This window comes from Clostridium hydrogenum (genome assembly GCF_021432385.1).
In the GTDB taxonomy this organism is placed as follows: Bacteria; Bacillota; Clostridia; order Clostridiales; family Clostridiaceae; genus Clostridium_S; species Clostridium_S hydrogenum.
Genome location: NZ_JAEACT010000003.1, coordinates 57,672 through 980,417, shown reverse-complemented (window position 1 = coordinate 980,417; position 922,746 = coordinate 57,672). Strand labels below are relative to the sequence as shown.

Sequence of the window (922,746 nt, the reverse complement as noted above, 5' to 3'; positions counted from 1 at the left end):
TAGCCTTGCTAATCATGTATAAGAGGTTTGGGCGCTAGCCCATTAAGTTTTTAAATTTTTCTGTGAATAGAGATAAACCATTTGAAACTTCAAAATTAATTTGTATCAAAATGCCGTCTTCTAGGCATTTTGATGCAAATTAATTTTGGTAGTTGAAACGGTTTATCTATAGCAGAAAAATTAACCTTCACTGTACTTTGTACTCTGTACTCTGTACTCTGCCCTAAAGGAGTTGTAATTATGAATAATAAAGTTAACCACTTAGTTCTTATTTCCATAGATGCTCTTAACGCACAGGATTTTAAAAGATTAATTGAATTACCCACTTTTAGTGAAATAATAAAAAACGGTTCATATGCAAGGGAAGTTGTAGGTATATATCCATCGCTTACTTATCCATCGCATACATCAATAATAACAGGAACATACCCTGATAAGCATGGTTTATTTACTAATGAGATGATGCAGCCTGGAGTTAGAAGGCAGCAGTGGTATTGGCATAAAAAGCATATAAAAGTTCCAACACTTTGCGATATTGCAAAAGAAGCCAATATGAAAATCGGAAATATATTTTTTCCAGTTATGGCTGGAGCTGAAATAGATTATAACTGCCCAGAAATATGGACTACAAAGCCCAAGGAAAGCCAGGTATTAAAATCCTTAAGAACTGGAAGTCCGCTTTTCCTTTTAAACATAATGAGAAAATTTGGGAAGATACTTAATGGTATTGAGGAACCGGAGCTTGATAATTTTGTAACCGAATCAGCTGCATATATGATTAAATCAAAAAAACCTAATTTATCCTTGATGCATCTTAATGAAGTTGATCATATAAGGCATAAATATGGATTTAATGCTCCAGAACTTGATGATGCATTTAAAAGAATGGATGAAAGGGTAAATAAAATAATCAATGCAGTTAAAGAAGCTGGAATATATGAAAATACTGCATTTGTTATACTTGGTGATCATGGTTTTGCAGATGTAGATTATAAAATATGTATGAATGCAGCTTTTGTAAAAAAAGGACTTATATCACTTGATGAAAATGGAGATATTAAAGATTGGAAGGTATATTCAAATTATTGTGATGGTTCAGTTCAAATAAAAATAAAAGCTGATAAAGACGAGGATACTTTTAATAAGGTTAAAGAAATGCTTTATGATATGAAAAAATCAAAAGAATTTGGAATAAAAAAAGTATATACAAAATCAGAAGTAGAACAGAAAAAGGTTACTGGAGATTTTGATTTCATGCTAGAGGCTGAGGATGGATACTATTTTGATAATGATTGGAAGACAGAGGAAGTAGTAAGTAAAGTAGAAAAATCAAATTCAAGGGCAAATGACCCAGATTATTTTGCTGCTACTCATGGCTATGACCCTCTTAAGGAAAATTACAGAACTTTTTTCATGGTTTCTGGACCTGGCATAAAAAAAGGATTTTCAGTGCCTGAAATAAACTTAGTAGATGAAGGACCTACAATGGCAAAAATATTGGGATTAAAGATGAATAATGTAGATGGAAGAATAATTGAAGAAATATTTGAATAAAAAAAAATTTTTTTTCAATAAACTCTCCTATAAATAAACAAATTGTATTATAATTATACTAAGTTTGTTTTTTCAACATCAACAAATGTATGCGTAGTAAAGATACAGTATTTGAAACTATATTTTGAAAGGGGCTATTTAAATGAAAGCTATTATAACAGTTATAGGAAAAGACAAGGTTGGAATAATTGCAAATGTAAGTACAATTTTATCAGAACTCAATGTAAACATTCTTGATATAAGCCAGACCATAATGCAAGAATATTTTACAATGATAATGCTTGCAGATGTGTCAGGAGCAACTGTTTCATTTGATGAAGTAAAACAAAAGCTTGATGAAAAAGGCAAGGAACTTGGAGTTTCTATAAGAATACAAAATGAAGGTATATTTAATTCAATGAATAGAGTTTAAAGGAGAAAGTTAAATGAATACTAATGAAATAACTAGTACCATAAAAATGATAGAAGAACAAAAATTAGATATACGTACAATAACTATGGGAATATCCTTAAGAGATTGCTGCAGTTTTGATGGTGAAGCTTCAAGAAAAAAAATCTATGAGAAGATAACAAGATATGCAGAAAATCTTGTAAAGGTTGGAGAAGAAATAGAGAGAGATTACGGAATTCCTATAATAAATAAAAGAATTTCAGTAACGCCAATTTCTATGATTGCAGAATCTTCGGAAGATACTAATTATGTTGAATATGCAAAAACTCTAGATAGAGCAGCTAAGGCTGTAGGAGTAAATCTTATTGGTGGATTTTCTGCACTTGTACAAAAGGGATATACAAAGGGCGATAAAATTTTAATACAATCAATTCCAGAAGCTTTACACTCAACAGATATAGTTTGTAGTTCTGTCAATGTTGGAAGCAGCAAAACAGGAATAAACATGGATGCTGTTAAGCAAATGGGCCAAGTAATAAGAGACACAGCTATGCTTTCTCGTGATAAAAATGGAATGGATTGTATGAAGCTTGTTGTATTTGCAAATGCTGTAGATGATAACCCTTTCATGGCAGGAGCGTTCCATGGGGTAGGTGAAGCTGAATGCATAATAAATGTAGGTGTCAGCGGACCTGGAACTGTGAAAGCAGCTCTTGAAAGTGTAAGGGGAGAATCCTTTGATGTTGTTGCGGAAACTATTAAAAAGACTGCTTTTAGAATTACAAGAGCAGGTCAGCTTGTAGCAAGAGAAGCATCAAAAAGATTGAATGTTCCTTTTGGAATCGTAGATTTATCACTTGCACCTACTCCAGCAGTTGGTGATAGTGTTGGAAGAATATTTGAAGAAATGGGGCTTGAAGCTTGTGGTGCACCAGGAACAACTGCTGCATTAGCACTTTTAAATGATGCCGTTAAAAAGGGTGGAATAATGGCAGCAGGACATGTTGGTGGACTTAGTGGTGCATTTATACCTGTAAGCGAAGATGAAGGTATGATTGAAGCTGTTAACAAGGGTGCTTTAACACTTGAAAAGCTTGAGGCAATGACTTGTGTTTGTTCTGTAGGACTTGATATGATAGCTATACCTGGAGATACTCCAGTAGAAACTATATCTGGTATTATAGCAGATGAAGCTGCAATAGGCGTTATAAACAATAAAACTACAGCAGTTCGTATAATTCCAGCTATAGGTATGGGCGTTGGCGATAGCCTTGAATTTGGAGGCTTATTTGGCACAGCACCAGTTATGCCAGTAAGCAAATTCTCATCAGCCGATTTTATAAATAGAGGTGGAAGAATACCATCACCTATTCATAGTTTTAAGAACTAAGAAACTTAAACTAAGCCAGAGTACAAAGTACAAAGTACATAGTACAATGAAGGAGGATTTACTTTTCCTTACGTCAAGTAAATCTTGGAACTTATATATTATCAGCTGCGCTGAGCACCTATGGTGCGATTGCGTAAGCAATAAAAAAATAAGTTTTAAGATTTTCTGTAGTGAAACGGAAGAAAATCATCCTTCACTGTACTTTGTACTCTGTACTCTGTACTCTGTTTTTTTGGTTTACATTTAGTTATGGAAGATAAATCAATATATTTATGTAGAATTTATAAAATCAACTAAAGAGTTGCCACAATAAATCGAAATAATTGAAGAGAATGCGAAATAAAAAAGTATATTATATAAAATACATATATTTAAAAATTGATATAAATTTTTTTCTAATGTATAATGATAAAAGTGTGTTGATACACAAGATATTGTATTGCGGGGGGACATAAATGCTAAATGTAGTTAAAAGAGATGGAAGAGAAGTTCAATTCAATTCCAGTAAAATTCGTGCTGCCATAAAAGGTGCATCAGATGAAATAGGGTTTAACATAAAGGAAAGTGACTTATTAAACTTAACTCAAATAGTTATAGAAAAATTAGAAACACAAAAGGTAGCTAGAATTTCTGTTGAGGAAGTTCAAAACTTAGTACAAAGTACACTTTTGGAAAATGATTTTAAAGAAATAGGAAAGGCCTATTTTAATTATAGAAATGAAAGAACAAAAGTAAGAGATCTAAAATCAGATTTGATGAAGGTTATAGAACAAATCGGTGTTGAAACGGATAGAGATAATGCAAATGTAGGAAATAATTATAGTTCAAAACTTTTAAGAATAGCAAGTGAATCTAATAAATGGCATAATCTTGCTGTAATGCCTAAAAAGATTTCAAAGGCTCACGAAAATGGTGATATTTATCTTCATGATTTGGATAGTTACAATTTAACGACAAATTGCTTACATATACCAACAAAAGAGGTGCTTTTAAGAGGGTTTAATACAGGTTATGGTTATATAAGAAAACCAATGAAAATAGAATCTGCTGCTGAACTTTCTTGTATACTTCTTCAATCTACACAAAATGATATGTTTGGAGGTCAATCACATCCTGATTTTGATAATGATATGGCTCCATTTATAGAAGCATCTAGACAATCTATAAGACAAGAATTTTTAGAATTTGGAATAAGTGAAGCTAATGTAGATGAATTTACAGAAAAGAAACTTAGAAAATCAGTAGAACAGGCAATGCAGGGAATAGTATATAACTTAAATACAATGCATTCAAGAGCTGGTTCACAGGTACCGTTTTCATCAATTAACATAGGTATACCTAACACACCTGATGCGGCTTTAGTATGTGAAGTATTTCTAAAAGAATATGAAAAAGGTCTTGGAAAGGGAGAACAGCCAATATTCCCTAACATAATTTTCAGAGTAAAAAGTGGAGTTAATAGAGAAAAGGAAGATCCATACTACTATTTATTTGAATTAGCATGTAGAGTTGCAGCTAAGAGAATGAATCCAACCTTTATGAATATTGATGCTGAGTTTAACAAAAAATATTATGAACAAGGGTATATGCCAGCTACAATGGGATGTAGGACATATTTAATGTCAAATGTTAATGGCGAGCCTGGTGTTAAGGGAAGAGGAAATATCGCTCCAACAACTGTAAATCTTCCAAGAATAGGAATACTTGCAAAGGGTGATGTAGATAAGTTCTTTGAGCTTTTAGATACAAGACTTGATATTGCAAAGGATAGTCTTTTAGATAGATATGAAGTATTAAAGAAATTAAGAGTTAAGGATTTACCATTTGTTGCAGGACAGGGACTTATGAGTGGTGCAGAAAACTTAAGCCCAGAGGATTCAATAGAGCCAGTACTTAAGCAGGGAACTTGGGCAATTGGATTTATAGGTCTTGCTGAAACACTTGTTGCACTGCTTGGACATCATCACGGTGAAACTGCAGAAGCAAGAGAACTTGGAATCAAGATAGTATCTTATATGAGAAGTTATACTGATAAATTAATAAAAGAAACTCACCTTAACTGGAGTTGTTATGCTACACCTGCTGAAGGTTTATCAGGAAAATTTATTGTAAAAGATAAAGCTGTTTTTGGTGAAATTAAGGGCGTTACAGATAAAGATTATTATACAAATAGCTATCACATACCTGTAGGCTTTAATATATCCATAAAAGAGAAAATAAATATTGAAGCTCCTTACCACGAACTTTGTAATGGAGGTCACATTTCATATATAGAACTTGATGATTATCCAGATGCTGAAACAATAATGAATATTATAGATTATGCATATAGAAATACTCAGATAAGTTATATGGGAATAAATTTTCATATTAGATATTGCAGAAGTTGTGGAACATATTTAAGTCCTTCAGATGGAAAATGTCCTTCATGCGGCTCTGATGATATACAGGGAATATCAAGAGTTACAGGTTACTTAAGTCTTGATGAAAGATTTGGAGTGGGAAAATCAGCTGAAAGGTCAGATAGAATATCTCAACAAAATGGAAATCACGTTTACGCTTAAAGGAGGAAGTTTATGAAATTACAAGTTGCAGGCTTTTTGGATAACTCTCTTGTAAATGGTAAAGGTCTTAGAAGTGTGGTCTTCTTATCAGGCTGCAAAAGAAATTGCAAAGGCTGCCAAAATCCTTGTATGCAGGATTTTTCATATGGTGATGAAGTAGATTCAAGCGAAGTACTTGAAAGAATAAAGAGCAATATCCCTTTAATAAAAGGAGTTACCTTTTCAGGTGGAGATCCATTTGAACAGCCTCAAGGAGTAATGGAACTCGCTAAAGCTGTAAAAGAACTCAACTTAAATGTATGGTGTTATACCGGATATAAATATGAAGAATTACTAGAAGATAAAGAAAGAGCAGAGCTTCTTAAATATATAGACGTTTTAGTTGATGGTCCTTTTGAAGAAAGCCTTATGGAAAATGCACCAAAGTACGCAGGATCATCGAATCAGAGGATTTTGGAACTTGTTGAAGGAAAAGTAGAGACAAAGTACAAAGTATAAAGTACAAAGTACAAAGAAGGAGAAGTTTGCTGCTAGACGCAGCAAACTTTTTTTAACTTATAAAAGACTTAGCGTTCAGCTGTGCTGAACGCTAAGTCCTAATGGGTTTGGGCGGTAGCCCATTAAGTTTAAAATTTCTTCGACGCAAGGAGAAGAAATTCACATTCACTGTACTTTGTACTCTGTACTCTGTACTTTGTCTCCTATTCTATATTAAGAATTTTTACCTCATTAACCCCACTTGGTTTATCTAAAATACTAATCTTGTTTTCAGCCATCTTTTCTCCATTTTTCATTTCTAAAATAAACTTATCAACTCCATCTAGTGGAAGGGATATTAAAGAGGTTTTGTAGTGCATAGGTATTACAATTTTACTTTGCAGTTTTTGGCATAACTCTGCTGCTTCTTTTGCATTAATAGTAAAATTGCCTCCGACAGGAATTAAAAGAATATCGATATCTCCGAGGAGATTAATTTCGTCATCATTTAAAATGTAACCTAAATCTCCTAAATGGCATATTCTTAAATTATCAACTTCAAATACAAAAATTGTGTTATTACCTCTTGCAGCACCTTTGACTTTGTCATGGTAAGAGGGGATACCTTCTATTTTAACATTTTGAAAATTAAATACTCCGGTAGTATCTATTATTTTAGTATCTTCCGATAAGTCTTTTGTGTAATCATGATCAAAGTGATGATGACTAATAGTAACTAAATCTGCAAAACCATTATAGGGTTTATATCCTATTTTGCTGTCAAAGGGATCGGTTAAAATGACCACTCCATCATCAGATTTAATAAGAAAACAAGCTTGACCAAACCATGTTATTTGCATAAAATCACCCCTTAGTTCAATTCACGATTTACAGTTCACAATGCACAATGAAGGAGGATTTACCCTCCTTGCGTCAGGTGAATCTTAAAATTTATATATTGTCACCTTCGGTGAGTAACATACTTGGCAATCATAGAATTATAAGTTTTAAGCTTTTTCTACGTTCACGGAGAAAAAGCATCCTTCATTGTGAATTGTGCATTGTGAATCGTGCATTGATATTAATATTAGCATCATTATAAGTGTAATTGTTTAAAAAATCAAATTATGATATAATGAATAACAGTTTGTTATATTTATATAGAAAAAGGTAGGTTTAAGAATATGAGTAGAATGTTTGGAACAGATGGAGTAAGGGGAATAGCTAATAAAGAACTTACTGCAGAATTGGCATATAAATTGGGAAGAGCAGGCGCATATGTTTTAACAGAAGGAGCACACAAACCTAAGATATTGGTTGGAATGGACACTAGAATATCTGGAGATATGCTTGAAGGTGCACTTATTTCAGGTATACTTTCAGTTGGAGCAGAAGCTATTTCTGTTGGCATAATTCCAACACCGGCTGTAGCATATTTAACTAGAAAATACGGTGCTGATGCTGGAGTTGTAATATCTGCTTCACACAATCCTGTTGAATATAATGGTATTAAATTTTTTAATAGCAATGGATATAAGCTTTCTGATGATTTAGAAGATAGAATACAAAGTGTCATAGAAGATGATTTTAAAGGAGTTCCACTACCAACAGGTAAGGATGTTGGCAGAAAAATAATAGAAGAGTCAGCAGTTGATGATTATATAGAATTTGCTAAAAGCACTATAGATGGAGATTTAAAAGGATTAAAAATAGCTCTTGATTGTGCTAATGGTGCATCATATATAACTGCTTTAAAGACCTTTAGAGAACTTGGAGCAGAGGTTAAGGTAATAAATAATGATCCAGATGGAATAAATATAAATGCTAATTGTGGTTCAACTCATCCAGAAGAACTTATGGATTATGTTGTAAGAAAAAATTGTGATCTTGGTCTTGCCTTTGATGGAGATGCAGATAGATGTCTTGCTGTAGATGAAAAAGGAAATCTTATAGATGGCGATTTTATAATGGCTATTTGTGGAAATTATCTTAAGCAGCGTGGAAGACTTAGAAATGATGTAGTTGTTGTTACAGTAATGAGCAATATGGGATTATTTAAAGCTCTTGATAACGTCAATATTAAAACAGTTAAAACTAAAGTTGGAGATAGATATGTTCTTGAGGAAATGATTAAGGAAGGCTATAAGCTTGGCGGAGAACAATCAGGACATATTATATTCTTAGATTACAATACTACTGGAGATGGACTTGTAACAGGACTTCAATTATCAACTATAGTTAAGAAGAGTGGTAAAACTCTTTCTGAACTTGCAAGTATGATGAAAAAACTTCCACAGGTTCTTGCAAATGCAGTAGTTCCAAATGATAAGAAGGATATATATATTACAGATAAGGAAATAGCTGACGAAATAGAAAAAATAGAAAAAGAGTTAGCTGGAAACGGAAGAGTATTAATAAGACCTTCAGGAACAGAGCCACTTGTAAGGGTTATGCTTGAGGGAGAAGACCAAGAGTTGCTAGACAAATTAGCTCATGGATTAGCTAAGAGAATAGAAGAAAAAGCAAATAATTAATATAAAAAAAGCCACAATCAAGTACAATTTATTTGATTGTGGCCTTTTTACTTTTTTGGAGTGAACTGCAAAAAAACTTTGTATTTGTAATTTCCATTTTTTAAGTATCACATCTATATTTCAATACTATAGAATATAAATAAAATGGGTATAATAAATATGTCTTATACGAGAATAAATTTGAAAGGATATTGCCATGGAAACACATAAAATTAAGATAACAAAATTGGTTAAACAAATTATTAAGGTTTCATTAGAAGATGATATTTTTGCTTTGGCATCTCAATTAGCATATAGTTTACTTTTTGCTTTTTTTCCTTTTTTAATTTTTGTTATGACACTAATTGGCTTCAGTAGCATTAAAAGTGAGGAGGTACTTGGGTTATTTTCTAAAATAATGCCTTATCAAGTGTATAGTTTAATTAAAAATACTGTTGTAGAGGTAGTTGATACTAGAAATGGGAATTTGTTATCCTTCAGCTTAATAGTTACTATATGGGCATCAATTTCAGGATTTAATGCTGTAATTAAAGGGCTTAATAAAGCATATAAAGAGAATGAGAGAAGAGGATTTTTAAAGGTTCAAATGGTATCCTTAATATTTACATTTGGACTAGTTTTAGTAATATTTTCTATAGCATTTTTGATGGTATTTGCAAGTGTAAACGAGGCATTTATTGAAAGAACTATAGGATATCCGCAAATAACATCGTACATATGGGATGTTATTAAATACTTAATACTGGTTTTTGGTATGATATTCATATTTGCTGCACTTTATAGATATACTCCAACAAAGAAATATGAATGGAAGGATGTAGCTTGGGGAGCTGTTTTTAGTACGGTAGGATGGATAATAGCCTCCTTTGGATTTTCATTTTATGTAAACAACTTTGGAAATTATTCAAAACTTTATGGAAGTATAGGAACAGTTATAGTTCTTATGCTTTGGCTATTTATAGGTTCATTTATAGTTATTTTAGGAGGAGAGTTAAATTCTGTAATGTTAGATAAAAGTATTTATAAATAATTCATAAATAATAATTATATTGTGTTTACACTTATGTAAATTTAGTGTAAAATTTTAAATTGCATGATGTTATAATAATTTCAAGATAGAAGGTATTGCTGTGAAAAATATTTGGGGTAAGTGTATTTTAATTTCATTAATAATCATAACTATATTTATTTTAGGTGGATGTGATAATAAAAAGGTTATAAGCGAAAAAGCACCTAAAACTACAGCTCAAAAATATGATGATGCTTTTGAGGGTTTCATAAAAAATTATTATAACAGCGAGATTTCAAGTGATGAGAATTATTTAAAACAATTTTTTATTAACCCTAATGTTGCAGATATACAATTAGTTAAAAAGAAATTTTTGATTTTTAACATAGAAAAAATTAATTTTCAAGGAGTATATAATATTAAGAAAAGTGGTAGGATTGCAGTTATGGTAAGCACCTTTGACGCTTTGTTTAAAAATATTAATAATCCTAGACCGGATGTTGAGATACTAGTGCTTATAAACAAAAATAAGTCATGGTACTTTCTAAATGACGATGAGGTTTTAAAGCCTGATGAAGCCGAATGGGTTAATGAACAAAGGAAAATTGAAAGCAAATTTATTGTCACGGATAAAAAAATGCAGAATATATTACAGACCAATCAAAAGTTTGATGAAGATAATAGAACGTACATGGAAGCATGTCAGCAAAAATTTTTACAGCAGCAATCGTCAACAAACTAATAAATCAAAGTACAAAGTACAATGAAGGATGATTTACCTTTCCTTACGTCAGGTAAATCTTAAACTTAACTATTGTTAGCTTCGCTTACAACAGTACTGAAGCGATTGCGTAAGCAATCAAAAATAAGTTATAAGATTTTCTGTAGCAAAGCGGAAGAAAATCATCCTTCTTTGTACTCTGTACTTTATACTTTGTACTTTGGTTTAATGGTTCGCAATAATTTTAAATGGCATTTAATCAATTATTAATTAAACACTTCATTAAATTCCTTTCCCATACTAAGTATTAACTTTCCTCCTTCGCTAGTATCTCCTATAAGATAACCACCAACGAGAATATCATCTTTAAAGAATAAGGTTTTACAATTATTTGATTTTGAATCGAATATTTCTACTTTTTTGCTTTCAGCTGGGGAGATGTTTCCAAAGGATAAAATAGATGTTCCTAAAGCATCGAATATTACTGAGGAAACAAAGTTTGTAAAGTTTACATTATCTCCGACAGAGTTTGCGCCAGCGGTTTTACCCATTTCAATTGCAGAAGTCCAATTTCCATAAACAATACCATTTAATTCAGCAGTATCGCCAGCAGCGTAAATGTCTTTTATACTGGTTTCCATTTTTTCATTAACTATTATTCCCTTATTTACATTAATTCCAGCAGTTTTAGCTAATTCAATATTTGGTCTTATGCCAATAGAAAATAAGACGATATCAGCAGCTATAAATTTGCCACTTTTTAATTCAATTCCAGTAACCTTAGTGTCTCCAACAATTTTTTCACAGGAATCACCTAAAATTAAATTAACACCAGATTGTGAAATTAAGTTTTTAAATACTTCACCACCAAATTTATCAAGTTGTCTTGGTAATAGGCTAGGGAAGAATTCAACCACCGTTACATCTAAGCCTAATTTTTTCATTCCATCGGCAGCTTCAAGACCAAGTAAACCTCCACCAATAACAACTGCACTTTTTGAAGCTTTAAATTTTTCTTTTAAAGCATTTGCATCATCTAAATTTTTTAAAGTATAAACGCCAGCTTTATCTATTCCGGGCAATTCAGGCCTGAAATTATGGCTTCCAGTTGCAAGTATTAATTTATCGTAGGATATTTTTTTGCCATCAACTAATATTAGTTCTTTTTTTGTTGAATCTATCTTTTCTACTGCTAATCCTAAGGAAAGAGTTATATTGTTATCTTCATACCATTTCTTAGGTGATATATAAAATTCATTTTCAGGTATATTTTCACTTAAATAATCGGAAAGCTGAGGTCTAAAATAAGTTAGGTAATTTTCGGCGGATATAATTTCTATACTGCAACTCCTATTCCTCTTTCTTATAGCTTCTGCTGAGTAATATCCAGCGGCACCATTTCCTATTATAACTATTTTTTCGGAAGTATCACTTGTAAAGGTATTTTCAGCTTCAGTAACTTCAATAAATTGATCTTTTCCAGCACCGCATACAGGACATACCTCAGGTGGCTCATTGCCTTCAAATACAACTCCGCAAATCAAACATTTCCACTTTTTTGTGGTTGAGGAGCTTTTTATATTACTTGAAGTTTTATTCAAATTGTTTTTTATAATTTCGGCAAAACTTTTACCAAAGTTATAAGCATTTTGAAGTTCTTCACAAGATGGCTTAAAATTGATTTCAAGTCCTGGAAGCGGAATATTCATTTTTAATTGTTTAAGTCTAGCTTCTATGTTAGGGACAGCTTCACCACTCCAACCATATGACCCAAAGGCACCTGCAAATTTATTACCATGGACTATTGGGTTTAAGGAAGTTAATATATCTAAAACTGGCTTTAAAGCATCACTATTAATAGTTGGTGAACCAAATAAAACTCCACAAGAATTATCTATGCTTTCAAATATTTCTTCCTGTTTGCTATAGGTAATATCGTAAGAATTAGTTTTAAAACCACTGATAGAATTAATTCCAGCTGCTATATTTTCAGCAAGCTCTTTTGTGTAACCATAAGCAGATACATAGCAGATGGTTATATTTTTTGTGGAAGCTTCGGAAGCTGGTAAACTCCATTTTTTATAAAGTTCAACAATTTCCATTGGGTTGTGTCTTAGAACAGGACCGTGACCAGGACAAATAACATCAATTGGTAAGTCCTTTATTTTGTCGTAGGCTTTAAGTACATAGTTTTTGAATGGTCCCATGATGCAGTCAAAATAATATTTAAGAGCTTCAAAATAATTTTCTCTATTTTCAACTAAATCATTAAATACATTTTCACTTGAATAATGAGAGCCAAAAGAATCACAGGTTAGTAAAACCTTGTCTTCTGGAACGTAAGTATATATGGAATCAGGCCAGTGAAGGAAAGGAGCTGATATAAATTTCAGAGTTTTTCCACCTAAATCTATAGTAGTTCCGTCTTTAACTTCAATTGCCTCAAAATCATGATTTACTATAGCTTTCAAAAATTTTATTGCGACAGCAGAACCAACTACTTTGGCATTTTTGCATATATTTAAAAGCTTTGCTACGGAGCCTGCATGATCAGGTTCAGTATGATCTACAATTATATAATCTATACTTTCTATGTCTATCTCTAAAGCTTTAAGACGTTCTATATACTCATCAAAGAATTTTTCCTTAACAGTTTCAAATATAGCTGTTTTATTTGTACCTTTTACAACATACGAGTTATAAGAAGTTCCGTAAGGCGTATACATAACTATATCAAAAATCCTAAGTTCAGGGTCAAGTGCTCCAACCCAGTAAATATCTTTTTTTATTTCAAAAGTTTTCATTTTAACCACTCCCAATAGTTATTATTAATTAATATATATTATTATTTTAATGCTAATGGCTTAAAAAATCAATACTATACTTAAATTGTATATTTTAAGTATTTGCCTTAAATCGCGATGGAGAACAATTATAATATTTTTTAAATAGTTTGCTAAAGTAGTAGGCATCGTTATAACCTACACTTTTGGCAATGGTTTTAACTGATAAATTTGTACCAATTAATAAGTGGACAGCTTTTTCAAGGCGTATTTTTATAAGATAATTTATAGGAGACACGCCAGTTTGCTCTTTAAATATTTTGGAGATATAAACAGGGCTCAAATACATATTTTTAGATAACTTATATAAAGATATATTTTGCATATAATTATTATTCATGTATGAAATTATTTCTTTTACTATGTTAGATTTCTCAGATAATTCAAAGTTGCATTGCTTAATTTCTTTTCTGCTTTCTTCTGAGTAAGTTTCCCTTAAGAATAATATTAAAAGTTTCATAGATAAACATTTTAAAACTAGCTCATAGCCAGGTTCATGCTTAGCATGCTCTTTAACAAGTTCAGTACAGCAATTGTAGAATTCTTTTTCATATTTTTTAAAGTTGAACACGCCTAAAAAGTTTTCCTTAGTAATGTAGTTTTGGGGAAAATTTCGTATATTTATATTCTTAATTCCAATGTGAAGTTCGTTGAAATTTTCGTACTTATTTACAATTTCGGAATGATATACTCCTGGATTAAATGCCATTAGTTGCCCTTTAGTAACTGTGTAAAGGATATCATTAACTATATATGAAGTTTCTCCGGATAAAACAAAGCTAAACTCTAAAAAATCATGGCAGTGATGATCTATAATATAATTTTCTTTTGGCCTTGAGTTAAAAACGTATAATATTTGTGGATTAAAATTATTTACATTTATACCTAGGTCACACATATAATCACCTCGATTAATTTGCATGTATAAAAAAGTACATTAAATAAATAAAAATGTACATTCTTATTTATACTATTTTAACACATAATTGTATTGTTACAAGATAGGAGGAGGAAACTTTTATGGACAGTTTAAAATGGATTTTTAGCTATATCAAACAGTATAAGTTTAGAATGTCGTTAGTCATTATTATGGTTTTAATTTCTTCAGCTTTGGGAATGGTAAATCCATATTTATCAGGTAAGCTGGTGGATGTCGTTATTTTAAAGAAACAAACTAATCTACTTATTCCAATTTTAATTTTTATGATAGGAGTTACTTTAGTTAGAGTAACTGTGAGATATGGTTTTCAAATGATTTCAGAATATGTGTCACAAAATATAATTTTTGAAATACGTGAAAAAATGTATGTAAAGCTTCAAAAACTTGATTTTAATTTCTTTGATGAAACAAGGACAGGTGACCTTATGGCAAGAATGACAGGTGATCTTGATGCAATAAGGCATTTTATAGCATGGGTAATTTATAATACTTGCGAAAATTTAGCTATTTTTCTTATGGCAGTAGTTATGATGTTTTATATCAATGCAAAATTTGCACTTATTATGTTGGTTGTTACACCATTTATAGGCTACTTTGCATATAACATGACACAAGAGGTTGGACCTACTTTCTACGCAATAAGGGAGCAGTTTTCAAGGCTTAACACTGTAGTTCAAGAGAATATAAGTGGAAACAGGGTTGTAAAGGCTTTTGCAAAGGAAGATTATGAGCTTTTAAAATTTGAAAAGGAAAATCAAGGCTTTATGGATAGAAATATGGATTCTGCGAAGGTTTGGGAAAAATATCTTCCCATATTGACCTCTTTTTCGAATATGTTTTCAGTAATTATGATTTTAGTAGGTGGAATTCTTGTAATAAATAATACAATGAGTTTAGGTGATTTAGTAGTATTTAATGGACTTGTATGGGCACTTAATAATCCTATGAATATGGTTGGATGGCTTATAAATGATATTGAACGTTCTATAGCATCTTCGAGGAAAATAAGAATGTTAATTAATGCTGATCCTAAAATAAAAAATATAGGCAAAAATTTATTTAAAGATAGAATATATGGTGACATTGAATTTAAAAAGGTATCTTTTAAATACGGAAATGAAACTGTACTTGAGGATATAAATTTTAAAGTTAAAGCAGGAGAAACTGTTGCAATTTTAGGACCTACAGGTTGTGGAAAATCTACGCTTATAAACCTTATTCAAAGATTTTATGATATTGAAAAGGGAGAAATACTCATAGATGGTAAGGATATTAAAAGCTATGATCTTCAAAAACTTCGTGATAGTATATCTGCCGCAATGCAGGACATATTTTTATTCTCAGATACAATTGAAGGAAATATAGCTTATGGTACACCAAATGCATCAAGTGAGCAAGTTAAGTGGGCAGCTGAGGTTTCTGATGCGGATAGTTTTATATCAAGCCTTGAAGATGGCTATGAAACTATAGTTGGAGAAAGAGGAGTTGGACTTTCAGGAGGACAAAAGCAAAGAATAGCACTTGCGAGAGCAATAATCAAGGAGCCATCTATTTTAATTTTAGATGATACAACCTCCAGCCTAGATGTTGAAACGGAAATAATGATTCAAGGTAATTTAAAGGAGTATTTAAGTGATAAAACTACTTTCATAATTGCACATAGAATTTCATCAGTTAAAAATGCAGACTTAATACTTGTAATGGATGATGGAAGAATAATAGAAAGTGGAACTCACGATGAACTTTTAAAGAAAAAGGGATATTACGCAAATGTGTATGAAAACCAATATGGTGATTTTGAAAAGCAGCTTAAGAAAGAGGTGAGTTAATTTTGGCAAGAAATAAATTTGATGAAGATGAGGATTTTAACGAAAAGATAAATTCACATGAATTAAAGAGAATTTTAAAGTATGTCCTGCCATATAAAAAGGAAATGGTCATAACTATAATATTAATGCTTTTATCAAGTGCAGCGACGCTTTTAGGACCATATTTAATTGAAATTGCCATTGATGATATGATACCTAAAAAGAACATTAATGGGCTTATAATGATATCTGTAGTTTTTGTTATTACAATAATAGTAACCGGTCTATGCATGAAGTTTAAAATAAGGACTATGGCAGATATAGGTCAAAAAGTAATTAAAAATATAAGATCAGATATATTTAACAAGCTTCAAGAATTACCTTTTTCCTATTATGATAATAGGCCTCATGGCAAAATATTAGTTAGGGTAGTCAATTACGTAAATTCGCTTAGTGATTTGCTTTCTAATGGACTTATAAATTTGATTACAGATATGTTTAGTGTAATTGTAATAATAGTGTTTATGTTTGCAATAAATATTAAACTTACGCTTCTTTGCTTTGCAGGTTTTCCGGTGCTTATAGGAGTTACCTTTTTAATTAAAAATGCACAAAGAAAAGCATTTAGAGCTTACAGCAATAAGCAGTCAAACTTAAATAGTTATATCCATGAAAGTATAACAGGAATCAAAGTAACACAAGCTTTTGTAAGGGAAGAGGAAAACTTAGGTATACTTAGAAGAGTTAGTGATGAATATAGAAATTCATGGTTAAAGGCAGTAGCTGTCCAATTATTGTTAGGACCATGTATTGAGAATATATCTACACTTACAATAGCTTTAATATATTTAGTTGGAATTTATTCCATAGGTGCTGCGGGAATAACTATAGGAGTGCTTGTGGCCTTTGTTGGATATATATCTAGGTTTTGGGGACCAATTTCAAATATAGGTAATTTTTATAACAGCTTAATAATGACTATGGCTTATGTGGAAAGAATTTTTGAGACCATAGATGAAGAGGTTACAGTTAAAGATTTACCTAATGCATATGAAATGCCTCTTATAAAGGGTGAGGTGGAATTTAAAAATGTAAGTTTTAAATATGATGAAAGTGCCACAATATTAAAATCTATATCCTTTAAAGTGAATAGCGGCGAGACTATAGCCATTGTTGGACCTACAGGGGCTGGGAAAACCACTATTATAAATCTTTTAAGCAGGTTTTATGATGTAAGTAGTGGTAAGCTTTTGATTGATGGCATTGACATACAAGCAGTAACAATTGAATCCTTAAGAAAACAAATGGGGGTAATGCTTCAAGATACCTTCATATTTTCAGGAACAATAATGGATAATATTCGATATGGAAAGCTTGATGCAACGGATGAAGAGGTTATTGAAGCAGCTGAAACTGTAAGAGCACATGAGTTTATTAAAAATATGAAGAAGGGGTACTATACGGAGGTAAACGAAAGGGGAAGCAGATTATCTGTTGGCCAAAGACAATTAATATCATTTGCTAGAGCGCTTCTTGCAGATCCAAGAATATTAATTCTTGATGAAGCAACTTCAAGTATAGATACAAAAACTGAGATGGCACTCCAAGAAGGTTTAGATAAACTTTTAAAAGGAAGAACTTCATTTGTAATTGCGCACAGGTTATCCACAATTAAGAATGCAGATAGGATAATGTTTGTGGATAACGGAACAATTATTGAACAAGGAAGTCATAAGGAACTTATGGAGAAAAGAGGAGCTTATTATGAATTGTACACTTCACAATATAAAATATTAAAAGCAGTATAAGGCAGAGTACAAAGGACAGTGAAGGTGGATTTTCCTACGCTAACGCTGCGGAAAATCTTAAAACTTAAATAATATCAGCTTGCTGGAAATCATATTTGGTAAAATTTCATTACTATTAATTTTAATATTTTGTACTTTGGTAGAGAAAAATAATACTTCATTGTATTCTGAGTTAAATCCTAATTTGTAAGGATAAATTTGGTGCTTGCGATTTACATTTTTCAGATAGCATATTTATACAAAGAATGGTAGAAATGTAGTTGAGAATATAAAAAAGCAACTTGGATTTGTACACCAAATTGCTTTTTTATTTTAAAGTTAGAATGGAATGTGTAATTTTACAAAATCAGTCATAGGCGGATAATCTATTAAACTTAAATTTTTAGCGCCAATATGACTTAAAGTCAATCCTGAAAGTAATAATGCTATGCACATGAACAATAATACTAATTTCTTATAAATTTTTTTTGACATATTATTTATCTCCTTTACTTATGATTAATCTGTAACGCAAATTCAGATAATTCCTTAATAATTGCAGTATTATCTGAGTAAAAATTAATTAACCTATACATAATTTCATTGTCTATTTTCCCTTGTCTGTGTGATATTGAAAAGAATTTATTTTTTATATTATTCATTTTTTCAATACTGTTTAGGGTTTTATATAGTTCAACTAAATTATATAATATCTCATTAGCTAAAATGTAATTTTTTTGATTTTCAGAAAACTCTAAAGCTTTTAAGTAAAAATCTTCTGATAATTGTAGCTTCTCGAGTTCTTTATATATTTTTCCTAGTTCAAAATAAATATTTGATATACACGAACCATTTTTATTCAAATTTACTAATTGGTTAACTACAACATTAAGTTTTTCAATGGCCTCATCCATCAAGTTAACTTCTAGACATACATGGACAATGTTTGTTAAATTTATTAAATAATCTTCTAAACTATTTTTATCTATTAACCTTGAAATTTCATAAAATACTTTAAGAGCTTCGTGTTTTTTATTTATTTCATATAAACAACTTGCTTTGTTATTTAGGATTTTAATATACTTTGAAGTATCAGAATTACTAACTAATTCTTCTGCCATTTTAATATTTTGCAGTGATTTTTCGTAATTATTAATACGCTTATAGTTTAAAGCATTGTTATATCTAAAAATAACTTTATCATTTTGAGGCATGTCATCAAAGTAATTTAAAGCAAATTCACAGCATTCAATACTTTTCTTATAATCTCCTACACAATTATAGACTATTGATAATTTTCTTGAAAGTGGTAGTAATTTTTTATCTAAAAATACCTTACTAATTAAAGCTAGTGCTTTTTCATAATATACAACACTTTTATACATTTCGTTATTATTGCAATAATAATCTCCTGCAATCTCATATACGCTTAGTTTTTTATCTTTAATATCCCAATCGATTAAAAAATTTTCTGCTTTTTTTAGTATTTCTATGAAACTGCCATCTTTAGATATTACTAAAGTTTTTAATTCTTCTATGTAATTATCAAGTATCTTTGTAGCCTGAACAATTTGATTTTCCATTAAATATTCAACAGTTTCAGTAATTTTAAGTTTTTTCTTTTTAGCAATTTCTTTTAGGTTTTTTATAATAATTTCTGCTGTTTTTTTAGTGATATTAGCTTTGTTAGTTTCAATTTCACTTATTAGATTTCTTGTTATATCTTCACCCGAAATTTCATCTTGCCTTAAACCATATTTCTGTCTAATAGCTTTTAGTTTTTCGCCGTCCGATAGTATTGTACCCTCCATTTTTGCTAATCTCCTCGCTTACATAAAGTTTATATTTACTATAATAATTACCATTATAGCAAATATGAATAATTATGTAAATGACATTAATTACGATTTTTTATTATTTGGCTATGTCTTAAATAAGTGTTGATTTTCACACTTATTTAAAACATAGCTTATTATCTGCATTATAGATAGACAACTTAGAAATTAAAAATTTTAAATTCCAGGTTTATCCTGGCAGCAATGTTTTTCAATTCACAGTTCACAATGCACAATTCACAATGAAGGAGGATTTTCCTCCGCTTTGCTGCAGAAAATCTTAAATTTAAATATTATCAGCTTCGCTGAGAACCATATATGGCGCGATTGCGTAAGTAATAAAAAAAATAAGTTTTAAGATTTTTCTACGCTGGCGTAGAAAAATCATCCTTCATTGTGCATTGTGAACTGTGAATTGTGAATTAAAAAAATGCTTTGGAATTTATAGCAAATTGGCGTATAATTATATAAAATATTGCAAAAATTATATAAATGTGCTAGGGGGCTATCTTAATGGCAATTGTTAATGAAAATAGTGTTCTTGAATTTTATCTTACAGAGATGGATAGAGATTCCATAAGTTTTTTAAGGAATAAAACTGCCTTTAAAAAGGATATAAGAAAATACATAGAGAACTTACGTGATGCAGAAAATATGAATGAAAAAATTGAAGTTTCAAAGAAGTTGTGGAAGATTTTATTTGAAGCAGCAATGAGTTATATTGATCCTGATAAAAGAGGCTATGATGAATTATTTAAGTATTTTGATGAATATGTAGAGTTTGAGGAACTTATATTTGCTTCAGATTCTTTTTATAGGGATCACACGGTGCATTGCTTGTGGGTATATTTCCTTGGGGAGTATATAACTAAGGCTGAGGAATACAAATTTTTATTTAAAAATGCATTAAATGAAGTCCAGTTGTTAAAGGGAATGAAATGTTTTGTAGATAAACTTGGTAAGAGTAATGAAGATCTTAAGTATGTGTTAGATGAATTAAGTAAGACTACAGAATTTGAAGACTCAATAAAATGTGTGGCTGCGATTACTCATGATCTTGGATATCCACTTAAAAAAATTAATAAAATCAATAAATCAATAGGAAAAATTTTGCCGTATTTTTCAGTACAAGATTATAATGAGTTTAGTTTTCAGTTTAATAATATACAAAAAAGCAATATTGATAGTTTTATTGATTTCTTAAGTAATGATCTTCAATATAATATTTCGGCTAAAGATGATAATAATAGAGATGAATTAAATATGCTATTTGATAAAATATTTGTTATAGAGAATGGTTATATATTTGGATTACAAGAGAGATGGGAAGAAATTTTACAGGAAACTGAAATAAACAAATTAGAAGATGTATTAAAAAGTAATATTATGCTTAAATTCAATAGAGCAAATTATATTAGGTATTGCAGTGATTTTGAGGAATATGAGCATGGTATAATGAGTGCTTTTTTACTTATGAGAGTTGTAAAAACTTTTACTAATTCAAAGTTTTCATACGGAAATAATTCTGATATAAAAGCACATGATTTAGATTATTGCGGAATTTGTTCTAAGCAAGATATTTTAAAGGCAATATCAGACCACACAAGTTCTTCATATAATATAACAGGTATAGAAGATGTATCATCAATATTAACCTTCATAGATGAACTTGAAGAATTTTCAAGAATATCACGAGCAAACCAAAGCAGGCAATATGTAAGTGAATTTTGCAAAACCGATATATATGTTGAAAATGAAGTATTTAATATAGATTTCATCTTTGATAATGAAAAATTGGACAACCTAGATCCAGAGAGAGCTTTTAAGGGCAGATGCAAGAGATTTCTTACTTTGTTTAATATTCCTAAACTCAATGATAACCTTAAATTGAGATTGAGATGTATTGGCAAGCTTTCTTATGACAATAATATTTATTCTCTTGAAATAAGAAATAAGTATGCAAAAATAAGTATAAATGATGAGGAAAAGAATATTCCACAGTACTTGAAGGGAAGACAGTTTTATAGTAGAGAGGAATATGAGAAACTTTAAAGCAGAGTACAAAGTACAGAGTACAGAGTACAGTGAAGGATAATTTTTCCGCCGTTTGCGGAAAAATTTTAAAACTTAATGGGCTATGCCCAAACCCCTTTAGCGAATCTGTACTCTAAATCCAGAAAAGTGGCTGCCTTTCGGCAGCCACTTTCCTGGATTTTTTATATTAAGTTTAAAAATAAAGATCTCTTTCACCATTTTCAATTCTAGATAGTCTAGCAATGGTTTCTTTTCTTGTATCTTCAGAAGTTATATCTTGAAGATTCTTTTCAATTGTTTTCTTACCTATTTCTTTTAATTCGTCATCAGCATAGTCGAGTAAGAATTCTTTGAAGGTAAGTATTGCATTTGGAAGACAGCAGTTGTGAATTTCACCAGATTTGGCAAGTGCCATAAATCTTTCGCCTGTTCTTCCTTGTCTATAGCAAGCTGTGCAGTAACTTGGAATATATCCTTGTGAGCACAGAGATTTTAATATTTCAATAGGAGTTCTATCATCATTTACTACAAATTGTGGAGGATCTATTTGAGATTTGTCTCCAAACTCCTTTTCATAGCCGCCAACATCTGTTGCGGAACCAGCACTTACTTGTGATATTCCAACGGCGATTACTTCTTCTCTAAATTTAGGTTCTTCTCTTGTTGATAAAATCATTCCTGTGTAAGGAACTGCAAGTCTTAATATTGCAACAAGCTTCTTAAAGTCATGATCGTTAACAATGTAAGGTAAATCCTTAAAGTCAACTCCACGAGCAGGTCTTATTCTTGGCATTGAAATTGTGTGAGGGCCAACACCGTTGAATTTTTCTTCAAGATGTTTAACATGCATGAACATTGCAACAGTTTCATACTTGTACTCATATAGACCATATAAAACACCAATTCCAACATCATCTATTCCAGCTTCCATAGCTCTTTCAAGGGCAGTCATATGATAATCATAATTATGCTTTGGACCTGTTGGATGCATGTGGCTGTAAGTTTCTCTGTGATAAGTTTCGGAGAATAAAGTATAAGTACCTATTTTAGCAGCTTTTAACTTTTTATAGTTTTCAATTGTTGTAGCTGCAATGTTTACATTTATTCTTCTCATAGAACCTTTATCTTTATGAACTTCGTAAATTGTATTCATGCACTCAGTAACATAATCTATAGGACAATTTACTGGATCTTCACCTGCTTCAAGAACAATTCTTTTATGACCAAGAGATTCAATTAATTCAACTTCTCTTATTAATTCATCCTTAGTTAATTTTTTCCTGTTGCCCTTATTTTCGCAGTTGTAACCGCAGTACCTGCAGCCGTTAACGCAATAACTGCTTATATAAAGTGGTGCAAACATTACTATTCTGTTACCGTATATAGCTTGTTTTATTTTTATTGCTGTCTTATATATTTTATCAAGTGTTTCATCATCTTCTACATGAAGAAGAGTTGATACTTCTTTTGGAGTAAGTCCTTTACATTCAGCTGCTTTGTTTATAATTTCATCGATGTAACTTGAATCTTTTGCTTTTTCTTTTCCATATTCAAGATATTCTTTGATTTGTGTGTCATTAATAAAATCTGCTTTTTCAGAACTAATCATACTGTATTAGCCTCCTAACATTTTTTAGACATAGCTGATTTTACGCTTACACCGGATATTTTACCTAGCTTTCCAGTCATGGCGCTTAATTCATCTGAAGTACCGTCCACTATAATTGATATAACGGAAATGCCTTTTTCCCTATAGGGGATTCCCATCCTGCCAACTATTATGGAACTGTATGTATGGAGTATTTGATTGACTTCACTTGCCATTTCTATATTTTCTATTATTATGCCTACAACAGCAATTCGTTTATCCAAAGTAAATCACCTCAATAATAAAAATACCCTCCATACAGGAAGGTTTAAATACATAGATATAATCCTTCCTTTTACACGGTAAGCACTGTGCAATTAGAATTTCAGCTAACAATTTTATGTCCATATTGAAAGAAAAAACTCGCACTACAGACAAATATATTCTCTCACAAAATATGTTATAAAGCAATAGGGGTGTGTTCATAAAAATATTACATTGCGTATGCTTTATGACAGGGGTATAATAAAAAAATACTAAATTAATTATATTCGGGGGGCAAAAATATGGATTTAATAAAGTTTCAGGAATTTAGAAAAAAAGTGGCAGGTAATATTAGTAAAGTAATTGTTGGAAAACAAGATAAAATAGATAAAATAATAGTAGCATTTATTTGTTCTGGGCATGTTTTGCTTGAGGATGTTCCTGGACTTGGGAAAACTAAACTTGCAAGGGCAATGGCAAAATCATTAAATTGTAGTTTTAATAGAATACAGTTTACGCCAGATATATTACCATCAGATTTAACAGGAATATATTATTATAATCAAAAAAAATCTGAGTTTGAATTTAGAAAAGGTCCTTTATTAAACCAATTTATACTTGCCGATGAAATAAATAGAGCAACTCCAAGGACTCAATCTGCACTTCTTGAATGTATGGAAGAAGCTCAGATAACCGTTGAAGGAAATACAATAAAACTTGAGACTCCATTTTTTGTTATAGCAACTCAAAATCCGGTTGAACAATTTGGAACTTTCTCACTTCCAGAAGCACAACTTGATAGATTTTTTATAAAAATATCTATGGGATATCCTGAGTTTGATGAGGAAATAAGTATGATGGATAGATTTATGACAAAAGATCCATTAGAAACTTTAGAGGCTGTTGTAACTATGGAGGAAATAAAATATGTACAAAGTGAATTTGTAAATGTTCATATAAGTGATGAAGTTAAAAAATACATAGTTGATATGATAACTGCTACACGTAGAGATGAAGATGTTGAAGTTGGATGTAGTCCTAGAGCTACAATTGCATTAATGAAAGGTAGTCAAGCCTATGCTGCAATAAATGGAAGAGATTATGTCATTCCAGAAGATGTTAAAGAGATGGCAATTCCAATTTTAAGTCATAGATTAATACTTAAAAATGATTCGGGAGTTTTAGAAAATATGGGACAGAATGTTGTTACGAAAATAGCTAATAGCATAAATCCGCCACTTGAACAAGTTTAAGAGGTGAGCTTATGTCAGAATTTTTTATATTTATAGTCATAGGCATAGTTATGTTGTACTTGGGAGATATGACTAGAGCAAAAGGATTTAATAATCTAACAATAAGAAGAGAACTTGAAACAAAAAGAATTAATTGTGGTGATGAATTTAAAATAACCACAATTGTTGAAAATAATAAGTGGCTTCCAATCTCTTTTTTAATATTGAACGAATATATGCCTAAAAATATAAGTTATAGTAGTTACTATTCCAGTATAGATAATGGTAAGAATACTGTATATGTCAATCATTATACCATAGGTGGTCATGAAAGAGTAAAGAGAACTTATAATGCAAGGGCAAATAAAAGAGGGGTATATATTATAAGTAACATAGAAGTTAGTATAGGTGATACCTTTGGATTTGCGTATAATAATAAACAGTTTGAGGATTATAATGAACTCATAGTTTATCCTAATGTAGTAAACTTGAATAAATTTAAATTTGAGAGTATAGGACTTCAAGGCAATGTTATAGTAAAAAGATGGATTTATGAAGATCCTTTATTTATAAAGGGTGTAAGAGAATACGGACCAGAAAGCAGAATGAAGGATATACATTGGAAGGCAAGTTCTAAGCTTGGAAAACTTATGGTTAAGGAATTTGACCATACTTCAGATATGGAGTTTACTGTAATATTAAATGTGCAGTGTGCCGAATATTATTGGCAGAGTATAGATAAAGATATAATAGAAAAAGAAATAGAGTTATCAGTTTCTATTATAGCAGAGATACAGGGACAGAAGGTTCCAGCAGGTTTGTGTACTAATGCTATGTTGGCTGGAATCAGTAAATCTCATAAGTCAGAGGTTAAACCTTCTATAAATTCACTGCAAAGAGTGTTGGAGCTTAGTGCTAGAATTGGATATGATGTAAGAACTAAATTTTCAGATTATTTGAGTCAAATATCAAAAAGTTTTTCAAAAAATAACACATATATAGTGATTACTCCTTATATGGATAAAGAAATTCAATATGTACTTTCGAAACTTGTAAAGTGCGGTTATTCGATAAAACTTATTGATATGTCTAGAAACGGCAATTGTCCTTCAATACGTGGAGTAGAGAAAATCGTTTATAAGGAGGCATTATAGTGAGTTGGTATAGAGAGGTAAAAACTATATATACAATAAATTTACTTATGATTTTATATATTGTATGGAGTATTGTAAGTATTGCCTTGTTTGGAAATCCTATTGATTATAAATTCTATCTTATAACACTTATTGGAATCTTTATAATTGAGTATTTTTTGACTAAAAAGAAGATGAAAAATGTAGGGATTGCAATTTCAATATTAGTTGCTTTAGTGCTTTTGTATTTTTCCATTAATGATATGACTTATGTAGTTATGAATGCCGCATATTATATTTTTGAGGTATTTGTATTTGTAAAATTTGCGGAAGATTCTATTAAATATAGTGCTTTAAGGGGATATATTAAAAATTCAATAATAGTAATGATGTTTGTTGTTATATTTATGCATAGATTGGATGCACATCAGCTTCAAAGTACTTTTAGATTTTATGTTATTTTCCTTATTTCATCAGTGTTATTGCTTCGAGAGTCTAGGTCTTATTCCAGTAAAGTAAAAAAAAGAACACCTCTCAAAAATAATGTTTTAATTTCTGCTGGCATGATATTTTTTTCATTTGATTTTGTTTTGGAAGCAATATTTAAAATAATAGGTTTAGTGTTAAAGTTTTTAGGTTTTGTATTTTCTCCATTAAAACCATTGGGATATAAACTTGCAGTGATCTTGGATAGCGTATTAAATCCACTTATGTATAAGTTAGCAAAAGGGTGGCAGAATTTTTATAAGTCAAATCCAAATGGAAAGCTTAAGATAAAAGCTAGTCAATATCAGAAAGAATTACATAATACTAAGAGTTCTAATGGTGTTGCTACAACTATGGCTATTGTTATTGGAATAATTATACTATGTACAATTATATATGTTATTTATAGATTCACAAGAGGTAAGAAAAAGAATATAAAAGAGCTTAAAAATGATGTTGTTGAAGAACGAGAAAAAATAAAAAATGATAATAAAAATACGAAGAGCTTTTTTAGTAAATTAACTGAGGCTTTTAGAAAAAAGGGAAATGTTAATGAAGAAATAAAATTTTTATTTGGAAAGTTTCAATTTTTAACGTATAAAAAAGAAATTTTTAAAAGCTATATGACAGCTACACAGCTTACGAATGTAACAAAGGCTCATATTGATGAAAGCGATGAACTTGATAAGCTGTCGAATATTTATAATGAAGCTAAATTTTCAAATAGACTGATGGAAAAAGATAAATTTGAGGCTATGAGCGAAAGTTTTGATAAGGTTAGAAAAAAACTTTTAGACCTCAAGGAAAATAAATAATAGAACTATTAAATCAGAGTACAAAGTACAGATGACAGAGTACAGTTAAGGATGATTTTCTTCCGCTTTTCTCAGGTAAATCTTAAACTTAATGGTGTCAGCTGCACTGAGCACCATTAATGGTGCATTGAGCAGCAATAAAAAAATAAGTTTTCAGATTTTTCGTAGTGCTAACGGAGAAAAATCGTCCTTCATTGTACTTTGTACTCTGTACTTTGGATTCTCCTCCTATAGTGTTTCATATCATATTTTTTAGATACATAACAATTTTATATTTCGCTATGTTTTAAATAAGTGTATATAAATTAAAATGAGTGGAAAAAATATATAATATGAAATTCAAGTTAGAGTACGATAAAGGATGGAACCAGTACACTAAAAATTATTTAAGGTGTATTTTTTAATATTATGAACCAACTAAACTAGAGTACGGAGTACAGATTACAGAGTACAGTTAAGGATACACCTGCTAGGGGTTTTGGGCGTAAGCACATGTAGGTTCTTTAACTTAGTAAAAGTATTCTCAATAGTAGTGCAATAAAACTTTGCATATTAATAAACTTACGTCAAGTAAATCTTAAACTTAAATGTTGTCAGCTTCGCTTATAGATATACCAGCTCAATTATTAAAATTCATGTGCACCATAATGCCTAGAAGATGGCATTTTAGTACAAATAAATTTTAAGCATTACAATGGTATATCGTTAACAACATTAATGCAGCTATTGCGTAAGCAATCAAAAAATAAGTTTTTAGATTTTTCTACGCTCGCGTAGAAAAATCATCCTTCACTGTACACTGTACTCTGTCATCTGTACTCTGAATAAGTCCTCCATTATTTGTACTCTTAAATATTAGGGGAGGAGATTTACAAAATGGAAAAAATAGATTATAATGGAAAAGATAGTGCGAGTTTTTTACATTTTATTGAAACTGTAGTGTCAAGAGAACTTGAATATTATATTATAGATTCCATATTTACAAAAGATTTTAATTATAGACTACATCAAATTGTACGAGATATAAAGAAAGGAAAACCAGATATAGAATGCAGTATTATTTTTGGTAGTGATGGAGAGGCAAGTGTAGTAGATTCAAATATAATTGGAAAATATATATGTGATTTATATAATGTAAATATATGTGAGCATTATAAAGTAGATAAAATTGAAAAAATTATAAATGAAATAGATATTGAGAAGGATGAAGTTAAAACTGATTTTGTATTAACATCTATAAATATATTTTATGATGTATTAGAGCAAGTTTATAAGAAAATTATATATAACAAAGATATATATGATAAGTACAGAGAGTACTATTATTTAGTTGATGATAATATAAGAAAAAATTCAGTTATAGTGCCAGTACTTTTAATAATGGAAGATATATGCAAGAACTTAAAAATTAAAAATAGCATATTAATAAATTGTTGTAAAAAAAGTTGCGACACAACAATGTGATAATCGACATTTTAATCAAGAATAAATTTACAATTAAATATTAATTTAACATATACACAATAAAATTTATTCACAAAATGTTAATAAAAGAATATTATTTAAAATCAATGTCAAAAATTAAATAAAAAAAATTTTAAGCATATATCATCAATTGACAGAATTTTTCTGAAACTTATGTTAATATCACTGTATAAGGTTGGGGAGGTTGTTTATATGGAGATAGTTGAATCAATGGTAAAAAAAATTGAAATTGATGACAAAACATGTGAATACGAGTATATGTTAACTAGAGGGAAAATTATATTGAATCATACTAGCGGGGTTATAAGTATTCAATCTTATGGTATAGAGGTTGAAAGAAAAGATTTTATGGGGGGAAAACTTATAAACGTTGAGCGTGATGGTATAAAAAATATTAGCTCTGATAGATACAAAGTACATAATCTTATGAGGATTTTATATGATAACGTAGTTTCGCCAATAAATTTTATTGAAATAATTGGTGAATATGTTGACGAATACACAGCTGATTATGATAATGCATATAGTGATATTTCAAATTGTTAAAAAGAGGAGGGTAACTCCTTTTTTTATTGCATTAAAACATAGCCAATTAAATTTATTTTATTTATAATATTAATTTTGGAGAGTATAATAGAAGAAAAACTAGAGTACAGAGTACAGAGTACGGAGTACAGTGAAGGATGATTTACCTTTCCTTGCGTCAGGTAAATCTTTGAACTTAGTAACTTTTTAGCTTCGCTAAAAATAATTTAGAGGTTTGGGCGTAAGCCCATTAAGTTTTAAAGTTTTCTGCGTTAGCAGAAAACTAACCATCACTGTACTTTGTACTCTGTACTCTGTACTCTGCACTATGGGGTGGATTATGATTATAGGTGTTGGAGTAGATATAATTGAAATATCGAGAATAGAAAAGGCGGTTAATTTTAATAGTTTATTTATTCAAAAGTTATTTAATAAAAATGAAATAGATTATTTTGAAAGTAGAAAGTTAAGAGCGGAATGTATAGCAGGAAGGTTTGCTGCTAAAGAAGCAGTTGCAAAAGCTTTAGGTACTGGCTTTAGAGAGTTTAGTATGAAAGATATTGAAATAGATAGGACATCTCTTGGAAAACCAATAGTTATTTTAAAAGGAAAAGCTAAAATGATTGCGGAAAAGAATGGCAATTATAAAATGCATGTAAGTATTTCACATGATAGGCAAAGTGCTATTGCATATGCAGTTTTGGAGGTGTTTTAAATGAGAATTGCTTTAGCTAGTTGCATGAGAGCCATAGATAAATTTTGTATTGAGGAATTAAAAATTCCGGGAATAGTACTTATGGAGAATGCAGCAATTAAAGTAGCTAAAAATGTAGAAGATAAGTATAAAAGAATAACTATTGTTTGTGGCACAGGAAACAATGGTGGTGATGGTTTTGGTGTTGCAAGGCATCTTTGTAAGATGGGAGCAAAATTGGAAATATTTTTAGTTGGCAATGAGCAAAAAATGAGCCAGGACTGCGCTGTAAACTATAATATATTAAAAAATATGAATATAGATATAGCAAACATATATGATTCAGCGGGATTAAGCTGTCTTGAAAGCTCTATTGAAAAATCAGAAATGGTTATAGATTCGATTTTTGGAACGGGTTTAAATAGAAATGTTGAGGGGATTTTTAATTCTGTAATTTCTAGTATTAATGAAAAAGCTAAATATATTCTGTCAATTGATGTGCCCTCAGGAATGAATAGTGACAGTGGTTCCATAATGGGAAATTGCATAAAGGCTGATAAAACAGTTTCATTTGAGGCATATAAAAATGGATTTTTACAATATGGGAATGATAAGTATACTGGGGAAATAGTAATTGAAAATATAGGAATTCCAGAATATGTTATAGATAGATTTTGCAATAATAGCTTTTTATTAGATGAAAATATGGTTAAAGAAAGTATTATTAAAAGAAATAAATACAGCCATAAAGGTGATTTTGGTAGAACGCTAATTTTTGCAGGATCAAAAGGGTATTCCGGGGCTAGTTATATTGCAACTGAAGCTGCAGTTAAAACAGGTGCAGGACTTGTTACATTATGTACTTATAAGGAAATTCAAAATATTCTATGTGAAAAATTAATTGAAGCGATGACTGTAGCTTTTGATGAAGAAGAGAAAGTAAATCAAATGATTAAAAATAGTGATGCAATTGCAATAGGTTCAGGAATGGGAAATAGTAAATATACACTAGATATATTGAAAAAAGTCATAAGTAATGCAAAGTGCCCAATCGTAATTGATGCAGATGGTATAAATGTACTTAGTGGTAATCTTAGTATATTAGAAAATAAAAATAGTGAAATAATTTTAACACCTCATCTTGGAGAAATGTCTAGAATAACAGGAATAAATATTGAAAGTATAAAAAAAGACAGAAGGGTTATCGCAGAAGAATTTGCTTTAAAATATAATGTAACTGTTCTTTTGAAGGGATTTAACACGATTATAACAGATGGTAAAACTACAGTTATAAATTCTACTGGAAGTAGTGCTATGGCTTCAGGTGGAATGGGAGATTGCTTAACAGGAATAATAACTTCTCTTATAGGGCAGGGGTACCAACCTTTTAAGGCAGCATATATAGGAGCATATTTGCATGGATACTGCGGTGATATTTTGGCAAAAGATAAATTTAGTGTAACTGCATCAGATGTGATTGAGGAAATTCCGTATACTATGAAAAGGCTGGAAGGCTGATTCAGAGGGGAAGCTTAAGTAAAGAGTTTGGTAAGTAAAAAAATATATAGAGTACAAAGTACAGAGTACAGAGTACAGTGAAGGATACACATACTAGGGGTTTGGGCGTAAAGCCCATGTAGGTTCTTTAACTTAGTATAAGTACTTTCAATAGTAGTACAATAAAACTTTGTATATTAATAAACTTGCGTCAGGTAAATCTTAAACTTAAATGTTGTCAGCTTCGCTGAGCAACATACATGGTGCGATTGCGTAAGCAATCAAAAAATAAGTTTTAGATTTTCTGTAGCAAAGCGGAGGAAAATCATCATTAACTGTACTCTGTACTCTGTCATCTGTACTCTGAAATTATTTATAATGAATTCTCCAAATTCAACTTTTCACAAACTTTTCCCAAAAGTAATAATAATTTCTCTAGTTTCCTCATAGTATTTAGTAATAGAAATTTTAATTTATGAGAGGGACTAGGTGAATAAAAAGATAAGCTTTGTAAAGATAAGTTTAGGAATATGCGCTGTACTTGTAATAGTTTCAATATTATTTGTATACCATATTTTTAATATAATCAAATATAAAGATAAAAATGTAGTTACGTATTTAAAAAATTTAAAAAGCTATAGCTGTAATACTGATATTACAATTAAAAATGATAAACAAGATGTTAATTATAAATGCAGCCAAGTTTATGCATTGGGCTCGGGATATAGAATGGAATTAAATAAAGGTAGAACCATGATTTTTAAGGAAAATAAAATATACGTTAAGGACAAAGAAAATAAAGCAACTTATGTCACGCCAGATAGCTTTGATGAGGTATTTAAATTGAGCTTTATAGGAGAATATATTGGCATGCTGTATACTAATGAAAATACAAAATATTCACTTATAAAGACTAATGGAGTGGAGTATGCAATAATAAAAATTACAATACCTAATCAAAATAGAAACATAAAATATGCAGAAATGTATGTAGACACTAAGAATAATGTTCCTTATAAGGTTAGCATATATGATGATAAGGACAAAGAAAGAATACAAATCATGTATAAAGAGTTCAAGCCTAATATAAGCGTGGATAAGGGGGCTTTTGCTATAGCTAAATAGTTTGATTCAGAGTACAAAGTACAAAGTACAGAGTACAAAGCTCATAGGCCCCCTCATAAAGCTGGAATAATTCACTCAGATAATTTAGAATTAATTTAGAGCTTTAAGAGGAGGTCTTTATGAATTTTACAAGAAAATATACAGAAGAAGAAAGAGTGAACATGGTAGAAGAGGCTCTCCAATATGGTAGCAATTCGTTGGTGGCAGCTAAATATAATATTAATCCTGGACTACTTTCTAGGTGGAAGTCTTGCTATCGCAAGTATGGGCAAACATTAATGCAAAAAAAGCCTAAAAAACTTGATGGTCCAATACCTGATTACAAAAAGCAATGTGCATTGCTTACGAAAGAAAAAAGGGAACTAGAACTAGAAATTGCTGTATTAAAAGATATGTTAAAAAAAAAGATTTGAATCTTTTTGATCCATTTATCTTTGCAAATGACTGGATTTCTACAGGAGCTCCAACTTTAATGTTGCTTAATATTATTGGATTAAAATCATCAACATATTATCGTTGGCGAAGCCTGATAGACCAACCATTCAAACCAATTAAAAGGAATGACGGAGTCATACCTGGATTTAGTTATATCAATAACGAACTTTGTAAAAAAGTCTATGACATTCATATTCAAAAATACATTAAGGACATTCTGAATGATCAATATGGAAAGTTTTATGGATATAAGAAAGTCACAGCAGTATTAAGGGAAACATATAATCTAAAAATAAACAAAAAGAAAGTGTATAGACTGATGGCTCTAATGGGTGTTTTAAGGGCACAAAGAAAGCATATACAACATTATAAGCGTATATGTAAAAACCATGAAATTAAAACTTCAAATACTTTGTGGGAAATGGATACGAAGTACATTTATATAGCCGAGACACGACAAGTAGCCTACTTGGCATCTATAATAGACATCTTTGACAGAAGTATTATTTCATGTGTATTATCTTTATCACCTAACTCAGAAAGTGCTAAAGAAGCAGTGTTAAAAGCCTTATATTCGCGCAAAATCAAAGGAAAATCAGAAAGCTTAATAATCCGCACTGACAACGGATCTCAATTTATTGCACATGATTTTGAAAAACTGTGCATTAGTGAAAAAATAACACATGAGCGAATACCAGCTAAAAGTCCTAATTACAACGCTCACATAGAATCATATCATAGATATCTTCAAGATGAGTGTCTTGCAGGAAAACTATTTAAAAACTTTAAAGAGGCTGAGGAAACCATTATGAACTATGTTAATGGGTATAATACTAAACGCATACATTCAGCAATAGGTTATAAAACACCTGATGGTTTTTACAATCTAAAAAATTCTAATTTTAAAGAGAATTTAGTTGTAAGATTATAATATTGATATGGTACTGAAAATCAGTACCATATCAAAAAAATGAAATTCTAAGAATTAGCGAGTATTTGAATAAATTATTCCCATTCTGGGGGGCCAATCCGAGTGAAGGATACACATACTAGGGGTTTGGGCGTAAAGCCCATGTAGGTTCTTTAACTTAGTATAAGTACTTTCAATAGTAGTACAATAAAACTTTGTATATTAATAAACTTGCGTCAGGTAAATCTTAAACTTAAATGTTGTCAGCTTCGCTGAGCAACATACATGGTGCGATTGCGTAAGCAATCAAAAAATAAGTTTTAGATTTTCTGTAGCAAAGCGGAGGAAAATCATCATTAACTGTACTCTGTACTCTGTCATCTGTACTCTGAAATTATTTATAATGAATTCTCCAAATTCAACTTTTCACAAACTTTTCCCAAAAGTAATAATAATTTCTCTAGTTTCCTCATAGTATTTAGTAATAGAAATTTTAATTTATGAGAGGGACTAGGTGAATAAAAAGATAAGCTTTGTAAAGATAAGTTTAGGAATATGCGCTGTACTTGTAATAGTTTCAATATTATTTGTATACCATATTTTTAATATAATCAAATATAAAGATAAAAATGTAGTTACGTATTTAAAAAATTTAAAAAGCTATAGCTGTAATACTGATATTACAATTAAAAATGATAAACAAGATGTTAATTATAAATGCAGCCAAGTTTATGCATTGGGCTCGGGATATAGAATGGAATTAAATAAAGGTAGAACCATGATTTTTAAGGAAAATAAAATATACGTTAAGGACAAAGAAAATAAAGCAACTTATGTCACGCCAGATAGCTTTGATGAGGTATTTAAATTGAGCTTTATAGGAGAATATATTGGCATGCTGTATACTAATGAAAATACAAAATATTCACTTATAAAGACTAATGGAGTGGAGTATGCAATAATAAAAATTACAATACCTAATCAAAATAGAAACATAAAATATGCAGAAATGTATGTAGACACTAAGAATAATGTTCCTTATAAGGTTAGCATATATGATGATAAGGACAAAGAAAGAATACAAATCATGTATAAAGAGTTCAAGCCTAATATAAGCGTGGATAAGGGGGCTTTTGCTATAGCTAAATAGTTTGATTCAGAGTACAAAGTACAAAGTACAGAGTACAAAGAAGGAGGATTTTTCTCCGCTATCGCTTTGAAAAATCTTAAACTTAATGCTGGCGCATGGCGTAAAACATAGTGGTCAGCGCAGCTGACACTGTTAAGTTATAAGGCTTACCTAAGCGAAGCAAAAGGTAAACCATCCTTAATGAAGCAATTAGGTTTGGGCGTAGCCCATTAAGTTTTAAAATTTTCTGCTTCAGCAGAAAATTAACCATCACTGTACTCTGTACTTTGTACTTTGTACTCTTGGTTAATAATAGAGCCAATATAACGAAGTATCCATATAACTGTGGTTCTTGTCTTATGTGCCTATTTAATGTATCATTGTTTTGAAATGGTTTATCTATAGGATGGTGAATTAAATGTTTAGACATATAAGACCAGTATGGGCAGAAATAGATTTGGATAATGTTGCATATAATATGCAGCAAATTAGAAAATGCTCAAAGAGCAAGGATATAATAGGTATAGTAAAAGCTGATGCATATGGACATGGAGCAGTTGATGTGGCACCTGTTCTACTTCAAAATGGTGCAAATAGGCTTGCAGTTGCAGTTTTAAGTGAAGCTGTAGAACTTATAAAATCAGGAATAAAGTGTCCTATAATGATATTAGGTTACACACCACTGAGTATTGCTGATGATATAATAAAATATGGAATTGAACAAACTGTGTTTTCGTTTGAGTACGCAAGGGAATTATCTCAAATGGCTAAAAATAAACATACAAATTTAAAAATTCATATAGCACTCGATACGGGCATGGGGAGAATTGGGTTCATGCCAGACAAAAAAAGTGTCGAGGATGTATATAAAATAAGTACATTGCCAAATATAGAATTAGAAGGACTATTTTCTCACTTTTCTACAGCTGATGAGGAAAATAAAGAGTATACAAAACTTCAGTTGGAAAAATTTAATTGGTTTTATAACGAACTTGTTAAAAAAGGTGTAAAAATAAATACAAGACATATTGCTAATAGTGCAGCAATAATGGAATTGCCGGAAACTCATTTTGAAGCAGTTAGACCGGGAGTTATACTATATGGATATTATCCATCTAAAGAAGTTGACAAGAGTAAGCTTGCTTTAAAACCAGTTATGACTCTTAAAACTAATGTTGTGCATATAAAAGAAATGACAAATGGTCAATATATAAGTTATGGTAGGAAATTTCAGTGCAGCCGTAAAAGTATAATAGCCACTCTTCCTGTGGGTTATGCAGATGGATATACTAGAATGCTTTCAAATGTAGGAAAAGTTATAGTAAATGGGAAATTTGCACCTATAGTTGGAAGGATATGCATGGATCAATGCATGATTGATATTACAAATATTCCAGATGTAAAAGTTGGCGATGAGGTTACACTTATGGGAGAAAGCGAAGGAATAAAAATTACAGCAGATGATATTGCTGATATGCTTAATACCATAAATTATGAAGTTGTTTGCATGATTAGTAAAAGGGTACCTAGAGTATATATGAAAAATGGGAAAGTTGAAAAAATAAGGAATTATATATAGCGTCTTAATTGCTGATTAAAGTTGTTTATTGTATAAATTGACTGTAAAAACAAAAGATTTAACAAATCCTTTGACATATTGACACTTATTGAATTATAATCAACATATACATATATTCGTGATAGTTTGTAGGAGGTATTAATTACTGTATGTCAAATTCAAAGAGATTAGTGATAAACATCTCAGAAAAACTTTGTAGTGAGTTTGATAAGGCACTTAAGTGTGACTGCAAAAAAAGAAGTGAATTTATTAGGGAAGCAATAGTATTATATATAGAGGAGAAAAAAAAGCTTGATCAATATGAAGTCATGAAACGAGGATATATGGAAATGAGTAAGATTAATATTGAAATGTCTGAAATGGGTATATCCTCATGTCTAGACGAGTTAGGTCAATATGAAGTTCTGCTATCGGAGAGTGATTTTCCTGATGACGATGATAATAGTAAAAAGAGGAGATATATTCTATGCTGATTTGAGCCCAGTAGTTGGATCAGAGCAAGGTGGAATACGTCCCGTAATAGTTGTTCAAAATGATGTAGGTAACAAATATAGTCCTACGGTAATAGTTGCAGCTATAACTTCACAAATAAATAAAGCAAAGCTTCCAACACATGTTGAAATATCATCTGAAGAATATGGACTTAATAAGGATTCTGTTGTTTTACTAGAGCAGATAAGAACTTTGGATAAAAAACGCCTAAAAGAAAAAATTGGGCATATGACAGATAGCGATATGGATAAAGTAGATGAAGCACTATTGATTAGTATAGGAATGAAAAATATGTAGTATAAAAATATGTACTTTGAGCACTATTCTTTATAAAGGGTAGTGCTTTTATTTGGGTAATTAATTATATCAGTGGAGAGTGATTAGTTAAATGAAAAAAATTAAGCAGTTTGCATTAATAACAATGGGTGACTTAATAGTGGCTTCAGCTATAAAGTTTTTTTGGGAGCCAAACAAAATAGCGTCAGGTGGAACTTCAGGTATTTCTATAATAATACATAGTTTTTTTAATTTTATTCCAGTAGGATTATTAATGATAATAATGGATTCAATACTATTTACTATAGCAGTAATAGTTATAGGTGGAAAGTTTGGAGTTAAAACCCTTTATGCAAGCTTTTGTTTGAGTGGTTCTTTATTAATTATGGATAAGTTTGTGCATGTTGGGGCTGTTACAAATAACTTACTACTTGCTGCAATTTTTGGTACTCTGCTATCTGGAGTAGGAATGGGAATAATATTTAATCAAAATGCTTCTACTGGGGGAACGGATATAATAGCAAAAATTTTAAATAAGTTTTTCCATATAGATATAGGTAAATCGCTTCTTCTTGTAGATTTTTTAGTAACTCTTTTAGCAGGAGCAACTTTGGGAGCAGATATAGGAATGTATTCTCTTTTATCAGTAATAATAAATGGATTTATGATTGATGCTGTAATTGACGGTTTTAATATGTGCAAACAAATTATGATTGTAAGTCATAAAAATGATGAAATAAGTAAATTTATTATGAACAAATTAGAAAGAGGATGTACGATTTTTACTGGAAAAGGTGGATATACGTGGAATGATACCTATATTTTATACACTGTTTTAAGCAGAAAAGAGTTTATAAAGGTAAAAGAATTTATTAAAGAAGTAGATCCAACCGCATTTATAACAGTATCTGATGCCAGAGAGGTACTCGGTCATGGATTTAAAGATATAATTGCCGATGATTAGGTTTATTTTGCTATAGGGAAATTGGCATATTTATTAATGTTTTGTTATAATAAAATTAATATTGTCTTAAAAAAAGTTTTTTTACATAAATTTATAATGTGATATAATATTTAAAGATAATTATTTGAAACTTGAAAATTAATTTGTAGAAAAAGATAAGCGGGGAGAATATCAATGATTGAATTAAAAAATGTAAGTAAGGTTTATGGAAATGATGTAGTTGCTTTATCCAATATAAATCTTTCAATTGAAAGAGGAGAATTTGTATTTCTTGTTGGAGCTAGTGGAGCAGGTAAATCAACATTTATAAAGTTATTAATGAAAGAAATAGAACCTACTTCAGGAAGTATTGTAGTAAACGATACGGACATAACTTCATTAAAAAGGAAACAAATACCATACTACAGAAGAAAAATAGGAATGGTTTTTCAGGATTATAGGCTTATACCAACATTAAATGTGTACGAGAATGTAGCCTTTGCAATGAGAATTGTTGAGGCAAGTCATAGAGAAATAAGAAAAAGAGTTCCACTGGTTCTCTCTTTAGTTGGACTTTCTGATAGATATAAAGATTTTCCAAATCAATTGTCAGGTGGAGAGCAGCAGAGAGTTGCTTTGGCGAGAGCTATAGTTAATAATCCCTCATTTATTATAGCAGATGAGCCAACAGGAAACCTTGACCCAGATACCGCTATGGAAATTATGAATTTACTTGACGACATTAACAAAGCAGGTACAACTGTTCTTATGGCAACACACGCACAGCAAATAGTAAATGACATGAAGAAACGTGTTGTGGCAGTTGAAAAAGGTCAAATTGTAAGAGATGAACGAAAGGGACGATATTATGATGAAAACTAGTACTCTAAGATTGTTTGGTGTCGATGCGTTAAAAAGCTTAAAAAGAAATAGAACGTTAAGTACGGTATCAGTAGCTACAGTAGCAGCCACGCTCTTTATACTTGGAATGTTCTTACTTGTAATTTTCAATGTTAAAAGTGGAGTTAATGAAGTTGAGTCACAAATACAAGTTCAAGTTTATCTTAAAGATAATATATCTATAGACCAACAAAATGCTGTGCTAAATAAAATAATTAATATTTCAGGTGTAAATAATGTTCAATTTGAAAGTAAAGATGAAGCTTTCGCTAAATTTAAAAAACAAATAGGTAGCAAGAATAAATCGCTTATTGAAGGTATGGATTCAAATAGCACTATGCCAAATTCATATATAATTAGTATTGCTAAGCCAGATTATTCAGCAAAAGTCGTTAAAGCACTAGAAAATAGTAGTGGTAATCCAATTGATGGTATTGATAAAATAAGTGATGGTAGAGAAACTGTAAATAAAATTATAGCAGTAACTAAAACAATACAATGGATTGGTGTAGTTATATTAGTAATTTTGGTTGGTGTTTCATTATTCTTAATAGGAAATACAATTAAATTAGCAGTTTATTCAAGAAGAAGAGAAATTGGAATAATGAAATATATTGGCGCAACTGATTGGTTTATAAGATTACCATTTGTAATAGAAGGAATGCTTATAGGCATAATAGGAGCTATAATAGCAGTTGTAGTTGTTTTCTATATTTATAAATTATTTTATTCAAAGATTTCTAGTAGTTTTATGATGACATCACTAATACCAACATCATATGTTTTGTCAACTATGCTTTGGGCATTCTTAGTTGTTGGAATATTGATAGGTGCAATTGGAAGTATACTATCAATAAGAAAATTCTTGGAAGTCTAATAGTTTAAAAATTTTACTTCAGGTGGTTATCTGCCTGGAGTTTGTTTTATAAAAAAGTAGATATACAACTTGAAATATTGAAATTGCAAATACCAAGTTTATCCTGACAAATTACAATTTTTAGAGCAGAGTACAAAGTACAAAGTACAGAGTACAAAGAAGGATGATTTACCTTTTGTTTTACTCAGGTAAATCTTAAACTTAAATGGTGTCAGCTTCGCTGAGCGCCATATATGGCGCAATTGCGCAGCAATAAAGAAAATAAGTTTTCAGATTTTTCATAGTGTTAACGGAGAAAAATCGTCCTTCGTTGTACTCTGTACTTTGTACTTTGTACTCTGAGTTAAATTGTAATTTACCAGGATGAATTATAGATAAGTAATCTTAATTCAAAATAGTTTTAACTATGTATCAAGTTGTATGATATAATTATATTTTGTATAAATAATATTCATTAATAAGATAAACAATAAGTATATATATAAATATAACTTTAGGATGGTGAATAGATTGGATAAAAATGAATTAGATAAGAAGGAATTAGATAAGACTGAGTTAGACAGAAATGATATTGATAGAGTCGAATTGCATAAAAAAAATTCAAAGAGAAGATGGATTATAATTACAGTTATAGTATTAGTATTAACTAATGCAGCAAGTTTATTTATAGGAAGTAATTACTTGCTTTCGCCAAATGGTAGTGTATCAGTTGATAATAATACATATAATGAAATTATGAAATTTAAAAAACTGTTTGCTATTAGAGATGAACTATATAAATATTATGATGGTAAAATTGATGATAATGCACTTGTAACAGGTGCGATAAAAGGCATGACATCGGCTTTAAATGATCCATATACAGTTTACATGGATCAACAAGAAACAAAAGATTTTAATTCACAAATTCAAGGAGAGGAATATGTAGGACTTGGAATGCAGGTTGAAGCAAAGGATAATAAAGTAGTAGTTGTTACAGCCTTTGATGATTCTCCAGCACAAAAAGCAGGAATAAAAAGCGGAGATGCTATTGTTAAAGTAAATGGTACAGATGTTACAGGAAAAGATTTAGATAAAGCTGTAGCTATGATGAAGGGAAAAGCAGGTACTTCAGTTAAAGTTACAATTTATAGAGCTGGTAAAGGAACATTTGATATTACAGCTACAAGACAAAGTATAGTAATGAATACAGTTACAGGTGAAATGTTAAGTAACAATATAGGATATATACAAATGTCAATGTTTGATGAAAATACAGGTGCTAATTTTAATAAGAAAATGGCAGAATTAAAAGCTCAAGGAATGAAAGCATTAATACTTGATTTAAGGGATAATCCAGGTGGACTTTTAACAGCTTGTGTTGATGTAACTTCTAATTTTGTACCTAAAGATAAGACTATAGTTTCAATGATTGATAAAAATAATTCTAAGGAAGTATATAAGTCAAAAGGTGGAGATTATATTGGAATGCCACTAGTTGTTCTTGTAAATGAAAATACAGCAAGTGCTTCTGAAATTTTCTCTGGTGCAATTAGAGATTATAAATTGGGAACTTTAGTTGGTGTAAAAACTTTTGGAAAAGGAATTGTTCAAAATGTATTTGACACAGGTAACGGAACTCAACTTAAAGTAACAATTTCAAAATATTACACTCCAAATGGTGAAAATATACATCATAAAGGAATAAAACCGGACATAGAAATAAAGTATCCAGACAATCTTAAAAATTTGCCTTATGATAGAGATACTGACCCTCAATTTAAAAAGGCACTTGAAATAATAAAAAGTAAAGTTAAGTAGAAAATAGAATTGAGTTATTGCAGTAAAAATAAATATTGTGAAGTAATAGTTAACTTTTTTCGCCTAAAAAGAAGGCGAAAAAGCTAATAGCTAAGGGTTTTAACTTGCTTTGCTCGTTAAAAGATGAACTTTTTCACTATGTGAAAAGCAAAGGATGATTTTTCTCCGTTTTACTACGGAAAATCTTTAATTTAAATTTATAATTTTTCCGTAGCAAAGAGGAGGAAAAATAACATTAACTTTCGGATTTATCCGAAAAGTTAACCTTTAACGTGCACAGCATCGTTAAAACCTTCACTTTTCACGTGATTGAAAAAGTTAGTCTTTTAATGAGCAGGGCGAAGTTAAAAACCTTCACTCGATTTAGTTCGCATTAATTTTTAATTACGACTGAATTAATTATAACTGCAATAGCGCATTGTTTAAGCTTTTATCTTTGGAGAGGAGAAAAATTTACATGAATATTGTCATGACAACATTGAGTGCATTATCTCAAGCTATAATAACACCATCATATATACTTCTAGTGGTTATTATGGCAGCTGTGTTTTATAGGAAGAATAGAAAGACTGCCTTAATGCAGAAAATGATTATAGGAGAAAGCATGGAATCCCCATTTGTCCTAACAATATCTGAAATTGTTTTAGGAGTAATTGGAGGTGCTATAGGTAGTATTATACTCTCATATTTTGGAATTGTTTTTAAAGATGATAGTGCAATATTTATATTATTTTTAATTTCTATATTCTTAATGATTTTAGGAAGTAGATTTGTATGTTTTTCCTACTCTGGAGCTGTATTGGGATTTATTAGTTTGATTTTAAGATTGGCAGCTTTAAATGGAATTGATATTAGCGAGGTAAAGTATTTAGAAGTTGATGTAACTATGCTTATGGCACTTGTGGCAGTACTTCATATTATAGAGGGACTTCTCGTAATGATTGATGGAAATTCAGGAGCTATTCCTGTGTTTACAAGTAGAGGCAATAAAATAGTTGGAGGTTTTGCATTTAAAAGATATTGGCTGCTTCCAATAGCAATGCTTTTTATGGCAAATGGATCTCAGCTTACAAGCGGACCTCAGTATTTAGCAGGGGATTTTTGGAATACTCCTATTACAATCTTAAAAAATTCAGCATTAGTATTTGGATCGTTTTTTGGTGTTTTAGGATACAGTAGTTTTACGTTTACTAAATCTAAAAGGGAAAAAACCATTTATTCTGGAATTAACATATTAGGATATGGAGTTATTTTGTTTCTCTTAACAATATTATTAAGAGGAAATTTAATTAGTGAATTTATATTATGTGCATTGGCACCAATTTTGCATGAGATTATGCTTAAATATCAAGCTTACTTTGAAATAAAAAAGTACCCTAAATATATAAATTCAGATGAGGGAATAATGATACTTGAGGTAGCTCCAAATTCGCCAGCTTCTGAAATGGGAATTAAAAGTGGAGATACCATAGTAGAGTTAAACGATACAAAGATAGTAACAGAAGAAGATGTGTTTAATACGTTAGCTGATGTTACAAATTTTATATGGTTAAAGGTGAAAAATGTACAAGGCAAGTTAATTGAAGTCAGTTATAAGGAAATGAATAGAACTAAAAAATTAGGTGTAGTTTTTGTTCCCAAGATAATCCCAAAGGGGAGTAAAATTGTAAAGGTTGAGAGTGATTCGTTTGACAGTGTCCTTGAAAAAGTTAAGAAAAAGCAGGACGAAGACGACGACGAAAAATAACAGAGTACAAAGTAGAGAGTACTCTGCTTTTTTATTTTTTGTTTAAAAATAATTATTATTGACAATATATAAAAGTGATATTAAAATTAAATACGAACAAATGTTTGATGGAGATGGTGAAATGGGTGAGTTTAAAATACATTCAAAATTTAAGCCAACAGGGGATCAACCACAGGCAATAGAAAGTATTGTTAATGGCATAGAGAGTAATGATAAATTTCAAACCCTTCTTGGTGTTACAGGTTCAGGTAAGACTTTTACAATGGCGAATATAATTGAAAGGGTTCAAAAGCCTACACTTGTATTGGCACATAATAAGACATTGGCAGCACAGCTCTGTGGAGAATTTAGAGAATTCTTTCCAGATAGTAATGTTGAATATTTTGTATCATATTATGATTACTATCAACCAGAAGCATATGTTCCCCAAACTGATACTTACATAGAAAAGGATGCGTCTATAAATGATGAAATAGATAAATTGAGGCATTCGGCAACTTCATCTCTTTTTGAAAGAAGAGACGTTATAATAGTTGCCTCAGTTTCGTGTATTTACGGACTTGGTAATCCAGATGAATATAAAAAATTATCAATATCCTTAAGAGAAGGCATGACTAAAGATAGAGATGAAGTTTTAAAAAAACTTGTTGAAATACAATATGAAAGAAATGAAATTAATTTTGTGAGAGGTACTTTTAGGGTTAGAGGAGATACCCTAGACATTTTTCCTGCAAGTTCTACTAATAAAGCAATAAGAGTAGAGTTTTTTGGTGATGAAATAGACAGAATAAAAGAATTTGATGTTCTTACTGGGAATGTGACAGGAACACTTAAACATTCTGTTATTTTCCCAGCTTCTCACTTTGCTGCATCAAAGGAAACAATAGAAATAGCAATAAATAAAATAGAACAGGAACTTGAAGTTAGGTTGAAAGAATTAACTTCTGAAGATAAGCTTTTAGAAGCTCAAAGATTGAAGCAAAGAACAAATTTTGATATAGAAATGATGAGAGAAGTTGGTTACTGTACCGGTATAGAAAACTATTCTAGAATATTAGATGGAAGATCAAAGGGAGAACCACCTAAAACATTAATAGACTATTTCCCGGGAGATTTTTTATTGTTTATTGATGAAAGTCACGTTACACTTCCACAAGTTAAAGCAATGTATGGTGGAGATAGGTCAAGAAAAAATACTCTTGTGGATTATGGCTTTAGATTGCCAAGTGCATACGATAATAGGCCGCTTAAATTTGATGAATTTGAAAAGAAATTGAATCAAGTTGTATTTGTAAGTGCAACACCAGCAGAATATGAACTTTCACATTCCGAGAATATAGCAGAGCAAGTTATTAGACCTACAGGGCTTCTTGATCCAGAAGTGGAGGTAAGACCTGTTTCTGGTCAAATTGACGATTTATATGCTGAAATTAATAAGACAGTTGATAGAGGATTTCGTGTGCTTGTTACTACGCTTACAAAGAAAATGGCAGAAGATTTAACGGAATATTTGAAAGAATTGGGTGTTAAAACTAGATATATGCATTCTGGTATAGATACTATAGAGAGAATGAAAATAATTAAAGAACTTAGGTCTGGTGAAGCAGATGTACTTGTTGGAATAAATCTTTTGAGAGAGGGACTTGATATTCCAGAAGTTGCACTTGTTGGCATATTGGATGCAGATAAAGAAGGATTTTTAAGATCAGAAACCTCTTTAATACAGACAATAGGAAGAGCAGCTAGAAACTCCGAAAGTAAGGTAATAATGTATGCTGATTCAATAACTTCAGCCATGGATAAAGCTTTAAAGGAAACAAAAAGAAGAAGAAAAATTCAAATGGAATACAATGATAAACATGGCATAATACCAATGACTATAAAGAAAGAAATAAGAGAAGTTATAGGAATAACACAGGTTGCAGAAGAAAAAGCAGAATATAATAGTTTAGATGAAGCATTAGAGGCTAATAATGATAATATAGAAAAACTTATTGAAACTTATGAAAATGAAATGAAGGAAGCAGCTAAAAATCTTCAATTTGAAAGAGCAGCGGAATTGAGAGATAAGATTAAAAAGTTAAAGAAAGAACTTAAGTAATGGGGCTGCCGTACAAAAATTATTTTATACACAAATCTTAAATATTGCGAAGCAACTCAAGTGAAAGTTTTTAACGATGCTTTGCACGTTAAAAGGTTAACTTTTTCACTATGTGAAAAGTGAAGGGTTTGACATAGCTACGCTTGTCAAAGGTGAAGGGTTTTACCTTTGGTAAAAAGTAAATGTTGATTTTCCTCCGCTTTGCTATGGAAAATCTTTAATTTAAATTTATAATTTTTCCGTAGCAAGGCGTAGGAAAAATAACCTTAACTTTCGGATTTATCCGAAAAATTAACCTTTAACGTGCACAGCATCGTTAAACCCTTCACTTTTCACGTAAGTGAAAAAGTTAGTTTTTTAATGAGCAGGGCGAAATTAAAACCCTTCACTTGATTTTGTTAGCAATAATTTTAAGTTATGTGTTAAATAATTTTAGTGCGACACCACATTGATTAAATGGGGTGAAAAAATGAAAGATGAAATTATAATAAAAGGTGCAAAGGTACATAACTTAAAAAATGTTGATTTAACTATACCACGTAATAAGTTTGTGGTGTTTACAGGGCTTTCAGGATCAGGAAAATCTTCATTGGCATTTGATACTTTATATGCAGAGGGACAAAGAAGATATGTTGAATCACTATCTTCTTATGCAAGAATGTTTTTGGGTCAAATGAATAAACCAGATGTTGAATACATAGAGGGATTATCTCCAGCAATTTCAATAGATCAAAAAACTACAAGTAGGAATCCACGTTCAACCGTTGGAACTGTAACAGAAATATTCGATTATTTAAGACTTCTTTATGCCAAAATAGGTGTGCCACATTGTCCTAAGTGTGGTAAGGAGATATCGCAGCAAACTGTTGATCAAATGGTTGATAAAATTATGGGATTGCCAGAGAGAACAAAAATCCAAATCCTTGCACCAGTAATACGAGGAAGAAAAGGTGAGCATGTAAAGGTAATTGAAAATATTAAGAAAAATGGATATGTAAGAGCGAGAATAGATGGTGAAATATACGAACTTGAAGATTTGGATCTTAAGCTCGAAAAAAATAAAAAGCATAACATAGAAGCTGTAATAGATAGAATAGTTATTAAAGAAGGAATAGATGGAAGAATTTCAGATTCCATAGAAACAGCGTTGAAATTAGCTGAAGGATTGGTTGTAATTAACGTTATAGATGGAGAGGATATGCTTTTTAGTGAAAATTTCTCATGCCCGGATTGCGGCATAAGTATTGGAGAAATTACTCCTAGATTGTTTTCCTTTAACTCACCCTTCGGAAAATGTGATACTTGTGATGGTCTTGGAACCTTGATGGAAATAGATCAAGACTTAGTAATACCGGACAGAACTAAAAGCATAATGGAAGGTGCTGTGGCTCCGTGGGGCGATGGAAGATTAAAGGAAGAATCGTGGACTTTTTGTATACTTAAGGCACTTTCTAAGGAATATAAATTTGATTTAAATACGCCTATAGAGAAGCTTGATGACGAAATTGTAAATATGCTTTTGTATGGAACTAAAGGTGAAAAGTTAAAGGTTTATTATGTTAAGGATTCACGAAAAATGGAGTTTTACCATGCATATGAAGGTATAATTGGCGAAATGAGAAGAAGATATATGGAGACATCTTCTGAGGCTATAAAACAAGAAGTAGAAAATTATATGAGTGATAAACCATGTCCAAAGTGTAAGGGGGCAAGATTAAAAAAAGAAGCTCTTTCTATACTTGTTGGCGGTAAAAGTATAATTGAATTAAGTGCAATGCCTATAAGGGATGAAATAAAGTTTGTCGATAGTCTTAAACTTAGTAAAAAAGATGAGATTATAAGTAATCAAATACTAAAAGAAATAAAAAATCGACTTCAATTTCTAGTGGATGTTGGACTTGATTATTTAAGTTTAACTAGAAGTGCTAGAACACTTTCTGGTGGAGAATCTCAAAGAATAAGGCTTGCTACGCAAATAGGTTCAAGTTTAGTTGGAGTTTTATATATACTTGATGAACCTAGTATAGGACTTCATCAAAGAGACAATGATAAATTAATTCAAACCATGCTTCATTTAAGAGATGTAGGAAATACGGTTATAGTAGTGGAACATGATGAGGATACAATGAAAGCAGCAGATTTTATTGTAGATGTAGGACCGGGAGCAGGGGAACGTGGCGGAAATATAGTTGCAACAGGTACTATTGAAGATATAAAAAAGTGCAAAGAATCTATAACTGGTCAGTACTTAAGTGGCAAAAAGGAAATTTTGGTGCCTAAAAATAGAAGAAAATCTCAAGATAAATGCATAGAGGTAGTTGGTGCTTCAGAGAATAATTTAAAGAATGTAAGTGCTAAGTTTCCACTTGGAGTGTTTACATGTATAACTGGAGTCTCTGGCTCTGGAAAAAGCACACTTGTTAATGAAATATTATATAAGGGAATAAATAAAAAATTAAATAGGGCAAAAGCTAACCCGGGATTGCATAAAGAAATAAAGGGTATAGAAAATATAGATAAGATAATAGATATAGATCAAAGCCCTATTGGAAGAACACCAAGGTCAAACCCTGCAACTTATACAGGAGTCTTTGATATAATAAGAGAATTATATGCATCAACTCAGGAAGCAAAAATGAGAGGATATAAATCTGGAAGGTTTAGCTTTAATATAAAAGGCGGAAGATGTGAAGCTTGTAAGGGCGATGGAATAGTAAAAATAGAAATGCAGTTTTTATCTGATGTTTATGTACCTTGTGATGTATGTGGTGGAAAGAGATATAATAGAGAAACTCTTGAAATAAAGTATAAGGGTAAGAATATAGATGATGTACTAAATATGACAGTAGAAGAGGCTGTTGAGTTTTTTGGTAATATACCAAGGATAAAAAATAAGCTCGATACGCTTATGGACGTTGGACTTGGATATGTTAGATTAGGTCAGCCTTCAACTCAGCTTTCAGGTGGTGAAGCGCAAAGAATAAAGCTTGCATATGAACTTTCAAAAAGAAGTACAGGAAAAACGCTTTATATTCTTGATGAGCCTACTACGGGACTTCATATAGATGATGTAAATAAGTTAATCGAGGTACTTCAAAGACTTGTTGATGCAGGTAATACTGTAGTTGTCATAGAGCATAACCTTGATGTTATAAAATCAGCAGATTACATTATTGACCTTGGTCCTGAGGGTGGTGAAAGAGGAGGGACAATTCTATGTACAGGAACTCCAGAGAAGATTGCCCAAAATACTTCCTCCTACACAGGACAATATTTAAAAAAGATGTTATAATTGTACTTAAGCTAGCATAGTAAATAAAATGCTAGCTTTGGTTTTATAATTTAAAATTATAGCATAGGAAGGTGTTTTGTTTGTTTTTACATCAAGTGTATAACCTAGCCTCAATTGGGGATAGTTTAAGTAAAATGAGTTTGATTTTTAAAGTTGTAATTATTGGCATAGTTTACATAATAATTCTTTTTGCGTTAAGAATAATGTATAAAGATATAAAAAATGGTGGATCAAAAAAGGCGCCAAGGAAAAAGACTTTTGGACTTGAAGTTATGCAGTCTGGAACCAACGAAAATTTAAGAGAAGGATCTGTAATACCAATTGGCAGAGAGGTTACTTTAGGGAGAAGAGATGATAATTCTGTAGTTCTTAAAGAAAGCTATGTATCTGGACACCATGCAAGGATTTATCTTAGAAATACTGATTATGTTTTGGAAGACTTAAATAGTACAAATGGTACTTTGTTAAATGATGAAAAAGTTGAGAAAAAGACTTATGTAAGAGTTGGTGATGAAATAAAAATAGGAAGTGCTGTATTTAAGGTAATAGGGTAGGTGATAAACTATGTATAATAGCGTAAAAGATGAAAAGAAGCTTTTAAGATATGCTTATTTGTTTTGCTTCGTTTGTTTCTTTAACTTGTTTATAATAAAAACTCCTTTTGATACGGGAGCACTTGTATTATGTGCTGTAATATGCTTTTTAATGGGATATTCGCATTTTATATTAAGAAAATTTTATCCGGATGGTGACAAATATGTGCTTATTTTTGCATGCATATTATCATCTATAGGCTTAGTTATACTTTATAGACTTAACCCAGTGTATTCTATAAAACAAATTATATGGTTTATAGCAGGTATTGCAATATTTATATTAATGGTAGTGCTTTTACCAGAACTTAAGAGATATGAAAAATATAAATACGTTTATATGGGATTTTGTTTGTTTTTTGTTGCAATGGCAACTTTTATTGGTACCATGAAATATGGTTCTAAAAACTGGGTTTATATTGGTGGAATGGGATTTCAGCCATCGGAATTTGCAAAAATATTTTTTGTGGCATATTTGGCATCTGCATTAAAAGATTATAAGAATTTTAAACAGCTCATAGAGCCAGCAGTTATTGTAATGGTAACACTTGGATTTATGGTGCTTCAAAATGACTTGGGCTCTGCTCTTTTATTTTTCGGAATATCTATAACAATGCTGTACATAGCAACCTCAAAAACAAAATATGTATTAATATGTTTTGCTTTATTTGCTGTAGGGGCTGTAATAAGTTATAAATTATTTGGTCATGTAAGATTAAGAGTTATGATTTGGCATAACCCTTGGCCATATAAAGGAAATCAAAGTTATCAATTAGTTCAATCTATGTACTCAATTGCTTGGGGAGGCTTAACTGGTACAGGACTTGGCTTAGGCTATCCTGGATTTGTTCCAGTAAGTGAATCTGATTTTATATTTTCAGCTATTTGCGAGGAAATGGGAGTACTTATGGGTTTTGCAATAATGATTTTGTATTTCCTATTGTTTTATAGATGTATGCGTGCAGCTGTTTTTGCAGAAGATAATTTCTCAAGGCTTTTAGCAGTGGGTTATAGTGCGATGATTGCATCAGAGGTTATAGTTATAGTTGGTGGAGTTACAGGAATGATTCCACTTACAGGAATAACGCTGCCGCTTATAAGTGCTGGTGGAAGTTCTATGATTATAATATTTTTTGCCCTTGGTATAATACAAAAGATATCAGAGGGAGGAAGATAAATGAACGATATTTCAAATAATATAAAAAAAGTAATGTTTGTCTTTATACTATTTTTTATAGTGACAATTTCATATGTAACGTATTTTGAAATAATTACAGGACCTAAAATAGTTAATAATGCAGATAATAAAAGATTATGGGCAAAAAGAAATGAAGTTTTAAGAGGAACAATATACGATAGAAATAAGGTAGCTTTAACAAAAAGTGAAAGAGTTGATACTTTAAATCAAAAGAGAGAATATGCATATGGAGATTTATTTTCACATGTACTAGGTTATGTAAATCCTCAGTATGGAATAACAGGACTTGAAGCTAAATATGATCAATATTTAATGGGGTCAAAAGATGAAAGCTTAAAACAATTTATTACAGATCTTATAAAAACAAAAGGTAATCTTGAACCACAGGAGAAAAAGGGAGATAACCTAATTACTACCTTGAATTATAACGTACAAAAACAAGCTTCAGATATGCTTGGGGATAAGAAAGGTGCAGTTGTTGCATTAGATCCTAGAACTGGTGAAATACTTGCTATGGTTTCAAAACCTTCCTTTGACCCTAACGATAGTGCATTAAAGGCAAATTGGTCTTCTTTAAACAGTAATCCAGATAGGCCACTTCTAAATAGAGCTGTTTCTGGGCTTTATCCGCCAGGATCTACCTTTAAGACAATAACAGCTGTAAGTGCTCTTGAGAATATACCGGGAATTCAAAATAAGACTTTTAATGATACTGGAGTGCTTGTATTTAATTCAAAGGAATCCTTAAGCAATTTTGATGGTGAAGTAAATGGTGAAATTAATTTTAAAAATGCCTACGTGAAATCAAGTAACTTTGTATTTGGTACCTTAGGACTGGAACTAGGAAATGAAAATCTTAAGAAGACAGCTGAAGATTTTTATTTTAATAGAAATACACCTGCTGATGGTATCATAATAGATAATAGTAAATTCCCTACGCTAAAAAGCTATGAAAAGGGCAATATGGCTCAAAGTGCAATAGGTCAAAGTAGTGTCCTTGCAACTCCAATGCAAATGGCACTTGTAGCAAGTACTATTGCAGATAATGGAATAATGATGAAGCCTCATCTGGTTAAACAAATATTAACTAGTGATGGAGACATAGTTTCGACTATAGATCCTGAAAGTAATGGGCAAATAATTTCTAGTGATATAGCTTCAACCATGAAAAGCTTTATGAGAACTGTTGTAGCAGAAGGAACAGGAGCAAATGCAGCCATAGAAGGTGTTGAAGTTTCAGGTAAAACAGGAACTGCCGATCATATGGAAAATGGTAAACCCGCACCCCCTCATTCTTGGTTTATTGGATTTGCACCTTACGATAACCCTAAAATTGCCGTTGCAGTAATTGTAGAAGACGGAGGACAGGGCGGAATAGCAGCAGCAAAGATTGCTTCAGGAGTTATGCAAAGCGCTTTAAAATAGAGTACAGAGTACAGAGTACGGAGTACAGTGAAGGAGGATTTACCTTCCTCGCGTCAGGTAAATCTTTGAACTTGCAGAAAAAATGTATAAACGGATAGGTTTGGGCGATAGCCCATTAAGTTGTAAAATTTTCTGCTCAGTAGAAAATTAACCATCACTGTACTCTGTACTCTGTCAACTGTACTCTTCTTCTAAGGAGGGTTATTATGTTTGACTTTCAATATCAATTAAAGATTCTTCCTGATAAGCCAGGAGTGTATCTTATGAAGAATTCTCTTGGTGAAATCATATATGTTGGAAAGGCTAAAATATTAAAGAATAGAGTTAGACAATATTTCCAAAGCTCTAAAAATCATTCTGAAAAAGTTAAGGCTATGGTGAAAAATATTGCTGAATTTGAATATATAGTTACAGATTCAGAAATGGAAGCACTTATTTTAGAATGTAATCTTATAAAAAAATATAAGCCTAGATATAATATATTACTTAAAGATGATAAACATTATCCTTTTATTAAGGTTACAGTAAATGAAGATTTTCCGAGAGTTATTATTACAAGGATGAAGGTAAAAGATGGGTCTAAGTATTATGGTCCTTATCCAAATGTATCTGCTATTTATGAAACAATGGATTTGATAAAAAAGATATTCCCACTTAGAACCTGCAAAATGACTATAAAGGAAGGTCAAGAAAAAATAAGACCTTGTCTTAACTATCAAATAAAACGCTGTAACGCACCATGTGCAGGACTTATAAGTAAAGCTGAATATGGAGAATTAATAAAAAACGTTGTTTCACTGCTGTCTGGAAGAGATAGTGCTGTTATAAATGAGCTTAAAAGCAAAATGGCTAAAGCATCAGAAGAGTTGGAATTTGAAAAAGCAGCAAGCTATAGAGATAAAATAAGAGCGGCAGAGACAGTAATGGAAAAGCAAAAGATAATAAGTAATAATTTTGATGATGAAGATTTTATTAATATATATAGTGATGATAACGATAGTTGTGTTCAGATATTCTTTATACGTGCTGGAAAAATTGTTGGAAGAGAACATTTTACCTTTGAAAACACTAAAGGGCAGCAAGGTGAAGAGATTATAGCTGAATTTATAAAGGAGTTTTATGGTGGAACTGCATATATACCTAAGGATATTTATATTCCAGGCATTGTAGATAATGAACTTCTAGAGCAGTGGCTTTCTATGAAAAGAGGCTCAAGGGTAAATCTCAAGGTACCGCAAAAAGGCGAAAAAAAAGAATTGCTTGATATGGTAGGGAGAAATTCAAAAATTATGCTTGAGCAATTCAAGCTAAAATTACTTAGTGACAAGAAAAATAATATAAATGTAATTGAAAAATTAGCTGAGCTTCTTGAACTTGACGAAATGCCTACTAGAATAGAGGCCTATGATATTTCAAACATACAAGGTGTAGATTCTGTTGGTTCTATGATTGTATTTGAAAATGGGAAAGCAAAAAACAGTGATTATAGAAGATTTAAAATAAATTCTGTAAAAGGTGCTAATGATTATGAAAGTATGCGCGAAATTTTAACTAGAAGATTTAAACACGGACTTGATGAAGTAAAAGCTATTGCTAATAGTGAAATTTCTTTAAGTGCGGGAAAGTTTTCTGTATTCCCCAACTTGATATTAATGGACGGAGGAAAAGGTCAAGTAAATATAGCCTTGGAAGTACTAAAAGAATTTAATATAGATATTCCAGTTTGTGGTATGGTTAAGGATGACAAACACAATACAAGAGGAATAATATATAATAATAATGAAATCTACATAAAGGGAAACTCTGAAATTATGCACTTTATTACAAGAATTCAAGATGAGGTACATAGATTTGCAATTACATACCATAGAACCTTAAGAGATAGAAGAGTACTTCACTCAGTGTTGGATGATATACCTAATGTAGGAGATAGAAGAAGAAAAGAACTATTGAAAAAGTTTCAAAGTATAGATAATATAAGAAGGGCTTCTTTTAATGAACTTTTAGAAACACCATCAATTAATAAGAAGGCAGCAGAAAGTATAATAAGTTACTTTAAAAAGAATAGCAACAAGGAGTGATATTTTGAAATATGTTATAGATTTACATACACATAGCATAGTAAGCGGTCATGCGTATACTACATTGCTAGAGAATGTAAAGCAAGCTTCAATAAATGGAATAAAGGTACTTGGAACTACAGAACATGGTCCTTGTATGCCTGGTGGCCCGCATATATTTTATTTTAGTAATATGAGAAACATACCTAGAGAATTATATGGGGTTAAAATACTTAGAGGCTGCGAGGCAAACATAATGGATGTAGATGGTAACATTGATATACCAGAGCGTATTCAAGAAAGATTGGATTTAATAATTGCAAGTTTACATGATGTATGCTTTAAGCCGTTTCCAAGTACGAAGGAAGTAAATACTATGGCAGTTCTAAATGCGATGAATAATAGAAGCATCGATATATTAGGCCATTTAGGAAATCCTATTTTCCCAGTAGATATTGAAGCAATTGTAAAAAAGGCTAAGGTTACAAATACACTTATAGAAATAAATAACGGTTCTTTAAATGGTTCAAGAGAAGGTAGTTTAGAAAATTGTATAAAGATAGCTAAAGCTTGCAATGAGAATGGAGTTAAGGTAATATTAGGAACTGATTCTCACATATCATTTAATATAGGAAAATTTGATAAAGCAGAACAAATAATTAAAGCAGCTAATGTAAAAGAAGAATTAATTATGAATACAGATGAAAATAAAATAATGGAATACTTAAAAAGTAAGGGGAAATTAGGTTAATAGTGTCCTTAGACTTGTTATTTTTTTTAAGATGTCATATACTAACTTTATATTAATATTTTGAGGAGATGTACTATGAATTATATTCAAGATTTTGTGGCGGAAATTAGTAACTATATAAAAAATGAGAACGTGGAACTAAATGCTCCTATGAAAAAATACACATCCTTTAAAGTGGGTGGAGCAGTGGATTTACTAGTAAAGCCTGAAACTTATGAAGAAGTTAGTAAGGTTATAGGATTGTGTGAAGAAAGAAAAATTCCATATTATATAATAGGAAATGGTTCCAATCTTCTTGTTAGGGATGGGGGAATAAGGGGAGTTGCCATAAAATTGTCTAAGCTTAATGGTATAAATATTAATGGTGAAGAAATTATAGTTCAAAGTGGAGCTGCAATTGGTGAGGTAAGCCTAAAATCTAGAGATGCTAGTTTAACTGGATTTGAATTTGCATGCGGAATACCAGGTACTATTGGTGGAGCAATTGCAATGAATGCAGGTGCATATAATGGTGAAATAGCAGATATTATAGACACAGTAACAGTTGTAGATCATAAAGGTAAAGTTATGAAACTCACTAAGGATCAACTTGAACTTGGATATAGAACGAGTGTTGTACTTAAAAAAAACTATATTGTTTTAGAAGCAACTTTTAAACTTAAAAAAGGTGAGTACGAAAAAATTGCTGGAAGGATTAGCGATTTAATGAGGCGAAGAAGAGAAAAACAGCCACTTGAGTATCCATCAGCAGGCAGCACTTTTAAGAGACCAGAAGGATTTTTTGCAGCTAAGCTTATAGAGGACAGTGGACTTAAAGGCGTAAGTATCGGCGGAGCACAGGTTTCCGAAAAACATTCTGGGTTTATTATTAACAAAGAAAATGCAACAGCTAAGGATATATTAGACTTAATTCATTTTGTTCAAAAAACAGTTAAAAGTAAATATGATGTAAATCTCGATACAGAAGTTAGAATTATTGGAGAAGAAAAGTAGAGTGAAACCAGTTTGACTACAAATAAACTTTAAGTTTCACGATGGCTTATCTTTAATAGGTTAAATATACATAAAGAAGAATGCGAAGGGGGATGTGTTAAAATGAGATTTGTCATTGTAACAGGATTATCAGGAGCTGGAAAAACGCAAGCAGTAAGGAGCCTTGAAGATTTAGGATACTTTTGTGTAGATAATCTGCCTCCAACACTTATACCTAAATTTGCAGAAGCATGTTTTGAAACTAAAGGAAAAATAGATAAAATAGCGCTTGTAATAGATATAAGAGGCGGAAAGTTCTTCGATGATCTTTTTGTTAGTTTGGATTATCTAAAAAACAATGGTTATGAATATGAAATTTTATTTTTAGATGCGTCTGATGAGGTTTTAATTAAAAGATATAAAGAGTCAAGAAGAAAGCATCCTTTAGCACCAGAAGGAAGAATTTTAAACGGAATATCGCTTGAAAGAAAGAAATTAGAAGAAATTCGTGACAGAGCAAATGATATTATTGATACATCAAAGCTTGCAACTAGAGAACTTAAAGAAAAAATAACTTCGATTTACAGGGAAGAAGGGCAAGTTGAAACAGAGCTCATTATAACAGTATTATCTTTTGGATTTAAGTATGGAATTCCTGTTGATTCTGATCTTGTTTTTGACGTTAGATTTTTACCTAATCCTTTTTATATACCAGAACTAAAACATTATTCTGGTAATGAAGCACCGGTAAGTGATTATGTAAAATCCTTTCCACAGACAAATGCTTTTATTGATAAACTAGAAGATATGCTTAAATTTTTAATACCACATTACTTAAAAGAAGGTAAAAGGCAGCTTATTGTTGCCATTGGATGTACAGGGGGAAGACATAGATCTGTAACCATAGCTAATGAAATTTACAAAAGGTTAAAAGATGATGGAAACATAGTAAATATTGACCATAGAGATATTAATGAGGATGTTAATAAAGGTGGTAAAAAACTATGAAATTTGTAGATTGGATAAAGCCTGGAATTAAGATCAAACGGTGGGTTATGCTTGGAATAATGGGTATAATGCTCATTTCCTTTGCCCTTATTGAATTTATGAATAAAGGAATATATTACAGCATTTATTATAAAGCTTTTTATGGTTTCTTAATTGTGGCAGGTGTTTTTATTCTATATGTTTCAGTTACGCTTGGAATGAAATCAATAATAGTGCTTATAAATAAAGGATATCTAAATGTATCTATAGATTCTAGAAGATTGAGTAATTTGATATATGAAAAAAGGCTTCTTGTAAAAGGACCTAAAATAGTTGCAATCGGAGGTGGAACAGGATTATCTACCATGCTTCGTGGACTAAAAAACTATACTTCTAATATAACAGCTATTGTAACTGTTGCAGATGATGGTGGTGGTTCTGGAGATTTGAGAGAGGACTTAGGAATCTTACCACCTGGTGATATAAGAAATTGCCTGCTTGCATTATCTGATACAGAGCCACTTATGGAAGAGCTACTTCAATACAGATTTAAAGATGGAAGACTTAAGAACCAAAGCTTTGGTAATTTATTTCTTGCAGCTATGGATGGAATTTCTTGTAATTTTGAAGAGGCGGTTCAAAAGATGAGTTCTGTACTCGCAGTAACAGGAAAAGTAATTCCAGTTACCCTAGATGATGTAGTATTAAAGGCAAAATTAAAAAATGGTGTTGTAGTTGAGGGAGAATCAAATATACCAGAAGCTGCAATTATGTATGAAAGTCCAGTAGATAGAGTGTTTATAGAACCAGAAAATGCAAAGGCAATAGGTGAAACAATACAAGCGATAAGGGAAGCAGATGCCGTAATACTTGGACCTGGAAGCTTATATACAAGTGTTATTCCAAACTTATTAGTTAAGGAGGTTGGAGCGGCACTTCAAAAAACAAAAGCACTTAAATTATACGTTTCCAATATAATGACACAGCCAGGAGAAACAGATGAATTTAGCGTATCTGACCATATTAAAGCCATATTTAAGCATACGGGTGGGAAGGTTGTAGATTATACACTTGTAAATGTAGGTGGAATTGATGAAAAGCTTAAGGGAAAGTATTTTGAAAAAACTTCTGAGCTTGTAAAAATAGACGAAAAAGAACTCAATAAAATAGGCGTAGAAATGATACAAGGAAACTTTATAAAAATAAAAGACGGATTGGTAAGACATGATTCTGATAAACTTGCAGCAATTTTAGTAGAAACTATTATGGATAAGAAATTATTCTATGATAAAAAGAAGATAGTAGAATATTTCTATTTATCACAAAGATTAAAAGATAATAAGGTTAGTAATAACGAGGAGTAATAATATGTCATTTTCATCAAAAGTTAAAAGTGAGGTATGCAGATATAGTGAATATAATCATAAGGAAGCTACAGCTATTTTATCAGCGATAATGAAATCAAGTGGAACTTTGTCTCTGGAGGGTAATGATAAAATAAGCTTTAAAGTTGTAACTGAAAATCCGGCTATAGGTAGACTTATCTTTAAATTGCTTAAAGAGCATTTTTCGATACACACAGAACTTATGGTAAGAAAAAGTAATTCACTAAAGAAAAATAATGTATATATAGCTTGCATAACAGAAGAAATGGGAGTAAGAAATTTTCTAAAAGAAGTAGGAATTCTTAAAGACACAAAAGGTTTAATACAATTAAATTATAATATTCCAGAAGAAATAATTTCGGATGATTTAAGTATACGAATGTACATAAGAGGAGCATTTTTAGGCGGCGGAAGCGTGAGCAATCCAGAAAAGACATATCACCTTGAATTTGTTACTCATGATGAAGATTATGCAGCAGATTTAAGTAAGCTTATAAATACATATAATTTAAGTTCTAAAATGATTAAAAGAAAAAGCAGTTATGTTGTTTATATAAAAGAAGGGGAGCAGATAGTAGATTTGTTAAATATTATAGGGGCTCATTCTAGTTTACTTGATTTTGAAAATGTAAGAATAATGAAGGAAATGAGAAATAATGTAAATAGGCTTGTTAATTGCGAAACTGCAAACTTAAGTAAAACGGTTAACGCTTCAGTAAGGCAAGTTGAAAGCATAAAGCTTATAGAGAGTGAATTAGGACTTGCGAGACTTCCTGAAAATTTAAGAGAAATTGCAGAGCTTAGATTAAATTACCCTGATGAGTCTTTAAAGGAATTAGGTAAGATGCTTGAGCCGCCAGTTGGAAAGTCTGGGGTTAATCATAGACTTAGAAGGATAGAAAAAATTGCAGAAGAAATTAGAAAGGAAGGTAAATAATTTGTATGTCAAAGCATGAAGATATAATAAATTATATTATGTCCCTTAAAGCTGGCTCGAAAATATCTGTAAGAAGTATAGCAAGTGAACTAGAAGTAAGCGAGGGAACGGCATACAGAGCTATTAAGCAGTGCGATACTTTAGGCTTGGTTACTACGATACCTAGAGTTGGAACTATTAGAATAGAAAAGGTTAATAAAAAGAATATAGAAGCACTTACGTATAGGGAAATTGTAGGCATAATAGATGGAATTATACTCGGTGGAGAAAAAGGAATAGATAAGGTTTTAGATAAGTTTGTTATAGGTGCAATGACTACGGAAGCTATGATAAAATATGTAACGCCAGAAAGTCTTATTATTGTTGGAAATAGAGAAGATGCTCAAAAATTATGCTTACTTAATAATGCGGCAGTACTTATAACGGGCGGATTTGGCTGCAGTGATGAAATAAAAGAATTGGCAGATAAAAAAGGTCTTCCTGTAATATCATCAAATTATGATACCTTTACTATCGCAAGTATAATTAATAAGGCTATATCTGAGAGTTTAGTGAAAAAGGATATAATTTTAGTCGAAGATATAATGGATGAAAATCCAAAGTGTTTTAAAAACACCGATGATGTTGGAAAAATAAGAAAATATTGCAAAAATAACCATGTACGCAAGTATCCCGTGGTAGATAATACAAGAAAGTTAGTTGGAATTATTGATGTCAGAGTGCTAGATACTGGCATAGAAGACAATGATATAATTGAAAACTATATGGATGAACCTAAACTTACAGTAGATTGTAAAACTACGGTAGCATATATTGCACACGTTATGGGATGGGAAAACATGGCTATGTGTCCCGTTCTGGATAGTAGCAAAAAATTAATTGGTGTTCTTGGAAAGAATGAGATTACAAAAGCACTTCAATTTGCCGTAAGACAGCCTCAAGTGGGGGAAACTTTAGAGGACATTATATTAAGAAATTTTAAATACACATATACAGAAAGAGGAATGCATTTCTATGGAAAGATAGTTTCAGAGATGGTAGGTCAAATCGGTGCTGCATCATGGAATTCTTTAGGTATGCTTCTTTCAACTGCAGGTGTGATGACTTTAAAAAGAAAAAATAATGTAAATATTTCAATAGATAATATTTCAAGTTACTTTATTAAACCTGTTGAAATGGACAATAATATAAATATATATACAAATATTATTCATGTTGGAAGTTTTTTTGGAAAAGTTGAAGTTAGTATGGAAAATGAAAATAATGAAGTTATTGCAAAATCTATACTATCGTTGAAAATACTTAAGATTTAGAGTACTAAATCAGAGTACAAAGTACAGAGTACAGAGTACAGTGAAGGAGGATTTTCCTTCATTGCGTCAGGAAAATCTTAGAACTTAAAAAACATATTAGTGAGAAGGTTTGGGCGATAGCCCATTAAGTTTTTAAATTTTCTGCTTCAGCAGAAAATTAACCATCACTGTACTCTGTACTCTGTCATCTGTACTCTGATAGAAGGGAGGGCGTTTTATGGAAGATATTTTTAAAAATTTTGTGCACCTTCATGTCCATACCGAATATAGCCTCTTAGATGGCTCAGGAAAGGTTGGAAAGTTAGTTCAAAAGGCTAAAGACCTAGGAATGAATAGCTTAGCTATAACGGACCATGGAGCTATGTATGGATGTGTTGAATTTTATAAAGCAGCAAAAGAAGTTGGAATAAAACCTATAATAGGTTGTGAAATTTATGTTGCATCTAAATCTATGTATATAAAACAAAATGATCCTGAAAATGAAACTCACCATTTAGTTTTGCTTGTAAAAAATGAAACTGGTTACGAAAATTTAATGAAGATAGTTTCAAAAGCATCTATTGATGGATTTTATTATAAACCTAGAGTTGATCATGAATATCTTAAAGCTCATAGCGAAGGAATTATAGCATCAAGTGCATGTCTTGCGGGAGAAGTGTCATCTGATATTTTAAAAGGTAGAATGGAAAGAGCTAAGAAGGATGCACTTTTTTATAAGGAAATTTTTAAAGATGGTTTTTACCTAGAATTGCAGTATCATGGAATTCAGGAACAGCTTAAGGTTAATGAAGAACTTATAAAATTATCAAAAGAGCTAGATATTCCACTAATAGCAACTAACGATGTTCATTATATAGAAAAAGAAGATTCTAGAGCGCATGATATTCTTTTATGTATACAAACAGGAAAGAATATAGATGATGAAAATAGAATGAGATATGAGCCAGAGCAGTTTTATTTAAAGTCTCAGGAAGATATGTATGAGCAATTTTCCTATGTAAAAGAGGCTCTTTTGAACACTGCAAAAATAGCAGATGAGTGCAATTTTGAGTATAAATTTCATGAATCAAAGCTTCCTAATTTTCCATTGCCAGAGGGAACAGATCATTATGAGTATTTGAAAAATTTATGTTATACAGGACTTAAAGAAAGATATGAGGATATAACAGACGAACTAAATAAAAGGCTTCAATATGAGCTTGGCATAATAAATCAAATGGGTTATGTTGATTATTTTTTGATAGTTTGGGATTTTATAAGATTTGCAAGGGAAAATGAAATTCCAACAGGTCCAGGTAGAGGTTCTGGAGCTGGATCACTTGTAGCATATACCTTGGGTATAACTAAAATAGATCCTATTAAATACAATTTGATATTTGAAAGATTTTTAAATCCTGACAGAATTTCAATGCCAGATATAGATAGTGATTTTTGTTATGAAAGAAGACAAAAAGTAATAGATTATGTTGTTGAAAAGTATGGAAAGGATTCTGTTTCTCAAATAGTTACTTTTGGCACCATGGCACCAAGAATGTGTATAAGAGATGTAGGAAGAGCTATGAATTACTCATATGCAGAGGTTGATAAAATAGCTAAAATGATTCCTTCAGTTCTTGGTATAACTATTGATAAAGCTTTAGAATTGAATCCTGAGCTTCAAGATGCCTATGATTCTGATGAAAGAATAAAGGATTTAATAGATGTTGCAAGAAAACTTGAGGGAATTCCAAGGCATACTTCAACCCATGCAGCGGGTGTTGTTATAGCATCTAAACCGCTTGTAAATTATGTTCCACTCTTAAAAAATGAAGAGTCCATTGTTGCACAGTTTACTATGGGTGTACTTGAAGAACTTGGACTTTTAAAAATGGACTTTTTGGGACTTAGAACCCTTACGGTTATTAAAGATACTATAGATATGATTAAGCAAAACAAGGGAATTGACATAGATATCGATAAAATAAATTTTGAAGATGAAAAAGTTTATAAAATGATAGGCGAGGGAAAAACTGTTGGTGTATTTCAGTTAGAATCTGCTGGTATGACAAGTTTTATGAAGGAACTTAAGCCAGATGACCTAGAAGATATCATAGCCGGAATAAGTTTATATAGACCTGGTCCAATGAGTGAAATTCCAAGATACATTAAAAATAAAAATAATCCTCTTGAAATTGAATACATAACACCAGAACTAGAACCTATATTAAAGGTAACTTATGGATGTATGGTTTATCAGGAACAAGTTATGCAGATAGTTAGAGATTTGGCTGGATACTCTATGGGAAGAAGTGACCTCGTAAGACGTGCCATGTCAAAGAAAAAGCACCATGTAATGGAAGAGGAAAGACATAATTTTATTTATGGAATTGAAAATGAAAATGGAGAAATTGAAGTTCCTGGTTGCGTAAGAAATGGTATTTCCAAGGAAAAAGCAGATAAAATATATGATTTAATGATGGATTTTGCAAGTTATGCCTTTAATAAATCACATGCGGCAGCTTATGCTGTTGTGGCATATGAAACAGCATATTTAATGTGCTATTATCCGACAGAATGTATTGCAGCTTACTTAAATAGTGTTATGGGAGATAATGAAAAGGTAGCATTTTATATAAGATTTGCCGACAAATTAGGAATACAAGTTCTTCCTCCGGATATAAATCAAAGTTACTCTAAATTTACAGTTCATGGTGATACTATAAGATTCGGACTTGCAGCAATAAAAAATGTTGGAGTAAACGCAATAGAAGGTATAGTTAAAGTTAGAAAAAGTAAAGGTGAATTTTCATCTTTTAGTGATTTTTGCAATAAAATTGATATGTCTATTGTAAATAAAAGAGCTGTTGAAAGTATAATTAAAGCTGGTGGATATGATGGTCTTAAAGTATTTAGATCACAGCTCCTTGCGGTATTTGAAAAGGTTATGGACGGAATATCAAATCAGCAGAAAAAAAATATCCAGGGACAGATGAATTTATTCACAGATTTTAAACAAGAGAATTATAATAATATAGAGATACAATATCCAAATATAAAGGAATTTGATAAAAAATACATGCTTGCAATGGAAAAAGAAATGACAGGAATATATTTGTCAGGACATCCACTTGAAGATTATAAAGAAACTTTGGATGCTGTTACAAATACAAAAATATCAGATATAGTTGGGTATGAATCCATTGAGGAAAACGAAAGTGAAAATTTGCAGCAGCAAGATAATGGCATAGTTGATGGAACAAGGGTTGTAATAGGTGGAATAATTACTAATGTTACAAAAAAAGTAACTAGAAGCAATACGATGATGGCTTTCATAAAAGTAGAAGATATGTATGCTAGTATCGAAATTGTTATTTTTCCCAAAGTCCTTGAAAAAAATACATCCTGCATAAAAGAAGATGAGCTGGTTATAATAAAGGGTAGAGTAAACAAGAAAGAAGATGAACAGCCTAAAATATTATGTGAAGAAATTACTCCATTAATAAAAGTAAGCTCAGATAAAATATATATTTTAGTTGAAAATAGTGATGCTGTAAAAGATGCCTTAAAAAAAATAAGAAGTATTTCAGCTGTATATGGTGGTAATGTTCCTATATATGTTTGCACCCAAAAAGAGAGAAAAAAGTTTTTGCTGGATAAATCAATCTGGATTGAAAAAAATGTAGAAGTTATGAAATTTTTAAAAGATAAATTTGGCGAAAGTAATATAAAAGTGATATAATGTAATTGACTTTGGTTGTAGTTAGTATATTTTATAAATTAATTGGGGAAGATTTATAACAAAATCCCAATATTTTAAATTTTATGGTTTATTTTATATAAGGCATTGAATATTTTCAAGTTTTCTATTAAAATAAAGATGAATTAAATAACTTGTTGGTAAATATGCTTATTATATCTAGATAATTTATAAAATATGTGGGACAAGTTAAGTCCCTGCGGTCGTAGGAGGTATAAATTATGAAGACTATAGCTGTGCTTACAAGTGGTGGTGACGCACCAGGCATGAATGCTGCTATTAGGGCAGTAGTTAGAACTGCACTTAGTAAAGGTCTTAAGGTAATGGGAATCCAAAGAGGATACAGCGGTCTTATAAATGGAGAACTTTTTGAAATGAATAGACATAGTGTATCCGATATAATTCAAAGAGGAGGAACAATACTTAGAACCGCTAGATGCGCTGAATTTTTACAGGAAGAAGGAAGAAAAAAGGCGGCAAATGTCCTTAAGGTGTTTGGCGTTGATGGTCTTGTTGTAATAGGAGGAAATGGCTCATTTATGGGAGCTCAAAAACTTTCAAAATTGGGCGTAGCAACTGTTGGTTTACCTGGAACAATAGATAATGATTTATCCTACACTGATTACACAATAGGTTTTGATACAACACTTAATACAGTACTTGATGCTATTAATAAATTAAGAGATACTTCAACTTCACATGAAAGAGTAAGTATAGTAGAAGTAATGGGAAGAGATTGTGGTGATATAGCTTTATATTCAGGAATAGCTGGTGGAGCTGAAAGTGTAATTATGCCAGAAAAAGGCTACAATTTTGATGAATTATGTAGAACAATATTGGAAGGAAAGCTTAATGGAAAAATGCACAATTTGATACTTCTTGCTGAAGGAGTAGGAGGTGCGGCTGAACTTGCCAAAAAAGTAGAAAAAGTTACTGGTATAGAGACAAGAGCAACCATTTTAGGACATATTCAAAGAGGCGGAAGTCCTTCTGCTTTTGATAGAATGTTAGCTTCTAGAATGGGAGTAAGAGCCGTTGAAGTATTGATTGAAGGAAAAACATCAAGAGTTGTTGGAATAAGAGATAATAAAATTGTAGATGATGACATTGATGAAGCTTTGGCAATGCCAAGAGAATTCAATGAAGAACTCTACAATATTGCTAACATGCTTTCAAAATAATTTATATATTTTTTTATATATTTTTTTGATTTTCAAGTCATAATTAAACGATGAGGAGAGTAATATAATGCAAAGAACAAAAATGATTTTTACACTAGGACCTGCAAGTGAAAGTGAAGAAATTTTAACAAAGTTTATTGAGGCTGGAATGAATGCTTCAAGACACAACTTTTCACATGGAGATCATGAAGAGCACAGAGGAAGAATAAATCTTGTAAAAAAATTAAGAGAAAAATATCACAAAGACATAGCAATAGTTCTAGATACAAAGGGACCAGAAATAAGAACAGGAAACTTCGAACCTTCAAAATTAGAATTAGCTAAAGGATCAACATTCACTGTTCAATGTGGTGAAGAAGTAGTTGGAGATACAACAAAATGTTCTATCAGCTATAAAGAATTATACAAAGATGTAAAACCAGGCAACACTATATTAATAGATGATGGTCTTGTAGGACTTACAGTTAAAGCAATAGAAGGAACAAACATTGTTTGTGAAGTTGCTAATACAGGATTAGTTGGAAGCCATAAGGGAGTTAACGTACCAAATGTATCAATAAATCTTCCTGCAATGACTGAAAAAGATAAGAGCGATTTAATCTTCGGATGTGAAGTTGGAGTTGATGCTATAGCTGCTTCCTTCGTAAGAAAAGCTGAAGATGTAAAAGCTATAAGAGAAGTTCTTGTAGCAAATGGTGGAAAAGATATAAAGATAATCTCTAAGGTTGAAAACCAAGAGGGTGTTGACAATATAGATGATATCATAGAATATTCTGATGCTATCATGGTTGCTAGAGGAGATATGGGAGTTGAAATTCCTATAGAAAAAGTTCCTTTAACTCAAAAAATGATGATAGAAAAATGTAATAAAGCAGGAAAGTTTGTTATAACAGCAACTCAAATGCTTGATTCTATGATAAGAAACCCAAGACCAACAAGAGCAGAAGCATCAGATATAGCTAACGCAATATTCGATGGTACAGATGCTATAATGTTAAGTGGAGAAAGTGCTAATGGATCATATCCAGTAGAAGCTGTTCAAACAATGGCAAGAATAGCAAAAGAAGCAGAATCTCAATTAGACTATGAAAAAATCTTAGCTAAGAGAAAAGAAACTTCAACTCCAAGTGTTGCAAATTCAATAGCTATGTCAGCTTGCGAAATGGCAAGACAATTAGGAGCAACTGCTATAATAACAGCTACTCAAACAGGAAACACTGCAAGAATGGTTTCAAAATACAGACCAAATGTTCCAGTTATAGCTGTAACACCAAATGAAAGTGTTGCAAGAAAGCTTGCTTTAAACTGGGGAGTTGTAACAATAGTATCAGAATCAGTTAAATCAACAGATGAATTAATTAACTCTTCTGTAGAAAAAGCTTTAGAAGCTGGATACATTAAAAAAGGTGATTTAGTTGTTGTTGCAGCAGGAATACCTGTAGATATGACAGGAACTACTAACATGTTAAAAGTTCACGTTGTAAAGTAAAATTTGCATAACAGAAAATAATTTTGATATAGATTAACTAAACCCCAAAAAGAAGGAACTGTTTGACATAAGGGCTTGCAGTTCCTTTTTTTATTCAAAAAATAAAAAAAATTATTACATGTATATTATTTACCTATTGTGGTTAAAATGATAAGATGTTAAAATATATTGATAAAAAGAATTCAATGGCAACTGATTCTTTTGATTAGGACAAAATAAATTCTATTTAATTTTAATTTGCACCCTTTGGGGTGTGTTTTTTTTTGCCATAAATTCAATCAATTAGTACGAGTATACCAATATAAAACACTTGTATTTTGTTGACAGACGCATGTATTTAATATAGAATAATACTATTGAATAAATATTAAATTATTATGAATAATATTAATTTATCTACAACAAAATGGGAGGCTAATTAGGCATGAGAAGAAAACTTTCATTGATTTTGGCATTAATTATGTCAGCATCTTTGGCTTTAGCAGGATGTGATGCTAAATCAAATAATAAACAAAAGTTTAGCAGTAATGTTGTGAAAATTGGTGTGTTTGAGCCAATGACAGGTGCAAATGCGGCAGGTGGACAACTTGAGGTTGAAGGCGTGAAATTAGCAAATAAACTTTATCCAACGGTGGATGGAAAAAAAGTTGAGCTAGTTTTTGCTGATAATAAATCAGATAAGGTTGAAGCTGCAAGTGCAGCATCTAATCTTGTAGAACAACAAAATGTAAATGCTATTATAGGAAGTTGGGGCAGTGGAAATTCTATGGCAGCAGGCGATGTTGTTAAGGATGCAAAAATTCCTGCGGTTGGAGCATCTTGTACAAATCCATTAGTAACTGCTGGAAATGATTATTATTTTAGAGTTTGTTTTATTGATCCTTTCCAGGGTACAGTTATGGCAAAATATGCAGCAAATACATTAAAGGCTAAAAAAATTGCTATACTTCAAGAGGTATCAAGTGATTATTCTGTAGGTATATGCAAATTCTTTTCAGACGCATTTAAAAAGCTTACAAAAAATGAAAATGCCATAATTTGCAAAGAGAATTATAATACTGGAGATCAAGATTTTACAGCACAACTTGCAACCATAAAAAGTAAAAATCCAGATGCAATATTTGCTCCTGGTAACTTTACAGAATGTGCACTAATAATAAAGCAGGCAAGACAGCTTGGAATAAAAACTCCTTTTATAGGTGGAGATACCTGGGAGACACCGCAATTTATAGATATAGGCAAGGAAGCAGTGGAAGGTTCGGTATTTTCAACTTTCTTTGCAACAGAAAAACCTATAACAGAGGAATCCAAAAAGTTTCTTGATGCTTATAGAAAGCAATATAAAGAGGAACCTGCAGCAGTTACAGCTTTAGCATATGATGCTTATTTAGTAATACTTGATGCTATAAAGAGGGCTCATTCAACAGATCCAGTAAAGATAAGAGACCAAATAGCCAAAACTAAAAACTTTCCTGGAGCGGCAGGAGTGATAACTATAGACGAAGATAATAATGCCGTAAAGGATGCAGTTTTGAAGGTTGTTAAGAATGGTAAATTTACGTATCTTCAAACTATAAAAGCAAACGAAAAATAAAATGGGGGATAGAATATGACTTTTAGTATTTTTATGCAGGATTTAGCAAATGCAATTTCACTTGGAAGTCTATATGCATTAATAGCTATAGGCTATACCATGGTTTATGGAATACTTAGACTTATTAATTTTGCTCACGGAGATATTTTTATGATGGGTGCGTATTTTGCTTTTTATGCAGTAGTTACCTTTAATCTACCTTGGTATTTCGCTTTCATATTAGCAATAATTATGACAGGAATACTTGGAGTAGTAATTGAATTTACTGCCTATAGACCACTTAGAGGAGCACCAAAGATATCAATTTTAATTTCAGCAATTGGAGTTTCCTTTTTGCTTGAAAATTTAGCTGTAGTTTTATTTGGGGGAATGCCAAAAGCTTTTCCAACGCCTAAGTTATTTACAAATGTAGTTACTATAGATGGAATAGCTGTTCAAAATCTTAGTTTTATAATACCCGTCGTAACCTTAGTTTTACTGTTTGCATTATTATATTTAATAAATAAGACAAAGGTTGGAATGGCTATGAGAGCTGTGGCTAAAGATGTAGATACAGCAAGGCTTATGGGTATTAGTGTAAATAAGATAATTTCAATCACTTTTGCAATAGGTTCAATGCTCGCGGCTATAGGTTCTGTAATGTGGTCGCTTAAGTATCCTCAGATAGATGCACTTATGGGAATGATACCTGGCCTAAAATGCTTTATTGCAGCAGTTATAGGTGGTATAGGAGATATTAAGGGTGCAGTTATTGGAGGCTTTATTCTAGGTGTAGGTGAAATCATGTTAGTTGGATTTTTACCAGGTTTAACAGGATACAGAGATGCTTTTGCTTTTATACTTTTAATAATAATATTGACCTTTAAACCAACAGGAATAATGGGCAAAAACTTAACAGAGAAGGTGTAAAATATGCTGAAGAAAAATAAAATTTTAAATATAGCACTTATTGTAATTATATTTTTACTTTTAATAGCTGCAAACAATGGCTTGGATCATTATAAAATAAGAATTTTAAATTTATGTGCAATATATGTTATTCTTGCACTTAGTATGAATCTAATAAACGGTTTTACTGGTTTATTTTCGTTAGGTCATGCTGGCTTTATAGCAGTAGGCGCATATACAACTGCATTGCTCACAATGTCTCCAAAGGTTAAAAACCAAAATTTCTTTATGGAGTCTTTGATATCACCCTTAAATCATATATCAATGCCATTCCTTCCAGCACTTATTATTGCAGGAATTATATCAGCTATATTGGCATTTATAATAGCAGCACCTGCTTTAAGGCTTAAGGGAGATTATTTAGCCATTGCTACATTGGGTTTTGCAGAAATAATAAGAATAGTTTTAAACAATATGCAATCAGTAACTAATGGAGCATTAGGGCTTAGAGGTATACCTAATATGACAAATTTATATTGGAGCTTTGGAATAGCTATTTTTACAGTTATAGTAATTGCTTCACTTGTAAACAGTTCTTTTGGAAGAGCGTTAAAAGCAATAAGAGAAGATTCTATTGCAGCTGAGAGTATGGGAATTAATTTATTTAAGCATAAGACAATAGCCTTTACTGTAGGTGCTTTCTTTGCAGGTGTAGGGGGAGGACTATTAGGAAATTTGCTTGGAACAATAGACCCTACAATGTTTAAGTTTGTACTTACCTTCAATATACTTCTTATAGTAGTAATTGGTGGAATGGGAAGTATTACAGGTTCAATAATTTCAGCTTTTGTAGTAACTATTTTAGGAGAAGTTTTAAGATTTCTAGATATGGATCAAACCTTTAAAATTGGCTTTATAAGCTTTAAAGGAATACCTGGACTTAGAATGGTTGTATTTTCAGCCTTGCTTATGATTATAGTATTATTTTTCAGAAATGGTATCATGGGAACAAAAGAATTTAGCTGGAGAGCAATTTTTGGAATTCGTCGTGAAAAACCTCTAAGAGAAGGAGGCAGACAATAATGGCATTATTAAAAGTTGAAGCTGCAACAATGCAATTTGGCGGTCTTACTGCGGTAAATGACTTTAATCTTGAAATTAATGAAGGTGAAATAGTATCTCTAATAGGTCCAAATGGAGCTGGTAAAACTACTGCCTTTAATATGATAACAAATGTTTATACACCTACAAAGGGCAAGATAATTTTCAATGATAAGGATATTACAGGACAAAGACAAGACCTTATAACAAAAGAAGGTATTGCAAGAACATTTCAAAACATAAGACTTTTTAGTGATTTATCTGTGTTTGACAATGTTTTGATAGCAAATCATGTTCATATTAAATCCAATGTCTTTGAAGCCATATTAAAGCTTCCAAAATATAAAAGAGAAGAAAAAGAAATGGTAGAGAAGACTAATGAACTTTTAAAGGAATTTAAGCTTGAGGATGTTAAAAATGAAAAATCAACTTCTCTTCCTTATGGCAAACAGAGAAAACTTGAAATAGCAAGAGCACTTGCAACTAACCCCAAGCTTCTTTTACTCGACGAACCAGCAGCGGGTATGAATCCAACTGAAACAGAGGAGCTTACTGAATTTGTTAGAGAGATAAAGGATAAATTTAAGCTATCTATATTTATGATAGAACACCATATGAGTATGGTTATGGGGTTATCAGATAAAATACAGGTTTTTGAATATGGCATAACTATAGCCAAAGGTACACCTTCTGAAATACAAAATGATAAGAAGGTTATAGATGCATACTTAGGAGTGAGCGAAGATGATTAAAATAGAGGATTTAGTAGTAGCTTATGGTGGTATAGAAGCCTTAAAGGGTATAAGTTTAGATGTCCCAAGTGGTAAAATAGTAACCTTGGTAGGGGCTAATGGAGCGGGTAAAAGTACAACTTTAAAATCTATAGTAGGACTTGTTAAGCCTAAAAGTGGCAGCATAACTTATGAGGGTAAGGATTTAACAAAGATAAAAACAGAGAGTATGGTCAAGAATGGCATAGCCTTGGTTCCAGAAGGAAGAAGGGTTTTTGGGGATTTAACAGTGCTTGAAAATTTAAAAATAGGGGCTTATTCAAGAAAAGATTATAGAAATCTGCAAGAAGAGCTTGAAAAAGTATATTCTTTATTCCCTAGATTGAAAGAAAGAACTTGGCAGCTAGCCGGAACCTTGTCTGGAGGGGAACAGCAAATGCTTGCAATAGGCAGAGCACTTATGTCTAAGCCTAAGCTTATAATGATGGATGAGCCTTCACTAGGACTTGCGCCTATAATCGTAAAAGAGCTATTTGGAATTATAAAGAAAATAAACAAAGAGGGCATGACCGTGCTTTTAATAGAGCAAAATGCAAATGCTGCTTTAAAGATAGCTGATATTGGATACATAATGGAAACTGGAAGAATAACAATGTCAGGTTCAGGAGCAGAATTAATTAATAATGAGGACATTAAAAAAGCATACTTAGGAGAGTCAGCAGCAAAATAAGGTGCAGTGCAAAACAAAATAATAAGTGGCAGCTCTGCATAAAAATGATGTGATTAATAGCATCTTGAAACCTTAAATAAAATTAATAAATCTAAGAGCCTAAATCTCAAAAGTCTAAGAAATTTCAATAACTCGCAAGAGGCAGCTCAAACAATTGACCTTTCTAAGACTTTTGAGATTTAGGCACTAAGATTTATAAAATTTTATTTAAATGTTTCTTCAACGCTATTCCTCACATCATTTTTTTATGCAGAGCTCCCACTTATTATTTAAGTTTTTGTACTACACCATTGTTTGGGTAAGTTTTTAATATCTATTTAAACTAGTTCAACTGCCAAAAGTTCATGCATCTAAACTTTGTAATACGAACTTATTTAAACATTGGAAATAAAGCTGTGGTACAAGTATCAAAATAACAAGGGACAGGTGCATTAAAAAAATGATGTGGTATACGAGTGTCGAAGAAATATTTTAAATAAAGTTGTATAAACCTTAGTGGGTAAGTTTTCAGAAAATTTGCCACTTAGGTTTATACAACTTTATTTAAGATTTCGAGATACTCGTATACCACATTATTTTTAATGCACCTGTCCCATGTTATTTGGTTTTGCACTACACCTTTGCTATGGGTTTAAATAAATAATTGAATGTCTGAGGAAGTTGCATCCTTTAGATAGTCTTTTGCTTCAATGATTTTAAGTTGAGGCAAAAGTTCTTCTTTTTTAAAGCCCATAACATCTACTGAAAGTTTGCAGCCATAAAATTTAATTCCTTTTTTAACAGCACCATTTAAGAATTTCTCCAGTGTTGGGGTTTCTTCTTCAGCCATCATGGCCTCTTTTTTATTATTTCCTTTAGTACATTTATAAATGTATCGATTTCCGAGATAGTATTATAAATTCCAAAACTTATTCTTACCATACCTGGTCTTTTTACATTTGGATTATTTATATAGTTTTTTACTTGTTCAGTAGATAATTTTAATAAACACTGCACATAGGGCTGAGCACAAAAGCAGCCGCATCTTGTAGAAATGCCACCAATATCGGATAAAAGTTCTGCCGCTCTGCTATAAGGAATTCCTTCTATATTAAAGGGGATTATTCCTAGTCTATTTTCTATAGGTATATTATCATATAAAAGTATTTGAGGAATTTTTTTAAGTTTGCTTAAAGCATAAAAAGTGAGCTGTCTTTCGTGATTTTCTACATTTCTCATTCCTATTTTATTTAAAGTACGAATTGAAGCCATTAATGCAACAGCTCCAATTACATTTGGAGAGCCTGCTTCTTCTTTTTCCGGAGGGTCCGTCCAGCCAACATAATCATGAGTAACGTAGTCTACAGTTCCTCCGCCAGTATAATCAGGAGAGCCATTCATAAATATCTCTTTTGGTCCAATAAGTACACCTATGCCAAAGGGCGCATACATTTTATGAGCTGAAAAAACAAGAAAATCAATATTGTCAATTCGATTTTGAGTTCCCATAGTTACATGGCAATGTGGCACTAATTGCGCTCCATCAACAAGTATTTTTACACCATTTTCATGACAAAGCTTTGCAATATCATAAATAGGATTTTTAGCTCCAGTAACATTTGAAGCTCCTGTAATAGCTACAAGCTTTACTATATTCTTATATTTATTTAACTTTAATTTCAAATCATCTAAAGATAATGTACCATCACTGTTGACATTAATATAGTCCATATTATATTTATCTCGCCAGGGTAAATCATTTGAATGATGTTCCATAGATGTAGAAAGTATCATGCACTTTTTTGTGCTTTTGCATAATCTATAGGAAAGCTTATTTATAGCTTCAGTAGTATTTTTAACAAATATAGTTGTATAGTAATTTGGATCTGCTTCAACAAATTTAAGAACCTCATATCTTGATTCTTCATAAAGTTTAGCAGAAAATTTTGATTTAAACCCCGTGCCTCTATGAATAGAGGAATACCATGGCAAAAATTCTACTACTGCTTTGAGTACCGATTTAAATGCAGGCGTTGTAGCAGCATTATCAAAATTTATGCCTGTTACAAGTTGATCATTCCATAGTGGAACTGGAGTGTCAACACCTACTATCATTTTTCTATAGTACATATTAACCTAAACACATCCTTTTTTATGACTCCATACCATTATATTTTTTTATAATGAAAAAGGTACTGGACTATGTTTAAGCATATTTGCATAAAAAGCATAGAAAAGGGTAAAATAATAAAAATTATAAATCTGGGGAGTGGAAAATATGGCAAAATTAATGTGTAGTGCAAATACATGTGTGAATAATATGAATGGTTTATGTTCTGCAAGTACTATTGATGTTCATGGAATAAAGGCGCACTCATCTAATGGTACAGAGTGTGAAACTTTTGCTGAGAGAGGAATAAGAAATGCTCTTTCAAATTTAACCAATATGAATATTCCAGGCGAAATAAGACAGATTTTTAGCGGCAATTCCGTAGAAATGAGTCCGCGTATAAGATGTCAGGCAATAAATTGTTCACATAACAAAGGGAAAGAATGCATAGCAAGAACCGTTCAAATGTATGGTCCTGGTGCGGTAACAAGTGAGGGAACTGAATGCGAAACATTTGAGGAAAACTAGAAAGCAGAGTACAAAGTACAGAGTACAGAGTACAGTGAAGGAGAATTTTCTGCTTGGGCAGAAAATTTTGGAATTTAATGGGCGAAGCCCAAAGTAAAAAACTATTCAGCGGTGCTGAATAGTTTTTTTATAGGTTGAAAGATTTATTCGACGTAAGGAGGATAAATCATCCTTCACTGTACTCTGTACTCCGTCATCTGTACTCTCTCTTTTAAGGTAATTCCTTGATTACTTGAATCACTCCGCAAGCATCATTACTTTTGGCAATAAATCTTCCATGCTTTTTTACGCCATCAGGTGCATTTTCCATAACGTAGCTGTGGTATACACTTTCAAGCATTGGAACATCATTATAATAATCTCCAAATGCCATACATTCAGCTTCAGTTATTCCAAATTTGCTTTGAAGAGATTTTATGGCAGTTCCTTTATTTATATCAGTTCTTCCCACATCAAGCCATACTTGTCCAGAAATAGTTAGTTGAAGTTTTTTTGACCACTTTTGAGACAAGAGTAAGTTGGAGTTATTTGCTGGACCTTTAGGGTCATATATGGCTATTTTGAAAAACTCATCATCAATTTCATCAAAGCTATTAGCAGTAGTACATTTATGGTAATACTTTCTTACCTCATCAATAAATTCAATAGACTTGTCCAAAACATAGGCACTTTTTTCACCACATAAAACTGCCTTGCAATCAGGAAGTTTGTTTAAATCCTCAAGAACTTCTTTTGCCATAGCTCTATCCAAAGTTTTTGAAAATAATTCTTCATCATTTTTGTATATGCAGGCTCCATTTTCAGCGATAAATGTAATTTTATCTTTAAATTCTGCCATATTGTCTCTTAGGGTAAAGTATTGCCTTCCACTTGCAACACAAAACATTATTCCTTTATCAATTAAGTTATTTAATACTGTGCTAAATTCATCAGGAAGTTCTCCATTACTTTTAAGAAGAGTTCCATCCATGTCTGTGGCAATTAATTTTATCATGTGTTTTTCCTCCGAAAATTAGTATGAAATATGATTATATTATAACATGATTTAACTCGATATATTTTTTCAATTTGTAATATTTGAAATAACATTGACTAATAACAAAGTTAAATATATAGTATTAATATAATTATATTTCAAGGAGATTTAATATTGTGGAAAATGATAAAATTTTTGAATTAATGACTAAAATGCATACAGAAATGCATGAAGGCTTTAAAGATGTAAAAAGCGAACTCAAGTCTCACAGCGAAAGACTTGATAAAATTGAAGCACGAATGACTAAACTAGATATTAAATTAGAGGAACTTGATAAAAAAGTAGATTTATCTATTGAAGGTCATAAAACAAATACTGATCAGTTAACTAGAATTGAAAAAGAAGTTTCAAAACATGATGAATTTATTTTAAAAAGAGTAAAGTAATAAATCAAAGCATTGATTATATCCTGTAGCATCTTGACGATAATATTTCTGTGGCTGATGCTCGTAATCATTTTTATTTTTCAAAATTTTATTTTTGTAAGGCATTTCAAGGCGGTGACTGGTGAAAGCGTGTATGAATTTACAAAGCTACTGAAATAGACAAGAATACAACTTGGATGAAAACGGAAAGTGGTAAATGTACTACCAATATTGGCATGCATTACGGGGAAAGTTCATCAAATTACAGAAGTTTCATGTATCCACATTAAATAGAGCAAGAATTCAGAAGTAAAAAACAGACTTTTTACTATAAAGAGAATCAATCTGACATGGTAATTCTTTTAGAAAAAGTCTGTTTTTATTTTACGAAAAAATAAAGAGGCATTACAAAAAATGTTTGATATAAGAAGCTGCAGTATATAAATATATATCAGTTATGGCTAATAGATAATTGGTAACAAAAGGGTGTAAAATGATTATTAATTTGTGTGGATATAATCCAATTCGTGAATTAAATATTAAATAGAGGAGTATTTTATGGAAAAAAAAGAATTAAAAAAGTTAATTGATGTAGCAGCAGGGAGAGAACAAGCCGACTTCGTAATAAAAAATGTAAAAATAGTGGACGTTTATAATCATTCTATCATAGGGGGAAAAGACATAGCAGTTACAAATGGACTTATTGCAGGGATTGGGGAATATGATTGTAATACAATTGTAGATGCTGAAGGTGCTTATGTGGCACCAGGCTTTATTGACAGTCATATTCATATTGAGTCATCTTATGTGACGCCAGAGGAAATTGGAAGACTTTTAATACCACATGGTGGAACAACAATTATTGCAGATCCACATGAAATTGTAAATGTTGCTGGTATAGAAGGCTTAAGTTATATGCTAAAAGCTTCGGAAAAAGGAAAGCTTGATATTAAGTATATGCTTCCTTCCTGTGTACCTGCTACACCTTGGGAAAATGCTGGTGCAAAGATTAATGCAGCAGAAATGAAAGAGCCTATTAAAAATGAAAGTATTTTAGGCTTGGGTGAGTTTATGGATTTCCCAGGTGTAATAAATGCCAATGATGATGTTCTTGAAAAACTTTTGGTTGCAAAAAAAGAAAATAAACTTATAGATGGGCATAGTCCAGGGCTTACAGGAAATTCTTTAAATGCATATGTTGCAGCTGGAATTCATGATGAACATGAGTGTGAAACAGTACAAGATGCTGAAGAGCGAATTTCAAAAGGAATGTATGTAATGCTTAGGGAAGGATCAGCTTGTCGTAATCTAAAAGCCATTATAAAAGCTGTAACACCAATGAATAGCAGAAGATTTATTCTTTGTTCTGATGATAGGCAACCAAAAACAATTTTGTCGGTAGGTCATTTAGACAATCATTTGAGAATGTGTGTAGAGGAAGGGCTAGATCCAGTTACAGCAATTCAAATGGCAAGTTTAAATGCAGCAGAATGCTTTAAATTATACGATAGAGGAGCTATTGCACCAGGCTTAAGGGCTGACCTTGTGTTCTTGGAGGATCTGAAAGCTTTTAAAGTAAAGAAAGTATTCATTAAAGGAGAAAAGGTAGCTGAAAACGGTAATTATTTATTTCATGTAAAACGTGAGGATGCAAGTGCTGTTAAAGGACGTTTTAATGTAAAAGACTTTTCAATAGAAAAACTAAAAATGCATTTAAAATCAAAACGTGTTAAGACAATTGATATTTTACCAGATGGTGTAGTTACAGGTAGTGGTATTGCAGAAGTAAAGCTGGATGAAGAGGGAAATTTCATTTTTGATGCGTCTCAAGATGTTGTGAAGATAGCAGTAGTGGAGAGACATATTGGCACAGGAAATGTTTCCTTAGGCTTTATAAGAAATTACGGTATCAAAAATGGAGCAATAGCTATTTCAATAGCCCATGATTCTCACAACATCATTGTAGTTGGAACTAATGATTTTGATATGTGTAAAGCTGTAGAAAGTTTAATTGAACAAGGCGGAGGTATAGTTCTTGTTAACAAAGGAGAAGTAGTTAACTCAATGCCATTTGTTATTGGCGGAATTATGACAGATAAATCTGGTGAATGGGTTAGCGAGCATTTAACAAAGATTCATGAAGATGCTCATAATATCCTAGAAGTTAGCAGAACCGTAGAGCCCGTAATGACATTATGCTTTATGTCATTAGCAGTTATACCTGAATTGAAGATTACAGATGTGGGACTATTTGATGTTAAAAAGTTTGATTTTACATCAATAGAAGCAGAAGATTAAATATTTAACTCAGAGTACGGAGTACAGAGTACAGAGTACAGTGAAGGATGATTTTTCTACGCCAGCGTAGAAAAGTCTAAGAACTTATTTTTTATTGCTTACGCAATGCCAGCATATATGGTGTTCAGCGAAGCTGACAACATTTAAGTTTAAGATTTACATAAGCAAAGCGAAAGGTAAATTATCATTCACTGTACTCTGTTTCAAATAGTATATTTATGTTTTTCACAAGTTCAAATAGATATGTTATAATAAGAAATCAGAGTACAAAGTACAGAGTACAGCGAAGGTTAATTTTCTGTTGAAACAGGAAATTTAAAAATTTAATTGGTGAAGTCCAAACCTTTTATATGGTATTTTATATAAGTTTTAAGATTTATCAGACGTAAGGAAGATAAATCAACCTTCACTGTACTTTGTACTCTGTCATCTGTACTCTGTGAAAAAATATACGTATAGATATACCAGCTCAACTATTAAAATTCATGTGCAACAAAATGCATAGAAGACGGCATTTTGTTACAAATAAATTTTAAGTTTCACAATGGTATATCTTTAGAAGGGTGAAATTTATGAATAAAGTGATTCCAGTAGAGAAGAATAAAGATTATGAAATTTACATAGATGGTTTTGGAAATATGGGTGAAGGAGTTGGAAAAATAGATAACTTCACTATATTTGTAAAAGGTGCAATTAAAGGTGAGAAGGTTAGAATTAAAATAACTAAGGTAAATAAAAATTTTGCTTTTGGTAGATTAATAGAAGTAATTGAGGCGGCAAAGGATAGAACAGAACCAACATGTCATAATTATAAAAGATGCGGAGGCTGTCAAATGCAGCATCTTTCTTATGAAGCACAGCTTGAATTTAAAAAGCAGAAGGTTGTAGACTGCATTGAGAGAATAGGTAAAATTAATATGGATTCTGTAATTGTACATGATACTATTGGAATGAATCCACCGCATTACTATAGAAACAAAGTTCAGCTGCCTGTAGGAGAAAAAAATAGTGAACCTCAAATTGGATTTTATGCGGAGAGAAGCCATGAAATAATAGACATTGATAAATGTTACATACAATTTGAAGCAGCAAACGAAATAATGAAGCTTGTTAAGGCTTGGATGAAGGAATATAAAATAAGAGGTTACAACGAGCAAACTGGAACAGGAACTTTAAGACATATTATGGTGAGAAGAGGTTTTAAAACAGAACAGATAATGCTTGTTCTAGTTACAACTAACGAAAACTTACCTCATAAAAAAGAATTAATAGAAACTATAACAGAAAATATTAATGAAGTAACAGGAATAATTCAAAACATTAACAGTAAAAAAACAAATGTAATTCTTGGAGATAAGGAAATAACACTGTGGGGAAAAGACCAAATACAAGATTACATAGGTGAGTTTAAATTTAATATTTCTTCAAAATCATTTTTTCAAATTAACCCAGTTCAAACAGAAAAACTTTATAGTGCAGCACTTAAGTATGCAGGGCTTACAGGCAAAGAAGTTGTTTTTGATGCTTATTGCGGAACAGGTACTATATCTTTGTTTTTATCACAAAATGCAAAGATGGTGTACGGAGTAGAAATAATACCAGAGGCAATTGAAAATGCAAAAATTAATGCAGATCAAAATAAAGTAACTAATGCTGAATTCATTGTTGGAAAATCAGAAGAGGAAATTCCAAAACTAATTGAAAGAGGAATAAAACCTGAGGTTGTAGTTGTTGATCCACCAAGGAAGGGTTGTGAGAAGGTTTTGCTTGAGGCTATAGCAAATGCTGGGCCTAGGACTATAGTTTATGTGTCTTGTGATCCGGCAACTTTGGGAAGAGATTTGGGGATATTGTGTGAAGGTGGATATGAGGTGAAGGAAGTGCAAGGGGTGGATATGTTTCCGGAAACGGGGCACGTGGAGACTGTTGTGTTGATACACAAGAAATAGCCTGGTATCAAAGGAATTGAAGGATTTTAAGAAAATTTGATAGTGTGTTTTATGTTCCCTCATACTGCGGTGTGAGGGATTTTTTGACCCAAGGGGGTTCATAATTATGCAAAATGAATTAGTATCTTTGGAAAAAACACTGGACTTTGAAAAATTCTCTCTTGCTTTGTCAAGTAATGTTTGCAAGACTTGTGGACGGCCTCTATAATAAGGGGGATAAGATGTGAAAGTTTTTTTAGTTTCATTAAAATAATGAAAATGAAAAATTTGATATTATGTGCTCACTTCATGCAAAGTATGCAAAAGAAGAAATTTCAAAAGAACAACAAGAATTTTATATTGAAGTTGAAAATAATAATATAATAAAGTCATTAATAAATACGAAGGATGATGTTAAAAAAAGTATTTTGAAAAACTATTATCTTTAGCTCAAGCTGGATTAGTTGTAGAAACAGATCAGCCTCAAGTATCCTTAAAATCTCTTGAAAAATTAAAAGAAGAAATTATATTAATTGAAGGACATAGAATTAAGAATTATTATATGAAAAAATTAGGTATAGTAGCTGTAATTATTGGTATTATACCAACCATTATATATTTATTACTAATAAGCCGTTTAGTTGGGCAAATACTTTTGGCATGTATATTAATTGAATAAAGCATTTTAAAAGCAGCCAGTTAGAGTGATAGGTAATCACTTTAACTGGATGTTTTTTTGATAAGGGGCTGGTAAAGGGGCACAACTCAATAAACCGTATTCCCAAAATACGGTCATCTCACAAAATTGTTGCGTTAGTACACCCATATCTGAATTTAGTTCATAATAGATTTTTGTGAGCCATACATTTAATTTATGAACATCTTTTAATATTTCTTTTGTTTCTTTTCAAATTTAATGGTTTCTAATTTTTGTATACCACCCAAAGTAATGACTCCTTTGGTGCAGTGTAGTAAATCCAACATAAAAAAGAAGAGAAGCTTTATCTAACGAGAAAAGAAAACTTTCTTTATCTGCATAGACTTTTATGTTTGGGATAGTATTAGCTTAATTTTCTTCAAGGTTTATATAACTGTATTTATAGTAAAACAGTTTGTAGTAAATTGGCATTTTATTTAAAATAATTATTTTACTCTAAATTGTTGACTGAATAGTATATATATGGTATTATGTAAAAAAAAACATTGACCTTTATACCAAGATTATGAAATAAATTTATTAGTTTAATAGTTAATTATCAAATATTGTCTTTGTTTAGTAAGCCTGTATGTTTTTGATTAAAGAGAAAAATGAGTAAGAAGGTAGAAAGTGGGTGCAAAATGAATTGCTTCGCGAAATTTGGAATTATGATTTACGCATCATTTTTTACATATCTATTTGTAGTTAGAAAATCACACTCAAATTATAGAGAAAATCCAATTCTTACTATTATAGTTTTGAGTGTGGCTTCTATATTGATATTATATGGGGTATTCCAATGATTTTAGTTTTGAGATGAATTTCAATAATTGTAAATTCATTTACAAATAAAGGAGTGATTTATTATGGAAGAAACAACATTAGAAAAAAAATATGATTTTGAGATTGAAGAAGTAGAAGATGTTGAAGCTATGAGCACTGCCTCAAATTGGTTCTTTGGCGGTTTGGCGGCTGGCGTAGTTATTGGAATTGCTGCTGATTAATTGGACTAGCACTTAATAGCTTTTACTAATTATAGAAAGGAGGTGTAAAGATGGACAAGCAAGAAATAGAAAATTTTGAGATGGAAGGTTTTGAAATTGAATGTCTAGAAGAAGTTGAAGCTGCTGACTGGGGTGATAACGCTATGTATTTTGCTGAGGGTTTTGCTACAGGAATAAGTGTCGTAGTGGCTTTTACATGATAAATTTTTTAAATTAAGTTTCATTTATATGTAAAATAACTAAAAAATGCATTTATATTATTGATTCATCTCAATTATTCAATAATATTTAAATTAGATTTTGCATTTTGGTCATTAATGGTAGGTAAAAAAACATAAATGATAGACAAAAAATACAAAGATTGATTTTGTCGGAAGGGGAAATTATAAAAGAATGAATAAGAGCATTAAGGCTGGATTATTGATTTTTGCGATATTCACAATTATAAATTTTACTGTTTATAAATTTAGTGCTATGCCTGCTATTGCGATTATGTGCGTAGCTAGTGCACTAATTTTGGTAGGAGTCTTTAATAGGAAAAAGTAAAATTAAATATATCCTATAAAATAAGTTTGACACTCATGTTAATTGTCTCACGGATTTAATGAAGTTGGCTTTGTTTTATGATATATAATTGTTATGAAAGGATAATATCAAAAAATTCAAAAAATCAATTATATCTAGAAGAAATTGTGATAAGTTTTCGAATTTTTTTGATATAGTGGTATAAAAATGAAGTATCCGACTATAAGTAGAAATTTAGAAATAAATAATCTATCAGATGGACGTTTTATGGTGTTTAATAAATATACAAAAAAAACGTATGTGTTAGGAAATAATGAATATAGTGTGTTAATCAATTTGGATGGGATGACAGGGATAGAGGAATTAACAAAAAAAGCAAAATATTCGGCAGAACGAATTGATAAGTTATTGCAGACTTTTGAAGGCATCGGCATGCTTGATTCTTCCACTGTTAATAGAAAAATTAGCATATTTAAGCTAACATTTTGCGTATTAAATCCAAATAAATTATTTAAGTCTCGATTGTTAGTTAATATTATATCGTCAATCTTATTATATGGGACATTACCTCTATTGCTCTTCGGAATTTTTTTGAATATTTATTTTAATAATAGTTTAGTGAATATATTTTCTGATATTATTTCGTCAGCTCAAACCCCTTCATTTTTAGTGACAATTCCGATTTTGCTGATAGTTACTTTTTTACACGAAACAGGACATACAGTTGCCGCAAAACGTTATGGCGTTAATGTCCCAGAATTGGGAATTATGCTGTATTGGTTTATGCCAGCTGCTTATGTAAATTTAACAGGAGTAACACTTCTGAAAAAAAAGTGGCAAAAACTTGTGATATATCTTTCTGGAATAGTAATGAATTTTATGATTCTATCATTTATCTTAATACTAAGACCGTTTGTATATATTAAATTTCAATTCTTAGTTTCTTGGTTTATAGCAGATACATTATTGGGTGTTATTTTTAATCTGTTTATATTCTTGAAACTTGATGGCTATTTAGTTTTGAAAGAAATGCTTGAAATACCTGATTTAAGAGAAAAGGCATTTCGATATATTAAAGTTAGAATCGTAGAAATTGTGAGAACAAGGTTATTTAATATACAATCAGATTTCAAAATGCAAACATACGATGATGAATACACATTATCAGAAAAAAGGATGCTTTTATGTTATGGATTTATATCGATGATGTACATTCCCATTATGTTGGGATCTATTACTTTAACGATAATTTTTACATTGCTTGTATAAAAGAAAGTGAGTATATAAATGGAACAATTGCTATATCTTAATCGTTTTACAGCAATAATAGCTCAAAACGATGAATATATTTTTGAAGTAAATGGAAACTTTGATCTTTCAAATAACAGATATCATTTAAATGACTTGCAAAAGGAACAACTTAAACAAATGGTGGACGGTAAAGGATTTAAGAAAGATGATCTCCTTACAGTATGGGGGGAGGATATTATTAATAATTTTATAAGTAATAATATACTTATCTCTGAAGAGATTGACATAAACTGTTTTGAATCTCGAACTGACGCATATTTTCAGTTTCAAAATATTAGTAACAGCTCAAAAAAGTTAGCCCAAAAGAAAGTAATGATTATTGGCTGCGGAAGTATTGGAACGCATGTGGCCTGGAATTTGACAGCAATGGGTGTAGGAAAATTGATTCTAGTTGATTTTGATAAAGTAGAAGAAAGTAATTTAAATCGTCAGCTGTTGTTTGATATAGACGATATTGGTGATTATAAGGTATCAGTACTGCAGAAAAAATTGTCTAAAATTAATCGCAACGTAAGCATAATAGCAGAGAATGTTAATGTAGTAACAGAGGATCAATTAGAAGAATTATGTATAAATTATAATTGCGATTTGATAATTAAATCAGCAGATACACCAGAACAATTTCCAGTTTGGCTTGATTCTGTATGTAAACGAAATAAGTTTAAATATATTAGTGGAACAATGACAGGAACATTTTTCGCAGTAGGGCCTACATATATGGGTGATGAGGATAGTTTTGGATATTCAAACTTTTTTCCTCAATCAACTGATTTCAGAATAGTAGCCGGTCGACGACCTTCGTTATCTTGTCAGTGCAGTTATGTAAGCGCATTATTAGCAGCTGAAGCTAGCAGAATCCTTTTAGGAATAAAAAAATATACATATGTTAATAAAATTTGTTTTGAAGATCCAATTCAAACTACGAAGATGGATGCTATTGCTGCTGATGCATTGATAGAGTCTGAAGAGGAGTATAAATTTAACTTAAATAAGAACGTTTTGATTTTATCTTTAGTTATTCTTATTTTTAATGCATTACTACATTACAATTTTCTATTTTTGGTAGGTACAGTTATTATTATGATTGGTGCGGTTGCTATTTATTCGGTACCTTCAAAAGCTGTTTCCGCAGTAACAAGTAATGCAATACTATATTTTCTAGTGGGATTTATTATAATTGTTATTAGTAATGGTTTAGTTGGTCTTAAGCATGGGGTAGCTCAATCATTACTGACTATTTTGTATATATTTATTATGTACAGTTTATTTATTTTAACTGAGGCCATTTTAGTATTCTTGCTTTCATCTTTAAAAAGAAAGGTGGGATTTTTTATGAAGAATAGATTAAATAATAGGAGGAATAGGATTCATGCAGAATATGATAGAGGTTGAACATATTGTGAAAATGTATGGTGATGTAAAAGCATTAGATGATATATCATTTTCAGTTAAAAAAGGCGAACTTATTGGTGTACTTGGCCGAAATGGTGCTGGCAAAAGCACAATGTTTAAGATATTATGTTCAGTTTTAAAAGCTGATTCAGGTAGAATTTATATTGATAATCAAACAAATCGATTTGACCATATTAGTTATCTACCAGAGGTTAGAGGTTTGAATCCGAGAGAATTAGTTTTTGATCAACTTGTTGATTTGTTATGCTATAAGGGGATTAGACGTTCAGTTGCAAAAAATATGGTTAGGGAACAGTTAGCTCTATGCAAAATGGATAATTATAAGGATAAGCAGATTGCTGATTTATCAAAAGGAAATCAGCAAAAGATACAGTTTATTAGCGCTATCGCAAATAATCCTGAAGTTTTAATTTTGGATGAGCCATTTAGTGGACTAGATGTTATTTCGGCAGATTTTTTTTGGAATACGATTTTACGTTTGGTGTCAAATGGTACAACTATTTTGTTTTCAACACATTCATTGGAAGAAAAATTAGAACATTGTGATAAATTTATGTTTGTAGCAAAAGGAAAAATATTAGAATATGATAGTCTTTCAGAGATACAGAAAAGAAATTCTTTAGTATTGGAGTTAGTGTGTCCATCACTTAAAAGAGAATTTATTGAACAAAAACTTGAGGGTAAGGAGTATAGTGAAAAAAGTGGCCATTTTTATATAACAATTGCTAGTGATAGTGAGGCACAAGAAATTTTTAATGTTTTAGGATCTCCCTATTGTACTAAGTTTATAGTTAGAAAACGTAATATTGATGAACTTTTCAGAATATATAATGATAATGGTGAAAATTATGCGTAATATTAAATTACTTAATTCGATTTATATAAAGTTAAAAAATATGCTGAATTCCATAGCAATTCAGTTATGCCTTTTTTTAATTTTGCTTGCAAGTTGTGCATTAGCTTTTTTCCCTTGGATACATACCAGTTTTTTTTCAAGCAATTCTATCAAAATTGAAGCAAAGGACATTTCCATAGATACAAAGCAGTTTGGTAATATAAAATTGGTTAATAAAAATGCTGATGTTGCAATTTCTTTTAAAGCTAATGAGTCTATGTATAATGTGACTTTTTATACTAGTAATGGAAGGAATGCAAAGCAGACAATTGATAGTATAATATACACATTAAATGTCAATAATCTTAAGTCAAATACAAATATTTCATTTAAGGAAAGACAAATGCTTCAAAACAGGAATATTACTTATACTGACAAAACTGATACGAAAATGTTAACAGAAAATCAAACTACATTTATTATGATGATAGTTTTAATGTTCTTTATAATGACAACAATATTGATTAGCCGTATAGGGGCACAGGTCGCCTATGAAAAAGGAACACAGCTTACTGAGGTGATTTTGACGTCGCTAACTAAAACTCAACTATTTGAAGCAGATGTTATTTCAAGTTTTATTGTTGTGATTATAAATGTCATAGTAATTTTATTACCAATGATTATCGCATCTATAATTAATGATAATAAAATTGTTAGCGATTTTTCATTTTTAAGTGGTGGAAATATATTTTGGATTTTGCTTCATCTTACATTGTGCATATACAGTTTAATTGTTTTATGTATTGGATTATGTAGTATTTCGAAGCGAGCTGAGGATTCGAATGCATATTCTACTATAATGTTAGCGCCAGTAATGGTGTCGTATCTGTATACATTAATAAATAGTAGAATGTATCATGGAATATGGAATTTTTTGAATTATATTCCCTTGTTTTCTGCTTTTCCTATTCTTTCGGAAATTATTACAAACAGTATATCAACACAAACAATGATTGTTTGTGTCATATCAGATATAGTATTTATTTGTATAGAACTATTAATTTCAAAACGTATCTATACAAAAAATATATCAAAATTATAATTTAAAATTTTTGGAGGTAGATTATTATGGTGTTTTTTGTTATTGGGTTGGTAATTGCTTTAGGATTTATATTTATTTTTAGGAAGCAGCTTACTGCAAGAAGAAATGCTTTTCTAAAAAAGTTATTTGGTAAAGATAAAAAATAAAAGCTAAGAATACAATTAAAATTTACACATTTATTATGAGACTAATAATTAATTTAATGTGAAAGAAGGTAAAATTTAATGGATGATATTTTTGATGTGATTGATATTAGTAAAAAAAATATTATTGATAATTACACACCTTGTCGTATATCAGAGTGCTTTGGGGATTTTGATGAAGTTATTGAAATAACAAATTTTAAAGGTATATTTAGATTAAAAAATGTTGGTAGACAGATTTGGCTTATGCTAAATGGTAGAAATACTATTTCAGAAATAGTAGATTCAGTATTTGAACAAATGAATATAAAGGATAGAAATGAAGTAAGAAAGCATGTCATTAAATTAATTAAAAATTTGAGTGAGAAAAAAATGATTATTGTAAACTGGAATCCATTATATAAATTAGAGATAAGTCAGGTGATAGAAGAATGAATGAATTAGATATTTTACTTGCTTTAGCACCATCACCAAATCCTGGATTAATGATTAGTTTTGAATACCAAGGGATGCCACCATTAGGAATAGGATACTTGGGTACATATCTTTCAAAATTTAACTATTCAGTTAAGCTGATAGATATGTCTTTTAGAGACGTGACTATTAATACGTTTATGAAAACAGTAGAATCTAAAAGACCAAAAATGATAGGGCTTTCATGTACAACAGAAACATATTTATCTGCTGTACAGATTGCATCAATAGTAAAATCTAAGTATCCAGATATAATAATTGTATTTGGTGGACCACATGTATCTTTCGAATACGAAGCAGCTTTGTCCACAGGGGTTGTTGACTTTGTTATTTGTAATGAAGGCGAAATAAGCCTAAAAGAATTATGCGATTATTGCATACGCAAGGAGCGTAGGCTTGAGGATTTAAAAGGAATTGTATACAAGAAGGATGGAAAGACAATTTGTGCACCAAGTCAGCCTTTAATTTGTGATCTTGATGAAATACCATTCCCTGATAGAAAATTGTTTGATAAGTTGGAATCATATGCACATCCTGCAACCTGTTCTACAAGCAGGGGATGTCCAGGAAAATGTATTTTTTGTGCTGCCAGCGCACTATCTGGTGGAAAATATCGTTTAAGATCAGCAAAGAATGTTGTACAGGAGTTTGCATATTTGAAATCTTTGGGATTTAATCATGTTGAAATAATTGATGATACCATGACAGCAAGTGTAAAACGCTTAAATGAATTTCTAGATGAACTAATTAGTCAGGATTTAGGTATGACATGGTATTGTGAATCAAGAGTTGATGTTATGACAAAAGAGCTTCTTACAAAAATGAAGAAAGCGGGATTGAACAATATTCAATTTGGAGTTGAAGCTGGAAGTCAGAAGATGCTTGATAGTTTGAAAAAGAATATTACCATGGAACAAATACGTAATGTATTTAATTGGTGTAATGAACTTAGAATTATGTCATCAACCAATATGATTATTGGACAACCATATGACACACCTGAGACTATTAATGATACATTAAATATTGCTGAAGAAGTAGCAAGCTTAGGTGCATCTGTTAATTTTACAGTATGTACTCCTTTTCCAGGTACAGCTCTTTGGGAACATAAAGAGGACTATAATATTAAGATATTAGATAATGACTTAAATCATTACAGCACATTTTGTGCGGTTTATGATTCAAAATATATGAAAGCAAAAGAAATACAAAATGCATATTACAAAAGTACTGTAGATTTACACAGGCGTCATCCTAAAAATATTAATCCAAGTCTTCAAAGATATATAAGAAGAATTGATGCTTTCAATTTCATATAATTATTAAGGAGATATTGAAATGGATAATAGACTTGAAAAACATTATAAAAACGAGAAACCAGAAGTAACAGTAAATTTTATTAAAGATATCCTTAAAAATTTAGGCGCTGAAGTTACTGAAGAATGGATGCCGGTAAGTTCAGCTCAAACATATTCATTACGTGTTAGTTTTAAAGGAACAAGTATAGGAAGTAATGGAAAAGGAATTACTAAGGAATATGCTAGGGCAAGTGCATATGCGGAACTAATGGAACGTTTGCAAAATCGATGGATTAGAAAGTTTTATTTTAAAAAAGGATATCTAGAGGGACATAAGAATTATTATATTACGCCGGATGAAAAATTGATGACAACAGATGAAGTAGCGTCTTTAGATTCAGTTTTTTTTGATATGCTTTTTCAAAAATGTAATTTAAGTGATTTGTCTTATGAGAATAAATTAGAAGTGTTGCAGAACTTACATAAGTTTGAATTAGAAGTAACAGGTGAAGGTGACTTATGGGTTATGGTACCTTTTTATTCAGTCAGAAAAAAGGATGTTGTTTATATACCATATTTTCTATATACATGCATTTATGGAAGTAATGGTATGTGCGCGGGTAATACAGCACGTGAGGCATTAATTCAAGGATTTAGTGAAGTTATAGAAAGGTATGTGCAGAATGAAATAGTAAAGAATTCATATGCATTACCTGATTACAAGTATGAGGAAATTGCTAAATTTCCTGAGATAGAAAGTAGACTTAAATCTTTAGAAAAATTATCTGATTATAGATTTGTATTGAAGGATTGTTCATTGGGAGGAAAGTTTCCCGTGGTTGCATTAGCTTCAATAGAATTAGATAAGGGAAATTATGGACTTAAATTTGGATGCCATCCTGATATTGGAATTGCAATGGAAAGAGTGCTCACTGAAACAAGCCAAGGAATGGATTTCAATCAGTATTGTAAAAAAAGTAAGTTTAATTTTGGTAATGACATTGTAAAAACTGATGATAACTTTAGTAACATTTGTCATACTGGACGGGGACAATACCCATACGAAGTTTTTTCTGATAAACCTTCATTTGACTTCAGTAAATGTAAGGATATTCAAAATAGAAATGATAAAGATATAATTGACTATATAATTAATGATGTTATTGATGAGAAATATGACATTTATATTCGAGATTCTTCTATTTTGGGATTTCCTAGTTATCACATTATTATACCATTTATGTCAGAAATGAATCATATGGATGAGAAAAAATTTAAAAATATCGCATTAAAGTATGCTATTAGTGATCTAATAAATAGACCATCTGAGATAAATTTGTATAATGTACGTTATCTTGGTTATATATTAAAGAATTTTGGAACAAATGACATGCATAGTTCATTAGTTTCATTGTCAGGAACTTTACTTCATACTGAGAACTATCCAGCTGAGAATGTTGGTTTAGGATGGCTTTATATGCTGATACTTTGCGAGGTTATGCAAGAAAAGTATGAGATTGCTTATACTTACATGGAAAAATTTATGTCAATTTTGCCTAAACAGGATAGGAAAGAGATGCGTTTTTATAATGCAATGAAAGATTATCTTCATGGAAGAAGTATTGATTTAAGTCATGATAAGGTTATTTCGTACTTAACTTATTTTTATTCTAGTAAAGTATGTAAATGGTTGAATGAATCATTTTGTGATCCCAAATTAGTATTTGTTAAGTTATTTTCAAATCATATAATGGATAAAAAAACGTGCACTGAATCAAAATGTTGTGATTACTATTTTTATAAGGATATTTGTGAAAAACTACGCACCAAAGAAAAGGTTATGATTGATCAGAATAGACTAAAGGAGTTATTTTCTTGTTGAAGTGAGATATCCGTGCTAATTCTATTTACTTAAAAGCATTGGATTGAGAAAATAGAATGATTCTATCTATATTATTTATAGAGTTATAAATATTAATCACTTTAATATGTTTTTGTGCTTTGAGCACAGTGAAAGGAATGAAAGTTATTATGAAAGATGCTTTACTAATCCTTGGAACTTTAAGCGATATTGGAAAACAAATTGTGTTTAAGACAATAGATAGAGGTACAGATTTAGCTATAATATTAGCAGATAAACCATCGCGCTATAGTGAATTACAGAGTTTTATACGTGAAATAAATATAAAATCTCCACATGTAGAAATAGCATCTGTGAATGTAGATGTTGTTGATTTTGAAAAAATAGAAGATAAATTATCATCTGTTATTAATACAACATATAAAATAAAACAATTTGTATATATCGTTGGTACTAATGAAATAAATTCAGCTGTTGCTATTGATATTAATACGTGGGATAGAGTAATGAATTTAAATTTAAAAGGATTCTTTTTTTCAGCACAATATATAGGAACCCATATGATGAAAAATGGCGGAGGAAATATTGTTAGTATTGCTTCACAACATGGAAGTGCTCCAAATTATGATCGCTCAGTTTATTGTGCAAGTAAAGCTGCACTTATAAGATTATCTGAAGTGCTGGCTTTAGAATGGGCTAAATATAATATTCGTGTCAATACAGTATCACCTACATATTTGAATACAGAAACCAATAGAAATGAAGTTTTGACACAAGCATTTAGAAATAAATGGCTAAATAGCATACCATTACATAGGTGTGCTGAGGCGGAAGATGTAGCTGAAGCAGTTTTATTTTTGTTGTCAGATAATGCAAGTATGATAACTGGTCATGACCTTGTTGTAGACGGTGGCTGGTTATTGAAGCACATGTAATAGAGGGAGTGAATAGTATGAGCAACAAAGGATTTATTTATATAGAATATTTAAATGGCATCTATATTTTTAATAATAATACAGATAATGTTTTAAATGCAAATGATATAAGCAAGGAATATAGAGTGTTAGATTTATCTTCATGTAATTGCTTAGATGATATTGTTTTTTGCATATCAGATGCAGATTTAGATGTTTTATTATTTTACTGCAATAAAGACAACATAGTTTTGATTAATGAATTATGCAAGAAAATTTTTGAATCAGAGGTTAACATTCAACTGATATGGATGATACCTGAAGTAGAAAGTAAATATTTATACCCAATTAATAATAAAGTTGCAATAGTTGTAAGAAACTTATACGATATATCCAACAATAATAATGAAACTATACAGAATATTACTTTTGAAAAATTGATATCGGCATTTGTTGATGTCGAAGCTGGAGTAAATGAAACTGAAATTAAAAAATATATGTCAGATAGTTTATGTCTTATGCTTACTGGTAAGTATCCTAACTCCTATGTTTTTTCAAAATCAAAGCACATATTTGTTCACAACGCTGAAATAATGGATAAATTGGAACTTACACAATATATGGATATTAATAGTATTATTTTTATACCTAATTCAGAAGTGGATAGCAGTAAATATAGAGAGTGGAAAAAAAGATACTATAATCATATAAATACAATTAGTAAAAATTATATGGATATTGATGGCAAAAAACAAAAAATACAATTCGGTTTTTCAAAGTATAGTGATTTTTTCAAGGAAAGAAGCAAAAAAATAACACAATATTTAAAGTTAGAGGATAAAGATGATTTTGATTCATTATTACAAGATACTGCTCATTTTGCGCAAACAGGAATAATAAGGGATCATCAATTTTATTTATTAAATGAGTGTAGATGGGCTAATCGATGTTCCTTACTCTACCAGATGCGTCTGTTTCTTTATGAAGATGGTACAATATCACCATGTGGAGGTAAAAGTGAATGCGGATATTGTATTGATGATGACGAGTATACACAGTTTACAGGAAGGCAAAAAATAATTGAACAAACACAAGTTGCTCGTGAATGCAAAAATTGTGCAGCGAGCAGATGGTGTACAAAGTGTTCATTCCCACCTGAAAGTATTAAATCTAAAGAATACTGTAAAATGATAATTGAACATCCTGAAATTCCAGACTTTATTAACATTAAAAATATTTTATTAATGCTTGAGAAATATACTAAACTTGATAGTAAAATGAAATTTAATGAAATGATATTTTCAAATTATAAATATTCTTTGCTATTGCCTGGTAATATTTCTGCAAAGAAACCTATTTCACAAAATATTTTCTTATTTCAGTATGATAATAAGTATTATTACTTAAATCCATTAAAGGGACGAGTTTTAAAGATTGGATTTTATTTAGCATTTGTACTGGAAGCAATTCAAAAAGGGTATGGGTATGATGAAACTAGAAACTTTTTTGTGGACAAATGGAGCGAAGAGTGTTGTGAGACTAATTTTCAGAATGCATGGGATAAGGTTAACAATAATATTCTAAATGTATAGGGTGTCAATTATGAGAAGTTAACGTTTCAAGGTCATATAGTAATATTGATAGTTTTACTTAGAATAGTGTCTTTGTTAATATAAATGATAAAATCTTGTAATTGCTTTATATGAGAAAGTTAACAACGTTGTTACCGTAGTGTAAGGTTTATTCAAGAACTATGATGAGGCTCTTCAACTCAAATGAATTGAGTTGAAGATCAGCTTTTGGAAGCTACCATAGTTATTTTTAAGTTTAAGTGGTTCAATTATATTTCGCCATCAAAAGCTATGTATAGAGGAAATGCTTGAGTTTATCGATATCAATACAAATCTAAAAGAAAGGAAAGGTGTATATTGCTTCCAAATGCATCATACAAGAATGATATGAGTAATTATTGGTTACCTATGAGTGGACCTAATGAGGAACGTGAATGTATTGTTCACGCAGATGGTGTGTATATTTATAATTTAGATGGAAATAGATATTTAGATGGAAACAGTGGATTATGGAATGTTCCTTTAGGATATTCTAATAGGGCAATAAAGCAAGCAATTATGCTGCAGATGGAGAAAATGCCATTTGCCAATCCAGAAATGTTTTCAAATGAAATTGAAGAGGAATTAGCTAAAAAGATAATATCTATTATGCCGTCTTGTATGAAAAAAGTGTTTTTTACATGTACAGGATCTGAATCTACCGAATTAGCCATTAAAATTGTACGAAAATATCAAAGATTATTTAGGAATACAAAGCGAAGTGAAATTGCTGTTTTTAACCAATCTTATCATGGAAACTATTTTGGTTCAATGTCAGCAAGTACATATGAAGGTGAGTATCGCAATGCCTATAAACCTTTGTTGGAGGGATTTATTGAACTTCCTCTTCCTTTTATACGTGAAAAAGATAAACAAATAGAGGATATTTGCAAAAGTGTAAAATTGATACTAGAGACCAAAAAAAGTAGTCTCGCTGCTATATTTATAGAGCCAATTTTGGGTTCAGCAGGTGTTATTCCTATGCCAATAGATTTATTGAAATGGATTTGTAAATTTGCAGCTAAAAATAATATCATAACTGTTTTTGATGAAATTTCGACTGGTATGGGAAGAACTGGAAGGATGTTTGCTTTTGAACATGCTGAGGTTGTACCGGATATTGTTTTATTATCAAAAGGGTTAAATAATGGTTATCTGCCAATGGGAGCTGTTGTAATTTCATCGAATATTTGTTCTGCGTTTAGTATGCGATCAGATATTTTATTTCATCTTTCCACTCAAAATGGAAATCCTATATGTTGTGCAGCGGCGCTGGCAACAGTTAATCAGATATCCGAAAATGGTAATAAAATTGTTGGTGAAGTTTCAGAAAAAGGAGCGTTTTTCAAGCAATGTCTAATGAGTGATTTACTTGGAAATAAATATGTTTATAGTATACGAGGTATAGGATTAATGAACGCCATTGAATTAGTTGAAGAAGATGGTATTACACCTCTAAATAGTACTGATTTATATTATATAGTTCGGTTACTTAAACAGAATGGAATTATATGTTCTTGGAATCATGGTAAAGGATTAGGTTCATGTATATATTTTTTATTGCCATATATAGTCGAAATCGATGAAATTAGTTTTATTTCAAATACAATTAAGAGAGTCTTAGAGAATTTTCGATTATTTTAATAATATATAATTAAGTGTTTGATTAAAGTAGGTTTTTACTAATAAATAAACGTAAAAAAATTATAAAAGAAATTTTATATATGATAAGTTTCCTCTGTCAATAAAATTTTTAAGGATGAAGGCATTTATTTTTGACAAGTTTAGAATAATCACAGCGAAATGTAAGAAGGCTGTAATATTCAGGTACAAGCATAGAGTTTCTAGACTAATTCAATATTTAAACGTTGATTAGTAGGTATTTAAAGAGCAGAATACATCAAAAGTATACAAAGGGTAAAGATGCTTCTTCTAAGCAGTAGAGAAGAGCATGAGTATTTTAATTTGAAAAGGTACATTATGTGAGGTGAGAAAGTAAATGGAGTATTATGGAATATTTAAACAAATTAATGAGTTGAGTATAAGTGATATATCAAAGATTGACTTCTATGAAGGTTTTTTTGCAGAATTTTACGAAAGTCAATCAAACGTAACTAATAATGAGGAGGTAGGAATTTATTTAAAAAACGCTTATACGACAGGTGGTAATGTATTAGAATTAGCCTGTGGTAATGGTAGAATTACACTGCAATTAGCTAGAAGAGGAATTAAAGTAATAGGTGTTGACAATTCTAAGGATATGCTAAAAATATTGGATAAAAAAGTAAGAAAGTCCGATTTAAGTGTGAAAAAAAATATTGTTTGGTATAATCAAGATGTACTTAATTTAGATATAAAGGAAGAATTTAGCTTAGCGATTATACCAGCCACTACTATTTGTCTATTATTTGATGATATTGAAAAAACTGCGGCGATGTTTAATTATATTTATGATAAATTGCCAATTGGTGGTCGTTTGGTTTTTGATTACATATCCGAGTATAAGAATCAGGAGAATAAAACTCCCATTGAAATGGTAACAAATGAAAGCGAAGGAATTAAAGAATTTATAATGTGGCAAGAATTTAAAAATTTTGATCAAGGAAGAGCCATAATGAATTTTTATGCAGAAAGAATTGAAAATAACACTACCTTCAGATATTTGGGATGTACAAATAAGAAAATTATCTCTGGTATGGAACTTAATAATTTAATCAGTAAAACAAAATTTAAGCAAGTTGAGACTATTGTTATAGAAAATAATTTAATCGGAAAGGTAAAGTATGTAGTACTAGAAAAATAGGTTATTCCATGAGAAATGATATAGGTTAATACACAGGTTGATTTGAACCATTTAACGTTAATAGAGCATCTATGGTTTGATGGATACCCAGTATTGAATAAATCAGCTCTAAAAATGGAGGATGGATAGCAAGCTCGGGGCAGTCCTCACAAAACATCCTTTAGAAGGCATGAACAAATTGTGTGAACGAAGATATATATGCAGAATAGAAAACAGAGAGGATTATCATTTTTGTGGCGGTTCTTTCTGTTTTTGCGTTCCGATGTAGTATATCCAGAAGAAGCTGTTATTATTGCAGCAGAATTTTGCTACCTTCTGGGTGAGGTAAAACACCTTGATGAAATTGAGCAGATATTAGAGGAGAATGCTCGATATAAGATTATTACTCCATGTGGGCTGCAGTGGGTTAAATATTTGAATCAACACCTTAATATACAAGGATAGACAACTTGTTTGCATTGCATCCTCATATATTACATACAAAAGTACCATTGGAATAACGATAGGAACCTTGGAAGAGCATAGAAGAATGGGACTTGCTGCAGCCTGTGCTGCTAGATTAATTTTGACTTGTCTTGAGAGATGTATTTACCATGGATGGGAGGCAGCAAACAGGGATTCAGTAAATTTGTCGGAAAAATTGGGTTACCATTTTGATAAGGAATTTGAAGTCTATTCGCTTTTATAAAAAGAATTGAAGTATATGCCAGCTTCAAGGAGGGTGTCACATTAGCATATTTTTTTATGCTAATGTGACACCCCCTTTTTTTATGCTACATACACATGTTGGTAAGTATGCCACCCAAATTAAGTGTATCTAGTTTTATGTGATATTTAAAAGACAATAGCTTTGATGATATTTAACTAAGTTTTCGTTTTCAAAGCCTGATTTATAAGCTATGAGGAGTCACTTTCTAATTGAGGTTATAAAAGAGTTGAACATATTTATTTATAAGTTGAAAAATGTTAAATATAAAGCTCTGTTTTTGATAAATTAATGGAAAAAATATAATAATATTAAGAGTTTTTGATTATCAAGAAAAAAAGCACTACCAAAGCTACATGAATAATGTTCAAATTGACATGAAATTTAACCTGATAGTCAATAGAGATTGTAGTGGTTTTAATTATTTGATACTATTAAAAAAATAGAAAGAGGGGGTTTAGTTTATGAAATTTAATTATAAAGGTAATATAGATGTAAAAAAGTATATTGATTCATTAGATCTTTCTTTAATACCAGATGAAGGACAAATTGATGAAATAATGAAGAAGAGTCTTACAAAAAGTTTTTTAACATTAAAAGCATTATCAAAAGAAGAAAAGATTTCTAAAGGTGATACTGTTATTTTTGAAATAGTAAGTACAATAACCAAGTTTAATAAACCAAAGCTTATGTTGGTTGTTGGAAATGGATTATATGACAAAACTGTAGAAGAAAATATGATTGGTATGTGTACAGGTGATAAAAGAGAAATTTCAATTAATGATATCCCGGTTACATTTACAATTTTGGAAGTAAAACGTAAGGATGTCCCAGAGATATCTATAGATATGGTTAAGGCTCAAAATATTGAAAATGTTGAAACAATTGAACAATATAGAGAGCATCTAAAAAAACAATTGATGGATAATACGATATTTCCTATGGTTATGCAAATGGTTGAGAACATAATGAAAGACATTCCTTTTGATGAGCCAGAAGAAGAGGAAATTAAAATATTAGGTGAATTAGAAGCGGATTTCTTTCATGAATCATTTAAAAAGGAAAAAAATATAGATCTTTATACTGCAAAACCAGAAGAGATAAAAGGATTACTTGGAACAGAATCTTTAGCAGATTTTATAAATGCCCGTAGTGAATGGTATGCTATTAAGGCAAAGCAGTGCATAATTTATTCAAAGCTTCTTGGAATTGAATGTGTAGATGAATATGATCCAATGCTTCATTATGATGTGCTTTCAAAATTAACTATGAAATTTGTCGAATTTGTTAAAAATGAATTGTTAAGGAGGAAAAAAGAAAATGGCAGTAATTAAAGTTGGAGAAGAAAAATTTGATGAGGTAACAAAAGAGGGAATTTGGATAGCAGATTTCTATACAGATCATTGTGGACCATGTAAAGTATTAGATGTAGTAATTAATCAAATCATTTTTGATAATCCTATGATTAACCTTGTAAAGTGTAATATTGAAGAAAGTCCTGCCTATGCGGATCGCTTTAAAGTGGAAGGAACACCAACATTATTATTCTTAAATGATGGAGAAATAAAAGACCGTCTTGTTGGAGCATGGGGACGTGATAAAGTAGAAGAATGTATTTCAAAATGCATGTATGAATAATAAATATGGATAAACCATTTCAACTATGTAAAATTCATATGCACCATAATGCCTAGAAGATGGCATTTTGGTACAAATAAATTTTAAGTTTCACAGTGGTTTATCTTTAGAGCTGGGGCATTAAGAATAAAAATTATAAGATTCTTAATGCAACAGCCAGTTTTATATATATTTTGCGATTTATCAAGTTAAAGTGTTAAATTGGGGGCTTTGAAATGGCTTATTTATATAGATAAACCGCTTCAACTATTGAAATTCATGTGCACCAAAATGCCCAGAAGATGGCATTTTGGTACAAATAAATTTCAAGTTTCAGGGAGGTTATCTTTAATGGAAGGAGAAAACTATATGAAAAATATGAATAAGAAGGAAAAAACAGCTGGGGACTGGATGCAATTTTTTCGCTTTTTAAAAAAGGCAAAAATGTCATGGATATTAATAATTTTTGCTACAGCAGTATCAATGGTGAATTCTGAGATGGTTACTCGTATTCCAAGTGCTACAGCATCAATTTATAGTGGAGATTTTAGTTCAAAGGTAATAATAAAAGTTATTACTTTATATGTAATTACATTAATAGTATCTGCATTAGTAAGTGTTATAAGTATGTATGCACAAGGAAGATCAGTTAGAAAATTAAGAGGTATAGTCTGGAAAAAAATGATAAATTCTAAGACATATTTTTATAAAGAAAATGATCCGGAAAATTTACTTAGTGCAATAACTAATGATTCACTTATGACAGTTAGCAGTGTTGTAGGATTTATTGTAGGAGTAATACCTTGTATTTATTATTTGGTTCGTGCTTTTATGACGGTAAATCAATATAGTATAAAGCTTATGCTATCACTTTTTATAATGGTTCCAATTTATATTATTTATGCTTTCTTTGTAGGAAGATGGCAGTATCGTACAAATTTAAGAATCCAAACAAGGATTGGTGGGCTTACAGGCTATTTGGTTGAACGACTTCGTAATTTAAATCTTATAAAGGCATATTCAAATGAAAAAGAAGAAGAAAAGAACGGGGATAAAACAGCACTAGAATTATACCATGCAAAATTGCAATCAGCTTATATAAATGCATCGTCTGTAGGTTATATTCTTTTAACTGATGTGATTGCGACTGTATGTGCAGTTATTTGGGGAGCGTTGCTTTTACGAAAAGGAGAGATTGATGTTAAAGCTTGGATGGCATTCTTTTTATTTGTGCCTACTATAAATGGACAAATGAGAGCTTTAGTTCAACAATGGCTAAGCGCAAAGGGGATGCAAGGTTATGCAGCTCGTTTAGAAAATATTTTAAATGCTCCAGATGAAGAAGTTGAATTTGAGAATACTAATGTGCCATTTGAAAATGAAGATATATCTTTCAAAGATGTAAGTTTTTCATATGGCGAGGGAGCGGCACTTTCAAATATCAATTTAACTATTCCCAAAGGAAAAGTTACGGCTATTGTTGGACTTTGTGGAAGTGGAAAGACTACACTTTTAAATATGCTTGAACGCTTGTATGACCCTGAAGCTGGAACAATTGAAATTGGAAAGACAGATATTAAGAATTTTAACATTAGTGAATATCGTGAACATTTTGCTTATATTCAGCAAGATTCAGGTGTTTTCAGCGGTTCAATAAGAGAAATTCTTACTTATGGAATAACTAGAAGTGTTATAGATGCTGAATTAGTGGAGGTAACAAAAAAAGCTGGTATTTTTGAATATATCTCAAGCCAAACAAATGGATTTGATACAAATATTTCTCTTTGGGGAGAGTCATTGTCTGGAGGTCAGCGACAGAAATTGGTGATTGCAAGAGAGCTGTTAAAAAATAAAGATATTATATTACTTGACGAGCCAACAAGTGCTTTGGATGTAGCTGCAGCTAGAGAAATACAAAATATATTATTTAATCAGTTCAATAAAAAAACCATCATTACAGTGACCCATGATCTTTCTTTAATGGCTTCTGTAGATCAGATTGTAGTTATGAATAATGGTAAAGTAGAGGCATGTGGTACTCATGATGAACTTATGGATAAATGTTCATTATATCATGAATTGGTAGATGAACAGTCCTATTTGGAGGTGTATGAAGCTTGAAGAAGAATGATATAGAAATGAATAGTATTTTAGATAAAGTATCATTTAGGCAGTTTTTGAAGATATTTAAACAAATAAAACTGCCTTGGCTATTAATGATTTTAACAATTTTGTCAGACTTGGTTATGTATGTATTTTCATCATTCTCTAAGCAAATTACAGGAAATGTAGTGGATAGTAAAGGGTCTATTAGCAATGGTTTATTGGTTTCATATGCAATAACAATGACTCTAGTAGCAGTTATGACTATTATTTCTTATATATTGCAAGGTGTTTATAGTGAAAAGATTAATCTTAGGTTAAGACAAAAACTATGGAAAAAGATGATGTATATTCCTCAAAAGAACTTTGATATTGATAAGGGAGAAACTCTTGTTAGTCGTGTGACTAAGGATTGTGATTTTGCAAGTACTCTATTTACAACAATTTTTTCAGCTTTCACATTAATTTTTGGATTTGTTATGTATTTGGTTCAAATGTATTTAACTAATGGTACTATGGCAAGTTTTATTTTGTTACTTCTTCCAGTGAGTGCTTTGGTAGGATGGGGATATGGAAAGCTTCAATATTGGATTGGTCAGAGAACTCAAGCTACTCTATCTGACTCAACTACATATTTGATTGAGCGTACCAAGAATTTTAATTTAGTTAAGGCTTCTAATACACAGAAATTAGAAGAAGCTGTTGGAAGCAAGCAATTTGAGGAACAATATAAAATTGATATAAAAACTGGATGGGTACAAGGTTTATCTTCTGTAATTACAAATGGTCTGAATATTTTTAGTATGGCAATAACCTTTATATTTGGTGGAATGTTAGTTAGTAAGCATGTTCTTACAACAGGAAATATAGTGACTTTCTATATTTTTTCTACTGCTTTAGCATCTATGTTCTCAAACTTTATTAGTTACTTTGGATCTATTAAGCTTACAATAGGTTCCTTAGCAAGGATTACTAAAATTTTTGAAATAGAAAGTGAAGAACTTGATAAAGGATTAGAGCTGGATGTTCCAGATGCAGATATTATATTTAAAGATGTAGACTTTGCGTATAGTGATAAAGAAAGTACATTGAAAGACTTTACTTGTATAATACCTAAAAATAAGACTACTGCAGTAATTGGTGCTAATGGATCTGGTAAGACTACAATGTTTAAATTGCTAGAAAGATTTTATAATACAGACCAAGGTGAGATCTTATTTGGAAATACTAATATAAATGATTTTAAGGTTAGTTCTTGGAGAAAGGCATTTGCTTTAGTAGCACAAGATCACCCACTTATGGAAGGTACAATACGTGAAAATATTGTATATGGCTGTGAGCGTGAAGTAACAGAGGAAGAATTAAAAGAAGTTGCTAAGATGGCCAATTTAACTGAATTAGTTGAAAGTCTTCCAGATGGATTTGACAGTTATGTGGCACCGGAGGGAAGAAATTTTTCTGGTGGACAAAGACAATGTGTGGCAATTGCACGTGCTATTATGCATAATCCTGATTATCTGCTTCTTGATGAAGCTACAAGCAGCCTAGATGCAAAGTGTGAACGAACTGTAGTAGATGGATTTGGAAAGTTTATGAAGAATCGTACTGTTGTAATTATTGCACATAACTTATCTGCAATACGTAATGCAGATAATGTAATTGTATTAAAGAAGGGCAAAATAGCAGCAAGCGGATCTCCACAAGATATACTTAAAACAAGTATTGATTACAGAGATTTTGTAATGAAACATAAAAATGCAGGAGAAGGCATGGCGTATAGATAAACCGCTTCAACTATTAAAATTTATGTGCACCAAAATGCCCAGAAGACAGCATTTTAGTACAAATAAATTTTAAGTTTCAGGGTGGTTTATCTTTAAAAGGAGGAAAAAATAATGTTTGATGCAGCAATTATTGGAACAGGACCTGCAGGATTGTCTGCAGCACTGAATTTAAAAATACATCAAAAGTCATTTATTTGGCTTGGAAGTAAATCCTTAAGCAAAAAGATACAAAAAGCTGAAAAGGTAATGAATTATCCAGGACTTTCAAATGTAACTGGTGAAGAAATGTTAGAATCATTTTTAAAACAAGTTGAAGATATGAAATTAGATATATCAGAAGAAATGGTAAATTCTATTATGTTTTTAGGTGATCATTATTATTTAATGGCTGGAAGTAATGTATATGAGGCTAAAACTATAATTCTTGCTACAGGAATTACCAATGTGGGTAGGATAATTGGTGAAGAAAATTTAGTTGGAAAAGGTGTTAGCTATTGTGCTACTTGTGATGGCATGTTATATAGAGGAAAAACTATTTCTGTAATAAGTAATTCAAATCGATTTGAACATGAAGTAGAATATCTTTCAAATCTTGCGGAAAAGGTTTATTTCTTTCCAACTTATAAGGATTATAAAATAAGTAAAAATAATATTGAAGTTTATAATACAAAACCAACTGCTATTATGGGCGAAAAAAAGGTTGAAGGAATTGAGCTTAATGATGGAAGCAAAGTTGAGATTGATGGTATTTTCTGCTTGAGAGATTCTATTGCATTATCTACATTGTTACCAGATCTTAAATTAGATGATGGTCACATGGCTGTTAATCGTAAAATGGAAACCAATCTTCAAGGATGTTTTGCGGCAGGAGATTGTACAGGAAGACCATATCAATATACAAAAGCTGTTGGCGAAGGAAATATTGCTGCACATAGTTTAATAGAGTATTTGGCCAAGGAGGAAAAAAGATGAATTTAGATTTAAATTCAATAATACACGGATTTAGAGTAACCAATGCTAGAGAATTTAAAGAATTAGATGCAACTATGTATGAAATGATACATGAGAAAACAGCCGCAGAATTGGTATGGCTTAAGACATCAGATTCGAATAAGTTATTTTCAATTGCATTCAAAACCATACCAACAAATGATACAGGTGTATTTCACATTTTAGAGCATTCAGTATTATGTGGTTCTAAAAAATATCCAGTAAAAGAACCATTTGTAGAGTTATTAAAAAGTTCTATGAATACATTTTTAAATGCAATGACTTATCCAGATAAAACACTTTACCCGGTTTCTAGTCGTAATGATAAAGATTTTATAAATTTAGCAAAAGTATATTTGGATGCAGTTTTTGAGCCTGCAATTTATGAAAATCCGAATATTTTCTACCAAGAGGGCTGGCATTATGAAATTAATGATAAAGCTGAAAACCCAATATATAAAGGTGTAGTATTTAATGAAATGAAAGGTGCTTATTCATCGGTTTATACTTCAATTATGAGTGACATTAATAGAATGTTATTTCCAGATAATTGCTATCAATACGTATCAGGAGGAGAGCCTGAAAAGATACCTGATTTAACTTATAAGGAATTTATTGAAGCTCATAGTGCATATTATCATCCATCCAATTCACGTATATATTTAGATGGTGATGTAAATATAGAGCAAATTTTATCTTTGCTTGATCAAGAGTATTTATGTAAATATGAAAAGAAAGATGAAAAGTTTGAAATAAAAGTTCAAGAACCTATAAAATTCAATGAAAAAGTTCATTATTATGAAATCTCACAAGAAGAAGCTTTGGAGGGAAAATCCCATATGACACTTGGAAAAATAGTGGGTACATGGGAAGAAAGAGAAAAACTTCTTGCAATCAGTGTTTTGGCGGAATATTTAATAGGCTCTAATGATTCACCAATGAAAAAAGCAATTTTACAAAAACAATTAGGACAGGATGTTAGTATTCAATTGATAGAGTGGGTACTTCAGCCATATATGCTGCTTCAGGTTTGGAATACTGATTATGAAAAGAAGGATGAGATAAAAGAAACCATTAAGAATACAATTTTAACAATTGTTAAGAATGGCATTTCAGTAAAAGATCTTGAAGCTGTTATTAATCAAAAGGAATTTAAATGTAAGGAAAGCAGTGAACCAAGAGCAATAACAAATAATATTAATGTATTGAAATCTTGGCTTTATGGTGGAGATCCTGCCTTATATTTAACTTATAAAGATATATTTAAATCACTGAGAGAAAAATTGACTACTGATTATTTTGTTAAATTAGCAGAACAATTATTTTTGGAAGACGACACAACGGCAGTATTATATTCACTCCCTTCAAAAACCTTAGGGGAAGAAAAAAGGAAAAAAGAAGAAGAAAAGCTTATTAATATTAAGAATTGCTGGGACAAAGATAAACTGGAAGAAATTATAAACCTTAACAATAAATTGCAGGAGTGGCAGCGTCTTTCAGATACAAAGGATAAATTAAATACAATACCTAAACTTAATCTATCAGAAGTAAATCTACTGCCAGAAAAAAGGGAAACAGAGGTATATGCTGAAGAAAATGTAAAAGTATTATTTCATTCGTCTTTAGCAAAGGGAGTTATATATTTAAATTTATATTTTTCCTTGGCAGATTTTGAATTTGATAAGTTAACTTCATTAGCATTTATGTCAAAGCTTTTTGGTGAACTTCCAACCAAGAATAATAATTTAGAAGAACTAAAGAGAGATATTAAGACTAATCTTGGTAATTTGGATTTTGGTATTGAAGTATTTAGTAAACCAGGTAACATTGAAAATTGTAATCCATATTTTGTTGTTAAATGTAGTGTATTAGAAGAAAAGTTTCAAGATGCAATAAGAATAATAAAAGAAGTGCTAACTGAAACAAAATTTGATCAAGATAATAAGATAAAAGAAATCTTACAGCAAATGGATGAAGGACTGCGACAAGAAATTATTACGAGTGGACATATGTATTCTATCAAACGTGCTGCAGCTCATTTTTCAGCTGAAGGAGCAGTAGCAGAAGCAATAGAAGGGTATAGCTTCTATGAATGGATACATGGATTTGTGCAAAAGTATGAGACGGATAAGGATAAATTTATACAATTTGTATCAGCTTCACAAAAACAAATATTTATTAATTCTCATTTAGTGGTTAGTGTAACAGCTTCAGAAAAGGTTAGAGAAATATCACAATTGGTTAGTGTATTTCCAAAAGGATCTATTGAAAAGGAATGTATGAAAGTGGTATTACAAACAACTAAGAAAGAAGGAATTCAAATACCAGCTGAAATTTCTTATTCCGCACTTTGCTCTAACTTATATAAATGTGGATATGATTATTCTGCAGGATTAAAAGTACTTTCAAATATACTTTCACTTAGTTATCTTTGGAATGAAATAAGAGTACAAGGAGGGGCTTATGGTACTGGATTTAGTGTATCTAAAACTGGTGACTTAATGTTTTATTCCTATCGTGATCCAAATGCAGCAAGATCTTTATCAATTTATAGAAGTGCTTCAAAATATATTCGTGAATTTTGTGAAAGTGTTGATAAGCTAGATGAGTTTATTATTGGCAGCATAGCTAAAACAGAACCGCTATTATCACCAAAAGCTTTAGGTGCTTTAGCAGATTCTGAATATTTCAGAGCTATAAGTTATGAGGACAGATGCAAGGATCGTTCAGAAATGCTAGGAGTAAATAAGGATAAATTGATAGGATACCTTAATATTTTGGAAACCATAGCTAATGAGAATGCTGTATGTGTTGTTGGACATGTACAAGCACTTAAAAATTGTGAAAAAGAAGAACTTAAAATAATGAATATTTAGGATGGAGGAAAAGTCTATGTTTGATGAAAAATTAGAAAAAGATTTTCTTGCTATTTTAAATGAAGAATTAATTCCTGCAATGGGATGTACAGAACCAATTGCTCTTGCTTATGCAGCTGCGAAGGGTAAAAAAGTGCTTGGTAAAGATCCTGAAAGAATAATTGCTAAATGCAGTGGTAATATTATAAAAAATGTAAGATGTGTTACTATACCAAATTCTAACGGAATGATTGGAATCGAAGCAGCAGTGGCATTAGGAGCTATTGGTGGTGATGCTGAAAGAAATATGAATGTTTTAGAAGCAGTGTGCGAAGAGCACAGAAAAAGTGTGAAGAATTTTGTGGAAGCTGGAAAATGCTCTGTGGAATTTTTAGATTCGGAGATACCACTTCATTTTATCATTGAGGAGTTTTATGATGAAGATTGTGTATGTGTAGAGGTTAAGTATTCACATACAAATATAGTGAAAATATCCAAAAACAAAGATGTCATATTTGAAATAGGAGAAAATGAGGTATCTCAAGAAAAAAATGCAGATCGCTCTGGTTTGAATATTCAAAATATAAAAGACTTTGCTGATTTTATAGAAATAAGCAAAATAAAAGAAATTTATGATCTTCAGATTAAGTGTAATATGGATATAGCATATGAAGGATTATCTGGACAATATGGGCTAGGAATAGGAAGAATAATTAAATATTCTTATCCTGAGGCTGTTATAACAAGAATGAAAGCTCATGCGGCTGCTGCTTCAGAAGCACGTATGGACGGATGCGAAATGCCGGTTATTATAAATTCCGGAAGTGGAAATCAAGGAATAGCTTCCTCTGTACCTATTATTGTATATGCCAGAGAAAAAAATATTTCTCAAGAGATATTGTATAGATCATTGGCATTTTCCAGTTTACTAACAATATATCAAAAGGAGTTCATTGGTAAGTTATCTGCGTTTTGTGGTGCAGTATCTGCATCTTGTGCTTCAGGTGCTGCTATTACTTATATGGCAGGTGGAACAATAAAACAAATTAAAGATACTATAGATAATACTTTAGCTAATATTCCAGGTATAATTTGTGATGGTGCTAAAATTTCCTGTGCAGCTAAAATAGCCTCGAGTTTAGACGCAGCGATGATGGCACATTTTTTAGCAATGCAAGGAAAAGCGTATGAAGCATATACGGGTATATTGAAGGAAGAGACAGAGGAAACAATTTCTTGTGTTGGTTATATAGGAAAAGTTGGTATGAAGCAGACAGATAAAGAGATTATAAAATTAATGTTAAGCTAGAAATAAAGATAAAACGCTTGAAACTTCAAAATTTATTTGTACTAAAATGCTATTTTCTAAGCATTATAGTGCAAATTGATTTTGGTAGTTGAAACGGTTTATCTAAAGATAAAACGCTTGAAACTTGAAAATACCATTTATGTTTGATAATGTGAATTTATTAAATGTAGATGGTATTTTAATGTTAATTTAACTTTGAAAAATATCGGATGATGCATGATAAACTATTCAGCTTTTATTAAAATAGTGATAGAATAGTGTATATCAAAGGGAGGAGCATGAGAATAATGAATATAGTATATCTTTTTATTAATCCTGCTGTTTCGTGGATGATTTCATTGATATTTATGCATAAGTTAAATAAAATCATTATATATGATATAGTTTTTATAGAATTTATAAACATAATTGTACAGTTGCTTCTTATATTTTTTAAGATAAATATCCAAATGTATAATTATGTTTTTATTAATATCTTTGTATTTTTACTAATAGCCTTGATTATACATTTTCATGCAAAAGTAAAATTTAGTGATTGTATATTACTGTTCCTAATTGCAGAAGGGGCACAATCGATTTTTGAATTTATAGAATATAGCTGTCCTGCTATTTTTGATAGAACAATTAGTTATGGAATAGAGGGCTCAATTTTTTTTATATGTATTTGCGCAGTGTTTTTTTTTAGTAAGTACTCATTGGATTCAGAGTGGCAGGATTATTTTATTGAGAATAAACCTGAAAATGAAAAAATCAACATACATATTTGGCAAATTTATATGTTAATAATTATGCAATGTATTGTGGAGAGAGCAAGCTTTATTTTAGTACAAGAAAGGAATAGAATAACCCTTATATTTATCATTGTTTTTCTCACAATAATTTATTTTGGAACTATTAGTGTAGTGCTGCTAATGATTGCATATAAACGTGAGAAGGTTGATATGTTTTTTGAAAGGCAATATAGAAATGAAATGCAAAGTTTTATGGATGTTATTCGTTCACAAAGGCACGATTATAACTTCCATGTACAAACTCTTGCTGGAATGATATATGAGGGAAATATAGATTCTTGTAAAAATTATGTAGATGAGTTAGTAAAGGATTCTATTGCTATGAATACACTGCTTCCAATAAAAGATCCAGCAATATCGGCACTTATAAATAATTTTAGAATGATTTCGGCACGTGATGGAATAGAATTGCATATTGACATTAAAAATGACATGAGCAATATTGCCACTAATGTGTATGAAACTAATAAGATAATTAGCAATTTACTTCAAAATGCTATTGACGAAACGAAAACTCATACAGATAAGTCTTATGGAATATGGTTATATATATTGAAAAGAGGAGAATTTTGTGTAATCCACGTTGCTAACAAGTTGAAAAATGATATAGTAGAAGGTGAATTGATGAAAGATGTATATAAACAAGGATATACAACAAAAGAAGGACATAGTGGAATTGGTCTAAGTAGTATATATACATTGTCATTGAGATACAGAGGGATAGTGTATACAAGACTTGAAGGGGATATAGTACATTTTATTGCAAAGATACCTTTTAATATATAGATGGGTGGTGTGTAGATGAATTTTGATAACAAATATGTATTGATATTAGATGATGAACCGTATTCAATGAAACAATCATACAAATCCATAACAAATTTTGTTACACCTGAGCATGTTTTTTGTGCCAAAAGTGCTCTTGAAGCTATTAAAATTATGGAAGGTAAAAAGATAGATCTAGCTTTTATAGATATTGAAATGCCAGATACAAATGGGTTCACTGTAGTGGAATATATAGCATCTAATTTTATTAATACTAAATATGTGTTTCTTACAGGCCATACTGAGTTTGGGGCAAAAAGTTACGATTATGAACCATTAGATTTTTTAATTAAGCCAATAGATATTATAAGGTTGAAAAAGACCTTTGAACGGTTTGATAAAAGCTTGATTAACGAAGAAGTACAGGATAATCTAGTAGCGGTTGACACTGGAACTGGTTTTATACTTTTATCGCCAACTGATATATGTTATATAGCAAAGGAGAATAGAAAGATTCTTATACAATGCGATAATCAATCGTATAAAGTAAACTCCTCACTAGATGAGTTAGAAATAATTTTTTCTGATTATGGATTTATTCGCACCCATCAATCTTTTTTAGTACCGCTTTCTAGAATAGAGAGTGTGGAACATTCTAGATTTGGAAACACTTATTCAGCAAAACTAAATAGTGGCCAGCTGATTCCTGTAAGTCGAAACAGATATGGTAAATTAAGATATTATTTATTTTCACGTGGTATTAAATTTATATAGCATTAAATGTAAATAACTGAGATATAACGCTGATAAGGTTATATGAAAATAAGCAATCTAGTTACTGTAAATGAAAACTTACCATATAAGAAAGAGCTTATAGAAAGCATTACTCAAAATAAAATAACTAATGCTGAATTTATTGTTGGAAAATCAGAATAGGAAATTCCAAAGCTAATTGAAAGAGGAATAAAGTCAGAGGTTGTAGTTGTTGACCCACCAAGGAAGGGCTGCGAAAAAGTTCTTCTTGAGTCTATAGCAAATGCTGGACCTAGGACTATAGTTTATGTTTCCTGTGATCCTGCAACTTTTGGTAGGGATTTAGGAATATTAAGTGAACTTGGGTATGAAGTGAAGGAAGTTCAGCCGGTGGATATGTTCCCTGCCACGGGGCACGTGGAGAACGTAGTAGGACTATGTCGAGTAGATTCGTAAAAGTAGTGGAATTTAGCCATTTAGGAGAGTTTTATTCGTTTGATAGGGAAGATAAGGGTTATGGTAAGAGGAACACACAGAATGAGGTTACGGTTTGTGTGGAATAAAATGGTTTTCTGTGTTATACTTTAAGAAGTATTAGATTATGCAATATTTATATTTTCGGAGGAGGTGGTTGTATGAGTGAGAGTGATATTAGTGACATTAGTAATATTATATCCATTAATTATTTTAAATTAAAAAGGAGATGCTTTTATGAGTTACAACCCCAAACCGCAATTCAAGTTGTATACGGATGTACACGAGTTTTACAATGATACTTATGATGTGCTAATGCGTCACGAGGCACAGAATATGATTCTTCTTGGCAATATAATTATTGGACATGAAGGAAAAGATAAAACAGACTGGCGTGACCCTATAAAATGGCTTATGGCAACTATTTCAGATGCAAACGGTATTCGGCTTATCGCTTTAATGACACCACCGCATAATATAGCACTTTATGCAACAGATAATATAATTAGTTCTGAAGTTATACGATGTCTGGTGGATGGGTTGAAAGACCATGATATTCCTGGTGTAACAACCGAAAAAAGCTTGGCAGAGTGTTTTGCTAAAGAATATACCACTGTAAAGGGACTTAACTTTAAAACAACTATGAGCCAACGCATATATGAACTTAAAGCAGTAAACCCAGATATAAAACAATTTGGTGCTGTTCGTTTGCTAAACGGAAAAGATATGCATTTTTTCCCATACTGGGCAGAAGCATTTAATGCAGCAAATATTTATGGGAATACACAAATGTCTATACCACAAGATGCAAACTCATATCATTACCGATTATCTACAAAAAAGCAATACGTTTTAGAATACAATGGGATACCTGTTTCTATGGCAGGATATACAAAAGAAACGCAAACAGCTATCTGCGTATCATTTGTTTATACCCCTACTTATTATCGTGGAAAGGGTTACGCTTCCTCATGCGTAGCTCAAGTCAGTCAAATCGCATTAGATAAAGGGTTTACAAAGTGTGTATTATACACAGATTTATTAAACCCAACATCAAATAGTATTTATCAAAAAATAGGATATACACCTATTTGCAATTCACTCATGTTAAAATTTAATAAAAGTTCTGACTTGTAATTCCTTACATTTTATTATGTATAAAGTCTAAATAATCACTTAGTATATTGGTTTGATGGTTAATTTAGTTAACTTATATTTGTAGCTATGGAGGTACAAATGGACGAACAGTTAGACATTTACGATGAAAATAAAAGTCTTGTTGGACGAACTCATCCTCGAGGCAAGACTAGAGCGGATGGCGACTTTTGCCTTGTTGTACACGTTCTAGTTCAGAATAGCGATGGTTTGTTTCTTATAACAAAGCGGGCTCATAATGATTATTTACCTGATTTTAATGAAAGAAATAATATAAATATAGAAATAAATATTGACACTTTAGAATCTAATTGTTAAACTATAAACAGTTAGAATTATAAGTTAATTTTAGGAGTGATTTAAATGACTGATTCTAAATACTCTATACAAACACCATATTCACAATTAATAAGAAGTATTGCCATAAAAATGAAACTCAGTGCTGATGAAAAAGTAAAAAAGCTAGGGGTAAATTCTCAACAAGGACGCATGATAGGTTATATTTATGAACATCAAGACAATGGTATTATTCAAAAAGATTTGGCACTAGCATTTCAACGTACAGAAGCAAGTATTACAAGTATGCTTCAAGGATTAGAGAAAAAAGGATATATAGAAAGAAGAATACCTAAAGAGAATGAGAGACTAAAATATATATATGTATTGCCTAAAGGTGCTGAATTGATAGAAGATTTTAATAAATCAGTGGTAGAGACAGAGGAAAATATTATTGCAGGCTTGACTAAGCAAGAAAAGGAGACTTTGTTAGCTTTGCTTTTGAAAGTAGACAGAAATTTATAAGTTATTAATATAATAACTTATACCTAAAAACTTAGAATTCTAAGAATATGAATTCTAAGAATACTTATTTTGGAGGATGAGATTATGAAACAAAAATCGTCAAACGAATATTATTTAGAAAATGCACCAATCACTAAGGCAATTGCACATTTATCTATTCCTATGATGATTGGTATGTCAGTAGGTACAATATATAACGTTATTAATGCTTTTTTTATTGGACTATTGAACAATACTAATATGTTAACTGCTGTTACTTTAGGACTACCAATCTTCACTATATTGATGGCTTTTGGAAATATGTTAGGAGCTGGAGGAGGAACCTTTATAACTCGTCTTGTTGCAAAACAAAATGTAGAGAAAGCGAGGAGGATAGCAGGCTATACTTTTTATAGTAGTATTATCATAGGAATTTTGCTTGGAATAATCTTAACAATAGCACTTACTCCTATTGTTAAGATTATGGGGGCAGATACTTCTACTATTATTAATTATACAAAAAGTTATTCTTTAACTATGTTCATTGGTGGTTTTGCAATTGTAATGAACTTTGCATTGGAGCAAGTTGTGAGAGCCGAAGGAGCATCAAAAGAATCAATGTTTGGAATGGTTGTAAGTACAATTTTTAGTCTTATCTTTGACCCATTATTTATACTAGTATTTAAATTTAATGTTGTAGGTGTAGCGTTATCAATGATTTTAGCTAATATAGCTTCATCTTTTTACTATGTTTACTACCTGGAAACAAAAAGTGAGAATTTAAAAGGATTTATTAAGAACTTTAATATTTCTCTTAAAGATAAGATAGAGATATATAAAATTGGGGTTTCTGAATTGTTTTTAGCTGGATTTTTAATTATTACAACTCTTCTTTTAAATAATTATTCAATTAGATATGGAGAAAGTGTAGTAGCTAGTTTTGGAATTGCTTTGAGAATTGTACAAGTACCTGAATTTCTTGCAATGGGGCTAGCACTTGGAATTATACCTTTAATTGCATATAATTTTTCTAATGAAAACTTTAAGAGATTAAAAGACAGTATAAAACAATCAGCTTTATGGATTTTGGGACTATCAGGCGGGGTTGTTACTTTAGTTTATATTTTTAGAAATGTAATTATTCATTTGTTTTCTAACGATCCAGCAGTATTAAGTGTTGGAGTTTATATCATGGCTGCCATGCTTATTTCTGCATTTTTTAATGGATTTACAACATTGTTTATAGGGATTTTTCAGGCATCAGGTCAAGGAGCGCCATCAACAATTATGTCAATTACACAAGGAATTCTTTTTATTCCTGTCATAATAGTATTGAATAATTTCTTTGGATTGCATGGTGTTATATGGTCTATGACTATTACAGAAATAATTACCTTTTTAATTGGAGTAATACTATATATTATTTTTAATAATAAGCTAAAAAAGAATCAAGTGTTAATGTTAAAATAAAATTATCCGGTAATCGGCAGATAAATTCAGGTATTGAATAAAAATTAACTCAAAGGTTATGTTGAACATAAAAAAAGAAGTCCTTCTATTACATCTTATAAGGTTGGGAAAATATCTGCCGAAAAACGTGACTTTTTCCTTGAAAATAACAAAAGCTACTTCTAAATTAAAAGATTGCTTTTCTAAAAATTTAGTTATATAATATTCATTGAACAGGCGGTGAATGAAATGAAGTCAAAAAAGGAAACATCAAATCTTACAAGTCGTGATCTGCAGGCTTTAGAAAGGAGAGAACAACTTTTAAATTCTGCTAAAGAATTATTTGCTATGAAAGGCTATCATGCAACAACGACAAGAGAAATAACAAGGCATATCGGAATGGCAGATGGATTAATTTATCATTATTTTCCGCAAGGAAAGCAACAAATGCTGGAGATTATATTAAAGGATTTTTTAGATGAACGCTATGTATTGGTAGAAGCTGAAATTGATTCACTAAGTGAAGTAATGCCAATTAGGGAGCTTTTAATTGCACTTGGACACATCTTCTTTTCATATATTGCGAAAGATAAAAATGTGTTATTGATTTTGTTGAAAGAAAAAAGTGCCCTTTCAGAAGAGTATACGAATCGTTTTAATCAACATGTAAATCTTCTTATAAAACAGACCATGGAACGAATACAGGTATATGTTGATAGAAAAGAAATTCGATCTTTTGATATCTTTATGATGGTAAATCAGTTTTGGAGTGCAATTTATTCTTATATTGTGCAAGATGTATTCTTTGAAAATCATAAAATGTATCACAGTGACAGAGAGACGTATCTAAAGCAGATTGTCGATTATACACTTTTAACCTGGAGAATATAAGCATGTATTTTCTAGGTAATTTTTTAAAATATTAGTTCACTGAATGTTCAATGAAATAAAACTAGACAGGAAATACTACAACGATGAAACTATTTATATATAGGAGGGAAAAATATGAAATTTTATTTTAAGGATCAGGCATTTTCATTTGAATTATTAAGAGCAGCAACCTATGCTGGTTATCAAGGAGCAGAAATTGGCGAGTGCCTTGCAACAGCAGCAAATATCGAAGAAGGAAATTTTGACAGTTGGTTTTTGGAATGGAAAAAGACAGCGGACAGAACTTATAAGACTGCTCAGGATTGCTTAAAAAAGAAACATAAGGTAAGTGCGAGGGAAGCATTTTTACGTGCTCACAATTATTATCGAACAGGAGAATTCTTTTTAGACGGAACCGATGAAAGGAGAATGGAGAATTTTAATAAAAGCGTCATGTCTTTTGAAGCTGGGATGCAATTATTAGATTCACATTTTGAAATTGTAAAAATCCCATATGAAGAAACTTATCTAAAAGGATATTTTTATGGTGCTATAGAAGATCATAAAACAAATTTGAAAAAGCGTCCAGTCCTTGTTTTCATTGGAGGGTACGATTCTACGCTGCAGGAACTGTATTTTTGTGGCGTAGCTCCAGCAATTAAAAGAGGATATCACTGCCTTGTATTTGAAATGCCTGGACAGGGAGAGGCACTTCGTAAACAGAATCTTTTCATGCGCCATGATTCAGAAGTTCCAGTAAAGGCTGCTCTTGATTATTTGGAAACAAGAGCAGAAGTTGATATGGAAAGACTCGCATTGCTTGGCATGAGTCTTGGAGGTTATTTTGCACCACGCGCAGCAGCATTTGAAGAGCGAATCAAAGCTTGCATCGCATTTAATGTATTTTATGACACGTTTGATTCTACCATCAATCAAAATCCACAATTGTCACAGATTTTAAGCCTTCCAATAGAAAAAAGAGAACAAATGCTTGCCATGGCAGAGGAGCATAATTCTAACCTAAGATGGATGCTTAATAATGGAAAATGGGTATTTGGTTTGAAGCATAGATATGAATTGTTTGAAGAGATGAAAAAGGCATCCTTAAAAGGCATTGCTGGAAAAATTAAATGTCCTGTTTTGCTTACTATGGGCGAAACAGATCATTTTGTATCAAAGGACCAGCTAGATACTTTACTGGAAGAAATCAAAGCCCCTAAGACAGTTCGTGTGTTTACCATAGAAGAAGGTGCAGAAGAGCATTGTCAGGAGGGAAATCATGCACTGTTTCATCAGGTTATGTTTGATTGGTTAGATGAGGTATTTCACTACAATATGGAAAAATAGCCATAGGGCTTACCTTTTGGGTAGCCCTTGGTCTATTTTTTTTAAATCAGTATTGACAAGTACATTATTTGATGATATTATTTATTTAAACGTTTAACTAAAGCAATTTAATTATAATGCTTTATGTAATCGTTTGATTTGATTAAAATAAATATTAGGATTGTTACTCTCTTAGAGGCATTACCCAAAAGCAACTGTTAGCTTGCTTTTTGTGGAATATCTAAGAGAGTTTTTTATTTGCTAAAGGAGGAAAAAATATGTTTGATATGTTTAAAAAGAAAAAAGATAATGATTTATATGCACCAGTAACTGGAGAAACAATTAAATTGGAAGATGTGCCAGATAAAATGTTTGCAGACAAGCTTATGGGAGATGGAATAGCATTTAAATTTGATGGTAATATAGTGTGTGCACCTTGTGATGGGGAAATTTCAATGATAGCAAATACTTTACATGCATTTGGAATTACAGCTGCAAATGGTGCAGAAATTTTAGTACATATTGGTCTTGATACAGTAGAATTAAATGGTCATGGATTCAAAGAAATAACAAAAGCAGGTAAAAAAGTTAAAAAGGGAACACCGATTATAGAAATAGATAGAGATATTATGAAACAAAATAATGTAAATCTAATTACGCCTATGATAATAACAAATGGCGATGGTTTTAATATTGATATTGAAAAAGGTAATACGCAGGTTATAGCTGGAGAGAGCAGAGTGATTAACTTTAAATAATAGGAGGCTTTATTCATGAAAGCTATCAAAAAAATCAACAATAATGTAGCTATTTGTTTGGATAATAATGACAATGAATTGATTGCTTTTGGAAAAGGAATTGGGTTTCAGGCGATGCCGTACCAAATAACAGACCTTAGTACTATTTCTATGACATTCTATAAGATGGATCAAAGTTTTTATAAACTTTTAAAAGAAATTCCAGAAGATATATTTGAGATATCAGCTATAATTGTTAAAAAGGCACAGATGACTCTAAACTGTAATTTGAATCCAAATCTTTTACCAGGACTTGCAGATCATATTAATTTTGCAATAAAGCGTATGAAAAAGTTTAAAGAGATGAAGATGTTGTTTTCTTATGATATAGAGAAATTGTATCCAGAAGAAACTTCTCTTGGAAGATATGCAGTTAAGCTAGTTGAAAAAAAATTATTTGTGAAATTACCGGATAGTGAAATAACAAACATAGCAATGCACTTTGTTAATGCAGAAGAAGAAAATATTAGTGAAAAGACAGCCTTAGATGTAGAGCAGCTGATTGAAGAAATCACAGGTATCATTGAAAGGGAGTTTAAAACTAAAATTGACCGAAAAGGGTTTAATTATAACAGATTCGTAATACATTTAAGATATTACATAAAACGAATTGAAGAGAATAAGCAATTTTTAGATGATAATGGTGAGCTTTTTAAGGCTATGAAAGAAAAGAACGCTAAAATTTATGAATGTGCAGAGCGTATCAGCGTTATTATAGATGAAAAATTAAATTCAAAAATTACAGAAGATGAAATATTATATTTGATGATACACATTGGAAGAATTTTAAAAAATAACACAATAAATTAAGGATTGTAACTCATAATGGAGGCATTACCGAAACTGGCACGAAGATAACCGTGTCATTTCGGTTTTTTTAATTTTAGGATAGCTAGTTGATTTTTCACAATATATATGAGGTTGTGAAAAAAGGTATTCTATAGGTTTTACTATACCGCACATGAAGCCTCACGAGCGGCTCGTAAAAAGAATACCTATATTTTTCACAAGCTCATATAAATAAAATACTTAAAAAGAGGGGATAAAAAATGGCAAAGAAAGAAAAATACGAAGAACTTGCAACAAAAGTATTAGAACTTGTAGGGGGGAAGGATAATATAAGTAATTTTGTACATTGTATGACACGATTAAGATTTAACTTAAAGGATAACAGCATTCCTAAGTTAAGTGAAATTGAGAAAATCGATGGAGTAATTGGAGTACAATGGTCAAATGATCAATTGCAAATAATTATAGGCCAATCAGTTGGAGAGGTATATAATTTAATCTGTAAAAAGGCTGAATTTGCGGTTGAAAAGGCTATAGACGAAAATTTAGATAATAAAAAGAAATTTAGTTTTGCAGCAATTATAGATGGAATTTCTGGAAGCTTAATACCAATACTACCACTACTAATTGGTGCTGGTATGCTAAAAGTTATTATAATTTTGGGTGGAATGTGTGGTTTACTTACTCCTAAAATGCCAACATATACAGTATTAACATTTGCAGCTGATGCTGGTTTCTATTTCTTACCTATATTTTTGGGGGCAACAGCAGCAAATAAATTTAAAACTAATATGGGATTAGGAATGCTTCTAGGAGCAATTTTAATACATCCAACTATGGTAGCAAATGTTAGTAAAAAAGTAGCAATGTCTATTTTTGGTATTCCTATTTATGCAACATCTTATTCAAGTACTATTTTCCCAATAATTATGGCGGTATTTGTAATGGCATATGTTGAAAGGTTCTTTCAAAAAATTTCTCCTGATTCAGTGAAAGTTATAGTAGTACCACTAGGAACTATTTTAGTAATGTTACCTTTGACTTTGTGCTTAATTGGACCAGCCGGTGCATTTTTAGGTGTATATTTAGCAAAAGCTATTATGTGGTTATATCATACAACAGGTTTCTTTGGAGTCGCACTTTTAGCAGCAGTATATCCACTTTTAGTAATAACAGGTATGCATGGAGCTTTAGTTCCTTATATGTTCCAATCTTTTGCTTCCTTTGGATATGAGCCAATAGTATGTACTGCTGGTGTGCTATCTAACATTAATCAAGGAGCAGCTTCTGCAGCAGTAGCCTTAAAGTGTAAAAATAAAAAGATGAAATCAACTGCTGCCTCTAGTGCTATTACAGCAGTTATAGGTGGAGTAACAGAGCCTGCAATGTTTGGTGTTAATCTAAGATTGAAGAAACCACTGTATGCATCAATGATTGGAAATTTCTGTGGAGCGGCTTTTGCTGGTTTAATGAAGGTATATTCTTATGCATTTGCAGGAAGTGCAGGTATTTTTGGTATAGCAGGCTTCGTAGGACCATCAAAAATGAATGTTATCTATATGGCAATAAGTATCATAGTTGGCTTTATTGCAACATTTATTATAACTATGTTTATATATAAAGGTGACGAAGCATATTAAAAAGGAGGAAAGAAAAATGGATTTTCCAAAAGATTTTTTTTGGGGAGGAGCTACTGCTGCAAACCAGGTTGAAGGCGGATGGAAGGAAGATGGAAAGGGCGATAGTGTTTGTGATCATATGACAGGTGGTGCTGTAGATAAACATCGCTATTTTACAAATACAATACAAAGTGACGTTTATTATCCATCACATGAAGGAATAGATTTTTATCATAGATATAAAGAAGATATTGCATTGTTTGCAGAAATGGGATTTCGTATGTTTCGCATATCCATTAATTGGACGAGAATTTTCCCAAATGGAGATGATGAAAAGCCTAATCAAAAGGGATTAGATTTTTATAAATCTGTTTTTGAGGAATGTAAGAAATATAATATTGAGCCATTAGTAACAATTTCGCATTATGAACTTCCGTATAATTTGATGAACAAATATGATGGATGGACGAATAGAAAATGTATAGAGTTTTATATTCGATACTGCAATACATTGTTTACTGAATATAAGGATTTGGTTAAATATTGGCTTACTTTTAATGAAATAAATTGTCTTACAATGAGCATTGGCGACATTTTATCTGGTGGATTTAAGTGTGAAGATGGTCCTGCACAAGTAATGGGGCTTCCTGATACAAAGGAACAATTAAGAAAAAGATATCAAGCCTTGCATCACCAATTTATTGCCAGTGCAAAAGCAGTAAAATTAGGTCATGAAATTAATCCGGAATTTAAAATTGGATGTATGATTGCAGGAGGCTGTATCTATCCATATAATTGCAATCCTGATGATGTATTATTAGCTCAGAAAGATATGAGGATGAACTATTTTTGTGGGGATGTACAGGTAAGAGGAGAATATCCGTATTTTACAAAGCGCATGTTTGATGAATTTGGAATTTCAATTTCTATAAAAGAAGGCGATTTAGAGATACTTAAAAATGGTAAAGTTGATTTTTATAGCCTTAGCTATTATATGAGCACTTGCAGGACGGTTGATGAAAAAGCACTAAGAACTGCTGGAAATGTTATTATGGGAGTTAAAAATCCATATTTGAAATCAAGCGATTGGGGATGGCAGATAGATCCTAAGGGTTTACGCTATCTATTGAATGAATTATATGGAAGGTACAAGCTGCCAATTATGGTAGTAGAAAATGGATTAGGAGCAATTGATAAAGTAGAAGCAGATGGTTCTATTCATGATAGTTACAGAATTGATTATTTGCGTGATCATATTATTCAGATGAAAGAAGCAATCAAGGATGGTGTAGATTTAATTGGATTTACTCCGTGGGGATGTATTGATTTGGTTAGTATATCAACTGGTGAAATGAAAAAAAGGTACGGATTTATTTATGTAGATAAAGATAATGCTGGAAATGGAACCTTGAATAGATCACGAAAAGATTCATTTTACTGGTATAAAAAAGTAATTGAATCTAATGGAGAAAATCTTTAAGATGTAGATGCTTTAACTAAATCTTGAAAAATAGTTAAGCAGTGCTATAGTAAATAAAGAAATATTATTTACTATAGCACTGCTTAACCTTTTTCATCCAATTGGAACTATAGTTGGAGGAGTTATTCACTCAGTTCTACTAAAAATTTATTTTTCAAGCACTTGCTTACACAAAACCAAATAAGTTATAATTAAGTTTAAGGACAATGACAGCCTTTTGTGTTATTTTTGTTTTTAGTAGATTCAAGCATAACAGAAAAAAGGGAGGGGCATTGTTTTTTTCTTGAAAGAGCAAAAAACTTTTATTAAAAAAAGAATAGTGTAGAAGCTTTACACTACCAACTATAGAGGAGGATATTATGAAAATATCAAAAAAAGATGCACTTGCCTGGTTTGAATTTTTTGCAATGTTGCCAGAGGAAGAAGAACTTATGACAAGGCAACAGGAAATTGTTTACGCTACCTTTGCACAAATTGAGGCGGCAATCGATTATAGAAATGATACATTAATGTCTGAAATTAAAAATTTGAAGACTTTAAAGGATAGAACTTTTTATGTGGGAAGCGAAGATAAGTTTCCAAAAGGCTGTATTTCTTGTTTGATGGGTACAGGTTTGAGTGCAATTAGAAAAACCAACAAATGCAATGTAGAATGCAAATTTTGTTATAATTATGGAGAACTAGATAACATTCCACCAATTGGTGAAGGTATGTGGCAAATTGGAGAAACAAAATTTTATGAAAAGGATATTGATTTACTTCTTTCTATACATAAGAAACCTACTGGTGTTGCTTACGTTTATTTAGAACCTTTCATGGAAATTGAAAAATATTATTCGGTAATAAAGAAATTTAGTACAGCAGGGGTTCATCAACATTTATATACAAATGGAACTTTAGCTACAGAAGAAACCCTAAAGGCGCTAGGAGAAGCAGGTCTTAATGAAATACGATTTAATTTAGGGGCTTCTAATTGTTCTGATAAAGTTATTGAAAATATAAAAATAGCAAAAAAATATATTAAAAACGTAGGTATTGAAACTCCAATGACACCTGAGCTTTTTGAAGGTTTCTTTAAGAAAAAGCAGGCAATTTTGGATACAAAACTGGATTTTATCAATTGTGCCGAATTGCATTTAAATGAAAATAACATAGGCAATTATGACGGAGAAAATATGTATATTTCTAGGCATGGCTATATATCACCAACTTGGAGCAGGGAATTAACTTTAAAATTCATGAAAATAGCCGATGAAGAAAATTGGAACCTTGTAGTTCATGATTGCTCAAACTATACAAAATTTACAAGAGATTTAAATTTGAGCAGCAAAGAGGGAAAATGGTTTGGAGCAAGCGAGTACGGCTGTGAATTCTCTAGAATTCCATATGAAGCCTTTTTACCAATACTTCGAGATGACAATTTCAAATTTTTAAGTGAAGAAGAATTACCTGAAGGATATAAGCCTGGAGAGTTGTTTTTTTAAATGGTTTTGTAATTTTATCTTTAAGAAATAAAAAATGCCACTAAAGACTATTAAGTCTAGGTGGCATTTTTTATGATATAATAAAATCCATATAGAGAAAATATTATATAAAGAATGTAGGGGGAAAATCATGAATTTTTTAGCAAGCTCTAGTGTAATAGTATTTATAAATTTTATATATATCAATTTGCTGCTTACTAGAAAAAAGAGTATTAAATATTCCATAACTGCGTTCTTAATTAATTATTTAATGGTAGTACTGGGATGTATTCTTTCTTATGTGCTTTTTAGATACTATATATACTATAAATACATAATATATCTTATAACTTTTAGTTTTATTATTTATCTCCAGTTAGTTTTTGAAGAAAGTTTTTCAACAAAATTATTTACTATGTTAACTACATGGTTATTTTCAAATGTAATTTTAATAATATGTTCTTATATAATAGGCTTATTTAATTTTAAAAATATTAATTTGTATGAATTCCCATTTTCAGCACTTAGAATTTTTATTCAATTAGCTTTTATACCCATAACATATTTTTATTTTAGACGATTCTATAAAGAAATGTTAACATTAGTGAATAATAAAGTGATAAATACAATATCATTTTATTGCATCATAATTTCTATATTTTTAATTATACAATATAAATTGTATGATTTTAATACTATGAGTTTCCAGGAGCTAGTTAAAAGCCTCTTATTTGTAATTTTAATTATATTATCATACATAATAATTTTTATTGCAATTTGGTCTGCAAACAAAAATATAGAATTGGAATATAAAATTAAAATTATAGATACTCAGCTAGAGCTGCAGAAACAAAATTACATAAACTTAAATAAGTCGCTTAATGATTATTATGCATTTAAGCATGATATAAGGCATCATCTTTTAGCAATAAAGGTAATGCTAGATGCTAAAAATTACATAGCGGCCTCGGAATATTTTGAAAAACTTAATGAAAATGAAATATGCCAAAGTGTTGGGGTGTTATGCAAGAATTTTACTATAGATTCAATACTAAAACATTATGTAAGTATCGCTGCTCAGTATAACATTGATTTTAATGTTAATGTAAATATACCGCAAGATATTAAGGTGGACAATCTTGATTTGTCTATTGTTATAGGTAATTGTGTTGAAAATGCCATTGAAGCTTGCAATAATATTGCTAATGAAAGCAGAAAGTTTATTAATTTAAAAGCACAAATTATAGGCTCTCAGTTAGTAATTAAAATTAAGAATAATTTTAATGGACAAATAAAAAAAGAAGGCAATGTTATAAAAACAATTAAAAATGGTGAGGGACATGGTATAGGGTTATCTAATGTTAGAAAAATAGTTGAAAAATATAATGGTTATTTTAATATAAATTATAATTATAATGAATTTCAAGTAAGTGTTGTCATGAACTTTAAATAGGGTATAAAATAAAGTTGGTGATGTAGATGATAAATATAGCAATTTGCGATGATATAGAAGAAGAACTTGAAATAATTTCTCACTATGTATCAAAGAAGCTTAAGGAATTAAACATATCTTTTAAAATAAGTTCCTTCAGTGAAGGACAAGATCTTATTGACCATATCAGTTCAGCTAAAGAGTTAGAAGACATAATATTTTTAGATATTTATATGAAATTTTCTAATGGTATTGATATTGCAAGAAAAATAAGAGAATTTGATAAGGAATGCAAAATTATATTTGTCAGTTCTTCAAAAGACTATGCTATAGATAGCTATGATGTTAGCGCTTTTTATTATATTTTAAAGCCAGTAAATGAAGAGAAACTTAGTAATGTTATTAAAATAGCTATAGAGGCATTAAACAAAGAGAATAAACAAATTATCATAAAAAATAGAAAAGGAACTTATAGAATTTATTATAAAGATATTTTATATGCAGAAAGCAAAGCAAGGGTTGTTAATATATACCTAAAATCTGGTGAAGTCATTAGTTTTTATTCAAAACTTGATGATTTTATTCAAAGTCTTGAAGATGAAAGATTTTTTAAATGTCATAAAAGTTTTCTTGTAAATATGAATCATATTTTGAAGATAGAAAATGCAAATATATTTATAGGTAATGATACGACTATACCTATAAGTAGTTCTAATATAGTAGCCATAAAAGAAAGGTACTATAACTATTTATTAGAAGAAATGTAGATAAAGATATACTGGTTTATCTTTAGGAAAAACGTACATGTGTAATAAGCAGCATGTATGTTTTTTTATGATTTTTTACATTCCAAGGCTATTTTTTTACAACATCAGTATATATACCACAATTTATGATATTTTATTTGTAATAAGTAAAGTTTATGACAGTATATGCGGAAGAAAATGAAAGATTATTTTACAGGAGTTGATTTTTATGGGAGAAGTTATTGTAATAACCTCTGGTAAAGGCGGAGTGGGTAAAACAACTACTACAGCTAATATAGGCACTGCACTGGCAGCTATGAAAAAGAAAGTTGTACTTGTTGATGGGGATACAGGTCTTAGAAATTTGGATGTACTTTTGGGATTGGAAAATAGGATAGTATATACGCTTGTTGATGTTTTAGAAGGAAAATGCAGCCTGAAGCAGGCGTTAGTTAAAGACAAAAGAAATGAAAACTTATTTTTACTTCCAACAGCACAGACAAAAAATAAAAGTGATGTGAAATCAGAAGAAATGATTGCACTTATAGATAAGCTTAAAAGTGAATTTGACTATGTAATTATAGATTGCCCGGCGGGAATTGAGCAAGGTTTTGAAAATGCCGTGGTTGGAGCAGATAGAGCTTTAATAGTTGTTAATCCAGAAGTGACTTCTATAAGAGACGCATATAGGGTTATCGGTAAATTGGACGAAAAAGGTTTCACTGACCATAAAGTTATTGTAAATAGAATAGACTATGAAATGGTGAGAAATGGAGAAATGCTTGACGTTGATGATGTAATTGATAGTTTAGAAATTGAACTTATTGGAATAATTCCAAATGATAAATTAATAACCATATCTACAAATAAAGGCGAACCTATAGTACTAAATGAAAACACTAATATTGGAAAGAAATTTAAGAATATTGCTACAAGAATAACTGGAGTGGAGGTTCCTTTTGAAATTTTTGAGGATAATAATGGTAAGTTTACACATGCACTAAAGAAATTATTTAATTTAAAATAGGAGGGGATATTTTTGATTATTTTTTCTGATAAACCTTCATCAAAGGAAATAGCTAATGAAAGATTAAAGCTTATATTGATAAATGATAGAAATAATGTATCTCGTGAAATTCTGGAAATGATAAAACTTGAAATACTAGATGTTATTGCAAAATATTTTGAGATAGATAAATCGGCAGTAGATATTAAAGTGATTAGTAATGAGATAGAAAATATTAGGTCATCCAGGCTAGTTGCAAAGATGCCAATAAAAAAGTGTCTAAATAAGCAGTTACTATAGATATACAATTTTAACTTTTCAAGTTGTATATCTATAAGGTAATTAAATACATACAGTAGGAGATGAAATTATGGGAGAAGTGATTGTAATAACATCTGGTAAAGGTGGTGTTGGAAAAACAATTTTAACAGCTAATATAGGAATTTCACTTGCAAGTATGGGAAAAAGAGTTGTTCTGGTTGACGGAGATGCAGGACTTAGAAATTTAGATATAATTATGGGGCTTGAAAATAGAATTGTTTATACATTAGTAGATGCAATTGAAAATAAATGTTTGTTAAAACAAGCTTTAATTAGAGATAAGAAGTATGATAATTTGTATTTACTTCCAAATACTGAAATAAAAAGAAATAGTGATATAAAAAAAGAACAAATGATGGGTTTGATTAATGAACTTAAGAAGAACTTTGACTATGTGCTTATAGATTCTCCATCAGGAATCGAACAAGGTTTTGAAAATGCAGTAATTGGTGCGAGTCGTGCTATAGTTGTAGTTAATCCAGAAATAACTTCCATTAGGGATGCAGATAGAGTCATAGGTAAGTTAGAGGAAAAAGGATTTTATGATATTAAGATTATTATTAATAGATTTAACAGCAGAATGGCAAACTGTGGACAAATGCTTAGTATAGGTGAAATAATTGACAATTTAAATGTAGAAATTATAGGAATAGTTGAGTATGATAAAGCAATGAGATCAGCTATAAATAAATCAGGATATTTTACGTCAAATCTTAACTTTAATTCCGTAAAAGCTCTTAAAGAAATAGGACTTAGAATAATGGGAAGAAAAATCTCATTTGAAAATTATACGGAGAAGACTTACAAGTGTGATAGTTTATTCAAAAAGCTATCTTTGATTTTAGAACTCATGATTTAGCAAATGAAATGGTTTATCTATAGTATTGAAAAATAAAATATAAAGTAGAGTATTTGCGTATTAGACTCCCTTTAGGATGTTTGGCTATTTTTAAAAGAATGTTGATGTGACATAATGACATAAGCTCACATCAGCATTTTTTTAAATTATAGCCTTTTCTTTTTATGACAGTAAATAATGTATCATAGTCTTTATTGACAATGTATATTATATAAACTAATATTAACTCATAGTTAATTAACTGTGAGTTAATATTAGTTTATTACGTTCACCATATCCAATAAGGACAAGTTGTTCATTGCCTGAATTGTAAAAATTATGTTTAGCTCCTGAATTAAAGTATATGCTATCTCCCTCTTGAAGGATCAACGTATTTTCCTTTAAACTCACGGTGGCGGTACCTTTAAGGATAAAAACACTAAAATCGAAATTAAGTGAAATTAATTTTTCACACGCCCATTTTCCAGGAGCAAGAGTAGTGTACATTCCAACGATACGACAGTTATCACTTCCATCTACATTATATGGTGTGATAAATTCATATTCAGTTAATATATCTGGCATGACAATTTTTTTCCTGTTGTCATGTCTAACTATACTATATTCGCTAGTACGTTGATTATTAACTTGCAAATCCGAAGTTTCAGCTTCTGAAAAGAAAATAAATATAGGAACCTCAAGGCAATCACTTATACGTCTTAGCATTTCTAGGGACGGTTGCTTGAGACCACGTTCTAATTGAGACAAGTAGCTAGAAGTGCAGCCAATTATGCTACTAAGGGTTGATAAAGTATAACCTTTAGATTTTCGGATTTGCTTAAGCTTTGTAATATTCATATAATTTCCTCCAAAAAATGAGATTCAAAAAGTTATTTATAATACTATCCCTGAAAACACATAAAGTCAATAAAGATAGGCTATGTTTTAAATAAGTGTGAAAATCAACACTTATTTAAAACATAGCCTAAAGATAAAATTATATATATTAGGAGATGATATCATGTCAAATTATGCACTAACAAATTGTCATATTATAGATGGTATAAATTCTGGTTTGAGAAAAGATATGACTATGATAGTAAGTGACGGGAAGATAGAAAAAATAGGAAAAGTTTCTGAAGTTAAAGTGCCGAAAGGGTATACTAGTTTAGATATATGTGGCAAGTATGTTATGCCTGGGTTAATAAATGCTCATGCACATTTATTTGGAAGTGGAAAACCTATGAAAGCCATTGGTGGAGGCAAGTCACAGGAGAAGATTGTAGGTATGCTGAGAACAAAAATTGGCGGGAAGATACTTGATAGCATGGTAAAGGAGCATGCCCTTACAGCGCTCAAATCTGGAGTGACAACCATAAGAGCTGTTGGTGATCTGTTTTATTCAGATGTGAAACTTAGAAATATGATTGATTCGGGAAAACTTAAGGGACCAAGATTGCTTGCAGCAGGACTAGCTATTTCTGTTACTGGTGGACATGGAGCTGGCAGCTTTTCTCATGTAGCAGATTCTCCTTGGGAAGCAAGAAAAGTTGTCCGTAAGAATGTTTATGAGCAGACTGACCTTATAAAAATATGCGTTACTGGTGGAGTAACAGATAGTAGGGTTATTGGACAGGCCGGTCGTCTAGCAATGACCTTGGAAGAAATCTCTGCTGTCTGTGAAGAAGCACATAAGGTTGGCTTATTGGTAGCTGCCCATGTTGAAAGCACTGAGGGGGTGAGAATAGCTCTTTTGGGAGGAGTAGATACAATTGAACATGGTGCAGCTCTTGATGAAGAAATAATTGAACTTTTTCTAAATAACCCTAAATCTCTTCGTGGATATTCAAGTCTTATACCAACACTTTATGCAGCAGTTACAATATGTGAGCTTAAACCTGAGGCTACACTTATGAGTTCTATAAATGTTGAAAATGCCAAAATTGTTCTTGATGGAATGGTAAAGGGATTACTCCAGGCTACTGAAGCAGGCATTTTGACTGGACTTGGTACAGATTCCTCCTGTCCATTTGTAACACAATATAATACATGGCGTGAGCTTGAATATGTTGTTAAATATGCTGGACTTTCGGCAGAAGCTGCTATTCATAATGCTACACGAAAAAATGCTAAAATCCTTGAAATTGATAATTTGACGGGCACTCTTGAAGTTGGTAAAGCTTCAGATCTTATTGTAGTAAAAGAGAATCCGTTAACTAATTTGAGAGCATTATCAAAGGTCGATATGGTGATTAGAGGAAATCTTTTGATTGATAATCCACAGATAAAAAAGATAAAGGAAGTAGATGAATTACTTAATATTATTTAAGAGGAGGAGAGTTGTATCATGGCAATGGAATTCCTAAAATTAGTGTGCAGAATCAATGGATTACTGCATAAGAAAAACTTTCAATATTCTCAAGAGCTTGAGGGAAATTCAGAGTATATGAACTTTGGCGAAAAAATGTGGTGGGGCTATAAATACTTTTTTAATCCAGTAGAAAAGGCTGAGCGGGGTAAAAACATTGAAAAATATTTTAGAGAACAGAACCTTAAATTTACTTTGCCAGAAGGTTTTTACGAAACTTCAAAGTTGTGCTTTACGGCTGGAGGAGATATACTTGCTTCTCATCATATACGAACAGATAATACGTCTAAATTATGGAATGAGGCAGAGGATTTTTTATTCGAATCAGATATATGCTGTGCTAATCTTGAAACGCCAGTAGTTCCATCTGTAGCTGCAAGCTTTGTCCCAAAGAATATACTAAAGGCACCTGCTCTCAATAATACGCCAGAAGTTTTTGATCTTATGTATAAAGAAGGCAAGGGAATAAATTTTTTTTCTACTGCAAATAATCATTGTTTGGATATGGGAGAGGAGGGATTAATTGAAACCCTTGAATTTCTTGATAAGAAGGGGTGTCAACATGTAGGAACAGCTAGCAGTGAGCAGCAAAGAGATGATATCCCTATCATTGAGAAAAATGGCATTCGAATTGCATTTCTTTCATATACTTTTTCTATTAACGGAAAATCAGTACCGCAAGGGAAAAGTTATCTTACCAATTATATAAGGCTTAATAAACCTGATTGTGATATCTCATTAATAGAAAAACAGATTCATATAGCAAAGGCTCAGAAAAATGCAGATATGATTATTGCATGTGTTCATTGGAGTTTAGAATTTGAAGCATATCCAATTCAAAATGTCATTGATATGGGGCATAGGCTAGTGGCATTAGGTATAGATGTTATTGTAGGAAATCATCCTCATGGAGTTCAGCCTATGGAAAAGTATGCCTTTCATGATCCTTTTTCAGGCTTACAAAAGCAGGGGCTTATTATTTATGCTCTTGGTGACCTCATTTCCTGCCATGAGCATATTCCAAATTCGCGATTGAACAATATGCTGCGATTGATTATATCTAAAGGGAAAATCGATGGAAAAGAATTGACCATAATATCTGATGTGAAAATTAGACCCATGTATATCTATTCCAAAATGCAAGGTGACAAGTGCATTGGTTTTAGACTTTTGAATTTTAATAAATTGGTAGAAGGAATAGACAAAAATAATAATTATATGGATTTTGATGATGAAGAAGTTAAAGAACTAAAGAGGCTTGATGAATTAATGCATAAACTTCTGCATATTGAAATTATGTAGAATAATGATATTGAAGGAAGTCAAGGCTGCTATTTAACATTAAAAAGATTGAATGAATGAACAAATTCATGCTATAATCTTGGAATGAATAAAAGTTGATGCGTTATTAACTGTTTTTTAAATTATTAATAAGGAGCAGCTTTATGAAAAATAATGTTTGTAAAGTTTCAGAGATGGATATTAAAAAAGAATACAAAGATGAGTTTTATAAAGAAATTGTGCATACAAACAATTTAAGATGCCAAATTGTTTTAATATCATTGTGTGTTATAGATATTATTTGGATGATCCTAAATTTTTCAAATATAGATACTGATTATTATTTAAGTATACTTATGTTCATATTTGAAGTAGCAGGGATTTTTACTTTATTTTTTGCTAAAAATAAAAGATATATTGGTGCAATAAATCTTTCAATTATTGCAATGTGTTTGATTTGGGCACAATATGTTAATTTTTCTAACTATGAATATACTGGAAATTTTATACCTTATCTTATATCATTGTTGGGTCTTGCTTCAATAGCATGTCTAAAGCCGAAACATAGTATTATTTTATTTGCAACAAATCAATTAGTGTTTTTAATAATCAATTCAATTTTAATCAAGGATATTTCAACGTTGGTAAATGTCTGTTTAAATTCAACAATTGGTGTTATATTTGCCTGCATTTTTTCAATATTTAATTTTAAATCTAAATTGCATTTGTTTTTGAATAAAAAACTTGTAGTGGAATTAAACTTAGTAAATGAAAAATTGAAAGAATATACACCTACTTGGGGTTTGGGCTTTGCCAATCAATATTATTGAACCCGTTCTTATTAATTTCTAATGTGGCATGAAGAATATAATTTACAACTAAGCGTCAATTCTTCTAAAGCTCTTAAGCTTTAAAAAATTTGACGCTTAGTTTTATTAATTTTATTTAAGATTTTAAGATGCTATTCACTAACATCGTTTTGCTCCACCTACCAAAGGCTATTTCATTTTGCACTATACCTTGTTTCACAATACTTAAAATTTGTTTATAAAATAATTTTATGCGGCAGTTCCATCTTTGTTTCACAATATACAATTATTTTCTAACGGTAAAATTCATTTAACTAATCTTCAAGTGTTGACTTTTCATTAGTAATACATTTATTGATTATATTTCCAGTTAGGATGAATAGTGATAAAATAATATAAACGAATAACAGATTTGCCTTAAAATAAAATATATGGAGATGGAATTAGATGAAAAAAATATTTTTTTATGCCATTAGTATTGCTATGTTAGTAAATCTTTCAGCCTGCAATGATAAAGCTATAAAAACACCTACTTATCCTAAGAACACTTCTTTTAATGATGAAAATGGTAAGATAAAAAATAGAGAGAAAAATCAATTGGACGAGAAGTTTAAGCAATCCTTAAATCAATTTTCTTTTATGTCTACTTCTAAAATTTTAGGTGGAAGTAATAAAAATATAAGCTATTCGCCAACAAGTCTTTATATTGCTTTATCTATGGCTGGAATAGGCTCAAAGAATACTACACAAAATGAAATTTTTTCTGCCCTTGGCATGGAGGGGAAGGATGTAGATTATGTTTCTAATCAAAACAGTAAACTTTTCAAGCTTCTATATTGTGATAATGAAATAGGTAAGCTTAAAATAGCAAATTCTATATGGCTGCAAAAAAATATGCTCTTTAATAAATCTTTTGAAGACAATGTTATTAATAAATTTTATGCTTACTTATTTAATGTTAACTTTGATAGCAAAAACACTTCAAAGCTTATGAGCAACTGGATTTCTAAAAATACAAATGGAAATTTATCACCTGATATAAATATTGATAAAAAACAGATTATGGCTATATTAAATACAATTTACTATAAAGATGAATGGATTCACAGATTTGATAAAAATAAAACAAAGGCTGATACTTTTCATTTATCAAATGGTAGTAAAATACAATGTGATTTTATGAATACGACTTATTCTTCACATGGATTTACAAAAGGTCCTGGGTATATGGCCTCGTCACTTGACTTAAAAAACGGCGGCAGCATGGTATTTATTCTTCCAGATGAAGGAGTAAGTGCAGAAAGCCTAATTTCTACACCAGAAAAGGTTGCGGCTATTTTTAAGAATCAAGACAGCACCTTTGGAAAGGTAATCTTTCAGGTGCCTAAATTTTCATATGGTAATAGTTTAAATCTAAATGATGCATTGGAAAGCATAGGAATAAAAGCTGCATTTAAAAGCAATGCTGATTTTTCAGGCATTACTAATAAAAAAACTTTTATATCAAAAATTAGTCAGCAAACGCATATTGCCATTGATGAAGAAGGAGTAGAAGCGGCAGCATTTACACAGATTAACTATATGGGGTCTGCACGACCTAAAAGTGAAGTGGCAAAAATGATTTTAAACAGACCTTTTATTTTTGCAATAAAATCTAATGACACGATTCTTTTTATTGGAATTGTCCATAATCCAACGGAAAAGCAATAAATTAATAATTAGTTAACAAAAAGTCAAATAATTGCAATAAACATACAAAGCTAGAAATATAAAAGTATAATGTAATAGTGTGTATTCTATAAAATTAAATTAAATTAGAGGAGAATAAAAGGTGAATAAAAATAAGATAAAAAAAATTATTGTACAAGCCTCTTTTTTCTTGATTTTTCAGGTAATATTTTTAGCCATTACTTGTCCGTTTCTAGCTTTTTATGGTCCATATAAAAATGTAAAACAAGCATTAGTGGGGAGTTTAATGGAGACTGGAAGACATCAATATGTTGCGAAAATCTTTTTATCGGATAAAGAAATAAATAATATAATAGGTACAAAAAATTCCAAAGTACATTCGCAAAAAGTGGACACTTCAAAGTTTAAAATTGATAATAAAATCGAACTTTTAAAACTTGATGCTAATAAAAGCTTTAGTGGTTATGTTCTTCTTATACATAATCCCAAAAGAGTAAAAGTTGGTTACAGTATGGATTTTAATATTCCAAGGATGAATTTAGATACTCTTGCGTCAAGATACAATGCTGCTTGTGCAATTAATGCAGGTGGATTTTCACTTGAAAAATACAATATGCCAGGAGGTTTTATATTTAGCAATGGTACTTTAAAGTACAGCGAATCTAAAAATAACAATGAGAAAGAGGATGCAATGGCAATAACAAAAGATGGCCAAATGCTTGTTGGTTCTTACAGTATTAATGATTTAAAACAACTTAATGTAAGTGAAGCAGTATGCTTTGGACCTGCATTAGTAGTAGATGGAAAGGGTGTCGTTACTAAAACTAGTCTTTATGATACAGCACCAAGGACCGCTATAGGCCAAAAAGCTGATGGTACAATAATAATGCTAGTAACAGATGGAAGGCTTTCATCTTCTTTTCATTTTGGTGCCAGCTTAAAGGATATTCAAGATTTGATGCTTCAGTATGGGGCGGTAACTGCCTATAATTTGGATGGGGGAGGTTCTACTTCTATGTATTATGATGGTGATACTTTAAAGTTTGGCGTTAATACTAAACTTTATATACCAATGGGAAGAGTAGTACCTTCGATAATTTATGTAAAATAAAATTGTAAAGGAATATAAAAATGAAAAGATTACGTAAATTTATTTTATGGATGACAATGGGAATTTTAATTGAAAATGTATGCTTTTTATACTTTAACAATTATTTTTTAGTAAAAAAACTTTATGTTACTTCTAAAAATGTATCTTCTTCCACGCTAAACGAATCTTTAATTAAGCTTTCTTCAAAAGCAAATAATATAAAGATATCGGATGATGGTAAGTATGTGGCGTATTCGCTTGGAAATACAATTTGTGTAAGTAATTTAACCACTAAAAAGGTCAATAAAATACCTGTTAACTCTGATGAAGAACTTATTCTTTTTAAATGGATACCCTATAAAGATGAAATTTATTATCTTTTAAAGACACCAACTGCAAAAACAAATTATTCTATTAAACAGTATAATGTTTTAGAAGCAAAGTATAGTAGTTCAACTAATATAGAACTAGAAGACAATTTTTATTCAAAAAGTAAAAACAATTTTACTATTAAAGATGTACAAAGTTCAATAAGCCTTGCTAACGGATTTATTGTTGAAATACAAAATTCTTCAGGAGTAAGCTTTTTAAGAATGGTTAGCGATTCTTTAGATACCCAGAACATTTATCCATATAACTCAAGTGAGTTTTCAAATATAATAAATTTTTGTCCTGTTAATATTGCTTATTATTATTTGTATCAAGATTTAAATAATAATAACATATATACCAATGCTCATGTATATAGTGGTTTTTATTTAGGTGGAGGTGATATTTCAAAGGCATTAAAAAGCCTTATAGTTACTACATCCTTTACTGCTAATCAGGTACCTCAATATCTAAAACTTGATAATATAAAAAATCCTCTGTTGCTTGGTTCAGATACTTTAGGAAATTTGTATATAGGTTCTCTTAATGATAAAAGCAAAATTTCTTCTATTTATACAGTAAATTTAATGCTTGATACTCTTAAGTTTAAAAAGTTATCTTTAAAAAACGCAGAGGATGAAAAAAACATTTTAATAACTACAAACTGCGGTGTTTTTACCGTGCATAAAAATTATGTAGTTAACCTTAAAAATAAAAGAAAAACTCAATATAGCGGAAAGTTCGTTGAAATATCAAACAATAAGCTTTTTTATATTTATAAAGGGAGTTTAATTAGCTGTGATATTAGTTGAAAAACTACAACGATAAAATGCATATTAGGACTTCTTACTGGAGCCTTAGGAGGAGTTATTTGGTGAAGTGGAGCTTAAATAATTGGCTATGATTAAGGCTTATTTTGTAGTTAAAAGGATTTTTTGGAATTTTTGTGGTATAAATATTTTGTCAAAAGTGATATTATAATAGTATAACTTGTATAGATAAACCGTTTCAACTACCAAAATTAATTTGCATCATAATGCCTAGAAGATGGCATTTTGACACAAATTAATTTTGAAGTTTCAAGAGGTTTATCTCTAGTAAGAGTATGTGAGAAGTGTAGGTATTGTTTTTTATGAGATAGTCATAAGTATTTATGTACGGTATATAGAGAATGCTTTTTTCACATCCTCCTACATAAAAAGAGAACAATAGCTATTTGCATTGGGGGAAATAAATGAAAAAAAGAATTATTTCAATTGCAGCAGCAATTATAGTAAGTTCTATTCTATTATATATTTTTTTTGTCATACAAAAAGAGCAGTTTATAGCAAGCAATAATTCAAACAGGCTTTTAGCTTTGGAGAAGTTAACATCTGTTAACGAGGAAATTCAAACTGAAGTTAATGAAAGTCTTCAATATGCAAATTTTTTTGATGTTATCATTTCAAAAAATCCAGACATAACAAAACAAATAATAAATGATTATGCAAAACTTATATTAAAGCAAAACCCAAATATAGATAATGTTCAGTTGGCACCAAATGGTGTTGTTTCAATGATTTATCCTTTGAAAGGGAATGAAACAGCAATAGGACATAATTTACTGACTGATCCAAATAGAAGGAAGTATTCTGAGGAGGCCATAAAAAAAAGAATAGCAGTTACGCAAGGACCTGTTAAGGCAATACAAGGTGGATATTTGGTTTTTAATCGAAAAGCAATTTTTATAACGGAAAATGGTAAGGAGAGATTTTGGGGTTTTTCCACTGTGGCAATCAATTTTACTAAGCTTATGAAAAAATATAATGATAAACTTAAAAAACAAAATTATTTATTTGCATTAAAATCAAATTCAGAGGATAAAAAGCAGGCAAGTTTCTGGGGAGATTATAGCATATTTAAGAAAGATTCAATTGTAAAAACAATTGAGTTGCCGGATAATGAGTGGCAAATGGCGATATATCCAAAGGACGGATGGAATGAAAAAAATAAAAGTTCTACAAGTCTGAGGTATTTTTTTTACATAGTTACCTTACTTACATTTTTCCTTATTTATTGGTCTTCAAATTTTTATCAAGAAAAAATTGAAGAAGCAAAGATAGAAGTTTTAACTGGAACCTTAAATAAGAGAGCTTTCAAAGCATTTGTGCATAAAAAATTATTGAAAAAAAATCAAATGCATGGGATTATATTGATTGATTTAAATAATTTTAAAGAGATAAATGATAAACTAGGGCATCCTATAGGAGATGCTGTTCTAATTAAGGTGTCAAAACGTATTAATGAAGTGCTGCAGAAGAAAGATAAGTTGTCACGTTTTGGTGGAGACGAATATCTTATTTTTCTTGGAAATATTAAAAATGTTGATGATGTTAAGAAAATACTTGATAATATAGTTAAGCATGTAGCCTTACCAATGGTTATAGGAGACATACAGTTAAAAATTGGTATTTCAGCTGGGTATTCCATTTATTCAAAAGATGGAGAAACTTTTAATGAACTTTATGAGGTATCAGATAAAAGAATGTATGAAAATAAAAAAAATAATAAATCATTTAATAAGAGTGAATATATTTACTTTACATAGCTTGATTTTGCAATCTCTAATTCAGATCCATTATTATAAAGACTGAACCAATTGAAACGCATTTTAGATGCATTAGTTCCAATTTGAAAATTTATATTATAAGGTGAGTTACTTATGTCATCGGCTTTTACAAAGTTTGTTGAAAGTCCAACCATTAGAGTCGGTATGAGCATAAATAAGGTTAATTTGTTCTTTTTCATTAAACTTTCCCCCTCAATTTGTATATTGCTACTTTGCTACAAATAACAATATATAAAAAGGATATTAATGGAATATTATGGATGGGTTAAGCTTAAGTTAAGAGCATTAATAATCATTATAAGAAAAAAATAATAAATAAATTTAGCTTAAAATCTTAATGATACAGCGCAATTTTACTGGTATAATATATTTTTCCATTATGTAAGTAATTTTAAAAGGTAATTGTGGGGTTAAGAACTTGGAGGACTAATTTATGGAGAAGTATAATAAGTATATTGAAATTGTAAAAATTATATTGATTGCAACTATATTTAAGGAAATAATTTTTCAAAATGTTAACTATAAAAACTTACTTATTTTTGTTCTTATAATTAGTTTATTAAATGATTTTATAAGGAGAAGAGTGATAAAGCAAAAAAATTTGATATATATTGCTTCAATTTTATTCTCTACTGCAATTGCTGGAATATTAAAGTATTATGTAGGAAGTGCTGCAGATGGATATTTTTATATTTGCTTAGTTGAAACTTTATTTAAAGATAAAACTAAAAAATTTGTGGGCTTGGCAGCTTTTAACTACATTTCATTTATAGCCTCAGATTTACTTACAGTATGGCTGAAGCATGATAGTGAATTTTCTGTAGCTGTTTCTGATATTTTTTATTATTTGATTGGAATGTTTATTGTAATATCAGTAAAAGAGATGCGTAAACAAAAAGAGCAGCTACAAGAATTAAATTTGGAGTTACATGAAAAAAATAAATTGTTAGAGCATCAAAAAAGCCAGCTAAAGGAACTTTCTATTGCTGAGGAGAGGAATCGTTTAGCACAAGAACTTCATGATTCACTGGGGCATTCTTTAGTGGCAATAAATATGCATTTGAAGGTTTTAGAAAAAGTAAAGCATACAGATAATGAAAAGGTTGATGAAATTTTAGAAAACCTTGATAATATTACGCAAAGTAGTATTGTTCAGCTTAGAAAAACAGTATATAAGTTAAAAGGTGATAACAGTACGAAGCAGTTAAAGAAGGCTTTAGAAGAAACTATTGATACAGTAATGGTAGATAGAAGTGTTAAAATTTCTATGGAATTTGATGATGAGGTGGAAAAAAATTCACCAGAGATAAAAGCTGTAATTTATAAATCTATAAGGGAATGTTTAACTAATACAATTAAGTATGCAAAAGCTAGTAATGTAAAAATTATTATTTATAAAGGCGATACTAATATTCATATAGAAGTGAATGATGATGGCTTAGGCTGCAGCAAAATTGAAAAATCATATGGTTTATTAGGAATTGAAGAGAGAATTTCTAGAATTGGGGGTCATACTACATTTGAGAGTAAGGAAAAATTGGGCTTCATTTTTAGAGCTGTAATTCCAGTAGTTAGGGCTTGAATTAAACAAAACTTATGAAAAGTGTGGTGATTTTACATGATACGGGTGATTATTGCAGATGACCAGCCAATCATTAGAAAGGGTTTAAAACTGATTTTGGAACTTGATAATGATATGGAATTAGTGGCTGAAGGTGAAAATGGAAAAGATTTAATTGAAATCCTTACGAAAATTACATGTGATATTATATTAATGGATATCCGTATGCCTGATATGGACGGAGTGGAAGCAACTTTAAAGATAAAGGAGAAGCTTAATAATATAAAAGTTCTTATTTTAACTACCTTTGAAGATGATGAATATATTTTTAATGGACTTAGGAATGGAGCCGATGGTTATTTACTTAAAGATGCTGATCCGGATGAAATTATAAGGGCAATAAAAACGGTTTGCAAAGGAGACACCTATCTTCATCCAAGGATAGCTACAAAAGTAGTATCAGCATTGAATACACCACCACCTATAGAAGAGAAAAATCAGAATGATTTATCAATGCTTACAACTAGGGAGAAAGAGGTTGCGAATTTAGTTGCTATGGGAAAAGGCAACAGGGAAATAGGTGAGGAACTTTTTATTACGGAAGGAACGGTTAAGAATCACGTGTCAAAAATTCTTGATAAGCTTGAGTTAAAAAGCAGAGATGAAATAATTGTATATATGACGAAAGTAATGGGTAAGTAATATAAAACTTGCCCTTTTTTATGTCTAAAAGCATTACCTTTGATGGATATATGAAGTTTGAATGTGGTGATATACTAACGATATGTGAGGAGGAGATTTTATGAATTTAATAATAATTATAATTATATCAATTGTGGTAATTGCTTTTTTAGTTACAAATCATTTTAAAGAGCAGGAAATAAATATGCGTACCTTTACTCCATTTTTTATTTTTGCAATAATTGTAGTTTTAAACTATTTAAAAGCTACAAGTTTAAAAACAGCTTTATTAGGTCTTATTTTACGATTTATTCTTGGAATGGGAATTGGTATTCTTCAAGGATATCTAGCAAAGGTGTATAAGGATAATGGTAATGTTGTAGCTTCAGGTACTAAAATGGGCCTGGCATTTTGGCTTATTTTTATTCCAGTAAGATTAGTTGTCTTACCATGGTTTAATGTTATAGTAGCAGAAAAGATTAAGCTTGAATCAGCATCGTACATAGGAATATCTTTTGCATTTGTATTGACTGGATTCTTTTTAGCAAAAGGAATTATTCTCCATATTAGAAAAAATAGACTGATGAAACAAACTTCTATTGAGTAATAACCTATTTTATTAATAAACTTGTATTTACACAATAAAGTCCACATTTACTATGTATAAATTTGGACTTTGTTGTGTATTTTATTATAATTGCATATATTAAATATAAACAAAAATTGTAACATATAATAAATTATTGTTGAATTTTACCGAAATTAATGTAAAATGGTCATAAGAAGATATTAAATAAATTCTATATATAGTAAAAATAGGGGTGTTAATATGACTTTTTTTACAGGAGATAAAATTAAAGCCACTTTAAATAAAATAAGGAGTAAGCTTAAATATGGGAGCATTAAAATTTCTTTGACATATTCTTTAATAGGCTTTGTTTCTATATATTTGTCTAATAAATTAATTAGAAGGGTTACGGATAATAATAGAATTATAGTATACAGACAATCGATTTATATGATAATTACAGCAATAATTATTTATATTTTAATTAGAAATTTAGAAGAGAAACTTAAGGAACAGCTTGAAAAAATTATTGATGGAAAAGAAAAATTAAGAGAAAGTGAAGAAAGAAATAGTGCAATACTTAGGGCTGTTCCTGATTTATTGTTTGTACTTGATAAAAATGGTGATTTTACAGATACAATGGTAAGCAATGAAAGTAAATTATATGTACCAAGGAATAGTTTTTTAGGTAAGAATCTTCATGAAATTATGCCAAGTGACATAGCAGACTTGGCTTATGATAAAATTCAATTAGTATTAAAGCACGGAAGCTTAGAAAGCTTTGAATATGAGCTTGAAGGTCAAAATTTTGATCTTAGGTTAGCTAAAATTAATGACAAAGAAGTATTAGCAATATCAAGAGATATTAGCGACAGAAAAAAAATGGAGCAGAAATTACAATATTTAAGTTATCACGATCAGTTAACTGGAATCTATAATCGAAGATTCTTTGAAGAAGAACTAGCGAGTATAGATGTTGATGCCAATTTACCACTTACAATGGTTATGGCAGATGTTAATGGGTTAAAGCTTATAAATGATTCATTTGGTCATGTTATGGGTGACGAACTTATTAAAAGGGTAGTAAAAATAATTAATAATGGATGTAGAAAAAATGATATAGTTGCTAGATTAGGTGGAGATGAATTTATAGTATTAATGCCAAATACTAATTCACAGGAAGCAGAACAGATTATAAGAGAAACAAAGTTATTAGCTGCTAATGAAAAGATTGAATCAGTTGAAGTCTCTATTTCCTTTGGTTATGAAACAAAAATAAATAAAAATGAGAAATTAGAAGAAGTATTTAAAAAGGCAGAAGACCACATGTACAATGAAAAAATGGTTGAAAGTCCACGAATGAAAGGTAAGACTATTAATGCCATAATTTCAGCGCTTAATGAGAAAAATAAAATGGAAGAGCAGCATTCTATTAGAGTTTCAAAATTATGTGAAGATGTTGGAAGGGTGCTAAATTTACCTAAAGAGGAAATAAATGAGTTAAGGACTATTGGCTTATTGCATGATATTGGGAAAATTGCTGTAGATCAAAACGTATTAAATAAAATAGAAAAACCTACAAGAGAAGAATTTGAAGAAATAAAGAAGCATACAGAAATAGGATATAGGATATTAAATACTGTAAATGAGTTATCGAGAATGTCAGAATATGTACTAGCTCATCATGAAAAATGGGATGGCACGGGGTATCCTAAAGGATTAAAGGGAGAAGAAATACCTTTTAAATCAAGGATTGTAACTATTGTAGATTCGTATGATACAATGATAAGTGAAAGAAGTTACAGATTACCCATGTCACAAGAAGCTGCAATCCAAGAGTTAAAAGCAAATGCCGGTAAGCAATTTGATCCAGAACTGGTAAAAGTCTTTGTTGAACAAGTCTTGGAAAAATCATTTTAGAAAAAGGAGCATTAATTTATGAATAAACCAGAGCTTTTAGCACCAGCAGGAAATTTAGAAAAATTAAAAACAGCTATTAATTTTGGTGCTGATGCAGTATATCTTGGAGGAAACAAATTTAATTTAAGAGCGGCATCAGACAACTTTACTTTGGAAGAGTTAAAAGAAGGAGTAGAGTTTGCTCATTCAAGAGGTAAAAAAGTACACATAACATTAAATATAATTCCGCATAATGAAGATTTAATAGGCATGGATGAGTACCTCAGTCAAATATATGATATAGGAGTTGACGCGGTGCTTATAGCGGATCCAGGAGTTATTAGTATAGCTAGGGAAGTAGTTCCAAAGCTTGAAATACATTTAAGTACGCAGGCTAATCTTTTAAATTATAAGTCGGCATTGTTTTGGCATAAAATTGGAGTTAAAAGAGTAGTTGCAGCAAGAGAAATGAGTCTTAAAGATTTAAAAAGACTCAGAAAGGAACTCCCAGAAACCTGTGATATCGAGTCATTTGTACATGGTTCTATGTGCATGGCACATTCGGGAAAATGCTTGTTATCAAATTACTTAACTGGCAGAGATTCAAATAGAGGGCTTTGTGCACAGCCTTGCAGATATAAATGTGATTTGTATGAAGAAAAAAATCCTGGTGAATATACTAAAGTTTCAGAGAATGGAATGTATTTTATGAATTCAAAGGATTTATGTATGATAGAACATATTCCAGAGCTTATTGAAGCTGGTATAAATTCTTTTAAAATTGAGGGGAGAATGAAGAGCTCGTATTATGTTGCATCTGTAGTTAAAGCGTATAGAGAAGCTATTGATACATATATGGAAGATCCTGATAATTATAAGTTTGATCCTAAATTGATGGATAACCTTGTTAAGCCAAGTCACAGACCATTTACTACTGGATTTTATTTTGATGAGGACATGAGACAAATCTATGAAAGTTCATCATATATACGTAATTATGATATCGTTGGTGTCGTAAAAAATTATGATAAAGAGAATCATATTGCAACTATAGAACAAAGAAATAAAGTTTGGAACGGAGATATAGTTGAGGTTTTAGCTGTAAAAGGTGAAAATAAAGTTATAAAACTTGAAGATATGAGAAAAGGAAATGGTGAAGCTATTGAAAGTGCAGCTTCTGCACAAATGCTTTTTACAGTAAAATGTATGGAAGAATTAAAAGTCAATGATATAATTATAAAAAATAAAAATGTATCTCCAGATTATAGATAAGCAATTTGAAAAGTTAAAACGAGGTGATGGTATAGTGACTGATAAAGTCATAAATAGTATTGGAGATTTAATTTCAGAGATAAAATTAATAAACCCTAATCAAAATTGCATTTTATGGTTCAGGGGGCATTCTGATAAGGATTGGCACTTAATCCCATCTGTTCAAAGAAAAAATTATCAAAAAAGTGAACAGTCTTTAATGAATGATTTTTATATGAGAGCAACTGTAGCACTAAAAGAAAAGCCAAGCTATGATAATTATTCAGGATGGATATCAATAATGCAGCATTTTGGATTACCAACGCGTTTATTGGATTGGTCACAATCGCCACTTATTGCAGCTTTTTTTGCTACAAATGAATATTTAAAATATCCACAAAAGGATGCTTGTATTTGGGTTTTAAAGCCTGGATTGTTAAATGAATTTGAAGGCTTTGGTGGATATATATATCCAATGGATGCAAAGACAGTTTTAGAAATGATTTATCCAGCGTTTAAGCCATATAATTCTAAATATAGAGATGTTGGCGAGAAGATAATAGCATGTTATCCAGTTGAAAATAATATGCGAATATATACACAACAGTCAGCTTTTACTGTTCATAATTCATTGAAAGAGCTGAGTAGTTTAAATGTACCTGGACTAATTGAAAGGTTAATTATACCGGCAGATAAGAAAGAAAAAATTTTTAATGAGTTAAAGATTTGTGGAATAAAACTAAGAAACATTTATCCAGATGCGGAACATATAGCAGAAGAATTAAAGGAATCTTATAGATAGGCAACCTGAAACATTGAAATTACACATATCAAATATACCATGTTAAGCTAGCTAGAGCTTATATATCAGAGTAGAGAGTAGAGAGTAGAGTGAATGTGGATTTACCTTTCGCTTTCCTTAGGTAAATCTTAGAACTTAATAGTTTCAGCTGTGCTGAACACTATATTTTAAGCGCTTTGAGCGTATTAAGTTTTAGATTTTTCGAAGTATAGCGGAGAAAAATCATCCTTCACTCTACTCTTTACTCTCTACTCTCTACTCTGTTTTTTAAGTTTCCTATCTATATCCAGAATGTACTTGAGATTTTTTTTTTGCAAAAAATAAGCATAGACAAACAAACCAGGAAATGATATTCTATAATGCTAAAGATTTTTAATCTAGGTAGTCATATCATATAAGCTAATCAAAAATTCTATAAAAGATTATAATAAAATTCACTTTTAATGTTAAAAAAATACAAATATTTGATATTAATTCAATAAAAATGAATAAAATAAAAAAATTAACATAGATTTAAAAAAATCCTAACTTAGAAATTACTTTGAAGAAATATAATGTATAATAAAGAATTAAATTGTAGATAAATGTAAGATACAAAATATTGAAATCAGAGTTTAAATTTTAGTATTGGAGGATTTAATTTGGATATTCATTTAGAACAAATTTCTATGAAGTTTTCTAACACATTAGTAATTAACAACATTGATTTTACTGTAAAATCTGGAGAATTAGTCTCTCTGCTTGGTCCAAGTGGATGTGGAAAATCTACAACTCTTTCTATAATAGCTGGAATTAATAAACCAACTCAAGGTGAAGTTTATTTTGGTGATGAATGTATAACAGACAAAGAGCCTGAAGAAAGAGGCATAGGGATGGTGTTTCAAAATTATGCACTTTATCCTCATATGACAGTATTTAAAAATATAATGTTTCCTTTAAAAATGAATAAGGTGAATAAGGAAGAAGCAAAAAAGAGGGTTTACGCTATAGCTGAAATTGTTCAGGTAGATAAACTTCTAGATAGAAAACCTAAACAGCTTTCAGGTGGACAGCAACAGAGAGTAGCAATAGCTAGAGCTTTGGTAAAAAATCCTAAAGTTCTTCTTCTAGATGAGCCCCTGTCAAACCTTGATGCTAGACTTAGAATTGAGATGAGAGAAGAGATAAGGCGCATTCAGCAAAAAACAGGTGTTACTACTATATTTGTAACTCATGATCAAGAGGAAGCAATGAGCATATCAGATAATATCATAGTTATGAATCAAGGTAAAATACAGCAGTATTCAGCTCCTCAGAAACTTTATAACCAGCCGGAAAATGTATTTACAGCACGTTTTATTGGAAATCCTAAAATAAATATAATCGAAGGTTGTAAAACAGATGGTGAAGAAATTGTCATTGGAATTAGAGCAGAAGATTTACATATTAATCCTCAAAACCCTGTAACGAGAGGAAAAGTTACGTATATTGAGAGAATGGGAAGAGATATGCTTGTAAAGATTCAAAAAGACGACAATGCAATTACGGCTTATGCCCCAAAGGATTTAGATATAAAACTTAATGATGAAGTAGGGGTTGGAGTAGATGGAGGTAATATACATTGGTTTGAGAAAGCATCAGAGAAAAGGATAGCTCCACCAGAAAACTATCTAAAGGTGTTAGCTAAAGCTTTTGAAGGTGGGAAAAATGAATAATAAACCTACATTAAAATCGTCCTTAAAGGCATATTTGTATCTTTTACCTGCTCTAACCATAATGTCAGTATTTATAATTTATCCTCTTATTAAATCCTTTATAATGAGTTTTTATGGTAAATATAATTATTTTAAAGATATAGTATATTCTTATAGTTTGAATAATTACAAAACTGTACTTACAGATCCAACCTTTTGGCGTGCTATGAAAAATACAATGATATTTGTTCTAGGAGTGGTACCTGCTTCTATTGTTTTGTCAATACTAATAGCGCTTATGCTTAACAGCAAAATTAAATTTAAAGGATTGTTTAGAACATGCTTTTTTATGCCATATGTAACCTCATTAGTTGCGGTTTCAATAGTTTGGAGATGGATTTATCATAAGGATTATGGAATTCTCAATTACTTTTTAAAACTTTTTGGTATTCATGCTATTGCATGGCTTGATAATCCAAATGTTGCAATGATTTCTCTAATAATACTTGCAATTTGGAAAAACATTGGCTACAACGTTATTATTTTTCTTGCAGGACTTCAAACTATAGATAAACAATATGATTTAGCAGCTCAAATTGATGGGGCTCACTATTTCAAAAGGGTGTGGCACATTATAATTCCACTTTTGGCACCAACTACGCTATTTGTAACTATAGTTTCTGTAATAGGTTCTTTTAAAGTTTTTGATGAAGTCTATGCGCTATTTAGTTACAGTGGAAGTGTTGCAGGTCCTTCAGATAGTGCACTTACAGTTGTATTTTATATATTTAGAAAATTTTATGGAGAATGGAATTTTGGAGTTGCATCGGCTGCATCCTTTATATTATTTTTAATAATTATGATTTTTACAGGGCTTCAATTTTGGTATTCCAAAAGGAGAGGATGATATATATGCTTAAGAAGTTTAAAAAAATTGCTCTGAAAAGTGTGCTATATATACTTTTAATAATAGGAAGTATTATCATGATTATACCATTTTATTGGATGATTACTACCTCTTTAAAAACTTCCTCACAAGTAATAAAAATGCCACCTATGTGGATACCAACAAGTTGGAAATGGAGTAATTTTGAAGAAGCCTTTAAAGCAGCCCCTTTTTTAAGATATTTCATAAATAGTTGTATAGTAACGATATTAAGCACCGGTGGTGAACTTGTGACAAGTATACTTGCTGCTTATGCTTTTTATAGATTGCAGTTTTTTGGTAAGAAAGTAATTTTTGCTATAGTACTTGGAACTATGATGATTCCGGGTGAGATATTACTTATGTCAAACTTTGTAACACTTACTCAGCTTAATTGGATAAATACATATAAGGCGTTAATCATCCCATGGACAGCAAGTGCTTTTTCAATATTTATGTTCAAGCAGTATTTTTCAACTATAGGCGACGAATTATACTATGCGGCTAGAATAGATGGAAGTAAGGATTTAAGTTATTTAATAAATGTCATTATTCCTATGTCCAAGCCAATGATAATAACTATAGCAATAGTAAAAGCTATAGGAAATTGGAATGCCTTTATGTGGCCACTTATAGTAACTAATTCGCAAGAAATGAGAACCCTTCCAGTTGGACTTACTGCCTTTGTATCAGATACTGGAACGAATTATCAGCTGCTCATGGCGGCTTCAACCTTTATTATTCTTCCGATGATAATTGTATTTCTATTTATGCAAAAATATATAATTGAGGGAGTTTCTCATGCAGGGATAAAGGGATAATAAATATGAAAATTAAGGAGATGTAAAAAAATGAAATCAAAAAAAATATTAGCTTTTTTAATGTCAGCAGCTTTAATAATGACACTTGGTGGTTGTGGAAATGGTAGTAAAGCAGGTAGCAACAGTAATTCAAGCAGTAGTTTAGCAGATGTAAAAATTGATAAACCGGTGACAATACAGTTCTGGCATGCTATGACAGGCCCTACAGAGAAAGAACTTCAAAAGTTAGCAGATGATTTTCACAAGAAAAATCCCAATATAACAGTTAAACTTGTTGCACAAGGAAATTATGATACCTTGTCACAAAAGCTTATGGCAGCTGCAAAGGCAAAGACTTCACCTGTAATGGCACAAGCTTATTCAAATTGGATGACGGATTATGTAGATAATGATCTTATAGAAAATTTAACACCATATTACAACGACAGTAAAGTAGGTATGAATGATAAAGCTGATATAGTAAAAGCTTTTTTGGATGATAACACTTTTGATAATAAATTATATGGAGTGCCTTTTAATAAGAGTACAGAGGTTTTAATCTACAATAAGGACTATCTTGACAAAGTTGGTGCTAAAGTACCTGAAACTTGGGATGAACTAAAGGATGCAGCTAAAAAAACTACAACTACTATAAATGGTAAAAAAGTAATAGGTATGGGCTTTGAAAATTCGGTTTCTGGAGATTTGGCAACATATATAAAACAGGCAGGTGGCGATTATGTAACTAATGATGGAAAAGTAAAATTTAACTCAGCTGCTGGAAAAAAGGCACTTCAATTCTTAACTGATATGTTAGTTAATGATAAAACTGCAAGACTTGCTGGAGAGGACCAATATATTTCAACACCATTTGGACGTGGAGATGTTGCAATGTGCATAGGTTCATCTGCAGGAGTATCTTATATTACAGCAGCAGTAAAAGGTAAATTTAATTGGTCTACTGCGGTTTTACCTAAGGATGTAGAGGCAGCTTCGCCTTTCCAAGGAACAAACCTAGTTATATTTAAAAATGCAACTGCAGAACAAAAGTTAGCAGCTTGGGATTTTGAAAAATTCTTAGCTTCAGATGCTGAAACTATGGAATGGGCAGAAAAAACTGGATATGTACCTGTTAGAAAATCTGTATTGGATTCAACTGGATGGAAATCTTATATAGAAAAGAATCCTATTCAAAAGGCTGCAGAGGAACAATTCGATTATGGCTTTACTGATTCTCATGCAAAGGGCTATACAAAGCTTCGTACAGATGTATCAGCTATTTTTAATGATGTACTAATTGGAAAGAAGTCCGTAGCTGATGGTTTAAATAATGCAGAAACAACTGCAAAACAAGATTTACAAAAATAGGGTTAGTAAGTTGGGGAGTAATTTATTGATATAGCAGTTTGACTGCACAAATTACAATTTAACACAGAGTACGGAGTACAGAGTACAGAGTACAACGAAGGATGATTTTTCTCCGTTAACACTGCGAAAAATCTGAAAACTTATTTTTTTATTGCTGCGCAATCGCGCCATACATGGTGCTCAGCGAAGCTGACAACATTAAGTTTAAGATTTACCTGAGAGAAGCGAAAGGTAAATCATCATTCACTGTACTCTGTACTCTGTCATCTGTACTCTGCTCGACAAATTGTAATTTAACAGGATGAATTTGGTACAAGTAATTTTAACTTTTAAAATTGCTTATCTATATAAAAGATATTATTTTGGAGGATGCTTATGGAAAATAAGACTGAAATTAAATTCTATTCTGGTACGAGGAAAATAGGTGGTACGGTAATCAGTATAGAATATGGAGATAATAGAATAATACTTGATTTTGGAAGGGGAATAACACCTTTAGGCTTTGCAGCCGACAATATTTCGCGGGATATTATAAAGAAATACCTTAGACTAGGTATACTTCCTAAAATAGATGGATTTTATTCTGAAAATGACATATTGGATGAAATGAAAATATTACCCTTAGAAAAGTATGGCAAAATTACAAAAGTGTTTATATCACATCTTCACCTAGATCACATGCAGCATATGGGACTGATTGATAACAATATAGAGGTATATATGACGGAGGAGAGCTTAAAGTTATACAGCATTTTAGAAAAAATAGGAGAAGGGGTAATTGGAGAAAGGGCATACAATATAATACACTACGGAGAAACTTTGAAATTTGGAGATATATGCGTTACTTCGTTAAGGGTTGATCATGATGTAATGGGAGCAACAGCGTATTTTGTGAAAACACCTGATTTAACTGTACTTTACTCTGGAGATTTAAGGTTAAGCGGTAGCCATCCGGAATGGACACTTAATATGGCGCATGAAGCAGAAAAGCTAGGTGTAAATCTTTTAATTCTTGAATCAACTACAGTTGGAAATGAGGCGATGCAGGTTGAAGCAAGCAAGGAAGCACCAAGTGGTGAGAAGAATTTAACTTTAAGAATTGTAGAAGAGCTTAAAGAGAAAAACGAAATTGCCTTTTTTAATATTTATCACAGAAATATAGATAGGATAATGGAGTTTTATGAGGCTTCTAAAAAACTTAAAAGAAAATTAGTGTTAGAGCTAGCAACAGCATATATTGCTAAAAATACTATAGATATTAATGATTTTTATGTTATTGAAGAAGAAAAATTAGAGCTAAATAAGTTTAACAAAGAGGTTATAGATTTTTATAATAATGCAAAGAAACTATGTTTAGAAAATATAAATTTGGAAGGTTATGAGTACCTTGTTCAAAATAGTTTTGATAATATTATAAAATTGCTTGATATTGATTTTGGAAAAGCCGTTTATATTCATTCTAATGGTACACCACTTGGTGATTATGATCCTAGTTATAACGGCATGAAAGAATTCTTAAGAAAATTAAATATAGAATATAAATACATAGGAAGTACTGGACACGCTACACCTAAGGATTTAAAGTACCTTGCTGAAATAATAAAGCCTAATTGGTTTATTCCTATACATGGTTTTTATCCTGAAAATATACATATAAATTGTGGAATAAGGTTTCTTCCAGAAGAGGGGAAAACATATGTTTTTAATTCACAATTCACAGTTCACAATGCACAATGAAGGAGGAGTTGCATTCCTTTTCAATGTTCCAAGTTGTACATCTATAATATAAACTAAAGGAGGCGAGGATGAAGTGAAGCAAAAAATAGTAATTCTTCAAACAAGTGATGTTCATGGAAACATACTTCCCATAAATTATGCCTCCAATGAAGTGGCAAATAGGGGACTTGCTAAGCTTTCGGAGATAATAAAAGAGGAAAGAGAAAATAATGAAAATATATTATTAATAGATACGGGAGATATTCTTCAAGGAACTCCGCTTGCTTATTATAATGCGAGAATAGGCAAAGCTTCATCTAATGGAATAATTTCAGTTATGAATTATCTAAAATATGATGCTGCAGTTATTGGCAATCATGAATTTAATTATGGGCAAGATTATTTAAGAACTGCTATTTCTGAAGCAACATTTCCGTGGATTTCCAATAATATTTTAATAAAAGAAACAGGAAAACCGTTATCTGGCACAGGCTATATTATAAAAAAGTTTGAAAATGGTATAAAGCTTGCGGTTGTAGGGGTTACAACAAAATACATACCTCACTTTGAAAAGCCAGAAGAGATTAGCAATCTTAATTTTGAAGATGCAGTAATAAGTATCAAGGCGGCTCTGAAGGAAATAGAAGAGGAAACTCCAGATGTGGTAATTGTTGCGTATCATGGTGGTTTTGAAAGAGATATAAATACAGGAGAAGCAGTTGAAAATATAACTGGAGAAAATCAAGGTTATGAGCTTGCTACGAATATAAATGGAATAGATGTACTTTTAACAGGGCATCAACATAGAAAGATTGCAAATGCAAGTATAAAAGATGTTCATATAGTCCAACCAGGAGCATACGGAGAGAGTCTAGCTAAAATTACTTTAGAATTAGAAAAAAGAGATAATAGATGGATAATTTGTGATAAAAAATCTGAAATTATCATACCTAAAAATAAAGTAGACAATAATATAATAAATTTAATAAACAATTTGGAGGTAAAAACTCAAAAGTGGCTAGATACTCCAATAGGCGAAAGCAATAGAGACATATTGATTGGAGATCCTTTTAAGGCGAGACTTAGGGATAATGAATTTATAGAATTTATAAACAAAATACAAATGGAAGCTTCAGAAACAGATATATCCTGTTCAGCTATTTTTGATAATAATTGTATAGGCTTTAAAGCTAAAATTACCATGAGGGATATAGTATCTAATTACCCATATGCAAATACCTTAAAGGTTCTTAGAATAAAAGGAGAAGATATAAAGGCGGCACTTGAAAAAAGCGCTCAATATTTTTGCTTGAAAAATAATAAAATTGAAATCAATCCTAAGTTTTTAGAACCTAAAATTCAGCATTATAATTATGATATGTGGGAAGGAATTGAATATATAATAGATGTTTCAAAGAAAGAAGGAAATAGGGTAAGTAAACTTTTATATAAGAGTAAAATGCTTAAAATGGAAGAATACTACAATGTCGTTATGAATAGCTATAGAGCTGGCGGTGGTGGTGATTACTTTATGTTCGATATAAGTAAAGTTGTAAAAGATATTCCTATTGATATGACAGAAATTATTGCAAATTATATAATGAAGCATAAATTTATAGAGGTAAAGGTTAATAATAATTGGAAGGTAATACAAAATAGTGTATCATAACGTTTTAATCGGTTGTGAACGCTAAGTAGTTATAAATATTTTTGTTGACTGATCCCCAAGGGACCGCGTTAGAATTCTAAATAGAGTGAAGCTAATTAAGCTAAAAACTATATAAATTTTGCAATAGTTTCACAATAGAAAACGTAGGGAGCGGTTAAAATGGAACAAGAAGTATTAAAGGTTACAAATTTAAAAAAGTGTTATAAAAAAACTAATGCCGTTAATGGTATTAGTTTTTCACTAAATAAAGGAGAAATTGTGGCGCTAACTGGTCCTAATGGCGCAGGAAAAACTACTACCATTAAGTGTATTTTGGGATTGCTTAGAAAAAATGATGGAAAAGTAATTATAAATGGAAAAGGCAGTAATTCTAAGGATGTTAAATATAAACTAGCATATATACCTGAAACACCTGATATATATCCGATGCTTACAGTACTAGAACATCTAAAATTTATGGCTATGGTATATAAAATTAATGATTGGAAAGGAAGAGCAGAAAAAATATTATCTGACTTTGATATTTTGGATAGGAAGGATGAATTGGGCAAAGATTTATCAAAAGGAATGAAGCAGAAACTTTCTATTTGCTGTGCTTTAATTCATGATCCAGAAATTTTTTTTATAGATGAGCCTCTTGTAGGCCTTGATCCTAAGGCTATAAGAGAATTGAAAGATGCCTTTAAAACATTGAAAGAAGAAGGTAAAACTCTTCTTATAAGTACACATATGCTTGATACTGCCGAAAATCTTTGTGACAGAATTATTGTTATGAAAAAAGGAAAAGTACTTACTGAAGGAAGCATAGAGGAGTTAAGACATGAAATAAAAGCATCACAAGGTGCTTCACTTGAAGATATATTCTTAGAGGTGACTGAAGATGAAAGATAGTGTATTTGTGGATTTTATTTCTTTAGCATATGTAGAGATAGTTAAATTAAAAAATAATTTTATAGAAGCTTTAAAACATCCAGTAACTGCAATAAAAGCTATTGGTTCTTTCATTTTTCCTTTTTTACTTATTCTTTTTGTTTACACAAGAAAGGATGGAGGAGCCTCTAACATGCTTAGGGCTGCAATTAAGCCTCATATATTATCAGCTGTAATAATGGCGGTTTTACTTTTGGTATTTATACTCACCATTTATAATTCAATATCAAAATACAATCCTTCTCAGTTTTGCTCTGCCGATGTTAATTATTTGTTTCCATTGCCTATAAGTCCAAGAACAATTTTTGCTTGGACAATAGTAAGAAAATGTATAAAAAATTTATTGGAGTCAATTTTATTAGTTATAGTAATGGCTATTGTTATATCAAAAGTATATGACATTCGTATATTTAAACTTATATATCTTATTATTGCGATGTGGTTATTTCCTATACTGCAAAATTCATTGATATTCTTTATATATACCTTGTCTAATAAATTTAATTTGGGTAAGATTATAAAATACTGTGTTTTAGGTTTTACAGGTGTAATAATTACCTATTTACTTTACAATATTATTAATAGTAAAAATATTGGAGATGCTTTGATAAGCAACTTAAACGGAGAAGTTTTTTCAAATATTCCTATTGCAGGCTGGTTAAGGGATATGCTAATAGCTTCAATTGTATCTAATAAGCCGCCTTTAATTCAGACTATTTCATTAATTATTATTACAGCAGCAATACTATTTAGTGCAATTTACTTTGCCGATGATTATTATGAGGAAGCTGGAGCATGTGTTCATTACTATGAAAAAATTGATGATACTTCTTCAAGAGATACAGTATATGACATGGCAGATAATTTAGAGGTTTCAAAGAAAAGTAAATCAGTTGGAAATATTAGTGCAAAAGAATTTACAGGACCTTGGGCTTTTATTTGGAAAAGCTATATAATAAACAAAAGGACTGCTAAAAATGGTAGATTAATTGGGTATGCAATTGCTGTAATAGCATCAATTGCTATGTGCTATTTTTTAAGGGGAAAGGAATTTAACAGTGTTTATCCATTATTTGTACTAATATTTTTGCAAGGAGCAGTTGTTGCGTCAAAGATATCATCTCCACTTAAATATGAAATAAAAAAGCAGTATATATTTTTATTGCCAGGAAGTGCAGCTAAGAAACTTTTAGCTATAAATGTTAGGCCTATGATAAATAATCTAATTACAGATACTTTAATGATTATACCTTTGTTGTTTTTTACAAAAACTTCAGTTTTGCAATTAATATTTTTATGGTTTACGGCAGTTACGTCAATTGGCATATGTTATTTTAGTGTTGTAGTTGTTGTTTTAATTACACCGCCTAATGATAGAAGTAAAAATTCAATTATTTCAACTGCACTTTCATACTTAATGTTTGCACCATCTATAATTGTAGCTATATTGGCTGCTATTTATTTGAAAAACACAATATTTGCATTATCAATGTTTATTATAAGTTCAACTGTAATTATTATGATATTATTATATTTAAGCGACTTCTTATTTAGTAAACTTGAACTTAGGTGAAGCGAAATTACTTTGAGAGAAGGTGTAATATGAAAATAAGCGAAGTTAAGGCTTTAACTGGACTTACTAAAAAAGCTCTCAATTACTATGAAGAAAATGAATTGATTAAACCAGCGGTATCAGAAGAAAATGGTTATAGAAATTACTCTGATAAAGATGTAGAAGTGTTAACTCAAATATCAACTTTAAGGCGTTTTGGACTTTCCATTAAGGAAATTAAAGCTGCCTTAGAAAGTTCGGAAGCATTTTTGAAAATAGTTACAGAATATACTGACAAGCTGACTAAACAAATTAATGAAATGGAAAAGTACAAAAGCGTTTTGTCTTCTTGTGTTAATGATTTAAAAGTCGGTAATACTGATGTAAAAAAAGTTACAGAGGAAATGAATAAGTTAAGCAAAGCGCTTGAAATGGATCAAAAAGAACGCGAAGGGTTTATGATTAATGAATTTGAAAGAATTTTCCCGGGTATTTATGGAAAAGTATTATCCTTCTGTTTTAATAGTTTTTTAACGGAAGCTATAGACAGCAAGGAAAAGGAAAATGCATGGATAGATTTAGTTAAAGCTTTAGACAATACACCAAATTTAAATATTCCTGAGAAACTTGAGAGTAGTGTAGATATGGATGAAGAGGAATGGAAAACAATAAAAAATAGAATGACAGAAAACTTAAAAAATGATAATTATGAGTATAAATCAGAGAGTGTTAGTATGATGAGCTTCGATATGTCAGAAGAAGAGCAGAGGCAATTTGAGGTGTTTTGCACTTATATTAAGCCAGAAGGAAATATTGAGATTATTGGAAAGACTTTAGAAGCTGTTGACAAGAGCTTATCAGTATTAAGTTCAAAATATAGAAAAAGGAAGGAAGCTCATTTAAAATTTCATGAAAAATTTAAAGAAGGGTATTTTTGTGAAGAGCCATCAATGCCTTTAACTATAGTTCATAAAGAAACTATGAGTTTTGTTGGAATTCACTATACAAAGTTCATTAATAAAAAAGACTTTCCTAAATTTATTAGAGAATTTAATTATAGAATAGTAGAAATATCCAATATAGTTAATGGAGAAAAGGTATACGGATTTTCAGGCATAGACTCCCTAGGAAAAGACATTGTGCCAGATTCTGTTTTTTCTTTTGTTTTTGCAATGCAGGTATCAAATATTGAAAAGGTTCCTTGTGATATGATAAGCTTTGTACTTCCTCAGCATGATTATTTATTTTATAAGCATATTGGTGATATGAAGAATTATCAAAAGAGCTTGGACGAAGCCTTTATGTATAATATAGAAGAAAAAAATTATGAAATGGATATACTGCCATCTTTTCAAATATTCTCTTCAGATATAAGTGATAATGATGAAAATTTAGAAGTGGAGATGTACTTTCCAGTTAGCAAGATTAAAAAAATGGGTTAATTTTGATGTACAAGCATTTTTTTATGCAATGAAATTAAATTTTAAAAAGAAAACTTAATATAGATCAGCAGGTAGGACGAAAGAAGAAATAAAGCTTTTGTGTGATAAATATATAGAGTCTTTTGAATGCTTGTTAGGAGAATTTAGATTGGATTGCTTGAGAAAACATAAATAATAAAGTATTATTTTAGTAGAAAGGTGGAGGAGTTTATGAATATTTTAGTTGTAACAGGCAGTCCAAGAAAAAATGGAAATACAGAAATAATGGCGGAGACGTTTGCAGAGGCTGCAAAGGAAAAAGGACATGAAGTAACAGTTAAAAAATTGAGCAGTCTTAAAGTTAATCCGTGTCTTGATTGCAAATATTGTTTTACTCATGATGGGGTATGTGTGCAAAAGGATGATATGAATAGCATTTTAAAAGATTTGGACAAAGCAGATTTACTTGTAATTGCATCTCCAATTTATTGGTTTGATATTTCTGCACAAACAAAGTGTTTTATAGACAGAATGTATGCTTTTGGGAAAAAGGGTTTTCATATTAATTCTATTGCAATGTTGCTTAATTCTGGAGCAGATGGAGTTTATGGTGCAGCTGAAGCACAACTTAAAGCTATAAGTTCATACTTAAAATGGGAGCTGAAGGGTATAATTAAAGTTCCTAATATGGAAGAAAAGGGTAGCATGAGCACCTCAGCAGGACTTCAGAAGGTACGAGAGTTTGCTCAATCACTCTAGAATATAGTTAAGCGAGATGATGAAATGGTATTCCATTGTTATTTTAGGAATTCCACTGTTGTCTATGATTTTAGCTACATTATGATGTATTATATGTTTCCGTAAACTGAGGTTTGCGGAAATTTTTTTATAATATGACACCACCAAGTCATATTATAAGTGTATACTAAACTAGGGTGATAATATGCAGATTAATAGATTGTTTGAAATTATATATATTATTCTTGATAAAAAAATAGTAACGGCAAAGGAACTTGCGCAAAGATTTGAGGTTTCAACAAGAACTATTTATCGTGATATTGAAACATTATCTTCTGCAGGCATTCCTGTTTATATGAGCAAAGGAAAGGGTGGCGGTATTTCACTGCTGCCTGATTTTGTACTAAATAAAGTTGTTTTAACAGATGAAGAAAAGGAAGATATTTTATCCTCTTTAAAAGCTGTAAAGACTATAAACCTTATAGAAACAGATACAGCACTAAAAAAACTAAGCAGTTTATTTGGTGAATCTAATACAAATTGGATTGAAGTAGATTTTTCTTTATGGGGAAGTAACACTAAAAATGAAACTGAAGTATTTAACACAATTAAAGCTGCAATACTTAGTAAGAAAGTCATTTCTTTTTCTTATGCCAGTGCAAAGGGTGAACAGATTACCCGTAAAGTGGAACCACTGAAATTATGTTTTAAAGCAGGTGCCTGGTATTTATATGCATATTGTAAAAAAAGGTGTGACTATCGTTTTTTTAAATTAAGGCGAATCAAAGGATTAAGGGCGTTAGAACAAAACTTTAACCGCAAGGCACCAAAGCAGATATTTTTTTCTAAAGACATAAGCAAGGAAGAAGGAATAAAATTAAAATTGAAGTTTACACCACGGTTAGCCTTTAGAGTATATGATGAGTTTGACAACTATATAGAAAATGATGATGGCAGTTTTATTGTAGAAGTTACTTATTATAATGAAAGTGAATGGATATTTGATTACATAGAATCCTTTGGTGAAGGATGTGAGGTTTTAGAACCAGCTCATATTAGGGAGGGTATTAAAACTAGGCTTATGAACACTTTAAAACATTATATATAATATGACATTCAGTTGTCATGTTATATAAGTTACAATAGCCGTATGGGTAGACAAATTGAAAGGATGAAATTGCTAATACTAAATTCATACTGTTAAATTACAATTTGTCTAGGAGAAGCCAAAGTACAGAGTACAAAGTACAATGAAGGAGGATTTTTCTCCGTTAGCACTACGAAAAATCTGAAAACTTATTTTTTTATTGCTGCGCAACCGCGACATACATGATGGTGCTCAGCGAAGCTGATACATTTAAGTTTAAGATTTACCTAAGCAAAGCGAAAGGTAAATCATCATTCACTGTACTCTGTCATCTGTACTCTATGTTAAATTGTAATTTAGCAGAATACATTTTGGCATTTGTAATTTCTACATTTGAAGTCGTATATCTATAAATAAATAGTGGAGGCTATTATAATGAATTATGAAATCGTAAATTTAGAACAAAAAACACTTGTAGGTGTTAGTGCAATTACTAGCAATTCTGATCCTAAGATGGGAAAAATCATTGAGGGACTTTGGCAAAAGTTATATCAAGGTGGATTATACACTACAATTAGAAATAAAACTAATGAGCATGCTATTGGGCTTTATTCTGATTATTTAGCGGATAAGTACTGTGTTACTGTTGGCAGCGAAGTTTCAAAACCAGAGAATGATGAACTTACTATTAAAATTATTCCTACAGGGAAATATGCTAAATTCTCTGTGCATGGACCTATGGAAAAGGTAGTTGGTGAGGCTTGGTCAGAAATTTGGCAAATGGACTTAGATAGGAGTTATACTGGCGATTTTGAAGAATACTTAAATAGTGATTTAGAAAATGCGGATATTAATATATTTATTGCATTAAAATAATAATTAAATATTGCGAATTAAATCAATTCACAATTAACGATGCACAATTCACGATGCACAATTCACAATGAAGGATGATTTTCTGTAGCAAAGCTACAGAAAATCTTAAATTTAAGTTTTTTTATTGCTTTCGCAATAGCACCATTTATGGTGCTAAGCGAAGCTTATAATATTTAAGTTTAAGATTTACCTGACGCAAGGAAGGCAAATCATCCTTCATTGTGCATTGTGAACTGTGAATTGTGAATTGATTAAATTAGTTCGCAATAATTTTAAATTGTATATTAAATAACTATTATTTTAATAAAAGATTCTTAAGTTCGCTATTCTTAAGGAGCATACCAAGTGATATTTCCCCTAAAGGAAGTTTATCAATTCCAAGACAAGTTTTTGCTGCATTTGTCAATACACGAATGTCATATTGGCTTGGATATACTGAATCTACTTCTTTTTCTAAATTCATAAGACCATACACAGCCATCATTGCACTTCTTACTGAATATTCTACAGTAAATACACAGTCATGAGGAACTTCTGCGTATTGTCCAAGGAAACCAAAGTTCTTGCTTCCTTCTGGGATTACATTAGGTCTGTCTCCAGCAACACGAGGCATAAATTGTGAAGTAATATAAGGCATCATGCTAGGGATTACATTTACTGTATGTGAAAGAATTTCAGGTATTCTATCTTTTAAGCCCATATGATAAAGAAGTTCTTCAAACATTTCACTACCGGTGCAATCTGAGAAAGTCTTTTTAATGTAGTCACCTGGTGTATCTAAATTTAAGGCATATGCCCAAAGTACCTTTACGTTGTCAGGCTGATTAGCAAAGTGAGGATGTTTTGGAACAACCCAGCTCATAAACCAACTTGAATCTTTTATTGTAACTAGTCCACCCATTCCAGGCTTGTCTCCTGTAAGGTTATAAAGGTAAGGGAAGACAATATCATCATCTTTTAAAGTTACAGTAAAGGACATCCATTTTGATTTATCAACATCACTGCAGAATTTTTCAGGATGACCGAAATCAGGCGATTTCTTAGCTAGTTTTTCCCATACACTGAAGCAACCCTTATCTTCTGATCTATTTATAATAGCAGGGTGATTTAAGTCGCCTCTTGTTGTGTTTTCTGTCATTGAACCGTTAGTAAATAATACTAAATCGTCTTTATTTACATTAATAATCTCATTTTTTCCGTCTTTAGTATAGTAAACTTTAGTAGCAACTTTTTCATTGTTTGAGAAATCAAAATCAATATCTGTAACCTTGCAGCCACTGTCAAAGCATACAGCATTGTCTTTAAGCCATGTGATAAGTGGAAGTATTAAAGAATCATATTGGTTATACTCGGTGTGAAGAATTCCCTTTAATCTATTCATACCTCCAATTAAATGCATGAATCTCTCCATATAGCGTTTAACTTCAACTACGCTGTGCCATTTTTCAAAAGCAAACATTGTTGCCCAGAAGTACCAGAAGTTTGTCTCAAAGAAGCTAGGAGAAAAGAATTGACCTATTGTAGTTGCTCCAAGTGCTTCTTCTGTTGCCATATGAAGTTTTGCAAGTTCCATAGCATTAGCTGTACTTAATCCAAGACTGGAAAAATCAGCTTTCTTTCCTTGTTTTTCTACCAATCTGCAATGGGATTCAATTGGTTCTTCTATATTAAGTTCGCGAAATTCATCTAATACACTTCTATTTTTATCCTTTAAAGATGGAATGAAGCTATAAAGTTCCATAAAGCATTCAAAATGCTCCTCGATTTCTCTACCGCCTCTTGCTGTATAGCCTTTCTCCGATGTACCTGCACCATCCATTGAACCTCCAACAACATCAAGTTGTTCAAGTATATGAATGTTTTTACCAGGCATATGAGCATCTCTTATTAAAAATGCAGCAGCAGCTAGTGAACCTATTCCGCCTCCAAGTAAGTATGCATTCCTATTTTCAATATTCTTAGGTGCAATTGGATTGATTCTTTGATAGTTATCCATAAATATCTCTTCCTTTCTCAACTAAGCATATGTGTTTGTTTGATACCTTTATATTAGTTTTTATTGAAAATATATTCAATGAACAAAAAAAGAATCTGTGAAAAAATTGCACAGATTTAATGAAGTGTGTAAATAAATTTTAAGTTTTATTTGGTTTATCTTTATTAGCATTCATGATTCGGAGTATGGTTCCATCTAACATTATTTCAACTCTGTCAGCAATATCCTCTTTTTTTTCTTTTAAGCCGCCATTAATCCAATGCAGAAATTCTCCAGATATAGCGTATGAAAAAAATTCGCTGACCTCTTGCTTTAAATTTTCATCTACCTTCATATTTTTAGTAATATCTGATATAACACCCGACAATACTTTGTTAAAGGTCTTTGTTAAAAACAGTTCAAGATGTTCACGACCTAATGAATTGCAAGTATTAGTACAGATAATTTTGTTATCTAAGGTATATTGTAAAACAATAGAAATTCCTTCCTTCCAATTAGATAAGCTGCAATGTTCATCAAGTTCATCAATGACTTCATTTTCAAATATCCATTCGAGTAACTCATAAACATCATGAAAATGATTGTAAAAAGTATGTCTAGTGACACCACATTTATCAGTAACCATTTTTACTGATATTTTATTTATGGCATATTCCTTCATGAGAGATTTTAAGGAACTGGCTAATGCATTTTTAGTAACAAGTGATGAAGACATAAAATCAATCACGCCTTTCTTAGTGCTTAAAGCACATAAAATAATCAGTATACGTAAATTTATTATAACATAATGAAAGGATATTTTTACATTACGGAATTATAATGCTATGCAGTACATTATATATTAAAGTATAATCTGATTAAATACGATATAATTAGATAGTATACGACATTTTATTTGAGAATTGTAGATAAAAATATATGGTTTGAAGGAGAGAGGGAGTATGAGAAGTATAAAGGCAAGAATGATGGTAGTTTTAGGATTATTGGTTTTTATTATATGTATAGGATTGGGGGCAATTTCGTTTATTAATTCTACAAGGGCATTAGAAGGAAATTTAAGTAAAACACTGCCTAAAATTGCGGAGCAAACATCAAGTAGTATTCAAAGTAAAATTGAAGGACAATTGAATTCTTTGGAAGCTATAGCTGCAATACCTGAGATTAGCGATCCCAATAATTCTTGGGAAAATAAAAAGGCAGTTCTTTTAAATGAGGTCAAAAGAACTGGTGGGGCTAAGTTTAGTATCATTGATAAAAATGGAATGAGTAAAGGGACAGACGGAACCACAAGTAATATTAGTGATAGGGAATATTTTAAAAAAGCTTTGTCTGGCGAGAGCAATGTGTCTGATCCTATTATAAGTAAAACTAATGGACAACTGATAGTTGTATACGTAGTACCTATTAAAAGCAATAATGAAATTGTAGGAGTATTGCGTCAAACAATGGATGGTAATAATCTAAGTGAATTAATTAGTAAAGTTAAAGTTGGAAAAACAGGAACTGCATTCATTATAAAAAAAGATGGAACTAATATAGCATCTCCTAATAAGTCACTTGTTACAAAAATGTATAATCCAATTGTTGCAGCGAAAAAAGATAAAAAATTACAGGCATTAGCTGAAATTGAAACGAAAATGGGAAAAGGACAAACAGGTATAGGTCAATACTACTATGGAGGTATAGAAAAATATGTAGGTTATGCTCCAGTTAAGGGAACTGGATGGTCCGTAGGAGTTATAGTTCCCAAAAATGAAATACTATCAGAATTAAACAGCCTAAAGGTTTCTGTTATAGAATTTTCTGTATTATTTATATTACTTGGCTTAGTAATAGTTTATATTATTAGTAGTAGAATATCTAGAGGAATAAAATCAACTTCAAAACACTTAGATTTACTTGCTGGAGGTAATTTGTCTAAAGAAGTTTCAGATAAATATTTACAATCAAAAGATGAAGTTGGAGAAATGACACGTTCTATGAAAAAAATGCAGCAAGCCTTAAAAGAAATGATTAGCAAAATAAAAACTAATTCTTCAAATATAAATATTCAATCGGAAAATTTATCTTCTGTTTCTGAAGAAATAGCTAGTGCATCACAAAACGTCACAGAAGCCATAAATGAGATAGCTAAGGGGACAAGTTCTCAAGCTGAGGATTTAGTAAATGTAACTGATATACTTAATGAGTTTAGTGATAAACTTTCAGGAATAGTACATGAAATACAAGTAGTTGATTCAAATTCTAGAGAAATAAGTTTAATGGCAAAAGACAGCAGCAGTGAAATGAATGTATTAAGTAATTCAGTTGTAAAGATTGGTGATTCATTTAAGAGTTTTGGTGGAAAAATTACTGGACTTGGAGAAGATATAAACAAAATAAATGAAATTACTGAAATGATAAATAGTGTTTCAGAGCAAACAAATTTGCTAGCATTAAATGCAGCTATTGAAGCAGCTAGAGCAGGGGAAGCGGGAAAAGGATTTGCTGTAGTTGCAGATGAAATAAGAAAGCTTGCTGAACAATCTCAAAATTCAGCAGAAGAAATCAGTAAGTTAATTAGTGGAATATCCCAAAATACAAATGTTATAGTACAAGATTCTAATCAAATGGATAATGAATTAAAAAATCAAGTCAATATTATAAATGGTTCAATAGCATCGTTTGAAAAAATTATAGAAGCAGTAAACGCCGTTATTCCTAAAATTGAAACTGTTAAAAAGTCCGCTGAAACTATAGAAGATGATAAAAATACAATATTAAACAGGGTAAATGATGTATCATCAGTTTCAATTGAGGTTTCAGCATCCTCAGAAGAAATTTCAGCATCTTCAGAAGAAATGAATGCTTCCACAGAAGAGGTTGCGGCATCAGCTTTAACACTGAATAACTCAACTAAGGAAATGCTTGAAGAAGTAAATAAATTTAAAATTATTGAGAAGTAAGAGCATTCTGGAACATTAAATGGCATCAATAAATCTAAGAGGAATATTTTCAAAATCCTAAGAACTTTCAATAACTTACTAGCGTTCAAACAAATTGAAAGTTCTAAGCCTTTTGAAAATATTCCTCTAAAATTTATAAGATGTCATTTAAATTGTTCCAAAACGCTCTTACTTCTCAATGTACATGGTTTTAAAGGAAAAAATTCCTCCGTGCCTACGGAATTTTGGTGTAGTGCAAAGAAATAGTTTTTAAATTATTATAATTGCTGTTTTGAGTTAGAAAATAATTATATATCGTGAAATAAAGATGTAGTAGATTAACCAAAGGTTCTTTGATTGGCACTACACTTTGCTTCGCAATATTTATTTTTATTATGTAATATATATGATTAGTGTAAATAAATTGTATAATTTCAATAATAGATTGTTGCTTTAAAATAATGTATAATGGTATTTAAACATGATTTTAGAAGTGAGGGATAAGAAATGAAAAAGACAAGAAAGCTGATTTTGGGATGTATAATAATTGCTGTGGCTGTAGGAGTTTTAATATATAAATATCATTGGTCCAATATTGATTCAAATGCATATTTATCAAGCAGTGCTAGAGGCGAAAAAAGCTTTGAAGTGTGTGATAGCAATGGCCAAGATAAGGCTAATAGTCAAAAATTTAACTTTAAAAAGTTTGATGGCAGGTGGTCTTTAATGAAGTTTACATCTAATAAAGGTAATAAAGTAAACATTATTGATAATACAAAAATTGAAGCTGGAAAGTTTTATATTGTGGTTTTAGATTCTAAGTATAAAATTGTAGCAAAAAAGAATGAAGCAAGGGATAAAGGTAATATAAAAATTACCATACCTAAAGATGGAGAATACACAATTAGAATTGCTGGTGAAAAAGCAAGTGGTAAATTTGATATAAGCGTAAATGCAAAGAAAAATGTAGATATATCACACGTAGATTTTTGGAGCTAAATATATTTAGTCGGAACTTAAAATTAATGCGAACCAACTTAATCAATTCGCAATGTTTAAGATTTGTGTATAAAATAATTTTGCGCTAAAGGAAAGATATGAAGTAGTGTCTTTCCTTTTTTAGTGCGAAAAACTATAGTGAGGAGAAATTAAATAAATATTGACAATGCTGTGATACAAATTTATAATGTGTATTGTGTGCATACTGTGTATTAAATACATTAACAGTTTGAAGACGAAAGGGAACTAAATGAATATTATTATTTCAAACGTATCTGATAAACCTTTATATGAACAAATAAAAGAACAAATAAAAGATGCAATAATTAGTGGTGAGTTAAAAGCTGGAGAAGGACTTCCATCAATTAGGACACTAGCAAATGATTTGCATGTCAGTGTTCTTACCACTAGAAGGGTGTATGATGAACTTGAATCGGAAGGATTTGTTATAACAAAAGCAGGAAAGGGATCATTTGTGGCACCAGAAAATCTTGAGCTTTTGAGGGAATCAAAAAGACGTATGGTAGAAACGAAACTTCTAGAGGCATGGGAAACTGCTAAGTCACTTGGGATTTCTAAAAAGGAATTGTATTCCATGATGGATTTATTATTTGAGGAGGAGGATGAGTGATGAAGGATATTTTAGAGGTGAATGGATTAAAAAAGAATTTCGAAAATTTTAGTTTGAAAGATGTTAGCTTTTCACTTAAAGATGGTTGTATAACAGGATTCATTGGTATAAATGGCGCAGGAAAAACTACGACTATAAAATCAATTCTTGGGCTTACAATAAAGGATGCTGGAAGTATTAAATTAGGCGGCAAGGAAATTGACCAAAATGAGAGGGAACTTAAAAATCATATAGGTGTTGTTTTAGATGATGGATATTTTTATGATGATCTTACATTAACGGAAATGAAAAATATCGTTGCTCCTGCTTACTCAAATTGGGATGAAGCAGTATTTAAAAATTACATAACTCGATTTAAGTTGACGCCTAAACAAAAAATTTCTACATTGTCCAAAGGTATGAGAATGAAATATAGCATTGCTTTGGCACTATCGCATCATGCAGATTTACTTATTATGGATGAACCTACAAGTGGTCTTGATCCATTAGTGAGAAGTGAACTAATGGATATACTTTTAGAATTTATGAAGGAAGACGGTAAAAGCGTATTTTTTTCTACCCATATTACATCTGATTTGGATAAAATAGCTGATGTGCTGATTTTAATTGATAACGGGAGAATTGTATTAAACGAAGAAAAGGACGTAATATTGGACACTCATGGAGTAGTTAAAGGTAGTAAAGAAATGCTTAATAATGATACAAGAAAATTATTTTTAAAACTTCATGAAACTAATTATAATTTTGAAGGTATTACAAATAAAAGAGAAGCTGTTCGTGATCAAATGAAAAATGTAATAATAGAAAGACCAACTATTGAAGATATTATGCTTGCGTATGTAGGAGGAGATAATGATGCTGCTTAGTATTATAAAAAAGGATTTTTTATTAATAAAAAGATATATGCTTATGTTCGTAGCCTTTATAATTGTTGAACCAATCCTCGTTAATATTTATTCAAGAGGTAACACTGCAATTTTAGGATTTTTTATGACTGTAATTATACTCGAATATGTATTAAATAGTATGGTATGGCAGCTTGAGGATAAATATAAAGGCTCAGTATTGCTTTGTACGAGTCCATATACGCGAAAAACATTAGTAAAAGCAAAGTATTTATTTGTTTTTGTAATTTTTATTTGTAGCTGTATTATTTATTCAATTGTATCATTTATGGCGCCTGTTAATATGATTAAAATAAATATTTTTGAAATTGGAATATCGCTTTTAATTGTAGCTATTTTTTTTGATATTGTTATACCTGCTTTGTATAGATTTGGCTTTATAAAATTAAGAAATATATTAGTTATAATTATTTGCATTATACCAATTACTGGAGGATATATATCCAAGTGGCTTCAAGCTAGTAATATTAATTTTCAGTATATCACTTCATTGCCAAGTATAGTACAAAATTTAGGACCTTATATTATTACTTTAATAATTACGCTTATCTCTATGACCTTGTCAATCAATATTTATTCGAAAAAAGATCTTTAATTTAGGGGGAAATTCAAATGAAAACTTTTATTTTTCTTATAGGTTTTTTAGTTATGGTAGCTGTAATTAGCAGAATATTTAATATACTAAGAAAGCATAAATAATTCTATAGATAGACAACTTGAAAATTGCAAGTTTGAAGTTTATCCTAACAAATTACGATTTAACTCAGAGTACAAAGTACAGAGTACAGAGTACAATGAAGGACGATTTTTCTCCGTTAGCACTACGAAAAATCTGAAAACTTATTTTTTTATTGCTGCGCAATCGCGCCACTGATGGTGCTCAGCGAAGCTGACACCATTTAAGTTTAAGATTTGCCTGAGTAAAACGAAAGGTAAATCATCCTTCTTTGTACTTTGTACTCTGCTTCAAAAATTGTAATTTAACAGGATATACTTCATATTTGCAATTTCGCTGTTTCAAGTTGAATATATATAATAAATGTTTTAAGGCGGAGGGAAATCTTCGTCTTGTTTTTATTTATGGGGGAAAAAGTTTTAAAGAAACGTATTCACCAATATATTACACTAATATGCCGCATATGACACAATTAAATACTATATGATATAATACAGAGGAAAAATATAGATAATTGTAGACAATTAGGGGGAGAAAATATGAAAAGCATAAAGACAAAGTTAATGGTATTTTTAGGTTTATTAGTATTAGGTGTGTGTATAGGTTTAAGTGTGATTTCATTTATAAATTCCAAAAGTGCACTTGAAGGTAATTTGAGTAAAACGCTTCCGGAAATTGCAATAGAAACAGCAAGCAGTGTTCAAGGAAGAGTTGAAGAAAAATTAAATGCAGTGGAAGCTGTTGCAGCACGACCTGAAATATATGATATTAATAACTCATGGGAAAGCAAAAGAGCAGTACTTTTAAATGAAATTAAGAGAACTAAAAGCAATGATATGGCTATTGTCAGTAAAAATGGAATTTGCAAATATTCAGATGGAACGACTAAGGATATCAGCGGCAGAGCATATTTTAAAAAAGCGTTGGAAGGGATAAGTAATGTATCAGATCCAATAATAAGTAAAGCTGATGGAAAATTAGTAGTTGTTTATGCTGTTCCTATTAAAAATAACAATGAAATTGTAGGGGTATTGATTCAAATAAAAGATGGAGAAAATTTGACAGGATTGGTTAGTCAGGTAAAAGTTGGCCAAACGGGTAATGCTTTTATGATATCAAAGGATGGGACAACTATTGCTCACACAGACAAAACTATGGTTACAAACATGTATAATGTGTTTAATGAGTTAAAAAAGAATTCTAAATTGCAAAAATTGGCAGATATTGAGAAGCAAATGACATTAGGAAAAAAAGGATTAGATGAATATGTTTATAATGGAACTGATAAATTTGTAGCCTATGCCCCAGTTAAGGGATTGGGATGGTCTGTAGCAATTGCTGTACCTAGAGATGAAATATTGTCGCAACTTAATAGTTTAAAGATTTCTGTTGTAGGATTTTCTATACTATTTATATTAATAGGAGCAATAATAGTTTATATCATTGCTAGTAGTATATCTAAAGGTATAAAGTCAACTTCAAAACATTTAGAATTATTAGCGGAAGGTGATTTATCAAAAGAGGTTTCGCCTAAATATTTTCAATTTAAAGATGAAATAGGAAATATGACACATTCAATGAAAATGATGCAAGAGTCATTAAAAGTAACGATTAGCAAGATAAAAGTAAATTCTCAAAATATTGATGAGCAATCAGAAAACTTAGCATCAGTATCAGAAGAAATGGCAAGCTCTTCACAAAATGTTACTGAAGCAATAAGTGAAGTTGCAAAAGGTACAAGTTCTCAGGCTGAAAATTTGATGAATGTAACTGAAATACTTGATAAATTTAGTGATAAGTTATCAGAGATGGCTGATGGAATACAAGCTGTAGATACTAGTGCTAGAAAAATAGATTTAAAGGCAAAGGATAGCAGCAGTGAAATGTTAAGATTAAATAAATCGGTGACAAAAGTTGGCGGTTCCTTTAAAGCTTTTAGTAAAAAAATTATTGGTCTTGGAAAAAATGTGAATAAAATAAATGAAATTACCAATATGATAAATGATATTGCAGAGCAAACAAATTTATTAGCATTAAATGCAGCCATTGAAGCAGCGAGGGCAGGTGAAGCTGGAAAAGGTTTTGCAGTGGTAGCGGATGAAATTAGAAAACTCGCTGAACAATCACAAGAATCTGCAGGAGAGATTAATAAATTAGTTAATGAAATATCGCAGAATACAGATGTTATAGTTGAGGATTCTGTTAAGATGGATGATGAATTAATAGGTCAGGTTAAAATTATAAATAGTTCTATAGCAGCTTTTGAAAAAATTATAGAAGCAGTAAATGATGTAATTCCAAAGATTGAAATAGTGAAAAATTCAGCTGAAGATATAGATAAAGATAAAAACAATATTTTAAATAATGTAAATGATGTTTCGTCAGTTTCAACTGAGGTTTCAGCTTCCGCTGAGGAAATTTCTGCATCTTCAGAAGAAATGAATGCTTCAACAGAAGAAGTTGCAGCATCAGCATTAACACTTAATAACTCAACTAAGGAAATGCTTGAAGCAGTAAATAAATTTAAAATCTAAAATTATTGCGAACATTTATGTCGCGATTGCGTAAGTAATCAAAAAATAAGTTTTAAGATTTTCTGAAGCAAAGTGGAAGAAAATCATCCTTCACTGTACACTGTACTCTGTCAGCTGTACTCTGGTTATAGCTCCCTTACACATATATTTTTCTAATATACTATTTCATATTACACATTTTTCATAGCTGATATACATAATTATAATAGTAATTGAAAGTAAATTACAAAAGAGTTACAATTGTGTATATAATGGTAAATAATTGATAAGAGGGTTGGTGCACTAAGATTGCTTAATATGTAATTTAAAATTATTGCGAAGCTTTAATCAAAGTACAGAGTACAGAGTACAAAGTACAGTGAATGATGATTTTCTTCCGCTTTGCTACAGAAAATCTTATAACTTATTTTTGATTGCTTACGCAATCGCATCACACTGCTGTCAGCGAAGCTAACAACAGTTAAGTTTAAGATTTACCTGACGCAAGGAAAGGTAAATCATCCTTCTTTGTACTCTGTACTTTATACTTTGTACTTTGAATAAGTGTTCGCTATATTTAAGCTTTATGCATAAAATAATTTAGTGCAACATTCCCTGATATGATTACATTATATGAAGGGGGAAGAATTATTTATGGAATTGAAGGAAAATTTGGAGAGAGCAGCTAAGCAAACAATTATCAATAAAATTGTTGAATATCTAGATAAGAATCCGGAAGAAAATGTTGACAAGATATTTAATGCAATTCGATTTTTAACAAAGGATAAGTCAGCTTTAGCACAGATTGACCATGTTTATAGTTACTATAAAAATGACAGTACTAAACATGATTTTATTCAGGATATTTTAAAAAATACTGATACTAAATGTTTAAAGAAATTCTTTACTAATTTTTTCGCTAATGCTAATTGGTATGCCGGACCCAAAAGGCAAAAATATCTAGACAAAGAGGATACAAAAATTCCATTTGTTATGCTAATAAGCCCATCCATGAGATGTCCACTTCATTGTAAGGGATGCTATGCTTCAAGTTTTAGCAAAAAAGATGATATACCACCTGAAGAAGTCGATAGAATAATAGGGGAAGCAAGAGATCTCGGGATTTATTATATTATAATACTTGGCGGAGAGCCATTTTTTAATGATTACTTGCTAGATATATATGAAAAATATGATGATGTAACCTTTACGCCTTTTACAAGTGGACTTCTTTTGAATGATAAAATAGCAGACAGGCTTAAAAAATGTGGAAATGTCATACCTATGCTTTCAATTGAAGGTTTTGAAGAAGATACCGATGCAAGAAGAGGTAAGGGAACATATAAAAAAGTTTTGAAAGCTATGGAGCTGCTTCATGAAAGAGGAATCTTGTTTGGAGTATCTTCAGCGGTTACAAGAACTAACATAAATACAGTATTAAGCGATGAATTTACAGATATGCTCATTGAAAAAGGTTCAAAAATGAGTTGGTATTTCTTATTTATGCCAGTAAATGGAGAAGATAATGATTTTGATATGATGCTTACAGCAGAGCAAAGAGATTTACTAGGCAAAAGATCAAGAGAAATAAGAGCATCAAAGCCATATTTTACAATAGATTTCTTTAACGATGCACCATATGTCGGAGGGTGTATTGCAGGTAAATACTATTTCCACGTCAATTCCAAAGAAGATGTTGAACCATGTATATTTTCTCATTTTTCAACAGTCAATCTAAAAGGTAGGCATCTAATAGATGCATTCAGAGATCCTTTCTTTAAGAAATTAAGATCAATTCAACCATATAACAAGAATATGTTAAGACCTTGTATGATGATAGATAATACAGATGTTATACTTCATGTTTGTAAAGAAACAGGAGCTAAACCTGATGATAATGGTGCAGAAAAGATGCTGCATGATAAAGAATTTCATGAAAAGATAACAAAAAGTGCAGAAGAGTTTAAACCATATGCAGAAAAAGCTTGGAAAGAAGTTTTTAATGAAAAGGGAAATGATAATTTTTCAAGAGGATAATACAAAATAAAATGCTGTGTTTTAAATAAGTGTGAAAATCAACACTTACTTAAAACATAGCCCAATAAAAAGATTTTCTGTGGTGAAATGAAAACGAATTATTATTTTGAATTAGTTAAAAAAACGAATTAGTGAAAGATTATGTCTAAAAACGTAAAATATTTAGATATTCTACAATTTTCTTGGTATAAACAATTGGTATAGTGGTAAGACCATTTGAAAGCAAAATATTAACGAGTTACAATTACCTATGTAATTATCTATTAAATACTGTATTTATTTACTTAAAGAGGAGGAATTACTTATGGAGTTAAAAGATAATTTGGAGAAAGTAGCTAAGCAAACAATTATTAACAAGATTGTTGAATATCTAGATAAGAATCCGGAAGAAAATGTTGACAAGATATTTAATGCAATTCACTTTTTAACAAAGGATAAGTCATCATTGGCGCAGATTGATCATGTTTATAATTACTACAAAAATGATAATACTAAACATGATTTTATTCAGGATATTTTAAAAACTACTGATACTAAATGTTTAAAGAAATTCTTTACCAATTTTTTCGCTAATGCTAATTGGTATGCTGGACCCAAAAGACAAAAATATTTGGATGAAGAAGATACAAAAATCCCCTTTGTTATGCTTATAAGTCCATCCATGAGATGCCCACTTCATTGTAAGGGATGCTATGCTTCAAGTTTTAGCAAAAAAGATGATATACCACCGGAAGAGGTCGAGAGAATAATAGGAGAAGCAAGAGATCTTGGCATTTATTATATTATAATACTTGGCGGAGAGCCATTTTTTAATGATTACTTGCTGGATATATATGAAAAATATGATGATATAATGTTTACACCTTTTACTAGTGGACTTCTTTTGAATGATAAAATAGCAGACAGGCTTAAGAAGTGTGGAAATGTCATACCTATGCTTTCTATTGAAGGCTTTGAAGAAGATACAGATGCAAGAAGAGGTAAGGGAACTTATAAAAAGGTTTTGAAAGCTATGGATTTGCTTCATGAAAGAGGAATTTTGTTTGGTGTATCTTCAGCGGTAACAAGGACTAATATAAATACTGTATTAAGCGATGAATTTACAGACATGCTTATTGAAAAAGGTTCAAAAATGAGCTGGTATTTCTTATTCATGCCGGTAAATGGAGATGATAATGATTTTGATATGATGCTTACAGGAGAGCAAAGAGATTTACTCGGCAAAAGATCAAGAGAGATAAGGGCATCAAAACCATATTTTACAATAGATTTCTTTAACGATGCACCATATATTGGAGGGTGTATTGCAGGTAAATACTATTTCCATGTCAATTCTAAAGAAGATGTTGAACCATGTGTATTTTCTCATTTTTCAACAGTTAACCTAAAAGGCAGGCATCTAATAGATGCATTTAGAGATCCTTTCTTTAAAAAATTAAGATCAATTCAACCATATAACAAAAACATGCTAAGACCTTGTATGATGATAGATAATACGGAGGTTATTCGTCATGTTTGTAAAGAAACCGGAGCTAAGCCTGATGATTCTGGTGCAGAAAAGATGCTTCATGATGAAGTATTCCATGAGAAGATAACAAAAAGTGCACATGAATTTAAGCCATATGCAGAAAAAACTTGGAAAGAAGTTTTTGATGAAAAGGGTAATGATAAATTTTCAAGAGGATAATACTTTAAGGCAGAGTACAGATGACAGAGTACAGAGTACAGTTAAGGGTGATTTTCTGTAGCAAAGCTACAGAAAACCTTATAACTTATTTTTGACTGCTTACGCAATCGTGTCATAACTGTTATCAGCGAAGCTGATAACAGTTAAGTTTAAGATTTACCTGACGTAAGAAAGGCAAATCATCATTAACTGTACTCTGTCATCTGTACTCCGTACTCTGCATAAAGTTTCCCCAGTTTTCCATTCTATTAAATATAGGATTAGATGACATAAAGTATACTATTATTGGAGCATAATTTAAGCTAGGATGTGCTCTAAAAAGTTTTCTATCCCCATATCTTATAGCCTCTAAGGCAAGTGGCAATTCTCGTACAAATATATAGTTTCTTATAGCTGTTCCAAGGTAGCCGAGCTCATCATCTAACTGTAAGTGAATATAATAAAGATAATTTTTTCTTATTTTAATCCATTCACCCAAAACCTCATCCTTCTTAGAAGTAGTCTTATCATATGCATATTTTAATCCAATTGTTAAAAAAAGCTCAGCAGTTATATCAGAATGGGTAAGTGTATACCTCCTGGGAATAATAGGATTTACAGGAGTAACACCGTCTCTAAATTCTACTGAAAGTTTTTGAGGGTTTAATCTTGCCATTTATCTTCTCCATACATAATATTTTATAGATATACCAGTTGAAAAGTTGAAGTTGCAAATACAAATTCTTTCCTTTTAAATTACAATTTAACTCAGAGTACGGAGTACAGAGTTCAGAGTACAACGAAGGATGATTTTTCTCCGCAAGCGTAGAAAAATCTAAAAACTTATTTTGTTATTGCTTACGCAATCGCGCCGTATATGGCGTTCAGCGAAGCTGAAACCATTTAAGTTTAAGATTTACCTAAGCAAAGCGAAAGGTAAATCATCATTCATTGTACTCTGTACTCTGTCATCTGTACTCTGCTTGATAAATTGTAATTTATAAGGATGAATTTGATATTGGCAATTTCAATTTTTCAAGCAATGTATCAATATTAGTATATGATTTCCCACATATTATGTAACAATAAGGTTTGAAAAAAAATATACTAATGTAGAAACAGTGAAAATTCTTATACAAGGTGGAGTTTATATGGCAGTAGTAAAAAAAATAATATGTAGGGAAGAATTAATAAAAAAAAAGGTAATAACTAAAAATGCTATTTTACCAAATGATAAATATGTATTTTTAAAAGGAGTTGTTTACACCTTTCATGGAACGCCCTTGCCTGATGCAGCAATAGATATAGTACAAATTAATACTAATGTAAATCCAATACAAATAGTAGAAATTGGAGTGACTTTTGCACGAGAGGATGGTTCTTATGGAGTTCCGATTTTATGGGGAAAAGGCTATTATTACAGGATAACAGCATATTCTCCAGCATAGTTGTTGGTTAAAAAGAGTAACAAAATTATTGCACAATAATATAATAATATTGCAACAAGAAATGCTAAAAATATATTGAAAAGGGGAAATACAAGTATGGCTGTTAATAATAATAACTATAGACCAAAGGCTAAGTCTGTTACTGCAAGTGCTGCAGTTTCAGGTAAGAGTCTTACTGTAAATCTTACTGCAACTTCATGGGGCTTATTTCTTTTAAATGGTGTTGCACAAACTCCTGGTGGAACTGCATTACCATCTGGTGGTGTTAATGTCTGGATAAGTAATGCTTTAACAACTGGACCAGCAACCTACACTACTTTCGCAGATGAATTAGGTTATTACGGTGTTACTATTAAAGCAAATGTTCCTTATGTTGTTAAATACTTTACTAAGTAGTTAGTGTAAAGTTATTTAATATAATGTAGTAACAGTGGAGCTGACACACAAATTATTTAATATGTAATATTTAGAGTTGTGTATAAAATAATTTTGTGTGACAGCTCTTTTAGATATATAGAGAAAGTTTATAAGGGGATAATATGGAAAAGGTTAAAACCTTAGATGGTTATTATGTATATAAAATAAAAAAAGAAGAAAAATCATTTTATTTGGCAGATAAAAATAATTATAAAAAAGATATAGATAATTTATTAGCAAAAATAAATGATATTAAATTTGATTCGGTAATTATTATTTTCGGTATTGATACAGGCGAATATTTAAATAAGCTAAGAAGTTTACTGTGTGATAGAAACAAAGTATTGATTTTTGAACCTAATGAAGAAGTATTTAATGCAAATAAGGCTTGCATTAATAGTGATAATATTAATTTAATTTTATATGATAAGACTAGCATTAAAGAAATTTTAGCTAGTGTAATAAATAATATTAATTTCAATAAATTATATGTAAATGTTTTTGGAAATTATGAGAAAGCGTATAAAGAAGAATATAATACCTTTATAGAAAATTTAGATTGTGTTTATTACACAGCAAGTGCAGCAATAACACTTGCATATAGGTTTAAAAAAGTATTTCTTAAAAATTTAATAGCTAATTTAAAGGTTTTAAAGGAAGTAACGTCTCTTAATTTATATGAAAATATAAACAAGGATATTCCAGCAATAATAGTGTCAGCAGGTCCATCTTTAGATAAAAATTTGAATGAGATGGTTAAACATAAGAAGAAGTTGGAAAAATATTTTGTAATAGCAGGCAGCAGAACATTAGATGCAATGATGAAAAAAGGAATAAAGCCGGATATGGTTGTATCTATAGATCCTGTAGATGATAATTATGAGATGATGAAAGATTATTTAGAAGAGGATATACCTTTAGTGTTTTATGAGTATAGTAATAGATATTTAATAAGAGATTACAAAGGTAAAAAAATATTTCTTTCATCAGTACTGGTAAATACAATACCAGAATTACATGAGCTTAAATCACCGTACTTGGGAGGCTCAGTAGCTCATACTTGTATAGATATTGCAAATGTTATGGGGTGCTCTCCCATAATACTGGTTGGCCAAGATTTAGCTTTTACTTATAATAAATACCATTCTGATTTAGCTAATTTTGAGGTCGATAAAAAAAATAATTATGATGCTAGTTTTGTTGTAGATGATATATATGGTAATAAGGTAAAAACCAATTCAACCCTTAATTTATTTAGGGAGAGAATGGAGGAATATATAGAAGCTTGTAGGAAATTTAGTGAGGTTGAATTTATTAATGCATCTTATGGCGCGGAAATTAAAGGAGCACCTCACGAGGAATTGAGCGAAATATTTAAAATATATAAGGGCAATGATGGAAAGAAGAATTATATTGAAGATAAATGTATAGAAATAGATGAAGAAGCAGTAATTTATGAGATATTGGGATATATTGAAGGCTGCAATTTAAAAGCAGAAGTTGGAGAAAAGCTATGTAAGGAATTATTGTTAAATAAATTCGATAAATCTTTAATGAATATGGCTGAGGATGATGAAGATCTTGAAAAATTTATTAGGGTTATGGCGATTATAAAAGAATTTGAAACATCTAAGAGAAGACTTTATCTAGGTGGATATATTAATAAATTCCTATTTGACATTAAAGAGGGGAAATTTAATATGTATGCTAAAGATTATGCTTCGTTAACTTCTAGTTTAAAATATCAAAGTGAATGCTTTTTATCATATTTTAAGGGTATGAAGGAATTCATTATAGAGGCTAAGAAGTTGATAATAGAAATATTAGAAGAATTTTATTTTTAATATTGATGGAGGAGAATATGATGGAAAAGAAAATAAACGGTAAAATTTATAAGGAAATAAAAATAAATAAAATGATAATAAATGGCAAAGAAGTAAAAGGTTCCACAATACAAGCACAAGACACTATAGAAAATGTCAATACGACAGTAAACATTATTACGGAAGACGATGATGAAAGATAGTAAAGCTGCTTTTGTAAAATGCGGAGATAAAACTATATATATAAATACTGATAAATTGAATTGTGGAACTCAATATAACTTAAATATAATTTTAAACTTAAATAAAAGAATTATTAAGGGAACTGTTTGCAATAAAAATAGAATGCCAAGTGTTGGAGCTGTTATAGAAGTAATGGCAATCAATAGAAAAACCAATAGCAAAAACATAGTTGGGTACGCATATACAGATAAGAAAGGTAAGTATGTATTTTGCTTGGAAAATCTTCCAAATATAATTTATGAGTTAGCTATATACTCTCCTTTAAATTAAAATACTAAAAAATATCTTTGAGAATAGGGGGTGAAAGTTTGGAGTTATATGCTGAAACTATTATAACACCTGAAGAATTAGAGTCCTGTGAAGTATTAAATAAAGAAATAATACTAACAAGATGTAATATCATAATAAAAGGGAAAGTTTTAAATTTGAAAAAAGAACCAATAAAAGATGCTGTAATTTTTGTTAAAAGCGTAAACTATAGCTATAAGCCTCCTAAAGTAATGAATGAAGCATATGTAATAACTAATGAATGTGGAGAATATGCTATAAATATTAAAAAGAGACACAAAGTTATATACAAGCTAGATATATATGAACCAATAATTAAATCCAAATTGTGAATTTAAGTGAGAGGAATAATGGTTATGGAGAATTCTAACAATGAGTTAAAAAATGTAGTGTTAAAAGGAAGAGTGTGTTATGAGGATGGACTCCCAGCAGAAAATGCAGAAGTCACGGTAGAAGCTCTATTTTTTCATAATAATGATGGCAATAAAAAGAAATATAGTAAAAAATCTTATGGGAGTACTTTTACAAATAATAATGGTGAGTTTAGCTATTTAATCGATGATACCAAATGTTATTATAAGATAAAAGTTGTTAAGAAAATTCCTTGTGATGAAGAAAAACCATGTATTAATAAGGAAAAATATAATATATATTTAGGGTAATAAAGATAACCAATCTGGAAAATTAAAATTGATAATACCAAATTCATCCTGTTAAATTACAATTTAACATAGAGTACGGAGTACAGAGTACAGAGTACAACGAAGGATGATTTTTCTACGCGAGCGTAGAAAAATCTGAAAAAATATTTTCTTTATTGCTTACGCAATCGTGCTATATATGGTGTTCAGCGAAGCTGACAACATTAAGTTTAAGATTTACCTGAGAGAAGCAAAAGGCAAATCATCATTCACTGTACTCTGTACTCTGTCATCTGTACTCTCCTCTATAAATTGTAATTTGTCAGGATAATCTTGGCATTTGCAATTTCAATGTTCCAAGTTGTACATCTATAGTAATAATTAGGGGCGAATTTATGAAAAAAGTTTTAGTTACAGGAGCGGATGGATTTATTGGCAGTCATTTAGTAGAGAAACTTTTAGATTCAGGATGTAGTGTTAGAGCCTTTGTGTATTATAATTCCTTCAATTCCTGGGGGTGGCTTGATACTTTACCTAAAGATAAATTAAAAGAAATAGAAATAGTTAGCGGTGATATAAGGGATAAAAACGGGGTAAGAGAGGCTATGGAAAATGTAGATGAGGTTTATCATCTTGCTGCATTAATAGCAATTCCTTTTAGCTATCAATCCCCAGATTCTTATGTAGATACAAATATAAAGGGAACGTTAAATGTCCTTCAAGCAGCAAAGGAATTAAATACAAAAAGAATTATGATAACTTCAACTTCAGAAGTTTACGGCAGTGCTAAGTTTGTTCCAATAACAGAAGAACATCCATATCAAGGGCAATCACCATATTCCGCCACAAAAATAGGAGCAGATAAATTAGCAGAAGCTTTCTATAGAAGCTTTTCTTTGCCAATAACCATAGTAAGACCTTTTAATACCTATGGTCCAAGGCAATCAGCAAGAGCTATAATACCAACCATAATTACTCAATTACTATCAGGGAGAGAAGAAATAAAATTAGGAGCATTAACACCAACAAGAGATTTTAATTATGTTAAAGATACCGTGAACGGATTTTTTGAAATTGCTAAAAGCACAAAGACTATAGGTGAAGAAGTAAATATAGCTACGCAAAAAGAAATATCCATAAAAGCTTTAGCAGAAGAACTAATAAGACAAATAAATCCTAAAGCTAAAATTATATGCGATGAAGAGCGAATTAGACCTAAAAAAAGTGAAGTAAATAGGCTGCTTGGATCCAACGAGAAGATTAAAAGACTAACAAATTGGAGTCCTAAGTTTACTTTCGAAGAGGGAATTAAGGAGACTATTGCTTGGTTTAAAATAAAAGAAAATCTTCAAAAATACAAAGTAGATATATATAACATTTAAAGCAGGAGGGGCCTATGGAAAAAATAATATTGATTGGTGGAGGAGGACACGCTAAAAGTATTATTGATTCTATAAAAGGAGCAAATAAGTTTGATATTGCAGCAGTTATTGAAAAAAAAGATTCAGAGGAAAAGCTTTATTCCTTATATAAGGCGGGTATAAAAAATGCATTTATAGCAGTTGGTTCTATAGGATATCCTTATGTTAGGATAAAGCTTTATAATCAGCTAAAAAAAATAGGATATGTGTTTCCTAATATAATTGATAAAACAGCTATAATATCATCTGAAGTAATACTTGAGGAAGGTGTATTTATAGGTAAAGGAGCAATTATAAATTCAGGTGTCACAATAAAAAAGCAATGTATTATAAATTCTGGTACTATAGTTGAACACGATTGTAGCATAGATGAATTTGTCCACTTAGCACCAGGAACAACCTTAAGTGGAGGAGTTACCATAGGAGAAGGGACACATATTGGAACAAATTCTACAATTATTCAAAATATAAAAATAGGAAAGCATGTGCTTATAGGTGCTGGTTCTGTTATTGTTTCTGATGTTAAGAATAATATTAAGCTTTATGGTAATCCGGGTAGAGAGGTGGAAGCTTATGAATAAGGTATTTATAATTGCTGAAGCTGGAGTTAATCACAATGGAGACATAAATATAGCAAAAAAGTTAATTGATGAAGCTGCCATTTGTGGTGCAGATGCTATAAAATTTCAAACCTTTAAGGCAGCTAATTTAGTAACAAAGAATGCAAAGCAAGCTGATTATCAAATAAATAATTTAAATAAAGAAACTTCACAATTTGAGATGTTGAAAAAGTTAGAACTTAGTTATAAAGAGTATGTACAATTAAAGCTATATTGTGATGTCAAGAAAATAATGTTTTTATCTTCCGCTTTTGATTTAGAAAGCATTGATTTTTTAAGCAAAATAGGGATGAGTATTTTTAAAATACCTTCTAGTGAAATTGACAATGTTCCATATTTAAGAAAGGTAGCAAAACTCAAAAAAAAAGTTATATTATCAAGTGGTATGAGTAATTTAGGCGATATAGAATTTGCAATAAATATATTAAGAGAAAATGGCACAGAGGATATAACGGTGCTTCATTGTAATACTGATTATCCTACCAAAATGGAAGAAGTAAATTTAAAGGCTATGGAAACTATAAAAGCTGCATTTAAATTACCCGTTGGCTATTCAGATCATACTAAAGGGATAGAAGTTCCTATAGCAGCTGTAGCACTTGGGGCTAAGGTTATAGAAAAACATTTTACACTAGATAAAAGTATGGAAGGTCCTGATCATAAAGCTAGTTTAGAGCCTTTTGAACTTAAAAATATGGTGAAGGCAATTAGAAATATAGAAATAGCTCTTGGTGATGGAAGAAAGGCTAAAACTCCTTCAGAAAAAATTAATGCAAGGGTAGGAAGAAAAAGCCTAGTTGCTAAAGTAGATATAAAGGCTAAAGAAATATTTACAGAAGAAAATATATGCGTAAAGAGACCTGGAACAGGAATACCACCTAGGTATTGGGACTTTGCTATTGGAAAGGCAGCAAAAAGAAATTTTAAAAAGGATGAGCTTATTGAAATTTAAGTTTATGGATAAGGATGAATATTTAAAATGGGGATATAGAGATAACCTGGCTAATAAATATGATAATTATGTGATGGTTAAAAAGGGAGGTGGTAGTAGAGATGCATGTTAGGAAAATTTTGGGGTTTACAGGTATTAGATCAGATTATGAATTAATGAGTTCTATATATATGAAATTAAATGAAGCAAATGATTTTGAAATTAAGTTAATAGTATCAGGTGCACATTTATCAGAAACCTATGGATACACAATAAATGATATAATAAAAGATAAAATTCCAGTAATAGCTAAAATCGAAAATCTTATTGATTCTAATTCCAGAGCTTCTAGAATTAAATCATTAGCTATACTATTGCAGGACTGCATTCACACAGTAGTAGAATATAATCCAGATGTAATAGTATATGCTGGAGATAGGGAAGAAGTTGCAGTTGGAGGATTGATAGGAACATATCTAAGAATTCCAACAATACATTTTTTTGGAGGAGACCATGCTGTAGATGGGCATATAGATAATTCGGTTAGGCATGCAGTATCTAAGTTGTCCTCTCTTCATTTTGTGAGTAATGAAGAATCAAAACAGAGGCTGTTAAAAATGGGGGAAGATGAAAAAAGGATATTTAATTTAGGAAGTCCATCTTTAGATAAATTTAATTCCACTAAAAAGATAAGTAAGAGAAAAATTCTTAATATTTTAGACAAACCTAATTGGAATAATTATGCGGTTATGATGTTTTATCCTTTTCCAGGGGAAGAAGATAAAGTTGGAAAGTATTTTGAAGAAATATTAATGGCATTAGAAAAAAAATCTATTAATACATTTGTCAGCTATCCAAATACGGATAGTGGAAACAAGAAAATTATACAAATAATAGAAAAATATTGTGATAACGATAATTTTAAATTTTATAAAAATAAATCTAGGGATATTTTTATAAATTTATTGAGAAATAGTTTGTTTATGATTGGAAATTCGAGTGCTGGATTATATGAATCAGCAATATTAAAGTTAGGTGCAATTAATGTTGGAAATAGGGAGAGAGGAAGATTATGTGCTGAAAATGTAATTTTTTCTGATCAAGGGGTTGATAATATAGTAAAAGCAATAGAACTTGTTTCAACTGAGCAGTTTAAAGCGTTGTTAACTAACGTGAAATCACCATATGGTGATGGAAATTCAGTTGATAAAATTATTAGTTTAATGAGAAGTTTAGATTTTAAAGCTTATATTGCTAAAACAGAGGACCCATTATTAAATTGAGGCTATAATTACTACAGAATTAGATAAAGTGGCTTTTAAAGAAAGGAGAGAAGTGTTATGATACCACTATCAGTGCCAAATTTAAAAGGTAATGAAGAAAAATATGTAGTGGATGCCATTAGAAGTGAATGGGTTTCTGCCGCAGGTAATTATGTAAATAGGTTTGAAAATAATATAAAAAAATATTTAAAGGTAGATAATGCAATTGCATGTCAAAGCGGAACAGCAGCAATTCATCTAGCATTAAAGTTGTCTGGAGTTACGCCTCACAGTGAAGTTATAGTTCCTACACTTACCTTCATAGCAGCAGTTAATCCAGTTAAATACCTAGGAGCAGAACCTGTTTTTATGGATTGTGATGATGGCTTAAACCTTGACTGTGAAAAACTTGAGCAATTTTTTAAAGAGGAATGTACGTTAACAAAAAAGGGGCTTATAAATAAAACTACTAATAGATGTATTAAAGCGGTAGTAGTAGTTCATGTGTTTGGAAATATGGCAGCAATTGAAGAAGTAAAAGAATTAACCGACAAGTACAATATAAAATTAATAGAAGATGCTACAGAAGCTTTAGGAACTTGTTTTATTGCTGGAAAATATAAAGGTAAGTTTGCTGGTACTATAGGCGACTTTGGAGCATACTCCTTCAATGGAAATAAGATAATAACAACTGGAGGTGGTGGTGCTTTAGTTGGAGGCTCTGCCAAAGATATAAAAATGGCTAAATATTTATCAACCCAAGCAAAGGATGATGAATTGTATTATGTGCATGATAATATTGGGTACAATTATAGAATGAGCAATTTGCAGGCTGCACTTGGGGTAGCTCAGCTTGAAAAATTAGAGGAATTTATAGAAATAAAGATTAAAAATTATGAAGCGTATAAAGCTAAAATAAGTAATATAAATGGATTTTCACTTCTTAAATTTAATGATAAAGCTAGAAATAATCATTGGTTTTATTCTTTGTGCATAGATAATAACGAAATTAATCGTGATGAATTATTACAATATTTATTAAAAAATCAAATTCAAACAAGGCCAATCTGGAAGTTAATACACACTCAAAAACCGTATAAAAATAATCAAGCATATAAAATTGAAAAAGCAATAGATTATTATAACAAGGTATTAAATATACCATGTAGTAGCAATTTAAAACAGGAAAGCATAGGATATATCGTAAGGGTACTAGGAAATATAAAAAAATAGCATGGGGCTATCCCATAAAAAACTGCAGATTAAGGGGTACTATTATGGATATAAAAATCCTATTTATAAATAGAAGTCAACCGATACGAAAGGCAATTGAGAAATTAGATAAAACGGCTAGGAAAATTCTAATAATTGTAGAAGACAGTAAATTATTAGGTGTGGTTACAGATGGAGATATAAGAAGATGGATTATAAAAAATGGCGATTTGTCAGCTGCGGTAGAAAATATAATGAATATACACCCTATATGTTTAAATATAGAAGATATAGATAAAGCCAACGAAGTAATGAAGAAACATCAAATTGAAGCGTTACCAGTAGTAAACGAAGATAATGAAGTTGTAGATGTTATATTTTGGAATGATTTATTTACTAATAAAATTAATTATAAAAATACTCAAGATATACCAGTTATTATTATGGCAGGCGGAAAAGGTACAAGATTGCAGCCATATACAAATATCATACCAAAGGCACTTATTCCAATAGGTGATATACCAATAGTAGAAAGGATAATAAATAAATTTTTAGAATTTAATTTTAAAAATTTTTATTTGGTGGTTAATGATAAAAAAGAAATAATAAAAGCATATTTCAATAAAAAATTATCCTACAATATATCATTTTTGGAGGAAGAAAAACCCCTTGGAACTGCTGGTGGATTGACTTTATTGAATACTAGTATATACAAGACTTTTTTAATAAGTAATTGTGATATATTAGTCAATGCAAATTATTCTAAAATTTTAAAATATCATAAAAAAAATAATAATAAAATAACAGTAGTCTCTGCCTTAAAGAATTATGTAATTCCCTATGGAGTTTTGAAATTAAATGAAAAGGGAGAATTAGAAGCTATTGACGAAAAGCCAAGTTATGAATTTTTAGTTAGTGCGGGAATGTACGTATTAGAAGCAGATATATTAAAATATATTCCTAAAAATTCATATTTTGATATGGTTAGTTTAATAAGTCTTTGCCTTCATAAGGGTGAGAAGGTAGGCGTATATCCTATAACTTCAAATAGCTTTTTAGACATGGGGGAATTTAAAGAAATGAAAAATATGATTGAGAAATTAAACACTTAATTTAGAGTAGAGAGTAAAGAGTAGAGAGTAGAGTGAATGTGGATTTACCTTTCGCTTCTCTTAGGCAAATCTTATAACTTAATAGGTTGAGCTGCGCTGAACACTATATTTTAAGTGCTTTGCGCACATTAAGTTTTAGATTTTTCGAAACATAGTGGAGAAAAATCATCCTTCACTCTACTCTTTACTCTCTACTCTCTACTCTTATTTAAATTCTGATTTACCAGAATGAATTTGTTATTAGCAATTTCGATTTTTAAAGTAGTATATCTATATAAGGGGATTTAAGAATGTATAAAAATAAAAGCTTTTTAGCTATAATACCTGCAAGGAGTGGCTCGAAGGGGATAATTGATAAGAATATAAAAGAAATAGAGAATAAACCTTTAATGGCATATACCATAGAGGCTTCCTTAAAGGCTAAAATTTTTGATGATATAATAGTGTCTACTGATTCTAAGAAATATGCAGAAATAGCGGAAAGCTATGGTGCTTCAGTTCCATTTTTTAGACCAAAGGAATTGTCTACAAGTGAAGCTTCAAACCATGATGTAATATTACATGTACTATCCGAAATGAAAAAGCTTAAAAAGTCATATGATTATTTTGTTTTGTTGCAACCTACATCTCCACTTAGAAATGAAAAAAATATAATAGAAAGTGTAGATGAATTGTTAAATAATGATGCCAATTCAGTAGTAAGTATATGCGAAGTAGACCACTCATCAAGTATTAATATAGTATTAAATTCAACTAGGAGATTAGATTTTCTCTTTGATGATAGTAAAAAGTTCAATAGACAAGATATGAAAAAAGAATATAGAATAAATGGAGCTATTTACATGTGTAAAACGGAGTATTTCTTAAAATATAAAAGTTTTTATAAAGAAAAAAGTTATCCGTATATAATGGACAAAATATCATCTATAGATATAGACGACATTTATCAATTTAATTTTGCAAAGTTTATTATAAGGGAAGGCTATGTTTTAAAAGAATGTTGATATGAGCTTATGACAGTAGGAATCTTAAAGAAAATAATAAGTCCAACTTTAGGATATTTTCGCGTAATACTTCGTCACTATAACACCCTAAGACAACCAGTATTAACGAGTTATAGTTACCATTACATCAGAAAGAACAAATACTAGCAACTTTAGAAGAAATTCTTGTCTTAGGTTCATAAGCTAAAGAGGGATTATATCATATTCAACATATTAATGCTCTTCATAGCAATTTAAAGAAATGGATGAATAGATTTAATGGTGTTGCAACAAAATATATCAGTAACTATATTAAGTGGTTCAAATGGCTTCAAATATTTGAAAAATAGAGAGCCAACGTATGTATAATCTGTGTTATATTTTGTAAATTATGTTATAATAAATGTTATCAAAAACTATAGTCTACTGAACAATAGTAATAGCGAAATTGGGATTACTAATATAATCTTTTTGCTTGAAGGGAGAATGAAGATTGTTAGAGATAAAGAAGGCAAAAATTGAGGATGCTCAAGTAATTACTGACATAAAAACAAAAGCATTCAACAAAGAAATTAATACATATTTAGGAAGGAACGGAGGTCCCCCAGGATATGATAAGGTGGAGTCTGAAATTGATATTATCAAGGAGTTTATTGCTTATAAGATTGAATTAGATAATCAAATTATAGGTGCATTGTTTCTTATTTCTTTGGATGATAGTAAGATGCGATTTGAAGATTTTGTAATAGACCCCTCATTTCAAGGAAAAGGATATGGTTATACAGTAATGGAATTGGTTGAAAAAACATATCCACATATTAATGAATGGCAACTTTCTACACCCGTATTTAGTGTAGGTAATCAACACTTATATAAAAAATTTGGTTATGTAGAAGTCTCTAGAAATGAAGATGAAATTGAATATATAAAGAAAATTCAATAGCACGCAATTTTCTTTTATTGAGCATTATAGGTGGACAATCCCACCTATAATTTTTTAAGGCTATAATTTCAACACTATATTAAAACATAGCCTAAAAAAATGGAGGCTTACAAATGAAAATAGATTTTTACTATTGGGGAATGCAATGTCCTATAAGTTATGAAACAATAGAATTACTAAATAAGCTAGATTCAAATGTGTTTAACATTAATTTTTATGATATCACTTATGATAAAGCTTTAGCTAAAAAGGTGAATATGTATTTTCCTTTTTTAACTGTTTTTGATGATTGTATTAGATGGAGAGGACCAATAAATTTGGAACTTATTAATAAAATACAAAATGGAGAGATGGTTAAGGAAAAGGCATATATAGTAAGCATACCATCAAAGGTATATGAGGGAAAGCTAATTGAGCTTACCAGTACAACAATAAATCATGTGAAAAATTGTTGTACAATGACTGGCTGTAGTGAAGGATGTACAGCAAAAGGTAAATTTTTATCAAAAATAAACAATGAATTCTTGGGTTATCTTCATTTTAAAGGTGATAAAATAATTGGAGGCGCTGAGTTTGTATCGTCTATGGTTGTTCCATATGACATACCAAGGTCTGAAGATGCAGCATTTTTAACATGTTCATATATTTCTTATGATCACCAATTTGATAACAGAACATATCCTCTTAAGGCCTTAGAAAAGAATTTAAAATCTCGCTTTAAAAAAATTATTGCAATTAGCGACGAAAAAAGTGTATTTCCAAATGGCAATCTTAAATGGTTTCAAAATAATGGCTATAAAGATGAGGGAATTATTAGTGTAGAAGAGGATTATGCGACATTGCATATTGTGAGCAAAGAATTATAGATTAAGTATATATGGCCCAGAAGCTTAAGGGGTGTCGAACAAATAATAAATATTGAGAATTAAATCAATTCACAATTCACGATGCACAATTCACAATGAAGGAAGATTTTCCTCCGCTTTGCTACAGAAAATCTTAAAACTTATTTTTTTATTGCTTGCGCAATAGCACCATTTATGGTGCTAAGCGAAGCTTATAGTATTTAAATTTAAGATTTACCTGACAAAAGGAAGGCAAATCATCCTTCATTGTGCATTGTGAACTGTGAATTGTGAATTGATTAAGTTAGTTCGCAATAATTTTAAGTTATGTAATAAATGTGACAACCCAAGCCCCTAGGCATTGTTTTTTACGATATATATTTGTCCATCAGCTTGTAAACCAGCAAAAACTACAGTTTTTATATCTTTAATATTTCTTGCTTTCAATTGAGATGTAAGCCAAGCTTCATCCTTTTTAATTAGAGATAAATGAGAGGATAATATATTCCCATCAAGAATAAGATCTACCATCATGCCAACTTTTGGAGCTGCTAGTTTCATATCACCTACAGTTACAGAATTAAATTCTGATTTTTTTAAAACACTAAGTTTACCATCAGGCTCTAAAATAGCTATTTCTACCTCAGTAATATTAAAAATATCCTTATTTCGTAACTGCATTAATAAGTCTCCTATGTTATACTTAGCTTTTTTCATATTTTTATAAATTACTTTTCCTTTATCAATAATTAGTAGTGGCTCGCTGTCAACTAGAAGCCTTATATTAATATTCTTGAAAGTTATTTCTGAGATTATAATAGTAAGCAAACTCCATATAGCAATTGAAATTACGCCATCAGAAATTTTTAAGCTTCTATCAACAGCGGCAACACCGGCAATGGAACCTATAGTTATTCCAACCGTATAATCAAAAAAAGTTAATTGAGATATTTGTTTTCTTCCCATAGCTCTTGTAAAGCCTAATAAAACAAAATAGGTAATGATTGATCTAAAAGCCAAATACAAATGCCCATTCAGTGTAGTCACATCCTTATTTCTTTGTTACATTTTGTATTTATGTTTTTTAATTTATTAGGAAAAGCTTTTATCGGTATTGAGAAGATTTTTAAGTGCTTGCTTTTCATAGTTAATTTCTGAACTAGTCCTTACTCCGAGTCTCCTAAAAACAGGTACTGGTGGACACCAACCTTGAATAGCGTGCTGTAACAAAAATGCCCCTGCTATTCCAGAAAGTGCAAACCATTTTTTATTTACTTTAAAGCCAAGTATGGTACTTAAAATTACGACAGATGCTGCATTAGTTTCAAGAACCCTTTCAATATCCCATTCTCTATTAAGCAATTCTATTCTATCAATAATCTCCTTATTGTCTTTGCCAGTATAATAAGATATATTTCGTAGTGTATTTTCTTTAATCTTTTCATTAATATATTTGTTAGTATGTAACCTTACTCTTTTTATAGTTGATGGAACTCTTAAAGTCATAAAAATATCGTTGCCAAAACAGTATAAAATCTTGAAAGTTTGCTTTGACGAACTTCCTCCCTTCTTTAGATTTATTAGTTATTATGCACAAAAATAAAAGAATAATTCTATATTAATTTTATTTAATATCGCCAATACATTTATTTAGAAGTAATTTTAAGTAAAGATGTATTAATTTAAATGGAACTTAATTTTACAGACCAAAGGAAACTATATCCTATTAATAATAGTTTTGAAATTAGAATTGTGATAAAATATCAATTGTAATTTAACATAATTATTTTATTGGGAAGTGAATATATGGATCAAATATTTCAAAAGATAGAAAGTACTGATTTAAGGCCTATCAGGGAAATAGTATTTGAGAGACTTAGAAAGGCAATTATGAATGGAACTTTTCAGTCTGGTGATAGATTAGTTGAAACTTCTATAGCTGAGGGAATGGGTGTAAGTAGAACTCCCGTTAGAGAAGCTTTTAGACAATTGGAAATTGAAGGATTAGCTGAAAATTTGCCAAGAAGGGGCACTATTGTTAAAGGAATTTCCAAAACAGATATTTTAGAAATATATGAAATCAGAGAAGTTTTAGAAGGATTAGTATTTAGGTTGGCATGTACTAATATTTCTAAAGTAGAAATATCTGATTTAAAGGAGAAAATATCTAAAATGGAACAGAGTATTGATAATAACGATATTAAAGAATATTGGAGGTTGCATGGAGAGTTTCATGATATTATACTTTATTTGAGTAAAAATAATAGACTTATAGATCAAATGAAACAGATTTATGAGTATTTATCAAAATTAAGAAATTTCACTTTGGTTATGAATAAAAGAAGGAATGCAGCTATGGAAGAACATGAAGCACTTGTAAAGGCTTTTGAAAAAAGAGATGAAATATTAGCTGAACAAATAGGTAGAGAGCATACAATAAATGCTAAGAAGTTTCTTTCAAAAGAGATTCATTTGTTTTAATTATAAATGTATGCAGGTATACATTAGAAGATATAAATGCTGAAGTATACCTGCAAAAAAATTGCAAATTATAAAAATAAGTAATATAATAAATTCATGTTCAACATACTTTACCATCATAAATTGTATACCTGTATACAATTTGTGATGGAGATACATATTATAATTTCAATATCTCAAGTTGTACATCTATAAACATATTGAAAGAAGAATAACTACGATAATAGACAAGGTTAATACAGTAATAACGCAGGGAGAAACAATTGATGCAATAGTTAATGATAGAGGAAGAATAATTAATTTTTTATATTTAAAAAGTTGAGTCAGCTCATAAATTGTATACAGGTATACAATGGCAATATTAAATTTTAATTTATAAGAAAGGCAGGTACAAAATAGTGAAACAAAATATAACTAGAAAAATTCTACAATCACATTTAGTAGAAGGAAAAATGATTGCTGGAGAAGAGATATCAATTAAAATTGACCAGACATTAACACAAGATGCTACAGGCACAATGGCATACTTAGCATTTGAAGCATTAGGGATACCTAAAGTAAGAACTGAAGTTTCAGTAAGTTATATTGACCATAATACATTACAAGCAGGTTTTGAAAATGCAGATGACCACTTATTTTTACAATCAATTGCAAAAAAACACGGTATATATTGCTCAAGACCAGGTAATGGAATATGCCATCAACTTCATACAGAAAGATTTGCAGTGCCAGGAAAAACTTTATTGGGATCGGATAGTCATACACCGACATCAGGAGCTTTAGGTATGATAGCCATAGGTGCAGGTGGAATGAGCGTAGCAATGGCTATGGCAGGACAGCCATTCCCATTAGTGATGCCTCAAGTAATCAATGTTAAGCTGACAGAAAAATTAAGACCAGGAGTTGCTGCTAAAGACGTTATCTTAGAAATTTTAAGAATTATGACGGTTAAAGGTGGAGTTGGAAAAATATTAGAATACACAGGTTCAGGAGTAGAAACCTTAAGCATAACTGAAAGACAAACAATAACTAATATGGGAGCTGAACTAGGAGTAACAACTTCTATTTTCCCAAGTGATAAAGTAGCTTATGAATTCATGAAAGCACAGGGAAGAGAAAAAGACTGGATAGAATTAGTACCAGATGAAGAGGCTGAATATGATGGAATAATGGAAATAAGCCTTGGGGAAATAGAACCAATGGTAGCTCAACCTAGTATGCCTGATAAAGTAGTTAAAATAAAAGATCTTAAAACTACTAAACTTCATCAAGTGTTTATAGGAAGCTGTACAAATGCATCTTATAGTGATTTAGCTAAAGCAGCAGCTATATTAGAAGGAAAATGTGTTCATCAAGATGTAAGCCTTTCTGTGGCAGCAGGTTCAAAACAAGTTTTTGAGATGATAGCAAGAGATGGAATACTTCAAAAATTAATTTCTGCTGGTGCTAGAGTACTTGAGAGTGCTTGTGGACCTTGCGTTGGAATAGGACAAGCACCACCATCAGCTGGAGTTTCTTTAAGAACTTCTAATAGAAACTTTAGAGGTAGAAGTGGAACAAAAGATGCACAAGTTTATCTGGCAAGTCCAGAAGTTGCAGCAGCCAGTGCGATAACAGGGGTAATAACTGATCCAAAAGATGTAATAGATGTAAGAGTTCTAGAATCAATAAAAGAATCAATGAATCGTATTGTAGATGACAGAATGATAGAAGCACCTGTAGAAAATACAGATGATGTTGTTGTAAGAAGAGGACCCAATATTAAGCCATTACCATTAAGAGGAGAATTAGATGATGTAATAAGTGCACCATGCCTTATAAAAGTAGAAGATAATATTACAACTGATGATATTATGCCTGCTGGTGCTAAAATTCTTCCACTTAGATCAAATGTTCCAGCTATATCACAATATGTGTTTAATGGTATAGATTCTACATTTGCTAAAAGGGCAAAGGAAAGTGAAAATGGTGGATTTATAGTAGCAGGAGAAAACTATGGACAAGGATCAAGTAGAGAACATGCTGCTCTTGCACCTATGTATTTAGGGATTCAAGTAGTTCTAGCAAAATCTTTTGCAAGAATTCATCATGATAACTTAATTAATTATGGAATTTTACCATTGAGATTTACACATCCAGCTGATTACGACAAAATAAATCAAGATGATAAATTAATAATTAAAGATGTTAAGAGATTAGTAAATAAAAGTGAGTTTGTTGTATCAAATGAAACACAAGGATTTGAAATTAAAGTGTATGCAACCTTTTCAGATAGACAAAAAGAAGTGTTATTAGCTGGTGGACAATTAAATTTTATTAAGAACTTACTGTAATAATTAATGAATTAGGCTATGTTTTAAATTAAAAAAAGTGTAATTATAAAAAAATATATACCTTAAAGGAGCGTTAACTATGAACAAAGTTAAATGCGTTTTAATGCGGGGCGGTACAAGTAAAGCCGCGGTATTTCATTATGAGGATATGCCGAAAGATAAAATTAAATGGTCAGATTTTCTTTTAGATGTAATGGGAAGCCCAGATGCAAGACAAATTGATGGTTTAGGTGGAGCTAATTCATTGACGAGTAAAGTTGCAATAATAAAAAAATCAGATAGCAAAGAGTATGATGTTGAATATACTTTTGCTCAAGTTAGTTTAACGGATAGAGTAGTTGATTTTAAAGGAAATTGCGGAAATATTTCTTCGGTAGTAGGCCCATTTGCAATAGATGAGGGATTAGTAGAAGCAACAGGTGAAAAGGCAGAAATAAGAATATTAAATACAAATACAAATAAATTAATAGTTTCAGAAGTAGAAATTGAAAATGGGCGCGCCAAAACTGAAGGTAAGGCTTATATTCCAGGGGTACCGAATCCAGGTTCACCGATATATCTTGGATTTTGTAATCCAGAAGGATCTGTTACAGGGAAGCTTTTGCCTACAGGTAATGTAATTGATTTTATAGAAACTTCTATAGGTAAAATAAGTATTTCTATTGTTGATGCAGCTAATCCTTTAGTTTTTATTAATGCTGAAGATGTTGGGCTAAAAGGTACTGAATTGCCAGATGAATTTACAGATGAAAAGTTAAAGTTAATAGAAGAAATACGTTCTATAGCAGCTGAAATGTGTGGATTTGCAAGTAAGGAAGAGGCAACAAAAAAATCGCCAGCCATACCAAAGTCAACAATTGTATCAGCACCAGCTGATTATTTAGATTTAAGCGGAAATAAAAGAAATAAAGAAGATATGGATTTAGTGGTTAGAATGATGTCGATGCAAAAGCCACATAAGGCACTTGCAATAACAGGTGCAGTATGCATAACAGCGGCTGCTAGTATCAAAGGAACTTTAGTTAATAAGTTGGTACAAAGTAGTAGTGATAAAATTACAATTGGTCATCCAGGTGGTGTTACAGGTACAATAGCTAAATTTAATGGTGAAAAGATTGAAGCTGTAAAAATTCTTAGAACAGCACGTAGAATAATGGATGGTTATGTTTATACGAGAGAAGAGTATTATTAAGTCCTCTTATATTTAGTAATGTATGTTCAATAGTTTGTGATAAATGTGCAACTGAGTGTAGTGTTTTTCAAGATCAGCACTGTAAAGTTTGTGCAGATACTTGTAGGCAATGTTCAAATGAATGTAGAACTATGGCTAGTAAATAATATTTCAATTAGGCCATATTTTAAATAAGTGTGAAAATAAACACTTATTTAAAATATAGTCTTTAATTAAAGTACAAAGCACAGAGACTAATGAAAGGAGCTTTGTTCTTTAATTTTTTTTAAGCATATTATTGCTCACTTTTGCTAGGTATAATAGTTTTGAATTTTTTAAGGATGCTATTTACAATGTTAATATCATTATTTTCAGTACTTTTGTGTGGATACATTTGGGATATAATTAGACTTATTAATTTTTCATCTTTTTTTTGAAGTTTCTTTTCTTGATCATTTATAATAGAATACAACTTATCTATTTTTGTGTTAATTTCAGCATTTGATTTCAATAACCTTTCATTTGATTCAATTAGTTCAGCATAAAGATTGGATTTTTTCAATTTCTCACTTTCTATACCCTGGTTACAATTCATTTTCTCAACCTCCGTATTCATAGATAGACAACTTGAAATGTTAAAATTACAAATTCCAAGTTTATCCTGGCAGAAATGTTTTTTAATTCACAGTTCACGATGCACAATTCACAATGTATGATGATTTATCTTTCGCTCTGCTCAGGTGAATCTTAAAACTTAATAGTGTCATCTGCGCTGAACGCTATAGCTTAAGATTTTTCTACGCACGCGTAGAAAAAGCATCCTTCACTATCTTATGTCAATTGTCCACTGAGATAAATTGCAATGTGACAGGATGAATTTGGTATTATTAATTTTAAACTTTCAGGTTGTCTATCTATAGTTTGTAGGTGAACTAGGTTCACTATATACCATATTTTACCATATGGTTTGAGATATGTATAGATAAACTACTTGAAATATTAAAATTACTAGCACTAAATGTATCATGTTAAATTACAATTTAACACAGAGTACGGAGTACAGAGTACAAAGTACAATGAAGGACGATTTTTCTCCGTTAGCACTGCGAAAAATCTAAAAACTTATTTTTTTATTGCTGCGCAATGGCACCATATATGGTGCTCAGCGAAGCTGACACCATTTAAGTTTAAGATTTACCTGAGAGAAGCGAAAGACAAATCATCATTCACTGTACTCTGTACTTTGTACTTTGTACTCTGCTTTTCAAATTGTAATTTGTCAGGATAAACTTGGTGGTTATAATTTCTATTTTTCAGGTAGTATATCTTTAGATGGTACATTAAATAAAGGATTGTATTAGTAGGAGATACCTAATACATATATCTCCTAATGTAATGAATTACATTGGAGGATATGTAAGGAATAAACGTTGTAAAATTAAAAATAATATAGTAAAATGTATACTAATTCGAAAAAATGACTAATTACATAAAATTATTGCTCAATATGGTTAATATATGTAAGTAGTTAATATGATTTTTTTGGTAAAAGGGAGGAAGTTTATGAGAAGTATAAAATCAAAAATAACACTAGTTATTTGCTTAGTATGTGCGTTAGGCTTAATATTATCATCAGCAGTTACATACTATATATCTTACAATTCAATAACACAAGAATCAAAAGAAAAATTTCTGCAGACTTCTAATAAATATGCAGAAACAATTAATGGATGGTTTGATGGTCAAGGTAAAATAATTAATGAAATGGCAAATCACATAGAATTTATGGGGGATTTGGATAATAAAAGCATTATGGCATATTTCCAAAGGGAATTGCAAAGTAACACATATGCTTCAGATGTATACATAGGATTTTCTAATAAAAAAATTATTGTTGGAAGTGGCTGGATTCCACCTGCAGATTTTGATTGCACTCAAAGGGATTGGTATAAAAGCGCTATTGAAAAAAATGGTTTGGTTTATTCTAGTCCATTTTTAGATGCAAAATCAAAGCAGATGATGATAAGTGTGGCTAAACCTGTAACTAAGAACGGAGAGGTAATAGGCGTAATAGGCTGTGATCTTAAACTATCATCAATTACGAGCATTCTTGAAAAAGCAAAGATAGCAGATGGTAGCTATGCATTTTTGTTGGATAGTAATAATAATATCCTTGTACATCCTAATAAGGCATTTAAGCCTACGGAAAAAGGTCTTCAAAATATTAAAAATGTTATGAATGGAAAATACTTAAAACTTTTAAGTAGCAATTATGTTAAGTTAAAAGACTATAATGGTGAAGAGAAGTACTTTATAAAATCTAAAGTAAGTGTAAATAACTGGACAGTTGGATTTTCAATTCCTGTAAAAGTAGTAATGAAGCCTATTAATACTTTGATATTATCATTTATTGTGATTATAGTAATTACTCAAATGATTGCTATTTTAATTTCAATGTATTTTGGAAGAAAATTAACATATCCAATAATTTGCTTATCTGAAATGGTAAATAAAATATCTAGGTTGGATTTAACATATGATGATAGACATGATTTTTTGCTAAAATACAAAGATGAGACAGGCAGACTTGCTAAGGCATTTAAGGTAATGAATGATGAATTTGCAGGGTTAATTAAGGAAATAAAAAATGGATCTGAGGATATAAGTGCCACTAGTGAGGAACTTTCAGCGACAACTGAGGAACTTACATCAAAGTTTGCCTCAATAAATGAGGCAACAAAAAATATAAGTGAGGGAATACAAGAAACAAGTGCATCTTCACAGGAAATAAGCGCAGCTATAGAAGAAGTAAATTCAGGTATAAGTAATTTGTCAGAAAAGGCTTTAGAAGGAAGAAATGTTTCTAGTCAATCTAAACAAAGAGCTATGAAAATTAGAGATAAAGGTGAAATTTCCATAGAAAGAACACGAGATATATATAAGGAAAAAAGACAAAGAGTATTAGAATCAATTGAAGAGGCAAAAGTTGTAGAAAATATAAAAGCCATGGCAGAGACAATAGCAGGCATATCGGAACAAACAAATTTACTTTCACTTAATGCGTCCATAGAAGCAGCAAGAGCTGGAGAACATGGCAAAGGATTTGCAGTGGTTGCAGATGAAGTTGGAAAACTTGCTCATCAAACTTCTGAGTCTGTAATAGTTATCCAGAATACAATTGAAAAATTAGAAAATGTATTTAAACATAGTTCTGATAACAGTAATGATATGTTAGAATTCATAAATAAAAATGTAGATCCGCAATTTGAAGATTTTCAGAATATGGCAAATCAATATTATAATGATTCAAATTTCGTTGATAATATGTCGGAAAAAATATCAACAATGTCAGAAGAAATTGATAGTGCAGTAGGTCAGGTAAGTTTTGCAATACAGAATATGGCTGTAAGTGCACAGAAATCATCTGAGCATGCTGAAGTAATAGAACAAAGTATGGACGAAACAGTAAAGGCCGTAGAACAAGTTTCAAAAACGGCACAAAACCAAGCTGAGCTTGCTGAAAAACTTAATGAAATGGTAATAAAGTTTAAAATCTAGTGAAAAGGTTGTTGTAAAATATATGTTTTGCAACAACCTTTTTGTTGCAAATTTATAAGTAAATTGGTATACTAATAAATAATTATTACAGTGATAAATAATTTGCACAAAATACTGTCTTTTGGCATTATGCTGCAAATTTATTTTGGTAGTTTCACTATACATGGTGGGGGAGCGTGACAAAAATTAATGCTTATTTAAAAAAATATGTGCCACTAGTAAGTTTTTTAGGTGAAGTTTTAGGAAAAAATACAGAAGTTACACTGCATGACATAACAAGTATAGATAAGTCAGTTGTTGCTATTGCAAATGGACAAGTAAGCGGCAGAAATATTGGAGCACCTGCTACAAATTTAGTCTTAAAAGTATTAAAGGATGGAAAGTACAATAATAAGGATTATTTAACAAATTACAAGGGGATATCTTCTAGTGGCAAAACGCTAAAGTCTTCAACATATTTTATAAAAGATGATAATAATGAAATTGTAGGTATGTTGTGTATAAATATGAATTTAGATAGGTTTAAAGAATTTAAAGACTTTCTAGATGAATTTATAAATATAGAAGAAAATAATTTAAAAGAGGAAGAAGTAGAAAGATTTGATAATTCCGTTGAAGAAGTTGCAGTTGAGAGTATGGAGGAGATTATTAAAAACATAGGAATACCTCCAGAACGTATGTCAAAAGAAGAGAAGGTTATGGTTGTAAAAAAGTTATATGAAAGTGGAGTTTTTTTGTTAAAAGGGACTGTGACTGAAACAGCATTAAAATTAAAAACATCAGAGGCAACAATATATAGGTATTTAAATAAAATTAAAAAAGAAGGAAGTGAGAGTTAATGTACAAAACAATGCTTGAATTATTGAATAAGGAAGTTGTACTTGCGCTTGGTTGCACAGAACCTGTGGCTGTGGCTTTAGCAACCGCAAAATGTAGAGAGACTTTAGGAAAGCTGCCTGAAACCATAGAAATATTAGCTAGCGCAAATATACTTAAAAATGGCATGGGAGTTGGAATACCAGGAACAGGTATGATTGGACTTCATATTGCAGCAGCACTTGGTGCTTTCAGTGGAAATTCAAATAAATTATTAGAAGTGCTGTCAGATGTTAAAGCAGAAGATGTTAAAGCGTCTCAAAAAATGATTGATGAAAAAAGGGTAAATATTAAGCGTAAGGATACTGAAGAAAAACTTTATATTGAAGCAATATGTAAATATAAAGATGAATGCTCGAGAGTTATTATAAAAGGTAATCATACTAATATAGTGATGGTTGAATATAATGGAAAAAAGATTTTTGAAAAGGGGATTCAAAGTAAGGATAGCATCAATAGTGAAAATGAACAAGAAATTACTGTAGATGATATATATAAATTTGTAAATGAAATTGATATTAATGAAATTAGTTTTTTACTTAAGGGAGCTTTGATAAATAAAAAATTATCTGACGAAGCTTTAATAAATAATTACGGATTAGGAGTTGGAAAGAATCTTCGTAGCAGTGTGCAAAAGGGTATAATTAAAGAAAATATAGAGGTTAATGCAAAATATGTTACGGCAGCAGCTGTAGATGCAAGAATGGCAGGATGTCCACTCCCTGTAATGACTAACTCTGGTAGTGGAAATCAAGGCATAACAGTTTCACTACCGGTTTTAGCAGTGGCAGAAAAGTTAGAAATTGACGAAGAAACTTTAATAAGAGCTCTTGCACTTAGTAATTTAATAGCTATACATATAAAAAGAAATCTTGGAAGACTATCAGCTTTGTGCGGTTGTGTGGTTGCGTCAACTGGAGCGTGTTGTGGTATAACTTATATTTTAGGTGGGAAACTTGAAAATATAAAATATGCAATTAAAAATATGATAGGTGATATATCAGGAATGGTATGCGATGGAGCAAAATGTGGATGTGCCCTAAAAGTGTCCACAGGTGTAAGTGCAGCCATTCAAGCCTCGATGCTTGCTTTAAATGATGTTGAGATATCACAAAATGATGGAATAATTGATAAAGACGTTGAAAAAACTATAAAAAATCTATGCGAGCTTGGCACAAAGGGCTTAAAAGAAGCAGATGATGTAATACTGAATATAATGACTTGCAAATAATAAACATTGAGAAACAACTGAAACAGAGTACAAAGTACAGAGTACAGAGTACAATGAAGGTTGATTTACCTTTCCTTGCGTTAGGTAAATCTTAAACTTAACTTTTGTCAGCTTTGCTGACAAAAGTAATGACGCGATTGCGTAAGCAATTAAAAATAAGTTTTAAGATTTTCTGGGGTGAAACTTAAGAAAATCAACCTTCATTGTACTCAGTACTTTATACTTTGTACTTTGATTTATTACTTCTTGCAACCGATTGCACTAGGATGTATAATATTAGAATGAATAACATAAAATGCTATACTAGATAAAAGCGGGGAGGGTTGGTTCGATTGATAGAAGTACAAAATTTAAAAAGGGAATTTAAAATGAACAAAAAATATCCAGGGTTTAGAGGAGCGATAAAATCATTTTTTTCAAGAGAATATACTATTAAAACTGCAGTTGACAATATAAGTTTTAATATTGCTGATGGCGAGGTTGTGGGATACATAGGGGCTAATGGTGCAGGGAAATCTACAACAATTAAAATGATGACAGGAATATTAACGCCAACTTCAGGCAGTGTGCTTGTAAACGGTATCGTTCCTTATGAAAAGCGACAAGAAAATGCGAAAAATATAGGTGTGGTTTTTGGTCAGAAAACACAGTTGTGGTGGGACTTACCCTTATCGGAGACATTTTCACTATTAAGGGATATATATGATGTAGAAGAAAAAGCGTTTAAGGAAAGAATGGATTTTTTAAATGAAACCTTAGGACTAGAGGATTTTATGCTTAGCCCAGTAAGAACACTTTCGTTGGGACAGCGAATGAGGGCAGATCTTGCAGCAGCTTTTATTCATAATCCAAAGGTTATATACCTTGATGAGCCGACAATAGGGTTAGATGTGGTAGTAAAGGAAAATGTCAGAAAAGCCATAAAAAAAATTAATGAGGAATATGGAACAACTATAATATTAACCACTCACGATTTAGATGATATTGAAGAATTATGCAATAGAATAATCATAATAGACAATGGAAAGAAAATATATGATGGAAGTGTAAGTAAAATAAAGGAAAAATACGGATATATGACAGGTATAGAAGTTCAAATGAAAGAAAAAGTAGAACTTCAAGAAGTTAATTTTATTAAGAATCTAGATGCTGAAAATATAGAAATTAAGACTGTGGATAATAAAGTTAATATAAACTTTAATAAGAATAATATTTCGGCAGCAGATATAATTCAAAAATTAATTGGAAAGTTCCATATTTTAGATTTCTCTATAAGTGAGACAAGCATAGAGGATATTGTTAAGAAGATATATAGAAGCGGGGTGTAGAAAGTGAAAAGAAGAAATAAGTTAAAAATGTATCTACCCTTTGCAACTAATGTTTTTCAAAGGCTGTTATCCTATAAAGCTAACGTAATTATATTTTTAATCGGAGAATTTATGATGCTTGCAGTAAGTTACTATCTTTGGAAGGCCATATATAGGAGTTCTTCAAGTGCTACAATAAATGGATTTTCCTTAAATCAAATGATTATATATATATTGATATCGTTCCTAACAAGTTTAATCATTTCCGTTGATATATTAAGTGACGTATATAAAGAAGTAAGGGATGGTTCTATTGCTATTAATCTTATAAGGCCCATTAGTTATGAGAAAAGAATGATGTTTCAGGCTTTGGGAAATGTGATGTATAATTTTACATTAATATTTATAGTTGGTTTTATTGGCATAAGCGTATTATTCTATAGCTATACGGGAAGTTTAAGCATTATAAATATTCTATTATATTTAGCTAGCACTATAATAGGAGTATTCATTAATTTTTATTATAGTTATTGTTTTGCACTGCTTTCCTTTAAAATAACAAATATGTGGGGATTATCTCAAATAATGCAGGCTATAACACAATTGTTATCTGGTGCTTTAATACCAATAGTGTTTTTCCCTAAGATACTCCAAAAAGTTATAGAAGTTTTGCCATTTAGTTCGGCAATATATACACCATCAATGATATATTTAGGAAAATTAACAGGTACTTCATTAATAAAGGCATTATCAATTCAAATATTTTGGATGATAGTGTTATCCATAGTTGCCAAGGTTATGTGGAATGGTTTGATTAAAAAACTTACTATTCTAGGAGGTTAATTCATTATGAAGAGATATTTTAAATTATATATACAGTTTCTTAAACAATACGTAAAATCTTTAATGGAGTATAGAATAGATTTTGTATTAGGATTAATAGGTTTTATCTTCGTTCAATTAACTGGAGTAGTTTTTATACAACTTATATTTAACAATATACCAAGTTTAGCTGGATGGAGTTTTTATGAAATTCTATTTATTTACGGATTTGCACAAATACCAAGGGGAATTGATCATGTACTTACGGACAACTTGTGGATGTTAAGTGGAAATATAATAGTACAAGGTAATTTTGATAGATATTTAATAAGACCATTAAATCCATTATTTCAACTTATAGCAGAAAGATTTCAGCCGGATGGTTTTGGAGAAATAATTATTGGAGTAATTTTAGTGGTGACTTCATATAGCAAATTAAATATAAAACTAACATTTTTAAATTTATTACTTATGATAATTGTAATAATATTTGCAAGTTTTATATATACCGCAATTAAGCTTGCTGTTGCAAGTATAGCCTTTTGGGTTAAATTTGCACAAAGCTATTTGTTTATGACATATCAATTAAGTAGTTTTGCTAAATATCCAATGGGTATATATCCTAAAGTAATAAGCGGTATATTAACTTTTATTATACCTTTTGCATTTACAGGGTATTTTCCAGGAGCCTATTTTCTTGGTAAAGTAAGTTTTTTTTATGGCATAATATTAACTTTGTTAATTAGTGTTATAAGTATATTTATAGCTTATTTCATATGGCTTAAAGGGATGAAGAGGTACGAAAGTTCTGGAAGTTAAATAACAATAAGCTTTGCGAAATAAGACACAATGATCAAAGCCTTAATAAATTTAGGCTATGTTTTAAATAAGTGTTGATTTTCACACTTATTTAAAACATAGTAAAACAGTTTCAAAATGATTGGAAAATTATTTTGAGGCTGATTTTTTTATGTGTTTTGGAAATACTAGAATAGAGTACAAAGTAAAGCATTAATTAAAGGAGGAATAAAACATGAACTTTCCATCATCTTTTCCTATGCAACATCAAAATCATCATCCGGGTTTTGAATATGAAATGAATCCAGCTCCAATTTATAATGACGAAGCTTATAATAAAAAAGGAGAACTTTTAAGTGGCAAAGTTGCCATAATCACAGGAGGCGACAGTGGTATTGGAAGGGCTGTTTCCGTAGCATATGCTAATCAGGGGGCAGATATAGTTATTGCTTATTTTAATGAAAATAAAGATGCGGAAGATACTAAAAAAATCATAGATGGACTTGGAAGAAAATGTACATTAATTTGTGGGGATATAAGCCAAGTTGATTTTTGTAATACCGTTATAGATAAAACTATTAAGGAATATGGGAAAATAGATATATTGGTAAACAATGCTGCTGTTCAATATGAATGTAAGGATATAAAACAATTACCTGATGAGCAGTTTGATAAAACCTTTAAAACTAACGTATATGGGACTTTTTATATGACAAGAGCAGCTATGCAGCATCTAAAAGCTGGTGGATGCATAATAAACACAGCTTCAGTAGTAGCTTTTAAAGGAAATGAAACTTTAATAGATTATTCAATGACTAAGGGAGCTATTGTAGCATTTACAAGATCTTTATCCACAGCGCTAGCAAAGGGGAAAACTGGCATAAGGGTAAATGCTGTTGCTCCAGGACCAATTTGGACACCATTTATTCCATCATCTTTTGGTCAGGAAGAAGTTGCAAAGTTTGGTTCCGATACTCCAATTGGAAGAGCAGGACAGCCAGTTGAGTGTGCTGGTGCTTATGTATTTTTAGCTTCAGATTGTGCTTCATATATTACAGGTCAGACTATTCATGTTAATGGTGGGGAAATAGTTAATGCTTGAATTAGGCATTTTAAAGCAAATGAGGATAGTATAAGAAAATAGCTTTTAAATTGTTTTAAATTACAAAACAATTATATATTGTGAAGCAAAGTGTAGTGGGATTAATCAAAGGTTATTTGATTAATCCCACTACACTTTGCTTCGTAATATTTAAGATTTGTGTATAAAATAGACTTGTTAGACAGTCCATTTTTGCTAATATCAAATCTTAGACGGCTTTTTATTGCAAATGATTTTAGAATTGTAATGAAATTTGTTTACAAAAATTTTTAAGTTTGCTATAATTATTGGTAATTGAGATAACTTGTGTAAATAAAGGGGAGCTTAGAAAATGGAAAAATTGGTGATGACGGATGGTGAAAAGATTAAAAACATTCGAAAAAAGTATAATCTAAAGCAGGATGAGATTTCTGGTGAAGATATAACAAGAAACCTAATAAGTGAAATAGAAACCAACAAAGCAAATATAACTAAAAAGACAGCAGAGATAATCATAAAAAATTTAACGGAAATTGGTAAAAAGAAGGGGGTTAAGGTTACAGAAACAGTTGATTATTTGACAGAAAATCAAATTAAACAAGCCACTAAGGTTCTTGATGATTACATAGCGGAATTAAAAGCATTAAGTATTTCTAAAGACAATAGTTTTATTGGGGTTCTTAAAGATACAGAAGAATTTTTAATAAATTGGGATATTAAAGAGAAAAAAATAATAATATATGAATTAGCTGGGGATTATTTTTATAATCAAGCTGAGATTTATAAAAGCATTTCTTATTATGAAAGAGCCTTGGAACTAACAAATAAAATAGAATTAACAGAGAATTTATTGACACTTTTAAGAAAGTTATCAATGGTTTATGGCTATATTGGAAATTATAGTGAGAGTATAAAATGTTGTGAATTTGCACTTAATCGTTTTTTAGGCATGTCTAAAGAGAATACTATTATTTTTATTTATAATAGTGCTGTTTCATATGAAAGATCAAAAAATTTTACTAATGCATTGGATATGTTAAATAAGGCAGAACAATTAATTGATGAGAGTGATATTCATAAATATTTTAAAGTTTTAACTACAAAAGCTGTTTGTTTGAAGAATTTGGGAAATTATGAAGAGGCGCTTGAAATATATTTTAAGCTTATAAAAATAATAGAAAGTAATAACATATATATGAAATTAGTTACACATATAAATCTTATAAATGTTTATATGAAACTTAATGAAACCGATAATATAATAAATAGCCTTAAAATTATAATTAATGATTTGCCACATTCTGATGATGTTGAATATGCGAATATATATTTTGAAGTAGGATTAACGTATAAATATCTTGGTGATTTAAAGAATGGGGAGAATTATTGCCTTAAGTCTTTAAAACTTGCTAAAAAGCAAAAAGATTACTTTTTAGTTAATAAAATACTTAGCTCTTTAATAGATATATATAATACTTTAAACGATTGTGATAAAATGGAAGATATAAAAGATGAAGTTTTTTTTCTTGCAAGTAATGAGGAAAAGCTTAGTCAAAAGCTTATTTTAAAGTTAGTTGATTTTTATAGCAATAACATGAAAAAAATTAAAGAAATAACTAAATTTGCTTTAAAATTTGAATAGGGGGAATATTACTATGAAATTAAAAAGGAAAAAGAAACTACCAATCATATTTGCTTTATGTGCAATATTATTTTTTTCAGCAATAATTATAAATTTTAATACTACAAAAACATTAGGTGATATTGATGGTGGGTATATGAAGTTTTATTCAGTTCACCTAGTATTTAATAATTATTTTTTACATTAATATTAAAATGATAAAATTAAAGATTCTCCTGTAGTGTGGAAGTTACAGGAGAATTTTTATGTTGTTTTGGTTTAGAATTAAGTTATTGTTATGGCAATATTAGTTATAGCTTTAGTGATAAAATTAATATTGTATAGATATTAAAAATAGGGTAAAATAAGATGAAATGAGGTGGTATTTATGGAGAATGAAATATTGGAAATACTAAAGCAAATTCAAAAGGAACAAGTAAAAACTTCTGAGCGTTTAGAAAGATTAGAAGAGGGCCAAAAGAATTTAACAGAAGGTCAAAAGAAGCTAGAGGAAGGTCAAAAGAAGTTAGAAGAAGGTCAAGAAAGAATTGAGAAAAAGCTTGATAGTGTTCATGAACAAACCGCTGATTTGACAGAATTTAGAACGGAAACTAAAGAAAGTATTGATAATTTAAGGAAGGACATTAATGCAGTAATTAATGTTACTAAAACAAATTGTTATGATATAACTTATTTAAAGTCCGCAAAATAATAAAAATTAGAATTAAAATTCAAGCTGTTTGATTGGCTTGGATTTATTTTTTTAATAGATTTTTAATATTTTAAGTATATTCGATAAGTGTAGTTGGTTTTAATTAGAGATATGCCAGTTGAAACAGAGAAATTACAATTTAACGCAGAGTACAGAGTACAGAGTACAGAGTACAGAGTACAACGAAGGATGATTTTTCTCCGTTAGCACTACGAAAAATCTGAAAACTTATTTTTTTATTGCTGCGCAATTGTGCGATGTATGGCGTTCAGCGAAGCTGAAACCATTTAAGTTTAAGATTTACCTAAGCAAAGCGAAAGGTAAATCATCATTCATTGTACTCTGTACTCTGTCATCTGTACTCTGCTTCAATAAGAAGGTGATAATTTGAAAAATTTTAAGATTCTTTTAGTAGAAGATGAAAAGCAAATGACAATATTTATAGAGTTAGAGCTTAAGCATGAAGGTTATGAAGTAGATATAGCATACGACGGTAGAGAGGCTTTAAATAAAGTAGATAGCACAGAATATAATTTAATACTTCTTGATATTATGATTCCCAAATTAAATGGTGTGGAGGTTTGCAGAAGAATAAGGCAGTTTTCTAATGTGCCTATTGTAATGCTTACAGCTAAAAGTGATATAACTGATAAGGTTTTAGGACTGGATGCAGGGGCAAATGATTATATAACTAAACCCTTTGCCATAGAAGAATTGTTAGCAAGAATAAGAGTGCATGAAAGAAGTGCAATGTTAAAAAATAATGATAAATTGATTAAAGTTAAGGATATAGTTTTAGATAATAAAAAACATCAAGTATGGAGAGCTGGCAAACTAATTGAACTCACAAAAAAAGAGTATGATCTTCTTGAAATGCTTCTAATTAATAAAAATATTGTACTTACAAGGGAAAAATTGATAGAGGAAGTTTGGGGATATGATTACTCTGGAGATACAAATGTAGTAGATGTATTTATAAGATATTTAAGAAGCAAGATAGATGACGATTTTCAAGAAAAACTTATATCTACTATAAGAGGTGTAGGCTATGTTATTAAAGAGAATTAAATGCTTTTTTAAGAAAATTAAGAGTGCAAAGATTTCCACAAAGTTAACTGTGATTTATGCTATTATGTTTTCTTTAGGACTGCTTATTTTAAATGCATCAATTTTATTTGGCGTAAAATATTATCTTTATAGTCAAGCCAATAAGCAAATAGAGGATATGCAAACTATAATGTCAAATAAAGTTACCTCTCGAAGTAACACAATAGCGCTAACTGATAAGAGACTTTTTTCTGATGTACCTTCTAAGGAAAACATATTTTTAAAAATAACGGATCAGAATGGAAAAGTATTAAATTTATCGCCAGGCTTTGATTATAAAATTAAGCAAGTACACAATAAAGGAAGCGGAATAGAAAAGCACATTAAAGATAATGAAAGACATTATATATATAACAATGTTTCTTTTAAAAGCTATAAAAATGGCACTGTGTATGTTCAAATAGTAAAAGATATGCACAGTGAATATCTTTTTATGAAGGTATTGTTTGTTGTTATGGCTGCAGCTGATTTTATAGGTATTATAATATCAATAATACTGGGATACATGGTAAGTAAGAGAATGTTAAAGTACATTGATTATATAACTAATACTGCTCAAAATATAAGTGCCAATAATTTAAAAGAAAGAATATATGTAAAAGGTCCTGACGATGAGCTTAAAAGGCTAGCTAATACTTTTAATAATATGATAGATAGACTTCAAGGAGCTTTCAATAGGCAGTCGCAATTTGTGTCAGATGCTTCTCATGAACTTAGAACTCCTATAGCAATTATTCAAGGATACGCGAATTTGCTTAATAGGTGGGGGAAGAATGATGCAGAGGCATTAGAAAAGTCAATTTATGGCATTAAAGTAGAGGCTGACAATATGGCAAGTTTAATTGAAAAGTTGCTTTTTCTGGCTAAGGGGGATAGTGGTATTCAATTAGTAGAAAAAAACAAATTTTGGCTTAATGAATTAATTGATGAAGTAGTGAAAGAAAGTAAGCTTATAGAGAAAAATCGTAAAATATCCTGTACTAAAAATGAGGCTGTGGAGATTATGGCAGATTATAAGATGATAAAGCAAATGTTAAGAATATTTATAGATAATAGTATTAAATTTACACCAGTTAATGGAAGCATAGATGTAAGTTTAGAAGTATCTTTAAATACAGCACGGATAACTGTTAGCGATAATGGAATTGGAATACCTAAGGATGAAATTGAAAATATATTTAATAGATTTTATGTTGTAGATAAATCAAGAACTAAAGAAGTAGGAGGATCAGGACTTGGCTTATCTATTGCTAAATGGATTGCAGAGGTGAATAAAGGTAATATAGATATAAAAAGTGAAGAAGGTAAATGGACAAAAGTAATGATAATATTAAAATTAAGGTAAATCAATAATATTGTATGACATTAAATAAATGTCATAAATCTAAGAAGCTAATTGTCTTGAAACTATAAAAATAACAAGGGGCGGTGCATTAAAGGATGCATCTGCCCTTTTATTATTTGGATATGTTTTAATTAAATTCCAATCATTTTTAAGGCAAATCTAAGGGTTTTTTAATCTAAATTTAATCTAGATTGTTGATAATTTATAACATAAATAAGGGATGTATTAGAGATAAACAATTTGCAATTTAGATTTTTAAAGTAGTATATCTAGAGAGAAACTAGCTCAACTACAAGCTATATATGCACCATAATCCCTTGAAGATTGGTATTTTGGAACATAAATAGTTTAAGTTTCGCACTAGTTTCACTATATAAAGAAGGGATGGATGTAGCAATGAAGATAATGTATTCAATACAAAAGTTTGATAATTCAATTTTAGTTGCTATTAAAAAATACATTCAAAATAAGTATTTAGATAGAATAATGCCTATAATAACAGGGATGGGAAATCTGGGTATTATATGGGTTGTAATAGCATTAGCTTTAATGTTGGACAAACAATACAGAGAAATTGGAAATATAGTAGTGTTAACGCTAATAATAAGTACTATTGTTGGAGAGGGAATAGTAAAACATGTAGTTAGACGGGTTAGACCTTGTAACTTTTACAATAACCTCAGTCTTTTAATTGAAAAACCAGTATCATATTCTTTTCCTTCTGGGCATACTTTATCTTCCTTTGCAGTTGCAGAAGTGTTATCGAAATATTGGAGTCAGTACAAGCTTATATTTATAGGAATAGCGTTATTAATAGCTTTATCAAGATTATATCTGTATGTCCATTATCCTACAGATGTTATAGCTGGAATTGTAATTGGAATACTATGCTCCAAATTAGTGTTTATGATTCTACAAGGAGATTATATAACAAAGCTTACTGTTTTTTGTCAAAATGCATTATAGAAAGGATAAATAAGAATGAATATGGAGATTTTTAGATTAATAAATAACTTAGCAAATAAAAATTCAATTTTAGATAAAGTAATGATTTTCTTTTCAAAGGATGTACCGTATATATTTATGGCAGCTGTTTTAATAATATTTATTTTGGGCATTATGCAAAAGGATGCTCATTGTAGAAAGGTTGTTGTTAGTACTTTTTTTATTACAGTAATTAATTTAATTTTGAGTTTCATTATTGGAAATATATATTATGTAGATAGACCTTTCGTTCACAATAAGGTAAATGTTTTATTTCCTCATGTAGAGGATGCATCATTTCCAAGTGATCATGCTACTGGAACAATGAGTATAGCATTAGGATTTACAAAGTATAATAAATTATTTAGCAGGATATTAATGGGATTATCAGTTATTGTAGGATTTTCAAGAGTATATGTTGGGCATCACTATCCAAGTGACGTTATAGGAGCATATATAATGGTTTGGATAACAAATTATATTTATAATTTAAAATTGAGAAATAAAGTTGAAAGTTTATATGAAATAGTTGAAAAGAAAGCGTTAATAATGTTGGGGGGGAAGTCACTATATAACTAAATTAAGTCATAAATTTTAAACATTGCTAATTAAATCAATTCACAGTTCACGATGCACAATTCACAATGAAGGTGGATTTTCTGTAGCAAAGCTACAGAAAATCTTAAAACTTATTTTTTTTATTGCTTACGCAATAGCACCATTTATGGTGCTAAGCGAAGCTTATAATTTAAGATTTACCTGACGTAAGGAAGGCAAATCATCCTTCATTGTGCATTGTGAACTGTGAATTGTAAATTGATTAAGTTGGTTCGCGATAATTTTAGATTGAGAACAAAATGATATAGTATTTTATATACTATTAGTAATACCTAACAATATTTAAGGAGATATTTGATGTATATTAAAGAATGTCCATATATGAGAATGGCAAATGCGTACATTGCTATATGTAATGATCTTGAAAAAAGGCTAATTGAGGCGTTAAAGGGTGAACAAGATGCGCAGGAATTTTATAAAAGATTGTTAACTATGGCAAAGGATTCGGAAGATAAAAATATTATTTCAAAAATTTACGGGGATGAGGGAGAGCACTTTAATAACTTCAGTAAGCTATATAAACAGCTTACTGGTAGAAATCCTATGTTACCACCTCCACAAAAACCTAATATACCCGATTATTTAACGGGTATTAGAAAAGCAATTATGGATGAAACAGATACTTATGCATTTTATAAAGATACGTTTATGTGTACTAATAATGTAGCTGCAAAAGAAATATTTTTGGATGCATTTACAGATGAAAATGAACATGCTATTAGATTTAACTATTTATTTACTAAAAATAAGTAATTTGTAGCAAAAATCCCCTGTAAGGTAGTTGAAAAAACTACTAACTTATAGGGGATTTTTATGTCATAAAATATTTTTAATTTTTATTGCAAAATTACATGTAATTTTATATACTAAATATATAAGAAAAGTAGGAAATAAGGAGGGGGCAAAATGCAAAAATCAGTTGAAATTAAAAGTGGAAAATTAACCTTAAGGGGTAGTGTGCATATTCCAGAAAATTTAGATAAAAAAGTACCAATGGTAGTAATTTATCATGGCTTTTGTGGGAATAGGATGGGGCCACACTTTATATTTGTAAAGTTATCTAGGGCTTTAGAAAAATTGGGGATTGCAAGTGTTAGATTTGATTTTGCGGGTAGCGGAGAAAGTGACGGAGACTTTAAAGCTATGACTTTTGGGGGAGAAATTAAAGATGCTAATAATATATTAGATTACGTTAAAAAATTGGATTTTGTGGATAAAGAAAAAATAGCATTACTCGGTTTTAGCATGGGAGGGGCCATTGCTAGTGTTATAGCAGGGGATAGAAAAAATGAAATTAATACTCTTTGTCTATGGGCTCCAGCAGGGAACATGCAAGAAGTTATTTTATCTGAGGTGTATATAGGAGACAAGTATGGAGATTTCATGAAAAAAGGAACTTTTGATGTAGAAGGGCTTTTGCTTGGAAAGGATTTTGTTGAAGATATAAAAAGGATAAATATATTTGAAAGGGCAGCTAAATATGATAAAAAATCAATTATAATTCATGGGAATAAGGATGAAATAGTTCCCTTCAGTACTTCACTTAAGTATTTAAATATTTATGGAGAAAAATCAGAATTAAAAACTATAGACGGTGCAAATCATATATTTGAAAAGAATTCTTGGGAAGAAGAAGTTATTGAAGTTACAAAAAAATATTTTGATAAAATGTTGAATTAACAGAATATAAGGAATAGTAGATAGTTTGATTGAACGTACAAACTATCTACGGAAAATAGAGAGTTATTGAAAACTAGCATTGGTTTCCATTTAGTAAAACTTTTTTGATTTTTTGTTCTATTGGCGTCATATAGTGTTCTTTTTTTATTGCAAGTGATATATAAAAATTTATAGGTTCTGCAAGAGGTACTGTTTTAATAGTAGGCATGTTTTTAACAGCCATATGTATCATTATACCTATTCCGAGTCCAGAACCAATAAGGGATTTGGCTGTTTGAATTTCGTCTGTAGAATAAAAGTTATCTAAAGAAGCACCGTTTTTTAAAAATATATTTTTTAGCACTTCATTATGTATATAAGCATCTCCTAAAACAATAAACTTTTCCTTTGAAATATCCTTAAAATTTAGGCTTTCTTTTTTAGAAATCGCATGATTTTTGCTCATGCAAACCATAAATTTATCTATTTTTAAAATAGTTGCAGCTATATCAGTTGATTCTATTGGAGCAAGCGAGCCTATTAGAGCCATATCAACTTCATCAGATAAAATTAGATTTTTCATGGCAGCAGAACCTGTCTCAACAAGTTCAATATTTTCTGCAACTCCGTTCTTAACCAACTGTTCCATAAATGTAGGGAAAAAATAAGCACCTATTATAGGAGGAACTCCAAGTTTAATTTTGCGTCCAACAACTTTAGAAATTTCAAATTTTGTTTCATTTAATTCGTTAAATATATTAATAACATGTTTTTCGAGAATTTTTCCAGCCTCAGTTAATGAAAATTTGCTTAAGGAATGATCTCGCACAACAAGTTTTCCGCACAATTCTTTTTCAAGTCTGTGAAGTGCCATAGTTACAGAAGGCTGTGAAACATAAAGTACCTTAGCAGTTTCAGTAAAATTTTTTGTTTTGCATAGACAATTAAAGTATTCTAAATCTCTTAAGTTCATAGTACAACCCCTTTATACAATAAATAGGATACAACATTTAATTGCATACCATATTTCTACCGTTTTCTTTTGCCTTGTAGAGCATTATATCAGCTGCTTTGATTAAATCATCAATATTTTTGAAATTTTCATTAATGGTAGCTACTCCAAGACTTATTGTACAGTTAATCTGTTTTTTGTTTTTTATATTAATTTTCATGTTTTCAATTGTAAGCCTTAAGTTTTCAGCAGAAATTACAGCTTGTCCAAGACCAGTGTTTGGAAGTATAATTACAAATTCTTCACCACCATACCTACCAGCAATATCTTGTTCTTTAAGTACTTTTTTTATATTTGAAGCTACATTTTTTAATACTGTATCTCCAACGTCATGTCCATAGGTATCATTAAATTGTTTAAAAAAGTCTATATCTAACATTATAACTGAAAGAGAAGAGGAATTAGTTTTAGAAGTCAAAAATTCTTTTTCAGCAAGTTCATATAAACATCTTCTATTGTTTAAACCAGTCAATCCATCTATATTGGCGAAATATGCATTATCAATAGCAGTCTTCACAGCATTTTTTAAAGTCAATTGTGTCTGTATTCGAGAAAGAAGTTCATTTTTATCAAAAGGTTTTATAATATAATCATTTGCACCAAGACTAAAAGCTGCACTTATATCTCCAGGCTGATTTTTTGCTGTTAACATTATTACTGGAAGTTCATATATAGTGTTATGTTTTCTTATTCTTTTGCACACCTCATAACCTGACATCTTAGGCATCATTATATCTAGAAGAATTAAATCATAAGCTTTATTTTTTATTAAGTCAAGGGCAGTTAATCCATTCATTGCTATATCTATAGTGTAATTTTGAAAAGATAATATGTTACTGAGAACTTGTAAATTGATTTTTTCATCATCTACTACAAGAATTTTAAAGGAACTGTTATCTTCTATTTCAGTTGATGAAAAAGAATTCTTGTTAATAACTTCTGATAATTTATTGCGAGTATCATCCATTGTATTAAATAATTTATCATCCAGTGTATGAGCTTGTGGTGAACTTAAAGCTTTTTTTAATGTAAAATAAAACTTTGAACCCTTACCTACTTCTGATTCTATCCATATGCTTCCGCCATGCAGTTCAATCATTTTTTTTGTTATGGGGAGACCTAGACCTGTACCTCCAAATTCTCTTTGAGAAGATTCTTCAACTTGTTCAAAAGGTTTAAAAATATCTTCAAGTTTATCATTAGGTATTCCAATACCAGTATCTTCTACGCATATTTCTATAAATTCATTTTTTTCTTCTGCAGTTACCTTGATGTACCCTTCTTTAGTAAATTTTATTGCATTACCTAAGATATTGTACATAATCTGCTGCAATCTATCTTCATCACCTTGTACTAAAGGTAAATTATTTGATATTTCATCAATAAATAAAACTTTGTTGTTGGGCTTTGTTGACTTTATTATTGTAATTACAACGGAAACAAGCTGCTTGAAATCAACCTCCTGATTTTTTATTATTATATCGTTGTTTTTTAATTTTGAATAATCTAATATATCGTTAATTAAAGCTGATAATCTTTTACCGCTTGATACAACTAGTTTTAAGTTTTCTACTGTTTTTGCTGGTAGTGTTCCAGTTACACCGTCGATTAATGATTCGCTTATGCCTATTATGCCGTTTAGTGGAGTACGAAGTTCGTGAGAGGTATTTGCAAGGAAATCATCTTTTAATTTGTCTAACATTTGTAACCTTTGAGAAAGCTTTTTTATAATATTATAGTCATTAGCAAAGCCTATTGAAAGTAACATAGATTGTGCCAATATGAATAATACAAAACCAAAATCAACATAGTAACCAGTTTCTATTATTTGAAGATAATAGAGCATATCGTTCATACCAGCAGTAACTAAGGAAAGTACTCCAATAGAGAATATAATTGCAGTAATGCCGCCTTTTAGGGCACATTTAAATGATATATATATAATTAAAATGGCACTTGCAAGTATTATAAAAAAGTAGTATTGAAACATAGATGAATACACAAAGGTAGGAGCAAATACTATAATTATAGAATATATTCCGTTTAAAATTAATAATGTTTTCGTTAGCAGCTTGGGAGATTCTTCTTCAAATTGATAATAAGTAAAAGTAATAAAGGTCAGCATACAAAGCGTGACGGAAATTGTTGATATTCTTGAGGTTAACGCAAATTGTAAGTTTGGAAAAAACTCCATAAGGGAAGTTTCACCTGTAAGAATTGTCCTTAGTGCAATAGCTAAACAGAAGAATCCAAAAAATAAGAGATTTTTTTCTTTTTTTCTAAATAAAAATAATATTAGATGATAAAGACCTGCAAAACAGCATATTCCTATTAGTACCATTTCTTTAATTATTGCATAGTATCTTTGCTTATATATTGCATCACTGTTACCTAATATAAAGCTTTGTCCAATTCCAGCATTTCCATGAGAATAATTTTTTACTTGAAGAACAATATCAATAGTGTCTGTGTCACTAGCAAAAGAATATGCTTTGGGGTTAAGAAATTTAACTTTCCCATCAGTAAAACTTCCATGCTCGTCAATAAGCTTACCATTTATCCAAAGTTTAAATTCTGTATATATTTCAGGAGCTTTTAGACCTAAAGTTTGTAGTTTACCATTAGTTTTTATTTTTAGTCTGTAAGTAGCAAAGCCTTTTGCAGGTAAATGCAAGCCTTCATATTTTGTCCAATACATTGGCACTGGATAATAACCAGTAGCTTTAACGAAATTATTTTTTAAATCTTTTGGCGATAAAAGTTTATTCCAGTAAAATTGCCATTTGCCATCAAGGTTAATGTTTCCATCAACGTCAAAATTCCAATTTTTTAAATCTATTACACCGCTATTTGCAGTTATGCTTTTATGCTCAACCTTTTTACTGCAGCTGCACAATGGAAGAACTATAAATATAATTGCAAGAAGACATAAAATTTTTTTGGGGGTTCTTATGTATTTTTTCATTACCTTCTCCTTTAGAATATATATAGGAGGATGTGAAAAAGGGTATTCTATAGGTTTTACTATATTGCACATAAAGCCTATAGAGCTGCTAATAAAAAAGAATACCTATATTTTTCACATGCTCTATAGTGAAACTATAAAATTTATTTACTATATATTTACATGGAAAATTGTCGCATAAAAATAAAGAAAGGTCAATAATGATTATGTTAATAGTTGATTTTTGTAAAAATATGATATATGAATTGAAGCCTAGTTGTAAATTATAGTCTTAATGATAAATTAGAAATTAATAAGAAATGGTTAAATAATATTAATGGAGCTGCAGCACAATGTTTAAATAATTTCATTAATTAATATACCAATTAGCATCTTCTAAAATATTACTTGGTAAAAAATCAAATTTTCTGCACTAGCCCCAAATTCCGTAGGCACACTAATATTTTTGATTAATTTATGTCTTTGAAATGGAGCATTAGAAATTAATGATATAGGTTCAAGAATCTTAATGGGCTTACGCCCAAGCCTCTGGTATGTGTTCTTTCCTTAAACCACTGTAATTGTGAAGTAAGAGCGTTTTGGAATGATTTAAATAACAGCTTATAAATCTTAGAGGAATATTCTCAAAAGACTTAGAACTTTCAATTTGTCTGAACGATAGTGAGTTATTGAAAGTTCTTAGGATTTTGAGAATATTCCTCTTAGATTTATTGCTGCTATTTAATGTTCCAAAATGCTCTTACTTCGCATTTCTATTCGTATTTAGCTTCCCAGATTTCTTTTTCAACAGCTTCCTTAGCATCACCTATATGGGCTCTATTTAACCCATCCTTAACAGCTGCCTCTACAACTGCTGTTGCAACTAATTTTGAAGCTTCTTTAAGTCTTGCAACAGGTGGAAGTATTGAAGCACCAGGTTTTGAAAGATCTTGAAGTGTTGCAATTCCATGTGCAGCGGCAGAAAGCATTGCATCTGAAACTGTCTTTGCTTTTGCAACAATTATTCCAAGACCAAGACCAGGGTAGAGTAAAGCATTATTTGCTTGACCTATTTTGTAAGAAACACCGTTGTATTCAACAGGAGCAGAAGGACTTCCAGTTACTACTAAGGCTCTTCCATCAGTCCATTCTATAAGATCTTTTGCAGTTGCTTCTGCAAGTCTTGTAGGGTTTGAAATTGGCATAATTGCAGGTCTTTCATTTAATTCAGCCATTTTCCTTACAGCAGCTTCAGAGAAAGCACCATGAACGCCAGAACATCCAATAAGAACAGTAGGTTTTACTGCTGCTACTATGTCGGCAATATCAGTTAATGGTTTTTCAAATTCACCCTTTTTTCTAGCATATTTCTTTTGTCCATCTGTTAAGTCTTCCATGTCTTCAGTAACAAGTCCGTATCTGTCTATGATATAGAAGTCTTTTATTGCTTCCACTTCAGATTTACCAGTTCTAACTTTTTCAAGAAGTATCTGATCTGAAATTCCAATTCCAGCGGTACCACCACCAAATACTAATACTTTATGGTCTTTTACAGGGATTTTTGTAACTTCTGCAATGGCATTCATAGCAGATACCATCATTACACCAGTACCTTGAATATCATCATTGAAGGTACAAATTTTTGATCTATATTTTTCTAATATTCTACTTGCATTTCCACGACCAAAATCTTCCCAGTGCATTAGAACTTCAGGGAAAAGCTCTGTAGAAATTTTTACGAATTCATCAATGAAGTTATCATATTTTTCTCCAGTAATTCTTTTATGTTTATTTCCAAGATAAAGTGGATCATTTAAAAGTTTTTCATTGTTTGTTCCAGCATCAATTACTACAGGAAGAACGTTCTTAGGATTAACACCTGCTGCAACGGTATATACTGCAAGTTTTCCTATTGAAATGTCAACACCTTGAACTCCCCAGTCTCCAATTCCAAGAACTCCTTCACCATCTGTAACAACAATAAGTTTAATTTCATCAAGATCTTTTAATCCTGCTTCAATTGATTTTTTTATGTTTTCTGGATGATCAACAGATAGAAATACAGCATCTTTTGGTGTTTCATAGTTTTTAGAATAATTTATAACTGCATCACCTATAGTTGGAGTGTAGATTATTGGAAGAAATTCAGTAACATGCTTTCCAACTACATAGTAAAAAAGAGTTCTGTTTGTATCAAATAAATTCATAAGGTAATTGTGTTTTTCAAGATTATCTTCAAAAGCTTTTGTTCTTTCATATACAATTTGTTCTTGCTCATCAATTGTTCTTACAGCGCTTGGAAGAAGACCTGTGAGATCATATTTTTCCCTTTCTTCTTCAGTAAAAGCTGTTCCTTTGTTTAAAAATGGGTTTCTTAATAAATCTTGTCCTTTTAAGTTAATCATTTATAGCACTCCTTTTAATTTTAATAGATTCCAATAATTTTCCACCATATGGAGCCTAAACCAAGCCATATTATAAAGTATACTATACCAAGAATAAAGTTTAAACTCCACCATTTATTTTGACTTACATAACCTGAACCAAAAAGAATAGGTGCAGGTCCATTACTGTAATGTGTGGTTGAAGAAAATAAGTTTCCGAAAAAACCTAGTGTTAAAGCAGCAAGCATAGGAGGAACACCTCCAGCTAAAGCAACTCCAAGAAATGCTGAATACATTGCACTTACATGAGCTGTTGCACTTGCAAATATATAATGTATATAAAAATATGCTAATAGTAAAATAAGCAATATTATAGGCCAGCTAAAACCATGAACAGCGTTTCCAACTAAATTACTAAACCATTTTATTAATCCAAGTTTATTTAGCTGATCAGCCATCATAACAAGTACTGAAAACCAAATAAGGGTATCCCAAGCACCTTTTTCACTTTTTACATCATTCCAATCAATAACTTTAAAAAGAAGTAAAAGAGAAAGGCCAATTAAAGCTGTAAGTGTTGCATTTATATGTGTAAAGCTTCCTGTTACCCATAAGAAAAGTATTATGATAAAAACTAAAGTCATAAATTTTTCTTCTTTTTTTAATGGTCCCATTTTTGAAAGGGCATCTCTTGCCATTTTTGGTGCATTTGGTGTATCTTTAACTTCTGGTGGATACAGCTTGTATATTATAAAAGGTACAACAATAAGTGATACAACACCAGGAACTAAGGCAGCTAAAAACCAACCAAACCAGGTAATGTTAACATTAAGTCCTTTTGCAAGAGTTTGCGCAAGCGGGTTTCCAGCCATAGCAGTCAAAAACATAGCAGCAGTTATAGCATCTCCATGAAACTCAGAAAATATTAAGAAAGCTCCTATTTTTCTTTCTGTTCCATCTTCTGGTTTTGAACCAAAGGCTTCAGAAAGTGATTTTATTATAGGATAAATAATTCCGCCAGCTCTTGCAGTATTGCTTGGAGTTGCAGGAGCTATTACAAGGTCACAAAATATAATTGAATAGCAAAGACCAAGAGTTTTTTTACCAAATAGCCTTACAAATTGGTAAGCTATTCTAGAACCAAGCCCCGTTTTTATAAAACCTCTTGATATAAAGAAAGCAATGACTATAAGCCAAATACTGCTTTCACTAAAGCCAGAAAGTGCAGTGTCTATTTTTGTAGTGTTTGTAAAAGTAGATAAAGTTAGACCAATTATAGCTACAGCACCTATTGGTAATGGTTTTAGTATGCAACCTACTATTGTTGCAATAAATATTGCTAGCATGTGCCAGGCAACAGGTTTAATACCAGAAGGACAAGGTAAAAACCATAGTATAACACCAACAGCAAAGGCTATGAAAAGCTTTGTGTACATGCTAGAAAGTAATGTTTTTTTGGAACCGTTTTCCACATCTAAGACTTCCTTTCTTGTTTCTTCAAATTTATTATACTTCTATATACTTTGAGCGTGAAATATCGTTTAATTATCAGGTCATAAGTATTATTTATAACATTAATTCTTGTTATGAAGTGATTTTAGTTATAATTTAATAAATTTAGTGTTAAAATAGATAAATATATGATTAGGACAAGGAGGACTGGCAGTGAGTGACTTAATATTTAGTTTTAATGTAATAATGCCAATATTTTTAGTAGTTGCTTTGGGATATTTTTTAAGAAGAATAGAACTTATTGATGATAGATTTGTTAATATGGCCATAAAATTTAACTTTAGAGTTGGACTTGCAGTACTACTTTTTAAAAATATATATGATGCTAAGTTTGCTAAAGTTTTTGATGGAAAACTTATGATTTTTGCATTTTCAGCTATAGTTTGTTCAATAATAGTGTTTTCAATAATAGTTCCTATATTCATTAAGGATAAAAGAAGAGCATCAGCGATGATACATACTATGTATAGAAGCAATTTTGTACTTTTAGGAATTCCAATTGCTCAGTATATGTTTGGAACTAACAATATAGCATCAGTAGCATTACTTCTTCCAGTTGCAATTCCAACATACAATTTTTTAGCAGTTGTACTTCTTACTGTATTTGCTGAAGAAGAAACTGGAAATATAGGAGAAAAAATAAAATTGACTTTATTACAAATAATTAAAAATCCTCTTATTATAGCATCATTTTTAGCAATAATATTTCAGCTTTTTTCAATTAAGCTTCCAGTGTTTGCTTATAGGGCGGTAGATGATGTAGCTGCTTTGGGTACACCTCTAGCACTTATAACATTAGGGGCTCAGTTTAAATTTAAGAGTGCAAAGGTAAATTTAAAGTACAGTTTAATAGCTACTTTTGGAAGACTTATATTAGTTCCAGGTACGGTTATAACTACAGCTTATTTTATTGGATTTAGAAAATACGAAATAGGTGCACTTTTTATATTATTTTGTGCACCAACAGCAGTATCATCTTATGTAATGGCGAAGGAAATGAATTCAGATTATGAACTTACAGGTGATGTTGTACTTTTAACTACCTTTTTTTCTATGTTTACAATTTTTATTGGAATATATTTGCTAAAAACCTTAAGCATTATATAAGGCATCTTAAAGCATAATGAATGGAGATAAACGAATGAAGAAATTAAAAAGAATTTATATAGAGATTACTAATGTGTGTAACCTTGCTTGTAATTTTTGTCCGCAAACAAAGAGGCAGCCTGAATTTATGAAGTTAGAAACCTTTAATAAGATTTTGGAAGAGATAAAACCATATACAGATTATATATATCTGCATGTAAAAGGTGAACCACTATTACATCCTAAGCTAGATGAATTTTTAGATTTAAGCTATGAAAAGGGCTTTAAGGTGAATATAACAACTAATGGTACACTTATAAATGAAGTAAAACATAAATTACTTAATAAACCTGCTTTAAGATTAGTTAATTTTTCTTTGCATAGTTTTGATGGAAATGAAGGTGGAACTAATAAAGATGAGTATATAGGCAATATTATATCTTTTGTTAAGGAAGATATAACTAATACTGATACTTTGGTATCCCTTAGGCTGTGGAATCTAGATAAGGATAATGCTACAAATATTAAAAGGCAAAGAAATAGAGAGGTGCTACAAATAATTGAACAGGAATTTAACTTGCCATATAAAATTGAGGAAAAGATTGAACCAGGTAAGGGAATAAAAGTTTCTGATAAAGTATATTTAAATCAGGATTTTGAATTTGAATGGCCGGATTTAGAAAAAGCTGAAGATAAAAACCAAGGTTTTTGTTATGGTGCTAGAAGTCATATGGCTATACTAGTAGATGGAACGGTTGTACCTTGTTGCCTTGATGGAGAAGGTATTATAAAGCTTGGAAATGTTAATAATACACACTTTGCTGAAATAATTCATGGGGAAAGAACAAGCAATATGGTTGATGGTTTTTCAAAGGGGGAAGTAGTAGAAGAATTGTGCAGGAAGTGTGGATATAGGAAGAGATTTAATTAGAGTTATTGAAAAAGATAAGAGGAGAGAAAATAATTTTATAATCAAATCTTAAATATTGAGAACCTTTATTCAGAGTACAGAGTACAGATGACAGAGTACAGTTAAGGATGATTTACCTTTCCTTACGTCAGGTAAATCTTAAACTTAAATGTTGTTCAGCTCCGCTGAACAACATTAATTTCGCGATTGCGTAAGCAATCAAAAATAAGTTATAAGATTTTCTGTAGCAAAGCGGAAGAAAATCATCCTTAACTGTACTCTGTACTCTGTCAGCTGTACTCTGAATAAAGGTTTTTATTTTTGTGTTGACAATAATTGCATAATTGTATAAACTGTTTATATAACACATAAACAGTTGGAGGCGGAAAAATGAAAATTTATCAAAATTCAAAAGAGCCACTGTATAAGCAGATAAGTAACCAGCTTCGGGAGCAAATACTTAAAGGTGAACTCAAAGGTGGGGAATATCTTCCATCCATAAGGCAGCTTGCCGCAGATCTTAGGATAAGTGTCATAACCACAATGAAGGCTTATCAGATTTTAGAAGAAGAAGGACTTATAACCTCTCAGCAGGGAAAAGGATATTTAGTTAATGCACAAAATGATGAGATGATAAAGGAACAGCATTTAAGGCTTATAGAACAACATTTAATGAATGCTATAGAATGCAGTAAAATAGCTGATATATCCGGAGAGGAACTTATTAATATCTTAAAGAAGCTTATGGAGGTTGAATAGTTATGGAGACAATATTAAAAGTAGAAAATTTAAATAAAAAATTTAAGGAATTTGAACTTGGTAATGTTTCTTTTGAACTGCCTAAAGGGTATACAGTAGGTTTAGTTGGAGCTAATGGTGCTGGAAAAACAACGCTTTTAGATTTAATTATGGGTTTTCAAAAAATAAATGGTGGGAGCATTAATTATTTTAATAAATGTACTTCAGCAGAAGAAAATGAAGTTAAAAATAGAATAGGATATGTCTCTGATAGCAATTATTTTCATCCACATTGGAAGGTAAAAAATGTTGCAACTGCCATGGAAACAGGGTTTGATAATTTTAATAAAGACAAGTTTTATGAATTGGTTGCTAAGTTTGAAATCAATTTAAAAAAGGAAATTCTTCAAATGTCTAAAGGAACTCAAATGAGGCTAATGCTAGCAGCTCAACTTGCAAGAGCTACAGAACTTTTGGTATTAGATGAACCTGCATCACCACTTGATCCATTAATGAGAGATGAACTTTGTGATTTATTTAGGGAATATGTTAAAGACGGAGAAAAAACTGTATTTTTTTCAACTCATAATATTGCGGATATGGAGTATGCAACGGACTACGTAATAGTTATGAAAAATGGAAAAATAATTGAGCAGGGATTTGTTGATGATTTAAAGGAAAAATATTCAGTTGTTTCAGGAAATAGTAAGGAAATTGATGACATAAAGAAGTATTTTAAGGAAATTAGAGTTACTTCAATGGGATTTGAGGGAATAGTGTTATCAAGTGATATAAATAGAGTAGTGGAAGAATTTGACGTGGCGGTAGAAACTCCATCACTTCAGCAAATAGTCGTAATGCTTTTAAAGTTAAAAGAATTTGAGGGTTAATTTGGGGGGATTAAAGTGATTGAAGAAATTATAAAGGCGTACAAATGTTATAATACTAGTGTGAAATTAGGATATATACTATTTGCTATGGGTATTTTACTTACATTTATTTTTATAGGTGTGGCGAAGATAGTTGGATATACTGATGTGGCCATAAGTACAATATATATTATTTCTATAGTAATGATTTCAATTATTTCACCTGGTGGATACAGCCATTGGATAAGAAATAACTATGGCTACGGAAAATTTATTAGGAGCATAAAAAATCCTTATGGTAAGCTAAAAATAGCTATGATAATAAGTTTTTTTAAAGGAATAGTTTTTTACTTAATTTATTTATTTTTCCTAAAGATAATTTTTATAATTTTAAAAATAGAAGAATTTTTTAATTTGTATCAAATATTTTATGGTGCTATCCTTGGAGTTGTTTTATTAGGTATAAGTCAAATTCTTTCGTATTATATTAAAAACGAAAAAAACGATGCCATCACTTCCACTGTTATTTATGGGATAATTGGAGGAGTTGTTAGCCAATTTACTGTAAAAAGACAATCAGTAAATTTTATAAATACACCAAAGACAGCTATTTTTTCTTTTATAGTGGCAGTTATTTATTTACTAATAATATATACAATTATTTTTAAGAGGATAAGAAATAGGTGGTGGGTACAGTGAAGAATATAATACGAGCTGTAAAGATATATCTTAGTTATAAAAAAATTTTATATAGTATATTTAATTTTATACTAGCCGTGTTATTATCTTGTGCTGGAATATTCATCATTGAAAAACCAACCTCAAAATATTATATGATGCCAATATTATTTTTGGCTTTTGCGCTAGTATTAATATTAGCACCATTTTTAGGAAACGATATAGAGATAGGCTTTAATAGAAAATTTATAAAAACTACAGTAGTTTTCAAGCAAGTGACAAGCTTAGCACCGCTTATAGTAAGCAATGTATTAGGTTTCATATATATACTAATAATTTCTGTGATTAAATATTTAAGAAACACAAATATAAATAATTTTTCAGATACGATTTTTGTTTTTTTTGTTACAATTGGGATTATTAGTTGTATTAAAATTTTATTGATTAATATGCAGATGTTTAGGGCAATACTTGTAGTATTAGTTTTTTTAGCCTTGTCAGCTATGTCTAAGTATCATTTTATATTTTTAGGAATGGTAAAAAGTTTTGACCATAATAATTATGGATGTACAATATTATCTGGAATTATAATTTGTACTTTGATTAATATTGCTGCTTATGGATACTCTAAATTTATTGCGAATTAAGTGCATTGCAGGATATTAAATAAAATTAATAAATCTAAGGCAAAAAACTTTAAAATCCTAAGAAGCTTCAATAACTCGCTGAAAAGAAGCTCAGACAATTGAAACATCTAAGGCTTTTAAAGTTTTTTACCTAAGATTTATAAAATTTTATTTAAATCATCCTACAACACACTTACTTCACAATGTACATGGTTTTAAAGGAAAAAATTCCTCCGTGCCTACGGAATTTTGGTGTAGTACAGAAACAATATCTATTACTGAAATCATTAAAATTACTGTATTAAGTTGTTAGGAAATAATTATATATTGTGAAACAAAGAGATAGTGGATTAATCAAATAGCCTTTGGTAGGTGGAGGGAAAAATGATGTCAGTGAATAGCATTGAAAAAATATTTTAAATAAAATTGTATAAAACTTAGTGGAAAATTTTTTAAAGCTTTAGAGATTTAGATTGTCTGAGCGTTTTTTTGCGAGTTATCTAAAGCTCTTAAGCTTTAAAAAATTTGCCGCTTAGTTTTATTAATTCTATTTAAGATTTTAAGATGCTATTCACTGACATCATTTTGATCCACCTACCAAAGGCTATTTGATTTTGCACTACACTTTGCTTCGCAATATTTAAAATTTACGACCAAATTGATTATTGGTGCAACACATGTTTTAAGAATACTAGCACTTTAAGTATTCTTTGATTTATATTATTTTTCTTCTGTAATAAGATAATTCCAAGAAGAAAGTTTGATTTTATCTCCAGCTTTGATGCTATTTTGTGTTAATAAATCCACCATGTCGTATTGAGAGATTATAAATTGGTCGTCATCTGAGTAATTAAAATAAAATCTTATTTTATGGTTTTCAGCATTTAATGCTTCTTTATAAATAATAGGAAATAATAAAGACGTATCTCTCAAAATTTGAAGTTTATCAAGATAGTATTTAAAAACTTCATTAATTACTTCTTTACTTGGCAGACATCCAATGTATATTGCACTCCCATTTCCATAAATGTTTTCAGTAATGGCAGCATATTTTCCCCAATGTTTATGTTTGTATTTTGCTAAAACATTTGCAGTATCAGGGATTAAGAGTTCCATCCAATCACTTATTTTTTTATCTACATTTTGATTAAAGTTTGGATTTAGGTCTAAGGAAGAATATTTAGGATCTACAAACATCTCATAATGAACTCCGCATACTTTGCTTAAAATTCCTGGCTGTACTTCAGTTCTAACTTTTACATTTTCATTTGTAAATCCACTCTTAAACATGCATAAAATGTGGCCACCATTTTTAACATACTCGTTTATTTCTTCAAGTTTTTTATCTGATACTGAGTATAGTGAGGGAATTATTACTAGATCATAATCTTTTAGGTTAATGTTATTTGCATCTGATACGTCTGTTCGTACATTTAATTTATATAATTCATCATATAAAATTCTAAAAACATCATTATAGTTTTTATCACTGGAAAAAGGGAACCACTTTAATGCTGTTAAGCTTTCATTGCTTACTAAAAATGCTACCTTAGAAGAAATCTTTAAATTTGCAATTTTTTTAGAAAGCATTTTTAATTCCTTTCCTGTTTCTGAGACTTCTTCATATACAGGATTGGTATTAAAATCATGACTAAGAATTCCTTTCCAATATGTTTCCAAAGAATTATGAATCGAATGCCAATGCCAATATTCAATCACGTTTGCGCCGGAAGCAATATGACTATAGGCAGCTAATTTCAACTGACCAGGAAAAGGAACTCTATCCTTAAAAGCCTGAGCTTGAGTTTCTAGTACAAAGTAATTTTTATGTTTTGTAGTTCTTGCAATATCACCAGCAAAGGATATTTCTGCACCAGTAAAATTTTCTTGAGAAGGATGATAAACGTCAATGCCAGTAATATCTAGACATTTTGAAGCTTCAAAGTGGTTTACATCTGGTTGAATACCATAAGAATATCCACGCCACTCAAAATCAAGGTTATGAGTAATAAATTGATTTTCCTTTTTTAATTCCCTTACTAGCTTTGCCTGCCAATTTAAATAGTTTGTTACAATTTCCCTCTGGAACTTTTCAAATTCTGCACCAAGACTGCCGTTTATAGTGCCATCTACTGATAGGAAGTCATCCAAAGAGTTGATTCTATTGCTCCAATAATCTAATCCAAATTCTTTGTTAAATTTGTCTAGGTTACCTGAAAATTTTGCTTTTATATACATAGCAAATTGTTTTTGAACATTTTCACCAGAAGTTCCATAGTGCTTTGTTTCATTGTCTATTTGATAGCCGATAATTGCTGGATGATTAGCCACATGACTTATCATTTTTTTTATAATTCTCTCTGCGTATTTTAGAAATACTTGATTCGTAATATCCATTATTTGCCTTGCACCATATTTTCTTTGACCATCTTTAGTTGTTACCATTACTTCAGGATATTTCCTTGCGAGCCATGTTGGAATGGCATAAGTAGGTGTGCCTACAATTACACTAATGTTAGCTTTATTCATAGCATCAAGAACTTTATCAAGTGGGGAAAAGTCAAAGACCCCATCTTGAGGTTCATATGTACTCCAGGTACTTTCCCCAATTCTAACAAGATTAATATTTGCCTTTTTCATCATAGATATATCTTCTTCTAGGCGCTCATAAGGTAAGTATTCATAATAATAAGCTGTTCCATATAGTATTTTATCCAAATCAACATCTCCTTTAATTTTATATATTTTATTGAAATCGTTTTGGTAATCCTTTAATATTATTATTAACGTTTTTCGGTAATTTGTATATGGACAAATAAGTTGAGTTTTTATCCAAATCAATTTAGGAGGTATTATGAAAAGTTCAGAAATGTTAGCAAATGCACATAGGCTGCCAGTACTTGATTGGAATTTATGTTTTTTTGGTGGACATATTCAAAAGGTACAAAAGGGATGGTATGTACCATCTAATTCACACCTTGCTTTTGAGATGATTTTTATTATTGAAGGCGAACAAAAAACTTTAATAGAAAATGAGATTTATTGCATGAATAAGGGAGATATACTAATTATACCTCCAGGATTTGTTCATGAAATAACTTGTACGGGTAAAAACGGCATGGAGTACTTTTGTGCTCACTTTGATATCGACGATCCTATTTTTATTATGGAGATGACACAAAAATCTAAGGTTCATTATGAAAATGGATCTAAAGAAAATGAATTATTAAAAAAATATATTTATGAATTTATCAATCTTATTGATTATACTATGAATTATAGTTTTAAAACAAAAATGCAAATACAAATGATTTTATCAAATTTTTTATTAGAAATTAGTACGCTATTAGAGAAAAGAGTAACTAATACTAAAAATTCAATATTAGATTCAAAATATGCAAAAATGATTGCTGAGAAAATTAAAGCTTCTTTAAAAGAAAAAATTTTGTATGAAACAAAAGGTAAAGAAGAAAAATTTGGGGGTAGTGAAATAAAAATAGAAGATATTATTAATAAGGTAGGATTAAGTTCAGGTTATGGTTATAAAATTTTTAAAAATGTTTACGGATTATCACCAAGAGAGTATTTATCAAAGTTAAAGCTTAGAGAAGCAGAAGCTATGCTTACAAAACCTCAAGTTTCTATTCAGGAAATTAGTGAGAGATTGGGATATAAAAATTTAGCTGATTTTAGCCGTCAATTTAAAAGGTGGAAAGGAATATCACCTAATAAGTATAGAAAGGAGATGTAGCAATAAAAGTTATTTTATATGCAAATCTTAAATATTGCTAAGCAACTCAAGTGAAAGTTTTTGACAATGTCTTGCACGTTAAAATTTTTACACTTATAAAAATATGGCCTTTAATTTTTGAAATTAAAAATATTTTGACAAAATAATAAAAATATGTTAAAAATAAATTAATAATTACTTAACAAATTATTACTTTAAAGTAATATAAAAAAATGTATTGAATATTTTGTTATTTGAAATTTAAGGGGGAAAAACATGTTAAACTCTGTAAAGAAAATTAAGCAACTCATAACATTAACCTTGGCATCAGTGATGACATTTACTTTAATTGGGCCAGTAAATATTAAGGCAGAGACTAGTATCAAAAGTGTACAAACTATTAATTCAAATCAAAATACTAAAAAGGTAAAAGCAAGTAATGACAAACTATCGCTTCAGATACTTGCAACATCGGATAGTCACGGCAGATTTTTGCCATATGATTATGCCATAAATGCACCAGATACCTCTGGAAGTCTTGCTCAAATATATACAGCAGTAAAAAAATTTAGAAGTGAAAATCCAGATAATACAATTGTTGTAGATGATGGGGATATAATTCAAGATAATTCAGAGAGTCTATTTTTAAATGGTAAGGGAAATCCTATGATAGATGCTATGAATAAAATTGGATATGACACTTTAACTTATGGTAATCACGAATTTAATTATGGTGTACCAACACTTCAAAATGTTATGAAACAATTTAAAGGGAAAACACTTTGTGGAAATGTATATAATAAAGATGGTTCAAGACTTGCAGCACCATATGCAATTGTTGAAAGAAGTGGAGTTAAGGTTGGAATAATAGGAATGGTAACTCCAAATATAACAAGATGGGATTCAGTAAATCTTTCTGGATATAAAGTAACAAATCCAGTTGATGAAACAAAAAATGCTATAGCTGAATTAAAAAAGCAAAATGTAAATGCAATAATTGCAGTAGAGCATATGGGAGAAACAGAAGAGTATAATGAACCTGGTTCAAGTGTAATGGATGTTCTTTCTGAGTGTCCAGAAATAGATGCATTTGTAGCAGGACATTTTCATGAAAGAATAGTTGGGGATTATTTTTATAACAAAACTGTATATACTTTAAGTAATGGAACAGTTACAGCAACTGCTATGGATGGAAGTACTAAAACTGCAACTATGGATGATTATAATAAAGCTAAGGCAAATGGAACTGTAATTGTAGAACCAAATAAGTGGGGAAAAACACTTTCTCAAATCAACATAAACTTTACAAAAGATTCAACAGGTAAATATGTGATCGAAAATAAAGGAAATATCACTACAGCTGCATATGATATGTCTTCAAAAGCTGGAGTTATTTATGGAGCAGATCCAGATTTAACAGCAGAACTTCAAGGCTATAATAAAATTGCTATTGATGATGCAAATACGCCAATAGGAACTTTGAAGGGTGGAGACTTATCACCTAAAAATGAAATAAACGGAATAGGACAAGCAAAGCTTCAGCCAACAGCAATGATTGATTTAATAAACAAGGTTCAAATGTATTATGGTGAAGAAATTGCAGGACATAAAATAGATGTTTCAGCGGCGGCAATGTTTAAAGATAGTCAAAATGTAGCGGAAGGACCAATTAAGAAGTGTGATACTGCCAATATATATGAATTTGATAATACTTTATATGTGCTAAAAATAACTGGAGCACAATTAAAAAAATATATGGAATGGTCAGCATCATATTATAATACCTTTAAGCCGGGAGATTTAACTGTTTCATTTAATCCATCAATACCTGGATACAATTATGATATGTTTTCTGGAGTAAAATATAATGTAGATATATCAAAAAATCCAGGACATAGAATTGTAAATTTAACTAAAATGGATGGAACTCCAATAAATGATTCTGATGTTTTATATATGACAGTTAACAACTATAGAGCAGGAACACAGCTTCTAAAGGCAGGACCTGTATATGGAGCCAATGACAGCCTTCCAACTTTAGTTGGTGAATCAGATAAAACTGACGGTTTAGGTGATGGAAGAATAAGAGACTTAATAGGAAGCTATATTCAAAATGTTAAGGGCGGAACTATAACACCAGAGTGCGACAATAATTGGAGCATAATAGGAAACAATTGGGATGCTAGCCAAAGAGAATTGGCAGTTAAGTATATAAATAATGGAAGCATTCCACTTGCACAATATAACTCAAAGGCTATTACTTGGAATGATCTACAAAAGGCAATGAGTGCTAGTGGAGCTAATAGTGGTGGAACTCAAACAGGAAATTCATCTGGAAATGCTACTGGCAGCGGCACAGGAAATACTTCTAGCAATGGTACTAGTACAAATGGTAAAGCTGTAACAAAATCAGCTTCAACAACTTTGCAAAAACTTCCAAAGACGGGTTCAGCTGTTGATACAAATTTACTTGTTGAGCTTGGAGCAGTTATAGCTATGTTAGGAGTTATAATGTTTATTGCTGCTAAAAAGAAGAAGGAAGAAAAAGCAGCTTAGAAAATAACACAGAGTACGGAGTACAGAGTACAGAGTACAATGAAGGATGATTTTTCTACGCGAGCGTAGAAAAATCTTAAAACTTATTATTTTTAAGATTTTCTGTTTCAGCAGAAAATCATCCTTCATTGTGAATTGTGCATCGTGAATTGTGAATTTTAGTAATGCTAGCAGGATAAACTTTGCATTTGCAATTTTTAGTTTGGAAGTAGTTTCACCATATAGAAGAATTAAAAATACTAAAATGGATAAAATAAATACAAAAAATATAGAAAAAAATATAGAAATAAATACAAAAAAACTTGATGAAGGAGTGCAGAAATGTTAAACTAATATTTAGGTGTTAACACAAGTGAAAAACAAGCAAAAAAATATGCTTGTTTTTTATAATGTGATTATAGTCGGTAAAGAATGTATTAAAGATATACCATGCGAAACTTCAAAATTAATTTGTATCAAAATGCCGTCTTTTGGGCATTATGATGCAAATTGATTTTGGCAGTTGAGCCGGTATATCTAAAGTGAAACTACTGCGAAACGCAAACTATTTATGTTCCAAAATACCAATCTTCAAGGGATTATGGTTCATATATAGTTTATAGTTGAGCTAGTTTCACTATATATATGAGAGATAATTGGAGGTAACAATATGATTTACTCGGAAGGTTCTGGAAAAGAATATCATATTAATGTTGGAAAAGGAGAAGTAGGAAGGTATGTTATACTGCCAGGAGATCCAAAGAGGTGTGCAAAGATAGCTGAGCACTTTGAAAATCCTGAGTTTGTAGCAGATAATAGAGAATATGTTACATATACTGGCTACTTAGATGGTGTTAAAGTAAGTGTTACTTCAACAGGAATAGGTGGTCCATCTGCTGCTATAGCTTTAGAAGAATTGGTAAAGTGTGGAGCTGATACTTTTGTTAGAGTAGGCACATGTGGTGGAATGGATATAAATGTTAAAGGTGGAGATGTAGTTGTAGCTACAGGAGCTATCAGAGCAGAAGGTACAAGTAAAGAATACGCTCCAATTGAATTTCCAGCTGTAGCAGATTTTGAAGTTGCAAACGCATTAGTAGCAAGCTGCAGGGAGTTAAATAAACAGTACCATGTTGGAGTTGTTCAATGTAAAGATTCTTTCTATGGTCAACATTCACCAGAAACTAAACCTGTTGGTTATGAACTAGTTAATAAATGGGATGCTTGGTTAAGATGTGGAACTCTTGCATCTGAAATGGAATCCGCTGCATTGTTTGTTGTAGGAAGCTATCTAAAAGTAAGAGTAGGATCAGTATTTTTAGTAATTGCTAACCAAGAACGTCAAAAAGCAGGATTAGAAAATATACAGGTTCATGATACAGAAACAGCAATAGAGGTTGCAATTCAGGGACTTAGAAATTTAATTAAAGCTGATAAAGAAAAAATAAGTAAATAAAATATAAAGAGGTTAATTACATATGGAAAATATAGAAAAATACAGAGCTATTATAGATATAGCTTTTAAAGCGTGTGAAAATGCATATGCGCCTTATTCAAATTATCAAGTTGGAGCTTGCGTTTTAACTAAGGATAGCAAACATTTTATAGGTGCTAATGTTGAAAATGCATCTTATGGATTGACAAATTGTGCTGAAAGAAATGCGATTTTTCAAGCTTATTCAAATGGATATCGTAAGGGAGATATAGAAGCAATAGCTATAGTAAGCAAAGGTAAAACTTTAGCAACTCCTTGTGGAGCCTGTCGTCAGGTGCTAGTGGAGCTATTAGAAAAAAATACGCCAATAGTATTATCTAATCACAAGGAAGAGAAAATTACTAATATTGAAGAACTATTACCAATGTCTTTTACTGAAGCAGATTTATAATAATTGTAGTTTTTTACTATCATTTTATTTATGTTTCTAGAGTATATATTTACAAACGAAATTATACTTGAAATGCATAAGTAATTGTGATATAAAATAAAAGAATATAATAGAATTGCCTGAGGAGGAAGAAGTATGAAAAAAGGGATTGCATTAATTATGTCAGCTGCTCTTATTATGGGCACATTGGCAGGATGCGGAAGCACTACAAACAAAACAAGTAGTAGTGACAAACAAAGTACAACTAAAAAATATAATGTTGCTATGGTAACAGATACAGGTGGTGTAAGTGACCAATCTTTCAACCAATCATCATGGGAAGGATTGCAACAGTTCTCTAAGAAAACAGGTGCAAAAGTTAGCTATCTAGAATCAAAACAAGAATCAGATTATGCTACTAACTTAGATAAACTTGTTGATAGTAACAATAAGTTAATTTGGGGTGTTGGATTTGCAATGGCAGATGCGGTATTAAGCGCTGCAAAAGAAAATAAGGATGTTAATTATGCTATAATAGATAACTCTTATGGAGATAAAACACCAAGTAATGTAACAGGAGTTACTTTTAAAGCACAAGAATCATCATTTATAGTTGGATATATAGCAGGAAAAACAACAAAAACAAATAAAGTAGGATTTGTTGGTGGAATAACAAGCCCAGTAATTGATCAATTCCAATATGGATATGAAGCTGGTGTACTTTATGCTGCAAAAGAATTAGGAAAAACAATCAATGTAGATGTTCAATATGCTGAAAGCTTCTCAGATGCTTCAAAGGGAAAAGCAATTGCACAAAAAATGTTCTCTTCAGGAGATGACATTGTTTTCCACGCAGCTGGTGGTACTGGTGTAGGAGTAATTGAAGCTGCTAAAGAAGCAAATAAATTTGCAATCGGTGTTGACCGTGATCAGGCATACTTAGCTCCTAACAACGTTTTAACTTCAGCTTTAAAGCTAGTTAATGTTGCTGTTCAAAAAGTTTCTGAAGATGCTATGAATGGTCAGAAAATCGGAGGAAAAACTTATACTTATGGTTTAAAAGATGGTGCTGTAGGAATACCTACTACAAACAAAAATTTAAGCCCAGCAGTTTATGATGCAGCTATGAAATTAGAAGATAAAATTAAAGATGGATCAATAGTTGTTCCATATGATAAAGCAACTTATGCAAAATATAGTAAATAATAATATGTGATTTTAAACAGTAAATTGCTAATTGTTCTCGTAAAACCCCCATATTTTTGTAGACTTTACGAGTAACAATTAGCTAATTTACTATATAATAGTAATACAGTTAAAATGCTATATCCTAAAAGAATATGATAAAGGAGGCCTTAATATGCAAATCAGTGATCAATATGCAGTTCAAATGCGTGGAATTACGAAAATGTTTGGAACGTTTTGTGCTTTAGATAATATCAATCTTGATGTTAAAAAGGGGACAATTCATGCATTGCTAGGGGAAAATGGAGCAGGTAAAAGTACACTTATGAATGTACTTTATGGATTATATAAAGCTGATAATGGTGAAGTTTATGTTAACGGAAAAAAGGTAAATATAAAAAATCCTGGTGTAGCAATTGAAAATGGTATTGGAATGGTTCATCAACATTTTATGTTAGTTGATAATTTTACAGTAACAGAAAATATTGTTTTAGGTAGTGAAATCACTAATAAATTTGGTGTAATTGATATGAAAAGGGCACGTCAGGAAATACTTAATATTGTTAAGCAATATGGACTTGAAGTAGATCCAGATGCAAAGATTGAAGATATTTCTGTTGGTATGCAGCAGCGTGTTGAGATATTAAAAGCATTATATCGTGGAGCTGATTTATTAATTTTGGATGAGCCAACAGCAGTATTGACACCACAGGAAATACAAGAATTAATAAAAATTATGCATAACCTTATAGCAGATGGAAAGACAATTATAATAATCACACATAAGTTAAAAGAGATAAAGGAATCCTCGGATGTTTGTACAATTATTCGTAGAGGAGAGTATGTTGACACAGTTAATGTTAGTGAAGTTAGTAAAGAAAATCTTGCAACTATGATGGTAGGTCATAAAGTTAGCTTAGTAGTTAACAAAACTGTTGCAGATCCAAAAGAAGTTATATTTGAAATTGATAATCTAGTAGTAAAAGATGAAAGAAAATTAGATGCAGTTAAAAACTTGTCACTTAAGGTGCGTAAAGGCGAAATCGTTGGTATTGCTGGTATTGATGGCAATGGACAGAAAGAATTAGTCGAAGCCATAACAGGTCTCACTAGATGTGAAAATGGTACCATTAAAATAAATGGAGAAGAAATACAGAATACAACACCAGAGAATATAATTAAGCATAAGATTTCAACAATCCATGAGGATAGACAAAAGCGTGGACTTGTATTGGATTTTACTGTTGCAGAAAATATGGTTATTGAGAAACATAACAATAAGCCATATTGTAAAAATGGATTTTTGGATAAAGGTAAAATTGTTGAGCATGCAAAAGAGCTTATAAAAGAATACGATGTTAGACCAGATAATTGCGAATTATCACAAGTTAGAGGTTTGTCTGGAGGAAATCAGCAAAAAGTTATAATAGCAAGGGAAGTAGCTAATGATCCTGATTTGCTTGTTGCTGTGCAACCAACTCGTGGTATGGACGTAGGAGCAATTGAATATGTACATAAGGCATTAATTAACGAAAGAGATAAAGGAAAGGCAGTTCTTCTAATTTCATTAGAGCTTGATGAAGTTATGCATGTTTCAGATACAATAGCTGTAATTTATGCAGGAACTATTGTGGAAACATTTAAGCAGGGAGAAGTAGATGAAAATACGATTGGTTTACTAATGGCGGGAGGTAAACATAATGAAAACAGTAGTCAAAATACTTAAAAAACCACTTACGTCAACTTTAATTGCGATATTCTTTGGATTCGTTGTTGCATCCATAATACTTAGTATTGCAAAATACAATCCAGCTGATGCATTTGCTGCACTTTTTCAAGGTGTTTTTTCAAAACCTAAATATATATCAAATACAATTATAAAATCTACACCAATAATATTAACTGGATTAAGTGTAGCCTTCGCCTTCAAAACAGGATTATTCAATATAGGAGCTGAAGGGCAATATATTGTAGGAACAATTGCAGCAACAGTGGTTGGTATAAAATTAAATTTGCCAGCAGTTTTAGAAATCCCAACTGTAATTATTGCAGGTGTAATTGCAGGAGCAGTATGGGGAGGAATTGTAGGATTTTTAAAGGCCAAGTTTGGAATACATGAAGTTATTACAAGTATAATGCTAAATTGGATTGCACTTTATTTATGTAATTTTGTAGTTCAGTTAAATGGTTTTCATCAACCTAGTTCAACTAGCACTTATCCAATAAATAAATCTGGTTTTACAACAATATTATCAAGCTGGAAAAGTTCAGATGCTGGAATAGCAGCATTATCAAAGAATAAATGGCTTTCTGATGTTATGTTAAAAACAGATGTGAATATTGGTATTGTAGTAGCAATTATAATGGCTGTGGCAGTATGGGTTTTATTGTACAAATCAGCTAAGGGTTATGAACTTCGTGCAGTTGGATTAAATAAAGATGCTGCAGAATTTGCAGGTATAAATGTTAATAAGAATATCATTCAATCAATGGTAATATCAGGAGCATTGTCAGGGCTTGCAGGAGCATTAATTATTACAGGTATTGAACCTCATTGTATATCAACTTTGGCAGCTTTCGAAAATAGTGGATTTAATGGTTTGTCAGTTGCACTAATTGCAGGCAGCTCACCTATTGGATGTATTTTTGCAGGATTGCTTTTTGGTGGATTACTTTATGGAGGGGGAGCTATACAATCTACTATAGGAGCTCCATCAGAAATTATCGATATTATGATAGGTACTATAGTATTCTTCGTAGCATTAACAAAAATTGTACCTGTTTTAGCAGATAAACTTTTAAAAAGAGGTGAAATCAATGCTAAATAGCATTTTATTATTAGTAGGAATTACATTAATGTATTCAGCACCTTTAGTTTTTGGTGCATTAGGCGGAGTAATTTCAGAACGTGCTGGAGTTGTAAATATTGGTATTGAAGGTATGATGGTAATAGGTGCTTTTACAGGGGCAGCAGTTGGATATTATTCAAAAAATCCATGGTTTGGTTTCCTTATGGCAGGTGTTGCTGGAGGAGTAATTGCCTTATTGCATGCAGTGGCATCTGTTACTTTTAAGGCAGATCAAACAATTTCGGGTATTGCTATAAATTTGATAGGACCAGGTTTTGCGGTGTTTTTTTGTAGATTATTTTTTCAAGGCGCAGCTATGACACCTCCAGTTCCAAACAAATTACCTAAAATATTTGATGGGTTGGATAGCACAGTTGCTTTAGCTTTGATTTTAACAATAATTTTGTGGTTCGTTCTATACAAAACAAAATGGGGACTACATATTCGTGCCGTTGGAGAAAATCCAGCAGCTGCAGATACTATGGGGATTAACGTAACTAGAGTTAGATACACTTGTGTAATAATATCTGGTGTTTTATCGGGTTTTGGCGGTGCAGCAATGACATTAGCTATCATTAATCAATTTACACAAACAGCTATTAGTGGTCAAGGATTTATAGCTTTGGCAGCAGTTATATTTGGAAAATGGAAGCCTCATGGAGCATATGGAGCTTGTTTATTGTTCGGATTCTCACAAGCTTTAACTGTTGTTTTAGGTGGAGGACACTTTGCTGTTCCTTCAGAAATTCTTGCAATGTTACCATATGTTTTAACAATTGTAGTTTTAATTCTTTTCGTTGGAAAATCAGTTGCACCTAAGGCTGATGGTTTACCGTATGAAAAGGGATCAAGATAATTATACTAGGGAGATGTAAAGAATGGATATAGCTAAATATATAGATCATACAGTTTTAAAGCCACAAGCTACAGTGGAAGAAGTAAAAAAGCTTTGCAAAGAAGCTAAAGAATATAATTTTGCATCAGTTTGTGTAAATGGATGTTATGCAAAGCTAGTAAGTACAGAACTTGCTGGAAGTGATGTTAAAACTTGTGTAGTAGTTGGATTTCCTTTAGGAGCTATGACTAAGGAAGCTAAAGCGTTTGAAACTATTGATGCTATAAAAAATGGTGCAAATGAAATAGACATGGTTATAAATGTTGGTGCATTAAAAGATAAAAATTACATTTTAGTTAAAGAAGATATTGAAGCAGTAGTTAATGCAGCAAAAGGAAAAGCTTTAGTAAAAGTTATAATAGAAACATGTCTATTAACGGATGAAGAAAAAATAAAAGTGTGTGAAATAGCAAAAGAAGCTAAAGCTGATTTTGTTAAAACCTCAACTGGTTTTTCAACAGGTGGAGCTACAAAGGAAGATGTGGCACTTATGAGAAAAACTGTAGGTGAAGGCTTGGGCGTAAAAGCATCAGGTGGAATTAGAGATTATAAAACAGCTATGGATATGATCAATGCTGGTGCAAGTAGAATAGGTGCTAGCAGCGGTATTGCTATTGTTAGTGAAAGTAAGTAGTTGACTTTATAAGACAATTTATGTGCTAGTGCAGAAAAACTAGTTTATACACAAATTTTAAAAAATGCGAACCATTATTCAGAGTACAGATTACGGAGTACAGAGTACAGTGAAGGATGATTTTCTGTAGCAAAGCTACAGAAAATCTTAAAACTTAGTTATGATTGCCAATGCAATCATAAAATTAATGTTGTTCAGCGAAGCTGACAACATTTAAGTTTAAGATTTACCTGACGTAAAGAAGGTAAATCAACCTTAACTGTACTCTGTCATCTGTACTCTGTACTCTGATTTTTGGTTCGCAATAATTTTAAGTTATGTATTAAAAAGTTTTACTGCGACCACCATTGTTTTATATATACTTTAATTTGTTAATATATTATATTAAATATTGTAATATAGTTGTCACAATTCAGAGGTATTATATAAACATAGAAATTGAAAAAGATTAAACACCTTATTAAATATAGAAAATAAAAAGCAGTTGGTTAGTCCCCCTTTCCAATTGTTTTTTATTTTTTTGCTATGTTTTAAATAAGTGTTGATTTTCACACTTATTTAAAACATAGCTTCCTTTAGTAAGTTTGGCTATTTTTTATATGCCTAAATTATGAATTTGTCCAAGTACTGTATATACAACAGTTAAAAAATTTGGTATCATAGTAAACAGATGTATATACAGGAGATGATATGTATGGTAAATAAGCAGCCACATATAAGATGTGATAGTAATGATGCCGCCAAGTATGCAATAATGCCTGGGGATATAGGTAGGGTTGAAAAAGTTAGAAGATTATTAGATAATCCACGTGATATAGCCTTTAATAGAGAATTTAAAAGCTGCACAGGATTCTATAAGGGCGTAAAAGTTATGGTTATTTCTACAGGTATAGGAGGACCATCTACAGCTATTGCAGTTGAAGAATTAAAAAATATTGGAGTAGAAACATTAATAAGGATAGGAAGCTGTGGTGCTTTAAAGGAAGGGATAAGACTAGGAGATCTTATTATTGCAAGTGGTGCAGTAAGAGATGAAGGAACTTCGAAATCATATGTAAAAGAAGAATACCCAGCAGTTCCAACTCCAGAGGTTTTAATAAAATTAATTGAAAGTGCAAAAGAACAGAAATTTTCATATCACTGTGGTATTGTGAGGAGCCATGATGGATTGTACTCAGGTGATGAAGATAAGCTTGACAAGTACTGGGGGAACAAAGGCACAATTGGAAGTGATATGGAAACTGCTGCTCTTTTTGTTGTAGGTTCTTTAAGAAATTTGAATATAGCTTCTGTTTTAAATGTTGTAGTTGAAAGCAGTGAGAAGGTTGATTCAGGTATAAATAATTATGTAGAGGGGGAAACTTTAACTATTGAGGGAGAAAGAAGAGAAATATTAACGGTATTAGAGGCAATTGTTAAGTTGGAAAAAATTTAGCTTGAATTAGAAATTATTTATATATACTAGGAGGAATGAAAATGAGTAAAAAAAGTATGTGGAGTCTAAAACTATCAACAGCAGCTTTAGTCTTAATACCAGCAGCTGTTGGTATTAATTATATAGGAAAAGCTTTTGCAGAGTTTTTAAAGCTTCCTTTATGGCTTGATTCAATAGGAACGATACTAGCAGCAATGCTTTCGGGGCCAATTGTTGGTGCTGTATGTGGAGCAATTAACAATATAATTTATGGTATTACAATATCCCCAGTAAGTCTTATATATGGTATTACAAGTGTTGCAATTGGTCTTGTTGTTGGTGCACTTGCATATAATGGATGGATTAAAAATATTGGAAGAGCTGTAGTGCTTGGAATTATAGCAGCAATAGTATCAGCAGTTGTATCCACTCCTATAAATATCGGCTTTTGGGGTGGACAGACAGGGAATGTATGGGGAGATGCGGTTTATGCTTCTCTAATATTAAAACATTTTCCTGTATGGATGGCATCTTTCATAGATGAATTTGTTGTAGACATACCAGATAAAATATCAACAGTTATAATAGCATACTTAATATTTAAAGGACTCCCTGAAAAATTAATTGTATTGTTTAGAGGAGACGAGAAAATAGAAAAACTTTAGGGCAGAGTACAAAGTACAGAGTACAGAGTACAATGAAGGATGATTTTCCTCCACTTTGTTACAGAAAATCTTATAACTTATTTTTTATTGTTTACGCAATCGTGCCATTTATGGTGCAGAGAGAAGCGATAATACTTAAGTTTTAAGATTTGCCTGACGAAAGGAAGGTAAATCCACCTTCACTGTACTTTGTACTCTGTCATCTGTACTCTGTTTAAGTGGGGTGTAATTTTGAAGACATTAAGTTTATATAAAAAAGAAGATACTGTGATACACAAAGTTGATCCAATAACTAAAATATTATATATAATTCTAGCTATTGCAGTACCTATTATTCTTCCCAATAAAATTATAGCCTTAATTTTACTTGCCATTAGTATAATATTCTTATCATTTGGCAAGGTTTTGAAGAGGGTAATACCAATTATAGGCTTTAGTTTTATTGTTTTACTTTCTGTCATTGTGATTCAGGGAATGTTTAGGGCTGGAAATAAAACTGTATTGTTTAGTCTTGGAGGTTTGCATTTTTATAAAGAGGGATTAAGCTATGCTTTTGATATTTGCCTTCGTGTTTTAAATATATTGTGTTCAGTGGCAATACTTATACTTACAACTAAGCCATCAGATTTAATAGAGTCATTTGTAAGAAGAGGATTATCCCCTAAAATAGGTTATGTTTTAAGTTCTGTACTTCAGCTAATACCAGAGATGACATCAACTATGAGTAGGATTACAGATGCCCAAAGATCACGTGGCATGGAAACCGAGGGTAAGTTTATAGTTAGAATTAAGGCTTTTTTACCTCTTATAGCACCTGTTGTCATGAATTCAATTGCAGGTACAAGGGAAAGATCTATGGCATTGGAAGTTAGAGCTTTTGATTCAAAAGTAAAGAAAACTTTTTTAAATCAAGAAGAAGTTTATGGTTATAATAAATTTATAAGATTGGCAATGGTTATAATATTTATATTAGCAGTTATTTGGAGGATATTTATATGGAAGAGATAGTTGTAGAAAATTTAAAATACAAATATCCTTTGACGGATACTTTAGCATTAAATGATATAAGCTTTAAAATAAAAAAAGGTGAGTTTATTGGAATAATAGGAAAAAATTCTTCTGGTAAATCAACCTTGTGTCAGGCTTTAGTAGGACTTATACCGCATTTTTACAAAGGAGCTTATGGCGGTAAGGTAGTTGTTTGCAATATGGAAATTTTAAATAGCGAAATAAGTGAAGTGGTTAAAAAGGTTGGTTTAGTTTTTCAAAATCCTTTTACACAAATTACAGGATCTAAACTTTCAGTATATGAAGAAATTTCCTTTGGACTTGAAAATTTAGGTGTTTCTAGAAGTGAAATGATAGAAAGAATAGATTATGTTTTGAAGCTTCTTGATATATATAAATATAAAGATAGGAGTCCTTTTGAATTATCAGGTGGACAAATGCAGAGGGTTGCCATAGCAAGCATTATTGCCATGAATCCAGAAATAATAATTTTAGATGAGCCTACTTCGCAGCTTGATCCACAGGGGTCAGAAGAAGTATATAAGGCAATTCAAAAATTAAGCAGCGAGGGAAAAACAGTCATAATGGTTGATCATAAAATGGAGAAAATTGCACAGTATGCATCTAAAGTAATGCTTTTAAGTGAGGGAAAAATAGTTGATTTTGATGTTCCTTCCAAGGTTTTTTCAAGAGACGACTTAGAAAATTACGGAGTTACAGCACCAGTTTATACTAAAATTTGTAGGGGCTTAAAATTAAAAAATGAGAATACTGGATTCTATCCAATAACCTTAGAGGAAACCTATAATTTGGTGGTGAAGCATAATGAGTAATATAGAAATTAAGGAGTTACATTTTTATTATGACAAAGAAGATGAAATATTAAAGGGAATAAATTTAAATTTTGATAAAAAAGCTACGGCAATAATTGGTCAGAATGGTGCTGGAAAAACAACATTTGTTAAATTACTAAAAGGATTACTTAAGCCACAAAGTGGAGATATAATTATAAATGGTGTAAATACAAAAATTTTAAGTGCAGCCAAGCTTTCTAAGTATATTGGCATGGTTTTTCAAAATCCAGATGATCAAATATTTAAGAATAAAGTTATAGATGAAGTTATGTTTGGTCCATTGAATATAGGTCAAAGTAAGGAAGAAGCTGAAAAAAATGCAAAACTTGCTCTTGAAGAAGTCGGTATACTTGAGGAAATTAATAAAAATCCATATGACCTTAGTTTAGCAGAAAGAAAACTTATAAGTATTGCCTCGGTAATAGCAATGAATACGGAAATTATTATATTTGATGAGCCGACAATAGCTCAAGACTATGAAGGTAAGCAAAGAATAAAGAAAATAATAAACAATTTAAAGGAAAAGGATAAATTAGTAATTACAATAATTCATGATATGGATTTTGTTGCAGAAACTTTTGAGAGAACTATAGTTTTTGCAGAGGGAGAGGTTCTTTTAGATGGACCTACACGAGAGGTATTTTCAAATAAAGAAGTACTTGAAAAGGCATATCTTGAATTGCCACATGTAACTGAATTGTGCAATAGGCTTGGACTTAATGAAACATTTTTGTCTGTGGAGGAATTTTTAGAAAAAGGAGATATAATATATGGAAAAAATAATTGATAAGGATAAGTTTATAGAAAAATCAAAAGATACCTTGCTAAAGATAATAGAATCCTTTGAGAACTTGCAAACCTTAAAGGTAAGTGATTTTAAACCAGAAAATACTGTAATAGTAAATGTAGATTTGATAAACGGCTTTTGTAAAGAAGGGAATTTGAGTTCAGAATTAGTTGCAAAAATAATACCATATACAGTTAAAATTAACGAATACTTTAAAGCTTATCAGAAAGTATTTTTTGTAGATAAGCATACAAAAGAATCAGCTGAATTTAATTCTTATATAGAACACTGCATAGAAAATACAAGCGAAAGTGAAATAATAGATGAATTAAAACCCTTTGTAGATGGAAATAGTACAGTTTGTTTTAAAAATAGTGTTAATGGTTTCTTATGTGATGATTACACTAAATGGCTTAAGAGTAACATGAATAAAACAAATATAATAGTTCTTGGTGATGTTACAGATATATGTGTCATGAACTATTGCCTTTCTCAAAAAACTTTCTTCAATGAAAAAAACATAGCTTCAAGAATAATAATACCTATTAAAGGCGTTGAAACATACGATTTAGACATAACAAATCATAACGCTGAGTTAATGAATTTATTTGCATTATACAATATGAGAATGAACGGAATAGAAATCATTGAAGATATAGAAAAGTAAAATTTATTTCACAGTTTTGTAATAAAACAATCGATACTTAGCTACATCAAAATTCCGTAGGTACGGAGGAATTTTTACCTTAAAACAATGTTGTAGAGAAGCAATAGTGTTTCGAGATGATTTAAATTAAAGCAAATAAATCTTGGTTATGATTATTAAAAAGCTTAGAACTTTCAATTGTCTGAGCGACCAGCGATGAGGATAATACTTTGGTGGCAATTGGTAAAAGATCAATAGAGGGTTTTGTAGGTTCTGTTACATTTTCGATGTATTTATAACCTAATAAGCATATAGCATGTACTAAGCCATTGAACAGTAGTTGCTGATATAGAAAAGGATGGCATTAAATTTTTTAATGCCATCCTTTTCTAGTAAATGAAGTAATACTAACTATTGTTCTGTGGGTATGTTATACATTTTTAGATTTTTCGTAGTGCTAACGGAGAAAAATCGTCCTTGCATTACCGTGTTAGAAGAAATGATAGTGTTTCGTGGCGATTTAAATAAATTATTATAAATCTTAGGGGTAAATCTTGAAAAGACTTAGAAGTTTTAATTGTTTGAACGATAGTGAGTTATTGAAACTTCTTAGGATTTTCAAGATTTACCCCTTAGATTTATTAATTTATTTAATGTCACGAGACACTATTATTTCTCTGCCTTATTTTTATTGCATATAAATAAAGATAATATCAAAGCAACAAAAAGAACTCCAGTTTCAATTAAGAAAGTATTATGAACTCCAAATACTAAACTCAAAGATTGATGTTTTACGCTGGAAGGGTTGCTAACCCCAAGTAGATACTTCTTTTGATATGAAGTCATAACGGCAACGAACAAAGCCGTTCCAAAAGCACCAGCTATTTGCTGGAGTGTATTCATTATGGCAGTTCCATGAGGATAATACTTTGGTGACAATTGATTTAAACTGTTAGTTTGTATAGGTGTATTTATAAGACCTACGGCTATTAATGATAAGCAGTGCAAGGTGATGATGATAGGAATGCTTATGCTTGTGGATACTAAGCGTGAAAGTACTAAAAATGAAATCGCTGAGAGTGCATATCCAGGTGCAATTAATGCTTTTGGACCAAATTTGTCGTATAAATGTCCAGCAATTGGGGATATAAGTCCATTAAGAAATCCACCGGGTAGCATAAGAAGACCAGCAGTAAATGCAGCTAAGCCTAAAGCTCCTTCAAGGAACATCGGTAATATAAGCATAGTTGCAAAATTAATCATGTGCATAACTATCATAAGTATGCAGCCAAGGCTAAACATAGATTCTTTAAAAGGATGCATGTCAAGCATTGGTTCGTCCATATGCAACTGGCGTATAACAAATGCAGCTAATGCTATGCAGCTAATAATTATTGGAGCTGCTATTAAAGCTGAATTTGAAGCCCCTATATTACTAACACCGTATATAAAACCACCAAAGCCTATTGTAGAAAGTACAATTGATAAAAGGTCGATAGATGGTTTTGTAAGTTCTGTTACATTTTGGATGTATTTATAACCTAAGAGTAAAGATACAACTGAAAAAGGTAATATTATAAAGAATAGCCATCTCCAATTAAGAGATTGAATTATTAAACCAGAAACAGTTGGACCAATAGCTGGAGCGCAAAACATTACTAGATTAAATGTTCCAAGTGCCTTTCCGCGTTTTTCAATTGGGTTGATAATTAATAAAGTGTTTACTATATTAGGTATTAAAATTCCAGTTCCAATAGCTTGAACTAATCTGCCAACTAAAAGCATAGGAAAAGATAAAGATAAACTACTTATAATGGTTCCTAGTAGAAATATAATTACAGAAGTTAGAAATAATTGTCTAGTTGTAAAAGTTTGAATAAGTAAAGCAGAAACAGGAATTGATATTCCCATAATAAGCATATAGCCTGTACTAAGCCATTGAACAGTAGTTGCAGATATAGAAAATTGAACCATTAAATTTTTTAATGCCATATTTAATAAAGTTTCACTCAGCATGCAGCAGAAGCCTGCTATGATTAGAGAAATGCTTATGGGAACTACATTATAATTCCTTTGATAACTTAATTTTTCTGAAGTTTCTTCCATGAAATTTTTTCCTCCTCTAGATTTATATTTTTTTCAATTAAATTAAGAGTATCTATAAATAAATTTAACTGATTTTCTGGAATATCATTTATAATTTTTGAAAACAAATCTTCAATGCAAGGATATATTTGATTAGTTAAGTTTTTACCTTTTTCTGTAGAATGAATTAAAAATGAACGTCTATCTTCAATGCATTTTTGTCTTACCACTAATTTTTTTTCCTCAAGAATATCTAATATTCTAACTAAGGTAGCTTGATCTTTATCTACTTCTTTGGATAATTGTTTTTGGTTAATACCATCCTTTTCTAGTAAATGAAGTAATACTGACCACTGTTCTGTGGTTATGTTATACATTTTTAGATTTAAAGATAAGAATCTTAAAAGTTTTCTATTTACGGAACTCATATACATTCCAATTGATTTATCAAGGGATTCCATAATTAAACCTCCTAAATACATAGTACAAATATAATTAGTATACAAATTGTTAATACACTAATAATATGTCAGTTATTTGTAATAGTCAAGTATCTTTGTAAAAAACTTCATAATAAGGATGTGTAATTAGAAATAACAAAAAATGCACATAAAAGTTTACCAAGATAAGCTTTTATGTGCATTTTTGTTATTAAATAGGAAATTTAAACAAAATAGGTTTTATGGAAGAGGAAAAGTGATTAGATAGAAAAATTACAATTTGACACAGAGTACGGAGTACAGAGTACAGAGTACAATGAAGGATGATTTTTCTACGCGAGCGTAGAAAAATCTGAAAACTTATTTTTTTATTGCTGCGCAATCGCGTCATACATGGTGCTCAGCGAAGCTGACAGCATTAAGTTTAAGATTTACCTGAGAGAAGCGAAAGGTAAATCATCATTCACTGTACTCTGCTCGACAAATTGTAATTTGTTATATAAAACGCCCATGTTTCTATAGTGTTCCAAAATTCCGTAGGCACGGAGGAATTTTTTCCTTGCATTACCGTGGGAGAGAAGTAACAATGCTGAAGGAACGATTTAAAAAAATTCTAATAAATCTTGGCTCAAAAATCATAAAATGCTTAGATATTTCAATCTGTTTGAGCGATAGCGAGTTATTGAAATATCTTAGTATTTTATGATTTTTGAGCCTTAGATTTATAGAATTTTTTTAACGTGACGAAGCATTGTTACTTCTCTACGTTCTTTTTTTGAATTCTGTTCCGCATTTCTTACAAGTGATGACTACTTTTCCTTGCTTTCTTGGAACCCTTAATTTTTGCGAACACTTTGGACATTTAAATATTTTATACTGTCGTGATTGAGCTATATTATGAGCAGTGCTATATTTTAAAGTACTAAATTTATTTTTTAAGTTTCCGAGGAAGCTTTCAAATGTTTGTAGTTCTTGATATCTTCTATATTTATTTTTAGAAATGCTTCTAATTGTACTAAATACTATAAGTGCAACACCAAATACAGCTGTGAATTTAGTTGAACATAAAATAATGCCTATAATTGAAAGATAGCTTGATAACTTATCCCATCCATATGAATCTTTAAAATAGCTTGCAAATTTATTCATAGAAAAGCCTCCTAAATTAATAATTACAATAAATATACGTTAACACACACAATTTTGATATTCAATAAATAATCTGTTAACATTTCTTTATGTTTTTAAAGATAAACCACCTTGAAACTTAAAATTTATTTGTATCAAAATGCCGGATTTTGGGCATTATGATGCACATGAATTTTAATAGTTGAAATGGTTTATCTATAAAGATATACAGCTTGAAAATTAAAAATTGAAAATTTCAGGATTATCCTGACAGCAATGTTTTTCAATTCACATTTCACAATGCACGATTCACAATGAAGGAGGATTTTCCTCCGCTTTGCTGCAGAAAATCTGAAAACTTATTTTTTTATTGCTTACGCAATGGAACCATACATGGTGGTCAGCGAAGCTGACAACATTAAGTTTAAGATTTACCTAAGCAGCGCGAAAGGTAAATCATCATTCACTGTACTCTGTACTCCGTCATCTGTACTCTAATCTATAAATTCTAGTTTAACAGGATACATTTAGTATTTGTAATTTCAATGTTTCAAGTTTTACATCTATACATAGATTGTAAATAAAATGCTAAAAAAATAATAAATTGTTGAATGAATAGGATATAACGTATAATATATAGTATATATAGAAATAAAAAACATAAAATTTTATTTTTATATGTGCTATTTTATTAGTATAATAATAGTATTATAAGATATAATTAAATTATTAAATAAGTTAGTGTAACAATATTTTGCAATTTATATATGCATGTGTTAATTTATAAATAAAATTTAATATTATAATAAAGCATGTGTCTAACGATATATTAAACGATATATTATTAGAAGTTATAATAAACATAGGAATAAAATATATCTGTAAAAGTATAATAAATATGGGGTGTATATATGAAGAAGAAAAATGCGATTATTCTAGGTATAGTATGTTTTATAGCAATTATTTTTTTAATGGGTTTTTTTGGCTATAAAGCTTATTCAAAAATAAAAAGTTATGATAATAGTATTTATCCAGGAGTGAGAGTTGATGAACAGGATTTGTCTGGAAAAACCAAAATGGAAGCAACAAAAGTGCTTGAAGATAAATATGAAAATTCACTTCAAAATAAGAAGATAAATATAAAAGCAGGAAATAAAAATTACAGTATTACCTATGCTCAAATTGCTGCTAAATATGATATTAACAAGGCTGTTAATGAGGCGTATAATTATGGTAAGGACGAAAGTTTTTTTAATAAATACAATATGATAAAAAAGCCAACTGGAAGGGTTATAAAGCTTTCATTTACTTATGATTCTAAATCCAAGGCTATAGATGATTTGATAAAAAATATAGAAAATAATGTAAATAAACAACCTAAAAACGCCCAAATATATAGAAATGGCACTGGCTTTTCTATTGTTCCAGATCAAGATGGTTATGGAATAAATGAAAAGGAGCTTAAAAGCGGAATTTTATCGTCTATAAATGATGTGGTTGGACAAGATAGCAATGTTGAGGCAAAGATTGAAACAGTAAAAGCTAAAATAACAAAAGAAAAACTTGAGAGTATTAATACATTAATATCAACTTATAGTACTAGCTTTGGCGCTATATCAAGTCCTGAGAGAGTAACTAATATTCAATTAGCAACTAGAACTATAAGTGGCACTGTTATTATGCCGGGTGATACTTTTAGTTTTAATGGAATACTTGGAAGAAGAACAGCAGAAAAAGGTTACGAAGCTGCACCTGTTGATATAGGAAAGACTACAGGAATGGGACTTGGAGGAGGTATCTGTCAGGTATCATCAACGCTTTATAATGCAGCTTTGCTTGGTGGAATTAAACCAACTGTAAGAATACATCACACAATTCCATCTGTATATGTTCCATTAGGCCATGATGCAACGGTTGATTATGATGGAAAACTTGATTATCAATTTAAAAACACGTTTGATTATCCAATTTATGTTGAAGGAATTTCAGCAAATGGAACTGAAACTTTTAATATATATTCAAATGAGAGTTTAAAAAGTAAAACTTATAAGGTGGTTGACCAGCCTTATAATGATGGCAAAAGTGTAAAAATTTATTTGCAAACTTATCAAAATGGAAATATGATAGCAAATGATCTTATTTCTAATGATTCATACTAAAATCACTTCACAATTCACGATGCACAATTCACAACTAAGGTAGATTTATCTTCCTAAAGGAAGATAAATCTTTGAACATAATTAAGTTCAAAGACTTTTTGTAATAACAGAAAATCTTCATCTATTGTGAACTGTGAATTGTGCATTGTGAATTGCATTAAATACGCTGAGGTGAAATATGGATAAAAAAGTTTTAATAGTGGAAGATGAAGCCTCTATAAGAGGATTTATAAAAATAAATTTCAAAAGAAATAATTTTATAGTAATTGAAGCTGAATCTGGCGAAGAGGGGATAGAAAAAGCAAAAATTGAAAATCCTACTATAGTGATTCTTGATGTTATGTTGCCTGGAATTGATGGATTTAAAACTTGTGAGCTTTTAAGAAAGCAGTTTCCCAATATTGGAATAATAATTCTTACAGCGAGAAGCCAGGATATGGATAAGATTATGGGATTAGAATTTGGTGCAGATGATTATATGATTAAACCATTTAATCCTCTTGAACTTATAGCGAGAGTAAATGCAATATTAAGGCGTATGAGTAGTAATTCAAAAAATGAAGATAATATATTGATTTCAGGTGTATTTAAAATAGATAACACAGCGATGAAAATATATAAGGACGGTCGGGAATTAGAGCTTACGCCTAAAGAGTACTCTCTTGTAAAAATTTTTGTAGAAAATCAAGGCAAGGCTTTAAGTAGAGCGGAACTTTTAGATCAAGTATGGGGATACAGTTACCTTGGTGATACAAAAATAGTTGATGTTAATATAAGAAGATTAAGAGAAAAAATCGAAGATGATTCATCTAACCCTAAATACATAGAGACAGTATGGGGTGTTGGCTATAGATGGAGAAGGGAAAAGTAAATGAGGGGAATAAGGGCTAGATTAGTTGGAAGTTACTTGTTTATCATAACTATAACAGTTGTAAGTTTTGAACTCTTTTTTATTTTAGCAGTTGATAAGTATTACTATAATAATGTTGAAAATATGCTTACAAATCAGATTAGAGTATCTGTAAGATTTTATGATACATATTTATCGTCAAATAGTCTTAAAAATAATGTGCAAAATAATGCTGATTTATTTTGGAATAATACATCAGCAGAGGTACAAATAATTGATAGTTCAGGACAAATGTTAATGGATTCCATAGGAAATTATATCCCTGGAAAGGTAAAAGCGGGTGATGTAAAAAAAGCACTAAAAGGAAAAGCAGCAACTACTATTGAGAGGGATATAAGCAGTAAAGAAAAAGTGTTTTGTATATCATATCCATTAAAATCAGATGGAAAAGTTCAAGGAGTATTAAGATTTGTAACATCACTTGAAGAGGTAGACAAAACAATAATAAGAATAAGTGCAATTCTAATTTTAATTGGTGTAATAATAATACTAATAGGAGGAATGTCTAGCATTTTTCTTTCAAATACTATAATTAAACCATTAAGTGAAATTACAGAAATGGCAAAGAAAATTGCTACAGGTAATTTTAAGGAGAGGATAGTTAAAAAAAGGAACGATGAAATTGGTGAACTATCTGATACGATAAATGTAATGGCAGATGAAATAGTTAAAAATGACAATTTGAAAAATGAATTTATGGCATCAATATCCCATGAACTTAGAACTCCACTTACATCAATAAAAGGATGGGCATCAACAATTCGTACAGGAGATTTAAATGATAAAGAAGAAATAATGGATGGTCTTGAAATAATAGAAAAGGAAAGTGACAGATTATCAAAACTTGTAGAGGAGCTGCTTGATTTTTCAAAATTTATTTCCGGGAAAATAAGTTTAAAAAGAAGCGATATTGATATAAAAAAGACTATTTCATATATTCAAAAGCAAATGTCATTAAAAGCCTCAAGAAATAACATTAAATTTATAGTAAATATTGATGAAGAATTACCAACTATTCTTATAGACGAAAATAGAATAAAACAAGTTTTATTAAATGTACTTGATAATGCATTTAAATTTACATATGAAAATGGAATTGTAGAACTTAAAGTTACCAAAGAAGATGATGGAATTATTATGACAGTAAAAGATTCCGGAATTGGAATACCAGAAGAAGATTTACCTAAGGTTACAGAAAAGTTTTTTAAAGGGAAGAGCAGTAAATCTAGTAATGGTATAGGATTATCAATTTGCAAAGAAATCATAGACTTGCATGGTGGTGAACTTAAAATTAAAAGCCAATTGGATAAAGGAACTGAGGTTATAATAAAACTTCCGTTAGAGTAGAAAAAGGTGATACTAATTGAAAAAATTAAACTCCATAATATGTTTGTTTATAATTGCTATGGCAGTTCTGTTTTATAAAAATATGAATTTGTACTTTAATGTAAAAATCACACCAGCTAAAATTACAAAAGCTCCAATACAGGGAAAATGGCAGGTATATGAATACATTAAGATTGCGGACTCTGATTTAAGTGATGACGATATAAAAAATATGATTGGTAATAAGGCTATATTTAGTTTAGACAGTGTTAATTTTAATAAGGAAGTGTGTAAAAGACCTAATTTTAAAGTTAAAGTAGTAGATTCAAACGAATATTTTACGAATGATTTGAAAGTAAAACCATCAAAGCTTGGAATAAGCCAAGATAAAGTTAAGATAATAACAATTTCATCAAATAATATATTTTTTGATGAATACATACAAATAAATGATGATTGTATATTAAAAGTTTATGATGGGGTTGTTTTATTTTTGAGGAAGGAAGGAAAAGTTTCTAACAGTAAGTCTAATGAGGAAATGTCTGAGAAAAGACGTGATACAGTGAAAGATGATGCTTCATTAAATAATGGACTGTTATTAGGACTTAGAGAAAAAAGTGAAAATGGTTATAAGTATAGAACATTGTTTATAAGCGATAATGAAGAAGGATTTTCTATAAAGGAAATGGACAATCTGCTTGTACCAAGAAAAAACGGGTTTTTAATGCTAGAGGTTAATAATATTGAAGATAATGGAATTACGCGGGATGCTATTTTTGCAGGTCCCTATAATAAAGATGTGAATAATATAGTTAAATTTTCACAAAACCCCATTAGTTCAAATATAAATTATAAGATTCTTTTCGTAGGTAATGAATACATGTCCCTTGAGAATGAAGAATTAAAATTAAATCCAAAGTTTGGAGGACAATATGGTATAAATACATACCTTTCAGTTGTTCCACTAGATAATATTTATGGGGATGGTATTGCTTTTTCAAAAATAATACGAAATAATCCTAATGATATACTTCAAGATAATGCAGAAAAGTTTCTTAAAAGGGCTGGAAAAGACAAATCTGAAATTGATAAAAATGTGCTTGAAACCAACTGGGGGATAATAAGAGAAAATGGAAAATGGACTTTGAGGGGAAAAGTAAGTAATGAATATTTTGATGTAGGGATTAGTACACCTAGAATGATAACTAGTTATGATCAATTATCTATTCCATTTAAAACTATAAAGAACAAGTTTCCAGATGCTATTGATGCATATACTTCGCCAAACAAAAGGTTCTTAGTTGTATTAACTAAAAATAATTTAATGGTAATGCCTATTGAGAATGGTGATTCTATTGGTAAAGTTAAAATTAACATTAATCTTAAAGGTGATGAAGCTTCTGTGATGTCTCAATGGGCAATGGGAAGTTATGTTGATGAATGGGCTAAAATGTTTAGAAATAAATAAAGCAAAGTAAAAAAATAAAAAACTACGTAGGAGATATTTTGTATGAACGATAGGATGAAAAGAAGAAAGAGAAAATATATATCGATTTTGATTGTTTCTAGTTTTGTAGTTTTTATATGTGCAATTGCAATTATTAAGACGGTAGACAAAAAAAATGTACGAGTTGGTGCAGAAAAAAGTATAAAGTTGAAAAATTCTAAGAATCCTAAAAAGGCTATGGATAAAAGAGAAAGCAGCTTACCGCCAAAGAGTGTAAATGAAGCTAAAGGTGTAATTTCTTCGGGAGAGTACATGCCTTGGAATGAAAAACCAACTAATGGTCAGAAAATAGCGTATCTTACTTTTGATGATGGACCATCTTTAAATAATACTCCACAAATATTAAGTTTATTAAAACAGAATAAAATAAATGCTACATTTTTCTTAATAGGAAAAAATGCTGAAAAATATCCTAGTTTGGTTAAAGAGGAAGTAGCTGACGGAGATGCAATTGGAAATCATACTTATAGTCATACTTTAAATTATAAAGAAGGTCCAAATGGATTTGTTGAAGATGTAAATAAATGTGATGAAATTTTAAAATCAATAGTTGGAGATAAATATGATTCTAAGCTACTTAGATTTCCAGGTGGATCATGGGATTCTAAATATCTAAAGCTTGGGGCTTTTAGAAATGCAATTGCAAGTGCGGGATATCATTTTGTAAATTGGAATGATCTTAATGGAGATGCTGAACATGGATTAACACCAGCGAACGACCTGTATGAAAGAGTTATAAAAGAGACAGGAAACAAGCAGGTAGTTGTAATATTAATGCATGATGCTGCTGCAAAAACCACAACTGTTAAAGCTCTCCCTAATATAATAAAATACTTAAAAGATAAGGAATATACTTTTGAAACCTTAAAATAAAGGTGGTGACCCTATATGGGGGCGTCTGTTCTTTTCCTTCTTTTTTAATTAAAAAAAGAAGGGTGAGGAATAATGAAAATAAAAAAACTTGTAGATAAACTGTTTCAACTAATGAAATTCATGTGCACCAAAATGCCTAGAAGATGGCATTTTGGTACAAATAAATTTCAAGTTTTCAATCAGTTTATCTTTAATAAGAGTGATTTAAAATATATAAATAATATGGCATTGCCAATAATATTAAATAATTTATTGGCAATGTTAATGGATTTTTGTATTCAAGCAATGGTAGGTAGATTGACATTAAACAATTTTGCAGAGGTAAGTGTAATTAATACAACAATATATAGCATAACAGGTGTTTTAGGCATGGTTTCAATGGCTTTTAACATTTTAGGTAGTAGGTACAGAGGCAAAGAAGATGAGACTGGCCTAAGACAAAGTTTTTTAGTTAACTTATTTATTGATTTTGTTCTAGGTATTTTGCTTTTTATGATTTCTATACTTATTGGTAAAATGGTACTTAGTGAGCTTTATGGTTTTAGGGGCGCAATTTTAGATGAAACTTCCATATATTTAAATATATACGTACCTTCAATTGGATTAAATCTTATATTATTTACTTTTGGGGCATATTTCAAAATTATAAATAAAACTAAATACACGTTCTATGCAAATCTAGTTGTTACTGCAGTAAATATACTTATGAACTACATTTTAGTTTTTGGAAAGTTTGGATTTCCTAGAATGAATATGAATGGTGCCGCAGTAGCAGTTATTTTATCACTTACACTAAATTTAATTATATATTTATTTTTAATAAAGTGTAATACAATATTTAGGGCAAAATATGATAATGTATTTAATATATTTAAGGATACTGTGAAGATTACTATTCCTCTTATGGGGCAGGAAGTTTTAGAATCAACAATAGTTATTATATTTATAAATTCAGTGCTTTCGCATATAGGAATGAAGGAAGTTTCTATATATAATTTGCTGTTTTTATTAATAAGCTTAGCTTATATGCCTATGTATGGTTATGCGCAAACTTCACTTACAATTGTAAGTAAATTATTTGGAACTGAAAATAAGGATAAGGTTAAAGTAATACCAAAAGTGTCCACTAAGCTATCTTTAATTTTTTATATAGCGATTAGCGGTTTTGTTGTGATTTTTAATAAGCAAATTTTAAATATAATAACTAATAATAATTATCTAATAACAGGTTCCATGGGTTATCTTATAATTGCTCTACTTTCTAGTACATTGAATATTCCAGCTACAATATATAAATATTGTCTCCAAGGCATTGGAGATGAAAAATGGGTTTTTTTATCTTCAATCTTAATTAATATTATTAATATTGGCTTAATCTATATATTTGGAATAAAAATTAATATGAAATTGAACGGAGTATATTTAGGTTTAATGATAAATTATTTGATTTTAACAGTAGTGTTTTCTATTAGATATAAAGATAAAACACTGTGCAAATGAATTTCAATAGTTGAACTGATTTATCTATAATAAAGAAGTGGCAAGATGAAGGGGAAGGAAAATGGAGGATTCTAAAGAAAAAAAGTTAATTGAAGAAGATTTATACAAGCCTGTTCATGACTTTTTTGAAAAGCAAGGGTATACGGTAAGGGCTGAAGTAGATCATTGTGATGTAACTGCTATAAAAGATGAAATACTTTTAATTGTTGAGCTTAAAAAGAATTTAACAGTTGGACTTTTATCTCAGGCAGTAAATAGACAAAAGGCTGCTGACATAGTGTATATGGCAATTCCAAAGCCCCAAAAGATGAAAGCAAATTCTAAATGGAAAGACATATGCTACTTAATAAAAAGGTTAGAATTAGGACTTATTTTTGTAAACTTTAAAGGTAATGAAGCTTTTGTTGAAGTAGCAATAGAGGCTAAGAGCTTTGATTTTGCAAAAAGTAAGAGTATGGCTAAAAGAAAAAGAAATCATATAATAAAGGAAATGCAGGGGAGAAATAAAGATTTAAATGTTGGAGGAAGTAAGGGGAAGAAGCTAGTTACTTCCTATAGAGAAAATTCAATTTTTATTGCCTGCTGCCTTAATAAGTTTGGACCAATGTCACCTAAAAAGCTTCGTGAAATTGGAACGGATTGCAAAAAGACAGTTTCTATATTGTATAAAAATTATTATGGCTGGTTTGAGAAAAAATCAAGAGGAGTCTATGAAATAAATGATGAGGGGAAAAAGAACCTTGAAGTTTATGAAGAACTGGCAAATTATTATTATGAAAAGTTAGATAAATGATGGAAGCAGTAAAGCAGAGTACTCTGCTATCTCTACTCTGCTTTACTGCTGTTCTCTTTTATTTTTTCAGCAAGATCATTTAAGTATTCCCATCTTTCATATAACTCTTCAAGTTTTTTTTCAAGTTCTGCTTTTTCGGGTAAAAGGTCCTCGAGAAGCATATAATCACTTCCAGCTGAGTTAATTTTATCTTCAAGCTCAGCAAGTTTATTTTCAGCATTTTCAACTACGCTGTCTATTTCATCGTATTCTCGTTGTTCTTTATAAGAAAATTTTAATTTATTATTTTTAGGCTTTTCAGCTTGCTGCTTTTGAACTTTAGGTTTTTCTTTTTTTATTTCTTCTTCATAAGGATGCTTTTCTAGATATTCGGAATAATTTCCAGTATTATAATCTATTTTGGCATTGCCCTTAAAAATAATTAACTCATCTACTACTTTATCAAGAAAGTATCTATCATGCGATACGGTAATTACGCAGCCTTGGAAACCTTCAAGATAATCTTCAAGTATAGTGAGGGTTTCTATATCAAGATCATTTGTAGGCTCATCAAGTAAAAGTACATTAGGTGCTTCCATGAGTATTCTAAGCAAATATAATCTTCTTTTTTCACCACCAGAAAGTTTTGAAATTGGTGTCCACTGCATTTCGCTGGTGAATAAGAATCTTTCAAGCATTTTTGAAGCACTAATTAATTCACCTGTTGCATCTTTTATAAATTCAGCACCTTCACGTATGTATTCAATAACTCGCAAGGCTTCATCCATGGATTTAACTTCTTGAGAAAAATAGCCCATTTTAACGGTTTGACCTAAATCAATAATCCCACTGTCAGGTAATAGTTTCCCTGCTATCATATTCAAAAGGGTTGATTTTCCTATTCCATTTGGTCCAACTATTCCGATTCTATCTCCCTTGGAAAATATAAAGCTGAAGTCATCTATGATTTTTTTATTACTAAAGCTTTTGCTCACGTTTTTAATTTCTATTACCTTTTTACCAAGGTAAGAGCTTTGAGCAGAAATTTCAACTTTTTCTTGATTTTTAGGAGCATCTTTTTCATTTAACTCGTTAAATCTATCAATTCTTGCTTTCTGTTTTGTACTTCTAGCTTTTGCACCTCTTTTTATCCAAGCGAGTTCACGTCTTAGAAGGTTTTGTCTTTTTTCCTCTGAGGATTTTTCCATTTCTTCTCTTTCAAGTTTTTTACCTAAAAAAGTACTGTAGTTACCAACGTAGGTATAAATTTTGCCATCATTAAGTTCAAAAATATTGTTTGTAATTCTATCAAGAAAGTATCTGTCATGGGTAATCATGAATACAGCACCTTTTTTTGAGGATAAATACTTTTCTAACCAGGAAATTGTATCACTATCAAGATGGTTTGTAGGTTCATCTAGTATTAAAAGATTAGAAGGTGTTATAAGTGCAGCTGCTAAAGCAATTCTTTTCTTTTGACCACCGGATAAATTGCCGACCTTTTCATTGAAATTATGAACGCCTAGTTTTGTTAGTATAGTTTTTGCTTCATTTTCTATATCCCACAAATTTAAAGCATCAAGTTCTGAGGTTAAACCTAAAAGAAGACTTTGGCACTTCGCATCGTTTGGATTTATATTTGCGGCTTCAACAGCATTTTCATAGGCCTTTAAAGTTTTCATTTCCTTTGAGTCACCTTTAAATATTTGTTCAAGTACAGTAGCATCATCAAAAAAATTTGTGTTTTGAGAAAGATAGCTGATTTTCAATTCATTTGAAGTTATTATATTACCTGAATCATAATCTTCAAGTTCGCATAAAATTTTCAAAAGGGTAGATTTACCTGTACCATTAATACCAATAAGTCCTATTTTTTCACCTGAGTTTATGCTAAAATTTATATTATTTAAAATGGTTTTTTCTCCATAGCTTTTAGATATATTTTCAAGAGTTATTAAATTCATAAAGTACCTTTTCCTTTCTTAGGCATATTAAAGAAAATAACAAGTCTAACTTTCGGCTATTTTTGCGTAATACTTCGTCACTGTAGCACGCTAAGACAACCAGTATTAACATGTTACAGTTTCTTGGATTACACAAAATTATCTCTCAATTTGGACTTATTATTTTTTTTAATATGCCTTATATGATTGATTTTTTCTATATTCAGTAGGTGTAACACCTATATTTTTTTTGAATATTTTTGAAAACAGTAGCACATCTCTGTATCCAACAGAACGTGCTATGTGGTTTACAGTAAAATTTGAATTGCTAAGTAGTTCGCAAGCTCTCTCCATTCTAAAATTTATTAAAAATTCTTGAGGTGATGTATGAAGATATTTTTTAAACAATCGAAACAGATAAGCTCTCGTTATATTTATATATTTGGCTACATCAGAAATTTTTATATTGCTGCTGTAATTATTACTTATATACATGGCAGCATCTTTAACATATTTTTCTCCAATATCTGTTTGTAAGTTAGAAGTCGGCTTATCTATACTTTTTGTCAAGTGATAGATAAACTTATATAAGCAAGATAGAAGTATAATATCCCTTCCTATTTGCTCATGGGAATAGGATAGCATATCTTCTATACAATTCTCTAATTCATTATTAACCTTGCAAGTTAACACAGGGCAGGCAGAACTTAAATAGATTTGGGATATATAGTGTTTAGCATTTATTCCATTAAAACCAACCCAAACATATTCCCATGGATCATTTTTATCAGCTGCATAATAGGCAAGCGTATTTGGTTCTATTAAAAATGCATTTCTAGATTCTATATTGTAAGTTTTATTTTTTGTTTGAAATGTTCCTTTTCCACTGATTACATAGTGAATTAAATAGTAATCTCTAATACCAGGACCCCAATAGTGTACATTGTTACATGCCTGACGACCATAGCAAGTAACATTTAAATCTGTATTAACATACCGTGAAATTGTACATTGTTTAAACATAAATCTCCTTTAAGGATAAACCATTTCAACTACCAAAATCAATTTGCATCATAATTCCTAGAAAACGGCATTTTGATACAAATTAATTTTGAAGTTTCAAGTGGTTTATCTTAGAAACATCATAATATTAATAGTATACATTAATCCATATTAGAAAACCAGTAAAAAGTATAAAATGAATATGGATATCTAATATGAATTTAATAGGGGATGAGTTTTATGCCAATAAACTATAACGAAAAAGAAAAAATATTTCACCTTCAGGCTTTAGACACAAGTTATATAATTCAAATTTGTGAATCAGGTTATATAGCTCACTTATACTGGGGCAGAAAAATAAAAAAGTTAAATTTTAATAATAAACCTATACTTAAAAGTTCAAATTATAATGTTTTAGATTTAGATTTACCACTTGATAAATTACCACAGGAATATCCTATGTATGGAAAAAGTGATTTTAGAAATCCAGCATTTCATGTTCAACTTGAAAATGGAAGTACAATTAGTGAATTTAAATATGCTTTTCATAAAATATATAAAGGGAAACCCAAACTTGAGGGACTTCCAGCAACTTATGTTGAAAATGATGATGAAGCAGATACTCTTGAAATTACAATGGTGGATTCTCTTACGGGACTAAATATAAAGCTTTTATATACTGTATTTAATAATTTAAATGTTATAACTAGATCAGTTAAATTTATAAACGAAGGCACACAAAAGCTTAGGCTCTTGAAGGCGATGAGTGTTAGTGTTGATTTTGATAATAGTGATTATGATATGCTTCAGCTTTCAGGGGCTTGGGCGAGAGAAAGTAACATTTATAAAAGAGAACTTGTACCAGGTATTCAAGCAGTTGATAGTTTAAGAGGAATAAGCAGTGCACAGCAAAATCCATTTATAGCTTTGCTTAGTAAGAATGCAGATGAAATTCATGGTGAAGCTTATGGTTTTAATCTTGTTTATAGTGGAAATTTTACAGCTGAAGTTTATGTAGATCAATTTTTAACAACAAGGGTTTCTATGGGAATAAATCCGTTTGATTTTTCATGGCTACTTGAACCAAAAGAAAGCTTTACTACTCCAGAAGTAGTCATGGTTTATTCAAAAGCTGGTATTGGAGAAATGTCGAGAACTTACCATAAGTTATATAGAAGAAGAATGTGCAGAGGAACTTATAGGGATAAAGAAAGACCAATATTAGTTAACAATTGGGAAGCAACATATTTTAACTTTAATGAAGAAAAAATTAAAGATATAGCAAAGGCAGGAAGTGAACTTGGAATAGAACTTTTTGTACTTGATGATGGATGGTTTGCAAATAGAAATTCAGATAATTGCTCATTAGGCGATTGGATTGTTGATAAAAATAAGCTTCCAAATGGACTTTCAAAGCTTGCAGAAGACATAAATGAAATGGGATTGTCCTTTGGTTTATGGTTTGAACCAGAAATGGTATCTCCAAATAGTGATTTGTATAGAAAACATCCTAATTGGTGTTTGCATGTACCAGATAGAAAGAGATCTAGCGGTAGAAATCAAAGAAATCAACTTGTACTAGATTTAACAAGAAAAGATGTTTGTGACGAAATAATAAGGATGGTATCTGATATACTTAAAAATGCTCCGATTTCTTATGTTAAATGGGATATGAATAGACCACTTACAGAAATGGGATCAGATAAATTATCACCAGAGCGTCAAAGGGAAACTGCTCACAGATATGTACTTGGACTTTATAGAATAATGAATGAAATTACATCAAGTTTCCCGAATATACTTTTTGAAAGTTGTTCCTCTGGCGGCGGAAGATTTGATCCAGCAATATTATATTATATGCCTCAAACCTGGACTAGTGATTGCACAGATGCAGTAGAAAGACTTAAAATTCAATATGGAACAAGTATAGCTTATCCATCAATTACTATGGGAGCACATGTTTCAACTTGTCCAAACCATCAGGTTGGAAGAATGACAAGCATAGATATGAGAGGAAATGTTGCAATGTCAGGAAACTTTGGTTATGAGCTTGATTTAACGAAGTTTACCTCAGAAGAAAAAGACATAGTTAAAAAGCAAGTTGAATATTACAAGGAAATCAGACATATTGTTCAATTTGGTGATTTTTATAGAATAAAGAGTCCTTATGAAGGAAATGAAACTGCATGGATCTTTGTAACTGAAGACAAAAAAGAAGCTGTTGCATCATATTTTAGAGTTTTAGCTAAGCCTAATATATTATCAGCAAGACTAAAATTTGAAGGACTTAATCCAGATTACATGTATGAAATAGTTGGCGAAGATATGATTTTTAGTGGTGAAGAGCTTATGTATATAGGGGTTGATATTCCTATAATTGATGAGGAACATTATAGAGTATATGGAGACTTTTACACGGTTAGATGGAGACTAAAAAAAGTGGAGTAAAGAATTGGATTGCACTAAAAGTTATTTTATACGTAAATTTTAAACATTGCGAATTAAATCAATTCACAATTCACGATGCACAATTCACAATGAAGGATGATTTTCTTCCGCTTTGCTACAGAAAATCTTGTAACTTAATTTTTTTATTGCTTTCGCAATAGCACCATTTATGGTGCTAAGCGAAGCTTATAATATTTAAATTTAAGATTTACCTGACGTAAGGAAGGCAAAGCATCCTTCATTGTGAACTGTGAATTGTGAATTGATTTAGTTGGTTCGCATTAATTTTAACATTGTAGTTAAATATTTTTTAAAGGGACATCCTGTATTTTGTAATAATGTGTTTGAAATAAATAAAAAATAGTAATATAATAGAAAAAGTAATTAATAAGTTCAAAGATTTATATTCCGTCAGGAAATAAATCAACCTTCATTGTGCATTGTGAACTGTGAACTGTGAACTGTGAATTGATATAGGAGAATTACCATGGATTTAAAATTAAAAAGTTATAAAAAAGATTTCGATTATTCATATACTTTTGGAGCATTTCCAACTATGGAGCTTATAAATTTTAGAAGAGATTCAGTAATTAAAGTGTTAGTTAGCTCAAATTATGACGACACATCGTCGGATTTTAGCATATACGAGGTATGCAAAGAAAAAAATATAGAAGTTGAAGTAAATGATAAGCAGTTTAATAGATTAAGCCCAAAAGAAAATTGTTATATAATAGGCGTTTTCAAAAAATTTGATGTTAATATTGAAAAAGATAAGAATCATGTTGTACTTGTAAACCCAAGCAATATGGGGAATATAGGAACAATTATAAGAACTATGATTGGATTTGGAATAGATAATCTTGCAGTAATAGGTCACGGAGCGGATATTTTTAATCCAAAGGTTATAAGGGCATCTATGGGAGCCATTTTTAAACTTAATTTTAAGCATTATGATTATTTCGAGGATTATATGGCTGAATTCAAAAATCATGACATGTATCCGTTTATGCTTAAGGGTGCAGTTACACTCGATAAGATTAAAGTTGATAATGGAAATTTGTTCTCATTAATATTTGGAAATGAGGCTACTGGATTAAGTGATGATTTTCTAGGTTATGGTAAATCTGTATTTATACCACACTATAACACTATTGATTCCCTTAATCTTACAATAGCTGCGGGCATAGCATTATACGAATTTTCAAGTAAAATTAAGTAGTTTATATTGGGTAAAACAGCGTACCTTACATATATAAAATTGCAAAAATAATATTGCATAAAATTCTGTTGTATGGTATTATATAAAAGGTAATTTAATATATAAGAAATTCACATTCTCCTTTTTTATGGAAAATGAAATTTTTATTTATTAGATTCTAACTTAAAAAAGGAGATGTTTAATATGGCAGATAAGACTATAGTATGTAAAGATTGCGGTAAAGAATTTGTTTTCACTGAAGGAGAACAAGAATTCTACAAAGAAAAAGGATTTGAAAATGATCCAGTAAGATGCCCAGAGTGCAGAAAATCAAGAAAACAAAATAGATCCTTCAGAAAATAATTAAAAGTGGACTTTTAGTGGCTGTTGATCTCATCAACAGCCATTTTTATGTCGACAAAATTAAAATATTATTAAAATAAATTTGTAAAAAAACATATATAGGGAAATAATAAAATTAGTTCACTATAATATTTTTTAGCTGCTTACAATAATCAAGAAAGGAAAGATTTAATGGATAATAAAAAATTTAATGACCTAAATTTAAATGAGAATGTACTAAAATCAATAGATGATATGGGATTTGAGGAACCATCACAAATTCAAGCGGAGGCTATACCAGTTGTATTAGATGGATATGATATGATAGGTCAGGCTCAAACTGGAACAGGAAAAACACTTGCCTTTGGTGCTCCAGTAATAAGCAAAATAGCAGATCAAGAAAGAGAAGAAAATGTTCAGGCTCTTATATTAACGCCTACAAGAGAACTTGCTATTCAAATAACAGATGAGTTAACTAGAATTTCTAAGTATTCAAAAACAAAAATATTACCTGTATATGGTGGTCAATCAATTGATAGACAGGTAAAAGCACTTAAAAGAGGAGTAAATGTAGTTGTTGGTACTCCAGGAAGAATTAAGGATCACATAACTAGAAGAACTATAAAATTTGATAGAGTTAAATTTTTAGTATTAGATGAAGCGGATGAAATGCTTGATATGGGATTTATAGATGATATTGAAACTATAATAAAAAGTACTAATCCAGAAAGACAAACAATGCTTTTCTCAGCAACAATGCCTCAGCCTATAAAGAGATTAGCTTCTAAATACATGAAAAGTGAAGTTAAACATATTGCAATTGTTAAAAACTCCTTGACTGTAGATAAAATAAAACAATTTTATTTTGAAGTGAAAAATAAAGATAAGTTTGAAACTTTATGCAGAATAATAGATGCAGATGAGCCAGAAAGTTCTATTATATTTTGCAAAACTAAAAAGGGCGTTGATGAACTTGTAGAATCTATGCAGGGAAGAGGATACAATGTTGAAGGTATGCATGGTGATATGAACCAAAATCAAAGAATAAACACTTTGAAAAAGTTTAAATCCAATACTCTTGATTTTTTAGTTGCGACAGATGTAGCTGCTAGAGGAATAGATGTTCATGATATATCACATGTTATAAATTATGATATACCTCAAGATATTGAATCATATGTTCATAGAATAGGAAGAACAGGAAGAGCTAATAAAGAAGGAATAGCATATTCACTTGTAACTCCAAAAGAATATATGATGTTAAAGCAAATCGAGAAGTTTACAAAAAGTAAAATAAAGAGAAAAGATATACCAACAGTAGATGATATATTTGAAACTAAGTATAATAGTATACTTGAAAAAATAACTGATAATATAGAAAAGGCTGATTTTAAGAAGTATGTTCCTTTTGTTGAAAAATTAGATGAGGAATATAATTTAGTTGAAGTATCAGCTGCTTTAATGAAAATGCTTTTTGAAAAAGAAATGAGTTTTGATTATAGTGAAAATTCTTTATCAGGTAGTGGCGATGCAAAGGTTAGATTATTTATTAATGTAGGAAGAAAAGATAGACTAAACGTAAGATCTTTATTAGAATTCATAGATTCATCATCTGGCGTTGAAGGAAATGAAATTGGAGATATAGACATACTTGATAAATTTACATTTGTTGATGTACCAGAAAGATTAGTAAATGTAATAATAAAGGGTGTTACTGGTAAGAAGATAAATGGTCGAAGAGTAAACGTGGAAGTCGCAAGAAATAATAGATAGATTTAATCATATCTAGTATAAAAGAAAGAGCTGTCTTAGATATTAAAAAACTTAAGATAGCTTTTTTGGCGTGGAAAAAAAGTTATCTTATTACAAATTAAGTATAGAAAGGCACTTAATATACATATAAATTCATAAATAGATTCTTTAAGGCAAGATAACCTTTATTTGCACATATTTATTTTTAAAATATTGAACATACTATGGATAAATGGAGGTGACAATTGTTGAAGAATAAAATTATATGTTTTTTTGTGGCTTTTGCGTTACTTGTAAATGCTTTTCCTTTAAGTACCGTTGCAGTGAATAACGGTAAAGGCAAGCAAGTTAAAAGAAGCGAGAAGGAAGAATTTCAAGAATATGTGAAAGAACCACTATTAGATCAAATGAAAAATGTGTTTTTCTCAAAATCCTATAATGGATTAAGTTCCAGAGAATATGAATGGTACTACATGCTTAAAGGAAAAAGCGTAGAAGAGGGGCCTCCAAAAGAAACTTCAAAATTTGTGCCTAAATATGATTGCTATTATATTGGGAATCCATCTGAAAAAACTATATACTTAACGTTTGATGAAGGGTATGAAAAGGGATATACAGGTAAGATTTTAGATGCCTTAAAAAAACATAATGTAAAGGCTTCCTTTTTTGTTGTAAAGCCATATATACTTCACAATCCAGAATTGGTAAAAAGGATGGTTGATGAAGGGCATTTGGTATGTAACCATAGTGCAAGGCATCCATCTATGGCATCTATAGTAGATGAAACTAAATTTAAAAAGGAATTCACAGATGTGGAAGAGGCATTTACTAAAGTTACGGGAAAACAAATGCCAAAGTATTTTAGACCACCAATGGGTAAATATAGTGAATTATCACTTTATTATACAAAGAAACTAGGTTATAAAACCATATTCTGGAGTTTTGCATATCAAGATTGGGAACCATATAGGCAATCTTCACATGAGGCAGCAGAACGTAAAATAATGAGTAAAACAAAGAATGGTTCTGTACTTCTTTTGCACGCAGTTTCTAGGACAAATGCAGAAATACTAGATGATTTGTTAACACATTTTGAAAATCAGGGATATAAAATAAAAAGTTTAGACGAATTAGTGAAGGTGAAACAATAGGATAAGCAATTTAAAAAATTAAGTTTGATAATACCAAATTCATTCTGATAAATTAGAATTTAACTCAGAGTACAAAGTACAAAGTACAGTGAAGGATGATTTTCTCTTCCGCTTTGCTGCAGAAAATCTTAAACTTAACTGTACTCTGTACTCTGTCAGTTGTACTCTGATTTAAGGTCTAGTATAATTATTAGAAATATAATTTACTATTGTTTTTATATCATTATTATTTCCAGATTCATTTAATTCTTGGTTTAATTTAGTATCACACTCAAAGCTACCATCGCTTTTTTGAAAGTAAACATCAGCTATTGGTTTACCTGTTGTGCCTGCGGGAACATGATAAGCATCTCTACAAATAATAATTATGTCTTTTAGACCATCCTTGTTCAAATCTTGAAAGGATACAGCTGCAACATCTACACTATATGGCAGTTCTGCAGTAAAATCATAAATAAAATCTCCATCTTTATCAGTTAAGTAAAATAAGGTAGGTACGTGATTACCACCTAATAATTTTGCTGAAACAAATCGGACATTACCCCAAGAATTTAAATTAACCATAAAGGATTGATTTTTAATAATACTGAAACCATCCATATCACTAGGTTTATATGGCCTAAACTGGAATGTTCCATTTAGTTTTGGATTATTATTAGGTGGATTATTATTAAATTGTATTTTAGCTTCTATATCATTGTTTGAACTAAATATTAATTTCATAGTTCCTTTATCACCGGATTTATCGCTAAATTCGCATTCGGCAGTATTTTTGTTAATTACACCAGATAGCTGACCTAAATCATATTTGTTAGGTAGAGCTGGCGAGCCTACAGTAAATATTCCTGTTATTTTATTATTTGCAATTTTAGTAATGCAAAACGAGGAATTATTATAGATACCATAATCAGCGACATTTTTAATAACCCAAACTTTTTTAGTGTAATTACTATAATCTATTGTTTGACTTTTAGATGTTACTGTATTAGTATTTTCTGATTTATTATCTTCATTTTTGATTGTATTGGATGTTGAAGTTGATTTTTTTGTTTGCTGTACTGCATTTTTTCCATTAGTTTTTCCACAGCCAATCAAAAATAATAAGAACAGCATAGTTACAATAAATATTTTTTTATTCATTTTTTACCTCCAATGACATGGTTATAAGTTTTATCTGTCATAAACCTATTATAACAGATGTGATAACCTTAATTTAGCTAAAAATATTATTTTTTACTTTTTTTTATGATAAAATATTTTTTAATACTAGAAAATAGTTGAAACTTTTTATACCACCTAAGCATCTAATATATGTAAAATCAATGTGCTGCAGCATTTGAAAGAAGGTAAACAATGGATATAGAGACACTAGTTATGAAAAGTAAAAAAGGCGACATTTCAGCATTTATGGGACTTTTAAGAGAAAAAGAACAGCTTATTTATAAAATTTCTTTTACATATACTAAAAATTCCTATGATGCTGAGGATTGCATATCGGAGGCGGCAATAAGGGCATTTGAAAAAATTAAACAACTGAAGAATGTGGACAAATTTTATAGTTGGTACACATCAATTCTTATAAATATATGTAGAAGACATATAAAAAATAAAGTAAATGCTTCGACAGAAGAGGAATTAAATGAGATAAGGGATACATTTTCTTATAAATCTATTGATGACAGGATTATGGTTGAAGGCCTTTTAGGTAAACTTAGAAAAGACGAACGGGACATATTGGCTTTAAGATATTTAAAGGATTATTCAATACAAGAAGTAGCAGATATAATGGACATACCATTAAGTACTGCTAAAACAAAGATATATAGAACTCTAAATTTTTTAAGAAGTAAAAGTGGAGGTATAAGGAATGAATACTAATATTCCAGATGATTTAATGGACAATGTTGAAAGAAGACTTAGAAAGCATGTTAAAGATAAAAGCAAGAAAAAGCATGTGTATAGAGCTGCAGCCGTTATAATTGGTTTTTTAGTAATTTTGCCGGTATCTGCCTTTGCCTATACTCAGTATAATGACAGTATTTTATATAAACAATCTATAGATTTGGCAATTGAGAACAATGATTTTACTAAAGTGAATAAAGTTTTTAAATATAAAAATGTAACCTTCAGTATTAAAGATATTGTTGCAGATACGACAGGTATAGAGGTTATTTATGATGTATCAGATCCAAACTATTCTGTGAATAAAATTGGTTTTGGAGATAAAGACAATAAAAAATTTGATGAAAGTAATTATATGTATCCAGATTCACAATTAACTACCAAAGAAAAATCTTTTTTTATTGGTTTAAATACAACTCAGGCAAACTATGTAAAAAATAATTTGGTAAGCATTGATATTGAATCAATTGCAGCTAATAATTCTAAAGCTTCACAAAGTATAACAGACAGGGTTAAAAAATTAATTTATGGACAAAATAAGACTGCACAAGTTGATTGGACTTTGAAAACAAGGGTTCCTATGAAGGAAACTAAAATAATTCAAGTAAATAAGGAATATGATATAGATATAGGAACCTTAAAGATTAATTCACTTAGGGTAGGATTGTTTTCAAGTATGTTTGATTATAGTTTTGTACCAAAGGATAAAAATATAGCAATGATAAATCCAATGTTTGCTATACGATTAGACAAGGAATATGTAAATAGTTTTTATGGAGATAACTACAGTCCTGGCGGAGGAATGGTTACACTCGATGAGGAGATGGAAAATATTAAAAGTGGAGACGGAAAAGTTGAAGGATTTTTTGGAACACGTGGTTTTAAATCGTTATATTATAAAAAAACTAATCAAATAGGTATAAAATTAGTTGCTATGAATGTATTATATAATTCCAATGATTCAAAGGTATATAAAATAGAAAAAAATAATTTGCCAATGGAATTTAATTATAATGGTGAGAAATTTAAGATAGCTTCAGTTAAAGAAAATAAGGATTCTACAGAATATAATTTAGAATATGAAAAAAATAATAGAAAATATAATCAAATTATAATTGGTTTTCTCGAGAAATCTGTATCTGGTGCTGGTTATAGCGAAGAGTACAAAAGTGGCAAAGTTAGGTTTGAAGATCAAGCGTCTAGAGATAAGTTATATGCTTCAATAATTAAAAAAGTTCCTAATTTAAATGATATTGAAAAATCAGATATAGATTTTACTGATGGAGAGACTAATGTGTTTCAAGATGCCACAATTAGTGAAAAGATAATATTAAATCATAAAGGAACTAGCAGTGAACCACAATTTAAAATTCAAAGTGCATTAAAAAATTTAATTTATGATGAAGATGAAATAGTAATAAATAATCCTTTTAAAAATAATTAGCTGTCACAATGGTAATTATTTAATACTTAACCTAAAATTATTGAGAACCAATTAAACCAGAGTACAAAGTACAGAGTACAGAGTACAACGAAGGATTATTTATCTTTCATTGCGTCAGGTAAATCTTAAACTTAAATGTTATCAGCTTTGCTGAACAACATTAATGATTCGATTGCGTAAGCAATCAAAAAACTAAGTTTTAAGATTTTCTGTAGCTTTGCTACAGAAAATCCACCTTCATTGTGAATTGTGCATTGATTTAATTCACAATATTTATTTTTTTAAAAGTGCGTTTATAACGCCGAGTGCCTTATCTTTTCTTTCAGAACTTGAAATTACTACTAGCATATTATCATTATTCGGAAAATGAAGCTTGTTTAAAACAGTAGAGTTTTTAGCGGAGATTCCATATACGCCTAAGTGTCCAGACGAATTAGTTTTTGTTATAAATTCATAATTATCTTTTGAAAGAGAGGAAAATCCCTTAAGTGACTGCAAGTTATAAAACATACCAGAAGAAAAATTGGTGTCAAAAAATTTTTTGTTTACAATAGCGAAATCTAAGTCCTTTGCACTAATTCTGGCAGCTAATTTTTGAAGAGCATAAGGATTTTGTTGAATAGAATTCTTGTCAATAAATATTGAATCCACACTAATAGAATTCTTTTTATCATTATTTAATATTGTTTTGTTAAGATCTTTTTGGATGAGTGAGCAATAATTTGGATTAATGTAATCTCCAATGTAGCTAATATTATAATAAGCTTTTGGCTTAACAATTTGGCCATGAACGAATGAAGTTATGCCAATAATTAATGCCAGTCCAATAATTATATGAATTTTGTAATAGTCCCAAATATACGATACTTTTTCTTTAAAAGACATCTTTTTTATCATTTCAGTAACTTCAGGGGTTTTCATAAGTTAATCACTTCCTAATTAAGTTATTTGATAGTTTAACTATAAATTTAAATGTTTACATAAGTTATAATAATTATAATAACATAAATAAAAAAAATAGAAAAGTTGTGAAATTGAAATTACAGAGTTATAATTAGGTATATAAAAAAAATAATAATTCCAAATTGAGAGATAGTTTTGTGTAATACAAGGAACTATAACTCGTTAATACTGGTTGTCTTAGCGTGTTATGGTGACGAAGTATTACACAAAACTAGCCGAAAGTTGGACTCGTTATTTTTTTAATATGCCTTAATTATAATATTTGAAAGGGTAAGGTATGCAGCCAATGCGAAAGTAATCTTTTTTAGAAAAACAACATCACAATATTTTAAAATTAAGTACTTTAGTACGTTTTTTTGTGATGCAATAATATTCTAGAGAGGATTGCTGCATACTTTTGTAAGGCAATTCACAATGCACGATGCACAATTCACAATGAAGGAGGATTTACCTTTCTTGCGTCAGGTAAATCTTGAAACTTAAATATTGTCAGTTTTGCTAGACACCATATATGGTGCTGCTCTGTAAGCAATAAAAAAATAAGTTTTAAGATTTTTCTACGCTCGCGTAGAAAAATTATCCTTCATTGTGCATTGTGAACCGTGAATTGTGAATTGATTTGTAGTACATTAAATTGAAGTATCTACTCCTCTCTAAACAAACGGGAGGATTTTTTTTATGCTAAATTTGGAAATAAATAATTTGAAAAAATATTTTGGAGATAGATTAATTTTAGACATAGATAACTTAAAGGTTTATAGCGAAGATAAAATAGGTATAGTTGGAGTAAATGGAGCGGGTAAAAGTACGCTTCTTAACATTCTTTGTGAAAACACGGAAAAAGATGAAGGGTTTATAAAGCATTATGGGAGTTATTCCTATATAAGTCAGCTTGGAGAACCTAATTATAATGTTAATGACAACGAATTATGTAGTAAATTTAATTTGAAGAATAAGACCAATGACAATCTAAGCGGCGGAGAAAAGACAAGATTTAAAATAGCTGAAGCTTTTAGTAAAAAAAGTAGTATTTTATTTGCGGATGAGCCAACTTCAAATTTAGATATATCAGCAGTAAAAATGTTTGAAGAAATGATTTCAAAGTTTAGTGGAGCTGTAATGCTTGTTTCACATGATAGGGAACTTTTAGATAAAGTTTGCAATAAAATACTTGAAATTGAAAATGGAAAAGTTAAATTATATGATGGAAATTATTCAAGTTTTATAGAACAAAGGAAAGCAGAAAGAGAGAGAAAAGAATTTGAATATAGTGAGTATATAAAGGAAAAAGAAAGACTTGAAAAGGCTGCAATTGAAATTGATAGTAAATCTTTGTCAATGAGGAAAGCGCCTAAAAGAATGGGAAATTCCGAGGCTAGGCTTCATAGGAAAATGGGAAATCAAAAGTCAAAGGCAAAATTAGATAAAACTAGAAAAGCTATATATTCAAGAATCGAACACTTAGAGGTGAAAGAAAAGGTTGTAAATGTAGAAAAGACAAATATTGATTTTGAAGCCTTAAACAAGGTACATTCTAAAGTTGCTGTAGCTGGCGAAAATATAAATAAAGCATTTGGGAAAAGAGTAATATTTAATAATGCTGAATTTGAAATATTTAGTGGAACTAAAGTAGCTTTGATGGGAGACAATGGCTCAGGGAAAACAACTTTAATAAAGATGATATTAAATAGTGAAGAAAAAATAAAGCTTTCAAAAGCTATAGATATAGGATATTTTAGTCAGGACTTAAGCATATTGGATGAACATATGACAATGCTCAAGAATGTAATGAGTACTTCTGTTTATAACGAGGATTTTGCAAGGCTAACTTTATCAAGGCTTTTGTTTAAAAGAGAAGATGTATATAAAAAAGTTTCTGTTTTAAGTGGTGGAGAGAGAGTAAAACTTTCTTTTGCAAAAATAATTTTATCAGGAAGCAATATGTTAATATTGGATGAACCAACTAATTATTTAGATTTGTATTCAATTGAAGCCTTAGAAGATGTTTTGACGGATTACAATGGAACGATTTTATTTGTATCTCATGACAGAAAATTTGTAAAGAAGGTTGCAACAGATATACTAACTATAAAAAATCATAAGATATCTACATTTAGAGGAAGTTATGATGAGTATTTAAAATTTATAAGTAAACCTAAAGATATAAATGTTGATATTAAAAACAAAAAAATGATTTTAGAAAATAAGCTATCTGAAATTATAGGAAGGTTATCTATGCCAGGTAAAAAGGATAATATAGAAGAACTTGATAAAGAATATAAGGAGCTTCTAGATAAAATCTCAAAATTAAAAAATGAATATATGAACTAATTTTTTATAATATGCTTAATGTTAAATTTTATGTTGCAATATTTCTAATTTTATTTCTGAAGTCAGTTGGTGTGTTTCCTGTGTATTTTTTAAAAATATGACTGAAGTACAGTGGATTATCATATCCAATCATAGCAGCAATCTCACATACATTATAGTTAGAATCAAGAAGTAGATTTTTAGCTTTTGATAAGCGAGCTTGAATAACGTATTGATTGGGCGTCATTTGAGTAAAATTTTTAAATATTTTTATAAAGTAGTTGTAACTTAAATTATTTTCTAGTGCAAATTTTTCAATATTAATATCCTGCTTATAGTTGCATTGAAAAAATTGTATTGCATTAAAAATTATATCGTTTTTAGAATAGTGTGGCGTATTATGTTCTGAACTATCACGGGACATATTTGCCACAATTTCCTGTAAATATAATTTTGATAAAAGTAAATAATTAGATCGCTTTAGTTGGATTTCTTGAATTATTCTATTAAACAATTCGTTGTATTTATTATTTCTTGCTATTTTATAAAAACCAGTATGCGAGTAACCGGAATTTTCTAATAAAGATAGAGCATTATATCCTGTGAAATGAATCCAATATATTTCGGGATTTTCACAAAGAAAGTAATGATAATTTTGCTCGTGATTTGGAAAGTATATGATAAAGGTTCCTTCTTCTGCAGTTTCAAAAGAATTTCCCAATTTATAATGACCAAGTCCGCTTGCAACATAAAGAATTTGAAAATCTCGACGTCCACATGGGCGTACTGTTTCAAATTTATTTTTTGTTATTAATTTTTGATGTCCTGCACTATTTACAATAATGTCATCGCTATTGTCTTCAATTCCTTCAAAGACCTCTTCTTGATAGTATCCAGTTATATTTAGCATAATAAATACCCCACTAAGATTTGTATATATTTACAGACATTATAGCATTCTTACATTAAAGTGTCTATTGAAGAAATAGTTATTTTCTACATGTATTGCGTTAAAAAGTTTATGTTAATGAACTTAGGCAAACTATATAATTAAGATAAATGTCTTGTGTTAAAAACTTTGTAGAGGTGATATAGATGTTAAATGTAAAAAAATATTGGGAAGATTTAAATATTATGCAAGTAAACCGATTAACTACAAGAGCTTATTATATACCTTATGCTGATGCAGAAACCGCATTTAATAAGAAAAGAGGGGAATCACCTTATTATAAGACTTTAAATGGTAGCTGGAAATTTAAATATTATAAAAGCGTAAAATTAGTAGATGAGGGATTCTATAATGAGGATAGTTATGTAAACGATTGGGATAATCTTATAGTTCCTTTTTGCTGGCAGGTAAATGGTTATGATGAGTGTCAGTATACAAATACAAACTATCCTATACCGTGTGATCCACCATATGTACCAAATGAAAATCCAGCTGGAACTTATGTGAGAGAATTTAATATAGCTGAAAACTGGAAGGGTAAATCAAAATATGTGATGTTTGAGGGGGTAAATTCTTGTTTTTATCTTTGGATTAACGGAGCATTTGTAGGTTATAGTCAGGGTAGCAGGATGCCAGCTGAGTTTGATATTACAAACTACGTTAGAAGTGGAAAAAATAGAATGTCGGTACTAGTACTCAAATGGTGTGATGGAACTTATTTAGAAGATCAAGACTTATGGCGTTTCTCAGGAATATTTAGGGATGTATATTTGCTTGCTAGAGATGAAGCTCATGTTATAGATGTATTTACGAAACAGGAATTGTCAGAAGATTTTGAAGCAGCCTCGTTAAATTGTGAAATAGAAACTGCAGGAAGCTGCAATATAACAGTAGAACTTATGGACAATCAGGGACAAAGGGTTGCAAAGGGCGAGAAGCTTATAGCGGGAAAAGACAATATACAGCTTAACTTTAAAGAAGTTATACTATGGAATGCAGAAAATCCATACTTGTATAAATTATATGTTTACAGCGGAAATGAGGTACTCCTATTTAATATTGGATTTAGGAAAATCGAAGTGTTAGATGGTGTGTTTATTATCAATGGAAGGGCTGTAAAGCTAAAAGGAGTAAATCGCCACGATTCTCATCCAGAACTTGGTCAGACTATTCCTTTAAATCATATGAAGAAAGACCTTATGCTAATGAAACGAAATAATATCAATACCATAAGAACTTCCCATTATCCAAATGATCCACGTTTCCTTAACTTGTGTGATGAATATGGTTTTTATGTGGTAGATGAAGCAGACTTAGAATGCCATGGGGTAAACGATGCAGGCCAATGGAAAGAAGGAGCCTTTCATTTGCTTACGAGAGATCCAAAATGGGAGAAATCTTTTTTGGACAGGGCTCAAAGGCTAGTGGAAAGGGATAAAAATCATCCTTCAGTTATAATATGGTCCATGGGAAATGAATCAGGGTATGATATAAATCATATTGCCATGGCTAAATGGACAAAAAATAGGGATAACTCAAGATTAGTTCATTATGAAGGAGCAGCAGAACAGTATAAAGGCAGCACAGATACAGCCTATCTTGATATGGAAAGCAGAATGTATGCTTCTACTGAATATATAGAAAAGTATGCACAAAATGAAGGTAACAAAAAACCTCTTTTCCTTTGTGAATATTGTCATGCTATGGGAAATGGTCCTGGAGACTTAAAGGATTACTGGAATGTAATATTCAAGTATCCAAAGTTAATGGGAGGTTGTGTTTGGGAATGGTGTGACCACGGAATAAAAACAGAAACACTCGATGGTAAGGAATTCTATGCTTATGGTGGAGACTTTGGTGATAAACCTAATGACGGAAACTTTTGCTTAGACGGTCTAGTATATCCTGACAGAAAAATTCATACGGGGCTTCTTGAATTGAAAAAGGTTATAGCACCTGTGAGAATAGAAGCTGAAGATTTAAAAAAAGGTGCAATAAAGGTTACTAACTTATTTGATTTTATTGATTTATCAGATATAGCATTGAGTTGGAAAATTGAAAAAGATGGGCAAGCCGTTCAGCAGGGAGAAATTACAGAACTTGCTTTAGCACCTCAAGCATCGCAAGTATATGAGTTAGGCTATGAAATTCCAAAAGCATCAGAAAACAGATTTTTTCTTACAATAAGCTGTACTCAAAAGAAGGATACGCTTTGGGCAGAAAAAGGCTATGAGATAACTTTTGAACAGTTTGAGTTACCAGTTGAAAAAATTCATAGTAGCTTGAAAAAATGTGCTTATCCAATAGCTGTAAAAAAGGTAGATAATTTAGTTACTATAGAAGGCTTTGATTTCTGTCATGTATTTGATATCTATGATGGAGCATTTACAAAAATATCTAAGAATTATGTTGATATGATTACTGAGATGCCAAAGTTTAATATATGGCGAGCACCAACAGATAATGATAGAAACATAAAGGATAAATGGATAGCTGAAGGTTATGAAAGAGCAGTTACACATGTTTATGATGTAAAAATCACTAATACTTCAAGTACTTTTGTGGAAATCACTGTGAACTTTTCTCTTGGTGGATATAGTAGGTTTCCAGTTCTTTACGGAGAAGCATTATGGACTGTAGAAGGAACTGGAGAAATATCGCTTAAGATAAAGGCTAAGGTTAGAGATGGAATTGAGTTCCTTCCACGTTTTGGATTACAACTTATAATGCCAAAGGGCACCGAAGAAGTGGAGTATTTTGGTTACGGACCTCATGAAAATTATATAGATAAAAAGCAAAGTGTGAAGAAAGGAAAGTATTTGCTGGCTGTAGATGAAATGTTTGAAAGCTATCTTGTACCTCAAGAAAATGGTTCGAGATGCGGAACAGAGTGGGCTATTATATCCAACAAATTGGGTATGGGGCTTAAGTTTACAGGAAATTCTGAGTTCTCTTTTAATGCAGCACACTATACACCAGAAGATTTAACAGCTGCACAGCATCCATATGAGCTTAACAAGAGAAAAGAAACTGTTGTTAATGTTGATTACAAAATGAGTGGTGTAGGTTCAAATTCTTGTGGACCAGAACTTCTTAACAAATACCGCTTAGAGGAAAAAGAATTTGAATTTAAGTTAAAGATAGCTCCTGTTTTTAAAGAAGAATAATATATGAAAGATGTAAAATTTACAATAAGGAGTTGATCTAAAATGAGGTTGTTTTACACTAAACCAGCAGAAAAGTGGGAAGAAACTTTACCTATAGGTAATGGAAGTCTTGGAGCTATGATTTGGGGAGGAAGTGAAAGAGAACGGTTAGGTCTAAATGAGGAAAGTATATGGTCTGGATATTATCATGATAAAAATAATCATGATGCCATTAAGTATCTTGATAAAGCTCGTCAGATGATAATAAAAGAAGAGTATGAAGAGGCAGAGAAGCTTATTCAAGATAATATGCTAGGCGAATATAATGAAAGCTATTTGCCTTTAGGCGATTTATTATTAGATTTTCACCATTCTAAAGAAGTTTTAAATTATAAAAGGATTTTAGAAATAGATAATTCAATTGCAACTATAACTTATGAAACAGATGGAAAATCATATCGAAGAGAATATTTTGCAAGCTATCCAGCTAAGGCTATATTTATGAAGGTTAGCTCGGATAAATCGGCTATTAATCTTTCTGTTTCTTATGAATCGCAAATACAATATTGTGCTGAATATTCTGAAAGAGGAATTAAAATAAAAGGCAAATGCCCAGAACATGTAGATCCATCATATATTAATGAAGCGGCGAATCCAATTATTCAAGGGCATAGAGGAATGGAATATGAAGCAGAATTGCGAGTATTTTATTCTGATGGAGAAATTATAAAAGAGAAAGACAAACTCAATATTATTAATGCGTCTACTGTAATATTTGCATTTTCTGCGGTGAAGCCAGGGAAGTATGAAGCTGGTTCTATTATGAACTATGAAGCAATTAAAGCTGCACATATAAAGGATTATAGGTCAATATATGATAAGGTGGAACTATACCTTGGAGAACAAAGTAAACTTCCAACTAATGAAAGACTTGAAAATTTACGCAAAGGAAATAAGGATAATGGATTATATGCTCTGTATTTTCAATATGGCCGCTATCTTTTAATTAGTTCTTCAAGGGAGGGGAGCCTTCCAGCTAATTTACAGGGAATATGGAACTGGGAATTGAGAGCTCCCTGGAGTAGCAATTGGACAACAAATATAAATGCAGAAATGAATTATTGGCCTGCTCAAAGTTGTAATTTGCAGGAATGCTTGGAGCCTTATTTTGAGTTTGTAAAAAAGATTTGTGAAGAAGGTAAGAAAACGGCAAAAATTCATTACAATTGTAGAGGCTTTGTACATCATCATAATGCAGATTATTGGTGCAGTACTAATCCCGCTGGTATTGCACATGGAGAGAATAGGGGAAGTAGCAACTCGGTAACATGGTCAATGTGGCCTATGGGAGGTGCATGGCTAACAAGCGAATTATTTAAGCATTATGAATATAATCCTGACAAAAATTTTTTGAAAGATACAGTTTATCCTATATTAAGAGAAGCTTCATTATTTTTTATAGATTGGATTTTTGAGTATGATGGAAAATATGTTACATGTCCATCTACTTCGCCTGAAAATAGATTTAAAACTGAAAATGGTGGAACAAGTTGTGTTGCAATGTCATCAGCTATGGATTTAGAACTTATAAGAGAAGTCTTTGGAAACTTTCAAAAAACTTGTAAAATATTGAACATAGATGATGATATTCTTGATGATATTTATGAAATATTAAAAAAGCTTACTCCATTTAAAATTGGAAGTAAAGGACAACTTTTAGAATGGCATAAGGAGTTTGAAGAAAATGAACCAGGGCATAGACATATTTCACATTTATATGGACTTTTTCCTTCAGAAATATTTGCAGATGATGACAAGTTAGTAGAAGCCTGCCGAAAATCATTAATGCTGCGTTTAGAAAATGGTGGAGGATATACTGGTTGGAGTTGTGCATGGATTGTAAATATGTTTGCCATGTTAGAAGATGGTGAAAATTTATATAAATATTTAAAAACTCTGTTAACACGTTCTACCTATGATAATCTATGGGATGCTCACCCACCTTTTCAGATTGATGGCAATTTTGGTGGTACTGCAGGGATTGCCAACATGCTTGTACAAGACAGAAATGGAAAAATAAAAATATTACCTGCTTTACCAAAGCAATTTGATGAAGGCTATGTTAAAGGCTTGAGGATTAAAAATGGAAAAAGCATTGACATTAAATGGCGTAATGGAAAATTAGAAGATTATATTTTAATTGGAGGCAACGAGCATGAATAAGTATAAAAAAATAAAGTATCAACTATTAGCAAAAGAAATGGTTGAAATTTTAAAGGATAAAGGATATGTAAGCTATTATGCCGAAGACAAAGAAGAAGCTAAAAAGAAAGTTTTGAATTTAATACCAGAAGGGGCGAGCATATCTGTAGGTGGATCAGAAACTCTTGGAGCTATGGGAATGACGGAAGAATTTAGAAGTGAAAAATACAAGTTCTTTGATAGATTTAAGCCTATGTCATATGAGGAATTATATGAGGTTTATAGGCAATCGTTATTATCAGATTATTTTGTTTCAAGTACTAATGCAATAACAAGAAATGGAGAACTTGTTAACACAGATTCGTCAGGAAATAGAGTTGCATCCATGATTATTGGACCTAAAAAAGTAATTATAGTTGCAGGTGCTAATAAAGTTGTAGAAAATTTGGATGAGGCTTTTAGAAGAATAGAAGAAATAGCACCCATGAATGCAACAAGAGTTCATCATAAGGCTCCTTGCACCGAAACTGGCAGATGTATGCATTGTGAATCACAAAGTTCTGTATGTAATTATACAGGAATAATAAGGAATGGTCGTAAAGAAAAAGATAGAATAACAATAATCATGGTTGCAGAAGAGTTAGGGTTTTAAGGGATTAGGGGGGGCTTTTTATGAATCAGTGGCAACAAGATGCTTGGAAATTTATTGAACAAAAAACTTATATAAATAATGAAAGGATAGGAGCAGGTTTTCCGCATTCGGTTAAAAATAAGCATTATGTATTGGAAAGTCCGCAGTGGTGGACAGCAGGATTTTGGCCGGGTATTTTGTGGAGGGTTTATCTTAAAAGCAAAAATGAAAGTTTAAGAATTACGGCAGAAAATTGTGAAGAAAAAATGGATTATTTATTAAATGATGTTGAATTAGTAGATCATGATTTGGGATTTATGTGGACATTAACAAGTGTAGCAAACTATAAAATAACAGGAAATAGCAAATCAAGAAAAAGAGCCTTACTTGCAGCTAATTTGCTCATGGCAAGATTTAATGTAAAAGGAAATTTTATTAGGGCATGGAATCCATGGAATAAAGATGATGATAATAGAGGAGTAGTTATTATGGATTCTATGATGAATCTTCCAATACTATATTGGGCATCAGAAGAAACTGGAGATCCTAGATTTAGAAATTTAGCTGAAGAGCACGCAAAGACAGTACTTAGCAATTTTGTGAGGGAGGATGGTTCGATTTACCATACGGTTATATTTGATCCAGAAACAGGTGAAGTTGTAGAAAAAACTGGTGGACAAGGATTCGATGTTAACAGTGCATGGTCAAGGGGCTGTGCTTGGGCCATCTATGGTTTTACGCTTTCCTATAAGTATACAAAGAATGTTGAAATGCTTAATGCAGCCAAAAAGGTAGCACATTACTTTATGGCTAATATGCAAGGAAAAAAGTATCCTCTTTGGGATTTTAGATTACCAGAGGATGGAAGTATAAAATACCGTTATCCAGATTCTTCAGCGGGAGCGATAGCAGCTTGTGGGCTTTTACTTTTATCAAAATACGTTTCGGAATTTGAGGCAGAACTTTATGCAGATGAAGGAGAAAATATGCTTAAAAATTTGTATCTTGAATGTGCAACAACTGGTGATTTGGAAGAAGAGGGTTTGCTTAAACACGGTACCGGCCATTTTATGCAGCAAAAGAATTTGGATGTTCCATTAATTTATGGAGACTATTTTTTTGTGGAGGGAATTTCAATACTAAATAATGAGAAAATGTTATTTTGGTAATTAGGTGGGAAAATAAATAATAGAAATTTGGCAGTATAGATATACAACTTGGAATGATTTTATGCTTCCTTTAGTTATTTTAACAAAACCAGAACAAGAAACCTTACCACTTGTTCAATATGTATTTCAATCACAATTTAGTACGGATTATAATTTAGCATTTGCATCATATATTCTTGCGCTATTACCGTTAGTTGTAATTTATGTATTTGCACAAAAGTGGATTATAGCAGGTGTTACTAAAGGAGCAATTAAGCAATAAGAGGAGATTGATATAATGAAAAAAAGTTGGTGGAAAGAAAGCGTTGTGTATCAAATTTATCCAAGAAGTTTTAAAGACAGTAATGGTGATGGTATTGGAGATTTACAAGGTATAATTGCTGAACTTGATTACCTTAAAAAACTTGGCGTTGGTATAATATGGCTATCTCCTATTTATAAATCACCTAATGATGACAATGGATATGATATAAGTGATTATAAGGATATAATGAAGGAATTTGGTACTATGGAAGATTTTCAACTTTTATTAGAGGAGGCGCATAAGAGAAACCTAAAAATAGTAATGGACTTAGTCGTAAATCACACCTCCGATGAACATAAATGGTTTAAAGAAAGTAGAAAATCAAAGAATAATAAATATAGAGATTATTATATTTGGAGAAATGGTAAAAATGGTGGACCGCCTAACAATTGGGGTTCTTACTTTAGCGGCTCTGCTTGGGAATATGATAAAAATACAGATATGTATTATCTTCATTTATTTTCTAAAAAGCAGACAGATTTAAATTGGGAAAACCCTGAAGTTAGAAAAGAAGTTTTTGACATGATGAAGTGGTGGCTTGATAAAGGAATAGATGGTTTTAGAATGGATGTTATAAGTTTAATAGCAAAGGACATTGAAGATGGTGATGACAAGCCTAATTCAAATGAAGTGAATATAAATTCAGCAAGGGTTCATAGATATTTGAAAGATATGAATAGTGAAGTTTTAAGTCACTACGATATTATGACAGTTGGTGAAACACCCGGTGTAAATCCTTACGAGGCTTTAAAATTTGTTGGAGAAAATAGAAATGAACTTAATATGGTATTTCAATTTGAACATGTAGGTATAGGCGATGGAGAAGAAGGAAAATGGGGGAAAAGTGAATTCAGCTTAAAAGAATTTAAAAGAATAATGTCAAAGTGGGAAAATGTACTTGAGGAAGAAGGCTGGAATAGTTTGTACTTAAGTAATCATGATCAACCAAGATCAGTTTCAAGATTTGGTAATGATACAGAGTATAGGGTAGAGTCAGCAAAAATGCTTGCTACATGTATCCATATGATGAAGGGGACGCCTTATATTTACCAAGGAGAAGAACTTGGAATGACAAATGTTAAATTTGAAAATATATACGATTATAGAGACATTGAAACAATTAACGCATATAGGGATTATGTCGGAAGTGGTAGGAAGAGTAAAGAAGAAATGATGGAGGCAATTTATAAAAGAGGAAGAGATAATGCTAGAACACCATTTCAATGGGATGACTCGTCTAATGCTGGATTTACAAAAGGAATACCGTGGATAAAGGTAAATTCTAATTATAAAAGCATCAATGCAAAGATAGAAATAGGGGATGAAGCTTCTGTGTTTAATTACTATAGAAAGCTTATAGCTTTGAGAAAAAAGCATGAAATTATAGCTTACGGAAAATATGAGCTTATTCTTGAAGAGGATGAAAATATATATGCATATTTAAGAAAATTAAATAATGAAACTTTGCTTGTAATGTGTAATTTTAGTGATAAAAGCCCTCAATTTGATTTGCCAGAGGATATAAAATATAACAAAAATGAGCTACTTATTTCAAATTATAATGTTGATTCTTATGAAATTGAGAAAATTAAATTAAGACCATATGAAGCTAGGGTGTATTTGATTAATAATATGTGAGAAATAAACTACAGAGAAATTGCTGTGCATTAAGAAATTAGTGCACAGCCTATTTTATTACTTCAATATTTGCAAGATTTAAAAAAATATATAACAAGAAATAGTAGTTTATGCAAAGCAAAGAAAAGTGTTAATAATACCTAAATTAAAAGTGGCGCGGATTGCATTGGAATCGGCAGTGATTTGAAGCAGATAAATTATAATTATCACGTTGAAATAATATTCAGCGTGATTTTTCAATGCGCCTAGCATTAGAGCCAATATAATGGTGAAAGTTTATTTTAGCCATTGTATTAATAAATAGCTTGTATTAAAATAAACAATGGAAAATTATGAATTTATTTTATAGATTAAAAATAAAATACATTGAAACTTAAAAGTATATCAAAACAGCAAATGAAAAGGAAGCGAATATAATAATGAGTTCTCAAAATCGTAACGTAGATATGTGTAACGGCCCGTTGTTCAAGAAGATATTTATCTTCGCTTTGCCAATTATGGCGATGTATATATTGCAGCTGATGTTCAATACAGCTGATATGGTGGTGGTAGGACATTTTTCTGGCCGTAAGGCATTAGCGGCAGTTGGAGCAACAGGTTCACTTATTAACCTTATCATAACTTTATTTATGGGGTTATCAGTAGGTACGACTGTTGTTGTAGCCAGGGATTGTGGTGCAGAGCGTAAAGCTGATATAAGTAGATCTGTTCATACCTCTATAGCCATTAGCATTATTGGTGGATTGATTGTCATGGTTATGGGTATCATACTTTGTAAGCCACTCCTTAAGCTAATGGGTACTCCAGCGGATATTATCGGGCTGTCTACAATATACATGAAAATCTACTTTATCAGTACGCCTGCGAACATGGTATACAATTTTGCAGCGGCTATCTTACGTGCTGTAGGTGATAGCCGTCGTCCTATGTACTATCTTATCATTGCTGGCACAATACATGTAATATTTAATCTCTTTTTTGTAATTGTACTAAATATGGGGGTAGCTGGTGTGGCATCTGCTACAGTAATTTCAGAATATATCTCGGTGGTGCTTATTATGATGTGCCTATGCAGATATGAGGGAGCTGTACGTTTTATACCACGTAAAATGTGTATTGATAAGCATAAGCTAAAAGACATTGTGAGAATTGGTTTGCCAGCAGGAATGCAGGGATTATTGTTCTCTATTTCAAATGTACTAATCCAATCAGCGGTTAATTCTTTTGGATCTATTATGGTTGCTTCTAGTGCGGCTGCAAGCAATGTTGAAAACTATATGGGTACGACAATGAATGCCTATTATAATGCAGCAATTTCTTTTACTGGACAGAATATGGGAGCAAAGAAATATAATCGAATTGATACTATTGCAAAAGTGTGTACAGCATTAATTTTTGCCACATGGATTATTTTGGGTGGTGTAACAGTAATTTTTTCAAAACAGCTGCTTGGGATTTTTACATCTGATCCAGAGGTTATTAAGCTTGGCATTTTGCGTATTAAAGTCATGATGGTTGCATACTTCACCTGCGGCATGATGAACGTGTATCCAGGACTGACACGTGCCATGGGTTATTCTATATCACCTATGATTTCTACACTAGTAGGTGCTTGTCTTATGCGAATTATTTGGCTAGCTACAATTTTTAACTGGTATCATACAGAGGTTGTGCTTTTTGCATGTTACCCTGTTACTTGGGCATTGGCTGGAATTGGACAGGTAGGCATTTTCTTTTATGCTAGAGCTAAGCTTCGCAAGGGTAATGTTACGAAGGGTGAGAGTGCAGATATATAAAGGGTTACAGTGATCCCAAATAAATAGAATATGATTAAATATTGAGAAATAAGCCAATGCTATTAAAAGGATCATTGGCTTATGCTATAATAAATGTAATGGTAGTTTTGTAAGCAGGGATATCTTATTAAGGATGAAGTTTTTAAGGAAGCTATGTTTTAAATAAGTGTGAAAATCAACACTTATTTAAAACATAGCCCAATAAATATATTATTATAGTTTTTATGGCGAGTAAATGGAAAGGAGAAGATGAGATGGCAGTATACTTAAATACTAATAAGCCTTTAGAAAATTATAAAAACCTATACAGAAGCAAATATTTTGTGGATAAATCTTTACTTATTGAGAAGTTAAGTGAAGTTATAGAAACTTCTGATAAGTATGTATGTGTAACTAGACCAAGAAGATTTGGTAAATCTAGTGCCCTTAATATGGTAGGAGCGTATTATTCTAAGGCAGTAGATTCAAAAGAAATTTTTGATACACTCAATATAAGCAAATCAGAAACTTATATTGAACATTTAAATAAGTATAATGTGATAAATATATCCTTCAATGAAATACCTGATAATATGAAAACTTATGAAGAGTATATAAATAATATAATAAATGAATTAAAAAAAGAGTTAGTAGACTCCTTTGATATAAAAGATATATGTAATAGCGACAGTCTTAAGAGGATCATTGAAAAATCTCAGGAAAAATTTATTTTTGTTTTAGATGAGTGGGATTATATCTTCACTAACAATCTTTTTCTAGAAAATCAAAATAATTTTTTGGAGTTTTTGAGAAATCTTTTAAAGGATCAGTCTTATGTAGCTTTAGTATATATGACAGGTGTTCTTCCTATAAAGAAGTATTCTAGTGGTTCGGCACTTAATATGTTTGATGAGTTTACATTTTTAAAAGATAGAACCTTTGATGAGTATTTTGGATTTACGGAAGATGAAGTTAAGATGCTTTGTAATAAAAATAAAAATATTAGTTTTAAGGAATTAGAAAGTTGGTATAATGGCTATTTAACTGCAAAAGGAGTTAAAGTATATAATCCAAGATCAGTAGTAAAAGCACTTCAAAATAACTATTGTGAAAGTTATTGGACTAATACTGGTGCTATGGACGAAGTAGCAGAGTATCTTAAATACAATACTCTAGAAATTAGAGATGATGTTATAGAAATGGTATCAGGTGAGGAAATTGATATTATAATAGATGAGGAATTTAGAGCCGGGCAAGGAGTGCCGAGAACTAAAGAAGAAATATATTCCGCTATGATAGTACTTGGTTTTTTATCCTATTATGATGGATATTTAAAAATACCTAACAAGGAACTTATGAAGGAATTTGAAAAGGCATTAAAGGATAAATCCTTTGGTTATGTTTCTGAGATATTAGAAAGCTCGAAAAGAATGCTAAAAGCAACAGTTAATGGGGATACAAAAACTGTGGAAGAGATACTGCATGATGTCCACAACTCAGAAATACCAATACTTCAGTATAATGATGAAAACAGTTTATCATGTGTGTTAACTTTGGCGTATCTTTCTGCTAGAGATACCTATAGAATAGAAAGAGAAGAAAAAACGGGAAAAGGATACGCGGATTTTGCTTTTCACCCTAGAAGAAAGAATGATACTGCTTTTATAGTTGAACTTAAGAAGGATGAAATTCCAGAGGTGGCAATAAATCAAATAAGAAAAAAAGAATATGTAGAAAAGTTTAGAAAAGAGAATGAGGATAAGAAGATATTAGCAGTAGCAATATGTTATGACTCAAAGAGAAAAGAACATAGTTGTAAAATTGAAGAAATATAGAAGTTATTAGATAGGCTGATTTAGTCTATCTATATTTTTGTGTAAAAAGTTATGATGAAAATTTGAATTTGAAAGTAAGGATAAATATGATTTATGAAGGGAAGGGGTTGCAATATGGTACGGCGAACTGTATCTCAAGTAAATGATAACCATTGTAATAAAATGGAGATGACCTTCCAGCCATCTCCACTTTAACTACTTCAATATTTTCTTTCTATAAATCACCAAGCAAACTGCACCGCTTAGTATAATTATAAACCCAATTTCAACAAGTAAAACAGTATCTAAAGCTGAACCTGTTTTAGGAAGAACAGCTAAAGTATTTTTTGAAACTGAATTTGAGCTAGAAGAAGAATTATTACCAGTTGTCGTTGTTTTTCCGGTTGTTGTAGTACTTCCACTTCCTGTTGTAGTTCCATTTCCAGTTTTACCTGGAGTAACAGGTGTAGTTTTAACAGGTACAATGTAACTTGGATCATAGGCATCTTTTAAGTTTGTTAGATTAAGTCCAGTTAAATTGTAATCGGATAAAAGTATTACACCGGATTGTTCAGGAATATTTACAGTAACCTTGCCGTCAATTACAGTATAGTGTTCCGTAGGATTAAGAGCATTTGTAAGTCTTGTTCCATCAGGTACAGAAGGTACAGCTAGTGTAATTGAGTTTATGCTGGTTGTTCTTCTGTTTATAGCAATAACAGCATGATCTTTTGGATCGTCACGAGTATAAGCTAAAACATCATCTTTGTAAGCATCAGGAACAGTTATAGGCGATATATCACCAGTTCTTAGTACAGCATTACTTTTTCTTATTGCAATTAAAGTTGCATACCATTCAACTAAATCTTGATTTCCTTTACCCCAAATCATTCCACGACGGTTATCAGGGTCATCACCACCAGGCATTCCAGCTTCATCACCATAGTAAATGCAAGGAGCACCTGGGTAGGTCATTTGTATAAGAGGTATCATCTTCATTTTTGCAAGTGCAGAAGCAGATGGATCACCGGCTATAGATTTTGTACCTTTAGGAGCTCCATCAAAGGCTGAGATTATCCTTTGAGTATCATGAGAATCCACAAGGTTAAGCATAGCTTCAAAGGCTTCTTTAGGATATTGTTCTCTCATAGTCTCAAGTTCATTCATGGCATCTACAGCACTGTATTTAGTAGTATTGTCGTCGGTTGTACCTTTTACAAAATTCATTACAGGGCCTCTGAATCTGTAGTTCATTACAGAATCATACATATCTCCAAGCAAGTATTTTGAAGCATCAGTCCAAATTTCGCCTATGATTACATTGTCGCCTTCATTTTTAACAGCTTGCCTAAAGTGTCTCCAGGTTTCATCTGAAACTTCATTTGCAACATCGAGTCTCCAACCGTCAGAACCTTGTTTTAACCAATAAGTTGAATTGGCATTTGGGCCGTCTATAATCTCATTTGCCCAAGTTGTAACATTGTATTCTGAACCATTTAAAGCTTGAATAACCGGCATAGAATCATAACCATCCCAGCCTTCGTAGTCATAGTGTTCAGGATCACCAGTAACTGCTGCAATTTTTTTATTACTTATATTAAACCAATCTTTATAGTGAAGATCTGTTATTCCTTGAGATGCTAAATCTTCAGTTACTTTTTTCTCAGCATCACTTTGGCTTAAACCTTTTAAATTCATTAAATCATAAACTCTAGACCAATATTGGTATGCTCCAATAGGTTTTCCCTTAGCCATGTATTTGCCATATCTATCAAAATAAATAGAATCATCAGATACGTGATTAAATACACCATCAAGAATTACATGCATACCTCTTTTATGAGCTTCCTTTGCAAGTGAAACAAAATTATCCATTGAACCTAATAGTGGATCTACATTATGATAATCTGTTGTATCATATCTGTGGTTTGATATAGATTGACTTATTGGATTTAGATATAATACATTTACGCCAAGTGCTTGAAGATAATTTAATTTCTTTTGTATTCCAGCTAAATCTCCACCATATATTTCATTAGACCACTGACCATCACCCTTTGTACCTTTATAATCTGGATTAGGCTTTCCGTCACTCGTAAATTCTAGAGTAGGATCTTCAGGGATAGAATACCAATCATTATAGAATTCATAGCCGAGGCTGCCCCTTGCAGTTTTTTGAGCAGTGTCATTTGAAGTATCGCCATCAAAAAATCTATCAGGGAATATTTGATAAACTACTGCATTTTTAAACCAATCAGGGGTTTTGAAATCTTTATCGTAAACATTCATATCATATAATCTTACTTTTCCAAGATCATTAGGTGCGCCTGGACCAAAGTACCCATCATCATCGCCATAAGCTTTTACATCTGAGCCATTAGTTACTACAAAGTAATATTTGTCCATTTCTATGGCAGTAGGTGTATAAGTTGCAGTCCACTTAGCATTTCCATCTCCAAAAGTACCGTCTAGTTTCATTTCAAGTTTTTCTGTGCCATTTGGAGTTTGTAATACTAGGTAAGCATGAGTTAAATCTCCCTTTGCTGCTTTTAGGTTAAATGTTACCGTTGAACCTGTAGGAACCGCACCATAAGGAGCTTTATAATCAGAGAGTTTAGAGTTAAAGTATAAAGCAGCAGTATTTATTTTTTTGTCAGACAAGTCATTGAAAACTATATCTGTATTTGGATCATAACTTATAGTCACTATTCTATCAGAGGTTACATTTAATTCGCCTACAGGCACTTCTTTATTTTGCATTACTAATTTTAAATCCTTATAATCTCCCTTTTTAAGAGAAACCTTTGCAGAATAAATTCCAGAGAGTGTGTCATCCTTCAAATAAGTACCGTCAGGTATTCCAGTGCCAGTAAGTTTTACATCAACTTTTTTGTAGCTAGTGGAGTCAACGATTACATGTGAATCATCATTATATAAGAAAGTAATGTCTTCAGTGGAAGGAACAAGCATTGTTATATTATCTCCACCTGATCTTGCGCCTGCACCGTAATTTTCATCCCAACTTCCGTTTGCAGCTACTTTGTATTCATAGCTTCCAGCAGGAATGTTTTTTACTGTTAAGGAATAAATGCCGTTTCCTAAATAGGACATTACGGTTTTATCAGATGCAGGGTCCCAATTTGAGCCGCCAGCATATACTTGCTCGGTTCCAGGAACTGTTATTTTTCTTCCTGAATATTTTGGAAAGCTAAAAGTTGAATTTCCAGCTTTATCTATGTTTGAATTTGATGGATCAGTAACATACTTACCATCTGCAATAAATTTGTATGCATAGGCAGCTGCACTATCTCCAAGTCTTAAAGTAACTGTCCAGGTACCATTTTGATCTTTTGTCATTGGCTTTTTATTGTTTTCCCAGTTCGTAAAATCGCCGGCAAGATATACTTCTTTAGCGTCATCATTTTTATATGAAAAAGTTACAGTACCAGTGTCATTTATAGTAGGGCTTGTCAATTTTTGTGGGGCAACTTTAAGTCCTAGTGCAGTAGAAACTTTATCAGCATCATTAATTGAATCATACACAGTTTTATTTTTAACGTCGCAGATAAAAACAACAAATTTTCCACCAGTCGGTACTTTTATTGAGTCATTAGTAGCGCCACTAGGTATAGCGTTATCCCATGCATAGTTTAGACAAGTTTTATATTGATAAGTACCCTCAGGAATAAAAGAACTATAAATATACTCACCATCATTGTTTAATGGTGAAAATTCAAAGCCTTGAAGTTTTTCATTCCAATTGTCATTTCCTTTATTTCTTATTTCACCTATAAGAGAAACCTCTGGAGATGAAATACTATTAGTGCATATATTTAAATCAGGATTTGAAATAAAGGTTACGGTTTGATCTTTGTCCAGTGAAAACTTTACATTATCTTGAACTTCTCCATTTGACCATTTATGATCATAAGCAACCTTGTATTCATAATTTCCTTTCTTTAAGGCAAAGCTTTTTTTATAAAAACCATTTCCAATGTAATCAAGATCATAGCTATCATCAGATGGAGTCCAATCCTTTCCACCACTTTGGGCAAGTGATCCAGTTACGGTGGCAGTATTTTTAAATTTATCTGGATTATTTATTGAGTCATATAATGTTTTGTTTTTAAAATCTGCTCTAAAAGTAACTTTGCCAGCTTTTGTAACATTTAATGCTTTATTGTTACCACCCTTTGCAAAGTTATCACCATAATTTTCATCAAAGCTTTCATTTAGAGCAATTTTGTAGTTGTAATTGCCAGCTTTTTTAAAGTTAACAGTTAACTCATATACCCCATTTGGGAATACATTCATAACAGAAGCTGTATTTTTAGGATCCCAGTCATTTCCCATATCTTGTGCCTTTAGAAAGTCTCCTACAAGTGTAACAATGGTGTCAGCAGAAGGCAGGTTTTCATTTTCAGCAGCTTTTATGTTTGTGCCTAAGTTAGGTATTAAGCTGAATAAAAAGAAAAACACTGCTACAAAGCTTAGAAGTTTTGTTCTTTTGGCTTTTTTCATTAATTAATTCCCCCTTGTAATATATAGGATATGCAAACGGTTGCACAAATGAGTGCAAACGTTTTACTAAGAAATATAATACACCATTTAATTTAAATTTACAATAAGTACATAAAAAGTTTTAAATAATGATTTTTTTATTTTATTTGTCATTTAGTATTAAAGATAAAACACCTTGAAACTTAAAATTTATTTGTATCAAAATGCCGGCTTCTTGGCATTATGATACACATGAATTTTTATAGTTGAAATGGTTTATCTATAGGAGCATGTGAAAAATATAGGTATTATTTTTTATGAGCCGCTCATAAGGCTTTATGTGCGGTATAGTAAAACCTATAGAATACCTTTTTTCACATCCTCCTATATTGAGTTTAAGTACAATATGAGCAGAAAAACTGTCTAAATAGTCACTACGCATTGAAAAATGCTAAATAAAATATAGAATTAAAATAAGAGTTAAAGTAACACAAAATTTTATCATAATGTTTATAGCATTAATTTAACATGTAGTGGAGATGTCTAATATTTATTGGGTGAGCGGTATACAACTGTATTGTACGAGGGAGGATTAAATTATGAATAAGCACGTTAATTATAAAACTGAAGGAGTATGTGCTAAAGAAATAAGTTTTGATATTATTGATGGAGCAATAATGAATGTGAAATTTTCAGGTGGGTGCAAAGGTAATTCTGCTGGTATTGAAAGGCTTGTTGAGGGTATGGATGCTGAAGATGTAATATTAAAGCTAAAGGGTATAGATTGTCATGGGGGGTCTTCTTGTCCCAATGAGTTTGTAAAGGCTATTGAAGAGTGTTTAAAAGAACAATAAGGCAAATTATATTAAGGAGTGTATATCTATGAAATCGAGAATAGCGTATCTTTACGATTATAATAACATTGAACTTAATCAGTATAAGGTAAATTTTGCTGCTGATCAGAAAAAAATTGATGTAGAAATGAATAGATTGATTAATAGTAAAATTGAATGGGTTGACGGAGATATTGTAAATAAAGATGACATCATAATATGTAGCTTAAATTCTGATATTAAGAAATATAATAAGGATAATATTAAAATTTGTATTGGAAAGGGACTCTTCAATTTATATCTAGAGCAAGAAGTTATAGGGCTGCATGAGGGTGATATGAAAACTGTAGTTATAGATAAAAATAATGTTATAGTAACTATAAATAAAATAGTTAAAAGAGTGGTGCCTCATATTACAGATGAAATGGTACAGGAACTTAAAATAGATGGAGTTAAGACGGTTGAGGACTATAGAGGTCATCTTATAAAACTTCAGAAAAAAGAAAGTATTGAAAATGCAGCTTATGCTGCAATTAAATATGTAATGCAGCAGGTGAGAGAAAAAAGTGATTTTATCTTAAAAAAAGAGGATTGGGGTAAGGTAGTAAATATTGAGCTTGAAAGATGCAGTTATATAGCGAGAGAGGAAGGTCTAGATATAAAGAAAATGACAGAGAAAGAGTTTCAAGGTAAAATTCCTGTACGCTCATATGAAGAATTAGTATGTTTGACACAGAGTAATGCTTGGGAGAGCCTTAATGATTACTTAGTTGGAAAATATTATGCTGATAAAGAAGGCTTTAGCGTAAGTGAGAAAGAATATACAGAGACATGTAATATTACTGATGATGAGTCTATAAAATCAAATTTATTTGAAGATTATAAAATAAAACAGTGCCAAGGATATTATTTTAAAAAGATTAAGAAATATGTAGAAGAATATTTATGGAAAGAGGTTGGTTAGCATGTCAATTAAGTTAGCAACAGATACTAATTTTGAAAGTTTGATTAATGAGGATTTTGTTATTGTCGATTTCTTTTCTACTACATGTGTACCATGTAAAATGTTTTCTACAATATTAGAAGATATCAATGCAGAAATCCCATTTGTCAATATTGTAAAAGCAAATATAACAGATTATCCAGTACTTGCCGAAAAATATTCAATTTATACTGTTCCAAATATTTATTTTTATAAAAATGGAGAACTTGTAGAAACACATATTGGAGTAATGCAACCAAATGACGTAAAAAAAATGATTTCTAAGTATATGTACTAATTATAGATAGACAACTTGAAACATTGAAATTATAAGTACCAAATGTATCCTTATGCTAATATTTTCAATTCACAGTTCACAATGCACAATGAAGGATGATTTGCCTTCCTTTCGTCAGGTAAATCTTAAATTTAAATATTATAAGCTTCGCTTAGCGTCATAAATGGTGCTATTGACCAAGCAATAAAAAAATAAGTTTTAAGGTTTTCAATAGCAAGGCGGAGGAAAATCTTCCTTCATTGTGAATTGTGCATCGTGAACTGTGAATTGAAAAATATTGCTGCTAGGATAAACTTGGTACTTATAATTTACATTTTTTAAGTTAGTTGTATATCTATAGAGGTAAACCCAGTAGAAAAGTTAAGATGATTTTCTACTGGGTTTTATTATTTTTGTAAGCTATTGAGTGGGCATAAAAATCCAACGCTCATATTTATGACAATATAAGCTTGGAAGCTGACAGAATAGACTTATAGTATATACTGGTGAAAATATTAAATATATAATAAATTTAATGACAAATGAAAATGTAGTATTAAATATGATGATTAGTTAATGAATTCTGTATTTAGAACGGAATTAATTATTAATTGCATATTTGATAGATGTATTATGTGGAATAGGGAGATGAAAAGGAATGTTAAAAATTAAATTGAAAAGAGTCACAATCATATGTTTATCTTTATGTATGATACTTATGATTTTATCAGGATGTAGCAGTCAGGGAGGGGACAAACCTACTAAGAATCAGTTAATGGTTGAATATTTTAATAGTCTAAAAAAAGTTCCTAAAATAAAAAAAATAAATGCAGAACTTTCTTCATACGAGGATATGGTGAAATATTTACAATCCAAAGGGTATATTTCCGAAGATGCTAAACCTGTTGATATTAATTCAACGAAAGGATATCTTAAGGATCAAACAGGTGGCAAGTTTACCCAAACAAATATTGCTGATAAAGCATATGATTACAATGGTTTATGGCTTCTATGGTGGGATCAAGCAAATAAAACAAATAATTATGAAAATTATAGTTCTATGAAAAATAATAATGGAGTAATTGCTTTAGGAGGAGGTGCTGCAATTCTTAATACATCGGCAGTTAATGGGTCGTTTGCAGTTGCCTTTGCAAGCAATTATGCTAAAAAAGATGCTGTAATCAATGATTTTAAATCAATAGACAATAAAGCGGATACACTTGCTTACATGGATTCAGCACTTTCACTTGCTAAACTATTTAAGGAAAAAGGATATATTTCAAATCCTGCTAAATTTACAGATCTTGAGACTACTTATAAAAGTGGTAATGCTGTGGATGATAAAGATAACCAAGTTTCATTTGCTACTTCTTCTTGGAGTTATGCTGACGGAGTTACAATATTTTATTTTGGAGGAGAGCCTTTAGGAGCAGCTTATGCGAATTATTTGGCTTTGGAAAAAGGAGGACATACAATTACAGGTTATACAAGTGATTCTAAAGGACGGTATTATTCAGCAATGAATACAAAACACAAAAATGATTTAAAGGCAACAAAATATACTTATCATGTTGATGCATACTATAAAGGTTTTGCAATAAGCTTTGATGGTAAGAAAAATAAATAATATATAATAAAAAAGTGGCTGTCGCACTGGAAATTATTGAACTTAACATTTTTCAGTGCGACAAACTTTAATCTAACGTAATAAGGAGGAAAATAAATTGTGAAAATTAACAATAAAGTAAAAAATAATATGTTTGATGGCGTTCTTATAGCAGATAAAGGTTCTGCAAAAAAGTTTTTTCATATGTTATGGAAAGGTAGACTTCCATATTTGTGGATTGCCGCTTACATTGCGCTTAGTGTTTTTTTAGTTAAAATAGGTATTAATGTTACGGAATATTCGGCAAAGATGTTCGCTGGAAATGTTAGTTTTGTAGGAGTAATAATCCCTTTTTTAATATATACTTTTGTAAACATGATTATTGGAACTATAAGCTCAATTGTAAGCAATATTTGTATTGCTCGCATTAGCCGTAATTTAATGCGTACTTTGTGGAAAAAGATTGTATATATACCAATGAAATATTATACTCAAAATCAACCTAAAGAACTCTTATCGCGTATTACAACTGATACTTCTGTTATTGGTACTCTTATTATGAATGTCTTTATACAAGCTATTACATCAAGCTATATGCTATATGCGACATTTGCGAAAATTGGAACATATAATAAAAATCTTATGTTCTCACTCATAGCAGTATGTCCTATTATTATACTAATTGCATTTGTAATGGGTAAGTTGAACTTTGGTATTAATGATACTGTCAATAGAAAGAATGCAGAACTTACCAGAAATATTGCAGAAAAAGTGGATAATATATTGTTAATTAAGTCATTTGGCACAGAAAATAAAGAAGCTGCAAATGGAATTGAAAAAATGAGAGATTTGTATCATTTTAGGGTGAAAAATAATTGGATTAGGAATCTTGGAAATCCTATATATGCTGTAGCTGGTGCTTTGCAGTTTATTTTCGTTATAATGGTTGGAAGAGGATTTTATTCTAATGGCACTTTAACGCTGGCACAATGGGTGGCTTATTTTGCTTTTTCAACTTCAGTAGTTAATACATTATCATCATATTCTGGAAATTGGGTAACTTTTAAGGCTTCTCAAGGAGCTACGAAGCGTGTGGCAAATATTATTGCGGAACAAAATGAATCTAGAGGAACAAATGAGTTGGCGGAGAACATTTCTGGTAATATAGAATTTCATAATGTGGACTTTAATTTGGGACAAAGTTATATATTTAAAAATCTTAATTTGTCAATACCTGAAGGTAAGACTACGCTCATAATAGGTAAATCTGGAAGCGGTAAAACTTCAATGCTTAATTTGATTGACCATTTGTATGAACTAGATAATGGAAAAATAACAATTGGCGATATAGATATAAATGACTTTAACATGAAAAGTTATCGTGAGAATATATGTTATGTTACGCAAGAAAGTATGATGTTTTCGGGTACTATACGTGAGAATATATTACTAGGTGTAAAACATAAAGTGACAGATGAGGAAATTGATTATGCATGCAAAGAGGCTGGTGCCTATGATTTTATTCATAAATTTGCAGAAAAATATGATACACAGGTTGGAGAAAGTGGCTCTAAACTTTCAGGAGGGCAAAAACAAAGAATTGCAGTAGCAAGGGTTATACTTAAAAAGCCAAAATATCTATTAATGGATGAGGGAATTTCAGCAATGGATATAAAATCAAAGGTTCATGCTCTAGAAGTTATGAAAAAGGTAATGAAAGGGAAAACAACAGTTTTTGTTTCACATGACATACAGAATGTAATTGAGGCAGACTATATTATTGTATTGGAGAAAGGAAATGTTATAGACGCGGGAACGCATAAAGAATTATTTTCAAGATGCAAATATTATCAACAGTTTGTTAATGGTAAGGAAGTGAAACTATAATGGAAAAAGTAAAAAAGCAAAAAATTTGGAAACCATTTTTTCGTTTTTATACAAAATTTAAAATTCCATGGTGGATGTTTATAGTAGCTATGGTGCTTGGAATTGTTAATGCTGAGTTGATGCTAAGACTTTCAAAATACACAATTCTTATAAATAAAGGTGACTTATATAATTCAACAATTCTTGGATATGTGTTTATAACAGTAATCAATTCAATTATAGCGTTATTTCAAAATATGATGACAGCATATGGAAGTGAAAAAATTATATTAAGAGCTAGGGAAATAATATGGCGCAAAATTGTTCACATATCTATGAAAGAATTTGACAAAGAACAGCCGTCATCACTAGTTTCAGGGGTAACTATTTCAGTTGAACAAGCTAGCACTACAATAACTATGATATCTCTTTTTGCTTCTTCAGTTTATGGATTTATTAAGGCATATATAATTATCTATAAATATAATGCAACAGTAACAACTTATTTGTTTCTTTTAATTCCTCTAGCTGTGGCGATGTTTTTTATAGTAGGAAGACTTCAGTATAAGGTGATGAAAAAAAATTATAATGCTTCAAAAAAAATGACGGAATTTTTTTCGGAACATTTGTCCAGTGCTAAATTTGTAAAGACACAAGCTATAGAAGAATACGAAATAGAAGAAGGATATAAGGCAATAAACAGTCAATATAGGGCTGGAATTTATTCTGCTTTCATGTCTGCAGTCCAAGTATCAATAAATTCTATTTATACTAAATTGTGTACAGTTTTTGTTGCAGTTATAGGCTCTTCAATGATTAGAAAAGGAGAAATGGAACCCACTGGAATAAATACTTTTAATACTTACACTGGAAATGTAAATCAATACCTTGCTGAAATTTTGACCGATTATCAAGGTATTAAGGGAACTCAAGGAGTCCTTGAACATGCTAATCGCATTCTTGATATGGATGAAGAAAATACGGGAAATGTAAAGAAAATTGACAATAATGGCGAAGAAAAAAATATAATTTTTAAAAATGTCTCATTTGAATATAATAAGGGAAATGAAATATTTAATAATCTATCTCTTTTAATACCATATGGTAAAACTACAGCAATTGTTGGTGATAACGGAGGCGGTAAATCTACTTTGTTTAAGTTGTTACTTAGATTATATAATCCAACCTCTGGAGCGATCTATTTAGGTGAAGGAAACGATATATCTGAATATAATCTTCAAAATTTAAGACAGCAGTTTAGCTATGTATCTCAGGATGCTTTGATTCTTGATGGTACAGTTAGAGAAAACATATTATATGGTTTAGAAAGACAGGCTTCAGATGATGAGGTTATAAGTGCCGCTAAGCTAGCAAATGCCCATGATTTTATTATAAATCTGCCACAAGGTTATGATACAAATGTAGGTGAGGGTGGTGGAAAACTATCTGGAGGACAGAAGCAGAGAATCGCCATTGCAAGAGCTATAATCCAAAAGCCAAATTATATTTTGCTTGATGAGGCTAAAGCAAATCTTGATTATCAGTCAAGAGATTCAATAAAATATGCTATAGAGACTTTGATGAAAGGTAAAACTACTATTTTTATTTCACATGATATGAAGGAAGTAATTGAGGCAGATAACATAATAGTGCTAAATGATGGGCGCTTAGAGGCATCAGGTACACACCAAGAACTTTTAATGACAAGTCAAACTTATAAAGATTACATTGAGAAATATGGTTTGTTAGAAAGGAGCGTAATATGAAGAAACTTACTATTATATTTTCTATCTTTTTAATATTAATATTTGCTTCTGCAGTGTCTTTTGTTGGATTTTCAAAGGATTTTACTAAACCTACTAATAAGGAAAATCTGAAGGTTGTAAAGTCAGATGATAAAAATAGTCCAGTATGGAATATGACATATGATGATCTTGTTAAATATTTTGCAGATAATGGACTTATAAGCCTCGATAAACATAATCGTCTTACAGATGGAGTTGCAACCAAGGCACAACTGTATAATGGTATAGAAATATACTGGTGGGATGTAAAAAATCTTGTAAAAGGCAGTGCTGAATATAAGGCATATTATAGCTTGAAAAATAATGGATATATTGATTTGTGGGGCTCGGGTAATATAATGTGGCCAGAACGTAATGGACCATTTGCCATAGGATTAAAAGGATATAAAGGGGATAGTACAAAGGTTATAAAACTATTTGAAAAATTTGGAAAAAATAAATAATTTGTTTTGATTAAGTGGATATATTATACTTAATATAATAAATAATGCAAGGTGATATGAAATGAAAATTAAGGTTGTTGTTGCTGAAAAAAATGATGATATCAGAGATGAAATTATTAGAATTTTGAAATTCTATAGCATGTTTGAAATTATAGGTTCTTTCGCAAGTGCAGAAGAAACAATTGAATATGTTCAAAAGAATGCTGTAGATGCTGTGTTTTCAAATGCAGAATTTAATCCCATGACTGGAGGAGATGGAACATACCTTGCAGCAAGTCTTAAGTATAATTATCCTGAAATTATGATAGTGCTATATTGCAGAGATAAAAGTTATGCATATGCTGCTTTTCAATGTGGATGTGCTGAATATTTTTGCTTGCCTCCAAGTGGTGATGAAATGCGAAGAGTATTCAATAGAGTGATATACATTTATGACTTATTACAGTATAAGAGGAATTCATTGGACAGAAGTATTATGATTAAAACAAGTATTGGGTATCAATTATTAAAAATAAACAACATTTTATTTGTTGAAAGATACGATAGAAAAAATAGAATAGTATGTGTTGATGGTAAAGAGGTATTGCTACTAGGTTATTCAATGAATAAACTTGAAGAAATGCTTAAAGAATATAACTTTTATAGATGCTATCAATCGTTTATTGTGAATTTAGCTATGATATCGTTTATAAAGGTGAATTCAGAATCAAGAAGTTATTCTATTATGTTTGAAGGATATAATGGCGAAGTACTTCTAAGTAGAAATAAATATTCAGAGATAATGGAACTTTTAAAAAATAAGTATATTAAGCTAATTATGTAAAATTAAATAATTTAATGAATTTATTAAGGTATAATTTTACATAAATATTTGCTATAATAATATCATATTTATATTTGATGTATTTTTGGATTATAAAAAAGGAAATATAGAAGTATACTACGTAAGGAGGAATAATAATGAATTCTTTTAAGCAAAACGATGTTTACCACGGTTTTAAATTTGTAAGTGAAGAAGATGTTAAGGAAATAAATTCAAAAGCATTTATGTTTGAGCATGTTAAAAGTGGTGCAAAACTTTTATATTTAGAAAATGATGATGATAACAAGGTATTTTCAATTAGTTTTAGAACTCCACCTAAAGATAGTACTGGTGTATTCCATATTCTTGAACATTCTGTACTATGTGGTTCTAATAAGTATCCTGTTAAAGAGCCATTTGTAGAACTTCTTAAGGGTTCTTTAAACACTTTTTTGAATGCATTTACTTTTAGTGATAAGACAATGTATCCGGTTGCAAGTAAGAATGATAAAGATTTTTTAAATTTAATTGATGTATATATGGATGCAGTGCTTCACCCTAATATATATAAAACAAAACAAATACTTGAGCAGGAAGGCTGGCACTATGAATTAAACAGTGCTGAGGAAGATATAACCTACAAGGGTGTTGTATACAACGAAATGAAGGGAGCCTTTTCATCACCAGAAGGAATTTTAATGAGAAAAATACAAAATTCACTTTTCCCAGATACTTCTTATGGTTTTGAATCAGGTGGTGATCCTAAGAATATTCCAGATTTAACTTATGAAGATTTTATAGCATCACATAAAAAATACTATAGTCCTGCAAATAGCTACATATATCTTTATGGAACTATGAATTTAGAGGAAAAATTAGAATTCCTTGATAGGGAGTACTTAAGTGCTTACGACAGAATAGATGTAGATTCAAGCATTGCAATTCAAAACCCTATTGGAAAGGATGCCGAGGTTGTAGAAGAATATCCTATATTGCCTAACGAATCAGAAATGGATAAAACATATTTAAGCCTTAACTTTGCTGTATCAAAATCCACAAATCCAGAAACATATTTTGCATTTGATGTACTTGAATATTTATTATTGGAAAGTCCAGCTGCACCGCTTAAAAAAGCACTTATTGATGCAGAAATAGGAAAAGATGTATTTGGAATGTATGACAATAGTATTATTCAGCCATATTTATCAATAGTCGTTAAAAACTCAAATGAAGACAAAAAGGATGATTTAGAGAAGATTGTAACTGATACGCTTAATAAACTTGTTAAAGATGGAATTGATAAAAAGTTAATTGAAGCAGCAATAAATGTTAAAGAGTTTCAAATGAGGGAAGCAGACTATGGAAATATGCCAAAGGGACTTGTTTATAGTGTTAAGGCAATGGATAGCTGGCTTTATGATGAAAGTCCACTTATAAATTTAAAATTTGAAGATACCTTAGCAAAGGTTAAGAAGGGATTAACAGAAAATTATTTTGAAAAATTAATTGAAGAGTATATTTTAAATAGCAATCATAAGAGCTTTGTTGTAGTTAAGCCTTCAAAAACAATTGCTGAAGAAACTGCTAAAAAGCTTGCGGAAAAATTAAAAGGAGTAAAGGAAGCTTTAAGCAGCGATGAAATAAATAAGCTTGTTTCAGAAACTGAAAGCTTAAAGAAAAGACAATCAAGTCAAGATTCACCTGAAGATTTGAGAAAACTCCCTATGCTTTCTTTAGAAGATATAGACAAAAAAGCAGAAGCACTTCCTAGTACTGAAAAAGATATTAATGGTGTTAAGACACTTTTCCATGAAATATTTACAAATAAAATTGTTTATTTTAACTTATATTTTGATTGTTTGGGTATTCCAGAGGATAAATTACAATATATTTCTTTACTTCAGGAATTTTTAGGAAGAGTGGATACTGAAAAATATAAATATGAAGAATTAGCAAATGAGATAAATATAAAAACTGGAGATATAAGTTTTGTAAGTAATGTGTATACTAATAAGAATAACAATGATGAATATTATCACAAATTCACTGTTAAATCAAAAGTACTTCCAGACAAAGTAGGAGATGCATTTGAACTTATAGAGCAAATTATGCATTCAAGCAAATTTGATAATAAGAAGAGAATAAAAGAAATAATTCAGGAAGTAAAATCAAGAAATGAAATGGCTATTAATGAAGGTGGTCAATCAGTTGCTGCAAAAAGACTTACATCGTATTTTTCAGCATCAGGTAAATGCAATGAAAAATTAAACGGATTAGAATACTATAAATTCATATGTGAACTTGATAAAGATGTAGATAACAAATCTACAGAAATAGCCTCAAATTTAAAAGAAGTTTGTGAATTAGTATTTAATAAAGATAATTTAGTAATAGGTTTAACAGGAGAAAAAGATGTTTTTGATTCATTTGAAAATAACATCGATAAATTAAAGCTTAAATCTAAAAATACAAACAATAAAGGAAAATTACCTGCATTTGAAAATTCATCTAATAATGAAGCGCTTATAACTTCAAGCAAAGTTCAATATGTAATTAAGGGATTTAATTTTAAAAAACTTGGTTATGATTATTCAGGTAAATTGCAAGTTTTAAGAAATATATTATCTTTAGATTATTTATGGAATAACGTAAGAGTTATGGGGGGAGCTTATGGATGCGGAATTTCTATGGCTCAAAATGGCAACCTGATTTTTTGGTCTTATAGGGATCCTAATCTTAAAGAAACTATAAAGGTTTATGATGAAGTACCAAAATTTATCGAAAATTTCAATGCCGATGATTATGAAATGACAAAATATATTATTGGAACAGTGTCAAGTTTAGATTCTCCTTTAACACCTAGAAAAAAAGGTGAGCGTTCAGATGAAAATTATTTTAAAGGAATTACTGATAGCGATATTCAAAAAGAAAGAGATGAAGTTTTAAGTACTAAAAAGGATGACATAAAAGCTTTCTCAAAACTTTTGAAGGATGTTAATGATAAGAATTGTATATGTGTACTTGGAAATGATATGAAATTAAAAGCAAATAAAGATATATTTAATAATCTTGTTGATGTGTTTGAATAAATGCAAGTAATGTAAAAAAAGCCACTCAAATTAGGGTGGCTTTTTTATTTAGGTTTAAGGTATAATAAATTTTTAGAGGTAGCTTAAGTAAAATTATATGAGATTTACAGATGAAAAATGGAGGATTCAATTTACAGATGAATTATGAAAATGAGATACTAAAGTATATAGAAGAAAATGGAGATGCGTTTTCTAGACTAAGTGATAAAATATGGGCACTTGCCGAAACTAGATTTGAGGAATATAAATCTTCACAAATCCTTTGTAAGGTATTGAAGGCAGAGGGCTTTGAAGTCAAAAAAGGTATTGCAGATATGGAAACGGCATTTGTTGCAAGCTTTGGAAGTGGTAAGCCTGTAATAGCTTTTTTAGGAGAATTTGATGCGCTTTATGGTTTGAGTCAAGAATCAGGAGTACCATATAAAAAGCCTATTGAAAATGGTGGAAAAGGTCACGGATGTGGACACCATGCATTAGGTGTAGGTTCACTTTCAGCAGCACTTGCTGTCAAAGAATATATGAAAAAGCATAATATAGAAGGTACAGTAAGATATTATGGATGTCCTGGAGAAGAAAGTGGTTCTGGAAAAGCGTACATAGCAAGAGCTGGATATTTCAATGATGTTGATGCAGCTTTAACTTGGCACCCAGGAAGTGAAAACGCCGTTTGGGCGATGAATTTTTTAGCTACACTTCAAGTTTATTTTAAATTTCATGGTAAAAGCGCTCATGCAGCAGCATGTCCACATTTAGGGAGAAGTGCTTTAGATGCTGTAGAACTTATGAATGTAGGTGCAAATTATCTTCGTGAACATGTAATTCAAGAAGCTCGTATTCATTATGCAATGATAGATGGTGGTGGATTTTCTCCAAACGTAGTACAAGCCAATGCATCAGTTTTGTATCAAATACGTGCGCCTAAAATGAAAGATACAAGAGAAATATATAATAGAGTTATTAATATTGCTAAAGGGGCAGCCTTAATGACAGATACGGAGCTTGAAATAGTATTTGATAGAGGGAGTTCAAATCTTATTCTTAATGATACCCTAGATAAAGTTCTTTACAAAAGCTTTAAAGAAGTAGGACCAGTCCCAATAGATGAAAAAGATATAGAATTTGCTAAAGAAATAAGGAAAAGTTTTAGCGAAAGAGAAAAAAAAGTAAGTGAAGACGAACTTAAAGTTTATTATGGTTTAGAGGCTAAAGAAATAATTATGGCTATCAAAAATAAAGCTATTATAGATATAGTTTATCCATATAAACCAACAAACCAAGTACTCCCAGAATCAACGGATGTTGGTGATGTAAGCTGGAATACTCCAACTGCACAAATTACAACAGTTTGCTATGCAAAGGATACACCAGGACATTCATGGCAGCTTGTGGCACAGGGTGAAGAGGAATTGTTTCATAAGGGTATGCTTGAAGCGGGTAAAGTACTTGCTTTGTCAGCAGTTGAGTTATTTGAAAATCAAGAAATATTGGCTGCGGCTAAAGATGAATTTAAAAGAAGACTTGGAAATGAAGCTTACACATGTCCTATTCCGGAAGATGTAAAACCTTCACCAATAAGGTAATTGGAAGAAGATTAAAATAGAGTAGAGAGTAGAGAGTAGAGTGAAGGATGATTTACCTTTCCTTGCGTCAGGTAAATCTTAAATTTAACTGTTGTTAGCGAAGCTGACAACAGTAATGCCGCGATTGCGTAAGCAATCAAAAATAAGTTTTAAGATTTTCTGTAGTGAAACGGAAGAAAATCATCATTCACTCTACTCTCTACTCTTTACTCTCTACTCTTTTTTTACGCTTCACATTAATTCTAGTGTTAAAAAAGTGAATCTAGTATTACCATCATCATGTTCTTCACTTTCTAATACTTTATAGTTATTCATATCAAAGCTAGGGAAATAAGTATCTCCTTCTTCATTTGAATGTACTTTTGTTAGATATAATTTTTGGCAGTGGGGAAGGAGTTCTTTGTAAATTTTTCCACCACCTATAACAAAAATTTCATCGCTACAATCCTTGTATTTAAGAAGTTCTTGAATACTATGAACTATTTCTACATTATCGTTATCATAGGTATAGTTCATATTTTGAGTTATAATTATATGTTTTCTGTTTGGAAGAACTCCTGGCAGGGATTCAAAGGTTTTTCTGCCCATAACAATAGCTTTACCTGTGGTTAATTTTTTAAATCTTTTTAAATCATCAGGTATATGCCATACGAGTTTGTTATTTTTACCTATTACATTATTTTCATTTACAGCTGCTATCATGCTTAACATTTAGACAGATACCTCCATTTTTATTTTATCGTGATGCTTATAATCAAGTAACTTTATATCATCTATTGTAAAGTCGTAAAAGTTTTTGATTTCTGGGTTTATCCAAAGTGTAGGTGCGTCGTAGGTTTCATTTTTTCTAGTAAGTTGAAGTTTCATACCATCAACTTGATTTTCGTATATATGGGCATTGTTTATAACATGTGTAAAAATTCCAGGTTTAAAGCCAGTTACATGGGCAATTAAATTTACTAATACGGCATATTGGCACATGTTAAATGGTACGCCAAGAGGAATATCTCCACTTCTTTGTACAAGCATGCAGTTTAATCTATCGCCTTCAACATCCCAAAGAGTTTCATAGCAGCATGGTTGTAGTGACATATCAGGTAAATCAGCTATATTCCACATGGACATTATCATTCTTCTACTTTGAGGATCATTTTTTAAAGTATCTATTAGCTTATCGATTTGCTTAAATTTTGATATTTGATATCCATAAGCTTTTCCAATTGTGCCATCCTCCAGCATCCATTCATCCCATATGTGGACATTTTGTTCTTGTAATTTTTTTACGTCATTTGATTGATCTCTATATATCCAAAGAAGTTCTTTAACAGCAGTTTTAAAAGCTACAAATTTTGTGGTCAATATAGGAAATTCCTTTGATAAGTCAAACTGCATAATCTGATGTGGCAACTTAAAAGTTGCAATACCAGTTCTGTTTTGACTATAGTATCCTTTTGACAAGATATTTTCTACTATATTCAAATATTGTTTATCAGATGTATTCATTTAAAATTCCTCCCATTTAATAATTATATAAGTGGTATCCTTTCACAATTTTGCTTTGGTATAATCCCCATACGAATAAGTATAGGTTGCAGTGCTTGAAGTAATAAAACTAAAATTATAACTTCTATTGGAAGCATGATAGTATTTTTTATAATACTTTTTGTAAAGAAATAAATATATCCTTTATTAAATAAGATTTTACTCCAAAGTGAACCAAGAAATACATGAATGCCGTAATCAACTAAAAATTTTGCAAGAAAAATTTTAAAAATTGTAATACGCTTATGATAAAAAAATAATCCGTAAATAAAGAATTCCAACATGGTAGATAGAGTGTATCCGGGAAAGAAAAATGAAGATGGAAGCATTACAAAATTAAGGAGATCATAAACAACACCAACAAATAAGCCTACAACTGGACCAAATATCAGTGATCCAAGAGAAAATACTAAAAAGGTTAGCGAAATATGAAGATTTTCACTTACAGGAATAGAAAAAGAATTGATAACTAAGCTAAATGCAATAATTATACTTGCAAAAGTAAGAGTTCTTAGTTTTTTTAGTTCTGAAGCTGCTGCAATCCAGTAATTGGATTTTAACAGTGAAATGTTATTAAAATTTTCCATAAAAATACCTCCTATAAAATATGGCATTTAGCCACATATAGGAGGGAATATGATAAAACGTGTTAGGTAATAAAGCTTATTTACATTTTGGAACATGTACAATTTAAGCTGCAAGTGATTTATCATTAACTCCGTTATGTAGCAGCGGGATGCGATAAATGTACGGTAAACATTAACGCTTTTCGCCACAAAAGCAACTCCCCGTCCTTTGGGCGTATAACCAACAATTATCTACTCTGCCATGTTTTTTATTTATTTTGCTTCATTTTATAATATAGAATTATAAAAGTCAATACTATTCCTTTTCTTGCAGAAGTTTAATTTGATTAAGATGATTTAAAATATAAAGGTAAAAATCTGATTTCTTTTGTACGTTTAAAATTAAGTTTTCAAGTTCTAAGTTTTCGTTTTCAGATTTATTAACTAAGTTAGTTAAATTTGCGGTTATTTCTTGAATTCCTCCGAGATTATCATCTTGAGAGCTTTTTACAAGATTTATATTTGCAAGTACATCATTTTCTGATTTTGTTATTTTATTTAATATTAAATTTGAATTTTCAACCAAACTTGTAGTATTAGATAGCGCACTTTTACCTTCTTGTGTTTTGCTGCTTAATAATGACATGGAATCTGTCATTAAATTTATAACTTCCATTATATCTTTGGCATTTTCTTGCGTAGAGAGAGATAGTGTTTTGATTTCATTGGCAACAACAGAAAAGCTTTTTCCATGTTCGCCAGCTCTACTAGCTTCAATTGAAGCATTTAATGAAAGTAAATTTGTTTCATCAGCTATTTCATTTATAATATTGGCAAAGTTTTTTATACTTTTATAGTGCTTTTGAAGCTCGGAAAATAAATTGAAAAATTCTTCAAATGTATTAGAAACGCTATTTATTTGATTAAGCAATATAAGCATTTCATTTTTTGCATTGCTAATTTCTGTTGATGAAGTATCAAGGCTATTATATACATTGCTAACCAATTTTTGTGTGTTTTCGCTATTGTTTGATAATAAATCTAGATGTTCTTTTACTTCATTTATTTGAGAAGTTGTATATTTTGAACCTTCTTGTAAAGAATTAAATGCCAAAGTCATAGAACCTTCATCTGTAAGTAAACTATTAATTTGCTTCTGAATTTCATTATTTAATTCAAATATTTCATCAGTGTAATTTGGGGTTTGAGTTGTTTCTATTACTTCATGAGAAAATGTGTTTTTTTTGTGGTTGTTAAAAATATTTATCATAATTAAGAAAACCTCGCTTAAAAATTATTCGCTTACTAATATAACCAAAGTTTGATTTGAGTGGTTTTTATAAAATTGTTCCCCGTAGCTTACAAACCCACTTGCGTTTGGGCAAAAACTAAGAATTTCTTTATCATAAGCTGACCATAAATTTTCTCCTTGAAATTTTAAACTTCTCAAAATGCAATTAACTTGAAAAATAAAATTTGCTTTTATTGAAATTGAATTTAATGTAGTTCTTAATCTTGATATGGCATCAGTTGGCTTAAGAACATTTACAAAGGTATTAGGAAGAAGTTGACAATAAAAAGTAATTGATTTGTCAGTGTTAATCTTCATAGGAGATGCAATAAAAATATCATCTTTATAGACTTTGCCTAGTGGATGATTCATAAAGTTACTTTGAAGTTCAGATTCTTTTACACCAAGAACCTTAGCGTATTCTGTACTTGCAGGATTACCGTTGAATTTTTTTACAATTCTATTTATTGGATCAGCTTCTGTAATTAGAAGATTATCCCCTGTTGGGATATAAATATTTTCCTTTAATATTTGTACTTGCTTTTTATAATTGAAAAATAAAGCAGCACTATGTACTTTTTTTGAACCTATATATATAGCAGTTTCATCAAATTTTAGATTATCACCTGCACTTCCACCTATGATTTTAAAATCGTCTTTTATAAAAAATAAAGTTGTTAAAATACTTTCTTCCATTCCTGAAAGACCATCACATAATAGAAGCAAAAAAGAATTTGGATTATTTTTTACTTTAAGGTAAGCATCCTCGAGCCTTTTTTTGCTTTTTATTGGTGGATATAAAATTTCAACTGTATTTACCTCACATTCTTCGAGAGAATATTCAAATCCAGTTATCACACCATTTTTATATCCCTGGTTTGTACATTCACCAGCAGTTGAGCAAAGGACAACATTATCACTTAAATTTAAGGATAAATTTTTAACATTATCAACTGTACTAAATATTACGTATCCCATATTCGGATTTGATGAAATGTGTGATAGGGTTTCAGCAATAGAGCTAAAGGTAAAAGATTTCATTAAGTTCACTCCTAGATTAATATTTTAATGAGTTTTGCTGGTATATATAGATAAACCAGTTCAACTATTAAAATTCATGTGAACCATAATGCCTAGAAGATGGCATTTTGGCACAAATGAATTTTAAGTTTCGAGATGGTATATCTTTAGTATTACAATAATATATATCGAAAATTAAATTAAATTGTTTAATTGCTGTAGTAGAATTAAGCTAATTATTATATAATCTATAGAAGAATGTGAAAAATATAGCATTATGGAAAAAAGCGAGTTTGTATATAATTTGAGGGGAGTGTAATAATTGTCTAAAATTATTGGTATAGATGTGGGAACAAGTACTACAAAAATCGTTGGATTTGAAAAAGGTCAGATGTTTAGCTCAATGTGTGTAAAAGCAAGTGATCCTATTTCATCAATATATGGGGCCTTTGGGAAATTTGTAACAGTTAACAAGTTAGCAATTTCAGATGTTGATAGGATTATGGTAACAGGAGTTGGCTCTGAGCAGTTAAAAGAAAATATACATGGAATTCCAACTGGCAGAGTAGATGAATTTAATGCTATTGGTAGAGGCGGATTATTTTTAAGTGGATTAAAAAAAGCAATAATTGTAAGCATGGGTACAGGAACTACTTTTGTAATGTCAGGTGAGGAAGGCATAGAGCATATAGGTGGAACTGGAGTTGGCGGAGGAACGCTTATGGGGCTTTCAAATGCAATGCTAAATGTTCGTGATTTTAATGATTTGGTTAAAGCTGCCGATAAGGGTGATTTGTCAAAAATAGATCTCAATATATCTGATTTAATTAGCGAGGAATCAGAAAGTTTGCCTTCTTATGCTACAGCATCTAATTTTGGTAAGATTAGTGATTTAGCTTCAAGGGAGGATATGGCATTAGGTATTATTAATTTAGTTTTTCAAACTATAGGTGTAATGGCCGTTTTTTCAACAAAAATTTATAGCATAAATAATATTGTATTTACAGGAAATTTAGTTAATGTACCTCAAGCAGATGAAATATTTAAAAAGTTTGAGGCAATGTTTAAACATATAAACTTTCTTAGACCACAAAACGGACAATTTTCAACAGCAGTAGGAGCTGCAATATTATTTTATGAAGGAAAAGAATTTGAAGAAGTAAAATAAAGATTTAGTACATAGGTGATTAAAGATTGAGAAACTTTTTTTCAGAGTAAAGAGTAGAGAGTAGAGAGTAGAGTGAAGGATGATTTACCTTTCCTTGCATCAGGTAAATCTTAAACTTAAGTGTTGCTCAGCTTCGCTGACAACAGTAATGATGTGATTGCGTAAGCAATCAAAAATAAGTTTTAAGATTTTTCGTAGTGAAACGGAGAAAAATCATCGTTCACTCTACTCTTTGCTCTCTACTCTCTACTCTGATTTAATGTTTTGCATAATTTAAAATTGTATAGAAGATGCTATTATTGCGAATAAATTTTTATATACCTTATACAAATATACTTTGACAGGCGAGGTATATATGTATATAATATAAATATAAAATATTTTATAAATTAAATAAGAGGTGAGCTAATGTCTATAACATCAGATATAATAAGAGGTCATACAGAAACTATAATTTTATCGCATTTGGTTGAGAAGGATAGTTATGGATATGAGATAAATAAAGCGATTAAGGAAAAAACAAATAATAAATATGAATTAAAGGAAGCTACTTTATACTCTGCATTTAGGAGACTTGAGCAGGCTTCGTTAATTACTTCATATTGGGGAGATGAAACTACAGGGGCTAGGAGAAGGTATTATTCAATAACGCAACTTGGTTTAGAAGCTTTAGAGAAAAATAAGGAAGATTGGAATGAGGCTAAAAATTTAATTGATAAGTTGATTAATGGAGGTAATTAATTATGTACGAAAAATTACGTCATAGAGTTGATAGACTATTTGAAAATGCACCTAATACTAAAAGAGCATATGAACTAAAAGAGGAGTTTTTAGCTAATCTTACAGACAAATATGATGACTTAATATCAGAAGGTAAAACTGAGGAGGAAGCTATTAATATTGCCATAGCAGGAGTTGGAGATGTGGATGGCATAATAAATGAATTAAAGGAAAAAAATAGTAACTTTGATTATGAAAAATTACAGAAGGAAAGAAAGAAATCTGCAATCATTTTTGCTGGTGCTATTGCACTATATATAATAGGTGCAGCAGTTGAAGAGCTTTGTCATGAAATTTTTCAATTAGGTGAAGGAATAGGCGACGTATTAATGCTCATAATTTTTGCTGTAGCAACTTTTAGTTTAATATATAGTATTGTTTCAAAGCCTAAATCAAGATATGAAAAAGTAGATGATTCAATGGTAGAGGAATTCAAAGAGTGGAGAGTTAATAAAGACAATGAAAAAGAAATTAAGAAATCTATAAAATCAATAGTGTGGTGTGCAGTTTTTGTATTATATTTTATAGTAAGCTTTAGTTTTGATAATTGGTATATATCCTGGGTTATATTTATAATAGGGATAGCTATAGATAGAATTGTATCTTTAACTTTTGAGTTGAGGAAGTGAAGAGATGAAGGATAAGCGTATAATAAAATTTATGATAGCCGTATTTGTATTTGTAGTAGTAGCACTTACAGCAGTGCTTTTTTATGGAACTAATCATAGTATGGGAGATTTTCTAATTGTAAGAGGTCATGAGAAAATTCAAAAGCAGCAAAGTTTAGCATTAGATGGATATAATAAAATCAATATTGATCTTTCAAGTGATAATGTAGAAATTGAGACTACGGATAGTCCTAAACTTAAAGTAGTGCAAACTGCGTATAACAAGCTTAAAGATGAAGACAAGTTTACGGTAGAAAAAAATGGTGATGAGATAAATATAAAAAGAAAAGTTCAAGAATTTAGATCTTTTTTTTCATTTGATTTTAGAATAAATGAGAAAGTATATATATATCTTCCTAGAAGTTATGATAAAAATTTAAGTATAAATTGTAGTTCTGGTAATGTTAACTTTATGTCAGACATTAAATTAAATGAGCTAGATTGTGATGAAAGCTCTGGTAATATAAAAAGTGAGCATGAAATTCAAGCTGATAAAGTTTCATTTACAGCTTCTTCAGGAAATGAAGAATTTGAAAAATTAAAATCGGATTCTTATAATGTAAATGCTTCATCTGGAAATATAGAAATAAATTCACTCTCAGGTGCTGGAAAAGTTGAAGCAAGATCAGGAAATATTCAAATTAAATACGAAGATATTAAGGATGAGGCTGATGTTGAAGCCAGTTCGGGCAATGTAAGCTTAACTGTACCTAGTGATTTAAGTTTTGAATTTAATGGTCAATGCTCATCAGGAGACATTAATTCTAATTTCAATATGAATAAAGACGAGGATGGAAAAGAAGCAACTGCAAAAGTTGGAAAAGCACCATATAAGAAAATATCAGCAAGAACAAGTTCTGGAAATATAAGAATAGATAAGTAATAGTTAAATTTTTTCGCCTAAAAAGAAGGCGAAAAATCTAATAGTGAAGGGTTTTAACTTGCTTTGCTCGTTAAAAGGTGAACTTTTTCACTTATGTGAAAAGCAAAGGATAATTTAAATTTATAATTTTTCTGCAGCAAAGTGAAGGAAAAATAACCTTAACTTTGGGATTTAGGTCTGTGGTCTACTGAGTTTTGGTAATGCTACTATTTAAAGTACTTATCTATGGTTAAAGAACCTAAATGGTCTTATGTCCAAACTCCAAGTAGGTATATTCCTAACAACAATACACCAAAATTCCGTAGGCACGGAGGAATTTTTTCCTTAAACTGATGTACATTGGGAAGTAAGTGTGTTGCAGGATGATTTAAATAAAATTTTATAAATCTTAGGTAAAATGATTTAAAAGGCTTAGAAGTTTCAATTGTCTGAGCATGTTTTCAGCGAGTTATTGAAACTTCTTAGGTTTTTAAAGTTTTTTGCCTTAGATTTATTAATTTTATTTAATATCCTGCAATACACTTACTTCACATTAATTGTTCCTTATATAATAATTCAGCGGTCAATAAAGCGCCACCAGCGGCACCACGAATAGCGTTGTGTGAAAGACCTACAAATTTGTAATCAAAAATTGAGTCTTCTCTGAGTCTTCCAATGCTTATACCCATGCCTTTTTCGAGGTCCCTGTCAAGCTTTGGTTGAGGTCTAAACTCATCTTCAAAATAAGTTATGAACTGTTCTGGAGCTGTTGGAAGCTTTAAAAGTTGGGGCTTTCCGTTGAAATTTTTAAAGTGTTCCAGTATTTCTTCTTTTGAAGGTTTTTTTTCAAAAGAAACAAATACAGCAGCAAGGTGCCCATCAGCAACAGCGACTCTAATACATTGAGATGTTATTACAGGGTTTGTAGCTGAAATGATTTTATCACCTTCTATATGTCCCCATACCTTTAGTGGTTCGTCTTCACTTTTTTGTTCCTCACCAGGTATATAAGGAATAGTATTGTCTAATATGTCAGGAAATTCATTAAAGGTTTTTCCACTACCAGATATTGCTTGGTAAGTACAAACTAATATTTTTGTTGGTTTAAATTCGAGAAGTGCGCTTATAGCCGGAACATAGCTTTGAATTGAGCAGTTTGGTTTTGCAACTATAAAGCCGCGCTTTGTTCCTAATCTTTCTTTTTGTTTTTCTATTATTTGTAGATGATCAGCATTTATTTCTGGTATAATAACAGGTACATCTGGAGTGAATCTATTTGCTGAATTATTTGATATTACAGGCACTTCATGTTTTGCATAGGATTCTTCAATTTTTTTTATTTCATCCTTATCCATATTTACAGCACAAAATACAAAATCAACTTGACTGCATATTTCATCTATATTATAAATGTCTCTCACAACTAAATTTTTTATATATTCGGGCATTGGTATGTTTAATTTCCATCTGTCTTTAACTGTTTCGTAATAAGTTTTTCCAGCAGAGCGTTTACTAGCGGCAACACATTTTACTTGAAAAAATGGGTGATTATTAAGTAGTGTTACAAATCTTTGACCAACAAGACCGGTGGCACCTAATATACCAACCTTTAATTTCTTATTCATTTAAAATCCCTCCGATTTACGATTCTGAAATAAATTACAATTTGTAGAGCAGAGTACAAAGTACAAAGTACAGAGTACAAAGAAGGATGATTTGCCTTTCGTTTTACTCAGGCAAATCTTAAACTTAAATGGTGCCAGCTTCGCTGAGCGCCATGTATGGCGCAATTGCGCAGCAATAAAAAATAAGTTTTCAGATTTTTCGTAGTGCTAACGGAGAAAAATCGTCCTTCATTGTACTTTGTACTCTGTACTTTGTACTTTGGCTTCTCCTCGATAAATTGTAATTTAACAGAATGAACTTTTTACTTGAAGTTTTAATTTTTCAAGTAGCTCTTACATATCTTATGATACGAAAAAGTTTAATATTTTATTACAATAAAATTAATTGATGTTTATAGAAAATGTGAATAAAATATTGAAAAAATATTTCAAAAATATGAAAAAATATTTCGAAAATACTTTAAATACTACAAAAAATGCTATAATATAAAATTATATATATAATTTAATAGACAATGCACAATGAAAGTTGGTTTTACCATAAGTTGCAAAATCTAAAAGAAATATAAAATTAAAGATTTATCTTCCTTAATTGCAAATTGAGAACTGTGTATTGATTTTAGGGGTGATGTTTTGGATAAAATAACTATGCTTGGGAATGGAGCCGCAATGGTAACAAAGTGCTATAATACATGCTTTACTATTTCAAATTCAAAAGAGCATTTTCTTGTTGATACTGGTGGTGGCAATACAATACTTGCTAATCTTGAAAAGAAAAATATAAAAATAGAGAATATACATAATGTTTTTATTTCTCATGCACACAATGATCACATAACCGGAATTGTTTGGATTATAAGAGCAGTTTGCCAGAAGATTATTAATGGCAAGTATGATGAAAACTTATACATATATAGTCACAAAGATAATCTGGATATTATCAGAACCATAAGTAATTTACTGTTACAAAATAAATTTACAAAGTACATTGATAATAGAGTAATACTTGTTCCTATTGAAAATGGAAGCGTTTTAAATATTCTTGACTGGAATATTAAATTTTTTGATATAAAAAGTACAAAACTTCTTCAGTATGGCTTCAAAATAATACTTAAAAATAGTAGAGTATTAACATTTTTAGGAGACGAGCCTTATAATGAAAGTTTATTTGAGGATACTAATAATGCTGATTATATTATGCATGAAGCTTTCTGTTTATATTCCGAAAAAGATAAATTTAAACCTTATGAAAAACATCATTCTACAGTAAAAGATGCTTGTACTAATGCAGCAAGGCTTAATGTAAAGAATATAATATTAATTCATACTCAAGATAATAATCTAGATAAAAGAAAAGAATTATATGCAGAAGAGGGAAAAGAGTATTTTAAGGGGAATATTATAGTGCCAAATGATCTTGAAGAAATTATTCTTTAATAAAGTATAAGTGATATAGGGGTTACTGACGTAGATATTAATGCATATATGTTTCAAAATCCTATGTTTAAGATATTATGAGACATGTATAAATTAAGTTTTTGTGTGATAACCCTTTAATTAAGGAGAAAAAATGGATGAGTATATAGTAAAAAAAGTATTAAATAATAATGTTGTTATAGCACAAAAAGAAGAAAATGAATATGTTTTAGTTGGTAAAGCAATAGGGTTTAATTCTAAAAAAGGTACAAATATTCCAAAGGAAAAAGTTGAAGGAATATTTATAAAACAATCATCGGAAAATAATAAATTTGAAAATGTTCTTAAAAGTGTTGACAGCGAAATAATAGGAATAACTGAAGAAATTATTGCCATGTGTGAAAAGGAACTTAAATTAAAATTTAATGAAACTATACACATTTCCCTTATGGATCACATAAATTTTGCATTTAGAAGAATTGAGCAGAAGGTTAAAATAGAAAACCCATTTTTAAATGAACTTTCGGCATTATATCCTAAGGAATATCGACTGGCAGAAAAGGCACTAGATATGATAAATAGTAGATTTGAAACTCAACTTCCAATGGATGAAATAGGTTTTATCTGCATGCATATTAATGCAGCAATAAAGCAAGAGGGAGTTACAGATACATTAGCTTATACTAAAAAGATTGGTCAAATAATGGAGTTAATATCAAAGCTGTTAAAAAAGAAGTTAGATAAAGAATCATTGGCATATGCTAGAACTATTACTCATATAAATTTTGTTGTAGAAAGAGTATTGGATAAAAAAACAATTAAAAATGAATTGCTTGACAACATAAAAAAAGAATTATACAATGAGTATGATTTGGCAATTAAAGTTGCTATGAGAATTGAAAATCTTTTTTCTATAAAAATTCCTGAAGATGAAATTGGGTACCTTGCACTTCATCTCAGTAGACTTAAGGAAATATAAAAGTAGTGTTACTATTAAATTAGGCATGAGCTTTGATTGTAATTATTTTAATTATAATCAGGTCCGTGCCTTGTTTTTTGGACTTTTATGAATGGCTATGTTTTAAAAGAATGTTGATATGAGCTTATGACATTAATGGACTCTAAGAATTGCTCGTTTATAATTTGCTACCCATTTAGATGCATCGTCCTGATGCCTAAATGGCTTTGACCGTCCTAGTCAAAATTACGCAAATTATAAACGAGCAATCCTAAGATTCCATAAAAGTCAACACATCACATCAACATTCTTTTAAAAATAGCTAAACTTACTAAAGGAAGCTATGTTTTAAATAAGTGTGAAAATCAACACTTATTTAAAACATAGCCTTATGAATAAAAAAACATATTCATGGAAACATATGATAAGTATTAAACTTAGGAGGAATAGTATGGGAAAGAAAATTTTTGCGGTACTTCAGAGGGTTGGTAAATCACTTATGCTTCCAGTATCTGTTTTGCCAGCAGCGGGAATACTCCTTAGACTTGGTCAGGCAGACCTTCTAAATATTCCTTACGTTGCAGAAGCAGGCAATGCTATTTTTACTAACCTTCCAATGATTTTTGCAGTTGGTGTTGCTATAGGCTTTTCAGGTGGAGAGGCTGTGGCAGCACTTGCAGCTGTAGTTGGAGAATTGATTTTAGAGGGAATTGAAAATTTAGCAAGTACAACAGCAGCAACAGCGCAAGCTCAGGCGGCAGCAGCAGCACAGCACATGACACTTACAGCTTTTAAAGCTACTCAAGATTACAGTAACATAGTTACTAGAACCACAGTAAATATGAGTGTATTTGGAGGAATTATAATAGGTTTAGCAGCAGCACTTTTATATAATAAATTCCATGACATTAAAGTGCCGCAGGTACTTGGTTTCTTTGGAGGAAAGAGATTTGTTCCAATAATTACATCTGTAGCAGCAGTTATTATTGCAATTATTGGAGTTAATGTATGGCTTCCAGTTCAAGGTTGGATAAATGATTTTGCAAGTTTTGCAAGTGCATCAGCATTAGGACCAGCAATGTATGCGGCAGGAAAGAGACTTTTGATACCATTAGGATTGCATCATATTTATTATCCAGTATTCTTATATGAATTTGGTCATTATGTTTCCAACGGTGTAACTTACATTGGTGATACAGCAAGATACTTCCATGGAGATCCTACTGCAGGACACTTTATGGCATCTGAATATCCAATTTTAATGTTTGGACTTCCAGGAGCAGCTTTGGCTATGATTGCAACAGCTAAAAAGGAAAAGAGAAAACAAGTAGCAGGTATGATGATTTCAGCTGCTTTTGTAGCTTTTGTAACAGGTATAACGGAACCAATTGAATTCTCGTTCATATTTGTTGCACCTGTTTTATTTGTATTCCATGTAGCAGCAGCATTTCTAGCAGGTCTTGTTACAAGTTGGCTTAATATAAGGCTAGGTTATACTTTTTCGGCATCCTTTATCGACTATGTACTAGGCTTTAAATATGCTGGTAACCCATGGCTTATATGGCCAGTAGGACTTGCGTTTTTCGCGCTTTATTTTGTAGTATTCTACTTTTCTATTATAGCATTAAATATAAAAACTCCTGGAAGAGAAGATGATGATGGAGAAGGTATAAAAGCTATAAATGTTAAGGGAAGTAAAAAAGCTGCAAAAGTTCTTGAAGCTATAGGTGGAAAAGATAATATAAGGGGTTTAGATGCCTGTATTACTAGACTTAGACTTAATCTAAATGACACATCTGCCGTAGACGGAAAAACATTAAGAGCACTTGGAGCAGCAGGTATTATGACGTCAGGTGATAGTGTTCAGGTTGTTTTTGGAACAGAGGCTGAAAAAATTAAAGATGATATAAAAGCAATTATTACAAGTGGTGGGATAATTGATACTTCAGATGATGAAGAAGAAGTACCAGAATTACAAAAGAATGTTGTTGGTGGTTCATATAAAATTTTAAGTCCTGTAGATGGAGAGGTAATACCGATAGAAAAAGTACCAGATGAAGTATTTTCTCAAAAGGCACTTGGAGATGGTTTCGCAGTAATACCTACTGGAGAAGAAATAGTTGCACCAGCAGACGGAGAAATAACAGTATTTTTCCCAACAAAGCATGCTTTTGCAATTACTACAAATGAAGGTTTAGAGATTTTAGTTCACATTGGTATTGATACGGTTGAGTTAAATGGAGAAGGATTTACTACTCATGCATCTCAAGGAGATAAAGTAAAAAAAGGCGATAAGATAGTAACAATGGATTCTAAACTAATAACCGAGAGAGGTAAAAAAACAATTACTATAGTTGTCATTACTAATATAGATGCTGTAGATGAAATTAAAGTTAAACAAGGAAAAACATCAAAAGGGAAAAGAGCTGCTTATGTTAAAATTAATGCGAAATAACTAAACCAAAGTATAAAGTACAAAGTACAGAGTACAAAGAAGGATGATTTGCCTTCCTTGCGTCAGGTAAATCTTAAACTTAAATGTTGTCAGCTTCGCTGAGCACCACTTGTGGTGCGATTGCGTAAGCAATCAAAAAATAAGTTTTAAGATTTTCTGTAGCAAAGCGGAAGAAAATCATCCTTCACTGTACTCTGTACTTTGTACTCTGAATAATATTTTTTTATATTACTAAAAAATATTATTCAGTACCTTGCAATATACACTACTGAGTGATATAGTATAGTTATGGAAAATAAATCAGGAGGAGTAATTACATGAATACGCAGCTAAAAAAAGGAATATTGGAACTTTGTGTATTAGCAGTATTAGATAAAAAAGATTGCTATGGATATGAACTGGTAAATGAAATATCAAAAGATATAGAGATTTCTGATGGAACTATTTATCCTATTTTAAGGCGACTTAATAAAGAAGGATATTTTACGACGTATCTACAAGAATCTACAGAAGGACCGCCAAGAAAATATTATAAGCTAACTGATCTTGGAAAAGAAACTAGGGAAAAATTAACACAAGAATGGGAAACTTTCGTTGAAAGGGTTAATAATATTTTAAAGGAGGCGGATTCAAATGACTAAGAGAGAATTTTTAAATGCGTTAAACTACTATCTTTCAGGTTTTAAAAAGGAAGAAAGAGATGAAATATTATATGATTATGAAGAACATTTTAGAATAGGTATGGAAAGTGGAAAAACAGAGGAGGATCTTATTAAAGAACTTGGAAATCCAAAGAATATAGCTAATCAGTATAAAAATTCAAGTGAGGGTGAGGTAAATAATACCCAAGATAATTCAAGTAGATCAATTGGAGGTTCTATACTAATATTAATTGCGTTAGCACTTTTTAATCTTATATTTATCATAGGACCATACCTTGGAATAGTAGGTGCATTGATTGGAATGTGCGTTGGGGCTATAGCTGTGGCAATATCAGGAGTTGCAGTAGCGTTTTGTACTATATTAAGGTCAATGTTTCCTGCAAATGTTAATATACCAAAGGGTATACCAGATATATCAGTTATATTCTTAGGTATTGGAACAACTGCATTAGGAATTTTATTTTGCATAGGTATGTTTTATGTTATAAAGTTTTTTATTAAACTTACAGTCAAATATGTTAAGTGGAATATAAAAACGATTAAGGGGGAGTAAGCTCATTATGAATTTTAAAGATAACTTTAATATAAAAAAAATTGTAATGTGTCTAGTTGGAATAATGCTAATAGCCTATGGCATAGCAGCTATAACTTTTTTTACTTTTGGAAAATTTTCATTTGAAGAGGCCAAAAGTAATTATAACAAGTTTGGAGCACATGGTATTTTTCATCTAAGTAGTCATGATTATAATTATCATGATAGTAAAACTATGCAGCTTGATGGAATAGATGAAATATCAATTGATTTATCTGCTGGAAATGTAAAATTTAATAATGAAGGTACAAATGCAATTAAAGTTAAAGTAGACGGAACAATAACTTCAAGTTCAAGCACAAAACCACAACTTAAGTGTTATAAGCAAGGAGGAATCCTATATATAGAGTTAATTAGAGATCATGGAATAATTTTTGGAGACTATAGCCAAAATATAGATGTTAATATAAGTCTCCCAACAGCATATAGAAATAATATGAAAATAGTTTCTTCGGCTGGGGATGTAGATATAAGCGGATATGAGTTTAAAGCTTTGAATTGTAAACTTAGTGCTGGAAGCTTGGTGATGAATAATATGTCGGCAGATAAATTCACATATAAAAATTATGCTGGTGATTTAAAAGCAGACAATTTAAAAACTAAAAGTTCAGAAGTAAGGGCTTCAGCAGGTAAAATTCAAATTACAGGATTTACTGGTGATATAGAAGGGAATAATTCAGCCGGTGATACAGATATTCAATATAATAAATTTAATAATAATATTGATTTAACAGCTACAGCTGGGCAAATTGAACTTACACTTCCTAAAGATTCAAAATTTAAATTAGATGCAGCGGCTTCTGTTGGAAGTATAGAAAGCAATTTTTCTGGTATAAATGTAAGTGGTGAAATTAGTAAGTCTGCATCTGGGGAAATTGGAAAAAGTAATAATATTATTAAGCTAAAAAATACAGCAGGAAATATAAAAATAAATAATTGACAAGGTGCATTTTCTAAACTATAATGAAATTATCAATATTGTTATTAATATACAAAAATGTTATAACAATAAAATATTTGATGAGACTAATTTAATTGATTTGAATTAGGCGAAAGGAGTGTTTTTTAATGAAAAAGATATTATTTGAGGTGACTTTACAATAATTTAATATCGGGTCAAGACTTTCTTTGACCAACATTTAAATAACCCTTTTGCCCTTAAGTTTCGTTATATATTTATTTATGTTTAATAGAGAAAATATTTAATAAAGCCTGCAAAAAAAGATACTAATACGCACTACAAAAATACGGTATGCTTATTTATGCAGATAAAGATAAACCACTTGAACAGAAAAATTATAAATGACAAATGTATTCTTATAATAATTTAAAGTTCGTAATGAACATTGTTGTCAGGATAAACTGGGATTTTTAATTTTCAATTTTCAAGTTGTATATCTATAAGATTAAATATTTTACGTTTAACGCACGGTAAAGATTTATTTACCGTGCATTTTTATGCCCTAAAATACAAATTAGAGTAGAAAGTACAGTGAAGAATGAGGCTGTCGCAATAAGCTTATTTAATACATAACTTAAAATTATTGCGAACTAACTTAATTAATTCACAATTCACAGTTCACAATGCACAATGAAGGAGGATTTGCCTTCCTTTCGTCAGGTAAATCTTAAATTTAAATGTTATAAGCTTCGCTTAGCACCATATGGTGCTATTGCGAAAGCAATAAAAAAAATTAAATTTAAGATTTTCTGTAGCAAAGCGAAAGAAAATCATCCTTCATTGTGAATTGTGCATCGTGAATTGTGAATTGATTTAATTCGTAATATTTAAGATTTGTGTATAAAATAATTTTTTGTGCGACAGCCCATTTGAAGCTAAGAAATTAAGAGCATTGGGGTTGGAACTGGTATATATATATTATAATTTGGAGGACACAGATGGATTTAAACAAATATGGTTTTAACGATTACTTTAAAAATGAATTTAAACAATTTGAAGAAAAAGGTATGCAGCCTGCAAGAGTGGCTATGGAAGAGAAAGGAATGTATAAGCTTTATACTGAAGTAGGCGAAGTAACAGCCAAGGTTTCTGGAAAATTTCAATATGAAGCAATATCTAATGAAGATTTTCCAGCAGTTGGTGATTTTGTTGCAGTAAGCATAAGGAAAAATGAAATGGAGGCAACAATTCATGCTGTTTTAAAGAGAAAAAGTTGCTTTACAAGAAAGAAAAATGTAGCAGTAGATTTCGAGGCACAGATATTTGCAGCAAATTTTGATTATGTATTCATAGTTACATCACTTAATCATAATTTTAATTTGCGAAGGATAGAAAGATATTTAACAATGGTATGGAATACAGGTGGAATACCTGTTTTAATACTTAGTAAAGCTGATTTATGTGATAATCTTTCTGAAAGGCTTGAAGAGGTTCAAGAGATAGCTATGGGGGTTTCGGTACATGCGATAAGCTCATTTGAGGGAATTGGAATTGGTGAAATCTCTAGATATCTTACGGAGGGTAAAACAGCAGTTGTAGTTGGCTCTTCAGGTGTTGGAAAATCAACACTTTTAAATAAATTAGCTGGCGAAGAACTTATGGAAACAAGTGAAATACGTGAAAATGATTCAAGGGGAAGGCATACGACAACTCATAGAGAGCTTTTTATTGTACCTTCAGGCGGAATTATAATAGATACGCCAGGAACACGCTTAATTGGAATATGGGATGCGGATACTGGAGTAGATGAAGCTTTTCAGGATATAGAGGAATTTGCAAAAAAGTGTAAGTTTAGTAATTGCGAGCATAAGGATGAACCTGGTTGCGCTGTTAGAAGGGCAATTGAAGAAGGAACTATTGATGAGAAAAGGCTTGAAAGTTATTTGAAATTAAAAAAAGAAACTAGGTTTATGGAGGCTAAGCAAAAAAGGATAATTAGAATTCAGCAAAAAAATTCGGCTAAGAGTAAAGGTAAGGGATACAAGAGAGATAAACGAGTGAATTACGGATACTGATACTTAAAAATTGCAAAACTTTATTCAGAGTACAACTGACAGAGTACAGAGTACAGTTAAGGATGATTTACCTTTCCTTACGTCAGGTAAATCTTAAATTTATATGTTGTTCAGCTCCGCTGAACAACATTGATAATATAGCGATTGCGTAAGCAATCAAGAATAAGTTATAAGATTTTCTGTAGCAAAGATTATTAATATACAAAGTTTTATTGTACTACTATTGACAGTGCATCTACTAAGTTAAAGAACCTACATGGGCTTACGCCCAAACAATGTCATCAACTTAAGAAAAAAATTTGGATTTTATAAAAATCCAAATTTTTTTTATTTTTAAATATATTTTTATATGTTATATTTAAAGCAAAAAGGAGCTTCTTCTGATGGTAAAAAAACTTGAGAGAATTATGCTAAGCTTTAAAGAAATAAAAACAGGAGAAACTAAGAAAATAGGTCAGTTAAAAAAACAAGCATTTACGAGAAATAGAAAACTAAATTTTGAGGATTTAATGAAATATATCATATGCAGGAAAGGATTAACTACAACTATGGAAATTAATAATTATTATAAAAGTATTGGTAAGAAAGAAGATGCTGTTACAAAACAGGCATTCTGCAAACAAAGATTAAACTTAAATCCAGAAGTATTTATTTATTTAAATAAAAACCATATTAAGCGTGTATATGATGATCCTAATTATAAATTGTATAAAGGTTATATAATAACTGCCATTGATGGTACTGTGTTAGAAATACCGAACACAGAAGAACTGAGGCAAACCTATGGATATTTAAACCCCAATAAAGAGGATGTAAGAAAAATGGCTCGTGCTAGGGCATCTGGTATTTATGACATTGAAAATAATATAATGATTGATGCAATTATTGAAAAATATAAAACCTCTGAAAGAGTTTTAGCAGGAGCTAATATTTACAATGCATTAGAAACATTGGGATATGATAGAAAAATTATTACCGTTTTTGATAGAGGATATTTTTCTACAGAAATGTTAATGTTTTTATTAGAGTGTCCTATTAAATTTCTATTTAGACTTCAAGGAAATACTTTTAATAAGGAAAGAAATTCTATGCAAAGTGATGATGAAATTGTTCAATTTAAAACAAATGGTAATAGATTAGCTTATATATCAGATAAAGCTCTTAGGCAAAAGGCTTCTATGCTCAAAGAAGTTCCATTAAGAATGGTTAAGATCAAGCTAAATACAGGTGAATACGAATATTTGGTTACAAATATTCTAAAAGAAGAATTTAATACTGAAGAAATAGGTGTTTTGTATTCAAAACGTTGGGGGATTGAAACAGCTTATGACATAATTAAAAATAAGCTTCATATTGAAAATATTTCAGGTAAAAAAACAATAATAGTTGAACAGGATTTTTATGCTCAAATGTTGTTATTTAACTTGATTCAGGATTTGAAAAATGATGCTAACTATATTGTAGATGAAAGCAAAAATAAAGAAGGAAAATTAAAATATTGCTATAAGGTCAATATGAATATATTAGTCGGCAAATTTAGAGAATATATAATTAAGATGGTTATAGAAGAGGACACGGCAAAACAAGAAGCTATGCAAACAGATATGATGAATGAAATTACAAAAAATTTAGTTCCAATTAGACCTGGAAGAAGTAATCCTCATATAAAATATAAAGGTAGAAATAGGTATATGCAAAATCATAAACCTAATAGCTAAAAAACAAGAAAACAATATGTAAAAATAATCCATTTAATTTAAACAACTAAATGGACTATTTGTGTTGTAATCTTTTAATAAAATAATCTTTTAATGAAATTTCATATTACTTCAATTTGTTGTAAGCTTCCTTAAGTTGATGACATTGTACGCCCAAACCCCTAGCAAGTGTATCCTTCACTGTACTCTGTACTTTGGCTTCTTGCCCTCTAAAATTTATCTTCACGTAATAAGTATTCATTTCCATCTTGATCTTTGAAGGAGAACATTTTGCCATATGGCATATTCATGATTTCACCGACTTCAACACCATTTGATTTCAGTTTATCATACGTATTTTCAATATCAGTAGTACTTAGCATTATTGAAGGATGTAAAACATTAGCTGATGGATTTTGAGTTTTCATTAGATTTTTGTCGTATAAAATGAAGCTTGTAAATTCGTTTTCGTTTGGAGAAACTTCTAGCCAATTCATATTAGGGCCCATGGATTGTTCAAATTTAACTACAAAACCTAGTTTTTCAGTCCAAAATTTCTTAGCCTCTTCTTGATTGTTTACATATAGTGTTATTTTTCCAATTTTATTAATCATATTATAACCTCCTTAGTATTTATAAAATAGTATGCATAAAATGATATTTAAATATTACTAAAGATAAACCAATTGAAACTTCAAAATTAATTTGTATCAAAATGCCGTTTTCTGGGCATTATGATGCAAATTGATTTTGGTAGTTGAAATGGTTTATCTAAAGATATACCATTGTGAAACTTAAGATTTATTTGTACCAAAATGACGGTTTCTTGGCATTATGGTGCACATGAATTTTAATAGTTGAAATGGTTTATCTATATAAAGATAAAATGTTATAAAACGATAAAAATAATTAGACTATGCAAATAGTCAGATTATTTTTATGACGAAACTAACTCAAATATAAACTATATATGCACTATAATCCCTTAAAAATTGGTATTTTGGAGCATAAGTGGATTGAGTTTCGCAATATTATATCTTTAGAAGGAGAAATAAATTGAATAAAATTAATTATGTAACAAGCAGTATAGATATTAATGGTGTAACAAGCATTGAAAATTCGCAAGAAGCTAATAATAGTGAATTTACCGAAAAGTTAAATGAAAAAAGGAATAAGAGAAAAATTAACAATAAATATAATTTAAATCTTATAGATATTTCAAAGTATAATTTTTTTCAAATGCTTCAAAATAATATTATTATGGAAGAAAAAGTAATGAAGGATATGGACAATCCAATGACTATACTTATTATGGCATCAATGTTGAAAGCTAGGAAACTTAATGATAATGAAATTTAAACTTATAGCCTATATGCTATAATAAGGTATTAAAGTAGAGGAGGTACGTTTTGATGGGACCGTTAAGTAAGAACATAAAATTGTCGTATAAAGAATACCTAGAACTTAAGGAAAAAAGTGATAACATATTAGAATATATAGACGGCATAGTATATATGTCTCCATCACCTTCCACTAAACATCAAAGAATATCCAGTAAACTTCACGCGAAGCTATATAATTTTTTAGAGGGGAAAAGCTGTGAAGTGCTTCATGCTCCATTTGATATATTGTTAAAAAATAATTATATTGAAGGTGAAAAATTAGTAATACCTGATTTATCAATAATATGTGATAAAAGTGGTTTTGAAGATAATAAATATGTAGGCGTACCAAGCTTAATAATAGAAATATTGAGTCCATCAAATCAATCTCATGATTTGGTTACAAAATTGAACTTTATTGCGAATTAAGTATATTGCAGGATATTAAATAAAATTAATAAATCTAAGGTAAAAAACTTTATTTAAATCATCCTACAACATACTTAATTCACAATTCACATGGTCTTAAAGGAAAAAATTCCTCCGTGCCTACGGAATTTTGGTGTAGTACAGAAACAATATTTATTACTCAAATCATTAAAATTACTGTATTAAGTTGTTATAAAATAATTATATATTGTGAAACAAAGAGATAGTGGATTAATCAAATAGCCTTTGGTAGGTGGAGAAAAAACTGCTATTCCCTAACATCATTTTGATCCACCTACCAAAGGCTATTTGATTTTGCACTACACTTTGTTTCGCAATATTTAAGAAGTTTATAGTAATGTAGTAAACAATTTTTCCAATTCCTTAACTTCTTTTTTATTTCTATAAGAATAGTCTTCTAATTGATCTCTTCCAATTTTATTTATTTCAAAGTATTTTGCTTCTTCATTTGCAAAATATAATCCGCAGGTACTTGAAACAGGATCCATCATATAACTTTCTGTTAAATTAACTCCAATATTTCCTTCAGTGCATAAAAGCTCAAATAATTTTGCTTTTTCAGCATGGTTATTGAGGCAAGGATAGCCAAAGGCAGGACGGATTCCTCTGTAAGCCCCTTTAAGCAATTCAGGAAGAGCTAGATTTTCAGCTGGTGCATATCCAAAATAAGATTTTCTAACTTCAAGGTGGAGAAGTTCAGAAAAAGCTTCGGCTAGTCTATCGCATAATATTTTAACCATAGCAGCACCATATTCATCTCCGGTCTCTTTTAACTTTTCAGAATACTCTTTGGCACCAATACCAGAGGTTACAATAAAGCCTCCAATGTAATCTTTTATTCCGCTTTCTTTTGGAGCTATATAATCTGCAAGAGATTTAAAGTGATCATTTTTTAATACTTGCTGCTGACGAAGCATGTTAAAGGTTATGGTTTTTCCTTCATGATATACTTCAATGTCATCACCAGTTGAGTTTGCGGGGAATATCCCAAGAACTCCATTTGCATTTATTATGTTTTGGCTTTCAAATAAATCTAGCATTTCGTTAGCATCTTTAAGAAGTTTTTTTGCTTCAGTGCCGTATTTGGAATCATCTAATATTTTAGGATAAACCATGCGCATATCCCAAGCTGTAAAGAAGAAAGTCCAATCAATATATTTTCTAAGCTCTTTTAATGGAAAATTCATAAATCTTCTAATTCCAATAAAATTTGGAGTTTGAATTTTAGATTTTTGCCAATCTATGTTAAATTTATTTTTTCTTGCTTCCTCTAAAGTTACAAGTTTAGCCTTGTGCTCAGAGAAGGTTTTTCTTATATTAACATATTCTGTGTTAGTCTTAGTTATATATTTTTCACTGTTAGGACTCATGAGATTTTTTGTTACTTCTACAGCATTAGAGGCATCTGTGCTATGAATTACTTTATCATATTTAGTTGCTATTTTTAAGGCTGTATGAGTTTTTGAGGTTGCAGCACCACCCACCATAAGAGGAATATCTAATCCTTGGCGTTTCATTTCCTCGGCAACATGACTCATTTCATTTAAAGATGGAGTTATTAGTCCGCTTAAAGCTATTATATCCGCTTTTTCTCTTACAGCAGTTTCAAGTATAGTCTCGCATGGAACCATAACACCTAGGTCTATAACTTCAAAATTATTGCAGGAAAGTACTACAGAAACTATATTTTTACCTATGTCATGCACATCACCTTTTACAGTTGCAAAAACTACTTTTCCAGCACTGTTGCTGTTTCCTTTTTCAGCATTAATATATGGTAGTAAGCATTCTACAGCTTTTTTCATTACTCTAGCACTTTTAACAACTTGGGGGAGAAACATTTTTCCATCGCCAAATAATTCTCCAACCTTTTTCATTCCATTCATTAGAGGAATTTCTATAATTTCTAAGGCACTTCTATATTCTTTTCTTGCCTCTTCAATATCTTCAGCTATGAATTCTACGTTGCCTTTAACTAAAGCATAGCTTAGTCTTTCACTGCAAGTTTTAGTCCTCCAAATATCATTAGCCTTGTTTTGAGCTTGCTCCGAATTTTTGTAGGTTTCAGCAAAATCAAGAAGTTTTTCAGAGGCATCGCTGCTTTTATTTAATATTACAGCTTCAACTTTAGCTAAAAGTTCTTTGTCTATATCATCATAAAGATCAATCATTCCAGGGTTAACGATTCCCATATCCATTCCAGCATTTATTGCATGATAAAGGAAAACTGAATGCATTGCCTTTCTTATTACATTATTCCCTCTAAAGGAGAAGGATAAATTGCTAACTCCGCCGCTAACTTTTGCATAAGGCAGATTTTCTTTTATCCATTTTACAGCTTTTATATAATTTACAGCATAGTTGTCATGTTCTTCTATTCCAGTTGCAATGGCTAAAATGTTAGGGTCAAAAATAATATTTTCAGGTGGAAAGTTGATTTTTTTCGTTAATAGCTCATAAGCTCTTTTGCAAATTTCTATTTTTCGCTCAAATGTATCTGCCTGACCATTTTCATCAAAGGCCATAACTACAACTCCAGCACCAAAATTTTTAATTATTTTTGCTTCCTGTAAAAATTTCTCTTCGCCAACCTTAAGGCTTATAGAGTTTACAATAGCTTTACCTTGAATGGATTTAAGACCTGTTTCTAAAACTTCGAAATTAGAGGAATCTATCATTATTGGAACCTTTGAAATTTCGGGCTCACTAGCAATGAGCCTTAGAAATGTCTCCATTTCTACCTTTGCATCTAAAAGAGCATCGTCAAAATTTACATCTATTATTTGAGCACCATTTTCAACTTGATGCTTTGCAATAGATAAGGCTTCTTCATAATTTTTTTCTCGTATAAGTCTTGCAAATTTTGCTGAACCTGCTACATTTGTTCTTTCACCAACATTTACAAAGTTACTTCCTTCATTTATTTTTATGGCTTCGAGACCGCAGTAAGTAGTTTCTGGTTCTAATTTAGGAAGCTTTCTAGGTGATATTGTATCGATAGAACGGCTTATGGCATTAATATGTTTTGGTGTAGTTCCACAGCAGCCTCCAACTATATTGATATTTCCATCTAATGCAAGCTCTTTAACAAGTGCAGCGGTTTCTTCTGGAAGTTCTTCATATTCTCCAAGTGAATTTGGAAGTCCAGCATTTGGATAAAAGGATATGTATCTATCTTGGGTTTTTGAAAGTTGTTTTATAAATGGAACAAGCTCTTTGGCTCCAAAAGAACAGTTAAGGCCTATAGCGAGTATATTTTCATTTTTCATACTTTCAGCAAAGGCTTCCAAGGTTTGACCAGAAAGAATTCTTCCGCTTTTATCTGCTATAGTTCCAGATATTATAATAGGAAGCTTAAGAGCCTTTTTTTCAAATACACTTTCTGCAGCAAATATTGCAGCTCTTGCATTTAATTCATCAAATATAGTTTCTATAAGAAGTAAATCAACTCCGCCTTCTACAAGAGCTTCTATTTGTTCACTATATGCAAAACAAAGATCATCAAAGTTTACATTTCTAAAGCCGGGATTCTCAACATCAGGTGACATAGATAAGGTTCTGTTTGTAGGACCAATAGATCCAGCCACAAAACGAGGTTTTTTTGGATTTTGTTTAGTGAAAAAGTCGGCAGCTTCTCTTGCCAGTTTAGCGCCAGTAAGGTTAATAGCATATATTTTATTTTCCATATTATAATCTTTTTGAGATATTCTATTTGCATTAAAAGTATTAGTTTCAATAATATCGGCACCAGCTTCAAGATAATCATTATGTATAGCTTTTATTACCTCTGGATTTGTCAAATTTAAAATATCATTATTTCCTTTTTGATTTATATGGCAGTGAAGGTGTCCACAAAAGTCATTTTCATTTAGATTAAAACCTTGAATACAGGTTCCCATGGCACCGTCAAGTACGAGAATTCTTTCGTTTAATAAAGTTTTTATGTTTGAATTCATTTATTAGCCCCCTTTATATCAATGCACAATTCACGATGCACAATTCACAATGAAGGATGATTTTCTTCCGTTTCACTACAGAAAATCTTAAACTTATTTTTTATTGCTTGCTCAATAGCAGCATTTATAGTGCTAAGCGAAGCTTATAATATTTAAATTTAAGATTTGCCTGACGAAAGGAAGGCAAATCAACCTTCATTGTGCATTGTGAACTGTGAATTGTGCATTGAATTGAATAAATAAAAACTCGAGAAAAATCCCGAGTTATTGCTCTAATGATTATTCTCATCTGTCAGCGTATAAGCAAAAAAATTTCACTTGCTGCTGGAATTAGCACCATGTAATGCATACTGGTTGCTGGGTTTCAACGGGCCAGTCCCTCCACCTCTCGAGATAAGATTTTACTTATTTAAATTTGTACTAATTATATTAGTTAAATTAAAAAATGTCAATACAGTAATTTTACAATAAATACTACATATATATTTTAATAGAATAGTTTGACAATATAATATTGTAATTGGAGGTGCAGTTATGGATTTTAAGGAAATAATAAAAAATGATAGAGAAGGTTCTAATAAAGTTAAGTTTGAAGGAACTTTTCTTGACTATCTTAATTTAGTAAAAGAAAATCCTGATATATGTAAATTAGCACACAAAAGAGTATATGACATGATAAAAAATAAAGGCTTTGAGATTTTAAAGCCAGATGAAAACCCAAGAATACGAAAAATATACGGAAGCGATCCAATTAAAAGATACAATTTTTTTAAAGATGATTTTTTTGGTATAGATAAGGTAATTATGAAACTTGTAAATTACTTTAATTCTTCATCAATGAAAGGTGAGGAAGCAAGGCAGGTACTTTATTTGGTTGGACCAGTTGGAGCAGGTAAATCCTCATTAGTTGAAGCTATAAAAAAAGCATTAGAGCTTTCAGAGCCAGTGTACAGCTTAAAGGGATGTCCAATGAGAGAAGAACCACTTCATTTAATACCTAAACATTTAAGAAAGAAGTTTGAAGATTTACTTGGTATAGAAATTGAAGGGGATTTGTGTCCAGTTTGTAGATATAGGCTTATGCATGAATACAATGGAGAATATGAGAAATTCCATGTAACTACAAGTGGATTTTCCATTAGATCAAGAAAAGGTATAGGGGTTGTACCACCTGTAGATCCTAACAATCAAGATACATCAATTTTAACTGGTTCCATAGATATATCAAAAATGGATTTATATGCAGAGGATGACCCTAGGATTTTTTCCTTAAATGGTGCTTTTAATGTAGGAAATAGAGGAATGGTTGAATTTATAGAAGTGTTTAAAAATGATGTTGAATATCTCCACACAATAATAACTGCTACGCAAGAAAAATCAATTCCTTCACCTGGAAAGGGGTCAATGATATATTTTGATGGACTTATAATAGCGCATTCAAATGAAGCAGAGTGGAATAAGTTTAAGGCTGATCACACAAATGAAGCTATACTAGATAGAATTGTAAAAATTGAAGTGCCATATTGTCTTGAATTAAATGAAGAAATAAAAATCTATGACAAAATACTTAAAAAGAGTAATTTTACGGCACATATAGCACCTCATAGCTTAGATGTAGCAGCATTATTTGCTATACTTTCAAGACTTAAACCGTCCTCAAAGGTTGATTTAATAACAAAATTAAAAATATACAATGGTGAAGATATAGTAGAAAATGGAACAACAAAAAAAGTTGATATAACCGAGCTTAGGGAAGAAGCAGGACCAATGGAAGGAATGAATGGCATTTCAACAAGATTTATAGTTAAAGCGATTGATAATGCACTTTCTAATTCTGAATTTGATTGCATAAATCCTTTAAGCATAATGGAAAGTATTATAAAATCCATTAAAGATCTTGATATTTCTGAAGAGGATAGGAAAAAGTATCTTGGATTTGTCCAAAATATTATAAGAAAAGAGTACAATAAAGTTTTGGAAAAGGAAATAACAAAGGCATTTATACAAAGCTATAGAGAACAGGCAGAAACTTTGTTTAACAACTATTTGGATAATGCAGAAGCCTTTGTAAACAAAACTAAAATTAAAGATAAATCAACTGGTGAAGAACTTAATCCAGATGAAAAGTTTATGCGTTCAATTGAAGAACAAATTGGAATTTCAGAAAGTTCTGCAAAGGGTTTTAGAACAGATGTAACCTCATATATGTTCTATGTTGTAAGAAATGGCGGACAAATAGCTTATGATGCCTATGAACCATTAAAAGAGGCTATAGAGAAAAAGCTTACGGCTTCAGTAAAGGATCTATCAAGAATAATTACAAAATCTAGAGTAAGGGATAAGGAGCAGAGCGAAAAGTACAATTCTATGGTAGAAGAAATGAAGAGAAATGGATATTGCGAATATTGTTGCGATGTAATCTTAAAATATGCAGCTAATAATTTGTGGAAGGATTGATACTATGGCTATATTTAGGGATTATGGTGTTAATCCGATAGAGCATGATAGAACTATAGGTGATAGAAAAAGGCACAAAGACTTAGTTGAAAAGGCAATTAAAGAAAATTTGGCAGATATAATATCTGAAGAAAGCATAATAGGAGAAGGAAATAATAGAAAAATTAAAATTCCAATAAGAGGTTTAAAGGAGTATGAATTTATATATGGTAAAAATACTCCAGGAGTAGGCAGCGGTGATGGAAATGAAAAAAAAGGAGATAGTTTAGGTTCTGAAAAGGTAAAAAAGGGGCAAGGCAATAAAGGGGCTGGCAATGAAGAGGGTGACGACATATATGAGACAGAAATTACAATTGAAGATGTGATGAGTTACTTGATAGACGATCTCAATCTGCCCAATCTAGATAAGAAAAAATTTTCTGAAATAATTACAGAAAAGTCAAAGAGGATGGTAGGCTATCAGAAATATGGAATAAGACCTAGATTGGCTAAAAAAAAGACAGTTGTAGAAAAATTAAAAAGAGAACAAGGTAAAAAAAGGGCAATTAGGGAGGCTAATTTAACTGAAGATGAGGAGAAAGATAATGATAGATTTCCTTTTAGAGATGAGGATTTAAGATATCACAAGATTAAGGAAAAGCCAAGAAAAGAGTGTAATGCAGCAATAATGTGTATTATGGATTGCTCGGGCTCTATGGATGCAACTAAAAAGTATCTTGCCCGCTCCTTCTTTTTTATATTGTCAAGATTTATAAGGCTTAAATATGTCAATGTTGAAATAGCATTTATATCTCATTCTACAGTAGCACATGAGGTTAATGAAAATGAATTTTTTCATAAGGTAGAATCTGGAGGAACCTATATATCAAGTGGAATTAATAAAGCCCTCGATATAATAGAAAAAAGATACAATCCTTCATTTTGGAATCTGTATGGCTTTTATGTAAGTGATGGTGATAATTTTACAGAAGACGATGAAAGAGCCTTAAAAGCAGCTAAACAGCTATGTGATGTATGCAATATGGTTGGGTATGCTGAAATTTTACCTTATACTTATGCAGGGACAATGAAGTACAAGTTTGATGCAAATATAAAAAACTCCAATTTTGTTAGTGTAAATATTAAAAATAAAGAAGGTTTATGGCCAGCATTAAAATCAATGTTAATCAAGGATTTAAAGGAGGGAGAACAATAGAAGATTATAATTTAAAGGATTTAAAGCAGTGGAATGAAAGAATAGAAGAAAAAGCAAAAGAAGTAAAGCTTAATTATTATGAGCAGGAATATGAAATTGTAAGTTATAATGATATGCTTGCATATGAAACCTATACAGGCATGCCATCAAGGTATCCTCATTGGAGTTTTGGTAAGGCATATGAAAAGCAAAAAACATTATATAATTATGATCTCGTTGGACTTCCCTATGAAATGGTTATAAATTCAAATCCGTGTCTTGCTTATTTAATGAAGGAGAATACACTAACACTTCAAATTCTTACAATGGCACATGTATATGGACATAATGACTTTTTTAAGAATAACAGACTATTTGTAGAAGGAACTGATGCTGGCAATACTATTCAAATGTTTAAAAATGATGCAGATATAATAAGAGCTTATATAAAAAATCCTTCTATAGGCAACCAAAAAGTTGATCACATACTTGATGCTGCTCATGCAATAAGGTATCAAACTTCAAGGGTAATAGGCATGAAGAGGCTATCAGAAGATGAAGTAAGGAGAAAGATAATAGAAGATTTCAATAAAGAATATTCATATTCAAATCCGTATGAAGAAAGTAAAAAGCCAGTTCAGCCAAATTTAAATAAAATTCCCCTTGAACCAGAAGAGGATTTAGTGCATTTTATTGAAAGGTATGCTCCACTTGAAGAATGGGAGAAAAATATAATAGAGATTGTTAGGAGAGAAACTTCTTATTTTATCCCTCAAATTGAAACAAAGATAATGAATGAAGGCTGGGCAAGCTTTTGGCATTACACTATATTAAATGAGTTGAAATTGCCGGAGGGGCTTCATTTAGAATTTATAAAGAGGCATAACGATGTTATTGCACCTTTGTTTGGTTCTTTGAATCCATATTATCTTGGGTTTATGCTTTTGAAGGATATTGAAAGGAGATATGGAAGAGATAAAATATTTGAGGTTAGAAAACTTGAAAGAGATGAATCATTCATAAGAAGATATCTTACAAGAGATTTATGTGAGGAACTTAATTTGTTTAAGTATTCAAATAAAAATGGAGAATATATAATAGATGATGTTTCAGATGAAAATGGCTGGATGAATGTGAGAAATGCTATATGTAATTCATGTGGAATGAATAATATACCACTAATAAGAGTTATAGATATGTCCCAAAAGGATAATAGCTTAACCTTGGAGCACGTGTTTGATGGAAGAGAATTAAATATTAATTATGCTGAATCCACTTTAAAATATATTGTGGATTTATGGAAGAATAAAGTTACACTTATAACTAAGGTAAATGGAAAACAATATAAGATTTCTTGTGATGAAACAAAGAGAATTTATGAAGAATAGGTGACATAATAATATTTGGTGACATTAAATATTATTATGTCACCTGAACTGGAATTAAGGAAAAAATTCCTCCGTGCCTACGGAATTTTGGTGTAGTGCAAAAAAATAGTTTTTAAATTGTTATAATTACTGTTTTAAATTAAAAAATTATACGTTAAATAATTATTAGTATTCCTAATTTAAATTAATAAATTTTTAAATAGGTAAATTTTATAAAATATATGTATTTCAATAAATTAGATGATATAATTGATATGAAGAATTTGTTAAATATTAATTTTTTTGTAGGTCTAAACCGATTCACAGTATTTGATAGGTTTATTAGTGCGGTAGGTAGCAAAAATAAGTAATATTTAAATTCATAAAGTAGGAGTGATTCGGTTATGGTTGGGATAGTGCTTGTATCTCACAGTCAAAAGCTTGCTGTAGATTTAAAAGAGCTGGCGAATGAAATGGCTTCAAGGTGCAAGGTAGCTGCAGCTGGTGGCACAGATGATGGAAGGTTTGGAACTGATGTAAAAAAGATTGTTGACGGTATAAATGATGTATATTCTAAAGATGGTGTACTGATATTATTTGATATGGGAAGCGCATACACAAGTGCTCAAATGGCAGTTGATTTTATGGATGAAGACAAAATGCGCAATATAGAAATAGTAGATACAGCATTTGCTGAAGGGACATTAACGGCTGCGGTAGAAGCTAGCATTGGGAAAAGTAAAGATGAAATAGTGAATTCATTGAAAACTATGGCACTAAATAAGATTCCATAAAAAACCTATAAGAAATTTTTGAGTATGAGAGGTTATAAAAAACAATTATATATATGAGATTTTTCAATTGCTGAAAGAACAATTTTCTAATCAAAATTGTTCTTTTTTGTGTGCTAATAAAGATAAACCGCTTGAAACTTCAAAATTAATTTGTATCAAAATGCCATCTTCTAGGCATTTTGATGCAAATTGATTTTGGTAGTTGAAGTGGTTTGTCTATAAAGATAAACCGCTTGAAACTTCAAAATGATTTGCAAATTAAAAATATTAATATATAGATTGAGAATATTAATGTTAAAATTAAAAATATTAATGTTAATATTAAAAATAATAAATAATTTTTAAAATATACTTGAAAATATTAAACAAGGGTGATATATTATATTCATAGGAAGGGAGTGGTAAATTGGCTTACAAAATTTTGAATAAGTGTCCGGTTTGCAATGGAAAACTTTATATAACAAGATTAGAGTGCAGCAAATGTAATACAGTAATTGAAAATAAATTTGAATCCTCAACTAAATTTGAATATCTTACAAATGAACAGTTAAATTTTGTTGGAGCTTTTTTGAAAAATAGAGGGAATATAAAAGATGTTGAAAAAGAACTTGGAATATCCTATCCAACTGTTAGAGCAAAGCTTGATGATGTTTTAACTGCTCTTGGATATAATGTTTCAGCACCTACTTCAAATGTAGATAAAAAGAAAGTTATAGATATGCTTGATAAGGGAGAGATAACTCCTGATGAAGCAATTAAAATGTTAAATGAATAGGTTATTTTTAAAAGAATGTTGATATGAGCTTATGACATTAATGGACTCTAAGAATTGCTCGTTTATAATTTGCTACCCATTTAGATGCATCGTCCTGATGCCTAAATGGCTTTGACCGTCCTAGTCAAAATTACGCAAATTATAAACGAGCAATCCTAAGAGTCCATAAAAGCCAACACATCACATCAACATTCTTTTAAAAATAGCCAAACAGACTAAAGGAAGCTATTTCTTAAATAAGTGTGAAAATCAACACTTATTTAAGAAATAGCAAATGAATAAATGGAGGGTTTTATTATGAATGAAGAAATATCAAAAATTTTAAAAATGGTTGAAGAAGGAAAAATAACTGCGGATAAGGCACAGGAGCTTATAGAAGCTATAGGTGATAAAAAAACTGAGGGCAGCAGTGCTATTCAGCTTATTCACGATGATGATATTATGAATAAAATGCTTAAAATAAAGGTTAATTCACATGAGGGAGATATAGTTAATGTCAATTTGCCAATTAAATTTATAAAAACTATGCTTAAAACTGTTGGTAAAATTCCTATGGATACCTACGTTAAAGGAATGGAAAATGTTGATTTGAACCTTATAGCAGATGCTATTGACAACGGAATTTCAGGAAAAATAATAGATGTTAATAGTGCTGATGGAGATATAGTAGAAGTAACAATTGAATAGGAGAGAGATTTATATTATGCGAATATATATTAAAGCAGAGGGAAGAAAGTTTTTTATCCCATGTCCATTTTGTATTTTAAATTTCGGAATATCAATTGTAAATGCGCCGTTTGTGCAAAGATATATACCTGAGAAGGATAAAAAATATGTTAATATGATTGATTGGAGATTATTAAAAAAGGGATTTAATGATTTGAAAGAATATAGAGGGCTAAAAATTGTAGATGTGAAAGCAAAGGATGGAACAGAAGTTACAATAACAATTTAAAGGAGTTTAGTAATGAAGGATAAGAGAAATTTTATATTATACTTGACGGGGAGATTTATATCATTTATAGGAACTGGGGTGCAGCAAATAGCACTCCCACTTTTTATTCTTGATTTGACGCATTCTGGTGCACTTATGGGAGTATTTTCGGCTCTTAATTTAGTACCAAATCTTATAACTTCGCCTTTTGCAGGTATACTTGGAGATCGAAAAGATAGAAGAAAAATAATGGTTGTATCTGATTTTGGAAGAGGTATTTTGGTATGTATACTTGGGTTTCTAGCTTTTGGTGGAAAGCTTAATATTTATATTCTATTTGGAGCTCAAATTTTAATATCCATTATGGACAGCATATTTGGTTCAGCTTCAAGCGCCATTATAGGAGAATTACTTGGAGAGGATGAACTTATGAGGGCAATGTCTGCAAGAGGTGGTCTTGATGCATTTTCTATGATAATAGGACCGGCACTTGGTGGTGTTATTTACGGCTTCTTCGGAATAAAAGTAGTGTTTTTCATAAATGGTGCTTCATTTATCTTATCAGGGATAATGTCTGCTTTCATGATATATGTTTGTAAAAATCATAATAATGAAAAATTAACAATAAAGGCATTTTTTTATGATAATAAAGAGGTATTAACTTTTATAAAAAGTAATAAAGGGTTAATGCAACTATTTACTTTTGCAATGTTATCTAATTTGCTTATAGCACCTTTTATAGATATAGTTATGCCATATGTAATTAAAAAAGCCATAGGCTTTAGTTCACAGCAGTATGGTTATTTGATGGCTACATTTACTATTGGTGTTTTAATAGGAAATGTGGGTTTGGGTATATTTGCTAAAAGGATTAAAACAAAGGCTACACTTAATGCAGGGTTGTTTATAGAAGCACTAATATTTCTTGGCTTATCCATATCCGTTTTTCCAAGTGGAGTTAAATTTTTCGGTGGGCCTTCCTGGTTGTTCTTTGCAGTACTTGCTATAATATTTTTATCCATAGGAACTGCTAATGCTTGTGTTAATACACCCATAGGAACAAACCTTCAAAAAATGGTATCTAATGATATGCGCTCAAGATTTTTTTCACTTCTAGGAATATTCTCACAAGGTGCTGTTCCATTAGGTTCAATGGTATACGGTGTCCTTCTTGATAAATTCCACTATTATTATATCTTGCTTATAGTTGTAATATTAAATATAATAGTTACTGCAATATTTGTAGCAAAAGCTGTTGATGAAGTATATGAACCCAAAATGGATGAGGCAATAGAACTTCAAGATGCTAAATAAAAGCATACTTTGTAGTTGAGCCAATTTCACTATAGACATAAAAATGGAGTAATAGTTTTTAGAGTACTAAAGACTATCACTCCATTTTTATGTTTAAATCTGAGCAAAAGTTGTATTTTTTTATAATGTTATACATTTTGTTGCATATAATGTAATTTAATAATTATAGAATATATTTTAACAAATAACCCAAAAATATATTGAAATCCTATTGACAATATGATACATTTAAATAGGAAATATTATAAAAGTGTTAAAATAAATTAAATAATAATAATAAAATAATAAAAAATGTGAGTTGTGTTGTATAACATACAAATAGCTTTGCAAATAATTATTAAGAGTAAGAGGGGATTAATTATGAAAAAAATTTATGCATTAGGAATCATAATTATGCTAATGGTTACTTCTACTTTATATGGGTGTAGTGGTAAGAACGCATCACAATCAAACTATTTAAATGCAGCTATGACAAAAGATCCAGGTACAGTTGATGTACAGAAGACAACAGATGATTATGGTATACCACTTAATATATTTGATAGATTAGTTGAGACCGTAACTGAGAATGGAAAAGCAAAACAAGTTTCAGGACTTGCAAAAAGCTGGAATATTTCCGAGAATGGTCTTGTATACACCTTTTATTTAAGAAAAAATGTTAAATTTCAAAATGGTGAGAAACTTACAGCGGATGATGTAGTTTATACCTTTGATAGAATGCTTGATCCAAAAACAAAAGCATTAAATACAGATTTTCTAGATATGATACAAGGTGCTGAAGATAGAATGAATGGTAAGGCTAACTCTGTAAGTGGATTGAAGGCTATAAATTCTAGTACGGTACAAATAACTCTTAGTAAGCCATTTGCACCATTTATCGCAAATTTAGCAGCACCAGCCTGCTCTATATATAATAAGAAAGCAACTATAGCAGCTGGTGATAAGTTTGGAATAGATCCGTCAAAAACTATAGGTACAGGGGCATTTAAATTAAAATCTTGGAAGATAAACGATAATATAGTATTGGAAGCTAATAGCAATTATTATAAGGGCAAGCCAACTTTAGATGGAGTGAATTTTAAAATTGTATCTGATCCTCAGACGGAAAGGATGCTTTTTGAAACAAAAAAACTTGATATATTTGATTGTGACGATGCCCCTTCTCAAATACCATATTTTGAAAGTAGCTCAAAGTGGAAAAATCAAATTGTAACTGGAGCAAGGATTGGAACATATTACTACTGTTTAAATGAGAATATAAAGCCATTTGATAATGTTAAAGTAAGGCAGGCATTTCAACTTGCTATAGATAGAAAAACGTTACTTGATAAATTATATAATGGAAAGGGAACAGTAGCAAATGGAATACTTCCAGAAGGACTTATTGGATATAATAGTGAGCTTCCTCAAATAAAATATGATCAAGAAAAGGCTAAACAACTTTTAAAAGAAGCAGGATATCCAAATGGATTTGATATGCAGATTGCACAAATTAGTGATAGTGATGATACCTTAAAGGTAAATGAAGTTGTTCAGTCTATGCTTAGCAATGTTGGAATTAGAGCTAAAATAAATCAAATGGACTCAGCTACTTATTATGCAACGCGTAAACAAGGAAAGCTTGCAGCTTATGAGGGAAATTGGTCAGCGGATTATAATGATCCGGATAATTTTATATACACTTTCTTTTCATCAAGTAATACACTAGCTAGATCATTCAATTATAGTAATAAAAATATTTTTGACAAATTAGAAGATGCTAGAGCTATGACAAATCAATCAGATAGAATGAAAGAATATCAAGATATTGAAAAAACAATTGTAGATAATGATGCAGCATGGGTTCCACTATTTTCATTACAGCATTTGTTTGTAGTGCAACCTAAAGTTAAAAATTTTAAGGTATCTTGGAATGGGTGGAGCAATATGCAGTATAATGGCATAACTCTTCAGTCAAAGTAAGTAATATCTAGAGTAGGTGAAATTATGAAAAAATATATATTAAAAAAAGTTTTGGTGTCAATTCCAATAATCTTGGGAATGTCATTAATTACATTTTTGCTTCTAAATGTAGTACCAGGAGATCCGGTGACATTAATGATGCGTGAACATATTAGTCCGGATGTAGTTGCTAGGGTGCGTTCTCAAATGCATTTGAATGATCCTGTATATATTAGGTTTTTTAGGTTTATAGCTGATGCCCTTCAAGGAAATTTAGGAATATCATATAAACTTAACAGGCCAGTAAGTGAATTGCTTTATGAAGCGTTCCCAAATACACTTATATTGGCTATTTCAGCTGCAATAGTTTCTTGGATCATTGGAATACCAGCAGGTATACTATCTGCAGTTAAAAAGTATTCATTTGTAGATAACTTTTTTATGGGATTTTCACTTTTAGGTGTTTCTATGCCAGTATTTTGGAGTGGACTCATATTTCAATACATTTTTTCGCTAAAACTTGGAGTTTTGCCTGTTTCTGGTTTTGATGGGCCTGAATATATAATTATGCCTGCTATAGTATTAGGATGGAGTTCAGCAGGAACTATAGCAAGATTAGTAAGATCTAATTTACTTGAAATAATGCAAAATGACTATATACGAACTGCTAGAGCAAAGGGATTATTAGAGATTAAGGTAGTAGTTAATCATGCTTTGAAAAATTCGCTTTTACCAGTAGTTACAGTTATGGCACTTCAGGTTGCTGGACTTTTATCGGGAGCGGTAATAACAGAAAGTGTATTTGGTGTACCTGGGATTGGACGTATTGCTGTAAATGCTATTCAAAATAGGGATATGCCATTATTACAAGGTTCTGTATTACTTACAACCTTTCTTGTTATTATCGGTAATATGGTTGCAGACATTTTATATTCTTATTTAGATCCACGTATAAAGTACAATTAAAGGTGGGATGAGAAAGTATGATGATAACTAAAAAAAATTTTTTAAAACTTAAACCTACAGAAGCGAGTGAAGAGCTTATCACTGATAGCTTTTTTGGTGATTTTATAAGGTGCTTTTATAAAAATAAAATGGCGGTTATAAGTATGTGTGTTATTTTTGTAATAGCATTTATATCAATATGTGCTCCCTTTTTTGCTCCATACAATCCCTATAAGGTAAATATGAGTTTACAATTTCAAAACCCAAGTTTAAAACACTGGATAGGAACAGATATGTATGGAAGAGATGTTTTATCAAGATTAATTTATGGTTCTAGAATTTCTCTTTTAATTGGCATTGTACCGACTGTAATATCAATGGCAATAGGAATTGTTGTAGGCACAATTTCAGGGTATTATGGTGGAAAAATTGACTTTTTTTTAATGGCAATTTCAGATATGGTACTTGCTTTCCCATCTTTGCTTTTGGCAATGGTAGTAATGTACACTCTCGGTGGAAGTCTTCTTAACATATTTATTGCCCTTAGTGTAATAGGATGGGCTCAGTCGGCAAGGGTTGTTAGATCCCAAACAATGGCACTTAAAAACAGAGAATTTATAGAGGCAGCTAAAGCTATAGGGGTTAACAATATTACCATAATGCTTAGACATATATTGCCTAATTGCATTCCTCAGCTCATAGTACTTTTTACATTGAACATTCCATCTTCTATTTTGTCTGAAGCTAGCTTAAGTTTTTTGGGCGTTGGTGCACAGCCTCCAGCTGCAAGTTGGGGACTTATGGTTTCAAATGGCAAGGAATATATTTTTAATGCACCATGGGTTACTATTTCTCCAGGAATTGCAATATTAATTGTTGTTTTAGCATTTAATTTTCTTGGAGATGGATTTAGAGATGCTTTAGATCCATATCTTAAGCAATAAGAGTACAGGAGGCATTAAGTTATGGAAGAGACTAGTAAAAAAGTATTAGAGGTAAATAATTTAAGTACACATTTTTTCACAAAAAAAGGAGAAGTATTTGCCGTAGATAATGTATCTATTTCAGTAGATAAAGGGGAGATTGTTGGGATAGTTGGTGAATCAGGTTCGGGTAAAAGTATAACTTCTCTTTCAATAATGCAGCTGTTGCCGGATTATGGGAAAATTATAAACGGCACAATTATGTTGGAGGGCAAAAACTTACTAGAATATAACAATAAGCAAATGAGCCTTGTTAGGGGTAAAGATATATCTATGATATTTCAGGAACCTATGACTAGTCTTAATCCTGTATATACAGTGGGAAAGCAAGTCAAGGAAGCATTGCTTATTCATAATAATATAAAAAATCAAGAGGCAAAGGAAGAAGTATTAAAAATATTTAATATGGTAGGGATAGGAGATGCTGAAAAACGATATAATTCATATCCACATCAGCTTTCAGGTGGACTTCGCCAAAGAGTAATGATTGCAATGGCACTTATATGTAAACCTAAATTGCTTATTGCGGATGAGCCAACAACAGCACTTGATGTAACAATTGAGGCACAAATTTTAAGGTTGTTAGCTAATTTAAGGGATGAGACAGGTACATCTATCATAATGATTACGCATAACTTAGGTGTAGTTGCAGAGGTGTGTGATTATGTTTATGTAATGTATGCAGGGAAAATTGTAGAGCAGTCTGATGTGTTCGAACTATATGACAATCCAAAGCATCCATATACCAAAGGCCTTTTAAAGGCTATGCCAGGTAGAAATGAATGTAGTAATAGACTTTATAGTATTAAAGGAATGGTGCCTAATATGGCGTATCCACCATTAGGCTGTAGGTTTAATCAGAGATGTAGTGAAGTAATGGAAATTTGTAAGAAAGAGGAACCTCCTTTGATAAAAATAAATGACAAGTGTAGTGTTAGCTGCTGGAAGTATAAAGGTGGGGTGAGATGAATATATGAGTACAATTTTAGTGAAGACTGAAAATGTAAAGAAGCATTTTAAGGTAGAAAACGGAATATTTAGTGATAAGAAAAAAGTTGTTCATGCCGTTGATGGAGTAAATATGGAAATAATTACGGGAGAAACATTAGCTTTAGTTGGTGAGTCAGGATGTGGTAAAAGTACCCTTGGCAGGCTTATTATTAGGCTAATGGAACCAACTTCTGGAAGTGTATATTTTGAAGGTCAAGATATATCAAAGTTAAATGGAAGTAGCATAAGAAAAAAGAGGAGAGAGATGCAAATTGTATTTCAAGATCCGTATGCTTCGCTAAATCCAAGAATGAACGTAAAAGATATAATTAGTGAACCATTACTAACTCACAAAATAGTTGGTAAAAAGGATATAGAGGGTAAAGTTGCAGAACTTATGGAGATGGTTGGAATTAGAAAAGATTATATGATGAGATATCCACATATGTTTAGTGGGGGCCAAAGACAAAGAATAGGAATAGCAAGGGCAGTAGCACTTGATCCTAAATTTGTAGTTTGCGATGAAGCGGTTTCTGCATTAGATGTATCTGTTCAGGCACAGATAATCAATTTGCTTCAGGATTTACAAGAAGAGAAAAAGCTCACTTATCTTTTTATATCACATGATTTAAATGTTGTAAAACATATAGCAAATAGAGTATGCGTCATGTTTCTTGGAAAAATAGTTGAGGTTGGTAAAAAAGAAGATATATTTAAGCAGCCACTTCATCCATACACTAGATTTCTCATGGAATCTTCACCTATTATGAATCCTCATCTCAGGGATAAAGAAAAATTAATTCTTAAAGGAGAAATGCCAAGTCCTATAGATTTGCCAAGAGGATGTAGATTTAGCACAAGGTGTCCGTTTTGCAAGGAAAGGTGTAAGGAAAGTGAACCAGAATTATTAAGCAAGGATGGAAGGGAAGTAGCTTGTCACTTTCCTTTAGACGCTTAAAAAATGGCTATGTTTTAAATAAGTGTTTTATCTTTATTTAAAACATAGCCAAAAAATTAAATGGGGGCTTGAAAATGATTTTTAATGCACATGATGATGTATGGACAAATATTACTAGGAAAAGGCAAATGGGCCGCAAAGATATTTTAAGAAATTATCACTGCCAAGAATATAAAAAGGCTTCTGCTGGTGGTGGTATATTTGTAATATGGCAAGACAGAGTGGATAAAAAAGACCCTAAAAAAAGGGCAATTGAAATAATAAAAAACATGTCAATAGAGGTTGCGGAAACTAAGGATTTGATACAAATAATTAGAAGGAAAGATGATTTTAATAAGGCACGGGAAGAAGGAAAGCTTGCAGTAGTTATTGGAGTTGAAGGGTTAAGTTTTATTGATAATGATTTAGAGCTAATTCCTGTCTTGTATATGCTAGGGGTAAGACATTGTACGTTAACCTGGAATGAGGAAAATGCATTAGCAGCGGGTATAAATGGTAGTCCTAAAATGGGGCTTAGTAAATTAGGAGAAGAGTGTATTCATTACATGGAAAAAATAGGAATGGTATTAGATGTTTCTCATATAAATGAAAAGAGCTTTTGGGATATATGCGAAATAGTTAAAAAGCCTATTATAGCATCTCATTCAAACTGCAGAAAACTTTGTGATGTCACAAGAAATCTTTATGATGATCAATTAAAAGCAATAGCAAATACAGATGGAGTTGTTGGTTTAAATGCATATAGTGAATTTGTAGATATGGATGAAAAAAATAGAACAATTGATAGGTTATGTGATCACATTGACCATATGGTTGAAGTTATGGGAATAGATCATGTTGGTCTTGGCTTTGACTTTTTTAATTATTTTGAGGAAGAGAATGTGGAAGAATTTAAGAGTGATAATACACCTCCAATAGAAAATTTTGAAGACATAACTAAAGCTCAAAATTTGATTAACTGCCTTGTTAAAAGGGGATATAGTAGAGAGGACATTGAGAAAATAGAACATAAAAATTTTATAAGAGTTATAAGGAAATGTTTATAAGGCATATTAAAAAAATAATAAGTCTAAATTGAGAGATAGTTTTGTGTAATACAAGGAACTATAACACGTTAATACTGGTTGTCTTAACGTGTTATGGTGACGAAGTATTACACAAAACTAGCCGAAAGTTGGACTTGTTATTTCCTTTAATATGCCTAAGATAGGAGATAGGTATGCAAAGCTTTGATGAACTTTATAGTAATAATAATTGTGAGCAATTAGTAATTATAGTTCCAGAAAAAAACGATAGTTCGGAAGCTAAAATTGCTTGTTATGAAAGAAAAAATACTGAGTGGATTCAAGTTTTTGACAAGATGGATGGTAAAATAGGTAAAAATGGAGTCACAGAAAATAAAGTTGAAGGAGATATGAAAACTCCAATAGGAGTATATTCCTTCGGCACATTTTTTGGAAGTGGTGAGAATTTAGGCTTCAAGTTTCATTATAGAAAGGTAGATGGAAATCAATTTTGGGTAGATGATGTAGAATCTAAGTACTATAATACCTGGCAAGATGGGACCAATAAAAAAGCTTGGAAGTCGGCTGAAAATTTGTTGCATCCAGCTTACAAGTATGCGGCGGTTATTAATTATAATTCTAAATGCATTAAAGGTAAGGGAAGCGCAATATTTTTTCATAAGATTAACAATGGAGCAACAGCAGGATGCATTGCAGCTAAGGAAGATGAACTTATAAAAATTTTAAGATGGCTAAACCCTAATAAACATCCATTAATAAAGATATACCGTTGTGAAACTTAAAATTCATTTGTACCAAAATGCCATATCCTGGGCATTTTAGTGCACATGAATTTTAATAGTTGAGCAGGTATATATAAATATATACCATTGTGAATTTTAATAGTTGAACCGGTATATCTATAAATGAAATATAATAGTAATATTATTTAAGGTATTGTAACTTTTGTATTTTTATGGTATTCTGATGTAATATATATTTTTATTCGGTGAGGTGAAATACCATGAAACAGGAAGAGGCTGTTAAAAAAGTTTATGCTAAAATTATAAAAGACAAGCTAGTAAAGGCAGTATTTTTAAAGGGTTCAATTGCACGAGGGGAGTGTGATGAGTATTCTGATGTTGATTTTTACTGTATGGTAGAGGAAGATAAAAAGGGAGAGTTTTTAAGTAAAAGGATAGAGTATTTAGAGGCGTATAAAACAATAATCTATTATACAAATGAAGATTTTGTGGGGCCACAAATTGTAGCGGTTTTTGAGGACGGACTTCATTTTGATTTATATACTGTTACACGGGAAAGTCTTCATTGTACAGATGAGGTAAAAGTACTTTATGATCCAGAGGGGTTATTGAAGAATTATAAAAATGAGAAGTTTTTATTAAGTAATGAAGAAATAGCAAAATATTTTGACGAAGCAACTTTTATGCTTTTGGAATTTGAAGCAGCTTATATGAGAAATGATTTAGTATGGGCTTCAAGGCTTGGAAGCCATATTAGTGGTTATTTGTCTGTAATACTAAGATATATTTATGATAAAGATAATGCGCAGCTCGGCTTAAAAAGATTATATAAAAAAATGGATAGCAGTATGTATGAAAAATATAAAAAGGCTATGGATTTAATAGGACCATCGTATTTACCTGATGGGGTAATTTTATTATGTGAAATAGCAGAAGAAGTTTTAGAAAAGCTGCCAGAAGAAATTTCGGGGAAAATAAACAAGAAGTTTTTCTATTTTATGTTTAGAAATATAAAATTATTGCGAAGTAAGAGCATTTTGGAACATTAAATAGCAGCAATAAATCTAAGAGGAATATTTTTAAAATCCTAAGAACTTTCAATAACTCACTAACGTTCAGACAAATTGAAAGTTCTAAGTACACAGACTAGGGGCTTGGGCTTTGACCATGTAGGTTCATTAGCCCAAGCTTATTAATTTTTTTTGAAACATTTAATAATTTTGTGTACTACTAAAAGATTGGTTATTCCTCTAAGATTTATAAGCTGTTATTTAAATCGTTCTAAAACGCTCTTACTTTGCAATTACAGTTGGTTAAGGAAAGAACACATACCAGAGGCTTGAGCGTAAGCCCATTAAAATTATTGAACCTATATCATTAATTTCTAATGCTCCATTTCAAAGACATAAATTAATCAAAAATATTAGTGTGCCTACGGAATTTTGGTGTATTACAGAAACAATATTTATTATTGAAATCATTAAAATTACAGTAGTAAGTTGTTAGAAACTAATTATATATTGTGAAACAAATAGATAGTGGATTTTGCACTACACTTTGGTTTGCAATATTTAAAATCATACTCAAGTAGATATACAACTTGGAACATTGAAATTGCAAATACTAAGTTTATTCTGACAAATTACAATTTAACACAGAGTACAGAGTACAACGAAGGATGATTTTTTTATTGCTGCGCAATAGAACCATCATGGTGCTCAGCGAAGCTGACAACATTAAGTTTAAGATTTACCTAAGCAAAGCGAAAGGTAAATTATCATTCACTGTACTCTGTACTCTGTCATCCGTACTCTGCTTTTCAAATTGCTTATCTATAAATGAAACGGCTCTTTTGTAATTCTAAATTCAATGAATTTAAAGCATAGCTATTTAAAAAAGAATAATCATCACGAAAAACAATAATAAATTAACATATAGGAAATTATTGAAATGTATAATAATTATTATGATAAAAATATTGGATTATTTTTGATAGATTGTTGACATGGACTTTTGTAAAAAGTATAATGATTTTATAAATCTACAATATGGAACTGTAATACCGAAAATCGGAATAATGAACTTTGCTTATTAAAAAAATAGAGGTGGATTTGGATGTATAGTATTGATTTAAATAGTGATTTGGGTGAAAGTTTTGGTGTATACAAAATTGGTGGAGATGAAGAAATATTAAAGTATGTTACATCTGTCAATATAGCTTGTGGATTTCACGCAGGTGATCCAGCTGTAATGCATAGAACGGTTGAAGTAGCACTTTTAAATAAAGTTGCAATTGGAGCACATCCTGGACTTCAAGATTTAATTGGTTTTGGGAGAAGAAACATGGCAATTACACCAAAAGAAGCGTATGACATAATGGTATATCAAATAGGTGCTTTGTACGGTTTTGTTAAAGCAGAGGGTGGAAAAATGCATCATGTAAAACCACATGGTGCTTTATATAACATGGCCGCAAAAGATGAAAAGTTAGCGGAGGCGGTTGCAGAAGCGGTGTACAAGGTTAATCCTGAAATGATTTTATATGGGCTTTCAGGAAGTGAAATAATAAAAGCTGGAGAAAAAATTGGAATTAAAACTGCAAGTGAAGTATTTGCAGATAGAACCTATCAAATTGATGGAACTCTTACCCCAAGAAATCAAAAAGATGCGCTAATAACTAATAAAGATGAAGCAGTTATTAGAACTTGCAATATGATAAAAAATAAAAAAGTTATGTGTCAGCAGGGGAGAGAAATAGATATAAAAGCTGATACGGTATGTATTCATGGAGATAATCAAAATGCTATTGTATTTGCGGGTAAAATAACTGAACAGTTTAAAGAAGAGGGAATTACAATTAAGGCATTTTAAAATATGGCTATGTTTTAAAAGAAAGTTGATATGAGCTTATGACATTAATGGACTCTAAGAATTGCTCGTTTATAATTTGCTACCCATTTAGATGCATCGTCCTGATGCCTAAATGGCTTTGACCGTCCTAGTCAAAATTACGCAAATTATAAACGAGCAATCCTAAGAGTCCATAAACGCCAACACATCACATCAACATTCTTTTAAAAATAGCTAAACTTACTAAAGGAAGCTATGTTTTAAATAAGTGTTAAAATCAACACTTATTTAAAACATAGCCTAAAATATAAATAAAAAGAGGGCTTTTAAAATGGAAGAATTAAAAAATGATGACGGTAAAGAAAGGTCAGTAATAAAGGCAAATTGGAGTTTGCTTTTAGGAGCAGCATTTTTAATGGCTACTTCTGCAATTGGACCTGGCTTTTTAACACAAACTACAGTGTTTACTCAAAGCTTGGGGGCTAGCTTTGGGTTTGTAATTTTATTATCAATATTCCTTGATATAGGTGCACAGCTCAATGTTTGGAGAATAATATGTGTTTCAGGAAAAAGGGGACAAGAAATTGCAAATATGGTTTTACCGGGACTTGGCTATTTGGTTTCTTTTTTGATTGTATTTGGAGGAATTGCATTTAACATAGGTAACATTGCAGGAGCAGGACTTGGAATGAATGTACTTTTTGGAATATCAACAAAAACTGGTGCTGTAATTAGTGCGATTATTGCTGTTTCCATATTTTTATATAAAGAAGCAGGGAAAGCAATGGACCTGTTTGCAAAAATATTTGGTGGGATTATGGTGATTTTAACTATATATGTTGCATTTTCATCAAATCCGCCTGTAGGTCAGGCTGTAATAAAAACCTTTATTCCTAGCAAAATAAATATACTTGCTATAGTTACTTTGGTTGGTGGCTCAGTTGGTGGATATATTACGTTTTCTGGGGGACATCGTCTTGTTGATGCAGGTTTAAAAGGAAAAGATTCAATAAAAGAAGCTACTAAAAGTTCAATTTCCGGTATTTTAGTTACGTCAATTATGCGTATAGTATTGTTTTTAGCTGCACTTGGTATTGTGGCAAAGGGTCTAAAATTAGATGCAGCAAATCCAGCGGCAGCAGTATTTAAATTGTCAGTTGGAAATGTTGGATACAAAATTTTTGGAATTGTAATGTGGTCAGCTGCAACGACTTCAGTAATTGGAGCTGCATACACATCGGTATCTTTTCTTAAATCTTTTAGTACAAAAGTAGATAAGTATTATAAATGGATTATCATAGGATTTATTGTTTTTTCAACTTTAATATTTGTATTAGTAGGGCAACCAGTAAAAGTACTATTGATTGCAGGAGCATTAAATGGTCTTATTTTACCAATATCATTAGGAGCTATTCTTGTAGGAGCACATAATAAAAAAGTTGTAGGAGAATATAAACATCCTAAGTGGATGACGGCTTTTGGTGGTGTAGTTGTTTTAATTATGGCATGTTTAGGAGTATATACTTTAGTAAATCAATTACCTTCACTTTTTAAATAACAGACTATGTTTTAAATAAGTGTAAAAATCAACACTTATTTAAAACATAGCCCAATAATATTATAGAAAAAGGAGATTTTAATAATGGATTATGCAAATATGAGTGCAAAGGAAATTAGAGAGCTTATTAGGAAAAATGAATGTATAAAGCCTACGGCAGGAATGGCTAGAGGCTTTACACAAGCCAATTTGGTTGTACTAAATAAAAAACTTGCTTTTGATTTCTTGCTATTTTGTCAGAGGAACCCAAAACCATGTCCAGTGCTTGATGTTACAGAACCGGGTTCAGCAGTACCAGAAATTGTAGCTAAAGGTGCTGATTTAAGAACTGATATACCTAAATATAGAATATATAAATATGGTGAACTTGTAGAGGAAACGCTTGATATTAAAAAATATTGGAATGATGAGATGGTTGGATTTTTACTTGGATGCAGCTTTACTTTTGAATTTCCATTAATAAGCAATGGAATTCCAGTTCGACATATAGAGGAAAAATGCAATGTACCAATGTATAAAACAAACATTCAATGTATAAAAGCGGGTAAGTTTCAGGGGCCAATGGTAGTCAGTATGAGACCTATGCCAGAAAAAGATATAGTTAGAGCTGTTCAAGTTACTTCACGTTTTCCATCAGTTCATGGAGCACCTGTTCAAATTGGAAACCCAGAACACATAGGAATTAAGGATATAAATAAGCCTGATTTTGGGGACAGCGTAACTATAAAAGAAGGTGAAGTTCCAGTATTTTGGGCATGTGGTGTAACACCTCAAGCTGTAGCAATGGAGGTTAAACCAGAAATTATGATTACACATGCACCTGGACATATGTTTATAACTGATATAAGAGAAGAACAATTTGGGGTTTTATAGGAGTGAAGATATGAATAAGGACAAAATTACTGCTGAAATGTTTTGTATTAGTGAAACTGCAATTTTGGTTCAATTTGGTAACGAAATAGATAGAAGTATACAAATAAAAGTAAAAGCTTTTGCAGATTATATTGATGAAAAGCCTTTTGAAGGGATGATTGAATCTATATCAGCGTTTACCAGTGTTACAGTAATTTATGACCCAGTAAAAGTTAGAAAGGCCTATGGAAGAAGTAATCAATTTGCTTATGAAATAGTACAAAGTGAAATTAATAAAATTTTAAATAATATAGTTACTGAATCAAATGGAAAATCAAGAATTGTAGAAGTTCCAGTTTGCTATGGTGGGAAATTTGGTCCAGATTTAGAGTATGTGGCAGCATACAATAAAATTTCAATGGAGGAAGTTGTTAAAATACATTCAGAAGGTGAATATTTAGTATACATGATAGGCTTTGCACCGGGTTTTCCATACTTAGGTGGTATGCCAGAAAAAATATCTGCGCCAAGAAGAAAATCACCACGTACAGAGATACCAAAGGGTTCCGTTGGTATTGCTGGTATGCAAACTGGTGTTTATCCAATAAGCACGCCAGGAGGATGGCAGCTTATTGGAAGAACACCTTTAGAGTTATTTAGACCTAAGCATAGGATTCCAAGTCTTCTTAAAGCAGGAGATATAGTTAAATTTATTCCAATTTCCAATGAAGAATACGAAGCGTATAAGGAGGAAGAAATTTGAGTATTACAGTTTTAAAATCTGGGCTGCTTACAAGTATTCAGGATCTAGGGAGAAATCAGTATCAAAAGTATGGGATTATAGTTAGCGGTGCTATGGATACATTTTCACTTAGACTATCCAATATTTTAGTTGGAAATGATGAAGGCGAGGCTGCAATTGAAATTACATTACTTGGCCCTTCTTTAATTATTGATAAAGGGATGCTCATTTCAATAACAGGTGCAAATTTATCACCAACCATTGACGGTATGCAAGTTCCAATGAATAGACCTATCTATTTACATAAAAAAAGTGTTTTAAAATTTGGCAGTTGTAAATTCGGATGTCGTTCATATTTGGCTGTAGCAGGTGGGTATAAAATTGAAGAAGTTATGAAAAGTAAAAGTACATACATACGTGCTGGAATTGGAGGATTTAAAGGAAGGTCACTAAAGAAAGATGATGTTATTGACACCAATCCTCATAGCAGCCTATCAAAAAAAATTATAAATTCATTGTGTAAAAAGGATGTAGATAGTTTATTTACCTATCCTAATTGGTATATAGAAAGAGAAAAATATAATTCAGATGATTTTGTCCGTGTTATCCATGAAAGGCAGTTTAATGAATTTAATTCGGAAAGTCAAAATAACTTTTTTAATAGTAAATTTAGTATAAGCACACAATCAGATAGAATGGGGTATAGATTAACTGGTGAGGAACTAAAATTAAAAGATCATTTAGAAATGATTTCAGAACCGGTTTCCCTTGGAACAATTCAAGTACCGCCAGATGGAAACCCAATTGTCTTGCTTGCAGATAGACAAACTACAGGTGGATATCCTAAAATTGCAAAGATTGTAGATGTGGATATATGTAAGGTAGTTCAAAAAAAGCCAGGAGAATTTTTGAGATTTAAGGAAGTTTCTTTGAAGGAAGCAGAAGAACTATATATTGAAAGAGAAAGGTACATTAATAATCTTAAGACCTCAATTAATTTAAAATTATAGGAAGGTGAATTTAATGTTGAAGCTAGAGGATATAAAAGAAATTATTAAAATGGTAGATGAGTCTTCCCTAAAAAGTTTCAAGCTCGAACAAGATGGGGCTAAAATTGTTATTTCAAAAGAAGAAAATAATGTATACAGGAAAAAGATAAATACTGATTTAAAGGAAGAGAACGAAGAGTCAGTAGCTTCAAAAACTGATGAGGCTAATTTAAAGGACACAGATAATGAAAATTATGAAATAAAATCTCCTATGGTAGGAAATTTTTATTTATCAGGAAAGCCACAGGAAGAACCATTTGTTAAAGTTGGCCAAAAAGTAAATGAGAATACAGTAGTTTGCGTTATTGAAACTATGAAGATATATAATGAAATTGAAGCTGGAGTTCAAGGAGAAATTTTAGAATTATTGGCTTCGGATGGTGAATTTGTAGAATATGGACAACCATTATTTAAGGTTAAAAAAAATTAACTTTATAAATGAAGGCTATGTTTTAAAAGAATGTTGATATGAGATTATGCCATTAACGGACTCTAAGAATTGCTCGTTTATAATTTACTACCCATTTAGATGCATCGTCCTGATGCCTAAATGGCTTTGACCGTCCTAGTCAAAATTACGTAAATTATAAACGAGCAATCCTAAGAGTCCATAAAAGCCAACACATCATAGAAACATTCTTTTAAAAATAGCTAAACTTACTAAAGGAAGCTATGTTTTAAATAAGTGTGAAAATCAACACTTATTTAAAACATAGCCTATAAATGAAAGGAGCGAGCCTATTGAAAAAAATACTTATTGCAAATAGAGGAGAAATTGCAGTTAGAATTATAAGAGCCTGCAAAGAAATGGGAATATCTACGGTTGCTGTTTACTCAAAAGCAGACAAAGAAGCAATGCATGTTAAAATGGCGGAGGAAGCTTATTGTATAGGTGCAGCACCATCAAAGGAAAGTTATTTAAATATTTCTAGTATAATAAGTACTGCCAAGCATGCAAAAGTAGACGCTGTGCACCCGGGATATGGCTTCCTTTCTGAAAATGCTGATTTTGCTAAAATATGTGAGGAAAATGGATTAATTTATATAGGACCAAGTTTTGAGGCCATAAGAAAAATGGGTGATAAGGCTGAGGCAAAAGAAACTATGAAAAATGCAGGAGTTCCAACAGTGCCAGGAACAGATGGAATTATTGAAGATGAAGAAAAAGCCGCTGAAATTGCAAATAAGATTGGTTATCCAGTTATAGTAAAAGCTTCTGCTGGCGGTGGAGGAAAGGGCATGAGAGTGGCTAGAAATGAAGATGAATTAAGAGATTCAATTCGTAAAGCTCAAAAAGAAGCAGAAGTTTCTTTTGGAAATCCTGAGGTATATTTAGAAAAGTACTTAGAAAATACTAGACATATTGAAATTCAAATAATGGGGGATAAATGGGGAAATGAAGTATATTTGGGGGAAAGAGATTGTTCTATTCAAAGACGTCATCAGAAACTTTTAGAAGAGTCACCATCCCCAGCATTAAGTAAGGAGCTTCGCGAAAGAATGGGAAAAGCGGCAGTATTGGCAGCAAAAGCCGTTGGTTACAGTAGTGCTGGAACTATTGAGTTTCTTTTAGATAAAACTGGTGAATTTTATTTTATGGAGATGAATACGAGAATACAAGTAGAACATCCAGTTACAGAATTAGTAACAGGTATTGATCTTATTAAGGAGCAGATAAATGTGGCATTTGGAAATAAGATTTCCTTTACCCAGGAAGATATAAAGATAAATGGATGTGCTATGGAATGTCGTATTAATGCTGAAAATCCATGTAATAATTTTATGCCTTGTCCGGGAAAGATAAAAAAATATTTTTCACCAGGAGGGTTTGGCATAAGAGTAGATAGTGCCGCTTATTCTGGATATAAAATTACCCCATTTTATGATTCTATGATTGCTAAAGTTATTACCTGGGGAAGAGATAGAAAAGAGGCAATTGAAAGAATGAAAAGAGCTCTTGCTGAGTTTGAAATAGAAGGCATAGATACAACTATTCCATTCCATAAAAATTTATTGCAAAATGAAGTATTTGTGAGTGGAAAATTTAATACTAATTTTTTAGTGGAAAATAAAATTATATAAGACACATTTTGGTTGATTTTTTCTATGTAAAGAGATAGTATTTATATAAGGCATCTTAAAAAAAATAATAAGCCAAATTGAGATATAGTTTTGTGTGATATAAGAAACTGTAACTCTTTAATACTGGTTGTCTTAGCGTGTTGTAGTGACGAAGTATTACGCAAAAATAGCCGAAGGTTGGACTTGTTATTTTCTTTAAGATGCCTAAAACATAATTGTGAGGATACTACATATGCAAGATAAAAATAAAACGGTTGTGAAGTCTATGGATATTTTGAAGCTTTTTAGAGAAAATTCAAAGCTTAATTTAAATGAAATAGTCGAATTGTCAGGAATACCTAAAACTTCTGTTTATCGCATGCTTGGTTCGCTTGAAGAAATGGAGTTTTTAAAAAAAGATGATAATGGTAAGTATGAACTTGGGTTTATATTTATGGAATTTGGGCAGTTAGTAAAGGAAAGAATGGACATAAGAAAAGTTGCACTGCCCACAATGTATTTTTTGAGGGATGAAATTGGAGAAGCTGTAAATCTTATTATAAAAGAAGGAAATCAAGCAATATATATTGAAAAATTAGACACCCTTAAGCCAATTAGGGTTTACACTAGAATAGGACGTAGGGCACCATTGTATGGAGGAGCATGTCCAAGAATAATTTTAGCAAACTTACCAGAGCATGTACGTGAACAATATATTAATGATATAGATTTGGTACCAATTGGATTTGGAACTATAACTGATAAAGAATGCCTGCGTAAAACATTAGAACAGGATAGGAAAAATGGATATTCTGTAAGTCATTCTGAGCTTCAAGATTATTCTTCTGCTGTTGCAGCGCCAATCTTTGATTCTTCAAATAATATTGCTGCAAGTATTAGCCTTGTAGGACCAAGTGTGAGATTTCAAGAGGAACACTTGGCAAAATTAATTGATGCAGTTAAAATGGGAGCAAAGGAAATATCGTTAAAATTAGGTTGGAAACCTTAGTATAGATAAGCAATTTGAAAAATTAAAATTGCTTATACCAAGTTCATCCTGTAAATTACAATTTGAAAAGCAGAGTACAAAGTACAAAGTACAGAGTACAAAGAAGGATGGTTTGCCTTTCGCGTTGCTTAGGTAAATCTTAAACTTAAATGTCCTCAGCTTCGCTGAGCGCCATGTATGGCGCAATTGCGCAGCAATAAAAAAATAAGCTTTCAGATTTTTCGTAGTGTTAACGGAGAAAAATCATCCTTCATTGTACTTTGTACTTTGGCTTCTCCTCGATAAATTGTAATTTGTCAGGATAAACTTGGTATTTGCAATTTTCAAGGTGGTTTATCTTTATAAGCATGTAAAAAAGAATATATATGTTTTTTACAAGCTAACATACATAAATTTATAATTGGAGATGATACAAATGATGCTTATAAAAAATGGAGAAGTACTTACAATGGCAGGCAAAAGTTATAAAAAAGGCTGCGTACTTCTCAACGATGGTAAAATAGTAGAGGTTGCTGAAAATATTAAAGAAACTTTAGACATGGAAGTGATCGATGCAGAAGGCTGCATAGTTATGCCTGGTATCATAGAGGCACACTGCCATATTGGAGTTCATGAATTGGACAAGGGCTTCGAGGGAAATGACACAAATGAGAGAACTGATCCGACTACTCCGCAGCTTAGGGCAATTGATGCAATAAATCCAATGGATACATCTTTTAGGGAGGCTGTAGAAGCTGGAATTACAGGGGTAATGACTGGACCAGGAAGTGCAAATGTAGTTGGTGGACAATTTGTATTCATGAAAACTAGTGGAAAATGCATTGATGATATGATTGTTAAAGAGCCAGCCGCAATGAAAATTGCATTTGGTGAGAATCCAAAAAGAGTATACAATTCGAAAGGTAAAATGCCATCAACAAGAATGGCAACGGCTGCACTTTTAAGAGAAATATTATGGAAAGCAAAGGTTTATAAAGCTAAAAAGGAAAAGGCGTTAGAAGCTGGGGAATTGTTTGAAGATGATTTTAAATTAGAAGCACTTCTTCCTATACTTGAAAGGAAGATACCTTTAAAAGCACATGCACATAGAGCGGATGATATTTTAACAGCTATAAGGATAGCAAAGGAATTTGATGTAAAAATGACACTTGATCATTGTACAGAGGGACAATTTATAGTTGAGGATATAAAAAAATCTGGTTTTCCGGCAATTGTTGGGCCAAGTCTTACAGGAAGATCAAAAATAGAACTTAAAAATAAGACTTTTGAAACTGTAGGTATACTTGCAAAAGCAGGAATTAAAGTAGCAATAGCTACAGATCATCCCGTAGTTCCAATACAGTATTTACCACTAAGTGCGGGCCTTGCAGCAAAAGCAGGTCTTGGAGTTGAAGAAGCTTATAAGGCAATAACTATAAATTCTGCAGAGATTTGCGGTGTAGCTGACAGGGTTGGAAGTTTAGAAGTAGGTAAAGATGCAGATATAGCAATTTTTACAGGAAATCCAATGAAAGTATTTACAGAAACAAAGTACACAATCATAAATGGACAAGTAGTATATAGAGCATAACATATAGGAGCATGTGAAAAATGTAGGTATTCTTTTTTATGAGCCGCTCATAAGGCTTTATGTGCGGTATAATAAAACCTATAGAATACATTTTTTCACATCCTCATATATAGATAAAATTAATATTATAATTGGAGATGATACGTATGTTACTTATAAAAAATGGAAGAGTACTTACAATGACAGGAACAAATTATGAAAAAGGGTCTATTATTGTTGATAATGGAAAGATAGTTGAAATTGGTGAAAATATTAAAGAAACTTCTGATATGGAAGTAATAGATGCTGAAGGCTGCGTTGTTATGCCTGGTATTATAGAAGCACATTGTCATATAGGTATTAGTGAAGAGGATAAAGGCTTTGAAGGCGAAGATTGCAACGAAATGACTGACCCAGTTACACCACAGCTTAGAGCAATTGATGCAATAAATCCAATGGATACAGCTTTTTATGATGCTGTAAAAGCTGGAATTACAGGGGTAATGACGGGACCAGGAAGTGCAAATGTAGTTGGTGGACAATTTGTATTTATGAAAACTAGTGGAAAATGCATTGATGATATGATTGTTAAGGAGCCAGCCGCAATGAAAATTGCCTTTGGTGAAAATCCAAAAAGAGTATACAATTCAAAAGGAAAGACACCATCAACAAGAATGGCTACAGCTGCACTTCTAAGGGAGGCTTTAACTAAAGCAAAATTTTATAAAGCTAAAAAGGAAAAGGCAATTAAAGACGGCGAATTGTTTGAAGAAGATTTTAAACTAGAGGCACTTCTTCCTGTAATAGAAAGAAAAATACCACTCAAAGCACATGCACACAGAGCAGATGATATATTAACAGCAATAAGAATTGCAAAGGAATTTGATGTAAAAATGACACTTGATCATTGTAGCGAAGGGCAGTTCATAGTTGAAGAAATTAAAGAGGCTGGTTTTCCTGCACTTATTGGTCCAACCCTTACATCAAGATCAAAAATAGAAGTGCAAAACAAAACTTTTAAGACACCAGGAATTCTTGCCAAAGCAGGTATTGAAGTGGCTGTAATAACGGATCACCCTGTAGTGCCAATTGAATATCTTCCTATATGTGCTGGCTTTGCAGCAAAAGCAGGTCTTGGAATTGAAGAAGCATATAAAGCTATAACAATAAATTCAGCAGAAATTTGCGGTGTAGCTGATAGAGTTGGAAGCTTAGAAGTAGGTAAAGATGCAGATATAGCCATTTTTACAGGAAATCCAATGGAAGTATTTACAGAAACTAAGTATACAATAATAAATGGGGAAATAGTATACAATGCGAAGTAACAATGCTTCGTCGCATTAAAAAAATTATATAAATCTAAGTCAAAAAAATCGTAAAATACTAAGAAATTTCAATAACTCGCTGAAAAAATGCTCAGACAATTGAAATATCTAAGTATTTTACGATTTTTTTAACTGTTCCTTCAGTATTGTTGCTTCCATGTAACGGTAATTTAAGTAAAAAATCCCTCCGTGCCTACGGAATTTTTGGCGTGAAGCTTTATAGGAACAAGGATTTTTACAATAGGTTAATATGAAAGGGGGTCAATAACGAATATTAAAGAAATACAAAAGAAAAGTAGAGAGGATTGTCTTGAGATTACTAATAAAATTTGCCTCCAATTTTTTGACTCCTACTTAAATGGGCATGGGAAATTTAAGACAGCAAAAACATATTAAAAAAGCAAAACGTAGATAGGCAAATTGAAATTATAAATACTAAATCTTATAAATTACAATTTGTCGAGGAGAAACAAGAGTAAAGAGTAGAGTGAAGGATGATTTGCCTTTCGTTTCTCTTAGGTAAATCTTAAACTTAAATGGTGTCAGCTTCGCTGAACGCCATGTATGGCGCCATTGCGCAGCAATAAAAAAATAAGTTCTCAGATTTTTCGTAGCGATAGCGGAGAAAAATCAACCATCACTTTACTCTCTACTATGATTCAAATTGTAATTTGTTAGGATAAACTTGGTATTTTCAATTTCAATGTTCCAGTTGTATATCTATGTATATTGTGTAAGGTTGACTTGACATAAATATAAAGTAATGTTAAATTAATTATGTAAGGTAAACATTACAGAGGTGATATTGAGTGAAAAATAAAATAAAGCAAATTCGAGAATATTTAGGATTAACTCAAGAACAATTGGGCGAACTTGTGGGGGTATCAAGGCAGGCAATTAATGCTATTGAAACAGAAAAATTTGAACCTTCTATATGGCTAGCTTACGATATTGCTAAAGTGTTTCACAGAACTATAGAGGAAATTTTTCTATTTGAAGAAAGTGAAAGAAAATCAAGAGCAGAACAAAGTAGAGGTGTAAAATAAATGGCCTTAAGGGAAATAAGATTGTTTGGTGATGAAATATTAAGGAAAAAGAGCAGGAACGTTGAAGTTGTAGATGATAAAATAAGACAAATATTAGATGATATGGCTGATACTATGTATAATGCAGGTAATGGCGCAGGATTGGCTGCCCCACAAGTAGGTATATTAAAACGATTAGTTGTAATAGATATGGGACAGGGACTTATAAAATTAGTAAATCCACAGATAATTAAAAAGGAAGGAAAGCAGGAAGTTATAGAAGGTTGCTTAAGTATTCCTAATAAGTGGGGGAAGTTAATAAGACCTGCAAAAGTAACGGTTAAAGCGTTGAACGAGAATGGAGAGGAAATTATACTTACAGGTACAGGCGATTTAGCAAAATGTTTCTGTCATGAGATAGACCATTTAGAAGGAATTCTTTTTACAGATTTAGTTACTGAATAATTAAATATTATGAACTAAATCAATTCACGATGCACAATTCACAATGAAGGATGATTTTGGGCTATGTTTTAATATAGTGTTGAAATATAGCCTTATAAAAATTATAGGTGTGGTTGTCCACCTATAATTCTCAATATAAGAAGATGAAGAGTTAATTAAACTATATATTATGCTTGTTTTTGTTATATTCTGAAGATATTATTCCATAGTAACAAACATTCCTATAGCCTGTTTCACATCTATTAAAATTTCTTAAAACACCTTCCAATAAAAAACCGCTTTTTTCTAATACCTTACATGAAGCAACATTGATTTGTAGTGCAAGTGCTTCTATTCTTTCAATCCCTAAAGATTCAAAACCATACTTAATTAAACATTTTGTAATTTCTGTTGCATATCCTTTATTCCAATATTTGGGCAATAAATTATAACCAACCACACATCTATTAGCAGTAGAACTATATCCTATTATTCCAGCCTCACCAATAAATTCTTTCGTATCCTTTTTATATAGAGCCATAAAAACGTATTTTCCATTAATTCTATCATTAATTAAACTTTTAAGTATTGGATTTGCTTGTTCTTTTTCTTTTAAAGGTATAAAAGTTGAATAATTCCAAACTTCATTGCATGACTTCAATCTAAAAAAGTCATCTAAATTTTCAAATTCATAATCTTCTAATAACAACCGTTCTGTTTCTAAAATCATATACACACCTTCTAATATTAATAATCTGATACGCATTTATTTACCATTGTTCATTAGATTATAGTTTTTAATAACACCTATTATAACATAATTTTCAAAATGTCATACCCAATGTTTTCTTACAAGATTTGCAGATATATCTTCGCTTACCATTATTGTGCATTGTGAATTGATTAAGTTAGTTCGCAATAATTTTAGTGTGATAACTTCTGTATTGACAAGCCAATTAAAAGGTACTATTATTATCTCATATGGAAACTAAATAAACAATAATAGTTTCTTTGGTGCGAAAGAGGTGTTATTTTTGAAAAAAGGTAAAATATTGAGAAATGAAATGTTTCCAGTTCTGATGTTGAGTTTGGTACTAGGTATTCGGCAAATGGCAATGACTATGGTCGCTCCTTTTATATCAACCTATAGTAAAACACTTAATTTATATACGCCAGTGCTTGCGGGTATAGCCCTTGGAATATTTGGACTTACTCAAGCAATTTTTCAGTTTCCGTTTGGCATTTTAAGTGATAAATATGGGAATAAAATTATGATGATAATTGGGCTTTTTCAGGTTATAATTGGTTTGATTATAGCATTTTTTGCAAAAAATATTTATGTGTTGATTTTTGCAAGAGGGCTTCAAGGTAGTGGAGCTATTATAGGTGTAGGCTATTCCTGGGCTTCGGAAGTTGTAAAAAAGGAACAAAGGACAAAAGCTTTGAGCATTCTTGGAACTTTTGTGTCTGCGGCAGCGGCATTGGCATTTGCCCTTGGACCATTGCTTCGTGAATTTATGCCAGTTAATATGATGTTTTTAGTTTGTGCAATATTACTTTTAATTAATGGAATTTATATAATTTTCTTTTTAAAAGATAGCACAATAAATGAAAGAAATAATAATAACCTTAAACTATCCAAAAGTTTGGAGGTATTGTTTAGAAACAAAGCTTTTGTTATAAATAATATTTCAGCATTTATTAATAATTTTATGATGATGTCAGTGTTTTATTTGGTTCCAATATATCTTAACAAGGTAACTGGAGAAAGGGGTATCTGGAAAGTCTTTTTACCAGCAATACTTGTTGCAGTTTTAGTAATGAAAATTTCAGTTGGATTTGTGGAAAAAGGTTATAATAGAAGAGTGCTTATGATTTGCTTTTCTACAGCATCAGTAAGTATATGTTTTTATTTAATTAAACAATCTTATACTTTCCTATTAATTGGAACTATTTTGTATTTGAGCGCATATGTAACACTTGCAACTGTTCTCGCAACTAATGTTAACAATTCTGTAGAAAATAGCTATAGGGGAACTGCAAATGGGATTTTTAATTCTTTTCAATATATAGGAAACTTTGTTGGACCAGTAGTTTGTGGAATTGTTTGGGTATATTCAGAAAAACTCACATGGCTTATTATTATATGTGTTGGAGTATTAGGCTTGTTTGGCATGGCTATGAGCGGGAGGGATTAAATTATGAAGGAAAAAATATTAGATATAGCGGTAGAAAAGATAAATTTATACGGATTAAAAAAATTTACGGTAGATGAGATTGCAGCTGAACTTAAGATTAGCAAAAAAACTATTTATAAATATTTTAAAAGTAAGGATGAGATAATTTTAGAATATTTTAATGCATTTATTTCATCAGACAAGGAAAGCATTGAACAAACTTTAGAGGGTGAAGGTGAATTTCTAGAAAAACTTCATGATATTGTTTATTCCAAACATAAATATAAATTACCTATTAAATTATTAAATGAGGCAAAACTATTTTATCCTAAAGAATGGGAAAAAGTAAATGAATTGAAAGAATTTAAGCTAAAGATAATGAAAGAGATTTTGGAGAAAGCCTCCTTGGAAGGAAAAATTAATCCTAATATTAACTTTGCTGTGTTATGTAAAATGCTTGAGGAAATGAAGAATACCTTTGTTGATTATGAATTTTTAACCGAAAATAAGCTTAAATCCTCTGAGGCTATTGAAGAAGCTTTTAAAATTATATTGTATGGAATATTAAAATAGATAGCTATAAAATTGAGCAAGAAATGTCAGACATTTATGGTTAAAATTCAGTATACTTATATTATAGATATATGAGTGAGGGTGATATAATGAGTTTAGTACCAATGGTTATAGAGCAAACAAATAGAGGAGAGCGTTCCTATGATATTTATTCAAGACTATTAAAAGATAGAATAATAGTTTTAAGCGGAGAAGTAAATGATGAAGCAGCAAGTTTGATTGTTGCCCAAATGTTATTTTTAGAGGCAGATGACCCAGAGAAGGATATAAATTTTTATATAAATAGTCCAGGAGGTTCCATAACAGCAGGTCTTGCAATATATGATACTATGAATTATATAAAATGTGATGTATCTACAATATGTGCTGGACTTGCTGCTAGTATGGCTTCTTTTTTACTTACATCTGGAACTAAAGGAAAGCGATTTGCACTTCCAAACAGTGAAATTTTAATACATCAACCACTAGTAAGTGGAGGAATGCAAGGGCAGGCTACTGATATAAAAATACACACGGAATGGCTTTTAAAAATCAAGGATAAAATGAATAGAATATATAGTGAAAAAACTGGTCAACCACTTGAGAAAATTAAAAATGATGTAGAAAGAGATTACTTTATGGATGCTGATGAAGCTAAGGAATATGGGCTTATAGATGAAGTACTAATACAGAGTAGGAAGTAAGGAGGTAATAAAATTGGATTATAGTGCTGAAGTTCAAAAGGCAATCGATTTAATTGAGGATAATTTATATGATGATATAAAGCTTAGTGATATAGCTAAAAAAAGTCATTTGTCAGAATTTTATTTTCATAGGCTTTTTCAAAAGGTAACTGGAGAAACTGTAATGGGTTATGTTAGAAAAAGGAGACTTGCTAAGGCAGCCTATGATTTAAAAAATACTGAATTTAGCGTTTTAGATATAGCTGTAAAATATCAATTTAGCTGTGGAGAATCTTTTGCAAGAGCTTTTAAAAAAATGTATGGGATTACACCATATGAATATAGAAAGTCCAATAAAACTATAAATTTGTACAAAAAGATAAACGTATTTAGTAAAAATAATATTTCCATGAATATGGCAGCTTAATATAAGGTAAGGGAGATTGAAAATGGGTGAAGTAGAAAATTATTATGAAGGTTATGATGAGTGGAATAGACTTGAAAGGCATAAAATTGAATTTGAAATTACAAAAAGATATTTAAATGACTATGTGCCTAAAGCTGCAAGGATACTTGATATTGGTGGAGGACCAGGAAGATATTCAATTTATTTGGCTAAAAGGGATCATAAGGTAGTACTTCTTGATTTAGTAGAAAAACATATTGATATGGCAAAAATTAAAGCAATTGAGAATAATGTTGAAATAGAGAAGTATATTTGTGATGATGCACTTAATATTTCTAAATATGATTTGGGGAAATTTGATGTGGTGCTTATAATGGGGCCTTTGTATCATCTTATTCATGAAGCTGAGAGAAAAAAAGTAGTGGAGGATGCTTTGAAAATTTTAAAGAAGGATGGAATTTTAATTACTTCTTTTATATCTGCATATGCTCCAATAATAGATGGACTTAAGTATCCAGAAGATATAGAAGCTCCAGATGATTTAATAAAATACTTAAAAAATGGAGTAAATGATGTGAAATCAGGTTTTACTTCTGCTTATTTTATTAAACCGGAGGAGGCAAGAAGTTTTATGAACAGTTTTAATTTAAAAGAATTGAGTTTTGCAGGAATTGAAGGCATTGGAGGATTTATAGAAAATAAATTAAAAGGACTTCCTAGTGAGCAATTTCACATGGTTATTAATATATTATATGAATTGTCAAAAGACCCTCATATGTTTGGAAGCTGTGAGCATTATTTATATATTGGAAAAAAGTTAAATGAATTCTAAGGCTTGGTGATGTAAATGAAGATATTGGTGATTGGTGGTACAAGGTTTATAGGGGCTTTTGCTGTTAGGTCACTTTTAAGCAAGGGTCATGAGGTTACGTTACTTCACAGGGAAAAATCAGATAATGAATTAATATTAGGTGCTAATAATATTTATTGTGATTTTGAAAATATTGAAGTAGAAATAAATGAGATAAGAAAGTTTAATCCAGAAATTGTTTTGGATATGATTGCAAAAACAGTAGGATTAATAACGTAGATAAAATAGATATAATTGGTTATAATATATAGATAAACCAGTTCAACTACTAAAATTAACTTTGAAGGTTCAAGTGGTTTAACTTTAACTAATTATATCTATTTTTTATATAAAGGAGAAAATAGTGTGGGAATATTAGATAAATATGATGAATCTATAAGACTAACTTATAATTATACAGTTAGAATGCTTACTCATTTGAAAAATATTAGAGATAATTTTTATAATATAAAGGATCCAGATGAAATAACTAAAGAAGTGTACAGAGATTCCATAATAAAAAAATATGAAACTTTGGAGGACTTAACTTGGAAGCTTTTATCTAAAATATTTAAAGCAGCTGGATTAGAAATAAATAATCCAAGAGGTTGTTACAAGCAGGCTTTTAAAGAAGGTTTGATTGAGGATATAAATATATGGAATGATATTTTAATGTCAAGAAATGCGACAAGCCGTATATATGAGGAAGTAGATTACGAGACTATTAAGAATGATATAGTAAATAAGTATATAGTTGCTATTGAAAAATTATTAAATAATATTTCAAATAAAGTGATTTGATGATATGTTTGGAATAAATGAAAATGTCTATAAAAATTTAATTGCTTATTTTAAATAAGTATTGATTTTCACACTTATTTAAAACATAGCCATTCATTAAATAAAGAAATAGAAAAACAAATATTTAAATACGGTGTTGAAATTTACAATGCTTAAGTTGTTTTAAAGATATACCATTGTGAAACTTAAAATCCATTTGTACCAAAATGCCGTCTTTTGGGCATTATGGTGCACATGAATTTTAATAGTTGAGCTGGTATACCTATATAAGAATATAAACAAAATATATGGGCATTATAATATGGAAGTTAATTAGCTAAAATATAAGCAACTTTAAAACAAAATTTATTTATATGCGAGGCGTAATGTTTTGATATATAAATAAATTTTGTTATTCAAAGAGGTTTATTCATAGTTTTGTTAATTTCATATTAAAAATTCAACTTAAGGGAGTAGATAAATTATGAATACAAACAAAAGCAATTTAGAGGAAACAAAAAGATTAAACAGAAAATCAGCTAGTGGAATGACAAGTTCAACAAGCAGTAGCTTCACAAGTTCAGCAGCTAGTGGTGATTTAGAGGAAACAAAACAATTAAATGCAAAATCAAGACAAAATAGAGGTACAGCTGGGAGTGGAATGACAAGTTCAACAAGCAGCAGTTTTACAAGTTCAGCAGCTGATAGTGATTTACAAGAAGCAAGAGAAGCAAATGCAAAATCAAGGACAAAAAGAGGAATGCAATAAAAATATTAACATAGGTCATCTTATTTTTTTAACATAACTAAAGATAAATAGCATTAGCAAGTTGATGCTATTTATCTTTTTGAGTTTATTAAAGATAAACCACTTGAAACTTCAAAATTAAATTGTATCAAAATGACGTCTTCTAGGCATTATGATACAAATTGATTTTGGTAGTTGAAATGGTTTATATGCTACAATACAAAGCTGTTTACAGTATTTTTTTTTAATGTTATTATTGAATAGAATATAAGACTTAAGGTTTAAGGCGATTTTTATAACAAATAATTATTGTAGTAGAGATAAAACGATTGAAACTTTAAAATTAAATTGTATCAAAATGACGTTTTGGGCAGTATGGTGAAGATATGGTTTATAGTTGAGCTAGTTTCAATATATATTATTTTAAGTTGCTGAAATTATTTATGTAATAGAGGTGGTTTTTACAAATGAAAAAATGTACAGTGATATCAGATGGTGATAAGATAAAAGCAATTAGAATAAAGTATAATTTAAGGCAAGATGAAATTTCAGGAAAAGATATTACTAGGAATCTTATTAGTGAAATTGAAACCGATAAAGCTAATATTACTAAAAAGACTGCGGAAATAATTATAAAAAATCTAAAAGAAGTTGGTAAAAACAAGGGATTTGAGATTTCTGAAACCGTTGAATATTTAATGGAAAATCAAACGGTACAAGCTACAAAGATTTTTGATAAATACATAAATGAACTAAAAACATTCATGGTTTGTAAGGATAATAGTTTTACAGATACATTAAAAGATGCTGAGAGTTTTTTGGCAGATTGGAATATAACTGATAGAATGCAAATTATATATGAATTAGCAGGTGATTATTATTGTAATCAAGATGAATTAAGCAAAGCTATAGTATATTATGAAAAGGCTATAACTTTAGTTGGAAAGCTTTTTTTATCCCAAGAGCTACTTAGTTTATTATCAAAGTTATCTAAGACATATGGAAATGCAGGAAGATATAGTGAAGCCATAGATTGTTGTGATTTTGTTTTAAATCGCTTTAAGAATTTATCTGAAAGAGATACCGTTTATTTTATGTATAATCGTGCTTATGTTTTTTTTCTATTGAAGAACTATGAAAGGGTATTAGCTGATATTAATAAAATAGAAAGATTTATTGATAGAGCTGATACTCAAAGATATTTTAAAATTTTAGATACTAAAGCTGTAAGCTTGCATGAGTTAAAAAGATATGATGAGGCTTTAAAATTATATAATGGACTTTTAGATATATTAGAAGACGGTGAAATAGATAAAAAGTTAGTTATTTATATAAATATGTCAGAAGTGTACATTGGATTATCAGATATAGATAAAGCAAATAATTTATTAAGTGAAGTAAAAAAAGAGTTACCGTTTATAAAAAATAATAGTCGTTATGAAGATAATATTTATTATGAGATTGGTAAAATATACACAGGACTTAAAGACAATGTGAGAGCTGCTGAATACTATTCAAAAGCATTAGAAGTAGCAAAGAAACGAAAAAACTATGTTTTGACTGCAGATATACTTTATGGGTTAATGGAATGTGAAGAAACAATAGAAAGAGTGGATAGTATAAAGAAGGAAGTATTTTTGTTATCATCTAAACAAGAAAAGTTAACAGATAAACTTATTTATAAACTTATAGATTTTTATGCAGATAATAATATTATGGATAAGGTTAAAGAAATAAATAAATTTGCCTTACAATTTGCTTAAATGAGTATGAGAAAATTATAAAGGAAGTGGATGGTTAAATGAAATTGAAAAAAAATTATAAAATGTTACTAACGTTATTTGTGTTACTAATATGTGTAATAGTTGTTAGTGATTCAAGTTTAGGAAAATCAATTGCTGGGATAGGTGGAGGTTTTCTCGATGATATTATTAAATCAGCTCCTTAAGCAGGTGGAGATTGTTTTTCTAAAATAATGAACATGGTACCTAATATTATGTAGAATAAAAAGGAGTAGGTTGTTGTTTAAAATAACCTGCTCTTTTTTAGTGGTTAACTACAAGTATCAATTTGGCAGTACAATTTTACATAGGCTTGTTATATAAACTCACTAACAAAAGATAAGGATATACTTTGTAAGTAGGAATACGATAAAGTATAATATTTAGCAAATTTATGTGGTATCATATATGTGTAAATTTATTTTTTATGAAAGGAAGAACATTATGAGTATAAATTTTCTACAATTTACATATAAAATTCCAAGTGAGCCATCTAAAAATAGAGTTCATATTTGGAGATCACTTAAGGAACTCGGAGCTATTTATCTTCAACAAGGAGTAACTTTATTACCCTATGATGAAAAGTTAGAAAAAATTTTAAAAGAACTTCGGGAAGAAGTTAATTCTTTAGGTGGAAAATCAACGTTAAGCGAACTAAAATTTTTAAATGAAACTGATGAGGAAGATATTATATTGGAATTTAAGGAACAAATTAATAAAGAATATATTGAATTTCAAAATAACTGTGAGCGATTCATTTATGAAATTAATAGAGAGATAGAAAATAATAACTTTCAATTTTCTGAACTTGAAGAAAATGAAGAAGAACTCAAAAAGCTGGAACGGTGGTATAACAAAATTTGTAAAAGGGAGTATTTTGAATCAGAAAATGAAGAGAAAGCTAATGGGATGCTTGAAAAATTAAAACTTAAAGTACAAGAGTATTCACACAAGGTTTGTAAGGTAGATGAGGAAAAATAAGGTACACTAAAGTAAATAGCAAGGCTAACTGTTTTATATATGCCTAATATATAAAACATAGTCAAGTATAAAAATTCTTTGTTTTTTATAAAAATGAAGAATTTTTATTTTTGTTGACTTTTAAAGTAACCACTGTTACAATTAACATATGTTACAAGTAACCATCGTTACAATTAAGCATAGCCTAAAATTAAAAACATTTAATTTGCAAAGGAGTGAGATTAATGGAGGAACTATCTAAAAGGATAAAATATAGTATAGAGAAAAATGGTTGTAAAATGACAGTTCAAAGACAAAAAGTAATAGATGTTATTATTGAAAATCAACATAAACATTTAAATTCAGAAGAAATTTATGCAATTATAAAAAAAGATTATCCAGAAATGGGGATAGCTACGATTTATAGAACCATGCAATTGTTAGAAAAAATGAATATAGTGGTTAAATTTGATATTGATGAAGATGGAATTAGATATGAGTTGAGGGATATAGAAGATAAACATCAGCATCCACATTTTATTTGCACAAATTGCGGAGCTGTAATTCCTTTAAAAAATACTGATGTCATGATAAGTCAAAATGAATTAAATATTAAATATGGCTTTAAAATAACAGATTATAGTCTAAAATTATACGGAATATGCAAAAAGTGTAGTGGACTATAAAAATATAATGTTACTTCATCTTCAAAAAAAGGCTATGTTTTAAATAAGTGTGAAAATCAACACTTATTTAAAACATAGCCCCCAAAAAAAATAGATGCACTACGCGGATAAATTTGAATAATTATTTTTTCAGATGTCTAACTTAATTAATGGAGGTTTTAATATGAATGAAAATGTTCAAAGTGAACAAAATGAAGAAAGAAATTTAAATTATTCTTGGATTACCTTTATACTATTTTTTGCTGGTACAGTAATTATGTCTAGTTTGTATATTACAATTCCTTTAGTTTCAGTATTTTCAAAGGCTTTTTCAGTTTCGCAGTCACAAGCAGTTTGGACAAGCAGCTTATTTTCAATTTGTTTTGCCATTGGATGCTTGTTTTATGGACCATTATCCGATAGATATGGGCGTAAGAAAATTATACTTATAGGGTTAGCTGAACTTACAATAATTTCGTTAATTTTGGGATTACAAAATAGTTTGCAGGGGATTATTGTTTTTAGAGGATTACAAGGGATTGCTGCTGCAACTTTTTCACCTGTTGCGCTTTCTTTCGCAGTAGAACTATTTCCAAGTAATAGAAGAGTAGGAGCTATAGGTTGTATAAGCACAGGATTTTTATTAGCTGGTATTGTAGGACAAATTTTTAGTAGTAATGTTAGTAGTCAAATTGGCTGGAAGTATGTTTTCTATATATTATCGTTAGTTTATTTGATTACATTTCTATTGATTCTGATTTTTATACCTAAACTTAAAGCAAATGGAACCAGTGTTAAATCTGCATTTGTGCAAATGCCAAAGGTATTTAAAAAGAAATCCTTATGTTTTGCCTACATTATTGCGCTAATACCGTTATTTTCTTTTGTTGGTATGTATACAGCATTAAATAGCTTTTTAAGCAGTCCTAAATTTGCCTTTAGTGCTCATCAAATTTTTTATGTGCGTTTAATAGGCATAGTTGGTATGGTATTTTCCCCAGTAGCAGGGAAGCTCGTTAAAAAATTTGGGATGTTGTTTGTTCTTAGAACTGGATTATTGTTATCAATTCTTGGACTTGTTTTCCTAGGAATAAGTACTAATATTAATTTTATAATTATAATGAGTGTTGTTTTTGTAATAGGGATAGCAATTACTGTTCCAACATTAATATCACTCATAGGTCAGCTAGGAGGAGAGGTAAGGGGAGCCGCCGTGTCTGTTTATACATTTATACTATTTTTAGGAGCCAGTGCAGGACCAGCTTTTACAATTAATATATTGAAAAATGGAAGTTATGAAATTGCATTTTTATCTTTAGCTGTAGTCATGCTTATAGGTATAATTTCAAGTATGTTTATCACGCTTAAAGATAAATAATACACAGTTTATGATAAAATAAGGCTATGTTTTAAATAAGTGTGAAAATCAACACTTATTTAAAACATAGCCTAAAATAAAAATTTTGGTAATACTAATTTTGTAAGTGGTTTATTATAAAATCAATTAAGACATCTGATCCTTTTTGAAAAATACACTTAAAAATATCCGAGTTTTTACCATTGGCATTGTAGTAATCAACAATTGCAAAAAGCCCAGAAATTGCACCAAACTTATCCCAGTAAGTGCCACTATTTGATTTTTCTAATATTTTATTATTATGAAGACTGTCAGGATTATTTAAAGCATTAAGTAGAGCATTGTAAGAAGTTTTTCTTCTTTTATTCATCTCGGAACTATACCAGTCAACAGATAAAACATCATCTTTAAAGGATAAAAAGTGAGCAATTCCTTCATCAAAAACTATATATTTTAGATTATAATATAAAGAAGCATCACTATTTGGACAAGGATAGGTATTATGAATAAGTATATGTGATATCTCATGAGTAATAAGAGTTCTAACAATTTTATATAACTTAGTTAAATCATCAGAATATGAACTTATCCTAATTAAATCTAGTATTATACAATTGTTTCCTTCTAAATCTTGTCTTACCATAGCATCATAAGGAGCAGGAGAGCCAACAATTAAATATATTTTTGTTGAAGCTGGAATTGGCATATCACAAAAAAACTGCTTCCAAATATCCTTATTCATTGGTTCAAAGCTATTTAAGTTTTTAACCAGCATTTTGTATATTTCTTTTAATTTATAATAAGGTGGTTTTTTAGGTTCTTCAAATAAATGTTGATTTTGGACTATGGAGTTAAATATCCAATGGTTTTCTACTTGTTTTAATGAGTGATTGTTTAAATACAAATCTATAATTTCAGTATCAATTATCATAAAAACCTCCTTTTATTCAATTCACAATTCACAGTTCACAATGCACAATGAAGGAAAATTTTCTGTTAGCACAGAAAATTTGAGAACTTAATTGGTTGTTACCTAAATTTTTAGTATGTATATTCAGCGAAGCTAAACCTATAAGTTTAAAGATTTATCCGCCGTAAGGAGGATAAATCAACAATAATTGTGAATTGTGCATCGTGAACTGTGAATTGTTTTAAATGTAGTATTGTGCCTGTGCCATGTACATTGTTTCATATTGACTTCCTTTATCTTTTATAAGTTCAGCATGGCTTCCGTATTGAATGATTTGTCCATTATCAAAAACAGCAACCTTATCACAGAACTTGCAGCTTGATAGTCTATGGGAAATGTAAATGGCTGTTTTGCCTCCAATTAAACCATTAAAGCTTGTATAAATTTCATTTTCAGCATATGGATCAAGAGCTGCTGTTGGTTCATCCAAAATTACAATTGGGGAATTTTTATAAAGTGCTCTTGCAATTGCTAGTTTTTGAGCTTGACCACCAGAAAATTCTATGCCATCTTTTTCAAAAGTCTTGTAAATTGGAGTGTAGATATTTTTTGGAAGCTTTGAAATATCTTTTTTCATGCCAGTTTCATCAAGTATATTTAAAATTTTGTTGTCATCGGCCTTTTCATAATCATATAAAGCTATATTTTCTTTTACTGAAAATGCCATCAATTTAAAATCTTGAAATACGACAGATAAAAGTTTCATGTATTCTTCGTAGTCATATTCGTTAATATTTACACCGTTAAGAAAAATTTTACCTTCAGTTGGATTATATAGTCTTGTTAATAGTTTAATGAAGGTTGTTTTACCAGCACCATTTAGTCCAACTATAGATAGTTTTTCTCCACTAGCTATAGTTATAGAAACATTTTTTAAGGTATAATTACTGCTTCTTGGATACTTAAAGGAAACATTTTTAAATTCAATAGTGCAGTCTTTAATATTAGATAATGGTTTCCCATTGGCAGTTTTAGAAGATTGTATTCCTTGGAACTCAAAATATGGTTCAAGATATCTGCACTGCTGCCTAAACTCTACAAAAGAATTAATAAAGGAAGACATGGAAGTTCCAAAATTATTTGCAGCGCTTATATACATTGTAAAATCACCAATTCCAATGGCTTTTTTAAATACTTTATAGGTCATGTAACCATAAACTAATAACAATTGAATTTGTACATTAACATCACTTAATCCATTTAACTTCCCAATCAAGGTAAATAATTTTGCAAAAATTGCAGCGCTTTCTGAATTAAAAGCTTTAATTTTCCTCATGATGAGAGGTGTTATGTTATATAACCTTAAGTCCTTACCAGATGCAAAATCAAAACTTAAATCTGCATAATAACCCCATTGCCTATTTAAAGGAATTAATTCATTGTTAAATTTAAATTGAGCAGCTTGTGATTTTTTAAATATAATCAAATTAACAACTACAACTGCGGCGATTAAAAGAAGTACAACTACATTTAAAGTAGATATAATTGCTATAAGTCCAAGCATTGTTATTAATTGAGATAGTACATTAACAGTGCAGTCAATCATGCTGTAAATTACCCCTTGATTATGAATAGGGAATAAGGCTTTTTCTTTTAGATTTAATATTTCTGGATCTTCAATTTTTTCAAAGTCCATATCCATTATTTTTTCACCAATTAGTAGGTCAAAGCCTTTGAGTACTTGAACATATTTTATTTTCTTTATTGTGTCAAAACATCTATTTATAATGTTTAAAACTCCATTTATAATTACAGTTAAGGCTACTAGAGTTACAAAAACTTTTATTCTCTGCTTTCCCAAAAGTTCATCTATAATATATTTTGGCATAATAATGTTAATAAAAGGAGTAAGTGCTTTAAAAAGCGAGGATATAATTAAAATAGGTACATAATTCTTTGACATTTTAGAGGAAAGTTTTAAAAAGTACAGCATAGTTTTTATATCTTTTTTGAAGTTATTTAAACCTTTCAACTATATCACCTCTTTGCTTGATTCATCTTCATAGTATTGAGCTTGTACGTTAAACATATCAGCATATTTTTTATTTAGCTTTAAAAGTTCCTCGTGGGTACCGTATTCCTGCAGCTTGCCGTCTTCAAAGAAAGCAATTGCATCACAAAAACGCGTGCTTGCAAGTCTATGAGAAATGTAAATTGAGGTTTTACCATGACATAAATCATCAAAGCTGTTATAAATATTTTGCTCTGCAATTGGGTCAAGAGCGGCTGTAGGTTCATCCATTACAACTATGCTTCCATCCTTATACAGTGCACGGGCTAATGCAAGACGCTGATTTTGACCGCCTGAAAATTCAACTCCAGCAGAGTCTAGTATTTTTAAAACACTTGTATCAATTCCTTTTTCAAGTGAGTTTATTTTTTCACTCATGCCAGCTTTAGTAATACTTTCACTAACTTTATTTCTATCAATATTTGTAGTACTAATAGCTATATTTTCAGCTACAGTAAAGGCAAAAAGTTTAATATCTTGAAATACTACGGAAAAGAGTCTGTAATATTCTGCTCTGTCAAAAGAATTTATATTTATTCCATTAAGTAAAATTTCTCCCTCGGTAGGTTCATAAAGCCTTGTGAGCAGTTTTACAAAGGTAGTTTTTCCAGCACCATTTATTCCAACTATGGCAAGACGCTGACCTTTATTTATTTTTAAATTTAAATTTTTATATACATATTTATCGCTATTTGGATATTTAAAAGTTACATTTTTGAATTCAATTTCAAAGGTAGTATCATAAGGGATTGGAATTGGATTTACTGGCGAAGCTTCATCTTCAATTTCAAGAAAATCTCTAAAATCATTTATATACAAATTTTGGGCTCGGATGTGTGCTATGTTGTCCATAATGCTTTTCATAAGAGTAGAAAAAGAAGCTACTGTAGCAAAGTACATAGTAAAATCACCAATACTAATACGTTTGTTAATTACCCCATATATTAAATACCCATAAACTATTGCATCGCTGAAAATTGTAAGAACTGCATCTAAAAGAGACACCTTAAAATATTTAAGTTCAATTTTCTTACTTATATTAACTATTTTACTGCTAAAGATTTTGTATTTTTGAGAAAGCAAATTTGATAGGGAGTATATCCTTAAATCTTTACCATATGCAAAATCGCTCATGGTAGAATATATATAATTTAATCTTCTGTTGTTATCCGATTTCTCATCTTTTACGTCATGCTCGTATTTTTTGGCTTTAAGTGTTAATGAGTATATAAATATAACGTTGAATAAAAGATATAATAGAATAAGTGGATTTAAGGTTGCAACTATACATATGTAACCGATGAAGGAAACAATGCTTCCACCTATCTCGAAAAACTTATGAAACACACCTTCAATTCCGTCAGAATTATTATTTACTGATAGAAAGGCGCTGTTATAATCATTTAGAGTCTTTGGATTTTCTGTGTATTTGAAATCCATTGTCATAGCTTTTTCTTCAAGAGCATCTATAAATTTAAAACGCACAACAATCATTAATGGATCAATAGCTCCGTTTAAATAGGCAATAAAAAATTTGGTTATTACTGATGAAATAAAGAAAATTAAAAGAATGCCTATTAGTACATTAGTCCTTTTGCCATTAGTAAGCTCATCAATTAAAAATTTTGGAGCAAGTATACCTATAAATGGTGCTATGGATGTAAGGATTGTGTATATTCCAAAGAATACAAAAAGTTTTTTGCTGTATTTAAAAGCTGTTTTTACTAAAAAAGTTATATTTGTTAAAGTACTTCTATTAGAAGTTTTGTTCATGAAAAGTCATCCCCTTATTCAATTCACAATTATTTCTAGTGTGTGCTGACAATTCCAAGCTCTCTACATTTTTTTTCAACAATTTTGAAAATAAAGCTTCCAAGGGCGCAGAAGAATATCATTGATATAATGATTATTAAAAATTCCGTTTTTAAATCAAATAGAGGAATTTGCTTTGAAAGTATAGCCCTTGAGCTGTCATAAACATAGGTTAATGGAATAGCTAAGGCTATGAACATGAAGGTCTTTGGAAAAAAATTTTTATAGGAAAATATCCACCAGAAAGACCACTTAAAAAATCACTTTCTATATCAATGATTACATTAGCTTCTTTGGCAACGAGAACTAAAGCACCAATGGCAAGTCCAAGTCCCATTATTCCTATAATTCCAGGTATTAAAAATAAAAGTGCCTGCAAAAGGTGAGGGGTTATGTTGAAATTAAATATAAAGTGACAAAGTACACCAGTTAATACAACCTCAACAGTTGTTTAACAAAATTGTAATTCATATTAAAATTTTATCTTATTTTACAATATTATCATATTTATCATGATTATTAAATGTATGTTCGAAAAAAAATGAAAATATTAATTTTATTGGTAAAATAATAAATGTATGAAAAACTATATACTAAATTTTTATTTTTGTAGAGCATTATGAAAAAAATTGGCTGTTTCAGTATCTGATATATTTTCGAGCACTTGCAAAAAATCCCGGGTGCTGCATATGTTGTTTTTATGGAGCTCTTTTAATAAAGTATAAAAAGAAGCTTTACCAATTTTATTTTCTAGCTCGTTTAAGATTACACTGCCTTTATAATAAAGGACTTCGTAGGCGTTTTCATAATTTCTAGCTATTCCTTCGATTTTAGGAAGTGTTTTTGACTTGGTCTTATATAAGGTAAGTATATTTTGAGCTTCATTTTTATCAAAAAGATCGTTTAATGCTATTAATGAGGAGTATTCTGCAAAGGATTCATTAAGCCAATCTTCATAGGAAGAACAATTAGCTTTACACCACCACAAGTGAGCTAGTTCATGAGCCAAAAATCTGAATTGTTTAGCTTTATCATAAATTTCATTACTCCCCATAGGGGATAAAACAATTAAATCCTTCCTACAATAGCCACCACCAACATTTCTAGGAGCAAGTACTATTGAAAAGCTTTTTTGAGGTATGTCACCAAATTTATCTATATAATATTTTAATATGCTAGAACTAAAAGTACTGATATCTTTAGCAGTATTAACGCCTTCTTGCTTTGTATAATAGATATCTAAGGAGATATTATCTATAGAATTGTGAATGCAATTTAAGTTTGGTGCAGCTATTATTGTACAATCATTTTCAGGAATTTTTTTATTAAGTATAAAGTGATCTGATAAGGAAGCACCAACAACAGTATAATTGTTAGATATATCAATAATTACATTGAATAATGCAGGTTCCATATTTTGAGTTAGGGGAAACCAAGGTGAATACAAACCTAATTCTGTCCACTCCTCAGAAATTCTATTTACATTGGAAGAATTTAAAATTTCAATATTTCCGGAATATTGAAATTTTAAATTTATTTTTTCATTACAATTAAATGGTCGTTTAAGTGTGATTTTTATAGACTTTGATTCTAATATAAAGGGAGACCAATCCGAAACAATAGTACTTACTTCATATTTTTTTATATCAGGTGAAGTTATATTTTCAACTTTTATATCTTTGTAAATGTAAAAGGTAATTTCATTTATATCATTATCTTTAAAATAGTAATCGAGACTTATATCTGCAGATATAAAATGTTTTTTTGGATTAATTTTTAAATTTGCGGTATATGAATTCAAAACGATAATCTCCTTTCAAGTGTTTTTATTTTTAGTGAACTAAAGTTTTACTTTTTCACCAATTTGAGAATTACCAGTTACATTTAAACTATCTTTATATTCAATTTTGTCTATATTACAGCTATCACCAATAGTTATTTTATTTCCTCTTACTACTTTGGCAGTGGTGTGGTCAAGGTAGATGTTGTCACCTTCTATAATTTCACTTTCAAGGGTTGGTGAGGAATTTGTAAATACTGTTTTTATAAATTTTAATATTGAAGCTGACATGTGAGAACTATACCTAATATCTATGTCTTTTCCACCGATTTCTTTTACAGAGCAAGTATCGTATATTACTATATTGGCTTTTTCAGCATTTAATAGCCCACCTATGGAAAAACTACCTTTTGCGTTAAAGTTTTCACATTCACAGTCATCTTTAATCTTGATGCCACCAGATAATTTTATTTCTTCGCCGGAAACATTGCCATCTATGTCACAGCCTCCGGAAATATCAAGTTTTTTTGATTTTACATTTCCGCGAATATCTGCTCCACCAGATATGGATACCTCAACGGCTTCTAAATCTCCACGTATATCACAAGCACCACTGCACTTTAAAATTTCTGTTTTTACACTTCCTTTAATATTGCAGGCTCCAGATAGTAATATTTGCTTTGAAGTTACACTGCCCTTTATATCGCAGGCCCCGCTGCCACTTAAAAAGTTACAATCTACATCTCCATTTACGTTGCAAGCTCCACTTAATTTGACTTCATTAAAAAAGCCTCCATTTGCACTTCCAGCACCAGATAATTTTAAATTAATTCTTTCATTTTCCATAATGATAACCTCCTAATTTATTTTGATTTTTTCATTTACTACAGCTTTTTCACTTATATCAAGAGTTTCTTTGTATTCAATTTTATCTATTTTGCAGCCATCACCAATTGTTATTTTGTTACCTCTAACAATTTTTGCTTTAGTATTTTCAAGGCAAATTGTATCACCTTCAATAGTATCAGCAGTTAGGTAAACCATATTGGCATTAATTTTTATTATTCCTAATATTGATATTGAATTTTTAGGAACACGTACGGAAATATTATTACCTCCAATTTCTTTTACTGAGCAATTATTGTCTAAGGTTATGTTAATCTCCTCAGCATTTAAAAGACCAGCAATGTGAAAACAATCACTGCCAGTAAACTTTTCACATTCACAATCTTTTCCTACTTTTACACTGTCATTAATTTTAATTTCTTCTCCTTTAATGCTTTCAGTAATTTTACAGCCATCGTAAAGATGAATTTTTGTTGAAAATATATTTCCAGCGATTGTAGCGCCATCCTTTACCATTGAATCTTCAGCATTTAAATCTCCCTTAATTTTAGAACCGTCACTTATTTTGGCAATAACAGTTTTTACATTTCCATTTACACTAGACCCATCCTTTAGAATTAAGTCTTCAACTTTTAAATTACCTATTATACTAGAGCCATCATTTATTCTTATGGTGCTTGAAGAAATATTTCCATGAACATGAGAACCATCATTTATTATAAATTCTTTTGCTTCTACATTTCCGTAAAGGTTAGAACCGTCATTTATATGCACTAGTTCACTTTTTACATCTCCATTAATTTTTGAACCATCACATAAATGTGTCTTGCTTGAAAGTACATTTCCTTCGATTTCAGAACGATCACTACAGTTTAAAATAATGCAATCAATGTCACCATTAAGTGTAGATCTATCATTTATTTTTACCTCATTATATATTCCACCTACACCAACACTGCCATCATGTAAACTTAAATTTTTTCTTTCATTTTCCATAGATAAAGCCCCCAAATATATTTATTTCAATTTTAACTTTAATTCTTCAATGCATTTATTTATATTTAAAGCCATAATAACTTTTGCATATTCTTCTATATAAAATTTATTTTTAGTGGAACAAAGAATAGAAAATCCAGTTCCCATTTTTCTTATGAAAATTACATCAAAGTCTTCTCCGCCAAAGTTTGAATAGTTTTTCATAAGAGTGGTAAAAAGTGTTTTACTTTCATCAAGAGATATATTGCCAGACAATAAGAATTTATCGCATATATACATGTAAAGTACTTCTTCAAAGACTAGTTCGTGTATTTTTGGCAATAATTCTTTGCATAAATTCAAAGTTTCTCCTGTAACAATGTTCTGGTTAAGTAAGTTTTCGTAGCTTAATTTAATTTCGGAAACTTTATTTGAAAACAAGTCTGCTAAGTCGTCTAATGAAGAATCATCCTTCATATCCTTAATTTTTTTTATTCTATCAATTATTTTATCCCTGGGAAAGAAGGTTTCCTGTCCCGTGAAGGAAGATTTTTTTATGAACCAATCCTCAGGTATAAGTTCTTTGCGTTTCCATCGATATAATTGACCGTAGGATATACTCATGAGGTCAAGTAATTCTTTCTTTGATATTAAATTATCTTCATCCATATTTACTCCTCCTTTTGAATACAGCATAACATAACATTGTTACGTTGTAAATAGAAATATGGAAAAATTATGAGAAATATTATAAAAAAGTTATAGTAGAGATATTGTATATATTTAAATTAATATTATAATTAGTAATATCTTGTTAGGTCAGAGTACAAAGTATAAAGTACAGAGCACAATGAAGGATGATTTTTCTACGCGAGCGTATAAAAATCTAAAAACTTAATACTCTTAAAATAGCGCCACAAGTGGTATTCAGCGAAGCTGACAAAATATATAAGTTCTAAGATTTACCTGACGTAAGAAAGGCAAATCCTCATTCTTTGTACTCTGTACTTTGTACTGTGATTTAAATTGTAATTTATAATGATACACTTGGTATTTATAATTTCTATATTTTAAGTTGTTTATCTATGTAAGGGGATGGTATATTGGATTTATTTTTAGCTGAGCCAAATAGCAAGTATAAAAAAAGTTTTGAGCAGTATGTTATGGCATATAAAGAAGCTGGAGAAGATTATTATTTTAACAAGTATAAAAGAGCATTAGAAGATTTTAAAGGATATATAGGATATTTAGAGAATTATTCTAAAGGAATAGCTTTGCCTAAAGATGAAGTTGCAACTTCAACATATTGGTTAATTGATAACAATGAGGTTGTGGGAGTAACAAGAGTTAGGCATGAGGAAGTAGAATATGCAGGGCATATAGGATATGATATATCTCCAATTTATCGAAATAAGGGTTATGGCTCTAAAATTCTTAAATTAGCATTAAAGGAAGCAGAAAAAATAGGAATAAAAGATGTTATAGTAACTTGCAACGTAGAAAATGAAGCTTCAAGAAAAATTATAGAAAAGAATAAGGGCAAGGTACTAGGCACTGTTTTTGATGAAGAAGAGGACGAAAAATTGTACAAATACTTGATTTTGAATAACTAGAATATATTGTATAATATTGAAATTAAAAATTAGAATTTGAAAAACAGAGTACAGATGACAGAGTACAGAGTACAGTTAAGGATGATTTACCTTTCGTGCTGCTTAGGTAAATCTTAAACTTAAATGTTGTTAGCTTCGCTTAACAGCATTAATGGCGTAATTGCCCATCAATAAAAAAATAAGTTTTAAGATTTTTCGGAGCGCTAGAGGAGAAAAATCAACCATCATTGTACTCTGTCATCTGTCATCTGTACTCTGTATTAATTATAGGGGTGGTTTAAGTGGAGTTAGAATTAATGAAAACAAATAGTCAAAATCCTGGTTTTATTAAGCTTACACAGATGTTAGATGATGAACTCAAGGAGCGCTATGGCGAATTACAAAAGCAATATGATAAATATAACAGGACTTATTACATAAAAGATGTATTTGTAGTTTACAAAGCTAAGGAACCTATAGCTTGTGGTGCATTTAAGAGATATGACAGCGAAACCGTGGAATTAAAACGTATATTTGTAACAAAAGAAAATAGGGGACAACATATATCAGAGTTAATATTAATGGAGTTAGAAGGGTTGGCAAAATATGATGGGTACAAGTATGCTGTCTTAGAAACTGGAAGAAAGCAACCTGAAGCAATTGGCTTGTATAAAAATCATGGATATAGTGAAATAGAAAATTATGGACCATATGTTCATAATGATAACAGCATTTGTATGAGAAAAAATTTATACTAATAAATTATTTTAAATTAAAATTTTTAAAATTATATTTATTATTCGTTAAGTGAAAAGTTAAATTCTTGATTTTATAGAAAGCATGATTTTGCAGGACTAAAATCATGAATTACCTATTTACCAATTATGGAAACAGGGCTATAATACGTTTATAGTACCTGTTTCCATGAAGTGTAAGCATAGCAAACAGGCATCTGAAAAATCGTGCAAAATTAAATTTCACATACCTTTTTTGTGCATGATTAAATTCGGCAGTGGATTCCGTTTTGCGCTATCGATTTATTTTTTGAGTAGTGATGGTCTTAAGGATACTTTGTCTGCAGGGATTTCCTGAAGCTTAAGTACCTTATGAAGCGCATTGCTCAGAAGTAGTTGGAACAGCTTGAACGGGGTACAGCCATTCAAGCTGTCTCTTGCTTCACTATTAATGTGATTCATCAGTTTTATAGCATCTGTCTGTGTATAAGAGTCCAGGCTTTCTCCTTTTGGAATGACATAGCGGATATATTCATGATTTCGCTTAATCATACCTTTCTGCCAGGAACTGTTTGGATTACAGTAATAAATATGGGTACGGATTTCGCCGTTCTTATCACACTCTAAACGAGCAGAAAGTTGGAATTCCGTTCCGTTATATGTGAGAATGATAGGGAACATTTCTAGAAATGTTCCAATGCCCAGCTTCTCTGTAAGGATATCAAATACTTCAATGATACAATCCTGAGTCTTTTCTTCCAGAACAAAAATAAGCATAAGTGAACAGTTACGAAACAGCATAGTGAGGAAAGCCTGTTTGCTGTTGCCATGACCTCCATCAACGGTATCCATTTCTACAACTGAAACATCAGGATGCTCTCGCATGTATTTCTGAAAATCTTCGTAAGTGCGGTCGATACGGAACTCCTTTGCCACTGTACTTGGATGTTTTTGGATATCTCTAGCAGTAGAAGCGAAAGCGGCCCTATCCATTAATCCTTTTTCAATTTTAATACGTTGTGTTGTGGTAAGATGTTTCTGATCGTAAACCTTTTTATTAGACATAATTTAAATCCTCCTTATAATTTAGGAGGAATCCACTAACCAAGACAACAATACCACATTTTGTGCAAGAGTAAAATCATCAGAGATGAATTTACCTTTGCAAACAAGAATTTACTTTTTTATTTTAGGTTATATTTATTATTGTACTATTGACAAAGTGAAAGGTATTGTGATAATATATATCTAACACTAGTAGATAAAATGGAGGTGTTAAAATTGGATTTTCGTTCGATGGCAGAAGAGCTGTTTGAATGCATGAGATATTTAGAGAAAGGACCTATGATTAAAAAAGTTGATAATGTTTCAAGGGGGGAGATGGCAGTACTTGGTTTTTTAATTATGGAGCATGATAATGCAACAGCAGGAGAAATTAGCGAGAGATTTAAAGTGACAACTGCAAGGATAGCTAATACGCTAAATAGTCTTGAAAAGAAAAAGTTTATTGAGAGGCATGCAGATCCAGATGATAGACGTAAGGTTATAGTTCATGTAACAGGGGAAGGAAGAACTGCAGCTGAAAACAAGTATAATGAGGCTGTTAATGGGTTAAAAGAAATGCTAATGGACTTAGGAGAAAAAGATGCTGTAGAGCATGTTAGAATAACTAAGAGAATTGCTAATTTAATAAAAAAGAAACAAAAAGAATTTCAGAGGGATTAATTCCTGATGAAATCTTATTTTTACCCAAAAAGCTAACACTAATAGATACTAATAGTGTTAGTAATGAAAGGAGTCTATTTTATGTTAAAGGTATTTAAATATTTTAAAAAGAAAGAAAAAATGTTTGTTTTTATCAGTATGATTTTTATATTATTACAGGTTTGGTTAGATTTAAAACTTCCAGATTATATGTCCCAAATTACAACCTTAGTAGAAACAAAGGGAAGTTCAATGATGGATATTTTAACACAGGGAGGTTACATGGTTTTATGCGCAATTTTTAGTATGGCAGCCTCTATGATAGTAGGATATTTTGCAGCTGTTGTTGCAGCGGGGTTATCTAAAACATTAAGGGGTATGGTATATGATAAAACATTATCTTTTTCTATGGAAGAAATTAATAAATTTTCTACAGCTAGTTTAATTAATCGTACAACTAATGATATAACTCAGGTTCAGACATTAGTTGCAATGGGGTTACAGATTATTATAAAAGCACCTATTCTTGCAGTGTGGGCAGTTATTAAGATTTCGGGTAAGAGTTGGCAATGGACATCGGCTACTGCTGTAGCTGTATTTATACTAATTATAATGCTTGGAATAATTTTGATTTTTGCAGTACCAAGATTTAAGGTGATCCAAAGTTTAAGTGATAATTTAAATCGTATAGTAAGAGAACATCTAACTGGAATTAGAGTTGTTAGAGCATATAATGCGGAAAAATATCAAGAAGATAAATTTGAAAAATCAAATGATGAACTTACAAATACCAATCTTGTTGCGTATAGAGTAATGGCAATTATGTCACCAGGTATGACACTCATTAATTCGGGGTTAAGCCTTGTAGTTTATTGGATTGGTGCTTATATTATTAATTCTGCTGGTATGGGAGATAAAATTAAATTATTTTCAAATATGATTGTGTTTTCTAGCTATGCAATGCAAGTAATTATGGCATTTATGTTATTAAATATGATATTTATTTTGCTTCCAAGAGCTCAAGTATCAGCGAAACGTATAATCGAGGTGTTAACTACTGAAACAAAGCTTTACGATGGAACTGTAGAAAGTATTAAAGATGAAACGATTAATTTTAAGCATGTATATTTTAAGTATCCTGATGCTTCAGATTATGTTTTAAAAGATATTAATTTTAAAGCGAAAAAAGGACAAACAGTTGCGTTTATTGGGTCTACAGGAAGCGGTAAAAGCACTTTAGTTAATCTAGTGCCTAGATTTTATGATGCATCTAAAGGTGAAATTACGATAGGCGGCATTAATATAAAAGAGTATAAACAGGAAGAACTCCATAATAAAATTGGGTATGTGCCTCAGAAAGCTGTAATGTTTAGTGGTACAGTTTCTTCAAATGTTATGTATGGAGATAATGGAAAAGAAAAAGCTTCTAAAAGTGATATTGTTAAGGCTATAGATATTGCACAGAGTACTGATTTTGTAAAAAAGATGAAAGATAGTTATGATGCACCTATTGCTCAAGGTGGTACAAATATATCTGGTGGACAGAAACAGCGTCTTGCTATTGCCAGAGCAATTTGTAGGAAACCTCAAATATTTATTTTTGATGATTCATTTTCAGCATTGGATTATAAAACAGACAGAGATCTTCGTTCACGTTTAAAGGCAGAGACAAAAAATGCAATAACATTAATTGTAGGACAGCGCATTGGTACAATTAAGGATGCAGATATGATTATTGTATTAGATAAAGGAGAAATTGTTGGAAAAGGAACGCATGAGCAGCTGCTTGAAAATTGCAGTACTTATAAAGAAATTGCGTTATCTCAATTGTCAAAGGAGGAACTAGTAAATGGCTAAGGAAGAATATAAAATTGGAAATCATAAAAGAACTCAAAATTCAGGAATGGCGATGAGAGGAATGGGGGGTGCATTGCAAGCTTCTGGGCAAAAGGCAAATACTAAACAGGCTTTTTCAAAGTTGTTTTCGTATTGTGGAAAATATAAAAAGATAATTATTATAGCAGTGATTTTATCAATTAGTGGATCAATATTAAATTTAGTTGGACCAAATCAGTTAAGTAAAATTACTAATATGATAACAAAAGGCTTAATTTCTGGTATTGATTTAAAGGGTGTCTCAAAAATAGCAATGGCACTTAGTGGCATATATGTTTTAGGATTCTTATTTAATTATATTCAAGGATTTATTATGGCAACAGTAACTCAACGAGTAAGTCAGAATATGCGTAAGGATATAAGCAAAAAAATCAACAAGCTTCCACTTCGATATTTTGATGGAACAAGCACAGGTGATGTTTTAAGTCGTGTTACAAACGATGTTGATACATTAGGACAAGCAATGAATCAAAGTATATCAACACTTGTAGCGTCTGTAACGATGTTCTTGGGATCAATAATTATGATGCTTTATACAAATTGGCTTATGGCAATTGCAGGGATTGTATCATCGCTTTTAGGATTTATATTTATGATTAAGATTATTTCTCGTTCACAAAAATATTTTGCAATGCAGCAGAGAGAGCTTGGTGCAATAGATGGACATATTGAAGAAGTTTATGCGGGTCACAGTGTAGTAAAGGTATATAATGGGGAGAAGTCTGCAAGAAAAGAATTCCACGAGATGAATGATAAACTATATGAGTGTGCTTGGAAATCTCAGTTCATGTCTGGGCTTATGATGCCACTGATGATATTTATAGGTAATTTTGCATATGTAGTAGTTTGCATAGTTGGAGCAGTTCTTGCACAAAAAGGAATTATTACCTTTGGAACTATAGTTGCTTTTATGCTTTATATTAGATTATTTACACAGCCACTTCAAAATTTATCACAAGCGGCAGCAAGTGTGCAATCTATGGCAGCTGCTTTAGAACGTGTATTTGAATTTTTGGATGAAAAGGAACTTGAAAATGAAAACAGTAATATTAAAAAACTTTCTAATGCAAAGGGAAATGTTGAATTTAAAAATGTTCATTTTGGATATAACGAGGATAGAACTATTATTAACGATTTCTCTGCAAGCGTTAAAGCTGGAGAAAAAGTTGCAATTGTTGGACCAACAGGGGCAGGAAAAACGACAATGGTTAATTTACTAATGCGTTTTTATGAAATAAATAAAGGAGAAATTTCAATTGATGGTATATCAACAAGTCAAATGACAAGAGAAAATATTCATGATTTATTTGGCATGGTTTTACAAGATACTTGGCTATTTGAGGGAACTATACGAGAAAATATTGTTTACAGCAAGACAAATGTAACTGATGATGAATTGGATGAAGTATGTAAGGCAACAGGAATATACAACTTTATTCACAGCCTTCCAGATGGTTATGATACAATCTTAAATGATAAAGTAAATTTATCAGCTGGTCAAAAGCAATTAATTACAATTGCTAGGGCTATGATAGAGGATGCACCACTTCTTATTCTTGATGAAGCTACTAGTTCTGTTGATACAAGAACGGAAGTAAAAATTCAAGAAGCTATGGATAAACTTACAAATGGTCGTACATCTTTTGTAATTGCTCACCGTTTATCGACAATTAAGAATGCGGATTTGATTCTTGTCATGAAGGATGGAGATATAATAGAAAGTGGGAATCATAAAGAGCTTATTGCAAAGAATGGTTTCTATGCAAACTTATATAATAGTCAGTTTGAGGCGGCTTAGTTGAATTTTAGTAATAGGCATTGAAAGCTATATGATTAAGAAGATGTTGTACTAAAAATTGAGGGTGTGAAATTTTCTCTGTAAATTGACTTTCTATGATAATGATTTGAAGGTAGGATAGCCACAGAAGTGACTTCTTACCTTGTTTTTAATATATAATTAAAAAATTGGACTTATAGCATCCCAGTTTGTTTCCCAGCTTTTCATTGCGTTAGGATATTTATCCTGCCATTCTTCAATCTCTGGCAATAATCGGTCGGTAATGTCAGAAATCATTCCTTCAATTACCTCAAAGCCATAAATATCTTCAATGGTTTCTGATATCTGCCTGGTTGTCATGCCTTTGGCATACATAGAAATAATCTTATCATCAATTGCTGAAATATCTTTTTGACGTTTTTTTACTACATGAGGTTCAAAAGTACTCTGACGATCCTGCGGAACATCTATGTCCATTTCTGGATTCTGCTTCTATAGTAATAGGAGTGGTCAATAAACCTAAACTTAAAATTAAAGTAAATAAAGAAAAGATTTTAGTTTTCATTACAAGTTTTTTTATAAATCTGCTCCTTTAAAATAATATAATATTTAACTTGTTGATATAAAATTTTATTTAATGTATTATTATGTATAAAGATGTTACATAAAACTATTATGGTGTAAAAAATTATGCTGAAAATTTTATGACGAAATATATACATTAAAAAATAAATTACCTAATTATGATTATAATACAGATAATAGGTGTACAGTTACTGCTACTACTATGTTATTAGCATACTATAGTCAGTATTGGACTAATTGTAATGATTATGTTTATTTATTATTTTGGTAATTCTTTCAAAAAGTAAAGTATATGCTGCTTATGATGATACTAAAGATGTATACGGAAACAAAGTTTGGGAAATCAAATTTAATCAGTCAATAAATTATAACAAATTAAGTAAGAATAGTATTATTGTTAAGGATAAGAATGGTAATACATTAGATATAGAGTTACTTGCAGGTATGAAAGACAATCTGCTTGAAGTTCTTCCGCCTGATGGTGGTTATGAAGCAGGCATGGAATACACTTTATTAGTAACTAATCAAATATACTCAAATACTAATAAAGCACTAAAAAAAGAAGAAAGTTTTAATTTTAAAGTTAAACAATATGAAGAAAAGACTGTGGTATTAAAAAATTATAGACTGAATTATGCAATAAGAACTATGCTAGATAAAAGTTATTATGACCCCATTTATAAAAGTGAATTAGATAAAATAACTGATCTCGGCTTAAGGAGCTGTGGTATATCAGATATTAGTGGTATTGAAAATCTAGTTAATTTGCAGACGCTTTATTTAAATAATAATAGTATAACAGATATAACTCCAATAAAAAATCTTACTAATTTACAAAACCTTTGTTTAACGGGCAATCAAATAACTGATATTTCTCCAATAAAGAATCTAACAAATTTGAAGGAACTTTCTATATATGATAACCCAATAAGCAACCTAGAACCGTTAAAAAATCTCAATAATCTAAAGCTGCTTTATTTAGGAAAGAATAAAACAACAGCAGCAGATATAGCCTCATTAAAAGGTTGGTTGCCTAATTGTAATATAGAGTATTAATAAGAGTTTGAAAGTTTTAGATATAAAATTAGGCTATGTTTTAAATAAGTGTCAAAATCAACACTTATTTAAAACATAGCCTAAAATTAAAAAAGGATGTGATTATAATTGAAATTTGATGAAAAATTAATAGAAACTTACTTAAGAAAGTGGCAAGAGATTTTAAGGTTAAAAGATTGGGATATTAAATATGAAACTGTCAAAACCGAATGGCGTAAGACTGGTGATATTAAGATTGATATGACAGATAGAAAGGCAATATTACTGATAAACATTCAGAATCCTAAGCAAGATAATTTAGAAGCATTAATTATACATGAATTACTTCACCTAAAAGTATGGGGAATGGATCAAATGATTGAACAACTTATATATTCTGTTTTTGGACAAGATGAGAATGATCCTAAATTTGATTTTGCATATACTCAATTTATGCAAGTACTAGAGCCTACAGTTGAAGATTTGGCAAAAAGTTTTTTAACTTTAGGTGGTGAAAATAAAGAAATTTCATTTGGAAGAGTTCAAAAGCAGGTGGATAAGGAGCTACTAAAGGGGGAAAATTAATTGGAAAATTGTTTAATATGCGAAAGAATTAATATGATTAAACAAGGAATAGAACCTCATTTTGTTGCAGAATTGGAAACAGGATATGTAGTAATAGGAGATTACCAATATTTTAAAGGATATACTTTATTTTTGTGTAAGGAACATAAAACAGAATTACACTTTCTAGATGAAAATTTTAAAATTAAGTTTTTAGCTGAAATGAGCAAAGTGTCAGAAGCTGTGTATAATGCCTTTGAGCCAGATAAATTAAATTACGAAATGCTTGGAAATGATGATGTACATATGCATTGGCATATATTTCCTAGAAGAAAAAATGATGCGCCTGTGAAAGGACCAGTTCACCGTGTTGATAAAAAATTGCTATATGCTAAAGAAGCAATTCCAACAGAAACTGAATTAAGAGAAATGAAAATAAAACTTTATAATGAATTAGAAAAAGTAATTAAAATAGTGAATAAGGGTAACCTTTAAGTAATTAAATGGGGCTGTCACACAAAATTATTTTATACACAAGGTTTAAATATTGCGAACCATTATTCAGAGTAGAGAGTAGAGTGATGGATGACTTACCTTTCCTTGCGTCAGGTAAATCTTAAACTTAACTATTGTCAGCTTTGCTGACAACAGTAATAACACGATTGCGTAAGCAATCAAGAATAAGTTTTAAGATTTTCTGTAGCTTTGCTACAGAAAATCATCCTTCACTGTACTTTGTACTCTGTACTCCGTACTCTGTTTCAAGTCTATTTTTCCGCCTTTGCAAAACATTCATCTGCTTCAGCATTTTTCCCTTCCATTTGAAGTGCAATTCCTTTATTCTTATACACCTGCTTTGAATTTGATTCTAGTTTAAGTGCTGCATCATAGCATTTGATGGCCTCATCCAGCTTGTTAAGTGTTACTAAGGAACAACCTTTGTCGTTATAAGCATAACTATTATCAGGATTATATTTAATTGCAAGGTCATATGCTTTAATTGCGTCGGTATCTTTTCCTATAGCTGCAAGCGTAAGACCTTTAGCATCGTAAGCATTAGAATATTTGGTGTCTAAAGAAATTGCCTTATCAAAACTTGTTAAGGCTTTATCGTATTGTTCGTTGTCATATAAAGTAAGACCTTTGTTATAATATAAAGTTGGAGACTTTGGCGAAATGGAAATTGCTTTGTCAAAGGCAGCAATAGCATCATCATATTTTTTAGCAAGCTTTAAAGCAAGTCCCTTTTCATTATAAACTTGAACATTTTTTTTATCTAAAGAAATGGCTTCATCAAAGCACTTGTTTGCATCATCAAGCTTATTTAGTGAAATTAATGCAGAAGCTTTGTTAATTAATGCTGTAGGATATTTAGGATTTAGTTTAATGGCTTTATCTAAAGAGTTTATAGCAAGAGAATAGTCATTTAACATTATTAAATCTAATCCTTTTTCATTATATACTTCAGCAGTTTGATAGTTAAGCTTTAGCGCTTGGTCAAGATATTTAAGCGCATCAAGATAATTTTTTTGCTTAGATAAAGCTAGTCCTACACATGCGAAGGCTTCACCGGATTTAGGGTTTAACTTTATTGCATTTTTAGCTGCATTAATAGCATCAGTATAGCGGCTTAATAATATGAGGGTATGGGATTTTGCAAGTTTAATTTTAATATTTGATCGATCTTCATTTTCGGCTTCAACATAGAAATCTAGAGCAGCTGCATATTTTTTTGCTTTAAAAGCTGCATCACCTTTTTTCATGGAATTTTCGCTGCTATTTTTACAGCCAAACATAAATATTAGTATACAGAAAACAAAAATACAAAGTATAAGCCTTTTTCTTTTTATCATTTAAAATCCACCCCCAGATAAAAGTTTATTATATAATTTAAATATATATAACTGAAAAAACAAAAGTAAATTAGAAAAAATGATATGTATAACTTAATTATACTATACAGGGATTACGTTTACAATTCAGTAAGACTACAAAGTACAGTCATTCTACTCTGATTTGTGTTATACTAAATATAAATTTACATAGTATTTTAAAGGGTGTGTAAAAGTATGCTTATTTGGAAAGAATTATACAATGAGTGTTCAAATTGCCATAAATGCAAGCTTGCTGATAATAGAATAAATATGGTTTTTGGAGAAGGTAATGTTAGTGCAAAATTGATGTTTGTTGGAGAAGCACCTGGAGCCGATGAAGATAGACTTGGAAGGCCCTTTGTTGGAAGAGCAGGTCAGCTTTTAACTAAAGGTCTTGAAGCATTAGGACTCACAAGAGATAGAGACTATTATATAGCTAATGTGTGTAAATGCAGACCGGAAAAAAACAGAACTCCTTATGAAGATGAAGCACGAGCATGTATTGGATATCTTAGAAATCAATTTGCGTTAGTAAAGCCTAAAATTGTAGTTTGCTTAGGGGCAACGGCTATGAAATTCATTATGGAGCCTGCAATATCAAAGCTTTCTCCAAATTTACTTGAAAATAAATATGAAGGCGCGGCAATTGAGGATGAGTGGAAAAGTGCAGTTCAAAGCGGGGAAATGAGAATAACAAGAGATAGAGGTAAATGGATAAAAATTAATAATTTATATATGATGTCAACCTTTCATCCAGCAGCACTTTTCAGGGATGAAAGCAAGAAAAAGCTTTTTTGGGAAGATTTGAAGAAAATTAAAATTAAGTATGATGAGGTATGAGGTGATTTCTATTGTTCGACGTAAGTGAGGTTACTGTAAAGTACTGGGCCAGTGAAGAGTGTTATAAAAAAGGAATTAAATATTGTGAAAGTGATAGGGTACATAATGTTCAAATAAAAAAGACCTTCAATTCACTTTATAATGCTAATTTTATAAACATAAATGCTGAGGTAGCAGAAAATAATGGTGATAATTATGAAGTTTTCGTATTGTTTAATGATAAAACTGGCATAGTATCTGTTAATTGTAATTGCACTGATTTAAATAAAAAACGAAAAAGTGATGGAATATGCCATCATATTGCAGCTGCCCTAATAAAATATGCTAGGGATAAAGAAAACTTAATTGAAAATTCAAATGAAGTTTCCACAAAAAAATTTTTAAATGTACTAAAGAAATCTCTTTTAGATGAAAAAATTTCTGGAAAGCCGCTGAACATTGAGGTGAAATATGAATTTTCTACTTCAGCTAGTAGAAAATCTTCTATTGAACTTAGAATTGGCGAAGATAAGTTATATGTAGTAAAGGATCTTGAGCAATTTTTAAGTGTGCTCATAAAAAGAGATAGGACAATAGAATATGGTAAAAATTTCACTTATGATGCTAATAAATATTACATAAAAGAAGAAGACAAAAAATTAATTGATTTCATAAAAGAAATTTATATAAATAGTACTGAAAACTTTGAAGGAATAGTTGAAAGTATTAATGGGAAAAAGCTGTATTTATCAAGTGGAAATGTAAGAAGCTTCTTTAAAATAATAAAAAATAGAACTTTAGATGCTGTCATTGATAAAAAAGAATACTCAAGTATAAAGTTAAAGCAAATGTTTCCTGATTTAAAAATGACCTTAAATAAAGATGACGGAGATATAGAAATAGCAATAGATGGAAATATGCCAACTTTTTTAGATAATAACTGCGATTTTATTTTTTATGAGGGCAATATATATAATATAGATGAAGAATATAAAAAGTCATTTATTCCATTTTATGAGGGACTTGAAAAAGGCAAGGGAAAAATAAAATTAAGTGCAGATTGGTCTTCTGAAATTGCTTCTTATGTTATACCAATACTTAATAAGCTTAATGTGAAGCTTGATATTAATGATGACTTCAAAAATAAACTTATACAAGTTCCATTAGATGCACAAATTTTTTTAGATAAACTTGATGACTGTGTAATTGCAAATATAAAATTTATTTATGATAACATGATAGTTAATCCGCTTAAGAAAGAAAATGTGCAAAAGGCTTCTAAAATTTATGTAAGAGATATAAAAAAAGAAATTAATATATGTAAGTTGTTTGAAAACTATAATTTTCAGACCTATGGCGAAAGTTATTTAAATAATTCCGATGAACAAGTTATGGAGTTTTTAATAAATGGAATTGAAAAGCTTCAAGATATGGCAGAGATTTTTTATTCCAACACTTTTAAAAATTTTAAAGTTTATTCTTCTAATGCTTATAAGGGAGGAATTAAACTTAATGATGAAGATTTACTTGAAATTTCATTTGAGATAGATGGTGTTGAAGGTGGAGAATTAAAAAATATATTTGAAGCGCTCAAATTAAAAAAGAAATATTATAAGCTGAAAAAAGGCGGTATTGTAACGCTTGATAATGATCAAATAAAGGATATGGCAAGTTTACTTAATTATTTGGATGTAGATTACTCGGAGCTTTCAAAAGAAAATATTACATTAAAAAAGTACAATGCCTTTTATGTTGATAATGTACTTAATGAGGGTAAACTAAGTTTTATGGATAGAAGTGGCGAATTTAAAAAGGTAGTAAGTTCGGTAAAAGAAGTGAAAAAATTAAAAATTAGCATTCCAAAAGAGTTTAGTAAAATAATGAGGCAGTATCAAAAGGTTGGGTTCAAGTGGTTTAAAACTTTATCAGCTTGTGGCTTTGGCGGTATACTTGCAGATGAGATGGGACTTGGAAAAACGCTCCAAACCATAGCGTTTATAGCTGATGAAATAGAGGAGGGGGTTCCGAGTATTGTAATTTCACCAACTTCTCTTGTTTATAATTGGAGAGAGGAGATTAAAAAATTTTCGCCAAGGCTTAAAGTATTAGTTGTATATGGAACAAGACAGGAAAGAATTAAACTTTTAGAAACAGCATTGGAGTACGATGTTATTTTAACTTCTTATCCACTTATAAGGCATGATATTGATGAATATAAGAATATAAGTTTTAAATATTGCTTTTTAGATGAGGCTCAGCAAATAAAAAATCCTAATTCTATAAATGCTAGGTCGGTAAAAAAGATAAAAGCTGGCAATTACTTTGCAATTACAGGAACACCTATGGAAAATTCACTCACGGAATTATGGTCTATTTTTGATTTTATAATGCCTGGTTATCTTTTAAGTCATTCCAAATTTGTGAAAAAATATGAAGTCCCAATTGTGAAAGATAAAGATGGGGGAGTTTTAAAAGAGCTAAATAAGCATATTCAACCGTTTATCCTAAGGAGATTGAAAAGAGATGTAATAAAAGAATTACCACCTAAAATAGAACATAAAGTTATAGTAGATATGACAGAAGCGCAAAAGAAGGTTTATGCATCCTATCTTGTTAATACAAGAAGAGAAATAGAAAGTTCTATAAGAGATAATGGTTTCCTTCATAGTAAGTTCGAAATATTATCGCTGCTAACTAGATTGCGCCAGATATGTTGTAATCCAGCTTCTTTTATTGATAATTATGATGGGGAAAGTGGGAAACTTTTAGCACTTCAGGATATTCTAGAAGAAAGTATTAATAATAATCATAGAATCTTAATATTTTCTCAGTTTACTACAGTACTAAAGGATATAGCTAAAATGCTTCAAAATGACAATATAAAATATATGTATTTAGATGGAAGTACTAAAATGGAAAATAGATTAGAACTTGTGACGGACTTCAATAAAGGCATGGGAGAAGTGTTTCTAATATCACTTAAAGCTGGAGGTACAGGTTTAAATCTTACAGGTGCAGATGTGGTAATACACTTTGATCCATGGTGGAATCCGGCTGTTGAAGAACAGGCTTCTGATAGAGTTCACAGAATAGGGCAGAAGAAAACCGTAGAGGTTATAAAGCTAATATCAAGAGGAACTATAGAGGAAAAGATTTATGATCTTCAACAAAAAAAGAAGGAAATAATAGAAGATGTAATAAACGATAAAAATAGCGATAAAAATATACTCTCAAAAATAACAGAGGATGAACTTAGGGATATACTTGCTTAAATCTAAGTTGATTACTTATGAGAAAATTTGATGATATAAAAAATATTAACTAATAAAAGTTTTTAACTTTGATGTTATGCGTTTTAGGCATATTAAAAAAAATAATAAGTCGAAATTAAGAGATAGTTTTGTGTAATGCAAGGAACTGTAGCATGTTAATACTGGTTGTCTTAGCGTGCTATAGTGACGAAGCATTACACAAAAATAGCCGAAAGTTGGACTTGCTGTTTTCTTTAATATGCCTTAATTGGCAAAGTTAAAAAACTTCTCATTATTTTAAAATAGCAGATATAACGGTATAAAATCCTAATATTCCTATCAAATAAATAGTAAGTTTTCTAAATAAAACTTCATTAATTTTAGCTGATAATTTTATTCCTAAAAATACCCCAATTATAAGTGCTGGAATATAATATATTGTAAAACGTAAAACTGAAATATTAATAACCCCCTCTAAAACAAAGAGGATAATTGCAAAAATATTTGTTGCAATACCATAGAAAGTTAAATTTGATCTAAATACATCTTTATCTGTATTTTGATTTGTGAGAAATAAAACAACAGGAGGTCCACTGAGTCCTGCACTTCCATTTAAAAAGCCACTTAAAATGCCAACAATACTATACGCTATTTTTTCATTTTTTATTTCTATTTTTAAATTTTTGAGCATTGCAAAAGCAGTAATAGTAACAATTAACCCTATAACTATCTTTAAAGGTTGTACTTTAACATATATTAGCATAAGGGTTCCAATAGGAGTTGCCGCTATGCCAAAAATAATTAATGGGATGATTTTTTTAAAATTAACATAATGCCTAGCTTTATAAGCGATAATAATATTTGTTAGAAGACTATAAATTACAATAATTGGTGTAATATTTCTAATTTCAGGTATGAATAATGAAAGTAAAGGAACTGCTATAAGTGCAAATCCAAAACCAGTCATACCTTGAGTAACTGAGGCAAGCAAAATAGAGATGAATCCAAGCATAAAAAACACCATCCTTAGTTAATTCAGAAAACGTTTTCTAAGGATATATTATTATATACCAATAATAATGTCAATACAAAAAACAAAAAAATAGAAAGCGTTTTCTATTTTGCTTTAAAAAGATTATCTAGTAACTAGCCTTCAAATTCCATAGGTACAATATATTTTTGATTAATTTATGTTCCTGAAATGATACATTAGAAATTAGTTATATAGGTTCAGGAATCTTAAAATTCAATGTTTTTAGGATATAACCATATGTATTTTAACAGCATCCCAAAATTCCGTAGGTACGGAGGAATTTTTCCCTTAAATTAACTGTGTATGTGAAGTAACAATGTTGCAGGATGATTTAAATAAATGTCAATAAATCTTGGAAGCTAATTCTTAAAAGACTTAGAAGTTTCAATTTGTTTGAACGTTCAGCGAGTTATTGAAACTTCTTAGGATTTTAAGAATTAGCTTCTTAGATTTATGATATTTATTTAATAGCCTGCAACATTATTACTTCACATTATTTGATTTTCTCCATATACTGTACTTTTAGGTCATTTAACTTTTTCATGCCTTCTTGCCTTAAAGCTTGATTTTCACGTTCGATTTTTTCAGTTTCATTTATACCTTCCATTATTGTATTCCAAGTGCTTTCAAGAGTTTCTATTTTTATAGAAGGAGAACCTGCAATTTTGGCTATATCAATACTTTGATCTTTTATATTTTGTGCATTTTTTAAAAGAAGCTCATTAGTTGCTTGATCTAATGCTTCCATAGATTTTGCAACAAGCTTTTGCCTTTTTAATGTTACAGCCTGAATAAGACCATTCTTAAATACAGGTATAGTTACTATGAAGGCAGAGTGTATTTTGCCAATTAATTTGTAATTTCCCTTTTGAATTGTTCGTATTTGTGGTGCTGTTTGCAAAGCAACTATTTTTGCCATTTCAAGATCGTAGAGCCTTTGCTTAAGCATTTCAAGAGAATACTGAACCTCTTGAAGTTTAAGATTATCATCTGGATTTCCAGCTGCTGCTTTTTGCTGCCAGTAAGGTAAATCTTCTTTTTCTATTTCTGCTATTACAAGTTCACATGCATTGGTGTATTTTTCTAATTCAATATAATAATTGAAGTTTTCGGAAAACATTTCTTCAAGCATTTTATTTGTTTTTGTTATCTCTGTTTTGTAGGAACTTATACTTGAATAAATTTTATCTATTTCACTTCCGAGACTTTGATATTTGCTTAAGATTCCTTGTACTGTTTTTTTACTGGAACTAAATATTTTTGCAAAAAAGCCTTCTGGTTTCTCTTCAAGTTCTTCTTTATCAAATCTTTTCATTATAACAGTTAATTCTTTTAATAGCGCACTAGAGTTTTCCACACTGTTTACTTTCATGGTTTTAAGTATTTTATCGGCAAAAGTTGAAATTTCAGCAGCTGGCGCACTTCCAAATTCCATTATTGCATTTACATTTGATACATCTAGCTGCTTTGAAATTTGAATTACCTCGGGAGAATTTTTTAATTCAGTTTTTATGTTTTCGATTTTTTCTTGAATTTCACGTTTTGTATCACTTGGAACTTCTTCATAGTCTTCAGTGTTAGTAGTTAAATTACTACTTGAATTTTCTTCTTTAAATCGCAATTGTATTCACTCCTCTTGTTTAGATAAAACCAAAATAACTTTAACCCAAAATGTCTAGAAGAGGACGTTTTGGTACAAATTAATTTTTAAGGTTAAAATGGCTTATCATATGTATTAAAGTTATTTACTTAAAAGTTTATTTCTAGATTTGAGTTTCCTAAACAATCTAATAAAAAAGTTAACTCTTTTATATTTGATTTTTGAATTAGTAAATTGAAGCCTGTGAATATCAAAATAGTCTTCTTTTACAAAGTTTTCAATGTCACTTGTTGCACCTGGGTTATACATTATTATATCTATTCCCAAGGAATTCATAAACATTAAGGTAACAGCGTCAGAAAAACTAAATGTTCCACTGTAGCTGTTGTTAAAGGTTACTATTTTGGGAACATGTAATGGATAATCAAAGTTTTGAAGTAAACTGAGCAATTTAGCATCTAGATTTAGCAAAATGCTTAAAGTTGATATTTTCATAAGGGTTTCATCTCTTGCAATTTTGTTATCCATATAAGTTATGTAAGTGGATACTTTATCGATTATTGAAAGCTTTATATTAGAAGAAAAACATTTATATTTCCAAAAGTCTGGAAGCTTACAAAATTCAATTATTTTTTCAGCTATATTTTCTTGAAGACCAGACTTTAAATTTGTATATTTCCAGTACTTTGATGTTAAAAGTTTATTTTTATCAATTTCACCATTTCTATTTAAAAGTGATGAATAAATTCTTCCTATTTTTTTATGACCAATCCTGTGGAATAGTGGAAAATGTTTAAAAAACAATGTGTCTTTTTCTTTTAGTATTGCAGTTATATCTTCTCTATATTGGACTACATCAGAGTATACACCTACTATTTTGGAAAATAAATTAGGAATATACACAGTATTTTCAGAAACCTTCCATCCAGGGCGGATTACAGCTTCTTGTTTTCCCCAAATACCTATTTCATCATATGTAGTCTTTAATGTATCAGCACAAACCTCATAATCAGCAAACTGCCAAGGTTCATAATAAAAAGATTCTTTATCATGAAACATTTCTTTAAATTCTTTTGTTGCACGAAAGGCATCTGTTTCAGTTCGCCTAGCGTTAGAGGTATTTTTTTCTTCATTTAAACTAGACATTTGATGCTTCCTCCCCAAATATTTTATTATTCTATTATATCAAAAAAAGTCAAGTAATAATATACATATAATAGTTTAAAAATGAAAATTATGGTGTATATAATTTTTTATAAATTTGTTTAATCAACCTTTAGAATTGTCTCTATTGGCCAGAATTATACCAATGCATACAAGTATCAATGCTATAAGGTTTTTTAATTCAAGAATATTTTCACTTAAAACTAGTCCAGATAAAAGCACCCCAAAAACGGGAACTAAAAAGTTAAACATTGATATTGTTCCAACTTTATTGTATTTTAATAGGATTGTCCAAAGTGAAAAAGCAATTGAAGATAATGCTGCAAGATATAGTAGTAATACTGTTGATTTAGGCGTAAATCCACTTAAATGACCGCCTGCAGAGAAGCCAAGTAATGAGAGTACAAAACCTCCGATTAAGAGTTGATAGCCTGTAACAAGAGCTGAATCTAATTTTTGGGTGATTTTTTTACCATATATGGATGAGGCTGAAAGGGTAAATGTAGACAATATTATCATAAAATCTCCATTTAAAGAAAAAGATACTTTAAAAATATCTGATGAAAAATTAGCGGCAATTACGCCTAAAAATCCAATAATACAGCCAAGAACTTTATTGAAATTTAATTTATCATTTTTATATATGAAATGAGCAAGTATTATGCTAAAAAAAGTACCAGTTCCATTCATTATTGCACCTTTTGTTCCTGTAGTATACCCCATACCTATATAGAAAAATACATATTGCAGAGTTGTTTGAGTAATTCCAAGTAAAACTATTTGAAATATATTTTCTCGTGTTAATATGGAAAGCTTTTTACCAGCTAGTTTTGAGATGATTAAAACTATAATTCCAGCAAGGGCAAACCTGTAGCCTGCAAATAAAAACTTTGATGGTATATCGTTTGGAGAAATTTTAAATAGTGAATATCCTAATTTGACAAAAGGAAAAGCACTTCCCCATAATAGGCAACAAATTGTTGCTAGTAGAATGATTATTTTTTTATTAGTGATAGTTTCTTTAGTATTCAATTAAGACATCCTCTCAAGAATATATTTTGTAAATAATTATAACACATTAAAAAGTATATTTTTAAAAATAAGTGTTAAGTTACCCAAAATTGGAATTTAAAGTAGTAGTTAAGAAAGGATAAAAGACTTTATGCGTAGAGTTTTATATTTATAAAGATAAACCACTGCGAAACTTAAAATTTATTTGTACCAAAATGCCGTCTTCTAGGAATTATGGTGCTGGTATATCTATATAATTTGTGATTGTATTGCTATTGAAAAATTATTAGGATGATTGATTTGAGTGAGAAATTAGAAAAGTTGAGGAGTATTTAAGAAAAGAGATAAATTGCTTTTGGTAAATTTTATTACTTAATCATATGATTATAAAACTAAACATATTATTTTAAAATTATTACATATTAGACATATTTGACAATGATTTTGTATAAATTATTAAAAAATTACACAAAAGTATGATTTTTTAATATTGATTTCAGATTATCAAAAAAAGATTTATAAATGGATTAAATATAAAGAGTCTATAGTTTAAACGTTAATGAATGTTTTAAGTGGTTTAAATTTAACTCACTTACAGAGTAAGTTGACTAAAAATTACAAAATCTGTAAATGAGTTAAATTTGTCTCATAAATCCCATAAATAAAAAGGCCATAGTTGAATGTTGGTAATATGAAGATAAAGTGATAAATAAAATACTTATAAAACAATTTGTGTATTTTGTTTCATAAATCATGTAGAATACTGCTAACATTTATCTAGTTTCAAGTTTAATGTGATATAATTTATTAATAGAATGTTATTAATATTATGAAACGTTTTTACAATAAGATATTAGTAATTAAAATGGAGGTATAATTATGGTTGTTGAGCCAATAAGAGACAAATCAAAAATAAAACAGTTATATTATTATTTAAATGGTAAGGATCCAAAGTATGGATTAATTTTAAAATTTGGATTAAATACTGGTCTTAGAATAAGTGATATTCTTCCTATAAAAGTAAGTGATATTTTTAATGAACATTGGGAATATAGGTATTATCTTATATTAAATGAAAAAAAGACTGGAAAATTAAAGAAGATAAAGCTAAATAATGCATTGAAAAAAGCCATAAGTGCATATGTTAAGCAACAAGTTTTATCACAAGAAGCATATTTATTTTATAGCCGTAAAGGCGGCCATTTAAAGCGTATACAAGCTTATAAGGTTTTGAAGGAAGCCGCTAATGTCTGTTATGTTGAGAACTTTGGCACTCACAGCTTACGCAAAACCTGGGGTTATTGGACATACAAAGCATCAAAATACAATATTGGTTTAATTATGGATACTTTCAATCATAGTTCACAAAATATTACACTAAGATATATAGGTATCAATCAGGAGCAAAAGGATGAATTATATTCGCTTGTGCAATTTTAGGCAATGAATACATAATAGGTGGTAAATTTATATTTTGACATAATTTTAAAAAACATGTAGAATTATATATGAAAATATGATAATATATGGTTATGTATTTATGAAACAAAATACACAAATTGTTTCATAAGTTTATTTTGCATATAGATTATTTTGATAATTAATCAAAAAATACAATAATATTTATGAAATTTGGTAAATATTAAATTGAGAATATTGAAACTGATAAACATGCAAAAACTTTGGTAAATATAGATATGTCAAGTCTATAGGTGAGACTAGGAATATGAATTTATCTAGGAAATATTTTGAATAACATATAGATATAAAAAAAGACTATAATTTAGTACTATAGTCTTTTTTATTAATTTTCTGCTATTTTTGAGAAATACTTTGGTGGGATATATCCTTTTTTTATTCCCTCTGTAACTATTAAATAAGTAGCTGCTGTATCAAATCGAGCATCATGGAAGTTACCATCACCTTGAAAAAGTTTTTTGCTTAAATCACTAATTTGTGTTGAGGTTATATTTAAAAATTTCACAACTTCTTCAAGTCTAGGATTTTTATAATTACCATTATTATTTAGTATTTTGCATATAGTTTTGTAATAATTCATGGTACAAAAGATATGATTCGGTCTAAAATGTTCGTTGCAAGAAGTAAATTCATGAGTTATAAATTTTATATCAAAATTAACATTATGTCCTATTAAGATATCTGCTGTCTTAAAATCATCTACGAAAGTTTTTAGACTATCCTTAAAAGATTTCCCATCGCTTAATTCACGTAAGTATTCAACGCTAAAACCATGAACACTCTCTGCACTTGGTTCTACATATTCTACGGCAAAAAAGATGTTTTTTCCAATTGTTTTATTTGGTTTTATACTTGTATCGACAAGTATGTAACTTAGTTGACATATATTACCTGGCCTTAAACCAGTTGTTTCAGTATCAAAAAATATCATCTTCATAATCTTATCAAAACTCCTATTATAAAATTCTAATTTGAAGTGGCATACATTAGTATTATAGACTAAATAAAGTTGTACAGCAAATACAGTTAAAAGGTGACGGATTTCAATAGATAATCATCGTAAGAAAATCGTAAGAAATTTTCAAATACATCGTAAGAAATTATCTCTATAATTAGTAATCGTAATGTACAAAACTAATTAATAAGAGGTGATAATTGTGAATATATTTCTTAAATATTTACTTAAATCAATTTTTAAGAAAAAAGGAAGAAGTCTACTTTTAATAATTACCATAACAATTGCATCAGCCCTTTTAATTGCATCATTTGGTGCTGCTGATTCTGCGAGCAAGGTTACTGAAGAGCAATCGAATAAGCAAAATGGGAAATATAATATAGCGGTAATAGCTAAAAATACAACATATAAGCCATTTTTTGATGAGAGTAAAATACCAAAGGATGGATTTAAAGAATCTGTACCGATTGTAAATGTAAATGGATACTTAAATGAAAAAATAAATGTATCTGTGGATGGTGTTGGAGAAAATAATTATAAAAAGCTTCCTAATATGAAAATATTAAAAATAGCAAAATTAGATGTGCTGTCTGAAAATGGTGCGATAATTTCGGAAAGGACAGCTAATTCGCACAATTTTAAAATTGGAAGTAGAATAGCCGTAAAATCCGAAGATAAGAGTGAAGTTTATAGAGTAACAGCTATTGCTAAGAGTAATGGAGTATTTAGTACAGATGAAAAAAATCAATTTACTATAGTAGTAAATGAAAAAAAAGTGTGGAATATCCTTGAAACAAATAAATTGTATAACTATATGTTTGTAAGGCTTAATAGCAATGTAGATAGCTATAAATTTATTAAAAACTTTAACAATAAGGATTATAATTGTTCAGCTAATCTCATATTTGATAAGGCAAAAGCGGAAGATGATGCAAAATCAACTCAAATGCTATTTTATTTCATGTTAATGATAGTTGCATTTATGGGGGCATTTATAATATACAGTTGCTTCAAACTTATAGTTTTAGAGAGAATGCCAGTTATAGGAACTTTTTTGAGTCAAGGAGAAACTACTTTTGGAATAGTAAGATTACTGCTTGGCGAGAGTATTATATATGGGACAATCGGTGGAATATTGGCAATGTTTTTAGGAAAAGGCTTTTTGTATATACTTGCAGATTTGCAAAATCCATATAAAGCTTATGGGGTTTCTACAAGCGTAGAGTTGAATGCAAGCTGGTTTGTTACTGGATTTGTTTTTGCAATTATTATATCAGTTCTATCATCGATTTTACCTGTTTTGACTGTTAAAAAGCTTGAAATAAAGGATATTATTTTAAATAAAATAAGTATGTCTAGTAGTGGGTATAAACTATCTGTAGTTGGAGTGGGACTTTTGATATCATCAATTATTATTAACTTGGCAGATGATAGGCTGGCTGTGGAATTATCACCATTAGTATTTATTTTATTTATACTAGGTTCTATCTTTGCTTTGCCTACTTTCATAAGAATCATAACTTACCCTCTTATGAAGATTTTTGAGAATGTAAGTGTTTTAGCTAAATTAGCGCTGAATAATATTAGGTCACTCAAAGCACTTCTAAATAACGTAAGGCTGATTATAATAGGCATGGTATCCATACTTATTATAATGTCGTTATCATATTCTTATATGGATACGCTTATCGGAATGGCAAGGGATTACAACGAAGATATAACTATAACTCAAGGAAATAATCCTCACAAAGTAAATGAGGTTATAAGTAAAGATAAAAATATAAAAAAGGTAATAGAAACCTATGCTGTAAGTGATGCAGGTATAGAAGGGTATGAACCTAAAATTGCTGTTGTTGGAATTAATTCTGATACGTATAAAGATTTTAATAACTATTTTGGGATTACTAATAAAAGTAAATTTTATAATGATCTAAATAAAAAAGAAAGGAACATGGTTATAGATAATAAATCTGCAAAGCTCTTGAAAAAAACAGTAGGAGACACCGTTGTATTAAGAGTAAATAACAAAAAGGCTAAATATAAAATAACGGATATTTTTGATGTAAAGGCTTCTGTTAGCCAGATTTTAATTAACAAGGATAACATGAAAAATGATTTTAAAGTTGAGGTCCCGGATCAATATTCACTACAGATAAAGGGGAATGCAAATAAAGAAAAAGCTACTCTAGAAAATAAATTAAAAGGGACTGCTGCTAAGGTTACTACTTTTAATGAAGATGTAAATAGTGCTAAAGAAGATGTCGAGCTTTTGATAGATGTACTTCTATTCTTTTCCTTAATGGTTGTAGTAATAGGAATATTTGCAATTATAAATAATATTTCAGTAAGTTTTATTCAAAGGAAAAGGGAACTGGCAATGTTAAATTCTATTGGAGTTACAATTAGTCAAAATGCTTTAACTATAATTCTTGAAGGTGTATTTACAGCTGTATTTTCAATTATTTCAGGAGGATTAATATCCTATTATGCAGTTGTAATAGCTGCTAAACTTGCAAAATTTGCAGACATTTCAATAGCTATAAAATACGATTTTGCAGCTTTTGGTTATGTCTGCATTGGAACAGTTATAACTATGATGCTATCCAGCATTCCAGTTGTAATTAAAAATAAAAAATTATCAATTGTGCAAGAATTAAAATATGAGTAAGGAGAGATACAAAATGAGTGAATTTTCTATAGAGGCTAAAAATATTTATAAATCATTTAAATTAAAAAAAGAAACAGTTGACATATTAAAAGGTGTGAGCTTTAATGTAAGAAAAGGTGAATTTTTATCAATAATGGGACCTTCTGGAGGTGGGAAGTCTACCCTTTTATATATATTAGGAGGGCTTGATGCTCCATCAAAAGGCAGGGTTATAATAGATAAAAAAGATGTAGCACAAATGAAGGAAAAAGAAAAATGTCTTATGAGAAGAAGAAAAATGGGATTTGTATTTCAATTTTATAATTTAATTCCTAATTTGTCTGTTGAGGATAACATAATGTTGCCTATGCTCATAGATGGTAAAAAGACAAGAAATATTAAAGGCGATTTAAATAAAATACTTAATATAACGGAAATGAGCAATAGGAGGAGACATACACCAGCAGAGCTTTCAGGAGGTCAGCAGCAAAGAGTAGCTATAGCAAGAGCACTTTTATTTAATCCTGAGATAATACTAGCAGACGAGCCTATAGGAAATCTAGATTCAAAGACTGGAACTGAAATAATGAAACTATTTAAGAATGTTAATAGAGAATTTAATAAAACTATAGTTCAAGTTACTCATTCAGAGGAATCTGCAAGCTTTGGAACTGATATACTTAGACTTCGCGATGGTGAGATTGAATTAAAGGAAATGCTTGCTTAGAAAGGTTAAAATTCTATGGAGAATATACTGAAAACCAATAACTTATTTAAAAGCTATAAGGATAAAATTATTGTAAATAAGATAAATATGATTGTAAGAAAGGGAGAGGTTTATGGCCTTTTAGGACAGGATGGAGCAGGAAAAACATCTACAATAAAAATGATAATTGGACAAGTGATACCGGATGAAGGAAGTATAGAGCTTTTTGGAGAAACAATAAATAGTAAATCTTCAGAGTATAAAAGAAGGATAGGTGTGTTATTAGAAAAGCAGAGTTTTTACCCTATGCTTACTGCAAGGGAAAATCTTGAAGTTCATAGAAGATATATGGGGATTCAAGATAAAAAAAGAATAGATGAGATTTTAAGTTTAGTGAAATTAAATGAAATTAATAAGAGCGTAGACAAATTTTCAACGGAAATGAAACAAAGATTGGGGCTCGCAAGAGCCCTTCTCAATGAACCTGAATTTTTGATTTTAGATGAACCAATAAAGGGATTAGATGTTTCAGCAGTAAATGATATGCTACAAATCATACTAGAGATTAATAAAAGAAAGGGTGTTACTGTGCTTATTTGCAGTAATACTTTAAGAGATATTCAAAGCTTAACTAATAGGATTGGAATAATGCATAAAGGGACTTTATTAAAAGAGGTTTTATCTAAAGATTTGCAGGGGAAAAATAAAATATATTTGCAGCTAAAAGTAAGCAATCAGAAAAAAGCAACTGTGGTGCTGGAAAAGAACTGTGGTATAAATAATTACAGGATTATAAAAAACAATGTGATCCTCATTTTTGAAAAATTAGATGACGTGGAAAACATTAATAAAATAATGGTAAATAACGGGATTGGAATCAGTGAACTTAAAGTTCATACAGAAGATATTGAGGATTATTTTTTTAGACTTACGGGGGAGGAGAAGGATGTTTAGTTTTATTTATGCAGAAATGCTTAAAATGAAAAAATCCAAGGTGATTTTAGGATTAGCTATAACTTCTGTAATTTTACCGGCATTTTGGCTTGTGTTATCATTATTTTCAACTACTTCTCCTCGTTCTTTTGAAGCAACTACTAGAGAAATAGAGGATATTACATTTTTAATTTTAGAAACACTTGTTTTTATATTATTATCAAATTATGTATTTGTAAAAGAATATTATTATGGTACAGAGAATATAGAGTACATTTATCCGGTAAACCGAGTTATTATATATTCAAGTAAGCTCTTAACAAATTACATGATAATGTCCTTTATTTATATTATATATTTTATAGTAGTATTTTTGGGATTAACTTTCACCATAGGAATACCCGATATAAAAAAGATGTTTTTTAGCCATTTTAAAGCATATATGATTTCAATACTCCTTCAGTTTTATATTGTGCCGATTATGGTTGTTATAGGTAATATGCTTAAAAGATATGTTTTGTCAATTTGTAGTGCAACTTTCATTTTCCTTTTATCTTGTCTTTTGTTTTTTGCTAATAAGTATAAATATTGGCCATTTATATTTCAATATATTCCTATTTTCAATGCTGACAATATTGGAATGAAATTTAATATTGTTTACTTATTAGTTAGTTCTTTAATTATATTTTTAGTTACTTTTTTATTAGGCGCTTTTCAATTTTCTTATATGGACGAAAAGCATATTATATAATTATGTAAGAGGAGTAATAAAAAGTATGGATAGCAAAAATGGTATTAAAGTTTTAGTTGTAGAAGATGATAGGGAGATAAGTAATCTTGCTTGTAAGGTGCTATTAAATGAAGGGTTTGACATTGTGACAGCATATGATGGAAAAAGTGCTATGGATAATTTTCAGCGTTATAAAGATAATTTTAAATTAATAGTATTAGATTTAATGGTACCTTTTATAGATGGCTTTGAAATAATAAGAAGAATCAGGCAGAAGAGTACAGTGCCAATACTTGTAATATCGGCAAAAAGCAAAGAAGTGGATAAAGTTTCCGCAATTAGTATGGGAGCTGATGATTATATAGTAAAGCCATTTTCCTTAAACGAATTTGTGGTGAGGGTAAAAGCACTTATAAGAAGATATTTATATTTTAGTGGAGAAGAAATGCCCAGTGAAAGCGCTGTTAATTATAAGGAACTTTCTGTAAATATGCAGGATTACTCTGTAATAAAAAGAGGGGAGTCAATAAAAATAACGCCTATAGAGTTTGAGATACTTAAGCTGTTTTTATTAAATCCTAAAAAAGTTTTTACCAAGGCACAAATATATGACAGTATTTGGGGAAGAGATCCTATAAGAAATGACAACACAATTATGGTTCATATAAAGAGGCTTAGGGATAAAATAGAGGACGATGTAAATAAGCCTCAATATATAGAAACGGTTTGGGGAATAGGCTATAAGCTGGGAGAATAACTATGTATAAAATATTATTTTTTATTTCTATAGGCATAATTTTAATATTTATTTTTGTAATAATTGATATAATTAAAAAGATAAATTATATCAAAGGAATTTTAGATGACGTGGTAGATGGAAATTCTACTCGAAAGGTTATGCTAAACAATAATTTAAAATCCATAGCAAGCCTGGTTAATAATATAAACTTGATTATTAATAGACTTCATGAAACTCAAAATGAGAACTTGGAAAAGGCCAATGTGATGTCAAAAATGGTGTCAAACATATCCCATGATTTTAAAACACCTCTTACATCATTAATTGGATATGTTGAACTGATAAAGGTAAGCAAAAAATTAAGCTTAGAGGAAATTGAAGAGTACTTAGATATTGTAAATAACAAAGCTTGTTACTTAAATTCAACTTTAGAGAATTTTTTTTATTTGTCTAGATTAGAAGCAAAGGATGAGAAATTTAATATACAAGAAATAAATCTTAGCGATGTAGTGCAAGAACAAATATTATTTTTTTATAATGATTTTAAAAACATAGGAATAGAGCCTGTTTTAGAATGCCCAAATGAAGATGTTTATGTTTTTGCAGATAAAATATCTGTTGGAAGAATACTGAATAATCTACTTTCTAACAGTTTAAAATATGGTAAGGATGGAAATAAAGTTGGTGTGCGTGTATATAAAGATAAAAACTATGTTTATACTGAGGTTTGGAATAACGGAAAAGGCATTGATGAAAAGAATCTACCGCTAATCTTTAATAGATTATATACTGCTGAAGAATCAAGAAATTCAAAGTTAAGTGGTAATGGAATTGGACTCAGTATAGTTAAAGAACTTGTTAAGGGCAACAATGGCAGTATAAATGTAAAAAGTATTTCTTTTGAGAAAACAGCATTTACATTTTCGCTTCCAAGGAGGTAACCATATAAAATAATCACTAGCTTACATATGCATAAAACAATCCAATATTGACAATAATAAATTTATGTATTAGTATAATTATGAAATGCATTGATGAGAAGAGTAGTAAATTGATACATACAAAGAGAGCTGATGGCTGGTGAAATTCAGCAATGTGGAAATTTATGAACATGGCCTCGGAGCAGAATGTCTGAAACTTATTAGGATATTACGTGTTGCATACGTTACAATGGCAAAGTGATAAAATAAATTATTAAATTTTAGGAGTCACTTATTGAGATTTTTATCGTGAGATAAAGATAAACTAGAGTGGTAAAGCGGAAATTCGCCTCTAAATGAAACATAAGTTTTCATTTAGAGGTTTTTTTATTTATAAGAAGGAGTGATTTTTGTGTCAGAAAAGAAACCATTTTATATTACAACACCAATTTATTATCCATCTGCAAAATTACATATAGGAAATACATATACAACAGTTGCAGCAGATGCTATTGCAAGATTTAAAAGACTTCAAGGCTATGATGTGTTTTTTTTAACAGGTTCAGATGAGCATGGTCAAAAAATACAGAGAATAGCAGAAGAAAAAGGAGTTACACCAAAGGAATATGTTGATGGGATTGTTGCGGGCATAAAAGACTTATGGAAAATGATGAACATAAGTTATGATAAGTTTATAAGGACAACTGATGATTATCATGTAACAGCTGTGCAAAAAATATTTAAACAACTTTATGATCAAGGTGATATATATAAGAGTTCATATGAAGGCTGGTATTGCACACCTTGTGAATCTTTCTGGACTGAAACTCAACTTCAAGATGGAAAATGTCCTGACTGCGGAAGACCAGTAGAAAAAGCAAAGGAAGAAGCCTATTTCTTCAAAATGTCAAAATATGCAGACAGACTTATAAAATATATAGAAGATCATCCTCATTTTATTCAACCAGAATCAAGAAAAAATGAAATGCTTAATAACTTTTTAAAACCTGGACTTCAAGATTTGTGTATTTCAAGAACTTCATTTAATTGGGGAATTCCAGTAACTTTTGATGAGAAGCATGTAATATATGTTTGGATAGATGCGCTTTCAAACTATATAACAGCACTTGGTTACGGCAGCGACAACGATGAAAAATATAAGAAATACTGGCCTTGCGATGTTCATCTTGTTGGAAAGGACATAATAAGATTCCACACAATTTATTGGCCAATTATGCTTATGGCTTTAGGACTTGAACTTCCAAAACAAGTTTTTGGTCATGGATGGCTTTTAGTTGATGGTGGAAAGATGTCAAAGTCTAAAGGAAATGTTGTGGATCCTGTTACACTTGTAAAACACTTTGGAACAGATCCTGTAAGATATTATTTGTTGCATGAGATACCATTTGGAGCTGATGGTTTATTTAACAATGAAATATTTATAAAGAAAGTAAATTCAGATCTTGTTAATGACCTTGGAAATCTTGTTTCAAGAACAGCTGCAATGATTGAAAAATATTTTGATGGTGCAATACAGCCACCTACTGCTAAGGAAGAGATTGATAGTGAACTTATTGATCTTGCAATTGGGCTTTCTGAAAAGTTAAATGAAGATATAAAGAATTTAAAAATTCCAGAGGCTTTAGATCATATTTGGGATGTTATAAAGAGAGCAAATAAATATATAGACGAGACGACTCCTTGGATTTTAGCAAAAGATGAAGCTAAGAAGGAAAGACTTGGAACTGTATTGTATAACTTGGTAGAGGCACTTAGAATAGTTTCAACAGTTCTTTCGGCTTTCTTACCTGAAACAAGTGAAAAAATAAATAAACAGCTTAACATAGAAACTACTACATGGGAAAGCATTGCATCCTTTGATGGAACAAGGGCAGGCACAAAAGTTCAAAAGGGTGAGGCTATATTCCCTAGAATAGATTTGGATGCTACTTTAGAAGAATTGAATAAAATAAAAGAAGAGCAAGCAAAAAAAATAGCAGAAGCTAAAAAATCGGAAGCAAAGGCAATAAAGCCTGAAATAACAATAGATGATTTTGACAAATTAGATTTAAGGGTTGTAAAAGTATTAGCATGTGAACCTGTTAAAAAATCTGATAAGCTTCTAAAACTTAAAGTTGATTTAGGTGGAGAGGAAAGACAGGTTGTATCAGGAATAGCTAAGTTCTACAAACCAGAAGATTTAGTCGGAAAGAATGTAGTTTTAGTAGCCAACTTGAAACCAGTAAAACTTAGAGGAGAACTTTCTGAGGGAATGATACTTTGTGGGGCTACAGATGACGATAGCAAATTGTTTGCTGTAAATCCAGGAGAATTACCTACAGGAAGCACGGTAAGATAAGCGATATTAAAAGGATTTGAAGAAATATAGAGTGAATAAATAATAAACATTGAGAACTAAATCAATTCACAATTCACGATGCACAATTCACAATGAAGGTAGATTTTCTGTAGCAAAGCTACAGAAAATCTTAAAATTTATTTTTTTATTGCTTACGCAATAGCATCATTTATGGTGCTAAGCGAAGCTTATAATATTTAAGTTTAAGATTTACCTAACGTAAGGAAGGAAAATCATCCTTTATTGTGCATTGTGAACTGTGAATTGTGAATTGATTAAATTAGTTCGCAATAATTATAAGTTACGTAGTAATGGATTTACTTAAGAGTATTAAAAAAATATTCCACGGAACAAACCGTGGAATATTTTTTGCTATATATATAAGAAAGGACTAGTGTCTTGTGACATTAATTGCCTGTTCGCCCTTTTGACCTTCAGTTACATCGAATTCAACTTCTTGCCCTTCTTCAAGAGATTTAAAGCCATTTTCCTTTATACCTGAATAATGAACGAATACGTCATTTCCTTCCTGGGTTGTAATAAAACCGAAACCCTTTTGAGCATTAAACCATTTTACTGTTCCTAACATAAAAATACCTCCAAAATAAAATATAAGATGAAAATTAATTCATCTAATAAATAGTATATCTATAAATTTGCATTATATACATTTAATTTGAATTAATTTAATTTGACATTTTTATGTATAAAGCTTATTATAAACATAAGAATTTATATATTTAATCTATGACGAGGAGCAAGTAAATTTAAAAACAGAATTTTAGAGAGTCACAGGTGGTGGAATTGTGATATTTATGCTTAAATTGAATGGACCTTTGAGATTTGAAATGAACTTAAGTAGTTTCAGACGTTAGCCTGCGTTATAAGGCAAGTTTAAATGAGGAGAGTTTTACTCTTAAATTTAGGTGGTACCGCGTGATTATTACGCCCTATGGAATTACACATTTCATGGGGCTTTTTTATTTTAGTTAAAAGGAGAAATTATTATGAGTGATGAAAAGAAAGTAATATTTAGTGGCATACAGCCATCGGGAGAATTGACTATTGGAAATTATTTTGGAGCACTTAAAAACTGGGTAAAGCTTCAAGACGAATATGATTGTTATTACTGCGTAGTTGATTTACATGCAATAACTGTTAGACAGGAACCAAAGGATTTAAGAAGAAGAACTTTAGAACTTTTGGCAACTTATATAGCAGCAGGAATAGACCCTGAAAAAAATACAATGTTTATTCAATCACATGTTTCAGCACATGCGGAGGCACAGTGGATACTAAATTGCTTTACGTATGTTGGAGAATTATCTAGAATGACTCAATTCAAAGATAAGTCTAAAAAATATGAGGGCAATGATGTTGGGGTAGGTGCTGGACTATTAAATTATCCTGTATTAATGGCAGCTGATATACTTTTATATCAAGCAGACTTAGTACCCGTAGGAAAAGATCAAACGCAGCACTTGGAGATTACAAGAAATATAGCAGAAAGGTTTAATACACTATATAGCCCTACATTTAAAATTCCAGAGGGGTATATACCTGAAAAAGGCGCCAAAATAATGAGTCTTCAAGAACCAACAAAGAAAATGTCAAAGTCATCTGATAATCCAAATAGTTTTATATTGATAATGGATCCACCAGATGTAATTAGAAAGAAAATTTCTAGAGCTATTACAGATAGTATAGGTGTGGTTAAATACTCAGATGAACAGCCAGGAGTTAAGAATTTGATGAATATACTTAGCATTACAACTGGAATGGCTGTAGAAGAAATAGAAAAGAAATATGATGGGCAAGGATATGCTCAGTTTAAAAAGGATGTTGCAGAAGCTCTTGTTAATGAATTAGAACCAATACAAACTAAGGTAAAAGAATTGGTCAATGATAAAACTTACCTTGAAGAAATATTAAAGAAGGGTGAACAGAAGGCTTCTTATGTAGCAAATAAAACTTTATCAAAAATGATGAAAAAGGTTGGATTTATTCCTAAATTTAAATAATGTAAATTTAAAAGATTCATGCAGTAGCAAAACAGCTGCATGAGTCTTTTTTTGTATATGAAAATAATTATCAAATGAAAAATATTATTGATTACATTTGGGAATTATATTAATATAATAATATACTAGTTTTGAAGTGAGGTGATTTTATGAAGTTTAATATTTTAAAAGGTGAACACAAACCAAGACTTGGAGCTATTGATTTTTTTAAGTATGTTGGACCTGGTTTATTAGTTACAGTTGGATTTATTGATCCAGGGAATTGGGCATCAAATGTATCAGCAGGAGCAAATTATGGGTATTCTCTTTTGTGGGTAATTTCATTATCTACTGTAATGTTAATAATACTGCAACACAATGCGGCCCATCTTGGTATTGTTACAGGTTATTGTCTTTCTGAAGCAACAACAAAATATATAAAGCCTGTTTTAAAAAATTTTATATTGCTTAGTGCAATTGGAGCGGCTATATCAACAGCTATGGCTGAATTATTAGGTGGAGCAATTGCCATTAATATGTTATTTAAAGTACCCATAAAAATTGGAACTGTTATAATGCTGCTTATAATAACATGGATGCTTTTTTCAAATTCCTATAGAAAATTAGAAAAATGGATAATAGGCTTTGTTTCAATAATAGGTCTATCTTTTATATTTGAATTGCTGCTTGTACATATAGATATAAAGACAGCTTTAGTTAGTTTTATAAAACCATCTTTTCCAAAAGAATCTATGCCTATTATAATGAGTGTTCTTGGAGCAGTAATTATGCCTCATAATTTATTTTTACATTCTGAAATAATACAAAGTAGGCAATGGAATATTGAAAAAGAAGAGGTGATAAAAAAACAATTAAAATATGAGTTTTTAGATACTATTTTTTCCATGATTATTGGTTTTGCCATTAATAGCGCTATGATACTTCTTGCTGCTGGAACATTTTTTCAAAGAGGTATAAAAGTAGATGAACTTCAGCAGGCGCAAGTTATGCTAAGTCCATTTTTAGGAAGCAGTGCATCCATAATATTTGCTGTAGCACTTTTATTTGCAGGAATATCTTCAACCGTAACGGCAGGAATGGCAGGAGGAAGTATATTTGCTGGCATTTTTGGAGAACCATATGATATAAAAGACAGTCATTCAAAGGTAGGAGTTGCTATAACGTTAGTTTTGGCTGCAATAGTTATATTTTTTATACAAAATCCTTTTAATGGGTTAATATATTCACAAATGCTTTTGAGCATTCAACTTCCAATAACAATATTTACACAAATATACCTTACGTCATCTAAAAAGGTTATGGGTAAATTTTCAAATAGTTTAATTCATAACATGGTTTTGATTGCTATAGGAATAATTGTTACATTGTTAAATTTGGGATTGTTAATTAGTTTTTTGAAATAATAGGATATGTTTTAAAAGAATGTTGATATGGGCTTATGGAATTAATGGAATCTAAGAATTGATCGCTTACAATTTGCTAACCATTTAGATACATCGTCCTGGTGACTAAATGGCTTTGACCGTCCTAGTCAAAATTACGCAAATTACAATTTAACACAGAGTACGGAGTACAGAGTACAGCAAAGCTGAAACCATTTAAGTTTAAGATTTGCCTGAGAGAATCGAAAGGTAAATCACCATTTACTGTACTCTGTAGTATTCCAAAATTCCGTAGGCACGGAGGAATTTTTTCATTAAACCCACGGTTTAGGTGAATTAATAATGTTGTAGGACGATTTAAATAAAAGTCAATAAATCTTGGAAGGTAATTGTTAAAAGGCTTAGAAGTTTCAATTGTCTGAGCTGCCTTTTGCGAGTTATTGAAACTTCTTAGCCTTTTAACAATTACCTTCTTAGATTTATGGCTTTTATTTAATGTCCTACAATATTATTAATTCACCTTATCCTGCTTGTTCAATTAAAAACTTGTTTATTACGTGAGCAACGCCATCTTCTTCATTAGTTTTTGTAATATAATTTGCTGCTTCTTTTACTTGTGGAAAGGCATTTCCCATAGCAACACCAAGACCAGCATATTCTATCATGGCAAGGTCATTGCCAGCATCGCCAACGCATATAATTTCTTCTGGTTTTAAGCCAAGGTTTTGTGCTAGTAAGTTTATTCCAAAACCTTTACTTACTTTTTTGTTTAAGAACTCAAGAAATATATCTTCGCTTCTTACGACAGTGTAATCTTTATAAAATTCTTTTGGTATTAGGGGTTCAATCCTATCTAAATCTTCTTTGCAGCCAACAAACATTATTTTTACTATGCTTGTATTTTTATCAATTTTGTCAAATGGTTTTTCTATAAGTGGAATATTATTCATGAAGGATTCCCTTCGGCTATAAGGGTTTATTTTGGGAGTTATGCATTCGTTAGGAGTTAGCGTATGTATATCTATATTAAATTTCTTGCTTAAGCTATATAGTCTACTTAAATCATCAAATTTCATTAAGTTTTCAGCTATTATTTCGCCAGATTTAGTTGTTTGAACGACGGCACCATTAAAGGCTATTGCATAATCATCATCATCTATTAAATTTAACTCTGACAGATAGCGCTCTATTCCTTTTGCTGGTCTTCCTGTAGCGAGAACTACCTTATAACCTTTTTGCTTAGCATTTTGAATTGCAGTATAATTTGCTTTAGAAATTGTTTTATCATCTTTTAAGAGTGTTCCATCCATATCAAGGGCGATTAGTTTGTACATAATAAACCTCCTGCATTAGTTTTAAATGGGTTATAGACCCTATGTAAATATTATAACATTATAATTTGTATTACATAAGTGTACAAATTGGTTGTATACGTTTAACAATCTCTTTTTATTGAAAAAAATATTATAAACTGATATAATTTATCTTGCTTTATATTTTATTATAGGAGATGTAAACATGAATAGATTACATTGATTTTTAATTATTAAATCTATACGATAAGAAAAATTATTAGGTCTGTAAAGGTGCAGGCTTTTTTAGTAAAATAAATGTTTTTAAAGGAGAAATAATATGTCTGAGTTTATAAATGAAATAGAAAAAAGACGAACGTTTGCAATAATATCTCACCCGGATGCTGGAAAAACTACACTTACAGAAAAGCTATTGCTTTATGGAGGAGCTATAAGACTTGCAGGTTCTGTTAAAGCAAGAAAAGCAGCAAAACATGCGGTATCAGACTGGATGGAAATAGAAAAGCAAAGAGGAATATCTGTAACATCATCTGTTATGCAGTTTAACTATGAGGGATATTGCATTAACATACTTGATACACCAGGGCATCAAGACTTTAGTGAAGACACATATAGAACGTTAATGGCAGCCGATAGTGCTGTAATGGTAATCGATGCAGCAAAGGGAATAGAAGCTCAAACTAAAAAATTATTTAATGTTTGCAGTCTTCGTGGAATACCGATATTTACTTTCATAAACAAGATGGACAGAGAAAGTAAGGATCCATTTGAACTTCTTGAGGATATAGAAAATGAACTTGGTATAAAATCTTATCCCATTAATTGGCCAATTGGTTCAGGTAAAGATTTTAAAGGTGTATATGAAAGAAATAATAAAAAAATACAAGTATTTAATGGCGGAAATCACGGTCAAACAGAAGTTGATGCTGTAGAGGGTGATGTAGATGATGTTGTCTTTAGAGATCTTTTAGGTGATGCACTTCATGATAAGTTAATTGAAGATATAGAACTTCTTAATGAAGCAGGGGATGAATTTGATTTAGAAAAAGTAAGAAGTGGAGAACTTACTCCTGTGTTTTTTGGTAGTGCTCTTACTAATTTTGGTGTAGAGCCATTCCTTGAAGAGTTTCTAAAACTTACTACAGCGCCACTTTCAAGAGTATCTGATAAAGGCGAAATAGATGTATTTAGAAAAGACTTTTCAGCCTTTGTATTCAAAATACAAGCAAATATGAACAAAGCACATAGAGATAGAATTGCATTTATGAGAATTTGTTCTGGAAAGTTTACAAAGGGCATGGAAGTATATCATGTTCAAAAGAATAATAAAATAAGACTTACACAGCCGCAGCAATTTTTGGCTCAAGATAGAGAAATAATAGAAGAAGCCTATGCAGGAGATATTATAGGTGTATTTGACCCAGGTATTTTTAGCATAGGTGATACCCTTTGCGAAAGCCAAGAAAAATTTAAATTTGAGGGTATTCCAGTTTTTGCACCAGAACATTTTGCTAGAGTTAGAACTATAGACACTATGAAGAGAAAACAGTTTATTAAAGGTATAACTCAAATAGCACAAGAAGGTGCAATACAGGTCTTTAAGGAAATTAATATAGGTGTAGAAGAACTTATAGTTGGAGTTGTTGGTGTACTTCAATTTGAAGTATTGCAATACAGATTAAAAAGTGAATATAACGTAGATATTAAAATGGATATGCTACCATTCAAAAATATAAGATGGATTGAAAATAATGACTTTGATTTAGATAAGTTAACAATAACTTCAGATACAAAGCGTGTGAGAGATTTGAAGGAAAGAGAACTTTTATTGTTCCAAAGCGAATGGTCAATATCATGGGCACTTGAGCATAATAAAGGTTTAGTTCTTTCTGGTGTTGGAAAAGGCTAAAACTATTGCAAATTAAGTGGTTTAATGAAAGAACACATACCAGATGGGCTTGGGCGTAAGCCCATTAAGATTCTTGAACCTATATTATTAATTCCTAGAGATCCATTTCAAAGACATAAATTAATCAAAAATATTAGTGTGCCTACGAAATTTTGCCTACACTTTGGTTCTCAATGTTTAAAATTTGTGTATAAAATAATTTAGTGCGATAGCCTTAACCTTGAAACTAGTCTGCTATATGCAGATTCTAGTTTCAAGGTTAAGGCTGTCGTTTATATAGATAAACAATCTTGAAGATTAAAATTGCTAATACCAAGTTTATCCTGTTAAATTACAATTTATCGAGCAGAGTACAAAGAAGGATTATTTACCTTTCGATTCTCTCAGGTAAATCTTAAACTTAAATGTCCTCAGCTTCGCTGAGCGCCATTAATGGCGCGATTGCGCAGCAATAAAGAAAATAAGTTTTCAGATTTTTCGTAGTGCTAACGGAGAAAAATCGTCCTTCATTGTACTCTGTACTCTGTACTTTGTACTCTGAGTTAAATTGTAATTTGTCAGGATAAACTTAGTATTTGTAATTTCAATGTTCCAAATTGTACATCTATATTAAGGTTATTGTTCTGCTGAAATATTAGTATCTATTGAAATAGTTTTATCTTTATAGTAATACCTGTCTAATAGTGGTTTGATTTTCTTGTCTATTTTTCCAAATACAAAATCTGCTAGTTTAACTGAAAAATAACCTAATATTAATCCACCAACAACATCAAGAAGCCAATGAACCTCAAGATACAGTGTTGAATAAATAACAGATAGGCAATAAAATCCCCAAAGGTATTTAAAAATTTTATCCTTTTCCCTAAGTACAAGTAAAAAAGCTGCAAAAGCTATCGAAGTATGCATTGATGGAAAACAATTTATAACTGTCATTTCTTTTTCGGCCTGTGAATGAAACACTCTACCTACTCCATCAGGGTCACCTAAAACATACCAAACCTCTTGTAAAAAACACGTTATGTAAAATGGGCTGATTAAAAAAATTTGAAATACATGTGCTGAGCAAAGATACTTTAGACCTTTTTTTAAATCTTTTATAATAATTGAACGGTAAAAGCACATCAAAGGGCAAGCTATATAGCCAGTATTATAAACTAATCTCATAAACCAGGTTAAATTTTCACTTTTATAAATTCGTGCAAAGGATGCATCGTTAAATGGTATGCTTTTAAAAAGTGCATCTAAATTAAATAATGGTCCAATTCTTCTTTCAAATGCAAGTATAGATTGCCATATTCCATAACCATTAAGACATATATATGCTAGAAATAAAAAAAGAGGTATGCAAAGAATTATAAATGGCACCCATTTAACATCTTTTCGCATATCTGAATATGCAGTGAGAAATCCAAGCCAAACTAATGATGCAATAAACTTGTATTCAGATGTTACTTGAGAATTATAAATTTGCAAAGTTATTAAAAAAATTATAGCTCCTATTATTAATGTGTAATATTCCTCTAGAAAATTACACATTTTTTTTATATGTGTAGAAAAAGCTTGTCTATCTATAGATGTCATTAATTCACCTCCATAACAGAATAAATTATAACATATAAATTGAGGCAAGTTAAATATAAGAAAAGAAAATTATAAATTTGTTAACTATTGAATTGAATAAAATTGGAGCTGTAACATAATAATTTTTTAGTGTTACAGCCCAAGTTTTTATTTAATTGGCTATGTTTTAAATAAGTGTTGATTTTCACACTTATTTAAAACATAGCTTCCTTTAGTAAGTTTAGCTATTTTTAAAAGAATGTTGATGTGATGTATTGGCTTTTATGGACTCTTAGGATTGCTCGTTTATAATTTGCGTAATTTTGACTAGGACGGTCAAAGCCATTTAGGCATCAGGACGATGCATCTAAATGGGTAGCAAATTATAAACGTGCAATTCTTAGAGTCCATTAATGTCATAAGCTCATATCAACATTCTTTTAAAACATAGCCATTTAATTTGAAGTTGATACAGAGTCATCTATTGAAACGGAAATGGATTTATTTTTATAATAATACTTGTCCAACAAAGGCTTAATCTTTTTTTCTATTTTATCGAATACAAAATCAGTTAATTTAACAGTACAGTATGCTAATATCAATCCACCAATTATATCAATAACCCAGTGTATTTCAAGATACATTGTTGAATAAATAACGCATAAGCAGAAAAATCCCCAAATAGTTTTGAAAATTTTATCTTTTTCTCTAAGTACAAGTAAAAAAGCCGCAAAAGATATAGAAGTATGCATAGATGGGAAACAATTTAAAACCGTTCCTGATTTTTCAGCCTGTGAATGAAATACTCTAGCTAAGCCATCAGGTTGACCCAAAACATACCAAACTTCTTGAAGATGGAAAGTTATATAAAATGGGCTTATTATAAATACTTGAAATATATGTGCAGAGCAAAGATATTTCAATGCCTTTTTTAAATCCATAGCAATAATTGCACGAAAAAAGCACATTAAAGGTGGAACAACAAAGCCGTTATTATATACTAAACGGAAAAACCAAGTTAGAGTTTGATTCTTGTAAATTCTAGCAAAGGAAGCATCATTAAATGGGATTTTTTTGAAAATTGGATTTAAATCAATCACTACATGAAGCTTTCTTTCAAAGTTTAGCATTGTTCCCCACATTGCATATCCATGATTAAGTATATAGGATAAAAACAAAAAGATTGGTATGCAAAGGACTATGAATGGTAGTAATTTAATGTCCTTTCGCATATCCTTGTAGGCAGTAACAAAAATGAACCAATATATTGATACAATTAATTTATATCCAGGGGTTGCACTAGATATGTAGATGGTAAATGTTTTTATAAAAATTATTGCACCAATTATTAGTGGATAATATTCTCCTAAGAAATCAAATATTCGTTTAAAATAACTTAAAGTGTTTTGTCTATTTACAGTTATCATTAATTCACCTCCACAACAGAATAAATTATAACATATAAATATAAGGAATAGGTTAAAAAAGAATTACAAATTTAACGGTAGGTAATGTAAATTTAACAATGGATGTATATTATATGAAAAGTTCTTAAATATTGCGAAGCTTTATTCAGAGTACAGAGTACAGAGAACAAAGTACAGTGAATGATGATTTTCTGTAGCAAAGATACAGAAAATCTTAAAACTTATTTTTTTGATTGATTACGCAATCGCAATCCTAATGTTGTTCAGCGAAGCTGACAACATTTAAGTTTAAGATTTACCTGACGTAAGGAAAGGTAAATCATCCTTCTTTGTACTCTGTATTTTATACTTTGTACTTTGGTTTAATACTTCGCAATAATTTTAAGTTACATATTAATAAATCTTAATATTGTATACTTATTAAAATTACAGACTTCGTTTTTTATACAATATGGCATCGATAAGGAAAACAAAAGCTGATATTGTTAACAATAAGTTTATGGCAGTTATACCAGTTTTCACAATTAAGGTGGATATCAATGTGAGAAAAGCTAGACTGCAAATCCATCTTAAAATGTTCATATATATCATCTCCTATAAAAATCAATATCAAATTTATTATTATCAATAATTTAAAAATAATACATGAATTGTATGGGTACATTTGCATAAAAATTTTATTTAAATATAATGTTCTTATAGATATCTATAAGAATAAATAATATGGAGGGGCATTATGGAGCAAAAGACATTTAATACTAGTTACGCAGTAAGGGATATAGCACAAATATCACTTATGGCAGCAATAGTTTTTGTAGCCACTAAACTTACGGGGATACCAGTTGGACTTGGTTATAAAGGCTTTGTGCACGCAGGAGATGCCATGGTATTTGTAGCTGCAATAATTCTTAGAAGGAAAAATGCAGTTATTGCATCTGCTTTAGGAATGGGATTATTTGATTTGTTATCAACAGCGCCTGCTTGGGCACCATTTACTTTAATTATTAAAGGTGTTATGGCTTACTTGGCAGCGACTATTGCCTATAGGAATAATTATAATGGAGAAAGTATAGTTAATAACATATTTGGATTTATAGTTGGCGGCATATGGATGATAGGAGCTTACTATTTTGCAGGAGTTTTTCTAGATCATTATTTGATGGGATTTCCATGGTCACAATGCTGGATTTTACAGGCAACTCATATTGGAGAAGATGTAGCGCAAGTGATTGTTGGAATGATAATAGCAGTTCCTTTATCAAAAGTATTGAAAAGAATTAAATACTTTAGGGAAATGTAATTATAGATAGATAATGTGGAAGCTTGAAATTGCTAATACAAGTTTATCCTGTTAAATTACAATTTGTACTTTGTACTCTGTTTCAAGTTGTTTTCATAAAATTAAAATTGAGATGACTCTGCGCCATCTCAATTTTAATTTAAAAATCTTTATGAAAATTGTTTCTTTTAGCTTTTCTAGCTTTTCTGCATTCAGGACATCTTACTGGATCGTTTTCAAATCCTTTTTCCTTATAAAAAGCTTGTTCACCTTCTGTAAATGTAAACTCTTTTCCACAATCTTTGCAAACAATAACTTTATCTGCCATGATAAAACCCTCCTTAAAACCTAGGACTAATTAATCTTGGAAATATTTTTGCTCCTGGAATTAAGGAGTAAACATACCTTGATAATTAAACCTAATAATATCTATACAATATTATAGCATAAAATTCATAAAATTCAATATATATGGAATAATTCAAAATATAAAATATAAAAGTCACAATGGATGATTTTTAATTAATATTGTGGAAATTAGTTCGATAATCTAATATAATTATAATTAAGCCATAATTAAAGAATAAAATTATAAAAACATGTTTTTTGCAATAAGTAATATAAGAGGTGTTTATTCTGAAAAGAGATGTGGGTATTATAGATAAAGCTGATGGGTTTGATGCTTTGTTTGAAAAATATACAAGGTTAAAACAAGAATTTGGCACATATCAAAATTTTGCTGAAGAACAAATTCAATTAATGAATGAAAAAAATATAGAATATGGCAAAAAACTTGATGTATTAACAAATGTTGTAGAAATTAGTAAATATATTAATTCTAATATTAGCGATTATAATTTAATTCCAATGATTAATGATATGATTATTGGGATTCTTGGAGTTACTTATTCAACAATATATTTAAAGAAACGTAATGGTGAATTACGGGTAGAGGCATCTAATGTAGAGATAGAAAATTATGATATTGTAACAAATACTGTATTTTCATTACTTAGTTCAAATGATCCTGTAGTTATAAATTGTAAGAATCCATTATTTAGTGAATTTAAAGGAAAGCTAAATATACACTCAATTGTTGGGGTGCCTATAACTTTAAGAGATAACTTTATGGGATATATAATTGTAGAGCACACATTGTTTGATTTTTTTGGTCATGGTCATATAAAGTTTATATCTGCAATAGCAAATCAAATAGGTATTGCCATTGAAAACAATATTTTGTATAAAAAAGTAAAAGAATCGTCTATTAAGGATCCGTTGCTTGGAATTAATAATAGAAAGCACTTTTTTGATATAATTGAAGAAAAGGTTGTCAAGTTTCCACAAAAAAGTTTTGCAATAGTAATGATAGATATAGATCATTTTAAAAATTTTAATGATTCGTATGGGCATCAATTTGGAGACGAAGTTTTGATTGAAACCGCGAAGGTTCTTTCAAAATCTATTGATCCTGATAAAGATAAAATTGCAAGATATGGTGGAGAGGAAATTGTAATTTACATTGATGAAGTTTCATCACATGAAAAAGTAATAAAAAAGGTAGATGAAATGAGAGAAAAACTTAGCAAAAATATAGTAATGTATAATGACGTTGAAAAAACTGTTACTGCAAGCTTTGGTATAAGCTATTATCCGGATAATGGAAATGACGTCCAGAAGGTTTTAAATGTAGCAGATGCTATGCTTTATAGAGCTAAGGAATCAGGAAGAAACAAAGTTATCTCATCATAAAATGCTATGTTTGAAATTTTTATATTATTATGATTTAATATATAAGTAAATGGAAATTATAGTGAGACTAAAATTGTGTATTTTGTGAATGTATAGTTTAGTTTCATTATATAGGTTATAAAAAAGGAGTGGTAGTTATGATTAACGTTTTAGATGAATTAATTGAACGTGGATATATAAAACAGTATACTCATGAGGAAGAAACAAGAAAGTTACTTGGAGAGAAAAAAATCACTTTTTATATAGGCTTTGATCCAACGGCTGATAGTTTGCATGTTGGACATTTTTTAGCACTAATGCTCATGGCACATATGCAAAAAGCAGGACATAGACCTATTGTTTTAATGGGTGGGGGAACTGCAATGGTAGGAGATCCTACAGGAAAAACTGACATGAGAAAAATGCTTACGAGAGAAGAAATAGAACACAATGTTCAATGTATAAAAAAGCAAATGTCAAGATTTATAGATTTTAGTGATGGAAAGGCTATACTTGCAAATAATGCAGATTGGCTTATGAATTTAAATTACATAAATTTTTTAAGAGAAGTTGGAGTGCATTTTTCTGTAAATAAGATGCTCACAGCTGAATGTTTTAAGCAGAGAATGGAAAAGGGGTTATCTTTCCTTGAGTTTAACTATATGCTTATGCAGGGTTATGATTTCTTTGAACTAAATAAGAAATATGACTGTGTAATGGAGCTTGGTGGTGATGATCAGTGGTCAAATATGATAGCTGGTGTTGAACTTATAAGAAGAAAGGAAAATAAACCTGCCTATGCAATGACATGTTCACTGTTAACAAATAGTGAAGGTAAAAAAATGGGTAAAACAGAAAATGGAGCACTATGGCTTGATCCAGAGAAAACAACACCTTATGATTTTTATCAATATTGGAGAAATGTAAATGATTCGGATGTAGGTAAATGTTTAGCAATGCTAACTTTTTTGCCTATGGATGAGGTTAAAAGATTATCTGCACTTAAAGATAAAGAAATAAATGAGGCTAAAAAAGTTCTTGCTTATGAGGTTACAAAGCTTGTTCATGGTGAAGAGGCAGCAAAAAAATCAGCAGCAGCTTCAGAAGCTTTATTTGGTCAAGGTAGCAATATGGAAAACGTACCTATGGTTACAATTACAGCAGATATGGCAAATGCACAAATTTTAGATGTTCTTGTTTATACCAAAATATTACCGTCAAAAGGTGAAGGCAGAAGATTAATTCAGCAAGGCGGTTTAACTTTAAATGATGTTAAGGTTGATGATTTTACACGGGTTTTAACAAGTGAAGATTTTAAAGATGGATTTGTTATGATTAAAAAGGGTAAAAAGAAATTTTATAAATTGAGCATAGAATAAAGTATATAGTGAACCAGTTTGACTATTAATTATTAGTTAAACTGGTTTCACTATAAAAATTAGAGGTGATAATTATGGCTAATACTTTAAATGTAAATAACTCATTAGTAAATAATAATTCTAAATTAACCAAGAAAATTTCCTTTAATATTGGTGAAACATTTACAGCAAAGGTTTTAGATGTAGATGGCAAAAGTGATGAAGTAACTTTAAGGACATCAGATGGATGGAATTTTAATGCTAAAGTAGATGGACTTAAGGATGAAACAAGTTATGGAAAAAATTCTAAGTTTATAGTTACTGGATTTGATGATGGACAGATAAAAATAAAATTTGTAGGTAATGATGAAGGACAAGCAAGCCCTGATACAGACTTAATAGAAGACACTATAAAGGAATTTGGACTGAAGCCATCCAAGGATAATATTGAGTTGTTAAAAGCACTTATTGATCATAATATACCTCTAACAAAAGAAAATATTTCTGAAATGAAAAACATTATAGATTTTAATAAAAAAATAGTTGATAATCCTGAAAAGGCTGAAGAATTTATTTTTAAATACATTGAAAGTAAAAATATAGATATTAATAGTGAAGAGGGCAAATTTACTTGTGATATGCTAAGGGATTTTGCTAAGAATTTAAAAAGTTTAGATTTGAATGATATAGTTACCTTATTTGAAAATAAGATTGATATAACAGGAGATAATATAAAAAGTTTTAATAAAATTTTTAAAGATGGTAACTCTTTGTATAACGAACTAAAAAACATTAATGACAAACTAAACAGTAATGAAATAGATTCTAATGATTTAAAACAAAATGGTATAGCGGAAAAAATCAAAGAGCATAATGATAATGTGCAACCAAAAGAGCTTGTGCAGGACGAAAATAATAGCAAAGCTATAATTGATGAAAATGAACAATCCAATAATTTAAAACAAATAGATTTTAAAGATATTTTGAAATCTGCAGAAAAGCAGAATTTGAATATTACTAAATTTGGAAAGTTAAATTTAGAAAATAACATTAAGGATTTAAATGTATTAACGGAAGTTCTAAATGAAAATTCAACAAATGGAAAAATAGAATTAGCAAATAAAAATGTTGATATTTTAGATACAATAAATAAGTTTATTTTAAACAATATAACAGAACTTCAAACAAGTGATTCAAAAGATTCTATAAGACAGTTATTGAAAGAAATAAATCCTGAAGTTAATATCGACGAAGCAAAGCTAGGAACAGTTACTAAACTTATAGATACACTAAGAAATGAAAGGCCTTCAGAAGGTTTAGATAATTCAAGCATTAAAAATAATGAAGTGGTAAAAAATTCACATGAACAAAATGATGAGGGTATAAAGAATGTGAATTACAATAAAGTTGAAAATGAATCCACAAAGGCAAATACGCTAAAATTAATAAAAGATATTATTGAGGGAAATAATAAAGGCGTAGATGGAAAAGCAGAAATTGTTAAGCAAGAGATAAATACCAAAATAAATAATATGAAAGAATTTATTAGCAATATTTTATCGGAAAAAAATAATGGAGTGCCATTGTCAGATAAAGTTGCTGAGATTATAAAGAATAATATAAATGATTTTAAAGTCTTTAATTCTGTAAGTGATCAATACTACTACATGGATTTACCAGTAAATAGCAGTCAAAATGATTATCAATGCAAGCTTATAATTAAAGATGATAGAAAATCAGGTAAAAGGGTAGATAGCAGAAATGTTAAAATAGTAACTTCAGTAAAAACAATTAATATGGGTGTTATAGATGCTTACATTAAGATCTTTAATAATAATTTAAATGTTAAGCTTAAATGTGATGAAAAGTGGAGCATAACGTTTAATGGGGCCAAAGAAATTTTGGCTAATAAAATGATTAATATGGGATATAGTCCTACCATATTAGTAGAAAGAAAAGATGAAGAAGTAAATTTAGCAAGTTGCAGAAGTTTTTTCAATGAAAATAATAATGTATATAAACTAGATATAAAAGTATAAGTTGAATTAATTTCATCGTAATGAGGTGGTTTTATGGCAAATGAACGAAAAAAAGCAGCTGCATTAAAATATGAAGCTGGATATGAAGCACCTATTGTAACAGCGGCAGGAATGGGGTTAATTGCAGATAAAATAGTAGAAAAAGCTGCAGAAAATGATGTGCCAGTTGTTTACAATAAAGAACTTGCAGATTTACTTTTAAATGTAGACGTTGGTTCTAATATTCCATATGAAATATATGATGTAGTAGCTGAAATAATTGCACATATTATGAATTTAGACGAAAAAGTAGGAAAAAGAAGGTGAATCAATGGCTTTATATGCTATTTCAGATTTGCATTTGGCACTTGAAACTGATAAGCCAATGGATATATTTGGCGAAGAATGGTTAAATCATGATGAAAAAATTAAAAATAATTGGATTGCTAAAATAAATAATGATGATACTGTACTTATTGCAGGAGATATATCTTGGTCAATAAATATTGAGGGTGGCAAAAGAGACTTGGAGTGGATTTATGAACTTCCGGGTAGAAAGATTATAGTAAAGGGAAACCATGATTATTGGTGGACGAGTATAAAAAAATTAAATAATATGTATGACAATATATTTTTCATACAAAATAACTTCTTTGTATATGAAGATTATGCAGTATGTGGTACAAGAGGTTGGATAAATAAAGATATGGAAAGCTTTAATGAGCACGATGAAAAAATATATAACAGAGAAATTATAAGACTTAGGCTATCTCTAGATGCAGCTATAAAGGCTGGATATAAGAAAATAATAGTTATGATGCATTATCCGCCTTTTAATGATAAATATGATGATAATGAATTTACGGAAGTTATGGAGGAGTACTCTGTAGAAAAGGTTATATATGGACATATGCATGGACCTATATTAAAAAAGATAAAAGGATGTATTGTTAAAAATAATGTTCAATATATGCTAACATCTTGTGATTACTTAAATTTTGATCCAATGAAACTCTTCTAGTTAGAACCAAAGTGTAGTGCAAAATCAAAGAACCTTTGGCAGGTGTAGAAAAATAATATTAGTGAATAGCGGCTCAAAATCCTAAATAAAATTAGTAAAACTAAGCGGCAAATTTTTTAAAGCTTAAGAGCTTTCGATAACTCGCAAAGATTAGCTCAGACAATCTAAAGCTCTAAAGCTTAAAAAAATTTCCCACTAAGTTTTATGCAATTTTATTTTAGAAATTTTTTCGCCACTATTCCCTAACATTATTTTTTTCTACACCTACCAAAGGTTCTTTGATTAATCCACTACAGCTTTGTTTCACAATATACAATTATTTTATAACTTAAAAAAACTTTGAAAAAATACCTTTCTTTTTGTCGTCGTCATTTTCAAGTAAGGTTTCTTCAACATTTCCTTTTTGTAAGGCTCTTATTAAATCTTTTTGCTCTCTTGCTTTGTTTTTTAGTTTTTGATCTGCATTTGTTTCGCCTATAACTTGTCCGAACCAGATCAAAGCTTCTTCATTATTTCCAAGTCTTCTATTAAGTTCGCCAATTAAATAAAGCATAGCAAACCTTGATAATCCGTACATTGGAAAAGATTCAGAGGTATATGCTTCGGTAAAAGATTCTAGGGCGTTTTTTAAAAAAGATAATTCAAGTTGTTTATTTCCTGTTAGTCTATACATCCAGGCGAGTTTTAAGCAATTCATTCCCTTTTTACTGCTCGAAGCATTAATTGCAGTGTAATTTAAAAGTGAAAGTTTAAAACGCTCTATAGCAATATTTACATTGTATATGTTAGGATAACTTTTAGGATGCCATTTGCTAGAAATTTTACTTATAACTAATTCTTTTTCAGATTCACGTATTTTAGGGAAATCATGTTTCATTGCCGTATAACCACAAGTATTACACATCCATATATCATAGAAATATGGATTTATTTTTCCGTATTCAATAAAAAAATCAGTATCTTGCCCTAATATTCTATATGAAGATTTTTTTACAGCACGTACTTTGAAGGTACTTTCGCATACAGGGCAAGTTACGGTTTTATCGTATAAATAAGCTAATTCGTCATTTTTATTTTCCAAGAAATCACCTCTATCATAAGATCAAAGAATTCAATATTATCATTATATCAAAAACAGTTTAAAAAACATAGTTTTATTTAGTATGCCTTAAATAATTAGGTTAAGGAATATTAAAAAGTAACAAAGAGATTTACAGTTTACATTGAAAAAATTTTTTATGTGCTATAATATATTATTGGAGTTAAAAATAATAAAAATTTCTATATTACCTCTTTAAAAAAGGAGAAGTTAAATGGCAAAAGTTGAATGGAAAACATTTCTGATACCTTATGAACAAGCGGTTGAAGAGATTAAAATTAAATTGAAAAGTATAAGAAAAGAGTATAGAAAAAGAAATGAATATTCACCAATAGAATTCGTTACTGGGAGAGTAAAAGAAGTTTCAAGTATATTGGAAAAGGCAAATAAATGCAATATTCACATTGATAAAATTGGTGAACAAATGGAGGATATAGCGGGGATTAGAGTTATGTGTCAATTTGTTTCGGATATTACTAAAGTCGTTAGTATTATAAGAAACAGAAAAGATATGGAAATAATGTACGAAAAAGATTATGTACAAAATGTTAAAAAAAGTGGGTATAGAAGTTATCATGTAATAGTTAAATATACTGTTAATATGGCAGAGGGACCTAAGGAAATACTTGCTGAATTACAGATAAGAACCTTAGCTATGAATTTTTGGGCAACTATAGAACATTCATTAAATTATAAGTATAAAAAGGATATTCCAGAAGATATTAAGAAGAAGCTTCAAGCAGCTGCAGATACAGCATTTCAGCTTGATGAGCAAATGCTAGAAATTAAGGATGAAATTATGGATGCACAAAAGTTATTTGAAGTAAAGTCCAGTTTAATTTCAAATATACTGGATAATATTGCTTCACTAATATCGCTTGGGCAGATTTCAGATGCAGCAAGATGTAGAATTAAACTCAATGTGCTTATTGAAAAAGGGGAAGTCTTGGAATTAAACAACTTGTTTGAAGTTACTGAGAACTTGCTAGGAAAAGAAAAATAAAAGAATAGAGAAGAATATCTATATATTCTTCTCTATTTCTTTGTTTTTATGTGAATTCTTGTTTTGTACTTCTGATTTTAAAATATATACTGAAAATATTACAGCAGGAATAACTATAAAATTTGCAAAGGCAATGTAGGTGTAATAATTCAAAACTTTAAATAGAATTATGGTTTTTTGGCTTAAAAATAATGAAGCTAAAAATACAATTAGGCTGATTATATAGCTATTATATTTATAAGTTATTTTTAATTGCTTTGAAAGTATATTGAGTGAATAGAAGGCCAGTATGTATTTAATAAACCAACCACCCACTATTTGTAGTAAAGTATATATTTCGCCACTTTCTATAAAGTCAAAGTAATTGATAAGTTGACTTTGTACAAGTCGTGGATAATAGATGCTATTTAAATATTTTGAAGAGAAACACATTTCAAGTCCTGAAATTGCTATTAATTGTACTGCTATAACTATAGCTAATCCTATAACAATAGGTTTAGCTAATTTTTTTTTGTATTTTACTTTAAACATAATTGGAAATAGTATGCCAAATCCTGAATATAAAGCTAAACCTTTAAAAATGCATACAATAAAATTTTGATTTATTCCATTTTTTAATATGGGAAGAATATATTTTATATTTCTATATTTTAATAAAAGTAAAGCTAAATCTATATCGGATATTAAAAGTAAAGTTATACCTATAAAGGTTATAGCAAATATGGAATTCTCACCTTTAGAGACTGTATACAAGGCTGGAAGTATAAAAAACAATAGCAAATACCACTGGGGTGTTTCAAGTAGTATATTTATGTGCAAAATATTGGTTATTACTGAGGCACCTTCAATTAAAGTTAAAACTAGGGTTATGTAAAATAAAAATAAGAAAAGTGTTCCTAAAATTTTACCAAGTGATGAGCAGTATATTGTTTTTAAATCTGTTTCTTCAGAAAATGAAAAAGCTTTTATTGGCAATAATGAAAATAACAATAGTAGTATCGATGAAAAAATGAGAACTATCCAGGCATCTCTTTCGGCAATTGAAGTTAATAAGGTAGGATATGTTTGCATAGATATCAATGCTGTTCCTATAACTATAAAGATTAAATGATTTTTATTAATATTTCTCATAATTGCGACTTCCCCTTCAGCTAAAATATATGCTCTTATTATTTTCAAACACTGTGAATATTATTCAATTATTTAGAAAATAATAATCTTGGGTGGTCGATATGAATGAAGAAAATTTAAATTTTATAAAAGAAAAGTTTAAAGGAAATGTAGATGTAAAGTATAGAGTTGTAGAATGTGAAAATGGAACAATAAATATGATTTTTATCGATAATTTATGTGATTCGAAATTTATAAGTGAATATATAGTTGCACCTATACTTTTAAATAAAAATCATATTAAAGGAATATCTGATTTAAAAAACAATTCACTTTTTGCATTTTCTATAGGCGATGTTAAGGATAGGACAGATGCTGCACTTCATATACTATCTGGAGATGTGGTAATAGTAGCAGATTTTTTTGAGAAAATGATGTTTTGTGAAGCAAAAGGATTTGTAAGAAGATCTGTAGGTATACCAATAACTGAAGGCGTAATTAAGGGACCAAGGGAAGGATTTACTGAGGCCTTTGTAGATAATATATCTCTTATACGTAGAAAAATAAAAAATGAAAATTTGAAATTTGAAAGTGTTTATTTAGGTGAAAAATCACAAACTGTAGTTGTTGTAGCATATTTGAAGGGAATTGCACCAGAAAGGCTTGTTAATATTGTAAAAAGTAAAGTAAAACAAATCAATGTTGAATACTTACTTGAGAGCAATTATATAGAAGATAAGCTGAAAAATAAGAAAACTGTATTTGATACTGTTGGATATAGTGAAAAAGCAGATGTAGTTGCAAATGAGATTTTGAGTGGAAAAGTAGGTGTAATAGTTGATGGAACACCATTTGTAGTTACAGCTCCATATTTTTTTTATGAAAATTTTCAAGCTGCAGATGATTATTATTTAAATAAATATTTTGTTAATTTTTCAAGAATTGTAAGATGGATAGCTTTTTTTATAGCAATGTTTGCACCGGCTTTATATATAGCTATAACAACATATAATTTTGCTGTAATCCCATCTACGTTTATTTTTAGACTTTCGCTGTCAAGAGCTGGAATCCCTTTCCCAACTGTAATAGAACTTTATATTATGATGTTTTCCTTTCAAGTTTTGAGGGAAGCTGGAATAAGACTTCCACAGCCAGTTGGTCAGGCGATAGGCATAATAGGAGGATTAATTTTAGGAGAATCAGCAGTTGGTGCCGGATTAGCTTCTGAAATTACAATAATAATTGTTGCACTTAGTTCTATATCATCATTTTTAGTTCCTAAGTTATATGGGGCTATTGCAATTTGGTCACCAATAATGGTTTTATTTGCTGCATTTTGCGGTTTACCTGGTTTTTATATTGGGGTTTGTGTGCTTATTGCACATCTTGGATCATTAAAATCAATAGACTATCCTTATATTTTCCCAATTGGAACACCTAGAAGAGTTAAAAGCAATGATGAAATTTTAAGGGGGGATCTTGATAATATATATGGTGACAGTTTAAAGGGTGGTGACGGAAAATGAAAAAAAAAATTGCAGCAATATTTTTAATGCTAATTTATATGGCTACATTTACAGGTTGCTTTAATTATGCTGATTTAGATAAGATATTGTTTGTAACCGCAATAGTTTATGATATTGAGCCTGATAATAGTATTGATGTGTATTTGGAAGCTTTTATGTCTCAAAGAACCATTTCAAAAGGAACTGAGAAGGCACAAAGATTGATTTTTAAAGGTAATGGTAAAACAGCATTTGAAGCTATAAAAGATATAAATTTGAGATCTAGCTATAAGATAAATTATACTCAAAACAAAGCTATCATATTTTCAGAAAAAGCTGCTAGAGCGGGTGTAAAGGAATTTATAGATATTGAGAGAAGAAATCATGAATTTTATTTAAAACCATATGTTGCAGTTTATTTAGGTAACATACAAGATTTGCTTCAAGGTGGTTTTAAAGAAGAGGATTATGTTGGGTTTTTGTTAAATGATTTAATGAACAATGAAGGGCAGGCATCAAGAGCAATAAGGCTTCAATATAGGGATTTTTTAAATACTAGAACAGAGCCAGATAGAGTTAATGTAATGACTGCAATAACTGTTGATAAAACTAAAAATAAAAATTCAATTGAACTTAATGGCGGCGCGGTGTTTAAAAACGATAAAATGGTTGACAATATTGATAAATCAGAAACTCAAGCTTATAATTTTATGATTGGAAAGGTGCAGGCTGGTTCAATGGAGGTTTTAGATCCAACATCTAAAAATGCTTTTATTTCACTTGATATATTAAAAAGCAAAACTAAAACGGATGTTGTACCTTATAAAAATAAAGTTGAAGTAAACAAAAAAATGGATGTTAAAACAAGTATAGCTGAAAGTCAAAATTATATAAATCTTGATGAAAAAACTATAGAAAAAATACAAGAAAATGCAGAAAAAAATCTTATTAATAATTCAAAAAAAATATTTGACAAGTATAAGAAAAAGGGGATAGACATATTTAATATAGAAGATGATTATGAAAACAAGTATAAAGTTCGTAAACCTAATTTAATAAAAAGCTCCGAACTACATATTGAACCAAATGTTATAATTGAAGGCGGAGGAAAATCAGGAACGTTTAATTAAAATAATGATGGGTAAGAGTATCACAAAATATTAAATGAAAAACTTTAAAGACCATTGATGTTTCAGCAAGTTATTGAAACATCAATGGTCTTTAAAGTTTTTACCTAAGATTTATAAAATTTTATTTAAAACATTATAATTATTTAACTACTACGTTTACTAGTCTGCCCTTTATAACAATGACTTTAACAACTGTTTTATCAGCAATAGCAGTTTTCACATTTTCGTCATTTAAGGCTGCATTTTGGATTTCTTCTTGTGATAAATTACTTGGTATCATTATTCTTGTTTTAATTTTACCATTTAGCTGAACAGCTATTTCAACTTCGTCTTTAACTAATGCAGCTGCATCAAATTTAGGCCATCCTTCATTAAATACAGAATAATTCATACCTATAGCATTCCACTCTTCTTCACTAAAGTGAGGAGCAAAAGGTGCAAGTAATTTTATAAAGTCAACAACAACTTCTTTTAAGAAAGTAGAATTTTTGTTGCTTTCATTTAAATATTTTGATAATGCATTTGTAAATTCCATTATTCTAGCAATACAAGTGTTAAATTGGAATTTCTCCATGTCTTCGGTTACAGCTTTTATAGAATGATGCCTTACAAAATTAAGTTCTTTTTCTGAAGCACTCATTTCTGTTTTTGAATTGCTTGAGTTTTTGATTTCATCATTGCAGGAAGCTAAAACTCTTTCAACTCTATCAACAAATTTTGATATTGATTTTATTCCATCATCGCTCCAAGCTCCGCCTTCTGTATAATCAAAACCAAACATTAGATACATTCTAAATACATCTGCTCCATACTCAGATATATAATCATCTGGAGAAATTGTATTTCCCTTTGATTTACTCATTTTTAAACCATCTGGACCAAGAATTAAGCCTTGGTGTCTTAATGATAGGAATGGTTCATCAAAGTTTAAATAACCCATATCTCTTAAAGCTTTTGTCATAAATCTAGCATATAAAAGATGCATGCAAGCATGTTCTGGTCCACCTACATATTTATCTACTGGAAGCATTTCATTTATTAAAGCTTTATCAAATGCCTTTTCACTGTTTTTGTTATCAGGATATCTTAAATAGTACCAAGATGAACATACAAAGGTATCGAGAGTATCTGCCTCTCTTGTTGCATGACCACCGCATTTTGGGCATGTAGTGTTCATGAAAGCTTCTGATTTTGCTAGTGGTGATTTTCCATCTGGTGCAAATTCAACGTCATAAGGAAGTTCAACAGGAAGCTGGTCTTCAGGCACTGGAACTATTCCACAATGTTCACAGTAAACAACAGGAATAGGAGCACCCCAATATCTTTGTCTTGATACAAGCCAATCACGAAGTCTAAAGTTTACTTTCCATTTGCCTAGTTTTTCTTTTTCAAGCTTAGCAACTATAGCTTCTTTAGCTTCCTTTCCACTTAATCCATTAAAATCTTCACTGTTTACAAGTTTTCCATACTCAGTATAAGGAAGATTTTCTCCGCCTTCAATAACTCTTATTATAGGAAGTTCATATTTAGTAGCAAATGCGAAATCTCTATCATCATGAGCAGGAACAGCCATAACAGCACCAGTACCATAGCTGTATATTACATAATCGGCAATCCAAATTGGAACTTTTTTACCGTTAACAGGGTTTATTGCATAAGACCCAGTAAATACGCCTGTTTTTTCCCTTGTAATTGATTGTCTTTCTATTTCAGATTGTTTTTGTGATTGAAGTTTATATTCTTCTACAGCTTCTTTGAACTCAGATTTTGTTAATTCTTCTGCAAGAGGACTTTCTGGGGCAAGAACTACATAAGTTACTCCAAATAAAGTATCAACTCTTGTAGTAAATACATCAAAGGTTACATCGCTGTCACACACTTCAAAAGTAACTTCAGCACCTTTGGATTTTCCTATCCAATGCTTTTGCATAGCTTTTGTTTTTGCTGGCCAATCAAGATCATCAAGTTTCTCTAACAATTCATCAGCATAATCTGTAATTTTAAAGAACCATTGAGTTAAGTCTTTTTTTATAACTTCAGAATTGCATCTTTCACAGCAGCCATCAACAACTTGCTCATTTGCAAGAACTGTATTACAGCTAGGGCACCAATTTACAGGAGCTTTTTTTCTATAAGCTAAACCTTTTTCATAAAGTTTAAGGAATAGCCATTGAGTCCATTTGTAGTAATCAGGCATGCAAGTAACTACCTCGTTATCCCAGTTAAACATAGCTCCCATTGCCTTAAGTTGTTTTTCCATAGTGTCAATGTTTTTTAAAGTTGAATCTTTTGGATGGATTCCAGTCTTTATAGCATAGTTTTCAGCAGGAAGACCAAAAGCGTCGAAACCCATTGGTTGGAATACATTATATCCTCTCATTCTCTTAAATCTTGCCCAAGAATCAACAGGACCATAATTAAACCAGTGTCCAGCATGGAGTTTTGCTCCAGAAGGGTAGGAGAACATTTCAAGTACGTATAATTTTTCACCCTCATTGTTTTTATCAAACTTATAAAGGTTAGTTTCTTCCCATTTTTTTTGCCATTTTTCATCGATTTTTGTACTGTAATTACTCATTTTAGTTTTGACCTCCATAAATATATTTGAACTTTATATAATACAAAAAAGCCTTCATCTCATTATGAGACGAAAGCTTAACTTCCGCGGTACCACTCAAATTAGGAAAATACCTCACTTAAAAATTTAACGGTTATCCCGTATTTGCTTTTAACAAATAAGCTCCCAAGCAAGTTCATATTTATCATTACTGTTTTTCACCACGCAACAGCTCTCTAAAAATGATTGCATATTACTACTCTTGTTCTATGCTGTAAAATATTTTATTGTAGTATCTAGTAATTATAAATTACACATTGCATATTGTCAAGATAATTTAAAAAAAGTTTCAAGATAAACTTGAAACTTTTTGGCTGCCCTAGCAGGACTCGAACCTACAGAATGCCTGATCCAGAGTCAGGTGCCTTACCAATTTGGCTATAGGGCATTAAGCTTGTCATTGACTAGCAACAACAAATATTATTATACCATTTTTTTTTATTGTGTCAATATATTTATTTTAAATTTTTAATAAAACGTCTATCGATATATGAAATAAACAAAGTTATAACATAATCGCATAAAAGAAATATTGGCTCTGAAATTAGTATAATAATGTAAAGTGGTAATTTAATATTACTTGTATTAAAGAATAAGGTTTTGTATATTAAAAATATTATAAAAATTGCGGCATTATAAAAAAGAAGTTTTAAAAAAATTTCTAAATATAACTTCCTAAGTTTTTCAATATATAATTTTACAAAGCCGTAAGTTCCAAATAGAATTATGTATGAAAATACATTAATTCTTATCCCTAACAATAGAAAGCTTAGTATTGATGAAGCAGCGTAAACTAAAATTGAATTTTTAACACCAGTTGTCAGAATTGAAATTGGAATAATGCAGCAAGCAATTGCTAAAATATATAGCTTATTTATTGGAAGTATTGAAGATAAATAAATTAATAAAACTGAAAGTGCTGTATAAAAGCTGCTTCTAGTTAAATTTTTGGTGGTATTCATTAAAAAATCCCCCTTTTTATTCAGAGTACGGAGTACAGAGTACAGTGAAGGGTGATTTACCTTTCCTTACGTCAGGTAAATCTTAAACTTAACTGTTGTTAGCTTTGCTAACAACAGTAATGATGCGATTGCGTAAGCAATCAAAAATAAGTTATAAGATTTTCTGTAGCAAGCGGAAGAAAATCATCCTTCATTGTACTCTGTACTCTGTAATTTGTACTCTGTCCTAGTATTAGCATCCTCCGCCCATTCCGCCGCCAAGGCAGTCACATATATTTTCTGCACACCATAAGCTTATACATAAATTGCAAAGGTCATCTCTATCATTATAACCACGGTTATTATATGGTCTTCTATATGAATTATTCATTCTAGCTAAATTTTCGAAAGCATTTCTATACTCAGGATTTGTTGGATTTAGGTTGCATGCATTTTGTAGGTAATTATAAGCATTATCATACCAGCCTTTTTTCAAACAAACATTTCCCATTAAGAAAAACCATTCAGCATCTCGTGTTCTTATACTATTTAATTTAGATTCTGCAGAATTTATGTCTCCTCTATTTAAATCACTTCTTATAGAATTATAATCAGTAGAAGTATAATTTGAACTATCGCTTTGAGAATAACTAGAATATGTATTTGAATTTGCATTTTTGGTGAGATAATCATAGGCTTCGTTTATTTCACGCATTTTTTGTTCTGCTAAATCTTTTAAAGGATTATCTCCATATTGATCAGGATGATATTTTTTAGCAAGTTCCCTATAAGCTTTTTTTATTTCATCTTGGCTTGCACCTTCATTTACTCCAAGAACTTCGTATGGGTTTCTCATAATTTTACACTCCTTTACTATAGATAAACCGTTTCAACTACCAAAATCAATTTGCATCAAAATGCCAAGAAGACGGCATTTTGATACAAATTAATTTTGAAGTTTCAAGCGGTTTATCCCTAATAGCATTATAAATTTAATTTTTTCATTTTATCAAGTAGGCCATATTGAAGTATATTGTATAGAATATCTACATTTGTTTTCATAGGAAGATTATTTAAGTAATCAAAGCAATTTCTACCACATAAGGTAAGTATAAAACTTATTTTATGTGATATAGTTTTTGAAAAATCTTCATAAGGTAGATTATCTATATTCATAGAAGAATTTATGGCGTTAAATTTTCCTTTTTCCATATCGTTCTTTAAATCATCATATGCATCTATAATATAAATCCATTTTCCTAGATTATAACCTATATTATAAAGTATGTCTTTAAGATTTTCATTTTTTGTGTAGGAAGAAATAATAAATCCAGTTAAATCGGAAAAAGGATGAGATAATTCATCTATACTTAACCGAGAATTAGTATTTTCCAATTTATGAAGCTTTAATAAGCTTTCTTTTATATAATTTGTATTAGTTTTAAGTTCTTTTGGAAATTTATTAAAATAAGTTTTTAGCAAAATTGATTTAAGCTTGCTTGCAGTGTTTTTATCATCCTCAGCATCATCCAGTAATTTATAATATACCAGTGAAATATTACAAAAAGCTGCATAATCAACAGCTGTGTTTTCAACTATAAAATGTTTTTTCTGTAGAGGATGAGCAATGCAGCGTCCTTGTTTAAGCGTGCAAGGTTTGTCATCTATTGAGTCAAGAAGCACAGCAAGAAAAGTCATGTCATAGTTTAAAATAAGCCTAGGTATATTACCGTAATTCTTTTTTAAAGAAACACATAGACCGCAGTAGTAAGCTTTAAATTTTTCATAATCTTTTATTTTTAATTCAGGTTTTAAGGGTGTAACATAACCAAACATTTATAGACCTTTAACTCCCTTATCATTTAGTATTTCATATATAGTTTTAGAAGTTGTATCTTTCATAGTATATCCTAAGAACTCCACAATCTCTTTTAATTCATCTTCATTAGAGGTTTCGATTTCTATGTAAGGAAAAGGGCAGAAGGATGTATCGTTTATATCTATTTCAATAAGCGAATTTTTAAACTTATAGCTTTCTCTATATTTTTTTATTGAACTGACATTTATAAGTCCAAGAGCCTCAAATATTCTTTTACCTTCGCTGCCAGAACTTATTATTGTTTCACGTTCATCCATAACTTTATATTTTTCTTGGCTTAGTAATTTTTTTACAGTCATATAGTAATAAGTTTTGTTATCTAGTAGGCTTTCTATAGTTCTTATTCTAGCATAACCTTTATTGTTTAATAATCTTCTATCTTCAAAATCATATATATCATTTATTTGATTTTCTTTTTTTACTACTTTTAATTTTAGTTCAACCATTTTATTTCTTATAGCATCAATATTTATATCTATAATTCTTGTTTCAATTTCATTCAAGCCTATCACCTCTTTTATGTATTATAACATATATTTAATAAGAATATTGTGTATAAATTATAAATTAAAACGTTTTAAGAATATAACTTTGTATGTTATAATTACATTGATTAAGCTATAGTTTGCAAAAAAGAATGGGGTGGGTAAAACATGCAAGATAATTTTTATGAGCAATTTGTAAAAGCAGAGAATACTACAATTTACAAAGTAGTAAAATTTGTGATGAAGGTGTCAATAGTGCTGGCATTTGTATATTTTATTTTTACAGCAATATTGGGAATATTGGGAATCATATTAACTATATTATGTGTTATAATATACATCGGCCTAAAATTTCTAAAAAGAAAGATTTATGTTGATTACGAATATGATTTTACAAATGGTGAAATTGATATAATAACAATAGGAGATAAGGTAAAGAGAAAATTAGTACTTAACTTTCAAATATCTTCAGTGCAATTGTTAGCACCAAAGGATAGTGATGAAGTTAAAGATTTTCATAATAAACCAAGTAAACTAATAAGAGCTCATGCAAAAGATACAAATGAAAAAGTATATACTGCATTTATAGATAGTGGAGCTAGTAAAGTGCAGCTTGATTTTATACCTGATAAGGAGTTTTTGGATTTGTGTTTTCATAAAAATCCAAGGGCTGTTAAAAGATAAGTTTGGATTTATATATAGATAACTTGAAAAGTAGGTATTATAAATACTAAAACATAATAATAATAAAGTGGTGATAGTTTGCAATATATAAATGATGTAAGTATTAATGAAGCGGTTATCCACATACTGGATAATAATTCTGGTGAAGTTGTTTTTGATGAAATTGGATTAGTTTTAAATGATGAGACCTATGAATACATATTGAGGCATGTAAAAAAATGCCTTAAGGATGAGGAACTTAAATATGCTGTATTTGACCCTGAAAATACTGATACTAATGAATCTGCCCAGGGTTATTTAAATGGAAGTGATGGTCTTATTCCTGTTTCAAAGCATTTAGCATCCAGACTTTTTTCAATAATGAAATCAAAAGGAAGTATACCGTCTTGTGATTTACTTGTAGTATCTATTGCAACAGAATATGGACCTATGCTTGCCATACTTAAAATGGATTACGTAAAAAATTATACACATACAATAGATGTGGTTGAAGATAAGGTTGGAATAAATATAATTCCACAATTTATAGGTTTACCTGCAAGCGGTCAAAGAATACAAAAGTGTGCTTTTATAAAGCTTAAGCAGGAGGAAAATAAATTTGATTTAATGGTTATTGATAAACAGCCTAGCAATAAAGATGATGAGAATTATGGTTCGAATTATTTTATAAGCGATTATTTGGGATGTACAATAATTAATAGTGAAAGAGATTTGACAAAAAGCTTTGTGAAGGCTGCCGAAAAATGGACTCAAAAAAATTTAAAAGATAATGCAGATGGTGCAGAAGTAGTTAGAAGTTCCATAAAGAAAAAGCTTAAAGAGGAAGATGCTTTGGATATAAATACATTGTCCGATGAGGTCTTTGGTGAAAACGAAGAAGTCAAAGAAAGTTTTGTTCAGTTTGTTAAGGAACAAGGAGTAGAAGATAAAATAGAAGTTGACAAACAATGGGTAGAAACTAAAATGAAAAGAACAAGATTAAAAATCGATAAGGACATAGATGTTTATATCAATGAAGAAGCGTATAATGATGCTAGCAGATTTGAAATAAAAAGAAATGGCGACGGAACTATAAACATGGTCATAAAGCAAATTAGAAACTATGTGGAAAAATAATAATTAAAATTGTAGAAGTAAAAGGTGCTGGTGCACTAAAAATTATTTTATCAGTAATTTTAAATATTGCGAAGCAACTCAAGTGAAGGTTTTTAACGATGCTTTGCACGTTAAAAGGTTAACTTTTTCACTATGTGAAAAGTGAAGGGTTTGACATAGCTACGCTTGTCAAAGGTGAAGGATTTTGCCTTCGGTAAAAAGTAAATGTTGATTTTCCTCCGCTTTGCTATGGAAAATCTTTAATTTAAATTTATAATTTTTACGTAGCAAGGCGGAGGAAAAATAACCTTAACTTTCGGCTTTAACGTGCACAGCATCGTTAAACCCTTCACTTTTCGCGTAAGTGAAAAAGTTAGTCTTTTAATGAGCGGGGCGAAATTAAAATCCTTCACTTGATTTGGTTCGCAATAATTTTAAATTGTGATCGAATATTTTTTGGTGTTATAGCACCTTTTAATATAACCATGTAAAAGTATATCGACATATATGAGTAATTACTGTATATTTATATTACATATATAGTAAAGGAAGTGAAAATATGAAGAATAAAATTAAAATATTATTACCAATAATGTTTTTTTTATCATTAATTATAGCTGGATGCGATGGTAATTTCGCAAAAATATCAGATAAAAATGAATCTCAAGTTAAAGTATCAGATTTGTTAAAATATAAAAACTCATATATAGGTGATAATTCTGCTGTAGGCAATATAATATCAAAGTTGCCGGGGAATACTTATAGTGCAGGATTTAGCTTGGAAACTAAGAATTCACCATATGAAGTGACTATTAACTACAAACCCAATAACAATTCTAAGGTTGGAGAATATGATAGTTTTTGGGCAAGTAAAAAGCCTGATGAATTTTTGGAGAAAAATGCAGTTATATTGTTGGCACTTATAAAAAATGCAGATGTTGTACAATTTAATGTAGAAGATGTAGGGGACAAGAATTATAAATATAATAGAAAAGACTTAGAAAAAAAATATGGTACTGATTTAAGAGTTTTATTTAAAGATGAAGCTTCCGCTAAAAAATTTCTCAATGAGTAGGAAATAAAGGATAATAAAATATAAGAATGTAATTTATAGTACATGCATATATTAATACCATGAATAAACAAGGAGCAGCTAATATGGAAGATATGTCTATATTGGAATTCTTATATATAGTATTTATTATATCAGCAGCAATATCGTTCTTTTTTATACTACTTCCAGAATATATAATAAATTTATTTAAAAATAAAAAGTGATTAAAGTTAAGTCAGTTTAAATAAGGATATAGCACTAAAAAATCTTTTAGTGCTATATCCTATTATTTTGCACTGTCAATTAGTTCCTGTATTTTATAGGAACATCTTCTGCCGCAGCAGCCCCCTGTAGTTGCACCAGTTGCTATTTTTACTTCTTCTAAAGTTTTAGCACCATTTCTGATTGCTTCTTTTATTTTAGCCCTAGATATTGCTTTACATATGCATACCTTGGTTAGTTTATCCATTATTTCTTCTGTTTTATTATTTTCCATGATAACACTCCTATCTAGTTTATATGTGTATACTTTGAAAAAAGTTAAATTTCCAATATAAAGTTTATCCTGATGAATTACAATTTAACATAGAGTACGGAGTACAGAGTACAGAGTACAACGAAGGATGATTTTTCTCCGTTAGCACTGCGAAAAATCTGAAAACTTATTTTTTTATTGCTACGCAATTGCGCTATTGATGGCGTTCAGCGAAGCTGACAACATTAAGTTTAAGATTTACCTGAGAGAAGCGAAAGGTAAATCATCCTTCACTGTAATCTGTACTCCGTCATCTGTACTCTGCGCTACAAATTGTACTTTGTTTATCTAGAAAAATTATAGCATAAGTAAAAATGATTTTCAACTAATAATAATTATTGACAGTGCTATTTTATAATTAATACTCATATATTTCAATAAGAAAAAGCAGTTGAGAAAAGGGGTAAGTTATGAAAGAACGCAAGTTAACTATAAAAGTAGTATGGATTTCTTATATTGTATTTATGCTAGGTTGGATTTTTAGGGTGTACTATATTGATTCTTTATATATGAACAAATATGTTGAAGAGGCTATAAGTGTTTTTATAAAAATAGTATGGTGGCTTGGATTCTCAATATTTCTTCTTAAGAGATATAATTGTGATTTAAATATTAAGTTAAAAGAAATGTTCACAAATAAATTAAGGTGTAGAATGCTGGTACCTATAATATTAATAGTAATCTTTTATCATATTGTAGGTATAATTTTATTACATAATGGAGTAGCACAAATGAAGTTAGAAACTTATGATTTAGTTGTTACGGTACTTACTGTTGGAATATTTGAAGAAAGCCTTTTTAGGGGATGGTTTTTGAATGCTTTTAGCAGTTTTATGTCAGAGAGAAAAGCAAATATTTTATCCTCTATATTATTTGTTAGTGCTCATTTCCCAGGATGGATACATGATTTAAATAAAGTATCATATATGTTTGAAACGGGAATAGGAATATTTATTTTGGGCTTAGTATTCGGCTTAGTATTTAGAAAAACTAAATCAATATGGGCAGCAGTGATTATACATTCTCTATGGGACTTAGGAGAGTTTCTAATGTAAATCAATGTGTTCAAATTATATGAGGTTTACAATATTTAAATATTGCGAAGCAACTCAAGTGAAAGTTTTTAACGATGCCTTGCACGTTAAAAGGTTAACTTTTTCACTATGTGAAAAGTGAAGGGTTTGACATAGCTACGCTTGTTAAAGGTGAAGGGTTTTACCTTTGGTAAAAAGTAAATGTTGATTTTCCTCCGCTTTGCTATGGAAAATCCTTAATTTAAACTTATAATTTTTCCGTAGCAAGGCGGAAGAAAAATAACCTTAACTTTCGGCTTTAGCCGAAAAGTTAACCTTTGACGTGCAATGCATCGTCAAACCCTTCACTTTTCACACAAGTGAAAAAGTTAGTTTTTTAACGAGCAGGGCGAAGTTAAGAGCCTTCACTTGATTTAGTTCGCATTAATTTTAGAATACGTTTTGCACATTAATTTTCTCCAAGTCCATTATATGTTCCAAAAGAAATCTCAAGGAATGAGTGGATTCCATAGCATCTTTTGCATCTTTGTATTTTATTGATTGTGATAGTTTTTCAAGTTCCATGCTTATATCGTCTATTTCCATGTGATGTATAAAGACAGAAGTTAAATTAGAATGTTCCTCCCACTGTTTAGAAAAGGTATTAAAGTGCTTTTCTGCATCTTCCCAGGATTTACTTTTTATTGAGTTTTCTATTTGGGTGTTAACGAGTAACATTGAGGCACAAGTTTTGTTTAAGTAATTTACAGAAACTAAACTTATTATAAATATAGCGGCAAATAAAATTACTGAAACTATTATATTTTTCATAAAGTGTCACTCCTGTCTTCTGTGTATCTTTGATAATAAAATTCACCACTAGTATCTAAAAGTGCAAGGAATACTTCCTTTGGCGAAGCTATACCATTTTTTTTGAGAGTATTCATAAGCCAATTAGCATCCTTGTGTATAATGGATAAGTTTTTTATATTAACTTTTCCGTCTGAAATTAAAGTTACTGGTATAGTTTCTTGCTTAGCTTTTATATTTAAATCTTGCTTTGTAGGAGCTGAAAGTGGTGTTTTAGGTATAAGAGATAATTGCCCACTTGTTTCTAAAATGGCATACTCAACATCTTCAACATTAAAAAAATTTTTTAATCGTAGCTCTTCCATAAGGTCATTAATATTTATTCTTTGATTACGCATTGCTTTAACATCTATTTTTCCTTTGTTTATCAGTATTGTTGGTTCACCACATAAAATTGATCTGGATTTTTCGCTTTTTAATTGTAATACAGATAAAATTATTTCAAGGATGAGTAAGGTTATTATGGGGATTACACCATGAAGTAAAGGAATTCTAGTATCCTGCATTGGCAAAGAAGCAAGTTCTGAAATCATTATTGCAATAACAAGTTCAAAGGGCTGAAGCTGACCAATTTGCCTTTTCCCCATTGATCTCATAGTAAGTACTACTAAAAAATATAATATTATTGTTCTAAGCATAACGATAAACATATAATCAGTCCTTTCTTAATATAAGTTGTAATAAAGCCCTTACATTGTGACCCCTAAAATATAACTGCTGAATAGGTTCGACCCTAGGATATTTTAAAAGTCAGAATGTATTAGAATTTTTACAACTTATATAGTTTTATTTTTTCAAAAAATGAGAAAAATATTAGTATATTGTGATACATTTTTATTTATTTTAAAGTATAATAATTAGAGACAAAATAAGTTTGGGGATGTTTTTATGGATGAATTAGTAGTGAAATTAAAAGATGGAAAAGAAGTTAAAGTAAATAAGGGCAGTGAATTTTATGAGGTAGTAAAAAAAAATAATTTAGATTTGGAGTCTCCCGTAGTTTTGGGAAGCTTAAATGGATATATACACGAATTGACATATAAATTTTATCATTCTGGAGATTTCGATGTAATAGATATAAGGAATCCAATAGGAATTAAAGTTTATCAAAGAACGCTTCAATTTGTGCTTATAAAGGCTGTGCAAGATTTATTTCCTGAAAGTAGGATTACCATAGAGCACTCGCTTTCAAATGGTATATTTGGTGAGATTTATAAAAAAGCTGGAGAATTAGACGAAGAAGATATTTTAAAAATAAAAAATAGAATGAAAGAAATTATTAAACAAGATATACCTATAAAAAAAGTGTCTGTTAATAGAAAAAGAGCAATTGAAATATTTGAAGGCTATGGTATGCAGGACAAAGTAAGAGTTCTTAAGTATATTCGTATAGAAAAGTTAAACTTGTATACACTTGATGGAAGGTATGACTATTTTTATGGATCAATGGCATATTCTACAGGTATACTTAAATATTTTGATTTGAAGTTTTACAAACCAGGATTTATACTTATGGTTCCAACAGAAAAGGATAGTGATAAACTGCCACAATTTGTAGAACAGAAAAAACTATCTCAGATATTTTACGAAACTGAAAAATGGGGAGAAATACTTGGCGTAGGAGATGTTGGAGCGCTAAATGACAAGGTTAAAAATGGGGATATTGTAGATATAATACGAGTTTCAGAAGCACTGCATGAGAAAAAAATAGCATATATTGCAGATATGATATACGCTAAAAAAGAGGCAAGGATAGTTTTGATTTCTGGACCTTCTTCCTCTGGAAAAACTACTTTTGCAAGAAGACTTGGAATTCAGCTAAGAGTAAATGGGTTAGTTCCAATAGCTATATCCTTAGATGATTATTTTGTTAATAGGGATAAGACACCTAGAGATGAAAATGGTGATTATGATTTTGAAGCTATAGAAGCGCTTGATGTTGATTTGTTCAATAAAAATTTGAAGGATTTAATGGATGGAAAAGAAGTTCAAATTCCAACTTTTGACTTTAAAAAGGGAGAAAGGGTTTGGGAAGATAAAAGAATGAAGCTTCCGTTAAATGGCGTTATTATAATTGAAGGAATACATGGACTTAATGAAAGGCTTACACCATCTATTAAAAGAGAAAAGAAATTTAAAATATATATTAGTGCGTTAACTCAACTTAATCTTGATAGCCATAATAGAATTTCAACCACAGATGCTAGGAAAATAAGGAGAATAGTAAGAGATTATCTTTCTCGCGGTTGCGATGCTGAGAGAACGCTTAAAATGTGGCCATCGATAAAAAGAGGAGAAGAAAAAAATATTTTTGTATTCCAAGAAGACGCGGATGTTATGTTTAATTCTGCGTTAGTTTATGAATTATGTGTTCTCAAAAAATATGCACTTCTTGAATTATCAAAAATTAAAGCCACAAGCAGTGTATATTATGAAGCTAAAAAGTTAAGAAGTTTTTTAAAGTTTTTTGAAGAAATAGATATGAAACGAGTTCCTGAAAACTCTATATTAAGGGAATTTATTGGCGGCAGTTGTTTTTATGAATATTAATAGGTGGTGACATAATGAAGGAATATAGTGTATTTGATATTTTAGGACCAGTTATGATAGGTCCATCAAGCTCACATACAGCAGGAGCAGCAAGACTTGGTAAAATTGCGCAGATAATAGCGGGAGGAAATGAAAGTATAAAAAGCGTGAACTTTGTACTTCATGGTTCTTTTTCTAAGACTTATAAGGGCCACGGTACAGATAAAGCTTTAGTTGCAGGAATTTTAGGTATGGACCCTTGGGATTCTAGAATAAGAAATTCTTTTGAAGTAGCAAAACAGGAAGGCTTAGAATTTAAATTTACAGGAGCAGAACTTGGAGATGTTCATCCTAATACAGTAAAATTTTTAATAGATAAAAAAGATGGTACTCAAATTGAAATAATGGGATCATCAATTGGCGGAGGGAACATAAAGATAATAGAAATAAACGGTCAGAGTATGGACTTCTCTGGGGATTATCCTACCTTGATAATATACCATAAGGATATACCAGGAATGATATCTAAAATAAGCACTATTATCTATGAAAATAATATAAATATAGCTTTCCTTAAAGTGTATAGGAGTGGAAAGGGAATTTCAGCATCAATGATTTTTGAAACTGATAATGTTGTTCCAGATAATTTAATTAATGAAATAAAGTCCTTAGAAAATGTAAAAGATGTAATTTCGATAAATCCCATTATGGAGTGTGAATAATATGTTTGTTAATAGTGCAAAAGAAGTTCTTGTAGAGTGTGCAAAAGATAATATTAGTATAAGTGATTATACAATTAGAGAAGAAATGGAAAAATCAGAACAAAGCTACGAAACTATAATTGAAAAGATGAAAAAAAATCTTGAAGTTATGAGAGAAGCTGTGGATTATGGCACAAACAATAATGTTAAATCTATAAGTGGTCTTATTGGCGGAGATGGATTAAAATTAAATAAATATGCAGAGAATGGTGAGACATTAACAGGAAAATTTATAGTGAAGGCTATGGCAAGAGCAATAGCATGTTCAGAAGTTAATGCTGCTATGGGGAAAATTGTTGCAGCTCCAACAGCAGGGTCCTGTGGAATACTTCCGGCAGTTATAATAACAGCAGGTGAAAAGCTTAATAAAACTGATGATGAACTTATAAAGGCACTATTTACTGCATCTGGAGTTGGGATAGTAATTGCTAAGAATGCTACACTTTCAGGAGCCGAAGGTGGATGCCAGGCAGAGTGTGGTTCGGCAGCGGCAATGGGAGCAGCAGCGGTTGTTGAAATGATGGGCGGAACACCTGAAATGGCCTTTGATGCAGCAGCTATTGTTATAAAAAATGTTTTAGGACTTGTCTGTGATCCTATTGCAGGATTAGTTGAGGTACCTTGTGCGAAAAGAAATGTATCTGGTGCTGTAAATGCACTTACTACGGCAGATATGGTGATGGCTGGGGTTAAAAGTATAATTCCTTTTGATGATTGTGTAGCGGCAATGTACAGAGTTGGAAAGCAATTACCATGTGAACTTAGAGAAACAGCAATGGGTGGCCTTGCAATTACTAAAACAGGAGAAAATTTAAGAAAAAAGTTGGAGCATAAATAGAATAATTTTGTAATATAATTCAATGATAGTAATTGTTAATATTGGTGGCATAATTGGGAAATAGGAAGGTAATAGAACAATATTATTGTGATATAGATAATCTTGCAAAATTGCTAACTAATTTTGTTAGTTCTTATAGACTTTTAATTGGTGGTGCAGCAGAATTAAATCAAATTACACCAGCTACTAAACATGATGTAAAGAAAGCTATAAAACGAGTTGATGTTATGGGCGATATTATCGATGAATTGCTTGAAAGTATACAAGAATGTGAAGAAAATTATATTGATTACTGCAAAATTAAATCAGATGTTATATCATGTAAAATACAAAAAAATATAATTTCAACTGAAATTGATCAAGAGATATCTTTTAGCAATGAAGAATTGAAAAAAGAAAAATTGAAAAAAGAAGCAATGAAGCCAAGAAGTAATGAAGAAGATAAGCAGGAATAGAAAAATACCGTGTAGGGTATTTTTTTATTTTAAGCAGTTTACTTTAAAAATAGTTAACATAGCCTAAATAAAAAACCATACACGGTAAAATTATAAATTTAAAACTTTTTAAATTTAAGTTTGCTTATCATTAAATAAGAGAGTAAAACCATAATTATTACAGTTAAAATGGGATTTGGAGTTGAATTTAATAATAAAATAATTAAAAAATACAATGCCATTGCCATTCCGGCAACTGTAATAGGGATCCCCGTAAAATTACCATCAAAATTAGATAAATTATATCTTGCAAGTCTATAAGCTCCAGCTATAGGGAACATTAAAAGTAAAATATAGCTTACAAATTTTAAGTCTGAACTAAGTAAATTATATGAAAGTATTGAAGGTGCTACTCCAAAAGAAACAAGATCAGCAAGTGAATCAAGTTCTTTTCCAAGTTCGCTTGAGACATTTAAAGCTCTTGCAACTCTACCATCATATCTATCTATAATTCCAGCTAGTAGTATAAATACACATGCTAGCTTGTAATATTCAGGATTATTCTGTGATGATGCAGTCAAAGTCATTGTTAATGATAGTAAGCCACATGATAAATTTCCGAAAGTAAACATATTTGCCACTGCACTTTTGGCCATAAATAATCACTCCTAAAATGTTAATAAAAATATCCATTTGTATAAGCAAATATTATTATAACACAAAATACAATACTTTGTAAAAATATTTTAAATTTTTTTTGTTAATCGAAACTATGCAATATAATATGAATTGTGTTATCATTAATTGGTGATAGTGGTTTATATATAGATATGTTATAGAGTTTGGAGGATAAAATGAATTTTAAGACAAATAAAAAGTTAAAATATTTAGCTGTAACTTTGATGGTTATTCTTGCAATAATCATTTTATTAATATTTAAAAGGGATTTGGGCGCGATGTTAGCGCATAAATACAAAGGAATATTGAGAATATTACATTTTAATCCTAGAAGAATAAAAAGATATATACTTAGCTACGGTAAATTATCGGCGGTAGCATTTGTTGTTATTTATGCTTTAAAACCTATACTTATTGTTGTACCTGCATCACTTTTTTCTATAATGGCGGGTAGCATTTTTGGACCATGGAAAGCATTTATGTTAAGTATGATAAGCTGTTTTTTATCCGGTAGTTTTGCATTTTTTCTTGCTCAAAAACTTGGAAAACCGTTTGTTGATAAAATACTTAAAGGGAAAATAATGAAATTAGACGATGGAATAGAAAAGCATGGGTTTATTATAATGCTTTTAATGAGACTTTCTTTTGTGTTCCCATATGATCCGTTAAGTTATGCTGCTGGATTAACTAAAATGAAGTATAGAGATTTTATTTTAGGCACAGTAATTGGTGTAGCACCAGAGATGCTCGCATATTCATTTATGGGAAGAAATCTTGAAAGATCATTTTCAATAAAATCTTTCCTACCTATATTGTTAGTTATTATAATAGCATCCATAGCTGCGCTTACATATAAAAAATATAAAACGAAAAATGATTAAATAAAAAAGCGTCTTTTTGGATAACATATTCACGGAGGTGCTTTTTTATGAAGATTAAAGATATTATGACACAAAATGTTGCTACTTTAAATTCGGCAGATACTGTTGAAAAAGCTGCTCAATTAATGAGAGAACACGATATTGGAGCAATTCCTGTTTGTGATCAGGAAAAAGTTATTGGTGTTGTTACTGATAGAGATATAGCATTAAGAACAGTAGCGGAAGGTCAAAATGCAACAAGCCAAACAGTAAGAAGTGTTATGACAACAACTCCCGTTACAGGAAAGCCTGAAATGGACGTAAGAGAGGCAGCTAGAATCATGAAAGAAAGACAAATTAGAAGACTTCCTGTGGTTGAAAATGGAAATTTAGTGGGAATAGTTTCATTAGGAGATTTTGCAGTTGAGAGTGGATTAAATGGCTGCGCAGAAAAAGCATTATCTGGAATTTCAGAACCATGTTCTCCTAAAATTTAATAGGTATAAGTCCACAAGATATGAGTTAAATCTTGTGGACTTATACCTATTAATGATATAATATATTGGTAAAAATACATATTTAGGTATGTGAGTAAAATAATTTTGTAATTATGCTTATCATGTACTTATGAGTTGAGGGGAGTAAACTTATGAATAAAGTTAAGTTTATATATAATCCCTATTCAGGGGAGAATGCAATTATAAACAAAATTGATAAAATAGTAAAAATTCATCAAAAGAATGGATATACAGTTGTACCATATAGGATATCTTTAGGAAGTCCTGTAGATGAAGCCTTTGATGACATTGATGATACATATAAGTATGTTTTGATGGCTGGCGGGGATGGAACTGTAGATAATGTGGTAAATTGTATGAAAAGGTTAAACATTGATTTACCAATAGGAATATTGCCAGTAGGAACTGCAAATGATTTTGCAAAATTTATAGGCATGCCTTTAAACATAGAAGCAGCTTGTAAGCAGATTTTAAAAAGTAAAGTAAAAAGTGTTGACCTTGGAAAAATAAATGATAAATATTTTATTAATGTAGCTAGCGCAGGATTGTTTACAAATGTTTCTCAACAAACAGATGTAAATATGAAAAATACTATAGGTAAATTAGCGTATTATGTAAAAGGTATAGAACAGCTTCCAAACTTTAGAAAAATTAAAATTAAGGTTACATCGGACGAAAAGAGTTTTGACAGTGAAATGATATTAATGCTGGTGTTTAATGGACAGACAGCTGGTAATTTTAAATTTGCATATAAGGCGGCTGCAGATGATGGAATGCTTGACGTAATAATAATTGAAGGCGGAATGGTTAAAGATTTAATTAACATATTAATCAAAATGCTAAGGGGTGAACATCTTGAAGATGTAAATGGACTTATATATTTTAAAACGAATAAACTTACAATAGAATGTAATGATGACATAGTTACAGATATTGATGGAGAAAGAGGCCCCGATTTTCCAGTTGAGATAAGCTGTATAAAAGAAGGAATTAAGATTTTAGGAGTCAAGAATATTTAATTAATATTAATAGTAATAATAAGTGATAGCATTTTAAGGAGAGAGTAAATTGGTTGTTTATATTTATTTATCCATGTTACTACTTATTGTTTATTTGTGCGTTACTGCAGTAATGAAAAGTTTTAAATGTCCTATTAAAATAAAAATTATAAGTATATGTGTTTTAAGCGTGCTTATACTTAGATATATATCACTTTTCATTCTATTTTTAGTTAAAAGCATAGCTTATACTTATTTTTTAAAGTATGTTGTGTTAGTTAATATAATATGTGTACCAGCCCTATTTATGTTAATGATTTTCATTTTTATGAGGAGTAAAAAACTAAATATTATATATATGCTAGGCACAATTTTAGTACTTATAGCTTTATATGCATATGTAGTTATGCGTATGCCATTAATTGTAATGCCAGCTTCTGATTATGGCTTTGGGTATGTAATTAGTTTTGGCAGCTCTAGAGAATATATTTTGTTTGTTTATATTATTATATATATTTTAATTTTAACCTTGTGTGGCTTCTTTATGGGAAAGCGCTATGTAAATAAAAAGGGAATAAGCATTATTATGATAGGACTTTTGGTAGCTCTAATTGAAAAAATTGTACTTTTAATTGGAACAAAAGTTATGCCAGAATACTTACTAGGAGAAATTATATGCTTGATGTGTATGCACTATGTTCTAGATTCATTCTCAAAGGAAAAGTAATACACCAACAGTTGGGAGGATAAGCCATGAACAAAGAAGAACAGGTCATAATGGGGTTTAGGGACTTAGTAAATAAGATGGCTTGGCTTAATAAAATTAAGATGGAAGAATGTCTTAAGGAATATAAGCCTTCCGAAGTACATTGTATCGAATACATTGGAAGAAATGTAGATTCCAACGTGACAAAACTTGCTGAAGCTTTTTATATGACTAGAAGTGCTATAAGTAAAATAACTAAGAAGCTTATAGAAAAAGGCTTTATCGAAAGTTATCAAAAGCCAGATAACAAGAAAGAAATTTATTTTAGACTTACTGAGCAAGGAAAAGCAATTAACAAAGTTCATGAGAAACTGCACAAAGAGTTTCAAGAGAGGGATAGAGCCATTTTTGAGCAGGTAACCGAGGAACAATTTGATAGTATGCTTAGATTTTTGGAAAAATATAGTAGACATTTAGATGCAGAAATAAAGAAGCAGGGTGTAGATATTAAGTTGGAATAAATGTAAATAATGAAAAAGAAATAACATGCAGTCTAACTCTATTGGGAGTAGGCTGCATTTTTATTGTTGATATTTTGTTGACAAGGAAACAAAATAATGATACGATATAAATGTTTCTAAGGAAACAAAAATATGCTTTTGAGAGGGGAATTCATACGATGAATTTTGGTAAACTATTTAAACAAATTTCTCCAGAAGATATATGCGACAATGTATTTACGTTGGTAGGAAAAGACCTTTATGCCGTTACTGCGGGCAATGAAGATAATAATAATTCTATGGTAGGTAGTGGTGGTGGTTTTGGACTTCTTTTAAAGAAACCTACAACTTGGTGTTTTTTTCGAGCAGATCGTTATACACTTGAATTGATTCAAAAAGACCAAACGTATACTTTGTCCTACTTTCCAAATGAATATAAGGAGCAAATGCTATTTTTGGGAAGTAAATCAGGAAGAGATAGTGAGAAAATGAAAGAAGTTGAACTGACAAGTGTTGAGACACCTAATGGAAATATGTCTTTCAAAGAAGCTAGACTAATTTTGGAATGCAAGTTAACAGCAATTACTACCGCTAATCCAAATGATTTTTACACACAAGAAGATAAAGACTTTATAAATGAAGCTTACAAGGAAGCAAACGTTTATCGTAAATTGGTATTTGGGGAAATTACACATGTTTGGCTAAGAAAATAAGAATAAACCTAAATTAATGAAGATAATTATTGCTAATTATCTTCATTAATTTAGGTTAGAATTTTTTGTTTTTTATGAAATCATTCTTATTTTTTGATTTAAACTTATTAGATGTTTTTTTCTTGATTCTTGGGGCAAATTCTGGTATTAAGCACTTTGGTCCTCTTCCAATTAAGTCCTGTCTATTGGCTTTTATTAATGCTTCTTTAACAAGATTATAATTTTCTGGTTTACTAAATTGAAGTAAGGCTCTCTGCATATTTTTTTCATGCTGCTTTTTAGGAGTATATACTTTTTCACCAGTTAAAGGATTTATTCCAGTGTAGTACATAGTTGTTGATAAACTACCTGGGGTTGGATAAAAATCTTGAACTTGCTCAGGCATATATCCCATTTCTTTAATGTAAACAGCTAAATCTATTGCTGCATTTAAATCACTGCCAGGGTGACTTGATATCATGTATGGTACTAAGTACTGTTTCATATTTAAAGATTTATTTATATCAAAGTATTTTTTAACAAATTTATTGTAAACTTCCTTGCCAGGTTTACCCATTTGCTTTAAAACTCTGTCACTTATATGTTCAGGTGCTACTTTAAGTTGACCACTTACATGATATTTGCAAAGTTCTTTAAAGAAAGTAGAATCTTTATCATATATAAGATAATCGTATCTTATTCCAGAACGTATAAAAACTTTTTTAATTTTAGGTAATTCTCTAAGCTTTCTCAAAAGTGAAAGATATTCACTGTGATCAACTTTTAAATTTTTACAAGGTGTAGGAAAAAGGCACTGTCTATCTTTACAAACACCACGTTTTTTTTGAAGTTCACAAGAACTATGTCTAAAATTTGCAGTTGGACCGCCAACATCATGTATGTAGCCTTTAAAATCTTTATCACTAGTAAGCAATTTTGCTTCTTCTATTACTGAATTTTGTGAGCGATGTTGAATTATCCTTCCTTGGTGGAAAGTAATAGCACAGAAGGAACATGCACCAAAGCATCCACGGTGACTTGTAATAGAGAATTTTACTTCTTTAAGTGCAGGGATACCGCCATATTTCTCATAAATAGGGTGATAAGTTCTAGTAAAAGGAAGCTTATAAACCATATCCATTTCTTCTTCAGTTAAAGGCATAGCTGGCGGATTTTGAACAATGTATCTGTCGCCATGTTTTTGAACTAAAGTTTTGCCGCTAATTGCATCTTGTTCCCTTGCTTCCAACCTAAAGCTTTCAGCATACTTCAATTTATCAGAAGCGACTTCTTCAAAGGAAGGAAGTTCTACAAAATTGTCAAGTGTGCTTACATCCTTTGTAATATAAACAGTTCCATTTACACTATTTATAGAACTTACGTCAGCACCGTATTTAAGGAGATTTGCAATCTGAACTATAGATTTCTCCCCCATACCATAAGAAAGTAAATCGGCTTTAGAATCTATTAAAATGCTTCTTCTGACTTTATCTTCCCAGTAATCATAATGAGCAAAACGTCTTAAACTTGCTTCAACACCACCTATGATTATAGGTATATTTTTAAAGGCTTCGCGCACTCTATTACAATATACTATTACAGCTCTATCGGGCCTGTGATTTCCCTCACCACCTGGAGAGTATAAATCATCATGTCTTTTTTTCTTGGCAGCAGTATAGTGATTTACCATAGAATCTATATTTCCGGAATTAACTAAAAATGCGTATTTTGGTTTTCCGAGTTTTTTAAAATCATCAACTTTTGTCCAATCAGGTTGAGGAATAATACCTACAGTAAATCCTTCACTTTCAAGGACTCTCCCTATAATTGCAGTTCCAAAAGAAGGGTGATCAACGTATGAATCTCCTGTAACTATTATAAAATCTAATTCATCTATTCCTCGTTCTTTTAAGTCTTCTTTGCTTATAGGCAAAAACTTATTTTGGGTACTTTTCATTATCAAAAAAATCTCCCTTCAAAAATAGTTAAATCAATACACCTTTATTGTGAATTGTGCATTGCTTTAATTATAAATGAAGTTACAATAATGTACAATGTCTAAATAAAGTATGCTAGAATAAGTATTGTGTAAAACTATAATCTAATGAACAATAGTAAACTATCACGAAGTAGCGATACTTATTTAACTAAGAGATAGATATTAATTTGCAGGAGTGATTTAAAATGATTGAAATCAAAAGAATTTCTGAAGCCACTAAGGATGATATTAATATTCCTAATGAACCTTTTACCTTGTGGGGAAAAATGATTCCAACCTACGATGGTAAAAAATGGGCTTACACAACCAAGAAATTTGAGGAAAGCAAAATCATTGAGATGGTATTTCCCAATGAAAACTATAATTTTGATGCACTAAAAAAAGAGTGCTTCTTTGTTGGAGCTTATAATGAGTGTGGAAAGTGTATAGGGCTTGGGATTTTCAGGCATGATTGGTTTAAATACTTATATCTTGATGACTTAAAAGTATGTAGGGAATATCGAGGTCACGGAATAGGAAAGCTATTGCTAGATGAGGGTAAGAAAATTGCTGCTGAAAACAGTTATCGGGGGATTTATACGATTGGTCAAGATAATAATCTTTCTGCATGTTTATTCTATATAAAATCCGGATTTGTAATAGGTGGATTTAACACGCATGTATATAGAGGAACCAATCAAGCCAATAAAAGTAATATTTATTTTTACTTAGAAATCTAAATTTTGCATAAAATGCGGTAATCACAAATACCCAAACTATCCATTTGATCCAATCACAAGATGTAAAATCGAGAATGGTATACCTACAAGATACATGGGACTTCCTGAAAGTATTGTTGATGAAGTAAAAAATGCTGGATTCAACATATTAGACTATCAAGTATTTAGCTATGCACAAGACCTGCTTGTTATTAATGCTTTAAAACTTTTATAACGTCTTCTAGGCATCATGGTGAACATTGAGCTGAGACTGTCGCACAAAAGTATTTTATACACAAATTTTAAATATTACGAACCATTATTCAGAGTACAACTGACAGAGTACAGAGTACAGTGACGGATGATTTTCTTCCGCCTTGCTACAGAAAATCTTATAACTTATTTTTGATTGCTTACGCAATCGCTATATTATCAATGTTGTTCAGCGAAGCTGACAACATTTAAGTTTAAGATTTACATGACGTAAGGAAGGTAAATCAACCTTAACTGTACTTTGTCATCTGTACTCTGTACTCTGATTTAATGGATAGCGTCATTTCAACTACCAAAATCAAGTGGTTTATCTTTACAAATGTATCTGTACTAGCCCAAAATTCCGTAGGCACGGAGGAATTTTTACATTAAACTACCGTAAAATGCTAAATAAGTGTATTGCAGGATGATTTAAATAAAAGGCTATGTTTTAAAAGAATGTTGATATGAGCTTATGACATTAATGGACTCTAAGAATTGCTCGTTTATAATTTGCTACCCATTTAGATGCATCGTCCTGATGCCTAAATGGCTTTGACCGTCCTAGTCAAAATTACGCAAATTATAAACGAGCAATCCTAAGAGTCCATAAAAGCCAATACACATCACATCAACATTCTTTTAAAAATAGCCCCAGATACTAAAGGAAGCTATGTCTTAAATAAGTGTGAAAGTCAACACTTATTTAAAACATAGCCCAATTAAATTTATTAATTTTATTTAATATCCTGCGATACACTTATTTATCATTATTCTTTGTCATCTTGTAATGCATCATAATCTTCTTCTCCAGTTCTTATTTTAACTACTTTACTTACCTCGTATATAAATATTTTTCCATCACCGATTCTGCCTGTTTTTAAGACTTTTTTAGCAACTTCAACAACTTTTTCTACAGGTACAGCGCATACGACAATTTCAATTTTTATTTTAGGATTTAAATTAATTTCTACAGGATTGCCTCTATAGTATTCAGTAACACCTTTTTGAAGACCACAGCCAAGTACATTGGTAACAGTCATTCCTGTAACACCTATCTTATTAAGCTCATTTTTTAGTTCATCGAATTTTTCTGGTCTAGTGATGATGTCAATTTTAGATATTTTGTGTTCCATGGCTAATTCAACTCCTACCGTTAAATAATTTTATAACAAGAATTTCTTAGTATTATTATAACTCAAATTTCGTACATTTTAAATATTGCAAACCTTTTTTCAGAGTACGGAGTACAGAGTACAAAGTACAGTGAATGATGATTTTCTTTCGCTTTGCTACAGAAAATCTTATAACTTATTTTTTATTGCTTACGCAATCGCGCCATTTATGGCGCTCAGCGAAGCTGACAACATTTAAGTTTAAGACTTACCTGACGTAAGGAAAGGTAAATCACCCTTAACTGTACTCTGTCATCTGTACTCTGTACTCTGGTTTAATGCCATACAATAATTTTAAAATGAGAAACTTTAGTATTATTGCGAAGTATTAATAAATTCTTAAGATATATGATATCCTTTTTCGCCGTGAATTGTGATATCGAGACCAAATTCTTCTTCATCATCATTTGCACGAATTTTAAATATTGAATCTACAATTTTTAATATAATAAGTGTCATAACAATTGAAAAAATGTAAGTTGCTACTGTTGCTATAATTTGAATGCCGAATAAAGAAGCATTTCCATAAAGAAGTCCATTAGCACCAGATGAATTTACAGCTTTTGTTGCAAAAATTCCAGTTGCTATACTTCCCCAAGTACCGCCAATACCATGGCAGCCAAATGCATCTAATGCATCATCATATTTGAATTTAGGTTTTAAATAAGTTACAGCAAAGTAGCATATTATACTTCCTATAGCACCAATTATTATTGATGAAGGAACAGTTACAAAGCCAGCAGCAGGAGTGATGGCAACAAGGCCAACTACAGCACCAGTTACAGTACCAAGTACAGTTGGTTTCTTTGCAACAATCCATTCACATGCCATCCAAGCAATTGCAGCAGCAGCGGCAGAGGTATTTGTTGTGATAAAGGCAGTCATAGTAACATCATTAAGGCCTAAAGCACTTCCTGCATTAAAGCCGAACCAACCGAACCATAGTAATCCGGCACCAAGAATTGTTAAAGGCAATTGGTTTGGAGAAGTTTTAGTGACTTTTCTCTTACCTATATAAATAGCGGCAACGAGAGCTGAAACTCCAGAACTAATGTGAACAACAGTTCCGCCAGCAAAATCAAGTGCGCCTAAATTTTTTAACCAACCATTAGTTCCCCATACCCAGTGAGCAACAGGATCGTAAACTAGAGTTGTCCATAATAGTACGAAGGCAATGAAAGCAGGAAATTTAATTCTTTCAGCAAAACTACCACTAATTAGAGCGGGGGTTATTATTGCAAACATAAGTTGAAACATCATAAATAAATTGTGTGGTATAGTAGGTGCATAAGCTGCAAATGGCTTAAATCCTACATGGTTTAAAAATGCCCAATCTAAATTTCCTATAAAGTGAGAAATATCTGGTCCAAATGCTAGTGAATAGCCTACAAGTACCCATTGAAGGGAAACGATGGCTATACAGCAATAACTGTGCATCATTGTACTTAGTACATTTTTTTCTTTTACCATACCTCCATAGAAAAATGCAAGGCCGGGGGTCATTAACATAACTAAGACTGTAGATAAAAACATAAAAGCAGTATCTCCGGTGTTCATACTAATGATCATCCTTTCGTAAGTTATTTTTTTTAACTCTTATTTGTATATATAATAACATTTAAAATGTTTTTTATCAATATTAATAATAAAGTAGCCATTATTTTACTAAAAAAACAATTAAGCGACTTATAAATTTTAAAATTTAAATTGCTGAAAAATTGTAATGTTAAATCTGTGCAAAAAGATACTTATTTTTAATATTAAGGTTGAAAATTTCACATTTTATACTATAATTAAAAGTGAAAGACTATTTAGGATAATTATATTTCTATTGCGTTGATTTTTCTTATTTATCGTGCAATATTAAGCCTAGATAAATTTAAAGGCATATAGGTTAGTAAACTAGTTTAAACTATTTATGAAAGTTTATATATTTATTATCTAACAAAGTTAATAAAATATGTAATTTAAGTAAGTTTGTAAAAAATGAATTTAGATTTTAATGTAGTTTACAAGGATTAGTTTAATAATTATCACTAAAGCTCAACAAGTCTAATTTTTTATTTTTAAATTAAGATTGAGCCCCAAATGGGCTTTTTTTATTGTGAAAGGTTGGTGAATAAGAATGGAAGGTGGACCGGATACCCGGAGGGATTTAGTAATCCGTAGAAGAAAAGGCCAAATATTAATAATTTGAATGTATAGTTTATATAAGGAAAAATAATGTTAAGTTCTAGATTTTTAAAACTAGAACCAAAATGTTTTTCTTATTTTCACCTCTATCAATTTTAATTGCGCATCTTCTTCTTCGGAAAATATACTAATTCCATTGTTTAGCATATTATGTAGTGACAATATAAGATAACTGAAAACTTCAAATTTATGTGTATAAAAGCACAATGTTTTGAACATCAATATGTACATTAAATTTGTTAGCTTGAATGGATTTTTCTTAATATGCTGAAGTTTAAATAATTTGGAAGGAGAGGATTAAAGTGCAAAAATTAAACAACTTTTTCTTGAGTAATGTACTTTATAAAAAAGTTTATGATGAATATGGCGAATATGTTGGAAAATTATGGGATATATATGTTGTGACAGAAGAAAGTTATCCAAGAGCCATAGGTTATAAAATAAAAAAAAGTGGTGAATATATAAACTATGAATTCAAAAATATTGATTTTTTTAGGAATGAAGAAAACAATAGAATTTTAATAAAGGTAAAATCGGTTAAAGATACAATTATGCGAAAGTATTCGTATTTGCTTTCTAAAAATTTATTAGATAAGCAGATAGTAGACATAAATGGGAAAAAACTTGTAAGAGTAAATGATCTTAGAATGGCTCAAATAGCAGGTGAACTTAAAGTAATAGCAGTTGACACTGGAATAATGGCACTTGGTAGACGAATTGGAGTAGAAAGTGTAGTTAAAGGTATATTTAGTATGCTGCAAAAGGAACCTAGCGAGAGTTTTATAATGTGGGATAATGTTGAATCTCTTGAGATGGTAAATGACAATTTAAAATTGGCAGTTCCATATAAAAAACTAGCCGCACTCCATCCAGCAGATTTAGCAGATATACTGGAAGATATGGATTCTAATTATAGAAAAAAGGTTTTCGAAAGTTTGGATGAAAATTTAGCAGCGGATATATTAGAAGAAATAGAGCCGGATATACAAGCAGATTTAATTGAAAATTTGAGTGAGGATAAAACTACAGAAGTTCTTGATAGCATGCCTAATGATGAAATTGCTGATATGCTAGATGAAGTAGATGAAGAAACAGCAGAAAAAATTCTTTTAAGTATGGAAAAAGAAGATGCTGAGGAAGTAAGAAAGCTCATGGAGTATGAGAAAGAAACTGCAGGAAGCATAATGAACAAAGATTTTATAGCGTTTAACATAAATATAACTTTAAAAGAAACCTTGGACATAATGAGGGAAATGAAACCGGAAGAAGAAGTTATGTATTATATTTATGTAACTAATTTGGAAGGAAAACTAGAGGGAGTAATATCATTTAAAGATTTAATATTTATGCCTCAGGAAAAAACGCTTAAAGAAGTAATGAATAAGAATATTGTTACAGTTAAGGATGCGGATAAATTAGAAGATGCAATGGAAACTTCTGTGAAATATAATTTGTTATCACTTCCAGTAGTTGATAAAGATGAAAAATTATGCGGAGTAATAATAATAAATGATTTGGTTGATGAAGTTTTATTCCCTGTATGGAAGAAAAAGTTTAAGAAAGTTGGATAGCTTAATCAATATACGATTAAGAATGAAGTTGAGGCGTTTAATTTAAAAAATGGCAAACATTCTTCAGAGTACGGAGTACAGAGTACAAAGTACAGTGAAGGAGGCTTTTCTTCTGCTTTGCTGCAGAAAATCTTAAAACTTATTTTTTTATTGCTTACGCAATTGCACCATTTATGGTGCAGATAGAAGCTAATAATACCTAAGTTTTAAGATTTACCTGACGAGAGGAAGGAAAATCAACATTCACTGTACTCTGTCATCCGTACTCTGTACTCTGAATAAAGCTTCACAATAAATTTAAATTGTGATTGAATTAATTGAAAAAAGTGAATTGCCTTAAGTCTGCAAAAGAGGTGGAGTGCATGAAAAAGAAGTTTGGAAAATTATTTTTAATATTTAGTATAATTGGTCCGGGACTTATTACAGCTAATGCAGGTAATGATGCGGGTGGAGTAACCACATATTCAGTAGTAGGTGCAAGCTATGGATATTCAATGCTTTGGGGACTAATTACTATTAGTATTGGACTTGCAGTTATACAGGAAATGAATGCAAGAATGGCAGTAGTTACAGGAAAGGGATTGTCTGATTTAATTAGAGAGCGATATGGAGTAAGATGGGCTTTTTTTGCTATGTTTGTACTGATAGTTGCAAATCTTGGAGTTTGCATTGGTGATTTTGCGGGAATAGCTGCAAGTTTGCAATTATTTAACATAAGTAAATACATATCGGTACCAATTCTTACAGTTATGATATGGTTTATAATGACTAAGGGGAATTATTCTAAAGCTGAAAAAATATTTTTGCTTTTGACTCTTACGTTTTTAGGGTATGTAGTCACTGCATTTATGGTTAAACCTAATTGGGGCCATGTAATTTCATCTATAACATCACCAAATGCTAATCTTACAAAAAATTATTGGCTAGATTTAATTGGTATGGTTGGAACAACAATAACACCATATATGATGTTTTATTTACAATCTGCTATTGTAGATAAAGGAATATCTATTAAAGAATATACATATGAAAAAATGGATGTATATCTTGGAACAATATGGGGTGCTCTTACAGCATTATTTATAATTGTATGTACTTCTGAAACATTATTTAAAGCACATAAAGCAATAAGTGATGCTGCTGATGCTGCAACGGCACTTAAACCACTAGCAGGTTCATATTCATTTATGCTTTTTGGAATAGGCTTGTTTGGTGCTTCGTTTTTAGCTTGTTGTATAATTCCATTGTCTACCTCATATGCTGTTTGTGAGGCGTTCGGTTTTGAAAGTGGACTTAATAATAAAATTAAAGAAGCACCTGTATTTTTTGGATTGTTTTTATTTATGATAATTGTAAGTGCAGTAATTGTACTTATACCAAATTCATCACTAGTTAGCTTAATGCTTGTAACACAACAATTAGCCGGAGTCTTGTGTCCAGTTGTTTTAATTTTTATGATTAATCTTGTAAATGATAAAGAAATAATGGGGGAACATACTAACAATAAAGTTCAAAATTTCATAGCAAAATTTACTGTTGTATTAATAATAATATTAACTATATTGGCATTTGGCGGAAAGTTTATTTAATATGCCTAATACAGAGTACTATATTTTTATAAGTTTTTGTATAAAAATTTCATTCTTGAGAAAAATAATGCTATAAATTAATCAAGAATGAAAGGAGCAATGAGTAACAGTGAAATTTGTACAGATGATAAAAAAGTATAAAAGAAGCATAGTTTTATGTTTAGTGTTACTTATGGCATATTTTAGCATGAATGTATGGTTGTTGCCATATAATAATGCAGTTAAAGCTGTTACATATCGTTATGGTTCCTCTGGAAGTGTTGTAACACAAATTCAAACAAAGCTAAAAAACTGGGGATATTACAAAGGCAGTGTTGATGGTTCGTATGGATATGTTACTTATCTTGCAGTTAAAAGTTTTCAAAGCAATAATGGACTTTCTGCTGATGGAATTTGTGGTAATGCTACATTAGTTGCATTAGGACTTCCAACTGGAACTACAGCTACTCAACGGTATTCAAACAATAGTCAAGATTTGGTATTATTGTCTAGACTTATAAATGGAGAAGCAAGGGGAGAGCCTTATCAAGGGCAAGTTGCTGTAGGAGCAGTAGTGTTAAATAGAACAAGAGATCCTAGATTTCCTTCAACAGTTGCCGGAGTAATATATGCGCCAGGTGCATTTACAGCGACTGTCGATGGACAAATAGATGCTAATATTGAACAATCATCTATTAATGCAGCAAGAGATGCTCTTAACGGCTGGGATCCTTCAGGTGGAGCTGTTTACTACTTTAATCCAGCTACAGCTACTAGTGCATGGATATGGTCGAGACCTTTAATCAAAATTATTGGTCATCATAGATTTTGTAGGTAAATTAATGTTTTACTGCTAGAATAAAACCATTTTAGTTGCAAGTATCTTATTGACAAAGCATAAAATAAGTATATAATTAAATTATAATTCTTAGTGAATCACTCGGAAATACGTTGATAAAGTAAAGTAGTGTAAAGGAAATTTTAAGAGAGAGGATTGGTAGCTGAAAAAATCCTTAAATGAAATTTGCATGAAGTGCACTTTGGAGTACTGTATCTGAAGTTTGTAGTAAGGTACAGCGGTTACAACCGTTATATTGTCAAAACATGTTAGTGTTTATTGTTTTTTAGTTTAGGGTGGAAAATGAAGAAGGCTTTGTCTCTATTAGAGGCGAAGTCTTTACTTTTGCTAGGAACTATATAATAGGAGGGTGAAGTTAATTGTTTAAGGCAATAAAATATGATATTAATAAGGTACTTGAAAATGATCCAGCAGCAAGAAATTCAGTAGAAGTGTTCTTATTATACCCGTGTGTACATGCACTTATAGGATATAGAATAGCTCATTGTTTTTATAAGCATAAGATGTTTTTTATGGCTAGATTAATTTCGCAAACAGCTAGATTTTTTACGGGTATAGAAATTCATCCTGGAGCTAAAATTGGCAAAGGCCTTTTTATAGATCACGGAATGGGAGTAGTAATAGGAGAAACCGCAGAAGTTGGTGATAATGTAGTCTTGTATCATGGTGTAACATTAGGGGGGACCGGAAAAGAAAAAGGAAAAAGGCATCCGACTCTTGGAAATAATGTTATGGTAGGCACAGGTGCAAAGATTTTAGGCCCTATAAAAATAGGCGATAATTGCAAAATAGGTGCTAATGCAGTAGTATTAAAGGATTTGCCAGCTAATGTAACAGCTGTAGGAATACCAGCAAAGATAGTGAATCCCAGTAGTGGCAGCAAAGAAAAAATAATTAATATAAATAAATTTTATGCAGAATAGCTCACGGGAGGAATTAAACACTTTATGGATTTTAAAAGTGAGATATTGAAATATTGTAGCAGTATTGGATTAAATACAGTAGGCTTTATGGAATGCAGGAAATTTGAGGAACTTAATGAGTTTTATAAATATAGAAAAAATAATAATTTAGAAAATGAATTTGAAGAAAGTAATATTGGAAATAGAATTAATCCATTTATATATATGGAGCATGGAAAGACAATAATTTCTATTGCTTTTCCGTATTTGCATAAGGCAATAATTAATGACAAAGTTTACTTTTCGAAATATACTTTAGGAAATGATTATCACAAAGTTTTAGGAATTTATCTTGAAAAAATTTGTGATTTTATAAAAACACTTGGTGGGGATGCTAGTTACTTTGTAGACAATAATGCACTTCCAGAAAGATATATAGCATATACCTCTGGAATAGGATTTATAGGAAAGAATAATATGATTATTACACCTAAATATGGTTCTTATGTTTTCTTAGGAGAAATAATTACGAATCTTGAAATTGAAGCTGATAGTCCAATTGAAAATAAGTGCGGTGAATGTAATTTGTGTAAAGCAGCATGTCCAACGGGATGTATAAAAGAGAAAGTGGCTAATAGCAATATATGTTTATCTTATATAACACAAAAAAAGCAAGTGGAAGATTTTTGGTTTGAAAAGTTTAAAGGCAGGTTGTTTGGCTGTGATATGTGTCAAGATGTGTGTCCATACAATAAAAATGCCAAAACATCCAGTATAAAGGAATTTGAACCATATGATTTTATGGAAAAAGCTAATATAGATGAGTTAATAAAAATAGATAATGCTATATTTAGAGAAAAATACAAGAACACTTCTTGTGGCTGGAGAGGAAAGAACATTTTACAAAGGAATGCACTTATTAATTTGATTAGTATGGAAAAAAATAAAAATATAGCAATAGACAGCATTAAGTCACCTTATGTAAAGGAGTATTATAATAGACTTTTGAAGCTTTTTAAATTATAATAAAAACAAGCATATTAAAATTAGACAATTAAATTATGAGATTTTTATGACTCAACTTTGGAAATTAATTATAGATAAACCAGTTCAACTAGCAAAATCAATTTGTATCAAAATGCCTAGAAGATGGCATTTTGATACAAATTAATTTTGAAGTTTCAAGTGGTTTATCTTTAAAGCATATTAAAAAAATAATAAGTTGCACTTGTTATTTTCTTTAATATGCCTAAAGTTGAGTTCTCTTACGTAAAATGTTTTGAAAGGTGGAATTGATGTGCTTTCTCCTAAATTAGCAAAATTAATAGAAATACTTCCGGGACCTATGGTTGGTGTTATAGCTAAAAAAGCTTTAAATTCTTATTTGAACAAATATGCTAATCTTCATATTGAGGGAATTGAGAACATAAAAAATACGAAAAGGCCAATAATATTTATATGTAATCACTTAAGTAATTCAGATGGACTTGTTTTAAATAAAGTGTTAAACATTATGAATAATTTTGATGTTACCTTTGTTCTTGGAGTTAAACTTAACGATGATGTTATAACTAAATTGGGTACATACTGTGTTAAAACAACACCAGTTAAGCCTAATACAGCAGACAAAGAGGGTTTAACTAAAATGGTGAATATATTAAGAAGCAATAATAATATATTAATTTTTCCGGAAGGGACTAGAAGTAGAAATGGTGCTATGCTTGAAGCAAGAAAAGGTTTGTCACTAATTGCTAAATTAAGTAAGGCAATTATTGTACCTATAGGAATTAGCGGAAGTGAAAAACTTATGCCTATAAATAAGGAAGGCGAAATGTATAAGGAAGATTTTCACTATGCTGATGTTTACATTAATGTCGGGGAAGCCTTTTATTTGGATAAAAAGCATGCAGGTGAAGATAGAAAAGATTATGAGAAAAGAGCAGTGGATGAAGCTATGTATAGGATAGCAGAGCTTGTACCGGAAGAATATAGAGGAGTCTATAAATAACAGAGGACAAAGTACAAAGTACAGAGTACAGAGAAGGTTAATTTTCTGTTGAAGCAGAAAATTTTAAAAATTAATGAGCTAGCGCTCAAATGTGTAGTGCTTTAGAGAAGCTAAACATTTTAAGTTTAAAGATTTATCTGACGTAAGGAAGATAAATCTTCCTTCTCTGTACTTTGTACTCTGTAATCTGTACTCTGCTTAAAAGGGGTGGTTCAATTGGATAACAAAGATGTAAAAAAAGTTGTAGATATATTGGAAAAAACATATCCTGAAGCTGAATGTGCACTTAAATTTAACAGTCCATATGAGCTACTTATTTCAACAGTTCTAAGTGCTCAATGTACCGATGAAAGGGTAAACCTAGTTACTGGAAAGTTGTTTTTAGAATATAATACTCCAGAAAAAATGATTACTTTAAGTGAGGAGGAGCTTCAAGATAGAATAAAGTCTTGTGGCCTTTACAAAAATAAGAGTAAGAATATTATTGAAGCATCTAAAGGTATAATAAATAAATTTAATGGAGAAGTACCAAGAACTAGAGAAGAATTAACCAGTCTTCCTGGCGTTGGAAGAAAAACTGCTAATGTAGTTATGGCAAATGCTTTCAAGATACCGGCATTTGCAGTTGATACACATGTTTTTAGGGTTTCTAATAGAATAGGGTTAGCAAATGGAAAGAATGTAGAAGAAGTTGAAAAAAAGCTTATGGAAAATATAGATAAGAAGCATTGGATTAAAATGCATCACTGTATAATTTGGCACGGAAGAAAAATTTGCAAGGCAAGAAATCCAAAATGCAGTGAATGCCCACTTAATAAAGTGTGCGAATACTCTATAAGGGAAGCAAATAATTAATATTGCGAACATTTTTTCAAAGTACAAAGTACAAAGTATAAAGTACAAAGAAGGATGATTTTCTTTCGCTTTGCTACAGAAAATCTTAAAACTTATTTTTGATTGCTTACGCAATCGCAACATTAATGCTGTTCAGCTAAGCTGACAGCATTTAAGTTTAAGATTTACCTAACGCAAGGAAAGGTAAATCATCCTTCACTGTACTCTGTACTTTGTACTTTGTAATCTGATTTAGTTGCTTTGGCAGTATTTTATTAATAAGTCCAAAGTTGCTGTCATACCGTCTATGTGTGTCCTTTCGTATCCATGAGAAGCAAAAACTCCAGTTCCAATAAGTGCTGTCTTTATATCATATCCAGCTCTTAAAGCAGCTGAGGCATCAGATCCATAATGTGGATATGTATCTATTTTATAAGATATGTCATTATTTTTACAAATATCTATTAGATTTTTCCTAAAAGAATAATCGTAAGGGCCTGAAGAATCCTTTGCGCATATGCATACACTGAATTCTGAAGAATTTTGTCCTGTTCCAGGAGCACCCATATCTATAGAAAGAAATTCTTTTGTATTTACAGGGATTGCAGCAGCGGCACCATGACCAACTTCTTCGTAATTACTTAAGTAGAAATTTGTTGTGTATGGTAAAGTTATGTTATTTTCAGTTAAATATTTTATTGTATATAAAATTATTGCAACACTAGCTTTATCATCAAGATGTCTACTTTTAATAAAGCCGCTTTCTGTGAAGTGAGTTCTTGGGTCGAAACATATAAAATCGCCTATGTTAATTCCAAGTTTTTCAACATCTTCTTTAGTGCTAACTTTTTCGTCTATTATAACTTCCATATTTTCAGCAGTCCTTTTTAAATCTCTAGCATCATCGTAAATGTGAACGGAAGGTTTGATAGTTTGAATTGTACCAGAATAATTTTTACCATCTAGAGTGGCTATTGTACAATTTTCACCTTCAATTGAATTCATCATATAACCGCCTACTGGAGTAATAGCAATAGTTCCAGTTAATTTGATTTCTTTTACCATAGCGCCAAGAGTATCAATATGTGCTGAAATTGTTCTTTCAGAAGAAGTATCTTCACCATTAAGTGTTATTATCAAGCCGCCTTTGTTGGTTGTTTTGCATGGCACATCAAGTATATGAAGTTCCTCCATTATATAATCTGTCAAATCTTGTGTATAACCAGTAGGACTTGAAATTTCGAGGACATTTTGTAAATAGTATTTTAATTTTTCGATATTGTACATTATAACATCAGCTCCTTATAAATATTTTAACATAACAGAAAGCTGCCTTTCAAACTTAGTATTAAAAAATCCTCATAGTGGTTTAAATTTGAAAACTAAATTGGAAATTAATTAGAAAAATATATGTAAAATTTGTTAAAATAAACATATAGAGGTTAAAGTGTTTTGCAGCTATTTTTTTTGTGATATACTTTATTTAATTTATATAAATAAATTGAATTTGGGGCGTTGAATATGAAAAAGGAATTAGATATTGTAAATAACATTTTATTAAATTGCAAAAAAGTTGTACTTGGTAAAGATGAAGAAATGACCAATATTTTAAAAGGAATTATTTCAGAGGGAAATGTATTAATTGAGGATGTTCCTGGGGTTGGAAAAACAACAATAGTTAAAGCAATAGCAAAATCTTTTAATTTGGATTATAGTAGAATTCAGTTTACGCCAGATATAATGCCATCAGATGTTACTGGAATATCGGTATATAATCAAAAAACCATGGAATTTGAATTTAAAAAGGGACCTGTGTTTTGTAATATACTTTTAGCTGATGAAATTAATAGAACATCTCCAAGAACACAAGCATCGCTTTTGGAGGCAATGGAAGAAGGACAAGTTTCCGATGGAAATACAACTTATAAAATAGAAAAGCCGTTTTGTGTACTGGCAACTCAAAATCCAATAGAGCAGGATGGAACTTTTCTATTACCAGAAGCACAGTTAGATAGGTTTATAATTAAAGTTAATATTGGATATCCAGAAAAAGTTCATGAAATGGAAATAATGAAATTGTATAAGGATAAGGAGCCACTTAAAAGTATGATTCCAGTAGCAACAAGAGAAGACATTTTATTTTTACAAGAGCAAGTTAAAGGTATATTTGCAGCAGATGAACTAATGGCATATATACTTGATATTGTAAATTTAACGAGAAATAATCAAAATATAAGTATAGGAGTTAGCACTAGAGGAGCATTGGCACTTCTTAGAATTTCACAAGCAGAAGCTTTAATTGATGGAAGAAGTTATATTATACCTGAAGACATAAGAAAAAATGCCTGTATGGTTTTGGCACATAGAATTAGATTGTCCTATGAAGCAAAAATTAATAACTACACAGCTAATGAAATTATAAAAAATATATTAAATTCAATACCTGTACCAAGGCTTAGAAGATGTTAAAAATAAGTAAGCTTTATATAGTGTTTATTATTATTGCTGTATTGGGATTCTTTATAGAAGGTGAAATAGTTTTAAATTTAGTATTTTATACATGCATTATTATTACAGTCATAAGTATAATTTCGATAATTGTTATAAATTATGGGTTGGAAGCTAAAGTGGAATGTGAAAAAAATAGTTATAATACTATGGATGAATTTGAAATGAAGGTAGTAGCTAATAATAAAACTCATTTGTTCATACCTTTTTTTAGAGTTATATGTAAAAATAATGCAAAAATAAGTGATTTTGAGAATGAAATTTTTCAATTGAGACCATTGGAAGAGAAGAAAATTGTGTATAAACTTAAATTAGATAAGAGGGGCATGTATGACTTTAGTGACTATAGTATTGAAATTAAAGATGTAACAATGATTTTTAGTAAAATAAAAAAAATGGAAAATCTAAAAATTATAAAAGTATATCCTAAGGTTTATCAAATTAATGAGAAGTATAGAAATAAAATAAATTATGTTTCAAAAAGCATGTTGAATAAGCCATCAAGTGAAAAAGATTCGTCAAGAATAAAGGAAATTAGGAAATACAATTATAAAGATAATTATAAGAAAATACATTGGAAAATATCATCTAAAACAGGTGAATTATATGTGAAGGAATATGAGGATATTGCAAAGCAAAATATAAAAATATTCGTTGATATGAGGGAAGATATACTAAATGCAGGAGATGCACTTGAAGAGAAATATATAAGTTTAGCAATTTCAATTATAAAATATTTTATGTATTTAGAAAATGAAATAGAAGTTTATTTAGGAAGCAACTATATGAACCATGTACGATTGAAGGATGCGAGTAGTTTCAGTTATGTTATGAATTATTTTTTAAAAAACAAATGCGCTGAAAGGGAAAGTTTTTTTAATTCGCTTAAAATCTGCATGAAGGATATGACTCAAAGAGAATTAATTTGTATTGTAGTTTTTAAAATTGATGATGAAATAAAAAATGAAATAAGAGAATTAGAAAATGCGCAAATGAAAGTTTTGGTATTCTATTTTGATGATAAATTGGATAATGATATTTATGAACATTTAAATAAGCCTATGGTTCAATATTTTAATTTAAATTCAATGTTTAAAAATTAGTATAGATAAACCATTTCAACTGTCAAAATTAATTTACATCATAGTGACCGGAAAATGGCATTTTGGTACAAGTTAATTTTGAAGTTTCAAACGGTATATCTTTAAGAAGATAGGTGAAAAGTGTGAGAATATTACAAATTGTGATTGCTTATATTAATTTTATATTTATGTCAATAATATTTAAAGATTGCTTTTTGATTAGTGATGCTAAAAGCTATTTATTATGTACTACAATATTGTTTTTTATAGCTGCAATTACATATAGTTTTTTAGAAATGATTTATAGAAAAAAAGGAATTTTATTAGTTGTAATAGCTTTTATCCCAATATTTTTAGCGATTTATTTTACATTGACTAGCTTGCTTAGTGGCAATGTGGTTTATTCTTTGTTAGTGGACTTCCCTAATAAAATTGTGAATTTTTATAACGGCTTACAGACAATAAGATTTAGTTTGCTTTTACCATATATGATTATTTTTCAATCATTAATTGGAATTTTTTATTGCACTGCAGCGGTAAATGGAAACAATAAAATACAAGTTGGCATAAACATAGTTTTAATGATTGTACTTTGGTTTTGGCATTATCAAAATATACTAGAGAATTATGCACTATTCTACTCCGCAATAGCCATATTTACATGTATATTTGACAATTATTATTCTATTTATAGAAGGGCAAATAAAGATAAGCTAAAGCAATTTAATATAATTATAGCTAGTTTGCTATGCCCTTTATTTATAAGTATAATTGTGTTTTCAGTTTTAAATAATATATCGCTAGCTCATTCTGGTAAATATTCAGGTGTGATATATAAAAATATTAGCAGTATTGGCTCAAGTATAAATACCTACGACGATTTAAGTGAACATAAATTCTCTGGAATAGATAGTATTACTGAAATGAGCAAGGAAAAGATTGGAGGATCGCTTACTATTGATAATACGCCTGCCTTTGAGGTTAAAGCAAGCAAACCTATGTATTTAAAAGGAGTTATTAAAAATCAATATGATGATAAGACTAATACTTGGGATTATAGTTACAGCGATACTAATTATATACCAAGTGATACTTATATATATGATAAAAAATATTCCAATAGTTCAAATTCAGTATTGGAGAAATCAGGTTATTCTGCACTTAAAAAACTTGGAGTTAAAAAATCGAAGGTAGAATTTATTAATTACAGCAATTTTATATTTTATCCGTATTATACGTATTGTGTAAATAAAATTGATACTGATTTTAGCCTGTTTCATGGACTTTCTAAACATAATAGTGATGATAATACGGATAAAGGAACATATGATATAACTTATTATGATTATGAAAACCAAATTAATTTAGATAAAGCTTATGCAGACGGGGTTGGTAAAAATCTAATTTTTTCTAATGATAGTGGAAAGACAACTTTCAGTAAAAAAGAATTCCAAAATTATAAGGCATATAATAACGACTATATGAATGGATATTCTAATATCGATAAAAGGGTAGTAGAACTTGTTAAAAAAATTGTTAAAGGATCTAAATCTGATGCAGAAAAAGTGTATAGGATAGAACAATATTTAAAAAACAATTATACATATTCTCTTCAGGTTTCAGATATAAACAGTAATTTATTATATAATTTTTTGTTTAATGAGAAAAAAGGATATTGTGTTTACTTTGCTACGGCTATGACTGTAATGTGTATGATAGCTAATGTCCCAGCAAGATATGTAGAAGGCGTAAAAATGTTTGATAGAAAAAATACCGATGGTGATTATATAGTTACCAATGAAGATGCACATGCATGGACAGAAGTTATGATTGATCCAAAATCAAATATTTGGTATATTGCAGATGCAACTCCAACAGCGGCAGAATATTTAACTAATGATGAAAATCATAAAAAAGATAATACTATCAATATTACTAAAGATGAACTCAAAAATGATACAGCAGTTAAAAGCGTAAATATTAATAAAGAAAGTAAAAAGAAATCCGTAGTTAAAAAAGAGAATAGGAAATTTTCTAAGGCCACAAGGGGTGGAATAGATTTATATAAATATAGCAATTTAATTAAAATTATAATTATTTTAGTGTTAATTTTGACTTTAAGGGTATTTTATAAAATTTATGTTATTAAAAGGGTGATTAATTCTAAAAATACTTTAAAATTATATGATTATTGTATAAAAAGACTTAGATATCTTGGTGTTCGTAAGCCTAAAGAAAGCAGTGAATTTGAGTTCGCAGAAAGTATAAAATACAAAGAACTTAGCAGTATTATGAGGGAAATAGTAGAGGAAGTTTATTTGGAATGTTATAGCGACAAAGAAGTTACTGAATTTAATAAGAAGGAAGCTTATAAGAAATTTGAAGCTAGTGTGAAAAAAAGGCAGAATATAGTTAAGTACTATTTGTTCAAATACCTTTAGGAATAGCTACTTATAGCTTATTGTCATTTGTTAAATTATTATTGAATTTTTGCCATAAAGTAGTATAATAAGATTAAATTGTTGTTATGCGGGTATGGCGGAATTGGCAGACGCGCTAGATTCAGGTTCTAGTGAGAAATCATGCAGGTTCAAGTCCTGTTATCCGCACCAAAGAAATAAAAGACTCACAAGGTTTTGTCAATAAAATATAGCGAAAACGCACACTAGAATTTATCACAAATTTAGTGTGTGTTTTTGTTTTTGAATTAATACTTATTAATGCAATTTCAGATGAAAAAGTAATTTTCTATATTTACTTACATGGTATTATATGTTAATATAACCATATATAATAAAACGGGAAGGAAGTTATGCATTGTGAATTTTGGCAATACAGTTATTTTAACATTTGGTGACAAACTAAAAGCTATTAGAGCCAAATATGATTTAAGACAAGACGAAATTTCAGGACAAGATATAACAAGGAATTTAATCAGTGAAATTGAGACTAATAAGGCAAACATAACTAAAAAAACAGCAGAGATAATTATAAAAAATTTGAATGAAATGGCTAAGAAAAAGCATTTTAAGATTACTGAAACTATGGAATATTTGTTAGAGAGTGAACTTGAACAAGCTAACAAAGTTCTGGATAAACACATAAATGAACTAAAAACATTAATTGTTTGCAAGGATGATAGCTTTGTTAAAGAACTTAAGGAAACAGAAGAGTTTTTAATTAATTGGGACATTAGGGATAAGAAAATAATAGTATATGAACTTGCAGGAGATTATTTTTTTAATCAAAATGAAATGCATAAGAGTGTCTCATATTATGAAAGAGCTTTGGAATTAACGAATAAAATTTCCTTAAGTCAATCACTATTAACGCTATTAAGAAAGTTGTCTGCAATGTATATATACATCGGCAATTATAATGAAAGTATAAAATGTTGCGAATTTGCGTTAGAACGATTTGATGATATGACTAAAGAGAATACTATTGTTTTTAGGCATAACAACTCTTTAAATTATAAAAAGTTAAATAATTATAAAAAGGCATTAGATAATATTAAAAAGGCAGAAGAATTACTTGATAAAACAGATTTAGAGAAAGTGTTTAATGTTTTAAATAATAAAGCAGTCTGCTTGTACGAAATGAACTTAAAAGAAGAATCACTTAAAGTTTTTAATGAAATTTTAGATTTAATAAAGAAGAATGACATGGAAAAGTATGTGATTATATCAACAAATATTATTAATATATACTTGGATATTAATTTGAAAGATAAGGCAATTGAAAATTTAAATTTTGTAACTGATTATTTAAAAAATTTGAATAATGATTCGTTGAGTATAGCAAATATTTATTTTGAAATAGGTAAAATATACAAAAAGCTTAATGAAGAAAATCTATCAGAGGATTACTGCCTAAAATCTTTAGATTTAGCTGAAAAACAAAAAAATTATGTGTTGTCAAATAATGTATTATGTGATTTAATTGAAATGTATGCAATTACAAATAATGTTGAAAAAATGAATAATGTGAAAGAAAAAACTTTATTTATATTAACAAAACAAGAAAAGATAAATCACAATCTTATATATAAATTGATATCTTTTTATAATAGAAAAAACAGCGATGTGGTTGAAGAGATTATTAATTTTGTATCAAAATTTAAATAAATGGGGGATTAATATGGTGAAGAAAAAGAAACTAATATTAGCATTAACATGTGCAGTAATTCTATTTTCAACTTTAATTATAAGTTATGGGAATGGCAAAAGTTTGGCAATGATAGATAGTCAACCGATGCTAACAGCTAAACATGTTTTCTTTTTTAATTTAAAGTAGAAGATTAAATTCTTCTACTTTTTTTAGTTTAAATACAAAAAAAGTGTGGTAAGCAGCTAATAGGAAAACTAAATATGGAAAATAGCTTAACGAATCCAGAGATTGAGCAGTTGACGACAGAGATATTAGTCTATGAACGGCAAACAGCTCAAAATATTATAGAAATAGTGAAAAGGATGATAAAGGTAAAAGAATCATTACCTCATGGTGAGTGGGGAAATTGGTTGAAAGAAAAAGTTGAGTTTAGTCCGTCAACGGCTAAAAATTTTATGAGAGTAGCAAATGAGTTTTCAAATCTTTCAGCGCTGAAAGATTTAGGTGCAACAAAAATTTTTGCACTCTTAGACCTACCAACAGAAGAACGTGATAATTTTATAGCTCAGGAGCACGAAATAAAAGGACAAATAATAAACATCTCTGTTTATAAGATGTCTATTATTTGTCATATTTTCAATTTGTCTAAAAACTTATTATAAAAGATTTTAAATTAAAATATTTTTAGTTTTTTGTTGTTATGTAAGCTAATACTTATTATACAAATCGGGAGATTAATCAAATTTATTTACTTTTTAAAGAGTTTATAATAATTAATGTGCATAAATATATTGTAAATATTATGCTTACCAATAAACAAACTATCAATAAAATATCTGCTTGTTGTGCTGAAATATGAGTAATATTATTATTAAAAAGCGTGAATAAAATTAATGCCATAAATATGGTGATAAGTGTATAGATTATGGCTTTTCCTAATATTTTTAATGCACTAAATTCTTTCATAGCAGTTGACTTCCCTTCTGTTATATTTCTATAAATACCAAGTTATAATAAAAAATATACCATAAAAAAAGAAAAAATACTATATTAAAAAATAAAATTACATTTAATATAAAATATTGACATATTTCCATATTTAAGCTACAATGATATTACTGTACAGTAAAAAAAATTTTTTAATTGTGAAAAAGTGGGGGGAAGAAAATGATAAAAAAGAAATTATCGAAAATTATATGCTTTGTAACATTGATTTCGTTAACTTGTTGTTTTCAACTATAAGAGTATCAGCAGCTACAAAAACTTCTGTGAATAAAGTTGATAAAAACTTTGATCTTGTATCTAAAATTTATTCTTCACAATCCTCTCAATCAGAAAAAATTAATTTTATAGAATCTAGATTAAATTCAAATTCTAAAACTGTATCCAAAACTACGTTTAATGAATTTGACATGTGCAAAGCTGAAGATGCATCAAAAGGATTATTACCTAATGAAAAAGGCTCAAAAGTAGGTCTATATATACAAAGAATGAGGGACTTATCTAAGCAAAGTGATTCTTCATTATTAAGTATGGGAATAGAAAAAAATAGAATTCAAGCAATACACATAGCAGGTGAAGATTTAGACTCTATAAGTTCACAAAATATATCATCATTAGCTAATTTAATATCATCACAAATTTCAGCTCTCTCTCTTTCATCAGCAACTTGTACTGTATATGCTTCACTTGATGGATACTTTTATGACGAACCATATATGGGTAAAACTTTCAAAACGCAAGTGTATGTTACAAGTGGATGGAACTGGAATCAAGCTCCTTTAATTGGCGATGATGATGCTTTTGCTAATGCTTGGGCTTCTGCAACTAAGTTACAATTATATAAAACTGAAGATGGGGCTACTTATTATGATTCAGACTCAAATCAATATGTTAGCGAAACTGATCATTCAAGTGAGGCATTTAGCAGAGCAGGTGGAAATTTAAGCGGGGAGTATTTTTCATTTGATGGAAGTACATTATATGGTTCAAATCAATACAAACAAGGTTTATATAAGTATCCCAAGACAGGATATAGTATGAATGTACTTGTGAGTACAGATTTTTATGTTGGCTCACTTACTTATCATTCAGAATATACTCACTCACTTTCTCCAATAACACCTAGCATTAGTATTGGTATTGATGGAGGGATTTCTTTAGGATTTGCCTATGGTGCAGTAAGTTCACCAATTCCTAAAACATATATGTGGACAAAATCGGATTACAACCCTAATTATTAACGAAAAGTAGAAAAGGATAGCAAGTTTGTTATCCTTTTTTTATTTTTGTTTTTCGGTACTGCCATATTCAATAAGAAATTTTCTCCCTATCGAAGTCATTTTAGAATTTCCGAGTTCTTCTATTAAGTGTTTTCTAAATACAAAATACTGATGTATTTAACATATCTTGATTTTGATGAAAAAACAGGAACTTCTAAAGAAGATATGATATTGGAAGAGTTAATTAGCACGAACCTTATGCAATGTTGGGTAGGTAATGTAAATGCACAAAAGATGTGTGGATGTATAAATGAGTTAAAAAGAATTTATATATTTTTTAATCGTTTTTATTTAAAATATTGGGGGATTGAAATATTATGTTAAAGAAAAATAAAAAGTTATTAATGTGTAGTGTTATTTTGTTTTTGGCTTTGATTATAGAGTTAAATCTTACAAAGAATTTGGGAAATATAGATTTTCCGCCTATGCTTAAGGCTTTTGTATCTCAATTTCATATTTAGAGTTTTTATTATAAAACTGTAAGATGATAATCAAATAAACATATAATGAAAATAGTTTTTAAAGTAGGAGAATTTTGTTCTTCTACTTTTTATTAGTTATAATAATTCTAATGATATTATATAAAAGCAATTAGAAGAACAACTAAAATATTTATATATATGCAATATGGAACATTAAAATTGAGGATTCCAAGTTTATCCTGACAGCAATATTTTTCAATTCACAGTTCACGATGAACAATTCACAATGAAGGAAGATTTTTCTCCGCTTTGCTGCAGAAAATCTTAAAACTTATTTTTTTATTGCTTACGCAATAGCACCATTTATGGTGCTAGGCGGAGCTTATAATTTAAGATTTGCCTAACGAAAGGAAGGCAAATCATCCTTCATTGTGCATTGTGAACTGTGAATTGTGAATTGAAAATATTAGCATAAGGATACATTTTGTATTTATAATTTCAATGTTTCAAGTTGTCTATCTATATTATGTTGAAGTACTTTGTGCTTTGAAATTTTTTCTAGACATAAGAAAACGAATACATTAAAATATATATTGAAGCTTTATTAAAGATAAACCACTTGAAATTCTGAATACTAGGTTTATCCTTACAAATTACAATTTGTCGAGCAGAAAACAGAGTAAAGAGTAGAGAGTAGAGTGAAGGATGATTTACCTTTCGCGCTGCTTAGGTAAATCTTAAACTTAAATGGTGTCAGCTTCGCTGAACGCCATGTATGGCGCGATTGCGCAGCAATAAAAAAATAAGTTTTCAGATTTTTCGTAGCGCTAGCGGAGAAAAAGCAACCATCACTCTACTCTCTACTCTTTACTCTCTACTCTGATTCAAATTGTAATTTAACAGGATGAATTTGGTATAAGCAATTTTAATTTTTCAAAGTGTTTATCTATATACGAGGTAGGGGGACTAAAGATGAAAGATTCTAATAATAAATTATTAAGAAATTTTGCCAAAGGAGCGGATATTGGGTGGCTACAGCAGATGGAAGCTACAGGGTATAAATTCTATGATGATTATGGTGTAGAAAAGGATTGTCTTGAAATTTTAAAAGAACATGGAATAGATTCTATAAGACTTAGAGCATGGGTTAATCCATCTAATCACAAAGCAAGCGGACATTGCAGCACTAAAGAAGTAGTAGAGATGGCCGTGCGTGCAAATAATATGGGCTTTAGAATAATGATAGATTTTCATTATAGTGACAGCTGGGCAGATCCTGAAAAACAGAAAAAGCCCGCAGCTTGGAAAAATCATAGCTTTGAGCAATTAAAAGAGGATGTTTATTCTTACACCTTGGTGGTAATGAAAACGTTAAAAGAAAATGGGGTAGAACCTGAATGGGTGCAGGTTGGTAATGAAATTCCATTTGGAATGTTATGGCCGGAAGGTAGTATAGATAACTTTGAACAATTAACACAATTATTAAATAGCGGATATGATGCTGTAAAAGCTGTTGATAATGAAGCAAAAGTCATTATACATCTTGACCAAGGTGATGATAGAGCAAGATTTGTTAACTTTTTTGATAAGCATCAAGAGAATGGTGGCAAATATGATATTATAGGAATGTCGTATTATCCATATTGGCTTAATAAAGATTATACAGAAACAATAGAGAATTTAGAAAATAATATACTTGAAATGATATCAAGATACGGAAAAGAAGTAATGGTATGCGAGATTGGTGGAGATTATCTAAAGCCACAGAATACATATGACATGCTAAAAGAGGTAATTGAAAGAGTAAAAGCAATTCCAGAAGGAAAGGGACTTGGAGTGTTTTATTGGGAACCTGAAGGTGCAGATAGTTGGAGTAAATATAAATTATCTGCATGGGGGGATGATGGAAGACCAACCATAGCACTTGATGCATTTTTACTATAAAATAATTAAATATGGAACTAAAAAATAGAGTAAAGAGTAGAGAGTAGAGTGAATGATGATTTACCTTTCCTTGAGTCAGGTAAATCTTAAACTTAACTGTCGTCAGCTTTGCCGACAACAGCAATGCCGCGATTGCGTAAGCAATCAAAAAATAAATTTTAAGATTTTTCAAAGCTATAGCGGAGAAAAATCAACCATCACTCTACTCTCTACTCTGGTTTAATTGCTTCGCAATAATTTTATATTATAAAGTAAACCTTTGAATGGATTCGCTTAGTTTATTTGCTAAATTAGACTGATCTTGCATAGAATTAGCAGCTTCATTCATAACTAAATTTATTTCTGATAAACTAGCGTTAATTTCACCTGTATAGTTTGAAGCTTTTCCAGACGTTTCAATAACGGTTGCAATTACTTTATTAATTTCGTCAATTGATGTGCTCATCATTTCAGCAGATGAATTTACTTCAGTAGATATTTTATTTATAAGTTTTGCATCATTTTGATATTGAGCACCTGTTTGAAGTAGCAATTCATAATCAGATTTAACATTATTATCAATATAGTTTAAAATATCTTGAGAACTATTTGAAAGGTTATCAAAAACTTCTCTTATTTGGGTAACTAGGTTTTCAATATTGGAAATAGCCTCTGTAGATTCCTCAGCTAATTTTTTTACTTCCCCAGCTACAACTGCAAATCCTTTACCTTGTTCTCCAGCTCTTGAGGCTTCTATAGATGCATTTAATGCAAGGAGGTTTGTTTGAGCAGAAATTTCTTTTATTGTATCAGACATTAATTTGATTTCTTCCACTATTTTACCGGCTTCAATGGCTCTTAGGATTTTTTCTTGTTTTTCACTGTAGGTCATATTAGCTTTATCAAGGGAATTAGTTACTTTTTCCTTCATTTGTGCTGCCCTTGCTTCCATTTCATTTGATGAATCTAGCGCAATCATTATTTTATTTAAAAGCGATTTGTTTGTATCTACTATTTCAGCAATTGATAGATTTGCTTTTTGAGTAGAATTCATTAAAGACAAAGCATCTTCAGAAAGTATAGATGATGTTGAATTAATGGTATTTATGCTTGAAGAAGAAGTTTTGGTAGATATTAATAGTTCATGGCTTGAAGTATTCATGACTTTTGAAGTATCAGATATATCAGATAACAGTAATTTGATATTTGAAGTAGCTTTATCTAAAGCTGCTCCTAATCTGCTTATATCATCATTACCTTTTAAAGTAAGTTCAGTAGATAAATCTCCATTTTTAAGTTTTTCTGTGTAATCTAATACTTTTTTTAATCTTTTTAAAACAAGTTTATCGTAGACAAAAACGATAATAAAAACGGAAATTATAATACTTAAGCCAGAGGATACGTAAAAACCAATTGTGCCATCAAAAGAGCTAGTGTTTACACCTGCAGTTGCTAATGCTTTTCTACCATTTGCAATAGTTGAATTGACAGCCTGGCCTATATTAGTACTAAGAATTTGTACGATTACAACGGCAATTATAAGTTTGAATTTAATTGAGTTTAAAGTTGAGTTTAGAAATTTTTGCTTTATATCCATAAGGTTCCTCCTGAAAAATTAAATTATGTATTTAATTTTATTGAATTTCATATCAGTTTATATTAAATTATAATTAAATTTAGGCTTGCAAGCTATAATCAAATTTATACAAAATGAATAGTTATTGAACAAATTACATATAAAATGTCGAATAAGGGGTTTTTATTTTGAAGAAACTAAGCATTGATCATCGTACTAGAGTTACCAAATTATTAATAAGAAAAGCATTTATAAACATTTTAGAACAAAAGCCAATTCAAAGTATATCTATAAAGGAACTTTGCTGCGAGGCTCAAATTAATCGTGGAACCTTCTATAACCACTATACGGATATATATGATTTATTAAAACAAATTGAAGATGAGTTGCAGTTGGATTTCGAAAAAGCACTAGAACCTCTCAATCACATTGAGGATGAACTTACTTCTACAGTAGTGATTGCTAAAATTTTTAAATATATAAAAGAGAATATTGATTTATACGTATTAACATTAGGTGAACATGGTGATAAATTGTTTACGTTAAAACTGATGAATATGGGAAAAGAAAGATTTATTGATAGATATTCTAACAATTTTAAAAGTGTGTCAAAAGAAAGAATGGAATATTTCTGTGTTTTTATAAGTTCCGGATGCTTAGGCATATTGCAAAAATGGGTTAAGGATGGAATGGTTACATCTGTGGAGGAAGTGGCAAAAACAGCAGAGGATATTGTGATTATGGCAATTGGAACTTTAGAATAGAAAATTAACCCTTACCTAAAAGTACATACCATTTTGCCCTAAGGTACAATTGTTGCAGCCGTAAATTAATTATAAGATAAATGAGTAGTCATTTTAAGATTATAAAAAATTACATATTGAGAGGAGAAAATTTATGGCGAAATTATTGTACAAGCTCGGTAATTGGTGCTACAGAAGACCTAAGAGAGTCATCTTATTTTGGATAATGGTTATAGTAGTTGCAGTTGGTTTAGTAGCAAGTAATGGTATTGATTTTAAAGGGGATATGACTATTCCAGGTACAGAATCTCAAAAAGCAGGAGAGGTGCTTCAAAAGGCTACAGGAAAAACTACAGACTATGGAACTATAAGACTTATTTTTAAAGTTAAAGATGGAAAAACAATGAAGGATCCATCGGTGATGAAGGCTATAAATAAAACTATGGAACAAGTACAGAAAAAAGATAAGGCTGTTAAATCAGTAGCAAGCCCATACATGAGAAGAACTATTAGCAAAGATGGAAAAATTGCTTATGCAGATGTTACATATAATGTTGAATCAGGTAAGGTTACGCAGCAATCTAAAGATAAAGTACTAGAATGTATAAAAACCTCTAGAGATGCAGGTATTCAAACAGAACTCGGAGGAAGTGTTACTTTATCAAAAACTGAAGTTGGTGGAAGTTCTGAGGTAGTAAGTATTATAGCAGCATTTATTGTTCTTGCTTTTACTCTTGGATCGCTTATAGCAGCGGGGTTACCGATAATAACAGCGCTTATTGGATTAATTACTGGATTACTTGGCATTATGGCTGCAACTAGTGTTGTAGACATGTCTGCAATGTCAATATCTTTAGCATCTATGGTTGGTTTAGCGGTAGGAATTGATTATGCATTATTTATCATTTCTAGATATCGCCAAAATCTTAGTGAAGGTGAAGAATTACAAGAAGCTGCTGCTCTAGCAATGGGTACATCAGGTAGTGCAGTTTTATTTGCAGGAACAACTGTTATTATTGCATTATGTGGATTATCATTATGTGGAGTGCCATTTTTAGGAGTTATGGGAGAGGTTGCTGCAGCTATGGTACTTGTTGTAGTAATGGTTTCACTTACAGCAGTTCCAGCAGTTATAAGACTTGCAGGACATCATATACGTCCAAAGAAAAAGAATAAGGTTTCTACTGAATCATTTTCTAAAGAGAAAAATGAAAAACCAAATCTTTGGGGAAGAATAGTAACTAAGCATCCAATTGTTACAATTATTCTTGTTTTAGTAATAACTGCTGCAATTGGTTATTCAGCTACTGATATGGAACTAGGACTTCCTGATAATGGAATGATGCAAAAAACAAGTACAGAAAGAAAAGGCTATGACATTATGTCAGAAGGCTTTGGAGAAGGAGTTAATGGTACTCTTGTAGTTGTTTTAGATGCATCTAAAGCAGAAAATAATTCTTTTAAAGCTATGCAAGAAGCAGCTAAAGAAATTAAGAGTTTGCCAGATATAGCTAGTATAACACCAGCAATGCCAACTAAGGATAAAAGCATAGGGATGGTTCAAGTGACACCTAAAACTGGACCAAATGATAAAGAAACTAAGGATTTAGTTAATGCAATTCGTGATAAAAGTGCAGATACTGAAAAGAATGATAATGTTGAATTAATGGTAACAGGAAGAACAGCGGTTAATATAGATACGTCTAATAAGCTTAGCAACGCAATTCCAAAATTTGCTGGAGTTATTATCGTACTTGCTTTGATTTTGATGCTTTTAGTATTCAGATCTATACTTGTACCAATTAAGGCTGTTCTTGGATTTGCAATGACTTTAGTTGCAACACTAGGTTTTGATGTTTTAACTATGCAAAAAGGAAATTTTGCGGACCTATTAGGTATAGCTAAAGCAGGACCATTATTATGTTTTATCCCTGTAATAGCTATAGGAATATTATTTGGTTTAGCAATGGATTATGAAGTGTTTTTAGTAAGTCGAATGAGGGAGAATTTCACGAAAACAGGCAATGCAAAGGAAGCTATTTTTTCTGGAATAAAAAGTAGTGGTGTCGTAGTTGCGGCAGCAGGATTAATAATGACTATTGTTTTTGCAAGTTTTGGTGTTCAGCCGGATATGAATATTAAATCTATGGGAATTCCAATGGCCTTCGGTGTTTTATTTGACGCCTTTGTGGTAAGATTGACATTTGTACCAGCGGTTATGACCTTGCTTGGGAAAAGTGCTTGGTATATACCAAAATGGTTAGATAAAATTTTACCTAAGTTTGATATTGAAGGAGAAGCGTTAAATAAGGGAAAAGAAGAGGATATTGCATAAATTATTGACAACTATGAGTAAAATAGGGTAGAGAGTAGTAAGGAGCTGTAGTATTTGAAAGTTTTTAAATGCTACAGCTGCTTTAATGTTTTAATAAAGATAAACCATCTTGAAACTTGAAATTTATTTGTACCAAAATGCCGTATTCTGGGCATTATGGTGCACATGAATTTCATTAGTTGAACTGGTATATCTATAGTAATAGATTTTGACATTGAAATTTGTATATGTCATAATTTCATAAAGGAGGAGGATGGCTTTGAAAAATATACTTAGGCTGGCATTTGTAGTAGATTCAGATGAAACTGGGTTGTCTAAAATGCCAATAATAATTGGAGTTATTTTGGTTTATTTTGCTGTTATATTTACACAGGCAATATATAAATCATCCTTTGTTTCAATATTTGGATTTACACTAGCAATGGCACTACATTTATTAATGTACCTGTTTTTTGACAGAATATTCAAAAATAGATATTGGTTGTATTTTGTTGTGCAGGGAGCGATAATTTTAAATTGCATAGTTATAATGCGTGAATCCTATGAGGTTATATTTCTTGGCTTGATTCCAATGCTGATATTCCAAAGTATAGTAGTTTATTCTAATACTATAAAAGCTATTGTTGCGTCCAGTTTTTTTTACTGTATATTTTGTGGTACTATTGTAACACTTGATGGATGGCGATATTTAATAAAGTATATTCCAATCCTCATGCTTATAAATACTGCTATTCGTGCGTATTCAGCTATATTTTTTAAACAGGTAAAGGCTCGCATACAAACTCAAAAAGTTTTAAAAGAGCTTGAATTTGCCTATGAAAAAGTGGAGGAATTAACTTTAGCAAATGAGAGACAGAGAATGGCAAGAGATTTACATGATACGCTTTCTCAGGGACTTGCAGGTGTGATTATGCAGTTAGAAGCTGTAGATGCTAATTTAAATAAGGGAAATATAAACCGTGCTCAGGAAATTGTACAAAAGTCAATGGAACATGCGAGGAAAACTCTAGCAGATTCTAGACTTGTTATAGATGATTTACGATTTAAAACAAACGAAGAGATAGACTTTACTAAAAAAATAGAAAATGAAATATTAGCTTTTAAAGCTGTGTCAAATATTCCTGTTTCAGAAAATATAAAAATAAAGTCTGATATATCTTACAATAAATTTAAGCATATTATATATATTGTAAGGGAAGGTTTAAATAATATTGCAAAGCATTCAAAAGCAAAAAATGCATTAATTAAAATAATGGAAACTGAAGATGAAATAAAGATAAATATTGCAGATGATGGTATAGGGTTTGAGGTTAGTAATTTAGATAAAATCTACGGACATTATGGGCTATTGGGTATAACAGAACGTGTGCATGCAATTGGTGGGAAAATCGAAATAAAAAGTAAAAAAAGATCTGGTACTAATGTATGTGTTGTAATACCAATTAAGAAAGGAGAAATTAACGAAAATGAATAAGAAAAAAATATTAGTGGTTGATGATCATTTTGTAGTCAGAGAGGGACTAAAATTAATATTTGAGACTGAAGAAAATTATGAAGTTATAGGAGAAGCAGAAGATGGCGAAAAAGCCATAATGCTCATAGAAAAGCTAAAACCAGATGTAATTTTATTAGATTTAAGTATGCCTAAAATGAATGGAATAGAAACAATAAAAGCACTAAATGAAAAAAGCAATTTGGTGCCGATAATTATTTTGACAACATACAATGAAGGTAATTTAATAAGAGAAGCACTTTCACTTGGCGCTAAGGGATATTTGCTTAAAGACACTACACGTGAAAATCTTATTAGAACAGTTGATGCTGCAATAAGGGGAGAAATACTTATTCAGCCGGAAATTAGTAAAAGTATCTTTTCTGCTAAAAAAGAAGAACAGAAACAAAGCAGTGATTCATTTAATATTGCAATTACGGAAAGAGAATTATTTATTTTACAAGCTATTGCAAGAGGTTGTACAAGTAAGGAAATAGCCTTTGATATGGGAATATCTGAAAGAACCGTCAAGGCTCACTTAACAAATATATATAGTAAGCTTAAAGTCAATTCTAGGTCAGAGGCTGTTGCAGTGGCAATAGAACAGGGAATCATACATATTGAAAAGTAATATTTAAATGGAGTGGCATATTCTAAATGTAAGGAATAAAGCTACTCTTAATTTTTATTATTGATAAATAATGTTTTTAAAAATCTAGAAGTTTTAAATAAAAAATGTTCACGTACACAAAAAACTATTGATAAATAAAATAAAAGCGTTATAATATAGATATACAAGCTTGTTAACGTTACCAAAAATTATACTTATTTATGAAAGAAGGATATCTTTATGAAAAATTTTATGGATAGTGAATTTTTATTGAATACAGAAACTGCAAAAAAGCTTTTTCACAATTATGCTGAAAAAATGCCTATAATAGATTACCACTGCCACATAAGCCCTAAAGAAATATATGAAAATAAAAAATTTAAGAATATAACTGAAGCTTGGCTTTACGGCGATCACTATAAATGGAGACTTATTAGAAGTACAGGTATAGATGAAAAATATATAACAGGTGATTCAACTGACTATGAAAAATTTTTATCCTATGTAAAAGCTCTTCAAACTGCAATAGGTAACCCATTATATCATTGGACTCACTTAGAACTTCAAAGATTCTTTGGAATTAATGAAATTGTAAATGAAAGGAATGCAGAGCTTATATGGAATAAGGCAAATAAAGTATTGCAAGATGGACTTACTGTTAGAGAGATGATAAGGAAATCTAATGTTAAAGTAATTTGTACAACAGATGATCCTACAGATTCATTAGAGTATCATTTAAAGCTTAAAGAGGATAAAGATTTTGATGTAGAGGTATTGCCAGCATTTAGACCAGATAAGGGACTTAGTATTAATAAAGACGGTTTTACTGATTGGGTTGCTAAATTGGAACAAGCTTCAAGTAAAAAAATAGATAGCTATAGCGACTTCTTAGAAGCTATGGAAAGCAGAATAGATTTCTTTCATTCCGTTGGGGGAAGAGTTTCAGACCATGCACTAGATTATGTACCTTATATGGAAACTACAAAAGAAGAGGTTTCCGGGATATTTGCAAAAGCATTAAAGGGTGAAAAAGTAAGCTTTGAAGAGGAAACTAAATATAGAACCTATACTTTAAAATTTTTAGGTAAAAACTATGCTAAACGCGGCTGGGCAATGGAGCTTCACATGAATGCTTATAGAGATAATAACGGCAGAATGTTTGAAAAAATGGGACCAGATACAGGCTTTGATTCAGTCAATGATAGTAATGTTTCAGTGCCACTTTCAAAATTGCTTAACTCTTTGGAAAAGGAAAATTCACTTCCAAAAACAATAATATATAGTTTAAATCCTAATGATAATTATGTAATAGGATCATTGCTTGGATGTTTCCAAGGAACTGAAGCCTTAGGAAAGATTCAATTTGGCGCAGCTTGGTGGTTTAATGATAACAAAGATGGTATGCTTGAGCAAATGAAGGCTTTAGCAAATCTTGGACTATTCTCTAGTTTTATTGGAATGCTTACTGATTCAAGAAGCTTTTTATCTTATACTAGACATGAATATTTTAGAAGAATATTGTGTAAATTCATTGGCGATTTTGTAGAAAACGGTGAATTTCCAAATGATGAAGAATTACTTGGAAAAATAGTACAAGATATATGTTATAATAATGCAAAAAATTATTTTAAAATGAACATATAATGGTGCACAAGGGAAACTATTATGATATTATTATATAAGGAATTTACTTGAAGGGTACGGTGAAAATATGAGTATTACTATAAAGGACATTGCTAAAATGGCTAATGTTTCACATACAACTGTTTCAAGAGCCTTAAATAATAGTCCTTTTATAAAAGAAAAAACTAAAAAGAAAATATTGGAAATAGCAAATGAACTTAATTATGTTCCAAATTTTAATGCAAAGAGCTTAGTATTAAATAAATCTTATAATATAGGATTGTTTTTTTCGACTATTAGCAAAGGTACTTCGCCAAGCTTTTTTCATGAAACAATAGATGGTGTAAATAGCATTATACGTGAGAATTACAATTTAGTAATTAAGGGAATTGATGATTGTAAGAACTTGAATTCCATATCAAAAGAGCGATTTGATGGAATTATACTTGTAAGTCAAAGTGAAAAAGATAATACATTCATATACGATGTTATAAGTAAGGAGATACCTTTAGTTGTTTTAAATAGGGAAATAGAAGCTGATAATATTACAAATATATTGTCTTCTGAAAAAGAAGGTGCTTATGAGGCAATTAATTATTTCATTTCAAATGGACATAAGGAGATTGCACTTATTGAAGGAAAAAGTGGATTTAAATCATCTACATTTAGAAAAGAAGGATATATAAATGCATTGATTAATAGTAAAATAAAAATCAATGATGAATATATTGTTCAAGGTGAGTATGACATAGAAAGTGGATTTAAAGCTATGCAAAAGCTTTTAAACTTAGATAAAGTTCCGACAGCAGTATTTTGCTCAAATGATGATATGGCAGTTGGCGCAATGAGAGCCATACAAAAAAAAGGCTTAAGAGTTCCAGAGGATATTTCTATAATAGGATTTGATGATAATATATTTTGCAATTATGTTTCACCAGCATTAACTACAGTAAGAAAATTAACACATAAAATAGCAGTAGTAGGTTCAGAAAAATTGCTTCAAATAATTGATAAGCCTCAAGCAAAAGGCGAAAAACTATATATTGATACTAAGCTTATTAAAAGAGATTCAGTTAAAAAAATAATATAAAAGCTAAAAATGCTTTTTGACATGAAAATTGTTAACGTGTGCACAAAGTGCGATTATATTTTGGAGGGATAATTTATGAAGCTAAATAAAGAAGGTTATAAAAATTATAAAAAGTATCCAGAAAGAATTATACAATTTGGAGAAGGAAATTTTTTAAGAGCATTTGTTGATTGGCAAGTAAATGAAATGAATAAGAAAGCTGATTTTAATGGCAGTGTCGTAGTGGTACAACCTTTGCCAAATGGGTTAATTGATATGCTTAATGCTCAAGATGGACTTTATACCTTATATTTGCAGGGAGTAAAAGATGGAAATCCAATTAAAGTACATGAAGTGATGAATAGCATAAGTAGGGGAATAAATCCATACTCTAATTATGAAGAATATTTAAAACTTGCAGAGCAGCCAGAAATAAGATTTGTTATTTCAAATACTACTGAAGCAGGAATAGCTTTTGATGAAAATGATAAACTGGAAAATATATGCCCAAACAGCTATCCAGCCAAATTAGCAGCATTATTATACAGAAGATTTAAAGCTTTTAATGGAGCTAAGGATAAAGGACTAGTTATTATTCCATGTGAGCTTATTGACAGAAATGGTGAAAAACTTGAAAAAATTATATTCCAGTATGCAGAACTTTGGAATTTAGGTGATGAGTTTGTGACTTGGTTAAAAGAAGCAAATACGTTCTGCTGTACACTAGTAGATAGAATTGTTCCAGGATATCCAAGAGATACAATAGATGAAGTACTTAAAGAATTAGGTTATGAAGATAATTTGGTTGATGTTGGAGAGTACTTCCACCTATGGGTTATAGAAGGACCAGAATGGATTGGAAATGAACTTCCATTTGCAAAAGCAGGTTTAAATACAAAAATTGTTAAAGATGTTACACCATACAGAACAAGAAAAGTAAGAATACTTAACGGAGCTCATACGGCACTTGTTCCAGTGGCTTACCTTTATGGCTTAGATACAGTGGGAGAATCAGTTGCAGATGAGGTAATAGGAAAGTACTTACATGAAGTAGTATATGAAGAAATAATTCCAACTCTAGATTTACCAAAAGAAGAACTCGAATATTTTGCAGGTGCTGTTTTGGAGAGATTTACAAACCCATTTGTAAAGCATTATCTTATGAGCATTGCACTAAACTCTATGTCAAAATTTGAAACTAGAGATTTACCATCTTTATTGGAGTATAAAAAGAGAAAAGGGGTACTTCCAAAGAAACTCGTATTTTCTTTAGCAGCCCTAATAAAATTCTACAAGGGTAAAAGAGGAAATGAAAATATTAAACTTGCAGATAATGAAGATATATTAGAATTATATTCTGATTTATGGTCAAAATGTGATGGAACTGATGCTGGATACAAGACACTAGTAACTTCAGTATTAGGTTATGAAAAGAACTGGAAAATGGATTTGAATAAAGTAGAAGGTTTAACAGAAGCCGTTACAGAAAATCTTATAAAAATAGAAAAAGAGGGAATAGCAGAAGCACTAAAAACTGTAATGTAGCAAAAAGGTGGTGTAGCTCATGAAAAATATCTTAAAAATTAATGAAGAAGATAATGTGGTTGTAGCTTTAACCGATTTTGATAAGGCTGAGGTTATAGAAGTTGATGGAGAAAAAATTATACTTCAGGAACCTGTTAAAAGAGGACATAAGATAGCAATTTTGGATATAAAGCAAGGTGAAAATATTAATAAATATGGCTTTGCAATAGGACATGCTACAGTTGATATTAAAAAGGGTCAGTGGGTTCATTCTCACAATGTAAAGACAAATCTTGATGGAATTAAGGATTATTCTTATAACAAAAAGAGTTTTCTAAACAATTTCAAGGATAGAAGTTTAACTTTTAAAGGTTATAAAAGAGAAGATGGAAAGGTTGGCATAAGAAACGAATTGTGGATAGTACCTACAGTTGGATGTGTTAATGGAATAGCTGATTTAATAGCTCAAAAATTTCAAAAAGAAACTTCTTTCTCTGAGGTACACGTGTTTAAACACAATTATGGATGCTCTCAGCTTGGAAATGACCACGTTAACACTAGAACAATATTAGGGGATATAGTTAAACATCCTAATGCTGGTGGAGTTTTAGTACTTGGACTTGGTTGTGAGAACAATACCATGTCGGATTTTATAAAATCATTAGGAACTTACAATAAAAAGAGAACTAGATTCTTAATTTCACAGGAAGTAGAAGATGAAGTTGAAGAGGGAACTAAACTATTAAGGGAACTCTATGAAGTTATTAAATTAGATAAAAGAGAGTGCGTACCTTTATCAGAATTAAAAATAGGACTTAAGTGTGGAGGGTCAGATGGATTTTCTGGAATAACAGCTAATCCACTTTTGGGTAAGTTCTCTGATTTCTTAGTTGCACAAGGTGGAACAACTATATTAACAGAAGTGCCTGAAATGTTTGGAGCAGAAACTATTTTAATGGCTAGAGCTAAAAATGAGGAAATCTTTAATGAAACTGTTAACCTTGTAAATGATTTTAAGAAATATTTCATGAGTTATAACCAGCCAGTGTATGAAAATCCTTCACCCGGAAACAAAGCTGGAGGAATAACTACCTTAGAAGACAAATCACTTGGCTGTACACAAAAATCAGGCAGCAGTGAGGTTGTAGGTGTTTTAAAGTATGGTGAAGTTTTAGAAAAAAAGGGACTTAATCTTTTAAGCGCACCTGGAAATGATTTGGTAGCAGCCACAGCACTTGCTTCTGCTGGATGCCATATTGTTTTATTTACTACAGGAAGAGGAACACCTTTTGGTACATTTGTGCCAACGGTAAAAGTATCTACTAATACTCAGTTATACACTAAAAAGAAGCATTGGATGGATTTTAACGCAGGAAGCTTAGTACAAGACAAGACTATGGATAGCTTAGTGGAAGATTTCATTGATTATGTTATTAGTGTTGCAAATGGAGAACTTGCCAATAATGAAAAGAATAACATAAGAGAAATATCAATATTTAAAAATGGAGTAACGCTTTAATTGGAATGGGGGATAATAATATGAAAAAATTTGAAACTATAGAAAAGATAATAGATGCAGGTGTTGTTGCAGTAATAAGATCAGAATCTAAAGAGCAAGCAAAATTAATGATAGATGCAATAAAAAAAGGTGGAATAAAGATATTTGAAATAACTATGACGGTACCTGGCGCTGTAGATATTATAAAGGAATTAGCTGAAGAATATAAGAATGAAGACGCAGTTATAGGTGCAGGAACTGTTCTTGACCCAGAAACAGCAAGACTTTGCATACTTGCAGGTTCAGAATTTATAGTTAGTCCATCACTTAATTTAGATACTATTAAAATATGTAACAAATATGCAATACCTGTAATGCCAGGAATAATGACGGTTACAGAAGCGGTTATGGCACTAGAATATGGTGCAGATGTTATAAAAGTTTTTCCAGGAAATGCTTACGGTCCTGCCATAATTAAATCTTTTAGAGGACCGCTTCCACAAGCTAATTTTATGCCAACAGGTGGAGTTAACGTAGAAAATGCAGGCGAATGGATAAAAGCAGGTGCAGTTGCTATTGGAACAGGTGGAGATCTTACTAAAGGAGCAAAAACAGGAGATTACAATTTAGTAACTGAAACAGCAGCTAAATTTGTTGAAGCAGTAAGAAAGGCTAGAGAATAAAGAAAGGTGTGGGGTTAATGGAAGTAATAACTTTTGGAGAGTCAATGGTAGTTTTTAATCCAGAAACAAATTCACCTTTAAGATATGTAGATAGCTTTAGCAAGGCAGTAGGCGGAGCTGATTCTAACGTTGCCATGGCACTTGCAAGACTTGGACATGAAGCTGGATGGTTTTCAAGATTAGGCGATGATGAATTTGGAAGATATGTAGAAAACATCATTCGTGGCGATGGAGTGGATGTTTCAAGAGTAAAATTTGATGATAAAGCAAGTACTGGACTCATGTTTAAAGAAAAATCCTATGGTGAGAATCCAAATGTATATTATTATAGGAAAGGTTCCGCAGCAAGTAAAATTTGCATAGAGGACTTAGACGAAGAATATATAAAAAGTGCAAAAATAATTCACATCACAGGTATAACACCAGCCTTATCTGAAACTGCTAGAGAAGTGGTGTTTAAAGTACTAGATATAGCAAATAAAAATGGAATAACGGTTTCTTTTGATCCCAATATTAGATTAAAATTGTGGAGTATTGAAAACGCAAAAAGTGTGTTACTTCAAATTGCTGCTAAATCAGATATAATATTACCGGGCAATGAAGAAGGAGAAATGCTTCTTGGAACTAGCGACGAAAAAGAAATTGCAAGGAAATTCTTGGAGCTTGGATGCAAAACAGTAGCAGTAAAGCTTGGAGCTAAAGGCTGTTATGTAGCAAATAGTGAAGAAGATGTTTATGTAGCTGGATTTAAAGTTGAAAATCCTGTAGATACGGTTGGTGCAGGAGATGGATTTGCAGCAGGTTTTTTATCAGGAATATTAAAGAAATTAAGTATAGAGGAATGCGGAAGGCTTGGAAATGCTGTTGGTGCAATGGCAACAATGGTAAAGGGAGATAATGAAGGTTTCCCATATTATGATCAGCTTTTGCAATTTCTTGGTAAGAAAAAAGTTGTAGACAGATAAAAGCTGAGTTATAGATTTGAAAAAGGAAAACTGGAGTGAAATATGTAATATATTTTTCCAACATATAAAGTAACCATTAAATCAGCCTTTGTTATTATAATTATATATAAAATGGAGATAAATCTTTAGTGGATTGTCTCCATTTTGATTTTTTTGTTTATCTGTAGAAAAGTATATAATATAAAAACTTTGTGATAAAATAGTAAATGTAGATTTTTTAAAAATAATAAGATGATTACTTTTAAATTAATTATATTAGAGAGTAGTAAGTAGAGTGAAGGTAAAAATACTATGGGTTTTGGTGTTAGCTCATTTAGGTTCATCATTCACTATACTCTAAATAAACGAGGAGAGATTGATAGGATGAAATACAAACTAATATGCATGGATATGGATGGAACTGTATTAAGTGATGATAAAATAGTTAGCGAGGAAAATTTAAAAGCAATAAAAGCAGCTCACGATGCTGGTATGAAAATGGCAGTATGTACAGGAAGGTTGTTTGCAAATGCAAAGGTTTATGCAGATATGTTTGGAATTAAGGCTCCTGTTATAGCATCTAACGGTGCTTATATAAAAGATAAAGATAGTGATGAGGTAATTTATAAATCTGTACTTGGACGTGAAAAAGCAACTAAAATTTTTTCTACAATTAATAAATACGATATTTCAATATTTTTTAATACCTGCGATGCTGTAATAACGAATAAACCTTTTGATGAAAGAAATGCCTATGTGAGGATGAATAAGGATCTTCCAAAGGAACAGCAGGTTAGACTTATATACACAGAAGATATGATGAAGGCTATAGAAGAAGAGGGGGACGAAATATTAAAGTGTATATGTATAGAAAATGATATTGAAAAGTTAAATAAGGCTAGAGCTGAAATAGAGGCTTTCAGTGAATTTGAAGTTGTAAGTTCTTTTAAAAACAATTTTGAAATTATGTGTAAAGGTGTATCAAAAGGAAGGGCAGTAGAGGTGCTTACAGGATTTTATAATATAAAAAGAGAAGAAGTAATATGTATCGGAGATAATGAAAATGATATATCAATGATAGAATATGCGGGACTTGGAATTGCAATGGGTAATGCAGAGGAAAGAGTAAAAGAAATTGCAAACTATATAACTGATACAAATAATAATTCGGGAGTTGCAAAAGCAATAAATAAATTTATTTAGGAATATTAAAAAAAATAATAAGTCTATTGAAACTTTACTGAAAGAAGTTATTAGAGTAATATATAATAAGTATATTTTATTTAGGAGTGAAGATGTAAAATGATTTTAGATACAGAAAATTTAAATATAGTGTTATTTGAACCAGAAATTCCTCAAAATACAGGAAATATAGCTAGGACTTGTGTGCTTACAAATTCTAAACTTCATCTAATTAAACCTCTTGGATTTAGTCTTGATGAAAAACATTTAAAAAGAGCAGGACTTGACTATTGGAAAGATCTTGACATGAGCCTATATGATTCCTACGAGGAATTAAGAGAAAAATATAAAGATTCAACTTTTTATTTTTCAACTACTCATGGACATAAATTTTATGATGAAGTAAAATTTAAACCAGGTGATTTTGTGGTTTTTGGAAGGGAATCTTGTGGTCTTCCTGATTATATAAGAGAAGATAATGCAGAAAATTGCATAAGAGTTCCTATGGTAAAAACATCTACAAGATCTCTAAATTTGTCCAATACAGTTGCAATAGTGGCATACGAGGCAATAAGGCAGTTTGACTTTCCAAACATGAAATAGGAAGGAGAGAATGTATGGAAAAAATTAAAATTATAACTGACAGTACGGCGGATTTACCACAAGAGGTAATAGATAAATATGATATTGAGGTTTTGCCTTTAATAGTAAATATAAATGATAAGCCGTATCTTGATATTGTTGATATAAAACTTCCAGAATTATTAAGAATAATGGATGAAGAAAAGATTTTTCCCACAACATCTCAAGTAACTCCGCAGAGATTTTATGATTGTTACAAAAAGTATCTAGAGGAAGGCTACAAAATAGTAAGTATAATCATGTCATCTAAAATGAGTGGTACTTACCAATCAGCATGTATTGCAAAAGAAATGTTAGAGACTTCTGATATTGTAATTATTGATAGTCTTAATGTGACTTCTGGGCTTGGAGTTTTAGTTATAAAAGCTTGTAAATTAAGGGAACAAGGACTTAACATCAATGAAATAGAACAAAAAATAATTGAGACGATACCTCATGTAAAAAGTGCCTTAGCATTTGAAAGATTAGACAACCTAGTAAAGGGTGGAAGACTATCTAAAACAGCAGGTGCCATAGGAAATATTTTAGGCATAAAATTAATTCTCGAAGTAAAAGATGGCGAAATGGCAATTATGGACAAGGTTAGAGGCAGTAAAAAAGCAGTTAGAGTAATTAATGACTATGTAAATGAAAAAGGCATAGCAAAAGGGGAAACTTCTATATTACTGCATGTTGGAGAAACCGATATACTTCCGGCTTTAAGAGAAAAGGTAAGTGAAGAAGAAAGTGAATTTATAGAATGTGAAGTTGGATGCGTAGTTGGAACTCATTCTGGTTCTGCGGCAGCAGGAATATTTTTTATTGAAAATTATTAATTATAAATATTTTTTGGAATTATTTTTATTATGTAAATTTTAAATGAAACGCAATTATAAATAAAATGATTGAAATATAGAAATTACTAATACTTTTGTAAAATATATTGATTTATTAAAGACGCTTATGTTTCTGTAGTATTTTAAAATTCCGTAGGTACGAAGGAATTTTTTCCTTAAACCCATGGTTTAGGTGAAGCAATAATGTTGTAGGACGATTTAAATAAAAGTCAATAAATCTTGGAAGTTAATTGTTAAAAGACTTAGAAGTTTCAATTTGTTTGAGCGTCCAGCGAGTTATTGAAACTTCTTAGGATTTTAACAATTAGCTTCTTAGATTTATGACATTTATTTAATGTCCTGCAATATTATTGCTTCACCCATTTAAATTTTAATTTATATTTTGAATTATATGGTATAATAAGTACAGTGTGATGGTCTTAATTTTTTAGTAATTGGGTGATAATTATGAATTTAGATTTTAATTTAAATTTAAGCCAACAACAAAAACTTGTTATGACACAGCAAATGCAAATGTCTGTAAAACTATTGCAGATGTCAAGCTTAGAATTAAATGAATATGTTGAAAAAGAAATTGAAGAAAATCCACTTCTTGAAACAGAATATACAGATAAAACTGATAATAAGGAAACTAATGAAGAAATCGATTACAAAGAACTCGTAAAGTATTTAGAGTTTGATAATTATGGGCATGAAAGTACTTATAGAAAAGAAAATGAGGAAGTTTCGCCATTCAATTTTATAAGTAATGAGGAATCTCTTCAAGAATACCTTTTGAAGCAAATTGGTGAAGTTAATTTGGACATAAAAACAAGAAAAATATGCGAATACATAATTGAAAATTTGGATGAGAAAGGGTATCTTCCAGATGATATTTTGCAAATTGCAAGTGAATTAAAGATTAATGAAGAAATTGCTGAAGAGGCACTTGAAATAGTGCAATCACTTGATCCTGATGGCGTTGGAGCTAGAAATTTAGGGGAATGTCTAAAAATACAACTTGAGAAAAAAAATATTTATGATGATAATTTGTTTTTAATAATTGACAAACACCTTAATAACATTGCAGAAAATAAATATAATGTTATAGCTAAGGAACTTGGAATAAGTCCTAAAAAAGCTCAGGAGTATGGAGACATTATAAAGAAACTCGAACCAAAACCCTCAAGAGGCTTTTATACAGGAGATGAAACAAAATTCATTGTACCAGATGCTGCTATAAAAAAAATAGATGATGAATTCTTTATTGTAATGAACGAAAGTTCCACTCCCAAATTATCCATAAATACTACATATAAAGATATAATAAACGATAAAAAATCAGAAAATGCAGAAACACAGGAATATGTGAAAAGTAAACTTAATAGTGCAATGTTTTTATTAAAGAGCATAGAGCAAAGGAAAAGCACATTATACTCTGTTTTAAAAGAAATTGTTGATTACCAAAGTGAATATTTCCATAATGGCTCTAAGTACCTAAGACCAATGACACTTAAAGACATAGCTGATAAGATTAATATGCATGAATCAACTGTAAGTAGAGCTATAAGGGAAAAGTACGTTTATACAGATAATGGTATTGTGAAAATAAAAGATTTATTTACTACGGCAATACAAAATGTGAAGATTTCTGAAGGTGATTTGTCTTCAATAGCTGTAAAAGAAAGTATTAAGGAACTTATTGATAATGAAAATAAGGTAAGTCCGCTTTCAGACCAAAAAATTTCAGAAATATTAAATTCAAAAGGCATGAATATTTCAAGAAGAACAGTTGCAAAATATAGAGAAGAAATGAACATAAAAGCATCAAGCAAAAGGAAACGTTTTTAATTCATAAATCTTGGTAATAAAGGGAAAAATGTTACCAAAATCACGTAAATAAAGTAGAAATAAATGAAAAAATAATATTTTTTTATAAATACTATTTAAAAAATCCAAATTTTATTCTATAATACTAAGTGGGACATGAATTAAGTTGCTGGGACGTTGTGAGGCCAGCGAGGTGGTTTAAGTGCATGAGATTTTAAAGTTACAGCAAAAAATTGTTCCAGAGCTTATGAATTTGCTTGAAAAGAGATACAATATCCTAAGAACAATTTATTATAATCAGCCTATTGGACGAAGAAGTTTGGCTAATAAATTAGAAGTAGGCGAAAGAATAGTTAGGACTGAAGTTAATTTTCTAAAGGAGCAAAAATTAATTAGCATAGGAACACCAGGAATGTCAGTTACAGCTGATGGAGAAAAAATTATAGAAAAACTTAAAAATTTTATAAGAGACTTCAAAGGGTTAACTGATATTGAAAATTGTATAAGAGAAAAATTGGATATAAAAAAAGTAATTATAGTTCCAGGAGATATGGAAGAAGAGGAAACAGTAATAGAAGAATTGGGAAGAACCGCTGCAAGGTATATTGAATCAGTAATTGAAGATGGAAATATTATTGCAATTACCGGCGGAACTACAATGAAAAAAGTAATTGACAATTTTTCTAGTGCACATAATTACAAAAATGCTATTGTTGTTCCAGCTAGAGGCGGAATGGCGAGAAGAGTTGAGACTGAGGCAAATACTTTGGCAGCAAATTTTGCATATAAGCTTGAAGCTAATTATAAATTATTGCATGTTCCAGATAATTTAAGCAGCCAGACTATGAATGCGATTCTCAATGAAAATAGCATTAAAGAAGTTATTGATACCATAAGGAAGGCTGATGTGATAGCATATGGTATAGGCAGAGCCGATGAAATGAGTAAAAGGAGAGGACTTAGAAAAGAGGAAATTTCCGATATACTTGAGAGAGGTTCTGTTGGAGAAGCTTTTGGTTATTTTTTTAACAGTGTCGGTGAGGTTGTTTGTTCAACTCCTTCTGTTGGATTAAGAAGTGAAGATATAAAAAATGCAAAAAATCTCATAGCAGTTGCTGGAGGACAATCAAAGGCAGAAGCTATTGTTGCAACTGAAATCAATAATAGTAATAGTGTACTTATAACGGATGAGGGTGCAGCAATGGAGATACTTAAGCTTTTAAAATGCAACTAAAGAGTTACTATATTTATAACTAACTTAATTTCGTTTTACTACTTTTGTGTAGAAAAGCAGAATTAAGTTAAAAGTTAAGCTGGTAAGTCTTGAAGTTACTTTTTTAAATAAAAAATTAAGATTTTAGAGGGCATTAAACCTTCTAAAATTACGATGACTTTTATCGAAGTCACCTTAATTAGCTAATAATTATATTTACATATAATTTTAGAAATTTTAAAATTTTTGGAGGTAGTTAGAATGGCAAAAATAGCTATTAATGGTTTTGGAAGAATAGGAAGATTAGCTTTAAGAAGAATTCTTGAAGTTCCTGGATTAGAGGTTGTTGCAATAAACGACTTAACTGATGCAAAAATGTTAGCACACTTATTTAAATATGATTCAGCACAAGGAAGATTCAAAGGCGAAATCGAAGTTAAAGAAAATGCTTTTGTAGTTAACGGAAAAGAAGTTAAAGTTTTCGCAGAAGCTGATCCTGAAAAATTACCTTGGGGAGAACTTGGAATAGACGTTGTTCTTGAATGTACTGGATTCTTCACAAAGAAAGAAAAAGCAGAAGCTCACGTTAGAGCAGGCGCTAAGAAAGTTGTTATATCAGCTCCAGCTGGAAACGACTTAAAGACAATAGTATTCAACGTTAACAACGAAGATCTTGATGGAACAGAAACAGTTATATCTGGAGCATCATGCACAACTAACTGCTTAGCTCCAATGGCTAAAGTATTAAATGATAATTTTGGAATAGAAAAAGGATTCATGACTACAGTTCATGCATACACTAATGACCAAAATACATTAGACGGCCCACACAGAAAAGGAGACTTAAGAAGAGCTAGAGCTGCTGCTGCAAGCATAATCCCTAACTCAACTGGAGCTGCTAAAGCAATAGCACAAGTTATTCCTGACTTAAAAGGAAAATTAGACGGAAATGCACAAAGAGTTCCAGTTATAACTGGTTCAATAACTGAATTAGTTTCAGTTCTTAAGAAAAATGTTACAGTTGAAGAAATCAACGCTGCAATGAAAGCTGCTTCTAATGAATCATTCGGATATACTGAAGACGAAATAGTTTCATCTGATGTTGTTGGAATCAACTACGGATCATTATTCGATGCTACTTTAACTAAAATTGTTGATGTTAACGGATCACAATTAGTTAAAACAGCTTCTTGGTATGATAATGAAATGTCATACACTTCACAATTAGTTAGAACTTTAGAGTACTTTGCAAAAATCGCAAAATAGTTTAAAATTCAATATTTAGTTTATTAAATAAAGTAAATTGAGAACATAGTAGAAAGGTCTAGTTTTGTAGTTAAGGCTATGAGGCTGGACCTTTTTAAATATAACGTATGAGGTGAATATTATGCAATTCAATAAAAAGACTATTGAAGACGTAGATGTTAAAGGCAAAAGAGTATTAGTTAGATGTGATTTTAATGTTCCACTTAAAGATGGAGTTATAACTGATGAAAACAGACTTAATGGAGCTCTTCCAACAATAAAATATCTTGTAGAGCACGGTGCAAAAGTTGTTCTTTGTTCACACCTTGGAAAAGCAAAAGGACCAGATCCTTCTAAGACTTTAGCTCCAGTTGCTAAAAGATTAGGAGAATTACTTGGAAAAGAAGTTAAATTTGCTGCTGACGACGTAGTTGTTGGAGAAAATGCTAAAAAAGCAGTTGCTGAACTTAAAGAAGGAGAAGTAGTTCTTCTTGAAAACACAAGATTCAGACCAGAAGAAGGAAAAAATGATGATGCATTCTCAAAGGATTTAGCTTCACTTGCAGATGTATATGTAAATGATGCATTTGGAACTGCTCACAGAGCTCACTGCTCAACAGTTGGAGTAACTAAATTTGTACCTACAGCTGTATGTGGATACTTAATACAAAAAGAATTAAAATTCTTAGGATCAGCTGTTGAAACTCCAGTTAGACCTTTCGTTGCTATACTTGGAGGAGCAAAAGTTTCTGATAAAATTAATGTTATAAACAACTTACTTGAAAAAGTTGATACATTAATCATCGGAGGCGGAATGGCTTATACATTCTTAAAAGCTCAAGGATATACAATAGGAACTTCACTTCTTGAAGCAGACAAAGTTGATTATGCTAAAGAAATGATAGAAAAAGCTGCAGCTAAGAAAGTAAAATTACTTCTTCCTGTAGATAACGTAGTTGGAGCTGAATTCAAAGCTGAGACAAAAGCAGTTACAACTGAAGATGCTAACATTCCTGAAGGATATATGGGCTTAGATATAGGACCAAAGACTCAAAAATTATACTGTGATGCAGTAAAAGAAGCTAAAACAGTTGTTTGGAACGGACCAATGGGAGTATTTGAATTTGAAAGCTTTGCAGAAGGAACAAAAGCTGTTGCTAGAGCTATGGCTGATTCTGATGCTACAACAGTTATAGGTGGCGGAGATAGTGCTGCTGCTGTTAACCAATTAGGTTTTGGAGACAAAATGACTCACATATCAACTGGAGGCGGAGCTTCTCTTGAATTCTTAGAGGGAAAAGAACTTCCAGGAATTGCAGCACTTAACGACAAATAATAATTATTATTAACAAATAATTAATATTTGCAAAGACAATATAGTGCTATAATGTAATTAAAGATAAATAAAGTGAAATTAGGAAAAATGATTTAGGTTTTCAAAATGATTCACAAAAATACTATTTATCTGTAAAATAAGGAGTGTATTTAATGAGAACACCAATAATCGCTGGAAACTGGAAAATGAATAACACAATTAGTGAATCTTTAAAATTAGTTGAAGAATTAAAGCCACTTGTAAAAGATGCAAAGACAGAAGTTGTAGTAGCACCTACTGCTGTTTCTTTAGCAGCTGTTGTTGAAGCTGTAAAAGGAACAAACATAAAAGTTGCTGCACAAAATGCACATTTTGAAGAAAGTGGAGCTTTCACTGGAGAAATATCACTAAAAGCACTTGAAGAATTAGGTGTAAATTATGTAATATTAGGTCACAGTGAAAGAAGACAATATTTTAATGAAACAGATTGTGCTTTAAATAAAAAAGTAAAAGCAGCTTTTGCTCATAACATAACTCCAATACTTTGTTGCGGAGAAACTCTTGAAGAAAGAGAAGCAAATGTAACAAATGAAGTTACAGGAAAACAAATAAAGTTAGATTTAGCAGGTTTAACTGCAGATCAAGCTGCAAAAGTTGTTATAGCTTATGAACCAATCTGGGCTATAGGAACAGGAAAAACTGCTACTGATGAACAAGCAAATGAAACAATAGGAGCAATCAGAAAAACTGTAGAAGAAATCTTTGGAAAAGAAGTTGCTGAAAAAGTAAGAATTCAATACGGTGGATCTGTTAAACCTGGAACAATAAAAGCTCAAATGGCTAAGCCAGAAATAGATGGAGCATTAGTTGGAGGCGCAAGCCTTAAAGCAGCTGATTTTGCTGCAATAGTAAACTTCTAAAGCTCAGAGTACAAAGTACAGAGTACAGAGTACAGTGAATGTGGATTTATCTTCCTTACGTCAGATAAATCTCTAAATATACTAAAAGATGTTTAGCGAAGCTAAACTAAAAAAATAAGTTCTAAAATTTTCTGTGATAACAGAAAATTAACCTTCACTCTACTCTCTACTCTTTACTCTCTACTCTATCTAAGGGTTGATAATTGAGAATTGATAATTGAAAACAATTGTCCACTGTCAATTGTCAATTTGACAAATGTAATTAATATAAACCAACTTAAGCTTAAGATTTAAAAGTGTATTACACATAAATTTTCATGGTTAAAGGGGTTTATACATATAAGAATGGAGGAGTTAACATGGCTAAAAAACCTGTAATGTTAATGATATTAGATGGATTTGGACTAACTAATAAAGCGGATGGAAATGCAATAGCAGCTGCAAATAAACCTAATTTTGATAAATGCTATAATAATTATCCACACACTGAACTTGGTGCAAGTGGATTAAGTGTTGGACTTCCAGATGGTCAAATGGGAAACTCAGAAGTTGGACATTTAAATATAGGAGCAGGAAGAATTATATATCAATCCCTTACTAAAATAACAAAAGCTATACAAGATGGAGATTTCCTTAAAAATGCTGCATTAAACAAGGCAGTAGATAATGCTCTTAAAAATGATTCAACTCTTCACTTAATGGGATTATTATCACCAGGAGGAGTTCACTCACATATAGATCATTTAAAAGGATTATTAGAGCTTGCAAAAGAAAAGGGAGTAAAAAAAGTATTTGTTCATGCTTTCCTTGATGGAAGAGACGTTCCACCATCTTCAGCAAAAGAGTATATAGAAGATATAGAAAGCTATATGGCTGAAATAGGAGTTGGAAAGATAGCTTCAGTTTCAGGAAGATACTATGCTATGGATAGAGACCAGAGATGGGAAAGAGTTCAGCTTGCATACAATGCTATCGTTCTTGGAAAAGGCGAATTTGCTGAAAGTGCTTTAGAGGCATTAAATAAATCTTACCACGATAACAAAACTGATGAGTTTGTACTTCCAACAGTTATAACTGAAGGTGGAAAGCCACTTACAGAAGTAAAGAACAATGATTCAGTTATATTCTTTAATTTTAGACCAGATAGAGCAAGAGAAATAACAAGAGCAATAAACGATAAGGTATTTGATGGCTTTGAAAGAGAAACATTAAAACTTACATTTGTTTCAATGACTGAATATGATGTAACACTTGAAGGTGTAGATGTTGCTTTTGGACCAGAAACTATTACAAATACTTATGGAGAATATATAAGCAAAAAAGGATTAAATCAATTAAGAATTGCAGAAACAGAAAAATATGCACATGTAACTTTCTTCTTTAATGGAGGAGTTGAAGAACCTAACAAAAATGAGGATAGAGCATTAATAGCTTCACCAAAGGTTGCAACTTATGATCTTCAACCAGAAATGAGTGCATATTTAGTTACAGAAGAACTTTTAAAAAGATTAAGTGAAGATAAATATGATGCAGTTGTATTAAACTTTGCTAATCCTGATATGGTTGGACATACTGGAGTATTTGAAGCAGCTAAAAAAGCTATAGAAGCTGTTGATGAATGCCTTGGAAAAGTTATAGATAAGGTTCTTTCACTTGATGGAACTGTCTTTATAACAGCTGACCACGGTAATGCAGAGCAAATGATAGATTACTCAACAGGTGATCCAATGACAGCTCATACTACAGATCCAGTTCCATTTGTATATGTAAGCAACCATTCAAAAGGAAAAGAATTGAGAGATGGCGGAGTTTTAGCAGATATAGCTCCAACATTACTTGCAGAACTTGGACTTGAAAAACCATCAGAAATGACAGGAACAAGCCTTATAAAGTAAAATAATTGCAGTAGTAGAACACTGTAATATTAAATAAAATTAATAAATCCAAGGAATAGATTGCCAAGAGACTTAGAATTTTCAATAAATACAAAGTCGCTCAGACAATTGAAAATTCTAAGTTCTTTAACAATTCATTCCTAAGATTTATAAAAATTTTTTAGCAAAAGTTTTCAGAATAATAAAATAATTATTGGCAAAAATAAAATGTGAGTTTTATGTATGCTTAAAGGGTTACTCTACCTAATTTAAGGTAGTAATCATATAAATTTGAGAGGGGTGTTTTTTATGAAATCATATGTTGAAATTGTTGACGTACTTGCAAGACAAATATTGGACTCAAGAGCAAATCCTACTGTTGAGGTAGAAATAACTCTAGAGGACGGAACTATTGGAAGGGCAGCAGTGCCATCGGGAGCATCAACTGGTATGTATGAAGCTGTTGAACTTAGGGATAATGACAAATCAAAATATAATGGAACAGGGGTTTTGAAGGCTGTTGAAAATATCAATGAAGCAATAGCATCAGAACTTATAGGAATGAATATATTCGATCAGCCATTAATTGATAAAACTATGATTGAACTTGATGGAACTGAAAATAAGGGAAAACTTGGAGCAAATGCAATGCTTGGAGTTTCTCTTGCAGCAGCCAGAGCAGCAGCAGAATATCTTGGCTTAAGTCTTTATCAGTATATAGGAGGAGTAAATGCTAAAGTTCTCCCTGTTCCTATGATGAATATAATAAATGGAGGAAAACATGCAGATAACAATGTTGACCTTCAAGAATTTATGATAATGCCTGCTGGAGCACCAAGCTTTAGTGAAGCACTTAGAATGGGTTCGGAAGTATATCACGCACTTAAAGCCTTATTAAAATCAAAGGGACTTGAAACAGCAGTCGGTGATGAAGGCGGTTTTGCACCAAACTTAAAGAGCAATGAAGAAGCAATACAGGTTATTGTTGAAGCTATTAAAAAGGCAAATTATGAGCCAGGAAAAGATATATTTATAGCACTTGACCCAGCATCTTCAGAATTCTATGAGAACGGCAAATACAATTTAAAAGGTGAAGGAAAAGTATTGTCAGCTGATGAAATGGCAAGTTATTATGAAGATTTAGTTAATAAATATCCTATAATATCTATTGAAGATGGTATGGCAGAAGAAGATTGGGCAGGTTGGAAAACACTTACTGATAAGATTGGAAATAAAGTTCAACTTGTTGGTGATGACTTATTTGTTACTAATACAACAAGACTTGAAAAAGGAATTAAACAGGGTGTTGCAAATTCAATACTAATTAAATTAAATCAAATAGGAACTTTAACAGAAACATTAAATGCAATAGAAATGGCAGAGAGAGCTGGATATACAGCAGTTGTTTCTCATAGATCAGGTGAAACAGAAGACACAACTATAGCAGACCTTGTTGTAGCTGTAAATGCTGGTCAAATTAAAACAGGTGCTCCTGCAAGAACAGAGAGAGTTGCAAAATACAATCAACTTCTTAGAATAGAAGAAGAACTTGCAGAAGTTGCAGAGTACAGAGGATTAAAAGCATTTTATAACATTAAGAAATAGGCCATTAAACAGAGTACAAAGTACAGAGTACAGAGTACAGAGTACAGAGAAGGATGATTTACCTTTCCGTGCGTCAGGTAAATCTTAAACTTAACTGTTGTCAGCTTTGCTGACAACAGTAATGACGCAATTGCGAAAGCAATTAAGAATAAGTTTTAAGATTTTCTGTAGCAAAGCGGAAGAGAAAATCTTATAATTTGTTTTTATCTTAAAATTCCGTAGGCACGGAGGAATTTTTTCCTTTAAACAACTGTAACTGCGAAGTAAGTGTGTTGTAGGATGATTTAAATAAAATTTTATAAATCTTAGGTGAAAAATTTTAAAAGCCTTAGATGTTTCAATTGTCTGAGCATGTTCAAGCGAGTTATTGAAACTTCTTAGGCTTTTAAAGTTTTTTGCCTTAGATTTATTAATTTTATTTAATATCCTGCAATACACTTACTTTGCAATAATTTTTGGTTGTAATATAATGGTTTTTATGATACAATGTAATTCATAATGTGAATTATACATATAGGTGTAATTTATTTAATGTAGGAGGTCAAAAATGCACAATCTTTTGGTAGTATTACAGTGTATACTTGCTGTTGCAATAATAGCAGTTGTTTTAATTCAACCAGGAAAAATGGATGGCTTTACAAATTTTTCGGGCGGCGTAACTGATACATTCTTTGCAAAGAATAAATCTAAAACACGTGAATCAATGTTAATAAGACTTACTGCTATATTAGGATTTTTATTTGCAGTAGTAACTGTTTTATTAAATATGTCTAAGTTTAAATAAATGATTTATAGGATATAATTCGAGGCAATATGAATTATATCCTTTTTGTTTTGAAACTGTTATTTTCTTTAACATGTCTTATAAAAAATGAAATTTTTAAAGGTAATTTGGGCAAAATAAAGAAGTATATAGATATAAAAATGATAATGAGAAGGTGGTACTTATGAGTTTAAGAGAAAGTATATTGGATTTTATGAAGGAACAAGCATATAAACCTTTAAATAGACAAGAGCTTTCAGATGTCTTTGGTGTATCAAAGGCAGAATACAAGTCATTTAAAAAATTATTGAATGAAATGGAGAAAAACGGAGATATAGTTAAAAATAGAACGTTTCACTATGGTGTTCCAGAGCGTATGGGACTTATAATAGGAAAACTTCAAGGTAATGCCAAGGGATTTGGATTTGTAATTTGTGAGGAGGATATACCAGATATATTTATTCCAGCAAATGCTATGAATGGGGCTTTAAATGGAGATAAAGTTGTTGTTAAAACTTCAAAAAAGGTTAGAAATGATAAAAAGGTTGAAGGAGAAATAATTAGGATACTTGAGAGGGCTAACAAAACTATAATAGGAGTTTATGAAGACAGTAGAAATTTTGGTTTTGTAGTTCCAGAAGAAAATAGGATATCCCAAGACATTTTTATACCTAAAAGTATGAGAAATGGCGCAAAATCAGGAGATGTAGTAATAGTCGAAATAACAGAATGGCCAGAGAAGAGAAGAAATCCAGAAGGTAAAATAATAGAAGTACTTGGAAATAAAAGAGAAAAGGGAATAGACATACTTACAATAATTAAAAAATTTAAGCTTCCAGAAAGTTTTCCAGAAAAAGTTGAAATGTTTGCAGCTGCTATTCCAAATGAAATACCAGCAGAAGAGTATGAAAGAAGAGAAGATTTAAGAAATATAAGAATGGTAACAATCGATGGAGAAGATGCAAAAGATTTGGATGATGCTGTATCAATAGAAAGACTTCCAAATGGAAACTTTAAGCTTGGAGTTCACATAGCTGATGTTTCAAATTATGTTAGAGAAAATAATCCACTAGATAAAGAAGCACTTAAGAGAGCAACTTCTGTATATTTAATAGATAGGGTTATACCAATGCTTCCTAAAAAATTATCTAATGGAATATGTAGTTTAAATCCAAAGGTAGATAGACTTGCACTTAGCTGTTTCATGCAGATAGATCATGAGGGAAAAGTAGTTGATCATAGAATACTTGAAAGTGTTATAAAAACCAGCGAGAGAATGACTTACACTGATGTAACAAAGATACTTAGAGATAAAGACGAAGAAACAATAAAGAAATATGAATATCTATATGAAGATTTTAAAGCAATGGAAGAACTTCAAAATATTTTGTTCAATAAGAGAATAAAAAGAGGGGCAATAGATTTCGATTTTGAAGAAAGCAAGATAATTTTAAATGAAATGGGAAAACCAGTAGAAATAAAACCTTATGAAAGAGCTATTGCAAATAGGATTATTGAAGAATTCATGCTTGTATGTAATGAAACTATTGCAGAGCATTTCTTTTGGGCAAATGTACCTTTTGTATACAGAATACATGAGGACCCAGATAATGAAAAGCTAGAAAAGTTTAATGACTTTGTTCACAATCTTGGCTATATAGTAAGATGGGGAGCAGAAGTCCATCCAAAGCAGCTTCAAGATGTTCTTGAAAATATAAAGGGCAAAAAAGAAGAAACTGTAGTAAGCACACTTCTGTTACGTTCTTTAAAGCAGGCAAGATATTCACCAGAATGTTCAGGACACTTTGGTTTGGCTGCAAGGTACTACTGTCACTTTACATCACCAATAAGAAGATATCCAGATCTTATGATTCACAGGGTTATTAAGATGTATCTAAATGGCGAGCTTGATGATAAGAGAAGCAAAAAGCTCATAGGAACAGTTGATTATGCAGCAATTCAATCCTCAGAAATGGAAAGAGTAGCACAAGAAGCTGAAAGAGAAGTTGATGATCTTAAAAAGGCTGAATACATGTCTGAAAGAATTGGTGAAGAATTTGATGGTATAGTATCTTCTGTAACAAGTTTTGGAATGTTTGTTGAGCTTCCCAATACTATTGAAGGACTTGTTCACATAAGTGCTTTAACAGATGATTATTATGTATATGATGAAAAATATTTAAGTTTAATTGGTGAAAGAACCAAGAAAATATATAAACTCGGTGACGAGGTGAAAATAATAGTTGATAGAGTAGATCTTGACTCTCACGAAATTTATTTTCAATTAACTTCAATAAAGCCACATTTAAGCAGCGAAGAAGCAGAAGTTCCGCCAGAAGTGGAAATAGAAGAAAGCGGTGTTGAAGCTATACACCATGTAAGGAAAAAGGGGCTAACTAGCGAAGTAACTTCACCGGAACACTTGAAATAGGAAGCCAGAGTACAAAGTACAGAGTACGGAGTACAGTGAAGGATGATTTATTCTCCTTGCGTCGGATAAATCTTTAATTTAATTGATTCAGCTGCGCTGAAGGAATATATGTATTATTTTAGTGAAATAATATCATAGAATAGTGAGAAACACTTGTTAAAGGGCTATGCGCAGCATTAAGCTATAAAATTTTCTTCGACAGAAGAAAATTAACCTTCACTGTACTCTGTAATCTGTACTCCGTACTCTATATTAAATTGGAGTTATCAACTTTAATATGATATAATTAAAGATGTACCATTGTGAAACTTAAAATTTATTTGTACCAAAATCCCATTTTATAGGCATTATGGTACACATCAATTTTAATAGTTGAGCTGGTATAGCTATATCTATAATAATTAAGTTTTTAAATTTTTTTACAAGAGTGGTGATATTTTATGCCTAAAAAGAATACTGAAAATAATACTTTGGCTGATAATAGAAAAGCATGGCATGATTATTTTATAGAGGAAACTTACGAGTGTGGAATAGAGCTTGTAGGTACAGAAGTAAAGTCTATAAGGAATGGAAGAGCAAATCTTAAGGACAGCTATGCTGAAATAAGAAATGGCGAGGTTTTTGCTTGCAACATGCATGTAAGTCCATACACAGAGGGCAATATATTTAACGTTGATCCTTTAAGAAAAAGAAAACTTCTTCTTCATAAGACAGAAATAAATAAGTTATTGGGCTACACTACGCAAAAGGGGTACACCCTAGTTCCAGTAGCTATGTATTTAAAAAATAGAAGAGTAAAAGTTAAGCTTGCAGTTGCTGTAGGTAAGAAAAACTACGACAAAAGAGATGCAATGAAGGAAAAGGACGCAAAACGTGAAATAGACAGATCAATGAAAAATGTTAGATAATACATTTTAAAGAAATGTATATAAACTTAAGAGCATTTCATACTATATTGAATTCTGTTTCAATATATAGTAAAAAATAATAGTTGAAATAACTCTTAAGTTAGAGTAATATATTAATCGTTGCAGGTGATTAAATTATGAAATTAAGATTTACTTGCAAATATAAAAAAATGTGTTATAATTCTATTACTGAGTACAAATAAATAATTTAAAAGTTATTTATATAAAAATTTAATATTGATTTATCATCGTTGTCCACACGAAGCACTGTGTTTATTCACAGGAGTGTGCCATAAAATTTAAAGTTTGTGGATAAATAAATTATTTACCATAAGCTCATAACATAATATGGGGGCGCATTTGGTTTCGACGGGGATATGTTGCATTTAGGAAGCGAGTCGAGGGAGCCTGTGGGCCCGCGTTAAAAAACTACGGGATATAAATTAAAAGACAACGATAATTTAGCTTTAGCTGCCTAGTCAGCTAACGTCAGCCTGAGGATCCTGCTACTCAGAACCTGGCGTCGATAGCAGGGAACCGAGTCTTACAAAGCTTTGAGTAAGAAACGGAATTTATGAAGCTACTGAAGTTAGGAGCCTGTCCGTAGGCGACTAGCGGAGGGAATGTTAAATTGCGGAATGCACTCGGAGATGCCTAGGTGTTGCTGTTTTCGGACAGGGGTTCGATACCCCTCGCCTCCACCATTGAAACCCTCGACAGAAATGTCAAGGGTTTTTCATTATTTAGGAAATTATAATGTAGTCAAATCTGTGTATAACTCTAAAAGTAGTAAAAACACACAGTCTGAGAAGCATATATTTTATAATATAAGTTTAGAATAATTTATAGAAAACTGTATCATAAATAAATTAGATTTATTTATGGCTTTAGGCATTGATAAAACTTGCCTAAGGCTATTTTTTTTATTCTTTCTAGGAATAATAATTGAATACTTTATAGTGATGTTGGTAAGAAAGACAATTTTTATTTGATATAGTTAAATTTATAATGAGAAGTCCTATTAGCTTATATTTTTACAAGCTTTTTAATCTCTAGAAAAAATACATCAAATTGTATCAAAAATAGTAAGGTTTCCCTTTTTGTATTGGAATATGATGTTATTAGTTGTATAATTATGTTAAATGCAAGAGTATAACTTCTGGAGGGAGATTAATTTTGAAGAAAAAAATACTAGAAGAATTAAGTAATTTAATTAATGATGGAATAGTGGTTAAAAGTATCAATTTTAAAACTCCACCACCTGGCATCATAATGCCAGATTATATTGCTGGAGATGAATTTGATATATGGATGAATAAAGTTAAATTATTCGCAAGTAGATATTTAAAAGAATATCCTTTATATAACGAAATTATTGAATGTTATAATACAAGGAATAACCAATGGGGAACTAATGCATATGATTCGATGATGAATTTTATGAGAACTATTTTTAACGATGAAAATTATTGGAAAGAAGAAGAAAAAGTGTTAGATGAAAAAACGAATGCAAAAAGTGAAAAAGTAATATTTATTAGTCATTCTTCACTTGATATTCATTATGTTAAGCCATTTGTGCAGTTGTTAGAGGATATCGGGCTTAGTGGGAAAGGTAAAATATTTTGCAGTTCATTATCTGGTTACTGGATTCCTAAAAATAATAATATTTATGATTACTTAAAAAAATTATTTGATAAAAATTTATATATGATTTTGTTCTTATCTGATAACTATTATGAGAGTCCCGCATGTATGAATGAAATGGGTGCTACTTGGGTAAAAGTAGATAAGCCCACACACATATTAACTCCAGAGTTTAATTTTTCTGAAATAAAAGGTTCTGTCGATACTTCACAAATTATGTTTAAATTGAATAATAGGGAACGTATTAATGAATTAAAGGATGAGTTAATAAATGAATTTGATTTGAATAAATTGGATGAAAATTTTTGGGAAAGAAAGAGAGAAGATTTCTTAAATACTATAGATTCTGTTATTAAATCAAGCAAATATTCCAATAGAAGCCAAAGGATAGATGTGGAAGATATACTTTATTGGGATGAGAATACTATAAGATGTGTATTAAGATTTATTAATAAGGATAAGACTCCTCAAATTTGTAAAAGTCTTAAGATAATGCTTGTTGATTTTTTAGATAAAAAAGTTGAAATAAATATCCCATTTCATATGTTGAGAGAATATAAGATATATGCAAATGAAAACAAGAGGATAACTGTGGAAATAAAGCCATCTACTATTGAAGGATTTGAGAAATTTAATATATCGACATACAAATCTTGGTCTACAGAATCAAGTTGGTCAAGCTGTATTGATTAGTAAAAATATATATTTTGAATGGAGATACTATGTTTAAAGTTAAAAATATAAATTTGTTTTTTAGAAATATTGCAAGTATTTTAGCATGGACATCTACTGTTGGTGGTTTTTATCTTATATTTTATCCACTAAGTTCAGAAATAATTTGGAAAGAGAAAATTGAGATTCTAATCGTTTTTATTTTAGTAAATTCAATTATAGCTTATATTATGTCTTTGCCAAAAAGTAAAGTTACACTTAATTCAAGTAAGAAAGTTAAAACGAATATATTTTTTGGAGACTTATTCCAAGCAAAAACCAACATAGTAATACCAGTAAATGAATATTTTGATACTTTAGTTGATAATAAGATTATAACAGAGTCATCGGTTCATGGGAGTTTTATAAATAGTGTTTTTGGTTCAAATGTAAAAGAACTTAATAATATTATTGAAAAGAAACTTCAAGGAATTCAAGGTGTTGAAAATTCTTCAAGACAAGTAGAGAATAAAATAAAATATCCACTTGGAACAACAATAGTTATAGAATATAATGGAAAAAGATATTTTCTGGTTGTTCTTTCAAAGTTTGATTATTATAACAAAGCATATGTATGTAATAAGGATTATCAAAACGTGGTATATTCTCTTTTACAGGCAATACATAGGTATTCCCAAGGACAACAAGTTAATATACCACTAATAGGTGCTGGACAATCTGGTGTTAAGCTATCAAAACAAGAATTGCTTGAATATCTCGTTTTTTCAATTAAAATGCATGATGATTTGACTGTAAGCGGAGGAATTAATATAATTCTTCATGACTCTTTAAAGGAAGAAATAGATTTAAACAAAATTGAATATTTAAATAAGTTTGGGGGGATTTAGTTGATTAAAGTGAAGTTGTTTGATAGAGCGTTAATAAAGGAATATTTTGCTGTATTATCATTTATTAGCATAATTTTTTCTTTTATTTCAATTTTTATTAATATTCCAGATAATTACAAGTTAGGAACGAGCGTTTGCCTTATTTTGAGTTTTATTATTATTTATATAGTTTTATGGGTAAAAGCAAACTCATTAAATAAAGTAAGATTAAAAATAAACAACTCTGTTGTTAATGTAAAAATTGGTGATATATTTAATGAAAGTGATTTTAAGGTAATAGCATTTAATGAATACTTTGATACTCTAGTTGACAATAAAGTTATATCAGAAAAAACGCTAAACGGCATATATATTAATAAATTAGTAGATAATTTGGAAATGCTAGACAAATCAATAGATATTGATGAACATTGCAATGAGAAGATTGTAGAAATAAATAATAGTCGAAAATCTGGAAAAAAGAAAAAGTACAGGCTTGGAACTATTTTTCAATATAATGACTATTTGTTAACAGCATTTTCTAAATTTGATAAGGATAATAGAGCATATTTATATATGAGCGATTATATAAACTTCCTTATTAATTTCTGGAATGAAGTAGATATAATCTACGCTGGTCGTTCAATCTCAATTCCTCTTTTAGGCTCAGGAATAACAAGATTTAAAGAATATAATATGATTTCAGAGCAAGAACTCTTAGAGTTATTAATTTGGTCTTTTAAAGTAAGTAAAATTAAATTTACATATCCTTCTCAAGTTGTTATTGTAATACATGAATCAATAAAAGATAAGATAAACTTTTTTAAATTGAAGAACATTGATAATGGCTTGTGGAAAGTGTAATTATATTGTTTTGGCTTTAGTAGTGAAAACATTAATTAATAAACAACTATCCTTTTTATAAGGAAGTTATGTAAAATATTTGTTAAGTGAAAGGAGCTATTTAATTATGACTTATAGGACTAAGACTTACATTGCAGGAGATTGGACAGGGGATAAAGATGCAGTTGATAAACTGTATCAGTGGAACGAAAGTAAACATTGGAGTTTATCATTTACTGATGCTCACGAGTTAACACAGGCACGGGATGGTAGTTTAAATTGTAGTATTAAGGCTTCACTAGCAAAAAGATTTGATGTATCTAAGACGTTTGTACTAATTGTTGGAGAAAATACAAATACTGTAAGGAGTGGAGCATGTCAATATTGTAATAGTTATAATAGTTGGAACCAAAGTTGTGCACGTGGTAAATCTGTGGACTATCGTAGCTATATAGAATATGAATGCGAAAAGGCAGTGCGTGACGGATTAAAAATTGTTGTACTTTATAATGCAGCAACAGTTAATAAAACAAAGTGTCCGGAGGTAGTAAAAAACACTGGAACTCATACTGCTATGTGTTACAGAGAAAATGGTCAACTTTATTGGGATTATCCAGCTGTAAAAAATGCAATAGGTTAATTTAATATTGAGCATCCATAAGAAACACGCTTAAAATTATTATGTAGAAATTAAGAGTTAATATACATATTACCTGAACTTCTCATTATCTATATAATAAGAAATTTAATATATGAATTTACCTGTTACGGTAAAGTATAAAGTTATGGTTGAAGAGAATAAAAGGACATTGGATGATGGAAGAGTTAAGATGATAAAATAAAAATACTTTATATATTGACAGCTGCAATAATCAGAAACTTCAAAAATATATTATAGAATTGACTAATATATGTAAAAGGAATATTTAGGGCAACATATAAGGCTTTGAATATTCCTTTTTCTATTTCAAGGAGGTAATAAAGATGATAAAGCTATACAAAAAAAGAACGATTAGAGGAGCTAAAACAAAAATACTCAAATGAAGTATTAAAGGCAGAAGAAATAATAACACTGCTAGACGATAACTATGGTGCTAATAGAGATGTAGAGAAAGACCTAGGGGGATATATAGCACTATTGGAATCACAAAAAGATGTTGCATAAATAAAAGCTAATAGTATAAAAGGACTACTTCCAGAATATACAGATATTATAAAGAGTGATGATGGTATTGATTACTATTCATCACTTTTTCTATTATCCGATGATTATTCCATTGTAGTGTTTTCAACTAAGGAGCTTATAATACCTTGTACACGAGATATCTAAAGGAGTTATAATTATGGCAAAACAAAGTAAAATAATACATGAGACAAGCTACTGTAAAGTTTATGAAAAAGTGAGCATAAAGGACGATGATTACTATAGTTGTATAGAGCGAATTGAAGTTAAGGAGAAGAGACGTGCAGAAATAAGGTTCGCACTATATAAAGATACTGTAAGAGGTGATAATAGGTACATTCCAAGAATTCTAGATGTAACTGAAATGCAGTTGCTAGAGTTAATAAAAAAAGCTATCCAAAGCAAAATATTTTCTGATGAATTCATTAATATGCTAAAAGAAGAATTGAGTAGTAATAAAAAATCCTAATTGCTAAGTTAATAGCGATTAGGATTTTCTTCTATATTAGGGTGAAATCTATAAGAGTATTTTAATATAAAACTAGGATTAGATGTAATAAAAATTTCGAAGATAGGATGATGAAAAATGTTCAATAAAGAAAATAGGTATGTAAGCAGAGTGGCAAATTTAGCAATAGATATTAGACTACAACTTATAATGTGGAATTTAATAGATGAACTAAAGAACAAAGTAAAAGTAGATTACTTGCAAATCTTTAAAATATCAAAAGAGGGTAATAACAAAATAATAATAGAGCATGAACAGGAAGTATCTAAATATAAAGAAAAGTATTCTATAGAACTTTCAGATATTGAAATTACTGATGTTATAAAGGTATATGTTATTGACAGTATAAATTACGTTACAATGATTTTGCAAGAAGACTATTGATAAGATGGAGGATTAATAATGGATAAAGATTTAGTAAAAGGAATAATATTTGAAATTGATGAGAAAACAAGAGTTGGAACAATGAGAGTAGATTGGAATGGCAGCAATGACAGCATATGCAATCAATGGAATCTGCCATAGAAGTTAGATTATTAACAATAGTTGAAGCTTTTCTAGGACTGTTAATAATGGGATTGTTCCTTGCAAAGGCATTTGAGGGTATTAAGGTAGTTAAATTGTAGTAAATAAAGTTGGTGTGTTCAGGGTGGATTTCGCCCACCGCTTCGCCTCCACCATTAAAACCCACGACAGTTTTGTCGTGGGTTTCGCCTATATATGAATAGTTTTTATAATTTTATTTTATCATCATAAACTCATCATAAAACTCATTTTTTAATTTCAACATTTCACTTGAATATCTGCCATTTCTAGGCGTTACGTTTTTATATTTTTTCAAGATTAATTTAGCTCTTTGCTTTTTACAAGAAATTATTAGATAATCAGATATTTGTTCCAACAAATTAATAGCATCATTGTAGGAGGATGTGAAAAAAGGTATTCTATAGGTTTTACTATACCGCGCATAAAGTCTTATGAGTGGCTCATAAAAAAGAATACCTATATTTTTCGCATGCTCCTATATTTTAAACAATAAGTATAAGAATCCTTATGTTTTGATTTATTATAATTTTTCTTTTTGTTAGGCTATGTTTTAAATAAGTGTTGATTTTCACACTTATTTAAAACATAGATTCATTTAGTACGCTTAGCTATTTTTAGAAGAATGTTGATGTGATGTGTTGGCTTTTATGGACTCTTAGGATTGTTCGTTTATAATTTGCGTAATTTTGACTAGGACGGTCAAAGCCATTTAGGCATCAGGATGATGTATCTAAATGGGTAGCAAATTGTAAACGAGCAATTCTTAGAGTCCATTAATGCCATAAGCTCATATCAACATTCTTTTAAAAATAGCCTTAGTCATAATAATCACCTTTTACATAAATAATGTTTATTATTTGCATATGTCAGTAAAAATATAAGTGCTGTAAAGAAGTATACTAGAAATAATTAAGTATGAATATAAAATAATAGATAATAAGATATAATTAGAATATAATAAACCTATAAACAATTAAATGGAGGGGTTAAGCATGGTTTTAAAAGAATCTAGTATAGATGTTCAAATATCTTCTGACCTGCTGCCACTTCTCGATGATCTGGCACACGGAAATAGTTTATCCCATAATGTGAAAATATCAATAGCTATTAGTTTATTTGTAGCAAAAACAGTTTCCATTGCTAGAGCAGCAGAAATTGCAGAGCTATCACTAAATGATTTCATATATATATTGAAGGTAAATAAAATTCCTTGGGGTGAATACTTTGATGAAGATGTAATACAAGATAATATTGCAATAAAGGATTTACTTAAAGAATTGGAGAGAAAGGAATAGTTAGAGCAGTTTACAATGTGAGTTCTTCGAAATTCACATTTTTTTATGTATAAAAGTTATGAGAGCAGCGAATCCTTTTGAGTTCACTTTGTTTATATATATAATGTTTTTCCTTTGAATACAAAAAAAGATGCTATTTAAATGTGTAGGAATTTTATGTATTATATATATAGGAGCATGTGAAAAATATAGGTATTCTTTTTTATTAGCAGCTCTATAGGCTTTATGTGCGGTATAAGGGTAAACCACCTTGAAACTTAAAATTTATTTGTATCAAAATGCCGGCTTTTGGGCATTATGATGCACATGGATTTTAATAGTTGAAATGGTTTATCTATAGTAAAACCTATAGAATACCTTTTTTCACATCCTCCTATAAGAGGTGTTAGTTATATTTTGAAAACGTATAACTAATATTTATAGAATAAGTATAGTGAAACCATTATGAAACTTAAACTAGTTATGTTCCAAAATACCAATATTCAAGGAATTATGGTGCATATATAAAGATAAACCACCTTGAAACTTAAAATTTATTTGTACAAAAATGCCATATTCTGGGCATTATGGTGCACATGAATTTTAATAGTTGAAATGGCTTATCTGTAGTTGAATTGATTTCACTGTATAAATGGAGGGGATTAAAGTGACAAAGTTACCAAATAATTTTCTTTGGGGAGGAGCAGTAGCTGCTCATCAACTTGAAGGCGCCTATAGAGAGGGTGGCAAAGGAATCAGTGTAGCCGATGTAATGACAGCAGGAGCAAATGGAGTGAATCGTAAGATTACAGAAGGAATTTTAGAAGGAGAATATTATCCTAATCATGAAGCTATTGATTTCTATCATCATTATAAAGAAGATATTGCTCTTTTTGCAGAAATGGGATTTAAATGTTTCAGAACATCCATAGCGTGGACAAGAATTTTTCCACAGGGTGATGAATTAGAGCCAAATGAGGAAGGATTAAAATTTTATGATGATTTATTTGATGAATGTCTAAAGTATGGTATAGAACCAGTTATTACTTTATCGCATTTTGAACTACCATATCATCTTGTCACAGAATACGGAGGTTTCCGTAATAGAAAACTAATTGGATTCTTTGAAAGATTCGCTAGGGTATGCTTCGAGCGTTACAAGAATAAAGTGAAATATTGGATGACTTTTAATGAAATAAATAACCAGGCAAATTATAAGAGAGATTTTGCACCATTTACAAATTCAGGTGTTTTGTATAAAGCTGGTGAAGATCGTGAAGCAATAATGTATCAAGCCGCTCACTATGAACTTGTAGCAAGTGCACGTGCAGTAAAAATTGGACATGAAATAAATCCAGATTTAAAAATTGGATGTATGATTGCAATGTGTCCTATTTATCCGGCAACATGTGCGCCAAAAGACATATTGATGGCTCAAAAAGCAATGCAGAAGAGATACTATTTTACAGATGTACATGTACATGGTGAATATCCAGAGCACATTAATAAATATCTTAAACACAAGGGCATAAATTTAGATTTTACTGAGCAAGATGCAAAAGATCTTAAAGAAGGATGCGTTGATTATATAGGCTTTAGTTATTACATGTCATTTGCAGCTAAGTACCATGAAGGAAACGAATCATTTGAATATGATGAAACAAGAGACTTAGTAAGAAATGAATATGTAAGGGCATCTGAATGGGGATGGCAGATTGATCCAGAAGGACTTAGATATGCATTAAATTGGTTTACTGATATGTATCATCTTCCATTATTCATAGTAGAAAATGGATTTGGAGCTATAGACGAAATTGGAGAAGATGGGATGGTACATGATACTTACCGTATTGAATACCTAAAGGCTCATATAAAAGAAATGATAAAGGCAGTAGATGAAGATGGTGTTGATTTAATGGGATATACTCCATGGGGATGTATAGATTTAGTATCAGCAGGAACTGGTGAAATGAAAAAGCGTTATGGATTTATCTATGTTGATAAAGACAATGAAGGAAATGGAACATTAAAAAGATCAAAGAAAGAGTCCTTTAATTGGTATAAAGAAGTAATTGCATCAAATGGTGAAAAATTAGATTAAAGGAATGATGAGTAGTAAGAAGAGAAGATAAATGCAACTATCAAGCTAAAATGTAAGAATATCAATAGCTATTGACTTAATTTGTAGCAAAAACAGTTTTCAAACATATAAAGAAACTATAACTACAATATGAATACAAAATGTTAAGTGCAATTAGAAATAATAGAACTATAAATAATTAAATGGTGGATTATGTATCTGCCAGAGAAACCCACGACAATACATAATTTTGTTGGTGGGTTTTTTCCTTAGGAATGAAAAGTATTTTGTGGATAAGTATATTAAGTGAACTCTTGATTATGGAAAATTAAAAATATATAATTTCTTATATATCGATATCAAAAACTATAATATAAGGCGTTTGTAATGAATTTTACAGAATTACAATGCTTTTAAACTTATTGAAATTAATGACTTGGGATAACAAGAAGAGAGGAGGAGCAGAGAATTGATGAAAAATAATTTTGATCTAAATAAGCTCATAAATTTAGAAAAATGGAATGATTTACAGGAGTCTGTTGCAGCGGTTACAAGGATGGCAATAATAATTGTAGATTATAAGGGGAATCCAGTCACTAAGCATAGTGGTTGTCATAGATTTTGTAAGGAAGTAAGAGATAATACAAAGCTTAGGGAAAACTGCCAAAAGTGTGATTCTAGAGGAGGTCTTGAGGCAGTTCGTTTAAATGAACCATATATATATTTATGCCATTATAATATAATAGATATAGCTATTCCAATAATGATAGGAGATAAGTATATTGGAGCAGTTATGGCGGGGCAAGTAAAATTATCAGATGCTAAGGATATAGATGTATTAGAACAAATTGTAGTTACATCTAAAGACTCAATGGCCAAAAAGGCGCTAGATGATTTTAAGGAGTATTATGATGAATTGCCTGTTTTATCTTATGATGAAGTGAAAAGAAATGCAGATATGCTATTTGTTTTATGTAACTATTTAGTAGAAGAAGCACTGGAAAAAAACTTGCTGTCAGAGATGTACAAAAAGATCATAAAAAGTCAAGCGGAAACAGATTTAGATACGCTAACAGATTATACAATAAAAAATATTGAAAATGTAAAAAAGGAAATGTCCAATGCTATAATAAATAATTATATTCATGAAGATCCTCTAAGTAATGAGAGAAAGTTTTCAGTAAATAATATTTTAAAACCAGCAATAGACTATATTTATGAGAATAAAAGTGAAAATGTTAAATTAGATAGTATGGCTAAGCTCTGTCATATTAGCCCAAGTTATTTTAGTAGGGTATTTACAAAAGAAACTGGAGAAAATTTTTCAACCTATGTATCTAAATTGAAGATTGAATGGGCAAAGAGTTTTTTAGAAGAGACAGATATGCATATTAATGAAATTAGTGATGAACTTGGATTTACTGAGACCGGGTATTTTATAAAAACGTTTAAAAAGTATGAGGGTGTAACACCATTTGTTTATAGAAAGTATTGTAAGAAAAAATAGATTAAAATTTTGCTTTATTAACGCATATAAGTTTTCAACTAAGTATGTAGAATTTTATAAGGTTTAAAAATACAATAAATTAGTTTTATGACAAAAAAATACGATGTAAAATCGTATTTTTTTGTCATTATAGTTCAATGCATTTTTATGTAAACGATATTATAATTTAATTAAATTAAACACATAAAAAGTTTGAATTTGGAGGGAAAATTATTATGAGAAAAGCATTTATTTGTCCAACGAAATATGTACAAGGTGAAGATGAATTGTTAAATTTAGGTTATTTTGTCAAAACTTTTGGAAAATCAGCTTTACTAATAGCTCATAAGGATGATTTTGAACGTGTAAAAGATAAATTAGATAAAACTTGTGAGAAATTTGGAATTACTTTTGTAGAAAGTGGATTTAACGGAGAATGTTCTAGGCAAGAAGTATCAAGATTACAAAAAAAGGCTAAGGAAAAAGGATGTTCTTGCACAATTGGACTTGGTGGTGGTAAGGCAATTGATACTGCTAAATGTGTTGCAGAAGGAGAAGCATTAATAGTAGTCCCAACTATAGCTGCTACAGATGCACCAACAAGTCATTCAGCTGTACTTTACACACAAGAAGGAGCATTTGATGATTATGCTTACTTTAAACAAAGCCCAAGTGTAGTTTTGATAGATACAACAGTAATTGCAAATGCTCCAACTCGTTTTTTAGTCTCAGGAATGGGAGATGCATTATCAACTTATTTTGAAGCAAGAGCAACTTCAAACTCATATTCTAACGTAAATGCAGGCTTACCATGTGGATATAGAGAAGGAATATGCGGAGAAGCAAAGGGAACTAACACAGCATTAGCACTTGCAAAGTTATGTTTTGAAGCTCTTATTAAAGATGGAGCAAAGGCAAAAATATCTTGTGATTGCAATTTAGTTACACAGTCATTAGAAAATATTATAGAAGCCAATATTCTTTTATCAGGACTTGGTTTTGAAAGTGGTGGATTAGCTGCAGCTCATGCAATTCAGGATGGCTTAACTATACTAGAGGGTACGCATAAATATTTTCATGGTGAGAAAGTTGCATTTGGTACAATCGCACAATTAATATTAGAAAATGCAGCTACAGAAGAACTAAACCAAGTATTAGATTTTTGTTTAGAAATTGGACTACCAGTTTGTTTATCAGATATTGGAGTAGACAGCATTACAGAAGATGAAATTATGGAGGTTGCTAAAAAGGCATGTATTAAGGAAGAATCAATTCATTCTATGCCATTTCCAATAACGGTTGAAGCTGTAGCAGCGGCAATTATTGCAGCAGATAGGATAGGCAAGAATTACAAGGAAAAGAGGTGTATAAATAGTGAAAAAGATAATAAATAGCCCGGAAACTGTAGTGATGGAAATGTGTAATGGTATGGCTATGGCACATCCGGAATTAGAATTTATAAAAAAATTTAAGATATTAAAGAAAAAAAATATAAACCAAAACAAAGTTACTTTAATAAGTGGTGGTGGAAGTGGACATGAACCAACTCACGCAGGCTTTATAGGAAAAGGAATGTTAGATGCAGCAGTTTGTGGAGATGTATTTGCTTCACCATCTCAAATTCAAGTTTATGAAGCAATAAAAGCTACTGCTAGTGAAAATGGTACTTTATTAATTATCAAGAATTATAGTGGAGATGTAATGAATTTTAAAAATGCAGCTTATCTAGCAAGTGAAGATGGAATTAAAGTTGATTATGTTAAAGTAGATGATGATATTGCAGTTGAAGATAGTTTATATACTGTAGGACGTCGTGGAGTTGCTGGAACAGTTTTAGTGCACAAGGTTACAGGCGCAGCAGCGGAATTAGGGTTATCATTAGCAGAAGTTAAGGGGATTGCGGAAAAGGCTGTTTCAAATGTTAGAAGTTTAGGATTCGCATTTTCATCTTGTACCGTACCAGCCAAAGGAACACCAACTTTTGAATTGGCAGAAGATGAAATGGAATTTGGAGTCGGAATTCATGGAGAACCTGGGATTAAGAGGGAAAAGGTGACCACAGCTGATGAATTAGCAGAAAGAATAGTAGAATCTATTTTAAATGATATGAAAATTACTAAAAAAGATAATGTTGAAGTAGCTTTGCTAATAAATGGATTTGGTGGAACTCCATTGCAAGAATTATACTTATTTAATAATTCTGTTACTGGAGAATTGGCAAAGAGAAATATTAAAATAAGTAGAACCTTTGTAGGTAATTTTATGACAAGTATAGATATGCAGGGTGCTTCTGTATCAATAATGAAGTTAGATGAGCAACTTAAAAAGTTATTATCGGAAGAAAGCGATACTCCAGCATTTAAAGTTTCAGGACCAGTAGAAGCTGTTGAATATGTAAGCTTAGAAGCTAATTCTGATATAGAACATGAAGTGTCATTTGATATAGAAACTTGTGATAGTTTTGCATGTATTAATAATGAAAAAGTAACTTTAAATAATATGGTTTACATTATGGATAATATGAGTGAGGTTATTATTAAAAATGAAGTTCCATTCTGTGAGTTAGATTCTTATGCTGGAGATGGGGATTTTGGTATGAGTGTAGCTAAAGGCTTTAAACAGTTAAAGCGGGAGTGGAAAGAAATTCTTTCAGAAGAGCATATGACTATTGGTGAATTTTTAAAAAAGTGTTCATTAGTAATAATGGAAAACTGCGGAGGGGCATCAGGACCAATATGGGGGTCAGCATTTAGAGCAGCAGGAAAGCAAGTTGAGACAAAGAATGAGTTAACAGTTTCAGAATTTGCAGAAATGATGAATGCAGCAGTCGTAGGAATTCAATCTACTGGAGAACGTTCTTTTGGAAGAGGAGCTGTAGTTGGAGATAAAACATTAATAGATGCATTAGTACCATGCGCGGATGCTTGGAAGGAGTGTGCTAAAGCAGACATTAGTTTTAAAGAAGCTTTTGAAAGGGGAGCTAAAGCAGCTGTTGAAGGTGCTAGAAAAACTGAAAAAATTGTAGCACGTATGGGGCGTGCAGGAACAGTTGGAAATAGAAGTTTAGGGTATGCGGATGCAGGAGCATATGGATTAGGAGTGGTTTTTACAGAAATTTCAAAACATATAAAGTAGTAACTAAATTGAAAACTTAATTTTAAGGGATAAGTTGAAGCTTCAAAACTAGAGAAATGTAAACGATTTCTAAACTTGAACTATAGCTAAAATATAGCAGTCAATTCCATGGGGAAAAATATTATTGGGAGGTAAGTTTTATGTTAAGAAAAGAACGTTTTGGGTCAATTATGAATTTTGGTATGAATCTTATAATCGGAATAGTAATGACAACCGTAGCATTAAATTTATTGCATGCAGTTTCATTAATAGCATTTTTTCAAAATGTGATTTTGAGTTTGGGAATTGGATATTTAGTAGGAGATTTATTGCCAGCTGTAGCTTGGGGAGATAAATTAGCCAATGCATTAGGGTGTAAAAATAAATTTCTAAGACATTTAGTATCATCACTAGTTATAGGATTTTGTTTGATTACGGTTATTAGCTTAATATGTCAATTTATAGCATTTGGAACTGGTATGATGCCTATTTGGCTAAAGTGTATACCATACTTTTATGTTTTTGGAACTCTTGCAATTTTAATTGCTATTCCAATAGTTTTAAAAATAGCCATTTTGCTTACTGGCTTTAACCCAGAAAATACTAAAGAATTATAAAATAAAAAATTTGTATAATTAAAAGGGAGTGAATATATTATGGAAATTGTAGAAATTAAAAGAGCAGGCTTGAATTTAGTAGGAACACTTGAAAAACCTGAACTTAGAGAAGGAGAAAAATGTCCTCTTGTTATTATCATGCATGGTTTTACTGGAAATCGAAATGAGCCTATGCATTTAAGTATTGCACAAGAATTACTTAAGAATGGTATCGCATCTGTGAGATTTGACTTTAATGGTCATGGAGAAAGTGATGGTTTGTTTGAGGATATGACTGTTATGAATGAGATAGAGGATGCTAGAGAAATCTTACGTTATGCAAAAAAACTTGATTTTGTTCAAAACATAAGTATACTTGGACATTCCCAGGGAGGAGTTGTTGCAGGCATGATTGCTGGCTTCTATCCATATGAGATTGCATGCCTAGTACAGATGGCACCGGCTGCAACCTTAAAGGATGATGCGATAATTGGTACACTAATGAATGTAAGCTATAATCCTAAGAATATTCCAGAATATGTTGAGTTTTTTGATAAACGTTTAAACAGCTTATACTTCAGCATTGCACAGCATTTGCCAATTTATGAGACTTCAGCTCAGTACAAAGGACCTGTATGCCTTATTCATGGAACAGCTGATGATGTTGTTAACTGTATTGCATCAAAAAGATACAAAGGGGTATATGACAATAGCACATTACATTTGATTGAAGGTCAGGATCATTGGTTTACAGAGAAACTAAAAGATGTAACAGTATTAGCAGTGGACTTTATTTTAGAAAAAATAAAATAAGGCCATGGACAGTTTTAAAATGTACCCTATAGAATCGATATTAAAAAAATCTAAGCTATAGGGTATTTTTGAGTATAATAGATATTAAAAACTTAGAAAATGGCATTTTTTACAATTACCTATAGACGTAACCTCTCAAAAGATATAAAATACAAGTTGTATTAATATAAGGGGGCGTTAAAAATGTCAAAAGTTTTAAAGGAAAGAAAAGATGTAGATGAAGCACTTACTTGGGATTTAAGTGCTATTTATGCTACAAATGAAGAGTTTGAAGCAGCTGTAAAGGAAATGAAAGAACTTGCTTCAAAAATGGAAAAAGCTTATAAAGGCAAATTGAGCACGGCAAGTAAAATTAATGAATGCTTGGATGAGCTAAGAAAATTATATGAAATTATTTATCTTACAGGTTCTTACGTTAATCTTGCAGTTTCAGTAGATTATACAAATAATGAAAATCAAGATAGAGATTCTAAAATAATCAACATAATATCTGATATTGAAAGTAGACTAAGCTTTATAGAAAGTGAAATTATTCAAGCAGATGATGACGTTTTAACAGCTGCAATAAGTGAATCTAAAGAAAATAGTAATTACTTAAAGGATAAAAAAAGAGAAAAGAAGCATGCTCTTCATCCAGAAGTAGAAAGGGTACTAGCGGCATTAAATGCAACTCTTGAGGTACCTTATAAAATTTATGAGCAAGCTAAACTTGCAGATATGAACTTTGAAAATTTTACGGTAGATGGAGAAGAGTATCCACTTGGATATGCTCTTTTTGAAAATGAATATGAATATGAAAATAATACAAAAGTGCGTAGGGCGGCTTTTAAGGCATTTTCAGATAAATTAAAACAATATGAGTATACTACAGCAGCAGCTTACCAAGCACAAGTTCAAAAAGAAAAAACTATTGCAAGCCTAAGAGGATTTGACTCTGTTATAGATAGCTTGTTGTTTCCTCAAAAAATTGACAGGGATTTGTATAACAGACAGATAGATCTTATAACCGAGAAATTAGCACCTCATATGAGAAAATATGCAAAGCTAATCAAGAAAATACACAAGCTTGATGAAATGACTTTTGCAGATTTAAAGCTTGCTGTTGATCCAGAATATGATCCTAATGTAACTATAGAAGAATCTAAAAAATATATTGAAGGTGCTTTAGCTGTATTTGGCGATGATTACTTAGAAATGGTAAAAAAAGCTTACAATGAGAGATGGATTGACTTTGCACAAAATAAGGGAAAGTCAACAGGAGGCTTTTGTGCAAGTCCTTATGGAACTCATTCCTTTATACTATTATCTTGGAGTGAAAAAATGGCAGAAGTATTTACTTTAGCCCATGAACTTGGACATGCAGGTCACTTTAGATTATGTAACAATAGTCAAAATATATTTGATACCAATGTTTCCACATATTTTGTAGAGTCTCCATCTACCATGAATGAACTTATAATGGCAAATTATCTTTTAAAGAATAGCAAAGATAAAAGATTTAGAAGATGGGTTTTAGCTTCAATGATTGGACATACTTATTATCATAATTTTGTTACTCATCTTTTAGAAGCAGCATATCAAAGAGAAGTTTACAAAATAATCGATGAAGGCGGAAGTGTTCAAGCTTCAACACTTAGTAAAATAAAGAAAGAAGTACTTGAAAAGTTCTGGGGAGAAGATGTAAAGATAATTGACGGGGCAGAGTTAACATGGATGAGGCAGCCGCATTATTATATGGGACTATATTCTTATACTTATAGTGCAGGACTTACTATAGCAACGGAAGTTAGTAAAAGAATCTTAAAAGAAGGGCAGCCAGCTATAGATGATTGGAAAGCGGTACTTTCAGCAGGATCAACTAAAACACCAGTAGAACTTGCAAAAATGGCAGGAGTAGATATTACTACAGATAAGCCACTTCTTGACACTATTGAGTATATTGGAAGTATAATTGATGAAATAGTTAGCATTAGTGAGGAAATTGAGGAGGAATAGAAGTAATTTTAAAAAAGTAAGAGGTTATTGCATTAGCATATAGATATACCAGCTCAACTATTAAAATTCATATGTACCATAATGCCCAGAAGACGTCATTTTGGTACATATGAATTTTAAGTTTCACAAGGGTATATCTTAAAAAAAAGTGCTAATGTAATAACCTTATTTTTTTATTTACAAATAATTACATAAGATGTAAAATTTATATATAAAAAGGGCTGGATGAAAGAGAAGATAATAATGATTTATTTAAAAACTATACGTAGGAAATACATGGATTTAAAAATAAGTTATAAAATAGCAATTATATATCTTATGTTAATGATTTTTTCAGTAATTTTAAGTAGTTTTATTTATGAAAAAATATATGATGATATTATATCAAAAAAGGTTAGTGAGCTGTCTGTTCAAACGCTTTATACAATAAAGTCAAATATCAATTCTATGATACAAAATATCAGCAATAATTCAAGAATAATAATATCTAATGGAGATATACAAGCAATATTGAAAAATCCTAATGATGGAAATGATATTAATGTTCAGATTGCTATGAATGGATATATAAGCAGTATTATAGATTCAATGAATAATGTATCTGCAGTTTATATCTATGATAACTTTGGTAATAAATATTACATAGACAAGCAGTCTAGAGCGAATTTTAATGTTGATAAAATTGAGGATGCAAGTTGGTATAAAACCATTATGGATAGAAAAGGTTATTATATATTAAAATTAAATGCTGGAAAAAAAGCAAATTCAAATACTAAGGAAAACTATGTGTCTTTAATTAGAGTAATAAATGATATTGAATCACAAAAACCAATAGGAACGCTTGTTATAAATATAAACGAAAGTTATTTTGTTAATTGTTACAAGGATATTGTAAGTAAAAATGGAACTAATATTTTGCTTATGGATGAAAATAATCAATCAATAGTTAATCCAAAGGACGTATCTGATTTTAATCAAATAAGTGAAGTTGTGGCAAAAAAATTAGTAAAAGCCTGTGGGGAAAAAGATTATAATTCAATAATTGAAAAGGTTAAAGGGCAGGATTATATATTTTCTTTGTTGAAAATTAAAGATTATAATTGGGTTATTGTTAGTAAAATACCTTTTAGTGAACTTTCAAAACAATTAAGTAGAATTTATTTTATAATATTTGCCATTACTATAGTAAACGGAATATTTTTATTTGTTGGAGCAGTTTCAATATCTAGGTTAATTACTAATCCTATAAAAAAGCTTTTAAAATCTATGAAGGGAATAGAAAATGGCGAATTTAGAAGGGTGGATATTGAAGCTGGTAATGATGAAATTGGTAAGCTTAGAGATGGCTATAATATTATGGTTTTTGAAATTGAAAAGCTTATCAATAAAATTATTGAGGAACAGAGGGTAAAGAGAAAGGCAGAATTAAACGTGCTGCAAGCTCAAGTAAAACCTCATTTTTTGTATAATACCTTAGATGCTATGGGCTATCTTGCACTATCAGGAAAGTGTGAGGAAGTATATGAAGCCTTAGAAGCCTTAGGTAGCTACTATAGATCCAGCCTTAGCAAAGGAAGAGAGGTAATTACTATAGGTGAAGAAATTGATATAGTAAAAAATTATTTCTTATTGCAAAAGTTAAGATATGGAGATATTTTTACGGATATATACGATATTGATGAAAGGGTGCTGGAGCTTAAAATATTAAAGCTAGTATTGCAGCCTATTGCAGAAAATGCATTATATCATGGTATAAAGCCAAAAGGAGAGAAGGGAAATATAAAGCTTACAGCCTTGCTAATAGACAGTTTAGTTAAAATATCAATAGAGGACAATGGTGTTGGAATGACAGAGGAAGAACTTGACAAGGTCGTAGGAGATAAAATTGGCAGTAATGATTTGAGTTTTGGTTTAAGAGGAACTATAGAAAGATTAAGAATTTTTTATGGAAGGTCAGAAGTATATGAAATTCAAAGCCGCAAAAGATATGGAACTAAGGTTACTATTACAATTCCTATAAAAGTGAGGGGTAAGGATGGAGAATAGTTTTATAAAAATATTGGTCGTGGATGATGAAGAAAATACGAGAAATTTAATTAAAAAGTGCATTAATTGGGAAGAACTCAGTATGCAAATTGCAGGGGAGGCGTCTAGTGGTCAAGAAGCCTTGGATATGCTTGAAAGTTTTAATTATGATATTATAATTACTGATATACGGATGCAATTTATGGATGGACTAAAATTTAGTAAGAAAGCTACAGAAAAATATCCACACATAAAAATTATTGTTTTAACGGCTTATGAGGAATTTGAATATGCAAAGGAAGGAATAAAAATAGGAATAGATGATTTTTTATTAAAGCCAATAAAAAGATCAGAACTTAGAAAATCCGTTGAAAATATAAAAAATAAGATTGAAAGTGAAAGAATTGATTGGGAAAAATATGCAAAGCTCAAAAAAAGATTAGAAGAAAACTTTCCATATTTGAAGGAAAAATTTTTAAATGATTTGCTTCAAAGGAGTTATACTGCTGGTGATATTATAGATAAACTTTTATATTTTTCAGTGGAGAGCCTTAGTAAGCATAATCAAATTGCATTAATTGGAATTTCGCATATTGATAGTGAGAAGTCTAAAAGTGAAGAAGAGGATGCTCTATTAGATTTTGCTTGTACAGAAATAGTTAAAAAATATTTTCAAGAGTATGAAGATGTATATGTAATTGTTGATAATAGTCGCAATATAGTTATTTTAAACAGTAATCCTAAAATAGATATTATATTTAGCTGTGAGAATATTAAAGATTTGCTGATAAATAGGATTAAATGTTATGTATGTGTTGGTATAGGCAATGCTTATAAAGATTTAAAAAATATAAAAAAATCATATAGAGAAGCTTTAGAGGCATTAAACTATAAAGAGGTTTATGGGAAAAATCAAGTTATTTGTTTTAATGATATGAGCATTGATAATCAAGGTTTAGACATAATGAATGAAAAAAGTATGGAACTTGCCTTTTATATAAAAGCAGGAGTTGATGAAAAAGCTGTAGCGGTAATTGATAAAATATTCAAAGATAGCTATATTGATAAAAATTATAATATTGGACAAGTAAGAGTTGTATCAATTAATATTGTAACTATGGTCTTTAATTCAATAGCTGAACTGGGCTTAAATTATGAGAATATGTTGCAAACAGGGGAGTTTCCATATAATGCTATACTTAAAATTGATACTATTAATGAAATGAGAGAATATCTAATTAGGTTTGTTTTAGCCGCAATTAATTCGATCAAAGGAGCTAGAGCAAAAAAAGTTAATAAGGTTTTTGTTGAAATAGTAGAATATATTCAAAAAAATATTTCTGATTCTGAACTTTCACTTTCAAGTATAGCAAATAAATTTTATTTAAATCCAAGTTATTTATGTAGAGTATTTAAACAAGAAATAGGTCATAGCTTTATAGAGTACCTAACAAAAATTAGAATCGAAAAGGCTATAGAATTATTAAAAAAAACGGATTTAAGGGCATATGAGGTATGTGAAAAAATAGGAGTACATGATCCTAATTATTTTGGGAAGTGCTTTAAAAAATATACAGGAATATCTGTAAGTGATTTTAAAAAAACTCAAATAATTTAAAGGGGCTGTTGCAAAAAAGGCAATGGCCCCTAAATTTTTTATTTCTAAAGTTTGATATAAGCATAAAATGAAAACGATTAATATATGTAAAAATACTACTTATTTAAGTAAATATTTTACGTTCAAACAAGGTTTATAGTGGATTAAAATTAGAGTGTAAAAAAACTATATTAATTTTGGGGTGAGAGGTATGAATCGTATTTTAAAAAAAATTACAACGTTATCTGTAACTTTATTGTTATTAACCAGTATAGCTGGTTGTGGGAGTTCTTCAGGTGATAATGGGGATAAAGCTGGCTCAAAGCAGGTTACATTAAAATTATGGCATATATGGGCTTCCGACAGTGAATCTAACAGAAAACCATTCCTTAAAGTGCTTGATGATTTTCAAAAAGCAAATCCAAATATTAAGTTAGATATTGATGAAACGGAAGCTAAGGCTTATGACACTAAAATTAAGACTGCAGCTGCGGCTAATGAACTTCCAGATGTTTTTTATTCTCAAGCAGGAGGATACTTGAAAAGTTTTGTAGATGCAGGAAAGGTTTTGGATTTGGATGATTATTTAAAGGATGGCACTAAAGAAAAGTTATTGCCAGGAGTATTAACAAACATGACCTTCAATGGAAAAGTATATGGACTGCCTTATACGCAAGCAACTGCTGTGTTTTTTGTAAATAAAGAAATGTTTGATAAAAATGGAATTAAGATTCCTGAAAACTTTAGTGAATTAATAACTGCAGTTAAGGCCTTTAGAGCCAAAGGAATTACGCCTATGACAGTAGGAGCTAAGGATGAATGGCCTACTACACAATATTTTGATATTATGGCTGTTCGTGATGCAGGACCTAAGGCCTGTGAAGAGGCACTTAATAAGAAGGGCAGCTATGTTAATCCTGGTATAATAGATGCCGCTGCAAAATTTCAAGAATTAGTAAAGCTTAAAGCCTTTAATGATGGAGCACTTGGTTTAACAAGAGATGAATCAGAAATGCCTTTTTATGAAGGTAAAATTCCAATGTATGTAAATGGAAGCTGGACTGCTGGTAATATTCAAAAAGAGGATTGCAAGGTCAAAGGTAAGATTCTTGCTTTAAGATTTCCGATTATTGAAGGTGGAAAAGGAGATATAAATGATTTTACAGGTGGGGCAGCAGAAGGTTTTTATGTAAGTTCAAATACAAAGCATAAGGCTGAAGCTGTTAAACTTCTTAAATATATTACTGAAAACCATTCAAGAGAAGCTTATTTGGCAGGTGCTGGTATACCAACTTGGAATGTTAGTGTAGATGAATCTAAAATTGATCCATTAACAAGACAAATAGTTAAAAATCTTAAGCAAGCAAAGACAACTACACTATGGTTTAATACACTATTAGAAAGTAACGATTCTGACACTTATCAAAAGGAATTAACAGAATTATTCTCCTTAAAAGTGACACCAAAAAAATTTGCTGAAGATTTGCAAAAAATGAATTCAAAATAAAAAACTAAAGGAGGCTCATAATGGATAAGGTTCTTTCTGATAAAAAAGCAATAATATTTTTCCTGTTCCCTGCATTGATTTTTTTAATTGTAATTGTATTTTTGCCTATATTCATGTCAGGCTACTATAGCACACTTAATTGGGATGGTTTGAGTAAGAAAACTTTTGTGGGTTTACAGAATTACAAAGACTTATTTACTAATACTTCAGAAGGATTTGTTTTAGCTGTTAAGAATTCCTTATATTTTGTTTTAGCATCAGTATTTATTCAATTACCTATTAGTTTATTTTTAGCACTGGTGCTTGCTAATGGAGTTAAGGGAGAGAAGTTCTTTTTAAATGTTTATTTTATACCTGTAATAATATCCACAGTTGTTATTGGACAACTGTGGATGAAGATTTATCATCCAGATTATGGTTTGCTAAACAGCTTATTAAAAGCAATAGGACTTGGAAGTATGGCAAAAGCGTGGCTAGCGGAACCATCTACAGCACTTGGGGCATCTTTTGTACCTACACTGTGGCAATACGTAGGTTACCATATGCTATTAATGTATGCAGCTATAAAATCTATTCCTAAGGATATATATGAAGCGGCAAGGATAGATGGAGCGTCGGGACCCAAAATGGCTTTTAAAATTACTATACCATTAATAAAACCTATGCTTAAAGTATGTATAATTTTCTCAGTCATAGGTGCCTTAAAGGTTTTTGATCTTGTATATGTATTGACTAATGGTGGACCTAACCATGCTAGTGAAGTGCCAAGTACTTTGCTTGTTAACAATATATTTGTAAGAAGTATGTACGGATATGGAAGTGCTATAGCAATTTTTATAATACTAGAGTGTCTTATATTTACAGGAATCATACAGAAGTTTTTCAGAACTGATGACTTAGAATAAGTAGATAGAGGAGCATGGAAAATGAGTATTAATAATAATTCGAAAAGTTTTGGAGGGAAAATTGTAAATAAGTTATTATATGTTTTTCTTATTGTGTGGGCTATTATACAAATATTTCCGTTATATTGGTTAGTAACTTTTTCTTTTAAGGATAATGATGAAATATTTGGTGGTAATTTAATTGGTTTGCCTGGTAAATTTTTGTGGAGTAATTATCAAAAGGCATTAGTAAATGCAAAGGTTGGAGTATATTTTGCTAACAGTATAATAGTTACTGGAGTCACTATAGTTTTAACTGTAGCAGTTTCATTAATGGCTTCTTATGCATTAGTTAGAATGAAGTGGAAGTTTAGGGGCACAGTGCTTTTCTTGTTTATGGCGGGGTTAATGATACCTATTCATGCGGCATTACTACCAGTATTTTTAATATTGCGTAAGGTTAATTTATTAGATACTTACTGGGCATTAATTTTACCCTATGTTGCATTTGCCATCCCCATGGCTGTTCTTATTCTTACAAGTTTTATGAGAGCTATTCCTAGAGAAATTGAAGAGGCTGCCTGCATTGATGGTTGCAGTATTTATAGAATATTTTTTAGTATAATTATGCCTATTTTAAGACCAGCAATTGCAACAATTTCTATATTCACATTTTTACAGGCCTGGAATGAATTAATGTTTGCAACGGTGTTCATTAGTAAGGATTCGTGCAAGACCTTGACAGTAGGAATTCAATCCATGGCTGGAAAATATTCTACGGATTGGGGTCCTATAGGTGCAGCCTTGGTGGTTGCAACATTACCTACAATTATTATTTATCTTTTAATGAGCAGTCAGGTTCACAAGAGCTTAACAACTGGTGCAGTAAAGGGATAAAGAAGCCGATACTCTCTGATAGTCCATAAATTTTTATAAAAATATAGGGGGGTCGCACAAAATTATTTTGTACACAAATTTAAACATTGCGAACCAACTAAATCAAAGTACAAAGTACAGAGTACAAAGTACAAAGCTCATAGGCCCCCTCATAAAGCTGGAATAATTCACTCAGATAATTTAGAATTAATTTAGAGCTTTAAGAGGAGGTCTTTATGAATTTTACAAGAAAATATACAGAAGAAGAAAGAGTGAACATGGTAGAAGAGGCTCTCCAATATGGTAGCAATTCGTTGGTGGCAGCTAAATATAATATTAATCCTGGACTACTTTCTAGGTGGAAGTCTTGCTATCGCAAGTATGGGCAAACATTAATGCAAAAAAAGCCTAAAAAACTTGATGGTCCAATACCTGATTACAAAAAGCAATGTGCATTGCTTACGAAAGAAAAAAGGGAACTAGAACTAGAAATTGCTGTATTAAAAGATATGTTAAAAAAAAAGATTTGAATCTTTTTGATCCATTTATCTTTGCAAATGACTGGATTTCTACAGGAGCTCCAACTTTAATGTTGCTTAATATTATTGGATTAAAATCATCAACATATTATCGTTGGCGAAGCCTGATAGACCAACCATTCAAACCAATTAAAAGGAATGACGGAGTCATACCTGGATTTAGTTATATCAATAACGAACTTTGTAAAAAAGTCTATGACATTCATATTCAAAAATACATTAAGGACATTCTGAATGATCAATATGGAAAGTTTTATGGATATAAGAAAGTCACAGCAGTATTAAGGGAAACATATAATCTAAAAATAAACAAAAAGAAAGTGTATAGACTGATGGCTCTAATGGGTGTTTTAAGGGCACAAAGAAAGCATATACAACATTATAAGCGTATATGTAAAAACCATGAAATTAAAACTTCAAATACTTTGTGGGAAATGGATACGAAGTACATTTATATAGCCGAGACACGACAAGTAGCCTACTTGGCATCTATAATAGACATCTTTGACAGAAGTATTATTTCATGTGTATTATCTTTATCACCTAACTCAGAAAGTGCTAAAGAAGCAGTGTTAAAAGCCTTATATTCGCGCAAAATCAAAGGAAAATCAGAAAGCTTAATAATCCGCACTGACAACGGATCTCAATTTATTGCACATGATTTTGAAAAACTGTGCATTAGTGAAAAAATAACACATGAGCGAATACCAGCTAAAAGTCCTAATTACAACGCTCACATAGAATCATATCATAGATATCTTCAAGATGAGTGTCTTGCAGGAAAACTATTTAAAAACTTTAAAGAGGCTGAGGAAACCATTATGAACTATGTTAATGGGTATAATACTAAACGCATACATTCAGCAATAGGTTATAAAACACCTGATGGTTTTTACAATCTAAAAAATTCTAATTTTAAAGAGAATTTAGTTGTAAGATTATAATATTGATATGGTACTGAAAATCAGTACCATATCAAAAAAATGAAATTCTAAGAATTAGCGAGTATTTGAATAAATTATTCCCATTCTGGGGGGCCAATCCGAAAGAAGGATGATTTACCTTTCCTTGCGTCAGGTAAATCTTAAACTTAACTGTTGTTAGCGAAGCTAACAACAGTAATGACGCGATTGCGTAAGCAATAAAAAATAAGTTATAAGATTTTCTGTAGCAAAGCGGAAGAAAATCATCCTTCACTGTACTTTATACTTTGTACTTTGGTTTAATGCTTCGCAATAATTTAAAGTTACGTATTAAATAAGCTTAGTGCGCCACCCCTTTTTATATAGTTTATAAGTGGTTTATTATAAGTTGAATACTTTGTTGTTGTAAAACAATCACTTTAAATTTATAATAAAAGTATGATATCTTTATACAAGGATACAATAACAATGAAAATAAGAGAATTGCTAATGAAAATTCAAAGGGAATGTACTATAAAACTAATTAAAGATGGAGCTAAAATCATCCTTCACTGTACTCTGTACTCAGTACTCTGAATAATGGTTTGCAATATTTAAAATTTGTGCACAAAAAATTTTGAGCTACAGCCCCATCCATATATGAGGAGAGTAATAAAGTGAAAACTGTAAAGGAAACTGTATATGAATTCATACAACAGGAGATTTATAGTAAAGATGAAAATAAAAATGGGTTAGAAACGAAAACGATTGCAGAAACTTTAGGCTTGCATCGTTCTAATGTAAGTGCTTTATTAAATGATCTAGTAAAGGAAGGAAAACTTGTCAAGACAACAACAAGGCCGGTTTATTACAAGCTTCCACAGCAAAATAATCCAAGCGCAGAAGAATCATGCTTTACTGAATTGATTGGTTATAATGGCAGCTTAAGAAATGCAATTCAATTAGCAAAGGCAGCAATTTTATACCCGCATTCTAGTTTAAATGTTTTACTTTCTTCAAAGACGGGCTGCGGGACAACTTATTTTGCATCTTTAATGTTTGAATTTGCTAAAGAAATGGGCGTTTTATCAAAAGATGCTTCTTATGTAAAAATTGATTGTAGGCATTATTCTAAAAATGTTTCTGTATTAAGTGATGAATTATTTGGAACTGAAGATGATTTAAGCAACAGCTGTTTTGCAAAAGCACAGGGGGGAATGCTTTTTATCGATAATGTTGATTTGTTAGATGCTAAGCAGCAAAGTCTTCTTTTTAATTTTCTGGATACAGGGAGGATTTATTCGGAAGATAAATCTAAAGTTTTAGATTGCAACGATTTATTTTTGGTATTAGCATGTTCTCCACAAAGCAATTTACAGATTAACCGTTTGATCCCAGTTACTATAGAACTTCCAGAATTGAAAGAACGTTCTATGAAGGAACGCTTTGAATTTATTAATCATTTTTTTAAAGTTGAAGCAGCTAATTCAGATCGCTCCATAGAGGTTACTATGGAATCGATTAAAGCATTGCTATTATCAGACTTTGTATATAATGTAAAGGGTCTAAAACTTGATATTAAAGCAGCATGTGCAAATGCTTATGTTAGGGTAGTTAATGAGCCGGAGCAGAATATTTGTGTATGCGTTAATGATTTTAAAGGACAAATTAAAAACGCACTGCTAAAACTAAAAAGTTTTGCTTCTGAAATTGATTCACTTACAGGAAATAGAGAAGTTATTATTTACGATAAAAATATTACTAATGAAGGATATTATGATTCTAACACCTCGGCTGATATGTATTCTGAAATAAAAAAGCAGTATGATGAACTATCAAACCTTGGAATTAATGACAGTGGCATTGCAAACGTTATGAATACGCATATTCGCAATTTGTTTAAGAAGTATCGTTATTACAACGGATTTGATAACTCAAATAATTTGGAACAGCTTTCCAAAATTGTAGATGAAAGAATCATAGATATCGTTACTCATTTTTTTAATAATGTTAAAAAGGAACTTGGAATACATTTAAAATCAAATGTATTTTATGGTCTCTGCTTACATATAAACTCATTACTAACCTTAAATTTTAATCATCAACGGGTAGATGATGACCAAATTGTAAAAATTATTGAAGATTATCCGCAAGAATATGCTGCCAGTGTAGAATTTGCAGAAATTTTAAAAGAAAAAATGAATTTGGATTTACCTATCCATGAGATTGTACTTATTTCTATGTTTTTGATTGAAGCGGATGAAAAAGATGATGATGGACATCCTGTTTTACTTTATATTATGCATGGCAGCCAAACTGCTTCCTCTTTGAGGGATGTTACTAATAGTTTAACTCAGTGTAATAATGCATATAGCTATGACTTGGCTTTGGATATTGGAGTAAAGCAAGCTATGGGGGAAATTAAAGCCTTGATTGAAAAGATTGATTGTGGACAAGGCATTATTGCTATATATGATATGGGTTCTATAAAAACAATTCTTGAAACTATTGCAGAAGAAATTGACATCAAAATTAGATACATTAATATTCCTGTTACTCTAGTTGGAATTGATGTTGCAAGAAAATGTGCAATGGAGAATGACATTGATTATGTGTACCATATGGCTAATTTAGAAATTAATAATATGCAGAAAAATGAAGAAAAACACAATAGTGTTATTATTACGCTATGCCATACAGGAGAAGGTGGGGCAATGCAATTAAAGCTCTACATAGATAATTATTCAAAGCTAGGAATGAAGACAATAGCTTTATCAATATCTAAACGTGATGAGCTTTTAAAGGAAATTTTGGAACTTAAAAAAACGTATCATATTCATAGCTTTGTTGGAACCTATGATCCTAAGTTGCTTGGTATTCCATTTATATCTATTAAAAAGATTTTTGAAAGACCTAAAGAGGATTTAGATCGTATATTAATGTTTGAGCCTTTAAATGCATCTTTGTTTGATTATAATGATGTATATCAATATTTGGAGGAACAATTTAAATATGTATCAATATCTAAACTAAAAACTGTATTGCCAGACATTATTGATAAGTTTAGTATGTACTATTCACTAACTGAAGACCAAAGAGTTGGATTGTTTATGCATTTAGCCTGCTTAGTTGAAAGATTATTAGAAGGCAAATCGGTAGGTAGTAATGCTGATAAAAATAAGATTATTTCATTATTTGAAGATGATTATAACGCTATTGTTAAAATACTAAAAGTTTTAGAAAAGACTTTCAAGATTATAATAGATGATAATGAAATTGTGACGATTATCATGATTGTAAAGAAAATCTAAAAAGGCAGAGTAAAGAGTAGAGAGTAGAGTGAAGGATGATTTTTCTACGCGAGCGTAGAAAAATCTTAAACTTAATGTTTGCTCAATTGCACCATTTATGGTGCAGAGAGCAGCTGAAAATGTTAAGTTTTAAGATTTGCCTGACGTAAGGAAGGCAAATCCACCTTCACTCTACTCTCTACTCTTTACTCTCTACTCTGTTTTTCAGTATTTTCTTTTCCATATCATATAGAGTATCTGTCATTCTTCCATAGTAAACGGCTTCACTAAATAGTCTCATCAATTTGTTATGCTTTTCACTTTTAAAACTTTCAAAACATTGATTAAACACAATCTTTAAGCCAGTATCTACTACTTCAGTTTCAAAGGAAATTGTAATTGTGTCAGCAATTGATTTGATTTCTGACTTGTAAACTGCACCTCTTTCATAATCTAATATGGATATATCAGTACGAGTAAGAGCGTCTTTATCCTGTTTTGCATATTTCAATCCTTTCTTAATATCATTTACGCTTAGTTCCTTACCTGTGCATTGATAAATATTAGATAAGAGATCGTTTTCAAGCAAATCGTAAAATTCTTTTTCGGTTATTTTTAATATTCTTGTTAGCTTCATAGGTACATTATACCATACAGAATAGCATCTATTGTGGGATAAAAATCATAAAAGTATAAAAGCAAAAAAAGTATACTTTTAAATAACATCATTAAACACTAAATAAAAATGAATATAAAAAATTATACACTAGATTAAAAATAACAAAAAAATGCGCATATGTACAAAAAATAAGTGTGTTAAAAAAAATATACTAGACACAAAGTGTATAAAAGCCTCTTTTTTAGCCATTGAAAACGTTTTGACAAATATCTTTTTATACACTAAAATGAAATCAATCCAAAGATAACACATTAATTAAAAAAAAGGAGGAACGACAAATGGATGATGAAAATGATATGATATCAATGACAATTATTGCAAATTCAGGAGATGCACGTTCTTTTGCATTTCAAGCACTAGAGGAAGCTAAAGTAGGAAATTTTGAAGCGGCAGATGAGCTTTTAGCAAAATCTAAAGCGTCAGCAGGTATTGCTCATAAAGCACAAACAGATTTACTAGTTAAAGAAGCTAATGGGGACAAGCAAGATATTAATGTATTACTTGTTCATTCACAGGATCATTTAATGACAAGCATGCTTGCTTACGAACTTATTCAAGAAATTATTTTACTTTATAAAAATAAATAAATTAAGGGGGACGAGAATATGAAAATTTTATTAGTATGTGCGGGTGGAATGTCAACAAGTATTTTAATGAAGAAGATGGAGGCTTACTGGAAAGAAGTTGGAGAAGAACTTGAGATTAAAGCGGTAGGATTATCTGAATATCAGGATGTATATCAGAAATATGACATTGTTATGGTAGGACCTCAAGTATCATATCGTTTAAAGGAGATAAAGGAAAATACAGGATTACCTTGTTCAGCAATTCAATCTTTTGATTATGCTATTGCAAATTGTCCTAATATTATGAAATTGGCAAAGAAACTATATGATGAAAAAAAATAATTAAAATGAGGGGGATAATATACAATGGAAAAAATATTTGAAAGCAAATTTATGATAAAGCTTCAGGAATTTGGACAATCTTTGGGTAGAAACAAATTTTTGGCTGCATTGCAAGCGTCTATGATGTCATTAATGGGTATTATAATGGTTGGCGCTATATCACAAATTATTTGTTCAGTTTGCGACGAAAAAATGTTTAATTTGTTTTCTTCAACGAGTAAAATATATTCAATCATATACTTACCTTACCAATTTACAATGAACACTTTATCCTTGTGGGTAGTTGCATTCTTTGCATATAATTATGCAAAAAATTTAAAGATGAAATCTCCAATTATGAATGCTATTGATGCTTTAGTGTGCTTCTTATTAGTTGCTGGTGCATTAATAACTAGTAAAACAGGTGTTACAAGTATTGATATGACTTATCTTGGAGCTCAAGGTATGTTTATTGGATTTCTTGTTGTATTTATATCTGTACACATTGAAAAATTTTGTGCAGATAAGGATATTCGTATTAAAATGCCAGATGTTGTTCCACCTTTCTTGCAGGATGGTTTCTCAGCAATTTTACCGTTATTATTTAGTGCAATTTTCTTTTTAGTTATTTCATCAGTTGTATCATCAGCTACAGGTGGAGCTTATAATGTATGTTCTGGATTTATGAAAGTATTAGGATACCCACTAGGTGCATTAACATCAGTTCCAGGTATGTTTATCCTTGGCATTTTTGCTGCACTATTATGGTGCTTTGGTATTCATGGTTCTATGGTTGTTGGTACAATTCTTATACCTCTAATGATACAAGCAGCGGTTACAAATGGACAATTACATGCAGCAGGAAAGCCATTAGTTTTCTATCCAGTTGTATTATGGTCAGCAATATGTATTTGTGGTGGTACAGGTAATACTCTACCCCTTGCATTATTTGGATTGCGTTCTAAATCTAAGCAAATTAGTGCCGTTGCAAAAATTTCTGCTGTTCCAGGATGGTTTGGAATTAATGAACCAATGACATTTGGTATGCCAATTATGTACAATCCTATTCTTTGTATCCCTTATATTTTAAATATACCACTTGTTATGCTTATAACATTGATAGGATATAAAGTTGGCTTCTTACAACCTGCATGGATTACTATTATGGCACTATTACCAATGGGCTTTGGGTCATATTTAGGCACATTAAGATGGCAAAATGCAATTTGGGACTATTTAATGATAATTCCTTCTGCAATTGTTTGGTATCCATTCTTTAAGATTTATGAAAAACAATTAATTGCAAAGGAAGCTGCTGCTTTAGCTGCAGAACAAGAATAATGAGAAGTAACATCATTTTGGAATATTAAATAATATAGTTATATTTTTCATATGTAAAGAATTTATGATTGGTTATATGATTTACGGAATTACAAATTATCCTATGAAGGAGATACTAAAGAGATTAAAGAAAGATAGTTTTTATTGGTACAAAAGGGTTGTAGAAATAAATGGTCAAAAATTAGAATTGGAGGGTGAATAAATGAAAGGATTTCCTAAAGAATTTTTATGGGGCGGTGCAACAGCTGCAAATCAATATGAAGGTGCATGGCAAGAAGGTGGAAAGGGTATAAATACATCTGATGTAATGACTGCTGGGTCTCATACCGTTCCACGTCAAGTGACTTATAAAAATGTAAAAACTGGTGAGACAGGTTCTATGGTTGGCATGTCACCAAATGTGAGATTTGAGGAAGATTGTATTCCTGCGGTTATCGATGGTGAATATTATCCAAGTCATACGGCAACTGATTTTTATCATCATTATAAAGAAGATATTGCGTATATGGGCGAAATGGGCTTTAAAACTTTCCGTTTAAGCATGAACTGGGCACGTATTTTCCCAAATGGTGATGATGCTGAGCCTAATAAAGAAGGTTTGAAATTTTATGATGGAGTTTTTGATGAATGTGCAAAATATGGCATAGAGCCATTGGTTACTTTATCACATTATGAAACACCAATTAATTTAGCAATTAAATATGGCGGCTGGACAAACAGAAAATGCATAGGTTTCTTTGAAAATTATGCAAAAACAGTTTTTGAGCATTATAAAGGAAAAGTGAAATACTGGCTTACTTTTAATGAAATTAATTGTATGGAATTTTGTCCATTTGTTGCAGGTGGAGTTACTGATCCAACACCTCAAAATAAAGCACAAGCTGCCCATAATCAATTTGTAGCTAGCGCAAAGGCAGTAAAAGCAGCTCATGAAATTAGTGATGAAATTAAAGTTGGACAAATGCTTGCATATCAACCAATTTATGCGTATACTTGTGATCCTCTAGATCAATTAGATGTTATGGAAAGATCTCAAGGAACCTTGTTTTATGCTGATGTACAGACAGGGGGGCATTATCCAGCATATAGGCTTAAGAAATATGAAAGGGAGGGTGTTGTATTAGATACTGAACCTGAAGATTTTGAACTTCTTGAAAAGTATTCAGCTGACTTTTTAAGCTTTTCTTGCTATGGTTCTGGTACATTTACAACACATGACGATGTTGATAAGTCTGGCGGAAATCTTATGATGGGAATAAAAAATCCATATTTAGAAACAAATGCTTGGGGATGGACAATCGATCCAGCATGTTTAAGAATTGCATTGAATACTTTATATGATCGCTATCATAAGCCATTGTGGATTGTAGAAAATGGTATTGGCTGGGATGATAAAAAAGAGGAAGATGGAAGTGTACATGACACATATCGTATTGAATATTTGCGTAAAAATATTAAATCCATGAGAGATGCTATTAATATTGATGGCGTGGATTTAATGGGTTATACAATGTGGGGCTGCATTGATTTGGTTTCTGCTGGAACTGGAGAAATGAAAAAACGTTATGGTTTTGTTTATGTAGATCGTGATGATTTAGGAAATGGAACTTTGGAAAGGAGCAGGAAGGACAGCTTCTATTGGTACAAAAAAGTAATTGAAACTCAAGGAGAAGATTTAGACTAATGGTAAAAAGACTGCAGTATTATAACTGCAGTTTTTTTTATGCAATAAAACCGAGGAGTTTTTGCGTTAAGCTACATGAAAATAAAGGGCCATTTTTACTATTAATTTCTAGTATAAGGTGTTAAGACATAGTATAATTAATTATATTATTAAGAATTTAAAGGGGGAAAAGCTATGCTGCCATTTGACAATCCTATGGGGGGCTTTGATGTTTATCAATTTTTCTTTATTGGTATTATTGCACTAATTTTTATTGTTTTAATCATTAGTATAATGAAAGGAATTATAACTTGGAACTACAATAATTCACAGCCAAGGTTAACTGTTAATGCTAAAGTTGTGGCTAGAAGAGAAAATGTATCATCACATACGCAATTTGATGAGAATAACATGTCCAATGTAAATTCAAATACTTCATATTTTTTAACCTTTGAAATTGAGAGCGGAGATAGAATGGAATTTAAAGTTAAAAGTAATGAATATGCTATGATAGCAGAACAGGATAGGGGGAGATTGACTTTTCAAGGAAGAAGATATTTGAAGTTTGAAAGGATGTTATAAAGTATTTAGAGTACAGATGACGGAGTACAGCGTACAGTGAAGGATGATTTACCTTTCCTTGCGTTAGGTAAATCTTAAACTTAACTGTTGTCAGCTTCGCTGAATAGAATTAATGCTACGATTGCGTAAGCAATCAAAAAATAAGTTTTAAGATTTTCTGTAGCAAAGCGGAAGAAAATCATCATTCACTCTACTCTTTACTCTCTACTCTGAAAAAAGGTTCGTATTTTTTTATTTTATACACAAAGTAATTCTAGTGTAAGTTAAAAAAATTATGTGAAAAGAAATTACTTGCGCTTAAAGCCCTGTTTTTCCATAGCTGGTTCTACATTAGGATAATAAACCGATTGATATATTCTTGAAGTAAAAGTGCTCCAATCTTTTTCTACTTCCAAACGTCCAATGTCTTTTAAGTATTCACTAATTTGATTATCATAAATATCAATTGATTTTTCAACTGCAGCTGCATCATATTTTTCATTATGTTTAAAGCTTTCAAAAGGAACTCTTGGTTTCTTATGAGAGTGGTCTTTTGGGTAACCTACTACTAATCCTACCATTGGGAAAGTGTATTTAGGTAATCCTAAAAGTTCTATGACTTCTTCAGGATTTTTTCTAATGCCTCCAATAGGCACAATTCCAAGCCCAAAAGATTCAGCAGCAATTATTGAAGCACCTAAAGCAATTCCAACATCTACTGAACCAGCTTCAATACCTTCAATATTTTCATGAATTACTTCCTTTAAGCCAGTTTTTTCACCAGCAAGGTAAGGTCTATAAAAATCCATAACAAAGACTAAAAATACAGGAACCTCGGCTACATACTTTTGGTCTCCTACAAGTTCTGAAAGCTTTTCTTTTGTTTTCTTATCTTTAATAACAATGACGCTAGTTTGCTGGCCATTAATTGAATTTGGCATAGCTTGAGCTGCCTTTACAATTTCGTCGACAATTTCATCTGGAATATCTTTATCCAAGTATTGTCTTATTGATCTATGGTTTTTTATAATTTCTATTGTATTATTCATAATTATACCTCACTTTATTTACGTTAATATTTTATATATCTATAGTAACACTATTGAGAATCAAAATCAATAGAGCAAAATTAAATTTTGAAAAATATTATTATTGAATAAAATTTTAACTTTGAGCAAACCTTAAGAAAGTATTTGGATATTCTTATAATTTCCTGTGTATAGAAGAGTTATGCATCATAAAAAATAGGGCTGTCACACAAAAATTATTTTATACACAAATTTTAATTCGTAATAATTGTAAGTTACGTATTAAATAAGCTATTGAGATAGCCTCATTTTTGAAATTTATTTATTATTTTATAGATGTATATTGACAATAGAATTTAAATTGTGTAAAATTTAATTACACAAAATGAAATATGGGTTTGCAATTTATTTATTCAAATAAAAAGTTATAGTTTGAGAGGTATTTTAAAATGATAAGTTTAATTTTGAATATTTTAGTTTTTGCAGTAGCAGCAGAACACATTTTTATAATGCTACTTGAAATGTTTTTTATACAATCAGCAGTTGCAAAAAGAACATTTAACATAAAAAAAGAGCTGCTTTGTAAAGAAGAAGTGAGGGTTATGTTTGCTAATCAAGGCTTGTATAATGGCTTTTTAGCAGCGGGATTAATTTGGAGTTTTTTTGCACCTGAATTTATGATAGTTCCATTAAGAATTTTTTTCTTAGCCTGCGTAATTATAGCCGCTATATTTGGTTCTATTACAGCTAATAAAAAAATTTTATTTAAGCAAGGAGGCTTGGCTATATTAGCATTTATCGTATTAATAGCAAGCATGAGTATGTAAATATAAAAGAAATATATATAGTGAAACTACTTGCAAACTAGAGATTGCGGATGCCAAGTTTATCCTGTTAGCATTAGTAAAATTCACAATTCACGATGCACAATTCACAATGAAGGATGATTTTCTGCCGAAGCAGAAAATCTTAAAAATAATAAATTATAAGACTTTTCGTAGTGTTAACGGAGAAAAATCATCAATCATTGTGCATTGTGAACTGTGAATTGAAAACATTAGCATAAGGATACATTTGGTATTTATAATTTCAATGTTTCAAGTTGTTTATCTATACAAGGAGGAATGAAAGATGAAAATAGAAGTATGGTCTGATTTTGTATGTCCATTTTGCTATATAGGGAAAAGAAGATTAGAAGAAGCGGTAAAAAATTTTGAATATAAAGAGGAAGTAGAATTAGTTTTTAGAAGTTTTGAACTTGATAAAGATGCTAAAAAGAAATATGATGAAAATATAAATGAAATTATTGCAAAAAAATATGATATACCAGTAGAAGAAGCAAAGTCATTAAATGATCAAATAGTTTTACAAGCAAAAGCTGTTGGTCTTAACTATAATTTTGATGGTTTAATACCAACAAATACTTTTGATGCACATAGATTATTGCAATATGCAAAAACTAAGGGAAGAGCAAATGAATTAGAAGAGAGAATTTTAAAAGCATATTTTGTAGAGTCTTTAGATATATCAAATTATGAAATATTGGCTAAGCTTGCTTTTGAAGTAGGACTTGATAGTAATGAAGCTTTAAAGATTTTAGAATTCAATGAGTACGGGGAAGAAGTAAGAAAAGATGAAGAAAAAGCTTTAAAACTTAAAGTTAGTGGAGTTCCTTATTTTGTATTTGATAATAAATATGCTGTATCTGGTGCACAACCATCTGAAGTATTTTTAGAAGCACTTCAAAAGGTAAAAAAAGAAGAGCTTTCATCAAAATTAATAGAAGTTGAATCTGAAAATAAAGACAACGAAGCATCTAAAGGAGCAAATTGTTCTGATGGAAAATGTAGAATTTAAATAGTTATTTAAGGGGTAAAAAAATGAGTAATGTATTTAATAAACCAATTAGTGAAATAATTAAAGGAAGACATTCTGTAAGAAGCTATAAGAATATAGAATTATCAAAGGAAATACTAGAAAAGCTTCATAATTACCTAAATGAAATTAATAATTCAGAAGGAATTTTTGGTGGAAGTGTTAGAGTAGAATTAGTTCAAAAGCACGCCGAAGAAAAAGAAGTAAAACTAGGTACTTATGGAGTAATAAAAGGTGCTAATTATTATTTAGCAGTAGCTTATAAAGAAAGTGATTATGCTCTTGAGGATTTGGGGTTTTTATTTGAAAAAGTAATTTTGTACTGTACATCTTTAGGTTTAGGAACAGTTTGGTTAGGCGGCACTTTTAATAAAAGCAATTTTTCAAAGGCTGTACAATTAAGTGAAGCTGAGAAATTGCCAATAGTAGCACCAGTAGGTATTGAGGAAGAAAAGAAATCTATTATTGCAAAGGTATTTGCAGGAAGCTCATCTAAGAGAAAAGATTTCGGTGAAGTATTTTTTAATGAGAAATTTGATAGTCCATTGACCTATGAAGAAGCTAAAGACTATAGTGAAGTTTTAGAAATGGTTCGTATTGCTCCATCAGCTATGAATAAACAACCTTGGAGAATATTGAAGGAAGGCAATAACTATCACATATACTCAGAAGGAAAGTCAGAAATAAGTAAAATTGATATAGGAATTTGTATGTGCCATTTTTACTTGTGTGCGAAAGAAAAAGGATTAAAAGGTGAATTTAAAGTTTTAAACAATAAAACAAATGATAAATATAAATATGTAGCATCTTGGGTTGCATTATAATAATAAATTATGTAAAGATAAACCACTTGAAACTTCAAAATTAATTTGTATCAAAATGCCGTCTTCTTTGCATTATGATGCAAATTGATTTTGGTAGTTGAACTGGTTTATCTATATGCTAAGCTGTAATCAAATAAGAAAAAATCACACAGCTAGGAATTTTCGTATACTCCACATACTTATTAGGGCACTTATAATTGTTCCTATAAGTATAAAAATCCAGGACATAGTTGTAAGTACAAAAGATGGTTTTATTAAACTTATGAACAATGATCCCGGATATGGAGTTGCTTTTTTATATGCAAAGCTGTATAGAAAATAAATTGCTATTATTGATCCAAGTGAACCTAAAAAACCAATAATCATGCCATCAAAAATAAAAGGCCATCTAATAAACCAATCTGTAGCCCCAATATATTTCATTATGCCAATTTCTTCACGTCTTGAATAAGCAGCAAGTTTTATTGTGTTACTGATTAAAAGAATTGTAACAGCTGCAAATATGAGAAAGAGTGGTAAACCTACTTGTCCAACTGCTTTTGCAATTTGATAAAGCTCTTCAGAAATATTTTGATTAATGTTAACTTCCGTTGCTTTCTTCACAATATTAATTTGAGAAATACTAACCTTAACATTTAATAATAATAATAAAAATAATCCCAAAGTAAATAAGGTTATCATCATTGTAGAGATACTTATGATACTAATAGTAGTATTTCTTTTAATGTTTTTTAATGCATCTTTAAAAAATAGATTTAGTGTATCAATTTTCATAATTTACCTATCATCCTTATATAAATTAGTTGCTTATATTTAACAATTTTAACATAATAAACAATGTAATTCAAATTGCTTATTTATATTATCTTATATCATTATAGTTTATAATCAAGCATGAATAATACAGTTCAAAATTGTGATAAAAGTCATTAAAATCAAGATTAAATAGTTCTTTGATTTTTGTAATACGATAAGTTACAGTATTTTTGTGTATAAACAGTACTTTTGAAGTTTTGGCTAAGCTTTTATTACAGGCTAAGTATTGAAATAAGGTTTCAAAATAATTTGTATTATGTTCTATATCATAATGTTTAATTTCTTTCACGGCTAAACAGCAGTAATCAAGAAGTTTATTGTTGTCATCAAAGTTTTCAATTAAGTCGTAAAATTTATAGTTATCATATAAAACAATGGTATCATCATCATTTAAAATAGATGAAAAATGGAGAGCACTAATAGCTTGGTGGTAGTATTTTGGAAGCAAGTATAAGTCCGTAAACAAATCGCTTATTCCAGAACGTAAATTATTATTTAGAAGAAATTTTTCGAATTGTTCTAGGTTATTTTTTTTGTTAGTTGCTCGTCCATCCATTAAAATTACAATATGTTTTTTATAATAAACTGACCATGCATCGGGTAAGGATTCTTTAATAGATTTTTTAAAAAGTTCATTTAGTGAGTTGAAATTTTTATAAGTTGATAAGTCTACCGTTATAGCCTTAAATGGTATATTAACATCAAATACACTGCCCCTTATACCTTCATAAAAAGTAGTCCTGTTAATGAAATTAGAATCTAAAATATCGACCATTAAGCCTTCATAGGTTTGGTTTTTATTGTGCATAGTTATATTTCTTTCAACACTTACCTCTTTTGCAATCACATTGCTTATAAGTAAATACATTGAAGCTTCTGTTTCGTCAAATTTACTGTTTGATTCAATTGCAATATAATATCCAAGAAATAATCCGTTTAGTATAAGTCTGCTAAATTTTCTTGGTATGGGGCTCATAACACAAAGCGTTATAAAAGGTTCGTTAGTTTCAGGTTCATTTTTTATGCCTTCGAGATTATTTAGAGCTGCAATATACTCGTAGGTTAAATATCCTCTTGCAATATTTTGCTTCCACTGATAGTCCTCAACTGGAATTGATTTTGAATAGGCTAAGACATTGTAACTAGAATCGATTACAATCAAAGGATTATTAATGAGTTTTGCAGAAAGGTTTACAATTTGATTTAAATTATTGCTTTCTATTAAAGCTTTAAAAAGCAGTGAAGAACCACTTGGAAGTTCGGATTTTTTGCTTAGCATATCATTTATAGAATTAAATAGAGAAAAAATATCTGTATTTTTAGGAAATTCACAAAGAGTAATTTCTTTAGATAAAATTTTAGAATAGTCAATATTCTGAGATTTTATGAGGAATAGTGTGGTCTTCTCGGGAATGTTATTAATTTTTTTTATTATAGAATTATATCCTAGATATAGAGTATCTTCACAAAAAGAAGTTTGTCCATCAGTTAAAAATTTAATATTTATAAAATTATCTGAGCTTCTGCATTTTAATAAATGTGGAAGAAAATTGGAAATTGAAGCTAATATATTTGTTAGGGTAATCATAAGAAACATCTCCAAACGTTATTGTGCTCATAGAACAAAATTACGAATATTTATTGTTTTATTATACTATGGTTTTTGATATAAGACAATGTTAAAATTATAACAATCAAACTTGGAGGTGGATATTTATGTATGCTAAATTATTTGAAAGTGGTAAAATAGGAAAATTACAACTTAAAAATCGAATTGTTATGGCAGCATTAGCAGTGGGAGCGGCAAACCCTGATCAAACGATTGGTGAAGATATGATAGAGTATTATTTAGAACGTGCAAAAGGTGGTGCGGGCTTAATAATTGCTGAAAACACTCGTGTAAATGACAAGCATGGTGTGGCTGCTAAACGTCAAGTTTCTGTTGCAAGGGATGAACATATAGCGCCACTTAAAAAATTAGTAGATGTTTTGCATAAAGAAGGAACAAAGTTTTTTATACAATTGCACCATCCTGGTAGGGAAACTTACTCAAATTTAAATGGTAACAAGCCAGTGGTTGCTCCAAGCGCAATACCATGTGGTGTTTGCAGAGAGGAAACTCGTGCCCTTGAAACAAGTGAAGTAGAGGCTTTAATTCGAGATTTCATTAATGGTGCTAAACGTGCAAAGGCAGCAGGAGCAGATGGAGTTGAACTTCATGGAGCTCATGGATATATGATTTCACAATTTTTAAGTCCATATACTAACAAGAGAACAGATAAATATGGCGGAAGCTTTGAAAAGCGTTTTAATTTTGTAAAGGAAATAGTTTTAGGAATAAAAGAAGCCTGCGGACAAGACTATCCAATAAGCGTTCGTTTAACGGTAGATGAGCTTTTAAAGTTAAATGGAGTAAAAGAAGAATATTTGGATTTAGAGGCAGGCATTAAAGTATGCAAAGAGCTTGAAAAAATAGGCGTAGATGTTATAAATGTATCTAATGGAATATACGAAACCTTTAACTCTTTGTCAGAACCTATGACTTATCCTCAAGGAGTGAGAACACCTTTAATTAAAGCGGTAAAAGAAGCCGTAAGCATTCCTATAATTGCAGTTAATATGATTAAAGAGCCTTGGTTTGCAGAAAAAATGATTGAGGACAATTTAGTTGATTTTGTAGGTCTTGGAAGAGCAATGGTAGCAGATCCAGAGTGGCCTAAAAAAGCCTTCGAGGGAAGAGATGAGGACATAAATCGTTGTATTTCTTGTACCTTCTGTTTTGAAACCTTACTAAGTCAAGTTATCCCCGATCTTGGACCAATTAAATGTGCAGTAAATCCAAGGGCTGCTCACGAACTTCAGTATAAGGAATTTAATAAAAATGGAGCTGGAAGAGTGGTAGCTGTTGTGGGAGCGGGTGTAGCTGGACTTGAAGCTGCAAGAGTACTTGCAATTAGAGGTTTTAAGCCAGTGGTTTTAGAAAAGACAAATAAAATTGGTGGACAAATTAACATTGCAGACAAGCCTCCGAGAAAGGAAAAAATTGATTGGATTGTAGAATATGAAAAAACTCAGCTAGGAAAGCTAGGAGTTGAAATTAAGTTAAATACAAAGGTTAACCTAGAATATTTAAAAACAATGAAGCCTTATGCAGTATTCATAGCTACAGGAGGAAGTCCAATAGTTCCAAAGGTTATTGAAGGTGTTAGTAGACCAAATGTATGCACTATAGATGATGCACTTACAGGAAAAATCATAATTAAAGGCAAAAAAGTTGCATTAATTGGTTCAGGAGCATCTGGACTTGAAACAGCAGAGTTTTTATGTGAAAATAAAAATGATGTTTCTATTATTGAAATGCAAGATGCTATAGGTAAAGGCATTTATGTGCAGCACTACCTAGATGCAATGGATAAGTTAAGTAAGTTTAAAATTAATTATATGCCATCTAATAAGCTGTTAGCAGTAACTGATACAGGAATTAAATTAGAAAATACAGCAGAAAATAAGATTATTGACTATGCAGTAGATTATGTAGTTTTATCTTTAGGAGTAAGGTCAAATAATGAGCTAGTAGAAGCTTGCAAGGCAAATTTTGAAAATGTAAGAGTTATAGGCGATGCAGCAGCCGTCGGAAGAATTGAATCTTCTGTAAGAACTGCTTTTGATGCTGCGTTTAAGCTCTAAAAGTTAAAAAAGGAAAAATAAGTGTATTAGAGGATAATTAATATCCTGTAGTACACTTATTTTTGAATTAATTTTATCTCTTTGATAGAACTCAACTCATCTTATTCATAGACTACTATATTTTAAAGTGGTTGCAGTAAATTAAGAATTTTACGAAAATATAAAAAATTACATCAAAAATTCAAAAATCCTAAAATTGTGATAGTATATTACCTGTAAAACAACATACAAGTGTCTGTGTAAAAGAAACAAATTGTAAGTAAATGGTTTTAATAATGAAATATTACCTATACTTATACCGAAATTCTAATTTTTAAAGCATTATACTAGAGGTGTAAGAGAATAGTTTACATGGAAACATTATAGCAATTGTTGGAAGGGGACATTTTAGGTGGAGGAAAAAGAGTTAACAAGAGGACTAAAAGCACGTCATATTGAATTGATTGCTTTAGGTGGAACAATTGGAGTCGGCCTGTTCATGGGATCGGCTAGTACAATTAAATGGGCTGGACCATCAGTGCTATTGGCTTATGGAGTAGCAGGTATTGCAATGTATATAATTATGAGAATCATGGGAGAAATGCTTTATCTTGAACCGGTCACAGGTTCCTTTGCTAATTATGCAAAAAAGTACATATCTCCGTGGGCTGGCTATATGACAGCATGGTGTTATTGGTTTATGTGGATAGCTGTTGGTATGTCAGAAATTACTGCCATGGGAATTTATATGAATTATTGGTTTCCTAAATTACCAGCTTGGATTCCAGCTTTAATTGGGGTGGCTATTCTTGCTTCTGCTAATATGATTTCAGTTAAATTATATGGCGAATTTGAATTTTGGTTTTCCTTGGTTAAGGTTGTTACGATTGTAGCTATGCTCATAATTGGATTTGGTTTGATTTTCTTTGGAATTGGCAATCATGGTGTAGCTATTGGTTTAAAAAATCTTACGGCACATGGTGGTTTCTTTGCCGGCGGCTTAAAAGGTTGGTTATTCGCATTATGCATGGTCACAGCATCTTATCAGGGAGTAGAACTTGTCGGTATTACCGCCGGGGAAGCGGAAGATCCGAAAAACACATTAAGAAAGGCGACAAAAAACATCATTTGGCGTATATTAATTTTTTATGTTGGAGCTATATTTGTAATTGTAACTATTTATCCATGGAATCAAATAAGCACGCTTGGAAGTCCATTTGTTCTTACGTTTGCTAAGATTGGAATTTCTGCTGCTGCTGGAATTGTAAATTTCGTAGTATTGACAGCTGCAATGTCTGGTTGCAATAGCGGTATTTACAGTTGCGGTCGTATGCTTTATACCTTATCGAAAAATGGACAGGCACCTAAATTTCTTGGGAAAGTAAATAAAGATGGTGTACCAGTGAATGCTATTAAAACAACTTTGGCTTGTTTGCTTATTGGTGTAGCTTTAAACTATATTTATCCACATTCTAAATTATTTGTTTATATTTACAGTGCAAGTGTACTTCCTGGTATGATTCCATGGATTGTTTTAAGCATCAGTCAAATAAAATTTAGAAAAGAACACTTAGCAGAAATGGAGGAGCATCCTTTTAAATCAAAATTTTTTCCATATGCAAACTATATTGTAGTGGCATATCTTTGTTTAGTTTTAGTTGGTATGTGGATTAATACTGAAACGCAGATGTCATTATTGATTGGTGCTATATTCTGTGGTATTGTTACTATTGGATATTTTGTTTTTGGTATTAACAAAAGAAACAATTTTAAAGTAGGAGAATTTGAAGATGAAAAAATAGAAGCTGAATAGCCATATTTCAATAGCTATGTTATAAATTGCACTTCTTGGTTTAATTTTAATGGCGTATCGATGCAGTAACAGAATGTAAAGAACTAATATGAATTAATCTTGGGGTTATTTTATATCTGAAAAAATGGTAATGTATAGTTTGTAATAATTTTATATATTTGATATAATCATAAAGGTAAAATTAATACTTAGTCAGTTCGAAAGCCTCCTGACTTAAAACAAAACTACGGTTAAATAATTAAGAACAGTAAAGATTTAAATTAATTTTATTAATGAAATCTTTTATATAGAGCAAATTGCATTATGCAATTTGCTCTATATATGTTGAGTTTATTTATCGTAGGATGTTTCTTACGATTTTTTGTTTTGGGGCTTAGATAATATTATTAGTAAAGTGGAGGAAATTAAGTGAAAATTGATAGTAAGCAGCAGAGATTGGCAAGGACAGCAATTATAGCAGCACTTTATGCAGTTATAACAATTATTTTTGCCCCAATAGATTATGGAAATATACAATTTAGAGTATCAGAAGTAATGGTGTTATTAGCATTTTTTGATCCATTTTATATTGTTGGGCTCACCCTAGGATGTTTTATTGCAAATATTCTCGGACCAAATGGGGTAATGGATATTATATTTGGTACTATAGCAACCTTTATTAGTGTTAGTGCTATTTCCTTTACGGGAAGACTTATACGTAATAAAAAAAATTCCTTAGTAATAGCATCGCTTTGGCCTACAATTTTTAATGGGCTAATAGTTGGATGGATGCTTAACTATGTTTATAAATGGCCTTTAATTTTATCAATGTGCCAGGTTGCAATTGGCGAATTTGTAGTGGTTACAGTGGTTGGAGTACCAGTTGTAAAGCTTATACAAAAAAAATACGGTAAATTTATATAAGTGGAGGCAAAGTATGTCAAATGAATTGGAAAAGTACTATAATAAATTTTGTGAAGATAAAAGATTAACAAGAAGGCATGGACAAGTAGAATATACAACTTCAATGAAGTATATTCACGAATACTTACAAAATAATAAGAATGCAAAAATCCTAGATGTTGGGGCAGGGACAGGAAGATATTCTGTTGAACTAGCAAATGAAGGCTATGATGTTACTGCTATTGAACTTGTAAAGCACAATCTAGGTGTTTTAAAGTCAAAGGGAAGTGCAGTAAAAGCATATCAGGGAACAGCATTAGATTTATCAAGATTTTCAGAAAATACCTTTGATATGACGCTTTTATTTGGGCCAATGTATCATTTGTATACCACTGAGGATAAAGTAAAGGCATTACAAGAAGCAAAAAGAGTAACAAAAATTAATGGAACTATCTTAGTTGCATATTGTATGAATGAATATAGTGTAATAATCTATGGCTTTAAGGAAAATAATATTCGTGAATGTATTGAGAATGGAAAGCTTGATGAGGATTTTCATGTTTCAGCAAAGCCTGAAGATTTATATGATTATGTAAGAATTGAAGATATTAATAAGATAAAAGATGAAGCAGAATTAAAAAGAATAAAAATAATTGCAGCAGATGGACCAGCTGATTACATGAGACCTGTTTTGAATGCTATGGATGAAGAAACTTTTAAGCTTTTTATTAAATATCATCTTTCTACCTGTGAAAGACCGGAACTGCTTGGAGCAAGCTCGCATACAGTTGATATTTTAAGGAAGGAACCTAAAGCTTAAAGATAGGATATAAGGAGGTGACTACGTATGAAAAGATCATCAAAATGTATTGTGAAACAAAGCTCCGTGCAAAGGCTACATGAAAATAGGAGATAGATTTTGTTCGGGGCTTAGTTTTGAATATAGATATGCCATTTCAACTACCAAAATCACTTTGCATCATAATGCCCAGAAGACGGCATTTTGACACAAATTAATTTTGAAGTTTCAAGCGTTATATCTCTAGTATAAATTAAAATATTTTTGTGTGGTTTTTGCTTTATATTTACAAATTAAATGTGGATAGGAGCATGAACATATGAATACAAATTTTAATAATATTGATATGAATACATGGGCAAGGGCAGAGACGTATAGGTACTTTACAGAAACAGTATCAACCGTTATTTATTCTGTTAATGTAACAATGGATATCACAATCCTTAGAAATGCATTAAAAATTAAGAAATTAAAATTCTTTCCTGCATATTTATATCTGATAACTAGAGCTATGGAAAGGCATCAAGAATTTCTTATGGCAATTAAAGATAATATATTAGGATATTGGAATTATAGAACTCCTTTTTATCCAAGGTTTCATGAGGAGGATAAAACAATAACATTTCTTTGGACAGAATATAACGGCGATTTTAAAATTTTTTATAAAAATTATACTTCAGACATAAATCAATATGGAAAAAGTCACGGCATTATGTTACCAAAGGGAGCACCTCCTTCTAATAACTATATAATATCTTGTGTTCCGTGGTTTTCTTTTAACAGCTTATCTATGCAATTACAGAATGCTCAAAATTATTATGCGCCAATTTTTGAATCAAGTAGATTTACTAAAACGAATGGCATAATTACAATGCCTTTATCTATTACAGTTAATCATGCTGCAATAGATGGTTATCATATAAAGCTGTTTTTAGATGATTTACAATGGTTAATGAATAATCCTAAAGAGTGGATTGAAGGTTTGAAATATTAGTTCTATAGATATGTAATTTGAAATATAAAATTATAAATGATAAATTACAATTTAATAGGATGAATTTTGTATTACCAATTTAATCCTTTCAGCCAGAGTATCTATGTTTCAAAACCCACAATAATCTAAATTTCAGACTTTTACTAAAATCCCATTAGTTTTTTTACCTTATTACAATTTTCTTTAGAGGTAAGCATTTCTAAAAGTTTGAAAGCTACCTCGAAAGCTGTTGAAGGATTATATGAGGTAATTATATTTTTATCTATAACAATAGGTTTATTGGCAAGAACATTTGCACCAAGTTCGGATAATTGTTTTTGCCTTTTACCATCTCCTAAATTATAAGTTGTGGCATTTCTATTAGTTAGTACGCCACTTTTTCCAATAGGTAGAGCAGCAACACATATAGAGGCTATTATTTTTCCAGCTTTATCGAATTCTCTGATTAAGTTTAAAAAATCTCTACTAAAGGCTTCTTCATAAAATCCAGCCTCCTCGTATCCGCCTGGTATTGCAAGGGCATCAAATTCGTCAATATTAACATCACTTATATGCATTTCTGGGATTACTGTGAAATTCCAGGTGCATTTAATTTTATCTCTTAAGCCTACCGTTACTAAATCAGTGGTGCCATCACCTTCTAATTTATTCCAACCCATAACATCGGTAAAAACACTTGCTTCTACAGCCTCAAAACCATTAGCAAGAAGTAATAATACTTTTTTCATACATAACAACTCCTTTATAAAACTGGGAACATTGATTTTCTTAATTATAACTCTGGTTTTTGTATCAGTAAAATTGAAATAAATGAATTAAATAATCGAAATATATGATATAATATTCCATATTTAAAAGTGTAAAGGAATGAAGTTAATGGAAATTAGACATTTACAAACCTTCATAGCTATAGTTGAACTTGGTGGATTTACAAAAGCAGCAGAATATTTAGGATATGCTCAGTCTACAATAACAGCTCACATTCAAATTTTAGAAAATGAAATGGGAGAAGCTTTATTTAATCGTTTGGGCAAAAAAATTGTTTTGACTAATGTAGGTAAGGAATTGGTTCCTTATGCCAAGCAAATGCTGTATATATATGATGAAATTAAAAGCATAACTTCAGAAAAAAATGCTGTTTCGGGTGATTTAATTATTGGTGCAGCAGAATCATTAACTATATATCATCTAGGTGAAATTTTAAAGGAATATAAGAGGAAGTTCCCAAAGGTAAATATAATTTTAAAGGATTCAACTTGTAGCGATTTAAGAAATAAATTACACACTGGAGAACTTGATATCGCCATTACCATTGAACCGGAAATTAAGGATAAGGATTTAGTTGTTAAAAATTTAAAAGAAAGGCTATGTTTTAAAAGAATGCTGATATGAGCTTATGGCATTAATGGACTCTAAGAATTGCTCGTTTATAATTTGCTACCCATTTAGATGCATCGTCCTGATGCCTAAATGGCTTTGACCGTCCTAGTCAAAATTACGCAAATTATAAACGAGCAATCCTAAGAGTCCATAAAAGCCAACACATCACATCAACATTCTTTTAAAAATAGCCAAACATACTAAAGGAAGCTATGTTTTAAATAAGTGTGAAAATCAACACTTATTTAAAGCATAGCCAAGATATAAAAAAAATAAGATATGTAAATCCTCTAGAATTTTCAAGCACAGAGGCTATTAAAAAATGTGTGATGAATGGGCTTGGAATTTCTTTTGTGCCTTATTATGCAGTTAGGGATGAGGCTGAGAAAGGAAGCTTAAAGGTGATAGAAGTAGAGGAAAAGTATAGTAGGTTTAGAATTCAGCTTTCGTATCATAAGAATAAAAATATATCTGTGGCGATGCGGAAATTGATGGAGATTGTGGAGGTAGAGATAGGACGAGGGGAAGAAAAATGATGATATGATGGAGAGTTGGTTGGTTCGCCTCCACCATTAAAACCCACGATACATAAAAACCGTACTGGAATCCAGTACGGTTTTTAGTTTAATTAAAAGATTTAATCATTTATAGATGATTAAATAAGATTAGATAATATTTTTACAATATGTTTGCTATAGAAATTATTATTATGGAGTATATTGTAAAATGTTTATCTATCATGTAAAATTGTATATGTTGGAAGGGAGTGAAACATGTGTCAATTTTATATGTTAATCAGATAAAAAGAGCTATTGAAACCATATATAAAGGTATTATAGATTTAAGCGACTATGATGGAAAAAAACAAGACGAAAAAAAGGATGCTTTTTTGACAAGAGCATTATGTGCATATTCTATCCAAAGTTTAACAGGGGCAGAGCCTATTGATATAGTAAAATGTATTACAGATGGTTTTGATGATAACGGCATAGATGCTATTTATTATAAGGAAGAAGCAAATACTTTATTCTTAGTACAGTCAAAATGGAATCATACAGGTACAAAAAGCCCAGAATTAGGAGCAGTTGATAAGTTTATAACTGGGATTACAGATATAATTAGTTTTAGATTCGAAAAATTTAATAAAAAAATAAAAGAGATGCAAAATGACCTTGAAGAAATTCTTTGTAAGAAAGGTTTAAAAATAAAAGTTTTATTAGCGTATACAGGTCCACAGCTATCTAAACATGTAAAAGATAAGATTGAATCTTTTTTGGAAACTCAGAATTCATCTAATGAATTATTTTATTTTGAGAATATAAATCAAGGTAAATTGCTGATGTTTTTACATAAAGGATTGAATGAAAATGTAGATTTAGATGGTGTGATTTTATCTGAATGGGGTAAAAAGGAAACACCTCATCTAGCCTATAGTGGTTTTGTTGATGGAATGCAGATAGCTAATTGGTGGAGTGATCATGGAGTAAATTTATTTTCAAGAAATATAAGAATGTTATTAGCAGATTCTGATATAAATGAAGAAATTAAAGAAACTATTTTGAAAGAACCTGATATGTTTTGGTACTATAATAATGGAATAACAATGATATGTGAATCAATAGGAAAAAGAGTAGCTAATGGATCTGAGAGAAACTATGGAATGTTTGATTGCAAAAATATTTCTATTATAAATGGTGCACAAACAGTAGGTACAATAGGCAAATATGCTGAAAGTACAGGGTTAGATAAAGCACAGAAAAAGTTAGAAAAAATTAATGTGCAATTAAGAATTATTAGTACAAGTTCTAGTGAATTCAAACAAGAAGAGATACTTATCGATAGAATTACTAAATCTAATAACAGACAAAATAAAATAGAAAATAGAGACTTTGTATCTTTAGATATTAATCAAAAAACAATAAAGAATGAGTTGAGTTTGTTAAAAATTAATTACTATGTAATGAGATCAGAAGAAATAGTTATTGATGAAAAAAGCTTCGATTTGGTAGAGAGTACAAGATCTTTGTCAAATGCATTAAATATAACAGCATCGACATTAGTTCATAGAGAACCAAGTAAGATATGGTCGGATATAAATCATGATAGATATAAGAGTCTATTTAGCAAATCAGCTATTTATATTTGGAATATAGTCCAATGTCAAAGAATAATTGATAATGTTTTAAAGGAAGTTAAAGGAAATTGTAAAGGTGAAGATAAAGCTATTATATCTTATGGAGAAGATTTTATTTCGTGTTTAATGTTTAATAAAATTAAAACTAGAGTTTCTAATAATATCATAGGAATAGATGAAGTGTTTAATGGTATAGACATTAAGAATTATATACTTGAAGTAAGAGACCTATTAAAAAATGAAATTAAAAGAATAGGCAAAGGAGTGCCTACTGTTTTTAAAAATTATACTGATTGTGAAAATATGCATGATAAATTAGTAGAAATGTAAAATATCACTTAAAAATAAGAGAAGTAGTGGGGCAGTGGACAGTTTTGTGTAAACACAAAACTGTCCACTGTTTTTTGCATAATCAGCTGGCAGTTTTTGAATAATATACTACAAGAAAATATAGGAGGAATAGTTATTATGAAAACAGCAGACGATGATTTTGACTACAAAGCAGAAATAAAAAAGTGTAGGACTATTGATGATGTTATGGGCAAAAATGGATTAATTCAAAGATTAGTTAAGGATGTTTTAGAAAATATACTTGAGGCTGAAATGGAGGAGCACCTTGGAAGAGATAAGTATGAAAGAGCTGAACATAATGATTCTTCGAAGAAGAATTATTGTAACGGATATAGTAGCAAAAATGTAAGAAGTTCTTTTGGTGATGTAGATTTAGATATACCAAGAGATAGAAATGCCGAATTTCAACCACAAATTATAAAAAAGTATGAAACTGTATGTACCGAGTTAGATAAAAAGGTAATTTCACTTTATGCAAAAGGAATGTTTACAAGCGATATTCAAGCTGAAATAGAAGATTTATATGGAATAACAATATCTCCTTCTATGGTTTCAATAACTACTAATAAAGTTATGGAAGGTGCTGTAGAATGGCAGAATATACTATTGGATAAGGTCTATCCAATAGTATATTTAGATGCTTCGTATTTCAAGGTAAGGAGTAATGGAAAGATTGTAAATAAAGCCGTATATATATGCTTAGGATATAACATGCAGGGATACAATGGAATATTAGGAAGTTGTGTAGATGAAGCAGAAGGTGCTAAGTTTTGGTTAAAGATATGCAATGATCTTAAAAATAGAGGTGTAAAAGGAGATCCTTATAGCCTGTATGGATGGTTTAAAAGGATTGCCTGAAGCTATTAAAACTGTATTTCCATTAGTTAATATACAAACATGTATAGTTCATCAAATAAGAAACTCGTTCAAATATATAGCTTCAAAAGATAAAAAAGAATTCATGCATGACTTGAAATATGTTTATAAATCTGTAACTGAAGAGCTTGCGCTAGCGCAGCTCGATAACCTAAAAGAGAAGTGGGGAGATAAATATGCTATTGTACTAGATTCTTGCTATAACAATTGGAGCGAGCTATTAACATTTTTCAATTTTTCTCCAGAAATAAGGGAGATGATTTATACAACCAATACACTTGAAGGATTTAATAGACAAATATGTAAGTATACAAAGACAAGAACTATATTTCCAACAGATGATTCTTTAAACAAGTGTATATACATAGCTACTATGGAAATTATAGAAAAATGGACTCAGCCCACTTCAAACTGGGGTGGAACTTTAGATGAGTTATCAATAATATTCGATAAACAATTAAGTGGTGAACTAGCTTAATAGCCTGTACCTTTGAAAAAATTATGTATAATATCTAAGTTTTTAACTAATGCTATAAATAGTAACAATTTATATTTTTAGTATTTACTAAAAATATTAAACTATTACTGAAAGAGCTGAATTTCCAGTAATAGTTTAATCATAAATATGTTAATAACACAAAACTATCTAGAGTCTAGAAGTAGTTGTTAACTACTTCTCATTTATTTTAATGCTCTACCATCTGTGCCTTTTTTAAATGGTGCAATTCTATCACTAACACTATCATGTTCTATTTCAATTATTTTTAAAACACCATTATTAATTTGATTAGAGAATAAAGACCATAACTTGAAATAAGGCTCAAGCTCTTGGAAATTACCAATTCTATCAGTTAAATAATAATACATTTTTCTTGAAGGAAGAACTAGTATTCCACCTAGTAATTTGCCTTCAACTATACCTAACAATAGTCTATTAATAGCCCTATGACTAGAAGAAATATTTCCTGTTTCCCACTCTACTCCAAAATATTGATTTGTATCATTTAGTTTATAAGTAGAATCGATTCTACGTTTTTTCATGTCTCTATCTTTTATTTTTCTTTCATCTTGCCAATTATGTTCGTTTAAGTAATTTATAAACATTTCTTTGATGGGTTTTACTCCATTTGCTTGTTTACCAGAGTTTAAGATAAATGATTTACTACCAATAGGGTTTTCGATGCATTTAATTGCATTAAGTACATCATTTTCTATACTTTTATATTCAACACTATTAGAAAAAGCTCCATTAGATATTAATGTAACGACATTAGTTATTTTCATATAAACCCTCCTAGCTTGTACAATAATACCATTATACATTTATGGCATTTATAAGTAAATAAGCTATATAAATGAATAAACGTTTATAAGGTTTTATTTAATTAGATTTATGATAAAATACTAATATAATTAAGAGGTGATTGATTTGTCAAATGATAAGAATTTACATATAAATAGGTTATTTAAAGAATTGAGTATTTATAATAAAGATGATTTGAAGAATATATCGAAGCAGTTAAATATCAAATCAACAGAGTTAGAGTTTTATAATAATAAGATGATTTTCCCAAGTGGCAAGGCACTTGATAGTATTTTAAAGTTTAAGAATTGCTCGGAGTTAGAATTAAAGTTAAGATTAGGAATAGTAGATAATGAGTTAATAGAATGGATATCAAGAAATCCAGAAGTGATAGTTAATAATTATAATTTGGAAGATAATTGTAGTGAAAGAGATGTTAAGTTACAAGAAAACTTTAGTACAAAGTATGGTAAATTATATAAAGGTGATTGCCTAAACATTATGAAAGGTATGAAAGATAACTCGGTTGATTTAATATTTGCAGATCCACCGTTTAATTTGAAAAAGACTTATGAATCAGGAATAAATGATTATATATCTGAACAGGAATATATAGAATGGACAGAAAAATGGATTTTAGAATGTTTGAGAATATTATCTCCTGGAGGATCCATATTTATTTATAATCTTCCTTATTGGAACTCTTATACATCTAATATTCTTAACAAATATGCAAATTTTAGGCATTGGATATCTGTATCAATGAAAGGATTAATACCAGTTGCAAAAAAATTACAACCAGAACACTATTCTCTCTTGTATTATATAAAAGGAGAGCGCCCTAAAGTTTTTAATAAGCAAAGAATTCCGGTACAGACATGTAGACATTGTGGAGGAGAAATTCGAGATTATGGTGGTAAGAAAAAAAGTTTAGATCCTTGTGGATTATCAATATCAGATATTTTTATGGATATTAATCCTGTTAGACACAAGAAATACAAAAATAGAGAATCTAATGAGTTACCTGTAAAGCTATTATATAGAGTAATATCGTTAGCATCGAATGAAGGAGATACAGTATTTGATCCATTTGGCGGTAGTGGAACGACATATGTTGTAGCAGAATATTTAAAAAGAAATTGGGTTGGTGTAGAAATAGGTAGTTTAGATGATATTGTCTATAGGTTTAATAATAAGTCTATAGATTTAAAATTATTACAAAATATCAGTAAAGAAAGCAATGTTTTATTTACTGATAATCAAGTTAAATTAAGAAGAAAAAATGGTTTTTGGTGTTATGAGAAACTAGATAAAAAAATTAATGGCACACAAAAGGAATTATTAAGTAATTTGTAAAGTCTTATAAAAATAAGAAGCCTTAATTAACCAGTAACTGGTTGTTAAGGTCTTTTAGTTTATATTTTATAAACAATAAGGAGCTAGAGAGAAAAATGAAAGGAAAAGTATATCAAGAAGTACTAAAAGAATACAAAGTACAAATTAAAATGAGAAAATTCGGTTGTTTTCTATATTTTAACTTGCTATTGACATACTAGAGTTATTGACTTTTTCGTATACTTTTTCAAACTTATTTGGTGACATATAATTACAATGACTATGAATTCTTACAGTATTATAGAATGTTTCAATATATTCAAATACAAGAATATATGTGTGACGATAATTTTTAATTCTAAAGCGGTTTATCCATTCACGTTTAATGATTGCATGAAAAGATTCAATACACGCATTATCCTATGGATAAGCTTTTTTAGAATAACTAAGTACCATTTTTGAAGTGGCTTTTTTATATTCTTTTGACACGTATTGGCTGTCTCTATCACTGTGTATAACAACTGGATTGACAAGCTTTCTATTTTTCTTGGCCTTATTAATTGTGTTGATAACACAAGAAACATTTAAAGTTTCAGAAAGAGTCCGAGCTATAAATTTTCGAGAATATAAGTCCATGATGCTTGTAAGGTATACAAAACCTGCATTAGTTCAAAGATAAGTAATATCTGTACACCAAACTGCGTTTGGTGTAGTTGGGTTAAATTGCTCATTTAAGATATTTTCAAGCTTACTGCTAAAATCAGAATTTTTGGTAGTGACAGTATATGGTTTTATATATATGAGCTTTAATTCCAAGTTCTTTCATATACTTTCCAACAGTACGTTCGGATATTTTTTCACCAGTTTTCTGTATCTCCTTAGCAATTTTAGGAGCACCATAATTTTGGTGTGATTTATCATAAATTTCTTTAATTTTATCTTTTATAAGCTTTTTTCTCTTCTGTTGATTTGAAGTTAGGTGATGCAGCCATGAATTATACCTTGAACGTGAAACGCCTAATATATAAAGCATTACGCTGACAGAAACCCGGCGTTCCTTCCCGAGGTTTTCACATTTATTTTGTACTTCAAAATAAATTGCTTCTGTCACTTTCACAGAATTCTTATAGCTTTTTTTAATACATCGAGAGCATCCTTTGTATCACGAAGTTCACACTTTAATTGTGCAATTTCTTTTTGTTAATCACTAGAATAATTACCAGAACCACGAACCTGAATACAATTTTCACTCTTAGACTCGCTAATCCACCTTGATAAAGTACTGCCACCTATACCAAGGTTTTTAGCACAACCCTGTACTCCAAGTTCTTTATGATCTACGTAGTACTTTACAGCATCTTCTTTAAATTGTTTGTCATGCTGTTTTCTCATGATTAAGTTCCCCCATATCTTATTTTTATTCTAGCACTAAATAGTATATACGGTATATTGGATAATGAAAAATATAGCGGAGTATATGTTTTTAATAAGAGTTCAAAGAAAGATACTTTTGGTAGAAGAAATAGTCATTCGCCAAAGGAGGAAAGTGAAATAATAAAAATAGATGGAGGAATTCCAGCTATAGTAGCAAAAGAAGGCTTTCAACGGCTAAAGAAATGATGGTTGCAAGAAAAAAAGAACCTGGAGCTAATAAGGCAAAGAGATGTATTTGCTTACAGGCTTGATATACTGTGGACACTGCGGTTCAGCTATGCAGGGCAATAGAAGGAAGCCAAAGGACAAGCCTAAATATGTATCTTATAGGTGTGGATGCAGGGTGCAGAAAAGAAACTGTGACAATAAGGAAATAAGAAAAGAGTATGTAGAAGAGTTTGTTTTGACGGAGCTAGAGAAAAATATCATAAATGACAAGGCAGTTCCAATATTAGTTGAAAAAATAAATAAACACATAGTGGAACAATCTAAGAATGAAAAGGAATCTGCTGAAATAATGCTTAGGAAATTAAGCGAGGTTAAAAAGCAGATAGACAATATAGTTGTAGCAATAACTAATGGGTTCTGTCAAAGCGAATTTAAGGCTAAAATGGAGGAACTAGAGGAGAGAAAATCAAAGCTTGAATTTAGCATTAAAGAGCTAGAAGTTAAAAATAATATTCCAAGCATTACAGAGGAACAGGTTAAAAATATGTTTGCTATGTTTAAAGTCTATGTATTAGAGAGAAATATACCAGAGTGTAAAAAAGTTCATATAAAATTATGTTCATAAGGTTATAGTTTATAAAGGGGCTGTCGCACTAAAAAATTAGTGCGATAGTCTTTTTTAATACAAAAAATAAATCTCTCACTCAAAAGAGTGAAAGATTTATGGTAAAATTAACATATGACTAAACACATTAATTTACATAAAAATTATACTTCAATTCAGGGAGATTATCAATTAAAACTTCCACTAAATATTGAGTACATAATTCCGGCTGATGATTCGGTGCGTTTGCTAAGTCAATTTATTGAGGAGATGGATTTAACATATTTGTATTCGACTTACTCTCGTATAAGGGAGAATCAAGCAACGCCACGTCAGATGCTTAAAATTGTACTTTATTCTTATATGAATCATAATTACTCATCAAGAGAAATGGAACAGTCCTGTAAAAGGGATGTTAATTTTATGTACCTTTTAGGAGATTCTAAAGCACCTGATCATTCTACATTTGCAAGGTTTCGCAGTATACACTTTGCGCTATGCGCAAAGGAAATCATGGCTGAAATGTCTAATTTCCTTTATGAAATTGGAGAAGTTATGGGAAATGATATATTTATTGATGGTACTAAAATAGAAGCTTGTGCTAATAAATATACTTTTGTTTGGAAGAAATCAGTATGCAAAAATTTAGAAAGATTGCTTTCTAAATTGGCTGATTTTGTAGCTGAGTGTGAAGAACTATATGGTATAAAAATTGTATATGAAAACAAGGTTAAAATAAAGCATATAAAAAAACTTAGAAAGAAACTTTATACTTTAAAACAGAAGGAAAATATAGAATTTGTACATGGATGTGGAAAACGAAAAAATCCAATTCAACGTTCTATTGAAACACTTGAAGAATACCTTGAAAAGCTAAAAGAATATACAAAAAAAATCTATACTTGTGGTGAACGTAACAGCTATTCAAAAACTGACAACGATGCAACATTTATGAGAATGAAAGAAGATGCAATGAAAAATGGTCAGTTAAAACCTGCTTACAATGTTCAACATGGAGTAGATTCTCAATACATAGTATGGCTTACTGTAGGCCCTCAGCCTACAGATACCACAACATTAATTCCATTTATAAAAAGTATGGAAAATCTTCTGCATTTTAAGTACTCAAACATAACTGCGGACGCAGGTTATGAGAGCGAAGAAAATTATGTTTACATTAAAGAAAATATGCAGCTATCATTTATTAAACCAACAAATTATGAAATATCTAAAACGAAGAAATATAAAAGTGATATAAGTAGGATAGAGAATATGGAATATAATGAATTTGGTGATTACTATACCTGTAAAAATAATAAGAAGTTAACTGTGAATAAAATAGTAAACAGGAAGAGCAAGACAGGCTATATAAGTGAAAAAACAATTTATACATGCGAAGATTGCAGTAATTGTAAATATAAGAGCAAATGCATAAAAGGACATAATTGTAAAACTCCATTAGAAGAAAGAACTAAAAATCTTGAAACTTCTAAACTATTCAATGAACTTCGTAAAGATAATCTTAAAAGAATTGTAAGCGAGGAAGGTTGTAAATTAAGGATGAATCGAAGCATTCAAGTAGAAGGTTCTTTTGGAGAGATAAAACAAGATATGGGATTTCGCAGATATTTAAGCAAAGGTAAAAATAATGTTTTGGCGGAAAGTATTTTGCTCGCAATGGCACATAATGTAAATAAGTTACATAATAAAATTCAATTGGATAAAACCGAAACACATCTTTTTCCAATCAAAAAAAGTGCTTGATTTTAAAATCTTAAAATCATTTTAATTCGAAAAAAGCCTCAATAGCAAAGGCTTATTAAAGTGAACAGTTTTTTTGATGTTGAACTTGCTATCAATCAGAATATTGCTAAAAAATAGCATAAACAGCTAAAAACAAGGGTGTCGCATTAGCATATTTTTTTATGCTAATGCGACACCCTCTTTAGTTTTTTGCAGGAAAAAGAGTTTGTTAGTATAAGAGCCTCCGCTAGAAAGAAAACCTTATTTAAGATATGTAGAAGCATTGCATAATAATATGGGTAAGATTAAATTTCTAATGCAGTAGAGCTATGAAAGGAGGTGAGAATTATGATAAAATACTTAGTTTTTGGAATAGGTGTAGTTGTAGGAATTACCGCATGTGTTGTTGTAGATTTAACTGTACAGTTTGTAGACACAGCAGATATTAAATATTAAGCAGTATAGAAGGTAGTTCAAGGAGGAATAAAATGTTAATAGAATTAAGTTTCACAGGTGGAGTAATGTTTGGAGTTTGGCTGTATAAGACTTCTAAAAAGAAATGGAGTGACTAAAAGTAATATTAAAAAGATAGTAGTTAAAAAGACTAGTATGTGATTGTATTAGTGTTTTTAACTTTTATTAAATTACGTTAAAGGCACATTTAGTGCTATTGAAAAAGAAATGATAATATTATATTTATATTGAATCTTCATTTATTTTAACAGCTTTCTTATAGTAGAAAAAATTTAATTATCTTGGAGGAAAGTTGAAATTTATGTAGAATATAGTTATGGTAATATGAATTATTATAATAAATTACCTTTAATAAGGAAATACTACTAGAAAAACAATAAAAAATGTAACTACGTTAATTTTAAGAGAGATATTGGCTAGTACAGAGTAGGAGAGAAACAATGATTAGGGTTCCCAAATATGAAATAATAGCTTTTTTAGAATGGATTAACAATATAGACTACAAAGAAAGAGATGTCAATATAGAAGAGTTAGCAAAAGAATATATATATCAGTTAGATAACCTAAATAACTTTGATAATACAATTAAGTTTATATTGAATATTTTTCAATCAAACTTGAGAAATGAAGAAGGAAATGTGATTGAAAATATTATATATATTCTTAGATGTGAACGATGTTTAAGAAAGTTTTTAAGAGATAGTGTTTTATATAATGATGTAAGACTAAACAATCAGTTATCTGGATATATTCAATTCATTAACATTAATAGAGGTAAATATAAATTTTTAAATAAGCTAAAATACTTTCGCAATAATTGTAAATATGATAACGAAATAGGGGTATATATAGAGGAACTTATAGAAAAGTTTAGGTGGAATTTATTAGAATCATTTGAGGACTATTACAGGAGTGTAAACAATTTTAATTATGAGGATGGAGCATGTTCATTAATAAGTGATAGATATGAAGGCTTTGCTGAAAAAGTAGATAGACTTGTAAGTTCAACTAATGATTATTTATCAAACAATAATATATACGAATTTATGGTTAATAGGCCTAATGATGAATTTGATTTTAAAAATATAATTAATTTCATAGAAAGTTATAAAAATGATGAAATAAACAAAGAAGATTTAGATATGCTAATTAATAATTTTTCGAAAGGAAATAAGGTACTAGAAAAAAGTATAAAAAAAGTTATAAATTATGAAAGTAACTGGACAACTAAACTTCAACTAAAATTAGCATTATTTAAGAATATTCATATGTTTACATATAGAAGATATAATGAAGTAAAAATGCATGCACTATTACTATTTGGTAATGAAGATGGGTTTATAAAGTTTATGGATGGGAAGTGGAAGCGACTGGATGATATGACACAAAATCATTTAGATATTTATTATAGTAAAGATGATTTAAGAAAGAATATAACTGGATATGCGATTGTTAATAAAATAGAAGAATTAAGTACTACAATAAATTTTGAAGATGTGCCATGTTTAGTTATTTGGAGAAAAAGTCTAAAAAATTGTAGAATTATACCGTTAAAAGAACTTGATGACAATAGTATAATGGATGTAATAACAGGTATAGTGCAGAAAATAAGGGAAAACCAATCTTTTGTTGAAATAGTAAATAGAGGAACTTATATTGCATCTGAAGCTAGAATTAAGATATCGCACAGGTATAAAAAGGAGGAGAAAATAGTGTATAACAATACATACAATGGGCCAGTTGGGGTTGGTGGACAAAATAATCATGTACACAATAACACGTTTAATCAAGTTAGCTTTAATAGTAAACAAAATTTAAGCAATGAGGATTTAATAAAGCTAAAGGCGTTTAAAGAATGTCTATTGATTAATAAAGAGATAGTAATGAATGATTCAGAAAAATTTAAGGTAGTGGGGTCAATATCTGAAATAATAGAGGCAAAAGAAAAGAATGATGAATGTAGAACCGAAAAAAGTATAATCGACTGGAACGAGTTAAGAAATAGATTAAGTGAGGGTGGAATTAAAGCATTAGCTATTGCTGCCGATATAGTGACATTGAGTGACCCTATATTAAAATTTTTGGGTATTAAAAGTTAGCATTATAATGAGAAGAGTGTGGATTTCACCTACCGTGTTTCGCCTCCACCATACATATCCACCACCATTTGTATGTGGCTTAAATAGCTGCTTACAGGTGGTCGTGGTTTTTTATTGTTGCGGGTAGCTCTACCAATCATGAATTTTAATTAAATGATAATGCAATAAGCTAAACAAGATATAATTACTATTTTTAAAATTCTGAGGTTCCTGGAGTTCATGGATTTGAATTTTAGTGTATTTTATAGCCTGACATGAATATTCAGCGCCTATCTATATCTAAATGTTTATAGAAATAAATTTCTGATTTGTTCCAAAAACTTCTTCATATCCTCTGATTCTTTTCCAATATCAATTTTTACTTGCTTTTCGAAATAGTCTTGATTTATAGAATCATAATCAGATAATTTTTCTAGGGATTTACGTAAGGAACTGATTTCTCCTCTAGTAAAATTCCTAAAAAGATTAAGAAAATACTTATTTGAATTAACTGTATTTTTTTGCATTACAGATAGGCCTTCATCTGTAATGCTAATATTTACATTTCTTTTATCAATTTGGCCAGGTTTGCTAGAAAGGTACTCTTTTTTAATCATATAATTTACAAGACGGTTTACATTTTGTTTACTTGTGCCGAGTTTGTTAGCAATATTTACAATAGTTGCTTCTTGTGGATCTAAATGAGCTACAGCAATAAGCAGCATTAATTGATTTAAAGTAAGATCTTCTAATATAGAAACGGCTTCAGCCTGTATTTTATGTAATGCTATATATAGAAGACTATACGCTTGATGCATATCACTTAAAACTTCAAGTTCATTTTTATAATTATCTAGATTCATTTCAAACCTCCAAATAAAATTTTAATTTCAGTATTGATGTATCATTAATAAAATTAAATATATCATAAAAGACTTAATTAGTAAACATATTGACTAATTAAAAAAACGATGTTATAGTAAACATGTTTACTAAATTGGTTTGATAAAATACTAATTGGCTTATTTGATTATTATATTATTAAGCGAGGAAGGAATTGATTCATTATGAGAATTTTAGTTTATGGGGCTGGAGTTATTGGATGTGAATTAGCACACGAATTGTGCAAAGGTGAAAATGAAGTGACAATTTTGGCTAGAGGAGGTTGGAAACAGAGTATTGATAAAAATGGTCTTACTATTCGTCACTATTGTCAATTACATAAAACTATTGACCAAGTTAAAACTATTGAAATTTTACAAGAAGATGATAAATATGATGTGATTTTTGTTGTAATGCAGTATATACAGGTATTGGAAATAATACAAAAGCTTGCTAAAAATATTAGTAAGTATGTTGTATTAATAGGTAATAATATGAACCCAGCCTATTGTAGAGAGCAAATCTATAATCAATCACTTACAGAAAAAGAAGTTGCGTTTGGATTTCAGGGAATTGGAGGGTTCAAAGAAAAAGATAGAGTTATAAGTATGCACTTTAATAAGATTGTACTGACAGTAGGAGGGTTAACGGAAAATCTTACTACGGAATTTAAGAGAAGCATTATAATGGCATTTGAAAAAACAGTATATAAATTAAAATGGGAACATCATATGGAAGGGTGGCTATTATCACATGGGGCTCATATTTTACCAACTGCTTATATTTGTTATATCTTGAATTGTAATTTGAGACGCACAAGTAAAGAACAAATTAGTTTAGTAGTAGATGCAGTAGCAGAAGCACACAAAATGTTAAAGAAACTAGGCTATCCAATTAGACCAGATGGAGAAGAAGAAGATTTTGCTGAAAAACGTAACAAGAAGCAGAGAATGTTATATTTGATGGTAAAAACTCCTGCTGGCAAATTTGTAATAAGTAATCATTGCGCAAATGCAGTAGGTGAAATGACTGCATTAGATGGAGAATTTAAGAAACTGCAAATAAAGGCAGATATGCATATGCCAGCTTGGGACAAGCTTCGTAAAGAAGCAATGATGGCTTTAGAAAATAAAAAATAAGGTTGGGAAATAAGCAAAGTTGCTAGCATATAAGATATTGAATCTTAAAAATGAGATGAAATTTATAGTGGATTTCAAATATATTTGTGCATGATTTTATCTAAATAATCGTTAAAACCTTTTTTAATATTAAAAATTTAGATATTGTACATACAAGACTGCAGATGGTAAACCACACTGCAGTCTTTATTTTTCATCTAACTTCTTATACTTAAGGCTGCAGATAATACAACAATCTGTAGTCTTTTTTATTTATTATGAAAGAAGGATGAAAAAACATGAGAAAAAATATGCGCAAAATTATGATAGATAATTTCTTTGGAAATAGAGCCCCTCCACTAATTCTCATAAAATAGTATTTAAATATTTTATATAAATAAAAACTATTGGAGGTACAATGGTGAATAATATATTAGAGTTATATGAGTATAATACAAATGAATTTTCAAAAATATTGCCTTTATATAAAAATTCTAAGTACGACATTCCAATGATTCAATCAGTCATTAATAAAAAGCTGAAAGGAAGAATATTAACCGATGATATGAGTAATCCTCAAACATTCGTTGTAATTACAAATTTCAATTGGTTGTATGTTATTGGAGACCAAGAATCAGAAATCTTTAAGAAAAAATTTTATAACTTTATAATTAACAATCTAATCTCAAAAAGTAATCATTTTGCATGGTTTGGATTGTGTGAGTATTGGCAGGTAAAGCTTACTAAAATACTTGGAGAAAATATAAAAAGTTTCCCAAGAATAAAATATAAATTAGATAAAGAAAAGTATAAAAAGATTCACTATCATTGTGATTTGCCAGATGGATATATACTTAAGCCAATTGACAGTTGCTTAGTAGATAAAGTTTCTGAATTATTCGATGGAATTAAGATGTTCTGGGAAACTAATGAAAATTTCTTGGAAAATAGCTTTGTTTTTTGCATACTTCATGACAATGATATAATTAGTGTGTGTCAAGGTCTAGCAATTACAGAAGATTTATGTGAAATCGATGTATTTACGAAAGATGGCTTTAGAGGTAAAGGTTTTGCTTACTTTACAGGTTTAGCGTTTATTGAGCATTGCTTTAAACTTGGGTTAAAGCCTTATTGGGAAACTGTACAAGCCAATAAATCATCCTGTAGATTAGCTCAAAAATTAGGTTTTGTGGAAGTAAAAGAATATCCATTCTATGCTTGGTTTAAAAATAGTTAATTTACAATTATTGTTGGAGTTACATTTGAGAATAGACAGCCCGCTAAAAAATGATAATAAATCAAAACCTAAGGCTTTATCAATGTTAGGTGCAAGCTGTTTCTTCACAGGTAGATTTGAAGAGAGTTACAGAATTTATAACAAATTATTTTTAGGTGATTCTATATATTTTGATGAGTTTATTGCAGTTGGGCTTTTTATAAATATTTTTTATATAAAACATAGAAAATAAGGTAATTGTTTACTTGGTGTTAATATGATAAAATATATGAAAGATAGATATCGCAATTTTTTACTATTATTTGAGGTATAAAATAGATGGTTTTATCAAGTAGGGGGTACAGTTATGAAGCATAAAAGGGAATTATTGCTCTATGCAGGATTAGTCATGTAATTCAGCGATTAAGGCATCTTCAAAAATAGATAAGTTAGTATGCTTGCCTATTTTGAATTATTATTTATTTTCAGATGTCTAATTGTATAAAGCGTAAACGATAATCGCTGGTTAATTTATATATGACAAACCTGCAATCTTGTGAATTAAAATAAAAAGGAGCAGGATTATGGTGGAGTATATAAATGCAAAGGATGTTTTACCAAAAGCATTGATTCTTCAAATACAACAATATGTCGGTGGTAGTATGATTTACATATCACAAAGGGATGATGATAAAAAATCCTAGGGAGATTATACCAATGGTAGAAGTGAAATTGTTGAAAGAAACAATGAAATCAAGGAGAAGAAGAATGGTGCAACCATAGATGATCTTATGTCTCAGTATCATTTGTCTTATGATACAATAAAAAGCATAATTTATAGAAGAAAATAGAAGAAAGCAGTCAGCTAATAACTGGCTGCTTTTGTGTATTTACATCTATAATTAAGCAGTACATAGTATTTCTTGAGATTTTTAATTATACTTTAATTAGAAACTTTCATATCTTTCGAACCAGAAAATAACATTGCTAAAAAACTATATGAAAGTTTTGGATTTAGAGATACAGGTAATACTGTTGAAGGTGAATTATTATATAGTTTAAGTTTAAAGTAGCATAAAACATGAAAGTGGGGATAAAAACGTACCAGAGAAATCTAGTACGTTTTTAGTATATTTAGATAAACTTACTTTACACTATCATCTATAGAATTTAAAGTTATTATTAATAAAAGCTTACTTATTTTCATCTATTTCAGGATAATAATCTTTCATCTTAGGAACTGAATTAATGCCTTTAAGCAATTGGTCAATCATTTTTGGCAACTTCAATGGGTTCATAGCTGGAAGCTCATCCTTTGTAATTGTCTCTACACCTAACATTTTCTTTAAACAGGCAACTATGATACGTATATCGTGGTTGGCTTCAAAAAGTGGCATAATAGGCTTATCAAGCTGCAGCGTACGGTAAACAGCAATCATAGCGGTACGTACAGAAGTTTCAACTGTGAATACAACATCACCTTCAAGTTCTACAAATTGACCTATAAATGCTAGGTTTGTACATCCTTCAGGTATAATTTGTGGACGATCATGTAGACCACGTGGCATAAACTGGCTTGTAATATATGGCATCATGGTTGTAATTATCTTAAGATGAGGCAGCATTTTTTCATATTCGCCAATGTAATCGAGATGATACAATAGTTCCTGCAAAATCTCTTCGCCTGTACACTCTGTCATAGGCTTTTTGATATAATCACCAACTTCATTACCTTTTAACCCATATCCCCAGAACACTTGAACATTTTTCGGTTGGCCAGGGAACACTGGCTGCGGAGGTGTGTTGATGGATTGAAACCATGCTGAATCAACCAATGTGATTGCACCTGCTGTACCTGTAACGTTAGTTGTCTTTTTCTCCACATATTCAAAAAACTTTGGATAATCTGTAATGGTAACAGTGTAACTTATAAAGTGAGACTTATCAGGTGCTGAAATGAACTTCTCAGGCTTCCCAAATACAGGACTTACTTTAGAAAGTTTCTCCCATACCGTGAAACAACCTCTATCATCCAAATCCCGGTTCATAACAGCAACACTTTTATTGTCTCCATGGGAGCTATTTTGAGTCATGCTGCCATTTGTAAAATAAACAAGGTCATTAGCTTCAATAGGAATATGAGTAAATTCATTATTACTAGTTACCTCTATATAAGTAACAGTTTTTTTATCGTCATTAATCTCTACATGAATTTCCTCTACAGTGGTATCTGTAACGAAATTTACCCCTTTATCTTCAAGCCATTTATGCAAAGGCTTAATAAAACTATTATATTGATCGTATTTTGTTCTAAGGATACCTTTTAGATTTTCTACACCATCCAAATGTTGCATAAAGCGTACAGTATAACGCTTCATCTCTATGAGGCTGTGATATGGCTGAAATGCAAGCATACTTGACCAATAATACCATAGGTTGCTTTTAAAGAAATCTGATGTATACCATTGTTCAATTGTGACATCCTCAATTTCATTTTCTGGAGTATCCATCATTTTTATCATATTATCCATATCGGATTTTGTAATTCCAAGCGATGATATATCTCTTCCGTTAAACTGGTTTTCAAATAATCGTTTCTTTGCATAGATTGGTAAATTTTTATTACACTCGCGTGTTTCATCAAGAACAGTACGTCCATCTTCTTCAAGTGAAGGGACCATACCAAAGAGATACCATAAACATTCCATATAAGGTTCAAGTTCACGCTCACCACGGCTCACATACCCATCTATAGCATTTCCAGCGCCGTCCATAGATCCACCTACTAAAGGAAGCTGCTCATAGACTGTGATATTTTTGCCTGGCATATGACCGTCTTCAGTTAGAAAAGCAGCTGCGGAAAGTCCTGCAATACCCCCACCTGCAATAAATGCATGCCTGTTTTCAATTCCTTCAGGCTTTCTTGCATGAATTCTGTCATAATTTTTCATAATTATCTTCCTTTCATAATTATATATTTTATCAAAATTGTACATGTGTTTACTTTTGTTTGTATTTATATTATAATAGGCTTGCATGTATGGAACAATCATCAGATTTTTTCTATATGTATAAAATCCAACAAATTAAACATGGCTTATTGGATTTTAAATAAATTTTTTAAAGGAGCATATTCATGGGCAAAAAAGCAGAATATAAAAGTTCCATCCGTTCACGACGATTGATACGAGAAGCATTTGTTGATTTGATGAAGGAAAAGGATTTAAACAAAATTACAGTTACAGATATTGTTACCCGTGCTGACATCAATCGAGGTACTTTTTATGCTCATTATCAAGATACAAGAGCGGTTATTGAACAAATAGAAAATGAGATACTTGAAAAGATGCTGGAATTTTTAGGCGAATTCAAATACAAAAACTTTTTTCAAAATCCATTACCTCTTCTTTTGAAAACCTCAAGGTGGGTGGAGGAGGATTTGGAATTCTATCGCATTCTTATTAATTCTCATGGTGCTGAACAATTCCTTGAAAAATTTAAAAAGATCTTTGTCAATTATTTAGAGAACGATAGCGATACACCTGATCATATAAAAAGGTCATCTGAATTTTTTATTAGAATTAATTTCTTTGCTGGAGGTATTATTAATCTTTATCAAGTATGGTTCAGGGAAGAGATGGATTGTTCACTCAATGAGATTTCCTTAGAAATCAGTAAGCTTATTACGAGCAATTCAACGTTATTTTGTGAATAATGTAGCTGTCGCACTTTTTATAAATTTAGCTTCTTTAATGTAGCATTCATTTCTTTTGTACAGCTATTCAACTTATCAGCAGTGCTTCCCATTTTTTCAAAGATATCTAATTGAGTTTGAGTTGTTGATGCTAGTTCTTCAGTAGACGCAGCTGTTTGTTCTGTTACAGCTGAAATATTTTGTATGGCAGATATTACAGAATCCTTATCCTTATTAATTTGTACTACAGCGTCATTAACATTATTAATTTTAGTTACAATTGAATCAATACTTTTTGATATTTTGCCTAAGGATACATTAGTTGCACTTACAGCTTCCTTTTGCTGTATAGAAATAGCTTTCATTAAATTCATATCATCAGTTGTACTCTTTGTATTCTGTTTAATATTGTTTAATAAACTATTAATTTCTTCTACAGATTGCCTACTTTGTTCTGCTAATTTTCTAACTTCATCAGCAACTACTGCAAAACCTTTCCCTTGCTCACCTGCACGAGCAGCTTCTATACTTGCATTAAGTGCAAGAAGATTTGTTTGCTCAGATATATTTGTTATAGAGGCAGCGAACAATCCTATTTTATTTAATGTATTTACTAGATCATCAATTGAGGCAAATATTCTTTGAGATGAAATATCATACTCAGAAGATTTCATATTAAGAACATTTGTGGTTTCAAGACATTCTTTATTTAATTTATCAATAATTTGGCTTTCATTAATAGCAGAATTACAGCTATTAAATACTACATCAATCTGGTTTGATAAGTTTTCAACTAAAACAGCCCCCGTCTGAGCTTCTGATGCTTGGTCTGTTGCTCCATTAGCGATTTCTTCTATTGTTTCAGATAGAACTTCAACTACTTTTTTAGCCTCATTTGCAGAAGAATTAATATCAGCTGAATATTGTATAATTGGTTTACTTAAACCATAAGTTCCACCTATAATTCCACGGAATTCGTTTAATAATGACTTTATTGGCTCTGCAAATGTTCCTAAACTCTCAGCTTCATCATCACTTAGAGTAAAAGAAAATTCTCCTTTTTGAAGGCTTTGGAATCTATTAGATAATTTATTGCGTAGATTTTTAATGGTTTTTGATAGAACAATAAAAACTATTAAACTTAATATTATATTCATAACCAAGCATACTGGTATCATTACAAGCTTTGAATTATATGCTCTTAGTATTTTTTCAGCTCCTTGGAACATGAGCCCTTCAATGGCGGATAATAACACCAATATAAGTATGCTTATAAATAAAGTATTTTTTAAAATAGAATTTACCTCTTTAATATTAAAGATTTTTTTTAGTTTTTCCATTTTTAATCCTCCTTATTATAAATTTGCCTAATAATACAATAAAGTCATACATTTTTATAAAATCAAACAAATGTTCAATTTTGCTTATACATATTATAATAGACTAGTATATATAAAACAATCATCACATCTGTAAGGTATGTTCAAAATCAAACAAATCAAACACATTTTGTTGCATTTTGAATAAAGTTTTTCATGGCTTATCAAGATTATTTAACTATAACCATAAAAAGGGGCTGCCGTACTAGAAATTATAATTTAATAATTTCTAGTGCGGCAGCCCCTTTTTATATAATTCATTGGCTATGTTTTAAAGCACAGCATTAACTCCATTTACATTAGCTTGTTCATTATCATCTATAGGAATAACAATGCATTTCTGTCCATCTATTATTTGTGATTTTATTTGATCTACTTTTTCAGGCTTTACATGAACTACAACATCATAATTTGGAGCAGTAGTTTCTTCATTTTCTGTATTGTCTTCGTTAATTTCAGCTTCAACCTCAGACATTTGTTCTAAATTGGAATCAGAATCTACTTCTAATGTAGAGTTATCAGCTACTTCTAAAGCTGCTTCCTCTTCTTGATCTACAGCAGTATCCTGTTTTGTTTTTTCAAGCATTTCTTCGAGCACTTGTACTTTTTTTTCAAGCTTTTCTTGCTTTTTTCTTTGTTCATTAGCTGCAAGTGTTTTTTTATCAAGTAAATGCTCTATTACAGGAGGCTCAGTACCAAATTCCTCTGTATAAGATTTTTCGATTTTTTGGCTGACTTCTTCTGAAATTCCGTTTTCAGCTAGAATCTCTTGAATATTATCAGTAGTCAAGATTATAGGTTCAGCATCTTTGTCGCTAACAGTATTGTAATCATCAACTATGTTATTAAGGGATTCTTGAATATCCATAATTAAATGCTCGGATTTTTCTTCATCACAGCCTATAGCTTGACGAATAATGGTATGAAATTTTTCTTTTTGTTCTGTAGCGGTTTGCTTTGAGGTACAGCCTAGAGCTTCTTCCATTAATTCTGGGTGTGTATCCTTTGGATTTTTTGTGTAATACAGTATAGAATGAATATCTGTGCTGCGGTCAGTAAAAGCAGGAAAGACAAAGCCAAAATCTGGTGGACCGACTACCCAATCTCTAATACGTGCGCCAATTCTATTTTCATCTTCAAGATATCCAAGAGCTGGTTTTGCAAGGGATACTGGGCATATTGCACATAATAGGTATTCATATATTTCTTCGGATTCATCTAATTTTACATTATCCGTAGTTTTAGTCATAACATCGTAAGCATCGTGAAAAATAAGTATTAAAAAATTACTTGCATAATCATAACTATCTATAATTAATTTATAGAAGTTATCAAGCATTGCATCATCCTTTAACTGGCTTTTTTTTAGCTGCATTAGGGACAGCTGTCTACTGCCTACATTATCTTCATCAAGAGGAAAGTTAAGTTCTAAAAGATTATTTCCAACAGTTCCTGATAAAGTTTTTTTTGCAATTTCTAAGTATTTAAAAAATTCTTCATCTCTTAGGTTTAAAAAAGTTTCTTTAAGTTTTAATATAATATTTTTTTCTGAATTAACGTAGCAGCCGCACATTCTAGTAAAGGTGCACTCGTCTTTTTTTAAACGTCTTTTTAATTCTAATATATCTTTTTTATTCATGTTTAACCCTCTCATTCCATGAGTATGGGGCTGTCGCAACAAGCTTATTTAATACGTAACTTAAAATTATTGGGAAGCAAAAATCAGAGTACAGAGTACAGATGACAGAGTACAGTTAATGTTGATTTACCTTTCCTTACGTCAGTTAAATCTTAAACTTAAATGTTGTCAGCTTCGCTGAACAACATTATAGCGATTGCGTAAGCAATCAAAAAATAAGTTATAAGATTTTCTGTAGCAAGGTGGAAGAAAATCATCCGTCACTGTACTCTGTACTCTGTCAGTTGTACTCTGAATAATGGTTCTCAATGTTTAAAATTTGTGTATAAATAATTTTTATGTGACAGCTCCTTAATATAGTATAGTGTTCAATTAATAGCTCTGCAAGTGGTTAAATAAATTATGTTATGTTTTAAAATAACCAAACATACTAAACCATAGCCATAAAGTAAAATGGCGTACCCATACACTTTACTTTTTTAGCCAAATTGGATTAAAATTATATTAATTGTATTTATTATAAAAAATAGCATGAAAATAATTAGAAATATATTATTACTTAATTTAAAACATAATAGAAAGAGGCAGATAGAAAATGGTTGTACTATATACAAATAATAATGGCGAGTTTATTAGCTTAGAAAACCTTCATATTGCTGAAAAAGAATTGAAGGATAAAAATATATATGTTAATTTAACTAACAAGTGTCCATGCTCTTGTACTTTTTGTTTAAGAAATACTAAGGAAATGTCAGAAGCAAACAATCTATGGTTAGATAGGGAACCGACTGTTCAAGAAATTATAGAAGAATTTGAAAAATATGATATAACTAAGTTTAAGGAAATTGTATTCTGTGGATTTGGAGAACCATTAACACGTCTTGATGCTATATTGGAAGTTGCAAAATATTTGAAAAACAGAAACAGCAATATAAAAGTTCGAATAAATACGAATGGATTAGCAGATTTGATTCACAAAAAAGAAACTGCTCCATTGTACAAGGGGTTGATTGATACAATATCTATAAGTCTTAATGCATCAAATGCAGAAGAGTATTTTAGATTGACTCGTAATAAATTTGGTATAGAATCTTATGATGCTATGCTGAAATTTGCGGTAAGCTGCAAAAAATATGTTCCCAATGTAGTCATGACGGTAGTAGATTGTATTGGACAAGAAGAAATAGATGCTTGCCAAGCAGTATGTGATAATATTGGAATACCTTTGAGAGTGCGTACTTTTGAATAACATTAATTTTTTAAGTGGTTTATCTATATAACAATTGTGAAGATAAAAGTAAGAATAATTATAAATTTTAATTTTTAATGCATAATTATTGATTTTGTATCAATAAATTAAAAATTTTATCCTATATTATGTTAATATGTGTTATATTATTAATATGAATTTATTTAAATTAATAATGTCATAATGCATTTTAAATATTTAAAATAAAGATATGGAGGAATGAAAATGGGAAAGAAAATAGACATCGAATGGAGTAAACTAGGATTTAATTACATAAAAACTGATTTTCGTTACATTTCAGTTTGGAAAGATGGAAAATGGGATGATGGAAAGCTTACAGAAGATAATACACTTCACATAAGCGAGTCATCTCCAGTTCTTCACTATGGTCAAAGTAGTTTTGAAGGATTAAAAGCTTATAGAACAAAAGAAGGAAAAGTGCAATTATTTAGACCAAATAGAAATGCTGCTCGTATGAATGATAGTTGTGATAAGCTTCTTATGCCACGTATACCAGAAGAAAAATTTGTTGATGCTGTTAAACAGGTAGTAAAAGCTAATATTGATTATGTACCACCATATGGCACTGGTGCAACTTTATATATAAGACCAATTATTATGGGTGTTGGAGATAACATAGGAGTTAAACCTGCTTCAGAATATATATTCACAGTATTCTGTATGCCAGTTGGACCTTATTTTTCTGGTGGTCTAAAACCATGTAATTTTGTTGTTCAAGATGAATTTGATAGAGCAGCACCTTATGGAACAGGTAAACAAAAAGTTGGTGGTAACTATGCTGCATCACTTCAGGCTCATGCTAAAGCAGCTGCTGGTGGATATGCAGATTGTATATATTTAGACCCTGCAACTCACACAAAAATTGATGAAGTTGGAGCTGCAAACTTTATTGGAATAACTAAAAACAATGAATTTGTTACACCAAACTCTTCTTCTATATTACCAAGTATAACTAAATATTCTTTACTATACATTGCAGAACATTATTTAAAAATGCCAGTATATGAAAGAGAAGTTTTTGTTGATAAATTAGATGAATTTAAAGAAGCTGGAGCTTGTGGTACTGCTGCCGTAATAACTCCAATAGGTGCAATTGATTATAAAGGCAAAAGATATGTATTCCACAGTGAAACAGAAGTTGGACCTACAATTAAAAAATTATATGATATTCTTTATGGAATTCAACTTGGAGATGTTGAAGCTCCTGAAGGCTGGATATATGAAGTAGAATAGTTTTAGATTAATATAAAGTGTTTGAAATGATAATTGTTTTATGAGCAAACTTTAAATATTGCGAATTAAATCAATTCACAATTCACGATGCACAATTCACAATGAAGGATGATTTTCTTCCGCTTTACTACAGAAAATCTTAAATTTAATTTTTTTACTGCTTTTGCAATAGCAGCATTTATGGTGCTAAGCGAAGCTTATAATATTTAAGTTTAAGATTTTCCTGACGTAAGGAAGGTAAATCATCCTTCATTGTGCATTGTGAACTGTGAATTGATTTAGTTTACAATAATTATGGTATACAGAAATCAAAAATAATGATATATTTATTAGTATCTCGAAAGATGAATTCAAAGGAGGATGCACTATGAATTTAGAAGAAAAGATTAAAAGCAAGGCACCTATTTTAATATTAGCAGCATTTATATTGTATATTTTATTTAATTATGGGAATGACGTATTGGGGTTACTAAATAGTATATATAAGTTGTTTTTCCCATTTATTTTAGGTGGATGTATAGCTTTTATTCTTAATATACCAGTTACATTTTTTTCACGTAAATTATCAAACTGTAGGACAAAGGGTATAGGTAAAATATTTAGAAAATATAATGTAGTCATTAGTATAGTACTTTCTTTCTTTCTTATAATAGGAGCTTTGGCGTTAATTTCATCTATAATCATACCTAATATTATAGATACCATTAAAATATTACCAAAAGCTTTTGACAATTCTAAAACAGACCTTCAAAATTTTTTAAATGGTAACACTTGGTTATCCAAAAATGCAATGAGCTTAATTAATAATATGAATATGGATTGGAATGGAATTTTAAGTAAAGTGAAATCAACTGCTTTTAGTGGAGCTAGTTCAGTTTTACTATCAACCTTAGGGGCAGCAACTACTGTTGCAAGTAATACTGTAGAATTTGGAGTGGCAGTTGTATTTTCAATATATATTTTGGCGCAAAAAAAGAAATTAGGTATTCAAATTAAAAAAGTTATGTATGCTTTTTTTAAGAAGGAAAAAGTAGATTCAATATTAGAACTATTAAAGCTCACAAGTGATACTTTTTCAAGTTTTATTACTGGACAATGTACTGTATCACTAATTTTAGGAATTATGTTTTTTATTGTAATGGAAATTTTAAGAATGCCATATGCTATTGTAGTTAGTATAATAATTGGAGTTTTTTCAATTATACCTATGATAGGTTCAGTTATTGGATTTGTTTTAAGTGTATTACTGCTTTTAATATTAGATCCTATGAAGGCCTTGATTTTTATAATTGTTTATATAGTTATTAAGCAGTTTGAAGATAATTTAATTTATCCAAGGATTGTTGGGGATTCTGTAGGGCTACCTTCTATTTTGGTATTAGTTGCTATAATACTAGGTGACAAAATTTTAGGAGTTGCGGGTATGATTATAGCTATTCCTTTATTTTCAGTTACTTATGTCTTACTTCGTAAGGAAGTATATACAAGGCTAGAAAAAAAAGATTTAGAAATAGAATAGTTATGGCGGAGTAAGTGTATTGTAGGATATTAAATAAAATTAATAAATCTAAGGCAAAAAACTTTAAAAGCCTAAGAAGTTTCAATAACTCGCTGAAAAGAAGCTCAGACAATTGAAACATCTAAGGCTTTTAAAGTTTTTTACCTAAGATTTATAAAATTTTATTTAAATCATCCTGCAACACACTTGCTTCACAATATTTAAAATTGTACACTAAATGATTAATATCCATTAAGCATACCTTAAATTTCAGATAATTTCTTTAAGTGTTTTTCTGAGATTTCAGTTACTTTATCTACACGTCTTTTGTATTTTTCAACATTACCTAGAAAATCTGTAGTCATCCAGGTGTTTACAATTTCAAGTGCTATTGCAGAACCTATTATTTTTGCACCAATGCAAAGAACATTTGTATTAGAGTGTTCACGAGCTAATTTTGCACAAAATGGATCTTGGCAAACTGCTGCGTATAAACCATCTATTTTATTTGCAATTAATGCACTTCCATATCCAACTCCATCAATAAAAATTCCACGCTCTGCCTTACCTTCTGCAACAGCTAAAGCTGCAGGATAAACATAATCTGATAAATCACAGGCATCTTCACTATGAGTTCCTAAATCTAAAATTTCATGCCCTTTACTTTCTAGAAATGCCTTTACTTCTTCTTTTAAAGAAAAGCCAGCATGATCACTTGCCATAACAATTTTCATTTGTATGTACCTCCAATTTGATTTTTTATATGTAAGAAATCTAACAATTATATTATAAGACAAATAAATATATTTTACCACGATACTTAGGCATCTTAAAAAATAAAATTTAATGGCTATGCTTTAAAAATGTGTAACTATTGTTACAGATTAAATCAGAGTATTTTAGTAATATATACATAGGTAAGAGATATGGATAGACAACTTGCAATTTTCAAGTTCAAAGTGGTTTATCTTTAAATAAATTTTAGAATTGAAAGGTGGAAATTAAATGTCAATGTTTTGCTATCAATGTCAAGAAACAGCAGGCTGTAAGGGCTGCACTAAAGTAGGGGTATGTGGTAAAGATGAGCATGTTGCAAAAGCTCAGGATTTATTGATATATGTAACTAAAGGACTAGCAATTGTAAGTAACGAGGGAAGAAAAATTGGAGTTAAAGATGCTAAGGTTGATAAATTTATTGTAGAAAATTTATTTACAACAATTACAAATGCTAATTTTGATAGAGATTCTATTTTAGATAGAATTAGAGAAACATTAAAAATAAGAGAAGAATTAAAAGTTAAAGTTGTTAAAGCTGGTGGAGTTGTTGGAGAAGTAAAGGTACAAGGTGGATTTTTTAAGAAAATATTTGGGTTACAAGCTAAAGAAATGGTTATGCCGGATGCAGCAGCTTGGACAGCTGATAATATAATAGAATTTGACAGTAAAGCTGAAACAGTTGGAGTACTTGCAACAGAAAATGAAGATATTAGAAGCTTAAGGGAGCTAATAACTTATGGACTAAAAGGCTTATCTGCGTACATGAAGCACGCTATGAACTTAAAATATAATAACGAAGAAGTTCATGCATTTATGGCAAAGGCACTAGCAGCTACAATTGATGATAGTTTAACTGTTGATGATTTAGTTACATTAGCATTAGAAGCTGGTAAATATGGTGTAGATGGTATGGCGCTTTTAGATAAAGCTAATACTGAAAGTTATGGACATCCTGAAATAACAACTGTTGATATTGGCGTTAGAAATAATCCAGGAATATTAATTTCAGGCCACGATTTAAGAGATTTAGAAATGTTACTTGAGCAAACAGATGGAACTGGGGTAGATGTTTATACTCATGGAGAAATGCTTGCTGGACAATACTATCCTAAATTTAAGAAATATAAACACTTTGCAGGAAACTATGGTAATGCATGGTGGAAGCAAAAGGAGGAATTTGAAAAGTTCAATGGGCCAATTCTTATGACTACAAACTGTATAGTCATTCCAAAAGACTCTTATAAGAATAGATTATTTACAACTGGTGCTACAGGAATGCCGGGATGTACGCATATAGAAACAAAGGCTGATGGAACAAAAGATTTCTCTAAGGTTATAGAAATGGCTAAAAAGTGCAAAACACCTACTGAAATAGAAAAAGGACAAATAGTTGGTGGCTTTGCCCATAACCAAGTTTTAGCCCTTGCTGATAAGGTTGTTGATGCTGTTAAATCTGGTGCTATAAAGAGATTCTTTGTAATGGCAGGTTGTGATGGAAGAGCAAAATCAAGAGATTATTATACTGAATTTGCAACAAAGTTACCAAAGGATACTGTAATATTAACAGCAGGTTGTGCAAAATATAAATACAATAAATTAAATCTAGGTGATATTGGTGGGATTCCAAGAGTACTAGATGCAGGTCAATGTAATGACTCATATTCCTTAGTTGTTATAGCACTTAAGCTTCAAGAAGTATTCGGATTAGAAAGCGTAAATGATTTACCTATAGCATACAACATAGCTTGGTATGAACAAAAAGCTGTAATAGTATTATTATCTTTATTACACTTAGGAGTAAAAAATATTCATCTAGGACCAACACTTCCAGCATTCCTTTCACCAAATGTTGCTAAAGTATTAGTAGATAACTTTGGTATTGGTGGAATCACTAATGTAGATGATGACATGAAGATGTTTATGGAAGGCTAGGATATTGGTAGGTGTAATGCCAATGGGCTGTCACATTAAGAATATTTAATACGTAACTTAAAATTATTGCGAACAAAGGTGTAGTGCAAAACAAAATAATAAGTGGGAGCTCTGCATAAAAATGATGTGATTAATAGCATCTTGAAACCTTAAATAAAATTAATAAATCTAAGAGACTAAATCGTAAAATTCTAAGAAATTTCAATAACTCGCAAGAGGCAGCTCAAACAATTGAAATTTCTAAGACTTTTGCGATTTAGTCCCTAAGATTTATAAAATTTTATTTAAATGTTTCTTCAACGCTATTCCTCACATCATTTTTTTATGCAGAGCTCCCACTTATTATTTAAGTTTTTGTACTACACCCTTGTTTGGGTAAGTTTTTAATATCTATTTAAACTAGCTCAACTACCAAAAGTTCCTGTATCTAAACTTTGTAATACGAACTTATTTAAACATTGGAAATAAAGGTGTGGTACAAGTATCAAAATAACAAGGGACAGGTGCATTAAAAAAATGATGTGGTATACGAGTGTCGAAGAAATATTTTAAATAAAATTGTATAAACCTTAGTGGGGAATTTTTTGAAAACTTTAGAACTTTCAATTGTTTAAGCTTCCTCTCAGCGAGTTATTGAAAGTTCTTAAGTTTTCGGAAAATTTGCCACTTAGGTTTATTAATTTTATTTAAGATTTCGAGATACTCGTAGACCACATTATTTTTAATGTACCTGTCCCTTGTTATTTGGTTTTGCACTACACCTTTGTTCGCAATATTTATTATTTGTATATTAAATAATTTTTGTGCGACAGCCCCTTTACGTTATTTTCACTCCTTCAAGATCATTTTTGAATTGTAGAAACTTATATTAAGATGTGTTAAGATGTAAACAAATCAGCATATCTACAAATGAAGCACTTGGAGAAAAGTGGGTGAAAACAGATTTGAATAGAAGACATCGTGATATTTTAAATTTAATTTTAAATGCAGAAGAATTTATTACTGGAAATGAGCTGGCTAAACTTTGTAATGTAACAATTAGAACAATAAGGCGAGATATAAAAAAAATTAATGATATATTAAAAGCATATGGTGTTGAAATAGATTCTAGCTTAAAAAAAGGATATTTTCTTAATAAAAAAAATAAAGATATTTTAAAGAAAAATAATATTATTAGAAAAGTGTTAGATCATGAGTATATAATTGAAATTCCTAGTTTGCCAATAGACAGGCAAATGTACATATTGCTAAAATTAACAATTAAAAAATATATTTCTGTAGAAGAATTGGCAGAAGCTTTATATGTGTCAGCGGCTACTGTAAATAATGATGTCGTTTTAATTAATAAATGGCTAAAGAAAGATTTGAAATTAAGAATTAGTTATTCTTTAAGTAAGGGAATTACACTTAAGGCAAATGAAATAGAAAAAAGAAATATTATCAGTTGGGTTTTAGCAGTACGGCTTAATATAAGTACTGTTTTGAAGTACTGGAATTACTTATTCTATGATAAAGAGGTTATTAAAGTAGCTAGGGAAATTTACCATATTGTAAGCTTCGAAACTAAAAAACATAATTACTATCTATCAGGACATAGTGCTCAACTTTTATGTTATGAAATATTAGTTGCATTTAAACGACAAAAATTAGGACTTAATTTAATTGATGTTGAGGACGGTAAGCTTATGGCAGTGATGCTTAGTATAAGAGAAAAAGTAGAAATGAAATTAGGACTAAAATTATTAAAAGCGGAGTGGCTTAATTTGCAGCAATATTTTAAATCAAAGCAATTTTTGAAGGGAACAGATATTAAAAATATTGAAACAGAAGAAGCTGTTTTTATAGTAGAGGAGTTTTTTAGAACTTTATATAAAAAGTATAGCATAGATTTAAATTGCAATACTGATAATAAATATAAGCTACTTCTATATGTTGTGCCAATGATAAATCGTTTAAAATATATGCATTGCATACCGAATAAAATAGATGAAAAAGTTATTAAAGCATATAAAACCGAATTTAAGATGGCAACTGAAATTAAACATATTATTAAGAAAAAGCTAAATTTAGATATTAGACTAATTGATTTGGCTTATATAACTGTTCATTTAATATCTATGTGTGGGCTGTGGAAATACAAGTTAAACACTATAATTGTTTGTGATTATGATGAGTCTATATTAAGTTTCATTAAGGATAAAGTTAAAAATAGTCTTGGGGAAAAACTAGAAATAAGTAGAGTTTATGATTATCAGGAATTTATGTATGAAAATGAAGAAAATTTAAAAAATGTAGATTTTATAATTACAACTTCAACAATAGCGGATATTACTAATATTCCTTTCGTTAGAATAAATCCTGAAATTGAACAAAGTGACATCGATATGATAGCCCAATATATTAATAATTCTAGGAGCATGTGAACAATATAGGTATTATTTAATAAAAATTTTCACTATTTGTGGTGACATACTTTAGTTTGTGGAGAGAATATTAGATTATTATAATAAAACTATATCTCTAAACAAAAATCTAAATTCTTAAAAATATTATAGAAAGTTATTGAAGGAGGAAAAGCGATATGCTTACTATTGGATATATCGGAAATGGCAAAAGCACTAACAGGTATCATCTACCATTTGTTTTACAAAGAGAAAATATCAGGGTAAAAACTGTTTATCAAAGAAATTCTAAAAATGAAAAATGGGCTAGGATTAAAGGTGTAAATTATACTTCTAACCTTGATGAATTATTAAATGACGAAGAAATACAATTGATTGTGGTGTGTACACTACATAATAGTCATTATGAATATGCGAAAATGGTATTAGAACATGGCAAAAATTGTTTGGTTGAAAAACCTTTTATGGAAACTTTGGAGCAAGCAAAAGAAATCTTTGCATTAGCAAAGGAAAAAGGGTTAGTTTTAGAAGCATATCAAAATAGACGCTTTGATAGTGATTTTTTAACGGTTCAAAAAGTTATTGAGAGTGGGAAATTAGGTGAATTACTAGAACTGGAAATGCACTTTGATTATTATAGACCAGAAGTACCTGAAGCTGTTACTAGCTTTGACCCATATTCATCATATTTATATGGCCATGGCTGTCATACTTTAGATCAGGTGATTAGCTATTTTGGTAAGCCAGATGATATACATTATGATGTGAGACAATTACTTGGAACAGGGAGAATGAATGATTATTTTGATATTGATTTATATTATGGAAAGCTAAAAGTATCTGTGAAATCAAGTTACTTTAGAATTAAAGAAAGACCAAGTTTTGTTGTATATGGCAAAAAAGGTTGCTTTGTTAAAGAGAAAAAAGACCGACAAGAGGAACATTTAAAATTATTTTATATGCCAGAAAACAAAGATTTTGGTGTTGACACATTTGAACATTATGGCGTGCTTACTTATGTTGATAGCAATGGGGATATGCATGAGGAAAAAGTGAAATCAGTAAAGGGTGATTATGGAAGAGTATATGATGACTTGTATGAAACCATTATAAATGGCAAAAGAAAGACCATAACGGATGAACAAATAATATTACAAATGGAAATATTAGAAACAGGAATAAAAGATTTAAAATAAGCTGAATAAGTGAGGAAACAATAAGATGAAGGAAGAGGCTTTAAGAAAAATGTGTGCTGAGAAGGCCATGACTTATATAAAAAATAATACTGTAATTGGTCTGGGTGCAGGAAGGAATATTGCTTGTTTAATTGAACTTATTAGCAAAGCAATTCAGAAGAATTTAAAAATTAAAGTTATTACACCCTCCATAAGCACAAAACATCTTTGTATACAGCATGGAATAGAAGTAATTCCAACAACTTTTGTGTCTGAAGTAGATGTTGCTTTTGATGGTTGTGGTGAGGTTGATGAAAACTTTTATGCATCAAAGGGCGGTGGAGGTATCTTCACAAAAGAAAAAATAATTGCCTCAATGGCTAAAGAATATATCTTACTCATTGATGAACAAAAATTAACTAAGAATTTAACTGATAGGTTTCCAGTATCTTTAGAGATAGTTAAAGATTCATTGGGTTATGTGAGTAAGAGACTTAAAGATTTTGGAGGCATACCTGTAGTTAGGACTAGTAATAATAAGGATGGATATTTAGTTACTGATGATGGTAACTTTATAATAGATGTAAAATTTGAAAAGGTTGATGATTTTAAAAGTTTAAATGATGATTTAAGAGAGATTACAGGAGTGATAGAAACCTCTATATTTACTAAAGATGTTACAAAATTAATAGTGGCGAGAGAAACAGGAGTAAAGATTATTTCGAAATTTTAATTAATCTGGAGGGGTAATTATGAAATTAGGTATTGTTGGGGCTGGAATGATTGTAAAGGATTTCTTGGAAACCACTAATTATTTGAAGGGGTTAGAGTTAACCGCTATTTTCGGAAGAAAAAGTAGTGAGAAAGCCATAAATGAACTTAAAAATGAATATAAAATCAAAAGTATTTTTTATGACTATGATGAATTGTTAAACAGCGATGTTGATACTGTATATATTGCATTGCCTAATAATTTGCATTTTGAATTTTCTAAAAGGGCACTAGAGGCAAATAAAAATGTTATTGTTGAAAAGCCGATGACATCAAACTATAAGGAAGCTTTAATATTAAATGATTTAGCTAGAGAAAGAAAACTATTTATATTTGAAGCAATTACTAATCAATATTTACCTAATTATAAAAAAATTAAGGAGTTGCTTCCAACCTTAGGCAATATAAAAATAGTTCAATGTAATTATTCTCAATATTCTAGTAGATATGATAGGTTTAAGGAAGGTAACACGCTGCCTGCATTTGATCCTAATTTTTCTGGTGGGGCTTTAATGGATTTAAATATTTATAATATTCATTATGTGGTTGGTTTATTTGGAAAGCCTAAAAATGTTGAATATTATCCTAACATAGAAAGAGGAATAGATACGTCTGGAGTATTAATTTTAGATTATGAAAACTTTAAATGTGTTTGCATTGGAGCAAAAGATTGCAGGGCACCTATTGCAAATAACATTCAAGGTGACAAGGGATGTATATATCAAGATAATCCAACTAATGTGTGTGAAAAATTTGAATTATTAATGAATGATGGAACTAGTAAGCTAATCAATGAAAATAATTATAAACACCGAATGGTTAATGAATTTATTGAATTTATAGATATAATTAGTAAAAAGAATTTTGATAAATGCTATGAAATGTTAGAGCAAAGCTTAATAGTTAGTGAAGTTCAGACAATTGCTAGAAATAAAGGTGGAATTAGATTCCCTACGGATTAACTAATCAATATAATAAAATAAAGTTTTTTGTGATTTAAATCATATTATATTGAATTTAAACAGGTTATAATATAGTGAGAAATTAAAGGGAAATAATAAAATACTAAAGATAAAATGCTATAATTCACAGGGAGGAAAAGGCATGTTTAAAGAATGGGAAGGATTTAAAGAAGGAACCTGGCAAGAAGGAATAGATGTAAGGAACTTCATTCAGAAAAATTATAAATCATATGAAGGCGATTCCAGCTTTTTAGAAGATAAAACAGAAAGAACAAATAAGGTATGGGAAAAGGCTTATGCATTAATAGTAGAAGAAGTTAAAAAAGGGATAATTGACGTTGCAACGGATAGAGTTTCTGGAATAGATAATTATGAAGCTGGGTATATAGATAAAGAAAATGAAGTTATAGTTGGTCTTCAAACAGATGCACCACTTAAGAGAATTGTAAATCCATTTGGTGGAATGAGAATGGTTCAAAGCTCATTAAAAGAATATGGATATGAGCTTAATTCAGATATTGAAGAGCATTTTTCAAAATATAGAAAAACTCATAATGAAGGTGTATTTGATGGCTACACAAATGAAATAAGGCTAGCTAGAAGTGCAGGCTTACTCACAGGACTTCCAGATGCCTATGGAAGAGGAAGAATAATAGGTGATTATAGAAGAGTTGCGCTTTATGGAATAGATTATTTAATAGAAGAAAAGAAGCAAGATCTCTATAATCTTACTGGAGATATGCTAGATGAATTAATTAGAAAAAGAGAAGAAGTATCAATGCAAATAAGAGCCCTAGGTGAAATAAAAGCTATGGCAGCAAAATACGGAATTGATATATCAGGTCCAGCGGCAAATGCAGTAGAAGCAGCTCAACATTTATATTTTGGATATTTAGCAGGTATAAAAGAAAATAATGGAGCAGCAACTTCCTTTGGAAGAACGTCAACTTTCTTGGATATATATATTGAAAGAGATTTAGAAAAAGGTTTAATTACAGAAAAAGAAGCACAAGAAATTGTTGACCAATTAATAATTAAATTAAGATTAGTTAGGCATTTAAGAACACCAGAATATAATGAATTATTTGGAGGAGATCCAACTTGGGTAACTGAATCAATTGGGGGTATTGGGATAAACGGCAAACCTCTTGTTACAAAAAACTCTTTTAGATATCTTCATACATTAATCAATCTTGGAACATCTGCTGAACCAAACTTAACAGTATTATGGTCAGATGAATTACCAGAAAACTTTAAGAAATATTGTGCAGAGATTTCAATAAAAACAGATTCAATTCAATATGAAAATGATGAAATTATGAGACCAATATATGGAGATGACTATGCTATAGCCTGCTGTGTATCAGCAATGAAGGTTGGAAAGCAAATGCAATTTTTTGGAGCTAGATGTAATGTTGCCAAATCATTATTATATGCTATTAATGGTGGAGTAGATGAATTAAAAGGAATAAAAGTAGTTCCAGGAATAGATAAAATAACTGATGAAGTTCTAGACTTTGATAAGGTAAAGGCAAATTATTTTAAGGTTTTAGAATATGTTGCAAAAACTTATGTAGATACAATGAATATAATTCACTTTATGCATGATAAATATGCTTATGAAGCAGGACAAATGGCACTTCATGATACAGCAGTAGAAAGGTTAATGGCTTTTGGTATAGCAGGTCTTTCAGTTGCAATAGATTCATTATCTGCAATTAAGTATGCAAAGGTTAAGCCAATTAGAAATGAAGAAGGAATAGCCGTAGACTTTGAAGTTGAAGGAGATTTTCCTAAATACGGTAATGATGATGATAGAGCTGATGATTTGGGAGTAGAGTTAGTTACTAAATTCTCAAGTGAACTTAAAAAGCATCCACTTTATAGAGGAGCTAAGCATACCTTGTCAGCACTTACAATAACATCAAATGTTATGTACGGTAAAAAGACAGGAACAACACCAGATGGAAGAAAGAAAGGCGAACCCCTAGCCCCAGGGGCAAATCCAATGCATGGTAGAGATATAAATGGAGCCTTAGCATCACTTAATTCCGTTGCTAAAATACCATACAATGAAATTTGCCAAGATGGAGTTTCAAACACATTTTCAATAGTTCCAGATGCACTTGGAAAAGATGAAAGTCAAAGAATCAATAATCTTGTTTCTATCTTAGATGGATATTTTGTTCAAGGTGCTCACCATCTTAATGTCAATGTTCTTAACAGGCAAACGTTGATAGATGCAATGGAAAATCCAGATAAGTATCCAACATTAACTATAAGAGTTTCAGGTTATGCAGTTAACTTTAGCAGATTATCTAGAGAACAACAATTAGAGGTTATAAGCAGAACTTTCCATGAAAGTATATAAGGCATATTAAAGAAAATTAGTGGCAAGTTGCAAATGAATAGTTTGTAACTTGTCACTTTTTAGTTATTTTGATACATGCGATATGAATGGTGGGGAAGAATATATATTATGGCAGCTAATTAAAAATAAATGTTTTGAAGCTATTTTGCTTGGCAATGGAGGATGATTGTGTGGATAATAATTGCATAAATTGGTGTAATAGTTGCAGTGGGCAATGTGCAGTAAGCAAAGTGCCTATATTTGAAAATTTAAATAATGAAGAATTGATAGAGGTAGTAAAGACTATTGAACATAAAGAATATTCAAAAGGAAATACTATTTTTATAGAAGGAGATACAGCTAATACTTTATATTTCATAAATGAAGGAAAAATAAAGTTGTATAAGCATACAAAGGATGGAAAAGAGCAAATATTACATGTGCTTTCAGAAGGGGATTTTTTTGGTGAGTTAGAATTGATAAAATCATACAAGCATAGATTTAATGCTAAAGCAATAGTTGCTTCAAAAATATGTACACTTACTAAAGATGAAATGAAGAAAATAATAATAAGAAATCCAGAGATAGGAATAAAGTTATTAGAAACTGTAGCAGAAAGGTTGGCAAAGGTTGAAAGGCTTGTTCAAAATCTTGCAACTAATAACGTGGATTCAAGAATGGCCTATTTATTAATTGATTTAGCAGAGAAATATGGAACGAATATAGGAAAAAACATATCTATAAAATTGCCATTATCAAGAGAGGAAATGGCAAATTATATTGGTGTTACAAGAGAAACTATAAGCAGGAAGCTTAAAAAGTTTGAAGATGAAAAGCTAATAGAAATAGCGGAAACAAAAAACATAATCATATTAAATGAAAATGGTTTAAAAGATTACATGTAAAGTTCAGTATTATATTTTTTTGTGGCAAATCTCTTAGGCTTTATAGGTAGTAGTGAAATGTATTTTATGGTAAAATTTAAAAATAGAAAAAGAAGATATTTTAAAGGGGAGATTATGTTTATGGAAAATAAAAATTTGTATACTTTGACATTAAATATGGAAACTGAGGGAATTAAGATAAGTCCTATGCTGTATGGTGCTTTTTTTGAAGATATAAATTTTGCAGGTGATGGTGGAATTTATGCTGAACTTATTAAAAATAGGTCTTTTGAATATTTTGATATAAATGGTGTCCTTGATGAGAGATTGATGGGGTGGGAAAAATTATCTGATAAAGAGAGTGAAATAGAAATTGAAGTTGTTTCTGATGCACCACTTAATGAAAACAACATAAATTATCTACATATAGATGTAAAAAAATTAGAGAATATAGCGGGAATAAAAAATTTAGGCTTCAATAATGCAGGATTTTTAATTAAAAATGGGGAAAAATATGATTTTTCTATGTTTGCTAGGGCTTCTCTAGACAAGGATGTAAAGGTTATCGTAACTATACAGAATAATGATACGGGTGAAATTTATGGACAAGCTTCGCTTAGTATTAAAGGAAATCAGTGGAGGAAATATGAAACAGAAATCCTTTCAAATAATACATTTAATAATGCAGTTTTTGTTTTATACGTGGAAACTGAAACTAGCCTTGATATTGACATGGTTTCGCTATTTCCAAAGAATACTTTTAATAATAGAAAAAATGGTTTAAGGGCTGATTTGGTGCAGTTCTTAAAGGATTTAAAGCCAGCTTTTTTGCGTTTTCCAGGTGGATGTGTTGTAGAAGGTAGAAGTTATGAAAATATGTATAGATGGAAGGATACTATTGGTGATATATCACAAAGAAAAATAAATTGGAATAGGTGGCAATTGAAAGAGTATCAATTACCTAATCAGAATTCTGATGAATATTTTCAGTCTTATGGCTTAGGATTTTATGAGTACTTTTTATTGTGTGAAGATATTGGAGCTGAGCCAGTGCCAGTTTTAAATGTTGGTATGACTTGTCAATGGCATGAAGGTTTGCTAGTTTCTATAGGTGAATTAGATGAATATATTCAGGATGTATTAGATTTAATTGAATATGCGAATGGCGATGAAACTACGGTATGGGGCAAAAAGAGAATAGAAAGTGGACATGTTGAACCTTTTGGCTTGAAATATATAGGTATTGGCAATGAACAATGGGGAGAGGATTATTTTGAAAGGTATGAAATATTTCATAAAGCCATTAAGAAGGTTTACCCTGATATTAAACTTATAACAAGTGCTGGATGGACATCAGATGGTAAAGATTTTGACAATGCCTATAAATGGATGAAAAAAACTGAAGAAAAAGCTGACCTTGTAGATGAGCATTTTTATAAGAGTCCTGAATGGTTTACACAAAATATCAATAGATATGATAATTATAATAGAAAACTTCCTAAGGTTTTTATAGGTGAATATGCAGCACATACATCAGCCGTAATACATGAAAGGCGAAATAATTGGGAAACTGCTCTTTCAGAGGCTGCATTTTTAACTGGTGTAGAAAAAAATTCTGATCATGTTTTGATGGCTAGCTATGCACCACTACTTGCAAAAAGTGGATATTCTCAGTGGCAGCCAGATTTAATTTGGTTCAATAATAGTGAAGTCTATGGCACGCCAAATTATTATGTACAACAAGTTTTTGCTAATAATCTAGGTGATAAAATAATACCTACAATTTTAGAAAAGAGCAATGTATTGGATAATAGCGTATGCAAAAGCAGTGATACTGACGATCTTTGTGTTGCAGCAAGCATTGATAATGAAACTAATCAAATTATTTTAAAGGCAGTGAACTTATCATGTGAAAAAATTAAATCAGTTATAAAAATAAAAGGGAAAAATAATATAGCACCTTGCGGCAATAGTATTATATTAAAAGCAGAAAAGTTGTCAGATGAAAATACGTATGAGAATCCGACTAAGATATCGCCTATAATAAAAGCTTTTGATGGAGTAGGTTCAGAATTTACTTATGAATTTGATAAATATAGTGTCACTGTGCTAAGGATACAATTATAGAATTAGATAAAACTCACAAAAAATAAAAAAGGAAAATATTTTTTTAGTCTACATGAAAATAAGTAATCATATAATAAATTCTGTAATAATTATAAAGGATTCTAAGTTTGACATGGGTATTTATCTACTTTATAATTTATTAGGCATATTAAAAAAATAATAAGTCAAAATTGAGAGATAGTTTTTTGCAATATAAGGAACTGTAACACGTTAATAATGGTTGCCATATTGTGCTATAGTGACGAAGTATTACGCAAAACTAGCCGAAAGATGGACTTGCTATTTTCTTTAACATGTCTTAAGTAAATCTGGAAGGTAAGGAAGCGAAATTTAAAATGATGAATATTGTAAAAACCGCAATTATAACTATAATAATATCAATTATTTCTGGGTTACTTTTAGAGTATTTTAAAAATTTAGCACCTAGAATATTGTGTAATATAGGAAATTGCGTACCTATGAAAAAGGATGATAAAAGAATTTATGCATATGCTATTACTGTTAGAAATGTATCAAAAAAAATAATTCATGAGTTAGCTATAAATGTACAAAGTTCAAAAAGCAGCTTGAGTATTGGAAATGCAAAAATAACAAAAGGATTAAAATTTGATTCTTCAATAAAAAATAACATTTTAGATATCAATATACCTTTTTTAAGTAAGGGTGATAAATTCACAGTTACAGTATATGTAGAAAACCGTAATAAGCCTGTTATTGTAATGAGATCACCTGAAAACTTTAAAAGAATAGATTCTGTAGAAGAAATGGGATTTTTATATTCATTATTTAATGCATCTAAAAATGTAAAACAGGAAGTTCCGGGTAAAACTAAAAAAGATGATGATTTTACAATGATTATGGATAAGCCATTAGACAATGAAAAATCAATCGGTAGAGCAGATAGAGATATAATCCATAGAAAAAAGAAGCTTAGCAACAATAAAAAAGCAGGTATAGCTATTGCATCTGTTGCCTTATTTATAATTATTGGAGCCTTAGTAAAGTTTTGTTTGAAAGGAACAGCACCATCCACTAGTGCGCAAACTTCTACTGTAAGAACTGATGATTATAAACAGTCTAGTGATACACAACAATCGTCAAAAGAGTCAAATAAAGGTACAGATGTAAAACCATCAACGAATAAAACAAATACAAATACAATAACAAAACCACAGGCAGGAGGAGCAGCTCAAAATAAGGGCACGAATGCAAATCCATCGAATGCTGGAACAAATGAAAACAACGATTCAAAAGCATCAGCAGGTGGAACAACTACAGATCAAAATGCAACAAAAAATCAAACAACAACCAATAAGGATGCAAATACAAAGACAGGAACAGATGGTTCAACTAGCAACACGGATACAAAACCATCAACAAATGGTACAACCGCAGGGTCAGGTACAAATACAAGCACAACCACAAACCCAGGCGGAACAGACCAAAATACAGGTAAATAGGTAAAAGGAAGTGTTAGTACAGATTTTAGTAATAAATTTTGTTTCTGTACTACACTTACTTCACATTTATATTATATTGTTTTAGCAGATTTGTTACAGTATCACTTGGCTTGGCTTCTGTAATAATGCTGTGAAAATCAGATACATTTGAAAAATTAAATATCCCATCTAGATTGAATCTCTCATTTGGTGCCATTAAATATAGCTCTTTTGATATACTCATAATAGTTTTTTTTGTACCTGCATCTTCAGATAAACCAGTACTAACAGCTCCATTTGTAAGATTTATTCCACTACATCCAATAAAAGCTTTATTACAGCTATAAAGTTTGATTTGCTCAATGGAATGAAAACCTATATTTCCGCCGACAAAGGCATTGTAGTCCCCGCCTATAAAGATAACCTTCATTTTTAAATCCACGTGAAGTAGTGATGATATTTCAACCATATTTGTTATTAAAGTAATGTCTTTATTGTTTTGTATAAGCGACTTTGTGAGAAAATAAGAAATACTTGAAGCATCCAAGAAAATTGTATCGTTATCATTAATTAAAGCATATGCTTTTTTTGCAATTATTTCTTTTAAATTTGTATCTTTTTCAACACGCTTAAATAAAGTTTCAGGATATGCTATAGTACGTTTTATGTTAATTGCGCCGCCGTAAGTACGCTGTAATAGGTTGTTTTTTTCTAAAAATTGAAGATCTTTTCTAATCATACTTTCGCTTACCTGAAATTGTTCACTTAAATTTTTTACTAGTACTTTTCCGTCTCTATCTAATAAATCTAAAATATGTTTGTGTCTTTCTTCAATAAACATAGTTTCCTCCAATTTGTTCTCATTTGATTCTATTTTATCAAGTATAAGGCTAAAACGCAACTAATTTAATTGACAAATGGTAATAAATGAAATAAAATAATATTAAATGATAGTAAATTGTATTAAATGATAATGAATAGTTAGAGAGGAAGAAGAAGTTATGAAGAAAGCAGTATTTTTTGATATTGATGGAACTTTAATGGATTGTTTAAATGGGATTACCGATATTACTCCAAGGGTAAAAAAAGCTATACGCACATTACAAGCAAATGGAAATTATGTTTTTATAGCAACAGGTAGACCGTATGCGTTTTTAAGTGATGGTCTTCGTAATTTTGGATTTGATGGTTTTGTACTTACTAATGGTGCATATGTACAAGTTAAAGAAAAATGTATATATAAGAAAGCTATTAATAAGTACTATATAAAAAACTTGGTAGATAATTTTGAAAAACTTCATATTCAATATATATTACAAGGAGAAAAATATTCGTATATCAAAGATGAATATGAGAAATTGCATTCATTTTACGATTCTTATAACATATCTAAAAAATATTTAAAAGGTAATTATAATCTGGAAGATGTAAACATATATAAAATCGAGATGCTCTGCAAGGATAAAGATGCGGTTGATTATTGTCTATCACTAGAAGATGATGATTATGACTATATTTATAACGAAGAAACAAGTTCTTTTGAATTATATTCAAGAATGAATACAAAGGCTTCAGGACTATTAAAAGTGCTTGATTTTTTTAATATTCCTTTAGAGTATAGTTATGCTTTTGGTGATGGAAAGAATGATGTAGAAATGCTCTCAACGGTAGGCTGTGGGATAGCTATGGGAAATGCATCAGATTTTGTGAAAAGTCGTGCTAAAAAAGTTACAGATACAGTGAAAAATGATGGTGTAGCTTTGGAAATAGAAGAATTTATTTTATAATGTATTAATTATTTGATAAATAATCGAAATGTTAAGGTTAAACACAAAATAATATAGTATAATACAATCATTGGGATTAGTCTTAAAGGAGTGAAAGAAAATGAGTGAATTTTTAAAGATTGTCAGGGAAAGAAGATCGGCCGATAAATTTGTTGAAGGCATTACAATACCTAAGGAAGATTTTATCGATATATTTAAGGAACTTTCGTTAGCACCATCTGCTTTTAATTTACAACACGCAAGATACTATGTTGTAGAAGATAAGAAAAAGCAGGAAAAAATCTATGATGCGGCATTTAAGCAGTATAAAATTAAAACTGCGTCAGCAACAATAATAGTTACAGGAGACAAAAATGCTTATTTATCAGCAGACAAAATTTACGAGGGGTCAATGATGCTAGGAATGCTTGATAAAACTGAGTATGATATTATGATAAATAGTATTAAGAATCTTTATGAAGGTTGGGGAGAAGGCTTTAAGCACGATGAAGCTATAAGAAATGCATCCTTGTCAGCAATGCTATTTATGCTTCTTGCAAAAAATAAGGATTGGGATACATGTCCAATGATATATTTTGAAAAAGATAAAGTTAAAGAAATTTTGGGTATTCCAGAAAATGAAGTCCCAGTTTTAATGATTACTATGGGTAAAATGGATAGGAGTAGCAGCAAAGTTAGGGGCTATAGAAAGCCAGTTGATGAATTTGTTAAATTTTATTAAAAATATATAAGTTTACCAAGAAAAGGCTATGTTTTAAATAAGTGTAAAAAGCAACACTTATTTAAAACATAGCCTTTTGGTAAAGTAAAAATAAATCAAGTAGTAAGATCAATTAAACAATCTAGTGAGCATGTTGCTAAATTTGTGTAAGGGCTGTATCAATTCCCAAAAGTGGAAATGACACAACCCTTCTTTTAATTTTCTTATATTTTATTTTGTCAGTGAAGTTTTACATGGTGGATGTCATATAAGGCATATTTTATGTGTAAAAGTTTACTATAATAAAGTCTAAAATACGAAAAAATGTAAATTATTATATAAAATAACCGATAAAAGGAGTATAATTACTTATAAATGTATTAATAAGAAGGGTGGAATTTAAGTAAAATGGGTACAAAAGAAACAAAAGTGAAAAATAAATTTGAAATTTCAAGAATAAACAAAATTAATTTTATACTTTTATGGGGTATAAATATTTCTTTAGCTCTTCAAATATTAGCATTAGGTAAAAAACAGGGGGTTGTAATGGCTGGTTTACTAGTTTCTGCTGGTATTGCTGGAACCATAATTTATTTAGTGCCAATTAAAGCTTCAATAAAAGGAATTGCTATTTGTTTACTGCCATTTTATACATGTTGTTATTTATTGTATATGCTGCATGGTGAGCCAATGATATTTTTGGCTTTTTTTGGTGGTATATCTATGGTTGCTCTATATTTTAAGGCAAAAATGTTGGTTAGTTATTCGGTAATAATTAATATTTCATTAATTATTATATACATAATATCACCAATTGCAGTAATGGGTACTAGGGCATCTACTAGTGAGTTTTTCCAAAGGCTAACTATCATTGATGGTGTCATATTAGTATTATATTTTTTGACAAAGTGGGGGAGGGATATTATTGAAGATTCAGTATTAAAGGAAAAGAAAGCTAATGAATTGGTAAAAAAACTTAAAGACACAATGAAAGAAATTGAAAAAAGTACAGAAATATTAAATGCTAGTGTAGCAGTATGCAATGAAAATATAGGTACAACGAAAGTTTCAAGTGATAGCATAACTGCTGCAGTTCAAGAAATATCAAAGGGAGCAGAAACGGAATCATATAGTGCATCCAATATAAATTCTGATGCAAATGAGGCAATTAATTTAGTTCAAAAGGCTACAGGAATATCGGACAAGCTACACAATGCTATTAAGCAAATTAATTCCAGTGTAAATGAAGGAATAGATCAAATGAAAAAGATGGAAGATGAAATAGATTTGGTTGATGGAGCTGTTGGTTCAGCTTATTCTATAGTTGGAGAATTGGAAACAAATATAAATAAAATAAATGACTCTTTGAATTCTATAGTAGAGATATCAAATCAAACAAATTTACTTTCATTAAATGCATCTATAGAAGCTGCAAGAGCTGGAGAGGCCGGAAAAGGTTTTGCTGTTGTAGCTGAAGAGGTTCAAAAATTGGCAGAAGAAAGTTCCGAAACAGTAAAGGAAATTTCGGAGGTTATTAATGTTCTAAATGAAAAGGCAAGGGAAACCTTTGAAACGGTGAAAAATGGAAATTTAGCTGTAAAAAGCGGAAAAGATATATCTACTAAAGTAACTGAGAAGTTTGGTGAATTTAGCAAAGCATTTAATTATATTGGTGAGTATATTTCTAATGAACATGAAGTGGTAAATAAGATAAATGAGGCATTTTTAGATATTCAAAGTAAAATTAATGAAGTGGCAGATGTATCAAGGGAAAATTCGGCTTCATCTGAAGAGATATTTGCTGAAATGGAACAGCAGAATGGCAGAATTGATTATATTAAAAAATCTATTTCAGAAATTGATGAATTATGCCAAAATCTAAAAAATTATAAATTAGAAGAGGGGATATAAAATGAGCGAAAATTTAAATGAAAAAATATGTATTGTAGGAGCAGGTCCATCAGGCATGTCAGCTGCTTGGTATTTACAAAAAAAAGGCTACACAGATGTAACTGTTTTAGAGAGACTTGATAGGGTTGGTGGTAAATGCAATACTCCTAAATTTGATGGTAAGTATTATGAAATGGGAGCGGTAATTGGTCTTCCTACTTATTATAAATCCTTAGCATTAATGGATGAAGCGGGAATTGAATATTATCATAAGGAGATACATGGTAAATATTCTGATGGTAGTACTGGAAAGTATATCGAGTATTTTACTAAAGAAGAACAGGATCAGTTAAAGCTTCAAATTGCTAAATTGCAGCATTTAATTCAAACAAAATATCCAGACATAAAAAAGCCTGGTCATGAGAAAGTGCATCCTGATTTAGCCGATACATTTGAGAATTTTTGTATAAAAAATGAAATCCCCTTAGTATTGAAGTTGTGGATTAATCCTTATACGGGATATGGATATGGTTATTTTAATCTTGTTTCTGCAGCATATGTACTTCAATATTTAGATGTTCCAACAATGATGGGATTTATAAATAAAGAATTTATTTTGTGGAAAGAGGGAACTGAAAGTATATGGCATCAGCTAAATGCTAAGTTAAATAAAAAAGTAAGACTTTGTACACATATTGAGAAAGTGGTTAGAAATGACAATAAGGTGTATGTATATACTGATTTTGGCAAGGAAGAATATGATAAAATAATATTTTCATCACCACTTCAGGATTTAAAAAATTATGTTGATTTGGCAGAAGAGGAGGGCAATTTATTTTCAAAAATAACGTATATGGAATTTTATAACTATGCATGTTTGGTTGAAAACCCTACTCATTTATCAACATATGTTCCAGGAAATATGATTCAATCTAGAGCTGGACATGTTGTATTCTTTTACGATAGGACAGATGAAGGCAACAATGTAATCACGTTTGATATACTTGGAAATCAAGGTGAAAAGGTTACGTCAGAAACTTGCAGGAAGTATTTAGAAGAAGACATAGAACTTCATAATATGCATTTAAAAGATATAGTAATGCATAAATGTTGGAGATACTTTCCTCATATAAATACAGAGGAAATGAAGCATGGCTGGTATGATAAAGTTGAAGCACTTCAAGGTAACAAGAACACATATTATGCAGGAGAAATAATGAGCTTTTCTGATATGGAAGAGTGTGTTTCTTATTCTAATTATTTGGTAGAAAGATTCTTTTAGCTTAAAGCATAACCAAATAAATAAGTTATAATTGAATCCATGTTAATTTTGTTTTATATGGATTCAATTATAATAGAAAAGAGGCAATTAAAGGTGGCAATTAAATACGATAAATTTAGTTTTTCTACATCATGGAACTGGAGAAATTCCCATGTTGGTAAAAAAATTATAGAAGAAATAATGGAGTTAGGTTTTGGTACGGTAGAATTAAATTACAGGATAACAGAGGAAATGCTTACGACAATATTACCAATGATAGAAGCTGGTAAAATAAAAATTAGCAGTATACACAACGTTTTTCCTTATGTTAATGATAAGAACTATGATACCGATTCTATGCTTCTTGGATATGTTGATAAAGTAAAAAGAAAAGAAGCAATAAGGTTAACTAAAGGCTCTATTGATTGGGCTGCTAGATTTGGAGCAAAGGCTGTAGTAATTCATCCGGGGGAAGTACCACAGCCCTTAGAATTTGATTATAGAGAAGAATTAGAAAACATGTATAACGAAGGTTTAAAAGGTACTAATGAGTATAAAAAACTTTTTGATGAGATGATGGAATATAAAAATAGTAGGCATTTTATATATTTGCAATTAATAAAAGAAAGCATGGAAGAGCTGTGTGAATATATAAGTACGAAGAATTATGATATAAAATTGGGACTTGAAAATCGAGTTGGATGCATGCAAATACCAGATTTTTATGAAATAAATTATCTTTTAGATAAACTTAAGGACTTGCCAGTGTACTTTTGGTACGACATGGGACATGGTACGGCATTAGAATCCTTAGGTATGTTTAATAATTTGCAGGAAGTAAAAAAAATCAAAAACAGGATTTTAGGAATGCATATACATGATTGCATTGGAATAGATGATCATTGGACACCATATGTTAAGAGTAATAATGTGGATAATTTTATTGATATTATTAAAGGTGCACCTATAAAAGTACTAGAATTGGGAGCAAAAAATAAAAAAGAAGATATAGAAAAAGGTGTTAATATATTAAATGAAAAACTTGAAAAAGCCTTGAAACTAAAATAATATGTATAAATTATAGAAAGGAATAAGAAACCATGAAAGAAGATTATATAATAATATTAAAACAATGTGAAAAAAGGGCAGCAAGTTTTATAAAAAAACAGGTTATGGATAAGGAAAGCATAAGTTATGGTGGTTGGCTCAAGGAAAATGAATTGGTGCAACCCAAGAGTACAATATATGGAATTACAAATTTAATATCGTTATACCACAATGATAAAAGCAAATATTACAAAAATGAAAACGTTTATAAAAGAATAATGATAGCAATTCAATATGTAAAAAAGCAACAAAGAGAAGATGGAACTTTTGACTATTTGAATTGTAATTTTTATGCTGCACCAGACACAGCATTTTGCGTAAAAAGAATATTACCAGTGTACAGACTTTTAGCAAAATATGAGGAGGATGAGAAAAGTAAAAAAATAAGAGAAGAACTATATGGCATAATAAAAAAAGCAGTTCATGGTATAGTAAAAGGAGGATTTCACACACCAAACCATAGATGGGCAATAGCATCAGTTTTAATGGCTTGCTATAACATAATGAAAGAAGAAAAATTAAAGGAAGTGGCATTAGAATACTTAAAAGAAGGAATAGATGGAAATGAATATGGAGAGTATGCAGAAAGATCAGAAGGTAATTACAATAGAATAAATAATGATGCAATGATTATGTTATCAGAAGAAACTGGGGATGAAAGCTATTTAGATTATGTGGAACGTAATTTAAATATGATGCTTACATATTTTGAGCCAGATGGAAGTATATTTACTAACAATTCTACAAGGCAGGATAGGGGAAAAAAAGTATATCCTAGGTATTATTATTTTGAATATTTGTACATGGCATATAAGAGAAAGAATGAAGAGTTCGGTAAAGTAGCAAGAAAAATAATGGACGATGTATTAGAAAAGGGATTAAGAGCACCAGATTTTATTACCCTTCTTATGTTGCATCCAGAGCTTATAGAATATGAGGTAAATGAAGCAAAAGTAATAGATACTTACAATAAATATTATAAAGATTCAGGAATAATTAGGGTAAGAAGAGGGCAAATAAGCTATTCAATAGTACAAAATACAAGTTACTTTTTATATTTTCAAGTAGGTGCGTTAACAAGTTATATGAAAATAGGTGTACCATATTTTGATCAAAGGGAATTTAAAGCACAAGAAATAGAAAAAACAGATGAAGGGTATTTGCTAAAATATAAAGCTGTAGGATGGTATTATAAGCCATTTAAAGAAAAGCCTCAAACAAATAACTGGTGGCAAATGGACAACAATAAGAGAGAAAAAATATATGGACCAGATTTAAATATAAAAGTACTAGTAAAAGAAATAGAAGAGGGAATAGATGTAAATATAGCGACAGCAGGGTGTGATAGAGTACCTTTAAAAATTGAGCTTGGATTTAGTTCAGGAAGTGTTATAAAAACAGATAGTTTTATATGCGAGGGAGCCGCAGGAAAATCAATAACAGTTTTAAAGGAAAATATAAATATAAGTAATGGAATAGATGAGATGGAAGTAGGTCCAGCTTTTGCAACACATAATTTTGTAGAAGGCAACTTTGGAAGTGAGGAAAAGAGTAAAGACTATTTTACAGTTTATTTTGCAGATTCCACTAATTTTAATCGCACAATTACCTTCAAAAGTGTATAAATTATGGTATATGCATTATTTGGAAAAAATCCTGTATTTACAGGATTTCTAAAATTTCTACTGTGTATTTTTCTCCAGGGGCATTGACTTCAACCACATCATGGACTCTTTTTTCAATTAATGCTTTCCCTAAATCTGATTCTATGCTTATGCACATATTTTCGGGGGCTAAATCCATAGTGGTTACTAATGTTACAATAGCTTCTTCATCATCTTCTATAAATTTAATTTTAGCCTTACTGTTAATTCCAAGCTTTGATTTATCTATAGTTTCTTCCTCTATTAAAGTTGCTGTTGAAATCATAGTCATTAAATATTGAATTCTATTATCATTTTCTCTATAGTTTGCACAAGCTTCCTTATATTCGGCGTTTTCTGATCTATCACCATGTGCAGCAGCTTCTAATTTTTCTCTTGCTATTTCGGCTCTTTTTACAGTCAATCTATAGTCTAATTCTTCTTTTAATTTTCTTATGTTTTCTTTTGTCAACTTATTATTCATAAAAAAATTTAACCTCCTGAAATAAAGTGAAACATAATTTGCATTCACTTACTTATACAATTATTACTCATTTATTATAACATGGTAAGAGAAAAATACAATGTGAGTGTTAAATAGATAAAAGATGGATTGTAAGTCTAAACATGATATACGCTTAGACTACAATCCATCTTTTCCATTTTTACAATAATTAATACAATTTTTAAGCCATTTGATAGTTGCTTTTTCTCGTATAATAGCTCCGTCTAAAACAAGATAATCACCAAATTCATTACTATCGAGAGCTGGAATACCATCATATTGTTTCTTATTATCATATAGAAAATTAAATCTTCCCTGATGCTGAACCAATTGGTGTTCTAATAGCTGGATTCTAGTATTTACATCTAAGTTATTTGAAAAGTAGATTTTAAGGCGAAAAATATTTTTAGGCGTTGGTTCCATAGGCTCATCTTTGTTTAGCCATTGTAAAAATTCTTTTCTGCCTTCTGTCGTAATAGTGTAAACTTTTTTTTCCAAAACATCACCAGTAACCTCAACAGTATAAACTAGAAGTTTTTCTTCTACTAATTTTTTTAATTCTGGGTATATTTGACTGTGTTTTGCGCTCCAGAATTCAGCCAATTGAACATTAAATTCCTTAGTTATATCATAGCCCGTCATAGGCTTTCTATTTACTAATCCTAAAATTGCGTACTTGAGAGTTCTCATAAGTTTTACCAGTTCCTTTCTTATCAATTTATTATAACATGATTTTTGCAAAACACAATAAATGATACTGGCTAAAACGTTCACTGTACTCTGTTTTAAATATAGTTTTAAAAAAAGTTTTTATTATGGGCATAATAATATATAATTAAAGATATACCATTGTGAAACTTTAAAAGGAGTGATTATGAGTGGGCGGAGCATTGAAGAAAAATAAAAAATATACTTATGGAGAATTTTTGAAAATAACAAACAATATGGAAAGGGCAGAATTTATAGATGGTGAAATAATATTACAAGCTACACCAACGCTTCTGCATCAAAACATAATTGGAAATTTGCTGTTTGAATTTAAGAAATATTTTAATAATAAAACTTGCAAGGCATTCATAGCACCTTTTGATATTATTTTGCAGAAGGATGATGAAGAAATAAAAAGAGTTCAACCGGATTTATTTGTTTTATGTGGTGAAATTGATGTGACTAAAAATGAATTTACGGGGATTCCAAGTCTAGTTGTAGAAGTTGTATCACCGTCTAATGCTTCAGATGATTATATAAAAAAGTTAAATTTATATATGAAATTTGGTGTTAAGGAATATTGGATAGTATCTCCTAAGAATAAAAATGTGCATGTGTTTGTATTTAATGAAGAAACAGAAGTTTATAATGAACCTATTATTTATTATAAAGAGGATATTGTAAAATCAAGTTTATTTGAGGGATTATCAATGGATATAAAAAGTATTTTTGATTAGGCTATGTTTTAAGATGATTAATGTTTTAATTTATATATTATTATGATACAATGTTAATATTAAATTTTGCGAGGAGGATATTAAAATGAAATGTTTTTGCTGTTGTTGTTTTGAAAAAATTTTAAAATTTAAAATAACTGCAGTATTACGTGTATTTTAATATTTCTTACAGATAATTAACTATTAAAAATAAACTGCAGACTGATTCTGTAGTTTTTCTTGTTTTATAAGGAAAACTATAGGGACACTGCAGTTTTTTATATTATTAAGGAGGGAAAAATATGTTTAAGGTATATAATACGCTTAGTAATAACATTGAAGAATTCAAAGAAATTGAAAAAGGTAAGGTAAAAATGTATACTTGTGGACCTACCGTATATAATTTTGCACATATTGGAAATTTAAGAACTTATGTATTTGAAGATGTATTAAAAAAGGTTTTAGAATATGATGGATATGAAGTTACACATGTGATGAATATAACAGATGTAGGGCATTTGCAGTCAGATGAGGATACTGGCGAAGATAAAATGGCATTAGGTGCTAAAAGAGAAAACAAAAGTGTACTTGAAGTAGCTAGATTTTATGAAATAAGATTTATGCAAGATTTAGAAAAATTAAATATAAAAGCTCCATCTATAAAGGCTAGAGCCACAGAACATATTGAAGATATGATAAAATTAATAAAAATATTAGAGGAAAAAGGATACACATATATAGCAAATGGAAATGTATATTTTTCAATAGATAAATATAAGGATTACTATAAATTAGCTAATTTAAATATGCAGGAGCTTCAGGCAGGAAGTAGAATAGAGGTTGATAAATTTAAAAAGAATCCGTTTGATTTTGCATTATGGTTTGTCAATTCCAAGTATGATAAGCATATATTGCAGTGGGAATCTCCTTTTGGAACTGGATTTCCGGGATGGCATATAGAATGTTCTGCAATGTCTCTAAAATATCTAGGAGAGAATATAGATATACACTGTGGTGGAGTAGATCATATACCTGTACATCATACTAATGAAATTGCACAATCAGAGAGTGCAATTGGACACAAATGGGTAAACTATTGGGTACATGGAGAAATGCTAACAGGGGATAATGGTAAAATGTCAAAGTCAAACGGAGAATTTTTAACACTAGATAAACTAATTCAAGATGGATTTTCTCCATTAGATTATAGATATTATGTACTTCAATCAAAATATAGAAAACAGTTAGTGTTTAGTTATGAAAGGCTTATGGAAACAAAAAAGTCTTTAGATAGTTTAAGAAAAAAAGTAGCGAACATTATTAATAATATTAGTGGAAATGAAAAAATAAATGAAAATCATATAAGTATGTATAAAACTGAGTTTAGAAAATGCATAGATGATGATTTAAATATAGCAAATGCTTTTACAGTTTTATTTGATGTATTAAAAGATGATGAATTAAATAATTTAGAGAAAAGGACTTTAATAAAAGACTTTGATACAGTTTTTAGTTTGAATCTAGTTGAAGGTAAGGAAAATAAATTAGATGATGAAAAGGTTAAATTTATAGAAGAACTTTTAAAAGAAAGAGCAACTGCAAGAGTTAATAAAAATTGGGCTAAATCTGATGAAATAAGGGATAAACTATTAAAAGAAAATGTAGAAATTATTGATACTAAGGATGGAACTACGTGGAAAGTAAGACAGTAAATCAATTGACATAATAAAAACCATGTGGTAGCATTATAGTATAAAATAAATGGATTGTTACTGGTGAAGCAGGCGATACCTAGGAAATGCAGAATAAGAATTGTTCTACGTTTCTTGGGTATTTTTTATTTAAGAATACTTTTGAATATGTAGTGAAAAAATACTAGTTATTAATTATGAAATTTAGGAGGAATAGTTATGGGAGTTAAGTTTCCAAAGGGATTTTTATGGGGAGGAGCTACAGCAGCTAATCAATTTGAGGGAGCATATAATGAAGATGGTAAAGGCTTATCAATCCAAGATATAATGCCAAAAGGTATAAGAGGACCTATAACGGATGAGCCAACAGAGGATAATATGAAGCTTATAGGTATTGATTTTTACCATAGGTATAAGGAAGATATAAAGCTGTTTGCAGAAATGGGTTTTAAAGTGTTTAGACTTTCTATTGCATGGTCAAGAATATTTCCTAATGGTGATGATAAAGAACCAAATGAAAAGGGATTACAATTTTATGATAATGTATTTGACGAACTTCATAAATATGGAATTGAACCTTTAGTTACAATTTCACATTATGAAACACCTTTAGCACTTGCTAAAAATTATGATGGATGGACTAATAGAAAGCTTATAGGCTTTTTTGAAAACTATGTAAGAGCAATATTTACTAGATATAAGGATAAAGTAAAATATTGGCTTACCTTCAATGAAATAAACTCAGCTTTGCATGCTCCATATATGAGTGCAGGTATATGGACACCAAAAGAAAAATTAAGTAAACAGGATTTATATCAAGCAATGCATCACGAGTTAGTTGCAAGTGCACTTACTGTAAAAATTGGTCACGAAATAAACCCTGAATTTAAAATTGGATGCATGATTCTTGGTGTACCAAACTATCCTCTTACTTCAAAACCAAGTGATGTGCTTAAGGCAATGCAACAGGATAGAGAAAATTTATTCTTCGCAGATGTTCATGCAAGAGGAAAATATCCAAAATACATGAATAGATTATTTAAGGAAAACAATGTGAAAATTAATATGGAACCAGGGGATGCAGAGATACTACAAAATACGGTGGACTTTATTTCCTTTAGTTATTACATGAGTTCATGTGCAACATCAGATCCAGAAAAGAATAAATCTGGTGCAGGAAATATTATTTCTGGGGTGTCAAATCCATATTTAAAAGCTTCAGAATGGGGATGGCAAATAGACCCAGAGGGATTGAGATATATACTAAATTTATTATATGATAGATACCAAAAACCATTATTTATTGTTGAAAATGGCTTAGGTGCTGTTGATAAATTAATAACAGATGAAAAGGGAAATAAGACTGTAAATGATGATTACAGAATAAACTACTTAAATGATCACTTAGTTCAAGTAGGTGAGGCAATTGAAGATGGTGTTGAACTTATGGGATACACTACTTGGGGATGTATAGATTTAGTTAGTGCATCAACTGCTGAACTTAAAAAGAGATACGGATTTATCTATGTAGATAGAAATGATGATGGTAGCGGAACTTTAGAAAGATATAAGAAAAAGAGCTTTGATTGGTATAAAGAAGTTATAGCTACTAATGGAGAAAGCTTAAAAAAATAGTACAGAAGAATAATATAATAATTAAACATTCTGAAAAAGGTGTAGTGCAAAAACCAAATAACATGTGACAGGTGCATTAAAAATAATGTGGTCTACGAGTATCTCGAAATCTTAAATAAAATTAATAAAACTAAGTGGCAAATTTTCCGAAAACTTAAGAACTTTCAATAACTCGCTGAGAGGAAGCTCAAACAATTGAAAGTTCTAAAGCTTTCAAAAAATCCCCCACTAAGTTTTATACAATTTTATTTAAAATATTTCTTCGACACTCGTATACCACATCATTTTTTAACGCACCTGTCCCATGTTATTTTAATAGTTTCACTATACCTTTATTTCGGTGCAATGTTTAAATAAATTTGTATTACAAAATTTACAGTTAAATACATTAGTGCAACGATTCAATATCATTTTTTCAGAAATAAAAATCCAATTCCTATTATAAGCAAACATATATATCCAAATTTTTCCTTAAGATTCTTTTCTTTAAATATAAAACCTCCAATTATAGCTGAAACTAAAATAGATATTTTTCTAATAGGCATAACCATTGATATTTGAGTTGATGGAATGTTTAATGCTGTGAAGTATATTCTATCAGAAATAATCAATATTACACTCATAAGAGGTATGTACAAATCAAATTTAAAAGAACTTTTATCTTTTGAACTTATCCTAACATAAAGCATAGCCGCAAAGTTAAATAAAAACATAAATAGACAAAACCAGAATTGCATTTGTCCTGGATTAATAGACTTAAGGGCTATTTTATCTATGGTTGCACTTATTGCATTAAAGAGTGCAGCACATATCATAAAGTAAAAGTATTTGTTTTTATATATTTTTACTACTTCTTTTGATCCTGTCTTACCAATAAAATAGTACGAAATAAGCATTATTATGATGCCCATGTATTGAAGTACGTAAAGTCTTTCATTTAATATAAATATACCAAAGATAACTGATAGCATTGGATTTATTGTATCAAATGGTGTTATTACACTTATAGGAAGATGTTTTATAGCTGTAAAGCTAAGAATCCATGCTAAAAATACAATAAATGTTTTCAGTAGCAGTATTAATTTAATATTTGTGTTTACTTTTAAAGCGTTGTTAAATTCGAAAGATACTATTATAAAACAAAAAAAAGAATAGAAGGCTAGTACAGTTAATACAGAATTTTTTTCAAAGGCCTTTTTTTTAGTTATATCCCAAAATCCTAGTAAGATTCCAGACAAAATCACCATCCATATCCATGAATACATAAAAAGTTCCCCCTAGATTGTTATAAATTAAAAATGAACAATTATAGTATATATTGTTATTAAATGTAGGTCAATTTTATTAATGCTTTATTATTTGTTAATACTATTTTTATGATAGTACTATTAAATTCATGGTATAATATTATTTATGAAAATTTTGGCACATTTTAAGAATACAAAAAGTAAAGAGGTGAACAAGATAATGGCATATATGAAAGTGTATATTAATAAGTATTGGAAAGGATTTTTAACAGCGGTTTTATTTGTTACATTAGAGGCATTATGCGATTTAATGCAGCCCACAATAATGTCTAAAATTGTAGATTTTGGTGTTGCAAATAAAAATCTTAATTATGTTATAGATATGGGAGGAGTCATGCTACTTGTTACAGGGGTTGGGGCAATAGCAGCTTCTATTAGAAATGTAGTATCAAGCAATGTTTCACAAAAATTTGGAACAGAAATGCGAAGTGACTTATTTAAAAAGATACAAAGTCTTTCCTTTGAAAATATTGATAAATTTGAAGGTGCTTCTTTGGTAACAAGACTTACTAATGATGTAACCCAAGTTCAGAATTTTGTAAATGGGCTTATGAGAATATTTGTTAAGGCACCACTTGTTGGTCTTGGAAGTATAATAATGGCTGCAAGGCTTAACTTGCGTCTTTCAACAATTTTATTTGTTATTGTACCAATTGTAGGTATTTTAATATATGTAAATATGAAGTTTGCATATCCTTATTTTGTTAAAGTTCAGAAAAAGCTGGATAAAGTAAATTCGGCGATGAGGGAATATTTATCTGGAGTTAGAGTAGTTAAAGCCTTTAATAGGTTTGATTACGAAGTAAAAAAATTTCAGTTTAAAAATGATGAATATACGAAAAATTCAGTTTCAGCTATGAAAGTAACATCAGTATTTTCTCCAGCTATTGCTTTGATAGTGAATTTCGGAATTGTTGCAATTTTATGGATAGGTGGTATTAATGTAAGCAGTGGAAAAATGCATGTTGGAGAAATTATAGCATTCACAAATTATATGACACAAATTTTATTTTCTTTGATGATGGTAACTAATGTATTTACAATGTTTGTAAGAGCTAGAGCATCTGGTGAACGTATAGGAGAAGTATTTACTCAAGAAAATTCCATGATAAGCGGGAAAGAGGTTAGCTATGGTGCTGAAAAAGGTACAATTAATTTTGAACATGTATCTTTTTCTTATAACAAGGATAAGGAGCCAGTTTTAAAGGATATATCATTTAGTATATGTAAAGGTGAGACAGTTGGAATTATCGGATCAACAGGTTCTGGTAAGAGTACCCTTATAAATTTAATTCCAAGATTTTATGATTGTACAAGTGGAAAGATAAAGATTGATGGATTAAATATAAAAGAATTGGAAATTAAAGATTTAAGAAATAAAGTTGCTGTTGTTCCACAAAAATCCTTATTATTTTCAGGTACTATAATAGATAATATAAAGTGGGGAAATGAAAATGCGAGCTTTGGGGAAGTTGAAGAAGTTTCAAGGATTGCTATGGCACATGACTTTATTGAAAAACTTCCAGAAGGTTATGAAGTAAAAATTGGACAAGGCGGCGTTAATCTTTCAGGAGGACAAAAGCAGCGTGTATCTATTGCAAGAGCCTTGCTTAAAAAATCTGAAATTTTGATTCTAGATGATTCTACCAGTGCAGTTGATACAGATACAGAAGTAAAAATAAGGGAAAGTTTAAAAAAGTATGCTAAAGATTTAACTTGTATTTTAATAGCACAAAGAATAACTTCTGTAATGGGAGCAGATAAAATTATAGTTTTAGATAATGGAGAAATAAAAGGCATTGGAAAGCATGAAGAGCTTCTTAAAGAATGCAGTGTATATAAAGATATCTTTCTTTCTCAAATAGGAAAGGAGATGATGTAAGTGGCAGATAGCAAAAATAATTCTAATGTAAGTGTTCCAATTCCGGGTTTTAGAGGTGGAAGAAGGAATATGGGACCTGTAGAAAAACCTAAAAATTTTAAAAATACTTTGAAAAGGCTATGGAGCTATTTTGGGGATGAAAGAAAAACTATTATAATAATTTTTGCTTTAATCATAATAGATTCTGTAGTGGTGCTTTTGGGACCTTACTTCATAGGGCGTGCTATTGATGCAATGTCCTTAAAAAATGGAAAAGTAAATTTTAATCTTTTAACTATAACTATAATAGCACTGACGGTATCATATATTGCAGATGCGGTTTTAACATTAATTCAAGGGTTTTTAGTTGCGGGATCAAGTCAAAGAATTGTTAGAAGTATGAGAAATAATTTGTTTTTAAAGCTTCAAAAGCTTCCAGTAATGTTTTTTGATACAAATTCACATGGCGATATTATGAGTAGGTTATCAAATGATATAGATAATGTAAGCACTACTATATCACAATCTGCAATTCAACTTATGTCAGGTGTTATATCAATAATAGGATCGCTATTTATGATGATAATACTTAGCCCAATACTTACAGTTGCAAGTTTAATTACAGTTCCATTAGTTTTTTTATTGACTAAAAGTATTGCAAAAAAAACTGGAAAGCTTTTTAAAGGTCAACAAGTTGAACTTGGAAAATTAAATGGACATATAGAAGAAACTATATCAGGAATTCACGTTGTAAAGGCATTTAATCATGAAGAAAAAACTATTAAAGAATTTGAAAGCATAAATGATAGACTTTGTGAGGTTGGATTAAAAGCACAAATATTTTCAGGCTTTTTAATGCCGATAATGAATGTTATAAATAATATTGGTTTTGCAGCAGTTGCTGGTGTGGGTGGAGTTTTAGCTGTAAAAGGTATGATCACAGTTGGTGTTATTGCAAGTTTTTTAAATTATTCAAGGCAATTTGTAAGACCACTTAATAATTTAGCAAATGTATTTAATACTCTTCAATCAGCTGTGGCAGGTGCTGAAAGGGTTTTTGAAATATTGGATCAAAACGAAGAACTAAAAGATGAAGAAGATGCAAAGGTACTTGATAAAGCCAAAGGTAATGTGAAATTTGAAAATGTATATTTTGGTTATAGAAAAGATGTAAATATACTTAAAAATATTAATTTTGATGCAAAACAAGGTGAAACTATAGCACTTGTTGGACCTACTGGAGCGGGAAAAACTACTATAGTAAATTTGCTTACAAGATTTTATGATGTTACAGAGGGTGAAATTTTTATAGACGGAATAGATGTAAGAAATTATACTCGTGACAGTCTTAGAAAATGTTTTGGAATTGTACTTCAAGATACTTATCTTTTTACAGGAACTATAAAGGAAAATATAAAATATGGAAATTTAATAGCTTCTGATGAAAAAATTAAGCTGGCAGCTAAAATGGCAAATGCTCATGAATTTATAAAGAGGCTTCCAAATGGCTATGATACTATTCTTTCTGAAAGTGGTTCAAATTTAAGCCAAGGTCAAAGACAGCTTTTGGCTATTGCCCGGGCAATTTTAACAGAACCATCTATACTCATACTAGATGAAGCTACCAGCAGTGTTGATACTAGAACGGAATTAAAGATACAAGAGGCTATGCTTAAGCTAATGGAAGGAAGGACTAGCTTTATAATAGCGCATAGACTAAGCACAATAAGAAATGCTAATAAAATAATGGTTATAGATGATGGAAGAATTATTGAGATGGGAAATCATGATGAACTTATAAATAAGAAAGGCAAGTATTATCATATGTACTTTAATCAATTTAAAAATAGTGAAGAAATTTGAAAAATGGGGCTGTCGCACTAAGATTATTTAATACATAACTTAAAATTATTGCGAACCAAAGCAAGTGAAGGGTTTTAACTTCGCCCTGCTCATTAAAAGACTAACTTTTTCACTTACGTGAAAAGTGAAGGGTTTAACGATGCTGTGCACGTTAAAGGTTAACTTTTCGGATAAATCCGAAAGTTAAGGTTATTTTTCCTCCGCTTTGCTACGGAAAAATTATAAATTTAAATTAAAGATTTTCCATAGCAAAGCGGAGGAAAATCAACATTTACTTTTTACAAAAGGTAAAACCATTCACCTTTGGCAAGCGTAGCTATGTCAAACCCTTCACTTTTCACATAGTGAAAAAGTTAACCTTTTAACGTGCAAAGCATCGTTAAAAACTTTCACTTGAGTTGCTTCGCAATATTTAAGATTTGTTTATAAAATAATTTTGTGCGACGGCCCCATTTTAAAACATAGCCTTATTTTTAAGCCTTCAAGCAAAAGTTAAAGGTGTGCAATAAAATTATAGGTTTTAAGCTAAATAAATTAGACTTTAACAATATTTAGGAATATAATGATTTACATAAAAAGGGTTTTCATTAGGCTATGTTTTAAATAAGTGTTGATTTTCACACTTATTTAAAATATAGGTTCCTTTAGTAAGTTTGGCTATTTTTAAAAGAATGTTGATGTGATGTGTTGGCTTTTATGGACTCTTAGGATTGCTCGTTTATAATTTGCGTAATTTTGACTAGGACGGTCAAAGCCATTTAGGCATCAGGACGATGCATCTAAATGGGTAGCAAATTATAAACGAGCAATTCTTAGAGTCCATTAATGGCATAAGCTCATATCAACATTCTTTTAAAACATAGCCTTTCATTAAAATATATTTTGGAGGTAAAATATGCTTAAACATAGTGCTTTTATAAAAAAATTATCAATAGTTTTATTGATATTATTTGTACTTAATGGACATATAGTTGTACTTGCTAGGGCTGGTGGAGGACATGGTGGGTCATCTGGTGGCGGTGCAAGTGGTGGAGGTTCAGCTCATGCGTCATATAATGGTGGAGGCTATGGAGGAAGGTCTAATCCATTTTTTGATATACTAAATATAGGGGTATTTGCTTTGGTTGCTGTGGGAGGAACAATTATTCTCAAGGTAAGGCTGGAAAAAAAGAGGGCTCAAAGTATTTTAACTATAAAAGACCTAGCTAAAAGTGATAGTAATTGGAATTACAAAGATATGAAAAGAAATATAAAAGAAGCGTTTTATAAAATACAATATGCTTGGATGGAGAGAAATCAAGATTTGGCAAAAGAGTATATGAGCAAGAAATTATATGATGAACATAAAATGAAGACTGAGTGGATGGAAGTAAAAAAAGAAAAAAACATTTTAAAAAATGTTAGGCTATTAAAATGGTACCCTATAGGGTTAGAAGATCTTGAAGGAACCGATAATGATAATTTATGGATTTATATAAAAGCAAAAGCAGTAGACTATACTATAGATGAGGAAACAAACAAAGTAATAGAGGGAAAAAAATATATAAGAGTTGCCTTTGAAGAATATTGGAAGTTTATAAGAAGCGGAAATAAGTGGGTTTTGGATGAAATAAAACAAATAGATGATATTAATGATTTGGATTTCTTTGGAATAGACGTTGAACATAACAAAAAAATGTGAATTTAAAACATAGCCTAAATAAAAGGGCGGAAATAGCTAAAATCTTATAATTGGTGTTGGTTCACAAGAAAAGCATGAATAAAAAAAGCGGAATGACAAAAACTAATTAATAAAATTTATTCTAGGAGGAAATTATGAAAATTCAGGCTTTTTTTAGTGGAATAAAAAATTCAAATAAAGTTGTAAGTAAACTTAAAAGTGAAGGTATAGATGCTTATACAGACATAAATGATCATTATGATATAAATGCAGAGAATAGAAGTATGACAAAAAACTTTTTGACTTCTCCAAGCAATTCTAATTTAGTCCTTAATTCGGCAAGTCCCAGTACAGGTAGAGATGATAGATCACCTTTGAGTGCAGCAAGTCCTATGGTAAGTGGTATGGGTGGATTTGAAGAAATAGCAGATGTAAATTATAAAGTTATAGTAAATGTGGATCCTAGTAATAAGAAAAAAGCGGAAGAAATTATTAAAGAACTTGGTGGAGAAATAAAGAACCCTAATTTTAATGTTCCAAAGCACGTAAAGGGAATCGATCTTTCCAAGGCAGATCCAGATTTTATGAAGAAACTCTAAATTATTGCGAAGTAAGTGTATTGCAGGATATTAAATAAAATTAATAAATCCAAGGCAAAAAACTTTAAAAACCTAAGAAGTTTCAATAACTCGCTGGAAAGAAGCTCAGACAATTGAAACATCTAAGGCTTTTAAAGTTTTTTACCTAAGATTTATAAAATTTTATTTAAATCATCCTGCAACACACTTACTTCGCATTATACAGTAGTTTAAGGAAAAAATTCCTCCGTGCCTACGGAATTTTGGTGTAGTACAGAAACAATATTTATTGCTGAAAGCTTTAGAATTACTATATTAATTTGTTATAAAATAATTATATATTGTAAAGCAAAGATGTAATGGATTAATCAAATAGCCTTTGGTAGGTGTAGAAAAAAATGATGTTAGGGAATAGCATTGAAAAAATATTTTAAATAAAATTATATAAAACTTAGTGGAAAATTTTTTGAAGATTTAGAGATTTAGATTGTCTGAGCATCTTCTTGCGAGTTATCTAAAGCTCTTAAGCTTTAAAAAATTTGCCGCTTAGTTTTATTAATTTTATTTAAGATTTTAAGATGCTGTTCACTAACATTATTTTGCTACACCTACCAAAGGCTATTTGATTTTGCACTACACTTTGCTTCACAATATTTAAGATTTGTGTATAAGCACTGTTTTTAAAGTGGAAGATTATTTAACATTTTTGCTAAATCGATAAATTTGTTTTGAAGGTAGCTTCTATAAGTTGGATTACTTTGTAATACTACTTCAATGTGATCTACATCGTTAATTTCACCCATGTAGTTCCATACGCCTTTTTGAGGAAGACTAGGATTGTAATTTATAATATTATCCGTTGAGCCTTCATGAGGGCCTATAGCAGATCTAACGCTGACAATGCCATCATTTCTCCACCAGCTGCTGTCAACTTGTACTTTCCCAGGGGTGTAATTAGTATATTGCCCCATGAATATTGAACTTTTTAAAAGAAGAGGGTTCATATTAATATTAGGTATTTGATGATCAGTTAGTAAATCTTTATGAGTATCTACACAAGAAATAGAAAAATAATAAATATCACTTTGAGCTTTAACCCAGGAATTTAGCTCTTTTGCACCTTCTTGTGACAAATCCCAGATGCTTAAATCCTTTGTTTCTTTCCAAATGTTACTGCTAAAAACCCTTTTATAATAGTTAGCGTAGGATTCATTAGCTGCTTTTTTTAGTCCCCATTGATCCATTCTGAAATCAAAGCAAGGATTATTAGAATTAATTATACCAGTGCTAGCAGCCATAGATGCAAAAAAATCATGGAAAAATGGTTCTAAATTGTCCTGCATTTCATCTTCTTGGCTTCCGTCGTGAGGAGTACCTATAGTTGTAATACTGTCAATCCAATGATGATTTCCTGTAAATAGAGGACTGATATTAGTTTTATTACAACTTATTTCATCAGGATCACCATTTTCTAATAATTGGGCTAATACTCTAATTGTTTCACCACCCATACTGTGTCCAATTAAGTGAATTTTTTTTAATCCATTAGAATCTGTGGTACCCCATTCAGGATAAACGCCAGGATAAGTTCGTCCATAACGGGCATGTCCATTTTTTCTCGAATGTGCTTCGCCGTAATCTACTGTACCACCTTTTAAGTAAGCATATAATTCACAAGCCCTATCCCAATTGCTGGATATTGATCCTATAGTAGGTGTGAATACTTTATAACCATTATTTTCTAGAAGAGTTTTTAAGCTATTTTCTCCACCCCAATAGTTTATTCCGAAAAGTTCGTCATTTCCCCAACCAAATAACCCATGAACCATTACAATAGGATAATTGTTATTTAAGTTAGCAATTGAAGAATTTGGTTTGGAAATTTTATATGATGGAGTTGCAGCAGAAACATTGCTAAAAGAAAAAGCAGTTAATAGCATGAAAGGTATTATTAGTAATAATGTTTTTTTTAAAAGATTTTTCATAATGAAACACCTCATTTAAATTTTGTTTTGTACTGACTAGTACAGTATAACATTATTTGATTTAAATGTAATAATTTTGCATAAGGCGATGTGAGACGAATAAAGTTGTTGTACTGAGGAGTACAAATATAAAGCTCTGAATATCTTAGTTATGGTAAAGTTTACAACTAAAGATAAACCACCTTGAAACTTAAAATTAATTTGTATCAAAATGCCGGCTTCTGGGCATTATGATACAAATTGATTTTGGTAGTTGAACTGGTTTATATATAATTTAAAAGAAGATTCTGTGGATAATGGTGGAAATTTATGTTTTGAGTACATATGTGGAGGTTTTTATGGTAATATATTAAATGCGGGCGAAAGATGTCGCAAAATTATTGACATTTTATAAGGCAAATGGTATACTGATTAGTAAATTAAACGATTACAATATTGGATTGTTACTGATTAGATCAGGCGATACCTTAATTAATGAGAAGGAATAAGTTTGTTCCTTTTATTTAGTTAAGGTTTTTATGGTTTAAATTATATTAATATAGCAATAAGGGGGATAGGAAGATGATAATAAAAAAAATATTTAACAACAATGCTATAGTAGCTAAAGATTCAGAAAAACATGAGTTTGTTGTTATGGGCTGTGGAATTGCATTTAAAAAGAATGTAGGTGAAAAAGTTGATGAAAGCCTGATAGAGAAAACTTTTATTCTTAAGCAAAAAGATGCGTCGGAAAAATTTAAATTATTATTAGAAGACATTCCTACAGAGGATGTTTCTATGAGCTATGACATTATTGAATATGCAAAAAATTTATTAGGTGTTGAATTAAATGACTATATATATGTGACACTTACAGATCATATAAGTAATGCATTAAAAATGTTTGATGAAGGTTACAATACTAGAAATCCATTAATTTGGGAAATTAAAAAGTTTTATTCTAAAGAATTCCAAGTTGGGGTGAAGGCAATAGAATTTATTGAGGATGAAACAGGTAAAAAATTACCAGAAGATGAAGCAGCCAATATAGCATTGCATTTAATAAATTCTCAGATTAATAACTCTTCTAGTGGCGTGGAAGATATAGCAAAGCAAACAAAAATGGTGCAGGATATCTTAAATATTGTTAAATATACTTATAATATCGCACTTGATGAAAACTCTCTTAACTATGAAAGATTTGTTACACACTTAAGGTTCTTTTTTCAAAGGTTAAATAAAAATGAACAGGTAATAAAGGATGAGGATGATTTTTTATTTAAGCAAGTTAAAGAAAAGTATAAAAAAGCATATGATTGCATGTTAAAAATAGAAAAGTATTTAGAAATAGAACTATCAGATGAGGAAAAACTCTATTTAACTATCCACATTCAGCGTGTAACCCAAAGATAAATAAAAAAAGCTGTTTAATATAGAATATTAAAAAGGAGAGACCAATACAAGCGGTATACATTTGGTCTCATTTTTTATATTCACTCATAAGTCCTTATGTTCAGTGTAGTAAAAACTGTAGAATACCATTTTTCACATCCTTGCATGTCACAAGCAAAGTCGAATTTAAGGAAAACATATAAGAAATTGTTAAAGCATGTAGACAAATGTCAGCGTATATAATACAATGGAAACGTATAATAATTTAATCAGAAAGGTAAGTTTAAAACCAAAGTTATAAGTATAAAAGGATTTAAAAAGGGTGGTTGGTATTTTATGAGATTATCAAAAAACATTAAAACTGGCAAAAAATTAGAATTGTATCTTGCTTGTATGATTATTATTTCGGCACTATTAGGATACTTTTGTAATGTATTCTTGGGAAAATTTCAAGTTATATCAATTGCAGTAGTAGCTATAATAATAGTAGCTATTATTATAATTTCATATTTTTTTATAAATATTGAAATTATAAAGCCAATTAATGAAATTAAGGAAGTCCTTGGTAAAATGGCTCAAAATGATTATACCATAGAAATTACAGGGAATCATTCAGGCATGATGGAAGAATTATCGGTAAGCATTAATGAAGTTCGTGAAAGATTAGTAAGTGTGCAAGATGCATTTGTAAGAGTTTCAAAAGGTGATACAAGCAGGCTTGAAGAGTTTAAAAGAGTAGGAAAAAGGTCAGAAAATGATAGGCTTATGCCTGCGTGCTTAGCAACAATGCAAGTTTTGCATGATCTTATAAGTGAATCAAAAATGCTTGCAGATAATGCAATAAACGGACAATTGGGTACTAGAGCTGATGCCGAAAAATTTGAAGGCAGTTACAAAGAGATAATTTTTGGAATAAACAATATGCTAGATTCTGTAATTGAACCTATAAAAGAAGCTTCAAATGTATTGAAAGAAATGGAGAGTGGAAATTTTAAAGCTAAAATGGTTGGGGATTACAAAGGAGATCATGCGGCTATTAAAAATGCTCTTAATAATACAATGGGGGCTGTTGACTCGTATATAAATGAGATTTCAAATATACTTACAAAAATAGCGGATGGAAATATGGATGTAAGTATATCAAGAGATTATGTTGGAGATTTTATTGAAATAAAGAATTCGGTAAATAAGATTGTTGATTCATTTAACAGAGTTCTAAATGAGATAAATACTTCTTCTGAGCAAGTTGCAACTGGAGCTAAACAAGTATCGGATTCGGCACAAGCACTATCGCAAGGCTCAACTGAGCAGGCAAGTTCTGTTGAGGAGCTAACAGCATCATTAGAACAAATATCAGCACAAACTAAACAAAATGCTGAAAATGCAGAACAAGCAAGTAAAATGTCAATAAATGCAAAGGAAAATGCTATTAACGGCAATACGCATATGCAGGAAATGTTAAAATCGATAAATGAAATAAATGAAGCTTCAGGTAACATTTCAAAAATCATAAAAGTCATAGATGACATTGCTTTCCAAACAAATATTTTAGCACTTAATGCTGCAGTAGAAGCTGCAAGGGCAGGTCAGCAGGGGAAAGGTTTTGCGGTAGTAGCTGAAGAAGTGAGAAATTTGGCTGCTAGAAGTGCAAATGCAGCTAAGGAAACGACAGTGTTAATTGAAAGTTCAATTAAAAAAGCAGAAAATGGTACAAAGATAGCAGATGAAACTGCGAAAGCATTGAATGAAATTGTGGACTCTGTTTCAGATGCAACTAGTATTGTTTCAGAAATTGCAACTGCATCAAATGAACAAGCAGCGGCTATATTTCAAGTTAATCAAGGTATTATGCAGGTGTCACATGTTATACAAAATAATTCTGCAACTGCTGAAGAAAGTGCAGCTGCAAGTGAAGAATTGTCAAGCCAGGCACAAATTCTTGAGGAATTGGTTAGGCGTTTTAAATTAAAAAAATGCGATTTAAATAGATATGGAATGGATAAATTAAATCCAGAGGTAATAAAAATGCTTGAAAGTATGTCGAATAAAAAAAACAATTACGCATTTACGGAAGGCAATGAGGCTCATGATTCTAAAATAAAGATTGACCTAAGTGATGGAGAGTTTGGAAAGTACTAAATGTCTTACAAAATTATTTTATAAACAAATAATAAATATTGCGAATTAAATCAATTCACAATTCACGATGCACAATTCACAATGAATGATGATTTTCTTCCGCCTTGCTACAGAAAAATCTTAAACTTAATTTTTTATTGCTTGCGCAATAGCACCATTTATGGTGCTAAGCGAAGCTTATAATATTTAAATTTAAGATTTACCTGACGAAAGGAGGGCAAATCCTCCTTCATTGTGCATTGTGAACTGTGAATTGTGAACTGATTAAGTTAGTTCGCAATAATTTTAAGTTACGTATTAAATAATCTTAGTGCGGCAGCTCCTCTTTTTTTTTATTAAGTAAATAATCAATTTTCTCTTTTGCCTCTTTTTCATAACCTTCATTGCTTGGAAGATAATATTTACGATCTTTTAAATTATCGGGTAAGCACTGCATATTTGTGATTTTATTTTCAAAATCATGAGCATATTTATAGCCCTTTGAATAACCTAAATCAGACATTAATTTTGTAGGAGCATTTCTAAGATGAAGTGGAACTCCTTCTGAAATAGTTTCTTTTGCATCTTTTTTTGCTTTTTCATATGCGACATACAAGGAGTTGGATTTTGGAGCTAAGGATAAATATACTACTACCTCAGTTAAATTTACACTGCACTCTGGCATACCAATATAATGACAAGCATTGTAGGCAGCTACGGCTAGTTCTAAAGCTCTTGGGTCTGCAATACCTATATCCTCAGAAGCAAAACGTATAAGCCTTCTTGCAACATAAAGAGGATCTTCACCACCTTCAAGCATTCTAGCAAGCCAATAAATAGAAGCGTCACAATCACTATTTCGCATAGACTTATGAAGTGCAGAAATTATATTGTAATGCTCTTCTCCATTTTTATCATATAGTAAAGCTTTGTTTTGCATACAATCTTCAATAATTTCCTTAGTTAAAATTACTGTGTTATTTTCTTGCTTTGAACTTAAAACAGCCATTTCTAAGACATTGAGAGAAGTTCTAGCATCACCATTTGAGTAAATTGAAATTAAGTGTAGAAGGTCATTTGAAATTTTTATATTTTTAGTTCCAAAACCTCTATTATCTTTAAGAGCGTGTTTTAAAAGGCTAACTATATCTTCATCTGTAAGGGCGTTTAAAACAAATACTCTGCATCTTGAAAGTAGGGCAGAATTAATTTCAAAGGAAGGATTTTCAGTAGTTGCACCTATAAGAATAATGTTTCCTTTTTCAACGTGTGGGAGAAAAGCATCTTGCTGGGCCTTATTAAAGCGGTGAATTTCATCAATAAAGAGAACAGTTTCAATGCCCATAAATCTATTTTTTTTAGCTTCCTCCATAACTTCCTTAATTTCTTTTATTCCAGAAGAAGTAGCACTAAATTCTATAAAATTGCATTTTGTCATTGAAGCAATTATCATGGCAAGTGAGGTTTTACCAACGCCTGGTGGCCCCCAAAAAATCATAGAAGTAAGATTTGAACACTCGAGCATATTTCTGAGAGCTTTACCTTTTCCAAGTATATGTTGTTGACCAATATATTCATCAAGATTTCTAGGTCTTATACGGCTTGCAAGCGGGGTGCTAACTCTTTTTTCAAATAAAGATCCTTGGATATAATTCATTATAATCTCCTTGATAAAGTTATTTTCGAACATATGTTTAAATAAAGTATACTACTAAAATTTATACAATTCAATATGCATTAAAAAGAGGGTTATAGGAGGAGGTAAAAAGTTGTTATTAACTTGCGTGCGTTCTAAGTATGGTAAGTTATTTATATATTTTTAATATGTAGTATTTATATAGTGGAGAGAGATATGAGTATAATAAGTAAGGTTCTTTACAGAATAAATATAGCAGGAGGAATTATAGTTGAAGGCAAGTTTAATAAAAGTACAAAGAATAGTAAAAAGATAAATGAACAGACACTCTTTAGAATATTAAAAATAAATGAAAAAAGTGAATTTGGAAAGAAGTTTAACTTTAGAAGTATAAAATCTGTTGAACAATATAAAAATCAAGTCCCATTAGGTGAATATAAGGACTATGAAAGTTATATACTTAGGATGGTTAATGGAGAAGAAAATGTTTTGACTAGCGACCATATAAAATATTTTGGACATACATCGGGAACTACTGGAAAACAAAAATTAATACCAGCAACTAAAAGAAGTAGAAGGATTTGTTTAAAATACATGGCTATACTTATTAATAAATTTTCATATAACAATTTTAAAGAACAATGGAATTATGGAAAAGGCTTGATGATTGCAGATATAGTAACAGCTACTTATACGAAGGATAAGGTTCCCATATGTTCAGCCACATCTGGAGGTATGAAAGGCATAAAAAATGTAATAGGGTATTTGTATACTTCCCCAATAGAGGTTATGAAAATAAAGGATAAGGAAGAGGCATTATACCTTCATTTGCTATTTGCATTAGAAGAGGAAAAACTTTTATATATAGGAGGAACCTTTATTTCAAGCATTTTAGATTTATTTAGAGTTTTAGAAGAAAGATACGAGGAATTAGTACAGGATATAAGAAATGGCAGTATAAATAAAAATTTAAAAATTGATGATGATATTAGAAAATTATTAAGTAGAAAAATATCACCTAATAGGGAAAGGGCTATTAAGTTGCAAAGTGAATTTCAAAAGGGATTTAAGGGAATAGCTAGAAGGGTATGGAAAAGTTTAGCATATATTGCAACAGTAACAGGTGGCAATTTTTCTATATACAACTCTTCTGTAAATTTTTATACTGATTCAATTCCTATATATTCAGCAGCATATGGATGTACAGAAGCAATGATTGGAATTAATCCATATGTTGATAAAATAAGATATGTAATTGTTCCAGATACTGCTTATTATGAATTTATTCCAGTAGATTTTGTGGGTAATAAAACTTTTGAAATATCAGAATTAGAACTTGGAAAAAGCTATGAAGTAGCAGTCACTAATTATGCAGGACTTTACAGGTATAAAATAGGCGATGTTGTAAGAGTTGTTGGATTTTATAATAATAGTCCTGAAATTGAATTTTTGTATAGAAAAAATCAAATATTGAACATGGTGGCTGAAAAAACTAATGAAGATCAATTAACTACAGCTGTAAAAAATACAATAAGAATATTAAAGCTAAATTTAACGGATTATACTACTGCACCAGATATTTCAGTAACACCAGGAAGATATATTTTCTATTTTGAATTTTGGAACGATATACCTATGAGTAAAATAAAAACAATAGAAGATATTTTAGATAATGAACTCAGAAAATCAAATTTGGCGTATGATAGGGCAAGAAGCAATAGGAGATTGCAAAGTGTAAAAGTAGAAGTTTTACGAGCTAATACTTTTAGTAAGGTAAAAGATTTTTTGTTTAAAAAGGGAGTTTCTAAAAATCAGATTAAAATTCCAAGAGTTTTGATAAAAAATGAAGAAATACTGAGCATTATAAGTAGTAATAGTTTGGCGAGTAAAAAATATAGAAATGTAATTTAGATAAAATATTAATTAAATTCTGTCAAGCATTTTTGAAAATGTCCTAAAAAGTTTTAATTATTAGCACCAGTTTTTGCTGGTGCTTTATTAATGGTCTGACTCTATTTTAAGGTATGGCAAATAAACCTTAAAAATCTTCGATTTTTAAGAAAATAGATTTATAAATTTATGCTATGCTTTCCTTTTGCCTATGAGCTTGCTTACTACAATACTGTTCAAATGAAGCCTGCTTCCAAGGATGACTCATAGGTGGTATGTAGCGTTTCTTTGGAACTTTTGTAGTTTGTGCAAGATCAAAGTTCTTTGACGAGGGAACATGATCTGGAAGCAATTCAAGGGCATAAATTTTTTCGTTAACAGAAAATAATAATTCATTGTTAAACGCATTTATAACTAATCCGGAGGTTCCCTTATGATAATATACAGGGTGTCCATTAGTATCTACAGGAAGATAATATCTTTTATTGTATTTTACACAACTTCCGCTGTCTATTTTCCTACCAGCAAGCACAGCAAGAGTTAAATTGATTTTTTCAATATTGGGTTGCGTTTCAAACACAGATTTGATATTATCAACAGGTAAAGCAAATCGAGCATTGAATTTTTTTATGTAGGAGTTTAAAAATTCATTTGCTTGCTCAATTGTGCTTATACCAGATAAACGCAGTTCTATAGGGAGCCGCGATTGTAGAGTTTCAAACATGCGTTCCACACGTCCTTTTGCTTGTGGAACGCTACTGGTTTTTATTTCAATTCCTAATTGCTTACATGCGTAACCAAATTGAGTAAATGTGTCATCTTCTATTGAAGATGACTTTTTCATTTTGTATTCGAAAACAGTACGTTTATCAGTGTAAAACATATAAGGAATGCCATAAGTAGTTAATATCTGATAAAGCACATGATAATAGCCATTAAGGGTTTCTTGATTATCAAAATAAGCACCTACAATTGATCCAGTAGCATCATCCACAGCTATATGAAGCTGTGTTTTATTTTCACCAAACCAAAGATGAACAGAAGCATCCATTTGAAGCATTTCACCAAAATAAGCACATCTAGGACGTCTAGGATGAGCATCTTCTATATCAAGGATAGTATTTTGAATGGTAGTGGCTTCTTTTTTTGATTTAGTATCTTTTTGTAAGTCTCTAAGCTTGTTACACAAAGCTTTTTTAGAAGAACGCTTTGCCTTAGGGGATAGGATGAATTCCTGTAAAAGGATAGAACGTATAGTTGTTGCTGAGACTTTTATTTCTTCCCTTTCTTCTAAGAGCTCAGAAAAATGTGTTAGATTTGCATCTTCATATTTTGTTTTGTATAAATCTATAATATCTTTTTTTACTGAATCATCTATAGTATGAGATGGCTTTTTTCCACAATTGCCATGAACAAAAAAAGCTTTTCCTTTTTCTTTATACCCATTAATCATTCTGTTGATATGTCTAACAGTGCACCCTAACTCAATTGCTGCTCTCTGCTTGCTACCGTTACTATCTATTAACTTCTTAATAACTTTATATTTTAATTCTTCATTCATTTTTAAATACACCTTTCTCATTATGTCCTCCTCATTTCTAGCAATGAGGTTTATTATACTATAAATTTTATTTTTTGGGACATAATCAAATGTGGTACACTAAGACATTATCACTTTTCAATCATAAATTTAGATAAAATATTAATTAAATTCTTGACAGTATAAAAAATGAGGAATATAATTGTTAACAAGTTAAAGGATAAATGCGTAGATTGAGAAAAGTAGACTTTGGAGCATTTTGTAAGAGACCTATTATTTGCTGGGAGATAGGATTTGTGAAAGAGTTGAAAATCACTCATGAGTAGTCCACTGAAGATAGTATTATTGTGTAAGTGTGATCGGTAGCAACCGTTATATTGCCAAATATTAAAGGGATTTCCCGTAGATATTTTGAGAGGTTACTTTTTAAGTAGCAAATAGAGTGGTACCGCAAGTTTAAGACTTTGTCTCTAAAAAATGAGACAGGGTCTTTTTTATTTTAGACATATTAAAAAAATAATAAATCCAAATTGAGAGATAGTTTTAATATGCCTTATATGTAATTTTAATTAAGATAAATAATTAGGGGGCAAAGAAATGAGTAATTACAGTGTATTTTTACCAAGCTATAGTGTAGGAGAAGAAGTTTATAAAGAAATTCCTAAGATTTGTAGGACATATGGAAAGAAAGCGGTAGTAATTGGGGGAAAAACAGCAATGGCAAAAGCAAAAGAAGCGCTTTTGGATGGTATTAAAGGCTCAGATATAGAAATATTGGATTTTGTATGGTTTGGAGGAGATTCTTCATATGAAAATGTAGAAATGCTGAAAAAAAATCAAGTAGTTGCAAGTGCAGATATGGTATTTGCAGTTGGCGGTGGAAGAAGTGTTGATACAAGTAAGACTATGTGCGATCAAACAGGACAAGCATTATTTGTGTTTCCAACAATAGCTTCAAATTGTGCAGCAGTAACAGCAACTACAGTAATTTATGATGCAAATCATGTATTTAAAGAATTGTATTTCCCAAAGAAGCCTGCATCCCATTGCTTTATTAACACTAAAATAATATCAGAAGCTCCAGACCATTTTATTTGGGCTGGAATCGGTGATGCCTTGTCAAAAGAGTATGAATGCACATTTTCTTCAAGGGGAGATGAACTTGATCATACTAATCTTTTGGGTGTGGATATAAGCCGTAATTGTGTGGAACCGCTTTTAAAGTATGGAAAAAAAGCTTATGAAGATGTTAAAAATAATAAAGTTTCTTACGAACTAGAGCAAGTAGTGCTTAATATAATAATTACTACAGGGCTTGTATCAGTTTTTGTAATAAATGATTATAACAGCTGTCTTGCGCATTCTGTATATTATGGATGCACTACATTGGAAAATATAGAAAAGAATCATTTCCATGGAGAAGTAGTTTCATATGGTGTCTTGGTTATGCTCACATGTGATAAACAATATGAAGAGCGTAACAGAGTTTATAAATTTAATAAAAGTCTTGGACTTCCAACAAAATTAGCCGATATTGAAGTTGAAGAAAAGGATCTTGATAAAGTACTTGATAAGGCAATGGAAACAGGAGATATAAAACATGTTCCTTATAAAATAACAAGAGAAATGATTTATGAAGCAATGATGGAACTGGAAAGCTTAAATGAATAGGCAGAGAAACAAAGTGCAGTGCAAAATCAAATAACCTTTGACAGGTGTAGAAAAATGATGTTAGTGAATAGCGGCTCAAAATCCTAAATAAAATTAATAAAACTAAGCGGCAAATTTTTCAAAGCTTAAGAACTTTCGATAACTCGCAAAAAGATGTTCAGACAATCTAAAGTTCTAAAGCTTTGAAGAATTTCCCACTAAGTTTTATACAATTTTATTTTAGAAATTTTTTCGCCACTGTTCCCTAATATCATTTTTTCACTACACCTGTCAAAGGTTATTTGATTAATCTAACTACATCTTTATTTCACAATATATTTAAAAATAAGTTATAAGATTTTCTGTAGTGAAACGGAAGAAAATCATCCGTCACTGTACTTTTTACTTTGAAACAAAGATTACAAAGAATTTTATAATTCTCCTCCGCATATGATAAAATGTAAATATATAATATGAAAGGAGAATTTTTATGTCTAAATTTCATAAAATCATACAAAGTTTATCTCTTATTTTGTTAATGGTATTTTTATCACAGTTAATTCCACAAAAGGTGCTTGCTTCATCGGGTGATTATTATATTTCTAATATAGTTATAAATGCTGAGGTTAAAGAAAATGGTGATATAGCAGTTTCAGAAAGCCATGATTATGTTTTTCAAGGAAGCTTTAATGGAATGAAAAGAGAAGTAAGGACAAATGGTTCAGATGGACTTGCAAATATTTCAGCAGAAGTTTATAAAAATGGAGTTAATGAAAAAAGCACTACTGAGATTAATAAGGATGGAGATACAACTGAAATAAAAATATATAGTAAAAGTGGCAATGAAACTAAAAATTTTAAAATAAATTATACAATAAAAAATGCTGTAACAAAATTTTCTGATTTAGGTGAATTTAAATGGGACTTTTACAAAAATGATTCAGACGTGAAAATTAATAAAGTAACACTATTTGTTTCTTTACCAGAAGATATAACAAATAAAGTTAAGTACTACGGCGAAGGTCCTAAAAGGGGAATAGCAAGTTTAGAGAATAAAAGAACAATAAAATTGGAATTAAATAACATGGGAAAAGATGAGTTCATTGGAATAAGTACATATTTCCCTTCTGAATGGATTAATACTTCAAAAACTATAAATATGAAAAGGGACGCTTATTATGAAAAACAACAAAGGGAAAGAAATAAAAATATAATGATTGCTTCCTTAGTTATATTTATAATTGCAGTTTTAACTTCAAGCTTTATATATTTAAAAAGAAGAAAGAGACAAAAAGCAATTAAAGCTTATAGAGAAGGACATGTATTTTTTAGAGAAAAATATTACTTTGAAATACCAAATGCCTTACCGCCAGCACTAGTAAGTGTACTTGTAAATAATGAAGTTGATACTAAAGACTTTTTAGCTGAAATAATTTATCTTTCTAATAGGGGGGCAATAAAATTTCTTAAAAATGGTTTTGCAGAAGAAGATTTTACAAAAGTTTGTTTTAAAATAAATGAGGCTTATGATAAAAATATGCTTATGGGATATGAAGAATTTTTAATAAAATGGCTAAAGAAATATGTAAGTAATGGCAGTATTAGCTTGGAGAGATTGAAAGATAAATCCAGTGAATTAAGCTTTATGAGTAAATACGTTGACTGGAAAAAGCTTATTTTAAATCAGGCAGAAAATATGAATTTTTATACGACCATAGAAGGTAAGAAAATATTAACTAACACCTATGAAAATGAAAGGCTTAAATGGGAAGCATTTAGTAATTATTTAGATGATTTTAGAAGCAGTGAGCTTAATGAACAAAATAAAAAATTAGATGAAAGAGTTTTACCATATGCAATATCTCTTGAAGTTTCAGAAAATTTTATTGATAATTTTAAGGATACATCAGAATTCAAGAATAGTATGTTTATGAGTTATTGGTTCTTGAGTTATTATACTACTACTTATACTGATGATTTTAATATGAATAACAGTGGTAGTAATAGTGATAGTTCATCGGGAAATTTCTCTGGTGGCTCAGGTGGAAACCTTGGGGGCGGTGGAGGCGGAAGTGCTTTTTAAAAATAGCTAAGTATACTAAAGGAGGCTATGTTTTAAATAAGTGTGAAAATCAACACTTATTTAAAACATAGCTTAAAAAAAAGTTATAGATAAACCAGTTCAACTACCAAAATCAATTTGCAACAAAATGCCCAGAAGACGGCATTTTGATACAAATTAATTTTGAAGTTTCAAGTGGTTTATCTTTATATCAATAAAACGAGGTGAAATAAGGATGAAAGATGGTTATAGCATCAGTGAATTAGCGAGAAAACTAGAAATAAATAAAGAGACTATAAGATACTATGAAAAAATTGGGCTACTTTCTGAGGCAAGAAGAAGTGAAAATGGTTACAGAGTATACTTAAAAGAAGATATAGATAAAATTAAATTTATACTTATATTAAAAAAATTTGACTTTTCACTTAAGGAGATAAAGATATTGATTTGCAAAGCCTATGATGATATATGGTGCGGCAATATTCAGAATATTCAAAGTGTAGTTAAGGATAAGATGGAGGATATAGATAAAAAAATAGAGGAACTTAATAAAACTAAGCAATTGATTAAAAAGGTAAGTGAATTTATATTAGCTAATGGTAAGCAATGCTGCGGTGAAGTGCAAAAACTTTTGGAAAAATAGTATTGACTCTGTAGTATACTATAAGGTTTATCATATCATTGTAGCCAAATGAAATTTTAAAGGAGATATGGTTTATGATAATAGAAAATAATGCAATAGTATATTTTACAGGTACTGGCAACAGCTTAAAGGTAGCTAAAGATATTGTGAGTAGAATGGAAGATTTTCAATTATGTAAAGTTAGCCAATTTAGAAATGAAAAAGAAATGGAAATTAAATCAAAATTTTTAGGCATAGTTTTTCCAGTATATTATAGTCGTATGCCGCTTATAATGGATGAATTTGTAAGAAAGCTTAATATAAGTAGAGACACTTATGTTTTTGCAGCAGCAACTTATGCGGGTGCACCTGCCCAAGCTTTAGTAAAATTAGATGCTATATTAAAGTATAAAGAGTCAAAACTTTCATCAGGTTTTTTATTTTGCATGCCCAGTAGTAATATTTTTGCTTTTAATACAAAGATTAAAGAAAAACAAAATAAAATATTTGCAAGGGAAGAGAAAAAGGTAAAGAAGGTATGCGAGTTAATTAGAAAAAGAGAAGAATTAAAACCGGAGACAAGTAAATTAGTATTTGATATAGTGATTGATAAAATGTTTATTAAAACCACAGATAAAATAATGGATAACTTACATATGAGAGATGAAAAATTTTGGGTTAATGAAAAGTGTAATGGATGCGGATTATGTGAGAAAATATGTCCTGTAAGTAATATAGAATTTGATCTAAATAAACCTACCTGGAAGCATAAATGCGAGCAATGTGCAGCATGTATTGAATGGTGTCCTAAGCAGGCTATTCAGTGGGGAAACAAAACATTAAAAAGGAGCAGATATAGAAATCCTAATGTAAAAATTTCAGAATTGATTGATGATTAGGGGAATGTATTGTACCTATAAATATTGTCCACGATAAAATGTAATCTCCCAGATTAACCTTGATTTTATCTATTGAATCTTTAAGAACTATAAAATTATAAATGTAATAAAAATATCTTGTTGGTTTTTTAGTGGTATAATAAGAATATATGCTTGATGAAGAAATCAGAACAAGAGATAGGAAGGGAGAGTTGCAATTTGGAAAGTGATGTTTTTAGTTATTTAAATAAAAACTATAGATATTTAAATAATTATGTAAGAGAATTAGACGAAATAGTGTTTACATCCCCACATAGTGCAATTATTAAAGGTAAAAGTTTTACTGAAAATCTAACTAAAGAAATATGTAAATTAGAAGGATATTGTTTATTGAATACCATAACTCAAGATGAAAGATTAAAGAAACTAGAAAGCGAAGGGGTACTTAAAGGTAAGATATATAGAATATTTAATAAGGTTAGAAGAATTAGAGCTACAGGGGCACATGATGATGAAGAAAAGGAATTAGAAAAAGCCTTAAATATGCACAGAAATATTTATAATATTACATGCTGGTTTGTTAAAAATTATATTAACTGTGAATTTGAAGCTGATCCATATAAATATCCTATTCCACCTAAAAATAGCAATATAGAAATGGCATCAAATTTAATAAAAAAAATGAGTAAAAAAACACAAGAAACACAAGAAACCAATAAAAGTTATGAGAAAATGATTAATGATTTAAATATGAATGAAAAAGCACAAGATATTTTTCAAAATTTTATAATTGAAAGCATTATTGATAATAAGGAAATAGATAAAAAATGCTTAGTGCAAGAGTTTTCTAAAATACAAGAATCATTAAAATAAGTAGGCATATCTAAAATATTAGAATTTTGAAGTAAAGTGTGGTTTATCTATAAATTATGATAATTAATATATTCATAGTTAGCTTTTCATTTTGCATCTTTTTTCTAATACCAAATCTTTCTTATAAATATACCAGTTCAACTATTAAAATTTATGTGCACCATAATGTCCAGAAGACGGAATTTTGGTACAAATAAATTTTAAGTTTCACAGTGGTATATCTTTAGTCAAAGAAAATTTTAATAGTAATATATATTTAAAATATTGTAAGATTTCATTAAGAATTTAACTATATTTCTTTAATTTTTATGCGTTAGTATAAAATTAAAGAAAGGATGATGATATATGTGGCTTAAAAAGCTAAAAAAGAAAAAACTCCAGTGTTTTTTAATTGGAATGCTTCTATTTATTTCAGCAATGATATTTGCAAGTGGAGCATCAATTATAACATCTGTTAATAATTATACTGATAAATATTATGCTAATGACAAATACTACAACATATTTACAATTAATGCTAATCCCGGTTGTGAAAATGGTGTGATTAAATGGTGTCAAAATAGTACAAAAATAAAAGAAGTTAAGTTTTTAGATAATTTTAGTTCGGGAAATAACATTTATTATAATAATAAAAAGCTAAAAATTTCAAATTACAGTTTAATACCTTTAGAAAATTATAAAGGTGTACCTTATGGGCTAAATAAAATAAAAGCTTTAAATGGCAGCAATCATCCTGGAAAAGGAGAGATTTGGATTACTAAGCTGTTTGCAGATGATAATAAAATATCTCTTGGAGATAGCTTGAAGTTTAAAGTAAATAATAAATTCATTAATTTAAAAGTCACTTCACTAGTAAATGATTCACTTCAGCCATCACCAATGATGGGAGTAATAATTTTGTATACAAGTAAAGAAAATAATAAGGATTTTGTATCACTTGCAAAAGGAAAATCTATTTTTATAAATACAAAAAGAAATGCTGATTTTTTGAGATTAGAAAATAGTTTGGCTGATAATGCAGGTATCTCAGAAGTGTTTGATAAAACTACTCTTATAACAAGTGCAACCTATGTTGCATCATTAATGGGTGGGATTACTAGTTTTGCTGCATTGCTTGTATTTGTTGCTGCGGTATTCATTATAAGATTTATTATATGGAACAATATTTTAAAAGAATACAAATCAATTGGAATATATAAAGCACTGGGATTCTCAAAAAAACAAATATTTAAATTTTATATTTTAGGATATTTTTTTATTGTAGTTGCCGGAAGTATTTTGGGAGCACTAAGTAGTATTCCAATATTAAATCACACAGCGGCAAATGCCTTAAAGTATGTAGGTAATTTTACTAGCGTTGATATTAATTTTAAAATTATTTTACTTACAATAATCTTATTTACTTTAATAGTAACTTTAAATTTGTATTTTGTAATCAGGAGAACAAATAAAATTTCACCGGTAAAAGCAATTAGTACAGGTATTACATCTTCTAGAAAAAAACTAAAAAAATCGCTTATAAAAAATAGCGTTTCACCTTTAGCTTTAGGGATAAATGATATATTTAAATATAAAAAGTCTGCGATTTATATAACAATAAGTTTAATGGTATCTTTAAGCTTAATGCTGCTATTTGGAAACTTAGGAATGACATTTTCTAAAATGAAGGACAACTTAAATGTATGGGTTGGAATGCCTAAAAGCCGTATGATTATAAGTTTTGATGATACAATTAATAAAGAAAAAATAGAAGCAGTGTTAAATAAAATTAAGAAAGATAAAAGGGTTCAAAATTATAATTATGGTTCAATACTAGCAGGCAATGTTAAATTAAATACAGAAAAATATCATATAAAAAATAGTGGATATGCAGTGATGGCACTGAATTCTTATGATGATAATATGAAATTTAGTATTTCAAATGGGCATAATCCAACATCAGCTAATGAAGTTAGTGTATCTAAAGAAATACTGCAGGATTCAAATTTATCTGTTGGAGATTATATTGATCTCACGGTTAATAATAAAAAAAATACTTATTTAATATCAGGTTCCTTTAACAGCATGATGAATAATGGATACAGCATGCGTATATTGAATCATGGAATTGAAAAAGGAAAAGATGCTTATAATGTCTATAGAATATATGTAAATCTCAAAGGCAATTATAGTACCTCAAAATTTGAAGAAGATATGAAAAGTAAGTTCTCATATATTTCTATTGATGACATTGATCCAATGGGTAGGAGTGCAATTAATTCAATTTCAAGTATAACATTACCAATTGTTTATTTACTTGTTATTTCATTTGCAATTTTTTCAATAATAATAATCTTTAATATAATTATAATGGATATTAGAGATAATAGAAAAAATTTTGGAATAATGAAGGCACTTGGCTTTACAACAAAGGAAATAAGAAATAGGTATTTATGTAGAATAATTATATTAACGGTATTTGGAAGCGTAATATCGATTATTTTGAATTTGCTTTTTTCAAGGCAGATTATTGAAGTTATGCTAAATGGATTAGATGGACTTATGATATCATGGAGCATTATAGAAATTTTATCAATCAGCATGTTCATCTTAGTATTATTAATAGTATTTGCATGTAGTTATTCAATAAAAAATGCTAAGCCAAATGAGCTTATAGATGAATAGGAGTGATTTTATGAAAAGTTCGGTTATAGAAGTAAATAGACTTTGTAAGTCTTTTGTTGCAGGAAAAGTAGCAACTAATGTCATAAAGAATTTAGATTTAGAGATATATGAAGGTGATTTTACAGTTATTATGGGAAGCTCGGGTTCTGGTAAGTCTACACTGTTATATAGTATAAGCGGTATGGATTCACCAACCAGTGGAACAGTGAAAATTTTGGATAACGATATTACAAGGATGAAGGAAAATGATATGTCAGCTATAAGAAAAAAGGATATATCATTTGTATTTCAAGCTATAAACTTGCTTCCAGACATAACGATATTTGAAAATATAGCATATTGTGGCTATGAAATTAGTAAAAATAAAAAGGAAGTTAACAAAAATACCTTAGAACTTTTAAAGAAATTTGGATTAGAAGAGGATAAGGATAAATATCCATCGGAAGTGTCAGGCGGTATGCAGCAAAGAGCAGCGCTTGCAAGGGCTATAATTACAAAGCCTAGGATTTTGTTTGGTGATGAACCAACAGGAGCCCTTAACTCTACTACAGGGCAGGAGGTTTTGGACATTCTATCAGAAATGAATGACAATGGACAGACGATAGTAATGGTTACACATGATGTTAAGTCTGCTGCACGTGCTTCTAGACTTTTGTATTTAAAGGATGGTAGAATAGATGGCGAACTGCACTTAGATAAATTTTCAAAGGCTGATTATAAAAAAAGAGAAGGATTAATATTAGAATTTTTGCAGGAAAGAGGATGGTAAACTCTTTTCTCTGTACTCTGTTTCAAAGGGGGGGTTTTTCGTGGCGAATGAAAAAGTTTTAATAGTTGAAGATGATTATGATATAGGGAATGTATTAAAGGACTATCTTGTTAGTGAAGGCTTTGGGGTACAAGTTTGTAGTAATGGTAAAAATGCAGTGAGGGATTTTAAAGCTTTTAAACCTGAAATTATTGTTCTTGATATAATGCTACCTGGAGTTGATGGAATAGAAATTTGTAGAATAATAAGGGCGGAATCTGTTGTGCCAATAATAATGCTTTCGGCTAAAAGTGGAGATATAGATAAAATTCTATCCTTAGGGGTTGGTGCTGATGATTATATAACAAAGCCGTTTTCACCAGCTGAAGTTATAGCAAGAATTAAGGCTCAACTTAGAAGATATAAAACTTTTTCAAATCAAACTGAAAGTCAGCCTGGAATAAAAAAATTTAATGATTTAACTATAGATAGTAATGGATACAAGGTTTCTTATAAGAATGAGGAAATTCATTTTACATCAAGGGAATTTGAAATTATAGATTTTCTGTCGGAATATCCTGGACAAGTATTTTCAAAAAATCAACTTTATGATAATGTTTGGGGACTAAGTGGATTTGGGGATTTAAATACAGTATCTGTTTATATAAAAAGAATTCGTGAAAAATTTGCTGGGTTTAATATAAACTGTATAAAAACAGTTTGGAGCGTCGGATATAAGTGGGAGGAAGATGATGTGTAGAGAAAAAATATCATTTAAATTTAAAATGTTCTTTTGTATTACTACTTTGCTTTTAATGCTCTCAATTGTTTATTTATGCGTAATTATATATAATCAAAATTCCTATTATCCAACTGTGAATAACGGAAGAGTACTTACTAATAGCACAAAAATTAAAATAGAAGCTGCAGCCAAGGCAAATGATTATAAAAAAAATATAAAATCCGACTTTAAATATACAGCAGTAAACTTAAATGGTAAAGTTTTGATGTCATCTATAAAGTCATACCCCAAAAATAATAATATTGATTTATATGATTTTACGGAGTATGATAGCAAGTTTTACAAACAAAATAAAGATACTATAAAATATACTGAACCACTTATTGTAAATAACAATGAGGTTGGAACAGTAATTTTTTTAATTCCTAAAAAATATTTTTTAAAGACGTCACCATTTTATAAAACCCTATTTGAAATTCTACCTATTATAGCTGCTTCTATAATTATTATAATTTTTTTTGTTTATATAAGTTTGGTTGTAAAAAAAGATATTCTAGAGCCAATAAATAGTCTTGATAAAAGTGCTAAAAATATTTTAAAGGGGGACTTTTCCTGCAAAATAAAGTATGATTATGATAATGAAATTGGGGCATTTTGTCATGATTTTGAGGCTATGCGGGATGAACTAAAATTCTCAAAAGAGAAGGAAGTAGAAATAAAAAGAAATGAAAAGGAACTTTTAGCCTGTATTTCACACGACATAAAGACGCCATTAACTGCCATTCACGGATATGTTTCAGGAATTAAGGATGGCATTGTTAAAGATAGAGAAGGAATTGAAAATTATTGTACAGTAATTTTAAGAAGAGTAAAAATTCTAACTAAGCTTCTAGAGGATATTTTAGAACATTCAAAGGCTGAACTTAATAAAATGAACATAGTGATGGAAGAATTTTACTGTGGCGATTTTTTTCGCGATATATTAGAAGATTTATCTATAGAAGTGGAAAGTAAAGGGCTTCGATTTGAAATGCTAGATGAAATACCAAATTTACTTTTAAAGGCTGATAAAAAAAGAATTTCTGAGGTTATTTATAATTTAATTTCAAACAGTATAAAATATTCAAAAGAAAGTTCTATGATTGGTGTGTACTTTGAAGTTACCATGAATTATTTAAAGGTATATGTTAAAGATACAGGCATCGGTATAGCATCAAGTGATGTACCTTATATATTTAATAAATTTTATAGGGGAGAAAAAAGCAGAAATCAAAATATTCAAGGCTCAGGACTTGGACTTTCGATTTCTAAATATATAGTTGAGGCTCATGGAGGATTTATGGAATGCATTGAATCTTCAGTAAGAGGAACTACTATGAGTTTTAGCCTTCCAATATAGTAAAAAGTAAAGTTAAGATTGATTTTTGACAGAAGTAAAGGGTTACCGTACCGAAACTTAAGTTATACATGTTTCAAAATGCTATGTTCTGGGCATTATGAGGCATGCATAACTTAATAGTTGAGTCGGTAACCCTATACAATTAATATATATGCACTTGCGTACCAAGTGGAACCATATCATATACTTCTTTTGCGTCACTGTTATACATGCGAACACAGCCGTGGCTTAAAGATTTCCCTATAGACCAAGGCTTATCTGTTCCATGAATACCGTATATACCAGTTGAAGTATTTATCTGCATAAAGTGACCGCCAAATTGTTCTCCCCATAAGCCTTTCTTAATAATTATAAAGTTGCCTAAGGGTGTTGGTGTAGAAGGTTTACCTACGGCAACAGTATAAGTTTTATATATTTCATTATTTTTGAGTAATGTAAGAGTGAGATCAGTGACATTAATACTAATACTATAATTAAATCTATAGTAATTATAAAGATGTAAAAATGGACAATTAAACATAATATCCCTCTTTAATTATAATTAGTTTTATATATAAATATAGTATGCAATTATATATTTCATGTAGCATGTAAAAGAAATAGTATAAACATACGATAAAGTGTATATATAGATTCAAAAGATAATGGAGGAGTAAAGATGAGTATTAGAAAAAAACTAACAATGGCACTTTTGCTTGGTAGTGCAGTACCACTTATAATTTTTGCGATTATTAGCTTTTATTTTTCAGAAAATACAGACATTAATAATACAATGGAAATCAACCTAAAAAGAACTGAAGTAGTTGATGAAAAAGTAAGTGCACTAATTGATAAAAATCTAAGTGGAATTAAGGTTATGTCGAAGAATGATGATATTAGAACATATGATTTATCCAAAACTAAAAAAATGCTCATTGAAGCTTCAAAAGTTTATCCGGATATTTCGAGTATTGTTGTTACGAAATCAGATGGAAATCAATTTGCAAGAAGTGATAACGGAAAATTGAGTAATATTTCTGATCGTGATTTTTTTAAAGCTGCCTTGAAGGGAAAGGAAGATGTCGTATCAGATGTTCTTGTAAGCAAGAGCAATGGAAAACTTATAACTGTATTAGCTACGCCTATTAGGACTAGTGAAGATGGTAGTATAACAGGAATTTTGCAAGGGACTATTGAGCTGGACAAGTTAAATAGTTTTGTTAAACAATTTTCAACTGATAATTATAGTGTATATATAGTAGACAATCATGGAAAATTGCTAGCAGATTCTGTGAAAAAAATGGACAAGCCAGGACAAAGAACGAATTTGAATAATTTTGAATTTATAAAGAATGGCTTAAATGGGAAGAGTGGTTATGATAAAGTAACCAAAGATGGTAAAAAGGTTTTGGTAAGTTATTTTTATGATAAAAAGACAGGTTGGATAATATGTTCTGAGATACCATATAGTGTAGCTGTTGCTAGCAGCATTCAAGGATCAATTGTTACTTGTTTTGTAGGAATTATAATATTGATAATAACAGCAATTATTTTATTTATAATTTCAGGATATGCTATTAAGCCTATATTAGAATTGGTAAAAGTAGCGAATAAAGTTTCAAATGGTGATCTTACTCCTGAGAAAATCAATATAAAATCTAGTGATGAGTTTGGAATACTTGGTAAAGCATTTGAAAAAATGATTATAAATTTAAGTGAATTAGTTAATAAAATAAAGGATGATTCTTTAAAAATTTTTGAATCCTCCAAGGAAATGATAAATGTTTGTGAGCAGCAGGAAAGCGTTTCGTCAAATACAGCGGAAAATGCCAATGAAATTGCAACGGGAGCTGGAAGGTTAAACTCAAGCATAGAGAAGATAGATTTAAGTATGAATAATTTAGATAAAACAATGAATGATATAAATAAAAAATCTAGAATTGTTACAGAAAAAGTTAGTGAAGCCGCTAAATATTCTGAAAATGGAAGTGATGCATTATTAAAAGTAAATTTAAGTATGCAGAATATAGAAAGCTCCGTTAATGACACGGCAGCTGTGGTAAATAGGTTAGAAGAACAATCTAAGGCAATAGTAGAAATTACAAAAGCAATAGCAGATATATCAGAGCAAACCAATTTACTTGCTTTAAATGCAGCAATTGAGGCAGCAAGGGCGGGTGAACAAGGAAAAGGATTTGCAGTTGTAGCAGAAGAAGTTCGCAAGCTTGCAGAACAGTCTGGTGAAGCAGCAAAGCAAGTAAGTGATATTGTTAGTGGAATTCAGAGTGAAACTGAAAATGTAATTTCTGTTATGGGTAAGGGTATAAGTGAGGTTAAAGTTGGAACAAAAGTAATAAGTGATGCTAATAGTTATTTTGAACTTATATTTAAAGCAATTGCAGAAATTTCTGAGAATGTTAAAAATGTTGAAGTTTCTATAGATGATATGACTCAGAATGGAAATGAAGTTGCAGAAAATTTAGATACTATGACCAAGCTTTCTGAAAATGTGACAGAACAGACCGAGGGAATATCAGCAGCGACAGAAGAGCAGTTAGCCTCAATTGAACAGATGACGGCATCTGCACAGTACCTAGGACAAATGGCTGAAAATCTTGAAAAACTAACTAATGAATTTAAAACTAAAAAGATTGATTAAAAAGGGAGATACGGCACAAAATTATTTAATACACAACTCTTAAATATTGCGAACTAAATCAATTCACAATTCACGATGCACAATTCACAATGAAGGTAGATTTTCTGTAGCAAAGCTACAGAAAATCTTAAAACCTATTTTTTTATTGCTTTCGCAATAGCACCATTTATGGTGCTAAGCGAAGCTTATAATATTTAAGTTTAAGATTTACCTGACGCAAGGAAGGCAAATCATCCTTTATTGTGCATTGTGAACTGTGAATTGTGAATTGATTTAATTGGTTCGCAATAATTTTAAATTACGTATTAAATACCATTAGTGCAACAGCCCCTTTTTTTGTTTTTTTATTAAAAGAAGAATTAATTTTAAAATAAAAAGGCAAAATATAAAGAATGAAATATAAAAAGGGAGGTTTAGTTGCAGTGGAAAATGAAAATAGTGTTAAAATTATTCCCTTAGGCGGTCTTGGAGAAATAGGAAAAAATATAACAGCCATTGAATATGAAGATGAGATAATTGTTATAGATTGCGGAGTAGCTTTTCCAGAGGAGGAAATGTACGGCGTAGATTTAGTTATTCCCGATATAAGGTACTTAATTAATAATAAAGAAAAGGTAAAAGGTATATTTTTAACTCATGGACATGAGGATCATATTGGGTCATTACCATATATTTTAAAACAGCTTAATGTACCTGTATATGGCACAAGATTAACTTTAGGATTAGTTGAATATAAGTTAAAAGAACATAATATACTTTCTGATTGTATACTCAATTGTGTTGAAGCTGGAGATACAGTTAAAATAGATTCACTAAAGGTTGAATTTATTAGAAATACACACAGTATATCAGATTCTTGCTGTCTTGCAATTTTTACGCCTGTTGGAGTAATATTTCATACAGGTGATTTTAAAATAGATTATACCCCCATAGATGGACTTGGTATGGATTTAGGTCGTATATCAAATTTGGGAAAAGAAGGTGTTTTGCTTTTAATGGCTGATAGCACTAATGTTCAGCGTAAAGGGCATTCTATTCCAGAAAAAGCTATAGGTGAAACCTTCAATAGAATTTTTGCTAGAGCTACAGGTAGAGTTATTGTGGCAACTTTTGCATCAAATATACATAGAATGCAACAAATAGTGGATGCATCAGTTAAATATGGAAGAAAGGTAGCCTTTAGTGGTAGAAGTATGGAAAATATTTTTGAGGTGGCTACAGAACTAAATTATCTTCATATACCAGAAGGTCAGCATATAAATGTAGATGAAATAAATAATTACCCTAATGAGAAGGTTACAATAATAACTACGGGAAGCCAAGGAGAACCTATGTCAGCGCTGGCTAGAATAGCATTTTCAACCCATAGAAAAATAAAAATTGAACCCAATGATTTGTATATCATTTCTGCATCCCCAATTCCAGGAAATGAAATATTAATATCAAGAGTAATTAATGAGCTTCTCAAAAAAGGTGCAGATGTAATTTATAAAGATTTGGAGGAAGTACATGTATCTGGGCATGCGTATGAAGAAGAACTTAAATTAATTCATACCTTGGTGCATCCAAAGTATTTTATGCCTGTTCATGGCGAATATAGGCATTTGAAGTATCATGCAGAGTTAGCACAAAAGTTAGGAATGAAAAAAGAAAATACTTTTATTTTAGAAACCGGTGAAGTTTTAAGTGTATCTAAAGAAGAGGCGGCAATTACTGGAAAAGTTCATACAGGATCTATATTTGTAGATGGACTTGGAGTAGGTGATGTAGGAAGTTTGGTACTTAGGGATAGAAAGTACCTAGCTAAAGATGGTATGCTTACAGTAGTTGTTACGATAGAAAGAGAAACCTATAGTATAATAGCTGGTCCAGATGTAATTACAAGAGGATTTGTATATGTAAAAGGATCAGAGGAGCTCATAAATGAAACCAAAGAAATTGCAAGAAAAGAGCTAGAAAAATGTTTAGATAATAAAATTATCGAATGGTATATATTAAAGGATAGCATGAAGAGATATATAGAAAAATTTTTATATGAAAAAACAAAAAGAAGACCCATCATACTGCCGATTATTATGGAAATTTGATTAGTATACTTAATTCAGAGTACGGAGTACAGAGTACAGAGTACAAAGAAGGATGATTTACCTTTCCTTGCGTCAGGTAAATCTTAAACTTAACTGTTGTTAGCTTCGCTGACAACAGTAATAACGTGGTTGCGTAAGCAATCAAAAATAAGTTATAAGATTTTCTGTAGCAAAGCGGAAGAAAGTCATCCTTCACTGTACTCCGTACTCTGATTAATATAATAAGTATTCTAGTAAAAGCTTTGCATTGTTTTCTACTCCACTTATGTGAGTTCTTTCATAGTGGTGAGTTGCATCTACGCCCATTCCTATGCAGGCAAAGTTTACATCAAAGCCTTGAGTTATACATGCTGAAGCATCTGAACCATAGTGGTCATGAACGTCAATTTTGTAATTGATATTTTTGCTTTCAGCAATGTGTACAAGTTTTTTTCTAAGTTCTAGATCATAAGGTGTTTTTGTATCTTTTGCAAGTATAGTTACTGAGTGTTCATCAGAAGTGTGACCAATTCCCACTGTGCCTATATCAAGAGCTAAAAAGTCTGTAACTTCATCAGAAATAACAGTTACACCGTGGCATATTTCTTCATAATTACTTACATAAAATTGAGTTGTATGTTTAGGCTTTATATTATTATCCTTTAGGTATTTTATTACTCCAAACATAACTGCAACGCAGGCTTTATCATCTAAATATCTAGATTTTATATATCCGCCTTCAGTTATTTGTGTTCTTGTATCAAAATTTACAAAGTCACCTACGCGTATTCCTAATTTTTCAGTGTCTTCTTTTGAATTAACATTTTCATCAATTCTGATTTCCATTAAATCCTGTGTTCTTATAAGATTACGCGTTTCGTCAGAATGTATATGTACTGAAGCTTTTTCTGGAAGAAGTGTTCCAGTAAATGTTTTATCCTCTAAAGTTGTTATAAATACATTTTCACCTTCTACTGCTTGCCAAGCAAAACCACCTACATTTGTAATTTTAAGTCTTCCGTTTTGCTTAATTTCTTTTACTACAGCGCCTAAGGTATCTATATGTGCAGCTACTAATACTTGATCATCATCACATTCGCCTTTTATAGTTCCAATAAGTGCTTTTTTCTTTGTCATTTTAGTTTCGACTCCTAAGGCATCAAACTCTTTTTTTATCCTTTCCATTGCAGTAGCTGTAAAACCGCAGCAGCTAGGTATGTTTAAAAGTTCAACCATAAAGTCTTTAACATAATTCATGTCAATGTTCATAAAATCCACTTCCTACTCTTTACTCTGTTTTTGTCGTATAAAGATATACTATTTGAAAAATTGAAATTGCAAATCCTAAGTTTATCCTGGCAGCAATGTTTTTCAATTCACAGTTCACGATGCACAATTCACAATGAAGGATGATTTACATTTCGATTCTCTCAGGTAAATCTTAAAGTTAATGTTGACAGCTTCGCTAAGCACCATATATGGTGCGACTGCGTAAGTAATAAAAAAATAAGTTTTAAGATTTTCCTACGCTGGCGTAGAAAAATCATCCTTCATTGTGCATTGTGAAATGTGAATTGTGAATTGAAAAAATTGTTATGAGAATACATTTGGAATTTGTAATTTCGCTGTTTCAATCGGTATATCTATAATTAAACTAGAATAAAATGTGGTTGTCAAGCTATAGGAGCATGTGAAAAATATAGGTATTCTTTTTTACGGGAAGCTCTATAGGCTTTATGTGCTGGATAGTAAAACCTATAGAATACCTTTTTTCACATCCTCCTATAATTAGGGTAGCTGCTATAATTACTTTCTATTATTATGGTATTTATTTGATTTTGAACGATTGAAAGTTGGTCTTTTTTCTTTGTAATTTATAATTTTACCCATATAAATATCTTTATGCTGTATTTCTATATTAAAGGCTCTTTCGTATTTTTTTATAAGTCTAAGTTCAGTTGGTGAAACTATGGTTATTGCCATACCTTTTTCTCCAGCTCTACCACACCTGCCAACTCTATGTAAATAGTTTATAGGTTCAATAGGCAAACTTAAATTAAATACGTGAGTAACATCTTTTACATCAAGTCCACGAGCAGCAATGTCAGAAGCAACTAAAAGATTTATTTTGCCATCTCTAAAAGCATCCAAAACTTTTTTTCTGTCTTCCTTTATATTTGTGCCGTGAATACCCTCGGCTTTAAGTTTATGATATTTCAATTTGGAAGTAGTTATTTCTATATCGTCGCTTTTATTTATAAATACGATTGCTTTTTTTGGATTAATTGCATGAACAAGCTTTCTTACAAGCTCTGTTTTATCCCTTTCATCACATGTGAAATAATAATGTGTGATATCAGAGTTTACTTCGGTTTTATTTTCTACATTAATAAATTCTGGTTCTTTCATTAAGCTTTTAGCAGTTTCAATTGTAGCATTTGATATAGTGGCAGAAAATAGAAGTAATTGTCTTTCTTTCAAGGTAGTCTTGATTACGGCTTTTGTATTGTCAATATGAGCAGCATCAAGAAGAATATCAGCTTCATCAATTACTATTGTTTTAATAGTGTGAGCTGCAATTTTTTTCTTTTTAATTAAATCAAGTGTTCTTCCAGAAGTTCCAACTATAATATGAGGCTTTTCTTTTAATTTTTCTATTTGCCTATTTATGTTTACATCGCCTATTATGGAAGCACAAGTTATATTGAGTTCTGAGTTGTTTGAAAAAGAATTTACAGTTTTATATACTTGCATAACCAATTCATGTGTTGGGGCAAGTATAAGTACCTGCATTTCTCTTTTATTCGTATCTATTTTTTGAAAAATAGGAAGTAGGTAAGAAAGTGTTTTACCACTTCCTGTTTGAGATTTTCCAATGACATCTTTATTTTCTAAGGCTAATGGTATTATTTTTTCTTGAATGGGGGTTGGTGTTTTAAAACCCATTTTATCTAAAGTACTTGAAATAGATTCAGATAATCCAAGTTTATCAAATAAATTACTCATTTCATATGCTCCAATCTATTTTATTTCTCTTTTAGGTATATTCATTTTTATGGTCTTTTGAATTTCATTTAAAGTTCTTTGATCTTGTGGAACTGTAAAGAGGCAGGTATATCCAGCTTCACCGGCTCTTCCTGTCCTTCCAATACGATGTATATAGTCTTCAGCATTTTCTGGAATATCATAATTATATATATGGCTTACACCGCTTACATCAAGCCCTCTTGCTGCCACATCTGTTGCTATTAAGTATTGAATATCTCCAGCTCTAAAGGCTTTCATTATTTTCTCACGTTTGGCTTGAGTAATGTCGCTGTGCAATTTTAAACAATTGTATCCGTGCTGATATAGAACTTCATCAAGCTCATCAACTCTTTTTTTAGTTCTGCAAAAAATAATAGCCATAAATGGATTATCCTTGTTTAAAACACTGAATAAGGCATCTTGTTTTTTAGATATTGTAGTTTCTACTATTTCTTGTTTAATATTGGTAAGAGTTACTTCAGGCTTTTTTATGGTAATGACTGCTGGATTGTTCATATATCTATAAGCTAGTTTTTTTACATCAGGTGTCATTGTAGCAGAAAAGCAAATTGTTTGATGCTTTTTTGAGGAAGCTTGTAGAATAGTTTCAATGTCATTTTTAAAGCCCATAAGCAATATTTGATCAGCTTCATCTAACACAAGTGCTTTTAGTTTGCTAAGATCAATTGTTCTTCTTGCAAGATGATCTAAAAGTCGTCCAGGAGTTCCAATGATTAAATGAGTATTTCCCTTTAACTTTTTTAATTGAGAGTTTATATCTTTTCCGCCATAAGCTGATAATATATTTATATCCTTGGCTTTTTTTAATTTCATTGCTTGCTCTGTTATTTGTATGGCAAGTTCCCTTGTTGGAGTTACAATTAATGCTTGAACTGAATTTGTTTCAGGCCATATATTTTCAAAAATAGGGAGTAAAAATGCAAGAGTTTTTCCAGTTCCTGTCTGAGATTCTGCAATTACATCTCTTCCGCTTTTTATAAGTTTAATACTCTCTTCTTGAATTTCAGTTGGGCTAGTAATCCCATTTTCATTTAATATATCTATAATAGCTTGATTAATACCTAATTTTTTAAAACTCATTTTTATCCAACCTTTCAATAATCTTTAGTTATGCTTTGAATAAGTCAATTAATGATATCATATTGTTGCAATTAAATCTAATAATATTATAAGCACATAGAAGATAATTATATTAAAAAAGTAGGTATATTTCAAATTTAAAATATTAAATCAATAGAAATAGCACAAAAAATAATATAATTTTTCTAAAATAGGTAATATGATTTAAATGATAGCAAAATAAAAGTGTAATTATATAAAAAACTATAATATTGGAGTAAAATATTAACTTTTATTGAAAAGTATATAAAATAAGTTTATAATTAGTACTGTAGAAGAGCAAAAAATGTGATTCTATAATTATATTAAACGTTTTCAAATGTAAAACTATATTGATACTATAAATTTTACATTTGAAAATGTAATAAAACTATATTACAAAAGCTATAAAAGATTAATAATAGCCTGCAAATTGTATTTAAATTCAAAAATAGCGTTGCAGGAGAAATTAAAAAAAATGAATTTTACAAAAGACTTTTGCAAATTTATTAAGGGGAGGGAAAAAGTATTTTTTAGCTCTTGTGAAAGCTTTTGTTTAATTAAAATATATTAATTTAGGAGGCTGTATTTTATGAGGAAAATTAAAAAAATTGCTATGTTTATGGTTTTTGCGATGATTGCATCACTTTTTACTTTTTCGCCAAATGTATTTGCAGCAGATGCAAGCATTAAGGTTCAATTTTTTAATAAAAACACAAGTGCAGATTCTAATACTATAGCTCAATGCTATAAAATTTCTAATACAACTAGTGCGCCTTTAGATTTATCAACTATAAAGGTAAGATATTATTACACAGAAGATGGAAATCAAGATCAAAGTTTTTGGTGTGATTCTTCACAAATGATGAATGGATATTCTTATACACCACTAACAGATGAGGTTACTTATTCAATTGTAAAGATGGATACACCAGTTGATGGCGCAGACCATTATATTGAAGTTGGATTTAAAGCTGATGCAGGACAACTTGAAGCAGGGGGAAGTGTGGAAATTCAAGCGAGAACATCTAAAGCTGATTGGAGTAACTATAACCAAGCGGATGACTATTCTTTTAATGCAACTTCAAGTCAATATTCAGACTGGAATAAGGTAACAGGCTATGTTAATGGTACTTTAGAATATGGAGTAGAACCTACTGGATCTAGTCCAGTTTTAGATTCAACAGTAACACCAACAAGCGGAACCTTTGATAAAAATATAGAAAAACAAGCAGATATACCTGTAACAATGACTTTAAATGGGAACACATTAACATCAATAGTAAATGGAAGCTATGCTTTAGTTGAAGGAACAGACTACACAGTATCAAACAATGTAGTTACTTTAAGTAAAAGTTATTTAGCAACGTTAAAGGAAGGTACAAGCTATAGTTTAGTATTTAACTTTAGTGCTGGAAAAGCAGCAACCTTTACACTCAACGTAACAGATACAACAGTACCAGTAGTTACTGGAACAACTTTTAGTATAGGAACAATGTCAGGAAAACCAGGAGATAAAGTAGTAATTCCTGTAAGCTTAAAAGGAATTTCATCAGCAATAGCTGGTTGCCAATTTAATATAAATTATGATCCATCACTTCTTCAAGTAACGGATGTAGAAGCAGGTAGCAATGTAAACAATTCAGATTTAAATTTTGCATATAAAGATTTTAGTGATAATGGTTATGTAAGATTTGTCATAGCAAATTTATCATTAAAGTCAGGAACAGATGCAGTTGACCAAGATGGAGATGTCGCATATATAACTTTTACAATTAAATCAACAGCAGCAATAGGAAAAACTCCAATAACTTTTAGTGATTCAAAATTTGTAGATGTAAATGAAAAAATAGTTACTACAACAAATACTAATGGAAGCATCAGTGTAGTAACTGAGTAGTGTTCATGCATTATTAGTCGAGTTTTAATGCATAAACATTAAAGATTAAATTGCAATTACTATTAACTAAAAATAGTAATATAAAATATTATAGTTGTTTTAAAGCATTATGTAAATATTTAAAAGGGGGAAATAGATTATGATTAATAATCGTAAAAAATTGAAAAGAGTAATAACTATGGCTATGGCTTCTGCTTTAATGACAACAACTTTTGTAACCACATTTGATAAAAAGGTTATGGCGGCTGCCATTGCTCCAAACGCCGTAAACCAGACCTATGAGCAAAGATTTCAAGAAATGTATAGCAAAATTCATGATTCAAGTAATGGATATTTTAGTTCACTAGGAATACCATATCACTCAGTAGAAACCTTTATGGTAGAAGCTCCAGACTATGGGCATGAAAGCACAAGTGAGGCCTTTAGTTACTATATGTGGCTTGAAGCAATGAATGGAAAGTTTACAGGAGATTTTTCTGGCTTTAAAAAATCCTGGGATACAGCAGAAAAATATATGATTCCTTCACATGCTGACCAACCGGCAATGTCCACCTACAAAGCAAACAAGCCAGCAACCTATGCACCAGAATTTGAAGATCCTAGTAAATATCCTGCAAAACTTGATACAAGTGCACCAGTTGGCACAGATCCTCTTGATGCAGATTTAAAAAATGCGTATGGTACAAGCGATGTGTATGGAATGCATTGGTTACTTGATGTAGACAACTGGTATGGTTATGGATCACGTGAGGATGGAAAGACTTCTCCTTCCTTTGTAAATTCATACCAAAGAGGACCACAGGAATCTGTTTTTGAAACAATTCCGCAACCATGTTGGGATGCTATGAAATATGGCGGCAAAAATGGTTATTTGGATCTTTTTACAGGTGATAATTCTTATTCAAAGCAATTTAAATATACAGATGCACCAGATGCAGATGCACGTGCTGTTCAAGCAACTTACTATGCTGATAAGTGGGCAAAGGAAGATGGTCAAGATGTAAGTCAAGACGTAAGTAAAGCATCTAAAATGGGAGATTATTTAAGATACTCAATGTTTGATAAGTACTTCAGAAAAATAGGAGCTTCAGCACAAGCAGGAACTGGATATGATGCGGCTCACTATTTACTTGGTTGGTATTATGCATGGGGTGGTGATGCAGAAAATAATTCTTGGTCATGGAAAATAGGCGGCAGTGCTAGCCATTTTGGATACCAAAATCCATTAACTGCATGGGTAATGTCTTCAAATTCTGATTTCAAACCAAAGTCACAAAATGGTACAAGAGATTGGGGAATGAGTTTAAAGAGACAGCTAGAATTCTATCAATGGTTGCAATCATCAGAAGGAGCAATAGCTGGTGGGGCAAGCAATTCAAATAATGGACGTTATGAGCCTTGGGATAATACAACCTCAACTTTCTATGGAATGGGATATCAAGAAAACCCTGTTTATGCAGACCCAGGCAGCAATACTTGGTTTGGTATGCAGACATGGTCAATGCAGCGTGTAGCCCAATATTATTATGAAACAAAAGATATAACAGCTAAAAACTTGCTAGATAAATGGGTTAAATGGGCTAATTCTACTATACAGTTTAATAAAGATGGATCTGTAAGTGTGCCTTCTACAATAGATTGGTCAGGTCAACCAGATACTTGGACAGGTATTTCTACAGGAAATCCTAAGCTGCATGTAAAGATAGTTAACTACTCAACAGATATAGGTGTAGAATCATCACTTGCAAATACCTTATCTTATTACGCAGCTGCAACTGGAGATCAAACTTCAAAGGATAATGCAAAGAAGATATTAGATAGTATATGGACTAACGATCAAGATTCAAAAGGTGTTTCAGTTGCAGAAACAGCAAATTCTTATAGTCGTATATTTAACCAAGAAGTATACGTTCCACAGGGTTGGGATGGAAAGATGCCAAATGGTGATGAAATAAAACCTGGAATAAAATTTATAGACATACGTTCAAAATATAAAAATGATCCAGACTATGCAAGAGTAAAAGCTGCTGTTGATGCAGGTCAAGCACCAGTATTCAAGTACCACAGGTTCTGGGCTCAAAGTGAATTTGCAATAGCAAATGGCACTTATGCTATGTTGTTCCCAGACCAAGCTAAAACTTTACTTGGAGATGTAAATGATGATGGGACTGTAGATATATCGGATGTAGTAGCATTGAGAAACTATATTGTAAATGGTACAGGTAAAATAGATTTAAAAAATGCTGATGTAAATAAGGATGGGACTGTAGATATATCGGATGTAGTAGCATTAGAACAGCAAATAATTGATAATAATTAACTTAAATTAGGAGATGGTCAAAATGAAAAGAAATAGGTTTTTTTCGGCTGTTATTGCAATTTTTTTCGCAATGACAATGATTATCCCACAATATGAGCTGCATGCAGAAGATATTAGTAGTACTGATGATTATTTACACACGGATGGAAATAAGATATTGGATGACAGTGGCAATCAAGTCAGACTTACAGGTATAGCATGGTTTGGATTTGAAACGCCAAATTCATGTTTTCATGGACTATGGGCTAACAGATTGGATGATATGTTAGATATAGTTGCAGACAATGGATTTAACCTCTTAAGGGTTCCACTTTCAGTTCAACTTGTTAATCAGTGGCGTCAAGGAGTATATCCAATGCCTGATTCTATAAATTATTATATTAGTCCAGAATTACAGGGGAAAAATAGTCTGCAAATACTTGATATGACTGTTGCATATTGTAAAAAAATAGGACTTAAAGTAATGCTCGACATGCATAGAATAGAAAACAGTGGACAAACCCCAACCTGGTACACTAGTAACTATTCAACAGATGATTATGAAGCATGTTGGGAATGGCTTGCAAATCACTACAAAAATGATGATACGGTTATTGCTGCCGATATTTTTAATGAACCGCATGGTAAACCATATGGGCAAAGTGAAGGCGCTAAATGGGATGCTTCTGCAGATGCAAATAATTGGAAATATGAGGCAGAAAAGGTTTCTAAAAAGATACTAACTATAAATCCAAAGCTTTTAATAATGATTGAGGGCGTGGAAAACTACCCAAAGGAAGGACATGACTATTCAGATACAAATCCAAATGATTATTATGGAAACTGGTGGGGAGGAAATTTAAGAGGTGTTAAAGATTATCCTGTAAATTTGGGTAATTATAAAAATCAAGTTGTATATTCTCCTCACGAGTATGGACCAAGTGTATCTCAGCAGCCATGGTTCCAGAATGGTTTTGATGAAGAGAGTCTAGAAAAAGATACTTGGGGACCAAATTGGTTCTACATTCACCAGAATAATATAGCCCCTATTTTAATTGGTGAATGGGGTGGAAAAATGGATGGCAGCGATAATGAAAAATGGATGAGGTATTTAGCCGATTTCATAAATAAAAACAAGCTTAACCATACTTTTTGGTGCCTTAATCCCAATTCTGGTGACACAGGAGGTATCTTAGACTATGACTTTAAAACAGTAGATCAAGCTAAATTAGCTTTAGTACAGACTACACTCTGGAAAGACCAAAGCAGCGGTAAATATATTGGCCTTGATCATCAGGTTAATTTAGGTAAAGACGGCACACATGTGGGAGCAAGTACTTCTAATATACAAATGGGTGATATCAATAGACGTTTAGCAGATTTAGTAGGTTTAAGAAATATGCCATTTGCACATTAAAAATTAATTATAAAGGCTGTTTTAAAGTATGACTTATAGGAATATTTTAAAACAGCTTTTTGAAAAGGAGATGGAAATAGTGTTAAGAAAAAAATTAAAGGTTTTAAGTATACTTTTTCTAGCGGCAATGATGATAACACCAGCAATTCCAGCCGGTTCAATTAAAGTTAAAGCAGATACAAATACTGCAACTTATAACTATGGAGAAGCACTGCAAAAATCTCTTATGTTCTATGAACTTCAGCGTTCAGGTAAATTAGGAACACAGGATAGAAGAGATAATTGGCGTGGAGATTCAGGCTTAACAGATGGTGCTGATGTTGGAGTAGACCTTACTGGTGGATATTATGATGCTGGTGATAATGTTAAATTTAATCTTCCTATGTCATATTCTATGGCCATGCTTGCTTGGTCACTATATGAAAACAAGGATGACTATGTTAAAAGTGGTCAATTAAAATATATAGTCAATGATATTAAATGGGGAACAGATTATCTTATGAAATGCAATCCATCACCTAATGTATTTTATTATCAAGTTGGCGATGGAAGTTTAGACCACGCCTGGTGGGGACCAGCAGAAGTAATGCAGATGAGTAGAACATCATATAAAGTTGATTCTTCTAACCCAGGCTCTACTGTAACGGGAGAAGCAGCCGCAGCACTTGCAGCAACAGCAGTAGCCCTTAAGGATAGTGACCCAGATTATGCTGAAGCATGCCTTAGCCATGCAAAGAGCTTATTTAATTTTGCAGACACAACTAAAAGTGATGCTGGTTATACAGCAGCAGATGGATATTATAATTCTTGGAGTGGATTTTATGATGAACTTTCATGGGCAGGAGCATGGTTGTATTTAGCAACAGGTGATTCTACTTATCTTGATAAGGCAGAAGCTTATGTACCTAAGTGGTCAACTGAAAATCAAAGCACTACTATTGCATATAAATGGGCACAAAACTGGGATGATGTGCATTATGGTGCAGAATTATTGCTTGCAAGAATAACAAATAAACAAATATATAAAGATTCAATGGAAAGAAATCTTGACTATTGGACTACTGGTTACAATGGTGAAAGAATAGAATATACGCCAAAGGGGCTTGCTTACCTACAAAAATGGGGCTCGCTTAGATATGCAACTACTATGGGCTTTATAGCAGATGTTTATGCAAATTATGATGGATGTACGGCATCTAAAGTACAAACTTATAAGGATTTTGCAAAGAGTCAACTTGATTATGCCCTTGGAAGTACTGGCAGGAGTTATGAAATTGGCTTTGGACAGGATTATCCAAAACACCCTCATCATAGAACGGCAGAAAGTTCTTGGAGTGATCAGCAAACAGAGCCAAGCTATTGCCGTCACACGTTATATGGGGCATTAGTTGGAGGTCCAGATGATTCTGATAGTTATACGGATGAAGTAAGTAATTATACTCAAAATGAACCAGCTTGTGACTATAATGCAGGGTTTACAGGATTACTTACTAGAGAGTATCACAATTATGGAGGAAATCCAATAGCTAACTTTAATGCAAATGAAACTCCAACAAATGATGAATTCTTTGTGGAAGCAGGAGTAAATGCAAGTGGTCCAAACTTTGAAGAAATAAAAGCTATTTTAAACAATAAATCAGGTTGGCCAGCTAGGATGGGAGATAAACTTTCCTTTAAGTATTTTGTTGATATAAGTGAGCTTGTTAAAGCAGGTTATTCAGCTAAAGATGTTAAGTTGAGTTTAAATTACAATGAAGGAGCAACTGTTACTGGATTAATTCCATGGGATGTTAGCAAGAATATATATTATGTAAATGTTGATTTCACAGGTACTAAAATTTATCCGGGTGGACAATCAGCTTATAAAAAGCAGGTACAATTTAGAATGTCTGCACCTGATGGAGTTAATGTTTGGGATAACAGTAATGATTTCTCTTATCAAGGAATTAATACGACAGCAGGCGGACAGCCTACACAAACTAAAAATATACCTGTTTATGATGCAGGAAAGAAGGTTTATGGAAATGAACCTGGCAGCAATGTTTTATTAGGTGATGTAAACAATGATAATAAAGTTGATATATTGGATTTTGCAGCTTTAAGAGATTATTTATTAGGAACTGGAACTAGCAATATAAATTTAAGTGCTGCCGATTTAAATGGGGATGGAAGTATTGATATAAAAGATTTATTGGTTTTAAGAGATAAAATAATGCAATAGTATGGAGGTAATTGATAATGAAAAGAAAGATGCCATTTATTGTAGTAAGTATTTTGATAGTAATCTTAGCCATTTGTTTAGGGGTTAGCAAATCAAAGGCTAACCCTAATACTGCTAATAAAAAGGATAAGGTTGTAAGTGAAAGTAAAAAAAGCAGCGATAAGAAAAATAGTGATGCAAACAAGAAAAGTGTGGCTTTAGCAAATAATAGCGATAAAGAAAAAAATTCAGCAATACAATATGAAAAAGTAAAGGATGCTGATTTGAAGGTAACTGTTGGAGATGCTTCTTGTAGTGCATTAGACAATGGAGAAGTTTTTGTTAATTTTGAAAACGTAACCAAGAACGGAATAAATGCCTGTGAAATGTTAATTAAATATGATCCATCAGTAATTAAAATTACAGAAATTACTCCAGGTAAAATTGTTAAAAATGCTAGGGATAATTTCTTTACAAAGGTTGATGAAAAAACAGGATATATGAAAATATTTTATATGCAAAGTTCAAAAGAACAAAACGATATAACCCAAAAAGGAAACTTTGCTCAAATAAGATTTCAAATAAAACAAGCTGCTAAAAAAGGCATTTCAGCTATGCAGATAGCAAAAACAAGTGTATTTTGTGACAAAGCACTGCATAAATACAAAGCTTCAATAAAGAATGGGAATATAAATGTAGAATAAGGGGTGAGGTACATGAAAGTGAAGAAGTTAGCATGTTTGGTTGTTATTACCTTTATTTCATCTATAACATTAGGGTCCGTGTCTGGAGGGCATAAGGCACATGCAGGCGTAATAGGTGATATTAATATTAACGTAGATACTCAAGCTGAAAAAAATGCTATTAGTCCATATATATATGGAACAAATCAAGACTTTGCTAATGCAAAAGTAAACTCAAGAAGGATAGGGGGAAATAGGCTATCCTGCTACAATTGGGAAAATAATTTTTCTAATGCTGGAAATGATTACATGTATTCTAGTGATGATTATTTGATGTCTTTATATAATGTTCCAGGGGAAAAAAGGAATGAACCAGCTTCTGTAATTACTACATTTCATGATAAATCATTAGCTGAAGGTGTACCATATTCTCTGGTTACATTGCAAGCAGCTGGATATGTTTCAGCAGATGGAAACGGAGCTGTGGCTAAAAATGAAACAGCACCCTCTAACAGATGGAAAGAAGTTAAATTTCACAAGGGCGGACCACTATCACTTACTCCAGATTTAAATGACAACTATGTGTATATGGATGAGTTTGTAAACTTTTTAGTTAATAAATATGGGAAGGCTTCAAGTTTAACAGGCATAAAAGGATATTCATTAGATAATGAGCCATCTTTATGGTCAAGTACTCATTCTGAAGTTCATCCAAATAAAACAACATGTGCTGAAATATTAAATAAAGATGTGGAACTTTCAAAGACTGTAAAAGGAATAGATCCAACAGCAGAAGTATTTGGACCAGCACTTTATGGTTTCTCGGCCTTCAACTCCTTTAATGATGCTCCAGATTGGAGTTCTGTAAAGGGGAACTACAGTTGGTTTATAGATTATTATTTGGATAATATGAAAAAGCAATCTGATGCAGCAGGAAAAAGGCTGTTAGATGTATTAGATTTACATTGGTATCCAGAAGCAACAGGTGGCGGCAGTAGAATAGTAGGTGGAACCTTTGATCCAAATAATATTGAATGCAATAAAGCAAGACTTCAGGCACCTAGAACCTTGTGGGATCCTACGTATACTGAAAATAGTTGGATTGCACAGTGGGACAAATGGGCACTACCATTAATACCAACAGTAAAGGCTTCAATAAATAGGTATAATCCTGGCACAAAACTTTCCTTTTCTGAATATGACTATGGAGGAGAAAACCACATAACCGGTGGTATTGCTGAGGCTGATGTGCTTGGAATCTTTGGTAAATACGGAGTGTATAATAGCAATTTTTGGCAATGCCAAGATGATGACAGCTATATTCAATCTGCATTCAATCTATACAATAACTATGATGGAAATAATTCAACTTATGGTGATACTAATGTAAAATGTAATACTTCGGATGTTACAAATAGTTCTGCCTATGCATCTGTTGTAAGTAAGGATGGAAGTAAATTGCATTTAATTGTATTAAACAAGAACTATGATAGTCCAGTTAACTTTAACTTTAATATAAGCAGCGACAAACAGTATAAGTCAGGAAAGGTTTGGGGCTTTGACAAAAATAGTACAGCTGTTATACAAAAACAAGGTATAACAAATATAGCGAATAATAAATTTACCTATAAAATACCTCCTCTTACAGCTCTCCATATTGTACTTGATACTAATAATAACAATATAATGTATGGAAATTTAAATGTAGACAATACGATGGATATGCTTGATTTTGAAGCATTAAGAAATAAATTATTATAGATATACCTTTTAAAATACAAAAATCAATTGATAAAAGTTTGCAAACATTAATTTTTAAGTCTTTTTAGATAACATATCTATATAAAAAAATTAATAGAGGTGGAGAATTATGAATAGGGCTATTGCGTGTGTTGCAGCTATTTTTATGGCAGGTGCTCAGATTTTTCCTGTTGGCAGTAGGCAAGTAAAGGCAGCAACAAATTTTAATTATACAGATGCTTTTGCTAAATCAATCTTGTTTTATGAGGCAAATTGGTGTGGAGCTGATGCAGGAAACAACAGAATTAAATGGAGAGGACCTTGTCATGAGGAAGACGGCAGCGATGTAGGAATCGATCTTACAGGAGGTTTTCATGATGCTGGTGATCATGTTAAATTTGGATTACCTCAAGCTTACTCAGCAGCAACCTTAGGATGGTCATATTACGAGTTTAAAGATGCTTTTGCAGCAAAAGGTCAAGACAAATACATGCTTAATATACTAAAACATTTTACAGATTATTTTCTTAAATGTTACCCCAATAACACTACATTTTATTATCAATGTGGTGATGGAACTACAGATCATTCTTATTGGGGACCACCAGAACTTCAAAAAACTTCAAGACCGACTTTATTTGTAGCAACACCAAGTAAACCAGCATCAGATGTTTGCGGTGAAACGGCAGCGGCGCTAGCACTTATGTCAATTAATTATAGAACTGAAGATTCTATATATGCAGATAAATGTCTTACCGCTGCAGAAAATCTGTACAATTTTGCAAAAACTTATAGGGGACTTAGTCAAAGTGGAGGATTTTATACTTCATCTAGTTACTTGGATGATTTGTCTTGGGCTGGTATATGGCTTTATGAAGCCACAAATAAAAACAACTATATGACAGATGTACAAGGTTTTATCAATGAAAAAGGTATAAGTGGCAATAATACTTATGCTAATCATTGGACACAATGCTGGGATGATGTGTTTAGCGGCGTATTTTTAAAACTTGCACAGATAACAAATGACCCCAAATATAAAACAATAGTAGAAGAAAATCTTGATTACTGGATGGAGGATGTGAAAACTACGCAAGGTGGATTAAAGTACCTTACAGATTGGGGAACTTTAAGATATACTGCTGCTGAATGCATGCTTGCTGAAGTTTATTATAAGACAACAAATGTAGATAAATATATTAACTTTGCTAAAAGTCAAATAGATTATATACTTGGTAATAATCCTGAAAACATGTCCTATGAAGTTGGCTTTGGAAGTAATTACCCAAAATACCCCCATCATCGTGCAGCTAGTGGAAGACTTGAAGGAGAACCTGGTAATGAAAGTAAAACCGAGCCTGAAAAACATCTTTTATACGGGGCATTGGTAGGAGGACCAGATGATAACGATAAATATGTAGATAACATTGAGGATTATCAGCACTCTGAAGTTGCTCTAGACTATAATGCAGGTTTTGTTGGAGCTTTAGCTGGAATGACCAATTATTATGGCGCAAAGCAGCTTCCGCAAGCAACGCCTGGGATTGAAGCTAATACACCTGAAAATTATGTTGAAGCTACAGCGATGAGAGAGAACAATCAGGCCTGCACAATACAGGCTTCTATTCACAATGATTCTATTTTGCCGCCCAAATATGAAAAAGGATTAACATTTAGATATTTTGTTGATTTAAGTGAATATTATGCAAAGGGCTTAACAGCAAAGGACATAACAGTTAGTGCAAATTATTCGCCAAATGTTGGCAAGATTTCAAACTTAATTCCATGGGATGAAAAGAATCATATTTATTATGTTGAGGCTAGCTGGCCTGATATGGAGATATATGGAAAGCAAGAAATACAATTCACTTTAGGTTGCTACAATTCAAACGATTGGGATTCTTCAAATGATTTTTCTCACAAAGGGTTAACAAGTAGTGCTGCTATAATTACTAAAAATATACCAGTATATCAAAATGGTGTGAAAATATATGGAGATGAGCCTTTAAGTGGAACAAAAATAGTTGGAGATATAAATAAAGATGGAAGTGTTGATGTACAGGATTTAATGCTGCTTAGAGATTGTTTAATTAATGGAAACAGTCAAGTAGATACAGCTTTATATGATGTAAATGGAGATGGAAAGATAGATATTTTAGATTTAACTAAATTGAGAGATTTAATAATTTAGTAGGAGGATAAATAAAATGAAAAAACAAGGATTTTCAATATTAATGGTTTTTGTATTTTTATTTAGCTTGATTGGAATTACTGGGGTTAGTAATAAGGTTCACGCTGCCGACACTAATTCTGGTGGAATAAATTGGATGAATAATACAAAGTATTGGCCACTAGGAGCGGATTATGCTTGGAAGGATTGGGGTAGTGATTTTAGCGATAATGGATGGACTGATAGATTTACCAAAATTAAAGCAGATTTTGATAGTATGGCCTCACAGGGTGTACATGCTGTAAGATGGTGGGTATTTTGTGATTCGTGGGCAGCACCGCTTTTTTCAAGCACTGATGGCAGTGGTGTTTGCACTGGACTCCCAGATAAGTGGATTGATCACATGATTGAAGCTACAAATTATGCAAAATCAAAAAATATGAAAATATACTATACTTTCACAAGCTTTGATGTAGCTAAGACTAATAAAGCTTTTTATCATGGAAGCATAATTGATAATTTAACTGTTCGTAAAAGCTTTATAGATAATGCTGTAACACCAATCGTTAAAGCACTTGGAAATAATGAGGGTGTAATGGCTTGGGATGTTGTAAATGAACCAGAGTGGATGATTTCTTCTAATGATGGCGGAAACCCTGGAGAAGCTATAACTGGATTTTCACTTAGTACAGTCAGATCTTTTGTAAAAGATATGGTTGATTGCATACACCAATATGCAAAGCAGCCAGTAAGTGTTGGAAGTGCCAGCATGAAATGGATAGGTGGACAGTACAACTTTTGGAGTGGACTTAACCTAGATTTCTATGATTTCCATTGGTATGATTGGGCAACACCATGGTTTAATCCATTAAGGACATCAGCAGCAGCTTTAAAACTTGATAGGCCAGTAATGATTGGAGAAATGATGCCAGATACAATGAACTCTTCTTTAAAAATGTCTCATGAACAAGTACTTGAAGGATTACTTAAAAATGGTTACAGCGGATATATGCTTTGGGCATGGACTGATAGCAATACAAATTGTGTAGGTAAAACTTCGCCTGATTTTGATGAATTTGTTAAGAATCATCCAGAGTTACCTATAACTGCAACGAGTGGCAGTTATGCTAAGGGTGATGTAAACGACGATGGAAAGGCAGATATAACAGATTTGTTTTCATTAAGAGATGCATTATTAAATTAATTTTTATATAAAGGAGTGGAAGCTATGAATAGAAAATTAGTTGGTATGGTGACGGTATTTTTTATGACTTTTACGTCAACAATGTCAGCAGTTACCTTTAAGCAAGCACAAAAACCAATTAAAGTAAAAGCTGCGGCAATTGCAAAAAGTGATGTGACCTCATCAACATATAAATGGAATAATGTAAAAATTGATGGAGGCGGATATGTTCCAGCTGTAATCTTTAATCCTACTGAAAAAGGATTGGTGTATGCACGTACAGATATGGGGGGTGCATATAGATGGGATGCAGCAAACAATAAATGGATTCCAATAACGGATTGGGTTGGTGAAGATGATTGGAATTTAGAGGGATGCACTAGTTTGGCCACTGATCCAGTTGAAACAAATAGAGTATATATAGCAGCAGGGATGTATACAAACAGTTGGACAGATATGAATGGATATATATTGAGATCAGAGGATAAGGGGAATACTTGGCAGAGAACAGAGCTACCTTTTAAATTAGGTGGAAATGAACCTGGAAGGGGTATTGGAGAAAGACTTGCCGTTGATCCTAACAATGATAAGATACTATATTTAGCTGCGCCAGGTGGAAATGGACTTTGGAGAAGTGAAGATTACGGTGCAACTTGGTCACAGGTAAAAGCCTTTCCTAATGTGGGTAATTTCATATTAAACCCAGGTAATGATTATGGTGGTAATAACATAGGCGACCTTTGGGTTACTTTTGATCCATCAACAGGTTCTAAGGGCAGTGAGACACAGACTATATATGTTGGTGTTGCAGATAAAAATAATAGTATTTATTGTAGTAATGATGGTGGTAAGACTTGGAGTGCTGTTCAAGGACAACCAACAGGATATTTGCCTCATCATGGTGTTTTAGGTTCAAATGGAATGCTTTATATAACATATAGTGATTCTTGTGGACCATATGATGGAACCAAGGGAGATGTTTGGAGGTATGATACTAAAAATAAGATTTGGACTAATATAAGTCCAGTAACGGATTCAAGTTCAGATGACTACTTTGGGTATGGTGGAATTTCAGTAGATGCACAGCATCCAAATACTTTAATGGTGGCGGCCTTAAATTCATGGTGGCCAGATGGAAATGTTTATAGAAGTACAGATGGAGGAAAAACTTGGAGTGCAGCATGGAAATGGGACGGATATCCAAATCGTGATTTAAAGTATACTCAGGATATTTCAGCTTCAAAATGGCTTGATTGGGGGAAAGAAAACAATCCGCCAGACAATGTATCTCCAAAACTTGGATGGATGATGGATGATATAGAAATAGATCCTTTTAACTCAGACCATATGCTTTATGGAACTGGAGCTACTTTGTATGGAACAGATGATTTAACGGATTGGGATAAAAGTGGTGGTAAGATAACAATATCTGTTAAAGCTGATGGAATCGAAGAAACTTCTGCACTTGCGCTTATAAGCCCACCAGAGGGAGCACAACTTATAAGTGGACTTGGTGATATATGCGGATTCAGGCATGATGATATAACAAAGGTACCAACAAAAATGTTAACAACTCCAACCTTTACATCAACTACAAGTATAGACTATGCAGAACTTAATCCAAGTGCTATGGTTAGAGTTGGTGATGTAAATAGACAAAACGATAGTACTACAAATAATTGTGGATTTTCAAATGATGGAGGTAAAAACTGGTGGCAAGTAAATAGCAATGTTTCAGGTACAAGTGGCGGTGGAACGGTTGCAATGTCATCTAAAGCAACTTCAGTAGTATGGTCACCACAGGGAGGTGCCGTGAGTTATTCTACTGACTCTGGTAGTTCATGGAAAGCTTCAAATGGTATTCCTAAGGGAGCTTTAGTGGCATCTGATCGTGTCAATACAAATAAATTTTACGCTTTGTCAGATGGAAATTTCTATATTAGTACAGATGGTGGGGCAAGTTTCATAAAGACAGGAGCAACTGCATTACCAAAAGATGCAACTAAAGCAAATATAAAAGCAGTACCTGGAATAGAAGGTGACATATGGTTATCTGGAGAAGGTGGAATATGGCATTCTACAGATTCTGGAGTAACCTTTAATAAGCTTAGTAATGTACAAGATGCTATATCTATAGGCTTAGGAAAAGCAGCTCCAGGAAAAAGCTATATGACTTTATATTCAGCAGCAAAAATAAATAATATACAGGGAATATTCCGCTCCGATGATGAAGGAAAGTCTTGGATAAGAATAAATGATGATGAGCATCAATATGGAGTTTTAAATAATTGCATAACAGGCGATCCAAGAATATATGGAAGGGTATATATTGGAACAAATGGAAGAGGTGTAATATACGGAGATATTGATTCTTCTAATCCTGTTTAAAATAAATTATATTAAATCTCCTACTTTTTTTCTTTAATGTGCCTTAATTAATATAAAATTGGGCTATCGCACTGAATCAATGCGATAGCTTTTTTACATAAATCGATTTTAAGTAATAATTTTTCACATTGCAAATTTCAAAAATTATTGATATCCTTTAATTGTTAGAGATTGCACGTGAAAGGAAGATTTATATTGAACAAAAGGTTTGATGGGTATTTACTCATTTCAGATATGGATGGAACTTTAATTGATAATAGTGGTAAAATTTCAGATAAAAATATTGAAGCAATAAAAAAATTTCAAAATTATGGCGGAAAATTTGGAGTGGCAACAGGGAGAACAATAGAATCTGCCAAAAAGTATATTAGTAAATTACCTGTGGACATGCCTGCAATATTATATAATGGTGCTAAAATATACGATTTTAATAAAGATGCAGTGCTTTTTGAAGTAGCCTTAGAGGATAAAATTAAAGAAATTATAAAAGAAGTTAAGAAGTATGACAGTACTCTTGGACTAGAAATATACAGCGATGAAAATACATACATATATAATCCCTGCAGATTTACTGAAAGATTTAAAAAAAGAGGCTATGGAATTTATTACGAAGTGCCAGAGGAAGTATGGCAACAAAAATGGACAAAGGTTCTTATAGTTGGTGAAGAAGAACAAATTGATTATATAGAAGAAAACTTTGAAAAGATTTTTGAAAAAATAAATTTGATAAGAAGTGGAGAAAATTATTTAGAAATATTACCAGAAGAAACTTCTAAGGGAAGCACTTTAAAAATACTTTGCAAGGAATTAGGCACAGATATATTAAAGGTGGCTGCGGCCGGGGATAATATGAATGATTATGAAATGTTAATGAATGTTGGGTATGGCTTCGGAGTTTCAAATGGAAGTAAAAAACTTTTAAAGGATTGCAAATACATATGTGCAGCAAATGATGAGCATGCTATTGAAAATGTGGTGGATTGGATGTTTAAAAATCTATAGGGGTGTGAGTAATTGAAAAATAAAAACTATAATTTTTTGATTTTAATACGATATTTTTCATACGTTTTGATTGGTTTGTGTTCATTTTTTTATGGAAAGTCAGATTATAAAGAAATATATTTTTTTATAGCTGTATTTTTAATTTATATGATAAACTCTCAGTTTAGAATTTACTATATTAAAAATGAAAAATACATAGTCTTGTCCTTGATATTAGACTTTATCTTAGCTAGTTTAATGAGCGCCTTTATTAAAAATTTTAGTTTGATATGTTATTTTATTTCTATTTTAGATGCAGTTGTACTGCTGCCTGGATTATATTCATATATTATGCTTGGATTTTATTGTATTGGTACAAGCTTTTTTACAATTAAAATTCCGCTTCAAATAAATATAGAATACAATATTATAAGTGTTCTTTTCAACATAATATTAATAGGTACTTTTGGATTTATTGGTGCAAATGTTAGTGAAGAAAAAAGACGAAAATTAGAAGCACAAGAGCTTTATGATAAACTTAGAATTTCTGAAGAAAAGCTTGAGGAGGCTTATGAAAAACTTGAAAGATATTCGGAAACAGTAGAGGAACTTAGCATATTAAGGGAAAGAAATAGAATATCAAGAGAAATACATGATTCAGTTGGACATACCTTATCAGCAATTTTAATACAACTTCAGGCACTTAATTATGTTGTAGATAAAAGTAATGAACAGGGTATTGGTATGATAAATGAAATGACCACTTTTGTTAAATCAGGAATAGAAAATGTAAGAAGAACTGTTAGGCAGTTAAAGCCAACAGATTTCGATAGATATGAAGGCATTTTTGCCATTGAAGAAATGATAACAAAATATAAAAAATTAACTGGTGCAGAAATAAGGTTAATACTTTCAAAGGAGAAAAGAACTTTAAGTTCAGATGAAAGCTTCATTAGTTATAGGATTGTTCAAGAGGCTTTAAATAATGCCATAAGGCATGGACATGCATCTTTAATTGAAGTGTCAATTCAGTTTTTTAATGATAAACTTTATATGAGAATAAAGGATAATGGGATTGGGACGGATAATATAAATAAAAGTTTTGGAATTACTGGAATGGAAGAAAGAGTTAAAAAGCTTGGAGGGACATTGGCGGTTCAAAGCGAAAAAAATAAAGGGTTTGAGGTTACCGTAAATATACCAAAGGTAAGTGATGAGAAAAATGATATGATAAGACAGTAGTTAAGGGGGAATAGCTTTGGAACAAATAAAAATTCTTATTGCTGATGATGAAAAACTTATACGTGATGGATTAAAAATAATATTAAATGCAAATGATGAACTAAATGTAGTTGGGGTTTCTGAAAATGGTGAGGCAGCTATAGAGTTTTGCAAAAAGGAACAAGTAGATGTAATTTTAATGGATATAAGAATGCCAATTTGCGATGGTGTTAAGGCAACAAAAATAATTAAGAATGAATTTCCAAATGTGAAGATTTTAGTACTCACGACCTTTAAAGATGATGAATATATATTTGATGCTATGAAGTTTGGGGCTAATGGATATATTTTAAAGGATACTTCTTATGATGTCATAATTGATGCTGTAAAGAGTGTATACAAAGGCAATGTTGTGGTAAATCCTGAAGTTGCATCACTAATGGTTTGTGGGCTAAATAAAAATCAACAAGGTGATTTAGAAAATATAAAGGATAAATATAAACTAACTGATAGACAAATAGAAATAATTATATGCATAGGTTCTGGGCTTTCTAATAAGGAAATAGCTGAAAAGCAGTATGTAACAGAGGGAACCGTAAAAAATCATATTACAGAAATTTTATCAAAACTTGAAATGCGGGATAGAACTCAAATTGCTATTTTTGCACTTAAAAACAATCTTGTTTAAAAGAGGTTATGATGTTTTAAATTTAGTCGAGGTAAGTAAATATATTACGAACCATTAAAACAGAGTAAATTGAATAATGGTTCGCATTGTTTAAAAGTTGAGTATAAAATAATTTTAGTGTTGGGGGCAGTTATTTAATTTATTTTTATTCGTATTTTTTGATCTTTTAAAAGCTCTAGCTGTTGCATTTTTCCAATAGGTTTAATTTGAGCTACCTTTGAGAAATCTACAGTCTTGTTTACAAATGTAAGTATTTCGGTATATGTTCCATCTTTTCTGTCTATGGAAGTACTTTCACCACCTCCATTATCTAAAATGTTATTTCCGTTAGCATCGAAGAATTCAAATTCAGGATCAAATAAAGTGACTCCATCTTTATGGTAATTTACTCTTATTGAGTTTTTATCATAAGAAATTTTATCAACAATGGTACTGCCAATAGTACTTGTTTTAAAAGTTATAGGAAGCTTTGATATAGGTTGTTTTTCTAAATCAATTTCATTTTTAGATCCTTCATAATTTAGATAGTTTATTGGAACTAAATCAATGTATTTTGTATTTAAATTTGCTTTTAAGAATTCAAAAGAGTTTGTTGACTTACCATTTATAGGTCCAACCGTATCTGTGTTTAAAATATCAAGGGAAATTCCTCGGTCATCAAATAGAGCAAATGGATTAATAGTACCACGTGAATTTTTTTCACTTACTACAATTTGATTTCCAAAATGAGATATTAAAACTTTATCTATAGCAAGCTCATCCTGAATACCATTAATAGAAATAGTTTTGTTTATGTTAGGTTTCACAGTTTTGCTGTTTACAAGTACTTTAGATTTATCGACAGAAGTCTGTATTTTCCAAGTTCCTTTAACATTACATATATTGTTTGTGCTTATTTCTAAATTGAAGGTTTCTGGTAAACTTAATTGGGATACGTTAAATCTAACCATGGATTTTAAAACCCTTTTGCCGTTTTCAAAATATGCATCATTATCATTATTATTAGATGCTTTTAGTGTTTTTCCATTTACTTTAAAATCAAGAAATGGTGTTGAAAATTGTGATTCAAAAAGCTCATCTTTACCAGTTTTATTTATAGAAACAGGATTTTTACTTTCAATAGTTAAGAAGACGTTTATGAAGTTGTCATCAACAGCTATATTGTTTACGGTGAATTTTATGTTTTTATCATAAGAGGATACTCCAACAGCTTTGTTGAATTTTTCAAAATTAGTTTTATCAGCGGAATATCTTGTATCATTATTATTGAAATAAGATATAACTGAACCCACTAAGTTTCTAACCTCTGGAGTAGCAGCCATTACTGTAGTTGTTGCCAAAACTGTAGATATAGTTGCAGCTATAAAGGCTACTTTTAATATTTTACTTATATCTTTTATACTTAAATCCTCATAGTAAAATAAAATTACAACTGCCTTAAAGTTTTCTTCTAATCTTTCTACATAAACCATAAGACCATCCCCGTGATTATCTTCATAGCTTCCGGTGCAGTCACTAAAATCTTCTTGCAGTTCAATTTTTTTATGCTGCCTTAATATTGAGTAACATTCATTTACAAGTATTTTCATTAACCAAGGTTTAAAGCTATCAAAGGATTTTAAGTTATCTATACTTTTATATGCCTTTAGAATAGTCTCACTAATAGCATCCTCTACGTCTGCTTCATTTTTTAAAATGCTTTTGGAAAGCCTGTACAATGAAATCTTATTTTGTTGTATAAGATCCACAAATGTTTCTTTTACTGAAATTGTTGAATTAATTAAGTTAAAGCTCATTTCTTCAATAGTACTATTTTTGAAATCCAATTATTAATCACCTCCGTACATATGATAGATGATTTAGCTCTAAGAAAGGTTCCCTAAGAAAATTATTTTTTACGTTAAGCGATTTCAGACGATCCTTGAATGTTGCAAATACTTGTCTTTAAAAATTAACTTTTGGTAAAATATTATAAATAATATATACGATTATAGCCCATTATAGTATAATTAGACCATATTTGTATAAAAAGTTGGAATTTTTTAAATATTTAATAATTAGGCTAAGTTTTAAAAGAATGTTGATAAAGATATACCATTGTGAAACTTAAAATTTATTTGTACCAAAATGCCGTCTTCTGGGCATTATAGTGCACATGAATTTTAATAGTTGAAATGGTTTATCTAAAGTGAAACTACTGCGAAACTCAAACTATTTATGTTCCAAAATACCAATCTTCAAGGGATTATGGTGAATATATAGTTTATAGTTGAACTAGTTTCACTATATAGAACTTAAATTTTCATATTTCTCAGCAAACTTTAAGGAAACTCTCAGTTTGTATTAAAGTTCTCGTATTATAATTAAAAGTATAAAGTATACCAAAATAGTGCTGGTTTTAGAGGAGGCGAATATTGTGAAAAAGATGATTAACCGTATACCTAATATAATAACGGTGTCAAGAATAGTTATGACTTTTATATTATTGTTTTTGATTGAAAAAAGTTTTTCACATAATAATGTATATTTCATGTGGATATTAGGGGCTTTTGCTATGATTTGTTTTTCTGATTTAATAGATGGGAAGATTGCAAGAAAATTAGATGCGGCATCAAAATTTGGAGCAAAGCTTGATGTGTCAGCTGATTTATTATACATAATTATTTCATATGTAGCTCTAATAAATTTTAATGTATTGCCATTATGGTTTTTCATTTTTGTATGCTTAAAATTTTTAGAATTTGTAATTACTTCGAAGCTTATTAAACAATATAGTAATTCGAATAGTGTATTTGTTTTTGATAAGATAGGAAGAATAGTATCAGCAGCTTTTCTTGTTATCCCGGCAATAGCATGTCTTTTTAATTGCTTAGGGAGTTATGGTTTAAAGATTTTATTTAATTGTATTCTATATGTAATGCTTGCAGGTGGAATTTATTCTTCGTATTTAAGAATAAGAAAATGTGCAGCTATAAGGTTAAAAGAAGTATTAGAGATAAATCATTATGATGCAAATTGATTTTAGTAGTTGAATTGGTTTATCTATAGAGTGAGGGAGGAACAAAAATGAAAAGAAAATCTGGAATTATAGTTATATTATTAAGTATTGTTATAACAGCAATTTTATGGGTGGGTGCGAAACCTACGAGGACAATTCCGACTGTAACTGAGTATTCGGAGCTTTTAGCTGCTTTTGCATTGGTGGCTTTTGCATTTATAAATTTTATTTCTACAAGACATAGATTTTTAGATGATTTGTTTGATGGACTGGATAAATCATATATATATCACAAATATTTAAGCATTTCAGCACTTGTTTTAGTTGTAATTCACAATATAACAATAAGTATTGGAAAAAAAGTTCAAATAAGTTCTGGAATTAAAATACCAAGAGATCCTTATGCAATGTATGGAAGCTTCAGTTTATATTTATTTGTAATTCTTATTCTTGTGGCTATCTTAGCAAAAAAATTAAATTATGAAAGATGGAAAAATATTCACAAGTTTATGATTTTAGCTTATGCAATGGGGCTTTATCATTATTATGGAAGTTCAGATTATGCAGCTTTATCTTTTGGTGCCTTTAGTTTATGGATGGATTTTATAAATTTAATAGGTATTTTATCAGTTTTATATAGTGTGTTTATATATGAGAGTTTAGGATTTAAATATAAGTTTAAAGCTATAAAATTAGATATCGTAGCTAATGGTACTTTAGAAATTACAGGTGGCTCAATAGGTAAAAGTATGGATTTTAAACCAGGTCAATTTGCTTTCTTAAAAATAAAGGGTGATAAAAATAATTTTGCGTCTCATCCCTTCACTATAAGTGAGGCTCCTAAAAAAGGAGAGATTCAATTTACTATTAAAGGGCTTGGAGATGATACAAAAAAATTATTTGAAACACTTAAAGTTGGAGATAAGTTTTCGGTAGAAGGCCCACATGGAAAATTTCACTATAGCAAAGGCTTAGAAAATCAAATATGGATTGCTGGAGGAATTGGTGTTACACCTTTTAGAAGTTTCCTTCAAAGTGATATCCCTAAAAATTACTCGGTTGATTTCTTTTATGCATATAATAATGCAGAAGAGGGAGCATATGTTGATGAATTGAAGGCTTTAGCTGAAAATAAACAAAATATAAAACTACATCTTATAAACTCTAAAGAAAAGGGATTTTTAACAGCAGATAAGATATTGCAGGAGGTAGAAATAAAACAAAATTTTGATGTTTACTTCTGCGGACCTAAACCTATGAGAGAAGCCTTAAGAAAACAGTTCGAAAGTAGCAATGCAAAGGTTAATGAATTGCATTATGAAAATTTCCAATTTAAATAAAGGCTATGTTTAGTTAATGAACAATTCACAGCAAAATCAATTTGCATCAAAATGCCTAGAAGGTGGCATTTTGATACAAATTAATTTTGGTAGTTTCAAGCGGTTTATCTCTAATAGTATATTACTTTACATTCACGTTTAGTTTAAAAGTATTTATAGTTGAAATTTCACCTAAGGATCTTTTATATTGAAGTTCAATAGTAGTTGCTCCAACATTGTTTGCCTTAAATAGCCAGCGAGTATTTAAAGAAGTACTTGGGCAGTGTGATGGATTAAATGCAGTTATTATGTTGAAATTACTTATGCTTTCGAGTAAGGAATTGTCAAATGATTGTAAGTCCCAAGAGTAACCGCCGTCAGCACCTACATTTGGAAGGGTTAATTGAAGTGTAGAACCCTTTGCTAAAGTGATGCTTTGGTTATTAGAATTTTGATCAACCTGTACAAAATCTGAATTAATAGTAAATGGCATGCAGGTTCCATTTGCAGAACCTATAATGTATAGCACATATGAATGACCTGGTGCATAACTATTAGTTGGTGTAACCTTAATTTGTTTGCCATCAGCTGATAGAGTAAGGGTTGTACTTACTTTTTTCTGGTTATCATCTAAAACAAAAATTGATGAATCAGATACATCTGTTTTTTGTATGGAATTTTTTAAATTAATATTCCAAACCTTATCTTTTGATACATTTTCCCTAAGCGGCATAGAAATCCAGTTATTTAAGATTGATTGATTTTCAATATTTATACTAGGTACGGTAGGTAATGACGCAGCACAAGCAGCATTTCCACCAATAAGCGATGATGTACCAATAGCACAAATAGCGAATGAAATTAAATATTTTTTTAATCTATTCATTATAAAACCTCCTTAATATAATCAGCTTAGTATAAATGTAATAATTAAACAAGTGTGGTATATGATTGTGAAATAACAAAATTGTGTGAAATAGTTAAAAAAATAAAGTTAATCTACAATTAAGTATGTTTTTTACATAAAAATAATAGTAATGGAAGTATGGGAATTGTATCAAGGTGCCAAAAAGTATGTAAAATGAGATGGGCATATATTGACAGTTAGTATTGTGATAACTATGATAAAGGTATTAACTAAATTGGGAGTGTTTAAGGTGAACGAAAATGATTATATACAAAGAATAATAAAGGGAATTTCTAATTTACTAGTCAGTATAGCTGCTGGTAAGAATGCTGTGGAAAGCTGCATTGATGAAAGTACTAATAGTGTAGTTATTTCTGAAGATAAATTGTTAGAAATTATGATTAAAAGATATATGAATGAGGGGAAAATTAATGAGGCTGAGGATATGCTATTTGAAGAAATAGAAACAAATAGGTCGGCTAAAAATTTAGAAACTGCCTTGTATTTTTATAAAGAATTAAATGAATGGGATGAAAAAAGGCTTAGTAAATATAATTTTTCTAAGAGAGAGATAGTTGAGGGGTTGAAAGAAGTAAGAAGGTTATATGAAAATAACAAATAAATTTTATAGTTTTGTGTTAACGATGTAATGTTATTCTGATTATAGTGGGGTGCAACAACGACTCGTGTAAAAAACAGCCACGATATAGTAATTACCATTTTAATGAACTGTAAAGCAAGAACGGTAATACCATTTTGTGGCTGTTAAGACGTCCGTTATTTTTGCTTTGTCACTTCTGCATTTCAGCACTTACCAAATTATGAAATACTTTATCTGGAAGAATATTATTTAATGCAATTAGATTCTTTGATTTTCCAACTGGATAACGCATTTTATCACTTTTAGAATTAGCTGCTTTAAAAATCGTTTCTGCTACTTCTAAAGGATTAGACCCATTATTTCCATTCGTAACTAAATTAGAAACAACCTTTTGAGAATAAGCTTTATAATCGTCTAAATCGTTATTCTCCATAACCGTCATTGAGCGTCCGTAAAAATCTGTTTTTATTACACCTGGCTCGATTATTTTTATTTTTATATTAAATGGACTTAATTCATATTGCAACGATTCCGAAAATCCTTCTACCCCCCATTTTGTTGCATGGTATAATGTTTGCAACGGAACTGCTGTTCTGCCAGCAATAGAAGAAATATTAATAATTATGCCAGATTTCTGTTTTCTAAAATATGGCAACATTTCTTTTGTAGTATTTATTAATCCAAATAGATTGGTATCTAACTGATTCCGAATCTGTTCTTCTGTTGCTGCTTCTAAAGCTCCAATAGTATAAAAGCCAGCATTATTTATTAGTACATCAATTTTTCCAAAATAATCAATACCTTCTTTAATAGCTTGCTTAATACTTTCCGTCTCTTTAACATCGCATCTTAAGATTTTTATATTTTTATTTTTGTTAAGTTCAGTCTCAATCTCTGGTTTTCTCATAGTGGCAATAACATTCCATCCATTATTAGAAAACAATTTAGCCGTTTCACGCCCGATGCCTGATGAGGTTCCTGTAATAAAGACTGTTTTCATATTTTTTTTCTCCTTTCTTTAATTCCCATCACTATATCTTCCAATGTATTTTCTACAATAGCAATTACTTGTTCATCTCTGTATTGAATATTTGAAGTTGCTATTACAGTCGCTATTCCTTGAACTAGCAGACTTATTCTTTCCAGAATGTCCGAGCACTCATTGTCATTAAGCTGATATTTTAATTTAATTTCATACCAGATTTTCTTATTACTTTCAAAATTCATTCTAGCATTAATGAAATTTTCACCAATGCAATATTCTGATAAATAAATCAATTTAAAGATGTTTTTTTGATTTTTTGCCAAATTTATTACCTTGAGATAGCTACTACGCATGAAAGAATCTAAATTGGTATCGCAGAATACATCATGTTCAAATTTTTGGCAGGCAAGATCATGTATGCTTTGCTTTAATTCTTCCATGCTTGGGAATTGACTAAAAATAGGTTGGGTAGAACAACCAAGCATTTTAGCCATACTTCTTGAGTTTACACTTTCAATTCCGCTTGCTATTACTAGTTTATATCCAGTTTCTAAAATCATTTCTTTTGTTATTTTTATACTTGGTGGCATATTAATTCTCCTTTAACTTATTAAATATCACTTGTTATATATCTAATGATATATAACAAGTGATATTTTGTCAATAGATTAAAATAATATTTAATTGTAATTATTTATATTTTTACGCAACGGTTTAGCAATACTAAGTAATTGATGCATTTTCTGATATTGAGTTCACCATTTTTGTGAAAGTAGTGTTTTATGAGGAACTTAGGGATGGAACGATAGATTTATTGCATATTATATATGAGAAGAAGGAAGTGGAGTTTGTATTATTTAGCGCCATAAACTTTATCATCTAATGATTTTAAATGACTATCAAATTTAAATAAGTAACACCCAATAAAACCTACAATACCAATTAATATAAATACTAAACCATTACTATCTCCTTTTGCATTTCCGACAATATGAGTAAAGAAATTTTGTATAGAAGAGGGCTTATCCATAAAAGGTTTAAATATTTTATCTGTTAAAATGCCGCCTAAAATATATCCAATTGGGATAGAGGAGTATTGCAAAGCATTTCTTGCAGCAAAAACTCTACCTTGCATTTCTAGTGGGATTTTTGTTCTCATTAAATATTCAACATTAGCTGTTAAAAATGGAACTAAAAAGTAGCCTAAGAATATTGCAAGCATCCAAGTATAATATTTGTGTCCCATTCCAAGAGGAATATCACAAAGTAAAAACGATAATATCATTGAATTTATAATAATAGGAACTCTTTTCTTGGGTTCCTTCATTATAGTTACAATAATGCTGCCAATAATACCAGCTATACCAACCATACTGCTTACCATACCGAGTTCGTATTTGTTGTTTCCATTTCTAGATAAAATCATTGGTGTAAGATTGCAGCTTTCTATAGAAGCAATAAGATTAACAAAGGACATAAAAAGTATAAGGTGCAAAATGCCTTTCTTATTTTTAAGATAAACAAATCCTTGCTTGCAATTTGAAAGAAACTTGTCTTTATTTAATTGCTTTTTTAGTTTATCATTTGGAACATGTACAAAAAATAATAAGCATATGAAAGCAAATATAAAGCTGCACAGATCGAAAAATATAATTAAATTTAATCCAAGTAAAGCATAAAAAGCAGTACAAAGTATAGGTGAAAAGGTGGTATTGAATGCTGCTACAAAAGAACGAATGCCACTTATCTTTGTATAATAATCTTTTGGAACTATTAATGAAATTATTACATTGGAAGCTGGGTCCTCAAAGGCATCTACCATTCCGAGTACAAAATTAATTATATATAAGTAAACAATATCTAATCTGTTAAGTAAAATTAAGCATAATGTGATAACTGAAAAAAATGTTGCAATTAGATTTGCTATTAGCATTATTTTTTTCTTGTTCCATCCGTCAATAAAACTTCCTGCAAAAAAACTAAGTAATACAGAAGGAATAAGTGTACAAACTGTTAAAGCTGATATTGATAATACAGAGCCACTGTGTTCATATGCCCATAAAATTAATCCAAAGCTTGTCATTTTACTGCCGAATTGAGAAATAAATTGACCTAATTGTAATATATAAAAATTTTTTAATTCGTTGTTAAATTTTAAAGTTTTCATGTTAACGTCCCCTATAAGCTGATGATTTTGTTCAATACGATATTACCATCGCATAACATGACACTCAAGTTTATAGATATTTCTGTAATGTTTATGAGCGTAGGAAAATCAACACTTATTTAAAACATATCCAAAGAATTTAAAATAATATGCTAACTTTTTTATTTTATATCGTTATATATAGTGTAAAGGCTTTTACAATATGTAGATGAACAATATGGTAAATTCAAATGTTGTCAGCTTCTCTCCGCACCATATATGGCGCGATTGCGTAGGCAATAAAAAAATAAGTTTTTAGATTTTTCGTAGCGATAGCGGAGAAAAGTCATCCTTCGTTGTACTCTGTACTCTGTACTTTGTACTCTGAATTAAGTTGTTTATCTTTAGAAGTGTGAGGAAATAAGATGAGATCAAATAGTGAAAATTTTATTAAAAGGTTAAAGAGGAAAAAGGAAGATGCACTAGAGTATACCTATGATAAATATATTCCACTAGTAAAGGGAATTGTTTGTAAGGTGTTATTGAGATTTGAAGATAATGGTGTTGTAGAAGAGTGCATAAATGATGTGTTTTTAGCGGTTTGGAATAATTCTAATAAATTTGAAGGCGATGAAAAGATATTTAGAAGTTGGATAGGTGCTATAGCAAAATATAAAGCAATTGATTACTATAGGAAATTAATGAAAAGAACAGAAGATATTATGGATTCAATTGATATAGAAGAGAAAAATACTTTAGAAGATGAAATTATGATAAATGAAAATAAAAAAGATGTTATGAAACTGCTTTGTGAACTTGAAGAATTAGATAAACAAATTTTTATTATGAAGTATTTTTTAGGATTAAAAGCTGAGGAAATTGGAGAAAAGCTTGGTATAAGCAAAGCGGCTGTTGATAGCAGGGTGTTTAGAAGTAAAAAAAAGCTAAAAATAAAAGCCAATAATATTAAATTGGAGGTTGTTTAGGTATGAAGGATATATATGAGTTATTAAATGAAACTAAAATTGATTTTAGTGGGGTTACTGAGTTAGAAGTGAGTGAAGTGGAAAGAAAAAGAGGAAAGAGAAAGCTTATGGAAACTATAAGAAAGAAAAATAAAAATAAAAAATTAGTTGGCGCTGCTGCTGCAGCTTTAATAGTTGTAACCTCTGTAACAGTTGTAAATCCTGTATGGGCTAAAGATATTCCAGTTTTAGGCGATTTATTTAATCAGCAGCTTGTAAGTACAAATAGTAAGTATGCTTATTATACAAAAATAATCGGAAAAACTAAATCACAAAAAGGCATTGATGTAACTTTTGAAAATGCAGCTGTAGATAGTAATATGCTAAGTTTAAGTTTTACGATAAAAAATAACAATGCAGCAATAAAGAATCCAGAAACATTATTTATTCCATTAACCTTAAAGCTTAACGGAAAATATATATCGACAGGTGGATCGTTTTACACAAAAGTTATAAATCAAAATACAGTGAAATATTTGATGGATATAGACTTAGACGATAAAAATCTACCTGAAAATTTAAATTTGGATGTAGGAATTAAAAACATCTTCGACAAACAAGGTGATTGGGGAACAAAATTTTCAATGGATACAAAAGATATCAAAAGGGATACCCATGTGGAAAAGGTGAAGGATAAATTTAATATTGCTGGTGAAGATTTTATGCTTGATGAAGTAATTGTTTCGCCATTGACAACTAATATAAAATATCATGCTGAGAGTGATAATGATAAAATGGTTGATTTTTTAGTGCTCGATCAGGATGGAAATGAGGTTAAGTTTACAGGTGGAACTAGTAAGGGGGGAAAAAATAATGAAAATTTGTTTAGCATGAATTTTATTAATAATAAAAATATTAGTAAGCTAAAATTGATTCCTAGATATTTTGAGGGGATTAAAGGAATAAAAGTAGGTAGTAAGGAAGTAAATTTAGATAAATTTTCACAATTTGAATTAAGGTTAAATGACAGTGCAGCAATTGATATTGAAAATCTTAAAGTTGATGGAGAATACTTAATAGTTAAATACAATAATAAATATAAAGGTAAAACAATAGTTAGTCCAAATGGCGGTGACATAGGAGTAAAAGTCAATGGAACACTTTTAAAAGAAGAAAATGAATCTATTTTAACTGAAAAGTATAAAAGCGAAGATGCCAATATAAGGGTTTATAAAATTGGCAGTGCTAAAACTGTGGAAATAGAAGCCTATGATACAATGCTTAAAGAATTACATGAGGACGAAGCAATTACAGTTGTAAATAAATAAAGGCTATGTTTTAAATAAGTGTGAAAATCAACACTTATTTAAAACATAGCTTAAATAAAAATAGCGAAGTAACAATGCTTCGTCGCATTAAAAAAATTAATTACTGTCGTATTAGCCATAGTTTCAATTTTTTCTTTCTTCATGATACTAAGTGAAGTTAAGATTAGAGGAAGCAATGAATGCTTTTCAATTTGAGAGTTCAAAAAGAATACTAAATGAAGCAAATGAGTTTATTCAATAAATACCAATTGTTTGTATAAATTGGTATTGACAACATATATTAATAGTGATAATATTTATCACAATATTAATATTACAAATAAAAGCTTTGATGAGAAAGAGTAGTTATGTACCCTAAATAAAGAGAGGGAATGCTGGTGGAAATTTCCCAGGATGGTCTTAATGAAGGTAGTCTCGGAGCTTTAAACCGAAAACTTTATGTGAGTAGGCTTTAACGGAGTTCCCACTGTTAAAAGGGAAGTAGTATCGGCAGAATATATGCCCGTATTATTATTGAGAGTGTACGTATGTACAAACTTAGGTGGTACCACGGAGATTTACCCTTCGCCCTATATATTTTATAGAGCGAAGGGTTTTTTATTTTTCTAAAATGCGCAGTTAGGAAGATAAATCGTTAAAACAGAGTACAAAGGACAAAGTACAGAGTACAGTGAAGGTTGATTTTTCTCCGCCTCACTACGAAAAATCTTTATTGAATCTTACAAAATAATAGGTTAAAATCAAAAAGTTTATTATGTTTGATTGATAAGATAATTATTTAGTTATCTTTATAAGTATGCGTCAGCATTAAGTTTAAAAAATTTTCTGCTACAGCAGAAAGTTAACATTAACTGTACTCTGTACTTTGTACTCTGTCATCTGATATGTGATGGAGGTAAATAAAATGTTAGATAAAAAATATAACGCAGCTGAAGCAGAAAAAAGATGGAGAGATTATTGGCAGGAAGCTAATATATATAAATATGATTTTGAAAGTGAAAAGGAGACTTTTTCAATAGATACTCCGCCGCCAACGGTAAGTGGAAAACTTCATATAGGTCATATATTTTCATATACTCAAGCTGAAATAATAGCAAGATTTAAAAGGATGCAGGGGAAAAATGTATTTTATCCCTTTGGATTTGATGACAATGGTCTTCCAACAGAAAGGCTTGTTGAGAAGGAAGAAGGTATGAGGGCAGGAACTATGCCTAGGAGTGAGTTTATAGAAAAATGCTTACTAACCACAGAAAAATATGTTGAGGAATTTAAAAATCTTTGGCTTTCAATGGGTTTTAGCGTAGATTGGAACCTTCAATATGAAACTATAAGTAAAAATACGCAAAAGATATCTCAAAAAGCATTTTTGGATATGGCAAAGGTAGGCAAGGCGTATATTAAGGAGTCGCCTGTTTTATGGTGCACAAACTGTCAAACTTCAATTGCTCAGGCGGAACTTGAAAGCAAGGATATAGAAAGTACTTTTAATTATATACCCTTTATAGTAGATGGAGAGGAGCTATTAGTTGCAACAACGAGACCAGAACTTTTATATGGCTGTGTATGTTTGTTTATAAATCCAGAGGATGAAAAGCGCAGTAAATATATAGGCAAAAAAGCGATAGTTCCATTGTACAATTTTGACATACCAATTTTGTCTGACGAAAAGGTAAGCATTGATAAGGGAACAGGAATAGTAATGTGCGCAACCTTTGGCGATACAACAGATGCTTTCTGGTATGAAAAGTACAAATTGCCTTACAAAAGGGTTATAGAAAGCAATGGCAAAATAGCTGATAATGTTCCATTTATAGGTGGAAATAAGGTTTTAAAAGCAAGAGAAATCATAATAGAACTTCTTAAAGAAAATAACCTTTTAATAAAAAGTGAAACAATAACTCACGCAGTTTCAGTTCATGAGAGATGCGGGAAGCCAATAGAAATAATAAATTCTAAGCAATGGTATATAGATATTTTAAGTGAGAAGGAAAGATATTTAAAGGCAGCAGATGAAATAAATTGGTATCCGAGTTATATGAAAAACAAATATACAACTTGGGTTCAAAATTTAAAATGGGATTGGTGTATATCAAGGCAGAGATATTTTGGAGTTCCATTTCCTATATGGTACTGCAAAAAGTGCGGCAAGGTTATTTTTGCAAAGGAAAATGAGCTTCCGATAAATCCACTTGAAACAATGCCGCAAGAGCAATGCAGCTGTGGAAGCACAGAGTTTATTCCAGAAACAGCAGTATTTGATACCTGGGCAACTTCTTCATTAACTCCATTTATAAATGCAAAATGGAATACAGAAAATGACCTAACTGAAAAACTTATTCCAATGGGCATGAGAACACAAGCACACGAAATAATAAGAACTTGGGCATTTTACACAATAGTTAGAAGCTTGTTTCATATGGGAAAGTTGCCTTGGAAGGATGTTATGATAAGCGGTTTTGTTTTGGCTAAGAAAGGAGAGAAAATAAGTAAATCTAAAAATAATTCAGGGGCATCGCCAAAGGAGTTAATTGAGAGGCATTCAGCGGATGCACTTAGGTATTGGGCAGCTAATGCAAAGCTTGGAACTGATACTATGTTCTCTGAAGATGAACTCAAAATATCAAAGAAATTTTTAAACAAACTTTGGAATGCATCAAAATTTTGCATTATGCATATGGAGGATTTCGATGGGGTGAAGCCTAATATGCTGCTTCCAATTGATGAGTGGATAATTGAAAAAGTTAAAATTTTAGAGAGCGCTATGAAAGTGTGTTTAAATCAGTATGAAATTGGCCTTGCAAAACATGAGATAGATGAATTTTTTTGGAGTGATTTTTGTGATGACTATCTTGAAATAGTAAAAGATAGACTGTATAAACCAGAAATTCATGGGATAGAAGAAAGAAAATCAGGTCAATATGCATTGCATACAGCGCTTTTAGAAATATTAAAGCTTTATGCTATATATGTACCTTATATAACTGAAGAAATATACCAAGACTTCTATAGGCAATTTGAAAAAGCGGCTTCAATTCATATAATGCAATGGGATATTAAGGGAGATGATGTAAATAAAGATATATTGAATTTTGGAGAAAGTGTTAAAGGAATTATAGGTGATGTAAGAAAATATAAATCTGAAAAAAGTATTTCCTTAAAGGAAAAGATAAATGAATTGAAAATCAGTATTCCAGAAAATCAAAATGAATATTTACAAAAGACTTTAAAAGATATAAAGGCGTGTACTGCTGCTGAAAATATAGAAATTCAATTTGGTAAAAAATTCAACATTGAAATAATATAAAAAGGAGGGGACTAATTCCCTTCTTTATTAAGGTTAACGTATGAAATTACTTACTAAGCCACATATTTGAGATGTTCAAAGTGTTCATTCCACCCCAAATTCCCTTTGGATGCGAGAACTTGCCTATATTTTTAAGAGTATCATTAGTTGAAATTCAACATAAAACCCCCAATTTTTATAGAGAGAGGGGTTTTTATTTGGAAATATTTAAAAGCATCCCAATCCTGAAATATCACTTCCACTAACAGGACGCATAAATGTAATATCAGGTAAATTACCATTTGCAGTTCTACTTTTAGATAACTCATTTACATCTAAGCTTTGAAAATCTGAAGCTGATACAGTTATACCATCTGTATTCCATGAATTATTATTTGCATTTGCGTAAGGAAGATTGGAATCTTTTAGTGAAATTCCGCTATATGCAAGATTATAGTGTAGTATTTCTCTTGTTCCTGGAATATCCGTTGGATCATCTGGACTTACACGTTCAAGCATATCAAAATTTCCAAGTCTATTATTGTAGGCTGTATTATAAGTCCAAGTTGCAGCTTGTCCTGGCTGGTGATTTGCATAAAAGCCATGAGCATTATTATCTGCTGATATGCAGTACTTTACAGTATGAACTGGAGCCGGGTTAAAAGGAGTACCGCTTGCATAGCCACCAATTTTAAAACCATTGGAGTCACCACCAGCTCTCATATTGAAGGCCCAACAGTGATCAAAAGTATTAGAACCTCTTGAAGTTAAACAATCAAAACCATCATCACTATCGTTCCAAGCTCTACAGTACTGGAAGGTAACACCATCACCATGTGCTCCAAAGCCATCTGTATTTCCAATTGAATATGATGTAGTTCCTATGTTGTTGTAAGAATCACATTTAATGCAACTTCCAGTGCCATGATTTACAAAATAAAAGCCATTAGCAGCATTGTCATGGCAAGCTACTTGGTTAAAGGTGGCATTACCTTCTACCCTAAAGCATTCGGATTGTTTTTGATTACCAACTTGAACACCTGTTACTTGAATCGATAGAAAAGTGACTTTTGATACTCCTGGAGCTATGTGAAAAGCTGCAACACGTTTAGTAGCAGGAACTTTTGAAAAATCGAAAATTGGTACATTTGTAGAAGAATATGCTCTATAAGTAATTCCACTTTTAGTTATATTATTAACGTAATTATAATTGGAATCTGAAGCAGCAATTTTAAAATTATTGTAGCTTCCACCTAATATGTAAACTGTGTCACCATAAGAAGCTACTGTTTGGGCTTGTGTAATGCTTTCAAAAGGAGAGGCAAAAGTTCCTAAATTGTCATCATTACCGTATGGAGCTATATAATAATTAGCAGCATGAACTGTTTTAGATGAAATTAAAATGGAAGTTAAACTTATCCCTAAAAGCATAAAAAATAAAAATAGTTTTTTTGAAAAATGTTTCATTAAATATATCCTCCTCCTATTTATTACATAACTTTAAATTAATATTATGTAAAACAAAATATTTTGTTATTATATGTAATATAATGTATATTTATATTATATATTACAAATGAGGTTATGTAAACACAAAAAGTAAAATAGTTTTATTACAAAACAAGTTTATTGATTTGAATTTGGTTTTCAGGGGTATGAAAAATGGGGTGGATACAATGGCGGAATGCCAGGATTTGCTAAAAAGCAGAGGCTTTATTTTATAGGAATGTATACCTTCATATTTTTGTTAATATAGCCACTTGAATTTTTTTCGCTATGTGTTACATCAAAAGTAAATTTATCGGCTAATTGATATCCTGAAATTGGCAGCCATTCACCGTAGGCATAGGTGATAAGTGAACTATATTCCAAAGCTGAAAGTGGCTTCTCAGGTGTGAAAACCGCATATTTTTGTGGTGGAATAACCTTAAGTATCATTCCACTAGGAACAAATGAAGAGTATACTTCAAAACATGCTAGATGATATAATTCATTTGTTTTTGGATTTGTAATTTCAAAATATATTTTGTTATTTGGATCAATTATATTTTTTATTTTATATGTATTTGGTAAGAATGCACTTTGCCAAAAATTACGAAGAGTTTTTTTCTTTATATTTTCAATAACATTAGTTTTTAAGTCCATTCCGGCAAGGTAAATTTCCTTTTTTTTAATTACCTCAACATTTATATTTATGTCATCCTTATATCTAAAGCTATTTTTTATGGATTTACCGAAATTATTAAAATTCTCGTAAAGTAAAATTTCCTTTCTGCTTTTTCGATATTTTATAGGCGATATTCCATATAATGAAGTAAAAGCTCTTGTAAATACTTCATGGGAGTTAAATCCAGTATCCATAGCTATATCAATAATTCGATTATCAGATTTTACAAGCTTTTTTGCAGCTTTACTAAGACGTTTATTTCGTAAATATTCTTTGATTGTAAAGCCTGTTGAAGAAGCAAACAATTTATAAAAATGCGAAGTTGAAAAGCCAGCCGCGTTTGAAATGTCAGCAATAGATATATCATTTGCTAAGTTATCATTTATATATTCAAGCGCATTATTTATATTTTCTCTATAATACATTCTTTTTATCTCCTATAACTTAAAATATTAACTAAATTATAGCATACTATGAGCATTGTAGATTTAGTTTTATAAAAGTTAATAAAAAACATCAAAAAACAGTAAAAATGTAGACTTATAATGTAAATATATTAAAAGTTTTAAGGAGATGTAAAATATGAATATAGAATTTAAATTGGCAGATAAAGGTGACGTTAAAAGGCTTATTGAAGTCCAAAGTAAGAGTTTTTATGAGGATTACATTAAGTATGGAGAATGCCCTTCATATAATGAACCTGAAGATAGAATGTTGGGTTTAATTGAAAATGTTATAGTGTACAAAATACTTAAGGATAATGAGATAATTGGTGATATAATTATTTCAAAAAAAGAAGACAATAAATATTTTCTTAGAACTTTTAGTGTTATTCCGGAGTGTCAAAACTTAGGCATTGGGCAAAAGGCTTTAAAATATATTGATGAGGTATACAAAGATGCAACTGAGTGGTCATTGATAACACCATTTAAAAGTTATAGAAATCATCATTTATATGAGAAAATGGGATTTGTTAAATATGGAGAGTATGTGCATTCGGATGTTTTAATAATGTTTCAATATAGAAAGCAAAAATAGCTTTAAAGAGTATGAATAAGCAGAACTTAATTAAAAGGCTATGTTTTAAAAAATGCTGTATCAAAATAGGAGTTTGCACCTATTTTGATACAGCATTTTACTATTTTTAAAATTTATTGACATTAGTTAGTTAATAACGTATACTTATAAATATATAATAAATTTAATTATATCACATAATTAAATTTAAGTCAATAGAAAAAATATCTTTTTTAGGGGGATAAATAAATGAAAATAAATAATTTTATCGAAATGCTTGAAATATCTTTTAATATTATGGGAAATCAAGCTATTATTAATCCAACATTAATTAGAGATGATAGTAATATGATTTTAGTTGATGCAGGATGTCCTGGACAGCTTCCTCAAATTAAAGAAGCTATGGCCATGGCAGGAATTTCGTTTAATAAACTAGACAAAGTAATTTTAACCCATCATGATATTGATCATATTGGAAGTGTATCAAGTATATTAAAAGAATTACCTAATGTTAAGGTATTTGCTCATGAAAAAGAAATAGGTTATATAAATGGAGAAAAGCGTCCTATTAAGTTAGCACAAATGGAGGACAACTTAGATTCATTATCACCAGAAATGAAAGCCGTATATGAAAAATTTAAAATTGGGTTTGAAAATTCGAAGGTTAATGTAGACAAAACATTAATTGATGATGAAATATTACCATACTGTGGAGGAATTAAAGTTATCTTTACACCAGGGCATACACTAGGTCATATTTGTCTATATCTTGAACAATATAAAATTCTCATAGCGGGAGATGCATTAAGTGTTGAAAATGGCATGCTTTGTCAAATGTCTTCGGCAATTAATTGTGATATGAACTTGTATACAGATTCTTTGAAGAAGCTCACAGAATATGACGTGGAAACTGTAATATGTTATCATGGTGGTGTGTATGATAATAATGTAAATAAAGCTATAGAGGAACTGTATAATAAATTATCAAACAATAAATTATAATTTGAGTTATATAAATAGGAGAGATTGAAAATGGGCAATAAAGTAACATTTTATTTAATGAGACATGGACAAACTATAATAAACAAAGCAGGAAGAGTTCAGGGTTGGTGTGATGGTGTTCTTACTGATGAAGGCATAGAAGCAGCAAAAGATGCAGCAGTTGGGCTTAGAGACATTGAATTTAAAGCTGCATATAGTAGTGATTTACATAGAGCAGTAAAAACTGCAAGGATTATTATGTCTGAAAACAAAGCAAGCGAAAACCTTAAATTAGAGGAAATGCCAGAACTAAGAGAGGTTTACTGTGGTAAATACGAGGGTGAGATAGAAAAGATAATGTTTACCGATATAATGAAATATTTAAATGTAAGTTCTTTCAGTGAAATTAGAAGTTTTAGTGATTTTGAAAAATCATACATAGATAGCTGTGCTGCTTTAGATGAAACTGGACAAGCAGAAGATTATGATACTTTAATAAAAAGAGTTATGAGTGGACTTAACATTATAGGTAAAGAAAATTCACAAAGCGGCGGTGGAAATATACTTCTAGTTGTACATGGAGGAATGCTTAGAGCACTTCTTAAAGCAATAAATAAAGATTTGTGTATTACGGATATGGATAACTGCTGCGTAAGTAAACTTGAGTATGATAATGGTAAGTTTAAGGTTTTGTCAATAAATGATAAGAGTTATAAGGAAAGAGGGGAAAAATTGAGAAAAAGTAATTAATAACTGTGTGTTTTAAATTCATGGATTTTTGTATTTAAAATATAGATAAACCAGCTCAACTATTAAAATTCATTTGCACCAAAATGCCCCAAAGACGGCATTTTGGTGCAAATAAATTTTAAGTTTCGCAGTGGTTTATCTTTAGTAACATAAATTATGACTACAGTAACTTTTTTATGACTAATTGTTTATGTATTATTAAAGTATTATAAAGTTAATGTAAGGGGTAATTTAAAATGAAAAGTTTATTTGGCAAAAAAGCATATAATTACTGCTGTACTTGCAATAGTTATTATAGCAGTTTATTTCATTCTTATTAGAGCGAAGCTTAAAGCCACTATGGGTACTGTGCCTATAGAGCTTACCATAGGGATTATTTCAATTTTAGCTTTACTTACTTCTTTTTTAATTATGGTTGTTATGATTATTATTACTATAGGGGTTTTATTATTTACTAGAAAAAAGGCAGGTATAAAGCCATGGATTTTAAAAATTCGTAGGCAACTTATTATTACATTTACATTGCTATTTATGCTTGGCATTGTTACAGTAAGTTCTCAGCATATGACTTATACACCACCAATTGTTTGTAAGGGCGGTAAAGTCGTTTCCGGAAGCATTGCTGAACTTAGAAAAGTAAAGCTTAATGGCAGTAATGAATGGATAACTATACGCGGAAAAAATAAAGATAAGCCAATATTATTATTTTTGGCAGGTGGGCCTGGAGGGACTCTTTTGTCAGCTACTCGAATACAATTAAAAGCATTGGAAGACAATTTTGTTGTAGTTAATTGGGATCAGCCAGGAGCAGGAAAATCCTGCAATGCTGTAAAAGTCGATTTTCTTACTCCCAAAAGATATGTATCAGATGCATATGAACTTACTAAATACTTGTGTCAGAGGTTTAACAAAAAGAAAATTTATGTTTGTGGTGAGTCGTGGGGCAGTGCATTAGGTATAATGCTTGTAAAACAACATCCTGAGCTTTTTTCTGCTTTTGTTGGCACTGGACAAATGATTAGCTTTACAGATACCGAATTATATGATTATAATACTGCAATAAAAATGGCTAAGGAAAATGGCGATTCTAAGGTAGTTGAAAAACTTAAGAAGCAATCTCTTCCTCCATACTATGGCAATGGAGCAGTTTTAAAAGCATGGACATATTATTCATATCTTGACGAGTGTATGCAAAGAAATAAAAATATATGGAATTCTGGATATTCTACTTTTAGTGAAATGGCAGGTCCGGAATATGGATTGTATGATAAATTGAACTACATCTTAGGGATGATTAAGACATATGATCGTGTTTACCCACAGTTATATGGTATAGATTTTCGCAAGCAAGATGAAAAAATAGATGTACCAGTTTATATTTTCCAAGGCAGGCATGATATAAATGCACCTACTGAGTTTGTGCAGGAATACTACGATAAACTTAAAGCACCAAGTAAAAAATTAATTTGGTTTGAACATTCAGGTCATGATACCTGGAGGAATGAAAATAAAAAATTTTGTAATACGATGATAAATGTACTTCTTAAATGAAATTAAGTATATTAAAAAGGCTTTTGCATGTTTATAAAAGATTTGATATTATATAATAGAATACATGCTTACAATATTAGTTAAATAATATTAATACATGTAACTTTGCAGTATTATGTATGTAAAATCTATCTTATATGAATGCTGAGTGTTTAAACTGCAAAGTTTAATATTTAAAGGAGTGATGTTAAATGACAAATATAAAAGTTATTCATTTTACTAAAACTAGAGGAGTAATGTTTATTTAAAAAATAAAAGGCTCCTCTAGAATGCTTGTTAAATTAGAGGAGGAATATTAAAATTGATGGAAATAAGAACGGAAAGATTAAGAATTTTACAGTTGGACCTTTCGGATTTAGAGCTTTGCTCAAGGGAAAATGGAAAGGAAGAATTTGAAAGAAAAAATGGTTTAAATAGTAGTGGCAAAGAAACTAAGGAAGAAATAGAATTTGCCAATTATTTTTATCAAGCTGCTTTGAAGGATACTAGTAATGCTATGTGGTTTATGTTAATACAAATAGTTTTAATAGAAGAAAATAAAGTAATTGGAGGTCTTTGCTTTAAGGGAGGACCCGATGAAAATGGTGAAGTAGAAATAGGATATGGCTTAAATAGTGAAAGTTATTGGAATAAAGGATATATGACAGAAGCTGTTAGGTCAATAGTTAAATGGGCATTGGAACAAGAAGGAGTATCAGCAATTACTGCAGCTACAAATAAAGATAATTTTGCATCTCAAAAGGTCTTGAAGAAGATAAATATGATTAAGTATAGGGAAACAGAAAAATTGTTTTGGTGGAAAGTTACTGATGAGTTATTTAATAAATAATTAGAAAATTTTATAAGCGATTTTTATAAATTTGTATATGAAAAGATGCTGCTGTACCAGTTTTGGGTATAGCAGTATTTTGTATTATTAAAGGAGTATAATACTACTTTTAATATTGCTTGAAAATAAAATTGGAGGAATTTTATTTCCAAGCAAAGTGTATTTGTATTAAAAAAGAGTTCTTATATTTAAGTTACTTAATTAAGCTCTAGCTTCAAAATAATGATCTCCTCCGCTTTTTTTTGTTGCGCTAGATATTGCATCTGGTTTTTGGATATTTTGAGTTTTGCTCGCACTAGATACTGCATCAGTTTTTTGTATATTTGTAGTTGCATAAGTAGAATTTGAATATAGTGAATTAAATATTGATGATATATTCATTTCATAATTACCTTCCTTCTAAGTTTTAAAGCTTAATCAATTAGTTAGATTTATCTAAAAACTCTAAATTAATATAATACTTTTTTAGTATACATTTTAAAGTTTAAAGTCTACTTAGAAATTGCTTAAAACTTGCTGAGAGTTCTAAACTTAAGTGTAGATATAGATAAGCAATTTGAAAAATTAAAGTTGCTAATATGAAATTCATCCTGTTAAATTACAATTTGTCACGATAAACTTGGTATTTGCAATTTCAATATTCCAAGTTGCCTATCTATATTTGCGGATGTAGGGTGATATCTGATAATAAATGAATTTTAACGAAAAATTATTGCTAAAAGCTATTGTTTTTTATAAAAAATATATTAATTACAAATTTTATGTGTATAATAGTTATGTATGACGAATAGGAGGGAATAGGATATGAAGGTAAAGGGTTCCAAGTTTTTGCTAAATAGTAAACCAATTATAAAAGAGTTAGTTAGAATGCTATCAGAAAAGTATAAATATGTATCAGTTTTAGGTACAGATACAAGAGGTAAAACCTATAGTGTCTCTAAGACAGGAACAATAGTAAAGGATGTAATGATAGCTGAAAGAGGTTTTGTTATACGAGTTCATAACGGAATTAATTATTCTGAGTACTCTTTCAATGAAATAAGTGAAGATAAGCTAGGTAGTATTGTTAAAGAAGTAGAGACCAAGTTAAATAAAGTTTCTAAAGATACAAAGGTAAATTCATATCAGATTATAGAGGAAGATGAAATTAAAAATAGCTTTTTTGGTGAAGTTGAAAATGATCCAGAAGATGTAAGTTCAGAAGAAATAATAAAAGCTTTGACAGAGGTTAAGGATGCAGCTTTGTTACAATCTGATTTACTTATTAATTTTCAAGCAAATTATAATACTATGCATATTTCTAAGATATTTATATCAAATAAAAAGGATTTAGAACAATCCTATATAATTAGTGATGGAATATTATATTCAGTAGCTAAAAGAGAAGAAAAAATAAAGTATTATTATAAGAGCTTTTCTGGATTAAAGGGTTTAGAATTAGTTGATGAATATAAAAAAGCATATAAGGATGTAGTAGAGCAAAATATAAAATTATTGGATGCAAAACCAGTTAAACCAGGGGAATATGAAGTTATATGCACTCCGGAGGTATCTGGTTTAATAGCGCATGAAGCTTTTGGGCATGGAGTGGAAATGGACATGTTTGTTAAAAATAGAGCTAAAGGTGCTGAATATATAGGCAAAGAAGTAGCTTCTAAATTAACTACAATGCATGATGGTGCAGCAGCAGCAAAACATATATCTTCATATTTATTTGATGATGAAGGTACTATTGGTACGGATACAGTAGTTATAAAAGAAGGTATATTAAAAACAGGTATATCAGATTTGTTGTCAGCTATAAAATTAGGAACTACTCCAACAGGGAATGGTAAAAGAGAGTCTTTTGAAAGAAAAGCATATGCAAGAATGACTAACACATTTTTTGAGGCTGGAGAAGACAAAGTTGAAGATATGGTTGCATCAATAAAACATGGATATCTTTTAGAAGGAATGTTTAGCGGAATGGAGGACCCTAAAAACTGGGGAATTCAATGTATACTTCTTTTAGGTAAAGAAATTAAAGACGGTAAGTTTACTGGAAATTTAATATCGCCTGTAGTAATAACTGGTTTTGTCCCGGATTTATTGAAATCAATTTCAATGGTTTCTGAAAATGTTGAATTAGATGGAGCTGGATATTGCGGTAAAGGATATAAGGAGTATGTTAAAACTTCATCTGGCGGACCTTATATCAAAGCGAAAGTGAGGTTAGGATAATGTTAGATAGGATAGAAATGATTTTAAAAAACAATAAAAATATTGATGGCTATAAAATAATTGAAAGAAAGATAGAGTCAAGTGAACTTTTCTTTGTAAAAAAGAATGTGGATATGGATAGAGCAAAAAGTGTACATCATTTTAATGTAACAGTGTATAAAGATATTGAAGAAGCTGGCAAAAAATACAAAGGCTCTGCAGAAACAAATATTCACCCTACAATGAGCGACTTAGAAATAGAACAAGTAATAAATGATGCAGCTTTTGCAGCAAAGTTTGTTAAAAATGAATATTATCCATTAGTAAAATCAGCTGCTGGATATAAAAAAGTTTCAGCAGGTTGCTTTTCTAAAGAAGACTTATCTTATTGGATGAATGAATTAACAAAGGCCGTTTATAAAAATGATAATTATGAAAAAGGCGGAATTAATTCCTGCGAAATTTTCTTAAATAAGGTTTATACTCGTGTAGTAAATTCAGAAGGGGTTAATGTAGAGCAAAATAGTTATGAAGGTATGATTGAGTTTATCACAACTTGGAAAGAGGAAGGAGAAGAAATTGAACTTTATAAATGCTTAAACTTTTCGGAACTAGATACTGAAGCAATAGCTAAAGAAGTAGAAAATATGATAACTATATGTAGAGATAAGGCTATAGCTAAAAGTACTCCTAAGCTAAAAGGTATTCCTGTATTATTAACTAAAGGAGCAATTAAAGAATTCTTTCAATTTTACTATTCAAAATGTGGAGCTGATTCGGTTTATAGAAAGGAATCTACTTGGAAAATTGGAGATAAAGTTCAGGGTAAAACGGTTAAAGGCGATCTTGTAACAATGAAGCTAAATCCATTTATGAAAAACTCAACTTGTTCAAGTGGTTTTGATATGGATGGTTTAGCAGTAGAACCTGTAACTATATTGGAAAATGGAACTTTAAAAAGATATATTGGAAGTACAAGATTTGCACATTATTTAAAAGTAGCTCCAACAGGTGCTATTGAAAACATAGAAATAAGTGGAGGAACCAAAACTCTTAGTGAACTAAGGAAAGAACCATATCTTGAAGCCGCTGCTTTTTCAGATTTTACAATGGACTATATGACAGGTGATTTTTGTGGGGAAATAAGACTTGCCTGGTATTTTGATGGCAACAACACCGTGCCAGTAACTGGTGGTTCAATTTCCGGAAATATAAATGAACTTCAAAATAAAATGTTTTTATCTAAAGAACTTCAAAAGGATAATTGGTTTGAAGGTCCAGCAGCAGTTAAATTGTTTGATGCAACTGTGTCTGGGGTGGAATAAAATAATATTTTATACACAAATTTTAAACATTGCGAACCAAAGTGTAGTGCAAAATCAAAGAACCTTTGGCAGGTGCAGAAAAATGATGTTAGTGAATAGCGGCTCAAAATCCTAAATAAAATTAATAAAACTAAGCGGCAAATTTTTTAAAGCTTAAGAGCTTTCGATAACTCGCCAAAGGATGCTCAGACAATCTAAAGCTCTAAAGCTTTAAAAAATTTCCCACTAAGTTTTATACAATTTTATTTTAGAAATTTTTTCGCCACTATTCCCTAACATCATTTTTTTTCTACACCTACCAAAGGTTCTTTGATTAATTCACTACATCTTTATTTCACAATATGTAATTATTTTTTAATTTAAAACAGCATTATAACAATTTAAAAACTATTTTTGTATTGCACCAGAATTCCGTAGGTACGGAGGAATTTTTTCATTTAAACCACTGTAATTGCGAATTAAGCGTGTTGTAGGATGATTTAAATAAAATTTTATAAATCTTAGGTAAAAAACTTTAAAAGACTTAGAGGTTTCAATTGTCTGAGCAGACTCTCAGCGAGTTATTGAAACTTCTTAGGATTTTAAAGTTTTTTGCTTTAGATTTATTAATTTTATTTAATATCCTGCAATACACTTAATTCGCAATAAAATCATAAACAAAATTAATAAACTGATAAATAATTAATGATAAACTTACTAAATAATCAAAAATGTTAAAATAACATGACTTCTCATGTTTGATAAAATTGTACATAAAATGTAAAATTGAGTAAATGGGAATTAAATTACTTAGGAGGGTTTTTATGTATAAGGATATAATCACATTATCAGTTGTAAATTTCAATGCTGTATGGGGAGACAAAGAAACAAATTTAAATAGAATTAAAGGTTACATAGAAGCGGCAGCAAAGAAAGGTTCGGATTTTATTGTTTTTCCAGAAATGAGTCTTACTAGCTATGATGATATAGAGTCAACTCCAAAAGCTGAAAAGATGCAAACTAAGCTTGCAGAAACAATTCCAGGACCATCGACAGATGAAATTGAAGCTTTAGCTAAAAAGCTTGATATGTATGTTGTTTTAGGAATGCCAGAAAGAGATAAAGACGATGCAAGTAAAATATATAATTCTCTTGCTGTGTTTACCCCAGAAGGTTTATATGGTTCTTACAGGAAAATGCATCTTCCAGCACCAGAGCCAAACTGGGCAGTAAGAGGAGATAAGCCAATGCTTTTAGATACTCCATGGGGACCAATAGGTCTTGCAATTTGTTATGATTCATATTGTTTCCCTGAAATGACGCGTTATTATGTGGCTAAAGGTGCAAGGCTTTATATAAATAGTACTGCATATGCACATTGTCATGGACCAAGTCTTGCAAGAACGAACTTGGAAGCTAATTGCATAACAAATGGAATCTTCATTGCTTCAGCAAACTTATGCGGCTTAGATGTGGACAATTATTTTTGGGGTGGAAGCAGTATAATGGGCCCTGCAAGAGAAACATGGCAAGTACATTATTATACAGGTTTGCCATTCAATGAAAAGGGCGCTGATCAAGAAGGAATGTACACAGAAACCATAGATTTAGGTTTATCAACAAGATTTTTGTACAAGTATAATGAAGCAGTTGATGGAACAGACTTTAGACCAGATAAATACATTAAAATGTATCAAGAGATTTTAGATGATCCTAACTTTGGAAAAGTGAATTAAAATGAAATGTAATGAAATAATACAATACTGCTGTAATAAAAATAGAGCATATATTGATTATCCATTTGGAGATGCTCCTATTTGTATTAAGATAAACAAAAAGATATTTGCGCAAATATATCCTCTAAAGAATGACTATAAAATAACCTTAAAGTGTGATGCTGTGCTTGGTGATTTTTATAGACAACATTATCCGGGAGTAGTAGTGCGAGGATATCATTGTCCACCTGTTCAGCAGCCTTATTGGAACACTGTTTATATTGATAAAATTTCAGAAAATGAGCTTTTAATTATGATAGATCAAGCATATGACACGGTTATAAAAAGTTTCCCAAAGAAGGTCCAAAAGCTTTTAGCAGAAAAAGAAGATGAGCCTTTCAATATGACAATAAAAATTAGTGATGAAAAATTGATTCCTGTTTTAGATAATATATTTAGAAAACGTGCAAATGAAAGAATTTGTGTTGTGGGGACAACCTGCTGTGGAAAATCATATTTAACTAATAAGCTGGATAATTGCAGAGACATGGATAAGGAGATATTTCGTTTATTAAATGAAGATGAAACAAAAATTGTATGTCAAACTCCGTGGACATCAGAAATTGGCAAGATAATGGATGGTTATGTAAAAGAAAAAATTAAAACAAGACCTAATGAGCCTGTATTTGCTACAGTTCCTATAGAAAGTGACATTATTATTTATTTGAATATAAATGATGAACTTCTTAAAGAACACTGCAAAAAAAGAGGGGTTAAGCTGAAAGAGGCATTGGAAATGAAAAAAAGCATTGAAGATGAGCTTTATTTAGTTAAAGAGAAAGTTATAGAGATATGCTTTTAAAATGTTTTATGCTTAAGTCTAAATTTAGCTGGCGTAAGCCCTGTCCAACTTTTGAAAGTTCTATGAAAGGCACTAACTTCTGAGAAACCAAGCACATATGCAATTTCAGCTATTGTGATATTAGGATTAGTAAGATAGTTAACAGCTATATTTTTACGAGTGTCTTTCAATAATTCAGCATAAGAAGTATTTTCTTTATGTAAATGTAATTGCAAGCTTCTTACGCTTAAGGATAACTTTTTAGCAATAGTTTCAATTGAAATTAGATTGGATTTTAGTAATTCTTCAGTAATTATTTTAGTGACTTTATCATTATAGCAAGCATTAGTATTTAATTCTTCAATTGCAGTATTGGCGTTTTTTTCAAATAGATGTAATAAGCTTTTGTTGGGTTCTAGCACGGGCGTACTTAACAAATTACTATTAAATATTAACGCATTGGATGCCTTTTCAAAGAGTAGGTTACTTTGAAAGACTTTTTCATATTCACAAATATTTTTAGGTTTTGAATGTGTGAAATGAACTTCAATCAGTTGAATATTCTTGCCACATAATAATTTAATGTATGAAAGCATTCCGGAAAGTTTAAAGTCGGAAAATTGTATGTTATCTTTTAAAGAAGGATCTAAGGTTATATTGTTAAGTACTGCTTTATTTTTTAAAAGTTCAAAACTAGAAGCGCTTGTACTATCAATAAGCTTTTCATATCTACAATACTTTGTCCAGCATTCTTTTAAGGTAGAGCAATTCATTAAAACATATCCTAAAATATTTGAAAACCCCTTTGAGAGTCTCTGTCCTTGGTGAAGACCAATATAGCTATCCTTAGTTAAACTTTTAGCAGCTTCTATGATTTTTTTTACTTCAAGTCCTGATAATCTGTTATCTGGTGATGATAATATTGATTTATTAACCTTTGAAAAAGCAATAACTTCATCTATGCTAATGTTATAATTATTATCAAATTCCATTAAAAAGGCAGAAATTTTTGTTGCAGAAATTGACATGGAAGGATTCATATATTCACCATCCTATACAAATTTTAAAACGTTATAGATATACCGTTTCAACTATCAAAATCAATTTGCATCATAATTCCCAGAAGACGGCATTTTGATACAAATTAATTTTGAAGTTTCAAGCGGTTTATCTCTAATTATACAAATTTTATTTGCATTTGCGTTTGATGTCAAGTATTTTGCACGAACTGTCATATAAAAAGCCGAGTAAATAAGGTATAAATATAGTGAAATTTAATTTATACTTTAGTGAGGTTGATAAAATATGAATAAAACAGCATTAATTACAGGAGCATCAAGTGGGATTGGTTTGGAACTTTGCAAAATATTTGCTAGAAATAATTACAACTTAGTCATGGTCTCTCAAAATATAGAAAGACTTGAAAAAGCTAAATCAATAGTTTTAAAGGAAAATAGTAAAATAAAGGTTATTAATATTGTAAAAAATTTATCAGAGCCATTGTCATCGGAGGAAATATTTAATTATACAGAGAAAAATTCAATACAGATTGATATTTTAGTTAATAATGCAGGGATACAAGTATATGGTAATTTTCACGAAGTCAATGTAGATGATAGTTTAAATATGATGTATTTAAACATGTTTTCACTTACAAAGCTAACTAGTTTGTATGTTAAAGGTATGGTTGAAAGAGGATATGGCAAAATACTTAATTTAGGTTCTACAGGCTCTTTTCAACCTTGTCCGTTAAATTCAGTTTATTGTGCTTCTAAGGCTTTTGTGCTATATTTTTCAGAGGGAATAAAAGAAGAATTAAAGGGCACAGGTGTAACGGTCACTACTCTTTGCCCTGGAGCTACGAAGACAAGCTTTGCCAAAAGAGCAAATATTGAAAATATAAAACTTTTTAGGGGGAAACTTTTAAATGCCAGTGATGTAGCAGAAAAAGGATATAGAGCTTTAATGAACAATAAATCAATAGTTGTTACTGGAATTTATAATAAAATTATGACTGAAGCGGTGAGGTTCATTCCAAGAAATGTTGTTACAAAGCTTGGAATGAATATGATGAAAAAATAATTAATGTTTTATAACTTGGATAATTAAAAGAATAGCAGAAAGCAATCCAAATATAACCGATGCAATTCCTATTTTTGCGTGAAAAGCTAAAGAACTAGCATCATTTGTAAGTCCTTTAGCTTTAATCCAAGAACCGCAAATTAATGTTGATAATAGAAGAACAATGGTTAATATTCCTACTGTTAAAGATATTATTTTCATTTAAAACCCTCCAGTATTATTTAATAATATCGCTTATTATAGTATCAATAAGCTTATCCCTTTGTGCTTTATTGCTAATATCCATACCTGTGTATATTTGAAAATCTTCCGAACCTATATAAATTACCTGAAGTGTTGATATTATTTCAAGGGCAATTATCCTCATTTCAATTTCATTTTTTTTGCTCCCATATATTTCTCTTATTATTGGCATTATATAAAGTGGTACTTGCATATTACCTTGCTGCATAGTATGTGACACAAGTATCCTGCTGAGTTTATTGTAATGTATAGTGAAATCTACAAGTTCTTTGAGCATTTCTTTTAATTTTTGTATTGGATTTTTTGTTTCTCCGTTCTTTGATTTTTGTAAAGTTTCTGCTAGTTCACTCATGGTATCAGAAACAGCTTTGTAAAGTAAATTTTCCTTTGATTGAAAGTGATAATTTATTAGTCCAACCCCAACATTTGCTCTCTCAGCAATTTGTCGTATTGTTATTTTATCTGGTTCATCTACTTCATTTAATATATCCATGGTTACTTGTATTATTTTTTTCTTAGCATCGGTATCTTTAGAATTCATAAATTACTCCTTTATAGTTGAACTGGTTTATTTTTGTATATATTTGAACTTGATTTGAACATGTTCAGTATACCAAACTATATAAAATATGTAAATGATAGGAATTATATAAATTATAATTTGTCAGAATTGTAAGTATAGAATATTTGTTGTAATAATATACTACAAATATTCATTAATTTTATTCATTATTTTTTCCTGCATAGTTTCTATTTCACTGATTTGAATACTTCCAATTGATTCTTTTTCTTTATTAAAATCAATATTTGAAAGTAACATTTGAAGATACTCATTAGCTCTAGGAGAAGCTCCCATTGATGCTTTTACAACAGTTTCATTATCAAATTTTTCAATAATATTTTTTGCAAAATCTTTATCTAGGGTTATTATATCCTCGAAATTAAATAATTTTATTAATATTTTTTCATATAATTCAATATTATTTTCTTTTAGCAAGTTTAATAGATTAGATTTTTCTTCAGCACTTGCATTTTTTAAAGTATTAAGAAATAAATTTTCCATATTTACTTTTTGAGTATAAATGTCTTCAAAATAATTAGTAATTTTGTTTAAAAGGAAAGAGCTAATTTCTCCATTTTTAGCAATTGATTCGTAGTATTCCATTTTAAATTTATTTGGTAAAAACCTTATAATTTCATCATTACTTATATTCATAAATCTAGTTCCTTTATTCTCTAAATCATCCATTTTACATAACCATAAATCAGTATCTATTTCTTCTAGAGATATATTTAAATTCTTTATTTCATTGCATAAATCCTTAATTTCATTTAAATTACTAAGTTGTTTATCAAAATTACATATTTGCTTGGTTGATATATCACTAAGTGTAATTTTACCAGTTTGCAATAAGCGAATATTTTCAATAGAAATACCCAATTTTCTGAGTAATTTTATTTTTTTTAAAGTTTTAACATCAATAACAGAGTATTCTCTATAGCCATTTTCAAGATTTCGTTTTGGAAACAATAGTCCTTCCTTTTCATAAAATCTAATGTTTTTTGCTGATATTCCTAATATTTTTTCTACTTCTTTAATTCTCATGTTAAAGCCCCCTTAATATCATTAAATACCTTCTACAAGGTGGAATGTCAAGAAATTTATATTTAGGCATCTTAAAGAAAATAACAAGTCCAACTTTCGGCTATTTTCGCGTAATCCTTCGTCACTATAACACGCCAAGACAACCAGTATTAACGAGTTACAGTTTCTTGTATTACACAAAACTATCTCTCAATTTGGACTTATTATTTTTTTTAAGATGCCTTATTGCAGTATTTAGTTAAAATAAGATATGAATGTTTAGCAAATATTAAATGTGTTATAATATTTTTATAATAGATAAGGAGGCGTACTAATATGAAGCATGTAAATGAATATGCTAATTTGGATACTAATCATTATAAAACAATTATTATACCTGAAGAATTAATTGATGTGATAAAAGAAAAACTTGGTGATGAGTTTATATGGGATTATGATAAAAAAAGCAACTCTTTATTTTTAATGAAAAAGCCGAAGTCATATACTGATTTCTTATCTGGGTTAGGTGATGAGATGTGGCAAAGTGTTGGTGGAACGGAGTATATAAAACAGGAGAGAGATAAATGGGACAAATAGGAGAAGAATTAAAAAAGTATAAAAGGATTTTAATAGATACTAATTTGTTTATTTATCTTATGGAAAAACATCCTCAATATTTTGATATAGCTAAAGATGTCTTTCAGAAAATTGAAAAAGGGCAAGTTTATGGAATAACATCAATTTTAGTTTTAACAGAAGTTCTAACAAAACCACTTAAAGATAATAATGAAAATTTAGCACGTGCTTACAAAGCTGTAATATCGACGTTCCCAAATTTGGCAGTTAAAAGTATTGATAAAAATATAGCTATAGTAGCTGCAGAACTTAGAGCTAAATATGGATTTAAAACACCTGATGCTATTTTTATAGCAACTGGTATTGAAGAGGGTTCTGATGTATTTATAACTAAAGATATAAGGCTTAAAAACATGGAAGAAATTAAGTGTATTATAATTAATGATTATATATAAGTGTAATAGTAGAGGAAAACTATAAATGAAGTTGATTAATAATGCTAAGTAAAAATAAAATAGATAATAAACAAATGATGGAGAAGTTGACCAAAGAAACTCAATTAATAATTGATGATTTTTTGAAACATTATAAAAAGTCTTCAACAGTAAATTATATATCGGCAATTGCTAATATGTTTTATTTATTGGGAAAGAAAGATGTGAAAGATTTAGTATTTGATGATTTGAAAATAATATATAATAAATACAAAAACTTTATTGGAGGGACATAATGTTAATAAGAGAAATACAAAAGAAAGATAATGAACAAGTTGAAGCGCTTATTAGATCTTGTTTAGTAGAATTTGGTGCAAACAAGCCGGGCTGCGCTTGGACTGATCCTAATTTAGGGTGTTTTTATGAAGTTTATCAAAATGAAAAATCCAAGTATTGGGTTGTAGAAAAGGATAATAGGATAGTAGCTGGTTGTGGTATTGGACCTTTAGAAGGTGCAGAAAATGTATGTGAATTGCAGAAAATGTACTCATTAAAGGAAGCAAGGGGAACGGGAGTTGCAAGGAAATTACTTGATTTGGCTTTGGAATTTGCTAGCAGTTACTACGAAAGATGTTACCTTGAAACTTTTTCTAATATGGTTGCTGCAAATAAGTTTTATTCAAAAAATGGATTTAGTAAATTAGACAAACCTTTAATTGGAACTGAGCACTATGCTTGTGATGTGTGGTACATTAAAAATTTGTTATAAAAAAGGTTGCATAGTTTTTCTTTAAAAATCTATGCAGCCTTTTTAGTGCTTTCCTTATTTTCTTGTAAATTTAATTCTCTTATAAGATCTGGGCTAAGAGCTAATCCAAGCATCATTAAATGATCTTTGCTAAAAAATTTCTTTATAAAATCTTTCATATAAATAATCCTCCTTGTAGAAAATTTATTAATTTTTATTACATGTATATAATATTCTAATTTCAAATATAATGCAAAATGGAAATCGTTTTAATATATGAATAAAATGTTAATAAAAATTAAACAAACTGTAAAATTATTTTGTTATATATTGAAAATTGGTTTGTAAACGTATATAATAATTCGTTTTAAATTTATCAATCTCAATGTGTAGAAAGATATTGTTATGATTTATTTTCTATATATTCATGAACATATAGAAAATAAATTTAAGAGATTAGTTAATATAAATTTACTAGATGTTAATTTGATTGGATAATATATAGTATGGTAAAATTATTATAATATTATTTAAATATATAGGTACTTAAGGGGATGCTCTAGATGATTATGAATCCTAAGATAGGAGTAGGGAAGAAAAAAAGAAATGTAATTTTAGGAATAGCTATAGTAATAATGTTTGTTATTTTAATGCCGGTATTGTGTTTATTAATTAATCCAAGTACTAATAAAGATACAACCATCAAAGTAGATAAAAATAAAATAGCGAGACAAAAATTTATTAATACTGTTGCACCTTATGCTGAACAAGGCTATAAAGAATATAAAATATTTGCATCAATTACTTTAGCCCAAGCAATGCTGGAGAGCGATACAGGCAAATCCGCATTAACGAAGAAAGCCAATAATTTATTTGGTATAAAAGCCAATAAGTGGACGGGCAAGACAATAACAATGAAAACTAAAGAACATTACGGTAACTCAGATGTTGTAGTGGCAGCAGTATTTCGTTCCTATGACAGTTGGAGTGAAAGCATTGAAGATCACGTAAATTTTTTACTGAAAAATAGTACCTATAAGCAACATGGTGTATTTACAGCAGCTAACTATACGGAGCAGGCAGAAGCAATACAAGCAGCAGGCTATGCCACAGATCCCAATTATGCAAACGAGCTTATAGCATTAATAAAAAAATACAAATTAGATAAATATGATAGTGCGAAGTAACAATGCTACGAAGCATTGTTATTTTCTTTAATATGCCTTATTTGAATTTATATATTCATGTGCCCATTCGGATAGACCTGCTAAAATTGGAACAAGAGTTTTTCCCTTATCAGTAAGGGAATATTCTACTTTAGGAGGTATTTCATTATATACAACTCTATTAATAAGCTCATTTTCTTCAAGTGATTTAAGTTGCTGAGTAAGCATTTTTTGTGTTATTTTAGGCATCTTCTTTTTTAATTCCCCAAATCTTAGAGTGCTAGAACTCAAATACCAAAGAATAATTGGTTTCCATTTTCCACCTATTATATCCAAAGTCAATTCCATAGAACATTGGTATTCTGTATCTTTATATTTTATCATCAGAAACATCTCCTCAAATAGTATACAAATGGTTACTATACCACTTATAAGTGCGTACTTGTTAAGTATTACATTGATGTATATTATTATAACGTAAGTATTTTTCTTATACAAATTTTAAGTAATATGAGGTGTAGAGGATGAAATTAATTAAGGTAAATAAAGAAAAATGTATTAAATGTGGGATTTGTACAAAAGTGTGTCCAACAAAGTTTTTACATATGGAAGAGGATGGACCAAGAGAGGTTGTTGAAAAAGCTTGTATAGGTTGTGGACAATGTACGGCGGTGTGTCCTAATAGTGCAATTGATAATGTAAAGGCGCCTTTAGAAAAGCAAGTTAAATTAGAAAAATTTCCTGTTATAGATGAAATAGTAGCAGAAAAGTTTCTTAGATCACGTAGGTCAATTCGATGTTATAAGGATATACCTGTAGAAAAAGAAAAGCTCACAAGATTAGTTAATATTGCAAGGCTTGCTCCTACTGCAAGTAATAGTCAAGGAATTTCATATATTATTATTCAAAATAAAGAGTTAATTAAAAAAATGACTGAAGTTGTCATGGAATGGATGGAAGAAGAAGTAAATAAGGCATCAGGATACTGGAGTTTTTCTGCTCATGTTAAAGATTACAAGAAAAGTGGAGATGATGTAGTACTTCGAGATGCACCTAATCTAATTTTAGGAATTGCAGCTAAGGATTTTAAAAACGGTAGACAAAATACAATTTCACAGTTTACCTATATGGAGCTTTTTGCGACATCTTTAGGTTTAGGAAGTTGTTGGGCTGGATTATTTGAAATGTGTGCTTTTGCAGAATATGCACCACTGTTAAATTTGCTTAGTATTGGAAAAGATAAAATGATAACTGGAGCTGTTATGGTTGGATATCCCAAATATAAGTTTCAGAGATTAGTTAATAGAAATCCACTAGAAGTTAGCTTTGTTGAATAAACTTGTAAAGTCCATGACAAAAGTAATGCTTAGATAAAAAAATCATGACCTACTTCAATGGTAGCATATTAAAATTCCTTGTATAATAAACCTATAAGTTGAAACAGGAGGAATTTTAAAATGAATATTGTAGAGCTAAAAAATATAACTAAAAGATATGATGATAAGTTAGTTGTTGATAATATAAATATGAACATTGAAAAAGGGGAGATATTTGGTCTTCTCGGACCTAATGGTGCTGGTAAATCTACTTTGATATCAATGGTATGTGGACTTGTAAAAAAGGATAAGGGAATAATTAAAATAGGTAACTACGATATAGACAAGCAAAAAATAAAGGCAAAAGAATATATAGGACTTGTTCCACAGGAGATATGCCTTTATGAGGACTTATCGGGTTATGATAATTTAAATTTTTGGGGAAGTATGTATAAACTTAGAGGTGCAAAGCTTAAGGAAAGAATGGATGAAGTTATTGAAGCTGCAGGACTTAATGAAAAAATAAGGGAAAAGGTAAAAACTTATTCCGGTGGAATGAAAAGAAGGTTAAATATAGCAGCAGCGGTTATGCATCATCCGGAGATAATAATTATGGATGAGCCAACAGTTGGTATAGATCCTCAATCTAGGAACCATATACTTGAGTACACAATGAATTTAAATAAAAAACTTGGAACAACAATAATTTATACGACTCATTATATGGAAGAAGCAGAGCATCTTTGCAGTAAACTTGCAATAATGGATGAAGGCAAGATAATAGCGTATGGAAGCAAGGAAGATATAAAGAGAATGGTTACAGATGAAGAAAATGCAAAGATTTTTGTTGAGGGATATAAAGAAGAGATGGAACTTAAACTTAAGGAGATAGAGGGAGTTAGAAAAGTAAGCTATTCATCACCAGAATTAAGTCTAGTACTAAAAAATTCCAGTGAAAGCTTAAATTATGTTATTGAAAACTTAATTAAGTTTGGAGTAAAAATAAAAAATGTAAATATGGAAGCACCTAGTCTTGAAAATGTATTTTTAAGTTTGACTGGCAAAAGTCTTAGGGATTAGGGGGCGAAGATATGTTTAAAGCTATGTTTATAAAAGATATAAAAAATTTTTCATCTAGCATAAAGCTGTATATATTTACGATGCTTATATTTCCAATATCACTAGCATTTTTTTATGGGGCAATGTATAAAAATACTGTTAATCCAGATAGAAATTTGCAGAAGGTTAAACTTGCATTTGTAGATTATGATAAAAGCAAGTATTCTAATGGAATTGAAACAATATTTAAAAATGATAAGCTTAAAAAGTTTATAGATTTTAATAATGAAACTAATATGGAGGATATAAAAAAGAAACTTCAAAATGGGAAAATTGATGCAGCTATTGAAATACCAAAAGGATTTTCCACGAGCATCCAGAATGGTACGAAAACTAATATTAAAATGCTTAAAGCCTTGTCAGCAAGTGGGGAGACTGAAGTAGTATATGGAATAATAAATTCTTATTTGGATGTTATAAATAACAATAGTATGGTTATAAGTACTTTAAAAAGCAATGTTAATAGTAAACAAAAAGTTAATGCTATAATTTCTAAAATAGTACCTGAAACTGTAGCTTTAAGTACAGGCAATTATTCAAAAGTTACAAGTTTAAAACTCTATAAAAAAATCACTGCAACACAGTATTTTGCGGGCTCTATGCTTGCTTTTACAGGCTTTTTTATAGCAATTGTTGCAGCAACTATGATGATTAAGGAAATTAAAAATGGAACTATGAATAGGCTTATGTCCACAAGTGTAACTTATTTTAAGCTTTATGTTGAAAAACTTGTTTTAGCATTTTGTATTTCTGCAGCATTTATAGGGGCTTATGTAATTATAAATTGTGCACTTGGAATTGTTTGGAGTAAAAATTTAATTGAAATTCTTTCTATGATTATTTTGCAGGCTTTTGCTTTAACGGGAATAACAGCATTTTTGATGAGTGTATTCAAAAATACCAAAATATTAAATATGATTTGCGTTCCAATTATAATGTTATTTGCATGTTTTGGTGGCTCCTTTTATTACGTAGATAATGCTGCAATTAAGGTTAATTATATGAAATTTACATTAAATTACTGGATTGGTGATGCTTATAATAAATTAATGCTTGGAAATAGCATGTCAAGTATTACGATGAACTTGGTTATAATTTTTGCTGTTGGAGTAGTTGGAATATCAATCGGTACTTTAATAGCCAAAAGAAAAAGTAAAGTATACGGTTAAGTTGGAGGGATTTAATATGATATATATGGCATGGCTGCATTTAAAAAGACTTCTTATTCAAAGTAAAAAAGTATTTCTACTTACAATTTTAATGCCAACGGTTGTAGTTTGCCTTGTGACATTTTTGCTAAGTGGTTCTAAATCAAATGCATCTATAAATATTGGGGTAGTAAATAAAGATAGCGGAATAGAAGGAAAAGGTCTTTTGAAAAGTTTAGAGAAACAAGCTTTTGTAATAGATAAACTTTCTTATGAAGATGCAAAAACTAAAATAAAGCAAAATGTAGAAGGTCTTGTTTTAGTTATCCCGGATAACTTTACAGAGAAAATACAAAATGGAGAAAAACCATCTGTTGAAATTTTAAAAACGGAAAATGGAGATATGGATTCTTCAATTATAAATCAAGTGAATGCATATATAGGTAAGAAAATAATTGAGAATAGTACGTTAAGGAACGTTATTAAATTAGGTGTTAAGGTAGATAAGAATAAATTTAACAGTGATATGAAAAAAGCTTCAAATGATAAATATGTTACTGTAAGCTCAAACTATATTACGCATGCTGGAGTACAAAATTTAGCGGGAACTGTGTCTTCAAATTTAATTGTAAGTTTTTTAATGTATTCAATGATGTACATTGTTATGGATTTATATGCACTTAGAAAGGAAAAAATACTTTTTAGAAGCTTATCTACTCCAAATTCCAATTCAGAAATACTTGGGTCAATATTTTTATCAATGTTTGTGATTTTATTTATGCAGTCCGCACTACTTGTCACTATAACAAAGTTTGTATTTAATATTTACTGGGGAAAATCTATGCTTTCTGTTATGCTTGTATTTTTAGCACTTGATTTAGTAGTTTTGAGTGCTGGAATTGTTGCTGCAAGATGGGCTAAAAGTGAAGAACAAATATCACCCATAGTATCGCTTATGGTTACCTTAACTTGTGCAATAGGTGGAAGCTTTATGCCGCTTGATCAAATCCCTAATTTCCCAGAAGCTTTAAAGAAAATATCATATTTTACTCCACAAAACTGGGCAATATCAGCATTAAATGATGTAATACTTAAAAATTCAGGAGTTTTTGATATTCTTCCAAAACTTTTTATATTGCTTTTATTTGCAGGAGTATTCTTTGCAGCAGGAGCATTACAATTTCGAGAAACCGCGAAGTAACAAAGCTTCGTCACACTAAAAAAATTCTATGACTATGACCAAAGTAATGCTGTATAATATTAACTTCATGACTTAGTTCAATGGTGGCATTTAGAAAATCTCTGTATAATAAACTCATAAATTAAATGAGTGAGGGGATTTGCATATGGAAACATTGTTTTATAAATTAGGATATAAGGAAAATGAAAAATTAAGCTTTCTTAATAAAGGACGCTGCGGTATGTGGCTTATATGGATTGGCGTTATAATTATATTTGGTACTATAACTGGTGGGAGTAATTGTTTAAATCCTTTTGTATTTGGAGTGGGATATAGCTTTGGGATGTTTATGATGCTTAGAAGTAAATTCGTAGAAAAACATTTTTCTCTTGGAGAGAACTCAAAGTTTCAAAATAGAATATCATGTATATCAATACTATTTATGTTTATAATTATGTTATTAATATCAGGAAGATATTTTGCAACTTATAATTACAGAATGATATGGCTTGGAGCATTACTTGCAACAGCAATTCACTTTATTCCGTTTTCACTTGTTCATGGAAAACTTCTTTTGATTTTATCGATTCCTTTAGCTATCAATTCATTAGTTGGAATGTTTGAACCAAGTGTTAGCTTTTATTATTTTGGAATTATAGATGGAATTATTAAGGTTATATTTGGTATTATACTTATAAAAACTAGAAAAATAATTAGTGAATAAAAAATAATTGCTAGTATTTTGAGGTTGTAATAAAAAACAATTGATTTGTCTTAAATGGGACAAGTCAATTGTTTTTTTATTTGGCTATGTTTTAAATAAGTGTTGATTTTCACACTTGTTTAAAACATAGCCTTTATTTCATTTTTTATATCAATAATCCTCTTATTTAATAATGGATGCAATTTATATGGAGCTATATCACATAATGGCTCTAATACAAAAAGTCTTTCTTGCATTCTTGGGTGAGGTATTATTATGTGTTCATCCTCTGTTACAATGTCATCATATAAGAGTATGTCTAAATCAATTGTTCTTGGTCCCCAGTGAATTTTTCTTTCTCTTTTAAGCTTTTTTTCAATTTCAAGAAGAAAATCCATTAATTCTGAAGGTGACATTAAGGTTTTGATTTCTGCAGCTGCATTTAAAAAGTCGTCTTGATCTAAATAGCCAACAGGAGCAGTTGTGTAAAAATTTGAAACCTTACATAATTTACATAGAGGATTTAAATCAATTAAGTTTAAGGCATCCTCTAAGTTTTTCTTCTTATCTCCGAGGTTAGAGCCAAGGGCAAGGTAAACTGAATGTAAGGAACGCTCTATTTGTACAGCAACATAATCTAATGGCTTTAAAATAGGAGCCCAAGGTTTTTTTAAAGTTAATTTTACTGTTTTTACGAGGTTGTAATTAAGTAAAATAAATTCGGCAGTTTTTTCAGCAGCAGTTTCTATGAGGTCATATTTTTCTTTTTTAAATTCAATTTCAACCTTGCTGCAAAGTTCAGCATAATTTACTGTTTTGCTTAAATCATCTGTAGTACCAGCTTTTTTTAAGTTAAGGTCAAGTTCTAAAGACAATAAAAATTTTTGACCTAATTTTTTTTCTTCTTCTAAAACTCCATGATGAGCAAATACTTCTAAATCTTTAATAAATATCTTATCCAAAATACTATCTCCTAACTATGGCATCTGTCATTACACAGGCTCTTTTATTTTCTAGTACATCATGAACTCTTACAAAGTCGCAGCCTTTCATTATTCCAATTACAGAGGTTGCAACAGTTCCTTCTACTCTTTCTTCTGGTGGCAGGCTTAGCGTATTTCCTATCATTGATTTTCTAGAAGTTCCAAGAAGTACTGGATAATTTAGTCCTTTAAGCTTTTCTAAATTATTCATTAAGATAAGGTTTTGTTCATAACTTTTGGCAAAGCCTATGCCAGGGTCAAGTATTATATTTTCAGCTTTAACTCCTGCATTTAAGGCTATATCTATACTTTCATTAAGATCATTAAGGACATCTGTTAAAAAATCTTTGTAATTTGTATCGGCTCTATTGTGCATAAGGCAGCAGGGAACATCATATTTTGCGGCAACCTTTGAAATATAAGAATCTTTCTTGAAGCCCCAAACATCGTTAATTAAAGCAGCACCAGCTTTAACTGCAAGCTCTGCAACCTCTCCCTTATAAGTGTCAATTGAAATAGGTATATCAATTTCCTTTGATAAAGCTTCTATTACAGGTATAACTCTTTTAATTTCTTCCTCACAAGGAACAGGAGTGTGAGTTGGCCTAGTTGACTCACCGCCTATATCTATTATATCAGCACCTTGCTCTAGCATTTCTTTTGCATGCTTTAATGCCTTTTCAATATTGTTAAATTTGCCACCATCAGAAAATGAATCCGGCGTTACATTTAAAATTCCCATAATATAAGTTCTTTCACCAAGGTTAAAGTTTTTATTTCCAATTTTCATTTGTATTAACTCCTTAAAATGTTATATCAAAATTTTTTTTATCATCAGCCCAATTGCATTCATTTAAAGCCTTGCATTTAAAGCATTTTCGCGAAAGTTTATCACTTTTATACAATATATGGCTTAAATTTGAAGCTGTATTTTCTTGCCGGTGATTTTTTATGGCAGTGGTTATTAAGCTTATTTCAGCTTCATTAAAATTAGCAGTTTTTAAAATTTCTACAGCAAGTTTTGCACTTGCCTCATTGTGAGAAATACCATTTTCATATTGCTGCCACTTTCCAATGTCATGTAAAAGTGCTGCTGCATAGATTATATCCTTTTTTAAGTTTAATTTTTCCTCAAGTGATATTATGTATGCAATTCTAGCCACATCTAAAAAATGGTTTATGTTGTGACGGCAAAATTTTCTGTGCTTTTCTAGAACTTTATTTTTAGCTAAGTATTCATTGAATTTATTATTGTGAAATATTAGATTTATTCTATCCTGTTTATCCATAGCTAACTCCTATGCTGATATTTTTTAGAATATTATATCATAAAAAATAGTGATAGAGTTAAAACAGTTCAATTAAAGATAAACCACCGTGAAAATTGAAATTACAAATACCAAGTGGTTTGTCTTTATATGGCTTTTAAAAATTAAATTAATAAATTAACAGAAATAAATATATCAAATTGCATGTACTTTTAATATAATAATACTAAAAGCATAGAATATATAAGCATATTGTAATATAATAATAAATGTAAACAAAGTCAAATGAGTACAACTTTTTTAAATATATATAAAATATGATAATAATGAGGATACGGTTATGAAGAATAAAATTAAAACAGTTTTTATTGATAGAGATGGAACAATGGGCGGGGGCAGTGAAGTAATTTATCCTGGTGATTTTGAATTATATTCATTTACAAAGGAAGCATTTAAGATACTTAAAGCTCATAAAGTAAAAATTTTTGCATTTACTAATCAACCAGGAATTTCACTTGGAAAAGCTACAATAGGAAATTTTTTAGAGGAATTGTTAGGGTTTGGAGTAGACAATGCATATATATGCCCTCATAGTCCTAAAGAGCATTGTAACTGTAGAAAGCCTGAAACAGGTTTATTACTAAAAGCATCAGAGGAATATAAATTAAATTTTTCAGAATGTATGGTAATTGGTGATAGGTTAACTGATATGCAAGCAGCTGAAAAGGTAGAGGCACACAAAATATTAGTAGAAACTGGTGTTGGAAGCGATTCTTTAAAAGCAAACGAAAAACAGGATGGAAAAGTGCAAATAGATTATTCGGCTAAAAATCTTTTAGATGCTGTAAAATGGATGGTAGTAGAAAATTATTTATAAAATTATTTAAACATTGGGAACTATTATTCAGAGTACAAAGTACAAAGTATAAAGTACAAAGAAGGATGATTTACCTTTCCTTACGTCAGGTAAATCTTAAACTTAACTGTTGTTAGCTTCGCTGACAACAGTAATGATGCGATTGCGTAAGCAATCAAAAATAAGTTATAAGATTTTCTGTAGCAAAGCGGAAGAAAATCATCCTTCTTTGTACTCTGTACTTTATACTTTGTACTTTGGTTTAATATTTCGCAATATATTTACCTGATTACAGTAACCTGTTTGTTTGCACAATCTATTTTTAGAATATTTGCAGCAGACCATTTTTTATATAAGGTTTCCCCAGCCCCTATAACGGCAGGAATGCCAAGTTCTCCAGCTCTTATTGCCATGTGTGAGTTTATTCCGCCATACATTGTAATAAAACCAGCAATGTCATGCAAAAATATCCAATCGTATCCTGGGTCTGCCTCAGGAATCATTAGTATGCTATTTTTTAGATTTTGTTTAGAAGTATCTATGTTTTTAATTTTTGATATTACTGATTTTTGTGTAATAAAATTAGGCTCTGATCTTGGTACATGAAATGCTAAAATATCAGCACAATTTACTATAAGCGGCGGAAGTATAACTTGTTTTGTAGTTTCGTATATTTTCTTACCTTCGTTTATGCTATTGGCTAAAGTTAGCTTTACATTTTTGTTAGAGGAATACAATTCGTTTATGCAATTAATATTTGCATATGAGCAATCTTCAAGTGTAAAATTATTTTTAAAGCCAAGTTCTTTGAATAGTAAAAGAGCATCGCTTAGATTATGAGTAAATATAAATTTTGAGTATTCTCTAAATTCTATGGAGGTTTTAATAAAATCAAATAATTCTACGCAGCTACAATTAAAATTATATGTTTTTAACAGTTTATCTATTTTAGAAATTTGACTTGAAGATAAGCTAAAATTTGTATTAGTATAGTTTTTTTCACTATTTGAAGTACCCCAATCAAAGTATAAGTCAGGTTTTTCATCATACCTTGAAGAAAGAATATCATAGGTTCCCGGTCTTAAATGACCATATCTATTTAAAAAGTCTTCCTTACTTATATGATTAAAATCGTATCTAATTTTAGAGCTTACGGTGTTAAGTGATTTCATAAAACATTGATAATCATTTTGAGACAAAACACCATTATTAACGAGAGAATTTAAGAATTCTATAGCTATAAATCCACAGCGCGCTAGACCTGCAAACGGCAAGGTACCATAAGTGCTGCAATCCTTAAGTAACCAGTATATTTTGGAAATTATGTCTAAATTACTATTGTAAATTAATTCTCTTCTTTTTTTTAGTTCCATAATTTTTTGTATATCATTTTTCCACAGCTTATTGCTGTCAGTTATTATATTATTGGTTAACCTTTGAAGACTATCACTTAATTCTTTACATTCAATTTTATTAAAACCTTTACATAAAAGTTCATTAAGTTTTTTTTCAGTGTCAAAGGTGTAACACGAAAATACTATTTTAAATTCTATTTTATCATGATAGCTAGGAAATTTTATAAGAGAGTTTATATAATAGTTAACTAGTTTTTCACATAAGTTTTTTGATAAGTTAGCTGGTAAAAATGAGTTAAAGCTTGCTCGCAAGTCTATATAAGGTAATCCGTAAAAATCTATTAATAAGGGAAAACCTATAACATTTTTATAACCATATTCATTTCTTTGATATGCCCAAATTTCATCTGTAATTAATTTTTTATAAAGCGATAATGCCAAAGGTTTTGGTCTAATACCTATGATTTCAGCAGGATTCCAATCGGCCATTACACCATAAATAGTTTTATCACCATATAAATAGGGATGCTTTGTATTAAGTTGCTGTATCTTTTGTTTTAATTCGTAAATAAAATCCTTATTTTTAGTATTGTGAGTGGCTAAGTTTACAATAAGTGGTCTTACTTGAAGAAGGTATAAATCGTCCATATCATCAAATGCAAATTCAATATCTAATGAATCTGTGGAAAGTAAACTTTCAAGTTCCTTAATTAAATTTACAATATGAAGAAGTTTTTTATCTATATTAGGAGGTACTTTGGAATGCTTATAATAATAAAAGGTTTTTAAATTATTAGTTTTCCCAGAAGTAACGGAATCTGTAGTATATGTGTAATCATCATAGTTTATAACGATATAGTCACTGCAAGAATTAGGATCTTTACTAAAAGCAACACCACTGAACTTTACATTTTTCAGCATAGGTTGAATAAAAACTTGATCTTTTAAATTTAAAGATTTATAAGATTCTATAACCTTTGTAATTGCAGTGCATATTTGAGTTTCACCAACAACATTAGGTATAGAAAGAAAGCACCCAGCTAATGAATGGATTGAATTATCTTCAGATGTAGAGCTACTTCTTACTATTAGAGGAATGTTAATCCAATTTTTTTCTTTTATTAAATTAACTATTTTATGACTATTGTTAATCCATTCAGTTACGGTTAAGCGTATTTGAGGAATAATTTTAGCATTAGTAATGACCTTAGATAAGTATTCAAGAGTTTCAGATTTTGTACCAAAAATAATCATATTTTTCCCCCCCCCATATATATATGCAATATATAATATTAATGCATTTTGAGCGAAATTACAATATTTACAAAAAAAATAGCATTGCAAAAATAATACATAATTTATTTGCAATTTTTTTCTTAATGTGGTAAATTAAAAATGTAAAATTTAATAGTGTAGCTGGGGAGCCTGTTGACAGGCTGAGAGTGGAATGTGATTCCAGACCCTCATAACCTGATTTGGATAATGCCAACGTAGGGAATAGTTAATTCATATTTAACATAAAGTTCTGCGCAGAATTTGTGTATTTAGAATATGGAAAATAGTAGATTATGAGGGAAACAGTTTTTGTTTCTCTCTTTTTATTTTTTAAATAAAGATAAACCACCGTGAAACTTGAAATTAATTTGTACCAAAATGCCATATTCTAAGGCTATGGTGCACATAAATTTCAATAGTTGAACTGGTTTAACTATAATTGAGGTGGGTTTATGATAGTAAATGGAAAAGAAATGAACTTTAAAGAAGGTATTACCGTTAAAGAACTGCTAAAGGAAATTAAGCTTGATGAAGACAAAGTAGTGGTAGAAGTAGACTTGGAGATAATAAATAAAAATGAATATAATCAAAAAAAACTTTCTACAACTTCAAAGGTAGAACTCATAAGGTTTGTTGGAGGCGGCTAAGGTGAAAATTTATGTTAATGAAGAATTAAAAGACGTTTCTAATGAAAGTACACTTTTTAGTCTTAAAGAGCAAATAAAAAAAGATGCGGATTTAGTTATATATAATGGTTTTATTGTAAAAGAGGATTTAGCGTTAAAAGCTGGTGATAGTATTGTATTTATAAAAAAGGGCGAAATTCCAAGTAAAGAAGAGATGGAAGCACAGCTTGTGGCTAGGCATACACCTAATGTTCATGAAAAAGTTAAAAAAGTTTCTGTTGGAATAGCTGGGCTTGGGGGACTTGGCTCCAACGTGGCAGTATCACTAGCGAGAATTGGCATAGGCAGGCTTTTATTGGTGGATTTTGATATTGTTGAACCAAGCAACCTCAATAGACAACAGTATTTTGTTAAGCATATTGGTATGAAAAAAACTGATGCCTTAAAGGAGATAATATCCTGGTGCAATCCTTTTGTTAAGGTTGACACAGTAGATACCTTTATAGATGAAAATAATACAGCAGATATTTTTAATGATGTGGATATAATTGTTGAAGCTTTTGACAATCCTGTTTCAAAAGCACTAATTACAAATGAAGTACTTACAAAAATGAAGAATAAAAAGATAGTTGCAGCTTCAGGTATGGCTGGATATTTTTCAAGTAATTCAATTTGCACAACTAAAATAAATGATAGCTTTTATTTAGTTGGTGACAGAGAAAATGGTGCTGGACCAGGCATGGGACTTATGGCACCAAGAGTTTCTATAGCAGCAAATCATGAGGCAAATGCAGTCCTAAGAATAATAATGGGTGAAGAATAAAATTTGGAGGTTTTAATAAATGGATGAACTTATTATAGGAGGAACTAAGCTTAAAAATAGACTTTTTGTTGGAACAGGTAAGTTAAGTTCTAATAAAATAATTCCTGAAATTATGGAAAAAACAAGGGCAGAAGTTTTAACTGTTGCTCTTAGAAGAGTAGATACTACTTCTAGCGAAGAAGACAACATACTTAATTTTGTTAATAAGGATTTAAAGCTTTTGCCAAATACATCGGGTGCTAGAAATGCAGAGGAAGCTATAAGACTTGCTAAAATTGCAAAGGCAGCAGGTTGCGGAAACTGGATTAAAATAGAGGTTATTTCAGATAATAAATATTTGCTGCCAGATAATTATGAAACTATAAAGGCTACAGAAGCACTTGCAAAGGAAGGTTTCGTTGTACTTCCATATATAAATCCTGATTTAATGGATGCAAGAAGACTTGTAAATGTGGGAGCAGCTGCAGTAATGCCGCTTGGAGCCCCTATTGGTACTAATAGAGGTCTTAGAACAAAAGAAATGATAAAAATTTTAATCGAAGAAATAAATGAAGTTCCTGTAGTAGTAGATGCTGGGATTGGCAAGCCTTCCGATGCAGCACTTGCTATGGAGATGGGGGCTGATGCCGTTCTTGTAAATACAGCTATAGCAACAGCCGATAATCCTGTACTAATGGCGGAGGCATTTTCTCTTGCAGTTGAAGCAGGAAGAAAAGCATATATAGCAAAGCTTGGTGGCAAAAGAGAATATGCTGAAGCTTCATCACCGCTTACTGGATTTTTAAGATAGGAAGTGTAGAAATGAGTTTTTATGAAAAATTAGAGCAATATAAAGATTTTGATTTTGATGATTTTTTATCTAAGGTAAAAGGCAGTGATATAGAAAATATTTTATGTAAAGATAACTTAAGTGAATTAGATTTCTTAAAACTTTTATCACCAGTAGCAGAAAAATATATGGAGCCGTTAGCTCAAAAAGCTAGGCAACTCTCCTTAAGGAATTTTGGAAAGACAGTTGTACTGTACACTCCAATATATATTGCAAACTATTGTGTAAATGGATGTGCATATTGTGGTTATAATGTGAGAAACAAAATAGCGAGAAAGCAGCTTAGTTTTGAAGAAATTGAAAAAGAAGCTAAAGCTATATATGAAACCGGCATGAGAAATATAATAGTTTTAACAGGAGAATCAAAAATTCATACACCAGTAGCTTATATAAGAGATGCCATAAAAATATTGAAGAAGTATTTTAGTTCAATATGTATAGAAATATATCCACTAGAAGTAGAGGAATATAAGGAACTTGTTGAAGCTGGGGCAGATAGTTTAACAATTTATCAAGAGACCTATAATGAAGAAAAATATGATAAAGTTCATTTAAGTGGACCTAAAAAGAATTTCAAATTTAGACTTAATGCACCTGAGAGGGTTTGCGAGGCTGGAATTCATTCCATAGGAACCGGTGCACTTCTTGGGCTATATAAATGGAGAAGTGAAGCATTTTTTACAGGACTTCATGCAGCTTATATTCAAAATAAATTTCCAAGCGTTGAGATATCAATGTCTGCACCTAGAATAAGACCTCATGCGGGAAGTTTTGATGATATATATGAGGTTAATGATAAAAATATCGTACAGGTTATTTTAGCGTACAAATTGTTTCTGCCAAGAGCAGGTACAAATATAACTACACGTGAACCAGCAAAATTTAGAGATAGCCTTATTCCTATAGGAGTAACAAAAATGTCTGCAGGTGTATCAACAGAAGTTGGTGGACATGCATGTAAAGATAAGGGAGAAGGTCAATTTGATACTAATGATAAGAGAAGTGTAAAAGAAATGTATGAGGCAATAAAAAAATTAGGATATAATCCTGTATTTAAGGATTTCCAAAGTACAATATGATATATGTGGTTACCAATAGGAAATTAATAAAGCGTGGAAGTTTATATGATAAAGTAGATAAGGCACTAGAATATGGAGCGGAAAATATAATTTTAAGGGAAAAAGACCTTGATTATGAAAAACTTTATGAAATGGCAATAAAAATTAAAAGTATTACAGATAAGTATAATGCAAATTTAATTGTAAATGGAAGCTTAAGAGTAGCGGAAGAGGTTAAGGCATATGCTTATCATACTGGATTTGAAAATTTTATTAGTCAAGAAAAATTTAATATAAAAACAGGTGTGTCAATTCATAGTTTAGAAGAAGCAATTGAGGCTGAAAAAGAAGGTGCTGCATATTTACTTTGTGGTAATGTATATGAAACTTCCTGCAAACCGGGATTAGAGGGTAAAGGATTAAATTATATTAGGAATATTATAAACAAAGTAACGATACCTGTAATTGCCATTGGGGGTATTAGTGAAAAAAACATAAAAGATGTAATAAATGCAGGTGCTAGGGGAGCAGCTGTGATGTCAGCTATTATGGAAGAACCGTTAATTGTAAAAAGGCTTTTAAAAAATATAAAATAAGATATATAATTAAAAGCTTATTAGACAGTGAATTAGAAATGCGAATCAAAGTGTATAGAAGAACAATTTGATTCGCATTAATTTTTTGTTTTTATTTATTGGCTATGTTTTAAATAAGTGTTGATTTTCGCACTTATTTGAAACATAGCCTTTTTATTTTATTTTCACCTTTTTTACAGTGAGTAAGCAAAGCAAAATATGTAGACAAAAGTCGAAGTTTATAATAAAATGAAATTGTCAACGGTTACTTAAAATTAGATTATAAGGTATAACATTAAATTTGTGTATATTATTAATTAAGTTAAAGTTAATATAATAGGGGGAGAATATTATGAGGTGGTTTTATAATTTAAAGATTGGGAAGAAGTTGATTTTGGGATATGTATTGGTTGCGTTAATTGCAGGTGCAGTTGGAGTTGTAGGTATTATAAGTTTGAACAAAGCCAAGAATCTTGATTTGGAAATGTATGAGAGACATACTTCGACGCTGCCGGAGTTATCAAATGTAATAGAGGGGTATCAAAGAGAAAGAATTGCATTAAGAGATTTGCTTATCAATAAAGATAGTGAAAAAATGAAAAATAACATTGAGAAATTTAATACCTTCGATAAAAGTATTGACAATAGTTTGAATATTTTTGAAAAAAGCATTTTAGATGAGCAAGTTAAAGAATATTTTGGAAAATTAAAAGATTCTCTAGGCGATTTTAGGAGCTTTAGAGACAAGGAAGTAAATTTGATTACAAGCAATAAAGATAGTGAGGCTATTAATAATCTAAGTACTGATGGAAGTAAAATAGCAACAGAAGTTCAAAATAATATTGACAAATTAATGAGCTTAAAAGTTAAACTTGCAAAAGAAAGTTCAGATACTAATATGAGTAATGCTAAAGCAGCTAACGTTATTATGGTTATAATAATTATTATAGGAATGCTTTTGGCGGTAGGCATAGGCATTTTTATGTCTAGAATCATAGGAACGCCAGTAAAAAAATTAGTTAATATGGCAGATAAATTAGCAGCTGGTGATATGGATATAGAGGTCAAGTCAGATAGAAAAGATGAAATTGGAGACCTTGTAGATTCATTTATTAAAATGAAAGAAACCATTAATGGTCTTATAGAAGGTTTAAAAAATATAAATGAGGCTACAGAGGAAGGAAAGTTAAGTGTACGTGGTAACGTAGATGATTTTAAAGGAAGTTATAGTGAAATTATTAAGGGAATAAATAGTACCTTGGATTCTGTTGTAAAACCTGTAGAGGAGGCTTCAAAAGTACTTAATGAAGTTGCAAAAGGAAACCTTAGCGTAAGAGTTGTAGGTGATTATAAAGGTGATCATGCTGCTATAAAAAATGCATTGAATTATAGTGTGGAAAATATATATTCATATATAAAAGAGATTTCAAGTGTTCTTACAGACATGTCAGCTGGAGATTTGGATGTAGGCGTAAATAGAGAATATATGGGTGACTTTATTGAGATTAAGAATTCTTTGAACAAAATTATAGCTTCATTTAATAAAGTAGTAAGTGAGATAAATAGTGCAGCGGGGCAGGTTGCAACAGGAGCTAAGCAGGTATCTGATTCGGCTCAGGCTTTATCTCAAGGATCAACTGAACAGGCAAGTTCGGTAGAAGAATTAACAGCTTCGTTAGAAGAAATTTCAGCGCAAACTAACCAAAATGCTGACAATGCTAAAAAAGCAAGCGAAATGTCATTAACAGCAAAAGAGAATGCATTGAATGGTAATGAACGTATGCAGGAAATGTTAAAGTCTATAAATGAAATAAATGAATCTTCAAGTAATATTTCAAAAATAATAAAAGTTATAGATGATATTGCTTTTCAAACAAATATATTAGCACTTAATGCTGCAGTTGAAGCGGCTAGGGCAGGACAGCAGGGAAAAGGCTTTGCAGTGGTGGCTGAGGAAGTAAGAAATTTAGCAGCAAGAAGTGCAAATGCAGCTAAAGAGACAACAGCATTAATTGAAAGTTCAATTAAGAAAGCAGAAGTTGGAAGTAAAATTGCTGATGAAACTGCAGCAGCTTTAAATAAAATTGTAGAGATTACTTCTAGCACGGCTAATTTTGTGGAGAATATTGCTACTGCATCCAATGAGCAGGCAGCTGGTATTTCTCAAGTAAATCAAGGTATTATGGAGGTATCAGAAGTAATACAAACTAATTCTGCAACAGCAGAGGAAAGTGCAGCAGCAAGTGAGGAACTTCTTAGTCAATCTGAAATGCTTAAAAACTTAGTTAATAACTTTAAGCTTAAGAAAGGAAATTTTGATAAATATGAAATTGAAAAATTGAATCCTCAAGTATTAGAGATGCTGCAAAATATGTCGAAGAAAAGTAATGATGATGATAACAATAATGTAAGGATTAATTTAAACGATGTAGAATTTGGAAAATATTAAAAAGACAAAGCTGTTGTATTAGAATACAACAGCTTTTTGTGCCTTAAATAATATATAGGAATTGTGTAAAAACTAAATATTATTTATGGTAAGGAGTAAAATATTTTGGAATGGATAAATGAATATAAAAAGTTATTTTTTGAGGGCAAAAAAGATGAGGCTTATAAATTAAAATATAATAATTTTCCTAAAAAACTATATAAATATGAGGTTATAGATAAAAGCAAGATAAACACACTTATAAATAATGAACTTTGGTTTTCAAATCCAGATGATTTTAATGATCCATTTGATTCCTGTGGCGTATGCTTTAATGAAAATGAAGTAAAAAAATTTTTCAAGGATATTGATGTTTCAAAATTACTTAATTCTTTTAAACAGGATGTTAAAATTTGCTGTTTTTCTGAGGAAGTTAATAGCATGCCAATGTGGACACATTATGCTGGAAATCATGAAGGAATGTGCATGGAATATGATTTTTCAAAAATTGATTATAAAAATAGATTTTCAAAGTATTTATTTCCAGTGGTTTATCAAACTGAGAGATATGATATAACTAATATTTTGAGGGATTTAATTAATAATAAAACAGAAGATACTGCATATATGCTTTTTTTTATGATGCAGGTAAAGCATATAAGCTGGAACTATGAAAAAGAATGGAGAATAATATTTAAAAGCAAAGAGCTGCGCAATAATATGAGACTTCCAATAAAGCCAAGCGCATTGTATTTAGGGTTAAATTGCAGCAGTGAAAATATGGAGTATATAAAGAAATTAGCTCATAATACTATAAAATGTCCAATATATAAATTTGAAAAGACCAATAATAAATTATTTAATTTTAAAAGTATATGTATTGATAAGTAAAAGTATATAAATTATAATTAGAGATACTATTAAAGTATAAGTTTAAGGAAGAGGGTTTTTTTATGTATCCATTAAAATTTGAAAATTTATATTATGATAAAATTTGGGGAGGTAGAGACTTAGAAGCATTTAGAGATAATCTACCAGATGGAAATATAGGCGAAAGTTGGGATGTGGCTTGCCATAAAAATGGAACTAGCGTCGTTGCAAATGGTGAGTTTAAAGGGAAAAGACTTGATGATTTGATAAAGGAAAAGGGCAGTGAACTTTTAGGAACAAAAATAAGTCCAGATTGGTTTCCTCTCCTTGTTAAATTAATAAATGCAAAGGACAAACTTTCTGTTCAGGTTCATCCTAATGATGAGTATGCTAAAAGAGTAGAAGGCGATATGGGAAAAACTGAAGTTTGGTATGTTGTTGAAGCTTTTGAAGGAGCCAATTTAGTTGTGGGAACAAAAGGTAATTGCACTAAAGAGCAGCTTAAAAAGGCATTAGAAAAAGATCAAATAGATGAATATATGAACAAAATACCAGTTCAAAAGGGTGAGGTTTACCTTGTAAGAAGTGGCATGATACATGCTATTGGTGAAGGCGTTATAGTGGCGGAAATTCAACAAAATAGTGATACTACTTACAGAGTTTCAGATTACAATAGAGGTAGAGAAATTCATGTTGAAAAGGCCCTTGATGTAATAGATTTAAGTTTACGTGGCAAGAAAAGCGAAGGAGTTAAAGTAAAAAAGTGTGGATATGAAAAAACTTATCTTTGTCTTGGAAGAGATTTTTCGCTTGAACTTTATGATTTTGAAAAAGAACTTATAGAGACAAGCGATGAAGAGAGATTTTATATATTTACTTGCGTTGATGGAAAAGGAGAACTTTTCTATGGGGAGAACAATAGTAAGAGTGAAGCAATTAATTACGGAGACAGTGTTTTAATACCAGCTTCAACAGGTAAATATACATTTAAAGGAAATATGAAACTTTTAAAGAGCTATGTTCCTGATGTTGAAAAGGTTGAAAAGGAAATTTTAAGTGAAATAGAATACTAGAAATCAATTCACAATTCACAGTTCACAATGCACAATGAAGGTTGGTTTTTTTCCGCGAGCGGAGAAAAAACTAAAAAAATAATAGGTTGTAAGATTTTCTGTGATAGCAGAAAATCATCCTTAATTGTAAATTGTGCATCGTGCATTGTGAATTGATTTGCATAAAGGGGATGTTATTATGATTAATAAAACAATAGATATATGGGAAAATTTAAGTTACAATAATTACGGAAAATTAGATTTTAGACCTACTATGGATACTTATATTTTATCTGGCGATAAAAGAAGACCTGCAGTTTTAATTTTTCCAGGTGGTGGATATGAATTTACCTCTGAAAGAGAAGCAGAACCTATAGCTATGAAATATAATTCAGCTGGCTTTAATGCTTTTGTTTTATACTATAGTGTTTCACCTGCAAAGTATCCACAACCAATTTTAGATGCAGCAAGAGCAATTACTATAATAAGAGAAAATGCAGATGAATGGAAGGTAGACACTGATAAAATTGCAGTTTGTGGATTTTCTGCTGGAGGACATTTGGCAGCTCATTTGGGAGTCCACTTTGATAAGGAATATCTTTTTAAAACAGAAGGGATAAAAAGAGGATTAACAAGGCCTAATGCTTTAATTTTATCATATCCAGTAATAACTTCAGGAGAATATGCACATAGAGGTTCTTTTGATGCTTTACTTGGAACAAACCCATCTAAAGAATTGCTTGAGGAAGTATCTCTTGAGAAGCAGGTATCAGAAAAAACTCCAAAAACATTTATATGGCATACCTTTGAAGATGGATGTGTACCAATGGAAAACTCAATAATGTTCGTAAAACAACTTAGAAAGTTTAATATACCATTTGAAATGCATATATATCCAGATGGAGGACATGGTCTATCTCTTGCTACAGAAGAAACTAATGAAGATGGAACTCAACTTAATATTCATGTGTCTTCATGGATGAAGCTTAGTATTGATTGGATAAATACTGTATTTAGTGATAGTAATCAGTAATAAAAGAAAGCTTTACAAGGTTTGTAATTGAGTATATAATGGGGTTGTAATAAAATTTAATAATAATTGTATTGCGGGGGGACCATTTGGTTGAGAAGGTTAAAGCCTGACCCTTTGAACTTGACGTAGTTAATACTACCGTAGGGAGCAAAGAGATTTATGTATTTTTGTTTGAAATAAATGCTTACCTAAAAAGTAAGCATTTTTTATTTTTTAGAGGTTTTGTTAAAATGCATAAAAACCCACCTTTCTTTATTTCCCCAATGATACAAGAAGTTATATGAGGAGGAAATATTCGTGAAAAAAGTCTTAACAATTGCAGGTTCAGATTCTAGCGGAGGTGCAGGCATTCAAGCAGATTTAAAAACATTTTCTGCGCATGGAGTTTTTGGAATGAGTGTAATAGCCGCAGTCACAGCTCAAAATACCAAGGAAGTTATTGATGTCCAGAATATAAGTCCAGATATTATAGGAAAACAAATCGATGCTATTTTTGATGACATTGAAGTTGATGCGATAAAGATAGGGATGATATCTGAAATTGAAGGTATAAAAAAGGTAGCAGAAAAACTAAAAAAATATAAACCTCAAAATATTGTATTAGACCCTGTCATGGTGTCTAAATCGGGATATTCACTTATGAATCCAAATTCAGTTGAAACACTTATAAAAGAGCTTATACCAATTGTGTCAGTTGTAACCCCTAATATACCAGAGGCAGAAATAATAGCTAAAATTAAAATTGAAAATATTTCTGACATGGAGATGGCTGCAAAAATTATATATGGTATGGGACCTAAAAATGTATTAATAAAGGGAGGACATTTAACCGGTGCTGCAATAGATGTTTTATACGATGGGGAAGAATTTGTTTATTTAGAAAATGAGAGAATAGACACTAAAAATACTCATGGCACAGGTTGCACACTGTCCTCTTCAATAGCATCAAATCTAGCACTTGGAATGAATATAAAAGAAGCAGTAGGTAATGCTAAAAAGTATATAACAACTGCTATAAAACATTCACTTCCAATAGGGCACGGTTCAGGTCCAACAAACCATTTTTATGAATTATGCAAAAAGGCAGGACTTAACTATGAGTAATAGTAAAGACAAATTAAATTTTTTAGATTTTGTGCTGTTATGGTGTGGGGCGGCTATTTCCATAGCTGAGATTTTAACAGGAGGTTCTATAGCGACCTTAGGTTTTAAAAAAGGACTACTGGCTATAATATTAGGACATCTTATTGGTACGGGAATATTTATATTTGCAGGTATAATAGGTACGCGTGAAAAGGTTCCAGCAATTACTTCTACAAGAATATCATTTGGGTTATATGGTACATATTTGTTTTCAATATTAAATGTGTTTCAGCTTCTTGGCTGGACAGCAGTTATGATAAATTCTTGTGCTCAGTCTTTAAATTTAATAAGTAAAACAATGTGGAATATAAACAATATACCCTTGTGGAGCATATTTACGGCAGTGCTAATTATATTATTTATAGCTTTTGGTATGACAGGCTTTAAAAAGATTAATTCTATAGCAGTAGTGCTTTTATTTATACTTACTCTCGTACTTGGATGGGTTGTTTTTAAAAGTGGTAAACTTTTTTCTAGGCCTCAAGGCAAAGGAATCTCTTTTGGTGGTGCACTTGAACTTGTAATTGCAATGCCGCTTTCTTGGCTTCCTATGGTTGCAGACTACACAAGGTTTGCTAAGAATGAAAGAGAGGGTGCTTTTGGCAGTTTCATAGGATATTTTGTTGGAAGCTCCTGGATGTTTATTATAGGACTTGGAGCAGCGATTGTTTCTAAAAATCCCGATCCGTCAGCTATGATGCTTGCTGCAAATCTTGGAGTATCAGCCTTTGGAATTGTTGTACTTTCAACAGTAACAACTACCTTTATGGATGCATATTCTGCTGGAGTTACTTTCTTAAACATAGTGCCGAAGCTTAATGAAAAGACTGCGGCAATAGCTATAACAATAATAGGAACGGCCGCATCCTTATTTGTTAATATGGATAATTACACAAACTTTCTCTATGCAATAGGTTCGGTTTTTGCACCGTTATTTGCAGTATTATTAACAGACTATTTTATAATAAAAAAACAAACCAAAATAGTAGACAAGCTATTATTAAATGTTGGAGCAGTTCTAGTTTGGGCAATTGGAGTAGCAGTTTATTATTTATTTATAAAACTAGATTTCATATTTGGAGCAACACTGCCAAGTATGATAATAACAGGTACAATATATTTAATTAGTTGGAGGTATGTAAACAAATGGAAATTAATGAAAACTTCAAAGAACTCTTATGTAGCGTAAAGGAGAAAAAACCCCTTGTACATCATATAACTAATTATGTTACAGTAAATGATTGTGCAAATATTGTTTTAGCAGTTGGAGGCTCTCCGGTAATGGCAGATGACATAAATGAAGTAGAGGATATGGTATCAATAGCTTCAACACTTGTAATAAACATTGGTACTTTAAATGAGAGAACTATAGAAGCCATGATAAAAGCAGGTAAAAAGGCAAATGAACTTGTAATTCCTGTAGTGTTAGATCCCGTTGGTGTAGGGGCAACGCCGTACAGAAAAGAAACTGCTTTAAAGCTCATAAAAGAAATCAAATTTGCTGTTATTAGAGGTAATTTAGCAGAAATAAAAATATTGTGTGGTATGAATGGAGCAGCAAAGGGTGTTGATTCAGAGGAAGTTTTAACAGACGATGCAAAAGAAGTTGCAAAAATTTGTGCAAACCGCTTAAACACAGTTGCTGCAATAACTGGAGTATATGATTATGTATCTGATGGAAATAAAGTGCTTGTTCTTAAAAATGGGACTAAAATGCTTACAAGGGTTACTGGAACAGGCTGCATGACTACGGCTTTAGTGGGAACATACTGCGGTGTCACTAAAGATTATTTATTGGCAGCTGCAGCAGGAATTTTGACTATGAGTATGTCTGGTGAAAAAGCTCATGAAAAACTTACTAAAGATCAAGGTAGTGGAAGTTTTAGGGTGAAACTTATAGATGAAGTTTTTAATTTAACAGGAGAGGATTTTGTGAAAAGAGGCAATATTAATGAAGAAAATTGATTATAGCTTATATCTTGTTACGGAGAGAAGCTTGCTTTGTGGTATTGAGTTAGAAGCGGCAGTAGAAAAGGCAATACTCGGTGGGACAACTCTTGTACAATTGAGAGAAAAGAACCTTTCAACTAAGGAGTTTTATGATATAGCAGTGAATATTAAAAAGGTTACAGATAAATATAAGGTACCTCTTATAATTAATGATAGGTTAGATATAGCCTTGGCAGTTCATGCTGCTGGTATTCATGTAGGACAAAGTGATATGCCTTGTGATATAGCGAGGAAGTTTGTAGGTGAAAATAAAATAGTTGGAGTTTCAGCGCATACTGTAGAAGAAGCTTTAAAAGCACAAAAAGATGGTGCTGATTATCTTGGAGTAGGAGCAGTTTTCACAACTGGCACCAAAAAGGATGCAGAAGATGTTAGCATAGAAACTTTAAAAGAAATAGTAAAAAAAGTTAATATACCAGTTGTTGCAATTGGTGGAGTAAGTCAAAATAATGTGGATGAACTTGCAGGAACAGGGATTAATGGGATTGCGGTTATTTCAGCTATATTGGGTAAAAAGGATATTGAAAAAGCAGCAGAGGATTTAAAGAGGGCTGTTAAAACTATTGTGAACAAAGGTGTAGTGCAAAACAAAATAATAAGTGGGAGCTCTGCATAAAAATGATGTGATTAATAGCATCTTGAAAACTTAAATAAAATTAATAAATCTAAGAGACTAAATCGCAAAATTCTAAGGACTTTCAATAACTCGCAAGAAGCAGCTCGAACAATTGAAATTTCTAAGACTTTTGCGATTTAGTCCCTAAGATTTATAAAATTTTATTTAAATGTTTCTTCAACGCTATTAATCACATCATTTTTTTATGCAGAGCTCCTACTTATTATTTAAGTTTTTGTACTACACCCTTGTTTAGGTAAGTTTTTAATATCTATTTAAACTAGTTCAACTACCAAAAGTTCCTGCATCTAAACTTTGTAATACGAACTTATTTAAACATTGGAAATAAAGGTGTGGTACAAGTATCAAAATAACAAGGGACAGGTGCATTAAAAAAATGATGTGGTATACGAGTGTCGAAGAAATATTTTAAATAAAATTGTATAAACCTTAGTGGGGAATTTTTTGAAAACTTTAGAACTTTCAATTGTTTGAGCTTCCTCTCAGCGAGTTATTGAAAGTTCTTAAGTTTTCGGAAAATTTGCCACTTAGGTTTATTAATTTTATTTAAGATTTCGAGATACTCGTAGACCACATTATTTTTAATGTACCTGTCCCTTGTTATTTGGTTTTGCACTATACCTTTGTTCGCAATGTTTATTTCATATCTTCTACTTTAAACGGTTTGCCATGACCAGGATATACATTTTTTATATTCATAGATTTCAATCGATTAATACTTTCAGTGAGTTTTGAAAAATCTACAGCATTTAGTGCAGGGGATGGTTTTTTCATATTAGCTAGAGTGTCGCCAGCAATGAGGTTTCCATCTTCGGTTAAAATGCCAATAGATCCATGGGTATGCCCCGGCATGTGAAGGACTTTGCAGTGAAAGCCGTATTGTAATAAGTTATTACCTTCATTAATAATAATATCTGGAGTAAAACGTTCGAATTCCTTAAGTACATTTTCGGTGAGACTTTTTATTTGTTTTTTTGCTAATAGAGAAATGATTTTATAAATAATAGATTTGTAATTACAGTTTTGTAGTGCATTTTCTAATGATGGATTTTGTACTAATTCTATATCGGCTTCATGCATTGCTATTTTTGTATTATATTTTTCTCTAAGAAAAGCAGCATTTGATGTATGGTCATTATCGCCGTGAGTTAATACTATGAGAACTAGATTATTTTGGGTACAGCCGTAATTTTCAAGTTCTTTTTCAAGTTTTTCACGTTTGTTGGAAAAAACTTTGTCCATAAATAGATGGCCGCCAGTGTCAAATAAAATAAATTTGGCATCTTCCTTTAGTAGGTAGCAGTTTACACCGTCTAAATCAATCCTAATAATTTCTTGATTCATAATAAGACTTCCTTTTCAAATAAATTATTTTTTATCATGATTTTTGTGATAAGCACCATGAGTTTCTGTATATATTTTTAAGTATAATGCCAAATATTCACTTATTGCAAATGCATATAGTTTATGATATTCTATGTTTCAGGATGGGAAGTATCCAAAATGAACTTCACCTTAAAATTTTAAATTATATTTATATTCTGCTCGTATCTTTTGAATGAGACAGAGAAAATGTATAGATAGCGTCAATCCTCAGTTATATGGGGGTGGTACATTGAAAGTAGGTTTTATTGGAGCGGGAAAAGTTGGCTTTTCGCTTGGAAAATATTTTTCCGTAAATGATATAAAATTAAGTGGATATTATAGTCAAAATTACAATTCTGCAAAACATGCAGCAGAGTTTACAAACTCAAAGGCGTATGATAAATTAGAGAATATTGTAATTGAGAGTGACATGCTATTTATAACAACTCCTGATGATGAAATTAAAAAGATTTGGCAAAGTATAAAAAATATTCAAATAAAAGATAAACTTATAATTCATACCAGCGGAAGTTTATCATCTAACATCTTTTCTGATATAAAAGGCAAAGGTGCCTTCGGATACTCAGTTCATCCTATGTTTCCATTTTCAGATAAATACAATACGTATAAACAATTAAATAATGCTTATTTTTCAATTGAAGGTGATGAAAAGTATTTAGAAACTTTGAAAATTTTTATTGAAAAATTGGGAAATCATGTACTTATAATAGCTGCGGATAAAAAATCGTTATATCATCTTGCTAATGTTATGGTTTCTAATATGGTGCTTTCTGTAATAAGTATTGGTGAAAGTTATTTAGCTAAATGTGGTGTTGATAAAAGCATAGCAGTGCAGGCTCTTTATCCTCTTATACATGCGAATGTAGTTAATATAAAAAACAATGGAACTACAAATTCGCTTACAGGTCCAATAGAAAGAGGAGATTTAGGAACTCTAAAACATCATATTGAAGTTATGCCAGAAGAGCATTGGGAGCTTTATGAAGGGCTTTCACGTCAGTTATTGTATTTAGCCTTGGAAAAAAACAAAGAAAAAGATTATGAGAAAATCATTAATTTTTTAGGAGGCAGTAAATGATGAAAAATACGGTTGAAACCTTTAAAAAAGCAAAGGAAACTAAAGAAAAACTTTCTATGCTGACGGCTTATGACTATTCAATGGCAAAATTAGTAGATGAGAGTGAAATAAATGGTATTCTTGTTGGTGATTCGCTTGGAATGGTGTGCTTAGGCTATGAAAATACTTTAAGTGTAACTATGGAAGATATGATTCATCATGGTAAGGCAGTTGCACGGGGTGCTAAAAATTCGCTTGTAGTAGTAGATATGCCTTTTATGTCATATCAAACTTCAGTTTATGATGCTGTTGTAAATGCAGGCAGATTGGTAAAGGAAGCAGGAGCAGAAGCAATAAAGCTTGAAGGTGGACAAGATATGTGTGACAGGATAAAAGCAATTGTAAAAGCTCAAATTCCTGTAATGGGTCATATTGGTCTTACTCCTCAATCGGTAAATGCTTTTGGAGGTTTTAAAGTTCAGGGGAAAAGTGAAGCTAGGGCTAAAGAATTGATTGAAGATGCAAAAAAAATTGAAGCCGCAGGAGCATTTGCATTAGTACTTGAATGTGTGCCAGCTAAACTTGCAGAAATTATTTCAAATAATATAACTATTCCAACTATAGGCATAGGCGCAGGGGCTGGTTGTGATGGACAAATACTTGTTTATCAGGATATGCTTGGAATTTTTAGTGATTTTAAGCCTAAGTTTGTAAAGAGTTATGCAAAGGTTGGGGATACTATGAAGGCTGCTTTTAAAGAATATATAGAAGATATAAAAGCAGGGGCTTTTCCAGCTGAAGAACATACTTTTAAAATAGATGAAAGTGTTATTGAAAAACTTTATTAAAGATATTAGAGGAGTGTTTGCAGATGAAAACTGTTTATACCATAAAAGAAGTTAGAGATAATATAAAAGAGTGGAAAAAACAAGGGTTAAGTATAGGACTTGTTCCTACAATGGGATATTTGCATGAAGGTCATAAAAGTCTCATAGAAAGAGCTGCAAAAGAAAATGATAGAGTGGTTGTAAGTGATTTTGTAAACCCAATTCAATTTGGACCAAAGGAAGATTTAGCAGTTTATCCAAGGGATTTAAGTAGAGATGAAGCTGTATGCATGGAAGGTGGAGCAGCCCTTTTATTTAATCCAGAACCAAGAGAGATGTATTTTAAAGATGCAGAAACCTATGTAAATGTTGATGAAATTACAGAAGTGTTATGTGGGGCAAGAAGACCTGGACATTTTAGAGGCGTGTGTACTGTAGTTTCAAAACTATTTAATATTGTTACTCCTGATAGAGCATATTTTGGCGAAAAGGATGCACAGCAGCTTGCAGTTATAAAGAGGATGGTAAGAGATTTAAACTTTGATATAGAAATAGTAGGATGTCCAATTGTAAGAGAAGCAGATGGACTTGCTAAAAGTTCTAGAAATACTTATCTTACAGAAGAGGAAAGAAAAGCAGCTGTCATTTTGAACTTAAGTTTGAAAAAGGCTAGGGAAGCCCTAGAAAACGGCGAAAGAAGCGCAGATAAATTAATAGAAATAATAAAAAGCAAAATTGAAAAAGAACCCCTTAGTAATATAGATTATGTTGAGATTGTAGGCAGTGAAAACCTAGAGAAGGTTTCAGTGATAAGTGACAGTGTTCTTGTTGCAATAGCAGTGTATATAGGAAAAACTCGTCTTATAGATAATTTTACTTGGAGGTAGAAGGATATGCAGTTAAATATGTTAAAAGCTAAAATACACAGAGCAACAGTTGTAGAAGCAGAGTTAAATTACGTTGGAAGTATAACTATAGATAAGGAATTAATGGATGCTGCAGGAATACTTGAATATGAAAAAGTTGAGATAGCAGATATTGATAATGGCAATAGATTTGAAACCTATGTAATACAAGGTGAGCCAGGAAGTGGTATGATATGCTTGAATGGTGCGGCTGCAAGGTGCGTTCAAAAAGGTGATAGAATAATAATAATGTGTTATTGCAGCGTAACACCAGAAGAGGCTAAAGAATTAAGACCAACAGTTGTGTTTGTAAATGACGATAACAGTATACAGAGTGTCTTTGATTATGAAAGACATGGGGAGATAAAATAGAAAATTAATGAGACATGTGCTAATAGTTAGTTAAGCCGTAAGATATAATTATTGCGAGCCATTAAATCAGAGTACAGAGTACAGATGACAGAGTACAGTTAAGGTTGATTTACCTTTCCTTACGTCAGGTAAATCTTAAACTTAAATGTTGTCAGCTTCGCTGAACAACATTAATTTTTTGATTGCGTAAGCAATCAAAAATGAGTTATAAGATTTTCTGTAGCAAAGCGGAAGAAAATCATACTTCACTGTACTCTGTACTCTGTCAGCTGTACTCTGAATAAGGGTTCGCATTTTTTTATTATGGTTAACTAATTTTTTATTATACATAATCAAGTATTGAGAATAGAAAAAGTGTTATATTATTTGATACCATGAATATAAATTAAAGTAAGAAGTTTTTAATAGCTGCCTTTATCACAAGAGAAGAGTTGCTAGTATAAGGGATAATAATGAGATCAACATTAAATTGGGGGGGAATAATAATGAATAATATTATTAGCTATATGGAGAAAGGCGTTAAAGAAGCACTTGTAAAAGCTGTCACTAGCGTCTTAGATAAAAATCCAGAAAAAAACGTTGATAAATTATTTCAGATTTTGGATCACACAATAAAAGATCAAGAAAGTAAGGAAAGCATTGAGACGGTGTATGACTTATATAAAAATAATCCAGCAATTCATGAACTTGCACAGAATATATTATCGACAACGGATAAGAATTGCTTAAAAAAATTTTTTGGTAACTTTTTTGCTAATGCAGTATGGTATGGTGGGCCCATAAGAGATAAAATCTTCAGTGAACAAGGTACAAAACTGCCATTTACAATACTTATAAGCCCATCTATGAGATGTACGCTAAAATGTACAGGATGTTATGCAGCTAAATACAGTAAAAAAGATGATATTCCAAGAGAAGAACTTGAAAGGATTATAAAGGAAGCTAGAGAATTAGGAATTTATTATATAATTATACTTGGAGGAGAACCATTTATAAACGATTATATGCTTGATATATATGAGGAATTTAATGATGTATTGTTTACTCCATTTACAAATGGACAACTTATAAACGAAAAAATTGCGGATAGGCTTAAGAAACTTGGAAATGTAATACCTATGTTCTCACTTGAAGGTTTTGAAAAAGAAACTGATGGAAGAAGAGGAAAAGGAGTTTTTCAAGGGGTAATGAGGGCAATGGATTTACTTCATGAAAGAGGCGTATTGTTTGGAGTTTCATCAGCAGTAAATAGAATTAATTTAGATGTTGTTACTTCTGATGAATTTATAGATTTACTTGTTAAAAAGGGTGCTAAAATGAGTTGGTACTTCCTTTATATGCCTGTAGGTGAATCACCAGATGTAAATTTGATGCTTACATCAGATCAAAGACTTGCCTTAGGCGAAAGAACTAGAAAAATAAGAGTTACGAAACCATATTTTACAATAGATTTCTTTAATGATGCTCCATATGTTGGAGGTTGCATAGCTGGTAAATATTATTGCCATATCAATTCAAAGGAAGAAGTTGAGCCGTGCATTTTTGCACATTTCTCCACATTTAACTTAAAAGGGAAACCACTTATAGATGCTTTTAAAACCGAATTTTTTAAAACTTTAAGAGAAATACAACCTTATAATAAAAATATGCTAAGACCATGCATGATGATTGATAATACAAATGTTGTTAGAGAAGTTGTGGCAAAAGTAGGTGCACATACTACAGATCCAAGTGCAGAAAAAATGTTACATGACGCTGAGTTTATGTCTGAGCTTGACAAATTAGCTGAAGATTTTAAACCAAAAGCTGATAAAGCATGGAAAGAAATCTTCAATGAAAAAGGAAATGACAAGATGGCAAAGGGCTGACAAATTAAATATTTAAAAGCAAATTAGTAAGATTCAGATAAATTTTTTATTTGTATTTTACTAATTTTTTTTTATAGATTATAATTATGTGGTATACTAATGTATAATTCTAAATAAGGTTGGACAATCAACGTAACAATGATTAATGGAGTTGAGTAATAAAATTATGAAAAATAGATTTAGTAAAATATTAACTGTGCTTATAAGTTTAATTTTTATGGTTAGCATTGTTGGATGCCAATCAAAGAATGTTAATCATAAGGAAAGTAATAAAAATAAAAAGAAAGATATTGTCAGAAATATTACAGTATGGATTTGTAATAATGATAAGAATATTATACGAGATCAAATTGGTATATTTAATAAGAAATATCCCAATATAAAGGTAAACGTTGTTACAATGGAGCCTAAGGATATAATAGTTAATTATATTAACGATTGCAGTAACAATAAAGGATTGCCAGATGCTATAGAAGTTCTAGATACTAATGCAGCTATGCTTATCAATGGGTTTTCAGATAAATTTGCTAACGTTTCACAAGATAGCGATATAAAGAAAGGAATGTTTTTAAATAATAGGATAAATAATTTATCAAGAAAAGGCAAGGTGTATGGATATCCATGGTATACTCAGCCAGTATTTATGCTTTATAGAAGCGATATACTTAAAAATTTAGGCATGGATTCAGCAGATATAAGGACTTGGCAGGATTATGTTAGCCTGCAAAATCAAATAAAACCTCAAGGAAAAAATTTAATGACTATCTCAAGTATTAGCCAGTTATATGATATTCAATTGAATGAACTTGGAACTGATTTTTTTGATGATAATGGAAAATTAGATATTAAAAATGATACAATAATGGAAGCTAATGAGTTTATGTATAATACTTTAAAAAAGAATATAGATATAGATATTAATTCAAATAGTGATAAATTTGCTGCATTTAATAATGGAAGTAGTATATCTATTATGGCAACAATTTCTGATGTGTTGTATATGGAGAAAACTTATCCTAACTTGAAAGGGAATATTGCATTAGAGAGACTTCCAGCGTTTGAAGATGGGGGAAATAATACTGCCTATATTAATGGAACAAACTTCATGATTTCCGATTCTTCTAAGAATAAAGAATATGCTACCGAATTTGTAAAATTTATAACTGGAGACAAAAATTCTGTTTATAATCAATTTTCTGTTTATGGACTTTGTTCAAGTAATGCATCTGCCTACAATTATGATAAGATGCATAAACAAAATTCATACATAAAAAATAATAATGATATGTATAAAATGTATATTAATTCAGCCAAGTTTTTTTCTGATTTTAGCTATAATCAAAATTACGCAGAAATAAGAGATTACATAATTAACAATACCAATGCTGATATAACCAAAAATAAAGATATCGATGAAATAATTAATGATTCTCAAAAATATCTTGATCAAAGATATAAATAGAGATAAACCGCTTGAAACTTCAAAATTAATTTGTATCAAAATGCCGTCTTCTGGGCATTATGATGCAAATTGATTTTGGTAGTTGAAACGGTATATCTATACAGATAAACCACTTGAAACTTGAAACGGTTTATCTATACATAAGGGAGGAAAAAAATGAAGATTACAAAGAATAAAATAGTTTTAGTAGGGGCAGGAATGGTTGGTTCAAGTATATTGAATTCAATATTATCATTAAATCTAGTTGCGGAAATTGCACTAATTGATAACAATATAAATAAAGCTGAGGGAGAGGCACTAGATGCGAGCCACACAACTTCATTCCCATATAGTCCAAATGTTAGAGTTAGAGTTGGTGAATATAAGGATTGTGCTGATGCACAAATAATAATAGTATCTGCAGGACCAAGTAAAAAACCAAATGAAAATATTTCAAGACTAGATTTAGCAGCTAAAAACGTAAATGTTATGAAATCTGTAATGGAATCTATTTGTGAATATACTAAAGAAGCAATAATAATTATAGTTACAAATCCAGTGGATATTTTAACTTATTATGCTCAAAATAACTTTGATTATCCTAAAGAAAAAATAATAGGTACAGGAACATTTTTGGATACTGCTAGATTTATAAGAATTCTTGCTGAAAATTATCTTGTTGATACAAAAAATGTTCAAGGATATATTTTAGGAGAGCACGGAGAAAGTGCTTTTGCTGCATGGAGCCTTGTATCTATAGCAGGTGTACCAATAAATAAGTGGGAAAAACTTGAGGGAAATGCTGATAAAATAAATCGTGATGAGGTTTTAGATAGAGTTAAGCAAGTTGGAACAGACATACTTAATTTAAAAGGATATACTAGTGCCGGAATAGCAACAAGTGTATGTACATTAGTTAAAGCTATTTTGTTAAATGAGCTTAGCATAGTTCCAGTTTCTGTTACACTTGACGGGGAATACGGTTTGAAAGATGTAGCATTAAGTATACCTTGTTTAATATCTGATGAGGGAGTTTCAAAAAAAATAGAAGTTCCTTTAACGGAGGATGAAGTTAAAAAGTTATCAGAAAGTGCAGAAGTTTTAAAAAGAGGAATTGCAACAGTAGTAAAATAGTACTTGTTGTAATACTAAAGAGGGACTGTTATATAAAGTTATTTTATACACAAATCTTAAACATTGCGAACCAACTAAATCAAAGTACAAAGTACAGAGTACAAAGTACAAAGAAGGATGATTTTCTTACGCTTTGCTACAGAAAATCTTAAAACTTATTTTTGATTGCTTACGCAATCGCAACATTAATGTTGCTCAGCGAAACTGACAATATTTAAGTTTAAGATTTACCTGAGCAGTGCGAAAGGTAAATCATCCTTCTTTGTACTCTGTACTTTATACTTTGTACTTTGGTTTAATACTTCGCATTAATTTTAAGTTACGTATTAAGTAATTTTCGTGTGACAGTTTTTTTATTACAATAAAAAGTTATATTTCCTTAGAAGTTAGCATATTATTAATATAAATTATATGATACAAATAATTTTTGCCAAAATGGATAATATAAGAAAGTTGTTTTATATTGATATACCATTTCAATTATTGAAATTTAAAGTATAGTTTAATATTTCAAAAAATGGGCAAAATTAAAGTAAAATTAAAGTATAGGAAGTGTTTGTATGAGTTATAAATTATTGATAATAAATCCGGGATCAACATCAACTAAGATAGCCGTATATGAAGGAGAAAAGGAAATATTTCAAGAAACTTTAAGACATTCCTCAGAAGAAATTGGTAAATTTAAAAGTGTAGCCGATCAGCAGGATTTCCGAACAGAAGTAATTTTGGGTATATTAAAGAAAAAAAATATAGATGTAAAAGATATGGATGCAATAGTCGGTAGAGGTGGATTATTAAAACCAATACCAAGTGGTACATATGAGGTGAATGACAGTATGTTGAAGGACCTAAAGGAAAATGTACGAGGAGAACATGCATCTAATCTTGGAGCGATAATAGCAAATAAGATTGGTAATTCTATTGGTAAGCCTGCATTTATAGTAGATCCAGTAGTGGTAGATGAAATGGAGGAGATAGCAAGATTTTCGGGAATACCAGAGCTCCCTAGAAAAAGTATATTTCATGCATTGAATCAAAAAGCAGTAGCTAAAAGATATGCTAGAGAAAGTTCCAAGAAATATGAAGATGTAAACGTTATAGTAGCACACATGGGCGGTGGTGTTTCTGTAGGTGCACATAGAAAAGGTAAAATAATAGATGTAAACAATGCTCTTGATGGGGAAGGTGCTTTTTCACCAGAAAGAAGTGGAGGAGTTCCATCAGGTGATTTAGCTAGGATGTGTTTTAGCGGTAAATATACCTTAGAAGAAGTTTTGAAAAAAATAACTGGAAAAGGTGGTTTTGTAGCGTATTTCAATACAAACGATGCAAGGGTTGTAGAGAAGGGGTTAATGGAAGGTGATCCAAAAGCAACCTTACTATATAATGCAATGGGGTATCAAGTTGCAAAGGATATAGGAGCAGCAGCAGCCGTACTTAATGGTCAGGTAGATGCCATAATTTTAACTGGCGGTGTGGCATACGGAAAACCAATGATTGATTTTATAAGCAAAATGGTAAGCTTTATAGCACCTATAGTAGTTTATCCAGGAGAAGATGAAATGCTTGCTTTAGCACAGGGAGCAATTAGAGCTTTAAGTGGAGAAGAAAAAATTATGAAGTACGAATAACTTAAACATTGCGAACCTTTTTTCAAAGTACAAAGTACAGAGTACAGAGTACAAAGAAGGATGATTTACTTTTCCTTACGTCAGGTAAATCTTAAACTTAACTGTTGTTAGCTTCGCTGACAACAGTGTGATGCGATTGCGTAAGCAATCAAAAATAAGTTATAAGATTTTCTGTAGCAAAGCGGAAGAAAATCATCATTCACTGTACTTTGTACTTTATACTTTGTACTTTAATTTAATTAGTTCGCAATAATTTTAAGTTGTGAAATTTGAATAAAGTAGTAATTGCTTTTATTAGTTAGTATGTTATACTAAATTCAAGATATTGGAATGGAGGGTGAGAAATGATTACATATAAGAAAATTGATGAATCGTATTTTGGAGCTTATGATAAAATTCCTATGCTTGTTAATGTAAAGAGTGTATTTAAATTGGAAAAAATTCAAAATGGATTAGGTGGAGTTTTATTTGAGGAAATACCTGTTAAAGAGAGTATAAAAGATTTAGGTGTATATGAAAACCCAAAGGAGTATTCAAAGCAATTTGATATATCCAATTGGGTATTTTTTATGGCTTTTGATAATGAAATTCCAATAGGTGCTTGTACGGTTGCTTCAAAAACAAAGGGAGTTAATATGCTTGATGGAAGAGAGGATATGAGTGTGCTTTGGGATATAAGAGTTGATGATAAATATAAAGGGCGAGGTGTTGGCACAAAATTATTCAATATGGCAGTGGATTGGTCCAAGCTAAATGGATTCAAACAGATGAAAATAGAATGCCAAAATAACAATGTTCCAGCTTGCAAATTTTATTATAAACAAGGAGCAGTATTGGGAGCAATAAATGAGTATGCTTATTATAGTGATGAAGATTTGAGGGATGAGGTACAGTTTATATGGTACTTGAAGCTGTAAATAAAGACATACAACTTAGAACATTGAAATTGCAAATACCAGGTTTATCCTGATAAATTACAATTTAACATGATGAATTTGGCATTAGCAATTTCAATCTTCCAGATTGTTTATCTATAGATTAGCATTAAGGTGGGTTATATATAATGAATAAAGTTGTTATTTTTGATATGGATGGACTGATGTTTGATACTGAACGTATATTTATAAAGGCTTGGGATTATGCAGGTGAGAAAATGGGGCTTGGTAAAGCTGGATATATGGCATTTAAAACTATGGGAATGAGTATAAAAGAATCACATCAGCTTTGGAATAGTGAATTTGGTGAATTTTATAACGAGGATGAATTAAGGAAACATACTTCTGATTTTATTAAAAATTATTATAGTAAAAATAAGATCCCAGTAAAAACGGGGTTATATGAGTTACTAAAGTATTTGAATGAAAATGGTTATAGATTAGGACTTGCCTCATCTTCTCCAAAGTGGGAAATTGAAAAACATCTACATGATCATGGAATTTGTGAATATTTTGAAGTGATTGTAAGTGGTGATATGGTTACAAAAACTAAACCTCATCCAGATTTGTATTTATTGGCATGCAGTTTATTAAAAGTTGACACTAAACAGTGTATAGCTTTAGAAGATTCTGTTAATGGTATACTATCTGCGCATAATGCAGGGTTAAAACCAATTATGATACCTGATTTGGTACAACCTACAGAGGAAATTGAAAAAATTTTATATGGCAAGTTTTCAAATTTATTAGAAGTTATTAATTTTTTACAAGAATAAATTAGTGGGGAATTGCTGGTAAAGATATTTAACTACAATGCTGAAAAAGAGAACTCTTTTTCAGAGTACGGAGTACAGTGAAGGATGATTTTCTGTAGCAAAGCTCCCAAAAATCTTAAAACTTGTTTTTTTGATTGCGTAAGCAATCGAGGTCCTAATGTTGCTCAGCGAAGCTGACAACATTTAAGTTTAAGATTTACCCGACGCAAGGAGGGCAAATCAACCTTAACTGTACTCTGTTATCTGTACTCTGCCTTTAAAGTGTTTCCCCATAAATCTTCTCATAAACCTCCAAGGTTTTTCTAGCTGTCTTTTCCCAAGAGAAATTTTGTGCATTTTTTAATCCTGAAGCTTTTAAATTATTTTTAAGCTCATCATCAGCAAGTACCTTCCAAATTGCGGATTCTATTTCAGAAACTTTATTAGGATTTATTAAAATTCCACTGTCTTTAACTACCTCTGGTATTGAAGTAGTGTTAGAGGTTATTACAGGTGCACCACAGCTCATAGCCTCAAGGGGTGGCAATCCAAAGCCTTCATAAAGTGAGGGATAAACAAAAATTTCACATGTGTTGTAGAAAATCGGAAGTTCAGTTTCTTCGACGTATCCTGTGAATATAACCTTGCCTATAATGTTGAGTTTACTGCAAAGCAAATTTAAATTTTTAATATCATCTTTGTAAGAGCCTACAATAACAAGTTTCAAATTGCAAGATATATTTTCTGAAACTCTACTAAAAGCTTCTATAAGTCCATTCACATTTTTTCTAGGACTGAAGCCTCCTATATATAAAATAAATTTATCGTTTAAGTTATATTTTTTTGAAAGGTAATTTTTACAATTTTGTTTATTTAAAACTTTGTAATTACTATTTGCAGCAAGAGGGGTTACAAAAATTTTATTAGGATCTACTGGAAAAAATTTAAGTATATCTTTCTTAGAATATTCAGATACAGTTATTAAAGCATCACATTTTTCAATAATTATAGGCATACTTCGTAGAAATTTAAGTAAATATCCTCTTCCAACTGTTTCTGGCATAACATATGGTATCAAATCATGTATTGTAGCTAACTTTAAACAAGGCAGATTTTCGTTAAAACCAATTCCGTTTTGAGGTATGTGATATATATCAAGGTTATTGCTCATTATGTTATAAGGCAAATATTTAGTTTCGAAGAAATTGTGGTGTCCTTTTGATAGAAGGTTAATATTACAATTGTCTTTAAAAAAAGACTTATAATTAGTGCCGCACCAGTATAATGTATATGAATTTTTAGTGTCAATTTTTAAAAGTTCTCTAGCTACATTTTCTGTATATGTTCCAATTCCAGTGCCTTTATATAAGGTTATTGCCCTAGCATCAATCCCAATTTTCATTTAAACATCTCCTTATAGATAAACCAGATTAACTATTAAAATTCATGTGAACCATAATGCCCAGAAGACGGCATTTTGGTACAAATGAATTTCAAGTTTCACGGTGGTTTATCTTTAACAATCACGAAAGTTTACCTATTATATATTAATATTAACAATTGAGCGTAAGTGTGACATGAATTTCAATAGTTGAAGGGGGGTATTCATAGTGAAATGTGCATTGTTTATCACATAGCATGAGTAATAATCATATAATAATCTTGTAGGTGCACCATTTTATAAATAGATTTGGTATGGTGCATTAATTAATAATGTTAAAATGGTGTGAATTAAATGGATGACATATTAAGTATTAAAGAGCTGTTAAGTAAAAATTATGGTATATCAGCCGAAGAAGTGAAAAAAATAAAAAATGTGTACAAAATTAAAACAAATGAAAATGAGTATTGCTTAAAAGTCATATCATATGATTATGGTCATTTTTTATTTATATTATCTGCAATACAGCACCTTATAAATAATAAGTTCAAAAGCATACCTGAAATTGCTAAGACTTTAGATAAAAAGCAATATATTAAATTAGGAAATAAGTATGCCTATTTGACTGAGTGGATAAATTCGAGAGAATGCAATTATGATAATCCGCTAGAATTAATTGCTGCGGTAGCTGCACTTGCAAATTTACACATAAAAAGCAGAGGCCTTGAAATTACTGAGGATATGAATCCTAGAATTGGGTGGTTTAAATGGATAGAACAATTTAAAACTAGAAAAAATGAAATACTCGATTTTAAAAACAGGATTGGTAAGAAGGATAAAAAAACAGAATTTGATTGTAATTATTTAAAAATGATGGAAGAGGAATTAATTAGAGCTGAAAATTCAATTAATCATATAATTAGCAGTGAGTATTTGGTAAAAATGAATGAAGAGATAGCTTTCAAAGGTTTTTGTCATCATGATTATGCACATCACAATATTCTTATAAATTCTAAAGCTGAAATAAATGTAATAGATTTTGATTACTGTATTTTGGATACACATCTTCATGACCTTTCAAGTATGCTTATTAGAAAAATGAAAAATGGCAAATGGGATATAAAAACTGTGTTCTTTATGTTTGATGTATATAATTCTATTTATAAAATTGAAAATACAGATATACCAATAATGGCTGCATTCATGGAATTTCCTCAGGAATATTGGCAAGTTGGAATACAGTATTATTGGGAAAAGCAGCCTTGGGGTGAAGAATTTTTTCTAAATAAACTAAAAAAGATTGAAGAGGATAGGGATGAAAAACAGGAGTTTATTGAAGAATTAAGAACATTAAAGTATAGGCATTAAATGGAAAATATGATTTTGAAGGTGGTATAGTGGAATATTCAAAAAACATATTATTTGAAAAGTATTTGCAAATGCAAGGCATACATTTAGGGGAAGATATAGTAAGTTTAAAAAAAAAATCAATTTCAGAAGAATTAGTTAAAAAGCAATTTCAAAGTATTTCAAAATTTCATTATATAGCAAAAAATTACCATGGACATGATTTAAAAAATATTGACAATAAAATAGGCAAATTAATTGAAAGATACAAGATTGAAATTAGAATTTTAAAAAGGAATATAAGTGAATTAGAAAAGGTTAATGAATTTAACAAAGACGGTAAAAGTATTTCAGACTCATTTTATAAAATGCTTAAAATAAGTGAAAATTGTATATCAAAAGCTATGGAAGCAGATTATTTAGAATTAATTAAGAGAAGTATGAAAAATAATGAGATATGCCTTGGAAATACTTATTTTAATAATATTAGCGAAAATGAAGTGCTGAATATTAAAAGTCTTAATGGCATATGTTTTAATATGGTTGAATTTGATGGAATATATATTTTAAACAAAATTAAAGATAGCGGTATTAATTTTAATTGGAACTCATTAATACATGAATATGCTTTAGCTGAAAAGTTAAACGAAAATAGTGAGGCGTTTATTATGGCACTTATTCTTTATCCATCAGAGTATATGAAATGGATTAGAAGATACGTTAAAAACAGTGGTGAATTTTCAAATGATTACTATGCTATGAAGCTTTCAAAGGCAATTAATAAGTATGGAGAAAACAAAGGGGTGAACTTATGCTAGATTTAAGTTTAAACAAAGAAAATGACATTTTAAATTATAACTTAGATGTAAAGCTGTTTGAAGAATTTGACCTTGAGATTTTTGATATAATGCCTCTCAGAAAAGCTTTCCTAATTTCAACAAACAAGGGTGATAAAATATTAAAAAAGATAAATTGTACTATAGATGAATTTAATTTTATTGTTTCTGGTGTAGAATATATAAAAAAAAATTTTACAAGAGTGCTTAATTTTATGAAAACTAAAGATGGAAAGAATTATTACATTAATAAAGGTAATTTGTATTGCATTATGGATATGATTGATGGAAAGGAATGTGAATTTAGCAATCCTGTAGACTTAAGTATAGCTGCTTATGGACTAGGTGAACTTCATAAGGCGGCAGAAGGCTTTAAAAGTAACCTACAAATTAAAAACAATTGTGGTACGCTTATAGAAAGTTTAATTAGAAAAAAAGATGAAATGAATTTTTTCAAGAAAATATCAAACTTATATGAAGAGAAAAATGAGTTTGATGATATTTTTATTAAAAATGTGGATTATAATATAGAAAAAATAAATGAAAGTGTTGATATTTTAAAGAAAAGCCAGTATCTTAAATTATGCAGTGAAGAAGATAAGGCGGTACTTTGTCATCATGATTTGGCACATCATAATATAATTATAAAAGAAAATAAAGCATATTTTATTGATTTTGATTATTCAATGATTGATTTAAAAGTACATGATTTATGTAATTTTATTTCTAAGGTAGTTAAAAATTTTGATTATGATATAAACAATGCGCTTGTAATAATGGATAACTACTGTAAGGTTAATTCATTAAATAAGAGTGAAGTAGAAGTGTTGTATGGCATTTTAAGCTTTCCAGAAGATTTTTACGAAATTTCTAGGGACTATTATTCTAGAAGAAAGGATTGGCAGCAAGAGGTATTTGTTAGTAGGATGAGTAAAAAGGTCTTAAGCGAGGAAAGCAGAATTGAATTTTTAAATGAATTTAAAAAAGAAATTTTGGATAGGTATTAGGCATCTTAAAAAAAGCTCTAGATAGTAAAATATTATCTGGAGCTTTTTTAGATGCTTTTTTGAATAATAGCATAAAAAAAACACTATCAAGTTATTTATGATAGTGTTTTTAGAATATTTTTATAAGAATTAATAGTTGAAATGGCGGTATTTTGCCAAGTAAGCTTTTTACATAAGGAAAAGCCTTTATCTATAAGGGTATTTTTAAGAACCTTATTTTCAATGCATTCATGAATTGCACTGCAAAGAGCATTTTCATCATATGGATCTACCATAATTGAACTTTTGCTGAATATTTCAGGTAAAGAGGTTACATTAGAAACTATTACTGGAGTTCCACAAGACATAGCTTCTAAAGGTGGAAGTCCAAAACCTTCATAAAAGGATGGATAAACAAGTAATTTTGCACTATTATATAAATAAGGCATATCCATAACATCTATAAAGCCAGGGAATATAACCTTTGAACTTATGTCTAACTTTTCTGTAAGTGAAAGATAATTTTCATATGACAACCCCTTTCTCCCTGCAATTACAAGTTTTAAAGAGTTATTACTTGAAAGCTTAAGTTTTGAAAATGCGGTAATAAGACCAGAAATATTTTTTCTTGGACTAAAACCTCCAACATAAAGAATAAAGTCATCATCAATGCCATATTTTGATGCTATTATTTTTTTGCTTAAAATTTTATTTAGAGGTTTGTATATTTTTTCAGCAGATAAATAAGTCACATATATTTTGTCTTTTGGAAAGTTAAAAGTATTAGCTATATCCTCTTTTGAAAAGTTGGAAACAGTAATTATTCCATCACACATGGAAACTATTTTTGGAATTTCGTCATTAAAAATTTTAAGATATCTTTCGCTTACTGTTTCAGGCATTTTATATGGTATTATATCATGCAGGGTTATTACAAATGGACATTTCTTGTTTTCAGGAAGACCTACGCCGTTTTGTGGAACATGATATAGCTCTATTTCATCATTTTCAAGGATATTAGGTATATTAACTTCATCCCAAAAATTATTTTTTATATTTACATTTATATTTCTAAATTTAATGTTTTTTTTATTGCTTAAATCATTTAAAGAGGTATCTGGCATAAAAATTAAATATTCATTTTCTGAATCTATTTTGCTTATACTATTAATGAGTTCATAAGTGTAGGTCCCAATTCCTGTACCCCTGTACCACTTTGCGGCTCTTCCGTCAATTCCTATTTTCATATAGTGTCTCCATATAAATCATTACAATTTCATTATATTAATTGAGCGTTGAAAGTGTTAAAGATATATAAACTTTATCTTCTAAAAATCCTTTTAATAACATATAAATTATTAATATATGGGAGGTGATTATAAAATGATGAGAGAATTTGAAATAGAGAGACAATTTGATATTAAAATTGAATCAATCAAACCCAATAAGGGTGTATATTTTTTAAAAACCAATAAAGGAAATAAATGCTTAAAGAAAATAAATTATGGTGTTCAAAAATTGCTATTTGTTTATGCAGCTAAAGAACATCTTATAGAGCATGATTTCAAATTTGTAGATAAATATTGCCTTAATACAGAAGGCAATCCATACGCTCTTGTCAATGAAGATATTTATACTCTTTCACATTGGATTGATGGCAGGGAATGCAGCTTTTTAGATAAGAATGACCTTGTAAATGCTGCAAAAACCTTAGCAAGATTGCATGAGTGTTCTAGGGGATACGAACCACCTGAAAATAGTAAGCTTAAAAGTGATCTTGGAAGATGGCCACATTTAATGGAGAAAAGAGTTAAATCTTTTGAAAAAATGAGGGACATGGCTAGAAAGAAAAATAATAAAACAAACTTTGATCTCAATTATTTAAAAAATGTAGAATTTTTTAAAGATCAGGGCAAAAAGTCCATGGAAATATTAAGTGATTCAAAGTATATGGATATATGTGCTAAAGCAGAAGAGGAAAAAGGATTTTGTCATCACGATTACACATATCACAATATAATAATAGATGAAAATGAAAATGTAAATGTTATAGATTTTGATTACTGTAAGCGTGAAATAAGAACTTTTGATATTTCTAATTTCATGATAAAAGTCCTTAAAAGATCGGATTGGAACATAGAGTATGCAAAGCTTATATTAGATGCTTATAATAGTGTTGAAAAATTACATGGAGAAGAATACAGAGTACTTTATGCTTTTCTTGTTTTTCCACAAAGGCTTTGGAGACTTGCAAACAGGTTCTACTATAACGAAGTAAATTGGGCCCCAAACACCTTCAATAATAAGATGGAGGAGCTTATTGAAGAAAGAGAAAAATACATCGAATTTATTGAAGAATTTAAAAAATTATTTGATCAAAAATAATAGTGAACAGGTTATTACTCACCTTCATAGTATATAGTATGGTTTTACTGTGAGGTGAGATTTTTGGTTGTTGGAGATTATGTTACACGAAAATCCTATGGTGGGGATATTACATTTAAGATTATAGCTATTAAGTATGATAATGACATGGAGTATTGTATCCTTAAAGGAGTTAATTTGAGAATAATTGCAGATTCCCCAGCATCAGATTTGACTGAGGTTGATTCTGACAATATGGGAGAAGTAGAAACAGTATTTAATGAAAGTATAAATAAATATATACAAAAAATTGTATTACAAAGAGGAGTAAATGATGGTGCCACATTAAAAAAAAATAAAAAAAGATCAAGTTACAGAAACATAAAAATTGTGAAGGATGATAACGACACTAAAAGCATGACATTTGCAAGACCGGGAAAGGTTTTACATGTAGATGGAGATGCTGAATATCTTGAGGTTTGTAAGAAGGTTTACAGGCAGCTTAAAATAAATACTATTGGAAAGGTTATTCCTGAAAAAGATCAGCCAAGTGCAATAGTAGATTTAGTAAAAGAAATAAAGCCAGATATTGTTGTTATAACGGGTCATGATGGTATATTAAAATCAGCTAGAGATTACATGGATATAAACAATTATAGAAATTCGAAATATTTTATTCAATCAGTTTCAAATTTAAGGGACTATGAGCCAAGCTACGATGATCTTGTTATATTTGCAGGTGCATGCCAATCTTGTTATGAAGCAATTTTAGATGCTGGTGCGAACTACGCAAGTTCTCCAGGCAGGGTTTTAATTCACTGTCTTGATCCAGTTTTTGTATGTGAAAAGGTTGCTTACACAAATGTAGGAGAAATAGTAAATATTCAAGAGGTAGTTAAAGGTACAGTTACTGGCTTTAAAGGTGTAGGAGGACTTCAGACTAGAGGAAAATGTAGAGAGGGGTATCCGAAGTCGTCTTATATATAATATTTATAATTAAATTTAGTTAGGCTATAATACTGATATAGGCGAGGTGATTCTATTGAATACGGAATTGAAAAATATGTTAGTGCAACTCTTGGAGGGGCAAACACGTATTGAGGGAGAAGTTAAAAAGAACTCGATTAAGCTTGAAGCATTAGAGAAGAATATTAATGTTATAGCAGAGGTACAGACATCTCATAAAGGCAATCAACAAAGGAGCTTAATAAGTTGGATGTATTTATAAACGCTAAGTCGGATTTGATTGAAACAGCAGTAAAGAACATTGCAAATGATACAAAAGAGATTAAGGAAAGTATTGAAGTTTTGAAGGATATGACAGGTCGACATGAGGTTGATATAAACATATTAAAGAGAAGGCCTGTTTAATAGGATTTTTATTGCTACCTATTATATATAGAGATAAAGAGATTTAAAAAGGCTTGAAGTTAATTCAAGCTTTTTTTGCTTTGATGGTGATTTTACGGCAGAAAATTTTGCAAGCCAGAAGACAGCTGTATTTCTTGTTCTTCCAGAAGAATTAAGTAATGCTATGGGAAATTACACGACTCAGGTTGACGTTATGAAAATAGCCTGAAAGAAAATCATAATATGAGTATGCAGATAAAAAACAGTTTACTGCATTTAAGTCATAACAATAATCTTGTGGAAGAATTGTTGTATTTCTTATTTTAATAAAATTGTAGTTAATTTTAAATCTATTCTTTTCTTCATTATTTTTTTAATATCGTCATGTTTTATTTTATATTGCATATTGTTTTAGTAGTATTTTGAGTATCCATAAAAGTAATAAATTGTAACTATATTTAAGGGCATTTTTTAAAAGTAATGTATTTTCAGGAGGTGAAATTTTGGAGAGAATTCATATAAATATTAATAAAAAATTATTGGACAAGATTGATTCATTAGGTAAAGCAAAAAATTATAATTCAAGAAGTGATTTTTTTAGTAAATCAGGGGAGTTTTATATTGACTATATTAATAATAACGAATCAGGGGAATTTTTGTGTAAAGAAGTTACCGCTATAATGACAGGAGCTACTGAACTTACTGAGAAAAGATTAGGCAATAGAATTGCAAAACTTTTAAGTGATATTGCAATTCAAGTTGGGATACTGGAGCAGATAATGCAAAGTGCTTCAGATTTAAGTGAATATGAAATATCAATGTATAGAAAAAATGTTGTTAATGAAATTAAAAATAATCAGAGGATATTGAGGTATGAGGATTTAACAAAGTGAAACTAGATAGAAGTAAAACTTTTATCTAGTCTATTTTTTTATAGAATGATTTTTTAATCCAACTTTTATTATTAGGGCAAGGAGTAAAACGTTCATATTTATAAAAATACCTTTTCTCATTGCAGCAACTACAAATATAAAAACCATCTTCAGGAACTATATGATATGATTTATATTTTTTTCTTATCCTTGACTTGCTAGAAGTATCAAAGCGATTTGAAACGAAAAATACAAATTTAAAAACAGAAAAACAAAAACCTAAACTAAAAATAAAAAAGAATGGAGCCTCAAAACTTGCATAACTAGAATTTAATTTTACGCCTTTCATACTTTCAGAAGAATAGTATAATACTAAAAGAACTATTATTGTGAAAATGAATAAATAATAACAAAAATTAAATAGTTCATATAATAATCTCAATAAAGGTGAATAAGATGTTTCTTTTTCAATTTCTATATAAGTATTTTTATATATTGAAGTATTTCTTTTGTATTCACTTTTGATAATTGCAGTCAATTTTTCTAATCTTGATTTATGAGTTTTTATGGATTCTTCATCAGTTTGGGGAACGGAAAATCTTTTTATTGAGGATTCAATATTTATTATATCAATAATTAGATCATAAAGGTTATCTTCTAATAAATATGAGTACTTGTGAAAATTATCAATAAAGTCTTTATCATCTATTAAGTAATAATTTGGTATTGTGCTCAATTTTATGCAGAGAGGTGAATATATTAGGTTTAGCCTAGTATCTAGAATTTTAGAATAATAATTTGTATAAGTATTCTTTTTGTTAAAAAAGTAATTTATCAATAGTATAACTAAATTTATGGACGTAAAGATTGAACTTAATAAAAATTCATTTTTCATGATTATATATCTCCTTTTAAGGTGGTGTTAATGTAATGGAGTTAGTGAAATTTGCTTTAATCATATATATTATTGGTTTTGTAGCAGGTATATTTATGTTTATAATACTAATTATCGATAGAATTTACATAAATTACATACATAAATTCAAGATTATAGATATTTGTCTGATAATTTATTTTGTTGCAGATGTAATTGTGATTAATATATTAATTTTTTCAATTATAAAGTTGAAGCTAGTTTATACTTTTATAAAGGTGATGATGTGATGGCAAAGCTTATTGTATTTTCAAATTATATAAAAAATAAAACGCATTCTGAAAATTTGGTTCAATATATTTCAACAAGATAAGGGGTAGAATACAATGGATCAGATTTTAAAGGCGAGGTTACTCTTAGTCAAAAGAAAGTAATAGATGAAGTTGTAGAAAAGTTTCCAAACATTAAGTAAATTGAAGAGTATAAAAGTTTTTTAGAGGATAAGTCCAAGGCTAATGCATCAAAATTTTTGACTGAAGCCTTTGGACTTATGGAAGATAAGACTGTAAATAAAGAAATTTATTTGAAATATATATCGGAAGACCACGAGTAGAAAAATTAAATACTCATGGTCTTTTTAATTCAGGAGGTGAGGCAGATTTAAAAGGGAAAATTGAAGATATAAAAAATCATAATGGAGTGGTGTGGACACACATTATATATCTTAAAAGAGAAGATGCTGAAAGACTAGGTTATGACAAATTAAACTCATGGCAGCTGCTGTTAAAAACTAAAATTCCAAAGATAGCTGAAGCTATGAACATACAAATGAAAAATTTAGTTTGGAATGTAGGTTTTCATAATGAAGGGTATCATCCACATTTACATTTGGGTACTACGTATTCAATAAACAAAAGTGAAATTGTTAATAAAATTTGATGTGCCAGTGCTGAAGATTTAAGTAAAATCATTAAATATGCAGGGTTGTTTCAAAGTAAGAATTTAACCAGAAAATTTGTTGAAAACCCTATAAATAAAGTTCAAAATACTATAAGTATTATAAATGAGATGAAATTTAGAGAAGAATAGTTTAAAACTTATATAGCAATATAACACTTATGGAAAATATGTCATAAGTAGTCTAATAATGATATAATTAATTTTATAGGAGGGGGGATTTAAAATGTTTAGCAGAGATATAAAATCTGGTATTACAATATCTAATATGTCAGATGAATTGTTTAATGATGCATTATATTTTCGCGAGCAAATTGAAAAAACAGAAGAATATTTTATAGTAGAACGATTTAAAAGGGTATCCATAATTTGTTTTTGTGCTTCAACGGAATCTTGGATAAATACTATTATTAAGGAGAATTTAAGTGGAAAAGTAAAGTTAAGTAACATTGACACAGAAGTTTTGGAATTTATAAATGATCCTAATAAAAGTATACCTAAATATTTTAATAGTGTAAAAAGAAAATTGTATAATTTTGTACCAAGAGCAATTAATGGACAAAGCATAAACTGGAATTCCGATAAACAGAAGGAATTTGAAAAATATATAGAATTAAGTGAGATAAGGAATACTATAGTACATTTTTCTAATAGAAGTAGTCAAGTTATTCATAGTGACAAAGTTAATAGTATGATTAAAGAGGCACCTGAGATTATAGAAAATTTATTTAATAAGTATAGTGAAATGGGAAGTGTTTTAAAAACACCGGAATGGTTTAAATTTAGGAAGTCTAGATTGATTTAATTAAAAAGACGATTGGAGGAAACTATGAAAGATGTTTTGAAAAATTTTTCTTATATAAAAGATTATATACCAGTAATTTTGGCTATATTAACTCCAATTTTAACTTACCTAATAGGAGTTAGAAAAGGAAATAATGAAAAATTTGATTTGCAATTAGAAAATAATTTAAAGGATGTAATAAGTCCTATGTTGCATGAGATTAAAGCTATAACAAGGCAACAAGAGGAAAGTAACGAAAGAAATAAGTTGCTGAAGAAATTTTTTGAAAAGTATGGAGCTAGTGATAGCAAATTATACGAAATGTCAAACAAGTATATATGTGATAAATATTATGAAACCGAGAAATATTATTATAAATTTATGCAGAATAAAAATCAAAATAATTGGGAAGATTTTTGGACATATTTTATAAGTTTTAATAAATTAATTGATAATGAATATAACAAAATCAAAAGTATTTTATATTCAAATTATGTGTGGCTAATGGATTTGAGTAACAAAAACAAGATATCAAGGGTATTTATGGAGATTATGGTTATGTTTTATGAATTATCTAAGTTCATTCTTATGGCATGTATTATATTTTTGATAGCAATGGTTATATATTATGAGGAAGATAAAAGTTTTATTCATGGTTATGATATAAAGATAATGATTTTGTTATCTTTAGCAATATTAATAGTTAATATGATATTGTCTTCATGCTTATCAGAGTATATACAAGCAATTCAAAACCAAAAGGATAGTATGATAAAAAAGTATTTACGTAGAAAACATCCTAATATAATTAAGAAATATGATGAATTTATATATTTTGATTTAGAAAAAGAAAAAAGAAAATTACATATACCAAGAATGTAAGAACAAATTACATTAATTATTTATTTTCAAAATTTTAATGTAAAATAGATTTAAAAAGTAAATATATTTTTAATTTTTTTAGTTATAATATTATTTTTGAGGAAGTCAGAAAAAACTGGCTTTCTTTTTTTATACAATTTTTTATTGAAAATCACACTGAAAGGGGTGATGCAACATGAACAATTAAAATTTCAACAAAGCAAATGCAAAAATCTGTTCTGTATGTATTAAGCTTGATAAACGAATTGAAATGGAGGAAATTGTTATGAAAAATGATATTAAGGTAACTATACTTGAAGTTGAAAATGAGCTCGTAAAGGATAATTTTGGAAAAGGACAAGTGATAAGCTTACGTGAGGCTAATGAAAGATTTAAGGAAATAGAAGATAATCCTCAATGGATGATTGAAGATTCAAAACGATTGGGAATAAATCATCCTTACACAAAAGTAAATTTTAAGGTAGAAGTCCATGATGGAAAGTCTATTAATGTTAGATATTCTTTTGGTACTCATGAATGTAAAAGTTTGATAGATTGTATTGAAGGTACTGTAGGGTATGGACAATATTTAACAGAAAATGAAAAGGAATTTTATAAGGATTTTAAAAACGAGGTTCTTTTAATTAAAGCAGCAGAAAATTTAAAAAAATATATTTCAAGTTTATCTAGTGAAGCTTTAAGAAATATTTATGACAAATTCCATGAAATTGATAGAGGTGCAGCTGTTGAAATGGATGTTGCTGATAAGGTACTCGCAATTGATGTAGCGGAAGAGAAAGGTAAATATAAATTTGATATAAATGATTCCAGATATGTTGAATATGTAAATGAAGTTCTTAAAGATACTATTAAAGAACTTATAGAGCATAAACCGATGGAGGCCATGAAAATTCTAAAGGACTATATAACTGAACTGAAGAACTGGAGAATCACAGTGTGCAGTAAAAATAGGAGCAGTTGAAGATATTGCAAGTGAATATTTTAATAAAGATGAGGTTTTAGGTTTAATAGAGGCAAATGAAAAATTAAAAAAAGCTGATATGGAAATAGCTTCAATAGTAAACAGTTCTGAAGATCTTAATTGTCCAGTTGTCGAATTTTTAATTGAACCTAATAGAGTTGGACACATAAGTACAGCTTATTCTATTGGATCTATGAAGTGTAAAGATTTAATTGATCTGGTTCAAAAATCTGAATATAAGGAAAATAGTAATTTATTAGATGACTTTAATGGTGAAGCGCTTTTAGTTAATGTATACGAAAATTGTAGAAATATTTCTATGGATTATTTGAAAAACGAATATGCATTAGCGGAAGCGAATAGTTATTATGTTAATAGCATAATTAATAAAGATGGAGAACTTATGTATGGAGATAAATTAAATGAATTTTATGAATTAGAAGCATTTAATTTAATTGATACAAATAACAGCGTACTATCATATGCCTTGAAAAAGGAAATTACAGGATTATCTAAGGATTGCTTTGTTGATTTTAGCACGAGATATAAAATAGATCCACAAAAAGTGAGTTCACGAATAGCTCAAATTGATACTAAAATAATATTAAGTCAATTTCAGCAACTAGAAATATATTGGATGCGTCTAATTTTATTAAAGATGCAAATTTAAAACCATCTTTGGAAAAAAACCAAACTCTTAATTCTGAAATGGATTTGTAATTTTAACAGTAAAGCTCATGGGAAGTATTCCTGTGAGCTTATTTAAAAAGGAGGAGAACTATGGAAAACCTATTTAAAGTTTTTAGCCTACATAAGCTTACACATCTACCATGGAAAGCTTATTTGTTGTTCCTATTGCCACCGCTGATAATACTTTTTATAATAGTCAATCTTAAAGAAAAGGATTTAAACAGGATTAAAGATAAAAAAGTTGGTGATGGTTAGTATGAAACTGCAAAATGGGCAACAGAAAAAGAAAAGAAGCAGCTTTATGAATCAGTTGCGTATGAACCGCAAAAATGGAGAGAGGAAATTGATACAGAAAATTTAAAGCAGGGGCTAATATTTGGAGTGAAAAATATTAAGGGAAAATTAATAGCAATGCTCGATACATCTGATAGCAATTCTATTATGGTTGGCCCTTCTGGAATAGGAAAAACAAATTTCTTTCTTATTCCTCAAATAGAGTATGCAGCAGCAAGTGGAATGAGTTTTTTAGTTACAGATACAAAGGGCTATATTGTAAAGAAAATGGGTAATATATTGGGAAAGTGCTATGGATATATATAAAGAACAACCTACAACTCAGCTTGGACTTGTGTCTGAAGCAAAAGCTCAAAAATATGCTAAGATCATTTCAACTTCAATAATTGAAAGTGCTCGTTTTAAGGGTGGCGGTGACAACAGCTGCTTTTATGATAGTGCTGAAGGTATTATTACATCATCAATACTTTTAATTGCTGAGTATGGAGAAAAAAGCGAGAGACACATAATAAGCGTATTTAAATTAATTCAGTTACTTCCAGAGAATCATAAGGCAAAATGGTTTGCAGGGGCAGCTGTTGAAGCGGATATAAAAACAGCTCTTTCAGTTTTTGCTACAGCTTTATCTAAACTCACAAAATTTATAGATAGCGAGCTTGAACAAATTTTGTGCTTTGATGGTGATTTTACAGCAGAAAATTTTGCAAGCCAGAATACAGCTGTATTTGTTGTCCTTCCAGAAGAAGATAAGACTAAATATTTCTTGTTTTCAATATTTTTAATGCAGCTGTATTGCGAACTTTTGAACATTGCCGATGAAAAATTTAATTGTGAAGCTCTTGAAAATAGCCTTAAAGAAAATCATAATATGAGTATGCAGATGGTGGGAAGACCACTTATGGCACCTGATGAGATAAAGAGAATACCTAAAGGTGAGTTTGTAATATTAAAAACTGGAGCTGATCCAATGAAAGTTAACATACCTTTTTATGGAGAATGGGGAATAGAGTTAAATGATGATTTTGTTCCTGAAACAAGAAAAATAGTAGTTCCACAATATATTTCAGTTAGGGAGTTAAAGGATAAGATTGTTCAAGAAGCCATAAAAGAAAGTGAAGAGAAAGAAGTGGAGAAAAAATCTTTGTATGATAAATTGAAGAGAGGTTGATATATGTAATTTAGAAATATTATATAAAGTAAGTTGTTTTATTTCATATGTTAAGTTTATAAAAATAGAAAATACAATCAGATATTGTTTATATAAATCTGATTGTATTTCCTAATTTGAAATTAATGAGATTTGGTGAGAATGTTTTTTATCTTATAGCTAATAGTGTATTCATTAATTAAACTTGTTGCATCTAATTTGAAGCGTTTTAATAATTTGTTTATATTTGGTATATTTCTAAAGTTTTCTGGATTTGTTAATGAAGTTGCAAATGTTTGAACATTACGTTTTAGTAAATTTAATTTCTTATCATTGATTATTTTAACATCTTTATGTGGTGAACATGCATATTCAAATTCGTTTCCAGGGTGTATCATAATTGGAGTATAGCTTATGTTATTTAATTTGTAATATTGTTCAAACCAATTAATTGATCCATTTAATTGGTTACAGTCATGTTTACATATAATTTCATTAACTGCTCCATTTTTACATTCTATGATTAAAAAATTTAAATCAGATATTTGCCATAAAACATCTGGCCCTCGCCCATAATCATTTTCAGGTCTATATGCATTAAAACCTAAATAAAGAGCTAATAATTTAAATGATTCTTCAAATATTGGTGCAGTATCTGGTTTGAAAATTAAATTTTCTAATATGCTATTAATTTTTATAATATATTTATTTTCATCCAAATTATTATTTTCAATAAAGTCTAGTAATTGCTTTCCTTGTCCAGTAAATTTCTTTATGTTTTTATCAAGTTGTATTCCTTCAATTGGTTTTATTATTCTAATATTATAATTTAATGCCGATTTTAAAATTTGTTGTGCTTTTACTGGATTAATAAAATTCATATATTCTGCAACTTGTTGTTTTAACCATCCTTTTTCGCTATCATCTTTAGCATTATTCGCTACTTCTTCAAGCAATGCTATTGACTCCATATAATTTTTTCTTTCACCATTATCAAAAGCTTTTCTATAAGCTAGTACTATTTCATTTATATTAACTTCTTGTGGATAGTTTATATTTAAGAGTGCTTTTTTACTATTTTCTACCCACTCAATATTTCTTTTCAAACAATAATCTGCGATTAGCATTATATCGTCTAAAGATGCACCTTTTATTTGATCACAAATTTGTTTAGATATATTTATTTGCATTTTAGTTGCTACACTAAAATTATTTAATGCATTTTCGCAAAATAATAAGTTTGTTAGTGATTTTCCTAACAAAAAAACTACACAATAATCTTGATTAGATCTAATACCACGTCTCATGCCTTGTTCAATTCTTTGTACAAAATGATTTTGAATTCGTTCATTATTTGATGCTATTGATTGTTCTAATTTATCGTAACCGCTTTTTATATCAGATAAGCCGTCAATAACAAGTATTCTACATGCATCATTAGGCAAATCTATTCCATCATATGTATTAATAAATATAACTAAGCCAACATGTCCTAATTTTAAATTTTCTATTGTAATATCCATATTAGATTCAGTAATTACTACATCTGCAACATCAAGCCAATATTTTGATCTATATTTTGATGGGACTATTATAATGACATTGTAAGATTTGGATAATTCTTTGAATTTAAATTTTAGGTCATCTACATTTATATTGGGATTAATATGTTCTGGTGCAATTATTAGTCTTTCACCTACATCATCTGCTTTACTTGGCGATATAATATTTATTTTTGGGGACATATCTATGTTAAAGTGGGAAACAAATGGACTATCATCAGATAAAGTTGCACTCATAAATACTCTTTTTTGTGCTTGATCAAAATTTGAAATTTTATGGATTGGAATGCTTTTGGGAGTTATTTCTATTTGCTCTGTAGAAACTATACAGTTACATAATTCTAATGAATCGGCCAGTAATGGAAAAGTAAATAGTATATCCTCATCATCTTTATGTTTATGAAAAATTTCGGTTATTTCTGAAATGTTATTCTGCCAAACCCAAAAAGGAACCAGCATGGTGGCATTTGGGACATTATCACATATATCTAAGTATTTACTTTTGGATTGTTTTTTTAGTTCCTCATAAAATATATTAAGCAATTCGACGTATTTTGAATCATCACGCTTTATTTTTATAGTAAATTGTTCCTCGGTAACATTTAAACAAGCATGAACATCATCAATTACGATACTGCCAATAGGTACATTCCAAAAATCCCTCATTCCAAAAACTGATTTTCCATTTATTAATCTATGAATACTAATAACCAAGATGGATTTTCCTGAACGAAAGTCGCTATTATTAGCATCTTCAGTTACACTAACTCCTAGTCTTAAAGCTTCTTCGATAACTTGTTTTACTAAGTAAGGATTTGGAGCTACATAAACAGCAGGTACTGCCCTCTCAGTTAAACAACTTTTTAGAATTAAAAGACCGACAACTGTTTTACCACTTCCTGTATTCATTTTTATTATAAAATCTTTACTTGTATTTCTTACTTCGAACCATTTGTTCAAAACTTCTGATTGAACGTCTCTAGGGTAATTATATCTTATATCTTTGTTTGGCAAGGACATAAAAATGTCTCTTGGAGACATAGGGGGTTCTTCTACATCTTTAAAATTTATTTTGCTAAAATCAATCATCATAATAAATTACCTCCACCATGAATTTAATAAACATATACATTAAATATTATATCAAATTATTTAGAAAATTGTAATATTTGTTAAAAATATAATATTATATATCTGTATGTACTTTTTAGACGTTTATAGCTTTAATAATAATTATGTAAGTGTAGAAATAAATTTTATATTAGTGTTTTTCTATTTAAATTATCCTTTTTTGAGTCCAAGGCAATGTTATTTATAAAAGCTAGTTTTGATGTTTTTTATAATATATACAGGATTTTTAGTTTTTATATAGAAATAATATACATAGTATATTATTTCTATATTTTTTAGGAGAAACTAAGGAGAAATTATGAAATTTAATAGATGGAAGTCACAGGATGATTATAGTTATGCATTTAGGTTGTTTAATAAGTATCACACATATATGAATTCATTATATTGGTCTTATGTGCCTGCATATGATTCTGCACAATACACATATAGAAATGCTATAAAAAAGGTTCCTAATAATACAACACATAAAGTTTTTCATCTTAGTGGGAAAAATTCTGATAGAGTTGTATCAAATATAAATGAATGGAGTAAAAATTTAAAAGAATTTGATAATTGGACAAGGCTTAATTCATTAGTTGCAGTTAATGCATACTTTGAAATTTATTTAAGTTCAGTTATATCATTAGCTATTGAATCTGATTTAGGATTACTTTATTGTTTTTCTAAGGAGTTTGATGGTATAAAAGTTTTAAAATATGGAAATCAAGAAAAGTATTCATTTTATGACAAGTCTGAAGAAATAACTAAGGGAACTTGGCCTAAAAGGATTAGCAATTATAAGCAAATATTTGGTAAGGTTCCTGTTGAATTAGAAAAGCATGAAGGTGATCTTGAAAAGATAAGGAAAATAAGAAATGATGTTACACATTCTTTTGGCCGAGATATTGAATTATCTAGATCTAGAGATACAAAACGTATTATTGATATCGAACGAATTTCAACAGAAAGACTTCAAAAGTATATGGGTATAATTCGAGAAGTCGCTAGAGGGATAGACAAGCATCTATTAAACAATCATATTGGTGATTATGAAAATATTTATTATTATCATATATGTAAGGACAAACTAATACTTCAAAACCCAACGCAAGATTTTAAGAAAAAATTAAATTCATTATATGTAAAGAACAAAGGATGGGATTACATAAATAGTCTTATAGATTATTATAAAAAATTATAAGTGTTACACAGAAAGGTTAGTTGATTTAAAAATATATGTGAAAAAATGGAGGAAAAAATGGAAAAAATAAATCCACAGTTTTACACTTTTGATGAATTTCTTCAAGGAAGATTATTTGAAATACCAGATTATCAAAGAGCATATAGTTGGACTAGTAAGCAGAGAAAAGATTTATTTAATGATATTAGAAAATTGTATAGTTATGATGATTATGAAGAAGGAACTCGTAATCATTTTTTAGCAACTGTAGTTTGCTGTAATAAAAAAAGAAAAGAGAAATATGGTACTGATATATTTGAAATTTTTGATGTTGTTGATGGTCAGCAAAGAATAACTACATTGATTATTTTGCTGAAGGCCATTCACAAGAAGCTTGTAGCTATTAACGATCCTAAATATAGAAAGGATATGAATAAATTAGAGGAAATACTTGTTAAAGATAATGATAATCGTTTGATTTTAATACAAACTAATCATGATAGTTCACTTATATTAAGAGATTATTTGATATCAGGGAAAGAACCAGATAAGAAAAAAGTTAAAACTCAAGCAGAGTATAATTTATTATGTGCATTTGTAGAATGCGGAAGGTTCGTTGATCAATGGTGCAAAGATAATGATATACTAGAATTGCTAATACTTATAAAGTATAGATTATGTTTTGTGTTTCATGAATTACAAGATGAATCAACAGTATATACTGTTTTTGAAGTGCTTAATAGTAGGGGACTTGAGGTTGATTGGCTTGATAAATGCAAAAGTATGCTAATGGGAGTTGCTTATGAAGAATATAATACAGATAATGCCCAATTATCAAATACATTAGAATATTTACATAAGTATTGGGCGTTGATTTATAGAACAATAGGGATTAAAGAGGTACCTGGAAGCGAAATTTTAAGATTCACAGCGACTTTATATTGTCCTGAAGAGCAAAGTAGAGTTATGAAGGCTGAAGATGCTATTGAATATTTTAGAAAAATTACGAAACAGTCTCCACGCAAAGTAACAGATATTTCAAAATGGCTTTTAGATGTGGCAAATGAGCTTAGTGATATTTATTCTAATTCAAGATTAACAGCTGTTACAGACATTATTCATTCAAGATTATTGGCTGTTGCAATAAAATTATCTGAACACTTTGATGAAAATGACAAAGAAATACTTTTACAACAATGGGAGAAAGTAACGTTTAGAATATTTGGTCTTTATCAAAAAGATTCGAGGACAAAAGTTGGTGAGTATGTGAAGTTAGCTCAAAAAATTATGGGTATAAAAGATAATATGGTGTATGTTAAGGATAAAGGAAGATTAAGAGAAATTTTTAGTGAATTAATTAAGCTAGGAGAAGATTATCCAGCATCAGGAATTTTGAAAGCACTTGAGGATGCTGATTGTTATAATGGCTGGGATAAAGAAGCAATATATTTCTTTTATAATTACGAAAGGTATCTTTGTGGAGAAAATGGATATAATTTTCCTAAGCCATGGTGGGACAAAATATGGGAGAACTCTTCCCAAGATAGTATTGAACATGTATATCCACAGAAAGAGAGTTTAGCATGGAAGGGAAAAATTACAAAGAGGAAGGAATTTCATGCTAATAAAATAGGTAATTTGTTAGTTCTACCGATAGGATTGAATAGAAAACTTCAAAATAGTGGATTTGATATAAAAAAATCTGCATATAGTGATACTCCTATGTATGCGGCAAAGGAACTAGCAGAGTTTAAAGATTGGAATATAGGTACAATAGAAGAAAGAACTAAAAGCTTACTTGAGTGGGCACAAAAAGAATGGGATGATATAAAATTATAATCATATAAGAAATATGAGTGTATTGCATAAATACATGGGTATAGAGAAGATTAAAAAATTAAAGTATTAGGATATAGCTTAATGAGAATAATTGAATATTTATATCGGAGTGATTAAAATAGATAAGTTTACTTTGTTTGAAAAAATGTATTATCAAGAAATTGAACAAAAAGAAAAAATAAATTCTAGAACATCAATACCTTTAAGTGTTATATTCTTGTTGGTTGCTAGTTTAGGATTCTTTTTTAAAGATATAAAAAAGTTTCCTAATGCAACATGGGTTGGATATTACAAAATTAGTTTAGCTGCTTATTGTATATTGGTATGTATGGATATAGTATTAGTGTGTGTGGCTTATTACGGATATAGTTATAAATATATTCAATCACCTGTTATTCTTGAGAAAGATTATAAAATTATAGACAAGTATTTTAATGATAATTATGAGAAATATTTTAAAATAAATACTAATAAGACAAAAGAAGAACTTATAATAAGCGGCTTTAAAGATCATTTATGTGATCAATATGCAACTTGCACAGAAAATAATACTAAACTAAATGAGAAGAAACTTATATATTTAAGATATACTGGATGGCTTATAATGGCTAGTATTGTGTTATGTGCAATTACATACTTAATATATATACTTAATTATAATTAAGTTAAGAAAGGAGGGCGATTAAATTATGTCAGATAAAAATGAAAGTGGAAATGAAACACAAGTAACTCCACCACCTATGCCTGAATTATCACAGCCAAGACTTATCAAAGAAAGCCAAGATCCTACTAAAATAAATAATAAATAATTCTAAAATAAGCTCCCACTAATTTCATTGGTGGGAACTATTTTGTATACAATTCATATATAGTATTGTAAAAATAAGTGAATATCTAATTTATGATTTTTTTATAGTGATATATACATTAAATGAAACTTTCAACTTCCCATTCAGCAATCTTCCCACTCCCGATCGACTTATTCCTAAAACTTCCGCAGCCTTATCATAAGTTAACCTGTTTTTCTCCATCCACTCTTTAATCTTACATTCAGGATTGTTAAAGTAAAACCGATAATACTCATGAAAATATCCAGGTTCAACTTTAAAAAAGCCGCAAAGTCTTTTTATATTCAAAGGCTGCGGCATAACATTATGTATTTCCCATCCTTCCATAGTATCAACATGAAAATGCAAAATCTTAGCTAAAGTTTCTCTATCCATATCATGACTTAATATAAGCTTTATAATTTTCTCGCCTATAGTATTTTCAGGAAGGTCTTTGTAAAGCTCCTTGTGTAGGTAAAACTTCTCCTTGTAAAATATCTTTACAATCAAAAAGCGTAATTTGGTTCAATGAGCTGGTGCTAATTATGCAAGTTCTCCAGGCAGGGTTTTAATTCACTGTCTTGATCCTGTTTTTGTATGTGAAAAGGTTGCTTACACAAATGTAGGAGAAATAGTAAATATTCAAGAGGTAGTTAAAGGTACAGTTACGGGCTTTAAAGGTATAGGAGGGCTCCAGACTAGAGGAAAATGTAGAGAAGGGTATCCGAAGTCGTCTTATATTTAAAAGTATCTTTTGTATTATTCAAAGCTAATTAGTGAAATGAAAATTTTAAGATGAGAAATAAGCTGTTAAGATTAATTAGTTTTGACGGCTTATTTCTTTTATTTCTCCTTAGACAATAATAATTTCAGTGTAATGTTTTATTACAATAATTGTTTTTAACGTAATTTTTGTCGTATAATTACATTACATTAATTTTTAGCTATAATTTGGCTCAAGGAGGCGTTAATAGTGGAAAATAAATCAATGAATAGGTCTAAAGATTTAGTACATGCTTTATATAATAGTATTTCACAATCAGAAAAAGCTAATTTTGATGATATTAAAGAAGTATTATTAAAAGTTTATGTAAAGCTAGATGTATCTGATGAAAAAAATATTCCTCTGGTAAATAAATTAGTTAACTATATAAATTTTACAGCATTTACAGAAAAGCTACATTTTTCATCTGATGAAGAGAATATTATGAAAGAGTTATCTGAAATAGGCAAATATGCTGGCTTAAATGGTGCATATCGTTCAGACTATGGAGATAAATCTCAATTTTAAATAGACTAGGAGATAATGAAATATTACTCCAAAAAAAATAAAATCACCATTCACTGTACTCTAGATTTAAGTTCCTCCATACATAACAAAGTAGTAGTTTCAAATAATTTTTTATGCTATAATAGAAAAACAGTAGTTAAGTTTTAAAATCAAGGAGTGCTATTTATGGCTGAAAGTAAAGAAATGTTTGAACTTATGACTAAAATGTATGCTGAAATGCAAAATGGATTTAAAAGTGTAAATAGTGAAATAAAAGCTTTAAAGTCTGGGCAAGAAGAATTAAAAAATGAAATTAGAAAAACAAATGTAGTAATTGAAAATGAAATTAAACCTAAAATTCAGGTTTTATTTGATGGTTATAAACAGCACGGAGAACAATTAACTAGAATTGAAAAAGAAGTTTCAAAGCATGAAGAGATTATTTTGAGAAGAGTAAAGTAATGCTATAGAGATGTTTTATTAAAGTATACATTTTAGAGGAGTGTGTACTTTTTTTATGGCATAATTTGAAAATCAGGGTACAAAGAATTAGGATTGTGAACTGTGAATTGAAAAATATTTTACAAGAGAAAAATGGAGGTTGCTAAAGTGAAAAGAAAGATGATTTTTTTTGATATTGATGGAACTATAGTTGATGAGGAGACTCATATAATCCCAGAGAGTGCAATAAAAGCGATAAGAAAGGCTCGTGAAAATGGACACCTAGTATTTATAAATACAGGTAGAACTTTTTTTAATGTGACAGATGATGTTCGTGAAATTGGCTTTGATGGTTATGTTTGTGGATGTGGAACATATATATTTTTTGATGGACAACCTGTATTGGCAAAATCAATTCCGCATGAAAAATGTGTTGGAATTATTAAAAAACTTCGTGAGTGTAAAATTGATGGGCTTTTGGAAGGATTAAATGACTTCTTCTTTGATCAAACTAAAGCTCTTTGTGCTGAATTAGCAAAATCTAAAAGTGATTTTGAAAAAAGAGGATATAACACGACAAGATCTTGGGATGAACCAGATATTGTTTTTGACAAGTTTGTTACATGGACAAATGAAGAGAGCAATCTTGAAAGCTTTAAAGAATATATTTCTAAAGATTTTGATTACATCGATAGAGGTGGTAATTTTGGAGAGATAGTTATTAAGGGGTTTTCAAAAGCAACTGGAATTAAATTTCTTCAAGATTATTTTGATGTTTCAATAGAAGATTGTTATGCAATTGGTGATAGTAATAATGATTTACCTATGCTTCAGTATGTTCCAAATAGCATTGCAATGGGAAATAGTACACCTAGTTTGTTTGATAAGGTATCTTTTGTTACGAAAGATATAATGGATGGTGGAATTGAGTACGCTTTAAAGCATTATGGGATTATTTAGTTAAAGATAAATCTAATTAATATTAAATTCAATATTTTAGGCAGCTTATCTAAATTATAAAAATAGTATAAACAAATTATAAACTTAAAATAGCAGGCAGTTTTTTATGCTATACTAAATATTAGGTATCTTAAATACAAAGGAGGGGTAGGTATGCAAGTAGATTCAATATCTCAATTAATGCAACTAAGTGCACTTCAGAATCAAACTAACAGTAGTGGAAATTCAAGTGCTGCAGATTCATTTTTTTCTAATATGTTTGAAAATCTAATACAAAATATAGCTAATGACCAAACTGCAACTACAGATACTACAACTTCAAGCACTAATACCAATAACAGTGCAGGGACTAATAAAACTGGTGGTATTGATAGCTTATCTATGAAAGCTCAGAGTTTACAAGATATGCTGCAGTTGCAAGCATTACAAAGTATGTCATCAACATGTGATAATATTGGAAGCGTTGATGATAGCAGCGATGATTCTGATGATACTAGTAATGACAGCAGTAACTTAGGATATGATAGTATGATGCAGGCAATGGACTCAAATTTAGGTGATACAAATCAAAATGGCTCGGTTTTAGATAGTTTAATCCAGTAAAATATTTAATTAGTTACGTATTAAATAAACTTAGTGCGCCAGCCCAATATATAAGGGAGTGTATAGCAGTGGAGAAGAAAGTTAAATTAAAAAAAGAAAATATTCCAATAGCATTGATATTAATACTGTCTTCCATATTAAATTTGGCTAATTTAGGTATTGAGGGATATGCAAATACTTTTTATTCGGCTGGTGTAAAAAGCATGCTTATGAATTTTAAAAATTTCTTTTTTGCATCTTTTGATCCAGCGGGTTTTGTAACTATTGATAAACCGCCGGTGGGATTTTGGATTCAAACTATATTTGCAAAAATACTTGGATTTAGCGGCTTAAGTGTAATTTTACCTCAAGCTATTGCGGGAGTAATTTCAGTTGCAATTATATATCATCTTGTTAAAAGATCTTTTGGAAATTTAGCTGGATTAGTAGCGGCACTATGTTTAGCAGTAACTCCTATATCAGTAGCGGCTGCTAGAAATAATACAATAGATAATTTACTTGTAATGTTTTTGCTATTTGCATGCTGGGCAGCACTTATAGCAGCTGAAAGGGGAAAGCTTAGCTATCTTATATTGAGTTTAGTACTTGTTGGTATAGGCTTTAATATAAAGATGGTAGAAGCTTATATGGTAGGCCCTGCAATATATTTAACATATCTTCTTGCTTCTAGTATAAGTTTGAAAAAGAGGATAAAAGACCTTATTATAGGAACTGTTGTGCTTTTAGTCGTGTCATTTTCTTGGGCAGTAGTTGTAGATTGTGTGCCAGCAAGCAGTAGACCATACATAGGCAGCAGTACCAATAATTCAGTTATTCAGCTTATAGTAGGACATAATGGCTTAGAGAGAATTGGAATAGGCGGAAGAAGTGGTTCTAAAGCTGGAGGTTATAAGCAGTTTAGAAAAAATGGTCAGGACAAAAATAGTAATCAAAACAGAGGATTGCAAGGAGAATTTCAAAATAGGTTTAATTCGAAAAATAAGAATGTAAATTATGGAAATGGTATGAGAAGCAATTCGACTGGTATCTTCAGATTATTTGGTAATGGAAATATGTCAGATCAAATATCATGGCTTTTAGCATTTGCTGTAATTGGCTTTATTGCTGCGGCAATGCAGGAGAAATTGAAAGCACCATTTGATACAAGAAAAAAGTTATCATTAATACTATGGTTTATGTGGCTAGTACCTGAATTTATATATTTTAGTTTCTCAAAAAATGTAACACATACGTATTATTTAGTGACAATGGCTCCAGCTATTGCAGCTTTAGCAGGAATTGGGTTATCAGCTATGTGGGCATTTTACAAAGAAGGAAAGGCAAAAGCATGGTTTTTACCAATTGCACTTGCCATTAATGGGTTTGTACAGATATTAATTTTATCCTATAACCGTAATATCTCACAAGGATATAATCTGATAATTATAGCAATTGTAGTTTTATGTATATTACCTGCAATACTATTATGCATATTTAATTTAACTAAAAAGAAGGAAGATTCCTTTATTAGAACATTAGCCATTATTGCTTTTGCAGGGATTTTAATAGCACCTACAGTTTGGTCATTTACTCCAATGTTCTATGAGATGAATGGAAGCAGCCCTTCAGCTGGTTTAGAACTTGCACGAACTAATCATCTTGGGGAGTCTGGAACTACTAATGACTTGAAGCTTGTAAAATATCTAGAAGAAAATAAAAAGAATGAAAAGTATCTTGTTATGGTTCCTTCAGCAACAGCTTATGGTTCTGATTTAATACTTAAAACGGGTGAGCCTATAATGACCCTTGGTGGATTCAGCGGCTCAGATCCAATTCTTACTTTAGATGAGTTTAAAGCTTTAGTTAGCAAAGGCGAATTAAGATATGCTTTAATAAATTCTAATAATAGCAGGGGCTTTGGCAATTTTGGAGGCGGAAGTAATTCAAATAGCAGCATTATGAATTGGATTAAGGAAAATGGCAAGCTTGTTCCCGATTCTAACTGGAAGACCTCTCTTACCTCAAATAATCAAAGAGGAAATCATGGATTTGACGGACAAAGCAGTTCTTTTGAGTTATACGATTTAAAGAATGCGAAGTAAGAGTGCAGTGCAAAATCCAATAACATTGGGTAGGTGCATTAAAAATGATGTTATCAACTAGTATTTTGGAATCTTAAATAAACTTAATAAAACTAAGCAGCAAATTTTTTAAAAGTTTATTTAAAATATTCCTTCAATACTAGTTGATAACATCATTTTTTTTAATGCACCTACCCAATGTTATTTTGATAGTTTCACCACATATTTATTTCTGTGCAATGTTTAAAACATATCCAAATAAATTAATCAATTAATATACCAATTAGCGTTTTTTAATATATTCTCTAGTAAAAAATCAAAGTTTCTGCACTAGCCCAAAATTCCGTAGGCACGGAGGAATTTTTTCCTTAAAACCATGTCCATTGCGAAGTAATAGCGTTTTGGAACAATTTAAATAAAATCTTATAAATCTAAGAGGAATATTCTTAAAAGGCTTAGAACTTTTAATTGTTTGAACGTTAGTGAGTTATTGAAAGTTCTTAGGATTTTAAGAATATTCCTCTTAGATTTATTGATGTTATTTAATGTTCCAGAATGCTATTACTTCGCAAGTTCTCCTTCAATAATAAACAATGTCCACATTTTTAAAGAACAGCTGTAATAACTAGTATCTTTGGCATTTTTTAATTTTGCCGTTATCTGTTTATTAAAGGTAGAGCCTTCATCTACTAAGCTAGCAGCTGCATAAGCGGATAAATAAGTGGAATTTATATAGTTTGTTAATGGCTTACCATCTACACTGTAACCAGCCACTAAATTATTGGTGCCTATATTAGCAAAAAAATTATTTTCTCTTTTTAAGATGTCCTTAACTTTGGCATTGTTTGTTTTTTTATAAAATTCAATAAGCCTTAAAGGAACTCTTACGGCATCATAGCCAAAATTATTATTTTTATCATCTACAGTGCCATCTTTATTAAGCCAATCTGGCAAAAGTCCTGTTTTAGAATTTGAGTTTTTCTCCATTAGCTCAAGATTTGTATTTAATACTTTTTCCCAGTAACCACTTTCGGAAGTTGAAAGCGAGGCAAAATTTAAATAGTAGTAAGGTGAAAAATAGGATGGGTTAAAGGGCACCTTGCCACCCCATTTGTCACCAGGCAATAATATATAATCTTTAGAAATTTCATGATTTTTTATTGCCGATATCATTTTGCTTGCGTCGCTAAGATAATCAGTCTTAGGCCACTTTTTTGATGCAAGCAAAAGGGCATATGCAATATCTTCATCGGCATCTGTGGCTGAACCTTTGCCTTGGATATTTCCAGTTTGATCTATTTTCCAATTCATTAAACCATTTTCATCAAGATAATTTTTAGTGTAATTCCAAAGCTTCTCAAATTGATCTTGGTCATTAGCAGTAACGCTAAATATTAAACCATATCCCATTCCTTCGCTGACAGTAATATTGTTGTTTTCAGGGTCTATAACTCTACTTGTATTGGAACTAACATCTATAATATATTTTTTCTTCCAATAGTTATAGTAATTATAAGTAGTAGTACTCAAGGCTTTTGTATTTTTCTTTTTAAAAAGGTACAAGCCAGCCAAGATAATAATAACAATGATAATTAACAAAAGTATTTTAAGTATTTTTGATTTCATAAGTAACCACCTTACATTATAAATTATTTATTTTCATAAAATTTAAAGAAATCTTTAGTTAAATCTTGTGGGTAAAAAGATAGAAAAACAAAATCCGTTTTAACACTGTTTATATAGTTTGGAATATTACCTGTATAGTACCTTGGATCAACTAAATAAACATCAGAACACACAGTTGATAAAAAGGCTGCCAATGGAACTGTGAAGGAATCTTTAACAAATAAGACTTTGGGACCATTGAGGTTATTTTTATTTATAACATGAACAATACCCTGATTACCAAAAAGGTAGGAAGAGTATTTGTCAGCTTCTAGGGAGTATATATCTTTATTTGTTCTAAGAGGATCTATTGTTAGTAAAGCTTCCTCAAATCTTCCATTTAAATTTGTTACTTGATTTCCGGTTTTTGAATAATAACTATAATTGGTTGCAAATTTTGGGTAAATGAGAGTGAAATCATCTACACCAGAATAAAGAATTCCAGTTTTTCTTGCCATTGAGCCTATGGCAGCATTTTTGTAGGTTATAAAGTTATAGTTGTCTTTATTTGTATAGAAACCATCTTCGTCAATATTTAATTTATACTTTGTTTTAAGTGTATTTACTAGTTGTGTATATTCCCAAAATGCTGTTTGTATTGTCCAGTGATGATCTGTCTTAAAAAATAATTGATTGTTTTCAATACCACTTTTAGTTAAGTTTTTACGCAAGTCTATGGTATCTATGTTATTTTTCTTAAGCAAATTTAAAAATACATCTGCAGTTTCATTTGAATAACTATATGGAATACCATAAGGAAGTTTAGAATATCCTTCAACGTATTTGTCAGGCGGCATCATATAAATCAATTTTGTACGTTTATCTTTTAAACCAGCTTTAAGGGATTTTGTTCTCTCCACAAGATGATATACAGGGTTAGGTTTTTCAGCAAAATAAGTATAGTGTAAGAAATCATTTTTGTCTTTTACAACTTCGAAGTTTGATTCTTCGTTTTTATACATTAATTTTTGAATATAACCGTATAGCTCAATGAATTTGTACTTTCCAGCAGTATTGTCATTTATTGTACCTTCTACAGCTGCTATTATATTTACAAGAGAAGTCGAGCTAGTTTTTTGCTGCTTTAAAGTATTTAATATTGGGGAATAGCTTACTTTAAAATTATAAAAAGCGAAGGATAAAAGCATAATAATAAATATTATAGACGTCATAAACTTTTTAAAAAACAGTCTTTGCATTTTTATCTCCTTTTTAAAATTTAAAATAAATAAATGGGTTATAGGTACCTTTCACTATATAAGACATAGAAACAAAGAATAATCCTATTATAGTAAAAGGATATAAAATTTCTAGAAAAGAATATCCTTTCCCCGCATCAACAATGAATTTATTGATTTTTTGTGATATAGGAGTTGATAAAATAAAAGCTGCTATAAAGTAAACTATATTTTCTTTTATAAACATAAAAGTATAAGGGCTCCAAAAAGCATTATTGGCTAAGCCAAACATGCATGAAATATATTTACCAGCCACCATTAAGTTATCAGATCTAAAAATTACCCACCCAAGGTTTATTACAAATAATGCATAAATGTGTTTATATGTTCCTTTAATATTAAGTTTTTCAAAAGAAATTAATTTTTCAAATGCTATAAATACGAAATTTAAAAAGCCCCACATTACAAAGGTCCATTCTGCCCCATGCCAAACGCCGGTTAATACCCATACAACAAGTAAGTTACGTATTAATTTATCTTTATTTGATACCCTAGAGCCACCAAGTGGAAAATAAACGTAGTCTTTAAACCACAAACTTAAAGTGATATGCCATCTACGCCAAAATTCTGTTATAGATTTTGAGATATATGGAAAGTTAAAGTTTTCTTCAAATTTAAAGCCAAGCATTAAACCAATTCCAATTGCCATATCTGAGTATCCAGAAAAATCAAAGTATATTTGCAAGGTGTATGCAATTGAACCAAGCCATGCAAGAGTTATTGGTACATTTGAATAAACATTCATTTGAAAAATTCTATCAACTACAACTGCCATGCTATTTGATATAAGGACTTTTTTTCCAAGACCGGTAATGAATCTACAGGTTCCTACGGAAAATTTTTGCCAGGTTATTTTTCTGCCCCTAATCTGATCTGCAATATTATTATAGCGAGATAATGGTCCTGCTAAGAGCTGTGGAAAAAAGGATATATATAAACCAACGTAAAGAGGATTTTTTTCTACTTTGGTATAGCCTCTATATGTATCAATAAGATAAGATACAGCTTTAAATGTAAAAAAAGAAATACCTATAGGCAATACAAGATTTGGAACTGGAAATTTTAAGCCTTGCAATTTATCTATATTTTTTATGAAAAATGATAAATACTTAAAGACAAAAAGTACTCCTAAATTGCAGGTACAGCCTAATATAAGAAAAAATTTTCCTATCTTATTTTTCAATCTATACTTGTATATTAATAATCCTAGAATATAATTAAAAAAAATAGAAATTATCATTACTAATAAATACCAAGCTTCTCCCCAAGCATAAAAAATTAAGCTTAACAAGAGAAGTATGAGGTTTTGTAATTTTTTAAAAGGTAAAGCGGAAAAGTACAGTAGTAATGTTAAAGGTAAAAAGTATAGTAAAAATACTACGCTTGAGAATAACATTCTAGGCCTCCATTTTAAATGTAGTTTATTATTTATATATCTTTTTTGACCATAAAAAATATAAAATAAAAGGAATTAAAGCGAAGATAATTAGTACAATACGCATAACATTTAACACATTACTAGATAAAAGAAATTTATAATTAGTTCCAAGTAGGCTTTTAACTTCATTAGCTTTAGGAACGCTTTTGCTTGTGCCATCTACTTCTTTGGCACTTAATGTCCAAGATTGATATAGACTAATTTCTTTGCTAACGTATATGCCGCTAGGGCGTAGTATGGCGTTTATTTTTATTTTTTGTGGTGAAACATAAGTTTGAATTTTTAGTATTCCGTCATTAGCTATAGAAACTCCTTTTTGAGGTATTTCAAGCTTATAGTTTATTTCTTCATTTTTAGAAGGTAAATATGCTTTATAAGGTGCAATGGACTCACCAGCTACAGGAATTTGAACTCTATCATCCCCTGAAATTGAGAAGTCTATATTGCTTTTTTTCAATATAGCTGAATTAAAACCAATTAATTTAAAATTACTTAAGCTAAAATTTTTTTCTTCATTTTCTGCTGAAGTTTCAAGTATTCCAAAAGAAGATATTTCGGAAACCGTATATGATATATCTTGCTTATTTAAGCCTTCTTTTCCTAGGTTTTTAAATGGAATATATATTTTACCATTAAAAAATTTTGAAATTGAAATAGTGCCATAGGAAGGGGATACCTTCTCTAATAAATTGCTATTTGATTTTTTTATTAATACAAATTTGTCATTAGAAACTGTTAAATATGTTCCGTTTGCTTGCCTTATAACAAAGTTAAAACGTAATTCACTATTAGATTTATTTGAAATATCAAAGGATATCATTCCATAATTAGCCCAGTTTGAGCTTGCTGTACTTAAGATATTTGAAGTATAATAGCCTTTTTTTAAATTTTTAGAGTTAATGTTAAGATTTAAGGTGTAGTTTTCATTATTTATATTTGAAGTATATTTAACAATACTGCCATTTGAAGTTGTTATTATGTTATTAAATGTAAGCTGTTTTTCATTACTATTATCAGCAGCTATAATTGTATCATTAGTATTTAAGATTAAGAGCGTTGTTGGGAAAATTAATAATAATCTCTTTAGTGTTTTTATAAGTTTCATTTATACCTCCATAATTATGGATAATGTATTGTCAAAAGCTTAGTTATTTAGCTAAGCCTTTGAAAAAATCTTCAGTTAAATTTTCAGGAGCAAAAGAAACAAATACAAAATCTGTTTTAACACTATTTTCAAAATCAGCAATATTTCCTGAATAATGCTCGAAATCAACTAAATATACTTCAGAACATACTGTTGATAAAAAAGCTGCAGTTGGAGTTAAAAAGGAGTCATTTATAAATAATATTTTTGGACCAGTGGGATTGTTTTTATTTACAATATGAACAATGTTTTGGTTACCAAAAAGGTATGTGGAATATTTATTAGTATCTGTAGAATAAATGTTATTATTACTTCTAAGGGTTGGTATATTAAGTAATGAATCTTCAAATCTTCCTTTTGTGATAAATTGTCCATTTTCTGTTTTGAAAGTACATTCATAATTAGTTTCATACTTTGGATAAATAAGTGTAAAATCATCTGTACCAGAATATGCAATTCCTGTTTTTGCTCCTATAGAACCTAAAAAGGAATTTTTATATGTTATAAAATTATAATTATTTTTATTGGTGAAAAAATTATTATTATCAAGATTTAAATTATATTTTGTTTTTAATATGTTTACTAATTGAGTAAATTCGAAAAAAGAAGTGCCTATTTTTTCGTGCTCATCTGTTTTAAAAAAAAGATTACTATTGGATATACCGCTTTTATTTAAATTTTTGCGTAAATCTATTGTAGCTATATTATTACTATTAAGAAACTTTAAAAATGTATTTGCAGTTCCGTTTGCAGATTTATATGGAATTCCGTCATCAGGGGTAAAATAGTTTTTAACAGATTTATCTAAAGGCATAATATAAGCGAATTTTGTAGTTTTATTTTTTAACTTATCTTTAAGAGCTTTTATGTTTTTTACAAAATTTTTTATTGCCGGATTTTGTGGAGCAGAGTAGTTATAGCTTAAAGAGCCATTCTTATCTTTTATGATTTCAAAATTTGAATCTTCATTTCTATATATTAGTTTGTTAAAATAACTACGTAATTCTAAAAGAATAGTTTCTTCGTAGATATTATTTCCTGTTATGTTTTCTAAAGATGAAATTAAGCTGCTTGAAGTAAAATTTTCTTTTAATAATGGAGTATAGATATTTTTTAAATTAATAAAAAAGAGCGTGAAAATCATAATGATAAATATTATAGCGGTTATGATTTTTTTTAAAAACAATCTTTCCATAACTGATTCTCCTTTCTTCAAAATTTAAAATAAATAAATGGTTGTAAACTGTTTTGTAGCAGGTATGATATGGATAATAGAAATAATGCAGTTATAAAAAATGGGTATAATATTTGGAAAATTCCATAGTATTTTGTCTTGTTTACAATATGTTTATTTGCAATTCTTGATATAGGCATGGACAGTATAATTGCTGCAATAAAAAAGAAGATATTTTCTTTTAAAAGTATAAAAGTGTAATTACTTAAAATAGCATTATTACTACATCCAAACATGGATGAAATATATTTTCCGGCGGATACTAGATTATTTGATCTGAAAATAACCCATCCTAGGTTTATAAAAAATAGTACATATATGTGCTTATATATAGATTTCAAATTTAATTCATCAAAGGATATTACTTTTTCTAAAGCAATAAGACAGAAATTTAAGATTCCCCATACTACAAATGTCCATTCTGAACCATGTAAGAAGCCTGTAAGGATCCATACTATAAGTAGGTTTCGTATTATCATATCTTTATTTGCAACTTTAGAGCCACCAAGTGGAAAGTAAACATAATTTTTAAACCAATTACTTAAAGATATGTGCCACCTACGCCAAAAGGATGTTATTGAGTTTGCCATATATGGATAATTAAAGTTTTCCTCAAGCTTAAAACCAAATATCAAGCCAAGACCTACAGCCATATCAGAATATCCAGAAAAATCAAAATAAATTTGTATAGCAAATGAAATAGATCCGAGCCATGCAAGTGATAGCGGTACAGCCGAATTGGTGCTCATTTGAAAAATATTATTAACTATAATTGCCATGTTATTGGCTATAAGAACCTTTTTACCAAGGCCAGTAATAAATCGGCAAGCACCAACAGAAAATTTTTGTAAAGTATGTTTTCTTGTTTTTATTTGATTAGTAATATTGCCATAAGTTGAAATTGGACCAGCTAAAACTTCTGGGAAAAAAGATATGTACAAACCTATATAAAGTGGATTTTTGTCTGCCTTATATTTGCCTTTATATATATCAATAATATAGGATAAAGCTTTAAGAGTAAAAAAAGAAATACCTATAGGTAAAATAATATTTGGAACTGAAATTTTTAAATTTTGAGCTTCATTAATATTTCTTATAAAAAATGATAAGTACTTAAATACAAAAAGTAATCCCAAATTGCATACACAACCAATAATAAGGAGGCATTTGCTAATTTTATGTTTTTTCCTGAATTTTTCAATCAGCATTCCCAAAAGATAATTAAATAAGATAGAGCATAGCAAAATTAGTATATAATGGGGTTCGCCAAAAGTATAGAATATTAAGCTTAATACCAGAAGTACAATATTTTGTAATGTTCTAGAAAAAGAAGTACATAAGTATAATAATATAGTTAAAGGTAAAAAATAAAAAATAAAAGTAATACTTGAAAATAGCATGTCACACCACCAACTTAAAAAATTTTTACTCATTGTTTCTTTTTTTATTACTAAGTATAAATATATAGGTACAGATTAAAATCAAAATTATAAAGCAAATTCGAATAAAATTTAGCACCTTAGTGGATAAAAAGAAGCTATAAAGGTTGCTTGGCAATTTTGAAACCTCACTAATCTGAGGAATACTTCTTTTAACACCATTTATATCCTTTGAATTTAACGTCCAAGAGTTATATAGTTGAATTTCTTTACTTATATAAAAAGAATCACTAGAATCTATTGCATCTATTTGTATTTTTTGAGGCTTTACGCCAGCTTCTATTTTTAAAATACCGTCATCGGTAACTGAAATGCCTTTTATTGGTGAATCAATTTTATAAGTGATTTTATTAGTTAGTATATGGTTATATGAATCATATGGGTTAGCTTTGAACTGAGAAATAGATTCACCAACAATCGGTATTTGAACTTGATTGTCACCTTCAAGGTTAAAATTTAAATTACTTATTTTTGTTAATTCTGTGTTTGAATTTGATAATGTGAAATTACTTAAATTAAAAATCTTTTCTTCATTTTCAGATGATGTTATAGATATTCCCCACCAGGTAGAGGCATCTGATATTATAATTTTTTTATCTTTCTTGTTTTCAATTGATTTTCCGAGGCTATCAAATGGAATATAAACTAGTCCTCTAAAACCTTTTGGAATTGCAATGCTGCCATATGATGTAAGTACTTTTTCTGTAAGTAGGCTGTTTTCTTCTTTTAAAAGTACTGATTTATTATTTTGTAAGGAGAGGTTAGTTCCATTAGGTTTATTAATCATAAAGTTAATTCTAAGCTCATTTTTTGATTCATTGTCTATATTGAAATTTATCATTTTATAGTTAAGAAAATCATTATTTAGTTTATTGTAGAATATAGTTGTATAGTAACCTTTAGATAAGTTTTTCGAACTAATCTTAGCACTTAAACTAGAATTAGCTTTGTTATAATTATATTCCACTGTATTTCCGTTTGAGGCTTCTTTTATGTTATCAATTATAAGCTGCTTTTGGTTTGTACTTTTAGCTGCTTTTGCGATAATTCCAGTATTTGTGATTAAGAATACTATAAAAAAAATTAATAGTACTTTTTTGAAATCAAATTTGATAAAAGGTACAGAAGTTTTAGATGGCTTGTTGCCAGTTAAAATATTATTTATTACCTTCATAAGAGTCATTTTAATCCCCCACATTATAAATAATCCATTTCGTTAATGCCATAAATTACATTAATATACACAGCTTTTTGTGATTCCATAATTTCTGACTTTTGTTTTTCATATTCATCAATCCACTCTGTTAATAATTCCTTTAATTCTTTATTCTTTTGTAATTCTAAATAATTTTCAATTTTATAAAGATGTAAGTGAGATTTTTGTATTTTGTTGTAATCTAGAGTTTTTTCCATCACACAATTAATTGCGAGGTTATTACTAAGGTGTAATTTAATTATTGGTTTTGACTCTGTAAGTAAATTAGTTTCTAACACTAAGTATTCATAATTAAAAGACACTAATTTAACTTCACCAAGTTCATCCGAGATTAAAGGTTTATTTAAATCTAAGCGAGGAAGTTTTCTACTAAATACAAAAGATTTTTTATTTCTATTCAGTAAGTTAACTCTAAGGTCATCAAAAATACTGTTATTTTTATCTAAGTTCTTTGGTAGAGAATGTACCCTATCATATATTATGTTTAAAAGTTGTTTGAAATTTTTTTCATCGATATTTGTAAGCCTAAAAGCATATTTCCACTTTTTTGATATATTTTGTACTTGAACGACCTGTCCCTTAAATTTACAAGAATATCTTTGTGTAGATACGGATAAATTAACATCAATGTTATATGGAATAAATTCAGGGGAATCAAGTATAACTGCTAGACCACCCTCTGATATGTCAGTAGTAGTACATTTGATTTCCGTTTCTTCATATGAAATAGTACAAGGCTCTGTAATTGAAAACCGCTCTGCTTTACGGAAAGCTTTCCTACCAAGCATGAAAAATATGGACATCAATATGTTATAAAAATTTGATATTAACCAAAATAAAACAACAATGTATGATGGCGAACCAGAAGTAAAAATCATCCTAGTACAATTGGCGATACCTATTATAGAAAGTACTGCAAAAAATATGTGTGGTATTGATTTTTTTAATCTATAGATAGTGTCATCTTGTGCACCATCCTTTCTTGTTACAGCAAATTTATGTTGAGATATGCCAAAGGTTTCTAGTAAAACAGGTATAATAAGTGATGGAAATAAAATTGTTTCATATATGTTTGTCCATTTAGTGGTTCTTATATTATTAGACAATTGTTTTAATGCAGCATCACTTAATAAATACATTGGTAACCAAAAAATAAGTACTTGTACAAGTGTACACTTAACAACAATTATTCCAAAAACTGAAAAAAGTATAGGCGACATAATATAAACTAATCTTTTTATACCTGAATACCAATAAGAGATTGCCGAAAGGTAACTGAGCTTTTGTTCTAAATTAAGACCACGCCTAAATAGTATATTTAATCTTCTGCCAGTTTGAATACAGCCTCGTGACCATCTTTCACGCTGTTTAACTAAACTAGGTAAATCAGCAGGTGCAAGCCCGGAAGCATGAATTTCATCAATTGCGTAGCATTTATATCCCTTACTTTGAATAATTAAACCAGTAGCAAAGTCTTCAGTTATAGCATCTGTATAAAATCCACCTATTTCTTCTAATGCTAAGCGAGATATAACAGTATTTGTTCCACCATAAATAACTGAATTACTTTTATTTCTAGAAATTTGAACATCCCTATAAAAATAGTCCTGCTCATTTGGAATTCTTCCTTCTGAAAAAAGGTAATATTGAAATAGGTCTGGATTATAAAAACTTTGTGGTGTTTGTATAAATCCAACTTTTTCACCATTAAGAAAATACGGTACAGTAGAAGTCAAAAAATCATGCATTGCAATCATATCTGCATCAAAAGTTACTATTAGTGGGGAACTTGAATTTGCAAGAGCGTTATTTAAATTACCAGCCTTAGAGCCTTTTCTGTCAGTACGTGTTAGATAGTTTATTTTCATTGATGAGGCTAATTCTTTTATTTCTGCTCTGTTACCGTCATCACATAGGTAAATATGTACTTTTGATTTATCAGGATAATCCATATTGATGCAGCCATTTATAGTTTTATAGAGTAGTTCTTTAGGTTCGTTATAGGTAGCAATAAAAATATCAACATCCGGAAATAGGCATTCATCAACCTTTGGGCGTACGGGATATTTTATTTCTGACATATTGTAATAATGTACTGCGGCTTCAAACATGCCAAGAATTTCAACAATTAGTAGAGCTATTGAGGAGATGATTGATACTATATTGCTATCAGTAGGTATAGTAAAAAATGTTCTCCAAATTAAATAAATAATAGTCATTAAAATACTGCTAATTATTAGAAAATGATTTTTTATTGTTTTAAATTTCATTTTATATTACCACCCGTTAAATATTATTTTATATAAAAAAAACCAACTATAAATATATTCTTAGAAAATATAAATAGTTGGCCGGTTGCACTACTAACTCCAAATTTCTTAAGTGCCCAATTAATAGAAATTTGTCAAAGTTTCCACCATATATTACAAAAAAATGTATATTGCGATCGTTATCCACAATATTATGCTTCAAATATTATCATATGTTAGTTATAAAGTAAATATATATTTTGAATATGATCAAATTTATTTATTGCAATTAGAATTTTTTATAGTAGATGTCCATTGGTTGTCAGTTGCAGTTTTTTCTTTTTTACCTGATATATTTGAAGAATTAAAAGATTCTTCTGGTAATGATGACCATTGATTATCTGTGCTAGATTTTTTCTTTTTATCCATCGTAAAATCCCCTTTCTTTTTTATCTATAAATATATTTTTTCTTAAATTAATAATTTAATTCTATGAAATATATGGATTAATGTTATACTTAAAAAGCAAAATTTTGAATTTTTTATTAATTATTTGGATAGACTAAGTTAAAATAACATAAAAAGAAAGATGGAGAAATAGTAAGTTATATAGATATAAAGTTAGATTTAGCGGACATTATAGCTTAAATTTCAATCAAGTTATGGGTGTTAACAAAAAATTAATATTGACAACCTATTAAATGGTTGATAAAATAAAAGATTAGTTGACAAAAATTAATATTAGAGGTATAATTGTTAACATGGAAAGAGGGTGTTTGTCTATGGTAAAAGGCAGTGGCCTAGCAATAATAAAGGCGGATATAGAAAATCATATCGGTGAGAAAGTTATGCTAAAGGCAAATGGAGGCAGAAAAAAGGTAGTTGTAAATAGTGGAGTAATTGAAAAAACATACCCTAGTATTTTTGTTGTCAGATTAGAAAGTGACACCCAAAGGACAGTGACTTATAGCTATTCGGATGTGTTAACTAAAACGGTTCAAATAGTTTTTGGAGCATAATTGAAACGGTACTATTAATTTAGTATCGTTTATTTTTTTCATAATCTTTCTAAAAGTTTGGTTAAGGCATATGGTTGAAGTTTCACTAGATAAGATACCTTATTTGAAATGAATTTTATAAAAAAAAGAAAGATGGTTAGCGCCCATCTTTCAACTATGGTATAAAAGGGTATTGAGAATTTATGAGAGGTTATATGGTCAATAACCAATTATAATATTATATTATTTAAAGATAATTGTCAAGAGAAAAATGATGATATATATACAAAAAATAGATTTTTTTAAGAAAAGATGAAAATAAAATTAGGAATTTATGAAATGATTGTTATTATGTGTAAAAAAACATTGAAATTAATATAATAATTTTTATTATAGAAAAAATAAAATATTAATTTTTACAGGATATCATATTTTTGATATACATGATATATACATATATTAGGTATTTTGTAGGAGGGATAATTATGTCTATTGAATTGCTTAAAGAAAACATAGATTATGAGCAGAGAATTGGACAAAATACATCTGATACTGTGGTAAAAGAAGAATATATAATTCCGGATACTCAGCCTGATGTAAAAGAAATACTTACAGTGGATGCAAAAACTAATATTTTAAATACAGATATTATGCAGGATAAGGTGTATGTTGAGGGAAACATAGAATTTAATGTTTTGTATCTAGGAAGAGGTGATGAAACTAATGCGGTGTGTGGTGTGACGTATACCTCTAAATTTACTAATTATGTTGATATAATAGGCTGTGAACATGATATGAGGTGTGCAGCTAAAGCATATGTAGAACATATGGAATGTAATATTGTAAATGAAAGAAAAATATCAGTGGAAGGAATAGTTAAGCTGGAAGCTGAAATTAACAAACCATGTAAAATTGATATGGTTAGTGATGTACTTGGAATTGGGGAAATACAGTTTTTGAAGAAGCAAACTAAATTAGATAAAATCATAGGTAAATCATCTATAGATTTAATAGCAAAGTCTAACATGTTAGTTCCAATGGATAAGCCACAAGTCGATGAAATATTAAAATTTAATATAAATGTTCATAAAAAACAAGTTAAAGTACTTGAAGGAAAAGTTCAGGTTGAAGCTTTTGCATATGTTGATGTTTTATATAGAGACAAAGGATCTGTAGATATTAATTCTATTTCAGATGATGTACTTATTACAGGCGAAGGTAAGATTGATGAGGCGGATCCAAGTTTGGATTATGAAGCAAATTTTGGAGTGGATGCATCTGAAATTTCTTTGAAGGAAGATGATCTTGGAGAAAAAAGAATCATAAGTATTGATGCACTTGTTAAATGTGACATGAAACTAATTAAGAAAGAGGAAATGAATATAGTTGATGATGCATATTCACCTCAAACTAATTTAAAGTTACAGAAGCAGGATTATGATGTAAATATGTTGTTCGACCATGTATTTTCTGAAACGATGGCAAAAGAAAATATTGAGATTTCAGAGGAAGATCCCGTGCCGGTAGATACTATAATGGCAAATGGAAAGGCTATTGTAACTGACAAAAAAATTGTAGAGAATAAAGTGGTTATTGATGGAGTTGTAAACGCAAATGTAGTTTATAAGACTTCAGATGCAGAAAAATATGTTTATGCAGTAAATGAAGAAGTACCTTTTAATTCTACTATTGATGTGCCAGGTGCTAAAATTGATATGATATGTAATGCAGATGCTTATATTGAGAATATTGAAGCCACAGTTGAAGCAGGGACTATATCAGTTAAAGCTATAGTAGATTTGGATGTTAAGGTTAGCTACAATGAACATAAAGAATTTATAGTAGATGTACTTGCACTTGAGGGTGAAATGCCAAAGAAAAAAGCAAGTATTACAATTTATATTGTTCAAAAAGGTGATTCTCTGTGGAAAATAGCAAAACGATATTGCACAACTGTTGAAAATATAATTAAAGCAAATAAACTAGATAATCCAGATGAACTTCCAATAGGGGATAAATTGCTGATACCAGGAAGAATAGTTATCTAAAATTAATGCGAAGTAAGTATATTGCAGGATATTAAATAAAATTAATAAATCTAAGGCAAAAAACTTTAAAAGCCTAAGACGTTTCAATAACTCGCTGAAAAGAAGCTCAGACAATTGAAACCTCTAAGTCTTTTAAAGTTTTTTACCTAAGATTTATAAAATTTTATTTAAATCACCCTGCAACATACTTACTTCGCAATGCACATGATTTTAAGGAAAGAACCCATACCAGAGGCTTGGACGTAAGTCCATTAAGATTCTTGACCATTTATAACTAATTTCTAATGTTCCATTTCAAAAAATGAATTAATTGAAAATATCAGTGTCCCTACGGAATTTTGGTGTAGTACAGAAACAATAATTATTACTGAAATAATTAAAATTACAGTGTTAATTTCTTAAAAAATAATTATATATTGTGAAATAAAGATGTAGTGGATTAATCAAAGAACCTTTAGTAGGTGTAGAAAAGAAATGATGTTAGGGAATGCACCTAAGTTGGGTTTGGGCTTTGCCCATTAAGATTATTGAACCCATGTATATTAATTTCTAATGTGGCATTCAGAATATAATCTAAAACTAATCATAAAGTTATTGAAAGTTCTTAAGCTTTCGGAAAATTTGCCACTTAGGTTTATTAATTTTATTTAAGATTTCGAGATACTCGTAGACCACATTATTTTTAATGTACCTGTACCTTGTTATTTGGTTTTGCACTACACCTTTGTTCGCAATGTTTAAATACTGTGATGCATGATGCAATGTAAAATGATATAATGAATTGATATACAAATGCAGTATTGGAGGAAGAAAAATGAAGTTAAAAGCATATGCTAAAATAAATATTTCATTAGACATTGTAGGAACAAGAGATGATGGGTACCATTTGCTTAGAATGATAATGCAAAGTATAGATTTGTATGACGTTATTGATTTAAATAAGATAGAAAATGGAATAGAATTAAAATGTGATAAAAAATATATACCAACGGATAGTAGAAATATAGCTTATAAAGCAGCTAAACTTTTTATTGATACATATAAAATAAATAAGGGCGTTAGCATAGAAATAAAAAAGAATATACCAACAGCGGCTGGACTTGGAGGCGGAAGTTCAGATGGTGCAGCTGTACTAAAAGGAATGAGGGCAATATTTAAACCTACTATAAGTGACGAAGAGCTTGAAAATTTGGCGCTTAAGGTTGGAGCAGATGTACCTTTTTTAATAAATGGGGGAACTGCTTTGTGTGAAGGAATAGGTGAAAGAATAAAGCCGTTAAAAGCCTTTAAAAATAAAATAATTGTGCTTGTTAAGCCTAATTTTGGTGTTTCAACTAAACAAGTATATAAAGAATATGATAGTTGTAACAATGAACTACACCCAAATACTGATGAGCTTATACTCGCCATTGAAAAAGATAATATTAAATTTATATGTGAAAATATGGGTAATGTTCTTGAAGCTGTAACGATAAAAAATAATCCTATGCTTGAAAAAGTAAAGGGAAATATGATTAAATTTGGAGCCATTGGAACTATGATGAGTGGAAGCGGACCTTCTATATTTGCTTTTTTTGAAGATAGTTTAAGTGCACAAAAATGTTTTGAAAAAATGAAAGAGGATTATTCTCAAACATTTATAACAAGAACAATATAAGGCATCTTAAAGAAAGTAACAAGTCCAACTTTCAGCTATTTTTGCGTAATACTTCGTCACTATAACACGTTAAGACAACCAGTATTAACGTGTTACAGTTCCTTGTACTACACAAAACTATCTCTCAATTTGGACTTGCTGTTTTTTTTTAGATGCCTAATTTTAATTGTAGAGGAATTAGTTTCTTCTACAATTTTTTTGTTGGGATAAATAATTTTTCACCTGAATAAATTTGTGAACTAATTGCATTTCTTTCTTTTATTAATTCTACAGTTTTCCAAGGATTACACTCTGGGAGATATTTTTCGGCAAGCGAAAATAGAGTGTCGCCGTCCTTAACTATGTATAAAATAAATTCCACCCTTTTTAATAAAATAAATTCATAAAGTTTTAATGATAAATTAAGTGATGTCGAAAAGACAAGTACAAGAATGAATAATATTACATATGATAAAGTTATTTTTTTGCTTTGTATAATTTGGCATATTATTCCTAGTTCCAACAATGAAGTTGCAAGTATTGAAACTAATATTGTGTTCTTCTCGTCAGAAGTTTTGTTGTTAGTGATTGAATTAAATGTGTTTATAAAGAAGTTTTTTTTCATTTAAAACACTCCCGCACTTATTAAGAGTAAAGATTAGCGGAGAAAAATCATCATGAACTATACTCTGCTTTATATTAGTTATTATTGCCAAAATAAAAAAATATAAAAAATAAATATAGATAAACCAGTTCAACTATTAAAATTCATGTGCATCATAATGCTTAGAAGCCGGCATTTTAATACAAATAAATTTTAAGTTTCAAGGTGTTTTATCTTTATTAGGTGATTAAAAAAAATATTATTGGAAATAAATAACAATATAAAGTAACGATAATAATTTAATGGACAAGCAAAAATAAGTTTATATTGTGGTTCTTTTAATTTATACGAGAGGTTGATGATTAAAATGAAAAAAATAATGTGTATCTGTTTAATTATAATATTAATGGGGGGAGTAATAGGCGATAGGTGTATAAGAACTCAAGCAAAAGGAAGTGCAGAGTCTAGTGATGTTCAAAAGGATATAGCTAAAAAAATAATAAGATTTCATATTCTTGCCAATAGTGACTCTGATGAGGATCAGGCACTTAAGTTAAAAGTTAAAGATAAAGTTATAGAATATATGGCGCCAAAACTTAAAAGCTGTAAAAATATAACTGAAGCAAGAAATATTTTGTTAAAGAATAATAGTAATATAATCAATATAGCTAATAAGGTGATTAAAGCTAATAAGTATTATTATGGAGTTAGAACAGAGTTTTCAGAAGTTAATTTCCCTGTAAAAAGCTATGGTGATATTGTTCTACCGCAAGGCGAATATACTGCATATAGGATACTTATAGGCAAAGCTGCTGGGCACAATTGGTGGTGTGTAATGTTTCCACCCTTATGTTTTACTGATATTACAAAGGGCGAAATTGAAGAGGAAAAGACAAGAGATGAAATGAAAAGTGTACTTACAAAGGACGAGTTTAAAGTTGTTGATAATGCAAAAAAAGAAAATAATATTAAAGTAAGATTTAAACTAGTTGATGAAATAGAAAACCTTGCGAAAAAAATAAGCGCAGAATTTCGTTAGAGTTTGAAATCTGCACTTTTTACCTCCGATTCATTTTTTTTTATTAATGATGAGAGTAAATTACAAATATCTTTTCCACAAGAGGGTTTGGAAAATTTTTCACAATTATTTTTCATCGATTCAAGTGTAGAAGGGTATTCTATTAAATTACTTATTATTTCAGTGCAATTTGAACCATCATTTAAGCTTACTGCAAGATTATGTTTTAATAGAAATCCTTCATTTTTTTCTTCTTGACCAGGTATTGGGCTGAATAATGCAAGCGGTGTATGGCAAAATAATGCTTCTGTTATTGTTAGACCACCTGGTTTGGTAAGAAGTAAATCACAGGCCTGCATGTATTTATTTACATTTTTTGTGTATCCAAGTATTCGTGTTTCTACTTTAGCGGATGCTTGCAATTCTATTAGTTTAGAATATAATTTTTTATTGTTTCCGGCAATAACTATTAATTGTATATCTATATTTGAAGTTGAAAGCTGTCCATAGATACTAGCTATTTTTCCCATACCTAAACTTCCGCCCATTATCATTAATGTTTTTTTGTTTGGATCTAAGTTTAAGTGCTTAAGTGTTTCATTGCGATCAAATTTTTTTGTGAAATTAGGATCTATAGGTATACCTACATCATGAATGCAATCTCTATTTACACCACGCTCTACCATTTCTTCTATCATATCTGAATTTGAAACTACATATGAATCAACTTTTGGGCGTATCCAAAAGCTGTGTGGTGCATAATCTGTAAGCATACAGACCATTGGAATGTCAATATCTTTTTTTGTTTTTAATATTGAAACCATCTCCATAGGAAAAGGATGTGTGCATACAATTACTTCGGGATTTAAATCTTGAATTCGTGGAAGTAATTTGTAAGCCATAAATTCATTTAATTTATTACTTAGCGAAGCTAGATTGTCATCTTTTTCAGTAAACTTATATAATTTACCAAATAGTGATGGAGAAACTTTTATTGTTTTTAAATAGCTTCCGATGATTACTTTATCCAAAAATGGATTTATATATTTAATTGTATCCAATATATTAACTTCAGAATGCGGTTCGTACTGCATTATATAATTTTTTAAAGCAAATGCAGCGTGGCTGTGACCACCGCCGGCAGATACAGAAAGAATTAATACTTTCATAATAAAATTCACCCTTTAATTATTAGTCTTAAGATAAATATTTTTAGCTTCGGTAGAAGTACGTAGAAGCGATACTATATAAAGCTTATTAAGGTAATTTGTAACGAAGATTAGCAAATAATATTTATCTTTACAAATGTTGCTGTACTTTAATTATATATAATATGACATAAATTATAAACACTTTTTGAAATTATTTATTTTAAATTAATTATATGGGTATATTATTTCAATAAAAAATGAAAACTATAACTATAAAAGTTGAGTTAATAACTAAAAAATATGGGAGTGAATTTTTTATGAAGGACAGCACAAAAAGAATTACATATACTGCAGCGGTATCACTTATAGTTGTTTTTACTACAACATTTGCAATATTAATGACTTTGGAGAGAATGGACTATAGAAATTATCTCCAATCCGAATATAGCAAAAATATGTATCAACTTATAACCGCTGTAGAAAATATTGGAAGCAATTTATCTAAAGCACCTATACTTGGATCAAAGGAACAGGATATAGTTGTATTTGACGAAATATTTAGATATTCAACAATAGCCAATGATAAACTTAATTCTCTTCCAGTCGCTCAAGAACAACTTGCAGGTACAAGTAAGTTCTTATCGCAACTTGGCGATTTTTCTTATGTTCTACAAAATAAAATTTCTAAGGGAGAAACATTGACTGATAGTGATGTTGCTCAAATAGAAAAGTTAAAATCAGAAGCAGTTAATCTTGAAAATCAATTAAAAACAGTCCAAAATAATATAAATAACGGAAAAGTTAAATGGGGAGAAATTAGAAAAAAGGTTAGTGGCGTATTAGCTTCAAATAGTCCATCAAATATTTCTAATGAATTTAGTGGAATACAGAAACAGGTAGCACAATACCCTTCGCTAGTATATGATGGACCTTTTTCAGATAATAATATGAATATTAAACCAAGAATACTTTCACAGAAAAAGGTTACAGAGGCACAAGCAGAAAAGGTAGTTATTGATGCAATAGGTTCAAATAGAATAAGTAAAATAGTGAAAAATGGGGAAGGAAAAACTACTATACCTACATACATGTTTAATGTTCAAATGAAGAATAGAGATAAAAATGTTTCTATGGTAAGTTGTGAAATAACACAAAATGGCGGTGATGTGCTATATATTTTGGATAACAGAAAAGCTAGCAAACCAACAATGGATACAAATACTGCGGCTCAAATAGGAAATAAGTATTTGAATAAAATGGGATATAAAAATATGTATCCAACTTATGAGTTGAATTATGATAATGTGGCAGTTATAAGTTATGTATACAATAACAATAATATGCTTATATATCCAGATATGATAAAATTAAAAGTATCAATGGATGATGGTAGTGTAGTAGGTATGGAAGCTGAGAAGTATTTAAAGTCTCATAATCCAAATAGAGTAATACCTACACCAAAAGTTACAGCTGCAAAAGCCAGAGAACGAGTTGGTAAAAGGCTCAATATAACAAGTACAAGAATGGCAATAGTTCCAACTGAAACTAATAAGGAAGTTTTATGCTATGAGTTTACTGGAAATTATAAAGGCGATGATTTTGTAGTATATATAGATTCTCAAACAGGTTATGAAACAAGAATTCTGCAAATCAGAAATACGCCAAATGGTAAGCTAAGCATTTAGGTAGTGAGGGAAATAAGGATATTAGTAATAGTTTATATGCAATGTAAAATTGTTTCGAACCTTTATTCAGAGTACAAAGTACAGAGTACAGTTAAGGATGATTTACCTTTCCTTGTGTCAGGTAAATCTTAAACTTATATGTTGTCAGCTTCGCTGAATAACATTGATACTACGATTGCCTAAGCAATCAAAAAATAAGTTTTAAGATTTTCTGTAGCTTTGCTACGGAAAATCATCCTTCACTGTACTTTGTACTCTGTACTCCGTACTCTGAATAATGCTTCATATTTCTAAGTTTTTTCAAATAATAGTTGATAAAATCTGAATAAGTAACTAAACTATTACATATAAGAAAATTTTAAAGGAGAGATAAATAAGCATGAAAAAAAGGATAGCTATACTATTTGGAGGACAATCAACAGAACATGAAGTTTCAAGGGTGTCAGCAGCATCTGTTTTAAGAAATATAGATACAGCTAAATATGATTTATATCCGATTGGAATAACCAAAAGTGGAGAATGGTTTGAATATAAAGGAAGTATAGATAAAATAGAAAATGGTGAATGGGAAAAAGATGAGTTTTACAAAAATCCAAAAGGTCAAGATGTTTTATTTAATAAAGAAGTTGATGTAGTATTTCCTGTGCTTCATGGACTTTATGGAGAGGATGGGACAATTCAAGGTATGTGTAAGATTATTGGAATACCTTGTGTAGGACCTGGAGTATTATCGTCATCAGTATGTATGGACAAGGTTTATACAAAATATGTACTTCAATGCTTTAACATTAAACAAGCTGATTATGTTGTTGTAAATCTTGGTGAATATAAAAATAATCAAGAAGAAATAATAAAGACTATTGAAGAAAAATTAGGGTATGCAGTGTTTATTAAACCTTCAAATAGTGGATCATCTGTGGGAATAACAAAGGCCCATGATAGGAAGGAACTAGTAGAAGGATTAGCGGAAGCACTAAAATATGATAGAAAAGTACTTGTAGAGAAATCAATTAATGCTAGAGAAGTAGAAGTAGCAGTTTTGGGAAATGATTTACCTAAAGCAGCAGTGCCAGGTGAAATAGTTCCAGCAAAAGAATTTTATGATTATGAAGCCAAATATGAAAATGCAGCTTCAAAACTTTTAATACCAGCAGATCTTACACAAGAGAAGCTTGAAGAAGTTAGAAATACGGCAATAAAAGTTTACAGTGCACTTGATTGTGCAGGAATGGCAAGAGTAGATTTTCTTGTTGATAAGGATAGTTTGGACATCTATCTTAATGAAGTAAATACAATTCCTGGATTTACAAAAATAAGTATGTATCCTAAGTTATGGGAAGCATCAAATAAAGGATATACTAAATTAATAGACGAATTGATTGACTTTGCTATTGAAAGAAATAATGCTTAGGAGAATGCAATTATGTCAAAGAAAGCAATTATAAGTGTTTTTAGTAATGAAAATGAAAATAATGAAGAACCTATATCTGTAACAACACCTGGAGAATTTTTTGAAAAAAATAATTGCTATTATGCAATGTACAAAGAAACTAAAATATCTGGAATGGAAGGTACTACTACAACATTAAAAATTAAATCAGAAGAATTTTGTATTGTAAGAATGGGTACGACAAGTACTAAAATGGAATTTAAAAAAGGCAAAAAGACATTTTCTATGTACAATACACCATACGGTACTTTTGAATTAGAAATAGATACTAAAGTTATAGATATAAATGTTAATGATAAGGGCGGTAAAGTTTATATTAAATATGACCTTAATATATCCAAACAAGCACGACAAACTACAGAATTAAATATTGAAATTAAAGTACTAGAAAACTAATTAGACAGAGTAATTAATAAATAATGAGAAGCAAAGTGTAGTGCAAAATCAAAGAACCTTTGGCAGGTGTAGAAAAATGATGTTAGTGAATAGTAGTTCAAAATCCTAAATAAAATTAATAAAACTAAGCGGCAAATTTTTTAAAGCTTAAGAGCTTTCGATAACTCGCAAAGATTAGCTCAGACAATCTAAAGCTCTAAAGCTTTAAAAAATTTCCCACTAAGTTTTATACAATTTTATTTAGAAATTTTTTCGCCACTATTCCCTAACATCATTTTTTTCCTACACCTGCCAAAGGTTCTTTCATTAATCCACTACATCTTTGTTTCACAATATATAATTGTTATTTAACAACTTAATAAAGTAAATTTAATGATTTCAGTAATAAATATTGCGAACCTTTTGCCAAAGTACAAAGTACAGAGTACAAAGAAGGATACACTTACTAGGGGTTTGGGCGTAAGTCCATGTAGGTTCTTTAACTTAGTAGAAGTACTCTCAATAAGTAGTGTAATAAAACTTTGTATATTAATAAACTTACGTCAGGTGAATCTTAAACTTAGCTATTGTTAGCTTCGCTAACAACAGCAATGACGCGATTGCGTAAGCAATCAAAAATAAGTTATAAGATTTTCTCTAGCAAAGCGTAAGAAAATCATCCTTCTTTGTACTTTATACTTTGTACTCTGTACTTTGTTTTAAATAAAGGAACTATGTCAATAATTACAATGAGGTGGTTTCTGATGATTAGAAGTAGGTATGAAAGAATAATAAAACTGTTATGTGAATATAAAGGTATAAGTACAAGTGAATTGTATAAATTATTGAAAGATAAAAATTGCAAATATATATTTTGCTTACTTTTAAGGAAGTATGGATATAATTTTAATGATTTTCAGGAAACAAAGCCTGTGTTTAATAAGCGAACATTGAACTACAACTATAAAAAAGCTCAAGAAATGTTTTTAATTAATAAAAGTTTTAGAGAAATGTACTTTGAGATAGAAGATGAATTAAGAAAAATTTAGAATGCAAAAAAAATAAATAAAAGTAGTAGCAAAAAAGAAATATATGTGATAAAATGATATGTATGTGTTGAGAGGCAATAAAAAACCATTATAGTTTTATAGGGTAATTTCTATTATATGCTCTAAATGAATTGTTGTCAATATATCATTTAAAAATAAATTTCAATTTTTTGCAAATTTTAAATAAATTTTATTCGGGAGGTAATTTAATGAAAACAACAAAGTATATTTTTGTTACAGGTGGAGTTGTATCATCATTAGGTAAGGGTATTACAGCTGCTTCACTTGGAAGGTTGCTTAAAAATAGAGGACTAAAGGTGTCAATTCAAAAGTTTGATCCATACATAAATGTAGATCCAGGTACAATGAGCCCATATCAACATGGTGAAGTGTTTGTAACTGATGATGGCGCTGAAACAGATTTGGATTTAGGACATTATGAAAGATTTATAGATGAAAATTTAAGTAAAAACAGTAATGTTACAACTGGTAAGGTATATTGGTCAGTATTAACTAAAGAGAGAAGAGGAGACTTTTTAGGTGGAACTGTTCAAGTAATACCTCATATAACAAATGAATTAAAAGAGAGAGTTTATAGAGTAGCTAAAGAAAAAGATGTTGATGTTGTTATAACTGAAATAGGTGGAACAGTAGGAGATATAGAGTCACTTCCTTTTCTTGAGGCAATAAGACAGATAAAATATGAAGTTGGGGAAGGAAATTCATGCTATATACATGTAACATTGGTACCATACTTGCATAAAGCAGGTGAAGTTAAAACTAAACCTACTCAACATTCAGTAAAAGAATTAAGAAGTATAGGAATCCAACCTGATGTGATAGTATGCCGTTCTGAGAAAGAACTTTCAGAGGATTTACGAAATAAAATTGGCTTGTTCTGTAATGTAGATGGTGATTCAGTAATTCAAAATCTTGATGCTGAAAATTTATATGAAGTACCTTTAATGCTTCATAAAGAAGGATTAGACGATATTGTTTGCAGTAAATTAAAATTAAACTGTGGTGAAGTGGATAACTCTGAATGGATAAAGATGGTGGACAATTTAAAGAATTTATCTAAGGAAGTTACGATTGGTTTAGTTGGAAAATATGTGGAACTTCATGACGCTTATATTTCAGTTGTTGAATCTTTAAATCACGGTGGATTTGCCAATAATGCATCAATTAAAGTAAAATGGATAAATTCAGTTGATGTTACAAGAGAAAATGTGGATGAAATTTTAAAAGATGTAGATGGAGTACTAGTTCCAGGAGGATTTGGAGATAGAGGAATAGAAGGAAAAATAGAAGCTATAAGATGGGCAAGAGAAAATAAAGTTCCATTCTTTGGAATATGCCTTGGAATGCAGTGTGCTGTAATAGAATTTGCTAGGAACGTACTTGGATATGAAGGGGCACATAGTTCTGAAATAAATCCAGAAACAAAATATCCGGTAATAGATTTAATGCCAGAGCAAAAGGACATAGATGAAAAGGGCGGTACAATGAGACTTGGATTATATGCATGTAAGCTTAATGAAGAAACTAATTCTTTAAAAGCATATAATGCGCCTGTAATATATGAAAGACATAGACATAGATATGAATTCAATAATGAATATAGAAAAGAAATAATTGCACATGGAATGACACTTGCAGGAACAAGCCCTGACGAGAGATTAGTTGAAATAGTTGAAATTAAAGAACATCCATGGTTTGTTGCAGTACAATTTCATCCTGAATTTAAATCAAGACCTAATAGACCACATCCTCTTTTTAGAGATTTTATTAAAGCTGCATGTGATTATAAAGAAAAATAGACAAATAAAAAAATGTGAAGTAAGAGTGTGTTGCAACATTAATAGCAAAACACTCTTGCTTTGCATTGTGCTGTAAAAAATGCTGCTACAGAATTTTGAAATAGTTGCAGAATCATGAGAAATATTTTTGATGCAATAAATTTTAATGAATTTAATTTATTAAAAAGGATTTTAACTAATTTTATAGAATATTTAAAATATCGAACTTTGTACTTTATAGTTTGTTGTTAAAAAGTATGGAGGTGAAAATATGATATTAAATACGCTATTTAGTGTTGCGTTTAAAAATGAAATAGGAAAATATGAAATTAAAGATATTACTATTTTTGAAATTAAAGATATGAATTTTTTATTTGATTTTTTTAATATCCAATTAGTTGATGGAAGTTTGATGGTTAATTTTAAATGTCCAATATGTGAAAAATGGCATGGCTTTACGTATCAAGCTGTTGATTTATTTAAACAGGAATTGATAATAAGCGGTTGCAAAACTTTAGGGGTGCCAGTTGTGTTTATTGGAGCTAGGGAAAAAATTGAAAATATCACAAAGAGATACAATCAAATTAATGGAAGTATGTACGCGGCATTTTGATTTATTGTAAGATATTGCTGTATTGTGAAAGTGAATATTAATAAAATGCTTGATTTTTTTAGATTTTAAGTTTAAAATCTAGAAGTATCATTTAAATACTATTAAAAATAATCTGATAATCTTTAGGATAAAATAAAAATGAGTACGTTTTATAAAATAAATACATAAGGTATACTACGTATATATCTAGCATCTCTTCTTTTTTTCGAAATTCCTTTGAAATGTTATTTTAATAGAAAAACTTGTTGCTAACATCATAGAATTCTCAAATTTATAATAAATAAAAATATATTGTTTTGGAGGTGTCTTTTTTTTGATTAATGATGACTTGGAAAGTAAGACTCTTATTGTATTAAAAGAAATGGCGAAAAATATAGGAATTAAGAATTCTTATAAATATAAAAAAAATGAATTAATTGAATTGATAAGGGGAAATTCACCTAAAAGTATTGAAAAGGATGGGGTTGTACTTAAAGAAAAAATAAGCCCAAAGAAAGATTCTAATAATTTAGGTGAAAAAAATATGGATAAAATAGAAAGCAATGATAAAAGAGCAGAAGCTAGGCCTGTAAGTGACACTGTGCACGAAAATCAAAATATTTCTAGAAATAATTCTAATAACAGCGTTAATGATAAGGAAGAAAAACAAGAAAAATTTAGGGAAATGGTCGATGAATCTGATTCTGCAAAGGGAGTTTTAGAGCTTGTTGAAAATAATAATTTTGGCTTTTTAAGAGGAAAAAACTACTTAACAAGCCAAGATGATATATATGTTTCACCATCCCAAATTAGAAGGTTTAATTTAAAAACTGGAGATGAAGTTCAAGGTAAGGTTAGAATACCTAAAGAAGGCGAAAAATTTAAAGCTCTTTTATATGTTCAAAAGGTAAATGGAGAATATCCAGATAAGGCAGTTGGAAGAACTCCTTTTGAAAAACTAACTCCAATTTATCCAAATCAAAGGTTAAAATTAGAAAAGAACGATAAAGAATTAGCAACAAGGCTTATGGATTTAATATGTCCTATCGGTAAAGGTCAAAGAGGACTTATTGTCGCACCACCTAAGGCTGGAAAAACGACACTTTTAAAAACAGTTGCTCAAAGTTTAACTGCAAATCATAAGGAGATAAAGTTAATTGTTGTTTTGATAGATGAGAGACCAGAAGAAGTAACTGATATGCAAAGAAGTATAAATGGTGAGGTTATATATTCTACATTTGATGAAGAGCCAGAGCACCACACTAAAGTTGCATATATGGTTTTAGAAAGAGCAAAAAGAATGGTTGAACAAGGTCAAGATGTTGTTATACTTTTAGATAGTATAACAAGGCTTGCAAGAGCGTATAATCTTACAATAACACCAACAGGTAGAACCCTTTCAGGTGGACTTGATCCAGGAGCTTTAATAATGCCAAAGAAATTTTTTGGAGCTGCAAGAAACATTGAAGAAGGTGGAAGCCTTACAATACTTGCAACTGCACTTGTTGACACTGGAAGCAGAATGGATGATATGATTTTTGAAGAATTTAAGGGAACTGGAAATATGGAGGTTCACTTGGATAGGAAGCTACAAGAAAGAAGAATATTCCCAGCTGTTGATATTTATAAGTCAGGAACTAGAAAAGAAGATGAACTTTTCTCTCAAGAAGAATTAGATGCTTCATTTAAAATAAGAAAAGTTTTATATACTGAAAACAATGTTCAAGAAGTTACTGAAAAATTAATAAATATGTTGAATGATACGAAAAATAATAAAGAACTTGTAGATGTAATTAATAAAGGAAGTCTAAGCGGAGGACGCTAAATGGTAAAAAAATTACGTTGAGCTAAAAACTTTTTTATTATAAAACAAATTAAAAAAATAAAAGGCTATGCTTTGAATAAGTGTGAGAATCAAAACTTATTTAAAGCATAGCAAAATAAAAAAGCGAAGCATCACATAAGGTAGATTGACTCCGCTTTTTTATCGCTGTTAAAAAATTATTTTTCAGCTGGTATGTTGTATTTCTTTCTGAACTTTTCAACTCTACCACCAACGTCAACGATTTTTTGTTGACCTGTGTAGAATGGATGACATTTTGAACAAATATCAACTTTAAGTTCTTTCTTAGTTGAACCAGTAGTAAATGTATTTCCACATGCGCATGTAACAACAGCATCTTCAAAGTATTCTGGTTGTATTTCTTTTTGCATTCATATTCACCTCTCTCAGATATACACAATATTAACTACAACATTATAGCATAAACCAATAATTATAGTCAATAAAATTTAGCTGTCTTCATATATACAAAATACTTTATTTAAATTTATATATTTGATAAAATAGTAGTTAGATGCATATAAATGATGAAATTGAAACATAAAATTAAATTATTTTTTAGCTAAGCATAAATGCTTTAAGGATAGGGGTGTAAAAATGGCAAGAAAAACTTCGGTTGGAGGGCAGGCTGTAATTGAAGGTGTTATGATGAGAGGGGCTAACGGTATAGCTACCGCTGTAAGAAAATCTGATGGTGATATATCAGTAAAGTTCGAAAAAATAATACCTTATGCAAAAAGAAATAAATTTTTCTCCATTCCAATAATAAGAGGGTTTGTGGCACTTATTGAATCCATGGTTGTTGGAATAAGAACATTAAATTATTCGGCATCGCTATTTGAAGATGAAAATGAAGAAACTGATAATGAACCTTCAAAGTTTGAAAAATGGCTTTATAAAACATTTGGAGAAAGTATAAACAATATAATCATGGGAATTTCACTTATTATATCTATAATATTTGCAGTTACTTTATTTTTTATTATTCCAACATTTGCTGCAAATTTATTTTCAAAACTCCATTTAAATACAATAGCTTTGAATTTTATTGAAGGCGTAATAAGAGTTGCTATTTTTGTAATTTATATATACTTTATAGGAAAAATGAGTGATATAAATAGGGTATTTCAGTATCATGGAGCGGAACATAAAACTGTTTTTTGTTATGAAAATGAGGATGAATTAACTCCAGAAAATGCATCTAAGTATTCAAGATTTCATCCTAGATGTGGAACTAATTTCTTGTTTTTGGTTATGATTGTTAGCATAATAATTTTTTCGTTTACTAAATGGAGTTCTCTGCCAGAAAGAATAATATCAAGAGTTATTCTTTTGCCATTGGTTTCTGGTATTACATATGAGATAATAAGGTGGATGGGAAAATCAAAAAGTTCAATTTCACATTTTTTTGCGTATCCAGGACTTATGCTTCAAAAACTTACGACTAGAGAACCAGATTATAGCCAGCTTGAAGTTGCAATTAAAGCTCTTAAGAGGGCAGAAGGAATAGCTAATGAAGAAGGAGAAGAAGCAAAGTAATGACAATAAGAGATATTCTTTTTAAAGCTTACAATATACTTAAAGAAGCTTCTGATGAATTTTATGTAGCCGATAGTCAAATTTTACTTCAATATGTTTTAAAAAAAGATAGACTGTTCATACTTACTAATATGGAACATGAAATTGAAGAAGAAAAGAGTGAAGAGTACTTAAGATTAATTGAGCTTAGAAAAAATAAGATGCCAGTGAAGTATATAATTGGACATTGCGAGTTTATGGGATTAGATTTTTATGTTAAAGAGGGAGTTTTAATACCGAGACCAGATACTGAAATTCTTGTTGAAGAAGTAATAAAAATCATACAAAAAAATAAATTTAATTCAGTTTGTGATGTGTGTACAGGAACTGGGGCCATAGGATTATCAATTGCAAGTTATGAGAAAAATACAAATGTATTGTGTATTGATATTTCAGATGTAGCTATTGATGTCTGCAAAATTAATAAGGAAAAACTTAAATTAGATAAAGTTAAAATTGAAAAGAGTGACCTTTTAGAAAAGAGTATTTTAAGAAATGATAAATTTGATGTTATTGTTTCAAACCCTCCTTATATTTCTGAAGTTGAAATTAGTAATCTTATGGAGGATGTAAAAAATTATGAGCCGCACATTGCTTTATCTGGTGGAAATGATGGATTAGATTTTTATAGAAGGATAACAGAGCAAAGTATAAAAGTATTAAAGCCTAAGGGACTTCTTGCATATGAAATAGGTTATGATCAGGGAGAAAGTGTGAAGACAATATTATTGCAACATGGATTTTATGATGTGGTAGTTATAAAAGACCTTGCACACAATGATAGAGTTGTTTTGGGCTTTAGAGAAGAAAATAAGAGTGTATTTATGTAGAAAAAGTGTGGTTATGATAACCTAAGTGTGATATAATATAATATTGTGAAAATACAAATACGGAGTGATAAAAGAATGCTGGAAAGACTTAATTTTATAGAAAGTAAATATGATGAACTATCCACTAAAATTAGTGATCCTTCAGTTATGGCGGATCAGAAAGAATGGCAAAGGCTTTGCAAAGAGCATGCTGATTTAGAAGTAATTGTGACAAAATATAGGGAATATAAGAAAGCATGTGACGATTTAAGCGCAGATAAAGAAATGCTTCAAGATAAAATTGATAGTGAATTAAAAGAAATGGTAGAAGAAGAAATAAAAGAACTTCAATCAAATATAGGAACTTATGAAAATGAACTAAAAATACTACTTTTACCTAAAGACCCAAATGACAGTAAAAATGTTTTCTTTGAAATAAGAGGTGGTACAGGTGGAGAAGAAGCAGCCCTATTCTCGGCTAACCTTTTTAGAATGTATACAAGATATGCAGAAAGACATGGCTGGAAAATAGAAATAATGAGTGCCAATGAAACAGATATTGGTGGTTTTAAAGAAATAGTATTTATGATAAAAGGTGACGGTGCTTATAGTAGACTTAAATATGAAAGCGGAACACATAGAGTTCAAAGAGTACCTGATACTGAATCAAGCGGAAGAATACATACATCTGCTGCAACTGTTGCAGTACTTCCAGAAGTTGAAGATGTAGATGTTGAAATAAATCCAAATGATTTAAGAATAGATGTGTTTAGAGCATCAGGACATGGTGGACAATGCGTAAATACCACAGATTCAGCTGTTAGAATAACACATATTCCAACTGGAATTGTAGTTTCTTGCCAAGATGAAAAAAGACAGCTCAAAAATAAAGAAAAAGCTATGAAGGTTTTAAGAGCAAGATTATATGAAATGGCTGAAGCTGAAAGAAGTGCGGGAATTGCAGAAAGTAGAAAAAATCAAGTTGGAAGTGGAGATAGAAGTGAAAGAATAAGGACTTACAACTATCCTCAAGGAAGAATTACAGATCATAGAATTGGCTTAACATTATATAAATTAGAGCAATTCCTTGATGGAGATTTAGATGAAGTTATAGATGCACTTACAACTGCAGAACAAGCTGAAAAGATGAAATCTTTAGGTAACGAACAATTTTAATAAAAAGGGTGAGTTTATATGAATTTAAATAAGGTTATAAGAAAACAAAATGCATCAGTAAATAGATTCATGTTTTCTATGTGCCTTATTTTTTTTTCATTGCCAGTAGCGCTAATTTTTACTCATGAGTATAATATATTTTTAATTCTTTATCTTATAATAATAGAAATGCTTGTTGTATTAGCAGTTCTAGCAAGATTAAATAAAGATTCCTTAAATTTTAAATATGATGGATATAGGTTAAAGATTAAGGATGGAATTTTTAAATCTGAATGCAACATAATGTGTGATAAGATTAGTATAGTTCATGCACAAAACAAGGATAAAGAAATGAAATTAATAATTATATCAAAAGCGAAATTTAGAAACAAATATCTAAGAAAAATTAATGATAATTTTCTTAAGAGATACCCTTATCTTGGATATCAATATGCTAGATTAAAAAAGTTGTATCCTGAAAATCAATATTATTATATAGTATTTAGAAATGGCGGCTACAGAAAATATTTATTATTAGAAGAATTGTTCAAAAAATGTGTTCATGCAAATTTCACAGATAGAGCTATGGAACAGCTTAAGGGTATTCAAAAAAATTAGGGAAACCTGAGGTGATTTAGTATGATTACTAAAATAGTTAGAGTAGATAGTAAAAATATTGATAATGATATTATACTTGAAGCGGGCAAGGTTATTAAAACTGGAGGACTTGTTGCATTTCCAACAGAAACAGTGTATGGGCTTGGAGCTAATGCTTTAGATGGGGAAGCGGTAAAAAAAATATTTGCAGCAAAAGGCAGACCGCAAGATAATCCACTGATAGTACACATTTCGGATTTTGAAAGTATAGACAAAGTTGCAGCTTGCGTACCAAAGTCAGCTGAAAAGTTAGCGGAGAAATTTTGGCCTGGACCGATGACACTTATTATGGAGAAAAAAGCAATAGTTTCAGATATTACGAGTGCAGGACTTTCAACTATAGGAATAAGGATGCCTTCTGATGAAATTGCTAGAGAGTTAATAAAAGCAGCTGGTGTTCCTATAGCTGCACCATCAGCTAATATTTCAGGACTTCCAAGTCCAACTGATATTGAAAGATGTATAGATGATTTAAACGGAAAAGTTGATTATATAATTGGAGGAGAAAAATCGGAATTTGGTTTAGAATCAACAGTAATTGATTGTACTACAAATCCAATTTGTATACTTAGACCAGGAGCAATTACACTTGAAATGATAAAATCTGTTGAAAAAGAAGCTTATATAGATCCTGCAGTTATGGATAAACCTAAGGATAATTTAAAACCAAAAGCACCAGGAATGAAATATAAACATTATGCACCAAAGGCACCAGTAAAAATAATCGAAGGCGATTTTCAAAAAACTATTGAAAAAATTAATGAAATGGTGCAAAATTATATAGGCGAAGGAAAGAAAGTAGGAATAATGGCCACAGATGAAACTAAGGATTCTTATAAAAATGCTTTAGTTATGTCACTTGGTACTAGAAAAGATATATATTCAATAGGAAAAAATTTGTTTGAAACTTTAAGAAGTTTTGATGATAAAAGTGTAGATATTATATTGTCTGAGTCTTTTGAGGAAAGCGGGTTTGGAGTTGCTGTAATGAATAGGTTAAATAAATCTGCCGGTTTTGATATAATTAAGGTTTGAGGAGATTAATTATGAAGATATTGTTTGTTTGCAGTGGTAATACATGTAGAAGTTGTATGGCTGAAGCTATATTTAATAATTTAAATACCTCCACTGATATTAAGGCATTATCTGCTGGAATTTCTGTTTTCCCTGGAAGCAAAACCTCATTAAATTCAGCAGCTGTTTTAAAGGAAAATATTAATTTAGATATATCCAGTAGAAGTCCTGTTCAATTAACACCATACTTAATTGAAGATGTTTCTCTTGTTTTGACTATGACAGCTAGGATAAGAGATATTTTAAGGGATACTAATGAAAGCAGTTCTAATAAAATATATTCTTTAAATGAATACATAGGTGTAGAAGACGACATATGTGATCCGTATGGTGGAAATATTGATGTTTACAGGAAAACATATACGGATTTAAGAAGTAGCATACTGGTACTCATTGAAAAATTAAAAGAAGATACAAGTATTAAGTGATACAATTTTACGGAGGTGTTTTTATGAAGATAGCATTAGGAAGTGATCACGCAGGTTTTTCACTAAAAAAAGAAATAATAAAGCATTTAGAAGAAAAGGGTATGGAAATAAAGGATTTTGGAACTTACACTGAAGATTCTTGTGATTATCCGGATTTTGCATTAAAAGTTGCAGAAGAAGTTTCGGCTCAAAATTTTGAATTAGGTATACTTGTGTGTGGAACAGGAATAGGTATAAGTATTGCAGCTAATAAAGTGCCTGGTATAAGAGCAGCTGCTTGTACAGATACATTTGCAGCTCATGCATGTAGAGAACACAATAATGCAAATATATTGGCAATTGGTGAAAGAATTGTTGGAACTGGTCTTGCACTAGATATTGTAGATACATTTTTAAACTCAAAATTTGAAGGTGGAAGACATCAAAGAAGAATTGATAAAATAACTGAAATTGAAAAAAAGTATAAGTAAATATAAGCCATTTGAAAGTCTTACACAAATGTTATTAGTTGAAGTGGTTTATCTAAAGATATACCACCTTGAAACTTAAAATTTATTTGTACTAAAATGCCGTCTTCTGGGCATTATGGTGCACATGAATTTTAATAGTTGAAATGGTTTATCTATATATAGGAGGAATAAAAAATGAGTAAAGTAACACAAATATCACATCCATTAATATTACACAAGTTAGCATTTATTAGAAATAAAAAGACTGGTTCTAAAGATTTTAGGGAAATGGTTGAAGAAGTTGCAATGCTTATGGCATATGAAGTAACTCGTGATATGCAACTTGAAACTGTAGAAATTGAAACACCAATATGTACAACTAAGTGTAAAATGCTTGCAGGAAAAAAAGTAGCAATTGTTCCTATACTTAGAGCAGGACTTGGAATGGTTGATGGTATGTTAAAATTAATACCAGCAGCTAAGGTTGGTCATGTTGGGCTATATAGAGATGAAAAGACATTAAAACCAGTAGAGTATTTTTGCAAGTTACCTCAAGATATAGAGGAAAGAGACATAATAGTTACAGACCCAATGCTTGCAACTGGTGGTTCTGCAATTGATGCTATATCTCTTTTAAAGAAAAGAGGAGCAAAGTACATAAGACTTATGTGCTTAATCGGTGCACCAGAAGGAATTAAAGCTGTTCAAGAAGCTCATCCAGATGTAGATATATATCTTGCATCAATAGATGAAAAATTAAATGAAAATGGATATATAGTTCCAGGACTTGGAGACGCTGGAGACAGACTTTTTGGAACAAAGTAATGCGAAGTAAGTGTAGTCCAGAATATTAAATAAAATTAATAAAACTAAGAGTGAAATCTTTAAAATCCTAAGACGTTTCAATAACTCGTAAAAAGCACTCAAACAATTGAAACATCTAAGTCTTTTAAATATTTCACTCTAAGATTTATTAAAATTTTATTTAAATCATTCTGAACTACACTTACTTCGCATTTACAGGGGGTTAAGGTAAAAATTCCTCCGTACCTACGGAATTTTGGGCTAGTGCAGAAACTTCGATTTTTCACCAAATAATATATTAAAAGATGCTAATTGGTATATTAATTAATCAACTTATTTAAACATTGTGAAACAAAGATGTAGTGGATTAATCAAAGAACCTTTGGTAGGTGTAGGAAAAAAATGATGTTAGGGAATAGTGGCGAAAAAATTTCTAAAATAAAATTGTATAAAACTTAGTGGAAAATTTTTTGAAGCTTTAGAGCTTTAGATTGTCTGAGCGTCTTTTTGCGAGTTATCGAAAGTTCTTAAGCTTTAAAAAATTTGCCGCTTAGTTTTATTAATTTTATTTAGGATTTTGAGCCGCTATTCACTAACATTATTTTTCTACACCTGCCAAAGGTTCTTTGATTTTGCATTACACTTTGGTTCGCATTATTTAAATTTATGTATAAAATAATTTTTGTGTAAAAGCTCCCTATTTTCTAAACCTCTTTAGTAGTAAAGTTATAACAAGTGTAAACACAGAAACTAATGCAACTGTTCCTCCTGGTGCACAGTTTAAATAGTATGATGAAAATAAACCAAGCATTATGTCTATGAAACTAAAAAGTATTGATATTATAAGGGTTGCTTTAAATCCCTTTTTAAATTGCATAGCAGCAGCAACTGGTACGGCAATTAAAGAAGATACAACTAAAATACCAATTATTCTTATTGAAACTGAAATTGTGGAACCAACAAGTAAAGCAAAAATGTAGTTTATAAATTTAGTATTTATTCCAGAAAGTTTTGCGCCAGTTTCGTCAAATATTGTGTATAGTATTTTGTTATAAAGAAGGGTTATAAGTAAAATTGAAATTATGCCAACAATAAAAATTAACACTAAATCACTTTTTTCTACAGTAAGTATACTTCCAAATAAAAAAGATTCTATGTTAGCAGAAACATTTCCGCTGCTTGTAAGGGTTATTGCTATTCCAACAGAAAAAGTTAATATTATTGGAAGTATTAAATCAGAATATCCTTTGAAAAAATCCTTTAAAGATTCAATTAACACTGCACATAAAGAAGTAAAAACAAATGCGGTAATTAATGGATTTACATTTATAAGTAAACCGATAGCAACACCAGCAAAGGATGCATGTGATAAGGTGTCACCAACCATGGAATATCTTTTAAGTACAAGGAACACACCAATAAGAGGACATAGTATAGAAATCATTATTGCTGCCAAAAAGGCATTTTGAATAAAACTAAGATGGAAAATTTGAATCATTGTATAACCTCCAAAGTATTGCTTGAAAAATCTTTTGTATCAATTAGGGTGCCGCTGCCATCATTTAACTTAAATATATGTGAAGAATAAGAATACGCAGCTTTCATATTGTGTTCAACTGAAATTATTGTAACACCACTATTTATATTTAAATTTTTTAAAGTAGAATATATTTCACTTTGACTTTTAACATCTATGCCAGTAGAGGGTTCATCCATAATTATAGTGTCAGGGTCTCCCATAAGAGCCCTTGCTATGAAAATTTTTTGTTTTTGTCCACCAGATAAAGAGCCTATCAAAGAGTTCTTAAAATCTTCCATACCCACTAATTCAAGTGATTTAGATATTACGTCATGATTTTTTAATTTTAATGCTTTCATATGGCAGTTAAGTATTTCACAAACGGTTATTGGAAAACTATAATTAAAATTTTCCATGACTTGCGGTACATAGCCTATGCCATTACAGTTCATTTCTATTTTGCCTGAAGTTGGCTTTAATATATTTAAAATAAGTTTTACTAAAGTGCTTTTGCCAGCTCCATTTTCTCCTATTATAGATGTATATGTTCCGTCTTGGATTTTTAAATTTATATCATTTAAAATATATTGATTTGTTTTCTCATAAGAAAAATATAAGTTCTCAATATTTATCATACTAAGTAATCCTCCTAAATTTTAGTGGACAAAATGTGCTAATCTATATTATATATCATAATGCAAATGTTTTGCAACAACCCAATTTTAATAATAGAAAGAAAAAAGAAAAATATATGTGCATTTTATGTGGTTTTCAACTATAATATAGTAGAATACATAATTATAATTGGCAAACCAAATAGTAGCTTTACTTTAAAATTTATGCAACGTATGAGGAGATTTATTTATGGAAAGAAGAGATAAAAATAATTATTACTTAGACATAGCAGAAACTGTTCTTGAAAGAGGAACATGTCTTAGAAGAAACTATGGCTCAATAATAGTTAAAAATGATGAAATAGTATCAACTGGATATACTGGTTCACCACGTGGAAGAAAAAATTGCAGTGATATTGGAAGCTGTATAAGAAAAAAATTAAATGTTCCAAGGGGAACCCATTACGAACTTTGTAGATCAGTCCATTCAGAAGCAAATGCTATTATAAGTGCATCACGAAAAGATATGATTGGCTCAACCTTATTTCTTGTTGGAAAAGACCCAACTGCAAAAAAATTAGTTGAAAATGCAGCACCTTGTTCAATGTGTAAAAGAATGATAATTAATGCTGGAATTGAAAAAGTAATTATTAGAGACACAAAGGATGAATACAGAATAATAAAAGTTAGTGAATGGATAGAAAATGATGATTCACTTACAGGTAATGCAGAATATTAAAAGCATACGAGGAAGGTAAAAATGGAAAATACATATTTGATGTTTTTTACGGCTGTAATTATAGCTTTTTTAGCTACGCCACTTGTGAGAAAATTTGCAAAGGCAATAAAAGCTATAGATATTCCAAAGGATGAAAGGAGGGTTCACAAAAAGCCTATTCCTAAAATGGGGGGGCTTGCAATATATATTGCGTTTTTAGCAACACTCATATTAAAAAAAGGACCACCTACTAGACCGGAAATTGGAATGATTATAGGTTCGTTTATTATTGTTGTGGGAGGCATAATTGATGACTTAAAAGCAATTAAACCATGGCAGAAAATAATATTTCAACTTTTGGGAGCTTGCACATTAATTGGTTTTGGAATAAAAATATCCATGATAACTAATCCTATAAGTAATTCATATTCATATATACAAATTAATAATATAGTAAGTATAATATTAACTTTGCTTTGGATTGTTGGTGTAACAAATGCATTTAATTTGATAGATGGTTTAGATGGTTTAGCTGCTGGAGTGGCGTTTATCGCTTCTATTACAATGTCTATTATAGCATTTCTAAATGGTCCTAGTAGAATGGAGTCACAAACATTAGCAGTTATTTTAGCTGGATCAGTATTGGGGTTTTTGCCATACAATTTTAATCCGGCATCAATCTTTATGGGAGATACAGGGTCGCAGTTACTCGGGTTTTTACTTGCAGCAATATCTATTGAGGGGGCTATTAAGTCAGCTTCAGCTGTTGTTTTAGCTGTTCCTATACTAGCATTAGGGCTTCCTATTTATGATACGCTTTTTGCTATAGTTAGAAGGAAAATTAATGGAAAACCAATAACAGAAGCAGACAGAGGACATTTGCATCACAGGCTTTTAGATATGGGGCTTAGTCAAAAACAGGCGGTTATAGTAATGTACCTAATAAGTGCAGTACTTGGATTTATAGCTGTCATAGTAATGCAGTTAACTAATACTAAGGCATATTCTGTTTTAGCTATAGTAATTTTAGTTATAGTGCTATTGGCTTGGAAATTTGGGTTTTTTAAGCATAAAGAATAAGTTGTGTAAATAATTGTGATATAAACAATTTTTGCAATTAGGGAGGAATTAATTTTATGAAAAAAATTAAGGTAATAAGTATTTTTGGAACAAGGCCGGAAGCTATAAAAATGGCTCCACTTGTAAAGGTATTAAAAGCAAGAGAAGAATTTGAATCTAAAGTGTGTGTTACTGCACAACATAGAGAAATGTTAGATCAAGTTTTAGCTTTATTTAATATAGTACCTGATTTTGATTTGAATATAATGAAGAATAAGCAAACCCTAACAGGAATAACATCTAAAGTTCTTGAGGGATTAGACTACATATTTTCAAAAGAAAGACCAGATATAGTTCTTGTTCACGGAGATACTACGACTACTTTTGCAGCTTCACTTGCAGCATTTTATCAAAAAATAAGTGTAGGCCATGTGGAAGCTGGGCTCAGGACATACGATAAATATTTTCCTTTTCCAGAGGAGATGAACAGAAAACTTACAGGGGCAATAGCAGATTTACATTTTGCACCTACCGAAAAATCAAAACTTAACCTTTTAAGAGAAGGGGTTAATGAGAAGAATATCTACATTACAGGAAATACAGCTATAGATGCTATGAACCACACAGTACAGGATAGTTATAAATTTAGCAATGAGAAACTTAATGATTTGGATTATAAAGGTAAAAAAGTAATAATGATAACTGCTCATAGACGTGAAAATTGGGGCGAAGGTATAGAAAATATATGTAAAGCCTTAAAAAAGATAGTAGAGCAAAATACAGATGTTGAGTTAGTCTATCTAGTTCATTTAAACCCTATAGTAAGAGATGTTGTATATAAGCATTTAAGCAATGTAGAAAGAGTTCATTTACTAGAACCGCTTGATACTAAAGAAACGCATAACCTTATGAATAAATGCTTTATGGTTATGACTGATTCTGGCGGAATTCAAGAGGAGGCACCTCATTTAGGTAAGCCAGTGCTTGTTTTAAGAGGTGTAACGGAACGTCCCGAAGGAGTAAAGGCTGGAAAGGTTAAGCTTGTAGGAACTGATGAGGCTCAAATTGTATCGGAAGCTAATAAGATACTTAGAAATAAAGAAGAATATGAAAAAATGAGTAATGCAATAAATCCATATGGTGATGGTAAAGCATCAAATAGAATAGCAGAGGCTATATTGTATCATTTTGGAATATCAAAGGTTAAGCCAGATGAATTTATAGTATAAAAAGTTTGTGTTTTTTTTAACAAAATGTATTGATAAAACAATAAATAGTAGTTATAATTATAATTGTTAAAAGAAAGAAGATTTTAATACACTTGAGATTAAAATTTAGGAGGTAATGTAATGAGAGAAGTTGTAATAGCTAGTGCTGTAAGAACAGCAATCGGTTCATATGGAAAAGGTCTTAAAGATGTACCAGCAGTAGATTTAGGTGCAGTAGTTATAAAAGAAGCAGTAAAAAAAGCTGGAGTAAAGCCAGAAGAAATAGGTGAAGTAATATTTGGTAATGTTCTTTCAGCTGGTTTAGGACAAAACCCTGCAAGACAAGCAGCAGTTAAAGCTGGATTACCAGTAGAAATTCCAGCACTTACAATAAATAAAGTTTGTGGATCTGGACTTAGAACAGTAAGTCTTGCAGCTCAAATAATAAAAGCAGGAGATGCTGATATAGTAGTAGCTGGTGGAATGGAAAACATGTCAAGAGCACCTTACCTTGTAGATAATGCAAGATGGGGAGCAAGAATGGGAAATACTCAATTTGTAGATGAAATGATTACAGATGGTTTATGGGATGCATTTAACCATTATCACATGGGAATAACAGCTGAAAACATAGCTGAAAAATGGGGACTTACTAGAGAAGAACAAGATGAGTTCGCTCTTAACTCACAATTAAAAGCTGAAAAAGCTATAAAAAATGGAGAGTTCAAAGATGAAATTGTTCCTGTAGTTATAAAAACTAGAAAAGGTGAAGTTGTATTCGATACAGATGAACACCCAAGATTCGGAAGTACAATTGAAGGAATGGCTAAATTAAAGCCAGCATTTAAGAAAGATGGAACAGTAACAGCTGGAAATGCTTCAGGTTTAAATGATGCAGCAGCAGCTTTAGTTATAATGAGTGCTGAAAAAGCAAAGGAATTAGGAATAAAACCACTTGCTAAAATAGTATCTTATGGTTCAGCAGGATTAGACCCAGCAATAATGGGATATGGACCATTCTATGCAACAAAGGCAGCTTTAGCTAAGACTGATATAAAAGTTGAAGATTTAGATTTAATTGAAGCAAATGAAGCTTTTGCAGCTCAAAGTTTAGCTGTAGCAAAAGATTTGAAATTTGATATGAGTAAAGTAAATGTTAATGGTGGAGCTATTGCATTAGGACATCCAGTAGGAGCATCTGGTGCTAGAATATTGGTTACATTATTACATGCAATGGAAAAGAGAGAAGATGCTAAATTAGGACTTGCTACTTTATGTATAGGTGGTGGACAAGGTACAGCTATAGTTGTAGAGAAACTTTAATTATAGTTTATCTTTATAAAACCAGTTCAACTAACAAAATTAATTTGCATCATAATGCCTAGAAGACGGCATTTTGATACAAATTAATTTTGAAGTTTCAAGGTGGTTTATCTTTATTAAAAGCTGAAAATAAAAATCGATGGGACTTTTTGTCTTGTCGATTTTTATTTTTTGCTCATTTCACTGCAAGATATATAATTTGGAAGGTACTTGCGAATTTTTAATCTTATTTTGTCCAAAATATTGTATAAATTTCTATATATTTGGTGTTTGCTTGCGGTTATCTTGAAATTACTGGATATATTATGAAAAAATGATATTTGATTGCATTTGTTATAATAATAGTAAGGGGTTTAATTTAGGTATCTTAAAAACTAGTTCTCAATTTGAACTGGTTTATCTATATTTTCTTTAAGATGCCTAAGCTGCTTATATGAATACTAGATAAAAATGAAATTTTCAAAAGAGAAAATGAAGAAGCACCTTTAATTTTAATAATTAAGTGCATAAAGAACTATTCAGAAAGTCTATATTGAAAATTTTCATACTAATGGTATTTATAAAGCATATTAATTCATTTTATGAAGCTTTTAAATCTTTGGGGGGAATAAAAAAATGAAAAAAGGATATTTGTACATTATTTTTGCAACAATTTTATTCAGTACTATGGAAGTTTCTTTAAAAATGACTTCTGGTAAGTTTAATCCAATACAATTGACCTTTTTACGATTTTTTATAGGAGGTGTATTATTGCTTCCAATTGCAATAAAGATTATAAGAAAGCGTAAAATTAAATTAGAAGTTAAAGATTTTAAATTCTTTTTAATAACTGGGTTTATTTGTGTTGTTGTAAGCATGATACTTTATCAATTGGCAATTTCAAGTAGTCAAGCGTCAATTGTTGCAATACTATTTAGCTGTAATCCAATATTCGTAATACCAATTGCTTATTTTGCTTTAAAAGAGGCAATTTATAAGGATACTATCATTTCAATGGTTATAAGTGTATTAGGTATATTTGTTATTTTAAATCCCTTTAATATGTCTATAAGCATAATAGGAATTGCATATACTCTTTTGTCAGCATTAACTTTTGCTTTGTATGGAATAATAGGAAAGAAAAAAAGTAAAGAATATGGCGGAATAGTAGTAAGTTCCCTTAGTTTTATACTAGGAAGTATGGAACTTTTAATATTTATTATGATTTCTAGAATAAATTTTGTAGCAACCTTTTTTAATGAGATTGGTATGAAAAATTTTGCAAGAGTTCCTGTATTAAAGGGAATAACGTTGGGGACCTTACCGGAATTAATCTATATTGGAATATTTGTCACTGGTCTTGGATATACTTTTTATTTTTTAGCCATGGAAGAAACATCAGCATCTGTAGCTTCTTTAGTTTTTTATATAAAACCTGCATTGGCACCATGTTTTGCATTGATTATTTTGAAAGAAGCTATTAAATTTAATACGGTTATAGGAATAGTGCTAATATTGCTAGGCTCAAGCATTACCTTTATACAAAACAGTAGGCGTAATAGGGAATTAGAAAAAGAAAATGAGCATAAAAAAGTCAGTGTAAATGCGGGGGCGTAATTAAATAAAACATTATTTATCGTATATAGTTTTTCCCTATAATATACGATAAATAATCATGCATAAATGTAAACAAAATAGAATAACATAAATATTATAATTTTCAGTAATTTGAAATTTTATTGCGAAATTGAATTATTTGAAGCATTTTATCATTAAAGATATTAATTCGTAGATAATAGACTGATAAATTTGAATAAAGGCTAAATATTGCGAAAAAAATCGAAAAACAAATGTTTATTTATAAAAATTAAAGATATATAATCTAAGTATCATGTTTATAGCATTGGAGGAAATGATTTGAACGTAGATGTGAAAAAAATGCTAAAGGCTGTTACTGTTTGTGATTTAATAGTTGCTGCATTAATATTCTTTGTTGCATTAATAATAAAGCCAGAATATTCACTAATACTTTTATTTGGAATCATTACAGCTGTATTTAATTTTTATGTTAGTACAATTACAGCTAATTTAGTTCTTGTAAAGGGAATTGGTACAAAACTTTTAATAGTTTTTAGTTCAGTTTTTAGAGTTATACTTGTTTGTATAATAAGTATACTTCTATATAAAATAAAGCAATATTATTTAATTGCTTACATAGCAGGTTACAGCGCACATTTTATAGCGCTAATATTTTATGGTTTGCTATTAAAAAACAATGAAAGGAAGTGATTAAATGGATATTAGTATTAAGGCTAAACCCATATTTAATGCATTTGGTATTCAAGTTACTGATAGTATGATAATACAACTTGTTGTTTTAATAGTTGTGGCTATACTATGCTATGCTCTTACAAGAAACTTAAAAAAGATACCAGACAAAAAACAAAATGTTCTTGAAGCCTTTGTGCAAACCGTAAATAATGCTGTAGGTGAAAATATGGGTAAGGAATATAAATGGTTTGCTCCATATGTAGCAGCGTTAGCTTTATATCTGCTTATTATGAATTTAATGGGACTCATTGGATTCGAACCACCTACAAAAGATATAAATGTTCCACTAACACTTGCTGCGTTAACCTTCTTTATAGTTCAAGGTAATGCAATAAAGAGAAATGGATTAAAAGAATATTTCTTAGGTTACACAAAACCATTTATACCATTGTTACCCATAAATATTATTGAAAGATTAACATTACCTCTTTCATTAACCCTAAGATTATTTGGTAACATGGTGGCAGGATCAGTTATCATGGCACTTATATATGGTTCCTTGGGTCATGCCGCTTTAGTAATTCCTATTATAGGTCATGCGTATTTTGATTTGTTTGATGGAGCAGTACAAATGATAGTATTTGTTATGCTTACAATGGTTCAAATTAAATTAGTAGCAGAAGAGTAAGAATGTATTTATGTGGGTAAAATACCTGTATAAATCATATAAACCAATTTAAAATTACTTTTAAGGAGGAAAAAACATGAATAGTTTCTTTGTAAATGGAATGGTAGCATTAGGTGCAGGTCTAGCTGCAATAGGATGTATTGGTGGAGGTATCGGAACAGGTAACGCTGCAGGAAAAGCAGTTGAAGCTGTTGGAAGACAACCAGAAGCTAGTGGAAAAATTACTAGTACAATGATATTAGGTATAGCATTCTCAGAAGTTACAGCTATATATGCATTGTTGGTATCATTATTGTTAATATTCGTAAAAATGTCTTAATTTTTAGCTTAGATAGCTAAAAAAATGAGCCGAAGGGAGGCTTTTGCGTATATGGGAATAGATTTAGTTAGAGTCGTATACAGTTTAATAAACTTTGCGCTTTTTCTCATAGTTGTACATCATTTCCTTTATAAACCTGTTAATAAGGTTATGTCATCAAGAACAAAGGATATAGAAGATACAATAAACAGTGCTAATGAAGATAAAAGTAAAGCAGAAGCTTTAAGAATAGAAAATGAAAAGAAATTAGCAAGTGCAAAAGAAGAAGGCAAGACAATTGTAGAAAACTTTAAGGCTAAAGCTGAAAAAGTTTCAGATGAAATAACTAAGGGAGCTCAAGATGAAGCTCAACTTATTTTAGAAAGAGCAAAGAGAGAAGCTGAAAGAGAAAAAGAAAAAGCTGAAGATGAAATTAAAGCTCAAGTTATTGAACTTGCAGTGTTAGTATCTTCAAAAGCACTTGACAAATCCATAAACGAGGAAGAACATAGAAGACTTATAGAAGATTTTGTTGCTAAGGTAGGTATTTAATTATGTATGAATATCTAGATAGAAGATATGCGCTTGCTTTGTATGAAGTTGGTGCGGAAAAAAATAAGGTAGATCAATATATTAAGGATTTTTCTGAAATTGTTGATTTAATAAATGCTAATAATGATATTCAACAAATAATAAACCACCCTAAGATAAGTACTTCTGGAAAAAAGAAAATGTTTATGGATATTTTTCAAGGTAAGGTAGATAAAGAAATGCTCTCTTTTCTATTATTACTTATTGAAAAAAAGAGAATTCATGAAGTTTCAGGAATTCTAAATCAATTAAATGAAATAGCTTTAGAAAAAGCTAATAAGGTTATTGCAGAAATTAAAACTGTAATCCCACTTACAGATAACGAAAGAGAACAACTTAAAGATAAGCTTGAAAAGAAATATAATAAAACTATTATATTAAAAGAAGTCATTGATAAAGAAATCATTGGTGGAGTTTATGTAAGAGTTGGAGACGACGTTATTGATGGAACAATAAAGAATAAATTAGAAAGCATGAAAAAAGTAATGCTTAAACGAGAATAGAGGTGAGCCTATGAACATAAAACCTGAAGAAATAACTTCAATAATCAAAAAGCAAATTGAAGGATATGAAAATAAGGTAGAAACAGTAGATTCAGGTACGATAATAGAAATAGGTGATGGTATTGCCAGAGTATATGGTTTAGATAACTGTATGGCTGGTGAACTTCTTGAGTTTCCAAACGATGTTTATGGAATGGCTTTAAATCTTGAACAAGACAATGTTGGTTGTGCTTTGCTTGGTTCAGAAAAAGGAATCAAGGAAGGCGATGTAGTTAAAAGTACAGGAAGAGTTGTTGAGGTTCCAATCGGCGATGCAATGCTTGGAAGAGTTGTAAATGCATTAGGACAGCCAATTGATGGTAAAGGACCAATTAAATCTGATGAATCAAAGCCAGTAGATATTAAAGCTACAGGTGTTATTGATAGACAGTCAGTTAAACAACCACTTCAAACCGGCATAAAAGCCATAGACTCAATGATACCTATTGGAAAAGGACAAAGAGAACTTATTATAGGAGACAGGCAAACAGGTAAAACTGCGATTGCTATTGATACTATACTTAATCAAAAAGGAAAAGATGTTATTTGTATATATGTTGCAATAGGACAGAAACAATCTACAGTTGCAAACATGTATAACATACTTGAAGAGATGGGTGCTATGGATTACAGCATAATTGTATCAGCAAGTGCCTCAGATTCAGCACCACTTCAATACTTAGCACCATATTCAGGTGTTACTATTGGAGAAGGCTTCATGTTTAAAGGAAAAGATGTACTTATTGTATATGATGACTTGTCTAAGCACGCAGTAGCTTATAGAACACTGTCATTATTACTTCGTAGACCACCAGGCAGAGAAGCTTATCCTGGAGATGTTTTCTATTTACATTCAAGACTTCTTGAAAGAGCTGCAAAACTTTCAGATAAGTTAGGTGGAGGTTCAATAACAGCACTTCCTATAATAGAAACTCAAGCAGGAGACGTTTCAGGATATATACCTACAAATGTTATATCTATAACAGATGGTCAGATATTCCTTGAATCTGAACTTTTCTATGCAGGTCAGAGACCAGCTGTTAACTCTGGTATATCAGTATCAAGAGTTGGTGGTAGCGCTCAGATTAAAGCAATGAAACAGCTTTCAGGTACACTTAGACTTGAGCTTGCTCAGTACAGAGAACTTGCTGCTTTTTCTCAGTTTGGATCAGATCTTGATAAAGAATCTAAGAAGAGACTTGAAAAAGGTAAGAGATTAACTGAAATGATGAAGCAGACTCAATATCATCCAATGCCAGTTGAAAAACAGGTAATGATTTTATATGCTGTTGTTAACGAATTTGTAATGGACATTGATGTTGATAAATTGGAAGCATTTGAAATTGGATTGTTTGAATATGTAGATACTCATTATAGAGATTTAGGAAAATTAATACTTGAAAAGCAAGCTTTAACTGATGAAGTTAAGAGCGAACTTGAAAAGGCAATTACTGAATATAAAAAAGTATTCGTAGCTGAAGAATAGTTTTCCGAAGTAGGAGGTGCAAGTATGGCAGGAGGACTTATTGCTATTAAAAGAAGAATTAAGTCTATTAGCAGTACTAGAAAAATAACAAAAGCCATGAATCTTATAGCTACCTCTAATTTAAGAAAATCTAGACTGAACCTTGAAGCTAATAAAGCGTATTATAAAGCTTTTAATGATGTTATGAATAAAATTGCTAATTCTTGTGAAGAAAAAAGCAGTTATATTACTGGTAACAATAGTGATAAAAAACTTTATATAGCGATTACTTCAGATTCAGGTCTCTGTGGAGGTTTTAACGGAGCCGTTGTATCTGCTGCTAACGAAGTTATGTCTAAAGATAGAGATAAATCTTTGCTTATAACAGTTGGTCAAAAGGGAAGATCATACTTTAAGAGACTTAAATATGATACTGTGGCTGAGTATGTCGATATTCCTAATGAACCTGGTTTAGGCGAAGCTAAAGAAATAGCGGATCATGCTTTAAGGCTTTATGATAATGGTGAAGTAGGAGAAGTATATATAGTATATACAGAATTTGTTTCTACTGTTAAGCAAAATGTGAAAGTACAAAAAGTGCTTCCACTAGAAGTCGAAAAATCAGATAGTTTGAGTATAGCAGAATTTGAGCCTAGTGCTGAAGTATTATTAGGTAGAGCAGTTAAGTTGCATTTAGAGCAATTGACTTTCAATTTGCTTTTAAATTCAAAGGCAAGTGAACAGGCAATAAGAATGTCTTCTATGGATAGTGCAACTAAAAATGCTAATGATTTACTAGATAATTTAAACTTAAAGTATAACAGAATTAGACAAAGTGCTATCACTCAAGAAATTACAGAAATAGTTGGAGGAGCAGAAGCTCTTAAATAAGGAGGGAAACTGATGCCAGAACATGTAGGTAAAATTGTTTCGGTAATAGGACCTGTTGTGGATATTAGATTTGACGCAGAAAACCTTCCTGATATTTATAATGCCATTGAAATAAATATGGGAGATAAAAAACTTATTGCTGAAGTTGAACAGCATATAGGTGATGATATAGTTAGAACTATATCATTGGAAGGTACTGATGGATTAAAAAGAGGAATGGAAGCAGTTAATACTGGTAAACCAATTTCGGTACCAGTAGGAAAACCAGTTTTAGGTCGTCTTTTTAATGTTTTAGGTCAGCCTATAGATGAAGCTGGAAGTGTTGAATCAGAAAATTACTATCCAATTCATAGACCAGCTCCAACATTCGAAGAACAATCCGTTCAGCCAGAAATGTTTGAAACAGGTATTAAGGTTATAGATTTACTTGCTCCATATCAAAGAGGTGGAAAGATAGGTTTGTTCGGCGGTGCCGGTGTTGGTAAGACAGTTCTTATTCAGGAACTTATAAATAATATAGCAACAGAACACGGTGGATTATCAGTATTCACAGGTGTTGGTGAAAGAACAAGAGAAGGTAATGACCTTTATTATGAAATGAAGGAATCTGGAGTTATAGATAAAACAGCTCTAGTATTTGGTCAGATGAATGAACCACCTGGCGCTAGAATGAGAGTTGCTTTAACTGGACTTACAATGGCAGAGTACTTCAGAGATCAAGGTCAGGATGTGCTTCTATTTATAGATAATATATTTAGATTTACACAGGCTGGTTCAGAGGTTTCAGCGTTACTTGGTAGAATACCTAGTGCCGTTGGTTATCAGCCAACACTTGCTAACGAGATGGGTGCACTTCAGGAAAGAATTACATCAACTAAGCAAGGTTCTATTACATCCGTTCAGGCTGTATATGTACCTGCCGATGACCTTACTGACCCAGCACCAGCAACAACATTCTCACATCTTGATGCAACAACAGTTCTTTCAAGAGAAATATCTAATCTTGGAATATATCCTGCTGTTGATCCTCTTGAATCAAGTTCAAGAATACTTGATCCAAGAATTGTTGGTGAAGAACATTATCAAATAGCTAGTGATGTTAAGCATATACTTCAAAAATATGCAGAACTTACAGATATAATAGCTATACTTGGTGTTGATGAACTTTCAGAGGAAGATAGATTAGTTGTTGCAAGAGCTAGAAGAATTCAAAGATTTCTTTCTCAACCATTTACTGTAGGTGAGCAGTTTACTGGATTGAAGGGTAAATTTGTAACAGTAAAAGATACAGTAAGAAGTTTTAAAGAAATACTTGATGGTAAATGTGATAATCTTCCAGAAGCAGCATTCTTATTTGCTGGTTCTATTGAAGACGTGAAAGAAAAAGCTAAAGCAATGGCTGAAAGCTAAAGGAGTGATTTTGCATGGCAACTAATATGAAATTAAGCATACTAACTCCTGAAAAAACATTTTATGTTGGAGAAGTAAGTGAAATCATAACACAAACTGTTGAAGGTGCTGTAGGAATATTGGCAAATCACTCTGATATGGTTGCTTTTTTAAATCCAACTGAAACTAAATTTATAGAAGCGAATGGTACAGAGAAGAAGGCTTTTACATCTACAGGTGTATTAAATGTAGGTGCAGATGAAGTTACTTTTATGTGCGATGCAAGTGAGTGGCCTGAAGAAATAGATGTTAATAGAGCCGAAGAAGCTAAAGAAAGAGCTGAAAGCAGACTTAAAAATGCCAAGGATATTGATGTTACTAGAGCGGAAATTGCATTGGCAAGAGCACTTGCAAGAATAAAAACTAAAAAAAGTTAAAAATATGCACAAAAAACCGAGAAATTTAATTTCTCGGTTTTTTTTTATATTCACACTTTATTACTATAATTTATATATTAGTAATATAGCGAGGCAATGCTTATTAATAATTTTCTTCTTTCTTTTAGAATAAAAAATCAAACTTATGTTAATAATTTTAAAGGAAAGAAGGAGTAATGAAATGAAAATCAAGGGAAATTTATGGGGTAAATTCACAGTAACAGTAATAATTTCAATACTTATTTTTGGAATTAAAATTAATGCAGAAACTCAAGAAGACATATTTAGTCAAATTTTAAAAAGTACAAATAGCAAAATTATAGAAGTAGGTTTAAATACAACTTATCAAACAAATTGTTCTGGTAAAAAACAGTGTATAGAATGGTTAAAAAAAATGAATTTATACAAATTTAATTCTAACAAAAATGACGAAGATAAGGTAAGTAATAAACTTATTAAAGATGATGGTACAGGGTATTGTCTAGAATTTAAGCAGGATAATGTTGAAGGATATATTGAAAGTTATAAGGAACTCAAAAGTTACAAGGTTTCCATAAGCATAGTTGTAAAGACAAAGAATGGTAAATTAAATTTAAATCAAAAAAAAGTAGTTGATTCAATAAATAATGAACATATTTGCTATAAATATGTTAAAGCTAAAAGCAAGATAGACAATATTAATGTGCTTAATAAGCAAGTTAGACAGGTCTTAATTAAAAATAGTGCTGAAAATTTAGAATGCATAAAGGTAAATAAAAGTTTTAGTACAACTGCATTTATAAAAAATTTAGATTACATTTTAGATAATAATAAAAAAGTGAGCTTAAATTGTGCAGCATGTAAATATTCAGACGGAAACTATATTATAATTGGAAATCCTATTATAAGTATAGCATATTAAAAAATTCTGTAAAGTATATGATTTGAAGTTAGGATAGCTAACTTTAAAGATATATTTTAGAAAATTAAAAATGTAGTGAAACTGCTAAAATTAATTTGCATCATAATGCTTAGAAAATAGAACTTTTATACAAATTAAGTTTGAGGGCTCAAGAGATTTATCTATATTTGTACTAATTGATGATTAAGAAATGTACTATATATGTTTTTTAGTAATTAAATAGGTTTGTCTATAAACAAGTAATGATTGGAGGATTAAAATGGGTAAATTTATTATAAAGGGTGGAGAAACTTTAAGCGGGGAAGTGAATATAAGTTCAGCTAAAAATGCAGTTTTACCAATAATAGCTGCAACTATATTAAGTAGTGGTAAATGTACCATAGAAAATTGTCCTATGCTTTTAGATGTTTTTGTAATTAGTAATTTGCTCAGATCACTTGGGGCTAAAGTTAATATAGATTTAAATACTAGTAAACTAGAAATAGATACATCAGAAGTAAAATGCATTGAGCCTGATAGCGAACTTGTAAGAAGGATGAGGGGATCATTTTTAATAATGGGACCAATGATTTCAAGATTCGGTAAAGCTAAAATATCTCTCCCTGGAGGATGCAATATTGGAACAAGACCTATAGATTTACATTTAAAGGGATTTAAGGCCCTAGGTGTAAATATAGATATTGGTCATGGATATGTAGAGGCCAGTACAAGTAAGCTCATAGGGGATAAAATATACCTAGATTTTCCATCAGTTGGTGCTACAGAAAATATAATAATGGCTTCGGTATTAGCGGAAGGTGAAACTATAATAGAAAATGCTGCAGAGGAACCCGAGGTTGAAGATTTGTCAAATTTTTTAAATAAGATGGGAGCACAAATTAGTGGTATAGGAACAGATAAAATTACAATTAAAGGTGTAAAAAGCTTAACTCCAGTAATTTATAAACCTATATATGACAGGATAGAAATTGGAACTTTTATGGTTGCTGCGGCAATAACTAAAAGTGTGATAAAAATAAATGGTACAAATGAGGAACATATTAAGCCAATAATAGCCAAGTTTTCTGAGCTGGGAATTAATATGGAAAAGGATAATGAAAGCTTAATAATTGATGGAAGAAAGGAATTAAGACCCTTAGATATAAAAACAATGCCTTATCCTGGATTTCCAACAGACATGCAACCGCAAATGATGGCACTTTTATGTTGCGTGGAAGGAACTAGCGTAATATCCGAAACAATTTTTGAAAATAGATTTATGCATGTACCAGAACTTAAAAGGTTGGGAGCAAATATAAAAATTGATGGTAGAAGTGCAATAATTTCAGGAGTTAAAGAGCTTACAGGTTGCAGCGTTAAGGCTACTGATTTGAGAGCAGGTGCTGCACTTATATTGGCAGGACTTGCGGCAGAAGGAGAAACAGAGGTTAGTGACATTTTTCATATTGATAGAGGTTATGTAAATATAGAAAAGAAATTAAATGGACTTGGTGCTTCAATTAAGAGAGTTTAAACAATGAGAATTAAATCAGAGTACAGAGTACAGATAACAGAGTACAGTTAAGGTTGATTTACCTTTCCTTACGTTAGGTAAATCTTAAACTTATATGTTGTCAGCTTCGCTGAACAACATTAATGCCGCGATTGCGTAAGCAATTAAAAAATAAGTTTTAAGATTTTCTGTAGCAAAGCGGAAGAAAATCATCCTTCACTGTACTTTGTACTCTGTACTCCGTACTCTGTCTTTTGGTTCCCAATATTTAAATTTTGCGTATAAAATAAATTTAGTGCGACAACCCTATTTTTTAAATCCCCTCAGTAATATTTTTATTTTTGTATAAGTACAATAATTACAGAAGTAATTTTAATTTTAACTGGGGGGATAAGAAAGTGATTAAAAAGATATTTATGTGTTTATGTATTTGCTTATTATTTATTTTTACAGTATCGATATTAGTGGGAGGAGTTGGGGAAGGCAAATTAAGCATAAAATCTTTAATAAAAGATGATGTATTGAAATATGATACAAAATCAAGTGACTTAGATTTAAATAGTAAGGGGGAGAATAATTCTACAATAAATGTGTATATCTCGGGGAAAAAAGAAATTATTAATATGGGGCTTGAGGATTACGTAAGAGGAGTAGTATGTGGAGAGATGGAAGCAGAATTTAACATAGAAGCATTAAAGGCTCAAGCAGTTGCAGCAAGAACCTTTGCGGTAGCTCATATGGAGAAGTTTGGAGGGAAAAAATATAAAGGGGCTCATGGTGCAGATGTTACAGATAATGTTGAATGTCAGGTTTATATGGATAAGGAATTAAGATTAAGTGAGTGGCCAAGTAAATTTAGAGAAGAGTATTGGAACAAGGTTACTGAAGCTGTGAAGGAAACAAGAGGCGAAGTACTTACATATAATGATAAATTAGTAATGGAGCCACTGTATTTTGCAATTAGCAGTGGTGAAACGGAAGATGCTTCAGAGGTGTTGAATGAGAATACTGGATACTTAAAAAGTGTTGAAAGTAAGGAAGACGAAAAAGCACCTAAATACAAAACAAAAATGGAAATTTCTTATATAAAGTTTATTGATAAAATAAGTAAAGAATTTCCCAAAAATAATTTAAACTTAGGAAATTTAAAAAATAATATACAGGTTATATCTAAAAATAAAACGGGAAGCATAAAAAGTATAAAGGTTGGAAGTACAACTATGACAGGCAGTAGGTTTAGGAGTATCTTAGGATTAAATTCTACAGATTTTAGTGTAAAATATAATGCCAATAGTATTGAATTTGATTGCATTGGATATGGGCATGGATTAGGAATGAGTCAATGGGGAGCCAAGGGAATGGCAGATGAAGGGTGCAAATATACAGAAATTTTAAAACATTATTATACTGGAATAGAAATTTCAAAGATTTAAATTATGTATAGATACACCAGCTTAACTATTAAAATTGATGTGGTATATGAGTGCCAAAGAAATATTTTATTTAAGATTTCGAGGCACTCATATACCACATTTTTTTAGTTCAGATATTTAAAACTTGTGTAAAAAATTTTTGTGCAACAGCTTCATGTTTTTGTATAGTGCTTCAGATACTTAACTATTACTTTTCTTTGTATAAAATGGTGTAAAACTTACAATATTTTGTATAAAAAAATTATATATAATGTATTTTTTGCTAAGTTATGGACACAATACTAGATGGAGGTGTTAGTAAATGAACAATGATTGGAAAAATAATCATAATAAAAATCAAAATAAGGTTATAAATTTATTAAAAAAGGATGGATTTTATGTAACTTTATTTGTTTGTTTATGTATAGTTGCTGGTGTTGCAGCATATGTAAATTTAAAACCTAAACATAAGAGTGTTTCGGTAAGTCAAACTCAACAAAAGATAAGTAAAGGTAAGGTAACTACAAAGGATGGAATAAAAACAGCAGAACGCAATGAAAAAAATAATATATCAAAGGAAAAAATGGAAAATGCAGAGCAAGTAAATAAAAGTAATAATTTAATAAAAAAAGATTCAAATTCTACTGTTACTACATCAGCAACGGTTAATAAGAAACTATTTGTAAATCCAATTCAAAATGGAAATGTTGTAATGAAATTTGATACTTGGTATTCAAAGAATGGCGAATATACTAGTTTACCTGGTGAATATATAAAACCAAATCAAAATATAAATGTGTCAGCTGCTATGGATGGAGTTGTTACATCTGTAGTTGGAGGAAAAGTTACCATTTCCAATGCAAACAATGGATATATGACGGTTTATGATAACCTAGATGAAAAGAGTATAGCTGTAAAGCCTAATAGTAGCGTAAAACAAGGTCAATTGTTAGGAAAAATAGGAGACAGCAACTATAGTAATAAATTAATTACTGATACAAGTTGCATATATTTCGAAATTGATCAAAAACAAAAGGATGGAAGCTATTTGTCTGTAGATCCAGATAAAATGTTAAATGTTAAATAAAAAAAATATTAATTAGAATTGTACATGAGCTTATAAATGGCTATACAAAAGTAATTTATAGCGATATTAGTGCATACTTATTAAATAGAAGGGTTAAGGAGGTAGCAACTTTGAAAGATTACATTGAGGAAAGAGTTATGGAAGTTGCGAAGTATATTATTGAATCTAAAGCTACAATAAGAAAAACCGCTAAAGTTTTTGGTGTAAGTAAAAGTACGATACACAAGGATATGACAGAGAGATTACCTCAAATAAATCCTCAAATTGCTGAAATGGCTAAAGGTGTACTTGAAATTAACAAAGCGGAGAGACATATAAGAGGTGGTAAAGCGACAAAAATGAAGTACAAAGCTATTGAAGGTTAAAAACATTCCGTTTATAATATAAAAGAGGTACTTTTTGTATTTCTGATATTTTTTAGAAAAATGTAAAATAAACGTAGGAGATGGAGTGGATAAAGGAATGTTTTTTGGTATAGGAAATGATATGGGAATAGATTTAGGTACAGCCACTGTTCTTGTCTATTTAAAGGGAAAGGGTGTAATTTTAAAAGAACCTTCTGTTGTTGCAATTAACCGTAATACAACTGAGGTATTAGCTGTAGGTGAAGAAGCCAGGCAAATGATAGGAAGGACACCTGGAAATATAGTTGCAATACGTCCATTAAGAGATGGAGTAATTTCAGATTATGATATAACTGAAAAAATGCTTAAACATTTTATAAAGAAGGCATGCGGAAAAAGAAGAATGTCTGCACCCAAAATTGTAATATGTGTCCCTTGCGAAGCGACTGGAGTAGAAAAAAGGGCTGTAAAAGATGCGGCAGTTAATGCTGGAGCAAAAAAAGTTTGCTTAATTGAAGAGCCGTTAGCTGCTGCAATAGGAGCAGGGTTAGATATTACTAAGGCAAGTGGTAACATGGTTATTGATATTGGAGGAGGAACAACAGATATTGCTGTAATTTCATTAGGCGGTATGGTTGTAAGAAGTTCAATAAAAATAGCAGGAGATATGTTTGACGAATCAATAATAAAGTACATAAGAAAAAAACACAAGTTAATGATTGGTGAAAGGACAGCGGAGGATTTAAAAATAAATATTGGTTCTGCATTTAAAAAAGAAGTTGAAGAAACTATGGAAATAAGGGGAAGAGATTTAATAACAGGACTTCCTAAAAATTTAGAAGTATCTTCAGCAGAAATGAGAGAAGCACTTAGTGAAGCTGTAAATTCAATAGCAGATTGTGCACACTCAGTACTTGAAAAAACTCCTCCTGAACTTGCAGCAGATATATCAGAAAAGGGAATAACTATGACTGGTGGAGGCTCCTTATTAAATGGACTTGATAAATTAGTTCAAGAGGTAACTCATGTTCCTGTTTATGTTGCAGAGGATGCAATATCATGTGTAGCTCTTGGAACAGGAAAAGTTCTTGAATATGTTGATAAAGTAGATTTTAGCGGAGACGATATAGAACTTATTGAATAAAATGACTCGTATGAGTCATTTTATTTTTTATAAATTTTTTAGTTTGTATTTGGAAAATTGAGATAGAGATAGTAAGAATGAATAATAGCTTCAGTTATAGTTTTAGCCATTTCCATTATTAAATTTAAACGAATATTTCTATTCGTAAATAATTCATTACTTTCGCAGGAATCTACTATTCCTATTATTGAAACTTCACCAACATCGGGAAGTGATTTTCCAACACCCTTGCCTGGATGAATTGCGTAATCTCTTATTTGAATCTCACCTATGTTTTCGGTTTCACCAAGGCAAGCATCGATACCTATTATTTTGGAAGACATATGTTTTTGTTTGATTTCTGCTAATCTTTTATCCAAATTTAGAGCATGTATAGGTTCAGAAATTGTTCCATAAACGCTTAATGGGAAAAATCTTTTTTTTAACATTGTACCAACCATTGGACCAAGACAATCGCCTATACAGCGATCGGTACCTATACATACAATAATAGTATTTTCGTCAATATATTTTTTTAGAAAATATGAAATTTTAGAATAGGACATTGGAACATTATAAAAAGTACGTATTTTGTTCAAGAACTTCACCTCCTAATAATTTATATGAGGCAATTTTTATTAATATTAATTTCTTTTGAATAATTAATTAAACTTTTCTAATATTTAAAAGATGTGAAAGTTTGGTTAATGCTTAATGACTAAGAGTATAATATCTAATAAATTAATAATAGCCTTTGTGCCTAAAAACGAGGAAAATTGAAAAAAATAGAGATATATACGGATAATTTAGAGAAATGATTGATATGTGTGATTGCCTTTTAAATGGTATCAATATATAATACTATTTGTCGGCAAGCGAGAGATGCTTACTGAGATAAATAAATAACAATTAATGTGGAGGAATTCCCGAGTGGCCAAAGGGGGCAGACTGTAAATCTGTTAGCTCAGCTTTCGATGGTTCGAATCCATCTTCCTCCACCAATGTATGGGCGCTTAGCTCAGCTGGGAGAGCATCTGCCTTACAAGCAGAGGGTCACAGGTTCGAGCCCTGTAGTGCCCACCATACAAAATTAAATAAGCTGGCATAGCTCAATTGGTAGAGCAACTGACTTGTAATCAGTAGGTTGAGGGTTCAATTCCTTCTGCCAGCACCAGATGTGGAGGAATTCCCGAGTGGCCAAAGGGGGCAGACTGTAAATCTGTTAGCTCAGCTTTCGATGGTTCGAATCCATCTTCCTCCACCAATGTATGGGCGCTTAGCTCAGCTGGGAGAGCATCTGCCTTACAAGCAGAGGGTCACAGGTTCGAGCCCTGTAGTGCCCACCATATAAAATTAAATAAGCTGGCATAGCTCAATTGGTAGAGCAACTGACTTGTAATCAGTAGGTTGAGGGTTCAATTCCTTCTGCCAGCACCAGATGTGGAGGAATTCCCGAGTGGCCAAAGGGGGCAGACTGTAAATCTGTTAGCTCAGCTTTCGATGGTTCGAATCCATCTTCCTCCACCAAATATTAAAAACAGCATTTTAGTTGTTTTTTTTTACACTAATATTTGCTTTTTATAAAAAATGTTATATAATATAAAAGATATATAATAATAACTCTTATCAAGAGAGGTGGAGGGATATGGCCCGATGAAACCCGGCAACCGGTGCGTATGCATTATGGTGCCAATTCCTGCATAACTGCAAGATAAGAAAGATTGAAGCATAAAAGGTCTCTTCTTATTTTAGAAGGGACCTTTATTATTTATTTAAGGAGGAAATTAAAAAATGAAGAGGTTATTTACATCTGAATCAGTAACAGAAGGACATCCAGATAAAATATGTGATCAGGTATCTGATGCAATTTTAGATGAAATTTTATCTAAAGATCCAAATTCAAGAGTAGCATGTGAAACTACAGTTACAACTGGTATTGTAAATGTAATGGGTGAAATATCCACTAATTGTTATGTGGATATTCCTAAAGTTGTTAGAGAAACAATAAGAGGAATTGGTTACACAAGAGCAAAATTTGGATTTGACTGCGATACATGCGCGGTAGTGACTTCAATAGATGAACAATCTGGTGATATAGCAATGGGTGTTGATGAAGCACTTGAATCTAAAAAAGGCGAAATGGATAAAATTGATGCTATTGGTGCTGGAGATCAAGGTATGATGTTTGGATTTGCTACCAATGAAACTCCAGAATATATGCCAATGCCTATTTCTCTTGCTCATAAATTATCTAAGAGACTTGCTGATGTAAGAAAACAAAATATAGTTAAATACTTAAGACCTGATGGAAAAACACAAGTTACTGTTGAATATGCAGATAATAAACCAGTAAGAGTTGATGCTATAGTTATATCAACTCAACATAGTCCAGAAGCTACTCATGAACAAATTGAAAAAGATATGATAGAAAATGTAATTAAAGCTGTAGTACCAGCAGAACTTTTAGATAAAGACACAAAATATTATATTAACCCTACTGGAAGATTTGTTATAGGTGGACCTCAAGGTGATTCAGGACTCACTGGTAGAAAAATTATAGTAGATACTTATGGTGGTTATGGAAGACATGGCGGCGGAGCATTTTCAGGTAAAGATCCTACAAAAGTTGATAGATCTGCGGCTTATGCGGCTAGATGGGTTGCTAAGAATCTCGTTGCTGCAGGAGTTTCTGATAAACTAGAAATTGAACTTGCATATGCTATAGGAGTTGCAAAACCTGTATCAATAGAGGTTGACACTTTTGGAACAGGAAAAATATCTGATGATGAAATAGTTAAAATTGTGGAGAAAGTTTTTGATTTGAGACCTGGTGCTATAATAAGAGATTTAGATTTAAGAAGACCAATATATAAACAAGTTGCTGCTTATGGGCATTTTGGAAGAACTGATATAGATGTTCCATGGGAAAGATTAAATAAAGTTGATGAAATTAAGAAGTTTTTATAGGATATAAACTGAATTTAAAGGAAAAAGCTAATACATTATTGTATTAGCTTTCTTTTAACGTATATTTAACATTATCAGCAAATATAATAAAAAAAACTGCTATTACAAGATTGCATATTTATATGCATAATGGTAAACTATATAACTGTATGAAAATTAGAAGGGATGATTATGTGGAAAGATTGCACGAAAATAAGCTTTTAAATGGCATTCATCATGTAAAAAAAACTTTATTTCAAATTTTGATAGTTGCAATTTCGATTTCTCTAGGACTTATTCTTTTAGCATTTTCAACATTTCTACATATCTTAAATGACGTATACATTTTTTCTGGAAAAAGACCTTTATTGGAATTATTATGCATAGTTGTTTTTGTTGGTATAATTTTAATTTTGGATGTGGTGGAAAAAATTATGAAAAAACATTATAGCGCTGAATAATTTAGAGATACAATTAAGATGTATCTCTTTTTTTAAATATACGGTGCTGTTGCATAAAATTATTTAATATACAAGTTTTAAAAGTTGCGAATTAAATAATTTTAGTTAGGCACTTCCACTATAAGTAGTAAAAGGAGAATTAGTATGGAAAAACTTGAAGGTGTGGTTGATTCTATTTTATTTAAAAATGAAGAGAATGGTTATGTAGTTGCGGTAACTAAAGTAGAAAACACTGGAAAGGTTACTATAACTGGATGTATACCATACATAATGGAAGGACAATCATTAAAGGTATCAGGAGAGTGGATTTTGCATCCTCAGTTTGGTCAACAATTCAAAGTTGAAAGTTGTGAAGAGGTTTTACCTAATTCACTTAGCGGAATTGAAAAGTATTTGTCATCAGGAATTATTTCAGGAATAGGTCCTGTTACTGCAAAAAAAATAGTAAACAAGTTTGGAGATAAAACATTAGAAATATTAGATAGCGATGTATATAGATTGCGTGAAATAGGTGGAATTGGTGATAAGAAAATAGAAATTATATATGAATCATATTCACAGCAAAGGGAAATTAGAAATATAATGATTTTTCTTCAAACGTATGGTGTTACGGCAAAACAATGTGTAAAAATATATAAAAAATATAAGGCTAGAGCTATAGAAGTAGTTAAAGAAAATCCTTATATATTAACGGAGGATATTTCTGGAATAGGTTTTAAAACAGCGGATAAAATAGCAAGAAGCCTTGGAATAGATTATGATTCTATATTTAGAATACAAAGCGGTATAATTTATGCAGTAAATGAATTTTGTTCGCTTGGAAATACATATATGCCAATAGATAAACTTATAAGTGAAGCAATTAAATTACTTCAAGTTAAAAAGGAAGATATAGAAAAAGGACTATATGAATGTACTTTATCACAAAAATTAAAAGTAGAATTAATTGATGGTATAAATTGTGTGTTTACAATGCAGTACTATTATTCGGAACTTGGAGTTACAAGGAAAATACTAACACTGGCTTATGATAAATACAAAGAATTAAATATTGATGTAGATGAAAAAATTAAGAAATTCGAGGAAAAAAATAATATTGAATTTGCTGAATCACAAAAAAATGCTATAGAAGGTGCTTTTGAAAATGGAATAGAAGTTATAACTGGAGGACCTGGTACGGGAAAAACAACCATTATAAGATGCATAACGGATATATTTGAGAGCCTATCTATGAAAGTATTTATGGCTGCGCCAACTGGAAGAGCGGCTAAAAGAATGTCTGAAGCTACTGGTGGGGAGGCAAGAACAATTCACAGAATGCTTGAACTTGGATATGAAGATGATGTGTTTTACGAAAGAGAAGAAGACATTACGTTGCAATGTGATGTTGTAATTATAGACGAAGCCTCCATGATAGATATAATGCTCATGCATAATCTTTTAAAAGCAATAGGTATGGGAACAAGACTAATTATAGTTGGTGATGTAGATCAATTACCATCTGTTGGACCAGGAAATGTACTTAGGGACATAATAGAAAGTAAATGCATTAAGGTTTTTAAGCTTAAAGAAATCTTTAGGCAGGCTAAAGAAAGTATGATAATAATAAATGCTCACAAAATAAATAATGGCGAAATGCCAATACTTAATAGAAAACAAAATGATTTTTATTTTATAGAAGAAGAACAATATGATGCTATAGCAAATACTATTATAAGTTTGGCAGAAAAAAGATTACCTAAATTTAATAAAAGATGGAATGCTATAAGAGACATACAAATAATTACGCCAATGAGAAAAGGTACTTTGGGAGTTATAAATATGAATAATAGTCTTCAAAGTGTCTTAAATCCTGAAAATAAAAGTAAAAAGGAAATTAAGAACAAAGATATTATCTTTAGGGTTGGAGATAAGGTAATGCAAAATAAAAATAATTACACTATTAAGTGGAATAGAGTAAGCGGAGATGGTGAAAAATCAGGTGAAGGTGTTTTTAATGGAGATATAGGATTTGTTGTGGATGTTGATGAAGACGAAAATTTAGTTGTAATATTCGATGGAGAAAGAGAAGTTATATATGAAAAAATTAACTTAGATGAGCTTGATTTGGCATATGCAATTACTATTCATAAAAGTCAAGGCAGTGAATTTTTGGTTGTAATTATGCCTTGTTTTATGGGACCACCGCTTCTTATGAACAGAAATCTTTTATATACAGCTATAACTAGGGCTAAAGAACTTGTAGTTATTGTTGGACAAAAGAAGTCACTTCAATTTATGATAAACAATAATAAAAGTTTTAAAAGATATTCAGGATTACGTTTTAGGATAAGTGAAATACTAAATGATGATGAGTCTGTAGAAGATTGAAATCTTTACAGATAAAAATTAATTTTGAAGTTTCACTATATATTTGTGGTTAAGTTAGTTAACCTTATAAGGTAGGTGAAATTATGAAGATAGATGCGTATTACAAAGATATAGAAAACTATATATTAAAGTGGAATGCTTCTAATGAAAGATATCTTAATGTAGTTTCGCCGCCATATAATACAGAAATTATTTTTCTAAATTTAATAATTAGGAATATTTTAGATGGAAATAAAGTATTGTATATTACCGGTGAAAATGAAAAAAATGTAGGAATATTGGAGCATATGATAAATAAAAAAAACTGTAAGAACCATGTGCAGTATTACAATGGAAAAAAATTGCATGAGAATAATAAATTTATAATTTGCAATCATGAAAATGCATTAAAGTTAAATTGTGATTTTAAACTTGTAATTTACAACGATATTAAAAGTTTCCCACAATATAATCAAAGCGAAATAATAAGCTTGCTTAAAAAGTTTAATAAAGAAAATTGTAAATGTATAGCATATTCTATAGAAGCAATTTTTAAGAATTATAAAACTATACATATTTTAACTAATTATAATAGGATGCCAGTAATTGAACCTAGAGTAATAAGCACAAGAATAAATATAAATAGAGATATGCCGTTTTTAATATATGAATATTTAAAATGGTTTGTTTATGAAAAGAGAAATGTTATTATTCCAATTTTAGATACAAAAATAATGACAGATTTTTTTAAATATCTTATTAGTTCTGAACTAAATTTGGATGGGAAAATTTTTATGTATAATAAATATAGTACTAAAAAAAGCGAATTAAAGAGTACTAAAGGGGCAATAATTATAACAAATGATTTTGATGCTGTATGTACACAAAGCAAAAATGTAAGCATAGCTGTATTTTTTTATGTGAACAACACATTTAATTATAAAACTTTAGTATATTTTTGTGGAAAGACAGGAGGCGGTTTAAATAAGAGAGGAGAAGTTATATTTGTAACCAATAAGGAGAATAAACAAATTAAAATGGCTAAAAATATAACTAGGAATTTCAATAAATTAGCATGGGAAAAAGGATTGTTTTCTATATAAAATATATTTTTGAATGTTTAGAAAGTATTATATATTATAATGATTTAAAATGTGTTCTGTGTGGCAAAGAATTATTTGAAGATGAAGAAAAATATTTATGTGATAAGTGTAGTAAGAATATAGTACTGTGTAAAAATAAATATTATGTTGAAAGAAAAAATATGCGTATAAAATTTTATAGTGCAGCATATTATTCACGAAGTGTGAAAGAGATGGTAATAAAGCTTAAATATAAAAAAGATTTTTTATGTGGAGAAGCTCTTTCTGATTTAATGTTCAATTTTATTCGACAAAATGATCTTGAATTTGATGAAATAACATTTGTTCCAATGAGAAAAGAAGAAATAAAAAAAAGAGGATACAATCAAAGTGAATTTTTAGCAAGGCAGATTTCAAAAATATCAAAGATACCAATAAAAAATTATTTGTTTAAGAAAGCTAATACTAGAGATCAAATTGGACTTAGCGGAGAAATGCGATGGAATAATCTTGAGAATGCATTTGGTGTGTTTGATGATAATAGTATAAGGAATAAAAGAATACTTTTAGTAGATGATGTTTTTACTACAGGAGCTACAGGATTTTATTGTGCAAGAAATATGATTTTTAATGGAGCAAAAGATGTTATGGTCTTGACTGCTGCAAAAAGTAGTATATAATATTATGTGTATATATTAAGTTAGGTTTGTGGTTGAAAGTCGATGCCAGTCGCAGGCAAAGCGATCCACGTAAGTTAAACAAAGTTTTAATGAGCATGGTGCGGTTTAGAAGTAAGACCTGCCGCTTTTAAAAGCGAGAGAATTAGTAGTGAGAGGATAATGCCGGGTAGCGGAAGTTCCAGCAGGCGAGTGTGGGGTCAAAGACCAGGTCAACTAACTTAATATATTTTTGTTTTAATTTAAAAAATGTGTATATTTAAAAAGAAAACGTTTAAAATAAATGAGAAACTATAAATAAAGGAGAAAATAAGAGTAATAAGAGTCTTAATTTATATAATATTTAGTTAATTCATAATATTTTGCTTGTTTTAATTTGATTAAAGCAGTAAAATGTTAATAACATAAGTAATTACTATATTTGGTTAAGAGAGGGGCTGGAATTATGAAAATAACTGTTAGTGGAAGAAATGTTGAAATTACAAGTGGGTTAAGGCAGTCTATTGAAAAGAAGTTATCAAAGTTAGAAAAATATTTTAAACCTGAGGTAGAGGCACATGTTACTTTGAGTGTACAGAAAAATAGACAAATAGTTGAAGTTACAATACCGTTTAATGGTGTGATTTTAAGAGGAGAAGAATCAAATAATGATATGTACGCATCAATAGATATTGTAGCTGATAAACTTGAAAGACAGGTAAGAAAACAAAAAACGAAACTTGAAAGAAGAAAATATGGTGATTCACTTAAATTTCAGGATATTCCCAATATAAGCTCCGATGAGTCGGATGAAGAACCTCAAATTGTAAAGACAAAGAAATTTGCAATAAAGCCTATGTCGGAAGAAGAAGCTGTATTGGAAATGGAATTACTAGGTCATAGTTTCTTCGTATTTGAAAATGCAAATTCAAATGAGGTAAATGTAGTGTATAAAAGAAAGGACGGAAATTTCGGATTAATCGAACCGAAATTCTAAATTATATAATTGAGGAGTAGGGAGAATAAACCTACTCCTTTTAACAGTTTTATTAAAATAATTTCAAGTTTCGGCTTAGTTATCTCAATACAGGTATAAAATGTTAAATTTTTATGTATTTTAGCAAAATGATATATATAAGTTGAATGATTAAAAATTAAATGTTATAATCTATAAGGTATGATGTATAGAAAAATAAATTTACATTTTAATTAATATTATACAAATATTTGATATGTGTAAATTAAAATACTTAAATTTATACGTAAAGTATCAAGAATTATAGTGAGGATGAATGCGATGGGATTATTTGGAAAAATATTTGGTACATACAGCGAAAGGGAAGTTAAGAGAATTATTCCTATTGTTAATCAAATAGAAAAATTAGATGATATTATGAAAAATCTAAGTGATGATGAACTTAAGGCAAAAACAGCTGAATTCAAGCAGAAACTAGAAAATGGAGCTACACTTGATGATGTGCTGATTGAGGCTTTTGCAGTTGTTAGAGAAGCTTCATTTAGAGTACTTGGGAAAAAGCATTTTAGAGAACAGCTTATAGGAGGAATTGTACTTCATCAGGGAAGAATTTCTGAGATGAAAACTGGAGAAGGTAAAACTTTGGTTGCAACACTTCCTTGTTATTTAAATGCATTAACAGGAAAAGGTGTTCATGTCGTTACAGTAAATGATTATTTGGCAACTAGAGATATGGCTGAAATGGGTCAAATATACGGATTTTTAGGATTAACTACAGGTGTAATAGTTCATGACTTAAATCAACAACAAAGGCAAGACGCTTATAATGCAGATATAACATACGGTACAAATAATGAATTTGGATTTGATTATTTAAGAGATAATATGGTTATATATAAAGAAGAAAGAGTTCAGAGAAAACTTAATTTCTGTATAGTGGATGAAGTTGACTCTATACTTATTGATGAAGCTAGAACTCCACTTATTATTTCTGGTGAAGGTGAAAAATCAACTGAATTTTATAAAGTTGCAGATAATTTTGCAAAGATGTTAAAAAAGGAAGACGACTTTACAATTGATGAAAAAACAAATTCAGCTATATTAACCGATCAAGGAGTAGATAAAGCAGAAAAATATTTCCATTTGGAAAACTATGCAGATCCTTCTAATATGGAAATTCAGCACCATGTTGCTCAAGCTTTAAAGGGAAATTATCTTATGAAGAGAGATAAAGATTACATGGTTAAGGCTGATGAAGTTATAATAGTTGATGAATTCACTGGAAGACTTATGGAAGGTAGAAGATATAGTGATGGACTTCATCAGGCTATTGAAGCTAAAGAAGGAGTTAAAGTTCAGAAAGAATCAAAAACACTTGCAACTATAACTTTCCAAAACTACTTTAGAATATATGATAAACTTTCAGGAATGACAGGTACAGCGTTAACTGAAGAAAATGAGTTTAGAGATATATATGGTTTGGATGTTGTTGTTGTGCCAACTCATAAACCTATAGCAAGAAAAGATGTTCCTGATCTTATATATAAAACTGAAAAATCGAAATTTAATGCGGTAGTAGATGATATAGCCGAAACACATGCAAAGGGTCAACCGGTACTTGTTGGTACAGTAAGTATTGAAAAATCAGAACTTCTTTCAGATTTACTTAAAAAGAAGAGAGTTGCACATCAAGTTTTAAATGCAAAATACCATGAACAAGAAGCAGAGATAATATCACATGCTGGAGAAAAAGGAATGGTAACAATAGCTACAAATATGGCTGGTCGTGGTACTGATATTCAACTTGGTGATGGCGTTGTAGAACTTGGCGGTTTAAAAATAATAGGTACAGAAAGACATGAATCAAGACGTATAGATAATCAGCTTAGAGGCCGTGCTGGACGTCAAGGAGATCCTGGTTTCTCAAGATTTTATGTTTCTCTTGAAGATGATCTTATGAGAATTTTTGGATCAGATAAATTGAAATCTATGGTAGATAAACTTGGCCTTGGCGATGATGAAGCTATAGAAAGCAAAATGGTAAGTTCAGCGATTGAAAATGCTCAGAAAAAGGTAGAAGGTAATAACTTTGATATTAGAAAGAGTCTACTTCAATATGATGATGTTATGAATCAGCAAAGAGAAATTATATACAAACAAAGATCAGAAGTACTTGAAGGTGAAGATTTAAAAGATCAAATTCAAGATATGATAAAGGAAATGATTTATACGTCTGTAGATGCACATCTTTCAGGATTGGAAGATGATTTTGAAGCTGATTTAGGAAGACTTATTCAATACTTAGAAGATATATATCTTCCAAAGGGTTCTGTGACTGTTGATGAACTTAAAGTTTTATCAAATGATGAAATTAAAGAAAAACTTCATGGAATTGCAAGTGATATATATAAAGGTAAAGAAGAAGCTTTCTCAAATGAGCAAATGAGAGAAATTGAAAGAGTAATTCTTTTAAGAATGGTTGATACAAAGTGGATGGACCATATTGATAATATGGAACATTTAAAACAAGGTATTGGTTTAAGAGCATATAGGCAACAAGATCCTGTTCAAGCATATCAAATGGAAGGAAGCGATATGTTTGATGAGATGATATCAAATATTAAGCTCGATACAATTAAGTATTTATTCCATGTTCAACTTGAGATGGCGCCTGCAAGAGAAAGAGTAAATAAAGAAGTTACAACTAATTATGATTCTGAACAGGTTGTAAAAAAGCCAGTTAGAAGAAAAGAAAAGAAAATAGGTAGAAATGATTTATGTCCTTGTGGCTCAGGTAAAAAGTATAAAGATTGTTGTGGAAGAAAAGCATAAGGTATTAAAGTTATACCATTGTGAAACTTAAAATCCATTTGTATCAAAATGACGTCTTTTGGGCATTATGATGCAAGTTAATTTTAATGTATATATTAAATTAATTTTATTAAAAATATATTTTAAAATCGCTAGGTCTTGATGTCCTAGTGATTTTAATTTGAAATTGAAAGGGTGATTAAATTGATTATAAAGTTAGAAGAAGCAGCTGTTATTGCGAAAGAAGTTTCAGCTAATATCAATGAAATGAGGGCTTCTCTTTGACATCGAAGAGAGTAAAAGAAAGATTGATGAGTTAGAGCATAATATGCAGGAACAAGATTTTTGGAACGATATGCAAAAGGCTCAAGAAGTTAATAAAGAAGTAAAATTTTTAAAGGATAGACTAGATAGATATAATTCAGCAGTTCAAAGAATAGAAGATATTAACGTTCTTATAGAAATGTGCATGGAAGAAGAAAATGAGACTGAAGCAGACGGTATATTGGATGATGCTAATAATTTGAAAAAAGAAATAGAAAACTTCAGAATAGAAATTTTACTTTCAGGTGAATATGATAAAAATAATGCGATTTTAAATCTTCATACAGGTGTTGGTGGAAATGATGCACAGGATTGGACACAAATGCTTTTAAGAATGTATACTAGATGGGCTGAAGCAAAAGGATTTAAAGTTGAAGTGATTGATATGCTTCCAGGTGATGAGGCAGGAATTAAAAGCGTTACGTTAAAAGTGGAGGGCGAATTTGCCTATGGATATTTAAGGGCTGAAAAGGGAATACATAGGCTTGTTAGAATATCACCTTTTAATGCAAATGGTAAAAGGCAAACTTCATTTGCTTCAGTTGAAGTTTTACCAGAACTTACAGAGAGCCAAGATATAGTAATCAGACCAGAGGATTTAAGGGTTGATACTTATCGTGCAAGTGGAGCTGGAGGTCAGCATATAAATAAAACTGATTCTGCTATAAGGATAACTCATTTACCTACGGGCTTAGTTGTACAATGCCAAAATGAGCGAAGCCAGCACTATAATAAGGAAACAGCTATGTCTATGTTAAAATCAAAGCTTGTGGAATTAAAGGAAAGAGCACACAAGGAAAAAATAGAAGATTTAACAGGAGAACTTAAAGATATGGGCTGGGGAAGCCAAATAAGATCGTATGTATTTCAACCTTACACTATGGTTAAAGATCATAGAACCGGCGTTGAAACTGGAAATATAAATTCAGTCATGGATGGAGAAATAGATGACTTTATAAATGAATATCTTAAAAACGAGGCTCAAAATTAATGGGAAGTAACTAAATCAGAGTACAAAGTACAGAGTACAGAGTACAATGAAGGATGATTTACCTTTCCTTGCGTCAGGTAAATCTTAAACTTAACTGTTGTCAGCGAAGCTGACAACAGTAATCAAAAATATCAGTGTGCCTACGGAATTTTGGTGTAGTACAGAAACAATATTTATTACTGAAATCATTAAAATTACTGTACTAAGTTGTTAGAAAATAATTGCATATTGTGAAACAAAGCTGTGGTGGATTAATCAAAGAGCCTTTGGTAGGTGTAGGAAAAAAATGATGTTAGGGAATAGTGGCGAAAAAATTTCTAAAATAAAATTGTATAAAACTTAGTGGGAAATTTTTTTAAGCTTTAGAGCTTTAGATTGTCTGAGCGTGTTTTTGCGAGTTATCGAAAGATTTTAAGCTTTAAAAAATTTCCTGCTTAGTTTTATTAATTTTATTTAGGATTTTGAGCCGCTATTCCCTAACATTATTTTTCTACACCTGCCAAAGGTTCTTTGATTTTGCACTACACTTTAGTTCACATTTTTTAATTTTTGTTTAAATATTTTATCCTGCAATAAAACTAAGATTAATGCAGCTATGGCAAAGAGTGATAATACACAAATTTGCTTGTTATATAGAATAAAAATACTAGAATTATTGTATGCAGAATTAACTATTTCACTAGAGGCAACATCAAAGCAGCGATCAATTGAATCTGTATTAATATGTGAAACAGTATCAAGTGGTGTATGAATTCTTGAAGTATCATTATTGCAAAAGGTTACTGCGTTAATATTTTTATTTCTAAATGAAGCATGATCGCTGGCGTCCTCAAAAAGATAATTAAAATGTATATTTTGTTTAGCACATACTGTAGAAATAGAATTTATTAAACTATTCTTAGAACTATCTTTTTTACCTCCCATTATTGTTAAAGGCATAGAAGGAGAACTTCCAATCATATCAAAATTGTAGTCTTCGCCGCCTTTTAAATTGGAATAATATGAATTAACAAAAGCTTCTGATCCTTTAAGACCAAACTCTTCTCCATTAAATGCAGCGAAAATTATATTTCTATCTGGTGTTCCTAGAGAATGTATATATTTACTCATTTCAATAATAAAGCTCACTCCGGAGGCATTATCTAGTGCACCTTGATATACGTTGCCACTTAAATCAGTTCCAACGTGGTCAAAATGTGCAGATATGATAATTGGAGGCTTGGACTTATCCCTTCCAGGAATATAGCTTATAACATTTTTTAATATTGTTGTATCGGTTGTATATGGTATAAAACAATCAATTATGCAATTGTTCTTTACGTAGTTTTTTATTTCGTTTAAACAGCTTTGTGTAGCCATTATACATAAGGAATAAGGGCTGTTACTCATAAATGAGCTCCTAAAGTTTATCTTATTATCCTTTGTAGAATAAATTATATAATGATCTTTTCCAGATGTGATTTGCAAAAATGAATTTTGAGACATAACATTTGAGCTTTTATAAAATACAAAATGATTTTTTTTAAAATTTAGCATGTCCTCTTTAAAATCTTTATTGTAGACATAGGTTTTTATAGTTTCACCGTGTCCATTTACGACTTTAAGATAAGGTTCTCCAGGAATTCTTTTTGGATAATCAGCTTTAAAATTTTGATAATAATTATTAGAATACTCTTTAATTGAAGAAGCTTTGAATTGAGATTTTATGTAACTTGCAGCTTCATCATTTTCAAGAGTGCCACCCATTCTGCCCTTGAAATTAGTACTTGAAAGATAAGTTATGTTGTTTATTACAGCGGAGTGGTTAAACTTGTGTATGGTTAAATATTTATAGAAACTAAAAATAAATACAAACATGAAAAAAATAATTAATATATAAGCAAATCGTTTTTTCATAATGGCTCCTTTTAATTTATTATACATATAATTTCTATGATATTGTTCCAATATATATTACATAACTTTGATTCGTAATCTATGGCGACAAATTAAAATTTAATACAGAGTACGGAGTACAGATTACAGAGTACAGTGAAGGATGATTTTTCTACGAGAGCGTAGAAAAATCTTAAAACTTATTTTTTATTGCTTACGCAACAGCACTATATATGGTGCTTGCGAAGCTTACAATATTTAAATTTAAGATTTACCTGAGAGAAGCGAAAGGTAAATCCTCCTTCATTGTGAATTGTGCATCGTGAACTGTGAATTGAAAAAATATTGCTGTCAGGATAAACTTGGCATTTGCAATTTCTGATTTCCAAGTTGTATATCTATAAAGTACTCTCAACATGAAAGTTGAAATGAGCAAACTATTTGTTTTATAATATAACGTAGAGTAAATTTAGGAGGTAAAATAATTGAAAGATATCAGTAGTAGATTAGCACAAGAGTTTAAAATAGCATTAAAGCAGGTAAATAGTGTTATTGAAATGCTTGATGAAGGAGCAACTGTTCCTTTTATAGCGAGATATAGAAAAGAAAGAACAGGTGGACTTGATGATATAATACTTAGAGAATTATCTGAAAGGCTTGTGTATTTAAGAAACTTAGATGAAAGAAAAGAAGCAGTTATAAAATCTATAGATGAACAGGGAAAACTTAATGATGAATTAAAAGAAAGTGTATTAAATGCAGATACCTTGACAGAGGTTGAAGATTTATATAGACCATACAAGCAGAAAAAGAGAACGAGAGCTATAATTGCAGTTGAAAGAGGATTAAAACCACTTGCAGAGGAAATATTAAGTGGAAAATTTAAAGGCAATATTGAAGAGCTAGCAGAAGGTTTTATAAATGAGGAAAAAGAAGTTAAAACGGTAGAAGATGCTTTAAATGGCGCAAAGGATATAATAAGCGAAGTTATATCAGATGAAGCTGAATATAGAAAGTGGATAAGAAAATATGTAAGTAAAACAGGAATTCTTGAAACAAAAGGAGGCAGTAAAGAACCAACTCCTTATGAAATGTATTATGAATTTAAAGAAGCTGTAAGTAAAATACCTCCACATAGGATTCTTGCAATAAACAGGGGAGAAAGCGAAAAGATTCTTTCGGTAAAAATAACTTGTGAGGATGATAAAATAATTGAATATCTAAACTTAAATTGCCTTAAAGGCAATGAAATAACAGATAAATACATAGAAGAAAGTGTTAAGGATTCGCTTAAAAGGCTTATATATCCTTCCATAGAAAGGGAAATAAGAGCAGAACTAACTGAAAAAGGTGAAAACTCAGCTATAGAAATATTTAAAGCTAATTTAAAGTCGCTTTTGATGCAGCCACCAATTAAAGGGAAAGCTGTATTAGGATATGATCCAGGTTTTAGAACAGGATGCAAAATTGCAGTACTTGATGAAACAGGAAAACTTTTAGATACAGCTACAGTATATGCTACAGCACCTCAAAATGATGTAGAAGGCGCTGTAAAGACGTTAAAAGCGTTAGTATATAAATATAACGTTGGTATGATATCACTTGGAAATGGAACTGCTAGTAGGGAATCAGAAGAGGTTGTTGCAAGATTAATAAAAGAAGTAAAAGAAGAAAGAAATTTAGATGTTTATTATGTAATTGTATCTGAAGCAGGGGCATCAGTATATTCAGCATCCGAACTTGCAACAAAAGAATATCCAGATATAAATGTATCCTTAAGAGGTGCAATATCTATAGGAAGAAGACTTCAAGATCCACTTGCAGAACTTGTAAAAATAGATCCTAAATCAATAGGTGTTGGTCAATATCAGCATGATGTTACTCCTAAAAAACTTGAAGATTCTCTTAAGGGAGTAGTTGAAGATAGCGTTAATAATGTTGGAGTTGATTTAAATATTGCAACACCATCTCTTCTTTCTTATGTATCTGGAATTAATGCCAACATATCAAAAAATATTGTTGAGTATAGAGAGGAAAATGGAAAGTTTAAAAGTAGAAAAGAGCTTTTAAAGGTAAAAAGGCTTGGACCTAAAGCTTTTGAGCAGTGTGCTGGATTTTTAAGAGTTACAGAAAGTAAAGAACCACTAGATAATACTTCAGTTCATCCTGAATCTTATGCAGCAGCAAAAAATCTTTTAGGTAAACTTGGGTATGAAGTTTCCGATATTAAAGATGGAAAATTATCAGATATAGAGAGTAGAGTTAAATTAATAGGAGTAGATAAATTAGCAGAAGAATTAGGAATAGGAGTTCCAACATTAGTTGATATAGTTAAAGAAGTAAAGAAACCAGGAAGAGATCCAAGAGAGGAAATGCCAAAACCAATTCTTAAAACAGGAATAGTTGATATAAAGCAACTTAAGCCAGGCATGGTTTTAACAGGTACCGTTAGAAACGTTGCTGATTTTGGAGCTTTTGTAGATATTGGAGTTCATCAGGATGGTCTTGTGCATATTAGTCAACTTTCAGATAGATTTGTAAAACATCCTCTAGATGTTGTGAGTGTTGGAGATATAGTTGAAGTGAGAATAATTGAAGTGGATGAAAAAAGAAATAGAATATCCTTAAGTATGAAAAAGGAAAGCTAAAATTAAAAAATTACTTGAATATATTTATAAAATTTAGTATAATTAATTTAAATTAATATTGATAATCTTCAGGGCAGGGTTAGATTCCCTACCGGCGGTATAGCCCGCGAGCCATTATATGGCATGATTCGGTGAAATTCCGAGGCCGACAGTAAAGTCTGGATGGAAGAAGAGAATGTAAGTGTAATTTTTATGCCCTGACTTTGTGTTGGGGCTTTTATTATGCGCTTCTGAAGATATCAAAAATAGGAGGCATAAAAATGAAAAATTTCAAATTAAGTGATTTAATCAAAATTGCACTACTCGGTGTTATAGCTTTTTTACTCATGTTTGTAGCAGTTCCAATACCAATATTTCCGAGTTTTTTAAAACTAGATGTTAGTGATTTACCAGCACTTGTAGGTGCATTTTCCTTAGGACCTGTAGCTGGAGTGTTAATAGAACTAGTAAAAAACCTTCTTCAGGTTCCAAGAACTGCAACTGCTGGAGTAGGAGAACTTGCAAATTTTCTTATAGGTGCATCCTTAGTATTCACTGCTGGGGCAATGTACAAGCACAAAAAAACAAGAGGAAATGCTGTACTTTCACTTATAACAGGAACTGTTATTATGGCAGTAGTAGGAAGCTTACTTAACTACTTTGTTTTATTACCTTTATACGAAACAGCATTACATTTCCCTATAAAAGCAATAGTAGCAATGGGTCATGCAATAAATCCTAGTATTAATGGAATTAACAGTTTTGTAGCCTTAGCAATATTTCCGTTTAATATTTTAAAGGGAGTAATAATTTCTTGTATAACAATGGCTGTATATAAAAAGATTTCTCCAGTACTTCACAAGGAGATAGAAAACAATACTGCTCAGGAAGTATATGATAGAAAGTAAAAATAATGTGAAGCATTAAACCAGAGTACAAAGTACAGAGTACAGAGTACAGTGAAGGATGATTTACCTTTCCTTACCGTCAGGTAAATCTTAAACTTAAATGTTGTCAGCTTCGCTGAACAACATTAGGAACGCGATTGCGTAAGCAATCAAAAAATAAGTTTTAAGATTTTCTGTAGCTTTGCTACAGAAAATCATCCTTCACTGTACTTTGTACTCTGTACTCCGTACTCTGAATAATGTTTCGTATTTTTAAATGTTTCTTTTCCACATTATTATTGCATCTTCATTATTGTCGTTGTAATAATTTTTTCTGATGCCTTCTTCTATAAATCCAAACTTTGTATAAAGATTTTTGGCAACATAGTTTGAAACACGTACCTCAAGGGTAAGAGAACTGATGTCATTTTTTTTACAAACATCAATAAGTGCTTCAATTATTTTTTTGCCAGCACCTATTCCCCTAAATTCAGGATGAACAGCTATATTAGTGATGTGCCCTTCATCAAGTATAAGCCACATTCCCCCATAGCCTATAACTAAATTATCTAGTTTTACAACTACGTATTTTGCAAATTTATTTGTAAGTTCTTTTTCCATTGCATCTTTTGTCCATGGTATTGAAAAACTTAAATTTTCTATAGACATAATTTCTCTAAGATATTTTTTTTCAAAAGAACAAACTTCTAAATTACTCATTTATATCCCTTCCAGTTCTCAATTCATATTCTCTTTCAGCTTGAGATTTTCTAAGGTAAATTGGAGCAGATGTAATAGGATTATCACAAATTCCTTGTTTAATTAAATTCATACCAAGTTCACATAAACCCGAAGCTTTAACAAGATTTAAGGATGCAGGTGCGAATTTTACATCTGAAAGTTGATTTTTTAATTCTTCTCTAAATTTTGGAACAGCATCTCCTATAAAAGTTATAGGTAAATCATGATTCTTTAAAATTTCTACTAATTCATCTACTGAAATTGCCATATAGTCTGTAATTTTCTTTAAAGTATTTCCTTCGAATTTATATAATGCAGTATATACGTTATTTCTTAAGGCATCTAATATTGGACATATGATTCCTGTAGTGTAAGCTAAACTGTATGCAAGGGTATCTAGAGAGGATATACTTACAAAAGGTTTCTTAGATCCATCGCTTAATCCTTTTACCACAGCCATGCCTATCCTAAGTCCGGTGAAAGAGCCAGGACCTTTAGAAACAACAAATCCATCTAAGTCATCTATAGTGAGCTTTAAATTTTTTAGCGTGTAATCTACTATATTCATAAGTATTACTGAGTGTTGTTTTTTATAATTAAAAGTAATTTCTCCAAGTAATTTATCATCAGACATCACAGCGCAGGTAGCAGATTCTGTAGCGGTGTCAATACCAAGTAAGTTCATATTTTAATCTCCTTTACATAATCATATCTATTTCCTATAGAATTTATTACTATTTTTCTATAATTATCTCCGAGCTCTGGAAGTTTAGTTATAGTTAAATTTATTCTTTCAAGTGGTATAAGTTCGTCAATATAATTTGACCATTCTATAACACTTACAGAATCACTAAATATGTAATCATCAAATCCTATAGCAGCAATTTCATCTGGGTCATTAACTCTGTATACATCAAAATGATATAATTTAAGTCTACCATTATATTCATTTAATATGTTAAATGTGGGACTTGTTATGTAATCAGTTATTCCAAGACCTTTAGCAAGACCTTTAGTAAAATGAGTTTTTCCCGCACCGAGATCCCCATTTATGCAGATTATATCCCCTTCTTTTACGAGAGCACCAAATTGTTCTCCTATATTTAAGGTTTTTTCAACACTGTCAACAATAAATTCCATTTTATCACCTCTGAACGTTTATCCATAAAAATATTTTATATCAAAAATAAAAAAAAGAAAAGGTAATACAAAGAATTATTACCTTAACTATGTAAAGCACCTTTCAATTGTTCTACAGCCTTAGGACAAATAAAACCATCTGAAGTCATGCCATTAAGTATTTTAAAGGATTGTTCATAGCTTAAGCCTTTTCTGTAAGGTCTGTCTTCTATTAATGCTTGATAAATATCACACACACACATTATTCGGCATTCCTCAGATATTTTATCAGCTGTAAGTTTCATCGGATATCCTCGACCGTTGAGTTTTTCATGATGAGAAGATGCCCAATAGCTAATCTCTTTAATGTCTTCAATCCTATCTAAGATAATTTTTGTATAGTAAACATGTGATTTTATAATTGAAAATTCGTCATCCGTAAGAGCACCGTTTTTATCAAGTATTGATGACGGAATTGCAAGTTTACCTATATCATGAAGTAAGCCAGCTATTCTCATTTTTACACATTTTTCTTCGGGATATCCAACATATTTTGAAACCTTATAAGCTAATTTTGAAATTCCTCTTGAATGTTCTGCCGTAAAGCTACTCTTGTTATCTATTATTTTTGAAAGTATGTAAGCAATTTGCTCAAATTGTTCAAGGTTAACCGTTGCATCAATTACGGGGGAGATACTGTCTAATATGAAATCAATAAATGAAATATTTTCTAGGTCAAACCAAAAAATTTCTTTTTCACAAACTGATAAAAATGCGTCAACAATATTACTGTCAAAAATTGTATTTGAATTTGATGATATTGAAAAACATATGTCTGTACGTTGATTGTATGCAGGAATATTTTCCTTATAAAGCATATCTATTAAATCACAAATATGAATTATTCTACTTTCAATCGGAATATCATTGCCTTTAGCACAAAATGGACCGCTGCCATCAAAGTTTTCATGGTGATTAAGAATAATTTTTGAAATATCACTGAAAATAGGGAGATTTCTAGTTAGTTTTTCACCATTTAAGCAGTGTTCTTTAATAAAGGAAGCTGAAGTGTGGCTTTTATTTAAAGAATTAGCAGCTCCTATATCGTGCAGTAGAGCAGCTATGTATAAATTTTTCATAGAATCATCACTCAAATTGAATTTTTTCCCTATCTTTAAAGCTATGTAAGTTACACGCTTTGAATGATTTGAAAATTTGTGACTAGTTGAAAATGAAGTTTTAAATTCAGCGCTAAGGGATTCTCTCTCAATAGAGCTAGCTTGGGAAAGATCCAAAGCTAATGATATTGATCTTATAATTTTATCGAAACTTATATCCATAGTTATCCTCCATAATGTAGTTACACTTTTTTCATTTTAACATATTTGTGTTAATTATAAAATGAGAAAAACTTATTTTATGTAAAAAATTATTCTATACTTGTTGTAGATTGACGTTATTTATGTGTATAATATAATGAAACCATTATAATTTAATCTATATATGATTTAAAATGGTTTACTTTAGTCAAATTTAATTTGGGGTGAATAACAATGAAGAAAATTTTAGCTTTTGTTATTATAGTTCTCCTTTCATTTAGCTTAAGTGGATGTAAAGACAGCCAAAGAGCAAATTTAAATATTCCGAAAGAGCAAAATAGTGATAACAAAACAAGTGGCATAAGTTTGGATATAATGGTTACAAATAGATATCTTTATAATATAGTTAATGATTTAGTTGGAGATAAAGATAATGTTCAATTTATGTTTAAAGATGATAATGATATAAAACAATTTAAATACACATCAGATAGTTTAAATAATATAAGTAAATATGATTTATTTATATATTCAGGTGCAGATTTTGAACCGTGGATTGCTGGGTTTGTAAATAAGTTGGATGTTAGTAAAGTTGGGGTAATAGATGCTTCAAGGGGAACGAAGATAATTTCTCTTGATAAAAAAATTACATATGGTGATGAAACTATAGATAAAAATCCATACTATTGGACTAATATTGATAATTACAAAATAATGATTCTAAATATAAAAAATGCACTTGAAGAAAAGGATCCTAAGAGTAGAAATTTTTATGAAAATAGATTTAAAAATTCTATAAACAATGTTAAAATTATTGATAATGACTTAAAAGCAGCATTAACTAAATTAAATGGTTATACTTTTGTAACTACTGATTTTAAATATGATTATTTTTTTAGTTACTATGATTTGAAAAATGTTAAATATGATGAACTTAATGATTCATCGTTCGATTCAACTATGGAAAAAAAGGTGAGCGATGATAAAAAAATATTTTTTGTTTATAGTGATGATTTAGAATTACAAAATAGTAAGAAAATAATTGACAAGTATGGTATGAAACCATTAAAGTTTGACGTATACTATAAAAATGGTAGTTTCATAAGTATGATGAAAAATAATATAAATTCAATAAATAAATTTATAAGTAAGTAATTAGATTTTTTTGCGCCAGCGTAGAAAAATCAACTTTCACTGTACCATGTACACTTTAAATAAATAGTTAACTAGGTATATTTATATAAAATAATTAAATAAATATATTTAAAGATATACCATTGTGAAACTTAAAATTTATTTGTACCAAAATGCCGGTTTCTTGGCATCATGATGCAAATTGATTTTGGTAGTTGAAATGGTTTATCTATTATAGAGATAAACAATTTAAATTGTTTGTTTTTAATAATTGAAGGGGGCATAATTCAATGTTAATTAGTAATCTTATTACACACAAATCAGAATTATTAACTGTTAAACCTACTGATTTAATTAGCAAAGCTTTGGAGGTTATTAACAAAAATAATTTATTATCAATACCAGTTATTGATGATGATAAATATTATGGGTATATTTCAAAGGAAATTATTTTTAGTTTTCAATTTGAAAAAAATATCGATAAAAAGAGTCTTATTTCAGATTTCAAAGTTGAAGAATTAATGAAAAGTGACTTACCAATTGCTTCTCCGTGGGATGGAGTTGAACAAGTTGTATCATATTTGGAACATAAACATATACCGTTTGTTCCGATTATAGGGAAATATGATTCATTTAATGGTATAGTTACGCATCATGCAGTATTTCATCAATTTAACGAGATATTTGGGGTTAACAAAGGTGAAAAACTATCAGTAGTAGCTTTTGATATTCCTGGTCAAATTTCTAAAATTTCAAGAATAATATCCGAAAATAATGGTGACATATTAAGTTTTGTTGTAATAGACCCTAAAACTGCTATTGATGTAAAAGAAATAGTTGTAAGATTGGTTTCAGAAGACTTTGATAAAATAGTTAAAGAAATAAAGAAAGCTGGTTTTCAAGTCCAAGATTAATAAATTATACAAAACATTTTAAGAAAATATTGAAAAATTAAACTATACTTGTTTGCAGACATTGCTTTTTTATTTGATATGTTTCAAGTATAGTTTTGTTTTATAGATAAAACATTTCAACTATTAAAATTCATGTGAACCAAAATGCCCAGAAGATGGCATTTTGGTACAAATAAATTTTAAGTTTCGAGGTGGTTTATCTTTATAGATATACCAGCTCAACTATTAAAATTCATGTGAACCATAATGCCTAGAAGACGGCATTTTGGTACAAATGAATTTTAAGTTTCGAGGTGGTTTATCTTTATCTATAGGAGCATGTAAAAAATATAGGTATTTTTTTTTATGAAAAGCTCATAATGTTTTATGTGAGGTATAGTAAAAACTACAAAATACCTTTTTTTACATCCTCATAATATTAGAGAACTAAAAAATAAATAAAATTTATATATTTGTGTCTAATTTTGAATAATAAGATTTGTGAAAATATTATAAATAGTGTAAAATTAATATATAGTATTTTTATTAGTGAAAGGTTGGTGTACATATGAAAAAAATAAGAGTAGTAGTAGTTGACGATTCACCATTTTCTGTAACATTATTGAGTGATATGCTTACCGAATGTGGTTTTGAGGTTGTGGGGGATGCTAATTCTCTTGAGAGTACTATTGAAGTAATTGATAAGTTAAGACCAGATATAGTAACTATGGATATGACTATGCCGGATACAGATGGGTTTGAATGCACTAGAGCGATTCATAAAATTGATTCTAAAATAAATGTTATAATAGTAAGCTCTATGATGGATGAAGAAATTGTAAGAAAAGCAAAGAAAAATCATTTATCTGGCTATATTCAAAAGCCCGTTGATAAAGAAGAGCTTTCATTAATTATTAATAGAATAATGAGCGATGAGGAATTATATAAAGATTTAGATAAATTATATTATTCAGTATTTCAAGAAAGTTTTAAGGACGCTTTTAATAAATTTACAAAATCAATACCTGAATTTTCAGCAGAAGTAAGTCCAACTACTGAAATAGTGTCAAAAGGAATTTCGGTTGTTATGGGTATAATAGGAAAGTACTCTGGAAGGCTATTAATTGATATTTCGCATGATACTGCATTAAAGCTTTCAAATCATTTATTAAAAAGAGAACCTAAAGATTCTCAAGAAATGCTTAATGTGATTGGAGAAATATCTAATATAATTGCGGGAAATGCATGTTCTGTAATCAATAAAAAGAATAAACTCTTTGGATTTAGAGTAGCACCACCAACAATATTCCATGGTGAATCGCTTACAATATCTAAACCAGAATTAGAAAGTGTTAAAGGGGCTATGGCCAAAACAAATTTTGGAGAAATTTATATGAGCATAGGATTTCAAAGGAGGTCAGGAGAATGGATGTCAAATATATAAATCCGTTTTTTGCCTCTCTTACAAATATAATGCCTCAACTGGGAATTCAAAACATAAAAAAAGGTAAATTATCTGTTAAAAGTAAATTTATAAAGAGCCAAGGGGTATTAATAAATGTCGGAGTTGTTGGCGACATTAAAGGTAATATAATTTATGGAACTACTGTTGAATGTGCAAAAAAAATTGCATCTTCAATGATGATGGGAATGCCTGTTGAGGAGCTAGATGAAATGGCGCAAAGTGCTATTTCTGAGCTTACTAATATGCTTACGGCAAATGCTTCTACTGTTTTTTCAGAAGAAGGAATAAGCATAGATATATCAACACCAACTTTAATGTATGGAGATTTTACAGCTACAGCAAGTACAGCTAAGGTTATTTGTGTTGAAATGTTAATTGAGGATTTACCATTTGAAATTAATATAGCAATAGATAAAGTATTAGCATAATAAATAATTATTGCAAAGTAAGAGCATTGTGGAACATTAAATAATATCAATAAATCTAAGATGTTATTTAAATAGTCTGTAAATGCTCTTGTTTCGTATTTGCAGTGGTTTACAATGTTTATGGAAAATAGCAAATAAAAAGGTACTAGTTAATAAACTAGTACCTTTTTATTTGGCAGGGGCAGTAGGATTTGAACCCACAACCAATGGTTTTGGAGACCACTACTCTACCGTTGAGCCATACCCCTTCGAACAATATATATTATATACTACCTTTAAAAAAAAGGCAAGAAGTTTTTTTAAAAAAATTAAATTTTTTTGTACGAGGATGCATATACATGAAAAATGAACAATATATACTAAATTTTATTGAAATATATACTACAATTGTTATAATTATTAATAAGGTTGTATAAATTAGTAAATATCTAATTGGCTACTTAATATATTAAATTTGAGGTGCGTTTATGGAAGAAAAAATATTGTTAGTGGATGATGAAGAGAGTATCTTAAAAGTACTTTCTTACGCATTAAATAAGGAAGGTTATCGAACTGAAAAGGCCTATGATGGTAGGGAAGCTTTGGAGAAGTTTGCTATTTTTAAACCCGATATAGTTATACTTGACTTAATGCTCCCTATTATAAATGGATACGATGTTTGCAAAAAAATAGAAGATAAAAATGTTGGAATAATAATGCTTACAGCCAAAAATGATATTATAGATAAAATATTAGGACTTGAGCTTGGAGCAGATGATTATTTAACAAAGCCGTTTGATATTAGAGAGGTTATAGCAAGGGTAAAATCACTTTCTAGAAGATACAAAAAGATAGCTGCAAGCTCAACAGGTGATGATCTTATAATAATAAATGATTTTAAAATTGATTATAGTCAAAGAGTTGTAAATATAGGTAATAAGGAAATTGAATTTACAGCAAAAGAATTTGAATTACTATATTTGCTGCTTTCAAATATTAATGTTGTATATTCAAGGGATAAGCTGCTTGATTTAGTATGGAATATGGAGTATATAGGAGGTACAAGAACTGTTGATACACATATCCAAAGAATAAGAAAAAAATTGGGCGATAAATATGAAAAGTTGATAGTAACTATTCATGGTGTAGGTTATAAAGGAGTGAATCCATATGAAAGTGGGAATAAAAATTAAATTAACAGCATTTATAACCTCGCTACTAATTTTAGTAATAGTCCTTTTAAGTTTTTTAGTCCTTAGAGGAATTAAAAATTATCAAAAAATGAAGAATGAAGATATACTTTTAAATCAAAAAAATTTATTTGAACAGTATTTATCTAATGAACTAAATTCATCTAAGTATATGGATATGAAAAAACAAAAGGAATTGCATTTGAATAATGCAGATTTATTTGATAAATCATGGTTAAATTCAATTCCAGCAAGTATTTATGATATAAATGGAAATTTAATGTATACAATTGAAAATGACAGTAAAGCTATAAAAAATAAAGATGATAATAAAATGATAAAATATTGTTTGGAAAATAAAATAGTTTATAAAGAAGAAAAGGACAACATATATTATTATTCACCTATTAAATATAATAATATTATAGTTGCAGTGTTAAAGCTTAGGTATTCAATTAAAGAAAGTAATGAATTTTATAATAAAATAAAAATGTTGTTTTTAATGTTAGGGTTAATTTCTTTAGGAGTTGGAATTACTTTTGGTGCGCTGTACCTAGTTCCGTTTACTAACGATATAAATAAAATAATTTATTCAGTTGGGAATATTCAAAATGGTGATTTTAATAATATGAAAAAAGTTACAAGAAATGATGAGCTAGGCATTCTTAGCAGTGGTGTTGAATTTATGAGCAAAACCATAGAAAATAATATCATTAACCTAAGTAAGCAGAGAGATGATTTGACTAAAGCTGTTGAAAAACTTGAAAGGCTTGGAAAGGAGCAGAAAGAATTTATAGGGAATGTTACACATGAATTTAAAACTCCTCTTACATCTATAAAAGCCTCTGCAGATATAATGCTCATGTATGAATATGATCCTAATTTTGTCCATGAAGCTTCTGAAAATACATCTAAAGAATGTGATAGATTATGTGATATGATTGATGATGTTTTAAAGTTATCATCTTTAGAAAAATATGATTTTGAGATAAAGAAAAAGCCAGTTAATTTAAAGCTATTAATTGAACAAATTTCTTCAAGAATGATGGGGAAGATAAAAAAATGTAATATTCAATTTACTACAGAACTTGAGGATTTAGTAATTACATGTGATGAAGAAGGGATTAGACACATATTAATTAATTTAATAGATAATGCAATTAAATACAACAAGCCAGATGGAAGTATAAACATATGTACATATCAAAATGAAAAAGAGGTATACATAGAAGTGGAAGATACCGGAATTGGTATTGGAAGTAGCGATTTTGATAAAATATTTAAAACTTTTTATAGAATTAAGAATGATAGAAGTAGGAAAACTGGTGGTAGCGGAATTGGATTGGCATTTGTGAAGAAAATGGTTGAAAAGCAAAATGGCAGAATATTAGTTGATTCCGAAGTAGATGTTGGATCAAAATTTACTGTTGTATTGCCGATGGATGTTAATTAAAGATAAACCATTTGAAAAATTAAAATTTCTAATGCCAAATTCATTCTGATAAATTATCAACTGTCGACTAAGATAAATCCCAGTTTCCAAGGATAAACTTGGCATGTGTAATTTCAATGTTTCAAGTTGTCTATCTATAAGTTTACATTGGAGGCAGAGCGGTATTATGATAAATAAAAAAGCAGCAGGAATTATAATTGTAGGTGCTATTTTGTGTACTAGCATAGGGGTTGGGTATAATAAAATATCGGCCAATGCTAATAAAGATAATATTTTACTTTTAAATTATTCGGCAGCAAAAAATCAACCGAAAACGGATAGCTTTAAGATTAATTCTTTATCAATTGATCAAGCTTTAGACTGGGTAAGCGATAATGAAATTTTAACTTTAAATAAAAAGGGAGAACAGCAGGATATAAATTCACCAAAGTTTAAATATTATAATTACTATTTAAGTATTTATAATATTAATACGGGAAATACAAGAGATTTCAAAAATGTAACTTCGGATTGGGGAGATATAAAGATTTCTCCTGATAAAAAATATGTAATTTATGTGGAACCGAAATATATGCCCAAAGTAGGCAGTGATGAATGGAAAAAGGATTTGAATTCTGGCAAGCTTTTTAGTAGAAGTGTTAAGATATTAAATTTAGCTACAGGAGAAATTACAGATTTTAAAACAGAATATAAAGACCAACAAGCAAATTATAGTTGGATTGATAAAGATAAGTTGTTTGTATATTATCCAAATGAAAAAAATAAATGGATTGTTGAAAATGTAGACGGAACTATATATAAGACGGGCTATTTTAAGACCTCTGGTTCTACATATTCGGCGTGGCCAGCATATAATTTGAATATTAAGGTTTTATTTAATGATGTTTCGGGCAATTTTGTAATGTGCCAGAGTGGTTCATACGTGAATAATGCAACAAATAAATCTACTTATTATTATGTTAATGTTAAAACAAATGAAATGAAGGAGATTTATAGAAGTAAAGGATTTTCTATTAACTACTTTGTAAATAGAAGTGGAACATATATATTAGATTATATTGGTAATGAAACAAAATTAATTTGTTTTGATAGTAATGGAGTTAAGAATGGAGAATATAGTTATAAAACTAACACAATTCTGTGTGATGTGACACGGGATGGAGATAGGGCGGCATTAATGCAGGATGGTGCGTTAAATATTTTGGATTTAAAAACAGGAAAATTAACTAAGGTTTATGATGGAATGTTTAGAAATAATATTATTACACCAAAGTGGAATAGTGATGGGACTGCTTTGATATTTAACGTTAAGGATAAAGTTGATATTCTTAGAATACAATAAAAAATATATGGCTTGTTTTAGAATTCAGTTAGATAAGGAAGTGTTTGCAATGTTTATATTAATTAAAAATGTAAGGGTATATAGTCCCAAGGATTTAGGATGTAAAGATATTTTAATTTGTAATGATAAAATAGTAGATTTAGATAAAGATATAAATATAAATGTGAAAAACATAAAAATAGTGGATGGTACAGGCAAAATAGTATTTCCAGGTTATATTGATCAGCATGTGCATGTAGTAGGCGGCGGTGGAGAAGGTGGTTTTACAACAAGAGTACCAGAAATAAATGTATCAAGTTGTATTAAAGGTGGTGTTACAACTTTAGTCGGGCTTCTTGGTACAGATGCAATAACAAGAAGTGTAGAAAATTTAGTGGCTAAGACTAAAGCCCTTAATGAAGAGGGGATTACAGCTTATTGCTTGACGGGATCTTATGAATATCCATCCATAACACTTACAGGTAGTGTTCAAAAGGATATTGCATACATAAATGAAGTAATAGGAGTTAAGCTTGCAATTTCGGATCATAGATGTTCCAATATAACAAAAGAGGAACTTATAAGATTGGTTTCTGAAGTTAGACTTGCGGGTTTGATTAGTGGAAAACCAGGCGTGGTACATTTTCATTTAGGTAGTGGAAAAAATAAATTAAAGTTACTCTTTGAATTATTAGAAGAAAGCGATTTGCCAATAAAACATCTTAGACCAACACATATTAGTAGACACTATGAAGAGGATGCTGTTAAATTTGCTGCTTTGGGGGGATATATAGATTTTACAGCTAATAGATCTTCAGAGGATTTTCTTAATTTTGTTGTAGAAATGGGTGAGAAAGTTCCAAAAGATAGAATGACAATGAGCTCAGATTCTAATGGAAGCATGCCTAAGTGGAATGATAAAAAAGAAATGATAGGTATTGAAGCTGCGAAAATAACTAATTTGCATGAAACAATAAAAAGATTTATAAAAGAAAGAAATATACAGCCAGAAGATATATTGCCACTTGTTACTTCAAATGTAGCAAAAGCTTTAGAGCTCTATCCTAAAAAAGGAATTATAGCTGTAGATAGTGATGCTGATTTATTGATACTTGATAAAGAATTGAATATAGATTCTGTCATAGCAAAAGGTAAGGTAATGATGCTTAATGAAGAGGTGCTAGTTAAGGGAACTTATGAATAAATAAAATAATAAATTTATTTTTATAAAAGTATATTGACATGTTGTTAAAACATGCTATAATTTAAACATAAGGAAATTAGTAATTCCTATTTGAATACTAGGAATCGAAAAATGAATATTTTATTCAATCTTATCTAGAGTGGTGGAGGGACTGGCCCTATGAAACCCAACAACCAGCATTTTTCATTTGAATGTATGGTGTTAATTCCTGCAAATTAAGTTTTGAGAGATAAGAGGGTGATTTAGTCTAGTAGTGTATAGTAAATTAATCCTCTTCATAAGCGAAGAGGATTTTTATTTTACATAGATAAGTTGCTTCAATTCTCGGAAGTATTTTAATAAGGGGGGGCAAATATTTTCTATAATTTAAGATAATTTATTTATAATAAGATTAATAGTATCATTCTAAAAAAAATATTTTTAATTTTTGAATAATTCGGAATAAAGGAGAAATGAAAAATGAGTGAAGAAAGAAAATTCGGTTTTGAAACATTACAGGTACATGGAGGTCAAGTGCCAGATCCAACAACAGGAGCGAGAGCAGTTCCAATTTATCAAACAACATCTTACGTATTTAAAAATGCAGACCACGCAGCAAATTTATTTCAATTAAAAGAGCCAGGAAATGTGTATTCAAGAATTATGAACCCAACAACAGATGTATTTGAACAGAGAATAGCGATTCTAGAAGGTGGAGTTGCAGGACTTGCTACAGCATCAGGACTCGCTGCAATAACATATGCAATTTTAAATGTGGCAAGCGCTGGTGATGAAATTGTAGCAGCAAGTACATTATATGGAGGAACTTATGAATTATTTGGAGTTACATTAAAAAAGCTTGGAATAAAGGTTGTTTTTGTAGATCCAGATGATCCAGAAAATATAAGAAAAGCAATAACAGATAAAACGAAAGCAGTATATGGAGAAACAATAGGAAATCCAAGAATAAATGTTTTGGATATAGAGGCAGTAGCTAAAATAGCTCATGAAAATAAAATACCACTTATAATAGATAATACTTTTGGTACTCCATACTTAATAAGACCAATAGAATTTGGAGCGGATGTTGTAGTACATTCAGCAACTAAATTTATAGGAGGACATGGAACAACTATAGGAGGAGTTATAGTTGATGGTGGTAAATTTGATTGGAGAGCAAGTGGAAAATTCCCTGACTTCACAACACCAGACAAGAGCTATAATGGATTAGTATATGCTGATTTAGGTGCACCAGCTTTTGCATTAAAAGCAAGAGTTCAGCTTTTGAGAAATACAGGAGCTACACTTAGTCCACAAAGTGCATTTACCTTCTTGCAAGGTTTAGAATCATTATCATTAAGGGTAGAAAGACATGTATCAAATACAAGAAAAGTTGTAGACTTTTTAAGCAAGCATCCAAAAGTTGAATGGGTTAATTATCCTGAACTTGAAACTAGTCCATATAGAGAATTAGCTAAAAAATATTTACCAAAGGGTGCAGGTTCTATATTTACCTTTGGAATAAAGGGTGGACTTGAAGCAGGAAAGAGATTTATAAACAGTGTTAAATTATTTTCACTTCTTGCAAATGTTGCAGATGCAAAATCACTTGTAATACATCCGTCAAGTACAACTCACGCAGAGCTTAATGCAGAAGAGCAAAAAGCAGCTGGAGTTACACCAGATTTAATAAGACTTTCAATAGGTGTTGAAGATGCTGATGATTTAATTTGGGACTTAGAACAAGCACTTGAGAAAGCTTGATAAAACAATTTGAATTTGATTCATTAATTGTGCATTGTGAATTGACTTTAAGTGGAAGGTGGGCTATTCAGTGGCAGACGAAATTAAATTTTTAACTAAATGTATTCACGTTGGTAATGATATTGATAAAGAAACTGGTGCTATAAGAAGACCTATAACTATGGCAAATAGTTATAGGCTTCCAGATGATGCGTCAACACTTAATTGGAGCAATCCTAATAATGTGATTTATACAAGAACAACATCAGCAAACCAATTATATCTTCAAGAAAGATTGTCAGCTCTCGAGGGGGGAGAAGACTGCGTTGTATTGGCCAGTGGTGTTGCAGCTTTGGCAGGAGTATTCTTTACATTTTTGGATAAAGATTCACATGTCATATGCTCAAATGTTTCGTATATTGCAGTTTACAGATTACTAAATGAGTATTTTCCAAAGAAGTATGGAATAGAGGCAACTTAAGTCCATTTAACGCATGGTTAATTATGAGGGGAGTTGTAACATTGCCGCTTCGTATGAGACAACACAGCGAAAGTGCACTTAAAATTGCAGAATTTCTTGAAGGTCATCCGGCAGTAAAATTTGTTTCATATCCAGGTCTTAAGAGTCATCCGCAGCATGAAATTGCAAAAAAACAAATGAGTATGTATTCGGGTGTAATTGCTTTTGGGCTTAAAGCTGATGTTGAAACACATAATAAATTTGTAAATTCACTTAAAATTATTATTTCAGCAGTTTCAATTGGACATGATGAAAGCTTAATTGTTTACACAGGACCTAATGACGAAAGAAATCATTTTTATCCTGAAGAATTTAAAGCTGGTCATCTTAGGTTTAGTGTTGGATTGGAGGATGCAGACGACATAATAAATGATTTAAAACAAGCGTTTAAAAAATGCGGATTATAGATTAAATCTAAGGGAGAATATAAGCAAGGAATTCTCCCTTAGATTTTTTATAAAGGCAAAAAAGTTTTTAGTAATGAGCGATATATTAAAAAAAATCCGATAAAAATAGTAGGATATAATTGCTAATATATTAATTTTTATATAAATATGCAGTAATATTTGTATAAATTATTTTAAAGTTAATTAAGTAATTGACATCACAGGAAAGCATGATATAATTTAAAACATAAATAAATTACTAATCATATTGGAAAAGTATTTAATGAAAATTTGCAAATAAAAACCTAGTAAATAAATATGAAAAGTAATATTTACAATAGATAACCATTTTTAACAGGTTTATCTCTAAAACAAGAGAAAAATTTTTATTTAAGGGGGACTAAAAATGAAGTTAAAGAAAATTACTACTATTATTTCAGCATTGCTTATTGCAACTACGGTGCTTAGTGGTTGTGCATCAAATAAAGGCACTGCAAGTACAACTAAACCGGATACATTTACTTATGGTATAGATGGTGATCCAGGAAATTCAGTTAATGTAATTACTACCAGTGATAGATATGGGCTTATGGAAATAAAAGCTCTTTATTCTCCGCTATATATGTATAATGCGGATAAAATTCAATACTTTTTATCAGAAAGCATGACTCCTTCAGCTGATCATTTAAGCTATACTGCAAAACTTAGGAAAAATGTAAAGTGGAGTGATGGTAAGCCATTTACTGCGGATGACGTTGTATTCACATATGATCAAATGCTTAAAGAATCAAATGGTGGATGGGCCTATAGTCAATTAATATTTAATGGTAAACCAGTTAAAGTTGAAAAAATCGATGATTATACTGTTAAATTTACTTTGCCTACAGTAAGCACACCGGCTATAGAACTGCTTGGAGACATATTTATAATGCCAAAACACATTTATGACGGTGAAGGAAATATAGAAAAAAGTTCTAAAAATGCGACTCCAGTTGGTACAGGCCCATATAAATTAGCAGAATATAAAGCAGGACAATATGTTAAACTTGTAGCCAATGAAAATTATTTTCTAGGAAAACCTAAAATTAAAAATGTGGTATATCGTATAATAAGCGATGCTAACACTGCTCAACTTGCTCTTGAAAAAGGCGAATTAAATGCACTTGTGGTTCAACCAGCAGATATAGGTAAAATACAAAAAGCAAATAAAAATTTAGATGTTATACCATATGGTGAAGGTAGAGTTGCATATATGGACTTTAATTTAAGTTCTAAATTAGTTCAAAACAAAGATGTTAGAAAAGCTATATTATATGCATTAAATAGAGAAGAAATAATAAAAGCTGCATATGTTTCAGATAAGTATGCAAAACCAGTATATACTTTCCTTCCAAATGAAAGTAAATTTAAATCTAATGATGCAGAAAAATATAATTACAGTTTAACAAAGGCTAAGGAACTTCTCCAAAAATCAGGAGTAAAAGGCTTAAAGTTAAAACTTGCATATACAAACAATAATGTTGCTCAACAAGAACAGGCAGCCATAATTCAGCAAGAGTTAAAAGCTGTAGGTATTGATGTTGAACTTTTAGGAATGGATCCAACTGCTTTAAGTGAAAAGATGAAAAAAGTTCAAACAGATTTTGATTTAGTATTTGGTGGCTATATAATGGGAATTGATCCAGATACATTTAATTCACTATTTACATCAAACAGTGATTCAAATTATATGCACTATAAAAATCCTGAAATAGATAAGCTTTTCGATGAAGGAAGAGTTGAAACTGATGAAACAAAGAGAAAAGAAATTTATAATCAGATACAAAAACTAATGCAAGATGATGCTGTATTCTATCCAATTTTAAGCAACAACAGAGTCCTTGTTATTGATAACAGAATTGGTGGAATAAAAGATGCAAGCTTAGTTCCAGTATATACTTTTGAGGATATGTCGAAGCTTTATTACAAATAAATAATTTGAAGTTCATACTATAAAATTATTGCGAACCAATTAAATCAATTCACAATTCACAGTTCACAATGCACAATGAAGGATGATTTGCATTCCTTTCGTCAGGCAAATCTTAAATTTAATATTATAAGCTTCGCTTAGCACCATAAATGGTGCTATTGCGTAAGCAATTAAAAAATAAATTTTTAGATTTTCTATAGCAAAGCGGAGGAAAATCATCCCTCATTGTGAATTGTGCATCGTGAATTGTGAATTGATTTAGTTTGCAATATTTAAGTTTTTTATTATTTAATGGAGAGGAGCGTTAAAATTGCTCAAGTATATTTTAAAAAGAATAGCACAAGCTGTGCCTTTATTAATAATTATTTCTATAATATGTTTTACTCTTATACAATTAGCCCCATACAATGCAATAGATGCTATGACAACTCCTAAAATGTCAAAAAAAGCTGTTGAGCTTATTAAAATAAAATATGGCTTTGATAAACCGGCTTATATTCAATATCTATATTGGCTTAAGGGTGTATTAACAGGTCAATTTGGATATTCAATAGTTACTCATGAAAGTATTTTTAATGATTTAGTTGCTAGAATACCTGCTACAATAAGTTTGGTTTTGCCTTCATATTTATGTGCACTTATTTTATCAGTTATTTTGGGGCTTATGGCCGGAGTCAATAAAAATAAGAGGGCAGATAAAATAATAGATGGATTTTGTTCTATAGGAATAGCAATTCCAACCTTTTGGTTTGCTATGATTTTAGTTTATATATTTGGATATAAATTAGGAGTCTTGCCCATACTTGGAATGCATAATATAGGTATGGAAAACTCTATACTTGATTTTTTGGAGCATTTTATAATGCCGTTTATTGTACTTACCTTTGCATTTATGCCAGAAAACACAAGATATGTTCGTTCATCTACAATTGGACAACTTTCGGAAGATTATGTTGTAGTTCAAGAAGCTTTTGGAGCAAGTAAATTTGAAATATTATTTAAGCATGTTTTGAAAAATGTGCTTCTACCTATAATAACTAAGCTTGGAATGGCACTTCCTATGCTTATAACAGGAGGACTTATAACTGAAACTGTATTTGGATGGCCAGGGGTTGGACCTTATTTTATTAAGGCAATTCAAGGTTTAGATTATCCTGTTGTTATGGCAGTTATGGTTTTATCGTCTACTCTTGTCATACTTGGTAATCTCCTTTCAGATATACTTTATGTTGTAACAGATCCTAGGATTAAGGAAATGAGGTGATACAAATGAAAAACAGAAGAATAGAAAATGTAAAAATGGAGCTTAAGCACAATAAAATTGCCTTGTTTTCAATTGTATTTCTCGCACTTATAGCCTTAGTTTCTATATTTGCTTTTTTATATCCATATGACCCTAACAAAACAAATGTAAGCATAATGCTCCAAGCGCCTTCGCTTCAGCATATTTTTGGAACAGATGAACTTGGGCGTGATTACCTTGCAAGAGCAATTTATGGAGGTAGGGTTTCTCTTTTAGTTGGTATTTTGGCTATGGTTATATCAACCTCAATAGGCGTTCTTGTAGGAACTGTAAGTGGATACTTTGGCGGAAAAATAGATAATCTTTTGATGAGACTTGTAGATATAATTTCATCAATACCCTGGATGATTCTAGTTACGGTTATTAGCATTTTTTTAAAGCCTGGTTTTAGAACAATAATAATTGTTATTGGCTTTTTTACGTGGATGGAAATATCTAGAATTGTCCGTGCAGAAACGCTATCGGTTAAGGAAAGAGAATATGTGTTATATGCAGTATCAACAGGTGAAGGTTCAATGAGCATAATAATAAAACATATTATACCATCAGTTTTCCCAACCATAATAGTAGCAGCGACAACTGGAATTGCAAATGCAATAATGACAGAATCCTCACTTAGCTTTCTTGGCATAGGAATACAACAACCGATGTCTTCGTGGGGAAGTTTACTTCAAAATGCTCAAAGCAATCTTCAAAATGCTCCTTATATGGCAATTTTGCCAGGAATACTAATTGTTCTTACTATCTATTCCTTTAATAAGCTTGGAGATGTTTTAAGAGTATTTGTTGAACCTAAATCTGCAGCAGAGGGGGAGTGAAAATATAATGGATAATGTATTACTTGAAGTTAATAATTTAAAAACTAATTTTTATAACAAAGGTAGTAAAATTGAAGCAGTAAGGGGCATAAGTTTTAAACTTAATGATGGTGAAATTGTAGGTATTGTTGGCGAATCAGGTAGTGGTAAAAGTGTAGCTATGAAATCTATACTTGGAATTATTCCTAAAAATGCGAAAATAGAAAACGGTGAAGTTTTGTTTAAAGGAAGAGATATATTAAAGTTATCTAATAAGGAAAAGCAGAAAATTAAAGGCAAGGATATGGCTATGATTTTTCAGGATCCCATGACGGCTTTAAATCCTTTAATAAAAGTTGGAAAACATCTTGAAGAAGTAATTTTAAGGTATAACAAAATTAGTAAGAAAGAAGCAAGAAAAAAAGCTATTGATATGCTGAATTTAGTTGGTATACCAATGCCAGAAAAAAGATTAAATCAATATCCACATGAATTTAGCGGCGGAATGAGGCAGAGAGTCTTGATAGCAATGGCGCTTTGTTGCGAACCTAAACTTTTGATAGCAGATGAACCTACCACAGCCTTAGATGTTACTATTCAGTCTCAAATATTGAAGCTTTTAAAGGAACTTAAAGAAAAGAAAAACATGTCTATTGTTCTTATAACACATGATTTGGGTGTAGTAGCAAGTTTGTGCAAAAGAATAGTTGTTATGTACGCTGGTATGATAATGGAAGAAGGGCTTGCAGAAGATATATTTTACAGACCACTTCATCCATATACAAAAGCTCTTTTAAATTCAATTCCTAAAGTAGATGAAGATGAAAAGAAAAGGCTTGAGCCTATTAAAGGAACTGCACCATCACTTTTAAATCCACCTAAGGGATGCCCTTTTGCTGAAAGATGTCCTTTTGCAGTAGATAATTGTTTTAAAGAAGTACCACAGTATAAAAGTATTTCAGAAACTCAAAAAGCAAGATGTTTTTTATTAGAGAAAGGAGGAAAATGAAATGAGTGGGGCAGAACAAAAATTAATAGAAGTTAATAATTTAAAAAAATACTTTCCAGTGAAAGGCGCTTTTGGAATAAATAAAAATAAGCATGTTAAGGCTGTGGATGATGTTAGTTTTTACATAAAAAAAGGAGAAACCTTTGGATTAGTTGGTGAATCTGGATGTGGAAAATCAACACTAGGAAGAACAATTACAAGATTATATGATGCAACGGCTGGAGAAGTAATTTTTGATGGTAAAAATATAGTAAATTTAAATAAGAAGGAGTTAAAACCGTATCATAAAAAAATGCAGGTGATATTTCAAGATCCTTATTCTTCACTTAATCCGTATATGAATGTATCAGAAATAATTGATGAACCTATGGCACTTTATTCAAATTTATCTAAAAATGAAAGAATGGAAAAAATTGAAGAACTTTTAAAAAGAGTTGGAATGAAAAAAACAGATATGGAAAAATTCCCACATGAGTTTAGCGGTGGGCAAAGGCAAAGAATTGGAATAGCAAGAGCCTTATCTATAGATCCTGAGTTTGTTTTATGTGACGAGCCAATTTCTGCATTAGATGTATCAATTCAAGCACAGGTTGTAAATATGCTTGAGGATTTTCAAAAAGACATGGGACTTACTTATCTTTTTGTAGCACATGATTTATCTATGGTAAAGCACATATCTAATAGAATTGGAGTGATGTACTTAGGAAAAATAATCGAGATTTCAAAAAGCACGGAACTTTATAAAAATCCACTTCATCCATATACTAAGGCCCTTCTATCTGCCATACCTATTCCAGATCCTAAAAAGGCAAATTTAGCTGAAAATAATTTAATTAAGGGTGAACTTCCAAGTCCAATAGATATTCCAACAGGCTGCAGATTTAGGACAAGATGTCCATATGCAACAGCATTATGTAGTGAAAAAGAGCCAGTTATGAAAGAAGTTGATACGGGGCATATGGTTGCTTGTCATTTATTTTAGGCATCTTAAAAAATAACAAGTCCAATTGGACTTATTATTTTTTTAAGATGCTTTAATACTTTATAATATAGATAGTATATAAATAATGCTGGGTAAATGTTATATTAAAGTCAAATGATTAAAAAAATAGCAGGCATACTAAAGAAAGCTGTGTTTTAAATAAGTGTGAAAATCAATATTATTTAAAACATAGCTCCCAAATATGTTCTCATGCTAAAATTGTAATATCTTGACGCAATGAAATGTAAGATTTATAATAAATTATTAAAGAAACATTATTTCCATAACGATAATTAATTATATAAAACGTAAATTACTACCAGAATATATGGCGCAAACATGAGTATTTATATACTTTAATGGAGGAGTAACACCATTTGATGACGCATATGAAAAGTAAATATTAGGAAAAGAGCGGGATGTACCAATGAATAAAAACTATCAAAAAATAGTAATATTCATATTGTTAATTTTTACTATTGGGTTTATTTTTATCAACTTAAAGGTACTTGAAAATGATGGTAGAGACGATTCTGCAAGACAAATAGGAAATAGAAGAAAATTTGGAGCTACCTATATGACAACTAATAATAGGTTTTATGAAATAATTAACGATGAAATACGTTCAGTTGTAGAGAGCAATGGAGATATATTAGTAACAAGAGATGCAGCGTTAGATAAGGACAAGCAAATGCAGCAGATTTATGAGTTTATTAAATTAAAAGTTAAAGCTATTTTTATAAACCCTGTGGACTGGAAACAAGTAAAACCAGCATTAGTGGCGGCCAAAAATGCAGGAATACCAGTTATAGTTGTTGATACACCTGTTTATGATAACAAGCTAGTAGCTTGCACGGTAATATCCGATAATTATGATGCTGGAGTTCAATGTGCAAAGTACCTTATGAAAATGAAGACAAAAGCTAACATTATGTTAATTGAACACTCAGAAGCAAAATCCGGTATTGATAGAATCAAAGGATTTGTTGATACCATTGGCAATAATAAGCAATACAAAATAGTTGCGAAAGTAGATAGTGAAGGACAATTAGATAAAGCTATGCCTTTAGTGAACAATTTGATTAAAAAGCATCCAGAGATAGATGCAATTATGGCATTAAATGATCCAAGTGCGCTTGGTGCATTAGCAGCACTTAAGGAAAATGGATTACTAGGTAAGGTTATGGTATTTGGAGTGGATGGTTCACCGGAAGCTAAGACAATGATCCGCTATGGATTTATGACTGCTACGTCTGCTCAATTTCCCAATAAAATTGGAAATATAGCTGCTAGGAAAGCTTATGATATTTTAAAAGGCGAAAAGTTTAAAAAAGATGTAATTGTTCCGATAACTTTAATATCAAAAGAAAACGTTCTACAGTATGAAATAAGTGGATGGAAGTAGTGAATGGAAGATGAATTATGGAATCAGATAAAAATTTAAATTATATTAACTTATTTATGATTTTTATAAATTTTATCATTATAGTTTTTATTTCACAAATTATGACTACAACCTTATATAAAATTAGTTCAGCATTTATGGCAAGAGATTTTTTTGACCAAATTACAGTTATACCATGGAAACCAGAAAACATAACCATAGTTTCTATAGGTGCTTATATAGTATTAGTTTTATTAATTACAGTAAAAAAGAAATATTTGAACTTCCTAAACAAGTGGCAAGTAGCTGCTTTACTATTATGTGAGATTTTTTTGAGTGTTGCAATAATGACAGCGTTAAATATGTGTTATAACGGAATTATGTTATTCATTATTGCCGACTTGGTAACAAATACTAAGGATAAAAATAATAAAATTATATTTTTAGTTCTTATGATAATTATGTATATACTTAGTGTTTATGATTTTATATCACTTAAAATAAGAATGGTTTCCTTTGAAAGTTTTCTGTTTTATTATAATGCTAGCATGAGAAGCTATTTAATGGAACTAAAAAGTATATTAAATACCATAGACATCATAGTATTTATAGTGTATATGATTGTACTTATACAGGCTCAAATGAGGGAAAATGAAAAGATAACTTTATTAAATAAAAAATTAAATTTGGCTAATGAAAAATTAGGGGTTATGAATGTACAATTAAAAGACTATGCTGTAAAGATAGAGTCCATGGCTGAAACTAGAGAACGTAATCGCTTGGCTAGAGAAATACATGATACACTAGGGCATGCACTTACAGGAATATCAGTTGGAATTGATGCATGCTTAACAACAATAGACATGTCTACAGAGGTAACTAAAAAGCAGCTAAATGTAATTGCGGAGGTAGCAAGACAGGGAATTAAAGATGTAAGATCTTCAGTAAAAAAACTTAGGCCGGATGCACTTGAAAATTCTAGTTTAGAGGATGCATTAAATAATATGATTTCACAAATAAGTAATGTTGCAAAAACAAGAATTTTTTTTAGTACCAATATAAAATCATTAAAATTTGGTCATGATGAAGAAGATACTATTTATAGAATTGTACAAGAAGGATTAACAAATGCAATACGTCATGGACAAGCTGAAGAAGTTTACATAAATATGACAAGGGTGGATAAACAGTTAAACATAACAATAAGAGATAATGGCAGGGGATGTGCCAATATAAGTGAAGGTTTTGGATTAAGACATATAGAAGAAAGAGTTAAGTTATTAAATGGAGATGCAAAATATGATGGCAGTGACGGTTTTTTAATAACTGTAAATATTCCAATTAGGTGGGGCGATGGAAGTGATTAAAGTATTAATTGCCGATGATCAGGAGCTAATTAGGCAAAGCTTAAAGATAGTTTTGAGTGCAAATAAAGATATTGAAGTCATTGGAACTGTATGCAATGGAAATGAGGTAATTGAAGCAGCTCGTAAGTATAAACCTGACGTAATATTAATGGATATTCGCATGCCAGAAATAGATGGTGTTCAATGCACAAAAATTATAAAAGAATCTTATCCTAACATTAAAATTATAGTACTTACTACTTTTGATGATGATGAATATATATTTAATGCCCTAAAATATGGAGCTAGTGGATATTTACTTAAGGGTGTTTCTATGGATGAGCTTGTAAAGGCAATTCATACTATTGCAAATGGGGGAGCAATGATAAATCCAGATATAACGGCTAAGGTGTTTAAGCTATTTTCCCAAATGGCCCAAGGAGACGTTTCCGTTCAGGTAAGTGCTAAAAAGAACCTAGATGATATATGTGATACAGAATGGAGTATAATAAAGTGCATTGGGTTTGGTTTATCAAATAAAGAAATTGCAAAAAAACTCAGATTGTCGGAGGGAACTGTTAGAAATTATTTAAGCAATATATTAAATAAACTTAATTTTAGGGATAGAACACAATTGGCTATTTGGGCAGTTCAAACTGGAGTTATAAGAAAAATGGTGACAAAAAATGAATTTAAAAAACCATAGGAAATGTATAATAGTAGCTAGTTTAATTATAATTATAGCAGGAAGTTTTTTTATTTACATAAAGCTTTTAGAAGCAAGGAAAAACGTAGTATTAACTGTTGGAATATTTTCTGGAAGTTGGAATACTCCTAGTGAAAATACCTATAAAATTTTGGATAATGCTATATTAAGGTTTGAAAAAAGTCATCCAGGTGTGAAAGTAGAATATCCAAGTGGAATACTAAAAGAAGATTTTCCAGAATGGATTTCAGAGAAAATTCTTTTAGGAAAAGAACCTGATGTGTTTATGGTATTACCAGATGATTTTGATGTGTTTTCTTCAACAGGGGCGTTAAAAAATTTAGATAAATTAATTAAAAATGATAAAAGTTTTAATAGTAGCCAATACTACAAAGCTGCTTATGAATCTGGAAAGTATCATAAAAGCCAGTTTGCACTTCCTTATGAAAGTGTGCCAACATTAATGATGGTAAATAAAACACTTTTAGATAAAGAAGGTATTCCTGTTCCTAATAATAATTGGACATGGAATGATTTTTATAATATTTGTAAAAAAGTTACGAAAGATACAGACAAAGATGGGATCATAGATCAATTTGGAGTTTATAATTATACGTGGCAAGATGCAGTAGACTCTAATGGAATAAAGTTATTTAATGATGCTGGGACGGAATCTTATTTTGGGGATGCGAGGGTAGAGCAAGCTGTAAATTTTGTTAAAAAGTTAAACTCTTTAAACAATGGGTATCAAGTAACTTCACAGGTTTTTGATAATGGAAAAGTAGCGTTTCGCCCGCTATCATTTTCAGAATACAGAACTTATAAGCCTTACCCCTGGAGCATAAAAAAGTATTCTAATTTTGAATGGGACTGCATTAAAATGCCCTCTGGTCCAAACGGAAGAAGCGTTTCACAATTAGATACTTTGCTTATGGGGATAAGTAGTCGTACAAAGCATGAAAAACTTTCTTGGGAGTTTTTAAAGGCATTAACCTATGATGAAGAAACCCAGAAAAATGTTTTTGAATATTCTGATGGAATTTCACCAATAAAAGGTGTAATAGAGTCTCCAAAAAATATTGCAGAAATAAATGAAAGCATGCCTTCGGAAAGTACTTTAAATATGAAAATTCTTGACAATGTTATGGAAAGTGCAGCAGTTACTCCTAAATTTAAAAAATATAATTCTGTTATGGTTAAAGCAGATAATGATATTAATAATATAATAAATGGAAAAGAGGATTTAGATACAGCGCTTTTAATTTTACAAAGAGAGATAAATAACATGCTAGCAAATTAAAGTTAGCAATGGAAAAGTATGTCTATATAGTAAAAGTTATTAAATCATAAATAAATATTGCGAATTAACTCAATTCACAATTCACGATGCACAATTCACAATGAAGGATGATTTTCTTCCACTTTGATACAGAAAATCTTAAACTTAATTTTTTATTGCTTGTGCAATATCACCATTTATGGTGATAAGCGGAGCTTGTAATATTTAAATTTAAGATTTACCTGACGAAAGGAAGGTAAATCTTCCTTCATTGTGCATTGTGAACTGTGAATTGTGAATTGATTAAGTTAGTTCGCAATAATTATAAATTACGTCTGAATACATTTAAATGTAGTTTTTATTTAAATTCTCAATTTCCCAGTTATATAAGTCTCTAAAAAATTTTTTAATGATGATGCAATCCATGTTCTGCTGTCATCTTCGTGATTCCATGCATATATGCTTTCTTTCATTCATTCATTTAATATGTCATCTAATGGTACTTTTTTACTTCTCCATTCCCAATAATTTATTCCATAAGTAATAATCATTCTATCAAGCCAGGTTTTAAAATCACATTTAAAATCAATTATTTCATCACTTGATAGAAGCATATAATCCTTACGACCTTCCTTTACCCTTTTACTGTCAATTACGATATCGCCTAAATCAGAGTAAAAACCAATAATATAGAGATTTTTACTTATAGAAAGTGAAGCATTAGATATAATTTCATCTATCCCATAAAGGTAGGAAGCACCTCCATATTCAAATGAGAAGAAATTAGCACCATTGTGTATTAGCAGAAATTCCCTGTATTCGTCTGGTATACTCCAACCAGTATCCAAAATAAATTTATCTATTTCATCATTTGTTGCTGGTTTATTAAAAGTACATTTACCTGTATAACAATATCCTTGTGTAGCTTGAATGCCAATCTCATTATTTTTATCTAACCTGTTCTTTAAACTGTTAAGAATATTTCTTATAGTGTACTCTTCCACTTATTTCACCTTCTTTAAAAATTACTTGCAATTATATTATAGCTTAAATTGCTTTATGTTTGAAAACAATTACAAATGTCACATAAAATATTACATTTGTAATGATATATTGATGACAAATTATAGGTGCTTATAAATTAAAATGTTAGTAAAATTAATAATGTAAACGTTAGTCAGCGCTGATGAGTTTAGTTAAATTTGAAATTATGCATATAAGTTATTGCTTAACTAAAGATATACCATTGTGAAACTTAAAATTAATTTGTATCAAAATGCCGGTTTCTTGGCATTATGATGCACATGAATTTTAATAGTTGAAATGGTTTATCTATATGTTAAAGTCAAGGGGTGAAAATATGAGATATGTAATATTAGTAAGTCATGGACAATTTGCATCAGGACTTTATAATGCAGTGTCAATGCTTGCAGGTAAGGACAGAAAGGATGTACTATTTCAAGGTTTAGAGGATGGAATGAGTACTGATAAATTTGGAGAAAAATTTAAGGCAGTTATTGAAAACGTTGTGAGCGAAGATGAAATTATTCTTTTCGGAGATATTATTGGAGGCTCTCCTTTGACTACAGCCGTAAATATATTAGCTAGTGAAGAAATGTTATCGAAAGCATTTGTAATTGGCGGAATGAATTTACCTACTGTGTTAACAGCAATTTTAATGAAAGATTCTATGAGTATGGAAGAGTTAAAGAATACATTATTTGAAACAGCAGCAGAGTCAATAAAAGAATTTAAATTGGCAGATACAGAACAAGATGATGATATTTAGGAGGGATAAAAATGTCAGTTTCATTTTTAAGAATAGATGATAGGATGATACACGGACAAACATGTACAAGGTGGTCTTTAGAATATCCATGTGATGGGATAATAGCAGTTAATGATGCTGCGGCTAATAATCCTGTATTAAAAGCAGCTTATAAAAGTGCCAGTGGCAAAAAGACATTTGTATGGACATATGAACACTGGAAGTTAAAATGTGACAAAGTTTTGGAAAGCGATACTAGATATTTTTTAATTACCAAGGAACCTATTCTTATGTCTAAGATTTTGGTAGATGATAAATTTAATCCTGGTATTAAAGATGTTATTATAGGACCATGCAATGATAGACCTGGAACAGTAAAACTAGGAAATAATCAATCTATAAATCAGGAGGAAGCAGAAGCTTTTGAGCGTATTATGCAAGCTGGATATAATATAGAATTTGCGCTTGTTAAAGAAGAAGCAATAGGCAATTGGAAAAAGTTTAGAGGCCAATTTGGATTTAAATAGTTTTTAATAAATTTAATAAGGGGGAAAATAACTATGGAGATAAATTGGATTCAGGCGGCATTGTTTGGATTATTTGCATGCTTGTCAAGTATGCCTGGTATGGGTGGTACCACTTTTGGTAATTATACTTTAGGAAGACCTTTAGTAGCAGGTTTAGTAGTTGGAATTATTTTAGGGGATGTACAAACTGGTATTATAGTTGGTGCCGCAATTCAAGTTGTTTATATTGCGCTAGTTACTCCAGGTGGAACTGTATCTGCAGATGTACGTGCAATCAGTTATATTGGTATTCCACTAGCTGTAGTAGCAATTAAAGGAATGGGTTTAAACCCAAGTTCTACGCAGGCAACTCAAATGGCAACTGCATTAGGTGCAGCAGTTGGAACTTTAGGAACTGTTTTATTTTATGGAACAGCAACTATAAACTTGGTATGGCAGCATATAGGATGGAAAGCAGTAGATAAGGGTGATTTTGAAAAGCTTTATTTAGTTGATATGGGATTACCATGGATTTCTCACATTATTTGTAGTTTTATACCAGCACTTATCATTACAAAAATGGGTGATAGTATGGTTAAAGTTATGAAGGTAGCATTGCCAATGAATGGTATACCAATGAAAACTTTATTTACAGTAGGAAGTTTACTTCCAGCAGTAGGAATTGCAATATTGTTAAAACAGGTTGTGTTAAAACCAAGTGATTTTGTAACCTTCTTTTTAGGCTTCACTTTGGCAGCAGTTATGAAAGTTAACTTGATTGGAGCAGCAATAATAGGTATTTTCTTTGCAATAATTAATTATAGAATAAGAATGCTTCAATTGCAAAAGCCGGCTGCAGCTAAAGCGACGGGTAACGATGATGATGAGGAGGACATATAATATGGAAAAGAAAAAAATATCTAAAAAAGCTTTAAGCAAATCTTTTAGAAATTGGTTTTATGGAAATTTAACTTGTTTTTCTCAAGAACATATGCAAACCTTTGGATATCTTTGTGCAATGCTTCCAATTGTTAAAGATTTATACGAAACAAAAGAAGAACAAAAAGAAGCTATGGAAACTTATAAAGCATTCTTTAATACAGAACCTCAGATTGGTACATTAGTTGTTGGTATGACAGCTGGACTTGAAGAAGCAAGAGCTAATCATGAAAATATTGATGGTGAAATGATAAATGGTATTCGTGCTGGACTTATGGGACCTTTAGCAGGTATTGGAGATTCATTAATAGTAGGTACTTTAATACCAATACTTTTAGGTATAGGTTTAGGACTTTCAACAGGTGGTTCTCCGCTAGGAGCAATATTTTATATTGTAGTTTGGAATGCTTTAATGATTTTTGGAATGAGATGGGCTTATTATAAAGGATATGAGCTAGGTGGTAAAGCCGTTGAAATGGTTGTTGGAGAAAAGGCTACTGCTGTCCGTGAATCTGTAATCATGGTTGGAACTATAGTAATCGGTGCGGTTGCTGCTACTTGGGTAAATATTAATACATCTTTAAAAATGTATAATTCGCATGGTGGAGTAATCATAGATTTACAAAAAACTCTTGATGGTGTTTTCCCTAAAATTCTTTCAGCAGCTGCTGTAATCTTTGCATGGTGGCTTATGTCAAAGAAGAAAATATCACCTACAATAGTAATGCTCATATTTTTAATAGTGGCTTTCCTTGGAGTACTTGTAGGATTCTTTAATCCAGGATTAACTTATTAATTAATCGATACGAGGGATTAGTATGAAAGATGAAGAGAAAAAACAAATTATGCATGAGGCAGAAATGCAAAGCAAATTGTTAAAAAATTTATCTAAATGGTCTAGAAATGTTATGGTGTTATCCAGTATAGGTATTGTACTAGCTTATTATGGATTGTCACGATCTGGAGTTAAATTTACCTTTGGAATTTTTGGCGCAGTATTTGCAGCAGTTTGTGCTATAGTGTTCTTTCTAATTAATTTGGGAATAAGAAATGGCAAAAGAAATGTTAATGACATGCTTAAATTGATTAAATAAAGACGAAATTAGAGTAAAGAGAGTAAAAATTAGAGTAAAGAGTAGAGAGTAGAGTGAAGGATGATTTACCTTTCCTTGCGTCAGGTAAATCTTTAACTTAACTGTTGTTAGCTTCGCTGACAACAGTAATGATGAGATTGCGTAAGCAATCAAAAAATAAGTTTTAAGATTTTTCAAAGCGTAGCGGAGAAAAATCATCCATCACTCTAATCTCTACTCTTTACTCTCTGCTCTGTTTTTAGCGTATTTGCAAAACTTAATGCTTTACATTTAAATATTATCAATAAAACACCTTTTAAATTACTATAATATCAAAAATCCGTTGACTTTAAATGAGTTTTTATATATCATATAAGTAAAGATTTATGTTATGTTTTAATGAAATGGGGTGTGGATTTATGAGCATTAAGATTGTTGATACAACGTTAAGTTCTTTTGAACGAAAGGCGGATATAACACTTGGAATAAAGGAAAAGGTAGAAATTGCAAAAATTATTGATTCTATAGGTGTTTTTCAAATTGAAGCAGGCATAGCAGCTTTGGGAGAAGATGAAAAAGCAAGTATAAAAAAAATAGCAAAGCTTGGACTTAAAAGTAAAATATCTTCTTGGAATAGGCTCGATATTGATGATATTAATGAATCTATGGATTGCAATGTTGATATAATTCATATATCAGTTCCAGTGTCAAGTGCACAAATTGAGGATAAACTAAGAAAAAATAAAAAATGGGTGCTTGAAAATATTGAAAAATGTGTTAGATACTCATTAGATAAGGGATATGAAGTAACAGTAGGATTAGAGGATGCTTCAAGAGCTGAAATGAATTTTTTAATTGAAGTATGTATATTACTACATGATCTTGGAGTTAAGAGAATTAGGTACTCTGAAAATATTGGAATACTGTACCCTAAGAGGGTATTTTATCAAATAAAAAAAATAAAAGAAACTGTTCCAATTGAGGTAGAAGTGCATACCCATAATGCCTTTGGTATGTCAATAGTAAATTCCCTTGGTGCAGTAAAAGCTGGTGCAGAATATGTTGACTGCACGGTTGCAGGATTAGAAGAGAAGACTAGAAATTGTAATTTTGTGGAGTTTGCAAAGATTGTTTATGAATTAAATGGTGAGAAAGTGTACTTAAATACTTTTAATGATTTAGTTAAAAATGAAGCTCTTATAAATGGAATAATTAGATAAGGCATCTTAAAGAAAGGCTATGTTTTAAATAAGTGTGAAAATCAACACTTATTTAAAACATAGCCTAAAGAAAATATCATAGTTTTATTTACAAACCATAAAATAAATTTTAATATCAATATGTAATTAATTTGATATTATTTCTATTACTAAAAATTTATGTGATTTACAAACTCACAGAAAAGAAATTTCCTTTTCTAATTAGAGCTCTGCTATAACATCTCCTAAGTTTTTTAAGTCATAGTTTCCAATTCCTTCAAGCTCGGATTTAAAGGAATCTGATCGCAGTATATCTATTATAGCCTTAAATTCAGGCTTATCTAAATCTTCTTTTCTAAGAACTAAATCATAACTTTCTTTTTGAAGAGGGATAAAATCAATGTTTTTTATTTGGAGCCCAGTTTTTTCATTTCCAATAGCAAGGTCTGCACCGTGCCTAGATACGATACTTGCAACTGCAAGGTGAGAAAGACATTCCCTATCGTAGCCATTTATTGAACTGCCATTAATATTAAGTAGCCTTAAATGTTCATCTAAAAGAATCCTAGTTCCACAGCCCTTTTCACGGTTAACCATAGTTATATCCTTTCTTTTTAAATCTTCCCAGTCTTCAATTTTTTTTGGGTTTCCAGCTGCAACATAAAAACCTTGCATTCTATAGGCTAAATGAATTATAACAGTGGGAATTCCAGGAAGAAGCCTTCTCACGAAGGGAATGTTGTATTCTCCAGAATCTCCATCCCAAAGATGCGCTGTTGCAACTTGTATTTTGCCAAGATACAGAGAAAGTAACCCATTATAACTTCCAACATAAGAACGAAGAGCACGAACTCCTTGAGGGTGAACTTGAAGATAACGGGATAACACGTCAAGAAGGATATCCTGTCCACAAATTATGAAGTTATTTTTATGGTATTCTTCATCCAGTGGTAAAAGGTTGTTTATAAAGGATGAATATGTTTCTTCCTCATGAAAGGGGGCTTGCTTTTTATCTTGATATCTAGTTTTGTAGTTTTCCACATCTTTTAAATCTATTCTGATTTTTTTACCAACCCTATAACAATTTAGTTCACCTCTTTTAATAAGTTCATAAACGGTATTTTTTGATATACGAAGAATTTTTGAAACATCCAAAGGAGTTAAAGTTTCATCTTGCATATTAGTTACCTCCTAAATATGTTTTTACAAATATACAATTATAATACAATTTTAGTATAAAATTAATAAAAATACAACTTGATTAATGACAATAACATAAAAATGGTTTACATAATCATATTTTTTTTAGTTATATATGAATTGTGCTAATTTGTATATAAGGAGTTAAAACAAAATTTCACTTTAAATAAAACAATAGAAAGATGTAAAACTAATTTAAACATTAATTAACATGACTAAAAATAATATAAAATTAGATTTTTACGATTTTTGAACGATGCATAAGTAGTCTAAATATTATATTACTAAATTGACTATAAAAAACCATGTGTAATAACTAAATGATAATATTTAATGCTAAACGTTAACATATATTTAAAATTAACCACTGTAAATTAACAAACTATCAATAAAATGTTGACTTTAAATATAATTTTGATATATTATATAAATAATTAAATTTACAATAATTAAATTTAATTACATTTATTATAAAAGGAGGAATTAAAATGAGACAAGTGGCTATTTATGGTAAAGGTGGTATTGGCAAGTCTACTACGACCCAAAATCTTACTGCAGGACTTGCTGAAATGGGGAAAAAAGTAATGGTAGTAGGTTGTGATCCCAAGGCAGATTCAACAAGATTGCTTTTAGGAGGACTAGCACAGAGAACAGTTCTTGATACATTAAGAGAGGAAGGAGAGGATGTAGATTTAAGCACAATAATGAAAACAGGTTTTGGAAATATTAAGTGTGTTGAGTCTGGTGGACCAGAGCCTGGAGTTGGATGTGCAGGAAGGGGAATTATTACATCTATAAATATGCTTGAACAATTAGGAGCTTATGAGGATGATTTGGATTATGTTTTTTATGATGTTTTAGGCGATGTTGTATGTGGCGGATTTGCCATGCCAATACGTGAAGGAAAGGCAAAGGAAATTTATATAGTTGCCAGCGGTGAAATGATGGCAATGTATGCAGCAAATAATATATCAAAAGGTATAAGCAAGTTTGCTAATTCCGGTGGAGTAAGACTTGGAGGAATTATATGTAACAGTAGAAAGGTTGAAAATGAAAAAGAACTTTTGGAAGCCTTTGCAAAAGAGCTTGGAACACAGCTTATTTACTTTGTACCACGTAGTCATGAAGTACAAAAAGCAGAGATAAACAAGCAAACAGTTATACAGTTCAATCCTAAAGATGAGCAAGCAGATGAATATAGAGCTTTGGCTAAAGCTATAGATGGAAATGATATGTTCGTAATACCAAAGCCGATGAAGCAAGAAAAGCTGGAAGCTATACTTATGGAACATGGACTATTGGAGTGATTATGAATGGATATGAAAAAAATGAGCGTATCTCGCAGTTTTTAGCAGAACGAATGAGAGACACGCCTAAAGAAAATTAAAATACAATAACTCTAATTAATGTATTTTAACATAAAATAGGAGGAGATGCAACAATGTTAATGGTAAAAGCTATTATTAGACCAGAAAAGGTAGCTTCCGTGCTTTCGGAATTATGTGACGCTGGATTTCCTGCTGTAACTAAATATGAAGTTGCAGGAAGAGGAAAGCAGAGAGGGATAAAGGTTGGAGAAATTTATTATGATGAATTGCCAAAAGAAATGCTTATGATGGTAATAAATGATGAAGATAAAGATGAGGTTGTAAGGATAATAGCTAAAAATGCTAAGACCGGTGAAAAGGGAGCCTTTGGTGATGGAAAGATATTTGTAAGCGCTGTTCTTGAAGCTTATACAATCAGCTCTGGTACAAAGTCGCTGTAGTCAGGAGGAATAATATGAAAGAGATTACTGCAATTATTAGGATGAACATGATTAATGCCACCAAGGAGGTACTTTTAAAAAGTGAATTTCCAGCATTCACCTGTAGGAAAGTGGTTGGAAGAGGAAAAAAGAAGGTTAAGTTCTTAATGATAGACGATGAATCTATTGAGGATAAGGCTGTTGAAGACAGAAAGTTTGTAGAAGATATTTCTGAAATTCACAGGCTTGTTCCTAAAAGAATGCTAACTATGTTAGTAAATGATGAAGATGTTAATGAGCTTGTTGAACTTATAATTGATACCAATAGGACATCTAATCCAGGAGATGGAAAAATATTCATATCGGATGTAACTGATGTATACAGAATTAGAACTGGAGAAATAGGTGAAGAGGCCTTATAAAAAATAATAAGAGAGGTGAACTTATTTATATGGAAAATAAAATGAAAAAGGTTGTTGATATTGCTCTTGAAAAATATCCAGCTAAAGCCTATAAAAATAGAAAAAACCATATTGTAATAAAAACTAATGAAAATCCAAAACCTCAAATTAATGCAAATGTAAGGACAGTACCGGGAGTAATCACTTCAAGGGGCTGTTGCTATGCTGGCTGTAAAGGTGTTGTCATGGGTCCAATAAAAGATATGGTGCATATAACTCACGGACCTATTGGATGTTCCTTTTATACTTGGGGAGGAAGAAGATTTAAATCTAAAGTAGAAGATGGAGGACAAAACTTTACTGAATATGTATTTTCAACAGATATGCAGGAAAGCGATATAGTTTTTGGTGGAGTAAATAAACTGAGAAATGCAATAAAAGAGGCAGTTGAAATTTTTCATCCTAAAGCTATAGGTATTTATGCTACATGTCCTGTAGGGCTTATTGGTGATGATATAAATGCAGTAGCCCAGGAGTCTAAAAAATTATATGGAATTAATGTTATTGCCTTTAGCTGTGAGGGGTATAGAGGTGTAACTCAATCAGCAGGTCATCATATTGCCAATAATGGAGTTATGAAGGAAATAATCGGTACTGGAAATTGGAAGCATAAGAAATATTCAATAAACATACTTGGAGAATATAATATAGGCGGAGACGCGTGGGAAATGGAGAGATTTCTAAAAAAGATAGGCTATAATATTGTGACAACTTTAACGGGCGATGCAGCTTACGAGGAAATTCAAAATGCCCATACAGCAGATGTAAATTTAGTTCAATGCCATAGATCCATAAATTATATAGCTGAAATGATGGATACTAAGTATGGAATTCCATGGATGAAGTGCAATTTTATAGGTATACAAGGTACTATAGATACTTTAAGAAATTTAGCAAAGTTTTTTGATGAAAAGGAACTTTATGATAGAACGGAACAGGTTATATCAGAAGAACTTTCAGAAATAGAAGGAGAAATTGAATATTATAAGCAAAAGCTTCAGGGAAAAGTTGCCTGCTTATTTGTAGGTGGTTCTAGATCGCATACCTATCAAGTACTTTTAAAGGATCTTGGGATTAAAACAATAGTAGCTGGCTATGAATTTGCTCATCGTGATGATTATGAAGGAAGAGAAGTTATTCCTACAATAAAAACAGATGCCGATAGTAAAAATATACCGGAATTAACTATTACCCCTGATGATGAAAAATTTAGAGTAATATTACCAAAAGAAAAAGAAGCTGAGCTTAGAAGTCAGGGTGTTCCAATTGAATATTATGGTGGAATGATTAAGGAAATGGATGAAAACACCATTGCAGTTGATGACATGAATTATCATGAGATGCACACCTTTATAAAAAAATTAAATCCAGATATGTTTTTAACAGGTATAAAGGAAAAGTATGCTATTGAGAAGCAAGGAGTATTGTCAAGACAGCTTCATTCCTATGATTATACTGGACCGTATGCAGGCTTTAAGGGTGCTGTTATATTTGCAAGGGAGCTTGCAGCAGGAATTTATACACCAGCCTGGAGGTATGTTACTCCACCGTGGAAAAAGGAAGCTTTAATAGAAGGAAAAGTTGTTGGAGGTGAAGAGTGATGTTAGATGTTACACCTAAGGAATTAGTAGATAGAAAATATTTAAGAATAAATCCAGCTAAAACTTGCCAGCCAGTAGGAGCAATGTATGCGGCACTTGGAATTCACAACTGTCTTCCACATAGCCATGGTTCACAAGGCTGTTGCTCTTACCACAGGACAGTGCTTTCGAGACATTTTAAAGAACCAGCGGCAGCCACTTCAAGTTCTTTTACAGAAGGTGCTAGTGTTTTTGGAGGCGGTGCAAATGTAAAAACTGCAGTTAAGAATATATTTGCGCTTTATAACCCAGACATTATAGCTATCCACACAACTTGTCTTTCAGAAACTATAGGAGATGACTTGCCAACTTATATAAGAGAGATGGATATACCAGAGGGAAAAATAGTTATTCATGCAAATACTCCAAGCTATATAGGCTCCCATGTTACTGGATTTTCAAACATGGTAAAAGGAATGGTTTCTTATCTTTCTAAGAGTAATGGAAAGAAAAATGGAAAGGTTAATATAATACCAGGTTTTGTAAGCCCAGCAGATATGAAGGAGATGAAGAGGATATTTAGCGTTATGAATATACCGTATATTATATTTCCAGATACAAGTGGTGTATTTGATGCTCCTAACACTGGGAAATTTAGTATGTTTCCAAAAGGGGGAGCTACAATTGAGGACATAACAGATGCAGGAAATTCTAGTACTACCTTTGCTTTTGGAAGCTATGCTTCTGAACTTGGAGCTAAAACTCTTGAAAAAAAATGTAAGGTTCCCTTTAAAACGCTTAAAACTCCTATTGGCATAGATGCAATGGATGAACTTTTAATGACTTTAGCTAAGTATGCAGGAAAGGAGATTCCAGAAGAGCTTGAAAATGAAAGAGGACAATTAGTTGACTTAATGCTTGATAGCTATCAATACTTTCATGGTAAAAAAGTGGCAATAGTTGGTGATCCAGATATAGTTATTCCTCTTACTCAATTTACGCTTGCATTAGGAATGATACCTAAATATATAATAACAGGGACTCCGGGACAAGAATTTGAAAATGTAATTAAAAAGATGATTAAGGAATCAGAAGTTGAAGAAGAGTGTAAGGTTAAAGCTGAAAGTGATTTTTTTGAAATACATCAATGGATAAAAAACGAGGGTGTAGATTTACTTATGTCAAATACTTATGGAAAATTTATTGCCAGAGCAGAGAATATTCCATTTGTTCGCTTTGGATTTCCCATAATGGATAGATATGGGCACCAGTATACGCCAATGGTTGGATATAATGGAGCTATAAAACTTGTAGAAGCTATGTGTAATGCAATGCTAGATAAGATTGAGAGAGAATGCAGTGACGAAGACTTTGAAGTAGTTAGATAGAACGAGACTTAAGTCAGAGTACAAAGTACAGAGTACAGAGTACAGTGAAGGATGATTTTTCTCCGCTATGCTTCGAAAAATCTACAACTTAATGCTTGCGCATGCCATAAGATACAGGGCTTGGTGCAGCTGAATCAATTAAGTTTTAAAATTTGTCTGAGATAAGCGAAAGGTAAATCTACATTTACTCTACTCTCTACTCTTTACTCTCTACTCTGATTCAAATTGTAATTTAACAGGATGAATTTGGTGCAAGCAATTTTAACTTTTGAAATTGCTTATCTACATAATAAAGGGGGGTAATATTATGGAGTTAGAATCGCAGGTTTTAGAGGATAGAAAGGAATTTGTTTGTTACAATTCTAAAAATAAAGCTTCAAAGCTTAGGTGTGATGAAGATAGTGTATCTGGTGCAGTAAGCCAAAGAGCTTGCGTTTACTGTGGGGCTAGGGTTGTGCTGAATCCTATAACAGATGCATTTCACTTAATTCATGGACCTATTGGATGTGCAAGCTATACTTGGGATTTAAGAGGGAGCTTAACAAGTGGCTCTGAAATATTTAGAAATAGTTATTCTACAGATTTGAGTGAAACAGATGTAATATTTGGTGGAGAAAAAAAATTGGTAGCAGCTATAGATGAAATTGTAGAAAAATTTAATCCTAAGGTGATTTTTGTTTATGCAACCTGTATTGTTGGTGTTATTGGAGATGATATAGATGCGGTTTGCAAAAGAGCTGAAGAAAAGTACCCTTTAAGAGTAATACCTGTAAAATCGCCAGGGTTTTCTGGAAATAAGGCAAGCGGGTATAGAGCAGCCTGTAATGCTATTTTAAAGCTTATAGGAAATAAAAAAAGTAAAAATAAAATTAATGGTATTAATTATCTTGGGGATTTTAATCTAGCTGGTGAAGTTTGGGTAATTCAAAGTTATTTAAAGAGAATAGGAATTGAAGTTGTAGCTAAAATTACTGGGGATAGTAAATGTGATGAACTTTTAAAAGCACCAGAGGCAAAATTAAATATAGTTCAATGTGCTGGTTCTATGGAATATTTGGGTAAAAAGATGGAGGAGCTTTATGACATACCATATATTAGAGTTAGCTTTCTTGGAGTAGCTGATACTGAAAATTCTATTCTTCAAATTGCAAGTCTTTTGGGCGATGAAGCAGTCATGATAAAGGCAGAAAAATTTATATCAGTAGAAAAGGCAAAAATACAGAAAACTATTGAATATTATAGGAAAAGGCTAATTGGTAAAAAAGCGGCTATATATGTTGGCGGTGGTTATAAGGCAATATCTTTAATAAAACAATTTAATGAACTTGGAATTGAAACTGTAATGGTTGGAACTCAAACAGGGAAACCGCGGGATTATGAAATTATTAAGAGTATTACAAAAGAAGGAACAGTTATATTAGATGATGCTAACCCCTACGAACTTGAAAAATTTATGCTTGAAAAGGGGGCAGATATACTTGTTGGAGGTGTTAAAGAAAGACCTCTTGCTTATAAGCTTGGAGTTGCTTTTTGTGATCATAACCATGAAAGAAAACACATTTTATCAGGGTTTGAGGGAGCAGTTAATTTTGCAGAAGAAATAGATTTAACGGTTAATAGTCCCGTTTGGAAATATGTATAGCTTAAGGAGATGATTGAAATGCCAAACAAAAATATGGTTAATGTGGATGTAAACCCATGCAAAATGTGTATGCCAATGGGCGGAATCATGGCTTTTAAAGGTATTGAGAATAATATGGTAATATTGCATGGTTCACAGGGTTGCAGTACATATATTAGAAGGCATATGGCAACTCATTATAATGAACCTGTGGATATAGCTTCTTCAGCACTAACAGAGAATGGAACGGTGTATGGCGGAACCGAGAATCTTAAAAAAGGGTTGAAAAATATGATAAAACTATATAATCCGTCAACTATAGGCGTAATGACAACTTGCCTTGCAGAAACTATAGGAGAAGATATAAAAAGGATAATAGCTGAGTTTTGCGAAGAAGAAAAAGAAATTACAGATAAAATAGAAATAATACCAGTTTCCACGCCTGGATATGGCGGTACACAATTTGAAGGATATTACTGGGCTTTAAGAAAAATAATTGAAAGGCTTTGCACTGAAAAATCTATAAACTTTCAAAGTATTAATATTATTTGTGCTAACTTAAATCCTGGAGATGTAAGAAATATAAAGGAAATATTAAATTGCTTTGGAATTCAGTACACTATTTTTCCTGATATATCAAATACACTGGATTCCCCTCATAATGATAAATATTTAAGAATTCCTAAAGGAGGAACAAAGGTAGAGGATATTAGGAAAATGTCTGGAGCCATGGCGACTATTGAAATGGGAATGACAGTTTCAGAAGAACAATCTCCAGGAGCCTACTTAAGAGATAAGTTTGGAGTTCCATTGTATAAATGTGGCATCCCCATTGGTATTAGAAATACAGAAGAATTTATTAAATTGATATCAAAAATAAGTGGAATATCGGTTCCAGAAGAATTTGACATTCAAAGGGGAAGATACCTAGACGGCATGATAGATAATCATAAGTATACAGGAAAAGCAAGGGTAATAATATATGGTGAACCAGAGCTTGTACTAGCTGCGGCAAGAACATGTTTAGAAAATGGCGTTACTATAAAGCTTGCTGCTGTTGGAACAAAAAATAAATTGATAAAGTCTCAGCTTGTAGATGAAATAAAAAATCAAAAAGAGGATGGAATAATTCTAGACGATACTGATTTCGCGACTATAGAGGAATATGCAAAAAAGTTTAAAGTAAATTTGTTTATTGGAAATTCTGATGGAAGAAGAATGGCAAAAAGGCTTGGAATTAAAATAATAAGAATAGGATTTCCTGTACATGACAGGGTAGGTGCACAGAGAAAAATTATAACAGGTTATAATGGCTCAGCGGTGCTTATAGATGAGATATCAAATGCTATGTTAGAAATAACAGAAAATACTTTTAGACAAAAAGCTTATGATGAATATTATGTTCCTACATTAAATATAGGAAAGAAAGAAAAATTAGAAAATAAAACTTGTACACATCCATGCTTTAGTGATGACGCACATAAATATGCCAGAATGCATATACCAGTTGCACCTAAATGTAATATAAGCTGTAATTATTGCAGTAGAAAATACGATTGTGTAAATGAAAGTAGACCTGGAGTTACAAGTGAGGTTTTGTCTCCGCTTGAGGCACTTGAAAAATTCAAGATTGTTAGGACTAGGATGAGGAACTTAACAGTAGTAGGTATAGCAGGGCCAGGGGATGCTCTTGCAAATTTTAATGAAACTAAAAAAACTTTAGAACTCATAAAAAAAGAAAGTCCAGAGACCACTTTTTGTTTGTCGACTAATGGGCTTATGCTTCCCTTTTATGCGAGTGAACTTATAAATTTAGGTGTTTCTCATGTTACAGTTACTATAAATGCAGTTGATAAAAAAATTGGAGCTAAAATATATAAAGAAGTAAATTATCTAGGAAATAAATACGTAGGTGAAGATGGTGCAGAAATACTTTTGAATAATCAAATATCAGGACTTAAATATTTGTGTTCTAAGGGTATAGTTTGTAAAGTGAATATTGTTATGCTTAAAGGAATAAATGATTGGCATATAAAGGATGTAGTTAAAAAAGTCAAAGAATGTGGAGCATATATGACTAATATAATGCAGATGATTCCGGTAAAAGGAAGTGCATTTGAAAAGCTTCCTCTGGTAACTAAAATGGAAATAGATCAAAAAAGAAAAGAATGCGAAATTGATATAAAACAAATGTACCATTGTAAGCAGTGCAGAGCAGATGCAATAGGTACTCTAGATACGGATTGCTCAATAGATTTTAGGGGAATTACCTGCGAAGCAGGTTGCAAAGGTGGCTGTCAAAAGATCGAAGAGAAAGAAATAGAAAAAAACAGTAAAGTATATAAATTTGCTATATCCTCTAGATCCGGAGTTAATATAGATCAGCATTTCGGACATGCTACTGAATTTTTTATTTACACATACAATAAAGGCAAGATCAGATTTTTGGAGAAAAGAGATGTTGATAAATATTGTACTGGAATATTAAATTGTGATGATCATGAGGATAAGATAACAAAAACTATTAAAACAGTTAAAGATTGCGATGCCGTTTTAGCGCTTAGAGTTGGATTTGAACCACGAAAAAAGTTAGAGGAAGCTGGAATAAAAGTTATGGAAATGTATGACACTGTAAATAATGGTATAAAATTAGCTGTGAAAAAAATTGAATTAGAAATAAGAGAAGGTGTATTAAATGATTAAAAAGCGAGCAGTATTTTTTATTTCTACCTTGATGGTAATAGTATTTTTAATGTGTTCATGCTCTAGTGTAAGTTCTAAAAAAGTAACTGCTGTTAAAAAAGCTCCCAAGGAAAAAATAATAGTTTTAGCAGCAGCAAGTCTTACAGAAGCTTTTACAGAAATGGGGAAGGATATTAAAAAAGAAAAAAACATTGAAATCTCCTTCGATTTTGCGGGAAGTCAGCAGCTTGTAACTTTAATTGAGCAGGATGTATCTGCCGACGTATTTGCATCTGCGGATACTAAAAATATGGATAAGGTAATAAATGAGAAAAAGGTAGAAGGCAGCACTATATTTACTAAAAACCAGCTGGTAATTGGTAAATACAAGGACAGTAAAATAAATATTGATTCACTAAAAGACTTGGCAAAGAATGGAGTTAAAATTGTAGTTGGTGATAAATCGGTACCTTGTGGAGCATATTTTTATAAGGCAATTAATGAGGCAGTTGTTGATAAAGTTATTGATAAAGATACTTACAATAAAATTTTGAAAAATATTAAAAGCAGTGAATTAAATGTTAAAGATATTGTAAGTAAAGTTGCAATGGGAAATGCTGATGTTGGAATAGTATATAAAACTGATATAAACAAATCAAATCAAGATAAAATTCAAATTATAATGGATAAAGAGTTTTCAAAGCAAAATGTAGAATACCCTGTAGCAATTATAAGTGCATCTAATCATAAAAAAGCAGCTAAAACCTTTCTTAGGTACCTTACTTCTAATAAAGGAAAGGCTTTGATGAATAAATATGGCTTTACTGTAAAATAGATTTTATTCGTAGGAGGTTTATTATGGTTGAAGATGATATAAAGTTAAAAAAAGGGTATACAGGTGCAATGCTAAAAACAATTAGAAAAGGCTTTGTTATGGATAGAATATTATCTCCTACCATAAGTTGTATGGCCGCAATTTATATTCTTTTCCTTATATTTCCTATTTTAGCCTTAATGAAATATGCAGGAATATACAATATAATAAAAAATATATGTAACACAGAAAATTTTAATTGTATACTTTTAAGCTTGGCAACTTCTTTGATTTCACTTTTAATAACCTTTATTTTGGGTACTGCTATGGCTTTTTATATAGCGGGGATATCAAACAATAAAGTAGCCAAATTACTTGATATCATAGTAGAAATGCCAATTGTTTTGCCTCCAGCAGTTGCTGGTATTGCTCTTTTATTAGCTTTAGGAAATGGTGGATTTATAGGAAGCCTTTTAGCACAGCACAATATAGATATTGTATTCACACCTATAGCTGTTGTAATTGCACAGGTATTTGTATCGTCTGCATTTTATGTTAGAGTGCTTAGAGATTCTATAAGAAGTGTGCCACATGAAATTTTTGAAGCAACCTATGTTTTTGGAGCAGGTAAAGTTGAAACAAATATAAGGGTTATAATTCCAATGCTTAAAAATTCCATAATATCAGGACTTATACTGGCATGGGTTAGATCAATGGGGGAATTTGGAGCAACCCTTATGTTTGCAGGAAATATACTTAATAAAACAAGAACTATTCCACTTGAAATATATACACTTATGCAATGTGATATAAAGGCAGCTACTGCATTTGCAGCAATATTGTATATATTATCATTTTCCATGCTTCTTATAGTAAGAATGAATCAAAAGGAGGATGAATAATGGCTGTCATAGTTAATGGTAAGAAAAAATTTATAATAGATAGATCTATACCTGAAATAGTCAGAAAATTAGATATATTAGAAAAAAAAGATCTCGTTGAATATGTTGATTTACTTGCTGCAATAGGTGTCGACATAATTGAAATTGATATTAGATCCATTAATCAAATAGGAAACTTTCATAAAAACATTATTTATGCAGTTAGGGTAGAAGCGGAGGAAGATATTGGGCAAATTAAGGATTATAATTTTAGATATGTAATTATGAATTGTAATTTAGCTAGAAATATGAAAAATTACGTAATAGCAAAGATGAATAATTGGAAAATTATATTAGAAATAGATATTGAAACAATTAATGATGATTTTTTGAATGAAAACTATGAGATTTTAAATAATTTCAATATAGCATCAATTAGATTTAACAATGTGAAAAAATATAATTTTAATAGCTGGAGTAAGTTTATAAAGAACATAAAAAATGAATTTTCTGTATTAATAGATTTTTGTCCTCAAAATGAATATTTTGCCGCAACAGCAATAGCTATAGAAGGCTGTTTGGATGGGGCTGATTTTATCACAACAGCATTTAATGGAGAAAAATATGGATTTGCAGCTTTAGAAGAGGTTATGCTTGCGCTTAAGGTAATAAATAGTGGGGAGTTTACTGGTAATTTAAAATTGATTAGTAAAATTAAAATAATATATGAGAAACTTGTAAACCAGAAGATTTTTGCTATGAAGCCTATACTAGGGGATGATATTTTTAAATATGAATCTGGTATTCATGTAGACGGAATAGAAAAAAATGAAAAAACTTATGAACCGTATAGCCCATGTGAGATAGGCGCAGAGAGGCAAATGTTTATTGGCAAGCATTCTGGTAAAAAAGCAGTTGTTACTAAATTAGCACAATTAAATCTTAATCCAAATAAAATTGATGTTGATGAACTTTTAAGAAACATACGAAGTAAAAGTGTAAATTTAAGAAGGAATATTTTAGACAAAGAATTGATTAAACTATATGCAAATATGACTAATAAAATTTGAAGCTTATGCCTTATCTTTAGTAATTGGAGGTGAGAAAAATATGAGTATTAAAATTGTTGATACAACATTGAGGGATGGTGAACAGAAAGCTGGTATAGCTTTAGGCACAAAAGAAAAAGTAGAAATTGCTAAAATTCTTAATGATATTGGGATATTTCAAATTGAAGCTGGTATAGCAGCTATGGGGGGAGATGAAAAGGAGAGTATAAAAGAAATAGCTGCATTAGGACTTGAAAGTAAAATATCATCATGGAATAGAATGAACATTAAGGATATTAATGAATCTATGGAATGTTCTGTGGATATAATTCATATATCAGCTCCAGTATCTGATATTCAAATTGAAGAAAAATTAAAAAAGAATAAAAGTTGGGTACTTGAAAATATTAAAAAGTGTGTTAAATACACATTAGATAAGGGATATGAGGTGACGGTTGGATTAGAGGATGCCTCAAGGGCAGATGTAAATTTCCTTATAGAAATTTGTAAGTTACTTTACGACATTGGTGTTAAAAGAGTGAGATATGCTGATACTGTTGGTATTTTATATCCAAGAAGAGTTTTTTATCAAATAAACAAAATAAGAGAGGCTGTACCAATAGAAATAGAAATGCATGCCCATAATGATTTTGGTATGGCAATAATAAATTCACTAGGGGCTTTGAAGGCTGGAGCTGAATATGTTGATTGTACTGTTACTGGAATAGGCGAGAGGGCAGGTAACTGTGATTTCTTAGAATTTTCAGAAACTATTTATAAATTGTATGGTGAAAAAACGTATTTAAATAAATTTAGTGAGCTGAAGAAAAAAGAAAGCATTATAAAGAAATTAATAGGATAAATATAGATTATAAAAATTTTTTGTGTCAAGCATTTTTGAAAATGTCCTAAAAAGTTTTAATTATTAGCACCAGTTTTTGCTGGTGCTTTATTAATGGTCTGACTCTATTTTAAGGTATGGCAAATAAACCTTAAAAATCTTCGATTTTTAAGAAAATAGATTTATAAATTTATGCTATGCTTTCCTTTTGCCTATGAGCTTGCTTACTACAATACTGTTCAAATGAAGCCTGCTTCCAAGGATGACTCATAGGTGGTATGTAGCGTTTCTTTGGAACTTTTGTAGTTTGTGCAAGATCAAAGTTCTTTGACGAGGGAACATGATCTGGAAGCAATTCAAGGGCATAAATTTTTTCGTTAACAGAAAATAATAATTCATTGTTAAACGCATTTATAACTAATCCGGAGGTTCCCTTATGATAATATACAGGGTGTCCATTAGTATCTACAGGAAGATAATATCTTTTATTGTATTTTACACAACTTCCGCTGTCTATTTTCCTACCAGCAAGCACAGCAAGAGTTAAATTGATTTTTTCAATATTGGGTTGCGTTTCAAACACAGATTTGATATTATCAACAGGTAAAGCAAATCGAGCATTGAATTTTTTTATGTAGGAGTTTAAAAATTCATTTGCTTGCTCAATTGTGCTTATACCAGATAAACGCAGTTCTATAGGGAGCCGCGATTGTAGAGTTTCAAACATGCGTTCCACACGTCCTTTTGCTTGTGGAACGCTACTGGTTTTTATTTCAATTCCTAATTGCTTACATGCGTAACCAAATTGAGTAAATGTGTCATCTTCTATTGAAGATGACTTTTTCATTTTGTATTCGAAAACAGTACGTTTATCAGTGTAAAACATATAAGGAATGCCATAAGTAGTTAATATCTGATAAAGCACATGATAATAGCCATTAAGGGTTTCTTGATTATCAAAATAAGCACCTACAATTGATCCAGTAGCATCATCCACAGCTATATGAAGCTGTGTTTTATTTTCACCAAACCAAAGATGAACAGAAGCATCCATTTGAAGCATTTCACCAAAATAAGCACATCTAGGACGTCTAGGATGAGCATCTTCTATATCAAGGATAGTATTTTGAATGGTAGTGGCTTCTTTTTTTGATTTAGTATCTTTTTGTAAGTCTCTAAGCTTGTTACACAAAGCTTTTTTAGAAGAACGCTTTGCCTTAGGGGATAGGATGAATTCCTGTAAAAGGATAGAACGTATAGTTGTTGCTGAGACTTTTATTTCTTCCCTTTCTTCTAAGAGCTCAGAAAAATGTGTTAGATTTGCATCTTCATATTTTGTTTTGTATAAATCTATAATATCTTTTTTTACTGAATCATCTATAGTATGAGATGGCTTTTTTCCACAATTGCCATGAACAAAAAAAGCTTTTCCTTTTTCTTTATACCCATTAATCATTCTGTTGATATGTCTAACAGTGCACCCTAACTCAATTGCTGCTCTCTGCTTGCTACCGTTACTATCTATTAACTTCTTAATAACTTTATATTTTAATTCTTCATTCATTTTTAAATACACCTTTCTCATTATGTCCTCCTCATTTCTAGCAATGAGGTTTATTATACTATAAATTTTATTTTTTGGGACATAATCAAATGTGGTACACTAAGACATTATCACTTTTCAATCATAGATAAATATAGATTATAAAAATTTTTTGTTTACAAAATGTAAGATTAATGTTAACATGTACTTGTTATTAATTAATATTGTTTTTAGTGCTGGGGGTGCCATTTTTGGCTGAGAGAGGTTTTTAAAACTTTAACCCTTTGAACCTGATGCGGATAACACCGACGAAGGAAAGCTTAATTCACATGTAGAATACATGAGCGCTATTTTTAAAAGTAGCGCTCTTTATTTTGCTTAAAATTAAAGGGAGCGTAATATGTTTGTTGATGCACATAATCATTTAGACTTTTTTAAGGATAAGGAAAAATTAGAAAAGGCTCTTCATATTATTAAAGAAGATAACATAGTTACACTTGGCTGTTCTATGGATGTTGAAAGTTATAATTTCACTAAAAAGCTTAGTAAGGATAATAAAAATATAATACCTTGCTTTGGAATTCATCCTTGGGAAGCACATAATAATTATAAAAAATTGGATATGTTTGAAAGTTACATAAGGGAATGTAAGGTTATTGGAGAAATAGGACTAGATTTTGTTTGGGTAACTGAAAAGGATAAATATCCTAGTATGATAAGTGTTTTTGAATATTTTATAAGTAAGGCTAGAGAATATAACAAAATTACGAATATGCATACTAAAGGTGCAGAAGAGAAAATACTTACATATATAAAAGAGTATGAATTAAAAAGTCCAATAATACATTGGTACAGCGGAGATTTAGAAGTATTAAAAAAATTAATAGATTATGGTTGCTATTTTACTATAAGTGTTGATATAGGTTACTCAAGTTTGACAGAAGAAATAGTTAAATTGGTACCTTTAAATAAAATTTTAACAGAAACAGATGGACCAACTTCATTAGAATGGGTAAATGGTAAGTATGGTTATCCACATGAAGTAAAAAATATAGTAAAGCAAATTTCAGCTATAAAAAGACTTCCATACGAGGAAACAAGAAATGAAATTTTTCAAAATTTAAAATTAATGTTAGAGAAAGAAGGAGTAAAATTATGAAATCAATAAATGTTAGTTTGCAAATAATCCCAAATGTGCCTGAGGAGAGGATATATCCAGTAGTTGACAAGGTTATAGAATATATAAAGTCAACAGGTGTTAAACATATAGTAGGGCCAATGGAAACTACTATGGAGGGTGATTTAGATACTCTTATGGAAATTGTGAAAAAGGCACAAGATATATGTATTAAAGAAGGGGCTTCAAGAGTTGCATCTGTTGTAAAAATAGATTACAAAGCTGAAGGCGTGACTATGGATGAAAAAGTTGGAAAGTATCAAAAATAAATTATATCCCATAATTACTTTAGTTGTATGCATAATACTTTGGCAGGTTATTGTAGAAGTAAAGAAGGTCCCAGCATATATAGTTCCGTCACCAATAGAGATAGTTAAAACACTTGTAAGTGACTTTAATGTAATAATTGAAAATACAAAAGTAACCATATATGAATCTATTGTAGGCTTTATTATATCAATATTTTTGTCTTTTGTACTTGCAGTTCTTATGGACAGCTTTGAAATAGTTAAAAAATCAATTTATCCAATTTTAATAATTTCTCAAACAATACCAACGATAGCAATTGCTCCATTGTTTATAATATGGTTTGGTTTTGGGACGATGCCTAAAATTATAGTGGTAATTATAACTTGTTTTTTCCCAATAGTTATAAGCATTATGGATGGATTTGAAAAAGTTGACAAGGATTATATTAATTTATTTAAAACCATGAAAGCATCAAAATTTCAAACTTTTTATCATTTAAAGCTTCCTTATGCTATGGTTAATTTATTTTCAGGAATAAAAATAGCAGCAACTTATATGATAATGGCTTCAGTAATAGGGGAATGGCTTGGAGGCGACAGCGGCATAGGTGTATATATGGTTAGAGCCAAAAGCGCCTATGCTTTGGATAAAGTTTTTGCGGCAATTTTAGTTATAGTTGTAGTAAGTATATTAATTATATATATTATAGAGTTCATAGGTAAAAAATTAATACATTGGAAATGATACATTAGGGAGGGATTTACAGTGAAAAAAAATAAAATAGTAGCTTTATTCGCAACATTAATGATAAGTGTAGTAGTATTTTCTGGATGCGGGGCTAGTAATGCAAAGGAAGGCACAAATAAAACTTTAGATAAAACCACTGTTATATTGGACTGGACACCAAATACAAATCATACAGGTATATATGTAGCTTTAAAGAAGGGTTACTACAAAAAAGAAGGCTTAGATGTTAAAGTGCAGCAGCCTGGAGATACAGCAGTTACAACGCTCATAGCTGCTGGAAAGGGAGACTTTGGTGTAAGTTACCAAGAGGATGTAACTTATGCACTTACTGGTGATTCACCATTGCCTGTTAAATCAATTGCCACTTTAATGGAACATAATACATCTGGTTTTGCTTCACCAAAGAGTAAAAATATAAAAACTGTTAAAGATTTTGAAGGAAAAGTTTATGGTGGATGGGGTTCACCATCAGAATCGGCTGTGCTAAAGGCAGTTATGGAGAAAAACGGAGCTGATTTTAGCAAGCTTAAGATAGTGAATACAGGAAATGATGATTTTTTTGCAGGAACAAAGAAAAATATAGATTTTGAATGGATTTTTGAAGGCTGGACAGGGATTGATGCAAAGCTAAAAGGCATTGACTTGAATTATATACCAGTTAAGGATTTGGATCCTGCGCTTGATTATTATACACCTATTTTAATAACAAACGATAAAATGATAAATGGAAATCCTGAAAAGGTAAAAAAATTCTTGAAAGCTACTGAGGAAGGATATCAGTATGCAATAAAAAATCCAGAGGAAAGTGCCAAAATACTTTGTTCATATGCTCCAGAGATAAATGAAAAATTAGCTGTAGAAAGTCAAAAATATATGGCAACTCATTATATTGCAGATGCGCCAAAATGGGGAATTGAAAAGGCAGAAGTATGGGATAGATATGCAAAATTCTTGAAGGAAAAAGGATTGATTAAAAAGGAGTTAAATTCGAAAGATGCATTCACAAACGAATTCTTGCCACAATAATGATAAGGATATAGTAATTAGTTTAAAAAATATAACTAAAAGTTTCGATAATAAAACTATACTTGAGAACATTTCAATTGATGTTAGGAAGGGAGAATTTGTTTCCATACTTGGACCAAGTGGCTGTGGAAAAAGCACCTTGTTCAATATAATAGCGAGACTAATTAATAAGGATGCTGGAAGTATTATGGTTTTAGGCAATATAGGGTATATGCAGCAAAAAGATTTACTATTGCCATGGAAAACTATTATGAACAATGTAGTCCTTCCTTTAGACATAAAAGGTTCCAATAAGAAAGAATCAAGACAAAAAGCATATGAATATATTAAGCTTATGGGGCTTCAAGGCTATGAAAATAAATATCCATATGAGCTTTCTGGAGGAATGAAACAAAGAGCTAGCTTTCTTAGAACCTTTCTTTCATCTGAGGAAATAATGCTTCTTGATGAACCTTTTGGAGCTTTAGATTCCATAACAAAGGGCAATATGCAAAAATGGATTTTAGAAATGAAAAAGATGGTTGAGAGAACCATACTTTTTATAACACATGACATTGAAGAGGCAATATTTTTATCTGATAAAATATATGTATTATCTTCAAAGCCGGGAATAATAAAAAAAGAAATAAATTTAGAATTTTATAAAGAGGATAAAATTAAAAGATTATTTACTAAAGAATTACTTGATATAAAACAAGAAATAATACAATTATTATGAATTGGATAAGGCACTCTGCCTTGTCCAATTTTTTTTATAAAATAGTGATTTAATTTATAAAATAGTAGTAATAATAAATATAGATAAGCAATTTGAAAAATTGAAATTGCTTATACCAAATTCATCCTGTTAAATTACAATTTGTCGAGGAGAAGCCAAAGTACAAAGTACAGAGTACAATGAAGGAGGATTTTTCTCCGTTATCACTACGAAAAATCTAAAAACTTATTTTTTTATTGCTACGCAATTGCGCTATTGATGGCGCTCAGCGAAGCTGACACCATTTAAGTTTAAGATTTGCATGAGTAAAACGAAAGGTAAATCATCCTTCTTTGTACTCTGTACTTTGTACTTTGTACTCTGCTCTAAAAATTGTAATTTATAAGGATAAACTTGGCATTTGTAATTTCGATTTTTCAAGTAATATATCTACAAACATATACAAGGGGGAATGTAATTGTGAAGAATATTTTAGAGGTTAATGGTGAAAAAAATATACCAGGTTTGCTTATAAGCATTATAGTTACAGAAGGAATAGGCGCTTTAAGCGGTTTTATAGGTGGAGCAGGAAAAATGGGATATAGCAATTTAAAAAAGCCTTTTTTTTCACCACCAGGATATGTATTTCCAATAGTTTGGTTTATATTATATTTTTTAATGGCAATAGCTTTCTATAGGATATGGATTAGCGGAAAGCAAGGTAAGGATGTAAAAAAAGCAATTATTTTATATGCAATACAACTTGGCTTAAATTTTATATGGTCAATAATATTTTTTAGATTTAATCTTTATGGTTTAGCATTTTTGGAATTACTTATTTTGTTTGTATTTATATTGCTTACAACTTTTGAGTTTTATAAAATTGATAAAGTATCAGCATATCTTATGATACCTTATATAATTTGGGTGTTCTTTGCAGGAATATTAAATTGTGCAGTATGGCTTTTGAATAGTTAATTTCTAATTTAGGAATTTTAAAAAAATAATAAGTGCAACTTTCGTATATTTTTGCGTAATACTTCGTCAACATAGCCTTTTTTTATATGCCTTAGGTAACTTTTCCAGCTTTTAAAATAGAATATATTTTAGGAGATGGTATTATGACTAGTATCGAAATTGCAACATTGTCAATAATATTTGGTGTTGTAGGCGGAGTGATTGGAACTATAATGTTTTTATTTCCGTACCTTAAAAAAAAGGGAATAGATGTTACGAGTGTCTTATTGGATGTTAGAAAAGTTGTAGACACGTCGGATAAGATAATAGATACTGTTAATGAAGTTTTACCTGGCAATCCAGCGGTTGGTGCATTGCAAGTAATAGAAAAGTGGGCACAAATTGCAGTTGGTGATGCAGAGGAACTGTATCATACAGGTGATATATGTAAGGCAGATAGAGAAAAAGTTGCAGAAAGTGTTGTTTTAAGTGTGATTAAAGAGTTAAATATTGAAATGGATGAAAACAAAAGGCAGCTTATAGATGCAGCAATAAAAAATGCTGTCAACGATTTAGGTCATTCTTCAAAAGTACAAGCTAAAAATTAAATCAGAATAAAATGCTAAAAGTGAAAATTTATTTACAAAATGTTTTAATAAACTAAACTTTTAATACACAAATATTTTGTATAATAAATTTGTGATAAGTTATATAGGTGAATGCTTCAATCCTAACTACATTAATATGAAGTATCCATCAAAAAGTACTAAATAAGAGTCCTCCTCTTTATAACACCAGCACGGTTGCTGGTGTTTTTTTTAGGCATTAAAAAAAATAATAAGTCCAAATTGAGAAATAATTTTGTGTAATACAAGAAACTGTAACTCGTTAATACTGGATATGAAACATTTGCATTTTTAACTAAAGTATTGTTATAATATATAATAGTTACATATTGTAATTAAATTTTGAGGAGTTTATTAATGGATAATAATTTGATGAATGAATTATTTAATGATATTTTTTCTGTAATACCTGTTTTTTCAAAGGTAATATTAAATGTTGGAGATATTTTATTGAAAGAAAATGGTATAGCAAGAGCACATATAATAGTAATATATTGTATAAAAAATCAAGAAAAAATAAATATTACAGAGCTTAGTAAAATTCTTTCAGCACCCAAGCCCAATGTTACATGTTGGGTGGATAAATTAGTTAAGATTGGTTTTGTAGAAAGAGCTTTTGATGAAGCAGATAGAAGAATAATATATGTAAAATTAACAGAAAAAGGACTTAAATTTGTTCAAATATATGAAGAAGAACTAAGAAAATCTTTTGCTCTGAAGCTTGGAAAAGCTGATAGTAAAGATATTGAACTTTTAAAGGATACTTTAGAGAACATGAAGAAGCTATTAATAAAAATTAATTAATAAAATATTCAAATTAGGAGGCAAAATATACATGATAAGTACTGATAAAATATTTTATAAAACTTTATTTAAAAATTTATTTTCTGAACCATGTGATATAAAATATTGGGATGGTGAAGTAGAACATTATGGTGCTGGAGAAAGTAAATTTACTGTAATTTTTAATGAAGTAATTCCCAAGGGAGGAGTTATATCTGATCCCTTTAATACATTAGGAGAAGCTTATATGACAGGCAAACTTGATATTGATGGAAATGTTCAAGAAGTTATAGAATCCCTTTATAATAATAAAGAAAGCTTTATGAGTAATGGTGTAAAATATCAAAAGCTTATAAAAATTATCCCTAATAACATAAAAAAGAGTAAAGAAGATATACATTATCATTATGATATTGGTAATGATTTTTACAAGCTTTGGCTTGATGAAACAATGACATATTCATGTGGATATTTTAAAAATGAAAATACTACCCTTAAAGAAGCACAGCAAAATAAAGTGGAACATATTCTTAAAAAATTATCACTAAAAGAAGGACAAACTCTATTGGATATAGGCTGTGGTTGGGGAGAATTAATAATAACAGCCGCTAAGAAGTATAAAGTGAAAGCTGTTGGTGTAACTTTAAGTAAAGAACAATTTGAGGCAGATAAAGAAAGAATAAAAAGAGAAGGTCTAGAAAATAGTGTTGAAGTTATTCTAACTGATTATAGGGAAATTAAAAATAGAACTTTTGATAGAGTTGTAAGTGTCGGCATGGTTGAACATGTTGGTAAAGATAATATTCAGGAGTATTTTGATACTGTTAATAAATTACTCAATAAAGGTGGAATTTCACTTCTTCACTGCATAACAGGAGTAAAAGAAGGTGGTACAAACAGTTGGATTAATAAGTACATTTTCCCAGGGGGATATGTTCCAGCAGTTTCCCAGCTTATAAATAGTTTAACTAAAGATGGTTTTTACCTTGTAGATGTAGAAAGTTTAAGAAGGCATTATGGAAGAACACTTGAAAATTGGTCAAGAAATTTTGAAAATGCACTTCCAGAAATAAGAAAGAGCAAAGATGAAGTTTTCATAAGAATGTGGAGAATGTACTTAAATGCTTGTGCTGCATCGTTTAATTGTGGAAACATAGATATTCATCAATTCCTATTTACAAAGGGATTAAACAACGACATTCCTTGGACAAGAGACTACATGTATTTATAGTCGTCTTAAGGAGTTATTGAAGCAAGGCTAATTGGTTTGAAACTTTTAAATATTGCGAAGCAAAGTGTAGTGCAAAATCAAATAACCTTTGGTAGGCGTAGAAAAATGATGTTAGTGAATAGCGGCTCAAAATCCTAAATAAAATTAATAAAACTAAGCGGCAAATTTTTTAAAGCTTAAGAGCTTTCGATAACTCGCAAAAAAACGCTCAGACAATCTAAGGCTCTAAAGCTTTAAAAAATTTTCCACTAAGTTTTATACAATTTTATTTTAGAAATTTTTTCGCCACTATTCCCTAACATCATTTTTTTCATACACCTGCCGAAGGTTCTTTGATTAATCTACTACATCTTTGTTTCCAAATGTTTAAATAAGCTGATTAATTAATATACCAATTAGCATTTTTTAACATATTATTTAGTAAAAAATGAAAGCTTATGCACTAGCCCAAAATTCCGTAGGTACGGAGGAATTTTTACCTTAAACTACTGTAATTGTGAAGTAAGAGTGTTTTGGAACGATTTAAATAACACCTTATAAATCTTAGAGGAATATTCTTAAAAGACTTAGAATTTTCAATCTGTTTGAACGCTAGTGAGTTATTGAAAGTTCTTAGGATTTTAAGAATATTCCTCTTAGATTTATTGATGTTATTTAATGTTCCAGAATGCTCTTACTTCGCAATAATTACCTCATAATATTATGCTTTTCTTTTTCTTTGTATAGTTCGATATCTGCATCTTCTATTAAAGAGTTCATTGAGGTACTATTAGATGGAATAACAGTACTTACTCCAATGCTGATTGTTACAAAATTACAAATTGGAGAAAATTTATGGGGAATGTTTAAGTTTGCTATACTTTTCTTTATCCTTTCAGCTTTAAGTGATGCGGCTGTTTTATCATAGTTTTCCAAGGTAACAATAAATTCTTCGCCACCATATCTTGCCGCTAATCCATTAGTATTTATCAAATTCTCTGATAAAGCCTGTCCTATTTTCTTTAAGCAATAATCACCAGTTTGATGACCGTAGTTATCGTTAAATAATTTAAAAAAATCAACATCAATCATAATCACAGATAATGGTATAGACAATTGTTTACATTTAGTCCATTCAAGATTAATAAAATTATCAAATTCACGTCTATTTGCTATTCCTGTTAAAAAATCCGTACAGCATAATTCATTTAGACTTGAATTGATTTTTAAAAGTTTACTATTTGTTAGTTCTATAAGCTTTCTATTTTTTAGATCACTGAGCTTATTTTTATATAGTAAAGTAGATATTATCCATGATAAAAGCACAAATATAGTTGAATAAAAAATATTTAATGAAAGTTGTAAACTTAATTTTTTAAAAGTAATTGAAAAAACAATAAATAGTATGTGAATGAATAAATATATAACAAGGGAATAAGTAGGTTTTAAATAATAAGTTAATGCTATTGCCATAGCAATAATAGGATACACAGATATTGTGTCTGTCGCAGGCTGATCAATTAAGGAAGCCGATGCACCTAAAAAAAGTATATAGCTTGTAAAAATAAATTGTACTATATAAATTAAATTCTTATTTATGTTAATGAAATGATTTAATTTGCATAAGAAAAATAACCAAAATGTTGAGATTATTATCATAGTAATGTGAAAATACATAGTATAAGTATAAGAAAATAATATGGGAGCGCGTCCAATTAAGTAAATTACAGTGGTTATAATTTGTAAACATATACAGAAAATACATATGAATTTTGAACGAAATAGGTTTGTATAAAAGAAATCTTGTGTGAAATTATCATCATCATAACATAAGTTATTTATCAATAAATTTTTAATTGTTTTAAAAAACATATAATCACCTTACCTATAAACTGATAATTAGAATGATAACAGTAATTGTAATTATATCATAAAAAATGGAAAAAACAAGTGGCGAATTATATAGTTTTCTGGAATAGATGCCTAAGAATGAAGTTGTGGTATAATGTAGATAAGAAATATGAAGCTTGAAAATTACAAATTGCTCATCTATAGGAGGATTAAGATGTTTGATATAAAATTATTTGAAAATATGGATGCCAAGGAAAAATATGATACTATGCTAGGTATGCTTAGACCATTAATTGAAGATGAAAAAAGTTTTATAACTAATATTTCAAATTCAGCTGCACTTATAAATGCACTTATTGGAAGAATAAATTGGTGTGGCTTTTATTTTATAAAGAATGGCGAACTTGTTTTGGGACCCTTTCAGGGATTGCCTGCTTGCACAAGAATTAAAATAGGACATGGAGTTTGTGGAACAGCGGTAAAGGAAAGAAAAACCATGAGAATAGAAAATGTCCATAACTTTGAAGGTCATATAGCATGTGATGCAGCGTCAAATTCAGAACTTGTAGTTCCAATAATAAAAAATAATAAAGTTTATGGTGTAATAGACATTGATAGTGAAGAAATAGGTAGATTTACTGAATTGGAGCAAATTTACATAGAAAAATGTGTTGAAGTACTTAATGAATATATTGATTGGGAAGAAATTTAGAAAGTGGAGAGATTGTTAAATGGAATGTATTTTTTGTAATTCTGATAGAGAAAATTATATAGCAGAAAATAAGTATGCTTATGCAATACTTGATAAATACCCAGTAAATGAAGGCCATACTTTAATTATTTCAAAGAGGCATTTTAGTAGTTTGTTTGAGGCAACGCCAGAAGAAGCAGCTGGAATATTTAGTCTTGTACATGAAGTTAAAGAAATATTGGACGTTCAATATAGCCCACAGGGATACAATATTGGAGTGAATGTTGGATATGCTGCAGGGCAAACAATTATGCATCTTCATGTACACGTAATCCCTAGGTATAAAGGTGACACGGAAAATCCAAGAGGAGGAATTAGAAATTTAAAAATTCCTCTTGTTAATTATGACTAAAAATAGAGTACGGAGTACAGAGTACAAAGTACAGTGAAGGATGATTTACCTTTCCTTACGTCAGGTAAACCTTAAACTTAACTGTTGTTAGCTTCGCTGACAACAGTAATGACGCGATTGCGCAAGCAATCAAGAATAAGTTATAAGATTTTCTGTAGCAAAGATTATTAATATACAAAGTTTTATTGCACTACTATTGACAGTGCATCTACTAAGTTAAAGAACCTACATTGGCTTACGCCCAAACCCCTAGCAAGTGTATCCTTCTTTGTACTCTGTACTTTATACTTTGGTTTAATGCTTCGCATTAATTTGAAAGTCTCTTTTTATTTCGTCTAACTTGTTTTTATCTATAATTAAATCGAGAGCGGTAAGAGCTAATGCCTTTGAAGCATTTATTAGTCCGTTATCACCGTCACTGGATTTGGCTGCTGCAGAGAATTCTATTGTGTGAGCAGCTACGTTATTTGGAGCAATTTTTACATATGGCTGTATAGTAGGAACTACATGACTAACATTTCCTGCATCTGTAGAACCAAGTCCGTAATCAAGCGAAGTTTTAATATCTAAACCTATTAATTTAGCATTTTCAGCAAATATCATATCAAAAGTTCTATTTATTAAAAAATCATCAATTTGATTTTGAAAAAAAGTTGTTTTTAATTTTGTATTTGTAATTAAAGCAGCTCCTTTAGCTATGTTTATTACTTTTTCTGTAGTTTCATCACAGCTTTTTCTTGTTTCTGCACGAACAAAAAATTTGGCTTTTGCATATTCAGGAACTATATTTGGAGCATCGCCGCCGTTTGTTATTATGCCGTGAATTTTTATATCACTTGTTAAATGTTGCCTTAAGGCATTGATTCCATTAAAGAGCTCAATAACTGCGTTTAAAGCATTAATACCTTTTTCTGGTGATTCAGCAGCATGAGAGGCTTTGCCGAAAAATTCAAAATCAATAGGATCTAAGGCAAGGCATTTACCTGTAACAGAATCTTTATTCCAAGGATGAGCTAAAAGACATGCGTCTATACCCTCAAATAAATTATTTTTAACAAAGGTTGCCTTTGCACTTCCGTTTGTTCCACCTTCTTCAGCAGGTGTACCGAAAACTACTATTTCTCCACCTATTTTGTCTATTAAATTTGAAATTGCTATAGCTGCAGAAATACTAGCAGTGCCTATAATATTATGACCACATGCATGACCTATTTTAGGAAGTGCATCGTATTCTGCAAGAAATCCTATAGTAGGTCCAGAGTTTCTCGAGGATTTTTTTCTTGCAATAAAAGATGTTGGGTGACCTACAAGAGCTTTTTCGATGTCAAATCCTTTTTTAGATAGAGTGTCAATTAGGATATTTGATGCAAAAAATTCTTCATTACCTATTTCAGGATTTTCATGAATCTTGTGACTTATATCTATGTAGTAGGCTTTTTTATTATCAATTTCTTTAATTAGTTCATTTCGAATTTCTTCAAGCTTAAGCGATGATTGCATTAATAATCCTCCTTATGTGAATATTTTTATTTAGAATTTGCAGACATCAATCCAAATTGCATTTGTTAAATTTTCTATGTCATTTGGAGAAATTTTTAAAGCGGTAGTTTGTGAACCAGCTGCTGGATATACATATTCGAAATTTTTTAGTGATATATCAAGGTAAATATTCATGCTAGTTTTTAATCCAAAAGGACATACGCCACCAACTGGATGCCCAGTTATTTCTTCAACTTCATCATGTTCAAGCATTTTAGCTTTAGTTTTAAAAAATTCTTTATATTTTTTATTATCAATTTTAGCATTTCCACGCGTTACAATTAGAAATGGGGTATTATCTTTGAGTTTAAATGCAAGGGTTTTTGCAATAAATTCAGGGTTTACTCCAAGAGTTTTTGCGGCCAAGTCAACAGTTGCACCATTTTCATTAAGCTCAAAAACAGGATCCTTAAGTCCGTTTTCAATAAAAAACTTTTTTACACTTTCTACGCTCATTTTTTACACCTTCTTAATTAATAGATATATAAAAAATCTTCTTCAAAAAACGAAGAAGATTTTAAAATACGACATAGCACATTTTTAATAAAATTCTTTCCTCATCTTTCAGAAAACTCTGTGGAATTAGCACCATTATATGCAAATGAAACATATTGGTTGCTGAGATTTCATCGGGCCATTCCCTCAATCTCTCTTGATAAGGCTATATTTAGTTTTAATTTATTAAAATTAACTTAGATTATAGGCGTGATTATTTCAGATGTCAATATTAATTTCAATTTTATTTTGCATCATTATTGAAATAATTATCAATTATCTTTTCGGCCATTCTTTTTTGAAGATTAGAACTTAAAATTAATTCTATAACTAATAAAAATAATTTTTCATCTGAATTATACTTGTCATCAACATTTTTAAGCATTTCACTTAAATTAACTTCAAATTCTGCATGTGATTTTTTTTCAATATCTAAGAAATTATTATAAATTTCATTATATTTAATTTCTTCATCCTTATCTTTAATTATAAAATTCATCAGTTTTCCAATATCTGTAATTGATAAGGTTTGTTTTAAATGATAAATCCAAATTAAAACCATCAAGTGTTTTTTACTGTATTTTTTTTTAACTGGTGACGGGATTACATTACTTTTTACATAATTGTTAATCATAGTTTTTGTTAAGATTATATCATTTTCATCTCGTTTAAAATCTTTTAGTTTAGTGTCCATAAAGGACGTTACTTGATCCATATAAAGATCAATATCTGGAATCTCATAATCTTTAATTTCATTATAATTAATTATTGATTTTGCTAACTTTAATATATCATCATTCATAGTATCACCCACTACAGTATATAGCATTGATTACTACAAATCAATCTAATTATAAATATATCAGTTGAAACAGCAAAATTAGAAATGCGAAATGTATTCTGTTAAATTACAATTTGAAGAGCAGAGTACAAAGTACAAAGTACAGAGTACAAAGAAGGATGATTTATCTTTCGTTTCTCTCAGGTAAATCTTAAACTTAAATGGTGTCAGCTTCGCTGAGCGCCATGTATGGCGTAATTGCGCAGCAATAAAAAAATAAGTTTTCAGATTTTTCGTAGTGCTAACGGAGAAAAATCCTCCTTCATTGTACTTTGTACTTTGGCTTCTCCTCGATAAATTGTAATTTATAAGAATAAACTTTATATTTGCAATTTCTATTTTTCAAATAGTATGCCTCAATATGTGTTTCTTGAGTATATTGTATAAAATGTGGGGAATATATAATTAATAAACAGTTTGCAATGTATCTTAAATTAATTTTTTGAAATTATGTATTGCAATGTGCACATTGTAGATGTAATATATAAATATAATAGTAACTAGTTTTTAAAACTATGTTTAATATTAGGAGTGTGATAACATGTTTTTAAGGTTAAAAGATCCAGTAAGCGGATTAACTCATTTATTTGCTGCTTTATTATCATTGGTGGCACTTATATTTATGGTTCATTATTCAATAATTACAGATAGTAATGTAAGTTTAATTTCTTCTGTAATATTTGGTTTAAGTTTAATATTTCTTTATTCGGCTAGTGCAACGTATCACCTTATAAATATTTCACCTAAAGTTACATCGGTGCTTAGGAGAATAGATCATATGATGATATTTGTCCTTATTGCAGGAACCTATACACCTATTTGTCTTATAACCTTGAATGGAAAAACTGGCAAAATTCTTTTTGTTTGTATTTGGTCAATAGCCTTACTTGGAATATTGTTTAAGGCATTTTGGTTTAATGCCCCAAGGTGGCTGTATACATTATTTTATATTGCAATGGGATGGGTTGTAGTGTTTGCTTTTGCACCAATAAGCAAAGCTATGGCTGTACCTGGAATAGTTTTAATGGTTGCAGGTGGAATTGTATATAGCTTAGGCGGCGTGGTATATGCATTTAAATGGCCTATAAGAAATGCAAAATATTTTGGATTTCATGAGATATTTCATATATTCGTAATAGTTGGAAGTTTGCTTCATTTTCTTATGATATATAAATTTGTTTTATAGGAAAAGCAATTTGTAATGGAGTTAAAACTGTAGCACCAATAATTATTTTATAAGCAGATTTTAAATATTGCGAAGTAACTTAAGTGAAAGTTTTTAACGGTGCTTTGCACGTTAAAAGGTTAACTTTTTTACTATGTGAAAAGTGAAGGGTTTGACATAGCTACGCTTGTCAAAGGTGAAGGGTTTTACCTTTGGTAAAAAGTAAATGTTGATTTTCCTACGCTTTGCTATGGAAAATCTTTAATTTAAATTTATAATTTTTCCGTAGCAAGGCGGAGGAAAAATAACATTTACTTTCGGATTTATCCGAAAAGTTCACCTTTAACGTGCACAGCATCGTTAAACCCTTCACTTTTCACGTAAGTGAAAAAGTTAGTCTTTTAACGAGCAGGGCGAAGTTAAAAACTTTCACTTGATTTGATTCGCAATAATTTTAAATTATGGCTAAAAAATTTTTATGATATAATCGTGAATTAATCTAGTATAAAGTTTCTTCCAGCACATCTAAATCTAGTATTTCTATTGAATTTTTATCAAAATTTATTATTCCTTCCTCCCTCATATTTATCAATTCTCTAGATAGAGAGGGTCTTGGAATTCCCAATTGTTCAGCCCATTGTTTTTTAGAATAATTTATTTTAATAATTAAGTTTTTTTGATTTTTATATTCTTCTAATATGTAGTTTGATAGTTTTTGCCTTATTGTTTGGTAAGACATATTTTTAACTTTTTTATTTAACATAAGTATTTTATTTGATAAAAGTGACATAAAACCATTTAAAAAAGTTGTATTTTCACTGCATAATTTTAATATTGATTCTTTTGGTATAAACATAATTTCAGTTTTTTCACAAGTTGTAATTGTGGATGGATAAGTATTTTTATTTGAAAATATTATAACCTCACCAAAAGTATTTCCAGTATTGAGAGTAGCTAAAGTTAAACTTTTCCCAGATTCATATATTTTCTGAATTTCAACACTTCCGCTAATTAAAATGCCAATACTTGTGCAAGGATCATCTTCAATAGCTGTAGTTTCACCCTTAGAATAATTTTTAAGTGAGTACTTTATTATTGAAAGACAATTGCCTATTTCAGTATCATTAAATTTGGAAAACAATATGCACTTTTTTAGAGAAGTTAGTACTTTAGTATCCATGAGCTTCACTCCTTTTTTCAAAGCACAGTGAAAGATGATTTTACGCCTTTTCACTACAGAAAATCCACCTTCATTGTACTCTATGTTGTAACAAATGTTACTGACATTTTTAATCAATTTTAATATAATTAGAGTATAAAAACAAGGATAAATTTTGGAGGGAATAATAAATGATAAGAAAGATAGTAAATATAGATGAAAGAAAATGTAATGGATGCGGGCTTTGTGCTGATGCATGCCATGAAGGCGCAATAGAACTTATAGATGGAAAAGCTAAACTTATATCAGATGAATATTGTGATGGACTTGGTGACTGCTTGCCAGAATGTCCTACTGGTGCGATAACTATAGTAGAAAGAGAAAGTAAGGCTTATGATGATGAAGCAGTAAAAAAGAGAATGGAAGAAAAGAAAAAGGCTGAGAGTAATAAAATTCCATGTGGATGTCCAGGAACAGCGGCTAGAAAAATAGAAAGAAAAATTGTAAAAGGAGATATTAAAAAAGTTAAAGATGATGATGTACAAGCAGTAAACAACGATATTCAATCAGAGCTAATGCAATGGCCTGTGCAATTAAAATTAATTAACGCAGGAGCACCATATTTAAAAGGTGCAAATCTTCTTGTTGCAGCGGATTGCACTGCTTATGCTTATGCAAATTTTCATAGAGATTTTATAAAAGATCACATAACGGTAATTGGATGTCCTAAACTTGATAATGTGGAATACTATAAGGAAAAATTAGCAGAAATAATAAAAAATAATGATATTAAAAGTATAACGGTTGTTAGAATGGAAGTTCCTTGCTGCGGTGGTATTGTAGCAGCTGTGAAATCAGCAATGCTTGAAGCGCAGGTTATAGTTCCATATAGAGAAGTTACTGTAGGAACTGATGGAAGTATTTTGAAGTAGTTTAGCTTTAATAAACTTTAATTTTATGGCTATGTTTTAAATAAGTGTTGATTTTCACACTTATTTAAAACATAGCCAATTTTATTAAAAATTAAATACGTGTAAATTTAACCAATTAGCTCACGATAATAAAACCATATAATTATGGTAAGGGGGAAGTATTAAAATGTATACAGTACTTCATATTGAGACAAGTGAGCTTTTTACAACAATGCTTAAGACAACTTTGGATAAGAAAGGATATAATTATATTTCTACAGATAGCTTTAAAGAGGCATTTCAAATTTTATATGAAGAGGATGTAGATTTAATTATAACATCTCTTATTGCTGAAGGATCTACTATAGAAAATTTCCTAGAGAGTATAAGTATGAGCAATTATTCAGAGATTCCAATATTTTTAGTTACAAGCAATGAAATGAATGATGAAAAGAAAAAACTAATGAATATGGGAGTAACAGATTATATTGTTAAAGATTCTTTTATTGATGAAATATCAAAGCATATTGATGTAGTTTTTCAAGAAAATAAGTATATGGGAGATTTAAAAGAGGTTAATATTGCTGTTTTAGATGATAGTAAATTTGAACTTAAAATCGAGAAGGACATATTTGATAAATATGGCATTGAGAATGCTCACTATTACAATTCAGGAAAAGAACTCATTAATTCAGGAAAAAAATATGATATATATTTAATAGATATAGTACTAGATCATGAATTTGGCAAAAATATAATAATGAATATAAGAAGAAACAATATAAATGCATCTATAATTGCAGTTACTGGACTTACAAATTCTAAAATAATATCAAGCGTATTAGCTGCTGGAGCGGATGACTATATAACAAAACCTATAGATGAAAAGATTTTTATTGCTAAATTAAAGGCAAATGTAAGAATATACTCTCTAAATAAGCAGGTTAAGAATTTGTTAAAAGAAATGACAAAATCCCATTAAATTGATAAAGTTATTTACAAGTTTGTTGACATTGAAGTAATATGTGTTATAATTACTAAAAAGATTAAATTATAAATTGGAGTGTATAATTATGAAAAACTTTGGAAAGGTAAAAGCAACTAAAAATTATTATTACTTTAGCTTGGGCTATTATTATTTTAGCGCTAGCTGGTTTTTATACAAAAAATTAAAGCTGTTTCTTTCTAATGGGTTTTTTAAATTTAATTATATTTGTTAATACACATAGAAAATGGTAAATTTATGTTGTTAGAATATAAGGCTCATTATGGGCCTTATTTTTTTATAAAATTTTTAGATGAACATTTTAAATTCAAGAAGTTTATATTTAGCAAAAGAAAGGGGTTATTTACAATGGTAGTTATACTAAATCAAAATGCAGGAGAAAAGGAAATAAGACAAATGAAAGAGGCGTTAGAAAAGTACGGTTGCAGTGTAACTGTGATGAAGGGCAGGAATCATGTTGTTTTGGGGCTTTTAGGTGACACAAGCGGAATAAATATAGAACAAATACAAGCTAATGACAATGTAGACAGAGTTATGAGAGTACAAGAACCTTACAAAAAAGCAAATAGAGCGTTTCACCCAGAAAATTCTGTAATAGATATACTAGGCAATAAGATAGGTGGAAAAAAATTAGGTATAATCGCAGGTCCATGTTCAGTTGAAAGTGAAGAACAAATTGTTGAAATAGCAAAGAGTGTTAAAGCAAGTGGAGCTTCTTTTTTAAGAGGTGGTGCATTCAAACCAAGAACTTCACCATATAGCTTCCAAGGTTTAAGAGAAACAGGTCTCGATTTATTAAAACTAGCTAAAAAGGAAACAGGTCTTCCAATAGTTACTGAAATAATGTCAGCAGATATGATCGATAGGTTTGTAGAGGATGTAGATATTATTCAAGTTGGTGCAAGAAATATGCAGAACTTTGAATTATTAAAGGAGCTTGGAAAAACAAACAAGCCAATACTTTTAAAGAGAGGGCTCAGCGCTACTATAGAAGAACTTTTAATGTCAGCTGAATACATAATGGCTGGTGGAAATGAAAATGTAATTTTATGTGAGAGAGGAATAAGAACTTTTGAAACATATACAAGAAATACTCTTGATTTAAGTATAATACCAGCAATAAAAAAATTAAGTCATCTTCCAATAATTATAGATCCAAGTCATGCTGCAGGGATTTCGTGGATGGTAGAACCAATGTCAAAGGCGGCAGTAGCAGCAGGCGCTGATGGTCTTATAATTGAAGTTCACAATGATCCTAAGCATGCTTTATGTGATGGACAACAATCAATAGAACCAGATAAATTTGATTCACTTATGAAAAAAATTAAAGCTATTGCTGAAATAGAAGATAGGGAAATTTAATACTTATTAAGGCTGAAGGTGATTTCAAATGCAAAAACCTCTAAATATAAATATAACAATTGTTGGCCTTGGACTTATTGGCGGTTCTTATGCCATGGCATTTAAAGAAATAAATAATGGACACGTATGGGGTATAGATTTAAACAAAAGTACTTTGAAAGAAGCAGCTGATATGAATATAATTGAAAAGGGATATAGTGATTTAGATGCACGTATCCCTCTTAAAAAATCAGATGTTGTAATAATTGCAGTATATCCAAAAGCTGCTGTAAGATTTGTTGAAGAAAATGCAGCAAATTTTAAAGAAAATGCCATTATTACGGATGTATTAGGGATTAAGGGGAAAAATATAAATCAAATTCAGAATATTCTTTTAGAAAAGCCAGTTGAATTTATTGGAGGTCATCCAATGGCTGGCAAGGAATCAAGTGGTTTAAGTTATGCCAGTAAAAGTATATTTGAAGGTGCAAACTATATAATAACTCCAACTGAAAAAAATAGTGAAGAAGTTATAAACTACATAGAAAAAATAGTAAAAAATATAGGCTTTAAAAATATATCCATTGTAACTCCAGAAAAACATGATGAAATAATCGCAGTAACGAGCCAGCTTCCGCATGTGATTGCGGTTTCGCTTATGAATATGAAAAATATTGATAAGAATATAAAAAACTTTATAGGTGGAAGTTTTAGAGATGAATCGAGAGTTGCAAATATAAATCCAGAACTTTGGAGTGAACTTTTTCTAAGTAATAAAGAAAATTTATTAAGTGCAGTAGATGAATTTCAAAAAAGTATTGATGAATTAAAAGATGCTCTAAGAGAAGAGGATTCGGAAAAGTTAAAGGTTATGATGAAGAAGGCTTCATGTAAAAAGGGGGAAATAAGTTGAAAAAGTTAAATATTAAATTGGCAGATGCAGATTACAACATTTTGATAAAAAGGGGCATTATCGATAATGTAGGCGAAGAAATATCTAAAATTTATTCTGGTAAAAAAATAGTTTTAATAACAGATGAAAATGTAGAAAGACTATATTTTGATAGGATAAGCGCCAGCCTTAAAAATTATGATTTGCACAAAATAGTAATTGTACCTGGAGAAAAAAGTAAGAGCATAGAAGTTTTAACGGAGGTTTATTCAAAGCTTGCAAGTTTTAAAGTTTCAAGAAGTGATTTAATAATAGCTTTTGGCGGAGGCGTTGTAGGTGATCTTGGAGGTTTCGCAGCAGCTACTTTTTTAAGGGGTGTGCCATATATTCAAATTCCTACTTCATTACTTGCGCAAATAGATAGCAGCATTGGTGGAAAGGTTGCAGTTGATCTTAAAGAGGGTAAGAATTTAGTGGGGAGTTTTTATCATCCTAAAGCAGTTTTTATTGATCCAGAACTTTTAAAAACTCTAAGTACTAAGTTTCTTCATGATGGAATTGGTGAAGTTATAAAATATGGAGCTATAAGGGATAAGAAACTTTTTTATAAGGTTATGAACTTTAAAAACGATGAGGAATTTTTAGAAAATGTTGAAGCTGTAATATATAGCTGCTGTAGTATTAAAAAAGTTGTTGTTGAAAATGATGAAAAGGACAACGGAGAAAGAATGATACTTAATTTTGGGCATACTATAGGTCATGCAGTTGAAGAATTTTTTAATTATGAGAAATATACTCATGGAGAAGGTGTTGCCTATGGAATGTATGCTATAACGAAAAATAGTGAAAGTTTAGGAGACACTGATAATGGCACAACAGAAGAAATAAAAAAGGCATTAGAAAAGTATAAATTGAGTTATAATATAGAAGGATTAAGAAATGAAAAGATTTTGGAAACGGTTGAGCTTGATAAAAAAGGTAGAGGCGATTATATAAATTTAATTTTACTTAACAATATAGGCTCATGCTTTATAAAGAAGATAAAGAAAGCTGAAATGAACGAATACTTGAAAGTATAATGAGGTGTATATTTTGAAATGCGTTAAAATAAACCCAAAAAAATTAGAAGGAAGTATAAAAATACCATCTTCTAAAAGTCTTTGCCATAGGGCTATAATATGTGCAGCACTTTCAGAGGGAGAAAGTACTATAGAAAATATAAATTATTCTAAGGATATTGAAGCTACTTTAAAATGCATGGAAAACTTAGGAGCTGCAGCTTCAGCCTTTAATAATAATGAAACAATAAAGTTAAAAAAAGGCACAGTAGCTAAAGGTGAAAAGAGCTTAGATTGTTTTGAATCGGGTTCCACTCTAAGATTTTTAATTCCAGTAGCACTTTTATGCGGAGAAAAAGTTATATTTAGTGGAAGAGGTAAATTACCTAAAAGACCATTAGATCCTTACTTTAATATTTTTGATGAGCAAAATATTAAATATTCACATCCAAAAGATGAATTCCTTCCATTAGTTGCATGCGGAGATTTGAAAGCAGGAAATTTTGAATTAAAGGGTAATATAAGTTCACAATTTATTAGCGGACTTATGTTTGCACTTCCTCTTTTAAAAGGTGACTCTACAATAAAAATAACAACCCCTCTTGAATCCATTGGATATGTTGATATGACACTTGATATGCTCAATAAATTTGGCATAAATATAGAAAATAATAATTATGAACTTTTTAAGATAAAAGGAAATCAAAAATATAAGGCTCAAGACTGTAGGGTAGAGGGAGACTTTTCTCAAGCTGCTTTTTGGATGGTAGCTGGTATTTTAAATGGCGATATTAAATGCCTTGATTTAAACCATAAATCGCTTCAAGGTGATAAAGCTGTGGTAGGCTTTATTGAAAAAATGGGTGGAAATATTGATACTGAAAACTTCATAGTTAAAACTTCCAAGACAAAGGGAACGGTCATAGATGGATCACAGTGTCCAGATATAATTCCTGTTTTAACTGTTTTAGCTGCATTAAGCGAGGGAACTACAGAAATAATAAATGCTGAAAGACTTAGAATAAAGGAATCTGATAGGCTTAAAGCTATGACAACTGAATTAAATAAAATAGGTGCTGATATAATAGAAAAGGAAGCAGGACTAATTATACACGGAAAAGAAAGTTTAAATGGAGGAACTGTCCAAAGCTGGAATGATCATAGAATAGCTATGGCACTTGCTGTTGCAGCATTAAAGTGCAAGGAACCACTTATAATTGAAGGAAGTGAATGTGTAAGTAAATCATATCCACATTTCTTTGAAGATTTTAAGAAACTTGGAGGTGATGTAGATGAGTGGTGTATGGGGGAATAAGCTTCAATTATCAATATTTGGTGAATCACATGGAAAAGCTATAGGAGTTGTAATTAATGGTTTAGAACCAGGAATTGAACTTGATATGGAAATGATAAATAAGGAAATGGAGAGAAGAGCTCCTGGTAGAAATAAATACTCAACTCAGAGAAAAGAAGGTGACAAAATTGAAATTGTCAGCGGATTTTTTAATGGAAAGACTACTGGAACGCCATTAACAGCTATGATTTGGAATGGTGATCAGCATTCAAAGGATTATGGAAACATAAAAGATACGCCAAGACCGGGGCATGCTGATTATACTGGCTTTATAAAATATGGTGGCTTTAATGATTACAGAGGTGGTGGTCATTTTTCTGGAAGAATTACTGCACCTATTGTTTTTGCAGGAGCTGTTGCAAAGCAGATATTAATGAAACAAAATATAGTTATAGGAAGCCATATTTTAAGCATTAATAACATTCGTGAAGATAATTTTGACAGAGTTAATATAAATGAAGAAACTCTTAAGGAACTTACACTTAAAGCATTTCCTGTTTTAGATGAAGAAAAGGGAGAAGAAATGAAAAATGTAATTTCCAATGCAAGAGACAACCTTGATTCGGTGGGTGGAATTATAGAATGCTCTGCAATAAATGTTCCAGCTGGTTTTGGAGATCCATTTTTCGATTCAGTTGAAAGTACTTTAAGCCATTTACTGTTTTCAATTCCAGCAGTTAAAGGAGTAGAATTTGGTGCTGGCTTTGATATAACAAAAATGCAAGGTTCAGAAGCAAATGATGATTTTTACTATGATGAAGCTGGAAATGTAAAAACATATTCAAATAATAATGGAGGAATACTTGGTGGAATAACAAGCGGAATGCCAATAATTTTTAGAACTGCGTTTAAACCTACAGCTTCAATATATAAAAAACAAAAAACTATCAATTTGTGTACAAAGAAAAATGATGAGATAAGTATAAATGGAAGACATGATCCGTGCATTGTACTTAGAGCTGTACCAGTAGTTGAAGCTGTATGTGCAATTGGGATTCTTGATATTCTTTTGAGGTGATATTTATGGATGAACTTTTAAATATAAGAAATGAGATTGATTTTATAGATAAAAAATTGACAGAGCTTTTTGAGAAGAGAATGCAGCTTGTACTTGGAGTTGCAGAGTACAAGAAGAAAAATAATTTGCCTGTATTAAATTCAAAACGTGAAAAAGAAGTAATAGAAAAAAATATTTCCTATTTAAAAAATAAAGAATTTGCAGAAACCTTAGAAGAATTTTTTATAAACCTTATGGATACAAGCAAAAAGCTAGAAAGTAAAAAAATGGATGTAAAAAAGAATACAGAAATTTATGGTCTTATAGGCGAAAAACTAGGACACAGTTTTTCGCCTGAAATACATGAGCTTTTTCTAAAAAAATCTGGTAGGGGTGGAGTATATAATTTATTTGAACTTCCAAAGGATAAAATAAAAGAAGCCATTGAAGGTTTTAAACTAATAAAATGCAAAGGAATTAATGTTACAATACCGTATAAAACAAGTGTTATGGAATTTTTAGATGATATTTCAGCTGAGGCAAAAAGTATAGGCGCAGTAAATACTTTAAGCTTTAAAAATAACAAATTAAAAGGATATAATACGGATTACATAGGTTTTGGAAAAATGTTATCTAAATTTGGGGTGACAATTGAAGGTGCCACATGTGTAGTTTTAGGAAGTGGCGGTGCTGCAAAAGCTGTAACCCAATATTTAAAAGATAATAAATGTAAGGATTTATACATTGTTACAAGAACACCGGAAAAGGTTTCTGAAGCTTTAAAGGAGTTTAAAATAATTAATTATGATGAGCTTAAACAAATTAAGAGCGGTGATGTTATAATAAATTGTACTCCATGTGGTATGTATCCAAAGGTTGATGTCTCTCCTGTAGATGAAAAAGTTGTTTTAGAATTTAAAGCTGCTGTTGATCTCATATATAATCCATTAGAAACAAAATTTCTAAGTTATGCAAGAAGAAACGATATAAAGTCTGTGAATGGACTTTATATGCTTGTTAGCCAGGCTATTGCAGCTGAGGAAATATGGAATGACATTTGTGTTCCTGAAAAAATAGTTGATGAGATTTATGAGGCACTTGAAGTTAAGGTAGGTGCTAAGGATGAAAACTAATATAGTCCTTATAGGAATGCCAGGATGTGGTAAAACGAGTATAGGAAAAATGTTAGCTGAAGGACTAAAAATGGAGTTCTTGGATGTAGATGAATACATAGAAAAAAAACAAAAAAAGAGCATTAAAGAAATATTTGAAGGTGGGGAAGCTGCTTTTAGGGATATCGAAAGCAAGGCAACACTTGAATTGAGTTTAAAGAAGCATATGGTTATATCCACAGGAGGCGGAGTTATAAAGCGTAAGGAAAACATAGAAAACTTAAGCCAAAATGGCATAATAATATTTATAAATAGACCTCTTAGTAACATAATGGGTGATGTGGATATTGAAACAAGGCCTCTTTTAAAAGCTGGTAAGGAAAAGTTAAAAAAACTTTACGATGAAAGATATTTGCTTTATAAGGAATATGCTGATTTTGAAATTATGAATGATGATACAATGGAAAAGGTCATTAAAGATATAAGATGTATTTTACATTAAAACGCCTATTTAAATCAATTCACAATGCACAATGAAGGATGATTTTCTTCCGCTTTGCTACAGAAAATCATCCTTCATTGTGCATTGTGAACTGTGAATTGATTAAATTAGTTCGCAATAATTTTAAGTTACGTATTAAATATTATTGCGACAGCCACTTTTTTCAGAATAATTTTTTAAAGCAGTCCTTACAGATTAAAATTTTGCCATTGTTTGCTGATAAGCAGTTGGATTTTGAGACGGCTTTGTTGCAAAATCCACATATTGCAGAATTTTCATCTTTAGAAATTTTTGCTGTGGTTTTTAATGAGGCATTAGTTTTGGGTTTCTTTTTATTAGAGGGAGGCTCATATACTATAGGGACGTCCTCTTTTTCTTTTTCTAATATTGAATATTGCATTTTAAATTTACTTTCTGCAAAAAGTTCAAGCTCAAAACGTGGATTTTTGCCATCATAAAATTCTTCAATTATAATTCTTCTTATTTGAGCATCATTAATTATTATTCCACTTTTTTCTACACCGTCAAATATACTTTTGGTTATGTTGTTTGTATCGGGATGCCTTTTTTTACTTTTATAAAAAACCTTTAATACGGCTATGACAGCCTCATCTATAACTATAGCTGGATTTTGAACCCTCGTTTCATAAGCTATTTTTTCCTCATAAAGTGCATATCTATCATGATATTTACCAGAGTTATATGGTAAAATAGCCCTTCCATTGACATTAAATAATTTGAAATTTGATTTTGAAATAGGTGAACCATCTACTATTATTTTTGCATATTTATTGTTCATGTAAACTCCTAAACTTAGAGCACAATATTAAAAAAATGCTCAGATTTTAATAATATTATATCACAAACGTATGTTCAATTAAAATGGTAAAATTTTAGTATAGCTTTCTAACTTTTTCTCATTGTGATAAAATATATAAGTGATTTCAACATATATAAGTTAAACTTAGATATGAAAATGGTTTTGGAGGAATTTTAATGGAAAAAGATATAATAGTGCTTGGAATAGAAAGTAGCTGTGACGAAACAGCCGCATCAATTGTTATAAATGGAAGAAAAGTTTTATCAAATGTAATATCATCACAAATAGATATTCATACAAAATTTGGAGGAGTAGTACCGGAGGTTGCATCTAGAAAGCATATTGAAAATATTTCTTTTGTAGTGCAGAAAGCACTGGAAGATGCAAATATGAAAATTGAAGATATAGATGTAATAGGAGTTACATATGGACCTGGACTCGTTGGAGCACTTTTAGTTGGGCTGCAATATGCTAAGGGACTTGCATATTCGTCTGGAAAAACTTTTATTGGTGTAAATCATATAGAAGGTCATATTAGTGCAAATTTTATAGAATATCCAGAACTTGAGCCACCTTTTATGTGCCTTGTAGTTTCAGGTGGCCACACGTTTATTGTTTATATGAAAGATTATGGTGAATTTGAAGTTATAGGTCAAACAAGAGATGATGCGGCTGGTGAAGCTTTTGATAAAATAGCAAGAGCAATTGGTCTTGGATATCCTGGTGGACCCAAAATACAAAAAGTGGCTTTAGAGGGGAATCCAGAGGCAATTAAATTCCCAAGGGCAAATTTTCATGATAATTCCCTAGATTTTTCTTTTAGTGGATTAAAATCTGCTGTTCTTGGATATTTAAATACCAAAAAAATGAAAGATGAAGAAATAAATGAAAAGGACGTAGCAGCTTCTTTTCAAAAGTCTGTAGTTGATGTTTTAGTTGATAACACTATGAAGGCTTGTAAAAGCAGAAAAGTAGATAGAATAGCAGTGGCAGGAGGGGTTGCTTCAAATTTATGTCTTAGGGAAAATTTAATAGAAGAAGGCAAAAAAAATGGAATAAAGATTATGGTTCCAAAGCCAATTTTATGTACAGACAATGCGGCTATGATTGCTAGTGCTGCTTATTTTGAATATAAAAAAGGAAGAACATCACCATTAGATTTAAATGCAATTCCAAATTTAAAATTAGGTGAAAGATAAGCATCTATAAATACATAATTGTTCTTGTAAAATCTCGATATTTCTATGGAGTTTACGAGAACAATTAATGTTTTTTTGAAAAAATACATTAGTATTTTGAAAAAATAGAAAAAAATGTAAATTAATCATTGCACAAAAATCTTAAATATACTATAATATGTATTAAAGGTAAAAATATACTTTTTAGAGATTAAAAGGATTATATTTTGTCTTTTATTTTGGAATGCCAAAAGAGCATATAAAGGTAAACCACCGTAAAACTTCAAAATTAATTTGTACCAAAATGCCATCTTCTAGGCATTATGGTGCACGTAAATTTCAATAGTTGAACTGGTTTATCTAAAGATATACCTCTGTGAAACTTAAAATTTATTTGTACCAAAATGTCGTCTTCTGGGCATTATGGTGCACATAAATTTTAATAGTTGAACTGGTATATCTATAGTAGGTAATCAGATATTTACCGTATAGTTTAAGAGGTGATGAGATACGTATGGTTGCTGAGTTGAATACAAAAAGAAGTAAAAATGAAATTAACTGTAGAAGACGAAAAAAACATATAATTTACAGGTTTTTTGAAAAAAACATATTTATAGTGGTATGGGTTATAATTGTAATTGTACTATTGTGCAATAATTTACTTTTATATACAGAAGATAAACAAGTTGATTATACAATTAAAGCAGTATTTTCATGTACAATAATTGGTATAGCTCTTGGATGCTTTTTTACAGTTTGGGCAAGAATGTGGTATGAAAAAAGAGCAAGCGAAATAAAAAATAGGGAAAATATAAAAAATTATTCGAGACTTATTAAGGCTGATATGGAAAGAACAAGTAGACTTTTTAAGAATAAAAGATTTATGCTTATGAAAATAAGCAATGTAACGGTATTGAAAAATTGGATTGAAGCATTTGCTGAAATTTCGTCAAAAATCAATAAAGAAGAAATGCAAGAACTTTTTAATTACTATGCACAAGTGGACAAGCTAGTTGAATATGAGAATAGAATAAATAAACATCTTGAGGTTATGCAGTGCGGTGCACTCAAGGATTATCCTTATATGGATGATTATAAAGATTTAATACAATGTTTTACAATTGAATTAGATATATTATTTAAAATAGAGTCCAAGTTAATAAAACAAAGGCTTTCAGAACTTTGTAGTGGTGAATTTTAATAGTGACATCAGGAGAAGATTTGTGTTTGAAGTAGAGTACAGAGTACAATGAAGGAGGATTTATCTTCCTTATGTTAGGTAAATCTTAAAACTTATATATTTTGTAATCTTCTCCCTGCACCATCTGCATGCAGTGCGATTTCATAAGTATTAAGTTTTTAGATTTTCTAAAAAGTAGCGGAGAAAAATTATCCTTTATTGTGAACTGCTTTATCTATAACAGAAGCTTAATTTGTTAAAAATCTATATTCAGTAATTTTACCATGATATTCATAGCCAATACTCTTGTATACATGATTTGGAGCTGCTTTTCTATGGTCAGCGTATAACATTGGAATGAAACCATTATCGAGTAAATTTTTTGTGATTGTATACATTAAAAATTTTGCATATCCCTTATTTCGTTCGTTCCTGTCAACAAAAACACCATCTGTTAATGCAACAGTGTTATATTTATGTACAGTTGCCATAGCAGAAACTCTGTTAAACTCATTTCTCCAAACATGAAAATCAGAATTAGCTAATCTTTGCTTAGCAAACCTCTCAGCCTGTTCTGGTGTAAGAATTCCAAAACCAATATCTTCCCAATTATCTTTAGAAAATGTGGCAACAGTTTCTAAATCATTTTCAATTGCTTTTGATAAATTTCCACAAATCATTTGAGGTTTTATAGGAATATAACAAACATATGAATTCTTGGGAATAGCTATCTTAAAAGGAATTCTAGAAATATTTGAAACTTCATTAAGAATTGAATTGAGATGCTTTTCTTCTCCATCTACATTGAGATTAGGATTAAGTGCGAGTTTTTCGCATATTATTTCAACAACTTCTTTTCGATCAGTATCAAATAAATTGTCCTTAATGTAGATCCATAAAGGGGAGGTTGGACGTTCTTGTCCTATAATTACATTAGTATCATTTGTCACAAAAAAGCAATTTTTAGTTGTGCCCATAGCATAAAACATGCTAAAACGGATTAAGTCCTCTTTGGTCATTAATCGTTCAAAGACATGGTCGTTATATAGTATATTTCTCATTTAAAGTTTTCCTCCAATTTATAATTACGATAGCTAAAGATAAACTACAGTTGAACTACTTCCAAAATAGAAATTGCAGATGCTAAATTTATCCTTCTAGCATTATTAAAATTCACAATTCACGATGCACAATTCACAATGTAGGATGATTTTCTGCTGAAGCAGAAAATCTTAAAAATAATATGTTATAAGATTTTTCGTAGAGTTAAAGATAAACCACTTGAAACTTCAAAATTAACCTGTATCAAAATCCCGTCTCCTGGGCATTATGATGCAAGTTGATTTTGGTAGTTGAAATGGTTTATCTATATAATGGAGAAAAATCATCAATCATTGTGCATTGTGAACTGTGAATTGTCAATTAAAAAAATAGTATAATTAAGGTTGAATTTTATTATTTTTATTTGAAATCAACTTTTCCATCATTCATGGTTATTTTTATATGACTGCCTTCCTTAAATACTCCCTTTAAATAAAGTTCAGCAAGTTCGTCTTCTATATATTTTTGTATAGTTCTTCTTAATGGACGAGCACCATATTTTTTATCGTATCCTTTTTCTAATATAAAATCTTTTACTTCATCTGAAACTTCAATTTCGATACTTTTTTCTTTGCCCTCAGAAATTATTTCCTTAAGCATTAAATTAACAATCTTTTTAAGTTCATCTTTATTAAGTTCAGTAAAGATTATGGTTTCATCAATTCTATTTAAAAATTCTGGACGGAAAGTTTCTTTTAATACATCATCGACTCTATTTGAAAGAGATACATAATTATCCCTTGAGAAACCAATTCCATTTGATTTTAAACTTGTTCCAGCATTTGAAGTCATTATTATAACAGTGTTTTCAAAATGAACGGTTCTTCCTTGACTGTCTGTAAGTCTTCCATCTTCTAAAATTTGAAGCAAAATGTTAAATACATCTGGATGAG

The 922,746-nt window shown here is 30.4% G+C and carries 797 protein-coding genes, 10 tRNA genes, 1 other RNA gene, 10 pseudogenes, 10 riboswitches and 5 other annotated features (1 of these 833 cut by a window edge); of the genes and pseudogenes, 657 read left to right on the top strand and 161 right to left on the bottom strand.

Translation table 11 applies throughout. From position 1 onward, the window contains the following. Positions 1 to 240 precede the first annotated feature (240 nt). From CUEA01_RS17570 to nrdG, 5 genes are all read left to right on the top strand, one after another. Positions 241 to 1,554, top strand: coding sequence for an alkaline phosphatase family protein (locus CUEA01_RS17570; RefSeq protein WP_234123096.1), 1,314 nt, complete (start codon positions 241 to 243; stop codon positions 1,552 to 1,554). Between the two features lie 142 nt (positions 1,555 to 1,696). After that, positions 1,697 to 1,966 (top strand): ACT domain-containing protein, encoded by a 270-nt coding sequence (locus tag CUEA01_RS17565; protein ID WP_234123095.1) that lies wholly within the window; start codon positions 1,697 to 1,699, stop codon positions 1,964 to 1,966. A gap of 13 nt (positions 1,967 to 1,979) precedes the next feature. Then, a complete protein-coding gene (locus CUEA01_RS17560) occupies positions 1,980 to 3,335 on the top strand; it encodes a PFL family protein (protein ID WP_234123092.1) in 1,356 nt (451 codons plus the stop codon). Positions 3,336 to 3,790: 455 nt separating this feature from the next. Continuing rightward, positions 3,791 to 5,899 carry an anaerobic ribonucleoside-triphosphate reductase gene (nrdD, locus tag CUEA01_RS17555; RefSeq protein WP_234123091.1) on the top strand — a complete coding sequence of 703 codons (2,109 nt, stop codon included), beginning with the start codon at positions 3,791 to 3,793 and terminating at the stop codon, positions 5,897 to 5,899. Positions 5,900 to 5,911: 12 nt separating this feature from the next. Continuing rightward, positions 5,912 to 6,397, top strand: a complete 486-nt coding sequence (nrdG, locus tag CUEA01_RS17550) for an anaerobic ribonucleoside-triphosphate reductase activating protein (RefSeq protein ID WP_234123088.1) — start codon at positions 5,912 to 5,914, stop codon at positions 6,395 to 6,397. A gap of 203 nt (positions 6,398 to 6,600) precedes the next feature. Here the strand turns inward: nrdG and CUEA01_RS17545 are convergent, their stop codons facing one another. Next, the gene (locus CUEA01_RS17545) at positions 6,601 to 7,236 is read right to left on the bottom strand and encodes an MBL fold metallo-hydrolase (RefSeq protein ID WP_234123085.1); all 636 of its coding nucleotides are present in this window, start codon (positions 7,234 to 7,236) and stop codon (positions 6,601 to 6,603) included. Between the two features lie 324 nt (positions 7,237 to 7,560). On the opposite strand from CUEA01_RS17545, the gene glmM reads away from it, so the two are divergent. The 3 genes from glmM to CUEA01_RS17530 all read left to right on the top strand — a co-directional run bounded on the left by glmM (position 7,561) and on the right by CUEA01_RS17530 (position 10,661). Then, the gene (glmM, locus tag CUEA01_RS17540) at positions 7,561 to 8,910 is read left to right on the top strand and encodes a phosphoglucosamine mutase (RefSeq protein WP_234123084.1); all 1,350 of its coding nucleotides are present in this window, start codon (positions 7,561 to 7,563) and stop codon (positions 8,908 to 8,910) included. 196 nt (positions 8,911 to 9,106) lie between these two features. After that, positions 9,107 to 9,940 (top strand): YihY/virulence factor BrkB family protein, encoded by an 834-nt coding sequence (locus CUEA01_RS17535; protein WP_234123082.1) that lies wholly within the window; start codon positions 9,107 to 9,109, stop codon positions 9,938 to 9,940. 100 nt (positions 9,941 to 10,040) lie between these two features. Next, positions 10,041 to 10,661, top strand: a complete 621-nt coding sequence (locus CUEA01_RS17530) for a hypothetical protein (RefSeq protein ID WP_234123080.1) — start codon at positions 10,041 to 10,043, stop codon at positions 10,659 to 10,661. 245 nt (positions 10,662 to 10,906) lie between these two features. On the opposite strand, the gene CUEA01_RS17525 is transcribed toward CUEA01_RS17530, so the two are convergent. Beyond that, positions 10,907 to 13,444, bottom strand: coding sequence for an FAD-dependent oxidoreductase (locus tag CUEA01_RS17525; protein WP_234123078.1), 2,538 nt, complete (start codon positions 13,442 to 13,444; stop codon positions 10,907 to 10,909). Positions 13,445 to 13,538: 94 nt separating this feature from the next. Continuing rightward, positions 13,539 to 14,381 carry an AraC family transcriptional regulator gene (locus CUEA01_RS17520; protein WP_234123077.1) on the bottom strand — a complete coding sequence of 281 codons (843 nt, stop codon included), beginning with the start codon at positions 14,379 to 14,381 and terminating at the stop codon, positions 13,539 to 13,541. 122 nt (positions 14,382 to 14,503) lie between these two features. Here CUEA01_RS17520 and CUEA01_RS17515 point away from each other — a divergent pair, with 122 nt between their 5' ends. Both CUEA01_RS17515 and CUEA01_RS17510 read left to right on the top strand, forming a co-directional pair. Next, positions 14,504 to 16,252, top strand: a complete 1,749-nt coding sequence (locus tag CUEA01_RS17515) for an ABC transporter ATP-binding protein (protein WP_234123076.1) — start codon at positions 14,504 to 14,506, stop codon at positions 16,250 to 16,252. A 2-nt stretch (positions 16,253 to 16,254) separates the two neighbouring features. Then, positions 16,255 to 18,039, top strand: a complete 1,785-nt coding sequence (locus CUEA01_RS17510; protein WP_234123075.1) for an ABC transporter ATP-binding protein — start codon at positions 16,255 to 16,257, stop codon at positions 18,037 to 18,039. A gap of 488 nt (positions 18,040 to 18,527) precedes the next feature. Here CUEA01_RS17510 and CUEA01_RS17505 read toward each other — a convergent pair whose 3' ends face one another. Next, a complete protein-coding gene (locus CUEA01_RS17505; protein ID WP_234123074.1) occupies positions 18,528 to 19,829 on the bottom strand; it encodes a helix-turn-helix domain-containing protein in 1,302 nt (433 codons plus the stop codon). Between the two features lie 537 nt (positions 19,830 to 20,366). Between CUEA01_RS17505 and CUEA01_RS17500 the strand changes: the two genes are divergently transcribed. Further along, positions 20,367 to 21,905 (top strand): hypothetical protein, encoded by a 1,539-nt coding sequence (locus CUEA01_RS17500; protein WP_234123073.1) that lies wholly within the window; start codon positions 20,367 to 20,369, stop codon positions 21,903 to 21,905. Between the two features lie 175 nt (positions 21,906 to 22,080). Here the strand turns inward: CUEA01_RS17500 and hydG are convergent, their stop codons facing one another. Together hydG and CUEA01_RS17490 are read right to left on the bottom strand one after the other, a co-directional pair. Continuing rightward, on the bottom strand, positions 22,081 to 23,493 hold the full coding sequence (gene hydG / locus CUEA01_RS17495; protein ID WP_234123381.1) for a [FeFe] hydrogenase H-cluster radical SAM maturase HydG: 1,413 nt from the start codon (positions 23,491 to 23,493) through the stop codon (positions 22,081 to 22,083). Positions 23,494 to 23,510: 17 nt separating this feature from the next. Next, complete coding sequence (locus CUEA01_RS17490; RefSeq protein ID WP_234123071.1) at positions 23,511 to 23,759, bottom strand: TM1266 family iron-only hydrogenase system putative regulator; 249 nt, start codon at positions 23,757 to 23,759, stop codon at positions 23,511 to 23,513. A gap of 282 nt (positions 23,760 to 24,041) precedes the next feature. Between CUEA01_RS17490 and CUEA01_RS17485 the strand changes: the two genes are divergently transcribed. The 39 genes from CUEA01_RS17485 to CUEA01_RS17295 all read left to right on the top strand — a co-directional run bounded on the left by CUEA01_RS17485 (position 24,042) and on the right by CUEA01_RS17295 (position 72,283). Further along, positions 24,042 to 24,992, top strand: a complete 951-nt coding sequence (locus CUEA01_RS17485) for an AAA family ATPase (RefSeq protein ID WP_234123069.1) — start codon at positions 24,042 to 24,044, stop codon at positions 24,990 to 24,992. Between the two features lie 11 nt (positions 24,993 to 25,003). Beyond that, a complete protein-coding gene (locus CUEA01_RS17480; protein ID WP_234123067.1) occupies positions 25,004 to 26,125 on the top strand; it encodes a DUF58 domain-containing protein in 1,122 nt (373 codons plus the stop codon). Beyond that, the gene (locus CUEA01_RS17475; RefSeq protein WP_234123064.1) at positions 26,125 to 27,405 is read left to right on the top strand and encodes a hypothetical protein; all 1,281 of its coding nucleotides are present in this window, start codon (positions 26,125 to 26,127) and stop codon (positions 27,403 to 27,405) included. The genes CUEA01_RS17480 and CUEA01_RS17475 overlap by 1 nt, the downstream gene beginning before the upstream one ends. Positions 27,406 to 28,281: 876 nt before the next feature. Continuing rightward, entirely contained in the window at positions 28,282 to 28,869 is a 588-nt protein-coding gene (locus CUEA01_RS17470; RefSeq protein ID WP_234123062.1) for a hypothetical protein, read from the top strand. A 213-nt stretch (positions 28,870 to 29,082) separates the two neighbouring features. Beyond that, the gene (locus tag CUEA01_RS17465; RefSeq protein ID WP_234123061.1) at positions 29,083 to 29,436 is read left to right on the top strand and encodes a DUF6514 family protein; all 354 of its coding nucleotides are present in this window, start codon (positions 29,083 to 29,085) and stop codon (positions 29,434 to 29,436) included. A gap of 319 nt (positions 29,437 to 29,755) precedes the next feature. Further along, the gene (gene acpS / locus CUEA01_RS17460; protein WP_234123060.1) at positions 29,756 to 30,130 is read left to right on the top strand and encodes a holo-ACP synthase; all 375 of its coding nucleotides are present in this window, start codon (positions 29,756 to 29,758) and stop codon (positions 30,128 to 30,130) included. Then, a complete protein-coding gene (locus tag CUEA01_RS17455; protein WP_234123059.1) occupies positions 30,131 to 31,627 on the top strand; it encodes an NAD(P)H-hydrate dehydratase in 1,497 nt (498 codons plus the stop codon). It begins immediately after the preceding gene. 468 nt (positions 31,628 to 32,095) lie between these two features. Beyond that, positions 32,096 to 32,731 carry a germination lipoprotein GerS-related protein gene (locus CUEA01_RS17450; RefSeq protein ID WP_234123058.1) on the top strand — a complete coding sequence of 212 codons (636 nt, stop codon included), beginning with the start codon at positions 32,096 to 32,098 and terminating at the stop codon, positions 32,729 to 32,731. Between the two features lie 119 nt (positions 32,732 to 32,850). Beyond that, positions 32,851 to 33,144, top strand: coding sequence for a transposase (locus CUEA01_RS17445; protein ID WP_234120546.1), 294 nt, complete (start codon positions 32,851 to 32,853; stop codon positions 33,142 to 33,144). Then, the gene (locus tag CUEA01_RS17440) at positions 33,141 to 34,097 is read left to right on the top strand and encodes an IS3 family transposase (RefSeq protein ID WP_234117968.1); all 957 of its coding nucleotides are present in this window, start codon (positions 33,141 to 33,143) and stop codon (positions 34,095 to 34,097) included. Before CUEA01_RS17445 ends, CUEA01_RS17440 begins: the two co-directional genes overlap by 4 nt. 493 nt (positions 34,098 to 34,590) lie before the next feature. Next, complete coding sequence (locus tag CUEA01_RS17435; protein ID WP_234123058.1) at positions 34,591 to 35,226, top strand: germination lipoprotein GerS-related protein; 636 nt, start codon at positions 34,591 to 34,593, stop codon at positions 35,224 to 35,226. Between the two features lie 397 nt (positions 35,227 to 35,623). Then, the gene (alr, locus tag CUEA01_RS17430; protein ID WP_234123057.1) at positions 35,624 to 36,784 is read left to right on the top strand and encodes an alanine racemase; all 1,161 of its coding nucleotides are present in this window, start codon (positions 35,624 to 35,626) and stop codon (positions 36,782 to 36,784) included. 149 nt (positions 36,785 to 36,933) lie between these two features. Beyond that, the gene (locus tag CUEA01_RS17425; protein WP_234123055.1) at positions 36,934 to 37,257 is read left to right on the top strand and encodes a CopG family ribbon-helix-helix protein; all 324 of its coding nucleotides are present in this window, start codon (positions 36,934 to 36,936) and stop codon (positions 37,255 to 37,257) included. Next, positions 37,214 to 37,573, top strand: a complete 360-nt coding sequence (locus CUEA01_RS17420; protein WP_235699932.1) for a type II toxin-antitoxin system PemK/MazF family toxin — start codon at positions 37,214 to 37,216, stop codon at positions 37,571 to 37,573. Before CUEA01_RS17425 ends, CUEA01_RS17420 begins: the two co-directional genes overlap by 44 nt. A 91-nt stretch (positions 37,574 to 37,664) precedes the next feature. After that, a complete protein-coding gene (locus CUEA01_RS17415) occupies positions 37,665 to 38,516 on the top strand; it encodes a YitT family protein (RefSeq protein WP_234123054.1) in 852 nt (283 codons plus the stop codon). Positions 38,517 to 38,690: 174 nt separating this feature from the next. Beyond that, positions 38,691 to 39,377 carry a cell division ATP-binding protein FtsE gene (ftsE, locus tag CUEA01_RS17410; protein WP_234123053.1) on the top strand — a complete coding sequence of 229 codons (687 nt, stop codon included), beginning with the start codon at positions 38,691 to 38,693 and terminating at the stop codon, positions 39,375 to 39,377. Beyond that, positions 39,367 to 40,272 (top strand): permease-like cell division protein FtsX, encoded by a 906-nt coding sequence (gene ftsX / locus CUEA01_RS17405; protein ID WP_234123379.1) that lies wholly within the window; start codon positions 39,367 to 39,369, stop codon positions 40,270 to 40,272. The genes ftsE and ftsX overlap by 11 nt, the downstream gene beginning before the upstream one ends. A gap of 585 nt (positions 40,273 to 40,857) precedes the next feature. Continuing rightward, positions 40,858 to 42,072, top strand: coding sequence for a S41 family peptidase (locus tag CUEA01_RS17400; RefSeq protein WP_234123378.1), 1,215 nt, complete (start codon positions 40,858 to 40,860; stop codon positions 42,070 to 42,072). 457 nt (positions 42,073 to 42,529) lie between these two features. Next, positions 42,530 to 43,819 carry a PDZ domain-containing protein gene (locus tag CUEA01_RS17395; protein ID WP_234123052.1) on the top strand — a complete coding sequence of 430 codons (1,290 nt, stop codon included), beginning with the start codon at positions 42,530 to 42,532 and terminating at the stop codon, positions 43,817 to 43,819. 121 nt (positions 43,820 to 43,940) lie between these two features. Further along, positions 43,941 to 45,920, top strand: a complete 1,980-nt coding sequence (uvrB, locus tag CUEA01_RS17390) for an excinuclease ABC subunit UvrB (protein ID WP_234123377.1) — start codon at positions 43,941 to 43,943, stop codon at positions 45,918 to 45,920. A 469-nt stretch (positions 45,921 to 46,389) separates the two neighbouring features. Next, complete coding sequence (gene uvrA / locus CUEA01_RS17385) at positions 46,390 to 49,212, top strand: excinuclease ABC subunit UvrA (RefSeq protein WP_234123051.1); 2,823 nt, start codon at positions 46,390 to 46,392, stop codon at positions 49,210 to 49,212. A gap of 134 nt (positions 49,213 to 49,346) precedes the next feature. Then, entirely contained in the window at positions 49,347 to 49,766 is a 420-nt protein-coding gene (locus CUEA01_RS17380) for an FHA domain-containing protein (protein WP_234123050.1), read from the top strand. Between the two features lie 10 nt (positions 49,767 to 49,776). After that, positions 49,777 to 50,982, top strand: a complete 1,206-nt coding sequence (locus CUEA01_RS17375; RefSeq protein WP_234123049.1) for an FtsW/RodA/SpoVE family cell cycle protein — start codon at positions 49,777 to 49,779, stop codon at positions 50,980 to 50,982. Beyond that, entirely contained in the window at positions 50,983 to 52,428 is a 1,446-nt protein-coding gene (locus tag CUEA01_RS17370; RefSeq protein ID WP_234123047.1) for a peptidoglycan D,D-transpeptidase FtsI family protein, read from the top strand. A gap of 206 nt (positions 52,429 to 52,634) precedes the next feature. Continuing rightward, positions 52,635 to 54,509 (top strand): excinuclease ABC subunit UvrC, encoded by a 1,875-nt coding sequence (gene uvrC, locus CUEA01_RS17365; protein WP_234123046.1) that lies wholly within the window; start codon positions 52,635 to 52,637, stop codon positions 54,507 to 54,509. A 4-nt stretch (positions 54,510 to 54,513) separates the two neighbouring features. Further along, entirely contained in the window at positions 54,514 to 55,239 is a 726-nt protein-coding gene (locus CUEA01_RS17360; RefSeq protein WP_234123045.1) for a phosphatase, read from the top strand. A gap of 75 nt (positions 55,240 to 55,314) precedes the next feature. Continuing rightward, positions 55,315 to 56,232: a UDP-N-acetylmuramate dehydrogenase gene (murB, locus tag CUEA01_RS17355; RefSeq protein ID WP_234123044.1), complete on the top strand. Its 918-nt coding sequence runs from the start codon at positions 55,315 to 55,317 to the stop codon at positions 56,230 to 56,232. Positions 56,233 to 56,334: 102 nt separating this feature from the next. Then, the gene (gene rapZ, locus CUEA01_RS17350; protein ID WP_234123043.1) at positions 56,335 to 57,219 is read left to right on the top strand and encodes an RNase adapter RapZ; all 885 of its coding nucleotides are present in this window, start codon (positions 56,335 to 56,337) and stop codon (positions 57,217 to 57,219) included. Beyond that, positions 57,216 to 58,562: a gluconeogenesis factor YvcK family protein gene (locus CUEA01_RS17345; protein WP_234123041.1), complete on the top strand. Its 1,347-nt coding sequence runs from the start codon at positions 57,216 to 57,218 to the stop codon at positions 58,560 to 58,562. Before rapZ ends, CUEA01_RS17345 begins: the two co-directional genes overlap by 4 nt. A 4-nt stretch (positions 58,563 to 58,566) precedes the next feature. After that, positions 58,567 to 59,520 (top strand): DNA-binding protein WhiA, encoded by a 954-nt coding sequence (gene whiA / locus CUEA01_RS17340; RefSeq protein WP_234123039.1) that lies wholly within the window; start codon positions 58,567 to 58,569, stop codon positions 59,518 to 59,520. 5 nt (positions 59,521 to 59,525) lie between these two features. Further along, entirely contained in the window at positions 59,526 to 60,833 is a 1,308-nt protein-coding gene (locus CUEA01_RS17335; RefSeq protein ID WP_234123038.1) for a DRTGG domain-containing protein, read from the top strand. A 217-nt stretch (positions 60,834 to 61,050) separates the two neighbouring features. Then, positions 61,051 to 64,551, top strand: coding sequence for a DNA polymerase III subunit alpha (locus tag CUEA01_RS17330; protein WP_234123037.1), 3,501 nt, complete (start codon positions 61,051 to 61,053; stop codon positions 64,549 to 64,551). 239 nt (positions 64,552 to 64,790) lie between these two features. Further along, positions 64,791 to 65,750, top strand: a complete 960-nt coding sequence (gene pfkA, locus CUEA01_RS17325) for a 6-phosphofructokinase (RefSeq protein WP_234123036.1) — start codon at positions 64,791 to 64,793, stop codon at positions 65,748 to 65,750. A gap of 67 nt (positions 65,751 to 65,817) precedes the next feature. Then, entirely contained in the window at positions 65,818 to 67,239 is a 1,422-nt protein-coding gene (gene pyk, locus CUEA01_RS17320) for a pyruvate kinase (protein WP_234123035.1), read from the top strand. 424 nt (positions 67,240 to 67,663) lie between these two features. Continuing rightward, positions 67,664 to 68,833, top strand: coding sequence for an ABC transporter substrate-binding protein (locus CUEA01_RS17315; RefSeq protein ID WP_234123034.1), 1,170 nt, complete (start codon positions 67,664 to 67,666; stop codon positions 68,831 to 68,833). A gap of 15 nt (positions 68,834 to 68,848) precedes the next feature. Then, complete coding sequence (locus CUEA01_RS17310) at positions 68,849 to 69,742, top strand: branched-chain amino acid ABC transporter permease (protein WP_234123033.1); 894 nt, start codon at positions 68,849 to 68,851, stop codon at positions 69,740 to 69,742. A gap of 3 nt (positions 69,743 to 69,745) precedes the next feature. Beyond that, positions 69,746 to 70,804, top strand: coding sequence for a branched-chain amino acid ABC transporter permease (locus CUEA01_RS17305; RefSeq protein ID WP_234123032.1), 1,059 nt, complete (start codon positions 69,746 to 69,748; stop codon positions 70,802 to 70,804). After that, on the top strand, positions 70,804 to 71,574 hold the full coding sequence (locus tag CUEA01_RS17300) for an ABC transporter ATP-binding protein (RefSeq protein ID WP_234123030.1): 771 nt from the start codon (positions 70,804 to 70,806) through the stop codon (positions 71,572 to 71,574). Before CUEA01_RS17305 ends, CUEA01_RS17300 begins: the two co-directional genes overlap by 1 nt. Beyond that, entirely contained in the window at positions 71,567 to 72,283 is a 717-nt protein-coding gene (locus tag CUEA01_RS17295; protein ID WP_234123029.1) for an ABC transporter ATP-binding protein, read from the top strand. Before CUEA01_RS17300 ends, CUEA01_RS17295 begins: the two co-directional genes overlap by 8 nt. A gap of 631 nt (positions 72,284 to 72,914) precedes the next feature. Here the strand turns inward: CUEA01_RS17295 and CUEA01_RS17290 are convergent. Together CUEA01_RS17290 and CUEA01_RS17285 are read right to left on the bottom strand one after the other, a co-directional pair. After that, a pseudogene (locus tag CUEA01_RS17290) lies at positions 72,915 to 73,115 on the bottom strand (DsrE/DsrF/DrsH-like family protein); the annotation flags it as partial. Beyond that, a complete protein-coding gene (locus CUEA01_RS17285) occupies positions 73,112 to 74,377 on the bottom strand; it encodes an aminotransferase class V-fold PLP-dependent enzyme (protein ID WP_234123028.1) in 1,266 nt (421 codons plus the stop codon). The gene CUEA01_RS17285 and the pseudogene CUEA01_RS17290, both read right to left, overlap by 4 nt. Positions 74,378 to 74,540: 163 nt before the next feature. Between CUEA01_RS17285 and CUEA01_RS17280 the strand changes: the two genes are divergently transcribed. After that, complete coding sequence (locus CUEA01_RS17280) at positions 74,541 to 74,900, top strand: DUF1540 domain-containing protein (protein WP_234123027.1); 360 nt, start codon at positions 74,541 to 74,543, stop codon at positions 74,898 to 74,900. 211 nt (positions 74,901 to 75,111) lie between these two features. Here CUEA01_RS17280 and CUEA01_RS17275 read toward each other — a convergent pair whose 3' ends face one another. Further along, on the bottom strand, positions 75,112 to 75,894 hold the full coding sequence (locus CUEA01_RS17275; RefSeq protein ID WP_234123026.1) for a Cof-type HAD-IIB family hydrolase: 783 nt from the start codon (positions 75,892 to 75,894) through the stop codon (positions 75,112 to 75,114). A 158-nt stretch (positions 75,895 to 76,052) separates the two neighbouring features. Here CUEA01_RS17275 and CUEA01_RS17270 point away from each other — a divergent pair, with 158 nt between their 5' ends. The 44 genes and pseudogenes from CUEA01_RS17270 to minD (CUEA01_RS17055) all read left to right on the top strand — a co-directional run bounded on the left by CUEA01_RS17270 (position 76,053) and on the right by minD (CUEA01_RS17055) (position 126,756). Continuing rightward, complete coding sequence (locus tag CUEA01_RS17270; RefSeq protein WP_234123025.1) at positions 76,053 to 76,322, top strand: hypothetical protein; 270 nt, start codon at positions 76,053 to 76,055, stop codon at positions 76,320 to 76,322. Between the two features lie 537 nt (positions 76,323 to 76,859). Beyond that, positions 76,860 to 78,599 carry an adenine deaminase gene (gene ade, locus CUEA01_RS17265; protein WP_234123024.1) on the top strand — a complete coding sequence of 580 codons (1,740 nt, stop codon included), beginning with the start codon at positions 76,860 to 76,862 and terminating at the stop codon, positions 78,597 to 78,599. 572 nt (positions 78,600 to 79,171) lie between these two features. Next, entirely contained in the window at positions 79,172 to 80,548 is a 1,377-nt protein-coding gene (gene rlmD / locus CUEA01_RS17260) for a 23S rRNA (uracil(1939)-C(5))-methyltransferase RlmD (protein WP_234123023.1), read from the top strand. A gap of 275 nt (positions 80,549 to 80,823) precedes the next feature. Further along, positions 80,824 to 80,976 carry a hypothetical protein gene (locus CUEA01_RS17255; protein ID WP_234123021.1) on the top strand — a complete coding sequence of 51 codons (153 nt, stop codon included), beginning with the start codon at positions 80,824 to 80,826 and terminating at the stop codon, positions 80,974 to 80,976. Between the two features lie 1,114 nt (positions 80,977 to 82,090). Then, positions 82,091 to 82,228, top strand: a complete 138-nt coding sequence (locus CUEA01_RS17250) for a hypothetical protein (protein ID WP_234123019.1) — start codon at positions 82,091 to 82,093, stop codon at positions 82,226 to 82,228. Between the two features lie 50 nt (positions 82,229 to 82,278). Further along, positions 82,279 to 82,428: a hypothetical protein gene (locus CUEA01_RS17245; protein ID WP_234123018.1), complete on the top strand. Its 150-nt coding sequence runs from the start codon at positions 82,279 to 82,281 to the stop codon at positions 82,426 to 82,428. 532 nt (positions 82,429 to 82,960) lie between these two features. After that, positions 82,961 to 84,022 (top strand): M50 family metallopeptidase, encoded by a 1,062-nt coding sequence (locus CUEA01_RS17240; protein ID WP_234123017.1) that lies wholly within the window; start codon positions 82,961 to 82,963, stop codon positions 84,020 to 84,022. Positions 84,023 to 84,040: 18 nt separating this feature from the next. Next, complete coding sequence (locus CUEA01_RS17235) at positions 84,041 to 85,456, top strand: ThiF family adenylyltransferase (protein WP_234123016.1); 1,416 nt, start codon at positions 84,041 to 84,043, stop codon at positions 85,454 to 85,456. After that, positions 85,434 to 86,333, top strand: a complete 900-nt coding sequence (locus CUEA01_RS17230) for an ABC transporter ATP-binding protein (protein ID WP_234123015.1) — start codon at positions 85,434 to 85,436, stop codon at positions 86,331 to 86,333. Before CUEA01_RS17235 ends, CUEA01_RS17230 begins: the two co-directional genes overlap by 23 nt. Then, the gene (locus CUEA01_RS17225; protein WP_234123013.1) at positions 86,326 to 87,414 is read left to right on the top strand and encodes an ABC transporter permease; all 1,089 of its coding nucleotides are present in this window, start codon (positions 86,326 to 86,328) and stop codon (positions 87,412 to 87,414) included. Before CUEA01_RS17230 ends, CUEA01_RS17225 begins: the two co-directional genes overlap by 8 nt. Before the next feature lie 224 nt (positions 87,415 to 87,638). Next, on the top strand, positions 87,639 to 87,992 hold the full coding sequence (locus CUEA01_RS17220; RefSeq protein ID WP_234123011.1) for a PqqD family protein: 354 nt from the start codon (positions 87,639 to 87,641) through the stop codon (positions 87,990 to 87,992). Next, a complete protein-coding gene (locus CUEA01_RS17215; RefSeq protein ID WP_234123010.1) occupies positions 87,989 to 89,350 on the top strand; it encodes a B12-binding domain-containing radical SAM protein in 1,362 nt (453 codons plus the stop codon). Before CUEA01_RS17220 ends, CUEA01_RS17215 begins: the two co-directional genes overlap by 4 nt. A 19-nt stretch (positions 89,351 to 89,369) precedes the next feature. Next, on the top strand, positions 89,370 to 91,211 hold the full coding sequence (locus tag CUEA01_RS17210) for a YcaO-like family protein (protein ID WP_234123009.1): 1,842 nt from the start codon (positions 89,370 to 89,372) through the stop codon (positions 91,209 to 91,211). Between the two features lie 149 nt (positions 91,212 to 91,360). Then, on the top strand, positions 91,361 to 92,125 hold the full coding sequence (locus tag CUEA01_RS17205; RefSeq protein ID WP_234123008.1) for an SDR family NAD(P)-dependent oxidoreductase: 765 nt from the start codon (positions 91,361 to 91,363) through the stop codon (positions 92,123 to 92,125). A gap of 17 nt (positions 92,126 to 92,142) precedes the next feature. Continuing rightward, positions 92,143 to 93,696 (top strand): hypothetical protein, encoded by a 1,554-nt coding sequence (locus CUEA01_RS17200; protein ID WP_234123007.1) that lies wholly within the window; start codon positions 92,143 to 92,145, stop codon positions 93,694 to 93,696. Between the two features lie 366 nt (positions 93,697 to 94,062). Next, entirely contained in the window at positions 94,063 to 95,358 is a 1,296-nt protein-coding gene (locus CUEA01_RS17195) for an aminotransferase family protein (RefSeq protein ID WP_234123006.1), read from the top strand. Positions 95,359 to 95,713: 355 nt separating this feature from the next. Continuing rightward, complete coding sequence (locus tag CUEA01_RS17190; RefSeq protein ID WP_234123004.1) at positions 95,714 to 96,517, top strand: class I SAM-dependent methyltransferase; 804 nt, start codon at positions 95,714 to 95,716, stop codon at positions 96,515 to 96,517. Positions 96,518 to 96,935: 418 nt separating this feature from the next. After that, the gene (locus tag CUEA01_RS17185) at positions 96,936 to 97,205 is read left to right on the top strand and encodes a GNAT family N-acetyltransferase (RefSeq protein ID WP_329604008.1); all 270 of its coding nucleotides are present in this window, start codon (positions 96,936 to 96,938) and stop codon (positions 97,203 to 97,205) included. Between the two features lie 482 nt (positions 97,206 to 97,687). Next, positions 97,688 to 98,557 carry a trigger factor gene (locus CUEA01_RS17180; protein ID WP_234123003.1) on the top strand — a complete coding sequence of 290 codons (870 nt, stop codon included), beginning with the start codon at positions 97,688 to 97,690 and terminating at the stop codon, positions 98,555 to 98,557. Then, positions 98,544 to 98,861: a thioredoxin family protein gene (locus CUEA01_RS17175; protein WP_234123002.1), complete on the top strand. Its 318-nt coding sequence runs from the start codon at positions 98,544 to 98,546 to the stop codon at positions 98,859 to 98,861. Before CUEA01_RS17180 ends, CUEA01_RS17175 begins: the two co-directional genes overlap by 14 nt. 330 nt (positions 98,862 to 99,191) lie before the next feature. Beyond that, complete coding sequence (locus CUEA01_RS17170; RefSeq protein ID WP_234123001.1) at positions 99,192 to 100,961, top strand: ABC transporter ATP-binding protein; 1,770 nt, start codon at positions 99,192 to 99,194, stop codon at positions 100,959 to 100,961. Then, a complete protein-coding gene (locus tag CUEA01_RS17165; RefSeq protein ID WP_234123000.1) occupies positions 100,958 to 102,727 on the top strand; it encodes an ABC transporter ATP-binding protein in 1,770 nt (589 codons plus the stop codon). Before CUEA01_RS17170 ends, CUEA01_RS17165 begins: the two co-directional genes overlap by 4 nt. A 111-nt stretch (positions 102,728 to 102,838) precedes the next feature. Next, a complete protein-coding gene (locus CUEA01_RS17160; RefSeq protein WP_234122999.1) occupies positions 102,839 to 103,699 on the top strand; it encodes an NAD(P)/FAD-dependent oxidoreductase in 861 nt (286 codons plus the stop codon). After that, a complete protein-coding gene (locus tag CUEA01_RS17155; RefSeq protein WP_234122998.1) occupies positions 103,696 to 106,593 on the top strand; it encodes an insulinase family protein in 2,898 nt (965 codons plus the stop codon). Before CUEA01_RS17160 ends, CUEA01_RS17155 begins: the two co-directional genes overlap by 4 nt. 16 nt (positions 106,594 to 106,609) lie before the next feature. After that, complete coding sequence (locus tag CUEA01_RS17150; protein WP_234122997.1) at positions 106,610 to 107,881, top strand: L-cysteine desulfidase family protein; 1,272 nt, start codon at positions 106,610 to 106,612, stop codon at positions 107,879 to 107,881. A 287-nt stretch (positions 107,882 to 108,168) separates the two neighbouring features. After that, a complete protein-coding gene (locus CUEA01_RS17145) occupies positions 108,169 to 109,458 on the top strand; it encodes a sensor histidine kinase (protein ID WP_234122995.1) in 1,290 nt (429 codons plus the stop codon). A 15-nt stretch (positions 109,459 to 109,473) separates the two neighbouring features. Continuing rightward, the gene (locus CUEA01_RS17140; RefSeq protein ID WP_234122994.1) at positions 109,474 to 110,211 is read left to right on the top strand and encodes a LytR/AlgR family response regulator transcription factor; all 738 of its coding nucleotides are present in this window, start codon (positions 109,474 to 109,476) and stop codon (positions 110,209 to 110,211) included. Positions 110,212 to 110,325: 114 nt separating this feature from the next. Continuing rightward, positions 110,326 to 110,646 (top strand): annotated as a pseudogene (locus tag CUEA01_RS17135) (23S rRNA (uracil(1939)-C(5))-methyltransferase RlmD); the annotation flags it as partial. A gap of 255 nt (positions 110,647 to 110,901) precedes the next feature. After that, on the top strand, positions 110,902 to 111,801 hold the full coding sequence (locus tag CUEA01_RS17130; RefSeq protein ID WP_234122993.1) for a GNAT family N-acetyltransferase: 900 nt from the start codon (positions 110,902 to 110,904) through the stop codon (positions 111,799 to 111,801). 99 nt (positions 111,802 to 111,900) lie between these two features. Further along, positions 111,901 to 112,137, top strand: coding sequence for an NUDIX hydrolase (locus CUEA01_RS17125; RefSeq protein WP_234122992.1), 237 nt, complete (start codon positions 111,901 to 111,903; stop codon positions 112,135 to 112,137). Between the two features lie 45 nt (positions 112,138 to 112,182). Then, positions 112,183 to 112,620: a MarR family winged helix-turn-helix transcriptional regulator gene (locus tag CUEA01_RS17120; RefSeq protein ID WP_234122991.1), complete on the top strand. Its 438-nt coding sequence runs from the start codon at positions 112,183 to 112,185 to the stop codon at positions 112,618 to 112,620. An 84-nt stretch (positions 112,621 to 112,704) separates the two neighbouring features. Beyond that, positions 112,705 to 114,069, top strand: coding sequence for an MATE family efflux transporter (locus tag CUEA01_RS17115; protein WP_234122990.1), 1,365 nt, complete (start codon positions 112,705 to 112,707; stop codon positions 114,067 to 114,069). A gap of 228 nt (positions 114,070 to 114,297) precedes the next feature. After that, positions 114,298 to 114,939, top strand: a complete 642-nt coding sequence (locus CUEA01_RS17110) for a TetR/AcrR family transcriptional regulator (RefSeq protein ID WP_234122989.1) — start codon at positions 114,298 to 114,300, stop codon at positions 114,937 to 114,939. Between the two features lie 114 nt (positions 114,940 to 115,053). After that, positions 115,054 to 116,265 carry an alpha/beta hydrolase family protein gene (locus CUEA01_RS17105; RefSeq protein ID WP_234122988.1) on the top strand — a complete coding sequence of 404 codons (1,212 nt, stop codon included), beginning with the start codon at positions 115,054 to 115,056 and terminating at the stop codon, positions 116,263 to 116,265. Positions 116,266 to 116,522: 257 nt separating this feature from the next. After that, entirely contained in the window at positions 116,523 to 117,002 is a 480-nt protein-coding gene (locus CUEA01_RS17100; protein ID WP_234122987.1) for a PTS sugar transporter subunit IIA, read from the top strand. Between the two features lie 15 nt (positions 117,003 to 117,017). Further along, on the top strand, positions 117,018 to 117,851 hold the full coding sequence (locus CUEA01_RS17095; protein ID WP_234122985.1) for a PRD domain-containing protein: 834 nt from the start codon (positions 117,018 to 117,020) through the stop codon (positions 117,849 to 117,851). Between the two features lie 239 nt (positions 117,852 to 118,090). After that, entirely contained in the window at positions 118,091 to 119,470 is a 1,380-nt protein-coding gene (locus tag CUEA01_RS17090) for a PTS transporter subunit EIIC (protein ID WP_234122984.1), read from the top strand. Positions 119,471 to 119,486: 16 nt separating this feature from the next. Further along, the gene (locus CUEA01_RS17085) at positions 119,487 to 120,929 is read left to right on the top strand and encodes a glycoside hydrolase family 1 protein (protein WP_234122983.1); all 1,443 of its coding nucleotides are present in this window, start codon (positions 119,487 to 119,489) and stop codon (positions 120,927 to 120,929) included. Positions 120,930 to 121,288: 359 nt separating this feature from the next. Beyond that, a complete protein-coding gene (locus tag CUEA01_RS17080; RefSeq protein WP_234122981.1) occupies positions 121,289 to 122,413 on the top strand; it encodes a radical SAM protein in 1,125 nt (374 codons plus the stop codon). 130 nt (positions 122,414 to 122,543) lie between these two features. Continuing rightward, complete coding sequence (locus tag CUEA01_RS17075) at positions 122,544 to 123,845, top strand: sensor histidine kinase (protein ID WP_234122979.1); 1,302 nt, start codon at positions 122,544 to 122,546, stop codon at positions 123,843 to 123,845. 26 nt (positions 123,846 to 123,871) lie between these two features. Then, positions 123,872 to 124,591, top strand: a complete 720-nt coding sequence (locus CUEA01_RS17070; RefSeq protein WP_234122977.1) for a LytR/AlgR family response regulator transcription factor — start codon at positions 123,872 to 123,874, stop codon at positions 124,589 to 124,591. A gap of 208 nt (positions 124,592 to 124,799) precedes the next feature. Continuing rightward, the gene (minD, locus tag CUEA01_RS17065; RefSeq protein ID WP_234122976.1) at positions 124,800 to 125,597 is read left to right on the top strand and encodes a septum site-determining protein MinD; all 798 of its coding nucleotides are present in this window, start codon (positions 124,800 to 124,802) and stop codon (positions 125,595 to 125,597) included. A 12-nt stretch (positions 125,598 to 125,609) separates the two neighbouring features. Further along, a complete protein-coding gene (minE, locus tag CUEA01_RS17060; RefSeq protein WP_235699931.1) occupies positions 125,610 to 125,876 on the top strand; it encodes a cell division topological specificity factor MinE in 267 nt (88 codons plus the stop codon). A gap of 70 nt (positions 125,877 to 125,946) precedes the next feature. Then, positions 125,947 to 126,756, top strand: a complete 810-nt coding sequence (minD, locus tag CUEA01_RS17055) for a septum site-determining protein MinD (RefSeq protein ID WP_234122975.1) — start codon at positions 125,947 to 125,949, stop codon at positions 126,754 to 126,756. Positions 126,757 to 126,993: 237 nt separating this feature from the next. Here the strand turns inward: minD (CUEA01_RS17055) and CUEA01_RS17050 are convergent, their stop codons facing one another. Then, positions 126,994 to 127,593 carry a helix-turn-helix domain-containing protein gene (locus CUEA01_RS17050; protein WP_234122973.1) on the bottom strand — a complete coding sequence of 200 codons (600 nt, stop codon included), beginning with the start codon at positions 127,591 to 127,593 and terminating at the stop codon, positions 126,994 to 126,996. Positions 127,594 to 127,756: 163 nt separating this feature from the next. Here CUEA01_RS17050 and CUEA01_RS17045 point away from each other — a divergent pair, with 163 nt between their 5' ends. The 7 genes from CUEA01_RS17045 to CUEA01_RS17015 all read left to right on the top strand — a co-directional run bounded on the left by CUEA01_RS17045 (position 127,757) and on the right by CUEA01_RS17015 (position 136,928). After that, complete coding sequence (locus CUEA01_RS17045) at positions 127,757 to 129,064, top strand: amidohydrolase family protein (RefSeq protein ID WP_234122972.1); 1,308 nt, start codon at positions 127,757 to 127,759, stop codon at positions 129,062 to 129,064. Positions 129,065 to 129,082: 18 nt separating this feature from the next. After that, on the top strand, positions 129,083 to 130,405 hold the full coding sequence (locus CUEA01_RS17040) for a CapA family protein (protein WP_234122970.1): 1,323 nt from the start codon (positions 129,083 to 129,085) through the stop codon (positions 130,403 to 130,405). Positions 130,406 to 130,548: 143 nt separating this feature from the next. Continuing rightward, entirely contained in the window at positions 130,549 to 131,214 is a 666-nt protein-coding gene (locus tag CUEA01_RS17035) for a hypothetical protein (RefSeq protein WP_234122969.1), read from the top strand. Positions 131,215 to 131,640: 426 nt separating this feature from the next. Then, entirely contained in the window at positions 131,641 to 132,903 is a 1,263-nt protein-coding gene (locus CUEA01_RS17030) for a serpin family protein (protein WP_234122968.1), read from the top strand. A 121-nt stretch (positions 132,904 to 133,024) separates the two neighbouring features. Then, on the top strand, positions 133,025 to 133,993 hold the full coding sequence (locus CUEA01_RS17025; RefSeq protein ID WP_234122967.1) for a phosphodiester glycosidase family protein: 969 nt from the start codon (positions 133,025 to 133,027) through the stop codon (positions 133,991 to 133,993). Between the two features lie 20 nt (positions 133,994 to 134,013). Further along, the gene (locus CUEA01_RS17020; RefSeq protein ID WP_234122965.1) at positions 134,014 to 135,153 is read left to right on the top strand and encodes a hypothetical protein; all 1,140 of its coding nucleotides are present in this window, start codon (positions 134,014 to 134,016) and stop codon (positions 135,151 to 135,153) included. Positions 135,154 to 135,575: 422 nt separating this feature from the next. Further along, on the top strand, positions 135,576 to 136,928 hold the full coding sequence (locus tag CUEA01_RS17015; protein ID WP_234122963.1) for a diguanylate cyclase domain-containing protein: 1,353 nt from the start codon (positions 135,576 to 135,578) through the stop codon (positions 136,926 to 136,928). On the opposite strand, the gene CUEA01_RS17010 is transcribed toward CUEA01_RS17015, so the two are convergent. Beyond that, a complete protein-coding gene (locus CUEA01_RS17010; protein WP_234122961.1) occupies positions 136,916 to 137,128 on the bottom strand; it encodes a hypothetical protein in 213 nt (70 codons plus the stop codon). The genes CUEA01_RS17015 and CUEA01_RS17010 overlap by 13 nt on opposite strands. Before the next feature lie 254 nt (positions 137,129 to 137,382). Here CUEA01_RS17010 and CUEA01_RS17005 point away from each other — a divergent pair, with 254 nt between their 5' ends. From CUEA01_RS17005 to CUEA01_RS16920, 18 genes are all read left to right on the top strand, one after another. Beyond that, a complete protein-coding gene (locus CUEA01_RS17005) occupies positions 137,383 to 138,531 on the top strand; it encodes a sensor histidine kinase (protein ID WP_234122959.1) in 1,149 nt (382 codons plus the stop codon). Between the two features lie 36 nt (positions 138,532 to 138,567). Continuing rightward, on the top strand, positions 138,568 to 139,212 hold the full coding sequence (locus CUEA01_RS17000) for a response regulator (protein ID WP_234122957.1): 645 nt from the start codon (positions 138,568 to 138,570) through the stop codon (positions 139,210 to 139,212). A 100-nt stretch (positions 139,213 to 139,312) separates the two neighbouring features. Then, a complete protein-coding gene (locus tag CUEA01_RS16995) occupies positions 139,313 to 139,798 on the top strand; it encodes a hypothetical protein (RefSeq protein WP_234122955.1) in 486 nt (161 codons plus the stop codon). A 222-nt stretch (positions 139,799 to 140,020) separates the two neighbouring features. Then, positions 140,021 to 141,679 (top strand): HD domain-containing phosphohydrolase, encoded by a 1,659-nt coding sequence (locus tag CUEA01_RS16990; protein WP_234122954.1) that lies wholly within the window; start codon positions 140,021 to 140,023, stop codon positions 141,677 to 141,679. Between the two features lie 18 nt (positions 141,680 to 141,697). Continuing rightward, complete coding sequence (locus CUEA01_RS16985; RefSeq protein ID WP_234122953.1) at positions 141,698 to 142,930, top strand: peptidase U32 family protein; 1,233 nt, start codon at positions 141,698 to 141,700, stop codon at positions 142,928 to 142,930. A 34-nt stretch (positions 142,931 to 142,964) separates the two neighbouring features. Then, positions 142,965 to 143,711: an FRG domain-containing protein gene (locus CUEA01_RS16980; RefSeq protein ID WP_234122951.1), complete on the top strand. Its 747-nt coding sequence runs from the start codon at positions 142,965 to 142,967 to the stop codon at positions 143,709 to 143,711. A 641-nt stretch (positions 143,712 to 144,352) separates the two neighbouring features. After that, complete coding sequence (locus tag CUEA01_RS16975) at positions 144,353 to 145,405, top strand: ABC transporter ATP-binding protein (protein ID WP_234122950.1); 1,053 nt, start codon at positions 144,353 to 144,355, stop codon at positions 145,403 to 145,405. Then, positions 145,398 to 146,291, top strand: coding sequence for a carbohydrate ABC transporter permease (locus tag CUEA01_RS16970; RefSeq protein WP_234122949.1), 894 nt, complete (start codon positions 145,398 to 145,400; stop codon positions 146,289 to 146,291). Before CUEA01_RS16975 ends, CUEA01_RS16970 begins: the two co-directional genes overlap by 8 nt. A gap of 77 nt (positions 146,292 to 146,368) precedes the next feature. Next, positions 146,369 to 147,130, top strand: coding sequence for a carbohydrate ABC transporter permease (locus CUEA01_RS16965; protein WP_234122948.1), 762 nt, complete (start codon positions 146,369 to 146,371; stop codon positions 147,128 to 147,130). A gap of 30 nt (positions 147,131 to 147,160) precedes the next feature. Further along, the gene (locus CUEA01_RS16960) at positions 147,161 to 148,477 is read left to right on the top strand and encodes an ABC transporter substrate-binding protein (RefSeq protein WP_234122946.1); all 1,317 of its coding nucleotides are present in this window, start codon (positions 147,161 to 147,163) and stop codon (positions 148,475 to 148,477) included. 375 nt (positions 148,478 to 148,852) lie between these two features. Further along, a complete protein-coding gene (locus tag CUEA01_RS16955; protein WP_234122944.1) occupies positions 148,853 to 150,214 on the top strand; it encodes an MBL fold metallo-hydrolase in 1,362 nt (453 codons plus the stop codon). A 73-nt stretch (positions 150,215 to 150,287) separates the two neighbouring features. Then, entirely contained in the window at positions 150,288 to 151,862 is a 1,575-nt protein-coding gene (locus tag CUEA01_RS25190) for a bifunctional metallophosphatase/5'-nucleotidase (protein WP_234122942.1), read from the top strand. Between the two features lie 159 nt (positions 151,863 to 152,021). Continuing rightward, complete coding sequence (locus CUEA01_RS16945; RefSeq protein ID WP_234122941.1) at positions 152,022 to 152,753, top strand: ABC transporter ATP-binding protein; 732 nt, start codon at positions 152,022 to 152,024, stop codon at positions 152,751 to 152,753. Further along, a complete protein-coding gene (locus CUEA01_RS16940) occupies positions 152,743 to 154,365 on the top strand; it encodes a putative ABC exporter domain-containing protein (protein WP_234122940.1) in 1,623 nt (540 codons plus the stop codon). Before CUEA01_RS16945 ends, CUEA01_RS16940 begins: the two co-directional genes overlap by 11 nt. A gap of 29 nt (positions 154,366 to 154,394) precedes the next feature. Further along, the gene (locus tag CUEA01_RS16935; RefSeq protein ID WP_234122939.1) at positions 154,395 to 155,786 is read left to right on the top strand and encodes a MerR family transcriptional regulator; all 1,392 of its coding nucleotides are present in this window, start codon (positions 154,395 to 154,397) and stop codon (positions 155,784 to 155,786) included. Positions 155,787 to 155,996: 210 nt separating this feature from the next. Continuing rightward, entirely contained in the window at positions 155,997 to 156,524 is a 528-nt protein-coding gene (locus tag CUEA01_RS16930) for a flavodoxin family protein (protein ID WP_234122938.1), read from the top strand. A 184-nt stretch (positions 156,525 to 156,708) separates the two neighbouring features. Next, positions 156,709 to 157,611, top strand: a complete 903-nt coding sequence (locus CUEA01_RS16925) for a helix-turn-helix transcriptional regulator (protein ID WP_234122936.1) — start codon at positions 156,709 to 156,711, stop codon at positions 157,609 to 157,611. 414 nt (positions 157,612 to 158,025) lie between these two features. Further along, complete coding sequence (locus CUEA01_RS16920; protein ID WP_234122934.1) at positions 158,026 to 158,466, top strand: GyrI-like domain-containing protein; 441 nt, start codon at positions 158,026 to 158,028, stop codon at positions 158,464 to 158,466. A gap of 295 nt (positions 158,467 to 158,761) precedes the next feature. Here the strand turns inward: CUEA01_RS16920 and CUEA01_RS16915 are convergent, their stop codons facing one another. Beyond that, positions 158,762 to 160,462 (bottom strand): oleate hydratase, encoded by a 1,701-nt coding sequence (locus CUEA01_RS16915; protein WP_234122933.1) that lies wholly within the window; start codon positions 160,460 to 160,462, stop codon positions 158,762 to 158,764. 139 nt (positions 160,463 to 160,601) lie between these two features. Further along, positions 160,602 to 161,177, bottom strand: coding sequence for a TetR/AcrR family transcriptional regulator (locus tag CUEA01_RS16910; RefSeq protein ID WP_234122931.1), 576 nt, complete (start codon positions 161,175 to 161,177; stop codon positions 160,602 to 160,604). A 226-nt stretch (positions 161,178 to 161,403) separates the two neighbouring features. Between CUEA01_RS16910 and CUEA01_RS16905 the strand changes: the two genes are divergently transcribed. The 8 genes from CUEA01_RS16905 to CUEA01_RS16870 all read left to right on the top strand — a co-directional run bounded on the left by CUEA01_RS16905 (position 161,404) and on the right by CUEA01_RS16870 (position 172,834). Then, positions 161,404 to 163,407 (top strand): methyl-accepting chemotaxis protein, encoded by a 2,004-nt coding sequence (locus CUEA01_RS16905; protein WP_234122929.1) that lies wholly within the window; start codon positions 161,404 to 161,406, stop codon positions 163,405 to 163,407. A 486-nt stretch (positions 163,408 to 163,893) separates the two neighbouring features. After that, the gene (locus CUEA01_RS16900; RefSeq protein ID WP_234122928.1) at positions 163,894 to 164,385 is read left to right on the top strand and encodes a hypothetical protein; all 492 of its coding nucleotides are present in this window, start codon (positions 163,894 to 163,896) and stop codon (positions 164,383 to 164,385) included. Positions 164,386 to 164,635: 250 nt separating this feature from the next. Further along, the gene (locus CUEA01_RS16895; RefSeq protein WP_234122926.1) at positions 164,636 to 165,016 is read left to right on the top strand and encodes a GntR family transcriptional regulator; all 381 of its coding nucleotides are present in this window, start codon (positions 164,636 to 164,638) and stop codon (positions 165,014 to 165,016) included. Further along, on the top strand, positions 165,016 to 165,882 hold the full coding sequence (locus CUEA01_RS16890) for an ABC transporter ATP-binding protein (protein ID WP_234122925.1): 867 nt from the start codon (positions 165,016 to 165,018) through the stop codon (positions 165,880 to 165,882). The genes CUEA01_RS16895 and CUEA01_RS16890 overlap by 1 nt, the downstream gene beginning before the upstream one ends. Then, the gene (locus tag CUEA01_RS16885; RefSeq protein ID WP_234122924.1) at positions 165,872 to 166,516 is read left to right on the top strand and encodes an ABC-2 transporter permease; all 645 of its coding nucleotides are present in this window, start codon (positions 165,872 to 165,874) and stop codon (positions 166,514 to 166,516) included. Before CUEA01_RS16890 ends, CUEA01_RS16885 begins: the two co-directional genes overlap by 11 nt. Positions 166,517 to 167,136: 620 nt before the next feature. Beyond that, positions 167,137 to 169,131, top strand: coding sequence for a methyl-accepting chemotaxis protein (locus CUEA01_RS16880; protein WP_234122923.1), 1,995 nt, complete (start codon positions 167,137 to 167,139; stop codon positions 169,129 to 169,131). Between the two features lie 633 nt (positions 169,132 to 169,764). Further along, the gene (locus CUEA01_RS16875; protein ID WP_234122922.1) at positions 169,765 to 171,147 is read left to right on the top strand and encodes a radical SAM protein; all 1,383 of its coding nucleotides are present in this window, start codon (positions 169,765 to 169,767) and stop codon (positions 171,145 to 171,147) included. A 304-nt stretch (positions 171,148 to 171,451) separates the two neighbouring features. Then, positions 171,452 to 172,834, top strand: coding sequence for a radical SAM protein (locus CUEA01_RS16870; protein ID WP_234122921.1), 1,383 nt, complete (start codon positions 171,452 to 171,454; stop codon positions 172,832 to 172,834). A gap of 199 nt (positions 172,835 to 173,033) precedes the next feature. Here CUEA01_RS16870 and CUEA01_RS16865 read toward each other — a convergent pair whose 3' ends face one another. After that, a complete protein-coding gene (locus tag CUEA01_RS16865) occupies positions 173,034 to 173,489 on the bottom strand; it encodes a staygreen family protein (protein WP_234122920.1) in 456 nt (151 codons plus the stop codon). Between the two features lie 475 nt (positions 173,490 to 173,964). On the opposite strand from CUEA01_RS16865, the gene CUEA01_RS16860 reads away from it, so the two are divergent. From CUEA01_RS16860 to CUEA01_RS16780, 18 genes and pseudogenes are all read left to right on the top strand, one after another. Next, the gene (locus CUEA01_RS16860; protein WP_234122919.1) at positions 173,965 to 174,261 is read left to right on the top strand and encodes a hypothetical protein; all 297 of its coding nucleotides are present in this window, start codon (positions 173,965 to 173,967) and stop codon (positions 174,259 to 174,261) included. Positions 174,262 to 174,357: 96 nt separating this feature from the next. Then, complete coding sequence (locus CUEA01_RS16855) at positions 174,358 to 174,657, top strand: hypothetical protein (RefSeq protein ID WP_234122917.1); 300 nt, start codon at positions 174,358 to 174,360, stop codon at positions 174,655 to 174,657. Positions 174,658 to 174,800: 143 nt separating this feature from the next. After that, on the top strand, positions 174,801 to 176,522 hold the full coding sequence (locus tag CUEA01_RS16850) for a motility associated factor glycosyltransferase family protein (protein ID WP_234122915.1): 1,722 nt from the start codon (positions 174,801 to 174,803) through the stop codon (positions 176,520 to 176,522). Between the two features lie 20 nt (positions 176,523 to 176,542). Continuing rightward, complete coding sequence (locus CUEA01_RS16845) at positions 176,543 to 176,704, top strand: hypothetical protein (RefSeq protein WP_234122913.1); 162 nt, start codon at positions 176,543 to 176,545, stop codon at positions 176,702 to 176,704. Beyond that, positions 176,694 to 177,014, top strand: a complete 321-nt coding sequence (locus CUEA01_RS16840; protein WP_234122911.1) for a hypothetical protein — start codon at positions 176,694 to 176,696, stop codon at positions 177,012 to 177,014. The genes CUEA01_RS16845 and CUEA01_RS16840 overlap by 11 nt, the downstream gene beginning before the upstream one ends. A gap of 38 nt (positions 177,015 to 177,052) precedes the next feature. After that, a complete protein-coding gene (locus tag CUEA01_RS16835) occupies positions 177,053 to 177,364 on the top strand; it encodes a peptidase associated/transthyretin-like domain-containing protein (RefSeq protein ID WP_234122909.1) in 312 nt (103 codons plus the stop codon). Positions 177,365 to 177,388: 24 nt separating this feature from the next. Next, on the top strand, positions 177,389 to 177,694 hold the full coding sequence (locus CUEA01_RS16830) for a hypothetical protein (protein WP_234122907.1): 306 nt from the start codon (positions 177,389 to 177,391) through the stop codon (positions 177,692 to 177,694). 374 nt (positions 177,695 to 178,068) lie between these two features. Then, entirely contained in the window at positions 178,069 to 179,055 is a 987-nt protein-coding gene (locus CUEA01_RS16825) for an NAD-dependent 4,6-dehydratase LegB (protein ID WP_234122906.1), read from the top strand. A gap of 14 nt (positions 179,056 to 179,069) precedes the next feature. Further along, positions 179,070 to 179,675, top strand: a complete 606-nt coding sequence (locus CUEA01_RS16820) for an acetyltransferase (RefSeq protein ID WP_234122905.1) — start codon at positions 179,070 to 179,072, stop codon at positions 179,673 to 179,675. Next, positions 179,668 to 180,666, top strand: a complete 999-nt coding sequence (neuB, locus tag CUEA01_RS16815; protein WP_234122904.1) for an N-acetylneuraminate synthase — start codon at positions 179,668 to 179,670, stop codon at positions 180,664 to 180,666. Before CUEA01_RS16820 ends, neuB begins: the two co-directional genes overlap by 8 nt. Further along, positions 180,656 to 180,778 (top strand): hypothetical protein, encoded by a 123-nt coding sequence (locus tag CUEA01_RS24985; protein ID WP_268906196.1) that lies wholly within the window; start codon positions 180,656 to 180,658, stop codon positions 180,776 to 180,778. Before neuB ends, CUEA01_RS24985 begins: the two co-directional genes overlap by 11 nt. Beyond that, entirely contained in the window at positions 180,768 to 181,928 is a 1,161-nt protein-coding gene (gene neuC, locus CUEA01_RS16810; RefSeq protein WP_234122903.1) for a UDP-N-acetylglucosamine 2-epimerase, read from the top strand. Before CUEA01_RS24985 ends, neuC begins: the two co-directional genes overlap by 11 nt. A 57-nt stretch (positions 181,929 to 181,985) precedes the next feature. Then, entirely contained in the window at positions 181,986 to 183,140 is a 1,155-nt protein-coding gene (locus tag CUEA01_RS16805; RefSeq protein ID WP_234122902.1) for a LegC family aminotransferase, read from the top strand. A gap of 44 nt (positions 183,141 to 183,184) precedes the next feature. Further along, positions 183,185 to 184,231, top strand: coding sequence for a nucleotidyltransferase family protein (locus tag CUEA01_RS16800; RefSeq protein ID WP_234122901.1), 1,047 nt, complete (start codon positions 183,185 to 183,187; stop codon positions 184,229 to 184,231). A 290-nt stretch (positions 184,232 to 184,521) separates the two neighbouring features. Continuing rightward, positions 184,522 to 185,235, top strand: coding sequence for an acylneuraminate cytidylyltransferase family protein (locus CUEA01_RS16795; RefSeq protein ID WP_234122900.1), 714 nt, complete (start codon positions 184,522 to 184,524; stop codon positions 185,233 to 185,235). A gap of 185 nt (positions 185,236 to 185,420) precedes the next feature. Next, positions 185,421 to 185,558 (top strand): annotated as a pseudogene (locus CUEA01_RS16790) (IS1595 family transposase); the annotation flags it as partial. Between the two features lie 149 nt (positions 185,559 to 185,707). After that, positions 185,708 to 186,157, top strand: a complete 450-nt coding sequence (locus CUEA01_RS16785; protein ID WP_234122899.1) for a GNAT family N-acetyltransferase — start codon at positions 185,708 to 185,710, stop codon at positions 186,155 to 186,157. Positions 186,158 to 186,270: 113 nt separating this feature from the next. After that, entirely contained in the window at positions 186,271 to 187,023 is a 753-nt protein-coding gene (locus CUEA01_RS16780) for a hypothetical protein (RefSeq protein WP_234122898.1), read from the top strand. Positions 187,024 to 187,356: 333 nt separating this feature from the next. On the opposite strand, the gene CUEA01_RS16775 is transcribed toward CUEA01_RS16780, so the two are convergent. Continuing rightward, positions 187,357 to 188,022 carry a DUF421 domain-containing protein gene (locus tag CUEA01_RS16775; protein ID WP_234122897.1) on the bottom strand — a complete coding sequence of 222 codons (666 nt, stop codon included), beginning with the start codon at positions 188,020 to 188,022 and terminating at the stop codon, positions 187,357 to 187,359. Between the two features lie 72 nt (positions 188,023 to 188,094). Continuing rightward, positions 188,095 to 188,508 (bottom strand): YgaP-like transmembrane domain, encoded by a 414-nt coding sequence (locus CUEA01_RS16770; protein WP_234122896.1) that lies wholly within the window; start codon positions 188,506 to 188,508, stop codon positions 188,095 to 188,097. 300 nt (positions 188,509 to 188,808) lie between these two features. Between CUEA01_RS16770 and CUEA01_RS16765 the strand changes: the two genes are divergently transcribed. The 4 genes from CUEA01_RS16765 (at position 188,809) to CUEA01_RS25310 (ending at position 193,154) form a co-directional block, all read left to right on the top strand. Beyond that, a complete protein-coding gene (locus tag CUEA01_RS16765; RefSeq protein WP_234122894.1) occupies positions 188,809 to 189,483 on the top strand; it encodes a GntR family transcriptional regulator in 675 nt (224 codons plus the stop codon). Positions 189,484 to 189,881: 398 nt separating this feature from the next. Next, positions 189,882 to 191,816 (top strand): aconitate hydratase, encoded by a 1,935-nt coding sequence (locus tag CUEA01_RS16755; RefSeq protein ID WP_234122890.1) that lies wholly within the window; start codon positions 189,882 to 189,884, stop codon positions 191,814 to 191,816. A 79-nt stretch (positions 191,817 to 191,895) separates the two neighbouring features. After that, positions 191,896 to 193,008, top strand: a complete 1,113-nt coding sequence (locus CUEA01_RS16750) for a 2-methylaconitate cis-trans isomerase PrpF family protein (protein ID WP_234122888.1) — start codon at positions 191,896 to 191,898, stop codon at positions 193,006 to 193,008. A gap of 8 nt (positions 193,009 to 193,016) precedes the next feature. Continuing rightward, positions 193,017 to 193,154 carry a four-helix bundle copper-binding protein gene (locus CUEA01_RS25310; protein ID WP_407929269.1) on the top strand — a complete coding sequence of 46 codons (138 nt, stop codon included), beginning with the start codon at positions 193,017 to 193,019 and terminating at the stop codon, positions 193,152 to 193,154. 128 nt (positions 193,155 to 193,282) lie between these two features. On the opposite strand, the gene CUEA01_RS16745 is transcribed toward CUEA01_RS25310, so the two are convergent. Beyond that, entirely contained in the window at positions 193,283 to 193,582 is a 300-nt protein-coding gene (locus CUEA01_RS16745) for a hypothetical protein (protein ID WP_234122887.1), read from the bottom strand. 968 nt (positions 193,583 to 194,550) lie between these two features. Here CUEA01_RS16745 and CUEA01_RS16740 point away from each other — a divergent pair. From CUEA01_RS16740 to CUEA01_RS16665, 16 genes are all read left to right on the top strand, one after another. Further along, on the top strand, positions 194,551 to 196,545 hold the full coding sequence (locus CUEA01_RS16740; protein ID WP_234122885.1) for a methyl-accepting chemotaxis protein: 1,995 nt from the start codon (positions 194,551 to 194,553) through the stop codon (positions 196,543 to 196,545). A 176-nt stretch (positions 196,546 to 196,721) separates the two neighbouring features. Further along, positions 196,722 to 197,384, top strand: coding sequence for a helix-turn-helix transcriptional regulator (locus CUEA01_RS25185; RefSeq protein WP_234122884.1), 663 nt, complete (start codon positions 196,722 to 196,724; stop codon positions 197,382 to 197,384). After that, positions 197,384 to 198,652, top strand: coding sequence for an L-cysteine desulfidase family protein (locus CUEA01_RS16730; RefSeq protein WP_234122883.1), 1,269 nt, complete (start codon positions 197,384 to 197,386; stop codon positions 198,650 to 198,652). Before CUEA01_RS25185 ends, CUEA01_RS16730 begins: the two co-directional genes overlap by 1 nt. A gap of 332 nt (positions 198,653 to 198,984) precedes the next feature. Then, positions 198,985 to 199,980: an ABC transporter ATP-binding protein gene (locus CUEA01_RS16725; RefSeq protein WP_234122882.1), complete on the top strand. Its 996-nt coding sequence runs from the start codon at positions 198,985 to 198,987 to the stop codon at positions 199,978 to 199,980. Between the two features lie 3 nt (positions 199,981 to 199,983). Beyond that, positions 199,984 to 200,802 carry an ABC transporter permease gene (locus tag CUEA01_RS16720; protein WP_234122881.1) on the top strand — a complete coding sequence of 273 codons (819 nt, stop codon included), beginning with the start codon at positions 199,984 to 199,986 and terminating at the stop codon, positions 200,800 to 200,802. A 6-nt stretch (positions 200,803 to 200,808) separates the two neighbouring features. Next, entirely contained in the window at positions 200,809 to 201,600 is a 792-nt protein-coding gene (locus CUEA01_RS16715) for an ABC transporter permease (protein ID WP_234122880.1), read from the top strand. Between the two features lie 214 nt (positions 201,601 to 201,814). Then, on the top strand, positions 201,815 to 202,681 hold the full coding sequence (locus CUEA01_RS16710) for an SDR family oxidoreductase (protein WP_234122879.1): 867 nt from the start codon (positions 201,815 to 201,817) through the stop codon (positions 202,679 to 202,681). Between the two features lie 331 nt (positions 202,682 to 203,012). Beyond that, positions 203,013 to 204,302 (top strand): helix-turn-helix transcriptional regulator, encoded by a 1,290-nt coding sequence (locus CUEA01_RS16705; RefSeq protein WP_234122877.1) that lies wholly within the window; start codon positions 203,013 to 203,015, stop codon positions 204,300 to 204,302. Between the two features lie 13 nt (positions 204,303 to 204,315). Then, on the top strand, positions 204,316 to 204,489 hold the full coding sequence (locus CUEA01_RS16700) for a hypothetical protein (RefSeq protein ID WP_234122876.1): 174 nt from the start codon (positions 204,316 to 204,318) through the stop codon (positions 204,487 to 204,489). A 180-nt stretch (positions 204,490 to 204,669) separates the two neighbouring features. Further along, positions 204,670 to 204,993: a hypothetical protein gene (locus CUEA01_RS16695; RefSeq protein WP_234122874.1), complete on the top strand. Its 324-nt coding sequence runs from the start codon at positions 204,670 to 204,672 to the stop codon at positions 204,991 to 204,993. 387 nt (positions 204,994 to 205,380) lie between these two features. Further along, positions 205,381 to 206,061 carry a response regulator transcription factor gene (locus CUEA01_RS16690; RefSeq protein WP_268906195.1) on the top strand — a complete coding sequence of 227 codons (681 nt, stop codon included), beginning with the start codon at positions 205,381 to 205,383 and terminating at the stop codon, positions 206,059 to 206,061. Then, positions 206,042 to 207,445: a HAMP domain-containing sensor histidine kinase gene (locus CUEA01_RS16685; RefSeq protein WP_234122872.1), complete on the top strand. Its 1,404-nt coding sequence runs from the start codon at positions 206,042 to 206,044 to the stop codon at positions 207,443 to 207,445. The genes CUEA01_RS16690 and CUEA01_RS16685 overlap by 20 nt, the downstream gene beginning before the upstream one ends. Before the next feature lie 405 nt (positions 207,446 to 207,850). Beyond that, entirely contained in the window at positions 207,851 to 208,411 is a 561-nt protein-coding gene (locus CUEA01_RS16680) for a phosphatase PAP2 family protein (protein WP_234123373.1), read from the top strand. Between the two features lie 15 nt (positions 208,412 to 208,426). Beyond that, positions 208,427 to 209,008, top strand: coding sequence for a phosphatase PAP2 family protein (locus tag CUEA01_RS16675; RefSeq protein WP_234122870.1), 582 nt, complete (start codon positions 208,427 to 208,429; stop codon positions 209,006 to 209,008). 336 nt (positions 209,009 to 209,344) lie between these two features. Continuing rightward, a complete protein-coding gene (locus tag CUEA01_RS16670; RefSeq protein ID WP_234122869.1) occupies positions 209,345 to 209,800 on the top strand; it encodes a ferritin-like domain-containing protein in 456 nt (151 codons plus the stop codon). Positions 209,801 to 209,953: 153 nt separating this feature from the next. Then, a complete protein-coding gene (locus CUEA01_RS16665) occupies positions 209,954 to 210,727 on the top strand; it encodes an alpha/beta hydrolase (RefSeq protein ID WP_234122868.1) in 774 nt (257 codons plus the stop codon). 73 nt (positions 210,728 to 210,800) lie between these two features. Here the strand turns inward: CUEA01_RS16665 and CUEA01_RS16660 are convergent, their stop codons facing one another. The 4 genes from CUEA01_RS16660 to CUEA01_RS16645 form a co-directional block, all read right to left on the bottom strand. Further along, a complete protein-coding gene (locus CUEA01_RS16660) occupies positions 210,801 to 211,679 on the bottom strand; it encodes a LysR family transcriptional regulator (RefSeq protein WP_234122867.1) in 879 nt (292 codons plus the stop codon). Between the two features lie 37 nt (positions 211,680 to 211,716). Then, complete coding sequence (locus CUEA01_RS16655; RefSeq protein WP_234122866.1) at positions 211,717 to 214,683, bottom strand: diguanylate cyclase; 2,967 nt, start codon at positions 214,681 to 214,683, stop codon at positions 211,717 to 211,719. A 752-nt stretch (positions 214,684 to 215,435) separates the two neighbouring features. Next, complete coding sequence (locus CUEA01_RS16650) at positions 215,436 to 217,067, bottom strand: NAD-dependent malic enzyme (protein ID WP_234122865.1); 1,632 nt, start codon at positions 217,065 to 217,067, stop codon at positions 215,436 to 215,438. 20 nt (positions 217,068 to 217,087) lie between these two features. Then, positions 217,088 to 218,518 (bottom strand): anion permease, encoded by a 1,431-nt coding sequence (locus tag CUEA01_RS16645; RefSeq protein WP_234122864.1) that lies wholly within the window; start codon positions 218,516 to 218,518, stop codon positions 217,088 to 217,090. Positions 218,519 to 218,711: 193 nt separating this feature from the next. On the opposite strand from CUEA01_RS16645, the gene CUEA01_RS16640 reads away from it, so the two are divergent. The 6 genes from CUEA01_RS16640 (at position 218,712) to CUEA01_RS16615 (ending at position 223,486) form a co-directional block, all read left to right on the top strand. Next, positions 218,712 to 219,665: an AEC family transporter gene (locus CUEA01_RS16640; protein ID WP_234122863.1), complete on the top strand. Its 954-nt coding sequence runs from the start codon at positions 218,712 to 218,714 to the stop codon at positions 219,663 to 219,665. Positions 219,666 to 219,699: 34 nt separating this feature from the next. Beyond that, entirely contained in the window at positions 219,700 to 220,575 is an 876-nt protein-coding gene (locus tag CUEA01_RS16635) for a radical SAM/SPASM domain-containing protein (RefSeq protein WP_234122862.1), read from the top strand. 369 nt (positions 220,576 to 220,944) lie between these two features. Further along, positions 220,945 to 221,313: a GntR family transcriptional regulator gene (locus CUEA01_RS16630; protein WP_234122860.1), complete on the top strand. Its 369-nt coding sequence runs from the start codon at positions 220,945 to 220,947 to the stop codon at positions 221,311 to 221,313. A gap of 2 nt (positions 221,314 to 221,315) precedes the next feature. After that, positions 221,316 to 222,182, top strand: a complete 867-nt coding sequence (locus tag CUEA01_RS16625; protein WP_234122858.1) for an ABC transporter ATP-binding protein — start codon at positions 221,316 to 221,318, stop codon at positions 222,180 to 222,182. 15 nt (positions 222,183 to 222,197) lie between these two features. After that, positions 222,198 to 222,860 (top strand): hypothetical protein, encoded by a 663-nt coding sequence (locus tag CUEA01_RS16620; RefSeq protein ID WP_234122856.1) that lies wholly within the window; start codon positions 222,198 to 222,200, stop codon positions 222,858 to 222,860. Continuing rightward, a complete protein-coding gene (locus tag CUEA01_RS16615; protein ID WP_234122854.1) occupies positions 222,857 to 223,486 on the top strand; it encodes a hypothetical protein in 630 nt (209 codons plus the stop codon). The genes CUEA01_RS16620 and CUEA01_RS16615 overlap by 4 nt, the downstream gene beginning before the upstream one ends. Before the next feature lie 699 nt (positions 223,487 to 224,185). On the opposite strand, the gene CUEA01_RS16610 is transcribed toward CUEA01_RS16615, so the two are convergent. Next, on the bottom strand, positions 224,186 to 226,183 hold the full coding sequence (locus CUEA01_RS16610; RefSeq protein ID WP_234122852.1) for a beta-galactosidase: 1,998 nt from the start codon (positions 226,181 to 226,183) through the stop codon (positions 224,186 to 224,188). Between the two features lie 136 nt (positions 226,184 to 226,319). On the opposite strand from CUEA01_RS16610, the gene CUEA01_RS16605 reads away from it, so the two are divergent. The 17 genes from CUEA01_RS16605 (at position 226,320) to CUEA01_RS16530 (ending at position 242,553) form a co-directional block, all read left to right on the top strand. After that, positions 226,320 to 227,216, top strand: a complete 897-nt coding sequence (locus CUEA01_RS16605) for a helix-turn-helix domain-containing protein (RefSeq protein WP_234122850.1) — start codon at positions 226,320 to 226,322, stop codon at positions 227,214 to 227,216. Positions 227,217 to 227,471: 255 nt separating this feature from the next. Next, entirely contained in the window at positions 227,472 to 229,751 is a 2,280-nt protein-coding gene (locus CUEA01_RS16600) for a 5'-nucleotidase C-terminal domain-containing protein (protein ID WP_234122848.1), read from the top strand. 202 nt (positions 229,752 to 229,953) lie between these two features. Beyond that, positions 229,954 to 230,079 carry a hypothetical protein gene (locus tag CUEA01_RS24980; protein ID WP_268906194.1) on the top strand — a complete coding sequence of 42 codons (126 nt, stop codon included), beginning with the start codon at positions 229,954 to 229,956 and terminating at the stop codon, positions 230,077 to 230,079. A gap of 24 nt (positions 230,080 to 230,103) precedes the next feature. Further along, entirely contained in the window at positions 230,104 to 230,244 is a 141-nt protein-coding gene (locus tag CUEA01_RS16595) for a hypothetical protein (RefSeq protein WP_234122846.1), read from the top strand. 156 nt (positions 230,245 to 230,400) lie between these two features. Continuing rightward, on the top strand, positions 230,401 to 231,186 hold the full coding sequence (gene udp, locus CUEA01_RS16590) for a uridine phosphorylase (RefSeq protein ID WP_234122844.1): 786 nt from the start codon (positions 230,401 to 230,403) through the stop codon (positions 231,184 to 231,186). A 22-nt stretch (positions 231,187 to 231,208) separates the two neighbouring features. After that, entirely contained in the window at positions 231,209 to 231,616 is a 408-nt protein-coding gene (cdd, locus tag CUEA01_RS16585) for a cytidine deaminase (RefSeq protein ID WP_235699929.1), read from the top strand. A gap of 135 nt (positions 231,617 to 231,751) precedes the next feature. Further along, positions 231,752 to 232,801 carry a BMP family lipoprotein gene (locus CUEA01_RS16580; RefSeq protein WP_234122842.1) on the top strand — a complete coding sequence of 350 codons (1,050 nt, stop codon included), beginning with the start codon at positions 231,752 to 231,754 and terminating at the stop codon, positions 232,799 to 232,801. A 154-nt stretch (positions 232,802 to 232,955) separates the two neighbouring features. Further along, positions 232,956 to 234,506 (top strand): ABC transporter ATP-binding protein, encoded by a 1,551-nt coding sequence (locus tag CUEA01_RS16575; RefSeq protein ID WP_329604000.1) that lies wholly within the window; start codon positions 232,956 to 232,958, stop codon positions 234,504 to 234,506. Further along, positions 234,481 to 235,608, top strand: a complete 1,128-nt coding sequence (locus tag CUEA01_RS16570) for an ABC transporter permease (RefSeq protein WP_234122840.1) — start codon at positions 234,481 to 234,483, stop codon at positions 235,606 to 235,608. Before CUEA01_RS16575 ends, CUEA01_RS16570 begins: the two co-directional genes overlap by 26 nt. Continuing rightward, positions 235,598 to 236,485, top strand: a complete 888-nt coding sequence (locus tag CUEA01_RS16565; protein ID WP_234122838.1) for an ABC transporter permease — start codon at positions 235,598 to 235,600, stop codon at positions 236,483 to 236,485. The genes CUEA01_RS16570 and CUEA01_RS16565 overlap by 11 nt, the downstream gene beginning before the upstream one ends. 22 nt (positions 236,486 to 236,507) lie before the next feature. Further along, positions 236,508 to 237,158 carry a deoxyribose-phosphate aldolase gene (deoC, locus tag CUEA01_RS16560; RefSeq protein WP_234122836.1) on the top strand — a complete coding sequence of 217 codons (651 nt, stop codon included), beginning with the start codon at positions 236,508 to 236,510 and terminating at the stop codon, positions 237,156 to 237,158. 694 nt (positions 237,159 to 237,852) lie between these two features. Then, a complete protein-coding gene (locus CUEA01_RS16555; RefSeq protein WP_234122834.1) occupies positions 237,853 to 238,593 on the top strand; it encodes a nucleoside phosphorylase in 741 nt (246 codons plus the stop codon). A 41-nt stretch (positions 238,594 to 238,634) separates the two neighbouring features. After that, a complete protein-coding gene (locus CUEA01_RS16550; protein ID WP_268906193.1) occupies positions 238,635 to 239,237 on the top strand; it encodes an ECF transporter S component in 603 nt (200 codons plus the stop codon). A 231-nt stretch (positions 239,238 to 239,468) separates the two neighbouring features. After that, positions 239,469 to 240,245 (top strand): energy-coupling factor transporter transmembrane component T family protein, encoded by a 777-nt coding sequence (locus CUEA01_RS16545; protein ID WP_234122830.1) that lies wholly within the window; start codon positions 239,469 to 239,471, stop codon positions 240,243 to 240,245. Beyond that, positions 240,233 to 241,078 (top strand): energy-coupling factor ABC transporter ATP-binding protein, encoded by an 846-nt coding sequence (locus CUEA01_RS16540; protein WP_234122828.1) that lies wholly within the window; start codon positions 240,233 to 240,235, stop codon positions 241,076 to 241,078. Before CUEA01_RS16545 ends, CUEA01_RS16540 begins: the two co-directional genes overlap by 13 nt. Beyond that, positions 241,071 to 241,886 carry an energy-coupling factor ABC transporter ATP-binding protein gene (locus CUEA01_RS16535; RefSeq protein ID WP_234122826.1) on the top strand — a complete coding sequence of 272 codons (816 nt, stop codon included), beginning with the start codon at positions 241,071 to 241,073 and terminating at the stop codon, positions 241,884 to 241,886. The genes CUEA01_RS16540 and CUEA01_RS16535 overlap by 8 nt, the downstream gene beginning before the upstream one ends. Then, on the top strand, positions 241,870 to 242,553 hold the full coding sequence (locus CUEA01_RS16530) for an isochorismatase family protein (protein WP_234122823.1): 684 nt from the start codon (positions 241,870 to 241,872) through the stop codon (positions 242,551 to 242,553). The genes CUEA01_RS16535 and CUEA01_RS16530 overlap by 17 nt, the downstream gene beginning before the upstream one ends. Before the next feature lie 648 nt (positions 242,554 to 243,201). Here the strand turns inward: CUEA01_RS16530 and CUEA01_RS16525 are convergent. The 3 genes from CUEA01_RS16525 to CUEA01_RS16515 all read right to left on the bottom strand — a co-directional run bounded on the left by CUEA01_RS16525 (position 243,202) and on the right by CUEA01_RS16515 (position 246,206). Next, the gene (locus CUEA01_RS16525) at positions 243,202 to 244,638 is read right to left on the bottom strand and encodes an MDR family MFS transporter (RefSeq protein ID WP_234122821.1); all 1,437 of its coding nucleotides are present in this window, start codon (positions 244,636 to 244,638) and stop codon (positions 243,202 to 243,204) included. Further along, entirely contained in the window at positions 244,614 to 245,078 is a 465-nt protein-coding gene (locus CUEA01_RS16520; protein WP_234122819.1) for a MarR family winged helix-turn-helix transcriptional regulator, read from the bottom strand. The genes CUEA01_RS16525 and CUEA01_RS16520 overlap by 25 nt, the downstream gene beginning before the upstream one ends. Before the next feature lie 741 nt (positions 245,079 to 245,819). Beyond that, positions 245,820 to 246,206 carry a ribonuclease P Rpr2/Rpp21/SNM1 subunit family protein gene (locus CUEA01_RS16515; protein ID WP_234122817.1) on the bottom strand — a complete coding sequence of 129 codons (387 nt, stop codon included), beginning with the start codon at positions 246,204 to 246,206 and terminating at the stop codon, positions 245,820 to 245,822. A gap of 890 nt (positions 246,207 to 247,096) precedes the next feature. On the opposite strand from CUEA01_RS16515, the gene CUEA01_RS16510 reads away from it, so the two are divergent. The 7 genes from CUEA01_RS16510 (at position 247,097) to CUEA01_RS16480 (ending at position 255,253) form a co-directional block, all read left to right on the top strand. Beyond that, a complete protein-coding gene (locus tag CUEA01_RS16510) occupies positions 247,097 to 248,344 on the top strand; it encodes a VanW family protein (RefSeq protein WP_234122815.1) in 1,248 nt (415 codons plus the stop codon). A gap of 178 nt (positions 248,345 to 248,522) precedes the next feature. Beyond that, the gene (locus tag CUEA01_RS16505) at positions 248,523 to 249,215 is read left to right on the top strand and encodes a response regulator transcription factor (RefSeq protein ID WP_234122813.1); all 693 of its coding nucleotides are present in this window, start codon (positions 248,523 to 248,525) and stop codon (positions 249,213 to 249,215) included. Beyond that, the gene (locus CUEA01_RS16500) at positions 249,216 to 250,601 is read left to right on the top strand and encodes a sensor histidine kinase (RefSeq protein WP_234122811.1); all 1,386 of its coding nucleotides are present in this window, start codon (positions 249,216 to 249,218) and stop codon (positions 250,599 to 250,601) included. 16 nt (positions 250,602 to 250,617) lie between these two features. Further along, complete coding sequence (locus CUEA01_RS16495; protein ID WP_234122809.1) at positions 250,618 to 252,048, top strand: hypothetical protein; 1,431 nt, start codon at positions 250,618 to 250,620, stop codon at positions 252,046 to 252,048. 42 nt (positions 252,049 to 252,090) lie between these two features. Continuing rightward, on the top strand, positions 252,091 to 252,960 hold the full coding sequence (locus tag CUEA01_RS16490; protein WP_234122807.1) for a polysaccharide deacetylase family protein: 870 nt from the start codon (positions 252,091 to 252,093) through the stop codon (positions 252,958 to 252,960). Positions 252,961 to 253,032: 72 nt separating this feature from the next. After that, a complete protein-coding gene (locus tag CUEA01_RS16485; protein ID WP_234122806.1) occupies positions 253,033 to 254,460 on the top strand; it encodes an MATE family efflux transporter in 1,428 nt (475 codons plus the stop codon). A gap of 61 nt (positions 254,461 to 254,521) precedes the next feature. Next, a complete protein-coding gene (locus tag CUEA01_RS16480; protein ID WP_234122805.1) occupies positions 254,522 to 255,253 on the top strand; it encodes a DUF2161 family putative PD-(D/E)XK-type phosphodiesterase in 732 nt (243 codons plus the stop codon). 32 nt (positions 255,254 to 255,285) lie between these two features. On the opposite strand, the gene CUEA01_RS16475 is transcribed toward CUEA01_RS16480, so the two are convergent. Both CUEA01_RS16475 and CUEA01_RS16470 read right to left on the bottom strand, forming a co-directional pair. Continuing rightward, the gene (locus CUEA01_RS16475; protein WP_234122804.1) at positions 255,286 to 257,196 is read right to left on the bottom strand and encodes an ABC-F family ATP-binding cassette domain-containing protein; all 1,911 of its coding nucleotides are present in this window, start codon (positions 257,194 to 257,196) and stop codon (positions 255,286 to 255,288) included. Positions 257,197 to 257,364: 168 nt separating this feature from the next. Beyond that, positions 257,365 to 258,198 (bottom strand): AraC family transcriptional regulator, encoded by an 834-nt coding sequence (locus CUEA01_RS16470; protein ID WP_234122803.1) that lies wholly within the window; start codon positions 258,196 to 258,198, stop codon positions 257,365 to 257,367. Positions 258,199 to 258,417: 219 nt separating this feature from the next. Here CUEA01_RS16470 and CUEA01_RS16465 point away from each other — a divergent pair, with 219 nt between their 5' ends. The 5 genes from CUEA01_RS16465 to pdaA all read left to right on the top strand — a co-directional run bounded on the left by CUEA01_RS16465 (position 258,418) and on the right by pdaA (position 265,068). Next, a complete protein-coding gene (locus tag CUEA01_RS16465; protein WP_234122802.1) occupies positions 258,418 to 260,625 on the top strand; it encodes an alpha-galactosidase in 2,208 nt (735 codons plus the stop codon). 487 nt (positions 260,626 to 261,112) lie between these two features. After that, positions 261,113 to 261,844, top strand: coding sequence for a TrmH family RNA methyltransferase (locus CUEA01_RS16460; RefSeq protein WP_234122801.1), 732 nt, complete (start codon positions 261,113 to 261,115; stop codon positions 261,842 to 261,844). Between the two features lie 183 nt (positions 261,845 to 262,027). Beyond that, positions 262,028 to 262,186, top strand: coding sequence for a zinc-ribbon domain-containing protein (locus CUEA01_RS16455; protein WP_053242914.1), 159 nt, complete (start codon positions 262,028 to 262,030; stop codon positions 262,184 to 262,186). A 171-nt stretch (positions 262,187 to 262,357) separates the two neighbouring features. Then, positions 262,358 to 263,938: a DEAD/DEAH box helicase gene (locus CUEA01_RS16450; RefSeq protein ID WP_234122799.1), complete on the top strand. Its 1,581-nt coding sequence runs from the start codon at positions 262,358 to 262,360 to the stop codon at positions 263,936 to 263,938. 227 nt (positions 263,939 to 264,165) lie between these two features. After that, positions 264,166 to 265,068 (top strand): delta-lactam-biosynthetic de-N-acetylase, encoded by a 903-nt coding sequence (gene pdaA, locus CUEA01_RS16445; protein WP_234122797.1) that lies wholly within the window; start codon positions 264,166 to 264,168, stop codon positions 265,066 to 265,068. A gap of 171 nt (positions 265,069 to 265,239) precedes the next feature. Here pdaA and CUEA01_RS16440 read toward each other — a convergent pair whose 3' ends face one another. Then, a complete protein-coding gene (locus CUEA01_RS16440; protein ID WP_234122795.1) occupies positions 265,240 to 266,208 on the bottom strand; it encodes a hypothetical protein in 969 nt (322 codons plus the stop codon). 213 nt (positions 266,209 to 266,421) lie between these two features. Between CUEA01_RS16440 and CUEA01_RS16435 the strand changes: the two genes are divergently transcribed. Next, the gene (locus CUEA01_RS16435) at positions 266,422 to 266,946 is read left to right on the top strand and encodes a sigma-70 family RNA polymerase sigma factor (RefSeq protein ID WP_234122793.1); all 525 of its coding nucleotides are present in this window, start codon (positions 266,422 to 266,424) and stop codon (positions 266,944 to 266,946) included. Further along, entirely contained in the window at positions 266,936 to 268,414 is a 1,479-nt protein-coding gene (locus tag CUEA01_RS16430) for a DUF4179 domain-containing protein (protein ID WP_234122791.1), read from the top strand. Before CUEA01_RS16435 ends, CUEA01_RS16430 begins: the two co-directional genes overlap by 11 nt. A gap of 273 nt (positions 268,415 to 268,687) precedes the next feature. Here the strand turns inward: CUEA01_RS16430 and CUEA01_RS16425 are convergent, their stop codons facing one another. Further along, positions 268,688 to 269,335 carry a hypothetical protein gene (locus tag CUEA01_RS16425; RefSeq protein WP_234122789.1) on the bottom strand — a complete coding sequence of 216 codons (648 nt, stop codon included), beginning with the start codon at positions 269,333 to 269,335 and terminating at the stop codon, positions 268,688 to 268,690. 720 nt (positions 269,336 to 270,055) lie between these two features. On the opposite strand from CUEA01_RS16425, the gene abc-f reads away from it, so the two are divergent. Continuing rightward, the gene (gene abc-f, locus CUEA01_RS16420) at positions 270,056 to 271,708 is read left to right on the top strand and encodes a ribosomal protection-like ABC-F family protein (protein ID WP_234122788.1); all 1,653 of its coding nucleotides are present in this window, start codon (positions 270,056 to 270,058) and stop codon (positions 271,706 to 271,708) included. Between the two features lie 28 nt (positions 271,709 to 271,736). On the opposite strand, the gene CUEA01_RS16415 is transcribed toward abc-f, so the two are convergent. After that, positions 271,737 to 272,597: an AraC family transcriptional regulator gene (locus tag CUEA01_RS16415; RefSeq protein ID WP_234122787.1), complete on the bottom strand. Its 861-nt coding sequence runs from the start codon at positions 272,595 to 272,597 to the stop codon at positions 271,737 to 271,739. A 185-nt stretch (positions 272,598 to 272,782) separates the two neighbouring features. Between CUEA01_RS16415 and CUEA01_RS16410 the strand changes: the two genes are divergently transcribed. The 8 genes and pseudogenes from CUEA01_RS16410 to CUEA01_RS16375 all read left to right on the top strand — a co-directional run bounded on the left by CUEA01_RS16410 (position 272,783) and on the right by CUEA01_RS16375 (position 285,336). After that, entirely contained in the window at positions 272,783 to 275,803 is a 3,021-nt protein-coding gene (locus CUEA01_RS16410) for a glycoside hydrolase family 2 TIM barrel-domain containing protein (protein WP_234122786.1), read from the top strand. A 42-nt stretch (positions 275,804 to 275,845) separates the two neighbouring features. After that, positions 275,846 to 278,005, top strand: a complete 2,160-nt coding sequence (locus CUEA01_RS16405) for a glycoside hydrolase family 95 protein (RefSeq protein WP_234122784.1) — start codon at positions 275,846 to 275,848, stop codon at positions 278,003 to 278,005. Then, entirely contained in the window at positions 277,998 to 278,636 is a 639-nt protein-coding gene (locus CUEA01_RS16400) for a lactate utilization protein (protein ID WP_234122782.1), read from the top strand. The genes CUEA01_RS16405 and CUEA01_RS16400 overlap by 8 nt, the downstream gene beginning before the upstream one ends. 20 nt (positions 278,637 to 278,656) lie before the next feature. After that, complete coding sequence (locus tag CUEA01_RS16395) at positions 278,657 to 279,784, top strand: glycoside hydrolase family 88 protein (protein ID WP_234122780.1); 1,128 nt, start codon at positions 278,657 to 278,659, stop codon at positions 279,782 to 279,784. Positions 279,785 to 279,833: 49 nt separating this feature from the next. After that, positions 279,834 to 280,046 (top strand): annotated as a pseudogene (locus CUEA01_RS16390) (carbohydrate ABC transporter permease); the annotation flags it as partial. A gap of 15 nt (positions 280,047 to 280,061) precedes the next feature. Next, entirely contained in the window at positions 280,062 to 281,726 is a 1,665-nt protein-coding gene (locus CUEA01_RS16385; protein WP_234122778.1) for a glycoside hydrolase family 13 protein, read from the top strand. A 419-nt stretch (positions 281,727 to 282,145) separates the two neighbouring features. Further along, positions 282,146 to 283,522 carry an MATE family efflux transporter gene (locus tag CUEA01_RS16380; RefSeq protein WP_234122776.1) on the top strand — a complete coding sequence of 459 codons (1,377 nt, stop codon included), beginning with the start codon at positions 282,146 to 282,148 and terminating at the stop codon, positions 283,520 to 283,522. A gap of 254 nt (positions 283,523 to 283,776) precedes the next feature. After that, positions 283,777 to 285,336, top strand: coding sequence for an AAA family ATPase (locus tag CUEA01_RS16375; protein ID WP_234122775.1), 1,560 nt, complete (start codon positions 283,777 to 283,779; stop codon positions 285,334 to 285,336). Positions 285,337 to 285,531: 195 nt separating this feature from the next. Here CUEA01_RS16375 and CUEA01_RS16370 read toward each other — a convergent pair whose 3' ends face one another. Beyond that, the gene (locus CUEA01_RS16370) at positions 285,532 to 289,836 is read right to left on the bottom strand and encodes a pullulanase X25 domain-containing protein (protein WP_234122774.1); all 4,305 of its coding nucleotides are present in this window, start codon (positions 289,834 to 289,836) and stop codon (positions 285,532 to 285,534) included. A gap of 578 nt (positions 289,837 to 290,414) precedes the next feature. Here CUEA01_RS16370 and CUEA01_RS16365 point away from each other — a divergent pair. The 10 genes from CUEA01_RS16365 (at position 290,415) to CUEA01_RS16320 (ending at position 303,098) form a co-directional block, all read left to right on the top strand. Continuing rightward, positions 290,415 to 290,669: a TIGR03905 family TSCPD domain-containing protein gene (locus CUEA01_RS16365; RefSeq protein WP_234122772.1), complete on the top strand. Its 255-nt coding sequence runs from the start codon at positions 290,415 to 290,417 to the stop codon at positions 290,667 to 290,669. A gap of 28 nt (positions 290,670 to 290,697) precedes the next feature. Continuing rightward, positions 290,698 to 291,612, top strand: a complete 915-nt coding sequence (locus CUEA01_RS16360) for a trigger factor (protein WP_234122771.1) — start codon at positions 290,698 to 290,700, stop codon at positions 291,610 to 291,612. A gap of 1 nt (position 291,613) precedes the next feature. Then, positions 291,614 to 291,928: a thioredoxin family protein gene (locus CUEA01_RS16355; RefSeq protein ID WP_234122769.1), complete on the top strand. Its 315-nt coding sequence runs from the start codon at positions 291,614 to 291,616 to the stop codon at positions 291,926 to 291,928. Between the two features lie 637 nt (positions 291,929 to 292,565). Further along, entirely contained in the window at positions 292,566 to 293,534 is a 969-nt protein-coding gene (locus tag CUEA01_RS16350; RefSeq protein WP_234122767.1) for a hypothetical protein, read from the top strand. Between the two features lie 99 nt (positions 293,535 to 293,633). Beyond that, a complete protein-coding gene (locus tag CUEA01_RS16345; protein ID WP_234122766.1) occupies positions 293,634 to 295,400 on the top strand; it encodes an ABC transporter ATP-binding protein in 1,767 nt (588 codons plus the stop codon). Next, positions 295,400 to 297,145: an ABC transporter ATP-binding protein gene (locus tag CUEA01_RS16340; protein ID WP_234122764.1), complete on the top strand. Its 1,746-nt coding sequence runs from the start codon at positions 295,400 to 295,402 to the stop codon at positions 297,143 to 297,145. The genes CUEA01_RS16345 and CUEA01_RS16340 overlap by 1 nt, the downstream gene beginning before the upstream one ends. After that, positions 297,142 to 297,627: a hypothetical protein gene (locus CUEA01_RS16335; protein WP_234122762.1), complete on the top strand. Its 486-nt coding sequence runs from the start codon at positions 297,142 to 297,144 to the stop codon at positions 297,625 to 297,627. Before CUEA01_RS16340 ends, CUEA01_RS16335 begins: the two co-directional genes overlap by 4 nt. Before the next feature lie 61 nt (positions 297,628 to 297,688). Then, the gene (locus CUEA01_RS16330) at positions 297,689 to 298,450 is read left to right on the top strand and encodes a LytR/AlgR family response regulator transcription factor (protein ID WP_234122760.1); all 762 of its coding nucleotides are present in this window, start codon (positions 297,689 to 297,691) and stop codon (positions 298,448 to 298,450) included. A 137-nt stretch (positions 298,451 to 298,587) separates the two neighbouring features. After that, positions 298,588 to 301,518, top strand: coding sequence for an insulinase family protein (locus tag CUEA01_RS16325; RefSeq protein ID WP_234122758.1), 2,931 nt, complete (start codon positions 298,588 to 298,590; stop codon positions 301,516 to 301,518). 137 nt (positions 301,519 to 301,655) lie between these two features. Continuing rightward, positions 301,656 to 303,098 carry a M20 family metallopeptidase gene (locus CUEA01_RS16320; RefSeq protein WP_234122756.1) on the top strand — a complete coding sequence of 481 codons (1,443 nt, stop codon included), beginning with the start codon at positions 301,656 to 301,658 and terminating at the stop codon, positions 303,096 to 303,098. Positions 303,099 to 303,329: 231 nt separating this feature from the next. Here the strand turns inward: CUEA01_RS16320 and CUEA01_RS16315 are convergent, their stop codons facing one another. The 5 genes from CUEA01_RS16315 to CUEA01_RS16295 form a co-directional block, all read right to left on the bottom strand. Further along, positions 303,330 to 303,809 (bottom strand): dihydrofolate reductase, encoded by a 480-nt coding sequence (locus CUEA01_RS16315; protein ID WP_234122754.1) that lies wholly within the window; start codon positions 303,807 to 303,809, stop codon positions 303,330 to 303,332. Continuing rightward, positions 303,810 to 304,601 (bottom strand): thymidylate synthase, encoded by a 792-nt coding sequence (locus tag CUEA01_RS16310; protein ID WP_234122753.1) that lies wholly within the window; start codon positions 304,599 to 304,601, stop codon positions 303,810 to 303,812. 23 nt (positions 304,602 to 304,624) lie between these two features. Beyond that, a complete protein-coding gene (locus tag CUEA01_RS16305; RefSeq protein WP_234122751.1) occupies positions 304,625 to 305,227 on the bottom strand; it encodes a folate family ECF transporter S component in 603 nt (200 codons plus the stop codon). A gap of 140 nt (positions 305,228 to 305,367) precedes the next feature. Beyond that, positions 305,368 to 305,468, bottom strand: a riboswitch (THF riboswitch). A 54-nt stretch (positions 305,469 to 305,522) separates the two neighbouring features. Beyond that, entirely contained in the window at positions 305,523 to 306,476 is a 954-nt protein-coding gene (locus CUEA01_RS16300) for a methyl-accepting chemotaxis protein (RefSeq protein WP_234122750.1), read from the bottom strand. 24 nt (positions 306,477 to 306,500) lie between these two features. Continuing rightward, a complete protein-coding gene (locus tag CUEA01_RS16295) occupies positions 306,501 to 307,538 on the bottom strand; it encodes an FIST signal transduction protein (RefSeq protein WP_234122749.1) in 1,038 nt (345 codons plus the stop codon). A gap of 301 nt (positions 307,539 to 307,839) precedes the next feature. On the opposite strand from CUEA01_RS16295, the gene coaW reads away from it, so the two are divergent. The 4 genes from coaW (at position 307,840) to CUEA01_RS16275 (ending at position 311,016) form a co-directional block, all read left to right on the top strand. Beyond that, positions 307,840 to 308,685, top strand: a complete 846-nt coding sequence (coaW, locus tag CUEA01_RS16290; protein ID WP_234122747.1) for a type II pantothenate kinase — start codon at positions 307,840 to 307,842, stop codon at positions 308,683 to 308,685. 408 nt (positions 308,686 to 309,093) lie between these two features. Further along, the gene (locus CUEA01_RS16285; protein WP_234122746.1) at positions 309,094 to 309,426 is read left to right on the top strand and encodes a PadR family transcriptional regulator; all 333 of its coding nucleotides are present in this window, start codon (positions 309,094 to 309,096) and stop codon (positions 309,424 to 309,426) included. A 2-nt stretch (positions 309,427 to 309,428) separates the two neighbouring features. Continuing rightward, entirely contained in the window at positions 309,429 to 310,094 is a 666-nt protein-coding gene (locus CUEA01_RS16280; protein ID WP_234122744.1) for a permease prefix domain 1-containing protein, read from the top strand. Positions 310,095 to 310,098: 4 nt separating this feature from the next. Beyond that, positions 310,099 to 311,016, top strand: a complete 918-nt coding sequence (locus CUEA01_RS16275; RefSeq protein WP_234122743.1) for a DUF4097 family beta strand repeat-containing protein — start codon at positions 310,099 to 310,101, stop codon at positions 311,014 to 311,016. A 527-nt stretch (positions 311,017 to 311,543) separates the two neighbouring features. Here the strand turns inward: CUEA01_RS16275 and asd are convergent. Beyond that, the gene (asd, locus tag CUEA01_RS16270; protein WP_234122742.1) at positions 311,544 to 312,620 is read right to left on the bottom strand and encodes an aspartate-semialdehyde dehydrogenase; all 1,077 of its coding nucleotides are present in this window, start codon (positions 312,618 to 312,620) and stop codon (positions 311,544 to 311,546) included. Positions 312,621 to 313,253: 633 nt separating this feature from the next. On the opposite strand from asd, the gene CUEA01_RS16265 reads away from it, so the two are divergent. The 8 genes from CUEA01_RS16265 to CUEA01_RS16230 all read left to right on the top strand — a co-directional run bounded on the left by CUEA01_RS16265 (position 313,254) and on the right by CUEA01_RS16230 (position 323,397). After that, positions 313,254 to 314,057: an MBL fold metallo-hydrolase gene (locus CUEA01_RS16265; protein WP_234122741.1), complete on the top strand. Its 804-nt coding sequence runs from the start codon at positions 313,254 to 313,256 to the stop codon at positions 314,055 to 314,057. Positions 314,058 to 314,190: 133 nt separating this feature from the next. Continuing rightward, positions 314,191 to 315,015 carry a PRD domain-containing protein gene (locus CUEA01_RS16260; RefSeq protein WP_234122740.1) on the top strand — a complete coding sequence of 275 codons (825 nt, stop codon included), beginning with the start codon at positions 314,191 to 314,193 and terminating at the stop codon, positions 315,013 to 315,015. A 430-nt stretch (positions 315,016 to 315,445) separates the two neighbouring features. Beyond that, complete coding sequence (locus CUEA01_RS16255) at positions 315,446 to 317,449, top strand: glucose PTS transporter subunit IIA (protein WP_234122739.1); 2,004 nt, start codon at positions 315,446 to 315,448, stop codon at positions 317,447 to 317,449. Between the two features lie 317 nt (positions 317,450 to 317,766). After that, positions 317,767 to 318,090: a PadR family transcriptional regulator gene (locus CUEA01_RS16250; RefSeq protein ID WP_234122738.1), complete on the top strand. Its 324-nt coding sequence runs from the start codon at positions 317,767 to 317,769 to the stop codon at positions 318,088 to 318,090. Continuing rightward, complete coding sequence (locus CUEA01_RS16245) at positions 318,083 to 318,664, top strand: HAAS signaling domain-containing protein (RefSeq protein ID WP_234122736.1); 582 nt, start codon at positions 318,083 to 318,085, stop codon at positions 318,662 to 318,664. Before CUEA01_RS16250 ends, CUEA01_RS16245 begins: the two co-directional genes overlap by 8 nt. 7 nt (positions 318,665 to 318,671) lie before the next feature. Beyond that, on the top strand, positions 318,672 to 319,643 hold the full coding sequence (locus CUEA01_RS16240) for a DUF4097 family beta strand repeat-containing protein (RefSeq protein ID WP_234122735.1): 972 nt from the start codon (positions 318,672 to 318,674) through the stop codon (positions 319,641 to 319,643). Between the two features lie 959 nt (positions 319,644 to 320,602). Continuing rightward, entirely contained in the window at positions 320,603 to 321,679 is a 1,077-nt protein-coding gene (gene rsgA / locus CUEA01_RS16235) for a ribosome small subunit-dependent GTPase A (protein ID WP_234122734.1), read from the top strand. Positions 321,680 to 322,062: 383 nt separating this feature from the next. Continuing rightward, positions 322,063 to 323,397, top strand: coding sequence for an IS4 family transposase (locus CUEA01_RS16230; RefSeq protein WP_234122733.1), 1,335 nt, complete (start codon positions 322,063 to 322,065; stop codon positions 323,395 to 323,397). A gap of 209 nt (positions 323,398 to 323,606) precedes the next feature. Here CUEA01_RS16230 and CUEA01_RS16225 read toward each other — a convergent pair whose 3' ends face one another. After that, positions 323,607 to 323,990 carry a VOC family protein gene (locus tag CUEA01_RS16225; RefSeq protein ID WP_234122732.1) on the bottom strand — a complete coding sequence of 128 codons (384 nt, stop codon included), beginning with the start codon at positions 323,988 to 323,990 and terminating at the stop codon, positions 323,607 to 323,609. A gap of 442 nt (positions 323,991 to 324,432) precedes the next feature. Here CUEA01_RS16225 and CUEA01_RS16220 point away from each other — a divergent pair, with 442 nt between their 5' ends. Both CUEA01_RS16220 and CUEA01_RS16215 read left to right on the top strand, forming a co-directional pair. Beyond that, a complete protein-coding gene (locus CUEA01_RS16220) occupies positions 324,433 to 324,735 on the top strand; it encodes a hypothetical protein (RefSeq protein ID WP_234122730.1) in 303 nt (100 codons plus the stop codon). 53 nt (positions 324,736 to 324,788) lie between these two features. Then, positions 324,789 to 325,187: a Uma2 family endonuclease gene (locus tag CUEA01_RS16215; protein ID WP_234122729.1), complete on the top strand. Its 399-nt coding sequence runs from the start codon at positions 324,789 to 324,791 to the stop codon at positions 325,185 to 325,187. 350 nt (positions 325,188 to 325,537) lie between these two features. On the opposite strand, the gene metH is transcribed toward CUEA01_RS16215, so the two are convergent. After that, a complete protein-coding gene (gene metH, locus CUEA01_RS16210; RefSeq protein ID WP_234122727.1) occupies positions 325,538 to 329,164 on the bottom strand; it encodes a methionine synthase in 3,627 nt (1,208 codons plus the stop codon). Between the two features lie 282 nt (positions 329,165 to 329,446). Continuing rightward, positions 329,447 to 329,564, bottom strand: a riboswitch (SAM riboswitch). A gap of 134 nt (positions 329,565 to 329,698) precedes the next feature. Here metH and CUEA01_RS16205 point away from each other — a divergent pair. The 28 genes from CUEA01_RS16205 (at position 329,699) to def (ending at position 360,049) form a co-directional block, all read left to right on the top strand. Then, on the top strand, positions 329,699 to 331,621 hold the full coding sequence (locus CUEA01_RS16205; protein ID WP_234122726.1) for a PrkA family serine protein kinase: 1,923 nt from the start codon (positions 329,699 to 329,701) through the stop codon (positions 331,619 to 331,621). A 4-nt stretch (positions 331,622 to 331,625) separates the two neighbouring features. Next, on the top strand, positions 331,626 to 332,816 hold the full coding sequence (yhbH, locus tag CUEA01_RS16200; protein ID WP_234122725.1) for a sporulation protein YhbH: 1,191 nt from the start codon (positions 331,626 to 331,628) through the stop codon (positions 332,814 to 332,816). Next, entirely contained in the window at positions 332,762 to 334,183 is a 1,422-nt protein-coding gene (locus CUEA01_RS16195; protein WP_234122724.1) for a SpoVR family protein, read from the top strand. The genes yhbH and CUEA01_RS16195 overlap by 55 nt, the downstream gene beginning before the upstream one ends. Positions 334,184 to 334,566: 383 nt before the next feature. Further along, on the top strand, positions 334,567 to 334,956 hold the full coding sequence (gene dhaM / locus CUEA01_RS16190) for a dihydroxyacetone kinase phosphoryl donor subunit DhaM (RefSeq protein ID WP_234122723.1): 390 nt from the start codon (positions 334,567 to 334,569) through the stop codon (positions 334,954 to 334,956). Between the two features lie 406 nt (positions 334,957 to 335,362). Then, the gene (locus tag CUEA01_RS16185) at positions 335,363 to 335,731 is read left to right on the top strand and encodes a DUF2089 domain-containing protein (RefSeq protein WP_234122722.1); all 369 of its coding nucleotides are present in this window, start codon (positions 335,363 to 335,365) and stop codon (positions 335,729 to 335,731) included. A gap of 297 nt (positions 335,732 to 336,028) precedes the next feature. Further along, entirely contained in the window at positions 336,029 to 336,418 is a 390-nt protein-coding gene (locus CUEA01_RS16180; protein WP_234122721.1) for an SHOCT-like domain-containing protein, read from the top strand. Positions 336,419 to 336,434: 16 nt separating this feature from the next. Then, on the top strand, positions 336,435 to 336,686 hold the full coding sequence (locus tag CUEA01_RS16175; protein ID WP_234122720.1) for a hypothetical protein: 252 nt from the start codon (positions 336,435 to 336,437) through the stop codon (positions 336,684 to 336,686). Between the two features lie 12 nt (positions 336,687 to 336,698). Beyond that, positions 336,699 to 337,979, top strand: a complete 1,281-nt coding sequence (locus tag CUEA01_RS16170; RefSeq protein WP_234122719.1) for an MFS transporter — start codon at positions 336,699 to 336,701, stop codon at positions 337,977 to 337,979. 360 nt (positions 337,980 to 338,339) lie between these two features. After that, positions 338,340 to 339,941 carry an ABC transporter substrate-binding protein gene (locus tag CUEA01_RS16165; RefSeq protein ID WP_234122718.1) on the top strand — a complete coding sequence of 534 codons (1,602 nt, stop codon included), beginning with the start codon at positions 338,340 to 338,342 and terminating at the stop codon, positions 339,939 to 339,941. Positions 339,942 to 339,965: 24 nt separating this feature from the next. Continuing rightward, entirely contained in the window at positions 339,966 to 340,886 is a 921-nt protein-coding gene (locus CUEA01_RS16160; protein WP_234122717.1) for an ABC transporter permease, read from the top strand. Positions 340,887 to 340,903: 17 nt separating this feature from the next. Beyond that, complete coding sequence (locus CUEA01_RS16155; RefSeq protein WP_234122716.1) at positions 340,904 to 341,809, top strand: ABC transporter permease; 906 nt, start codon at positions 340,904 to 340,906, stop codon at positions 341,807 to 341,809. Positions 341,810 to 341,830: 21 nt separating this feature from the next. Beyond that, positions 341,831 to 342,817, top strand: coding sequence for an ABC transporter ATP-binding protein (locus tag CUEA01_RS16150; RefSeq protein ID WP_234122715.1), 987 nt, complete (start codon positions 341,831 to 341,833; stop codon positions 342,815 to 342,817). 4 nt (positions 342,818 to 342,821) lie between these two features. Then, complete coding sequence (locus CUEA01_RS16145; RefSeq protein ID WP_234122714.1) at positions 342,822 to 343,796, top strand: ABC transporter ATP-binding protein; 975 nt, start codon at positions 342,822 to 342,824, stop codon at positions 343,794 to 343,796. 74 nt (positions 343,797 to 343,870) lie between these two features. Beyond that, positions 343,871 to 344,842 (top strand): dipeptidase, encoded by a 972-nt coding sequence (locus CUEA01_RS16140; protein WP_234122713.1) that lies wholly within the window; start codon positions 343,871 to 343,873, stop codon positions 344,840 to 344,842. A gap of 173 nt (positions 344,843 to 345,015) precedes the next feature. Further along, positions 345,016 to 345,603 (top strand): L,D-transpeptidase family protein, encoded by a 588-nt coding sequence (locus CUEA01_RS16135; RefSeq protein WP_234122711.1) that lies wholly within the window; start codon positions 345,016 to 345,018, stop codon positions 345,601 to 345,603. A 221-nt stretch (positions 345,604 to 345,824) separates the two neighbouring features. Then, positions 345,825 to 346,613 (top strand): nucleotidyltransferase domain-containing protein, encoded by a 789-nt coding sequence (locus tag CUEA01_RS16130; protein ID WP_234122709.1) that lies wholly within the window; start codon positions 345,825 to 345,827, stop codon positions 346,611 to 346,613. A gap of 1,066 nt (positions 346,614 to 347,679) precedes the next feature. After that, positions 347,680 to 348,435, top strand: a complete 756-nt coding sequence (locus CUEA01_RS16125; protein WP_234122708.1) for a LamB/YcsF family protein — start codon at positions 347,680 to 347,682, stop codon at positions 348,433 to 348,435. Between the two features lie 310 nt (positions 348,436 to 348,745). Then, on the top strand, positions 348,746 to 349,972 hold the full coding sequence (locus tag CUEA01_RS16120) for an NRAMP family divalent metal transporter (protein WP_234122707.1): 1,227 nt from the start codon (positions 348,746 to 348,748) through the stop codon (positions 349,970 to 349,972). Positions 349,973 to 350,056: 84 nt separating this feature from the next. Next, positions 350,057 to 350,845, top strand: a complete 789-nt coding sequence (locus CUEA01_RS16115; protein ID WP_234122706.1) for a putative hydro-lyase — start codon at positions 350,057 to 350,059, stop codon at positions 350,843 to 350,845. 10 nt (positions 350,846 to 350,855) lie between these two features. Beyond that, entirely contained in the window at positions 350,856 to 351,587 is a 732-nt protein-coding gene (gene pxpB / locus CUEA01_RS16110) for a 5-oxoprolinase subunit PxpB (protein WP_234122705.1), read from the top strand. Continuing rightward, positions 351,584 to 352,576: a 5-oxoprolinase subunit C family protein gene (locus tag CUEA01_RS16105; RefSeq protein WP_234122704.1), complete on the top strand. Its 993-nt coding sequence runs from the start codon at positions 351,584 to 351,586 to the stop codon at positions 352,574 to 352,576. The genes pxpB and CUEA01_RS16105 overlap by 4 nt, the downstream gene beginning before the upstream one ends. 13 nt (positions 352,577 to 352,589) lie before the next feature. Next, positions 352,590 to 353,045 carry an acetyl-CoA carboxylase biotin carboxyl carrier protein gene (gene accB / locus CUEA01_RS16100; protein ID WP_234122703.1) on the top strand — a complete coding sequence of 152 codons (456 nt, stop codon included), beginning with the start codon at positions 352,590 to 352,592 and terminating at the stop codon, positions 353,043 to 353,045. 293 nt (positions 353,046 to 353,338) lie between these two features. Further along, positions 353,339 to 354,697: an acetyl-CoA carboxylase biotin carboxylase subunit gene (gene accC, locus CUEA01_RS16095; RefSeq protein WP_234122702.1), complete on the top strand. Its 1,359-nt coding sequence runs from the start codon at positions 353,339 to 353,341 to the stop codon at positions 354,695 to 354,697. A gap of 232 nt (positions 354,698 to 354,929) precedes the next feature. Further along, complete coding sequence (locus CUEA01_RS16090; RefSeq protein ID WP_234122701.1) at positions 354,930 to 355,685, top strand: IclR family transcriptional regulator; 756 nt, start codon at positions 354,930 to 354,932, stop codon at positions 355,683 to 355,685. A gap of 415 nt (positions 355,686 to 356,100) precedes the next feature. Continuing rightward, a complete protein-coding gene (locus CUEA01_RS16085) occupies positions 356,101 to 357,255 on the top strand; it encodes an amidohydrolase (RefSeq protein ID WP_234122700.1) in 1,155 nt (384 codons plus the stop codon). Positions 357,256 to 357,401: 146 nt separating this feature from the next. After that, positions 357,402 to 358,559 carry an amidohydrolase gene (locus CUEA01_RS16080; protein ID WP_234122699.1) on the top strand — a complete coding sequence of 386 codons (1,158 nt, stop codon included), beginning with the start codon at positions 357,402 to 357,404 and terminating at the stop codon, positions 358,557 to 358,559. Positions 358,560 to 359,368: 809 nt separating this feature from the next. After that, the gene (locus tag CUEA01_RS16075) at positions 359,369 to 359,605 is read left to right on the top strand and encodes a helix-turn-helix transcriptional regulator (protein ID WP_234122698.1); all 237 of its coding nucleotides are present in this window, start codon (positions 359,369 to 359,371) and stop codon (positions 359,603 to 359,605) included. Beyond that, positions 359,606 to 360,049: a peptide deformylase gene (gene def / locus CUEA01_RS16070; protein WP_234122697.1), complete on the top strand. Its 444-nt coding sequence runs from the start codon at positions 359,606 to 359,608 to the stop codon at positions 360,047 to 360,049. 160 nt (positions 360,050 to 360,209) lie between these two features. Here def and CUEA01_RS16065 read toward each other — a convergent pair whose 3' ends face one another. Continuing rightward, positions 360,210 to 360,758, bottom strand: a complete 549-nt coding sequence (locus CUEA01_RS16065; protein WP_234122696.1) for a GNAT family N-acetyltransferase — start codon at positions 360,756 to 360,758, stop codon at positions 360,210 to 360,212. A 304-nt stretch (positions 360,759 to 361,062) separates the two neighbouring features. On the opposite strand from CUEA01_RS16065, the gene CUEA01_RS16060 reads away from it, so the two are divergent. From CUEA01_RS16060 to CUEA01_RS16000, 13 genes are all read left to right on the top strand, one after another. Then, positions 361,063 to 362,226, top strand: coding sequence for an MFS transporter (locus CUEA01_RS16060; protein ID WP_329603998.1), 1,164 nt, complete (start codon positions 361,063 to 361,065; stop codon positions 362,224 to 362,226). Positions 362,227 to 362,229: 3 nt separating this feature from the next. Continuing rightward, the gene (locus tag CUEA01_RS16055) at positions 362,230 to 362,778 is read left to right on the top strand and encodes a TetR/AcrR family transcriptional regulator (RefSeq protein ID WP_234122695.1); all 549 of its coding nucleotides are present in this window, start codon (positions 362,230 to 362,232) and stop codon (positions 362,776 to 362,778) included. 89 nt (positions 362,779 to 362,867) lie between these two features. Then, positions 362,868 to 363,461 (top strand): ATP-dependent Clp endopeptidase proteolytic subunit ClpP, encoded by a 594-nt coding sequence (clpP, locus tag CUEA01_RS16050; protein ID WP_234122694.1) that lies wholly within the window; start codon positions 362,868 to 362,870, stop codon positions 363,459 to 363,461. Positions 363,462 to 363,474: 13 nt separating this feature from the next. Continuing rightward, positions 363,475 to 363,867 (top strand): helix-turn-helix transcriptional regulator, encoded by a 393-nt coding sequence (locus tag CUEA01_RS16045; protein WP_234122693.1) that lies wholly within the window; start codon positions 363,475 to 363,477, stop codon positions 363,865 to 363,867. Positions 363,868 to 363,889: 22 nt separating this feature from the next. Next, the gene (locus CUEA01_RS16040; protein ID WP_234122692.1) at positions 363,890 to 364,678 is read left to right on the top strand and encodes a class I SAM-dependent methyltransferase; all 789 of its coding nucleotides are present in this window, start codon (positions 363,890 to 363,892) and stop codon (positions 364,676 to 364,678) included. Between the two features lie 15 nt (positions 364,679 to 364,693). Continuing rightward, positions 364,694 to 364,936 carry an NAD-dependent epimerase/dehydratase family protein gene (locus CUEA01_RS16035; RefSeq protein WP_234122691.1) on the top strand — a complete coding sequence of 81 codons (243 nt, stop codon included), beginning with the start codon at positions 364,694 to 364,696 and terminating at the stop codon, positions 364,934 to 364,936. Positions 364,937 to 365,122: 186 nt separating this feature from the next. Beyond that, positions 365,123 to 365,497 (top strand): HI0074 family nucleotidyltransferase substrate-binding subunit, encoded by a 375-nt coding sequence (locus CUEA01_RS16030; RefSeq protein ID WP_235699962.1) that lies wholly within the window; start codon positions 365,123 to 365,125, stop codon positions 365,495 to 365,497. 463 nt (positions 365,498 to 365,960) lie between these two features. Further along, on the top strand, positions 365,961 to 366,245 hold the full coding sequence (locus CUEA01_RS16025) for a hypothetical protein (RefSeq protein WP_234122689.1): 285 nt from the start codon (positions 365,961 to 365,963) through the stop codon (positions 366,243 to 366,245). Positions 366,246 to 366,691: 446 nt separating this feature from the next. Further along, positions 366,692 to 367,987, top strand: a complete 1,296-nt coding sequence (locus tag CUEA01_RS16020) for a hypothetical protein (protein ID WP_234122688.1) — start codon at positions 366,692 to 366,694, stop codon at positions 367,985 to 367,987. A gap of 38 nt (positions 367,988 to 368,025) precedes the next feature. Next, on the top strand, positions 368,026 to 368,172 hold the full coding sequence (locus CUEA01_RS16015) for a hypothetical protein (protein ID WP_234122687.1): 147 nt from the start codon (positions 368,026 to 368,028) through the stop codon (positions 368,170 to 368,172). Between the two features lie 277 nt (positions 368,173 to 368,449). Further along, positions 368,450 to 368,986 (top strand): Chromate resistance protein ChrB, encoded by a 537-nt coding sequence (locus CUEA01_RS16010; RefSeq protein ID WP_234122686.1) that lies wholly within the window; start codon positions 368,450 to 368,452, stop codon positions 368,984 to 368,986. Between the two features lie 224 nt (positions 368,987 to 369,210). Then, a complete protein-coding gene (locus CUEA01_RS16005; protein WP_234122685.1) occupies positions 369,211 to 369,651 on the top strand; it encodes a Fur family transcriptional regulator in 441 nt (146 codons plus the stop codon). A gap of 163 nt (positions 369,652 to 369,814) precedes the next feature. After that, positions 369,815 to 371,008, top strand: a complete 1,194-nt coding sequence (locus tag CUEA01_RS16000; RefSeq protein WP_234122684.1) for an MFS transporter — start codon at positions 369,815 to 369,817, stop codon at positions 371,006 to 371,008. A gap of 94 nt (positions 371,009 to 371,102) precedes the next feature. On the opposite strand, the gene CUEA01_RS15995 is transcribed toward CUEA01_RS16000, so the two are convergent. From CUEA01_RS15995 to CUEA01_RS15960, 8 genes are all read right to left on the bottom strand, one after another. Further along, the gene (locus tag CUEA01_RS15995) at positions 371,103 to 371,918 is read right to left on the bottom strand and encodes a DUF5700 domain-containing putative Zn-dependent protease (protein WP_234122683.1); all 816 of its coding nucleotides are present in this window, start codon (positions 371,916 to 371,918) and stop codon (positions 371,103 to 371,105) included. A gap of 220 nt (positions 371,919 to 372,138) precedes the next feature. Then, positions 372,139 to 373,929, bottom strand: coding sequence for an ABC transporter ATP-binding protein (locus CUEA01_RS15990; RefSeq protein WP_234122682.1), 1,791 nt, complete (start codon positions 373,927 to 373,929; stop codon positions 372,139 to 372,141). Beyond that, the gene (locus CUEA01_RS15985; protein ID WP_234122681.1) at positions 373,930 to 375,741 is read right to left on the bottom strand and encodes an ABC transporter ATP-binding protein; all 1,812 of its coding nucleotides are present in this window, start codon (positions 375,739 to 375,741) and stop codon (positions 373,930 to 373,932) included. Between the two features lie 229 nt (positions 375,742 to 375,970). Continuing rightward, complete coding sequence (locus CUEA01_RS15980) at positions 375,971 to 376,159, bottom strand: hypothetical protein (RefSeq protein ID WP_234122680.1); 189 nt, start codon at positions 376,157 to 376,159, stop codon at positions 375,971 to 375,973. 222 nt (positions 376,160 to 376,381) lie between these two features. Further along, positions 376,382 to 377,581: a M1 family aminopeptidase gene (locus tag CUEA01_RS15975; RefSeq protein ID WP_234122679.1), complete on the bottom strand. Its 1,200-nt coding sequence runs from the start codon at positions 377,579 to 377,581 to the stop codon at positions 376,382 to 376,384. 39 nt (positions 377,582 to 377,620) lie between these two features. Continuing rightward, positions 377,621 to 378,406 (bottom strand): polymer-forming cytoskeletal protein, encoded by a 786-nt coding sequence (locus CUEA01_RS15970; protein WP_234122678.1) that lies wholly within the window; start codon positions 378,404 to 378,406, stop codon positions 377,621 to 377,623. Positions 378,407 to 378,418: 12 nt separating this feature from the next. Continuing rightward, positions 378,419 to 379,402 carry a polymer-forming cytoskeletal protein gene (locus CUEA01_RS15965; RefSeq protein ID WP_234122677.1) on the bottom strand — a complete coding sequence of 328 codons (984 nt, stop codon included), beginning with the start codon at positions 379,400 to 379,402 and terminating at the stop codon, positions 378,419 to 378,421. 21 nt (positions 379,403 to 379,423) lie between these two features. Then, positions 379,424 to 380,050, bottom strand: a complete 627-nt coding sequence (locus CUEA01_RS15960) for a DUF4004 family protein (protein ID WP_234122676.1) — start codon at positions 380,048 to 380,050, stop codon at positions 379,424 to 379,426. 434 nt (positions 380,051 to 380,484) lie between these two features. Here CUEA01_RS15960 and CUEA01_RS15955 point away from each other — a divergent pair, with 434 nt between their 5' ends. Together CUEA01_RS15955 and CUEA01_RS15950 are read left to right on the top strand one after the other, a co-directional pair. Next, a complete protein-coding gene (locus CUEA01_RS15955; protein ID WP_234122675.1) occupies positions 380,485 to 380,994 on the top strand; it encodes a GNAT family N-acetyltransferase in 510 nt (169 codons plus the stop codon). Between the two features lie 281 nt (positions 380,995 to 381,275). Continuing rightward, positions 381,276 to 381,731: a GNAT family N-acetyltransferase gene (locus CUEA01_RS15950; protein ID WP_234122674.1), complete on the top strand. Its 456-nt coding sequence runs from the start codon at positions 381,276 to 381,278 to the stop codon at positions 381,729 to 381,731. Positions 381,732 to 382,010: 279 nt separating this feature from the next. Here the strand turns inward: CUEA01_RS15950 and CUEA01_RS15945 are convergent, their stop codons facing one another. After that, positions 382,011 to 382,772 carry an IS30 family transposase gene (locus CUEA01_RS15945; RefSeq protein ID WP_234122673.1) on the bottom strand — a complete coding sequence of 254 codons (762 nt, stop codon included), beginning with the start codon at positions 382,770 to 382,772 and terminating at the stop codon, positions 382,011 to 382,013. A gap of 216 nt (positions 382,773 to 382,988) precedes the next feature. On the opposite strand from CUEA01_RS15945, the gene CUEA01_RS15940 reads away from it, so the two are divergent. The 3 genes from CUEA01_RS15940 (at position 382,989) to CUEA01_RS15930 (ending at position 387,105) form a co-directional block, all read left to right on the top strand. Then, positions 382,989 to 383,432, top strand: a complete 444-nt coding sequence (locus tag CUEA01_RS15940; protein ID WP_234122672.1) for a MarR family winged helix-turn-helix transcriptional regulator — start codon at positions 382,989 to 382,991, stop codon at positions 383,430 to 383,432. Between the two features lie 81 nt (positions 383,433 to 383,513). Then, positions 383,514 to 385,268, top strand: a complete 1,755-nt coding sequence (locus CUEA01_RS15935; RefSeq protein ID WP_234122671.1) for an ABC transporter ATP-binding protein — start codon at positions 383,514 to 383,516, stop codon at positions 385,266 to 385,268. After that, entirely contained in the window at positions 385,261 to 387,105 is a 1,845-nt protein-coding gene (locus CUEA01_RS15930) for an ABC transporter ATP-binding protein (RefSeq protein ID WP_234122670.1), read from the top strand. Before CUEA01_RS15935 ends, CUEA01_RS15930 begins: the two co-directional genes overlap by 8 nt. Before the next feature lie 219 nt (positions 387,106 to 387,324). Here CUEA01_RS15930 and CUEA01_RS15925 read toward each other — a convergent pair. Next, positions 387,325 to 387,564, bottom strand: a pseudogene (locus tag CUEA01_RS15925) (transposase); the annotation flags it as partial. A gap of 369 nt (positions 387,565 to 387,933) precedes the next feature. Between CUEA01_RS15925 and CUEA01_RS15920 the strand changes: the two are divergent. From CUEA01_RS15920 to CUEA01_RS15910, 3 genes are all read left to right on the top strand, one after another. Then, positions 387,934 to 388,725, top strand: coding sequence for a leucine-rich repeat domain-containing protein (locus CUEA01_RS15920; RefSeq protein ID WP_234122669.1), 792 nt, complete (start codon positions 387,934 to 387,936; stop codon positions 388,723 to 388,725). A 108-nt stretch (positions 388,726 to 388,833) separates the two neighbouring features. Then, entirely contained in the window at positions 388,834 to 389,289 is a 456-nt protein-coding gene (locus tag CUEA01_RS15915; RefSeq protein ID WP_234122668.1) for a hypothetical protein, read from the top strand. Then, positions 389,290 to 389,763, top strand: coding sequence for an HIT family protein (locus CUEA01_RS15910; protein WP_407929262.1), 474 nt, complete (start codon positions 389,290 to 389,292; stop codon positions 389,761 to 389,763). 272 nt (positions 389,764 to 390,035) lie between these two features. Here CUEA01_RS15910 and CUEA01_RS15905 read toward each other — a convergent pair whose 3' ends face one another. Next, a complete protein-coding gene (locus tag CUEA01_RS15905) occupies positions 390,036 to 391,121 on the bottom strand; it encodes a tetratricopeptide repeat protein (RefSeq protein WP_234122667.1) in 1,086 nt (361 codons plus the stop codon). 216 nt (positions 391,122 to 391,337) lie between these two features. Between CUEA01_RS15905 and CUEA01_RS15900 the strand changes: the two genes are divergently transcribed. Continuing rightward, positions 391,338 to 391,982, top strand: coding sequence for a uracil-DNA glycosylase (locus CUEA01_RS15900; protein WP_234122666.1), 645 nt, complete (start codon positions 391,338 to 391,340; stop codon positions 391,980 to 391,982). Between the two features lie 11 nt (positions 391,983 to 391,993). After that, positions 391,994 to 395,233 carry a DEAD/DEAH box helicase gene (locus CUEA01_RS15895; protein WP_234122665.1) on the top strand — a complete coding sequence of 1,080 codons (3,240 nt, stop codon included), beginning with the start codon at positions 391,994 to 391,996 and terminating at the stop codon, positions 395,231 to 395,233. A gap of 271 nt (positions 395,234 to 395,504) precedes the next feature. On the opposite strand, the gene CUEA01_RS15890 is transcribed toward CUEA01_RS15895, so the two are convergent. The 4 genes from CUEA01_RS15890 to CUEA01_RS15875 all read right to left on the bottom strand — a co-directional run bounded on the left by CUEA01_RS15890 (position 395,505) and on the right by CUEA01_RS15875 (position 400,041). Next, the gene (locus CUEA01_RS15890) at positions 395,505 to 396,224 is read right to left on the bottom strand and encodes a sulfite exporter TauE/SafE family protein (RefSeq protein ID WP_234122664.1); all 720 of its coding nucleotides are present in this window, start codon (positions 396,222 to 396,224) and stop codon (positions 395,505 to 395,507) included. Between the two features lie 514 nt (positions 396,225 to 396,738). Then, on the bottom strand, positions 396,739 to 397,866 hold the full coding sequence (locus CUEA01_RS15885; protein ID WP_234122663.1) for a toxic anion resistance protein: 1,128 nt from the start codon (positions 397,864 to 397,866) through the stop codon (positions 396,739 to 396,741). Positions 397,867 to 397,986: 120 nt separating this feature from the next. Further along, positions 397,987 to 398,991: a YceG family protein gene (locus tag CUEA01_RS15880; protein WP_234122662.1), complete on the bottom strand. Its 1,005-nt coding sequence runs from the start codon at positions 398,989 to 398,991 to the stop codon at positions 397,987 to 397,989. A gap of 123 nt (positions 398,992 to 399,114) precedes the next feature. Next, positions 399,115 to 400,041, bottom strand: coding sequence for a DMT family transporter (locus CUEA01_RS15875; RefSeq protein WP_234122661.1), 927 nt, complete (start codon positions 400,039 to 400,041; stop codon positions 399,115 to 399,117). Positions 400,042 to 400,899: 858 nt separating this feature from the next. Between CUEA01_RS15875 and CUEA01_RS15870 the strand changes: the two genes are divergently transcribed. Further along, positions 400,900 to 401,460, top strand: a complete 561-nt coding sequence (locus CUEA01_RS15870; RefSeq protein ID WP_234122660.1) for a tyrosine-type recombinase/integrase — start codon at positions 400,900 to 400,902, stop codon at positions 401,458 to 401,460. 364 nt (positions 401,461 to 401,824) lie between these two features. On the opposite strand, the gene CUEA01_RS15865 is transcribed toward CUEA01_RS15870, so the two are convergent. Next, positions 401,825 to 402,436 carry a 3'-5' exonuclease gene (locus CUEA01_RS15865; protein ID WP_234122659.1) on the bottom strand — a complete coding sequence of 204 codons (612 nt, stop codon included), beginning with the start codon at positions 402,434 to 402,436 and terminating at the stop codon, positions 401,825 to 401,827. A gap of 220 nt (positions 402,437 to 402,656) precedes the next feature. Here CUEA01_RS15865 and CUEA01_RS25180 point away from each other — a divergent pair, with 220 nt between their 5' ends. From CUEA01_RS25180 to metG, 7 genes are all read left to right on the top strand, one after another. Next, on the top strand, positions 402,657 to 405,122 hold the full coding sequence (locus tag CUEA01_RS25180) for an ABC transporter permease (RefSeq protein WP_234122658.1): 2,466 nt from the start codon (positions 402,657 to 402,659) through the stop codon (positions 405,120 to 405,122). 13 nt (positions 405,123 to 405,135) lie between these two features. After that, positions 405,136 to 405,828, top strand: a complete 693-nt coding sequence (locus tag CUEA01_RS15855) for an ABC transporter ATP-binding protein (RefSeq protein WP_234122657.1) — start codon at positions 405,136 to 405,138, stop codon at positions 405,826 to 405,828. A 15-nt stretch (positions 405,829 to 405,843) separates the two neighbouring features. Next, the gene (locus CUEA01_RS15850; protein ID WP_234122656.1) at positions 405,844 to 406,761 is read left to right on the top strand and encodes an ABC transporter ATP-binding protein; all 918 of its coding nucleotides are present in this window, start codon (positions 405,844 to 405,846) and stop codon (positions 406,759 to 406,761) included. After that, the gene (locus CUEA01_RS15845) at positions 406,754 to 407,491 is read left to right on the top strand and encodes an ABC transporter permease (RefSeq protein WP_234122655.1); all 738 of its coding nucleotides are present in this window, start codon (positions 406,754 to 406,756) and stop codon (positions 407,489 to 407,491) included. The genes CUEA01_RS15850 and CUEA01_RS15845 overlap by 8 nt, the downstream gene beginning before the upstream one ends. 25 nt (positions 407,492 to 407,516) lie before the next feature. Continuing rightward, on the top strand, positions 407,517 to 408,227 hold the full coding sequence (locus CUEA01_RS15840) for a response regulator transcription factor (protein ID WP_234122654.1): 711 nt from the start codon (positions 407,517 to 407,519) through the stop codon (positions 408,225 to 408,227). 2 nt (positions 408,228 to 408,229) lie between these two features. Then, the gene (locus tag CUEA01_RS15835; protein ID WP_234122653.1) at positions 408,230 to 409,150 is read left to right on the top strand and encodes a sensor histidine kinase; all 921 of its coding nucleotides are present in this window, start codon (positions 408,230 to 408,232) and stop codon (positions 409,148 to 409,150) included. An 81-nt stretch (positions 409,151 to 409,231) separates the two neighbouring features. Beyond that, positions 409,232 to 409,486: a binding site (T-box leader), on the top strand. 55 nt (positions 409,487 to 409,541) lie between these two features. Next, complete coding sequence (gene metG, locus CUEA01_RS15830; protein WP_234122652.1) at positions 409,542 to 411,488, top strand: methionine--tRNA ligase; 1,947 nt, start codon at positions 409,542 to 409,544, stop codon at positions 411,486 to 411,488. A 391-nt stretch (positions 411,489 to 411,879) separates the two neighbouring features. Here metG and CUEA01_RS15825 read toward each other — a convergent pair whose 3' ends face one another. Further along, positions 411,880 to 412,077 carry a cold shock domain-containing protein gene (locus CUEA01_RS15825; protein WP_234122651.1) on the bottom strand — a complete coding sequence of 66 codons (198 nt, stop codon included), beginning with the start codon at positions 412,075 to 412,077 and terminating at the stop codon, positions 411,880 to 411,882. 149 nt (positions 412,078 to 412,226) lie between these two features. After that, positions 412,227 to 412,444: a binding site (T-box leader), on the top strand. A gap of 51 nt (positions 412,445 to 412,495) precedes the next feature. Here CUEA01_RS15825 and trpS point away from each other — a divergent pair. Together trpS and CUEA01_RS15815 are read left to right on the top strand one after the other, a co-directional pair. Further along, positions 412,496 to 413,509: a tryptophan--tRNA ligase gene (gene trpS / locus CUEA01_RS15820; RefSeq protein ID WP_234122650.1), complete on the top strand. Its 1,014-nt coding sequence runs from the start codon at positions 412,496 to 412,498 to the stop codon at positions 413,507 to 413,509. Between the two features lie 149 nt (positions 413,510 to 413,658). Beyond that, the gene (locus CUEA01_RS15815) at positions 413,659 to 414,912 is read left to right on the top strand and encodes an Nramp family divalent metal transporter (RefSeq protein ID WP_234122649.1); all 1,254 of its coding nucleotides are present in this window, start codon (positions 413,659 to 413,661) and stop codon (positions 414,910 to 414,912) included. 500 nt (positions 414,913 to 415,412) lie between these two features. On the opposite strand, the gene yidA is transcribed toward CUEA01_RS15815, so the two are convergent. Continuing rightward, complete coding sequence (gene yidA, locus CUEA01_RS15810; RefSeq protein WP_234122648.1) at positions 415,413 to 416,225, bottom strand: sugar-phosphatase; 813 nt, start codon at positions 416,223 to 416,225, stop codon at positions 415,413 to 415,415. A 298-nt stretch (positions 416,226 to 416,523) separates the two neighbouring features. On the opposite strand from yidA, the gene CUEA01_RS15805 reads away from it, so the two are divergent. Continuing rightward, entirely contained in the window at positions 416,524 to 418,113 is a 1,590-nt protein-coding gene (locus CUEA01_RS15805; protein WP_234122647.1) for a peptide chain release factor 3, read from the top strand. Between the two features lie 615 nt (positions 418,114 to 418,728). Here the strand turns inward: CUEA01_RS15805 and CUEA01_RS15800 are convergent. Both CUEA01_RS15800 and CUEA01_RS15795 read right to left on the bottom strand, forming a co-directional pair. Further along, positions 418,729 to 419,694: a phosphatase PAP2 family protein gene (locus CUEA01_RS15800; RefSeq protein ID WP_234122646.1), complete on the bottom strand. Its 966-nt coding sequence runs from the start codon at positions 419,692 to 419,694 to the stop codon at positions 418,729 to 418,731. Between the two features lie 434 nt (positions 419,695 to 420,128). Then, a complete protein-coding gene (locus tag CUEA01_RS15795; protein ID WP_234122645.1) occupies positions 420,129 to 421,100 on the bottom strand; it encodes a phosphatase PAP2 family protein in 972 nt (323 codons plus the stop codon). Positions 421,101 to 421,836: 736 nt separating this feature from the next. Between CUEA01_RS15795 and CUEA01_RS15790 the strand changes: the two genes are divergently transcribed. Then, positions 421,837 to 422,400: an ECF transporter S component gene (locus CUEA01_RS15790; protein ID WP_234122644.1), complete on the top strand. Its 564-nt coding sequence runs from the start codon at positions 421,837 to 421,839 to the stop codon at positions 422,398 to 422,400. A gap of 139 nt (positions 422,401 to 422,539) precedes the next feature. Here the strand turns inward: CUEA01_RS15790 and CUEA01_RS15785 are convergent, their stop codons facing one another. Beyond that, positions 422,540 to 422,707 carry a zinc-ribbon domain-containing protein gene (locus tag CUEA01_RS15785; protein WP_234122643.1) on the bottom strand — a complete coding sequence of 56 codons (168 nt, stop codon included), beginning with the start codon at positions 422,705 to 422,707 and terminating at the stop codon, positions 422,540 to 422,542. Positions 422,708 to 423,036: 329 nt separating this feature from the next. Here CUEA01_RS15785 and CUEA01_RS15780 point away from each other — a divergent pair, with 329 nt between their 5' ends. The 5 genes from CUEA01_RS15780 (at position 423,037) to CUEA01_RS15760 (ending at position 428,507) form a co-directional block, all read left to right on the top strand. After that, on the top strand, positions 423,037 to 424,131 hold the full coding sequence (locus CUEA01_RS15780) for a sensor domain-containing diguanylate cyclase (RefSeq protein ID WP_407929268.1): 1,095 nt from the start codon (positions 423,037 to 423,039) through the stop codon (positions 424,129 to 424,131). Between the two features lie 137 nt (positions 424,132 to 424,268). Next, a complete protein-coding gene (tyrS, locus tag CUEA01_RS15775) occupies positions 424,269 to 425,489 on the top strand; it encodes a tyrosine--tRNA ligase (protein ID WP_234122641.1) in 1,221 nt (406 codons plus the stop codon). 74 nt (positions 425,490 to 425,563) lie between these two features. Continuing rightward, complete coding sequence (locus tag CUEA01_RS15770; RefSeq protein WP_234122640.1) at positions 425,564 to 427,507, top strand: hypothetical protein; 1,944 nt, start codon at positions 425,564 to 425,566, stop codon at positions 427,505 to 427,507. A 33-nt stretch (positions 427,508 to 427,540) separates the two neighbouring features. Continuing rightward, on the top strand, positions 427,541 to 427,813 hold the full coding sequence (locus CUEA01_RS15765; RefSeq protein WP_234122639.1) for an EscU/YscU/HrcU family type III secretion system export apparatus switch protein: 273 nt from the start codon (positions 427,541 to 427,543) through the stop codon (positions 427,811 to 427,813). Positions 427,814 to 427,817: 4 nt separating this feature from the next. Further along, positions 427,818 to 428,507: a metallophosphoesterase gene (locus CUEA01_RS15760; protein WP_234122638.1), complete on the top strand. Its 690-nt coding sequence runs from the start codon at positions 427,818 to 427,820 to the stop codon at positions 428,505 to 428,507. 328 nt (positions 428,508 to 428,835) lie between these two features. Here CUEA01_RS15760 and CUEA01_RS15755 read toward each other — a convergent pair whose 3' ends face one another. Then, positions 428,836 to 429,588, bottom strand: coding sequence for a DUF2225 domain-containing protein (locus CUEA01_RS15755; RefSeq protein WP_234122637.1), 753 nt, complete (start codon positions 429,586 to 429,588; stop codon positions 428,836 to 428,838). Positions 429,589 to 429,820: 232 nt separating this feature from the next. Here CUEA01_RS15755 and CUEA01_RS15750 point away from each other — a divergent pair, with 232 nt between their 5' ends. Beyond that, positions 429,821 to 430,609 (top strand): GTP pyrophosphokinase, encoded by a 789-nt coding sequence (locus tag CUEA01_RS15750; protein ID WP_234122636.1) that lies wholly within the window; start codon positions 429,821 to 429,823, stop codon positions 430,607 to 430,609. Positions 430,610 to 430,627: 18 nt separating this feature from the next. Here the strand turns inward: CUEA01_RS15750 and CUEA01_RS15745 are convergent, their stop codons facing one another. Next, positions 430,628 to 431,740, bottom strand: a complete 1,113-nt coding sequence (locus CUEA01_RS15745; RefSeq protein WP_234122635.1) for an endospore germination permease — start codon at positions 431,738 to 431,740, stop codon at positions 430,628 to 430,630. A 101-nt stretch (positions 431,741 to 431,841) separates the two neighbouring features. On the opposite strand from CUEA01_RS15745, the gene CUEA01_RS15740 reads away from it, so the two are divergent. Continuing rightward, positions 431,842 to 433,245, top strand: coding sequence for a spore germination protein (locus CUEA01_RS15740; protein ID WP_234122634.1), 1,404 nt, complete (start codon positions 431,842 to 431,844; stop codon positions 433,243 to 433,245). Next, entirely contained in the window at positions 433,242 to 434,354 is a 1,113-nt protein-coding gene (locus tag CUEA01_RS15735; RefSeq protein WP_234122633.1) for a Ger(x)C family spore germination protein, read from the top strand. The genes CUEA01_RS15740 and CUEA01_RS15735 overlap by 4 nt, the downstream gene beginning before the upstream one ends. A 139-nt stretch (positions 434,355 to 434,493) precedes the next feature. On the opposite strand, the gene leuS is transcribed toward CUEA01_RS15735, so the two are convergent. The 6 genes from leuS to CUEA01_RS15705 form a co-directional block, all read right to left on the bottom strand. After that, complete coding sequence (leuS, locus tag CUEA01_RS15730) at positions 434,494 to 436,932, bottom strand: leucine--tRNA ligase (RefSeq protein WP_234122632.1); 2,439 nt, start codon at positions 436,930 to 436,932, stop codon at positions 434,494 to 434,496. 62 nt (positions 436,933 to 436,994) lie between these two features. Continuing rightward, positions 436,995 to 437,190: a binding site (T-box leader), on the bottom strand. Positions 437,191 to 437,282: 92 nt separating this feature from the next. Then, positions 437,283 to 437,359, bottom strand: a tRNA-Gln gene (locus CUEA01_RS15725). Between the two features lie 67 nt (positions 437,360 to 437,426). Then, complete coding sequence (locus CUEA01_RS15720) at positions 437,427 to 437,933, bottom strand: hypothetical protein (RefSeq protein ID WP_234122631.1); 507 nt, start codon at positions 437,931 to 437,933, stop codon at positions 437,427 to 437,429. Between the two features lie 232 nt (positions 437,934 to 438,165). Next, a complete protein-coding gene (locus tag CUEA01_RS15715; protein ID WP_234122630.1) occupies positions 438,166 to 438,768 on the bottom strand; it encodes a J domain-containing protein in 603 nt (200 codons plus the stop codon). A 128-nt stretch (positions 438,769 to 438,896) separates the two neighbouring features. Beyond that, complete coding sequence (locus tag CUEA01_RS15710; RefSeq protein WP_234122629.1) at positions 438,897 to 439,748, bottom strand: DUF5685 family protein; 852 nt, start codon at positions 439,746 to 439,748, stop codon at positions 438,897 to 438,899. Next, positions 439,749 to 440,294 carry a class IV adenylate cyclase gene (locus tag CUEA01_RS15705; protein WP_234122628.1) on the bottom strand — a complete coding sequence of 182 codons (546 nt, stop codon included), beginning with the start codon at positions 440,292 to 440,294 and terminating at the stop codon, positions 439,749 to 439,751. It lies immediately after the preceding gene. 150 nt (positions 440,295 to 440,444) lie between these two features. Here CUEA01_RS15705 and CUEA01_RS15700 point away from each other — a divergent pair, with 150 nt between their 5' ends. From CUEA01_RS15700 to CUEA01_RS15685, 4 genes are all read left to right on the top strand, one after another. Beyond that, positions 440,445 to 440,960 carry a DUF6106 family protein gene (locus CUEA01_RS15700; RefSeq protein WP_234122627.1) on the top strand — a complete coding sequence of 172 codons (516 nt, stop codon included), beginning with the start codon at positions 440,445 to 440,447 and terminating at the stop codon, positions 440,958 to 440,960. 78 nt (positions 440,961 to 441,038) lie between these two features. Continuing rightward, the gene (locus CUEA01_RS15695; protein ID WP_234122626.1) at positions 441,039 to 442,076 is read left to right on the top strand and encodes a nucleoid-associated protein; all 1,038 of its coding nucleotides are present in this window, start codon (positions 441,039 to 441,041) and stop codon (positions 442,074 to 442,076) included. 538 nt (positions 442,077 to 442,614) lie between these two features. After that, a complete protein-coding gene (locus CUEA01_RS15690; RefSeq protein ID WP_234122625.1) occupies positions 442,615 to 443,130 on the top strand; it encodes a DUF4825 domain-containing protein in 516 nt (171 codons plus the stop codon). A 59-nt stretch (positions 443,131 to 443,189) separates the two neighbouring features. Next, complete coding sequence (locus tag CUEA01_RS15685; RefSeq protein WP_234122624.1) at positions 443,190 to 443,333, top strand: hypothetical protein; 144 nt, start codon at positions 443,190 to 443,192, stop codon at positions 443,331 to 443,333. Positions 443,334 to 443,395: 62 nt separating this feature from the next. Here the strand turns inward: CUEA01_RS15685 and CUEA01_RS15680 are convergent, their stop codons facing one another. Then, positions 443,396 to 443,605 (bottom strand): (2Fe-2S)-binding protein, encoded by a 210-nt coding sequence (locus CUEA01_RS15680; RefSeq protein WP_234122623.1) that lies wholly within the window; start codon positions 443,603 to 443,605, stop codon positions 443,396 to 443,398. A 449-nt stretch (positions 443,606 to 444,054) separates the two neighbouring features. Between CUEA01_RS15680 and CUEA01_RS15675 the strand changes: the two genes are divergently transcribed. Next, entirely contained in the window at positions 444,055 to 444,699 is a 645-nt protein-coding gene (locus CUEA01_RS15675) for a CPBP family intramembrane glutamic endopeptidase (RefSeq protein ID WP_234122622.1), read from the top strand. A 408-nt stretch (positions 444,700 to 445,107) separates the two neighbouring features. On the opposite strand, the gene CUEA01_RS15670 is transcribed toward CUEA01_RS15675, so the two are convergent. Together CUEA01_RS15670 and CUEA01_RS15665 are read right to left on the bottom strand one after the other, a co-directional pair. Then, positions 445,108 to 445,488: a DUF4363 family protein gene (locus CUEA01_RS15670; protein WP_234122621.1), complete on the bottom strand. Its 381-nt coding sequence runs from the start codon at positions 445,486 to 445,488 to the stop codon at positions 445,108 to 445,110. Next, positions 445,485 to 446,177 (bottom strand): YetF domain-containing protein, encoded by a 693-nt coding sequence (locus CUEA01_RS15665; RefSeq protein ID WP_234122620.1) that lies wholly within the window; start codon positions 446,175 to 446,177, stop codon positions 445,485 to 445,487. The genes CUEA01_RS15670 and CUEA01_RS15665 overlap by 4 nt, the downstream gene beginning before the upstream one ends. A 238-nt stretch (positions 446,178 to 446,415) precedes the next feature. Here CUEA01_RS15665 and CUEA01_RS15660 point away from each other — a divergent pair, with 238 nt between their 5' ends. Genes CUEA01_RS15660 through CUEA01_RS15645 form a run of 4 tightly spaced genes read left to right on the top strand, consistent with a single transcriptional unit; the run spans position 446,416 to position 450,110 of the window. Beyond that, on the top strand, positions 446,416 to 448,077 hold the full coding sequence (locus CUEA01_RS15660; RefSeq protein ID WP_234122619.1) for a nucleoside kinase: 1,662 nt from the start codon (positions 446,416 to 446,418) through the stop codon (positions 448,075 to 448,077). Between the two features lie 14 nt (positions 448,078 to 448,091). Further along, positions 448,092 to 448,778, top strand: a complete 687-nt coding sequence (gene sdaAB, locus CUEA01_RS15655; protein WP_234122618.1) for an L-serine ammonia-lyase, iron-sulfur-dependent subunit beta — start codon at positions 448,092 to 448,094, stop codon at positions 448,776 to 448,778. 1 nt (position 448,779) lies between these two features. Next, positions 448,780 to 449,655, top strand: a complete 876-nt coding sequence (gene sdaAA / locus CUEA01_RS15650) for an L-serine ammonia-lyase, iron-sulfur-dependent, subunit alpha (RefSeq protein WP_234122617.1) — start codon at positions 448,780 to 448,782, stop codon at positions 449,653 to 449,655. Positions 449,656 to 449,708: 53 nt separating this feature from the next. Further along, on the top strand, positions 449,709 to 450,110 hold the full coding sequence (locus CUEA01_RS15645; RefSeq protein WP_234122616.1) for a hypothetical protein: 402 nt from the start codon (positions 449,709 to 449,711) through the stop codon (positions 450,108 to 450,110). A gap of 98 nt (positions 450,111 to 450,208) precedes the next feature. Here the strand turns inward: CUEA01_RS15645 and pssA are convergent, their stop codons facing one another. Then, positions 450,209 to 450,745: a CDP-diacylglycerol--serine O-phosphatidyltransferase gene (gene pssA, locus CUEA01_RS15640; RefSeq protein ID WP_234122615.1), complete on the bottom strand. Its 537-nt coding sequence runs from the start codon at positions 450,743 to 450,745 to the stop codon at positions 450,209 to 450,211. A gap of 198 nt (positions 450,746 to 450,943) precedes the next feature. Between pssA and CUEA01_RS15635 the strand changes: the two genes are divergently transcribed. The 6 genes from CUEA01_RS15635 to CUEA01_RS15610 all read left to right on the top strand — a co-directional run bounded on the left by CUEA01_RS15635 (position 450,944) and on the right by CUEA01_RS15610 (position 455,062). Further along, positions 450,944 to 451,648: a TVP38/TMEM64 family protein gene (locus CUEA01_RS15635; RefSeq protein WP_234122614.1), complete on the top strand. Its 705-nt coding sequence runs from the start codon at positions 450,944 to 450,946 to the stop codon at positions 451,646 to 451,648. Positions 451,649 to 451,695: 47 nt separating this feature from the next. Further along, positions 451,696 to 452,124, top strand: coding sequence for a CBS domain-containing protein (locus tag CUEA01_RS15630; RefSeq protein ID WP_234122613.1), 429 nt, complete (start codon positions 451,696 to 451,698; stop codon positions 452,122 to 452,124). Positions 452,125 to 452,276: 152 nt separating this feature from the next. Continuing rightward, positions 452,277 to 453,164, top strand: a complete 888-nt coding sequence (locus CUEA01_RS15625) for a YegS/Rv2252/BmrU family lipid kinase (protein WP_234122612.1) — start codon at positions 452,277 to 452,279, stop codon at positions 453,162 to 453,164. 49 nt (positions 453,165 to 453,213) lie between these two features. After that, a complete protein-coding gene (locus CUEA01_RS15620; RefSeq protein WP_234122611.1) occupies positions 453,214 to 453,870 on the top strand; it encodes a hypothetical protein in 657 nt (218 codons plus the stop codon). Positions 453,871 to 453,896: 26 nt separating this feature from the next. Continuing rightward, entirely contained in the window at positions 453,897 to 454,370 is a 474-nt protein-coding gene (locus CUEA01_RS15615) for a MarR family winged helix-turn-helix transcriptional regulator (protein WP_234122610.1), read from the top strand. A 158-nt stretch (positions 454,371 to 454,528) separates the two neighbouring features. After that, positions 454,529 to 455,062, top strand: a complete 534-nt coding sequence (locus tag CUEA01_RS15610) for a flavin reductase (RefSeq protein WP_234122609.1) — start codon at positions 454,529 to 454,531, stop codon at positions 455,060 to 455,062. Positions 455,063 to 455,117: 55 nt separating this feature from the next. Here the strand turns inward: CUEA01_RS15610 and CUEA01_RS15605 are convergent, their stop codons facing one another. Beyond that, positions 455,118 to 456,998, bottom strand: coding sequence for a YgiQ family radical SAM protein (locus CUEA01_RS15605; protein ID WP_234122608.1), 1,881 nt, complete (start codon positions 456,996 to 456,998; stop codon positions 455,118 to 455,120). Between the two features lie 227 nt (positions 456,999 to 457,225). Here CUEA01_RS15605 and CUEA01_RS15600 point away from each other — a divergent pair, with 227 nt between their 5' ends. Continuing rightward, positions 457,226 to 457,759 carry a GNAT family N-acetyltransferase gene (locus CUEA01_RS15600; RefSeq protein ID WP_234122607.1) on the top strand — a complete coding sequence of 178 codons (534 nt, stop codon included), beginning with the start codon at positions 457,226 to 457,228 and terminating at the stop codon, positions 457,757 to 457,759. Positions 457,760 to 458,760: 1,001 nt separating this feature from the next. Here CUEA01_RS15600 and CUEA01_RS15595 read toward each other — a convergent pair. Together CUEA01_RS15595 and CUEA01_RS15590 are read right to left on the bottom strand one after the other, a co-directional pair. After that, on the bottom strand, positions 458,761 to 459,126 hold the full coding sequence (locus CUEA01_RS15595; RefSeq protein WP_235699928.1) for a P-II family nitrogen regulator: 366 nt from the start codon (positions 459,124 to 459,126) through the stop codon (positions 458,761 to 458,763). Between the two features lie 378 nt (positions 459,127 to 459,504). Beyond that, the gene (locus CUEA01_RS15590; RefSeq protein WP_234122606.1) at positions 459,505 to 460,722 is read right to left on the bottom strand and encodes an ammonium transporter; all 1,218 of its coding nucleotides are present in this window, start codon (positions 460,720 to 460,722) and stop codon (positions 459,505 to 459,507) included. A 938-nt stretch (positions 460,723 to 461,660) separates the two neighbouring features. Between CUEA01_RS15590 and CUEA01_RS15585 the strand changes: the two genes are divergently transcribed. The 7 genes from CUEA01_RS15585 (at position 461,661) to nth (ending at position 469,121) form a co-directional block, all read left to right on the top strand. After that, positions 461,661 to 462,929 (top strand): magnesium transporter, encoded by a 1,269-nt coding sequence (locus CUEA01_RS15585; protein WP_234122605.1) that lies wholly within the window; start codon positions 461,661 to 461,663, stop codon positions 462,927 to 462,929. A 362-nt stretch (positions 462,930 to 463,291) separates the two neighbouring features. Next, on the top strand, positions 463,292 to 464,518 hold the full coding sequence (locus tag CUEA01_RS15580) for an NRAMP family divalent metal transporter (protein WP_234122604.1): 1,227 nt from the start codon (positions 463,292 to 463,294) through the stop codon (positions 464,516 to 464,518). 124 nt (positions 464,519 to 464,642) lie between these two features. Continuing rightward, positions 464,643 to 465,335, top strand: coding sequence for a spore cortex-lytic enzyme (gene sleB, locus CUEA01_RS15575; protein ID WP_234122603.1), 693 nt, complete (start codon positions 464,643 to 464,645; stop codon positions 465,333 to 465,335). Between the two features lie 380 nt (positions 465,336 to 465,715). After that, positions 465,716 to 466,279, top strand: coding sequence for a serine O-acetyltransferase EpsC (epsC, locus tag CUEA01_RS15570; RefSeq protein ID WP_234122602.1), 564 nt, complete (start codon positions 465,716 to 465,718; stop codon positions 466,277 to 466,279). Positions 466,280 to 466,303: 24 nt separating this feature from the next. After that, positions 466,304 to 467,284 carry a tRNA epoxyqueuosine(34) reductase QueG gene (gene queG / locus CUEA01_RS15565; protein ID WP_234122601.1) on the top strand — a complete coding sequence of 327 codons (981 nt, stop codon included), beginning with the start codon at positions 466,304 to 466,306 and terminating at the stop codon, positions 467,282 to 467,284. Positions 467,285 to 467,555: 271 nt separating this feature from the next. Beyond that, positions 467,556 to 468,266, top strand: a complete 711-nt coding sequence (locus tag CUEA01_RS15560) for a lysophospholipid acyltransferase family protein (RefSeq protein ID WP_234123367.1) — start codon at positions 467,556 to 467,558, stop codon at positions 468,264 to 468,266. 216 nt (positions 468,267 to 468,482) lie between these two features. Then, positions 468,483 to 469,121 carry an endonuclease III gene (nth, locus tag CUEA01_RS15555; RefSeq protein ID WP_234122600.1) on the top strand — a complete coding sequence of 213 codons (639 nt, stop codon included), beginning with the start codon at positions 468,483 to 468,485 and terminating at the stop codon, positions 469,119 to 469,121. 231 nt (positions 469,122 to 469,352) lie between these two features. On the opposite strand, the gene CUEA01_RS15550 is transcribed toward nth, so the two are convergent. After that, entirely contained in the window at positions 469,353 to 470,387 is a 1,035-nt protein-coding gene (locus tag CUEA01_RS15550; protein WP_234122599.1) for a M42 family metallopeptidase, read from the bottom strand. A 234-nt stretch (positions 470,388 to 470,621) separates the two neighbouring features. Between CUEA01_RS15550 and CUEA01_RS15545 the strand changes: the two genes are divergently transcribed. From CUEA01_RS15545 to CUEA01_RS15515, 7 genes are all read left to right on the top strand, one after another. Beyond that, positions 470,622 to 471,569 carry an AAA family ATPase gene (locus CUEA01_RS15545; RefSeq protein ID WP_234122598.1) on the top strand — a complete coding sequence of 316 codons (948 nt, stop codon included), beginning with the start codon at positions 470,622 to 470,624 and terminating at the stop codon, positions 471,567 to 471,569. Beyond that, a complete protein-coding gene (locus tag CUEA01_RS15540; RefSeq protein ID WP_234122597.1) occupies positions 471,563 to 472,711 on the top strand; it encodes a DUF58 domain-containing protein in 1,149 nt (382 codons plus the stop codon). Before CUEA01_RS15545 ends, CUEA01_RS15540 begins: the two co-directional genes overlap by 7 nt. 167 nt (positions 472,712 to 472,878) lie before the next feature. Continuing rightward, positions 472,879 to 475,131 (top strand): transglutaminase-like domain-containing protein, encoded by a 2,253-nt coding sequence (locus CUEA01_RS15535; RefSeq protein ID WP_234122596.1) that lies wholly within the window; start codon positions 472,879 to 472,881, stop codon positions 475,129 to 475,131. An 88-nt stretch (positions 475,132 to 475,219) separates the two neighbouring features. Beyond that, positions 475,220 to 475,302, top strand: a tRNA-Leu gene (locus CUEA01_RS15530). A gap of 207 nt (positions 475,303 to 475,509) precedes the next feature. Beyond that, the gene (locus CUEA01_RS25175) at positions 475,510 to 476,817 is read left to right on the top strand and encodes a helix-turn-helix domain-containing protein (protein WP_234122595.1); all 1,308 of its coding nucleotides are present in this window, start codon (positions 475,510 to 475,512) and stop codon (positions 476,815 to 476,817) included. 13 nt (positions 476,818 to 476,830) lie between these two features. After that, complete coding sequence (locus CUEA01_RS15520) at positions 476,831 to 476,986, top strand: hypothetical protein (protein WP_234122594.1); 156 nt, start codon at positions 476,831 to 476,833, stop codon at positions 476,984 to 476,986. Positions 476,987 to 477,060: 74 nt separating this feature from the next. Further along, positions 477,061 to 477,462, top strand: coding sequence for a DUF3102 domain-containing protein (locus CUEA01_RS15515; RefSeq protein WP_234122593.1), 402 nt, complete (start codon positions 477,061 to 477,063; stop codon positions 477,460 to 477,462). Between the two features lie 82 nt (positions 477,463 to 477,544). On the opposite strand, the gene CUEA01_RS15510 is transcribed toward CUEA01_RS15515, so the two are convergent. Then, positions 477,545 to 477,766 (bottom strand): hypothetical protein, encoded by a 222-nt coding sequence (locus CUEA01_RS15510; protein ID WP_234122592.1) that lies wholly within the window; start codon positions 477,764 to 477,766, stop codon positions 477,545 to 477,547. A 179-nt stretch (positions 477,767 to 477,945) separates the two neighbouring features. Here CUEA01_RS15510 and CUEA01_RS15505 point away from each other — a divergent pair, with 179 nt between their 5' ends. The 4 genes from CUEA01_RS15505 to CUEA01_RS15490 all read left to right on the top strand — a co-directional run bounded on the left by CUEA01_RS15505 (position 477,946) and on the right by CUEA01_RS15490 (position 481,448). Beyond that, complete coding sequence (locus tag CUEA01_RS15505) at positions 477,946 to 479,043, top strand: hypothetical protein (RefSeq protein ID WP_234122591.1); 1,098 nt, start codon at positions 477,946 to 477,948, stop codon at positions 479,041 to 479,043. Between the two features lie 150 nt (positions 479,044 to 479,193). Further along, entirely contained in the window at positions 479,194 to 479,406 is a 213-nt protein-coding gene (locus CUEA01_RS15500; protein WP_234122590.1) for a hypothetical protein, read from the top strand. Then, complete coding sequence (locus CUEA01_RS15495; protein WP_234122589.1) at positions 479,400 to 479,543, top strand: hypothetical protein; 144 nt, start codon at positions 479,400 to 479,402, stop codon at positions 479,541 to 479,543. The genes CUEA01_RS15500 and CUEA01_RS15495 overlap by 7 nt, the downstream gene beginning before the upstream one ends. Before the next feature lie 933 nt (positions 479,544 to 480,476). After that, positions 480,477 to 481,448, top strand: a complete 972-nt coding sequence (locus tag CUEA01_RS15490) for a glycoside hydrolase family 53 protein (protein WP_234122588.1) — start codon at positions 480,477 to 480,479, stop codon at positions 481,446 to 481,448. A gap of 244 nt (positions 481,449 to 481,692) precedes the next feature. Here CUEA01_RS15490 and CUEA01_RS15485 read toward each other — a convergent pair whose 3' ends face one another. Next, complete coding sequence (locus CUEA01_RS15485) at positions 481,693 to 483,024, bottom strand: methyl-accepting chemotaxis protein (protein ID WP_234122587.1); 1,332 nt, start codon at positions 483,022 to 483,024, stop codon at positions 481,693 to 481,695. 167 nt (positions 483,025 to 483,191) lie between these two features. Between CUEA01_RS15485 and CUEA01_RS15480 the strand changes: the two genes are divergently transcribed. The 48 genes from CUEA01_RS15480 to CUEA01_RS15250 all read left to right on the top strand — a co-directional run bounded on the left by CUEA01_RS15480 (position 483,192) and on the right by CUEA01_RS15250 (position 541,528). After that, entirely contained in the window at positions 483,192 to 483,767 is a 576-nt protein-coding gene (locus tag CUEA01_RS15480; protein ID WP_234122586.1) for a TetR/AcrR family transcriptional regulator, read from the top strand. Positions 483,768 to 483,900: 133 nt separating this feature from the next. Beyond that, complete coding sequence (locus tag CUEA01_RS15475) at positions 483,901 to 486,081, top strand: MMPL family transporter (protein ID WP_234122585.1); 2,181 nt, start codon at positions 483,901 to 483,903, stop codon at positions 486,079 to 486,081. A 259-nt stretch (positions 486,082 to 486,340) separates the two neighbouring features. After that, entirely contained in the window at positions 486,341 to 487,555 is a 1,215-nt protein-coding gene (locus CUEA01_RS15470) for a sensor histidine kinase (RefSeq protein ID WP_234122584.1), read from the top strand. Then, positions 487,548 to 488,204 carry a response regulator gene (locus tag CUEA01_RS15465; RefSeq protein ID WP_234122583.1) on the top strand — a complete coding sequence of 219 codons (657 nt, stop codon included), beginning with the start codon at positions 487,548 to 487,550 and terminating at the stop codon, positions 488,202 to 488,204. The genes CUEA01_RS15470 and CUEA01_RS15465 overlap by 8 nt, the downstream gene beginning before the upstream one ends. A gap of 219 nt (positions 488,205 to 488,423) precedes the next feature. Beyond that, positions 488,424 to 489,827 (top strand): glucuronate isomerase, encoded by a 1,404-nt coding sequence (gene uxaC, locus CUEA01_RS15460; protein ID WP_234122582.1) that lies wholly within the window; start codon positions 488,424 to 488,426, stop codon positions 489,825 to 489,827. Positions 489,828 to 489,894: 67 nt separating this feature from the next. Continuing rightward, complete coding sequence (locus tag CUEA01_RS15455) at positions 489,895 to 490,896, top strand: LacI family DNA-binding transcriptional regulator (RefSeq protein ID WP_234122581.1); 1,002 nt, start codon at positions 489,895 to 489,897, stop codon at positions 490,894 to 490,896. Positions 490,897 to 490,971: 75 nt separating this feature from the next. Further along, positions 490,972 to 492,420, top strand: a complete 1,449-nt coding sequence (locus CUEA01_RS15450) for a tagaturonate reductase (protein ID WP_234122580.1) — start codon at positions 490,972 to 490,974, stop codon at positions 492,418 to 492,420. A gap of 19 nt (positions 492,421 to 492,439) precedes the next feature. Further along, complete coding sequence (locus CUEA01_RS15445; protein ID WP_234122579.1) at positions 492,440 to 493,918, top strand: UxaA family hydrolase; 1,479 nt, start codon at positions 492,440 to 492,442, stop codon at positions 493,916 to 493,918. Between the two features lie 20 nt (positions 493,919 to 493,938). Next, positions 493,939 to 494,580 carry a bifunctional 4-hydroxy-2-oxoglutarate aldolase/2-dehydro-3-deoxy-phosphogluconate aldolase gene (locus CUEA01_RS15440; RefSeq protein WP_234122578.1) on the top strand — a complete coding sequence of 214 codons (642 nt, stop codon included), beginning with the start codon at positions 493,939 to 493,941 and terminating at the stop codon, positions 494,578 to 494,580. A gap of 17 nt (positions 494,581 to 494,597) precedes the next feature. Beyond that, positions 494,598 to 495,545, top strand: a complete 948-nt coding sequence (locus CUEA01_RS15435) for a sugar kinase (RefSeq protein ID WP_234122577.1) — start codon at positions 494,598 to 494,600, stop codon at positions 495,543 to 495,545. Between the two features lie 363 nt (positions 495,546 to 495,908). After that, positions 495,909 to 496,727: a Cof-type HAD-IIB family hydrolase gene (locus CUEA01_RS15430; RefSeq protein ID WP_234122576.1), complete on the top strand. Its 819-nt coding sequence runs from the start codon at positions 495,909 to 495,911 to the stop codon at positions 496,725 to 496,727. A gap of 99 nt (positions 496,728 to 496,826) precedes the next feature. Continuing rightward, positions 496,827 to 497,309, top strand: coding sequence for a tRNA (cytidine(34)-2'-O)-methyltransferase (locus CUEA01_RS15425; RefSeq protein ID WP_234122575.1), 483 nt, complete (start codon positions 496,827 to 496,829; stop codon positions 497,307 to 497,309). A gap of 14 nt (positions 497,310 to 497,323) precedes the next feature. Next, positions 497,324 to 498,163, top strand: coding sequence for a DegV family protein (locus CUEA01_RS15420; RefSeq protein WP_234122574.1), 840 nt, complete (start codon positions 497,324 to 497,326; stop codon positions 498,161 to 498,163). A 468-nt stretch (positions 498,164 to 498,631) separates the two neighbouring features. Further along, on the top strand, positions 498,632 to 500,014 hold the full coding sequence (gene rpoN / locus CUEA01_RS15415; protein ID WP_234122573.1) for an RNA polymerase factor sigma-54: 1,383 nt from the start codon (positions 498,632 to 498,634) through the stop codon (positions 500,012 to 500,014). Between the two features lie 181 nt (positions 500,015 to 500,195). Further along, a complete protein-coding gene (locus tag CUEA01_RS15410; protein ID WP_234122572.1) occupies positions 500,196 to 501,227 on the top strand; it encodes a sugar-binding transcriptional regulator in 1,032 nt (343 codons plus the stop codon). A gap of 240 nt (positions 501,228 to 501,467) precedes the next feature. After that, a complete protein-coding gene (gap, locus tag CUEA01_RS15405; protein WP_234122571.1) occupies positions 501,468 to 502,472 on the top strand; it encodes a type I glyceraldehyde-3-phosphate dehydrogenase in 1,005 nt (334 codons plus the stop codon). A gap of 121 nt (positions 502,473 to 502,593) precedes the next feature. Next, positions 502,594 to 503,787, top strand: coding sequence for a phosphoglycerate kinase (locus CUEA01_RS15400; RefSeq protein ID WP_234122570.1), 1,194 nt, complete (start codon positions 502,594 to 502,596; stop codon positions 503,785 to 503,787). A 152-nt stretch (positions 503,788 to 503,939) separates the two neighbouring features. Next, on the top strand, positions 503,940 to 504,686 hold the full coding sequence (gene tpiA, locus CUEA01_RS15395) for a triose-phosphate isomerase (RefSeq protein WP_234122569.1): 747 nt from the start codon (positions 503,940 to 503,942) through the stop codon (positions 504,684 to 504,686). A 359-nt stretch (positions 504,687 to 505,045) separates the two neighbouring features. Further along, complete coding sequence (gpmI, locus tag CUEA01_RS15390; protein ID WP_234122568.1) at positions 505,046 to 506,581, top strand: 2,3-bisphosphoglycerate-independent phosphoglycerate mutase; 1,536 nt, start codon at positions 505,046 to 505,048, stop codon at positions 506,579 to 506,581. Positions 506,582 to 506,869: 288 nt separating this feature from the next. Continuing rightward, on the top strand, positions 506,870 to 508,165 hold the full coding sequence (gene eno, locus CUEA01_RS15385) for a phosphopyruvate hydratase (protein ID WP_234122567.1): 1,296 nt from the start codon (positions 506,870 to 506,872) through the stop codon (positions 508,163 to 508,165). A gap of 547 nt (positions 508,166 to 508,712) precedes the next feature. Beyond that, positions 508,713 to 508,949, top strand: coding sequence for a preprotein translocase subunit SecG (gene secG, locus CUEA01_RS15380; RefSeq protein WP_234122566.1), 237 nt, complete (start codon positions 508,713 to 508,715; stop codon positions 508,947 to 508,949). Positions 508,950 to 509,112: 163 nt separating this feature from the next. Beyond that, positions 509,113 to 511,359, top strand: coding sequence for a ribonuclease R (rnr, locus tag CUEA01_RS15375; RefSeq protein ID WP_234122565.1), 2,247 nt, complete (start codon positions 509,113 to 509,115; stop codon positions 511,357 to 511,359). A 440-nt stretch (positions 511,360 to 511,799) separates the two neighbouring features. Next, the gene (smpB, locus tag CUEA01_RS15370; protein WP_234122564.1) at positions 511,800 to 512,267 is read left to right on the top strand and encodes an SsrA-binding protein SmpB; all 468 of its coding nucleotides are present in this window, start codon (positions 511,800 to 511,802) and stop codon (positions 512,265 to 512,267) included. A 350-nt stretch (positions 512,268 to 512,617) separates the two neighbouring features. Next, positions 512,618 to 512,971: a transfer-messenger RNA gene (ssrA, locus tag CUEA01_RS15365) on the top strand. Positions 512,972 to 513,443: 472 nt separating this feature from the next. Then, positions 513,444 to 514,604, top strand: a complete 1,161-nt coding sequence (locus tag CUEA01_RS15360; RefSeq protein WP_234122563.1) for a toll/interleukin-1 receptor domain-containing protein — start codon at positions 513,444 to 513,446, stop codon at positions 514,602 to 514,604. Positions 514,605 to 514,633: 29 nt separating this feature from the next. Further along, complete coding sequence (locus CUEA01_RS15355) at positions 514,634 to 515,470, top strand: macro domain-containing protein (RefSeq protein WP_234122562.1); 837 nt, start codon at positions 514,634 to 514,636, stop codon at positions 515,468 to 515,470. Positions 515,471 to 515,479: 9 nt separating this feature from the next. Then, positions 515,480 to 516,313, top strand: a complete 834-nt coding sequence (locus tag CUEA01_RS15350) for a macro domain-containing protein (protein ID WP_234123366.1) — start codon at positions 515,480 to 515,482, stop codon at positions 516,311 to 516,313. 106 nt (positions 516,314 to 516,419) lie between these two features. Continuing rightward, the gene (locus CUEA01_RS15345; RefSeq protein WP_234122561.1) at positions 516,420 to 516,932 is read left to right on the top strand and encodes a TIR domain-containing protein; all 513 of its coding nucleotides are present in this window, start codon (positions 516,420 to 516,422) and stop codon (positions 516,930 to 516,932) included. A gap of 703 nt (positions 516,933 to 517,635) precedes the next feature. Then, on the top strand, positions 517,636 to 517,944 hold the full coding sequence (locus CUEA01_RS15340; protein ID WP_234122560.1) for a hypothetical protein: 309 nt from the start codon (positions 517,636 to 517,638) through the stop codon (positions 517,942 to 517,944). Between the two features lie 117 nt (positions 517,945 to 518,061). Beyond that, entirely contained in the window at positions 518,062 to 518,367 is a 306-nt protein-coding gene (locus CUEA01_RS15335) for a DUF960 family protein (protein WP_234122559.1), read from the top strand. Positions 518,368 to 518,385: 18 nt separating this feature from the next. Continuing rightward, positions 518,386 to 518,508, top strand: coding sequence for a hypothetical protein (locus CUEA01_RS24970; protein WP_268906189.1), 123 nt, complete (start codon positions 518,386 to 518,388; stop codon positions 518,506 to 518,508). Then, positions 518,484 to 518,609 (top strand): hypothetical protein, encoded by a 126-nt coding sequence (locus CUEA01_RS24965; protein WP_268906188.1) that lies wholly within the window; start codon positions 518,484 to 518,486, stop codon positions 518,607 to 518,609. The genes CUEA01_RS24970 and CUEA01_RS24965 overlap by 25 nt, the downstream gene beginning before the upstream one ends. 912 nt (positions 518,610 to 519,521) lie before the next feature. Further along, a complete protein-coding gene (locus tag CUEA01_RS15325) occupies positions 519,522 to 519,824 on the top strand; it encodes a UPF0175 family protein (protein WP_234122558.1) in 303 nt (100 codons plus the stop codon). Positions 519,825 to 520,455: 631 nt separating this feature from the next. Beyond that, positions 520,456 to 521,904, top strand: a complete 1,449-nt coding sequence (locus tag CUEA01_RS15320) for a 6-phospho-beta-glucosidase (protein WP_235699926.1) — start codon at positions 520,456 to 520,458, stop codon at positions 521,902 to 521,904. A 448-nt stretch (positions 521,905 to 522,352) separates the two neighbouring features. Beyond that, positions 522,353 to 523,390: a PocR ligand-binding domain-containing protein gene (locus tag CUEA01_RS15315; protein ID WP_234122556.1), complete on the top strand. Its 1,038-nt coding sequence runs from the start codon at positions 522,353 to 522,355 to the stop codon at positions 523,388 to 523,390. 215 nt (positions 523,391 to 523,605) lie between these two features. Further along, positions 523,606 to 524,763: a glycerol dehydrogenase gene (locus CUEA01_RS15310; protein ID WP_234122555.1), complete on the top strand. Its 1,158-nt coding sequence runs from the start codon at positions 523,606 to 523,608 to the stop codon at positions 524,761 to 524,763. Continuing rightward, positions 524,744 to 526,504 (top strand): dihydroxyacetone kinase subunit DhaK, encoded by a 1,761-nt coding sequence (dhaK, locus tag CUEA01_RS15305; RefSeq protein ID WP_234122554.1) that lies wholly within the window; start codon positions 524,744 to 524,746, stop codon positions 526,502 to 526,504. The genes CUEA01_RS15310 and dhaK overlap by 20 nt, the downstream gene beginning before the upstream one ends. Positions 526,505 to 526,644: 140 nt before the next feature. Beyond that, complete coding sequence (locus tag CUEA01_RS15300) at positions 526,645 to 527,100, top strand: hypothetical protein (RefSeq protein WP_234122553.1); 456 nt, start codon at positions 526,645 to 526,647, stop codon at positions 527,098 to 527,100. A 39-nt stretch (positions 527,101 to 527,139) separates the two neighbouring features. Further along, complete coding sequence (locus CUEA01_RS15295) at positions 527,140 to 527,892, top strand: alpha/beta hydrolase family protein (protein ID WP_234122552.1); 753 nt, start codon at positions 527,140 to 527,142, stop codon at positions 527,890 to 527,892. Positions 527,893 to 528,075: 183 nt separating this feature from the next. Next, a complete protein-coding gene (gene pepF / locus CUEA01_RS15290; protein WP_234122551.1) occupies positions 528,076 to 529,887 on the top strand; it encodes an oligoendopeptidase F in 1,812 nt (603 codons plus the stop codon). A gap of 225 nt (positions 529,888 to 530,112) precedes the next feature. Further along, on the top strand, positions 530,113 to 531,933 hold the full coding sequence (locus tag CUEA01_RS15285; protein WP_234122550.1) for a sensor histidine kinase: 1,821 nt from the start codon (positions 530,113 to 530,115) through the stop codon (positions 531,931 to 531,933). Next, complete coding sequence (locus CUEA01_RS15280) at positions 531,923 to 533,530, top strand: response regulator (protein WP_234122549.1); 1,608 nt, start codon at positions 531,923 to 531,925, stop codon at positions 533,528 to 533,530. Before CUEA01_RS15285 ends, CUEA01_RS15280 begins: the two co-directional genes overlap by 11 nt. A gap of 190 nt (positions 533,531 to 533,720) precedes the next feature. Then, complete coding sequence (locus CUEA01_RS15275) at positions 533,721 to 535,016, top strand: extracellular solute-binding protein (protein ID WP_234122548.1); 1,296 nt, start codon at positions 533,721 to 533,723, stop codon at positions 535,014 to 535,016. A gap of 20 nt (positions 535,017 to 535,036) precedes the next feature. After that, positions 535,037 to 535,921: a carbohydrate ABC transporter permease gene (locus tag CUEA01_RS15270; RefSeq protein ID WP_234122547.1), complete on the top strand. Its 885-nt coding sequence runs from the start codon at positions 535,037 to 535,039 to the stop codon at positions 535,919 to 535,921. Positions 535,922 to 535,942: 21 nt separating this feature from the next. Next, the gene (locus CUEA01_RS15265) at positions 535,943 to 536,797 is read left to right on the top strand and encodes a carbohydrate ABC transporter permease (protein ID WP_234122546.1); all 855 of its coding nucleotides are present in this window, start codon (positions 535,943 to 535,945) and stop codon (positions 536,795 to 536,797) included. A 215-nt stretch (positions 536,798 to 537,012) separates the two neighbouring features. After that, a complete protein-coding gene (locus CUEA01_RS15260) occupies positions 537,013 to 537,306 on the top strand; it encodes a transposase (protein WP_234120546.1) in 294 nt (97 codons plus the stop codon). Further along, complete coding sequence (locus tag CUEA01_RS15255; protein ID WP_234117968.1) at positions 537,303 to 538,259, top strand: IS3 family transposase; 957 nt, start codon at positions 537,303 to 537,305, stop codon at positions 538,257 to 538,259. Before CUEA01_RS15260 ends, CUEA01_RS15255 begins: the two co-directional genes overlap by 4 nt. A 635-nt stretch (positions 538,260 to 538,894) precedes the next feature. Then, entirely contained in the window at positions 538,895 to 541,528 is a 2,634-nt protein-coding gene (locus CUEA01_RS15250) for a PRD domain-containing protein (protein ID WP_234122545.1), read from the top strand. Positions 541,529 to 541,706: 178 nt separating this feature from the next. Here CUEA01_RS15250 and CUEA01_RS15245 read toward each other — a convergent pair whose 3' ends face one another. After that, positions 541,707 to 542,144: a DUF3284 domain-containing protein gene (locus tag CUEA01_RS15245; protein WP_234122544.1), complete on the bottom strand. Its 438-nt coding sequence runs from the start codon at positions 542,142 to 542,144 to the stop codon at positions 541,707 to 541,709. Positions 542,145 to 542,464: 320 nt separating this feature from the next. Between CUEA01_RS15245 and CUEA01_RS15240 the strand changes: the two genes are divergently transcribed. The 6 genes from CUEA01_RS15240 to CUEA01_RS15215 all read left to right on the top strand — a co-directional run bounded on the left by CUEA01_RS15240 (position 542,465) and on the right by CUEA01_RS15215 (position 546,659). Next, positions 542,465 to 542,773 carry a PTS lactose/cellobiose transporter subunit IIA gene (locus CUEA01_RS15240; RefSeq protein ID WP_234122543.1) on the top strand — a complete coding sequence of 103 codons (309 nt, stop codon included), beginning with the start codon at positions 542,465 to 542,467 and terminating at the stop codon, positions 542,771 to 542,773. An 18-nt stretch (positions 542,774 to 542,791) separates the two neighbouring features. Then, the gene (locus tag CUEA01_RS15235; RefSeq protein ID WP_234122542.1) at positions 542,792 to 543,094 is read left to right on the top strand and encodes a PTS sugar transporter subunit IIB; all 303 of its coding nucleotides are present in this window, start codon (positions 542,792 to 542,794) and stop codon (positions 543,092 to 543,094) included. 24 nt (positions 543,095 to 543,118) lie between these two features. Then, entirely contained in the window at positions 543,119 to 544,414 is a 1,296-nt protein-coding gene (locus CUEA01_RS15230) for a PTS sugar transporter subunit IIC (protein ID WP_234122541.1), read from the top strand. A gap of 64 nt (positions 544,415 to 544,478) precedes the next feature. Beyond that, positions 544,479 to 544,616 (top strand): hypothetical protein, encoded by a 138-nt coding sequence (locus CUEA01_RS15225; RefSeq protein ID WP_234122540.1) that lies wholly within the window; start codon positions 544,479 to 544,481, stop codon positions 544,614 to 544,616. Beyond that, complete coding sequence (locus CUEA01_RS15220; protein WP_234122539.1) at positions 544,617 to 546,098, top strand: family 1 glycosylhydrolase; 1,482 nt, start codon at positions 544,617 to 544,619, stop codon at positions 546,096 to 546,098. Between the two features lie 174 nt (positions 546,099 to 546,272). Continuing rightward, positions 546,273 to 546,659, top strand: coding sequence for a DUF2500 domain-containing protein (locus CUEA01_RS15215; protein WP_234122538.1), 387 nt, complete (start codon positions 546,273 to 546,275; stop codon positions 546,657 to 546,659). Positions 546,660 to 546,946: 287 nt separating this feature from the next. Here CUEA01_RS15215 and CUEA01_RS15210 read toward each other — a convergent pair whose 3' ends face one another. After that, a complete protein-coding gene (locus CUEA01_RS15210; protein ID WP_234122537.1) occupies positions 546,947 to 547,687 on the bottom strand; it encodes an NADPH-dependent oxidoreductase in 741 nt (246 codons plus the stop codon). A gap of 428 nt (positions 547,688 to 548,115) precedes the next feature. Between CUEA01_RS15210 and CUEA01_RS15205 the strand changes: the two genes are divergently transcribed. From CUEA01_RS15205 to CUEA01_RS15195, 3 genes are all read left to right on the top strand, one after another. Beyond that, positions 548,116 to 548,493: a DUF1304 domain-containing protein gene (locus tag CUEA01_RS15205; RefSeq protein WP_234122536.1), complete on the top strand. Its 378-nt coding sequence runs from the start codon at positions 548,116 to 548,118 to the stop codon at positions 548,491 to 548,493. 304 nt (positions 548,494 to 548,797) lie between these two features. Then, positions 548,798 to 549,523: a DsbA family oxidoreductase gene (locus CUEA01_RS15200; protein WP_234122535.1), complete on the top strand. Its 726-nt coding sequence runs from the start codon at positions 548,798 to 548,800 to the stop codon at positions 549,521 to 549,523. A gap of 23 nt (positions 549,524 to 549,546) precedes the next feature. Continuing rightward, positions 549,547 to 550,365, top strand: coding sequence for a nitroreductase family protein (locus CUEA01_RS15195; RefSeq protein WP_234122534.1), 819 nt, complete (start codon positions 549,547 to 549,549; stop codon positions 550,363 to 550,365). Positions 550,366 to 550,509: 144 nt separating this feature from the next. Here the strand turns inward: CUEA01_RS15195 and CUEA01_RS15190 are convergent, their stop codons facing one another. Both CUEA01_RS15190 and CUEA01_RS15185 read right to left on the bottom strand, forming a co-directional pair. After that, positions 550,510 to 551,139, bottom strand: a complete 630-nt coding sequence (locus CUEA01_RS15190; protein WP_234122533.1) for an FtsX-like permease family protein — start codon at positions 551,137 to 551,139, stop codon at positions 550,510 to 550,512. An 88-nt stretch (positions 551,140 to 551,227) separates the two neighbouring features. Further along, entirely contained in the window at positions 551,228 to 552,769 is a 1,542-nt protein-coding gene (locus CUEA01_RS15185) for a PucR family transcriptional regulator (RefSeq protein WP_234122532.1), read from the bottom strand. Between the two features lie 128 nt (positions 552,770 to 552,897). On the opposite strand from CUEA01_RS15185, the gene CUEA01_RS15180 reads away from it, so the two are divergent. The 5 genes from CUEA01_RS15180 (at position 552,898) to CUEA01_RS15160 (ending at position 559,335) form a co-directional block, all read left to right on the top strand. Beyond that, a complete protein-coding gene (locus tag CUEA01_RS15180) occupies positions 552,898 to 554,868 on the top strand; it encodes an oxidoreductase (RefSeq protein ID WP_234122531.1) in 1,971 nt (656 codons plus the stop codon). A gap of 391 nt (positions 554,869 to 555,259) precedes the next feature. After that, positions 555,260 to 556,660, top strand: coding sequence for an amino acid permease (locus tag CUEA01_RS15175; RefSeq protein WP_234122530.1), 1,401 nt, complete (start codon positions 555,260 to 555,262; stop codon positions 556,658 to 556,660). A 408-nt stretch (positions 556,661 to 557,068) separates the two neighbouring features. Then, positions 557,069 to 557,563, top strand: coding sequence for a QueT transporter family protein (locus CUEA01_RS15170; RefSeq protein ID WP_234122529.1), 495 nt, complete (start codon positions 557,069 to 557,071; stop codon positions 557,561 to 557,563). A gap of 13 nt (positions 557,564 to 557,576) precedes the next feature. Next, positions 557,577 to 558,362 carry a class I SAM-dependent methyltransferase gene (locus tag CUEA01_RS15165; protein WP_234122528.1) on the top strand — a complete coding sequence of 262 codons (786 nt, stop codon included), beginning with the start codon at positions 557,577 to 557,579 and terminating at the stop codon, positions 558,360 to 558,362. Positions 558,363 to 558,660: 298 nt separating this feature from the next. Continuing rightward, positions 558,661 to 559,335, top strand: coding sequence for a CatA-like O-acetyltransferase (locus CUEA01_RS15160; RefSeq protein ID WP_234122527.1), 675 nt, complete (start codon positions 558,661 to 558,663; stop codon positions 559,333 to 559,335). 143 nt (positions 559,336 to 559,478) lie between these two features. Here CUEA01_RS15160 and CUEA01_RS15155 read toward each other — a convergent pair whose 3' ends face one another. Next, positions 559,479 to 560,063, bottom strand: a complete 585-nt coding sequence (locus tag CUEA01_RS15155; protein WP_234122526.1) for a DJ-1/PfpI family protein — start codon at positions 560,061 to 560,063, stop codon at positions 559,479 to 559,481. A gap of 148 nt (positions 560,064 to 560,211) precedes the next feature. Between CUEA01_RS15155 and CUEA01_RS15150 the strand changes: the two are divergent. From CUEA01_RS15150 to CUEA01_RS15135, 4 genes and pseudogenes are all read left to right on the top strand, one after another. After that, positions 560,212 to 560,694 (top strand): annotated as a pseudogene (locus CUEA01_RS15150) (LysR family transcriptional regulator); the annotation flags it as partial. A 248-nt stretch (positions 560,695 to 560,942) separates the two neighbouring features. Beyond that, positions 560,943 to 561,251, top strand: a complete 309-nt coding sequence (locus CUEA01_RS15145; RefSeq protein WP_407929261.1) for a LysR substrate-binding domain-containing protein — start codon at positions 560,943 to 560,945, stop codon at positions 561,249 to 561,251. 239 nt (positions 561,252 to 561,490) lie between these two features. After that, the gene (locus CUEA01_RS25170) at positions 561,491 to 563,179 is read left to right on the top strand and encodes an AIPR family protein (RefSeq protein ID WP_234122525.1); all 1,689 of its coding nucleotides are present in this window, start codon (positions 561,491 to 561,493) and stop codon (positions 563,177 to 563,179) included. A gap of 138 nt (positions 563,180 to 563,317) precedes the next feature. Continuing rightward, positions 563,318 to 564,554 (top strand): annotated as a pseudogene (locus CUEA01_RS15135) (IS256 family transposase). Between the two features lie 203 nt (positions 564,555 to 564,757). Here CUEA01_RS15135 and CUEA01_RS15130 read toward each other — a convergent pair. Continuing rightward, a complete protein-coding gene (locus CUEA01_RS15130; RefSeq protein ID WP_234122524.1) occupies positions 564,758 to 565,360 on the bottom strand; it encodes a PDDEXK family nuclease in 603 nt (200 codons plus the stop codon). A gap of 145 nt (positions 565,361 to 565,505) precedes the next feature. On the opposite strand from CUEA01_RS15130, the gene CUEA01_RS15125 reads away from it, so the two are divergent. Continuing rightward, entirely contained in the window at positions 565,506 to 566,735 is a 1,230-nt protein-coding gene (locus CUEA01_RS15125) for a DNA-methyltransferase (protein ID WP_234122523.1), read from the top strand. A gap of 177 nt (positions 566,736 to 566,912) precedes the next feature. Here the strand turns inward: CUEA01_RS15125 and CUEA01_RS15120 are convergent, their stop codons facing one another. The 4 genes and pseudogenes from CUEA01_RS15120 to CUEA01_RS15105 form a co-directional block, all read right to left on the bottom strand. Then, positions 566,913 to 567,122 carry an IS3 family transposase gene (locus CUEA01_RS15120; protein WP_407929267.1) on the bottom strand — a complete coding sequence of 70 codons (210 nt, stop codon included), beginning with the start codon at positions 567,120 to 567,122 and terminating at the stop codon, positions 566,913 to 566,915. A 12-nt stretch (positions 567,123 to 567,134) separates the two neighbouring features. Then, positions 567,135 to 567,365, bottom strand: a pseudogene (locus CUEA01_RS15115) (DDE-type integrase/transposase/recombinase); the annotation flags it as partial. Positions 567,366 to 567,474: 109 nt separating this feature from the next. Next, the gene (locus CUEA01_RS15110; RefSeq protein ID WP_234122521.1) at positions 567,475 to 567,831 is read right to left on the bottom strand and encodes an IS3 family transposase; all 357 of its coding nucleotides are present in this window, start codon (positions 567,829 to 567,831) and stop codon (positions 567,475 to 567,477) included. An 83-nt stretch (positions 567,832 to 567,914) separates the two neighbouring features. Continuing rightward, entirely contained in the window at positions 567,915 to 568,106 is a 192-nt protein-coding gene (locus CUEA01_RS15105; protein ID WP_234122520.1) for a helix-turn-helix domain-containing protein, read from the bottom strand. Positions 568,107 to 568,127: 21 nt separating this feature from the next. Between CUEA01_RS15105 and CUEA01_RS15100 the strand changes: the two genes are divergently transcribed. The 4 genes from CUEA01_RS15100 (at position 568,128) to CUEA01_RS15085 (ending at position 573,236) form a co-directional block, all read left to right on the top strand. Then, entirely contained in the window at positions 568,128 to 568,334 is a 207-nt protein-coding gene (locus CUEA01_RS15100) for a recombinase family protein (protein ID WP_407929266.1), read from the top strand. 43 nt (positions 568,335 to 568,377) lie between these two features. Then, positions 568,378 to 568,941 (top strand): zinc ribbon domain-containing protein, encoded by a 564-nt coding sequence (locus CUEA01_RS15095; protein ID WP_234122518.1) that lies wholly within the window; start codon positions 568,378 to 568,380, stop codon positions 568,939 to 568,941. A 114-nt stretch (positions 568,942 to 569,055) separates the two neighbouring features. Beyond that, positions 569,056 to 570,684, top strand: coding sequence for an IS1182 family transposase (locus CUEA01_RS15090; protein ID WP_234117334.1), 1,629 nt, complete (start codon positions 569,056 to 569,058; stop codon positions 570,682 to 570,684). A gap of 893 nt (positions 570,685 to 571,577) precedes the next feature. Next, a complete protein-coding gene (locus tag CUEA01_RS15085; RefSeq protein WP_234122517.1) occupies positions 571,578 to 573,236 on the top strand; it encodes a hypothetical protein in 1,659 nt (552 codons plus the stop codon). Positions 573,237 to 573,523: 287 nt separating this feature from the next. Here the strand turns inward: CUEA01_RS15085 and CUEA01_RS15080 are convergent, their stop codons facing one another. Continuing rightward, a complete protein-coding gene (locus tag CUEA01_RS15080) occupies positions 573,524 to 574,078 on the bottom strand; it encodes a MarR family winged helix-turn-helix transcriptional regulator (protein ID WP_234122516.1) in 555 nt (184 codons plus the stop codon). A gap of 204 nt (positions 574,079 to 574,282) precedes the next feature. On the opposite strand from CUEA01_RS15080, the gene CUEA01_RS15075 reads away from it, so the two are divergent. From CUEA01_RS15075 to CUEA01_RS15065, 3 genes are all read left to right on the top strand, one after another. After that, positions 574,283 to 575,236: a ketopantoate reductase family protein gene (locus CUEA01_RS15075; RefSeq protein WP_234122515.1), complete on the top strand. Its 954-nt coding sequence runs from the start codon at positions 574,283 to 574,285 to the stop codon at positions 575,234 to 575,236. Positions 575,237 to 575,636: 400 nt separating this feature from the next. Continuing rightward, a complete protein-coding gene (locus CUEA01_RS15070) occupies positions 575,637 to 576,452 on the top strand; it encodes a GNAT family N-acetyltransferase (protein ID WP_234122514.1) in 816 nt (271 codons plus the stop codon). Positions 576,453 to 576,477: 25 nt separating this feature from the next. Next, positions 576,478 to 576,684: a hypothetical protein gene (locus CUEA01_RS15065; RefSeq protein ID WP_234122513.1), complete on the top strand. Its 207-nt coding sequence runs from the start codon at positions 576,478 to 576,480 to the stop codon at positions 576,682 to 576,684. A gap of 940 nt (positions 576,685 to 577,624) precedes the next feature. Here the strand turns inward: CUEA01_RS15065 and CUEA01_RS15060 are convergent. Further along, positions 577,625 to 579,382: an oleate hydratase gene (locus CUEA01_RS15060; protein WP_234122512.1), complete on the bottom strand. Its 1,758-nt coding sequence runs from the start codon at positions 579,380 to 579,382 to the stop codon at positions 577,625 to 577,627. 185 nt (positions 579,383 to 579,567) lie between these two features. Between CUEA01_RS15060 and CUEA01_RS15055 the strand changes: the two genes are divergently transcribed. Beyond that, complete coding sequence (locus tag CUEA01_RS15055) at positions 579,568 to 580,146, top strand: TetR/AcrR family transcriptional regulator (protein WP_234122511.1); 579 nt, start codon at positions 579,568 to 579,570, stop codon at positions 580,144 to 580,146. Positions 580,147 to 580,163: 17 nt separating this feature from the next. On the opposite strand, the gene CUEA01_RS15050 is transcribed toward CUEA01_RS15055, so the two are convergent. Together CUEA01_RS15050 and CUEA01_RS15045 are read right to left on the bottom strand one after the other, a co-directional pair. After that, entirely contained in the window at positions 580,164 to 581,465 is a 1,302-nt protein-coding gene (locus CUEA01_RS15050) for a methyl-accepting chemotaxis protein (protein WP_234122510.1), read from the bottom strand. Between the two features lie 310 nt (positions 581,466 to 581,775). Beyond that, a complete protein-coding gene (locus CUEA01_RS15045; RefSeq protein WP_234122509.1) occupies positions 581,776 to 583,143 on the bottom strand; it encodes a DUF4317 domain-containing protein in 1,368 nt (455 codons plus the stop codon). 595 nt (positions 583,144 to 583,738) lie between these two features. Between CUEA01_RS15045 and CUEA01_RS15040 the strand changes: the two genes are divergently transcribed. The 3 genes from CUEA01_RS15040 to CUEA01_RS15030 all read left to right on the top strand — a co-directional run bounded on the left by CUEA01_RS15040 (position 583,739) and on the right by CUEA01_RS15030 (position 587,165). After that, on the top strand, positions 583,739 to 584,392 hold the full coding sequence (locus tag CUEA01_RS15040) for a TIGR04100 family radical SAM protein (RefSeq protein ID WP_234122508.1): 654 nt from the start codon (positions 583,739 to 583,741) through the stop codon (positions 584,390 to 584,392). Between the two features lie 225 nt (positions 584,393 to 584,617). Beyond that, on the top strand, positions 584,618 to 585,646 hold the full coding sequence (locus CUEA01_RS15035; RefSeq protein WP_234122507.1) for a branched-chain amino acid aminotransferase: 1,029 nt from the start codon (positions 584,618 to 584,620) through the stop codon (positions 585,644 to 585,646). Between the two features lie 367 nt (positions 585,647 to 586,013). After that, a complete protein-coding gene (locus tag CUEA01_RS15030; protein ID WP_234122506.1) occupies positions 586,014 to 587,165 on the top strand; it encodes an AI-2E family transporter in 1,152 nt (383 codons plus the stop codon). Positions 587,166 to 587,407: 242 nt separating this feature from the next. Here the strand turns inward: CUEA01_RS15030 and rpiB (CUEA01_RS15025) are convergent, their stop codons facing one another. After that, positions 587,408 to 587,878: a ribose 5-phosphate isomerase B gene (gene rpiB / locus CUEA01_RS15025; protein ID WP_234122505.1), complete on the bottom strand. Its 471-nt coding sequence runs from the start codon at positions 587,876 to 587,878 to the stop codon at positions 587,408 to 587,410. Between the two features lie 271 nt (positions 587,879 to 588,149). On the opposite strand from rpiB (CUEA01_RS15025), the gene hcp reads away from it, so the two are divergent. From hcp to CUEA01_RS14980, 9 genes are all read left to right on the top strand, one after another. Beyond that, positions 588,150 to 589,853 (top strand): hydroxylamine reductase, encoded by a 1,704-nt coding sequence (gene hcp / locus CUEA01_RS15020; protein ID WP_234122504.1) that lies wholly within the window; start codon positions 588,150 to 588,152, stop codon positions 589,851 to 589,853. Positions 589,854 to 590,785: 932 nt separating this feature from the next. Then, positions 590,786 to 592,276, top strand: a complete 1,491-nt coding sequence (locus CUEA01_RS15015; RefSeq protein WP_234122503.1) for a BglG family transcription antiterminator — start codon at positions 590,786 to 590,788, stop codon at positions 592,274 to 592,276. 158 nt (positions 592,277 to 592,434) lie between these two features. After that, positions 592,435 to 593,451, top strand: coding sequence for an oxidoreductase (locus CUEA01_RS15010; protein ID WP_234122502.1), 1,017 nt, complete (start codon positions 592,435 to 592,437; stop codon positions 593,449 to 593,451). A gap of 25 nt (positions 593,452 to 593,476) precedes the next feature. Beyond that, positions 593,477 to 594,163, top strand: coding sequence for a ribose 5-phosphate isomerase A (gene rpiA / locus CUEA01_RS15005; RefSeq protein ID WP_234122501.1), 687 nt, complete (start codon positions 593,477 to 593,479; stop codon positions 594,161 to 594,163). A gap of 19 nt (positions 594,164 to 594,182) precedes the next feature. Then, positions 594,183 to 595,163 (top strand): Gfo/Idh/MocA family protein, encoded by a 981-nt coding sequence (locus CUEA01_RS15000; protein ID WP_234122500.1) that lies wholly within the window; start codon positions 594,183 to 594,185, stop codon positions 595,161 to 595,163. A 142-nt stretch (positions 595,164 to 595,305) separates the two neighbouring features. Continuing rightward, complete coding sequence (gene pflB / locus CUEA01_RS14995) at positions 595,306 to 597,534, top strand: formate C-acetyltransferase (protein ID WP_234122499.1); 2,229 nt, start codon at positions 595,306 to 595,308, stop codon at positions 597,532 to 597,534. Between the two features lie 170 nt (positions 597,535 to 597,704). Beyond that, positions 597,705 to 598,418, top strand: a complete 714-nt coding sequence (locus CUEA01_RS14990) for a Crp/Fnr family transcriptional regulator (RefSeq protein ID WP_234122498.1) — start codon at positions 597,705 to 597,707, stop codon at positions 598,416 to 598,418. Positions 598,419 to 598,538: 120 nt separating this feature from the next. Further along, positions 598,539 to 600,524: an alpha-L-arabinofuranosidase C-terminal domain-containing protein gene (locus CUEA01_RS14985; RefSeq protein WP_234122497.1), complete on the top strand. Its 1,986-nt coding sequence runs from the start codon at positions 598,539 to 598,541 to the stop codon at positions 600,522 to 600,524. Positions 600,525 to 600,859: 335 nt separating this feature from the next. After that, the gene (locus CUEA01_RS14980) at positions 600,860 to 601,984 is read left to right on the top strand and encodes a hypothetical protein (protein WP_234122496.1); all 1,125 of its coding nucleotides are present in this window, start codon (positions 600,860 to 600,862) and stop codon (positions 601,982 to 601,984) included. A gap of 55 nt (positions 601,985 to 602,039) precedes the next feature. Here the strand turns inward: CUEA01_RS14980 and CUEA01_RS14975 are convergent, their stop codons facing one another. Next, positions 602,040 to 602,804, bottom strand: coding sequence for a DeoR/GlpR family DNA-binding transcription regulator (locus CUEA01_RS14975; RefSeq protein WP_234122495.1), 765 nt, complete (start codon positions 602,802 to 602,804; stop codon positions 602,040 to 602,042). Positions 602,805 to 602,964: 160 nt separating this feature from the next. Between CUEA01_RS14975 and CUEA01_RS14970 the strand changes: the two genes are divergently transcribed. The 6 genes from CUEA01_RS14970 to CUEA01_RS14945 all read left to right on the top strand — a co-directional run bounded on the left by CUEA01_RS14970 (position 602,965) and on the right by CUEA01_RS14945 (position 610,333). Beyond that, entirely contained in the window at positions 602,965 to 603,750 is a 786-nt protein-coding gene (locus CUEA01_RS14970; RefSeq protein ID WP_234122494.1) for an HAD family hydrolase, read from the top strand. A 100-nt stretch (positions 603,751 to 603,850) separates the two neighbouring features. Further along, on the top strand, positions 603,851 to 604,471 hold the full coding sequence (locus CUEA01_RS14965; RefSeq protein WP_234122493.1) for a nitroreductase family protein: 621 nt from the start codon (positions 603,851 to 603,853) through the stop codon (positions 604,469 to 604,471). 387 nt (positions 604,472 to 604,858) lie between these two features. After that, a complete protein-coding gene (locus tag CUEA01_RS14960) occupies positions 604,859 to 606,361 on the top strand; it encodes a methyl-accepting chemotaxis protein (protein ID WP_234122492.1) in 1,503 nt (500 codons plus the stop codon). Between the two features lies 1 nt (position 606,362). Then, entirely contained in the window at positions 606,363 to 607,622 is a 1,260-nt protein-coding gene (locus tag CUEA01_RS14955; protein ID WP_234122491.1) for an FAD-dependent oxidoreductase, read from the top strand. Between the two features lie 57 nt (positions 607,623 to 607,679). Continuing rightward, positions 607,680 to 608,669 (top strand): sugar phosphate isomerase/epimerase family protein, encoded by a 990-nt coding sequence (locus CUEA01_RS14950; RefSeq protein ID WP_234122490.1) that lies wholly within the window; start codon positions 607,680 to 607,682, stop codon positions 608,667 to 608,669. Positions 608,670 to 608,701: 32 nt separating this feature from the next. Further along, positions 608,702 to 610,333 (top strand): hypothetical protein, encoded by a 1,632-nt coding sequence (locus CUEA01_RS14945; protein WP_234122489.1) that lies wholly within the window; start codon positions 608,702 to 608,704, stop codon positions 610,331 to 610,333. Positions 610,334 to 610,370: 37 nt separating this feature from the next. Here CUEA01_RS14945 and greA read toward each other — a convergent pair whose 3' ends face one another. Continuing rightward, a complete protein-coding gene (gene greA / locus CUEA01_RS14940; RefSeq protein WP_234122488.1) occupies positions 610,371 to 610,835 on the bottom strand; it encodes a transcription elongation factor GreA in 465 nt (154 codons plus the stop codon). Positions 610,836 to 610,994: 159 nt separating this feature from the next. Continuing rightward, entirely contained in the window at positions 610,995 to 611,546 is a 552-nt protein-coding gene (locus tag CUEA01_RS14935; RefSeq protein WP_234122487.1) for a PadR family transcriptional regulator, read from the bottom strand. A gap of 188 nt (positions 611,547 to 611,734) precedes the next feature. Between CUEA01_RS14935 and CUEA01_RS14930 the strand changes: the two genes are divergently transcribed. The 3 genes from CUEA01_RS14930 (at position 611,735) to CUEA01_RS14920 (ending at position 615,606) form a co-directional block, all read left to right on the top strand. After that, positions 611,735 to 612,301 (top strand): Uma2 family endonuclease, encoded by a 567-nt coding sequence (locus tag CUEA01_RS14930; protein WP_234122486.1) that lies wholly within the window; start codon positions 611,735 to 611,737, stop codon positions 612,299 to 612,301. A gap of 281 nt (positions 612,302 to 612,582) precedes the next feature. Then, positions 612,583 to 613,992: a cysteine--tRNA ligase gene (gene cysS, locus CUEA01_RS14925; protein WP_234122485.1), complete on the top strand. Its 1,410-nt coding sequence runs from the start codon at positions 612,583 to 612,585 to the stop codon at positions 613,990 to 613,992. A gap of 198 nt (positions 613,993 to 614,190) precedes the next feature. After that, positions 614,191 to 615,606, top strand: coding sequence for a glycoside hydrolase family 1 protein (locus CUEA01_RS14920; protein WP_234122484.1), 1,416 nt, complete (start codon positions 614,191 to 614,193; stop codon positions 615,604 to 615,606). A 407-nt stretch (positions 615,607 to 616,013) separates the two neighbouring features. Here CUEA01_RS14920 and CUEA01_RS14915 read toward each other — a convergent pair whose 3' ends face one another. Continuing rightward, positions 616,014 to 616,871, bottom strand: a complete 858-nt coding sequence (locus tag CUEA01_RS14915) for a DMT family transporter (RefSeq protein ID WP_234122483.1) — start codon at positions 616,869 to 616,871, stop codon at positions 616,014 to 616,016. Between the two features lie 148 nt (positions 616,872 to 617,019). On the opposite strand from CUEA01_RS14915, the gene CUEA01_RS14910 reads away from it, so the two are divergent. From CUEA01_RS14910 to CUEA01_RS14895, 4 genes are all read left to right on the top strand, one after another. Continuing rightward, on the top strand, positions 617,020 to 618,795 hold the full coding sequence (locus tag CUEA01_RS14910; RefSeq protein WP_407929259.1) for an ABC transporter ATP-binding protein: 1,776 nt from the start codon (positions 617,020 to 617,022) through the stop codon (positions 618,793 to 618,795). 69 nt (positions 618,796 to 618,864) lie between these two features. After that, the gene (locus CUEA01_RS14905) at positions 618,865 to 620,637 is read left to right on the top strand and encodes an ABC transporter ATP-binding protein (RefSeq protein WP_234123360.1); all 1,773 of its coding nucleotides are present in this window, start codon (positions 618,865 to 618,867) and stop codon (positions 620,635 to 620,637) included. Between the two features lie 895 nt (positions 620,638 to 621,532). After that, positions 621,533 to 622,318 (top strand): Tim44 domain-containing protein, encoded by a 786-nt coding sequence (locus CUEA01_RS14900; protein WP_234122482.1) that lies wholly within the window; start codon positions 621,533 to 621,535, stop codon positions 622,316 to 622,318. 134 nt (positions 622,319 to 622,452) lie between these two features. After that, complete coding sequence (locus CUEA01_RS14895; protein WP_234122481.1) at positions 622,453 to 622,896, top strand: hypothetical protein; 444 nt, start codon at positions 622,453 to 622,455, stop codon at positions 622,894 to 622,896. Positions 622,897 to 623,555: 659 nt separating this feature from the next. Here CUEA01_RS14895 and CUEA01_RS14890 read toward each other — a convergent pair. Then, entirely contained in the window at positions 623,556 to 624,860 is a 1,305-nt protein-coding gene (locus CUEA01_RS14890; RefSeq protein WP_234122480.1) for an esterase/lipase family protein, read from the bottom strand. A gap of 561 nt (positions 624,861 to 625,421) precedes the next feature. Between CUEA01_RS14890 and licT the strand changes: the two genes are divergently transcribed. Further along, positions 625,422 to 626,252, top strand: coding sequence for a BglG family transcription antiterminator LicT (gene licT / locus CUEA01_RS14885; protein ID WP_234122479.1), 831 nt, complete (start codon positions 625,422 to 625,424; stop codon positions 626,250 to 626,252). A 315-nt stretch (positions 626,253 to 626,567) separates the two neighbouring features. Beyond that, positions 626,568 to 628,370 (top strand): methyl-accepting chemotaxis protein, encoded by a 1,803-nt coding sequence (locus CUEA01_RS14880; RefSeq protein WP_234122478.1) that lies wholly within the window; start codon positions 626,568 to 626,570, stop codon positions 628,368 to 628,370. Between the two features lie 307 nt (positions 628,371 to 628,677). Here CUEA01_RS14880 and CUEA01_RS14875 read toward each other — a convergent pair whose 3' ends face one another. Further along, a complete protein-coding gene (locus tag CUEA01_RS14875) occupies positions 628,678 to 630,006 on the bottom strand; it encodes a replication-associated recombination protein A (protein WP_234122477.1) in 1,329 nt (442 codons plus the stop codon). Between the two features lie 195 nt (positions 630,007 to 630,201). Here CUEA01_RS14875 and CUEA01_RS14870 point away from each other — a divergent pair, with 195 nt between their 5' ends. Then, the gene (locus CUEA01_RS14870; RefSeq protein WP_234122476.1) at positions 630,202 to 631,896 is read left to right on the top strand and encodes a GH3 auxin-responsive promoter family protein; all 1,695 of its coding nucleotides are present in this window, start codon (positions 630,202 to 630,204) and stop codon (positions 631,894 to 631,896) included. Between the two features lie 166 nt (positions 631,897 to 632,062). Here CUEA01_RS14870 and CUEA01_RS14865 read toward each other — a convergent pair whose 3' ends face one another. After that, positions 632,063 to 633,436: an ISNCY family transposase gene (locus CUEA01_RS14865; RefSeq protein WP_456237147.1), complete on the bottom strand. Its 1,374-nt coding sequence runs from the start codon at positions 633,434 to 633,436 to the stop codon at positions 632,063 to 632,065. Positions 633,437 to 633,635: 199 nt separating this feature from the next. Continuing rightward, positions 633,636 to 633,890: a binding site (T-box leader), on the top strand. A gap of 122 nt (positions 633,891 to 634,012) precedes the next feature. Here CUEA01_RS14865 and CUEA01_RS14860 point away from each other — a divergent pair. From CUEA01_RS14860 to CUEA01_RS14820, 9 genes are all read left to right on the top strand, one after another. After that, positions 634,013 to 635,086 carry an iron-containing alcohol dehydrogenase family protein gene (locus CUEA01_RS14860; RefSeq protein WP_234122475.1) on the top strand — a complete coding sequence of 358 codons (1,074 nt, stop codon included), beginning with the start codon at positions 634,013 to 634,015 and terminating at the stop codon, positions 635,084 to 635,086. A gap of 469 nt (positions 635,087 to 635,555) precedes the next feature. After that, positions 635,556 to 637,148 carry a DUF2207 domain-containing protein gene (locus CUEA01_RS14855; RefSeq protein WP_234122474.1) on the top strand — a complete coding sequence of 531 codons (1,593 nt, stop codon included), beginning with the start codon at positions 635,556 to 635,558 and terminating at the stop codon, positions 637,146 to 637,148. A 214-nt stretch (positions 637,149 to 637,362) separates the two neighbouring features. Then, positions 637,363 to 637,770 (top strand): helix-turn-helix domain-containing protein, encoded by a 408-nt coding sequence (locus CUEA01_RS14850; RefSeq protein ID WP_234122473.1) that lies wholly within the window; start codon positions 637,363 to 637,365, stop codon positions 637,768 to 637,770. 74 nt (positions 637,771 to 637,844) lie between these two features. Then, positions 637,845 to 638,648 carry an EFR1 family ferrodoxin gene (locus CUEA01_RS14845; RefSeq protein ID WP_234122472.1) on the top strand — a complete coding sequence of 268 codons (804 nt, stop codon included), beginning with the start codon at positions 637,845 to 637,847 and terminating at the stop codon, positions 638,646 to 638,648. A 198-nt stretch (positions 638,649 to 638,846) separates the two neighbouring features. After that, positions 638,847 to 639,500: a DUF4145 domain-containing protein gene (locus tag CUEA01_RS14840; protein ID WP_234122471.1), complete on the top strand. Its 654-nt coding sequence runs from the start codon at positions 638,847 to 638,849 to the stop codon at positions 639,498 to 639,500. 345 nt (positions 639,501 to 639,845) lie between these two features. After that, entirely contained in the window at positions 639,846 to 642,164 is a 2,319-nt protein-coding gene (locus tag CUEA01_RS14835; protein WP_234122470.1) for an ABC transporter permease, read from the top strand. 10 nt (positions 642,165 to 642,174) lie between these two features. Further along, the gene (locus CUEA01_RS14830) at positions 642,175 to 642,933 is read left to right on the top strand and encodes an ABC transporter ATP-binding protein (RefSeq protein WP_234122469.1); all 759 of its coding nucleotides are present in this window, start codon (positions 642,175 to 642,177) and stop codon (positions 642,931 to 642,933) included. 40 nt (positions 642,934 to 642,973) lie between these two features. After that, the gene (locus CUEA01_RS14825) at positions 642,974 to 643,672 is read left to right on the top strand and encodes a response regulator transcription factor (RefSeq protein ID WP_234122468.1); all 699 of its coding nucleotides are present in this window, start codon (positions 642,974 to 642,976) and stop codon (positions 643,670 to 643,672) included. Continuing rightward, positions 643,665 to 645,053, top strand: coding sequence for a HAMP domain-containing sensor histidine kinase (locus CUEA01_RS14820; RefSeq protein ID WP_234122467.1), 1,389 nt, complete (start codon positions 643,665 to 643,667; stop codon positions 645,051 to 645,053). Before CUEA01_RS14825 ends, CUEA01_RS14820 begins: the two co-directional genes overlap by 8 nt. Positions 645,054 to 645,195: 142 nt before the next feature. On the opposite strand, the gene CUEA01_RS14815 is transcribed toward CUEA01_RS14820, so the two are convergent. Further along, a complete protein-coding gene (locus CUEA01_RS14815) occupies positions 645,196 to 645,573 on the bottom strand; it encodes a L,D-transpeptidase (RefSeq protein WP_234122466.1) in 378 nt (125 codons plus the stop codon). Between the two features lie 138 nt (positions 645,574 to 645,711). Between CUEA01_RS14815 and CUEA01_RS14810 the strand changes: the two genes are divergently transcribed. Both CUEA01_RS14810 and CUEA01_RS14805 read left to right on the top strand, forming a co-directional pair. Continuing rightward, positions 645,712 to 647,691 (top strand): methyl-accepting chemotaxis protein, encoded by a 1,980-nt coding sequence (locus tag CUEA01_RS14810; protein ID WP_234122465.1) that lies wholly within the window; start codon positions 645,712 to 645,714, stop codon positions 647,689 to 647,691. 422 nt (positions 647,692 to 648,113) lie between these two features. Beyond that, positions 648,114 to 649,778, top strand: a complete 1,665-nt coding sequence (locus tag CUEA01_RS14805; RefSeq protein WP_234122464.1) for a ribonuclease J — start codon at positions 648,114 to 648,116, stop codon at positions 649,776 to 649,778. A 213-nt stretch (positions 649,779 to 649,991) separates the two neighbouring features. Here CUEA01_RS14805 and CUEA01_RS14800 read toward each other — a convergent pair whose 3' ends face one another. From CUEA01_RS14800 to CUEA01_RS14790, 3 genes are all read right to left on the bottom strand, one after another. Then, the gene (locus CUEA01_RS14800) at positions 649,992 to 651,026 is read right to left on the bottom strand and encodes a M42 family metallopeptidase (protein WP_234122463.1); all 1,035 of its coding nucleotides are present in this window, start codon (positions 651,024 to 651,026) and stop codon (positions 649,992 to 649,994) included. A 537-nt stretch (positions 651,027 to 651,563) separates the two neighbouring features. Further along, on the bottom strand, positions 651,564 to 652,763 hold the full coding sequence (locus CUEA01_RS14795; RefSeq protein WP_234122462.1) for a DEAD/DEAH box helicase: 1,200 nt from the start codon (positions 652,761 to 652,763) through the stop codon (positions 651,564 to 651,566). A gap of 15 nt (positions 652,764 to 652,778) precedes the next feature. Further along, on the bottom strand, positions 652,779 to 653,885 hold the full coding sequence (locus CUEA01_RS14790) for a DEAD/DEAH box helicase (RefSeq protein ID WP_234122461.1): 1,107 nt from the start codon (positions 653,883 to 653,885) through the stop codon (positions 652,779 to 652,781). A gap of 610 nt (positions 653,886 to 654,495) precedes the next feature. Between CUEA01_RS14790 and CUEA01_RS14785 the strand changes: the two genes are divergently transcribed. The 12 genes from CUEA01_RS14785 (at position 654,496) to CUEA01_RS14730 (ending at position 672,773) form a co-directional block, all read left to right on the top strand. After that, entirely contained in the window at positions 654,496 to 655,803 is a 1,308-nt protein-coding gene (locus CUEA01_RS14785; RefSeq protein WP_234122460.1) for a X2-like carbohydrate binding domain-containing protein, read from the top strand. Between the two features lie 139 nt (positions 655,804 to 655,942). After that, positions 655,943 to 658,123: a glycoside hydrolase family 48 protein gene (locus tag CUEA01_RS14780; RefSeq protein WP_234122459.1), complete on the top strand. Its 2,181-nt coding sequence runs from the start codon at positions 655,943 to 655,945 to the stop codon at positions 658,121 to 658,123. Between the two features lie 22 nt (positions 658,124 to 658,145). Then, a complete protein-coding gene (locus CUEA01_RS14775) occupies positions 658,146 to 659,519 on the top strand; it encodes a glycoside hydrolase family 5 protein (protein WP_234122458.1) in 1,374 nt (457 codons plus the stop codon). A gap of 70 nt (positions 659,520 to 659,589) precedes the next feature. After that, positions 659,590 to 661,740, top strand: coding sequence for a glycoside hydrolase family 9 protein (locus tag CUEA01_RS14770; RefSeq protein ID WP_407929258.1), 2,151 nt, complete (start codon positions 659,590 to 659,592; stop codon positions 661,738 to 661,740). Positions 661,741 to 661,757: 17 nt separating this feature from the next. Further along, on the top strand, positions 661,758 to 662,423 hold the full coding sequence (locus CUEA01_RS14765; RefSeq protein ID WP_234122457.1) for a cohesin domain-containing protein: 666 nt from the start codon (positions 661,758 to 661,760) through the stop codon (positions 662,421 to 662,423). A 12-nt stretch (positions 662,424 to 662,435) separates the two neighbouring features. Then, positions 662,436 to 664,163, top strand: a complete 1,728-nt coding sequence (locus CUEA01_RS14760) for a glycoside hydrolase family 44 protein (protein WP_234122456.1) — start codon at positions 662,436 to 662,438, stop codon at positions 664,161 to 664,163. 109 nt (positions 664,164 to 664,272) lie between these two features. Beyond that, on the top strand, positions 664,273 to 666,333 hold the full coding sequence (locus CUEA01_RS14755) for a glycoside hydrolase family 9 protein (RefSeq protein WP_234122455.1): 2,061 nt from the start codon (positions 664,273 to 664,275) through the stop codon (positions 666,331 to 666,333). Positions 666,334 to 666,349: 16 nt separating this feature from the next. Then, a complete protein-coding gene (locus tag CUEA01_RS14750; RefSeq protein ID WP_234122454.1) occupies positions 666,350 to 667,516 on the top strand; it encodes a glycoside hydrolase 5 family protein in 1,167 nt (388 codons plus the stop codon). 24 nt (positions 667,517 to 667,540) lie between these two features. Continuing rightward, on the top strand, positions 667,541 to 669,883 hold the full coding sequence (locus CUEA01_RS14745) for a sialidase family protein (RefSeq protein ID WP_234122453.1): 2,343 nt from the start codon (positions 667,541 to 667,543) through the stop codon (positions 669,881 to 669,883). A 195-nt stretch (positions 669,884 to 670,078) separates the two neighbouring features. Further along, on the top strand, positions 670,079 to 670,885 hold the full coding sequence (locus CUEA01_RS14740) for an HAD family hydrolase (protein WP_234122452.1): 807 nt from the start codon (positions 670,079 to 670,081) through the stop codon (positions 670,883 to 670,885). Positions 670,886 to 670,897: 12 nt separating this feature from the next. Beyond that, entirely contained in the window at positions 670,898 to 672,106 is a 1,209-nt protein-coding gene (locus CUEA01_RS14735; RefSeq protein ID WP_234122451.1) for a sensor histidine kinase, read from the top strand. Positions 672,107 to 672,122: 16 nt separating this feature from the next. After that, positions 672,123 to 672,773, top strand: coding sequence for a response regulator transcription factor (locus CUEA01_RS14730; protein WP_234122450.1), 651 nt, complete (start codon positions 672,123 to 672,125; stop codon positions 672,771 to 672,773). A gap of 134 nt (positions 672,774 to 672,907) precedes the next feature. On the opposite strand, the gene CUEA01_RS14725 is transcribed toward CUEA01_RS14730, so the two are convergent. Then, positions 672,908 to 674,599 (bottom strand): sigma-70 family RNA polymerase sigma factor, encoded by a 1,692-nt coding sequence (locus CUEA01_RS14725; RefSeq protein ID WP_234122449.1) that lies wholly within the window; start codon positions 674,597 to 674,599, stop codon positions 672,908 to 672,910. A 599-nt stretch (positions 674,600 to 675,198) separates the two neighbouring features. Between CUEA01_RS14725 and CUEA01_RS14720 the strand changes: the two genes are divergently transcribed. Together CUEA01_RS14720 and CUEA01_RS14715 are read left to right on the top strand one after the other, a co-directional pair. Next, positions 675,199 to 675,792 carry a CDP-alcohol phosphatidyltransferase family protein gene (locus CUEA01_RS14720; protein ID WP_234123356.1) on the top strand — a complete coding sequence of 198 codons (594 nt, stop codon included), beginning with the start codon at positions 675,199 to 675,201 and terminating at the stop codon, positions 675,790 to 675,792. 47 nt (positions 675,793 to 675,839) lie between these two features. Continuing rightward, positions 675,840 to 677,111 carry a ferredoxin reductase family protein gene (locus CUEA01_RS14715; RefSeq protein ID WP_234122448.1) on the top strand — a complete coding sequence of 424 codons (1,272 nt, stop codon included), beginning with the start codon at positions 675,840 to 675,842 and terminating at the stop codon, positions 677,109 to 677,111. A gap of 121 nt (positions 677,112 to 677,232) precedes the next feature. Here the strand turns inward: CUEA01_RS14715 and CUEA01_RS14710 are convergent, their stop codons facing one another. Next, complete coding sequence (locus CUEA01_RS14710; protein ID WP_234122447.1) at positions 677,233 to 677,976, bottom strand: protease inhibitor I42 family protein; 744 nt, start codon at positions 677,974 to 677,976, stop codon at positions 677,233 to 677,235. A gap of 271 nt (positions 677,977 to 678,247) precedes the next feature. Here CUEA01_RS14710 and CUEA01_RS14705 point away from each other — a divergent pair, with 271 nt between their 5' ends. After that, a complete protein-coding gene (locus CUEA01_RS14705; RefSeq protein WP_234122446.1) occupies positions 678,248 to 678,619 on the top strand; it encodes a DUF6483 family protein in 372 nt (123 codons plus the stop codon). Between the two features lie 169 nt (positions 678,620 to 678,788). On the opposite strand, the gene CUEA01_RS14700 is transcribed toward CUEA01_RS14705, so the two are convergent. From CUEA01_RS14700 to CUEA01_RS14690, 3 genes are all read right to left on the bottom strand, one after another. Continuing rightward, positions 678,789 to 679,598, bottom strand: coding sequence for an SDR family oxidoreductase (locus CUEA01_RS14700; protein ID WP_234122445.1), 810 nt, complete (start codon positions 679,596 to 679,598; stop codon positions 678,789 to 678,791). Further along, positions 679,595 to 680,173, bottom strand: a complete 579-nt coding sequence (locus CUEA01_RS14695) for a TetR/AcrR family transcriptional regulator (RefSeq protein ID WP_234122444.1) — start codon at positions 680,171 to 680,173, stop codon at positions 679,595 to 679,597. Before CUEA01_RS14695 ends, CUEA01_RS14700 begins: the two co-directional genes overlap by 4 nt. 263 nt (positions 680,174 to 680,436) lie before the next feature. Then, positions 680,437 to 681,750, bottom strand: a complete 1,314-nt coding sequence (locus CUEA01_RS14690; RefSeq protein WP_234122443.1) for an MFS transporter — start codon at positions 681,748 to 681,750, stop codon at positions 680,437 to 680,439. Positions 681,751 to 682,154: 404 nt separating this feature from the next. On the opposite strand from CUEA01_RS14690, the gene CUEA01_RS14685 reads away from it, so the two are divergent. The 3 genes from CUEA01_RS14685 to CUEA01_RS14675 all read left to right on the top strand — a co-directional run bounded on the left by CUEA01_RS14685 (position 682,155) and on the right by CUEA01_RS14675 (position 687,326). Next, on the top strand, positions 682,155 to 682,715 hold the full coding sequence (locus CUEA01_RS14685) for a sigma-70 family RNA polymerase sigma factor (protein WP_234122442.1): 561 nt from the start codon (positions 682,155 to 682,157) through the stop codon (positions 682,713 to 682,715). A 2-nt stretch (positions 682,716 to 682,717) separates the two neighbouring features. Further along, entirely contained in the window at positions 682,718 to 684,022 is a 1,305-nt protein-coding gene (locus CUEA01_RS14680; protein ID WP_234122441.1) for a DUF4179 domain-containing protein, read from the top strand. A gap of 319 nt (positions 684,023 to 684,341) precedes the next feature. Then, positions 684,342 to 684,597 (top strand) — a binding site (T-box leader). 329 nt (positions 684,598 to 684,926) lie between these two features. After that, positions 684,927 to 687,326 (top strand): valine--tRNA ligase, encoded by a 2,400-nt coding sequence (locus tag CUEA01_RS14675; protein ID WP_234122440.1) that lies wholly within the window; start codon positions 684,927 to 684,929, stop codon positions 687,324 to 687,326. 207 nt (positions 687,327 to 687,533) lie between these two features. Here CUEA01_RS14675 and CUEA01_RS14670 read toward each other — a convergent pair whose 3' ends face one another. Next, positions 687,534 to 688,772: a right-handed parallel beta-helix repeat-containing protein gene (locus CUEA01_RS14670; RefSeq protein WP_234122439.1), complete on the bottom strand. Its 1,239-nt coding sequence runs from the start codon at positions 688,770 to 688,772 to the stop codon at positions 687,534 to 687,536. 246 nt (positions 688,773 to 689,018) lie between these two features. After that, positions 689,019 to 689,897 carry an AraC family transcriptional regulator gene (locus tag CUEA01_RS14665; protein ID WP_234122438.1) on the bottom strand — a complete coding sequence of 293 codons (879 nt, stop codon included), beginning with the start codon at positions 689,895 to 689,897 and terminating at the stop codon, positions 689,019 to 689,021. Positions 689,898 to 690,054: 157 nt separating this feature from the next. On the opposite strand from CUEA01_RS14665, the gene CUEA01_RS14660 reads away from it, so the two are divergent. The 5 genes from CUEA01_RS14660 (at position 690,055) to CUEA01_RS14640 (ending at position 694,600) form a co-directional block, all read left to right on the top strand. Next, positions 690,055 to 690,510 (top strand): GNAT family N-acetyltransferase, encoded by a 456-nt coding sequence (locus CUEA01_RS14660; protein ID WP_234122437.1) that lies wholly within the window; start codon positions 690,055 to 690,057, stop codon positions 690,508 to 690,510. 228 nt (positions 690,511 to 690,738) lie between these two features. After that, on the top strand, positions 690,739 to 691,491 hold the full coding sequence (locus tag CUEA01_RS14655; RefSeq protein ID WP_234122436.1) for an MBL fold metallo-hydrolase: 753 nt from the start codon (positions 690,739 to 690,741) through the stop codon (positions 691,489 to 691,491). Between the two features lie 30 nt (positions 691,492 to 691,521). Continuing rightward, positions 691,522 to 692,220, top strand: coding sequence for a histidine phosphatase family protein (locus CUEA01_RS14650; protein WP_234122435.1), 699 nt, complete (start codon positions 691,522 to 691,524; stop codon positions 692,218 to 692,220). Between the two features lie 249 nt (positions 692,221 to 692,469). After that, positions 692,470 to 693,771: an alpha/beta fold hydrolase gene (locus CUEA01_RS14645; RefSeq protein WP_234122434.1), complete on the top strand. Its 1,302-nt coding sequence runs from the start codon at positions 692,470 to 692,472 to the stop codon at positions 693,769 to 693,771. Between the two features lie 304 nt (positions 693,772 to 694,075). Next, positions 694,076 to 694,600: a GNAT family N-acetyltransferase gene (locus tag CUEA01_RS14640; RefSeq protein WP_234123353.1), complete on the top strand. Its 525-nt coding sequence runs from the start codon at positions 694,076 to 694,078 to the stop codon at positions 694,598 to 694,600. A gap of 201 nt (positions 694,601 to 694,801) precedes the next feature. On the opposite strand, the gene CUEA01_RS14635 is transcribed toward CUEA01_RS14640, so the two are convergent. Then, positions 694,802 to 694,981 carry a hypothetical protein gene (locus CUEA01_RS14635; RefSeq protein ID WP_234122433.1) on the bottom strand — a complete coding sequence of 60 codons (180 nt, stop codon included), beginning with the start codon at positions 694,979 to 694,981 and terminating at the stop codon, positions 694,802 to 694,804. Between the two features lie 423 nt (positions 694,982 to 695,404). On the opposite strand from CUEA01_RS14635, the gene CUEA01_RS14630 reads away from it, so the two are divergent. The 4 genes from CUEA01_RS14630 to CUEA01_RS14615 all read left to right on the top strand — a co-directional run bounded on the left by CUEA01_RS14630 (position 695,405) and on the right by CUEA01_RS14615 (position 700,680). Further along, the gene (locus CUEA01_RS14630) at positions 695,405 to 696,820 is read left to right on the top strand and encodes a TldD/PmbA family protein (RefSeq protein ID WP_234122432.1); all 1,416 of its coding nucleotides are present in this window, start codon (positions 695,405 to 695,407) and stop codon (positions 696,818 to 696,820) included. Further along, positions 696,820 to 698,124, top strand: a complete 1,305-nt coding sequence (locus CUEA01_RS14625; protein WP_234122431.1) for a metallopeptidase TldD-related protein — start codon at positions 696,820 to 696,822, stop codon at positions 698,122 to 698,124. The genes CUEA01_RS14630 and CUEA01_RS14625 overlap by 1 nt, the downstream gene beginning before the upstream one ends. An 803-nt stretch (positions 698,125 to 698,927) precedes the next feature. Continuing rightward, positions 698,928 to 699,839 (top strand): carbon-nitrogen hydrolase family protein, encoded by a 912-nt coding sequence (locus tag CUEA01_RS14620; RefSeq protein ID WP_234122430.1) that lies wholly within the window; start codon positions 698,928 to 698,930, stop codon positions 699,837 to 699,839. Position 699,840: 1 nt separating this feature from the next. Then, the gene (locus CUEA01_RS14615) at positions 699,841 to 700,680 is read left to right on the top strand and encodes an MmcQ/YjbR family DNA-binding protein (RefSeq protein ID WP_234122429.1); all 840 of its coding nucleotides are present in this window, start codon (positions 699,841 to 699,843) and stop codon (positions 700,678 to 700,680) included. Here the strand turns inward: CUEA01_RS14615 and CUEA01_RS14610 are convergent. Beyond that, entirely contained in the window at positions 700,677 to 701,687 is a 1,011-nt protein-coding gene (locus CUEA01_RS14610) for an AraC family transcriptional regulator (RefSeq protein WP_234122428.1), read from the bottom strand. The two genes, CUEA01_RS14615 and CUEA01_RS14610, sit on opposite strands and share 4 nt — an antisense overlap. 277 nt (positions 701,688 to 701,964) lie before the next feature. Here CUEA01_RS14610 and CUEA01_RS14605 point away from each other — a divergent pair, with 277 nt between their 5' ends. Next, positions 701,965 to 702,741, top strand: coding sequence for an SDR family NAD(P)-dependent oxidoreductase (locus CUEA01_RS14605; RefSeq protein ID WP_234122427.1), 777 nt, complete (start codon positions 701,965 to 701,967; stop codon positions 702,739 to 702,741). On the opposite strand, the gene CUEA01_RS14600 is transcribed toward CUEA01_RS14605, so the two are convergent. The 3 genes from CUEA01_RS14600 to CUEA01_RS14590 all read right to left on the bottom strand — a co-directional run bounded on the left by CUEA01_RS14600 (position 702,742) and on the right by CUEA01_RS14590 (position 704,590). Then, positions 702,742 to 702,942, bottom strand: coding sequence for a hypothetical protein (locus tag CUEA01_RS14600; protein ID WP_234122426.1), 201 nt, complete (start codon positions 702,940 to 702,942; stop codon positions 702,742 to 702,744). A 16-nt stretch (positions 702,943 to 702,958) separates the two neighbouring features. Further along, positions 702,959 to 703,525, bottom strand: coding sequence for a TetR/AcrR family transcriptional regulator (locus tag CUEA01_RS14595; RefSeq protein ID WP_234122425.1), 567 nt, complete (start codon positions 703,523 to 703,525; stop codon positions 702,959 to 702,961). A 162-nt stretch (positions 703,526 to 703,687) separates the two neighbouring features. Further along, positions 703,688 to 704,590: a MerR family transcriptional regulator gene (locus tag CUEA01_RS14590; RefSeq protein ID WP_234122424.1), complete on the bottom strand. Its 903-nt coding sequence runs from the start codon at positions 704,588 to 704,590 to the stop codon at positions 703,688 to 703,690. 315 nt (positions 704,591 to 704,905) lie between these two features. On the opposite strand from CUEA01_RS14590, the gene CUEA01_RS14585 reads away from it, so the two are divergent. Genes CUEA01_RS14585 through CUEA01_RS14570 form a run of 4 tightly spaced genes read left to right on the top strand, consistent with a single transcriptional unit; the run spans position 704,906 to position 706,348 of the window. Next, positions 704,906 to 705,166, top strand: coding sequence for a hypothetical protein (locus CUEA01_RS14585; RefSeq protein ID WP_234122423.1), 261 nt, complete (start codon positions 704,906 to 704,908; stop codon positions 705,164 to 705,166). After that, complete coding sequence (locus CUEA01_RS14580; RefSeq protein ID WP_234122422.1) at positions 705,154 to 705,600, top strand: type II toxin-antitoxin system VapC family toxin; 447 nt, start codon at positions 705,154 to 705,156, stop codon at positions 705,598 to 705,600. Before CUEA01_RS14585 ends, CUEA01_RS14580 begins: the two co-directional genes overlap by 13 nt. Positions 705,601 to 705,641: 41 nt before the next feature. Further along, positions 705,642 to 705,875 carry a hypothetical protein gene (locus tag CUEA01_RS14575; RefSeq protein WP_234122421.1) on the top strand — a complete coding sequence of 78 codons (234 nt, stop codon included), beginning with the start codon at positions 705,642 to 705,644 and terminating at the stop codon, positions 705,873 to 705,875. Next, positions 705,875 to 706,348, top strand: a complete 474-nt coding sequence (locus CUEA01_RS14570; protein ID WP_234122420.1) for a GNAT family N-acetyltransferase — start codon at positions 705,875 to 705,877, stop codon at positions 706,346 to 706,348. Before CUEA01_RS14575 ends, CUEA01_RS14570 begins: the two co-directional genes overlap by 1 nt. 29 nt (positions 706,349 to 706,377) lie before the next feature. Here the strand turns inward: CUEA01_RS14570 and CUEA01_RS24960 are convergent, their stop codons facing one another. Further along, on the bottom strand, positions 706,378 to 706,506 hold the full coding sequence (locus CUEA01_RS24960; RefSeq protein WP_268906186.1) for a hypothetical protein: 129 nt from the start codon (positions 706,504 to 706,506) through the stop codon (positions 706,378 to 706,380). Positions 706,507 to 706,890: 384 nt separating this feature from the next. Between CUEA01_RS24960 and CUEA01_RS14565 the strand changes: the two genes are divergently transcribed. Next, positions 706,891 to 707,514, top strand: coding sequence for a glycoside hydrolase family 73 protein (locus tag CUEA01_RS14565; protein ID WP_234122419.1), 624 nt, complete (start codon positions 706,891 to 706,893; stop codon positions 707,512 to 707,514). Between the two features lie 27 nt (positions 707,515 to 707,541). Here the strand turns inward: CUEA01_RS14565 and CUEA01_RS14560 are convergent, their stop codons facing one another. Further along, entirely contained in the window at positions 707,542 to 707,877 is a 336-nt protein-coding gene (locus tag CUEA01_RS14560) for a winged helix-turn-helix transcriptional regulator (RefSeq protein WP_234122418.1), read from the bottom strand. A gap of 140 nt (positions 707,878 to 708,017) precedes the next feature. Between CUEA01_RS14560 and CUEA01_RS14555 the strand changes: the two genes are divergently transcribed. The 5 genes from CUEA01_RS14555 to CUEA01_RS14535 all read left to right on the top strand — a co-directional run bounded on the left by CUEA01_RS14555 (position 708,018) and on the right by CUEA01_RS14535 (position 712,980). Continuing rightward, positions 708,018 to 708,830: a nitroreductase family protein gene (locus CUEA01_RS14555; protein WP_234122417.1), complete on the top strand. Its 813-nt coding sequence runs from the start codon at positions 708,018 to 708,020 to the stop codon at positions 708,828 to 708,830. Positions 708,831 to 708,950: 120 nt separating this feature from the next. Further along, positions 708,951 to 709,889 (top strand): ABC transporter ATP-binding protein, encoded by a 939-nt coding sequence (locus CUEA01_RS14550; protein ID WP_234122416.1) that lies wholly within the window; start codon positions 708,951 to 708,953, stop codon positions 709,887 to 709,889. A gap of 11 nt (positions 709,890 to 709,900) precedes the next feature. Then, entirely contained in the window at positions 709,901 to 711,097 is a 1,197-nt protein-coding gene (locus tag CUEA01_RS14545; RefSeq protein ID WP_234122415.1) for an ABC transporter permease, read from the top strand. 16 nt (positions 711,098 to 711,113) lie between these two features. Beyond that, complete coding sequence (locus CUEA01_RS14540; RefSeq protein ID WP_234122414.1) at positions 711,114 to 712,277, top strand: ABC transporter permease; 1,164 nt, start codon at positions 711,114 to 711,116, stop codon at positions 712,275 to 712,277. Positions 712,278 to 712,422: 145 nt separating this feature from the next. After that, positions 712,423 to 712,980 (top strand): DUF6609 family protein, encoded by a 558-nt coding sequence (locus CUEA01_RS14535; protein WP_234122413.1) that lies wholly within the window; start codon positions 712,423 to 712,425, stop codon positions 712,978 to 712,980. Between the two features lie 119 nt (positions 712,981 to 713,099). On the opposite strand, the gene folK is transcribed toward CUEA01_RS14535, so the two are convergent. The 3 genes from folK to CUEA01_RS14520 are packed head-to-tail and all read right to left on the bottom strand — an operon-like array spanning position 713,100 to position 715,231. Then, positions 713,100 to 713,921 carry a 2-amino-4-hydroxy-6-hydroxymethyldihydropteridine diphosphokinase gene (gene folK, locus CUEA01_RS14530; protein WP_234122412.1) on the bottom strand — a complete coding sequence of 274 codons (822 nt, stop codon included), beginning with the start codon at positions 713,919 to 713,921 and terminating at the stop codon, positions 713,100 to 713,102. 4 nt (positions 713,922 to 713,925) lie between these two features. After that, complete coding sequence (folP, locus tag CUEA01_RS14525) at positions 713,926 to 714,732, bottom strand: dihydropteroate synthase (RefSeq protein WP_234122411.1); 807 nt, start codon at positions 714,730 to 714,732, stop codon at positions 713,926 to 713,928. A gap of 13 nt (positions 714,733 to 714,745) precedes the next feature. Further along, a complete protein-coding gene (locus CUEA01_RS14520; protein ID WP_234122410.1) occupies positions 714,746 to 715,231 on the bottom strand; it encodes an HD domain-containing protein in 486 nt (161 codons plus the stop codon). Between the two features lie 319 nt (positions 715,232 to 715,550). Here CUEA01_RS14520 and CUEA01_RS14515 point away from each other — a divergent pair, with 319 nt between their 5' ends. Beyond that, positions 715,551 to 716,087: an HAD-IIIA family hydrolase gene (locus CUEA01_RS14515; protein WP_234122409.1), complete on the top strand. Its 537-nt coding sequence runs from the start codon at positions 715,551 to 715,553 to the stop codon at positions 716,085 to 716,087. A gap of 260 nt (positions 716,088 to 716,347) precedes the next feature. Here the strand turns inward: CUEA01_RS14515 and CUEA01_RS14510 are convergent, their stop codons facing one another. Then, positions 716,348 to 718,675 carry a PEP/pyruvate-binding domain-containing protein gene (locus CUEA01_RS14510; RefSeq protein WP_234122408.1) on the bottom strand — a complete coding sequence of 776 codons (2,328 nt, stop codon included), beginning with the start codon at positions 718,673 to 718,675 and terminating at the stop codon, positions 716,348 to 716,350. 153 nt (positions 718,676 to 718,828) lie between these two features. Next, positions 718,829 to 718,935, top strand: a riboswitch (TPP riboswitch). A 213-nt stretch (positions 718,936 to 719,148) separates the two neighbouring features. Between CUEA01_RS14510 and thiS the strand changes: the two genes are divergently transcribed. The 13 genes from thiS to thiE all read left to right on the top strand — a co-directional run bounded on the left by thiS (position 719,149) and on the right by thiE (position 731,759). Next, the gene (gene thiS, locus CUEA01_RS14505) at positions 719,149 to 719,343 is read left to right on the top strand and encodes a sulfur carrier protein ThiS (RefSeq protein ID WP_234122407.1); all 195 of its coding nucleotides are present in this window, start codon (positions 719,149 to 719,151) and stop codon (positions 719,341 to 719,343) included. Between the two features lies 1 nt (position 719,344). Further along, complete coding sequence (gene thiF, locus CUEA01_RS14500) at positions 719,345 to 720,145, top strand: sulfur carrier protein ThiS adenylyltransferase ThiF (RefSeq protein ID WP_234122406.1); 801 nt, start codon at positions 719,345 to 719,347, stop codon at positions 720,143 to 720,145. A 19-nt stretch (positions 720,146 to 720,164) separates the two neighbouring features. Then, positions 720,165 to 720,935: a thiazole synthase gene (locus tag CUEA01_RS14495; protein WP_234122405.1), complete on the top strand. Its 771-nt coding sequence runs from the start codon at positions 720,165 to 720,167 to the stop codon at positions 720,933 to 720,935. Positions 720,936 to 720,946: 11 nt separating this feature from the next. Then, positions 720,947 to 722,053 carry a 2-iminoacetate synthase ThiH gene (thiH, locus tag CUEA01_RS14490; RefSeq protein WP_234122404.1) on the top strand — a complete coding sequence of 369 codons (1,107 nt, stop codon included), beginning with the start codon at positions 720,947 to 720,949 and terminating at the stop codon, positions 722,051 to 722,053. Then, on the top strand, positions 722,050 to 722,628 hold the full coding sequence (locus CUEA01_RS14485; RefSeq protein ID WP_234122403.1) for a thiamine phosphate synthase: 579 nt from the start codon (positions 722,050 to 722,052) through the stop codon (positions 722,626 to 722,628). The genes thiH and CUEA01_RS14485 overlap by 4 nt, the downstream gene beginning before the upstream one ends. A 331-nt stretch (positions 722,629 to 722,959) precedes the next feature. Then, a complete protein-coding gene (locus tag CUEA01_RS14480) occupies positions 722,960 to 725,056 on the top strand; it encodes a HAMP domain-containing methyl-accepting chemotaxis protein (protein ID WP_234122402.1) in 2,097 nt (698 codons plus the stop codon). 105 nt (positions 725,057 to 725,161) lie between these two features. After that, positions 725,162 to 725,926: a DUF2971 domain-containing protein gene (locus CUEA01_RS14475; RefSeq protein ID WP_234122401.1), complete on the top strand. Its 765-nt coding sequence runs from the start codon at positions 725,162 to 725,164 to the stop codon at positions 725,924 to 725,926. 62 nt (positions 725,927 to 725,988) lie between these two features. Continuing rightward, a complete protein-coding gene (locus tag CUEA01_RS14470) occupies positions 725,989 to 726,978 on the top strand; it encodes a type I phosphomannose isomerase catalytic subunit (RefSeq protein WP_234122400.1) in 990 nt (329 codons plus the stop codon). Positions 726,979 to 727,156: 178 nt separating this feature from the next. Further along, a complete protein-coding gene (locus CUEA01_RS14465; protein ID WP_234122399.1) occupies positions 727,157 to 727,990 on the top strand; it encodes an alpha/beta hydrolase in 834 nt (277 codons plus the stop codon). Positions 727,991 to 728,055: 65 nt separating this feature from the next. Continuing rightward, positions 728,056 to 728,154: riboswitch (TPP riboswitch) on the top strand. Positions 728,155 to 728,287: 133 nt separating this feature from the next. Beyond that, entirely contained in the window at positions 728,288 to 729,094 is an 807-nt protein-coding gene (thiD, locus tag CUEA01_RS14460) for a bifunctional hydroxymethylpyrimidine kinase/phosphomethylpyrimidine kinase (protein ID WP_234122398.1), read from the top strand. Further along, entirely contained in the window at positions 729,087 to 730,322 is a 1,236-nt protein-coding gene (cytX, locus tag CUEA01_RS14455) for a putative hydroxymethylpyrimidine transporter CytX (RefSeq protein ID WP_234122397.1), read from the top strand. The genes thiD and cytX overlap by 8 nt, the downstream gene beginning before the upstream one ends. Next, complete coding sequence (gene thiM / locus CUEA01_RS14450) at positions 730,280 to 731,098, top strand: hydroxyethylthiazole kinase (RefSeq protein ID WP_234122396.1); 819 nt, start codon at positions 730,280 to 730,282, stop codon at positions 731,096 to 731,098. Before cytX ends, thiM begins: the two co-directional genes overlap by 43 nt. Then, a complete protein-coding gene (gene thiE, locus CUEA01_RS14445; RefSeq protein ID WP_234122395.1) occupies positions 731,085 to 731,759 on the top strand; it encodes a thiamine phosphate synthase in 675 nt (224 codons plus the stop codon). The genes thiM and thiE overlap by 14 nt, the downstream gene beginning before the upstream one ends. Before the next feature lie 657 nt (positions 731,760 to 732,416). Here the strand turns inward: thiE and CUEA01_RS14440 are convergent. Next, positions 732,417 to 733,124: an MBL fold metallo-hydrolase gene (locus CUEA01_RS14440; RefSeq protein WP_234122394.1), complete on the bottom strand. Its 708-nt coding sequence runs from the start codon at positions 733,122 to 733,124 to the stop codon at positions 732,417 to 732,419. A 271-nt stretch (positions 733,125 to 733,395) separates the two neighbouring features. Here CUEA01_RS14440 and CUEA01_RS14435 point away from each other — a divergent pair, with 271 nt between their 5' ends. The 10 genes from CUEA01_RS14435 to CUEA01_RS14390 all read left to right on the top strand — a co-directional run bounded on the left by CUEA01_RS14435 (position 733,396) and on the right by CUEA01_RS14390 (position 744,112). Then, positions 733,396 to 734,244, top strand: coding sequence for a Rossmann-like and DUF2520 domain-containing protein (locus tag CUEA01_RS14435; RefSeq protein WP_234122393.1), 849 nt, complete (start codon positions 733,396 to 733,398; stop codon positions 734,242 to 734,244). Then, positions 734,244 to 735,071 (top strand): 3-methyl-2-oxobutanoate hydroxymethyltransferase, encoded by an 828-nt coding sequence (gene panB, locus CUEA01_RS14430; RefSeq protein WP_234123351.1) that lies wholly within the window; start codon positions 734,244 to 734,246, stop codon positions 735,069 to 735,071. The genes CUEA01_RS14435 and panB overlap by 1 nt, the downstream gene beginning before the upstream one ends. Positions 735,072 to 735,094: 23 nt before the next feature. After that, complete coding sequence (panC, locus tag CUEA01_RS14425; protein ID WP_234122392.1) at positions 735,095 to 735,937, top strand: pantoate--beta-alanine ligase; 843 nt, start codon at positions 735,095 to 735,097, stop codon at positions 735,935 to 735,937. A 6-nt stretch (positions 735,938 to 735,943) separates the two neighbouring features. Next, positions 735,944 to 736,327 (top strand): aspartate 1-decarboxylase, encoded by a 384-nt coding sequence (panD, locus tag CUEA01_RS14420; RefSeq protein ID WP_234122391.1) that lies wholly within the window; start codon positions 735,944 to 735,946, stop codon positions 736,325 to 736,327. Between the two features lie 485 nt (positions 736,328 to 736,812). Continuing rightward, positions 736,813 to 738,195 (top strand): radical SAM protein, encoded by a 1,383-nt coding sequence (locus CUEA01_RS14415; protein ID WP_234122390.1) that lies wholly within the window; start codon positions 736,813 to 736,815, stop codon positions 738,193 to 738,195. 166 nt (positions 738,196 to 738,361) lie between these two features. Next, positions 738,362 to 739,657: an ABC transporter substrate-binding protein gene (locus CUEA01_RS14410; RefSeq protein ID WP_234122389.1), complete on the top strand. Its 1,296-nt coding sequence runs from the start codon at positions 738,362 to 738,364 to the stop codon at positions 739,655 to 739,657. Positions 739,658 to 739,813: 156 nt separating this feature from the next. Then, positions 739,814 to 740,770: an L-lactate dehydrogenase gene (locus CUEA01_RS14405; protein WP_234122388.1), complete on the top strand. Its 957-nt coding sequence runs from the start codon at positions 739,814 to 739,816 to the stop codon at positions 740,768 to 740,770. A 560-nt stretch (positions 740,771 to 741,330) separates the two neighbouring features. Next, on the top strand, positions 741,331 to 742,401 hold the full coding sequence (gene buk, locus CUEA01_RS14400; RefSeq protein WP_234122387.1) for a butyrate kinase: 1,071 nt from the start codon (positions 741,331 to 741,333) through the stop codon (positions 742,399 to 742,401). 344 nt (positions 742,402 to 742,745) lie between these two features. Next, positions 742,746 to 743,318, top strand: coding sequence for a GNAT family N-acetyltransferase (locus CUEA01_RS14395; RefSeq protein ID WP_234122386.1), 573 nt, complete (start codon positions 742,746 to 742,748; stop codon positions 743,316 to 743,318). A gap of 146 nt (positions 743,319 to 743,464) precedes the next feature. Beyond that, positions 743,465 to 744,112, top strand: a complete 648-nt coding sequence (locus tag CUEA01_RS14390) for an HAD family hydrolase (protein ID WP_234122385.1) — start codon at positions 743,465 to 743,467, stop codon at positions 744,110 to 744,112. Positions 744,113 to 744,368: 256 nt separating this feature from the next. Here CUEA01_RS14390 and CUEA01_RS14385 read toward each other — a convergent pair whose 3' ends face one another. Beyond that, on the bottom strand, positions 744,369 to 745,493 hold the full coding sequence (locus CUEA01_RS14385) for a glycosyltransferase family 4 protein (RefSeq protein WP_234122384.1): 1,125 nt from the start codon (positions 745,491 to 745,493) through the stop codon (positions 744,369 to 744,371). Positions 745,494 to 745,826: 333 nt separating this feature from the next. Here CUEA01_RS14385 and CUEA01_RS14380 point away from each other — a divergent pair, with 333 nt between their 5' ends. The 3 genes from CUEA01_RS14380 to CUEA01_RS14370 are packed head-to-tail and all read left to right on the top strand — an operon-like array spanning position 745,827 to position 748,662. Continuing rightward, positions 745,827 to 746,840, top strand: a complete 1,014-nt coding sequence (locus CUEA01_RS14380) for a CotS family spore coat protein (RefSeq protein WP_234122383.1) — start codon at positions 745,827 to 745,829, stop codon at positions 746,838 to 746,840. Positions 746,841 to 746,869: 29 nt separating this feature from the next. Continuing rightward, positions 746,870 to 747,637, top strand: a complete 768-nt coding sequence (locus CUEA01_RS14375; protein WP_234122382.1) for a hypothetical protein — start codon at positions 746,870 to 746,872, stop codon at positions 747,635 to 747,637. Then, complete coding sequence (locus tag CUEA01_RS14370) at positions 747,631 to 748,662, top strand: CotS family spore coat protein (RefSeq protein ID WP_234122381.1); 1,032 nt, start codon at positions 747,631 to 747,633, stop codon at positions 748,660 to 748,662. The genes CUEA01_RS14375 and CUEA01_RS14370 overlap by 7 nt, the downstream gene beginning before the upstream one ends. 95 nt (positions 748,663 to 748,757) lie before the next feature. Here the strand turns inward: CUEA01_RS14370 and CUEA01_RS14365 are convergent, their stop codons facing one another. Next, entirely contained in the window at positions 748,758 to 749,888 is a 1,131-nt protein-coding gene (locus CUEA01_RS14365) for a glycosyltransferase family 4 protein (RefSeq protein WP_234122380.1), read from the bottom strand. 136 nt (positions 749,889 to 750,024) lie between these two features. Between CUEA01_RS14365 and CUEA01_RS14360 the strand changes: the two genes are divergently transcribed. From CUEA01_RS14360 to CUEA01_RS14345, 4 genes are all read left to right on the top strand, one after another. Further along, positions 750,025 to 751,026, top strand: coding sequence for a CotS family spore coat protein (locus tag CUEA01_RS14360; RefSeq protein ID WP_234122379.1), 1,002 nt, complete (start codon positions 750,025 to 750,027; stop codon positions 751,024 to 751,026). 63 nt (positions 751,027 to 751,089) lie between these two features. After that, positions 751,090 to 751,992: a sporulation peptidase YabG gene (yabG, locus tag CUEA01_RS14355; protein ID WP_234122378.1), complete on the top strand. Its 903-nt coding sequence runs from the start codon at positions 751,090 to 751,092 to the stop codon at positions 751,990 to 751,992. A gap of 225 nt (positions 751,993 to 752,217) precedes the next feature. Next, on the top strand, positions 752,218 to 752,376 hold the full coding sequence (locus CUEA01_RS14350) for a hypothetical protein (RefSeq protein WP_234122377.1): 159 nt from the start codon (positions 752,218 to 752,220) through the stop codon (positions 752,374 to 752,376). A 482-nt stretch (positions 752,377 to 752,858) separates the two neighbouring features. Continuing rightward, entirely contained in the window at positions 752,859 to 753,248 is a 390-nt protein-coding gene (locus CUEA01_RS14345) for a ribbon-helix-helix domain-containing protein (protein ID WP_234122376.1), read from the top strand. A 25-nt stretch (positions 753,249 to 753,273) separates the two neighbouring features. On the opposite strand, the gene CUEA01_RS14340 is transcribed toward CUEA01_RS14345, so the two are convergent. Beyond that, positions 753,274 to 754,122 (bottom strand): hypothetical protein, encoded by an 849-nt coding sequence (locus tag CUEA01_RS14340; protein ID WP_234122375.1) that lies wholly within the window; start codon positions 754,120 to 754,122, stop codon positions 753,274 to 753,276. A gap of 35 nt (positions 754,123 to 754,157) precedes the next feature. On the opposite strand from CUEA01_RS14340, the gene CUEA01_RS14335 reads away from it, so the two are divergent. The 9 genes from CUEA01_RS14335 to CUEA01_RS14295 all read left to right on the top strand — a co-directional run bounded on the left by CUEA01_RS14335 (position 754,158) and on the right by CUEA01_RS14295 (position 759,837). Then, positions 754,158 to 754,391 (top strand): hypothetical protein, encoded by a 234-nt coding sequence (locus tag CUEA01_RS14335; protein WP_234122374.1) that lies wholly within the window; start codon positions 754,158 to 754,160, stop codon positions 754,389 to 754,391. 298 nt (positions 754,392 to 754,689) lie between these two features. After that, positions 754,690 to 755,040: a relaxase MobL gene (gene mobL, locus CUEA01_RS14330; protein WP_329604005.1), complete on the top strand. Its 351-nt coding sequence runs from the start codon at positions 754,690 to 754,692 to the stop codon at positions 755,038 to 755,040. 244 nt (positions 755,041 to 755,284) lie between these two features. Continuing rightward, entirely contained in the window at positions 755,285 to 755,863 is a 579-nt protein-coding gene (locus CUEA01_RS14325) for a hypothetical protein (RefSeq protein WP_234122373.1), read from the top strand. A gap of 24 nt (positions 755,864 to 755,887) precedes the next feature. Further along, complete coding sequence (locus CUEA01_RS14320) at positions 755,888 to 756,724, top strand: hypothetical protein (protein WP_234122372.1); 837 nt, start codon at positions 755,888 to 755,890, stop codon at positions 756,722 to 756,724. 265 nt (positions 756,725 to 756,989) lie between these two features. Continuing rightward, the gene (locus CUEA01_RS14315; protein ID WP_234122371.1) at positions 756,990 to 757,685 is read left to right on the top strand and encodes an LPD25 domain-containing protein; all 696 of its coding nucleotides are present in this window, start codon (positions 756,990 to 756,992) and stop codon (positions 757,683 to 757,685) included. 79 nt (positions 757,686 to 757,764) lie between these two features. Further along, positions 757,765 to 758,355: a hypothetical protein gene (locus tag CUEA01_RS14310; protein WP_234122370.1), complete on the top strand. Its 591-nt coding sequence runs from the start codon at positions 757,765 to 757,767 to the stop codon at positions 758,353 to 758,355. 110 nt (positions 758,356 to 758,465) lie between these two features. Continuing rightward, complete coding sequence (locus CUEA01_RS14305; protein ID WP_234122369.1) at positions 758,466 to 758,630, top strand: hypothetical protein; 165 nt, start codon at positions 758,466 to 758,468, stop codon at positions 758,628 to 758,630. Between the two features lie 126 nt (positions 758,631 to 758,756). Beyond that, positions 758,757 to 758,975, top strand: coding sequence for a type IV secretory system conjugative DNA transfer family protein (locus tag CUEA01_RS14300; RefSeq protein WP_234122368.1), 219 nt, complete (start codon positions 758,757 to 758,759; stop codon positions 758,973 to 758,975). Continuing rightward, a complete protein-coding gene (locus tag CUEA01_RS14295) occupies positions 758,962 to 759,837 on the top strand; it encodes a type IV secretory system conjugative DNA transfer family protein (protein WP_234122367.1) in 876 nt (291 codons plus the stop codon). The genes CUEA01_RS14300 and CUEA01_RS14295 overlap by 14 nt, the downstream gene beginning before the upstream one ends. A 122-nt stretch (positions 759,838 to 759,959) precedes the next feature. Here CUEA01_RS14295 and CUEA01_RS14290 read toward each other — a convergent pair whose 3' ends face one another. Then, a complete protein-coding gene (locus tag CUEA01_RS14290) occupies positions 759,960 to 762,470 on the bottom strand; it encodes a DEAD/DEAH box helicase family protein (RefSeq protein ID WP_234122366.1) in 2,511 nt (836 codons plus the stop codon). Between the two features lie 337 nt (positions 762,471 to 762,807). Here CUEA01_RS14290 and CUEA01_RS14285 point away from each other — a divergent pair, with 337 nt between their 5' ends. The 3 genes from CUEA01_RS14285 (at position 762,808) to CUEA01_RS14275 (ending at position 766,174) form a co-directional block, all read left to right on the top strand. Continuing rightward, positions 762,808 to 763,692, top strand: a complete 885-nt coding sequence (locus CUEA01_RS14285) for a hypothetical protein (protein ID WP_234122365.1) — start codon at positions 762,808 to 762,810, stop codon at positions 763,690 to 763,692. A 57-nt stretch (positions 763,693 to 763,749) separates the two neighbouring features. Next, entirely contained in the window at positions 763,750 to 765,510 is a 1,761-nt protein-coding gene (locus tag CUEA01_RS14280; protein WP_234122364.1) for a DUF262 domain-containing protein, read from the top strand. Positions 765,511 to 765,619: 109 nt separating this feature from the next. Further along, positions 765,620 to 766,174 (top strand): hypothetical protein, encoded by a 555-nt coding sequence (locus CUEA01_RS14275; RefSeq protein ID WP_234122363.1) that lies wholly within the window; start codon positions 765,620 to 765,622, stop codon positions 766,172 to 766,174. A gap of 235 nt (positions 766,175 to 766,409) precedes the next feature. Here the strand turns inward: CUEA01_RS14275 and CUEA01_RS14270 are convergent, their stop codons facing one another. Next, positions 766,410 to 766,847 (bottom strand): helix-turn-helix transcriptional regulator, encoded by a 438-nt coding sequence (locus tag CUEA01_RS14270; protein WP_234122362.1) that lies wholly within the window; start codon positions 766,845 to 766,847, stop codon positions 766,410 to 766,412. Between the two features lie 22 nt (positions 766,848 to 766,869). Here CUEA01_RS14270 and CUEA01_RS14265 point away from each other — a divergent pair. The 6 genes and pseudogenes from CUEA01_RS14265 to CUEA01_RS14240 all read left to right on the top strand — a co-directional run. Next, positions 766,870 to 767,082, top strand: a pseudogene (locus CUEA01_RS14265) (sporulation peptidase YabG); the annotation flags it as partial. Positions 767,083 to 767,310: 228 nt separating this feature from the next. Beyond that, positions 767,311 to 767,628, top strand: a complete 318-nt coding sequence (locus tag CUEA01_RS14260; protein WP_234122361.1) for a bacteriocin immunity protein — start codon at positions 767,311 to 767,313, stop codon at positions 767,626 to 767,628. A 165-nt stretch (positions 767,629 to 767,793) separates the two neighbouring features. Next, on the top strand, positions 767,794 to 768,069 hold the full coding sequence (locus CUEA01_RS14255; RefSeq protein ID WP_234122360.1) for a hypothetical protein: 276 nt from the start codon (positions 767,794 to 767,796) through the stop codon (positions 768,067 to 768,069). A 147-nt stretch (positions 768,070 to 768,216) separates the two neighbouring features. Next, complete coding sequence (locus CUEA01_RS14250; RefSeq protein WP_234122359.1) at positions 768,217 to 769,008, top strand: Cof-type HAD-IIB family hydrolase; 792 nt, start codon at positions 768,217 to 768,219, stop codon at positions 769,006 to 769,008. Between the two features lie 153 nt (positions 769,009 to 769,161). Beyond that, entirely contained in the window at positions 769,162 to 769,611 is a 450-nt protein-coding gene (locus CUEA01_RS14245) for a hypothetical protein (protein WP_234122358.1), read from the top strand. Between the two features lie 68 nt (positions 769,612 to 769,679). Then, a complete protein-coding gene (locus CUEA01_RS14240) occupies positions 769,680 to 771,692 on the top strand; it encodes a glycosyltransferase family 39 protein (protein WP_234122357.1) in 2,013 nt (670 codons plus the stop codon). Positions 771,693 to 772,232: 540 nt separating this feature from the next. On the opposite strand, the gene CUEA01_RS14235 is transcribed toward CUEA01_RS14240, so the two are convergent. The 9 genes from CUEA01_RS14235 to CUEA01_RS14195 form a co-directional block, all read right to left on the bottom strand. Then, positions 772,233 to 773,297, bottom strand: coding sequence for a glycosyl hydrolase family 8 (locus tag CUEA01_RS14235; protein ID WP_234122356.1), 1,065 nt, complete (start codon positions 773,295 to 773,297; stop codon positions 772,233 to 772,235). Between the two features lie 23 nt (positions 773,298 to 773,320). Beyond that, complete coding sequence (locus tag CUEA01_RS14230; RefSeq protein WP_234122355.1) at positions 773,321 to 774,535, bottom strand: DHHW family protein; 1,215 nt, start codon at positions 774,533 to 774,535, stop codon at positions 773,321 to 773,323. A 13-nt stretch (positions 774,536 to 774,548) separates the two neighbouring features. Continuing rightward, the gene (locus CUEA01_RS14225; RefSeq protein WP_407929257.1) at positions 774,549 to 775,814 is read right to left on the bottom strand and encodes an MBOAT family O-acyltransferase; all 1,266 of its coding nucleotides are present in this window, start codon (positions 775,812 to 775,814) and stop codon (positions 774,549 to 774,551) included. Between the two features lie 184 nt (positions 775,815 to 775,998). Continuing rightward, positions 775,999 to 777,117, bottom strand: a complete 1,119-nt coding sequence (locus CUEA01_RS14220) for a hypothetical protein (protein WP_234122353.1) — start codon at positions 777,115 to 777,117, stop codon at positions 775,999 to 776,001. A gap of 43 nt (positions 777,118 to 777,160) precedes the next feature. Continuing rightward, a complete protein-coding gene (locus CUEA01_RS14215; protein ID WP_234122352.1) occupies positions 777,161 to 778,351 on the bottom strand; it encodes a hypothetical protein in 1,191 nt (396 codons plus the stop codon). A gap of 17 nt (positions 778,352 to 778,368) precedes the next feature. Continuing rightward, on the bottom strand, positions 778,369 to 779,790 hold the full coding sequence (locus CUEA01_RS14210; RefSeq protein WP_234122351.1) for an MBOAT family O-acyltransferase: 1,422 nt from the start codon (positions 779,788 to 779,790) through the stop codon (positions 778,369 to 778,371). 25 nt (positions 779,791 to 779,815) lie between these two features. Further along, positions 779,816 to 781,012, bottom strand: coding sequence for a hypothetical protein (locus CUEA01_RS14205; protein WP_234122350.1), 1,197 nt, complete (start codon positions 781,010 to 781,012; stop codon positions 779,816 to 779,818). Between the two features lie 14 nt (positions 781,013 to 781,026). Continuing rightward, complete coding sequence (locus CUEA01_RS14200; RefSeq protein ID WP_234122349.1) at positions 781,027 to 783,315, bottom strand: glycosyltransferase; 2,289 nt, start codon at positions 783,313 to 783,315, stop codon at positions 781,027 to 781,029. A gap of 70 nt (positions 783,316 to 783,385) precedes the next feature. Then, a riboswitch (cyclic di-GMP riboswitch) is annotated at positions 783,386 to 783,468 on the bottom strand. Positions 783,469 to 783,570: 102 nt separating this feature from the next. Continuing rightward, positions 783,571 to 783,723 (bottom strand): hypothetical protein, encoded by a 153-nt coding sequence (locus CUEA01_RS14195; protein WP_234122348.1) that lies wholly within the window; start codon positions 783,721 to 783,723, stop codon positions 783,571 to 783,573. Positions 783,724 to 784,076: 353 nt separating this feature from the next. On the opposite strand from CUEA01_RS14195, the gene CUEA01_RS14190 reads away from it, so the two are divergent. From CUEA01_RS14190 to ispE, 3 genes are all read left to right on the top strand, one after another. Then, positions 784,077 to 784,313 (top strand): Veg family protein, encoded by a 237-nt coding sequence (locus CUEA01_RS14190; protein WP_234122347.1) that lies wholly within the window; start codon positions 784,077 to 784,079, stop codon positions 784,311 to 784,313. A 464-nt stretch (positions 784,314 to 784,777) separates the two neighbouring features. Further along, on the top strand, positions 784,778 to 786,340 hold the full coding sequence (locus CUEA01_RS14185; RefSeq protein ID WP_234122346.1) for a DUF3794 and LysM peptidoglycan-binding domain-containing protein: 1,563 nt from the start codon (positions 784,778 to 784,780) through the stop codon (positions 786,338 to 786,340). Between the two features lie 814 nt (positions 786,341 to 787,154). After that, the gene (gene ispE / locus CUEA01_RS14180; protein ID WP_234122345.1) at positions 787,155 to 787,997 is read left to right on the top strand and encodes a 4-(cytidine 5'-diphospho)-2-C-methyl-D-erythritol kinase; all 843 of its coding nucleotides are present in this window, start codon (positions 787,155 to 787,157) and stop codon (positions 787,995 to 787,997) included. Positions 787,998 to 788,184: 187 nt separating this feature from the next. On the opposite strand, the gene CUEA01_RS14175 is transcribed toward ispE, so the two are convergent. After that, positions 788,185 to 788,601, bottom strand: coding sequence for a LysM peptidoglycan-binding domain-containing protein (locus CUEA01_RS14175; RefSeq protein ID WP_234122344.1), 417 nt, complete (start codon positions 788,599 to 788,601; stop codon positions 788,185 to 788,187). Between the two features lie 346 nt (positions 788,602 to 788,947). Here CUEA01_RS14175 and spoIIR point away from each other — a divergent pair, with 346 nt between their 5' ends. After that, positions 788,948 to 789,619, top strand: coding sequence for a stage II sporulation protein R (gene spoIIR / locus CUEA01_RS14170; RefSeq protein WP_234122343.1), 672 nt, complete (start codon positions 788,948 to 788,950; stop codon positions 789,617 to 789,619). On the opposite strand, the gene CUEA01_RS14165 is transcribed toward spoIIR, so the two are convergent. Then, complete coding sequence (locus CUEA01_RS14165) at positions 789,616 to 790,767, bottom strand: MGDG synthase family glycosyltransferase (protein WP_234122342.1); 1,152 nt, start codon at positions 790,765 to 790,767, stop codon at positions 789,616 to 789,618. The genes spoIIR and CUEA01_RS14165 overlap by 4 nt on opposite strands. A gap of 299 nt (positions 790,768 to 791,066) precedes the next feature. Here CUEA01_RS14165 and ypeB point away from each other — a divergent pair, with 299 nt between their 5' ends. From ypeB to rho, 7 genes are all read left to right on the top strand, one after another. Further along, complete coding sequence (ypeB, locus tag CUEA01_RS14160; protein WP_234122341.1) at positions 791,067 to 792,434, top strand: germination protein YpeB; 1,368 nt, start codon at positions 791,067 to 791,069, stop codon at positions 792,432 to 792,434. 379 nt (positions 792,435 to 792,813) lie between these two features. Then, positions 792,814 to 793,845, top strand: a complete 1,032-nt coding sequence (locus CUEA01_RS14155; RefSeq protein ID WP_234122340.1) for a D-alanine--D-alanine ligase family protein — start codon at positions 792,814 to 792,816, stop codon at positions 793,843 to 793,845. A 12-nt stretch (positions 793,846 to 793,857) separates the two neighbouring features. Beyond that, entirely contained in the window at positions 793,858 to 794,280 is a 423-nt protein-coding gene (locus tag CUEA01_RS14150; protein ID WP_234122339.1) for a DUF1934 domain-containing protein, read from the top strand. 743 nt (positions 794,281 to 795,023) lie between these two features. Beyond that, entirely contained in the window at positions 795,024 to 795,308 is a 285-nt protein-coding gene (locus tag CUEA01_RS14145) for a ribose-5-phosphate isomerase (RefSeq protein WP_234122338.1), read from the top strand. Positions 795,309 to 795,517: 209 nt separating this feature from the next. Continuing rightward, entirely contained in the window at positions 795,518 to 797,128 is a 1,611-nt protein-coding gene (locus tag CUEA01_RS14140; protein ID WP_234122337.1) for a CTP synthase, read from the top strand. A 250-nt stretch (positions 797,129 to 797,378) separates the two neighbouring features. Beyond that, complete coding sequence (locus tag CUEA01_RS14135) at positions 797,379 to 797,720, top strand: hypothetical protein (RefSeq protein WP_234122336.1); 342 nt, start codon at positions 797,379 to 797,381, stop codon at positions 797,718 to 797,720. A 313-nt stretch (positions 797,721 to 798,033) separates the two neighbouring features. Further along, positions 798,034 to 799,524 (top strand): transcription termination factor Rho, encoded by a 1,491-nt coding sequence (gene rho, locus CUEA01_RS14130; RefSeq protein WP_234122335.1) that lies wholly within the window; start codon positions 798,034 to 798,036, stop codon positions 799,522 to 799,524. A 176-nt stretch (positions 799,525 to 799,700) separates the two neighbouring features. Here the strand turns inward: rho and rpmE are convergent, their stop codons facing one another. Continuing rightward, entirely contained in the window at positions 799,701 to 799,913 is a 213-nt protein-coding gene (rpmE, locus tag CUEA01_RS14125) for a 50S ribosomal protein L31 (RefSeq protein ID WP_234122334.1), read from the bottom strand. Between the two features lie 226 nt (positions 799,914 to 800,139). Here rpmE and CUEA01_RS14120 point away from each other — a divergent pair, with 226 nt between their 5' ends. The 8 genes from CUEA01_RS14120 (at position 800,140) to upp (ending at position 806,517) form a co-directional block, all read left to right on the top strand. After that, complete coding sequence (locus CUEA01_RS14120) at positions 800,140 to 801,081, top strand: DUF1385 domain-containing protein (protein ID WP_234122333.1); 942 nt, start codon at positions 800,140 to 800,142, stop codon at positions 801,079 to 801,081. Continuing rightward, entirely contained in the window at positions 801,081 to 801,950 is an 870-nt protein-coding gene (gene prmC, locus CUEA01_RS14115; RefSeq protein ID WP_234122332.1) for a peptide chain release factor N(5)-glutamine methyltransferase, read from the top strand. Before CUEA01_RS14120 ends, prmC begins: the two co-directional genes overlap by 1 nt. Before the next feature lie 75 nt (positions 801,951 to 802,025). Continuing rightward, positions 802,026 to 803,105: a peptide chain release factor 1 gene (gene prfA / locus CUEA01_RS14110; protein ID WP_234122331.1), complete on the top strand. Its 1,080-nt coding sequence runs from the start codon at positions 802,026 to 802,028 to the stop codon at positions 803,103 to 803,105. Between the two features lie 18 nt (positions 803,106 to 803,123). Continuing rightward, a complete protein-coding gene (locus CUEA01_RS14105) occupies positions 803,124 to 803,702 on the top strand; it encodes a hypothetical protein (protein WP_234122330.1) in 579 nt (192 codons plus the stop codon). A gap of 21 nt (positions 803,703 to 803,723) precedes the next feature. Then, entirely contained in the window at positions 803,724 to 804,776 is a 1,053-nt protein-coding gene (locus tag CUEA01_RS14100; protein ID WP_234122329.1) for an L-threonylcarbamoyladenylate synthase, read from the top strand. Positions 804,777 to 804,787: 11 nt separating this feature from the next. Next, entirely contained in the window at positions 804,788 to 805,243 is a 456-nt protein-coding gene (locus CUEA01_RS14095; RefSeq protein WP_234122328.1) for a low molecular weight protein arginine phosphatase, read from the top strand. Positions 805,244 to 805,266: 23 nt separating this feature from the next. Then, on the top strand, positions 805,267 to 805,713 hold the full coding sequence (rpiB, locus tag CUEA01_RS14090; protein WP_234122327.1) for a ribose 5-phosphate isomerase B: 447 nt from the start codon (positions 805,267 to 805,269) through the stop codon (positions 805,711 to 805,713). Between the two features lie 174 nt (positions 805,714 to 805,887). After that, a complete protein-coding gene (gene upp / locus CUEA01_RS14085) occupies positions 805,888 to 806,517 on the top strand; it encodes a uracil phosphoribosyltransferase (RefSeq protein WP_234122326.1) in 630 nt (209 codons plus the stop codon). A gap of 676 nt (positions 806,518 to 807,193) precedes the next feature. On the opposite strand, the gene CUEA01_RS14080 is transcribed toward upp, so the two are convergent. Both CUEA01_RS14080 and CUEA01_RS14075 read right to left on the bottom strand, forming a co-directional pair. Beyond that, positions 807,194 to 807,994 (bottom strand): metal ABC transporter permease, encoded by an 801-nt coding sequence (locus CUEA01_RS14080; RefSeq protein ID WP_234122325.1) that lies wholly within the window; start codon positions 807,992 to 807,994, stop codon positions 807,194 to 807,196. Continuing rightward, the gene (locus tag CUEA01_RS14075; RefSeq protein ID WP_234122324.1) at positions 807,991 to 808,650 is read right to left on the bottom strand and encodes a metal ABC transporter ATP-binding protein; all 660 of its coding nucleotides are present in this window, start codon (positions 808,648 to 808,650) and stop codon (positions 807,991 to 807,993) included. Before CUEA01_RS14075 ends, CUEA01_RS14080 begins: the two co-directional genes overlap by 4 nt. 229 nt (positions 808,651 to 808,879) lie before the next feature. Here CUEA01_RS14075 and CUEA01_RS14070 point away from each other — a divergent pair, with 229 nt between their 5' ends. From CUEA01_RS14070 to mreB, 20 genes are all read left to right on the top strand, one after another. After that, entirely contained in the window at positions 808,880 to 809,368 is a 489-nt protein-coding gene (locus CUEA01_RS14070) for a dCMP deaminase family protein (protein WP_234122323.1), read from the top strand. 21 nt (positions 809,369 to 809,389) lie between these two features. Continuing rightward, positions 809,390 to 810,427, top strand: coding sequence for a glycosyltransferase family 4 protein (locus CUEA01_RS14065; protein ID WP_234122322.1), 1,038 nt, complete (start codon positions 809,390 to 809,392; stop codon positions 810,425 to 810,427). A 56-nt stretch (positions 810,428 to 810,483) separates the two neighbouring features. Then, a complete protein-coding gene (wecB, locus tag CUEA01_RS14060) occupies positions 810,484 to 811,635 on the top strand; it encodes a non-hydrolyzing UDP-N-acetylglucosamine 2-epimerase (protein WP_234122321.1) in 1,152 nt (383 codons plus the stop codon). Between the two features lie 120 nt (positions 811,636 to 811,755). After that, entirely contained in the window at positions 811,756 to 812,937 is a 1,182-nt protein-coding gene (locus CUEA01_RS14055; protein WP_234122320.1) for an acetyl-CoA C-acetyltransferase, read from the top strand. A 615-nt stretch (positions 812,938 to 813,552) separates the two neighbouring features. Continuing rightward, on the top strand, positions 813,553 to 814,533 hold the full coding sequence (locus CUEA01_RS14050; protein WP_234122319.1) for a DMT family transporter: 981 nt from the start codon (positions 813,553 to 813,555) through the stop codon (positions 814,531 to 814,533). 300 nt (positions 814,534 to 814,833) lie between these two features. After that, complete coding sequence (locus tag CUEA01_RS14045) at positions 814,834 to 815,205, top strand: ATP synthase subunit I (RefSeq protein WP_234122318.1); 372 nt, start codon at positions 814,834 to 814,836, stop codon at positions 815,203 to 815,205. 4 nt (positions 815,206 to 815,209) lie between these two features. Beyond that, positions 815,210 to 815,875, top strand: coding sequence for a F0F1 ATP synthase subunit A (locus CUEA01_RS14040; protein ID WP_234122317.1), 666 nt, complete (start codon positions 815,210 to 815,212; stop codon positions 815,873 to 815,875). Between the two features lie 76 nt (positions 815,876 to 815,951). Next, positions 815,952 to 816,194 (top strand): ATP synthase F0 subunit C, encoded by a 243-nt coding sequence (gene atpE, locus CUEA01_RS14035; protein WP_234122316.1) that lies wholly within the window; start codon positions 815,952 to 815,954, stop codon positions 816,192 to 816,194. Between the two features lie 51 nt (positions 816,195 to 816,245). After that, on the top strand, positions 816,246 to 816,725 hold the full coding sequence (locus tag CUEA01_RS14030; RefSeq protein WP_234122315.1) for a F0F1 ATP synthase subunit B: 480 nt from the start codon (positions 816,246 to 816,248) through the stop codon (positions 816,723 to 816,725). 2 nt (positions 816,726 to 816,727) lie between these two features. Then, complete coding sequence (locus tag CUEA01_RS14025) at positions 816,728 to 817,267, top strand: F0F1 ATP synthase subunit delta (protein ID WP_234122314.1); 540 nt, start codon at positions 816,728 to 816,730, stop codon at positions 817,265 to 817,267. A gap of 10 nt (positions 817,268 to 817,277) precedes the next feature. Beyond that, positions 817,278 to 818,792: a F0F1 ATP synthase subunit alpha gene (gene atpA, locus CUEA01_RS14020; RefSeq protein WP_234122313.1), complete on the top strand. Its 1,515-nt coding sequence runs from the start codon at positions 817,278 to 817,280 to the stop codon at positions 818,790 to 818,792. 24 nt (positions 818,793 to 818,816) lie between these two features. Then, complete coding sequence (gene atpG / locus CUEA01_RS14015) at positions 818,817 to 819,662, top strand: ATP synthase F1 subunit gamma (RefSeq protein ID WP_234122312.1); 846 nt, start codon at positions 818,817 to 818,819, stop codon at positions 819,660 to 819,662. 12 nt (positions 819,663 to 819,674) lie between these two features. Further along, a complete protein-coding gene (atpD, locus tag CUEA01_RS14010) occupies positions 819,675 to 821,072 on the top strand; it encodes a F0F1 ATP synthase subunit beta (protein WP_234122311.1) in 1,398 nt (465 codons plus the stop codon). 14 nt (positions 821,073 to 821,086) lie between these two features. After that, positions 821,087 to 821,488, top strand: a complete 402-nt coding sequence (locus tag CUEA01_RS14005) for a F0F1 ATP synthase subunit epsilon (protein WP_234122310.1) — start codon at positions 821,087 to 821,089, stop codon at positions 821,486 to 821,488. 181 nt (positions 821,489 to 821,669) lie between these two features. After that, positions 821,670 to 822,389 (top strand): YwmB family TATA-box binding protein, encoded by a 720-nt coding sequence (locus CUEA01_RS14000; protein WP_234122309.1) that lies wholly within the window; start codon positions 821,670 to 821,672, stop codon positions 822,387 to 822,389. Positions 822,390 to 822,648: 259 nt separating this feature from the next. Continuing rightward, positions 822,649 to 823,902: a UDP-N-acetylglucosamine 1-carboxyvinyltransferase gene (gene murA, locus CUEA01_RS13995; RefSeq protein WP_234122308.1), complete on the top strand. Its 1,254-nt coding sequence runs from the start codon at positions 822,649 to 822,651 to the stop codon at positions 823,900 to 823,902. A gap of 377 nt (positions 823,903 to 824,279) precedes the next feature. Next, positions 824,280 to 825,314 carry a stage II sporulation protein D gene (spoIID, locus tag CUEA01_RS13990; protein ID WP_234122307.1) on the top strand — a complete coding sequence of 345 codons (1,035 nt, stop codon included), beginning with the start codon at positions 824,280 to 824,282 and terminating at the stop codon, positions 825,312 to 825,314. A 301-nt stretch (positions 825,315 to 825,615) separates the two neighbouring features. Further along, complete coding sequence (locus tag CUEA01_RS13985) at positions 825,616 to 826,380, top strand: M23 family metallopeptidase (RefSeq protein WP_234122306.1); 765 nt, start codon at positions 825,616 to 825,618, stop codon at positions 826,378 to 826,380. Between the two features lie 110 nt (positions 826,381 to 826,490). Then, positions 826,491 to 826,745, top strand: a complete 255-nt coding sequence (gene spoIIID / locus CUEA01_RS13980) for a sporulation transcriptional regulator SpoIIID (RefSeq protein WP_234122305.1) — start codon at positions 826,491 to 826,493, stop codon at positions 826,743 to 826,745. A gap of 97 nt (positions 826,746 to 826,842) precedes the next feature. Continuing rightward, positions 826,843 to 827,868: a rod shape-determining protein gene (gene mreB / locus CUEA01_RS13975; protein WP_234122304.1), complete on the top strand. Its 1,026-nt coding sequence runs from the start codon at positions 826,843 to 826,845 to the stop codon at positions 827,866 to 827,868. A 38-nt stretch (positions 827,869 to 827,906) separates the two neighbouring features. Here mreB and yyaC read toward each other — a convergent pair whose 3' ends face one another. Then, a complete protein-coding gene (yyaC, locus tag CUEA01_RS13970; protein ID WP_234122303.1) occupies positions 827,907 to 828,446 on the bottom strand; it encodes a spore protease YyaC in 540 nt (179 codons plus the stop codon). A 317-nt stretch (positions 828,447 to 828,763) separates the two neighbouring features. Here yyaC and CUEA01_RS13965 point away from each other — a divergent pair. From CUEA01_RS13965 to prfB, 15 genes are all read left to right on the top strand, one after another. Further along, positions 828,764 to 828,848: transfer RNA gene (locus CUEA01_RS13965), tRNA-Tyr, on the top strand. A gap of 6 nt (positions 828,849 to 828,854) precedes the next feature. Next, positions 828,855 to 828,930 (top strand) — tRNA-Val (locus CUEA01_RS13960). 15 nt (positions 828,931 to 828,945) lie between these two features. Continuing rightward, positions 828,946 to 829,021, top strand: a tRNA-Thr gene (locus CUEA01_RS13955). Between the two features lie 5 nt (positions 829,022 to 829,026). Next, positions 829,027 to 829,111: transfer RNA gene (locus CUEA01_RS13950), tRNA-Tyr, on the top strand. A 6-nt stretch (positions 829,112 to 829,117) separates the two neighbouring features. Continuing rightward, a tRNA-Val gene (locus tag CUEA01_RS13945) sits at positions 829,118 to 829,193 on the top strand. Between the two features lie 15 nt (positions 829,194 to 829,208). Further along, a tRNA-Thr gene (locus CUEA01_RS13940) sits at positions 829,209 to 829,284 on the top strand. A 5-nt stretch (positions 829,285 to 829,289) separates the two neighbouring features. After that, a tRNA-Tyr gene (locus tag CUEA01_RS13935) sits at positions 829,290 to 829,374 on the top strand. 93 nt (positions 829,375 to 829,467) lie between these two features. Then, positions 829,468 to 829,565: riboswitch (SAM riboswitch) on the top strand. A gap of 73 nt (positions 829,566 to 829,638) precedes the next feature. Beyond that, positions 829,639 to 830,814: a methionine adenosyltransferase gene (gene metK, locus CUEA01_RS13930; RefSeq protein WP_234122302.1), complete on the top strand. Its 1,176-nt coding sequence runs from the start codon at positions 829,639 to 829,641 to the stop codon at positions 830,812 to 830,814. A 149-nt stretch (positions 830,815 to 830,963) separates the two neighbouring features. Next, on the top strand, positions 830,964 to 831,254 hold the full coding sequence (locus tag CUEA01_RS13925) for a hypothetical protein (protein WP_234122301.1): 291 nt from the start codon (positions 830,964 to 830,966) through the stop codon (positions 831,252 to 831,254). Between the two features lie 144 nt (positions 831,255 to 831,398). Continuing rightward, positions 831,399 to 833,624: an SF1B family DNA helicase RecD2 gene (gene recD2 / locus CUEA01_RS13920; protein WP_234122300.1), complete on the top strand. Its 2,226-nt coding sequence runs from the start codon at positions 831,399 to 831,401 to the stop codon at positions 833,622 to 833,624. Between the two features lie 83 nt (positions 833,625 to 833,707). Further along, on the top strand, positions 833,708 to 834,706 hold the full coding sequence (locus tag CUEA01_RS13915) for a hypothetical protein (protein WP_234122299.1): 999 nt from the start codon (positions 833,708 to 833,710) through the stop codon (positions 834,704 to 834,706). Next, on the top strand, positions 834,679 to 835,365 hold the full coding sequence (locus tag CUEA01_RS13910) for a ComF family protein (RefSeq protein ID WP_234122298.1): 687 nt from the start codon (positions 834,679 to 834,681) through the stop codon (positions 835,363 to 835,365). The genes CUEA01_RS13915 and CUEA01_RS13910 overlap by 28 nt, the downstream gene beginning before the upstream one ends. A gap of 442 nt (positions 835,366 to 835,807) precedes the next feature. Next, on the top strand, positions 835,808 to 836,338 hold the full coding sequence (hpf, locus tag CUEA01_RS13905) for a ribosome hibernation-promoting factor, HPF/YfiA family (RefSeq protein WP_234122297.1): 531 nt from the start codon (positions 835,808 to 835,810) through the stop codon (positions 836,336 to 836,338). Positions 836,339 to 836,638: 300 nt separating this feature from the next. Next, on the top strand, positions 836,639 to 839,149 hold the full coding sequence (secA, locus tag CUEA01_RS13900) for a preprotein translocase subunit SecA (protein WP_234122296.1): 2,511 nt from the start codon (positions 836,639 to 836,641) through the stop codon (positions 839,147 to 839,149). A gap of 183 nt (positions 839,150 to 839,332) precedes the next feature. Then, positions 839,333 to 840,443, top strand: a protein-coding gene (gene prfB / locus CUEA01_RS13895; protein ID WP_407929256.1) for a peptide chain release factor 2 whose coding sequence is annotated in 2 segments (ribosomal slippage) — positions 839,333 to 839,410 and positions 839,412 to 840,443 — 1,110 coding nt in all. Because the reading frame shifts where the segments join, the coding sequence is not laid out codon by codon here. 528 nt (positions 840,444 to 840,971) lie between these two features. On the opposite strand, the gene CUEA01_RS13890 is transcribed toward prfB, so the two are convergent. Next, positions 840,972 to 842,339 carry a M28 family metallopeptidase gene (locus CUEA01_RS13890; RefSeq protein ID WP_234122294.1) on the bottom strand — a complete coding sequence of 456 codons (1,368 nt, stop codon included), beginning with the start codon at positions 842,337 to 842,339 and terminating at the stop codon, positions 840,972 to 840,974. Positions 842,340 to 842,803: 464 nt separating this feature from the next. Here CUEA01_RS13890 and CUEA01_RS13885 point away from each other — a divergent pair, with 464 nt between their 5' ends. Both CUEA01_RS13885 and CUEA01_RS13880 read left to right on the top strand, forming a co-directional pair. Then, positions 842,804 to 844,966 carry a Tex family protein gene (locus CUEA01_RS13885; RefSeq protein WP_234122293.1) on the top strand — a complete coding sequence of 721 codons (2,163 nt, stop codon included), beginning with the start codon at positions 842,804 to 842,806 and terminating at the stop codon, positions 844,964 to 844,966. Between the two features lie 60 nt (positions 844,967 to 845,026). Continuing rightward, positions 845,027 to 845,144, top strand: a riboswitch (FMN riboswitch). Positions 845,145 to 845,226: 82 nt separating this feature from the next. After that, positions 845,227 to 845,853: an ECF transporter S component gene (locus CUEA01_RS13880; RefSeq protein WP_234122292.1), complete on the top strand. Its 627-nt coding sequence runs from the start codon at positions 845,227 to 845,229 to the stop codon at positions 845,851 to 845,853. A gap of 252 nt (positions 845,854 to 846,105) precedes the next feature. Here CUEA01_RS13880 and rimI read toward each other — a convergent pair whose 3' ends face one another. From rimI to CUEA01_RS13860, 4 genes are all read right to left on the bottom strand, one after another. Continuing rightward, positions 846,106 to 846,552, bottom strand: coding sequence for a ribosomal protein S18-alanine N-acetyltransferase (gene rimI, locus CUEA01_RS13875; protein WP_234122291.1), 447 nt, complete (start codon positions 846,550 to 846,552; stop codon positions 846,106 to 846,108). Continuing rightward, positions 846,545 to 847,258, bottom strand: coding sequence for a tRNA (adenosine(37)-N6)-threonylcarbamoyltransferase complex dimerization subunit type 1 TsaB (gene tsaB, locus CUEA01_RS13870; protein WP_234122290.1), 714 nt, complete (start codon positions 847,256 to 847,258; stop codon positions 846,545 to 846,547). The genes rimI and tsaB overlap by 8 nt, the downstream gene beginning before the upstream one ends. Next, positions 847,255 to 847,713, bottom strand: a complete 459-nt coding sequence (tsaE, locus tag CUEA01_RS13865) for a tRNA (adenosine(37)-N6)-threonylcarbamoyltransferase complex ATPase subunit type 1 TsaE (RefSeq protein ID WP_234122289.1) — start codon at positions 847,711 to 847,713, stop codon at positions 847,255 to 847,257. Before tsaE ends, tsaB begins: the two co-directional genes overlap by 4 nt. A gap of 83 nt (positions 847,714 to 847,796) precedes the next feature. Then, positions 847,797 to 849,032 (bottom strand): HD-GYP domain-containing protein, encoded by a 1,236-nt coding sequence (locus tag CUEA01_RS13860; RefSeq protein WP_234122288.1) that lies wholly within the window; start codon positions 849,030 to 849,032, stop codon positions 847,797 to 847,799. Positions 849,033 to 849,245: 213 nt separating this feature from the next. Between CUEA01_RS13860 and CUEA01_RS13855 the strand changes: the two genes are divergently transcribed. The 4 genes from CUEA01_RS13855 (at position 849,246) to CUEA01_RS13840 (ending at position 852,931) form a co-directional block, all read left to right on the top strand. Then, the gene (locus CUEA01_RS13855) at positions 849,246 to 850,166 is read left to right on the top strand and encodes a metal ABC transporter substrate-binding protein (RefSeq protein ID WP_234122287.1); all 921 of its coding nucleotides are present in this window, start codon (positions 849,246 to 849,248) and stop codon (positions 850,164 to 850,166) included. 269 nt (positions 850,167 to 850,435) lie between these two features. Then, a complete protein-coding gene (locus tag CUEA01_RS13850; protein WP_234122286.1) occupies positions 850,436 to 851,059 on the top strand; it encodes a CBS domain-containing protein in 624 nt (207 codons plus the stop codon). 547 nt (positions 851,060 to 851,606) lie between these two features. Next, the gene (locus CUEA01_RS13845; protein ID WP_234122285.1) at positions 851,607 to 852,482 is read left to right on the top strand and encodes a response regulator; all 876 of its coding nucleotides are present in this window, start codon (positions 851,607 to 851,609) and stop codon (positions 852,480 to 852,482) included. Then, positions 852,464 to 852,931, top strand: a complete 468-nt coding sequence (locus CUEA01_RS13840; protein ID WP_234122284.1) for a chemotaxis protein CheX — start codon at positions 852,464 to 852,466, stop codon at positions 852,929 to 852,931. Before CUEA01_RS13845 ends, CUEA01_RS13840 begins: the two co-directional genes overlap by 19 nt. A gap of 173 nt (positions 852,932 to 853,104) precedes the next feature. Here the strand turns inward: CUEA01_RS13840 and CUEA01_RS13835 are convergent. Then, positions 853,105 to 853,179 (bottom strand) — tRNA-Trp (locus CUEA01_RS13835). Positions 853,180 to 853,398: 219 nt separating this feature from the next. Here CUEA01_RS13835 and CUEA01_RS13830 point away from each other — a divergent pair. From CUEA01_RS13830 to CUEA01_RS13760, 15 genes and pseudogenes are all read left to right on the top strand, one after another. Then, positions 853,399 to 854,103 (top strand): response regulator transcription factor, encoded by a 705-nt coding sequence (locus CUEA01_RS13830; protein WP_234122283.1) that lies wholly within the window; start codon positions 853,399 to 853,401, stop codon positions 854,101 to 854,103. Further along, the gene (locus CUEA01_RS13825) at positions 854,081 to 855,553 is read left to right on the top strand and encodes a sensor histidine kinase (protein ID WP_234122282.1); all 1,473 of its coding nucleotides are present in this window, start codon (positions 854,081 to 854,083) and stop codon (positions 855,551 to 855,553) included. Before CUEA01_RS13830 ends, CUEA01_RS13825 begins: the two co-directional genes overlap by 23 nt. Positions 855,554 to 855,719: 166 nt before the next feature. After that, positions 855,720 to 856,895, top strand: coding sequence for a hypothetical protein (locus CUEA01_RS13820; protein WP_234122281.1), 1,176 nt, complete (start codon positions 855,720 to 855,722; stop codon positions 856,893 to 856,895). A gap of 7 nt (positions 856,896 to 856,902) precedes the next feature. After that, positions 856,903 to 858,078: a beta-aspartyl-peptidase gene (gene iadA, locus CUEA01_RS13815; RefSeq protein ID WP_234122280.1), complete on the top strand. Its 1,176-nt coding sequence runs from the start codon at positions 856,903 to 856,905 to the stop codon at positions 858,076 to 858,078. Between the two features lie 127 nt (positions 858,079 to 858,205). Beyond that, a riboswitch (SAM riboswitch) is annotated at positions 858,206 to 858,314 on the top strand. 223 nt (positions 858,315 to 858,537) lie between these two features. Continuing rightward, a complete protein-coding gene (locus tag CUEA01_RS13810) occupies positions 858,538 to 859,821 on the top strand; it encodes an O-acetylhomoserine aminocarboxypropyltransferase/cysteine synthase family protein (protein ID WP_234122279.1) in 1,284 nt (427 codons plus the stop codon). Between the two features lie 70 nt (positions 859,822 to 859,891). After that, positions 859,892 to 860,727: pseudogene (locus CUEA01_RS13805) on the top strand (trans-sulfuration enzyme family protein). 385 nt (positions 860,728 to 861,112) lie between these two features. After that, complete coding sequence (locus CUEA01_RS13800) at positions 861,113 to 862,678, top strand: ABC transporter substrate-binding protein (RefSeq protein WP_234122278.1); 1,566 nt, start codon at positions 861,113 to 861,115, stop codon at positions 862,676 to 862,678. A gap of 310 nt (positions 862,679 to 862,988) precedes the next feature. Next, entirely contained in the window at positions 862,989 to 863,942 is a 954-nt protein-coding gene (locus tag CUEA01_RS13795) for an ABC transporter permease (protein WP_234122277.1), read from the top strand. A 5-nt stretch (positions 863,943 to 863,947) separates the two neighbouring features. Next, positions 863,948 to 864,799, top strand: a complete 852-nt coding sequence (locus CUEA01_RS13790; RefSeq protein ID WP_234122276.1) for an ABC transporter permease — start codon at positions 863,948 to 863,950, stop codon at positions 864,797 to 864,799. Between the two features lie 7 nt (positions 864,800 to 864,806). Further along, positions 864,807 to 865,787 (top strand): ABC transporter ATP-binding protein, encoded by a 981-nt coding sequence (locus CUEA01_RS13785; protein WP_234122275.1) that lies wholly within the window; start codon positions 864,807 to 864,809, stop codon positions 865,785 to 865,787. 1 nt (position 865,788) lies between these two features. Continuing rightward, positions 865,789 to 866,769: an ABC transporter ATP-binding protein gene (locus tag CUEA01_RS13780; RefSeq protein WP_234122274.1), complete on the top strand. Its 981-nt coding sequence runs from the start codon at positions 865,789 to 865,791 to the stop codon at positions 866,767 to 866,769. 427 nt (positions 866,770 to 867,196) lie between these two features. Further along, positions 867,197 to 868,174, top strand: coding sequence for a sugar ABC transporter substrate-binding protein (locus CUEA01_RS13775; protein WP_234122273.1), 978 nt, complete (start codon positions 867,197 to 867,199; stop codon positions 868,172 to 868,174). A 17-nt stretch (positions 868,175 to 868,191) separates the two neighbouring features. Further along, a complete protein-coding gene (locus CUEA01_RS13770; protein ID WP_234122272.1) occupies positions 868,192 to 869,520 on the top strand; it encodes a sensor histidine kinase in 1,329 nt (442 codons plus the stop codon). Beyond that, positions 869,513 to 870,205, top strand: a complete 693-nt coding sequence (locus CUEA01_RS13765; RefSeq protein ID WP_234122271.1) for a response regulator transcription factor — start codon at positions 869,513 to 869,515, stop codon at positions 870,203 to 870,205. Before CUEA01_RS13770 ends, CUEA01_RS13765 begins: the two co-directional genes overlap by 8 nt. Next, positions 870,186 to 871,505: an ABC transporter substrate-binding protein gene (locus tag CUEA01_RS13760; protein ID WP_234122270.1), complete on the top strand. Its 1,320-nt coding sequence runs from the start codon at positions 870,186 to 870,188 to the stop codon at positions 871,503 to 871,505. The genes CUEA01_RS13765 and CUEA01_RS13760 overlap by 20 nt, the downstream gene beginning before the upstream one ends. A 452-nt stretch (positions 871,506 to 871,957) precedes the next feature. Here the strand turns inward: CUEA01_RS13760 and CUEA01_RS13755 are convergent, their stop codons facing one another. Next, positions 871,958 to 872,488, bottom strand: a complete 531-nt coding sequence (locus CUEA01_RS13755; RefSeq protein WP_234122269.1) for an SMI1/KNR4 family protein — start codon at positions 872,486 to 872,488, stop codon at positions 871,958 to 871,960. 356 nt (positions 872,489 to 872,844) lie between these two features. Here CUEA01_RS13755 and CUEA01_RS13750 point away from each other — a divergent pair, with 356 nt between their 5' ends. The 6 genes from CUEA01_RS13750 (at position 872,845) to CUEA01_RS13725 (ending at position 876,990) form a co-directional block, all read left to right on the top strand. After that, the gene (locus tag CUEA01_RS13750; protein ID WP_234122268.1) at positions 872,845 to 873,273 is read left to right on the top strand and encodes a PTS sugar transporter subunit IIA; all 429 of its coding nucleotides are present in this window, start codon (positions 872,845 to 872,847) and stop codon (positions 873,271 to 873,273) included. Between the two features lie 11 nt (positions 873,274 to 873,284). Further along, positions 873,285 to 873,779 (top strand): PTS sugar transporter subunit IIB, encoded by a 495-nt coding sequence (locus CUEA01_RS13745; RefSeq protein ID WP_234122267.1) that lies wholly within the window; start codon positions 873,285 to 873,287, stop codon positions 873,777 to 873,779. 33 nt (positions 873,780 to 873,812) lie between these two features. Further along, a complete protein-coding gene (locus CUEA01_RS13740; RefSeq protein WP_234122266.1) occupies positions 873,813 to 874,658 on the top strand; it encodes a PTS mannose/fructose/sorbose/N-acetylgalactosamine transporter subunit IIC in 846 nt (281 codons plus the stop codon). A gap of 1 nt (position 874,659) precedes the next feature. Beyond that, positions 874,660 to 875,493: a PTS system mannose/fructose/sorbose family transporter subunit IID gene (locus CUEA01_RS13735; protein ID WP_234122265.1), complete on the top strand. Its 834-nt coding sequence runs from the start codon at positions 874,660 to 874,662 to the stop codon at positions 875,491 to 875,493. Between the two features lie 22 nt (positions 875,494 to 875,515). Then, positions 875,516 to 875,791 carry a hypothetical protein gene (locus CUEA01_RS13730; protein ID WP_234122264.1) on the top strand — a complete coding sequence of 92 codons (276 nt, stop codon included), beginning with the start codon at positions 875,516 to 875,518 and terminating at the stop codon, positions 875,789 to 875,791. A gap of 398 nt (positions 875,792 to 876,189) precedes the next feature. After that, entirely contained in the window at positions 876,190 to 876,990 is an 801-nt protein-coding gene (locus CUEA01_RS13725; RefSeq protein ID WP_234122263.1) for a beta/alpha barrel domain-containing protein, read from the top strand. Between the two features lie 201 nt (positions 876,991 to 877,191). Here the strand turns inward: CUEA01_RS13725 and CUEA01_RS13720 are convergent, their stop codons facing one another. Then, positions 877,192 to 878,148: a substrate-binding domain-containing protein gene (locus CUEA01_RS13720; RefSeq protein ID WP_234122262.1), complete on the bottom strand. Its 957-nt coding sequence runs from the start codon at positions 878,146 to 878,148 to the stop codon at positions 877,192 to 877,194. Positions 878,149 to 878,657: 509 nt separating this feature from the next. On the opposite strand from CUEA01_RS13720, the gene nifH reads away from it, so the two are divergent. From nifH to CUEA01_RS13665, 11 genes are all read left to right on the top strand, one after another. After that, positions 878,658 to 879,476 carry a nitrogenase iron protein gene (nifH, locus tag CUEA01_RS13715; RefSeq protein ID WP_234122261.1) on the top strand — a complete coding sequence of 273 codons (819 nt, stop codon included), beginning with the start codon at positions 878,658 to 878,660 and terminating at the stop codon, positions 879,474 to 879,476. A 134-nt stretch (positions 879,477 to 879,610) separates the two neighbouring features. Next, complete coding sequence (locus CUEA01_RS13710) at positions 879,611 to 879,937, top strand: P-II family nitrogen regulator (protein ID WP_234122260.1); 327 nt, start codon at positions 879,611 to 879,613, stop codon at positions 879,935 to 879,937. 14 nt (positions 879,938 to 879,951) lie between these two features. Further along, positions 879,952 to 880,338 carry a P-II family nitrogen regulator gene (locus CUEA01_RS13705; RefSeq protein WP_234122259.1) on the top strand — a complete coding sequence of 129 codons (387 nt, stop codon included), beginning with the start codon at positions 879,952 to 879,954 and terminating at the stop codon, positions 880,336 to 880,338. A 29-nt stretch (positions 880,339 to 880,367) separates the two neighbouring features. After that, the gene (gene nifD, locus CUEA01_RS13700; RefSeq protein WP_234122258.1) at positions 880,368 to 881,978 is read left to right on the top strand and encodes a nitrogenase molybdenum-iron protein alpha chain; all 1,611 of its coding nucleotides are present in this window, start codon (positions 880,368 to 880,370) and stop codon (positions 881,976 to 881,978) included. After that, entirely contained in the window at positions 881,978 to 883,345 is a 1,368-nt protein-coding gene (nifK, locus tag CUEA01_RS13695; protein ID WP_234123347.1) for a nitrogenase molybdenum-iron protein subunit beta, read from the top strand. The genes nifD and nifK overlap by 1 nt, the downstream gene beginning before the upstream one ends. Before the next feature lie 307 nt (positions 883,346 to 883,652). Further along, positions 883,653 to 884,987 carry a nitrogenase iron-molybdenum cofactor biosynthesis protein NifE gene (gene nifE, locus CUEA01_RS13690; protein ID WP_234122257.1) on the top strand — a complete coding sequence of 445 codons (1,335 nt, stop codon included), beginning with the start codon at positions 883,653 to 883,655 and terminating at the stop codon, positions 884,985 to 884,987. Between the two features lie 18 nt (positions 884,988 to 885,005). After that, positions 885,006 to 887,669, top strand: a complete 2,664-nt coding sequence (nifB, locus tag CUEA01_RS13685; protein WP_234122256.1) for a nitrogenase cofactor biosynthesis protein NifB — start codon at positions 885,006 to 885,008, stop codon at positions 887,667 to 887,669. Next, the gene (gene modA, locus CUEA01_RS13680; RefSeq protein WP_234122255.1) at positions 887,662 to 888,483 is read left to right on the top strand and encodes a molybdate ABC transporter substrate-binding protein; all 822 of its coding nucleotides are present in this window, start codon (positions 887,662 to 887,664) and stop codon (positions 888,481 to 888,483) included. Before nifB ends, modA begins: the two co-directional genes overlap by 8 nt. A 23-nt stretch (positions 888,484 to 888,506) precedes the next feature. Continuing rightward, positions 888,507 to 889,364: an ABC transporter permease gene (locus CUEA01_RS13675; RefSeq protein WP_234122254.1), complete on the top strand. Its 858-nt coding sequence runs from the start codon at positions 888,507 to 888,509 to the stop codon at positions 889,362 to 889,364. Continuing rightward, positions 889,364 to 890,413, top strand: coding sequence for a homocitrate synthase/isopropylmalate synthase family protein (locus CUEA01_RS13670; RefSeq protein ID WP_234122253.1), 1,050 nt, complete (start codon positions 889,364 to 889,366; stop codon positions 890,411 to 890,413). The genes CUEA01_RS13675 and CUEA01_RS13670 overlap by 1 nt, the downstream gene beginning before the upstream one ends. Before the next feature lie 40 nt (positions 890,414 to 890,453). Beyond that, complete coding sequence (locus CUEA01_RS13665) at positions 890,454 to 891,254, top strand: beta/alpha barrel domain-containing protein (protein WP_234122252.1); 801 nt, start codon at positions 890,454 to 890,456, stop codon at positions 891,252 to 891,254. Between the two features lie 169 nt (positions 891,255 to 891,423). Here CUEA01_RS13665 and CUEA01_RS13660 read toward each other — a convergent pair whose 3' ends face one another. After that, a complete protein-coding gene (locus tag CUEA01_RS13660; RefSeq protein WP_456237147.1) occupies positions 891,424 to 892,797 on the bottom strand; it encodes an ISNCY family transposase in 1,374 nt (457 codons plus the stop codon). Positions 892,798 to 893,004: 207 nt separating this feature from the next. Continuing rightward, a riboswitch (TPP riboswitch) is annotated at positions 893,005 to 893,110 on the top strand. Positions 893,111 to 893,176: 66 nt separating this feature from the next. Between CUEA01_RS13660 and CUEA01_RS13655 the strand changes: the two genes are divergently transcribed. The 9 genes from CUEA01_RS13655 to CUEA01_RS13615 all read left to right on the top strand — a co-directional run bounded on the left by CUEA01_RS13655 (position 893,177) and on the right by CUEA01_RS13615 (position 900,269). Beyond that, positions 893,177 to 893,935: a TatD family hydrolase gene (locus CUEA01_RS13655; protein ID WP_234122251.1), complete on the top strand. Its 759-nt coding sequence runs from the start codon at positions 893,177 to 893,179 to the stop codon at positions 893,933 to 893,935. Next, on the top strand, positions 893,932 to 894,222 hold the full coding sequence (locus tag CUEA01_RS13650; RefSeq protein WP_234122250.1) for a thiamine-binding protein: 291 nt from the start codon (positions 893,932 to 893,934) through the stop codon (positions 894,220 to 894,222). The genes CUEA01_RS13655 and CUEA01_RS13650 overlap by 4 nt, the downstream gene beginning before the upstream one ends. Next, the gene (locus CUEA01_RS13645; protein WP_234122249.1) at positions 894,194 to 894,946 is read left to right on the top strand and encodes an ABC transporter permease; all 753 of its coding nucleotides are present in this window, start codon (positions 894,194 to 894,196) and stop codon (positions 894,944 to 894,946) included. Before CUEA01_RS13650 ends, CUEA01_RS13645 begins: the two co-directional genes overlap by 29 nt. Positions 894,947 to 894,967: 21 nt before the next feature. Next, complete coding sequence (locus tag CUEA01_RS13640; protein WP_234122248.1) at positions 894,968 to 895,975, top strand: ABC transporter substrate-binding protein; 1,008 nt, start codon at positions 894,968 to 894,970, stop codon at positions 895,973 to 895,975. Next, a complete protein-coding gene (locus CUEA01_RS13635; protein ID WP_234122247.1) occupies positions 895,944 to 896,693 on the top strand; it encodes an ABC transporter ATP-binding protein in 750 nt (249 codons plus the stop codon). Before CUEA01_RS13640 ends, CUEA01_RS13635 begins: the two co-directional genes overlap by 32 nt. Before the next feature lie 459 nt (positions 896,694 to 897,152). Further along, complete coding sequence (locus CUEA01_RS13630) at positions 897,153 to 897,650, top strand: TspO/MBR family protein (protein ID WP_234122246.1); 498 nt, start codon at positions 897,153 to 897,155, stop codon at positions 897,648 to 897,650. A 143-nt stretch (positions 897,651 to 897,793) separates the two neighbouring features. Beyond that, positions 897,794 to 898,237: a hypothetical protein gene (locus CUEA01_RS13625; protein ID WP_234122245.1), complete on the top strand. Its 444-nt coding sequence runs from the start codon at positions 897,794 to 897,796 to the stop codon at positions 898,235 to 898,237. Positions 898,238 to 898,612: 375 nt separating this feature from the next. Further along, a complete protein-coding gene (locus CUEA01_RS13620) occupies positions 898,613 to 899,059 on the top strand; it encodes a MarR family winged helix-turn-helix transcriptional regulator (RefSeq protein ID WP_234122244.1) in 447 nt (148 codons plus the stop codon). A gap of 34 nt (positions 899,060 to 899,093) precedes the next feature. After that, positions 899,094 to 900,269 (top strand): cyclopropane-fatty-acyl-phospholipid synthase family protein, encoded by a 1,176-nt coding sequence (locus CUEA01_RS13615; protein WP_329604004.1) that lies wholly within the window; start codon positions 899,094 to 899,096, stop codon positions 900,267 to 900,269. 687 nt (positions 900,270 to 900,956) lie between these two features. On the opposite strand, the gene CUEA01_RS13610 is transcribed toward CUEA01_RS13615, so the two are convergent. Continuing rightward, a complete protein-coding gene (locus CUEA01_RS13610; protein WP_234122242.1) occupies positions 900,957 to 901,907 on the bottom strand; it encodes a diguanylate cyclase in 951 nt (316 codons plus the stop codon). A 406-nt stretch (positions 901,908 to 902,313) separates the two neighbouring features. Between CUEA01_RS13610 and CUEA01_RS13605 the strand changes: the two genes are divergently transcribed. Together CUEA01_RS13605 and CUEA01_RS13600 are read left to right on the top strand one after the other, a co-directional pair. Then, positions 902,314 to 902,811 (top strand): GAF domain-containing protein, encoded by a 498-nt coding sequence (locus tag CUEA01_RS13605; RefSeq protein WP_234122241.1) that lies wholly within the window; start codon positions 902,314 to 902,316, stop codon positions 902,809 to 902,811. A gap of 19 nt (positions 902,812 to 902,830) precedes the next feature. Next, a complete protein-coding gene (locus CUEA01_RS13600) occupies positions 902,831 to 903,202 on the top strand; it encodes an HIT family protein (RefSeq protein WP_234122240.1) in 372 nt (123 codons plus the stop codon). Between the two features lie 294 nt (positions 903,203 to 903,496). Here the strand turns inward: CUEA01_RS13600 and CUEA01_RS13595 are convergent, their stop codons facing one another. The 3 genes from CUEA01_RS13595 to CUEA01_RS13585 form a co-directional block, all read right to left on the bottom strand. Beyond that, positions 903,497 to 904,702 carry a M20 family metallopeptidase gene (locus CUEA01_RS13595; RefSeq protein WP_234122239.1) on the bottom strand — a complete coding sequence of 402 codons (1,206 nt, stop codon included), beginning with the start codon at positions 904,700 to 904,702 and terminating at the stop codon, positions 903,497 to 903,499. Positions 904,703 to 904,732: 30 nt separating this feature from the next. Next, positions 904,733 to 905,197 (bottom strand): YbaK/EbsC family protein, encoded by a 465-nt coding sequence (locus CUEA01_RS13590; RefSeq protein ID WP_234122238.1) that lies wholly within the window; start codon positions 905,195 to 905,197, stop codon positions 904,733 to 904,735. A gap of 98 nt (positions 905,198 to 905,295) precedes the next feature. Next, positions 905,296 to 905,403, bottom strand: a riboswitch (SAM riboswitch). A gap of 77 nt (positions 905,404 to 905,480) precedes the next feature. Then, positions 905,481 to 906,038 (bottom strand): DUF1836 domain-containing protein, encoded by a 558-nt coding sequence (locus CUEA01_RS13585; protein WP_234122237.1) that lies wholly within the window; start codon positions 906,036 to 906,038, stop codon positions 905,481 to 905,483. Between the two features lie 580 nt (positions 906,039 to 906,618). Here CUEA01_RS13585 and trhA point away from each other — a divergent pair. Beyond that, positions 906,619 to 907,263 carry a PAQR family membrane homeostasis protein TrhA gene (trhA, locus tag CUEA01_RS13580; RefSeq protein ID WP_234122236.1) on the top strand — a complete coding sequence of 215 codons (645 nt, stop codon included), beginning with the start codon at positions 906,619 to 906,621 and terminating at the stop codon, positions 907,261 to 907,263. A gap of 478 nt (positions 907,264 to 907,741) precedes the next feature. Here trhA and CUEA01_RS13575 read toward each other — a convergent pair whose 3' ends face one another. Continuing rightward, positions 907,742 to 908,422, bottom strand: a complete 681-nt coding sequence (locus CUEA01_RS13575) for a Crp/Fnr family transcriptional regulator (RefSeq protein ID WP_234122235.1) — start codon at positions 908,420 to 908,422, stop codon at positions 907,742 to 907,744. Between the two features lie 170 nt (positions 908,423 to 908,592). Between CUEA01_RS13575 and CUEA01_RS13570 the strand changes: the two genes are divergently transcribed. The 9 genes from CUEA01_RS13570 to CUEA01_RS13525 all read left to right on the top strand — a co-directional run bounded on the left by CUEA01_RS13570 (position 908,593) and on the right by CUEA01_RS13525 (position 917,574). Further along, complete coding sequence (locus CUEA01_RS13570; protein ID WP_234122234.1) at positions 908,593 to 909,333, top strand: ATP-binding protein; 741 nt, start codon at positions 908,593 to 908,595, stop codon at positions 909,331 to 909,333. A gap of 166 nt (positions 909,334 to 909,499) precedes the next feature. Beyond that, entirely contained in the window at positions 909,500 to 910,294 is a 795-nt protein-coding gene (locus CUEA01_RS13565) for a response regulator (protein WP_234122233.1), read from the top strand. A gap of 372 nt (positions 910,295 to 910,666) precedes the next feature. Continuing rightward, positions 910,667 to 911,680, top strand: a complete 1,014-nt coding sequence (gene aroF, locus CUEA01_RS13560) for a 3-deoxy-7-phosphoheptulonate synthase (protein WP_234122232.1) — start codon at positions 910,667 to 910,669, stop codon at positions 911,678 to 911,680. Between the two features lie 28 nt (positions 911,681 to 911,708). After that, positions 911,709 to 912,572: a prephenate dehydrogenase gene (locus CUEA01_RS13555; protein WP_234122231.1), complete on the top strand. Its 864-nt coding sequence runs from the start codon at positions 911,709 to 911,711 to the stop codon at positions 912,570 to 912,572. Next, positions 912,569 to 913,630 carry a 3-dehydroquinate synthase gene (aroB, locus tag CUEA01_RS13550; RefSeq protein WP_234122230.1) on the top strand — a complete coding sequence of 354 codons (1,062 nt, stop codon included), beginning with the start codon at positions 912,569 to 912,571 and terminating at the stop codon, positions 913,628 to 913,630. Before CUEA01_RS13555 ends, aroB begins: the two co-directional genes overlap by 4 nt. 13 nt (positions 913,631 to 913,643) lie before the next feature. Beyond that, the gene (aroA, locus tag CUEA01_RS13545) at positions 913,644 to 914,924 is read left to right on the top strand and encodes a 3-phosphoshikimate 1-carboxyvinyltransferase (RefSeq protein WP_234122229.1); all 1,281 of its coding nucleotides are present in this window, start codon (positions 913,644 to 913,646) and stop codon (positions 914,922 to 914,924) included. Continuing rightward, on the top strand, positions 914,902 to 915,981 hold the full coding sequence (gene aroC, locus CUEA01_RS13540; protein ID WP_234122228.1) for a chorismate synthase: 1,080 nt from the start codon (positions 914,902 to 914,904) through the stop codon (positions 915,979 to 915,981). Before aroA ends, aroC begins: the two co-directional genes overlap by 23 nt. A 5-nt stretch (positions 915,982 to 915,986) precedes the next feature. Beyond that, complete coding sequence (gene aroE, locus CUEA01_RS13530; RefSeq protein WP_329603994.1) at positions 915,987 to 917,093, top strand: shikimate dehydrogenase; 1,107 nt, start codon at positions 915,987 to 915,989, stop codon at positions 917,091 to 917,093. Next, the gene (locus CUEA01_RS13525; protein WP_234122227.1) at positions 917,083 to 917,574 is read left to right on the top strand and encodes a shikimate kinase; all 492 of its coding nucleotides are present in this window, start codon (positions 917,083 to 917,085) and stop codon (positions 917,572 to 917,574) included. Before aroE ends, CUEA01_RS13525 begins: the two co-directional genes overlap by 11 nt. A 163-nt stretch (positions 917,575 to 917,737) precedes the next feature. Here the strand turns inward: CUEA01_RS13525 and CUEA01_RS13520 are convergent, their stop codons facing one another. Continuing rightward, positions 917,738 to 918,373, bottom strand: coding sequence for a RusA family crossover junction endodeoxyribonuclease (locus CUEA01_RS13520; RefSeq protein ID WP_234122226.1), 636 nt, complete (start codon positions 918,371 to 918,373; stop codon positions 917,738 to 917,740). 197 nt (positions 918,374 to 918,570) lie between these two features. On the opposite strand from CUEA01_RS13520, the gene tsaD reads away from it, so the two are divergent. Together tsaD and CUEA01_RS13510 are read left to right on the top strand one after the other, a co-directional pair. Continuing rightward, complete coding sequence (tsaD, locus tag CUEA01_RS13515; RefSeq protein ID WP_234122225.1) at positions 918,571 to 919,593, top strand: tRNA (adenosine(37)-N6)-threonylcarbamoyltransferase complex transferase subunit TsaD; 1,023 nt, start codon at positions 918,571 to 918,573, stop codon at positions 919,591 to 919,593. Between the two features lie 493 nt (positions 919,594 to 920,086). Further along, positions 920,087 to 920,773 (top strand): hypothetical protein, encoded by a 687-nt coding sequence (locus tag CUEA01_RS13510; RefSeq protein ID WP_234122224.1) that lies wholly within the window; start codon positions 920,087 to 920,089, stop codon positions 920,771 to 920,773. 227 nt (positions 920,774 to 921,000) lie between these two features. Here the strand turns inward: CUEA01_RS13510 and CUEA01_RS13505 are convergent, their stop codons facing one another. Both CUEA01_RS13505 and CUEA01_RS13500 read right to left on the bottom strand, forming a co-directional pair. Then, entirely contained in the window at positions 921,001 to 921,813 is an 813-nt protein-coding gene (locus tag CUEA01_RS13505) for a GNAT family N-acetyltransferase (protein ID WP_234122223.1), read from the bottom strand. A gap of 400 nt (positions 921,814 to 922,213) precedes the next feature. Further along, positions 922,214 to 922,746: the 3' end of an ATP-dependent Clp protease ATP-binding subunit gene (locus CUEA01_RS13500; RefSeq protein ID WP_234122222.1), read on the bottom strand. It continues 1,732 nt past the right edge of the window; 533 of the gene's 2,265 nt are visible here — the last part of the coding sequence; its start codon lies off the right edge, out of view; the stop codon is at positions 922,214 to 922,216.

Coding starts and splice junctions, on each gene's coding strand:
- CUEA01_RS17570 (WP_234123096.1), top strand. CDS start 241: ATGAATAATAAAGTTAACCACTTAGTTCTTATTTCCATAGATGCTCTT.
- CUEA01_RS17565 (WP_234123095.1), top strand. CDS start 1,697: ATGAAAGCTATTATAACAGTTATAGGAAAAGACAAGGTTGGAATAATT.
- CUEA01_RS17560 (WP_234123092.1), top strand. CDS start 1,980: ATGAATACTAATGAAATAACTAGTACCATAAAAATGATAGAAGAACAA.
- nrdD (WP_234123091.1), top strand. CDS start 3,791: ATGCTAAATGTAGTTAAAAGAGATGGAAGAGAAGTTCAATTCAATTCC.
- nrdG (WP_234123088.1), top strand. CDS start 5,912: ATGAAATTACAAGTTGCAGGCTTTTTGGATAACTCTCTTGTAAATGGT.
- CUEA01_RS17545 (WP_234123085.1), bottom strand. CDS start 7,236: ATGCAAATAACATGGTTTGGTCAAGCTTGTTTTCTTATTAAATCTGAT.
- glmM (WP_234123084.1), top strand. CDS start 7,561: ATGAGTAGAATGTTTGGAACAGATGGAGTAAGGGGAATAGCTAATAAA.
- CUEA01_RS17535 (WP_234123082.1), top strand. CDS start 9,107: ATGGAAACACATAAAATTAAGATAACAAAATTGGTTAAACAAATTATT.
- CUEA01_RS17525 (WP_234123078.1), bottom strand. CDS start 13,444: ATGAAAACTTTTGAAATAAAAAAAGATATTTACTGGGTTGGAGCACTT.
- CUEA01_RS17520 (WP_234123077.1), bottom strand. CDS start 14,381: ATGTGTGACCTAGGTATAAATGTAAATAATTTTAATCCACAAATATTA.
- CUEA01_RS17515 (WP_234123076.1), top strand. CDS start 14,504: ATGGACAGTTTAAAATGGATTTTTAGCTATATCAAACAGTATAAGTTT.
- CUEA01_RS17505 (WP_234123074.1), bottom strand. CDS start 19,829: ATGGAGGGTACAATACTATCGGACGGCGAAAAACTAAAAGCTATTAGA.
- CUEA01_RS17500 (WP_234123073.1), top strand. CDS start 20,367: ATGGCAATTGTTAATGAAAATAGTGTTCTTGAATTTTATCTTACAGAG.
- CUEA01_RS17485 (WP_234123069.1), top strand. CDS start 24,042: ATGGATTTAATAAAGTTTCAGGAATTTAGAAAAAAAGTGGCAGGTAAT.
- CUEA01_RS17480 (WP_234123067.1), top strand. CDS start 25,004: ATGTCAGAATTTTTTATATTTATAGTCATAGGCATAGTTATGTTGTAC.
- CUEA01_RS17470 (WP_234123062.1), top strand. CDS start 28,282: ATGGAAAAAATAGATTATAATGGAAAAGATAGTGCGAGTTTTTTACAT.
- CUEA01_RS17465 (WP_234123061.1), top strand. CDS start 29,083: ATGGAGATAGTTGAATCAATGGTAAAAAAAATTGAAATTGATGACAAA.
- acpS (WP_234123060.1), top strand. CDS start 29,756: ATGATTATAGGTGTTGGAGTAGATATAATTGAAATATCGAGAATAGAA.
- CUEA01_RS17455 (WP_234123059.1), top strand. CDS start 30,131: ATGAGAATTGCTTTAGCTAGTTGCATGAGAGCCATAGATAAATTTTGT.
- CUEA01_RS17445 (WP_234120546.1), top strand. CDS start 32,851: ATGAATTTTACAAGAAAATATACAGAAGAAGAAAGAGTGAACATGGTA.
- alr (WP_234123057.1), top strand. CDS start 35,624: ATGTTTAGACATATAAGACCAGTATGGGCAGAAATAGATTTGGATAAT.
- CUEA01_RS17425 (WP_234123055.1), top strand. CDS start 36,934: ATGTCAAATTCAAAGAGATTAGTGATAAACATCTCAGAAAAACTTTGT.
- CUEA01_RS17420 (WP_235699932.1), top strand. CDS start 37,214: ATGACGATGATAATAGTAAAAAGAGGAGATATATTCTATGCTGATTTG.
- CUEA01_RS17415 (WP_234123054.1), top strand. CDS start 37,665: ATGAAAAAAATTAAGCAGTTTGCATTAATAACAATGGGTGACTTAATA.
- ftsE (WP_234123053.1), top strand. CDS start 38,691: ATGATTGAATTAAAAAATGTAAGTAAGGTTTATGGAAATGATGTAGTT.
- ftsX (WP_234123379.1), top strand. CDS start 39,367: ATGAAAACTAGTACTCTAAGATTGTTTGGTGTCGATGCGTTAAAAAGC.
- CUEA01_RS17395 (WP_234123052.1), top strand. CDS start 42,530: ATGAATATTGTCATGACAACATTGAGTGCATTATCTCAAGCTATAATA.
- uvrB (WP_234123377.1), top strand. CDS start 43,941: ATGGGTGAGTTTAAAATACATTCAAAATTTAAGCCAACAGGGGATCAA.
- uvrA (WP_234123051.1), top strand. CDS start 46,390: ATGAAAGATGAAATTATAATAAAAGGTGCAAAGGTACATAACTTAAAA.
- CUEA01_RS17380 (WP_234123050.1), top strand. CDS start 49,347: ATGAGTTTGATTTTTAAAGTTGTAATTATTGGCATAGTTTACATAATA.
- CUEA01_RS17375 (WP_234123049.1), top strand. CDS start 49,777: ATGTATAATAGCGTAAAAGATGAAAAGAAGCTTTTAAGATATGCTTAT.
- CUEA01_RS17370 (WP_234123047.1), top strand. CDS start 50,983: ATGAACGATATTTCAAATAATATAAAAAAAGTAATGTTTGTCTTTATA.
- uvrC (WP_234123046.1), top strand. CDS start 52,635: ATGTTTGACTTTCAATATCAATTAAAGATTCTTCCTGATAAGCCAGGA.
- murB (WP_234123044.1), top strand. CDS start 55,315: ATGAATTATATTCAAGATTTTGTGGCGGAAATTAGTAACTATATAAAA.
- rapZ (WP_234123043.1), top strand. CDS start 56,335: ATGAGATTTGTCATTGTAACAGGATTATCAGGAGCTGGAAAAACGCAA.
- CUEA01_RS17345 (WP_234123041.1), top strand. CDS start 57,216: ATGAAATTTGTAGATTGGATAAAGCCTGGAATTAAGATCAAACGGTGG.
- whiA (WP_234123039.1), top strand. CDS start 58,567: ATGTCATTTTCATCAAAAGTTAAAAGTGAGGTATGCAGATATAGTGAA.
- CUEA01_RS17335 (WP_234123038.1), top strand. CDS start 59,526: ATGTCAAAGCATGAAGATATAATAAATTATATTATGTCCCTTAAAGCT.
- CUEA01_RS17330 (WP_234123037.1), top strand. CDS start 61,051: ATGGAAGATATTTTTAAAAATTTTGTGCACCTTCATGTCCATACCGAA.
- pfkA (WP_234123036.1), top strand. CDS start 64,791: ATGAAGACTATAGCTGTGCTTACAAGTGGTGGTGACGCACCAGGCATG.
- pyk (WP_234123035.1), top strand. CDS start 65,818: ATGCAAAGAACAAAAATGATTTTTACACTAGGACCTGCAAGTGAAAGT.
- CUEA01_RS17315 (WP_234123034.1), top strand. CDS start 67,664: ATGAGAAGAAAACTTTCATTGATTTTGGCATTAATTATGTCAGCATCT.
- CUEA01_RS17310 (WP_234123033.1), top strand. CDS start 68,849: ATGACTTTTAGTATTTTTATGCAGGATTTAGCAAATGCAATTTCACTT.
- CUEA01_RS17305 (WP_234123032.1), top strand. CDS start 69,746: ATGCTGAAGAAAAATAAAATTTTAAATATAGCACTTATTGTAATTATA.
- CUEA01_RS17300 (WP_234123030.1), top strand. CDS start 70,804: ATGGCATTATTAAAAGTTGAAGCTGCAACAATGCAATTTGGCGGTCTT.
- CUEA01_RS17295 (WP_234123029.1), top strand. CDS start 71,567: ATGATTAAAATAGAGGATTTAGTAGTAGCTTATGGTGGTATAGAAGCC.
- CUEA01_RS17285 (WP_234123028.1), bottom strand. CDS start 74,377: ATGATAGTAGGTGTTGACACTCCAGTTCCACTATGGAATGATCAACTT.
- CUEA01_RS17280 (WP_234123027.1), top strand. CDS start 74,541: ATGGCAAAATTAATGTGTAGTGCAAATACATGTGTGAATAATATGAAT.
- CUEA01_RS17275 (WP_234123026.1), bottom strand. CDS start 75,894: ATGATAAAATTAATTGCCACAGACATGGATGGAACTCTTCTTAAAAGT.
- ade (WP_234123024.1), top strand. CDS start 76,860: ATGGAAAAAAAAGAATTAAAAAAGTTAATTGATGTAGCAGCAGGGAGA.
- rlmD (WP_234123023.1), top strand. CDS start 79,172: ATGAATAAAGTGATTCCAGTAGAGAAGAATAAAGATTATGAAATTTAC.
- CUEA01_RS17255 (WP_234123021.1), top strand. CDS start 80,824: ATGTGCTCACTTCATGCAAAGTATGCAAAAGAAGAAATTTCAAAAGAA.
- CUEA01_RS17250 (WP_234123019.1), top strand. CDS start 82,091: ATGGAAGAAACAACATTAGAAAAAAAATATGATTTTGAGATTGAAGAA.
- CUEA01_RS17245 (WP_234123018.1), top strand. CDS start 82,279: ATGGACAAGCAAGAAATAGAAAATTTTGAGATGGAAGGTTTTGAAATT.
- CUEA01_RS17240 (WP_234123017.1), top strand. CDS start 82,961: ATGAAGTATCCGACTATAAGTAGAAATTTAGAAATAAATAATCTATCA.
- CUEA01_RS17235 (WP_234123016.1), top strand. CDS start 84,041: ATGGAACAATTGCTATATCTTAATCGTTTTACAGCAATAATAGCTCAA.
- CUEA01_RS17230 (WP_234123015.1), top strand. CDS start 85,434: ATGCAGAATATGATAGAGGTTGAACATATTGTGAAAATGTATGGTGAT.
- CUEA01_RS17225 (WP_234123013.1), top strand. CDS start 86,326: ATGCGTAATATTAAATTACTTAATTCGATTTATATAAAGTTAAAAAAT.
- CUEA01_RS17220 (WP_234123011.1), top strand. CDS start 87,639: ATGGATGATATTTTTGATGTGATTGATATTAGTAAAAAAAATATTATT.
- CUEA01_RS17215 (WP_234123010.1), top strand. CDS start 87,989: ATGAATGAATTAGATATTTTACTTGCTTTAGCACCATCACCAAATCCT.
- CUEA01_RS17210 (WP_234123009.1), top strand. CDS start 89,370: ATGGATAATAGACTTGAAAAACATTATAAAAACGAGAAACCAGAAGTA.
- CUEA01_RS17205 (WP_234123008.1), top strand. CDS start 91,361: ATGAAAGATGCTTTACTAATCCTTGGAACTTTAAGCGATATTGGAAAA.
- CUEA01_RS17200 (WP_234123007.1), top strand. CDS start 92,143: ATGAGCAACAAAGGATTTATTTATATAGAATATTTAAATGGCATCTAT.
- CUEA01_RS17195 (WP_234123006.1), top strand. CDS start 94,063: ATGAGTAATTATTGGTTACCTATGAGTGGACCTAATGAGGAACGTGAA.
- CUEA01_RS17190 (WP_234123004.1), top strand. CDS start 95,714: ATGGAGTATTATGGAATATTTAAACAAATTAATGAGTTGAGTATAAGT.
- CUEA01_RS17180 (WP_234123003.1), top strand. CDS start 97,688: ATGAAATTTAATTATAAAGGTAATATAGATGTAAAAAAGTATATTGAT.
- CUEA01_RS17175 (WP_234123002.1), top strand. CDS start 98,544: ATGGCAGTAATTAAAGTTGGAGAAGAAAAATTTGATGAGGTAACAAAA.
- CUEA01_RS17170 (WP_234123001.1), top strand. CDS start 99,192: ATGGAAGGAGAAAACTATATGAAAAATATGAATAAGAAGGAAAAAACA.
- CUEA01_RS17160 (WP_234122999.1), top strand. CDS start 102,839: ATGTTTGATGCAGCAATTATTGGAACAGGACCTGCAGGATTGTCTGCA.
- CUEA01_RS17155 (WP_234122998.1), top strand. CDS start 103,696: ATGAATTTAGATTTAAATTCAATAATACACGGATTTAGAGTAACCAAT.
- CUEA01_RS17150 (WP_234122997.1), top strand. CDS start 106,610: ATGTTTGATGAAAAATTAGAAAAAGATTTTCTTGCTATTTTAAATGAA.
- CUEA01_RS17145 (WP_234122995.1), top strand. CDS start 108,169: ATGAATATAGTATATCTTTTTATTAATCCTGCTGTTTCGTGGATGATT.
- CUEA01_RS17140 (WP_234122994.1), top strand. CDS start 109,474: ATGAATTTTGATAACAAATATGTATTGATATTAGATGATGAACCGTAT.
- CUEA01_RS17130 (WP_234122993.1), top strand. CDS start 110,902: ATGAGTTACAACCCCAAACCGCAATTCAAGTTGTATACGGATGTACAC.
- CUEA01_RS17125 (WP_234122992.1), top strand. CDS start 111,901: ATGGACGAACAGTTAGACATTTACGATGAAAATAAAAGTCTTGTTGGA.
- CUEA01_RS17120 (WP_234122991.1), top strand. CDS start 112,183: ATGACTGATTCTAAATACTCTATACAAACACCATATTCACAATTAATA.
- CUEA01_RS17115 (WP_234122990.1), top strand. CDS start 112,705: ATGAAACAAAAATCGTCAAACGAATATTATTTAGAAAATGCACCAATC.
- CUEA01_RS17110 (WP_234122989.1), top strand. CDS start 114,298: ATGAAGTCAAAAAAGGAAACATCAAATCTTACAAGTCGTGATCTGCAG.
- CUEA01_RS17105 (WP_234122988.1), top strand. CDS start 115,054: ATGAAATTTTATTTTAAGGATCAGGCATTTTCATTTGAATTATTAAGA.
- CUEA01_RS17100 (WP_234122987.1), top strand. CDS start 116,523: ATGTTTGATATGTTTAAAAAGAAAAAAGATAATGATTTATATGCACCA.
- CUEA01_RS17095 (WP_234122985.1), top strand. CDS start 117,018: ATGAAAGCTATCAAAAAAATCAACAATAATGTAGCTATTTGTTTGGAT.
- CUEA01_RS17090 (WP_234122984.1), top strand. CDS start 118,091: ATGGCAAAGAAAGAAAAATACGAAGAACTTGCAACAAAAGTATTAGAA.
- CUEA01_RS17085 (WP_234122983.1), top strand. CDS start 119,487: ATGGATTTTCCAAAAGATTTTTTTTGGGGAGGAGCTACTGCTGCAAAC.
- CUEA01_RS17080 (WP_234122981.1), top strand. CDS start 121,289: ATGAAAATATCAAAAAAAGATGCACTTGCCTGGTTTGAATTTTTTGCA.
- CUEA01_RS17075 (WP_234122979.1), top strand. CDS start 122,544: ATGAATTTTTTAGCAAGCTCTAGTGTAATAGTATTTATAAATTTTATA.
- CUEA01_RS17070 (WP_234122977.1), top strand. CDS start 123,872: ATGATAAATATAGCAATTTGCGATGATATAGAAGAAGAACTTGAAATA.
- minD (WP_234122976.1), top strand. CDS start 124,800: ATGGGAGAAGTTATTGTAATAACCTCTGGTAAAGGCGGAGTGGGTAAA.
- minD (WP_234122975.1), top strand. CDS start 125,947: ATGGGAGAAGTGATTGTAATAACATCTGGTAAAGGTGGTGTTGGAAAA.
- CUEA01_RS17050 (WP_234122973.1), bottom strand. CDS start 127,593: ATGAATATTACAAAGCTTAAGCAAATCCGAAAATCTAAAGGTTATACT.
- CUEA01_RS17045 (WP_234122972.1), top strand. CDS start 127,757: ATGTCAAATTATGCACTAACAAATTGTCATATTATAGATGGTATAAAT.
- CUEA01_RS17040 (WP_234122970.1), top strand. CDS start 129,083: ATGGCAATGGAATTCCTAAAATTAGTGTGCAGAATCAATGGATTACTG.
- CUEA01_RS17035 (WP_234122969.1), top strand. CDS start 130,549: ATGAAAAATAATGTTTGTAAAGTTTCAGAGATGGATATTAAAAAAGAA.
- CUEA01_RS17030 (WP_234122968.1), top strand. CDS start 131,641: ATGAAAAAAATATTTTTTTATGCCATTAGTATTGCTATGTTAGTAAAT.
- CUEA01_RS17020 (WP_234122965.1), top strand. CDS start 134,014: ATGAAAAGATTACGTAAATTTATTTTATGGATGACAATGGGAATTTTA.
- CUEA01_RS17015 (WP_234122963.1), top strand. CDS start 135,576: ATGAAAAAAAGAATTATTTCAATTGCAGCAGCAATTATAGTAAGTTCT.
- CUEA01_RS17010 (WP_234122961.1), bottom strand. CDS start 137,128: ATGAAAAAGAACAAATTAACCTTATTTATGCTCATACCGACTCTAATG.
- CUEA01_RS17005 (WP_234122959.1), top strand. CDS start 137,383: ATGGAGAAGTATAATAAGTATATTGAAATTGTAAAAATTATATTGATT.
- CUEA01_RS17000 (WP_234122957.1), top strand. CDS start 138,568: ATGATACGGGTGATTATTGCAGATGACCAGCCAATCATTAGAAAGGGT.
- CUEA01_RS16995 (WP_234122955.1), top strand. CDS start 139,313: ATGAATTTAATAATAATTATAATTATATCAATTGTGGTAATTGCTTTT.
- CUEA01_RS16990 (WP_234122954.1), top strand. CDS start 140,021: ATGACTTTTTTTACAGGAGATAAAATTAAAGCCACTTTAAATAAAATA.
- CUEA01_RS16985 (WP_234122953.1), top strand. CDS start 141,698: ATGAATAAACCAGAGCTTTTAGCACCAGCAGGAAATTTAGAAAAATTA.
- CUEA01_RS16970 (WP_234122949.1), top strand. CDS start 145,398: ATGAATAATAAACCTACATTAAAATCGTCCTTAAAGGCATATTTGTAT.
- CUEA01_RS16965 (WP_234122948.1), top strand. CDS start 146,369: ATGATTATACCATTTTATTGGATGATTACTACCTCTTTAAAAACTTCC.
- CUEA01_RS16960 (WP_234122946.1), top strand. CDS start 147,161: ATGAAATCAAAAAAAATATTAGCTTTTTTAATGTCAGCAGCTTTAATA.
- CUEA01_RS16955 (WP_234122944.1), top strand. CDS start 148,853: ATGGAAAATAAGACTGAAATTAAATTCTATTCTGGTACGAGGAAAATA.
- CUEA01_RS16945 (WP_234122941.1), top strand. CDS start 152,022: ATGGAACAAGAAGTATTAAAGGTTACAAATTTAAAAAAGTGTTATAAA.
- CUEA01_RS16940 (WP_234122940.1), top strand. CDS start 152,743: ATGAAAGATAGTGTATTTGTGGATTTTATTTCTTTAGCATATGTAGAG.
- CUEA01_RS16935 (WP_234122939.1), top strand. CDS start 154,395: ATGAAAATAAGCGAAGTTAAGGCTTTAACTGGACTTACTAAAAAAGCT.
- CUEA01_RS16930 (WP_234122938.1), top strand. CDS start 155,997: ATGAATATTTTAGTTGTAACAGGCAGTCCAAGAAAAAATGGAAATACA.
- CUEA01_RS16925 (WP_234122936.1), top strand. CDS start 156,709: ATGCAGATTAATAGATTGTTTGAAATTATATATATTATTCTTGATAAA.
- CUEA01_RS16920 (WP_234122934.1), top strand. CDS start 158,026: ATGAATTATGAAATCGTAAATTTAGAACAAAAAACACTTGTAGGTGTT.
- CUEA01_RS16915 (WP_234122933.1), bottom strand. CDS start 160,462: ATGGATAACTATCAAAGAATCAATCCAATTGCACCTAAGAATATTGAA.
- CUEA01_RS16910 (WP_234122931.1), bottom strand. CDS start 161,177: ATGTCTTCATCACTTGTTACTAAAAATGCATTAGCCAGTTCCTTAAAA.
- CUEA01_RS16905 (WP_234122929.1), top strand. CDS start 161,404: ATGAGAAGTATAAAGGCAAGAATGATGGTAGTTTTAGGATTATTGGTT.
- CUEA01_RS16900 (WP_234122928.1), top strand. CDS start 163,894: ATGAAAAAGACAAGAAAGCTGATTTTGGGATGTATAATAATTGCTGTG.
- CUEA01_RS16895 (WP_234122926.1), top strand. CDS start 164,636: ATGAATATTATTATTTCAAACGTATCTGATAAACCTTTATATGAACAA.
- CUEA01_RS16890 (WP_234122925.1), top strand. CDS start 165,016: ATGAAGGATATTTTAGAGGTGAATGGATTAAAAAAGAATTTCGAAAAT.
- CUEA01_RS16885 (WP_234122924.1), top strand. CDS start 165,872: ATGCTGCTTAGTATTATAAAAAAGGATTTTTTATTAATAAAAAGATAT.
- CUEA01_RS16880 (WP_234122923.1), top strand. CDS start 167,137: ATGAAAAGCATAAAGACAAAGTTAATGGTATTTTTAGGTTTATTAGTA.
- CUEA01_RS16875 (WP_234122922.1), top strand. CDS start 169,765: ATGGAATTGAAGGAAAATTTGGAGAGAGCAGCTAAGCAAACAATTATC.
- CUEA01_RS16870 (WP_234122921.1), top strand. CDS start 171,452: ATGGAGTTAAAAGATAATTTGGAGAAAGTAGCTAAGCAAACAATTATT.
- CUEA01_RS16865 (WP_234122920.1), bottom strand. CDS start 173,489: ATGGCAAGATTAAACCCTCAAAAACTTTCAGTAGAATTTAGAGACGGT.
- CUEA01_RS16860 (WP_234122919.1), top strand. CDS start 173,965: ATGGCAGTAGTAAAAAAAATAATATGTAGGGAAGAATTAATAAAAAAA.
- CUEA01_RS16855 (WP_234122917.1), top strand. CDS start 174,358: ATGGCTGTTAATAATAATAACTATAGACCAAAGGCTAAGTCTGTTACT.
- CUEA01_RS16850 (WP_234122915.1), top strand. CDS start 174,801: ATGGAAAAGGTTAAAACCTTAGATGGTTATTATGTATATAAAATAAAA.
- CUEA01_RS16845 (WP_234122913.1), top strand. CDS start 176,543: ATGGAAAAGAAAATAAACGGTAAAATTTATAAGGAAATAAAAATAAAT.
- CUEA01_RS16840 (WP_234122911.1), top strand. CDS start 176,694: ATGAAAGATAGTAAAGCTGCTTTTGTAAAATGCGGAGATAAAACTATA.
- CUEA01_RS16830 (WP_234122907.1), top strand. CDS start 177,389: ATGGAGAATTCTAACAATGAGTTAAAAAATGTAGTGTTAAAAGGAAGA.
- CUEA01_RS16825 (WP_234122906.1), top strand. CDS start 178,069: ATGAAAAAAGTTTTAGTTACAGGAGCGGATGGATTTATTGGCAGTCAT.
- CUEA01_RS16820 (WP_234122905.1), top strand. CDS start 179,070: ATGGAAAAAATAATATTGATTGGTGGAGGAGGACACGCTAAAAGTATT.
- neuB (WP_234122904.1), top strand. CDS start 179,668: ATGAATAAGGTATTTATAATTGCTGAAGCTGGAGTTAATCACAATGGA.
- neuC (WP_234122903.1), top strand. CDS start 180,768: ATGCATGTTAGGAAAATTTTGGGGTTTACAGGTATTAGATCAGATTAT.
- CUEA01_RS16805 (WP_234122902.1), top strand. CDS start 181,986: ATGATACCACTATCAGTGCCAAATTTAAAAGGTAATGAAGAAAAATAT.
- CUEA01_RS16800 (WP_234122901.1), top strand. CDS start 183,185: ATGGATATAAAAATCCTATTTATAAATAGAAGTCAACCGATACGAAAG.
- CUEA01_RS16795 (WP_234122900.1), top strand. CDS start 184,522: ATGTATAAAAATAAAAGCTTTTTAGCTATAATACCTGCAAGGAGTGGC.
- CUEA01_RS16780 (WP_234122898.1), top strand. CDS start 186,271: ATGAAAATAGATTTTTACTATTGGGGAATGCAATGTCCTATAAGTTAT.
- CUEA01_RS16770 (WP_234122896.1), bottom strand. CDS start 188,508: ATGACTTTAAGAGTTCCATCAACTATAAAAAGAGTAAGGTTACATACT.
- CUEA01_RS16765 (WP_234122894.1), top strand. CDS start 188,809: ATGGATCAAATATTTCAAAAGATAGAAAGTACTGATTTAAGGCCTATC.
- CUEA01_RS16750 (WP_234122888.1), top strand. CDS start 191,896: ATGAACAAAGTTAAATGCGTTTTAATGCGGGGCGGTACAAGTAAAGCC.
- CUEA01_RS16745 (WP_234122887.1), bottom strand. CDS start 193,582: ATGAATTGTAACCAGGGTATAGAAAGTGAGAAATTGAAAAAATCCAAT.
- CUEA01_RS16740 (WP_234122885.1), top strand. CDS start 194,551: ATGAGAAGTATAAAATCAAAAATAACACTAGTTATTTGCTTAGTATGT.
- CUEA01_RS16730 (WP_234122883.1), top strand. CDS start 197,384: ATGTACAAAACAATGCTTGAATTATTGAATAAGGAAGTTGTACTTGCG.
- CUEA01_RS16715 (WP_234122880.1), top strand. CDS start 200,809: ATGAAGAGATATTTTAAATTATATATACAGTTTCTTAAACAATACGTA.
- CUEA01_RS16710 (WP_234122879.1), top strand. CDS start 201,815: ATGAACTTTCCATCATCTTTTCCTATGCAACATCAAAATCATCATCCG.
- CUEA01_RS16705 (WP_234122877.1), top strand. CDS start 203,013: ATGGAAAAATTGGTGATGACGGATGGTGAAAAGATTAAAAACATTCGA.
- CUEA01_RS16700 (WP_234122876.1), top strand. CDS start 204,316: ATGAAATTAAAAAGGAAAAAGAAACTACCAATCATATTTGCTTTATGT.
- CUEA01_RS16695 (WP_234122874.1), top strand. CDS start 204,670: ATGGAGAATGAAATATTGGAAATACTAAAGCAAATTCAAAAGGAACAA.
- CUEA01_RS16685 (WP_234122872.1), top strand. CDS start 206,042: ATGTTATTAAAGAGAATTAAATGCTTTTTTAAGAAAATTAAGAGTGCA.
- CUEA01_RS16680 (WP_234123373.1), top strand. CDS start 207,851: ATGTATTCAATACAAAAGTTTGATAATTCAATTTTAGTTGCTATTAAA.
- CUEA01_RS16675 (WP_234122870.1), top strand. CDS start 208,427: ATGAATATGGAGATTTTTAGATTAATAAATAACTTAGCAAATAAAAAT.
- CUEA01_RS16670 (WP_234122869.1), top strand. CDS start 209,345: ATGTATATTAAAGAATGTCCATATATGAGAATGGCAAATGCGTACATT.
- CUEA01_RS16665 (WP_234122868.1), top strand. CDS start 209,954: ATGCAAAAATCAGTTGAAATTAAAAGTGGAAAATTAACCTTAAGGGGT.
- CUEA01_RS16660 (WP_234122867.1), bottom strand. CDS start 211,679: ATGAACTTAAGAGATTTAGAATACTTTAATTGTCTATGCAAAACAAAA.
- CUEA01_RS16655 (WP_234122866.1), bottom strand. CDS start 214,683: ATGAAAAAATACATAAGAACCCCCAAAAAAATTTTATGTCTTCTTGCA.
- CUEA01_RS16650 (WP_234122865.1), bottom strand. CDS start 217,067: ATGATTAACTTAAAAGGACAAGATTTATTAAGAAACCCATTTTTAAAC.
- CUEA01_RS16635 (WP_234122862.1), top strand. CDS start 219,700: ATGAAGAAATTAAAAAGAATTTATATAGAGATTACTAATGTGTGTAAC.
- CUEA01_RS16630 (WP_234122860.1), top strand. CDS start 220,945: ATGAAAATTTATCAAAATTCAAAAGAGCCACTGTATAAGCAGATAAGT.
- CUEA01_RS16625 (WP_234122858.1), top strand. CDS start 221,316: ATGGAGACAATATTAAAAGTAGAAAATTTAAATAAAAAATTTAAGGAA.
- CUEA01_RS16605 (WP_234122850.1), top strand. CDS start 226,320: ATGAAAAGTTCAGAAATGTTAGCAAATGCACATAGGCTGCCAGTACTT.
- CUEA01_RS16600 (WP_234122848.1), top strand. CDS start 227,472: ATGTTAAACTCTGTAAAGAAAATTAAGCAACTCATAACATTAACCTTG.
- udp (WP_234122844.1), top strand. CDS start 230,401: ATGATTTACTCGGAAGGTTCTGGAAAAGAATATCATATTAATGTTGGA.
- cdd (WP_235699929.1), top strand. CDS start 231,209: ATGGAAAATATAGAAAAATACAGAGCTATTATAGATATAGCTTTTAAA.
- CUEA01_RS16580 (WP_234122842.1), top strand. CDS start 231,752: ATGAAAAAAGGGATTGCATTAATTATGTCAGCTGCTCTTATTATGGGC.
- CUEA01_RS16575 (WP_329604000.1), top strand. CDS start 232,956: ATGCAAATCAGTGATCAATATGCAGTTCAAATGCGTGGAATTACGAAA.
- CUEA01_RS16570 (WP_234122840.1), top strand. CDS start 234,481: ATGAAAACAGTAGTCAAAATACTTAAAAAACCACTTACGTCAACTTTA.
- CUEA01_RS16565 (WP_234122838.1), top strand. CDS start 235,598: ATGCTAAATAGCATTTTATTATTAGTAGGAATTACATTAATGTATTCA.
- deoC (WP_234122836.1), top strand. CDS start 236,508: ATGGATATAGCTAAATATATAGATCATACAGTTTTAAAGCCACAAGCT.
- CUEA01_RS16555 (WP_234122834.1), top strand. CDS start 237,853: ATGGTAAATAAGCAGCCACATATAAGATGTGATAGTAATGATGCCGCC.
- CUEA01_RS16550 (WP_268906193.1), top strand. CDS start 238,635: ATGAGTAAAAAAAGTATGTGGAGTCTAAAACTATCAACAGCAGCTTTA.
- CUEA01_RS16540 (WP_234122828.1), top strand. CDS start 240,233: ATGGAAGAGATAGTTGTAGAAAATTTAAAATACAAATATCCTTTGACG.
- CUEA01_RS16535 (WP_234122826.1), top strand. CDS start 241,071: ATGAGTAATATAGAAATTAAGGAGTTACATTTTTATTATGACAAAGAA.
- CUEA01_RS16530 (WP_234122823.1), top strand. CDS start 241,870: ATGGAAAAAATAATTGATAAGGATAAGTTTATAGAAAAATCAAAAGAT.
- CUEA01_RS16525 (WP_234122821.1), bottom strand. CDS start 244,638: ATGGAAGAAACTTCAGAAAAATTAAGTTATCAAAGGAATTATAATGTA.
- CUEA01_RS16520 (WP_234122819.1), bottom strand. CDS start 245,078: ATGGAATCCCTTGATAAATCAATTGGAATGTATATGAGTTCCGTAAAT.
- CUEA01_RS16515 (WP_234122817.1), bottom strand. CDS start 246,206: ATGAATAAATTTGCAAGCTATTTTAAAGATTCATATGGATGGGATAAG.
- CUEA01_RS16510 (WP_234122815.1), top strand. CDS start 247,097: ATGAAGAAGAAAAATGCGATTATTCTAGGTATAGTATGTTTTATAGCA.
- CUEA01_RS16505 (WP_234122813.1), top strand. CDS start 248,523: ATGGATAAAAAAGTTTTAATAGTGGAAGATGAAGCCTCTATAAGAGGA.
- CUEA01_RS16500 (WP_234122811.1), top strand. CDS start 249,216: ATGAGGGGAATAAGGGCTAGATTAGTTGGAAGTTACTTGTTTATCATA.
- CUEA01_RS16490 (WP_234122807.1), top strand. CDS start 252,091: ATGAACGATAGGATGAAAAGAAGAAAGAGAAAATATATATCGATTTTG.
- CUEA01_RS16485 (WP_234122806.1), top strand. CDS start 253,033: ATGAAAATAAAAAAACTTGTAGATAAACTGTTTCAACTAATGAAATTC.
- CUEA01_RS16480 (WP_234122805.1), top strand. CDS start 254,522: ATGGAGGATTCTAAAGAAAAAAAGTTAATTGAAGAAGATTTATACAAG.
- CUEA01_RS16475 (WP_234122804.1), bottom strand. CDS start 257,196: ATGAATTTAATAACTCTTGAAAATATATCTAAAAGCTATGGAGAAAAA.
- CUEA01_RS16470 (WP_234122803.1), bottom strand. CDS start 258,198: ATGTTTAAACAATGTACAATTTCACGGTATGTTAATACAGATTTAAAT.
- CUEA01_RS16465 (WP_234122802.1), top strand. CDS start 258,418: ATGCCAATAAACTATAACGAAAAAGAAAAAATATTTCACCTTCAGGCT.
- CUEA01_RS16460 (WP_234122801.1), top strand. CDS start 261,113: ATGGATTTAAAATTAAAAAGTTATAAAAAAGATTTCGATTATTCATAT.
- CUEA01_RS16455 (WP_053242914.1), top strand. CDS start 262,028: ATGGCAGATAAGACTATAGTATGTAAAGATTGCGGTAAAGAATTTGTT.
- CUEA01_RS16450 (WP_234122799.1), top strand. CDS start 262,358: ATGGATAATAAAAAATTTAATGACCTAAATTTAAATGAGAATGTACTA.
- CUEA01_RS16440 (WP_234122795.1), bottom strand. CDS start 266,208: ATGAATAAAAAAATATTTATTGTAACTATGCTGTTCTTATTATTTTTG.
- CUEA01_RS16435 (WP_234122793.1), top strand. CDS start 266,422: ATGGATATAGAGACACTAGTTATGAAAAGTAAAAAAGGCGACATTTCA.
- CUEA01_RS16430 (WP_234122791.1), top strand. CDS start 266,936: ATGAATACTAATATTCCAGATGATTTAATGGACAATGTTGAAAGAAGA.
- CUEA01_RS16425 (WP_234122789.1), bottom strand. CDS start 269,335: ATGAAAACCCCTGAAGTTACTGAAATGATAAAAAAGATGTCTTTTAAA.
- abc-f (WP_234122788.1), top strand. CDS start 270,056: ATGCTAAATTTGGAAATAAATAATTTGAAAAAATATTTTGGAGATAGA.
- CUEA01_RS16415 (WP_234122787.1), bottom strand. CDS start 272,597: ATGCTAAATATAACTGGATACTATCAAGAAGAGGTCTTTGAAGGAATT.
- CUEA01_RS16410 (WP_234122786.1), top strand. CDS start 272,783: ATGTTAAATGTAAAAAAATATTGGGAAGATTTAAATATTATGCAAGTA.
- CUEA01_RS16405 (WP_234122784.1), top strand. CDS start 275,846: ATGAGGTTGTTTTACACTAAACCAGCAGAAAAGTGGGAAGAAACTTTA.
- CUEA01_RS16400 (WP_234122782.1), top strand. CDS start 277,998: ATGAATAAGTATAAAAAAATAAAGTATCAACTATTAGCAAAAGAAATG.
- CUEA01_RS16395 (WP_234122780.1), top strand. CDS start 278,657: ATGAATCAGTGGCAACAAGATGCTTGGAAATTTATTGAACAAAAAACT.
- CUEA01_RS16385 (WP_234122778.1), top strand. CDS start 280,062: ATGAAAAAAAGTTGGTGGAAAGAAAGCGTTGTGTATCAAATTTATCCA.
- CUEA01_RS16380 (WP_234122776.1), top strand. CDS start 282,146: ATGAGTTCTCAAAATCGTAACGTAGATATGTGTAACGGCCCGTTGTTC.
- CUEA01_RS16375 (WP_234122775.1), top strand. CDS start 283,777: ATGGCAGTATACTTAAATACTAATAAGCCTTTAGAAAATTATAAAAAC.
- CUEA01_RS16370 (WP_234122774.1), bottom strand. CDS start 289,836: ATGAAAAAAGCCAAAAGAACAAAACTTCTAAGCTTTGTAGCAGTGTTT.
- CUEA01_RS16365 (WP_234122772.1), top strand. CDS start 290,415: ATGAATAAGCACGTTAATTATAAAACTGAAGGAGTATGTGCTAAAGAA.
- CUEA01_RS16360 (WP_234122771.1), top strand. CDS start 290,698: ATGAAATCGAGAATAGCGTATCTTTACGATTATAATAACATTGAACTT.
- CUEA01_RS16355 (WP_234122769.1), top strand. CDS start 291,614: ATGTCAATTAAGTTAGCAACAGATACTAATTTTGAAAGTTTGATTAAT.
- CUEA01_RS16350 (WP_234122767.1), top strand. CDS start 292,566: ATGTTAAAAATTAAATTGAAAAGAGTCACAATCATATGTTTATCTTTA.
- CUEA01_RS16340 (WP_234122764.1), top strand. CDS start 295,400: ATGGAAAAAGTAAAAAAGCAAAAAATTTGGAAACCATTTTTTCGTTTT.
- CUEA01_RS16335 (WP_234122762.1), top strand. CDS start 297,142: ATGAAGAAACTTACTATTATATTTTCTATCTTTTTAATATTAATATTT.
- CUEA01_RS16330 (WP_234122760.1), top strand. CDS start 297,689: ATGAAAATTAAGGTTGTTGTTGCTGAAAAAAATGATGATATCAGAGAT.
- CUEA01_RS16325 (WP_234122758.1), top strand. CDS start 298,588: ATGAATTCTTTTAAGCAAAACGATGTTTACCACGGTTTTAAATTTGTA.
- CUEA01_RS16320 (WP_234122756.1), top strand. CDS start 301,656: ATGAATTATGAAAATGAGATACTAAAGTATATAGAAGAAAATGGAGAT.
- CUEA01_RS16315 (WP_234122754.1), bottom strand. CDS start 303,809: ATGTTAAGCATGATAGCAGCTGTAAATGAAAATAATGTAATAGGTAAA.
- CUEA01_RS16310 (WP_234122753.1), bottom strand. CDS start 304,601: ATGAATACATCTGATAAACAATATTTGAATATAGTAGAAAATATCTTG.
- CUEA01_RS16305 (WP_234122751.1), bottom strand. CDS start 305,227: ATGGAAAATTTTAATAACATTTCACTGTTAAAATCCAATTACTGGATT.
- CUEA01_RS16300 (WP_234122750.1), bottom strand. CDS start 306,476: ATGATAAATATTTTTAACAACCACAAAAAAAACACATTTTCTCATGAA.
- CUEA01_RS16295 (WP_234122749.1), bottom strand. CDS start 307,538: ATGAAATCTTTTACCTTTAGCTCTATTGCTGAAACCCTATCACACATT.
- CUEA01_RS16285 (WP_234122746.1), top strand. CDS start 309,094: ATGTCTATAACATCAGATATAATAAGAGGTCATACAGAAACTATAATT.
- CUEA01_RS16280 (WP_234122744.1), top strand. CDS start 309,429: ATGTACGAAAAATTACGTCATAGAGTTGATAGACTATTTGAAAATGCA.
- CUEA01_RS16275 (WP_234122743.1), top strand. CDS start 310,099: ATGAAGGATAAGCGTATAATAAAATTTATGATAGCCGTATTTGTATTT.
- asd (WP_234122742.1), bottom strand. CDS start 312,620: ATGAATAAGAAATTAAAGGTTGGTATATTAGGTGCCACCGGTCTTGTT.
- CUEA01_RS16260 (WP_234122740.1), top strand. CDS start 314,191: ATGGATGAGTATATAGTAAAAAAAGTATTAAATAATAATGTTGTTATA.
- CUEA01_RS16255 (WP_234122739.1), top strand. CDS start 315,446: ATGGGAAAGAAAATTTTTGCGGTACTTCAGAGGGTTGGTAAATCACTT.
- CUEA01_RS16250 (WP_234122738.1), top strand. CDS start 317,767: ATGAATACGCAGCTAAAAAAAGGAATATTGGAACTTTGTGTATTAGCA.
- CUEA01_RS16245 (WP_234122736.1), top strand. CDS start 318,083: ATGACTAAGAGAGAATTTTTAAATGCGTTAAACTACTATCTTTCAGGT.
- CUEA01_RS16240 (WP_234122735.1), top strand. CDS start 318,672: ATGAATTTTAAAGATAACTTTAATATAAAAAAAATTGTAATGTGTCTA.
- rsgA (WP_234122734.1), top strand. CDS start 320,603: ATGGATTTAAACAAATATGGTTTTAACGATTACTTTAAAAATGAATTT.
- CUEA01_RS16230 (WP_234122733.1), top strand. CDS start 322,063: ATGGTAAAAAAACTTGAGAGAATTATGCTAAGCTTTAAAGAAATAAAA.
- CUEA01_RS16225 (WP_234122732.1), bottom strand. CDS start 323,990: ATGATTAATAAAATTGGAAAAATAACACTATATGTAAACAATCAAGAA.
- CUEA01_RS16215 (WP_234122729.1), top strand. CDS start 324,789: ATGGGACCGTTAAGTAAGAACATAAAATTGTCGTATAAAGAATACCTA.
- metH (WP_234122727.1), bottom strand. CDS start 329,164: ATGAATTCAAACATAAAAACTTTATTAAACGAAAGAATTCTCGTACTT.
- CUEA01_RS16205 (WP_234122726.1), top strand. CDS start 329,699: ATGGATTTTAAGGAAATAATAAAAAATGATAGAGAAGGTTCTAATAAA.
- yhbH (WP_234122725.1), top strand. CDS start 331,626: ATGGCTATATTTAGGGATTATGGTGTTAATCCGATAGAGCATGATAGA.
- CUEA01_RS16195 (WP_234122724.1), top strand. CDS start 332,762: ATGGCCAGCATTAAAATCAATGTTAATCAAGGATTTAAAGGAGGGAGA.
- dhaM (WP_234122723.1), top strand. CDS start 334,567: ATGGTTGGGATAGTGCTTGTATCTCACAGTCAAAAGCTTGCTGTAGAT.
- CUEA01_RS16180 (WP_234122721.1), top strand. CDS start 336,029: ATGAATGAAGAAATATCAAAAATTTTAAAAATGGTTGAAGAAGGAAAA.
- CUEA01_RS16175 (WP_234122720.1), top strand. CDS start 336,435: ATGCGAATATATATTAAAGCAGAGGGAAGAAAGTTTTTTATCCCATGT.
- CUEA01_RS16170 (WP_234122719.1), top strand. CDS start 336,699: ATGAAGGATAAGAGAAATTTTATATTATACTTGACGGGGAGATTTATA.
- CUEA01_RS16165 (WP_234122718.1), top strand. CDS start 338,340: ATGAAAAAAATTTATGCATTAGGAATCATAATTATGCTAATGGTTACT.
- CUEA01_RS16160 (WP_234122717.1), top strand. CDS start 339,966: ATGAAAAAATATATATTAAAAAAAGTTTTGGTGTCAATTCCAATAATC.
- CUEA01_RS16155 (WP_234122716.1), top strand. CDS start 340,904: ATGATGATAACTAAAAAAAATTTTTTAAAACTTAAACCTACAGAAGCG.
- CUEA01_RS16150 (WP_234122715.1), top strand. CDS start 341,831: ATGGAAGAGACTAGTAAAAAAGTATTAGAGGTAAATAATTTAAGTACA.
- CUEA01_RS16145 (WP_234122714.1), top strand. CDS start 342,822: ATGAGTACAATTTTAGTGAAGACTGAAAATGTAAAGAAGCATTTTAAG.
- CUEA01_RS16140 (WP_234122713.1), top strand. CDS start 343,871: ATGATTTTTAATGCACATGATGATGTATGGACAAATATTACTAGGAAA.
- CUEA01_RS16135 (WP_234122711.1), top strand. CDS start 345,016: ATGCAAAGCTTTGATGAACTTTATAGTAATAATAATTGTGAGCAATTA.
- CUEA01_RS16130 (WP_234122709.1), top strand. CDS start 345,825: ATGAAACAGGAAGAGGCTGTTAAAAAAGTTTATGCTAAAATTATAAAA.
- CUEA01_RS16125 (WP_234122708.1), top strand. CDS start 347,680: ATGTATAGTATTGATTTAAATAGTGATTTGGGTGAAAGTTTTGGTGTA.
- CUEA01_RS16120 (WP_234122707.1), top strand. CDS start 348,746: ATGGAAGAATTAAAAAATGATGACGGTAAAGAAAGGTCAGTAATAAAG.
- CUEA01_RS16115 (WP_234122706.1), top strand. CDS start 350,057: ATGGATTATGCAAATATGAGTGCAAAGGAAATTAGAGAGCTTATTAGG.
- pxpB (WP_234122705.1), top strand. CDS start 350,856: ATGAATAAGGACAAAATTACTGCTGAAATGTTTTGTATTAGTGAAACT.
- accB (WP_234122703.1), top strand. CDS start 352,590: ATGTTGAAGCTAGAGGATATAAAAGAAATTATTAAAATGGTAGATGAG.
- accC (WP_234122702.1), top strand. CDS start 353,339: ATGAAAGGAGCGAGCCTATTGAAAAAAATACTTATTGCAAATAGAGGA.
- CUEA01_RS16090 (WP_234122701.1), top strand. CDS start 354,930: ATGCAAGATAAAAATAAAACGGTTGTGAAGTCTATGGATATTTTGAAG.
- CUEA01_RS16085 (WP_234122700.1), top strand. CDS start 356,101: ATGATGCTTATAAAAAATGGAGAAGTACTTACAATGGCAGGCAAAAGT.
- CUEA01_RS16080 (WP_234122699.1), top strand. CDS start 357,402: ATGTTACTTATAAAAAATGGAAGAGTACTTACAATGACAGGAACAAAT.
- def (WP_234122697.1), top strand. CDS start 359,606: ATGGCCTTAAGGGAAATAAGATTGTTTGGTGATGAAATATTAAGGAAA.
- CUEA01_RS16065 (WP_234122696.1), bottom strand. CDS start 360,758: ATGATTTTAGAAACAGAACGGTTGTTATTAGAAGATTATGAATTTGAA.
- CUEA01_RS16055 (WP_234122695.1), top strand. CDS start 362,230: ATGAAGGAAAAAATATTAGATATAGCGGTAGAAAAGATAAATTTATAC.
- clpP (WP_234122694.1), top strand. CDS start 362,868: ATGAGTTTAGTACCAATGGTTATAGAGCAAACAAATAGAGGAGAGCGT.
- CUEA01_RS16040 (WP_234122692.1), top strand. CDS start 363,890: ATGGGTGAAGTAGAAAATTATTATGAAGGTTATGATGAGTGGAATAGA.
- CUEA01_RS16035 (WP_234122691.1), top strand. CDS start 364,694: ATGAAGATATTGGTGATTGGTGGTACAAGGTTTATAGGGGCTTTTGCT.
- CUEA01_RS16030 (WP_235699962.1), top strand. CDS start 365,123: ATGCTTACTCATTTGAAAAATATTAGAGATAATTTTTATAATATAAAG.
- CUEA01_RS16025 (WP_234122689.1), top strand. CDS start 365,961: ATGAATACAAACAAAAGCAATTTAGAGGAAACAAAAAGATTAAACAGA.
- CUEA01_RS16020 (WP_234122688.1), top strand. CDS start 366,692: ATGAAAAAATGTACAGTGATATCAGATGGTGATAAGATAAAAGCAATT.
- CUEA01_RS16015 (WP_234122687.1), top strand. CDS start 368,026: ATGAAATTGAAAAAAAATTATAAAATGTTACTAACGTTATTTGTGTTA.
- CUEA01_RS16010 (WP_234122686.1), top strand. CDS start 368,450: ATGAGTATAAATTTTCTACAATTTACATATAAAATTCCAAGTGAGCCA.
- CUEA01_RS16005 (WP_234122685.1), top strand. CDS start 369,211: ATGGAGGAACTATCTAAAAGGATAAAATATAGTATAGAGAAAAATGGT.
- CUEA01_RS16000 (WP_234122684.1), top strand. CDS start 369,815: ATGAATGAAAATGTTCAAAGTGAACAAAATGAAGAAAGAAATTTAAAT.
- CUEA01_RS15995 (WP_234122683.1), bottom strand. CDS start 371,918: ATGATAATTGATACTGAAATTATAGATTTGTATTTAAACAATCACTCA.
- CUEA01_RS15985 (WP_234122681.1), bottom strand. CDS start 375,741: ATGAACAAAACTTCTAATAGAAGTACTTTAACAAATATAACTTTTTTA.
- CUEA01_RS15970 (WP_234122678.1), bottom strand. CDS start 378,406: ATGGAAAATGAAAGAATTAATTTAAAATTATCTGGTGCTGGAAGTGCA.
- CUEA01_RS15965 (WP_234122677.1), bottom strand. CDS start 379,402: ATGGAAAATGAAAGAAAAAATTTAAGTTTACATGATGGCAGTGTTGGT.
- CUEA01_RS15960 (WP_234122676.1), bottom strand. CDS start 380,050: ATGGATGAAGATAATTTAATATCAAAGAAAGAATTACTTGACCTCATG.
- CUEA01_RS15945 (WP_234122673.1), bottom strand. CDS start 382,772: ATGTCTAATAAAAAGGTTTACGATCAGAAACATCTTACCACAACACAA.
- CUEA01_RS15935 (WP_234122671.1), top strand. CDS start 383,514: ATGTTAAAGGTATTTAAATATTTTAAAAAGAAAGAAAAAATGTTTGTT.
- CUEA01_RS15930 (WP_234122670.1), top strand. CDS start 385,261: ATGGCTAAGGAAGAATATAAAATTGGAAATCATAAAAGAACTCAAAAT.
- CUEA01_RS15905 (WP_234122667.1), bottom strand. CDS start 391,121: ATGATAAAAAGAAAAAGGCTTATACTTTGTATTTTTGTTTTCTGTATA.
- CUEA01_RS15900 (WP_234122666.1), top strand. CDS start 391,338: ATGCTTATTTGGAAAGAATTATACAATGAGTGTTCAAATTGCCATAAA.
- CUEA01_RS15890 (WP_234122664.1), bottom strand. CDS start 396,224: ATGCTTGGATTCATCTCTATTTTGCTTGCCTCAGTTACTCAAGGTATG.
- CUEA01_RS15880 (WP_234122662.1), bottom strand. CDS start 398,991: ATGTCTAGTTTAAATGAAGAAAAAAATACCTCTAACGCTAGGCGAACT.
- CUEA01_RS15870 (WP_234122660.1), top strand. CDS start 400,900: ATGGTTGTTGAGCCAATAAGAGACAAATCAAAAATAAAACAGTTATAT.
- CUEA01_RS15865 (WP_234122659.1), bottom strand. CDS start 402,436: ATGAAGATGATATTTTTTGATACTGAAACAACTGGTTTAAGGCCAGGT.
- CUEA01_RS15855 (WP_234122657.1), top strand. CDS start 405,136: ATGAGTGAATTTTCTATAGAGGCTAAAAATATTTATAAATCATTTAAA.
- CUEA01_RS15850 (WP_234122656.1), top strand. CDS start 405,844: ATGGAGAATATACTGAAAACCAATAACTTATTTAAAAGCTATAAGGAT.
- CUEA01_RS15845 (WP_234122655.1), top strand. CDS start 406,754: ATGTTTAGTTTTATTTATGCAGAAATGCTTAAAATGAAAAAATCCAAG.
- CUEA01_RS15840 (WP_234122654.1), top strand. CDS start 407,517: ATGGATAGCAAAAATGGTATTAAAGTTTTAGTTGTAGAAGATGATAGG.
- CUEA01_RS15835 (WP_234122653.1), top strand. CDS start 408,230: ATGTATAAAATATTATTTTTTATTTCTATAGGCATAATTTTAATATTT.
- CUEA01_RS15825 (WP_234122651.1), bottom strand. CDS start 412,077: ATGTTAGGAACAGTAAAATGGTTTAATGCTCAAAAGGGTTTCGGTTTT.
- trpS (WP_234122650.1), top strand. CDS start 412,496: ATGAGTGATGAAAAGAAAGTAATATTTAGTGGCATACAGCCATCGGGA.
- CUEA01_RS15815 (WP_234122649.1), top strand. CDS start 413,659: ATGAAGTTTAATATTTTAAAAGGTGAACACAAACCAAGACTTGGAGCT.
- yidA (WP_234122648.1), bottom strand. CDS start 416,225: ATGTACAAACTAATCGCCCTTGATATGGATGGAACACTCTTAAAAGAT.
- CUEA01_RS15805 (WP_234122647.1), top strand. CDS start 416,524: ATGTCTGAGTTTATAAATGAAATAGAAAAAAGACGAACGTTTGCAATA.
- CUEA01_RS15800 (WP_234122646.1), bottom strand. CDS start 419,694: ATGACATCTATAGATAGACAAGCTTTTTCTACACATATAAAAAAAATG.
- CUEA01_RS15795 (WP_234122645.1), bottom strand. CDS start 421,100: ATGATAACTGTAAATAGACAAAACACTTTAAGTTATTTTAAACGAATA.
- CUEA01_RS15790 (WP_234122644.1), top strand. CDS start 421,837: ATGGAGCAAAAGACATTTAATACTAGTTACGCAGTAAGGGATATAGCA.
- CUEA01_RS15785 (WP_234122643.1), bottom strand. CDS start 422,707: ATGGCAGATAAAGTTATTGTTTGCAAAGATTGTGGAAAAGAGTTTACA.
- tyrS (WP_234122641.1), top strand. CDS start 424,269: ATGATTAACGTTTTAGATGAATTAATTGAACGTGGATATATAAAACAG.
- CUEA01_RS15770 (WP_234122640.1), top strand. CDS start 425,564: ATGGCTAATACTTTAAATGTAAATAACTCATTAGTAAATAATAATTCT.
- CUEA01_RS15765 (WP_234122639.1), top strand. CDS start 427,541: ATGGCAAATGAACGAAAAAAAGCAGCTGCATTAAAATATGAAGCTGGA.
- CUEA01_RS15760 (WP_234122638.1), top strand. CDS start 427,818: ATGGCTTTATATGCTATTTCAGATTTGCATTTGGCACTTGAAACTGAT.
- CUEA01_RS15750 (WP_234122636.1), top strand. CDS start 429,821: ATGGCAAAAGTTGAATGGAAAACATTTCTGATACCTTATGAACAAGCG.
- CUEA01_RS15745 (WP_234122635.1), bottom strand. CDS start 431,740: ATGAGAAATATTAATAAAAATCATTTAATCTTTATAGTTATAGGAACA.
- CUEA01_RS15740 (WP_234122634.1), top strand. CDS start 431,842: ATGAATGAAGAAAATTTAAATTTTATAAAAGAAAAGTTTAAAGGAAAT.
- CUEA01_RS15735 (WP_234122633.1), top strand. CDS start 433,242: ATGAAAAAAAAAATTGCAGCAATATTTTTAATGCTAATTTATATGGCT.
- leuS (WP_234122632.1), bottom strand. CDS start 436,932: ATGAGTAATTACAGTACAAAAATCGATGAAAAATGGCAAAAAAAATGG.
- CUEA01_RS15720 (WP_234122631.1), bottom strand. CDS start 437,933: ATGAATACCACCAAAAATTTAACTAGAAGCAGCTTTTATACAGCACTT.
- CUEA01_RS15715 (WP_234122630.1), bottom strand. CDS start 438,768: ATGAGAAACCCATACGAAGTTCTTGGAGTAAATGAAGGTGCAAGCCAA.
- CUEA01_RS15710 (WP_234122629.1), bottom strand. CDS start 439,748: ATGTTTGGTTATGTTACACCCTTAAAACCTGAATTAAAAATAAAAGAT.
- CUEA01_RS15700 (WP_234122627.1), top strand. CDS start 440,445: ATGCAAGATAATTTTTATGAGCAATTTGTAAAAGCAGAGAATACTACA.
- CUEA01_RS15690 (WP_234122625.1), top strand. CDS start 442,615: ATGAAGAATAAAATTAAAATATTATTACCAATAATGTTTTTTTTATCA.
- CUEA01_RS15685 (WP_234122624.1), top strand. CDS start 443,190: ATGAATAAACAAGGAGCAGCTAATATGGAAGATATGTCTATATTGGAA.
- CUEA01_RS15680 (WP_234122623.1), bottom strand. CDS start 443,605: ATGGAAAATAATAAAACAGAAGAAATAATGGATAAACTAACCAAGGTA.
- CUEA01_RS15675 (WP_234122622.1), top strand. CDS start 444,055: ATGAAAGAACGCAAGTTAACTATAAAAGTAGTATGGATTTCTTATATT.
- CUEA01_RS15670 (WP_234122621.1), bottom strand. CDS start 445,488: ATGAAAAATATAATAGTTTCAGTAATTTTATTTGCCGCTATATTTATA.
- CUEA01_RS15665 (WP_234122620.1), bottom strand. CDS start 446,177: ATGTTTATCGTTATGCTTAGAACAATAATATTATATTTTTTAGTAGTA.
- CUEA01_RS15660 (WP_234122619.1), top strand. CDS start 446,416: ATGGATGAATTAGTAGTGAAATTAAAAGATGGAAAAGAAGTTAAAGTA.
- sdaAB (WP_234122618.1), top strand. CDS start 448,092: ATGAAGGAATATAGTGTATTTGATATTTTAGGACCAGTTATGATAGGT.
- sdaAA (WP_234122617.1), top strand. CDS start 448,780: ATGTTTGTTAATAGTGCAAAAGAAGTTCTTGTAGAGTGTGCAAAAGAT.
- pssA (WP_234122615.1), bottom strand. CDS start 450,745: ATGGCCAAAAGTGCAGTGGCAAATATGTTTACTTTCGGAAATTTATCA.
- CUEA01_RS15635 (WP_234122614.1), top strand. CDS start 450,944: ATGAATTTTAAGACAAATAAAAAGTTAAAATATTTAGCTGTAACTTTG.
- CUEA01_RS15630 (WP_234122613.1), top strand. CDS start 451,696: ATGAAGATTAAAGATATTATGACACAAAATGTTGCTACTTTAAATTCG.
- CUEA01_RS15625 (WP_234122612.1), top strand. CDS start 452,277: ATGAATAAAGTTAAGTTTATATATAATCCCTATTCAGGGGAGAATGCA.
- CUEA01_RS15615 (WP_234122610.1), top strand. CDS start 453,897: ATGAACAAAGAAGAACAGGTCATAATGGGGTTTAGGGACTTAGTAAAT.
- CUEA01_RS15610 (WP_234122609.1), top strand. CDS start 454,529: ATGAATTTTGGTAAACTATTTAAACAAATTTCTCCAGAAGATATATGC.
- CUEA01_RS15605 (WP_234122608.1), bottom strand. CDS start 456,998: ATGAAAAGTACCCAAAATAAGTTTTTGCCTATAAGCAAAGAAGACTTA.
- CUEA01_RS15600 (WP_234122607.1), top strand. CDS start 457,226: ATGATTGAAATCAAAAGAATTTCTGAAGCCACTAAGGATGATATTAAT.
- CUEA01_RS15595 (WP_235699928.1), bottom strand. CDS start 459,126: ATGGAACACAAAATATCTAAAATTGACATCATCACTAGACCAGAAAAA.
- CUEA01_RS15590 (WP_234122606.1), bottom strand. CDS start 460,722: ATGAACACCGGAGATACTGCTTTTATGTTTTTATCTACAGTCTTAGTT.
- CUEA01_RS15580 (WP_234122604.1), top strand. CDS start 463,292: ATGAAAAAGAAGTTTGGAAAATTATTTTTAATATTTAGTATAATTGGT.
- sleB (WP_234122603.1), top strand. CDS start 464,643: ATGATAAAAAAGTATAAAAGAAGCATAGTTTTATGTTTAGTGTTACTT.
- queG (WP_234122601.1), top strand. CDS start 466,304: ATGGATTTTAAAAGTGAGATATTGAAATATTGTAGCAGTATTGGATTA.
- CUEA01_RS15550 (WP_234122599.1), bottom strand. CDS start 470,387: ATGTACAATATCGAAAAATTAAAATACTATTTACAAAATGTCCTCGAA.
- CUEA01_RS15545 (WP_234122598.1), top strand. CDS start 470,622: ATGAAAAAGGAATTAGATATTGTAAATAACATTTTATTAAATTGCAAA.
- CUEA01_RS15540 (WP_234122597.1), top strand. CDS start 471,563: ATGTTAAAAATAAGTAAGCTTTATATAGTGTTTATTATTATTGCTGTA.
- CUEA01_RS15535 (WP_234122596.1), top strand. CDS start 472,879: ATGTCAATAATATTTAAAGATTGCTTTTTGATTAGTGATGCTAAAAGC.
- CUEA01_RS15520 (WP_234122594.1), top strand. CDS start 476,831: ATGGTGAAGAAAAAGAAACTAATATTAGCATTAACATGTGCAGTAATT.
- CUEA01_RS15515 (WP_234122593.1), top strand. CDS start 477,061: ATGGAAAATAGCTTAACGAATCCAGAGATTGAGCAGTTGACGACAGAG.
- CUEA01_RS15510 (WP_234122592.1), bottom strand. CDS start 477,766: ATGAAAGAATTTAGTGCATTAAAAATATTAGGAAAAGCCATAATCTAT.
- CUEA01_RS15500 (WP_234122590.1), top strand. CDS start 479,194: ATGTATTTAACATATCTTGATTTTGATGAAAAAACAGGAACTTCTAAA.
- CUEA01_RS15495 (WP_234122589.1), top strand. CDS start 479,400: ATGTTAAAGAAAAATAAAAAGTTATTAATGTGTAGTGTTATTTTGTTT.
- CUEA01_RS15490 (WP_234122588.1), top strand. CDS start 480,477: ATGAAAGATTCTAATAATAAATTATTAAGAAATTTTGCCAAAGGAGCG.
- CUEA01_RS15485 (WP_234122587.1), bottom strand. CDS start 483,024: ATGGATATAAAGCAAAAATTTCTAAACTCAACTTTAAACTCAATTAAA.
- CUEA01_RS15475 (WP_234122585.1), top strand. CDS start 483,901: ATGGCGAAATTATTGTACAAGCTCGGTAATTGGTGCTACAGAAGACCT.
- CUEA01_RS15465 (WP_234122583.1), top strand. CDS start 487,548: ATGAATAAGAAAAAAATATTAGTGGTTGATGATCATTTTGTAGTCAGA.
- uxaC (WP_234122582.1), top strand. CDS start 488,424: ATGAAAAATTTTATGGATAGTGAATTTTTATTGAATACAGAAACTGCA.
- CUEA01_RS15455 (WP_234122581.1), top strand. CDS start 489,895: ATGAGTATTACTATAAAGGACATTGCTAAAATGGCTAATGTTTCACAT.
- CUEA01_RS15450 (WP_234122580.1), top strand. CDS start 490,972: ATGAAGCTAAATAAAGAAGGTTATAAAAATTATAAAAAGTATCCAGAA.
- CUEA01_RS15445 (WP_234122579.1), top strand. CDS start 492,440: ATGAAAAATATCTTAAAAATTAATGAAGAAGATAATGTGGTTGTAGCT.
- CUEA01_RS15440 (WP_234122578.1), top strand. CDS start 493,939: ATGAAAAAATTTGAAACTATAGAAAAGATAATAGATGCAGGTGTTGTT.
- CUEA01_RS15435 (WP_234122577.1), top strand. CDS start 494,598: ATGGAAGTAATAACTTTTGGAGAGTCAATGGTAGTTTTTAATCCAGAA.
- CUEA01_RS15430 (WP_234122576.1), top strand. CDS start 495,909: ATGAAATACAAACTAATATGCATGGATATGGATGGAACTGTATTAAGT.
- CUEA01_RS15425 (WP_234122575.1), top strand. CDS start 496,827: ATGATTTTAGATACAGAAAATTTAAATATAGTGTTATTTGAACCAGAA.
- CUEA01_RS15420 (WP_234122574.1), top strand. CDS start 497,324: ATGGAAAAAATTAAAATTATAACTGACAGTACGGCGGATTTACCACAA.
- rpoN (WP_234122573.1), top strand. CDS start 498,632: ATGAATTTAGATTTTAATTTAAATTTAAGCCAACAACAAAAACTTGTT.
- gap (WP_234122571.1), top strand. CDS start 501,468: ATGGCAAAAATAGCTATTAATGGTTTTGGAAGAATAGGAAGATTAGCT.
- CUEA01_RS15400 (WP_234122570.1), top strand. CDS start 502,594: ATGCAATTCAATAAAAAGACTATTGAAGACGTAGATGTTAAAGGCAAA.
- tpiA (WP_234122569.1), top strand. CDS start 503,940: ATGAGAACACCAATAATCGCTGGAAACTGGAAAATGAATAACACAATT.
- gpmI (WP_234122568.1), top strand. CDS start 505,046: ATGGCTAAAAAACCTGTAATGTTAATGATATTAGATGGATTTGGACTA.
- eno (WP_234122567.1), top strand. CDS start 506,870: ATGAAATCATATGTTGAAATTGTTGACGTACTTGCAAGACAAATATTG.
- secG (WP_234122566.1), top strand. CDS start 508,713: ATGCACAATCTTTTGGTAGTATTACAGTGTATACTTGCTGTTGCAATA.
- rnr (WP_234122565.1), top strand. CDS start 509,113: ATGAGTTTAAGAGAAAGTATATTGGATTTTATGAAGGAACAAGCATAT.
- smpB (WP_234122564.1), top strand. CDS start 511,800: ATGCCTAAAAAGAATACTGAAAATAATACTTTGGCTGATAATAGAAAA.
- CUEA01_RS15355 (WP_234122562.1), top strand. CDS start 514,634: ATGTTTAAAGTTAAAAATATAAATTTGTTTTTTAGAAATATTGCAAGT.
- CUEA01_RS15345 (WP_234122561.1), top strand. CDS start 516,420: ATGACTTATAGGACTAAGACTTACATTGCAGGAGATTGGACAGGGGAT.
- CUEA01_RS15340 (WP_234122560.1), top strand. CDS start 517,636: ATGGCAAAACAAAGTAAAATAATACATGAGACAAGCTACTGTAAAGTT.
- CUEA01_RS15335 (WP_234122559.1), top strand. CDS start 518,062: ATGTTCAATAAAGAAAATAGGTATGTAAGCAGAGTGGCAAATTTAGCA.
- CUEA01_RS24970 (WP_268906189.1), top strand. CDS start 518,386: ATGGATAAAGATTTAGTAAAAGGAATAATATTTGAAATTGATGAGAAA.
- CUEA01_RS24965 (WP_268906188.1), top strand. CDS start 518,484: ATGCAATCAATGGAATCTGCCATAGAAGTTAGATTATTAACAATAGTT.
- CUEA01_RS15325 (WP_234122558.1), top strand. CDS start 519,522: ATGGTTTTAAAAGAATCTAGTATAGATGTTCAAATATCTTCTGACCTG.
- CUEA01_RS15320 (WP_235699926.1), top strand. CDS start 520,456: ATGGAGGGGATTAAAGTGACAAAGTTACCAAATAATTTTCTTTGGGGA.
- CUEA01_RS15310 (WP_234122555.1), top strand. CDS start 523,606: ATGAGAAAAGCATTTATTTGTCCAACGAAATATGTACAAGGTGAAGAT.
- CUEA01_RS15300 (WP_234122553.1), top strand. CDS start 526,645: ATGTTAAGAAAAGAACGTTTTGGGTCAATTATGAATTTTGGTATGAAT.
- CUEA01_RS15295 (WP_234122552.1), top strand. CDS start 527,140: ATGGAAATTGTAGAAATTAAAAGAGCAGGCTTGAATTTAGTAGGAACA.
- pepF (WP_234122551.1), top strand. CDS start 528,076: ATGTCAAAAGTTTTAAAGGAAAGAAAAGATGTAGATGAAGCACTTACT.
- CUEA01_RS15285 (WP_234122550.1), top strand. CDS start 530,113: ATGAAAGAGAAGATAATAATGATTTATTTAAAAACTATACGTAGGAAA.
- CUEA01_RS15280 (WP_234122549.1), top strand. CDS start 531,923: ATGGAGAATAGTTTTATAAAAATATTGGTCGTGGATGATGAAGAAAAT.
- CUEA01_RS15275 (WP_234122548.1), top strand. CDS start 533,721: ATGAATCGTATTTTAAAAAAAATTACAACGTTATCTGTAACTTTATTG.
- CUEA01_RS15270 (WP_234122547.1), top strand. CDS start 535,037: ATGGATAAGGTTCTTTCTGATAAAAAAGCAATAATATTTTTCCTGTTC.
- CUEA01_RS15265 (WP_234122546.1), top strand. CDS start 535,943: ATGAGTATTAATAATAATTCGAAAAGTTTTGGAGGGAAAATTGTAAAT.
- CUEA01_RS15260 (WP_234120546.1), top strand. CDS start 537,013: ATGAATTTTACAAGAAAATATACAGAAGAAGAAAGAGTGAACATGGTA.
- CUEA01_RS15245 (WP_234122544.1), bottom strand. CDS start 542,144: ATGAAGCTAACAAGAATATTAAAAATAACCGAAAAAGAATTTTACGAT.
- CUEA01_RS15240 (WP_234122543.1), top strand. CDS start 542,465: ATGGATGATGAAAATGATATGATATCAATGACAATTATTGCAAATTCA.
- CUEA01_RS15235 (WP_234122542.1), top strand. CDS start 542,792: ATGAAAATTTTATTAGTATGTGCGGGTGGAATGTCAACAAGTATTTTA.
- CUEA01_RS15230 (WP_234122541.1), top strand. CDS start 543,119: ATGGAAAAAATATTTGAAAGCAAATTTATGATAAAGCTTCAGGAATTT.
- CUEA01_RS15225 (WP_234122540.1), top strand. CDS start 544,479: ATGATTGGTTATATGATTTACGGAATTACAAATTATCCTATGAAGGAG.
- CUEA01_RS15220 (WP_234122539.1), top strand. CDS start 544,617: ATGAAAGGATTTCCTAAAGAATTTTTATGGGGCGGTGCAACAGCTGCA.
- CUEA01_RS15215 (WP_234122538.1), top strand. CDS start 546,273: ATGCTGCCATTTGACAATCCTATGGGGGGCTTTGATGTTTATCAATTT.
- CUEA01_RS15210 (WP_234122537.1), bottom strand. CDS start 547,687: ATGAATAATACAATAGAAATTATAAAAAACCATAGATCAATAAGACAA.
- CUEA01_RS15205 (WP_234122536.1), top strand. CDS start 548,116: ATGATAAGTTTAATTTTGAATATTTTAGTTTTTGCAGTAGCAGCAGAA.
- CUEA01_RS15200 (WP_234122535.1), top strand. CDS start 548,798: ATGAAAATAGAAGTATGGTCTGATTTTGTATGTCCATTTTGCTATATA.
- CUEA01_RS15195 (WP_234122534.1), top strand. CDS start 549,547: ATGAGTAATGTATTTAATAAACCAATTAGTGAAATAATTAAAGGAAGA.
- CUEA01_RS15190 (WP_234122533.1), bottom strand. CDS start 551,139: ATGAAAATTGATACACTAAATCTATTTTTTAAAGATGCATTAAAAAAC.
- CUEA01_RS15185 (WP_234122532.1), bottom strand. CDS start 552,769: ATGATTACCCTAACAAATATATTAGCTTCAATTTCCAATTTTCTTCCA.
- CUEA01_RS15180 (WP_234122531.1), top strand. CDS start 552,898: ATGTATGCTAAATTATTTGAAAGTGGTAAAATAGGAAAATTACAACTT.
- CUEA01_RS15165 (WP_234122528.1), top strand. CDS start 557,577: ATGTCAAATGAATTGGAAAAGTACTATAATAAATTTTGTGAAGATAAA.
- CUEA01_RS15160 (WP_234122527.1), top strand. CDS start 558,661: ATGAATACAAATTTTAATAATATTGATATGAATACATGGGCAAGGGCA.
- CUEA01_RS15155 (WP_234122526.1), bottom strand. CDS start 560,063: ATGAAAAAAGTATTATTACTTCTTGCTAATGGTTTTGAGGCTGTAGAA.
- CUEA01_RS15130 (WP_234122524.1), bottom strand. CDS start 565,360: ATGAAAATAACTAATGTCGTTACATTAATATCTAATGGAGCTTTTTCT.
- CUEA01_RS15105 (WP_234122520.1), bottom strand. CDS start 568,106: ATGAGAAAACAGCATGACAAACAATTTAAAGAAGATGCTGTAAAGTAC.
- CUEA01_RS15095 (WP_234122518.1), top strand. CDS start 568,378: ATGTATTTGCTTACAGGCTTGATATACTGTGGACACTGCGGTTCAGCT.
- CUEA01_RS15090 (WP_234117334.1), top strand. CDS start 569,056: ATGACTAAACACATTAATTTACATAAAAATTATACTTCAATTCAGGGA.
- CUEA01_RS15085 (WP_234122517.1), top strand. CDS start 571,578: ATGATTAGGGTTCCCAAATATGAAATAATAGCTTTTTTAGAATGGATT.
- CUEA01_RS15080 (WP_234122516.1), bottom strand. CDS start 574,078: ATGAATCTAGATAATTATAAAAATGAACTTGAAGTTTTAAGTGATATG.
- CUEA01_RS15075 (WP_234122515.1), top strand. CDS start 574,283: ATGAGAATTTTAGTTTATGGGGCTGGAGTTATTGGATGTGAATTAGCA.
- CUEA01_RS15060 (WP_234122512.1), bottom strand. CDS start 579,382: ATGAAAAATTATGACAGAATTCATGCAAGAAAGCCTGAAGGAATTGAA.
- CUEA01_RS15055 (WP_234122511.1), top strand. CDS start 579,568: ATGGGCAAAAAAGCAGAATATAAAAGTTCCATCCGTTCACGACGATTG.
- CUEA01_RS15050 (WP_234122510.1), bottom strand. CDS start 581,465: ATGGAAAAACTAAAAAAAATCTTTAATATTAAAGAGGTAAATTCTATT.
- CUEA01_RS15045 (WP_234122509.1), bottom strand. CDS start 583,143: ATGAATAAAAAAGATATATTAGAATTAAAAAGACGTTTAAAAAAAGAC.
- CUEA01_RS15040 (WP_234122508.1), top strand. CDS start 583,739: ATGGTTGTACTATATACAAATAATAATGGCGAGTTTATTAGCTTAGAA.
- CUEA01_RS15035 (WP_234122507.1), top strand. CDS start 584,618: ATGGGAAAGAAAATAGACATCGAATGGAGTAAACTAGGATTTAATTAC.
- CUEA01_RS15030 (WP_234122506.1), top strand. CDS start 586,014: ATGAATTTAGAAGAAAAGATTAAAAGCAAGGCACCTATTTTAATATTA.
- rpiB (WP_234122505.1), bottom strand. CDS start 587,878: ATGAAAATTGTTATGGCAAGTGATCATGCTGGCTTTTCTTTAAAAGAA.
- hcp (WP_234122504.1), top strand. CDS start 588,150: ATGTCAATGTTTTGCTATCAATGTCAAGAAACAGCAGGCTGTAAGGGC.
- CUEA01_RS15010 (WP_234122502.1), top strand. CDS start 592,435: ATGCTTACTATTGGATATATCGGAAATGGCAAAAGCACTAACAGGTAT.
- rpiA (WP_234122501.1), top strand. CDS start 593,477: ATGAAGGAAGAGGCTTTAAGAAAAATGTGTGCTGAGAAGGCCATGACT.
- CUEA01_RS15000 (WP_234122500.1), top strand. CDS start 594,183: ATGAAATTAGGTATTGTTGGGGCTGGAATGATTGTAAAGGATTTCTTG.
- pflB (WP_234122499.1), top strand. CDS start 595,306: ATGTTTAAAGAATGGGAAGGATTTAAAGAAGGAACCTGGCAAGAAGGA.
- CUEA01_RS14985 (WP_234122497.1), top strand. CDS start 598,539: ATGGAAAATAAAAATTTGTATACTTTGACATTAAATATGGAAACTGAG.
- CUEA01_RS14980 (WP_234122496.1), top strand. CDS start 600,860: ATGATGAATATTGTAAAAACCGCAATTATAACTATAATAATATCAATT.
- CUEA01_RS14975 (WP_234122495.1), bottom strand. CDS start 602,804: ATGTTTATTGAAGAAAGACACAAACATATTTTAGATTTATTAGATAGA.
- CUEA01_RS14970 (WP_234122494.1), top strand. CDS start 602,965: ATGAAGAAAGCAGTATTTTTTGATATTGATGGAACTTTAATGGATTGT.
- CUEA01_RS14965 (WP_234122493.1), top strand. CDS start 603,851: ATGAGTGAATTTTTAAAGATTGTCAGGGAAAGAAGATCGGCCGATAAA.
- CUEA01_RS14960 (WP_234122492.1), top strand. CDS start 604,859: ATGGGTACAAAAGAAACAAAAGTGAAAAATAAATTTGAAATTTCAAGA.
- CUEA01_RS14955 (WP_234122491.1), top strand. CDS start 606,363: ATGAGCGAAAATTTAAATGAAAAAATATGTATTGTAGGAGCAGGTCCA.
- CUEA01_RS14950 (WP_234122490.1), top strand. CDS start 607,680: ATGGATTCAATTATAATAGAAAAGAGGCAATTAAAGGTGGCAATTAAA.
- CUEA01_RS14945 (WP_234122489.1), top strand. CDS start 608,702: ATGAAAGAAGATTATATAATAATATTAAAACAATGTGAAAAAAGGGCA.
- greA (WP_234122488.1), bottom strand. CDS start 610,835: ATGAATAATAAGTTGACAAAAGAAAACATAAGAAAATTAAAAGAAGAA.
- CUEA01_RS14935 (WP_234122487.1), bottom strand. CDS start 611,546: ATGAGAACTCTCAAGTACGCAATTTTAGGATTAGTAAATAGAAAGCCT.
- cysS (WP_234122485.1), top strand. CDS start 612,583: ATGTTTAAGGTATATAATACGCTTAGTAATAACATTGAAGAATTCAAA.
- CUEA01_RS14920 (WP_234122484.1), top strand. CDS start 614,191: ATGGGAGTTAAGTTTCCAAAGGGATTTTTATGGGGAGGAGCTACAGCA.
- CUEA01_RS14915 (WP_234122483.1), bottom strand. CDS start 616,871: ATGTATTCATGGATATGGATGGTGATTTTGTCTGGAATCTTACTAGGA.
- CUEA01_RS14910 (WP_407929259.1), top strand. CDS start 617,020: ATGAAAATTTTGGCACATTTTAAGAATACAAAAAGTAAAGAGGTGAAC.
- CUEA01_RS14905 (WP_234123360.1), top strand. CDS start 618,865: ATGGGACCTGTAGAAAAACCTAAAAATTTTAAAAATACTTTGAAAAGG.
- CUEA01_RS14900 (WP_234122482.1), top strand. CDS start 621,533: ATGCTTAAACATAGTGCTTTTATAAAAAAATTATCAATAGTTTTATTG.
- CUEA01_RS14895 (WP_234122481.1), top strand. CDS start 622,453: ATGAAAATTCAGGCTTTTTTTAGTGGAATAAAAAATTCAAATAAAGTT.
- CUEA01_RS14890 (WP_234122480.1), bottom strand. CDS start 624,860: ATGAAAAATCTTTTAAAAAAAACATTATTACTAATAATACCTTTCATG.
- licT (WP_234122479.1), top strand. CDS start 625,422: ATGATAATAAAAAAAATATTTAACAACAATGCTATAGTAGCTAAAGAT.
- CUEA01_RS14880 (WP_234122478.1), top strand. CDS start 626,568: ATGAGATTATCAAAAAACATTAAAACTGGCAAAAAATTAGAATTGTAT.
- CUEA01_RS14875 (WP_234122477.1), bottom strand. CDS start 630,006: ATGAATTATATCCAAGGATCTTTATTTGAAAAAAGAGTTAGCACCCCG.
- CUEA01_RS14870 (WP_234122476.1), top strand. CDS start 630,202: ATGAGTATAATAAGTAAGGTTCTTTACAGAATAAATATAGCAGGAGGA.
- CUEA01_RS14865 (WP_456237147.1), bottom strand. CDS start 633,436: ATGAATGAAGAATTAAAATATAAAGTTATTAAGAAGTTAATAGATAGT.
- CUEA01_RS14860 (WP_234122475.1), top strand. CDS start 634,013: ATGAGTAATTACAGTGTATTTTTACCAAGCTATAGTGTAGGAGAAGAA.
- CUEA01_RS14855 (WP_234122474.1), top strand. CDS start 635,556: ATGTCTAAATTTCATAAAATCATACAAAGTTTATCTCTTATTTTGTTA.
- CUEA01_RS14850 (WP_234122473.1), top strand. CDS start 637,363: ATGAAAGATGGTTATAGCATCAGTGAATTAGCGAGAAAACTAGAAATA.
- CUEA01_RS14845 (WP_234122472.1), top strand. CDS start 637,845: ATGATAATAGAAAATAATGCAATAGTATATTTTACAGGTACTGGCAAC.
- CUEA01_RS14835 (WP_234122470.1), top strand. CDS start 639,846: ATGTGGCTTAAAAAGCTAAAAAAGAAAAAACTCCAGTGTTTTTTAATT.
- CUEA01_RS14830 (WP_234122469.1), top strand. CDS start 642,175: ATGAAAAGTTCGGTTATAGAAGTAAATAGACTTTGTAAGTCTTTTGTT.
- CUEA01_RS14820 (WP_234122467.1), top strand. CDS start 643,665: ATGTGTAGAGAAAAAATATCATTTAAATTTAAAATGTTCTTTTGTATT.
- CUEA01_RS14815 (WP_234122466.1), bottom strand. CDS start 645,573: ATGTTTAATTGTCCATTTTTACATCTTTATAATTACTATAGATTTAAT.
- CUEA01_RS14810 (WP_234122465.1), top strand. CDS start 645,712: ATGAGTATTAGAAAAAAACTAACAATGGCACTTTTGCTTGGTAGTGCA.
- CUEA01_RS14800 (WP_234122463.1), bottom strand. CDS start 651,026: ATGAACATTGACATGAATTATGTTAAAGACTTTATGGTTGAACTTTTA.
- CUEA01_RS14795 (WP_234122462.1), bottom strand. CDS start 652,763: ATGAGTAATTTATTTGATAAACTTGGATTATCTGAATCTATTTCAAGT.
- CUEA01_RS14790 (WP_234122461.1), bottom strand. CDS start 653,885: ATGAGTTTTAAAAAATTAGGTATTAATCAAGCTATTATAGATATATTA.
- CUEA01_RS14785 (WP_234122460.1), top strand. CDS start 654,496: ATGAGGAAAATTAAAAAAATTGCTATGTTTATGGTTTTTGCGATGATT.
- CUEA01_RS14780 (WP_234122459.1), top strand. CDS start 655,943: ATGATTAATAATCGTAAAAAATTGAAAAGAGTAATAACTATGGCTATG.
- CUEA01_RS14775 (WP_234122458.1), top strand. CDS start 658,146: ATGAAAAGAAATAGGTTTTTTTCGGCTGTTATTGCAATTTTTTTCGCA.
- CUEA01_RS14770 (WP_407929258.1), top strand. CDS start 659,590: ATGGAAATAGTGTTAAGAAAAAAATTAAAGGTTTTAAGTATACTTTTT.
- CUEA01_RS14765 (WP_234122457.1), top strand. CDS start 661,758: ATGAAAAGAAAGATGCCATTTATTGTAGTAAGTATTTTGATAGTAATC.
- CUEA01_RS14760 (WP_234122456.1), top strand. CDS start 662,436: ATGAAAGTGAAGAAGTTAGCATGTTTGGTTGTTATTACCTTTATTTCA.
- CUEA01_RS14755 (WP_234122455.1), top strand. CDS start 664,273: ATGAATAGGGCTATTGCGTGTGTTGCAGCTATTTTTATGGCAGGTGCT.
- CUEA01_RS14750 (WP_234122454.1), top strand. CDS start 666,350: ATGAAAAAACAAGGATTTTCAATATTAATGGTTTTTGTATTTTTATTT.
- CUEA01_RS14745 (WP_234122453.1), top strand. CDS start 667,541: ATGAATAGAAAATTAGTTGGTATGGTGACGGTATTTTTTATGACTTTT.
- CUEA01_RS14720 (WP_234123356.1), top strand. CDS start 675,199: ATGATTAACCGTATACCTAATATAATAACGGTGTCAAGAATAGTTATG.
- CUEA01_RS14715 (WP_234122448.1), top strand. CDS start 675,840: ATGAAAAGAAAATCTGGAATTATAGTTATATTATTAAGTATTGTTATA.
- CUEA01_RS14710 (WP_234122447.1), bottom strand. CDS start 677,976: ATGAATAGATTAAAAAAATATTTAATTTCATTCGCTATTTGTGCTATT.
- CUEA01_RS14700 (WP_234122445.1), bottom strand. CDS start 679,598: ATGAAAACAGTCTTTATTACAGGAACCTCATCAGGCATCGGGCGTGAA.
- CUEA01_RS14695 (WP_234122444.1), bottom strand. CDS start 680,173: ATGCCACCAAGTATAAAAATAACAAAAGAAATGATTTTAGAAACTGGA.
- CUEA01_RS14690 (WP_234122443.1), bottom strand. CDS start 681,750: ATGAAAACTTTAAAATTTAACAACGAATTAAAAAATTTTTATATATTA.
- CUEA01_RS14685 (WP_234122442.1), top strand. CDS start 682,155: ATGAGATCAAATAGTGAAAATTTTATTAAAAGGTTAAAGAGGAAAAAG.
- CUEA01_RS14680 (WP_234122441.1), top strand. CDS start 682,718: ATGAAGGATATATATGAGTTATTAAATGAAACTAAAATTGATTTTAGT.
- CUEA01_RS14675 (WP_234122440.1), top strand. CDS start 684,927: ATGTTAGATAAAAAATATAACGCAGCTGAAGCAGAAAAAAGATGGAGA.
- CUEA01_RS14670 (WP_234122439.1), bottom strand. CDS start 688,772: ATGAAACATTTTTCAAAAAAACTATTTTTATTTTTTATGCTTTTAGGG.
- CUEA01_RS14665 (WP_234122438.1), bottom strand. CDS start 689,897: ATGTATTATAGAGAAAATATAAATAATGCGCTTGAATATATAAATGAT.
- CUEA01_RS14660 (WP_234122437.1), top strand. CDS start 690,055: ATGAATATAGAATTTAAATTGGCAGATAAAGGTGACGTTAAAAGGCTT.
- CUEA01_RS14655 (WP_234122436.1), top strand. CDS start 690,739: ATGAAAATAAATAATTTTATCGAAATGCTTGAAATATCTTTTAATATT.
- CUEA01_RS14650 (WP_234122435.1), top strand. CDS start 691,522: ATGGGCAATAAAGTAACATTTTATTTAATGAGACATGGACAAACTATA.
- CUEA01_RS14640 (WP_234123353.1), top strand. CDS start 694,076: ATGGAAATAAGAACGGAAAGATTAAGAATTTTACAGTTGGACCTTTCG.
- CUEA01_RS14635 (WP_234122433.1), bottom strand. CDS start 694,981: ATGAATATATCATCAATATTTAATTCACTATATTCAAATTCTACTTAT.
- CUEA01_RS14630 (WP_234122432.1), top strand. CDS start 695,405: ATGAAGGTAAAGGGTTCCAAGTTTTTGCTAAATAGTAAACCAATTATA.
- CUEA01_RS14625 (WP_234122431.1), top strand. CDS start 696,820: ATGTTAGATAGGATAGAAATGATTTTAAAAAACAATAAAAATATTGAT.
- CUEA01_RS14620 (WP_234122430.1), top strand. CDS start 698,928: ATGTATAAGGATATAATCACATTATCAGTTGTAAATTTCAATGCTGTA.
- CUEA01_RS14615 (WP_234122429.1), top strand. CDS start 699,841: ATGAAATGTAATGAAATAATACAATACTGCTGTAATAAAAATAGAGCA.
- CUEA01_RS14610 (WP_234122428.1), bottom strand. CDS start 701,687: ATGTCAATTTCTGCAACAAAAATTTCTGCCTTTTTAATGGAATTTGAT.
- CUEA01_RS14605 (WP_234122427.1), top strand. CDS start 701,965: ATGAATAAAACAGCATTAATTACAGGAGCATCAAGTGGGATTGGTTTG.
- CUEA01_RS14600 (WP_234122426.1), bottom strand. CDS start 702,942: ATGAAAATAATATCTTTAACAGTAGGAATATTAACCATTGTTCTTCTA.
- CUEA01_RS14595 (WP_234122425.1), bottom strand. CDS start 703,525: ATGAATTCTAAAGATACCGATGCTAAGAAAAAAATAATACAAGTAACC.
- CUEA01_RS14590 (WP_234122424.1), bottom strand. CDS start 704,590: ATGAGAATTAAAGAAGTAGAAAAAATATTAGGAATATCAGCAAAAAAC.
- CUEA01_RS14585 (WP_234122423.1), top strand. CDS start 704,906: ATGAAGCATGTAAATGAATATGCTAATTTGGATACTAATCATTATAAA.
- CUEA01_RS14580 (WP_234122422.1), top strand. CDS start 705,154: ATGGGACAAATAGGAGAAGAATTAAAAAAGTATAAAAGGATTTTAATA.
- CUEA01_RS14575 (WP_234122421.1), top strand. CDS start 705,642: ATGCTAAGTAAAAATAAAATAGATAATAAACAAATGATGGAGAAGTTG.
- CUEA01_RS14570 (WP_234122420.1), top strand. CDS start 705,875: ATGTTAATAAGAGAAATACAAAAGAAAGATAATGAACAAGTTGAAGCG.
- CUEA01_RS24960 (WP_268906186.1), bottom strand. CDS start 706,506: ATGAAAGATTTTATAAAGAAATTTTTTAGCAAAGATCATTTAATGATG.
- CUEA01_RS14565 (WP_234122419.1), top strand. CDS start 706,891: ATGATTATGAATCCTAAGATAGGAGTAGGGAAGAAAAAAAGAAATGTA.
- CUEA01_RS14560 (WP_234122418.1), bottom strand. CDS start 707,877: ATGATAAAATATAAAGATACAGAATACCAATGTTCTATGGAATTGACT.
- CUEA01_RS14555 (WP_234122417.1), top strand. CDS start 708,018: ATGAAATTAATTAAGGTAAATAAAGAAAAATGTATTAAATGTGGGATT.
- CUEA01_RS14550 (WP_234122416.1), top strand. CDS start 708,951: ATGAATATTGTAGAGCTAAAAAATATAACTAAAAGATATGATGATAAG.
- CUEA01_RS14545 (WP_234122415.1), top strand. CDS start 709,901: ATGTTTAAAGCTATGTTTATAAAAGATATAAAAAATTTTTCATCTAGC.
- CUEA01_RS14540 (WP_234122414.1), top strand. CDS start 711,114: ATGATATATATGGCATGGCTGCATTTAAAAAGACTTCTTATTCAAAGT.
- CUEA01_RS14535 (WP_234122413.1), top strand. CDS start 712,423: ATGGAAACATTGTTTTATAAATTAGGATATAAGGAAAATGAAAAATTA.
- folP (WP_234122411.1), bottom strand. CDS start 714,732: ATGAAAATTGGAAATAAAAACTTTAACCTTGGTGAAAGAACTTATATT.
- CUEA01_RS14520 (WP_234122410.1), bottom strand. CDS start 715,231: ATGGATAAACAGGATAGAATAAATCTAATATTTCACAATAATAAATTC.
- CUEA01_RS14515 (WP_234122409.1), top strand. CDS start 715,551: ATGAAGAATAAAATTAAAACAGTTTTTATTGATAGAGATGGAACAATG.
- CUEA01_RS14510 (WP_234122408.1), bottom strand. CDS start 718,675: ATGATTATTTTTGGTACAAAATCTGAAACTCTTGAATACTTATCTAAG.
- thiS (WP_234122407.1), top strand. CDS start 719,149: ATGATAGTAAATGGAAAAGAAATGAACTTTAAAGAAGGTATTACCGTT.
- CUEA01_RS14495 (WP_234122405.1), top strand. CDS start 720,165: ATGGATGAACTTATTATAGGAGGAACTAAGCTTAAAAATAGACTTTTT.
- thiH (WP_234122404.1), top strand. CDS start 720,947: ATGAGTTTTTATGAAAAATTAGAGCAATATAAAGATTTTGATTTTGAT.
- CUEA01_RS14485 (WP_234122403.1), top strand. CDS start 722,050: ATGATATATGTGGTTACCAATAGGAAATTAATAAAGCGTGGAAGTTTA.
- CUEA01_RS14480 (WP_234122402.1), top strand. CDS start 722,960: ATGAGGTGGTTTTATAATTTAAAGATTGGGAAGAAGTTGATTTTGGGA.
- CUEA01_RS14470 (WP_234122400.1), top strand. CDS start 725,989: ATGTATCCATTAAAATTTGAAAATTTATATTATGATAAAATTTGGGGA.
- CUEA01_RS14465 (WP_234122399.1), top strand. CDS start 727,157: ATGATTAATAAAACAATAGATATATGGGAAAATTTAAGTTACAATAAT.
- cytX (WP_234122397.1), top strand. CDS start 729,087: ATGAGTAATAGTAAAGACAAATTAAATTTTTTAGATTTTGTGCTGTTA.
- thiM (WP_234122396.1), top strand. CDS start 730,280: ATGGAAATTAATGAAAACTTCAAAGAACTCTTATGTAGCGTAAAGGAG.
- thiE (WP_234122395.1), top strand. CDS start 731,085: ATGAAGAAAATTGATTATAGCTTATATCTTGTTACGGAGAGAAGCTTG.
- CUEA01_RS14440 (WP_234122394.1), bottom strand. CDS start 733,124: ATGAATCAAGAAATTATTAGGATTGATTTAGACGGTGTAAACTGCTAC.
- panB (WP_234123351.1), top strand. CDS start 734,244: ATGAAAAATACGGTTGAAACCTTTAAAAAAGCAAAGGAAACTAAAGAA.
- panC (WP_234122392.1), top strand. CDS start 735,095: ATGAAAACTGTTTATACCATAAAAGAAGTTAGAGATAATATAAAAGAG.
- panD (WP_234122391.1), top strand. CDS start 735,944: ATGCAGTTAAATATGTTAAAAGCTAAAATACACAGAGCAACAGTTGTA.
- CUEA01_RS14415 (WP_234122390.1), top strand. CDS start 736,813: ATGAATAATATTATTAGCTATATGGAGAAAGGCGTTAAAGAAGCACTT.
- CUEA01_RS14410 (WP_234122389.1), top strand. CDS start 738,362: ATGAAAAATAGATTTAGTAAAATATTAACTGTGCTTATAAGTTTAATT.
- CUEA01_RS14405 (WP_234122388.1), top strand. CDS start 739,814: ATGAAGATTACAAAGAATAAAATAGTTTTAGTAGGGGCAGGAATGGTT.
- buk (WP_234122387.1), top strand. CDS start 741,331: ATGAGTTATAAATTATTGATAATAAATCCGGGATCAACATCAACTAAG.
- CUEA01_RS14395 (WP_234122386.1), top strand. CDS start 742,746: ATGATTACATATAAGAAAATTGATGAATCGTATTTTGGAGCTTATGAT.
- CUEA01_RS14390 (WP_234122385.1), top strand. CDS start 743,465: ATGAATAAAGTTGTTATTTTTGATATGGATGGACTGATGTTTGATACT.
- CUEA01_RS14385 (WP_234122384.1), bottom strand. CDS start 745,493: ATGAAAATTGGGATTGATGCTAGGGCAATAACCTTATATAAAGGCACT.
- CUEA01_RS14380 (WP_234122383.1), top strand. CDS start 745,827: ATGGATGACATATTAAGTATTAAAGAGCTGTTAAGTAAAAATTATGGT.
- CUEA01_RS14370 (WP_234122381.1), top strand. CDS start 747,631: ATGCTAGATTTAAGTTTAAACAAAGAAAATGACATTTTAAATTATAAC.
- CUEA01_RS14365 (WP_234122380.1), bottom strand. CDS start 749,888: ATGAAAATAGGAATTGACGGAAGAGCCGCAAAGTGGTACAGGGGTACA.
- CUEA01_RS14360 (WP_234122379.1), top strand. CDS start 750,025: ATGATGAGAGAATTTGAAATAGAGAGACAATTTGATATTAAAATTGAA.
- CUEA01_RS14340 (WP_234122375.1), bottom strand. CDS start 754,122: ATGAAAAATGAATTTTTATTAAGTTCAATCTTTACGTCCATAAATTTA.
- CUEA01_RS14335 (WP_234122374.1), top strand. CDS start 754,158: ATGGAGTTAGTGAAATTTGCTTTAATCATATATATTATTGGTTTTGTA.
- CUEA01_RS14325 (WP_234122373.1), top strand. CDS start 755,285: ATGTTTAGCAGAGATATAAAATCTGGTATTACAATATCTAATATGTCA.
- CUEA01_RS14320 (WP_234122372.1), top strand. CDS start 755,888: ATGAAAGATGTTTTGAAAAATTTTTCTTATATAAAAGATTATATACCA.
- CUEA01_RS14315 (WP_234122371.1), top strand. CDS start 756,990: ATGAAAAATGATATTAAGGTAACTATACTTGAAGTTGAAAATGAGCTC.
- CUEA01_RS14310 (WP_234122370.1), top strand. CDS start 757,765: ATGGAAATAGCTTCAATAGTAAACAGTTCTGAAGATCTTAATTGTCCA.
- CUEA01_RS14305 (WP_234122369.1), top strand. CDS start 758,466: ATGGAAAACCTATTTAAAGTTTTTAGCCTACATAAGCTTACACATCTA.
- CUEA01_RS14295 (WP_234122367.1), top strand. CDS start 758,962: ATGGATATATATAAAGAACAACCTACAACTCAGCTTGGACTTGTGTCT.
- CUEA01_RS14290 (WP_234122366.1), bottom strand. CDS start 762,470: ATGATGATTGATTTTAGCAAAATAAATTTTAAAGATGTAGAAGAACCC.
- CUEA01_RS14285 (WP_234122365.1), top strand. CDS start 762,808: ATGAAATTTAATAGATGGAAGTCACAGGATGATTATAGTTATGCATTT.
- CUEA01_RS14280 (WP_234122364.1), top strand. CDS start 763,750: ATGGAAAAAATAAATCCACAGTTTTACACTTTTGATGAATTTCTTCAA.
- CUEA01_RS14255 (WP_234122360.1), top strand. CDS start 767,794: ATGGCTGAAAGTAAAGAAATGTTTGAACTTATGACTAAAATGTATGCT.
- CUEA01_RS14245 (WP_234122358.1), top strand. CDS start 769,162: ATGCAAGTAGATTCAATATCTCAATTAATGCAACTAAGTGCACTTCAG.
- CUEA01_RS14235 (WP_234122356.1), bottom strand. CDS start 773,297: ATGAAATCAAAAATACTTAAAATACTTTTGTTAATTATCATTGTTATT.
- CUEA01_RS14230 (WP_234122355.1), bottom strand. CDS start 774,535: ATGCAAAGACTGTTTTTTAAAAAGTTTATGACGTCTATAATATTTATT.
- CUEA01_RS14225 (WP_407929257.1), bottom strand. CDS start 775,814: ATGATAATTTCTATTTTTTTTAATTATATTCTAGGATTATTAATATAC.
- CUEA01_RS14220 (WP_234122353.1), bottom strand. CDS start 777,117: ATGAAACTTATAAAAACACTAAAGAGATTATTATTAATTTTCCCAACA.
- CUEA01_RS14215 (WP_234122352.1), bottom strand. CDS start 778,351: ATGGAAAGATTGTTTTTAAAAAAAATCATAACCGCTATAATATTTATC.
- CUEA01_RS14210 (WP_234122351.1), bottom strand. CDS start 779,790: ATGCTATTTTCAAGTATTACTTTTATTTTTTATTTTTTACCTTTAACT.
- CUEA01_RS14205 (WP_234122350.1), bottom strand. CDS start 781,012: ATGACTCTTATGAAGGTAATAAATAATATTTTAACTGGCAACAAGCCA.
- CUEA01_RS14200 (WP_234122349.1), bottom strand. CDS start 783,315: ATGAAATTTAAAACAATAAAAAATCATTTTCTAATAATTAGCAGTATT.
- CUEA01_RS14195 (WP_234122348.1), bottom strand. CDS start 783,723: ATGGATAAAAAGAAAAAATCTAGCACAGATAATCAATGGTCATCATTA.
- CUEA01_RS14190 (WP_234122347.1), top strand. CDS start 784,077: ATGGTAAAAGGCAGTGGCCTAGCAATAATAAAGGCGGATATAGAAAAT.
- CUEA01_RS14185 (WP_234122346.1), top strand. CDS start 784,778: ATGTCTATTGAATTGCTTAAAGAAAACATAGATTATGAGCAGAGAATT.
- ispE (WP_234122345.1), top strand. CDS start 787,155: ATGAAGTTAAAAGCATATGCTAAAATAAATATTTCATTAGACATTGTA.
- CUEA01_RS14175 (WP_234122344.1), bottom strand. CDS start 788,601: ATGAAAAAAAACTTCTTTATAAACACATTTAATTCAATCACTAACAAC.
- spoIIR (WP_234122343.1), top strand. CDS start 788,948: ATGAAAAAAATAATGTGTATCTGTTTAATTATAATATTAATGGGGGGA.
- CUEA01_RS14165 (WP_234122342.1), bottom strand. CDS start 790,767: ATGAAAGTATTAATTCTTTCTGTATCTGCCGGCGGTGGTCACAGCCAC.
- ypeB (WP_234122341.1), top strand. CDS start 791,067: ATGAAGGACAGCACAAAAAGAATTACATATACTGCAGCGGTATCACTT.
- CUEA01_RS14155 (WP_234122340.1), top strand. CDS start 792,814: ATGAAAAAAAGGATAGCTATACTATTTGGAGGACAATCAACAGAACAT.
- CUEA01_RS14150 (WP_234122339.1), top strand. CDS start 793,858: ATGTCAAAGAAAGCAATTATAAGTGTTTTTAGTAATGAAAATGAAAAT.
- CUEA01_RS14145 (WP_234122338.1), top strand. CDS start 795,024: ATGATTAGAAGTAGGTATGAAAGAATAATAAAACTGTTATGTGAATAT.
- CUEA01_RS14140 (WP_234122337.1), top strand. CDS start 795,518: ATGAAAACAACAAAGTATATTTTTGTTACAGGTGGAGTTGTATCATCA.
- CUEA01_RS14135 (WP_234122336.1), top strand. CDS start 797,379: ATGATATTAAATACGCTATTTAGTGTTGCGTTTAAAAATGAAATAGGA.
- rpmE (WP_234122334.1), bottom strand. CDS start 799,913: ATGCAAAAAGAAATACAACCAGAATACTTTGAAGATGCTGTTGTTACA.
- CUEA01_RS14120 (WP_234122333.1), top strand. CDS start 800,140: ATGGCAAGAAAAACTTCGGTTGGAGGGCAGGCTGTAATTGAAGGTGTT.
- prmC (WP_234122332.1), top strand. CDS start 801,081: ATGACAATAAGAGATATTCTTTTTAAAGCTTACAATATACTTAAAGAA.
- prfA (WP_234122331.1), top strand. CDS start 802,026: ATGCTGGAAAGACTTAATTTTATAGAAAGTAAATATGATGAACTATCC.
- CUEA01_RS14105 (WP_234122330.1), top strand. CDS start 803,124: ATGAATTTAAATAAGGTTATAAGAAAACAAAATGCATCAGTAAATAGA.
- CUEA01_RS14100 (WP_234122329.1), top strand. CDS start 803,724: ATGATTACTAAAATAGTTAGAGTAGATAGTAAAAATATTGATAATGAT.
- CUEA01_RS14095 (WP_234122328.1), top strand. CDS start 804,788: ATGAAGATATTGTTTGTTTGCAGTGGTAATACATGTAGAAGTTGTATG.
- rpiB (WP_234122327.1), top strand. CDS start 805,267: ATGAAGATAGCATTAGGAAGTGATCACGCAGGTTTTTCACTAAAAAAA.
- upp (WP_234122326.1), top strand. CDS start 805,888: ATGAGTAAAGTAACACAAATATCACATCCATTAATATTACACAAGTTA.
- CUEA01_RS14080 (WP_234122325.1), bottom strand. CDS start 807,994: ATGATTCAAATTTTCCATCTTAGTTTTATTCAAAATGCCTTTTTGGCA.
- CUEA01_RS14075 (WP_234122324.1), bottom strand. CDS start 808,650: ATGATAAATATTGAGAACTTATATTTTTCTTATGAGAAAACAAATCAA.
- CUEA01_RS14070 (WP_234122323.1), top strand. CDS start 808,880: ATGGAAAGAAGAGATAAAAATAATTATTACTTAGACATAGCAGAAACT.
- CUEA01_RS14065 (WP_234122322.1), top strand. CDS start 809,390: ATGGAAAATACATATTTGATGTTTTTTACGGCTGTAATTATAGCTTTT.
- wecB (WP_234122321.1), top strand. CDS start 810,484: ATGAAAAAAATTAAGGTAATAAGTATTTTTGGAACAAGGCCGGAAGCT.
- CUEA01_RS14055 (WP_234122320.1), top strand. CDS start 811,756: ATGAGAGAAGTTGTAATAGCTAGTGCTGTAAGAACAGCAATCGGTTCA.
- CUEA01_RS14050 (WP_234122319.1), top strand. CDS start 813,553: ATGAAAAAAGGATATTTGTACATTATTTTTGCAACAATTTTATTCAGT.
- CUEA01_RS14040 (WP_234122317.1), top strand. CDS start 815,210: ATGGATATTAGTATTAAGGCTAAACCCATATTTAATGCATTTGGTATT.
- atpE (WP_234122316.1), top strand. CDS start 815,952: ATGAATAGTTTCTTTGTAAATGGAATGGTAGCATTAGGTGCAGGTCTA.
- CUEA01_RS14030 (WP_234122315.1), top strand. CDS start 816,246: ATGGGAATAGATTTAGTTAGAGTCGTATACAGTTTAATAAACTTTGCG.
- CUEA01_RS14025 (WP_234122314.1), top strand. CDS start 816,728: ATGTATGAATATCTAGATAGAAGATATGCGCTTGCTTTGTATGAAGTT.
- atpA (WP_234122313.1), top strand. CDS start 817,278: ATGAACATAAAACCTGAAGAAATAACTTCAATAATCAAAAAGCAAATT.
- atpG (WP_234122312.1), top strand. CDS start 818,817: ATGGCAGGAGGACTTATTGCTATTAAAAGAAGAATTAAGTCTATTAGC.
- atpD (WP_234122311.1), top strand. CDS start 819,675: ATGCCAGAACATGTAGGTAAAATTGTTTCGGTAATAGGACCTGTTGTG.
- CUEA01_RS14005 (WP_234122310.1), top strand. CDS start 821,087: ATGGCAACTAATATGAAATTAAGCATACTAACTCCTGAAAAAACATTT.
- CUEA01_RS14000 (WP_234122309.1), top strand. CDS start 821,670: ATGAAAATCAAGGGAAATTTATGGGGTAAATTCACAGTAACAGTAATA.
- murA (WP_234122308.1), top strand. CDS start 822,649: ATGGGTAAATTTATTATAAAGGGTGGAGAAACTTTAAGCGGGGAAGTG.
- CUEA01_RS13985 (WP_234122306.1), top strand. CDS start 825,616: ATGAACAATGATTGGAAAAATAATCATAATAAAAATCAAAATAAGGTT.
- mreB (WP_234122304.1), top strand. CDS start 826,843: ATGTTTTTTGGTATAGGAAATGATATGGGAATAGATTTAGGTACAGCC.
- metK (WP_234122302.1), top strand. CDS start 829,639: ATGAAGAGGTTATTTACATCTGAATCAGTAACAGAAGGACATCCAGAT.
- CUEA01_RS13925 (WP_234122301.1), top strand. CDS start 830,964: ATGAAAATTAGAAGGGATGATTATGTGGAAAGATTGCACGAAAATAAG.
- recD2 (WP_234122300.1), top strand. CDS start 831,399: ATGGAAAAACTTGAAGGTGTGGTTGATTCTATTTTATTTAAAAATGAA.
- CUEA01_RS13915 (WP_234122299.1), top strand. CDS start 833,708: ATGAAGATAGATGCGTATTACAAAGATATAGAAAACTATATATTAAAG.
- CUEA01_RS13910 (WP_234122298.1), top strand. CDS start 834,679: ATGGGAAAAAGGATTGTTTTCTATATAAAATATATTTTTGAATGTTTA.
- hpf (WP_234122297.1), top strand. CDS start 835,808: ATGAAAATAACTGTTAGTGGAAGAAATGTTGAAATTACAAGTGGGTTA.
- secA (WP_234122296.1), top strand. CDS start 836,639: ATGGGATTATTTGGAAAAATATTTGGTACATACAGCGAAAGGGAAGTT.
- CUEA01_RS13890 (WP_234122294.1), bottom strand. CDS start 842,339: ATGAAAAAACGATTTGCTTATATATTAATTATTTTTTTCATGTTTGTA.
- CUEA01_RS13880 (WP_234122292.1), top strand. CDS start 845,227: ATGAAAAATTTCAAATTAAGTGATTTAATCAAAATTGCACTACTCGGT.
- rimI (WP_234122291.1), bottom strand. CDS start 846,552: ATGAGTAATTTAGAAGTTTGTTCTTTTGAAAAAAAATATCTTAGAGAA.
- tsaB (WP_234122290.1), bottom strand. CDS start 847,258: ATGAACTTACTTGGTATTGACACCGCTACAGAATCTGCTACCTGCGCT.
- tsaE (WP_234122289.1), bottom strand. CDS start 847,713: ATGGAATTTATTGTTGACAGTGTTGAAAAAACCTTAAATATAGGAGAA.
- CUEA01_RS13860 (WP_234122288.1), bottom strand. CDS start 849,032: ATGGATATAAGTTTCGATAAAATTATAAGATCAATATCATTAGCTTTG.
- CUEA01_RS13855 (WP_234122287.1), top strand. CDS start 849,246: ATGAAGAAAATTTTAGCTTTTGTTATTATAGTTCTCCTTTCATTTAGC.
- CUEA01_RS13850 (WP_234122286.1), top strand. CDS start 850,436: ATGTTAATTAGTAATCTTATTACACACAAATCAGAATTATTAACTGTT.
- CUEA01_RS13845 (WP_234122285.1), top strand. CDS start 851,607: ATGAAAAAAATAAGAGTAGTAGTAGTTGACGATTCACCATTTTCTGTA.
- CUEA01_RS13840 (WP_234122284.1), top strand. CDS start 852,464: ATGGATGTCAAATATATAAATCCGTTTTTTGCCTCTCTTACAAATATA.
- CUEA01_RS13830 (WP_234122283.1), top strand. CDS start 853,399: ATGGAAGAAAAAATATTGTTAGTGGATGATGAAGAGAGTATCTTAAAA.
- CUEA01_RS13825 (WP_234122282.1), top strand. CDS start 854,081: ATGAAAGTGGGAATAAAAATTAAATTAACAGCATTTATAACCTCGCTA.
- CUEA01_RS13820 (WP_234122281.1), top strand. CDS start 855,720: ATGATAAATAAAAAAGCAGCAGGAATTATAATTGTAGGTGCTATTTTG.
- iadA (WP_234122280.1), top strand. CDS start 856,903: ATGGCTTGTTTTAGAATTCAGTTAGATAAGGAAGTGTTTGCAATGTTT.
- CUEA01_RS13810 (WP_234122279.1), top strand. CDS start 858,538: ATGAGTGAAGAAAGAAAATTCGGTTTTGAAACATTACAGGTACATGGA.
- CUEA01_RS13800 (WP_234122278.1), top strand. CDS start 861,113: ATGAAGTTAAAGAAAATTACTACTATTATTTCAGCATTGCTTATTGCA.
- CUEA01_RS13790 (WP_234122276.1), top strand. CDS start 863,948: ATGAAAAACAGAAGAATAGAAAATGTAAAAATGGAGCTTAAGCACAAT.
- CUEA01_RS13785 (WP_234122275.1), top strand. CDS start 864,807: ATGGATAATGTATTACTTGAAGTTAATAATTTAAAAACTAATTTTTAT.
- CUEA01_RS13780 (WP_234122274.1), top strand. CDS start 865,789: ATGAGTGGGGCAGAACAAAAATTAATAGAAGTTAATAATTTAAAAAAA.
- CUEA01_RS13775 (WP_234122273.1), top strand. CDS start 867,197: ATGAATAAAAACTATCAAAAAATAGTAATATTCATATTGTTAATTTTT.
- CUEA01_RS13770 (WP_234122272.1), top strand. CDS start 868,192: ATGGAATCAGATAAAAATTTAAATTATATTAACTTATTTATGATTTTT.
- CUEA01_RS13760 (WP_234122270.1), top strand. CDS start 870,186: ATGAATTTAAAAAACCATAGGAAATGTATAATAGTAGCTAGTTTAATT.
- CUEA01_RS13750 (WP_234122268.1), top strand. CDS start 872,845: ATGAGATATGTAATATTAGTAAGTCATGGACAATTTGCATCAGGACTT.
- CUEA01_RS13745 (WP_234122267.1), top strand. CDS start 873,285: ATGTCAGTTTCATTTTTAAGAATAGATGATAGGATGATACACGGACAA.
- CUEA01_RS13740 (WP_234122266.1), top strand. CDS start 873,813: ATGGAGATAAATTGGATTCAGGCGGCATTGTTTGGATTATTTGCATGC.
- CUEA01_RS13735 (WP_234122265.1), top strand. CDS start 874,660: ATGGAAAAGAAAAAAATATCTAAAAAAGCTTTAAGCAAATCTTTTAGA.
- CUEA01_RS13730 (WP_234122264.1), top strand. CDS start 875,516: ATGAAAGATGAAGAGAAAAAACAAATTATGCATGAGGCAGAAATGCAA.
- CUEA01_RS13725 (WP_234122263.1), top strand. CDS start 876,190: ATGAGCATTAAGATTGTTGATACAACGTTAAGTTCTTTTGAACGAAAG.
- CUEA01_RS13720 (WP_234122262.1), bottom strand. CDS start 878,148: ATGCAAGATGAAACTTTAACTCCTTTGGATGTTTCAAAAATTCTTCGT.
- nifH (WP_234122261.1), top strand. CDS start 878,658: ATGAGACAAGTGGCTATTTATGGTAAAGGTGGTATTGGCAAGTCTACT.
- CUEA01_RS13710 (WP_234122260.1), top strand. CDS start 879,611: ATGTTAATGGTAAAAGCTATTATTAGACCAGAAAAGGTAGCTTCCGTG.
- CUEA01_RS13705 (WP_234122259.1), top strand. CDS start 879,952: ATGAAAGAGATTACTGCAATTATTAGGATGAACATGATTAATGCCACC.
- nifD (WP_234122258.1), top strand. CDS start 880,368: ATGGAAAATAAAATGAAAAAGGTTGTTGATATTGCTCTTGAAAAATAT.
- nifK (WP_234123347.1), top strand. CDS start 881,978: ATGTTAGATGTTACACCTAAGGAATTAGTAGATAGAAAATATTTAAGA.
- nifE (WP_234122257.1), top strand. CDS start 883,653: ATGGAGTTAGAATCGCAGGTTTTAGAGGATAGAAAGGAATTTGTTTGT.
- nifB (WP_234122256.1), top strand. CDS start 885,006: ATGCCAAACAAAAATATGGTTAATGTGGATGTAAACCCATGCAAAATG.
- modA (WP_234122255.1), top strand. CDS start 887,662: ATGATTAAAAAGCGAGCAGTATTTTTTATTTCTACCTTGATGGTAATA.
- CUEA01_RS13675 (WP_234122254.1), top strand. CDS start 888,507: ATGGTTGAAGATGATATAAAGTTAAAAAAAGGGTATACAGGTGCAATG.
- CUEA01_RS13670 (WP_234122253.1), top strand. CDS start 889,364: ATGGCTGTCATAGTTAATGGTAAGAAAAAATTTATAATAGATAGATCT.
- CUEA01_RS13665 (WP_234122252.1), top strand. CDS start 890,454: ATGAGTATTAAAATTGTTGATACAACATTGAGGGATGGTGAACAGAAA.
- CUEA01_RS13660 (WP_456237147.1), bottom strand. CDS start 892,797: ATGAATGAAGAATTAAAATATAAAGTTATTAAGAAGTTAATAGATAGT.
- CUEA01_RS13655 (WP_234122251.1), top strand. CDS start 893,177: ATGTTTGTTGATGCACATAATCATTTAGACTTTTTTAAGGATAAGGAA.
- CUEA01_RS13650 (WP_234122250.1), top strand. CDS start 893,932: ATGAAATCAATAAATGTTAGTTTGCAAATAATCCCAAATGTGCCTGAG.
- CUEA01_RS13645 (WP_234122249.1), top strand. CDS start 894,194: ATGAAAAAGTTGGAAAGTATCAAAAATAAATTATATCCCATAATTACT.
- CUEA01_RS13635 (WP_234122247.1), top strand. CDS start 895,944: ATGCATTCACAAACGAATTCTTGCCACAATAATGATAAGGATATAGTA.
- CUEA01_RS13625 (WP_234122245.1), top strand. CDS start 897,794: ATGACTAGTATCGAAATTGCAACATTGTCAATAATATTTGGTGTTGTA.
- CUEA01_RS13620 (WP_234122244.1), top strand. CDS start 898,613: ATGGATAATAATTTGATGAATGAATTATTTAATGATATTTTTTCTGTA.
- CUEA01_RS13610 (WP_234122242.1), bottom strand. CDS start 901,907: ATGATAATAATCTCAACATTTTGGTTATTTTTCTTATGCAAATTAAAT.
- CUEA01_RS13605 (WP_234122241.1), top strand. CDS start 902,314: ATGTTTGATATAAAATTATTTGAAAATATGGATGCCAAGGAAAAATAT.
- CUEA01_RS13600 (WP_234122240.1), top strand. CDS start 902,831: ATGGAATGTATTTTTTGTAATTCTGATAGAGAAAATTATATAGCAGAA.
- CUEA01_RS13595 (WP_234122239.1), bottom strand. CDS start 904,702: ATGCAATCATCGCTTAAGCTTGAAGAAATTCGAAATGAACTAATTAAA.
- CUEA01_RS13590 (WP_234122238.1), bottom strand. CDS start 905,197: ATGAGCGTAGAAAGTGTAAAAAAGTTTTTTATTGAAAACGGACTTAAG.
- CUEA01_RS13585 (WP_234122237.1), bottom strand. CDS start 906,038: ATGAATGATGATATATTAAAGTTAGCAAAATCAATAATTAATTATAAT.
- trhA (WP_234122236.1), top strand. CDS start 906,619: ATGTTTTTAAGGTTAAAAGATCCAGTAAGCGGATTAACTCATTTATTT.
- CUEA01_RS13575 (WP_234122235.1), bottom strand. CDS start 908,422: ATGGATACTAAAGTACTAACTTCTCTAAAAAAGTGCATATTGTTTTCC.
- CUEA01_RS13570 (WP_234122234.1), top strand. CDS start 908,593: ATGATAAGAAAGATAGTAAATATAGATGAAAGAAAATGTAATGGATGC.
- CUEA01_RS13565 (WP_234122233.1), top strand. CDS start 909,500: ATGTATACAGTACTTCATATTGAGACAAGTGAGCTTTTTACAACAATG.
- aroF (WP_234122232.1), top strand. CDS start 910,667: ATGGTAGTTATACTAAATCAAAATGCAGGAGAAAAGGAAATAAGACAA.
- CUEA01_RS13555 (WP_234122231.1), top strand. CDS start 911,709: ATGCAAAAACCTCTAAATATAAATATAACAATTGTTGGCCTTGGACTT.
- aroC (WP_234122228.1), top strand. CDS start 914,902: ATGAGTGGTGTATGGGGGAATAAGCTTCAATTATCAATATTTGGTGAA.
- aroE (WP_329603994.1), top strand. CDS start 915,987: ATGGATGAACTTTTAAATATAAGAAATGAGATTGATTTTATAGATAAA.
- CUEA01_RS13525 (WP_234122227.1), top strand. CDS start 917,083: ATGAAAACTAATATAGTCCTTATAGGAATGCCAGGATGTGGTAAAACG.
- CUEA01_RS13520 (WP_234122226.1), bottom strand. CDS start 918,373: ATGAACAATAAATATGCAAAAATAATAGTAGATGGTTCACCTATTTCA.
- tsaD (WP_234122225.1), top strand. CDS start 918,571: ATGGAAAAAGATATAATAGTGCTTGGAATAGAAAGTAGCTGTGACGAA.
- CUEA01_RS13510 (WP_234122224.1), top strand. CDS start 920,087: ATGGTTGCTGAGTTGAATACAAAAAGAAGTAAAAATGAAATTAACTGT.
- CUEA01_RS13505 (WP_234122223.1), bottom strand. CDS start 921,813: ATGAGAAATATACTATATAACGACCATGTCTTTGAACGATTAATGACC.